The 912,773-nt window shown below is 60.3% G+C and carries 820 protein-coding genes, 8 tRNA genes, 1 other RNA gene, 8 pseudogenes, 3 riboswitches and 1 other annotated feature (2 of these 841 running past the window's edge); of the genes and pseudogenes, 376 read left to right on the top strand and 461 right to left on the bottom strand.

Annotation, left to right across the window (positions count from 1 at the left end):
* From prfB to ACHZCU_RS16030, 3 genes are all read right to left on the bottom strand, one after another.
* A protein-coding gene (prfB, locus tag ACHZCU_RS16040; protein WP_181190632.1) for a peptide chain release factor 2 occupies window positions 1-698 on the bottom strand; the annotation gives its coding sequence in 2 pieces (ribosomal slippage) (window positions 1-628 and window positions 630-698; 1,131 coding nt in all) (it extends 434 nt beyond the left edge of the window).
* Between the two features lie 99 nt (window positions 699-797).
* Window positions 798-3,248: a penicillin-binding protein 1A gene (locus ACHZCU_RS16035; protein WP_106301433.1), complete on the bottom strand. Its 2,451-nt coding sequence runs from the start codon at window positions 3,246-3,248 to the stop codon at window positions 798-800.
* A gap of 230 nt (window positions 3,249-3,478) precedes the next feature.
* Window positions 3,479-4,738: an N-acetylmuramoyl-L-alanine amidase gene (locus ACHZCU_RS16030; RefSeq protein WP_319519546.1), complete on the bottom strand. Its 1,260-nt coding sequence runs from the start codon at window positions 4,736-4,738 to the stop codon at window positions 3,479-3,481.
* 734 nt (window positions 4,739-5,472) lie between these two features.
* On the opposite strand from ACHZCU_RS16030, the gene ACHZCU_RS16025 reads away from it, so the two are divergent.
* Entirely contained in the window at window positions 5,473-8,547 is a 3,075-nt protein-coding gene (locus tag ACHZCU_RS16025) for an Rne/Rng family ribonuclease (protein ID WP_319519545.1), read from the top strand.
* 339 nt (window positions 8,548-8,886) lie between these two features.
* Here the strand turns inward: ACHZCU_RS16025 and ACHZCU_RS16020 are convergent, their stop codons facing one another.
* A complete protein-coding gene (locus tag ACHZCU_RS16020) occupies window positions 8,887-10,047 on the bottom strand; it encodes an aminotransferase class I/II-fold pyridoxal phosphate-dependent enzyme (RefSeq protein WP_319519544.1) in 1,161 nt (386 codons plus the stop codon).
* Between the two features lie 208 nt (window positions 10,048-10,255).
* Here ACHZCU_RS16020 and ACHZCU_RS16015 point away from each other — a divergent pair, with 208 nt between their 5' ends.
* From ACHZCU_RS16015 to aat, 5 genes are all read left to right on the top strand, one after another.
* Window positions 10,256-11,059, top strand: a complete 804-nt coding sequence (locus ACHZCU_RS16015; protein ID WP_319519543.1) for a DsbA family protein — start codon at window positions 10,256-10,258, stop codon at window positions 11,057-11,059.
* Window positions 11,060-11,166: 107 nt separating this feature from the next.
* The gene (gene aroQ, locus ACHZCU_RS16010; RefSeq protein ID WP_319519542.1) at window positions 11,167-11,604 is read left to right on the top strand and encodes a type II 3-dehydroquinate dehydratase; all 438 of its coding nucleotides are present in this window, start codon (window positions 11,167-11,169) and stop codon (window positions 11,602-11,604) included.
* A 22-nt stretch (window positions 11,605-11,626) separates the two neighbouring features.
* Window positions 11,627-12,100, top strand: coding sequence for an acetyl-CoA carboxylase biotin carboxyl carrier protein (gene accB, locus ACHZCU_RS16005; protein ID WP_106301448.1), 474 nt, complete (start codon window positions 11,627-11,629; stop codon window positions 12,098-12,100).
* 14 nt (window positions 12,101-12,114) lie between these two features.
* Window positions 12,115-13,461 carry an acetyl-CoA carboxylase biotin carboxylase subunit gene (gene accC, locus ACHZCU_RS16000; protein WP_319519541.1) on the top strand — a complete coding sequence of 449 codons (1,347 nt, stop codon included), beginning with the start codon at window positions 12,115-12,117 and terminating at the stop codon, window positions 13,459-13,461.
* A gap of 10 nt (window positions 13,462-13,471) precedes the next feature.
* Window positions 13,472-14,089, top strand: a complete 618-nt coding sequence (aat, locus tag ACHZCU_RS15995) for a leucyl/phenylalanyl-tRNA--protein transferase (protein ID WP_106301453.1) — start codon at window positions 13,472-13,474, stop codon at window positions 14,087-14,089.
* Between the two features lie 7 nt (window positions 14,090-14,096).
* Here the strand turns inward: aat and ACHZCU_RS15990 are convergent, their stop codons facing one another.
* The 6 genes from ACHZCU_RS15990 to gatB all read right to left on the bottom strand — a co-directional run bounded on the left by ACHZCU_RS15990 (window position 14,097) and on the right by gatB (window position 19,023).
* Window positions 14,097-15,512, bottom strand: coding sequence for a pectinesterase family protein (locus ACHZCU_RS15990; RefSeq protein ID WP_319519540.1), 1,416 nt, complete (start codon window positions 15,510-15,512; stop codon window positions 14,097-14,099).
* Between the two features lie 26 nt (window positions 15,513-15,538).
* The gene (locus ACHZCU_RS15985; RefSeq protein ID WP_106301459.1) at window positions 15,539-15,949 is read right to left on the bottom strand and encodes a DUF2155 domain-containing protein; all 411 of its coding nucleotides are present in this window, start codon (window positions 15,947-15,949) and stop codon (window positions 15,539-15,541) included.
* A 94-nt stretch (window positions 15,950-16,043) separates the two neighbouring features.
* The gene (locus tag ACHZCU_RS15980; RefSeq protein WP_106301462.1) at window positions 16,044-16,442 is read right to left on the bottom strand and encodes an NADH:ubiquinone oxidoreductase subunit NDUFA12; all 399 of its coding nucleotides are present in this window, start codon (window positions 16,440-16,442) and stop codon (window positions 16,044-16,046) included.
* 101 nt (window positions 16,443-16,543) lie between these two features.
* Window positions 16,544-17,020: a GNAT family N-acetyltransferase gene (locus tag ACHZCU_RS15975; protein WP_319519539.1), complete on the bottom strand. Its 477-nt coding sequence runs from the start codon at window positions 17,018-17,020 to the stop codon at window positions 16,544-16,546.
* The gene (locus ACHZCU_RS15970; RefSeq protein WP_319519538.1) at window positions 17,013-17,516 is read right to left on the bottom strand and encodes a GNAT family N-acetyltransferase; all 504 of its coding nucleotides are present in this window, start codon (window positions 17,514-17,516) and stop codon (window positions 17,013-17,015) included. The genes ACHZCU_RS15975 and ACHZCU_RS15970 overlap by 8 nt, the downstream gene beginning before the upstream one ends.
* A 4-nt stretch (window positions 17,517-17,520) precedes the next feature.
* Window positions 17,521-19,023: an Asp-tRNA(Asn)/Glu-tRNA(Gln) amidotransferase subunit GatB gene (gatB, locus tag ACHZCU_RS15965; protein ID WP_319519810.1), complete on the bottom strand. Its 1,503-nt coding sequence runs from the start codon at window positions 19,021-19,023 to the stop codon at window positions 17,521-17,523.
* Between the two features lie 310 nt (window positions 19,024-19,333).
* On the opposite strand from gatB, the gene ACHZCU_RS15960 reads away from it, so the two are divergent.
* Together ACHZCU_RS15960 and ACHZCU_RS15955 are read left to right on the top strand one after the other, a co-directional pair.
* A complete protein-coding gene (locus ACHZCU_RS15960; protein WP_106302159.1) occupies window positions 19,334-19,591 on the top strand; it encodes a YjhX family toxin in 258 nt (85 codons plus the stop codon).
* A gap of 115 nt (window positions 19,592-19,706) precedes the next feature.
* Window positions 19,707-21,140 carry a DUF1254 domain-containing protein gene (locus tag ACHZCU_RS15955; protein ID WP_319519537.1) on the top strand — a complete coding sequence of 478 codons (1,434 nt, stop codon included), beginning with the start codon at window positions 19,707-19,709 and terminating at the stop codon, window positions 21,138-21,140.
* Window positions 21,141-21,232: 92 nt separating this feature from the next.
* Here the strand turns inward: ACHZCU_RS15955 and ACHZCU_RS15950 are convergent, their stop codons facing one another.
* From ACHZCU_RS15950 to ACHZCU_RS15935, 4 genes are all read right to left on the bottom strand, one after another.
* Entirely contained in the window at window positions 21,233-21,505 is a 273-nt protein-coding gene (locus ACHZCU_RS15950; protein ID WP_319519536.1) for a hypothetical protein, read from the bottom strand.
* Window positions 21,506-21,700: 195 nt separating this feature from the next.
* The gene (gene serA / locus ACHZCU_RS15945) at window positions 21,701-23,296 is read right to left on the bottom strand and encodes a phosphoglycerate dehydrogenase (RefSeq protein WP_319519535.1); all 1,596 of its coding nucleotides are present in this window, start codon (window positions 23,294-23,296) and stop codon (window positions 21,701-21,703) included.
* Between the two features lie 91 nt (window positions 23,297-23,387).
* On the bottom strand, window positions 23,388-24,557 hold the full coding sequence (locus ACHZCU_RS15940; protein ID WP_319519534.1) for a phosphoserine transaminase: 1,170 nt from the start codon (window positions 24,555-24,557) through the stop codon (window positions 23,388-23,390).
* Window positions 24,558-24,750: 193 nt separating this feature from the next.
* Window positions 24,751-25,701: a glycosyltransferase family 2 protein gene (locus ACHZCU_RS15935; protein ID WP_319519533.1), complete on the bottom strand. Its 951-nt coding sequence runs from the start codon at window positions 25,699-25,701 to the stop codon at window positions 24,751-24,753.
* A gap of 374 nt (window positions 25,702-26,075) precedes the next feature.
* On the opposite strand from ACHZCU_RS15935, the gene ACHZCU_RS15930 reads away from it, so the two are divergent.
* A complete protein-coding gene (locus ACHZCU_RS15930) occupies window positions 26,076-26,876 on the top strand; it encodes a polysaccharide pyruvyl transferase family protein (RefSeq protein ID WP_319519532.1) in 801 nt (266 codons plus the stop codon).
* 15 nt (window positions 26,877-26,891) lie between these two features.
* On the opposite strand, the gene ACHZCU_RS15925 is transcribed toward ACHZCU_RS15930, so the two are convergent.
* The 11 genes from ACHZCU_RS15925 to ybgC form a co-directional block, all read right to left on the bottom strand.
* Window positions 26,892-27,944 (bottom strand): glycosyltransferase, encoded by a 1,053-nt coding sequence (locus tag ACHZCU_RS15925; protein ID WP_319519531.1) that lies wholly within the window; start codon window positions 27,942-27,944, stop codon window positions 26,892-26,894.
* Window positions 27,945-28,042: 98 nt separating this feature from the next.
* Complete coding sequence (glmM, locus tag ACHZCU_RS15920) at window positions 28,043-29,401, bottom strand: phosphoglucosamine mutase (protein ID WP_106301489.1); 1,359 nt, start codon at window positions 29,399-29,401, stop codon at window positions 28,043-28,045.
* 236 nt (window positions 29,402-29,637) lie between these two features.
* The gene (ftsH, locus tag ACHZCU_RS15915) at window positions 29,638-31,587 is read right to left on the bottom strand and encodes an ATP-dependent zinc metalloprotease FtsH (protein WP_106301492.1); all 1,950 of its coding nucleotides are present in this window, start codon (window positions 31,585-31,587) and stop codon (window positions 29,638-29,640) included.
* A 110-nt stretch (window positions 31,588-31,697) separates the two neighbouring features.
* A complete protein-coding gene (gene tilS / locus ACHZCU_RS15910) occupies window positions 31,698-33,032 on the bottom strand; it encodes a tRNA lysidine(34) synthetase TilS (protein ID WP_319519530.1) in 1,335 nt (444 codons plus the stop codon).
* Window positions 33,032-33,871 (bottom strand): tol-pal system protein YbgF, encoded by an 840-nt coding sequence (gene ybgF / locus ACHZCU_RS15905; protein ID WP_319519529.1) that lies wholly within the window; start codon window positions 33,869-33,871, stop codon window positions 33,032-33,034. Before ybgF ends, tilS begins: the two co-directional genes overlap by 1 nt.
* Before the next feature lie 146 nt (window positions 33,872-34,017).
* A complete protein-coding gene (gene pal, locus ACHZCU_RS15900) occupies window positions 34,018-34,563 on the bottom strand; it encodes a peptidoglycan-associated lipoprotein Pal (protein WP_106301501.1) in 546 nt (181 codons plus the stop codon).
* Window positions 34,564-34,773: 210 nt separating this feature from the next.
* Window positions 34,774-36,081, bottom strand: a complete 1,308-nt coding sequence (gene tolB / locus ACHZCU_RS15895; protein WP_106301504.1) for a Tol-Pal system beta propeller repeat protein TolB — start codon at window positions 36,079-36,081, stop codon at window positions 34,774-34,776.
* Between the two features lie 79 nt (window positions 36,082-36,160).
* Window positions 36,161-37,321 carry a hypothetical protein gene (locus ACHZCU_RS15890; protein ID WP_319519528.1) on the bottom strand — a complete coding sequence of 387 codons (1,161 nt, stop codon included), beginning with the start codon at window positions 37,319-37,321 and terminating at the stop codon, window positions 36,161-36,163.
* A 9-nt stretch (window positions 37,322-37,330) separates the two neighbouring features.
* Window positions 37,331-37,783, bottom strand: a complete 453-nt coding sequence (gene tolR / locus ACHZCU_RS15885; RefSeq protein WP_106301510.1) for a protein TolR — start codon at window positions 37,781-37,783, stop codon at window positions 37,331-37,333.
* 21 nt (window positions 37,784-37,804) lie between these two features.
* Window positions 37,805-38,524, bottom strand: a complete 720-nt coding sequence (gene tolQ / locus ACHZCU_RS15880) for a protein TolQ (protein ID WP_106301512.1) — start codon at window positions 38,522-38,524, stop codon at window positions 37,805-37,807.
* Between the two features lie 328 nt (window positions 38,525-38,852).
* Window positions 38,853-39,317 (bottom strand): tol-pal system-associated acyl-CoA thioesterase, encoded by a 465-nt coding sequence (gene ybgC / locus ACHZCU_RS15875; protein ID WP_106302162.1) that lies wholly within the window; start codon window positions 39,315-39,317, stop codon window positions 38,853-38,855.
* Window positions 39,318-39,513: 196 nt separating this feature from the next.
* Between ybgC and ACHZCU_RS15870 the strand changes: the two genes are divergently transcribed.
* The 4 genes from ACHZCU_RS15870 (at window position 39,514) to ACHZCU_RS15855 (ending at window position 43,287) form a co-directional block, all read left to right on the top strand.
* Window positions 39,514-40,734, top strand: coding sequence for an NAD-dependent epimerase/dehydratase family protein (locus tag ACHZCU_RS15870; RefSeq protein WP_106301514.1), 1,221 nt, complete (start codon window positions 39,514-39,516; stop codon window positions 40,732-40,734).
* A 4-nt stretch (window positions 40,735-40,738) separates the two neighbouring features.
* Window positions 40,739-41,599, top strand: coding sequence for a glycosyltransferase (locus tag ACHZCU_RS15865; RefSeq protein ID WP_319519527.1), 861 nt, complete (start codon window positions 40,739-40,741; stop codon window positions 41,597-41,599).
* Entirely contained in the window at window positions 41,596-42,513 is a 918-nt protein-coding gene (locus ACHZCU_RS15860; protein ID WP_319519526.1) for an NAD(P)-dependent oxidoreductase, read from the top strand. Before ACHZCU_RS15865 ends, ACHZCU_RS15860 begins: the two co-directional genes overlap by 4 nt.
* A gap of 84 nt (window positions 42,514-42,597) precedes the next feature.
* Window positions 42,598-43,287 (top strand): HAD family phosphatase, encoded by a 690-nt coding sequence (locus ACHZCU_RS15855; RefSeq protein ID WP_319519525.1) that lies wholly within the window; start codon window positions 42,598-42,600, stop codon window positions 43,285-43,287.
* A gap of 249 nt (window positions 43,288-43,536) precedes the next feature.
* On the opposite strand, the gene ACHZCU_RS15850 is transcribed toward ACHZCU_RS15855, so the two are convergent.
* Window positions 43,537-44,070 carry a hypothetical protein gene (locus ACHZCU_RS15850; RefSeq protein ID WP_106301526.1) on the bottom strand — a complete coding sequence of 178 codons (534 nt, stop codon included), beginning with the start codon at window positions 44,068-44,070 and terminating at the stop codon, window positions 43,537-43,539.
* 201 nt (window positions 44,071-44,271) lie between these two features.
* On the opposite strand from ACHZCU_RS15850, the gene thrC reads away from it, so the two are divergent.
* The 4 genes from thrC to ACHZCU_RS15830 all read left to right on the top strand — a co-directional run bounded on the left by thrC (window position 44,272) and on the right by ACHZCU_RS15830 (window position 50,571).
* Window positions 44,272-45,669: a threonine synthase gene (thrC, locus tag ACHZCU_RS15845; RefSeq protein WP_319519524.1), complete on the top strand. Its 1,398-nt coding sequence runs from the start codon at window positions 44,272-44,274 to the stop codon at window positions 45,667-45,669.
* Between the two features lie 16 nt (window positions 45,670-45,685).
* Window positions 45,686-46,984: a pitrilysin family protein gene (locus tag ACHZCU_RS15840; RefSeq protein WP_319519523.1), complete on the top strand. Its 1,299-nt coding sequence runs from the start codon at window positions 45,686-45,688 to the stop codon at window positions 46,982-46,984.
* A gap of 77 nt (window positions 46,985-47,061) precedes the next feature.
* Window positions 47,062-47,664, top strand: coding sequence for a GNAT family protein (locus tag ACHZCU_RS15835; RefSeq protein WP_319519522.1), 603 nt, complete (start codon window positions 47,062-47,064; stop codon window positions 47,662-47,664).
* Between the two features lie 9 nt (window positions 47,665-47,673).
* Window positions 47,674-50,571 (top strand): EAL domain-containing protein, encoded by a 2,898-nt coding sequence (locus tag ACHZCU_RS15830; RefSeq protein ID WP_106301538.1) that lies wholly within the window; start codon window positions 47,674-47,676, stop codon window positions 50,569-50,571.
* A 36-nt stretch (window positions 50,572-50,607) separates the two neighbouring features.
* Here ACHZCU_RS15830 and ACHZCU_RS15825 read toward each other — a convergent pair whose 3' ends face one another.
* Together ACHZCU_RS15825 and ACHZCU_RS15820 are read right to left on the bottom strand one after the other, a co-directional pair.
* On the bottom strand, window positions 50,608-51,669 hold the full coding sequence (locus ACHZCU_RS15825; RefSeq protein WP_319519521.1) for a putative zinc-binding peptidase: 1,062 nt from the start codon (window positions 51,667-51,669) through the stop codon (window positions 50,608-50,610).
* A 76-nt stretch (window positions 51,670-51,745) separates the two neighbouring features.
* Complete coding sequence (locus tag ACHZCU_RS15820; RefSeq protein WP_319519520.1) at window positions 51,746-52,333, bottom strand: YqgE/AlgH family protein; 588 nt, start codon at window positions 52,331-52,333, stop codon at window positions 51,746-51,748.
* A 168-nt stretch (window positions 52,334-52,501) separates the two neighbouring features.
* Here ACHZCU_RS15820 and ACHZCU_RS15815 point away from each other — a divergent pair, with 168 nt between their 5' ends.
* The 3 genes from ACHZCU_RS15815 (at window position 52,502) to ACHZCU_RS15805 (ending at window position 55,099) form a co-directional block, all read left to right on the top strand.
* Entirely contained in the window at window positions 52,502-53,326 is an 825-nt protein-coding gene (locus tag ACHZCU_RS15815; RefSeq protein WP_319519519.1) for a protein-disulfide reductase DsbD domain-containing protein, read from the top strand.
* Between the two features lie 51 nt (window positions 53,327-53,377).
* Window positions 53,378-53,863, top strand: coding sequence for a peroxiredoxin (locus tag ACHZCU_RS15810; RefSeq protein ID WP_106301550.1), 486 nt, complete (start codon window positions 53,378-53,380; stop codon window positions 53,861-53,863).
* A gap of 126 nt (window positions 53,864-53,989) precedes the next feature.
* A complete protein-coding gene (locus ACHZCU_RS15805) occupies window positions 53,990-55,099 on the top strand; it encodes a hypothetical protein (RefSeq protein WP_319519518.1) in 1,110 nt (369 codons plus the stop codon).
* 4 nt (window positions 55,100-55,103) lie between these two features.
* On the opposite strand, the gene ACHZCU_RS15800 is transcribed toward ACHZCU_RS15805, so the two are convergent.
* The 14 genes from ACHZCU_RS15800 to coxB form a co-directional block, all read right to left on the bottom strand.
* Window positions 55,104-55,412, bottom strand: coding sequence for a Dabb family protein (locus tag ACHZCU_RS15800; RefSeq protein ID WP_106301556.1), 309 nt, complete (start codon window positions 55,410-55,412; stop codon window positions 55,104-55,106).
* Between the two features lie 35 nt (window positions 55,413-55,447).
* Entirely contained in the window at window positions 55,448-55,891 is a 444-nt protein-coding gene (gene rnhA, locus ACHZCU_RS15795; RefSeq protein WP_319519517.1) for a ribonuclease HI, read from the bottom strand.
* A 2-nt stretch (window positions 55,892-55,893) separates the two neighbouring features.
* Window positions 55,894-56,856: a homoserine kinase gene (locus tag ACHZCU_RS15790; RefSeq protein ID WP_319519516.1), complete on the bottom strand. Its 963-nt coding sequence runs from the start codon at window positions 56,854-56,856 to the stop codon at window positions 55,894-55,896.
* 164 nt (window positions 56,857-57,020) lie between these two features.
* A complete protein-coding gene (gene ispH / locus ACHZCU_RS15785) occupies window positions 57,021-58,016 on the bottom strand; it encodes a 4-hydroxy-3-methylbut-2-enyl diphosphate reductase (protein ID WP_319519515.1) in 996 nt (331 codons plus the stop codon).
* Window positions 58,017-58,086: 70 nt separating this feature from the next.
* Window positions 58,087-58,566, bottom strand: a complete 480-nt coding sequence (locus ACHZCU_RS15780; protein WP_319519514.1) for a mismatch-specific DNA-glycosylase — start codon at window positions 58,564-58,566, stop codon at window positions 58,087-58,089.
* The gene (locus ACHZCU_RS15775; protein ID WP_319519513.1) at window positions 58,559-59,293 is read right to left on the bottom strand and encodes an SURF1 family protein; all 735 of its coding nucleotides are present in this window, start codon (window positions 59,291-59,293) and stop codon (window positions 58,559-58,561) included. Before ACHZCU_RS15775 ends, ACHZCU_RS15780 begins: the two co-directional genes overlap by 8 nt.
* On the bottom strand, window positions 59,286-59,678 hold the full coding sequence (locus ACHZCU_RS15770; RefSeq protein ID WP_319519512.1) for a DUF983 domain-containing protein: 393 nt from the start codon (window positions 59,676-59,678) through the stop codon (window positions 59,286-59,288). Before ACHZCU_RS15770 ends, ACHZCU_RS15775 begins: the two co-directional genes overlap by 8 nt.
* A 39-nt stretch (window positions 59,679-59,717) precedes the next feature.
* On the bottom strand, window positions 59,718-59,996 hold the full coding sequence (locus ACHZCU_RS15765) for a GNAT family N-acetyltransferase (RefSeq protein WP_106301575.1): 279 nt from the start codon (window positions 59,994-59,996) through the stop codon (window positions 59,718-59,720).
* Window positions 59,997-60,054: 58 nt separating this feature from the next.
* Complete coding sequence (locus tag ACHZCU_RS15760; RefSeq protein WP_319519511.1) at window positions 60,055-60,939, bottom strand: cytochrome c oxidase subunit 3; 885 nt, start codon at window positions 60,937-60,939, stop codon at window positions 60,055-60,057.
* 118 nt (window positions 60,940-61,057) lie between these two features.
* Window positions 61,058-61,657, bottom strand: a complete 600-nt coding sequence (locus ACHZCU_RS15755; RefSeq protein ID WP_319519510.1) for a cytochrome c oxidase assembly protein — start codon at window positions 61,655-61,657, stop codon at window positions 61,058-61,060.
* Window positions 61,658-61,670: 13 nt separating this feature from the next.
* Window positions 61,671-61,805, bottom strand: coding sequence for a hypothetical protein (locus ACHZCU_RS15750; protein WP_319519509.1), 135 nt, complete (start codon window positions 61,803-61,805; stop codon window positions 61,671-61,673).
* Window positions 61,806-61,812: 7 nt separating this feature from the next.
* A complete protein-coding gene (locus tag ACHZCU_RS15745) occupies window positions 61,813-62,748 on the bottom strand; it encodes a heme o synthase (protein ID WP_319519508.1) in 936 nt (311 codons plus the stop codon).
* A 93-nt stretch (window positions 62,749-62,841) separates the two neighbouring features.
* Window positions 62,842-64,497, bottom strand: coding sequence for a cytochrome c oxidase subunit I (ctaD, locus tag ACHZCU_RS15740; protein WP_106301587.1), 1,656 nt, complete (start codon window positions 64,495-64,497; stop codon window positions 62,842-62,844).
* Window positions 64,498-64,516: 19 nt separating this feature from the next.
* Window positions 64,517-65,407, bottom strand: coding sequence for a cytochrome c oxidase subunit II (coxB, locus tag ACHZCU_RS15735; protein ID WP_319519507.1), 891 nt, complete (start codon window positions 65,405-65,407; stop codon window positions 64,517-64,519).
* A gap of 351 nt (window positions 65,408-65,758) precedes the next feature.
* Here coxB and ACHZCU_RS15730 point away from each other — a divergent pair, with 351 nt between their 5' ends.
* The 3 genes from ACHZCU_RS15730 (at window position 65,759) to ACHZCU_RS15720 (ending at window position 68,384) form a co-directional block, all read left to right on the top strand.
* Window positions 65,759-66,352, top strand: coding sequence for an invasion associated locus B family protein (locus tag ACHZCU_RS15730; RefSeq protein WP_319519506.1), 594 nt, complete (start codon window positions 65,759-65,761; stop codon window positions 66,350-66,352).
* A gap of 58 nt (window positions 66,353-66,410) precedes the next feature.
* The gene (tldD, locus tag ACHZCU_RS15725; protein WP_319519505.1) at window positions 66,411-67,829 is read left to right on the top strand and encodes a metalloprotease TldD; all 1,419 of its coding nucleotides are present in this window, start codon (window positions 66,411-66,413) and stop codon (window positions 67,827-67,829) included.
* Window positions 67,830-67,895: 66 nt separating this feature from the next.
* Window positions 67,896-68,384, top strand: coding sequence for a GNAT family N-acetyltransferase (locus ACHZCU_RS15720; RefSeq protein WP_319519504.1), 489 nt, complete (start codon window positions 67,896-67,898; stop codon window positions 68,382-68,384).
* A gap of 9 nt (window positions 68,385-68,393) precedes the next feature.
* Here the strand turns inward: ACHZCU_RS15720 and ACHZCU_RS15715 are convergent, their stop codons facing one another.
* Both ACHZCU_RS15715 and parC read right to left on the bottom strand, forming a co-directional pair.
* The gene (locus ACHZCU_RS15715) at window positions 68,394-68,864 is read right to left on the bottom strand and encodes a heme-degrading domain-containing protein (RefSeq protein ID WP_319519503.1); all 471 of its coding nucleotides are present in this window, start codon (window positions 68,862-68,864) and stop codon (window positions 68,394-68,396) included.
* Window positions 68,865-69,040: 176 nt separating this feature from the next.
* Window positions 69,041-71,320, bottom strand: coding sequence for a DNA topoisomerase IV subunit A (gene parC, locus ACHZCU_RS15710; RefSeq protein ID WP_319519502.1), 2,280 nt, complete (start codon window positions 71,318-71,320; stop codon window positions 69,041-69,043).
* 206 nt (window positions 71,321-71,526) lie between these two features.
* On the opposite strand from parC, the gene ACHZCU_RS15705 reads away from it, so the two are divergent.
* On the top strand, window positions 71,527-72,768 hold the full coding sequence (locus tag ACHZCU_RS15705) for a hypothetical protein (RefSeq protein WP_319519501.1): 1,242 nt from the start codon (window positions 71,527-71,529) through the stop codon (window positions 72,766-72,768).
* A gap of 97 nt (window positions 72,769-72,865) precedes the next feature.
* Here ACHZCU_RS15705 and aspS read toward each other — a convergent pair whose 3' ends face one another.
* Window positions 72,866-74,665, bottom strand: coding sequence for an aspartate--tRNA ligase (gene aspS / locus ACHZCU_RS15700; protein WP_106302168.1), 1,800 nt, complete (start codon window positions 74,663-74,665; stop codon window positions 72,866-72,868).
* Window positions 74,666-74,940: 275 nt separating this feature from the next.
* Here aspS and rnd point away from each other — a divergent pair, with 275 nt between their 5' ends.
* Window positions 74,941-76,086 (top strand): ribonuclease D, encoded by a 1,146-nt coding sequence (gene rnd, locus ACHZCU_RS15695; protein WP_106301608.1) that lies wholly within the window; start codon window positions 74,941-74,943, stop codon window positions 76,084-76,086.
* Between the two features lie 5 nt (window positions 76,087-76,091).
* Here the strand turns inward: rnd and ACHZCU_RS15690 are convergent, their stop codons facing one another.
* Window positions 76,092-76,499 carry a DUF2000 family protein gene (locus ACHZCU_RS15690; protein ID WP_319519500.1) on the bottom strand — a complete coding sequence of 136 codons (408 nt, stop codon included), beginning with the start codon at window positions 76,497-76,499 and terminating at the stop codon, window positions 76,092-76,094.
* On the opposite strand from ACHZCU_RS15690, the gene ACHZCU_RS15685 reads away from it, so the two are divergent.
* Window positions 76,498-77,400, top strand: coding sequence for an AraC family transcriptional regulator (locus ACHZCU_RS15685; RefSeq protein ID WP_319519499.1), 903 nt, complete (start codon window positions 76,498-76,500; stop codon window positions 77,398-77,400). The genes ACHZCU_RS15690 and ACHZCU_RS15685 overlap by 2 nt on opposite strands.
* Window positions 77,401-77,434: 34 nt before the next feature.
* On the opposite strand, the gene ruvB is transcribed toward ACHZCU_RS15685, so the two are convergent.
* The 5 genes from ruvB to ruvC are packed head-to-tail and all read right to left on the bottom strand — an operon-like array spanning window position 77,435 to window position 80,318.
* Window positions 77,435-78,469 carry a Holliday junction branch migration DNA helicase RuvB gene (gene ruvB / locus ACHZCU_RS15680; protein ID WP_319519498.1) on the bottom strand — a complete coding sequence of 345 codons (1,035 nt, stop codon included), beginning with the start codon at window positions 78,467-78,469 and terminating at the stop codon, window positions 77,435-77,437.
* Window positions 78,466-78,864 (bottom strand): PIN domain-containing protein, encoded by a 399-nt coding sequence (locus ACHZCU_RS15675; protein WP_106301620.1) that lies wholly within the window; start codon window positions 78,862-78,864, stop codon window positions 78,466-78,468. Before ACHZCU_RS15675 ends, ruvB begins: the two co-directional genes overlap by 4 nt.
* Window positions 78,861-79,121, bottom strand: a complete 261-nt coding sequence (locus ACHZCU_RS15670; RefSeq protein ID WP_319519497.1) for a type II toxin-antitoxin system PrlF family antitoxin — start codon at window positions 79,119-79,121, stop codon at window positions 78,861-78,863. Before ACHZCU_RS15670 ends, ACHZCU_RS15675 begins: the two co-directional genes overlap by 4 nt.
* A gap of 53 nt (window positions 79,122-79,174) precedes the next feature.
* Window positions 79,175-79,795, bottom strand: coding sequence for a Holliday junction branch migration protein RuvA (gene ruvA, locus ACHZCU_RS15665; protein WP_319519496.1), 621 nt, complete (start codon window positions 79,793-79,795; stop codon window positions 79,175-79,177).
* Between the two features lie 10 nt (window positions 79,796-79,805).
* On the bottom strand, window positions 79,806-80,318 hold the full coding sequence (ruvC, locus tag ACHZCU_RS15660) for a crossover junction endodeoxyribonuclease RuvC (protein WP_319519495.1): 513 nt from the start codon (window positions 80,316-80,318) through the stop codon (window positions 79,806-79,808).
* Window positions 80,319-80,531: 213 nt separating this feature from the next.
* Between ruvC and ACHZCU_RS15655 the strand changes: the two genes are divergently transcribed.
* Together ACHZCU_RS15655 and ACHZCU_RS15650 are read left to right on the top strand one after the other, a co-directional pair.
* Window positions 80,532-82,322 (top strand): potassium/proton antiporter, encoded by a 1,791-nt coding sequence (locus ACHZCU_RS15655; protein WP_319519494.1) that lies wholly within the window; start codon window positions 80,532-80,534, stop codon window positions 82,320-82,322.
* A 228-nt stretch (window positions 82,323-82,550) separates the two neighbouring features.
* Window positions 82,551-83,747, top strand: coding sequence for a phosphoglycerate kinase (locus ACHZCU_RS15650; protein WP_319519493.1), 1,197 nt, complete (start codon window positions 82,551-82,553; stop codon window positions 83,745-83,747).
* A 278-nt stretch (window positions 83,748-84,025) separates the two neighbouring features.
* Here ACHZCU_RS15650 and ACHZCU_RS15645 read toward each other — a convergent pair whose 3' ends face one another.
* Window positions 84,026-84,184, bottom strand: coding sequence for a hypothetical protein (locus ACHZCU_RS15645; protein ID WP_319519492.1), 159 nt, complete (start codon window positions 84,182-84,184; stop codon window positions 84,026-84,028).
* A gap of 202 nt (window positions 84,185-84,386) precedes the next feature.
* On the opposite strand from ACHZCU_RS15645, the gene ACHZCU_RS15640 reads away from it, so the two are divergent.
* The 3 genes from ACHZCU_RS15640 to ACHZCU_RS15630 all read left to right on the top strand — a co-directional run bounded on the left by ACHZCU_RS15640 (window position 84,387) and on the right by ACHZCU_RS15630 (window position 86,660).
* Entirely contained in the window at window positions 84,387-85,670 is a 1,284-nt protein-coding gene (locus tag ACHZCU_RS15640) for an MFS transporter (RefSeq protein WP_319519491.1), read from the top strand.
* Entirely contained in the window at window positions 85,660-85,860 is a 201-nt protein-coding gene (locus tag ACHZCU_RS15635; RefSeq protein WP_106301638.1) for a DUF1192 domain-containing protein, read from the top strand. The genes ACHZCU_RS15640 and ACHZCU_RS15635 overlap by 11 nt, the downstream gene beginning before the upstream one ends.
* Window positions 85,861-86,150: 290 nt before the next feature.
* Window positions 86,151-86,660, top strand: a complete 510-nt coding sequence (locus ACHZCU_RS15630) for a DUF1465 family protein (RefSeq protein ID WP_319519490.1) — start codon at window positions 86,151-86,153, stop codon at window positions 86,658-86,660.
* Window positions 86,661-86,930: 270 nt separating this feature from the next.
* Here ACHZCU_RS15630 and rpmE read toward each other — a convergent pair whose 3' ends face one another.
* Window positions 86,931-87,152: a 50S ribosomal protein L31 gene (gene rpmE, locus ACHZCU_RS15625; RefSeq protein WP_106301644.1), complete on the bottom strand. Its 222-nt coding sequence runs from the start codon at window positions 87,150-87,152 to the stop codon at window positions 86,931-86,933.
* A 157-nt stretch (window positions 87,153-87,309) separates the two neighbouring features.
* On the opposite strand from rpmE, the gene ACHZCU_RS15620 reads away from it, so the two are divergent.
* Window positions 87,310-89,133: an ABC transporter transmembrane domain-containing protein gene (locus ACHZCU_RS15620; protein ID WP_394706077.1), complete on the top strand. Its 1,824-nt coding sequence runs from the start codon at window positions 87,310-87,312 to the stop codon at window positions 89,131-89,133.
* A 3-nt stretch (window positions 89,134-89,136) separates the two neighbouring features.
* Here ACHZCU_RS15620 and ACHZCU_RS15615 read toward each other — a convergent pair whose 3' ends face one another.
* From ACHZCU_RS15615 to ACHZCU_RS15585, 7 genes are all read right to left on the bottom strand, one after another.
* A complete protein-coding gene (locus ACHZCU_RS15615; RefSeq protein ID WP_319519488.1) occupies window positions 89,137-90,027 on the bottom strand; it encodes a DMT family transporter in 891 nt (296 codons plus the stop codon).
* Window positions 90,028-90,253: 226 nt separating this feature from the next.
* On the bottom strand, window positions 90,254-91,285 hold the full coding sequence (locus tag ACHZCU_RS15610; protein WP_106301650.1) for a peptidoglycan -binding protein: 1,032 nt from the start codon (window positions 91,283-91,285) through the stop codon (window positions 90,254-90,256).
* Window positions 91,286-91,287: 2 nt separating this feature from the next.
* Complete coding sequence (locus ACHZCU_RS15605) at window positions 91,288-92,316, bottom strand: flagellar motor protein MotA (RefSeq protein WP_106301653.1); 1,029 nt, start codon at window positions 92,314-92,316, stop codon at window positions 91,288-91,290.
* A 165-nt stretch (window positions 92,317-92,481) separates the two neighbouring features.
* A complete protein-coding gene (locus ACHZCU_RS15600) occupies window positions 92,482-93,279 on the bottom strand; it encodes an inositol monophosphatase family protein (protein ID WP_106301656.1) in 798 nt (265 codons plus the stop codon).
* A 104-nt stretch (window positions 93,280-93,383) separates the two neighbouring features.
* Window positions 93,384-94,505, bottom strand: a complete 1,122-nt coding sequence (locus ACHZCU_RS15595; RefSeq protein WP_319519487.1) for a diguanylate cyclase — start codon at window positions 94,503-94,505, stop codon at window positions 93,384-93,386.
* Between the two features lie 116 nt (window positions 94,506-94,621).
* Window positions 94,622-95,749 (bottom strand): tetratricopeptide repeat protein, encoded by a 1,128-nt coding sequence (locus tag ACHZCU_RS15590; RefSeq protein ID WP_319519486.1) that lies wholly within the window; start codon window positions 95,747-95,749, stop codon window positions 94,622-94,624.
* Between the two features lie 7 nt (window positions 95,750-95,756).
* Window positions 95,757-96,410: a thiamine phosphate synthase gene (locus tag ACHZCU_RS15585; protein ID WP_319519485.1), complete on the bottom strand. Its 654-nt coding sequence runs from the start codon at window positions 96,408-96,410 to the stop codon at window positions 95,757-95,759.
* 99 nt (window positions 96,411-96,509) lie between these two features.
* Here ACHZCU_RS15585 and ACHZCU_RS15580 point away from each other — a divergent pair, with 99 nt between their 5' ends.
* Window positions 96,510-97,268: a sulfite exporter TauE/SafE family protein gene (locus ACHZCU_RS15580; RefSeq protein WP_106301668.1), complete on the top strand. Its 759-nt coding sequence runs from the start codon at window positions 96,510-96,512 to the stop codon at window positions 97,266-97,268.
* Between the two features lie 55 nt (window positions 97,269-97,323).
* On the opposite strand, the gene ACHZCU_RS15575 is transcribed toward ACHZCU_RS15580, so the two are convergent.
* The 3 genes from ACHZCU_RS15575 to ACHZCU_RS15565 all read right to left on the bottom strand — a co-directional run bounded on the left by ACHZCU_RS15575 (window position 97,324) and on the right by ACHZCU_RS15565 (window position 98,786).
* Window positions 97,324-97,590 (bottom strand): DUF2312 domain-containing protein, encoded by a 267-nt coding sequence (locus ACHZCU_RS15575; RefSeq protein WP_106301671.1) that lies wholly within the window; start codon window positions 97,588-97,590, stop codon window positions 97,324-97,326.
* 89 nt (window positions 97,591-97,679) lie between these two features.
* Complete coding sequence (locus ACHZCU_RS15570; protein ID WP_319519484.1) at window positions 97,680-97,985, bottom strand: DUF1244 domain-containing protein; 306 nt, start codon at window positions 97,983-97,985, stop codon at window positions 97,680-97,682.
* 18 nt (window positions 97,986-98,003) lie between these two features.
* Window positions 98,004-98,786: an N-formylglutamate amidohydrolase gene (locus ACHZCU_RS15565; protein WP_319519483.1), complete on the bottom strand. Its 783-nt coding sequence runs from the start codon at window positions 98,784-98,786 to the stop codon at window positions 98,004-98,006.
* A 167-nt stretch (window positions 98,787-98,953) separates the two neighbouring features.
* On the opposite strand from ACHZCU_RS15565, the gene ACHZCU_RS15560 reads away from it, so the two are divergent.
* Entirely contained in the window at window positions 98,954-99,457 is a 504-nt protein-coding gene (locus ACHZCU_RS15560; RefSeq protein ID WP_319519482.1) for a DUF1036 domain-containing protein, read from the top strand.
* On the top strand, window positions 99,457-100,896 hold the full coding sequence (gene pyk / locus ACHZCU_RS15555; protein WP_106301680.1) for a pyruvate kinase: 1,440 nt from the start codon (window positions 99,457-99,459) through the stop codon (window positions 100,894-100,896). Before ACHZCU_RS15560 ends, pyk begins: the two co-directional genes overlap by 1 nt.
* 179 nt (window positions 100,897-101,075) lie before the next feature.
* On the opposite strand, the gene ACHZCU_RS15550 is transcribed toward pyk, so the two are convergent.
* Window positions 101,076-103,310: a TonB-dependent hemoglobin/transferrin/lactoferrin family receptor gene (locus ACHZCU_RS15550; RefSeq protein WP_319519481.1), complete on the bottom strand. Its 2,235-nt coding sequence runs from the start codon at window positions 103,308-103,310 to the stop codon at window positions 101,076-101,078.
* 331 nt (window positions 103,311-103,641) lie between these two features.
* On the opposite strand from ACHZCU_RS15550, the gene ACHZCU_RS15545 reads away from it, so the two are divergent.
* Window positions 103,642-104,169, top strand: coding sequence for a dual specificity protein phosphatase family protein (locus tag ACHZCU_RS15545; protein ID WP_319519809.1), 528 nt, complete (start codon window positions 103,642-103,644; stop codon window positions 104,167-104,169).
* A gap of 6 nt (window positions 104,170-104,175) precedes the next feature.
* Here the strand turns inward: ACHZCU_RS15545 and ACHZCU_RS15540 are convergent, their stop codons facing one another.
* A complete protein-coding gene (locus ACHZCU_RS15540) occupies window positions 104,176-104,349 on the bottom strand; it encodes a hypothetical protein (protein ID WP_319519480.1) in 174 nt (57 codons plus the stop codon).
* 166 nt (window positions 104,350-104,515) lie between these two features.
* Between ACHZCU_RS15540 and ACHZCU_RS15535 the strand changes: the two genes are divergently transcribed.
* Window positions 104,516-104,875: a hypothetical protein gene (locus ACHZCU_RS15535; protein WP_106301690.1), complete on the top strand. Its 360-nt coding sequence runs from the start codon at window positions 104,516-104,518 to the stop codon at window positions 104,873-104,875.
* 203 nt (window positions 104,876-105,078) lie between these two features.
* Here ACHZCU_RS15535 and ACHZCU_RS15530 read toward each other — a convergent pair whose 3' ends face one another.
* Window positions 105,079-105,966 (bottom strand): LysR family transcriptional regulator, encoded by an 888-nt coding sequence (locus tag ACHZCU_RS15530; RefSeq protein ID WP_319519479.1) that lies wholly within the window; start codon window positions 105,964-105,966, stop codon window positions 105,079-105,081.
* Window positions 105,967-106,222: 256 nt separating this feature from the next.
* On the opposite strand from ACHZCU_RS15530, the gene ACHZCU_RS15525 reads away from it, so the two are divergent.
* The 7 genes from ACHZCU_RS15525 (at window position 106,223) to ACHZCU_RS15495 (ending at window position 112,724) form a co-directional block, all read left to right on the top strand.
* Window positions 106,223-107,719: a CoA-acylating methylmalonate-semialdehyde dehydrogenase gene (locus tag ACHZCU_RS15525; protein WP_319519478.1), complete on the top strand. Its 1,497-nt coding sequence runs from the start codon at window positions 106,223-106,225 to the stop codon at window positions 107,717-107,719.
* Window positions 107,720-107,901: 182 nt separating this feature from the next.
* Window positions 107,902-108,714 carry an enoyl-CoA hydratase-related protein gene (locus ACHZCU_RS15520; RefSeq protein WP_319519477.1) on the top strand — a complete coding sequence of 271 codons (813 nt, stop codon included), beginning with the start codon at window positions 107,902-107,904 and terminating at the stop codon, window positions 108,712-108,714.
* A 105-nt stretch (window positions 108,715-108,819) separates the two neighbouring features.
* Window positions 108,820-108,914: riboswitch (TPP riboswitch) on the top strand.
* A 49-nt stretch (window positions 108,915-108,963) separates the two neighbouring features.
* Window positions 108,964-109,758 (top strand): hydroxyethylthiazole kinase, encoded by a 795-nt coding sequence (thiM, locus tag ACHZCU_RS15515; RefSeq protein ID WP_319519476.1) that lies wholly within the window; start codon window positions 108,964-108,966, stop codon window positions 109,756-109,758.
* Window positions 109,755-110,393 carry a thiamine phosphate synthase gene (thiE, locus tag ACHZCU_RS15510; protein ID WP_319519475.1) on the top strand — a complete coding sequence of 213 codons (639 nt, stop codon included), beginning with the start codon at window positions 109,755-109,757 and terminating at the stop codon, window positions 110,391-110,393. Before thiM ends, thiE begins: the two co-directional genes overlap by 4 nt.
* Complete coding sequence (gene thiD / locus ACHZCU_RS15505; protein WP_319519474.1) at window positions 110,390-111,190, top strand: bifunctional hydroxymethylpyrimidine kinase/phosphomethylpyrimidine kinase; 801 nt, start codon at window positions 110,390-110,392, stop codon at window positions 111,188-111,190. Before thiE ends, thiD begins: the two co-directional genes overlap by 4 nt.
* Before the next feature lie 123 nt (window positions 111,191-111,313).
* Complete coding sequence (locus ACHZCU_RS15500; protein ID WP_319519473.1) at window positions 111,314-111,757, top strand: cytochrome c; 444 nt, start codon at window positions 111,314-111,316, stop codon at window positions 111,755-111,757.
* 103 nt (window positions 111,758-111,860) lie between these two features.
* Window positions 111,861-112,724, top strand: a complete 864-nt coding sequence (locus ACHZCU_RS15495) for a c-type cytochrome (protein WP_394706123.1) — start codon at window positions 111,861-111,863, stop codon at window positions 112,722-112,724.
* Between the two features lie 13 nt (window positions 112,725-112,737).
* Here the strand turns inward: ACHZCU_RS15495 and ACHZCU_RS15490 are convergent, their stop codons facing one another.
* Window positions 112,738-113,229, bottom strand: a complete 492-nt coding sequence (locus tag ACHZCU_RS15490; protein WP_319519471.1) for a GNAT family N-acetyltransferase — start codon at window positions 113,227-113,229, stop codon at window positions 112,738-112,740.
* Window positions 113,230-113,427: 198 nt separating this feature from the next.
* Window positions 113,428-113,844, bottom strand: coding sequence for a helix-turn-helix domain-containing protein (locus ACHZCU_RS15485; protein WP_319519470.1), 417 nt, complete (start codon window positions 113,842-113,844; stop codon window positions 113,428-113,430).
* 81 nt (window positions 113,845-113,925) lie between these two features.
* Between ACHZCU_RS15485 and ACHZCU_RS15480 the strand changes: the two genes are divergently transcribed.
* The gene (locus ACHZCU_RS15480; RefSeq protein ID WP_319519469.1) at window positions 113,926-114,624 is read left to right on the top strand and encodes a cation transporter; all 699 of its coding nucleotides are present in this window, start codon (window positions 113,926-113,928) and stop codon (window positions 114,622-114,624) included.
* Between the two features lie 60 nt (window positions 114,625-114,684).
* Here the strand turns inward: ACHZCU_RS15480 and ACHZCU_RS15475 are convergent, their stop codons facing one another.
* A complete protein-coding gene (locus ACHZCU_RS15475; RefSeq protein WP_106301722.1) occupies window positions 114,685-115,560 on the bottom strand; it encodes a branched-chain amino acid aminotransferase in 876 nt (291 codons plus the stop codon).
* A 432-nt stretch (window positions 115,561-115,992) separates the two neighbouring features.
* Window positions 115,993-116,418, bottom strand: a complete 426-nt coding sequence (locus tag ACHZCU_RS15470; protein WP_319519808.1) for an organic hydroperoxide resistance protein — start codon at window positions 116,416-116,418, stop codon at window positions 115,993-115,995.
* A 177-nt stretch (window positions 116,419-116,595) separates the two neighbouring features.
* Between ACHZCU_RS15470 and ACHZCU_RS15465 the strand changes: the two genes are divergently transcribed.
* Complete coding sequence (locus tag ACHZCU_RS15465) at window positions 116,596-117,063, top strand: MarR family winged helix-turn-helix transcriptional regulator (protein ID WP_106301728.1); 468 nt, start codon at window positions 116,596-116,598, stop codon at window positions 117,061-117,063.
* Here ACHZCU_RS15465 and ACHZCU_RS15460 read toward each other — a convergent pair.
* From ACHZCU_RS15460 to focA, 4 genes are all read right to left on the bottom strand, one after another.
* Window positions 117,055-118,053, bottom strand: a complete 999-nt coding sequence (locus tag ACHZCU_RS15460) for an asparaginase (protein ID WP_319519468.1) — start codon at window positions 118,051-118,053, stop codon at window positions 117,055-117,057. The genes ACHZCU_RS15465 and ACHZCU_RS15460 overlap by 9 nt on opposite strands.
* Before the next feature lie 27 nt (window positions 118,054-118,080).
* A complete protein-coding gene (locus ACHZCU_RS15455) occupies window positions 118,081-119,082 on the bottom strand; it encodes an NAD(P)H-quinone oxidoreductase (RefSeq protein WP_319519467.1) in 1,002 nt (333 codons plus the stop codon).
* A gap of 105 nt (window positions 119,083-119,187) precedes the next feature.
* The gene (locus tag ACHZCU_RS15450) at window positions 119,188-119,751 is read right to left on the bottom strand and encodes an HdeD family acid-resistance protein (protein WP_106301734.1); all 564 of its coding nucleotides are present in this window, start codon (window positions 119,749-119,751) and stop codon (window positions 119,188-119,190) included.
* Window positions 119,752-119,857: 106 nt separating this feature from the next.
* Entirely contained in the window at window positions 119,858-120,721 is an 864-nt protein-coding gene (gene focA, locus ACHZCU_RS15445; RefSeq protein WP_106301737.1) for a formate transporter FocA, read from the bottom strand.
* Window positions 120,722-120,896: 175 nt separating this feature from the next.
* On the opposite strand from focA, the gene ACHZCU_RS15440 reads away from it, so the two are divergent.
* The 4 genes from ACHZCU_RS15440 to ACHZCU_RS15425 all read left to right on the top strand — a co-directional run bounded on the left by ACHZCU_RS15440 (window position 120,897) and on the right by ACHZCU_RS15425 (window position 124,863).
* The gene (locus ACHZCU_RS15440; RefSeq protein WP_319519466.1) at window positions 120,897-121,538 is read left to right on the top strand and encodes a glutathione S-transferase family protein; all 642 of its coding nucleotides are present in this window, start codon (window positions 120,897-120,899) and stop codon (window positions 121,536-121,538) included.
* The gene (locus tag ACHZCU_RS15435) at window positions 121,538-122,449 is read left to right on the top strand and encodes an SDR family oxidoreductase (RefSeq protein ID WP_319519465.1); all 912 of its coding nucleotides are present in this window, start codon (window positions 121,538-121,540) and stop codon (window positions 122,447-122,449) included. The genes ACHZCU_RS15440 and ACHZCU_RS15435 overlap by 1 nt, the downstream gene beginning before the upstream one ends.
* Before the next feature lie 142 nt (window positions 122,450-122,591).
* The gene (locus ACHZCU_RS15430; protein ID WP_106301746.1) at window positions 122,592-124,004 is read left to right on the top strand and encodes a chloride channel protein; all 1,413 of its coding nucleotides are present in this window, start codon (window positions 122,592-122,594) and stop codon (window positions 124,002-124,004) included.
* Between the two features lie 145 nt (window positions 124,005-124,149).
* On the top strand, window positions 124,150-124,863 hold the full coding sequence (locus tag ACHZCU_RS15425) for a phosphoadenylyl-sulfate reductase (RefSeq protein ID WP_319519807.1): 714 nt from the start codon (window positions 124,150-124,152) through the stop codon (window positions 124,861-124,863).
* A 23-nt stretch (window positions 124,864-124,886) separates the two neighbouring features.
* On the opposite strand, the gene ACHZCU_RS15420 is transcribed toward ACHZCU_RS15425, so the two are convergent.
* The 3 genes from ACHZCU_RS15420 to ACHZCU_RS15410 form a co-directional block, all read right to left on the bottom strand.
* A complete protein-coding gene (locus ACHZCU_RS15420; RefSeq protein ID WP_181190643.1) occupies window positions 124,887-125,876 on the bottom strand; it encodes a LacI family DNA-binding transcriptional regulator in 990 nt (329 codons plus the stop codon).
* Between the two features lie 168 nt (window positions 125,877-126,044).
* The gene (locus ACHZCU_RS15415; protein ID WP_319519464.1) at window positions 126,045-127,265 is read right to left on the bottom strand and encodes an FAD-dependent oxidoreductase; all 1,221 of its coding nucleotides are present in this window, start codon (window positions 127,263-127,265) and stop codon (window positions 126,045-126,047) included.
* A 166-nt stretch (window positions 127,266-127,431) separates the two neighbouring features.
* Complete coding sequence (locus ACHZCU_RS15410; protein ID WP_106301755.1) at window positions 127,432-128,538, bottom strand: TRAP transporter substrate-binding protein; 1,107 nt, start codon at window positions 128,536-128,538, stop codon at window positions 127,432-127,434.
* Window positions 128,539-128,993: 455 nt separating this feature from the next.
* Between ACHZCU_RS15410 and ACHZCU_RS15405 the strand changes: the two genes are divergently transcribed.
* Genes ACHZCU_RS15405 through ACHZCU_RS15390 form a run of 4 tightly spaced genes read left to right on the top strand, consistent with a single transcriptional unit; the run spans window position 128,994 to window position 132,655 of the window.
* Window positions 128,994-129,626 carry a TetR/AcrR family transcriptional regulator gene (locus tag ACHZCU_RS15405; protein WP_319519463.1) on the top strand — a complete coding sequence of 211 codons (633 nt, stop codon included), beginning with the start codon at window positions 128,994-128,996 and terminating at the stop codon, window positions 129,624-129,626.
* The gene (locus ACHZCU_RS15400) at window positions 129,623-130,585 is read left to right on the top strand and encodes an HlyD family efflux transporter periplasmic adaptor subunit (RefSeq protein ID WP_319519462.1); all 963 of its coding nucleotides are present in this window, start codon (window positions 129,623-129,625) and stop codon (window positions 130,583-130,585) included. Before ACHZCU_RS15405 ends, ACHZCU_RS15400 begins: the two co-directional genes overlap by 4 nt.
* Window positions 130,585-131,520, top strand: a complete 936-nt coding sequence (locus ACHZCU_RS15395) for an ABC transporter ATP-binding protein (protein ID WP_319519461.1) — start codon at window positions 130,585-130,587, stop codon at window positions 131,518-131,520. Before ACHZCU_RS15400 ends, ACHZCU_RS15395 begins: the two co-directional genes overlap by 1 nt.
* On the top strand, window positions 131,510-132,655 hold the full coding sequence (locus tag ACHZCU_RS15390; RefSeq protein ID WP_319519460.1) for an ABC transporter permease: 1,146 nt from the start codon (window positions 131,510-131,512) through the stop codon (window positions 132,653-132,655). Before ACHZCU_RS15395 ends, ACHZCU_RS15390 begins: the two co-directional genes overlap by 11 nt.
* Before the next feature lie 480 nt (window positions 132,656-133,135).
* Here ACHZCU_RS15390 and ACHZCU_RS15385 read toward each other — a convergent pair whose 3' ends face one another.
* The 15 genes from ACHZCU_RS15385 to ACHZCU_RS15315 all read right to left on the bottom strand — a co-directional run bounded on the left by ACHZCU_RS15385 (window position 133,136) and on the right by ACHZCU_RS15315 (window position 155,798).
* Window positions 133,136-134,293: a hypothetical protein gene (locus tag ACHZCU_RS15385; protein ID WP_319519459.1), complete on the bottom strand. Its 1,158-nt coding sequence runs from the start codon at window positions 134,291-134,293 to the stop codon at window positions 133,136-133,138.
* Between the two features lie 297 nt (window positions 134,294-134,590).
* Window positions 134,591-135,025, bottom strand: a complete 435-nt coding sequence (gene tnpA / locus ACHZCU_RS15380) for an IS200/IS605 family transposase (protein ID WP_319519458.1) — start codon at window positions 135,023-135,025, stop codon at window positions 134,591-134,593.
* Window positions 135,026-135,291: 266 nt separating this feature from the next.
* Window positions 135,292-136,341, bottom strand: coding sequence for a linear amide C-N hydrolase (locus ACHZCU_RS15375; protein WP_394706076.1), 1,050 nt, complete (start codon window positions 136,339-136,341; stop codon window positions 135,292-135,294).
* An 891-nt stretch (window positions 136,342-137,232) separates the two neighbouring features.
* The gene (rpoC, locus tag ACHZCU_RS15370) at window positions 137,233-141,447 is read right to left on the bottom strand and encodes a DNA-directed RNA polymerase subunit beta' (protein WP_319519456.1); all 4,215 of its coding nucleotides are present in this window, start codon (window positions 141,445-141,447) and stop codon (window positions 137,233-137,235) included.
* A 193-nt stretch (window positions 141,448-141,640) separates the two neighbouring features.
* Window positions 141,641-145,786, bottom strand: a complete 4,146-nt coding sequence (gene rpoB, locus ACHZCU_RS15365; protein ID WP_106301781.1) for a DNA-directed RNA polymerase subunit beta — start codon at window positions 145,784-145,786, stop codon at window positions 141,641-141,643.
* A 291-nt stretch (window positions 145,787-146,077) separates the two neighbouring features.
* A complete protein-coding gene (gene rplL, locus ACHZCU_RS15360; RefSeq protein WP_106301784.1) occupies window positions 146,078-146,455 on the bottom strand; it encodes a 50S ribosomal protein L7/L12 in 378 nt (125 codons plus the stop codon).
* A 64-nt stretch (window positions 146,456-146,519) separates the two neighbouring features.
* Complete coding sequence (rplJ, locus tag ACHZCU_RS15355; protein ID WP_106301787.1) at window positions 146,520-147,038, bottom strand: 50S ribosomal protein L10; 519 nt, start codon at window positions 147,036-147,038, stop codon at window positions 146,520-146,522.
* Window positions 147,039-147,378: 340 nt separating this feature from the next.
* Window positions 147,379-148,074 carry a 50S ribosomal protein L1 gene (rplA, locus tag ACHZCU_RS15350; protein ID WP_106302192.1) on the bottom strand — a complete coding sequence of 232 codons (696 nt, stop codon included), beginning with the start codon at window positions 148,072-148,074 and terminating at the stop codon, window positions 147,379-147,381.
* Window positions 148,075-148,079: 5 nt separating this feature from the next.
* On the bottom strand, window positions 148,080-148,508 hold the full coding sequence (rplK, locus tag ACHZCU_RS15345; protein WP_106301790.1) for a 50S ribosomal protein L11: 429 nt from the start codon (window positions 148,506-148,508) through the stop codon (window positions 148,080-148,082).
* Between the two features lie 149 nt (window positions 148,509-148,657).
* Window positions 148,658-149,188, bottom strand: a complete 531-nt coding sequence (nusG, locus tag ACHZCU_RS15340; RefSeq protein WP_106301792.1) for a transcription termination/antitermination protein NusG — start codon at window positions 149,186-149,188, stop codon at window positions 148,658-148,660.
* A 26-nt stretch (window positions 149,189-149,214) separates the two neighbouring features.
* Entirely contained in the window at window positions 149,215-149,415 is a 201-nt protein-coding gene (gene secE / locus ACHZCU_RS15335; RefSeq protein ID WP_106301795.1) for a preprotein translocase subunit SecE, read from the bottom strand.
* Between the two features lie 167 nt (window positions 149,416-149,582).
* Window positions 149,583-149,658 (bottom strand) — tRNA-Trp (locus ACHZCU_RS15330).
* A gap of 239 nt (window positions 149,659-149,897) precedes the next feature.
* Window positions 149,898-152,411, bottom strand: coding sequence for an FAD-dependent oxidoreductase (locus ACHZCU_RS15325; protein WP_319519455.1), 2,514 nt, complete (start codon window positions 152,409-152,411; stop codon window positions 149,898-149,900).
* Window positions 152,412-152,548: 137 nt separating this feature from the next.
* A complete protein-coding gene (locus ACHZCU_RS15320; protein WP_319519454.1) occupies window positions 152,549-155,134 on the bottom strand; it encodes a mechanosensitive ion channel domain-containing protein in 2,586 nt (861 codons plus the stop codon).
* 82 nt (window positions 155,135-155,216) lie between these two features.
* Window positions 155,217-155,798, bottom strand: coding sequence for a DUF924 family protein (locus ACHZCU_RS15315; protein ID WP_319519453.1), 582 nt, complete (start codon window positions 155,796-155,798; stop codon window positions 155,217-155,219).
* Window positions 155,799-155,914: 116 nt separating this feature from the next.
* Between ACHZCU_RS15315 and ACHZCU_RS15310 the strand changes: the two genes are divergently transcribed.
* Window positions 155,915-157,000 carry an AI-2E family transporter gene (locus ACHZCU_RS15310; RefSeq protein WP_319519452.1) on the top strand — a complete coding sequence of 362 codons (1,086 nt, stop codon included), beginning with the start codon at window positions 155,915-155,917 and terminating at the stop codon, window positions 156,998-157,000.
* Between the two features lie 2 nt (window positions 157,001-157,002).
* Here the strand turns inward: ACHZCU_RS15310 and ACHZCU_RS15305 are convergent, their stop codons facing one another.
* Both ACHZCU_RS15305 and ACHZCU_RS15300 read right to left on the bottom strand, forming a co-directional pair.
* Window positions 157,003-157,614, bottom strand: coding sequence for a pyridoxamine 5'-phosphate oxidase family protein (locus tag ACHZCU_RS15305; protein ID WP_319519451.1), 612 nt, complete (start codon window positions 157,612-157,614; stop codon window positions 157,003-157,005).
* A gap of 10 nt (window positions 157,615-157,624) precedes the next feature.
* Entirely contained in the window at window positions 157,625-157,996 is a 372-nt protein-coding gene (locus ACHZCU_RS15300) for a gamma-butyrobetaine hydroxylase-like domain-containing protein (RefSeq protein WP_106302195.1), read from the bottom strand.
* Between the two features lie 171 nt (window positions 157,997-158,167).
* Between ACHZCU_RS15300 and moaA the strand changes: the two genes are divergently transcribed.
* From moaA to ACHZCU_RS15280, 4 genes are all read left to right on the top strand, one after another.
* The gene (moaA, locus tag ACHZCU_RS15295) at window positions 158,168-159,160 is read left to right on the top strand and encodes a GTP 3',8-cyclase MoaA (RefSeq protein WP_319519806.1); all 993 of its coding nucleotides are present in this window, start codon (window positions 158,168-158,170) and stop codon (window positions 159,158-159,160) included.
* A gap of 82 nt (window positions 159,161-159,242) precedes the next feature.
* On the top strand, window positions 159,243-160,202 hold the full coding sequence (locus ACHZCU_RS15290; protein ID WP_319519450.1) for a DMT family transporter: 960 nt from the start codon (window positions 159,243-159,245) through the stop codon (window positions 160,200-160,202).
* A complete protein-coding gene (mobA, locus tag ACHZCU_RS15285; RefSeq protein WP_319519449.1) occupies window positions 160,202-160,822 on the top strand; it encodes a molybdenum cofactor guanylyltransferase MobA in 621 nt (206 codons plus the stop codon). The genes ACHZCU_RS15290 and mobA overlap by 1 nt, the downstream gene beginning before the upstream one ends.
* Window positions 160,823-160,885: 63 nt before the next feature.
* On the top strand, window positions 160,886-161,707 hold the full coding sequence (locus ACHZCU_RS15280; protein ID WP_319519448.1) for a methyltransferase: 822 nt from the start codon (window positions 160,886-160,888) through the stop codon (window positions 161,705-161,707).
* Here the strand turns inward: ACHZCU_RS15280 and yidD are convergent.
* Both yidD and ACHZCU_RS15270 read right to left on the bottom strand, forming a co-directional pair.
* Entirely contained in the window at window positions 161,692-162,048 is a 357-nt protein-coding gene (gene yidD / locus ACHZCU_RS15275; RefSeq protein ID WP_319519447.1) for a membrane protein insertion efficiency factor YidD, read from the bottom strand. The two genes, ACHZCU_RS15280 and yidD, sit on opposite strands and share 16 nt — an antisense overlap.
* Window positions 162,041-162,502 (bottom strand): iron-sulfur cluster assembly scaffold protein, encoded by a 462-nt coding sequence (locus ACHZCU_RS15270; protein ID WP_319519446.1) that lies wholly within the window; start codon window positions 162,500-162,502, stop codon window positions 162,041-162,043. Before ACHZCU_RS15270 ends, yidD begins: the two co-directional genes overlap by 8 nt.
* Window positions 162,503-162,663: 161 nt before the next feature.
* Here ACHZCU_RS15270 and hisI point away from each other — a divergent pair, with 161 nt between their 5' ends.
* The gene (gene hisI / locus ACHZCU_RS15265; protein ID WP_319519445.1) at window positions 162,664-163,110 is read left to right on the top strand and encodes a phosphoribosyl-AMP cyclohydrolase; all 447 of its coding nucleotides are present in this window, start codon (window positions 162,664-162,666) and stop codon (window positions 163,108-163,110) included.
* 26 nt (window positions 163,111-163,136) lie between these two features.
* Here the strand turns inward: hisI and ACHZCU_RS15260 are convergent, their stop codons facing one another.
* Window positions 163,137-163,571 (bottom strand): CBS domain-containing protein, encoded by a 435-nt coding sequence (locus ACHZCU_RS15260; RefSeq protein ID WP_106302201.1) that lies wholly within the window; start codon window positions 163,569-163,571, stop codon window positions 163,137-163,139.
* Between the two features lie 123 nt (window positions 163,572-163,694).
* Entirely contained in the window at window positions 163,695-164,423 is a 729-nt protein-coding gene (locus ACHZCU_RS15255; protein ID WP_319519444.1) for a rhomboid family intramembrane serine protease, read from the bottom strand.
* 274 nt (window positions 164,424-164,697) lie between these two features.
* Between ACHZCU_RS15255 and ACHZCU_RS15250 the strand changes: the two genes are divergently transcribed.
* Together ACHZCU_RS15250 and ACHZCU_RS15245 are read left to right on the top strand one after the other, a co-directional pair.
* Window positions 164,698-166,149: a D-alanyl-D-alanine carboxypeptidase gene (locus ACHZCU_RS15250; protein WP_319519443.1), complete on the top strand. Its 1,452-nt coding sequence runs from the start codon at window positions 164,698-164,700 to the stop codon at window positions 166,147-166,149.
* A gap of 208 nt (window positions 166,150-166,357) precedes the next feature.
* Complete coding sequence (locus ACHZCU_RS15245) at window positions 166,358-166,627, top strand: hypothetical protein (RefSeq protein WP_227023528.1); 270 nt, start codon at window positions 166,358-166,360, stop codon at window positions 166,625-166,627.
* A gap of 231 nt (window positions 166,628-166,858) precedes the next feature.
* Here ACHZCU_RS15245 and ACHZCU_RS15240 read toward each other — a convergent pair whose 3' ends face one another.
* From ACHZCU_RS15240 to ACHZCU_RS15225, 4 genes are all read right to left on the bottom strand, one after another.
* Window positions 166,859-167,509, bottom strand: coding sequence for an OmpA family protein (locus ACHZCU_RS15240; protein WP_319519442.1), 651 nt, complete (start codon window positions 167,507-167,509; stop codon window positions 166,859-166,861).
* Between the two features lie 139 nt (window positions 167,510-167,648).
* Window positions 167,649-168,248, bottom strand: a complete 600-nt coding sequence (locus tag ACHZCU_RS15235) for an OmpA family protein (protein ID WP_319519441.1) — start codon at window positions 168,246-168,248, stop codon at window positions 167,649-167,651.
* A gap of 224 nt (window positions 168,249-168,472) precedes the next feature.
* Window positions 168,473-171,670 (bottom strand): efflux RND transporter permease subunit, encoded by a 3,198-nt coding sequence (locus tag ACHZCU_RS15230; RefSeq protein WP_319519440.1) that lies wholly within the window; start codon window positions 171,668-171,670, stop codon window positions 168,473-168,475.
* Complete coding sequence (locus tag ACHZCU_RS15225) at window positions 171,667-172,803, bottom strand: efflux RND transporter periplasmic adaptor subunit (RefSeq protein ID WP_319519439.1); 1,137 nt, start codon at window positions 172,801-172,803, stop codon at window positions 171,667-171,669. Before ACHZCU_RS15225 ends, ACHZCU_RS15230 begins: the two co-directional genes overlap by 4 nt.
* 243 nt (window positions 172,804-173,046) lie before the next feature.
* Here ACHZCU_RS15225 and ACHZCU_RS15220 point away from each other — a divergent pair, with 243 nt between their 5' ends.
* From ACHZCU_RS15220 to pncA, 3 genes are all read left to right on the top strand, one after another.
* Window positions 173,047-175,497: a UvrD-helicase domain-containing protein gene (locus ACHZCU_RS15220; protein WP_319519438.1), complete on the top strand. Its 2,451-nt coding sequence runs from the start codon at window positions 173,047-173,049 to the stop codon at window positions 175,495-175,497.
* A 216-nt stretch (window positions 175,498-175,713) separates the two neighbouring features.
* Window positions 175,714-177,996 carry an EAL domain-containing protein gene (locus tag ACHZCU_RS15215; RefSeq protein WP_319519437.1) on the top strand — a complete coding sequence of 761 codons (2,283 nt, stop codon included), beginning with the start codon at window positions 175,714-175,716 and terminating at the stop codon, window positions 177,994-177,996.
* A gap of 65 nt (window positions 177,997-178,061) precedes the next feature.
* Window positions 178,062-178,688 (top strand): bifunctional nicotinamidase/pyrazinamidase, encoded by a 627-nt coding sequence (pncA, locus tag ACHZCU_RS15210; RefSeq protein WP_319519436.1) that lies wholly within the window; start codon window positions 178,062-178,064, stop codon window positions 178,686-178,688.
* Here the strand turns inward: pncA and ACHZCU_RS15205 are convergent.
* Complete coding sequence (locus ACHZCU_RS15205; protein WP_319519435.1) at window positions 178,685-178,921, bottom strand: DUF2164 domain-containing protein; 237 nt, start codon at window positions 178,919-178,921, stop codon at window positions 178,685-178,687. The genes pncA and ACHZCU_RS15205 overlap by 4 nt on opposite strands.
* Window positions 178,922-179,079: 158 nt before the next feature.
* Here ACHZCU_RS15205 and ACHZCU_RS15200 point away from each other — a divergent pair, with 158 nt between their 5' ends.
* On the top strand, window positions 179,080-179,781 hold the full coding sequence (locus ACHZCU_RS15200) for an AzlC family ABC transporter permease (RefSeq protein ID WP_319519434.1): 702 nt from the start codon (window positions 179,080-179,082) through the stop codon (window positions 179,779-179,781).
* Entirely contained in the window at window positions 179,778-180,095 is a 318-nt protein-coding gene (locus tag ACHZCU_RS15195) for an AzlD family protein (protein WP_106301865.1), read from the top strand. The genes ACHZCU_RS15200 and ACHZCU_RS15195 overlap by 4 nt, the downstream gene beginning before the upstream one ends.
* Here the strand turns inward: ACHZCU_RS15195 and ACHZCU_RS15190 are convergent.
* Entirely contained in the window at window positions 180,085-181,920 is a 1,836-nt protein-coding gene (locus ACHZCU_RS15190) for an aminopeptidase P family protein (protein WP_319519433.1), read from the bottom strand. The two genes, ACHZCU_RS15195 and ACHZCU_RS15190, sit on opposite strands and share 11 nt — an antisense overlap.
* Between ACHZCU_RS15190 and ACHZCU_RS15185 the strand changes: the two genes are divergently transcribed.
* The gene (locus ACHZCU_RS15185) at window positions 181,919-182,056 is read left to right on the top strand and encodes a hypothetical protein (protein WP_319519432.1); all 138 of its coding nucleotides are present in this window, start codon (window positions 181,919-181,921) and stop codon (window positions 182,054-182,056) included. The genes ACHZCU_RS15190 and ACHZCU_RS15185 overlap by 2 nt on opposite strands.
* Before the next feature lie 226 nt (window positions 182,057-182,282).
* The gene (locus tag ACHZCU_RS15180) at window positions 182,283-182,450 is read left to right on the top strand and encodes a hypothetical protein (RefSeq protein ID WP_181190649.1); all 168 of its coding nucleotides are present in this window, start codon (window positions 182,283-182,285) and stop codon (window positions 182,448-182,450) included.
* A 175-nt stretch (window positions 182,451-182,625) separates the two neighbouring features.
* Here the strand turns inward: ACHZCU_RS15180 and ACHZCU_RS15175 are convergent, their stop codons facing one another.
* The gene (locus ACHZCU_RS15175) at window positions 182,626-184,272 is read right to left on the bottom strand and encodes an acyl-CoA dehydrogenase family protein (RefSeq protein WP_319519431.1); all 1,647 of its coding nucleotides are present in this window, start codon (window positions 184,270-184,272) and stop codon (window positions 182,626-182,628) included.
* Window positions 184,273-184,422: 150 nt separating this feature from the next.
* Here ACHZCU_RS15175 and ACHZCU_RS15170 point away from each other — a divergent pair, with 150 nt between their 5' ends.
* The 4 genes from ACHZCU_RS15170 (at window position 184,423) to dprA (ending at window position 188,578) form a co-directional block, all read left to right on the top strand.
* Window positions 184,423-185,364, top strand: a complete 942-nt coding sequence (locus ACHZCU_RS15170) for an aspartate carbamoyltransferase catalytic subunit (protein ID WP_106301871.1) — start codon at window positions 184,423-184,425, stop codon at window positions 185,362-185,364.
* Window positions 185,361-186,650, top strand: a complete 1,290-nt coding sequence (locus ACHZCU_RS15165) for a dihydroorotase (RefSeq protein ID WP_319519430.1) — start codon at window positions 185,361-185,363, stop codon at window positions 186,648-186,650. Before ACHZCU_RS15170 ends, ACHZCU_RS15165 begins: the two co-directional genes overlap by 4 nt.
* Window positions 186,651-186,768: 118 nt before the next feature.
* A complete protein-coding gene (gene plsY, locus ACHZCU_RS15160; RefSeq protein ID WP_319519429.1) occupies window positions 186,769-187,386 on the top strand; it encodes a glycerol-3-phosphate 1-O-acyltransferase PlsY in 618 nt (205 codons plus the stop codon).
* A gap of 67 nt (window positions 187,387-187,453) precedes the next feature.
* Window positions 187,454-188,578, top strand: coding sequence for a DNA-processing protein DprA (gene dprA, locus ACHZCU_RS15155; RefSeq protein ID WP_319519428.1), 1,125 nt, complete (start codon window positions 187,454-187,456; stop codon window positions 188,576-188,578).
* A gap of 68 nt (window positions 188,579-188,646) precedes the next feature.
* Here dprA and ACHZCU_RS15150 read toward each other — a convergent pair whose 3' ends face one another.
* Window positions 188,647-188,847, bottom strand: coding sequence for a hypothetical protein (locus tag ACHZCU_RS15150; protein ID WP_106301883.1), 201 nt, complete (start codon window positions 188,845-188,847; stop codon window positions 188,647-188,649).
* Between the two features lie 498 nt (window positions 188,848-189,345).
* Here ACHZCU_RS15150 and topA point away from each other — a divergent pair, with 498 nt between their 5' ends.
* Genes topA through ACHZCU_RS15130 form a run of 4 tightly spaced genes read left to right on the top strand, consistent with a single transcriptional unit; the run spans window position 189,346 to window position 195,434 of the window.
* Complete coding sequence (gene topA / locus ACHZCU_RS15145; RefSeq protein WP_319519427.1) at window positions 189,346-192,012, top strand: type I DNA topoisomerase; 2,667 nt, start codon at window positions 189,346-189,348, stop codon at window positions 192,010-192,012.
* 32 nt (window positions 192,013-192,044) lie between these two features.
* Window positions 192,045-194,330, top strand: coding sequence for a ribonuclease R (gene rnr / locus ACHZCU_RS15140; RefSeq protein ID WP_319519805.1), 2,286 nt, complete (start codon window positions 192,045-192,047; stop codon window positions 194,328-194,330).
* Between the two features lie 46 nt (window positions 194,331-194,376).
* Window positions 194,377-194,826, top strand: coding sequence for a DUF983 domain-containing protein (locus ACHZCU_RS15135; RefSeq protein ID WP_319519426.1), 450 nt, complete (start codon window positions 194,377-194,379; stop codon window positions 194,824-194,826).
* Window positions 194,827-194,837: 11 nt separating this feature from the next.
* On the top strand, window positions 194,838-195,434 hold the full coding sequence (locus ACHZCU_RS15130) for an alpha-ketoglutarate-dependent dioxygenase AlkB (RefSeq protein ID WP_319519425.1): 597 nt from the start codon (window positions 194,838-194,840) through the stop codon (window positions 195,432-195,434).
* A gap of 203 nt (window positions 195,435-195,637) precedes the next feature.
* Here ACHZCU_RS15130 and ACHZCU_RS15125 read toward each other — a convergent pair whose 3' ends face one another.
* The 3 genes from ACHZCU_RS15125 to ACHZCU_RS15115 all read right to left on the bottom strand — a co-directional run bounded on the left by ACHZCU_RS15125 (window position 195,638) and on the right by ACHZCU_RS15115 (window position 197,867).
* Entirely contained in the window at window positions 195,638-195,955 is a 318-nt protein-coding gene (locus tag ACHZCU_RS15125; RefSeq protein ID WP_319519424.1) for a multidrug efflux SMR transporter, read from the bottom strand.
* 136 nt (window positions 195,956-196,091) lie between these two features.
* Complete coding sequence (locus tag ACHZCU_RS15120) at window positions 196,092-197,000, bottom strand: GGDEF domain-containing protein (protein ID WP_319519423.1); 909 nt, start codon at window positions 196,998-197,000, stop codon at window positions 196,092-196,094.
* A gap of 195 nt (window positions 197,001-197,195) precedes the next feature.
* Window positions 197,196-197,867 carry a hypothetical protein gene (locus tag ACHZCU_RS15115; RefSeq protein WP_319519422.1) on the bottom strand — a complete coding sequence of 224 codons (672 nt, stop codon included), beginning with the start codon at window positions 197,865-197,867 and terminating at the stop codon, window positions 197,196-197,198.
* Window positions 197,868-198,261: 394 nt separating this feature from the next.
* On the opposite strand from ACHZCU_RS15115, the gene rpmG reads away from it, so the two are divergent.
* Complete coding sequence (gene rpmG / locus ACHZCU_RS15110; RefSeq protein ID WP_018066542.1) at window positions 198,262-198,429, top strand: 50S ribosomal protein L33; 168 nt, start codon at window positions 198,262-198,264, stop codon at window positions 198,427-198,429.
* A 60-nt stretch (window positions 198,430-198,489) separates the two neighbouring features.
* On the opposite strand, the gene ACHZCU_RS15105 is transcribed toward rpmG, so the two are convergent.
* Both ACHZCU_RS15105 and ACHZCU_RS15100 read right to left on the bottom strand, forming a co-directional pair.
* Window positions 198,490-199,707, bottom strand: a complete 1,218-nt coding sequence (locus ACHZCU_RS15105) for an MFS transporter (RefSeq protein ID WP_319519421.1) — start codon at window positions 199,705-199,707, stop codon at window positions 198,490-198,492.
* A gap of 143 nt (window positions 199,708-199,850) precedes the next feature.
* Window positions 199,851-201,308: a cation:proton antiporter gene (locus ACHZCU_RS15100; RefSeq protein WP_319519420.1), complete on the bottom strand. Its 1,458-nt coding sequence runs from the start codon at window positions 201,306-201,308 to the stop codon at window positions 199,851-199,853.
* Window positions 201,309-201,895: 587 nt separating this feature from the next.
* On the opposite strand from ACHZCU_RS15100, the gene ACHZCU_RS15095 reads away from it, so the two are divergent.
* Entirely contained in the window at window positions 201,896-202,213 is a 318-nt protein-coding gene (locus ACHZCU_RS15095) for a hypothetical protein (RefSeq protein WP_319519419.1), read from the top strand.
* 91 nt (window positions 202,214-202,304) lie between these two features.
* On the opposite strand, the gene ACHZCU_RS15090 is transcribed toward ACHZCU_RS15095, so the two are convergent.
* Complete coding sequence (locus tag ACHZCU_RS15090) at window positions 202,305-203,036, bottom strand: hypothetical protein (protein ID WP_319519418.1); 732 nt, start codon at window positions 203,034-203,036, stop codon at window positions 202,305-202,307.
* A 399-nt stretch (window positions 203,037-203,435) separates the two neighbouring features.
* On the opposite strand from ACHZCU_RS15090, the gene ACHZCU_RS15085 reads away from it, so the two are divergent.
* On the top strand, window positions 203,436-204,578 hold the full coding sequence (locus ACHZCU_RS15085; protein ID WP_319519417.1) for a glycosyltransferase family 4 protein: 1,143 nt from the start codon (window positions 203,436-203,438) through the stop codon (window positions 204,576-204,578).
* Between the two features lie 6 nt (window positions 204,579-204,584).
* On the opposite strand, the gene ACHZCU_RS15080 is transcribed toward ACHZCU_RS15085, so the two are convergent.
* On the bottom strand, window positions 204,585-205,049 hold the full coding sequence (locus tag ACHZCU_RS15080; RefSeq protein ID WP_106301919.1) for an Lrp/AsnC family transcriptional regulator: 465 nt from the start codon (window positions 205,047-205,049) through the stop codon (window positions 204,585-204,587).
* A 220-nt stretch (window positions 205,050-205,269) separates the two neighbouring features.
* On the opposite strand from ACHZCU_RS15080, the gene trxB reads away from it, so the two are divergent.
* The 4 genes from trxB to ACHZCU_RS15060 all read left to right on the top strand — a co-directional run bounded on the left by trxB (window position 205,270) and on the right by ACHZCU_RS15060 (window position 210,209).
* Window positions 205,270-206,247 carry a thioredoxin-disulfide reductase gene (trxB, locus tag ACHZCU_RS15075; protein ID WP_319519416.1) on the top strand — a complete coding sequence of 326 codons (978 nt, stop codon included), beginning with the start codon at window positions 205,270-205,272 and terminating at the stop codon, window positions 206,245-206,247.
* Window positions 206,248-206,267: 20 nt separating this feature from the next.
* Entirely contained in the window at window positions 206,268-207,164 is an 897-nt protein-coding gene (locus ACHZCU_RS15070; RefSeq protein ID WP_106301925.1) for a LysR family transcriptional regulator VtlR, read from the top strand.
* An 803-nt stretch (window positions 207,165-207,967) separates the two neighbouring features.
* Entirely contained in the window at window positions 207,968-209,083 is a 1,116-nt protein-coding gene (locus tag ACHZCU_RS15065) for an alkene reductase (protein ID WP_106301931.1), read from the top strand.
* A gap of 34 nt (window positions 209,084-209,117) precedes the next feature.
* Window positions 209,118-210,209 (top strand): calcium:proton antiporter, encoded by a 1,092-nt coding sequence (locus tag ACHZCU_RS15060; RefSeq protein ID WP_319519415.1) that lies wholly within the window; start codon window positions 209,118-209,120, stop codon window positions 210,207-210,209.
* A gap of 5 nt (window positions 210,210-210,214) precedes the next feature.
* On the opposite strand, the gene ACHZCU_RS15055 is transcribed toward ACHZCU_RS15060, so the two are convergent.
* The gene (locus ACHZCU_RS15055) at window positions 210,215-211,237 is read right to left on the bottom strand and encodes an NAD(P)H-binding protein (RefSeq protein ID WP_319519414.1); all 1,023 of its coding nucleotides are present in this window, start codon (window positions 211,235-211,237) and stop codon (window positions 210,215-210,217) included.
* 95 nt (window positions 211,238-211,332) lie between these two features.
* Here ACHZCU_RS15055 and ACHZCU_RS15050 point away from each other — a divergent pair, with 95 nt between their 5' ends.
* Complete coding sequence (locus ACHZCU_RS15050) at window positions 211,333-212,223, top strand: LysR family transcriptional regulator (protein WP_319519413.1); 891 nt, start codon at window positions 211,333-211,335, stop codon at window positions 212,221-212,223.
* A gap of 21 nt (window positions 212,224-212,244) precedes the next feature.
* On the opposite strand, the gene ACHZCU_RS15045 is transcribed toward ACHZCU_RS15050, so the two are convergent.
* From ACHZCU_RS15045 to ACHZCU_RS15035, 3 genes are all read right to left on the bottom strand, one after another.
* The gene (locus tag ACHZCU_RS15045) at window positions 212,245-213,387 is read right to left on the bottom strand and encodes a transporter substrate-binding domain-containing protein (protein ID WP_319519412.1); all 1,143 of its coding nucleotides are present in this window, start codon (window positions 213,385-213,387) and stop codon (window positions 212,245-212,247) included.
* Window positions 213,388-213,474: 87 nt separating this feature from the next.
* Window positions 213,475-214,623 (bottom strand): MFS transporter, encoded by a 1,149-nt coding sequence (locus tag ACHZCU_RS15040; RefSeq protein ID WP_319519411.1) that lies wholly within the window; start codon window positions 214,621-214,623, stop codon window positions 213,475-213,477.
* Between the two features lie 213 nt (window positions 214,624-214,836).
* A complete protein-coding gene (locus ACHZCU_RS15035) occupies window positions 214,837-216,039 on the bottom strand; it encodes a pyridoxal phosphate-dependent aminotransferase (RefSeq protein ID WP_319519410.1) in 1,203 nt (400 codons plus the stop codon).
* Window positions 216,040-216,364: 325 nt separating this feature from the next.
* On the opposite strand from ACHZCU_RS15035, the gene ACHZCU_RS15030 reads away from it, so the two are divergent.
* The 4 genes from ACHZCU_RS15030 to ACHZCU_RS15015 all read left to right on the top strand — a co-directional run bounded on the left by ACHZCU_RS15030 (window position 216,365) and on the right by ACHZCU_RS15015 (window position 222,796).
* Window positions 216,365-216,757, top strand: coding sequence for a hypothetical protein (locus ACHZCU_RS15030; RefSeq protein ID WP_106301948.1), 393 nt, complete (start codon window positions 216,365-216,367; stop codon window positions 216,755-216,757).
* A gap of 294 nt (window positions 216,758-217,051) precedes the next feature.
* Window positions 217,052-218,413 carry an NAD(P)-dependent oxidoreductase gene (locus ACHZCU_RS15025; RefSeq protein WP_319519409.1) on the top strand — a complete coding sequence of 454 codons (1,362 nt, stop codon included), beginning with the start codon at window positions 217,052-217,054 and terminating at the stop codon, window positions 218,411-218,413.
* An 11-nt stretch (window positions 218,414-218,424) separates the two neighbouring features.
* Window positions 218,425-219,738 (top strand): NAD-dependent dihydropyrimidine dehydrogenase subunit PreA, encoded by a 1,314-nt coding sequence (preA, locus tag ACHZCU_RS15020; protein ID WP_319519408.1) that lies wholly within the window; start codon window positions 218,425-218,427, stop codon window positions 219,736-219,738.
* 376 nt (window positions 219,739-220,114) lie between these two features.
* Window positions 220,115-222,796, top strand: a complete 2,682-nt coding sequence (locus ACHZCU_RS15015) for an EAL domain-containing protein (RefSeq protein ID WP_319519407.1) — start codon at window positions 220,115-220,117, stop codon at window positions 222,794-222,796.
* Here ACHZCU_RS15015 and ACHZCU_RS15010 read toward each other — a convergent pair.
* Window positions 222,774-223,421, bottom strand: coding sequence for a TetR family transcriptional regulator C-terminal domain-containing protein (locus tag ACHZCU_RS15010; protein WP_319519804.1), 648 nt, complete (start codon window positions 223,419-223,421; stop codon window positions 222,774-222,776). The genes ACHZCU_RS15015 and ACHZCU_RS15010 overlap by 23 nt on opposite strands.
* A 259-nt stretch (window positions 223,422-223,680) precedes the next feature.
* On the opposite strand from ACHZCU_RS15010, the gene ACHZCU_RS15005 reads away from it, so the two are divergent.
* From ACHZCU_RS15005 to ACHZCU_RS14945, 13 genes are all read left to right on the top strand, one after another.
* On the top strand, window positions 223,681-224,934 hold the full coding sequence (locus ACHZCU_RS15005; RefSeq protein ID WP_319519406.1) for a Zn-dependent hydrolase: 1,254 nt from the start codon (window positions 223,681-223,683) through the stop codon (window positions 224,932-224,934).
* 170 nt (window positions 224,935-225,104) lie between these two features.
* On the top strand, window positions 225,105-225,497 hold the full coding sequence (locus ACHZCU_RS15000; RefSeq protein ID WP_319519405.1) for an endonuclease domain-containing protein: 393 nt from the start codon (window positions 225,105-225,107) through the stop codon (window positions 225,495-225,497).
* A 257-nt stretch (window positions 225,498-225,754) separates the two neighbouring features.
* Window positions 225,755-227,209 carry a dihydropyrimidinase gene (hydA, locus tag ACHZCU_RS14995; RefSeq protein ID WP_319519404.1) on the top strand — a complete coding sequence of 485 codons (1,455 nt, stop codon included), beginning with the start codon at window positions 225,755-225,757 and terminating at the stop codon, window positions 227,207-227,209.
* A 3-nt stretch (window positions 227,210-227,212) separates the two neighbouring features.
* Window positions 227,213-227,866, top strand: a complete 654-nt coding sequence (locus ACHZCU_RS14990) for a LysE family translocator (RefSeq protein WP_319519403.1) — start codon at window positions 227,213-227,215, stop codon at window positions 227,864-227,866.
* Window positions 227,867-227,870: 4 nt separating this feature from the next.
* Entirely contained in the window at window positions 227,871-228,302 is a 432-nt protein-coding gene (locus ACHZCU_RS14985) for an NUDIX domain-containing protein (protein WP_319519402.1), read from the top strand.
* Complete coding sequence (locus ACHZCU_RS14980) at window positions 228,299-229,207, top strand: dihydrodipicolinate synthase family protein (protein WP_319519401.1); 909 nt, start codon at window positions 228,299-228,301, stop codon at window positions 229,205-229,207. The genes ACHZCU_RS14985 and ACHZCU_RS14980 overlap by 4 nt, the downstream gene beginning before the upstream one ends.
* Window positions 229,204-229,989, top strand: coding sequence for an ABC transporter ATP-binding protein (locus ACHZCU_RS14975; RefSeq protein WP_319519400.1), 786 nt, complete (start codon window positions 229,204-229,206; stop codon window positions 229,987-229,989). Before ACHZCU_RS14980 ends, ACHZCU_RS14975 begins: the two co-directional genes overlap by 4 nt.
* A gap of 179 nt (window positions 229,990-230,168) precedes the next feature.
* Window positions 230,169-231,383 carry an ABC transporter permease gene (locus tag ACHZCU_RS14970; protein ID WP_394706073.1) on the top strand — a complete coding sequence of 405 codons (1,215 nt, stop codon included), beginning with the start codon at window positions 230,169-230,171 and terminating at the stop codon, window positions 231,381-231,383.
* A complete protein-coding gene (locus tag ACHZCU_RS14965) occupies window positions 231,380-232,249 on the top strand; it encodes an ABC transporter permease (RefSeq protein WP_319519398.1) in 870 nt (289 codons plus the stop codon). Before ACHZCU_RS14970 ends, ACHZCU_RS14965 begins: the two co-directional genes overlap by 4 nt.
* A 31-nt stretch (window positions 232,250-232,280) precedes the next feature.
* Window positions 232,281-233,276 (top strand): ABC transporter substrate-binding protein, encoded by a 996-nt coding sequence (locus ACHZCU_RS14960; RefSeq protein ID WP_319519397.1) that lies wholly within the window; start codon window positions 232,281-232,283, stop codon window positions 233,274-233,276.
* A 306-nt stretch (window positions 233,277-233,582) separates the two neighbouring features.
* On the top strand, window positions 233,583-234,770 hold the full coding sequence (locus tag ACHZCU_RS14955; protein ID WP_319519396.1) for an efflux RND transporter periplasmic adaptor subunit: 1,188 nt from the start codon (window positions 233,583-233,585) through the stop codon (window positions 234,768-234,770).
* A gap of 10 nt (window positions 234,771-234,780) precedes the next feature.
* A complete protein-coding gene (locus ACHZCU_RS14950; protein ID WP_319519395.1) occupies window positions 234,781-238,065 on the top strand; it encodes an efflux RND transporter permease subunit in 3,285 nt (1,094 codons plus the stop codon).
* Window positions 238,066-238,511: 446 nt separating this feature from the next.
* The gene (locus ACHZCU_RS14945; protein ID WP_227023531.1) at window positions 238,512-239,198 is read left to right on the top strand and encodes a Crp/Fnr family transcriptional regulator; all 687 of its coding nucleotides are present in this window, start codon (window positions 238,512-238,514) and stop codon (window positions 239,196-239,198) included.
* Window positions 239,199-239,276: 78 nt separating this feature from the next.
* On the opposite strand, the gene ureG is transcribed toward ACHZCU_RS14945, so the two are convergent.
* The 6 genes from ureG to ACHZCU_RS14915 all read right to left on the bottom strand — a co-directional run bounded on the left by ureG (window position 239,277) and on the right by ACHZCU_RS14915 (window position 246,009).
* The gene (gene ureG, locus ACHZCU_RS14940) at window positions 239,277-239,888 is read right to left on the bottom strand and encodes an urease accessory protein UreG (RefSeq protein ID WP_319519394.1); all 612 of its coding nucleotides are present in this window, start codon (window positions 239,886-239,888) and stop codon (window positions 239,277-239,279) included.
* Between the two features lie 24 nt (window positions 239,889-239,912).
* Window positions 239,913-240,677: an urease accessory protein UreF gene (locus ACHZCU_RS14935; protein ID WP_319519393.1), complete on the bottom strand. Its 765-nt coding sequence runs from the start codon at window positions 240,675-240,677 to the stop codon at window positions 239,913-239,915.
* Window positions 240,583-241,107, bottom strand: coding sequence for an urease accessory protein UreE (gene ureE, locus ACHZCU_RS14930; RefSeq protein ID WP_319519392.1), 525 nt, complete (start codon window positions 241,105-241,107; stop codon window positions 240,583-240,585). The genes ACHZCU_RS14935 and ureE overlap by 95 nt, the downstream gene beginning before the upstream one ends.
* 95 nt (window positions 241,108-241,202) lie before the next feature.
* Window positions 241,203-242,396, bottom strand: coding sequence for an osmoprotectant NAGGN system M42 family peptidase (locus ACHZCU_RS14925; protein WP_319519391.1), 1,194 nt, complete (start codon window positions 242,394-242,396; stop codon window positions 241,203-241,205).
* Window positions 242,397-242,399: 3 nt separating this feature from the next.
* The gene (gene ngg, locus ACHZCU_RS14920) at window positions 242,400-244,223 is read right to left on the bottom strand and encodes an N-acetylglutaminylglutamine synthetase (RefSeq protein WP_319519390.1); all 1,824 of its coding nucleotides are present in this window, start codon (window positions 244,221-244,223) and stop codon (window positions 242,400-242,402) included.
* 10 nt (window positions 244,224-244,233) lie between these two features.
* On the bottom strand, window positions 244,234-246,009 hold the full coding sequence (locus tag ACHZCU_RS14915; protein WP_319519389.1) for an N-acetylglutaminylglutamine amidotransferase: 1,776 nt from the start codon (window positions 246,007-246,009) through the stop codon (window positions 244,234-244,236).
* Window positions 246,010-246,224: 215 nt separating this feature from the next.
* On the opposite strand from ACHZCU_RS14915, the gene ACHZCU_RS14910 reads away from it, so the two are divergent.
* Window positions 246,225-246,713 carry a MarR family transcriptional regulator gene (locus ACHZCU_RS14910; protein WP_319519388.1) on the top strand — a complete coding sequence of 163 codons (489 nt, stop codon included), beginning with the start codon at window positions 246,225-246,227 and terminating at the stop codon, window positions 246,711-246,713.
* An 11-nt stretch (window positions 246,714-246,724) separates the two neighbouring features.
* Here the strand turns inward: ACHZCU_RS14910 and ACHZCU_RS14905 are convergent, their stop codons facing one another.
* Together ACHZCU_RS14905 and ACHZCU_RS14900 are read right to left on the bottom strand one after the other, a co-directional pair.
* A complete protein-coding gene (locus tag ACHZCU_RS14905) occupies window positions 246,725-246,997 on the bottom strand; it encodes a Rho termination factor N-terminal domain-containing protein (protein ID WP_319519387.1) in 273 nt (90 codons plus the stop codon).
* An 89-nt stretch (window positions 246,998-247,086) separates the two neighbouring features.
* On the bottom strand, window positions 247,087-247,341 hold the full coding sequence (locus tag ACHZCU_RS14900; RefSeq protein WP_106302021.1) for a hypothetical protein: 255 nt from the start codon (window positions 247,339-247,341) through the stop codon (window positions 247,087-247,089).
* Window positions 247,342-247,490: 149 nt separating this feature from the next.
* On the opposite strand from ACHZCU_RS14900, the gene ACHZCU_RS14895 reads away from it, so the two are divergent.
* Window positions 247,491-248,096 (top strand): exopolysaccharide biosynthesis protein, encoded by a 606-nt coding sequence (locus ACHZCU_RS14895; protein ID WP_106302024.1) that lies wholly within the window; start codon window positions 247,491-247,493, stop codon window positions 248,094-248,096.
* A 15-nt stretch (window positions 248,097-248,111) separates the two neighbouring features.
* Here the strand turns inward: ACHZCU_RS14895 and ACHZCU_RS14890 are convergent, their stop codons facing one another.
* The gene (locus tag ACHZCU_RS14890; protein ID WP_106302027.1) at window positions 248,112-248,570 is read right to left on the bottom strand and encodes an Lrp/AsnC family transcriptional regulator; all 459 of its coding nucleotides are present in this window, start codon (window positions 248,568-248,570) and stop codon (window positions 248,112-248,114) included.
* 114 nt (window positions 248,571-248,684) lie between these two features.
* Here ACHZCU_RS14890 and putA point away from each other — a divergent pair, with 114 nt between their 5' ends.
* The gene (putA, locus tag ACHZCU_RS14885) at window positions 248,685-252,095 is read left to right on the top strand and encodes a bifunctional proline dehydrogenase/L-glutamate gamma-semialdehyde dehydrogenase PutA (RefSeq protein ID WP_319519386.1); all 3,411 of its coding nucleotides are present in this window, start codon (window positions 248,685-248,687) and stop codon (window positions 252,093-252,095) included.
* A 113-nt stretch (window positions 252,096-252,208) separates the two neighbouring features.
* Here the strand turns inward: putA and ACHZCU_RS14880 are convergent, their stop codons facing one another.
* Window positions 252,209-253,795: a gamma-glutamyltransferase family protein gene (locus ACHZCU_RS14880; protein WP_319519385.1), complete on the bottom strand. Its 1,587-nt coding sequence runs from the start codon at window positions 253,793-253,795 to the stop codon at window positions 252,209-252,211.
* A 7-nt stretch (window positions 253,796-253,802) separates the two neighbouring features.
* A complete protein-coding gene (locus tag ACHZCU_RS14875; RefSeq protein ID WP_319519384.1) occupies window positions 253,803-254,960 on the bottom strand; it encodes an amidase in 1,158 nt (385 codons plus the stop codon).
* A gap of 243 nt (window positions 254,961-255,203) precedes the next feature.
* Here ACHZCU_RS14875 and ACHZCU_RS14870 point away from each other — a divergent pair, with 243 nt between their 5' ends.
* The 5 genes from ACHZCU_RS14870 (at window position 255,204) to ACHZCU_RS14850 (ending at window position 262,066) form a co-directional block, all read left to right on the top strand.
* Window positions 255,204-256,934, top strand: a complete 1,731-nt coding sequence (locus ACHZCU_RS14870; RefSeq protein ID WP_319519383.1) for an ATP-binding protein — start codon at window positions 255,204-255,206, stop codon at window positions 256,932-256,934.
* A gap of 23 nt (window positions 256,935-256,957) precedes the next feature.
* Window positions 256,958-258,325 (top strand): sigma-54 dependent transcriptional regulator, encoded by a 1,368-nt coding sequence (locus ACHZCU_RS14865; RefSeq protein WP_319519382.1) that lies wholly within the window; start codon window positions 256,958-256,960, stop codon window positions 258,323-258,325.
* Between the two features lie 346 nt (window positions 258,326-258,671).
* Complete coding sequence (locus ACHZCU_RS14860; protein ID WP_319519381.1) at window positions 258,672-259,679, top strand: DctP family TRAP transporter solute-binding subunit; 1,008 nt, start codon at window positions 258,672-258,674, stop codon at window positions 259,677-259,679.
* A gap of 76 nt (window positions 259,680-259,755) precedes the next feature.
* Window positions 259,756-260,436, top strand: coding sequence for a TRAP transporter small permease (locus ACHZCU_RS14855; protein ID WP_181190652.1), 681 nt, complete (start codon window positions 259,756-259,758; stop codon window positions 260,434-260,436).
* Between the two features lie 4 nt (window positions 260,437-260,440).
* Window positions 260,441-262,066, top strand: coding sequence for a TRAP transporter large permease (locus tag ACHZCU_RS14850; RefSeq protein ID WP_319519380.1), 1,626 nt, complete (start codon window positions 260,441-260,443; stop codon window positions 262,064-262,066).
* Window positions 262,067-262,129: 63 nt separating this feature from the next.
* Here ACHZCU_RS14850 and ACHZCU_RS14845 read toward each other — a convergent pair whose 3' ends face one another.
* The 3 genes from ACHZCU_RS14845 to ACHZCU_RS14835 form a co-directional block, all read right to left on the bottom strand.
* A complete protein-coding gene (locus ACHZCU_RS14845; RefSeq protein WP_319519379.1) occupies window positions 262,130-262,546 on the bottom strand; it encodes a DUF779 domain-containing protein in 417 nt (138 codons plus the stop codon).
* A 112-nt stretch (window positions 262,547-262,658) separates the two neighbouring features.
* Window positions 262,659-264,179: an aldehyde dehydrogenase gene (adh, locus tag ACHZCU_RS14840; protein WP_394706071.1), complete on the bottom strand. Its 1,521-nt coding sequence runs from the start codon at window positions 264,177-264,179 to the stop codon at window positions 262,659-262,661.
* A gap of 207 nt (window positions 264,180-264,386) precedes the next feature.
* Window positions 264,387-265,406: a GAF domain-containing protein gene (locus ACHZCU_RS14835; protein ID WP_319519378.1), complete on the bottom strand. Its 1,020-nt coding sequence runs from the start codon at window positions 265,404-265,406 to the stop codon at window positions 264,387-264,389.
* Between the two features lie 109 nt (window positions 265,407-265,515).
* Between ACHZCU_RS14835 and ACHZCU_RS14830 the strand changes: the two genes are divergently transcribed.
* From ACHZCU_RS14830 to ACHZCU_RS14815, 4 genes are all read left to right on the top strand, one after another.
* Window positions 265,516-265,656 carry a hypothetical protein gene (locus tag ACHZCU_RS14830; protein ID WP_319519377.1) on the top strand — a complete coding sequence of 47 codons (141 nt, stop codon included), beginning with the start codon at window positions 265,516-265,518 and terminating at the stop codon, window positions 265,654-265,656.
* A 12-nt stretch (window positions 265,657-265,668) separates the two neighbouring features.
* The gene (locus tag ACHZCU_RS14825) at window positions 265,669-266,580 is read left to right on the top strand and encodes an HNH endonuclease (RefSeq protein ID WP_319519376.1); all 912 of its coding nucleotides are present in this window, start codon (window positions 265,669-265,671) and stop codon (window positions 266,578-266,580) included.
* A 558-nt stretch (window positions 266,581-267,138) separates the two neighbouring features.
* The gene (locus ACHZCU_RS14820) at window positions 267,139-267,414 is read left to right on the top strand and encodes an AraC family ligand binding domain-containing protein (protein ID WP_319519375.1); all 276 of its coding nucleotides are present in this window, start codon (window positions 267,139-267,141) and stop codon (window positions 267,412-267,414) included.
* 93 nt (window positions 267,415-267,507) lie between these two features.
* Window positions 267,508-267,888, top strand: a complete 381-nt coding sequence (locus tag ACHZCU_RS14815) for an AraC family transcriptional regulator (protein ID WP_319519374.1) — start codon at window positions 267,508-267,510, stop codon at window positions 267,886-267,888.
* Window positions 267,889-267,980: 92 nt separating this feature from the next.
* Here ACHZCU_RS14815 and ACHZCU_RS14810 read toward each other — a convergent pair.
* Window positions 267,981-268,394, bottom strand: a pseudogene (locus tag ACHZCU_RS14810) (IS5 family transposase); the annotation flags it as partial.
* Between the two features lie 266 nt (window positions 268,395-268,660).
* Here ACHZCU_RS14810 and ACHZCU_RS14805 point away from each other — a divergent pair.
* The 10 genes from ACHZCU_RS14805 to ACHZCU_RS14760 all read left to right on the top strand — a co-directional run bounded on the left by ACHZCU_RS14805 (window position 268,661) and on the right by ACHZCU_RS14760 (window position 278,361).
* On the top strand, window positions 268,661-269,584 hold the full coding sequence (locus tag ACHZCU_RS14805) for a dihydrodipicolinate synthase family protein (RefSeq protein ID WP_319519373.1): 924 nt from the start codon (window positions 268,661-268,663) through the stop codon (window positions 269,582-269,584).
* Window positions 269,585-269,598: 14 nt separating this feature from the next.
* Complete coding sequence (locus tag ACHZCU_RS14800) at window positions 269,599-270,378, top strand: IclR family transcriptional regulator (RefSeq protein ID WP_319519372.1); 780 nt, start codon at window positions 269,599-269,601, stop codon at window positions 270,376-270,378.
* Window positions 270,379-270,684: 306 nt separating this feature from the next.
* Window positions 270,685-271,695 (top strand): L-rhamnose/proton symporter RhaT, encoded by a 1,011-nt coding sequence (locus ACHZCU_RS14795; RefSeq protein ID WP_319519371.1) that lies wholly within the window; start codon window positions 270,685-270,687, stop codon window positions 271,693-271,695.
* 21 nt (window positions 271,696-271,716) lie between these two features.
* On the top strand, window positions 271,717-272,814 hold the full coding sequence (locus ACHZCU_RS14790) for a Gfo/Idh/MocA family oxidoreductase (RefSeq protein ID WP_319519370.1): 1,098 nt from the start codon (window positions 271,717-271,719) through the stop codon (window positions 272,812-272,814).
* A 118-nt stretch (window positions 272,815-272,932) separates the two neighbouring features.
* A complete protein-coding gene (locus tag ACHZCU_RS14785; RefSeq protein ID WP_319519369.1) occupies window positions 272,933-273,823 on the top strand; it encodes an amidohydrolase family protein in 891 nt (296 codons plus the stop codon).
* 43 nt (window positions 273,824-273,866) lie between these two features.
* On the top strand, window positions 273,867-274,199 hold the full coding sequence (locus tag ACHZCU_RS14780; protein WP_319519368.1) for an L-rhamnose mutarotase: 333 nt from the start codon (window positions 273,867-273,869) through the stop codon (window positions 274,197-274,199).
* A gap of 70 nt (window positions 274,200-274,269) precedes the next feature.
* Window positions 274,270-275,427: a CaiB/BaiF CoA-transferase family protein gene (locus tag ACHZCU_RS14775; protein WP_319519367.1), complete on the top strand. Its 1,158-nt coding sequence runs from the start codon at window positions 274,270-274,272 to the stop codon at window positions 275,425-275,427.
* A gap of 26 nt (window positions 275,428-275,453) precedes the next feature.
* Window positions 275,454-275,909, top strand: coding sequence for a MaoC/PaaZ C-terminal domain-containing protein (locus tag ACHZCU_RS14770; protein WP_319519366.1), 456 nt, complete (start codon window positions 275,454-275,456; stop codon window positions 275,907-275,909).
* A 12-nt stretch (window positions 275,910-275,921) separates the two neighbouring features.
* Entirely contained in the window at window positions 275,922-277,073 is a 1,152-nt protein-coding gene (locus ACHZCU_RS14765) for an ABC transporter substrate-binding protein (protein ID WP_319519365.1), read from the top strand.
* A 139-nt stretch (window positions 277,074-277,212) separates the two neighbouring features.
* Entirely contained in the window at window positions 277,213-278,361 is a 1,149-nt protein-coding gene (locus ACHZCU_RS14760; protein ID WP_319519364.1) for an iron-containing alcohol dehydrogenase, read from the top strand.
* A gap of 821 nt (window positions 278,362-279,182) precedes the next feature.
* On the opposite strand, the gene ACHZCU_RS14755 is transcribed toward ACHZCU_RS14760, so the two are convergent.
* Entirely contained in the window at window positions 279,183-279,977 is a 795-nt protein-coding gene (locus ACHZCU_RS14755; protein ID WP_319519363.1) for a metallophosphoesterase, read from the bottom strand.
* A 573-nt stretch (window positions 279,978-280,550) separates the two neighbouring features.
* Between ACHZCU_RS14755 and ACHZCU_RS14750 the strand changes: the two genes are divergently transcribed.
* Window positions 280,551-281,624 (top strand): AAA family ATPase, encoded by a 1,074-nt coding sequence (locus ACHZCU_RS14750; protein ID WP_319519362.1) that lies wholly within the window; start codon window positions 280,551-280,553, stop codon window positions 281,622-281,624.
* A 320-nt stretch (window positions 281,625-281,944) separates the two neighbouring features.
* Here ACHZCU_RS14750 and ACHZCU_RS14745 read toward each other — a convergent pair whose 3' ends face one another.
* Window positions 281,945-282,439 (bottom strand): DUF892 family protein, encoded by a 495-nt coding sequence (locus ACHZCU_RS14745; RefSeq protein WP_319519361.1) that lies wholly within the window; start codon window positions 282,437-282,439, stop codon window positions 281,945-281,947.
* Window positions 282,440-282,641: 202 nt separating this feature from the next.
* Entirely contained in the window at window positions 282,642-283,586 is a 945-nt protein-coding gene (locus ACHZCU_RS14740; protein ID WP_319519360.1) for a LysR substrate-binding domain-containing protein, read from the bottom strand.
* 67 nt (window positions 283,587-283,653) lie between these two features.
* Here ACHZCU_RS14740 and ACHZCU_RS14735 point away from each other — a divergent pair, with 67 nt between their 5' ends.
* Window positions 283,654-284,577 carry an SDR family NAD(P)-dependent oxidoreductase gene (locus tag ACHZCU_RS14735; RefSeq protein ID WP_319519359.1) on the top strand — a complete coding sequence of 308 codons (924 nt, stop codon included), beginning with the start codon at window positions 283,654-283,656 and terminating at the stop codon, window positions 284,575-284,577.
* A gap of 42 nt (window positions 284,578-284,619) precedes the next feature.
* Here ACHZCU_RS14735 and ACHZCU_RS14730 read toward each other — a convergent pair whose 3' ends face one another.
* Window positions 284,620-285,606: a GlxA family transcriptional regulator gene (locus tag ACHZCU_RS14730; RefSeq protein WP_319519358.1), complete on the bottom strand. Its 987-nt coding sequence runs from the start codon at window positions 285,604-285,606 to the stop codon at window positions 284,620-284,622.
* A gap of 201 nt (window positions 285,607-285,807) precedes the next feature.
* Between ACHZCU_RS14730 and ACHZCU_RS14725 the strand changes: the two genes are divergently transcribed.
* Window positions 285,808-286,638, top strand: coding sequence for an alpha/beta hydrolase (locus ACHZCU_RS14725; RefSeq protein ID WP_319519357.1), 831 nt, complete (start codon window positions 285,808-285,810; stop codon window positions 286,636-286,638).
* A gap of 28 nt (window positions 286,639-286,666) precedes the next feature.
* On the opposite strand, the gene ACHZCU_RS14720 is transcribed toward ACHZCU_RS14725, so the two are convergent.
* Window positions 286,667-287,602 carry an SDR family NAD(P)-dependent oxidoreductase gene (locus ACHZCU_RS14720; protein ID WP_319519356.1) on the bottom strand — a complete coding sequence of 312 codons (936 nt, stop codon included), beginning with the start codon at window positions 287,600-287,602 and terminating at the stop codon, window positions 286,667-286,669.
* A gap of 85 nt (window positions 287,603-287,687) precedes the next feature.
* Here ACHZCU_RS14720 and ACHZCU_RS14715 point away from each other — a divergent pair, with 85 nt between their 5' ends.
* The gene (locus tag ACHZCU_RS14715) at window positions 287,688-288,626 is read left to right on the top strand and encodes an AraC family transcriptional regulator (protein WP_319519355.1); all 939 of its coding nucleotides are present in this window, start codon (window positions 287,688-287,690) and stop codon (window positions 288,624-288,626) included.
* Here the strand turns inward: ACHZCU_RS14715 and ACHZCU_RS14710 are convergent.
* The 6 genes from ACHZCU_RS14710 to ACHZCU_RS14685 all read right to left on the bottom strand — a co-directional run bounded on the left by ACHZCU_RS14710 (window position 288,600) and on the right by ACHZCU_RS14685 (window position 292,417).
* Window positions 288,600-289,229 (bottom strand): NAD(P)H-dependent oxidoreductase, encoded by a 630-nt coding sequence (locus tag ACHZCU_RS14710; RefSeq protein WP_319519354.1) that lies wholly within the window; start codon window positions 289,227-289,229, stop codon window positions 288,600-288,602. The two genes, ACHZCU_RS14715 and ACHZCU_RS14710, sit on opposite strands and share 27 nt — an antisense overlap.
* A gap of 71 nt (window positions 289,230-289,300) precedes the next feature.
* Entirely contained in the window at window positions 289,301-290,152 is an 852-nt protein-coding gene (locus tag ACHZCU_RS14705) for a sigma-70 family RNA polymerase sigma factor (RefSeq protein WP_319519353.1), read from the bottom strand.
* Window positions 290,142-290,615, bottom strand: a complete 474-nt coding sequence (locus ACHZCU_RS14700) for a carboxymuconolactone decarboxylase family protein (protein WP_319519352.1) — start codon at window positions 290,613-290,615, stop codon at window positions 290,142-290,144. Before ACHZCU_RS14700 ends, ACHZCU_RS14705 begins: the two co-directional genes overlap by 11 nt.
* A gap of 135 nt (window positions 290,616-290,750) precedes the next feature.
* A complete protein-coding gene (locus tag ACHZCU_RS14695) occupies window positions 290,751-291,020 on the bottom strand; it encodes an SDR family NAD(P)-dependent oxidoreductase (RefSeq protein WP_319519351.1) in 270 nt (89 codons plus the stop codon).
* A 60-nt stretch (window positions 291,021-291,080) separates the two neighbouring features.
* Window positions 291,081-291,389: a putative quinol monooxygenase gene (locus ACHZCU_RS14690; protein WP_319519350.1), complete on the bottom strand. Its 309-nt coding sequence runs from the start codon at window positions 291,387-291,389 to the stop codon at window positions 291,081-291,083.
* 14 nt (window positions 291,390-291,403) lie between these two features.
* Complete coding sequence (locus tag ACHZCU_RS14685) at window positions 291,404-292,417, bottom strand: zinc-binding alcohol dehydrogenase family protein (RefSeq protein ID WP_045680785.1); 1,014 nt, start codon at window positions 292,415-292,417, stop codon at window positions 291,404-291,406.
* Window positions 292,418-292,639: 222 nt separating this feature from the next.
* On the opposite strand from ACHZCU_RS14685, the gene istA (ACHZCU_RS14680) reads away from it, so the two are divergent.
* Together istA (ACHZCU_RS14680) and istB (ACHZCU_RS14675) are read left to right on the top strand one after the other, a co-directional pair.
* Window positions 292,640-294,148, top strand: a complete 1,509-nt coding sequence (istA, locus tag ACHZCU_RS14680) for an IS21 family transposase (protein WP_319517803.1) — start codon at window positions 292,640-292,642, stop codon at window positions 294,146-294,148.
* Window positions 294,145-294,903: an IS21-like element helper ATPase IstB gene (gene istB / locus ACHZCU_RS14675; RefSeq protein WP_319517804.1), complete on the top strand. Its 759-nt coding sequence runs from the start codon at window positions 294,145-294,147 to the stop codon at window positions 294,901-294,903. The genes istA (ACHZCU_RS14680) and istB (ACHZCU_RS14675) overlap by 4 nt, the downstream gene beginning before the upstream one ends.
* Window positions 294,904-295,018: 115 nt before the next feature.
* Here the strand turns inward: istB (ACHZCU_RS14675) and ACHZCU_RS14670 are convergent, their stop codons facing one another.
* Complete coding sequence (locus ACHZCU_RS14670) at window positions 295,019-296,197, bottom strand: hypothetical protein (RefSeq protein WP_319519349.1); 1,179 nt, start codon at window positions 296,195-296,197, stop codon at window positions 295,019-295,021.
* Entirely contained in the window at window positions 296,194-297,723 is a 1,530-nt protein-coding gene (locus ACHZCU_RS14665; protein ID WP_106308849.1) for a VPA1262 family N-terminal domain-containing protein, read from the bottom strand. The genes ACHZCU_RS14670 and ACHZCU_RS14665 overlap by 4 nt, the downstream gene beginning before the upstream one ends.
* Window positions 297,724-298,101: 378 nt before the next feature.
* Here ACHZCU_RS14665 and ACHZCU_RS14660 point away from each other — a divergent pair.
* Window positions 298,102-298,458, top strand: a pseudogene (locus ACHZCU_RS14660) (transposase); the annotation flags it as partial.
* Window positions 298,459-298,557: 99 nt separating this feature from the next.
* Here the strand turns inward: ACHZCU_RS14660 and ACHZCU_RS14655 are convergent.
* From ACHZCU_RS14655 to ACHZCU_RS14645, 3 genes are read right to left on the bottom strand one after another with little or no spacing between them, the layout of a single operon-like run.
* Window positions 298,558-299,886: a cytochrome c gene (locus ACHZCU_RS14655; protein ID WP_319519348.1), complete on the bottom strand. Its 1,329-nt coding sequence runs from the start codon at window positions 299,884-299,886 to the stop codon at window positions 298,558-298,560.
* A 10-nt stretch (window positions 299,887-299,896) separates the two neighbouring features.
* Window positions 299,897-301,669: a GMC family oxidoreductase gene (locus ACHZCU_RS14650; RefSeq protein ID WP_319519347.1), complete on the bottom strand. Its 1,773-nt coding sequence runs from the start codon at window positions 301,667-301,669 to the stop codon at window positions 299,897-299,899.
* A 3-nt stretch (window positions 301,670-301,672) separates the two neighbouring features.
* Window positions 301,673-302,380, bottom strand: coding sequence for a gluconate 2-dehydrogenase subunit 3 family protein (locus ACHZCU_RS14645; RefSeq protein WP_319519346.1), 708 nt, complete (start codon window positions 302,378-302,380; stop codon window positions 301,673-301,675).
* Between the two features lie 714 nt (window positions 302,381-303,094).
* Between ACHZCU_RS14645 and ACHZCU_RS14640 the strand changes: the two genes are divergently transcribed.
* From ACHZCU_RS14640 to ACHZCU_RS14630, 3 genes and pseudogenes are all read left to right on the top strand, one after another.
* Window positions 303,095-303,595, top strand: a complete 501-nt coding sequence (locus ACHZCU_RS14640) for a DUF892 family protein (protein WP_394706069.1) — start codon at window positions 303,095-303,097, stop codon at window positions 303,593-303,595.
* A gap of 925 nt (window positions 303,596-304,520) precedes the next feature.
* Window positions 304,521-305,266: pseudogene (locus tag ACHZCU_RS14635) on the top strand (IS5 family transposase); the annotation flags it as partial.
* Between the two features lie 98 nt (window positions 305,267-305,364).
* Window positions 305,365-306,372: an IS110 family transposase gene (locus ACHZCU_RS14630; RefSeq protein WP_319519344.1), complete on the top strand. Its 1,008-nt coding sequence runs from the start codon at window positions 305,365-305,367 to the stop codon at window positions 306,370-306,372.
* A gap of 300 nt (window positions 306,373-306,672) precedes the next feature.
* Here ACHZCU_RS14630 and ACHZCU_RS14625 read toward each other — a convergent pair whose 3' ends face one another.
* Together ACHZCU_RS14625 and ACHZCU_RS14620 are read right to left on the bottom strand one after the other, a co-directional pair.
* The gene (locus ACHZCU_RS14625; protein ID WP_319519803.1) at window positions 306,673-307,353 is read right to left on the bottom strand and encodes an AAA family ATPase; all 681 of its coding nucleotides are present in this window, start codon (window positions 307,351-307,353) and stop codon (window positions 306,673-306,675) included.
* Between the two features lie 380 nt (window positions 307,354-307,733).
* Window positions 307,734-308,198: pseudogene (locus ACHZCU_RS14620) on the bottom strand (tyrosine-type recombinase/integrase); the annotation flags it as partial.
* A 237-nt stretch (window positions 308,199-308,435) separates the two neighbouring features.
* Here ACHZCU_RS14620 and ACHZCU_RS14615 point away from each other — a divergent pair.
* Window positions 308,436-310,856, top strand: coding sequence for a DUF3772 domain-containing protein (locus tag ACHZCU_RS14615; protein ID WP_319519343.1), 2,421 nt, complete (start codon window positions 308,436-308,438; stop codon window positions 310,854-310,856).
* A 1-nt stretch (window position 310,857) separates the two neighbouring features.
* Here the strand turns inward: ACHZCU_RS14615 and ACHZCU_RS14610 are convergent, their stop codons facing one another.
* Both ACHZCU_RS14610 and ACHZCU_RS14605 read right to left on the bottom strand, forming a co-directional pair.
* Entirely contained in the window at window positions 310,858-313,248 is a 2,391-nt protein-coding gene (locus ACHZCU_RS14610; protein WP_319519342.1) for an alpha/beta fold hydrolase, read from the bottom strand.
* 138 nt (window positions 313,249-313,386) lie between these two features.
* Window positions 313,387-313,722, bottom strand: a complete 336-nt coding sequence (locus ACHZCU_RS14605) for a hypothetical protein (protein ID WP_319519341.1) — start codon at window positions 313,720-313,722, stop codon at window positions 313,387-313,389.
* 656 nt (window positions 313,723-314,378) lie between these two features.
* Here ACHZCU_RS14605 and ACHZCU_RS14600 point away from each other — a divergent pair.
* Window positions 314,379-315,749: a hypothetical protein gene (locus tag ACHZCU_RS14600; protein ID WP_319519340.1), complete on the top strand. Its 1,371-nt coding sequence runs from the start codon at window positions 314,379-314,381 to the stop codon at window positions 315,747-315,749.
* A gap of 338 nt (window positions 315,750-316,087) precedes the next feature.
* On the opposite strand, the gene ACHZCU_RS14595 is transcribed toward ACHZCU_RS14600, so the two are convergent.
* Window positions 316,088-316,255 carry a DUF2834 domain-containing protein gene (locus tag ACHZCU_RS14595; protein WP_106300966.1) on the bottom strand — a complete coding sequence of 56 codons (168 nt, stop codon included), beginning with the start codon at window positions 316,253-316,255 and terminating at the stop codon, window positions 316,088-316,090.
* Between the two features lie 191 nt (window positions 316,256-316,446).
* Window positions 316,447-317,595, bottom strand: coding sequence for an ROK family protein (locus ACHZCU_RS14590; RefSeq protein WP_181190623.1), 1,149 nt, complete (start codon window positions 317,593-317,595; stop codon window positions 316,447-316,449).
* A 125-nt stretch (window positions 317,596-317,720) separates the two neighbouring features.
* Here ACHZCU_RS14590 and ACHZCU_RS14585 point away from each other — a divergent pair, with 125 nt between their 5' ends.
* The 6 genes from ACHZCU_RS14585 to ACHZCU_RS14560 all read left to right on the top strand — a co-directional run bounded on the left by ACHZCU_RS14585 (window position 317,721) and on the right by ACHZCU_RS14560 (window position 322,679).
* Window positions 317,721-318,761: an ABC transporter ATP-binding protein gene (locus tag ACHZCU_RS14585; RefSeq protein WP_319519339.1), complete on the top strand. Its 1,041-nt coding sequence runs from the start codon at window positions 317,721-317,723 to the stop codon at window positions 318,759-318,761.
* Window positions 318,758-319,612: an ABC transporter permease gene (locus tag ACHZCU_RS14580; protein WP_106300975.1), complete on the top strand. Its 855-nt coding sequence runs from the start codon at window positions 318,758-318,760 to the stop codon at window positions 319,610-319,612. Before ACHZCU_RS14585 ends, ACHZCU_RS14580 begins: the two co-directional genes overlap by 4 nt.
* The gene (locus ACHZCU_RS14575; RefSeq protein WP_106300978.1) at window positions 319,609-320,436 is read left to right on the top strand and encodes an ABC transporter permease; all 828 of its coding nucleotides are present in this window, start codon (window positions 319,609-319,611) and stop codon (window positions 320,434-320,436) included. Before ACHZCU_RS14580 ends, ACHZCU_RS14575 begins: the two co-directional genes overlap by 4 nt.
* A gap of 41 nt (window positions 320,437-320,477) precedes the next feature.
* On the top strand, window positions 320,478-321,584 hold the full coding sequence (locus ACHZCU_RS14570; RefSeq protein ID WP_319519338.1) for an extracellular solute-binding protein: 1,107 nt from the start codon (window positions 320,478-320,480) through the stop codon (window positions 321,582-321,584).
* A 77-nt stretch (window positions 321,585-321,661) separates the two neighbouring features.
* Window positions 321,662-322,444, top strand: coding sequence for a DUF1868 domain-containing protein (locus ACHZCU_RS14565; RefSeq protein WP_106300984.1), 783 nt, complete (start codon window positions 321,662-321,664; stop codon window positions 322,442-322,444).
* A gap of 106 nt (window positions 322,445-322,550) precedes the next feature.
* Window positions 322,551-322,679, top strand: a complete 129-nt coding sequence (locus ACHZCU_RS14560) for a hypothetical protein (protein WP_319519337.1) — start codon at window positions 322,551-322,553, stop codon at window positions 322,677-322,679.
* 418 nt (window positions 322,680-323,097) lie between these two features.
* Here the strand turns inward: ACHZCU_RS14560 and ACHZCU_RS14555 are convergent.
* Window positions 323,098-324,161, bottom strand: a protein-coding gene (locus tag ACHZCU_RS14555) for an IS630 family transposase (RefSeq protein WP_319519802.1) whose coding sequence is annotated in 2 segments (ribosomal slippage) — window positions 323,098-323,678 and window positions 323,678-324,161 — 1,065 coding nt in all. Because the reading frame shifts where the segments join, the coding sequence is not laid out codon by codon here.
* A 240-nt stretch (window positions 324,162-324,401) separates the two neighbouring features.
* Here ACHZCU_RS14555 and ACHZCU_RS14550 point away from each other — a divergent pair.
* Window positions 324,402-325,376: an NACHT domain-containing protein gene (locus ACHZCU_RS14550; RefSeq protein WP_319519336.1), complete on the top strand. Its 975-nt coding sequence runs from the start codon at window positions 324,402-324,404 to the stop codon at window positions 325,374-325,376.
* Here the strand turns inward: ACHZCU_RS14550 and ACHZCU_RS14545 are convergent.
* Complete coding sequence (locus ACHZCU_RS14545; protein ID WP_319519719.1) at window positions 325,319-326,137, bottom strand: IS5 family transposase; 819 nt, start codon at window positions 326,135-326,137, stop codon at window positions 325,319-325,321. The two genes, ACHZCU_RS14550 and ACHZCU_RS14545, sit on opposite strands and share 58 nt — an antisense overlap.
* Window positions 326,138-326,272: 135 nt before the next feature.
* On the opposite strand from ACHZCU_RS14545, the gene ACHZCU_RS14540 reads away from it, so the two are divergent.
* Window positions 326,273-327,133 (top strand): hypothetical protein, encoded by an 861-nt coding sequence (locus ACHZCU_RS14540; RefSeq protein WP_319519335.1) that lies wholly within the window; start codon window positions 326,273-326,275, stop codon window positions 327,131-327,133.
* Window positions 327,134-327,607: 474 nt separating this feature from the next.
* Entirely contained in the window at window positions 327,608-332,476 is a 4,869-nt protein-coding gene (locus ACHZCU_RS14535) for a hypothetical protein (RefSeq protein WP_319519334.1), read from the top strand.
* A gap of 212 nt (window positions 332,477-332,688) precedes the next feature.
* Here the strand turns inward: ACHZCU_RS14535 and ACHZCU_RS14530 are convergent, their stop codons facing one another.
* Together ACHZCU_RS14530 and ACHZCU_RS14525 are read right to left on the bottom strand one after the other, a co-directional pair.
* The gene (locus ACHZCU_RS14530; protein WP_319519333.1) at window positions 332,689-332,979 is read right to left on the bottom strand and encodes a hypothetical protein; all 291 of its coding nucleotides are present in this window, start codon (window positions 332,977-332,979) and stop codon (window positions 332,689-332,691) included.
* Window positions 332,980-333,008: 29 nt separating this feature from the next.
* Window positions 333,009-333,083 (bottom strand) — tRNA-Gln (locus ACHZCU_RS14525).
* Between the two features lie 202 nt (window positions 333,084-333,285).
* Between ACHZCU_RS14525 and ACHZCU_RS14520 the strand changes: the two genes are divergently transcribed.
* A complete protein-coding gene (locus ACHZCU_RS14520) occupies window positions 333,286-334,197 on the top strand; it encodes an MBL fold metallo-hydrolase (RefSeq protein WP_319519332.1) in 912 nt (303 codons plus the stop codon).
* Here ACHZCU_RS14520 and ppdK read toward each other — a convergent pair.
* The 4 genes from ppdK to ACHZCU_RS14500 form a co-directional block, all read right to left on the bottom strand.
* Complete coding sequence (ppdK, locus tag ACHZCU_RS14515; protein ID WP_319519331.1) at window positions 334,179-336,878, bottom strand: pyruvate, phosphate dikinase; 2,700 nt, start codon at window positions 336,876-336,878, stop codon at window positions 334,179-334,181. The two genes, ACHZCU_RS14520 and ppdK, sit on opposite strands and share 19 nt — an antisense overlap.
* Window positions 336,879-337,015: 137 nt before the next feature.
* Entirely contained in the window at window positions 337,016-340,477 is a 3,462-nt protein-coding gene (locus ACHZCU_RS14510; RefSeq protein WP_319519330.1) for a chromosome segregation SMC family protein, read from the bottom strand.
* Window positions 340,478-340,561: 84 nt separating this feature from the next.
* Window positions 340,562-341,233: a DsbA family protein gene (locus ACHZCU_RS14505; protein ID WP_106312654.1), complete on the bottom strand. Its 672-nt coding sequence runs from the start codon at window positions 341,231-341,233 to the stop codon at window positions 340,562-340,564.
* A 123-nt stretch (window positions 341,234-341,356) separates the two neighbouring features.
* Complete coding sequence (locus ACHZCU_RS14500) at window positions 341,357-341,878, bottom strand: DciA family protein (protein ID WP_319519329.1); 522 nt, start codon at window positions 341,876-341,878, stop codon at window positions 341,357-341,359.
* A gap of 205 nt (window positions 341,879-342,083) precedes the next feature.
* Here ACHZCU_RS14500 and mutY point away from each other — a divergent pair, with 205 nt between their 5' ends.
* Both mutY and ACHZCU_RS14490 read left to right on the top strand, forming a co-directional pair.
* Window positions 342,084-343,160, top strand: a complete 1,077-nt coding sequence (mutY, locus tag ACHZCU_RS14495; RefSeq protein WP_319519328.1) for an A/G-specific adenine glycosylase — start codon at window positions 342,084-342,086, stop codon at window positions 343,158-343,160.
* Complete coding sequence (locus ACHZCU_RS14490; RefSeq protein ID WP_319519327.1) at window positions 343,157-343,771, top strand: HAD family phosphatase; 615 nt, start codon at window positions 343,157-343,159, stop codon at window positions 343,769-343,771. Before mutY ends, ACHZCU_RS14490 begins: the two co-directional genes overlap by 4 nt.
* 171 nt (window positions 343,772-343,942) lie before the next feature.
* On the opposite strand, the gene ACHZCU_RS14485 is transcribed toward ACHZCU_RS14490, so the two are convergent.
* Window positions 343,943-345,070, bottom strand: a complete 1,128-nt coding sequence (locus ACHZCU_RS14485; protein ID WP_319519326.1) for a site-specific DNA-methyltransferase — start codon at window positions 345,068-345,070, stop codon at window positions 343,943-343,945.
* 331 nt (window positions 345,071-345,401) lie between these two features.
* Here ACHZCU_RS14485 and ACHZCU_RS14480 point away from each other — a divergent pair, with 331 nt between their 5' ends.
* Window positions 345,402-346,130 (top strand): L,D-transpeptidase, encoded by a 729-nt coding sequence (locus ACHZCU_RS14480; RefSeq protein WP_319519325.1) that lies wholly within the window; start codon window positions 345,402-345,404, stop codon window positions 346,128-346,130.
* Window positions 346,131-346,158: 28 nt separating this feature from the next.
* Here the strand turns inward: ACHZCU_RS14480 and ACHZCU_RS14475 are convergent, their stop codons facing one another.
* The 3 genes and pseudogenes from ACHZCU_RS14475 to ACHZCU_RS14465 form a co-directional block, all read right to left on the bottom strand.
* Window positions 346,159-347,136 carry a LysR family transcriptional regulator gene (locus tag ACHZCU_RS14475; protein WP_319519324.1) on the bottom strand — a complete coding sequence of 326 codons (978 nt, stop codon included), beginning with the start codon at window positions 347,134-347,136 and terminating at the stop codon, window positions 346,159-346,161.
* Window positions 347,137-347,336: 200 nt separating this feature from the next.
* Window positions 347,337-347,453: pseudogene (locus ACHZCU_RS14470) on the bottom strand (metallophosphoesterase); the annotation flags it as partial.
* 103 nt (window positions 347,454-347,556) lie between these two features.
* Window positions 347,557-348,300: an SDR family oxidoreductase gene (locus tag ACHZCU_RS14465; RefSeq protein ID WP_319519323.1), complete on the bottom strand. Its 744-nt coding sequence runs from the start codon at window positions 348,298-348,300 to the stop codon at window positions 347,557-347,559.
* Window positions 348,301-348,398: 98 nt separating this feature from the next.
* Between ACHZCU_RS14465 and ACHZCU_RS14460 the strand changes: the two genes are divergently transcribed.
* On the top strand, window positions 348,399-349,319 hold the full coding sequence (locus tag ACHZCU_RS14460; RefSeq protein WP_319519322.1) for an AraC family transcriptional regulator: 921 nt from the start codon (window positions 348,399-348,401) through the stop codon (window positions 349,317-349,319).
* A gap of 13 nt (window positions 349,320-349,332) precedes the next feature.
* On the opposite strand, the gene ACHZCU_RS14455 is transcribed toward ACHZCU_RS14460, so the two are convergent.
* The 5 genes from ACHZCU_RS14455 to ACHZCU_RS14435 form a co-directional block, all read right to left on the bottom strand.
* Window positions 349,333-350,157: a TIGR00282 family metallophosphoesterase gene (locus ACHZCU_RS14455; protein WP_106311453.1), complete on the bottom strand. Its 825-nt coding sequence runs from the start codon at window positions 350,155-350,157 to the stop codon at window positions 349,333-349,335.
* A gap of 489 nt (window positions 350,158-350,646) precedes the next feature.
* Window positions 350,647-351,330, bottom strand: a complete 684-nt coding sequence (locus ACHZCU_RS14450) for a 5-formyltetrahydrofolate cyclo-ligase (protein ID WP_319519321.1) — start codon at window positions 351,328-351,330, stop codon at window positions 350,647-350,649.
* A 19-nt stretch (window positions 351,331-351,349) separates the two neighbouring features.
* A non-coding RNA gene (ssrS, locus tag ACHZCU_RS14445) (6S RNA) lies at window positions 351,350-351,511 on the bottom strand.
* Window positions 351,512-351,618: 107 nt separating this feature from the next.
* Window positions 351,619-351,984 (bottom strand): cell division protein ZapA, encoded by a 366-nt coding sequence (locus ACHZCU_RS14440; protein WP_319519320.1) that lies wholly within the window; start codon window positions 351,982-351,984, stop codon window positions 351,619-351,621.
* A gap of 19 nt (window positions 351,985-352,003) precedes the next feature.
* Window positions 352,004-352,282: a DUF4164 domain-containing protein gene (locus ACHZCU_RS14435; RefSeq protein ID WP_106311417.1), complete on the bottom strand. Its 279-nt coding sequence runs from the start codon at window positions 352,280-352,282 to the stop codon at window positions 352,004-352,006.
* A gap of 565 nt (window positions 352,283-352,847) precedes the next feature.
* Between ACHZCU_RS14435 and tkt the strand changes: the two genes are divergently transcribed.
* Genes tkt through gap form a run of 3 tightly spaced genes read left to right on the top strand, consistent with a single transcriptional unit; the run spans window position 352,848 to window position 356,078 of the window.
* On the top strand, window positions 352,848-354,830 hold the full coding sequence (tkt, locus tag ACHZCU_RS14430) for a transketolase (protein ID WP_319519319.1): 1,983 nt from the start codon (window positions 352,848-352,850) through the stop codon (window positions 354,828-354,830).
* 10 nt (window positions 354,831-354,840) lie between these two features.
* A complete protein-coding gene (locus ACHZCU_RS14425; protein WP_146132366.1) occupies window positions 354,841-355,047 on the top strand; it encodes a hypothetical protein in 207 nt (68 codons plus the stop codon).
* Between the two features lie 29 nt (window positions 355,048-355,076).
* On the top strand, window positions 355,077-356,078 hold the full coding sequence (gap, locus tag ACHZCU_RS14420) for a type I glyceraldehyde-3-phosphate dehydrogenase (protein ID WP_106311411.1): 1,002 nt from the start codon (window positions 355,077-355,079) through the stop codon (window positions 356,076-356,078).
* A gap of 113 nt (window positions 356,079-356,191) precedes the next feature.
* Here gap and ACHZCU_RS14415 read toward each other — a convergent pair whose 3' ends face one another.
* The gene (locus ACHZCU_RS14415) at window positions 356,192-357,073 is read right to left on the bottom strand and encodes an oxidoreductase (RefSeq protein WP_319519318.1); all 882 of its coding nucleotides are present in this window, start codon (window positions 357,071-357,073) and stop codon (window positions 356,192-356,194) included.
* Window positions 357,074-357,160: 87 nt separating this feature from the next.
* Here ACHZCU_RS14415 and ACHZCU_RS14410 point away from each other — a divergent pair, with 87 nt between their 5' ends.
* Both ACHZCU_RS14410 and ACHZCU_RS14405 read left to right on the top strand, forming a co-directional pair.
* Window positions 357,161-358,105, top strand: a complete 945-nt coding sequence (locus ACHZCU_RS14410) for a LysR family transcriptional regulator (protein ID WP_319519317.1) — start codon at window positions 357,161-357,163, stop codon at window positions 358,103-358,105.
* A 72-nt stretch (window positions 358,106-358,177) separates the two neighbouring features.
* Window positions 358,178-359,179, top strand: coding sequence for an LLM class flavin-dependent oxidoreductase (locus tag ACHZCU_RS14405; protein WP_319519316.1), 1,002 nt, complete (start codon window positions 358,178-358,180; stop codon window positions 359,177-359,179).
* Window positions 359,180-359,186: 7 nt separating this feature from the next.
* Here ACHZCU_RS14405 and ACHZCU_RS14400 read toward each other — a convergent pair whose 3' ends face one another.
* The 4 genes from ACHZCU_RS14400 to ACHZCU_RS14385 all read right to left on the bottom strand — a co-directional run bounded on the left by ACHZCU_RS14400 (window position 359,187) and on the right by ACHZCU_RS14385 (window position 362,963).
* Complete coding sequence (locus ACHZCU_RS14400) at window positions 359,187-359,933, bottom strand: transporter (protein WP_319519315.1); 747 nt, start codon at window positions 359,931-359,933, stop codon at window positions 359,187-359,189.
* 199 nt (window positions 359,934-360,132) lie between these two features.
* Window positions 360,133-361,254, bottom strand: a complete 1,122-nt coding sequence (locus tag ACHZCU_RS14395; protein WP_319519314.1) for a DUF1963 domain-containing protein — start codon at window positions 361,252-361,254, stop codon at window positions 360,133-360,135.
* 26 nt (window positions 361,255-361,280) lie between these two features.
* Entirely contained in the window at window positions 361,281-362,030 is a 750-nt protein-coding gene (locus ACHZCU_RS14390; protein ID WP_319519313.1) for a YebC/PmpR family DNA-binding transcriptional regulator, read from the bottom strand.
* 123 nt (window positions 362,031-362,153) lie between these two features.
* A complete protein-coding gene (locus ACHZCU_RS14385) occupies window positions 362,154-362,963 on the bottom strand; it encodes an MBL fold metallo-hydrolase (RefSeq protein ID WP_319519312.1) in 810 nt (269 codons plus the stop codon).
* Between the two features lie 204 nt (window positions 362,964-363,167).
* On the opposite strand from ACHZCU_RS14385, the gene ACHZCU_RS14380 reads away from it, so the two are divergent.
* The gene (locus ACHZCU_RS14380; protein ID WP_319519311.1) at window positions 363,168-363,992 is read left to right on the top strand and encodes an ion transporter; all 825 of its coding nucleotides are present in this window, start codon (window positions 363,168-363,170) and stop codon (window positions 363,990-363,992) included.
* A gap of 21 nt (window positions 363,993-364,013) precedes the next feature.
* Here ACHZCU_RS14380 and ppx read toward each other — a convergent pair whose 3' ends face one another.
* The 4 genes from ppx to ACHZCU_RS14360 all read right to left on the bottom strand — a co-directional run bounded on the left by ppx (window position 364,014) and on the right by ACHZCU_RS14360 (window position 369,762).
* Window positions 364,014-365,534 (bottom strand): exopolyphosphatase, encoded by a 1,521-nt coding sequence (gene ppx, locus ACHZCU_RS14375; RefSeq protein ID WP_319519310.1) that lies wholly within the window; start codon window positions 365,532-365,534, stop codon window positions 364,014-364,016.
* Between the two features lie 11 nt (window positions 365,535-365,545).
* Window positions 365,546-367,732, bottom strand: coding sequence for an RNA degradosome polyphosphate kinase (locus ACHZCU_RS14370; protein ID WP_106311387.1), 2,187 nt, complete (start codon window positions 367,730-367,732; stop codon window positions 365,546-365,548).
* Window positions 367,733-367,939: 207 nt separating this feature from the next.
* Window positions 367,940-368,623: a DnaA regulatory inactivator HdaA gene (gene hdaA, locus ACHZCU_RS14365; protein WP_319519309.1), complete on the bottom strand. Its 684-nt coding sequence runs from the start codon at window positions 368,621-368,623 to the stop codon at window positions 367,940-367,942.
* Between the two features lie 11 nt (window positions 368,624-368,634).
* Window positions 368,635-369,762 (bottom strand): AI-2E family transporter, encoded by a 1,128-nt coding sequence (locus tag ACHZCU_RS14360; protein ID WP_319519308.1) that lies wholly within the window; start codon window positions 369,760-369,762, stop codon window positions 368,635-368,637.
* Window positions 369,763-370,073: 311 nt separating this feature from the next.
* Here ACHZCU_RS14360 and purM point away from each other — a divergent pair, with 311 nt between their 5' ends.
* Together purM and purN are read left to right on the top strand one after the other, a co-directional pair.
* Window positions 370,074-371,147 carry a phosphoribosylformylglycinamidine cyclo-ligase gene (purM, locus tag ACHZCU_RS14355; protein WP_319519307.1) on the top strand — a complete coding sequence of 358 codons (1,074 nt, stop codon included), beginning with the start codon at window positions 370,074-370,076 and terminating at the stop codon, window positions 371,145-371,147.
* Window positions 371,144-371,794, top strand: a complete 651-nt coding sequence (gene purN / locus ACHZCU_RS14350) for a phosphoribosylglycinamide formyltransferase (protein WP_319519306.1) — start codon at window positions 371,144-371,146, stop codon at window positions 371,792-371,794. The genes purM and purN overlap by 4 nt, the downstream gene beginning before the upstream one ends.
* Before the next feature lie 8 nt (window positions 371,795-371,802).
* Here purN and ACHZCU_RS14345 read toward each other — a convergent pair whose 3' ends face one another.
* Complete coding sequence (locus ACHZCU_RS14345) at window positions 371,803-372,450, bottom strand: MBL fold metallo-hydrolase (protein WP_106311373.1); 648 nt, start codon at window positions 372,448-372,450, stop codon at window positions 371,803-371,805.
* A gap of 171 nt (window positions 372,451-372,621) precedes the next feature.
* Here ACHZCU_RS14345 and ACHZCU_RS14340 point away from each other — a divergent pair, with 171 nt between their 5' ends.
* The 3 genes from ACHZCU_RS14340 (at window position 372,622) to ACHZCU_RS14330 (ending at window position 375,263) form a co-directional block, all read left to right on the top strand.
* Window positions 372,622-373,122 (top strand): MarR family winged helix-turn-helix transcriptional regulator, encoded by a 501-nt coding sequence (locus ACHZCU_RS14340; RefSeq protein ID WP_227023791.1) that lies wholly within the window; start codon window positions 372,622-372,624, stop codon window positions 373,120-373,122.
* A complete protein-coding gene (locus tag ACHZCU_RS14335) occupies window positions 373,119-373,814 on the top strand; it encodes a response regulator (RefSeq protein ID WP_106311367.1) in 696 nt (231 codons plus the stop codon). Before ACHZCU_RS14340 ends, ACHZCU_RS14335 begins: the two co-directional genes overlap by 4 nt.
* 72 nt (window positions 373,815-373,886) lie before the next feature.
* The gene (locus tag ACHZCU_RS14330; protein WP_394706121.1) at window positions 373,887-375,263 is read left to right on the top strand and encodes an ATP-binding protein; all 1,377 of its coding nucleotides are present in this window, start codon (window positions 373,887-373,889) and stop codon (window positions 375,261-375,263) included.
* Window positions 375,264-375,286: 23 nt separating this feature from the next.
* Here ACHZCU_RS14330 and ACHZCU_RS14325 read toward each other — a convergent pair whose 3' ends face one another.
* The 4 genes from ACHZCU_RS14325 to ACHZCU_RS14310 all read right to left on the bottom strand — a co-directional run bounded on the left by ACHZCU_RS14325 (window position 375,287) and on the right by ACHZCU_RS14310 (window position 377,623).
* Window positions 375,287-375,628, bottom strand: coding sequence for a tRNA-binding protein (locus ACHZCU_RS14325; RefSeq protein ID WP_319519305.1), 342 nt, complete (start codon window positions 375,626-375,628; stop codon window positions 375,287-375,289).
* A gap of 5 nt (window positions 375,629-375,633) precedes the next feature.
* Complete coding sequence (gene proC / locus ACHZCU_RS14320) at window positions 375,634-376,455, bottom strand: pyrroline-5-carboxylate reductase (RefSeq protein WP_319519304.1); 822 nt, start codon at window positions 376,453-376,455, stop codon at window positions 375,634-375,636.
* A 1-nt stretch (window position 376,456) separates the two neighbouring features.
* A complete protein-coding gene (locus tag ACHZCU_RS14315) occupies window positions 376,457-376,957 on the bottom strand; it encodes a YbjN domain-containing protein (RefSeq protein ID WP_106311358.1) in 501 nt (166 codons plus the stop codon).
* A 402-nt stretch (window positions 376,958-377,359) separates the two neighbouring features.
* Entirely contained in the window at window positions 377,360-377,623 is a 264-nt protein-coding gene (locus tag ACHZCU_RS14310; RefSeq protein WP_106311356.1) for an accessory factor UbiK family protein, read from the bottom strand.
* Window positions 377,624-377,821: 198 nt separating this feature from the next.
* Between ACHZCU_RS14310 and lgt the strand changes: the two genes are divergently transcribed.
* The 9 genes from lgt (at window position 377,822) to pth (ending at window position 388,095) form a co-directional block, all read left to right on the top strand.
* Window positions 377,822-378,664 (top strand): prolipoprotein diacylglyceryl transferase, encoded by an 843-nt coding sequence (gene lgt, locus ACHZCU_RS14305; RefSeq protein WP_319519801.1) that lies wholly within the window; start codon window positions 377,822-377,824, stop codon window positions 378,662-378,664.
* Entirely contained in the window at window positions 378,661-379,761 is a 1,101-nt protein-coding gene (locus ACHZCU_RS14300; RefSeq protein WP_319519303.1) for a class I SAM-dependent methyltransferase, read from the top strand. The genes lgt and ACHZCU_RS14300 overlap by 4 nt, the downstream gene beginning before the upstream one ends.
* Window positions 379,762-379,815: 54 nt before the next feature.
* On the top strand, window positions 379,816-380,634 hold the full coding sequence (gene pgeF, locus ACHZCU_RS14295) for a peptidoglycan editing factor PgeF (protein ID WP_319519302.1): 819 nt from the start codon (window positions 379,816-379,818) through the stop codon (window positions 380,632-380,634).
* A gap of 45 nt (window positions 380,635-380,679) precedes the next feature.
* Window positions 380,680-381,831, top strand: coding sequence for a Xaa-Pro peptidase family protein (locus tag ACHZCU_RS14290; protein ID WP_106311350.1), 1,152 nt, complete (start codon window positions 380,680-380,682; stop codon window positions 381,829-381,831).
* An 81-nt stretch (window positions 381,832-381,912) separates the two neighbouring features.
* Window positions 381,913-382,821 (top strand): hypothetical protein, encoded by a 909-nt coding sequence (locus ACHZCU_RS14285; RefSeq protein WP_319519301.1) that lies wholly within the window; start codon window positions 381,913-381,915, stop codon window positions 382,819-382,821.
* Between the two features lie 137 nt (window positions 382,822-382,958).
* A complete protein-coding gene (locus ACHZCU_RS14280; protein WP_106311344.1) occupies window positions 382,959-383,891 on the top strand; it encodes a ribose-phosphate pyrophosphokinase in 933 nt (310 codons plus the stop codon).
* A gap of 214 nt (window positions 383,892-384,105) precedes the next feature.
* Window positions 384,106-384,747 carry a 50S ribosomal protein L25/general stress protein Ctc gene (locus tag ACHZCU_RS14275; RefSeq protein WP_106311341.1) on the top strand — a complete coding sequence of 214 codons (642 nt, stop codon included), beginning with the start codon at window positions 384,106-384,108 and terminating at the stop codon, window positions 384,745-384,747.
* A 332-nt stretch (window positions 384,748-385,079) separates the two neighbouring features.
* Window positions 385,080-387,299, top strand: a complete 2,220-nt coding sequence (locus ACHZCU_RS14270; protein ID WP_319519300.1) for a bifunctional diguanylate cyclase/phosphodiesterase — start codon at window positions 385,080-385,082, stop codon at window positions 387,297-387,299.
* Between the two features lie 76 nt (window positions 387,300-387,375).
* Entirely contained in the window at window positions 387,376-388,095 is a 720-nt protein-coding gene (pth, locus tag ACHZCU_RS14265) for an aminoacyl-tRNA hydrolase (RefSeq protein WP_319519299.1), read from the top strand.
* Window positions 388,096-388,125: 30 nt separating this feature from the next.
* On the opposite strand, the gene clpS is transcribed toward pth, so the two are convergent.
* A complete protein-coding gene (clpS, locus tag ACHZCU_RS14260; protein ID WP_106311332.1) occupies window positions 388,126-388,437 on the bottom strand; it encodes an ATP-dependent Clp protease adapter ClpS in 312 nt (103 codons plus the stop codon).
* A 236-nt stretch (window positions 388,438-388,673) separates the two neighbouring features.
* Between clpS and ychF the strand changes: the two genes are divergently transcribed.
* Complete coding sequence (gene ychF, locus ACHZCU_RS14255; protein ID WP_106311329.1) at window positions 388,674-389,777, top strand: redox-regulated ATPase YchF; 1,104 nt, start codon at window positions 388,674-388,676, stop codon at window positions 389,775-389,777.
* Between the two features lie 367 nt (window positions 389,778-390,144).
* Window positions 390,145-390,636: a glutathione peroxidase gene (locus ACHZCU_RS14250; protein WP_319519298.1), complete on the top strand. Its 492-nt coding sequence runs from the start codon at window positions 390,145-390,147 to the stop codon at window positions 390,634-390,636.
* Between the two features lie 18 nt (window positions 390,637-390,654).
* Here ACHZCU_RS14250 and ACHZCU_RS14245 read toward each other — a convergent pair whose 3' ends face one another.
* The 4 genes from ACHZCU_RS14245 to petA form a co-directional block, all read right to left on the bottom strand.
* Window positions 390,655-391,194 carry an adenine phosphoribosyltransferase gene (locus tag ACHZCU_RS14245; protein WP_319519297.1) on the bottom strand — a complete coding sequence of 180 codons (540 nt, stop codon included), beginning with the start codon at window positions 391,192-391,194 and terminating at the stop codon, window positions 390,655-390,657.
* A 107-nt stretch (window positions 391,195-391,301) separates the two neighbouring features.
* Window positions 391,302-392,159, bottom strand: a complete 858-nt coding sequence (locus ACHZCU_RS14240) for a cytochrome c1 (protein WP_106311320.1) — start codon at window positions 392,157-392,159, stop codon at window positions 391,302-391,304.
* A gap of 23 nt (window positions 392,160-392,182) precedes the next feature.
* Entirely contained in the window at window positions 392,183-393,460 is a 1,278-nt protein-coding gene (locus ACHZCU_RS14235; RefSeq protein ID WP_106311317.1) for a cytochrome bc complex cytochrome b subunit, read from the bottom strand.
* A 17-nt stretch (window positions 393,461-393,477) separates the two neighbouring features.
* Window positions 393,478-394,056, bottom strand: a complete 579-nt coding sequence (gene petA / locus ACHZCU_RS14230; RefSeq protein ID WP_106311314.1) for a ubiquinol-cytochrome c reductase iron-sulfur subunit — start codon at window positions 394,054-394,056, stop codon at window positions 393,478-393,480.
* Window positions 394,057-394,321: 265 nt separating this feature from the next.
* Between petA and ACHZCU_RS14225 the strand changes: the two genes are divergently transcribed.
* Complete coding sequence (locus ACHZCU_RS14225) at window positions 394,322-395,257, top strand: endonuclease/exonuclease/phosphatase family protein (protein ID WP_319519296.1); 936 nt, start codon at window positions 394,322-394,324, stop codon at window positions 395,255-395,257.
* 10 nt (window positions 395,258-395,267) lie between these two features.
* Here the strand turns inward: ACHZCU_RS14225 and ACHZCU_RS14220 are convergent, their stop codons facing one another.
* Together ACHZCU_RS14220 and ACHZCU_RS14215 are read right to left on the bottom strand one after the other, a co-directional pair.
* Entirely contained in the window at window positions 395,268-397,136 is a 1,869-nt protein-coding gene (locus ACHZCU_RS14220) for an ABC transporter ATP-binding protein (RefSeq protein ID WP_394706068.1), read from the bottom strand.
* A 185-nt stretch (window positions 397,137-397,321) separates the two neighbouring features.
* Window positions 397,322-399,178 carry an ABC transporter ATP-binding protein gene (locus tag ACHZCU_RS14215; RefSeq protein WP_106311305.1) on the bottom strand — a complete coding sequence of 619 codons (1,857 nt, stop codon included), beginning with the start codon at window positions 399,176-399,178 and terminating at the stop codon, window positions 397,322-397,324.
* Window positions 399,179-399,597: 419 nt separating this feature from the next.
* Between ACHZCU_RS14215 and ACHZCU_RS14210 the strand changes: the two genes are divergently transcribed.
* Window positions 399,598-401,595, top strand: coding sequence for an FUSC family protein (locus ACHZCU_RS14210; RefSeq protein WP_319519294.1), 1,998 nt, complete (start codon window positions 399,598-399,600; stop codon window positions 401,593-401,595).
* On the opposite strand, the gene ACHZCU_RS14205 is transcribed toward ACHZCU_RS14210, so the two are convergent.
* Window positions 401,562-402,389: a helix-turn-helix transcriptional regulator gene (locus ACHZCU_RS14205; protein WP_319519293.1), complete on the bottom strand. Its 828-nt coding sequence runs from the start codon at window positions 402,387-402,389 to the stop codon at window positions 401,562-401,564. The genes ACHZCU_RS14210 and ACHZCU_RS14205 overlap by 34 nt on opposite strands.
* Window positions 402,390-402,462: 73 nt before the next feature.
* On the opposite strand from ACHZCU_RS14205, the gene ACHZCU_RS14200 reads away from it, so the two are divergent.
* Both ACHZCU_RS14200 and ACHZCU_RS14195 read left to right on the top strand, forming a co-directional pair.
* Window positions 402,463-403,845, top strand: coding sequence for an SLC13 family permease (locus ACHZCU_RS14200; protein ID WP_319519292.1), 1,383 nt, complete (start codon window positions 402,463-402,465; stop codon window positions 403,843-403,845).
* A gap of 45 nt (window positions 403,846-403,890) precedes the next feature.
* Complete coding sequence (locus ACHZCU_RS14195) at window positions 403,891-404,361, top strand: tRNA (cytidine(34)-2'-O)-methyltransferase (RefSeq protein ID WP_319519291.1); 471 nt, start codon at window positions 403,891-403,893, stop codon at window positions 404,359-404,361.
* Window positions 404,362-404,367: 6 nt separating this feature from the next.
* Here the strand turns inward: ACHZCU_RS14195 and ACHZCU_RS14190 are convergent, their stop codons facing one another.
* Window positions 404,368-404,619, bottom strand: coding sequence for a hypothetical protein (locus ACHZCU_RS14190; RefSeq protein WP_106311292.1), 252 nt, complete (start codon window positions 404,617-404,619; stop codon window positions 404,368-404,370).
* A gap of 108 nt (window positions 404,620-404,727) precedes the next feature.
* Between ACHZCU_RS14190 and hemF the strand changes: the two genes are divergently transcribed.
* The 3 genes from hemF (at window position 404,728) to ACHZCU_RS14175 (ending at window position 406,301) form a co-directional block, all read left to right on the top strand.
* Complete coding sequence (gene hemF, locus ACHZCU_RS14185) at window positions 404,728-405,639, top strand: oxygen-dependent coproporphyrinogen oxidase (RefSeq protein WP_319519290.1); 912 nt, start codon at window positions 404,728-404,730, stop codon at window positions 405,637-405,639.
* Window positions 405,640-405,760: 121 nt separating this feature from the next.
* Window positions 405,761-405,931: a hypothetical protein gene (locus tag ACHZCU_RS14180; RefSeq protein ID WP_181190857.1), complete on the top strand. Its 171-nt coding sequence runs from the start codon at window positions 405,761-405,763 to the stop codon at window positions 405,929-405,931.
* A gap of 187 nt (window positions 405,932-406,118) precedes the next feature.
* Window positions 406,119-406,301 carry a DUF1059 domain-containing protein gene (locus ACHZCU_RS14175; protein ID WP_106311429.1) on the top strand — a complete coding sequence of 61 codons (183 nt, stop codon included), beginning with the start codon at window positions 406,119-406,121 and terminating at the stop codon, window positions 406,299-406,301.
* A gap of 206 nt (window positions 406,302-406,507) precedes the next feature.
* On the opposite strand, the gene ACHZCU_RS14170 is transcribed toward ACHZCU_RS14175, so the two are convergent.
* The 3 genes from ACHZCU_RS14170 to ACHZCU_RS14160 are packed head-to-tail and all read right to left on the bottom strand — an operon-like array spanning window position 406,508 to window position 409,019.
* Window positions 406,508-407,773, bottom strand: coding sequence for a CCA tRNA nucleotidyltransferase (locus tag ACHZCU_RS14170; RefSeq protein ID WP_319519289.1), 1,266 nt, complete (start codon window positions 407,771-407,773; stop codon window positions 406,508-406,510).
* Window positions 407,770-408,408, bottom strand: coding sequence for a CoA pyrophosphatase (locus ACHZCU_RS14165; protein ID WP_319519288.1), 639 nt, complete (start codon window positions 408,406-408,408; stop codon window positions 407,770-407,772). The genes ACHZCU_RS14170 and ACHZCU_RS14165 overlap by 4 nt, the downstream gene beginning before the upstream one ends.
* Entirely contained in the window at window positions 408,405-409,019 is a 615-nt protein-coding gene (locus tag ACHZCU_RS14160; RefSeq protein WP_319519287.1) for a DUF1285 domain-containing protein, read from the bottom strand. Before ACHZCU_RS14160 ends, ACHZCU_RS14165 begins: the two co-directional genes overlap by 4 nt.
* Before the next feature lie 157 nt (window positions 409,020-409,176).
* On the opposite strand from ACHZCU_RS14160, the gene ACHZCU_RS14155 reads away from it, so the two are divergent.
* Genes ACHZCU_RS14155 through ACHZCU_RS14140 form a run of 4 tightly spaced genes read left to right on the top strand, consistent with a single transcriptional unit; the run spans window position 409,177 to window position 415,979 of the window.
* Entirely contained in the window at window positions 409,177-410,178 is a 1,002-nt protein-coding gene (locus tag ACHZCU_RS14155) for a MoxR family ATPase (protein WP_106311277.1), read from the top strand.
* Window positions 410,179-410,191: 13 nt separating this feature from the next.
* Window positions 410,192-411,100 (top strand): DUF58 domain-containing protein, encoded by a 909-nt coding sequence (locus ACHZCU_RS14150; RefSeq protein ID WP_319519286.1) that lies wholly within the window; start codon window positions 410,192-410,194, stop codon window positions 411,098-411,100.
* Window positions 411,100-413,895, top strand: a complete 2,796-nt coding sequence (locus ACHZCU_RS14145; protein WP_319519285.1) for a DUF4159 domain-containing protein — start codon at window positions 411,100-411,102, stop codon at window positions 413,893-413,895. The genes ACHZCU_RS14150 and ACHZCU_RS14145 overlap by 1 nt, the downstream gene beginning before the upstream one ends.
* Complete coding sequence (locus tag ACHZCU_RS14140; RefSeq protein ID WP_319519284.1) at window positions 413,895-415,979, top strand: hypothetical protein; 2,085 nt, start codon at window positions 413,895-413,897, stop codon at window positions 415,977-415,979. The genes ACHZCU_RS14145 and ACHZCU_RS14140 overlap by 1 nt, the downstream gene beginning before the upstream one ends.
* A gap of 52 nt (window positions 415,980-416,031) precedes the next feature.
* Here the strand turns inward: ACHZCU_RS14140 and ACHZCU_RS14135 are convergent, their stop codons facing one another.
* Window positions 416,032-416,529 (bottom strand): N-acetyltransferase, encoded by a 498-nt coding sequence (locus ACHZCU_RS14135; protein ID WP_319519283.1) that lies wholly within the window; start codon window positions 416,527-416,529, stop codon window positions 416,032-416,034.
* 271 nt (window positions 416,530-416,800) lie between these two features.
* Between ACHZCU_RS14135 and ACHZCU_RS14130 the strand changes: the two genes are divergently transcribed.
* Window positions 416,801-417,778, top strand: a complete 978-nt coding sequence (locus tag ACHZCU_RS14130; RefSeq protein ID WP_319519282.1) for a glutathione S-transferase family protein — start codon at window positions 416,801-416,803, stop codon at window positions 417,776-417,778.
* Window positions 417,779-417,831: 53 nt separating this feature from the next.
* Window positions 417,832-418,752, top strand: coding sequence for a metallophosphoesterase (locus ACHZCU_RS14125; RefSeq protein ID WP_106311426.1), 921 nt, complete (start codon window positions 417,832-417,834; stop codon window positions 418,750-418,752).
* Here ACHZCU_RS14125 and ACHZCU_RS14120 read toward each other — a convergent pair.
* On the bottom strand, window positions 418,737-419,399 hold the full coding sequence (locus tag ACHZCU_RS14120; protein WP_106311259.1) for a CerR family C-terminal domain-containing protein: 663 nt from the start codon (window positions 419,397-419,399) through the stop codon (window positions 418,737-418,739). The two genes, ACHZCU_RS14125 and ACHZCU_RS14120, sit on opposite strands and share 16 nt — an antisense overlap.
* Before the next feature lie 396 nt (window positions 419,400-419,795).
* Here ACHZCU_RS14120 and ACHZCU_RS14115 point away from each other — a divergent pair, with 396 nt between their 5' ends.
* Complete coding sequence (locus ACHZCU_RS14115) at window positions 419,796-420,338, top strand: hypothetical protein (RefSeq protein WP_319519281.1); 543 nt, start codon at window positions 419,796-419,798, stop codon at window positions 420,336-420,338.
* A 60-nt stretch (window positions 420,339-420,398) separates the two neighbouring features.
* Here the strand turns inward: ACHZCU_RS14115 and leuA are convergent, their stop codons facing one another.
* The 3 genes from leuA to ACHZCU_RS14100 form a co-directional block, all read right to left on the bottom strand.
* Window positions 420,399-422,105: a 2-isopropylmalate synthase gene (gene leuA, locus ACHZCU_RS14110; protein ID WP_319519280.1), complete on the bottom strand. Its 1,707-nt coding sequence runs from the start codon at window positions 422,103-422,105 to the stop codon at window positions 420,399-420,401.
* Between the two features lie 135 nt (window positions 422,106-422,240).
* Complete coding sequence (locus ACHZCU_RS14105; RefSeq protein ID WP_146132362.1) at window positions 422,241-422,423, bottom strand: hypothetical protein; 183 nt, start codon at window positions 422,421-422,423, stop codon at window positions 422,241-422,243.
* A 278-nt stretch (window positions 422,424-422,701) separates the two neighbouring features.
* Window positions 422,702-423,283, bottom strand: coding sequence for an ATP-dependent Clp protease proteolytic subunit (locus tag ACHZCU_RS14100; protein ID WP_106311249.1), 582 nt, complete (start codon window positions 423,281-423,283; stop codon window positions 422,702-422,704).
* Window positions 423,284-423,542: 259 nt separating this feature from the next.
* On the opposite strand from ACHZCU_RS14100, the gene ACHZCU_RS14095 reads away from it, so the two are divergent.
* Window positions 423,543-424,583, top strand: coding sequence for an aldo/keto reductase (locus ACHZCU_RS14095; protein WP_319519279.1), 1,041 nt, complete (start codon window positions 423,543-423,545; stop codon window positions 424,581-424,583).
* A gap of 178 nt (window positions 424,584-424,761) precedes the next feature.
* The gene (locus tag ACHZCU_RS14090; protein ID WP_394706119.1) at window positions 424,762-425,337 is read left to right on the top strand and encodes a HupE/UreJ family protein; all 576 of its coding nucleotides are present in this window, start codon (window positions 424,762-424,764) and stop codon (window positions 425,335-425,337) included.
* Window positions 425,338-425,394: 57 nt separating this feature from the next.
* Here the strand turns inward: ACHZCU_RS14090 and queF are convergent, their stop codons facing one another.
* The 3 genes from queF to ACHZCU_RS14075 form a co-directional block, all read right to left on the bottom strand.
* Window positions 425,395-425,859, bottom strand: coding sequence for a preQ(1) synthase (gene queF / locus ACHZCU_RS14085; protein WP_106311241.1), 465 nt, complete (start codon window positions 425,857-425,859; stop codon window positions 425,395-425,397).
* Between the two features lie 11 nt (window positions 425,860-425,870).
* Window positions 425,871-426,791 (bottom strand): cation diffusion facilitator family transporter, encoded by a 921-nt coding sequence (locus tag ACHZCU_RS14080; protein WP_319519277.1) that lies wholly within the window; start codon window positions 426,789-426,791, stop codon window positions 425,871-425,873.
* Window positions 426,792-426,894: 103 nt separating this feature from the next.
* Window positions 426,895-429,102, bottom strand: a complete 2,208-nt coding sequence (locus ACHZCU_RS14075; RefSeq protein WP_319519276.1) for an anthranilate synthase — start codon at window positions 429,100-429,102, stop codon at window positions 426,895-426,897.
* 408 nt (window positions 429,103-429,510) lie between these two features.
* On the opposite strand from ACHZCU_RS14075, the gene ACHZCU_RS14070 reads away from it, so the two are divergent.
* Window positions 429,511-431,190, top strand: a complete 1,680-nt coding sequence (locus tag ACHZCU_RS14070) for an alpha-glucosidase (protein WP_319519275.1) — start codon at window positions 429,511-429,513, stop codon at window positions 431,188-431,190.
* Between the two features lie 66 nt (window positions 431,191-431,256).
* On the opposite strand, the gene secA is transcribed toward ACHZCU_RS14070, so the two are convergent.
* Window positions 431,257-434,028, bottom strand: a complete 2,772-nt coding sequence (secA, locus tag ACHZCU_RS14065) for a preprotein translocase subunit SecA (RefSeq protein ID WP_319519274.1) — start codon at window positions 434,026-434,028, stop codon at window positions 431,257-431,259.
* 351 nt (window positions 434,029-434,379) lie between these two features.
* Here secA and ACHZCU_RS14060 point away from each other — a divergent pair, with 351 nt between their 5' ends.
* The 4 genes from ACHZCU_RS14060 to mutT all read left to right on the top strand — a co-directional run bounded on the left by ACHZCU_RS14060 (window position 434,380) and on the right by mutT (window position 437,835).
* The gene (locus ACHZCU_RS14060) at window positions 434,380-435,243 is read left to right on the top strand and encodes a peptidylprolyl isomerase (protein ID WP_106303342.1); all 864 of its coding nucleotides are present in this window, start codon (window positions 434,380-434,382) and stop codon (window positions 435,241-435,243) included.
* Between the two features lie 54 nt (window positions 435,244-435,297).
* Window positions 435,298-436,533: a bifunctional glutamate N-acetyltransferase/amino-acid acetyltransferase ArgJ gene (argJ, locus tag ACHZCU_RS14055; RefSeq protein WP_319519273.1), complete on the top strand. Its 1,236-nt coding sequence runs from the start codon at window positions 435,298-435,300 to the stop codon at window positions 436,531-436,533.
* A gap of 133 nt (window positions 436,534-436,666) precedes the next feature.
* Window positions 436,667-437,431 carry a GNAT family N-acetyltransferase gene (locus tag ACHZCU_RS14050; protein WP_394706066.1) on the top strand — a complete coding sequence of 255 codons (765 nt, stop codon included), beginning with the start codon at window positions 436,667-436,669 and terminating at the stop codon, window positions 437,429-437,431.
* Window positions 437,428-437,835, top strand: a complete 408-nt coding sequence (gene mutT, locus ACHZCU_RS14045; protein ID WP_319519271.1) for an 8-oxo-dGTP diphosphatase MutT — start codon at window positions 437,428-437,430, stop codon at window positions 437,833-437,835. Before ACHZCU_RS14050 ends, mutT begins: the two co-directional genes overlap by 4 nt.
* Here mutT and ACHZCU_RS14040 read toward each other — a convergent pair.
* Window positions 437,832-438,701: a LysR family transcriptional regulator gene (locus tag ACHZCU_RS14040; protein ID WP_106303354.1), complete on the bottom strand. Its 870-nt coding sequence runs from the start codon at window positions 438,699-438,701 to the stop codon at window positions 437,832-437,834. The two genes, mutT and ACHZCU_RS14040, sit on opposite strands and share 4 nt — an antisense overlap.
* Before the next feature lie 100 nt (window positions 438,702-438,801).
* Between ACHZCU_RS14040 and ACHZCU_RS14035 the strand changes: the two genes are divergently transcribed.
* Entirely contained in the window at window positions 438,802-439,743 is a 942-nt protein-coding gene (locus tag ACHZCU_RS14035) for a DMT family transporter (protein WP_319519270.1), read from the top strand.
* Here the strand turns inward: ACHZCU_RS14035 and ACHZCU_RS14030 are convergent.
* On the bottom strand, window positions 439,727-440,611 hold the full coding sequence (locus ACHZCU_RS14030) for a methyltransferase domain-containing protein (protein ID WP_319519269.1): 885 nt from the start codon (window positions 440,609-440,611) through the stop codon (window positions 439,727-439,729). The genes ACHZCU_RS14035 and ACHZCU_RS14030 overlap by 17 nt on opposite strands.
* Window positions 440,612-440,689: 78 nt before the next feature.
* Here ACHZCU_RS14030 and ACHZCU_RS14025 point away from each other — a divergent pair, with 78 nt between their 5' ends.
* The 4 genes from ACHZCU_RS14025 to ACHZCU_RS14010 are packed head-to-tail and all read left to right on the top strand — an operon-like array spanning window position 440,690 to window position 443,092.
* Window positions 440,690-441,475: a ComF family protein gene (locus tag ACHZCU_RS14025; RefSeq protein ID WP_106303363.1), complete on the top strand. Its 786-nt coding sequence runs from the start codon at window positions 440,690-440,692 to the stop codon at window positions 441,473-441,475.
* Window positions 441,476-441,519: 44 nt separating this feature from the next.
* On the top strand, window positions 441,520-441,786 hold the full coding sequence (gene grxC / locus ACHZCU_RS14020) for a glutaredoxin 3 (protein ID WP_106303366.1): 267 nt from the start codon (window positions 441,520-441,522) through the stop codon (window positions 441,784-441,786).
* A complete protein-coding gene (locus tag ACHZCU_RS14015) occupies window positions 441,787-442,659 on the top strand; it encodes a carbon-nitrogen hydrolase family protein (RefSeq protein ID WP_319519268.1) in 873 nt (290 codons plus the stop codon). It begins immediately after the preceding gene.
* A gap of 4 nt (window positions 442,660-442,663) precedes the next feature.
* Window positions 442,664-443,092, top strand: coding sequence for a DUF1178 family protein (locus ACHZCU_RS14010; protein WP_106303372.1), 429 nt, complete (start codon window positions 442,664-442,666; stop codon window positions 443,090-443,092).
* Between the two features lie 40 nt (window positions 443,093-443,132).
* Here ACHZCU_RS14010 and ACHZCU_RS14005 read toward each other — a convergent pair.
* A tRNA-Ala gene (locus tag ACHZCU_RS14005) sits at window positions 443,133-443,208 on the bottom strand.
* 577 nt (window positions 443,209-443,785) lie between these two features.
* Between ACHZCU_RS14005 and ACHZCU_RS14000 the strand changes: the two genes are divergently transcribed.
* The gene (locus ACHZCU_RS14000; RefSeq protein ID WP_106303375.1) at window positions 443,786-444,844 is read left to right on the top strand and encodes a porin; all 1,059 of its coding nucleotides are present in this window, start codon (window positions 443,786-443,788) and stop codon (window positions 444,842-444,844) included.
* A gap of 152 nt (window positions 444,845-444,996) precedes the next feature.
* Here the strand turns inward: ACHZCU_RS14000 and ACHZCU_RS13995 are convergent, their stop codons facing one another.
* From ACHZCU_RS13995 to ACHZCU_RS13960, 8 genes are all read right to left on the bottom strand, one after another.
* Window positions 444,997-445,809 carry a fumarylacetoacetate hydrolase family protein gene (locus tag ACHZCU_RS13995; protein WP_319519267.1) on the bottom strand — a complete coding sequence of 271 codons (813 nt, stop codon included), beginning with the start codon at window positions 445,807-445,809 and terminating at the stop codon, window positions 444,997-444,999.
* Between the two features lie 224 nt (window positions 445,810-446,033).
* Window positions 446,034-446,885: a fumarylacetoacetate hydrolase family protein gene (locus ACHZCU_RS13990; protein ID WP_319519266.1), complete on the bottom strand. Its 852-nt coding sequence runs from the start codon at window positions 446,883-446,885 to the stop codon at window positions 446,034-446,036.
* A gap of 334 nt (window positions 446,886-447,219) precedes the next feature.
* Window positions 447,220-448,500, bottom strand: a complete 1,281-nt coding sequence (locus ACHZCU_RS13985; RefSeq protein WP_319519265.1) for an L-fuconate dehydratase — start codon at window positions 448,498-448,500, stop codon at window positions 447,220-447,222.
* Between the two features lie 32 nt (window positions 448,501-448,532).
* Window positions 448,533-449,264, bottom strand: a complete 732-nt coding sequence (locus ACHZCU_RS13980) for an SDR family oxidoreductase (protein WP_106303388.1) — start codon at window positions 449,262-449,264, stop codon at window positions 448,533-448,535.
* A gap of 17 nt (window positions 449,265-449,281) precedes the next feature.
* Window positions 449,282-450,373, bottom strand: coding sequence for a sn-glycerol-3-phosphate ABC transporter ATP-binding protein UgpC (locus ACHZCU_RS13975; RefSeq protein WP_319519264.1), 1,092 nt, complete (start codon window positions 450,371-450,373; stop codon window positions 449,282-449,284).
* Window positions 450,374-450,377: 4 nt separating this feature from the next.
* Window positions 450,378-451,244, bottom strand: a complete 867-nt coding sequence (locus tag ACHZCU_RS13970) for a carbohydrate ABC transporter permease (RefSeq protein ID WP_227023569.1) — start codon at window positions 451,242-451,244, stop codon at window positions 450,378-450,380.
* On the bottom strand, window positions 451,241-452,143 hold the full coding sequence (locus tag ACHZCU_RS13965; RefSeq protein WP_319519263.1) for a sugar ABC transporter permease: 903 nt from the start codon (window positions 452,141-452,143) through the stop codon (window positions 451,241-451,243). Before ACHZCU_RS13965 ends, ACHZCU_RS13970 begins: the two co-directional genes overlap by 4 nt.
* A 100-nt stretch (window positions 452,144-452,243) precedes the next feature.
* Window positions 452,244-453,566 carry a sugar ABC transporter substrate-binding protein gene (locus ACHZCU_RS13960; RefSeq protein ID WP_319519262.1) on the bottom strand — a complete coding sequence of 441 codons (1,323 nt, stop codon included), beginning with the start codon at window positions 453,564-453,566 and terminating at the stop codon, window positions 452,244-452,246.
* Window positions 453,567-453,754: 188 nt separating this feature from the next.
* On the opposite strand from ACHZCU_RS13960, the gene ACHZCU_RS13955 reads away from it, so the two are divergent.
* The 3 genes from ACHZCU_RS13955 to ACHZCU_RS13945 all read left to right on the top strand — a co-directional run bounded on the left by ACHZCU_RS13955 (window position 453,755) and on the right by ACHZCU_RS13945 (window position 455,826).
* Complete coding sequence (locus tag ACHZCU_RS13955) at window positions 453,755-454,510, top strand: IclR family transcriptional regulator (RefSeq protein ID WP_106303404.1); 756 nt, start codon at window positions 453,755-453,757, stop codon at window positions 454,508-454,510.
* Window positions 454,511-454,589: 79 nt separating this feature from the next.
* Window positions 454,590-455,414: an amidohydrolase gene (locus ACHZCU_RS13950; RefSeq protein ID WP_319519261.1), complete on the top strand. Its 825-nt coding sequence runs from the start codon at window positions 454,590-454,592 to the stop codon at window positions 455,412-455,414.
* 82 nt (window positions 455,415-455,496) lie between these two features.
* Window positions 455,497-455,826 (top strand): L-rhamnose mutarotase, encoded by a 330-nt coding sequence (locus ACHZCU_RS13945; protein ID WP_106304226.1) that lies wholly within the window; start codon window positions 455,497-455,499, stop codon window positions 455,824-455,826.
* 85 nt (window positions 455,827-455,911) lie between these two features.
* Here the strand turns inward: ACHZCU_RS13945 and ACHZCU_RS13940 are convergent, their stop codons facing one another.
* The gene (locus ACHZCU_RS13940) at window positions 455,912-456,244 is read right to left on the bottom strand and encodes a zinc ribbon domain-containing protein YjdM (protein WP_319519260.1); all 333 of its coding nucleotides are present in this window, start codon (window positions 456,242-456,244) and stop codon (window positions 455,912-455,914) included.
* 256 nt (window positions 456,245-456,500) lie between these two features.
* On the opposite strand from ACHZCU_RS13940, the gene ACHZCU_RS13935 reads away from it, so the two are divergent.
* Genes ACHZCU_RS13935 through ACHZCU_RS13920 form a run of 4 tightly spaced genes read left to right on the top strand, consistent with a single transcriptional unit; the run spans window position 456,501 to window position 460,289 of the window.
* Complete coding sequence (locus tag ACHZCU_RS13935; protein ID WP_319519800.1) at window positions 456,501-457,556, top strand: Gfo/Idh/MocA family oxidoreductase; 1,056 nt, start codon at window positions 456,501-456,503, stop codon at window positions 457,554-457,556.
* A complete protein-coding gene (locus ACHZCU_RS13930) occupies window positions 457,553-458,716 on the top strand; it encodes a CaiB/BaiF CoA-transferase family protein (protein WP_319519259.1) in 1,164 nt (387 codons plus the stop codon). Before ACHZCU_RS13935 ends, ACHZCU_RS13930 begins: the two co-directional genes overlap by 4 nt.
* Window positions 458,717-458,733: 17 nt before the next feature.
* Complete coding sequence (locus tag ACHZCU_RS13925) at window positions 458,734-459,843, top strand: ABC transporter substrate-binding protein (RefSeq protein ID WP_319519799.1); 1,110 nt, start codon at window positions 458,734-458,736, stop codon at window positions 459,841-459,843.
* Window positions 459,843-460,289, top strand: coding sequence for a MaoC/PaaZ C-terminal domain-containing protein (locus ACHZCU_RS13920; protein WP_319519258.1), 447 nt, complete (start codon window positions 459,843-459,845; stop codon window positions 460,287-460,289). The genes ACHZCU_RS13925 and ACHZCU_RS13920 overlap by 1 nt, the downstream gene beginning before the upstream one ends.
* Before the next feature lie 27 nt (window positions 460,290-460,316).
* Here ACHZCU_RS13920 and ACHZCU_RS13915 read toward each other — a convergent pair whose 3' ends face one another.
* From ACHZCU_RS13915 to ACHZCU_RS13865, 11 genes are all read right to left on the bottom strand, one after another.
* On the bottom strand, window positions 460,317-461,408 hold the full coding sequence (locus tag ACHZCU_RS13915; protein WP_394706063.1) for a glycoside hydrolase family 105 protein: 1,092 nt from the start codon (window positions 461,406-461,408) through the stop codon (window positions 460,317-460,319).
* A 6-nt stretch (window positions 461,409-461,414) separates the two neighbouring features.
* Complete coding sequence (locus tag ACHZCU_RS13910) at window positions 461,415-463,910, bottom strand: hypothetical protein (protein WP_319519256.1); 2,496 nt, start codon at window positions 463,908-463,910, stop codon at window positions 461,415-461,417.
* Window positions 463,903-465,162 carry an HAD family hydrolase gene (locus ACHZCU_RS13905; protein ID WP_319519255.1) on the bottom strand — a complete coding sequence of 420 codons (1,260 nt, stop codon included), beginning with the start codon at window positions 465,160-465,162 and terminating at the stop codon, window positions 463,903-463,905. The genes ACHZCU_RS13910 and ACHZCU_RS13905 overlap by 8 nt, the downstream gene beginning before the upstream one ends.
* Entirely contained in the window at window positions 465,159-466,220 is a 1,062-nt protein-coding gene (locus tag ACHZCU_RS13900; protein WP_319519254.1) for an oligopeptide/dipeptide ABC transporter ATP-binding protein, read from the bottom strand. The genes ACHZCU_RS13905 and ACHZCU_RS13900 overlap by 4 nt, the downstream gene beginning before the upstream one ends.
* Entirely contained in the window at window positions 466,217-467,257 is a 1,041-nt protein-coding gene (locus ACHZCU_RS13895) for an ABC transporter ATP-binding protein (RefSeq protein WP_319519253.1), read from the bottom strand. Before ACHZCU_RS13895 ends, ACHZCU_RS13900 begins: the two co-directional genes overlap by 4 nt.
* Window positions 467,258-467,266: 9 nt before the next feature.
* Complete coding sequence (locus ACHZCU_RS13890) at window positions 467,267-468,403, bottom strand: ABC transporter permease (protein WP_106303435.1); 1,137 nt, start codon at window positions 468,401-468,403, stop codon at window positions 467,267-467,269.
* 7 nt (window positions 468,404-468,410) lie between these two features.
* Window positions 468,411-469,397: an ABC transporter permease gene (locus ACHZCU_RS13885; protein ID WP_106303438.1), complete on the bottom strand. Its 987-nt coding sequence runs from the start codon at window positions 469,395-469,397 to the stop codon at window positions 468,411-468,413.
* Window positions 469,398-469,505: 108 nt separating this feature from the next.
* The gene (locus ACHZCU_RS13880) at window positions 469,506-471,419 is read right to left on the bottom strand and encodes an ABC transporter substrate-binding protein (protein ID WP_319519252.1); all 1,914 of its coding nucleotides are present in this window, start codon (window positions 471,417-471,419) and stop codon (window positions 469,506-469,508) included.
* A gap of 166 nt (window positions 471,420-471,585) precedes the next feature.
* Window positions 471,586-472,641, bottom strand: a complete 1,056-nt coding sequence (locus tag ACHZCU_RS13875) for a LacI family DNA-binding transcriptional regulator (RefSeq protein ID WP_319519251.1) — start codon at window positions 472,639-472,641, stop codon at window positions 471,586-471,588.
* A gap of 5 nt (window positions 472,642-472,646) precedes the next feature.
* The gene (locus ACHZCU_RS13870; protein ID WP_319519250.1) at window positions 472,647-473,867 is read right to left on the bottom strand and encodes a CehA/McbA family metallohydrolase; all 1,221 of its coding nucleotides are present in this window, start codon (window positions 473,865-473,867) and stop codon (window positions 472,647-472,649) included.
* 2 nt (window positions 473,868-473,869) lie between these two features.
* Window positions 473,870-476,938, bottom strand: coding sequence for a glycoside hydrolase family 38 C-terminal domain-containing protein (locus ACHZCU_RS13865; RefSeq protein ID WP_319519249.1), 3,069 nt, complete (start codon window positions 476,936-476,938; stop codon window positions 473,870-473,872).
* Between the two features lie 221 nt (window positions 476,939-477,159).
* On the opposite strand from ACHZCU_RS13865, the gene ACHZCU_RS13860 reads away from it, so the two are divergent.
* From ACHZCU_RS13860 to ACHZCU_RS13825, 8 genes are all read left to right on the top strand, one after another.
* A complete protein-coding gene (locus tag ACHZCU_RS13860; protein ID WP_319519248.1) occupies window positions 477,160-478,497 on the top strand; it encodes a glycosyl hydrolase family 28 protein in 1,338 nt (445 codons plus the stop codon).
* A gap of 162 nt (window positions 478,498-478,659) precedes the next feature.
* A complete protein-coding gene (locus ACHZCU_RS13855; RefSeq protein WP_319519247.1) occupies window positions 478,660-479,712 on the top strand; it encodes a LacI family DNA-binding transcriptional regulator in 1,053 nt (350 codons plus the stop codon).
* The gene (locus ACHZCU_RS13850; RefSeq protein WP_106303455.1) at window positions 479,709-480,734 is read left to right on the top strand and encodes a PotD/PotF family extracellular solute-binding protein; all 1,026 of its coding nucleotides are present in this window, start codon (window positions 479,709-479,711) and stop codon (window positions 480,732-480,734) included. The genes ACHZCU_RS13855 and ACHZCU_RS13850 overlap by 4 nt, the downstream gene beginning before the upstream one ends.
* Window positions 480,735-480,983: 249 nt before the next feature.
* A complete protein-coding gene (locus tag ACHZCU_RS13845) occupies window positions 480,984-481,811 on the top strand; it encodes an ABC transporter permease (RefSeq protein ID WP_319519246.1) in 828 nt (275 codons plus the stop codon).
* Window positions 481,808-482,587: an ABC transporter permease gene (locus tag ACHZCU_RS13840; protein ID WP_106303464.1), complete on the top strand. Its 780-nt coding sequence runs from the start codon at window positions 481,808-481,810 to the stop codon at window positions 482,585-482,587. Before ACHZCU_RS13845 ends, ACHZCU_RS13840 begins: the two co-directional genes overlap by 4 nt.
* On the top strand, window positions 482,580-483,602 hold the full coding sequence (locus ACHZCU_RS13835) for an ABC transporter ATP-binding protein (protein WP_319519245.1): 1,023 nt from the start codon (window positions 482,580-482,582) through the stop codon (window positions 483,600-483,602). The genes ACHZCU_RS13840 and ACHZCU_RS13835 overlap by 8 nt, the downstream gene beginning before the upstream one ends.
* 9 nt (window positions 483,603-483,611) lie before the next feature.
* On the top strand, window positions 483,612-484,535 hold the full coding sequence (locus tag ACHZCU_RS13830) for a nucleoside hydrolase (RefSeq protein ID WP_319519244.1): 924 nt from the start codon (window positions 483,612-483,614) through the stop codon (window positions 484,533-484,535).
* Complete coding sequence (locus tag ACHZCU_RS13825; protein WP_319519243.1) at window positions 484,532-486,277, top strand: adenine deaminase C-terminal domain-containing protein; 1,746 nt, start codon at window positions 484,532-484,534, stop codon at window positions 486,275-486,277. The genes ACHZCU_RS13830 and ACHZCU_RS13825 overlap by 4 nt, the downstream gene beginning before the upstream one ends.
* A 31-nt stretch (window positions 486,278-486,308) precedes the next feature.
* Here ACHZCU_RS13825 and ACHZCU_RS13820 read toward each other — a convergent pair whose 3' ends face one another.
* Window positions 486,309-487,511, bottom strand: coding sequence for a M20 aminoacylase family protein (locus ACHZCU_RS13820; protein WP_319519242.1), 1,203 nt, complete (start codon window positions 487,509-487,511; stop codon window positions 486,309-486,311).
* Window positions 487,512-488,501: 990 nt separating this feature from the next.
* Between ACHZCU_RS13820 and ACHZCU_RS13815 the strand changes: the two genes are divergently transcribed.
* The gene (locus tag ACHZCU_RS13815; protein ID WP_319519241.1) at window positions 488,502-489,404 is read left to right on the top strand and encodes a GNAT family N-acetyltransferase; all 903 of its coding nucleotides are present in this window, start codon (window positions 488,502-488,504) and stop codon (window positions 489,402-489,404) included.
* An 18-nt stretch (window positions 489,405-489,422) separates the two neighbouring features.
* Here the strand turns inward: ACHZCU_RS13815 and ACHZCU_RS13810 are convergent, their stop codons facing one another.
* The 4 genes from ACHZCU_RS13810 to ACHZCU_RS13795 all read right to left on the bottom strand — a co-directional run bounded on the left by ACHZCU_RS13810 (window position 489,423) and on the right by ACHZCU_RS13795 (window position 493,955).
* Window positions 489,423-490,112 (bottom strand): phosphatase PAP2 family protein, encoded by a 690-nt coding sequence (locus ACHZCU_RS13810; RefSeq protein ID WP_319519240.1) that lies wholly within the window; start codon window positions 490,110-490,112, stop codon window positions 489,423-489,425.
* Between the two features lie 125 nt (window positions 490,113-490,237).
* Complete coding sequence (gene leuB / locus ACHZCU_RS13805; RefSeq protein WP_319519239.1) at window positions 490,238-491,353, bottom strand: 3-isopropylmalate dehydrogenase; 1,116 nt, start codon at window positions 491,351-491,353, stop codon at window positions 490,238-490,240.
* A gap of 177 nt (window positions 491,354-491,530) precedes the next feature.
* Window positions 491,531-492,520, bottom strand: a complete 990-nt coding sequence (locus ACHZCU_RS13800; RefSeq protein ID WP_319519238.1) for a polysaccharide deacetylase family protein — start codon at window positions 492,518-492,520, stop codon at window positions 491,531-491,533.
* Between the two features lie 166 nt (window positions 492,521-492,686).
* Window positions 492,687-493,955: a glycerate kinase gene (locus tag ACHZCU_RS13795; protein WP_319519237.1), complete on the bottom strand. Its 1,269-nt coding sequence runs from the start codon at window positions 493,953-493,955 to the stop codon at window positions 492,687-492,689.
* A 226-nt stretch (window positions 493,956-494,181) separates the two neighbouring features.
* Between ACHZCU_RS13795 and ACHZCU_RS13790 the strand changes: the two genes are divergently transcribed.
* Together ACHZCU_RS13790 and ACHZCU_RS13785 are read left to right on the top strand one after the other, a co-directional pair.
* Entirely contained in the window at window positions 494,182-495,519 is a 1,338-nt protein-coding gene (locus tag ACHZCU_RS13790) for a glycosyltransferase (protein ID WP_106303494.1), read from the top strand.
* A 2-nt stretch (window positions 495,520-495,521) separates the two neighbouring features.
* Window positions 495,522-496,262: an HAD-IIB family hydrolase gene (locus ACHZCU_RS13785; protein ID WP_319519236.1), complete on the top strand. Its 741-nt coding sequence runs from the start codon at window positions 495,522-495,524 to the stop codon at window positions 496,260-496,262.
* A gap of 65 nt (window positions 496,263-496,327) precedes the next feature.
* Here the strand turns inward: ACHZCU_RS13785 and ACHZCU_RS13780 are convergent, their stop codons facing one another.
* From ACHZCU_RS13780 to ACHZCU_RS13770, 3 genes are all read right to left on the bottom strand, one after another.
* Window positions 496,328-496,582: a hypothetical protein gene (locus ACHZCU_RS13780; RefSeq protein ID WP_319519235.1), complete on the bottom strand. Its 255-nt coding sequence runs from the start codon at window positions 496,580-496,582 to the stop codon at window positions 496,328-496,330.
* Between the two features lie 396 nt (window positions 496,583-496,978).
* Window positions 496,979-497,584, bottom strand: coding sequence for a 3-isopropylmalate dehydratase small subunit (gene leuD, locus ACHZCU_RS13775; protein WP_319519234.1), 606 nt, complete (start codon window positions 497,582-497,584; stop codon window positions 496,979-496,981).
* A 151-nt stretch (window positions 497,585-497,735) separates the two neighbouring features.
* A complete protein-coding gene (locus ACHZCU_RS13770; RefSeq protein ID WP_106303505.1) occupies window positions 497,736-497,978 on the bottom strand; it encodes a hypothetical protein in 243 nt (80 codons plus the stop codon).
* A gap of 155 nt (window positions 497,979-498,133) precedes the next feature.
* On the opposite strand from ACHZCU_RS13770, the gene ACHZCU_RS13765 reads away from it, so the two are divergent.
* Window positions 498,134-499,027, top strand: a complete 894-nt coding sequence (locus tag ACHZCU_RS13765; RefSeq protein WP_319519233.1) for a CoA ester lyase — start codon at window positions 498,134-498,136, stop codon at window positions 499,025-499,027.
* Window positions 499,027-499,233, top strand: a complete 207-nt coding sequence (locus ACHZCU_RS13760) for a DUF1737 domain-containing protein (RefSeq protein WP_106303511.1) — start codon at window positions 499,027-499,029, stop codon at window positions 499,231-499,233. Before ACHZCU_RS13765 ends, ACHZCU_RS13760 begins: the two co-directional genes overlap by 1 nt.
* Window positions 499,234-499,246: 13 nt before the next feature.
* Here the strand turns inward: ACHZCU_RS13760 and ACHZCU_RS13755 are convergent, their stop codons facing one another.
* From ACHZCU_RS13755 to rpsO, 4 genes are all read right to left on the bottom strand, one after another.
* Window positions 499,247-499,654, bottom strand: coding sequence for a VOC family protein (locus tag ACHZCU_RS13755; RefSeq protein ID WP_106303514.1), 408 nt, complete (start codon window positions 499,652-499,654; stop codon window positions 499,247-499,249).
* Window positions 499,651-500,655, bottom strand: coding sequence for a class I SAM-dependent methyltransferase (locus ACHZCU_RS13750; protein WP_319519232.1), 1,005 nt, complete (start codon window positions 500,653-500,655; stop codon window positions 499,651-499,653). Before ACHZCU_RS13750 ends, ACHZCU_RS13755 begins: the two co-directional genes overlap by 4 nt.
* Window positions 500,656-500,808: 153 nt before the next feature.
* The gene (gene pnp, locus ACHZCU_RS13745; protein ID WP_106304244.1) at window positions 500,809-502,920 is read right to left on the bottom strand and encodes a polyribonucleotide nucleotidyltransferase; all 2,112 of its coding nucleotides are present in this window, start codon (window positions 502,918-502,920) and stop codon (window positions 500,809-500,811) included.
* A 287-nt stretch (window positions 502,921-503,207) separates the two neighbouring features.
* Window positions 503,208-503,477 carry a 30S ribosomal protein S15 gene (gene rpsO, locus ACHZCU_RS13740; RefSeq protein ID WP_106303520.1) on the bottom strand — a complete coding sequence of 90 codons (270 nt, stop codon included), beginning with the start codon at window positions 503,475-503,477 and terminating at the stop codon, window positions 503,208-503,210.
* Window positions 503,478-503,745: 268 nt separating this feature from the next.
* On the opposite strand from rpsO, the gene ACHZCU_RS13735 reads away from it, so the two are divergent.
* From ACHZCU_RS13735 to ACHZCU_RS13725, 3 genes are all read left to right on the top strand, one after another.
* On the top strand, window positions 503,746-504,909 hold the full coding sequence (locus ACHZCU_RS13735) for an ATP-binding protein (RefSeq protein ID WP_319519231.1): 1,164 nt from the start codon (window positions 503,746-503,748) through the stop codon (window positions 504,907-504,909).
* Window positions 504,910-505,004: 95 nt separating this feature from the next.
* Window positions 505,005-505,985 carry a zinc-binding dehydrogenase gene (locus tag ACHZCU_RS13730; protein WP_319519230.1) on the top strand — a complete coding sequence of 327 codons (981 nt, stop codon included), beginning with the start codon at window positions 505,005-505,007 and terminating at the stop codon, window positions 505,983-505,985.
* Between the two features lie 92 nt (window positions 505,986-506,077).
* On the top strand, window positions 506,078-507,256 hold the full coding sequence (locus ACHZCU_RS13725) for a serine hydrolase (protein ID WP_319519229.1): 1,179 nt from the start codon (window positions 506,078-506,080) through the stop codon (window positions 507,254-507,256).
* Here ACHZCU_RS13725 and truB read toward each other — a convergent pair whose 3' ends face one another.
* The 7 genes from truB to ACHZCU_RS13690 all read right to left on the bottom strand — a co-directional run bounded on the left by truB (window position 507,257) and on the right by ACHZCU_RS13690 (window position 515,709).
* The gene (truB, locus tag ACHZCU_RS13720) at window positions 507,257-508,189 is read right to left on the bottom strand and encodes a tRNA pseudouridine(55) synthase TruB (protein WP_319519228.1); all 933 of its coding nucleotides are present in this window, start codon (window positions 508,187-508,189) and stop codon (window positions 507,257-507,259) included.
* 9 nt (window positions 508,190-508,198) lie between these two features.
* The gene (rbfA, locus tag ACHZCU_RS13715; RefSeq protein WP_319519227.1) at window positions 508,199-508,612 is read right to left on the bottom strand and encodes a 30S ribosome-binding factor RbfA; all 414 of its coding nucleotides are present in this window, start codon (window positions 508,610-508,612) and stop codon (window positions 508,199-508,201) included.
* 818 nt (window positions 508,613-509,430) lie between these two features.
* A complete protein-coding gene (gene infB, locus ACHZCU_RS13710) occupies window positions 509,431-512,196 on the bottom strand; it encodes a translation initiation factor IF-2 (RefSeq protein WP_319519226.1) in 2,766 nt (921 codons plus the stop codon).
* Between the two features lie 101 nt (window positions 512,197-512,297).
* Window positions 512,298-512,960, bottom strand: a complete 663-nt coding sequence (locus ACHZCU_RS13705; protein ID WP_319519225.1) for an RNA-binding protein — start codon at window positions 512,958-512,960, stop codon at window positions 512,298-512,300.
* Window positions 512,961-512,966: 6 nt separating this feature from the next.
* Window positions 512,967-514,622 carry a transcription termination factor NusA gene (gene nusA / locus ACHZCU_RS13700; RefSeq protein ID WP_319519224.1) on the bottom strand — a complete coding sequence of 552 codons (1,656 nt, stop codon included), beginning with the start codon at window positions 514,620-514,622 and terminating at the stop codon, window positions 512,967-512,969.
* Between the two features lie 91 nt (window positions 514,623-514,713).
* Entirely contained in the window at window positions 514,714-515,322 is a 609-nt protein-coding gene (gene rimP / locus ACHZCU_RS13695) for a ribosome maturation factor RimP (protein ID WP_394706062.1), read from the bottom strand.
* Between the two features lie 135 nt (window positions 515,323-515,457).
* Window positions 515,458-515,709, bottom strand: a complete 252-nt coding sequence (locus ACHZCU_RS13690) for a hypothetical protein (RefSeq protein WP_319519223.1) — start codon at window positions 515,707-515,709, stop codon at window positions 515,458-515,460.
* On the opposite strand from ACHZCU_RS13690, the gene ACHZCU_RS13685 reads away from it, so the two are divergent.
* Window positions 515,662-517,308 carry an MFS transporter gene (locus ACHZCU_RS13685; RefSeq protein ID WP_319519222.1) on the top strand — a complete coding sequence of 549 codons (1,647 nt, stop codon included), beginning with the start codon at window positions 515,662-515,664 and terminating at the stop codon, window positions 517,306-517,308. The two genes, ACHZCU_RS13690 and ACHZCU_RS13685, sit on opposite strands and share 48 nt — an antisense overlap.
* 336 nt (window positions 517,309-517,644) lie before the next feature.
* On the opposite strand, the gene ACHZCU_RS13680 is transcribed toward ACHZCU_RS13685, so the two are convergent.
* On the bottom strand, window positions 517,645-518,931 hold the full coding sequence (locus tag ACHZCU_RS13680; protein ID WP_319519221.1) for a lytic murein transglycosylase: 1,287 nt from the start codon (window positions 518,929-518,931) through the stop codon (window positions 517,645-517,647).
* Between the two features lie 281 nt (window positions 518,932-519,212).
* Between ACHZCU_RS13680 and ACHZCU_RS13675 the strand changes: the two genes are divergently transcribed.
* From ACHZCU_RS13675 to ACHZCU_RS13655, 5 genes are all read left to right on the top strand, one after another.
* Entirely contained in the window at window positions 519,213-520,070 is an 858-nt protein-coding gene (locus ACHZCU_RS13675) for an undecaprenyl-diphosphate phosphatase (RefSeq protein ID WP_319519220.1), read from the top strand.
* A 142-nt stretch (window positions 520,071-520,212) separates the two neighbouring features.
* Window positions 520,213-520,905, top strand: a complete 693-nt coding sequence (locus tag ACHZCU_RS13670) for a glutathione S-transferase family protein (protein WP_106303553.1) — start codon at window positions 520,213-520,215, stop codon at window positions 520,903-520,905.
* Between the two features lie 50 nt (window positions 520,906-520,955).
* On the top strand, window positions 520,956-522,095 hold the full coding sequence (gene queG, locus ACHZCU_RS13665) for a tRNA epoxyqueuosine(34) reductase QueG (RefSeq protein ID WP_319519219.1): 1,140 nt from the start codon (window positions 520,956-520,958) through the stop codon (window positions 522,093-522,095).
* Window positions 522,086-522,952 (top strand): SDR family oxidoreductase, encoded by an 867-nt coding sequence (locus ACHZCU_RS13660; RefSeq protein ID WP_319519218.1) that lies wholly within the window; start codon window positions 522,086-522,088, stop codon window positions 522,950-522,952. Before queG ends, ACHZCU_RS13660 begins: the two co-directional genes overlap by 10 nt.
* Window positions 522,953-522,955: 3 nt before the next feature.
* Window positions 522,956-523,642 (top strand): ceramidase domain-containing protein, encoded by a 687-nt coding sequence (locus tag ACHZCU_RS13655; protein WP_319519217.1) that lies wholly within the window; start codon window positions 522,956-522,958, stop codon window positions 523,640-523,642.
* Here ACHZCU_RS13655 and xth read toward each other — a convergent pair.
* From xth to tesB, 6 genes are all read right to left on the bottom strand, one after another.
* The gene (gene xth, locus ACHZCU_RS13650; protein WP_319519216.1) at window positions 523,627-524,430 is read right to left on the bottom strand and encodes an exodeoxyribonuclease III; all 804 of its coding nucleotides are present in this window, start codon (window positions 524,428-524,430) and stop codon (window positions 523,627-523,629) included. The genes ACHZCU_RS13655 and xth overlap by 16 nt on opposite strands.
* A gap of 70 nt (window positions 524,431-524,500) precedes the next feature.
* Window positions 524,501-525,235: an outer-membrane lipoprotein carrier protein LolA gene (locus ACHZCU_RS13645; protein ID WP_319519215.1), complete on the bottom strand. Its 735-nt coding sequence runs from the start codon at window positions 525,233-525,235 to the stop codon at window positions 524,501-524,503.
* A 100-nt stretch (window positions 525,236-525,335) separates the two neighbouring features.
* A complete protein-coding gene (locus ACHZCU_RS13640; protein WP_319519214.1) occupies window positions 525,336-528,071 on the bottom strand; it encodes a DNA translocase FtsK in 2,736 nt (911 codons plus the stop codon).
* A gap of 217 nt (window positions 528,072-528,288) precedes the next feature.
* The gene (locus ACHZCU_RS13635) at window positions 528,289-529,623 is read right to left on the bottom strand and encodes an ammonium transporter (RefSeq protein WP_319519213.1); all 1,335 of its coding nucleotides are present in this window, start codon (window positions 529,621-529,623) and stop codon (window positions 528,289-528,291) included.
* A 22-nt stretch (window positions 529,624-529,645) separates the two neighbouring features.
* A complete protein-coding gene (locus tag ACHZCU_RS13630) occupies window positions 529,646-529,996 on the bottom strand; it encodes a P-II family nitrogen regulator (RefSeq protein WP_018064835.1) in 351 nt (116 codons plus the stop codon).
* Between the two features lie 356 nt (window positions 529,997-530,352).
* Window positions 530,353-531,243: an acyl-CoA thioesterase II gene (gene tesB / locus ACHZCU_RS13625; RefSeq protein ID WP_106303571.1), complete on the bottom strand. Its 891-nt coding sequence runs from the start codon at window positions 531,241-531,243 to the stop codon at window positions 530,353-530,355.
* A gap of 123 nt (window positions 531,244-531,366) precedes the next feature.
* Here tesB and ACHZCU_RS13620 point away from each other — a divergent pair, with 123 nt between their 5' ends.
* The gene (locus ACHZCU_RS13620) at window positions 531,367-532,581 is read left to right on the top strand and encodes a ubiquinone biosynthesis hydroxylase (protein WP_394706061.1); all 1,215 of its coding nucleotides are present in this window, start codon (window positions 531,367-531,369) and stop codon (window positions 532,579-532,581) included.
* Window positions 532,582-532,644: 63 nt separating this feature from the next.
* Here the strand turns inward: ACHZCU_RS13620 and ACHZCU_RS13615 are convergent, their stop codons facing one another.
* The 7 genes from ACHZCU_RS13615 to ACHZCU_RS13585 all read right to left on the bottom strand — a co-directional run bounded on the left by ACHZCU_RS13615 (window position 532,645) and on the right by ACHZCU_RS13585 (window position 541,257).
* A complete protein-coding gene (locus ACHZCU_RS13615) occupies window positions 532,645-533,703 on the bottom strand; it encodes an aldo/keto reductase (RefSeq protein WP_319519211.1) in 1,059 nt (352 codons plus the stop codon).
* A 104-nt stretch (window positions 533,704-533,807) separates the two neighbouring features.
* Window positions 533,808-535,106: an amidohydrolase family protein gene (locus ACHZCU_RS13610; RefSeq protein ID WP_319519210.1), complete on the bottom strand. Its 1,299-nt coding sequence runs from the start codon at window positions 535,104-535,106 to the stop codon at window positions 533,808-533,810.
* A 257-nt stretch (window positions 535,107-535,363) separates the two neighbouring features.
* Window positions 535,364-536,308 carry an ABC transporter permease gene (locus ACHZCU_RS13605; RefSeq protein ID WP_319519209.1) on the bottom strand — a complete coding sequence of 315 codons (945 nt, stop codon included), beginning with the start codon at window positions 536,306-536,308 and terminating at the stop codon, window positions 535,364-535,366.
* Window positions 536,305-537,354 (bottom strand): ABC transporter permease, encoded by a 1,050-nt coding sequence (locus tag ACHZCU_RS13600; protein WP_319519208.1) that lies wholly within the window; start codon window positions 537,352-537,354, stop codon window positions 536,305-536,307. The genes ACHZCU_RS13605 and ACHZCU_RS13600 overlap by 4 nt, the downstream gene beginning before the upstream one ends.
* On the bottom strand, window positions 537,344-538,861 hold the full coding sequence (locus ACHZCU_RS13595; RefSeq protein WP_319519207.1) for an ABC transporter ATP-binding protein: 1,518 nt from the start codon (window positions 538,859-538,861) through the stop codon (window positions 537,344-537,346). Before ACHZCU_RS13595 ends, ACHZCU_RS13600 begins: the two co-directional genes overlap by 11 nt.
* On the bottom strand, window positions 538,858-540,261 hold the full coding sequence (locus ACHZCU_RS13590; RefSeq protein ID WP_319519206.1) for an amidase: 1,404 nt from the start codon (window positions 540,259-540,261) through the stop codon (window positions 538,858-538,860). The genes ACHZCU_RS13595 and ACHZCU_RS13590 overlap by 4 nt, the downstream gene beginning before the upstream one ends.
* Before the next feature lie 9 nt (window positions 540,262-540,270).
* Window positions 540,271-541,257, bottom strand: a complete 987-nt coding sequence (locus ACHZCU_RS13585) for a BMP family protein (RefSeq protein ID WP_319519205.1) — start codon at window positions 541,255-541,257, stop codon at window positions 540,271-540,273.
* 358 nt (window positions 541,258-541,615) lie between these two features.
* On the opposite strand from ACHZCU_RS13585, the gene ACHZCU_RS13580 reads away from it, so the two are divergent.
* From ACHZCU_RS13580 to ACHZCU_RS13555, 6 genes are all read left to right on the top strand, one after another.
* Window positions 541,616-542,545, top strand: a complete 930-nt coding sequence (locus ACHZCU_RS13580) for a helix-turn-helix domain-containing protein (protein ID WP_319519204.1) — start codon at window positions 541,616-541,618, stop codon at window positions 542,543-542,545.
* 123 nt (window positions 542,546-542,668) lie between these two features.
* Window positions 542,669-544,183: an alpha-N-arabinofuranosidase gene (locus tag ACHZCU_RS13575; RefSeq protein WP_319519203.1), complete on the top strand. Its 1,515-nt coding sequence runs from the start codon at window positions 542,669-542,671 to the stop codon at window positions 544,181-544,183.
* Between the two features lie 230 nt (window positions 544,184-544,413).
* A complete protein-coding gene (locus tag ACHZCU_RS13570; RefSeq protein WP_319519202.1) occupies window positions 544,414-545,535 on the top strand; it encodes a sn-glycerol-3-phosphate ABC transporter ATP-binding protein UgpC in 1,122 nt (373 codons plus the stop codon).
* A gap of 115 nt (window positions 545,536-545,650) precedes the next feature.
* Window positions 545,651-546,472: a carbohydrate ABC transporter permease gene (locus ACHZCU_RS13565; protein ID WP_394706117.1), complete on the top strand. Its 822-nt coding sequence runs from the start codon at window positions 545,651-545,653 to the stop codon at window positions 546,470-546,472.
* On the top strand, window positions 546,469-547,314 hold the full coding sequence (locus tag ACHZCU_RS13560; RefSeq protein ID WP_319519200.1) for a carbohydrate ABC transporter permease: 846 nt from the start codon (window positions 546,469-546,471) through the stop codon (window positions 547,312-547,314). Before ACHZCU_RS13565 ends, ACHZCU_RS13560 begins: the two co-directional genes overlap by 4 nt.
* 162 nt (window positions 547,315-547,476) lie before the next feature.
* Window positions 547,477-548,802 carry an extracellular solute-binding protein gene (locus tag ACHZCU_RS13555; RefSeq protein WP_319519199.1) on the top strand — a complete coding sequence of 442 codons (1,326 nt, stop codon included), beginning with the start codon at window positions 547,477-547,479 and terminating at the stop codon, window positions 548,800-548,802.
* Window positions 548,803-548,891: 89 nt separating this feature from the next.
* Here the strand turns inward: ACHZCU_RS13555 and ACHZCU_RS13550 are convergent, their stop codons facing one another.
* The 5 genes from ACHZCU_RS13550 to ACHZCU_RS13530 all read right to left on the bottom strand — a co-directional run bounded on the left by ACHZCU_RS13550 (window position 548,892) and on the right by ACHZCU_RS13530 (window position 555,338).
* On the bottom strand, window positions 548,892-549,881 hold the full coding sequence (locus tag ACHZCU_RS13550; protein ID WP_106303613.1) for an ABC transporter ATP-binding protein: 990 nt from the start codon (window positions 549,879-549,881) through the stop codon (window positions 548,892-548,894).
* Between the two features lie 3 nt (window positions 549,882-549,884).
* Complete coding sequence (locus ACHZCU_RS13545) at window positions 549,885-550,691, bottom strand: carbohydrate ABC transporter permease (RefSeq protein WP_394706115.1); 807 nt, start codon at window positions 550,689-550,691, stop codon at window positions 549,885-549,887.
* 29 nt (window positions 550,692-550,720) lie between these two features.
* The gene (locus ACHZCU_RS13540; RefSeq protein WP_319519197.1) at window positions 550,721-551,581 is read right to left on the bottom strand and encodes a sugar ABC transporter permease; all 861 of its coding nucleotides are present in this window, start codon (window positions 551,579-551,581) and stop codon (window positions 550,721-550,723) included.
* Between the two features lie 115 nt (window positions 551,582-551,696).
* Complete coding sequence (locus tag ACHZCU_RS13535) at window positions 551,697-552,977, bottom strand: extracellular solute-binding protein (protein WP_319519196.1); 1,281 nt, start codon at window positions 552,975-552,977, stop codon at window positions 551,697-551,699.
* A 27-nt stretch (window positions 552,978-553,004) separates the two neighbouring features.
* A complete protein-coding gene (locus tag ACHZCU_RS13530; protein WP_319519195.1) occupies window positions 553,005-555,338 on the bottom strand; it encodes a family 78 glycoside hydrolase catalytic domain in 2,334 nt (777 codons plus the stop codon).
* Window positions 555,339-555,471: 133 nt separating this feature from the next.
* On the opposite strand from ACHZCU_RS13530, the gene ACHZCU_RS13525 reads away from it, so the two are divergent.
* The 4 genes from ACHZCU_RS13525 (at window position 555,472) to ACHZCU_RS13510 (ending at window position 558,127) form a co-directional block, all read left to right on the top strand.
* Window positions 555,472-556,479, top strand: a complete 1,008-nt coding sequence (locus ACHZCU_RS13525) for a LacI family DNA-binding transcriptional regulator (RefSeq protein ID WP_319519194.1) — start codon at window positions 555,472-555,474, stop codon at window positions 556,477-556,479.
* A gap of 220 nt (window positions 556,480-556,699) precedes the next feature.
* Window positions 556,700-556,960, top strand: coding sequence for a PepSY domain-containing protein (locus ACHZCU_RS13520; RefSeq protein ID WP_319519193.1), 261 nt, complete (start codon window positions 556,700-556,702; stop codon window positions 556,958-556,960).
* A gap of 1 nt (window position 556,961) precedes the next feature.
* Entirely contained in the window at window positions 556,962-557,606 is a 645-nt protein-coding gene (locus tag ACHZCU_RS13515) for a cytochrome b/b6 domain-containing protein (RefSeq protein ID WP_319519192.1), read from the top strand.
* Between the two features lie 59 nt (window positions 557,607-557,665).
* Window positions 557,666-558,127 carry a helix-turn-helix transcriptional regulator gene (locus ACHZCU_RS13510; RefSeq protein WP_319519191.1) on the top strand — a complete coding sequence of 154 codons (462 nt, stop codon included), beginning with the start codon at window positions 557,666-557,668 and terminating at the stop codon, window positions 558,125-558,127.
* A gap of 6 nt (window positions 558,128-558,133) precedes the next feature.
* On the opposite strand, the gene ACHZCU_RS13505 is transcribed toward ACHZCU_RS13510, so the two are convergent.
* The 6 genes from ACHZCU_RS13505 to ACHZCU_RS13480 form a co-directional block, all read right to left on the bottom strand.
* The gene (locus ACHZCU_RS13505) at window positions 558,134-559,513 is read right to left on the bottom strand and encodes an FGGY-family carbohydrate kinase (protein WP_319519190.1); all 1,380 of its coding nucleotides are present in this window, start codon (window positions 559,511-559,513) and stop codon (window positions 558,134-558,136) included.
* Entirely contained in the window at window positions 559,510-560,520 is a 1,011-nt protein-coding gene (locus ACHZCU_RS13500) for an ABC transporter permease (protein ID WP_106303633.1), read from the bottom strand. Before ACHZCU_RS13500 ends, ACHZCU_RS13505 begins: the two co-directional genes overlap by 4 nt.
* Window positions 560,517-561,500 carry an ABC transporter permease gene (locus tag ACHZCU_RS13495; protein WP_106303636.1) on the bottom strand — a complete coding sequence of 328 codons (984 nt, stop codon included), beginning with the start codon at window positions 561,498-561,500 and terminating at the stop codon, window positions 560,517-560,519. Before ACHZCU_RS13495 ends, ACHZCU_RS13500 begins: the two co-directional genes overlap by 4 nt.
* Complete coding sequence (locus ACHZCU_RS13490) at window positions 561,497-563,008, bottom strand: sugar ABC transporter ATP-binding protein (protein WP_319519189.1); 1,512 nt, start codon at window positions 563,006-563,008, stop codon at window positions 561,497-561,499. Before ACHZCU_RS13490 ends, ACHZCU_RS13495 begins: the two co-directional genes overlap by 4 nt.
* A gap of 255 nt (window positions 563,009-563,263) precedes the next feature.
* The gene (rhaS, locus tag ACHZCU_RS13485) at window positions 563,264-564,253 is read right to left on the bottom strand and encodes a rhamnose ABC transporter substrate-binding protein (RefSeq protein WP_319519188.1); all 990 of its coding nucleotides are present in this window, start codon (window positions 564,251-564,253) and stop codon (window positions 563,264-563,266) included.
* Between the two features lie 49 nt (window positions 564,254-564,302).
* Window positions 564,303-565,103: a DeoR/GlpR family DNA-binding transcription regulator gene (locus ACHZCU_RS13480; protein ID WP_319519187.1), complete on the bottom strand. Its 801-nt coding sequence runs from the start codon at window positions 565,101-565,103 to the stop codon at window positions 564,303-564,305.
* A gap of 178 nt (window positions 565,104-565,281) precedes the next feature.
* On the opposite strand from ACHZCU_RS13480, the gene ACHZCU_RS13475 reads away from it, so the two are divergent.
* The 5 genes from ACHZCU_RS13475 to ACHZCU_RS13455 all read left to right on the top strand — a co-directional run bounded on the left by ACHZCU_RS13475 (window position 565,282) and on the right by ACHZCU_RS13455 (window position 571,590).
* Window positions 565,282-567,381 (top strand): bifunctional rhamnulose-1-phosphate aldolase/short-chain dehydrogenase, encoded by a 2,100-nt coding sequence (locus ACHZCU_RS13475; RefSeq protein WP_319519186.1) that lies wholly within the window; start codon window positions 565,282-565,284, stop codon window positions 567,379-567,381.
* A gap of 346 nt (window positions 567,382-567,727) precedes the next feature.
* Window positions 567,728-569,014, top strand: a complete 1,287-nt coding sequence (rhaI, locus tag ACHZCU_RS13470) for an L-rhamnose catabolism isomerase (RefSeq protein ID WP_319519185.1) — start codon at window positions 567,728-567,730, stop codon at window positions 569,012-569,014.
* A 23-nt stretch (window positions 569,015-569,037) separates the two neighbouring features.
* Complete coding sequence (rhaM, locus tag ACHZCU_RS13465) at window positions 569,038-569,352, top strand: L-rhamnose mutarotase (RefSeq protein ID WP_319519184.1); 315 nt, start codon at window positions 569,038-569,040, stop codon at window positions 569,350-569,352.
* 189 nt (window positions 569,353-569,541) lie between these two features.
* Window positions 569,542-570,426, top strand: a complete 885-nt coding sequence (locus ACHZCU_RS13460) for an aldo/keto reductase (RefSeq protein WP_319519183.1) — start codon at window positions 569,542-569,544, stop codon at window positions 570,424-570,426.
* A 183-nt stretch (window positions 570,427-570,609) separates the two neighbouring features.
* Window positions 570,610-571,590 carry an aldo/keto reductase gene (locus tag ACHZCU_RS13455; protein WP_319519182.1) on the top strand — a complete coding sequence of 327 codons (981 nt, stop codon included), beginning with the start codon at window positions 570,610-570,612 and terminating at the stop codon, window positions 571,588-571,590.
* Between the two features lie 52 nt (window positions 571,591-571,642).
* Here ACHZCU_RS13455 and ACHZCU_RS13450 read toward each other — a convergent pair whose 3' ends face one another.
* Window positions 571,643-572,449 (bottom strand): hypothetical protein, encoded by an 807-nt coding sequence (locus tag ACHZCU_RS13450; protein WP_319519181.1) that lies wholly within the window; start codon window positions 572,447-572,449, stop codon window positions 571,643-571,645.
* Between the two features lie 478 nt (window positions 572,450-572,927).
* On the opposite strand from ACHZCU_RS13450, the gene ACHZCU_RS13445 reads away from it, so the two are divergent.
* The 4 genes from ACHZCU_RS13445 (at window position 572,928) to ACHZCU_RS13430 (ending at window position 577,424) form a co-directional block, all read left to right on the top strand.
* Window positions 572,928-574,190: an extracellular solute-binding protein gene (locus tag ACHZCU_RS13445; RefSeq protein ID WP_319519180.1), complete on the top strand. Its 1,263-nt coding sequence runs from the start codon at window positions 572,928-572,930 to the stop codon at window positions 574,188-574,190.
* A 193-nt stretch (window positions 574,191-574,383) separates the two neighbouring features.
* Complete coding sequence (locus ACHZCU_RS13440) at window positions 574,384-575,454, top strand: sugar ABC transporter permease (RefSeq protein WP_319519179.1); 1,071 nt, start codon at window positions 574,384-574,386, stop codon at window positions 575,452-575,454.
* A gap of 3 nt (window positions 575,455-575,457) precedes the next feature.
* A complete protein-coding gene (locus ACHZCU_RS13435) occupies window positions 575,458-576,339 on the top strand; it encodes a carbohydrate ABC transporter permease (RefSeq protein ID WP_319519178.1) in 882 nt (293 codons plus the stop codon).
* A gap of 11 nt (window positions 576,340-576,350) precedes the next feature.
* On the top strand, window positions 576,351-577,424 hold the full coding sequence (locus tag ACHZCU_RS13430; RefSeq protein WP_319519177.1) for a sn-glycerol-3-phosphate ABC transporter ATP-binding protein UgpC: 1,074 nt from the start codon (window positions 576,351-576,353) through the stop codon (window positions 577,422-577,424).
* A gap of 312 nt (window positions 577,425-577,736) precedes the next feature.
* Here the strand turns inward: ACHZCU_RS13430 and dctP (ACHZCU_RS13425) are convergent, their stop codons facing one another.
* From dctP (ACHZCU_RS13425) to ACHZCU_RS13415, 3 genes are read right to left on the bottom strand one after another with little or no spacing between them, the layout of a single operon-like run.
* Window positions 577,737-578,801 carry a TRAP transporter substrate-binding protein DctP gene (gene dctP / locus ACHZCU_RS13425; protein ID WP_319519176.1) on the bottom strand — a complete coding sequence of 355 codons (1,065 nt, stop codon included), beginning with the start codon at window positions 578,799-578,801 and terminating at the stop codon, window positions 577,737-577,739.
* A gap of 35 nt (window positions 578,802-578,836) precedes the next feature.
* Window positions 578,837-580,126 carry a TRAP transporter large permease gene (locus ACHZCU_RS13420; RefSeq protein ID WP_319519175.1) on the bottom strand — a complete coding sequence of 430 codons (1,290 nt, stop codon included), beginning with the start codon at window positions 580,124-580,126 and terminating at the stop codon, window positions 578,837-578,839.
* The gene (locus tag ACHZCU_RS13415) at window positions 580,126-580,716 is read right to left on the bottom strand and encodes a TRAP transporter small permease subunit (protein WP_319519174.1); all 591 of its coding nucleotides are present in this window, start codon (window positions 580,714-580,716) and stop codon (window positions 580,126-580,128) included. Before ACHZCU_RS13415 ends, ACHZCU_RS13420 begins: the two co-directional genes overlap by 1 nt.
* 374 nt (window positions 580,717-581,090) lie before the next feature.
* On the opposite strand from ACHZCU_RS13415, the gene ACHZCU_RS13410 reads away from it, so the two are divergent.
* Window positions 581,091-582,320: an EAL domain-containing protein gene (locus ACHZCU_RS13410; RefSeq protein WP_319519173.1), complete on the top strand. Its 1,230-nt coding sequence runs from the start codon at window positions 581,091-581,093 to the stop codon at window positions 582,318-582,320.
* 110 nt (window positions 582,321-582,430) lie between these two features.
* On the opposite strand, the gene ACHZCU_RS13405 is transcribed toward ACHZCU_RS13410, so the two are convergent.
* Window positions 582,431-583,192 (bottom strand): helix-turn-helix transcriptional regulator, encoded by a 762-nt coding sequence (locus ACHZCU_RS13405; protein WP_319519172.1) that lies wholly within the window; start codon window positions 583,190-583,192, stop codon window positions 582,431-582,433.
* 157 nt (window positions 583,193-583,349) lie between these two features.
* Between ACHZCU_RS13405 and ACHZCU_RS13400 the strand changes: the two genes are divergently transcribed.
* Window positions 583,350-584,237 carry an aldo/keto reductase gene (locus tag ACHZCU_RS13400; protein WP_319519171.1) on the top strand — a complete coding sequence of 296 codons (888 nt, stop codon included), beginning with the start codon at window positions 583,350-583,352 and terminating at the stop codon, window positions 584,235-584,237.
* A gap of 182 nt (window positions 584,238-584,419) precedes the next feature.
* Here ACHZCU_RS13400 and ACHZCU_RS13395 read toward each other — a convergent pair whose 3' ends face one another.
* The 3 genes from ACHZCU_RS13395 to ACHZCU_RS13385 all read right to left on the bottom strand — a co-directional run bounded on the left by ACHZCU_RS13395 (window position 584,420) and on the right by ACHZCU_RS13385 (window position 586,219).
* Window positions 584,420-584,839, bottom strand: coding sequence for a DUF1284 domain-containing protein (locus tag ACHZCU_RS13395; RefSeq protein WP_319519170.1), 420 nt, complete (start codon window positions 584,837-584,839; stop codon window positions 584,420-584,422).
* Window positions 584,836-585,426, bottom strand: coding sequence for a biotin transporter BioY (locus ACHZCU_RS13390; protein ID WP_319519169.1), 591 nt, complete (start codon window positions 585,424-585,426; stop codon window positions 584,836-584,838). Before ACHZCU_RS13390 ends, ACHZCU_RS13395 begins: the two co-directional genes overlap by 4 nt.
* Window positions 585,427-585,595: 169 nt before the next feature.
* Window positions 585,596-586,219: a GntR family transcriptional regulator gene (locus ACHZCU_RS13385; RefSeq protein ID WP_319519168.1), complete on the bottom strand. Its 624-nt coding sequence runs from the start codon at window positions 586,217-586,219 to the stop codon at window positions 585,596-585,598.
* A 132-nt stretch (window positions 586,220-586,351) separates the two neighbouring features.
* Here ACHZCU_RS13385 and ACHZCU_RS13380 point away from each other — a divergent pair, with 132 nt between their 5' ends.
* Window positions 586,352-587,254, top strand: coding sequence for a LysR substrate-binding domain-containing protein (locus ACHZCU_RS13380; protein WP_319519167.1), 903 nt, complete (start codon window positions 586,352-586,354; stop codon window positions 587,252-587,254).
* Between the two features lie 30 nt (window positions 587,255-587,284).
* On the opposite strand, the gene thiC is transcribed toward ACHZCU_RS13380, so the two are convergent.
* Window positions 587,285-589,093 (bottom strand): phosphomethylpyrimidine synthase ThiC, encoded by a 1,809-nt coding sequence (gene thiC / locus ACHZCU_RS13375; RefSeq protein ID WP_319519166.1) that lies wholly within the window; start codon window positions 589,091-589,093, stop codon window positions 587,285-587,287.
* A 100-nt stretch (window positions 589,094-589,193) separates the two neighbouring features.
* Window positions 589,194-589,310: riboswitch (TPP riboswitch) on the bottom strand.
* Between the two features lie 129 nt (window positions 589,311-589,439).
* Here thiC and ACHZCU_RS13370 point away from each other — a divergent pair.
* Both ACHZCU_RS13370 and ACHZCU_RS13365 read left to right on the top strand, forming a co-directional pair.
* A complete protein-coding gene (locus ACHZCU_RS13370) occupies window positions 589,440-590,354 on the top strand; it encodes an NAD(P)-dependent oxidoreductase (RefSeq protein ID WP_319519165.1) in 915 nt (304 codons plus the stop codon).
* A gap of 71 nt (window positions 590,355-590,425) precedes the next feature.
* Window positions 590,426-591,223 (top strand): phosphodiesterase, encoded by a 798-nt coding sequence (locus ACHZCU_RS13365; protein ID WP_319519164.1) that lies wholly within the window; start codon window positions 590,426-590,428, stop codon window positions 591,221-591,223.
* Between the two features lie 15 nt (window positions 591,224-591,238).
* On the opposite strand, the gene ACHZCU_RS13360 is transcribed toward ACHZCU_RS13365, so the two are convergent.
* The 7 genes from ACHZCU_RS13360 to ACHZCU_RS13330 form a co-directional block, all read right to left on the bottom strand.
* Window positions 591,239-591,865 (bottom strand): LysE family translocator, encoded by a 627-nt coding sequence (locus tag ACHZCU_RS13360; RefSeq protein WP_319519163.1) that lies wholly within the window; start codon window positions 591,863-591,865, stop codon window positions 591,239-591,241.
* A gap of 1 nt (window position 591,866) precedes the next feature.
* Window positions 591,867-592,796, bottom strand: a complete 930-nt coding sequence (locus tag ACHZCU_RS13355) for a DMT family transporter (RefSeq protein ID WP_319519162.1) — start codon at window positions 592,794-592,796, stop codon at window positions 591,867-591,869.
* Window positions 592,797-593,000: 204 nt separating this feature from the next.
* A complete protein-coding gene (locus ACHZCU_RS13350; protein WP_319519161.1) occupies window positions 593,001-595,391 on the bottom strand; it encodes a glycoside hydrolase family 3 N-terminal domain-containing protein in 2,391 nt (796 codons plus the stop codon).
* A 23-nt stretch (window positions 595,392-595,414) separates the two neighbouring features.
* Entirely contained in the window at window positions 595,415-596,578 is a 1,164-nt protein-coding gene (locus ACHZCU_RS13345) for a sn-glycerol-3-phosphate ABC transporter ATP-binding protein UgpC (RefSeq protein WP_319519160.1), read from the bottom strand.
* A gap of 19 nt (window positions 596,579-596,597) precedes the next feature.
* Entirely contained in the window at window positions 596,598-597,434 is an 837-nt protein-coding gene (locus ACHZCU_RS13340) for a carbohydrate ABC transporter permease (protein ID WP_106303707.1), read from the bottom strand.
* A gap of 4 nt (window positions 597,435-597,438) precedes the next feature.
* Complete coding sequence (locus ACHZCU_RS13335; protein ID WP_319519159.1) at window positions 597,439-598,371, bottom strand: sugar ABC transporter permease; 933 nt, start codon at window positions 598,369-598,371, stop codon at window positions 597,439-597,441.
* 148 nt (window positions 598,372-598,519) lie between these two features.
* Window positions 598,520-599,812 (bottom strand): extracellular solute-binding protein, encoded by a 1,293-nt coding sequence (locus tag ACHZCU_RS13330; protein ID WP_319519158.1) that lies wholly within the window; start codon window positions 599,810-599,812, stop codon window positions 598,520-598,522.
* Between the two features lie 316 nt (window positions 599,813-600,128).
* On the opposite strand from ACHZCU_RS13330, the gene ACHZCU_RS13325 reads away from it, so the two are divergent.
* Window positions 600,129-601,151: a LacI family DNA-binding transcriptional regulator gene (locus ACHZCU_RS13325; protein WP_319519157.1), complete on the top strand. Its 1,023-nt coding sequence runs from the start codon at window positions 600,129-600,131 to the stop codon at window positions 601,149-601,151.
* A 93-nt stretch (window positions 601,152-601,244) separates the two neighbouring features.
* On the opposite strand, the gene ACHZCU_RS13320 is transcribed toward ACHZCU_RS13325, so the two are convergent.
* The 6 genes from ACHZCU_RS13320 to ACHZCU_RS13295 all read right to left on the bottom strand — a co-directional run bounded on the left by ACHZCU_RS13320 (window position 601,245) and on the right by ACHZCU_RS13295 (window position 607,804).
* Window positions 601,245-601,736 (bottom strand): hypothetical protein, encoded by a 492-nt coding sequence (locus ACHZCU_RS13320; RefSeq protein WP_319519156.1) that lies wholly within the window; start codon window positions 601,734-601,736, stop codon window positions 601,245-601,247.
* A 39-nt stretch (window positions 601,737-601,775) separates the two neighbouring features.
* Window positions 601,776-602,636 (bottom strand): ABC transporter permease, encoded by an 861-nt coding sequence (locus ACHZCU_RS13315; protein ID WP_319519155.1) that lies wholly within the window; start codon window positions 602,634-602,636, stop codon window positions 601,776-601,778.
* Complete coding sequence (locus tag ACHZCU_RS13310) at window positions 602,633-603,565, bottom strand: ABC transporter permease (RefSeq protein WP_319519154.1); 933 nt, start codon at window positions 603,563-603,565, stop codon at window positions 602,633-602,635. The genes ACHZCU_RS13315 and ACHZCU_RS13310 overlap by 4 nt, the downstream gene beginning before the upstream one ends.
* Entirely contained in the window at window positions 603,562-605,226 is a 1,665-nt protein-coding gene (locus ACHZCU_RS13305) for an ABC transporter ATP-binding protein (protein WP_319519153.1), read from the bottom strand. The genes ACHZCU_RS13310 and ACHZCU_RS13305 overlap by 4 nt, the downstream gene beginning before the upstream one ends.
* Before the next feature lie 9 nt (window positions 605,227-605,235).
* On the bottom strand, window positions 605,236-606,828 hold the full coding sequence (locus tag ACHZCU_RS13300; protein ID WP_319519152.1) for an ABC transporter substrate-binding protein: 1,593 nt from the start codon (window positions 606,826-606,828) through the stop codon (window positions 605,236-605,238).
* A gap of 82 nt (window positions 606,829-606,910) precedes the next feature.
* Window positions 606,911-607,804 (bottom strand): carbon-nitrogen hydrolase family protein, encoded by an 894-nt coding sequence (locus tag ACHZCU_RS13295; protein WP_319519151.1) that lies wholly within the window; start codon window positions 607,802-607,804, stop codon window positions 606,911-606,913.
* A 159-nt stretch (window positions 607,805-607,963) separates the two neighbouring features.
* Here ACHZCU_RS13295 and ACHZCU_RS13290 point away from each other — a divergent pair, with 159 nt between their 5' ends.
* Window positions 607,964-608,875, top strand: coding sequence for a LysR family transcriptional regulator (locus ACHZCU_RS13290; protein ID WP_106303734.1), 912 nt, complete (start codon window positions 607,964-607,966; stop codon window positions 608,873-608,875).
* 148 nt (window positions 608,876-609,023) lie between these two features.
* Here ACHZCU_RS13290 and ACHZCU_RS13285 read toward each other — a convergent pair whose 3' ends face one another.
* The 4 genes from ACHZCU_RS13285 to ACHZCU_RS13270 form a co-directional block, all read right to left on the bottom strand.
* Window positions 609,024-610,307, bottom strand: coding sequence for a TRAP transporter large permease (locus tag ACHZCU_RS13285; protein WP_319519150.1), 1,284 nt, complete (start codon window positions 610,305-610,307; stop codon window positions 609,024-609,026).
* Window positions 610,308-610,311: 4 nt separating this feature from the next.
* The gene (locus ACHZCU_RS13280; protein ID WP_319519149.1) at window positions 610,312-610,923 is read right to left on the bottom strand and encodes a TRAP transporter small permease subunit; all 612 of its coding nucleotides are present in this window, start codon (window positions 610,921-610,923) and stop codon (window positions 610,312-610,314) included.
* Window positions 610,924-610,951: 28 nt separating this feature from the next.
* Window positions 610,952-612,010 (bottom strand): TRAP transporter substrate-binding protein DctP, encoded by a 1,059-nt coding sequence (gene dctP, locus ACHZCU_RS13275; RefSeq protein ID WP_319519148.1) that lies wholly within the window; start codon window positions 612,008-612,010, stop codon window positions 610,952-610,954.
* A 636-nt stretch (window positions 612,011-612,646) separates the two neighbouring features.
* Window positions 612,647-613,858 carry an acyl-CoA dehydrogenase family protein gene (locus tag ACHZCU_RS13270; protein ID WP_319519147.1) on the bottom strand — a complete coding sequence of 404 codons (1,212 nt, stop codon included), beginning with the start codon at window positions 613,856-613,858 and terminating at the stop codon, window positions 612,647-612,649.
* A 308-nt stretch (window positions 613,859-614,166) separates the two neighbouring features.
* Between ACHZCU_RS13270 and ACHZCU_RS13265 the strand changes: the two genes are divergently transcribed.
* The 4 genes from ACHZCU_RS13265 to ACHZCU_RS13250 are packed head-to-tail and all read left to right on the top strand — an operon-like array spanning window position 614,167 to window position 618,527.
* On the top strand, window positions 614,167-614,916 hold the full coding sequence (locus ACHZCU_RS13265; RefSeq protein WP_319519146.1) for an electron transfer flavoprotein subunit beta/FixA family protein: 750 nt from the start codon (window positions 614,167-614,169) through the stop codon (window positions 614,914-614,916).
* Between the two features lie 18 nt (window positions 614,917-614,934).
* Entirely contained in the window at window positions 614,935-615,864 is a 930-nt protein-coding gene (locus ACHZCU_RS13260; RefSeq protein ID WP_319519145.1) for an electron transfer flavoprotein subunit alpha/FixB family protein, read from the top strand.
* 1 nt (window position 615,865) lies between these two features.
* Window positions 615,866-617,071 (top strand): 3-oxoadipyl-CoA thiolase, encoded by a 1,206-nt coding sequence (pcaF, locus tag ACHZCU_RS13255; protein ID WP_319519144.1) that lies wholly within the window; start codon window positions 615,866-615,868, stop codon window positions 617,069-617,071.
* 37 nt (window positions 617,072-617,108) lie between these two features.
* Entirely contained in the window at window positions 617,109-618,527 is a 1,419-nt protein-coding gene (locus tag ACHZCU_RS13250; RefSeq protein WP_319519143.1) for an aldehyde dehydrogenase family protein, read from the top strand.
* A gap of 357 nt (window positions 618,528-618,884) precedes the next feature.
* Here ACHZCU_RS13250 and guaB read toward each other — a convergent pair whose 3' ends face one another.
* A complete protein-coding gene (gene guaB / locus ACHZCU_RS13245; RefSeq protein WP_319519142.1) occupies window positions 618,885-620,387 on the bottom strand; it encodes an IMP dehydrogenase in 1,503 nt (500 codons plus the stop codon).
* Between the two features lie 184 nt (window positions 620,388-620,571).
* Window positions 620,572-621,567, bottom strand: coding sequence for an MBL fold metallo-hydrolase (locus ACHZCU_RS13240; protein WP_319519141.1), 996 nt, complete (start codon window positions 621,565-621,567; stop codon window positions 620,572-620,574).
* 195 nt (window positions 621,568-621,762) lie between these two features.
* Between ACHZCU_RS13240 and ACHZCU_RS13235 the strand changes: the two are divergent.
* The 3 genes and pseudogenes from ACHZCU_RS13235 (at window position 621,763) to glpK (ending at window position 626,320) form a co-directional block, all read left to right on the top strand.
* A pseudogene (locus tag ACHZCU_RS13235) lies at window positions 621,763-623,153 on the top strand (MFS transporter).
* A gap of 124 nt (window positions 623,154-623,277) precedes the next feature.
* Window positions 623,278-624,807, top strand: a complete 1,530-nt coding sequence (glpD, locus tag ACHZCU_RS13230; protein WP_319519140.1) for a glycerol-3-phosphate dehydrogenase — start codon at window positions 623,278-623,280, stop codon at window positions 624,805-624,807.
* A gap of 22 nt (window positions 624,808-624,829) precedes the next feature.
* On the top strand, window positions 624,830-626,320 hold the full coding sequence (gene glpK, locus ACHZCU_RS13225) for a glycerol kinase GlpK (RefSeq protein WP_319519139.1): 1,491 nt from the start codon (window positions 624,830-624,832) through the stop codon (window positions 626,318-626,320).
* On the opposite strand, the gene ACHZCU_RS13220 is transcribed toward glpK, so the two are convergent.
* The 5 genes from ACHZCU_RS13220 to ACHZCU_RS13200 all read right to left on the bottom strand — a co-directional run bounded on the left by ACHZCU_RS13220 (window position 626,321) and on the right by ACHZCU_RS13200 (window position 629,087).
* Window positions 626,321-626,815 carry a GNAT family N-acetyltransferase gene (locus tag ACHZCU_RS13220; protein ID WP_319519138.1) on the bottom strand — a complete coding sequence of 165 codons (495 nt, stop codon included), beginning with the start codon at window positions 626,813-626,815 and terminating at the stop codon, window positions 626,321-626,323.
* A gap of 81 nt (window positions 626,816-626,896) precedes the next feature.
* Window positions 626,897-627,406 carry a lysozyme inhibitor LprI family protein gene (locus ACHZCU_RS13215; protein WP_319519137.1) on the bottom strand — a complete coding sequence of 170 codons (510 nt, stop codon included), beginning with the start codon at window positions 627,404-627,406 and terminating at the stop codon, window positions 626,897-626,899.
* Window positions 627,407-627,481: 75 nt separating this feature from the next.
* Complete coding sequence (locus tag ACHZCU_RS13210; RefSeq protein WP_319519136.1) at window positions 627,482-628,147, bottom strand: hemolysin III family protein; 666 nt, start codon at window positions 628,145-628,147, stop codon at window positions 627,482-627,484.
* Between the two features lie 160 nt (window positions 628,148-628,307).
* The gene (locus ACHZCU_RS13205) at window positions 628,308-628,631 is read right to left on the bottom strand and encodes a TraR/DksA C4-type zinc finger protein (protein ID WP_319519135.1); all 324 of its coding nucleotides are present in this window, start codon (window positions 628,629-628,631) and stop codon (window positions 628,308-628,310) included.
* A 45-nt stretch (window positions 628,632-628,676) separates the two neighbouring features.
* The gene (locus tag ACHZCU_RS13200; RefSeq protein WP_106302349.1) at window positions 628,677-629,087 is read right to left on the bottom strand and encodes a universal stress protein; all 411 of its coding nucleotides are present in this window, start codon (window positions 629,085-629,087) and stop codon (window positions 628,677-628,679) included.
* A 341-nt stretch (window positions 629,088-629,428) separates the two neighbouring features.
* Here ACHZCU_RS13200 and ACHZCU_RS13195 point away from each other — a divergent pair, with 341 nt between their 5' ends.
* On the top strand, window positions 629,429-630,715 hold the full coding sequence (locus ACHZCU_RS13195; protein WP_319519134.1) for an FAD-dependent oxidoreductase: 1,287 nt from the start codon (window positions 629,429-629,431) through the stop codon (window positions 630,713-630,715).
* Between the two features lie 313 nt (window positions 630,716-631,028).
* On the opposite strand, the gene ACHZCU_RS13190 is transcribed toward ACHZCU_RS13195, so the two are convergent.
* The gene (locus ACHZCU_RS13190) at window positions 631,029-631,385 is read right to left on the bottom strand and encodes a DUF930 domain-containing protein (protein ID WP_106303200.1); all 357 of its coding nucleotides are present in this window, start codon (window positions 631,383-631,385) and stop codon (window positions 631,029-631,031) included.
* Window positions 631,386-631,560: 175 nt separating this feature from the next.
* Here ACHZCU_RS13190 and ACHZCU_RS13185 point away from each other — a divergent pair, with 175 nt between their 5' ends.
* The 3 genes from ACHZCU_RS13185 to ACHZCU_RS13175 all read left to right on the top strand — a co-directional run bounded on the left by ACHZCU_RS13185 (window position 631,561) and on the right by ACHZCU_RS13175 (window position 635,248).
* Entirely contained in the window at window positions 631,561-633,675 is a 2,115-nt protein-coding gene (locus ACHZCU_RS13185; protein WP_319519133.1) for a S9 family peptidase, read from the top strand.
* Window positions 633,676-633,692: 17 nt separating this feature from the next.
* Window positions 633,693-633,833, top strand: a complete 141-nt coding sequence (locus ACHZCU_RS13180; protein WP_319519132.1) for a hypothetical protein — start codon at window positions 633,693-633,695, stop codon at window positions 633,831-633,833.
* A gap of 107 nt (window positions 633,834-633,940) precedes the next feature.
* On the top strand, window positions 633,941-635,248 hold the full coding sequence (locus ACHZCU_RS13175) for a DUF2254 domain-containing protein (protein ID WP_319519131.1): 1,308 nt from the start codon (window positions 633,941-633,943) through the stop codon (window positions 635,246-635,248).
* 144 nt (window positions 635,249-635,392) lie between these two features.
* Here ACHZCU_RS13175 and ACHZCU_RS13170 read toward each other — a convergent pair.
* Window positions 635,393-635,469: transfer RNA gene (locus tag ACHZCU_RS13170), tRNA-His, on the bottom strand.
* Between the two features lie 281 nt (window positions 635,470-635,750).
* On the opposite strand from ACHZCU_RS13170, the gene ACHZCU_RS13165 reads away from it, so the two are divergent.
* A complete protein-coding gene (locus ACHZCU_RS13165; protein ID WP_319519130.1) occupies window positions 635,751-638,717 on the top strand; it encodes a PAS domain S-box protein in 2,967 nt (988 codons plus the stop codon).
* 297 nt (window positions 638,718-639,014) lie between these two features.
* Window positions 639,015-640,589: an iron ABC transporter permease gene (locus ACHZCU_RS13160; RefSeq protein ID WP_319519798.1), complete on the top strand. Its 1,575-nt coding sequence runs from the start codon at window positions 639,015-639,017 to the stop codon at window positions 640,587-640,589.
* Window positions 640,590-640,878: 289 nt separating this feature from the next.
* On the opposite strand, the gene fba is transcribed toward ACHZCU_RS13160, so the two are convergent.
* Entirely contained in the window at window positions 640,879-641,943 is a 1,065-nt protein-coding gene (fba, locus tag ACHZCU_RS13155; RefSeq protein ID WP_319519129.1) for a class II fructose-bisphosphate aldolase, read from the bottom strand.
* 247 nt (window positions 641,944-642,190) lie between these two features.
* Between fba and ACHZCU_RS13150 the strand changes: the two genes are divergently transcribed.
* Genes ACHZCU_RS13150 through ACHZCU_RS13140 form a run of 3 tightly spaced genes read left to right on the top strand, consistent with a single transcriptional unit; the run spans window position 642,191 to window position 643,763 of the window.
* Window positions 642,191-642,955, top strand: coding sequence for a DeoR/GlpR family DNA-binding transcription regulator (locus ACHZCU_RS13150; protein WP_319519128.1), 765 nt, complete (start codon window positions 642,191-642,193; stop codon window positions 642,953-642,955).
* A gap of 44 nt (window positions 642,956-642,999) precedes the next feature.
* A complete protein-coding gene (locus ACHZCU_RS13145) occupies window positions 643,000-643,392 on the top strand; it encodes a group II truncated hemoglobin (RefSeq protein ID WP_106302371.1) in 393 nt (130 codons plus the stop codon).
* A 2-nt stretch (window positions 643,393-643,394) separates the two neighbouring features.
* Window positions 643,395-643,763: a DUF423 domain-containing protein gene (locus ACHZCU_RS13140; RefSeq protein ID WP_394706057.1), complete on the top strand. Its 369-nt coding sequence runs from the start codon at window positions 643,395-643,397 to the stop codon at window positions 643,761-643,763.
* 34 nt (window positions 643,764-643,797) lie between these two features.
* On the opposite strand, the gene ACHZCU_RS13135 is transcribed toward ACHZCU_RS13140, so the two are convergent.
* From ACHZCU_RS13135 to ACHZCU_RS13125, 3 genes are all read right to left on the bottom strand, one after another.
* Window positions 643,798-644,154 (bottom strand): VOC family protein, encoded by a 357-nt coding sequence (locus ACHZCU_RS13135; protein WP_319519127.1) that lies wholly within the window; start codon window positions 644,152-644,154, stop codon window positions 643,798-643,800.
* Window positions 644,155-644,469 carry an antibiotic biosynthesis monooxygenase gene (locus ACHZCU_RS13130; RefSeq protein ID WP_106302377.1) on the bottom strand — a complete coding sequence of 105 codons (315 nt, stop codon included), beginning with the start codon at window positions 644,467-644,469 and terminating at the stop codon, window positions 644,155-644,157.
* Between the two features lie 248 nt (window positions 644,470-644,717).
* Window positions 644,718-645,119: a DUF2325 domain-containing protein gene (locus ACHZCU_RS13125; protein ID WP_319519126.1), complete on the bottom strand. Its 402-nt coding sequence runs from the start codon at window positions 645,117-645,119 to the stop codon at window positions 644,718-644,720.
* A gap of 219 nt (window positions 645,120-645,338) precedes the next feature.
* On the opposite strand from ACHZCU_RS13125, the gene ACHZCU_RS13120 reads away from it, so the two are divergent.
* Entirely contained in the window at window positions 645,339-645,701 is a 363-nt protein-coding gene (locus ACHZCU_RS13120) for an STAS/SEC14 domain-containing protein (protein ID WP_319519125.1), read from the top strand.
* A gap of 3 nt (window positions 645,702-645,704) precedes the next feature.
* On the opposite strand, the gene ACHZCU_RS13115 is transcribed toward ACHZCU_RS13120, so the two are convergent.
* The 5 genes from ACHZCU_RS13115 to ACHZCU_RS13095 all read right to left on the bottom strand — a co-directional run bounded on the left by ACHZCU_RS13115 (window position 645,705) and on the right by ACHZCU_RS13095 (window position 649,888).
* On the bottom strand, window positions 645,705-646,454 hold the full coding sequence (locus ACHZCU_RS13115; protein WP_319519124.1) for an extensin family protein: 750 nt from the start codon (window positions 646,452-646,454) through the stop codon (window positions 645,705-645,707).
* A 136-nt stretch (window positions 646,455-646,590) separates the two neighbouring features.
* A complete protein-coding gene (locus tag ACHZCU_RS13110) occupies window positions 646,591-647,988 on the bottom strand; it encodes an NAD(P)(+) transhydrogenase (Re/Si-specific) subunit beta (protein ID WP_319519123.1) in 1,398 nt (465 codons plus the stop codon).
* Window positions 647,989-648,000: 12 nt separating this feature from the next.
* Window positions 648,001-648,414 (bottom strand): proton-translocating transhydrogenase family protein, encoded by a 414-nt coding sequence (locus tag ACHZCU_RS13105; RefSeq protein ID WP_106302392.1) that lies wholly within the window; start codon window positions 648,412-648,414, stop codon window positions 648,001-648,003.
* Window positions 648,414-649,565, bottom strand: coding sequence for a Re/Si-specific NAD(P)(+) transhydrogenase subunit alpha (locus tag ACHZCU_RS13100; protein ID WP_319519122.1), 1,152 nt, complete (start codon window positions 649,563-649,565; stop codon window positions 648,414-648,416). The genes ACHZCU_RS13105 and ACHZCU_RS13100 overlap by 1 nt, the downstream gene beginning before the upstream one ends.
* A 98-nt stretch (window positions 649,566-649,663) precedes the next feature.
* Window positions 649,664-649,888 carry an aa3-type cytochrome c oxidase subunit IV gene (locus ACHZCU_RS13095; protein ID WP_106302398.1) on the bottom strand — a complete coding sequence of 75 codons (225 nt, stop codon included), beginning with the start codon at window positions 649,886-649,888 and terminating at the stop codon, window positions 649,664-649,666.
* 291 nt (window positions 649,889-650,179) lie between these two features.
* Here ACHZCU_RS13095 and ACHZCU_RS13090 point away from each other — a divergent pair, with 291 nt between their 5' ends.
* Both ACHZCU_RS13090 and ACHZCU_RS13085 read left to right on the top strand, forming a co-directional pair.
* Complete coding sequence (locus tag ACHZCU_RS13090; protein ID WP_319519121.1) at window positions 650,180-650,758, top strand: TRAP transporter small permease subunit; 579 nt, start codon at window positions 650,180-650,182, stop codon at window positions 650,756-650,758.
* Entirely contained in the window at window positions 650,751-652,538 is a 1,788-nt protein-coding gene (locus tag ACHZCU_RS13085; RefSeq protein WP_319519120.1) for a TRAP transporter large permease subunit, read from the top strand. Before ACHZCU_RS13090 ends, ACHZCU_RS13085 begins: the two co-directional genes overlap by 8 nt.
* Window positions 652,539-652,843: 305 nt before the next feature.
* Here the strand turns inward: ACHZCU_RS13085 and ACHZCU_RS13080 are convergent, their stop codons facing one another.
* Window positions 652,844-653,962 (bottom strand): TRAP transporter substrate-binding protein, encoded by a 1,119-nt coding sequence (locus tag ACHZCU_RS13080; RefSeq protein ID WP_319519119.1) that lies wholly within the window; start codon window positions 653,960-653,962, stop codon window positions 652,844-652,846.
* Between the two features lie 273 nt (window positions 653,963-654,235).
* Between ACHZCU_RS13080 and ACHZCU_RS13075 the strand changes: the two genes are divergently transcribed.
* Window positions 654,236-654,994 (top strand): gamma-glutamyl-gamma-aminobutyrate hydrolase family protein, encoded by a 759-nt coding sequence (locus ACHZCU_RS13075; RefSeq protein ID WP_319519118.1) that lies wholly within the window; start codon window positions 654,236-654,238, stop codon window positions 654,992-654,994.
* A gap of 9 nt (window positions 654,995-655,003) precedes the next feature.
* Here the strand turns inward: ACHZCU_RS13075 and ACHZCU_RS13070 are convergent, their stop codons facing one another.
* Window positions 655,004-655,963 (bottom strand): 2-hydroxyacid dehydrogenase, encoded by a 960-nt coding sequence (locus ACHZCU_RS13070; protein WP_319519117.1) that lies wholly within the window; start codon window positions 655,961-655,963, stop codon window positions 655,004-655,006.
* Between the two features lie 59 nt (window positions 655,964-656,022).
* Window positions 656,023-657,063 (bottom strand): LacI family DNA-binding transcriptional regulator, encoded by a 1,041-nt coding sequence (locus ACHZCU_RS13065; protein WP_106302413.1) that lies wholly within the window; start codon window positions 657,061-657,063, stop codon window positions 656,023-656,025.
* 232 nt (window positions 657,064-657,295) lie between these two features.
* Between ACHZCU_RS13065 and ACHZCU_RS13060 the strand changes: the two genes are divergently transcribed.
* Both ACHZCU_RS13060 and ACHZCU_RS13055 read left to right on the top strand, forming a co-directional pair.
* Window positions 657,296-658,366, top strand: a complete 1,071-nt coding sequence (locus tag ACHZCU_RS13060; protein ID WP_319519116.1) for a GTP-binding protein — start codon at window positions 657,296-657,298, stop codon at window positions 658,364-658,366.
* Window positions 658,366-659,352 (top strand): WD40 repeat domain-containing protein, encoded by a 987-nt coding sequence (locus ACHZCU_RS13055; RefSeq protein ID WP_319519115.1) that lies wholly within the window; start codon window positions 658,366-658,368, stop codon window positions 659,350-659,352. The genes ACHZCU_RS13060 and ACHZCU_RS13055 overlap by 1 nt, the downstream gene beginning before the upstream one ends.
* On the opposite strand, the gene ACHZCU_RS13050 is transcribed toward ACHZCU_RS13055, so the two are convergent.
* The 10 genes from ACHZCU_RS13050 to ACHZCU_RS13005 form a co-directional block, all read right to left on the bottom strand.
* Window positions 659,349-660,875, bottom strand: a complete 1,527-nt coding sequence (locus ACHZCU_RS13050; RefSeq protein WP_319519114.1) for an EAL domain-containing protein — start codon at window positions 660,873-660,875, stop codon at window positions 659,349-659,351. The two genes, ACHZCU_RS13055 and ACHZCU_RS13050, sit on opposite strands and share 4 nt — an antisense overlap.
* Window positions 660,876-661,101: 226 nt before the next feature.
* Window positions 661,102-661,506 (bottom strand): F0F1 ATP synthase subunit epsilon, encoded by a 405-nt coding sequence (locus ACHZCU_RS13045; protein WP_106302425.1) that lies wholly within the window; start codon window positions 661,504-661,506, stop codon window positions 661,102-661,104.
* Window positions 661,507-661,579: 73 nt separating this feature from the next.
* A complete protein-coding gene (atpD, locus tag ACHZCU_RS13040; protein ID WP_106302428.1) occupies window positions 661,580-663,016 on the bottom strand; it encodes a F0F1 ATP synthase subunit beta in 1,437 nt (478 codons plus the stop codon).
* 23 nt (window positions 663,017-663,039) lie between these two features.
* The gene (locus ACHZCU_RS13035) at window positions 663,040-663,918 is read right to left on the bottom strand and encodes a F0F1 ATP synthase subunit gamma (protein WP_319519113.1); all 879 of its coding nucleotides are present in this window, start codon (window positions 663,916-663,918) and stop codon (window positions 663,040-663,042) included.
* A gap of 30 nt (window positions 663,919-663,948) precedes the next feature.
* A complete protein-coding gene (gene atpA / locus ACHZCU_RS13030; protein WP_106302434.1) occupies window positions 663,949-665,481 on the bottom strand; it encodes a F0F1 ATP synthase subunit alpha in 1,533 nt (510 codons plus the stop codon).
* Window positions 665,481-666,047: a F0F1 ATP synthase subunit delta gene (locus ACHZCU_RS13025; RefSeq protein ID WP_319519112.1), complete on the bottom strand. Its 567-nt coding sequence runs from the start codon at window positions 666,045-666,047 to the stop codon at window positions 665,481-665,483. Before ACHZCU_RS13025 ends, atpA begins: the two co-directional genes overlap by 1 nt.
* 243 nt (window positions 666,048-666,290) lie before the next feature.
* A complete protein-coding gene (locus ACHZCU_RS13020) occupies window positions 666,291-666,485 on the bottom strand; it encodes a hypothetical protein (protein WP_319519111.1) in 195 nt (64 codons plus the stop codon).
* A complete protein-coding gene (locus ACHZCU_RS13015; RefSeq protein ID WP_319519110.1) occupies window positions 666,476-666,676 on the bottom strand; it encodes a hypothetical protein in 201 nt (66 codons plus the stop codon). Before ACHZCU_RS13015 ends, ACHZCU_RS13020 begins: the two co-directional genes overlap by 10 nt.
* Before the next feature lie 53 nt (window positions 666,677-666,729).
* Window positions 666,730-668,946: a primosomal protein N' gene (locus ACHZCU_RS13010; protein ID WP_319519109.1), complete on the bottom strand. Its 2,217-nt coding sequence runs from the start codon at window positions 668,944-668,946 to the stop codon at window positions 666,730-666,732.
* 46 nt (window positions 668,947-668,992) lie between these two features.
* Window positions 668,993-669,931 carry a GNAT family N-acetyltransferase gene (locus ACHZCU_RS13005; protein ID WP_106302446.1) on the bottom strand — a complete coding sequence of 313 codons (939 nt, stop codon included), beginning with the start codon at window positions 669,929-669,931 and terminating at the stop codon, window positions 668,993-668,995.
* Between the two features lie 142 nt (window positions 669,932-670,073).
* Between ACHZCU_RS13005 and ACHZCU_RS13000 the strand changes: the two genes are divergently transcribed.
* A complete protein-coding gene (locus ACHZCU_RS13000; RefSeq protein ID WP_319519108.1) occupies window positions 670,074-671,009 on the top strand; it encodes a tyrosine recombinase XerC in 936 nt (311 codons plus the stop codon).
* A gap of 59 nt (window positions 671,010-671,068) precedes the next feature.
* Here the strand turns inward: ACHZCU_RS13000 and ACHZCU_RS12995 are convergent, their stop codons facing one another.
* The 20 genes from ACHZCU_RS12995 to tsaD form a co-directional block, all read right to left on the bottom strand.
* Window positions 671,069-671,329, bottom strand: coding sequence for a hypothetical protein (locus tag ACHZCU_RS12995; RefSeq protein WP_319519107.1), 261 nt, complete (start codon window positions 671,327-671,329; stop codon window positions 671,069-671,071).
* Between the two features lie 350 nt (window positions 671,330-671,679).
* Window positions 671,680-673,086, bottom strand: coding sequence for a dihydrolipoyl dehydrogenase (gene lpdA, locus ACHZCU_RS12990; protein WP_319519106.1), 1,407 nt, complete (start codon window positions 673,084-673,086; stop codon window positions 671,680-671,682).
* 103 nt (window positions 673,087-673,189) lie between these two features.
* The gene (locus ACHZCU_RS12985; RefSeq protein WP_319519797.1) at window positions 673,190-673,792 is read right to left on the bottom strand and encodes a LysE family transporter; all 603 of its coding nucleotides are present in this window, start codon (window positions 673,790-673,792) and stop codon (window positions 673,190-673,192) included.
* A gap of 62 nt (window positions 673,793-673,854) precedes the next feature.
* Window positions 673,855-674,469 carry a LysE family translocator gene (locus ACHZCU_RS12980; protein WP_319519105.1) on the bottom strand — a complete coding sequence of 205 codons (615 nt, stop codon included), beginning with the start codon at window positions 674,467-674,469 and terminating at the stop codon, window positions 673,855-673,857.
* Window positions 674,470-674,493: 24 nt separating this feature from the next.
* The gene (gene odhB / locus ACHZCU_RS12975) at window positions 674,494-675,726 is read right to left on the bottom strand and encodes a 2-oxoglutarate dehydrogenase complex dihydrolipoyllysine-residue succinyltransferase (RefSeq protein WP_319519104.1); all 1,233 of its coding nucleotides are present in this window, start codon (window positions 675,724-675,726) and stop codon (window positions 674,494-674,496) included.
* Window positions 675,727-675,822: 96 nt separating this feature from the next.
* Entirely contained in the window at window positions 675,823-678,807 is a 2,985-nt protein-coding gene (locus tag ACHZCU_RS12970; protein WP_319519103.1) for a 2-oxoglutarate dehydrogenase E1 component, read from the bottom strand.
* A 168-nt stretch (window positions 678,808-678,975) separates the two neighbouring features.
* Window positions 678,976-679,881, bottom strand: coding sequence for a succinate--CoA ligase subunit alpha (sucD, locus tag ACHZCU_RS12965; protein ID WP_106302464.1), 906 nt, complete (start codon window positions 679,879-679,881; stop codon window positions 678,976-678,978).
* A gap of 6 nt (window positions 679,882-679,887) precedes the next feature.
* On the bottom strand, window positions 679,888-681,084 hold the full coding sequence (gene sucC, locus ACHZCU_RS12960; RefSeq protein ID WP_106302467.1) for an ADP-forming succinate--CoA ligase subunit beta: 1,197 nt from the start codon (window positions 681,082-681,084) through the stop codon (window positions 679,888-679,890).
* Window positions 681,085-681,115: 31 nt separating this feature from the next.
* Window positions 681,116-682,078, bottom strand: a complete 963-nt coding sequence (gene mdh, locus ACHZCU_RS12955; protein WP_319519102.1) for a malate dehydrogenase — start codon at window positions 682,076-682,078, stop codon at window positions 681,116-681,118.
* A gap of 173 nt (window positions 682,079-682,251) precedes the next feature.
* A complete protein-coding gene (zapE, locus tag ACHZCU_RS12950; RefSeq protein WP_319519101.1) occupies window positions 682,252-683,403 on the bottom strand; it encodes a cell division protein ZapE in 1,152 nt (383 codons plus the stop codon).
* 127 nt (window positions 683,404-683,530) lie between these two features.
* Complete coding sequence (locus tag ACHZCU_RS12945; protein ID WP_319519100.1) at window positions 683,531-684,127, bottom strand: protease inhibitor Inh/omp19 family protein; 597 nt, start codon at window positions 684,125-684,127, stop codon at window positions 683,531-683,533.
* A 403-nt stretch (window positions 684,128-684,530) separates the two neighbouring features.
* Window positions 684,531-685,310 (bottom strand): succinate dehydrogenase iron-sulfur subunit, encoded by a 780-nt coding sequence (locus tag ACHZCU_RS12940; RefSeq protein WP_106302479.1) that lies wholly within the window; start codon window positions 685,308-685,310, stop codon window positions 684,531-684,533.
* A gap of 16 nt (window positions 685,311-685,326) precedes the next feature.
* Window positions 685,327-687,171, bottom strand: a complete 1,845-nt coding sequence (sdhA, locus tag ACHZCU_RS12935) for a succinate dehydrogenase flavoprotein subunit (RefSeq protein WP_319519099.1) — start codon at window positions 687,169-687,171, stop codon at window positions 685,327-685,329.
* Window positions 687,172-687,177: 6 nt separating this feature from the next.
* Entirely contained in the window at window positions 687,178-687,558 is a 381-nt protein-coding gene (sdhD, locus tag ACHZCU_RS12930; RefSeq protein ID WP_106302482.1) for a succinate dehydrogenase, hydrophobic membrane anchor protein, read from the bottom strand.
* Between the two features lie 16 nt (window positions 687,559-687,574).
* Window positions 687,575-687,964, bottom strand: a complete 390-nt coding sequence (gene sdhC / locus ACHZCU_RS12925) for a succinate dehydrogenase, cytochrome b556 subunit (RefSeq protein WP_319519098.1) — start codon at window positions 687,962-687,964, stop codon at window positions 687,575-687,577.
* Window positions 687,965-688,253: 289 nt separating this feature from the next.
* Window positions 688,254-688,925, bottom strand: coding sequence for a methyltransferase (locus tag ACHZCU_RS12920; protein WP_319519097.1), 672 nt, complete (start codon window positions 688,923-688,925; stop codon window positions 688,254-688,256).
* Between the two features lie 242 nt (window positions 688,926-689,167).
* Window positions 689,168-689,596 (bottom strand): EVE domain-containing protein, encoded by a 429-nt coding sequence (locus tag ACHZCU_RS12915; protein WP_319519096.1) that lies wholly within the window; start codon window positions 689,594-689,596, stop codon window positions 689,168-689,170.
* Window positions 689,597-689,601: 5 nt separating this feature from the next.
* Window positions 689,602-689,895 carry a YciI family protein gene (locus tag ACHZCU_RS12910; RefSeq protein ID WP_319519095.1) on the bottom strand — a complete coding sequence of 98 codons (294 nt, stop codon included), beginning with the start codon at window positions 689,893-689,895 and terminating at the stop codon, window positions 689,602-689,604.
* 23 nt (window positions 689,896-689,918) lie between these two features.
* Window positions 689,919-690,905, bottom strand: coding sequence for an NAD(P)H-dependent glycerol-3-phosphate dehydrogenase (locus tag ACHZCU_RS12905; protein WP_319519094.1), 987 nt, complete (start codon window positions 690,903-690,905; stop codon window positions 689,919-689,921).
* Window positions 690,902-691,999: a tRNA (adenosine(37)-N6)-threonylcarbamoyltransferase complex transferase subunit TsaD gene (gene tsaD / locus ACHZCU_RS12900; protein ID WP_319519093.1), complete on the bottom strand. Its 1,098-nt coding sequence runs from the start codon at window positions 691,997-691,999 to the stop codon at window positions 690,902-690,904. The genes ACHZCU_RS12905 and tsaD overlap by 4 nt, the downstream gene beginning before the upstream one ends.
* Before the next feature lie 71 nt (window positions 692,000-692,070).
* Between tsaD and hemC the strand changes: the two genes are divergently transcribed.
* The 6 genes from hemC (at window position 692,071) to ACHZCU_RS12870 (ending at window position 698,350) form a co-directional block, all read left to right on the top strand.
* Window positions 692,071-693,000 (top strand): hydroxymethylbilane synthase, encoded by a 930-nt coding sequence (hemC, locus tag ACHZCU_RS12895; protein ID WP_319519092.1) that lies wholly within the window; start codon window positions 692,071-692,073, stop codon window positions 692,998-693,000.
* A 4-nt stretch (window positions 693,001-693,004) separates the two neighbouring features.
* Complete coding sequence (locus tag ACHZCU_RS12890) at window positions 693,005-693,724, top strand: uroporphyrinogen-III synthase (protein WP_319519091.1); 720 nt, start codon at window positions 693,005-693,007, stop codon at window positions 693,722-693,724.
* Window positions 693,725-693,833: 109 nt separating this feature from the next.
* Complete coding sequence (locus ACHZCU_RS12885; protein WP_319519090.1) at window positions 693,834-695,156, top strand: mitofilin family membrane protein; 1,323 nt, start codon at window positions 693,834-693,836, stop codon at window positions 695,154-695,156.
* Window positions 695,157-695,177: 21 nt separating this feature from the next.
* Complete coding sequence (locus ACHZCU_RS12880) at window positions 695,178-697,043, top strand: heme biosynthesis protein HemY (RefSeq protein WP_319519796.1); 1,866 nt, start codon at window positions 695,178-695,180, stop codon at window positions 697,041-697,043.
* A 120-nt stretch (window positions 697,044-697,163) separates the two neighbouring features.
* Window positions 697,164-697,649 carry a TerB family tellurite resistance protein gene (locus ACHZCU_RS12875; protein WP_106302511.1) on the top strand — a complete coding sequence of 162 codons (486 nt, stop codon included), beginning with the start codon at window positions 697,164-697,166 and terminating at the stop codon, window positions 697,647-697,649.
* Entirely contained in the window at window positions 697,646-698,350 is a 705-nt protein-coding gene (locus ACHZCU_RS12870) for a glutamine amidotransferase (RefSeq protein WP_106302514.1), read from the top strand. Before ACHZCU_RS12875 ends, ACHZCU_RS12870 begins: the two co-directional genes overlap by 4 nt.
* Window positions 698,351-698,364: 14 nt before the next feature.
* Here the strand turns inward: ACHZCU_RS12870 and ACHZCU_RS12865 are convergent, their stop codons facing one another.
* The gene (locus ACHZCU_RS12865; RefSeq protein ID WP_319519089.1) at window positions 698,365-699,612 is read right to left on the bottom strand and encodes an MFS transporter; all 1,248 of its coding nucleotides are present in this window, start codon (window positions 699,610-699,612) and stop codon (window positions 698,365-698,367) included.
* Between the two features lie 141 nt (window positions 699,613-699,753).
* Here ACHZCU_RS12865 and ACHZCU_RS12860 point away from each other — a divergent pair, with 141 nt between their 5' ends.
* A complete protein-coding gene (locus tag ACHZCU_RS12860) occupies window positions 699,754-700,044 on the top strand; it encodes a YggT family protein (RefSeq protein WP_181190667.1) in 291 nt (96 codons plus the stop codon).
* A 115-nt stretch (window positions 700,045-700,159) separates the two neighbouring features.
* Here ACHZCU_RS12860 and ppa read toward each other — a convergent pair whose 3' ends face one another.
* The 7 genes from ppa to ACHZCU_RS12825 form a co-directional block, all read right to left on the bottom strand.
* Window positions 700,160-700,693: an inorganic diphosphatase gene (gene ppa, locus ACHZCU_RS12855; RefSeq protein ID WP_106302523.1), complete on the bottom strand. Its 534-nt coding sequence runs from the start codon at window positions 700,691-700,693 to the stop codon at window positions 700,160-700,162.
* A 133-nt stretch (window positions 700,694-700,826) separates the two neighbouring features.
* Complete coding sequence (locus tag ACHZCU_RS12850; protein ID WP_319519088.1) at window positions 700,827-701,333, bottom strand: GNAT family N-acetyltransferase; 507 nt, start codon at window positions 701,331-701,333, stop codon at window positions 700,827-700,829.
* A 111-nt stretch (window positions 701,334-701,444) separates the two neighbouring features.
* A complete protein-coding gene (gene lpxK, locus ACHZCU_RS12845) occupies window positions 701,445-702,479 on the bottom strand; it encodes a tetraacyldisaccharide 4'-kinase (RefSeq protein ID WP_319519087.1) in 1,035 nt (344 codons plus the stop codon).
* A gap of 48 nt (window positions 702,480-702,527) precedes the next feature.
* Complete coding sequence (gene waaA, locus ACHZCU_RS12840; protein ID WP_319519086.1) at window positions 702,528-703,919, bottom strand: lipid IV(A) 3-deoxy-D-manno-octulosonic acid transferase; 1,392 nt, start codon at window positions 703,917-703,919, stop codon at window positions 702,528-702,530.
* A gap of 259 nt (window positions 703,920-704,178) precedes the next feature.
* A complete protein-coding gene (locus tag ACHZCU_RS12835) occupies window positions 704,179-704,412 on the bottom strand; it encodes a DUF4170 domain-containing protein (protein WP_319519085.1) in 234 nt (77 codons plus the stop codon).
* Between the two features lie 65 nt (window positions 704,413-704,477).
* A complete protein-coding gene (locus ACHZCU_RS12830; protein WP_319519084.1) occupies window positions 704,478-705,302 on the bottom strand; it encodes a 3'(2'),5'-bisphosphate nucleotidase CysQ in 825 nt (274 codons plus the stop codon).
* Window positions 705,303-705,399: 97 nt separating this feature from the next.
* The gene (locus ACHZCU_RS12825) at window positions 705,400-706,746 is read right to left on the bottom strand and encodes a metallopeptidase TldD-related protein (protein ID WP_319519083.1); all 1,347 of its coding nucleotides are present in this window, start codon (window positions 706,744-706,746) and stop codon (window positions 705,400-705,402) included.
* 102 nt (window positions 706,747-706,848) lie between these two features.
* Here ACHZCU_RS12825 and ACHZCU_RS12820 point away from each other — a divergent pair, with 102 nt between their 5' ends.
* Window positions 706,849-708,657 (top strand): monovalent cation:proton antiporter-2 (CPA2) family protein, encoded by a 1,809-nt coding sequence (locus ACHZCU_RS12820; protein WP_319519082.1) that lies wholly within the window; start codon window positions 706,849-706,851, stop codon window positions 708,655-708,657.
* 25 nt (window positions 708,658-708,682) lie between these two features.
* Here the strand turns inward: ACHZCU_RS12820 and ACHZCU_RS12815 are convergent, their stop codons facing one another.
* The 8 genes from ACHZCU_RS12815 to ACHZCU_RS12780 form a co-directional block, all read right to left on the bottom strand.
* The gene (locus tag ACHZCU_RS12815) at window positions 708,683-710,578 is read right to left on the bottom strand and encodes an ABC transporter ATP-binding protein (RefSeq protein ID WP_319519081.1); all 1,896 of its coding nucleotides are present in this window, start codon (window positions 710,576-710,578) and stop codon (window positions 708,683-708,685) included.
* Window positions 710,562-712,445: an ABC transporter ATP-binding protein gene (locus tag ACHZCU_RS12810; RefSeq protein ID WP_319519080.1), complete on the bottom strand. Its 1,884-nt coding sequence runs from the start codon at window positions 712,443-712,445 to the stop codon at window positions 710,562-710,564. Before ACHZCU_RS12810 ends, ACHZCU_RS12815 begins: the two co-directional genes overlap by 17 nt.
* Before the next feature lie 290 nt (window positions 712,446-712,735).
* Window positions 712,736-713,374, bottom strand: coding sequence for a glutaredoxin 2 (grxB, locus tag ACHZCU_RS12805; RefSeq protein ID WP_319519079.1), 639 nt, complete (start codon window positions 713,372-713,374; stop codon window positions 712,736-712,738).
* A 287-nt stretch (window positions 713,375-713,661) separates the two neighbouring features.
* Window positions 713,662-715,026, bottom strand: coding sequence for an MFS transporter (locus tag ACHZCU_RS12800; RefSeq protein WP_319519078.1), 1,365 nt, complete (start codon window positions 715,024-715,026; stop codon window positions 713,662-713,664).
* Window positions 715,027-715,183: 157 nt separating this feature from the next.
* Window positions 715,184-715,579, bottom strand: coding sequence for a cupin domain-containing protein (locus tag ACHZCU_RS12795; RefSeq protein ID WP_106302553.1), 396 nt, complete (start codon window positions 715,577-715,579; stop codon window positions 715,184-715,186).
* A gap of 22 nt (window positions 715,580-715,601) precedes the next feature.
* Entirely contained in the window at window positions 715,602-716,240 is a 639-nt protein-coding gene (locus ACHZCU_RS12790) for an NAD(P)-binding domain-containing protein (protein ID WP_319519077.1), read from the bottom strand.
* A 132-nt stretch (window positions 716,241-716,372) separates the two neighbouring features.
* Entirely contained in the window at window positions 716,373-717,134 is a 762-nt protein-coding gene (locus ACHZCU_RS12785) for a carboxymuconolactone decarboxylase family protein (RefSeq protein ID WP_319519076.1), read from the bottom strand.
* Window positions 717,135-717,261: 127 nt separating this feature from the next.
* Entirely contained in the window at window positions 717,262-718,158 is an 897-nt protein-coding gene (locus ACHZCU_RS12780; protein WP_319519075.1) for a LysR family transcriptional regulator, read from the bottom strand.
* 272 nt (window positions 718,159-718,430) lie between these two features.
* Here ACHZCU_RS12780 and ACHZCU_RS12775 point away from each other — a divergent pair, with 272 nt between their 5' ends.
* Complete coding sequence (locus ACHZCU_RS12775; protein ID WP_319519074.1) at window positions 718,431-719,414, top strand: aldo/keto reductase; 984 nt, start codon at window positions 718,431-718,433, stop codon at window positions 719,412-719,414.
* 54 nt (window positions 719,415-719,468) lie between these two features.
* Here ACHZCU_RS12775 and ACHZCU_RS12770 read toward each other — a convergent pair whose 3' ends face one another.
* From ACHZCU_RS12770 to ACHZCU_RS12755, 4 genes are all read right to left on the bottom strand, one after another.
* Complete coding sequence (locus tag ACHZCU_RS12770) at window positions 719,469-720,557, bottom strand: Gfo/Idh/MocA family oxidoreductase (RefSeq protein WP_319519073.1); 1,089 nt, start codon at window positions 720,555-720,557, stop codon at window positions 719,469-719,471.
* Between the two features lie 201 nt (window positions 720,558-720,758).
* Window positions 720,759-721,112 carry a cyclophilin-like fold protein gene (locus ACHZCU_RS12765; protein WP_319519072.1) on the bottom strand — a complete coding sequence of 118 codons (354 nt, stop codon included), beginning with the start codon at window positions 721,110-721,112 and terminating at the stop codon, window positions 720,759-720,761.
* A gap of 585 nt (window positions 721,113-721,697) precedes the next feature.
* Window positions 721,698-722,189, bottom strand: a complete 492-nt coding sequence (locus ACHZCU_RS12760) for a bacterioferritin (protein ID WP_319519071.1) — start codon at window positions 722,187-722,189, stop codon at window positions 721,698-721,700.
* A 317-nt stretch (window positions 722,190-722,506) separates the two neighbouring features.
* Window positions 722,507-723,637 (bottom strand): FAD/NAD(P)-binding oxidoreductase, encoded by a 1,131-nt coding sequence (locus ACHZCU_RS12755; RefSeq protein WP_319519070.1) that lies wholly within the window; start codon window positions 723,635-723,637, stop codon window positions 722,507-722,509.
* Window positions 723,638-723,932: 295 nt separating this feature from the next.
* Here ACHZCU_RS12755 and ACHZCU_RS12750 point away from each other — a divergent pair, with 295 nt between their 5' ends.
* The 13 genes from ACHZCU_RS12750 (at window position 723,933) to ACHZCU_RS12690 (ending at window position 738,257) form a co-directional block, all read left to right on the top strand.
* Window positions 723,933-724,394 carry a MarR family winged helix-turn-helix transcriptional regulator gene (locus ACHZCU_RS12750; protein WP_106302577.1) on the top strand — a complete coding sequence of 154 codons (462 nt, stop codon included), beginning with the start codon at window positions 723,933-723,935 and terminating at the stop codon, window positions 724,392-724,394.
* A complete protein-coding gene (locus ACHZCU_RS12745) occupies window positions 724,387-726,045 on the top strand; it encodes an MFS transporter (RefSeq protein WP_319519069.1) in 1,659 nt (552 codons plus the stop codon). The genes ACHZCU_RS12750 and ACHZCU_RS12745 overlap by 8 nt, the downstream gene beginning before the upstream one ends.
* Window positions 726,046-726,063: 18 nt before the next feature.
* A complete protein-coding gene (locus tag ACHZCU_RS12740; RefSeq protein ID WP_319519068.1) occupies window positions 726,064-727,104 on the top strand; it encodes an HlyD family secretion protein in 1,041 nt (346 codons plus the stop codon).
* 193 nt (window positions 727,105-727,297) lie between these two features.
* Window positions 727,298-728,131, top strand: coding sequence for a GntR family transcriptional regulator (locus ACHZCU_RS12735; RefSeq protein WP_319519067.1), 834 nt, complete (start codon window positions 727,298-727,300; stop codon window positions 728,129-728,131).
* Entirely contained in the window at window positions 728,128-729,642 is a 1,515-nt protein-coding gene (locus ACHZCU_RS12730; protein ID WP_319519066.1) for an ABC transporter substrate-binding protein, read from the top strand. The genes ACHZCU_RS12735 and ACHZCU_RS12730 overlap by 4 nt, the downstream gene beginning before the upstream one ends.
* 110 nt (window positions 729,643-729,752) lie before the next feature.
* Window positions 729,753-731,249 (top strand): ABC transporter substrate-binding protein, encoded by a 1,497-nt coding sequence (locus ACHZCU_RS12725; RefSeq protein ID WP_319519065.1) that lies wholly within the window; start codon window positions 729,753-729,755, stop codon window positions 731,247-731,249.
* 9 nt (window positions 731,250-731,258) lie between these two features.
* Entirely contained in the window at window positions 731,259-732,188 is a 930-nt protein-coding gene (locus ACHZCU_RS12720) for an ABC transporter permease (RefSeq protein ID WP_319519064.1), read from the top strand.
* Window positions 732,185-733,051 carry an ABC transporter permease gene (locus tag ACHZCU_RS12715; RefSeq protein ID WP_319519063.1) on the top strand — a complete coding sequence of 289 codons (867 nt, stop codon included), beginning with the start codon at window positions 732,185-732,187 and terminating at the stop codon, window positions 733,049-733,051. Before ACHZCU_RS12720 ends, ACHZCU_RS12715 begins: the two co-directional genes overlap by 4 nt.
* 6 nt (window positions 733,052-733,057) lie before the next feature.
* The gene (locus ACHZCU_RS12710) at window positions 733,058-733,846 is read left to right on the top strand and encodes a glucose 1-dehydrogenase (RefSeq protein ID WP_319519062.1); all 789 of its coding nucleotides are present in this window, start codon (window positions 733,058-733,060) and stop codon (window positions 733,844-733,846) included.
* A complete protein-coding gene (locus tag ACHZCU_RS12705; RefSeq protein WP_319519061.1) occupies window positions 733,843-734,730 on the top strand; it encodes a polysaccharide deacetylase in 888 nt (295 codons plus the stop codon). Before ACHZCU_RS12710 ends, ACHZCU_RS12705 begins: the two co-directional genes overlap by 4 nt.
* On the top strand, window positions 734,730-736,280 hold the full coding sequence (locus ACHZCU_RS12700) for a gamma-glutamyltransferase (RefSeq protein ID WP_319519060.1): 1,551 nt from the start codon (window positions 734,730-734,732) through the stop codon (window positions 736,278-736,280). The genes ACHZCU_RS12705 and ACHZCU_RS12700 overlap by 1 nt, the downstream gene beginning before the upstream one ends.
* Window positions 736,273-737,265, top strand: a complete 993-nt coding sequence (locus ACHZCU_RS12695) for an ABC transporter ATP-binding protein (RefSeq protein WP_319519059.1) — start codon at window positions 736,273-736,275, stop codon at window positions 737,263-737,265. The genes ACHZCU_RS12700 and ACHZCU_RS12695 overlap by 8 nt, the downstream gene beginning before the upstream one ends.
* Window positions 737,262-738,257, top strand: coding sequence for an oligopeptide/dipeptide ABC transporter ATP-binding protein (locus tag ACHZCU_RS12690; RefSeq protein WP_319519058.1), 996 nt, complete (start codon window positions 737,262-737,264; stop codon window positions 738,255-738,257). The genes ACHZCU_RS12695 and ACHZCU_RS12690 overlap by 4 nt, the downstream gene beginning before the upstream one ends.
* A 104-nt stretch (window positions 738,258-738,361) precedes the next feature.
* Here ACHZCU_RS12690 and ACHZCU_RS12685 read toward each other — a convergent pair whose 3' ends face one another.
* On the bottom strand, window positions 738,362-739,294 hold the full coding sequence (locus ACHZCU_RS12685) for a dihydrodipicolinate synthase family protein (RefSeq protein ID WP_319519057.1): 933 nt from the start codon (window positions 739,292-739,294) through the stop codon (window positions 738,362-738,364).
* 186 nt (window positions 739,295-739,480) lie between these two features.
* A complete protein-coding gene (locus ACHZCU_RS12680; protein WP_319519056.1) occupies window positions 739,481-740,203 on the bottom strand; it encodes a GntR family transcriptional regulator in 723 nt (240 codons plus the stop codon).
* Window positions 740,204-740,581: 378 nt separating this feature from the next.
* On the opposite strand from ACHZCU_RS12680, the gene ACHZCU_RS12675 reads away from it, so the two are divergent.
* Window positions 740,582-740,770, top strand: coding sequence for a hypothetical protein (locus ACHZCU_RS12675; protein WP_319519055.1), 189 nt, complete (start codon window positions 740,582-740,584; stop codon window positions 740,768-740,770).
* 253 nt (window positions 740,771-741,023) lie between these two features.
* Here the strand turns inward: ACHZCU_RS12675 and ACHZCU_RS12670 are convergent, their stop codons facing one another.
* The 4 genes from ACHZCU_RS12670 to ACHZCU_RS12655 all read right to left on the bottom strand — a co-directional run bounded on the left by ACHZCU_RS12670 (window position 741,024) and on the right by ACHZCU_RS12655 (window position 745,205).
* Window positions 741,024-742,103 (bottom strand): ABC transporter ATP-binding protein, encoded by a 1,080-nt coding sequence (locus ACHZCU_RS12670; protein WP_319519054.1) that lies wholly within the window; start codon window positions 742,101-742,103, stop codon window positions 741,024-741,026.
* Between the two features lie 4 nt (window positions 742,104-742,107).
* Entirely contained in the window at window positions 742,108-742,995 is an 888-nt protein-coding gene (locus ACHZCU_RS12665) for a carbohydrate ABC transporter permease (protein WP_227023556.1), read from the bottom strand.
* Entirely contained in the window at window positions 742,992-743,825 is an 834-nt protein-coding gene (locus tag ACHZCU_RS12660; protein ID WP_106303251.1) for a carbohydrate ABC transporter permease, read from the bottom strand. The genes ACHZCU_RS12665 and ACHZCU_RS12660 overlap by 4 nt, the downstream gene beginning before the upstream one ends.
* 135 nt (window positions 743,826-743,960) lie before the next feature.
* Window positions 743,961-745,205, bottom strand: coding sequence for an ABC transporter substrate-binding protein (locus ACHZCU_RS12655; protein WP_319519052.1), 1,245 nt, complete (start codon window positions 745,203-745,205; stop codon window positions 743,961-743,963).
* A 230-nt stretch (window positions 745,206-745,435) separates the two neighbouring features.
* On the opposite strand from ACHZCU_RS12655, the gene ACHZCU_RS12650 reads away from it, so the two are divergent.
* Window positions 745,436-746,440, top strand: a complete 1,005-nt coding sequence (locus tag ACHZCU_RS12650; protein ID WP_319519051.1) for a LacI family DNA-binding transcriptional regulator — start codon at window positions 745,436-745,438, stop codon at window positions 746,438-746,440.
* 35 nt (window positions 746,441-746,475) lie between these two features.
* Window positions 746,476-748,836 (top strand): GH36-type glycosyl hydrolase domain-containing protein, encoded by a 2,361-nt coding sequence (locus tag ACHZCU_RS12645; protein ID WP_319519050.1) that lies wholly within the window; start codon window positions 746,476-746,478, stop codon window positions 748,834-748,836.
* A gap of 150 nt (window positions 748,837-748,986) precedes the next feature.
* Here ACHZCU_RS12645 and ACHZCU_RS12640 read toward each other — a convergent pair whose 3' ends face one another.
* The 3 genes from ACHZCU_RS12640 to ACHZCU_RS12630 are packed head-to-tail and all read right to left on the bottom strand — an operon-like array spanning window position 748,987 to window position 752,613.
* Complete coding sequence (locus ACHZCU_RS12640) at window positions 748,987-750,699, bottom strand: EAL domain-containing protein (RefSeq protein WP_319519049.1); 1,713 nt, start codon at window positions 750,697-750,699, stop codon at window positions 748,987-748,989.
* A complete protein-coding gene (locus tag ACHZCU_RS12635; RefSeq protein ID WP_106302640.1) occupies window positions 750,696-751,169 on the bottom strand; it encodes a response regulator in 474 nt (157 codons plus the stop codon). The genes ACHZCU_RS12640 and ACHZCU_RS12635 overlap by 4 nt, the downstream gene beginning before the upstream one ends.
* Window positions 751,159-752,613 carry a PAS domain S-box protein gene (locus ACHZCU_RS12630; protein ID WP_319519048.1) on the bottom strand — a complete coding sequence of 485 codons (1,455 nt, stop codon included), beginning with the start codon at window positions 752,611-752,613 and terminating at the stop codon, window positions 751,159-751,161. Before ACHZCU_RS12630 ends, ACHZCU_RS12635 begins: the two co-directional genes overlap by 11 nt.
* 352 nt (window positions 752,614-752,965) lie before the next feature.
* Between ACHZCU_RS12630 and ACHZCU_RS12625 the strand changes: the two genes are divergently transcribed.
* The 4 genes from ACHZCU_RS12625 (at window position 752,966) to ACHZCU_RS12610 (ending at window position 756,222) form a co-directional block, all read left to right on the top strand.
* Window positions 752,966-753,880, top strand: a complete 915-nt coding sequence (locus ACHZCU_RS12625; protein ID WP_319519047.1) for a sulfurtransferase — start codon at window positions 752,966-752,968, stop codon at window positions 753,878-753,880.
* A gap of 97 nt (window positions 753,881-753,977) precedes the next feature.
* On the top strand, window positions 753,978-755,189 hold the full coding sequence (locus ACHZCU_RS12620) for a YeeE/YedE family protein (RefSeq protein WP_319519046.1): 1,212 nt from the start codon (window positions 753,978-753,980) through the stop codon (window positions 755,187-755,189).
* Complete coding sequence (locus ACHZCU_RS12615) at window positions 755,186-755,593, top strand: hypothetical protein (protein WP_319519045.1); 408 nt, start codon at window positions 755,186-755,188, stop codon at window positions 755,591-755,593. The genes ACHZCU_RS12620 and ACHZCU_RS12615 overlap by 4 nt, the downstream gene beginning before the upstream one ends.
* 11 nt (window positions 755,594-755,604) lie before the next feature.
* Entirely contained in the window at window positions 755,605-756,222 is a 618-nt protein-coding gene (locus tag ACHZCU_RS12610; protein WP_319519044.1) for a DUF6969 family protein, read from the top strand.
* Window positions 756,223-756,230: 8 nt separating this feature from the next.
* Here ACHZCU_RS12610 and ACHZCU_RS12605 read toward each other — a convergent pair whose 3' ends face one another.
* Window positions 756,231-757,526, bottom strand: coding sequence for an alpha/beta fold hydrolase (locus tag ACHZCU_RS12605; protein ID WP_319519795.1), 1,296 nt, complete (start codon window positions 757,524-757,526; stop codon window positions 756,231-756,233).
* 165 nt (window positions 757,527-757,691) lie between these two features.
* The gene (locus ACHZCU_RS12600; RefSeq protein WP_106302656.1) at window positions 757,692-758,078 is read right to left on the bottom strand and encodes a DoxX family protein; all 387 of its coding nucleotides are present in this window, start codon (window positions 758,076-758,078) and stop codon (window positions 757,692-757,694) included.
* A 270-nt stretch (window positions 758,079-758,348) separates the two neighbouring features.
* Between ACHZCU_RS12600 and ACHZCU_RS12595 the strand changes: the two genes are divergently transcribed.
* Together ACHZCU_RS12595 and ACHZCU_RS12590 are read left to right on the top strand one after the other, a co-directional pair.
* Window positions 758,349-760,667, top strand: a complete 2,319-nt coding sequence (locus ACHZCU_RS12595) for an NADP-dependent malic enzyme (RefSeq protein ID WP_319519043.1) — start codon at window positions 758,349-758,351, stop codon at window positions 760,665-760,667.
* Window positions 760,668-761,052: 385 nt separating this feature from the next.
* Window positions 761,053-761,778, top strand: a complete 726-nt coding sequence (locus ACHZCU_RS12590) for a LuxR C-terminal-related transcriptional regulator (RefSeq protein WP_319519042.1) — start codon at window positions 761,053-761,055, stop codon at window positions 761,776-761,778.
* Between the two features lie 178 nt (window positions 761,779-761,956).
* Here ACHZCU_RS12590 and ACHZCU_RS12585 read toward each other — a convergent pair.
* Window positions 761,957-762,031 (bottom strand) — tRNA-Thr (locus ACHZCU_RS12585).
* A 152-nt stretch (window positions 762,032-762,183) separates the two neighbouring features.
* On the opposite strand from ACHZCU_RS12585, the gene ACHZCU_RS12580 reads away from it, so the two are divergent.
* From ACHZCU_RS12580 to ACHZCU_RS12540, 9 genes are all read left to right on the top strand, one after another.
* The gene (locus tag ACHZCU_RS12580; RefSeq protein ID WP_319519041.1) at window positions 762,184-762,363 is read left to right on the top strand and encodes a hypothetical protein; all 180 of its coding nucleotides are present in this window, start codon (window positions 762,184-762,186) and stop codon (window positions 762,361-762,363) included.
* Between the two features lie 215 nt (window positions 762,364-762,578).
* The gene (gene murA / locus ACHZCU_RS12575) at window positions 762,579-763,871 is read left to right on the top strand and encodes a UDP-N-acetylglucosamine 1-carboxyvinyltransferase (protein WP_319519040.1); all 1,293 of its coding nucleotides are present in this window, start codon (window positions 762,579-762,581) and stop codon (window positions 763,869-763,871) included.
* A gap of 118 nt (window positions 763,872-763,989) precedes the next feature.
* Window positions 763,990-764,430, top strand: coding sequence for a DUF2948 family protein (locus tag ACHZCU_RS12570; protein ID WP_106302737.1), 441 nt, complete (start codon window positions 763,990-763,992; stop codon window positions 764,428-764,430).
* A 53-nt stretch (window positions 764,431-764,483) separates the two neighbouring features.
* On the top strand, window positions 764,484-765,788 hold the full coding sequence (gene hisD, locus ACHZCU_RS12565; RefSeq protein WP_319519039.1) for a histidinol dehydrogenase: 1,305 nt from the start codon (window positions 764,484-764,486) through the stop codon (window positions 765,786-765,788).
* Window positions 765,789-765,790: 2 nt separating this feature from the next.
* Window positions 765,791-766,264, top strand: coding sequence for a UPF0262 family protein (locus ACHZCU_RS12560; protein ID WP_319519038.1), 474 nt, complete (start codon window positions 765,791-765,793; stop codon window positions 766,262-766,264).
* A gap of 263 nt (window positions 766,265-766,527) precedes the next feature.
* Entirely contained in the window at window positions 766,528-766,746 is a 219-nt protein-coding gene (gene infA, locus ACHZCU_RS12555; RefSeq protein ID WP_024708546.1) for a translation initiation factor IF-1, read from the top strand.
* 42 nt (window positions 766,747-766,788) lie between these two features.
* Entirely contained in the window at window positions 766,789-767,415 is a 627-nt protein-coding gene (locus ACHZCU_RS12550; RefSeq protein ID WP_394706055.1) for a Maf family nucleotide pyrophosphatase, read from the top strand.
* Window positions 767,405-767,605, top strand: a complete 201-nt coding sequence (yacG, locus tag ACHZCU_RS12545; RefSeq protein WP_106302749.1) for a DNA gyrase inhibitor YacG — start codon at window positions 767,405-767,407, stop codon at window positions 767,603-767,605. Before ACHZCU_RS12550 ends, yacG begins: the two co-directional genes overlap by 11 nt.
* A gap of 206 nt (window positions 767,606-767,811) precedes the next feature.
* On the top strand, window positions 767,812-768,081 hold the full coding sequence (locus ACHZCU_RS12540; protein ID WP_319519036.1) for a hypothetical protein: 270 nt from the start codon (window positions 767,812-767,814) through the stop codon (window positions 768,079-768,081).
* 36 nt (window positions 768,082-768,117) lie between these two features.
* Here the strand turns inward: ACHZCU_RS12540 and ACHZCU_RS12535 are convergent, their stop codons facing one another.
* A complete protein-coding gene (locus ACHZCU_RS12535; RefSeq protein ID WP_319519035.1) occupies window positions 768,118-768,915 on the bottom strand; it encodes a tetratricopeptide repeat protein in 798 nt (265 codons plus the stop codon).
* A 128-nt stretch (window positions 768,916-769,043) separates the two neighbouring features.
* Here ACHZCU_RS12535 and ACHZCU_RS12530 point away from each other — a divergent pair, with 128 nt between their 5' ends.
* Together ACHZCU_RS12530 and ACHZCU_RS12525 are read left to right on the top strand one after the other, a co-directional pair.
* Window positions 769,044-770,432, top strand: coding sequence for a leucyl aminopeptidase family protein (locus ACHZCU_RS12530; protein ID WP_319519034.1), 1,389 nt, complete (start codon window positions 769,044-769,046; stop codon window positions 770,430-770,432).
* A 5-nt stretch (window positions 770,433-770,437) separates the two neighbouring features.
* Complete coding sequence (locus ACHZCU_RS12525) at window positions 770,438-771,295, top strand: NlpC/P60 family protein (RefSeq protein ID WP_394706113.1); 858 nt, start codon at window positions 770,438-770,440, stop codon at window positions 771,293-771,295.
* A gap of 81 nt (window positions 771,296-771,376) precedes the next feature.
* Here the strand turns inward: ACHZCU_RS12525 and adhE are convergent, their stop codons facing one another.
* Window positions 771,377-774,043, bottom strand: a complete 2,667-nt coding sequence (gene adhE, locus ACHZCU_RS12520) for a bifunctional acetaldehyde-CoA/alcohol dehydrogenase (RefSeq protein WP_319519032.1) — start codon at window positions 774,041-774,043, stop codon at window positions 771,377-771,379.
* Between the two features lie 33 nt (window positions 774,044-774,076).
* On the opposite strand from adhE, the gene ACHZCU_RS12515 reads away from it, so the two are divergent.
* Window positions 774,077-774,385 carry a hypothetical protein gene (locus ACHZCU_RS12515; RefSeq protein WP_319519031.1) on the top strand — a complete coding sequence of 103 codons (309 nt, stop codon included), beginning with the start codon at window positions 774,077-774,079 and terminating at the stop codon, window positions 774,383-774,385.
* A 73-nt stretch (window positions 774,386-774,458) separates the two neighbouring features.
* Here ACHZCU_RS12515 and ACHZCU_RS12510 read toward each other — a convergent pair whose 3' ends face one another.
* On the bottom strand, window positions 774,459-776,948 hold the full coding sequence (locus tag ACHZCU_RS12510; protein ID WP_319519030.1) for a heavy metal translocating P-type ATPase: 2,490 nt from the start codon (window positions 776,946-776,948) through the stop codon (window positions 774,459-774,461).
* A 352-nt stretch (window positions 776,949-777,300) separates the two neighbouring features.
* Window positions 777,301-777,513, bottom strand: coding sequence for a copper ion binding protein (locus ACHZCU_RS12505; RefSeq protein ID WP_319519029.1), 213 nt, complete (start codon window positions 777,511-777,513; stop codon window positions 777,301-777,303).
* A 153-nt stretch (window positions 777,514-777,666) separates the two neighbouring features.
* Here ACHZCU_RS12505 and ACHZCU_RS12500 point away from each other — a divergent pair, with 153 nt between their 5' ends.
* The 5 genes from ACHZCU_RS12500 (at window position 777,667) to ACHZCU_RS12480 (ending at window position 781,839) form a co-directional block, all read left to right on the top strand.
* Window positions 777,667-778,299 carry a LysE family translocator gene (locus ACHZCU_RS12500; RefSeq protein ID WP_319519028.1) on the top strand — a complete coding sequence of 211 codons (633 nt, stop codon included), beginning with the start codon at window positions 777,667-777,669 and terminating at the stop codon, window positions 778,297-778,299.
* Window positions 778,300-778,314: 15 nt separating this feature from the next.
* Window positions 778,315-778,761 (top strand): NUDIX domain-containing protein, encoded by a 447-nt coding sequence (locus tag ACHZCU_RS12495; RefSeq protein WP_319519027.1) that lies wholly within the window; start codon window positions 778,315-778,317, stop codon window positions 778,759-778,761.
* A gap of 67 nt (window positions 778,762-778,828) precedes the next feature.
* Window positions 778,829-778,906, top strand: a riboswitch (SAM riboswitch).
* A gap of 67 nt (window positions 778,907-778,973) precedes the next feature.
* Window positions 778,974-779,906 carry a homoserine O-succinyltransferase gene (gene metA, locus ACHZCU_RS12490; RefSeq protein ID WP_319519026.1) on the top strand — a complete coding sequence of 311 codons (933 nt, stop codon included), beginning with the start codon at window positions 778,974-778,976 and terminating at the stop codon, window positions 779,904-779,906.
* 67 nt (window positions 779,907-779,973) lie between these two features.
* The gene (locus tag ACHZCU_RS12485) at window positions 779,974-780,996 is read left to right on the top strand and encodes an aldose epimerase family protein (protein ID WP_319519025.1); all 1,023 of its coding nucleotides are present in this window, start codon (window positions 779,974-779,976) and stop codon (window positions 780,994-780,996) included.
* A gap of 45 nt (window positions 780,997-781,041) precedes the next feature.
* The gene (locus ACHZCU_RS12480) at window positions 781,042-781,839 is read left to right on the top strand and encodes a YdcF family protein (protein ID WP_319519024.1); all 798 of its coding nucleotides are present in this window, start codon (window positions 781,042-781,044) and stop codon (window positions 781,837-781,839) included.
* 31 nt (window positions 781,840-781,870) lie between these two features.
* Here ACHZCU_RS12480 and irrA read toward each other — a convergent pair whose 3' ends face one another.
* Complete coding sequence (gene irrA / locus ACHZCU_RS12475) at window positions 781,871-782,287, bottom strand: iron response transcriptional regulator IrrA (protein ID WP_319519023.1); 417 nt, start codon at window positions 782,285-782,287, stop codon at window positions 781,871-781,873.
* A 302-nt stretch (window positions 782,288-782,589) separates the two neighbouring features.
* Between irrA and fabA the strand changes: the two genes are divergently transcribed.
* The 4 genes from fabA (at window position 782,590) to ACHZCU_RS12455 (ending at window position 786,773) form a co-directional block, all read left to right on the top strand.
* The gene (fabA, locus tag ACHZCU_RS12470; RefSeq protein ID WP_106302784.1) at window positions 782,590-783,099 is read left to right on the top strand and encodes a 3-hydroxyacyl-[acyl-carrier-protein] dehydratase FabA; all 510 of its coding nucleotides are present in this window, start codon (window positions 782,590-782,592) and stop codon (window positions 783,097-783,099) included.
* 62 nt (window positions 783,100-783,161) lie between these two features.
* Complete coding sequence (fabB, locus tag ACHZCU_RS12465; protein WP_319519022.1) at window positions 783,162-784,385, top strand: beta-ketoacyl-ACP synthase I; 1,224 nt, start codon at window positions 783,162-783,164, stop codon at window positions 784,383-784,385.
* A 7-nt stretch (window positions 784,386-784,392) separates the two neighbouring features.
* Window positions 784,393-785,202 (top strand): enoyl-ACP reductase FabI, encoded by an 810-nt coding sequence (fabI, locus tag ACHZCU_RS12460; protein WP_106302790.1) that lies wholly within the window; start codon window positions 784,393-784,395, stop codon window positions 785,200-785,202.
* Between the two features lie 479 nt (window positions 785,203-785,681).
* On the top strand, window positions 785,682-786,773 hold the full coding sequence (locus tag ACHZCU_RS12455; protein WP_319519021.1) for a porin: 1,092 nt from the start codon (window positions 785,682-785,684) through the stop codon (window positions 786,771-786,773).
* Between the two features lie 102 nt (window positions 786,774-786,875).
* Here the strand turns inward: ACHZCU_RS12455 and ACHZCU_RS12450 are convergent, their stop codons facing one another.
* The 4 genes from ACHZCU_RS12450 to ACHZCU_RS12435 are packed head-to-tail and all read right to left on the bottom strand — an operon-like array spanning window position 786,876 to window position 791,147.
* Window positions 786,876-788,462 (bottom strand): 5-guanidino-2-oxopentanoate decarboxylase, encoded by a 1,587-nt coding sequence (locus ACHZCU_RS12450; RefSeq protein ID WP_319519020.1) that lies wholly within the window; start codon window positions 788,460-788,462, stop codon window positions 786,876-786,878.
* Window positions 788,459-789,655, bottom strand: coding sequence for a pyridoxal phosphate-dependent aminotransferase (locus tag ACHZCU_RS12445; protein ID WP_319519019.1), 1,197 nt, complete (start codon window positions 789,653-789,655; stop codon window positions 788,459-788,461). The genes ACHZCU_RS12450 and ACHZCU_RS12445 overlap by 4 nt, the downstream gene beginning before the upstream one ends.
* 6 nt (window positions 789,656-789,661) lie before the next feature.
* Window positions 789,662-790,297, bottom strand: coding sequence for a TetR family transcriptional regulator C-terminal domain-containing protein (locus ACHZCU_RS12440; protein WP_319519018.1), 636 nt, complete (start codon window positions 790,295-790,297; stop codon window positions 789,662-789,664).
* Window position 790,298: 1 nt separating this feature from the next.
* Window positions 790,299-791,147 (bottom strand): arginine deiminase family protein, encoded by an 849-nt coding sequence (locus ACHZCU_RS12435; RefSeq protein WP_319519017.1) that lies wholly within the window; start codon window positions 791,145-791,147, stop codon window positions 790,299-790,301.
* Between the two features lie 182 nt (window positions 791,148-791,329).
* Here ACHZCU_RS12435 and ACHZCU_RS12430 point away from each other — a divergent pair, with 182 nt between their 5' ends.
* From ACHZCU_RS12430 to ACHZCU_RS12415, 4 genes are all read left to right on the top strand, one after another.
* Window positions 791,330-792,127, top strand: a complete 798-nt coding sequence (locus ACHZCU_RS12430; protein ID WP_319519016.1) for an ATP-binding cassette domain-containing protein — start codon at window positions 791,330-791,332, stop codon at window positions 792,125-792,127.
* 65 nt (window positions 792,128-792,192) lie between these two features.
* Window positions 792,193-792,969 (top strand): transporter substrate-binding domain-containing protein, encoded by a 777-nt coding sequence (locus ACHZCU_RS12425; RefSeq protein ID WP_106302808.1) that lies wholly within the window; start codon window positions 792,193-792,195, stop codon window positions 792,967-792,969.
* A 245-nt stretch (window positions 792,970-793,214) separates the two neighbouring features.
* A complete protein-coding gene (locus tag ACHZCU_RS12420; protein ID WP_319519015.1) occupies window positions 793,215-793,937 on the top strand; it encodes an ABC transporter permease in 723 nt (240 codons plus the stop codon).
* A gap of 89 nt (window positions 793,938-794,026) precedes the next feature.
* Entirely contained in the window at window positions 794,027-794,761 is a 735-nt protein-coding gene (locus ACHZCU_RS12415) for an ABC transporter permease (protein ID WP_319519794.1), read from the top strand.
* 167 nt (window positions 794,762-794,928) lie between these two features.
* Here the strand turns inward: ACHZCU_RS12415 and ACHZCU_RS12410 are convergent, their stop codons facing one another.
* From ACHZCU_RS12410 to ACHZCU_RS12400, 3 genes are all read right to left on the bottom strand, one after another.
* Window positions 794,929-795,354 (bottom strand): transposase, encoded by a 426-nt coding sequence (locus ACHZCU_RS12410; protein ID WP_319517594.1) that lies wholly within the window; start codon window positions 795,352-795,354, stop codon window positions 794,929-794,931.
* A gap of 174 nt (window positions 795,355-795,528) precedes the next feature.
* Entirely contained in the window at window positions 795,529-795,858 is a 330-nt protein-coding gene (locus ACHZCU_RS12405; protein WP_319517593.1) for a transposase, read from the bottom strand.
* 270 nt (window positions 795,859-796,128) lie between these two features.
* Window positions 796,129-797,160, bottom strand: a complete 1,032-nt coding sequence (locus ACHZCU_RS12400; protein ID WP_319519014.1) for an alpha/beta fold hydrolase — start codon at window positions 797,158-797,160, stop codon at window positions 796,129-796,131.
* A 132-nt stretch (window positions 797,161-797,292) separates the two neighbouring features.
* Here ACHZCU_RS12400 and ACHZCU_RS12395 point away from each other — a divergent pair, with 132 nt between their 5' ends.
* Entirely contained in the window at window positions 797,293-798,294 is a 1,002-nt protein-coding gene (locus ACHZCU_RS12395) for a helix-turn-helix domain-containing protein (RefSeq protein WP_319519013.1), read from the top strand.
* 30 nt (window positions 798,295-798,324) lie between these two features.
* Here the strand turns inward: ACHZCU_RS12395 and modC are convergent, their stop codons facing one another.
* Genes modC through ACHZCU_RS12375 form a run of 4 tightly spaced genes read right to left on the bottom strand, consistent with a single transcriptional unit; the run spans window position 798,325 to window position 801,715 of the window.
* Window positions 798,325-799,419, bottom strand: a complete 1,095-nt coding sequence (modC, locus tag ACHZCU_RS12390; protein ID WP_319519012.1) for a molybdenum ABC transporter ATP-binding protein — start codon at window positions 799,417-799,419, stop codon at window positions 798,325-798,327.
* Window positions 799,416-800,081, bottom strand: coding sequence for a molybdate ABC transporter permease subunit (modB, locus tag ACHZCU_RS12385; protein WP_106302820.1), 666 nt, complete (start codon window positions 800,079-800,081; stop codon window positions 799,416-799,418). The genes modC and modB overlap by 4 nt, the downstream gene beginning before the upstream one ends.
* Window positions 800,082-800,125: 44 nt before the next feature.
* Entirely contained in the window at window positions 800,126-800,875 is a 750-nt protein-coding gene (gene modA / locus ACHZCU_RS12380) for a molybdate ABC transporter substrate-binding protein (protein WP_319519011.1), read from the bottom strand.
* A 36-nt stretch (window positions 800,876-800,911) separates the two neighbouring features.
* Entirely contained in the window at window positions 800,912-801,715 is an 804-nt protein-coding gene (locus tag ACHZCU_RS12375) for a TOBE domain-containing protein (RefSeq protein WP_319519010.1), read from the bottom strand.
* Between the two features lie 283 nt (window positions 801,716-801,998).
* Here ACHZCU_RS12375 and ACHZCU_RS12370 point away from each other — a divergent pair, with 283 nt between their 5' ends.
* Window positions 801,999-803,423: a DUF1254 domain-containing protein gene (locus ACHZCU_RS12370; RefSeq protein ID WP_319519009.1), complete on the top strand. Its 1,425-nt coding sequence runs from the start codon at window positions 801,999-802,001 to the stop codon at window positions 803,421-803,423.
* Between the two features lie 140 nt (window positions 803,424-803,563).
* On the opposite strand, the gene ACHZCU_RS12365 is transcribed toward ACHZCU_RS12370, so the two are convergent.
* The 4 genes from ACHZCU_RS12365 to rplU all read right to left on the bottom strand — a co-directional run bounded on the left by ACHZCU_RS12365 (window position 803,564) and on the right by rplU (window position 805,541).
* Window positions 803,564-804,127, bottom strand: a complete 564-nt coding sequence (locus ACHZCU_RS12365; RefSeq protein WP_106302833.1) for a GNAT family N-acetyltransferase — start codon at window positions 804,125-804,127, stop codon at window positions 803,564-803,566.
* Window positions 804,124-804,765, bottom strand: a complete 642-nt coding sequence (locus ACHZCU_RS12360) for a GNAT family N-acetyltransferase (protein ID WP_106302836.1) — start codon at window positions 804,763-804,765, stop codon at window positions 804,124-804,126. Before ACHZCU_RS12360 ends, ACHZCU_RS12365 begins: the two co-directional genes overlap by 4 nt.
* A 145-nt stretch (window positions 804,766-804,910) precedes the next feature.
* The gene (rpmA, locus tag ACHZCU_RS12355) at window positions 804,911-805,183 is read right to left on the bottom strand and encodes a 50S ribosomal protein L27 (protein ID WP_106302839.1); all 273 of its coding nucleotides are present in this window, start codon (window positions 805,181-805,183) and stop codon (window positions 804,911-804,913) included.
* Between the two features lie 43 nt (window positions 805,184-805,226).
* Window positions 805,227-805,541 (bottom strand): 50S ribosomal protein L21, encoded by a 315-nt coding sequence (gene rplU, locus ACHZCU_RS12350; RefSeq protein WP_106302842.1) that lies wholly within the window; start codon window positions 805,539-805,541, stop codon window positions 805,227-805,229.
* Between the two features lie 306 nt (window positions 805,542-805,847).
* Here rplU and ACHZCU_RS12345 point away from each other — a divergent pair.
* Window positions 805,848-805,937: transfer RNA gene (locus ACHZCU_RS12345), tRNA-Ser, on the top strand.
* Window positions 805,938-806,049: 112 nt separating this feature from the next.
* On the opposite strand, the gene ACHZCU_RS12340 is transcribed toward ACHZCU_RS12345, so the two are convergent.
* Both ACHZCU_RS12340 and ACHZCU_RS12335 read right to left on the bottom strand, forming a co-directional pair.
* Window positions 806,050-806,643 carry a PIN domain-containing protein gene (locus ACHZCU_RS12340; RefSeq protein WP_319519008.1) on the bottom strand — a complete coding sequence of 198 codons (594 nt, stop codon included), beginning with the start codon at window positions 806,641-806,643 and terminating at the stop codon, window positions 806,050-806,052.
* Entirely contained in the window at window positions 806,640-807,104 is a 465-nt protein-coding gene (locus ACHZCU_RS12335; protein WP_319519007.1) for an excisionase family DNA-binding protein, read from the bottom strand. The genes ACHZCU_RS12340 and ACHZCU_RS12335 overlap by 4 nt, the downstream gene beginning before the upstream one ends.
* A 177-nt stretch (window positions 807,105-807,281) precedes the next feature.
* Between ACHZCU_RS12335 and ACHZCU_RS12330 the strand changes: the two genes are divergently transcribed.
* Entirely contained in the window at window positions 807,282-808,274 is a 993-nt protein-coding gene (locus ACHZCU_RS12330; protein WP_319519006.1) for a site-specific integrase, read from the top strand.
* 702 nt (window positions 808,275-808,976) lie between these two features.
* Here the strand turns inward: ACHZCU_RS12330 and ACHZCU_RS12325 are convergent.
* Window positions 808,977-809,858: a helix-turn-helix transcriptional regulator gene (locus ACHZCU_RS12325; protein WP_319519005.1), complete on the bottom strand. Its 882-nt coding sequence runs from the start codon at window positions 809,856-809,858 to the stop codon at window positions 808,977-808,979.
* A gap of 74 nt (window positions 809,859-809,932) precedes the next feature.
* On the opposite strand from ACHZCU_RS12325, the gene ACHZCU_RS12320 reads away from it, so the two are divergent.
* Window positions 809,933-811,399 carry an MFS transporter gene (locus ACHZCU_RS12320; RefSeq protein WP_319519004.1) on the top strand — a complete coding sequence of 489 codons (1,467 nt, stop codon included), beginning with the start codon at window positions 809,933-809,935 and terminating at the stop codon, window positions 811,397-811,399.
* A 986-nt stretch (window positions 811,400-812,385) separates the two neighbouring features.
* Here ACHZCU_RS12320 and ACHZCU_RS12315 read toward each other — a convergent pair.
* Window positions 812,386-812,976 (bottom strand): recombinase family protein, encoded by a 591-nt coding sequence (locus ACHZCU_RS12315; protein ID WP_319519003.1) that lies wholly within the window; start codon window positions 812,974-812,976, stop codon window positions 812,386-812,388.
* Between the two features lie 220 nt (window positions 812,977-813,196).
* Between ACHZCU_RS12315 and ACHZCU_RS12310 the strand changes: the two genes are divergently transcribed.
* Both ACHZCU_RS12310 and ACHZCU_RS12305 read left to right on the top strand, forming a co-directional pair.
* Window positions 813,197-813,565, top strand: coding sequence for a hypothetical protein (locus tag ACHZCU_RS12310; protein ID WP_319519002.1), 369 nt, complete (start codon window positions 813,197-813,199; stop codon window positions 813,563-813,565).
* A 192-nt stretch (window positions 813,566-813,757) separates the two neighbouring features.
* Complete coding sequence (locus ACHZCU_RS12305; protein ID WP_319519001.1) at window positions 813,758-814,267, top strand: hypothetical protein; 510 nt, start codon at window positions 813,758-813,760, stop codon at window positions 814,265-814,267.
* Between the two features lie 362 nt (window positions 814,268-814,629).
* On the opposite strand, the gene ACHZCU_RS12300 is transcribed toward ACHZCU_RS12305, so the two are convergent.
* Genes ACHZCU_RS12300 through ACHZCU_RS12285 form a run of 4 tightly spaced genes read right to left on the bottom strand, consistent with a single transcriptional unit; the run spans window position 814,630 to window position 821,112 of the window.
* A complete protein-coding gene (locus tag ACHZCU_RS12300) occupies window positions 814,630-815,379 on the bottom strand; it encodes a SprT family zinc-dependent metalloprotease (protein WP_319519000.1) in 750 nt (249 codons plus the stop codon).
* Between the two features lies 1 nt (window position 815,380).
* A complete protein-coding gene (locus ACHZCU_RS12295) occupies window positions 815,381-818,395 on the bottom strand; it encodes an HsdR family type I site-specific deoxyribonuclease (protein WP_319518999.1) in 3,015 nt (1,004 codons plus the stop codon).
* Between the two features lie 7 nt (window positions 818,396-818,402).
* Window positions 818,403-819,632, bottom strand: coding sequence for a restriction endonuclease subunit S (locus ACHZCU_RS12290; protein WP_319518998.1), 1,230 nt, complete (start codon window positions 819,630-819,632; stop codon window positions 818,403-818,405).
* Window positions 819,622-821,112, bottom strand: a complete 1,491-nt coding sequence (locus tag ACHZCU_RS12285) for a class I SAM-dependent DNA methyltransferase (RefSeq protein WP_319518997.1) — start codon at window positions 821,110-821,112, stop codon at window positions 819,622-819,624. Before ACHZCU_RS12285 ends, ACHZCU_RS12290 begins: the two co-directional genes overlap by 11 nt.
* Window positions 821,113-821,245: 133 nt before the next feature.
* On the opposite strand from ACHZCU_RS12285, the gene ACHZCU_RS12280 reads away from it, so the two are divergent.
* On the top strand, window positions 821,246-822,229 hold the full coding sequence (locus ACHZCU_RS12280) for a DUF5655 domain-containing protein (protein ID WP_319519793.1): 984 nt from the start codon (window positions 821,246-821,248) through the stop codon (window positions 822,227-822,229).
* Window positions 822,219-823,052, top strand: coding sequence for a DUF429 domain-containing protein (locus tag ACHZCU_RS12275; protein ID WP_319518996.1), 834 nt, complete (start codon window positions 822,219-822,221; stop codon window positions 823,050-823,052). The genes ACHZCU_RS12280 and ACHZCU_RS12275 overlap by 11 nt, the downstream gene beginning before the upstream one ends.
* Here the strand turns inward: ACHZCU_RS12275 and ACHZCU_RS12270 are convergent.
* Window positions 822,986-823,807, bottom strand: a complete 822-nt coding sequence (locus tag ACHZCU_RS12270) for a hypothetical protein (RefSeq protein WP_319518995.1) — start codon at window positions 823,805-823,807, stop codon at window positions 822,986-822,988. The genes ACHZCU_RS12275 and ACHZCU_RS12270 overlap by 67 nt on opposite strands.
* A gap of 209 nt (window positions 823,808-824,016) precedes the next feature.
* Between ACHZCU_RS12270 and ACHZCU_RS12265 the strand changes: the two genes are divergently transcribed.
* Window positions 824,017-824,106, top strand: a tRNA-Ser gene (locus ACHZCU_RS12265).
* 159 nt (window positions 824,107-824,265) lie between these two features.
* Here the strand turns inward: ACHZCU_RS12265 and ACHZCU_RS12260 are convergent.
* Complete coding sequence (locus ACHZCU_RS12260; RefSeq protein ID WP_319518994.1) at window positions 824,266-825,714, bottom strand: DUF6880 family protein; 1,449 nt, start codon at window positions 825,712-825,714, stop codon at window positions 824,266-824,268.
* Window positions 825,715-825,859: 145 nt separating this feature from the next.
* Between ACHZCU_RS12260 and ACHZCU_RS12255 the strand changes: the two genes are divergently transcribed.
* Complete coding sequence (locus tag ACHZCU_RS12255; protein ID WP_319518993.1) at window positions 825,860-826,090, top strand: hypothetical protein; 231 nt, start codon at window positions 825,860-825,862, stop codon at window positions 826,088-826,090.
* Between the two features lies 1 nt (window position 826,091).
* Here ACHZCU_RS12255 and ACHZCU_RS12250 read toward each other — a convergent pair whose 3' ends face one another.
* The gene (locus tag ACHZCU_RS12250; RefSeq protein ID WP_319518992.1) at window positions 826,092-826,757 is read right to left on the bottom strand and encodes an outer membrane protein; all 666 of its coding nucleotides are present in this window, start codon (window positions 826,755-826,757) and stop codon (window positions 826,092-826,094) included.
* A gap of 226 nt (window positions 826,758-826,983) precedes the next feature.
* Here ACHZCU_RS12250 and istA (ACHZCU_RS12245) point away from each other — a divergent pair, with 226 nt between their 5' ends.
* From istA (ACHZCU_RS12245) to ACHZCU_RS12225, 5 genes are all read left to right on the top strand, one after another.
* On the top strand, window positions 826,984-828,492 hold the full coding sequence (gene istA / locus ACHZCU_RS12245) for an IS21 family transposase (protein ID WP_319517803.1): 1,509 nt from the start codon (window positions 826,984-826,986) through the stop codon (window positions 828,490-828,492).
* Window positions 828,489-829,247 carry an IS21-like element helper ATPase IstB gene (istB, locus tag ACHZCU_RS12240; RefSeq protein ID WP_319517804.1) on the top strand — a complete coding sequence of 253 codons (759 nt, stop codon included), beginning with the start codon at window positions 828,489-828,491 and terminating at the stop codon, window positions 829,245-829,247. The genes istA (ACHZCU_RS12245) and istB (ACHZCU_RS12240) overlap by 4 nt, the downstream gene beginning before the upstream one ends.
* Window positions 829,248-829,882: 635 nt before the next feature.
* Window positions 829,883-830,659: a hypothetical protein gene (locus ACHZCU_RS12235; protein WP_319518991.1), complete on the top strand. Its 777-nt coding sequence runs from the start codon at window positions 829,883-829,885 to the stop codon at window positions 830,657-830,659.
* Window positions 830,656-832,923: a hypothetical protein gene (locus tag ACHZCU_RS12230; RefSeq protein ID WP_319518990.1), complete on the top strand. Its 2,268-nt coding sequence runs from the start codon at window positions 830,656-830,658 to the stop codon at window positions 832,921-832,923. Before ACHZCU_RS12235 ends, ACHZCU_RS12230 begins: the two co-directional genes overlap by 4 nt.
* Window positions 832,920-833,933 carry a TniB family NTP-binding protein gene (locus tag ACHZCU_RS12225; protein WP_319518989.1) on the top strand — a complete coding sequence of 338 codons (1,014 nt, stop codon included), beginning with the start codon at window positions 832,920-832,922 and terminating at the stop codon, window positions 833,931-833,933. The genes ACHZCU_RS12230 and ACHZCU_RS12225 overlap by 4 nt, the downstream gene beginning before the upstream one ends.
* 250 nt (window positions 833,934-834,183) lie before the next feature.
* On the opposite strand, the gene ACHZCU_RS12220 is transcribed toward ACHZCU_RS12225, so the two are convergent.
* Window positions 834,184-834,259, bottom strand: a tRNA-Ile gene (locus ACHZCU_RS12220).
* A 158-nt stretch (window positions 834,260-834,417) separates the two neighbouring features.
* On the opposite strand from ACHZCU_RS12220, the gene ACHZCU_RS12215 reads away from it, so the two are divergent.
* Window positions 834,418-835,152 (top strand): SIMPL domain-containing protein, encoded by a 735-nt coding sequence (locus ACHZCU_RS12215; RefSeq protein WP_319518988.1) that lies wholly within the window; start codon window positions 834,418-834,420, stop codon window positions 835,150-835,152.
* A gap of 192 nt (window positions 835,153-835,344) precedes the next feature.
* Here ACHZCU_RS12215 and ACHZCU_RS12210 read toward each other — a convergent pair whose 3' ends face one another.
* The 7 genes from ACHZCU_RS12210 to ACHZCU_RS12180 all read right to left on the bottom strand — a co-directional run bounded on the left by ACHZCU_RS12210 (window position 835,345) and on the right by ACHZCU_RS12180 (window position 839,944).
* Window positions 835,345-835,767, bottom strand: coding sequence for a secondary thiamine-phosphate synthase enzyme YjbQ (locus tag ACHZCU_RS12210; RefSeq protein WP_319518987.1), 423 nt, complete (start codon window positions 835,765-835,767; stop codon window positions 835,345-835,347).
* 57 nt (window positions 835,768-835,824) lie between these two features.
* Window positions 835,825-836,754 carry an electron transfer flavoprotein subunit alpha/FixB family protein gene (locus ACHZCU_RS12205; RefSeq protein ID WP_319518986.1) on the bottom strand — a complete coding sequence of 310 codons (930 nt, stop codon included), beginning with the start codon at window positions 836,752-836,754 and terminating at the stop codon, window positions 835,825-835,827.
* A 15-nt stretch (window positions 836,755-836,769) separates the two neighbouring features.
* Window positions 836,770-837,519 (bottom strand): electron transfer flavoprotein subunit beta/FixA family protein, encoded by a 750-nt coding sequence (locus ACHZCU_RS12200; protein WP_106306651.1) that lies wholly within the window; start codon window positions 837,517-837,519, stop codon window positions 836,770-836,772.
* 183 nt (window positions 837,520-837,702) lie between these two features.
* Entirely contained in the window at window positions 837,703-838,275 is a 573-nt protein-coding gene (locus tag ACHZCU_RS12195) for a cob(I)yrinic acid a,c-diamide adenosyltransferase (protein WP_319518985.1), read from the bottom strand.
* Between the two features lie 9 nt (window positions 838,276-838,284).
* Window positions 838,285-838,482 (bottom strand): twin transmembrane helix small protein, encoded by a 198-nt coding sequence (locus ACHZCU_RS12190; RefSeq protein ID WP_106306645.1) that lies wholly within the window; start codon window positions 838,480-838,482, stop codon window positions 838,285-838,287.
* Window positions 838,483-838,572: 90 nt separating this feature from the next.
* Window positions 838,573-839,091 carry an O-acetyl-ADP-ribose deacetylase gene (locus ACHZCU_RS12185; RefSeq protein ID WP_319518984.1) on the bottom strand — a complete coding sequence of 173 codons (519 nt, stop codon included), beginning with the start codon at window positions 839,089-839,091 and terminating at the stop codon, window positions 838,573-838,575.
* A 19-nt stretch (window positions 839,092-839,110) separates the two neighbouring features.
* Window positions 839,111-839,944 carry an SDR family oxidoreductase gene (locus ACHZCU_RS12180; protein ID WP_319518983.1) on the bottom strand — a complete coding sequence of 278 codons (834 nt, stop codon included), beginning with the start codon at window positions 839,942-839,944 and terminating at the stop codon, window positions 839,111-839,113.
* Window positions 839,945-840,042: 98 nt separating this feature from the next.
* On the opposite strand from ACHZCU_RS12180, the gene ACHZCU_RS12175 reads away from it, so the two are divergent.
* Complete coding sequence (locus ACHZCU_RS12175) at window positions 840,043-840,957, top strand: YihY/virulence factor BrkB family protein (protein WP_106306636.1); 915 nt, start codon at window positions 840,043-840,045, stop codon at window positions 840,955-840,957.
* On the opposite strand, the gene gluQRS is transcribed toward ACHZCU_RS12175, so the two are convergent.
* On the bottom strand, window positions 840,922-841,800 hold the full coding sequence (gene gluQRS / locus ACHZCU_RS12170; RefSeq protein WP_319518982.1) for a tRNA glutamyl-Q(34) synthetase GluQRS: 879 nt from the start codon (window positions 841,798-841,800) through the stop codon (window positions 840,922-840,924). The two genes, ACHZCU_RS12175 and gluQRS, sit on opposite strands and share 36 nt — an antisense overlap.
* Before the next feature lie 45 nt (window positions 841,801-841,845).
* Between gluQRS and ACHZCU_RS12165 the strand changes: the two genes are divergently transcribed.
* Together ACHZCU_RS12165 and ACHZCU_RS12160 are read left to right on the top strand one after the other, a co-directional pair.
* The gene (locus ACHZCU_RS12165) at window positions 841,846-842,490 is read left to right on the top strand and encodes a DNA-3-methyladenine glycosylase 2 family protein (protein ID WP_319518981.1); all 645 of its coding nucleotides are present in this window, start codon (window positions 841,846-841,848) and stop codon (window positions 842,488-842,490) included.
* Between the two features lie 116 nt (window positions 842,491-842,606).
* Window positions 842,607-843,164, top strand: a complete 558-nt coding sequence (locus ACHZCU_RS12160; RefSeq protein ID WP_106306627.1) for an HNH endonuclease — start codon at window positions 842,607-842,609, stop codon at window positions 843,162-843,164.
* Window positions 843,165-843,496: 332 nt separating this feature from the next.
* Here the strand turns inward: ACHZCU_RS12160 and ACHZCU_RS12155 are convergent, their stop codons facing one another.
* From ACHZCU_RS12155 to ACHZCU_RS12120, 8 genes are all read right to left on the bottom strand, one after another.
* A complete protein-coding gene (locus ACHZCU_RS12155) occupies window positions 843,497-846,490 on the bottom strand; it encodes a hypothetical protein (RefSeq protein ID WP_319518980.1) in 2,994 nt (997 codons plus the stop codon).
* 711 nt (window positions 846,491-847,201) lie between these two features.
* Window positions 847,202-848,233: an aspartate-semialdehyde dehydrogenase gene (locus ACHZCU_RS12150; protein ID WP_319518979.1), complete on the bottom strand. Its 1,032-nt coding sequence runs from the start codon at window positions 848,231-848,233 to the stop codon at window positions 847,202-847,204.
* Between the two features lie 114 nt (window positions 848,234-848,347).
* Window positions 848,348-848,470 carry a hypothetical protein gene (locus ACHZCU_RS12145; RefSeq protein ID WP_319518978.1) on the bottom strand — a complete coding sequence of 41 codons (123 nt, stop codon included), beginning with the start codon at window positions 848,468-848,470 and terminating at the stop codon, window positions 848,348-848,350.
* Window positions 848,471-848,496: 26 nt separating this feature from the next.
* A complete protein-coding gene (locus ACHZCU_RS12140) occupies window positions 848,497-849,318 on the bottom strand; it encodes a phosphatase PAP2 family protein (RefSeq protein ID WP_319518977.1) in 822 nt (273 codons plus the stop codon).
* 194 nt (window positions 849,319-849,512) lie between these two features.
* A complete protein-coding gene (locus ACHZCU_RS12135) occupies window positions 849,513-850,991 on the bottom strand; it encodes an inorganic phosphate transporter (protein ID WP_319518976.1) in 1,479 nt (492 codons plus the stop codon).
* Between the two features lie 50 nt (window positions 850,992-851,041).
* The gene (locus ACHZCU_RS12130; protein WP_106306612.1) at window positions 851,042-851,521 is read right to left on the bottom strand and encodes an NUDIX hydrolase; all 480 of its coding nucleotides are present in this window, start codon (window positions 851,519-851,521) and stop codon (window positions 851,042-851,044) included.
* Window positions 851,522-851,648: 127 nt separating this feature from the next.
* Entirely contained in the window at window positions 851,649-852,581 is a 933-nt protein-coding gene (ligD, locus tag ACHZCU_RS12125) for a non-homologous end-joining DNA ligase (RefSeq protein ID WP_319518975.1), read from the bottom strand.
* A 65-nt stretch (window positions 852,582-852,646) separates the two neighbouring features.
* Window positions 852,647-853,366 (bottom strand): SDR family oxidoreductase, encoded by a 720-nt coding sequence (locus tag ACHZCU_RS12120; protein WP_319518974.1) that lies wholly within the window; start codon window positions 853,364-853,366, stop codon window positions 852,647-852,649.
* Between the two features lie 141 nt (window positions 853,367-853,507).
* Here ACHZCU_RS12120 and ACHZCU_RS12115 point away from each other — a divergent pair, with 141 nt between their 5' ends.
* From ACHZCU_RS12115 to ACHZCU_RS12105, 3 genes are all read left to right on the top strand, one after another.
* Window positions 853,508-854,107 (top strand): TetR/AcrR family transcriptional regulator, encoded by a 600-nt coding sequence (locus ACHZCU_RS12115; RefSeq protein WP_319518973.1) that lies wholly within the window; start codon window positions 853,508-853,510, stop codon window positions 854,105-854,107.
* A gap of 120 nt (window positions 854,108-854,227) precedes the next feature.
* Window positions 854,228-854,283, top strand: a sequence feature (sul1 is cis-regulatory element that is thought to sense ions involved in sulfur or methionine metabolism; They are found in Alphaproteobacteria).
* Window positions 854,284-854,356: 73 nt separating this feature from the next.
* Window positions 854,357-855,859, top strand: a complete 1,503-nt coding sequence (locus ACHZCU_RS12110; protein ID WP_319518972.1) for a SulP family inorganic anion transporter — start codon at window positions 854,357-854,359, stop codon at window positions 855,857-855,859.
* Between the two features lie 11 nt (window positions 855,860-855,870).
* On the top strand, window positions 855,871-856,725 hold the full coding sequence (locus ACHZCU_RS12105) for a universal stress protein (RefSeq protein WP_319518971.1): 855 nt from the start codon (window positions 855,871-855,873) through the stop codon (window positions 856,723-856,725).
* Window positions 856,726-856,835: 110 nt separating this feature from the next.
* On the opposite strand, the gene ACHZCU_RS12100 is transcribed toward ACHZCU_RS12105, so the two are convergent.
* From ACHZCU_RS12100 to ACHZCU_RS12090, 3 genes are all read right to left on the bottom strand, one after another.
* On the bottom strand, window positions 856,836-857,045 hold the full coding sequence (locus tag ACHZCU_RS12100; protein ID WP_106306600.1) for a cold-shock protein: 210 nt from the start codon (window positions 857,043-857,045) through the stop codon (window positions 856,836-856,838).
* Window positions 857,046-857,432: 387 nt separating this feature from the next.
* Entirely contained in the window at window positions 857,433-857,576 is a 144-nt protein-coding gene (locus tag ACHZCU_RS12095) for a DUF1127 domain-containing protein (protein WP_319518970.1), read from the bottom strand.
* A 381-nt stretch (window positions 857,577-857,957) separates the two neighbouring features.
* Window positions 857,958-858,101, bottom strand: coding sequence for a DUF1127 domain-containing protein (locus ACHZCU_RS12090; RefSeq protein WP_106306594.1), 144 nt, complete (start codon window positions 858,099-858,101; stop codon window positions 857,958-857,960).
* Between the two features lie 637 nt (window positions 858,102-858,738).
* Between ACHZCU_RS12090 and ACHZCU_RS12085 the strand changes: the two genes are divergently transcribed.
* Window positions 858,739-860,046 carry a diguanylate cyclase gene (locus ACHZCU_RS12085; RefSeq protein WP_319518969.1) on the top strand — a complete coding sequence of 436 codons (1,308 nt, stop codon included), beginning with the start codon at window positions 858,739-858,741 and terminating at the stop codon, window positions 860,044-860,046.
* Between the two features lie 23 nt (window positions 860,047-860,069).
* The gene (locus ACHZCU_RS12080) at window positions 860,070-860,993 is read left to right on the top strand and encodes an ROK family protein (protein WP_319518968.1); all 924 of its coding nucleotides are present in this window, start codon (window positions 860,070-860,072) and stop codon (window positions 860,991-860,993) included.
* 235 nt (window positions 860,994-861,228) lie between these two features.
* On the opposite strand, the gene ACHZCU_RS12075 is transcribed toward ACHZCU_RS12080, so the two are convergent.
* The 3 genes from ACHZCU_RS12075 to bcsN all read right to left on the bottom strand — a co-directional run bounded on the left by ACHZCU_RS12075 (window position 861,229) and on the right by bcsN (window position 867,178).
* Window positions 861,229-863,565, bottom strand: coding sequence for a cellulose biosynthesis cyclic di-GMP-binding regulatory protein BcsB (locus ACHZCU_RS12075; RefSeq protein WP_319518967.1), 2,337 nt, complete (start codon window positions 863,563-863,565; stop codon window positions 861,229-861,231).
* On the bottom strand, window positions 863,565-865,754 hold the full coding sequence (gene bcsA, locus ACHZCU_RS12070) for a UDP-forming cellulose synthase catalytic subunit (protein WP_319518966.1): 2,190 nt from the start codon (window positions 865,752-865,754) through the stop codon (window positions 863,565-863,567). Before bcsA ends, ACHZCU_RS12075 begins: the two co-directional genes overlap by 1 nt.
* A gap of 338 nt (window positions 865,755-866,092) precedes the next feature.
* Window positions 866,093-867,178, bottom strand: coding sequence for a cellulose biosynthesis protein BcsN (bcsN, locus tag ACHZCU_RS12065; RefSeq protein WP_319518965.1), 1,086 nt, complete (start codon window positions 867,176-867,178; stop codon window positions 866,093-866,095).
* Between the two features lie 489 nt (window positions 867,179-867,667).
* On the opposite strand from bcsN, the gene ACHZCU_RS12060 reads away from it, so the two are divergent.
* Window positions 867,668-870,544 (top strand): hypothetical protein, encoded by a 2,877-nt coding sequence (locus tag ACHZCU_RS12060; RefSeq protein ID WP_319518964.1) that lies wholly within the window; start codon window positions 867,668-867,670, stop codon window positions 870,542-870,544.
* A 6-nt stretch (window positions 870,545-870,550) separates the two neighbouring features.
* Here the strand turns inward: ACHZCU_RS12060 and ACHZCU_RS12055 are convergent, their stop codons facing one another.
* Genes ACHZCU_RS12055 through mutL form a run of 3 tightly spaced genes read right to left on the bottom strand, consistent with a single transcriptional unit; the run spans window position 870,551 to window position 873,209 of the window.
* On the bottom strand, window positions 870,551-871,057 hold the full coding sequence (locus ACHZCU_RS12055; RefSeq protein WP_319518963.1) for an AAA family ATPase: 507 nt from the start codon (window positions 871,055-871,057) through the stop codon (window positions 870,551-870,553).
* Between the two features lies 1 nt (window position 871,058).
* Window positions 871,059-871,289, bottom strand: a complete 231-nt coding sequence (locus tag ACHZCU_RS12050) for a DUF2093 domain-containing protein (protein WP_319518962.1) — start codon at window positions 871,287-871,289, stop codon at window positions 871,059-871,061.
* Window positions 871,290-871,328: 39 nt separating this feature from the next.
* A complete protein-coding gene (gene mutL / locus ACHZCU_RS12045; protein WP_319518961.1) occupies window positions 871,329-873,209 on the bottom strand; it encodes a DNA mismatch repair endonuclease MutL in 1,881 nt (626 codons plus the stop codon).
* 228 nt (window positions 873,210-873,437) lie between these two features.
* Here mutL and ACHZCU_RS12040 point away from each other — a divergent pair.
* Window positions 873,438-875,479, top strand: a pseudogene (locus ACHZCU_RS12040) (FAD-dependent oxidoreductase).
* Window positions 875,480-875,483: 4 nt separating this feature from the next.
* On the opposite strand, the gene ACHZCU_RS12035 reads toward ACHZCU_RS12040, so the two are convergent.
* Entirely contained in the window at window positions 875,484-876,365 is an 882-nt protein-coding gene (locus ACHZCU_RS12035) for an SMP-30/gluconolactonase/LRE family protein (protein ID WP_319518960.1), read from the bottom strand.
* A gap of 167 nt (window positions 876,366-876,532) precedes the next feature.
* The gene (locus ACHZCU_RS12030) at window positions 876,533-876,739 is read right to left on the bottom strand and encodes a hypothetical protein (protein WP_319518959.1); all 207 of its coding nucleotides are present in this window, start codon (window positions 876,737-876,739) and stop codon (window positions 876,533-876,535) included.
* Between the two features lie 268 nt (window positions 876,740-877,007).
* On the opposite strand from ACHZCU_RS12030, the gene ACHZCU_RS12025 reads away from it, so the two are divergent.
* On the top strand, window positions 877,008-878,156 hold the full coding sequence (locus ACHZCU_RS12025; protein ID WP_319518958.1) for an Mrp/NBP35 family ATP-binding protein: 1,149 nt from the start codon (window positions 877,008-877,010) through the stop codon (window positions 878,154-878,156).
* Here the strand turns inward: ACHZCU_RS12025 and nagA are convergent.
* Genes nagA through ACHZCU_RS12010 form a run of 3 tightly spaced genes read right to left on the bottom strand, consistent with a single transcriptional unit; the run spans window position 878,139 to window position 881,137 of the window.
* Window positions 878,139-879,317: an N-acetylglucosamine-6-phosphate deacetylase gene (nagA, locus tag ACHZCU_RS12020; RefSeq protein ID WP_319518957.1), complete on the bottom strand. Its 1,179-nt coding sequence runs from the start codon at window positions 879,315-879,317 to the stop codon at window positions 878,139-878,141. The genes ACHZCU_RS12025 and nagA overlap by 18 nt on opposite strands.
* Before the next feature lies 1 nt (window position 879,318).
* A complete protein-coding gene (locus tag ACHZCU_RS12015; RefSeq protein ID WP_319518956.1) occupies window positions 879,319-880,347 on the bottom strand; it encodes an SIS domain-containing protein in 1,029 nt (342 codons plus the stop codon).
* A 34-nt stretch (window positions 880,348-880,381) separates the two neighbouring features.
* Window positions 880,382-881,137 carry a GntR family transcriptional regulator gene (locus ACHZCU_RS12010; protein WP_319518955.1) on the bottom strand — a complete coding sequence of 252 codons (756 nt, stop codon included), beginning with the start codon at window positions 881,135-881,137 and terminating at the stop codon, window positions 880,382-880,384.
* A 183-nt stretch (window positions 881,138-881,320) separates the two neighbouring features.
* Between ACHZCU_RS12010 and ACHZCU_RS12005 the strand changes: the two genes are divergently transcribed.
* The 6 genes from ACHZCU_RS12005 to ACHZCU_RS11980 all read left to right on the top strand — a co-directional run bounded on the left by ACHZCU_RS12005 (window position 881,321) and on the right by ACHZCU_RS11980 (window position 887,260).
* The gene (locus ACHZCU_RS12005; protein ID WP_106306546.1) at window positions 881,321-882,229 is read left to right on the top strand and encodes a LysR family transcriptional regulator; all 909 of its coding nucleotides are present in this window, start codon (window positions 881,321-881,323) and stop codon (window positions 882,227-882,229) included.
* A gap of 124 nt (window positions 882,230-882,353) precedes the next feature.
* On the top strand, window positions 882,354-883,859 hold the full coding sequence (locus tag ACHZCU_RS12000; RefSeq protein WP_319518954.1) for an ABC transporter substrate-binding protein: 1,506 nt from the start codon (window positions 882,354-882,356) through the stop codon (window positions 883,857-883,859).
* 2 nt (window positions 883,860-883,861) lie between these two features.
* Complete coding sequence (locus ACHZCU_RS11995; protein ID WP_394706054.1) at window positions 883,862-884,842, top strand: ABC transporter permease; 981 nt, start codon at window positions 883,862-883,864, stop codon at window positions 884,840-884,842.
* Window positions 884,839-885,657 (top strand): ABC transporter permease, encoded by an 819-nt coding sequence (locus ACHZCU_RS11990; protein ID WP_319518953.1) that lies wholly within the window; start codon window positions 884,839-884,841, stop codon window positions 885,655-885,657. Before ACHZCU_RS11995 ends, ACHZCU_RS11990 begins: the two co-directional genes overlap by 4 nt.
* On the top strand, window positions 885,654-886,457 hold the full coding sequence (locus tag ACHZCU_RS11985) for an ABC transporter ATP-binding protein (RefSeq protein WP_319518952.1): 804 nt from the start codon (window positions 885,654-885,656) through the stop codon (window positions 886,455-886,457). Before ACHZCU_RS11990 ends, ACHZCU_RS11985 begins: the two co-directional genes overlap by 4 nt.
* Window positions 886,454-887,260, top strand: coding sequence for an ABC transporter ATP-binding protein (locus ACHZCU_RS11980; protein WP_319518951.1), 807 nt, complete (start codon window positions 886,454-886,456; stop codon window positions 887,258-887,260). Before ACHZCU_RS11985 ends, ACHZCU_RS11980 begins: the two co-directional genes overlap by 4 nt.
* Window positions 887,261-887,434: 174 nt before the next feature.
* Here the strand turns inward: ACHZCU_RS11980 and ACHZCU_RS11975 are convergent.
* A pseudogene (locus ACHZCU_RS11975) lies at window positions 887,435-888,327 on the bottom strand (LysR family transcriptional regulator).
* Window positions 888,328-888,432: 105 nt separating this feature from the next.
* On the opposite strand from ACHZCU_RS11975, the gene ACHZCU_RS11970 reads away from it, so the two are divergent.
* On the top strand, window positions 888,433-889,167 hold the full coding sequence (locus tag ACHZCU_RS11970) for an SDR family oxidoreductase (RefSeq protein ID WP_319518950.1): 735 nt from the start codon (window positions 888,433-888,435) through the stop codon (window positions 889,165-889,167).
* A 63-nt stretch (window positions 889,168-889,230) separates the two neighbouring features.
* On the opposite strand, the gene ACHZCU_RS11965 is transcribed toward ACHZCU_RS11970, so the two are convergent.
* From ACHZCU_RS11965 to ACHZCU_RS11950, 4 genes are all read right to left on the bottom strand, one after another.
* Window positions 889,231-889,992: an SDR family NAD(P)-dependent oxidoreductase gene (locus tag ACHZCU_RS11965; protein ID WP_319518949.1), complete on the bottom strand. Its 762-nt coding sequence runs from the start codon at window positions 889,990-889,992 to the stop codon at window positions 889,231-889,233.
* A 183-nt stretch (window positions 889,993-890,175) separates the two neighbouring features.
* The gene (lysS, locus tag ACHZCU_RS11960) at window positions 890,176-891,669 is read right to left on the bottom strand and encodes a lysine--tRNA ligase (RefSeq protein WP_319518948.1); all 1,494 of its coding nucleotides are present in this window, start codon (window positions 891,667-891,669) and stop codon (window positions 890,176-890,178) included.
* 1 nt (window position 891,670) lies between these two features.
* Complete coding sequence (gene gltX, locus ACHZCU_RS11955) at window positions 891,671-893,137, bottom strand: glutamate--tRNA ligase (protein ID WP_106306518.1); 1,467 nt, start codon at window positions 893,135-893,137, stop codon at window positions 891,671-891,673.
* A 179-nt stretch (window positions 893,138-893,316) separates the two neighbouring features.
* Window positions 893,317-894,102 carry a TerC family protein gene (locus tag ACHZCU_RS11950; RefSeq protein WP_319518947.1) on the bottom strand — a complete coding sequence of 262 codons (786 nt, stop codon included), beginning with the start codon at window positions 894,100-894,102 and terminating at the stop codon, window positions 893,317-893,319.
* Window positions 894,103-894,370: 268 nt separating this feature from the next.
* On the opposite strand from ACHZCU_RS11950, the gene ACHZCU_RS11945 reads away from it, so the two are divergent.
* Together ACHZCU_RS11945 and ACHZCU_RS11940 are read left to right on the top strand one after the other, a co-directional pair.
* Window positions 894,371-895,501 (top strand): HlyD family secretion protein, encoded by a 1,131-nt coding sequence (locus ACHZCU_RS11945; RefSeq protein ID WP_319518946.1) that lies wholly within the window; start codon window positions 894,371-894,373, stop codon window positions 895,499-895,501.
* Between the two features lie 71 nt (window positions 895,502-895,572).
* The gene (locus ACHZCU_RS11940) at window positions 895,573-897,174 is read left to right on the top strand and encodes a DHA2 family efflux MFS transporter permease subunit (RefSeq protein WP_394706053.1); all 1,602 of its coding nucleotides are present in this window, start codon (window positions 895,573-895,575) and stop codon (window positions 897,172-897,174) included.
* Window positions 897,175-897,190: 16 nt separating this feature from the next.
* On the opposite strand, the gene ACHZCU_RS11935 is transcribed toward ACHZCU_RS11940, so the two are convergent.
* The 4 genes from ACHZCU_RS11935 to ACHZCU_RS11920 all read right to left on the bottom strand — a co-directional run bounded on the left by ACHZCU_RS11935 (window position 897,191) and on the right by ACHZCU_RS11920 (window position 901,174).
* Window positions 897,191-897,883 (bottom strand): TetR/AcrR family transcriptional regulator, encoded by a 693-nt coding sequence (locus ACHZCU_RS11935; protein ID WP_106306506.1) that lies wholly within the window; start codon window positions 897,881-897,883, stop codon window positions 897,191-897,193.
* Window positions 897,884-898,004: 121 nt separating this feature from the next.
* A complete protein-coding gene (locus tag ACHZCU_RS11930; RefSeq protein ID WP_319518945.1) occupies window positions 898,005-898,994 on the bottom strand; it encodes an Hsp33 family molecular chaperone in 990 nt (329 codons plus the stop codon).
* Window positions 898,995-899,035: 41 nt separating this feature from the next.
* Window positions 899,036-899,956, bottom strand: coding sequence for an ornithine carbamoyltransferase (gene argF / locus ACHZCU_RS11925; protein WP_319518944.1), 921 nt, complete (start codon window positions 899,954-899,956; stop codon window positions 899,036-899,038).
* 21 nt (window positions 899,957-899,977) lie between these two features.
* On the bottom strand, window positions 899,978-901,174 hold the full coding sequence (locus tag ACHZCU_RS11920) for an aspartate aminotransferase family protein (RefSeq protein WP_106306497.1): 1,197 nt from the start codon (window positions 901,172-901,174) through the stop codon (window positions 899,978-899,980).
* A gap of 378 nt (window positions 901,175-901,552) precedes the next feature.
* On the opposite strand from ACHZCU_RS11920, the gene ACHZCU_RS11915 reads away from it, so the two are divergent.
* On the top strand, window positions 901,553-902,119 hold the full coding sequence (locus ACHZCU_RS11915; RefSeq protein ID WP_106306494.1) for a GcrA family cell cycle regulator: 567 nt from the start codon (window positions 901,553-901,555) through the stop codon (window positions 902,117-902,119).
* 332 nt (window positions 902,120-902,451) lie between these two features.
* Here the strand turns inward: ACHZCU_RS11915 and ACHZCU_RS11910 are convergent, their stop codons facing one another.
* A complete protein-coding gene (locus tag ACHZCU_RS11910) occupies window positions 902,452-903,051 on the bottom strand; it encodes an N-acetyltransferase (protein ID WP_319518943.1) in 600 nt (199 codons plus the stop codon).
* A 122-nt stretch (window positions 903,052-903,173) separates the two neighbouring features.
* The gene (gene odc2 / locus ACHZCU_RS11905) at window positions 903,174-904,307 is read right to left on the bottom strand and encodes an ornithine/lysine decarboxylase (protein WP_319518942.1); all 1,134 of its coding nucleotides are present in this window, start codon (window positions 904,305-904,307) and stop codon (window positions 903,174-903,176) included.
* A 531-nt stretch (window positions 904,308-904,838) separates the two neighbouring features.
* On the opposite strand from odc2, the gene ACHZCU_RS11900 reads away from it, so the two are divergent.
* From ACHZCU_RS11900 to ACHZCU_RS11890, 3 genes are all read left to right on the top strand, one after another.
* Complete coding sequence (locus ACHZCU_RS11900) at window positions 904,839-905,753, top strand: LysR family transcriptional regulator (RefSeq protein ID WP_106306485.1); 915 nt, start codon at window positions 904,839-904,841, stop codon at window positions 905,751-905,753.
* A 66-nt stretch (window positions 905,754-905,819) separates the two neighbouring features.
* Window positions 905,820-906,461 carry a DUF1007 family protein gene (locus tag ACHZCU_RS11895; protein WP_394706052.1) on the top strand — a complete coding sequence of 214 codons (642 nt, stop codon included), beginning with the start codon at window positions 905,820-905,822 and terminating at the stop codon, window positions 906,459-906,461.
* Window positions 906,452-907,513, top strand: coding sequence for a nickel/cobalt transporter (locus ACHZCU_RS11890; protein ID WP_394706051.1), 1,062 nt, complete (start codon window positions 906,452-906,454; stop codon window positions 907,511-907,513). Before ACHZCU_RS11895 ends, ACHZCU_RS11890 begins: the two co-directional genes overlap by 10 nt.
* Window positions 907,514-907,518: 5 nt before the next feature.
* On the opposite strand, the gene ACHZCU_RS11885 is transcribed toward ACHZCU_RS11890, so the two are convergent.
* From ACHZCU_RS11885 to ACHZCU_RS11875, 3 genes are read right to left on the bottom strand one after another with little or no spacing between them, the layout of a single operon-like run.
* Entirely contained in the window at window positions 907,519-908,430 is a 912-nt protein-coding gene (locus ACHZCU_RS11885; protein ID WP_106306475.1) for a U32 family peptidase, read from the bottom strand.
* A gap of 11 nt (window positions 908,431-908,441) precedes the next feature.
* Window positions 908,442-909,419 (bottom strand): peptidase U32 family protein, encoded by a 978-nt coding sequence (locus ACHZCU_RS11880; RefSeq protein ID WP_319518941.1) that lies wholly within the window; start codon window positions 909,417-909,419, stop codon window positions 908,442-908,444.
* Complete coding sequence (locus ACHZCU_RS11875; protein ID WP_394706112.1) at window positions 909,410-909,919, bottom strand: SCP2 domain-containing protein; 510 nt, start codon at window positions 909,917-909,919, stop codon at window positions 909,410-909,412. The genes ACHZCU_RS11880 and ACHZCU_RS11875 overlap by 10 nt, the downstream gene beginning before the upstream one ends.
* Before the next feature lie 106 nt (window positions 909,920-910,025).
* Between ACHZCU_RS11875 and ACHZCU_RS11870 the strand changes: the two genes are divergently transcribed.
* Window positions 910,026-911,519, top strand: a complete 1,494-nt coding sequence (locus ACHZCU_RS11870; RefSeq protein WP_319518940.1) for a UbiD family decarboxylase — start codon at window positions 910,026-910,028, stop codon at window positions 911,517-911,519.
* Between the two features lie 18 nt (window positions 911,520-911,537).
* Here ACHZCU_RS11870 and ACHZCU_RS11865 read toward each other — a convergent pair whose 3' ends face one another.
* Together ACHZCU_RS11865 and cysW are read right to left on the bottom strand one after the other, a co-directional pair.
* Window positions 911,538-912,290: an ABC transporter ATP-binding protein gene (locus ACHZCU_RS11865; protein ID WP_106306463.1), complete on the bottom strand. Its 753-nt coding sequence runs from the start codon at window positions 912,288-912,290 to the stop codon at window positions 911,538-911,540.
* 20 nt (window positions 912,291-912,310) lie between these two features.
* Window positions 912,311-912,773: the 3' portion of a sulfate ABC transporter permease subunit CysW gene (cysW, locus tag ACHZCU_RS11860; protein ID WP_319519788.1), read on the bottom strand. Its footprint extends 371 nt past the window's final position; the window shows 463 of its 834 coding nt (coding positions 372-834); its start codon lies beyond the right edge, outside the window; its stop codon occupies window positions 912,311-912,313.

Raw genomic sequence — 912,773 nt, 5'->3', positions numbered from 1 at the left:
TCACTTCGATATCGATGGAATCATCGATCACCGGATAAACCCAGACCGAGGAGAACGATGTGTGGCGACGCGCATTGCTGTCATAGGGCGAGATGCGGACCAGACGATGAACGCCCGATTCGGTCTTCAGCCAGCCATAGGCATTGTGCCCCTTGACGTGGATGGTCGCCGACTTGATGCCGGCTTCTTCCCCGTCATGAACTTCCATCACCTCGACCTTGAAGCCCTGGCGCTCGGCCCAGCGGATATACATGCGCAACAGCATGTTGGCCCAGTCCTGGCTTTCCGTGCCGCCGGCGCCGGAATGGACTTCGAGATAGGTGTCGTTGGAATCCGCTTCGCCCGAAAGCATGGCCTCGACCTGCTGGCGCTCGGCCTCGGCAAGGAGCTTCTTCAGACTTTCCTCGGCGTCCTTCACCACCTCGTCGTCGCCTTCCTCCTCACCAAGCTCGATCAGCTCGATATTGTCGGAAAGCTCGGTTTCGATGCGGCGCACCGATGAGATACCGTCATCCAGAAGCTGGCGCTCGCGCATCAGCTTCTGCGCCTCGGTGGCATCGTTCCAGATATTCGGGTCTTCAGCCCTGTTGTTCAGCCAGTCCAGCCGTTTGATTGCCTGATCCCAGTCAAAGATGCCTCCTCAGCAGGGTTACGGCCTGCTTGGTTTCGTCGACGATGGATTCGATTTCCGCGCGCATGGTTCTTTCTGCTTCTTGAAAAATCGGTTCTGTGATGAAGCCGGTGAATAAGCGGGCAAGGCGCGGATGTAAACCCCGCCCTGCCGTTCAAGCCTATACTCAGTAGAGGCCGCTCGAACCGGTCGAGATTGCCTTGTTGGCCTGAGAGGAATCCCTGAGGATCTGCGCCGGCGGCACATAGCCGTCCATATCGATGATATCGAGCGCCTCGGCCGGACCGGTTCCGGGCTTGAAGGCCTCGACGATCACGCCCGCGCCGGAACCGCTGGCCCGCATGCCGGTCGAGCGATTGACCAGAACATTGGTCATGCCTTCCGGCTCGATGAAGTTTTCCTTCGGCAACTGCTTCAGCGCATCGGTCATGAATTCGTTGAAGATCGGTGCGGCAAGGCCGCCGCCGGTCCCGTGATGGCCAAGGGTCGCCGGCTGGTCGAAGCCGACATAAAGCCCGGCAACGAGGTTCGGCGTAAAGCCGACGAACCAGGCGTCCTTTTCGTCATTGGTGGTGCCGGTCTTGCCGGCAACGGGACGATCCAGGTTCACGGCGCTTGCCGCCGTACCGCGCTGGACGACACCTTCCATCATCGAGGTGATCTGATAGGCCGTCATCGGATCGAGCACCTGCTGACGATCATCGATCAGGATCGGTTCGGCCTGACCGGTCCATTCCGGCGCGTTGCAGTTCTCGCAGATGCGTTCTTCATGCTTGAAGATCGTTTCGCCGTAGCGATCCTGAATACGGTCGATCAGCGTCGGATTGACCTGCTTGCCGCCATTGGCGATCACCGCATAGGCAGACACCATACGCATCACCGAGGTCTCGCCGGAGCCAAGGGCCATGGCCAGCACCGGGTCCATATGATCGTAGATGCCGAAACGGTCGGCATAATCGGCGACGACATCCATGCCGAGGTCGTTGGCCAGACGCACGGTCATCAGGTTCTTGGACTTTTCGATACCGGTTCTGAGCGTCTGCGGACCGGAAAATCCGCCGGCGTAGTTCTGTGGCTTCCAAAGCTCACCGCCGGACTGGATCTCGATCGGGGCATCCATGACCACCGACGCCGGGGTGTAGCCATTATCCAGCGCCGCGGCATAGACGAACGGCTTGAACGAGGAGCCGGGCTGGCGATAGGCCTGTGTCGCCCGGTTGAACTGGCTCTGGGAGAAGGCGAAGCCCCCGACCATCGCCAGCACGCGGCCGGTCTGCGGGTCCATGGCAACGAGGCCGCCCTGCACTTTCGGCACCTGGCGCAAGCGATAGGTATCGCCCTCATCCGTTTCTTCCACATAGACGACGTCGCCGGGCTTCAGAACGCCTTCCGGGCTTTTTGCGTTGGGCTTGCCCTTTTCAAGAAAGCGATAGGCCCATTTCATGTTGTCGGCCGGGATGAAGCCGGTATTGCGCGCACTGTCGACATTGCCGCCGGCATCGATCTGCGGACGGATACCGATCTCGGCGCCATCGGCGCTGACGCCCAGCACGACCGCGACCTTCCAGTTCTGCACATCCCAGAGCGGTTGTATCTTGGAGAGCGCCGGGCCCCAGTCTCCGGACATCGAAATCTCGTCGATGGGTCCACGGAAACCGGCAGCCTCGTCATACTTGATCAGGCCGTCGCGCAGCGCCTTTTGTGCGTAAAGCTGCATCTTCGGGTCCAGCGAAGTGCGGACCGAAAGCCCGCCTTCATACAGCATTTCCTCGCCGTAATCGTCCTTCAGCTCACGACGAACCGCTTCGGCAAAATATTCGTCACCGGCAATCGGCCGGCTGCGATGGGTGGAAACCACGCCAAGCGGTTCGGCGCGCGCCACCTCGGCCTCTTCGGCGGTGATATAGCCGTTTTCGGCCATCCGGCTGATGACCCAGTTGCGGCGTTCGGTGGCCGCTTCGGGGTGACGATACGGATCATAATTGGCCGGCCCCTTGAGCACGGCCGCCAGATAGGCGCTTTCGGAAATCGTCAGATCGGAAACCGGCTTGTCGAAATAGGTGAGCGCCGCATCGGCGATGCCATAGGCATTCAGGCCGAAATAGACCTCGTTGAGATAGAGTTCGAGGATGGTATCCTTCGAATAAGCCCGCTCAATGCGGAAAGACAGGATGGCTTCCTTGACCTTGCGCTCGATGGTCTGGTCGGAACTCAGGAGGAAGTTCTTGGCAACCTGCTGTGTGATCGTCGAGGCTCCGACGGGACGGCGGCCGGTGCCCATGTTGCGGACATTGGTGATGATCGCGCGGCCAAGGCCGACAACATCAACGCCGGGATGAGAATAGAAATTCTTGTCTTCCGCCGACAGGAACGCGCCGCGCACCCGCATCGGCACCGCATCGATGGGCAGGAACAGGCGGCGTTCATGGGCGTATTCGGCCATCAGCTCGCCATTACCGGCATAGATGCGTGTGGTGACGGGCGGGGTGTACTGGGCCAGCACCTCGTAATCCGGCAGGTCCTTGGCGACATTGTTCAGATAAATTCCGACACCGATCGCCACCACGACGAAAAGGGCGCAGGCGAGACCGAAAAGATATCCGATGAGCTTGATCAAATTCACGTTTATTGAACCCTGTCTCTGGCGAGGCTGGCAGTCTGCACGTTATGCGCACGGTTCTGCTTCGGCCTTCGTGGCGCCTGCGGCCAAATCTTCAGTTGACCGCAGATACCGCTCAAAGGCCGGAATGGAAACACCCAGGTCACCTTTTTACAATGAATGTGCGCTTTTTGCGACGCCCCTTGAATATCCTTCCGCCCTTCGGCCCATTCCGGCAGTAACGTTGCTCATTTGCCACCCGAGACGAGCGGACTGCGATAACGGCGCACCGCCTCCACCAGCCTGTCGACCAGACGGTCGCGCCATTCAGGATCGAGCATGCGCTTTTCGTCCTCGGGATTGGAGAGAAAACCGATCTCCAGCAGGATCGACGGAATATCGGGCGCCCGCAGCACCATGAAGCCGGCAAACCGGTGGGGATTGTTGATCAGCCCGATCTGCCCCTCGAAGGAGGACACCACCGTATCGGCGAGAGAAATCGAAAAACTCTGGGTTTCGCGGCGCGTCAGATCGAGGAGAATGTCGGTCACCTCCTCCGGCTCGTCATCGGCCTTGATTCCCATGATCTCGTTCGACAGGTTTTCGCGCCGGGCAAGGGCTGCGGCCAGCCGGTCGGACGCCCGGTCGGAAAGCGTATAGACGGTGGCGCCGGAAATGTTGGACTGGTTGAGCGAATCCGCGTGAAACGAGATAAACAGGTCGGCGCCATGCTGGCGGGCAAGCTCCACCCGCTTCGAAAGCGAAAGATAGACATCGGAATCCCGCGTCAGGAACGGTTCGAAGCCCGGCTCCTCCGCCAGCCGCTTTGCAAAGGCGCGGGCAAAATCAAGCGTAATCGTCTTTTCGAGCGTCTTGGTATCCTCGCCGATCGCCCCGGTATCGACGCCGCCATGGCCGGCATCGACGGCCACAACATAGGTGCCGTCGCTATCAGGCATTGAAAGCCTGTCGGTGAAACTGTTGTCCGGTTCCGGGGCCTGGCTTGCCAGCAGCGCTTCGAAGCGGTCATTGTCGGCAATTGCCAGATCGATCACCAGCCGCGCACCGGAACTTTCCTCCTGGCGGACCTCGCCGAGCGTCATCTGGATCGGCTCGCGCGCCGACAGCACGATGCGCGACTGGCCGGGACCGGTCGCGCCATAACGCACATTGCTGACGATGCCGCGCGGCTCGAGCGCATCGGCGGAAAAACCGAAGGCCGTGCTGGGCAGCGTGATCACCAGACGGGCCGGATCCTTGAGATAGTGATAGCTGAATTCGGGCTCGCGGTCGAAATCGACGATAAGACGCGCACGCGCATCATCGCCCACCAGCAGCGCATTATAGGCGATCAGCGGCGCAGCGCTGTCTTCGTCTTCGGCACTGGCAAACGCAGGCGAAGCCGCAATCAGCGCCGCGAAAAACAGGAACGAACCGATCGCTGCAACAAGAACGGCATATGCGTGATCGCGCAGATTTACGATGCCGGTTCCATCCCTTTCCGTCATGCCACCTCTCAATTGAATGCAGGAAACCCGCGCGAATTACAATTAATTCGTGTACCGATGCAAGTGCAAGCCACCCGGCCAGGCCCGATGCTTGGTATAACGCCACAGGCATGGCGAAAACGTGGCCCGGGCCGGCCCGTATGACGGCTTCTGCGTGGCGCCACAGCCCATCCCTTTAGCCGTTGTCTTCATTGAAGCTTAATTCGGCCTTATTTTGGAACCGGCTCAAATATAACAGGTGATTGGTTTTTTCTTGCTATTGCAGCATGGAATACATACTAATGTGATTTAGGTGGAGATTTATGACGGGGCGAATGCGCGCAAGGGCAGCCGGTCTCAATTGATTGGCGCCAAAAAAGAGCGATGGATCGTCCGCCGCCCTTTCCACCACTGAACAGAATATCTTCGCCGGTATACGTGTTTCACAAAAATCGTTGCGGCGTAAGGGTCAATGCTCTTCGGGCAATCCCCGCTGAGCATATTCATCGCCTCTCAGGAGAGAGGCTCGTTAATGTTGGTTTCGACTGGTTTAATATGAGAACGAAGCGTCCATTTCTTCCCTCGGCCTGTACGCCCCAAGACGGCGACAGACTGATTCGAGAAGCAGCCGCCCGCGTTTCGTTGCAACGGTCGAACGCAAATTCATCCGGCGCACCCGCAGATAACCGTTTCCGCAGCAGGGCACATGCCCGTGCGGGAACCGGCGAGCGGCTGGGCCGAGGAGCTCATCATAAATGGCAGACAAAATGCTCATCGACGCCTCTCATGAAGAAGAGACGCGCGTCGTCGTTGTTCGTGGAAATCGTATAGAGGAGTTCGATTTCGAATCGCAGCACAAGAAACAGCTGCGCGGCAACATCTATCTTGCAAAGGTCACGCGGGTCGAGCCGTCTCTTCAGGCCGCGTTTGTGGATTATGGCGGCAACCGTCACGGTTTTCTCGCCTTTTCGGAAATCCATCCCGACTATTACCAGATCCCGCTTGCCGACCGCGAAGCGCTTCTGAAGGAAACCAGCGAGGACGAGGACGGCGACGACAGCGAAGCCGCCGTCAGCGAACCTGCGGAAGCCTCGGAAAAGGCTGCAGAGGCCGAGGGCAAGCCGAAGCCCCGTACCCGCCGCGGCCGCGCCAAGTCGCGCTCGAAGAAGGCCGACGAAACCAAGGAAACGACCGACAACGCGCAAACCGCCGAAGCCAAGACAGGTGACGACAGCGCGACGGCCGAGACCGATGAAAACGCCGTGACGGAAGCCCCTGCCGAAGCGGCAGCCGCTGAAGATGCGCCCGAGGAAACCAAGAAAGCCAAGCCCCGCAGGCGCCGCAAGCCGGCTGCCAAGAAAGAGGCGAAGGCCGAAGACGAGAACACCGCGGACGCGGCTTCCGACGCCGCACAGAGCGACAACAGCGGCGACGGCGAAGGTTCCGACAACAAGGATAACGGCGGCCCGACGCATATGGCGGCCGAAGTCGATGCCGACACGGTTTCCGAAGATGTCGACGACGACAGCGACGATGATGTCGAATCCGTCGGCGCCGAAGACGCCATGGAAGAGGTGCCCGACAACGGCCACCGCCGGATGCGCAAGCAGTACCGCATTCAGGAAGTCATCAAGCGCCGTCAGATCCTGCTGGTGCAGGTTGCCAAGGAAGAGCGCGGCAACAAGGGCGCAGCACTGACCACCTATCTCTCGCTTGCCGGCCGCTATTCGGTTCTGATGCCGAACACGGCGCGCGGCGGCGGCATTTCCCGCAAGATCACCAACCCGGCAGACCGCAAGCGGCTGAAGGAAGTGGCCAAGGGCCTCGAAGTGCCGCAGGGCATGGGCGTGATCCTGCGCACCGCCGGTGCCAACCGCACCAAGGCCGAGGTCAAGCGCGACTTCGAATACCTGATGCGGCTTTGGGAAAATGTCCGCTCCAAGACGCTGACATCGACGGCACCCTGCCTCGTTTACGAGGAAGGCAGCCTGATCAAGCGCTCCATCCGCGACCTTTACAACAAGGACATCAACGAGGTCATCGTTTCCGGCGACGAGGGTTACCGCGAAGCCAAGGACTTCATGAAGATGCTGATGCCGAGCCACGCCAAGGTGGTTCAGCGTTATCGCGACATTCATCCGATCTATTCGCGTTCCGGCATCGAGGCGCAACTCGACCGCATGCTGCAGCCACAGGTCACGCTGAAATCGGGCGGATACCTGATCATCAACCAGACCGAGGCGCTGGTCGCCATCGACGTCAACTCCGGGCGTTCGACCCGCGAGCATTCGATCGAAGACACGGCGCTTCAGACCAATCTGGAAGCGGCGGAAGAAGTGGCGCGCCAGTTGAGGCTGCGCGACCTTGCCGGTCTTGTGGTCGTCGACTTCATCGACATGGAGGAAAAGCGCAACAACCGCGCCGTTGAAAAGAAGCTCAAGGAGTGTCTGAAAAACGACCGCGCCCGCATTCAGGTCGGCCGGATTTCACATTTCGGTCTTCTGGAAATGTCGCGTCAGCGCATTCGTGCATCCGTACTGGAATCGACCACCCAGGTCTGCAGCCATTGCGGCGGCACCGGTCATGTTCTGTCTCAGTCCTCCGTCGCACTGCATGTGTTGCGCGGCGTCGAGGAATACCTGCTGAAGAACACCACGCATAACATTACCGTGCGCACGACGCCGGAGATCGCGCCCTATCTGCTGAACCAGAAGCGCAACACCATTGTCGATTACGAAAACCGGTTTGGCGTCGAGATCATCGTCGAGGCCGATGCCGACCTCGAAAACACCCATTTCGAGATCGACCGCCGCGATCCGGTTGAAAATCCGGTGAAGATTGAAGCACTGTTCAATCTGATCGAAGAGCCGGAAGAAGATATCGCAACGGCAGCGGATGTCGAAGCGGCTGACGTTTCCGACAATGCGCCTTCGACTGATGACGGCGACAGCAATAACGGTGACAGCAACGCCGACGAAGACGGCGGCCGTTCGCGCCGCAAGAGGCGTCGCCGGCGCGGCCGCAACGGCCAGCAGAACAACGGCAATAACGCGCAGGATGATGACAGCAGTTCGGAGGACAACACTCAGGACGCCGCGTCGAATGCCGATGATGACGACAGCGACAAACCGCGTCGCAAGCGTCGCCGTGGCAAGCGTGGCGGACGCCGCAACCGCAGCGACGACAACGCACAGCAGACCGAATCGGACAACGAAGCCGAATCCCAAAAAGAGGAAGCGCCTGCTGCAGCTGCCGTCGAGGGCACTGAAAACGATACTGCGGTTTCTCAGACACCTGAAAAACAGGTAGCCGAAGATGAGGCGCCGTCCGACGCAACCGAGACGGAAGCCGGCAAGACATCGGGCTTTTCCGAGGAAGCAGCTGAAGTGAACCTGCAGCCGGACGAGGAAACGGCCGAAGCCAGTGTCAGCCAACCGGTTGTCGCGGCGGAAGACGAGGCCATGGCCGAAATCGAAGGCCGCAAGCCGCGCCGTCGCCGCAAGCCGAAGGCCGAGAAGGCAGAGGTCGTGACGCAGGAGGCCGAGAAGTCCGAAGCAACGGCAGACGCCAAGCCGGAGGCCGCAGAAGAGACCGCGCCGAAGACCGAGGCTCCTGCCATCGAGGAGACGGCCGTGGCCAGCACGGAAGCCGAACCGGAGCCTGTGGAAGCGTCGGGCGAGGCTGAAGCGGAAGACGATGGCACAAAACGCGCCAACCGAGGCGCGGACGTCGCCTCGTCGGAACCGGTGGTTACATCCAACGGCAGCGAAAACGACGACGAGCCGTCCAAGCCGAAACGCGGCTGGTGGCAGCGCCGCGGCTTCTTCTGAGCCGAGGGAAATGTCTGAAACAAAAACGCCGCCGTTTCGATAACGGCGGCGTTTTTGTTTGTTGCCCCCCTCAAGCAATCACGGCTTTACCTCGTTCCCCACCGTCATACCGGCCTTGAGCCGGTATCCAGTAAGCGCAAGTCCTTGCGCGCAAAGACTCTTTCTTCAAAAGCCTTACAAGCGGCCCTGGACCCCGGATCAAGTCCGGGGTGACGGTCACAGCGTAGGCTGGCTCCGCGTGTCTGCAACAAGAGTTTGTCAGCAGTCTGAAGCCGCGGTTTCGATAATGGCGGCTTTTTTTTCGACAGAAACGGTTTCGAAAACAAAACCGTTTCTGCCTCACCCTTTTTTCGGCAGCCAGTTGCCGATGCGCTCCACCGCCTGGCGGATTTCGGCCTCGGTGCCCGCATAGGAAAGTCTCAGATAGCGCCCGCCGGTCAGCGGGTCGAAATCGGCGCCAGGTGTGGCCGCAACATCGATCTCGGCGAGCATCCTGCGCGAAAACTCCACGCTGTCATTGGAATGGCCGCTGACATCCACATAGGCATAGAAGGCGCCGTCCATCGGCGAGACAACCGGCAGGCCGATTTCCGGCAGTGCGTTGATCAGAAACGCGCGGTTGGCACGATAGATTTCACGGTAGCCATCAAGCTGCGGGCGCGCATCGAGTGCGGCTTCGGCGGCGATCTGCGACAGTTCGGGCGCGCTGATATAGATGTTCTGCGCCAGCTGTTCGAACACGCGCACCAGCTTTTCCGGCAGCACCATCCAGCCGACGCGCCAACCGGTCATGCAGTAATATTTCGAGAATGAATTGATGACCACTGCTTCGTCGGTAAAAGCGAGCGCTGTCGTCTCTTCGCCCGAGAAAACCAGACCGTGATAGATCTCGTCCGAGATAAACGCGGTTTTACGCGCCGCGCACCAGTCGGCCAGTCGCTTGAGCGCGGCACGTCCCGTCACCGTCCCCGTCGGGTTTGCGGGACTTGCCAGCAGCACGCCCCTGATCGTCACGCCCTGCTCCCGTTCCGCCTCTTCCAGCGCCTCCGGCGTCAGCGTGAAGTCGTGAGCAGCACTGGCCTCGACCTCGACCACATTGAGGTCGAGCGCCCGCAGGATATTGCGGTAGGCCGGATAGCCCGGCCGCGCGATCGCCACGCTGTCGCCGGCATCGAACAGCGCCAGAAAGGCCAGGTTGAAACCGGCCGATGAGCCGGTCGTCACGGCAATGCGCGCCGGATCGATCTCGACGCCCATGCGGACGCGATAGTCATCCGAAATGGCCTCGCGCAGACTGGAAAGGCCGAAAGCATCGGTATAGCCGAGATGGCCATGCTCAAGCGCGGCGCGGGCCGCCGCAAGCGCCTTGTCGGGTGCTGGATGGGATGGCTGGCCGACGGCCAGCGACAGCACGGGATGGCCGGCCGTCTTCCGGCGATTGGCCTCCGCCAGAACATCCATGGCCAGAAACGAGTCAATTTCGCTGCGCTTTGACGGCATTGTTTTTCTTCCTTGTCACGAGACCCGGAATATACGGGCGTTTCTTCGGGCTTGGACCATTCGCCTTCCGGCTGCAATGCTTGAGGCCCAAAAAACGGAATTTTGATCACAACCGGTGACAATTGCGACCCGGGCTATGGACAATGCCGCCTTTTACGCACAATTGGTTTCTAGCTACATTGATCTTGTCGTGCCGGAAGGGGAAAACATGTCTTCAAAGGGAATGACGCTTGCGGTTGCCGCAATCTTCGCGACGGCGATTGCGTCCGCTGCCGCAACCACAGCCGCCATTTACGGGTTCGCCCAGCCTGAGAGCCAGGAACAAGTTGCCGCCCCGGCCGATGACGATTTCGGCACGAAGGTCCATGATTATCTGGTGGAAAATCCGGAAGTGCTGCTCGATGTGCAGGTGGCGCTGCAGAGAAAACAGGCTGAAGAACAGCAAAAGGCAGCATCCGCGGCCCTTGCCGAAAACCAGGACAAGATCTACCAGCCGGCCTATGACGCCGAACTCGGCAATCCCGATGGCGCGATCACCGTGGTCGAGTTCTTCGACTATAATTGCGGCTATTGCCGTCGCGCACTGTCCGACATGGACGAGATCATTGCCGACAACAACGATGTCCGCTTCATTCTCAAGGAAATTCCCGTTCTGGGACCGGAATCGGAAGCCGCGCAGCGCGTTTCCTATGCCTTCTTCAAAGTCGCACCGGAAAAATACGCAGATTTCCACCGCGCGCTGATGGGCTCGGGCAACCGCGCCACGGACCAGACCGCGCGCGCCGTAGCCGCCGCGTTCGGCGTCGACAATGCCGCAATCGACCAGGCCATGGAAGAGTATCCGGCCGAAGAAGCCCTTGCCGAGCACTTCGCTCTGGCACAGGCGGTCGGCGTGACCGGGACGCCGGCCTATATCGTTGGCGACACCATGCTTCACGGCGCGGTCGGCGTCGACCGCATACAGCAGGTTATCGACAACGTCCGTGATTGCGGATCGGGCACCTGCACTTGAAACCTCTGCCTCGACGAAGCTTAACCAAGCTGTTTCATGCACAGGTCTTTGGGCTTTTCCTCAAAGACCTGAACGTCTATAGGTGAGGGCGAAACTGGAATTGACGGATGACACGCACAATCTTTGTTCTCAACGGACCGAACCTCAATCTGCTGGGAAAGCGCGAGCCGGGCATCTACGGCGCACTGACCCTTGAAACCATTGAGGCGGCCTGTCGCACGGAAGCGGAAACGCTCGGTTTCAGTGCCGACTGCCGTCAGAGCAATCATGAAGGCGTCCTTGTCGACTGGCTCCAAGAGGCCAATGACAAGGCGGCCGGTGTCGCCATCAATCCAGGTGCCTACGGGCACACATCCGTTGCGCTTCACGATGCGATACGCGCCATCAGCGTGCCTGTCGTGGAGCTTCACATTTCCAACATTCATACCCGTGAGCCCTTCCGCCACAAGACCTTCACCTCTGCGGCGGTCAAGGGTGTCATCTGTGGCTTCGGACAAGACAGCTATCTTCTGGCACTTCGTGCGCTCAAGACACTCACGGAATAAAAAGAACAAAGGAACACCACCCATGGCAGACCAAAAGAAGGCAGTCGACGCAAAGCTGGTGCGCGATCTCGCCGTTATCCTCAACGAGACCGACCTGACGGAAATCGAAGTGGAGCAGGACGGCCTCCATATCCGGGTCGCGCGCGAAGTAACGGTTACCGCCGCGCCGCAGCAGGCCATGACCTACGCCGCCCCGGCTGCAGCGCCGGCCGCAGCAGCGCCTGCCGCCGAAGCACCGGCAGCGCCTGCCGCAAACAATCTCGACCAGGCCGTCAAGGCGCCCATGGTCGGCACGGTCTATCTGGCCCCTGCCCCCGGCGCGCGTCCGTTCATCGAGGTCGGCGCCAATGTCAAGGAAGGCCAGACCCTGCTGATCATCGAAGCCATGAAGACCATGAACCAGATTCCGGCACCGAAGAGCGGCAAGGTCACCCAAATCCTCGTCGACGATGCCCAGCCGGTTGAATTCGACGAGCCGCTTGTCGTGATCGAATAACGGGTCAAAAGCAGATGTTTTCCAAAATCCTGATCGCCAATCGCGGCGAAATTGCGCTTCGCGTGCAGCGCGCCTGCAAGGAACTGGGCATCGCCACGGTCGCTGTACATTCGACCGCTGATGCCGATGCGATGCATGTGCGCCTTGCCGACGAGAGCGTGTGCATCGGCCCGCCGTCTTCGCGCGAGAGCTACCTCAACATTCACCAGATCGTTGCCGCATGCGAGATCACCGGCGCAGATGCGGTGCATCCCGGCTACGGCTTTCTGTCGGAAAACGCCAAGTTTGCCGAAATCCTCGAAGCCCACGGCATCACCTTCATCGGCCCGACCAGCGAACATATCCGCATGATGGGCGACAAGATCACCGCCAAGACCACGGCCGAAAACCTCGGTATTCCGGTCGTTCCGGGTTCCGGCGGCTCTGTCGATACCGAAGAAGACGCCATCAGGACGGCCGACGAGATCGGCTTTCCGGTGCTGATCAAGGCAACCGCCGGCGGCGGTGGCCGCGGCATGAAGCTTGCCCGGACCAAGGACGACCTGCTCGAAGCCTGGAGCACGGCCCGCGGAGAAGCGGCGGCCGCCTTCGGCAATGATTCGGTTTATATGGAGAAATATCTCGACAAGCCGCGTCATATCGAGGTTCAGGTCTTCGGCGACGGTGAAGGCGATGCCATTCATCTGGGCGAACGCGACTGCTCGCTGCAGCGCCGCCACCAGAAGGTCTGGGAAGAAGCCAATTCCCCTGCCCTCAACGTCGAGCAGCGGATGGAGATCGGCGAAATCTGCGCCGACGCCATGCGCAAGATGAAATATCGCGGCGCCGGCACGGTCGAATTCCTGTACGAAAACGGCGAATTCTACTTCATCGAGATGAATACCCGTCTGCAGGTGGAACATCCGATCACCGAAGCCATTACCGGCATCGATCTGGTCCACGAGCAGATCCGGGTTGCCGCAGGCGCCGGCCTTTCGGTCAGCCAGAAGGATATCTTCTTCTCCGGCCATGCCATCGAGTGCCGTATCAATGCCGAAAATGCCGAGACCTTCCGTCCGTCGCCGGGCACGATCACCCATTTTCATGCACCGGGTGGCCTTGGCGTGCGCATCGATTCAGGCGTTTATCAGGGCTATAAAATTCCGCCCTATTATGACAGTCTGATCGGCAAGCTCATCGTTCACGGGCGCACCCGCGTGGAATGCATGATGCGGCTGAAACGCGCGCTCGACGAGTTCGTCGTCGACGGTATTGACACGACCCTGCCGCTTTTTCAGGATCTGGTCACCAATCAGGATATTGCCAATGGCGACTACGATATCCATTGGCTGGAACACTATCTGGAAGACAAGGCAAAGTAGCTGAAAGGCCATGGAAAAGAACGCCGGAAAAAGCAGCGGAATAACGCCGGAACTGCTTTTGAATGCCTACAGCATCGGCCTCTTTCCCATGTCCGAATCAGCCGAGGACACGGAGCTTTTCTGGGTTGAACCGGAAATCCGCGGCATCATTCCGCTGGACGGCCTCCACGTCTCTCACAGCCTGCGCAAATTGATGCGCAGGTCTCCCTATGAAATCCGTTTCAACCACGATTTCGAAGGCGTGATAGCAGGGTGCGCAGCACCCGCTGCCGACAGGCCGCAGACCTGGATCAACGACGAGATCCGCACCCTCTACAAATCGCTGCACGCCATGGGGCATGCCCATTCGGTGGAAGCCTGGCAGGATGGCGAGCTTGTCGGCGGGCTTTACGGCGTGTCGCTGAGAGCGGCATTCTTCGGCGAGAGCATGTTCTCGCGCCGTCCAAGCGCCTCCAAGATCTGCCTTGTGCATCTGGTCGAACGGCTGCGCGCCAACAACTTCCTGCTGCTCGACACCCAGTTCACCACAGAACACCTGAAGACCATGGGTGCGATCGACATTCCCAAGGAAGAATACATGACGCTGCTGAATGCAGCGCTGACCTGGCCCGACCAGCCATTTCCGTGAAGCGCTTCTATGCCTGGCGGTTGTTGAACTCGGCAAGCCAGGGTTCTGCCGGATCGGGCTTTTGAAGGGCAAGCCCCTCGCCTTTCAGCCAGTCCCCCAGATAACGGAAGAAGTCGTCGGATCTGTACTGTACGGGGCGATAGCGCGTATTCCATTCGCCGGGCACGAATTCACCATCCGCATTGCGCCTGCCGCCGCTCCAGTCGTCCCAGGGCGCGCTCGCATTGATATGCGCGCCGATGCGGGAATTGAGGATCACGCATTTGCCGACGGCTTCCAGAACATCGAGCGAGATCGTCCCCTCGGGCGGGTTGTCGAATTCCGAGGTTTCGGCAAGCCGCGTGCGATAGCCTTCGATGTTGGCAATGCCGTAGGGCGATGCCCGCACCGTCTGGAACCATTGCCGTCCGAGCGAGAAGGTGCCGGCAAGCGCCGCTTCGCTGCCGTCATGGGTAAAGTCACAATCATTGAAGACGATGCCATAGGGCGTGTGCATGTTGGTCGAAGGCGCCACCACATAGGTGTGGTTGACGCGCGACCCCAGCGAACGGATTTCACAGCTTTCGAAAAAGGCGGTCGAACGCCCGAAAATGAAGTCGATATCACCCTCGACATGGCAGTTCGAATAATAGGAGCGCACCGTCATACCGGGCACGCAGCCCTTGAAATAAAGCGTGTCCTGAAAGCTTGAAAACCGCACATGGTCGAAATGAACCCGGTCGGCATTGTGCACCAGCGTTGCCACGGCCTGATGCCAGCCTCTGGCGAACTGACCGGCCGCATTCTTCGGCCCGCCCTTGCCGTCCTCGCATTTCGAGTTCCGGTCTTCCCTGTCGCAGTTATAGGCGTTGTGAACCGTCAGGTTCTTTGCCTGAAAGCCGTCATTTTCGACCCGCAACACGCAGGCATTTTCCGTGGACAGGCGATCCAGCGCGGCATTGGCACGGTAGATTTCGGCAACCTCCGGCGCATAGCGGTCAACGGCGGCGCCAAAGGCGGTCAGGAAATCGGCCCCGCTCATACCCTGATCGATATTGGCGCGGATCACGGTTTCCTGCGGCGCGCTGCCCGTGCCGAAAAGCGTGATCGAAACCGTCCGCCCGCCGACAATCAGCCGCGGGACAATCACGGTCTCTTCATAGACGCCGGGCCGGATCGCGATATAGATGCGGTCGTCCGTTCCGACGGTCGCGGCATCAGCCACCGCCTGGCTGACGGCCATCTGGATCGAATTGAAATCACTGCCGGTCCGGCCAACCGTATAATCGGCGCGCACCTTTGCATTGCCGCACATGAAGGTATCGGCTTTCGGGTCCCACGGATCGATGGTCTCGGCGCCGGCGCGGCCGGTATATTTCAACACCTCGGCATAGTGAAACTTCGCGGCTTCGGCGGCCGAAAGTTGAGGGCGCGCATCGGACATGACAGACCTTCGAAAAAATCGGAAATTCAGGGAGCGGGAACGTCGGCCTCTTCAACGCAGTCGGTCAGCCAGACATCGTAGATCGGGTCCTGCACGGCATTGAGCGCCGGCGAATCGGCAAACATCCATCCCGAAAAAATCCGGTTCATCTCGTTTTGCAGCGAGACCTTGTCCACCTGCACGAATGCATCGACCTGCTGCTCCTCCGTATCGTCGCGCGAATAGCACACCCGCGGCGTGACCTGCAGGCGGCCGAACTGGACCGTCTCGCCGACATAGGCATCGAAGGTGTAGGTGCGGCCGGTGATCTTGTCGATACCGCCGAAAACGGCAACCGGGTTTTCAACCCGCGCGGCAAAGACCGGGCTGGCGGACATGCCCGCCACCGCCACGCCAAGTGAAACGGTAAGAAGACGGCTCAATGCACGGAAATCCATGGAACATCCCTTGATAACAAAAAGCGCGACCGATGCCGCGCTTCATTTCAGACTGACATTGACGCCAGCCTACCGTCCGATTGCGGCAAAAACCTTACGCACCCGGCGTCCAGGCATCGTAATCGCCGGTGACCTCGTTGCGCTCGCCCTGAACGACAAGCGAGCCCTTCGGCCGGTAGGCCAATACGGTACCCGTCTGGTTCGGATTATGCGGCTTTTCCCACTCACGCGCCTTGTAGGCAGCCTCGGTCGGCGGCGTATCGGTGCGATGGTGCATCCAGCCGTGCCAGCCGGGCGGAATGGAAGATGCATCCGCATAGCCCTTGTAGACCACCCAGCGGCGCTTCAGGCCATAGGTGGACATACCGCCTTCGTAATAAATGTTTCCGAACTGGTCCTCGCCAACCTTCTTGCCGAAGCGGCGGGTAAACACATCCGTGCCAATGGTCGAGCCATTCCACCAGGTAAACATCTTTGTCAGAAAGCCAGCCATTCTCTTTCCTTCGTCAGGGACCGCAAGGCGCGGCCTGTCTCCGATTTCTCAACACTGTGTATGGCGCGTCATGCCGCACTTGTCCAGAGCGGCAAACGGCCTCACCGACCTTTCAGCTTCATTTTGAAGCCGAGATGTGACGGCGTGAAACCGAGCCGCTCATAAAACCGGTGGGCATCGACGCGGTTGCTGTTCGACATCAACTGCACCAGCCGGCAGTCTTCCACCCGGGCTTCGGCAATGGCCGCCTCGATCATTTTCCCACCGATACCGCGACCGCGCCAGTCGGCATGGGTCTGCACGGAGCCGATCGTCAGCACCGCGCTGCCCCGGCCGGTCAGCGTGCGGGTATAGGTGGTCTGAAACGTGCCGACGACGACGCCATCGAGCTCCGCGACATAAAGCGTATCATTGGCCGATGCGGCTATCGCCTCAAAAGCCTCGCGATAGTCGTCACGGGCGTCAGGATCGGTGGTGTCGCCGTGACCGCCGAGCGCATCGCCCGCGAACATCGCAATCAACGCCTCGAGGTCGCCCGGCCGGGCCTCACGAATGACCAGCGCTTCGAGATCAGACACCGGGAAGGTCCTTTTCCATGACGATTGCCGGAATGCCGGAGCCACAGGTGCCGCAGTTTTCGGTCCGCGAGACCTCGCTCAGGCCATGCGCCTGATAAAACGCCAGTGCCGCGTCATTGCCGATCACCACTTCCAGCGCGAGCTTTTTCGCATGCGGAAAACAGGTCTCGATTTCGGCAAACAGATCGCGGCCGATCCCCTGCCGCAAAAAATCCGGATGGATATAGAGCTGGTGCAGGTTGATCACATCTGCCTTGGTCTTCGACGGCGCGGCGTAGGCCATGCCACCGAGCCGGCGGCCATCATCGGCCACCAGAAACTCACCGCCCTTGCGCTCGAGGCGCGCCTTGACCGCCTGCGCAGAATGCCAGCTTGCAACAAGCTGGCTGACCTTTTCCGCGCCCAGGATCGGATCATAGGTGGCATGCCAGGTGATATCCAGCAGGCTGCATACCGCCGGAATGTCCGCCTCCATCGCGGTTCGGACGAAAAACAAGGGCTTACTCCGCAACCCCGAGTTTTTCCTTCACCAGCGCCTGCACGGCCTGCGGATTGGCCTTGCCCTTGGATGCCTTCATCACCTGACCGACGAACCAGCCGGCAAGCGAGGGCTTGTCCTTGACCTTTTCGGCCTGTTCGGGATTGGCAGCGATGATTTCGTCGACGATCTTCTCGATTGCGCCGGTATCCGTCACCTGCTTCATGCCGCGATCTTCGACGATCTGCTTCGGATCACCGCCCTCGTTCCAGACGATCTCGAACAGATCCTTGGCGATCTTGCCGGAAATCACACCGTCCTTGATCAACGACAGGATCGCGCCGAGCTGCTCGGGAGAAACCGGGGTTTCGTCAATGCCCTTGCCCGCCTTGTTGAGCGCGCCGAGCAGATCATTGATGACCCAGTTGGCGGCGGCCTTGGCTTCGCTCAGCTCCACCAGCTTTTCATAATAGTCGGAAACCGCCTTGTCGGAGACCAGCACCGAGGCGTCATAGACAGAAAGGCCGAGATCGTTGATGAAACGGGCCTTCTTGTCGTCGGGCAGTTCCGGCAGGTCCTTGGCCAGTTCCTCGATGAAGGCGTCATCGAATTCCAGCGGCAGCAGGTCGGGGTCGGGGAAATAACGATAGTCGTGCGCATCTTCCTTGGAGCGCATTGACCGCGTTTCGCCCTTGACCGGATCGAACAGCCGGGTTTCCTGATCGATTTCGCCGCCGTCTTCCAGAATATCGATCTGGCGGCGGGCCTCGCTTTCGATCGCCATGCCGACAAAGCGGATCGAGTTGACGTTCTTGATCTCGCAGCGCGTGCCGAATTCACCGCCCGGCTTGCGCACGGAGACGTTGACGTCGGCGCGCATCGAGCCTTCGTCCATATTGCCGTCGCAGGTGCCGAGATAGCGCACGATGGTTCTGAGCTTGGTCAGATAGGCCTTGGCTTCGTCGGCAGAGCGCAGATCCGGCTTGGAAACGATTTCCATCAGCGCCACGCCGGAGCGGTTCAGATCGACAAACGACATGGTGGGATGCTGGTCATGCATCGACTTGCCGGCATCCTGTTCCAGATGCAGGCGCTCGATGCCGATTTCGATATCCTCGAAATTACCCTTCTTGTCCGGGCCCAGCGAAATCGTGATGGTCCCCTCGCCGACGATCGGGTCCTTGTACTGCGAGATCTGGTAGCCCTGCGGCAGGTCGGGATAGAAATAGTTCTTGCGGTCGAAGATCGAGCGCTTGTTGATCTGCGCCTTCAGGCCGAGGCCGGTGCGCACCGCCTGCTTGACGCATTCCTCGTTGATGACGGGCAGCATGCCGGGCATGGCCGCATCCACCAGCGAGACATTGGCATTCGGTGCCTTGCCGAACGCTGTCGATGAGCCGGAGAAGAGCTTCGAATTGCTCGTAACCTGCGCATGCACCTCCAGGCCGACAATGATTTCCCAATCACCGGTGACACCGGGCAACATGCGTTTCGGGTCAGGCGTACGGGTATCGACAATGGTCATGATCAGCTCATCGTTCATTCACGGAAATATCGTTTGTGAGGTAGAGCAAATGGGGCAAAGACGCAAGCGCGATGGCAGCCTGAAACCAAGGCAATTCCTTGACCGGAACCGCTTTCGGGCGTATGACGTCCACGTCAAATGGAGACTTGATGTCTAACCGACTGGAATCCCGGTAAGGGCCCTGCCCGCAATATCTCAGCAGCGATGCGATGCGCGCAGCGGCCGAAAACGATGAGCCCCGCGGCAATCCCTGCCGACGGGAACCGTTTTCATGCGCCCTCAGACAGGCGCAAATCCGGAATTCATGACCATGGACATTTCGCGCAGTGAACAGCGCATTCTGCACCTGCTCGCACAGGGCGGCAGGATAGAACTCATCCGCGACGACAATCGCAAGATCGCACGGCTCGACTGCTATACCCGAGAGGGATGGCGGTTTCCCGAACTCGATCTCACACTGTTTCGCAAGCTGAAGGCAAAACGCGCCATCCGCTCGAAAGGCGGTAAACCGTACCAGATCACCGGCCGCGGGCTGGAACTGGTCCGCAGCCAAGCTGACAACAGGTAACAACCGGCACGGCAATTTCACCTGAAATTTGCCGTGCCACTATGGGTTTACATGCCACAAAAACACCTTCAATCTATGGTTTTGCCCGGTTGAATAAATCTTCCGAGGACGTCACATGAAGCTGAAACCTTTCGCTGTCGCCGCACTCAGCCTCGCAACGGCATTTTCACCGGTCATGGGCAGCAGTCCGGTCTTCGCCCAGACCCAAATTCTTTCAAGTGATGCACTGACCGACGAACAGGCCAGCGCCATCGTCGATTCGGTCTATGTCATGGCATATCCGATGGTGCTGATGGACATCGGCGCCGGCATCTCGACCAATGTCGCGAAGCCCGGCGGCGTGAGCGCACCCTATAATCAGTTCGCCAATCTGGCGGCCTTTCCGGATGCCTCCTTCGACACCGTCGTCCGTCCCAATGCCGACACGCTGTACTCGTCCCTCATCTATGATGTCTCGAAGGAACCGCTGATCATCTCGGTCCCTGATATCGGCGAGCGCTACTATCTTTTTGAGCTGATGGACGAGTGGACCGAGGTCTATGCCTCGCCGGGAACGCGCACCATCGGCGATGAAGCCTACAGCTTCGCGATCGTCGCGCCCGATTGGCAGGGGCAACTGCCCGACGGCGTGCGGGCCTACAGGAGCCCGACCGACCAGGGCTGGATGATCGGCCGTGTCGAAACCAATGGCCCGGTCGATTATGATGCCGTCCACGCCTTTCAGTCCAAGCTGAAGGCCGTGCCTTTGAGCGCCTGGGGCAAGGATTATGTTGCGCCGGCGGGCAGTGTCGACAAGACGCGCGACATGAGTTCGCCGGTCAGCCAGGTCGAAAAGCTCGACGGCGCGGCATTCTTCAAGCGCTTCGCCGAACTGATGAAGAAAAACCCGCCCCATGCCATGGACGATTCGGCCGTTGACCTGATGGCCCGGATCGGCCTCGTGCCCGGAAAAAGCTATGATCCTTCCGCCCAGCCGAAAGCCGTTCAGGACGCAATCGCCGCCGCGCCCTCGAAGGTCCTGCCGTTTATCGAAAAGACCTGGGAAAATTCCGGAACACTGGTCAATGGCTGGAGGATCAATCTCACCGGGATTGGCACCTACGGTTCAGATTACATGCATCGCGCCGGCGTCGCTTTTGGCGGAATGGGCGCCAACAAGCCGGTCGACGCCGTCTATCCGAGCGCGTTCGTCGATGCCAAGGGAGACCCGCTCGACAGTTCCAAGGACTATGTCCTGCATTTCGACAAGGGCCAACTCCCGCCCGCCCGGGCCTTCTGGTCGGTGACGCTCTATAATCAGAAACAGTATTTCGCCAAAAACGCGATAGACCGCCATTCGCTCGGCAGCCACAGTCCGCTGAAGAAAAACGCAGATGGCTCCGTCGACATCTACATCCAGCGAAGCTCACCCGGCAAGGACAAGGAGGCGAACTGGCTGCCGACACCCGAAAGCGGCCCCTTCAGCCTGACGATGCGTATCTACTGGCCGGAACTTTCCGTTCTTGACGGAGCCTGGAGCCCGCCCGCCATAGAGCCCGTCAACGGCTGACATAAATCGAAGCAGGGCCCGTGCACATACACAGCAGTGCACGGGCTCTTTCTGTTCAGTCCCCCGTTTCCGCTGCGGCCAGAGGCGGCGATTTACGAACCGTTGAGCTTCGCCCTCAACGCCGCACACTCCTCGGCAAATGAGCCCGTGGCGGCAGGCTCGCCGGCCCGCCGGTACCAATAACCGGCATTCCAGGTATCGCCCTCAATGCGATGGCAGAGCGCATGGGCTGCATCGAAGGGTTTCTCGCCCTCATGGGCCTGACAGATTTCGTGAACCGCTTCCCATTCCGGCCCCATGACAAAATCGGCTTCGGAAAGCCGCGACAGCGCGTCGTCCAGCGCCTGCAATCGGGTCTCGCTCATGTTTGTCTTCTCCCTTGTCATCGTCCGGCCACGCACGCTACGCCAACGAAGCCGCGCAACGCAAATCCTTTGCTGTTCAACCCGGCAAACAGGCTATCGGAGATAACGAACCGCGCTTCGGCGTGCCGGATAAAACAAAAAAGACCCGGCTCTGCGAACAGAAACCGGGCCAGTGCACCCAAGAGGGAACCGTCTTTATTCGACGGAGAATTCGAGCGGCTTGGCCTGCTTGATGGCCTCATTCGCCAGCAGCTTGTCGAGAACCGCGTCAGAAGGCTGCTCATCGACGTAGAGAAGCGCGATCGCATCGCCGCCTTCATTGTCGCGACCAAGCTGGAAGTTGGCGATGTTGACGCCGGCCTGACCAAGGGTCGTTCCCATGAAGCCGATCATGCCGGGCACGTCGGTGTTGGAGATGTAGACCATGTGACGGCCGACATCGGCGTCCATGTTGATGCCCTTGATCTGGATGAAGCGCGGCTTGCCATCCGAGAACACCGTGCCGGCAACCGAACGGGTCTGCTTTTCGGTGGTGATCGTCAGCTTGATGTAACCGTCATAAACACCCGATTTGTCGCGCTTGGTTTCCTGCAGGATAATGCCCTTGTCCTTCAGCATGATCGGTGCGGACACCATGTTGACGTCGGCGACCAGCGGGCGCAACAGGCCGGCCAGAAGCGCGCTCGTCAGCGCCGTGGTGTTCATCTGGGCAAAGTTGCCGTCGTAGAGAACCTCGACTTCCTTGATCGCGTTTTCCGTCACCTGACCGGCGAATTCGCCGAGCACTTCCGCCAACTTGATCACCGGCTTCAGGCGCGGCGCTTCATCGGCCGAAATCGACGGCATGTTGATGGCGTTGGTGACGGCGCCCTTCAGCAGGTAATCCGACATCTGGTCGGCGACCTGAAGTGCGACGTTTTCCTGTGCTTCCGTGGTCGACGCGCCGAGATGCGGCGTGCAGACGACATTCGGCAGGCCGAAAAGCGGGCTTTCGGTGGCGGGTTCGGTTTCGAACACGTCGAAGCCTGCACCGGCAACCTGACCGGACTTGATGGCTTCCGCCAGAGCCGCTTCGTCAACAAGACCGCCGCGGGCGCAGTTGATGATGCGAACGCCCTTCTTGGTCTTGGCAAGCGCCTCGGCATTCAAAATGCCGCGGGTCTTGTCGGTCATCGGCACGTGAAGGGTGATGAAATCGGCCTTGGCCAGCAGTTCATCGAGCTCGACCTTGGTCACGCCGATCTTTTCAGCGCGTTCCTGCGACAGGAAGGGGTCGTAGGCGATCACGTTCATCTTCAGGCCGATGGCGCGGTCGCAGACGATGGAGCCGATATTGCCGGCGCCGATAACACCGAGCGTCTTGCCGGTGATCTCGACACCCATGAATTTCGACTTTTCCCATTTGCCGGCCTGGGTGGAGGTATCGGCGGCGGGGATCTGACGGGCAACGGCCAGCATCAGCGAGACCGCATGTTCGGCCGTCGTGATCGAGTTGCCGAACGGCGTGTTCATGACGATGATGCCGCGGCGCGAGGCGGCCGGAATATCGACATTGTCGACGCCGATACCGGCGCGGCCGATGACCTTGAGATTGGTGGCGGCTTCGATCAGCTTTTCGGTGGCCTTGGTGGCCGAACGGATCGCCAGACCATCATACTGGCCGATGATCTCGAGCAGCTTTTCCTTGTCCTTGCCGAGCTTCGGCTGGAAGTCGACATCAATGCCGCGATCCTTGAAAATCTGAACAGCAGCTTCCGACAGGGCGTCGGATACGAGTACGCGAGGTGCCATGATAGGCCTCCATCAAAAAGAATAATTGTCGGGAATGATGAGCCCGCGCCTTTCCATTCAAGGCGGCGCGAGCCTTGTCAATTCGCCTCGCTTAAGCCGCGAGCTTGGCTTTTTCGGTCTTGAAGGCCCAGTCGAGCCAGCCCATCAGGGCTTCCATATCGGCGGTTTCCACCGTGGAACCGGCCCAGATGCGAAGACCGGACGGTGCATCGCGATAGGCGCCGATGTCATAGGCCACGCCTTCCTTGTCGAGCGTGGAGACGATCGCCTTGGCAAAGGCTGCCTGGGCTGCATCGTCAAGCTTGACGACGTCCGGATCGACGATCTTCAGGCAGACGGACGTATTGGAACGGGTGTCGGCCACTTCGGCCAGGTTTTCGATCCAGTCGTTGGCTTCAACGAAATCGAAGATCACCTTGGCATTGGCATCGGCCCGGGCAACCAGCCCGTCAAGTCCGCCAACGGTCTTCGCCCATTTCAGCGCATCGAGATAGTCTTCGACGCACAGCATGGACGGCGTGTTGATGGTGGCGCCTTCGAAGATGCCTTCGATCAGCTTGCCGCCCTTGGTCATGCGGAAGATCTTCGGCAGCGGCCATTCCGGCGTGTAGGTCTCAAGCCGTTTTACAGCCCGCGGCGACAGGATGAGGATGCCGTGACCGCCCTCGCCGCCGAGAACCTTCTGCCAGGAGAAGGTGACGACGTCGAGCTTGTTGAAATCGACCTTCTGCGCGAACACGGCAGAGGTGGCATCGCAGATCGTCAGCCCCTTGCGGTCGGCAGGAATGAAATCGGCATTGGGAACGCGCACACCGGAGGTGGTGCCGTTCCAGGTGAAAACCACGTCGTTGTCGAAATTGACAGCGGAAAGGTCGGGCAGCTGGCCATAGGGCGCTTCAAGCTTGCGCGCATCCTTAAGCTTCAGCTGCTTGATCACATCGGTGACCCAGCCGGCGCCGAAGCTTTCCCAGGCGAGCATGTCGACAGCACGTTCGCCAAGCAGCGACCAAAGCGCCATTTCGACAGCGCCGGTATCGGAAGCCGGCACAATGCCGATGCGATAATCGCCCGGAACATCCAGGACTTCGCGGGTCAGGTCGATAGCTTCTTTCAGCTTCGCCTTGCCGATTTTTGCGCGGTGGGAGCGGCCAAGCGGAGCGTCATTCAACGCTTCAGGCGTCCAACCGGGACGCTTCGCACAGGGGCCAGAAGAAAAGCGGGGATTGACCGGACGCACGTCCGGCTTGGTCATATCTGTCATATCTCTACCCTTTCAGATAGTAGCCTCTCGTTGGGGAGAGGTGTCCCGCCGCCGGATATACGGGAGGCGTTGAGAATACGCAAGGGAAAAGATGACTTGATGATGACTACGAAGTGGAAAAGACGCAGCACCACTTACGTTCGTTTTGGACGCGGACTTGGCACCCAAAATTCTATTCGTACGACCACGAGAGCTATGATCCGTCTACATTTTTATATGGCTGGGGCAACAGGTAGAAAAAACCTCGAATAAGCCCCACAAACGAACTGAGTTTTTTCAGACCACTCATAATTCGAGCTGCACCCTGATCGCGGGAAAACGCCATTTCAACACCACCGTATACGATCAACAGCGTCCCCAATGCGCACCATTCGACCATTCTGGGAAATACCCCCCAAAAGGCCTTCCACCGACCGTTTTGTCGAATACGAAGGTACGCCATCACCGCAGCGACGCGCTGCCAGCGCCGCATATTATAGGATAGGGAAATCCTGCCGTCGGGCACCTCCTCCTCGACGAAAGCATCATCAACCCAAACAATCCGGCCTCCGAGGCTTGTTAAGCGTGAAAAGAATTCGATATCACTCCCCCCGAGAAAGCGAAAAGCCGAATCAAACAGGAACTCCTCTTCCTGTTCTGTAAGCCATGATTTCCGCAAAAATGTATTATTCGTAGCCGCTGCATTCAGTAATGTGCCACGTTTTTGGGATATCTCCGATGGACGGCGGTAAAACAGCGGAAGAGTAGCAGGTGTGATATAACGAACACCGCTAGTCAGTACATCTGCTTTGAACTCTACCATCGCGCGCCGCATGGCCGGCAGCCAGCCTTCGGTGACAACCTCATCATCATCGAGAAAACCGAGCCATTCCGGATGCATGTTTTTCGCTATCGCAAGCCCGCGGTTACGCGCTGGACTTATACCCAACTCTGGCTCAAGAGCATACACTATATTCAGATCAGGAAATAATGCCTTGAATCGATCAACCACATCCCGTGAGCGCGGATGATCGTCATTCTCGATAACAACGACGCAATCTCCACCCTCCCCTCCGTTCAGCTGCGGCAGAACGGATTTCAAACATTCGCCAAGCATCCGCGGACGGCGACGCGTACAAATCATAATACAGACGAACGAATTCATAATATTCCAGTCAAATTCAATTCATTTCGACGCTCGGATCAGTTAAGCCCGAACGCAGACATACCTCATCAGTTTCCCCTCGTTAAACCTAGCAAGCGACGCAGGAGGTGAGTTTACATGCCGCAAGGAAAACTGACTCCAACCATTTTGGAATTAATCTTAGAACGTCGCTCTCGCAAGTGCCATTCTTAAACTTCGTGCATTAGAAAATGATACATTTGCGAAACGGCAACCACATGAATATTGCCGTCATTCACATGGCGGGTTAGCGTACAGCTTGTACGTCAACTGGCAGGGCTAGCCGCGTACCCTTGAGTTGAGCCGTGCAGATCGTATTTTAAACACACACGCCTGATGAAAAGTATGAACGCCCAATGAAGTTCTTTAAAAAGAAGAAAAAACAAGCAATCTTGCGGGAACCTCGCCTGGACGGATCGAGCGTTGAGCTTTTCTATTGGACGCCCCCCAGCGGAATTCATAATTTTGGCGACCATCTATCAAAAATAATAGTGACAAAACTGCTTGCCGATCAGGGCCTGTTTCTTGAACAGGAAACTTCAAAAAAAGCGAGAATGCTGGCGATCGGGTCGATCCTTCACTTTGCCAATGACCAAAATACAATTTGGGGTACTGGAATCAACGGGAAAACCAATACGAACTCCTATAATTTCAACGAGCTTGATGTGCGCGCGGTCCGCGGCCCCAAAACCCGGGAATTCCTGATGGAAAAGGGGATCACGGTTCCCGAGATTTATGGTGATCCCGCATTGCTCTGTAAAGCCCTGCTACCTAATACTCAGGCTACCGACAAGAAAAGAAAGCTTCTTTTTGTCCCCAACCTCAACGATGATACATATCCGAAAGGCGTAGAAGTTCTTTCGCCTTTGCTGCCATGGAATCGCTGTATCAAGGAAATCACGAGCAGCGAGTTTGTGTTGGCTAGCTCGCTTCACGCCATTGTCATTGCAGAAGCGTATGGTATTCCAGCGCGATATTTGCGTATATCGGAAGTCGAGAGCTTATTCAAATATGAGGACTACGTCCTGGGTACAGGTAGAAAGAGCCTGGAGTTTGCCACGTCAGTTGAGGAAGCGAAGGAGATGGGCGGCATGCCGAAAATCAGCTTTTCGTCGGAAAAACTGATTGGCGCATTTCCATACGACCTTTGGTCGTAATTGTAAATATAACAATCAAAGATTATTGCCTTTGCTTTCGAAAAGCGACTTGAAAAACTGGTCGCAATCGGACCCGATACGATCCCAGCCATATCGACTTAAATCTGGGCCTGCCGCACTATATTCTCGCGCATTCAAGTTGGAAATGAAATCGGTCAATATACCGGACGAAAGCTCTCCTTCGTAGAGATACAGCCATTCTTTTCCAACATCATTTTGCAATTCAGGCAAACTGCCCAGCTTGGGCGCAAGCACTGGCCGATTTCGCGAAAGTGCATGAAGGACAGCGCCGCTATTGGTGATATTTCGGTATGGCAAGGCAACCGCATCGCAAGAATCTATAAAATTTTCCAGCTCGGTGTTATCAAGGTATGTCTCACGTGACGCAAAAGTAACATTGGACGTCCTAGAGACAGCATACTCAAGCTCTTCGGCCAGCATCGAATCTATCGTTTTCCCAACTATCTCCAAATCAGCAATATCGGGAATTTCCGAGGCACACTCAACGAGAGCAAGAAGGTTTTTGTAGCGGCGTATCTGGCCGAAACAGCCGAGTCGGAGGCGACCTTTTTGCCATCTGGAAATTTTGGCGGGCGCAAGCTGAATATCGCGATAGTGCCCGTGGACAGTTACCAATATTGGCGTATTCCGGCATAACGGATAGCTCGCGAGCAACTGGTTTCTCGACGCATTTGAAAGGCAGACAATTCCGTCCAGGGTACCGAAAAAGAAAGAAAGCAACCGGCGATCTACTTCGGTTGCGTCATGAGGAAATATGTTATGAGATATCCAAATAACCTTCAGGTTATTGAATCTCCGAAAATACCTCATAAAAAGAATTCGTTTGTAACTCTTCAATAGTCTTGAAACACTATTTTTTTTCAAAAAGAACTCATTCGGCCAGTGAAAAACAACCACATTCGCTGCTCCAAGCGACTTGGTAGCGTACGGCCTCACACGATACCCCCTATCTGCAAGCGTGTTCGAAAACGAGTCGATAAAGTGATTAAAATCGCTCTTCATCGGCGACAACAATATCGTCGGCTTGAAGGAAGTCGTCGGCGTCATTCTCGCACCATTTCACAATTCGGTTCATACCGATAGCATACATGAATCCAGTCACGGAGCTTACTTGCTATTGGCCCGCGCATTCTTGAAACAAGTTCTCAGGCGGCGTCACGCACGCTGGATATCACGTCGATGAGACCCGAGACAACGCGTTCCACCTGGGCCGGGTCATCGCCTTCGGCCATCACGCGAATCAGCGGTTCCGTGCCGGACGGACGGATGACCAGGCGCCCCCTGCCCTTCAGTTCGGCTTCGGCGTCGGCAATCGCCTTTTTGACATTGCCATTCTCCAGCGGCGCCGCGCCCGCCTGAATGCGGACATTGCGCAGCAGCTGGGGAACCGGTTCGAACTTGCGGCAGACTTCGCTCACCGGCTTGCCGGCACGCTTGACCGCAGCAAGGATCTGCAGGGCCGCCACCAGTCCGTCGCCGGTCGTGCCGAAGTCGGAAAGCACGATGTGACCCGACTGCTCGCCGCCGACATTGTGGCCGTGCTGGCGCATGTGCTCGACGACATAACGGTCGCCAACCTTGGTGCGCGCCAGTTCCAGCCCCTTGCTGTTGAGATGACGCTCAAGCCCGAGATTGGACATCACGGTGGCCACAAGACCATTGCCCTTCAACGCACCGTCATCGGCCATATTGCCGACAATCACCGCCATCAGCTGGTCGCCGTCGATGATGTTGCCTTTCTCGTCGACGATGATCACCCGGTCGGCGTCGCCGTCGAGCGCGATGCCGATATCGGCGCGCACCTCATGCACCTTCGCCTGCAAGGTCTTCGGATAGGTCGAGCCGCATTCCTTGTTGATGTTGAGGCCGTTCGGCTCCGCGCCGATCGTCACCACATCGGCCCCCAGTTCCCAAAGCGCGGTCGGAGCCGCCTTGTAGGCCGCGCCATTGGCGCAGTCGACGACAACGCGCAGGCCGTGCAGGGTCACATCCCGGGGAAGTGTGCGTTTGACGAACTCGATATAACGGTAAATGTCGCCCTCGACGCGGCTGGCGCGGCCGATTTCGTTGGCACGGGCAAGCTGGGGATAAAAATCCTGACGGTCCACCAGCGCCTCGATCCGGGCCTCGATCTCGTCCGACATCTTGTAGCCGTCGGGCCCGAAAAGCTTGATGCCGTTATCGGCATAGGGATTGTGGGACGCCGAAATCATCACGCCGACATCGGCTCTGAGCGAGCGCGTCAGCATGGCGACGGCCGGCGTCGGGATCGGCCCGAGCAGATAAACATTGAGGCCGGCCGCCGTAAAACCCGCAACCAGCGCATTTTCGAGCATATAGCCGGAAAGCCTCGTATCCTTGCCGATCACCACCCGGCGGGCGTGGTCATTGCGACGGAAGATCGTCCCCACAGCGATGCCGACGCGCATGGCCAGATCGGGCGTCATCGGAAAAGTGTTGGACTGTCCGCGAATACCGTCGGTTCCGAAATACTTGCGTGCCATGTCGTTCCTCATCTCAGCCGCCCGCGGGCGACGGTCGTGTCTCTGCCGGGCCATCAATGCGCTCTCATGGCAGAAAATCGGCTTCAGGGCACCTAAAATAACGTCAACAACGCTAACACGACGTTACCGGAAAGCGCGCTTCAGTGCCGCCGACGGCCGAGAGCAAGAGCCCCCGTCTTGGCGACTGCCCGCATGCAGACAGAAAAAAACCGCCGGGGAAACCGGCGGTCCTTGTCTCAGTTGGGCTGCGGCTCGAAACCGTCGCCTTCCGTTCCGTCGGAAGGCTTGCCCGATGGCGTATCCTTCTTCGGACCCATGGAGGGCACCGCAGACCCGCGCGAAGGCGGTGTGTCGTCACCCAGATCACGCGAGGGCTTTTCACCCTGAAGGATCGACTTGATTTCGTCACCGGACAGCGTCTCGTATTCGAGCAACCCTTCGGCCAGCGCAACGAAGCCGTCATTGTTGTCCCTGATAATCCGGGTGGCCTCGACATAGGCCTCATCGATCAGGCGGCGAACCTCCGAATCGATCTTCTGCGCCGTGGATTCAGAGACATTCTTGCTCTGCGAAACCGAATGGCCAAGGAAGACCTCCTGCTGGTTTTCGCCATAGGACACCTGACCGAGTTCATCGGAAAAGCCCCATTGCGTCACCATTGCCCGGGCAAGCTTTGTGGCCTGCTCGATATCGGAGGACGCGCCGGAGGTGATGTTGTCCTTGCCGAAGGTCAGTTCCTCGGCAACACGGCCGCCCATCATGATCGCCAGCCGCGAGATCATCCACTTGTAGCTCATCGAATAGCGGTCGCCCTCGGGCAACTGCATCACCATGCCCAGCGCACGGCCGCGCGGAATGATGGTCGCCTTGTGGACGGGATCGGCCACCGGAACCTTCAGTGCCACAATCGCATGACCGGCCTCGTGATAGGCCGTCAGCTTCTTTTCCGCCTCGGTCATCGCGGAGGAACGCCGCTCGGCGCCCATCATGATCTTGTCCTTGGCGTCCTCGAATTCGGCCATGGTGACCAGACGCTTGTTGCGCCTTGCTGCCATCAGGGCGGCTTCGTTGACGAGGTTCATCAGATCCGCACCGGAAAAGCCGGGAGTGCCGCGGGCCACAACCTTGAGGTCGACATTCGGCGCCAGCGGCGTGTTGCGGGCGTGAACCTTCAAAATGCGCTCGCGGCCGACAATATCCGGGTTCGGCACCACGACCTGACGGTCGAAACGGCCGGGACGCAGCAATGCCGGGTCGAGAACGTCGGGACGGTTGGTTGCGGCAATCAGGATCACGCCCTCATTGGCCTCGAAACCGTCCATCTCGACCAGAAGCTGGTTCAGCGTCTGTTCGCGTTCGTCATTGCCGCCGCCGAGACCGGCGCCGCGATGACGGCCAACCGCATCGATTTCGTCGATGAAGATGATGCAGGGCGCATTCTTCTTGGCCTGTTCGAACATATCGCGCACACGGGATGCACCAACACCGACGAACATTTCCACGAAGTCGGAACCCGAAATCGTGAAGAACGGCACATTGGCCTCACCGGCAACGGAGCGCGCCAGAAGCGTCTTACCGGTACCGGGCGGGCCGACCAGCAGCACGCCGCGCGGAATGCGGCCGCCAAGGCGCTGGAACTTCTGCGGATCACGCAGGAATTCGACGATCTCTTCGAGATCCTGCTTGGCCTCGTCGACACCGGCAACATCGTCAAACGTCACCCGGCCATGGGCTTCCGTCAGAAGCTTGGCCTTGGACTTGCCGAAGCCCATGGCGCCGCGCGAACCGCCCTGCATCTGACGCATGAAGAACAGCCAGACACCGAGGATCAGCAGCATGGGCAGAAGCGTGCCGACATAGCTCAGAATACCGCCGGAACCATCATTGACGGGCTTGGCGGTGACGTCGACATTGTTGGCCTCAAGCTTGTTGAGCAAGGAGTCGTCGATCACCGGCGCATAGGTGTGGAAAGTCGTGCCGGCGCCATCGGAATAGGTGCCGGTGATGTTGTTTCCGGTAATGGTCACATCCTTGACCCTTCCGGAATCGACATTATTCACGAACTGCGAGTAGGCCACCGCGTTGCCCGCATTGTGCGACGGCGTTGACTGGAACATGCTGAACAGCGCGACCAGCAACAACGCGATTATCGCCCACAGCGCAATATTGCGTAGGTTTGGGTTCATTAAACTCCCCGAAATCATATTACCGGCACGTCAGAATGCCGCTGAATTACGCCTAACATAGGGTCCGCACCCTGTCTTGCCAAGACAAGCCGGTTCCAAGATTCATTTTCTCAACGTAAATAGGTTGCGGCCGGTTCACGATAGGCCGTATGCGCGAAAGCCGCAGCCATCATATTTGCCAGCGTCAGGTCGAATCCCGGCAAAAACCGGTCGAACGGCGCGAGATAGACACCCGTCGGAAATACCCGCTTCCCCGCAGTGTCCATGGCCACGGGGCGCACGGCAGCGGCAAGACGCGCAAGTCGCGGCGGCAGCCCTGCAAAAGCATCTGTATCACCCGCACCGCCCGGTCCAGCAGGCCGGATGCGCAGTGTCGCCTGCGACCGGTTTTCAAAACAAAAGCGACCATCCCAAACGGCTTTTTCGCCCGGCGCAATTTCCGTTTCCGGCAGGCCGCGGCGTTCACGCAGAATGAACAGATGCCCGCGATGCCTCTCGAAAAGGCAGCGTCCGGCCGTCATGCGGGCGCCGTGCGGCGCGGTGCAGAGCGCGGTCACGCGATCCAGCACATCGCCACCGGGGCCATAGGAAAGGCCGCCAAGCGCGGGAACAAGAATGTTGAGCAGATAGCGAGCCGCCTCCCCGGCGCCGAGAAGACCGTCAATATCGAGATGCGCCACGGTGGCGCCATGGATTGTGGCGATACCGGCAAAAAGGTCTGCTGCATCGCGCGACAATCTGTCCCGCGCGCGCGCTGCCGTTTCCGCATCTTCTGCCAGTGTTTCGACGGTTTCCCGAATACTCCGGCGCGTCCGCACCCGTTCATAATGCGCGTCGTCATTGCTCGGATCATCGATCCAGGAAAGACCGCTCAGTGTAAGAAAATCGCGGATGGCGCTGCGCCCGATCTTCAAAAACGGTCGCGCGACCCAGTGCTTTCCCTTAATCAGGGTCTTGTCCGCCATGCCGGTCAAGACTGTCGAAGCGCCGCGACTGGCGCGCATGGCGAAGGTTTCGGCCTGGTCGTCCATCGTGTGCGCAACGGCGATGACATCGGCGCCGCAGCGGCCGGCCAGAGCGGAAAGCAGGCGATAGCGCGCATGGCGGGCCGCAACCATCAGCCCGGACTGTGGCTTGTCATCCGCCCAGACAAGGGTGTGATGGGCAATCCCGCGTTCGGCACAAAAAGCGCCGACCCAGAGCGCCTCGCCAGCCGCTTCGGGGCGCAGACCGTGATCGACGGTTGCGGCCGTGAACCTGATATCGGTCCTGCCGGATATCGTTTTTGCCGCCAAAAGTGCTGAGAGCAGCCCGATCGAATCGCCGCCGCCGGAAACGGCAACAAGAACATGGCACTGCGGTTTCAGCTGTAAAACAAAGTCCTGTGCAGCGCGCAGCGGTGCGCTGCGGGCCGGCGTATCGGCAGCCGGGACCGACGCTGCCATCAGCATCCGTTGGCCGACTGCTCCGAGCGGGCCTTGTCCAGAACGGCCTGTGCCGCATCGGGGTAACGCACCGGCACCTCGGCAAAGGTCGCGCAGGCGGCGTCCTTGTTATCCATACCGGCAAGCGACTGGCCGAGCTTCAGCAGCATTTCCGGGGCCTTGTCGGAATTGCCATAGGCCTTGTAGGCGTTGAGGAAGGTCTTGGCGGCCTCGTTGTATTTCTGCTGGGCCAGCATCGATTCGCCAAGCCAGAAGCTCGCATCGGGAATGAGCGGGCTGTCGGGATAGCTCAGCACAAATTCGCCAAAGGCATTTTCGGCCTGCGGATAATCGCCGGACAGGACGAGATTGTAGGCCGTGTTGTAGAAGGCGGCATCGTCACCGCCCCCTTCCGCTCCCTCGGGCAGATCCGGCGAAACATCGCCGGGAATGCTCGCGTCATTCATCGCGCTGTCGGGCATGGGCGGCGGATTGTCGATCGAAGCCGCCTCATTGTCAGTCCCGTTGTCCGGCGATGGTTCGGACGATGAAGGCGCGGACGGCGTTGCCATGCCGCTTTCCAGATCCTGCAGGCGGAATTCCATATCCTCCTGCAATTTGCGGATCCGTTCCTCCATCTGCAGCATCTGGAAGCTCAAATCCTCGACCTGGCCGTTGAGGTTCCTGACCTGCTCTTCAAGCTGCATGATCCGCATGGCAGGATCGGTCGCCTGGACCTGAACGGTCTGGGGCTGCGTGTTGCCTGTTGCCGGAAACACCGAAAAGCCGGCAGCCCCAGCACTTGCCTGCATCCCCAGAAAGGCGCTCCCCGCCAACAGACATAAAAATGCTTTTCTCATGATCCCTTCCTAAAGCCGGTAAAATGGACTTGCGTGTCGTCGGACACGATATTTCCGGCCATATTTAGATCAAAAAGCACTTTCTTGCACTGCAGACACAAAAAAACCGGCCAAAAGCCGGTTTTTCTTCATATCCGTTGGCCGGATCAGCTTCCGGCGCCACCCAGCACGGTGACCGTACGACGGTTCTGCGACCAGCAGGAAATGTTGTCGCAGACGGCGACAGGCCGTTCCTTGCCGTAGGAGATCGTCGAAATCCGGTTGGCGGGAATACCGCGCGAAACCAGGTAGTTCTTCGTGGCCGTGGCGCGCCGTGCGCCAAGCGCAAGGTTATATTCGCGTGTGCCGCGCTCGTCGGCATGACCGGCAATGCGGATCGAATAACTGGTATAACGCTGCAGCCACTGGGCCTGTTTGTCGAGCGTCTGGGCGGCAATCGGAGTGATCGCGGCCGAATCGGTCTCGAAATAGACCGTATCGCCGACATTGAGGTCAAAATCCTGCGTGGTGCCGGGAGAGGCAACACCGGCATTGGCGCCCGCCACACCCTGACCGCCGCTACCCGGCAGGTTTTCCTGTTTGGATGCGCAGCCGGCAAGGCCGAGCGCCATCACCGCACAGAGCGCAACAACGGCAGGTCTCATCGCTTTCTTCCTCGAAAGGCCTTCAAATCCAAGCATAGCTCGGCTCATTACCGCTCTCCTTCAAGCGTTCCAATTTCGTGTCCGACACCGGAAAATCGGTTCAGGTACGCCATGATAACCGATGGTCTGCCGATCGGTTGCGCAACGTCTGCGACAGACCGGTCAATGTCGACATATGCCTAGCAAATCGCCGTTAACCACCCCTCAACGAAGATCGTTAACAAACAGTAAATGTGCAGCCGAAAACCGCCTTCGCCGCTACTCCAGAAGCGGCGACCAGGCCGGGTCCGAAGCATAGTCGGGCGTTGAAATCCGCTGTTCATTGTAGCCCGTCAGGTCGATGGAATAAAGGTGTGGACCGCCCTCGCCGGCATTCTGACGGAAGAACATCAGGACGCGGCCATTCGGCGCCCATGTCGGACCTTCATTGTGGAAGCCGGTGGTCAGAATGCGTTCACCGCTGCCGTCCGGCTTCATCACGCCAATGGAAAACTTGCCCCCGGACTGCTTGGTGAACGCGATCAGGTCGCCGCGCGGCGACCATACCGGCGTCGAATAGCTGCCGTCGCCAAACGAGATACGGTGCTGGTTCGAGCCATCTGCGTTCATGACGTAAAGCTGCTGGCGGCCGCCGCGGTCGCTTTCGAACACAATCTGGTTGCCGTCGGGCGCATAGGACGGCGAAGTGTCGATGGCGGATGTGCTGGTCAGCCGCGTCGTGGCGCGGGTCCTGAGGTCCATGGTGTAGATATTGGCATTGCCGTCCTGCTGCAGGCTCATGATGATGCGCTGGCCGTTCGGCGAAAACCGTGGTGCAAAGGTCATGCCCGGGAAATTGCCGACGACCTCGCGCTGTCCCGTCTCCAGCTGCAACAGGTAGACGCGCGGCTGGTCGTTTTCATAGGACATGTAGGTGACTTCCTGCCGGTTCGGCGAGAACCGCGGCGTGAGCACCATATACTGACCATCCGTCAGCATGCGGACATTGTGGCCGTCCTGATCCATGATCGCCAGCTGGCGCTTGCGGTCGGTCTTCGGGCCGCTTTCGGAAACATAGACGATGCGGCTGTCGAAATAGCCCTGCTCACCCGTCAGCGCCTGATAGATGGAATCGGCGATGATGTGGGCAACGCGACGCCAGTTGTCGGGCTGGGTGAAAAACTGCTGGCCGATGATCTGCTGGCCGGCATAGGTATCCCAAAGCCTGAACTCGGACCGCAGACGGCCGTCCGGCTCACGGGTAACCCGGCCGACGACAAGGGCTTCGGCATTGATCAGCCGCCAATCCTCGAAACGCGGTGTCTGATCCGGATCGTTGATCTGCTGGATGAAGGCCGAGCGGTCAACCGCCTTGAACAGACCCGAGCGCTCGAGATCGTCGGCGATCACGCCGGAAATATCCGTTCCCAGCCCGTCATCCGATATGAAATCGGTAATCGCTATCGGCAGCGGCTGGACATTGCCGCGCGAAATGTCGATTTCGACCAGCGCATTGGCCGGTGCGACGAACAGAAGGCCGAAACCGGCCCAGGCGACGGAAAGAAATACGAGACAGCGTTTAAGCATGGCAGGACAGGCCTTTCAGCGTTGATTGCGTCGGTCTGATGCGGATGGCGATACCGGTCCGCAGTCCTCCGGTTAAAAGTTAAAGCATCTGGCTTGGATCAAAGTTCACGATAACTTCGCTCCAGGCGTCATATTTTTCTGGCGGAAGTTGGACGAAGGGCGAGGATTTCAGCACCGCACGGCGGGCGCCGCCGGCGAGAATCCGCCGTGCGCTTTCGCTGCCGCCCGTTGCCGTCACCTCGGGCGCTCCGACAATCGCACCGGACGGATCGAGCCTCATGTGTATGCGTATGCGCACCCCTTCCGCACCGTCAAGACCGGCCAGGATCGACCAGTTGCGCTGGATCTGACCGCGCAGCGCATCCAGCTCGCTCTGGGAAAGCTGGGCATTGCTGGTGTTGCGTTCCGTCCCCAGCGCCGCCGGTGTTTCGCTGCGCTGTGCGCCGCCGCCGGTTGCCTCGGTCCGGTTCAGGAGCGCGGCAATGTCATCGACATTGAAGTCATCTTCTTCCGTCGTGGTCGAGGCCGTGGTCTGGCTGTCGGTGCGCTGTGCCTGCGCCGTGCGGGTTTGCTGTGCCGGTTCGGGCGGACGTCGCGTCGGCAGCGGCGCCTGGTCCGGGAAGGCCAGTTCCGGCTCTTCGGGCTCGGCAGGCGCTTCAGGTTCCGGCTCGGGCTCGGGCGCAGCGGTCTCGGTGGGTTCCGGTGTCGGCGCCGGGGCCGGTTCGGGAACCTCTGCGGCCTCGGGCTGAGGCGCCGGTGCGGGTTCAGGTGCAGGCGCCGGTTCGGGCGCAGGCGTCGGTTCCGGCGCCGGTGCTGGCTCCGGCGCGGGTGCGGGTTCCGGGCGCTCGGCGGGCGTGGGCGGCGGCGTTTCGGCCACATCCTCCTGCGGCGCCGGCTCCGGTGTTTCAGCAGCCGACGGCGTCGGAAGTGCGGCCTGGTCCTGCTCGACATCGGCAGGCGCCGCCTCCGGCGCGCTATTCAGGTCGATATCGTTTTCACCGACATTCTGCGCATCGGCCACCTGATCCTGCCGCCGCGTCGGGATCGGCGCGGCAATGTCGGCAAGGTCGGCATTTTCATCGCCTTGCTGCACCTGCGTGACATCCTCCACCGGGATCAGCGTCACCGGCAATGCATCGACATCCGCCACTTCCATCGATGGCGGCGTGCCGAGCAGAAACACTGCCCAGCCAATGACCAGACAGTGGAGAACAAAAGAGATGGCAAGGCTGCGCGTCATGGCGAAAGATCAGCTATCCTGTTCCTGCAGGGTCACCAGTCCGATATTCTTGAAACCGGCCGCGGAAATCCGCGCCATGACCTGCATCACCGTGCCGTAACCGGCACTGGCATCGCCGCGCACATAGATACGCTCGCTGTAGCCGGTGGTGGCAATCGCCTCGAGCTTCGGCACGACTTCATCGATCCCGATCTCGGTCTCCTGCAGGAAGATCTGGCCTTCCGGATTGACTGAAATCGTGATCGGCTGGGTATCGGAGTTGAGCGCTTGCGCCTGCGTCTCCGGCAGATCGATCGGCACGCCGACGGTCATCATCGGTGCGGCAACCATGAAGATGATCAAAAGCACCAGCATGACGTCGACGAGCGGCGTCACGTTGATTTCGCTGACAGGACCGCGGCGGCCGCGCCTGCGTCCGCGGCGGCTTCCGCCTGTCGCACTTGTTCCTGCGGTCATTCCCATATCGCTATCCCCTTCCAGGCTTTATTCCGCAGCCGGGCGCGACTGGAGTTTTTCATCGATCTGGCGCGACAGGATCGCGGCAAATTCGTCGGCAAAGCCTTCCATGCGGCCAATCAGCTTGCCGGAATCGGCAGAGAGCTTGTTATAGGCGATAACGGCGGGAATAGCCGCGACCAGACCGATGGCAGTGGCCAGCAGCGCTTCGGCAATACCGGGAGCGACGACGGCAAGATTGGTCGATTTCGAACCGGCAATTGCCTGGAACGAGGTCATGATACCGACCACCGTACCGAACAGGCCGACAAAGGGGGCGGCAGAACCGGTACTGGCCAGAAAGCCGAGACGGGCCTCGAGTTTGTCCGATTCGCGCTGGATGGCCACATCCATCGCCTTTTCAACGCGCATCTGCAGGCCGACCGGCGCGCGGGCGCCGCGTTCGAAGGATTTTTTCCACTCGCGCATGGCGGCCACGAAAACCGCGGACATGCCGGAGGTCTTGCGCTCGGAAAGATTCGAATAGAGTTTTTCCAGCGACGTGCCCGACCAGAAGGCATCTTCGAACTGGTTATAGGCGCGGCGTTCCTTGTTGTAGGCAATGATCTTCTCGATCACGATCGCCCACGTCCAGACCGAAGCGGCAATCAGGCCGATCATCACCAGTTTGACGATCAATCCGGCCTGCATGAAGAGCGCCAGCAAGCCGACATCGGCGTGTGCTGCTTCCAACCCAAGCTGTTCCATGTGACGTAAGTCCTTGAATATAGGGGCCCGGCTTACCGGGCGGGTACAGTTAGAGCCGCCTGCGAGTCAGTTTCGGTTTACGATGGGATTTGCAGAAGTGCACATATCAGCTCCATCTCGTACAAAAACGTGGTGAAAGCTGGGCAAACCGGCCCGAAATCCCGCTTCTCGCATGAAACATGATCATGGTTAACACCCGGTTACCGGCGGTCCCGGAGACCCTGAAACCTATGGCAGCTAGTCAAAATCACGACCCCGCAAAGCGGCGGCGAAATTCCTTCACATAATACTCATGTTTTAGCAAGCCCGCGATTGTCAAGCTTTTGGCTTATTCGCCCTGCCCGCCAAGCAATGTCCGGGCAAGTTCATCCGGCATCCGCCGCGCGCGTCCGTGCTTGTTGATCACCACCACCGTGACGGTCGCCGTCGTCAACAGCACGCCGTTGGCCGAGATCGACTGCTCCAGCACCATGCGCGCACCGGTCACCCTCGCCGTCGTCGTGGTGATCTCCAGAATATCATCCATGCGGGCCGGACGGATGAATTTGAGGTCCATGTGGTGGACCGCAAATGCCAGCCCTTCCTCATCGATCGTGTAAAGCGTGCGCTGCTCGACACCAAGGCAGCGCAGGTAATCGGTGCGGCCGCGTTCGAAAAAATGAAGATAGCGGGCGTGATAGACGACACCTGAAAAATCGGTGTCCTCATAATAGACCCGCTGGCGCAGATGATGTTTTCCGGGTTCGAGCCAGCCGCTCAGATCCGATGTATTTTCACCGCTTTTTTCCGTCATTCCGGACCTCGTTGAAGCGTTTTCGGCTCTCTCCTAATCCAGAGCGGAGCGGCTTCGCAACCGTAAAACCGGCAACGGAAAGGGTCCGGCCTGCGGCATCAGTATCGATTGCGTAAAAAAAACATTGCATTTATGTCATACTGGAGTCGGTTAACATCGAAATTCACTGCATGAGAAAACAGATCGGAGTGGCTCCATGAAAATTGCGGTTATGGGCGGAGACGGGTTCATCGGATGGCCTACGTCGCTGCATCTGTCTGATGCCGGACACGAAATCCATATCATCGACAATCTGTCGCGGCGCTGGATAGACACCGAACTCGGCGTTCAGTCGCTCACCCCGATGGACTCCATTCAGGAGCGCACCCGTATCTGGCACGCCGAAACCGGCCGCCGGATTCATTTTCATCTCATCGACCTCGCCAAGGATTATGAAATCCTGAAGAAGTGGCTGGAGGATGAGAAGCCGGATGCCATCATCCATTTCGCCGAGCAGCGCGCAGCCCCCTACTCGATGAAGTCCGACCGCCACAAGAACTATACGGTCGACAACAATGTGAATGCGACGCACAACCTGTTGAACGCGCTCGTCGAGATCGATCTCGATGCCCATGTCATCCATCTCGGCACCATGGGCGTTTACGGCTATTCGACCGTCGGCGCGGCCATCCCGGAAGGTTATCTGCCGGTCGATATCGAGGCCACGACGGGCGAAAAGGTTTCCCAGGAAATCCTCTACCCTGCCAATCCGGGCTCGATCTACCACATGACCAAGTGCCTGGATCAGCTGCTGTTCGCCTTCTATGCCAAGAATGACGGGCTTCGGATCACCGACCTGCATCAGGGCATCGTCTGGGGCACCCACACCGAACAGACCAAGCGCCACGAACAGCTGATCAACCGCTTCGACTATGACGGTGATTACGGCACGGTGCTGAACCGCTTCCTGATTCAGGCGGCAATCGGCTATCCGCTGACCGTCCACGGCGTCGGCGGCCAGACCCGCGCCTTCATCCATATTCAGGATTCGGTGCGCTGTATCGAACTGGCGCTCAACAATCCGCCGGAGCGCAACAGCCGCGTTGAAATCTTCAACCAGATGACCGAGACCCACCGGGTGCGCGACCTGGCCAAGATGATCTCCGAAATGAGCGGCACCGAAATCGCCTGGCTGCCCAACCCGCGCAAGGAAGCGCCGGAGAACGAACTGATCGTCAAGAACGACAAGTTCCTCTCGCTCGGCCTCAACCCGACGACGCTGAAGGAAGGTCTTCTGGAAGAGATCGTCGACATCGCCAAGAAATATGCCTACCGCGTCGACCGCAAGCGCGTTCCGGCCGTTTCCGCATGGACCAAGGATATTGCCACGACGATCAATCGCGATCCGGAAGGCAAGTCGCTGAAATCGGTTTCGTGATCTGATGACTGATCCTGCAAACGAAGGCGTCCGCCGCAGCGCGGACGCCAAGGCCCCCTTTGCCTTCGTCACACTGGTGACCAACGCCGATTACGCCATGGGCGCGCTGGCGCTGGCGCGGTCGATCTTTCTGACCGGCACGCCTGCCGATGTTGTCGTGCTGCATACCGGCGGCACGCCCGAGGAAAGCCTGAAACAGCTCGAGGATATCGGCTGCCGGCTGATCGGCGTCGACCATCTGCCGTTATCGGAAGCCTTCAATGCCCGCCATGCGCGCCGCGAAGTTCACGACAATGCCCCCTTCACCAAGGGCCGCAAGCCGGACTTCCACACGCCGCTCGACAATTTCTGCAAGATCAGGCTCTGGCAGCTGATCGAATACCACGCCACCGTGTTCATCGATGCCGATGCGATCGTGCTGAAGAATATCGACAAGCTGTTCTTCTACCCGGAATTTTCCGCGGCACCCAATGTCTATGAAAGCGTTGCGGATTTTCACCGGCTGAATTCCGGTGTGTTCGTCGCCCGACCGGACATGGCGACCTATGAGGCCATGCTGGAAGCTCTCGATGCGCCGGAGGCCTTCTGGCGCCGCACCGACCAGACCTTCCTTCAGGAATTCTTTCCTGACTGGCATGGCCTGCCGGTATTCATGAACATGCTGCAATATGTCTGGTTCAACCTGCCGGACCTCTGGAACTGGTCCGATATCGGCGTGCTGCACTACCAGTATGAAAAGCCGTGGGAGGACGACCACCCCCGCGCCGAGACATTGAAACCGCTGATCGATCTCTGGTGGGCCTATTTCGACGGCGACAAGATTCCGGATATCGCAACGCTCGAAAACCCGAAAAAACCGGCATGAAGCACATTCTCGTCAGTGGCGGCACCGGGCTGGCCGGTCGCTATATCGTGGAAGGTTGTCTCGCGGCAGGCCATCAGGTCTCCGTCGCCGGCCGTTCCGCGCCGCCAGACGGGCTGTTTTCGCCTGCCGTTGGCTACAGGCCGCTCGACCTTTCGGCCGAGCGCGTTTCCGACGAACTGTTTGAAGGTATCGACGCATTCGTCCACGCTGCTTTCTCCCATGTGCCGGGTCGCTATCGCGGCGGCGAGGGAGACGATCCGGCCGGTTTTGTGAAGCTGAATGTCAATGGCAGCATTGCCCTGTTCGAGGCTGCCCGGGCGGCCGGGGTGCGGCATTGCGTTTTTCTGTCGAGCCGTGCCGTGTTTGACGGCTACCCTGATGCAACGCCGTTGCCGGAGACCCTTGTGCCCAATCCGGCAAGCCTTTACGGCACCATCAAGTTCGAAACCGAAAAGGCGCTTGCAGCCCTTGCCAGACCCGGCTTCGTGCCGGTGAGCCTGCGCGCCACCGGCATTTACGGCGACCTGTTTCCCAACAAGTGGGAAGCACTTTTCGAAAACTATCTCGCGGGCCGGACGATCGAACCAAGAGCAGGCAGCGAATTGCACGGACGCGATCTTGCGGACGCGGTTCTGGCCGTTCTCGGCGCGCCGATCCCCAAGGTTTCGGGAAAAGCGCTCCACGTCTCCGATATCGTGGTCGACAACCACACGATCCTTGCGCCGCTGAAGGCGGCGCTTGCCTCGCCTCACCCGCTCCCCGCACGCGCCGATCATGACCGCATCAATGTGATGGCGACCAGCCGGCTCAATGCACTTGGCTGGCGCACGGGCGGCATTCCGCTTTTCAGCGCCACGCTGCAAACGCTGGTCGAGGGTTTTCTGGCCCGGCAGGACGGCCGCGAACATTCATGAAATTGATCTGACCGCCGATCAATACTATGTGCGACGTGCTATCGTCCCACACCCCGGGACATCAATGACCAACAGGATTTATCAATGAGCCGCTTTGACCTCATCATATTCGACTGCGACGGCGTTTTGGTCGATTCGGAAATTCTCGCCGCGCAGGTGGAATCGAAACTCCTGACCGGGGCCGGCTATCCGATCACCGCCGGTGAAATCGGCGAACGGTTTGCCGGCATGACTTGGCGCGACATCCTGCTGGCGGTCGAAAAGGAAGCGGCAATTCCGCTTCAGGCAACACTGATCGACGAATCCAAAACGATTCTCGATGAACGTCTGAAACGCGAGCTGCAACCGATCCCCGGCGTAAGAGAGGCCGTGGCCCAGCTTTCCGAACCGCGCTGCATATGCTCCAATTCGAGCGAGGAGCGGATCAGGATGATGCTGACCAAGGTCGGCCTGCGCGACATTTTCGAGCCCAATATCTTTTCCGCAGAAAGCCTTGGCCCCGACCGGGTCAAGCCGAAGCCGGACATCTTCCTGCACGGCGCTGAAAAAATGGGAGCGAAACCGGAAAACACGCTCGTGATCGAGGATTCCGTTCACGGCGTCACCGGCGCAACGGCAGCCGGCATGCGTGTTGTCGGCTTTACCGGCGCATCGCACACCACGCCGAGCCATGCCGACCAGCTGACCGAGGCCGGCGCGGAAACCGTGATCCACCGGATGGAAGACCTGCCGGCGGTGGCAACCGCGCTTCTGGAATGGTCGGACGCCGTTTAACGGCGTCCCAGACTGCTGACAAACCCAAGGACGTGCACGTTGTTACCTCCGTCAGCCGTCCCCACAGGCGTCATGCTCGGACGTGATCCGAGCATCCATTCCACTCAGCCCTTTGACAAGAAAGGGGTTCAAGAAAGCGTACATCGTGTGGCCCTGGATCCTCGGGTCAAGCCCGAGGAAGACCCGGAGTGAGGGGCAGGTTTATCAACAAACCGGGACGCCGTTTAACGGCGCCCGCATCCTCCAGGCTCAGTTAACGCCGACCCTCACGCGGGTATTCTCGCCTGCGGTCGGGGGCACCGGAATATTGTCGGCCTTGAACAGGAACTGCGTCGAAAGCCCCTCGGCGGGCAGCTCGACTTCCTGCGTGATGACCTGATCGTAAAGCGCGACGGAACCGTCAACCAGTTCGACATGTACGGGCACCTTGTAGGTGCCGGGGCTTGCCTTCGGCCCGCCGATCAGGCGGCCGGCAACGGCGACCTGCAGCAACAGCTGATCACCGCTCGGCGCCACAGAGCAGGTGCGTGTATATTCCGACAGGGAAACCTGATAGGCCAGATCGTCGGCATCATCGGAACTCGAAGGCGAATAGATACGCTTGAAGGTCTGATCGTCATCCAGCATGGCCTTCGGGCAGATACGCGAAAGCGCGGTCAGATTGATGCCCGGCGTGATCGGCTGGGCCGGCGCGGGTTCCGGCTCAGGTTCGGTTGTTGAACAGGCCGCGAGCCCGACAAGGGCCAAAGCAGCAGCCAGACGGCGGGTTGTGCGAAATGACACGGCGAGTATTCCTTTCCTCTCTCAAGGGCTTTTCAAGCCCTCCGGCTTTGTTCTATATCAGCGCAAACGCAAGAATTCGATTGTCTGGCATGACCCGCAGCCACGCGCCACGCTTAAAGCCTTCCCGAGACAACCGGTAAGGCCTGAGCGTGCCACAAGCTAGACATTTTACGACACCTGGCAAGCATAAAGGGGCTTTGCGTGGACTATATTTCGACGCGGGGCGATGCTCCGACCCTCGGTTTTTCCGACGCGCTTCTCGCCGGACTGGCATCTGACGGCGGTCTTTACCTGCCGCGCGAATGGCCGCAGATGTCCACAGAAGATATTCGCGCGCTGCGCGGCAAGTCCTATCAGGAAATCGCCTTTATCATCCTCAAGCCGTTTGTCGGCGGCGAAATCCCCGATGACCGCCTGCGCTCGATGATCGACGATGCCTATGCCACCTTCCGGCACGAGGCGGTGACGCCGATTGTCCAGAGCGGGGCAAACCGCTTCACGCTCGAACTGTTCCATGGCTCGACGCTGGCATTCAAGGATGTAGCCATGCAGCTTCTGGCGCGGCTGATGGATTATGCGCTGGAAGCCCGCGGCACACGCGCGACCATCGTCGGCGCAACATCGGGCGATACCGGCGGGGCAGCAATCGATGCCTTTTCGGCAAGCACGCGCACCGACATCTTCATCCTGTTCCCGCACGGCAAGGTCTCGCCGGTCCAGCAGCGGCAGATGACCACGCTTGGCGCGCCGAATGTCCACGCGATTGCCGTCGAAGGGCATTTCGACGACTGCCAGAACCTCGTCAAGGCGATGTTCGCGGACGGCGGCTTTCGCGACGAGGTGAAGCTTTCCGGCGTCAACTCGATCAACTGGGCGCGCATCATGGCGCAGGTGGTCTATTATTTCACCGCCGCCGTCTCGCTCGGAGCGCCCGACCGCGCGGTCGATTTCACCGTCCCGACCGGCAATTTCGGCGATATCTTTGCCGGCTATGTCGCGCGAAAGATCGGGCTGCCCATCGGCCGGCTGGTGATTGCCACCAACGAAAACGACATTCTGGCGCGTGCGCTTGAAAGCGGCCGCTATGAAATGCGCGGCGTCGAGGCAACCACCTCGCCGTCGATGGACATCCAGATCTCGTCCAACTTCGAACGCCTGCTGTTTGAGGCAAGCGCACGCGACGCCGGTTATATCCGCCGGGCCATGGCCGGGCTGAAACAGTCCGGCGCCTTCGACATCGAAGAAGAAACGCTTCAGCATATTCGCGCCGTATTTTCCGCCGGACGCACTAATCAGCAGGATGCCGCAGCCGAGATCGCCCGTACGCTCAAAGAAACCGGCGTCGTGATTGATCCGCACACGGCTGTCGCGATGTCGGTTGCGCGGGCGCATCAGTCTGAAAACCCGATGGTGGTGCTCGCAACAGCGCACCCCGCCAAGTTCCCCGCCGCCGTAAAATCGGCTTGTGGTATTGACCCGGCGCTCCCGGCATGGCTTGCTGGCCTGATGGACAAGGAGGAGCATTTCAGTGTCCTTCCCCCCGAACTCGACGCGGTGGAAGCATTCGTTCGCAACGGATTGAGCACTGGACGCCAATGATAGGAAACAGGATCGCATGACAGTAGAGTACACCCGGCTTCCCTCCGGGCTGACCGTCGTCACCCAGAACATGCCTCATATCCAGAGCGTGGCGATCGGAACCTGGATCAAGTCGGGATCCCGCAACGAACTCCAGAACGAGCACGGCATCGCCCATCTTCTGGAACACATGGCCTTCAAGGGCACCAAGCGCCGGACTGCGCGTCAGATCGCCGAGGAAATCGAGAATGTCGGCGGCGAGGTCAACGCCGCGACCTCGACGGAGACGACCTCCTATTATGCGCGGGTTCTGAAGGACCACTTGCCGCTTGCCGTGGATATCCTCGCCGACATTCTGACCAGTTCGGCCTTTGACGAGGAAGAACTGGCGCGCGAGAAAAACGTCATTCTGCAGGAAATCGGCGCAGCCAACGATATCCCCGACGACGTTGTGTTCGACAATTTTGCCGGTGCAGCCTATCGCGACCAGATGATCGGCCGGCCGATCCTGGGCACGGCGGAAACGGTGATGGCCTTCACGCCGGACGATATTCGCCGCTATCTTGCCCGCAATTATACGACCGACCGAATCTATATCGTGGCAACCGGCGCTGTCGACCATGACGCCTTCGCCCGCCTTGTGGAAGACCGGTTCGCGGCCCTGCCGCAAAAGCCCGCAACACCGCCGCTGGTGGAAGCGGCAAACTATACCGGCGGCGAGGCCCGCGAAACGCGCAGCCTTTCCGACGCGCAGGTGATTCTCGGCTTCGAGGGACCGGCCTATCACGCTCAGGATTTCTACTGCTCGCAGATCCTGGCCAATGTGCTCGGCGGCGGCATGTCATCCAGGCTGTTTCAGGAAGTCCGGGAAATCCGCGGCCTCTGCTATTCGGTCTACGCCTTCCATTGGGGCTTTTCCGATTCGGGCGTTTTCGCCGTGCATGCGGCAACCGGTGGCGACCAGCTGCCTGAACTGGTTCCGGTGATCATCAACGAGTTGCGCGAAGCGGCCGAAAAGGTCGATCCGACGGAAATCGAGCGCGCGCGCGCCCAGATCCGCGCGCAGCTGCTGATGGGACAGGAAAGTGCGGCCGCCCGCGCCGGACAGATCGCCCGCCAGGTGATGCTCTGGGGACGTCCAATCCCCAACGAGGAAATGATGATGCGGATCGAGAACATCACGCCCAGAAGACTGACGGATCTTGCCGGACGCGCGTTCTACGATGCCACGCCGACGCTGTCGGCCGTCGGCCCCATCGAGCAGCTCGCGCCGCTTGACGAGATCGTCGAAAGCCTCGCCTTTCAGGAGAAGGAAACCGCCCCGGCGGGCCTTTGACAGTGTGATGGCGAACGAACGACGCCAATTCGCCCTTATGCCCGGCAACGGCGGTCCTGATGAGTGGAGACAGTCGGTTGTTCGCCTTTCTTGCTGCGCCTAAGGCGCTCAGACGACGCGGTTTCGCCATTCAGTCCGAAACACACCTGCTGCGCCTGCCGCGCGCCTCTGACTTTCAGGCATGGCGGCAATTGCGCATACAAAGCCGCGCCTTCCTGCAGCCATGGGAGCCGCTGTGGAATGTCGACGACATGAGCGCGCGCGCCTTTCGCCGGCGCATCGATCGCCTGAACCGGGATTTCGACGAGGGCACCAGCATTCAGCTGTTCATCTTCCTGAAGGAAACCGACACGCTTGTCGGCGGCATAACCATCGGGCTGATCCGTCGGGGCGTCGCACAAATGTGCACGCTGGGCTACTGGATGGGCGAGCCCTATGCCGGCAAGGGCCACATGTTTGCAGCGCTTCAAATCGTAATTCCATATATCTTTCAGGAGTTGAGCTTGCACCGCATCGAGGCCGCCTGTATCCCCTCAAACAGGCGCAGTGCTTCGCTGCTGCAAAAAGCAGGCTTCACCAAGGAGGGGCATTTGCAAAAATACCTTCGCATCAACGGCCAATGGCAGGATCACCATCTTTATGCCCTGCTCAAAGATGACCATCGCGCCAAACGGAATTGAAGAGCTGAGATGCGAGTGCCCCAGAACCTTTCCCGGTTTTACCGATACGTCCTTGCCACCCTCGCGCTGATACTGGTGTTTCTGTCTGCGCCAGCACAGACATTCGCGGTTGAGCCGGTGGAGGTTTCACGCGGCGATATCGCCATCGACCTGACCAATCAGATCGATCTCTATCCCAACGCAGGCAATGTCCTTCAGATTTCCACGGTTCCCGATGCCAACGGCATCAGACGCCGGATCGAGGTGCGCTCGAGCGATGCGGAGCACCCCGGCGACTGGGCGGTGTTTTCGCTGGCCAATATTTCCGACGAGCAGCTCGAACGCCTGATCGTTGCACCGCATTTCCGCCTGCCCGCCTCCGGGCTGTTCTGGCCCGATCTTGGGTCTTCGCGGATTGCGGCAATCACGCCCTCGGAAGGCTTTGCGCTCAACCGAGTCGCAAGCGACGATGCCGATGTGTTTTCAATCACGCTCAATCCCGGCGCGGTCATCACCTTCGTGGCGGAGCTGAACACGGCGGAACTGCCGCAGCTCTATCTCTGGCAGCCGGACGCCTATAAGGACACGGAAAACGCCTTCACGCTGTATCACGGCGTGGTGCTCGGCATTGCCGGGCTTCTGGCGGTTTTTCTGAGCATCCTGTTTGTGGTGAAGGGAACGACGGTGTTGCCGGCAACGGCAATGCTGGCATGGTCGGTTCTTCTGTTTGTCGCGATCGATTTCAATTTCCTCAACCAGTTGATCCCGCTGTCGCCCGGCGACCTGCGGATATGGCGGGCGAGCGCCGATGTCGCCGTCGCCTTCAGCCTTGTGGTGTTCCTGTTCACCTATCTCAATCTGGCGCGCTGGCATGCCCAGCTTGGCTATGCGGCAGCCGCCTGGGGTGTGCTGCTGATGGCGCTGTTTGCCCTGGCGCTGTTTGATCCGCCGGCAGCGGCCGGCATTGCCCGGATCTCGTTTGCGGCAACCGTGGTCGCCGGCATCGTCCTGATGATCTATCTGAGCCTGCGCCGCTATGACCGGGCCATCCTGCTGATGCCGGCCTGGGCGCTGATTGTCGCCTGGCTGTTTGCTGCCTGGATGACCGTCACCGGCCGCATCGACAACGACATTGTCGAGCCCGCGCTTGCCGGCGGTCTCGTCCTGATCGTGCTGCTGCTCGGCTTTACCGTCATCCAGCATTCCTTCGCCGGCGGGGCCTATCAGCCGGGCCTGTTTTCCGATCTGGAGCGTCAGGCGCTGGCTTTGCTGGGAACGGAGGCGACGGTCTGGGACTGGGATGTGGGGCGTGACCGGATTGTCACCGAACCGGACTTCGCACCGAAACTGGGTCTTTCCCCCGGCGCGCTCAACGGCCCGGCCCGCACCTGGCTGCAATATCTGCATCCCGGTGACCGCGATCGGTTTCGATCGACGCTCGACCTGTTTCTGGAATGGCGACGCGGCCGGCTGAAGCTCGAATTTCGCATTCGCGCCAATGATGGTCATTACCACTGGATGCTGATCCGCGCCCGCCCCGTGCTCAGCACCGATGGCGAAGTGATCCGCTGCGTCGGCACGCTGACGGACCAGACCGACCACAAGGTCAGCACCCAGCGCCTGCTGCAGGATGCCGTTGTCGACAACCTGACAGGGCTTCCCAACCACACCATTCTCATCGACCGGCTGCAATGCCTGGTGACGATGTCGGCAACCGTGCCGGCGATGCAGCCCACCCTGATCGTCGCCGATATCGACCGGTTCCACGATATCAACGAAACGCTCGGTTTTGCCGCCGGTGACAATATCCTGATCGCATTGACACGTCGCATACAGCGCCTGTTGAAGCCGCAGGACACGCTGACACGGCTTTCCGGCAACAGCTTTGCCATCATCCTGCAGTCTCAGACCAATCCCGATGCCGTTGCCGAATTCGCCGATGAACTGGTTGCCGCCATCGATGTGCCGATCACATTCGAAAACCGGGAGATTGCACTGACGGCATCGATCGGCATTGCGTCGTGGCACGACGGCCAGGAATCGGCGGAGACGTTCCTGGAGGATGCACGGCTGGCCATGCAGCGTGCCAAGCGCATGGGCGGCAACACCGTCGAAACCTACCGTCCGGCGCTGCGCATGCTCGATGATGAGCGCAAACGCATGGAAGCCGATCTCGCAAGAGCCATAGACCGCAAGGAAATGTCGGTGTTCTACCGGCCGGTGATGCGCGCCGACAGTCACAAGGTGGCCGGATTCAAGTGCGTGCTCAACTGGAGACACCCCCAGCGCGGCGAAATCTCAACCGGCGAAATCTTCGAGATCAGCCGCGAGGCAGAACGTTCGTCGGAACTGGTGCTCTACACCGTCTGGCAGGCGCTGGAAGACCTTGCCGCATGGCAGCAGGCCCTGCCGAAGGCCCGTCCCTTCGTTTCGATCGAGCTCAATTGTACGGAAATGCTCAGGACCAGTACGCTGATCGAGCTGGAAAGCCTCGTGCGCCAGTCCGAAAACGCGCCGCGACAGGTCGTGTTCTCGATCCCCGAAGAGGTGATCCAGAAGGCTCCGGAACAGGCCAAGCTCGCGCTTCAGTATCTGCGCACCATCGGAACCGGCGTGACGCTGTCGGATTTCGGCAACGGTCAGGGGTCGCTGACGCTACTCAAGGGTTTCCGTTTCGATGCAGCCTACATCGACAATGCGGTCTTCAAACAGAACCAGGAGACCCAGACCGACCTGATCGAGGCTTTCACCAACCTGGCTTCGCGGCTGGGCACGGCTGTGGGCGTTACAGATGTCGGCAGCGAGGTCGACGCGAAGGCCATTGCCGATGCCGGCTGCACCTATGCCAGCGGGCCGCTTTACGGCACGTCCGTGGCAGCGCCCGTCGCACTGCGCCTGCTGAAGGAAGTCGCGGCTGCAGAGGCCTGATAGGCGGGCTGATCGCGCTTTGTGCGCGATAGGCCGTCAGGCGTGCCCGTCGTCCTGCTGCACGATCAACAGGGTGAAAACGAAATCGAGCTTGCGGATGATTTCCGGCGTGAGCACGAAGGGGTAGAAATCCTGCTGCCCCATCGACTTGTGAATGGCATTCATCGCGATGGTCAGCGGAACCCACGAATCCGCCAGCCGCTTGCCGCTTGCACATTTATAGGGATCACCGAGTGGCGCGAGATTGGCATCGTCCACCATCAGCCCGAAAGCCCGTGCCGTTTCCAGCGTATCGACGATATGAAGCGCATGCGCAAAGCTTTCGGCGAAGTCCTCCCAGGGGTGGGTTGAGGCATAGGCGCTGACGAAATTGTCCTGCCAGCCCTGTGGCGGTCCGTTGTCGTAATGGCGCTGCAGCGCGGCCTGATAATCCTCCCGTTCATCGCCGAAAATTTCCCGGTATTCCGAAAGTCGGTCACCGCGGGAAACCAGCCGATCCCAGATATAATGGCCGACCTCATGGCGGAAATGACCGAGCAGCGTGCGATAGGGCTCGTTCATCTGTTTGCGGGCAATTTCGCGGGTGACATCGTCGGCCTCGGCGACACGCAGCGAGATCACGCCGTTGTCGTGGCCGGTCATGGCAGGCTGGAGATTACCGTTCTGGTCGATGGTGTCTTCCAGAAAGTCGAAGACCAGACCATTTTCAGGGTCTTCGGCGCGCGTTGGCGTATCAACGCCCCAGCGCAGCAGGGAGTAGAACAGGTGACGTTCCGCCGCGACAATCCGGCTGAACCGGTTGCGGCCAATCTCGGATGCGGTGTCGGGTATCAGATTGTTGTGCCGGCAGGACGGGCAGAACGCCTCATCGCTGCCTTCCGGTAGAAGCCAGTTGCAGACATTGAATTGGGCATTGGTGCAAAAGCGAAACCGGACCGCCGGATCGTCCGCCTTGTGCCATGTCTGCGCATTCTCCGTCTTCAGCGCATACATAGCGACCGTGGCGGGGTCGAAACCCAGACGATGGCCACAGGCGACACAGACCTCATTGTCAAAATAGACTGCCTGTCCGCAGTGGTCGCACTCGAATAATTTCATCTAAGCCTCACACCTGCAGCCGCCCCCACCGGGCGGCCATCAGCTTCCGGTTAACGGATAGGCCCAGGAAATTGTTTCAGGCATGCCCGACATTGGTCGACAGCGACGACGGGCGCACGCCCATGGAGAAGAGCGCGCGCTCATACTTGCTGTCGAGGTCACGGTCGAACAGCAGGTCTTCGATTGCGGGGCAGGTCAGCCAGTCATTGTTGGCGATCTCGCTTTCCAGCTGCCCGGGCGCCCAGCCGGCATAGCCAAGCACGAGCATGGCCTTGCCCGGCCCTTTGCCGGCGGCCACCGAACGCAGCACGTCAAGCGTGCCGGTCATGAACAGATCGTCGGTAATGGGAATGCTGCCGTCACCGGAATAGTCATCGGAATGCAGAACGAAACCACGGCCGGGTTCCACCGGCCCGCCGCACAGAACCGGAAAATCACCGATCCCCGGCGCATTGAGTTCCGAATGCTCCTCGCCGACAAGATCAAGCTGTTCCAGCACCTCGGGAAAGGTGACCGACTGGGCACGGTTGATGACAAAACCCATCGCGCCCTCTTCGGACTGGGCGCAGATGTAGATCACGCTGCGTTCGAAATCGCTCTCCGCCAGTTGCGGCATGGCGATCAGGAACTGGCCGTCAAACGGGCCGCGCTCACGTTCTGTCATCAGGTTTTCAAACAAGTCGGCCTCCAGCAAGGTGTTTTCGCCGCTTTCAAAATTTATCCTAGGCATGTTCTGAACATGGGGCAAGGTCACGCAATGTTCAAATGAAATTGTCCGAAAAGCGCGCGCCACGCATGGCGGCGGGCGCAAGCCTGCGCTAGATAACGCGCCATGAAACGCTTGTTGCATCATTTTACCATCGCCGCCCTTCTGGCTGCCGCCGCCGTCGCCACGGCCGGACAGGCCTATGCCGCTGCCACGCCATGGGCGGAAGACGCCGGCGGGCGCATGCGCCTTATCGTCAGCCCGCCCGCCGACGATGGCACGATCCAGGCCGCCCTTCAGGTGGAGCCAGAAGACGGGTTCATCACCTATTGGCGCGAGCCGGGCGAAAGCGGGATTCCGCCGCAGATCACCGTTTCGGGCACCGGAAACGCGCATCTTGAAACCATCGAATATCCCGTGCCGAAACGGCTCAGCGTCGCCGGCATGACCGATATGGGCTATGATGCGCCGGTGACCTTCCCGCTGATCCTCAAGACTGATCCCGGCGCGCTCCCGTCATTGAGCGTCAACGCCTTCATCGGTCTTTGCAAGGATATCTGCATCCCCTTCCAGACGACCTTCGACATACCGGCAGACGCCGATGCCTTTGCCGAAACCCCGGTCGACAAGGCCATTCTGGCCGTTGCCCGCACGCGACTTCCCGAACAGCCCTCGGAAGGCTTTCATGCCGATGATGCCATGCTGACCGACAGCGGCATGCGGATTTTGCTCACGCTTCCCAACGGGTCGAGCGAAAGCGAAATCACCCTTGCCAACAGCAACGGCTTCATTGTCGAAGCTGAGGCGCGTCCTTTTGAAGACGGCGGTTTTGTCGTCGACATCCCGCTTTCGGCCTTGCCCGAGGATGCCGATCCGATGGACGGCGACTGGTTGCTTCTGGTCAAATCCGATGGCCGCGCCATGGAAACACCGCTTGTCATCACGCCCTAGCGTCCCTAAGTCGTCATGAGGTCTTTTCAACAAAAGGAAGAGGATTTCAAAATGCCGATTGCCAAGGGAGATGCCCTGCCGTCCGCCACCTTCATGGAACTGACGGAAAACGGGCCGGAGAAAGTCGCAAGCGATGAATTCTTCAAATCGAAGCGGGTCGTGCTGTTTGCCGTTCCGGGCGCTTTCACGCCCACCTGCTCGATCAACCACCTGCCGACCTATCTGGAAAACCGCGATGCCATCCTTTCGCGCGGCGTCGACGAAATCGCTGTGATTGCCGTCAACGATCCTTTCGTGATGGGCGGCTGGGCGAAGGCAACGGGCGGCGAAGGCAAGATCCGTTTCCTTTCGGACCCGGACGGCGCCTTTGCAAAGGCGCTCGGCATGGAACTCGACCTTTCGGGTGGCGGACTGGGCACCCGGTCCAAGCGCTACTCCATGCTGGTCAAGGACGGCGTGGTGGAAGAACTCAATGTCGAGGATAATTCCGGCGAGGCCACCGTCTCCGCAGCGGCCACCATTCTCGGCCAGCTTTGATCCTCTCAGCGCGCCGGATGATATTGCCGCCGGCGCCGGCATCACAATAACGCATGCCCTCTGGCCGGCAGTTTCTGCCGGCCAGTTCATTTCCGGCGTGAACTGATTTAAAGTGCAGCAAACGGTATGGCTGCAATGACGCTGGTATTCTGGAAATCGGTGCGCACCATCAGCACGGCAATCCTTGTCGCGGCACTGGTTGTGACAGCGCCTTTTATCGTGCCGAACGGCTTCGGCGCAGCAAGGCTGCTTGCCGCGTACAACGATCCGGTCACGATCACGGACTATCGGCTCGACCGCCTTTCGCCGGAAACATATGAGGCGGCGATCAGACAGGCCCTGACGGCTGACGATCCCGAGCTTGCCGAAAGCATCATGATCCTTGCCGACAGCCGGGATGTGCGCATTGACGGCGTGTTGCGCGAGCGGACCGAAATCGCGGTTTCGACCGAAAACAGCCTCGGCAACCAGGTATCGGAACTGTTTGAAGGGGCGCTGACGGGTCGTCCCGACAGCACCGCCGGTCTTGTCGGCACGATCGCCACCGATCTGACCACCATTGGCGATGTTCGAGATATCATTGTCGAGGGCGGCGCGTATCTTTCAGGCGAAGACTACGACGCCTTCATCCTCGGCCTGTCGGTGGCGGGCCTTGCCATAACCGGCACTGTGGTTCTGACGGCAGGCTCGACAACACCGGCGAAAGTCGGCGCAAGCGCGCTGAAGGTTGCGGGCAAGACCGGTGCGCTGACACGGCCGCTCAGGCGCGCATTCACCCGCCTTTCACGCCAGGCCGTCAACGCGCCGGCGCTGCGAACGGCCCTGCCACTGCTCAAGCGCGGCAACGTGCCGGCAGCCAGCCGGGCACTGGCCGCCTCGCTCAATACCAAGCCGCTGATGCACATGCAGGATGCCGCCACCGGTGTCGGCAAGGTGATGACCAGACAGGGCCTGCGCGCAGGCACCGACATGCTGAAAATCGCCGATACACCCGCCGACCTCACCAAACTCGGCAAGCTGTCGGCGCGTATCGGAAAACGCTTCCGTGCGGTGCTCTATCTTCTGGGAACCGGCGCCGTGACACTCACCGGCCTTTTTCTGTCTGCGGCAAGCTGGACCGTGTCATTGGCCCTCTGGCTTGCAGGGGCAGCCTATTTCGGCTTCCGCCTGCTGCGGCTTGGATGGCGGATCGCGCTGCTGCCGTTCGGCCGGCTGCTTGTCCGCCTGATTGCGTAAATCTTCAGATCTTCATATCGAAGACGAAAATACCCGACATGCCGCCGGCTGCGGCAGCCACGATCTTTTCCGACACGGCCTTGTGGTCGGGATGGTCGAGATAGGCGTCACGCGCTGCGGCATTCTCGAAGGTCACGGTGAAGCCGTCGACATAGCCGCTGTCCAGCCCTTCCGGCGAAACATTCGGCCCCGCTTTCACATCAACGATCCCGTCCACAACACCCTTCAACGCGGCGATATCGGTGTAGATGGCCTGTTTTTCAGCGACCGTAACTTCCTGTTGAAAACGTATGAAAACACAATGCAAAATCATCACAATCCTCCGGGAAAACGGTCGGGCATCATCCCTCACCGCTGTTTTTTATACGGTTCCATCCCCTGACGCGCCAGTTCGTCGGCGCGTTCGTTCTCTTCATGGCCGGCATGGCCCTTGACCCAGTAGAGCGTGACATCATGACGATTCCGCTCGGCTTCAAGCGCCTGCCAGAGCTCGGCATTCTTGACCGGTTTCTTGGCGGCCGTCTTCCAGCCGTTCTTCTTCCAGCCATGGATCCATTTGCCGATGCCGTCCTTCAGATAGACGCTATCGGTATAAAGCGACACCGCGCAAGGCTGTTTCAGCGCCTTCAACGCTTCAATCGCCGCCATCAGCTCCATACGGTTGTTCGTGGTCTGCGCCTCGCCGCCGCAAAGATCGCGCTCCTTGTCGCCATAGCGCAGCACCGCGCCCCAGCCCCCCGGGCCGGGATTGCCCGAACAGGCCCCGTCGGTAAAGATCTCAACCTTCTTCATGCTCACGACAGCCCGTATTCGCCGGCGCTTTTGACCGAGCGGTGGAAACGGAGATAGCGCAGATATTCAAGCGGATCCTTCTTGACCACCAGCGCGCCTTCCGGCGTCGTCAGCCAGTCATAAAGCCGGGTCAGGAAGAACCGCAGCGCCGAACCGCGCGCCAGAAGCGGCAATGCCTCGATTTCGGCCGCGCTCAGCGGGCGCACGCTCTGATAGCCCTCGATCAACGCTTTCGCCTTTGTGACGTTGAACGAACGGTCCTTTTCGAAACACCAGGCATTCAGGCAGACCGCCAGATCATAGGCGAGGAAATCATTGCAGGCGAAGTAAAAGTCGATCACGCCGGAAAGCGTGTCGCCGATGAAAAACACATTGTCCGGAAACAGATCGGCATGGATAACGCCTTCCGGCAGGTCCACCGGCCAGCGGTCTTCCAGCAGCGCCAGTTCCTCGGAAATTTCGCTCTCGAGCCCCGACTGGACCTCATCGGCGCGGGCCGCCGATTTGTCCCAGAGATCGACCCAGCCTTTCAGCGACAGCGCATTTTCGCGGCGAAGCGGAAAATCCTGCCCGGCGATGTGCATGCGGGCGAGCGCCACGCCAAGTTCGCGGCAGTGGCGTGCTTCCGATTTTCTCAGCCACATGCCCTCGAGAAACGAAATCAGCGCCGCAGGCCGGCCGCAAAGCTGGCCGTAAAGCGCACCATCGGAACGCGGCAACGGCAGCGGGCAGGAAATGCCACGCTCGGCCAGATGCTGCATCAAACCGAGGTAAAACGGCAGATCGTTCTCATCGACGCGCTTTTCATAAAGCGTGAGGATCAGCGGAAACCGGTCCGTGTGCAGGAGAAAATTCGAGTTCTCGACACCTTCGGCGATGCCCTTGAAGGACAGTAGCTCGCCGGTGTCGTAGGCCTGAAGAAAGTCCTTCAGGTCAACCTCGTTGATATCGGTATAGACGGCCAATGCAATTCCTCGATGGAAAATCTGCTGCTGGTTTTCACGATGCCCGCGCCGCTGTCAAGCAAACGCGTGCCGATGAAGAACCGCGAGCCCCAATATTCTTTCCGGCACGCGTCGGCATTGATCGCTCTGGCGACAGGCTACCCCGACAACGGCAAACCGAAAGTCTACCGCCCGTTCACAAAGGCCATGTCCTCGACCGTCAGTTCCATATCGCGCAGTTCGCGATTGACGAGGAAATGCTCGTTTTCGATGGCGGTTTCGGCCAGTTCCAGCCGTGCGTCAAAGCGTGCGCGGAAGGCTTCGATGATCTCGTTGACCACCACTTCCGGGGCCGACGCACCGGCCGAAATGCCAAGCGTGCCGATATTGCCGATGGCTTCGAAATCAAGCTCGGTGGCGCGCTGCACCAGAATGGCATGGCTGGCCCCGGCGCGGCGTGCAACCTCGACCAGACGCCGTGAATTCGATGAATTGGGCGCGCCGACGATGATGAACAGATCGCAGCCGGGGGCTGCGGCAGACACCGCCTCCTGCCGGTTGGTGGTGGCATAGCAGATCGAATCGGCCGCCGGCGCCATCAGCTTGGGAAAACGTTCCTGTAGCTTGGCGATCACCGCCGCCGTGTCCTCGACCGAAAGCGTGGTCTGGGTGACGTAGCCGAGATTGTCCGGATCGGCGGGGGCGTAGTTTTCGGCCTCCTCCACCGTCTCGATCAGCGAGACCGCGCCCTCCGGCAATTGCCCCATCGTGCCGATCACTTCCGGATGGCCGGCATGGCCGATCAGCACCACATGGCGGCCGAGCCGCTGATGGCGCATGGCCTGCTTGTGCACCTTGGAAACCAGCGGACATGTGGCATCGAGATAGAAGAGATTGCGCTTTTCGGCATCGGCAGGCACCGATTTCGGCACGCCGTGGGCCGAAAACACCACCGGCTGTTCGCGGTGTTCGGCCGGGATCTCGTCAAGCTCCTCGACAAAGACCGCGCCCAGAGCCTCCAGCCCCTCGACCACATAGCGATTGTGAACGATCTCGTGGCGCACATAAACGGGCGCGCCATAGCGTTTCAGCGCCAGCACCACGATCTGAATGGCCCGGTCGACGCCCGCGCAAAAGCCGCGCGGCCCGCACAGGCGAATGGTGAGTGGCCCTTTGGTCATGTCCGGCTCTTTCGTATGTTCGTCATTGCGTCGCCTTGCGGCGTTTGTCCCCAAATGGGGCTTCGGCGCGTCAAATCAATCCGGGCAACTGATACCAATGATGACAGTCCTTTGTCCAATGTCCGTTTGCGCCGGATGTGGATGGCAGCACCACAACGGGAATATCGCCGATGCCGACCGGCTGCAGGCCACAGACAATCTTTTTGTCGGCAAAGAAAATCCGCCCCGCATTCACGCTGGTGAACGCCACGAGTTTCGGGCGGCAAGACAACATCTTTTCGCGAAAACCGGACAGGTCGAAATGCTTAGCTGTCAGCGCGCGGTCCATACCGCTTTCGCTCTGGTTCAGGTCGGTCAGCCCGATGCCGTAATCGGCAAGTCGGCGAAAATCAGCGGGCGCGATCTGCTCCGGCGTCAACCCGATCTCGTGCAGAATGCGATAGAAACGATTCGAGGGATTGGCATAGAAAGACCCCGTACGGGCGGAAATCGTGCCCTTGGCGGTTCCGCAGAAAACGATATCGAGACCGGGCGAAAGAAGATCAATCATCACGCCTGCGCCCTTTGAAAACGAGAACCGCAACACCGATGGCAAGCACCGCGGCCAGCCCGTACCAGGTGATGGCGTATTGCAGATGATTGTTCGGAAACGAAATGCGGGTGACGCCCCCGGCCGGCAGGCCGCCGGGATTGGGCGCATCATCGGCATCGATGAAAAAGGGCAGCACCTTCTGCGCATCGAGCCCGGCGGAGGCCGTCATGCTGTCGAGGTCCTTCCAGTAGAAGATATTTTGCGGCACATCGTTTTCAGGCACCAGAAAGGACGGCTTTTCAGAAAGGCGCGCCCGGGCAAGCCCGGTGATCGTCACCGTGCCTTCGACCTGGCCTTGGCCCCGCGTTTCCACCGCCTTCATGTCGAAGGGCACGAAGCCGCGATTGACGAATACGGCGCGTCCGTCTGCAAGCCTCAGCGGCGTATAGACGTAATAGCCGGACTGGCCTTCGAAGGTCGCAAAGAAATGGCGCTCGCCGTCATGCTCGAACCGGCCGCTTACGGTTACCGGGCGGTACTCGATATTGCCGCCTTCGGCCGCAAGCGCCTCGATTTCGGCAAGCGGGACCGGCGGCGCCTGAAGACGGGCTGAAACGGTGGCCAGAAGGTCCTGTTTCCAGTGCAGGCGGCGAACCTGCCAGTTGCCGAGCAGGATCAGGCAGACGAAGGCTGCCAGCGCCAACACCAGACCAATGGCGCGAAGTGGCGACAGTCGCTCAGGCATCGTCGGAGCGGTCGATCACGCCTTCGGCGGCGCTGTGACGATATTGCAGGCCGATCAGAACACCCTTGAAGGCCCGAAGCGCCCCGAGCGACAGGGCACTGGCAACCGGCACCCAGATGAGAGCATGCACCCAGAGCGGCGGCGCATAGGAAATCTCGGTCCACAGCACCAGCGCGATCAACACAAAACCGACGGCCATCATCACGAACACGGCGGGACCATCGCCGGAATCGGCAAAGGCATAGCTGAGACCGCAGTTTTCACACGCGGGCTTCAGCGTCAGAAAACCATCGAACAGTTTTCCCTTGCCGCAATGCGGGCAACGCCCGGCAAGGCCGGAGAGGATCAGATTCACAGGTTCGTGATTGTGTTCGTCTTCAGACATGGCATTGCTCGCCGCCGCCGCAAACCGGCGCGGCGCCTCTTACTGGATGACATCCTGCCATTCTTCATGACGGATGCTGAGCGCCTTGAAGAACGGGCACAAGGGCACGATCTTCCAGCCGCCCGCGCGGGCGGCAGCCACCGCATGTTCGCCAAGAACCTTGCCGTAACCCTGGCCGCGCAGTGCATCCGGCACGCCTGTGTGGTCGATAATCACCAGCTTTTCGGATGCCCGCGAATAGGTCATCTCGGCCTCATGGCCATCCACAACCACGAAATAGCGACCACCCGAAGCGGTCTTTTCTTCCTGAACAGTGATAGCGGCACCTCATGAAAAACGGCCGCCGCTTTTCAGACGGCGGCCGGGTTTGAAAAAATCAGTGACCTGTTTCGGCAAGCGGCGCGCCCCAGCCGCCCCAGATGTAAATCGTGAAGAACAGGAACAGCCAGACGACATCGACGAAATGCCAGTACCAGGCCGCCGCCTCGAGACCGAAATGCTGCTCCGGCGTGAACGCACCGCGCGCCGCACGCACAAGGCAGACGATCAGGAAAATCGTGCCGACGACCACGTGGAAACCGTGAAAGCCGGTCGCCATGAAGAAGGTTGCGCCATAGATCGAGTTCTTGAAGGCGAACGGCGCCTCGTAATATTCGTAGGCCTGAACGCCGGTGAACAGCAGCCCCAGAACGACCGTCAGCGTCAGCCCCTGGATCAGCCCCTTGCGGTCGCCATGCAGCAGCGCATGGTGAGCCCAGGTCAGCGTGGTGCCGGAAAGCAACAGGATCACAGTGTTGTAAAGCGGGAAATGCCAGGGATCGACGACCGCGATCCCCTCCGGCGGCCATGTCCCCCCCGTGGCTTCGACACGGGCCGCCTGGATCGCCTCTCCGGTGAACAGGCTGGCATCGAAGAACGCCCAGAACCATGCCACGAAGAACATCACCTCCGAGGCGATGAACATGATCATGCCGTAGCGCAGATGCAGCGAGACCACCGGCGTGTGATGGCCCTCCTGCCCCTCCTTGATCGTATCCGACCACCAGCCGTGAAGCACGTAGACAACGACGACCAGACCGATGAGCAACAGCCAGGGCTGGGCCAGTTCCAGACCCAGGATCTTGAACGAGCCGCCGCTGAGATAGCGCATATAGCCGACACCGCCGAAAGCCATCAGGAACACGCCGATGGAGGCGACCAGCGGCCACGGGCTCGGGTCGATGATATGGTAGTCGTGATTTTTGTGTTGCGTCTCCGCCATGGATGGTCCCCGTTTCCTCTCCCTTTGCAGCATAAGGGCCGAATTTGCTGCCTGAATCAATCCCTGCGGATGACAATCCGCAAATCGGCCGCAAACCGACCGCAAACCGGACAGCGGCTCAGCTCTTTCTGCCGGCCGTATCGGTTTTCAGCGCCGCCGCTTGGTCGGAAGCGGGCTTTTCATGCTCGAAAAATGTATAGGACAGGGTCAACACCCTGATATCCTTGGTCTCCTCCGCCTCCACGATTGCCGGATCGACGAAAAAAACGACCGGCATTTCCAGCGTTTCACCCGGCTGCAACGTGGTTTCTGTGAAGCAGAAACATTCAACCTTGTTGAAATAGGCGCCGGCCTGCAGAGGCGTCACATTGAAGATCGCCTGACCGTTGACCGGCTCGCGCGAACTGTTGTGCGCCTTGAACATGACCTGCACGGTTTCACCGATCTTCGGCGACACGGAAGGCTGAACCGGCTTGAACTCCCAGTCGAGCCCCGGCGCGACATTGGCATCGAAGGTGACCTTGATGCGTTTGTCGAGAACGACGCTGGAATATTGGTCGACCTGTTGCGCGGTCCCGTTATAGCCGGTCACCTGACAGAAGATGCGGTAGAGCGGCACGGCGGCAAAGCTCATGCCGGTCATGCCGACCACGAAAACAAGGCACATCAACACGATGGCGCCGTTATTGCGTGGTCGCTGTTTCCCCTCCCCTGTCATCGTGCACGCCTCCTCAGACCGCTGCGAACTTGACCATGGTAATGATATAGAACAGCGCGACAAGACCGAACAGCAGCACGCCGAGCGCGATATTGCGGCCGCGCCGGGCTTTTCTCTGCTTGTCGGTCAGCTTGACTGTCTCGATCATGAACACCTCAACCGAAAATCATGAAAACGGCGCGATCGGCAATCAGCGCCGCGAAGATCGCAAACAGATAGATGATCGAGAACCCGAACATCTTTCTCGCCGGCAGCATCCGTTCGTCACCTTCCGGCATCGCCCGCACCTTCAGCGAGGCGAACACGAAATAGGTGCCCATCGCCCCAGCGAACACCGCATAGAAGGGGCTGGCAAGGCCGGTCAGCGCGGGCGCAACGCCGGCAAATGCCGTCAGCGCCGCATAGACCACCATCTGGTTCTTGGTCGATTTTTCGCCGGCAACATTCGGCATCATCGGGATGCCGACATCGTCATAATCGCCCATCTTGTAGAGCGCCAGCGCCCAGAAATGCGCCGGGGTCCACAGAAAGGTGATCGAAAACAGAATGATGCTGTCGAGCGAAATGCTCCCGGTCATCGCCGCCCAGCCGATCATCGGCGGAAACGCGCCGGCGGCCCCGCCGATCACGATATTCTGCGGCGTCGAACGCTTCAGCCACATCGTGTAGAACACGGCATAGTACAGGATCGTGAACGCCAGCAGGCCGGCGGCAAACCAGTTAATCGCAAGACCAAGCGTCGCAACAGAAAAGCAGGAAAGCGTAATGCCGAAGGCAAGCGCTTCCTGACGGGTCACCCGTCCGCTCGGGATCGGCCGTTTCACGGTGCGCGACATCACAGCATCAATATCGGAATCATACCACATGTTGAGCGCACCGGACGCACCCGCGCCTGTGGCGATGCACAGGATGGCGATGGCACCCATGACCGGATTGATCGAACCGGGGGCCAGGAAAAGCCCGGCAAAGGCGGTAAACACCACCAGCGACATCACACGCGGTTTCAGCAGTGCGAAATAATCGCGCGCCGTCGCCTCCGAAAGTCCGATATCGGTATGCGCCAGACCGGTCTCGCTGTCCAATACTGTCATGATCTGCTCTGTCTCACTTATTTCCAAAAAGCCCGCGCGCCCCTCGCTCATGCGTCGGGCGCGCGATCTCATGTTTTTGTCCAGTTGTCCAGATCAGCGCACACGCGGCAGTTCCGACCACTGGTGATAGGGCGGCGGCGAGGAAAGCTGCCATTCGAGCGTGGTCGCGCCCGGGCCCCAGGGGTTATCGCCGGCAATCCGCTTCTTCGCAAACGCCTCATACACGCCGTAGAGGAAGATCAGAACCCCGATGGCGGAAATATAGGAGCCATATGACGAAACCGCGTTCCAGCCGGCAAAGGCATCCGGATAATCGATGTAACGGCGCGGCATGCCCGAAAGACCGAGAAAATGCTGCGGAAAGAACACCAGGTTCACACCGACGAACATGACCCAGAAATGGATGACTGCGACGCGTTCGTTATACATGTAGCCGGTGATCTTCGGGAACCAGTAATACCAGCCGGCGAAAATCGCGAAGACAGCACCGAGCGACAGCACATAATGGAAGTGCGCCACCACGTAATAGGTGTCGTGCAATGACCGGTCGAGGCCGGCATTGGCAAGCTGCACCCCGGTCACGCCGCCGACGGTGAACAGGAAGATGAAGCCAATGGCCCAGACCATCGGCGCCTTGAAGGTGATCGACCCGCCCCACATGGTGGCAATCCACGAGAAGATCTTCACGCCGGTCGGCACCGCAATCACCATGGTGGCGAACACGAAATAGCGCTGGGTGTCGAGCGACAGGCCGACCGTATACATATGATGCGCCCAGACGATGAAGCCGACGGCGCCGATCGCGACCATGGCATAGGCCATGCCGAGATAGCCGAAGACCGGCTTTTTCGAGAAGGTCGAGATGATGTGGCTGATGATGCCGAAGGCCGGCAGGATCAGGATGTAGACTTCCGGGTGGCCGAAGAACCAGAACAGATGCTGGTAGAGGATCGGGTCGCCGCCGCCATCGGGCGCAAAGAAGGTGGTGCCGAAATTACGGTCCGTCAGCAGCATGGTAATGCCGCCCGCCAGAACCGGCAGCGACAACAGCAGCAGGAAGGCGGTGACCAGCACCGACCAAGCAAACAGCGGCATCTTGTGCAGCGTCATGCCCGGCGCGCGCATGTTCAGAATGGTAGTGATGAAGTTGATCGCACCCAGAATGGAGGAAATGCCCGCCACATGCAGCGCAAAGATCGCCAGATCCACCGCAGGCCCCGGCATCCCCGATGTTGAAAACGGCGGATACATGGTCCAGCCGCCGCCAACACCGTTGGAACCGGCCGGCCCTTCCACGAACATGGACAACAGCAGCAGCAGGAAGGCCGGAACGATCAGCCAGAAGGAAATATTGTTGAGACGCGGAAACGCCATGTCCGGCGCGCCGATCATGATCGGGATCATCCAGTTGGCAAAACCGCCGATCAGCGCCGGCATCACCATGAAGAAGATCATGATCAGCCCGTGCGCCGTGGTGAAGACGTTATAGAGGTGCTTGCCCTGGTCAACGGCTGCCGCCCCCGCGTCGCCATAGACCATGGAGGCCAGTCCGTTGAAGATCTGGATACCGGGCTCCTGCAGCTCCATGCGCATGGCAACGGAGAGCGCGCCACCGATGATGCCCGCACAGATGGCGAAGATCAGGTAGAGCGTGCCGATATCCTTGTGATTGGTCGACAGAAACCAGCGGGCGAAAAAGCCGGGCTTATGGTCGTCGTCGTGAGCGGTGTGAATGCCTGCTTCGGCCATGATCGTCTCCCTCCCCCTTTTAGTCTTTGTCTGCCAGCAGAACGGCGTCCTGCTTCGCATTGTCGATGCTGGCCATCAGCGCCTGATTGGCGGCTTCCACATCACTTGCAGCCGATGCTTGCCAGGTGGCGAACTGTTCGGCCGAAACGGCGCGGATCGCAATCGGCATGAAGGCATGATCCTTGCCGCAGAGTTCGGAACACTGGCCGTAATAGATGCCTTCCGCATCAGCCTTGAACCAGGTCTCGTTCAGGCGTCCGGGAACGGCATCAACCTTGATGCCGAAAGACGGCATGGCGAAGGAATGGATCACGTCCGTGGGCGCGGCGGTCACGAGCAGGCGCACCGTTTCCCCCACCGGCACCACCATTTCGTTGTCGACGGCCAGAAGGCGCGGATAGACGGCCTTGTCTTCCTTGCCGTATTCGGCGCGCTGATCGTCGGTCAGCATGTAGGAGGAATAGGAAATCGCGCCATCCTCGATTTCCGGGTAATCATAGGTCCACAGCCATTGCGTCGCCGTTGCCTTGACCGTCAGCTTCGGGTCTTCCGGCATGGTCAGCTGGGCCGTCAGCAGATTGAACGACGGCACTGCCAGGAAAAGCAGGATCAGCACCGGCGCAACGGTCCACACCACTTCGATGACGGTGTTGTGGCTGGTGCGCGAGGCCTCGGGATTTTTCGACGCCCGGAAGCGCACCATCACGGTGATCAGCAGCGCCAGGACGAGAAGCACGATCGGCACGATAAACCAGAGCGTATACTGCTCGAACCAGCGTATCTGATGCATGATCGGCGAGGCCGCCGGCTGCATGCCCGTTTCCCATGGCTGAGGCTGCGCGGCAAAGGCGCTGCCAAAGCCCGCAAGACAGAGAAAAGCTGTCAGGCATGCTCTGGTCTTGTTCATCACGTTGAATTCTCCCTCCATCGTTTGACCGTGGTCAAACCGGACCTTTTTCAACTGCGCTATATGCCCATAAGACCTGAAGCGCACTGTGGTCATGATAACACCTGTTCACGTCGACGCACTCCCTGTTTGCGCCGCGCTTTACAGTTGGTGTGCCTGTTTTCTCCCTCAGTCACAATTATGCCATAGCATTTGGCGATTTGAAGCGTCAAATTGTCTCATGCAAACCTAATATATTCCGCTGTTTCCCACCGGGTTTTGCCGACAGCGCCTGTCGGGCGTTGAAAATTGCTTTTGAAACCTGCACAACCACTTCGGAAAATTCACGTTTCAGTTCATGCAGGATTCCCGCCCATGCCCTCTTTTCCTCTAAACATGCTGTCGAGCGCAAAGCCCGCTGCGGCAAGACTGGTGCTTGCAGCCGCGTTGACAGCGCTTGCCGTCATCCCGGCCAATGCCCAGGAGAACACCGCGCCGCAGGCCGGTGACGGTCCGCAGATGGGCAGCGAGCAGGACCCGACGATGGTGCGCGAAAACCACGGCGCATGGTCGATGATCTGCGACCAGCCGCCTGGCGCCACGCTGGAACAATGCGCCCTGATGCAAAACGTGATCGCCGACGACCGCCCGGAAATCGGCCTTTCGATCGCGGTGCTGAAGACGGCTGACCGGCAGGCGACGCTGCTGCGCATCCTGTCCCCTCTCGGCGTGTTCCTGCCCGAAGGCATGGGGCTTTTTGTTGATGGCGTGAATATCGGAAAAGCCTCGTTTTCACGCTGCTATCTCGATGGCTGCTATGTCGAGGTCGATATCGACGACGACCTTATGAATATCCTGCGCGCCGGCAAAGAGGCCGTATTCACGCTGAATTTTTCCATCGATCAGGACACGATCGGCATTCCGGTGGACCTCTCCGGCTTTGGCGAAGGCTTCGACGCCCTGCCCTGATATTGCCCCTGACACTTCCTATATAGGCCTCAGGACAAGAAAAAGGACGACAGCCAGAATGACGGACCGCGACCTGATCAGCCATTTCGACGCAGACGAAACCACGATCCGCGACATCGTTTCCGATACGCTCCACGACGCCGATGACGGCGAGCTTTATGTCGAATACAGCCAGAGCGAATCGCTGAGCTTCGATGACGGCAGGCTGAAGAGCGGCGCGTTCAACACCGGCCACGGCTTCGGCCTGCGCGCGGTGGCGGGCGAAGCCAGCGGCTTTGCCCATGCCGGGGAGCTGTCGCTTGCCGCGCTCAAGCGCGCCGCTTCCACGACCAAGGCCGTGACCCACGGGCACACCGGCGTCCATGCCGAGCCGCCCCGCGGCACCAATACAAGGCTCTATTCCGACGAAAACCCCATCGGGGCGCCGAGTTTCGAGGAAAAGGTCAAGCTTCTCGGCGAAATCGACGCCTATCTGCGGGCGCGCGATCCGCGTGTGCGTCAGGTTTCCGCCTCGCTTGCCGCCAGCCATCAGGTGGTGGATATCCTGCGGGGCGACGGCTACCGGGTCGGCGATGTGCGCCCGATGACGCGGCTGAACATCTCGGTCGTCGTCGGCGATGGAGACCGGCTGGAAACCGGCTCCTTCGGCATTGGCGGACGGCAGAGTTTCAGCGATCTTTTCGCGCGGCAGGACTGGCAGACAGGCGCCGATGAAGCCTTGCGCAAGGCCTTCGTCAATCTGGAAGCCATCGAAGCGCCGGCCGGCACCATGGATGTGGTGCTCGGCAATGGCTGGCCGGGCGTGATGATCCACGAAGCCGTCGGCCACGGACTGGAAGGCGATTTCAACCGCAAGGGGCTTTCGGCCTTTTCCGGCCTGGTCGGCGAGATGGTTGCCGCCCCCGGCGTCACCATTGTCGACGACGGCACGATTGAAAACCGGCGCGGTTCGATCTCCATCGATGACGAGGGCACGCCGTCGAACTATAATGTCCTGATCGAGAACGGAAGGCTGACCGGTTATATGCAGGACCGCCTCAACGCCCGGCTGATGGGCGTTGCGCCCACCGGCAACGGGCGGCGTCAGTCCTATTCGGACCTGCCGATGCCGCGCATGACCAACACCTATATGCTCAACGGCGACAAGACCAAGGAAGAGATCATCGGCTCGGTCAAGAAGGGCATCTACGCCGTCACCTTCGGTGGTGGTCAGGTGGATATCACCTCCGGCCAGTTCGTGTTCTCCTGCACCGAAGCCTACATGATCGAAAACGGAAAGATCGGTGCGCCGATCAAGGGTGCAACGCTGATCGGCAACGGCCCGGATGCCATGAAGCGGGTTTCGATGGTCGGCAATGATCTTGCGCTCGACAACGGCATTGGCAATTGCGGCAAGGCCGGCCAATGGGTGCCGGTCGGCGTCGGCCAGCCGCATCTCAGGCTGGATCAGGTCACCGTCGGCGGCACGCAGGCTTAGCGGTTTCTTTACCGCTGTCTGTTTTTCATGGGTGCCATGTATTGCGTACCCGGAATGTCGAGCACCGTGAAAAACGAGCATCACATTGTCATCCGTCCCTTCGAGGCGGATGACAACCGGCGGCTGACCGAAATCTGGTATGCCGCCTCGCGCCTTTCCCATCCCTTTTTGCCGGAGGACCTGCTTGTCCGGCAACGCCAGGAAATTGCCGAAAAATATCTGCCGCAGACAGAAACCTGGGTGGCGGCTGACGACAACGGCCCCATCGGCTTCATCGGGCTGATGGATCAGTTCATCGGCGGCCTGTTCGTGGCGCCTGAAAGCCAGGGCGCGGGTATTGGCAGCATGCTGCTCGATCACGCTTTCGCCCTGAAGGGGAAACTCGCGCTCGAAGTCTATGCCGCCAATCATCGCGCCGTCGCGTTTTACCGCCGCCACGGCTTTTGCGGGGTCCGCCGCCGGGAAACCGATGACAATGGCCTGCCGCATCCGCTGATCCTGATGCAAAAGCCCTGCCCAGTCCCTAACCGGCCGACGACACCGACCGGAGCCTAGAACAAGAGGTCAGGCGGTCAGCATCTCGTCCAGAACCGCCACGATCAGGCCGTGATCATCCGCGCTCGCAAGGCCGGAAACGGTGATGGCGGCAAACACGCCGGTATCCTTGATACGGACGGGAAAACTGCCGCCATGATCTGCGAAATCCTTGATATCGAGGCCGATTTCGGGACCGATCGTGCGGCCCTTGCGCTTGTGCGCAAGCTCGATTGCATAAGATGCGTGATGAAAATGAAAGACGACGTTGGATTTGCGCCGCGCCCACATGTCGTTATCCGGCGCAGAGCCCGGCAGGGCGGCATGAAACAGCGTGCGGTTCGGCGTGCGGATATTGATGACGACCGGCGCTTCATGCGCCAGCGCCCGACCGACCAGCCGCTGGCCGAGATCCCAGGCGTCACTCTCGCTGAAGGTCTTGAACACCAGCCGCTCTTCCTGGGCCGCCACTTCCTTTTCGCTGTCGCTGATATCACTCATTCCTGCCTCCGCTGGCGTCCGATTAAAATGTCATTGAGTGAAATCAGAAAGCTATGGTCGAACCGCCCGCCCGAATGCGGCGAGCGCACCTGTCTTGAACTGTAACACCCGCCCGCAACATAGCCATGACCGGCCTTGCGGTTCAATGGATGGCCGGCCGAAATGCAAGCTTTCCCCTACCCCCGGAACGTGCCGTTCCTAGGGAACCCCTTGGGCGCGATCCTGCCGGCCATGGCGCGGTCGCCGCGCCATTCCATCAGTTCATCGACGTTACGGGTATGGGTACGGCCGGCGCTGTCGGTCCAGGTGAGGCCGTCTTCCAGCGCAAAGCACTTGGCATCCGAAAGACCACCATCCTTGTAGCGCTGCAGGCGCACGCCCTTGCCGCGCGTCATCTCGGCGACCTGCGACAGCGGGAAGACCAGAAGCTTGCGGTTTTCACCGATGGCGGCGACATGATCGCCGGCAGCGGGCGTCAACAGTTTCACCTCCACCGGCATCGACACGTTCATCACCTGCTTGCCCTTGCGGGTGTTGGCGACCATCGCGTCCTCATCCACGACAAAGCCATTGCCGGCGGTCGATGCGATCAGGAGCTTGCGGCCCGGCTCATGTACAAACGCGGTGACGACATCCTGTTCGGCCTCGATATCCACCATGATGCGCAAGGGCTCGCCATGGCCGCGTCCGCCCGGCAGCTTGTCCGCACCAAGCGTATAGGCCTTGCCGCCTGTGGTAACGATCAACAGCTTGTCGGTGGTTTGCGCCGGGAATGAAAGCTTCAGGCTGTCGCCGTCCTTGAACGACAGGCCGGAGGTTTCGACATGGCCCTTCAGCGCCCGCACCCAGCCTTTTTCCGAGATCACGATCGTGACCGGTTCCTTCTCGATCATCGCCTGCTGGATGGCTTCGATATCGGTATCGGGCGCATGATCGAAAGTGGAGCGGCGGCGGCCGAGTTCGGTCGCCTTGGCGAAGGTCTTCTTGACCTCGCCGATTTCCCAACCGACCGTCTGCCACTGCTTGTCTTCGGAAGCGAGCAGCGCTTCGATACCGGCCTTTTCCGCCGTCAGCGCGTCGAACTCCTTGCGGATCTCGATTTCCTCGAGCTTGCGCAAGGCGCGCAGCCGCATGTTGAGGATGGCTTCCGCCTGCACATCGGTGATCTCGAAACGCGCGATCATCACCTGTTTGGGCTCGTCTTCCTCGCGGATGATCCTGATCACCTCGTCGAGGTTGAGATAGGCGACCAGAAGGCCGCCGAGGATTTCCAGCCGCCGGTCGATCGCCGCCAGACGATGGCGCGAGCGGCGCTGCAGCACCTCACGACGATGGCCGAGCCATTCGGTGAGAACATCGACAAGGCCCATCACCTTCGGCACCTTGCCTTGGGAGAGCACGTTCATGTTCATCGAAAAACGGCTCTCAAGATCGGTGAGCTTGAACAGCGATTCCATCAGCAGCGCCGGGTCGACGGCGCGCGATTTCGGCACCAGCACAACGCGGATATCTTCGGCCGATTCATCCTGGATATCTTCCAGAAGCGGCAGACGGCGGGCGATCAGCAGCTCGGCGATCTTCTCGATCAGCCGCGATTTCTGCACGCCATAGGGAATTTCGGTGACGACGATCTGGTAATTGCCGCGCCCGAGGTCTTCCTTTTCCCAGCGCGCGCGCACCCGAAAGCCGCCGCGCCCGGTCCTGTAGGTTTCGACCATGGAGTCGAAATCCTCGACGATGATGCCGCCGGTGGGAAAATCCGGCCCCTGGATCATGTTCGCCTTCGGCCCGTCGGCGCCGGGCAGCGTCAACAGGTCCTCGACGGTGGCGTCGGGATGCTTGATCAGATGGATCGCAGCCTCGCACAACTCGTGGGCATTGTGCGGAGGAATGGCAGTCGCCATGCCGACGGCGATGCCGGTCGAACCGTTTGCGAGCAGGTTGGGAAATGCGCCGGGCATGACCACCGGCTCTTCGTCCTCCTCGTTATAGGTCGGACGAAAGTCGACGGCGTCCTCGCCGATGCCTTCCAGCATCAGCGCCGCCACATCGGTCATGCGCGCCTCGGTGTAGCGCATGGCCGCAGCGCTATCACCGTCGATATTGCCGAAATTGCCCTGGCCGTCGACCATGGGATAGCGCTGGGCAAAGCTCTGCGACAGGCGCACCAGCGCGTCATAGATCGAGGCGTCGCCATGGGGGTGGAACTTACCCATGACATCGCCGACGATACGGGCGCATTTCTTGTAAGCGGACCCCGGGCGCACGCCGATCTCGCTCATGCCGTGAATGATACGGCGATGAACGGGTTTCAGCCCGTCGCGCACATCCGGCAACGCGCGGTGCATGATCGTCGACAACGCATAGGCGAGGTAGCGTTCTTCCAGCGCCTTGCGCAGGTCCACGGCATCGATGTGGTTGTCGCCGTCATCCGGCGGAATGATTTCGTTTCCCATGGCGCTTTGTTAGAGGATGCAACCTTCTCCCGCAAGCCGCATGGGCGGCCAATCCCCTGAAAACACGGGGGTCTCGTGCTCAAAATGGCGCGAGTGACGCGCATCGGACACAAGGTTGACACCAACGTCATGGTGGCAAGATTGCAATTCTGTCTTATATGCCGAATAACTTGAACCAGAATCGGAACAGATACCGGGAGCCCCTTATGCGCAAAGCGCCTTTCCGCCACCTCCTTCTCGCCGGCAGCTTTCTGGCAGCAACGTCCGCGCCCGCCTTCGCCCTCGATGCGCAGGATATGCTTGCAAAGCTCAACGCCGCGTCAAAGGCGCAGGGAGACGTCACCTTCACCTATGACGATGTCGAGGAGGGCGACAACGGCGACCTCACGGTCACCGGCGTGGTCTACAGCATCGCGCCCGAAGCCGATGAAACACTCGGCGGACTGAAGCAGGCCGAACCGATGACGCTCGACTTCGAAGGCGTGACGGAGAACGAGGACGGCAGCTATTCGATCGATCGGGTTTCCGCCGCAGACATGGTCTTTACCGGTGAGGATCTGGAAATCAATGTCGGCTCGCTGGTCCAGAGCGACATCGCAGTGCCGGCGACGCCGGATGCGAGCGCCTTTGCCGGCTGGAGCTATGCCGGCAACACCGAGGTCGGCGACATCACGGTGACGACCGAGGGCCACCGGGTACTGGCCATCGACAATGCAACCGGCACGCAGCGCTTCGACGAAGAGAACGGCACGGCAAGCTTCCGTGGCGATGTCTCCGGCGTCACGCTCGACCTTTCGAACATCGACGACATGGAAGACGATGTGCGCGATGCCCTGACAGCGCTTGATCTGATGGAAACGCATTCCAGCGCAACCTTCAGCGGCGTATGGGATTCCCAGTCCGGCGATCTGGATATTCTGACCTATGATATTGCAGTCGAGGACGTCGGCACGCTGGCGATCAATTTCACCATGACCGGCCTGACGCTCGATACCGTCGAGACCCTGCGGCAGCTTTCCGCCGAAATGCCCGATGCGGATGCGATGGAAGCAAGCGAAGGTGACGAAGAAGCCGTAAATCCCTATCAGGCGCAGCTTCTCGAGATTGGCCAGAAGATAGGCATCTCCGAATTCGCGATCAGCTTTGCAGACGATTCCATCACCACGCGGGTGCTGCAATATGCGGCCGAACAGGAAGGCATGATCGCCGAAGAGATGGCCGACAAGATCGAAGTCGATCTCGGCACAAGCCTGAATGCGATGAACGTTCCGGGCCTTGCAGACATGGTGACAACGGCCGTCGGCACCTATTTCGCCGACCCGCAGACCTTCAAGATCAGCATCAAACCGCAAATGCAGATGCCAGTTCTCGCCGTCATCATGGCCGGTGCGGCTGCCCCGCAGTCGATCCCGCAGCTTTTGAACCTGCAGGTCACGGCGAACGAATAAGCGCCCTTACCGGCGCGGTTCGCCCCTCCACTTTCATTGACAAAAAAGCCCCGGCGATCCTGATCGCCGGGGCTTTTCAATGAACGGGATGAATGCCTCAGTCTTTCTTCTGCGGCAGGATGCGCAGGCCAAGCTCGCGCAGCTGCGCCGCGCCGGCTTCGGCAGGCGCCGACATCAGCAGGTCCTGGGCCTGCTGGTTCATCGGGAACAGCGTGACCTCGCGCAGGTTCTTCGCACCGACGAGCAGCATCACGATACGGTCGATACCGGCCGCCATGCCGCCATGGGGCGGAACGCCGTACTGGAAGGCGCGGTAAAGGCCGCCGAAGCGCTCCTCGACCACTTCCGCGCCAAGGCCGACATGACCGAAGGCTTCGACCATGGTTTCCGGGATATGGTTACGGATACCGCCGGAGGCGATTTCAAAGCCGTTGCAGACCATGTCGTACTGATAGGCTTTCAGCGCCAGCAGGCCTTCGTCGCCATCGGCCGCCTTCAGCGCGTCCATACCGCCCTGCGGCATGGAGAAGGGGTTATGGGCAAAGTCGATCTTCTTTTCATCCTCGTTCCATTCGTAGAACGGGAAATCGACAATCCAGCACAGCGCGTAACGGTCCTTGTCAGTCAGGCCGAGTTCATCGCCCACACGGGTGCGGGCTTCGCCGGCAAAGCGGGCGAACTGGTCCGGACGGCCGGCAACGAAGAAGCAGGCGTCGCCCTCGTCAAGCCCAAGCTGCTGACGGATCGCGTCGGTACGCTCGGGGCCGATATTCTTGGCCAGCGGACCGGCGCCGGTGAGGTCCTCGCCTTCCTTGCGCCAGAAGATATATCCGAGACCCGGCTGCCCCTGACCCTGCGCCCAGGAGTTCATCCGGTCGCAGAAGGCGCGCGAACCGCCGGTCTTGGCCGGAATGGCCCAGACTTCGACCTTGGGGTCCTTGGCGATCATGCCGGCAAACACCTTGAAGCCCGAGCCGTCGAAATGCTCGGTCACGGCTTCCATCTCGATCGGGTTTCTCAGATCCGGCTTGTCGGAGCCATATTTGCGCATCGCCACATCGTAGGGAATGCGCGGGAATTCCTCGGTCACCGGCTTGCCGTCTGCAAACGCCTTGAAGACGTCGCGCAGCACCGGCTCCATGGTCGACAGAATGTCGTTCTGTTCGACAAAGCTCATTTCCAGGTCGAGCTGGTAGAATTCGCCCGGCAGGCGGTCGGCGCGCGGGTCCTCGTCGCGGAAGCAGGGGGCGATCTGGAAATAGCGGTCGAAACCGGAGGCCATCAGCAACTGCTTGTACTGCTGCGGCGCCTGCGGCAGGGCGTAGAACTTGCCCTGATGGATGCGGCTCGGGACCAGAAAGTCGCGCGCGCCTTCCGGCGAGGAGGCCGTCAGGATCGGCGTCGAATATTCGGTAAAGCCAGCATCCGCCATCTGCTTGCGCATTTCGGCAATGATCTGCGTGCGCTTGACGATATTGGCGTGCAGCGTTTCGCGGCGCAGATCGAGGAAGCGGTATTTCAGACGCAGGTCTTCGGGATATTCCGGCTCGCCGAACACCGGCAGCGGCAGTTCCTTGGCTGCAGACAGAACCTCGATTTCCTCGGCGTAAAGTTCGATCTCGCCGGTTGCCATGTTCGGGTTCACCGTCTCGTCGGTGCGCGCGCGCACCTTGCCGTCGACGCGAATCACCCATTCGCCGCGAACCTTTTCCGCAGTGGAAAAGGCATTGGAGTCCGGGTCGGCAACAACCTGGGTCATGCCGTAGTGGTCGCGCAGGTCGATGAAGAGCAGGCCGCCGTGGTCGCGCACGCGGTGGACCCAGCCGGAAAGGCGGACAGTCTGGCCAACGTCGGACTTGTTGAGGGCGGCACAGGAATGGCTGCGGTAGCGATGCATATTCTTATCCGTAAAAGGGTTTGGAAGGCAGGCAGGCGGATATCCGCGCCGGACTTCGCGGTGAATTCCGGCGGAAAAGCGCATGGCAGGCCCTCTTTGTCAAGGCAAAGCCCGTTTGCAGGCTGCTAAACCACATCAGGCGGTCAACAGCAAGCTTTACCGCCATTGCGATCCCTCCGAACAGGCTTTTCCCTGCCGGTTTTTCTTCCGCGCCTTGACATCACCGCCCCAAAGGCCAAGGAAAGATGTCGAAACCAAACGACCGATATGACCTTATGATCGAAACCACTTCCGCTCTTGAAGAGGCCTGCGCCAAGCTCGCCAAATCCGAATTTGTCACCGTCGATACGGAATTCATTCGCGAAAGCACGTTCTGGCCGGAACTCTGCCTGATCCAGATGGCAAGTCCCGATGTTGAAGTGCTCGTGGATCCGCTGGCGAAAGGCATCGACCTGAAGCCGTTTTTCGACCTGATGGCCGACCCGTCCGTGGTCAAGGTGTTTCACGCCGCCCGCCAGGATCTGGAAATCGTCTACCACATGGGCGGGCTTTTGCCCGCGCCGCTGTTCGACACGCAGGTGGCCGCGATGGTCTGCGGCTTCGGCGATTCGATTTCCTATGACCAACTGGTCTCGCGGCTGACCGGCGCCCATATCGACAAGTCCTCGCGCTTTACCGACTGGCGCGCGCGCCCGCTCAACGACAAGCAGCTTTCCTACGCGCTGGCCGACGTGACCCATCTCCGCGACGTCTATCTGAAGCTGAGAGACGAACTTTCGCGCGAGGGCCGCACCGACTGGGTTGACGAGGAAATGGCGATCCTGGAGACGCCGGCCACCTATGACCTGCCGCCCGAACAGGCCTGGACGCGGCTGAAGCTGAGGGTCAAGAAACCGCTCGATTTCGCGGTGATGCAGGCGGTTGCCACCTGGCGCGAACACACCGCCCGGGAACGCAACGTGCCCCGCCGCCGCGTGCTGAAGGACGACGCTGTTTACGAAATTGCCCAGCAGCACCCGACCGAACCGGAAGCGCTTGCAAAACTGCGGATGATCCCGAAGGGGTGGGAACGCTCGCATGCTGCCGCCGGCCTGCTGGAGGCCGTTGAGACGGCGCTGCAGATTCCGAAAGCCGATCTTCCGCGTATTCCCCGCCAGCCGCAATTGCCCGACGGCGCAGCCGCTGCCGCCGAGCTGTTGAAGGTCCTGCTCAAGATCGTCGCCGAGCAGAACCAGGTCGCCGCCCGGGTGATCGCCTCATCCGACGATCTCGACCGGATCGCCGCCGAAGGCGAAGACGCCGATGTGGAAGCGATGAAGGGCTGGCGCCGCAAGCTTTACGGCGAACCGGCGCTGCAATTGCTGAAAGGCGAGGTCGCGCTGCGCTTTGTCGACAAGAAGGTGGAAATGATCGACGTCTGAGAACATCAGGGGTGCATTTTCGCACCCTTGGAAATCTTGTCGGCGATCTTCTTGTCCGCGCGAAAGGCAATGCCGACAACCTTGGCATCGTCGGGCGCGAATTTGGCGAAAACAGCACGGTTTTCGGCATCATGGCCGGTTGCGAACATCTCTTCCAGGTAAAGTGCGGCCGGCACTTCCCGTTCGAGCGAACGCTTCAGCGCCTTCGAAAGCGTCGCCTGATCGCCGCCAAGCACGATGATCGGCTGCACACAGAGGGGAAAATAGACATTGCCGTCGCGATCCCTGTAATCTTCGCCCATCAGTCCCTCCTGAGACGCGGCAATGCCGGAAGACAGGAAGGCGGTGACGTTGAGCTTTTGCCAGACGGCAAGATCGTCGCGCACGATGATGACGAATTTGGTGTCGAACATGAATGCAAACTCCGGAATGGGATTTGATGGATCGGCCGCCACCCTAGCGCGGCAGACGGAGGACGATCTTGAACGTTCGTGCAGACGCGACGCGATTGTCACCGCACCGGCCGAAGACGGGATCGAGCGGATCGAAGCCCGGTTTTCCGGCAATGTTTTCTCACCACACCGCCACGACACCTATGCGCTCGGACTGACGATCGCCGGGGTCCAGACATTTTCGTATCGCGGCGCGGCGCGTTTTTCGACGCCCGGTCGGTTGATCATCCTGTCGCCGGACGAATTGCATGACGGCGGCGCCGGCGGAGAGGACGGGCTCATCTATCGGATGCTCTATATCAGCCCGGACAGGATCAGCGCCGCACTTGAAAACATGTCGCGGTTTCGCAGCCTGCCTTTCGTGCAGGCGCCTGTGGTGGATGATCCCGGCCTACGTTCAAGCCTGACGGAAGCGCTTGGCGAACTCGATAGCGAAATGGGCGAATTGAAGCGTGACGACCTGACGGCGGAAATCGCCGGCCACCTGCTGCGCCTTGGCGATGCCGGCGCGCAAGGCACACGCGGACCGCTTGCGCGAAAGGCGCTTCTGCGCTGCCGGGACTATCTTGCCGAAAGTGTTGAGACCAATATCGGCTCGGAAACGCTTGAAGCCCTTAGCGGCCTCGACCGGTTTTCGCTTTCGCGGCAGTTCCGCGCGGCTTTCGGCACCAGTCCGCACCGCTTTCTGGTGCAGCGGCGGCTGCAACGGACAAAGGCACTGATTGCCAGCGGCGAGACGCTGGCGGCGGCCGCGCTTTCCGCCGGCTTTGCGGACCAGAGCCACATGACCCGGCATTTCAGAAAGACCTACGGCATGACGCCCGGACGGTTTCAGGCGCTGACGACCGCACACCCGCGTTAAAGCTTCACAACGCCGCAGTGCCGGGATGAAAGGCTCACTCGCCCTCGTCAAACAGCCGGAACTGGTCGATTTCCTTCGGCGGGTTGAGGCCGAGATGTTTCCAGGCGGTCGCCGTCATCACCCGGCCGCGCGGGGTGCGCTGAATGAAACCCTGCTGGATCATATAGGGTTCGATAATATCCTCGATCGCGTCGCGCGGCTCCGAAAGCCCCGCCGCGATGGTTTCGATGCCGACCGGGCCGCCGCCGAAATGCTGGCAGATCATGGTCAGATAGCGCCGGTCGAGCTGGTCGAAACCCATATGGTCGACCTCAAGCCGTGTCAGCGCTTCATCGGCGATGGCCCGAGACACCTCGTTTGCATCCGCGACCTCGGCGAAATCGCGCACACGGCGCAGCAGCCTGCCGGCGATCCGCGGCGTGCCGCGGGCGCGCCGGGCAATCTCGCGCGCACCGTCATCGCTCATGCCAAGGCCCATGAGCCGCGCACCGCGGCGAATGATCGATTCCAGTTCCTCGACCGTGTAGAAATTCAGCCGCACAGGAATGCCGAACCGGTCCCTCAGCGGGGTCGTCAGCAGGCCGAGCCGGGTGGTGGCGGCCACAAGCGTGAACTTCGACAGGTCGATCTTGACCGAGCGCGCAGCCGGCCCCTCGCCGATGATCAGGTCGAGCTGAAAATCCTCCATCGCCGGATAGAGGATTTCCTCCACAGCCGGGTTCAGCCGGTGAATTTCGTCGATAAACAGAACGTCGCGCTCTTCCAGATTGGTCAAGAGTGCGGCCAGATCCCCGGCCTTGGCAATCACCGGGCCGGATGTGGCGCGGAAATTGACGCCGAGCTCCTTGGCCATGATCTGCGCTAGCGTGGTCTTGCCCAGCCCTGGCGGGCCGACGAACAGAACATGGTCGAGCGCCTCGCCGCGCCGTTTGGCTGCCTCGATGAAGATTTTCAGATTGGCCCGCGCCTCCGCCTGGCCGGTAAAATCATCCAGCGTCTGCGGCCGCATGGCAGCATCGATGTCCTCGGCACGGGACTCGGGCGATATCAGGCGTTCAGCTTCGCTCATTTCAAGATTTCCATTCCCGGAATTACAGCCGCAGCGGCCCTGTCCAGTGTCATCGTGACACGGCATCCCGCCTGTTCGTTTCTGAGCGCGATAAGAATGTCGGCGAATTCCGCATTGGTGCGTCGCATCAGATCGAGGGCGGTTTCAACCAAGCGCTCATCCTCCAGTTCAATATCGCCTGCTTCGAGAAGATCACCAATGGCAGAGGCCACCTCCGGGCGCGAAACAGCCAGCCGTTTGCGCAGAAACCAGGCAAATTCCATCAGCGTGATGCAGTTGATAAACCCGGGACCCTTTTGCGGCAACGCACGGAAAAGTTCGTTCACCGCAGCCGACTGCTTCTCGTCATCCTGCAACACCAACCGCAACAGGACATTTGTATCAAGCCCGATCATGAACGCTCGGCCACGTGATCGGCAATGGCTTTCCCGATGATATCCTTCATGTCTTCGGACGTGATTGTCTCCCGGTCAGGATCATGAAACCGACCTTTCAGATCAATGGCCTTTTTGTTTTTGGCCTTCATGATGATCTCTCCATCACGCACCACATAACGGATCCGGTCGCCCGGGCTGAGATTGAGCATTACCCTTATTTCGGCGGGAACCGTTGTCTGCCCCTTAGAGGTCATTGTTCCGTAAAAGACACTCACGGCCTGATCTCCTTACAAGACTAAAAAAGTAAGGGAACTATACCACGAAAGGATCAACTCGCCAATTCTTTCAGGCCCAGACGGATAAGGACGGCGCTGTCGGCGCCCTCGCCTGCATTTTTCAGCGCGGCGGAGACCGCGCCGGCGGCTTGATCGCGTGAATAGCCGAGATTGGACAATGCCGAAATCGCATCGGAAACGGCAGCGGGCGCCGCCCCCTCGCCGACCTCCTGACGGAAGGCGACGCCTTCGCTGTCGCCCATCGAAAGCCCGGCAGGAACCTTGTTCTTCAGCTCCGTGACGATCCGGGTGGCGACCTTCGGCCCGACGCCCGGCGCGCGCGAAACCGCCGTCTTGTCGCCAAGCGCCACCGCGTTGGCAATCTCGCCTGCCGACAGCGTTGACAGGATGGCAAGCGCCACACGGGCCCCGACCCCCTGCACGCTTTGCAGCAGGTTGAACCAGCCGCGCTCTTCCGCACTGATGAAACCGTAAAGCTTCAGCTGGTCCTCGCGCACGAAGGTTTCGATCACCAGTGTCACCGCCTCGCCGGGCGTGCCGATGCGCGAAAGCGTGCGCGCCGAACAGAACGCCACATAACAGACGCCATGGACATCGACGAGCACATGGTCGTCGCCGATCTCGTCAATCACGCCCTTCAACTTGCCGATCATGCAGTGTTCCTTATCCGGCCAGAGCCGCCTTCATCATCCGGTTTGCACCACGATTATGCGCATGACAGATGGCGATCGCCAGCGCATCGGCCGCATCGCTGCCCTTGAACTGAACCTTCGGCATCAGCACCTTCAGCATCATGTGGATCTGTTCCTTGTCGCCGTGGCCGACGCCGATGACCGCCTTTTTCACCGCATTCGGTGCGTATTCGGAAACATGAAGACCGGCAAGCGAGGGCACAAGAAGCGCAATGCCGCGCGCCTGGCCAAGCTTCAGCGTGGCCACCGCATCCTTGTTCACGAAGGTCTGCTCGACGGCCGATTCATCCGGTGTGTAGCCATGCACGACCTCCGTAAGCCCGTCATGCAGCTGCCTGAGACGCGAGGCAAGATCCATCTGGCCATCCGTGGTAACCGTGCCTGAGGCGATGAACTTCAGAGAATTGCCGAGCGTCTCGATCACGCCCCAGCCGGTGCGCCTGAGGCCCGGATCAATACCGAGAATACGAATCGTCTTTTCCATGCAATTACCCTATCCGCCTTGTTGCCAGCCTTCCAGAGAAAAGTGAACAAAACAAAAACATTCTCATGCAGCCATGCGTGTACGGACACACAGCCTTCCAATAGTGGAGACTTTAAATGGCTGTGCCCACGCACTACCTAGCCCAGAAAATCAAAGAATTAGAACGGGTGCGGGGCCGGTGGGACCAATACCGCCGGATGGAAGGGAAGACGATTGACGACTTTTTACCTCGCGGTGATGATCTTCTCCGCACTCGTCCTGCTCGCCGCGCTTTCGAGCGCTCTGGCGTTTCGTTTCGGGGCACCTTTGCTGTTGCTGTTTCTGGGCGTCGGCCTGCTGGCCGGCACCGATGGCTTCGGCATCGAATTCAGCAATGACGCACTGACCTTCTATGTCGGCTCCCTGGCGCTTGCGGTCATCCTGTTCGACAGCGGTTTCGGCACCGCGTTCAAGACATTCAGACGTATCGCGGCGCCGGCTGTGCTTCTTGCCACAGCGGGTGTTCTCATCACGGCAGCGCTTGTGGCCGTGGCGGCGGCGGTCATTCTCGACTTCTCCCTGCTTGAAGGTTTTCTGCTCGGCGCAATCGTCGCCTCCACGGATGCGGCCGCCGTGTTCTTCCTGATGCGGATCGGCGGCATTCACGTCGTCGACAAGGTCAGTTCGACGCTTGAAGTCGAATCCGGCATCAATGATCCGATGGCGATCTTCCTCACCATGACGCTGGTCTCCATGCTCTCCGTTCAGGGGTCGGGGGCGGAGGAAACGCTGGACATGGTGCTCCATTTCCTGCGCGAAATCGGGTTCGGTCTGCTGTTCGGCCTGGGAGGCGGCATGTTGACGATCCTGATCGCAAACTCCTTCGGGCTGAACCGGGGGCTTGCGCCGATCCTCGTGCTCACGGTTGCCCTTCTGGTGTTTTCGGCGACGGGGGCTGCGGGCGGAAGCGGGTTCATGGCCGTCTACATTGCCGGCCTAATCGCGGGCAACAGGCGGGTACGTTTTTCAGGGGCCATCAGGCGGTTCCAGGAAGGTATGACCTGGCTTGCCCAGATCATCATGTTCCTGCTGCTCGGCCTTCTGGCCACCCCGCACAGATTCCCCGAAATCTTTCTGCCGGCACTGGCGCTGGCGCTGTTTCTGGTATTCGTCGCCCGGCCTGTCGCCGTCTGGCTTTGTCTGTTCCTTTTCGATTACCGCCCGCGCGAAACGAATTTCATCGCCTGGATCGGCCTGCGCGGTGCCGCCTCGATCCTGCTGGCCATTCTGCCGGCAATCTACGGGCTGGAGAATGCCGGACTGTTCTTCAACATCGTCTTCGTCATGGTGCTGGTCTCGCTTATCCTGCAGGGCTGGATGCTGGCGCCGGTCGCCCGGTTTCTGGATCTGGTGCGGCCCAGGGCAAGCGGCGCGCTGGAAACGGTGGAGGTCGACCTGCCCGGCAACGCCAAGCACGAGCTTCTGGTTTACCGTCTGGCCGAAGGTGCTCCGGTCCTCGAAGGCGCGCTCATTCCGCGCTGGGCCATCCCCTCGCTCGTGGTTCGCGACGGATTGTCGATGCGCTATTTCTATGCCGGCGATCTGAAGGCGGGAGACTATCTCTACCTCTTCGTGGTGCCGGGCATGTCCTATCTGCTGGACCGGCTTTTCGCAGATCCCGATACGATCGACGGCAGCAGCGAGGAATCGCTGCTGGGCACGGAAGTGCTGATGCCGGACCGGCCGCTTGGCGAATTGCGCGCCATCGAACCGACCGTTGCCATTCCTGCGGGATCAGAGGAAACGCGGATTGCCGATTTTATCAAGGAACGTCTGGGCGGCAAGCCACATATCGCCGACAGGCTGCATCTGGGGCCGCTCTCGCTGATCGTGCGCGAGGCCGACGAGGCGCATAATGTCATGTCCATCGGCGTCTGGCGCGAACCGGAAGACGACAATACACCGCTTGTTTTCCGCGCAATCCGGGCACGCATTGCCCGGCTTTTTCTCAAGTTCAGGCGCTAGAGCGGCAATCCTCGTAAAGACCATTCACGCCGACGTGCTTTTCTGACCTCTGTCATTGCCGCTTGCCCTGTTTTTGAATAGAAATCATTGCGCCCAAGATGTTTTTGGCGGTGCGCTCCGCACCCGATAACAAGACCGGCACGCCGGGGCCTCGAAAAGCCCGCTGCCGGCAAGCCAATCCAGAAGCGCCGGCCTCCCGGCACTTCCAACCGAAAGAGGAAGACATCCATGCCTGCCTTCAAAACACTCGACGACCTTTCCGACCTGACCGGCAAGCGCGTTCTGGTCCGTGTCGACCTGAACGTGCCTGTCAGCGAAGGCAAGGTCACCGACACGACCCGCATCGAACGGGTTGCCCCGACCATCCTCGAACTTTCGAACAAGGGCGCGAAGGTCATCCTGATGGCCCATTTCGGCCGTCCGAAGGGCCAGGTCGTTGCCGACATGTCGCTGAAGCTGATCGTTCCGGCTGTCGAAAGCGTGCTGGATCACGCTATAAAATTCGCAGACGATTGCGTCGGCCCGGACGCGGAAGCCGCCATCGCCGCCATGCAGGACGGCGATATCCTGCTGCTGGAAAACACCCGGTTCCACAAGGGCGAGGAGAAGAACGATCCCGATTTCGTGGCTGAACTGGCCAAGAACGGCGACATCTACGTCAATGACGCATTTTCTGCCGCTCACCGCGCCCATGCCTCGACCGAGGGCCTCGGCCACCACATGCCCGCCTATGCCGGCCGCACCATGCAGGCCGAACTTGAAGCTCTGGAGAAGGGCCTCGGCGATCCCAAGCGCCCGGTTGTCGCCATCGTCGGCGGGGCCAAGGTCTCGACCAAGATCGACCTGCTGGAAAACCTGATCGACAAGGTCGATGCGCTGGTGATCGGCGGCGGCATGGCCAACACCTTCGTTGCCGCCAAGGGCATCGATGTCGGCAAGTCGCTCTGCGAGCATGATCTGGCCGATACGGCGCGCACCATCATGGCAAAGGCCGAAAAGACCGGTTGCGCCATTGTTCTGCCGGTCGACGGCGTTGTTGCCCGTGAATTCAAGGCCAATGCTGCAAACGAGACGGTCGCGATTGACGCCATTCCGGCCGATGCGATGATGCTCGATGTCGGACCGGAATCGGTCAAGGCCGTCAATGAATGGATCGGCAAGGCCGAAACGCTGGTCTGGAACGGCCCGCTCGGCGCGTTCGAGATCGAGCCTTTCGACGCCGCCACGGTCTCGGCCGCAAAATTTGCCGCCGAACAGACCAGGGCCGGCAAGCTCACCTCGGTCGCCGGCGGCGGCGATACGGTCTCGGCACTCAACCATGCCGGCGTGAAGGACAAATTCAGCTATGTCTCCACCGCCGGTGGCGCATTCCTGGAATGGATGGAAGGCAAGGTCCTTCCGGGCGTCGATATTCTGAAGAAGTAACGGCTTTACAGAGACGATGCATCAACGAGGCGGCCTTCGGGCCGCCTCAGTTTGTTGACAACCCCTGTAAGCAGTCGCGGCTTTGCCTATCCCCCCGCCGTCATTCCGGCCTTGAGCCGGAATCTAGTAAGCGCAAGTCCTTGCGCGCAAAGACTCTTTCTGAAAGCGCATAACAATCGGCCCTGGATACCGGCTCAAGGCCGGTATGACGAAAGAAACTGGGACGAGCTTTGTCAGCAGTCTGAGGCGGCCCGCGTGGCCGCCTTTTTCTTTCAATCTCAGGACGGGCGGATCATCAGCACGAGCACCATCATCGCAAGCGCAAAGGGCGCGATCTTCCAGAAGTCCATCCGCTTCTTCAGCCCCGGAAGCCCCAGCGGTTTGATGATCTGAACCGCCATGGCGGCGATGAGAAGAAACGATATCAGCTTGGCCATGGATGTCCCTGCCCGCCCGACCTTGGGCGGCTTGTTGTCAATCGCCCCTTGTCATAGCGTGCGAAAACCAGTGCGTCACCCGCATCGGATCGAATTCCTCAGTGCATTCCGGATCGGTGGTGGTAATATCCGGGAACAAGTGCAGACGTAGCCGCGTTGAACCTTCACCTTTTTTATGTCTTTCATTTATCCGGGCGACTTGATGAAACGTAATCTTTTCCCTGTTTTTGCGCTGCTTCTCGGCACACTTTTTCTTTTTTTCGGTAACGGTCTCCACAGTCTTCTCCTGCCATTGCGCGGTACGGCGGAAGGTTACAGCGATACAGCGCTCGGCTTTATCGGCACGTCATGGGCATCGGGCTTCGTGCTTGGCTGTCTGCTGGCGCCGAAGCTGATCATGCGGATCGGGCATGTGCGCGCCTTTTCCGGCTTTATCGCCCTCATCTGCATGGTGGCACTGATCACCGGTGTATTCGTCAACCAGTTCGGCTGGATCGCGCTGCGTGCGGCAACCGGCTTTGCGATGGCGGGCACCCAGATGATCATCGAGAGCTGGCTCAATGAGCGCGTCGACAATTCAAGCCGCGGCACGGTCTTCACCTTCTACACCGGCATCACGCTTTTCGGCGTCGTCGGCGGACAGCTGGCCGTCGGCTTCGGCAATCCCAATACGCCGATCCTGTTCATGGTTGCCGGCATCGTCTACTGCATCGCCATGCTGCCGACGACGGTGTCGAATGCGGCCTCCCCGCGCCCGCTCCAGGCCGTCCGGATCGACCTCAAACTGCTTTACCGCAACTCGCCTGTTGCCTTTTTCGGAGTGCTGCTGACCGGCATTGCCAATGGTGCCTTCGGCACGCTGGTGGCCGTCTTTGCCGCCCGCGCCGGGCTTCCCGACAATCAGGTCGCCTTTCTGGTAACCGGCGCCATTCTGGCCGGCGCGCTTGCCCAGGTGCCCGTCGGCCGGCTTTCCGACCGGATGGACCGGCGCTATGTGATCGCGGGCCTTGCGGCAATCGCGGCAGCGGCGGCGATCACCGTCGTCATCTTCAAGCCCGGCAGCACCACACTGATCGTCCTGATCGCCACCTACGGCGCCACGGCCAACGTGCTTTACCCGATCACCGCCTCGCATGCGAACGACTTCGCCCGGCCGGAAGATTACGTCAAGATTGCAAGCGGCCTTCTGTTCCTGTTCGGCATCGGCACCATCATCGGCCCGACCGTCGGCGGCCCAGTGATGTCGAACTTCGGCCCCTATGCGCTGTTCATCGTTACCGCCACAGCGCATGTCCTGATCCTTGCCTATGCCATCGTCCGCTCCCGCATTCGCGCTGCCGTCCCCGTCACCGACCGTGAGGCCTTCACGGCCATGCCGGATGCGGCAACGCCGGTTTCCACCACCGAGGGGGTTGCGCTGAAGAACCCGAACCGCGAAACGCCTGTTTACGACGAAGAAGAAAGGAGCGAAGATCATGCCGCTTGATGACGACAGCGACGACAAGAAACCGGCAAGGAACCAGTACATCATTGGCGCCGATCTGGAAGAGCATTCGGTCGAGGCGCTGAACGGTTTCGTCGAGGAGCTGCGTCGCGAGATCGAACGCCTCGAGGCTGCCATCGGCAGGAAGGGCAGCGAGCGCGAAAAGGCCGAAAGTTTCTTCAAGAAGAAATAGTCTGCCCCGCTGCAGCCGGCCTTTAACGCGATATTAACCTTTCCAAGTTGTTATAGGTTATCCGCTTGGCGGAGTCGGGATCTCTGTCTTTATTCCGATCATCACCCTTTGACTTATGGGCCGCTCTTTGCGGCTCTTTTTTTTGCACAACCCGGCATTCGGCAGTGGGTATTAACCCTTCGTTAAGAAACGGGTTGCGGAAATGCGTTACAGGTATATTTGTTGTCAACGTTGTTGAAGACTTGCCGCACCAAGCGTATCGCGGCAATCGGCGTAGCAAGAGTATGCAAATGACCAGTACCGGGGCACATCCGATCAGTTTTGCGGGACGGGCCGCCAACTCACCGCAGTTCGATGCCCTTTATGCCGAAGGCATGACGCTTGTCGAGGAGACAGCCGCCTATCTGGACGGCCCCGGCCGGGCTGCCTCGAAACTGCTCAGCGCCAGAGCGGCCGCGCTTTACTCGGCGGAGTCGATCCGGCTCACCACCCGCCTGATGCAACTGGCATCGTGGCTGCTGCTGCAGCGATCGCTGAATTCCGGCGAAATGAGCCGCGAACAGGTGATCCAGGAGCGCAACAAGCTGCGTCTGGGCGGCGGCGGAGATGAAGAGGGCCTTTCGGCCTGGCGGGAACTGCCGCCGGGTTTCCGCGATCTGGCAGACCATGCCACACGGCTTGAAACCCGCATTCGCAAACTCGATGAAAGCCTGATGCGCGGCCACGTTCAGCCGGAACCGGCCAACAACCAGGTCATCGCCCAGATCGATCTGCTGCAGACCGCCTTCGCAAGACGCTAATTCCGAAAAAACTGCAAGAAAAACCTGGCGCCAAGGCCCGGTTCAGGCTGCCAATAAAGCCCGTCCCGCGTTCTGTCGTCATACCGGCCTTGAGCCGGTATCCAGGGCCGCTTGTTGTGCGCTTCCAGAACGGGTCTTTGCGCGCAAGGACCTGGCCCTTGCTGGTTTCCGGCTCAAGCCCGAGGATGCCCCGGAGGGAGGGGCAGCTTTATCAACAAAAAACCCGGCACAATGGCCGGGTTTTTCGTATTCTGTCGTCTGATCTGAAAATCAGATGCCAAGACCGCCGAAGCGCTTGTTGAACTTGGAAACGCGGCCGCCGCGGTCAAGCAGCTGCTGCGAGCCGCCGGTCCATGCCGGGTGCGACGTCGGATCGATATCGAGGGTCAGGACATCGCCTTCATTACCCCAGGTCGAACGCGTTTCGTATTCCGTGCCGTCCGTCATGACGACCTTGATCATGTGATAGTCGGGATGAATATCAGCCTTCATAACTCTCGTTCCTGCAAGCTTGTTTAAACCCTGGCCGCCATTGCGCCCACCGGGGCTATTGAATAAACAAAGCCGTGAGACCCCAAAAAAAGCCACGGCTGTCGATTAGGTTGCGGTCGCTATACAGGAACGTGAGCCGAATAACAAGAGCCGCCGGATGCAATATCCGGCCCCGGCGAAAGTGAAGGAAATACCCGTGAGCAGAAATGCTGAAACACGTGGTGGCAGAGCGAAAGAGCTTCGGCCGCTGACTGCGATCTTACCCTATATCACCGCCTATCGCGGCCTTGTGGCCGGCGCCCTCACCTTCCTCCTGATTGCCGCTTTCGTAACGCTCACCCTGCCCGTTGCCGTGCGCCGGGTGATTGACCACGGCTTTTCGACCGACGATGCCGAACTGATCAACAACTATTTTCTTGTGCTTGGGCTGATGGCGCTGGCGCTCGGCATGGCCAGCGCGCTGCGTTATTTCTTCGTGATGATTCTCGGTGAACGGGTTGTCGCCGACCTGCGGCGTGATGTTTTTGCCCATGTCGTGCAACTGTCGCCCGCCTTCTTCGATGTCAATCAGTCAGGCGAAATCGTCTCACGGCTGACGGCCGACACGGTGCAGATCAAGTCGGCCTTCGGTGCCAGCGCCTCGGTTGCGCTGCGCAATCTGATCATGGGCATCGGCGCGCTGATCATGATGATCTACACATCACCGCGCCTTTCCGTGCTGGTGATTGCCGCAATCCCGCTGGTGGTGCTGCCGCTGATTGCCGCCGGTCGTCAGGTGCGCTCGCGCTCACGCGCCGCACAGGATCAACTGGCCGATGCGACCGCCTTTGCCGGTGAAGCCATCGGCGCAACCCGCACCCTGCAGGCCTTTACCGCCGAGGGCATGGCCTCAAACCGCTATGCACGCGGCGTGGAAAACGCCTTCGCCGCCGCCCGTTCGGCACTGAAGGCGCGCGCGGCGCTGACGGCCGTGGCAATCTCCACGGTGTTCTGTTCGATCACCGCAATCCTGTGGTTCGGCGCCCAATCCGTGCTGTCCGACACGATGACCGGCGGCACGCTCGGCCAGTTCCTGATCTATTCGGTTCTGGCAGCCGGCGCCCTTGGCCAGCTCTCGGAAGTCTGGGGCGAACTCTCGCTTGCCGCCGGAGCCGCCGAACGGCTGAGCGAACTGCTGCTGGAGCCGTCCTCGATCACGGCGCCTGCAAACCCGGTGGCCCTGCCCGCGCCGCGCGGCGCGCTTGAGGCCGATCATGTCTGTTTCCGCTATCCCACAGGCGGCGCCAAAGCCGGCGCCCTGAACGGGCTGTCATTATCCGTTTCGGCCGGAGAGACGGTTGCCGTCGTCGGCCCGTCGGGGGCGGGAAAGAGCACGCTGTTTTCGCTTCTGCTGCGGTTTTACGACCCCGATGAAGGGGCGATCCGGCTTGATGGCGTCGACCTGCGCGAAGCCGACCCTGCGGCAGTCCGGGCCCGGTTTGCGCTGGTGCCGCAGGATGTCGCGATCTTTGCCGCCAGCATTCACGACAATATCGCGCTCGGCCAACCCGATGCATCGCGCGAAGATGTGCGCGCCGCCGCCATTGCAGCCCAGGCCGACGGGTTCATCGAAAAGCTCGAAAACGGCTATGACACGATGGCGGGCGAACGCGGCATCACCCTTTCCGGCGGTCAGCGCCAGCGCATCGCCATCGCCCGGGCTGTGCTGCGCGATGCGCCCGTCCTGTTGCTCGACGAGGCGACATCGGCGCTCGATGCCGAAAGCGAAACGCTGGTGCAGGCCGCGCTGGGCGGGCTGATGAAGGGCCGCACAACGCTGGTGATCGCCCACAGGCTGGCCACCGTGCTGTCGGCCGACCGCATTCTGGTGATGGACGAGGGCCACATCGTCGAAGAAGGCACGCATGAAACACTGGTGGCCCGCAACGGACTTTATGCCCGGCTTGCGCGCCTGCAGTTCAACACCGAGGAAACCGCCTGAGGATCAGCCCTCAGGCTTGCGGCCCGTGGGCATGAAGGTTGCCGCAAAGATCAATGCGATGCCGGCCCACACGATCGGCTGCGGCCATTCGTCGAAAACCACCAGCCCCATCATCACGGCCAGCGGCAGAGCCATGTGCAGGGCGGGCGTGAGCACCATCGCATCGGCCATCGAAAACGCCTTCAGCATGCAGAAATTGCTGGTATTGACCAGCAGCGCTGACACGCACAAAAGGCCCAGATCAGCCAACCCGATCGGCGACCGGAAGAACAACAGCGCCGGAGCGGCAGTCATGCTCGCCATCAGCACATACATCCAGAACAATGCCGGCACGAAAGCCTCGTTCATCGCCAGCATCTTCAAAACGATGTTCTTGGTGGCAAGCGCCAGCGCCGCTGCGACCGCCACAAGCCCCGCCACCTGAAACGCCTCGCTGCCCGGCCTGAGGATCAGGAGAGCACCGAACAGCCCAAGGGCAACCGCAAGCCAGCGATGCCAGCTCGCCTTTTCCTTCAGCAACAGGATCGCCAGCGGGATGACAAAAAATGTCTCGAGCTGAAACAGCGAGACGGCAATCGCGAACGGCAGCAGCGACAGCGAGGTGAAGATCAGAAAACTGACAATCACGCCCACCCCCGCGCGGATTGCCAGAAGACGCGGCGAACGCAGCCGGAAACCGGCAGAACCCTTCATGGCGGCAACCGGCAGCACCATCATCGCGGCCAGGCTGTTCTGCACGAAAATCAGCATGACCGGCGCATGGCGTGCCGTCAGCACCTTGGTCAGCGTATCGATACAGCTGAAGGCGGCAACGCCGGCAATCATCAGAAAAATCGCAGCAAGTCGGCGACCGGGCCGCCAACGCACGACCCGCATAGGCAGGACGAAGGTCATCATCTACTCCTGAACAAGCATCTGTTCGTGTCGGGATGCTTCCTGGAGGGGCCCTCGTCCGCTTGTCAGGAAGAACAGCGCTTTAGATAAAGCGCGGCGGTTGGGCAGGCATGCCGTACCACCCTTGCGGAGACCGCAAGATAGAAAAGAGCGCAGCCAAAGGCAAGTCCGGGCGGACATATCCGGTCAATGCCGCAGGCAAACACGGTTTCGGTTTTTCGAAACCTCAGCGCTCGGTCAGCTTGAACTCGATACGGCGGTTCTGTGCACGCGCTTCGGGCGAATTGCCGGGTGCAATCGGCTGATATTCGGCAAACCCGGCAGCCACCAGCCGCGCGGCGGGCACGCCTTGCGAAATCAGATAGCGCACGACGGAATTCGCACGCGCCGACGACAGCTCCCAGTTATCGGCAAACTGACCGCCGGCCCGGATCGGAACATCGTCGGTATGGCCGTCAACCCGCAGCACCCAGTTGATATCCTCCGGTATTTCCGGCGCAATTTCGAGAAGCGCGGTGGCAAGCTTTGCAAGCTCGGCGCGGCCGTCATCGTTCAGTTCATCCGAGCCGGAGGGAAACAGAACCTCGGACTGGAACACGAAGCGGTCGCCGACAATCCGGATATTCTCGCGGTCGGACAGGATCTGCCTCAGCCGCCCGAAGAAGTCGGAGCGGTAACGGTTCAGCTCCTGCACCTTCTGCGCCAGAGCGACATTGAGGCGCCGGCCAAGATCGGCGATACGGGCCTGCGAGGCCTCGTCCTTGGCTTCGGACACTTCCAGCGCCTCCTCGACGGCGGCCAGTTGCGCGCGAAGGGCGGAAATCTGCTGGTTGAGCAGCGCCAGCTGGCTCTGCGCCCGCGCCGTCAGCTGTCGTTCGGCCTCAAGGTCTTCCGAAAGCGCGCCGATACGGGCCTGAGCGGCATCGCTGGCGCCCGCGCCTTCATCGAGCAGTGCCTGCAGGCGCGAACGGGCGGCCTGCGCCGTGGCCAGCGAGGCCTGCAGCGAGGCAATCGTATCATTGGCATCCTGCGTGTTGCTCTTTTCCAGCGCCAGAAGCTGTGTCAGTTCGGCAATCTGGCTGTTCAGCCGGTTCAGCACCTCGTCCTTGCCGGAAATTTCACGCGTCAGGATGAACTGGCCGATCACGAACACGGTCAGCAGGAACATGATCGCCAGAAGCAAGGTCGACAGCGCGTCGACGAAACCGGGCCAGTAGTCGACACTGCGGTTGGATCGACGATTGCGGGCCAGCGCCATGATTACCGGTCCTCAAGCTTGTCGGTGAGGCGCTGGAGGGTGCGTCGCATTTCCTGCGATTCCTCGTGCTGCGCCTCGATCCAGTCGCGCAGCATCTGCTGTTCGTTGCGCATATTCTTGACCACGCCCTGAATGCCCTCGGCAAGCTGCGCCATGGCGGGCACGGAAGCCGCACCTGCGCCATTGGCCTCGGCGATCCGCCGCAGTTCTTCCGCCAGCACCTCGAACTGTTCGGAAGAACCGCTGGCAACGCCTTCAAGCGCCGGTGCGAGATCCGAGGTCACATCGGTCATCGTCGAAAGCCAGTTTTCCAGCTCCATGTAGAAGCGGTTCTGGGCCCGCCCCGCCTGCAGGTCGAGGAAGCCGAGCACCAGCGAACCGGAAAGACCGAGCAGTGAGGAGGAAAATGCCGTTCCCATGCCGGAAAGCGGGCCGGCCAGTCCTTCCTTCAGCGCATCGAGAACGTCGGCGCTGTCACCGGAATTCGGATCGAGGTTCTGAATGATATCGCCAATCGACCCGATGGTGCCGAGCAGGCCCCAAAACGTGCCGAGCAGGCCGAGAAAGACCAGAAGGCCGACGAGATAACGCGATGTGTCGCGCTGTTCGTCAAGCCGGGTGGCAATGGAATCGAGAATGGAACGCAGCGACGAGGTCGACAGCGCCATGGTCTGGCGGCTGCCGATCAGCGCGCGCATCGGCGCAAGCAGCTTCGGGTCGCGGCCGACTCGGTCGGCACTTCCCGCAGCGCGGAAGGAATTGAGCCAGGTGACCTCGCGCCTTAGCGCCAGGACCTGCGAGAACACCATCAGGATACCGATCAGCAAAACCCCGAGGATCAGGCCGTTCAGCCCCGGATTGGTCATGAAGGCCGAATGGGCCTGCCGATAGAGGATGGCGACACAAAAGCCGATCAGGATCAGGAAGATGACCATGGTCCAGACGAAGGTCATCGGGCTCGACATTTTCTGGGCATAGCCGCGTGGCTGAGGCTGGCGCCGATCGTCCTGTTCGAGTTCGAAATCCGACATTTCGCCCTACCCTCCGGTCATCGATGGCTGCGCCGGTACATTGCTGCACGGCCGAACGGACCCGAAGCATTCCTCCGGGCCGGTTAAAAGCTCTATTCGAAAATGGCGGCGATTTGAAGAGCGATGCACGCAAAACCGGTTTCAGTCCACCGGAAGCGGCAGGCTCTATTTTTCCAGACGACGCTGAAGCTGGTCGAACAGTGCAATCCGCATCAGTTCGTTACCGGCGACGACACTGCCGGTTTCAAGGCATTGCTGGCCGCCCTTGGTATCGGATACGAAACCGCCTGCTTCGCGCACCAGGATCAGGCCCGCGGCCATATCCCAGGCCGAAAGCGCCTCTTCCCAGTAACCGTCAAGCCGGCCGGCAGCGACATAGGCCAGATCGAGCGAGGCGGCGCCCAGACGACGGATGCCGGCAACCTCGCCCATGACATGGCGCAGCTCCACAAGGAACTTGCCGTGCTGGCCGCGGCCGAGATGGGGAACGCCGCAGCCGATAACCGCATCGGCAAGATTGCGCCGTGCCGATACCCGGATGCGCCGGTCGTTGCAAAACGCGCCGCCGCCCTTTTCGGCAACGTAGAGTTCGTCGAGGATCGGATTATAAATCACGCCGGCGACCACTTCGCCGGAGCGCTCCAGCGCAATCGAAACGGCGAACTGGGGAATACCGTGGAGGAAATTGGTGGTGCCGTCGAGCGGATCGACAATCCAGCGATGCTGGCCGTCGGATCCGGTTTCCTCTCCGCCTTCCTCACCCAGAAAACCATAGGTCGGGCGGGCGCGCATCAGTTCGGTGCGGACGATCTTTTCCGCCTTGATATCCGCCTGGGACACAAAATCGGCGGGTCCCTTGACGGAAACCTGCAGGTTCTGCACTTCGCCGAAATCGCGGGTCAGCGACCGACCCGCTTTCAGGGCGGCCTGAACCATCACATTGAGAAGGGCTGAACGGGCCATGACCAGAATTCCTTGATTATTGCACCGGCGCGGAACCACCCGCGACCGGCAAACAGGCTGTTGGCGGGTTCATGACCACAGAACGGACCGGAATTCAAGGCCTGTCAGGCATTTGCACGCACAGGCGTCTCGTGAAGAAGAGGCAGGCTGAGGATTTCCGTACGGTTTCTGCCGGCGTTTTTGGCCTGGTAAAGCGCTCGGTCGGCATGATCAAAAGCGGTTTCAAGCGGAATGTCGCCGACGGTAAAACCGGCAATCCCGGCACTGAGCGTGACGGAAAATGTCTCACGGTCATGCGTGAAGACCAGTTTTTCAACGCGCGAGCGGATATGTTCGGCAATCCGCCAGGCATCATCAAGCGAGGTGGAAAGCAGCACGACGGCGATTTCTTCTCCGCCATAGCGCACAACCAGATCGGAGCGGCGCATCCGGCTGGAAACTGTTGCGGCAACGCGCTGAAGGACGTCGTCCCCGCGCGGATGACCATAGCGGTCATTGACCAGTTTGAAACGGTCGATATCGAACAGCACGACGCAACCGGAGCGCCTGCCGGGTGCAAGCATCTGCCCGATGCGCCCTTCAAACTGCTTCAGCGCGCGCCGGTTGAACAGGCCGGTCAGCGGATCGCGCTCGGCATTGAATTCAACATCGCGCAGATATTCGGCGCTGCGCCTCGTCCTTTCCAGTGCCAAGCCGAGCAAGACAACGCCGAGGATATTGACGATCGTGAGCGGAACGCTGACGCCGGCGATCAACAGCATTGCAGTGCCAAAATCGATCAGAAACACCGAAAACGCCATCAGCGCGGCAAGACACCCCAGCACAAGAAAGCCGCCGGCAGTCCGCTTCTGCGGCATAAACCGGATGAACACGATCCCGGCAAGAGCGGCAATGACGATGCCGACGACACCGGCCAGCATTCCATCTCCGCCGACCAGTATCCGAAACGCCGCCGCGCAGGCCGCAGTAAGGACCGCGCCGCCGATCCCGGCAAATGGCCCGGCAAGCGCAATGAACACGGCTCTGGCATCAAAAACATAGCCGGCAGGCACAACGATAGGGGTCGTCATCGAAGCCAGGGCGCCACATGCCAGCACCGCCGCGCTGGCATAACCTTCAAACCATTTCCCCCGAAAATGGCGCAGAATCAGGCCATATGCCATCACGACAAGCGCACCCAGCCCGAGGCTGGCAATCATTTGTCCGACGAAGTCAAACTGCAGCACAAGGCCATTCCCCCACGAACCCCACCACCTATACGCGATAATTAGTGTTTTATGTCATAAAACGTGCGTAACGTACACGTCAAAAAATGGAAACGACACAAAAAATGCAAGTATTACTAGTAACGTCGCACGATCGCTCGAGATCGCAATGTAACTTTGGCACGATTTTCTGGAGAAAGCGACGAGAGAAGTTGCTCCATTTCCTCGTTTTTTAGTCCAACATTACGCGCCGTCAGATAAAACATTGCCGCCGCCTCCCGGTCGACGGGCGTTCCGATACCGTTCAGATAGAGATAGGCCAGCCGGCTGGCGGCCGCAGCATTGCCGTTGAGTGCGGCGCGATGCATCCAGTCAAACCCTTCCGGCAGGTTGCGCGGCATATCCGTCCCGTTGATCAATGCCAGCGCCAGGTCGAGCTGGGCGGTATCGTGATCGGCATTGGCCGCGCGGCGCAGCCAGTAGCGCCAGAGCTCCCGCTTTTCCTCCGGTATCCCCTCAAGCGCGCGATAGATCTGGGAGAGCGCATACTGGGCATCGGCAATATCGGCCTGAGCCGCCATTTCATACCACGGCAAAGCGCTCCGAAGTCCTTCCGGACCGGGGTCTTCCTCAACCAGGATCGTCGCATGGTTGAAGGCCGCAAGCGGATCGTCCGCTTCTGCCGCCTGCCGCACCAGATCCCGCCCGGTCTGCTGCTCGTCCTCGTCATCGGAGCCGAGCAGGAACATCCCGTAGCGATTGACGGCGAAGGGCGCGCCGCTGTCGGCGGCCATCCGGTACCAGGCTTCCGGCGGCCCTGCCCGGTTTTCGGCAATCAGCTTGCGTTCGACCAGTTCGGCAATCAGGGTTTCCGCACGGGGATCGCCGCGGCCGGCGCGTTGCATCGCGGCCTCATAGGCGGCATCGAACAATCCGCGCTGATAAGCGCCGTAAGCCTCGTCCACCGGCCCGTCATAGGGTGTTTCAGGCTCATCGGCCTCGGTATTCTCTGTGTCGTCCGGCGGCTTGCCGTCGTCCATCGTCGCAGCCGTCACCTGGGCAAATTCGAACGCATAGGCCTTGTCCGGGTCGCCCGTCTCCATGCCCGGTGGCAAAAGCGCGCCCCCGAGGCGGGAATTGCCAGGCGCGCCGGCAACCAGCCCGGTATCCGTTGCAAACTCCCGCGCCGTCAGCGCAAACGAGCGGCCCGGAAGCACCAGAGCAAAAACAGCGGCAACAACAACAATGCGGGTGCGGACGGTCATAACCTCTTTAATAATCAAAACGCGGCGCTTTTTCGTCGAGCACGGCATTGATCTGGGCGACCATGCCGGCCGCTCCGCCGGGCGCAGAGAACACCGCCTTGCCGACAGCAACGAACTCCGCCCATGTCAACGCGGCCTCGATCACGCTTGCCGGTTCACTTCCCGCCATCACGATGCAGGGGATTTCGACCATCGAGGCCCACCATTCGCCAAGTTCCAGGTTCTTGGGATGGGTCTTGGGGCGCGTATCGCCGTCCAGCATGCCGAAAAACACGTAGTCGGGGTTCAGTTCCCCCAATTCCAGCGCCTGATGGCGATCCTTGGGTGCACTGGCGCCGACAATCATGCGCGGCGAAAACCGGTCCATCGCATCGGCAAGAACGCCCGGCCCTCCCTCGATATGAATACCATCGGCCTTGGCGCGCCCGGCCACACGGGTATCGCCGGCAATGATGGCGGCGGTATCGTAATTCTGAATCACCGGAACGATCCGTTCGGCGCGCTTTTGAAAAGCCTCGACGGGTTCGCCGTATTGCGGAAGGATAACCGATGCCACGTCGCCGCCGCGCAACGCGTCGGCAATCGCTTTTTCCTGCGCTTCCATATCCGCGATTTCCGGCGCGACAAGCACCAACCGGCAACGTTCCTGTTCCGTATCCATGTCTCTCATCCCCTTGCAGGCGCGCCGAAGGCGGGTTCGCCCTCTCGCCATTTCGGGATAAATCCGTTAGAGCGGAGTTTCAACAGGTGCTTTGATTTCATGCTTCCCGATCCAATCTTTTATGCGGCGGCGATCCCCGCCGTTCTTCTTGTCGGCCTGACGAAAGGCGGCATGGGCGGCGCGCTTGCGCTGCTCGGCGTTCCCATTCTGACATTCGTCGTCGAGCCGGCAACGGCAGCGGCCATCATGCTTCCAATCCTGATTGTCATGGATGGGGTCGCGCTCTGGTCCTGGCGCCAGTACGGACACTGGCCGACATTGCGCATCCTGCTGCCGGGCGCTGTGATCGGCACCGTTTTGGGATGGTACACGTTTTCCGTGGTGCCTTTCGAGCTGACGCGCATGCTCGTCGGTCTCGCCACCGTCATCTTTGCCGGAAAATATTTCTATGATCGCTGGAAGCCCGGCGAAAAAATCGAAAAGCCGCCGGCCGGTCAGCGCCCCGTCGCCGCCACGATCTGGGGCGGCATCGCCGGTTATACCAGCTTCATCTCCCATTCCGGCGGACCGCCCTATCAGATCTACACGCTGCCGCTGAAGCTTGACCCGCGCTCCTATACCGGCGCCAGCGTCCGCTTTTTCGCCATCGTCAATGTGATGAAGCTTTTGCCTTATTATGCGCTCGGCGAACTCGGCGCGCCGAATCTGGCCGCATCGGCCACCCTGTTGCCCTTCGCCGTGGTCGCCACCGTTGCCGGTGCCACGATCGTCAAGCGCATGCGCATGGAAGTGTTCTACCCGTTCATGTATGCCATGGCGTTTCTTGCCGGCATGAAACTCGTTCTCGACGGTTTTTGAGGAGGAATGCCGCGGCCACCATATCAGTTGGCCGCGTTTTCTTTCCCGGTCGGGCCTACTCGTCCGACGGCGCGCGAATCATGCCGAGCGCGATCATATAGGTGTCGAGCACGGCTTCTTCTTCCATGCGCTCCTGCTCGTCCTTCTTGCGCAGCGAGATGATCTTGCGCAGCGCCTTGGTATCAAAACCGGTGCCCTTGGCTTCGGCATAGACATCCTTGATGTCGTCGGCGATGGTCTTCTTTTCTTCTTCGAGACGTTCAATGCGTTCGATGATCGAGCGCAGTTGATCGCGCGCAATGCCGTGGGCGTCGTCGGCCATGGTCAACTCCTTATGTCGCTGAAAAATGCGTGGGCTCCTGCCTGCCGAAAACAGCGCGACAGGTCAAGTTCCTTCTTCGCTTGTCCCGTTCATTCACGCGGTTTGTTATTTTCAAAACCGGCTTTCTGTTCGGCACTCGCCTCGCGCTGATAACGCGCCTTCCATTCATCATAGGGCATGCCGTAGACAATTTCGCGCGCCTCCTCGCGGGTGAGCGCGATGTCTTCCGCCTCGGCTGCATCCCGGTACCAGTTGGACAGGCAATTGCGGCAAAAACCGGCAAGATTCATCAAATCGATATTCTGTACGTCGCTGCGCTCGCGCAAATGCGCAACCAGCCGTCGGAAGGCCGCGGCCTCGAGATCACGTTTCTGCTCTTCGCTCAGTCCGGTCATGTCAGCCTCCGGGTATCGTTATCTTACGCGTGAAGGATAATGGCGGCGCTCGTGCAGCGCCGCGTCCGCATTCAGCGCCGCGATGACAGGCTCGAGCCGGTCTGCCCACAGGGCAATCCCCGCATCATCGGCGATCAGGTCCTGCCGCACTTCAAGCAATGCGTGGGCGATGCCCTTTGTCATGCAGTGCCGGTTCATCGTATCGCCCTTCAACGCTCCGTCATAGGGCTCGTTGTCACCCACGACCACGCCATCGATGGCTGCCAGCATATCGATCAGCGGTCGCACGGCCCGCGGGTCGCCGTCCCACAACACGCCCGCATGCCATGGCCGGGCAATATCCTTCCAGAACGGTGTGAACGAATGAACCGAAATCACCAGCGGCGGCCTGCCGGCAGCCGCCTCTGCCTGCGCGATCGTCTCGTCGACGGCATCATGATAGGGCCGGTGAAAGGCGTCGAGCCGCCGTTCCCGCTCTTCGGCCGACAGCGGATGATTGGCCGGGATAATGGCGCCGTCGGAAATCTTCATGATCAGTGTCGGATCGTCCTCGCCGCGGTTGGGATCGATCAGCAGACGGGAAAATGTGGACAGTACGGCCGGACAGGCCAGCCGCCGGGCCAGCGTGCGGGTCAAAGCCTCCACGCCGATATCATAAGCCACATGGCGCCGGAAAACGCTGCGATCGAGACCGAGATCGCCATACTCCCCAGGCACGGTCGCCATGGCATGATCCGCCAACAGGACTAAACCCGTGTCATATTTTCCCTTTATTCTCTCATAAGCGTTGATGTTCGGCATGGATATCCGCCGCAGAATTAACAATAATGCGGGTGATGGCATAGAGTCGGCACATTCGGCAAGCTGCAACCGCGCCATTTGCCTCGCTTGCAGCGGGGCTTTATGATAGAGGCTGCAAATCGATTGAATGCGCCTCCCGCACGGTGACGCAAAACGAGATCTGGTACATGCGACTGAAACCGAATCACCCACGAACCGGCCCAGCAAACCACGCACCCAAGAGCGTGGCGCGGGCACTGTCCTGCTCCGGCCTTTTCCTTGGCGGGCTTTTCATGGCAGCGCTCTGGCCGACCGATCAGGCACATGCCGAATTCCGGGTCTGCAACGATACGGCCAACCTCGTAGGCGTTGCAGTCGGCTATCGCGGTGAAGACGGATGGATTTCGGAGGGCTGGTGGCAATTGCCGGCCACCACCTGCGCAACCGTCGTGCCCGGCCCCTTGCAATCGCGCTACTACTATCTGTACGCCGAAGATGCTTCCGGAAGCGGACGCTGGACAGGCTATACCAACATGTGTGTTGCCGAAGAGGAATTCGAGATCACCGGAGTCCAGGACTGCTTCACGCGTGGCTATCAGCAGATGGGATTCAGCGAATACGACACAGGGCGGGAGGAGAGCTGGACCGTTCAGCTTTCCGAAAAGCCCAGCACCCAAGAAAGTCAGAACTGATGAGACGTAACAGAAAAGTCAAAATCCTCGCCACACTCGGCCCCGCCTCGTCTGAAGAAGAGCAGATCCAGAAGCTCCACGAAGCCGGAGCAGACCTCTTCCGCATCAATATGAGCCATGCCAGCCATGACCTGATGCGCACGCTGATCAAGCGCATCCGCAATGTCGAAGCCCGTCTCGGTCGTCCGATCGGCATTCTCTGCGACCTGCAGGGCCCGAAACTGCGCGTCGGAAAATTCCTCGACGGCAAGGTCGAGCTGGAAATCGGCCAGACCTTCACCCTCGACGACAAGGATGAGCCCGGCAATGAAAAGCGCGTTTTCCTGCCGCATCCGGAAATCCTGCAATCGGTCCAGCCCGGTCACCGTCTGCTGATCGATGACGGCAAGCTGCAGCTGCGCGCCGAAAAGTGCGACGGCAAGAGCATTGAGTGCACCGTTGTCGCCGGCACCACGATTTCCGACCGCAAGGGCGTGTCGCTTCCCGATACCCTGCTCGGTGTCGGCGCGCTGACCGACAAGGACCGTGCCGACCTCGATGCCGTTCTGGAAACCGGCGATGCCGACTGGGTTGCGCTTTCCTTCGTCCAGCGCCCCGACGACCTTGCCGAAGTGCGCAAGATTGCCCGTGGCCAGGTCGGCCTGATGTCGAAGATCGAAAAGCCGCAGGCTATCGAGCGCATCGAGGAAATCATCGAAATGAGCGATGCGCTGATGGTGGCGCGTGGTGACCTCGGCGTCGAAATGCCGCTGGAAACCGTGCCCGGCCTTCAGAAAAAGCTCATCCGCCTGTGCCGCTCCGCCGGCAAGCCGGTTGTCGTCGCCACCCAGATGCTGGAATCGATGATCGAATCGCCGGTCCCGACCCGCGCCGAGGTTTCCGACGTCGCAACCGCCGTTTTCGAAGGCGCCGACGCTGTCATGCTGTCGGCTGAATCGGCTGCCGGCAAGTATCCCGCAGAAGCCGTTGCCACCATGGCGTCGGTCGCCCGCACCATCGAGCGCGAACAGCTTTATCCGCAGATTCTCTACGCACAGCGCCCGCAGCCGGAAGCCACCGGCGCCGACGCGATCTCGCTGGCCTCGCGTGAAATTGCCGAAACGCTGAAACTGACGGCTCTGGTCTGTTACACGGCATCGGGCACAACCGGCCTGCGCGCCGCCCGCGAGCGGCCGAACGTTCCGATCATCGCGCTGTCGCCGGTGGTCAAGACCGCCCGCCGCCTCTCCGTGGTCTGGGGCCTGCACTGCGTGGTTGCCGACGAGCCGACGGATCTCGACACCATGGTGGACGGTGCCTGCCAGATCGTTGTTGACGAAGGCATCGGCAAGCCCGGTGACCGGATCATCATTTCCGCCGGCGTGCCGCTCGGCACCCCCGGCGCCACCAACATGCTGCGCATCGCCTATATCGGCATGGACGGCCGCTCCGGCGTCTGATCCGGACAGCCGAACAGCTACCAAACGGAAAGGCCGGGCGAGAAAACGCCCGGCCTTTTTTGTCTCTTAAAACAACAAAGGCGACACGAAAACACGCTGCTGCGGTCGTGCCCTGACAAACATAAAGAGGCCGGACGCTGTTGCGCCCGGCCTCGTGATTTTCAGTTTCGGCCCTGAGCCTAGAAAGTCTGCGTGAACGAGATCTTGAAGGTCCGGCCGGGCTCCGAATAAAAGGCCTGCGGCTGTTCAATCGTCGTGTCCTGCAGATCGAGCGCGTCGTAATAGGTCTGGTCGAACAGGTTATAGACGCCGGCCTGAAGGGTCATGCCCTCGAAGCGCTCGGGCGCCCACCATGCGGTGACGTCGACGATGCCGTAACCCGGCGCCTTGAAGGTCGCCGTCGAACCGTCCGGCACCTTGGCCGACAGGATCCAGTTGGAGTTCACACCCCAGGTCTCGTCATTGTAGCCGCCGCCGATGACCGCCTTGAGCGGCGCCACGGATGCCAGCATCTTGTTGGTATCCATGTCGAAGCCGCGGGCGAATGCCAGCGAGGCATGGATGTCCCAGTTGTTGACGAAGGTTTTCTGGACGCTTGCTTCAACGCCGGCGATCTCGACATTGTCGAGATTGACGGTCTGGGTGATCCCGAAGGGATAGACGCCGGGCCCGACACCGACATCAGCCGGATCCACTGCCTGCGTGGTGATGAAATCCTTGTAGCGGCTGTAGAACGCGGAAATCCGGCCGCCTTCCATTTCATCACCGAAATTGGCGCCCAGTTCAAAGCCCCAGCTGGTTTCCGGATCGAGATCGGGATTACCGATCCTCAGATAGGTGCCCGGCGCGCCGTAATCGACATAAAGCTCACCCGGTGTGGGCGCACGGAACGCGGTCGAGAACTGGCCGTAAAGCTGGGTAAAGTCGTTCAGCTCGTAGGTCGCGAGGATTTTCGGCGAAATCTGCCAATCGCTCTGGCCGTCCGGCAAGCCGTTATAGTTCGGGTTGCGGGTATAGGCCGCGGTTTCCTTCGGATCGTACTGGTACCAGTCGAAGCGAATGCCGGGGGTCAGCGCGAAACCGCTGTCGCCGAAGGTGATTTCGTCGTGAGCGTAAAGACCGAGGACATAACCGTCGACATCGGGCGAATCCGCCTGATTGGTGTGCAGGAAGCCACATGTGCTCATCGGCGGGAACGGGCCCGGTCCGCAATTGTCCTGACCGCTGGAATACTGGCTGGTCTGCGAATAGTAGAAATCACCGCCAATGGTGATGTCGTGCGCAAACGAACCGGTGTCGAGACCCTTCTGCGCCCAGCCGGACCAGCCATAGCGTTCATCATTCGTTTTTGAACTGCGCGAATAGGGGCCGAATGGCGGTGTTGTCGGACTGCTGGAGCTAGGCAATCTCGTGCCGCTGCGTCCGCTTACACGCTCGCTCTTCAGCCAGTAGACCGTGCCAAAGGCGCTGTCGAACAACCCGTCATTGGCAATCGCTTCATAATTATAGTCGATCGAAACGCGGTCGCGGTGCTTGGTCTCGTGGCCGTCATAATCGTCAGGCGCATAGGTCGAACCCTGTTCGGTCAGCAGTTCGATATCCTTGTCCTTGTCGTAACGCTCCACCGTGAGGCCGAGCGTGTGTGCGCCCAGGAACTGCTGACGCAGTTTGAACAGCAGGTTGTTCTCGTCGAAGCTTGCGGGGTTGGGTTCGCTGCGGGTTGCCCCGTAGCCGCCGACAGTGCCCTGGTTTTCCGTTTCGCTGCCAGAGCCGATATCCCCCTGGAACAGCACCGAGGTATTGCCCGAACGCACGGCAAAAGCGCCCTGGGCATTGATGCCTTCGTCAGCGCTGTCATACATGATGCCGGTGCGACCGCCCCATCCCTTTTCAGGGTCGATCAGATCTTCCGGCTCCAGCGTGCTCAGCACAACCGTGCCACCGAGCGAACCGCTGCCCGAACGCGAGGAATCCGAACCGCGCACGATATCGATGGTCGCAATCGAATCGAAACTGAAGCTGTCCATGCCGCCATTGGCGTCACGCGCACCATCATCCAGATAGGGAATCTGGATGCCGTCAATGACGGTGGAAACGCGTGGCCCCTGCATGCCGCGAATGTTCACCGATCCGGCATCGTCACCGACGAAGGTGACGCCGGGTTCGAGAATGCGGCTAAAATCATCGAAATCGGTGACGATGTTGGCGTCCAGATCGTCCCGCGTCGTTTCGGTGGCAAGCGGTGTGTCCGCGATCCCTTCCTTGCCCTTGGTCGTCGTTACGTCGACCGGCGCCAGAACCGTGGTTGCATCATTCGTTGTGGCATCCTGCGCAAAGGCAGACTGTGTCAAAACCGCCGACGCGAGTGCAGTGCACGACGCCAGCAATACCGTGCGGGAAATCCCCATACGCATCACCCAATCCTTTTGTTCTCTTGAGAACCTGGCTGGCTGACGCCGGGAAAACCCCGAAACGGACTGGCTGGCTGGGCATTCGGATCCGGCAAACCACCGGATATCTGCGACTACCCGCTATTAAACATGACTTTTATTGTCAACATAAAATGCCTGATTTTCGTCATATTCCTTCATATCAGACCTTAGTGCGACATTATGGGAAACAAAAGCGCTGTCGCATCGGTCGTGGTTCGGCTATAAATCCAAAGTTGAAAGATGTTCGAGCGAAACGCATTCGGGGCAGGAATATATGGGTGTAAAAATCGCGATCAGACGCTGTGCATGGACAGTGGGCGCATTGCTGCTTGGCAGCGGCGTGTATCTCGGCGGGCTTCAGCTCACCGGCAATTTCCACGAAGTCCACGCCGGTACGCTCTATCGCTCGGCGCAACCGAGTGCCGATGCTCTGGCCGACTATGTGAAACTTCATGGCATTAAAACGGTGATCAATCTGCGCGGCGCGCATCCGGGCCGCAACTGGTATGATTCCGAGATCGCCGCCAGTGAATCGCTCGGAATCACCCATGTCGATTTTGCCATGTCGGACAGGGTGGAGCTGTCATTCGACCGCAGCATGGAATTGCTGGCCCTGATGCGCGATGCCGAAAAGCCGCTTCTGATCCACTGCAAAGCCGGCGCCGACCGCACGGGCCTGGCCTCTGTCCTCTACCTTCAGCAGGTAGCAGGCGTGGACGAGGAACGCGCGGAATGGCAGCTTTCGCCAATCTACGGCCATCTCAACATCCCCTTGACCGGCCCCTACGCCATGGATGAGACATGGGAAAGCCTGGAAAAGGACTTCGGCCTTCCAAGCTGATCGGCTCTAACCTGCATCAATGACAAACCGGCTGCGCTCTTCCCGAAAACGACGGGTCAGGAAGGTGCGCACCAGTGCAATGCGCGCCAGATTGCCGGTGTCGGGATGCGACAGCAGATAATAGGACCGCCTGAACCGGACTGCCGGCAGGATGCTGACAAGGCCGGAGCTGTCGCGCACCACAAAATCATGCAGGATGCTTAGGCTTGTTCAGACATTTGGAGCCGAGTTGCGCTGAAGAGCCGTTTTACCGAGGTGGAAATTACTCAGGTGATCAATTGCCGTGCTGGCACATCTATGGTCTATGCCGCCCATAACTTTTTGATTCAGAAAGGATGATTGCGCGATGAAAACCTCCGATTTCAAGGCGCTGGCGATTGGTTTGGCTGTTTCGGGAATGATGGCTTCCTCTGTTTTTGCATGGGACCTTGGCGATTTGAGAGGCGTCTACACCAATGCGGATGCGGAACTTGTTTCCAGCTTCGGCTTTTGCGGCAATGGACAGGGTGCAGCCGGAAGCGACGGCTTCATGGTCAACAGGACCTATACCGTAGAAGGCGATCTGGTGAAAATGAATGCTAATGGTCAGTTTGTGTTCACGCTGAGCGCGGATAAAAAAGAGCTTATCCCAGCCGATGACTTCACCAGAGAGTGGGGCGCCGCGGAACCTTATGTCCTTGATACTGAAGCGAAGATCGACTGCTGACTTTTTGAACGAACCACGAATGCGAATTTGTGGAGGTCCGCTTCGGCTGGCCTGTTTTTTTGATTTCGCGGTTCAACATGAGTGACAAAAAGATCAGAGTCGACGAAGCTCCATTTCTCCACAATGGTCATTTCGATATGTCAGGAGTTGCCCAAATCGAGTGTCTCTTGACACCACGCACAAATGCTCGTCTTTGAGCGGCATCATTCGACCATGAAGCGGCGGCGTTCTTCGCGAAACCGCCGTGTCAAAAAGGCGCGCACCAGTGCGATGCGCGCCAGATTGCCGGTATCTGGATGCGACAGCAGATAGTAGGAGCGCCGGAAACGGATTTCGGGCAGGATGCTGACGAGCCCCGGACTGTCACGCACGACGAAATCATGCAGGATGCCGATGCCGATGCCGGCGCGCACGGCCTCGATCTGCCCGGCCACACCGGCGCAGCGGAACAACCGGCCCGCCGACCGGCCGAGATGATTGGCATAGTTCAGCGACGAGGCATAGGCGTAGTCCTCCACCCCCGTCACCGCGACGTGACCGGCAAGCGCGTGCTCGTCTTCCGGTGTGTCGAAACGGTCGAGATAGGACCGCGCGGCATAAACACCGAGCGTGTAGTCCGTCAGTTTCGACACGACCAGCCGCCCCTCCTCCGGCGGATCGAGCGTGATGGCCAGATCCGCCTCCCGTTTCGACAGCGAGAATGTGCGCGGCAGCGGCACGAGCTCGATGATCAGTCCGGGGTGTTCTTCCTGCAAACGACCGAGTTCACCGGCGAGGAAATAGGTGCCCAGCCCATCCGGCGCGCCGACCCTGACAGTTCCGGCAAGGCTTGCGCCGCGCGCCCGCGTATCCTCCGCAACCCCTAGGATTTCCGTTTCCACCCGCTCGGCAACCGACAGCAGACGCTCGCCGGCCTCCGTCAGCGTCGAGCCTGCCGGCGTGCGTTCGAACAGCGGTTCGCCGAGCGTGTTTTCAAGTGCGTTGAGACGGCGCGACACCGTGGCGTGGTTGAGCCCGAGCGCCTGGGCGGCAGCCAGGATCTGCCCGCGCCTTGCCACGGCGAGAAAAATGCGCAGGTGATCCCAGTCCATGGCTGTCCTTTAATTTTTGCACAACGGATTTGTAAACTATCCTGTTTCTTTGCAAAAATTAATAGGCGAGAGTGTGCAAATCATTTGAACGCGAGAGCGACCCATGGTCACCAACTGCTCTTCCTTGCGTCACCCTCGGGCTTGACCCGAGGGTCCATGCGGCTTCGTTCCGTGCTATCGGATCCTCGGGTCAAGCCCGAGGATGACGCAGAAGAGAGCGGTTGGGCCTGTCGCCCGGAACACCGGAGGAAACACGATGAAATCCATCCAGCACTTTATCGGCGGCAAGGTGGTGGCCGGGTCCGGCACCCGCACCGTACCGACCTACAATCCGGCAACGGGCGAACAAAGCGGCCAACTGTCACTGGCAAGCCCGGCCGATGTCCGTACCGCCGTCGAAACGGCAAAAGCGGCCTTTCCCGGCTGGGCTGAGACCACGCCGCTGCGCCGCGCACGCATCCTCAACAGGTTCCTCGGCATTCTCGAGGACCGCACCGCCGAGCTTGCAGCCTTGATCACCGCCGAGCACGGCAAGGTGATTTCCGATGCCATGGGCGAAATCCAGCGCGGCATGGAAGTGGTGGAATTCGCCACCGCCGCGCCGCAGCTTCTGAAGGGCGAATATACCGAAAATGTCGGTACAGCCGTCGACAGCTGGTCTGTGCGCCAGCCGCTCGGCGTTGTTGCCGGTATTACCCCGTTTAACTTTCCGGCCATGGTGCCGATGTGGATGTTCCCGGTGGCGCTCGCCTGCGGCAATTGCTTCATTCTGAAGCCGTCCGAGCGTGACCCGTCCGCAGCACTGCTGATTGCCGAATGGCTGAAGGAAGCAGGCCTGCCCGACGGCGTCTTCAACGTCGTCCAGGGCGACAAGGAAGCCGTCGACGCCATCCTGACTGACCCCGATATCGAAGCCGTCAGCTTCGTCGGCTCGACCCCGATCGCGCGCTATATCTACACCACGGCAACGGCGGCCGGCAAACGCTGCCAGGCGCTGGGTGGGGCCAAGAACCACATGATCGTGATGCCCGATGCCGACATGGATCAGGCTGCCGACGCGCTGATGGGCGCAGCCTACGGCTCTGCCGGCGAGCGCTGCATGGCAATCTCCGTTGCCGTTCCGGTGGGTGACGAGACCGCCGAACGGCTGATCGAAAAGCTCAAACCCCGCATTTCGGCCCTCAAGGTCGGCCCCGGCACCGATTCGGAGGCCGATATGGGGCCAGTGGTCACCGCAGCGGCCCGCGACAAGGTTCTCGGCTATATCGATTCGGGCGTCGAAGAAGGTGCCGATCTTGTTGTCGATGGCCGCAGCCTGAAACTGCAGGGCTATGAAAACGGCTATTTCGTCGGCGCGACACTGTTCGACCGGGTCACCACCGATATGAAAATCTACAAGGAAGAGATTTTCGGTCCGGTTCTCTCCGTTGCCCGTGCTTCAAGCTATGACGAAGCGGCGCAGTGGATCAACGACCACGAATTCGGCAATGGCACGGCAATCTTCACCCGCGATGGCGATGCCGCGCGCGAATTCGCCCACAAGATCAGGGTCGGCATGGTCGGCATCAATGTGCCGATCCCGGTCCCGATGGCATTTCATTCCTTCGGCGGCTGGAAGGCGTCGCTGTTCGGCGATCACCACATGCACGGGCCGGAAGGCGTGCGCTTCTACACCCGGATGAAGACCATCACCAGCCGCTGGCCCAAGGGCATCCGCTCGGGCGCGGAATTCTCCATGCCGACGATGAAATAAGCCTCGACGCAGGACCGTCATGATGTCCCCCACCCCGGCAGGGCGACCTGCCGGGGTTTTTCGTTGCGGCGGTCTGGTTGTCTTCGACGTCCGCAAACAGGCGTCATCCAAACGCGTAATTTCGACAAAATCATCCTTTAGTTGCATTTACCCCCTTTCGTCACGACTAAGGAGAACGACGGATGGACAAGATCGATTTTCGCTTCGAAGACAAGGTTGCCACGATTACAATCGATAACCCGTGTACCCGCAACGCCTTCGATGCGGAGATGTCGAAGGCCGTGATCTCCTGCCTCGAACAGGCCGAGAAACTGGGCGTGCGGGTCGTGGTGATCAAGGCTCAGACCTCGCACGGCATCTTCTCCGCAGGCCATGACCTGAATGAATACAGACCTGACGATGACCTTGCGGATGATCCGATATTTGCCATGTTCGAGGCGATTTACGCCTCCCCGCTTCCGGTGATCGCCCAGGTCGAAGGCACGGTCTATGCCGGTGCGCTCTGGCTGCTGCTGGCCGCCGATCTTGTCTATGCGCTCAAGACCGCAAGTGTCGTCATGACCGCAAACAGGCTGGGCATCCCCTTCAATCCGAAAGATTACAGCCGGTTTCTGTCGGTTGCCGGCCTTCATTCCATCAAGGAACTGTTTCTGACGGCCGCTCCGATGAATGCAGAGGATGCTCGCTGTGCCGGTATCTTCAACGATATTTTCGAAACACCGGTGGCCCTCGACCGGCGTATCGGCGCGGTGGCGAACCGCATTGCCCGCTGCACCCCCCAAGGCATTGCCAACACCAAGCTGCAACTCAACCAGCTGGCCAGCGCCGTACCGCTGAGCGATGAACAGACAGCCGGCATCGCCTGCAAGCGCGCGGAACTGCTGAAAGATCCCGCACTTCTCATCCGCACGCAAACACTGATGACCCATCTTCACGGGGCTTCGGGCAAAAAACGCGGCCCACTCCCCCATCCCACACAGATACGCGACAGATGACTGTATCCGCAGGGATTTTGCGGTGAACCAAAGGCGACAATAAAAATTCCCCTCGACCTGCAACGCCCCTTATCGGGGCGCTTTTTTCTGATATAACAACGCCATCAAGAGCGACGGGGGCGTCCGCTGCAGCGGGCTGAGAAGCACCCTTGGAACCTGATCCGGATCATACCGGCGGAGGGAGTCACTCGGGCCTTCCGTTGTTCTGGTCCGTCCGGCTTTTCCGCCACAACTGAAAGGGAAACCGGAATGACAGACACCGCGACCATTCTCACCGAAATGCGCGAAAAGGCGCCGTTGGTGCAGTGCATCACCAATTACGTGGCGATGAATGTCGCCGCCAATGTGCTGCTTTCGGCCGGCGCCTCCCCGGCCATGGTGCATTGCGAGGAAGAAGCCGGCGAATTCGCCGGACTGGCCTCCGCTCTCACCGTCAATATCGGCACCCTGTCACCGCTGTGGATCGGCGGCATGAAGGCCGCTATCGACGGCGCTACGGCCAAGGGCACACCCTGGGTTTTTGATCCTGTTGCCCATTTTGCAACGGATTTTCGCAGAAAGGCCGCCCGCGAACTGCTTGAGCGCGGACCGACGATCCTGCGCGGCAACGCGTCTGAAATCCTCGCCTTTTCCGGCGCGACAGGCGGCGGCAAGGGCGTGGATGCCGGTGACAGCGTGGAAGCGGCCGAGGAAACCGCCCGCCGGCTGGCGTCCGAGCGCACCATGGTGGTGGCCGTCACTGGTGAAAACGACTTTGTCACCGATGGCACCCGCAGCGCACGCATTCACGGCGGCTCCCCGATCATGCCGAAGGTGACGGCGCTCGGCTGCGCGCTGACCTGCCTTGTCGGCGCCTTTGCAGGCGCCCGGCCGGACGATCCGTTTTCTGCAACCGTGGCCGCCCTTTCCTTCTATGCCGTCGCCGGCAGCCATGCGCATGACATCGCTGAGGGCCCCGGCACATTCGCTGTCCATTTTCTCGATCAGCTCGCATCGCTGACGCCGGCGGAACTTGAAGCCGAGGCAAGGATTACACTTTCATGAGACCGGTTTTCGACCTTTCGCTTTATCTCGTGCTTGATCCCGTGCTTTGCAGCACCCTCGGCATGACAGAAACGACCCGGCAGGCCGTGCGCGGAGGCGCCACCATGGTCCAGCTTCGGATGAAGGACGCCACCACATCCGAACGGATTGCAGCCGGACGCAAGCTGCAGCAGGTTCTGGCCGGCACGGATGCCCGCCTGATCGTCAATGACGATGTCGAAGCAGCAATCGCGCTTGGCGCAGACGGTGTCCATGTCGGCCAGTCGGACGACGACCCGGTGGCCGTGCGCGCGAAAATCGGGCCCGACATGCTGCTCGGTCTTTCGATCGACAGCCTTGAGGCCGCACGGTGTTTCAACCCGGCCCCGCTGGATTATATCGGCGCAGGCCCGGTTTTCGCGACCGGTACAAAACCCGGCCATGCCGCTCCGCTCGGATTTGACGGGCTTGCCGAAGTGGCAGGGCGGTCCGGCCTGCCGGTCGTGGCCATCGGCGGGTTGAAAGCCGAGCACATACCGGCCACATTTCAGGCCGGTGCAGATGGCATCGCCGTCGTCTCGGCGATCTGCGGACAACCCGATCCCCATCACGCAGCGGTGGCCCTTTCAGCGGCCATCGGGAAGGCAAAGACATGATTGCGAATATACTTTCAATCGCCGGTTCCGACCCGTCAGGCGGCGCCGGCATTCAGGCCGACCTCAAGACCTTTTCCGCACGCGGCACCTATGGCATGGCGGCCATGACGGCGCTGACGGCGCAAAACACCAGGGGCGTCACCGGCGTGCACGAGGTGCCCTCAGCCTTCGTCTCCGAACAGATCACCGCAATCTTCGACGATGTTTCCGTCAGCGCGATCAAGATCGGCATGATCGCCAATGCCAATATCGCAGTCACCATTGCCGACTGCCTGCGCCACCATGTCGAAGTTCCGGTGGTGCTCGATCCCGTGATGGTGGCCAAGGGCGGCCACCGGCTCCTGCCGGAAGATGCGGTCGAGGCATTGAAGGAGCATCTGCTGCCGCTCGCCGCGCTCCTGACGCCGAACCTGCCGGAAGCGGCAGCCCTGCTGGACGAAGACGTCGCCACCGATCGCGACACGATGATCGCCCAGGCCCAGGCGCTGCGCGGTCTCGGGCCGCAGGCCGTGCTACTGAAAGGCGGGCATCTGGACGGTGAAGACTGCCCCGATCTTCTGGTGACCGCAGAGGGCCATCAATGGCTTGAAGGCAAGCGCATCGAAACGGAAAACACCCATGGCACGGGCTGCACGCTCTCAAGTGCGATTGCCGCCGAGATCGGCAAGGGGCTTCCACTTAGTGATGCGGCCACAGAGGCCAAAACCTATGTCGCCGACGCCATCGCCGCATCAGACGCGCTTGCCGTCGGCTCCGGTCACGGCCCGACCCACCATTTCCACGCCTTCTGGCCGTGATTTCAACACAGAGTGGTGATTAACACTCAGACACACCCATTTGAACGCCAACAATATCCTCTTCCCATTGGTTTCCTGCCGGCAGCACAGTATAGTGCCGGCAGGAAGAGAAGGAGGAACCGAATGAAGAAGCAGTTTTTGATTGCAGGCGCATTGTCGCTCTGTCTGAGCGCGGGCACCGTGATTGCACAGGATGCTCCGCAAATGCTTCGCCAGGACGACATGAAAGCCATCGGACAGGCCATGGGCCAGCTGGGCGCCATCGCCAAGGGCCAGAAGGCTTATGACCCGGTCGTCGTCGAGGGCGCGCTTTCATCGATTGCAACGCATGCGACCGACTTCCCGACGCATTTTCCCGAGGATTCGAAAACCGGAAACGACAGCGAGGCAAGTCCGGCGATTTGGGAAAACATGGACGACTTCACCGCCCGCTCTGAAAAACTTGCAAGCGATGCAAACGCACTGCTGGCCGATCTGCCGGCCGATCAGGCCGCCGTCGGCCAGGCGATGCGGACGCTTGGCGCAAACTGCGGCGCCTGTCACGAGATCTATCGCGTCAAGAACTGACGAATGCAGCCTTCTGGCCGGTTTTCCGGCAAAGGGCGGTTTGTGAAGGAGCCAGAGCGTGAAGCGCATTACCATCGGGGTTCTGATCGTTGCCGCCCTGTTCATGGGGGCAGCGTTTGTCGTTGCGTTGACGCCGCCGAAGCTTGATCCGGACGACCTTCGCAACATTGCCGGCGCCAATGTGCAGAACGGCGAGAAGGTGTTCTGGGCAAGCGGATGTGCCGGCTGCCATGCCGCACCGGGCGCCACGGGTGACGACAGGCTGGTTCTGGCCGGCGGTCTGGGGCTCGACAGCCATTACGGCACGTTCCACGCCCCCAACATCTCCCCCGACAAGGAACACGGGATTGGCGACTGGAGCTTCTACGAATTCGCCAACGCGATGAAGAAAGGCATTGGCCGGCACGGTGAAAACCTCTATCCGTCCCTGCCCTACACCTCCTATGTCCGCATGAACAATCAGGACATCAGGGACCTTCACGCTTTTCTCATGACGCTACCCGAAAGCAGTGCGCCGAGCAAACCGCACGACATCACCTTCCCCTTCAATATCCGGCTGTCGGTCTCCTTCTGGAAGCTGCTCTATTTTGACAGTGAATCACCGGCACAGCTGGAGAACGCCGCACCGGATGTGCTGCGCGGGCAGTATCTTGTCGAAGGCCCGGCCCATTGCGGGGAGTGCCACACACCGCGCAACCTGTTCGGCGGGCTGAAATATGACCACTGGCTGGAAGGCGGGCCCAATCCGGAAGGCGGCGACGGCATTGTGCCCGATATCACACCAGGCTCCGCCGATATCGGCGACTGGACGGCAAGCGAAATCGCCGACTATCTCGAAACCGGGTTTACGCCCGATTACGACACGGTCGGCGGCTCGATGGTGGAGGTGCAGAAGAATATTTCGCATCTGTCACGCGCCGATCTGGAGGCGATCGGCGCGTATCTGAAAGCCATTCCGGCAAACTGAAGAACCGGCCCGCTCAGGCCAACGTCTGCAGATAGCGCATGCCCGTCACCGGTCGGGCAACAAACTCCATCTGCTGATAAAACTGGTGCGCCCTGGTGTTGCCCGTGGCGGCGCTGACGGACATGTAGGCGCAGCCGGCCGCCTTGGCAAAATCACGCGCGCGGGCAATCAGGTGCTGACCGACGCCATGATTGCGATGACCGTCGCGCACGAACAGGTGATGCAGGTCCATGCCGCGCTTGCCCTGCTGGGCCCTGTAGAGCGGGGTCATGAGCGCATAGCCCAGAAGCGTGGAGCCGCTGTCGGCCACAAGCGCGGTTACCCACGGCGCGGGGCCGAAAAGGTCGCGCTTCAGGCTCTCGGCGCTCGTTTCCAGCACATCGTCGTGAAACGCCGCCAGAAGGCCGATCATTTCGAGAATTTGGGGAATATCGGCCTCGACCGCTTTTCTGATGGTCATCAGAGCGGGTCGTTCCAGCGAAATTTCGTCTTGATCTTCAGTCATTGTCGTCCCTTGGCTTTCCTTGCAGTGCCGTCCGGGACGTTATGTTTTCAACACCTTGCCGCCCCAGGCGGCCGGTGATGAACATGATCAATCGCGGCCGCTCCTATTGGAACAGCCAAAAATACGCGCGAGAATGGGTCACGATCTTGATCATGAATTTCAGATGCGCCGAAACGCCGGATTTGTCAATTGAAAAAGTCACACATGCTCGCGGCTGCAAAGACCATGATCGGCAAGGGAGCGGATCACATAGCATTCGCCGACCGCGTGGCCCTCGCAATGGCTGGTGATGCGTGCAAGCTCGGCCTCCAGCCGCTTCAGCTGTGCGATCTTCCCGCGCACCTGGGCCAGATGGTCACGGGCAATGGCATCTGCGCGGTCACAGGGCTTTTCGGGGTGGGACGATAATTCCAGCAGTTCGCGAATGGCATCGACCCTGATGCCGAGATCGCGGGCATGGCGGATGAAGGTCAGTCGGCTTTCATCGTCGGAGCCGTAGCGGCGTTGATTGCCCTCTGATCGCTCGGCTGGCGCAATCAGCCCGTTCTGCTCGTAATAACGGATCGTCGGCACCTTGACGCCGGTGCGCCGGGAAAGTTCGCCAATGGAAAACATCGCCTCAAAAAACCTCTTGAACCTATAGTCGCTTGAGGAATTATGGTGCCGTCCGTGAGCAAAAACAACAGGTAACGGATCATGAGTGCGTGCTGCGGACAAGACCACGGCCCCTTTGACGGCATGTCGAACGCCTACAAGAAGCGATTATGGATCGTCATCACCCTGAATGCGGCAATGTTCGTCGTGGAGATGGCGGCCGGGCACGCTGCGCGGTCACAGGCGCTGCAGGCGGACGCACTGGATTTCTTCGCCGATGCGCTGACCTATGGCATCTCCATGGCGGTGATCGGCACATCATTGCGGACCCGCTCCATGGCCGCCGCGGCCAAGGGCACAAGCCTGTTTCTCATGGGGCTTTGGGTCTTCGGCTCAACTATATGGCGTGTTTTCGGTACCGGCGTTCCCGAGGCCCCGGTCATGGGCATCATCGGACTGCTGGCGCTTGCCGCCAATCTTGCGACGGTGCTGCTGCTCGTCAGCTACAAGGACGGCGACGCCAATGTTCGCTCGGTCTGGCTTTGCTCACGCAATGACGCGATCGGCAATGTCGTCGTCATGATCGCCGCACTTGGCGTCTGGGGGGCGCATTCGGCATGGCCGGATCTTGCCGTCGCCTTCGTCATGGCGGGCCTGTTCCTGACCTCCGCCCTTCAGATCCTCACACAGTCCTGGCGAGAATACCGGGCGGGCGGCGAGATGCCCGGCGAGCAGAATGCCGCCGATGCGCACTGCGGTGACGGCTGCTGCGACCACGCGGCAAGCGAGCGCCAATCCTGATGAAAAGAAGCCCGGAACAGCGTGTCCGGGCCTCCTCATTCACGACCTGATTGGCCGGTCCTATTTGCAGGTGGCCCGGGCCCAGTCCATGTAAAGCGACATCGCCTTTTTCGCCATCGGGCCAAGCGCGTAATCGCGCTCATCGAGCTTGGTGACCGGCACGACCTTGTTGTAGTTGCCGGTCAGGAACAGTTCGTCGGCCTCCATGAATTCCTTGACCGTCAGCGTTCGCTCTTCGGCGGGAATGCCGTTTTCGCGGAACAGTTTGAGGATGCGGCGGCGGGTGATCCCGGCCAGGAAGCAACCATTGTCGGCCGGCGTCATCGGAATTCCGTCCTTGACCAGAAAGATATTGGCCGAAGCGGTTTCGGCGACATTGCCGTTGATGTCGCAGGCAAGGGCATTGTCAAACCCGCGGCTGCGCGCCTCCAGCATCATCCGTCCGGAATTCGGATAAAGGCTGCCGGCCTTGGCGTGGGTCATCGCGACCTCCGGCGAGGGACGGCGGAAGGGCGACAGCGTCAGCGTGACCGGCTGGGTCGAACGCATCGGCGTTTCGAACAGGCAAAGCGCGAACCGCGTCGATGCAGGGTCGGCCGGCACGAGACCGGCAAGCCCGTGTTCGGCCCAGTACATCGGCTTGATATAGACGGCTTCCGCCCCCTTGAAGCGCTTCAGCCCTTCCCAGACCAGCGCCTCGATTTCCTCTGATGTATGTGTCGGTTCAAGGCCGAGCGCGCGCGCCGAACGGTTGATGCGCTTGCAGTGCTCGTCGAGATCCGGCGCCATGCCTTCAAAAAAGCGCGCGCCGTCGAACACGGTCGAGGCAAGCCACATCGCGTGCGAGGTCGGGCCGATCAGCGGCGGATTGCCGGGAAGCCACTCACCATCGACATGGGTCCAGGTTTCCGAAGACGGGGAAGTATCGACTGCCATTTCATTCTCCTTGCAACGCCGCATGCTCTTCGAAAAGCGCCTGCACGATCGGTCACTGGGAAAACGGGCCGGAATGTCAGCGTGCGCGGGAAGAAGGCGGCGGGAATTCAATGCCGACAATCAAGACGTCGCGTGCACCAAGGTCAAGCAGAAAGTTTGCGCATGGCATTTTCAACGGCGGCATTGCCGCAGAACAAAAAAGCCGGCGGAATGCCCGCCGGCTCAGACTGCTGACAAACCCGAAGACGTGCGGGTTGCTGCCTCCGTTAGCCCTCCCCACAGGTGTCATGCTCGGACGCGATCCGAGCATCCATTCCGCTCAGCCCTTGATAAGAAAAGGTTTAAGCAAGAATACAGCGTGTAGCCCTGGATCCCCGGGTCAAGCCCGAGGATGACTCAGAGGGAGGAGGAGCTTTGTCAGAAAAACCATCCTCAATCGGCAAGCGATACCGGGACTTCATAGTTCACGCGCAGGGCATGGCTGTAGGGGCAGACGATGTGGGCCTGCTTGACCAGGCTTTCGGCCGTATCGTGGTCGAGACCGGGCAGTGAAACGGTCAGTTCAGCTTCGATCCCGAAACCCTCGCCATCGTCACGCGGACCGACGCCGACGGTTGCCGTTACCGTGGTGTTTTCCGGCAGTTCGACCTTCTTCTTGCCCGCGACATTGTGGAGCGCGGAGTTGAAGCAGGCGGCGTAACCGGCCGCAAACAGCTGTTCCGGATTGGCGCCTTCGCCGCCGGCGCCACCCATTTCCTTCGGCAGGGCCAGGTTGACTTCGAATGCGCCGTCTTCGGTGCGGGCGCTGCCTTCGCGGCCGCCGGTGGATGTGGCTTTGGTGGTGTAAAGCGTCTTGATCATGGCATTACTCCTTTGCGGCGACAGATCGCCTTTTCGAGAAAATTCCCGTTTCCTTAACGACGCAGCAGAACCGCTTTGCGTTCCATTCAGCGTCGGGTATATTTTACATAGTGCACAATTTAATTGCTTACAATATTATTTTGCAAATTTTATTATCGGCATTACATTTCGAGCATGACCGATGATGACGACCTGACATTCCTGCCTCGCATCGACAACCAGCTCTGCTTTGCCGTCTATGCAACCGAGCATGCCTTTGCGCGCGCCTACAAGCCGCTGCTGTCGCAGCTGGGGCTGACCTATCCGCAATATCTGGTGATGATGGCTCTGTGGGAACACCGCACGCTTTCGGTAAACGCGATCGGCGCGCGGCTTGGTCTGGATTCCGGCACGCTGTCTCCCCTTCTCAAGCGGCTGGAAACAACAGGCTACATCGCCCGACGGCGGGCGCAGGACGACGAGCGGCGCGTCGAAATCACACTGACGCCAAGAGGCCGGGAGATCAAAAGCGACGCCGAAACGATCGCCCGCTCGATTGCCGCAAAGACCGGCTGCACGGCCGAAGAGGCCCGCGACCTGCACGCACGGCTGAACACGCTGCGCCAGAACCTGCTGGCGGCCGAAGGCGAACAGTCAGGGTAAAACGGCGCGCACACGGCCGACTTCCGTGCCGTTCCAGTTCCTGAGCCTGACATCGGCCCTTTCCGAAAGGCGGTCGGCCAGTTCGGCATCATCGGAGAGAAGCCTGGCGAGAACAGCGGCCACCATGGCCTCGGCAGCGCGCGTGGTGCCGTCTTCGCATTTCAGCGCAATGCCGAGCCCCTGCTCCGGCAGTGCGGCACAAAACACGCCCTCGGCGCCGGTCTTGGCATAAATCCGTCCGGGGGCGAGTGACATCAGCGCGGTGCAGGCCCGCCCCGTACCGGCCACATACCAAGGCTCGGCCATGGCGGCATCAAGGATGCGCCGGGCCGCCCGCGCACGCTCAGGCGAAAGCCCGTCTCCGGTTGCCATGCGGGCGAAGCCTTGGGCCAGCGCCTTCAGCGGCACCGCATAGGTCGGAATATTGCAGCCGTCTGTGCCGCAGACATCGGTTCCGACAATAGCACCGGTCACATCTTCCATCGCCTCGCGTATCTGCGCCTGCAGCGGATGGTCGTAGCCGGTATATCCCTTCGGATCGATTCCCTGATGACAGCAGGCGCAGATGAAGCCCGCATGCTTTCCCGAACAATTGTTGCACAGCGCATCGGGCATCTGGCGCGTCCGGGCCTGATGAATGAGCACCGGCTGCTGAGACGACCAGTGCGCACCGCATTCCAGATCGGCAACGCCGCGCCCTGCCCGCTCAAGCATTTCGGCAGCAAGGGCGATATGGGCGTCCTCGCCGGAATGCGACGAGGCGGCCAGCGCGATCTCGCGTTGCCCGAAACCGTAGGTGTCCGCCGCACCGCTTTCGACAAGCGGAAGCGCCTGAATTGCCTTGCAGGCCGAGCGGGGAAAAACCGCCGCGTCGATATCGCCTGCAGCATAAACCACGCCGCCGGCGGCATCGGTGACCGCGATCATGCCGCGATGGCGGCTTTCGGTGAGCGCTCCGCGGGTTACATCCACCAGAACAGGGTTTACCATGAACCGAAGTCTCCCGGCGTTGTCATGTCAGTCATATGCCAGAACGATCTTGCCGATATGATCACCCGCTTCCATGTGCCGGTGCGCATCGGCAGCATCCTCGAATGCAAAGACGCGATCGATCAGCGGCTTGACGCGTCCTTCTGCGATCAGCGGCCAGACCTTGTCCAGAAGGTCGTCGCGAATGGCGCGTTTTTCATCTTCGGTGCGTGGCCGCATGGTCGATCCGGTCACCGTCAGACGCTTGACCATGATCGGCGTCAGATTGACGGCCTCGGCCTTGGACCCGCTCAAAAACGCGATGATCGACAGGCAGCCGTCACGGGCCAACGCTGAAAGATTGCGCTGAAAATAGGCCGCCCCCACCATATCGAGGATAATGTCGACGCCCCGGCCATCGGTCGCCGTTTTGACCGCTTCGACGAAATCCTGCTGGTGGTAATTGATGGCAACCGCTGCGCCGAGTTTCAGGCAGGCATCGCATTTTGCATCGGTGCCGGCGGTTGTGAAAACCCGGGCGCCGAAGGCATTGGCAAGCTGTATCGCCGTGGTGCCGATCCCGCTTGACCCGCCATGCACGAGAACATCCTGTCCTTCGTGAAGACCGGCCATCTGGAAAAGATTGGCCCATACCGTAAACAAGGTTTCGGGGATCGCGGCAGCGGCAACATCGTCCAGACCGTCAGGAACGGGCAGCACCTGCCCCGCCGGCACCGTGCAATATTCCGCATAGCCACCGCCATTGACCAGCGCGCAGACCCGCGCGCCGATTTCAAAGCCGCTGACCTGATCGCCCATAGCGGCGATTGTCCCGGCCACTTCCAGCCCCAGCACCGCGCTGGCGCCGGGCGGCGGCGGATAGGTGCCCTGCCGCTGGGCCACGTCCGGCCGGTTCACACCGGCCGCTGAAACGCGGATCAGCACTTCGTTCGGCCCCGGCGTCGGACGCGGTCCCGTGGCGACCGACATGACCTCCGGTCCACCGAAACCGCTGATCGTGATGTACCGCATCGAACCGTCTGAAGACATGAACCTCTTCCTTCGGTGTCCATGACACCTGCATGGGCAGATCGCAAGGCCCCGGCGCCGGCGATATCAAAAGACGTCAGCCGGTCCCGGGCCGTTCTTGTATATTTAGCCGTTGCTGCGCGGCTTCAGCGCCAGCGCAAAGATCACCAGAGAAACGCCGTAAACCAGGAAGTCGGCGGCGACGAACAGGCCCAGCAGCCAGAGGCTGTTCTGCGGAAAGTTCGAGGCGATCAGCACGGCGGCCAGAATGAGCACCAGGCCGGAGAAAATCATGAATCCCCAGCCCTTGACCGGACGCATGGTCATGCCGAGGTAAAGACGGAAGCCACCGGCAACGGCCAGCGAAACACCGACAATGATGGTAAACAGGCTGGAAGCCAGCACGGGATTGCGCATCAGCATGATGCCGGCAAGGACATAGAGCAGCCCGGAAATCACCCAGAAGGCCACATGCCCCTTGCCGTGATTGTAGAAAAGCTGCGACAGGTGAATGACACCGGCAACAATCAGCATTGCGCCGAAGAACACCACCGAAGCCACGGTTGCCACCACAAGATTACCAAGCAGAATCAGGCTGAACAGGACAAGCAGCAGACCAAAGGCCATGACCCAGCCCCAGTTCCCCCTGACCTTGTCAATATTCGGATTCGGCTCTCCTATAGTCGTCATGGTGGAATATCCCCTTCATCACCTTGAAAAATCGTCCAGACGATAGTGACGAAGGGCGATATAAGCAACTGTTCATCGCATCAGCCCGCATTTTCTGCTTCTGATTTCAATGCGCCTGATTGCGCACCGCGGGCCTGAGATAGATGACCCAGTAAGCGATCCCGACGAACAATCCGCCGCCGATGATATTGCCGATGGTCACGGGGATCAGGTTGGCGACAATGAAATTGCGCCAGGTGAGATCGGCGAAATCGGCAATATTCGCGCCCGAGGCTTCCCAGAATTCCGGCCCGGCAAGCGTCCTGGTCAGGATCGCCATCGGAATCTGGAACATGTTGGCGACCACGTGTTCGAAGCCGGAGGCCACGAACATGGCAACCGGCAGGGTGATCGCCAGGATCTTGTCGGCCGCCGAACGACCGGCATAGGTCATCCATACGCCAAGGCAGACCAGCACATTGCACATGATGCCAAGTGCAACGGCCTGCAGGAAGGTGTGGTGCAGCTTGTGCTGGGCGATATGCATGTAATTGATGCCCAGAAGGCCGCTGTCGCCCTCATAATGACGTGCGGCCTGCATGATCATCACAAGCGTCATCGCACCGATGAAATTGCCGATAAAGACCGTTGCCCAGTTGCGCGCGAGCGCGCCCCAGGTGATCTGGCCCGTCGCCTTGCCGACAATGGTCAAAACGGTGCTGGTGAAAAGATCGGCCCCGGTGAGCACGACCAGGATCAGGCCGAGGCTGAAGGCCAGCCCGCCGATGAACTTGTTCGCCCCCCAGCCGACATCGCCATTGCCCGTTGTCACGACGGTGTAGAATATGAACGCTATGCCGATGAAGGCGCCGGCCATCATCGCCGAGACGAGAAGCGAGACGGGATCCTTGTTGACCTTTGCAATACCTGCGGTTTCGGCCTTTTCGGCCATGACATGGGGCGGGAATGCATCGAAATTGAAATGCTGCATGCTCAGAAATCTCCGTCGGTAGACGCTTGGGAGGCGTGTGGCCGATACCTAGCAGCCCCCGCCGCCCGCGCGTTGATCTTGATCAGTTCGGCGCGTGCATCACAGCCAGCTACCCGGACGCATGCAAAGCTGCATAATGCGGGTTACTGGCGAATCATACGGGAAGGATCGTAAAATGCTGAAAATCTGGGGCCGCGCGACGTCATCCAATGTTCAGGCCGTCATGTGGACCGTTGGCGAACTGGGCCTCGAATTCGAGCGTTACGATATCGGTCACAAATTCGGTGGCACGGACACGCCCGAATTCCTGGCCATGAATCCGAACGGCCTGATCCCCGTGCTGAAGGATGGCGAGGACGGCGAAGCGCTGTTTGAATCGGCTGCCATCTGCCGCTATCTTGCCGCCCGCTATGGCAGCGACGCCTTCTGGCCGGCCGATCCCGCGGCCCGCGCCCATATCGACAAATGGGCGGAATGGGCCAAGTCCACCGCCGCGACCGCCTTCACCACGCCGATTTTCTGGCAGCTGGTGCGCACGCCCGAAAAGGATCGTGATCCGGCGGCCATCGATCGCGCGGTTGTCGCTTTCGACCGGCTTTTGGGAATGGCCGAAGCCGAGCTTGAAAAACATGCCTTCCTCGCAGGCAATGATTTCACGCTGGCCGATATCATGTTCGCCCACGTGCTCTACCGCTATTATACGGTGGATACCGCTCGCCCGTCCCGACCGGCCGTCGAGGCCTATTATGCGGCAATGACCGAGCGGGACGCCTACCGCACCCATGTCATGGTATCCTATGCGGAGTTGCGTGCCTGATGGCGGACACTTTCGAAAACGCTGCTGCCGGCAAAGCTGGCCAAACCGTCCTCGTTGCCGGCGCGACGGGGTATCTCGGGCGACATCTGGTCACGGCCTTCCATAAGTCAGGCTACAAGGTGGTTGCCCTGGTGCGCGACCGTGCACGCGCAAGGGATATGCTGCCGGAAGCAGACGACCTGATCGAGGCGGAAGCGACAGCGCCTGCAAGCCTCTCGGGCATCATGAACGACGTCGATATCGTGATATCGGCCCTCGGCATCACCCGGCAAAAGGACGGCCTCACCTACCGCGACGTCGATTACGGCGCCAATTGCAACCTGCTCGAAGAGGCGGAGCGGGCGGGCGTTTCGCGCTTTGCCTATGTGCATGTCTTCAACGGCGCCCAGATGGCCCCCAAAAGCGCGCTGGCCCGCGCCAAGCAGGATTTTGTCATACGGCTTGAACAAAGCCCCCTGCCCTCGACCGTCATCGCCCCGACCGGCTATTTCTCGGATATGGGCGATATCTTCGCTATGGCCGCGCGCGGACGCGTCTACCTGTTCGGCAATGGCCGCCAGCGCGTCAACCCGATCGATGGCACCGATCTGGCTGCCGTTTCGGTCGATGCGGTGGAAAAGGGAACGGCCTTCGTCGATGTCGGCGGCCCGGACATCCTCAGCTTCAACGACATCGGCACATTGGCATTTACGGCCCTTGGAAGAAAGCCGCGGTTTCTGCACCTTCCCTTTTTTATTGCCGATGCCGCGCTGTTTATTCTGAAAAAATTTGCCGGTCCCGGCACCTGGGGACCTTTCGAATTTTTTCTGGCCGCCGCGCGCGAAGACATGATCGCCCCCTGTTTCGGCACAGCCCGGCTTGAGAGCCATTTTGGCACGCTTGCATCACAGCAGACGAAAGCGGAGCGATAAACGGAATTTGCGTCAATCGGCCTTGAAATCGGTGAAAGGCAAGAGGATAAGGAGGCAACCGCCCCGCTTCCTGTAATTTGATGCCGGACCCCGGACCGGGATATTTTTTAAACACCAAAGAGTTTGCCGCGAAAGCCGAGCTATGCGCCCCTACTACAAGAACGTCAAAATGGTCCGCCGCACACGGGTGATGTGGGGATCATGGCGAATATGGCAGCCAAGGCTGGTGTTCTGGGTCGGCGCTCTCATGATCGGGGTGATCAGTGTGTTTTTCGCACGTGCCGCCGATTATGCCTACGAACTGTTCGAGGGCTTGCGGCACACGACCGCCTATTCTCCCTATCTGCCGCTTGTGCTGACACCGCTGGGTTTCATGCTGTGCTCCTATATGAGCACACGGCTGTTTCCCAACTCGCAAGGTTCCGGCATTCCGCAGGCCATCGCCGCCCGGCATCTGCACAATACCGAAAGCCAGCATCGCCTGCTCAATCTGAAAGTGGCCGCCGGCAAAATTCTGATGACCATCATCGGGCTGTTCTGCGGCGCCTCGATCGGCCGTGAGGGCCCGACCGTGCAGGTTGGCGCCTCGATCATGATCCAGACCGCGCGCTGGGGAAAGATGATCCAGACCAAGGGGCTGATCGTTGCAGGCTCCGCTGCCGGCATCTCCGCCGCCTTCAACACGCCGCTTGCCGGCATCGTGTTCGCCATCGAGGAAATGAGCCGCGCCTATGAGTCGCGCGCCAACGGGCTGGTCGTATCCGCCATCATCCTCTCCGGCCTTGCAGCCATCGGTCTTGCGGGCAACTACACCTATTTCGGTCAGGCTTCGGCCATTGCCGTGCGCCCCGAAGAATGGGTGGCCGTGTTCGTCTGCGGCATTGGCGGCGGCCTTCTGGGGGCCCTGTTCTCGCTCTATTCGCTGAAAGCCGCCCGCCGTATCAAGCGCTGGGCGCAGCCTGCCCCGATCAAGCGGATGGCGATTGTCGCCGGCGGCTGCGGCCTTGCCGTTGCGCTCATCGGCCTGGTCTTCGGCGGCGCCACCTTCGGCACCGGTTACGAACAGGCCAGAACCGTCATCGAGGGCGGATCGATCAATCCCTTCTTCTTTCTCGGCAAGCTGTTAGCCACCTTCCTGTCGATGGCTTCGGGTATTCCCGGCGGTATTTTTGCGCCGTCGCTTTCCGTTGGCGCCACACTCGGCTCCACAGTTGCCCACGTGCTCGGCATCAGTATCGGGCTTGGCGCGATCCTCGGCATGGCCGGTTATTTTGCCGGCGTCGTGCAGTCGCCGATGACGGCTTTCGTGATCATTCTGGAAATGACGGATAATCACGACGGCATCATCACCCTGATGGCGACCTCCATGCTCGGCTATATCGCCTCGCGAATGATTTCGCGTGAGCCGCTCTATCACGGCCTGTCGCGCGCCTTCATCGCCGACAGCATCAAGTTCCAGCGCGCCCGCAACCGCGAGACAGCGGCCGGCGAGCGCAGTTCCGCCGAGGAAATGCGTGAAGAAACCCGTCGCTACAACGAGAAGGGTGCGATCTAGAGCCCTTCGGGGCAGCGCGTTCTAGCAATCAGGAGTTTTGCGCCAAGCTTTTGCAGGCCCTGTCGATAAATCAGCAAGCCGGTTCCTCGCGGCGTATCGCCCGTGCTGTGATACTGCACCAAACGGACATGAAGCGAGTTTGATGATGACGCTTTCCACGACGATAGACCTTGAGAAGACACTTGCCGGGCTGGATCTTGAAAACCGGCTCCGATTGATTGCCGAAACCGGCAGGCCCGCCGTGCTCACAACCAGCCTCGGTATCGAGGATCAGGTGCTGACCGCGGCGATTGCCATGGCCAGACTGCCGATCAGGATCGTCACACTCGACACGGGACGGCTGTTCGACGAAACCAGCCAGCTCATCGACGATACCGAGCAGCGTTTCAACATCACGATCGAGCGTTATACGCCGGACGAGCAGGCCGTTGCCGGCTACATTGCAGAATATGGCAAAAACGGTTTTTACGAGAGTGTCGAAGCCCGCCACGCCTGCTGTCATGTGCGCAAGCTGGAGCCGCTGGCACGCGCGCTTGACGGCATGTCCTACTGGGTGACCGGCCTGAGGCGCGGTCAATCCGGCAATCGTGCTTCAACGCCGTTTGCCGAAGACGATCCCGCGCGCCATCTCACCAAGATCAATCCGCTGGCCGACTGGAGTATCGAAGACGTTCGCGCCTTCGCCGAAGAGCATGATGTGCCCCTCAACCCGCTCCATGCCCGCGGTTATCCCTCCATCGGCTGTGAACCCTGCACCCGCGCCATCAAGCCCGGAGAACCGGAACGCGCTGGCCGTTGGTGGTGGGAAAACGATGCAAAGCGCGAATGCGGCCTGCATGTCGCAGGCGCTGCCCGCTGAACGTATCACCGGAAAGAATTGTCTCAGAAGCGGCGGGTTGAATTGCCCTCGATAATATCGAAGGGCAGTTCAACGGCCGCATCCGGCCGCTCGCCCGCCACCAGATGGCGCATGATCAGATCGGCGGCCTTGAAGCCGATATCATAGAGCGGCACATATACCGACGTCAGCGGCGGCGCTTCCATTTCGGCCAGATCGACACCGTTATAACCGCAGATGCCAAATTCCTCGGGAATGCGGATACCCAGTTGCTGGGCACCGAAATAAACCCCCATGGCCAGACTGTCATTGTGGCAGAAAACAGCATCCACCTCAGGCATCCGCCTGCGCAAATTCTGGATCAGTTTGCTGCCCTGTTCCATCGGATTGCCGTTTTCCGCCTCGAACACATAAGCCGGATCATAGCGGCCAACCTTCAACAGCGCATCGCGATAGCCCTCGAAGCGGCGGCGTGAGCGGATATCCTTGCCGCCGCCGAAAAGCGCAATCCGTTCATAGCCCTTTGCCAGAAGATGTTCGACGGCCGCCGTGGCAGCAGCCCGGTTTCTGATGCCCACACCCATATCCAGCGGCTCGATACTGGTATCCATCATCTGGACGACGGGGAAACCGAGCTCGGCAATCAGCGGCTTGTTGACAGGGAATTCGGCAACGCTTTCAAGAATGATGCCGGCCGGGTTCTGGGCCACGAAAAGCCGCAGCAGCTTGGCTTCCTCTGCCGCATCCAGACCGATATTGGCAAACTGGGTGCTGACATCGCTGGTCAGAAAGCGGTCCTCGATGCCGCGTGCAGCGTGAAAGAAGCCATTCATGTCCATGATCGGCGCCAGTACGGCGACGATGCCGCTGTGACGGCTGGCCAGCGCACGCGCTGCGAAGTTCGGCACATAGCCGATCTCTTCCACCACTTCCAGGATCGTCTCGCGCAGCTTGTCAGAAACCTTGTGCGGCTCGCGCAGGGCACGCGAAACCGTAATCGGGCTGACACCCGCCAGCCGTGCAACATCGCTCAACGTCGTCCGTGTTCTGGAACCGCCCCTCAGCCGAAAAGACAATTATTCAATCCCCTACTTCGCCTTCCGGCGTCTCTTGTGCCACACAGATTTCAGTTTAGCCACAATGCCCGACTTTCCAGATCAAGGCAAAATGCCATTTGTCAATTCTTCGCAAGCGCATCCCGTTTACGAGGTGGTCAACGCCTTCAGATCCGTCTGCGGGTCCGCAATCACGGCCGGTTTCGGATGAATGCCCGCGCCCAGCATTTTCTTGGCGCAGACATAAGCCCGCGCATCGTTGACGGCGTCGACGGCAAGCATCTCGTCGCCCCGGAAATACCAGACTGACTTGCTGCCCTCCCGGGCGCCATCGCGCGTCACGACCCGGTCATAACCGCCATTATATCCGGCAATCTGCAGCTTGACGTCATACTGATCCGACCAGAACCACGGTTGTGCGACATATGGTTTATCCGAACCTGCCAGTATGGCTGCAATGGCCTCGCCCTGATCCACGGCATTGGAGACCGATTCAAAACGGATGCGCTCGCCCCGGTAGGGCTGCTCGACACAATCGCCGACAGCAAAGATATCCGGATCGGAGGTGCGCCCGTAGGCATCGACGACAATCCCGTTGGCAACGGCAAGGCCGGCATCCTTGGCCAATTGGTCGTTCGGCGTTACGCCGATCCCGACCACCACCATATCGACGTCGATAATATCGCCATCCGACAGGACGGCGCGACGCACATGGCCGTCCTCGCCCTCGAAATGGATCAGCCCGGTATTTTCGCGAATATCGACACCGTGGGACAGGTGGATGTCACGCATGATTTCGGCCGTTTCAGCAGCCGCAACACGCTTCAGGATACGATCGGCCATTTCGATGACCGTCACATCGACATCGAATTTCCGGGCCACGGATGCCGCTTCCAGACCGATATAACCGCCGCCGACCACCAGCAGCCTGCTGCCGGGCTTCATCGCACCGGCAAGCCGGTCGGCATCCTGCTTGTCACGCATGACGAAAATGCCGTCCAGATCGCCGCCGATGTGGCCGGGCAGGCGTCGCGGCGTTGCCCCGGTCGCCAGCACAAGCGCGCCATAGGACACCGTCTGGCCGTCCTGCATCAAGACATCTTTCGTCTCGCGATTGATCCGCTCGACATAGCGCTCCATCCTCAGATCGACGTCATTGTCGGCATACCAGCTTTCGGAACGAAACAGCAGACGATCAAATGCCATTTCGCCGAGCAGGTATTTTTTCGAAAGCGGCGGACGCTGATAGGGCGGAACCGTTTCCGCGCCGATCAGGGTGACCGGTCGTTCAACCTTGAGTGCCCTCAGTTTGGCAGCGACAGCAAAGCCGCCCTGCCCGCCTCCGACAATGACAATCCGGTCCGACACGGAACGTCCTCTTTTGGTTTTCTTTTTCGATACAGGTCAATGGCTTACGTCGCCAATGCCCATCCGTCAATCACGCCGGACCATTGCGGCGGCGAAGATCACAGCAAAACGGCCCGGAGCAGTACGCTCCGGGCCGCAAGCATTTCACATCAAACCGTCAGGCGTCTTAGAGATTACCCTTGCGCTGCTGGACCATCATGAACTTGTCGAACGAGAATTCTGCAAGCTGCATCCACAGATAGGCGTCCTTCTTGAACTCCTGCTGGCTGTCATAGATGCGCTTGAACCAGGCATTCTCGGCCGAGATTTCGGCGAAGGTCTCCTGCGACACCTTGTAGCAGGCGTCGAGGATTTCCTGGTTGAACGGCTTCAGTTCAGCCCCGTCGGCCACCAGCTGACGCAGCGCCTTCGGGTTGCCGGCGTCATAACGGGCCAGTATGTCGAGGTTTACGGCATCACAGGCATCCGTCAGAATCTGCTGGTAGCCGGCCGGGAGTTCGTTGAACTTGTCGAGATTGGAGAAGGCATGGATGGTCGGGCCGCCTTCCCACCAGGCCGGGTAGTAATAATATTTGGCGACCTTGACGAGGCCGAGGCTCAAATCGTCATAGGGACCGACAAACTCCGTGGCATCGATCGTGCCGCGTTCCAGGGCGGAATAAACATCACCGGCAGCGATCTGCTGCGGGGTCACGCCAAGCTTGGCCATGACCTGCCCGGCAAGGCCGGCAATGCGCATCTTCAGGCCCTTGAGGTCCTCAAGCGAGTTGATTTCCTTGGCAAACCAGCCGCCCATCTGCGCACCGGTATTGCCGGCCGGACGGCCCCAGACGCCCTTTTCGGCGAAGAATTCGTCAAACAAATCATTGCCGCCGCCCTGATAGAGCCACGCATTCTTCAGACGCGCATTCATGCCGAACGGCACGGCCGTTCCCAGACCATAGGTCATGTCCTGGCCGATATAATAGTAGGACGGCGTGTGGCACATTTCGATCGTACCGTCGCGCACGGCATCCAGCACCTGCAGCGGCGGAACCAGTTCGCCACCGGCATAGACCTGGATGTCGAAATTGCCGTCGGTCGCCTCGCGTACGCGGTCAGCGATGCCGGTCGAGGCGGAATAGAGAATATCGAGAGACTGCGGAAAGGCGGACGAAAGGCGCCAGGTGAGCTTGGGGGTTTCCTGCGCGATGGCGGGCGCGGCGAGTGCGGCCGGAGCAAGGGCGCCGGCCGAAGCAACGCCTGCCTTTTTGAAGAATGTGCGGCGATCCATGGGTGTTTCCTGCTTCTTTGATATAGAACCGGCCCGGAACGGGCAAACGGGGTGTATTTCCGGAGGTCCGGGCGAGCCGTACCGATGGGTACTATACGTTTTCACAATGGCTTGCAAGCCTGAAAGCCTGCCCCGCCGCTGCATTGCAGCAGCTGGTATTTCATACCCGGAAAGACGGGCGGGCGCGTGTGCAAAGGCACACACCGCGGAAACAATATGACGGACAGACCGGACGGTGTTTCACCGTTGCATATCCCGCGTCCGATCAGCGAAAAAGCCGCATTTTCTTACCCGACGGCTTATCCCATCTCAATCCGGCGGCAACCGGTTGGGCGCGTTTCCCGCCGGCGGTGACAGTCCCGCCAACCCCCACCTCTCAACATCAAAGACAATTTGCCCATCGGCACGTCATCTGTTATGACTGACCGGTCAGTCATAATTTGAGAGGCTCATACGTGCCCGCCCAACCGCCGTCAAAGCGCAGATCCATTGCCCCCGAAGCCCGCCGAATTGCCATTCTGGAGGCCGCGCTGGCCACGTTTTCCGACAAGGGCTTCGCCAATGCCCGGATCGAGGACATTGCCCGGCGCGCGGGGATCGGCAAGGGCACGGTCTATCTTTACTTTCCCGACAAGGAGAGCCTGTTCAAATCCCTGATCAGCGATGCGCTGCGCCCGCTTCTGATGGCCGCCCATTCCGCGCTTGAGGAAAGCGATATGCCCCCGCGCGAAACGCTGGCGGTCTTCTTTCATCTTCTGAAAACGGAAATCCTGGCCACCGAAAAGCGCAACCTGGTGCAACTGATGGTGATGGAAATGCGGAATTTCCCCGACATCGCCGAATTCTACCACGAAAATATCATAACGCCCGGACTGGCGCTGATCACCCGGGTTCTGGAAAAGGCCGAAAGACAGGGCGAACTGCGCTCTGCGCACGTGCTGAAAGCGCCGCAGGTGATCTTCGCGCCGGCACTGCTGTCGGTGATCTGGGAGGCGAATTTCACCCGGTATGGCGATCTCGATATCGATGCCGCATTCGATTTCTACCTGGACACCCTGTTCAAACCTGCCGATGGAGACATCCGATGAAGCGCATTCTCCTCGCTGTCGTTATCCTCGCTGCTGCCGCGGCGGTCGGCTATTCCCTCTTTCGCCCGTCCGAGGATCACGGCTGGCTTGGCTGGGTCGAAGCGGACACGCTTTATATCGGCGCCGCCAATACCGCACGGCTGACGACGCTGACGGTGGCCGAGGGCGACACTGCCACGCAGGGCCAGGTGCTGTTTTCGCTGGAAGCCGATGCCGAAAAGGCGGCCGTGGAGACAGCGAAGGCCAACCTGCAAAAGGCAAGAGCCGCACTCGCCCTTGCGAAAGCACCGCAGGACCGGCGCGAACAGCTGGAAGCGTTGCAGGCCTCACGCGAGGAAGCCAAGGCCGCGCTCGAATATGCCGACAAGTCACTGACACGCGCGCGCTCGCTGTTTCAGCAGCAAAGCGGCACAAAGGCCAATCTGGACAATGCCGTCAGCACCTATGAACAGGCAAAGGCCGCCCTCGACAAGATCGACGCGCAGATCGCCCTTGGCAAGCTGCCGCAGCGCGACCAGCAGATCGAACAGGCCGAACAGGGCGTCGCGGCAGCGCAATCCGACCTTGCGGCGGCCGAGGCCACGCTGGCGCTCAAGACTGTTTCGGCCCCTGAAGCCGGCAGCGTGGAAGACATCTATTACCGCACCGGCGAGGTGGTGCCTGCCGGTCGCCCGGTTCTCGCACTCCTGCCGCCGGGAAACATCAAGATCGACTTCTTCGTGCCCGAGCGTGAACGCGCTTCACTGAAAATTGGCGACCGTATCGGTTTCACCTGCGATGGCTGCGGCCGTCAGGAAGCCACCGTCTTCTTCATCGCAAAGGATGCCGAATACACCCCGCCGGAAATCTTCTCGCGCGAGGAGCGCGCCAAGATGGTCTACCGCGCCGAGGCCCGGCCGACAGACCCCGCCGCCCTACCCGTCGGCCTTCCCGTCAATGTTGAGAGCGAGCCGCGCTGATGGATACGCCGGAAAATGTCATATCGGTCGAGGGACTGACCAAAAGCTTCGGCGGGCGCACCGTGGTCGATCACCTGACCATGAATGTCCGCAAGGGCACGATCCACGGCTTTCTCGGGCCGAACGGTTCGGGCAAGACCACAACCATCCGCATGCTGTGCGGCCTGCTGACGCCCGACAGCGGGTCCGGCACCTGCCTTGGCTACGACATCACCCGCGACGGCGAACTGTTGCGACGCCATGTCGGCTACATGACCCAGCGTTTCTCGCTCTATCAGGACCTTACCATCCGCGAAAACCTCGATTTTGTGGCGCGTATCCACGGCCTGCAAAACCCGCGCAAGAAAGTCTCCGACGCCATTGAACGACTCGGGCTCGGCGGGCGGGAAAAACAGCTTGCCGGCAATCTCTCCGGCGGCTGGAAACAGCGGCTCGCGCTTGGCGCCTGCACACTGCCCGATCCCGACCTGCTGTTGCTCGACGAGCCGACGGCCGGCGTCGACCCCAAGGCGCGACGCGAATTCTGGGCCGAAATCCATGCGCTGGCCGCCGACGGGCTCTCCGTTCTGGTCTCCACCCACTACATGGACGAAGCCGAGCGCTGCCACGAGATCGCCTACATGGCCTATGGCAAGCTGATGGTGACCGGCACGGTCAAGGACGTGGTCGCCGCCTCGGGCCTTGAAAGCTACCTGATCACCGGCGCCCATGTTCACGATCTTCAGACCGAACTCGAACAGGCCGACGGCGTCGATCTGGTGGCCCCCTTCGGCTCCTCGCTCCATGTCTGCGGCCATGACAGGGCGGCGCTGGAGCGTGCGGTTCAGCCCTATCGCGACCGGCCGGATACCCAGTGCCGGCCGACGGAGGCGACGCTGGAGGATGCCTTTATCTACATGATGAATTCATCGAAGGACAATTTCGATGACGGCTGAAAGAACAAGCCGCTTTGCCGCGCTCAGGCGTTTCTGGGCGATGACGGTCAAGGAATTCATCCAGATGACCCGTGACCGGCTGACCATGGGCATGATGATCATGCTGCCGATCATGCAATTGCTGCTGTTCGGCTTTGCCATCAACACCACGCCGCATCATCTGCCGACCGCCGTCATGCTGTCGGAAAGCACCGATGCCTCGCGGGCCATTCTGGCATCGCTCGAAAACACCGACTTTTTCGATATCACCGGGATCGTCACCAGCGACGCGGAAATGGACCGGGCGCTGGAATCAGGCGACGTGCTGTTCGTGGTGGAAATCCCGCCCGATTTCGAACGCGACCTCAGACGCGGCCTCTCCCCGTCCCTTCTGGTCGCAGCCGATGCCACCGACCCGGTCGCCTCGTCATCTGCACTCGGCGCGCTTTCGGGCGTTGTCTCCTCCGCGCTTTCCGGCCTGCACGGCATCAATATTGCAGCCCCCCAGGAGCCGGCCTTCAACATCATCCAGCATCGCCGCTACAACCCCGCGGGCAAATCCACGCTCAACATCGTGCCCGGCCTTCTCGGCACGATCCTGACGATGACGCTGCTGATCTTCACGGCGCTTGCGGTGACCCGCGAAATCGAGCGCGGCACCATGGAAAACCTGCTAGCGATGCCGATCCGCCCGATCGAGATCATGATGGGCAAGATCATGCCCTATGTTTTCGTCGGCGCGTTTCAGGCCGCCCTGATCATCACGTCGGGCCTGTTCATCTTCGACGTGCCGATCCTCGGCGATCCCTGGTCGTTGGCGCTTTTGACCCTGCTCTTCGTCGTCACCAACCTGTCGATCGGCTATACTTTCTCGACGGTGGCGAAGAACCAGCTTCAGGCCGTGCAGATGTCTATGATGTTCTTTCTGCCGAGCATTCTGCTTTCCGGTTTCATGTTCCCCTTCGACGGCATGCCGCGATGGGCGCAGTATATCGGCGAAATCCTGCCGCTGACCCACTACCTCAGAATCGTACGCGCCATCATGCTGAAAGGTGCCGATATCACCGCCCTCGGCTTCGACAGCGCCATGCTGGCAGCCATCGCCCTCGTCGCCATCGCCATCGCCGTCTCCCGCTTCAACAAGACACTGGATTGATCCGCCTTGGCCCATAGAAAGAGCCGTCATCCGGATCAAAACAGCTTTCGGGCTCGAGAGGTTTACGCCTCCGGCGAAGTCAGCGACCGCCCACGGCTATCCCCGGCTGCATGGTGACGATGGCAACGACAATATTGGCCGAAACCGACTAGACCGTGATAACAAGAACTGCCAAAGCGATGGAGAGAATGTCAGATAGATCGGCCATGTGGGTAATTGTCCGCCGTGTTCAAAAGAAACACCATGTACATTCGTAACCCGCCACACACTCTCCCCAAGCGGGCGACCGCAGAAATCGTGAACGCCCAATAGAGATAAAGTTTTGAAATGTTGTGCGCGAAACAACAAAAGGAGCTTTGTTGCGACAAGATTGTGCTCTTCAACAGGTTAGCATGGCCTGCCCGTCAACCCGCATCCCCTCATTGCAAACCTGACGGCTTGCCACCGCAACCTGCCGTCAGGTCTGCAATATCTCCCTCCCTAGGGTCCAAGATAACCTTCAGGTTTAATGTTGTAGGGTGACATGTTTACAGGATTTGGAGAAGTCGACACAAGATACAGCAGGTCCCCTTTACTCAAGGTCTGGCCGTCCTGATAGTAGGCGAGAAAGTGATCCTGCCTAGGGGAAAGCGGATAATCGACAATCTTTTTTCCGTCGCTCAATCTCCAGCCCAGAATCTTCTGCCCATCAACAGAGCCCCTTCCCGAAACTGAATTCGTGCCGACGGCTTCAACCCACACCGGCGGCGAAGACCTCGCACCCACCTGCACTATATATGGATCTGAGGGGGCTCCCGACGAGTAACTGGCGGTCGCCGAAATCGTCGTACCGAGCGGCAATTGAGCGCCTATATCGACCGACCATTTTCTATCCGACACCGCAATCGGGGGGGAAGTCCGCGTCCATCCGTTAGGTTCCTGAACTGTCATCGTGACAGACGTCTTGGGTAGCGAAGTTCCGAATATAGTAGAAGTCCGGGAGCTCTGAATTGTTGGAGGAACCGGCACCGCAGGATCAGTAACCGTGTAAGATTGCGATTTACTCGTAGTCCCGCCATAGCTGTCTGGTCCTGCAAGTTGGGTTGCGACAGCGTAGATTTCATCACCAACCGCGGCCGGAGTATCCGCATATAGTTGCCAAATTCCGTTTGAAACGTCCACCGAGTCTTTTGCCACCGGCGCATCATCCTTACTGGCATTCTTCACCACGATGGACGTATCAGGCGTCCCTTCGTTACCACTAAAGTATGCCGTCGAATAGAGTGTGATATTCGGCATGACCGGCGTTGGCAGAAACGGCGAATTCCCGACTGTGTACTTCGGCGAAGAAGCCGACCAAGGACCAGGCTCACCATCCACGACCGCACGCGCTTCGGCGTATACATGATCACCATCCGTCGGCGGATAATCCACGACGACGCTCCATCGACCATTTTCGACAAGCCCTGGCGTCTTCGATATCGGCGCTCCCTGCCAGTCGGCGTTGAAGACACTAACATAAGTACCGTCCACGGCCTCCTTGCCTGCGAACACACTGCCGGAATAGATCTCCATGGTGGGGGCCGGCGGCTTAGAGGCATATGAATTTGATGACATCATCTCTCTCCAGGAAATTGTTTTACCAAAAAATTTCGACAAAAGCAGAAGTCCATCTGCGTTCTCTAATTTACCGCAATCAACTCATAGTTGCAATTAATTTAAATTAACTCCTATAGAGAGAACCACACACAAAAAAGACGATGATCGATCTGCGTCGGCACACCAAACGCAGTAGTGCATTGCAGATTAAGGAATCCCAGACAGAAGCGAACGGGCAACGCATTTTGAGCGCTTCGTCGAAGTTGTACCGCGTGTCGGCAACAAATCACATACTTCCGCCAGAGGCGGTGGTTTGGAACGCTGCGCTTGAACCACTAGAAGTGATTTTGTTACTGATCAAAAACTGCCTTTGAACAGGTCGGCATAGTCCGAAGCCTTGTCGGCCTTCTCCTGATTGCGGATATAACGTCTGACGACCTGCTCATTGTAGCCCGTCGTCGAAACGAAGCACCCCCGCGACCAAAAGTGATACCCCTTGTATTTGCACTTGCGGGCGTACTTGTTGCCCACATAGATCGACGTCTTGCCTTTCAAAAACCCGACAACATGCGCCACCGAATATTTCGGCGGGATCGATATCAGCATGTGTACGTGATCAGGCATCAGGTGCCCCTCTTCTATGTGGCAACCCTTTTGCAAGGCCAGTTTCACAAACAAATCCCGCAACTCCATACGAAGCTCACCATAGAGCCGCTTCGTCCGGTACTTACTGGAAAACACAACGTGGTATTTGCAGTCCCAGGTGCTGTGTGATAGGTGATTTTCATCCATAAAAACCTCCATGCTTACGCATCTTGACCACGCCAATGGTTCAAGCATGGAGGTCTCTCGTCCTTAATGTAGAACGCGTCCAGTCCTCCACCGTAGGTGGAGGTTTATTTCGGATATAGAAAAGGCCGCCGGAAAAACCGGCAGCCCCAGTTTGTTGAAAGGCACTCTCCCCGTCCTCGGCCTCGCAGTCCAGCACGCCGCAAGAAGAGACATCCTCAGCAGTCTTTGCTGGCCCCGCGCGGCCGGCGCCCCCCCTTGAACGCACCTCACTCCGGTGCGTCGAGCTCAAAGAACTGCTGCTTGCTGTCCAGTTTCCACGTCTTGATTTCTTTCGCGTCGAGATCCTGACCTTCGAGCGACACCTTGCGAATGGCGGAATCGTCGTAGGTGCGGATATAGAAGGTCTTGCTCTCGGTGTCGTTGCCGCTGGTCCACTGGGTATAGTCCGCCTTGACATTGCCGTGCTCGTCCTTTTCCTCGCTGCTTCTCACGACGCCACGCGGAATGTCGAAATTATTGAGGATATGGAAAAGCTCGACCATGGCGTCCTCGCCATCGGCGCTGTCGAACACGCCATTGGCGAAAATGGCGGCGCGCACGAAGCGTGACGGCGGCGTGAAATCGCCCGGCAGGCCGAGCAGACCCGTGCTCTGGCCAAGCCCCGGCACGGTAAGGTCGCCGATCTTCTTTGGCTCGGAATTCCAGAGGCCAAGATTGAGGTAATTGTTGAGGTTGACCAGATGCCAGTCGAATGTCGGCTGGTTGGTAATGACGCCAACCGGATTGTCGTAAAGCTGGAGCTTGCCGCCGGTATATTCGATGACCAGCGTGGCGCCGGAAGGGTCGGTAACCACGTAATGGACCGGCACCACCATGTTCCATTGCTCGAACATAACCGCTGGCACGACCACGTCCTGAATACCGGCGCGCGCTTCCTCGACCGTGGCGAAATTATCCAGGATGTAGGAGACGACCTCCCAGGGCGCGATGGTCTTCGAAGCGTCATCCGCAGTGTAGGGCTGGTACTCGGCATAATCCATGAAATAGAAGATACCGGCAGAAAGCCCTTTTTCATTCAGCCCCTCAAGGAGGATCGGCAGGCCGAGCCCATTGGCGCCGACGCTCGCATATCTGGTCGTCCAGCTCTTGCCCTGCTTGCCATCCGGCGTGGTGCCGACCTTTTCGAAATTGCGCGGCACGAGCATGACGTTCGATTTGATATCGACCCCGAATTCCATGGTCCGACCGCGCACGACCGCGCCGTCCTTGGCGGTCAATGTGATGCCCGTGCATGCCTCGGCCACAGGACTCAGCATAAGCGACGCGGCGACCGCCCATGTCATAATCCTGGCGCTCCGTCCCAGCTTTTTTTTGTCAAAATGCATAATACTCTCCATTCCTCCATGCGAAGCGAAGGAGAAAAAATGATTGGCCAACGCCCCGCGACAAACCAGTCTGCGCGCCCGTCCTTGATTTTGACAACTTTTTTTCCGCGACCCCAAAAAAGGTCCAGGCACCTGACCGTGTAACAGCGACGAGCGGTTCTGTTCGAAAGCAGAAAGGCCGCGGCTCTCACACCGGGCCTCCCTTTTTGTCAACTCCGCGCGTGCCTACTCATCCAGCTTCGGCGAGGCGGACGCAATCAACCGCCAATTACGATTCGACCACGTAAGGTTGTGAGGGTTTAGATGTCGGGCTTAGCGGGCCACCCGTTAACATGGTAGCAATCGCGTAGCACTTGCTTCCAACTACGAGCGGAAAATCGGCAGTCAGGCTCCATTGTCCATCAACAACAATGGCCTCCTTTTGCGACACCCCCTGCCCCGTGCTTGTAGCGTAGACCATGACAACGGTATCGGCCGTAGCCTCGGTCCCTGAGAAGACACCATCCGAATAGCCGGTTATAACAGGAGGTGCCACGTAAGCAGTCTTTGACGACATTGGATCTCTCCATGGGCGTGTTTTCCACGTAATTTCACAGACAGAGAACGCCCTTTCTTGCCTAATAAAACACTACATAATGCAACCTACAATTGCAACATTCTTCTTATGGTAGTTGTTCAACATTGGTGAACGGCTGCCGAAACAATCGCTCGGAAATGGAGGGTACGTTGACGGGAACCCGACTGACGCGGCAAACCTTTCGAAAACAGAAAGGCCGCCGGCATTACTGCCGGCGGCCACATATTTACAGAGCTAAAGTAGGCTTATTCGCCCGGCTGCGGCTCGTTTTCTTCGGTCATGGAAGACAGCATCGGCGTTGCCTCGTCGGCGCCGGAAGCCTTGCGGCGGGCGTCGATGATGAGGTCGTCGCGGGTTGTGGCGATGCGGCGAACCTGGCCCATCGCGCGTCCCGTACCGGCCGGGATTAGACGGCCGACGATGATGTTTTCCTTCAGGCCCTGCAGCGTGTCGACCTTGCCGGCAATCGCAGCTTCCGTGAGAACCTTGGTGGTTTCCTGGAAGGATGCAGCCGAGAAGAAGGACGGCGTCTGCAGCGAGGCCTTGGTGATGCCGAGCAGAACGGGCTCACCTTCGGCAGGCCGCTTGCCCTGGGCAACAAGGTCTTCGTTCATATTGTCGAAGGCAATCGCTTCGACGATATCGCCGGTGATGTAGCCACTGTCGCCGGAGGCCGTGATCTCGATCTTCTGCAGCATCTGGCGAACGATCACCTCGATGTGCTTGTCGTTGATGACAACGCCCTGCAGACGATAGACTTCCTGGATCTCGTTGACGAGGTAGGAAGCCAGCGCCTCGACGCCCTTGATCGCAAGGATATCGTGCGGAGCCGGGTTACCGTCGAGAATGTAGTCGCCCTTCTCGATGTAGTCGCCATCCTGCAGATGGAACGGCTTGGCCTTGGGAATGAGGTATTCCACCGGCTCGACACCATCCTCGGCAGGTTCGATCTGGATGCGGCGCTTGTTCTTGTAGTCGCGGCCGAAGCGGATCGTACCGTCGATCTCTGCGATCACGGCATGGTCCTTCGGACGGCGGGCTTCGAACAGTTCGGCCACGCGCGGCAGACCACCGGTAATGTCCTTGGTCTTGGCGCTTTCCAGCGGCGAACGGGCCAGCACGTCACCCTGGCTGACCTTCTGGCCGGGCTCAACCGACAGAATGGCGTCAACCGAAAGCGGCAGGCGTGCGTCACCGCCACGCGGCAGCTTCATCACTTCACCGTTCTCGTCCTTGATGACGATGGACGGCTTCAGATCGGAACCACGCGGCGTCGAGCGCCAGTCGATGACCGAACGCTTGGTGAAACCGGTGGCTTCATCCGTCGTTTCGGTAACCGAGAGACCTTCGACCAGATCCTCGAAGTCGACCGTACCGGCAACTTCCGTCATCATCGGGCGGGTATAGGGATCCCACTCGGCGAGACGCTGGCCGCGCTTGACGGCATCGCCATCATCGACGAACAGCTTCGAACCATAGGCGACCTTCTGCGACGACCGTTCCTGGCCGCGCTGGTCAAGGATCTGCACCGCCATGTTGCGGCCCATTGCCACCAGAACGCCATCGGAGTTCCTGAGAACGTTGCGGTTCTTGATGCGAACCGTACCGTCATAGGAGGATTCCAGGAACGACTGGTCAACCACGTTTGCCGTACCGCCAAGGTGGAAGGTACGCATGGTCAGCTGGGTGCCGGGCTCACCGATCGACTGGGCGGCGATAACGCCGACAGCTTCACCGATGTTGACCGGAGTACCGCGTGCAAGGTCACGGCCGTAGCAGACCTGGCAGACGCCCGTCTGGACTTCGCAGGTCAGCGCCGAACGGATCTGAACCGACTGGATACCCGATGCCTCGATCTTGGCGACGTCGGCCTCGTTGATCTGACGGCCGGCCTCGACGATGAGTTCGCCGGTTGACGGATCCTCGATATCGACAAGTGCCGCACGGCCCAGAACACGCTGACCGATGGAGGCAACCACCTGACCGGCATCGACGATCGCCGTCATGGTCAGGCCCTTGTCCGTGCCGCAATCTGCGGTGTTGACGATGCAGTCCTGTGCGACGTCGACGAGACGACGGGTCAGGTAACCCGAGTTCGCCGTCTTCAGCGCGGTATCGGCAAGACCCTTACGGGCACCATGCGACGAGTTGAAGTACTCGTTCACGGTCAGGCCTTCCTTGAAGTTCGAAACGATCGGCGTTTCGATGATTTCGCCGGAAGGCTTGGCCATCAGGCCACGCATGCCGCCAAGCTGACGCATCTGGTTCACCGAACCACGCGCACCGGAATGGCTCATCATGTAGATCGAGTTCATCTGCTTCTGACGACCGGTCTCCGGATCGAATTCGACAGCCTTAATGCGGGCCATCATCTCTTCGGTGACCTTTTCCGTCGCCTTGCCCCAGGCGTCGACAACCTTGTTGTACTTCTCGCCCTGGGTGATGAGACCGTCATTATACTGCTGCTCGTATTCCTTCACCAGCGCTTCCGTCTCGGCGACGATCGTGTGCTTGGCATCCGGAATGACCATATCGTCCTTGCCGAAGGAAATACCCGCGCGGCAGGCATGGCCGAAGCCAAGGCTCATGATCCGGTCGCAGAAAATGACCGTGTCCTTCTGGCCGCAATGACGGTAGACCGTGTCGATCATCTTGGAGATGTTCTTCTTGGTCATTTCCTGGTTGCAGGTCTCGAACGGCACATTCGAGTTCTTGGGCAGAAGCTCGCCGATGATCATGCGGCCGGGCGTGGTTTCGTAGATCTTCGAAACCTCGTTGCCATCCTCGTCAACGGTCTTGAAGCGACCCTTGATCTTGGAGTGCAGCGTGACGACCTTGTTTTCGAGCGCATGGTGCAGTTCGCCCATATCGGCAAAGGCCATGCCTTCGCCCGGCTCGTTCTGGTTCATGATCGAGAGGTAATAGAGACCGAGAACCATGTCCTGCGACGGCACGATGATCGGCAGACCATTGGCCGGATGCAGAATATTGTTGGTCGACATCATCAGCACGCGGGCTTCCAGCTGCGCTTCCAGCGACAGCGGAATATGAACGGCCATCTGGTCACCGTCGAAGTCGGCGTTAAACGCCGTGCAGACGAGCGGATGCAGCTGGATCGCCTTGCCTTCAACCAGCGTCGGCTCAAACGCCTGGATACCCAGACGGTGCAGCGTCGGCGCGCGGTTCAAGAGCACCGGATGCTCGCGGATCACCTCGTCGAGGATATCCCAGACTTCCGGACGTTCCTTTTCAACCAGCTTCTTGGCCTGCTTGACGGTCGAGGAATAACCCTTGGCGTCAAGACGGGCGTAGATGAACGGCTTGAACAGTTCGAGCGCCATCTTCTTCGGCAGGCCGCACTGGTGCAGCTTCAGCTCCGGACCGGTCACGATGACCGAACGGCCGGAATAGTCGACGCGCTTGCCGAGCAGGTTCTGACGGAACCGGCCCTGCTTGCCCTTCAGCATATCCGAAATCGACTTCAGCGGACGCTTGTTGGCGCCGGTGATGACGCGACCGCGACGACCGTTGTCGAACAGCGCATCAACCGATTCCTGAAGCATGCGCTTCTCGTTACGGATGATGATGCCCGGCGCGCGCAGCTCGATAAGCCGCTTCAGACGGTTGTTACGGTTGATCACGCGACGATAGAGATCGTTGAGGTCGGAGGTCGCGAAACGGCCGCCATCGAGCGGCACCAGCGGACGCAGATCCGGCGGGATCACCGGAACGACCTTCATGATCATCCACTCGGGCCGATTGCCCGACTCAAGAAAGTTCTCGACGATCTTGAGGCGCTTCATCAGCTTCTTCTGCTTCAGTTCCGACGTGGTGTCGGCAAGCTCTGCGCGCAGATCGCCCGCGATCTTTTCCAGATCCATGCCGGCGAGCATTTCATAGATCGCTTCAGCACCGATATTTGCCGAGAACTGGTCTTCGCCGAACTCGTCGACGGCCAGCATGTATTCCTCTTCCGAAAGGAGCTGATTCTCCTTCAGATCGGTCAGGCCGGGCTCGGTGACGATATAGTTCTCGAAATAGAGAACGCGCTCGACATCCTTCAGCGTCATGTCGAGCAATGTCGAAATGCGGCTCGGCAGCGATTTCAAAAACCAGATATGGGCAACGGGCGCAGCCAGTTCGATATGGCCCATGCGCTCGCGGCGAACCCGCGACAGCGTCACTTCAACGCCGCACTTTTCGCAAATAATGCCCTTGTATTTCATGCGCTTGTACTTGCCGCACAGGCACTCATAGTCCTTCATCGGACCGAAAATACGCGAGCAGAACAGACCGTCACGTTCGGGCTTGAACGTACGGTAGTTGATGGTTTCCGGCTTCTTGATTTCGCCATAAGACCAGGAAAGGATCTTTTCCGGGCTGGCGATCGAGATCCGGATCGAATCGAAGACCTGCGCCGGCGCCTGCGGATTGAAAAGATTCATGACCTCTTGGTTCATGCCTGTCTCCTTGACTGGGCGGCATCGCCCTTGCTGACAGATAAATCCGGCCAAACCCCGATGCCGGTTCTCTGTCTTTTAAAACGGTTCTAGCCGCGAAATGCGGCAAAAATGACACTACATGCTTACCAACCGGCATGCCGTGCCGATGGTGCGCCCGGCATATTCAATGCGGGCGCACCGTCTTTTGCTGTTATTCCGCAGCGTCCGGCAGTTCATCGGCCTCTTCGTCACCGGGCTCATCGGCACGGTTTTCGAGTTCGACGGAAAGCCCCAGCGAGCGCATTTCCTTGACGAGAACGTTGAATGATTCCGGAATACCGGCCTCGAACGTATCATCACCGCGAACAATGGCTTCATAGACCTTGGTACGACCGGCAACGTCATCCGACTTCACGGTCAGCATTTCCTGCAGCGTGTAGGCGGCGCCGTAAGCTTCCAGAGCCCAGACCTCCATTTCGCCGAAGCGCTGGCCACCGAACTGCGCCTTACCACCGAGCGGCTGCTGGGTGACGAGCGAGTACGGACCGATCGAACGGGCATGGATCTTGTCGTCAACCAGATGGTTGAGCTTGATCATGTACATGTAGCCCACGGTGACCTGGCGGTCGAAGGGCTCGCCCGTACGGCCGTCGTAAAGCGTCGACTGACCCGACGGATTGTAACCCGCCCAGGACAGCATCTCGGAGACGTCGCCCTCATGCGCACCGTCGAAGACCGGCGTGGCGATCGAAACGCCGCGCTTGGCTTCATCGGCAAGACGCACCAGGCTTTCGTCATCGAAATTCGAGACTTCGTCCCGCGCTTCCGATGCATAGACCTTGGTCAGCGTTTCCTTCAGCGGCGCGATGTCGTTGGTCTCCTGGTACTCCTCGAGCATCTGGCCGATCCGCTTGCCCATGCCGGCACAACCCCACGCAAGATGCGTTTCCAGGATCTGACCGACATTCATGCGGCTCGGCACGCCAAGCGGGTTCAGCACGACATCGACATGGGTTCCGTCTTCCAGGAACGGCATGTCTTCGGCAGGCAGAATGCGGGAAACCACACCCTTGTTGCCGTGACGGCCGGCCATCTTGTCGCCGGGCTGGATCTTGCGCTTAACAGCCACGAAGACCTTGACCATCTTCATCACGCCCGGAGGCATTTCATCGCCGCGCTGGACCTTTTCGACCTTGTCCATGAAACGCTGTTCAAGGCGGTTCTTGGATTCGTCATACTGGCCGCGAAGCGCTTCGAGTTCGGCCTGGGCTTCCTCATCCTCAACGGCAAACATCCACCACTGCGAACGCGGATAAGCCTCGATCACATCGTCGGAGAGCTTGACACCCTTCTTGAAGCCCTTGGGGCCGGCAATCGAGGTGTGGTCGCGCAGCATGTCTGCAAGACGGGCGTAGACGTTGCGGTCCAGAATGGCCTGCTCGTCATCACGGTCCTTGGCGAGACGTTCGATTTCCTCGCGCTCGATCGCCATGGCACGTTCGTCCTTTTCGACGCCGTGGCGGTTGAACACGCGGACTTCGACGATCGTGCCGAAAGTGCCGGGCGGCATGCGCATCGAGGTGTCGCGAACGTCGGAGGCCTTTTCACCGAAGATGGCGCGCAGAAGCTTTTCTTCCGGCGTCATCGGGCTTTCGCCCTTCGGCGTGATCTTGCCGACGAGGATATCACCCGGATGCACTTCCGCACCGATGTAGACGATACCGGCTTCATCGAGGTTCTTCAGCGCTTCCTCCGAAACGTTCGGAATGTCGCGGGTGATTTCTTCCGGACCGAGCTTGGTGTCACGGGCCATGACCTCGAATTCTTCCAGATGGATCGAGGTGAAGACGTCATCCGAAACGATCCGCTCAGACAGCAGGATCGAGTCCTCGTAGTTGTAGCCGTTCCAGGGCATGAACGCGACGAGCGCGTTGCGGCCGAGTGCCAGATCGCCAAGGTCGGTCGACGGACCGTCGGCAATGATGTCGCCCTTGTTCAAAACGTCACCGACGCGGACCAGCGGACGCTGGTTGACGCAGGTGTTCTGGTTCGAACGCTGGAACTTCATCAGCCGGTAGATATCGACGCCGGACTTGGAGGCATCGAGGTCTTCCGTGGCGCGGATAACGATACGGGTCGCATCCACCTGGTCAACGACACCGCCACGCTTTGCAGCAATCGCAGCACCGGAGTCACGGGCAACGACCGGCTCCATACCGGTTCCCACGAACGGCGCTTCGGCACGCAGCAGCGGCACGGCCTGACGCTGCATGTTCGAGCCCATCAGAGCGCGGTTGGCGTCATCGTTTTCCAGGAACGGAATGAGAGCCGCTGCAACCGAAACCAGCTGCTTCGGCGACACGTCCATCAGGTTGATGTTTTCCCGCGGGGCCAGCATAACCTCACCGGCATGACGGCAAACGACGAATTCTTCCGAGAAGGAACCGTCATCATTCATCACCGAGTTGGCCTGGGCGATGTAATACTTCGCCTCTTCCATGGCCGACAGATAGATGACCTCGTCGGTCAGCTTGCCGTCCTCGGAAATCTTGCGATACGGGCTTTCGATGAAGCCGTACTTGTTGACGCGCGCAAAGGTCGCCAGCGAGTTGATCAGACCGATGTTCGGGCCTTCCGGCGTCTCGATCGGGCAGATACGGCCGTAATGGGTCGGATGCACGTCGCGGACTTCGAAGCCGGCGCGTTCGCGCGTCAGGCCACCCGGGCCAAGTGCCGAAAGACGACGCTTGTGGGTGATTTCCGAAAGCGGGTTGATCTGGTCCATGAACTGCGACAGCTGCGAGGAACCGAAGAACTCGCGCACGGCGGCAGCCGCCGGCTTGGCGTTGATCAGGTCCTGCGGCATCACGGTGTCGATCTCGATCGAGGACATGCGTTCCTTGATCGCGCGTTCCATGCGCAGAAGGCCCAGACGATACTGGTTCTCCATCAGCTCACCGACCGAGCGAACACGGCGGTTGCCAAGGTTGTCGATATCGTCGATTTCGCCCTTGCCATCGCGCAGATCCACGAGCTGCTTGACCACGGCAAGGATGTCTTCCTTGCGCAGCACGCGCATCGTGTCCGGCGCATCGAGATCAAGACGCATGTTCATCTTGACGCGACCGACGGCCGACAGGTCGTAACGTTCGGCATCGAAGAACAGCGAATTGAACATCGCCTCGGCCGATTCCATGGTCGGCGGCTCACCCGGACGCATCACGCGATAGATATCGAACAGCGCGTCCTGACGGTTCTCGTTCTTGTCGGCCACAAGCGTGTTACGGATATAGGCGCCGACATTGACGTGGTCGATGTTGAGGATCCCCAGTTCATCGATGCCCTGCTCGATGATGCCTGCAAGGTTCTTCTCGTCAAGCTCTTCACCGGCTTCGAGATAGATCTCGCCGGTTTCCATGTTGACGATGTCTTCGGCGAGGAAGGTGCCGTAAAGCTCTTCATCGGTGACCTTGAGCGCCTTCAGACCGCCTTCGGCAAGCTTCTTGAGCATGCGCGGCGTCAGCTTCTTGCCGGCCTGGACAACAACTTCGCCACTTTCTGCGTCGATCAGATCGCTCACGACCTTCTGGCCGCGCAGACGCTCCGGCGAGAACGGCACTTTCCAGCCGTCGCCGTCACGCTCGTAAAGCGCCTTTTCGTAGAAGGTTTCGAGGATTTCCTCGGTATCCATGCCAAGCGCCATCAGAAGCGACGTCGCCGGGATCTTGCGGCGGCGGTCGATACGGGCGTGGACGATGTCCTTGGCGTCGAATTCGATGTCGAGCCAGGAACCGCGATAGGGGATCACACGGGCGGCAAACAGCAGCTTGCCGGAGGAGTGGCTCTTGCCCTTGTCGTGGTCGAAGAACACGCCCGGCGAACGGTGCATCTGCGAAACGATGACGCGCTCCGTGCCGTTGACGATGAAGGTGGCGTTGTTGGTCATCAGCGGCATATCGCCCATGTAGACCGACTGCTCCTTGATGTCCTTGATCGACTTCGCGCCGGTATCCTCGTCGATATCGAACACGATCAGGCGCAGCTTCACCTTCAGCGGCGCGGCGTAGGTCAGGTCGCGCTGCCGGCATTCCTCGACGTCGAACTTCGGCTGTTCGAATTCATAGGATACGAACTCGAGCATCGAAGCGCCCGAGAAATCAGTCATGGGAAAGACGGACTTGAAGACCGCCTGAAGCCCCTCATCCGGGCGACCGCCCTCGGGCTCTTCCACCATCAGGAACTGGTCGTATGATGCTTTCTGAACCTCGATCAGGTTCGGCATCTCCGCCACTTCCGGAATTTTTCCGAAAAACTTGCGTACGCGCCTGCGACCATTAAAGGAAAGGGTCTGAGCCATCGTCGCTCCTTGTCAATCTGCATCCGGGCCTGCAACAGACGGTTACCGATGGCCAGTCGGCTCCGTCATCATCGAGAGCCATTTCCAATACCGCCGGAAAGGCTCGATCTCCTGAATTTATCGACTATCCGAGCGCGGGACCGGTTAAGGCGGCGCTGCCCGTCGAAAGGGTCTTATTGAGAACCCATTACCCAAAGGCCCGAAAAGGGACTTTGGGTAATGGTTTCAGGTCAGTTTTTAAGCCCTGCGGGCAGGCGCTTGCCCGCCCACAGAACCTTGAACAAGAAAAGCTTACTTGAGCTCAACCTTGGCGCCAGCTGCTTCCAGCTTGCCCTTGAGTTCTTCAGCTTCGTCCTTGGAAACGGCTTCCTTGATCGGCTTCGGAGCGCTTTCAACGAGCTCCTTGGCTTCCTTGAGGCCGAGACCGGTGATGCCGCGGACTTCCTTGATGACGCCGATCTTGTTGGAGCCGGCTTCAGCCAGAACAACGTCGAATTCGGTCTTTTCTTCAGCAGCGGCAGCAGCTTCACCGGCACCACCGGCAGCAGCAACAGCAACCGGAGCAGCGGCGGAAACGCCCCACTTCTCTTCGAGCATCTTGGACAGTTCAGCGGCTTCGAGAACCGTCAGTTCAGAGAGTTCGTCTACGATTTTGGCGAGATCAGCCATGTCAGTCTTCCTTAAGTGTTTGGTTCGAACTGGGTCGAAATTTCATAAACAGCGAAAAACCGCCTCAAGCGGCTTCGTCCTTCGTGGCATAGGCGTTGAGCACGCGCGCAAGCTGGCTTGCGGGTGCCGAAGCAATCGTTGCGATACGCGTTGCCGGGGTCTGGATCATACCAACCAGCTTCGCACGCAGCTCGTCCAGCGAAGGCATCGTCGCAAGCGACTTGACACCATCAGCATCGAGCACGGTTGCCCCCATGGCGCCACCCAGAACAACGAGCTTGTCGTTGGTCTTGGCGAAATCCATGCAGACCTTCGGAGCCGTCACCGGGTCATCGCAAAAAGCGATGAGCGTCTGACCTGTGAACAGATCAGCCATTCCCTCGGACTCCGTACCCTGAAGGGCAATCCTGGCCAGGCGGTTCTTCGCGACTTTGACAGTGCCGCCCGCTTCACGCATCTTCGAACGAAAATCGTTCATCTGCGCAACGGTGACACCGGCATAGTGGGCCACGACAACCGAACCGGAAGCCTTGAAGACTTCGTTCAGTTCCGTGACGAATTCGCGTTTTTCCGCTCTTTCCACTGCCTATCTCCAGTTGACAGGACCATTTACGGACCTGCCGGTTTGCCTTTGCCGCAGGGGCTCTTGTTTTATCCAAGATCCCAAGCGACGCTCGAGGATCCTGCCCCCTTCAGCGCGCGATTTCTCAAGCGCCAAGGCACAACCAGGTTCGAACCAAATTGACCGCCGGGGGTTCATCACCGTCCATCGCGGAAAATAGGGTCTCACCCGTCTCATGCAGGCAAATGATTAAGGTTGCCCACCTGCAATCTCGGACAGGAAACCGGGTTTTATCCCGGTCTTTTTCCGGGCCCTGGAGCCCGGAAACTTTACATCGGAAGCTTTCGCTTTCCGAAAAACTTTAAGCGTTGACCGACGAGAAGTCGATCTTGACGCCGGGGCCCATGGTCGACGACAGGGCGACGCGCTTGACGTAGTTGCCCTTGGCGCCGGCCGGCTTGGCCTTGACCACGGCATCGGCGAATGCGCGGATGTTTTCTTCCAGCGCGCTCGCATCGAACGATGCCTTGCCAACACCGGCGTGTACGATACCGGCCTTTTCGACGCGGAACTCGACAGCGCCGCCCTTGGAGGCTTCAATCGCCGCCTTGACGTCCATCGTGACGGTACCAACCTTCGGGTTCGGCATCATGCCGCGGGGGCCGAGCACCTTGCCGAGACGACCGACGAGCGGCATCATGTCCGGCGTGGCGATGCAACGATCGAAATCGATGTTGCCGCCCTGAACGGCTTCAACCAGGTCTTCGGCGCCGACAACATCCGCACCGGCTTCCTTGGCTTCATCAGCCTTGGCGCCACGGGCGAACACGGCAACGCGAACGCTCTTGCCCGTGCCGTTCGGCAGGTTGACGACACCACGGACCATCTGGTCGGCGTGACGCGGATCAACGCCCAGGTTCATGGCGACTTCGATGGTTTCGTCGAACTTGGCAACCGCGCGTTCCTTGACCATCTGAACGGCCTCGGTAAGCGGGTAAAGCTTGTTGACGTCAACACCCTCACGGGTCTTCTGAATACGCTTTGCAATCTTGGTCATGGCAATCAACCCGTCACTTCCAGGCCCATGGCGCGGGCAGAGCCCTCGACCATCTTGATGGCACCTTCGACATCGGCGGCATTGAGATCGCTCATCTTGGCTTCAGCAATCTTGCGCACCTGATCGGCAGAGATCGAACCGGCCTTGGCCTTGCCCGGCGTCTGCGAACCCTTCTTGATCTTCGCTTCCTGCTTCAGGAAGTAGGAGACCGGAGGCTGCTTCATCACGAAGGTGAAGGACTTGTCCTGGAAATAGGTAATGATGACCGGGATCGGCATACCCTTTTCCATTTCCTGCGAGGCGGCGTTGAACGCCTTGCAGAATTCCATGATATTGATGCCACGCTGACCAAGCGCGGGACCGATCGGCGGGGACGGATTTGCCGAACCTGCCGGGACCTGCAACTTGAGCTGGCCTGCAACTTTCTTAGCCATTACTCTGCCTTTCATCTAACGGACCGTTTCCGGCCCACTCTGCCGACTGATAGCCGGCGGCTGCGGTTGCGTGGTTCGGATTAACGGAGTGCCGGCTAAAGCACCCCTCCTCCCACGCGCAATGCCCCTTGATCAAAAGGGGCAAAACTTCAAACTTTTTCGACCTGTCCGTATTCAAGCTCGACCGGTGTGGCGCGACCGAAGATCGAAACCTCGACCTTCAGGCGGGCGCGCTCTTCGTCGACATCCTGAACGACGCCGTTGAACGAGGCGAACGGACCGTCGGACACGCGGACGTTTTCGCCGATTTCGAAAGATACGGTCGCCTTCGGGCGCTCGACACCTTCCTGCACCTGACCGAGGATGTGCTCAGCTTCGGAATCGGGAATCGGAACAGGCTTCTGATCACTGCCGAGAAAGCCGGTCACGCGCGGCGTATTCTTGATCAGATGAAACACTTCATCATTCAGATCGGCACGAACGAGAACATAACCCGGAAAAAACTTCCGCTCCGAATCAACCTTGCGCCCGCGGCGCACCTCAACGACCTTTTCGGTCGGAACGAGAATGCGATCAAAGAAGTGGTCAAGCCCCTTCTGCTTCGCCTTCTCCTCGATTGCCTCGGCCACCTTCTTCTCGAAGTTGGAATAGGCATGAACAATATACCAGCGCATCGCCATTATTTCTCTTCCCTGTCCTTACCCGGTCACGCGCCGAGATTGAGGATGAAATTCATCGCCAAGCTCATCAGCTGATCGGCGGCGAAAAAGAAAAATGCCGCAACCACCACCATCACCATAACCATCAGGGTCGAAATGACAGTTTCGCGCCGCGAAGGCCATACTACTTTGGCCGTCTCGGAGCGCACCTGCTGCAGAAACGTAAATGGATTGGTTTTCGATGCCATAAACTGCCCACGCCTTTACGGCGCGTAAAGCGGAATATCCCAACTCCACGCACCGCGAGTCTGTCTTGCATTACATATCATTGTTTTCCAGTTTCTCAAGAGGAAAACAACATTTTCTTTATACGCATCCGCCAGCCTTCCGCCGGAAAAACCGCAGAAGCCTTGAATGGCAGGGGCAGAGGGGCTCGAACCCCCGACCTGCGGTTTTGGAGACCGCCGCTCTACCAACTGAGCTATACCCCTTCACCGAACCCGGCTGCATGCGTTACCGCGCCACCCGATCCGATCTGGCGCCCCATTTACGGGGATGACGCCGTCTTGGCAAGAGTGTTTTTCATGAAAACCGGAAGAACCCCATGCAAACTAAGCCGAATACCCTTTCAGGCCGGTCATCGACCAACCTGATCGCACAAGCCCCATCATCCCGACAGGCCAGTGCACGGTCGGGATGATGGAAAAAGCGCGGCAGGTTGCCGAGCGTATCAGCTTCTCAGCGCCTCGTTCTCAGGATCGAACGGGCTTTCCTCGACAACCGTTGCATCAAAGAGCTCACCGAGAATGCGGATCTTCAGCTTCGTACCCGGCATTGCATAATCCGGCTTCAGCATGGCAAGGGCGATCGACTTGCCGATGCGCCAGCCGAAACCGCCCTGGGTGGCGCGGCCCGCCAGATTGCCGTCAGCATCGTAAATCGCCTCCGACCCGCGCGCATCGCAATCGGTGACGCCATCGACAATGAGGGTCGCAAACACTGAGCCAAGCCCGTTTTCCTTATGCGCCAGCAGCGCTTCCTTGCCGATGAAATCCTTCTTCGGGCGGATGAAGCGGTCGAGACCTGATTCGTAGGCCGTATATTCGATCGACATTTCCCGCTGCATGGCGCGGTAGGATTTTTCCAGTGCCATGGCCCCCATGGCGCGAATGCCGAAGGGCTTGATATCGAATTCGGCGCCGGCTTCCATCAGCTTGTCGAAGATATAGGTCTGCATGGCGATCGGGTGATGCAGCTCCCAGCCAAGCTCACCGACAAAGTTCACACGCAAGGCATGGGCCGTGGCCGCGCCGATGGCAATCGGCTGCCCCGTCAGCCAGCCGAAATCGGCGCTTTCCAGCGAGGAACGCGTGAGCTTCTTCAGGACATCGCGCGATTTCGGGCCGGCGACCACGAGAACGCCCATTTCCAGCGTCAGCGGGCGCAGTGTGACCGAACCGTCATCCGGCGCAAGCTTTGCCAGAAGATCATGATCGTGGCTTTCCAGCCCTGCACCGGAGACCAGATAGAAGCGATCCGGCGCCCATTCATAAAGGGTGAATTCGGCCCTCACCCCGCCCTTGGTTCCCAGCAGATGGCAAAGCGCGATACGGCCGCGTTTCTTCGGCACGGCATTGGCGAAGATGCTGTCAAGGAAGGCGCGCGCGCCGGGCCCGGACACTTCCATCTTGGCAAACGGCGTCATGTCCAGCACGCCGACCTTTTCGTGGACGTGCTTCACCTCATTGCCGACATGCTCGAAATAGTTCGAGCGGCGGAACGACCATTTTTCCACGATCCGGCCGTCATCGAGCGGCGGCGCATGATTGTGGCTGGTGATCACATCGGCGCCGACGCCAAGTTCGCTCTCATCCAGCGCGTAGCCCTCCGGCGCATACCAGTTGGCCCGCTCCCAGCCGTAGATGGAGCCGAATACGCCGCCAAGCGCCTTCAGCCGCGAATAGACCGGCGATGTCTTCAGCGGACGCGCGGCTGAACGCTCTTCATCGGGATAATGCGTGGTGAAGACATTGGCATAGGCTTCCTCGTTCTTGGCAATCAGATAGCCCTCGGTCGCGTAGGGTCCAAACCGGCGCGGATCGACGCCGGCAAGATCGACGGTCGGCTCGCCGTCGACGATCCATTCGGCAAGCTGCCAGCCGGCCCCGCCGGCCGCGGTAATGCCGAAGGAATGACCTTCATTGAGCCAGAAATTCTTCAGCCCCGGCGCAGGCCCGACAATCGGGTTACCGTCCGGCGTATAGGCGATCGCGCCGTTATAGACCTTCTTGATGCCGACCTCGGCAAAGGCGGGCACACGGGCAAACGCCGTCTCGATATGCGGCATCAACCGGTCAAGGTCTTCCTGGAACAGCTCGTATTCGCTGTCATCGGACGGCCCGTCGACATAACAGACCGGCGCGCCGACTTCATACGGCCCGAGGATCAGGCCACCCGCCTCCTCGCGCATATACCAGGCGCTGTCGGATTCGCGCAAAACGCCCATTTCCGGCAGGCCCTGCTTCTTGCGTTCCAGAATGGCCGGATGCGGCTCGGTCACGATATACTGATGCTCGACCGGAATGACGGGAATGTTGAGGCCGACCATTTCGCCGGTGCGGCGCGCAAAATTGCCGGTGCAGGATATGACGTGATCGGCGGTAAAGGCTTCCTTGTCGGTCTCCACATGCCATGTGCCGTCGGCGTTCTGGCGAATTTCGGTGACAGTGGTGTTGCGCAGGATGCGGCCGCCATTGTCGCGCGCGCCCTTTGCAAAGGCCTGGGTCAGATCGGCGGGCTGGATATAGCCGTCGTCGGGATGCTGGATCGCGCCGAGAATGCCGTCGGTCTCGCACAGCGGCCAGACTTCCTTGACCTCTTCCGGCGTCAGGAACTTGAAATCGACGCCGATGGTTTCGGCGATCCCGGAATAATAGAGATATTCGTCCATCCGGTCCTTCGTCATCGCCAGACGAATGTTAGACACTTTCGAAAACCCGACATTCAGCCCGGTTTCTTCTTCAAGAGCGGTATAGAGATCAACCGAATACTTGTGCAGCTGGCCGACCGAATAGCTCATGTTGAACAGCGGCAACAGACCGGCGGCGTGCCATGTCGAACCGGAGGTCAGTTCCTTGCGTTCGATCAGGACGGCATCGTCCCAGCCCTTCTTTGCCAGATGATAAAGCGTCGATACGCCGACGACACCGCCGCCGATCACCAGAGCCCTTGTCTTCGTTGTCATCCGTTCCGCCTCTTGAAACCTTGATTGACCACCCGCGCGCCGGGCATTGCCTTATGAGACTATGCAACGGGCGGAAGACCGGAAACAGCCCGTTTGCGACATGCAGTCTTGCGGGCGCGACGCGGCCGATTTTGGGCTCAGCGCTCGCCGCCGTCATCATTGCCGGCGTCGGGATGATCGAACATCGGTTTTGAGACCGCCTGCGGCTCCGACGTGCCGGCGTTTTCATCCCTTTTCCTGTGCTTGCGGATGGAATCCGCCAGTTCGTCGCGGCGCTCCTTTTGCGGAATGATATGCAGGTCGCGCTGCGGATAGGGAATGGTGATGCCCTCGTCCCTGAAGCGCTCGAAGATCGCCACACGGATATCATTGCGCACGGCAATGCCGTTGAACACGTCCGCCAGATAAACGCGCACCTCGAAATCAAGCGTCGATTCGCCGAACCCCATGAAGATCACCATCGGCTCCGGGTTCTGCAGCACCAGCGGATGCGAGGTGCCGATTTCCATCAGGATATCCATCACCTTGCGCGGATCGCTGTCATAGGAGACCCCGACGGCGACTTCCGAGCGGCCCATCTGGTTATGGTGCATCCAGTTGCCGACGGAGGCGTTGATCAGCTCGGAATTCGGCACGATGATCGACTGCCGCTGAAAGGTCTCGATTTCCGTCGCCCGCACGGAAATGCGCTTGACGAACCCTTCCGCAGATCCGGAAACGATCCAGTCTCCCACCTTGAACGGCCGTTCGACCAGCAGGATCAGGCCGGAGACGAAATTCGAAACGATGGTCTGCAGGCCAAAACCGATACCGATGGACAGCGCCGAAGCCACCAGCGCCAGACTGGAGAGATTGACCCCGGCGGCCGAAATTGCCAGCAGACCTGCCAGCGCGACGCCCAGATAGCTGATCCCGGTCTTGACCGAATTGCGCACACCTGAATCGGCACGCGAACGCAAAAGCACATTATTGTCGAACCAGCCCTGGAACCAGCGCGTCAGGAGAAAGCCGCCAACGAAAAGCAGAACCCCGATCAGGATGCCGCCGAGTGAAATCGTGATCGAACCGACGGTGACGGAGGTGAGATTGTCGGCAGCCCAAAGCCGCATTTCCTCGTAGCGCACGCCCCAGGACAGAAAGATCAGCGGAATGCCGATAACAAAGGTCAGCGCGTAAATCAGAAGACCGCCCAGAAGCGAAAGCTGATCGGCCCGGACCGCGGACAGCTGAAAGCGCTCGACGAAGCGCTTGCCAAAACTGGTGCGGGCGATGCTGCCCGCCTGCGAGACCGCCTGCCCCACCAGAATACCGATATACATGGTGATCAGCACGGCACCGGTCAGCACCACCTGTTTTGCGGCAAAACGCGCGAGCGCGACATAGCCGATCAGGGCGCACAACACCACCAGAAGCCCGACGATCCGGGACAGAAAGGCAATTGCGGAAGGAAACAGAAGGGCAAGCGTACGGGTGCGTTTTGTCTCTTCTCCCGCCGGCGTTCGCACACGGATGAACGACATCGCCACCAGAATGCAGCCGATCAGCACGGAAGAGACCAGACTGCGCAGAACATCGACCTGAACGCCCACATCCAGCGTGTCGTTCAGCACGCCGATCAGGATATCGATCCAGTTGATGAAGGCCATCGCGGTAAAGGCCAGCACCAGATTGCGCGCGGCGGCATTGCCGATCGGCATCAGCCGCCATTGCGGCCGGCCGGGCGTCAGCACGTTGCGCGACAGCAGGAACACGAAAAAGATGATCGCCCCGGAAATATAGGCCTGAAGCACAAAGCGCTGCACATCTGGCAGAAATATCCCCATGCCGGCAAACAACACATAGGAGACCGTCAGGAACGCCAGCATGGCGAGACAGGGAACAACCGTCGTTCCGAACGCGGCCAGCAGCCGGATCACATAATCCGGCTCCTCCATCTGCAGGTCCAGCCGGGTGCGCTCCACAAGGTTGGAGGAAACCCGATAGGCGAAAAATGCAGCCAGGATCGAAAGCAGGTTGGCGAGGATGAACGGAACGCGTTTGGACTGCCAGATATAGCGCAGCCAACCGGCATAGGCGTCCTGGAAGGTTGCAAACTGCTGCTGCCAGAGGACATTGAAATCGGTGGCAAACAGGCTCGACAGTTCGGTATGCTTGAACAGCGCGCGGGCAAACTGCTCACGCCGCGTCTGGGAAATCGCGTCGGAGGTTTCTTCGGCCGAATCCGCCAGCTTTCTCACCCGGTCGGCAAGCGCGTTGATCTCGGAGCGTTTGGCCAGAAGCTGATTGCGTTCGCGCGTCGTCACCTCCGGCTCGGGGCTTTCGCCCGGCCCCGGTGCGTTGCCGAGTTCGCTCAGTTGCGAACGGACCTCGTCGAGCCGCGACTGGATCGTGCCTTCCGCCTTCGACAGATCGCTCTGGAGCTGATCGGCTTGCACCTGAAGCTTGGAAAGTTCATCATCGCTGTTGTCGCCCTGAACCTTGTCGGAAACGCCGGAAAGCGTGCTGGCATAATCATCCAGCGTCGTCCCCATTTCAGTGACAAAAGGATCGCTCGGCTGGTCGACCGCGTCATTCGGCTTTTGTCCGGACCCTTCTGCCTGCGCAGAAGCAGCCGGCGCCTCTGCCGCCTGCTGGGCAAGAACAGGCGAGCCGGCCAACAGACAGAACAGCGCCGCCATCACCATGGCAAGCCTGAAAACACCCCTCCCCTGCGTAAGCTGCATCAAATGATCTAGTCCCTCGTTTGAAAATGTCGAAAACGCGCCTTTGAATTCCAAAGCGCGTCAATTTCATGACAAAGCAGCTCTACTTCTGTCCCCATCCGGTATTCTCGTCGGCCGCAAGATAGGCAAGCTCGGCCCGGGTCGAACGCCGTTTCAGGATCGGATTGCGGTGCGGAAAGCGGCCAAAGCGGGCAATCACATCCCGGTGGCTTTCGGCATAGGAGGAGAAGTTATCATCGCCAAGCGTCGCAAACAGCGCCACCGAACGGTCCTGGTCGGCAAGATTTTCGGAATGTTCGAACGGCATGAAAAAGAACGCACGGCGGTCGGCGTCAACCTTTTCATGCGCGCCGGAGGCCACCGCAAGCTTGGCCTCCCTCAGTGCCAGCATATCGGTGGCAAAGGCCATCGGCGTTGCCCGGTAGATATTGCGGGGAAACTGGTCGAGCACGATCACGGCGGCCAGATGGGCCTGCGGGCTTGCCCGCCAGACGGCACCGACATCGCGCGCCAGCGCCCGGTGCGTCGAAAAGAAGCGGCAGAGGATGGTATGGTCGAGCGCCGCCACATCATCCGGCTGAAACCAGTCCTCCTGCGTCAGTTCCCCAAACCAGAAGGAAAGCACCTGTTCGGGGCTTGAAACGGTTTCGACAAATTCATTCATTGGTTTCCTACCCCGACACAATCGCATGTTGGCGCGCATACGGTGCTTGCGCATGACTGGCGGGAACGATACATTTTCAGTCACATCCGCTCAAGCAAGACATTTAAGAGACATGAATGCCTGAAACTGGGCCAACGGGCTCTCGGCGCGGCGTCACCGTCGTCACATCCCTGATTTTTGTCATTCTGCTGCTCATCGGCGTCCGTTGGGCGGGCGGTTTCCTGAAACCTGTTGCCCTGGCGCTGTTCATCATCGCCGTGACATGGCCGATCAAGAACGCGCTTCAGAAAGTGGTGCCACAGCTTCTGGCGCTGGCGATCACGGTTGTCAGCACCATCGTGGTGTTCGTCATCTTCGCGACCTTGGTGATCTGGGGTTTCAGCCGCATGGCCACCTCTTTCATCGATGCCGCCTGGCAGCTTCAGGCTGCCTATCAGGATGCCGTGGCCTGGCTCGGCGGAAAGGGCTTTTCCGTCGCAAGCTCGCTCAACGATATCTTCAATGTCGGACTGATCGCCCGCACCGTCCGTCAGGTCACCGGACAGGCGAGCACAACACTCAGTTTCTGGCTCGTGGTTCTCGCCTATGTGGTTCTGGGGCTGACCGAGGTGGACAAGCTGCGCGACAAGCTGGGGACATTACGCAAGCCCGAAGTCGCCTCGGCGGCCATCCGGATTGCCGACGCCACGGCAAAGAAATTCGGCCGCTACATGCTGGTCAGAACCGAAATGAGCGCCATTACCGGCGTTCTGTTCTGGGGAGCGGCAACCCTGACCGGGCTCGACTTTCCGGTGGAATGGGGCGTCATCGCCTTCGCGCTCAATTATATTCCGTTCATCGGTTCCGTCGTCGCCACCGTGTTCCCCTCGCTTTACGGCATCATCCAGTTTGAAAACTGGGAAACGGCGCTCGCGCTCTTCGTCTGCCTCAACCTCGTGCAGTTCACCATCGGCAATTACGTCGAACCAATGGTTTCCGGGTCGGCGCTTTCGATATCGCCGTTCGTCGTGGTCTTCTCGATCTTCTTCTGGACGTTCATGTGGGGGCTTTTCGGCACGTTTCTCGGCGTCCCGATCACCATTGCCCTGCTGACCGTGTGCGAGCATGTGCCGTCACTTCGCTGGGTCGCGGAAATCCTCGGCGGCAAGCGACATCCAAAAGAGCTTGCCACCGAGACAAACGCGACCGGCAACGAAGCCTGATCTCACCACATCGTCTTGGCGGCGCGGCCTGGCCATTCACGGTCATAGGTTTCGGCATCGAAAGGCTCGGCACTGGCCTGCCGCGTCATCTCGCCTGCGCTTGGCAGCGACGCCGCATCAATAAAGCGGCTGGCATCCCACAGGCGCGAACGCACCAGCGCCCGCGCGCACTGAAAATAAACCTCGTTGATCGTCACCACGATCACCGAGCGGGGATGGCGCCCGCCCATCTCGAAACTCTCGACGACGGCCGGCTCGTCGGTCACGATCGCCTGACCATTGATGCGCAGCGCATTGTTGGATCCGGGAATGAGAAACATCAGCGCCACACGCGGGTCGCGGACGATATTGACAAGTGAGTCGATACGGTTGTTGCCCCGCCAGTCGGGCAGCATCACCGTCTTGTCGTCAGTGATCCGCACCACGGCGCCGTCATCGCCGCGCGGCGAGCAGTCAAGCCCTTCCGGCCCCACCGTCGACAGCGCCAGAAACGGAGAGGCCTCGATCACCTGCCGGTAAGCTGCCGTAAGCTTCGCCGTCACCTTTGCCAGCGATGTCTGCCCGGGTTCGCCGTATATTTCACGAAGCGCTTCAACTGTCTCGATTTTCTTCATCTTGCCTTACTCAACGTGGCCGCTCCGCCCTGTCGCGGGTCATGCCCTTTTCATCCAGTTCGCGCTCATAGTCGGCGAACAGCCTGTCACCATCCTCGCCAAGCTCGCGAAGATAGGACCATGTGTAGATACCACTGTCATGCATGTCATCAAAGCCAATGCGCACGGCATAATTGCCTGCCGCCTCGACCGTCATGATTTCGACATTGCGCTTGCCCGGCACGGTGACGGCCTGCCCGGGACCATGCCCTTTCACCTCGGCCGAGGGCGAAAGCACACGCAACATTTCAGACGGAAGCGCATATCGCGCACCATCGTCAAAGGTTATGGTCAGAACGCGCCTGTCTTTGGAAACGCGCAGTTCGGTTGGTGTCATTGTCATTTTGAAATCCGATGGCATCGAGGGAAGTTTTTCACGCCGAAGTGTTTTGACCCTGTCTTGACGCTTGCCAGGTCACATTCCATTTATTGTGACGAGGAGAACGCAAAATTGACTATTTTGACCGCTGAAAGCAAGGGCGATACCGGCCGCTTCCATCAAAAGCCCGCACCGATGGTCGACCCGTTCGGTCGGGCGATTACCTATCTGCGTGTTTCGGTGACGGACCGCTGCGATTTCCGCTGCACCTATTGCATGGCGGAACACATGACCTTTCTGCCAAAACGCGACCTCCTCACACTGGAAGAACTCGAACGTCTGTGCAACGCCTTCATCGACAAGGGCGTGCGCAAACTGCGGCTGACCGGCGGCGAACCGCTGATGCGCAAGAACGTGATGCAGCTGATCGAAAATCTCGGACAGCGTATTCCCGAAGGCGCACTCGACGAACTGACGCTGACGACCAATGGTTCGCAGCTTTCCCGTTTTGCAGACGGGCTTTATGCCGCCGGTGTGCGGCGGATCAATGTCTCGCTGGATACGCTCGATGCGCAGAAATTCCACGATATCACCCGCTGGGGCGATTTCAACAAGGTCATGGCCGGGCTCGAAGCGGCCCGCAAGGCCGGCCTCAAGGTCAAGCTCAATGCCGTGGCGCTTGCCGGGTTCAACGAGCATGAAATTCCGGAACTCATGCGTTTCGCCCATGGCGAGGGCATGGATCTGACGCTGATCGAGGCGATGCCGCTTGGCGAGGTCGATACCGACCGCTCCGCCCAGTATCTGCCGCTTTCAAAGGTGCGCCGCGACCTCGAACAGCAGTTTACCTTAAGCGATATCCCGATGACCACCGGCGGCCCCGCCCGGTTCGTCAATGTGGCGGAAACCGGCGGCAAGCTCGGCTTCATCACCCCGCTGTCGCATAATTTCTGCGCGTCCTGCAATCGCGTGCGGCTGACCTGCACCGGCATGCTCTACCTCTGTCTCGGGCATGACGACAATGCCGATTTCCGCAAGGTGCTGCGCGACAATCCCGATGATGATGCGGTGCTCTACCGCGCGATCGACCGGGCGATTGCCCGTAAGCCGGAGGAGCATAAATTCGAGCTGGACAGCACCAAATCCCGCGTTGCAGTGGCCCGCCACATGAGCATGACCGGCGGCTGAACAGTCAATCACGACTGACACAGATCACTTCCCCGACCCGTTATTCATCTATAAGAACGAGAACAGTATAACGGGATGAATGATGCGCACCTCCTCCAATATCACCGGCGCCGTCTGCATGATCGCGGCGATGGCGGGCTTTGCCCTCAACGACGCCACAGCCAAACTGCTGACCGAAGAAATCGGCGTCGGCCAGATCATGTTCTTCAGAGGCCTCATCATCACGGCCTTTGCCATGCTGATTGCCTGGCGCAGCCGGGTGCTGAAGAACATCGGCGCGGTGTTCGATTTTCGGGTGCTCGTGCGCAGCGTCTGCGAACTCGTGGCCGCCCTTTCCTTTCTGCAGGCGTTGAAGGCGATGCCGCTTGCCAATGCCGCCGCCATCCTCCAGTGCCTGCCGCTCGCCGTCACGCTCGGCGCGGCCCTGTTCATGTCGGAACCGGTCGGCTGGCGTCGCTGGAGCGCGATCGCCGTCGGCTTCATCGGCGTGCTGATCATCATCAGACCCGGCCCCGGCGGTTTTGAAGAGGGCGCCGTTTTTGCCATCATCGCCATGCTTGCCGCATCCGCCCGCGACCTTTTGACCAAGACCATCCGCTCGGACATACCGGCGATCGTCATCACCCTGGCAACGGCCATTTTCCTGACGCTCGGCGGCGCCGTTCTCGGCACGGTCGAACAGGACTGGAGCATGATGAGCTGGCCGATCCTGTTCAAGCTGATGCTGGCCGCCGCCTTCCTGCTGTCCGGCTATCAGTTCGTGGTGTTTGCCGTGCGCCTTGCCGATATCTCCTATATCGCGCCGTTCCGCTATGCCGGCCTGTTGTGGGCAACGCTGCTCGGCATGATCATCTTCAGCACCTACCCGGACATCAACGTCCTCGGCGGCGGCCTGATCATCGTGGCCGCCGGCCTCTATTCCTTCTACCGCGAGCGCAAGAAAGGGCTGGAACCACTGGCTGCGACCGACCAGCCGGTCGCCTCCGAAGGCGGCGGCCCGATCGTCAAGGCGGAAGCGGATATGCTGAAGGATAAGTCGTGATGCCCCCTGCCGTCATTCTCGCCGGTGGCGCATCGCAGCGCATGGGCACCGACAAGGCAATGCTGGAGCTTGACGGCGAAACCCTTCTGGCCCGGGCGCATCGGCAGATTGCGCTCCAGGCCTCGCCCGTACTGATCAGCCGTCACGACGCGGATATGCCGGCTCCGCCCGACACCATCGCTATCCACGACATCGGAACAGACCACGAGGGACCGCTTGCCGGTATTCTCGCCGCGCTCGACCACCTGACAAGGAACGACAGCCCGGCAACGCACATGGTTTCGGTCGCTGTCGACACGCCGTTTTTCCCTGCAGATCTCGTTGCGCGGCTCACTGAAGCGCACCCTGCCGAAAACGAGATCGTGCTGGCACAGTCGGAGGGCCGGGTTCACCCGGTCTTCGCGCTGTGGCCCCTTGCCCTCCATAACGATCTGACACGCTGGTTTGCCACCGGCAGCAACCGGCGCCTGATGGATTTTGTCAAAGCCCATCCGCACCGGACTGTCGAATTTTCAACGGTTGCCACGCCGGAAGGCGATTTCGATCCGTTTTTCAACATCAACACGCCGCAGGATCTCGACACCGCCCGGCAGATCGCAAAACTGACCGGAAACGCCTGATCACGGTTGCGCCGCCCCCGATCCCGGCATAGAGCATCAGCGATATTCAACGGGGCAACCGCAATGGCACGCAAGATCGACGAGGAGAAACTGGCCAAGGCCTATAACCGGGCGCTTTCGCTCGAAAAGGCGGGCAAACTGGCCGAAGCGGCGGACGCTTACCGCGAGGTCCTGAAGATCGACCCCGAGGATCACGGCGGCGCTGCGGTGCGGCTTGCCGCCATCGGCTTCGGCGAAGCGCCGAAAAAGGCGCCCGACGCCTATGTCGAAACGCTGTTCGACCAGCATGCCGAGGATTTCGAGGATATTCTGGTTGACCAGCTCGGCTATTGCGTGCCGATGATCATCCGCCAGCGGTTCCAGGCGCTTGGCCTCGGCCCGTTCGAACGGATGCTCGATCTGGGCTGCGGCACGGGGCTCGGCGCCAGCGCGCTGCGCGATATGGCCGGCGAGATCACCGGGCTCGACATTTCCGAAAACATGGTGGAAATCGCCTATGAGAAGGAGCTTTACGACACGCTCTTCGTCGCCGAGGTCGAAGCGTTTCTCCATGACGACGGCGAGGAGGAATTCGACCTGATCACCGCCGCCGACGTGCTGCCCTATCTCGGCACGCTGGATGCCTTCTTCTCCGGGGCGGCCAAAAGCATGGCCGGCGGCGGCATTCTGGCGTTTTCCGCCGAAACCCTGCCCGACGAGACCCTGAAAGGCCGTGATTATATGGTCGGCCCGCATCACCGGTTCGGCCATAGTCTGGCCTATCTGACCGCAGGGCTGGAAAAGGCGGGCTTCAGAATGGTCGATACCACCGATATCAATGTCCGCTTTGAAAACGGCCAGCCGACACCGGGTTATCTGATTATCGCGCGCTATCTCGACGCGTGAGAACGCCGCCCGGCCTGAAAGTATCGCCACGGCGTATACCAGTGCCAGTCGGCATCCAGTCTTTCGGGGACGGGATCAAACCCGTCCGTGCCGCCCGGCCCGCAGCGTCCGACCCGAAAGAGCGTCAGGAAACCGCCCGCCCAGAGCCCGTGCCGCGCGACCGCCTCGTAGCCATATTCCGAGCAGGTCGGCAAATGGCGGCAGGACTGGCCGATCAGGCTTGAAAATGTCAGTTGATAGAAGCGGATGAGGCCGAGACCCAGCAGGCGGCCGGGCGTCTTGCGAAACGGCCCCTGCCAGTTGCGCGACGCCGTCTTCGCGCCGCCAGGGGTTTCACACATCGTGCCCGGCGTCCTCTTTTTCGTCGTGTGAAAGACCGTCCAGCGTATCAAGCGCCGTCACCAGCGCATCAAAGGTCAGCATCACCGATGCGTGGCGGGCCGGATAGTCCTTCACCGGCAGGAGACTGCGCATTTCCGCAAATCGTCCGTCGGGGCCGTCCCCGCCCTCTTTCAGCATTGCGCGCATCTGGGTGCGGGCCTGCCGGATTTCATCCGGCGTCGCCCCGATCACGGTTCCGGCCATGATCGCGGAGGATGCCTGCCCCAGAGCGCAGGCCTTTACCTCATGGGAAAAATCGCTGACCTTGCCGCCGGACATCCGCACATAGACCGTCAGCCGCGATCCGCACAGCCTGGAATGGGCAGATGCGCTGGCATCGGCATTTTCCAGCACGCCCAGCCGGGTCACATTGCCGGCGTGGCTCAAGATGCGCGCGGAATAGATATCGTCCATTTTCTGCTTTCCGTGATGCCTGACCTTCAAACCGGCCGGAACTGAATGATTACAGGAGAACATGGGATTTCGGCAAGGCCGGGGCAAGCCCCGGCAATGGTGAGGCGATTGCCAACGGTCCCCGACCGGGCTATCAACACCCGGCAACGACAGGAAAGAGCATGCTGAATTTCGCAAAGCCGCCGCAGGACAAGGCCCTGCTTGACGAGGCCACCGATTTCACCCCCCGTTTCGACGACAAGGGGCTGGTCACGGCCGTGGTCACCGATGCCCGCGACAATACGGTGCTGATGCTTGCCCATATGAACGCCGAAGCGCTGTCGCTGACGATCGAGACCGGTTTCGCGCATTATTACAGCCGCTCACGCAACGCGATCTGGAAGAAGGGCGAAACCTCCGGCAACCTGCAGAAGGTGGAACAGGTGCTGACCGACTGCGATCAGGATGCCGTCCTGCTCAAGGTTTCCATGTCCGGCCATGACGCGGCCTGCCACACCGGCCGCCGCTCCTGCTTTTATCGCGCGGTGAGCGCCAGCGACGGCACGGCCGTGCTTGAGATGATCGACGACCACAAGGCCTTCGACCCGAAGACGGTTTACGGCAAATAGGCCTGCCGCATCGGCGTCGCTCCGGCTCAGCCGGCGATATAGGACTTGATGTGCTCGGCTTCCTGCTCGACCTCGCGGATGCGTGACTTGACCACGTCACCGATCGAGATGATACCGGCAAGACGTCCGTCGACTTCCACCGGCACGTGACGGAAATGCCGTTTGGTCATCACTTCCATCAACTCGTTGACGCTGGTGCCCTCGTCGCAGCGATGGACATTATCGGTCATTTCCTGGGAGACCGGCGCGGCCAGCGCACGTGCGCCGTGCTTGCCGACGCAAGCGGCCAGATCGCGCTCGGTAAAGATGCCGGCGATCCTGTTGTCCTCGTCCACAATCACCACCGCACCGATACGGTTTTGATGGAGAATGACCGCCATTTCCGAAATCGGGGTTTTGGCCGGCGCGGTCACGACCGCCCTGCCTTTTTCATCCAGTATCATTCTGACAGTGATCGCCATAAAAACCTCCTCGTTTCCGGCCCGCAGGCACGCGTCCGCCTCCACACGAACCATGCATTTGAGCATGGTGCATGAGGTTTTGGGCGATTGCAAGAAAACCGTGTCTGGAGGATCTATACGGCGCTAGAAAACAAGCGTGCGCGGGGTCTTCACGTCAAACAGGGGAAAGGCCAGAAACCCGAACAGGAAACCGCCGACATGGGCCTGCCAGGCGATGCTGGCCGCACTGATGCCCACAAAGCTGACGCCGACGGCAACCAGCAGGTTGCCCACAAGCCAGACCAGCACGAAGGCCCGCGCCGTCGGATCGGCAAAGACCTCGCCGATCGAGAGTCTCCGGCCAAGATGGGCCTGCGGCAGAAAACGACCACCGGCAAAAACGAAGCGACAGGCAGCCCCCATATAGGCGGAAACCACACCGGAGGCACCGATCAGCACCGAAACGGCGCCCCAGTCGGTGGCGGCGAAGAAAAACGCCGAGGCCACAGCGCTCGTCAGCCACAGGATCAGGAAACGCACGGCGCCGATCCTGCGGGCAACCGGCGCGCCGAAAATCGCCAGCCAGATCGCATTGAAGATGATGTGACTCCAGCCGCCATGCAGCAGCGAATAGGTCAGCGGCGACCACAGCCAGGAAAGCCCCTGCTCGCCAAGCGGATGCACGTAACGGGCGGGCAGGAACCCGAATTCCTGCCAGATCATCAGGTTGGTCGCGTAGCCGAGAGCAAATTCCTGGATCAGAAAGATCGCAAACAGCACGCCAAGCGCTGCCAGAACGACCGGCGGGAGGTTGATCGGCGGCTCGCGCCTCTGGGGCCTGAAGGGGGCGCCGCCGGTCTGCGGTGTGCGCATGGGTCGTACTCCTGTTCGGGTTCTGATTATCCGATCGAAAGATGTTTGAAAAGCGCCGACGAAACTGGCAGAAGGATCACCGAGCGCCATCCGCCACGCGGTTTGAGGCATCGGCATTGGAAAAGCCGCCGGGGCCTAAGGAAACTTAAACGAATATTAACCGCAATTTGATCAGTATCCGGTTCAGCCTAGCAAAGGATGAATGCGGCAGTTATCATGCCGCCACGGCTTCGCCAGGAACCAACAACCGCCAGATTTCGCAAGAGTTTTTCGAATGCAGAGACAGGCAACACGCCGCTTCCGTTCAAGCCGGTTATCCCGGGCAGCGATGATCTTCGCAGCCTTCATGGCCATCATGACCGGTGTTCCCGTAAACGACGCCCGCGCGGATTCGAACGACGCGGCCATCGTGATCGATGCACATACCGGAAAAGTGCTCTACAGCGAGGCCCCGGATGCGCCGCGCTATCCGGCATCGCTGACCAAGATGATGACGCTCTACATGCTGTTCGAAGCCATGGATGAAGGCCGCGTCACGCTGAATACCGAAATTCCGTTTTCGAAAAACGCCGCTGCCGAGCCGCCGACGAAACTCGGCATCCCCGCCGGCCGCAGCGTCACGGTCAAAACCGCGATCTATGCGCTGATTACCCGTTCGGCCAATGATGTCGCCACCGCTGTCGGTGAATATCTCGGCGGATCGGAGACCAACTTCGCGAAGATGATGACCAACAAGGCGCATGCTCTGGGCATGACGCGCACCACCTATCGCAATGCTCACGGCCTGCCGAACAGCGCGCAGAAGACCACGGCCCGCGATCAGGCCCGCCTCGGCATCGCCCTGCGTCAGCATTTTCCGCAGTATTACCACTATTTCAGCACCCGCAGCTTCAAATACGGCAAGAGCACGATCGGCAACCACAACCACCTGCTCGGCAAGATCAAGGGCCTTGATGGCATCAAGACCGGCTATACCAATGCATCCGGCTTCAACATCGCCACGTCCGTGATTTCCGGCAACCGATCGATTGCAGCCGTTGTCATGGGTGGCGCGACGGCGGCAAGCCGTGACCAATGGGCGACCCGCCTGATCAATACCTACCTGCCGAAAGCCTCCAATGGCCGCGGCGGCAATTTCGTGATTGCCCGGTCCGGCAGCATGGTGTTCCCGAAAACCGGCCCCATCCCCTATCCGCGCCCGGCAGCCGAAGGCGGTGTGGCACTGGCTTATGCGGCCAATGACAATGCCAACCCGGCAGCTGCAGCCGGCCTGACCGGCGTCCAGGCCGAACTGGTCTCCAACGTACCGGTTCCCAGCGCACGCCGCCCGGCCGACAATGATGAGGGACTGAGCGTCGAAGACGTGCTGCAGACCGCCGACGATATGGCCGATGCCGTTGGCGACGCGATCATTCCCGCAGCTCAGGCCTCCGAAAGCGCGCCTGACACTTCGATCAAGACGAGCTCGATCCAGAAGCCGCGCGGCTGGGTGGTTCAGGTCGGCACGGCGGCAACGGCCGAAGGCGCCCGCGATCTGCTTACCCGCACGAAGGGCAAGGCCGACGGCGCGCTCGACAGGTCCGATCCTTTCGCGCTTGCCTATAACAATGGCGGCCAGGAAATTTACCGCGCCCGCTTCGGTGGCTTCCCCGATCAGGAAGAAGCAGTGAAGGCCTGCCGCGCATTGAAGCGCAACGGCGTGAGCTGCTGGGCAAGCCTGCAGTAGTCTTCAGCCTGAGACAGGCGCGTTTCGGCGCGCAACCGAGATGAACAACAAAACGCCGGTCCGCATTGCGGGCCGGCGTTTTCCGTAAAGGGTTTCGAAAGATTTAGCCGCTAGTTTTCTCGGTAAGGTTTCGGAAAGCAAGAATGACGATCGCCTCCGATGCCACACAAAAACCCTCTGTCTGTTCTGCGTAGCTAAGGGGATTGAAGTGAACAGGAAACAGCGTTCCGGCATGATGTCAGGCAATATCGAACTCTCAACCGCGCGCCGCAGCGGCTTCAACCCGCTTCACGAGGCCGCTCAGAAACTTGCCGAATATGCCCGTTTTCAGGGCCGCTACAAAGCCAAGGAACTCGTCGGCCTGCTGACCAGCCAGGGTGACCGCGCGGCCCGTGCCATGCAGCCCGAGGCCCGGATCCACCTCTATATACAGAGCCGGCAGCAAGGCCACGCTCCGATCAGCCTCAGACTGCGCTGACCGTACCGAATAATTCCCGAGCATCAAAAAAGGCGCCCCATGGCGCCTTTAGTCTATCTACAAACAAGCCCATCCCCTCCTCTGCGTCATCCTCCGGCTCGACCGGAGTATCCAGGGCGATACGACGTGCGATTGAGTGTATCTGCGCTCAGGCACCTGACGCTCTTGGGCCTTGTCAGCATCAAAAAAAGGCGCCCCGCGGCGCCTTTTTCATTTCCTGAACCGAAGACCTTACATCTTGACGGCGGAGATCTGCACCTCGACGCGGCGGTTCTGGGCACGGCCCTGCGGCGTCGAATTGGAGGCGATCGGGTTGGATTCGCCGAACCCGACGGCAGAGATGCGATTGCCGCCGACACCGGACTGGATCAGATAATTGCCGACACTGTTGGCACGCTCCTGCGAGAGCCTCTGGTTATATTCGGCCGAACCGGTCGAATCCGTATAACCGTTAATGTTGATCGCGGTGCGGTCATACTTGCGCAGCACGGTCGAAACGGCATTCAGCGTGCTGTAGAAATTCGGCGCGATATCATACTGGTCCGTCTGGAAGGTGACGTTCGACGGCATGATCAGCGTCAGGCGGTCGCCATTGCGCACGACGGAAACGCCGGTGCCGGCAAGAGCGCGGCGGAACTCGGCTTCCTGATTGTCCATGTAGGCGCCGATGCCGCCGCCGGCAATCGCGCCGATGGCGCCGCCGATTGCAGCACCCTTGGCATCACCGCCGACAGCAAGGCCTGCTAGCGCACCAAGAGCGCCGCCTGCAAGCGCACCGGTACCGGTGTTGTTGTTGACGGTCTGACCCGAATACGGGTCTGTGGTGGTGCAGCCGGCCAGAAACGCAACGCTCACGGCAGCGATGGTCAGTTTTTTCAGCATGATGTCCCTCAATATGAAGCTTCAAACACTTTCAAGCCGTCTCATTACGGCAATGATATGGCGCAACCGCCATTTGGATAGAACAATGGTCCGTCGTCAGGCGCCGGACCATCCTGTCTATAGGCTTTGCCCGTAGCTGTCAGTTGGTTGCCACAGCCGTGGCACCGGTGGCACCGGCCGCCGGTGGCGGCGCAATCCTGATCTCGACACGGCGGTTCTGGGCGCGCCCGTCGGCGGTATCGTTGGTGGCAACGGGATCAGCCTTGCCATATCCCACCGGCATGATGCGCTGCGGGCTGACGCCGCGCTGGATCAGAGCACCGGCAACGGCATTGGCGCGCTGCTGCGAAAGCTTGAGATTGTAGGCGTCCGACCCCGTTGAATCGGTATAGCCGTTCACGTCGATATCGGTGGCATTATACTTCTGCAGCAGGCCCGCGATCACGGCGAGCGACGGCGCGAATTCCGGCACGACTTCGGCACTGTCGGTGGCGAAAGTGATGCTCGACTGGAACACCAGGGCAATATATTTGGGCGTGCGGACGATGGTGACGCCGGTGCCTTCAAGCTTCTGGCGCATTTCCGCTTCCTGGCGGTCCATGTAGTCGCCGGGATCGCTTACGGAAATATTGGTGACCGACACTTCGTCGGCGCCCGGGTTCACGCTGTTCTGCGTATTGGCCGCGCAACTTGCGAGCAATGCTGTTGCGATAACGGCGGTGATTGCCTTGGCTGACATGTTTCCCCCTTCGAGACGATAGGAATCGTCGTTGCAGATCATTGCGATAAGCGCCATAAAAACAGTATCGGGCCTGACTTAGCAAGTTTTTCCGTTCAACGACAGGTCGAATACACTGGCTCCTCTCCGGCATCTTTTACGGTTGCATGGCATCATCCGCACTTCACATTGGCGGCGCGGGCGCGAAAACCACGAAAGCGACGGTTTCACCCAAGCGCCTGCCGCTAATGGCTGATCGACGCGGCGTCATGCATCTCCGCATTGAGGCGCCGTTCCTCGTCGGCCTTCGGTTTGGAGAACCGCGCAAGCAGGAAATAGGCCACCGGCGTGACGTAAAGCGTGACGATGGTGGCAAGGCCGAGCCCGCCGACAATCACCCAGCCAAGCGCGATACGCGCTTCCGCACCCGCACCGGATGCCAGCACCAGTGGAATGCCGCCGAGCACGGTGGAGATCATCGTCATCATCACCGGCCGCAGGCGCAGCATGGTGGCATGCTCGATGGCATCGCGCACGCTCTCGCCACGGTCGCGCAGCTGATTGGCGAATTCGACGATCAGGATGCCGTTCTTCGCCATCACCCCGATCAACAGCACCAGACCGATCTGCGAATAGATGTTGAGGCTGGTATCGGTCAGCAGCATGGCGATGAAGGCGCAGCCGATGCCGAAAGGCACGGTCGCCAGAATGATCAGCGCGCTCCACACGCTCTCGAACTGGGCGGCCAGAACCAGAAAGACGATGATGAGCGCAAAGCCGAACACCATTTCCATGCCCGATGCGTTTTCATCGAGCGCTGCGGCCTCCGCCTGCGCCTCGACATGGGCGCCCGGCGGCAACAGCGGTTCGGCCAGTTCCAGCAGCCGCTGATAGGCATCGCCCAGCGCCACGCCGGGTGCGAGGCTCGACGACAGCGAGACGGCGGCCTGCTGCTGCTCGCGTTCCAGCGTCGGAGCGATGGATTTTTCTTCCAGCGTGGCGATGGTCGACAGCGGCACGATGCGGCCGTCACCGGTGCGCAGGAAAATATTCCTCAAATCGCCGGGATCGTCGACCTTCCTGGTATCGGCACGAAGCTGGACATCATAGGATTCCCCGTCGATGAACACCTCCCCGACGGACCGGCCGTCGAGCATCGCCATCAGCGCCTGCGAAAGACCGCCGATATCAATGCCGAGATCGGCCGCGCGCCGCCGGTCGAGGGTGAGCGACAGCTGCGCCTGGGTCGCATCTTCGGAAAGCCGCGGCGCGTCGAACATCGGATCGGTTTCCATGGCCTCAACCAGCGCGGTCGCCGCCTCGCTCAACCGCGCGTGGCTGGAGCCGACAAGGGCCACGGAAAGCCCGTTGCCGGCACCGCGGATATTCAGTGAATTCGGCTGGAAGGCAAAGGCCTGCACGGCCGGAATGCTGCCCGCCGCCGCATTCACATCCCGGGCAATCTGATCCTGCGTGCGGTCTCGATCGGCCCAGGGCGCCAGCGACATCACCACGAAGCCGCTGTTTGTATTGTTGCCGAACCCCGAAATCGAGAAGATACTTTCAATCTCGCCGCTCTCAATCAGCGGCTGAAGCTTCTCCTCCACCTGCTGGATGCGGTCTCGCGTATAATCAAGACTAACGCCCTGCGAGGCGGAAACCCGCATCATCAGCATCGACCGGTCTTCGCGCGGCAACAGTTCCGTGGTCAGATTGGCATAGGCAAGATAGGCCCCGAAGATCAAAAGCGCTGCAAGCGACAGCAGCACCAGCGGCGCGGCCAGCACCCAGCGCAGCGTGACGGCATAGACATGGGCAAACAGCATGCCCAGCCGCGCGATCGGCCCCGGGTTCGTGTCCTTGTGCTGCACCAGAATGCGCGAAGCCAGCATCGGGCAGAGCGTCAGCGCCACGAAGGAGGAGAGCATTACTGCGAAGGCGAGCACGAATCCGAACTCGCGAAACAGACCGCCCGCCTGCCCCGGCAGAAACGAAAGCGGCACGAAAACGGCGGCCAGCGTTGCCGTGGTGGTGATGACGGCGAAGAACACCTGCCGGGTGCCGAGAACCGCTGCCGCGCGCGGGCCCATGCCGCCGGCGCGCAGGCGCACGATGTTTTCCAGCACCACGATGGCATCGTCGACCACCATGCCGGTCGCCAGCACGATGGCCAGCAGGGTGAGAATATTGACGGAAAAGCCGGCGACATAAATGGCGGCCAGCGTGCCCACCAGCGCCACCGGGAGGGTGATGGCCGGAATGATGGTCGCGCGCCAGTCGCGCAGGAAAACATAGATGATGGCAACCACGATCAAGGCCGCAAGCAGCAGCGAACGAACGACCTCCTCGATCGAGCCGGAAATGAACACCGCATCGTCGCTCGAAACCCGGATGGTGGTGCCTTCGGGCAGATTGGGCGCGATCTCGGCAACGACCCGGTGCACGCCTTCGGAAATTTCCAGCGTGTTCGACTTGGCCTGCCGGATGATGCCGAGACCGATGCCCGGCTGCCCGTTGTAGCGCAGCGCCGTTGCGGCGGTGTCAGGGCCGAAGACGACGGTGGCGACATCGCCGAGATGAACATTTTCGGCCACCCGGATATCGGCAAATTCCTGCGGCGTGGTGACATCCGCGGTGGCGCGCACGCCAAGCGCCTGGGTGGTGCTGGTCAGCGACCCGGCCGGCACATCCCAGGAAATATCGGACAGCGCCGCCGTCAGGTCCGTCACAGAAAGACCGCGGCTTGCAAGCGCTGCCTGATTGATATCGATACGGAAGATCTTTTCCCGTTCGCCATAGACGGCGACATCGGCCACGCCGGGGACTGCGGCAAAACGGTCCTCGATCTCGTCTTCGACCAGCACCGTCAGGTCGTCAATATCGAGCGTGGACGACGTGATTGCCAGACGCACCACCGGCTGGGAGTCTGAATCCGCCTTGACGATGCGCGGCTCGTCGGCATCGTCCGGCAATTGCCCCTCGACCCGGCCAACGGCATCGCGCACATCCATCGACGCGACATTGATATCGGTGTCCTTGCTGAATTCCAGCGTCACCCGGCTCGAACCGGTGTTGGAGCGCGACGACATCGACTGCAGACCGGGCACACGCGCAACCGCGCCTTCGATGACATTGGTAACCTCGCGGTCGACCGTTTCGGGTGCCGCGCCTGAAAAATTGGTGCGCACGGTAATCACGGGCTGGTCGACATCGGGCAGCTCGCGCACCTCGACGCCGAAAAAGGCAGCAAGACCGGCCACCAGGATCAGCGCGTTGAACACCGCTGCAAGAATCGGACGGCGCACGAAAAGCGCGGTAAAGCCGTGCTCGCTCTCATGCTCGGCAATCGCCTTTGCCGCCTCGCTGCGCGCATCGTCCGCCTCGGGCACGTCCGGTTTTTCATCGGAGGAGAGATTGTCGTTTTCGCGGTCGTCGTCGCTCATGACGCCCTCTCCGCCACGCTGCCGGCACCGGCACCATTGGCAATATCGCTCACGGAAGCGCCTTCCCGCAGGCGCTGGATGCCCTCGATGATCACCAGATCGTTTTCGTCGAGCCCGGCATCGACCAGCACCACATCGGGATCGCGCTGGATGATGCGCACGCGGGTCTTGGTCGATTGCCCGTCGACAAGCTGCCAGACATAGGCGCCGTTGGAATCCCACTGGATCGCCAGCGGATCGACGGCCGGATAGACATCGCCGGGAAACCGCATCGACACATCGAAGGACATGCCGGCGCGCAGGGCGTCATCGTCATTGTCGAGCCGCGCGCGCACCATGAAGGTCCGGCTTGCCGCATCGATACGGTTGTCGACGGCCTGCACCTCGCCCTCGAATACCTGCTGCGGCGCCGAGACCAGACTGGCCTCGACCGGCGCGCCGGACCGGACGGCAGTGGCAAATCGCTCCGGCACCGGGAAATCGACCAGTATCGAGGAGCGATCGTCGATGGTGACGATTTCCGATGAGGTGGTGACATAATCGCCGACATTCACCCCGACAATGCCGGCAACGCCATCGATGGGCGCGACGATACGGCGGCGTGACAGCGCCAGTTCGGCCGATTTGAGGTCGAGTTCGGCCGACCGCTGATCGATCTCGGCATTATAGACTTCCAGATCGGAAATCGCCGACTTGATACGGCGGTTGACCTCGGCCTGACGGGTTGCGCTTTCAAGCGCCACCTGCGCCAGATCGCGGGCCAGCACCTGTTCGCGATCATCGAGAACAGCAATGGTATCGCCCTGCTCGACCGTATCGCCGGAGGTGATCAGCAGTTCGGTAATGGTGCCGGATTCCTCGGGCAGCACGGTCACCGAACGGATCGCCTCGCCGCTGCCGATGGCCGTCAGTTCATCGTTGACGGTGCCCGTTGTCACCGGGGCGGACACCACCTGTATGCCACGGCCCGAAAACCCGCCGGCCGGGCGACCGCCGCCACCGCCGGCTGCCGGCGCATCCAGAATGCCGTAGGACACCAGCACGGCCCGCCCGCCGGGCGCCAGAAAAAGCCAGGCTGCAGACCCGATTGCCAGAACACACACACTGACAGCAACCTGTTTGTAGAAACGCATCAATGTCCCCGGTTTGAAAAAGCCGTCGAAAACGCCGCGGCGGAAAATATGGATGGAAGTATCCAGATCGCCCGACGCACTGCAAGCTGTGGAATGAAACCTCACAGAATTGTAATGTTCAGCGGTGTGATTTGTCTGATTTTACACGTTTTTGGACGTGGAAATGCGGTCGAGCTGTGCATATTTTGTTCTCAGTTCAGCGTGCACCTTCACCTTTGCGTTTCAACTCACTAGATTGACGCCATGATTCAGGGCCACGACGACATACCGTTTTTCGATGATGACGATGAACCGCGCAAACCGGAGGGCAACGCCGCGCCGGCGCAACAGGGCGGGCTTGCCGCCCGCGCCATGGCGGCACGACGCGCACCGGCGCCACCGGACTATCTCAACGGCCTGAACCCCGAGCAGCGCGACGCTGTCGAGACCATTGACGGCCCGCTTCTGGTGCTGGCCGGTGCGGGAACCGGAAAGACCCGGGTGCTGACCACGCGGATTGCGCATATCCTCGCGTCCGGACGGGCCTATCCCAGCCAGATTCTGGCCGTGACCTTCACCAACAAGGCCGCGCGCGAGATGAAGGAGCGCATCGGCATTCTCGTCGGCGGCGCGGTTGAAGGCATGCCCTGGCTCGGCACGTTCCACTCCATCGGCGTCAAGCTCTTGCGCCGCCATGCCGAACTCGTCGGGCTGAGGTCCGATTTCACCATTCTCGACACCGACGACGTCATCCGCCTGATCAAGCAGCTTATCCAGGCCGAGGGGCTCGATGACAAGCGCTGGCCGGCACGACAGTTCTCCGCGATGATCGATGGCTGGAAGAACAAGGGGCTGACGCCGGAACTGATCCCGGAAGGTGACGCCCGCGCCTTTGCCAATGGCCGCGGCCGCCAGCTCTATCAGGCCTATCAGGACCGGTTGAAGACGCTGAATGCCTGCGATTTCGGCGATCTTCTGCTGCATCCGATCCGGCTTTTCCGCGAGAACCCGGATATCCTGAAGGAATACCACCGCCGCTTCCGCTACATTCTGGTGGACGAATATCAGGACACCAATACCGCGCAGTATATGTGGCTCAGGCTTCTGGCCCAACGCCCCGGCGATGATGACGGTCCGGTCAACATCTGCTGTGTCGGCGACGACGACCAGTCGATTTATGGCTGGCGCGGCGCCGAAGTCGACAATATCCTGCGTTTCGAGAAGGATTTTCGCGGCGCCAAGGTCGTGCGACTGGAGCGCAATTATCGCTCCACAGCTCATATTCTGGGAGCTGCCGGCAAGCTGATCGCGCATAATGACGGGCGGCTCGGCAAGACGCTTTTCACCGAACGCTCCGAGCCGGATGATGACAAGGTTCAGGTCCATGCCGCCTGGGATTCCGAAGAGGAAGCCCGCGCCATCGGCGAAGAAATCGAGCAGTTGCAGCGCAATGGCGAACTCTTGAACGACATGGCCATTCTGGTGCGCGCCTCCTTCCAGATGCGCGAATTCGAGGATCGGTTCGTCACGCTTGGCCTCAATTACCGGGTCATCGGCGGCCCGCGCTTTTACGAACGGCTTGAAATCCGCGACGCGATGGCGTTTTTCCGCCTCACCTGCCAGCCGGCCGACGATCTGGCGCTGGAGCGGATCATCAACACGCCGAAGCGCGGCCTGGGCGACGCCAGCGTGCGCAAGATCCACGACTACGCCCGCGCCCGCAATATCCCCATGCTGGCCGCCGCCCGCGAGATGATCGATACCGACGAACTGAAACCGAAGCCGCGCAAGGCGCTCTACGATGTGGTCACCCAGTTCACCCGCTGGCAGGAGCTTCTCGAGACCACGCCGCATACCGAGCTTGCAGAAATCATTCTGGAGGAGAGCGGCTATACCGAGATGTGGCAGAACGACCGTTCGGCGGAAGCCCCCGGCAGGCTTGAAAACCTGAAGGAGCTGATCCGCTCCATGGACGGGTTTGAAAGCATGCGCGGTTTTCTCGAACATGTCTCGCTGGTGATGGATGCCGACCAGAACGAGGACATGGACGCGGTCTCGATCATGACGCTGCATTCGGCCAAGGGGCTGGAATTCAAGACCGTGTTCCTGCCCGGCTGGGAGGAAGGCCTGTTTCCCCACCAGCGCGCGCTGGATGAAAGCGGCCGCGCCGGCCTCGAAGAGGAACGCCGCCTCGCCTATGTCGGGCTGACGCGGGCGAAACGCAATTGCCACATCTGGTTCGTCTCGAACCGGCGCATCCACGGGCTGTGGCAATCAACCATGCCATCACGTTTTCTTGATGAACTGCCGGAAGACCACGTCGAAGTCGGCGAAACGGAAGTCTCCTACGGCGGCTACGGCCAGTCGCGCTTCGACCGGGCCCAGCCGTTTTCCAACACCTATGCCACCCCCGGCTGGAAACGCGCGCAGGAACACCGCACCGATGCCACCCGGGACAACTGGGGCACGCGCTCTGGTCATGCCGTCGAGCGCATCGGATATGGCGAAAGCGGGCCGCGCGGGCGCACGATCGAAGGCGAGCTCGTTGCCCGCAGCAGCGAAGAAACGCCGTCGCGTTTTTCGGTCGGCGACCGCGTTTTCCATATGAAGTTCGGCAATGGAAACATCGCGGCGATCGAAGGCAACAAGCTGACCATCGACTTCGACAAGGCCGGTCAGAAACGGGTTCTCGACGGCTTCGTCAAACCGGCCTGAGCACGCCCTCAAAAAGGCCGGGAGGGACACCGCATCTCCCTCCCCCTTGCATTTTGCCCGGCATAAATGCAATTTCTCTAATGTAATGTTTACCTGTTATTATGTCGTGTAAGCTTACACATGGATTACTTTTGGTTGTTCGCCCACTGATTTATTACGCACCGCCACATCCGACCGCAAAAGGCCACCGATAATATGAAGATGGCAACACGAAAGGTGCGAAGATTCGACAAACGTGTTGCCGGTATCGCGTTGGCCGCTTTCGTGTTCGCTTCATCTACTGCCACGCAGTTATACGCGCAGACATCCCTTCCGCCCTTCGCCGATATCTTCAGCAACAGCCCGGTTGCGATGTTGCTGATCGACCCGATCAGCGGGGATATCCTGGCTGCAAACGATGCCGCACAGTCGCTCTATGGCTGGACATCAAAGGAATTCCGCAACCTTTCCATCTCCGAACTGAACCAGTTGCCCAGAGAAAAGATCATGGCGCTGATGGAAGAGGTAAGTCTGGACGAGCAGCATTATTTTCTGTTCCCCCATCGCTTTCAGGATGGTTCCGTCCATACGATGCGCATCTTCTCCTGGCCGATCACGGTTCAGGATCGGACAGCGCTTTTATCGATTGTCTCCGAGGCCAGGGATGTGCGTGCGGGCAGTGAACCGCTGGCAGCCTATTCCTCGAGCCTGGTGGAAGCCGTTCGCCGGAAATCCACGGAACTGCAACACACATCCGGCCTGCTGAACCTGACCCTGATTGCCGCAATTGCGGTGCTTTCCGGCATTATCGTCATTCTGGCCCTCGTCCTCGTGCGCGGTCGTCGGCTCGTCAACGCCCTCAGCCGTCAGCACCTTCTGCTGCGCGTGGTCATCGACGCGATACCGGACCAGATCTATTTCAAACGGCCGAACGGCACGCTGGAAGCTTGCAATCAGGCGGCAGCCGCATTCATCGGCATGCCGGCGGAAACGATCGTCGGCAAGACCGACAGGGAGATTTTCGGCCAGACCAACGACGCGCTGTTGATGCAGCAGGTCTTCAGCGACGTCAACGATGAGGGCAAGCTGATCAATCAGGGCGAGGTCACCAATCCGGCAGGCCGCAAATATACGCTTGAGATGATCAAGGCGCCCGTGATCGATGCCCGTGGCGAACGGCTCGGATCGGTCAGCGTCTGGCGGGATGTCACCGAACGCCGGCGGACGGAAGCCCGGATCGAAATGCTCGCCTATTACGATCCGCTGACAAAACTTGCCAACCGCACAAAGGCGCAGGAGGTTCTTGTCGGGCTGCTGGCAACCCACAGGGTCAGTCATCAGTATATGGCGATTGCCATCTTCGACCTCGACAATTTCGCGGCCATCAACTCGATTTTCGGTCACGCGATCGGTGATGCGCTGTTGAGAACCACAGGACGACGACTGTGTGACAATATCGATCCCGGCTGCTTTACGGCGCGGCTTTCCAGCGACGAGTTCGTCGTGTTTCTGACCACGCTTGGCAGCAGCGAAGAGACAGCGCGGACAGCCGCCCACAAGAAGATCGAACGGCTGCACAGCCTTCTGTCGCGCCAGACCTTCATCAACGGCAACCAGATCACTCCGAGCACCAGTGCAGGCGCGGTTCTGGTCATGCCGAATTCGAAAGGGGCATCTGAACATTTGCGGCATGCCGATCTGGCCATGCACAACGCAAAATCGCACGGGCGCGGCAGCATCACATGGTTTCATGACGGCATGGTCCAGGACCTTGTCGCCCGGTTCGATGTTGAAACCGCGCTGGAACAGGCGCTGCAGCATGGCGGCCTCAGGCTCTTTCTCCAGCCCAAGGTGATCGACGGCGCACCCGGACGGCATTTCGAGGTCCTGCTGAGGCTTGATCACCCGGAGCGTGGCATTATCGAGCCGGGACGCTTTATCGATATTGCCGAGGCGACCGGACTGATTGTTCCCATCGGCGCCTGGGTTCTGGAAGAATCCTGCAAATTGCTGGCCGCACATGACGACCTGCATCTCGCCGTCAACGTTTCGGTACGCCAGTTTCTCAGGGAAAGCTTCATCGACGATGTTGCAGCGCTGCTCGAGACCTATCAGTTCGATCCGGAACGGCTGACGCTGGAGATGACGGAAAGCCTGATGATCGCCAATTTTGACCTGGCCCTTTCGCAGCTCAGGAAAATCCGGGATATGAAAATCAGGCTGTCGATCGACGACTTCGGGACAGGGTATTCCGCGCTTGTCTATCTGAAACAGTTTCCACTGAACGAACTCAAGATCGACAAGACCTTCATCGCCGGCGTTCCGCATGACAGCAACGACACCTCGCTGGTTGAACTGATCATCACCATGGCGCATCATCTGGGTATTTCGATCGTGGCCGAAGGGGTGGAAACCGTTGAACAGGCAGCATGGTTGCGCGCACATGGCTGCGAGGGCCTTCAAGGGTTCCTGTTCAGCCGGCCCCAACCGGCCGACCATTATCTGACGCCGCCGCAATAAAACCGGCGCCGGGCCGCGCCGCGCCGCGCGTCGGCAATATGCATTCCGTTTGTGGGAGAAAACACATGAAAGCGCTTCTGCTCGTCGATATCCAGAACGGCTTCTGCCCCGGCGGCAACCTCGCCGTTGCCGATGGCGATGCCGTGGTGCCGGTTGCCAACGCACTGATTGAGAAGGGCGGATATGGCGTTGTTGCCGCCTCTCAGGACTGGCACCCCGAAGGACATGGTTCCTTTGCCTCCGCGCATCCGGGAAAGGAGCCCTTCACGATGGGCGAACTATCGGGAAAGCCGCAGATGATGTGGCCGGATCACTGCGTGCAGGATACCGCAGATGCCGCGTTTCACCCGGACCTCAACCTCGCCGCCATCGATTTCGTGCAGCGCAAGGGCGAAAACCCGAAGATCGATTCCTATTCGGCATTTCGCGATAATGATCACGACGCCGTCACCGGCCTCGACGCCTATCTGAAGCAGCAGGGCGTCACCACGCTCGATATCGTCGGTCTGGCGCTTGATTTCTGCGTCAAGTTTACCGCCCTCGACGCGCGCGAGATGCTGCCCGGCGTGACGGTGCGGCTGATCCTCGACGGCTGCCGCGGCATCAGCGAGGAGGGCGTCGAGCAGGCGCTGGCCGAAATGCGTGAAGCGGGCGTTGCGATCATCGACCTCAAGACCGCAATCGGCAGTTAGGCCGGCATTTCCAGAGCGGCAATTTCATCGCCGAAACTTTCCATGCGCTTCATCAGCAGCGCTTCTGCATCGCGCAGCCCGCTGTTGTAGAAGACCGGCGCGAATTCGCGCGCTATGACGTCCGCGAACAGTTCAGCCTGCAGATTGCCGATCTCGCAGTCGAATTCCGCCATGCAATATTCCCGCAACCGCTCCGCCAAGGCGGCTTTTTCGCGTGCACTGAGCCTGATCATCGGGGTGTTTCCTCACGTTTGATCCCATTATCAATTCTTCTCATTTGTGCCGGCAATGCAAAGACGGTAAACGGACATAAGTCTCGTTTCCCCTCCTGCAGTTCTTCTGCCGCTCCTTTCGGGGATCAAACCCGCCATCATCAGGAGATTTTGTCCACGTGTCAGAGAAGACGGAGTTTTCAAGCGGCCTGAAATCCGGCCTCATCCCTGCCCTTTCGGCAGCGCCTTTCGGCATGCTGTTCGGCGCAGTCGCCGTTGCGCAGGGCCAAAGCGTGTTTGAAACCGCGCTGATGAGCATAACGATCTTTGCGGGCGCCAGCCAGCTTGTCGGCGTGGAGCTTTTCGGACAGCGGGTTGCGCCGTGGCTGATCATCGCCTCGATCGTCGCCGTCAATTTCCGCCATGTGCTTTATTCCGCCGCACTGACACCGGTAATCGCGCATTTTTCGCTGCCGAAAAAACTGACCGCCTTCTTCCTGATGACCGATCCGCAATTTGCCGAAGCGCTGAAACGGCACGAACGGGAAGAACGCGTCACCTTCTCCTGGTATCTCGGCGCCGGACTTGTGCTCTATGTCCTCTGGAACATCATGACGCTGATTGGCGCGACGCTTGGCGGGCTGATCAGCGATCCCGACGCGCTTGGCCTCGACGTTCTTCTGCCGATCTATTTCCTGAGCCTCGTCATCGGCTTCAGAAAGCGGCCGAACTTTCTGCCTGTGGTCGCCATCAGCGCGCTGGGCTCTATCCTGGCCTATGCCACCATCGGCTCGCCCTGGCATGTCAGCATCGGTGCTGTTGCCGGTATTCTGCTTGCCGCAATCCTGCCGCCCGGAACCAAAAAGGAGGCGGCACAATGAGCGACTTCACCAACGACCACATGATCCTCGTCATTCTGGGTGCCGCGGTCGCGACCTACATGACGCGGATTGCCGGCTATCTCCTGCTTTCGGTGGTCTCCGACATTCCGCCGCGCGCCGAAGCCGCGCTCAACGCCATTCCGGCCGCCGTGCTGACGACGCTGGTGGCGCCCGCCTTTTATGCCGGCGGCTGGGAAAGCAAGCTTGCGATTGCCGCAGCCCTTGTCACAGGGCTGCGTTATGAATCACCTCTGCCGATGATCGCGGTCGGCTGGTCAATCGTGATGGTCTGCCGCTATTTCATTATCGGCTAAGGGGCTTCGTCGCCTGTTCAAGCCAGGTGCGTTCGCCCTCATCCGAGACAAGCGGCATCAGCTTTTCGCGGGTTTGCGCGTGATAGCCATCCAGCCAGTCGCGCTCCTCCTCCGTCAGCAATTCCGGCATGACGAGGCGACGATCGATCGGGCACCAGGTCAGCGTTTCAAAGGAAAGCATCGGGATCTCGCCGCCTTCGACCTGTTCCGCCGCCTTCACCAGAAGCAGGTTCTCGATACGGATGCCGAAGGCGCCGGGCCGGTAATAGCCGGGCTCGTTCGACAGGATCATGCCGGGTTTGAGCTCCGGCGTGCCCAGCCGTGACAGACGCTGCGGTCCTTCGTGAACGGAGAGATAAGAGCCGACGCCATGTCCCGTGCCGTGGGCATAGTCGACACCGGCCTTCCACAGCGCAATGCGGGCCAGCGGGTCGAGATCCATGCCGCGCGTGCCGGCGGGAAAGCGGGCCGTGGAAAGCGCGATCATGCCCTTCAGCACCAGTGTGAAGAAACGCCGCTTTTCGTCATCCACGACGCCGACCGGAAGCGTACGGGTGATATCCGTGGTCCCGTTTTGATACTGCGCGCCCGAATCGACGAGATAAAGCTCGCCCGCCCCAAGCCGGCGGTCGGTATCGGTGGTTACCCGATAATGGATGATCGCCGCATTGGGTCCCGCACCGGAAATCGTGTCGAAGGAAATGTCGCGCAGCGGGTTCTGCATACGCTCTCCGACGGAAGACCGCGCGGCCTCGAGCGCCTTTGCCGCTTCGATCTCGCTGACGGTTCCGGCCGGCTGAGCGTCAAGCCAACTGAGGAACGTCACCATGGCCGCGCCGTCCTGCAGATGGGCCTGACGTGTTCCCGCCTGCTCCCCGTCATTCTTGACGGCGCGGGCGGCGACAACCGGATCGGCGGCGTCGATAATGCGGCCGCCTGCATCCTCGATGATCTGCAGCGCGGCATAGGGCACGCCCGAACGATCGAGCATGATGGAAAACCCTTCGCGCGCAAGCCCCTCAAGATGGGCCGAAATGGCTGTCGGGGCCGCAAGCGTGGCAAGCCCGCGAATATGCGCCTCGGCTTCCCCCGAGACTTTTTCTACCGCCAGAAACAGCGTGGCGCTGCCATCCGCCCTTACGATTGCGCGCGACAGCGGCGCCGGGGTGTGGGCGACATCATTGCCGCGAATATTGAAAAGCCAGGCAACGGAGGTCGAATCGGCGATCAGCACCGCATCTGCCCGGTTCTTGCGGGCGGTGTCGGCAACGGCGGCAAGCTTTTCTTTCGCCGGTTTTCCGGCAAATTGCTGCGGCTGAACAGAAACCGGCGCAGAAGGCAGCGCAGGCTGGTCATCCCAGATGCGGTCGACCGGGTTTTCGGAAAGCAGAACGAGTTCGCCGCCGATGTCCCCGAGCGCCGCTTTCAGGCGCTCGACCTCGCTTGGCGTATGCAGCCAGGGGTCGATGCCGAGACGCATACCCTCCGGCCTGTTTTCGGTGAGCCATGCAGTGGGCGGGCAGCCCACCAGATCGCCGCCGGAAATCAGCGCCGGATCTGTCTGCATTTTCAGCTGGGAGGTATAACGACCGTCGACAAACACGATCGCGGCTTGAGCCATCACCAGCGCCATGCCGGCAGAACCGGTAAAACCGGTGAGCCAGGCAAGCCTTTCGGCTGAAGGCGGCACATACTCGCCCTGATATTCGTCGGTGCGCGGCACCAGCACTGCATTGATTCCCAAGGACGGGAAAAGCGCGCGCAAGGCCTTGATGCGCGGGGCGGCCTGCTCCGGGCGGGCGGAAACGTCGTAGGACTGAAACATGAAAATCACCAATCAATTCGATCGGCGCGACGATAGAGCGTTTCATCCGCCATCACAACAATTGGCGTTGGCGCTTCACACATGGCGCGCCCTGCCCCGGGAACAGGCATCGATGCACATTATTCGTGCAGCATGACAGGCGTTTTGCCAGTTCCACAAAAGAGCATGCATTTTCTGCATGGCTCCCATTCGACTACCCACCTGCCTGAAGCGAAAGGCACGGCCTATATTCCAGACAGTTGATTGATGAAGGCTTCGCGCCGGTGATGATCAAGGGGATCAGGACTGATAGCCGCGAAGCACAATGGATCGAAGGACGGAATGGCCGTCCGGCACGATCCGCCAGAAAAGGAGAATTTAAAATGGGTTTCTTCCGTACCGCTTACAAGAACATCGCCAGCGCCCGTCAGAGCCAGGCCAACCGTTTCGTCAATGCCGAACTTCTGAAGCTCGACGACGAATCCCTGAAGAAGATGGGCAAGTCGCGCGCTGAACTGCGTCGCAACGCCAACAGCTCGATGTTGTTCTAATCGAGACGATTTCCGGCGCTTTAAAAGCGTCGTGCAGACCCCGCAATCTGCTTGAGCGTCCTCCCCGCTCGCGGAACGCCGCAGGTCAGCAAAACAAGGGCCGTGCCGCAAGGCATGGCCCTTTCTCTTTGTCGCGTAGCGTTTCAGTCTGAAACGCTCCGAGGCCCCGAAGGCCTCAATCCATTTCCGGAAACAGCAGCTCGACGATATAGCTCGCGTCAAAACGGGTATCGAGCATGCCGTAGGTCGAACGCCAGCCGGCAGCCAGCCGGGTTTCGAGGAACGCATCGGCAATGCGGCCCGCCCCCAGCCGGTAGAGTTCGGCGGCGCCGGCAGCCAGCGCAAGCTGCTCGATGAAAATCCGCGCGGCACTCTCATGGCTCTTGCACAGCGCCATGGCGGCCCGCAGAAGTTCGACAATCTTGGGCCCGGACGCGCCGAGATCGCGCGCAATCACCTGAAACACGGCCTCGAACAGGTCGCTGCCATGTTCGACAACGCGCCTGAGATCGAGTGCCATCATGTTGCCCGCGCCGTCATGCATGGCTAGGCCCGGCGCATCGCGATAATGGCGCGCAATCGGGCGGTCTTCGACAAAACCGTTGCCGCCCATGGCCTCCATCGCTTCGGCCACCACGGCAGGGGCGATCTTGGTGGTCCAGTATTTGGCAACCGGGGTCATCACCCTCGCATAGGCCGCCTCCTCGGCACTGTCGCGTGCCCGGTCGAAGCTTTCGGCAAGCCGGAAGCAGAGCGCGCCCGCCGCCGCCACATCCAGCGCCAGATCGGCCAGCACACGCATCATCAGCGGCTGGCTGGCCAGCGCACGACCGCCGACATTGCGGCCGCGTGTGGCATGGGCGGCTTCGGCCAAAGCAGCGCGCATCAGCCCCGAGGCCATCACCGCACTGTCGAGCCGCATCAGGGTCAGCATGTCGAGAACGGTTCTGAGGCCTGCATCCGGCGCGCCGAGCAGAAAACCGAAAGCATCGGAAAATTCGACCTCGGCCGCCGCATTCGAACGCAGCCCGAGCTTGTCCTTCAGCCGCTGATAGCGCAGCGCATTGGTCCGCCCCTCATCCAGAAGCCGCGGCACCAGAAAACAGCCCGGCTTGCCGTCGACATCGGCGAGCATGATGAAGGCATCGCTCATCGGCGCGGAGACGAACCATTTGTGACCAGACAGGCGATAAACGCCCTCGCTGACGCGCACCGCCTTTGTGGCAAGCCCGCGCATATCGCTGCCGGCCTGTTTTTCGGTGATGGCCAGCCCGATGGTCGCGGCGGTCTTCTGCGCCTGCGGCCGGTTGGTCGAATCATATTTGCGCGACAGGATTTTCGGCGCCCATTCCGAACGCAATTGCGGCGTGGCGGCCAGCACGGCCAGGGATGCGGATGTGGATGAAAGCGGCTCAAGATGGCCGCATTCGAGCTGGGCGGTCAGGAACAGACGCACGGCTCTCAGCTTATGCGCCTTCGATTTCGAATCGGCATCGCGCGGCGGCTCCCACAGCGAAGAATGCAGCCCCGAGGCCATCGACCGGCGCAGCAGCGCGTGCCAGGCCGGATGGAAGGAAACCGTGTCCAGACGCTCTCCGGCAGGCCCGTGGGTTTTCAGCTGCGGCGCGCTGGCATTGGCCATCTGCGCCAGTTCCTGCGCTTCCGGCGAGGTCACGTAACGTCCGATCGTGTCGAACTCCTCACGCAGCGGTCGCGCCAGATTGCGTGTCAGATCGCCCAAAAGCGGATCGGAATGAAAGGCGTTGTACCCGCTCCACGGCTTCGGCTGGTTCAACGTCCTGAAAACATCATTATCGGTCATCGCCGTTTACGCACTTCTCTTTGAAGACAGATCACCGAGTTGGCACGCTTCGATATGATCTGTCAAAGCTTGCAGCCAGGCCGGTGAGCCATTATAGACGCCAAGACTTCAAGCGATAGACCGCACGGCCTCATACGGAGGAAAGCTTCAATGGTCTTCTTTCCCCACCGCCACCTGATCGGCATCAAGGGCCTTTCGCCCGTCGATATAGGAACACTGCTCGACAAGGCCGAAGAGGCCATAGCATTCAATCGTTCCCGCGAAAAGAAAAACAGCGTTTTGCGCGGGCTGACCCAGATCAACCTGTTCTTCGAGGCCTCGACCCGCACACAGGCATCGTTCGAACTGGCCGGCAAGCGGCTGGGCGCCGATGTGATGAACATGTCGGTCGGCAATTCATCAGTGAAAAAAGGCGAAACCCTGATCGACACGGCGATGACGCTGAACGCCATGCACCCGGATGTGCTGGTGATCCGCCATGTCTCCGCCGGCGCGGCGGCCCTTCTGTCGCAAAAGGTGGCCTGCTCGGTCATCAATGCCGGCGACGGCGCGCATGAGCACCCGACCCAGGCGCTGCTCGACGCGCTCACCATCCGGCAGGCGAAGGGCAGGCTCGACAATATCGTGGTCGCGATCTGCGGCGATATCCTGCATTCGCGCGTCGCCCGCTCCAACATCATTCTGCTCAACACCATGGGCGCGCGCGTGCGGGTGGTCGGCCCGGCAACGCTTCTGCCGGCCGGTATTCGCGACATGAGCGTCGAAGTCTTCGACAATATGGAAGACGGGCTGAAGGACGCCGATGTGGTGATGATGCTGCGGTTGCAGCGCGAGCGCATGTCCGGCGCCTTCGTGCCCTCGATCCGGGAGTATTTCCGCTTCTGGGGGCTTGATCATGAAAAGCTCAAGGCCGCCAAGGAAGACGCGCTGGTGATGCATCCCGGCCCGATGAACCGGGGCGTGGAAATTGCCACCGATGTCGCCGATGGCCCGCAAAGCGTGATCGAGCAACAGGTGGAAATGGGGGTTGCCGTGCGCATGGCCGTCATGGAGACGCTGATGCTTTCGGACAATGGAGGAGCACGCGTATGAAACCGCTCGTTCTGAATAACGCCCGCATCATCGACCCTTCCCGCGACCTCGATGAAACCGGCACGATCATCATCGAAGACGGCCGCATTGTTGCCGCCGGACACGATGCTGCCAATCAGGGAACGCCGGAGGGCGCCGAGATTGTCGATTGCCGCGGACTGGTGGCAGCGCCCGGTCTTGTCGATGCCCATGTCTTCGTCGGCGAGCCCGGCGCCGAACACACCGAAACCATCCATTCGGCAAGCCTTGCGGCTGCTGCCGGCGGCATCACCTCGTTTGTGATGATGCCCGACACCAACCCGCCGATTGACGATGTCGCGCTGCTGGAATTCGTGCTGAAAACCGCCCGCGACAATGCCGTGGTCAATATCTTCCCCGCTGCGGCGCTGACCAAGGGGCTTGCCGGCCTTGAAATGACCGAGATCGGCCTGTTGAAGGGTGAAGGCGCGGTGGCCTTTGCCAATGGCCGCTATTCGCTTTCCGACAACCGGGTTCTGCGCCGGGCGATGACCTATGCCCGCGCCTTTGATGCCGTTGTCTCGCTGGAGCCGCGCGACCGCTATCTGAGCGAAACCGGCGTGATGAACGAGGGGCTTTTTGCAAGCTGGCTCGGCCTTTCCGGCATTCCGCGCGAGGCCGAGATCATTCCGCTGGAACGCGATCTGAGGCTCGCGGCACTCACCGGCGCGCGCTACCACGCCGCCCTGATCTCGGTGCCCGAATCGGTCGAGGCGATCCGGGTTGCCCGCGAACGCGGAGCATTGGTTTCCAGCGGCATCTCGATCAACAATCTGACGCTCAACGAAAACGACATCGGCGAATACCGCACGTTCTTCAAGCTGACGCCGCCGCTGCGCCACGAGGAAGACCGGCTGCAGATGGTCGAGGCGCTGAAGAACGGGCTGATCGATATCATCGTCTCATCGCATGACCCGCAGGATGTCGACACCAAGCGCCTGCCGTTCTCCGATGCCGAAGACGGTGCGATCGGCCTTGAAACCATGCTGTCGGCCGCGCTTCGCCTTCATCACTCCGGCGAAGTGCCGCTGATGCGGCTGATCGATGCGATGTCGACCCGCCCGGCGCGCGTGTTCGGGCTCGATGCCGGCACGCTGCAACCCGGCGCACGCGCGGATATCACGCTGATCGACCCGGAAGAACCGTGGATCGTCACACCGGATCGGCTGGTTTCGCTTTCGAAGAACACCACGTTTGAAAACGCCCGCTTCTCCGGTCGCGCCGTGCGCACCTATGTCGGCGGAAACTGCGTCTATCAGGCGAACTAGAGCACTTCCGGTGAGAACCGGATCACCGGAAATGCTCGATCCATTTATTTTTACGCGCGTCCGGACGGAAAACCGGTATCCACTTTTGCCGGACGCGCTGTAGGAGAGGAAACGCGTCGTGGGGGAATTGTTCGCTTTCGCTCTGACACCTGTTCAGGCGCTGATCGTTCTGGTGATCGGTTATTTTCTGGGCTCCCTGCCCTTCGGTTATCTGATCACCCGGTTTTCGGGGCTTGGCGATATCCGCAAGATGGGGTCCGGCAATATCGGCGCGACCAATGTGCTGCGCACCGGCAAGCGCCATCTGGCCGCCCTCACCCTGCTGCTGGATGCGCTGAAGGCGACATTTGCCGTGATCATCTGTGCCAGGCTTTATGGCACGGATGCGGGCCTGCTGGCCGGCGCTGCCGCCTTCATCGGCCATCTGTTTCCCGTCTGGCTCGGCTTCAAGGGCGGCAAGGGCGTTGCCACCTATATCGGCGTGCTGCTCGGCGTCGCCCCTGCCGCCGTGCTGATCTTCGCCTTCGTCTGGCTGCTGATTGCCCGGCTTTCGCGCTATTCGTCTTTGTCGGCGCTGGTGGCCACGCTTGTCATTCCGGTTGCCCTGTGGATAATGGATCAACCACAGGCTTCACTGGTCATGGCCGTTCTGACGATCATTTCATGGTGGCGGCACAAGACCAATATCGAACGCCTGATTGCGGGCACGGAAAGCAGGATCGGAGACAAGGGGTGAAAAACAACGGGCTTCCCGGCAGTCATGAAAGCGCTTCGGCGCAGCGCCGAGACATGGAAGCCATCCGTTGAGCCCCGCCGGCATATCGCTTTCTGAAAGCCAGCGCATCGCCTGGCTCAGACTGATCAGAAGCGACAATGTCGGCCCCGCAACCTTCCGCGAACTCATCAATCACTGCGGCAGCGCAGAAAACGCGCTCGACATGTTGCCCGAACTGGCAAAGCGCGGCGGCGCAATGAAGCGCATCCGGGTGGCAAGCCTTGCCGAGGCCGAGGCCGAGATGCAGACGGCTGAACGGTATGGCGGGCGCTTTGTCGCCATTGGCGAGGCGGATTATCCGCCGGCTCTGCGCGCCGTTGACGGCGCGCCGCCGCTTCTGGCGATGTGCGGCAGCGGCGAAACCGCGACCCGGCCGACGTTGGGCATTGTCGGCGCCCGCAACGCTTCCGTCGCAGGTGCCAAGTTCGCGGCGATGATTGCCACGGCGGCAGCCGGTGCGGGCTATACCGTCGCTTCGGGCCTTGCCCGCGGCATCGACGCGGCCGCCCATCATGCAAGCCTGAAGCATGGCACGCTTGCCGCCCTTGCCGGTGGCCTTGATCACATCTACCCGAGCGAGAATACCGAACTCTACCGCCGGATCTGCGCCGAAGGCGGTGTTGCCATCAGCGAGATGCCCTATGGCTGGGAACCGCGCGCGCGTGATTTTCCCCGGCGCAACAGGTTGATTGCGGGCTGCGCACTTGCCGTCGTCGTGGTCGAGGCGGCGATGCGGTCAGGTTCGCTGATCACCGCGCGGCTTGCCAATGAAAGCGGCCGGCTGGTGCTCGCCGTCCCGGGGTCTCCGCTCGATCCCCGCGCCCAGGGCTGCAACGGCCTGATCAAGCAGGGGGCGATGATCATCTGTTCACCCGATGATGTTCTGGAGGCGCTTGCGCCTCTGGCAAACATGGAACTGCCGTTTTCCGGCAATGCCGACGAGGAAAACGAACCGGAGAGCGGGCCGCCTGCCGAGCCCGGCGAAGACGACCGCCTGCGCGTTGCCGAGGCGCTTGGCCCCAGCCCCTGCGAAATCGATGATCTTATCCGGTTCACCGGCGTGGAAGCGGCAACCGTTCAGCTTATCCTGCTCGAACTGGACCTTGCCGGACGCCTTGTGCGCCACCCGGGCGGGCGGATTTCATTGAGTTAAGCGACTGCAAATCAGACCGGCCCGGTACGGCGAGGGCGAAAAATAGTTGAAACCATAAAACGCAGCGCTCATTCGGACCGGGGGTCCGATATCAGTAGAGACTGAAGTTCACCCGCTTCGAGATACGCCATATCGATCAGATAGCAAAGCATTTCAGCGCCCTCCTTGTCCGAAAGGCGTCGAAGCTGACCAAGGATCTGTTTTATATAGATAACCCCTTCTTCAGTCAGCGTTTCAGAATTGTCATTTTCCGGCATTTTTACTGTCATGCATTCACCTGTTTACTGGCGCTGCTGCGGCAGAACATGTACTCCCCTGCTTACCTGACAATACCGCCAAAGAGCAAAATTGCAATTATCAAAGGTATTCTCTTTTGGTTGCATTTGATTGTATTCGGCGAAAAATCCGCGCCGGGACTTGACCGGGCGGCAAACCCTGTCCATTTCGGAAACCTTGGGAACCGGAGAAATGTCGGGTTTGCACTGCCCCCCTCTTTCAGGGTAAAGGCTGTGTTGATCGAGCCAGCGAAAACGCGAATGGCGGTTGGGCTGTGAATATCAACATACCTCTTCGCATCAGCGCCTTCCCGGCACAGACGGTGCGGCACAATGCCGACCGCACTTCCGGGCCGACCGCACTTCCGGTTCCGGCCTTCATATGCGGTGAACGGTCCGGCTGGTGCCGGAACCAACATCACCAGAACCGAATGCGCCGACATGATAGCCGGCAGCGCCTGACACGGCACAACGAGAATTGAGACGGAACACATGGACGTAGTCGTCGTAGAGTCCCCTGCAAAGGCAAAGACAATCAACAAATACCTCGGCAAGGACTACAAGGTTCTGGCATCCTTCGGCCATGTGCGCGACCTGCCGCCGAAGGATGGCTCGGTGCTGCCCGACGACGATTTCGCCATGTCCTGGAAGGTCGACACGGCATCGGCCAAGCGGGTGAAGGATATTGCCGACGCGGTGAAGAGTGCCGACGGCCTCATTCTCGCAACCGACCCGGACAGGGAAGGTGAAGCGATCTCGTGGCATGTCCTCGATCTTCTGCAAAAGAAGAAGGTGCTGAAGGACAAGCCGGTCAAGCGCGTGGTCTTCAACGCCATCACCAAGAAGGCCGTGCTCGACGCCATGGCCCATCCGCGCGATATCGATGAAGCGCTGGTGAATGCTTATCTCGCCCGCCGCGCGCTCGACTATCTCGTCGGCTTCAACTTGTCGCCGGTTCTGTGGCGCAAGCTTCCCGGCGCCCGGTCCGCCGGCCGGGTTCAGTCGGTGGCGCTGCGCATCGTCTGCGATCGAGAAACCGAGATCGAACGCTTCATCCCGGAAGAATACTGGAACATCGTCGCCGACCTGAAGACCGAGCGCGGCGATGCCTTCGAGGCCCGCCTCGTCAAGGCCGATGGCAAGCGCGTCCAGAAGAACTCCATAAAGGACGGCGACCATGCCGGCCGCATCAAGGAACTGCTCGAAGGCGCGACCTATTCGGTGGCCAGCGTCGAGGCCAAGCCGGTGCGCCGCAATCCCGGCCCGCCCTTCACCACCTCGACCCTGCAGCAGGCCGCCTCGTCCCGCCTCGGCTTTTCCGCATCGCGCACCATGCAGGTGGCACAGCGGCTTTATGAAGGCGTCGACATCGGCGGTGAAACCGCTGGTCTCATCACCTATATGCGTACTGACGGCGTCTCCATGGCGCCGGAAGCCGTCACCGCCGCACGTGACGCGATCGGTGACCAGTTCGGCCAGCGCTACCTGCCGGAAAGCGCCCGGCATTATTCGGTGAAGGCCAAGAACGCGCAGGAAGCGCATGAGGCCATCCGCCCGACCGACTTCACCCGCACGCCGCAATCGGTGAAGAAATATCTCGATAGCGACCAGTTCCGGCTTTACGACCTTGTCTGGAAGCGCGGCATTGCCAGCCAGATGGCATCAGCCGAAATGGAACGGACAACCGCCGAAATCACCGCTGCGAAAGGCGGCGACAGTGCGGGCCTGCGCGCCGTTGGCACGGTCGTCAAGTTCGACGGTTTTCTGAAAGCCTATGCCGACAACCGCGAGGAAAAGCAGCCCTCCGACGAGGATGACGACGATGGTCGTCTGCCCGAAATCAACCAGGGCGAAAGCGCCGCCAAGGAAAAGATCCGCGCCACCCAGCATTTCACCGAGCCGCCGCCGCGCTATTCGGAAGCCTCGTTGATCAAGAAGCTTGAAGAACTGGGCATCGGCCGCCCGTCGACCTATGCCTCGACGCTGGCAACGCTGCGCGACCGCGAATACATCACCATCGAAAACCGCAAGCTGACGCCCGAGGCCAAGGGTCGGCTGGTGACGGCCTTCCTCGAAAACTTCTTCAACCGCTATGTGGAATATGATTTCACGGCCGACCTTGAGGAAAAGCTCGACAAGATTTCCGACGGTTCTCTGGAGTGGAAACAGGTCCTGCGCGATTTCTGGAAGGACTTTTTCGCGCAAGTCGAAGACACCAAGGAACTGCGCGTCACCAATGTGCTTGATGCGCTGAACGAGGCGCTGGCGCCGCTGGTGTTCCCCAAGCGCGAAGACGGCTCCGACCCGCGCACCTGCCAGGTCTGCGGCACCGGCAAGCTGTCGCTGAAGCTCGGCAAATACGGCGCCTTCGTCGGCTGTTCCAACTACCCGGAATGCAACTACACCCGCCAGCTGGGCGCCGATGCGGAGGCCGAAAACGGCATCAACCCGAACGAGCCGAACCAGCTTGGCGAAGACCCGGAAACCGGCGAACCGATCACGCTGCGCACTGGCCGTTTCGGACCTTATGTCCAGCGTGGCGACGGCAAAGAAGCAAAGCGCTGCTCGCTGCCGAAGGGCTGGAAGCCGGAGGATATCGACCTTGAAAAAGCGTTGCAGCTTCTCTCGCTGCCGCGCGAGGTCGGCCCGCATCCGGAAGACGGCAAGATGATCACCGCGGGCCTCGGGCGCTACGGCCCGTTCGTGCTGCATGACGGCACCTATGCCAATGTCGAAAGCATCGACGATGTGTTCTCCGTCGGCGTTAACCGCGCGGTCTCGATCATCGCCGACAAGCGCGCCAATGGCGGCCGCCGCCGTTCCGCGCCCGCCGCGCTGAAATCGCTGGGCGATCACCCGGATGGCGGCGAAGTCACCGTCAATGACGGCCGTTACGGGCCTTATGTGAAGTGGGGCAAGATCAACGCCACCATTCCGAAGGGCAAGGACCCGCAATCGGTGACCATGGAAGAGGCCATTCCGCTTCTGACCGCCCGCATGGAAAAAACCGGCGCGAAAAAGCCAGCCAAGAAAAAGGCCCCGGCCAAGAAACCGGCTGCCAAGAAGACAACGACCAAGACCGCGGCAGCAAAGAAGACCACCACGAAGAAAACAGCCTCTGCAAAGAAAAAGGCTGAGGCTGAAAGCGACAACAGTTGAGCCAGAAACCGCGTCCCCGCACGAAGGACACCATCGCGCCGAAATCCGATGCACCGATCATCCAGGGCGCAGTGCCGCCGCGCGATGTGCTGTTGAAGTTCATCGCCGACAATCCCGAGCGCGCATCGAAACGCGAGGTTGCCAAGGCCTTCGGCATCAAGGGTGCGGCGCGCGTCGAGCTGAAGGACCTCTTGCGCGACCTTGAGGACGAAGGCCTGCTGCAGAAAAAGCGCAAGAGCCTTGTGCGGCCGGGCGCGCTGCCGCCGGTCACCGTGCTCGACATCACCACCCGCGACAAGGACGGCGAACTGATCGGCCGCCCTGCCGAATGGCCGGAGATGGAAGGGGCGGCACCTGCCGTGCTGATCCGCCAGTCCGGCGGCGGCAAGAACAACAAGCGCAAGGTCGCCACTGCCGGTCTCGGCGACCGTATCGTCGCCAAGATATTCCCGTCGAAATCGGATACCGGCCCGGCCTATACCGCCCGCATCATCAAGGTGATCGACAAGCGCAAGCAGGCCGCGCTGGGCGTGGTGAAGATGCTGGATGACGGCACGGCGCGGCTGATGCCGATCGAGCGCCGCGACAATGAAATGATTCTCGATGAGCTTGCCGGCGCGAAAGACGGCGATCTGGTCGAAGTCGACGTCAAACGGTCGGGCCGCCATGGCCTGCCGCGCGGCGAAGTGCTGTCCGTCGTCGGTTCCCTGACCTCGGAAAAGGCCGTGTCGATGATCGCCATCCACGCCCACGGCATTCCGCACATCTTTCCGAAAGAGGCGCTCGATGCGGCGGACGCGGCCAGGCCCGCCACCATGTCGCACCGCGAAGACTGGCGCGACCTGCCGCTGGTGACCATCGACCCGGCAGACGCCAAGGACCATGACGACGCCGTTTTCGCCGAACTCGACACACGGCCGGAAAACGAGGGTGGCATGATCGTCACCGTCGCCATTGCCGACGTCTCTTATTATGTCCGCACCAAATCGGCGCTCGACCGCGAAGCGATGAAGCGCGGCAATTCGGTCTATTTCCCGGACCGCGTGGTGCCAATGCTGCCCGAACGGATTTCCAACGATCTCTGCTCGCTGCGCGAGGGCGAGGATCGCCCCGCCCTTGCCGTGCGCATGGTGTTCTCGAAGGAAGGCCGCAAGGCATCCCACACCTTCCACCGCATCATGATGAAGAGCGCGGCCAAGCTCTCCTACCAACAGGCACAGGCCGCCATCGAAGGCAAGACAGACGACAAGACCGGCCCGCTGCTGGAACCCGTCTTGAAGCCGCTGTGGGCCGCTTACGAGACCATGAAGCGCGGACGCGACCGTCGCCAGCCGCTGGAACTCGACATGCCCGAGCGCCGCATCCTGCTGAAGGAAGACGGCACGGTCGACAAGGTGGTAGTGCCGCCGCGTCTCGATGCGCACAAGCTCATCGAGGAGATGATGATCCAGGCCAATGTCGCCGCCGCCGAAACGCTGGAGACCAAACGCCAGAAGCTGATCTACCGCACCCATGACGCCCCCTCGCTTGCCAAGCAGGAGAGCCTGCGCGAGTTCCTCGCCACGCTGTCCATCCCTCTGGCCAAGGGCGGCAACCTGCGCGCCAATTCCTTCAACGGCATCCTCTCCAAAGCGGATAATTCGCCGCACAAGGATCTGGTCAACCAGATGGTGCTGCGCGCCCAGAGCCAGGCGGTCTATTCGCCGGAAAATATCGGCCATTTCGGCCTCAACCTGATGAAATACGCGCATTTCACCTCGCCGATCCGCCGCTATGCCGACCTGATCGTCCACCGCGCTCTGGTGGCCTCGCTCAATCTGGGCGAAGGCGGGCTGACGGCGGAGGAAGAAGCCCAGCTTGACGATATCGCCGCCGAAATCTCCACCTTCGAGCGCCGCGCCATGGCCGCCGAACGCGAAACCGTCGACCGGCTGATTGCCCATCATCTGGCCGGTCGCATCGGCGAAAGCTTCGATGGCCGCGTGGCGGGCGTCACCCGCTCCGGGCTGTTCATCGCGCTGCCGGAATACGGCGCTGACGGCTTCATCCCCGCCTCCACGCTCGGCGCGGACTATTATGTCCACGATGAAGTGCGTCAGTCGCTGGTCGGAGAGCGCACCGGGCTTGGCTATCAGCTTGGCGATGATGTCGAGGTGCAGCTTGTCGAGGCGATCCCGCTGGCCGGCGCGATCCGCTTTGAAATGCTGAGCGCCCCGCGCAAGATGCCGGCAGCCACCCGCTCCTATCACAAGTCGAAAACCGGCCGCCCGATGCGCGGCGGCGGCGCCGGACGGCGCTCTGCACGCGGCAGGCGGTGATTGCATTCAAACCGAATGTCTGACTAAATCGCCTCCGGGAGGCCACATGTCCGAGCAGGCGAAAGACAATCACCAGATTTACGGCGAGACCCCGCAAGGCGAACGCCGGTTGATGCCGGCCATCGTCAACGGCCTCAAATGCCGCTGCCCGTCCTGTGGCGAAGGCAAGCTGTTTTACAAATACCTGAAAAGCGTGGAGGTCTGCGACCGCTGCGGCACCGAAATCCACCACCACCGCGCCGACGACCTGCCCGCCTATCTGGTGATCCTCGTCCTCGGACATTTCATGGTCGGCGGTTATATGACGGGTGCGGAACTCTTCGACCTGCCCGACTGGGTCCATCTCGCCATCTGGGTACCGCTCACAGCCCTCACCGCCTTCCTGATCATCCAGCCCATGAAAGGCGCCGTCATCGGCCTGCAATGGGCACTGAAAATGCACGGGTTTGATGGCAAGGGGAAAGAAGAAGCCGTGGATTATTCGGAAGGGGGCTGATTCCTGAGACGATGAAAGACCTGACGGGAATTGCATCAGAAAATTTGCCTTCGGAAGCCGTTTTCCTGCCGGCATTCGTCCGGCCTGACGAGGAAACGGCTTTGGTTCATGCGCTTGATGCGCTGAACTGGAGTGTCGAACTCAAACGCCGCGTACAGCATTTTGGCTATCGTTATGATTATCGTGCGCGCACGGTCACATACGATGCCTATATCGGGCCCCTGCCTCCATGGCTGGAAAGGCTCGGGAACCGACTGCACGCCGCCGGTTTCTTTCAAACGCCGCCCGATCAGGTCATTGCAAACGAATATCTGCCGGGTCAGGGAATCAGCGCGCATGTCGACTGCCCGCCTTGTTTCGGCGACACAATCGTTTCCGTCAGCCTGCTTTCACAATGCGAGATGATCTTCCGTCAACAGCATGGAAATGACCGGTGCTCGCTCATTCTTGAGCCCCGCTCCGCTCTGGTTCTCCGCGGTCCGGCCCGCTACGACTGGTCGCATGAGATTCCCGCACGCAAGAGCGATCTCATTGACGGCGCTAGAATCGCCAGAGCGCGCAGGATTTCGCTCACCTTTCGTAAGGTTATCCATACAGGGTCAGCTTGAAAGCATAATCCTCGGCCTGACCGGCTGGGTCTATCTCACCGCCTTCCTGATCATCCAGCCCATGAAAGGCGCCGTCATCGGCCTGCAATGGGCGCTGAAAATGCACGGGTTTGATGGCAAGGGAAGCGATGAGGCGGTAGATTATTCCGAGCGGTGAACGCTCTTCCTTGCGAAAAGGTAGATCACCTGCACACGACCGCGCCTTATCCCTCCGACATCTTCATCACCACGACCCCCGAGATGATCAGCACCGCTGCGATCAGCCTTCCGGGCGTTACCGCCTCGCCAAGAACAGCCACGCCGACGGCAAAGGCGCCGATGGCACCGATGCCGGTCCAGATCGTGTAGGCCGTGCCGAGCGGAAGCGTGCGCATGGAAATCGACAGCAGGATGAAGCTGGCCGCGGCGGCGAGGAAGGTGACGAGCGTGGGGATGAGAAGGGTAAAGCCCGCCGACTTTTTCATGGAAAAAGCCCAGACGACTTCGAGAACACCGGCGATTGCGAGAATGAACCAGGCCATGACGCGGTCCACCTTCTTTGATCAAGAGTGGCCGGGCCGTCCCGGATGGATATCGAAAGGCACGGGTCGTCCCGCGCCGGCGATGATCTAGAGCATTTCAGCCTGAAAGGAAAGCGTTCGGCGGAAAGATCGGGCTTCAGTCGACGAGACAGACCTTGTTCTTGCCGGTGCGTTTGGCCGTGTAGAGGGCGGCATCGGCGCGGGCGTAAAGCACGGACTGGTCTTCGTCGCAGCGCGCAGGCGCAATACCGGCGGAGAAGGAATAGCGAAATTCCGGATGCATCGGCAAGGGCCTGTGCGTGCTCACCTCCCGCAGCATGGCCTCGACCACGGCCATCGCCGCCAGTGGCGTCATGCGCGGCAGAACAAGACCGAATTCCTCACCGCCGAGCCGGCCGAAGCAATCGGTGCGGCGAACACCCGCCGAAATCTTCTGGGCGAAGTCGATCAGAAGCTGATCGCCGACGGAATGGCCAAAGCGATCATTGATCTGCTTGAAATTATCGACATCGAGAATGGCAAAACATCCGATCGGAATTTCAGGCGATCCGCCCGCGCGCGTCATCATCTCCGAAAGACGCTCCATCACAAAGCGGCGATTGGCGATGCCGGTCAGGTCATCAGTCAGCGAGGTCCTGAGCGCGAGGTCGCGCTCCTGGCGCAGGCTCCGCCCCTGTGTGCGCAGTTCGGTGATATCGTTGGCAAGACACATCATCCAGCCATCCTCGTCCACCGTTTCGGTCATCCACAGCCAGCGACCGTCATGGACATCGGTCTCGAAGGCCCGAAACGGCACCTTGCCGCGCCGCGACAGCGTACCCTTGAGCCATAATTCGAAATCGGGACTGGAGATCACCGTGCCGCGCCGGGCATGAAAATTGCGGCGCATCAATGTCGGCCAGTCCGGATATTCATCAGGCCCGACGAAGAACACCTCTCGGTAGTGCCGGTTTGCCAGGACCAGCCGGTCGTGCTCGTCAAAGACGGCGAAAAACGCGTCAGCAATCTCCATCAGGCGGAGAAACTTTTTCAGCTTGCCGTCCATGTCTGTAATGCACACCCTGTTCGAGATAGCCTTACCGGTGTGGAACCGGCCACAGATCTATACCTAGCCTCTCGGGGGTTGGCGCGCCACCGCCGGAAACGTGTATTGGCAGGCCGCGCAAGACTTGCTTCGTGAACGCGGCAAAAACAAGTCAACCATGATTGCCAACACGGTTTGCGCCAGTCTCTGTTCAGCTCAATTCATTCCAAGCCAAACGACATGACGCGCGCCGCGCTTCTTCGCGTTGGCGCGCACCGAAACCGCTTCGGTGGCAAAGCCGCTCTTCTTCATCCGCGCCGTAAACTTGTCGTCAGGGTGCGCTGACCAGACGGCGAGCACGCCCGCCTTCTTCAACGCTGCTTTCGCGGCGGCAAGACCGGAGAGGCTGTAGAGCCTGTCGTTGGATGAGCGGGTCAGGCCATCGGGGCCATTGTCGACGTCGAGCAGAATGGCGTCGAACGCGCCCTTGGAACGGGCGATCAGTGCGGTGACATCACCGGTGACAACCTCCACGCGCGGATCGTCGAGCGCACCCTTGAAGACATCGGCCATCGGCCCCCTCGCCCAGGTCACGACGGCGGGCACCAGCTCGGCCACAACGATGCGCGCATCCGCCGGCAACACCGCAAGGGCGGCGCGCAGGGTGAACCCCATGCCAAGCCCGCCGATGAGCACGGCCGGGGCCTTGCGGCCGGCAATTCGTTCGGCCGCCAGTTCGGCCAGTGCCTCTTCCGAGCCGTAAAGACGGCTGTTCATCAGTTCGTTGGAACCGAGCATGATGGAAAATTCGGTTCCGCGCTGTTTCAGCCGCAATGTCGCCGCCTCGCCCGGTATTGCGGCGCTGTCGAGTTCGATCCATGGAATCATCGGCGTTTTCCGTCCGTTCGTCTTCACCCGCTTCATAACGCATTCAGCCATTTCGCCAAGCCGTCGGCGTAAAAGAGACCTGAAACAGGTGCCAAACGCAGCCCAGGAATGCGGCCCGGCGGCCGTTTTCGCGGCAACAGAAAACCGTCCATGCGCCCAAAATGCCACCCGGCAGGCCGGCAACAGCCAAAGACGCGCATTTCCGGCACGCTTCTCCTTGACTTTTGCTTCCAGATTCGTAGTGTCCGGCCAGATTTTGCTGCGGACGGTTAACCGGCCCGGCGGGAATGTGAGGCGTCCTGAGCGGGCGCTTCCTGATTTTTAGGAAAATTCCGGGCGTACCGGTTCCGCTTTTCCCTTGTCGGAGGCGGATTGCTCTTGAAGGCGGAATAAAATGGCAAAGGCAACAACGATCAAGATCAAGCTTCTGTCGACGGCAGACACCGGCTTTTTCTACGTTACCAAGAAGAACAGCCGCACGATGACGGAAAAGATGGTCAAGACCAAATATGATCCGATCGCGCGCAAGCACGTCGAATTCAAGGAAGCCAAGATCAAGTAAGATCAGGCACATCCTGTTTATGTGAAAAGGCCCGGCTCTTTGGAACCGGGCTTTTTTTTGTTATGCGCCGGCGCGTTTGAGCAGACGGCGGCGCAGGCTGACCATCAGCAAGGCCAGCGCAAGGCTCAAAATGCCCATAGCCGCAATCTGCGCAGGATAGTAGACCCCGGCATCGATAAGATATCCCGTGCACCCCGGACCGACGGCGGTGGAAAACACCACTGCGGCAATCACCACCGCGCGAATGCTGCCGAGGTGCCGGGCGCCGTAAAGCTCCGGCCAAAGCGCGCCGTTCAGCGTGCCGGATGCGCCCATGGAGCAGCCGATCAGCGACATGAAGACATAAGGCGTCCATGTCGCGCCGGAAAACCCCATGATCAGGCAGGCAAGCGCGATCGGCAACAGCATGAAGGGCATGACGGCAACGGAGGAAAACCGGTCGACCAGCACACCGGTGACCAGCATCGCCGCAAGGCTTGCCATCGACATCAGGAAGAACGAACCGGCAAACAGTTCCAGCGTCCAGCCGCGTAACTCCACCATATAGACCTGATGGAAGAAGATCGTGGTGGCAATGAAGGGCGGCGCCAGAAAGACCGCGAGGATCGCCCAGAACAGCGGATCGCGCAGCACCTCGCTGCGCGTCCAGTCGCGCGGCGCCGTCTGTATCTTTTGCCCGGTAGCGGCAGACTGTGGCTCTCGCTCCACCCGCATCAGCGCGACAATCACAGGCAGACCGACGGCAAGTGTCAGAACCGCAGCCGCAATCCAGCTGCCGCGCCAGCCGACAAGGCCACTCACCAGCACAAAGATCAGCGGAAAGCTGGCCTCCGCGGTCTGCAGGCCGAGCGAGGAAAACGAAACAGCCCGACCGCGCATGGCATTGAACCAGCGCCCCATGGCCGTCACGGCGATATGGCTCATCATCCCCTGCCCGAACAGGCGCAGCATGTAGAGTGAAATGAACAGCACAAAGATCCAGTGCGAAAGCGCCATGAGAACTGCGGCCAGCGCCAGCAGTGGCATAACCAGCAGCACCACCTGCACCACACTGCGGTAATCCACAATCCGGCCGAGGCGGGTCAGGGTTGCCGCGCTCAAAAGCGTCGCCCCCATATAGACAAGGCCGAAATCACCATGGCTCAGGCCATATTCGGCACGGATATCGCCGGCTGACAGCGATATGAAATAGGTTTGCCCGAAAGCGGTGAAATAATTCATCACGAATGCGCCGCCCACCCAGCGGGCGTTTTCGCGCAGGAATGCAAAGACGTTCATCAACAAAGTCCTGATATGGCAAGGTCGGGCCGAACCGGAGGCGGCACCTCCCTCCCGGCCTGGCATACCGGGGCCCGCCGCCAAAACGCGGTAAGCTGAACGTCTCTCACGTTAGCGAGCCGGGCTGCCGAGGTAAAGCGACCTCAGGCCTGTTTGTCGCTTTCGGTGTTCCCTGCCGCACTGCTTTCCTCGGCCTTTTTCTGTGCCGCCGCCTGTTGTTTTCCGGCCTTTTCCGCCTTGCGCTCTGCCTTTTTACGGCGGCGTTCGCGCCGAGCATGGCTGAGCGCGATGAGGCGGGCGCGCAGGCCGGCGACGCCGCGGCCGATGAATGCACGTCCACGATCGACCTCGCGCAGCTCCTGGGCATAAGCGACCGCAAGTGCATTGCGATAGCTTTCGAGCCCTTCGCTGTAGGTGGCCTCGAGACGTCGCATGACCGAGACCCAGACGGGCGAAACCAGCAGCGAAATCGCCGTCATCGCAATCACGAGGCGATAGAGGTCTTCGCCAAGCGCACCGGCGGCAAGGCCGGCTGCGGCCAGCACAAAGGAAAATTCGCCAACCTGCGCCATCGACAGCCCGGCAATCAGCGCGGTCTGCGCCGAAGAGCCGGTCCAGCGCAAAAACATCACGTTGAGCACCGATTTGGCGGCAACGACACCGATGGCCGCCAGCAGAACGGTCAAAAGATTGTCCCAGATAAAGCCGAGATCGATCAGAAGGCCGATGGACAGGAAGAAGATTACCAGCAGCACGCTCTGGATCGGCTCGACGACCGGAATGACGCGGCTTCGAAGAGTGGAATTGCCCACGCAGATGCCGGCAATAAAGGCGCCGTAGGCCGGCGAAAGACCGGCCACGCCCGATATGGCGGCCGCCGAAAAGCAAAGCGCCAGCGCGCCGAGCGCCAGCAGTTCGACCTTGTCTTCCACCTTTTCCGCATAGGGAATCCTGAGCTTTCCGAACCGTCCGAAATACCACAGAAACCCCGCCATGATGCCGACGGCAACCACGACGCGGACCGTGGTCGACACCACGTCGAACCCCTGGCCGCCAAAGCTCGACGCAAAAATCAGCATCGGCACCACCGCAATATCCTGGGCGATCAGAACACCAACGGCGATGCGCCCGGCATCGCCCCTGAGCGCGCCCATTTCATCCAGCATCTTCATCGCCACCACGGTCGAGGACATTGCAATGACGAAGCTGAGAATCACGATTTCGCGGGTGGTGGCATCAAGCAGGGCACCGATCACCACAGCCAGAAGCGCCGCACTTGCCAATTGCCCGACGACAACGAGCAATGCCTGCCTGAGCGAAACAACGAAGGCCTTGATCGACAATTCCATGCCGATGAAGAACAGCAGCACGACAACGCCCATTTCACCGAGAAAGGCGACGCTATCATTATTGGCGATCAGCCCCATGCCGGTGGGGCCGAGCAGAATGCCGGCGAGAATGAAACCGACGAGCGGCGGCTGCCGCAGCCACAGGAAACCAAGGCCGGCCAACGCCGCAACCGCGATAACCAGCGCAACGGCGGCGAAATCACCGCCATGCGAGCTTCCCTGCGCAACCGCCTCATGAACAATCTGTTCCATCTGCGCCCTTTCCTTCCAGTCGCCGCAAAGACCGTTTCAACTCAGTCCCTTGTCCACAGAATAAGGATCATCGCATCAAAAGCTCAACCAAACCCTTCCAAAACGGCCGCCCTGTGCGGGATGTATCGATTCCCAATAAAATTCAGAGACTTGACGGATAGCATTTCAACATCCCGCAGCCGCTGGCACAGTTGCGGCAAGGAAGGCCGCCCGGCCTTGAGGGATGGAGGTATTGCGCAGCGCAGCAACGATTTCTCTTTGCCAGCCGTGAAATTCGTCATATATTGTTAACGATAAATGGAGGAGACGACATGAGTTTATCACGTTCCCTGCATACCCTTCTGATCGGAGCAGCATTCGTTTTCGTAACGGTTATGCTCTTCGTCTAAACCAGACAGAGGCGCCCGGACGCTATCTTTGCCAAGGCATTGCCGGAGGGAACCGGCTGCCATAGTTTTGCGTTGTTATGGTCCTATATGCGGTTTGCGCGTGACAGGGGCATCATGATGGTGCGGTCATCGCAAAACGGCTTGTTTCCGTTTCCTGTTGTGGAGACGGATGTGAGACCAATTGGCACGGAGAACACCATGTTTGAACACAAGACTTCCCCGGGCGACCTGCTCGACCGCCTGCGTTTTTCTCAGCAGACACCTGTGGAACGCGCAGGATCAGTGGTGCGCGGTGAGGTCAATGCCCTGAGCAAAACCGCCCGGCAACATCCCGCGGCAAGCGGATCGGCCCTTGCGCTGGTCGGGCTTGTGGCCTTCGGTCTCGGCTTTCTGGCCGGCAATGCCAGCAGTAGTGAAGCACCGGCCCCGCGCAAGCGGATTTTCCGCAGCAGACGCAGATCCGGCAAGCCCTTCTCCAGCAAGCGCAGTTCGTTCTTTTTCGATCGCAAACGCTGAAACCGCGCTGGCGCGAATGAGCGGGCGATGTGAAAACCTCGCGTCACCGCTCAGGCGCAATGCGGGCGGCGGAACCATTCCGAATTCCGCGTTACTGCCAGTGTTCGTCGATCCAGGGGGTCGAACGGACATGTTTGTAAATCCGTTTCCACGGCGCGTTCACCGGCCATTTGCCGATGGCTGCCTCGTCGGGATCCGGCTTTCCGGTGAAGGCGACGATCCTGGTATTATCCGGCAGCGGCGGCGTTCGGAAGAAATTCAGCGGCCAGGCGGGAAGCAGCGTGTGTTTGAAACTGACACACCACTCGCGCGGCCAGAACGCCATTTCATCGACAACATCGGAAATATAGACCTGTTCGATCCCGTATTTTTTCCGGATTGCGATGCCGTTCTTTTCGAAGTCATCGAAAATATGGGTATTTTTTCCCACATGCCAGCGGAAGACAGAGGTATTGCCGATCCCCTGCCCCAGCTGCGTCCAGTTTTCGCAGACGCAAAACGTACCGGGACGGAAATCGAATATCGCATCGAGATCGCCGGTGATCACGATATCAAGATCGAGAAACAGGACGTCGCCGGCGAGATCGGCAAGCGGGGCCTGCCAGAGCGAAAGCTTGCGCCAAGGCGTGAAGGCAATGTCATCTTCAATCCGGATCGAGGGCAGCGGGAACGTGTCCACCTCCTCGTCAACCTCCGTCGCGTCGTCAGTAAAGCAGACCAGACGGGTCGGTCGTTTCGTATGGCGCTTTATCATCGACCAGAGCCGGTTCACATAAAGTGCGGGATAGCGCGATCCCCATTTCATACATACGATGGTCTGCAACAGGCTTGATCCTATCAAATTCTGCTGAACATCGATTGCCCGGTTGAGGGTGGCCACGGCCGGACACTCGAATGCCAACGTTTTCCTACGGCGATTATCCGTCTCTTTGTCTATGAATTAAGCTGCGGCAAGCGCAACTCCATCGGAGGGCGATAATATGAAAAACTGAACACAGGCGTCCATTACATCAATTCGTAAATTCTGAAAAAGAACTTTTTAATTAAAAGCACGTAATGGTGGAAAAAACGGCTCACCGCCTTATCCACCACGCCCCACACGGCGAAAAGATACCCTGATGCCGTTTTCCGGTCTATACCGAAACCCTGTAAAAGGCATGACAGGCCGGGGCTTTATCACATCATCGCATCGCCTGCCTGCACAATCTCCGGGGAAATATCCATGACAGACCGATCACCGCGCATTCTGCAGCTTCTTCCCGCACTCGGCGATGGCGGGGTTGAACGCGGAACGCTGGAGATGGCGGCTTATCTTTCCCGCAAGGGCATAAATCATTATGTGGCAAGCGCGGGCGGGCCTTTGCTGGCGCCGCTGACGGAAACCGGCGCCCATCACTTTGACCTCGCGGTCGGGCGGAAATCGCCGTTTGCCATCAATGCCAATGCCAGCCGGCTGGCGCGGCTGATCGACGAACACGAAATCGACATCGTGCATGCCCGCAGCCGTGCGCCGGCCTGGGTTGGCTGGCTTGCCGCGGCACGGGCCAAGCGAAAGCCACACTTCCTGACGACGTTTCACGGCGTCTACAGCCACGGCAACCGTTTCAAGCGCGCCTATGCCGGCGTGATGCTGAAGGGGCCACTGGTGGTGGCCAATTCGGCCTTTATCCGCGATCACATCATCGCGGTCTACGGTTTCCCGGCAGACAGGATCATCGTGGCGCCGCGCGGCGTGGACACCGCCGTTTTTGATCCCGACGCAATCACGGCCGATGAAATCGCCCAGGTACGGTCAGAGCTTGGCGCGCATACCGACGAACCGTTGATCGCAATCGTCGGGCGCATCACCGACTGGAAGGGGCACCGCTATCTTGTCGAAGCCCTCGCCCTTGCCAGGAACAAAGATTTCCATCTGGCGGTCATCGGCTCGGGAAGCGCAAGCGTGATTGCGGAACTGGAGGCGCAGATTGCCGAACAGGGTCTTGCCGACCGGGTGACGATCACCGGCAGCCGGCGCGACATTCCCGCCGTGATGGCCGCAGCCGATATCGCCGTTTCAGCCTCCACACGACCGGAGGCTTTCGGCAGGGTCGCGATCGAGGCGCAGGTGATGGCGACACCGGTGATTGCCACCAGCCATGGCGGCAGCCTTGAAACGGTGATTGACGGCAAGACCGGCTATCTCGTTCCGCCGGCAAGCGCAAAGGGCTTTGCCGATGCGATCGACATCGCCCTTTCAGACCGTGAGGCGCTGGCGGCGATGGGCCGCACCGCGCGCGCCCATGTGCTTGCCAATTTCACGGTTGAAACCATGCTCGAGAAGGAATTTTCCGCCTATGAAAGGCTGCTTACGGAAGACAGATAGCCGCCGTCAGATGGCGACCAGCCCTTCCTTTTTCACCTGCCGGATGGTCAGCATGGTGCGGACCGTGTCGACATGCATGTTGGTGGTCAGCACCTCGATCACGAAATCCTGAAACTGCATCAGGTTTTCCGAAACGCAATGCAGCAGGAAATCTGTTTCCCCGGAGGTCATCCATGCCTGGCGCACAATCGGCCAGTCTTCGGTCGCCGTGGAAAACGCCTTCAGTTCGGCCTCGGACTGGTGCTTCAGCCCGACCATGCAAAAGGCAACGAGATCATAGCCCAGCCGCGGCGCGTTCAGCATGGCGTTATAGCCTTCGATAATGCCGGCTTCCTCAAGCCGGCGCACCCGCCGAAGGCAGGGCGGCGCGGAAATGCCGACCCGTTCGGCCAGTTCGACATTGGTCATCCGGCCGTCGCGCTGCAGCTCGCGCAGGATCTTGAGATCGACGGAATCGAGGTCGGCGCGCATAGATTTCTCCTGAAGCGGATTCGGGACGCGTTTGGGGCTCAGAGCGAGCAATATTATTACAACACTCCGCAGGAATCTTTCAACAGACGGAAATGGTCTGTTGGTAGCTATCCCATGGCCTTGAAACTGACGCCCGTCCAGCCATAAATGAGCCAGAACACTGAATTGCGCCGGCGCGCCATCATTTCCCGCTTGCCGGGATGCGCTGAAAGGATTTGATATGCCAGACCATCACACACAGGTTCTGATCATCGGTTCCGGCCCGGCCGGCTATACCGCCGCGATCTATGCCGCACGCGCGATGATGAAGCCGGTGCTGATTGCCGGCCTTGAACAGGGCGGCCAGCTGACGATCACAACCGATGTCGAAAATTATCCCGGTTTTGCCGATCCGATCCAGGGTCCCTGGCTGATGGAACAGATGCTGGCCCAGGCGGAAAATGTCGGCACGGAAATCGTCAACGATCTGGTATCCAGCCTCGACCTGAGCAAGCGCCCGTTCACGGCGACCACCGATTCGGGCGAGGTCTGGACCGCAGACACGGTGATTCTCGCCACCGGCGCACAGGCCAAGTGGCTCGGCCTTGAAAGCGAACAGACCTTCAACGGCGGCGGCGTTTCCGCCTGCGCCACCTGCGACGGCTTCTTCTACCGGGGCAAGGATGTGATCGTGGTCGGCGGTGGCAATTCCGCTGTCGAAGAGGCGCTTTACCTGGCCAATATCGCCAAGACCGTGACGCTGGTGCACCGGCGTGACGAGTTCCGCGCGGAAAAGATCCTGCAGCAGCGGCTGTTCGCGCTGGATAACGTCAAGGTCATCTGGAACCACGCTGTCGAGGAAATTGTCGGCACCAGCGCCGTGCCGCCGCTGCCGCCGTCCGTCACCGGCGTGCGACTGAAAGACGTCAGGTCCGGCGAAAAGACCACGGTTGATGCCGATGGCGTCTTCATCGCCATCGGGCACGCGCCGCAGGTCGATCTGATCCGCGATCAGCTCAGGCTGAAACCGAACGGTTATCTTTGGACCGAGCCGGGCACGACGAAAACCAGCATCGAGGGCGTTTACGGCGCAGGCGATGTGACGGATGACAATTACCGGCAGGCCGTGACAGCGGCGGGCATGGGATGTATGGCCGCACTTGAAGCGGAACGCTTCCTGACCGAGCAGAAAACCGGTACACTGGCTGCCGCGGAGTAAAGTTTATGAAAAGCACGAGCATGCCTCTGGATTGGGACAAGCTGCGCATCTTCCATGCGGCAGCAGAGGCGGGCTCGTTCACCCATGCGGCAGACAAGCTCCATCTGTCCCAGTCGGCCATCAGCCGTCAGGTCAGCGCCCTTGAACAGGATGTCGGCGTGAAGCTGTTTCATCGTCACGCCCGCGGCCTGATTTTGACCGAGCAGGGCGAACTGCTTTACCGCACGGCCCATGACGTGCTGCTGAAGCTCGAGGGCGTGCGCTCGCGGCTGACGGAAACCAAGGAAAAGCCGTCCGGCAAGCTCAGGGTGACGACCACCGTCGGCCTTGGCCAGGGCTGGCTGACCGACAAGGTCCAGGAATTCCTGCAGCTTTATCCCGACATGCAGATCCAGCTTATCCTCGACAATGAGGAGCTGGACGTGAACATGCGACACGCCGATTGCGCGATCCGCCTGCGCCAGCCGCAACAGCCGGACCTGATCCAGCGCAAGCTGTTTACGGTGCACATGCATGTCTACGCCTCGCCGTCCTACATCAACCGCCATGGCGAGCCGCAATCGATCGAGGATCTCGACAATCACCGAATCATAACCTTCGGTGAACCGGCGCCAGCCTATCTTCTCGATGTGAACTGGCTGGAAATCGCCGGGCGTTCGTCGGATAATCCGCGTCCGGCGCATCTGCAGATCAACTCGCTGACTTCGATCAAGCGGGCCGCCCTGCTGGGGATCGGCATTGTCATGCTGCCGGACTATATCGTCGGGCGCGATCCCGGCCTGCTGCAGCTCGTCACCCACGCAGACGTTCCCAGCTTCGACACCTATTTCTGCTATCCGGACGAGCTGAAGAATTCGGCCAAGCTGAAAGTGTTCCGTGACTTCATCGTCACCAAGTCGCGCAACTGGAGCTTCTAGAGCCCTGCTCCGGGACCAAGGCGATTCGTCTCCGACAGCCGAAACATTTTTTCCGCTTCCGATCAGCCATCGCTGTGTCGGTCGGCGGCGACGGATGCGTCCTTGGCGTGCACAAGCTTCAGGCACCGCGTGGAAATAGCCAAAACAAGCCTATTTTTTATGCTGTTTTTGGAATTGCTTTGTATTAGTCAATTTTGGCTGCAAATTTCACTTCCTGCATGGCAGCCATGCAGAAAATCGCCTTGTGAAATGCCTAATTCAGGGGCATATCGCACACAGCTGATGCAGTTGGTGCCCAATTTCTCCCTGGTGCACCGCAACAGCTGTTCCCCTCTGGAGGTTTTGAGAGACCTTCTAACTCAAAGGGCCCCGTTTTTCGGTGGCCCTCTTTTTTTGCCTGCAGATCTTTGATCTTTTTTTTCGCATTCGGCGATGAAAACTATTGCAACGCGCACAAAAAAGAACCATATCCAGAATTAGCTGATGCGTACGGCGTGACTGTTGAGTCTCGCTGCAGCAGCTGTTCCCCTCTGGAGGTTTTACCTTCACACCTAACAGGGCCCCGTTTTGGAGGCCCTTTTTTTTGCCTTGCATCAGGCCGGGAACCGGCAGCATGCGACAGGCATTGCTCTTCGTATACGTTTTCTTGTCGTTTTGTACTTTAGAACTCAGAGACCTTCCGGCGAGGACTGCGGAGGGTTTGGCGGGCCGTTCCGGCGCAATTGCGAAATTGCGTAAATATCCGGCGCAGGTTACACACAGACAGGTTCGAGGTTTCGTGGCCCAAGACGGAGAGGAATTGCATGGCCAATCTTTTTGACCCCATCACGATCGGCGACGTCACACTCGAAAACCGGATCATCATGGCGCCCCTGATGCGCAACCGGTCCCCGGAAGCCGTTCCCAACGAACTGAATGTCGAATATTACCGGCAGCGCGCCACGGCAGGCCTGATCATTTCCGAGGCCACGGCGGTTACCGAACAGGGTCAGGGCTACTCAAACGCGCCGGGCATCTACAGCGATGCCGCCATCGAAGGCTGGCGCCATGTGACAACGGCGGTCCACGAAACCGGCGGCAAGATCTTCTGTCAGCTCGTGCATGTCGGCCGGGTCTCCCACAAATCCTTGCAGCCGTTCGGTGATCCGCCCGTCGCGCCGTCGGCGATTCAGGCCCGGGCAAAATCCTTCGTCGTCTATTCCGACGGCACCACCGATTTCATCGAAACCTCCATGCCGCGCCAGCTCAAGCCCTATGAGATCTCCGGCATCATCGAGGACTATCGAAGAGCCGCCGCCCGCGCCATGGAAGCCGGCTTTGACGGTGTCGAAATCCACGGCGCCAACGGCTATCTGGTCGACCAGTTTCTGCGCTCAAGCAGCAATCAGCGCACCGATCTTTACGGCGGGCCGCTGGAAAACCGCGCCCGCTTCATGTTCGATATCGTCGGCTGTATCTCGCGCGAGATCGGGCCCGGACGCACGGCCATCCGGTTGTCGCCGGTCGCGCCGTCCAACGACATGCATGATGACCGGCCGCAGGCGCTGTTCAATTATATCGCAAGCCAGCTGAGCGCCTATGATCTCGCCTATGTCCACATCGTCGAGGGGGCGACAGGCGGGGACCGCAATTACCAGCAGGGCCCGGAGCCATTCAATTACGAGGAAATGCGCGAGACCTATTACCGGACCGACGGCTCCGGCGCATGGATGGTCAATAACGGTTACGACCGGCAACTGGCCATCGACGCACTGGAAAAGGAGCGCGCCGACCTGATCTGTTTCGGCCGCCCCTTTGTCGCCAATCCCGATCTTGTGCGCCGCCTGCGGATCAATGCGCAGCTTAATGCGTTGGATCAAAGGACACTGTTCGGCGGCGATGCGAAAGGGTACACCGATTACCCCGCGCTCGGCAGCTGACGCCTCGACGCTGTAAAACGGGATCGCTTTGACAATGCTGAAATTTCTGCGCGGTGAAACCCTGCTTCTGCAGGCTGTCCCGGTTGCCCTGCTTGCCTATCTGTTCGAACACGCGATCATGGAAGCCGGGCAGGCGTTCGCGCTGATGGCCGCTGCCGCGCTGATCGTCTCGATTGCCTGCGCCTCGATGCGGGTTGCCCATCATGCGGAAATCCTCGCCGCCAAGGCGGGCGAACCCTATGGCACGATGATCCTGACGCTCTCGGCTGTGGTGGTCGAGGTCCTGATTCTGGTGGTCATGATGCAGCAGAGCCAGCAGCCGACGCTGGTGCGCGATACGATCTATTCCGCCGTGATGCTCGATATCAACGGCATTCTCGGCCTGGCAGCGCTGCTGGGCGGGCTGAAGCATGGCGAGCAGCCCTATAATGACGATTCAGGCCGCACCTATGCGGTGATGATCCTGACGGCCATGGGCATATCGATGATCGTGCCCGATTTCGTGCCGCAGGAAAGCTGGCACTATTATTCCGCCTTCACCATCATCGCCATGCTGGCACTCTACGCGGTGTTTTTGAAGATGCAGGTCGGTCAGCACAGCTATTTCTTCTCCTACCGCTACCCGAAGATGCGGGCGGGCGCCGAAAAGAGCGCGGAAGAAGAAGAACACGGGCCGACGGCACTTTCGGTCGGCGTGATCCTTGCCGGCGTGGCGCTGATCGGCCTTCTGGCGGAATTCATGTCCGCATTTCTGTCCGACGGGCTTGAGGGCACCGGCGCGCCGCTGGCGCTGACGGCCATTCTGGTCGCCAGCATCGCCGCCGGTCCGGAAATCCTGACGGCGCTCAGGGCCGCACTGAAGAACCGGATGCAGGCCGTGGTCAACATCGCGCTCGGCGCCTCGCTGTCGACCGTGATCCTGACCGTGCCGGTGGTCGAGGCGATTGCGCTTTTCACCGGCCAGCCCTTCACCATGGCCATGACCCCGGTTCAGATCACCATGGTCGCCATTACGCTGGTCGCCGCCGCCATCAATGTCAGTGACGGCGAGACCAACGCAATCGAGGGCATGACCCATTTCGTGCTGTTTGCAACCTTCATCATGCTCTCCTTTCTCGGGCTTTGACCGGTTCAGGCGGCCTTCGGCTCTCTCTCGGATTGCCCGGCAGGCGCGCGAACACCCAGATCATCGAGCGCTGCGGCAACAGCTTCGTCGATCGGCGTGCGCGGTTCATGCCCCAGAACAGCAACCAGCCTGTCGTTCTTCATGTGCAGCGGTGTCCGCCACAGATAGCGCACTTCGGCGACCTCCCGCATCAGCGGCATGAAGGGCGCAAGCAGCGGCACCATGAACCAGGGAAACGGCCGCACGGGCAGTTTCGGGTTGCCGGATACCTTGCGAATGGCGTCAATCATGCCTGATCCGTCCGCATCCCAATAACCTTCGAACTGAAAGCTTGCAAAAGCCGGCAGCGTGCCGGCGCGCGCATCAAGCGCGGCGAAGGTTTCGCCAAGATCCGGCAGATAGGCCCATTGATGGCCGACGCCGGGCGTGCCCAGCCGCGTCACCGATTTGAGCGGCTTGCCCGGTTTCACCATCTGCCCGAACCAGCTGTTGGCGACATTGGCCCCGCCGAAAAAGTCCCCTGCCCTGACGAGAATGACCTGCGTGCCGTTCCAGGCCGTCTCGCGCAGCCGCTCTTCCACCGCAACACGGATCTGCCCCTTGCGGGTGGTCGGGTTCTGCGGGCTGTCCTCGACCGGTTCCGGCAGCACATCGGGGCCGAAATTGTAAACGGTGCCCGGAAACAGGATGCGCGCATGGTTGGCGCTTGCCGCGATGATGGTATTGTCGAGCATGGGCAAGACCAGCTTTTGCCAGTTCTGATAGCCCGGCGGATTGACGCCATGAAAGATCAGGGTCGCGCCTTCTGCGGCCGCCATCACATCCTTCAGCGACATGGCGTCGCCGCTGACCCACTCATAGGCCGGATACTTTTCGCGCTGCTTTTCCGGGCTCCGGTTCATGGCGCGGATGCGATAGCCGCGCGCATGAAGCGATCGGGCGACAGCGCCGCCAACGCCGCCGCTGACCCCCAGAATGAGAGCGAGCGGGCGTATTGTCAGCGCATTTCCTGTGTTTGTCCGGGTCATCATCTTTGTCCTTTGCCTGAAACCTGCCGGCAGTATCGGAAAAGAGTGACCCAAACGGAATTGTATAAATATGTATCATTGATATACATTTATTTATGGAAAGAACGAATTGGGACTATTACCGCACCCTGCTGGCCGTGCTCGATACCGGGTCGCTTTCGGCTGCAGCACGGCATCTCGGCCTGACCCAGCCGACCGTTGGCCGGCATATCGAAGCGCTTGAGGCGGAGGCCGGCCAGCAATTGTTCACCCGCTCGCAGCGCGGGCTGGAGCCGACCGACACGGCGCTTTCGATGCGGCATCTGGCCGAAGCCATGGCCGCTGCGGCCGATGCCATCCGGCGCACCGCATCGGAAAGCCGGACGGCCGTTGCCGGCAGTGTGCGGATCAGCGCCAGCGATGTCATCGCCGTTGAGGTTCTGCCGGAAATTCTCGCTCCGGTGATGGCCGGACACGCCGCCCTCGATATCGAGGTTTCCGTTTCCGATGCCGTGGAAGACCTCCTGAACCGGCAGGCCGATATCGCACTTCGCATGGTCAAGCCGACGCAGGATGCGCTTCTGGTGCGCCATATCGGCGAGATCCCGATCGGCTGTTTTGCCCGTGATGATGTGATCGCCCGCCACGGCACCCCGCAAAAACCGGAGGACATCACAAACCTGCCCACCATCGGCTACGACCGCGAACTGGTCTATATCCGCGAAGCGATGAAAGCCCTCGGCGACATCCCCCTGCCGGCATTCGATTTCCGCTCCGACAGCAATCTTGCCCAATTGTCCGCGATCCGCGCCGGCTGCGGCTTCGGCTTCTGCCAGGTGCCGCTCGGCCGCCGCGATCCGCGTCTTGTCGAGGTGGTCAGGGGGCAGATCCCGCTCAGCCTGCCGCTATGGGTCGTCATGCACGAGGACCTGCGCCACTCGCCGCGCTGCCGGGTGGTTTTCGATGCACTGGTAACGGGCCTGAAAGCCTATATCGCTTCGGCCTAGAGCGTTTCAGTCTGAAACGCTCTAACGCCCGTCGGACGGCAGGTAACGCTCCACCAGAAGGTGCCATTGTTCGCTGGAAAGCGTCGACAGGATCGCGATATTGAGCGCCTCGCGCTCCGGATCGTTTTCCGGCATGATCAGACCGTAATTCTGCTGCGAAAACGAAAGCGCAGTCAGATACAGTCCCGAATAATTGCGCAAGCCCCATTGCAGCGCGGCGCGGTCGTAGACGAACGCGTCGATTTCGCCCTTTTCGAGCGCATCCAGACCGGCGGCTATATCGGTATAATCGCTTGCCGAAACCTGCAGGACGTCAAGCTCATAGGCAGCGGCCGAGTTGCCGACCGTGCCGACCTTAAGACCGGCGAGATCGCCGACGCCCTCGATGGCGCTGGTGCTGATGGAGGATGTCAGCCCGGCGGCAAGCTGGGCGGTGGTGATCGCCGTCAGGATCAGGGCCGCAAACATCCAGAACATCGCCAGAAGCCGGCCAAGAAAGGTCATCGGCGCCTTGTCACCATACCCGACCGTGGTCATGGTCACCGTCGCCCACCAGAAGCCGGAGAAAACCCCGCGCGCCGGGCGTGGCTCGAACTGTTCCGGATTGGCGCGCCGCTCCAGAAGCCAGATCAGTGCGCCGATGACGAACACCGGGCCGGTCAGCAGGCCAAGCATGTAGAGAAAGGCCCGGGACGTCAGCAATTCCAGCATGAAACGCGGGCCCAGGCGGTCGACGATCCGCAGCGCCACGCCGACACTGCTGCTGTAATAGGGCTGGGAAAAATCGATCACCGCCTCGTCGGCGGCATTGACCGGCACGGCGCCGATCGCAATATCCAGCGTCCCGTCCGCAACCTTGGAAACCATGTCGCCGGGCGCGGTTTCAACAAAACGATAGTCCCGATGCAGCGCACGGCCGAGCATGGTCATCATGTCGACCCCGAGCCCGTACCAAGAACCGTCCCGATCCTTCATCACGAAGGGCGGCACGCTGTGAATACCGACCGTCATTGCGGTCTTCTCGGATACCGGAGCGGCGGCGGTATCACCTGCATCCTGGGCCCGCGTCTGGACGGCAAACAGCGCAAACAGAAAAAGGGCAACGAACCAAAAGACACGCCCGTTGCCGGACATGCCGGTCGAATGGAAAAAACTGCGTCGCATGATACCCCGGCTCAAGCTTGAACAACCAAGGCTATAACCGCATTGACGCCGCATGTTAAGCGCGTATCGCGCTCGAAAGAGAGCACGCTATTGTCGCTTTCCCGTTACGGGAAGCAGCAAGAGGGCAAGAAGCGACAGCAGGGCAAAGGCGGCAAATGTAATGCGCAGCCCCACGGCTTCGCTGAGAAAGCCGACCGCTGCCGGGCTCGCCATCAAAGTCACAAAGCAGATAAACGACATGGTTGCGACATCCCGTTCGGGCGCATCGAAGCGGCGCGCGGCAATCGACAGCGCCACCGGATACACCACCGCGACGCCGACGCCCGTGACGGCGGCTCCGGCGAGTGCCGCGATCATTGATGGCGCCACGGCAATAGCAAGAAGCCCCGCGCTGGCGCAGAGGATCGATCCCGCCACGACCAAACGCTCTCCCAGCCGCTCGAGAAGAGAATCGCCCGACAGGCGAACCACCGCCATGGAGGTCGAGAGAACCACCAGCAGAAGCGTTGATGAAAACGGAGCTGCGCCGAGATCGCTGCGCATGAAGATTGCACCCCAGTCACGCACGATACCCTCCAGCGCAAGCGTGCCAAGCGGGAGAATGCAAAGCAACAGCAGCGCAGGCTTTGGTATGCGTTCCTTAATCGGAATCCGCGCGTTTCCGGCAACAGCGGCACGACGGGGCACATGTGGCAGGCTCCGAGCCAGAACGGCTGCCGCCGCGACACCGGCCACCGCCGCGACACCGCCCTGTACAGAAACGGGAATGGACATTTGTGAAAATGCACCGCCCGCCAGAAGTCCGGCGATCGAACCGATGCTCCATCCGCCGTGGCAACGCGACATGACCCGCCTGCCCGTGGTCCGTTCAATGTGCCCGGCCATCGCGTTCTGCGTAACCTCGGTATGCGACAGGCAGAGCCCCAGAAGGGCAAATACGACAATCAAGGTGAAGCGCGTTTCGGCAAATCCGACACCGAGCGACAGAGCACCGAGAACGGCGACTGAAAGCCAGCTTGCCTTTGTCAGCCCCACGCGGCCGACCATATACGGCGCCAGCATGAAACCGAAAATATTGCCGATCGGCATGCCGATCAGCACAAGGCCCAAGGCGGCATCGGACAAACCGTTACCGGCCTTGATATCGGGAATACGGGCATAAATCAGACCGGTGATGACCGCCTCGGCCGCAAACAGCATCAAGACGGCCCACAAGGTGGAACGGCGCTTTGTCATCGGACAGCTCTATCGCGGTTGCGAACAACAAAAGTCAGCCCATCCGACTCTTTAATTGCTGCTTTAGCCGAGCATTTATCACAAATGCTACATTAAGTGGTGGCTGTTTGCGAAAAACCGGCAACACGCTCGCCCGAGGGGATGGCAAGAGCTGCCCATAAAAAAGGCGCGCCCGAAGCGCGCCTTTCAAACTTGTCTGCTTCAAACGGGCCCTTAGCGGCAGGCCGCGCAGAAACGCTGGATGCGCTTGCAGGATTCCTCAAGAGCCTCTTCCGATGTGGCATAGGAGATGCGGAAGTTGGGGCCAAGTCCGAAGGCCGAACCGTGCACCACGGCGACCCCTTCGGATTCCAGAAGCTCGGTGACGAAATCCTCGTCATTGTTCATGACCTTGCCCGTCGGTGCGGTCTTGCCCATCAGCCCTGCGCAGGAGGGATAGACATAAAACGCGCCTTCGGGAACCGGGCACTCGAGACCGGTTGCCTGATTGAGCATCGAAACCACCAGGTCACGGCGCTTTTCAAAGGCGGCCTTGCGCTCGGGAATGAAGTCCTGGGTGCCGTTCAGCGCCTCGACCGAAGCCCATTGCGCAATCGAGCAGGCGCCGGAGGTCTGCTGGCTCTGGATCGTCGTCATCGCCTTGATCAGTTCTTCCGGACCCGCAGCATAGCCGATGCGCCAGCCGGTCATGGCATAGGCTTTCGAAACGCCGTTCATGGTCAGCGTGCGGTCATAGAGGCCAGGCTCGACTTCGGCCGGTGTCGCGAATTTGAAATCGCCATAGGTCAAGTGCTCGTACATGTCGTCGGTCAGCACCCAGACGTTTTCATGCTTCATCAGCACATCGGTCAGGGCCTTCAGTTCATCATGCGAATAGGCAGCGCCGGAAGGGTTGGACGGCGAGTTGAAGATGAACCATTTGGTCTTCGGCGTGATCGCCTTTTCCAGATCTTCGGCCTGCAGCTTGTAATTGTTTTCCTTGGTGGCGGAAACGAACACCGGGGTGCCGCCGCAAAGCGCCACCATTTCCGGATAGGAAACCCAGTAAGGTGCCGGGATGATGACTTCGTCGCCCGGGTTCAGCGTCGCCATGAAGGCGTTGAACAGGATCTGCTTGCCGCCCGTGCCGACAATCGTCTGCGAAGGCTTGTAGTCGAGATTGTTCTCGCGCTTGAACTTGGCGACAATTGCATCGCGCAGCGGCGGAATGCCGGGCACCGGCGTATACTTTGTCTCGCCGCGGTTGATCGCCTCGATGGCGGCCTGCTTGATGTTGTCCGGTGTATCGAAGTCGGGCTCGCCGGCGCCGAGACTGATGACATCGCGCCCTTTCGCTTTGAGGTCGCGTGCTTTCTGAGCCACGGCGATGGTGGCGGAGGGCTTCACACGAGAAAGAGCGTCAGCAAGAAGGGCCATTTTCAATGTCCTGATGTCTAGATTGAACCTTGGAAAGCCGCCGGATCGCGGCACGTTTTCCAAGTGTTTGGTCTAAGCCGAATTTGCCCGCCGTTTCAAGCGCAATCCTCGCTCAATCGTCAATTGAGGGCGCCCTGTGCCCTTCGGGAAACGCCGCACGGGTCGCCTTTGTGGATATTCGCGCCGGCAACCCGACGACCGGCGGCGGTAACCATGCCTTGAATCGGCCCCAAAATGGGTCCCGTTAAACCACCTTTGGTCCAGAAGCCGTCGCATTCAGGTGGCCTTTTAGGCAGCGCAGAACGACCGCAGAAGGAGTAGGTCAATGTTGACGACCAAGAGAGTGCTGAAAGCGATCTCGGCACGATCACAATCGTGGAAACGCGGGCTTTATGCCATCGCAGCGCTCGGCATGCCGGCACTGATGGCAATGGCGCCCACGCAGGCGGCTGCACAGAATTCGCTCGACACCGCGCCCCTGGTGGCCGTTGATCCGGCGTCCGATTTCTTTGCCGAATACTTGCCGTTTTCGGGGTCCGGCACCAACAGCTTTCAGGACATTTTCAACCATGTGGTCGCCCGCGACCTCATGATCGGGCTGATGCTGGCCATCGCTGTCGCAATGGTGGTGGGCGCGTCCTATCTGTGGCGTGAAAACGTCAATCATCTGCGGGCCGACGCCGACAGCAAGAAACGCAAGGCGCTTGATATCTTCTGATCGCGCATGCGGTAAACAGCCCCCCCTTCGGCCGGTCGCGTAACAAAGGGAGCGATCACCCGATCCTCCCCACGGACCATGGCCGGTACCGGTCTCCATCCCGATACCGGCCATGGTCCGTGTCACCAGCCCCACGGGCCTGTTCCAAAGCCTCGATTTTCAAAACTCCTCCCTCTTCCAGACCCTTTCCCGCATGGCCTTGCGGTCTGAATCGATAAAAAATTTTACCGTTTGATAAATTTTTTATTTCGCGGTAGCATTCCCCCAATAACCTTAAAAACGGGGAACATTGCGATGCGAAATCTGGAACCTGCCCTCAAGGGCGGGCGCCTGGCGCCCGACGACTATCACAAAAACTTCTCGGACCTGCACCCGCCCATGGACCGGCACGAGGCCGCCGTGGAAGCAGACCGTTGCTACTTCTGCTATGACGCGCCCTGCATGACGGCCTGTCCGACCGAAATCGATATTCCGCTGTTCATCCGGCAGATATCGACCGACAACCCGCTGGGTGCAGCCAAGACCATCTTCGACCAGAACATTTTCGGCGGCATGTGCGCCCGCGTCTGTCCCACCGAAACGCTGTGCGAAGAAGCCTGCGTGCGCAACACGGCGGAGGAAAAGCCGGTCGAGATCGGCCTCCTCCAGCGCTACGCCACCGACAAGGCGATGGCCGAGAACAAGCAGTTTTATACCCGCGCCGCAGAGACCGGAAAGCGCGTCGCCGTGGTCGGCGCCGGCCCTGCCGGCCTTGCCTGCGCGCATCGTCTGGCCATGACCGGTCACGATGTCATCGTTCTGGAAGCCAAGGAAAAGCCCGGCGGCCTCAACGAATACGGCCTTGCCGCCTACAAGACGGTTGATGATTTCGCCCAGAAGGAAATCGCCTACCTGCTGGAAATCGGCGGTATCGAAATCCGGGGCGGGCAGATGCTTGGCCGCGATTTCACGCTCGATGAGCTGCGCCGCGATTATGATGCGGTGTTTCTCGGCCTCGGTCTTGGCGGCGTCAACGAGCTCGGCGTTGCCGGCGAAGACCTCGCAGGATGCGAGGACGCCGTCGATTTCATCGAAAACCTGCGCCAGGCGGACGATCTCTCCACCGTTTCCGTCGGCTCTCACGTCGTGGTCCTCGGCGGCGGCATGACCGCCATCGATGCAGCCGTCCAGTCGAAGCTGCTCGGCGCCGACGAAGTGACATTGTGCTATCGCCGCGGACCTCTCGCCATGGGCGCCTCCAAATTCGAGCAGGAGCTTGCGGCCTCGCGCGGCGTCTTCATCCGCCATCATCTCGCACCGAAGGAAATCATCGGCGAGGACGGTCGCGTCTCCGGCGTGTTGTTTGAACACACCGAAATCCGTGACGGAAAGCTTGTCGGCACCGGCGAAACCGGCGTGATTGCCGCCGACCATGTGCTGAAGGCGATCGGCCAGACCTTCATCACCGACCATCTGGACGGGCTGAAGCTGGTCAACGGCCGCATTGCCGTCGACGCGGAGGGCCACACCTCGCTTCCCGATGTCTGGGCGGGCGGCGACTGCATCAAGCGCGGCGAGGACCTGACCGTTACATCGGTCCAGCAGGGGCGCGATGCCGCCATTGCCATAAACCATGTTCTGGCGGGCGAAGCGCCGCTTGCAAGCGCTGTAGCCTGAGGAGAAACAAGATGGCTGATCTTTCCAATAATTTCGTCGGTATCAAATCGCCCAATCCGTTCTGGCTCGCCTCCGCGCCGCCGACGGACAAGGCTTATAATGTCGAGCGCGCCTTTCGCGATGGCTGGGGCGGCGTCGTGTGGAAGACGCTCGGCGAGGAAGGCCCGCCGGTCGTCAATGTCAACGGCCCGCGCTATGGCGCAATCTGGGGCGCCGACCGCCGGCTGCTCGGCCTCAACAATATCGAGCTGATTACCGACCGCGACCTCTATCTCAACCTGCGTGAGATCAAGGAGGTCAAGAGCCGCTGGCCGGACCGCGCCATCGTGGTTTCGATCATGGTGCCGTGCGACGAGGAGAGCTGGAAGGCAATCCTGCCGCTGGTGGAGGAAACCGGCGCGGACGGGATCGAACTGAATTTCGGCTGTCCTCACGGCATGTCGGAGCGCGGCATGGGATCCGCCGTCGGCCAGGTGCCGGAATATGTCGAGATGGTGGTGCGCTGGTGCAAGCAGTATACCCGCATGCCGGTGATCACCAAGCTGACGCCCAACATCACCGACATCCGCCATTCCGCCCGCGCCGCACATCGCGGCGGCACCGATGCCGTCTCGCTGATCAACACCATCAACTCCATCGTTTCGGTCGATCTCGACACCTTCGCGCCCAATCCGACGGTCGGCGGCAAGGGCACGCATGGCGGCTATTGCGGGCCGGCGGTCAAGCCGATCGCGCTCAACATGGTGGCCGAGATTGCCCGTGATCCGGAAACCGCCGGCATGCCGATTTCCGGTATCGGCGGCGTGACCACATGGCGCGATGCCGCCGAATTTCTGGTGCTGGGTGCGGGAAATGTACAGGTCTGCACCGCGGCGATGACCTATGGCTTCAAGATCGTGCAGGAAATGATTTCGGGGCTTTCGGCCTGGATGGACAGCAAGGGGTTCAGCACGCTCGATGAAATCTCCGGTCGCGCCGTGCCCAACGTCACCGACTGGCAGTATCTGAACCTCAACCACATCACCAAGGCCCGCATCGATCAGGACGCCTGCATCAAGTGCGGCCGCTGTCACATCGCCTGCGAGGACACCTCGCATCAGGCGATCACCGCCATGGTCGATGGCGAGCGACATTTCATGGTCAAGGAGGAGGACTGCGTCGGCTGCAATCTCTGCGTCAATGTCTGTCCCGTGGAAAACTGCATCGACATGGTCGCGCTTGCCCCGGGCGAAAAGGACCAGCGCACCGGCAAGACGGTCTCTTCCGACTACGCCAACTGGACATCGCATCCCAACAACCCGATGGCGGCCAAGGCTGCCGAATAGCAGGCCAGCGTGTTCAACGCGGATACAAAGCCACGGCCCGGCTTCGGGGCCGTGGCTCAGATTATTGACAACCCCAGCAAGCAATCACGGTTTTGCCTCCTTCCCCGCCGTCATACCGGCCTTGAGCCGGTATGACGAAAAAACTTGGGAACAGCTTTGTCAGCAGTCTGAGCCACGGACTAGTTTCGGGACCGTGACTTTTTCATTTCAGCCATTCATATCCAAAAATATAATTAAACAGAAAAATATAATATAAATATTAAAATCCAGTTTTTATGTATAATTCAATATAATATCATTTTTAAATTGCTTTTTATATTGAACATCCCGCAGCATAACTCCCGGTACGCGAAATTATGCGGAGGTGGATGGAGGTATGCTGAAGCCGGCAGCCTGGATAAGGAAAAAGCGTTTCGGGTTCATCCCGAGCGATTTTCTCGCTCTGGCCGTGATTGTGCTGGTGCTGGGGTCTGTCTATGTCGCCAACCGGCAGGCTTCGGAAAACTACACACAGAACCTTCGCCTGAAGACGTCGGAGCGCATGGCGGTCTCCACCTCACGGCTTGAGGCCGACCTTGAGGAAAACCTCAAACTTGTGGAGGGGCTGGGCTTTGCCCTCTCGCTTGAACCCGAAATCGAAGCCGACCGTTTCCAGCGGCTGGCACGAAGGCTGCTGAGCAGCCAGGATTCGATCGTCAGCATGGCACTGGCGCGCGACCTGATCATCACCATGGTCTTTCCTCCGGAGGAAAACCGCGAGGCGCTTGGCCTCAACTACCGCGACCATCCCGAACAGATGGCCGCCATCCGTCAGGCACTGCTCAAACGTGGTCCGGTCGTCGACGGCCCGGTTTCTCTGGTTCAAGGAGGCTCTGCGCTGCTGGCCTATTACCCCCTTTATGACAGCGAAGGACGTGATGCATGGGGCATATTGTCGGCTGTCATCAACCTCAAGCGCCTGCTTTCCGACCGCGCGATCACCGAAACGCATCCCGACCTCATCATGGCGGTCGGCAAGAATACCGCCGGGGGCACGATCGGCGAGACACTGTTCGGCCCGCCCGGCATTTTCGACGATAACCCGGTCACACAGACCATCGATCTGGCAAATACACAGTGGACGATTGCCGCTATGCCGAAAGTCGGCTGGCAAGAGCCCTTCATTGACTCGATGCCACGACAGGTCATGATCGGGACCATAGGCCTGATCATCATTGCCGCCGTTACCGGCATCGCACACCTCATGCGCGTGCGCCACCGCAACCTCATGACCGTGCGCCGCCTTTCGCAGCGCATGGACCTTGCTCTCGACGCCTCGAAAATCGGCGTATGGGAGATGGATGTGGAAACCGGCGAAGCGATCTGGGACGAGCGGATGTTTGCGCTTTACGGCAAATCTCCCGATTGCGGGCTAAGCCCCATGCAAATCTGGTTTGAACGGCTTCACCCGGATGACGTTCAGAGGGAAAAAGCCAGGCTTGAGGTTACGACAGCGGAGGAAAAGAACTTTCAAAGCCGTTTCAGGATCGTGCTGGACGATGGTTCGATCCGCCACCTCCAGGTCTTCGGTGACATCCACACCAACCCAGACGGCCATACCTATCTGGTTGGCGTCAACCGGGACATCACCGAAGACGTGGAGCTTCACGAAAACCTTAAACAGGCCAGCGCCGAAATGCGACGGAAGAATGCCGCGCTGGAAGAGGCGCAGAAAGTGCTGCGCCACAATGCGCTTCACGACGCGCTGACCGGCCTTGCAAACCGCCGACAACTGGGCGAGGCCTTTGTCGACAGTCCATACGGTAACCGGAAGACGCCGACCGCCCCGCCCCATGCGGTGCTGCATATCGACCTCGACCGCTTCAAGGAAATCAACGACACGCTTGGCCATGCCGCCGGTGACGCAATGCTTCGCCACTGTTCGAACATGCTGAAAAGCATCGCCGGTACGAATGATTTCCTGGCCCGGGTCGGCGGAGACGAATTCACGCTGGTCACCCATTGGGACGGCGATATCGAGCGGCTGACCCGCATGGCACAGGAGATCATCCGCGCGCTTGGGAAACCGCTTCAATACGGCGAACATCAGGTGCGCATCAGCGCCAGTGTCGGCATCGCCTGGATCGATGAAGACACCACCACCATGCGCGACCTTCTCGTCAATGCCGGCATCGCGCTCTATGAAGCAAAGCGCATGGGCCGCAACCAGTTCGTGATTTTCGATGCCACACTGCGCAACATCGCGGTCACCAACAAGAAGGTGGCCGATGAATTGCTGGCGGCCATTGAAGATGACCAGTTCGAGGTGTTCTACCAGCCGCAGATTTCCGCGCACACGATGGAACTCGACGGTGTGGAGGCGCTGGTGCGCTGGCACCACCCCACGCGCGGACAGCTGGCGCCGAGCCATTTCATCGGAACGGCGGAGACCACCGGCTCGATTGCCCGGATCGATGCACTGGTTCTCAGCAAGGCCAGCGCGCAGTTCAAAGCCTGGCAGCAAAGCGGGCTCCATGTCCCCCACATCTCGGTCAACGTCTCAGCGCAGCGGCTGATCGACCCGGCCCTCATCCAGGGGATTGCCGAAAGCCGGCTGGAACCGGGGCAACTTTGCCTGGAATTGCTGGAATCCATCTCGTTCGATGATCAGGACACCAGCCTGGAGACAAGCGTTGCGGCCATCAAGGCCCACGGCGTGGATGTCGAGATCGATGACTTCGGCACCGGCTATGCCTCGATCCTCAGCCTGCTTGCCCTTTCGCCGAAAAGGCTCAAGATCGACCGGCAGCTCGTATTCCCCATCACCACCGGCCAGAGCCAGAGGCGGCTTGTCGCCTCGATCGTGGAAATCGGCAGGGCTCTGGGTATCAAGGTCATCGCCGAGGGCGTCGAAACGGCCGAACATGTGCGCATATTGCGCGATCTCGGCGTCGACACGTTTCAAGGCTATTTCTTTGCGCCGCCGCTTTCAGCAGACGCGCTTTCGCGTTTTGCCCGAAAGAAGGCGTGGCTTGCGCATGAAAACAGCGCCGGGCTCAAGGCTGATCCCGGTCGATAATCAGCCCTTTCACGAACAATGTCTCGAGATAGCGGGCCGCATCCTCGAACCGCCCTTCGCCGGAAAGCCCGTCGCCCAGCACGGCACGGACCTGCACATCGAAATCCGCATAATGCTGCGTCGTCGCCCAGATCGAAAAGAACAGGTGATAGGGATCGACCTGGCGCAGCTTTCCGGCACGCTGCCAGGCGCGAATGACCTTTGCCTTTTCATCGACTAGATCCTTCAGCTCCCCTTGCAGGAAAACCCCGGTATTGGGCGCTCCCTGGATCACCTCATTGGCAAAAAGCCGGCTTTCACGCGGAAAATCACGCGCCATTTCAAGCTTGCGGCGAATATATGAGCGGATCTCGCTTTCGGGATCCTTATCAGCATCGAAAAGGCGCAGCGGATCGAGCCAGACCTCCATCACGCGCGCAATCAATGCTGTGAACACCGCCTCTTTCGAACGGAAATAGTAAAGCACGTTCGGCTTTGACATGCCGGCGGTCTCTGCAATCTGATCAACCGTCGCCCCCCTGAACCCGTTTGCGGAAAACACATCAAGCGCGGCCTCGAGAATCACCTCCTCCTTGACTTCCTGTATGCGTGTCCGTCTTTGTGTTCTGCCCGCCCGTGGTGTCATTTCCACTTCTACCGCCCTTCGTTCCGCACCGCTCCCCGCGGCCATTTTTGCACAAATTCGAATCTCGCCTAAACTTTAGGCTATTTTTTCATCAAATGATGAGCGAATTTGATTTTGATCACTTGAGCCTTGGCGCGGAAGTTGTAAAGTTTACCAACCGGTCAAAAACGTGACCGATCCAGACAGGAAAGGCAATGCCCTTTTGCAGCATGCAATATCGGCTGTCGGGCAAGGCCTCAGATAAAAACGAGGAACAGTGATGGCAGCCTTTGCCGGCGAAAACATGCGGATCAACGGTGACCGCCTTTGGGACACACTCATGGAAATGGCCAAGGTCGGCCCCGGCATTGCAGGCGGCAATAACCGCCAGACCCTGACCGACGCGGACGCGGAAGGCCGCGCACTGTTTCAGAAATGGTGCGAGGACGCGGGCCTGACCATGGGCGTCGACAAGATGGGCACGATGTTCATGACCCGGCCGGGCACCGACCCGGATGCGCTGCCCGTTTACGTCGGCAGCCATCTCGACACCCAGCCGACCGGCGGCAAATATGACGGTGTGCTCGGCGTGCTTTCGGCGCTGGAACTGGCGCGCACGCTCAACGACCTCAATATCAAGACCAGACATCCGATCGTGGTCACCAACTGGGCCAATGAGGAAGGCGCGCGGTTTGCGCCCGCCATGCTGGCCTCCGGTGTCTTCGCCGGTGTCCACACGCTTGAATATGCCTATGGCCGCAAGGATCCCGAGGGCCTTTCCTATGGCGACGAGCTGAAGCGCATCGGCTGGGTCGGCGAGGAAGAAGTCGGCGCGCGCAAGATGCACGCCTATTACGAATACCACATCGAACAGGGGCCGATACTCGAAGCCGAAAACAAGGAAATCGGCGTCGTCACCCATTGTCAGGGCCTGTGGTGGCTGGAATTCACGCTGACCGGCAAGGAAGCCCATACCGGCTCGACCCCGATGGCGATGCGCGTCAATGCCGGCCTCGCCATGGCCCGCATTCTGGAAATGGTTCAGACGGTGGCGATGGACGCCCAGCCGAATGCCGTCGGCGGCGTCGGCCAGATGTTCTTTTCCCCCAATTCCCGCAATGTGCTGCCGGGCAAGGTGACGTTCTCCGTCGACATCCGCACGGCTGACCAGGACAAGCTCGACAGCATGCGCGCGAAGATCGAAACGCAGGCTGCGGAAATCTGTGCTGAACTCGGCGTCGGCTGTTCGGTGGAAGCCGTCGGTCATTTCGATCCGGTCACCTTCGCGCCGGAACTTGTGGCCAATGTCCGCGATGCCGCCGAAGAACTCGGCTACAGCCACATGGATATCGTCTCCGGCGCCGGCCACGATGCCTGCTGGGCGGCGAAAATGGCGCCGGCAACCATGGTCATGTGCCCCTGCGTCGATGGCCTGTCGCACAACGAGGCCGAAGACATCTCCAAGGAGTGGGCAACCGCCGGCGCGGACGTGCTGCTGCGCGCGGTGTTGAAGACGGCGGAGATTGTGGAATGACGGCAGGCGCTGCGCCCTCACCCGGCGCATGCGCGCCACCCTCTCCCCACGGGGAGAGGGGGAGCCTGCGGCATGCCCTGAATTTTCGACAAGCACCATCGTCAAACGCGAAGCGCCCTCCCTTCTCCCATGAGGGGAGAAGGTGGCCGAAGGCCGGATGAGGGGAGCTCATGCCAAGCACACGTACCCAGTTCGCTCGCTCCCTGCGCCGCAACGAAACGGATGCGGAAAAGGTGCTTTGGCGCGAGATCAGGAACCGCAATCTCAACGGCTTCAAATTCACCCACCAATATCCGGTCGGACCCTATTTCGCCGATTTCGCTTGCCGCGAAAAAACGCTTGTTGTCGAACTGGATGGCGCACAACATGCTGAAAACATGAAAGACGCAGACAGAACACGTTATATCAACAATGCAGGCTTTTCCGTCATCCGCTTCTGGAATGATGAAGTCCTCAAGGAACGGCAGGACGTGCTTGAAACCATCGTCGCCATTCTCGAAAATCGCCTGACCGAAGCCTGCAACACCACGCGCTTTTCGCCCGCCACGGAGCAAGTCCAATGAAGTCAAAGCAAAAGCCCATGCTTCGCTCACGCGGCTTTATCGGCGCGAAACCGGCCTCGACCGTCAGCGGCGGGGCGGCGGTTGCGCCGCAGGCAGGCGGAGCGGCCAGGAGCCGGGGCAGCATCAGTCCCGACACGGGGGCTGCGCCTTCGGACATGAATATGAACACCTATCCGCGGGGAAAATATCGGCTGAAATAGACAACACCAGAACGAGAAGCGGAAAACCGCCCGTTTGAAACGCAAGGGAACAGCATCATGAGCAAAGTTATCAAGGGCGGCACCATTGTGACCGCCGACCTGACCTACAAATCCGACGTCAAGATCGAAGACGGCAAGATCATCGAGATCGGCCCCGATCTTTCCGGCGACGAGACGCTGGACGCGACCGGCTGTTTCGTCATGCCCGGCGGCATTGACCCGCATGTCCACCTTGAAATGCCTTTCATGGGCACCTATTCCACCGATGACTTTGCCAGCGGCACGCGTGCGGCCGTTGCCGGCGGCACCACCATGGTCGTCGATTTCTGCCTGCCCGATCCCGGCCAGTCGCTGCTCGACGCCATCAAGCGCTGGGACAACAAGTCGACCAGTGCGGCCTGCGACTATTCCTTCCACATGGCGATCACCTGGTGGGACAAGCAGGTGTTCGAGGAGATGGAAACCGTCGTCAAGGAAAAGGGCATCAACACCTTCAAGCATTTCATGGCCTACAAGGGCGCGCTGATGGTGAATGACGACGAGATGTTCGCCTCCTTCCAGCGCTGCGCGGAACTTGGTGCCATGCCGCTGGTTCATGCCGAAAACGGCGATGTCGTTGCCAGCATGCAGGCAAAACTGATGGCAGAAGGCAATAACGGGCCGGAAGGCCATGCCTATTCGCGCCCGCCGGAAGTCGAAGGCGAGGCCACCAACCGCGCCATCATGATCGCCGACATGGCCGGCGTGCCGCTTTATGTGGTTCACACATCCTGCGAGCAGAGCCATGAGGCCATCCGCCGCGCCAAGCAGAAGGGCATGCGGGTTTATGGCGAGCCGCTGGTTCAACATCTCCTGCTCGATGAAAGCGAATATTTCGACAAGGACTGGGACCATTCCGCCCGCCGGGTGATGTCGCCGCCGTTCCGCAACAAGCAGCATCAGGATTCGCTGTGGGCCGGCCTGCAGGCGGGCACGCTGTCATGCGTGGCCACCGACCACTGCGCCTTCACAACCGAGCAGAAGCGCTACGGCGTCAATGACTTCACCAAGATCCCCAACGGCACCGGCGGCCTTGAAGACCGGCTGCCGCTTCTGTGGACCTATGGCGTTTCCACCGGCCGGCTGACAATGAACGAATTCGTCGCCGTCACCTCCACCAACATTGCCAAGATCCTCAATCTGTATCCGAAAAAGGGCGCTGTTCTGGTGGGCGCCGATGCCGATCTCATCGTCTGGGATCCGACCCTGGAAAAGACGATTGCCGCCGACACACAGGTTTCGGCCATCGATTACAACGTCTTCGAGGGCAAGCATGTGAAGGGCCTGCCGCGCTTCACCCTGTCACGCGGCAAGGTCGTGCTGGAAGAATCCACCTTGAAGACCGAGGAAGGACACGGCAAATTCGTCAAGCGCGCGCCCTATCCGGCCGTCAACAAGGCGCTTTCCACCTGGAAGGACCTCGTCGCCCCGCGCAGAATAGAACGCGCCGGCATTCCGCCTTCGGGAGTATAATATATGGACTGGTCAAGTGTGGCGGCCTTTGCCGCGACCGAATTTCTGCTGTGCCTTTCGCCCGGCCCCGCCGTGCTTCTGGTGGTCGGGCTTTCCATGCGGCAGGGCTTCTGGCGCTCGCAGGCGGCGGCTGCCGGTATTCTGGCGACCAACGCGCTTTATTTCGCGCTGTCGGCGGCCGGCGTGGCCTCGCTGATCCTGATGAGCGCCACGCTGTTCAATGTGGTGAAGATCGTCGGCGCGGCCTATCTTGCCTGGCTCGGCATCAAGATGATCGCGCCGCTGTTCTCGCGGCGCAAAGGCGAAAGCGATGCCGTGCTGGCCAGCGCCGCCGATATGCGGCGCGCGCGTCCCGAAGCACCGTTCCGGCTGTTCTTCCGCGGCTTCAGCGTGCAGGCGGCGAACCCGAAGAACCTCGCCTTCTTCGTTGCCATCCTGCCGCAATTCGTCAATCCGACCGGTGATGTGGCCATGCAGATGATGGTGTTCGGCGGCATTTCGGTGCTGCTCGAACTGCCGATCCTGATCATCTATGCACTCGCCTTCTCCGCCCTTGCACGCGTGGTGACGGAGCGCCTGGTTGCCTGGCTCGAAGCCTCTGCCGGCGGCATTCTGATCATGCTGGGTGCCGCCCTTGCCCTGCAGAAAAGGATCTGAGCCGATGAAGAGCGAAAACATCATCCGCATCGCCGTCGCGCTGATCATCAATGAAAAGGGCGAGATGCTGACCGTGCGCAAGCGCGGCACGGAGGCCTTCATGCAGCCCGGCGGCAAGATCGATGCCGAGGAAACGCCGCGTGAAGCGTTGATCCGCGAGCTGAATGAGGAACTGGCCCTGATATTTTCGGCCGATGACTTTCATTATCAAGGCAGGTTCAGCGAGCTGGCGGCCAACGAACCCGGCATGATTGTCGAGGCCGAGGCGTTTTCCTGCTTCGCGGCCCCCGAGGTCACGCCGCAGGCCGAAATCGAGGAACTGAAATGGCTGCCGGTCGAAGGCGACGTCGGCGTCAAGCGCGCGGCGCTGACCGAAAAACATCTGTTCCCGATTGCGGCACGGTTGAGCGCTGAAAGAAACAGGGTGTCGTCATGAGTTCCGCCAAAACGCTTTTTTCCGGCCTCTCCGCCTTTCCCGTCACGCCCGTCGACGAAAATGGCCATGTCGCCGCCGACCGCTTCGGAAGGCTCGTCGCATATCTGGCAAAGGCTGGCGTCCATTCCATCGGCGCGCTGGGTTCAACCGGCAGCTATGCCTATCTTTCCGGCGCGGAGCGTGCCCGGGCGCTGGAAGCAGCCGTTGAGGCGGCTGGCGACACCCCGGTCATCGCAGGCGTCGGCGCGCTGACAACGGCCGATGCCGTCTCGAACGCGAAGGCGGCGAAAACGGCGGGCGCGTCCGGACTTCTGCTGGCGCCGATGTCCTATCTTCCGCTGAACGATGCCGAGGTGGAGGGACTGGTGAAGACGGTCGCAGCCGCAACGGACCTGCCGATATGTCTTTACAACAACCCGACGACGACGAAATTCACCTTTTCCGAAGACCTCATCATCCGCCTTTCCGCCATCCCGACCATTGCCGCCGTCAAAAACCCGGCGCCGCAAGACGGCGACTTCGCCGCTCAGCTGGCGCGGCTGCGCAACACCATGCCGGAGGGTTTTTCAATCGGCTATTCCGGCGACTGGACCGTTTCCGGCGCGCTTTCTGCCGGTGCGGATGCCTGGTATTCCGTGTTGGGCGGCATCTTCCCCGCCATCTGTCTCGATATGTGGCGCGCTGCCGGCGACCCGGCACGGCTTGCGGCTGTCAATGAGCAGCTTGCGCCGGTCTGGCAGGTTTTTGCCCGGCATTCCAGCTTCCGCGTCGTCCACGCTGCTGCCGAAATGCTGGGTTTCGGCCCGGCAACGCCGGTCCCTCCCCTTTTGCCGCTTTCCCCCGAAGCGCGAAACGAGGCCGAAAAGGCATTCATCGCCGCCGGCCTTCTGGAGACAGTTTCATGACCACGCCCCTTTCCGTCGTCTCCGCCAGGGAACTCTGTCTCACCTTTACGACCAATGATGGTCCGGTGCACGCCCTGAAGGATGTCAATCTGGAGGTGAAGAAGGGCGATTTCGTTTCCTTCATCGGCCCGTCCGGCTGCGGCAAGACCACCTTTCTGCGGGTGATTGCCGACCTTGAGAAAAAGACCGCCGGCGAAATCACCGTCAACGGTACCACGCCGGAAAATGCCCGGCTCGACCGCGCCTATGGCTATGTGTTTCAGGCGGCCGCCCTTTATCCGTGGCGCACGATTGAAAAGAACATCGCCCTGCCGCTGGAAATCATGGGCTATACCAGAGCCGATCAGAACCGGCGCATCGAACGGGTGCTGGAACTGGTCGAGCTTTCCGGATTTGAGAAAAAATTCCCATGGCAGCTTTCCGGCGGGATGCAGCAGCGCGCCTCGATTGCCCGTGCGCTCTCCTTCGATGCCGATCTTCTTTTGATGGACGAACCCTTCGGCGCGCTGGACGAGATCGTCCGCGATCATCTGAACGAGCAATTGCTGAAGCTGTGGGCCGCGACCAACAAGACCATCTGTTTCGTCACCCACTCGATCCCCGAAGCGGTCTACCTTTCCACAAAGATCGTGGTGATGAGCCCGCGCCCCGGCCGGGTGACCGACGTGATAGAAAGCCCGCTGCCGAAGGAGCGCCCGCTCGACATTCGTGAAAGCCCGGAATTTCTGAAGATCGCCCATCGCGTGCGCGAGGGATTGAGGGCGGGGCATAGTTATGAGTGACAGAAGGTTTCCAAGCGCCCTCTATGCCGTCATCCCGGCCTTGAGCTGGGATCCAGGGCCATCCGACGGATGGCTGCGATTGGGCATCGAGAGCATGTCGAAATCGACAGGGCAGAACATGTTGCCCTGGACCCCGGATCAAGTCCGGGGTGACGGGAGAGGACAGCATAAGGGAGAGAATGCCGGCGATCTCCCCTCAACTTTCCCCATCGAGGCAAGACAGTCGCATCTACCCTTGCGGCTTGCTCCCAATACTCTCTCCCGCTTGCGGGAAAGATGCCCCGAAAGGGGCAGTGAGGGTGAAGCAGCGTTTCGAAATCGTGACGGCATCCGTGTGGATAGGCTCCCCCCTCACTGTCGCTTTCGCGACATCTCTCCCCTTCGGGGCGAGAAGACTTGGGGGCTTTGCGGCGAGGCCATATGCGGTCGCCTTGCCTTCAAGGGTGAAGATTGGCGGGTGGGCTTGGCCGCTGCACCAGATCGAACCGCGCACGCGCGATTCGACCAACGGGAAGGACACCGCCATGCTGCGTGAGCGCGTCCTTCCCGTTGCCACCGTCGTCTTTGCCATCCTTGCCATCTGGTGCGTGTTCGTGGTGGTGATGAACCGGCAGTTTGTCGAGGATCAGGCGCGGCGGGCGGGGCAGGAGATCAGCTTCACCGAGATCGTCGCGCAGTCCTATACGCTGGATCGGCCGGTGCTGCCCTCGCCGCATCAGGTGGCGGTGGAGCTTTGGAACACCACCGTCGACAAGAAAATCACGTCGAAACGCAGCCTTGTCTATCACGCGTGGATCACGCTGTCCTCCACGCTGCTTGGCTTTGCCATCGGCTCGGGCTTCGGCATCATTCTGGCGATCGCCATCGTTCACAACCGCACGATGGAACGCTCGATGATGCCGTGGATCATTGCCAGCCAGACCATCCCCATCATCGCGATTGCGCCGATGCTGATCGTGGTGCTGAACGCCATCGGCATTACCGGGCTTCTGCCCAAGGCGCTGATCTCGACATATCTGTCGTTCTTCCCCGTCGCCGTCGGCATGGTGTCCGGGCTGCGCTCGCCCGATGCGCTGCAGCTTGACCTGATGCGCACCTATAATGCCAATGACCGGCAGATCCTGTGGAAGCTGCGCCTGCCATCGGCCATGCCCTATCTGTTCACCTCGCTGAAGATCGCGATTGCGATCTCGCTGGTCGGCGCGATCATTGCCGAACTGCCGACGGGGGCCGTGGCCGGCCTTGGCGCGCGGCTTCTCTCCGGCTCCTATTACGGGCAGACGGTGCAGATCTGGTCGGCGCTGTTCATGGCCGCGATCCTGGCCTCCATTCTGGTCGCCCTTGTCGGCGTGGCCCAGGCCGCGGTCCTCAAACGCATGGGGGTCAGGCCATGAGCAACGGTTTCGTCTGGTTCGCATTCGCCTTCTGGATCGGTGGCTGGGCCTTCAATGAATGGCTGGTGCGGCAGAAGTTCTCCAACCCGGTTGTCAATCGGCTCGCATGGTTTGCCGTGCCGGTGATCTTCGGTGTCTCGCTGATCATCATCTGGGAAGGCGTTGTCGTCGCCTTCGATATTCCGCCGATCCTGCTGCCCGCACCCAGCGATGTCTGGGTGCGGCTAACGCATTCGCTGCCGATCCTGTGGGCCGATTTCCGCCAGACCTTCCTGAAGGCGGTGCTGATCGGCTATGCCATCGGCTGCGGTTCGGGCTTCATCGTCGCCATCCTGATCGACCGCTCGCCTTTCCTGAAGAACGGGCTCCTGCCCTTCGGCAATTTCGTCTCCGCGCTGCCGATTGTCGGCATCGCGCCGATCATGGTGATGTGGTTCGGCTTCGACTGGCCGTCAAAGGCTGCCGTGGTGGTGGTCTCGACCTTCTTTCCGATGCTGGTCAACACCATTCAGGGGCTTTCGGCATCCTCCAGCATGGAGCGCGACCTGATGCGCACCTATGCGGCAAGCTGGGGCCAGACCATGGTCAAGCTTCGCCTTCCGGCGGCCTGGCCGTTCATTTTCAATGCGTTGAAGATCAATTCCACGCTGGCGCTGATCGGCGCCATTGTGGCAGAATTTTTCGGCACACCCACCGTCGGCATGGGTTTCCGGATCTCCACGGAAGTGGGCCGGGCCAATATCGACATGGTCTGGGCTGAAATTGCGGTGGCGGCGGTTGCCGGCTCCGCCTTTTATGGCGTGGTGGCGCTCATTCAGCGCGTCGTCACGTTCTGGCATCCTTCCGTCCGGTCCGGGCGGTCGTGATGAACCAATCGAAACAAAGGGGAACGAAAACATGAAATCGACATTTCTTGCGGCATTGACCGCCGGCGGTCTGGCGCTTGGCACGGGCCAGGCCTTTTCGGCAGACGAAATCACGCTGCAGCTCAAATGGGTCACGCAGGCCCAGTTCGCGGGCTACTATGTCGCGCTGGAAAAAGGCTTCTACGAGGAAGAAGGCCTCGACGTCACCATCAAGCCCGGCGGCCCGGATATCGCGCCGGCACAGGTTCTGGCCGGCGGCGGCGCCGATGTGATCGTCGACTGGATGCCGTCGGCGCTGGCAACGCGCGAAAAGGGCGTCCCGCTCGTCAACATCGCCCAGCCGTTCAAATCCTCCGGCATGATGCTGACCTGCCTGAAGGAAAACAACGTCATGAGCCCGGAGGATTTCCCCGGCAAGACGCTTGGCGTCTGGTTCTACGGCAATGAATATCCGTTCCTGTCGTGGATGGCGCATCTCGGCATCCCGACCGATGGCGGCGAGGACGGCGTCACCGTGCTGAAACAGGGCTTCAACGTCGATCCGCTGCTGCAGAAACAGGCAGCCTGTATCTCGACGATGACCTATAACGAATACTGGCAGGTGATCGATGCCGGCATTCCCGAAGACGCGCTCAACACCTTCAAGTATGAAGACGAAGGCGTGGCCACGCTGGAAGACGGCCTCTACGTGCTCGAGGATGACCTTGCCGATCCGGCCTTCAAGGAAGACATGGTCAAATTCGTCCGCGCCTCAATGAAGGGCTGGAAATGGGCCGAGGAAAACCCGGACGAAGCCGCCGAGATCGTGCTCGAATATGACGACACCGGCGCCCAGACCGAAAAGCACCAGAAGCGGATGATGAGTGAAGTGGCCAAGCTGACGGCCGGCTCCAACGGCGCGCTTGATCCGGCCGACTATCAGCGCACGGTCGACGTTCTGCTCGGCGGCGGGTCGGATCCGGTCATCACCAAGCAACCGGAAGGCGCCTATACGCTGGAAATCACCGACGCGGCGCTTTCCAATTAAATTTCAATCACTTGATTAAATTCTGCTGCGCGCGGCCTCACCTCGAGGCTGCGCGTATTGCATTTTTGCACCAGTAAACACTATAATCGAACCGATTGGTTCAATTTTGGCGTATTTTACCGAAATGCGACTTGAAATAGAGCCCAGTTGTGACGAACTGCCTCACGACCTCAACCGGCGCCCGCCTGACAACGTAGAAAGGCTGAAGGCGACCGGCAAGAGACCTGCCGATCACCGCGCTCGGCAAGCGCAAGACGATCTGCAATCACATTGTGGCCTCCTCCCGGCCGATAGAGGAAAACCGTCATGCTCAGAAAAGCCCGTGTCGCTGCATTGTCTTCGATGCTTCTTGCAATGGCATTTTCGCCCACACTCGGCGCGGAAGCGAGCGCCCCGGCGACAAACGGCACAACCCCGCCCTCCATCATTGTCACCGATGTGAAAGTGATGCCGCTGACCGAAATCGTGCGCGCCACCGGCACGATCAAACCGGTCGAGGAGGTTTACGTGCAGCCGCTGGTCGAGGGCCTGTCGGTCGAAACCATCAATGCGGAAATCGGCGACCGGGTCGATGAAGGCGACGTGCTGGCAACATTGCGGACCGATTCTCTTCTTCTGCAAAAAAGCAGCCTGCAGGCGAGCAAGGCCAAGGCCGAGGCCAGCCTGGCCCAGCTCAACGCGCAGCTGACCGCAAACGAGGCCGCCCAGACCAATGCCCGCCGCCAGTTCGAGCGCACCAGACGGCTAGCCGACAGTGGATCGGTCTCCACCTCGGCGCTGGAACAGGCCGAAACGGCGGCACTGAGGGCGGATGCCTCGACAGCCGCCGCGCGCGAGGCCGTCAGCGTGGCCGAGGCCGATATCAACGTCCAGCAGGCGCAGATTGACGATATCGACCTTCGGCTGGAACGCACCAAGATCAAGGCCCCGGTCTCCGGCATCATCTCCGGCAGGAACGCGCGTATCGGCGCCATCGCCACCGGCGCCTCCACGCCGATGTTCACCATGATCCGGGACGGCGCGATCGAGCTGGTCGCCGAAGTGCCGGAGGATAACATGATGAAGGTGGAAGAGGGCCAGACAGCGATGATTTCGCTCGTCGGCGATGCCCCTGCGCTTAGCGGCACCGTGCGGCTGGTTTCGCCCGTGGTCGACAATGTCACCCGGCTCGGCGATGTGTTCATCTCCATCGATGAACCCGGCCGTGCGCGTCCCGGCATGTATGCCAGCGCCGAGATCATCGTCGAGGAAGCCGAAAACCTTGCCCTGCCGATGACCGCCGTCAACATTGGCCGCCAGGGCGCCACCGTGCGCCGGGTCAAGGACGACACGGTCGAGATCGTCACCGTCAAAACCGGCATTCAGGACGGCGACACCATCGAAATTGTCGAAGGGCTTGCCGAGGGCGATCAGGTGGTGGCCAAGGCCGGCGCCTATGTGCGCGCCGGCGACCGGATCACCCCCGTACCGGCAACCGAAGCGCCGCTCAACTGAGGTCTGAACAATGAATTTCTCAGCCTGGGCCATCCGCAATCCAGTCGCACCGCTTCTGCTTTTGGGTCTGCTCCTGTTCATGGGCCTGCAGGCGTTCCGCGACCTGCCGATCACCCGCTTTCCCAATATCGACGTGCCCGTCGTCGCCGTTACCGTCACCCAGAGCGGCGCGGCGCCGGCGGAACTGGAAATGCAGGTGACCAAGAAGATCGAGGACGCGATTGCCAGCGTCTCCGGCGTCGATGAGCTGAATTCCACGGTCACGGACGGCGTTTCCACCACCTCGGTGCTGTTCCGCATGGAGGTCAAGCCCGACGAGGCGCTGCGCGACGTCAAGGACGCGATCGACAATATCCGCTCCGACCTGCCGGCCAATGCCGATGAACCGGTGGTGCGCAAGATCGATGTCGAGGGTCAGGCGATCCAGACCTTTGCCGTCTCCTCGCCCAACATGTCGCTGGAAGAACTGTCGTGGTTTGTCGATGACACCATCGAACGGGCGCTGCAGGGCATCCGCGGAGTCGGTCGCGTCGACCGCTATGGCGGCGCGGATCGCGAAATTCAGGTCTCGCTCGATGAAAACAAGCTGGCGAGCTACGGCATCACGGCGTCCGATGTCAACGCGCAGCTGCGCCAGACCAATGCCGACACCGGCTCCGGTCGCGGACAGGTGGCGGGCGCCGAACAGGCGATCCGCACGCTGGGTGACGCCCGTAGTGTATCCGATCTCGCCGATACCATGATCGCGCTCGGCAATGGCCGGTTTGCCCGGCTCTCGGACCTCGGCACGGTGACCGACACCTATGAGGAGCCGCGCACCTTCGCCCGCCATGACGGCAATCCGGTGGTCTCCTTCGGCGTATTCCGCTCCAAGGGCGCCAGCGAAGTCACGGTCGCCGATGCGGTTGCCGAAGCGCTCGACACGGTCCGCGCCGAACACCCGGATGTTTCCATCAGCCTGATCGACGACGCGGTTTATTTCACCAAGGGCAATTACACCGCTGCCCTCGACACGCTTTACGAAGGCGCGATCCTTGCCATCATCGTGGTATTCCTGTTCCTGCACAATTGGCGCGCGACGCTGATTGCCGCCGTGGCGCTGCCCTTCTCGGTGATCCCGACCTTCTGGGTCATGGACCTGCTCGGTTTCTCGCTCAATCTCGTGAGCCTGATCTCGCTGACACTGGCGACAGGCATTCTGGTCGATGATGCGATTGTGGAAGTGGAGAATATCGAGCGGCATATCGGCATGGGCAAGACGCCCTATCGCGCGGCACTCGATGCCGCCGACGAGATCGGCCTTGCCGTGATTGCCACGAGCTTCACCATCATCGCCGTGTTCGCGCCGGTTTCCTTCATGCCGGGCATCCCGGGCCAGTATTTCATCCAGTTCGGCCTGACGGTGGCGTTTGCCGTGTTCTTCTCGCTGGTGGTTGCCCGCCTGATCACGCCGGTGATGGCCGCCTATATCCTGAAGCCGGCAAAGCACAAGGCGAAGGAAGACAGCGAGACCAATGACGGAAGGGCGATGCGGGGCTACACGGCCGCCGTGCGCTGGACCACGCGATGGCGCTATCCGACGCTCGGCCTTGCGATTGTGGTCCTGATCGTCTCCGGCTATTTCATGTCGCGCATTCCCGGCAGTTTCATGCCGCCGGAAGATGCGTCCCGCATCGTGCTTTCCGTCGAGCTGCCGCCCAATGCCCAGCTTTCCGATACGGAAGCGATGACACGGATTGTCACCGAGCGGATCGAGGGCTTTGAGGGCGTGGAGAGCGTCACCGTCCTCGGCGGTTCGTCGCCGCTCGGCGACCTCGAATATCGGCGCGCCACCGTCACGGTGACGCTTGAGAACCTCGCGCATTCCCTGCCCGAGGCCATCGTCAATGACATCATCGGCGGGCTTCCGCTGATCGGCAAATACCTGCCCAAGCTCGAACCGCAAGGCCGCGAAATTCCGCAATGGCAGATCGAACAGGAGGTGCTGGCCGCCCTTTCCGACATCCCGGACCTGCGCGTGACCAAGCTGAACGACCGCGGCCAGCGCGACATTCAGTTCAATTTCCTCTCCGACAATGAGGAAGACCTGCAACAGGCCGTCGCCATTCTGGAATCGAAGCTGCGCGCCGACCCGATGCTGGACAAGGTGTCCTCGGAAGGCGCGCTCCCCCGGCCCGAATTGCAGATCCATCCGAAGAAGGAGATTGCGGCCCGTCTCGGCGTGACGCCGGCTCAGATCGCCAATACCGTTCGTGTCGCGACCGTCGGCGATATCGACGCCAACCTGCCGAAAATCTCGCTCGACAACCGGCTGATCCCGATCCGGGTGCGCACCGATCTGGAACTGCGCCGCGACCTTTCGGCGATCCGCAACCTGAAGGTCCAGACGGCAAGCGGCGAGATGGTGCCGCTGTCCGTGGTCGCCGACGTCAATTACACCGAAGGTGTCGCCACGGTCGACCGTTACGACCGCCACCGCGTGGTCACCATCGGCGCCAACCTGCCGCCGGGCGTGGCGCTCGATCCGGCGACCGCGCGCTTCCGAGAGATCGTCGACAACACCGAAATCCCGGAGACAGTGACGCTTGTCGAAAGCGGCGATGCCAAGATCCTCGCCGAAATGCAGCAAAGCTTCGTCAATGCCATGCTGCTGGGCCTGTTTCTGGTGCTGGCGGTGCTGATCCTGCTGTTCAAGGACGTGATCCAGCCCTTTACCATCCTGTTCTCGCTGCCGCTGGCGCTGGGCGGGGTCGCGATCGCGCTGATCCTGACGGATGAGCCGGTGTCGATGCCAGTGATGATCGGATTGCTGATGCTGATGGGTATCGTCACCAAGAACGCGATCCTGCTGGTGGATTTTGCCAAGGAGGCGATCTGGCACGGTCTGGAACGGCGCGCAGCACTGGTCGAGGCCGGGCGCAAGCGCGCGCGACCGATCATCATGACCTCGATTGCCATGTCGGCGGGCATGCTGCCGGCCGCCCTTGGCGTGGGTGAAGGGGCCTCCTTCCGCGCGCCGATGGCAACAGCGGTGATCGGCGGCATCATCGTCTCCACCGTTTTGAGCCTGCTGGTGGTACCTGCCTTCTTCATGATCATGGATGATATTGCCGGGCTGCTGCGATTGGTGTTCGGCCGTTTCATCGGCCGGCGCGACCCCGACGATCATGTCTATACGACCGAGGAAACCGGCATGCTCGGCGAGGCCAATCGTGCCAAAATTGCCAAACTCGAAGAACGACTCGACACTATCGAGAACAAGCGCGACGAATATGGCAGGCACGGCATGGCCTGATGGCGTCGGATTGGTAAGCGGAAACATTCCGCTAGCCGAAAACGCGATTTTGTTTAAATCGTTTCGCTCAGGGGCCGGTGCAAAGCCGGCCTTTTTGCCATTTGCAACACTGTTTGCAGCCCCGTACCGCAAACGTCAAAAAATCCGCCTCCCGGTTGATTGAAATCAATACCCCGGCCGCCCTCTGCTTCTAGGTTTCAGACAGGCGAAAGACCGGCCTCTTCCCTCCCAACCTTGGAAAGCCGGCTTTTGCCACAGACGGACAATACCGGCGGATTGCCGGATTGTCTGGGAAATGTCGATTTTGAAGCGTCAGGCCCATGCATCCCGAAACGGGGAACAGGCCGGATGCCAGCAACCGGCGACATTGCGGCGTGCACCGGTCGAGTTGCAGATTTGGATAGGCAAAAGCCCGGTCGCCGCGGGACCGGGACGGGAGACGGACAGTGAACAGGACCCTCTTGCTGAACGAGCGCAAAAAAACGCTTTTTGTCGAAACCAAGCTGACGGCTAACATGGACATGGCGACCATGAACAAATTGATGGAATGTGCAACCTTCGCCAATTGCTATCCCCGAGACGTGGTATTCCGCGAAGGTGATCCGGCGACCCATTTTTACAGCGTGCTTTCCGGCTATGTGCGCCTCTACCGGCAAAACAGCGAAGGCCGTGAAGCCGATATCCGCGTATGCGGCCCTGGCGACAGCTTTGCCGATGACCTGATCTTCGGCGGCGATACCTATGAATATCACGCCCAGGCCGCCGACAAGGCGATGCTGGCGCGCTACGATATCAACCGGGTGCGCAATGCGGCCCAAGCCGATGACGGCATGCTGGCGCGCGCCATTGCCGGCTCCCTTGCCGACCAGCTTCAGGAAACCATGGACTGCATCGCCAATGACCGGCTCAACACAGCCGTTCAGCGGGTCGCGCTCTATCTTCTGGAACAGGCCGATGGCCAGGAATCCCCGGCATCCTTCCGCCTTTCCTTCCAGAAGAGCCTTCTTGCCGGAAAGCTGGGGCTTGCCCCTGAAGCGCTTTCCCGCGCCTTCGCAACGCTGAAAGGTCTCGGCGTTCACGTACACGGTCGCATCATCGAAATTGAGGATATGGACGCGCTGCGGGCTCTCTGATCTGCGCACCGATCATGCGACCGACCTGAAAACCGGCAGGGGTTCCCTGCCGGTTTTTCCGTTTATGGGAAGTGCCTCTCAAAGACCACCGTTTTCCTTCAGGAAAGACACGATCGCCTCCACACCGTCACCGCGCTTCAGGTCGGTGAACACCGTCGGCGCGCCCGAACGCATGCGCTCCGCATCGGCAGCCATGACGTCGAGATTGACCTCGACATAGGGAGCGAGGTCCTTCTTGTTGATGATCAGCAGGTCGGAGCGGGTGATGCCGGGCCCGCCCTTGCGCGGGATTTCCTCGCCCTGGGCCACCGAGATCACGTAAATGGTGATGTCGGCAAGATCCGGCGAGAAGGTTGCCGCCAGATTGTCGCCGCCCGATTCGATGAAGATGATGTCGAGATCGGGGATCCGGCTGTTGATTTCGGCAATCGCCTGAAGGTTGATTGTCGCATCCTCGCGGATGGCGGTGTGCGGGCAGCCGCCCGTTTCCACGCCGACGATCCGGTCGGAGGTGAGCGCCTGCATGCGCACCAGCGCCTCGGCATCCTCACGCGTATAGATGTCGTTGGTGACGACGGCGACGGAATACTCCCGGCCCATCGCCTTGCACAGCTTTTCCGTCAGCGCCGTCTTGCCGGAGCCCACCGGGCCGCCGATGCCGACGCGCAAAGGACCGTTTTCAGACTTCATGTCGAACCTCGTCAGTTACAGAATTCAGCTACGAAACAGGCGCGAATGCTGGGTTTCGTGCCGAAGTGTGGAAATATCGGCCCGGAACGTACAGCCGCCAAGATCATCGAGACCTGACTGCGCAGCGCGCGACGCCGTTTCCAGAATGGTCTTTTCCAGCCCGGACAACACTTCAAGGCCCGCCACCTGACCGCACAGCGAAAGCCGTATGGCGGCCGAAACCGATTGTGCGATCTGGGCATGGAGATAGCCCTGGCAGGCGGCCGTCAGGCCGATACCGTGGGCGGAGGCGACCGCGCCGAAGGCAACCGGCAAGGCAATCGTCTCGGGCAATTCGTCAAGCACCGGCGCCGGCCATGCGCGCGCCGCCGTCACAAAGGCAGCCCCAAGCGCCAGCGTTTCGGCATGGCGCTCGCGCGCGCCGGCAAGGGCTGTCGCAAGGGCAGCCGTTTCGCCAATGCGCGCAACATCGCCGCCCGCCCTGTGGCTCTCGCACAAAAGCAGCGCATCGTTCCACAGGAAGCCCTGCGCAAGCCCCGATGAAAGCCAGGCTTTCAGCCCTTCGGCATCTTCCAGCAGCCGGTCATGGACGGCCCGCTCCAAACCGCCGGAATAGGCAAAGCCGCCGAGCGGAAAGGCGGGAGAAAGCCAGGACAGCAGCCGAAGCAGCGATGTCCCCGAAACGGCGGTCTCGTCAATCGTGGTGGTGGTGATGGCCGTGATGGTCGTGATCTCCGTGATCATGATCGTGGTGGTGATGATCACCGTGATGATGATCGTGGCCGCCATGGCTGTGATAGGCGCCGCGCACCGGCTGGAACGGTTCGACAATTTCGCTGACTGTCGCGCCGAGACCGATGAGCATCTGCCGGATGACATGGTCGCGCAGGATCAGGATACGGTCGGTCTCGATCTGCGCCGGCAGGTGCCGGTTGCCGAGATGCCAGGCAAGTTCGATGATGTGAAGGCCATCGCGCGGGCGGATTTCGTAGAGTTCTTCGGGTGCCGCGACGATCTCGATCTTCGATCCGTCTTCCAGCACCAGCCGGTCGCCGCTTGCAAAAAGCACGGCATCTTTCAAGTCGAGCATGACCGAGCCGCCATCGGCAAGCTTCAGCGCCTTGCGCCGCAAATGTCGCCCGTCATGTGTCAACTCGACACGTCCGGCAAGCGGGCCATTGTCCTCCCCTGCCGGAATGTAAGTGGTAACGCGTTGCATTGTTTCCCCTTCGCTCACGCCTGAAACAATCCAGGGTGATCCGTATTCATAGCAAGATTGTCTCGCTTGGCAAGCGCGTGCACTGCAGCAAGGTTTCACGCATGACCGGCATGATGGGGATGGCCGGGATCGTCGATCTTCTCGGTCTCGACATCGGCGGAAAGCTCCTGCCGGGCCTTGCCGGTCGGCTGGCGGGTAAAGCCGGTCATCGGGCCGGACTGCTGGAAGTCGCGCTTGATCTCGACATCGGAGGTCAGATAGGCGGTGACCAGTTCGGCAATCGAGCGCAGCGCATGCATATGGATACGCTCATAACCGTGCGAGGCATCGACACCGAAGGCAACCAGCGCGGTGCGCACATCAGCACCCGCCTCCACCGCGCTTGCCGAATCCGAGCGGTAATAGCGGAAGACATCCTTCTGGTAGCGGATATCGTTGAACTTGCAGACATCGACCAGTTTTTTCGTCAGGTGCCAGTCGAAGGGGCCGGTCTGGTCGGCCATGGCAATGGTGACGCCGAATTCGGAGGAATTCTGGCCGGGCGCGGACGTGCCGTTGTCGATGGAGACCAGCGAAGCGACCTCCGGCGAAACGATTGACGAAGCGCCGACACCGACCTCCTCGGCGATGGTGAAAAGCCAGTGGCTGGCCACCGGCGTTTCGATATTGGCGTCCTGCATGGCCTTCAGCGCGGCCAGCATCAGCGCCACGCCGGCCTTGTTGTCGAGGTGACGGGAGACGATGAAGCCGTTGTCGAGGAATTCCGGCTGCGGGTCGATGGCGACGATATCGCCGATCTCGATGCCCAGCCGGTCGAGGTCTTCCTCGTCGCGGGTCAGCGCATCGACGCGCAGTTCGACATAATCCCAGCCGACCGGCATTTCGTCGATTTCATTGTTATAGGTGTGGCCGGAGGCCTTCAGCGGCAGGATGGTGCCGCGGTAAGCGCCCTTTTCGGTGAAAACCGTTGCCCGCGCCCCTTCGGCAAAACGCGCCGACCATGTGCCGATCGGCACAAGCTTGAGACGGCCATTGTCCTTCAGGAATTTCACCTGGGCGCCGAGTGTGTCGACATGGGAGACGACGGCGCGCGCACCGCGACTGTCAACACCCCTGCGTACGGCCCTGATCGCGCCGCGCCGGGTCAGTTCGACGGAAAGGCCAAGTTTTTCCAGCTCTCCCGTCACGAACCGGACGATCGGATCGGTGTAACCTGTCGGCGAAGGAATCGCGAGCAGCGATTTCAGCATGTCGGACAGGTACTCGGAATCAATCGTCAGTCGTTGCATCACTCACTCATTTTTCTGCGTCTCGCGGGCTGAAGCCCTCGCCCCTGCCGGCATGGACAGCGGGAACAGCAGATCGACGAACCGTTCGGCCGTCGGCTGCGGCTCGTGGTTGGCAAGCCCCGGACGCTCGTTGGCCTCAATAAAAGCGTAATCCGGGTTTTGGGGTGACTTGATCATCAAATCAATCCCCACGACCGGAATATTGATCGAACGGGCAGCGGAAATCGCGGCATCCACAAGCTTTGGATGGACGATATCGGTGACATCATGGATGGTGCCGCCGGTATGCAGATTGGCCGTGCGCCGGACACGGATTTCCTCACCGTCCTGCGGCACATCGGCAAAGGTGTAGCCGGCGCTGCGCACCGTCCGCTCGGTTTCGGCATCAAGCGGAATGGAGGATTCGCCGCCGGTGGCCGCACTTCTGCGCTCGCTCTGGGTGGAAATCAGCTGTTCGATAGTGGAGCGTCCGTCACCGATCACATGCGCCGGACGGCGCACGGCGGCCGCGACCAGACGGTAGTTGATGACGATCAGCCGCAGGTCTTCGCCTTCGACCATTTCCTCGATCAGCACCGTATCGCAATAGGCCTTGGCTGCGTCCACGGCTTCGCGCACTTCCTCAAGCGTCGTGACCCCGACGGAAATCCCCCGCCCCTGCTCGCCACGCGCCGGTTTGACGACAAGCTTGCCGGCATCTTCCAGAAAACCGGCGATCGCATCATCCCCGGCATCCGAAGTCATCTGCCGCGGCACCCTGACGCCCGCCTCCTCGACGAAGCGGCGGGTCACCGACTTGTCATCGCAGATCGACATCGCGACCGATGTCGTCAGTTCAGAAAGGCTTTCGCGACAGTGGATCGAGCGGCCACCATAGGACAGCCGGAAGAAACCGCCCTTGGCGTCGGTCACTTCCGCCGAAATGCCGCGCCGGCGCGCCTCCCCGACGATCAGTCGCGCATAGGGGTTCAGCGCCTCGTAATCCTCCTGCTCGGGGCCGGTGAAAAGCTTCTCGTTGATCTGGTTCTTGCGTTTGACGGTAAAATACGGAACCCGTTTGAAACCGAGCTTTTCATAAAGCTTGATCGCCGGCACATTGTCGTGCAGCACCGAGAGATCGAGATGCGAGGCGCCGCGGGCAAGAAAATGCTCGGCCAGCCGGCGCACCAGAGCCTCGCCGATACCGCGCTGGCGGGCCTGCGGATCGCTGGCCAGACACCAAAGCGATGCCCCCTTTTCCGGATCGTTGAACACACGGCCATGGTCGATGCCGGTCACGGTGCCCAGGATCTTGCCGGTATGCTCGTCTTCGGCGACGAAATAGACGATCGAGCGGGCATCGCGCTGACGCCAGAAGAAATCCGGACGCACCACCACCATGCCACGGGCGGCATAGATGCGGTTGATGGCCTGGGCATCGATTTCCGACGTCAACCGGCGGATGAAAAAGCCCTGCGGCGGCTTCGACGCCGCCGTATGATAGGTCGAAAGATCGAGCCGGTAGGTGTGCGAGGGATCGAGGAACACTTCCTGCGGCGCATTGGCGAGCACCACATGCGGATCGCGCACATAGATCGCGATGTCGCGGTGGTCCGGCACCTCGGCCCGCAATGTCTCGATCAGCAGCTTGGTATCGGAAAAGGTCTGGCCGAACACGATACGGCCCCAGCCGCAATCGATCGAAACATCCGCTTTCATGGCGCCGCTGTCGTCACCATTGTTGATCGGCGGCTTCATGCCCTGGGTCCGCATCTTCTTCAAGCGATGGGAATAGGCATCGCGGCCGCGGTGCTCCGGTTGATCCTTCGGACCCTTTTCCGCGTTCATCGGCTTTTCCTCAAATCTCGTGAGACTGCAACCACATTTCCAGAAGCGCAACCTGCCAGAGTTCCGATCCGCGCAACGGCGTGATGTGGCCGATCGGATCGATGAACAGGTCATCGAGATAGGATTTGTTGAACAGCCCACGCTCGCTGGAGACCTGGCTTGTCAGTGTATCACGAACCATGTCGAGATATTCGCCGGAGATGTATTTCAGCTGCGGAACCGGGAAATAGCCCTTCTTGCGGTCGATCACCTCATGCGGCACCACAAGCCGTGCGGCGTCCTTCAGCACGCCCTTGCCGCCGTCATTGAGCTTGAACTCCGGCGGGATGGTGGCTGCAAGCTCGGCCAGTTCGTGGTCGAGGAAGGGCACACGGGCCTCAAGCCCCCAGGCCATGGTCATGTTGTCCACCCGCTTGACCGGATCGTCGACCAGCATGACCTGGCTGTCGAGCCGGAGCGCCCGGTCCACAGGCCCTTCGGCGCCCGGCGCCATCAGGTGGCTTTCAACGAAGGCGCGGCTGACATCCTCCTCCGCCAGCCATTCCGGCGAGAGATGACGCGACAGCTTGGCGTGGTCGCGGTCGAAGAAGCCCTTGGCATAATCGCCGACGACATCGTTGGAGTTTTCAAGCGGCGGATACCAGTGGTAGCCGGCAAAGATCTCGTCTGCCCCTTGCCCCGACTGCACCACCTTGATGTGCTTGGACACCTCGCGCGACAGCAGGAAGAAGCCGATATTGTCGTAGGACACCATCGGCTCCGACATGGCGTTGATGGTGTCGGGCAAGGCGCTCATCAGATCAGAGGATGGCACGAAGATCTTGTGATGATCCGTGCCGAACCGTTCGGCGATCAGGTCGGAATAGCTGAATTCGTCGCCCTTTTCACCGTTGGCCTCCTCGAAACCGATGGAAAAGGTCATCAGGTCCTTCTGGCCTTCTTCGGCCAGAAGCCCGGTAATGATCGAGGAATCGACGCCGCCCGACAGCAGCACGCCGACGGGAACGTCGGCCACCATGCGGCGGCGGACAGCCGTGCGCAGCGCATCCAGCACCCGGTCGCGCCATTCCTCGCGCGACAGCCCCGCCGTTGCCGGATCGCGCTGATGCGGCGGCGCCCAGTAGCGGATATCCTCGAAAGAGCCATCCGGCTCATAGCAGCGGGTGGTCGCCGGCGGCAGCTTGCGCACGCCCTTGAGGATCGTATAGGGCGGCGGCACCACCGCATGAAACGACATGTAGTGGTGCAGCGCCACCGGATCGACCGTCTTGTCGATACCGCCGCCGCGCAGCAGCGCAGGCAACGTGGAAGCAAAGCGGATATTCTTGCCGCTGGTCGCATAATAAAGCGGTTTGATGCCGAAACGGTCGCGCGCCAGCATCGCCTTGCCGCTGTCACGCTCGATGATGGCGAAGGCGAACATGCCGTGGAAGTGCTGCACACAGTCCCGTCCCCAGGCGTGATAGGCCTTGAGGATCACTTCGGTATCGCCGGTGGAGAAGAACCGGTAGCCCTTTTCCTCCAGCTTCTTGCGCAGTTCCGGGTAGTTGTAGATGCAGCCGTTGAACACGATCGTCAGACCGAGTTCGGGATCGGTCATCGGCTGTGCGGCTTTCTCGGAGAGGTCGATGATCTTCAGGCGGCGATGGCCGAAGGCATAATTGCCCCGACCGAGAATGCCGCTGCCATCCGGCCCGCGCGGAGCCAGCGCCTCGGTGATGCGGGCAACGGCTTCGGCGTCCGCAAGGGTTCCGTCAAATCTGATTTCTCCGGCAATACCACACATGTTCTGGACGATCGCTCCTGTCTTTGGCGCCCGGACGACAGGAAAGGGAGGTCTCCCGACAAGCAAGGCGCATATTCAAATGTCACTGTGCCGCTTGCGATAAAACCGCGCGGCGTGATTGCGTTGCGGGCCGTCGCCCGCGCTTATGGGTTGCTTTTTGGTTACAACAGAAATCGTTTGAGTTCAAATCATTTCTACTGTAATTGACTCGACTCATGAAGAACGCCGATGAAGACCTGACATCGAAAAATGCCGAAGCCGTGATGAAGGCGATCCGGCGTATCGCGCATGCCATCGACATTCGCTCGAAACGCATCGGCCGCGAGACCGGGCTGACCATTCCGCAGATTGTCGTATTGCAGGCTGTGAGCGACCAGGGCGCGCTGACCACGGCGGCGATCTCGAAACAGGCCGACCTCAGCCCGGCTACCACGGTGACCATTCTCGACAAGCTGGAAGCCAAGGGGCTGATTGAACGCAAGCGGTCGGTTTCCGACAGGCGCAAGGTGCAGGCCGTTCTGACACGGGCGGGATCGCAAACCCTTGCCGGCGCGCCATCGCTTTTCGCCGACGGGTTTGCCGCGGAATTTTCCGCCTTCACCGGGCCCGAGCAGTTTTCCATCGTCACCTCTTTCAGGCGGGTTGCCGATCTCCTTGATCCGGAAGAAACGGCAAAGCCGGAGAATGGCTTCCTCAAACGCTGAAACGTTGCGCCCTAGTGATTGCGCAAGGCGTCGATCAATTCGCCCTTGTCCATCTTCGAGCGGCCCTCGATGCCGACCTCCTGCGCCTTGCGGTAAAGGTCCTCGCGCGTCCACGCCACGTAAGAGGCGGATTTTCCGCCCTTTCTCGAGGGGTTCATGCGGTCATTGGCCTGCGCGTTGGCAATGCGCGCGGCCTTCTCCTTCGAGGCGCCGTCGGCGCGCAAAGCCTCGTAGGTCTCCTCATCCTTGATGGATGAACGATTGTTTTCTGTCGTCGTGGCCATAACCCTGCCCTTCCATTCGAAGTTTTTTTGAAAACGTCGAAAATGACCGGAAAGTTCCGTAAGGCAGAGCTTTGGCTCAGGCGGCGAGCCTATTTTTTCGCGCGGGCTTCGGCGCCGTCGACGATGGCGCGGATGGTATCGGCAACCCGGTACTGGAAGGCGAAGGACGCATCGGGATCCAGGCCAGGGTCCTCCTCCTGCCCCTTGACGGTCAGCAGACCGTCGAGTGCGGCGCGGAACACCGTCTGGCTTTCCCCCTCCCCGAGCGCCGCCGCCAGCGCAATCAACACTTCCTGATGCGCCGCCATCTGCGCTTCAAGCCTCTCGAGACGTTCTTCCGACATGCGTTCCTCACAATTTTGGTTTTCATAAACAGGACACAGGCGGCATGATAAATCAATGGCAGCATCAATGATCGGGTGGCGATCCGGAACCGGACGGCGGTTCAAGGCGTTTGCAACAGAATATCCAACAATGACGGCAGGAGCCCTTCTTGGACCAGACCAACACGGCCGAACAGGAATTCAGTTCGCTGACTGCAATCGTCGAGCGCACGATTGCGGAAACCGGAAACGGCGAGGCTTCCGTCGAACATCTGATGCGCTCCTTCGGCCATGCCTCCTTCATTCCGCTGCTGATCCTGCCCGCACTGATCCTGATCACGCCGCTGAGCGGCGTGCCAGGCCTTTCGACCGTCTGCGGCCTGATCATCATGCTGATCGCCGCCCAGAGGCTCGTTGGCCACAAGCAGATATGGCTGCCCGGCTGGATCCGCCACCGCACGATCAAGACCCCGAAACTGCATGCGGGGCTGGAAAAGATCCTGCCCTTTACCCGCCTTGTCGACCGTGTCAGCCGCAAGCGGATGACCTTCCTGTTCCGCCCACCTCTGGTGCTGCTGCTGCCGCTTGCCTGCACGATCTTCGGCGCAGTGATGCCGCTGATGGAGATCGTTCCGTTCTCGTCGTCGCTGATCGGCGTGGCGGTGACACTGATCGCCTTTTCGATGCTGACCCGTGACGGCCTGTTCGCGCTTTTAGCACTTGTTCCCCTCGGCGTGGTCGTCTGGGCCGTTTCCAGCGTTTTGACGACAATCTAGCGGCCAAACGGGAGGCTACAGCGCCACCCAGCTTTGATCGATGACCGCTTCCATCGCCACATAGCTTGTCGTCCAGCTGACATAGGGCAGTTCGGAAATCTTCTCCGCCATGATCCGGCGGAAATGCTCCATGTCGCGCGTGCGCACCTTGATCTGATAGTCGAACCCGCCGGCGATCAGATAGCATTCCTCCACTTCCGGGATCTGCCGCACGGCGTCGTTGAATTGCTGCAACGCTTTCTGCCGGGTGTCGCTCACCTTCACCGTGACATAGGTGACATGGGTCAGCCCGAGCTTGATCGGAGACAGCATCGCGCGGTACCCTTTGATCAGCCCCATTTCCTCCAGCTGACGGACTCTCAGCGTAACCGGCGTCTTGGAGAGACCGACCTTGCGCGCCAGTTCGGTCATGGAAATGCGTGCATCGACGACCAGTTCTTCAAGAATTTTGCGATTGATGGCATCGATTTCCATTGCAACATCCGTTTTTTGGGTCCTTCTTTGTTACTTATGACCAAATAAACGAACAAAGCTAGTCGCATCGCCTACGCAATTGACGTTAGTCTGACAAAAAATGAGGAGCAGACTTTGGCCGACATCCCCTTCCCAGCGCTCGGTTTCGAGCAGAAATTCGCCCCTGACGCACCGCTTCTGGCAGCACTTGCCGAAAACGCGGCCATCGCGCCGGATGAACGCGCGGCAATCAGCAAGCGCGCGGCCGATCTCGTCCGCCGCATCCGTTCCGAAAGCAAGCCGACGCTGATGGAGCATTTTCTGGCCGAATACGGGCTTTCCACGCGCGAGGGCGTGGCGCTGATGTGTCTGGCGGAAGCCATGCTGCGGGTGCCGGACCGGTTCACCATCGACGCGCTGATCGAAGACAAGATCGCGCCATCGGAATGGAACAGCCATCTCGGCACGGCCGCCTCCTCGCTGGTCAATGCCTCCACCTGGGCGCTGATGCTGACCGGCAAGGTGCTGGATGAACGCTCCGACCCCGGCATCGCCAACACGCTCCACGGTCTGGTCAAGCGCATGGGCGAACCGGTGATCCGCACCGCCGTGACCCGCGCCATGAAGGAGATGGGCCGCCAGTTCGTGCTGGGTGAAACCATCGAGGATGCGCTGAGGCGCGGCGACGGCCGGATGAAGCAGGGCTTCACCTATTCCTTCGACATGCTCGGCGAAGCGGCGATGACGGCGGATGACGCCGCGCGTTATGATCGCCATTATGAAAACGCGATCAAGGCCATCGGCAAGGCCGCCGTTCACGAGAATATCGTCGACAATCCCGGTATATCCATCAAGCTCTCCGCCCTTCACCCGCGCTATGAGGTGGCCAAGGAAGAACGCGTGATGGAAGAGCTGGTGCCGATCGTCAAGCGCCTTTCCGCGCAGGCAAGGGAAGCCGGGATCGCGCTGCATATCGATGCGGAGGAACAGGCCCGTCTGGCGCTGTCCTTCAAGGTGATCGACGCGGTGATGGCCGATCCCGCGCTGGACGGCTGGGATGGGTTCGGCGTTGTCGTGCAGGCCTATGGCAAGCGCGCCGATGCGGCCATCGATGCGCTTTACGAGATGGCGACGCGCTATGACCGCAAGATCAATGTCCGCCTCGTCAAGGGTGCCTACTGGGACACGGAGATGAAGCTTGCCCAGGTCAACGGCATGCCGGACTTTCCGCTTTTTTCCACCAAGGCGGCGACCGATGTCGCCTATCTCTGCCTGGCGCGGAAGCTGTTTACCATGGGCGACCGCATTTTCCCGCAGTTCGCCTCGCACAACGCCCACACGATTGCCGCCGTTCTGGAACTGGCCGACGGCCGTCCCTACGAGTTGCAGCGCCTCCACGGCATGGGCGAGCGCCTGCATGACATTGTGAAGAAGGAAACAGGCGGCCATTGCCGGATTTACGCACCGGTCGGCGCCCACCGCGATCTTCTGGCCTATCTGGTGCGCCGCCTGCTGGAAAACGGCGCCAACTCCTCCTTCGTCCACCAGATCGTCGATAATAATATTGCACCGGAAACCGTTGCCAGCGACCCCTTCGAGGCCGTGAAAACCGCAAAGCCACCGGCCGCCTTGAAGCGTCCCGCCGATATCTTCGACGAGGGCCGCGTTGCCGCGCGCGGATGGGACACGACCGCCGATGACGTGCTGGCGGCGATCGAGGACGCGCGCAACACGCCGCTTCCCGACGGCAAACCGCTGACGGTTTCCGAGCCGACGGGCACATCCGTCACCGTTAAAAACCCCGCGACGGGCGAGACTGTCGGCACTGTGCTGGAGGCCGACGAGGCAACCGTCGCCCGCGCCTTTGACGATGCCGCAATCTGGGATGCCCCGCCGAGCGAACGCGCCGCCGTGCTGCGTAAGGCCGCCGATCTTTACGAAGAAAATTACGGCGTGCTGTTCGCGCTTCTGGCGAAGGAAGCGGGCAAGACCATTGCCGACGCCATCGGCGAGGTGCGCGAGGCGGTCGACTTCCTGCGCTACTATGCCCGCGAGGGCGAAAACACGGTGCGGGGGCCGCGCGGCATCATCGCCGCCATCAGCCCGTGGAATTTTCCGCTGGCGATCTTCACCGGCCAGATTTCCGCAGCCCTCATGGCCGGCAATGCGGTGCTGTGCAAACCCGCCGAACAGACGCAGATGATTGCCCACAAGGCCGTTGAACTTCTGCATCAGGCTGGCGTGCCGCGTTCAGCGCTTCAACTGCTGACCGGCGACGGCCCCACTGTCGGCGCAGCGCTGACAGCCGACAAACGCGTTTCCGGCGCCGTCTTCACCGGCTCGATCGACACGGCCAAGCTGATCGAAAAATCGATTGCCGAAAACCTTGCGCCCGGCACGCCGCTGATCGCCGAAACCGGCGGCCTCAACGCCATGATCGTCGACAGTACCGCGCTTCCCGAACAGGCTGTGCGCGACATCGTCGCCTCCGCCTTCCAGTCGGCCGGCCAGCGCTGCTCGGCCCTGCGCTGCCTTTATATTCAGGAGGAAACCGCCGACCATCTGATCGAGATGATCAAGGGCGCGATGGACGAGCTTGCCGTGGGCGATCCCTGGCTGTTTTCCACCGATGTCGGCCCGGTGATCGATGCCGGGGCCCGCGATGGCATCGCCGCCTATCTGAAGGAGAAATCCGGCAGCATCCTGCATCAGTTGAAGACACCGGAAACCGGCACCTTCATTGCGCCGACCATGCTCAAGGTGAACGGCATCGATGATCTGGAGCGCGAAATCTTCGGCCCGGTTCTCCACGTGGCCACCTACAAGGCCCGCGATCTGGAAAAGGTCGTCGACACGGTCAACGCCCGCGGCTACGGCCTGACCTTCGGTCTCCACACCCGCATCGACGACCGGGTGCAGGCGGTGTCGGAAAGCATCCATGTCGGCAATATCTATGTGAACCGCAACCAGATCGGTGCGGTCGTCGGCTCCCAGCCCTTCGGCGGCGAGGGCCTTTCCGGCACGGGACCGAAGGCCGGTGGCCCGCATTATCTGCCGCGTTTCCTCACCCCCGCCTCCGGACAGGAAGGCGGCGAGGACTGGAGCAGCAATGCCGATATCAAGCCGGTCGAGGCCATGCTGTCGGCGCTGGCGGAGATCAAACGCGATGAGGAACTGATGCCGGGGGTCACCGGCGAGCTGAACCGGCTTGCCTTCTACACCCGTCCGCCGCTTCTCTGCCTCGGCCCCGGCAAGGAAATCGCCGCCGCCCAGAAGGCGGCCGTCGAAGCCCTTGGCGGACGCGCGATTGAAGTTGACGGCCATGTCGAACCGGAGACCCTGACGAAACTCGAGGGCTTTTCCGGCGCCTTGTGGTGGGGGGATGAGACGATCGCACGGGCTTTTGCCGGCGCGCTTGCCCGACGGTCCGGCCCCGTCCTGCCGCTGATCACCGCCATGCCGGACAAGGCCCATGTTCTGCATGAACGCCACCTCTGCGTCGACACAACGGCCTCTGGCGGCAATGCCAGCCTGCTGGCCGGATAGGCAACAGACCTGTCGTTGTGGCGAGCTTCAGAAAGGCACCCGCCACAACGACGTCAGGATAAAGGTCGATTTGTCAGCCGTTTTCCCGCAACCCGCTTTCCGGCCTCAACCTTTCAGTCTGCCAGCGCAAAGCCGTCGGCGCGCGGGTCGGATGCCGCTTCCATCAACCCGCTCTCATGCAGCACGACGGCGCCGGCATGGCCCGCCGCGTCGGAGAATGCAGGCAGCATTTCGACGTCGTGCCCGGCCGCCTTCAACGCTGAGACCAGTGCCGGATCGAACCGGTCTTCAAGCTTCAGCGTCGTGGTTTCCTCTCCCCACGTGCGTCCAAGCAGCCAGCGCGGTGCGGTCACTGCGGCCTGAAGCTCCTGGCCGAACTGCACATAGCGCGAGAACACCGCGGCCTGCGTCTGCGGCTGCCCCTCGCCGCCCATCGTGCCATAGGCCATCACCCGGCCATCCTTCAGATGTGCCAGAGCGGGGTTCAGCGTGTGGAACGGGCGCTTGCCGGGCGCAAGCTGGTTGGGACCCGGCAAAAGCGAAAACCCGGCACCGCGATTTTGAAAGAAGACACCGGTCTCGGGACAGGTCAGCCCCGAGCCGAACTCCCAGTAAACGCTCTGGATGAAAGACACGACATTGCCGTAGCGATCCGCCGCGCCCATCCAGATCGTATCGCCTTCTGCCGGCTCATGAGGCCACGGCAGAGCGGTCTTTCCGTCGATCCTCGCGGCAAGCGCATCGAGACGATCTGCGGAAAGCCAGTTCTGCGCCGGTTCGGCCATGAAATCGGGATCGCCAAGCCCGGCATTACGCAGGATGAAGGCCTGTTTCGTGGCTTCGATCAGTCCGTGGAGGTGCGCAAATCCCTCGCTCTCCCTGACCCCGAGCCGGTCGAACAGCGCCAGGATCATCAGCGATGCCACGCCCTGCGTCGGCGCGGTCATGTTCATCAGCCTGCCATGCGATGTATCGACCTCAAGCGGGTCGACGATGCGCGCCTCGTAGGCTGCAAAGTCATCAAGGCGCAGCGGCGAGCCGTTTTCTTCCAGAAAGGCGGCATGGATGCGCGCCAGCGCGCCCGAATAACAGGACGATAATCCTTCGGCCGCGAGCTGCCGCAACGTCGATGCCAGCGGTTTCTGGCAAAGCCGCGCGCCGGCTTCGGGCGCCTTGCCATCGATCAGAAACGTTCCGGCAAAACCGGGGACATCGCAGAGCCCGTCGAACTTGTCCGCCGTGCACTGCGCCTGGTTTCCGGTGACAGCGATCCCGTTTTCGGCATAGTTGATCGCTGCGGCAAGCAGCGTTTCAAGCGGCAGGCGCTTTTCGGCGGGCACCAGCGACAGCGCCTTTTCCCAGCCGCCAATCGTGCCCGGCACGGTAAGCGCGGCAGGGCCTCCGCGCGTCGGCATGGTCGTGGAAAACCCGCGCGCCGCATACCATTCGGGCGTTGCCAGACGCGCGGCCTGCCCGCAGGCGGAAATCCCGGCCGCTTTTTCGCCGGGGCGGTGGATCAGCCAGAAGCCGTCGCCACCGATCCCGTTCATATGCGGATAGGTGACCGCAATCGTCGCAGCGGCGGCAACCATGGCCTCGATGGCCGTGCCGCCGGCCTGCAGAATGTCCCGCCCCGTCAGCGCGGCGGCACGATGCGGAGCGGAAAATGCTCCGTCAAAACCTGTCGCGGAATGCAGCATGATGCCCTCAGATGAAACGTTTCGCCACCTCGATCAGCAGCCGGTCGCTGCCGGGCGCGCCGACAAGCGAAAGCCCGAGCGGCGATCCCTGGCTTGCCACCAGTGGCACGGACAATTGCGGCAACCCGCCGTGACCGGCAATGGCAAGCATGGTCAGGGCATGGCTGCGGAACGTCTCGAAAATATCGTCACCGGCCGTCAACAGCGGCGCAGGACCCGGAGAGGTCGGGTAGACCATGACGGTTCCGGGGACCAGCACCCGTTTCAGATGCGTGCGGAAGGCCTCGCGCCTGGCCTGGGCCTCCTCGAATTCGGCCGGCGTGATCTTCGCGGCGATGGAAAACCGTTGACCGACGTCGGAACCGAATTCGGGCGCGCGCTTTTCGATCCAGCCGCCGAAATGCTGCCAGGCCTCATAGCCCTGATGGTTGCGAAATACCGGCAGCAGCGCCTTCAGGTCGCCGCCCGGCAGAAGCGGACTGTCATTGCGGTCGCCCTTCGGCAGGGCCGATTTCAAAGCCGCCGCCGCCTCATCCTCGCACAGCCGCCAGACATCGGAAGGATAGACCAGCCGGACGTCGCCCTCTGCGGTCTGCTCTTCCGCAAAGATTTCACCGAGCAGCGAGAGCGTTTCCAGATCGCGGGTCAAGAACCCCGGCACGTCATAGCTTTCGGCAAGCGGCAACAGCCCCTCGCCCGACACCAGACCATGGGTCGGCCGCCAGCCGAAAAGCCCGCAGAACGAAGCCGGCAGACGCACCGAACCGCCGGTATCCGAACCGAGGCCGATGTCGGCAAGCCCCGATGCAACGGCAGAGGCCGAGCCCGAAGACGATCCACCGGGCACGCGCGAGGGCGCCGCCGGATTTTCCGGCGTGCCAAAACGGGCATTCATCCCCATCAGACTATAGGCCAGCTCATCCATATGGACCTTGCCGACAAGGGCCGCACCATTGTCGAGAAGGGTCTGGACGGCGGCTGCATTGTGATCGGCCGGCGACTGGTCTTCGGCCCATTCGGGATTGCCGCCGCCGGTGACGGTGCCCTTGATGTCGAAATTGTCTTTGACGGCAACGGTCAACCCTGCCAGACGGTCGGAAACTGGCGCTGCGAGCGTGATGGGAGGTTCGAAACGTTCAACAAAGGGTCCGATGGATTGCGTCATGAGGCATGCCCGCTACTGGAGGAATGATCACCGGAGCATGCACGCAGCCCGTTGAAAACGCAACGCGAAGCTTGAAGCAGAAACGGCTGCCCTCATCGAGAGGAGCACATTGGCAAGACAGCTTTCCCGCCGGTGCGTTTCAGCCGAATGAGCGTTTCCGTGCCTGTTTGTTTGCTTTCTCGCGGCTCTGGCTGTTTAACAGAATCAGGGATTATCGGCAGAACGTTTCTCTCGGGGGAGGAGATGGATAGCTGGCTTAGCGGAAGGAGCGTCAGGCGGCGCTTCGTCAGATTGCGCGCAGGCGCAGCGCTGGTTCTGCTCGTGCTGGCATCTGCCGGCACTTATGCGGCGTGGTCGCTGACAACCAGCCGCACCCGCGAATATGTGCAGGATCAGGCCGCTGAAACGCTTGCCGTTCAGGCCGAGGTTCTAAACGGGGTGCTGGAGAAATACCGGCTAATTCCGCCCCTTCTCGCCCGGCAGGATGAAATCGCGCTGCTGTTCGCAAGCCTTGCATCCGACGCCTACATAGAAAACAGGGCGCGCACGCTGGCAGAAGAGATTACCGGTCTTTCCGGTGCCCGCGACGTGGCCTTCTTTGCGGCCGACGGGAAACTGCTTTCCGCCGCACGCGATATTTTCGGTGACGAACCTGCAGGCCGTGCAGAGCTGCTCAAGGCAGCGAAAGAAAACCGGCTGGGCCGGACGGTCGCCCTGCTGAAGGGTGAAAACCGCGTTTATGCCTTCGGCGCCGGCGTGCGCCGCAATGGCCGGCTGATGGGCGTTGTTGCCGTTTATGTCGGCTTCGATGCAATCGAGCGCGCCTGGGCGCTTTCGGCCGATCCCATTTTCGTAACCGACAATGACGGCATTATCTTCCTCTCCAACCGCGAAGACTGGCTTTTGAAGCCGGTTTCCGAAATCGACGCCAAATTCAATCCCGAAACAGCCGATGCGCTGACACATATCGACGTGATGCGTGACCTGCCGCTGATGGGCTGGCAGCTTCACGTTCTGGGCGACCGCAGCCGCGTCGTTTCCGCGCAATCGGCGGCGATCGGGTTTTCGCTGCTGATCTTCCTGCTCGTCGCCGTGATCGTGTTTTTCCAGATCGGGCGCATCGAGGGCCGTGTCATGCTCAGGCGGCGGGACCGGGCGCTGGCGCTGCGCCTGGAGCGCGCCGTGCGCGACCGGACGAAAGAACTGAGCCTTGCAAACCAAAGCCTGTCGCACGAAATCGACGAGCGGATCGAGGCGGAGCGCGAACTGAAGCGCGTTCAGCGCGAACTGATCCAGACGGCAAAGCTGGCCGGCGTCGGCCAGATGGCGGCAACGCTCAGCCATGAGATCAACCAGCCGCTAGCCGCCATCGAGACCTATGCCGCCAACACCAAACGGGCGCTGGCGCTCAAAAAGAACGAGATTGCCGACGATAACCTGAACCGCATCACGGCCATGGTCGCCCGGATATCCGAACTTTCGGGAACCCTGCTGGCGTTCTCGCGCAGGCCGGAAACGAAGACGGAGCCCGTGCCGGTGAAGGTGGCTCTGCACGAGGCGCTGATCCTGATCCGGCCGAAGGCCGACCGGGCCGGCGTGGCCATCGATGTCGATCCGGCCCTTGAGGGCGTGGTGGTCGATGCCGGCCGCATCCGTCTTTCGCAGGTGTTCGTCAATCTCTTCAGCAATGCCATCGATGCGCTTTCAGGAAGGCCGGACGGGCGCATAGCGGTGGACCTGAAAAGTGCCGGCGAAACCGTCTGCCTTCATGTTTCCGACAACGGGCCGGGAATTGCGCCGGAGCTTGCAAATGAGGTGTTCGAACCGTTTTTCACGACGCGCACCGGACAGGGCAACGGCATCGGACTATCTATCGTCTACAACATCATGCAGGATTTCGGCGGCAGCGTTACGCTTCTGCCGGGTGACGGCGGCGCGGTCTTCGAACTGCGGCTGAAATCCGCGCTGCCATAACAGCGGAGGAATAGGGGCACATCATGGAAATGCAGACGGCAACGCCTCTCGTTCATCTTGTCGATGACGACGACGACCTGCGCCACGCACTGGCGCAGGGGCTTGAGCTCGAAGGCGTCAATGTCGCCGTGCATGACAATGCCGCAAGCGCTGTGGAGCGGATCACGCATGAGGCCTATGCCGTTCTTGTCTCCGATATCCGCATGCCCGGAATGGATGGCATGGCGCTGCTGAAGGCCGCACTGGCGATAGACCCGACCTTTCCGGTGATCCTGATTACCGGGCACGGCGATGTGCAGATGGCGGTCGATGCCATGCGGGCCGGTGCCTATGATTTCATCGAAAAGCCGTTTCAGGCCTCCCGCCTCTACACCGTGATCGACAGGGCGCTGGAAAAGCGGCGGCTCGTTCTGGAAAACCGGACGTTGAGGTCGGAACTTGACGGCCACGACGCCCTGTCTCTGCGGCTGGTCGGCCGCACGAAGGGGATTGTCCGGCTGCGCGAACAGATTGCCATGCTGGCCGATACCGATGTCGATGTTCTGGTGCGCGGTGAAACCGGCACGGGTAAGGAGGTAGTCGCCCGCGCGCTGCATGACACCGGCAACCGGGCGACCGGCAATTTCGTGGCGATCAACTGCGCGGCACTGCCTGCAGACATGATGGAGGCGGAACTGTTCGGCCATGAAGCCGGCGCGTTCACCGGCGCCCAGAAACAGCGCATCGGCAAGCTGGAGCATGCCGATGGCGGCACAGTGTTTCTCGACGAGATCGAATCCATGCCGCTCGATCTTCAGGCCAAGATCCTGCGCGCCATTGAAACCCGCACGGTCGAGCGGCTCGGCTCGAACAAACAGATTGCACTGAACATTCGCATCGTCGCGGCATCCAAATCCGACCTCAAGGTCGAAAGCGATGCCGGGCGGTTCAGGGCCGACCTTTATTACCGGCTGAATGTCGTAACCCTCGACATTCCGTCGCTGCGTGAGCGCCGGGACGATATCCCGCTTCTGTTCTTCTTTCTGGCCCGTGATGCGCGCGCGCGATTTCGCCGGGAGATACCGGAAATTTCGCCGATGCTGCAGGCCGATCTGATGGCGCATGACTGGCCCGGCAATGTGCGGGAGTTGAGAAATTATGCCGACCGTTTCGTGCTCGGTCTCTGGCGTGGGTTTGAAGACAACGGGCAAGGTGGAGCGGCCATGGCACCGTCCGCCGGCCTGCCGCTTGCAGACCAGATGCAGGCTTTCGAGCGGCAAGTGATCGCCAGCGAGCTTGCCCGCAATGACGGAGCGCTGAAGCCCACCTATGAAGCCTTGCAGATTTCGCGGAAAGGGCTCTACGACAAGATGAAACGGCTCAGGATCGACTATGTCGACGATGCCGAGTGATCATCGCAATGTGTCATTTCCTACCCATTGCGGCGCAAGACGACGTGTCACCGCTGACACATTGATGCCACAAAGCTTTTCCGGCCAAAATTTGAAAATTGATAAGTCTTTGTTTTGACGTCTTTATTGATGTTTCTCAAAAACTGGCACGCGGCTTGCAGATAAAATATCAGGCAGCGGCGGAGAGGTGACGTCGCGGGAGGGCTTCAGATGAACATATCCCGACATTTGCAGATGTCGCTGCCTTGATGACGAGGGTGGCGCCGCGGTTCGCGCAATCGACAGCGGCCTGCCGGGGCCAGACCCCAGTTCAACACGACCTGGTTTTAACGGGAGGACGTAAACCATGAAGACATTTCTGACTGCAGCCGTTTCCGCCGCTGCGCTTTTCGCCGCGGCTTCCGCCGTTTCCGCTGCCGATGATGCCTGCAGCGATGACGAGATGGTCATCAAGTTCAGCCATGTGGTCGCCGATCAGGGCCACCCCAAGGGGGATGCCGCGCGCATGCTGGCCGACCGCGTCAACGAGGAGCTCGATGGCGAAGCCTGCATGGAGGTTTTCCCGAACTCGACACTGTTTGACGACGACAAGGTGCTCGAGGCGCTGCTGCTCGGCGATGTTCAGCTGGCAGCCCCCTCGCTGGCCAAGTTCGAGGCCTATACGCTGAAATACCGGCTTTATGACCTGCCGTTCCTGTTCTCAAGTCTCGATGCGGTGGAGCGCTTCACCACCAGCGATGCCGGCAAGGGCATGCTGACGGCGATGGAAGACAAGGGCTATATGGGCCTTGGCTACTGGTCTTCGGGCCTGAAACAGTTTTCCGCCAACAAGCCGCTGATCCTGCCAACGGACGCGGCCGGGCTGAAATTCCGGGTGCAGACCTCGGATGTGGCGGTCGCCATGATCAACGCGCTTGATGCCTCCGCCCAGAAGCTTGCCTTCAAGGAAGTCTATGGCGCGCTGCAGACCGGCGTTGTCGACGGGCAGGAAAACACCTGGTCGAATATCTATACCCAGAAGTTTTTCGAGGTTCAGGACGGCATTACCGAGACCAACCATCAGCTCCTTGCCTACCTTCTGGTGACCTCGACCGACTGGCTCGATGGCCTCGACCCGGATTTCCGGGACCGTTTCCTCACGATTGTCGAGGAGGTGACGGCCGAGGCCAATGCTTCGGTGGCCGCCAAGGAACAGGCCAATCGCGCCAACATCATCGAGGCCGGCAGCGAAGTGCGGGAACTCTCTCCCGAAGAACGTCAGGCCTGGGTGGATGTGATGAAGCCGGTCTGGGCCGAGTTCGAAGATGACATCGGCGCCGACCTCATTCAGGCGGCTGTTGAATCCAACAACTAAGCGGCGGACCGGGGCGGCGCGGTATCGACCGTGCCGCCCATGACTGCCTGATGGATGTATTGGGAGGGGACCCGCCATGGCCGCCTACTGGCCCTATTTTGCCCTGATCGCGATTCTTGTTCTGCTTTACCTGGTCGAACGTCGCCACCGCGCCTTTGTGACCCGGCTGGAAGAAAACGTGCTGGCGATACTGCTTGCCGCCATCACCGTGATCTCGTTTGCGCAGGTCGTCATGCGCTACGGGTTCAACAGCGGCTGGGGCGGCGCGCTGGAGCTGACGCGCATTCTGTTTGCATGGATGATCCTGTTCGGCATGAGCTATGGCCTGAAGACCGGCCTGCACCTGGGTGTCGATGCCCTGATCCGCACCCTGCCCCACCGCGCTTTCCGCATCGTTGCCCTGTTCGGCGCGCTGACCGGCCTGCTTTACGCCGTTATCCTGCTGTCGTCCGACTGGCTGCAGATTTTCGGCGCCAACGCCAAGGGCGGCGCGGTCTTCTACTGGCATCGCTTCTTCAGGGCCGGGATCGGCCTCGATGATCTGCGCTATCCGCTTTTCATGCAGGACTGGTTCGGGCTTCAGGAGCGTGTTCAGCGCTGGGTCGCCTACATCATTCTGCCCGTCGGTCTGGCGCTCCTCGCCTATCGCTCGCTTGAGGCATTCATCCAGATCTGGACCGGCAAGCGTGAACTCGTCATCGCCAGCCACGAAGCGGAAGAGCTGGTGGCTGAAAACAAAGATGTGCTGAAGGACTAGGCCCATGGAAATCGCCATTCTGTTTCTGCTGGTCTTCGGCCTTCTGTTTGCCGGCGCGCCGGTTGCCATTTCGCTCGGCCTGTCATCGGTGCTGTTCATCGCATTTTTCTCGCGCGATTCCATGTCGTCGGTGGCGCTGCAGCTGTTCACCGCCTCGCAGAATTACACGCTGCTTGCCATTCCCTTCTTCGTGCTGGCATCCGCCTTCATGTCGACGGGCGGTGTGGCGCACCGGCTGGTGCGCTTTGCCATTGCCTCCGTCGGGCATTTTCGCGGCGGTCTGGCCATGGCGTCGGTCATGTCGTGCATGCTGTTTGCAGCCCTTTCCGGCTCGTCACCGGCAACCGTTGTCGCCATCGGCACGATTGCCATCGCCGGCATGCGTCAGGTCGGCTACACCAAGGAATTCGCCGCCGGTATCATCGCCAATGCGGGCACGCTCGGCATTCTCATCCCGCCATCCATCGTCATGGTGGTTTATGCGGCGGCGACCGATGTGTCGGTCGGGCGCATGTTCCTCGCCGGTATCATTCCCGGCACGATTGCCGGTTTCATGCTGATGGCCGCCATTTATGTGATGGCGCGGATCAAGCAATTGCCCGCCGAACCGTGGAAAGGGTTTCTCGAAATCGTCGAGGCGGGCAAGGATGCCGGCTGGGGCCTGTTTCTCATCGTCATCATTCTGGGCGGCATCTATGGCGGCGTCTTCACCCCCACGGAAGCCGCGGCCGTGGCGGCCGTCTATGCCTTTCTGGTGTCGATCTATATCTACCGCGACATGGGGCCGCTCAAGGGCATGCGCTGGATTGAGGAAAGCGACGGAAGACGTTCGAAAACCGGGTTTCTGGCATCGGTCTACGGCATTTCCTTCCTGTTCGTGTTCCTGATCCTCGCCTTCTTCGCCACGGACGGCGTCGATGCGGCCTGGGCCAGCCCGACGGCGCGGCTGATTACCGGCATTGTCTTGTCCGTCGCCGTTGTTATTGCCTACACGCTCTGGCGCGGCGAGAATGCGCGGGTAAGCCAGGTTCCGGCCTATCTCATCTCCGGCGTGCCGATATGGTACCGTAACCTGAAGGCCAATATTCTCAGGACGCCGTTCTGCCTGTCGCATGAGGATACCCGTCGGACGACCGTGGGAGCTGCCAAGACGACCGTGATGCTGATGTTCATCATCGTCAACGCACTGCTTTTTGCCCATGTGCTGACGGCGGAGCGCATTCCGCAGGCGATCACCTCGGTCATGGTCGATGCCGGGTTCAACTGGTTCACCTTCCTGATTGCGGTCAACATCCTGCTTCTGATCGGCGGCCAGTTCATGGAGCCGTCCGGCCTTTTGCTGATCGTTGCCCCGGTGGTGTTTCCGATTGCGATGGAACTCGGTGTCGATCCGATCCATCTCGGCATCATCATGGTGGTCAACATGGAAATCGGGATGATCACGCCACCGATCGGGCTCAATTTGTTCGTGACCTCGGGGATAACGGGCATGAGCCTGGTCAAGGTCGTCAGGGCCGCCGCACCCTTCGTGATGGTGCTGTTCCTGTTCCTTATTCTGGTAACCTATGTCCCGTTCATTTCCACGGCCTTGCCTTACTGGCTGATGGGTCCGGAAATCGTCACACGCTGACGTTCAAAGCAATGCCCGGGCACATCCGTCGTGCCCGGGCAACTGGAATGCCAAGGGGTTTCCTCAAGGCATCGCAAGCGCTTCCTGTTCCTCATTTGTCAGAACCCGTGAACGGGTGAGAAAGCGCTTTTCCCGGCCGTTGTCGAGGCTGAACATGCCGCCGCGACCGGGCACGACATCGAGAATGAGCTGGGTGTGTTTCCAGGCCTGAAACTGCGGGCCGGAAATCCAGACCTCGGCGCCCTCGACGCTTCCAAGCCTGACATCGCTGCTGCCGAGATGAAATTCCGCCTTCGGATAGCACATCGGCGAAGAGCCATCACAGCAGCCACCGGACTGATGAAACATGATCTCGCCGTGATCGGCCTGAATTTCGTGAATGAGGGCGCGGGCCGCCGTGGTGGCCGTCACCCGGCATCCCTTTTCCGCTCCCTCGGGCAGAGTGTCATCCGTTGCGCAGGCAATATCGTGTTCACGCATGTTTGCCTCCTTTCAGACAATTTGGCGGCAGGCAGGTCCCTGCCCGCCTGCCGCCCGCGCCGGCACCGTGCGGCGCCGGGTCCTGGGGGATATGATCCCGACGCGTCGCGCCTCAGAAGAAGCCAACCTTGTCGGTGCTGTAGCTGACCAGCAGGTTCTTGGTCTGCTGATAGTGGTCGAGCATCATCTTGTGGGTTTCGCGGCCGATACCGGACTGCTTGTAGCCTCCAAAGGCGGCATGCGCCGGATAGGCATGGTAGTTGTTCACCCACACGCGGCCTGCCTGAATATGCCGTCCGAAGCGGTAGCAGGTATTGGCATCGCGCGACCACACACCGGCGCCAAGCCCGTAGAGCGTGTCATTGGCGATCTCGAGCGCTTCGGCCTCGTCCTTGAATGTGGTGACGGATACCACGGGGCCGAAAATTTCCTCCTGGAAGACCCGCATCTTGTTGTGGCCTTTCAGAATGGTCGGCTTGATGTAATAGCCGCTCGAAAGCTCACCGCCGAGATCGGCCTTTTCGCCGCCGAGAAGCACTTCCGCACCTTCCTGCCGGCCGATATCGAAGTAGCTCAGGATTTTCTCCTGCTGTTCGCTGGATGCCTGGGCGCCGATCATCGTGTCGGCCGCGCGGGGATCGCCCTGAATGATGGCCTTGGTGCGGGCAATCGCCCGTTCCATGAATTCATCATAGATGTCTTCATGGATCAGCGCACGGCTCGGGCAGGTGCAGACCTCGCCCTGATTGAGCGCGAAGAACACGAAGCCTTCGATCGCCTTGTCGAGGAAATTGTCGTCCTCGCGCATCACATCCTTGAAGAAGATGTTGGGCGATTTTCCGCCAAGTTCCAGCGTCACGGGAATAAGGTTTTCCGTGGCGTATTGCATGATCAGGCGGCCGGTCGTGGTCTCCCCGGTAAAGGCGATCTTGGCAATGCGCGGGCTCTGCGCCAGCGGCTTGCCGGCTTCCAGACCGAAGCCGTTGACGATGTTGAGCACGCCGGCCGGCAGGACATCGGCAATCAGCTCGGCCAGAACCATGATCGAGGCCGGCGTCTGTTCGGCCGGTTTGAGCACCACGCAATTGCCGGCGGCAAGGGCCGGCGCAAGCTTCCACGATGCCATCAGGATCGGGAAGTTCCACGGAATGATCTGGCCGACGACGCCGAGCGGCTCATGGAAGTGATAGGCGATGGTGTCGTCATCGATTTCGCTCATCGAGCCTTCCTGCGCACGCAGAACGGAAGCGAAATAACGATAATGGTCGGCTGCCAGCGGAATGTCGGCCGCTCTGGTCTCGCGGATGGGCTTGCCGTTGTCCCAGGTCTCCGCCGTTGCCAGCAGTTCGAGATTTTCCTCGATGATATCGGCAATCTTCAACAGCAGGTTGGCGCGTTCGGTCGGCGGGGTACTGCCCCATTTTGCCTTGGCCGCGTGCGCCGCATCCAGCGCCAGATTGACGTCGTCGGCGTCCGAACGTGCGATTTCATTGATCGCAGCCCCCGTGATCGGCGTGGTATTGGTGAAATAGCGCCCGTTTTTCGGGGGCACGAATTTGCCGCCGATGAAGTTGTCATAGCGGTCCTTGAAAGGCGATTTCAAAAGCCCTTCGGTTTTCGGCATCTCGTTCATGATACTCCTCCCAGAAATTATCTGAACTCTATTGAGGCCCTGAATTTGCGCGCGCAGACAGGCCTTGTCACCGGCACGAAACCGGCAGAGGAGCGATACTGTCTCGGGATTGAGACAGTTTGCGGGCTGAAAGGTGTTTTGAAGACGGATGCAATGAACGGCATCAAGGCGGGCAGCCGGCACCCAAGCCGCCCGCAGGATGTCGCATCAGCTCTCTATGCTATGCTGGGCAAGGCCAAGCCGTTTCATGCGGCGGTAAAGCGTTGCCCTGCCGATGCCCAGATCTCTGGCGGCACGGCTGACATTGCCGTTCTGCCGGGCAAGCGCCCTGACCACGGCGGAGCGTTCCGCCGGAACGAAACCGGAATTCGGCGCACCGCCGGTCAGAAGATCATCGGTGGGAACGGGGGCAAATGCGCCTGTCGGTGTCAGGCCAAGCGCCTGCCGCGCCGCCCGTGTGGCACCGACGACCAGATCGTCTGCGTTGACGGCGACAAGGGCGGTTTGCGTATCTGCCGGCTCGCTGTCATCGTCCCCTTTGCTGCCATCGATCAGCACAATCCGATGGCCGGAATGGCTGTGGCGAAAACAATCCGCCTCGATCTGCCGGGCGGCCTGACGCACAAGCGCGGCGATCATCTGGTTGGCGGGCGCGGTCTGGTCGCTGCGGGCTGATGAAACATCCAGCGCGCCGATCAGCCGGCCGTCGGGGCCATGGATCGGTGCATCCATGCAGCTCATGGCAATGTTGCTTTCAAGAAAGTGTTCGCTCTGGTGGATGATGAGCGGACGCTCCTCGGCAAGGCAGGTGCCGATGCCATTCGTGCCGACGGCCGCTTCCGACCAGTTGCGTCCGGGTCTCAAGCCCCAGCTCTCGAAACTGGACTGATCGCCGCTGCGCCAGCGCCCGTCCAGAACATATCCGTCCGCGTCACTGAGAAACACGCCGCAGGCTGACTGCGAAACACAGCGAAACAGCCGGTCGAGCCGGGACCCGGCGACATGAAGCAGCAGATCGAACCTTTGCCGCCGTTCCGACAATTCGCGGGCTGTGATGGTTTCGGCGCGGCGGGGGGCCGCGTTTGCGGGGTCGAGCCCGTGCTGAACATGCGAGCGCCACCATGAAGCGGCAACGGGCGAGCACGCCGGGCCGTCTGCCGACAGCGCCGTTGAAAGCACGACATCGGCATGCCTGCGGGTTCCCCCCGGCCTTGATAAAGACGCCATGGGTACCTCCTCCCAAACAAGCGTATCCCGCAACCGGATGCGCACATCTTCGGTGCTTTTTCCGGCCTCCTCTGCGGATCGCTGACCGCATTGTGATGGAAAACGCCGCATGAGGGAAGATATTTTGCCTGCCGCCGGATCAGACTTTGGTGAAACGGACGGCCACAGCCAAGAACGGAACGCAACAGGCGGGCATGCGTCAAAAAGTCAAATGCCTGATATTTTCGATGTCCTTCCCGCCCATTCCTGATATCCGTAATTCATGACCTACGGCGTGTTCATTCATCGTTCGGATTCGATCTATGACGACAGTCCGGCCGAGCGCTATCAGTTTCCTGCGCAATATCGCAGGCGCGTGGAAGCCTGTGTCGGCGACTGGATCGTGTATTATGAACCGAGCAAGGTGCGCGAAACCCGCGGCTATTTCGCCGTCGCCAAGGTGCAGGCGGTCATTCAGGACCCATCTGCCGCGAACATGTTCATCGCTCTGATCGAGCCCGGAACCTATCTCGATTTTGTCAATCCGGTGCCCTTCAATCACGACGGCACGCTGATCGAGCGCGGATTGCTGAATGAGGCCGGCCGGATTTCCGGTCGCGCGCAATCGGCCGTCCGACCTCTCTCTGCTCAAGACTTCAATCGCATCCTGTCACTTGGACTTGACGAAACGGTGCAGGAACTCCCGCGTATCGATACGGAATTTGAGGCGCCGGTTCATGACGGTTTCCATGAACAGGGACAGCAACCATTCGTCTTCGAAGAGCAACGCATCCGCATTCCACAACTTAACTCGCGGGTGGTGCGTGACCGGCTTTTCCGGCGGCTGGTGATCACCGCCTATGACAAGCGCTGTGCGATTACCGGCCTGAAGCTGATCAATGGCGGCGGCCGCGCCGAGGTCGACGCCGCCCATATCCGTCCGGTCGAACATAGCGGACCGGATATCCTCACCAACGGCATCGCCCTTTCCGGAACGGCCCACTGGATGTTCGACCGCGGCCTGATCGCGCTTTCCGACGACCTCGATATCCTCGTATCACGGCAAGCGAACGACCCGGACAGCATCCATTCCCTGATCAACAGCACAGGAAAGGCCATCGCCCCCACCCGCGCCACCCAGCGCCCTCACCCGCGGTTTCTCCAATGGCACCGGGAAAACTGCTTCAAGCACTGACGTTTGCCGATAAGGCACAAGTGTGCACACCGAAACATCCTGGACACCAATAAACGAAAATTAATATTTATTTTCAATTACTTAATTGGTATCCTCTAGGGTCTCAGCCTATCGGTGCACATAGGAAGTATAAGCGTGCACACCTTCGAAAACATGGTCATCGCACGACATGAAAAAAAAGGCCCGCTCGGAGCGGACCTTTTGTCATTCGACGTAGAAAATTATGGATCAGCTATCCTCGTTGAGAAGTTCCAGCAATTTGTCTGGGTCGAACTGCTCCCGATAGTCCGACACAGTAAACGGCGAAAACTCGCGCGACATGCCGTGCGTTTCGGCATATGCATCAACGAAATGGTCCAGTGAAATATACTTTCGCCGGCCGTTTTACATAGGATCAAGGCCTCGATGATCAATTCGATAACGAGCCTCTGTCATACTCCCGCACCGAAACCTTGGTTTGGCTGGACATTGGAAACTCCCGATGGTTCCCAGTGTTCTTGCCCGTGCGCGTTCAGCAATGATATTCTATGGTGAGCCAAAAAACATCGCGAGTGAGCCATGACCGAAGAGATTACCGGACCAGAGGACATTATTGCCCTCGGACGGCGATATGCCGATGGCAGCCATCTGGAAGAGCATCGTCATGAGCGCTCGCAACTCCTCTATGGACTGACCGGAACTGCGATCGTGACCACACGGTCTGGCCTGTGGATGATGCCGCCCGATGCAGCACTCTGGATCCCGGCTGAGACACCGCACGAAATCACGATGGTTGGCGAGGTGAACATGCGCAGTCTTTACCTCAAGCCGGCGCTATTGCCTCAGATGCCATGACACTGCGTTGTTCTTGAAGTGGGGACGATTCTCAGGGCTCTGCTTGATGCGCTTGCGGAGACGAATGGGACTGGGGACAACAGGCGCAGGCTTATGTCTGAACTGGTATTACTGGAAATTGCCGGGCAACCGATCGTTCCGCTGACCCTTCCATTGCCGCCGGTCGGCCCGTTGAGGAACCACTGCCTGGCTTTCAGCGCCGCGCCGAATGTCCACGCAAAACTAGACGACTGGTGCGCAGAACTGAATATGAGCAGGCGCAATTTCACCCGGGTATTTCGTGCAGGCACCGGCCTGAGCTTAGTGGAATGGCGTAGCAGGGCTTGTGTACTGGCAGCCATTTCCCGGCTGTCCGCGGGCGATCAGGTGACCCGCATTGCATTCGATCTCGGCTATGACAGTTCCGCCTCATTCGCTGCAATGTTTCGCCGTGCAACAGGTAGTGTCCCATCCCGCTTCAGGCAAAAGCAATAAGGAGCCGAATCTGAGTGGGCAAGTCCAATCATATCAGCTGATCAGGATAGCGAAAGCCGAGGAACCAACCTAGGCTCCAGACTCAGTGATTTTCAAAGCCAGAAGATGACAGTTGCGGCGAGTGCGACGGCCGAGAGGAAGACCTCCGGGCATCTGTCGTAGCGCGTCGCGACCCGGCGCCAGTCCATCAACCTGCCGAACATGATCTCGATCCGGTTGCGCCGCTTGTAGCGGCGCTTGTCGTATTTGACCGGCTTGCCGAGCGATTTCCGGCCCGGAATGCAGGGTCGGATCCCCTTGTCTTTCAGGGCCTCGCGGAACCAGTCCGCGTCATATCCGCGATCTCCCAGAAGCCACTCGGCTCTCGGCAGTCCGTCCAGCAGCGCTGCCACGCCTGTGTAGTCGGTGTCCTTGCCAGCGCTCATGAAGAACCGCAATGGGCGGCCGTTGGTGCCGGTAACGGCATGCTGTTTCGTGTTCATGCCGTCCTTGGTTCGCCCGATCAAGCATGAGTCTGATCCTCAGCAGCACGGCCTTCGCAATACGCATAACCGCTTTCGGCAACGCGGAAGGGCTGTTGCGAAATCGAGGTAACACCGTCCCTCCAAATAAAAGCACTTTTTCTTGATGATCCGCAACGTTGGTGCGTATGTCGAATTTTATCGTTTAAAATCAATGTGTTCAATATAATGAACTATTGATTATTATATTGACTCGCGCAAAATTAGGCGTATCGTCGTGACCATAGAAGCAATCGAGAAGGTAATAGATCATGTATCGGCCAAAGGGTGTCATTTCTGCGTTGTTAACACCGTTCGGTGCTGATCACCGTCTGAATGAAGGGGAGCTACGCCGGCTAGTGGAGTTCGATCTTCAGGGGGGCGTTGACGGGATTTTTCCGGAAAGCTCGGTGGGCGAAGCCGTTCACATGGACTTTGCTGAAAAGTGCCGCTGCATGGAGATCGTGGTGGATCAGGTCGCTGGCCGCGCTACGGTCCTGCCTGGCATTGCAGCTTCCAGTCCCTATGAAGCCGCAAGGCTGGCAATCCATGCAGCCCAGCTTGGCTGTCCGGCTGTCGTTGCCTCGGCACCCTATTATTTTAAACCCGATCAGGAAATGCTCGTCCGCTTTTTTGAAGTCATCATCGAAGAATGCGATGTACCGATTATTCTCTACAACATTCCGCTCTTTGCCGAACCGCTAAGCTACGGCCTGGTGGAAAAACTCAGCGCAAACGACAAGGTTGTCGGGATCAAGGATTCCAGCGGCAGCATGGTCGACTTCCAGCACTTCCTCGACATTATCAGTAGAGCCGAAAGTCAGATGACTCTGCTTACAGGTCGAGAGGAGACGCTGGTTCCATCGTTGCAGGTGGGCGGCACGGGGTGTGTGACTGCCTCGGCCTGCATCTTCCCGGAGATCATGAGCGGCATCTACAAGGCCTATCATTCCGGAGATCTCGCCGCCGCCCTTGAAATGCAGCGCTCAATTCTTCCGCTTGTCAGGGCCATGTTTCAGGTTCCCTTTCCCGCTGCCTTCAAGGCTGCTTTGGAATTGAGAGGGTTTGACATGGGTGCTCCGATGTTGCCTTTATCCCGTTCTGGAGAGACGGCATTGACGAACCTCAAGCAGAAGCTTCGCCCAATGATGGATGCCGCTCTTAGACCTTGGGGAGGGCTGGCCTCCGCCGCGTGATTGGGATGAGTGAAATGGCGACGAAATACCAGGTGCCGGCTCTGATCAGGGCGAAGCAGATACTCGATCTTCTAGGAGAAGACGATGCGGACCTGCAGACCATCGTGTCAAAGACCGGCCTGGCCAAAAGTTCGGTCTACACCTTGCTGCAAACGCTGGAGGAGATTGGTTTCGTTCGACGTCTGCAGGGCGGTTCACGCTTCGCACTGGGGTTCGGCCTTTTCGAAATGGGCACGCTCGCCGTTTCCAAGGTTTCGATCAGGGACCACGCCATCGCTCACCTTCGCGAACTTTCCTTCAAGGAGCGAGTGACTTGCCATCTCGGCGCGCTTGACGGAAACGAAGCCGTTTATCTTCTCAAGGTCGACCCACAGGACAGTATCCTGATCAACTCATGGGAAGGAAAACGGTTGTCGCTGCATCGCTCGGCGATGGGCAAGATTCTGTTGGCCTGGCTGGCAGATGCGCGGCGCAACGAATTGCTGGCCACCATGGACTTCAGCTCGGCAACGACGCACACAATCATCGATCGCATAGTGTTTGAAAAGCATCTCAAGGTTGTCAAAGCCCGAAAATGGGCCATGGACGACGAAGAGGATATCGCCGGTATCCGTTGCCTCGCGGTTCCGATCTTTTCATCGGACCGCAGTGTTCACTACTCGCTCAGCCTCTCATCCATGGCGAGCCGGATACCGGATGAACGGATAGATGAATTATGTGCCGGGCTACTGACAACGGCGCAACGTATTTCGCAAGAACTTGGCGCACCGAACGACGTTTGGACGCCGAACTAAGGAGCTTCATCATGCCCAACAGACCATATGGCTGATGCAAGGACGCAAATGTCGCGATCTTTATGGTCATCATTTGCGCCAGACCAAAGTGCACGGCCGGCTGCTTGCTCCGATGAGCGTTGACGAACCAGCCAGCACTTCTTCCAGAAGCTAAAGCAGATATTCGCGGGACCGACGCATCGTGTCGCTCATCCGGGCTTTGCGCCTGGACGATCCCGCATTGTTTCAACCCGCAAGTGAAGACGCATGTGGGAACGAGAGTTCGTGCGCCTTCAAAACCCAGAATTTTTATTCGGGAGGATAAAAATGACCGCAGGCTTTCTTGTTCTCATCATCGCGACTTTGTTCCAGGGCAGCTTCGGCCTTGGCATGAAGAACTACAAACCTTTTTCCTGGGAGGCTTTCTGGGTCGTATTCTCGATCGTCGGAATTCTCTGCTTCCCAATCCTCTGGACATCAATCGAGGTGCCCGGCTTTTCCAAATACATCTGGCAGACGCCTGTCAGCATTCTGCTGCTGGCCAGCGGTTGCGGCTTTCTCTGGGGCGTTAGCGCCATCTGGTACGGCAAGGCGATCGACAATATCGGGCTTTCGCTGACAGTCGGCATCAATACCGGCGTAGGCACTTCGCTCGGTTCTCTTATCCCGTTGTTCATTCTTGGGAACATCCCCGCGGCACAGGCATTCACGGTTCTTCTGGCAGGCATGGCAGTCATGCTTGTCGGCGTCGGCGTCATCACCAAGGCCGGCCTGATGAAGGACGCACAGTCGAAAACGGACGAAACCGTCGTGCGCAACGACAAGTTCATGGTCGGCATGATTATGGCGCTTGCCTCTGGCTTCGGCACAGCTGCGATGAATATCGGCTATACCTTCGCCCACACGGCCAGCGCCATCGCCGTCGCCGATGGCGTGGCGCCGGTCAAGGCAAGCCTCATCGCCTATGTGATCGTTTTTGCCGGCGGCGCTTTTATCGCCAATCTCGGCTACGCCCTGTGGGTCATGAGCAAGACCAAAACCTGGGGCGATTTCGTCAAGCCCGGCGCGCCCTATGCCTATTTCAAGGCTGTTCTGACAGGTGCAATCTGGTTCGGCGCCCTGGGCCTTTATGCAAAGTCGACCGCTCTGCTCGGGGATCTCGGCCCGGTCATCGGCTGGATCGGCTTCATGTCGCTGGCCCTCATCGTCAGCAATTTCTGGGGCATCAAAACAGGCGAGTGGAAGGGTTTCAGGCGCCCGCTGGGTGTCATGAACCTCGGCAATGCCGTTCTCATCATCTCAGTTATCATCGTCGGCTATGCCAATAGCCTTGCTTAATCCGAAAGGGAGGAAATGACCATGGAACAGATCAACACCACCACCGTCGACAAGGTCGTCGATACATCGCCGGAAAAGCCGAAGACCATGCGACCGATCGTCAGCATCGGCACAGGCGGGATCGTTACGGATGCGCATCTTCCGGCTTATAAAATGGCGGGCTACTCGGTCATCGGCGCCTATGACCTCAATCCGGAAAAGGCAAGCGAGGTTGCGGCCAACTGGAACATTCCGACAGCCTACGCCAAGCTTGATGACCTGATCACGCTCGGCACGGCCGAAGGCGCCGTCTTCGATATCGCCGTTCCGGCGTCGGAGATCGCCAATATCCTGCCCAAACTGCCCGATGGCGCTGGCGTGCTGATCCAGAAGCCGATGGGCGAATCCATCGAACAGGCTGCTGCCATTCTCAAGCTTTGCCGCGAGAAGAAGCTGACGGCCGGCATCAATTTCCAGCTGCGCCGCGCCCCCTTCATGGTTGCCGCCAAGCAGATGCTCGATGCCGGTCTCATCGGTGAGGTTCATGACGTCGAAATGCGCGTCGTATGCCAGACGCCATGGAACCTGTGGAGCTTCCTGTTCGAGAAAGAGCGGATGGAGGTGAATTACCACAGCATCCACTACATCGACGCTGTTCGTTACTTCCTCGGCGATCCGAAGGCAACCTATGCCAAGACGATGAAGCACCCGAAGATGATGGAACTGGCGCAGACCCGTTCGTCCATCATCCTCGACTACGGGGACGTCATCCGCGCCAATGTCTCGACCAATCACGGTCACGACTATGCCCCGGACGAACAGGAATGCTTCTTCAAGATCGAGGGCACGAAGGGCGCCATCAAGATCCAGATCGGGGTGATCCTCAATTACCCGAAGGGGTCGGTCGACAAGTTCCGCTACGTGCTCGACGACGGCAAGGGCTGGCGCGAACTGGCCATCGAGGGAAGCTGGTTCCCGGAAGCCTTCATGGGACCGATGGGCGGATTGCAGAAGAAACTCGAAGACCCGTCCTACAATTACGTCAACAGCGTTGAGGATGCCTACAGGACAATGTGCGTCGTCGAGGCCTGCTACGTCTCGTCCGCGTCCGGAGCAACGCCGGTCAATTACGACCTTTAGGGCCGTTCGCTGCACGGCGGCCCTGCTGACCGGAGCCGCCGTGCGGAAAGCTGAAAATTCCAATGAAGCGAATACCGGGCCCGACACTGGGCGGCATCGGTATTCCAGGGAGCGAAACATGCAAACCATCGTCGATGCCCATCTGCATATCTGGGATCTGGAGGCGTTTTCCCTGCCATGGCTCGATGACGTTCCGGCGGCGCGACACACGGTGTCGGAGGACGATTACAGAACGGATTGCGTGACCGGCCCGGACTGGCAGATCCGCAAGTCCGTCTACATCGAAGTCGACGTCGCGACAGACCAGAAACAACAGGAAATCGATCATATCACGGCGATATGCGCCGATCCGGGCTCGATGATTGCCGCAGCCGTCGTCTCGGCGGATCTGTCGCGCCGGGATGGCGACGCGTGGCTGGAGCAGCTCACCCGAAATCCCGCCATTCGCGGTATCCGGCATGTCCTGCATGTGCCTGCCAGTCCGCGCGGCGCCTGTCTCGAACCGGCCTTTGTCCAGAATGTCCGCAAACTCGGAGCATCCGGCCTCCATTTCGAAGCCTGCCTCAGATGTGAGGAACTGTCCGATCTGGTGCGGCTGGCGGAATTGTGCCCGCAGACGCCGATCATGCTCAACCATATGGGCATCGTCGATGCGGCCCGGATTGCCGGCGCTGCAGCCGGTTCGGACGAGGACAGGCGTTATCGCGACCTGTGGCTGGAAAACATCGCGCGGCTTGGACAATTGTCCAATGTGAGTTGCAAGATTTCCGGTCTTGCCGCCGGCGCGGATGAGGTCGAGGCGGTTATCGCGCCGGTGCTTGACCATTGTTTCGGCAGTTTTGGCGACAAGCGCATCGTATTCGCAACCAATTACCCCGTGTCGGAAACCATGATTCCTGCGCGCCGGTGGATCGAAAGCGTTCTGAAACACACGGCCGCACAGTCCGAGACTTTTCGCGACCGGCTGTTTTTCGAGAACGCCTGCCGCTTCTACCGGATCTCACTTTAGTTTCACCAGTCAATCGCAACCGTAACCACGAAAGGAGACCGTTATGGGAGAAGTGATGCGGATCGGAGGAATGATCAGAACCAAGCCGGACAAGGCGGCCTATTACAAGGAACTGCATGCCAATGCCTGGCCGGAAATCAACGCCATGATCAAGAAGTGCAACATCCGCAACTACTCGATCTACTTCAAGGATGACGTGCTGTTTTCCTATTTTGAATATGTCGGCGACGACTACGACAAAGACATGGCGATGATGGCAGCCGACCCGAAAACGCAGGAATGGTGGGGCGAATGCGTGCCCTGCCTGGAACCGCTCGAGACCCGCAAGGAAGGCGAATTGTGGGCTTCGATGGAAGAGGTCTACCACCTCGATTGATGAAATGCGGCAGGCCGGTCCCCCGGTTCGGACCGGCCTGCCGTCCGCCGCGCCAATTCAGGAGAAAAACATGTCCACGCTACCGCTCGAAGGCCTGACCGTCCTCGATTTCAGCCAATTTCTGGCGGGACCATCCGCAGCGCTGAGGCTTGCCGACCTTGGAGCCAGGGTTATCAAGATCGAACGACCCGGCAAGGGCGACCTCAGCCGTCAGCTCTATCTGGCTGCCGATATGAAGGTCGGCACGGACAGCCTGTTGTTTCACACGATCAACCGCCACAAACTCGGCTTTGCCGCCAACCTGAAGGACCCGGCCGATCTCGAACGGGTCAAGACCCTTATCGGCACGGCCGACGTCATGATCGAGAATTTCCGACCGGGCGTGATGGCGCGGATCGGCCTTGATTACGAAACCGTCCGCAAGATCAATCCCAAAATCATCTACGGCACCGTCACCGGCTATGGCGCCGATGGCCCGTGGAGCAAGTTGCCCGGACAGGACCTGCTGGCACAAAGCCGCACCGGGCTGGCATGGTTGTCTGGCGACGAACCGCAGGGCCCGGTCCCGATCGGCCTTTCCATCGCGGATCTGATCACCGGCGCGCACCTCGTTCAGGGCATTCTCGCCTGTCTTGTACGTCGCGGCATTTCCGGCAAGGGCGGCCTGGTTGAGGTGAGCCTGATGGAATCGGCAATGGACCTGCAATTCGAGTTTTTCACCAATTTCCTCAATGACGGCCACAAGCTGCCGAAGCGCGCCAATGTCCGCAGCGCCAGCGCCTATATCGGCGCGCCCTACGGCATTTATGCGACCGCCGACGGTTATCTGGCATTGGCCATGGGCGACATTCCCGCGCTTGGAGAGGTGCTTGGATGCGCCGCGCTGGCAGCCTACGCCGATCCCGATTGCTGGTTTGAAAAACGCGACGAGATCAAGTCGATCCTTGTCGATCATCTGGTCGGCGAGACAACGCGACACTGGCTCGACCGGCTTCAACCCGCCGACTTCTGGTGCGCTCCGGTCCTCACCTGGTCGGACCTGATCGAAGAGGACGGTTTCAAGGCGCTCGACTTCATTCAGCAGGTCGGACGCGATGGCGAACAGGGCTTTTTCACGACGCGGTGCCCGATCCGCGTGGATGGCGAGACATTCCGCTCCACACAGCCCGCCCCCCATGTCGGCGAACACGCGGCCGAGATCGACGCCATGATTGACGGCGCCAGCTGATCATTTGTTTCAGAAAGGTTGCAACAATGTTTATCGACAGATTTTTCGAGGATATCGAGATCGGTGAAAGCCGGACGAGTTTCGGCCGGACAATCACCGAGACCGATATCGTCATCCACGCCGGACAGACCGGCGATTTCTATCCCCACCACATGGACGCCGAGTGGTGCAGGACTCAGCCGCAGGGACAGCGCATTGCCCATGGAACGCTGTCCTTTGCAATTGCCGCAGGCCTTGGCGCCGGCGATATCAACAACCGGGCCATGACCTATGGCTATGAGCGCCTGCGCTTTCCAAAACCGCTCTTCATCGGCGACACGGTTCACGCCGTTTTCACAATCACCGAGAAGAAGCCGCACCCCCGCAGATCCGGCTACGGGCTCATTACCGAACACACGGAACTGAAGAACCAGCGTGACGAAACGGTGCTGTCTTGCGACCACATCCATTTCGTCGAGCGCCGCGAACCGCTCGAACAATAAAGGTTACGACAGATGATCCATCTGAAAGGCATGACGTGGGACCATCCACGCGGCTACCAGCCGCTGGAAGCGGCGGCACGTCTTTACCATGACAAACATCCCGATGTGGAAATCACCTGGGATCGCCGCTCGCTGCAGGCGTTCGCCGACCGGCCGCTGGCGATGATGGCGAGAGAATACGACTTCATCATCATCGACCATCCGCATGTCGGCGAGGCCGAGCGCGATCATTCGCTGCTACCGCTGAACGAGGTTGGATACGACACGGCGTTAAAGGCGTTCGCCCATCGCAGCGTCGGCCCGTCTTATGAAAGCTACCTGTATCACGGTAAGCTGTGGGCCCTGCCGGTCGATGCCGCGGCACAGGTCGCCTGCTTCCGCCCGGACCTCATCGACCGCCCCCCGGCCACATGGGCGGAGGTGATTGCACTGGCCGAGACCGGCAAGGTCACCATGCCGCTGAAACCGATCGATGCCTTCGCCAGTTTCGCCACCCTTTCCGCCAATGTCGGTGCGCCGCTGGCCAAGGCGCGAGAGGCTCTCTTTGACAGAAACGTCGCGAAAGAGGTTCTGGAAGCACTGCTGGCGGTTGCCAGACGCCTCGATCCCGTCTGTTTCGCCAACAATCCGATCGAAGTGCTGGAACGGATGGCCCATTGTGACGACTATGTCTACTGCCCGCTGCTCTACGGCTACAATTCCTACAGCCGTGCGGGCGCTGCCGGCAAACCCATTGCCTTTTACGACATTGCCCCGCTCGGCGACAACGGCCCGCGCGGCTCGATGATCGGCGGTGCGGGGTTGGCCGTTTCCAGCGCCTGCCGGCATCGCGATATCGCGCTCGACTTTGCCTTCTGGGTGATGAGCGGAGACAGCCAGAAAGGTTTTTATTTCGACGAAATGGGCCAGCCGGGGCATCTGGATGCCTGGGAAGACCCGCGAACCAATGCCGAAAGCCTCGACTTCTTCAAGAACACGCTGGCAACGCTTCAGACCAGTTGGCTGAGACCGCGCTATGACGGCTTTCTCGGTTTTGTCGACAGGGCCGGCAGGCTCGTCAATCAGTGCCTGCGCGGAGACATTACGATCAACGCGGCGCTTTCGGGCATGGAGCAGGCCTATGCCGCAAGCTTCGACGAGCGCCTTGAGCGCAGTTTCGAATGACAAGGATCATGGACCGCCGCGGCGATGCGCGACGGTCCGCGTTGACGAATTCACCAACCCGTCTGTCCCGGATGTGGACAGCAAAGCCCGGCCGGACACGGGCGATACCATCCCGGCCATAAAAAAAGAGGAAATAACGATGACCTTTTTCCTGTGCTTTCCGAAAATCAACATGAGCGGTTCGGGATGCCTGGCGGATGTTCCCGAACAGATCGCCGCGCATGGCTTCAAGAAACCGCTGATTGTCACCGACAAGGTTCTGGTCGACATCGGTCTGGTCGCCCCCCTGCTGGAGGGCCTGTCAAAGCTTGGCCTTGAGCCGGTGCTGTTTGACGGGGTGGTGCCCAATCCGCCCTCACCCGTGGTCGATGCAGCCTACGCGCTGTTCACCCAGTCCGGCTGTGACTGCATCGTCGGTGTCGGCGGCGGAAGCCCGGTCGACACGGCGAAGGCGGTGCGCATTTTGACCGCCAATCCCGGCCCGATCAGCCTCTACGAAGGCGTCGGCAAGGTGGCAAAGGAAGGCGCGTTCCTTGTCGCCGTCAACACCACGGCTGGAACCGCGGCCGAAGTGACCTCGAATGCCGTAATCACCGATCCCGAACGGCAGGTCAAGATGGTCATCATCGATCCGAAAATCATCCCGGATATTTCGGTCAACGATCCGGAGATGATGAAGGGCGTGCCAAAAGCGACGACGGCCGCGACCGGCATGGATGCGCTGACGCACGCCATCGAAGCCTATGTCGCCCAGGGCGCGCATGTGCTCACGGACTATTCCGCCCTGGAAGCAATCCGCCTGATCTCGTCCTTCCTGCCGCGCGCCGTCGATGACGGCAATGATCTCGAGGCCCGCGAAATGATGGCTTATGGCCAGTTCATCGCCGGACTTGCCTTCAACAGCGCCGGCCTCGGTCTGGTTCACGCAATGGCGCATCAGCCCGGCGCCGTCAAGGACCTGCCCCACGGCGTCTGCAACGCCATCCTGATGCCGGTCGTGGAGGACTTCAATCGCCCCTACGCCGTCGCGCGCTTTGCGAAGATCGCCACGGCCATGGGTGTCGATACCGCCAACATGAACGAGGAACATGCTTCAAAGGCTGCCATTCAGGCTATTCGCGATCTGGCGGTACGCGTCGGAATTTCCGATGGATTTGCTGCGCTTGGGGTTACGGAGGAAGATCTCGAGGTGTTCGTCGACAAAGCGCTGCAAGATCCTTGCGCTCCGGGCAATCCAGTCGCAGCGAATGCTGATCAAGTGCTCGAACTTTACAAGATGGCGATGTAATCGCACAACCATCTATTTCTGTGTTACAGATCAATCACACGGCGACGCTCCTGTGTCTAAAGCTCAAAGCGCGAGCGCCGCCGATTTTCTTCTATCGATAAAATTGGGTTTCTACTTTCAATAGTGCGCTGCTACGTGATGGCCAACTTAAGATTTACGTACTTGGAAGCTGCCAGTCCGTTTCAGGCCCCTTTGATGCCTATCGACAATCTGCCAGAGGTTATTTCGATCCTGTCTACATACAGTGTGGAGGTGCTGTTCTGCAAACGTCTGGGTTACAGCAAACTCATCTGAGGCTCTCGTATGCCTTCAAAGCTTCCCCCAATGAGGATAGGGTAATCCCGAGCAGGCGGTTCCCCTTCTGAACTGGAAACAACTCAGTCAGCAACACGCTGGCAATCTCGCTTGCACTTCGCATATTGTGGCGAGCGGTACGGTAAATTTATCGTATCAGACGCTTAGCTCCGCTGCACTATATTGTGCTAAACGCATTCTCAGCTGCAGCAGTTCATTGGACACGGCTTGCCAGACCCGCGTCGAAAAGCCAGTTTTGAAGCTTCTGCACCGACAAACTCCCTTATTGAAGGTCCGCTTCATACCACAGCGCTTCCAAAACCCGCCAGTCTCCTGACGGCCCCCTTTCAGCCGTTGATAAACAACATGCCCGATGGTCCGTCGTGAAAGTACGATTGCGTTATAAGTTTTACGCAAAAGGCTTATAACGCCGCTGACAAAGGCTGCGTCAGGATGGAAGAAGATATCTCACACAAGGACAGACCTGGGCTTTCGCTGAGACTGCAAGAACCAGTCCGCCGGTATGTTCAGGCTTCAATCATGCCCCGCATCAAGAGTTCAGCTTCCTGCCCGGCCTCCACCTCCGACGGATAACCAAGCGAAACATTGCGGACGATCGTGTCGCCTTCAACGGTTTCACGCTGCCGATGCGTATGCCCGAATAACCAGGCGTCAGGATTGTTCTTCGTGATCAGTGCTCGAAGATCCGAGCCGTAGATCGGATCAAATTCGCTTGGCGTATCTGACAGCAGCTCCGGGTGCGGACAGTGATGCGTGACCACCACCGTCTTGCCGGCTACCGGCGTCGCCAGTTGGTCTTCTAGCCAGCGTCGATGATCTCCGTGAACAAGCACCGTGTCTGATGGCTGGATCTTGCCGTACCGAGGTGTTTTACGGATATACCGATAATCATTCATCCGTGTTCTGGCGAACGTCATGGCCGCAGCAGGCGCGCCATGAAGCGCGAAGTCGGTCCAGAGCGTGCAGCACAGAAACCTTGTATTGCCGAGCGCAATTGCTGCCTTCTGCACAAAATTGGCTCCCGCCTGTGCTGTCAATTCGGCAAGACGGTCATCGCCATCAATGACGTGATGGTAGTAGTCGTGGTTTCCAGGGAAAACGTAGATGCGTGCCGGGTCGATGTGACGCCCGAGATGCCGGAGCGTTCTTGGCCATCGCACCTTTGGTTTGTCCGCCAGATCTCCTGCGATGATCAGCGCATCCAATGAGCCGAGGATTTCAGGGGGCAGTGCGGCGAAGGGATCGCGTCCTTCTCCAAGCCATTGGTCGAGATGCAGGTCGGCGGTGATCAGAACGGGCATGATGTTCACATTTGCAAAGCGAGACATGAGATCGAGTGGATAGGCAGGCAGATCATTTCAACTGCATGTCACATCGAAACCAATGGCGGTCAACGTCCCGTTAACCACGGTTCACGGAACCTGGTTTGAGCGGCTTCCGCCGTGGGACCCGAACGGCCCCTGACGATGCGAATGACATTCTGATTTTCGCATTGCTTCTCAGGATGGCGGCAACGGTATCATCCGATCAGTCGACCAATCAGACAAAATGCGAAAACCTCAGATGGCCGCTCTTTCAGGGTATGCATCTGACCATGCGATGAGAAATTTCGAACCCGTTTCGGATATTCGCAGGGCTGTTTCACATGCACACCGCCCGGGTCTTTGGTTGTCACCAAAACGAAGTTTCATTTTTCGCATTAATTCAACGTATTCAATTATTTATGTGGACAAATCGGGGCTTTCAAAGCGGTCGACATTGGTGCTATCTCCGCCCCCTGTTTGAAGGCGGCCACACCCTGGCCCCGAATATCCGCCCTCCACATCACTGCTCCGCAAGATTCGTCCCGCTTAGCACCGTCAGTTTGAGTACCCATGACCCGCATACCCTTTGTCGAAGCCCGGTTCTTCGAGCCCCTCAATCCCATCGAGGTCACACGCCGTTTCGAAGAGCACCTTCGAAAGCTGCGGGAGGCAAAGCTCTCGCCGGAAGAGCGGGAAAAGGAGGACTGGCAGAGAGCCGCTGATACAGTCACCCGTGAGGATCACGCGCGCATCAGGCGCCGGGTCAACAGAATTGAACAGAACCGCCACAGAGCTTCCGGAATTTCGCATCTCAATACCGACGGCCGACAGCAGATCGAGATGCTTTCGGGCGGTGTTGAATTGCGCCGCATCGAAACCGAAACACAGGCCGACGAGATAGCATCCGCACTGCATACGGAAATGCCTTGGATGGCCCCTGCTACAGAGCACGTCTGGCACGCAATGCGAACGCAAGTCCGCCGGGGTGATCCTGGTTTCCGGCTTCCCCCGATGTTGCTGGTCGGTCCACCTGGGATCGGCAAAAGTACCTGGGCGCGCCGGACCAGTGCCGCTCTCGATGTGCCGCTGCGCACGATCGATGCCACCGTGGAACAGTCCTCGTTTTCCGTTGGCGGCGTGCAGCGTGGTTGGAGTTCCGCTCATGCCGGCAAGCCGGTTGCGACAATCATAAGGCACCTGGTCGCCAACCCAATCGTTGTGCTCGATGAGATTGAGAAAGCAACTGCGGCCGTATCCACCCGGGGAGAGCGGCACAGCCTTGCTGACAGTCTGCTGCCCTTGTTGGAGCCGGAGACATCGCGACGATGGGAGTGCCCCTTCTATCAACTCCGCTTCAACATGCGCTGGGTTGGCTGGATCCTGACGGCCAACAGCCTCGACGGAGTGTCGGAACCGCTGTTAAGCCGGCTCGTCACCATCAATCTGACTGAGCTCAGCACACCGGCTCTCACAGCCTTCGCCAGACAGGAAGGACGACGGCGTGGACTGTCGGAGAATTCGATCGAGATCATCACCGAAGTCATCGAGAAGTTTGCCGGCAGAAAACCGGCGCTGAGCCTCAGATCAGTCATCCGCATGCTTGAACGAGCGGATAGGCTAGAAAACCGACCGATGCTGCATTGATAGCGTGCGACGGCAAAGGGGCCGTAACCTGACAGGCAGGTTTCCAAATCGCCGGTCGAGAAAGCGGACATTAACCTACATAGCATGCAGTGGCACTCTCGGCTCTTTGGAGTTCCGAGGACGAAACATCCTGCGGCGGAGCTTCAAACAAGCCCTCGTGGAGAACCAATGCTGGCATCCGCCAAGAGAGACTCCGACCTGCACATGCCCCCGAACCAGACGTCAATGCCATCGTACGGTAGCCGACCTTACCAATGTCCACACAATGAAAGGGGCCGCACGATCTTTCGTACGGCCCACTTTCAAGTTGCGAACACAAATCAGGACGCGGCTTCCTTGTTGACCCCGCCCTTCGTGGCGATCTCTGTCATGCGGCGGTCGCCATCATATGTCTGATCGAGACAATTCTTCAAAATCGCCGCGTCACCGACCAGACCGAGGCGGTTGGCGAAGGCGGCCAGCGTGCCGTAGCCCGCAAGTGCGTAATGTACCATACGCTGGTATTGCGGGATGATGGCGGCGTCGCGCACGTCAGCGTCCGTGAACTCATCGGACAGGCCATGCTTGCGCGCTTCGTTCACGAGGCCTTCCATACCCTTGCAATGCTCCGCGTTTGGCTTGATGCCGTGATCATTGCACAGCTTTTCTATGTGCGCGATACCGTCGGCAATGCCGTTGCCGCCATCGATAAGCGCCTCGGACAAATCCTCGTCCTGGGCGGCGCAGCCGAGTTCGGTCACGACGGGCAGGCACTGCGTGTTCGCGCTCCAGATGTCCTGCAGTTGGTCGAGGTAGATGTCTTTGAGCGAGTTCATGGCTATGTCGTGTTCCTCTGTTCTGGTTAGTCCTCCAACGGGTAGCACCATGGAAAGTTCCTCCGATCGATATGGCCTTACGTCTTTTCAGAAGGCGCTTGAGGCCGGCGAGCGGGTCGACAGCACCGTCGCATCTGAGAAAGCCGCAAAGACTGCGTTGCCTTCTGAGCACCGCGAAACGCTCTGACAGACATTTTCGGGCTTAGTGTCCGAGCCCACCATCCCGCCTGTTCAATTCCCGAACGAATGCGATCAAGGCACGCATTCCGGCGCTCATGTGCCGGTTTTTCGGGTAGTAGAGAGCCAGGCCCGGATAGGGCGGCGTCCATTCGTGGAGTAGTTGGACCAGCGTTCCATCCGCGAGATCCTCCGCGATCGCCGCTTTGGCGACATAGCCGATACCCCCGCCGGCTCGGGCCGCAATTGCAATCAGCCGGGCATCGTCCAGAATGAGTCGCCCTTGCGTTTCGATGGTGAGCCGCTCGCCATGGCGTTCGAACTCCCAGCGATAACGCGCCGCTCCCGCCAACCGCCACTGGATGCAGTCATGCGCCTTCAGGTCAGCCGGCGTCGAGGGTGCGGAGACATCGTGCAGATAGGAGGGTGCTGCGACGACGACGTGTTGTTGTTCGCCGCCGACCGGAATTGCCACCATATCCTCCGGCACCATCTCGATCAGCCTTAGTCCGCAATCAAAGGCGCCGCTGCCAAGATCCAGCAAATTGTCGTCCGAGCGGACGTCGACCGTCATGTCGGGGTAGCGCCGCAGGAACTCCAGGATGAGCGGCTCCAGCACGAGCTCCGCCGCCCGCGCAGAAGCATTGATGCGGATCGTGCCGCGCGGCTGATCGCTCAAGCCATCCAGAGCCTCAACCGCCCGGCTCAACTGCCTGAGCGCGGGACGCAGCGCTTCGGCGAAGCGTTCGCCTGCCTCCGTTAACGCGACGCGCCGCGTAGTGCGAATGAACAGCTGTGCCTTGAGACGCGCCTCGAGCCCGGCGACGGCGTGGCTCAGCGCCGATGCGCTGGCGCCGCTGGCGCGCGCGGCCGAACGAAAACCGCCATGTTCCGCCACAGCCATGAATGCGGCCAGTTCCGATGGAGGCAGATTGGCGACTGTCCGAAATAGCTCATCATTGCGTTCCATGTTCACCTACTAAATCAAACAGCGAAGGCTTGCTACCTCCTGTACGCAAACAGGAAAGGAAAATCTCATGAACAGGCTTAAGACGGGTTTCGATTTTTCCACCACGGCTGCGGACGTCCTTCAGGGCATCAATCTTGAAGGCAAGACGATGATCGTCACCGGCGGCGCAAGCGGCATCGGCATCGAGACGGTGCGCGCCCTGGCGGCAGCCGGCGCAGCCGTGACCATCGCCGCGCGCCGGCCGGATGCGGCCGAAGCTGTTGCTGCAGATTTGCGAAAGGCGACCGGTAACGCGGCCATCACGGTCGAGCCTCTCGACGTGGCCGATCTGTCCTCCGTCCGTCGTTTCGTGACGGCATGGAACAGTCCGGTCGATGCGTTGATCAACAATGCAGGGATCATGGCGCTTCCCGCGCTTCAGCGCACCGGCGAAGGTCGCGAGATGCAGTTTGCGACCAACTACCTTGGCCATTTCGCGCTGACGCTCGGCCTGTACCCATGGCTGAAGGCGGCGGGCAAGGCCCGTGTCGTGTCTGTCGCCTCAAGCGGCGCTCTTTGGAGCCCCGTGCTGTGGGACGATATGGACTTCCGCTTTACGCCCTATCATCCGATCGTCGCCTATGGTCAGTCCAAGACGGCCTGCATCCTGCTTTCGGTTGGAATCGCGCGGAAGTGGGCGGAAGACGGGATCACGTCGAATGCCCTGAACCCCGGCGCGATCGCCACCAATCTGCAGCGCCACACCGGCGGGCTCAAGACCCCCGAACCTTTCCGCAAGACACCGGAACAAGGTGCAGCGAACTCGGTTCTTCTGGCCGCCTCGCCACTTCTTGACGGCATCTCGGGCCGGTACTTCGACAATTGCAACGAAGCCGAAATCGTCGCTGAGCGAAGCGAGCAGACAGCAGGCGCCGTTGCCCCTTATGCAGTCGATCCTCAGAATGCCGACCGGCTCTGGGCCATGGCCGAAGCCACGCTCGCGGAAGGATGATAGGCAAGGAATCGGGCGGCGGCATGCCGCCCGCAAACGTCGTCAACCTGCCTCAACGTGCGGAACCGAGGCCGTTCCGAAGCGCGCGCGATACTCCGCCGGGCGGATGCCGACCAGTTTCTGGAACGTTTTCCTGAACGCCGCCGGGTCGGAATAGCCGACATCCCAGGCAATCCGGTCGACGGGCAGCAGCGTGCGCTCCAGCAGTTCGCGCGCCTTGGCGATGCGGACCAGCTGCAGATATTCGTTCGGGCGGTGATGGGTCGCGGCCCTGAACCGGCGCAGCAGTGTGCGCTCGGTCATGCCGGCAACCTCGTGCAGATCAGCCATGCTGACCGGCTCATGCGCATGGGCATGGATGAAATGCTGCGCCTTGCGGATGGCGTCATCGCCATGATCGAAGCGGGGAATGAACTGGGCGAAGGGGCGCTGGCTGCTGCGCGGCGGATCAATGAGCAGGAAACGGGCCGTCGAGAGCATCGTCGCCGGGCCGAGCAGCCGCTCCACAAGCGTCAGCCCCAGATCGGCCCAGGCGAGGATGCCGCCCGCCGTGACGATATCGCCTTCGTCCAGCACCATATGTTCCTCGGCCAGCCGCACGGAGGGGAAGCGCTTCGCAAGCTGCTCGGCAAAGGTCCAGTGCGTCGTCGCGCGCCGCCCGTCCATCAGCCCGGTTTCGGCCAGCACGAAGGCGCCGGCGCAGACGGAGCAGAGCACTGTGCCTTGATCGTGCTGGTTTCTGAGCCATACGGCAGCCGCCGGCGCTGGCGCCATGCGCTCCGGCATGATGATGCTCGGCGGCGCGATCGCGTGGCTCAGGCGATGCGGCGATCCGGGATGGCTGTCCCATATGCAAATGACGTCATCTGCCGTCGCCTCCCAGTGCGACACGCGAATATAGCGCGCGTTTTCGCCGGTCCATTCGGCCGCCACACGGAAGAGATCGGTCAGGCCATAGATCGCCGCGAGCTGGCAGCCGGGATAGATCAGCAGCCCGATTTCAGCAACCTGTTCCGCTTTCTGCGCCATTGTCCGTTTTGCCTCGACAAGTGTCCGTTTCGCCACGTCCGCTTATGCGCCCGTCGACCTATCTTGTCCATGTCGAAATCAAGAGGACACGAAATGCACACCGAAATGACCCGGCGCGCGATGCTGAAGACGGCGGCAACTGTCGCCGCCCTTTCGGCTCTGCCCCGCCTCACCTTTGCACAAACACAAGGAGAATTTACCATGGCTACGATTACCACCAGAGACGGCACCAACATCTTCTACAAGGACTGGGGTCCGAAGGACGCCCAGCCGATTGTCTTCCACCACGGCTGGCCGCTCTCGGGCGACGATTGGGACAACCAGATGCTGTTCTTCCTCGCCAATGGCTACCGCGTCATTGCCCATGACCGGCGCGGCCACGGCCGTTCGGACCAGACGGACACCGGCAACAACATGGACACCTATGCCGCCGATGTCGCCGAACTTGCGAGCGCGCTCGACCTGAAGAACGCCATCCATATCGGCCACTCGACCGGTGGCGGCGAAGTGGCCCGCTATGTTGCCCGCGCCGAGAAGGGCCGGGTCGCCAAGGCCGTGCTGATCGCAGCCGTTCCCCCGGTCATGGTGCGCTCTGAAAAGAACCCCGAAGGTCTTCCGATCGAGGTGTTCGACGGCTTCCGCGCAGCACTTGCCGCAAACCGCGCCCAGTTCTACATCGACATCCCGACCGGCCCGTTCTATGGCTTCAACCGCGAGGGTGCCGAAATCAGCCAGGGGCTGATCGACAACTGGTGGCGGCAGGGCATGGCCGGTGGCGCCAAAGCCCAGTATGATTGCATCGCCGCCTTCTCGGAGACCGATTTCACCGAGGACCTGAAGGCGATCACCGTTCCGGTTCTGGTGCTGCATGGCGAAGACGACCAAGTCGTTCCGATTGCCGACTCGGCACTGAAGTCCATTGACCTGCTGCAGAACGGCACGCTGAAGACCTATCCGGGCCTGCCGCACGGCCTGTTCGCGACCAACCCGGACATCATCAACCCCGAGCTCCTCGCCTTCGCAAAGGCCTGAGCGAGCCAAGAATAAACGGCGGGTTGCGTCAGATGTCGCAGCCTGTCCTTTCTACGCTCGCCTTCCAGAGCGCCTCGGCCGTTTCGGGATCGATCGCAAACGGGCGTACCCCGGCTCTGCGCTCGGTTTCGACCGACGCGATATCGCAATCCTCGCAATAAACGCCGCCAATGCCCGCAAGCTCGGGCGCGGTGGCACACCATACCGTCGTCGCGGCACCCTGCTGCGGCGACTTCATGTCGCGCGCGGGATCGATGCGCGGGCTGCCATCGGGGTTCACCGCGTCAAACGGCGCCAGTTCTTCCTCGCTCAGATGCCGCGCCAGCGGCCCCAGAACCGATCCGGGATGAACGGCATAGGCCCGCACATCCGGCGCACCGCGACGATCAAGTGCCACTGCAAACAGCGCATTGGCGGTTTTCGCCTGTCCATAGGCGAGCCACTTGTCATAGGGCCGCCGCGTGAAGTCGAGGTCGGTCAGGTCAAACCCAGGTATCTGGTGACCGCGCGACGAGAGGATCACGACGCGGGCACCGGGGTTGATGACCGGCCACAGGGCTGATGTCAGTCGGAAGTGCCCGAGATGATTGGTGGCAAGCTGTCCCTCATGGCCATCGGCATCGCGAAACAGCGGCGTGGCCATGACGCCGGCGCTGAGGATCAAGAGATCGAGACGGATGCCCTCGGCCCGCAACTGATCCGCAAAGGCGCGGATCGATGGCGGGTCCATGAGGTCCATGGCCCGAACATCAGCCAGATCGCCAAGGGCCTCACGTGCGGCGACCACATCGCGGGCCGGCACGATGACGCGGGCACCACGCGCGGCAAGAACCCGCACGGTTTCCAGCCCGAGCCCGGAGGCACCTCCGGTGATGATGGCGGTCTTGCCGGTGAGATCGATCGTGCCGGCGACATCGTCCGCCGTTGTCGCGGGGCCCCAGGGCGTGTTGAGCGGTGTTTGCATGTAACGTCTCCTTTTGAGACGTCACTAGCGTGCGTCAACAAGACAATCTATATTCAATTTGCCTGAATAATGTCGAGATCATCCGATGGACCCGCTTTCCCAGATTCTCCGCCTTGCCGGAGCCGAGGCGACGCTGTCGACCGGGCTTGTGGCCAGCGGCCGCTGGTCGGTCGCGCTTCCGGCGACGCAGGCGCTGAAATGCAATGTGATCCGCGAAGGCGAATGCGTGCTGGCGGTCGGGAGCGAGCGCCGGCAATTGTCCGTGGGCGATTGCTTTCTGGTGGCGCCGGATCGGCCGTTTCTGATCGGCACGGACCTTGCCGATCCGCGCCCTGCCGCCGAGGTCTTTGCCGGAACGGGCGGCCGTCTCCATGCCAGCATTGACGGGGGAGAAGGTCCCCGGTTCCGGGCAATCGGCGGGCGGATGGAACTCGGGCCGGTGACGGGCCTGATCGCGGATGCGCTGCCGCCGCTGGTGATCCTGACTGCCGAGAAAGCCGCCAGCAAGCGCATCGGCTGGCTGATGGACAGGCTGGAGGAAGAGCAGAATTTTGCGCGCGCGGGCGCTTCGGCGATCGCCGGCGCGGCAATGCAGATGATCTTCGTCGAACTGATCCGGGCGCTTCCGGAAGAAAGACCGCGCGGCTGGCTTGCGGCCCTCGACGATCCCCGCATCGGCCCGGCGCTCCATGCGATCCATGCCGATCCGGCTCATCCCTGGCGGATCGAAACGCTTGCAGGCCTTGCGCACCTGTCGCGGTCGCAGTTTTCGGCGCGGTTCCGAACGGCGGTCGGGCAGGCGCCGATGGATTACGTCCTGCACTGGCGCATGACGCTGGCGCGCCAGGCGCTCACGCGGCCCGGCATGACGGTGGCAAGGGTCGCCGAGGAACTGGGCTATTCCTCGGAGAGCGCATTCGGCGCGGCCTTCCGGCGCGTCATGGGCACAAGCCCGCGCCGCGCCGCCCGTCCGCCGGCGTCGGTAACACAGGAGAGATCAGCCGACGCTGACATCGGCATGTAGCCCCCGGCCGAAACGCGGATCGGCATCGAGCGCGCGCTGGCCTTGCGACAGGGAAAGCGCGGCATTGCTGTCCTCGGCGAGGCCCTGGACATGGATGAAGCGCAGATTTGTGATGCCGATCGTCGCCAGCACATCGGTGAGATAGCCGGTCAGATGATCCGGTTGGGTCGCCTTGCCCGTGACCGTTCCGCCCGACGCGACAATCACCACCGTCGGGCGATCGTCCAGCAGCCCGACCTTGCGGCCGTCGCGAAAGCCGAAGCTCCGCCCCGCCCGCAGCACAAGGTCGATCCACAGTTTGAGCACGGCCGGAACCGTATAGTTGTGCATCGGCGTCGAGATGATCAGTGCATCGGTCTCTTCAAGCTCACGGATCAACCGTTCGGACTGGAAAAATGCCGGACTGTCATGCGTGACCCGGCTGATGATCGCCCGGGCGTACTCCGGTGTGACACGGCCGAAGTCTGCGGGCGCAAGATCCCGCTCGATGACATCGATGCCGGGATGGGCCGCCTGCAGGTTTGAAATCGCCTGCAGGGCGAGCTGATAGCCGCGGGCATTTTCGCCGAAGGGGCTGGCATTCAGAAGAAGGACGGATTTCATGAGGATATCTCCAGACATGCGGGATCGTTCGCCCGAAAGAGCGCCCGGTCCCGCGCTTCGCATTGGTTTTGCTAGTGCGTCACAACCCTCGACAGCTTGTCGGGATTGCGGGTGACGTAGAGCGCGGTGATGCGCCCGTCGGTGATCTCGATCGCCGTCGTCTGCAGGTTGCCGTCAAGGCGGCTGACGAAACCCGGCAGGCCGTCGATCATGGTCGCCTCCAGAAACCTCATCTGGTCGCCGAACTTGCGCTGCAGGCCGAGTAGCAGCCGGATGAGATTGTCGGCGCCCCTGATGATATTGGGATAGGCGTGAACCTTGCCGCCGCCATCGGAATGCAGCGTCGCGCCCTCGGCCAGCATCGCTCCAAGCGCGGAGGCGTCGCCCGACTTGCAGGCTTCGAAGAAGGCGCGCGCCAGCTCGGCGCCGGCATCGCGCGGGATCTCGTAGCGCGGCCGGTCGACCTGCACATGGGCGCGCGCCCGGCTTGCAAGCTGGCGGGTCGCGGCCGGAGAGCGATCGATGGTCGCCGCCACCTCGTCCAGCGGCTGACCGAAGACATCGTGCAGCAGGAAGGCCGCCCGCTCCAGGGGTGACAGCCGTTCCAGCGCCATCATCAGCGAGAGCGTGAGATTGTCGGGACGAAGCGCATCGTCTTCAGCCTCGATCAGCGGTTCCGGCAACCATGTGCCGGGATAGGTCTCGCGCCGGGAACGGGCCGATTTCATCTGGTCCAGGCAAAGCCGCGACACCGTGCGGGTGAGCCAGGCGGCGGGATTGTCGATGCCTTCCGCCCTGTGCCAGCGCAGGAAGGCTTCCTGCACCATGTCCTCGGCCTCGGCATTGCTGCCGAGCATGCGGTAGGCGAGGCGCAGCAGCCGGGGCCGCTGCGCTTCAAAGATTTCGGCGGCCTCAGGCTGCATTGGCCTGCGCCTCTGGAAGCCTGGTGCCATGCGGCACCCTCAGCCCGGCCTGAACCCGGTTCCACAGGTTGATGGCGCCGATCGACAGCGTCAGCCAGGCTCGCTCGTCAACATCAAAGGCCGCCTCGACCTTCGCCCAGTCCGCATCCGGCGCACCGGTTTCGGGAAGCTTCGTCAGCGCTTCGGTCCAGGCAAGCGCCGCACGCTCGCGTTCGGAATAAAGCGGGCTTTCGCGCCAGGCCGGCAGCATGTGCAGGCGAAGCGGCGTCTCGCCGTCCGTCAGGGCCTCGGCCACATGCATCTGAATGCAGAAGGCGCAGCCATTGATCTGGCTTGCCCGCAACTTGACGAGGTGGATGAGAAGCGGCTCCAGCGTGCTGCCCTTGATAGCGGCTTCGGCTGCAAACAGCGGCTCGAAGCCGCCCTTGGCGCGTTTCATATGGTCGGTCATACGGGATGTCATGGCAAACTCCATTGTTATCTGACACCGCGTTGACGAGCTGGTCCAGCAGGATGTGACATCCGTTACGGAATTAATCCGGAAATTTCTGCGAAAGCTGCGGCTCGGCGCGCGGCCCCGCCCCAGATTATCGGGCTTCTAATCCGCGTCGCCCGATAATCTGGATTCCTCATGGTCGAACGAGGCGGCGGCGCCGAACCAGGCTTCAAGCGCCTCGGCATCGGTGATGTCGAGCACGGCTGTCGTAACATTGACGCCCATATCCTGTTTTGCGGCTTCGAGCTTTTTCGCCGAGCGCGAGGCGATGACGACTTCGGCGCCGGCAGCAGCCGCAGCACGGGCCGTGGCAAGACCGATGCCGGAACTGCCACCGATGACGAGTACGCGGGCATTTTCAAGAGATGTCATGATCTGTCCTTTCGGGTGTGGACGACCGGCCATGCCCTGTCAGACATGGCCGGTACCGTTTCACATGCGGTGCTGAAGTTTCAGCAGGGCGACCGGCTCTGCCAGCAGTTCATCGAAGCAGGCGGCGAGCGAGACAAACGGGGCGGCGGTCTCATGCCGGCCGAGCGCGGCTTCATCGCGCCAGACTTCCAGCATGACGGCGCGATCCGCATCTGCGCGGTCAACGGTCAGCTCATAGCGGATGCAGCCATCTTCCCTGCGGACCGCCGGAATGATCGCCTCAAGCGCCTCCAGCAGTGCCGCGCCCTTGCCCGGCCTGGCCTTCAGCACTACCACGACATGCACTTCGGCCTTTGAACCTGTGGTCATCATTGTGCTCCCGCTCAAAAGTCCTGCAGCACGATCTTGCCGCGTGCCTTGCCGCTTTCGATGATCGCATGGGCCTTCTTCAGATTGGCGGCGCTGATCGGCGACAGGATGTCGGTGACCGTGGTGCGGATCCGGCCGCTGTCGATCAGTTCGGCAACATGATCGAGCAGCTTCTGCTGGGCGTCCATATCGGCGGTCTCGAACATCGAGCGGGTAAACATGAATTCCCAGTGCGTGGAAACGGCCTTGCGCTTGAACGCCATGACATCGAGCCCATCGGGATCGTCGATCAGACCGAAACGGCCCTGCGGCGCGATCGCCTCGACGATCTCCTTCAAGTGACGGTGGGTTTCCGTGGTCGAAAAGACAAAGGCGGGCCCGCCGATGCCCAGTGCTGCGACCTGTTCGGCGATCGGCTTTGAGTGATCGACGACATGGTGGGCGCCGAGTTCCTTGACCCAGGATACGGTTTCCGGCCGCGATGCGGTGGCAATGACCGTCAGGTCGGTCAGCGCCCTGGCAAGCTGAATGGCAATCGAGCCAACGCCGCCGGCGCCACCGACAATCAGGATCGCATTGGCCGCGCCGGGAACCGGGCGGGCGATGTCGAGCCGGTCGAACAGCATTTCATATGCGGTGATCGCCGTCAGCGGCAGGGCCGCGGCCTCGGCATTGGTCAGGCTTGTCGGCTTGTGTCCGACAATGCGCTCGTCAACCAGATGGAACTGACTGTTGGCGCCGGGACGGATCAGCGAACCGGCATAATAGACAGCGTCACCGACCTTGAAACTCTTCACATCTGGACCGGTTTCGACCACACGGCCGACGGCATCCCAGCCGAGCACCTTGTATTCGCCTTCCGGCGGCGTGGCGCCAGCGCGGATCTTGGTATCGACCGGGTTCACCGAAATGGCCGCAACCTCGACCAGAAGATCGCGCCCGGTCGCTTTCGGGCGGGGCAGTTCAATGTCAATGAGTGCATCGTCACGATCGATCGCACCGGGCTTTTTGTATCCAATGGCTTTCATGGCCTGTCTCCTTGCTGTTGACGAAAAACTTGCGGTGCTTCCAAGATGCTACTAACTTCTTATCGAGCCAATACGCACAACGAACGCATATAGTATCGTTTGAGAACGGCGGTGCAAAAGTCGGCCACGGAAGCGGCGGAATAGACCGTCCGCGGGCGGAGTAAAATCCGTCCACCTATCTTCCTTCTGCAATGAGCGCAGGAGGGACAGAGGATTTATACCGTGGATCTTTATCTGAAGGTTCGTCTGGCCGTCTCGGAAGGGATGAGCCGACGTGAGGCAGCCAAACACTTCAACATCTCGCGCGACAGCGTAGCGAAGATGCTGTCGTATTCGACACCTCCTGGCTATCGGCGACAATCACCAGTCCGGCGGCCGAAGCTGGACGCGTTTGTTTCGACGATCGACCACTGGTTGGATGAAGACGCGAAGGTACCGCGCAAACAGCGCCATACGGCCAGGCGTGTGTTTGACCGGCTTCGTGATGAGTGCGGGTTCACTGGCGGCTATACGATTATCAAGGACTATATCCGGGAGCGGGAACAACGCCGTCAGGAAGTGTTCGTGCCGCTTTCTCATCCGCCCGGCCATGCGCAGGCCGATTTCGGCGAGGCGACGGTGGTGATCGGGGGTGTCGAGCAGAAAGCCCGTTTCTTCGTGCTCGATCTTCCGCATAGTGACAGCTGCTACGTGCGGGCTTATCCGGCGGCGGTAGCCGAGGCCTGGGTCGATGGCCACGTCCATGCGTTTGCGTTTTTCGGGGCCGTGCCGCAATCGATCGTCTATGACAATGACCGCTGCCTTGTGGCGAGGATCCTGCCTGATGGCACGCGCAAGCGGGCGACGCTGTTCAGCGGGTTCCTGTCCCACTACCTGATCCGGGATCGCTATGGCCGCCCCGGTAAGGGCAATGACAAGGGCAATGTCGAGGGCCTCGTGGGCTATGCCCGGCGTAACTTCATGGTCCCCATCCCGCAGTTTGCGACCTGGGATACGTTCAATGCCTTTCTGGAAGAACAGTGCCGCAAGCGCCAGCGCGACAGGTTGCGCGGTGAGAGCGAGACGATCGGTGAACGGCTGCAGCGCGATCTGGCTGCCATGCAGTCCTTGCCGGTGTCGCCCTTTGACGCCTGCGATCAGGCCAGCGCCAGGGTCACGGCACAGTCTCTCGTTCGCTACAAGACGAACGATTATTCCGTACCCGTCGCCTATGGCCATCAGGACGTTTGGGTCCGAGGCTATGTCGACAAGGTGGTGATCGGTTGCCGCGGCGAGGTCATCGCTCGCCATCCCAGGAGCTTTGATCGGGAAGATGTCATCTTCGACCCGGTGCATTACCTGCCGCTGATCGAGCGGAAGATCAATGCGCTGGATCAGGCAGCCCCTTTGCAGGGCTGGGATCTGCCGGAGGAGTTCGCCACACTGTGCCGCCTGATGGAAGGCCGCCAAATTGACAAGATGGCAAAACATGGCAGGCGGGAATACGTGCAGGTTCTTCGTCTGCTGGAAAGCTTCGATATGGCCGACCTGCATGCGGCGGTGAAGCAGGCCATTCATCTCGGCGCGATCGGCTTCGATGCCATCAAACATCTGATTCTTTGCCAGGTGGAGCGCCGGCCGCCTCGACTGGATCTGTCGATCTATCCCTACCTGCCGAGAGCAACCGTCGAGACGACATCGGCGAAGGCGTATATGGGCCTCCTGTCATCGGGGAAGGGAGAAGCGGCATGAGCGCCGAAGCACCCGAGATCCTGCTTGCCCATTACCTCAAGAGCCTGAAGCTGCCGACCTTCCAGCGGGAGTATCAGAAACTGGCCCGGCTTTGCGCCACCGAAGGCGTCGATCATATCGGGTACCTCACCCGGCTTGCCGAGCGGGAGATGATCGAACGGGATCGTCGCAAGGTCGAGCGTCGTATCAAGGCAGCCAGATTCCCGGTCGTCAAAAGCCTCGACAGTTTCGATTTTGCCGCCATCCCGAAGCTCAACAAGATGCAGGTCTTGGAGCTGGCCCGCTGCGAATGGATCGAGCGTCGCGAGAACGTCATCGCTCTCGGCCCCAGCGGAACCGGCAAGACCCACATAGCGCTCGCCCTTGGCCTTTCCGCCTGCCAGAAGGGCCTGTCCGTTGGTTTCACCACAGCAGCTGCCATGGTCAGTGAGATGATGGAGGCCCGTGACGAGCGGCGTCTCTTGCGTTTCCAGAAGCAGATGGCAGCCTACAAACTGCTGATCATTGACGAACTCGGCTTCGTGCCGCTCTCCAGGACCGGCGCGGAACTGCTGTTCGAGTTGATCTCGCAACGCTATGAGCGGGGTGCCACCCTGATCACCAGTAATCTGCCCTTTGACGAATGGACCGAAATTCTGGGATCCGAGCGTCTGACCGGCGCTCTGCTCGATCGCGTCACGCACCATGTCAACATTCTCGAAATGAACGGCGACAGTTACCGTCTCGCCCAAAGCCGCGCCCGAAAGGCCGGCTGAAACCCTTCAGAAAATCGCAACGCAGGCATGAGACCCCCGCTCGGGCTACGCCCTCCCGCGGCCCTCATGCCTGCGTCCAAAGTGGCCGACTTTTGCTCCGCCCCGTGGCCGGTTTTTACACCGCCGTTGACACCTCTTCCAAAGCGGCTTGCCGCAAAGGTCCTTCGGTATGTGCCATCGCGAAACGATGCCTTATCTCCGGCGCATCTACCAGTGATGGCTCGAAAACTGTCCAGAGCCTCTTCGGGTCAATGTCCAGCCGCGCGGCCGTTCGCAGGGCGTCATCGAGCGCGAGTATGACTGCCGCCCGCCAACGCTCTAGCTCGGGCGCGTCCTCCAGAAGGCGCGCGATCTGATGAACGGCATTGTGTTCGCCGCCTATCGCTTGATGAGGGTCTATCTTGAGGATTGCACGCCTACGCCGGTTCTCGGCAGGACGATCTTTTTGACGATGCCAGGCATGAACGGTTTTCTTCAGCATAAACGCGCTGAGGTGAATGCGCCCCTCGATCGGCGTCCCGCTCGCAACCAACGCGGTGTCTATGTCAGAAGTCTTCCAGCCTTTGCCATCCTCTCCGCCGTCTCGAAGCTTGGCCACCCCGAAACCAGCGAAAAGCGGTACGCCGCTTCGCAACACCCTCTGTGCTGCGCTCTCACTCCAAAAACAAGCTTCCCCGATGCTTCCGACAATCGCAGGCAGAATGCGCCGCTTGTCTGCTTCCTTCGCAAGCCATCGCAATCGCGCTGGGTCGTTAAGCAGCAAGACGCGAGCGACAAATCCTATGCCATAACCATACGATGCTCCGAGTGGCTCCGGATGCCGAATCCATTGGTCCGCAAAGGTGATTTGCTTCCAATCCATAATTGACAGAATTTCTGTCTCGTAGATGGATGAAAGTGATCGTGAAGCAGTCTTCTTGGGTCGTGCCAGATCGAGCGCCTGACGAAGGATACGGAGCCGGACCGTTTCCGGATACGTGTGCCGAAACAGCCTGCCCAGGATGCTCTCGATCGCATCTTCTGGTGCACGGGCACGTGCAATCATCTCGCCTATGCCGACAAGAACGGCGCCATCCTTCGGCAACCTACCCGATCGTGCCCGCTGCCTGAGCAGGTGCGCTAGAAGCGGTCCGTCGCACTTCCACGGCCCGCCAGATCGGCCTTTTCGAAGCAGCCCTATGAAATGCGCGCGCTGCAGCAGGGTGACGTCGCACTCGTTCTCTCGTCCCATCAGCCAAGCAGCAGCGGCGAGCACACCGGGCGCGAGCTTCGGGTCGACTCTATCAACCGTCATAGGGAAGGCCATTGGAAGGTCGTTGTAGGCTGGGCCGAGCCGGAAATGTCCTGCCCATTGGCCAGCGCGTCGACGTAGCGTGCGGCCTCTCGCGCCGCGGCCCCCACCAGCCGCGACATGCAGAACGGCCAACTGCCCGCCATGCGGTTCAGGCTGTTGGAAAGGAGATAGACCTCGCGCTCCCCCTCGTGTGGGGTGAGCAGAAGATAGCGATCATGGAATGCCTGTCGCGGCCCATCGACGAGATTGAGGACCCTCAGCCGACGGGCGACATTTGGGATGCCATCGCTTCGGAGATCACGCAGCACCGTTTCCAGTTCATCGAGTAGGTCAAGCTTCTGGTCGTTCGTTTCGGGATCGGTCTCTCTCAGGCTCGTGACTACGGTCAGATCGACGTCGAGACTCTCGAGCCGCGAGATGACGCGCTTTAGGGTGTCGATCCCAAAGTAAGGATCAACGATTGTGCCGGCGCTGACGCGCGCCCCATCTAGTAAGCTGTTGAAGTGGGCGATGACGCCGACTTCGTCCGCGATGCCTCGCTGAAACCAGCGGTCGCTGCCTGACGGGGGCACTAGCCGATGCATGAGCGCCCGCATGGTGGTTCTGTGGATCTCGAAGGCCGCATCCTCTTGTACGCCGATCAGCGACCGGCTTGTGGATCGCGTCCGAACTTTCGATGCGCGATCTTGCAGTTCCGTCCCTAGCCCTTGCGCCGAGCGAGCCAACGGATCGTTGATGGTCAGGGTTGGGCCCATCGCGGACATGTTGAGACCGACGCGGAGGAGGAGCGAATGTTCCTCGAACTGGATCAGAAGGCCTGACGGATCAAAAACGGACATCCTGTAATGGTCGAACGGGACAGCGGTCACAGTCCTCGATGCTGCAGGCCGCAAGGCGATCAGCCTTGAGAAGACTGGTTCTCCGCCAAGCTGCAGCTCGACATGGACTGAGCAGGCGTCTGCGATCGTCCCATTCGCAGACAGGGTGAACTCCTCCGGGCAGGAGAGCTTCTGCATTGGGTCGGCCCGTTCCACGCCGAACTCGACCGCCGGGTCACCATCATCGGCGTCCGGCGCGTCATAAATATCAAACGCGCCGAGACGATCGGAGGCGACGCGGAAATCGACGCCGATCGAATCTTTCAGGAATTTCAGAACTTGATGCCATCCGTTGTCTGAGAGCGTGGCCTGCTCTGCGCTCACATATGTTCCCGTCGGCCGGGCGCGGCGTCCGAAGCCGTCGATGAGCCGATGACGGGAACCGCTCAGCGCGATGCTCGGGCCTCCATGCCGGGTAAGGTCCAAAATCGACTGCGCACGAACCGCCTCTGCGATCAGCTTGGCCTCGTCATCGTCGAGGAGAGCCTGCAGTATTTCGGCTTCGGTCCCATTGAAGCTCGCAAGCTTGCGCTGCTCGCTTTCCGGGATGGAGGCTTCAGGTCCGGCGCCGTGAACGAGACATCCGTAGAGCAGCTTTTCGTTACAAAATGCCAACCAAAGCCAATGCCGTCTGCCAATTTCTTGCATTCCGCACCCGAAGCAATCTGCAATCTAAGAACGTAATGATCGTACCACACATCTTATTATGTATGAAGCTGAGGCTAGTGAACTCCAAGCGGTGGAAGTCAGCTTCAGGGGCATCTTATATTAGGGTCACAAGGACTGGAGGGGAGTTGCAGGCCGGAGGGCAGCTATCCTCCAATCCAGCCCGAAAGCGGCCGGTCTGCAATCGGCCCCGTTTCTGCCGGTCTGGAAGCGCGGCCACTTTCCGAAATCTTGACGCTTTCGCTGTCGATCACACTCGGCGATGGTGAGCAGACAGACCGGTAATAATCCCAGAGCAGCCTTGGACAGGCACTTGTTACGATGAGCCGTTTTCAGCCTTTAGCGCGCCGAATCCAGCATCTGCGCCTGTCGGAAGGACAGCATGCTGAATGTCACTACGCCGAAGATCTGCTCACCAGACTTCATGCCGGAACGACGCTTTTGGCCGATCGTGGCTATGACACCGACGCCATCCGCGCCACGGCAAAACAGGCGAAGGCATTGGCCAACATCCCGGCGAAACGAAACCGGAAGAAGACATTCGCCTTCAGCTCGTTCCTCTATCGCTATCGAAATCTCGTCGAGCGGTTCTTCAACCGCATCAAAGAAGCGCGGGGAATTGCAACGCGTTACGACAAACGAGCCGACAATTATCTTGCAGCAATCAAGCTATTCTCAGTGCGACTATGGCTTAGTCGTAACGAATCTACGGCCTAGGCCTCGTTCGTGATGCCGCGCCGCTTTTGCGGAAGCGCAATTCCGCTGCAGCGGATGTTGCCGGGCCTGCCATCTCACTGTGTTGGCAGGCCCCTGGTCTTACTGGCGCACGGCCTCGACATCCTCCGCGCTCACGGCCGGCGCGGAATTACCCCAAGCGCTGCGCAGGAAGGTCGCGAGCGTGGCGATATCGGCATCCGACAGCCGGTTGCCGAAGGCCGGCATGGCCAGCCGTTCCGGACGCTCGGCCGTCGAAGGCATCGCGGCGCCGTGGAGAATGACCTCAGTCAGGCCCTTCGTCGTCGGTGCCGTGACCAGCGAGTTTCCTTTCATCGCCGGGAACACGCCGGGCGCGCCGCGGCCATCCGGCATGTGACAGGCATTGCAGTTGTTGAGATAGAGAATTTCTCCATCCGTGAGGTCTGCCGCTGCCTTGAGCTTGGCCGTCGTCGGATCGTCGGCGGCATCGAGCCGGTCCGCCGTCCGCTCGTCGGGGACGGGCTGCGGATCGGGGTTGGCGTCCGAGATCGCCCGGAGATAGCCGACCATCGCATCGGCATCCTCGTCCTTCATGTATTGAAGGGATTCGCCGACCACGAGCTGCATCTCGCCGACAACTGCGGAATGGGCGTTGCGGCCGGTGGTGAGATAGTCCTTGATGTCCGCGTCGGTCCAGGTCTGCAGGGCGGATGCCGCCGTGCGCAGGTCGGGTGCCGTCCAGCCGCCGATCTCGCCGCCGGTCAGGAAGGCCGGATTGTCGGCATTGATGCCGTCCTGCGCCATGATCATGTTGCGCGGGCTGTGGCAGGCCGCGCAATGGCCGAGCGCCTGAACCAGATAGGCACCGCGATCAAGCTGGTCGCTTTCGCTCGCCGCCGCATCCGGCCGGAAGCCGGGCTTGCCGAGCGCGGTCCAGTTCCACAGACGAATGCCCCAGCGCTGGTTGAACGGGAAATCGAGCTCGGTTTCCTTGACCGGATTGTCGACCGCCGCGACGTCGTTGTGGACATAGTCCCAGATCGCCCGAATATCCTCCTCCTTCATATGCCGGTAGTTCTCGTAGGGCATGGCCGGATAGAGGTGCACGCCGCCGGGCGCGATGCCATCGATGAGGGCGGCGTGAAACTGATCATAGGTCCAGCCGCCGATGCCGGTTTCCGCGTCGGGGGTAATGTTGCTCGACCAGATCGTGCCCATCGGGCTTTCGATCGGTCGGCCTCCGGCAAAGGGCTCGCCACCCTCGGCGGTGTGACAGGCCTGACAGTCGGCCATCTGGGTGACGTACTGGCCCTCGCCGGGCGCCGGCTTCCAGTCGGCCGCCAGCTTCTCATCGGGCTTGGTGAGGGACGGCGGTACGAAAATGATCGCCGCGAGCGTCACGACGCCGATGACGATGAGCGCGAGGATGATGCGAAGAAAGGTTTTCATGATCCGCTCCTCACATCAATGGCCGGGGGGTGGGCAGGTAATCCTTGCGCAACGCCTCCAGCGCCCAGTAGGCAAGGCCACCGACCGCGCCCGTCGGGTTATACTGGATGTTCTGCGGGAAGGCGGAAGCGCCCATGACCCAGACGTTGTGACAGTCCCAGCTCTGGAGATAGCGGTTGATCGCCGAGGTCTTCGGGTCCGTGCCCATGATCGCGCCGCCGACATTGTGGGTCGACTGGTAGGGGCGCACATCATACTGCGCGCCATCGCCTTTGTAGCCCGAGGCCATGGCATCCGGGTTCATGCTTTCGGCAATTTCCTCGATCCTGGCCTTCATGAACTGGGTCATCTTGATGTCGTTGTCCTTCCAGTTGAAGGTCATGCGCATCAGCGGACGGCCGTGGCGATCCGTGTAGGTCGGATCGAGATCGAGGCAGGTGTCGCGATAGGCCATGTTTGAGCCATGAGAGCCGATTGAAAGACTGTGACCGTACCATGCGCCGACGGCGTCCTTCCAGCCCGCGCCCCAGGCCGGCGTGCCAGGCGGCAGCGCCATCTGCTGGATCGGACGGCCGCCTGAGTGGCCGCAGGTGATATAGCTGCCGCCAATGAAGCCTTCCTTGCCGAAATCGATCTGCGACATCGAGAAATCGTCGATCGACATGCCGCCCGCGCCGGTGCCCACGAACGGGTTGAACACCTTGTCCCTGAACCAGAGGCTTGTGCCGCCGGTCATCTGGTAGGAATAGTTGCGCCCGACCACGCCTTCGCCCGTATCCGGATTGTAGGGTTCGCCAATCTCGGAGAGCAGCAGAAGATGGACATTGTGCAGCGAATAGGCGCAGACCAGCACGAGATCGGCCGGCTGGAACACTTCCTCGCCGGTCTTCTCGTCGAAATAGGTGACGCCCGTGGCGGTCTTGCCGTCTGCGGCCTTTTCGATCTTCAGCACCTCCGAGCGGGTCCTGTAGCTGAAATTCGGCTTGCGTTTCAGCGCGTCGAGAATGCAGACCTGCGGCGATGACTTGGAATAATTGTTGCAGCCGAAACGCTCGCAGTAGCCGCAGTAATTGCACGGCCCAAGCTGCATGCCGTAGTCATTGGTATACTGGATCGAGGCATTGGCCGCGGGACGCGGGAACGGATGGTAGCCCATATTGCGGGCGGCCTCGGCGAACAGCTCCGAATCCCAGGTGTTCTTCAAGGGCGGCATCGGATATTCGGCCGAGCGCGGCGCTTCAAACGGGTTGCCGCCCTCCTGGATCTCGCCATTGATATTGCCCGCCTTGCCGGCAATGCCGGCGACGCTTTCGAACTTGGTCATGTGCGGCTCCAGCTCCTCCGCCGTCACACCCCAGTCCTGAAGCTGCATGTCTTCCGGAATGATATCGGCGCCGAAGGTCTCCTCGACATAGGAGCGCAGGCGATACTCGACTTCCTGCGGACGCCAGTTCTGGCCGTTCCAGTGAACGCCCGCGCCGCCGACGCCATCGCCCGGCAGGAACGAGCCGAGATGACGGTAGGGAAGCGCGGTCTCTTCCGTGTTGTGGCGCACGGTCAGCGTGGAGTTGACCGGCTTCTGCATCAGGTCGTAGCGGACGGCGTATTTCAACTCGTCGAAAATGTTGGGATACTGGAAATCGGGCACCGTGCTGCGGTCGTCGCCGCGTTCGAGCGCCAGGATTTCGAGCCCCTCATTGGCCAGCTCCATGCCCATGATCGCCCCGGTCCAACCGAGGCCGATGATGACGACGTCTTTTTTGGGATCTGTTCTCGTTGCCATGATCTACGCCCTCTCCCCACTGATCGACACGGGGCCGAGCGGATATTGCGCGTTCTCGCGGCCCGGCCAGGAGGTGAAGGCGCCGCGCGCGCCGGGAAAGCCGATATAGACCCAGGCCTGCATGTCGTGATTGCCGCCATAACCGGGATCGGCGAAATAGCCCTCCTTGGTGTTGGCGAGAAGGAACTGGAAGAAATCGCGCAGTTCCGGCGAAAGCGGCACTTCGCCCTTTTGCAGCGATGTCAGCGCTGCATCCTGTGTTGCCGCTTCGAGATTTTCGAAACTGCCGCCATGGGTCTGATTGCACCAATTCTGGAAGACCGGAATTGCCTGGCGATATATCTCCGCCGGCGTCAGCGGGCTCTGGAAACCGAGCGTGGGTTTGGCGGCGGGATCGAACGGTCCCTGCATGTACCATGTCGCCGCCTTACCGAAATCGCCTGCGAGCTGCCGGTCGATGAAGACCGGCACCCGACAGTCGATCGCGCCGGGCCCGTTGCCAGCGGAAGGAATGAGGCGGTCGCAGGCCGCCATGACGAAGGCCCACTCCGCCTCATTGAAATAGACCCGCTCATACTGGTCCAGCGGCGGCGGCGCTTCCTTTTCCGGCGCCTGAGCGTTTGCCGTACCGGCAAGCGAAGCAATTGCCACCCCGGCGGCCGTTCCCTTGAGGAACCCGCGCCGAGACGGACGTCCTGGCATGTCACGCATGATTATTCCTTTCGCCGGCGAAGGCCGGTCTTCTCTCCCCGCCTGCGAATGGTTCGGATTTCTTCCGGAACGGAGGCGGCTCCGCAGCTTCCGGAGCGTTTCCGGAAGACTATCGACCAGTCGCGCACGACAGGCCGATACCCTCGATGGCGAGCATTGTGACTCATGTCATTCCGCGAGAAAAGGCGATTATTTTCGGCAACCCAGGGAACAAAAGGAACAGAAGCATACTGGGTCGATAAAGTGGGTTTCCCGATATGTGTAGGGTATGGTTCACGGTCATCATGTAGCGGGGACAATTCTGACACGAGGCGAGCAGTCAGAAACGGAGTGCCCGCGCCCCGCATGTTGGCTGCCTCTGGCGCGACATGCTTGAGCAATACGGCAAATGGAAATCGGTTGTGCCCATTTCAGCAAGTTGCTACACTTCAGAAATGCCCGCTGAGGCCTCGCTATCACTTAAACCGGACATACCGCTTACGGCCCCGTTTCTGCCGGTCAGGAAGGCGCCTCCATGTCTGTCTTTCGGCCGCTCCGGATCAACGCCGCAGAACTGCCGTTGGTTACCGGGCCTGTGAACGCAATCTAGCTCACTAATCTGACGGTCGATGCTGTGTCTTTGGCGAGCAGCAGGATACAGGCAAGCCGTATCAGTCAGAGGAACTTTCCAATGCACTACTCGTTGAGCGACTGACCAACCCAAAGGAGATCAAAATGGCCATGAGCTCACTCAAAGACATTTATCTTGACCAACTGCAGGACATCTGGAGCGCAAACACCCAGTGCCTGCCCGTCGTGACCGAGCTAGGCCGCGCCGCCCAGGACGAAATTTTGTCGGAAGCTTTGATAGCCGGCGCCAACGGTATTGCCGACGGGATCGCTCAGATTGAAAAGCTGTGCAGCGATCACGGCATTAAGCCGAACGCGGAGCATTGCAAGGGTATGGCAGGCCTTGTGAAAGAAGCGCGCGCCCATGGCTTGTCCGATGAGATCACAGATGCTGACGTGCGCGACGCCGCGATTATCCCGCAATACCAGCGTATGGTACATTACGCGCTTGCGGGCTACGGAACGCTGACCGCCTTCGCAAATCGGCTCGGTTTGGACGGTGACGCAGCGATTTTGGAGAAATGTCTCGATCAGACTTACGACGGCGACCGCCGCATGACGGAGATCGCCACGAAGGGCGGAGTCAACAGCGACGCCGCTTCCTGAATTTTATCGGCAATCGGAAAATGGGGCGTACGAGAGATCGCGCGCCTCATCATAGTTTCGTCGTGTGGGCTTCCGTGAGACTGCAATTGGCTGTGGCAGCGCTGCGCAACGCAGGTGCTCCTCGTTATATGGATGAGGTTTCATATGTAACTGTAGTTATTACATATTTAATAATAAAGAACTAATTACAGAATTTTATTTATAAATTTATACTTTATAAGTCAGACCACATTAAGGGGGAGATGGATGCCGTACTTTCATGTCAACCGAAATGCACAGGCTAACGGGGACCACGAAGTCCATGAGAATGGATGCGCCCATCAGCCGAATTTCGACAATAGATTGAGCTTAGGTTCGCACGCCACGTGCAAAGGTGCAGTGCAGCAAGCCAAACGGACATATCCTCAGTCAAATGGTTGTTATTACTGCTGTAACGATTGTCACACCGGATAAGTAAAACGCTCGATCCACAAGATGGAGCGATGACGGTCAGTCTACAGTCGACCCACAGTCCAAGTTATTCTGCTTTTCGTGAAAAATTCAGAAGGACGCTCGTGTATAAGGGGCAGGCAATGAGACCGCCAAAGAAAATCAGACCTCCTCGTCCCCCGCCCCCCCGGATCGGCTGCAAAACCTTAAGACCCTAAGGCCGCTTGGGAAGAGCAAATGGGTTCGTGCACATTGGCGGTGGGATTATGATCGCCATGCTTGGGAATGGGTTTTAGGACACTGGTCCAAATAGAACCGTTTCGCTCGACGAGTCGATCTGTCGCCCCCATTACGCTGGCCTGTTCAACTAAACTGTTTGGATCACGGCCGTATGGAATGACAGTTTTCCGTCCACGTGTCCTAGGCCGTAAACCCATAAACGGGTTCACTTCGCCGGAGTGATTTGATTCAATGGTCTCTGGAAAGGAGACCATTAATGCGCCGACGTTTTGACCTGACGGATTTCGAGTGGGCGGTGATCGAGCCGCTTCTGCCCAACAACAGCCGCGGCGTGCCGCGGGTTGATGATCGCCGTGTGATCAACGGCATACTCTGGCGCTTTCGCACCGGCAGTCCATGGGCCGATGTTCCGGAACGCTATGGTCCTCACACCACCTGTTATAATCGCTTTGTCCGCTGGCGGCGGGCTGGTGTCTGGGATCGCCTTCTCAAGGCGATTTCTTCCGCCTTCGACGGCGATATTCAGATGATCGACTCGTCGTGTGTTCGCGTACATCAGCATGGCGCCACAGGTAAAAAGGGGGCGCCAATCGAAGCATGGGACGTTCCAGAGGCGGCCTGACAACGAAGATCCACGCTCTCGTTGATGCCGACGGGCTGCCGATTGATCTTCGCCTCTCGGAAGGTCAGCATGCTGATTGTCGCTACGCCGAAGATCTGCTCTCCAGACTTCATGCCGGAACGACGCTTTTGGCCGATCGCGGCTATGACACCGACGCCATCCGCGCCACGGCAATTCAGGCGAAGGCATTTGCCAACATCCCGGCGAAACGAAACCGGAGAAAGACCTTCGCCTTCAGCTCGTTCCTCTATCGCTATCGAAATCTCGTCGAGCGGTTCTTCAATCGCATCAAGGAAGCGCGTGGAATTGCAACGCGTTACGATAAACGCGCCGACAACTATCTCGCGGCAATCAAGCTCTTCTCAGTGCGATTATGGCTAAAGCGTTACGAGTCATCGGGTAATTTGTGGCTGCCTCCCTCGGACCTGAAAGATGGGTCACTCTTCTGGCTATCGAAAGCTGAAGGAAGGACGCAGCCATGACGTATTATGCCGGACTGGACCTGTCGATGGAAACCACGCAGGTCTGCATTGTGGACGAAACTGGTAAGAAGGTCGCCTCGATGAAGGTCGAGAGCAGTCCCGATATGATCGCAAATGCATTACGCGGCGTCGGCGGCGTCGAACGAGCTGTCATAGAAACCGGACGGATGTCGCCGGCGATATGCCATGGTTTGCGTGCTCTGGATATTCCGATTGTCTGCATCGATGCCCGGCAGGCACATCAAAGCCTAAAAGTATTGAAGGCCAACAAAACCGATCCGCATGACGCAGCCGGCCTGGCCCAACTGGCCAGAACCGGGTTCTATAAGGAGGTGCACGTCAAATCTCCCGCGGCGCACGGCGTGCGAAGCATCATTACGACACGCAGCCACCTGGTCGAATCTCGAGTTCGCCTCGACAACATGATCCGTGGTCTGTGCGCGACCTTCGGCTTCAAGCCTGGGCCTGGCCAAGGCAAGGCGTTTATCGACCGGGTGATGGAGGCAGCTAAAACACCCGGTTTGGCTCAGAGCATCACCGCACTACTCGCAGTGAGAACAGGCCTGACGGCGCAGATTAAGGAGATGGACCGTGTTTTACGTGAGCTCGCGCATCGATCCCAATCCTGCCGGCAACTCATGACCATCCCCGGTGTTGGTGTGCAAACGTCTGCCGCTTTTGTCGCTGCCGTTGATGAAGTCGGCCGCTTCCGACAATCACGCACCGCCGGTGCCTACTTCGGCCTCGTCCCAAGACGCCATCAATCTGGAGAAATTGATTGGACGGGGCGGATCACCAAACAAGGGGACAGCATGGTTCGAAAACTTCTCTACGAAGCGGCCAACTCGATCCTCACACGCAGTCGCGGGAGCTTTGCGCTCAAGGGTTGGGCAATGAAGATCGCCAAGAGGCGTGGACTGCGGAAGGCACGAGTAGCGCTGGCGCGTCGTCTTGCCGTCATCATGCATGCCATGCTGCGCGATGGCACTTTGTTCGAAACATAAGATGAGGTAAAATCTGTTTGCCAGCGGTGAAGCCGGATAGCTGATCCGAGGGCGGTGTCCCGAGAGGGAACGCAGGGACGAACGATCTGCGAAGGTTACCGGATGAGCCAAAGAGCCCGCTTCGAGTCAATGCAACGTTCAACCTTGTGAAACCCGATACAGCACGATCGCTGCTTGCAGCTATCAGTGCGGACAGATCCTTGAAACCCTCAAGGGACAACACCGCCAAGCTCTGCAAATTACAGATCTACGGCCTAGAAGCCGTCAGACCGCTTACGGCCCCTTTGCCGTCGTACGCCATCAATGCAGCATCGGTCGGTTTTCCAGCCTATCCGCTCGCTCAAGCATTCGGATGACTGACCTGAGGCTCTGCGCCGGTTTTCTGCCGGCAAACCTCTCGATGACTTCGGTGATGATCTCGATCGAATTCTCCGACAGTCCACGACGCTGCCCTTCCTGTCTGGCGAAGGCGATGAGAGCCGGCGTGCTGAGCTCAGTCAGGTTGATGGTGACAAGCCGGCTTAACAGCGGTTCCGACACCCCGTTGAGGCTGTTAGCCGTCAGGATCCAGCCAACCCAGCGCATGTCGAAGCGGAGTTGATAGTGGGGACACTCCCATCGTCGCGATGTTTCTGGTTCCAGCAAGGGCAGCAGACTGTCAGCAAGGCTGTGCCGCTCTCCTCTGCTGGAAATCACCGAGGTTGCCTTCTCAATCTCATCAAGGACCACGATTGGGTTGGCGACCAAGTGCGTTATTATTGTCGCAACCGGTTTGCCGGCATGAGCGGAACTCCATCCACGTTGCACGCCGCCGACTGAAAACGAGGACTGCTCCACGGTGGCATCGATCGTGCGCAGCGGCACATCGAGCGCGGCACTGGTCCGGCGCGCCCAGGTGCTCTTGCCGATCCCAGGTGGACCGACCAGCAACAGCGGGGGAAGCAGGAAACCAGGATCACCCCGGCGGACCTGAGTTCGCATTGCGTGCCAGACGTGCTCTGTAGCAGGGGCCATCCACGGCATTTCCGTATGAAGTGCGGATGCTATCTCGTCGGCCTGTGTTTCGGTTTCGATGCGGCGCAACTCAACACCGCCCGCAAGCATCTCGATCTGGCGACGGTCATCGGCTTTGAGATGTGAAAATCCGGAAGCGCGGTGGCGGTTCTGTTCAAGTCGGTTGACCCGGCGCCTGATGCGCGCGTGATCCTCACGGGTGACTGTATCAGCGGCTCTCTGCCAGTCCTCCTTTTCCCGCTCTTCCGGCGAGAGCTTTGCCTCCCGCAGCTTTCGAAGGTGCTCTTCGAAACGGCGCGTGACCTCGATGGTATTGAGGGGCTCGAAGAACCGGGCTTCGACAAAGGGTAGTCTTCCCGCCTTAAGCCGATTGCTGTCACCCATTCATCGACCAACCGTGCATATTGCCGGGTGCTCAAGTGACCGGCAGGATCGACCCGACTGGGGAAAGCGTAGTCGTCAACAGTTCCACCTCTTCGCTCCAACCAGGCGAGCAAGCTCGCTCTCACGTCCGCTGTGATCTCAAACTGAACCGGTCGGCCGGTTTTCTGCTGAACCACCATGGAGCGGGTCCGGATCGACGGCCCCGAAACCAGCGTACCGATCTTGATCTTGACGAGATCACAGCCCCGAAGCTTGCTGTCTATGGCGAGATCAAACAGGGCGCGATCACGCATTCGCCCTTCGCGATCGAGAAAGAAGCGGATCGCCCAGATCTGGCGCTGCTTCAGGGGTTTCTTAACACCGACCATTCGTCCGGCGTTCCATGCAGGCCTGCCGCAAGCGGCAGGATCGTAGTTTGCGATACCCATGTCGATACTCCTTCGACCACCATTGGCCGTCAGGAGGATAGGCGAACATGGCAAAGCCAACGGCCCCGAATGCGGAATGGCCGCTTATGATCGCCTTTTTTGAAAGGCGATCTCTGGGGGCTTGCTCAGCGCCACCCTGTTTCCGCCCGCAAAGGCTAAGGTGGGCCTGCCCTGCGATGCCATTGTGAAGTAGACTGGCCATATGGTTTGCGTGCTTGGAGTGGGAGTGAGGTGAATATGGTATTTCGGATAAAGCGGATTGAGTGCTCAGCACTGCTGGCGAGCATGATTGCCGTCCTGCTTTATGCTGGCGTGACGCTCGCACAGACGCCTGGCGACGGGCTCGTTGAACATGACACTCCTGCCGTTACTGCGGATGCCTTACCGTCCGTAGGAGAAGAGGAGGCTGAAACGGAGGAGGCGAAAGAGGCGCGGCCGCTCAGTCTTCTTGATCGGACAGAGCAGCAGATTGTCGGCGGTGTCCTGCCGGAAAGTACACTGAAAACGCTACGTGCCTCTCTGGCGCGCCAGCGTGCCGCAGCCTTTGAGGTGATCGAGAGCGGCAGCGTGATTGTCCGTTCACTTGAGGCGGAGCTTTCAGCCCTGGGGCCTGTCCCAGATGATGGCTCGGCCGAACCTGCCGCTATCGCGGAAGAGCGGGCACAATTGCGCGAAGCGCTGGCCGTTGCCAGAACGCCGATCATCGACGCGCGACAGAACTTCGAGCGTAGCGAGGTGCTGATCCATGAGGTCGACCGGATATTGCGGGAACGGGGTTTCAACTCGCTGCTCCAGCGCCTGCCAACACCGCTCAACCCCTTGAACTGGAACACGAGCGTCAACGAATTGACGACGTTGGTTATCGCGCAGTCGACGGCACTCAGCGAAGCCCTTGGCGACCGCGAGGAGCGGGTCCCCTTGCCGATTTTGATCGGATTGTTCCTGCTCGGACTGGTCGTCACCTATCTCGTTCACCCCTATGCGGTGAGAAAGGCAACGCAGTTTCTGGAACGTGGTCACACGGGCGTGCTGAAAGCCGGCACGTTGACGACAATTCATATTATCCGGTTCGTTCTACCAGTTGTTGGCGGGCTCATCATTGCAAGCCCATTTGCCATTATCGGGGTGGAAATTTCGTCACCGACCACAACCCAGATCGCCGTGGCGGTTCCTGTTGCCATCGCCTTTTCCTTCTGGATCGGTCATGTCGCCTTTTCGCCGAACTATCCGCAGGCCGCGATTGTCAGGCGACGCGATGAACTTGCGCGCCGAGGCCTCTGGGTGACGCATTCGCTTGGCTGGGCAATCGCTCTGGTCAGCACCATCAACCTGCTGCAACTCACCGGCATATTATCGCCCACACTGGAGAGCATTCTTCTGTCGCTTGCCGTTGTCTGGGCGGCAGCCTGCTTTTTCGGTCTTGCTCAGATCATCGGCACCACCAACGCCGAAGAGGCGACCACGGCAGAGATGCCGACCTATCAGCGGGCTGCACAGGCCGGCGCCTTTGCTATCCGTCTCATTGCCGTCATCGCCGCAATTTCGGTCGCCATCGGCTATGCCGGCATTGCCAAACATGCGGTCTCATCCCTGGCACTGACACTGGCTTTGCTGGTGGTCCTGGTTGCAATTCACCGGTTGGGTATGGGTATTCCAGCCCGCGTGCTGAAGCGCGATCTTTCAGCTTCGGAAAAAGGAATGACCGCCCTCATTCCTGTTGTGCTTGCCTGTATCCTCGGAGTTATCGCGATACCGCTTCTGGCGATGACCTGGGGCGTGCGCCAGACTGATATCGGTGAGTTCTGGATGCTTGTCCTGACCGGGTTCGACGTCGGCGGCATCAGGCTTTCGCTGATGTCGCTCATCATGCTGATCGGCGTTTTCGCCATCGGTGTCTTTGTCACGCACTGGGTGCAGATTGCGGTGCAGACAAGCGTGATGCCGCGCACGAATGCAGATGCCGGTGTGCGGGCGGCGGTTGTTACATTCGTCGGATATCTGGGTGTCTTTCTCTCGGCGCTGTTTGCCGCGGGCGCTGCCGGCTTCAACCTTTCCAATCTCGCCATTGTCGCCGGTGCGCTATCGGTCGGCATCGGCTTCGGTCTGCAGGCGATTGTCGCCAATTTCCTGTCGGGAATCATCCTTCTGATCGAAAGGCCGATCAAGGAGGGCGATTGGGTGGAAGTCAGCGGCTATTCGGGGCTGGTCCAGAAGATTTCCGTTCGTTCGACCCGCCTGCAGACCTTTGACCGCCATGACGTCATCATTCCCAATTCCGACCTTATCGCCGGAACGGTGAAGAACATGACGCTCGGCACCAGGCTCGGCCGGGTCATCGTCCCGGTCTCGGTGGCATACGGAACGGATACGCAGAAGGTCAAGGCGCTGCTTCTGGAGATGGCGGCGGACCATCCGCTTGTGCTGAGTTATCCCGAGCCGGTGGTTCTGTTCCGCTCCCTTGGCGAGAGCAGCCTCGATTTCGACATGCGCTTCTTCATCAATGATGTCTTTGACACGCTTGGCGTTCAGTCAGACATGCTTTTCACCATCACCGAGCGTTTCACGCAGGAAGGCATCAGCATTCCGTTCCCGCAGCGTGATGTCCACATCACAATGGATGAGGCGCTGCGCGATCAGCTACGCGGAGACAAGGAATAGATCAATCCGCCCCGCGCTTGATCGTCAGCTGAAAGTCGGCTGAGCCCGTCTCCTTGGCCTGACCCAGCAGGAATACACGGATTTCATAGCGACCGTCCTGATCGAGCGTCCCTTTGTAGCCCTCCTCGCCGCCCCAGGTGCTGAAGATCGCCTCGGGGTTGCCATAGTGGAGCAGGTTGAAGTTGGCAGAAGGTGTCGAAGCCTCGAAGGCGATGTCGATCGTATCACCGTCAGCCGCGTCGAAGACATAGGATAGCACCTGGCTTTTGACGACGCGGTCCTCGATCACCGCCGTTCCATCGGCGCTGAAGGCGACAGGCTGAGGATCAAGGCCCAGTTGCTCGGGCGTCACAATACTGGCCTGGTCGTCCATCCCGTCACCGCCATCTTCCTGCTCGGTGTCAGTGTTCGCACCGACCCAGCTGGCAATGTGATAGTTTTTCACCTTTGTTGCTTCGCCGCAGCTATTGTCGAAGCGGCGCGTCGGATCGTTGAAGAAGGCAACGGCCATGTCGCCAACGCATTTCTGGAAGATGAGCGCGCCGTGGCCCGCTTCGTGAATCAGGAATGACTGGGCATTCGCCAGCGGTTCCACCGCATCCGCGGCCCAGCTTTGCGCCGTCTGCACATCCCAGGTGCTGCCGAAGGAAAGCGTGGGCACCTCGCTTGTGACCGGCTGGTGAAATCCGCTCTCCGGCAGTTGCTCGAAGAGATCGCAATTAGCATAGAGGCCGGCAGCAGTCGAAACGGCAAGCCAGGTCAGTTCGGGATAGGCAAGATTGTCGATGACCTCCTGATAGCCGGCCGGGGAGTTATAGGGCATATCCTCCTGACAGGCGTAAATCAGAAGGTCGACACCGGTGATGAACTCGCCGGTATATTTGAAACTATCGTTGGAGATTGCAGCAAAGGTTGCCTCGACTTCGCTCTCAGACATGGCGGAAATCAATGCCTCCAGCCGTTCCAGTGTAGCGCCCTCGAAATAGCTTTCCACGAACGCACGCAGCAATTGCTTGTCTGGCGCCTCGGTTTGCAGGTTTACATAATCCGTCACCATGGCGGAGATCAGCGCTCTGTCGCCCTTCACCATCGGGATTGTAGCCTTGGTCAACTCCTCATCGAAAAGGGCGGCCAACGGACCGTTTATGGTTTCATCATGCACGGAGTCCTTCAGGTCGTGAATGATGTCGCGGAGCGAGCGGAGCGCGCGTTGCTGGATCACAATGTCCGAAACCGCGCTTTCGGCAAGTGCCTGCTGGCTGTCCGACAGCTTTTCGGCAGTTGCGGAGACATGGGCCTCACCTGGAACCGGCAGGACAAAGCCGCTCTTGAACAGAAACTCGACGGTTGGCGTCGGGCCACCGGTATTCAGTTCATAAAAGTAGGCCGGAAGATAGGGCGTGATGCTGGGCGTGCGATATGACTGGTTTCGGGTGACGAGAGGCATCATGATCTGGTCGACGTCGAGCCTGGTGTCATCGATGATGAGCTCGCCCGCCGCTGCCTTTCCAAGAACCTCGCCGATAACGCGATCAAGTTCAGGATAAGCCGCGTTGCAGTCCTCGTTCTCCGCACAGTCATTCGCCAGGCTGACCAGAGCCTCGTCGATTGGCGTCGCGATTGTATCGTAAAGCTTGACGACCGGTGACGCGACACCATCGATGACGGCGGCACGCAGGCCTTCCGGTGCGGACCGCATCACTTCAAGCGTCAGCTTGGTGCCATAGGAGATGCCGTAAAGATTATAGCTGTCATAGCCCAGCGTGTTCAAGATGGCCGGGACATCCCGGGCATTCTGAACCGTATTGTATTTTGCAATATCGACCTCGGCCGCTTCCAGCTCGGAAAGACAGGCGGCCAATTGTTCATCCACTTCGCCGTCGGCAGCAGACATGATGTCCGGATCCTCTTCAGCATCCGGAGCAAGGGCAATATCGAGGAAGTTCTCGTTGATGGCATTGAAGCAGGTGACCGACTGGCTCGACAGGCCTGCCGCCCGCTGGTCCCACATGATGACGTCGCGGGTCTGGCGGAAGGGGTCGAACACCTGCGCCACGCCCTCGAGCGATTGCAGAGTGCCGGCTCCCGGTCCGCCATGAAGATAGACGACCGGATCGGGTTCGGGAACGCTGGAATGCGATTTCAGGACCGTAAAGAACAGATCGATGTGCTTGCCGTCTGGCGCATCATGATCTTCCGGAACGGAAACCAGCCCACAAACAATTGTTTTTCCCTCTATTTCCTCCATACCAATCGGGCGAGGGCAAGCCTTGATCTGCACCGGAACCAGAGGATCGACACCGCCGCTCGCGACTGCGGGAAAAGCATCATCTATCGCGCTCGGCGCAGAAAGAGCCGCGAGCAAAGCCGCCATTTGTGTGAAATCCAGCATTGACCCCTCCAGGCTGCAGTAAGTAGCTTTTATTCTTGGTCAATCGGCAAATCTGCAGCTTGCCTGATTGAGGCTTTTGTAAACTTATCATCGGTTCGGTGTTTTCCTCTCAAGCTGAGAGTTTCACCTGATCTTGCCTCAGAATCGCACCGTTCCGCTGCCGATTTCCAAGCCGCCATAGGTGGCGCTTTTCGGTGCGCCGTCACCATCGTAAAGCAAGGTCGCATTGCCGCCCTGACCGCCTGTGCAGGACAGAGCACGAAGCTCGCTGCCGTTTGATTCTGCATCGGTGTAGATGGCAGAGCAGAATGCGCCGTCCGCGGTTATGGCAAGGGTGTAGCTTCCATCCGCACGTTCCCTGATGAACCCGCTGGCCGTGCCGCCACTACTGTTGGGGCCAACCCCGCTTGAACTATGCTCCGAGCAGGCGGTCGCGAACAGAAATAGCGGTATCGTAAGTGCAGATCTTTTCACAACGACACACCCCATCGGACTAGCTTTGATTTTCGGACCTGAAAAATAAGCGCTGTCAGATCAGAAAGAGAAGTAAGTTTCGCATGATATCCCGGTTCCACCAAACAAAACATTGGTGAATTCATACTGGTCGATATGCCAGAAATGCTTCTCCCGATGCATATGTCGTATTCCAAGGCCCCGGGCACCACCTCTTTCGGCCGAACTATTGGATCCTCTTTCTGTAGGTGGTGAGCGTAACACTCGCGGATCGACGGAAGGCTAGAAGCGACCGACACTTTTGGAGAACTGCGAATAAACGCCGACGGTGGCTTGCGACCAGAAGCTCTGAGACAGGAGCCGTTGCTTAGGTGGTAGAGGCTAAAATATACATCCTGGCGCATGCTGATGCCTACCGGAAGCATTGAAGCTTGCTCAGCCAATGACAGCTTTCAGGAGCCGGTGAGGTCGCGCACTACGGCCGACTTGGGGGCGCTTTGCTGACCGGCGGCAAAGGGGCCGGTTGCCGACAGGCAGCTTTCAAGGGTGGAGATTGATCAGACCTAACCAGCGGGTATTATGAACGGCAGCGGTCCACCACGAACGAAATCGCGATGGCCAGCGATTTTTTCTCAGCGAGGTAGCGAAAGAAGCGCCTATGATCTCGGTGTAATAGTATGGCTAGTAAAAATTCAATTATCTCCGAGATTTTGATGGAGCTGCGAAAAGCGCAGGCCGCAACTTGGAAGCGGCCCTCAGCCGGTCGGGTCAAGAGGATCAGCTTTCCGCCCACCTTGTGGCTGGGCGATGGTCGCTCCATTCGGGTAACCGAAGCGCTGTTGGATGCGGTCTACGCCTACACAAGAATATGTTGGAACAACTCGCCCGTCTTGAAACCGCGATTCAAGATCAATGAATTGAACAAGCTTACAGCACAGTCCTTCGGCCTAGCGCTAGCCGAGGTCGATCTCGATATCAGCGATGCGCAATTGCACTCCGTCGTCAGCGAACGTGTCGAAGAACTACTTGCCGAACGGATCGCCGGCCATAACCGCCCTATCGATTTGACGTTGGGATGCTACCTCATCGAAGGCGATGAGCCTTATCCACTCCAAGTTGGACCAGTGATATTTGAAACCCGCGAAGCATGGCGGCAACGGATGTTCGCGGCAGGCAAGCTATCGCCAACGACGTCGCGCCGCCTTTATGCGCGTTGGAACGGCAAGCGACTACGGAAGCGCAAGCGTTCGTTCGATTCCGCTGCAGAAGATGACATTGTTGAGGCGGTCGGTAACTGTCCGGTGGTTTGCAGCGTCGCTACGGACGGACTCTCCGGCAAATACATCCAAGAGAAAGGTCTCCTGGCAGCACGTCTCGCCATGGCCGCCATCTCACTCATTTGGCATCGACCCTCGGAAGGCTTGGGGTGGATGAACCTGCTTTATGACCGGCGACGTAGCCATCGTCATACGGTGTTATTTGGCAGCGGTACGAATGTTGGCTCGAGTTCCGAAAGCACGGAACTGCCCTCAGGTCGCTATTCGGAACCCGAACTACTCGACAATTTGCATTCATATCGATGGCTGTTCGAGCAGATCGGGGAAGCGCTTTATGGCTACGTGCAGCCCAATCGGTCGGCAAAGCGCCCCAAGGTTATGAACGCGTTGTTCCTAAGCTTATGTTGGTATCACGAGGCCTGCCGTGAACCGCTGGATCAAATTGCTACCACGAAGTTCGCTGCCAGCATGGATGCGTTGACAGGCGGAAAGGAGCTGCCTGGTATACTTTCACTTGTTAGCGCGCGCCTTGGCCCCAAGCCAGACGACCCCTTGACGAAAGATGGCCGCAAAACGAAGAAGGTGATTGCCGAAATTTATAACGACGGGCGTAGCAAGCTTATTCACGGCGCAAGTGCTGACTTCGCTCACGACTGGACGAAAGTCCGAGCAAATGCAGAGGTGATCGGTCGATGGCTACTTACTTCGTCGTGTGATTGGCTGTCCAAAAACTCCACCGTCGATGATTTGAATCTACTCCGTGAAAAGTAGTCACTGCCGCAGATGCCCGCTGAAATCGCAGTCGCCATGTAGTCGACATTGGCTTCGACGGAACGGCGGCTTTCGGGTGTGCTGTGGCTTCAATGGAATGACTGACTTGAGGGCGCTTTGCTGACCGGCAGAGACGGGGCCGTGAGGAGAATGGCGGCTTTCGCACGCGACGTCATTGAAGCGGACGCTCTCAAAAAACAGGCACTCATTGACTTCGGGTCCAGAGCGGCCCACCATCCAAGGTCTGAATTGCTGCGGTGCAGCTCGCGATTACCGACATTGGCTTCATTTGCGGACTTGGAGTCATGCGAACCTAGTTGTGCGGACTGTTCTGCCCTTCAGTCCTGATAGAGGTCTTGCCGGAAATAGAGGTAAAGTGGCAGCGCGAGTGACAGACCAACAAGAACTCCTGCCTGAACGGCGAGCCACCAGTTGCGTGTTGATTGCCACTGATAGCTGACCCGGTGTGGCCTGATATTTCCATTGAGAATTGACCCATGTTCCAACCTTCCCTCGCGTGTTTTGAGCGGGGGCTATGGAGTGATTGACATGGCGTTATTGAGCGTGATCCGCGCTGGCATCTTAGAGAGCATCTATCGATCCGGGAGATTTGCCGCAGGACCGGCCTGGATGAGATCAGCAAGCGGTAAGATTAACACCACCTTGCCGCTCGAAGTGCAAAGCGACAGCATGACTTTCAGCAAAACAGGCGGCTGCGGATCGGCAGCAACGCGGCACCGAGCACGTTCGGGTCGGTCTCGATCTCGCTGATCAGAAGCTCCGGGCCGGGGAAGGGCAGGCCGAGATCGTCGACCGTGCGCGGGTTTGCGGCCTGGGCGAGGCGGCGGCGCAGGTCATGCGGCGCCTCGCCGCCGAAGACGATCGCCGCCGGGTCGAGAATGCCGGTGATCGCCCGCAGCATCTGGTCGAGCGCCGGTGTTACCCGTTCGATCCAGCGGTCGATGGTCGGCCAGGAAGGATCGTAACGCGTCTTCAACGCGCTGACGGAGCCAATTTCATGGCCGGCCTCGCGCAGCATCGCGATCAGGATGCGCAGCGCAGGGCGGCGTTCGGACTCCTCCTCCGTATAGATCGATGAAATCTCCGCGGCATTCATGTGGTAGCCGCCATAAGGCGCGCCGTTGACGACGATGCCGCCGCCAAAGCCCTGGTTGATCGACAGATAGGCGAAATTGTCGAACCGCCGTCCTGCGCCGACCCAGTTTTCGGCCTCCGCTCCAAGCGTCGCATTGTTTTCCGCCATGACGGGGAAGGCGAAGGCATTCTCGAAGATCGAGGCGACATCGCGGTCGCGCCAGGCGGCGATCTTGGGCGGCGGTACGAAGGCCGTGCCCGGTTTGCGCCGATAGCCCTGCATCGAGATGCCGACGCCCGCAATCCGTTCCGCCGGCAGCCCCAGCTGCGCGACGATGGCGGCCACTTCTGCCTCGGCGCCGAAGCGGACTCCCTCGGGGTCGTTCGGGTCGGCTTCCAGCGTCGTCAGGTGCATGAGATCGCCGACGAGGTTGGTAACCGCGAGGCGCACATCGTCGGTATCGATGGCAAGCCCGATGCCATAGGCACCATCCGGGGCAAGGGCGAGTTGCGGGCTCGGCTTGCCGCGGCCGGCGATCTTCGGCGCTTCGAGCCGCAGCAGGCCGCGCTCCAGCAGGTCTTCGGCAAGCCGGTGGACGCTCTGCTGCGACAGCGGCGTCGCCTCGGTCAGTTCGGAGCGGGCGACCGAACCCTTGCGGCGGATGGCGTCGAGCACCAGAGCGCCGCTGCGTCCGATCTGGAACAGCGCTTCGGCATCCTGCTGCCATCTGTTGTGCACGCTTGCCGTCATTCTCGCGTCCGTCTCCCGTGTCATTCCGAACCCTGTTTTTGATCACGAACGGAAAACAAAATCCATTGTCACATTAATTTTACTTAAGATGAGTAATAAAGCCTCACGTCAACAGAGGCAAGCTAATGACAGGCATTTCCGCCGACAGAGTCGTCATGCATTTCGACCAGTTCACAGCTGTCAACGACGTCAGTTTCGCGGTCGAACAGGGCGAATTCGTCACGCTTCTCGGTCCCTCCGGCTGTGGCAAGACCACGCTCTTGAAGATGATTTCCGGGTTCCTGACGCCGTCAGCGGGGCGGATCATCCTCGGTGGCAGGGATGTCACCCGGGTGCCGCCGGAAGCCCGCGACACCGCCCTCTGCTTCCAGTCCTACGCTCTGTTTCCGCATTTGAGCGTGCGCGAAAATCTCGAATTCGGTCTGAAGCAGAAGAAGGTGCCGCGCGCCGAACGGCTGGCCCGGCTCGGCGAGGTCGCCGAAAAGCTCGGGCTCGAACCGCAGCTCGACAAGCTGCCGAACCAGCTTTCGGGCGGCCAGCAGCAGCGCGTCTCGCTCGGCCGTGCGCTGGTGATGCGGCCGGGCGTGATCCTGTTCGACGAACCGCTTTCCAATCTCGACGCCAAGCTGCGCGATCAGGTCCGCGTCGAAATCCGCCGCATCCAGCAGGAATTCGGACTGACGGCGATCTATGTCACCCATGACCAGGCCGAGGCGCTGGCGCTCTCCGACCGGATTTTCGTGATGAATGCCGGACGGGTGGAGCAGGCCGATACGCCGGAAGTGCTGTACCGCCGGCCGAAAACCCGTTTCGTGGCCGACTTCATCGGCGGCGCCAACGTGCTCGAGGGCAAGGCGGATGGCGCCCGCCAGGTTCGCACCGCCATCGGCCCGCTACCCCTTCCAGAACATGCCGATGTCGGCAACGGTCCCGTCGATATAGCCTTCCGGCCGGAAGCCGTGAAGCTGCTTTCAGCGAGCGAGGAGGGCGCGCTCTCGGCACGGGTCGTCAACCGCGCCTTCCAGGGTCATTTCACCGATCTGATGGTCGAGACCGGCGGCGTCACCTATCGCATCCAGGCGCGCGAGACGACGCTGAAGGAAGGCGATACCGCCCATTTCCGCGTCGCGGCCGAGGATGTCGTGGTGCTGGGTGACGGCCGATGACCGCGCGGCGCTGGCTCACCGTCATCCTGCTTTTAACGCCGGGACTCGGGCTGATCCTCGCCCTGATCGGCACGGTGGTCTATATCGCCGTCGCCCAGTCGTTCGGCTATTTCAGTTTCGGCGCGGAAAGCCAGTTCTCGTTCGAATACTGGGGCGCGGTGTTCGGGCGGAAGCTCTTTGCCCGCTCGGTTCACTACTCCCTCTATATCGGCATTGTAAGCGCGGTGCTGTCCGTCGCGCTCGCCTATCCGCTGGCGATCTGGCTCAGAAAGCCCTTTCCCGGCTCGATGACGATCGGCGCGATGCTGAAGGCGCCGCTTCTAGTGCACGGGCTGGTGGCCGCCTTCCTCTTCCTGAACATCATCGCCTATCAGGGCCTGCTCAATCAGTTCATGCAATGGATCGGCATCTGGGAGGCGCCGCGCCGGCTGCAGAACGACCGCAACGGCATTTCCGTGCTGATCCTGCAGGTCTGGAAGAACATGCCATTCGCGCTCCTGCTTCTGACCGGTGCGGTGCAGGGCATCTCCGACGACGTGCTCGATGCCGCCCGCGATCTCGGCGCCGGCGCCTGGTCGCGCTTCCGCAAGGTCATCGCGCCGCTTTCGGTCTCAGCCATGCAAGCCGCGCTGGTGATCATCTTCATCGGCGCGCTCGCCGACTTCAGCTTCCAGACCACCGTCGGGCCGACCAATGTCCAGTCTCTGGCGCAGTTGATGGTGTTCTTCAAGGGCCGGGGCGACTGGCATTCCGCCGCCGTCGTCGGCGTGTCGCTGATGGCGCTGGCGCTGATCGGCTCCACCGTGCTGGCCGTTGCCGCGCGGTTCATCATGCGGGGGCGGGTGAAATGAGCAGCAAGCCGCTGAACACGGTGCTGATCACGCTCCTGTCGATCGGCTTTGCGATCTGGCTGGTGATACCCTTCGCCATGGCGGTTCTGTGGTCGCTGGTCGATCCGTCCGCGCCGTGGACGGCCGATCAACTGCTGCCGCCCGCCATGTCGTTCTTCCGCTGGCGCGACATGTGGGCGCATTCGGGGCTGAAGCAGGCGCTTCTGACCTCCTATTCGCTGGCACCGCTTGCAGCGATCCTGTGCATCGCGCTGGCGTTGCCGACATCGCTGGCGCTCGGGCGCATCCGCTTTCCCGGCCGCGAGGTGGCCAAGATGCTGTGCCTCCTGCCGCTGGTCGTGCCGGGCTTCGTCACCTCGATCTTCTTCTCGGCGCTGCTGTTCGCGCTCGGGCTTCAGAATTTCCGCTTCGGCGCGATCGTCTTCGCCCATGCGGTGCTGTTTCTGCCCTATGCGATCCGGATCATGACGGTGAGCTTCGAGCAGGTCCGCCAGGACCACATCGACGCCGCCCGCGATCTCGGCGCCAGCCCCTGGGCGCGGTTCACCGCCGCCTATCTGCCGGCATTGCGTCCCGGCATCTTCGCCACGCTCCTGATCGTCTTCATCCAGTCGATCGAGGAATTCGCCATCGCCTATATCGTCGGATCGCCGGAAATCGTGACGATCCCGACGCTTCTTTACGCAGCGCTCGGCCAGGACTTCGTCCGACCCAATGCCGCCGTGCTGTCCCTCATCCTCGTCGTTCCCAATGTCCTGTTGATGCTGATCCTCGAGAAGCTTCTGAAGTCGGCCAATCCGACGCTTTCATCGGGCAAGGGATGACGTGGCCAACGCCGATGCCAAACCCAACGGAGACATCCGATATGTTCAAGACACTGATGCTTACGACCGCCGCGCTCGCCCTTGGCGCCAGCGCAGCCCTCGCCCAGGACCTTTCCTCGATGAGCTGGGACGACGTCGTCGCCCAGGCCAAAAAAGAGGGCGAGCTTAACTGGTATGTCTGGTACTTCCAGGACGATTTCCGCCGTGTCGTCGAGGTTTTCGAGGATGAATACGGCATCAAGGTCAATATCCCGGCCGGCGGCACAGCCCCGGGCAATGCCGACAAGCTGCTCGCCGCTTCGGGCAGCGAGACCGGCGATATCGACGCCTTTTCCTGGGGCTATGGCGACATGGCGACGCTCGATCTCGCCAGGATGTTCCAGCCGCTGACCATGCTTCCGGAAGACGAGGGCCGCATCAACACCGTCAACAATATCGACGGCGGCGACTATGTGCTCGCCTATTGGGGCAACCAGACTGGCATCGCCTACGATCCGGCCAAGGTCGATGAAAACGCCCTGCCCCAGACGCCGGACGATTTCGCCGCCTTCTGGCAGGCCCATCCGGGTGAGTTCGGCTTCAACTATGAAAATGGCGGTTCCGGCCCGTCCTATTATTCCAACATGCTGCGCGTTCTCACCGATGCCGATTTCGACGATGGCGAAGTGACCGATGCACGGATCGCGGCGCTGCAGCCGGGCTTCGATTTCTTCAACGAATATGCCGATGACTATGTCATCACCACCTCGAACGCCGACAGCATCATCCGCATTTCCGACGGCGAACTCGCCATGGCGCCGGCCTGGGAAGACCATCTTTCGAGCCTGCAGAACAGCGGCGAAGTGCGTAAGGACATCAAGCTCTACATCCCGGAAATGGGCATGAACGGCGGCGGCAACGGCGTTGCCATTCCGGCCAATGCGCCGCATCCGGCGGCCGCGGCCGTGTTCATCGACTGGCTGACCTCGCCCGAAACCCAGACGATGTTCAACGTGACCTTCGGCACGGCGCCGATGAACACCAATGCCGATGACAGCCACGCCCTGGTGCCGAACAGCCAGCGCCAGTATTCGGTGTCCGCCGCCGCCCAGCCCTATCGTGGCGCCCTCGAGGAAGCCTTCGTCGACAACGTCATCCTTGAGCGCTGATTGCCTCTCCTTAAAATGGTTTCGCCCGGCCTCACCCGCCGGGCGGCCGCAACAAAAACAACAAAAGGCTCGCCACAATGGCTTCCAGACAGTTTGATCCCGACCGCACCAAACCGCCCGCCGATTTCTGGCTGTCACGCCTGATAGCCGACGGACAGAAAAAACCGTTGCCGCCCAGCATTAAACCGAAGGGCGAAGGCGGCAAGTTCACCACCGAAGGCGCGGTCGAGCCCTATCCGGGCAATACCTTCATCTGCCATATCGACAAGGCATCGCCGGAATTCGCCGTGCTCTGCGATCTTCAGGACCGTCTGAAGGCGCTGCCGGCCGCCGGCTATTTCACCTTCCTGCCGCAGTCGAGCCTGCATATGACCGTGTTCTGCGGCGTTTCCGGTGTACCGCTTTTCACCGACGGCTGGCCGCAGGGACTGCCCCGCGACCTGCCGCTTGCCACCGTCAATACCCGCTTTGCAGAGGCGATCGCACCAATCCGCGGCTTTGACGGCGTCACCGTGCGTGCCGATCATCTGAAGGCCGGCTATTCGATCCATGCCGAACCGGCCGACAGCGAAAGCTTCGACGCGCTCTGGCGCATGCGCGATCTCTTGCGCGATGCGACCGGGCTGGTGCGCGACGACCACGACAGCTATCAGTTCCACATCTCCTTTGCCTATCGCATCAGGCGCATGCCGCGAGAAATGGCCGACGATCATATCCGGCGTGTCGCGTCACTATTCGACGATGTGCGCGGCAAACTTCAGGCCATCCGTCTCGGCCCGGTCGAATTCTGCACGTTTGAAACCATGCATCACTTCGAACTGTCTGCATTTCTCCACCCCGAAGGGCTCATGCAGGCTTGAAAGGCGGGTGTGAAAGGGAGAGAGGCAATTGGTCCGACTACCCACCATGCGCCGTGCCTAACGGGCCTTGCGCGGGAATAACCTTGCGGAACTCGACGGAAAGATCATGAAAAATCATCCCGCGACGCGGATCAGCTTCGCCAGTTCGGTGGTACCAGTGACGACCAGCGAGAATTCCAGCCCCAACACCGCCGCCAATGGTGACGAACAACATCAAGGTCTTGAAGGTATATGAACCATCGACCCCGTTGTTTAGAAGCTGTAGCGGCATTGGTTTTCTAGTTTGGGCAACAAGTTGCACTCCGGAATGCCCGGTATGGGGCCGACTGCTGACTGGCAGGTTTGGATTCACCAATTAGCGAAGCGGACGTTCGGGCTTGAGAGGAACATAGTCGCTTTCGGCCCATAGAGGACGGTCAAGATCGTCTAAGTTGCTGCAATCGCATAGCACATTCCGGACATCTGCTTCACGCCCCAAACAACACATGAAACCGGCCGCAGACAAGATTTGGCGTCTCTGTTGATCGTCAATAATTAGTCACGCATACCCCTCGTCTGCAAGAACTTGTTGCTTGCTCACGGATGACGCATGATCGAAGTTGCGACCGCCCAATGGCGTCCCTCGATGGAAAGCTATTATACCAACGGCCCTATCAACTGACCGTTCTTGCGTATTGGCGGTCTGCGATTGATCGGATTCGTTCGGGGTCGTTTGCGAAGAAGTTCCAGGCTTCGCAGCAACGTGTGACGATGTCACGGTAGCTCTGGAAGACGCTTATAGCGAGGCAGTTGGAGCGCAGATAAGCCCAGATATTCTCGACCGGGTTCAGTTCGGGAGCGTAGGGCGGCAGGATTACGATTGTGATGTTTTCGGGCACGCATAGTGCTGCGGAACTGTGCCAGCCGGCGCCGTCCATGACGATGACGGCATGCGCGTCCTGTGCGACGACCTTCGAGATCTCGGCAAGGTGTGCGTTCATCGCATCGGTATTGGCGTAGGGCATGACCAGCGCCGCAGACTTGGCGCGGCTCGGGCAAACGGCTCCGAAGATGTAAGCCCATTTATAGCGTGTATCGCGCGGTGCACCGGGGCGGGTTCCGCGTTCGGCCCAGATGCGGGTCAGCGTTGCCTGCTGACCGATCCGGGCTTCGTCCTGGAACCAGACTTCCAGAGTTTTGCCGCGTGCGGCATCGGGCAGAGCGGCGGCTACCGTGGCGGAAAAGTTTTTTTGAACGTCTCCTGCGCCGCAGGGTCGGATTTCGGATGGCGCGGTCGGACCGAGAGCCGCCGGAAGCCGCGTGAAGCCAGTTGCTTGCCGACCGTCCGCTCATGCATGACGACGCCGAAGCAGTCCTCGATCTTGCGCTGCAGGTCGATACGCCGCCAGCGCACGACGCCATCCACTTCAGGATCAGGCCCCTCGCGGACCATTCTCGCCAGTTCGGCTTTCTGCTCGGCTCCCAGCCGTGACCTCCGGCCGGTCGAGCGCCGGTTTGACAGGCCGTCCAATCCTTCTTCGTTGTAACGATGAATCCAGTCGCGAAGGGTCTGGCGATCCATATCGCAGATCTCCGCCGCCGACCGGCGGTCCACGCCTTCCATGACCAGTGCGATCGCAAGCATGCGCCGCGACGCCTTCGCATCGCAACGCCTCGCCGCTGCCGCGCGAAGCGACGCTGGCGAATGCTCCACCCGGGTAATCTCCACTGCCATCAAAACCTCCATGTTTCGACGCCAGTGAATCAGGTCCTCAGCCTGAAGGAAACCCACACGGAGTCAGAATTTAAGGCCGTTAGTATTAGAATTCCGAAAGGGCTCTTCGGTGTAACTTGGCCTTGCAAAGCCAACAGCTCACGATGATACTACGAAAGCTGCACGATTAGAGTATTTAGTAGATGCAAAAGGACGAACAGAACTTTGCACCGACGGTCGAACCCCAATCCGCGAGCTGGCGATGTGCTGAGAGATCACGCAGCCGATCTTCTGGCTACGAAATATGGCGAAGCCAAGAGGGAATTCCGATCGGATGGGAAAAAGGTAGATGTTTATTTTGAATACAAGGACCTTGGCAGGACTCATAGAATTTTCCTTGAAGCGAAAGATTACGACGAGCCACTGGGCAGAAGCGAGGTCGTCCACATTAAGACAGACTATGATGACCTACTAAGACGAAATGCTCCCTCGATACTTCTTATCGTAACTCGCGCAGGGTTAACCTCCGATGCCCAGGCATTTATTGAGGTTGAGAGCGATAATACACGTCATCAAACAATATGGGATATAGAAACCGGCCTCATTGAGCTGGAGACCTATCTTCGCCACTTAATCGACACGTATCAAACATCGGGCCTCTCCAATTACTATGTAGAGAATGGATTTTCAGTCCGAGCCCCCTTGGCCAAAGAGCATGAGGCTCATGTTCTCGAAACGAAGAAAATGTTTGCTCAGGGTCAAAGTTGCTTCTCGGCCCTTAACAATTGGATTGCAGTTGATAATGAAAATGCTCCTGTTGCTGTATTGGGAGGATATGGCACGGGAAAGACGAGTTTGGCGACAAAGTTGGCAGCACATCTGGCGGAAGGTTCATTATCGAACCCACATGCACGTCAGCCAATCGTCCTAAAACTTGGGCAGATATCCCAGTATGCGAATATCGAAGGTTTAATCGCTAGCCATTTTACCAAGACCTTTCCAATTAGAAATTTCAACTTTCATAACTTTATCTCCCTGAATGCAAAGGGGAGGTTCGTCGTTATTCTCGACGGATTCGACGAGATGAAGCATTCAATGACCTGGGCTGACTTCAAATCGCAGGTCAAAAGCCTTTTGTTGCTTCAAGGGGAGAAGTCCAAAGTCGTCCTCTTAGAGTCTGTTCAAGAAAGCGGATATCGAGCGAGCCGCCTTGTCATGAGCTTGATCATAGCGGTCTGAATGAAGGCGAGGCTTGTTGCTGAGAACCGCTCGAAATCCTTTGCCAAACGGCGGTTTATCCCGAGCCACGCCAATGTTCGTTCGACAATCCAGCGCTTCGGCAGAACCTGAAAACCTGCTTGACTGCGCTTGACGATCTCCATCGGTCTCGGGCTTGCCTCTTCGACCCTTTGGCCTTGATAGCCGCCATCACCGCAGATTTTTTCGATGAAGGGAAAACGATTGGCGATTTTGTTGAACACGAACGCTGCTCCGTCACGATCCTGAATGTCTGCCGAGTGAACCTCGGCCTTTAGAAGCATACCGAGCGTGTCGACCAGGATGTGCCGTTTGCGGCCCTTGACCTTTTTGCCGGCATCATAGCCGACATCACGGCGGGCATCCGGGCCAGTCTTCACCGACTGGCTGTCAATGATGGCAAACGACGGCTGTTCCTCACGCCCCTCCAATCGCCGGGTCCGGCAATAGAGCGCGTCATGAATACGTCGCCATGTCCCGTCCCGGCAGAACCGTTTGAAATAGTGATGGACTGTGCTCTTCGGCGGAAAGTCGTGAGGCAGCAAAGCCCATTGGCAACCCGATTGCAGCAGGTAGAAAATGGCGTTTATCACGGCGCGAAGCGAAGTCCTGCGCCTGCGGCCGCGCGACGGCTGAGATGGCATAAAAGGCGCGATCATGCTCCATTCCCGATCCGTCAGGTCACTTGCGTAGCGCAGGCGGCTTCTGTCATGGTGACGCCGGGTGAAGGGTGTCCAGGCCATTCGATATCTCCGTATTTGTCGCAAAATACAAAGAATCTGATTGCCGCCCTTCACTCAACCCCGCGACGTCATCGCCATTCTTGGACAGACACTTACAGTGATCGGAATAAACGATTTGCGCTTATAGCGCTTGGGATGGCGCTATTCGCGATTGTTTTTTCATCTTGGTTTAGCCAGCCAGCGATCGATGAAGAACGCCGCGAGTCACACTCCACCAAAAAGACCAACCAAGATCGGTATGTAAATAAACCTGTATCCAGCGAAGGTCAATTTGATCCTTGGAGAGACAGTTACGCCCAGTGGGCAATGGCGATTGTTTCTGTAGCTGCCACAGGATTTAGTATATGGGCTGTCTTTCTTGTAAAAGACACTCTTGTCGAGACTAGAAAATCGGTTAGAGCGGCTAATGATGCAGTTGCCGAAACCCGTCGATTTGGAGAAGTCCAAGAACGTCCGTGGCTCACCCTTCAATTTAAGATTGATGGTGATATCGCACGAAACGAACGTGAGTGGTCGACGAGCATCATTACTACAGTGAAAAACATAGGAAAGACTACGGCGCTTGACGTGACTGTTGATGCGAAGCTCGTTTTCTGGCCTATTTTTCCTGACATCCAAAATATATCCATTCAAACGTTCGGATATGAGTACCAAAAAGATAAGGATTTTCCAATTCCGGGGCCGATGCACATTTTCCCCAATGAAACTGAATCTATTCAGAGAGGGGTTCGCATCCAGATAGATGAAGTTGAAAACAAGAAATGGCCTAGACCCATACCCCTCAATCATTTTGCGATCTTTGTATGTGTGAGCTATCGCACCGTACTTGACCAGGAAGACACGCCCAAAAAACTCACGGTTATTGGAAGGGACATTTACAAATTCCGCGACGGTAGCGATCTTTTTATCGATCTCTTCCGAGGCGAACAGGACACTGTTGCCATGGAGAGACTCATTCTCAGGCCTCCGATTGGCAAAAGCGCTATCATCACCTGAGTAGAACGACATGATTGCTGCCGCGAACCGCTGTTTGCTGTCTTTCATCATTCCTATCCGCTTGGTGCGCTTGCTACATAAGGTCGCGAATCCACCATCTGCAGTCCCGCGGCAATGTGTTCAGACCGCCACCACATCACGTGCATTCAGGGTGCATGGGCAGCCGGCAGCTATTGGGAGTTTCGCAAAGCGGCTTGAATGGCCGAAATGGGGCCGCGTGCCGGTAAGAGACTGGCGGGTATTGGCCACAGCAATTAGCGAAGCAGACATTCGCATTTAATAGGCGCAAAGTCGCTTTAGGCCCATACCCGACGGTCAGCCATCATGAGACAAATGTCGGCCCCGCGTCCGTTTTGCTTGTTCAAACTGACCAAGCAAGCTACCAATTTCTAAGCCACGCAATTTCGCCGTGGGCGAGTAATCCAACGGAACAAGTCAAAGGCTAGAATTAGGGAATTGCATAGAAAGTAATTGATGGCAAAGAAACCAGTGGCCCAAAAGAAAAAGAAAAAAGAACTGCTTGCGACAGGAGGTGGAAATGCCACCGCGTCAGGAGTAAGCTTTCAGGCATCGGTTGCGGCTTACTTCGCCTCGCACGGTCTGGCAGAAGTTCCAATGGACGCTCGCCTCGGTTTGGGAGCCGCAAAACCGATTGGGTTTCGTTTTGAAACCGAGGCGCCAGTTGATGACATCCTGATCTCTTTGGATACGGGCGGCTGGGCGTTTGTCCAGGCAAAGAATAGCCTGACAAATTCGAAAGCTCTGACCAGCGAACTCGGAAAAACTTGTGACGAATTCGTGCGCCTCTTGGAGGCAACCTTGACGAAATCAGGCTCACATGGTTGGGACCGCCCGCTTGACGTCGGTATCGACGCTATGGTGATCGCGGTTGGGCCCACCACCTCAGGAACAATAAAAAATCACTTGGCTCGGGCCCTCGATAACCTGAGGGACGGATCGACCGCGACGCTCTCTAGAAGTCAAGAAAACGCACTCAACAGCTTCCGTGACCGAGTGGGCAAGGCGCTCGCCGCGCGCGGCGGCGCAGTAGCGGGCGCCGATCCCAATGCGATCCTGAAGTTTGTCCACATACTGGATTTCGACTTCGGTGGGCCGCATCGCACGACCGCCGAGACAGTCCTCGCCAATGCGTTGACCAATCGTTTATCGGCGCCCGCCAGCCTCGCCGTTCTTGAAAGGGAATGCGGGCGGCGGATGGCCGCGCGCAACGGTATCAGCCTTGCGGGATTGCGCTCCGAACTAGCCAGAGACGGCGTTCCGATAAGCGCCCCTCCCAACTATCTATCGGACATCGCTGCGCTCATGGATCGAACGTCTCGAGTTGCAGACGTGCTACGGGACTTCGAACGCACGCAGGTGTCCGGCACAGACGTCACGATTTCGCGTGCATGCACGGCTGCCTGTGTCACTGCAGCAAAGGAAGGATCGCTTGTTGTGGCTGGCGATCCAGGAGCGGGTAAAAGCGCCGTCGTCAATGAGACCGCGCGGCAGCTTGGTGCCGAAGGAAGCGATGTGTTGCTACTCGCCGTGGACCGGTTGCAAGTAGAGTCGGTCGAGGGATTGTCGGCTGCGCTGGGTATTTCCCATCCATTCGCCGACGTACTCGCAAACTGGCCCGGCTCGGGGCCCGCTTATCTGATCTTGGACGCTTTGGACGCCTGCCGGTTCGGCAGAAGCGAAGCGCTCTTTCGGAACGTGATGCAGGAGGTGCTTGAGCTCGACGAAGGGCGATGGCGCATCGTCGCATCGATCAGGACGTTCGATCTCATGGTGGGGCAGGAGTTCGGGCGACTATTCCGAGGAGTGCCTCCCAGCCCTGAATTTACGGACCTGCGGTTCCAGGCCACGCGGCACATCAGAGTGCCTGAATGGTCCAACACGGAATTTGAGGAACTCCTGACGAAAATACCGCCTCTGCGTGTTGCCATCGACAATGGCGGACCGAAGCTCGCGGAGCTTGCCCGAGTGCCATTCAACACGCGTCTCCTCGCCGACCTACTGGCGGCGGGCGTCGCGCCGGAGCAACTGCGAAACCTCGGATCGCAGGTCCAGCTGCTCGAGATGTACTGGAACGAGCGTGTGAGACCACTCGGCATCCCGGCGGAGCAGTGTCTAGCCAATACCGTTAAGGCCATGATCGATCGAGGCCGAATGGAGGCGACAAGGATCGCGGCCGGCGCGGGCACCGGAAACGCTCTTGATCAGTTGCTGCAGCGAGGCGTGCTCATTTCGGTGAATGGAGACCGCGAAGTGGCGTTTCGCCATCACATTCTATTCGACTATGTCGCAAGCCGGACGGTTGTCGATCTCGAAGCCGCCGCGAAGACCGACGAGCTGCTGAAACGAAGCGGCGCGAGCTTGCTTCTCGCTCCGGCCCTATCCTTCGCACTCCAAAATCTGTGGGAGACCTCAGGACCGGGACGCGATCGTTTCTGGCGGGCGGTTGTCGACCTTGCGAGTGATGCCACAGCCGATCCGATCGCCCGAAGTGTTGCTGCCCGCGTCGGTTGCGATCTGCCCTTGGACGCTGATGATACCGCAGGCTTCGTCAGGATGATGGCGCTACCAACCAAGAGCGAAACGGCGCTCTGCGCCTTCCGGCATATTGTCGGTGCGCTGTCCGTTCGATTGGAAGACGAAGTGGGTGTGCCTCCAGCGCCATGGTGCTCGATTGCCGAGTCCGCAGTGCCGTTTGTCGCCGAGATCGCGTGGCCGTTGCGGACATTGATCCACAACCTGATCGACCGTGTCACCGATCCCGATCTGCGCCGACAGGTAGGCGTCGCGGCAAGGGCGGTCATGGACTACGCCTTTGAGGCTCGCGGCGGCGAGATGTTAATGCCGCTGGCCATCGGGTTTGTCGCAAAGACGTTTGGTACCGACCCGGCTGCGTCGCGGCAGTTGGTCGAGCGGCTTCTTGAGCCCGGTCGCATGAAAGAGCATGCGGCGAACGACATGCATTGGCTGGCGAACGATGTGGGCAACATTGCGGCCCACGATACCGATCTTGTTGTTCAGATTTACGATCGTGTCTTTGCGCACACGATCGAGGAAGATGCTCCCACCAATCTCGGCAACAGCAAGATTTTGGCTCTCACGAGCAACCGCCGTCAGGACTTCGAGATGTCGCAATGGGCGCTGAAGGAAGCGTTGCCTGCCTTTGCAGAAAAGCATCCTTTGGCAGCCGCCGAAGTGGCTATTAAAGTATCCCGAAGCCACATCCGAAATGAACATGAATTGAGCGAGCCCGTCGAAACGCTGACGATGACAATCGGCAATCAGGTCGGACGCATCATCCAAGACTATAGTTATATCTGGGCGGCCAAGCATCAAGCCGAGTACTCCGACGATGCGGTGCAGGTCATCGACGGCTTCGTCGAGATGCTGAAGAGTGCTTCTGACACCTATTCCACCGCAGTTGCGGATCGGCTGATCGCCGAGAACGAACATGGCTGGCTTTGGAATAGACTGTTGATGGTTGCGAATGCGCGCGGAGGCGCGATGGCCGCAAAGCTCTGGCCTTGGGCCGCTCAGATCGAGCTGCTCCGCTCGGTCGATACGATGAAACCGGCCATCGACCTCTTGGCCTCCCAATATAGCCAGCGCTCATCGGCCGAGAGGCAGGAGGTCGAAGAGAAGGTAAGTGCCGCAACGTTCCCAGCGTCAAGTAAGCCCACGGATGCCGCATTGTTTTTCAGACGGAAGGTCTTCGGCGCCATCGGTAGGGACGCACTCAAAACACAAGCCGCGAAGGACGTCATCGACGAAGCCATTGCGACCGGCAAGGTCGTCACCAATGACGAGGGGCAAGGCTCCTATGATCCCGGGCTAATCGAGCGAGAGGAATACGGCTGGTTGAGCGACAAGGGGGTCGATGTCGCGGTGGAGCCCAACGCATCAATCCTCGCTGCCGTCACTGTATGCGAAGACACCGTCTCGAAGGAGGCTCCCGATACGGAAGTGAGATTGACCACCGTCCGGACGTTGCGCGACCTGCTGATCAGCGGGGGCACCGCAGCGCATTCGTTGGTTGCCGCCTACGGCTGGGAGAATGTTGCTTGGACGATCGAGCGGATGACTGTGGACTGGGCAGTGGTTAGCGGGCTGACGGTCTCCCAGCGGGCCGAGATAGAAGATTTGCTCAAGTCCATGAATCCGGCTCTGGCTAGCCTCTCGACGCAATATGAAGACATGATGAAACGAGCGCGGGAAAACACCGCCGGAGCGATAATGAATATCGTTCGGAGCGCACCGGAAGCTGTGAAACGCTTCGCCGACGAAATTCGTGCGTTCTCCGCTGATAAATCAACAGACGTTCGCAATGAGATCTCTGGGCGGATCGGCCATCTCTGGAACGCCGACAGAACGCTCCTTTGGGACTTGGCGGATGGTTTCACTGAAAGAGAGACAAACCCGCGCGTTCTGGTCCAATTCGTGAACTTTCTCATACGCGCATCCAACGTCGAACCCGAGCGTATCGGCGCGCTTACACAAAAGGTTATGCAGAGGGACAATGTCGAGAAGAGCGAGGGGCGAGACGTTCTTCATGAAGGCATCGGAACTTTGGTCTTTCACCTTTGGACGCGTCACGCTCAAACCGCGGCCCGCGAGACCATTGATCGCTGGCTGGCGGATCGCTTCACGTTCAAAGCTGAACTGCAACATGGCGCCTTTTCGATAAGGGAAGGTTTGGTCGTCGGTTACGACAACGACGACACGTTGGATCAGGAAACGCGTACCCGGTGCCAAGAGCTAGCTTTTGAGATTATCGACCAATCAGCCCGAGGCCTTGAAAAATTCATCGTCCTCGATGATGCTGACCGATCAGACGCCCGCAGTGCCGAAGCTACCGGAGACGCAGCACTACTGGAGAAGATGTCCGATCAATTCTTCTTTGCAGTCGGCGCTCCTGAGATCCGAAAGGGCAAGGAGCCTCGCGCGTTGGGAGAGTTCAACTACCGGAAGCGCTACCTTGCAGACAACGAAAGGACCTTTCGGCGGGTCGGCGATGCCGGAACACCTAAGACCATCCATTACATGCTTCAGCTTCTGGATTTCCTTGCGCCCGGAGATCCGGCTATGGTCTTCGACCTGACGTCCCACGCGCTGCTGCAGGCGGGCAAATTGCACGGCTATCAATTTGAATCGTTAGGCGCTGATCAGTTCGTGAAAATGATCGGACGGACGATCGCTGACCATCGCGAAATCTTCGACGATCCGCCCCGTCGACTCGCCTTGGTTGAGGTCTTGGAAGCCTTTGTCAATGCCGGATGGCCAGCCGCCCGACGCTTGCTCTACCGTCTTCCAGAAGCGCTTCGTTAGAGACTGCCCACCGGGGCGCGACTCTGTTTGAGCGCCCGCTGTTCGGTTTCAAGCGTCAGGTACAGCCAGGGTGGTTCAGTCCCTAAACCAGCCATTCGGCCACGCTGCGGCGAATGGCCACTCTCCGCCCTATATAAACCTTCGCACGTTATGAAACGAACGGCAGCTTTAGCGATAGGGCCGAGACCCCCTGAACGACCGAAATGGCGGCGCTAAGCTGCCGTTCCAAGCTGCCGCACATAGAGAATTCCGGGCGCATAGACGCGGTTGGTCGTGTTTTCAGGATGCTTTGCCCGGATGTTTTTGGCTTCCGCGTCTTCACGAGAATAGGGCCAGGAGCCAAGCTTTGATTTAAGTCTCCATATGTCAGAATCCCAATATTCGTTGAAGCCTGGACCAGTCCATCTGCAAGTATCTGATTTTAATGGATTTTCGAAGACATTCTGAAGCTTCCGAGAAACCGCTTGACTCGGGGGTGCACGAGAAATGGCGATTTCGTGCATTCTTATGCTTCATTGGCAGGAAGTTTAAATGGCTGGGGTGGCTGGATTCGAACCAGCGCATGCCGATACCAAAAACCGGTGCCTTACCGCTTGGCTACACCCCAGCATGTTCGCCCGGTCGTGCGACCGGTGGAACGACTTGCCTCATAGCAAAGCTCTCCGCGGGTCACAACGTCTAAATCAGACCGGTGATTGAGTTTTTTGTGCGTCTGCCGAGTGAAGACGCATTGCACGCACCTTGCTATTTACCCGCTCGATATCAGATAGGTGTTGGCCACGGTGCGTGGTTGCGGCAAGGAGACGATGATGACAGATACCGATATCGAGCGTGACTTCGACCCGGCCTATGGCCGCGCCGTCAACATTGCCGACGGTGTCGCGCGGCTGACCGCGCAAAACCCCTCCCCCTTCACCGCGCATGGCACAAACGGCTATCTCATCGGCAACAAGACATTGACCATCATCGACCCGGGCCCCGATGTCGAAGGCCATCTCGACATCTGGTTGAAGGCGATTGCCGGGCGGCGTGTGGATCACATCGTGCTGACCCACACCCATCTCGACCATACGCCGATGGCCCATCGTCTGCGGACGGAAACCGGCGCTCCCGTTGTTGCCTTCGGCCCGCATCGCGCGGCCCGACCGCTTCACGACGGCGAAACCAACTCCTTTGCCGAGAGTTCTGACACCGACCTGGTGCCGGACCGGAAGATCGGCGACGGCGAACGGCTTGCGTGCGACGGCTTTGTGCTTCAGGCGGTTCACACACCCGGTCACACGGCCAATCACCTCGCCTTTGCGCTGGAGGGCACGCCCTTTCTGTTTTCCGGCGATCACGTCATGGGCTGGTCGACCACCATCGTCGCGCCACCGGACGGTTCGATGGGTGACTACATGGCCTCGCTTGAGAAACTGCTCGCCCGGCCGGAGACCATCTATCTGCCTGGCCATGGCGCCCCGGTGAAGTCGGCCCATGGTTTTGTGCGCGGCATCCGCTCACACCGGCGGATGCGCGAACGCGCCATTGTCGAGCGGCTGAATGCCGGCGACGAAACGATTGCCGAGATGGTGAAGGTAATCTACCGCACCACCAACCCGAATCTTCACGGGGCGGCGGCACTTTCCATACTCGCCCATCTGGAAGCACTCGTGGAACGCGGCGCTGTCGAAACCGACGGCCCGCCGCTTGCCGGCGGCCGTTACCGGCTTGCGGGCTGACCGGTGTGCTGCTCTTCGGCCTTGCGGATGGTCGCCTGTGCTGCGGCAAGCCGGGCGGTCGGCACCCTGAACGGCGAGCAGGAAACATAATCGAGCGACAATCCCTCGCAGAAACGGATTGAAACCGGATCGCCACCATGCTCGCCGCAAATGCCGACCTGCAGATCCGGCCGGGTCTGCCGTCCGCGCTCGCTTGCAAGCTGCATCAGTTCGCCAACGCCATCGAAATCGAGTGACACAAACGGGTCCCGCTCGATGATGCCCTTCTTCTGATAGGTTCCGAGAAAACCCGGCGCGTCATCGCGCGAAAGCCCGAAGGTCGTTTGCGTCAGATCGTTGGTGCCAAGCGAAAAGAAGGCTGCCGTTTCCGCAATCTCGTGGGCGCGCAACGCCGCGCGCGGCAGCTCGACCATGGTGCCGACGAGATAGGAAATCTCCATGCCGCTTTCGGCCATCACCGCATGGGCAACCTCATCGATCCGGGCCTTCACATAGTCAAGCTCGGCCCGCAGGCTGACCAGCGGAACCATGATTTCCGGCACCACCGGCTCGCCGGTTTCCCGCGCGGCGGCAATGGCCGCCTCGAAGATCGCACGTGCCTGCATTTCGGCAATTTCGGGATAGGAAATCGCCAGCCGGCAACCGCGATGACCAAGCATGGGGTTGAATTCGTGCAGCGCATCAAGCCGGTGACGCAGCGCGTCCGTTTCCATGCCCAGCGCTTCGGCGATATCCTCGACCTCGCCAGCCGTTTTCGGCAGAAACTCATGAAGCGGCGGGTCCAACAGGCGGATCGTCACCGGCAGGCCATGCATGATCGCAAACAGCGCCTCGAAATCGGCACGCTGCATCGGCAAGAGCTGATCCAGCGCCTGCCGGCGGCCGTCTTCCGTTTCCGCCAGGATCATCCGGCGCATCATGTGAATACGCTCGCCATCGAAGAACATGTGCTCGGTGCGGCAAAGCCCGATACCCTCCGCGCCGAAATCGCGTGCGGCATGGGCATCCGCCGGCGTGTCGGCATTGGTCCTGACCTTCATGCGCCGAACATCATCGGCCCATCCCATCAGCCGCTGAAAATCACCGGAAAGCGCCGGCTTCTGCGTCGGTGCGGCACCTTTCATCACCCGGCCCGTGGCACCGTCAATGGTTACCGTATCGCCCGGGTGCAACATGGCCCCGCCAAGTCCGTGGAGGATGTTGGCAAACCGGTCGACCCGCATGTTCCCGGCGCCGGTGACGCAGGGCACCCCCATGCCGCGCGCCACCACGGCAGCGTGGCTGGTCATGCCGCCGCGTGTGGTCAAGACGCCGACGGCCGCCGTCATGCCGTGAATATCTTCCGGGCTGGTCTCGGTGCGCACAAGAATGACCTTGCGGCCTTCTGCATGGGCGGAGATTGCCTCCTCGGCCGTAAACACGATCTCGCCGGTAACAGCACCGGGCGAAGCGGGAAGGCCGGAGCCGATCTGCGTGCCCTTGTAGCCCGGCTTGATCGTCGGATGCAGCATCTGGTCGAGCGTTGCCGGATCGACGCGGACAATCGCTTCCTCACGCGTGATCAGCCCTTCATCGGCCATATCCATGGCGATTTTCATTGCCGCACCGGCGGCGCGCTTGCCGGAGCGCGTCTGCAGCATGAACAGCTTGCCGCGCTCGATGGTGAATTCCATGTCCTGCATGTCGCCGTAGCGGCGCTCAAGCCGGGCCGAAACGGTTTCAAGCTCCTGAAACGCCTCCGGCATCAGCTTTTCCAGCGACGGTTTTTCACCACCTGCGGCAATGCGGCCCGGTTCCGTCACGCTTTGCGGCGTGCGGATGCCGGCCACCACATCCTCGCCCTGGGCATTGACCAGAAACTCGCCGTAAAGCGCCTTTTCGCCGGTCGAAGGGTTGCGGGTGAAGGCAACGCCGGTGGCCGAATCATTGCCGAGATTGCCGAACACCATGGCCTGAATATTGACCGCCGTGCCCCATTCGAAAGGGATGTTGTGCAAAGCGCGATAGGTCGTGGCCCGTGCGCTGGTCCAGCTTGAGAAAACCGCCGAAATCGCCCCCCAGAGCTGTTCGTATGGGTCCTGCGGAAACGCCTCGCCCAGTTCGTCTTCAAGCAGTTCCTTGTAGCTTGCAACAATGTCTTCCAGCTGACCGGCCGTCAGCTGGGTTTCATAGGCGTGGCCGAGTTCGGAAAGCCTTTCCTCCAGAACTTCCTCGAAAAACTCCTGGTCGAGCCCCAGCGCCACATCGGAATACATCTGGATAAAGCGCCGGTAACTGTCCCAGGCAAAGCGCGGATCGCCGGTGTCTTCCGCCAGAAGCTCAACCGTTTCATCATTGAGGCCGAGATTGAGGATCGTGTCCATCATCCCCGGCATCGAAACGCGCGCGCCCGAGCGCACCGACAAAAGCAGCGGATGGTCACCCCGGCCAAACAGCTTGCCGGTCGCCTGCTCGACCTGTTTCAACCCTTCGGCGACCGCGTCCTTCAGTCCTTCGGGAAATGATTTGCCGTGTTCATAAAAATACAGACAGACATCGGAAACCACCGTCAGCCCGGGTGGCACGGGAAGTCCCATGCGCGACATTTCGGCAAGGCTGGCGCCTTTGCCGCCCAGCCGATCCCGGTCAATCTCGTGTTCGTCCGCCTCACTGAAACCGAAACCGTAAACCCAGTTCGCCATTCATCTGCCCGGTTGCCGGACGGGCCAAAGCGCCGCCCGCTTTCACTGTTGTTTTCCGGGACGTTAGAGCATCGGAGCCGAAATGAGAATTGGACAAAAGAGAAAAATCCCGATGGACGCTGCCAAACCGGCTGCCATCAGGCTTCTTCCACCAGTTTTTCCGCCGTTCTCAGGTCGACCGACACGAGCTGCGACACCCCCTGCTCCGCCATGGTCACGCCGAACAGCCGATCCATGCGCGCCATGGTGATCGGGTTATGGGTAATCACGATAAAACGAGTATCGGTCGTGGTCGCCATCTCTTCCAGCAGATTGCAATAGCGTTCGACATTGTGGTCGTCGAGCGGAGCGTCGACCTCGTCGAGCACGCAGATCGGCGCCGGATTGGTGAGGAATACGGCAAAGATCAGCGCCATTGCCGTCAACGCCTGCTCGCCGCCGGACAACAGCGTCATCGTCTGCGGCTTCTTGCCGGGCGGGCGAGCGAGGATTTCGAGACCGGCCTCCAAAGGGTCGTCCGATTCGATCAGCTGGAGCTCGGCCATGCCGCCGCCGAAAAGATGGACAAACAGGCGCTGGAACTGATCGTTGACCTCGTCGAAGGCGGCCAGCAGACGCTCGCGGCCCTCGCGGTTGAGATTTTGAATGGCGCCGCGCAGCTTGCGGATGGCGTCGAGGATATCGTCGCGCTCGCGCACCAGTTCCTCGAGCTTTGCGGACAATTCGGCCTGTTCTTCCTCAGCGCGCAGGTTGACCGCGCCGAGACGCTCGCGCTCGACCTTCAGCCTTTCCAGCGCGCGTTCCACCGTCAGCGGGTCCGGCAGGTCTTCGTCGGGTGCAAGACCGGTCAGGCGGAAGGCCTCATGCGGGGCAACGTCCAACACCTCGCCGATACGCGTTTCGGCCGCCTCGCGCCGTTCCCGCGCCGAGACCAGACGTTCTTCCGCCCGGCCCCGCTTTTCGCGCGCTTCGGCCAGATCGGAAAGCGCCTTGGCGGCATGGCGATCGGCCTCGCGCTGGGCTTCTTCCGCTTCGACCAGCCGGTCGGCGGCGGCCTTGCGCGTGTTTTCGGCAGCCTCGAGCTCACGGGTTAGCTGACGGCGCTTGTCTTCCAGTTCCTCAGGCGCTTCCTCAAGGCCTTCCAGTTCATCGCGCGCATCTTCATCGCGGCCTTTCAGAGTCGCAATCTGCGCCTGCGCACCCTTTTCACGGTTCTGCCAGCTTGTCCGTTCCTGTCCGATCGCCACAATCCGGCGCTTGCGGGCATCGTTTTCACGCATCAGCCCGTCATGGCGCGCGCGCGCTTCCGCCAGTTCACCGCGTAGCCGGGCAACCTCGGCGCCCTGCGTGGCAAGGCGTTGCTCCAGCACGGAAAAATCCGGCGCTTCGGCAAGCTGCGCCGCGGTTTCCTCGCTGCGCAGGGCAATATCCTCAAGCTGGGCGGCAAGCTGGCTGCGGGTTTCGGTTACAACATCGCGGCGGCGCACCAGTTCGCCCGAGGCACGCTCGGCTTCGGCAAGGGCGGAACGCGCGTCAGCCACCACCCGACCGGCCATGCGGACGGCCTCTCTGGACGACGACAGCGCGGCTTCGGCGGTTCGCACCTGGTCTGCGGCCTGCTGCTGGCGCTGCTGCGCGTCTTCCAGCATCACCTCCGCCTCGCGCCGTTCATCCTCAAGTGCGGTCAGCCGGTTTTTCTGGGAAAGCCTGAGCGCGGCCGCACTTGGCGCATCCGCTCCCTTCACATAACCGTCCCAGCGGAAAACCGCCCCCTCCTTGGTCACCAGTTCCTGCCCCGGCAACAGGGCATGCATCAATGTTTCGCCCGCGTCTTTCTCGACCAGGCCGATCTGTTTCAGCCGCCGCATCACCTCTTGCGGGGCGTCGACCAGTTCGCTCATCGCACGACAGCCATCGGGCAGCGCCGGGTCGCCGAGGCCTGCGCCATTGCCGCGCCAGTGCGCCGCCGCTTCGGCCTGCAGCGGTGCTTCCAGATCATCGCCCAGCACGGCACCGAGCGCCGTCTCGAAACCCTGCTCGATGCTCAGTAAATCGGCCAACGGGGTAAAGTCGCCTGCAGCCGCACTGGCCGAAAGCATATTGGCAATGGTCCGCGCCTCGGTCTCGATTTCCGACAGCCTGGCCTTGGCCGTTTCCACCGGCTGACGGGTCAGCACCTCATTGCGACGCGCTTCGGCAAGGTTCTCCTCGACTGTTTCCTGCGCGCCGTAGGCATCTTCCTCGGCGATCTGGGCAGCTTCCAGCGCCTCACGTTTTTCCGCCGGGTCCGGCACGGCGCCCATGCGGGCGGAAATCGCCTCAAGCTCGCTGTCAGCATCGTGGATCTGCTTTTCCAGCCGCGCCCGCCGGTCGGCAAGATCGGCGATCGCGCGCTCAAGCTGGGCGCGATTGGCGGCAGCTTCGGCGCGCTCGGCCGTCAGCGCATTCAGGGTGTTTTCGCTTTCGGAAAGCCGGGCTGCCGCCTCATCCATGGTTTCGCGGGCCGCTGCAATGTCCTCGCCGGAAAACTCCAGCAGTTCGGAAAGCTCAGCCTCTTCGGCAGCAAGACGCTCGAGAATGGCGCTGTTGTCGGCAATCATTGCCTCTTCGCGGCGGATATCCTCGCCAAGCTGCAACAGCCGGCGCGACAGCTCGTCGCGACGCTGCATCATGCGCGCGGCATCGTCCTCAAGCTGGCGGCGGGCAATCTGCAGACGCTGGAGAAGTGCGGCCGCCTTGACCTCTTCATCGCGCAGTTCCGGCATTTTGAGACCGGCAACGGCTTGGGTCTTGGCCGCTTCCATCTGCTGGTTGGCGCGCTCGGCCACGACAGCGGTCAACTGGTTGAGCGCACTCGTCGCCTCGGCTTCGGCGTTTTTGGCATCCACCCAGCGCAGATGCAGAAGAATGGCATCATGCGCGCGGATATCGGCTGACAGCGCCTTGAAGCGGGTTGCCTGCCGGGTCTGGCGCTTCAGGCTTTCGATCTGGCTTGTAAGCTGTGCGGTGACATCCTCCAGCCGTTCCAGATTGGTCTCGGCGCCGCGCAGCCTGAGTTCTGCCTCATGGCGACGGGAATGAAGCCCAGAAATACCGGCCGCCTCTTCCAGCAGCTGACGACGAGCCTGCGGCTTGGCCTGGATCAGTTCGCCGATCCGCCCCTGCCCGACCATGGACGGCGAGCGCGCGCCGGTCGAGGCATCGGCAAACAGAAGCTGCACATCCTTGGCACGGGCCTCCTTGCCGTTGATGCGGTAGAGCGAGCCCTGCTCACGGGTGATCCGGCGCGAGACCTGGATTTCATCGCTGTCATTGAAGGCCGCCGGCGCGGTGCGGTCGGAATTGTCGATATGAAGGCCGACTTCGGCAGAATTGCGTGCGGGACGGCTGCCGGATCCTGAAAAGATCACGTCGTCCATGCCCGAGGCGCGCATGTTCTTGTAGGAATTTTCTCCCATCACCCAGCGCAGGGCCTCGACCAGATTGGACTTGCCGCAGCCATTGGGACCGACCACCCCTGTCAGCCCCGGGGCGATGATAAAGTCACCGACCTCGACGAAGGATTTGAAACCGACAAGCCGCAGGCGATCGAATTTCATCGCGCATCACCCCGCAAGGGGTATGCAGACGCAAAAAAGCGCGCGCCTTTCCCGGCGCGCGCCCAAAATCGTGCGAACGTAAAATCAAAGCATGCTGTCGATAAGGGCCGACATAGTGTCAACCGACATGTCCCCCGAATACTTCTTGCCATTGATCAGGAAGGTCGGCGTCGCGCTGACCCCGAATTCTTCCGCCCCGCGCTCTCTTACCGTATTTATCTCATCGAGCAGAGTCTGGTCCGTCAAGCAAGCCTGGAAGCTTTCCTGTGTAAAACCGGCCAGTTTCGCCATTTGCAGCATTGCAGCGCTGCCGTCTTCTGCCGTGGCCCAGGTTCTCAGCTGCGAAAACATCATGTCCATGAACGGTACGAACTTGTCGTTCGGGGCGCAGCGGGCCAGCATGAAGGCGGCCATGGCGCGCGGATCGAAGGGAAATTCGCGGAAGATGTAATAGACCTTGCCGGTGTCGATGTAGTTTTCCTTGATCGCCGGAAAGGTTTTTTCCTGGTAGTTGGCGCAGTGCGGGCAGGTCATCGACAGGTATTCGATGATCTTGACCGGCGCATCTTCCTCACCCATCGCGATTTCCGGAAGCGGTCCGGGCTCCAGCGCCTTTTCCATGTCGACATTGCCCTGGGATTCGGGCAATTCGCCACTCTGCGCGAAAGCGGAAGGGGCGAAGGAAAGGCCTGCCACCGCGCTGCCGGCAGCAACGCCCCGCAACAGGGTCCGCTTTGTGATCTCGAATTCAGCCATTTTAGTTACTCTCGTCTGGTTTCCCGTTTCAACTTCACTAGCGATTGGGCGAAAATTGCACAAGCCGGCAAGCCGGCCCACGCTTCAAACATATGTGACTGCCATTCCGGGGTTTACCCCGCATCATATGCCCTTTCTGCCCTTCTTTTGCCGCTTTTCACTCATGACGCCCGCGCCAAGCCGCATGATCGCGGCGCGCAGTTTTTCAGATTCGATGCCCGCAAGCCGGGCCTCAAGGTCGAGCGCTTCGGCAGGCGACAGTTCGGGTGGCTTCTTGCGGTGTCCGCCGGGCGGCTGCACCGGCTTTTGAACCACCTTGATGCGATCGATCGCCGAAAAGCCGAAAAAGCCGTTGACCCGGTGAATGAGTTCGCCCTGCGCATGGGTCAGAAACAGCACCCGCGCGCCTTCGCAGGCAATCGTCAGGCAGCCGGGCCGGAAACCGCCGTCCTCGCTTTCCGAGGGACGTTTCGGCCAGGTGATTTTTTCAGGCCGCGAAAAATCGGCATAGGCTTCGCCGGCAATCTCGTCCCAGGCGCCCAGAAGCGCCGTGGATATGCCCGAGCGGCGCGCAAGGATCGGGTCGATGAGGCTGTTGGCCACATCGGCAATCTGGCTGGCATTTCTCGGACGGGACGGGCGCATTTTCTTTCCAAACCTTTACAAGGCCGGCAACGATATACGGCAGAAGATGTGCAAACCATAGAGATTTTGTCAGGTCATGAACAGGGATTGATGAAAAAGCGCGCGGGTAATTTTCGCATGCCATGTTGCCCGGCGCCGGGCTTCCGCGATAAGCGATGAAGACCCGGCGAAAAATCGCCCGAACACAATTGAATTTCAGGACATCATGGATCACTTCGCCCGAAAGCTTCTCGCCTGGTACGACCGCCACCACCGGGAGCTGCCGTGGCGCGTCGGCCCTTCCGACAAGGCTCAGGGCGTCGTGCCCGATCCCTATCATGTCTGGCTTTCGGAAATCATGTTGCAGCAGACCACCGTGCAGGCGGTCAAACCCTATTTCGACAAGTTCCTCACGCGCTGGCCGCGCGTCGCCGATCTCGCCGCCGCCGATACGGATGAGGTGATGGCGGCCTGGGCGGGCCTTGGCTATTATGCGCGCGCGCGCAACCTGAAGAAATGCGCCGAAGTGCTGGCGCGCGACCATGACGGACGTTTTCCTGATACGTTTGAAGGGCTGAAGGCCCTGCCCGGCATCGGCGATTATACCGCTGCGGCGATTGCGGCCATCGCATTCGACCGGCCGGAAGCTGTTGTCGACGGCAATGTCGAGCGCGTGGTGACACGGCTTTTTGCCATCGAAACGCCGCTGCCGACCGCCAAACCGGAAATCAAAACCCGAACGAAGGCGATGACGCCGGCCGAGCGTCCGGGGGATTACGCGCAGGCGATGATGGACCTCGGCGCCACGATCTGCACACCGAAACGGCCGGCCTGTGTGCTCTGTCCGTTGCGCGATGACTGCATCGCGCTTTCAAAAGACGACCCGCAGCGTTTTCCGCTGAAGATGCCGAAAGCGGCCCGGCCCGTGCGCTATGGCGCGGCCTTCATCGCGGAAACGCCGGACCAGCGGATCCTGCTGAAGACCCGCGAAAACAAGGGGCTTCTGGGCGGCATGGCCGAGGTGCCGACAACCGGCTGGACGGCCAGGAGCGACGGCGAAACCGGGAAGGACGCCGCCCCGTTTTCGGCGGCATGGACGCCGAAGGGCGAAGTGACGCACGTCTTTACCCACTTCGAACTGAGACTTGCCATCTGGCATGCGGCCTTAGACGAGCGCCCGGTTACCGGCGGGCGCTGGACGCAAATCACGGCACTTGGTGAGGAAGCACTTCCCAGTGTAATGAAAAAGGCAATCACGCAGGCTATACCCGATGCATTCAAGGCCCGCAGGGAGACATCATGACCACTGAAATCCGCCACATTGTCTACGACATCGGCCATGTGCTGGTGCATTACGATCCGCACGTCCCGTTTTCGCGCATCATTCCGGATCCGGAAAAGCGTGCCCGCTTCTTTGCCGAGGTCTGCACCAATGCCTGGAACCACGAGCAGGACCGCGGCCGCCCATGGCCGGAAGCAGAAGCCGAGGCCATCGCCCGCCATCCGGAAGAGGCCGACAATATCCGCGCCTTCCGCGCCCACTGGGAAGAGATGATCCCCTATTCCTACGAGGATTCGGTCGCGCTCTACCAGTCGCTGATCGCGTCGGGACGGGATGTGACGCTGCTGACCAATTTCGCGGCCGATACATTCCGGGTCTGCCGCACCCGCTATCCGTTTCTTGACGAGGGACGCGGCATCACCGTTTCCGGCGAGATCGGCATGGTCAAACCCGACCGCGAGATTTTCGACCGGCACGCCGAGACCTTCGGCCTGACACCAGAAGCAACGCTGTTCATCGATGACAAGGCGGTCAATGTCGAGGGGGCAAAGGCCGCCGGCTGGAACGCGGTCCGGTTCACCGATGCCGCGAGGCTGAAAGCCGATTTTGCCTCTTTCGGCATCACCGTCTGAACCGTGCAAAACACAACCGGGCCCGGTTTGTGCCGGGCCCGGAAATTGCCGCGTCATGTTCGGAGGTCAAAAACCGAAACGCCGCTACAGGGAACAGATCAACCTCTAAACGAAATTCGTGAACAATTTCTATATATGGTTGATAAAGTCCTAATATGAACGCTGGCGCGATCAGGCGCCGGCCATCGCCGCGCGGATACGCCCGCGAAGACGGTCGATCGGATAGCGTTCGCCGCCTTCCTCATAATGCCAGAATGTCCAGCCATTGCAGGCTTCCGCGCCCTGAAGGCGAGCACCGAGGCGATGGATCGAACCGCTGTCTGCGCCGCTTGCCAGCGTGCCGTCTGCCCGGACATAGGCCGTCAGATCTCCCCTGGGCGAGGTCAACCGGTCGCCGGCAGCCAGCAATCCGCTTTCGATCAGCGACAGGAAGGCCACGCGCGGCAGCGATTTCTTGCTCGGCGTCGGCGCCAGCATCTCGTCGGCCAGCGGCTCGACAGCTTCAATGCGCGCGGTCGCGGCATCGATATAATCCTGTTCGCGCTCGACACCGACGAAATGGCGACCGAGGCGTTTGGCCACAGCGCCGGTGGTGCCGGAGCCGAAGAACGGGTCAAGCACGACATCGCCGGGCTTGGTCGAAGACAGGATGATGCGCGACAACAATGCTTCGGGCTTTTGCGTCGGATGCACCTTCTTGCCGTCCTCGCCCTTCAGACGCTCGCCGCCCGAGCAGATCGGAAACAGCCAGTCCGAGCGCATCTGCACATCGTCATTGGCCGCCTTCATGGCGTCATAGTTGAAGGTATAACCTTTGGTTTCGGCGTCGGGGCTGGCCCAGATCATCGTCTCATGGGCGTTCTGGAAACGGCGGCCCTTGAAATTCGGCATCGGGTTGGTCTTGCGCCAGACGATATCGTTGAGGATCCAGAAGCCAAGGTCCTGCATCTTGGCGCCGACGCGGAAGATATTGTGATAGGAGCCGATCACCCAGATCGTGCCGTTCGGCTTCAGCACCCTGCGGCAGGCCAGCAACCATGCGCGGGTAAAGGCATCATAGGCCTCGAACGAGGCGAACCGATCCCACTCGTCATCGACGGCATCGACCTTCGACTGGTCAGGGCGGTGCAGCACGCCGCCAAGCTGGAGATTATAGGGCGGGTCGGCGAAAATTGCGTCGACCGAATGATCCGGAAGCGCTTCGAGTGCGGCAACGCAATCGCCCTTGAGGATGGTGTCAATCCATTCGGCGCGCTCAGGCGACGCCGCCTTCGTCTTCAGGGCAGTGACCGGGACCATGTGTTACTCGCTTGTACAGGTACTCAACAACTGGTGATTGGCCCGATTCTCGCCTGTTTTGGTTACCAAAGCGTTGAGACTGGCTGACAAAACGAAAACCTCCGGTCGACTTCAGCCGCCCCTGAGATGTCCCGCGGTCGCAGACCATGCTTGCCGGGGCGGCGAAACGCGGTTCAGTCGACCGGATGCCGGAGGGTACAAGGCATAAGGCAGATCAAACCATAACCATTGGTTATGGATCTGATCACCACCCAACCACTGGACATGGCTGACTACTTGGTTTTCTCTGGCCGGCGACACCAAGCCGACCAGAAAAAGACTGACCGCCTCCATGCAAGAATCAGACACTCAAGCCCCCCTCACCCGCAGGACATTTGTTCTGGGCGCCCTTCCTCTGGCCATGTCCGTTTCGGCATGCGTCTCGACACAGCCCGCCGTGAAGACGCAGCCCGTCGAGGAAACGCCGGAAGCCCGGATCTCCACCCCACGCAGCCCCGAACGCGATCTGCAATATGCGGCAGTGACGGACGACGGTCACGAAATCCCCGCAGTGCCCTATTGGCAGATGAACCCGCAAATGCTGCGCCAGCGCGTCGAAAACCCAACCGGGGAGCCGCCCGGCACGGTGGTCGTCGATACGCCCTCCCGCTTTCTCTATCTCGTCGAGGACGATGGCAGCGCCATGCGCTATGGCGTCGGCATCGGGCGAACCGGCTTTTCCTGGGAAGGCGAAGGCGTCATCCACTGGCGGCAACACTGGCCGCGATGGAAGCCGCCGCGTGACATGATCGCGCGCGACCCGGCGCTTGAAATCTATTCGGTCGCCAATGGCGGCATGGCGCCGGGGATCATGAACCCGCTCGGCGCACGCGCGCTTTACATCTTTCAAAATGGCAAAGATACGCTTTACCGCCTGCACGGATCGCCGGAATGGTCTTCGATCGGCAATGCGGTGTCGTCCGGCTGTGTCCGGCTTTTGAATCAGGACGTCATCGACCTTTACGACCGCGTGCCCTACCACGCCCGGATCGTTGTCCGCCAACAGCCGGTCGGCGTTTAGGACCCTCGAAACGATACCGTCGATCCCATCAGGACGACATGACAGTCTCGGCTTCGGGTTTCCCCGGCGCATGGGGCACATCAAATCCGCAATTCGGCTCAGCGCTGATGCCGGTGATGCCGCGCAGTCTTGTGATGGCGAAATCGGTGAAGGCCCGCACGACGGGGCGCATGAATTTCGTGGAGGGATAGGTCAATGACGCCGCGATCGGCTTTATCGTGTAATGCGGCAATACCCGCACAAGACGCCCGTCGCGAAGCTCGTCGATGACCTGATTGGTCTGGATTGTGCCGACCCCACGGCCTGAAAGCAGGCTCTTCAGGAGAACCTGAGCGCTGTTGGTCGTCAGCACCGGCGAAACAGTGACAGTCATCGCCTCGCTTGCGTCGCTGACAAGCTGAAGTTCGTTGCGTTTTTCAAGCACGTTCCTGGTGGCGACCAAGGCGACCTCGCCAAGCTGTTCCGGCGCATCGATGCGCGGAGTGATATCCAGGAATTCCGGCGCCGCGACGAGGATGCGCTGAATCCAGCCAATGCGCCGCGCGATGACATCCTGCCCTTCGATCCTGCCGAAGCGAATGGCGATGTCGAAATTCTCGTGAATGAGATCGACCTGCCTGTTTTCCAGCACCAGTTCGATATTCGTTTGCGGATGCGCATCCAGAAATTCCATCACGATGGCATGAACATGCTTTTCGCCGATGCAGACCGGTGCATGAACCCGCAAGGGGCCCTCCACCTCGCCATCGTTCAGCCGGACGCCTTCGAGCGCCGCGTCGATCGAGGCCAGGGCATGCCGGCAGGATTCATAGAGTTCGGCCCCCTGGGCCGTCACCCGGACATTCTTGGGCGATCGCTCCAGAAGGCGCGCGTTCAGGCGGGCTTCAAGGTTTCGGATATGTTTCGTCACCGCCGGCTGGGAAATGCCCAGATCGCGGGCGGCGGCGGTGATCGATTCGCGCTCGACGGTGCGAACGAACGCCTTGAGGGCTGCATTGATGTCCATCGATAACGCTCTGTTATGATCCTTGCGGAACCATAACGGATCGGACATTTATAAACAAACACATTGACCTGGTTTTCCAGCAAGCGGCTCTTTCGGAAACCTGCATTCTGACAGTTCAGGCTGGCACTCATGCCTTGATGCATCCGGATGACGGGGTCACTGCAAACGCCCTCGCTGAGCGTGCATTTCTATCGAAGAGCCTATCCCCAGAATACAGGCGCAGTCTCTTCCAGACGCGGTCCGAGACGCAAAGGCGCAATCTTTTCGGCAAACCCCGTCGTGTCGGAGATCTCGACGTCAACGCCGCAGATAAAGCCGACAAACGGACTGGGCGCACTGTCGAGGCGCAGCGCATATTCGCTTCTCAACATGACGCCGGCATTACCGTTTCCGACGTTCCCCGACATGATCGCGAGAGCTTCAAGCGGCCCCGGCAAGCGCCAGCGCATCCGCACCCGCGGCATACCGCAATCGATCCGTCATATCGTTCACGGCCTGCCAAACGCTTTCCGCCACATCGCTCTCCTTCGTCGTCAGCGTCTGCCGGCCATAGGCTTCGAAGACTTTTTGGGCGAAACCGGCATAGGCCTCCGGGATCAGGTCCATGACCGAGATATCGGAATTGGCGGCAAAGCGCGTTGTCGGCCCAAGGCCGGGCTCGACCAGTTTGACGCGAAGACCAACAGCGGCAAGCTCGTGGGCAAGCGCGCCCGAAAAACCCTCGATCGCCTGCTTGCTGGCCGTATAGGCCGCCACCAGCGGCATCGGCGCGAGCGTGGCCGAAGACGTGACATTGACAATCACCCCCTGCCCGCGTTCGCGCATTTGCGGAATGACGGCCTGTGTCATGGCCATGACGCCGAATGTATTGGTCTCGAACACCTTGCGGATATGCGCCATCGGCGTCACCTCGAAGGCACCGGCCGAACCGATGCCCGCATTGTTGACCAGCGCGTCCAGCGGCCCGGCGGCCTCAAGCGCTGCCGCGATGCTTGCCGGATCGGTGACGTCGAGCGGCAAGACACGCAAACGATCCGAACGGGGAAAGAGGTCCCTATCGGGCTTGCGCATGGTGGCAACGACATTCCAGCCCTTGTCGTGGAAGTGGCGAGCGGTCTCGAGGCCGTAGCCCGACGAAGTGCCGGTGATGAGAACGGTTTTCATAAGGGTCTCCTGTGTTCTGTGTTGACAGGAGCGTTTTACCGGGCAAAATCAGGACTATCATCAACCTTAAGTCCGATTTTCGTTTGCGTTAGTCCGAAATGGCAGATCCGCTTGTTCAAATTATCGAACTTCTGCGCCCGCGCGCCGTGTTTTCCAAAGGCATCAGCGCGGCCGGTGCCTGGGCTGTGCGCTATTCGGATTTCGGACAGCCGGGCTTTTGCGCGGTGACAGAGGGGCGTTGCCGGCTTGCCGTCGAGGGTGAGGCGCCGGTCATCCTTGAAGAAGGCGATTTCGTCCTGCTGCCGGCAACACCATCCTTCACCATGTCGGGTTTCGAACCGGCGGCGCCAATGCGGATCGACCCGAAGAAAGCGCCGATTCCCGACCGTGAGGTTCGCTTCGGCCGCCAGGACGGACCGGCAGATGTGCGGCAGTTCGGCGGCTGGTTCACCTTCGGCTCTCCCGATGCCGGCCTTCTGGTTTCGCTTCTGCCCGGCATGATCCACATAAAAGGTGCTGACCGGCTAAGCCAGATCGTGCGGCTTTTGGGCGATGAAGCAGCGCAGGACGATATCGGCCGTGATCTCATTCTTGAGCGATACGTCGAAATTCTTCTGATCGAAGCGCTGCGGGCAGCGCCGGCGACGCAGGACCGGCCGGGCCTGTTGCGGGGGCTGCACGCCCCGAAAATTGCTGCAGCGCTTCGCGCCATGCACGGCGAACTTCAGCGCAGCTGGACAGTTCCCGATCTCGCCCGCGCAGCGGGCCTGTCGCGTTCGGCCTTTTTCGACCGCTTCACCACAACGGTCGGCATGCGACCGATGGAATATCTTCTGTCCTGGCGCATGGCCGTGGCAAAGGATTTGTTACGCGGCGAAGACATCTCGCTCGACGAGGTCGCAAGCCGGATCGGCTATGGCTCGGCCAGCACATTCAGCACGGCCTTCAGCCGCCATGTCGGCCTGCCGCCCGGACGCTACATGCGCGAAGGATTGGGATCAGCGGCCGACGGACATTAATCGTTGCCCAATCCTAGTTCCAGAAATCCGGAATGGTTTCCGAAAGCCTCGGACCGAGACGCAAAGGTGCAATTTTTTCAGCCAACCCCGTGGTATCGGAGATTTCGACGCCGACGCCGCAGATGGTCGCCGGGCCGGAGGCAGCCTCGAAGCGAGATTTGTTCATCTTGGAGACGAAACGGGAGAGCGGCTCTTCCTTGTCCATGCCGAGCGAGGAATCGTAATCGCCGCACATGCCGGCATCCGACATATAGGCCGTGCCGCCATTCAGGATCTGGCAATCGGCGGTCGGCACATGGGTGTGGGTACCGACGACGAGGCTGGCGCGGCCGTCAACGAAATGGCCGAAGGCCTGTTTCTCGCTGGTGGCTTCCGCATGAAAATCGAAGATGATGGCGTCGACCTGATCCTTGAGCTGGCAGGCCCCCAGAATATCCTCACCCGCCTTGAAGGGATCGTCGAGCTCGGGATGCATGAACACACGACCCATGATGTTGGCCACCAGCACGCGCGCGCCGTTTCTGGCATAATGGATGCTCGATCCCCGGCCCGGCGTGCCGGCCGGGTAGTTCGCAGGGCGCAGGAACTGCTCATGCCGGTCGGCGAAGATCACCGCATCCTTCTGGTCCCAGACATGATTGCCGGTGGTCACCACATCGGCGCCGGCATTGATGGTTTCCTGAAAGATGGTTTCGGTGATGCCGAAGCCGCCGGCGGCATTCTCGCCGTTGACGATGACGAAATCGAGCTTCAGATCGCTGATCAGGCCCGGCAGGCGATCCCAGACCGCCCTGCGCCCCGTCTTGCCGACCATATCCCCGAGAAAAAGCAAACGCATTGAAAATTCCGTTTCCAGCCGCATCGTCGCAGTCAAGAGCGACAGAGGGTTGCGGCAAAGTGGTGATGGTGTTGCTGCCCCCTTTAGAGCGTTTCAGACTGAAATGGAAACAGTTCTGTTTGCCCAAACCGGTCATTCCACGCGAAGAAGCCCGCACGGTATAGCCATAGCTATATCGAAGGGTTTCGACAAAGTGGAGGGCCGGTTTGGGCAAACCCGCAAGGGCGGCATTCCATGATCTCCAGATCATGGAATGAACACGCCCGCGATTTGGTCGGTTCAGCGCGTCAAGCGCGCTGAACTGGGCGGCATGAATTTGCGCCATTACCGGCGGTCTTCGGCTTGGACATAGCTTCGGCTATGCCCTGCGCCAAAGCCCTTGGTTCTGGCGCAAATTCCTTGCCGCAGAACGATTCCATTTCAGTCTGAAACGCTCTAGCGCGGCACGGCGGCTATGGAAATAAATTAATCCGGTTTCGCACCATCGCCTCAGGTCGTCGGCGGCTCCAGATGTATTTCCCCGTCTTCCACCACTTCCATGATCGTCCGTGTTCCACCGTCGGTCACGATGCCGAACAGCCGCTGGTCATGCGGCTCGGATGGAATTCTGCGGGCTTCCTGGACGGCGTAGGCCGGCGCGATCAGACGCGGACGCTTCCCCCTGGCCGCAAGATCGGCAACGGCGCGGTCATAATGGCCGGCGCCATAGCCGAGACGATTTCCGGTGCCATCGAAACCGACAAGGGGAATCAGAATGATTTCGGGATCGACCGCCTCGGCCGTCTCCGGCGGCGCAAGCGTACCGAAACCGGACTTCACCAGATCGTCACCGGTTTTATAAGCCCGAAAAACAATGGTCTCACGGTCAATGACGGCAGGAAGGCAGAGCTTGCCGCCCGCCTTTTCGATTTCACGCATCGCCGGGCGCGGATCGAATTCGCTCTTGATCGGCCAGTATCCGGCGACCGTCATGCCTTCGAACGCTGTAAACAGTTCTTCGAGTTCGTGCATGATGCGCTTGTCGCGCTTCCTGCGTTCCTTTTCGCTCAAGCTGTCCCGCCGGGACAGAAGAACCTTGCGAAGATCGGATTTGGTTTCATCAGGACGGGAAAAATAGGCTTCCAGAAACTCGCCGGAGCCCCCCGTCAACCGCAAAAAGAAACGTCTCAGCATAAAGAAACCTGAATTATAAAGCCGGTCCACGGCGACCGATGGAATCGGTTGGATCCTGGGCGCCTACAGAAGTAGGTGGGCGCCATATAACCAAGCCCACGGGCGAGGTCAGGGACAGCTCCCTTAGGATCGAGTAAGGCCCCGGGGATTCGAAGATTCCTGTCGTGAAGCGCAGACCGTAGCTCCTATATAGCGTTCCACCCTTCCACCTGCCAGAGGGAAAAAGGGGACAGCGAAACGATTTTCTTCAATCTTCCGGAGAGTTTGCCCGAAAGCCCGAAAAACCGGTCACTTGTCAACGCCGGACACTTTTGCCGAAAGGCTCGACAGCCGCCCGGCAAGATTTTCCAGAACCGCCGCCATTTCGTCGTCATGGGCGGCGCGGGCACTGTCGGCGGAGCCGGCCTTGGCGCGCAGGTCCTCCAGTTCGGCGGCATTGGCATCGACCAGTGTCTGCAGGTCATGAAGCTCATCCATGATCATGATCCCGGCCATCACCGTCAGCCTGAGATCGCCGATCTCGCCAAACTGCCCGCGCAGATTGCTGATATAGGAATCGAACCGGGCTGCAAGATCGACCAGATGGTCCTCCTGCCCCTCTTCGCAGGCCATCCGGTAGGCCTTGCCATCGATGTTGACGGTGACTTGCGCCATCTGCCCTGTTCCTTCCGGCCTATTTCTCGTGATCGAGAACCGAGCGAATTGTCTCCATGGCCGTTACCAGCCTGCGGGAGACCTCACGGTTCACCTCTTCCAGCCGGTTGGCCCGAAACTGCGCCTGGTCGAGTTCGCGCGCAAGGCCTGCGCGGTCCTCGTGGACAATCCGCACCTCGTTTTCGAGGTCCTCGCGGTTCTGAAGCTTTTCCGCACGGGCATCGACGGCATTTTCGAGGCCCGAAAGAGCGTTTTCAAGCGCCTGAAGCGCGTTTTCAAGCCGTCCCGTTTCTGCCACTACTGCCTTCCTCCCGAAATAGAGAGACGCGCACTGCTTGAGCCACCGACACGCCCACCACCATATGGTGCAAAATGCGCTTTTCGAATCGTCAAGATGCCCGAAAATTCATTATGATCTTAGGGAGAGTTAACAGCCGAGGTCAACTGAGACCGGTGGTTGTCAAGTGGAAATTCGAGGACTGTTCCCCGACCGGCCCAAACGCCGCCGGTTCTGTCAAAAAGCGCTTCATTGCGGCCGCCGGACTGACCGTCGATTTGTCATAAAACAATGTAACCCGATGAAAATTCCTCTATCAATCGATTTAGCGAACGGATAAACGCAGAAATGAGACATGATATACACCATATTGCCTCATGGCGGGTTAAGCTGTGGCAGGCCCATTTGAAATGGTGTAGTGTCCACGCGTTTTCGGGCTCGAGGCCCATCGAGGCGCTTTCAAATTTGCCGCCTTGATTGGTTCGGGTAACACTGTAATTTAACCGGCAGCACTGCCGACTGGCCTGACGGCCGGTACTTCCAACGACCAACGTAATCCCTCAGAATCAAGAAAAGCGAAGAACACATGACTTCTCTTGAAAAACACAACCGGATGGCCAACGCGATCCGTTTCCTCTCCATGGACGCCGTACAGAAAGCCAATTCGGGACATCCCGGACTGCCGATGGGCGCGGCCGATGTCGCAACGGTGCTGTTCACGCGGTTCATGCGTTTCGATCCCAAGAACCCGAACTGGCCCAACCGCGACCGCTTCGTGCTTTCGGCCGGCCACGGCTCCATGCTGCTTTATTCGCTGCTCTACCTCCTCGGCTACGAGGACATGACGCTCGAAGACCTGAAGAATTTCCGCCAGCTCGGCTCCAAGACCGCCGGTCACCCGGAATACGGCCACGCCTCCGGCATCGAGACCACCACCGGTCCGCTCGGCCAGGGCATTGCCAATGCCGTCGGCATGGCGATCGCCGAGCGCAAGCTTGCCGACGAGTTCGGCGGCGAGCTGATGGATCACTACACCTATGCGCTTTGCGGCGACGGGTGCCTGATGGAAGGTATCAGCCAGGAAGCGATCACGCTTGCCGGCCACCTGAAGCTTTCCAAGCTGATCCTGTTCTGGGACAACAACTCGATCACCATCGACGGTGCTGTTTCGCTTGCCGATTCGACCGACCAGCACGCCCGCTTCCGCGCGGCCAACTGGCACACGATCGACATTGACGGCCACAATCCGGATGAAGTCGCCGCGGCAATCGAGGAAGCGCAGAAATCCGACAAGCCCACGATGATCGCCTGCAAGACGACCATTGGTTACGGCGCGCCGAAAAAGGCCGGCACCAACAAGGCCCATGGTTCGCCGCTCGGTGATGAGGAAATCGCCGAAACGCGCAAGGCGCTTGGCTGGGAATACGCACCCTTCGAACTGCCGGAAGACATTCTGGACGCATGGCGCGTTGCCGGACTGCGTTCCACCAAGGCACGTGTCGAGTGGGAAGAGCGCCTGAAAGGCACCAAGACCGAAATCAAGGCCGAGTTCAACCGCCGCTTTGCCGGCGAACTGCCCGGCTCCTTCGACCGCACGGTTCAAAAGTACAAGCAGCAGCTTGCCGATGAGAAGCCGACGCTGGCCTCGCGCAAGTCCTCGCAGAACGCGCTCGAAGTCATCAATGGTGCGATTCCGGAAACCATCGGCGGCTCTGCCGACCTGACCGGATCGAACAACACCAATACCAGCCAGACGGCATCGATCACGCCTGATGATTTCTCCGGCCGTTTCATCCACTGGGGCATTCGCGAGCATGCCATGGCAGCCGCCATGAACGGCATCGCGCTTCACGGCGGGCTGATCCCCTATTCCGGCGGCTTCCTGATCTTCTCGGATTATTGCCGTACCTCGGTGCGCCTTGCCGCGCTGATGGGCATCCGGGTCATCCATGTGTGGACGCATGATTCGATCGGCGTCGGCGAAGACGGCCCGACCCATGAACCGGTCGAGCAGATGGCATCGCTGCGGGCGATCCCGGGCCTCCAGATGTTCCGTCCGGCAGACGCCATGGAAACGGCGGAATGCTGGCAGCTTGCGCTGGAAAGCGCTCACGCCCCTTCGGGCATTGCGCTCACCCGCCAGAACCTGCCGGCCGTTCGTCTCGATTATAACGAGAAGAACCTTTGCGCCACCGGTGCTTACGATCTGATCCCGGCCAACGAAGCCGAAGTCACGATCTTTGCCTCCGGCTCGGAAGTTGGTCTGGCTGTCGAAGCGCAGAAGACGCTTGACGGCAAGGGTATTTCCACCCGCGTGGTTTCCGTGCCCTGCATGGAACTGTTCTTCGAGCAGCCGGAAGACTACCAGAAGGCCATCATCGGCAATTCGCCGATCAAGGTCGGTGTCGAAGCCGCGATCCGCATGGGCTGGGATTCCTTCATCGGTACAGACGGTATCTTCATCGGCATGGACGGTTACGGCGCATCCGGCAAGGGCGCCGACCTGTTCAAGCATTTCGGCATCACCGCCGAAGCGATTGTCGAAGCGGTCGAAAAGAAGCGCGCATAAGCGGCTGACCATGAATGAATTGAGCGGCCCGGTTTTAAAGCCGGGCCGTCTCGTGCCGAAAATGACTGCATTTCGCCAGACGAATGCTGAATTTCCGGCAAAAAAGGCTTATATCAGGGCTGCCAGCTTACCGGTGCGCAATGGCCGATGCGCTCGCAGTCCAAAAGAGGTTGCCCTGCCGCAATTGAATGTCATCCGGCGGCTTTGGGTTTTGTAAGAATCTACTCGCGAATAGGGAGTCCTACCATGACAGTTAAAGTTGCCATCAACGGCTTTGGCCGCATCGGCCGCAACGTTCTGCGCGCAATCGTCGAATCGGGCCGCAAGGACATCGAGGTCGTTGCCATCAACGATCTCGGTCCGGTCGAAACCAACGCCCATCTTCTGAAATACGATTCCGTTCACGGCCGTTTCCCGCATGAGGTCACCGTCAAGGGCGACACCATCGACGCCGGTCTCGGCCCGATGCGCGTCACCGCGATCCGCGACCCCAAGGAACTGCCCTGGAGCGACGTCGACATCGCGCTGGAATGCACCGGCATTTTCACGGCCAAGGAAAAGGCCGAGATGCTGCTGGAATCCGGCGCCAAGCGCGTTCTGGTTTCCGCCCCCTCCAAGGGCGCCGACAAGACCATCGTTTACGGTGTGAACCACGACACGCTGACCAAGGACGACCTGATCGTCTCCAACGGCTCCTGCACCACCAACTGCCTTGCGCCGATTACTTACGTTCTGCATGAAAAGTTCGGCATCGAGCGTGGCTACATGACCACGATCCACTCCTACACGGGTGACCAGCCGACCCTTGATACCATGCACAAGGACCTTTACCGCGCCCGTGCCGCTGCACTTTCGATCATCCCGACGTCCACCGGCGCGGCGAAAGCAATCGGCCTTGTCATTCCGGAACTGAACGGCAAGCTCGACGGATCGTCCATCCGTGTCCCGACGCCGAATGTCTCCGTGGTCGATTTCAAGTTCGTTCCGCGCGGCGATGTCACGGCGGAAGAAGTCAATGCAGCGGTCAAGGAAATGGCCGAAGGCAAGCTGAAGGGCGTTCTCGAATACAACGACGAGCCGCTCGTTTCGCGTGACTTCAACCACGATCCGGCTTCCTCGATCTTCGCCGCCCAGCAGACCAAGGTTCTCGAAGGCAAGCTCGTACGCGTCCTGTCCTGGTACGATAACGAGTGGGGCTTCTCCAACCGCATGGCCGACGTCGCCGTCGCCATGGGCAAGCTGCTCTAAGCAACCAAGGCTTTGTGCAGCCTGTTGCAGCATTGCAGCGGGCATAGAGCCGAAATCGAAAAGGCCCGCCGATCCGTTCGGCGGGCCTTTCATGTTTCAGCGAGGAAGGGCACTCAGCTGATCGATGCAATCCCGTTGAGGCGACGCAGATGGTCCGCATCAAGCTTCAGGCTGGCGGCAGCGATGTTTTCCCGCAGATGGGTGCGTGACGCGGTTCCCGGAATGACAAGAATGTTGGGACTGCGGGCGAGCAACCAGGCAAGCGCCACGCTTTGCGGCGATGTGCCGAGTTCGTTTGCAACATTCGCCAGCTCATCCGATTGAAGCGGCGAAAAGCCGCCGAGCGGGAAATACGGCACGTAGGCAATCCCCTGCTCGGCAAGACTGTCGATCATTGCATCGTCATCGCGGTGAACGAGGTTGTAAAGGTTCTGCACGCAGACGACCGGCGCGATATCCCGGGCAATCCTGATCTGCGATTCCGTCACGGTCGAAAGACCAATATGAGCGATCAGCCCTTCTTCCTGCATCCTGCGCATCTCGCGCATCGGTTCGGCAAGGGCACTGTCCTCACTAAAGCCGGTAGCACTACCCATGCGCAGATTGACGATTGCGATCTGATCGAGCTTCAGGCGCTCCAGGTTGTCTTCGACGGATTTGCGGAGGAATGCCGGACTGTGATCCATGTTCCAGCCTCCCTGATCATCCCGCCAGCCGCCAACCTTGGTGACGAGCGTGAGGTTTTCCGGATAGGGATGAAGCGTTTCGGCAATCAGCCTGTTGGTGACATAGGGACCATAGAAATCGCTGGTATCGATATGGTCGATCCCGAGATCAAGTGCTTCACGCAGCACGGCCCGGGCTTCATTCGGATCCTTCGGCTCGCCGAAGACATGCGGGCCTGCAAGCTGCATGGCGCCGTAGCCCATGCGATTGACGGAGATTTCCGTGCCGGGAAAGGTAAAACGGCCGGCGGCGCTTGCTGGTAAGGTCATAATGGTTTCCTTTCGTTGTTTTCCCGACCGATTTAGGACGTCCATTTTGATTTGATAATCCGGACAATTCCGAATAGGTTGATCGCCATGTCGAACAATCCTCATTTGCCTGCTCTCGACGGCCTTTCGGTCTTTCTGGCGGTCAGCCGCGGCGGCGGCTTCCGCACGGCCGCGCGCTGGCTGGGGGTCGCGCCCTCCACCGTCAGCGAAACGATCTCGCGGCTTGAGGCCAGCCTCGGCGTCCCGCTTCTGATCCGTACCACCCGAAATGTGGCCCTCACGGAAGCCGGACGCGCGCTTGCCGAGCGATTAGAACCGGTCATGAGCGAAGCACGCTCGGCGCTGGCCGATGCGGCGAGTTCGTCCGGCTCCGTTCGCGGCGCGCTCAAGCTGAATGTTCCGGGCGCGGTGATGAGCGATATCCTGCCGCCGCTGATCGATCGTTTTCTGAAACGCCACCCGGATGTCCGTCTTGAAATTATCGTCGATGACCGGCTGACGGACACACTCGCCGCCGGTTTCGACGCCGGCATCCGTTATGGCGAGCATCTGGCACAGGACATGATTGCCGTGCCGATCGGGCCACGTCGACAATGGGCCGCGCTTGCCGCTTCTCCCGACTATCTGAAAATGCACCCCGCCCCCGAGCATCCCCGCGACGTGCTTGACCACGCCTGCATCCGCACTCGCTTTGCCAGCGGCGCGCTGGCCGAATGGGAATTCGAAAGAGGAGAAGAGGTCGTCAGGGTCGATCCGGCAGCCAGCATTGCCATCGGCACCTCGGCCTGGCAGGCCGCCATCGATCTCGCGATTGCCGGACATGGACTTGTCTTTGCATTCGGCAACTGGCTTGAGCCCCATTTTGCAAGCGGCGCGTTGGTTCCGCTTCTTTCCGACTGGTGGCCGGTATTCGACGGCCCCTTTCTCTACTATTCGAGCCGGCTGACGCCGCGCCCGCTGCGCGCATTTATCGATCTCGTTGCCGAAGACCGCCGCGCACGCGGGACTGACGAAAAGCCGAATCCGGCGTGACACCACTTTGCAAATCAGGTGATTAATTCCTAAGTGTGGTTCAAACCTCACTTTCCGGATCAGGATTTTCCGATGACTGCATTTTCCATTCTCGACCTTTGCCCCGTCGTCGAAGGCGGCACAGTTTCAGAAGCGCTCGACGCCACACGGCAGATGGCGAAACAGGCGGAGGCTTCAGGCTTCACCCGTTTCTGGCTGGCCGAACATCATGGCATGACCGGCATCGCCAGTGCCGCGACATCTCTGGTGATCTCGGAAGCGGCGCGGGCAACGGAAACGCTTCGCGTCGGCTCCGGCGGCATCATGCTGCCCAATCATTCGCCGCTGGTGATCGCTGAACAGTTCGGCACGCTGGAAGCGCTCTATCCCGGCCGTATCGACCTTGGCCTTGGCCGCGCGCCCGGCACCGACATGAACACCGCCCGGGCGCTGCGCCGCAATCTGGAGGCCGGCGCACAGACCTTCCCCAATGATATCGTCGAACTGCAGAAGCTGATGGACGACCCGGAAGAGGGCCAACGGCTGATCGCCAATCCCGGCGCGGGCGCAAAGGTGCCGCTCTATATTCTCGGCTCGTCCACCTACAGCGCGCATCTGGCCGCCGCCCTTGGCCTGCCTTATGCCTTCGCCTCGCATTTTGCCCCCGACATGCTGTTCGAGGCGCTTCACATCTACCGCAGCAATTTCAAACCCTCCGCCCAGCTCGAAAAACCCTATGTGATCGTCGGCGTGATGGGCGCGATGGCTGACACGGATGACGAGGCGGACTACCACTTCACCTCAGCTCTTCAAAGCTTCGTGGCACTGCGCCGCAATGCCCGCGGCAAGACCCCGCGTCCGGTCGAGAGCATGGATGGCCACTGGACCGAAATGGAAAAGATGTCGATCGAGCACACGTTCCAGTTCGCCGTCGTCGGCGGACCGGAAAAGGCAAGGGCCAAGATGGAAGGTTTCATCGCCGACACCAAGGCCGACGAAGTGATCATCTCCGTTCCCGTGCATTCGGTCGAGGCGCGGCTGAAATCGGTCGAAATGTTCGGCGCGTTGCGCAATGAACTGAAAGAAGCGGCCTAGTCACGCGCTATTTCGGGAACACGAAGCTCACCACGGCCCGCAGCCCCCAGCCTTCCGGGCCGTTGGCGGGCGCGGTTGCCAAGTAGCGCGCGCCAAGCGTCAGGCTGATCGGTTGTCTGCCCGCCATCACCAGCTTGCCGACCGTAAAGTCGAGCGGCACGATCCAGTCTTCTTCCACCCAGTCATATTCCGCCTCGCTGGTGAGCGAGAAGGTCCATGCCGATCTGGTGTTGTAGGAGATGAAGGGCTGGGTCATCGTCGTCGAGATGCGGCTTCTGTCATCCGCGCCGGCATAGGACCAGACGTGGTTGGCGAGAAGGCCGGTGGTCCATGGCCCGTGCTCGAAGGCGATGACGCCGGTTGGCCCCGCGCCCCATTTTTCGGTTCCGAGCAGATCATCGGTTGCCGTGGGAAACAGAAAAACGGGCCCCGCGCCCCAGATCAGCCCGTCCACGCCGCTATCGACCGGCGAGAAAAACAGCGACAGCAGCGTATCGCCGAGGCCGAACTGGTCGCCGGAGGGACCGGCAATGTCGCTCTGCTGCTCGATTGGAACGATGGTGCGGCTGATCAGATTCCAGTCCGCATTCAGGTTGAAGGGGATGATCGGCTGAATATTGAGCTGCAACTGGTCGCCCTTTTCGGGGCCATAGCCGCGGTCATAGTTGAACTGGAACGGCAGCACGGCCAGCGGCGCCACCGGATTTGAAAGCTGCTTGGCCAGCTTCGCCTGGCTGTCGGCATCATCGGCCATGGCCGTGGCTGCGGACAGAACAACGAAGAGGACGCAGCCATATCTTTTGACAAAAGAAGGCATTTCCCCGCACCATAACAACCAGTAATGGGCGTCACACAATCAGAAGATGTCAATTGTTGCAATACGCACAATCATCGACTTGTAAACATGGTGCGGTCCAGTTCCGCTTCCCGGCACAAACGGTCCGGCCAGGGCACTAATCGGTCTGGTAGACAATCACGGCTTTGGAGAAGTCGCGCCGGCGCAAATCGGTGCGGCGGATCATCACGTAGTAACCGCCGTTGAAATCGATAAAGTCGCTGTCATAACCGAGGACGGACACCAGCGGTATCCAGTTCGTGATCGGACCCGGCATTGCGCGGATCGTCGGGATGAACAGGCTATTGTGCGGCAGGTTCACATGGGTGTCGTCCGCCCCGAGGTCGATGCCGGGATCGGACTGGACGTATTCGGGCCAACCAAAAAGCTGGCTCCCGGCCTCCGCCAACGCGGTCTGGGCATCAAGCCAGGCCTGATGCGGGGCGACATCTGGCCACGGCCAGCGCGTCATCATCGGATAGGTGCCGCCACCGGGAAGCGTATAGGAAAAAACGGATGTCAGGCGGGCTGGCGGGAGTTGCTGGGCCTGAAGCCGTTCCGCATCGGTTTGCGGCGCATCCCCGGTCAGCATCTCGCCCCAGAGCGACAGACCAAGGTCCGGCGTCGGCTGGCGTTGAAGCGGGCCAGCATCGTCTTCGAGATAGATGAGGCGGAAGGATTTTTCGTCCTGCTGTTCGCCGAACCAGGGCCGGAACACGAAATCGAAAAAGAGGAGAAGCCGGCCGTTTTGGGGAATATCCGGGTCCATCGGCCCCGCTTTTGCCGCCTCGGCCAGATCGATCTGCATCAGGAAAGCAAGCGGCGCGGGCCGGCTTGCCAGCGCCTGTTTTCGGGCAATCTCGTCATCAAGACGATATTCCGGATGCTCCTGCGCCAGTTGCCTGAGGATTTTCACCTCGCCCAGTCCAGCCGAGGATACGCCGCGCATCGGCCAGTCGAACTGCGGCGGCACATCGGGCGCGCCGCCGATCTTGGTTTTCCCGATGGCAATGGCGCTGTCGGGCATCCCCTTGGACGTAAACATCGTCGTCGGGCGCGCCAGCTTGGCCAGCGCGCGACGGTCGAACCAGCCAACGCCGTAATCGGCAAGCGAATCCTTGAGAGCGGCAAGCGTGGGATAATATGGCCCCGGCGGACCCGGCACGTCAGCCCGAACAGACGCGGCGGCCATAGCCGAAAAGCCGGCCGCCAGAAACGATCTGCGCGTCAGCCCGGCCATTGCCCCTCACACCTGCGTGACGGAACTCAGGCCGAGAGCTTGGCCATGACCTCGTCATCGACTTCGAAGTTCGAGTAGACGTTCTGCACGTCGTCATCGTCTTCGAGGTTTTCGATGAGGCGCATCAGTGATGTTGCGCGGTCTTCGTCGACGGGGATGGTGTTCTGCGGCTTCCAGATGGCCTTGACGCTGTCGGCTTCGCCGAGCGCCTTTTCCAGAGCGGAGGAAACCTCGTTGATGTCCTCGAAGGCGCAGTAGATCGTGTGGCCGTCCTCGTCGTCGGAAACGACGTCATCGGCGCCGGCTTCGATCGCAGCTTCCATGATGGTGTCCGCATCACCGGCTTCCGGCGTGTAGACGATTTCGCCGACGTGATCGAAGGAGAAGGCGACCGATCCGGTTTCGCCAAGCGCGCCACCGGCCTTGGTAAAGATCGAGCGGACGTTGGAGGCTGTGCGATTGCGGTTATCCGAAAGCGCCTCGACAATAACGGCAACGCCGCCGGGGCCGTAACCTTCGTAGCGAACTTCATCATAGTTCTCGGCATCGCCGCCGGCTGCCTTCTTGACCGCACGCTCGATATTGTCCTTCGGCATCGACTGCGCCTTGGCGTTCTGGATCGCCAGCCTGAGACGCGGGTTCATGTCGGGATCGGGCGTGCCCATCTTGGCAGCGACAGTGATTTCGCGCGCCAGCTTGGAGAACATTTTCGAACGCACCGCATCCTGCCGGCCCTTGCGATGCATGATGTTTTTGAACTGTGAATGGCCCGCCATGAGCTCCGCCCTGTCTCTTTATCGTTCAAAGGATAGAATGGGCGCCTTATAAGGGCGTGAGGCTTTCTGTTCAAGCCCAAGAGCGTGAGCGATCGGCAGACCGCGAAGAGAGCCGGACAAATCCTACCAGACGCCTTCCAGCAGAATGATCTTCGGCGGGCTCGACAAGGTCCGGAGAGACACCGTCAGCGAGCGACTGTCGGAATAGACCACCTCGAATCCCTCGCCCATCATATCCGCGAAGCTTCTCACACGCGGACCGGTGCGGTGCATGGGCAGCACGATCGAGGAATAAAGCCGCTCGATCACGTTGCCCATGCTTTCGGCCCCCAGCGTCAGCCCGCCATCCACGGGCACCATGACCACATCAAGCCTGCCGATCTCCATGATGTGAGTATCGGTCAGTTCGTGATGCAAATGGCCAAGGTGCCCGATGCACAGGCCCGCCACTTCGAAGATGAAAATCGAATTGCCGTCTTCCTCGAAACTGCCCCAGGCCCGAATATCGGTGGTGACGTTTCGGATGTAGGTATCGCCGACAATCACGTCGTGGTCTGCCGCCTCGCCCGGCACGTCACCCCAGCCATGCAGAACCATGCCGATGTTCGGATCCGGCGTCAGCGTGAAATGGCTTTGGTGGGCCTTGTTCATGGTGGCGACATCCGGCGGGCCGCCGGGCAGCAGAAAACCGGAATAGTCGGTCGCAATCCGGACCCCGGCAGGCGTTTCGATCAGATAGGTGGAATGGCCGATGAAGGTGATCGTTACCTCCGGCGCCTCATAGGCAACGGGCACGAAGCTTGCGAATTTCACATCCGGCAGGCGCTGCGCAATCGCCTGGCACTGGCTGACCGGCGGGCGCGTTTGCGCAGCCGCGCCCGCGCCCACGAGCATCAGAATTGCAGGAACGAGCATCGCGAATTGACGAAGCATTGCCATTCCCCCGGGTTTTGAGGATGGCACCAGTGTGCGGGAGAACCGCCGAAAGGTCCATGAAAGCACCCGCCAAAGACATTCACAGATTCGTGAAGACGGCCGCAACGCGGCTTTGATGTTGCCATGCCGGCAACTCTTGCTTTCTCGCGAACCATCCCCATTTCGTTTGCCGAAGGTGACCCAAGCGGAGATTGAGACGAGATGCGTGACAAGGTACTGGCTTTGACGGCTTCCCGGAACTGGGAGGCCTTTATCCTGACGGTCATCATCATCAACGCGATCACGCTGGGGTTTGAAACATCCGAAACCGTGATGCAGAGCTTCGCAGGGCCGGTACTGCGTTTCTTCGACCGGATCGTGCTCGCCATCTTTGTCGTCGAAATTGCGCTGCGCCTTTATGCCCACAGGCTGCGTTTCTTCCGCGATCCCTGGAGCCTGTTCGATTTTTCAATCGTGGCGATCAGCCTTCTGCCGGCCAGCGGTCCGCTTCAGGTGTTGCGCGCGCTGCGCATTCTGCGTGCGCTGAGACTGTTGTCGATGATCCCCTCGCTCAGGCGCGTGATCGGCGGCCTTGTGGCCGCACTGCCCGGCATGGGCTCGATCATCGTGCTGATGGCGCTGGTGTTCTACATCTTCGCCGTGATCGCCACCCGGCTCTACGGCGAGGCCTTTCCCGAATGGTTCGGCTCGCTGGGGGCGACAATCTATTCGCTGTTCCAGATCATGACGCTGGAAAGCTGGTCGATGGGCATCGTCCGCCCGGTCATGGATGTCTATCCCAATGCCTGGCTGTTCTTCGTGCCGTTCATCCTCTCCACGGCCTTTACCGTGCTCAACCTCTTCATCGGTATCATCGTCTCGGCCATGCAGAAGGAGCACGAGCAGGAACTGCTGGAGGAAAACCGCCAGGCAAGGCAACCGGAAATGCAGCTGATCCTTTCAGAGCTGAAGGCGCTGCGGCAGGAGGTGGCTTCGCTGAAACAGGATCAGCAGCCAGAAGACGGCTACAGCGCCCACCGATCCTGACAATGGGAGCGCCGCTTATCTCTAGACCGTGGCAATCGCCAGATTCTTGCCGGTTAGTTTGGAAAGCTGCTGCAGGCGGCCCTCGACGCGTTCGCCGATGAAATCGGCATATTGCGCCGGCACCACCAGTTCGAGATCGACATCGTCGTTCTTGCCGGGCAGGAAGTCCAGCGCGCCGACAATGCCGGGCATTGAGGCCGAAAACAGATAGGCAACGCGGAGCAGGCCGCCGAGCAATTTTGCCCTGTCGAGCAGTTCCGGCGTGGCAATGGTGCCGAGACCATTGGTATGGTCGTCGTCGCGCAGGCCCTCGAAGCGATAATAGTTTGCAAGCGCGATAAAGGCGCGGCCGGGATGGGTAATGCCGGTGACCGACGAGTGGGCGATCACGTTCAGCGACTGGGGACCACGAAAATCCGGATGCGCACGCCAGCTGATATCAGCCAGAAGACAGGCCGCCTGACGGTAGCGCGCTTCTTCCGGGGTTTCCTCGACACCGAAACGGCGCAGCATCAGACCGGTCCAGGCGGCAATCTCGGTGGCGTGTTTGGGCGAGCGCGCCCGCAGCAGCGCAAGCTGCCTTGAGGCAACCAGAAGCGGGTCCTGCTGCTGGTCATCGGCGCTCAGCAGTGAATAAAGCAGCCCCTCGCGCACCCCTTGCGCGGAAAAGCAGATCGACTTCGGCTGCATGATGCTCAGCACCTCGCGCATGGCGATGGCGCCGAAAGGCAGCAGCATGCGGCGGTTCTTGGAGACCGCCTGCCACGCGTCGTCTTTCTGGTCCTCGTCCTCGCCAATCCGGTCGAGGAAACTCATCATCTCGTCGAAGCTCAGCTCATAGCCCTGCATCATGGTCAGCGGATAACCGGTCATTTCCATGTGCAGGCGGGCGATATTACGCCAGGTGCCGCCGACCGCATAAAAGGTCCGGCCGCGGCCCTTTTCGAGAAAGCTGACCTTCTTGACCTGCTTCTTGGCAAAATTGCGGGCCTTGCTCAGCGACCCCTCGGACAGTTCGGAAAGCCGGATACCGCCGAGCGGCAGGGTGATGCCGTCGCCATAGGTCTTGTCCTTGATGTCGATGAGTTCCAGCGAACCGCCGCCAAGGTCGCCGGCGATACCATCGGGCTGGTAAAAGCCGCTGATGATGCCGTAGGCGGAATAAAGCGCTTCTTCGCGGCCAGTCAGCACGCGGATTTCCATGCCGAGAATGTCTTCCGCCGCTTCGATAAATGCCGGGCCGTTCTCGGCCTCGCGGGCGGCTGCCGTCGCCAGCACATGCATGGTGACCGAACGCGCCTGTTCGGCAAGCGCCTTGAAACGTTTGAGCGCGCGCAAGGCGCGCTCGACGCCCTCGTCACTCATCCTGCCGGTTGCGGCAATACCACGCCCGAGGCCACAGAGGACCTTTTCGTTGAAGAGTACTGTCGGCGCACGCGACAGGCCCTCGTAAATAACGATACGAACCGAGTTTGACCCGATATCGACCACGGAGACAGGGTTTATGCCCGGAAGGCGCCCCTGTGCTTCTGATTCGACCATAAAATACCGGCTTAGTTATTGTGGCCGGACAAAAGCCCGGCGATGAGCTTTGGCGCACTTGATTTCAAAGCTTCACCGCGGCCCGAAAGGCTCGGATTGGTCATGAAATACTCCTGCGCGTTGAACGGTTCCTCGCCCTCGCGCGGCTCCACCCGTCGTGAGGTTCCGTCGGGCAGTATCTCGTAGCTCTGCTGGTTGTCAATGATATTGCCAAGCATGATCTGTGAAAGCACCTGCTCATGCACGGTCGGGTTGGTCAGCGGCACGATGGTTTCCACCCGCCGGTCGAGATTGCGCGGCATCAGATCGGCCGAGCCGACATAGACATGGGCATTCTCCGACGGCAGACCGTGGCCATTGCCGAAACAGTAGATGCGGGAGTGTTCCAGGAAACGGCCGACGATCGACTTGACCCGGATATTCTCCGAAAGGCCCGGCACCTGGGGGCGCAGGCAGCAGATGCCACGGACCACGAGATCGACCTGCACGCCCTCGCCGCTTGCCCGGTAGAGCGCATCGATGATCTTGGGATCGACAAGCGAATTCATCTTCATCCAGATCGCGCCCGGCAGACCGTTCTTCACATGCTCGATCTCATCCTCGATATGCTGAAGGATGCGCGAACGCATGGTGCGCGGCGAAACGGCAAGCTTCATGTTCTGCTCAAGCTCGCCGTAACCGGTGATGAAATTGAACACTTCCGCCACATCGTGGGCGATCTGCGGATCGCAGGTGAAGTAGGACAGATCGGTGTAAATCTTGGCGGTGATCGGATGATAATTGCCGGTTCCCATGTGGCAATAGGTCCTGAGATTGCCGTCTTCACGACGCACCACCATGGAAAGCTTCGCATGAGTCTTCAGTTCGATGAAACCGAAGACCACCTGCACGCCGGCGCGTTCGAGATCGCGCGCCCAGCGAATATTGGCTTCCTCGTCAAACCGCGCCTTCAGTTCCACAAGCGCGGTCACCGATTTGCCGGCCTCCGCCGCGTCGATCAAAGCGCGCACGATCGGGCTGTCGTTCGAGGTGCGGTAAAGCGTCTGCTTGATGGCGAGCACATTCGGATCGCGGGCGGCCTGGATCAGGAACTGGACCACGACATCGAAGGATTCGTAGGGATGATGGACGACGAAATCCTTCTCGCGGATCGCTGCGAAACTGTCGCCGACATGCTCGCGCACGCGCTCGGGAAAGCGCGGATTGAAGGATTTGAACAACAGGTCGGGACGCGGCGCCTTGGTGATTTCCGAAAGCGTGTTGAGCGCCAGAAGCCCCGGCAGCACGGCCACGCGGTCTTCGGGAACGCCAAGTTCGTGGATCACGAAATGGCGCAGCGACGCCGGCATTTCCGAGTCGGTCTCGATCCGGATGACAGAGCCGCGCCGGCGCTGTTTCAGCGCCGTTTCGAAGTAGCGCACCAGATCCTCGGCTTCTTCCTCAAGCTCGATATCACTGTCGCGGATGACGCGGAACGTGCCGTGGCCCTGCACCTCATAACCCGGATAAAGCCGGTGGATGAACAGGCCGATCACATCTTCCATGGTGATATAACGGATCATCCCGTCGAGATCGGGCATGCGTACAAAACGGTTCATCGACGGCGGCAGGCGCAAAAGCGCATTCATCGGTTCACGGCCGTGACGGCTGACGAGCTGAAGCCCCATGGAAAACCCAAGATTGGGAATGAACGGGAACGGATGCGCCGGATCGATGGAAAGCGGGGTGAGAACCGGGAAAATGCCACGTTCGAATTCGTTGGTCAGCCATGCGCGGTCTTCTTCCGTCAGTACCGACGGACGCACGATCGCAATGCCCTCATTGGTCATATATTGCTGGAGCACGGCAAGGGCGGCCTGCTGCTCCATCTGCAGATTGTCGATCTCGCGCAGAATGTCGGAAAGCTGCTCGGCCGGCGTCTTGCCATCGGCGGAAAGCATGGTCACGCCCTGGCGCACCTGCCCTTCCAGACCGGCAACGCGCACCATGAAGAATTCGTCCAGATTGGCCGCCGAAATCGACAGGAAGCGTACGCGTTCCAGAAGCGGATGCGCCGGGTTCAGCGTTTCCTCGAGCACGCGGCGATTGAACTGCAGCCAGGAAAACTCACGGTTGATGAAGCGCGCCGGGCTGTTTGCCAGATCTTCGGCGCCCTCGAGTTCGGTCATATCATCCACACGTGAAGACAGGTTTTCCATGGTTTCCGTTTTTCCCTCTCATTGGCCACAACACGGCAGCGCATCACACCGGCAACAACGCCCCGGTTGCCGAACTATCTGAATTTGGCAACGAAACTGTGACACGACGTCAGACTTGCGCAGATTATTGGTGCTTGCAAGCAGGCGATGAGAATTCGATACACAAACCGGTGAACCGCTCACTAGAGCGTTTCAGACTGAAATGCTCTAAACGGCATTTTCACGCGCGGTGAGAACTTCGGCGGCCAGCGCCCGCGTGATCCGGCGTCCCCGCGCCAGCGCCAGCCTGTCGATCTGATCGACAATCCGGCAGGCGGCATCGAGCGACCGCTCCATGCGCGAGACGAGATAGGTAACGACCCGCTGATCGACCTCCAGCTGCCGGTCCGAAAACAGTTTGACGATGACCTGCTGGAGCAAGGCGTCATCCGGCGCGCCGATTTCGACGAGCGTAGCCGCCTGAAGCCGGGAGCGAAGGTCGGCCAGTGTGACATCCCACAGGCCGGGCGCCGAGCGCGCGGTAATCAGAAGGCTTCCGCTGTTCTGGCGCACCGTATTGATGAGGTGAAAAAGTGCGGTCTGGTCGAATTCGGCGCGATCGGCGTCTTCAAAAAGAAAAGCGCCCTGACGATAGGGAATGGGCCGACCGGCGCGCAGATTGTCGGTAACGTCATGCGCCTCGCTCATCCCCTTCCAGATTGCCGAAAGATGGCTCTTGCCGGAGCCTGCCGGTCCGCTCAGCACGGTGACCGGCGCACGCCATTCGGGCCAGCGGTCGACCAGATCGACGGCAGGCGCGATCGATGCGGAAACCAGCAGGTGTTCCCGGTCGGCAGCGGGATCATGGCCGAGTGCGAGCGGCAATTGCAGGGTGTCGGTCTCTTTCGTCACGGCGTGTGTGCTCAGCTTTCTTCTTCCTGAACCGGCGCGGGCTTTTCCGTATCGTGCTCAACACCGTCCCAATAAAGATCGCTGGTGAGATAACGGTCGATGGCAAAGCGCACGAGAACACCGACGGCAGCGGCCACCGGCACGGCCACAAGCAGGCCGACAAAGCCGAACAGCACGCTGAAGGCAAACAGGGCGAACATCAGCCAGACGGGATGAAGCCGGACGCTGCCGCCGACAAGTTTCGGCTGCAGGATATTGCCTTCGAGAAACTGGCCGAACAGGTAAATGCCGAACACCAGCGCGATCATCCAGAAATCCGGCCAGAACTGGAAGATCGCAACGCCCATCGACAACACCAGCCCCGATGTCGAACCGAGATAGGGAATAAAGCTGACAAAGCCGGCGAAAAGCCCGATCAGGGCACCGAAATTGAGACCCGCCAGGCTGAGTGCGACGGCATAATAGATACCGAGGATCAGGCAGAGCGACCCCTGCCCGCGCACGAAGCCGGAAATCACGCCGTTGATCTCGCGCGCAAGGTAGCGCACGTCATCGACCTGGGCACGCGGGATCCACTGGTCGACCTTGGCAATCATCCGGTCCCAGTCCAGCAGCAGGTAGAAAGCGATCACCGGCGCCAGCACCACGAAGGAGACGACGTTGACCACGGCCATCGACGAGTTCCACAGGCTGCCGAAAAGCGAACCGGCAATCGAGGCGCCGCTTGAAAGCATCTTGCCGACATTCTCGCTGAGGTCGGTCAGCTGACCGTTCGCCCAGTCGACCAGCTTGCTGAGCTGCGTCGTCTGCACATAATGTTCCAGCGCCGCGATATATTTCGGAAACTGCTGGACGACATCGGAAGCCTGCGAGACGAGCAGCGGAATGAACAGCAGCAAGACCGCAATCACCACGATGAGGAAGGTCAGCATGATCGCCGTCGTCGCCCACAGCCGGTTCAAACCGAACTTTTCCAGACGGTCGGCAATCGGGTCCAGGAAATAGGCCAGCGCCATGCCCGCCACGAACGGCAGGAGAATGCTGCGGAACACATAAAGGAAGAGCGCCACGAAGGCGGCGAACAGGAGCCAGAAGATCACCTGTCTGCGAAGGCCTGCCCCGCTGATGCGTCCTGTCATTCACCACACTCCCGTCGCAGGCACGCTTCCGGTTTTAGAAACGATTGCCGGTTCTGTTGAAAGGCTTGGGCCCGGAAAATCCGTCGGCACGCCTTGTTTGTTGGCTATTGCGTGTTCACCGTCAAGTCTCAAGAATGCCGGTTCAAGCGGCACTCCCCGATATCCACCGTCCGCAAACAGGCTTTCAAACCCACTGTGGAAGGCGCCGGCGGGCTTTATTGTCGACATCAACAGGGGCTTTCGGCCTTCGCGCTTGCATCGGATCACAACCCGTGCAATGCCCACATCTGAATTTTGCACGAGGATTTCCCATGAGCGAGACCCGCAGAAACGGACTGACCTATTCCGATGCCGGCGTTGATATCGATGCCGGCAACCTTCTGGTCGAAAAGATCAAACCGGCCGTCAAATCGACACGGCGTTCCGGCGCCGACAGCGAGATCGGCGGTTTCGGCGGCCTTTTCGATCTGAAGGCAGCGGGCTTTTCCGATCCGGTTCTGGTTGCCGCCAATGACGGCGTGGGCACCAAGCTGAAGATCGCGATTGAAGCGGGCAAGCATGACACCGTCGGCATCGACCTTGTGGCCATGTGCGTCAACGATCTCGTCGTGCAGGGCGCCGAGCCTCTGTTCTTCCTCGATTATTTTGCCACCGGCGCGCTCGACCCGGACGAAGGCGCAACGATTGTAGAAGGGATCGCCGAGGGCTGCCGCCAGGCGGGCTGCGCGCTGATCGGCGGCGAGACGGCGGAAATGCCGGGCATGTATTCCAAGGGCGACTACGATCTCGCCGGTTTCGCTGTCGGCGCGGCCGAGCGCGGCACGCTTCTGCCGGCGGCAAACCTCGAGCAAGGCGATGTGATTTTCGGCCTTGCCTCTTCCGGCGTTCATTCCAACGGCTTTTCGCTGGTGCGCCGCGTTGCCGAGATGAACAGTCTCGGCTGGCAGGCCGCCGCCCCCTTTGCCCCCGGCAAGACGCTGGGCGAGGCATTGCTGGAGCCGACCCGCATCTATGTGAAGCCGCTGCTGGCCGCCATCCGCGAAACCGGTGCGGTCAAGGCGCTGGCCCACATCACCGGCGGCGGCTTTCCGGAAAACATTCCGCGCGTCCTGCCGAAAACGCTGTCGGCAGAAATCGATCTCGCGGCGATATCCGTGCCGCCGGTGTTTTCCTGGCTGGCGCGTGCAGGCGGCGTGGCGCCGGCAGAAATGATGCGCACCTTCAACTGCGGCGTCGGCATGATCGGCGTGTGCAAGGCGGACGATCTTGAGGCCGTTCTCGAGGTTCTGACGCGCGAAGGCGAAACCGCCTTTGCACTCGGCCGCATTGTCACGCGCGAAGACGGCATGGACGGCACGGTCTACAAGGGCATGATCAACCTATGACGAAGAAACGTGTCGCCGTTTTCATCTCGGGAAGCGGCTCGAACATGGTCAGGCTCGCCGAGGCCGCACAGGCGGATGACTTCCCGGCAAAAATCGTTGCCGTGATCGCCGACAAGCCGGATGCGAAGGGGCTGGACAAGGCCCGCGCGCTTGGCATTCCGGCCTATGCGCTTGCCCGCAAGGATCATGACAGCAAGAGCGCCCATGAACAGGCGATGCTGGATGTCCTTGCCGATGTGCGCCCCGATTTCATCTGTCTTGCCGGTTTCATGCGGCTGCTCTCGGCAGATTTCATCCGCGCCTATGAAGGGCGCATCATCAATATCCATCCTTCGCTGCTGCCGCTGTTTCCCGGGCTGAATACCCACCAGCGCGCCATCGACGCCGGCATGCGGATCGCAGGATGCACCGTGCATTTTGTGACCGAAGGCATGGATGAAGGCCCGATTATCGGCCAGGCGGCCGTGCCGGTTCAGCCCGGTGACGATGCCGCAGCGCTTGCCGCACGGATACTGACCGTCGAGCACCGGCTTTACCCCGCAGCCCTGCGCCGCCTCGCCGCCGGCGATGTGCGTATGGAAAACGGTCAGGCCGTGTTTGCCGAAAATGCCGGCTCCGCCCCCGAACAGACGATCGTTGTCAGCTAAAACGCGTCCTACAGCCCCTGAATGAAGGGGTTGGTGCGCCGTTCCTCACCGATACGGCCGCCGGGGCCATGACCGCAGATGAAGCCGACATCATCGCCGAGCGGCAGGACCTTGGTGCGGATCGAGTTCAAAAGCGTCTGATGATCGCCACCGGGCAGGTCGGTGCGGCCGATCGAGCCGTGGAACAGAACATCGCCGACATGCGCGAATTTCTGGCGCCGGTTGAAGAAGATCACATGCCCCGGCGCGTGGCCGGGCGTGTGGAACACCTCGAATTCATGCTCGCCGAATGTCAGTGTTTCGCCTTCCGTCAGAAACCGGTCCGGATAGGCATTGCGCACCATTCCGGTCATTCCGAATTTTTCCGCGCTTTCCTCGATGGATTCCAGAATCGGCCGATCATCCTCGTGCGGACCGATGATTTCGAGGCCGAGCTGCTCCTTCATGTCCATCGCGCCGCCGGCGTGATCGAGATGACCATGGGTCAGCCAGATCGCCGACAGCTTGATGCCGTTTTCCTCGATTGTCTGGATGATCACTTCGGCATCGCCGCCGGGATCGACCAGAACGCCCTCGCGGCTTTCCAGATCGAACAGCACCGTGCAGTTCTGCTGAAGCGGGGTGACGGGGATGATTCCGGCCTGAAGCTGTGCCATGCTATTATCTTCGCTCCCGTTTTCGATCCGCCGGTGCGGCTTCCATTTCACAAGGAACCGCTCTAAATCTATTGCAACACCTATGTCAGACTTGTTTTGATTGCAAACCCCCGCCCCCGGGAAATGCAAAACGGCGAAAGGATGTAAGCCTCAGTGCCGAAGAGTGAAGCGATAACAGCGGACGTGTTTTCCAACCCGACCCGAAACAGCGAGGAGGAGTTCGAAATCGTCGAGCTTCTGTTCTTTGCCTATCGCGATTTCACTTCGGATCCCGACGCGATCCTGGATGAGATCGGCTTTGGCCGTGCCCATCACCGGGTGGTGCACTTCGTCGGCAGCCGTCCGGGCATGAGTGTTGCCGACCTGCTCGACACGCTGGGTATTACCAAGCAAAGCCTCGCCCGCGTTCTCAAACAGCTGATCGACGGCGGCTATGTGCGCCAGACCACCGGCCCGGAGGATCGCCGCCAGCGCCGCCTGTCCCTGAGCCCAAAGGGGGAAAGCCTGCGTCAGGAACTGCTGTCACCGCAGCTCGAACGCATTGCCGAAGCCCTGAAAGACCTTCCGGAGAACGAGCGCAGCGCCGTAAAGCACTTTCTGGCGCGCATGTGCAACAGCGATCCCACCGATCTGTGCGGCGCGCTGTCCTCCGGCAACGGAGCCAATTCATGACCCCAAAAGTTGCAGACGACGCCCCTCACCTGCTGATCGTCGATGACGACACCCGCATCCGCACGCTTTTGAAGCGCTATCTCGGCGAACAGGGCTACCGCGTTTCAACCGCCGGCGATGCGGCCGAGGCGCGGCGCAAACTCGAGGGGCTGGATTTCGACCTGCTCGTGCTCGATGTGATGATGCCCGGCGAAGACGGCGTGTCACTGACCCGGGACCTGAGCAAGATCCGCCCGGTTCCGGTGCTGCTGCTGACCGCGAAAGCGGAAGCCGACGCCCGGATTGAAGGGCTCGAAGCCGGCGCGGACGACTATCTCGCCAAGCCGTTCGAACCACGCGAACTGCTCCTGAGAATCAGCAATATCCTGCGCCGTTCCCAGACGCCCAAGACACCGGCGATCGAACAGATCATGTTTGGCCCCTACACCTTCTCGCTGTCCCGCCGCGAACTGAAAAAGGGCGCCACGCCGATCCGCCTGACCGAACGCGAACAGGACATCATGACCATGCTGACGGAAAAGGCCGGCGAAACCGTTGCCCGCTATGACCTTGTCAGTTCCGACGCGGAGATCAACGAACGCACGATCGATGTGCAGATCAACAGGCTCAGACGCAAGATCGAGAGCGATCCGGCAAATCCGCGCTATCTGCAGACCGTGCGCGGCATCGGCTACCGGCTGAACCGGGATTAGGGTGTGTCGTTGAGACAATTGCGCCAAAGCCTGACGAATGCCTGCAACCAAGCCGCCGGAGGGGTGCGCAAGGTGTTTCGCGCCATTGCAGGACTGCCCGGCCTGCGGCAGCTGTGCGGGGCCTACAACACCGTTGCCCGCTGGACCCATCACCGCCTGCCGCGCGGCTTTTTCGCGCGTTCCCTGCTGATCAGCATCATCCCGATGCTGCTGCTTCAGGCCGTCGTCGCCGCGGTATTCATGGAGCGCCACTGGCAGATGGTGACGGAGCGGCTCTCCGACGCCGTGACCGGTGACATTGCGGCCATCATCGACCTCATCGACACAACAGACCCCGATTACGAGGACGAGATCATATCGATTGCGGCGCGCGACATGGGACTTCGCGTCGCCCTGGAGCCCGACGGCAAACTGCCGCCGCCGCTGCCGAAACCGTTTTTCGGCCTTCTGGACCAGGTGCTGGCCGAGCTCATTTCAGACAAGATCGGCCGCCCCTTCTGGATCGATACGCTGGGCAATTCGCGTTTCGTGGAAATCCGCATCAAGCTGGATGAAGGCATTCTCAGGATTTTTGCTCGGCGTTCCATGACCTATGCGTCGAATACCCACATCTTCATCCTGTGGATGGTCGGCACCTCGCTGGTGCTGATCGGCATCGCCACGCTGTTCCTGCGGGGACAGACCCGCCCGATCCTGAGCCTGGCACAGGCGGCTGAGGATTTCGGCAAGGGACATCGCTCATCCATGCCGTTCAAGCCGCGCGGCGCCATCGAAATCCGGCGGGCCGGTCTTGCCTTTATCCTGATGCGCGAGCGCATTGAGCGGCAGATCGAACAGCGCACCACCATGCTCAACGGCGTCAGCCACGATCTGCGCACCATCCTGACACGCTTCAAGCTGCAGCTCGCCCTGATCGGCGACAGTGCGGAGGTTGACGCGCTCAATCAGGATATCGAGGAAATGCAGAAAATGCTGGAGGGCTACATCGACTTTGCCCGCGGCGACGCGGAGGAGACGACCGGCACGGCAAGCCTTTCCGCCCTGTTCAAACGCCAGCAGGAGGATTTCGAGCTGTCCGGCAAGACGCTGCACTACACGATTATCGGCGAGGATGCGGTCACGGTGCGCCCCAATGCCTTTGCCCGGCTGGTGGCCAATCTGGCATCAAACGCCAAACGTCATGCCAATCGCCTGGAAATCACCGCCGAACACGGCGAGAAATGGCTGTCAGTCTCCTTTGACGATGACGGGCCGGGCATTGCCGAGGACATGCGCGAAGACGTGTTCAAGCCGTTCCTCAGGCTCGACAACGCGCGCAATCTCGATTCGTCTGGAACCGGCCTCGGGCTGGCGATTGCACGCGACATCGCCCGTTCCCATGGCGGCAATGTGGTGCTGTCGGATAGCCCGCTTGGCGGATTGCGGGCAACCATTCACATTCCGTGCTGATAGATGTCAGTGCTGATCAGGCGTCAGTGCAGCCTTGCGCCGTTTTCGACCGGTTTGCCGATTGCGGCCAGAACGACGTCGCCATTTTCATCGGCCATGCCGAGGGTCAGCACTTCCGAGCGGAACGGGCCGATCTGGCGCGGCGGAAAATTGACAACCGCCATCACCTGCCTGCCGACCAGTGTTTCCGGCGTATAGTGCACCGTGATCTGGGCGGACGACTTTTTGAGGCCGATGTCCGGCCCGAAATCGATCTTCAGCTTGTAGGCGGGTTTGCGCGCCTCGGGAAAGGTCTCCGCCTCGACGATCGTGCCCGCGCGGATATCCACCTTCAGGAAATCATCGAATGCAATCTCGTCCGTCATTGTCTTCAGCCTGCCAGTTCGCGGGAGCGTTTGCAGGCGGCCTCCAGCGCTTGATCGAAGACCGGCTGCAGGCCGTCTTCGGCCATCAAATGCTCAAGGGCCGCCGCAGTGGTTCCGCCGGGAGACGTCACGTTCTTGCGCAGCGTTCCGGCCTCATCCTCAGATCCGTCCATCAGCGCGCCTGCGCCGATCACCGTACCGCGCGCAAGCCGCATGGCGAGATCTTCATCAAGCCCGAGCTTGCGCCCGGCCTCTGCCATGCACTCAACCAGATAGAAGACATAGGCAGGCCCGCTGCCCGAAACCGCCGTCACGGCGTCGATATCGGCTTCCTTTTCAACCCACTCGACCTGACCGACAGCGGAAAGCAGCATATCCGCCTTTTCCCGCGCAGATGCTGTGACAAGGCTGTTGGCAAAGGCGCCGATGACGCCGCGTCCGACCATGGACGGCGTATTCGGGATCGTGCGGATCATGGCGTGCTGACCGAGACGTTCCTCGAAATAGGCGAGCGTCTTGCCGGCGGCAACGGAGATCACCAGCGTATCGTCATCGATTATCGGGATAATCGTGTCGAGCACCGCATACATGACCTGCGGCTTGACCGCGAGAATGAGGATCTTCGCCTTGATATTGTCCGGCGGCGCGACCGCATGGCGGATGCCGCTGCGGTCCAGAAGGCTCTTGATATTGTTGGAGGGGTTCGGGTCGATCACCGTGATCGCCTCACGCGGCACCCCGCCGGCAACCCAGCCGGACAGCATTGCGCCGCCCATATTGCCGGCGCCGACCAGAACCAGTCCTTCGATTTCGCCGAGATCCGCCATATCAGGCCTCTCCAACCGTTTCGAACAACACTGCCTTCATGGCGTCTTCGGCCGACATGCCGGACCAGACGACGAACTGGAAGGCCTGAAAATAATTCTCGCACACATCAAGCCCGTTCGACAGCGTGCCCTCGACCTGCTGGTTGGTGGGCTCGGCGCCGCCTGCCAGAAGCAGCGAATGACGGAAGACGACGACATTTTCATGCGGCCAGAAATCGAAATGGCCCATCAGCACCTGGGAATTGACGCGCGACAGCAGGCGCACAAGTTCGGTCACCCTGTGGTCGGGCACGCGCAGGTCGAAGGCGCAGGCAAGATGCAGCGCCTCATGCTGGCTCATCCATGAAAACGAGACGTGATAGTCGGCCCAACGGCCACCGACCGTCATCGCGATCTCGTCCTCGCCGGAACGCTCGAAACTCCAGTCATTCGTGGATGCCACGAACTCGATCATGTCGACCGGATTGTTCAAACGTTCAATTTCCAAAAGACCAAGACCCATAAACCACCTTTTCCGAGTACCGCCCACCGGCTTCGGCCAGTTGCGATACCGGCCTCCCCGCGTTGCACGCACCGGGCTCTATTTCGAATCATCTATTAAAATCAGTGTATAATGCGTATTCGCCAACACCAGCCCCCCGCATGCCGCTTTCCCGTGATCTGTCATTTTCGCGTTACGAAAATGATTCAGAGCCATGACCTAAATGATTCTGCGAATTGCCTTTTTTAACCATGTCCACAGGCGGGATTTTTTTTGGTGAAAGTCTTGCCGAAAAGCTTCAAGCGGCCTTCGGGAACCTTACCGGACCGGTTTCGGGCAACAACGTGCTTCCCGCAAACGAAAAAAGCAGGCCTCGCGGAGACCTGCCTTACATATTTGTATTCCGATTTTTCGAGGCGGCGGTTATTCGCCGGCCTTTTCTTTCAGCTGTGCCTCGAGCGCATCGATGCGCGCGCGCAGCTCGTCGTTTTCGTCGCGCGCCTTGATCGCCATCTCACGCACGGCGTTGAATTCTTCGCGCTGGACCACGTCCATGCTGTTTAGCCAGCGCTCCACCTGCGCCTTGACTGCGGTTTCAAGGTCCTTGCTCGCGCTTTGAACCGAGCCTGCGGCATCGGTCATCAGTTTCGCCAGATCGTCGAGGATGCGCGTGGTGCCGGATGTCATGTCGGTTTCTCCTGTCGCAATGCGGGGCGCACCGTGCCGGTGCCTGCCCATGAGTTAGTGAAGCCGTCGCAAAGGCGCAAGCCCGGCTGCAAACAATGTACATGAAGCGGCACCGCGGACGAACTTGACCGGGCCGCATTATGTCGCCATCTTCCCGCCGACCATAGAGGAATTCAGACCTTGCTGCCAGACCATATCATGCTTGCCTCCATGCCTTATCCGGCTATAGATCCGGTGGCGCTTCGTCTCGGACCGTTGCAGGTTCACTGGTACGGGCTTGCCTATGTCGCGGGCATTCTGCTCGGCTGGCTTTATGCACGCTGGCTGCTGAAAAAAGAACGGCTCTGGCCCGCCGGCAAGCAGCCGATGACGCTGGCGCGGCTTGACGATTTCATCACCTGGTCCGTTCTGGGCATCGTCGTTGGCGGACGGCTCGGCTACATGCTGTTCTACGTCCCCGACGCTTTTCTTTCCAATCCGCTGATGGTCTTCAAGGTCTGGGATGGCGGCATGTCGTTCCACGGCGGGCTGATCGGCATGATCACGGTCATGATCGTCTTCTCGCGCAAACACGCCATCAACACCTGGTCGCTGCTCGACCTGATGGCGACCGTGACCCCGATCGGCCTGTTTTTCGGCCGCATCGCCAATTTCATCAATGGCGAGCTTTGGGGCCGGGTGAGCGATGTGCCATGGGCCATGGTGTTTCCCGGCGCCGGGGCGCTGCCGCGTCACCCGAGCCAGCTTTACGAGGCGGGCCTTGAGGGTCTTGTCACGCTCATCATCCTGTTCATCGCCACGCAGTTTTTCCACACGCTGAAGCGCCCGGGGCTGACGGGCAGTATCTTCATCTGCCTCTATGCCCTGTCGCGCATCTTCGTGGAATTCTTCCGCGAACCCGACCCGCAGCTTGGCTATCTCTTCGGCGGTTGGCTGACCATGGGCATGGTGCTGTCGCTTCCGATGCTGCTCGCCGGGCTGTGGGGCATCTGGTATTCCGGCCGCATGGCAAGGCGCGCAGACACGGACAGACCATCGTGACCACGCCGCTTGGCAAAAAGATCAAAACAATGATCGAGACCGGCGGGCCGATGCCGGTCAGCACCTATTTCACCCTCTGCCTGGCCGATCCGGAATACGGCTATTATCTCAACCGTGATCCGCTGGGCCGTAGCGGCGATTTCACCACGGCGCCGGAAGTCTCGCAGCTTTTCGGCGAACTCGTCGGCATCTTCCTGATTCAGGCCTGGCAAAGCCACGGCCGCCCCGAGGAAACCGTGCTGATCGAGGGCGGGCCGGGACGCGGCACGATGATGGCGGATATTCTGAACGTCATCGCCCAATTGGCGCCCGGCCTCTATGACGGGCTTTCGGTAGCCCTGATGGAAACCAGCCCGGCGCTGCGCGCGCGCCAGGCCGACACTCTTACGCGCCACACCAACCGGATCGTCTGGATCGATGATATTGGCGAGGTGCCCGACGGCTTCACCCTGTTTGTCGCCAATGAACTATTCGACGCCATCGCCACGCGCCAGTTCGTCAAGGCGGGAACCGGTTTCTTCGAACGCATGGTGACGCTTGACGACAAAGGCGCGCTCACCTTCGGCGTCTCCCCTGCCCGGCTTGATCCTGACGCCCTTCCCGCCAACTGGAAAGCACAGGCCGACGGCACGATCTTCGAGCCGGCCCCGGCGCGTGAAGCACTGATGGCCCGCATTGCCGAAAGGCTGAAAACCGGCGGCGGCAGCGCGCTGATCATCGATTACGGCCACCTGAAAAGCGGTTTCGGCGACACCCTGCAGGCCGTGCGCAAGCATGTTTTCGATCCGCCGCTTGCCTATCCGGGCGAGGCAGACCTCACCAGCCATGTTGATTTTGCAGCCCTTGCCGCTGCCGCGCAGCACGAGGGCGCCCATGTCCATCCGATGATGATGCAGGGCGCTTTTCTCGCCGGTCTCGGCCTAGGTCCCCGTGCTTCGCAGCTCGGCCGGGGAAAGAGTGTCGAAACCCAGCAGCAGATCGTCGCGGCCGCCCGCCGGCTTGCAGGCGAAGGCGCTGACGAAATGGGTAACCTTTTCAAGGTATTGTGCGTTTCTCACCCGTCATTGGCGCTCATTCCGTTTGACGCCGAGGATTGACAACCACACCTGCCCCACACCAACATCCGCCAAAACACGATCCAGGAAATTGCAATGCGCCAGTCCGACCGGACAGCTGAAACCCATGCTGAACCTGTCCCGGTTCAAAGCCCGCTTTTGAGCGCGCGGCTTGCCGGAACCGGTTTCCGTCACGGCTTTTTCACGCGCCGGGGCGGTGTCTCGACCGGCATCTACGACAGCCTCAACTGTGGCGCGGGGTCGGATGACGGGACTGAAAATGTCGCAGCGAATCGCGCCGCGGTGGCCGGATGGTTTGGCGAGAACGCCGACAACCTCATCAACCTCCATCAGTGCCATTCGGCCGATGTGGTCGCCGTGGACCGGCCCCTGACCGGCGACCGGCCGCGCGCTGATGGTCTGGTGACCAGCACGCCGGGGCTTGTGCTCGGTGTCCTGACGGCCGATTGCGGGCCGGTATTGCTGGCCGATACCGATAACGGCGTCATCGGTGCGGCCCATGCCGGCTGGCGCGGCGCTTTCACCGGCATACTGGAGGCAACCGCAGACGCGATGATTGCGCTCGGCGCACGACGTGAGGCGATTGTTGCAAGCCTGGGTCCGGCAATCGGCAGCAAGGCTTATGAAGTCGGCCCGGAATTCATCGAACGCTTTACACAAGCCGACAGCGCATTTGCACAGTTCTTCGCACCATCGGAAACGGCGGGTCACGCGCTCTTCGACCTTGCTGGCTTCATCGGCCTGAAACTGGACCGTGCCGGCATTGTCCATGACATCGTCGGACAGTGTACATATGAAAACGAGCAGGATTTCTTTTCCTATCGCCGCGCCACCCATCGTGGCGAACCGGACTACGGCCGGCAGATTTCGGCGATTTCGATTGGGGCTCGGTGAGCTTCACACGTCAACAGCGTGCCACACACGCCCGGGGAGACAGATATGGCGCTTATCTTTGAAAGCGAAGAATATGCCGAGAGGCTGACGCGGCTGAAAAGCGCAATGGCGGCCAAGAAGCTCGATGCCGTGCTGCTGTTTGCGCAGGAAAGCATGTACTGGCTGACGGGATATGACACCTTCGGCTTCGTGTTTTTCCAGTGCCTTGCCGTGACCGCTGACGGCAAGATGACGCTTCTGACCCGTTCGGCCGATGTTCGCCAGGCGCGCCAGACATCGAATATCAGCGATATCCGCATCTGGGTCGATCGCGGCCAGACCGATCCGAGCCGGGACCTGAAGGAAATGCTCGCCGATCTCGACCTGCTCGGCTGCCGGATCGGCGTCGAATACGATACCCACGGCATGACCGGACGGTCCGCCCACCTGCTCGACGAGCAGCTTTCCAGCTTCTGCCAGATTGAGGACTCTTCCTATCTGGTCAGCAATCTGCGCCTGATCAAAAGCCCGGCCGAGATCACCTGTATCGAAAAGGCTGCGACACTGTGCGACGACGCCTTCGATGCAGCGCTGCCGCTGATCAGGCCGGGCGCCGATGAAGGCGAAATCCTGTCTGCCATGCAGGGCGCGGTGCTTTCGGGAGGCGGTGATTATCCGGCCAACAATTTCATCATCGGTTCCGGCGAAAGCGCACTTCTGTGCCGCGCGAAATCGGGACGCCAGACGCTTTTGGAAAACGATCAGCTCACACTCGAATGGGCCGGCGTCTGGGCTCATTATCATGTGGCGGCGATGCGCACGGTCGTCGTTGGGGAGCCAAGCGACCGGCACCACGCGCTCTACGGCGCCGGACGGGCTGCGCTGGAGGCGATTGAAGAACTGCTGCGGCCCGGACACAGTTTCGGCGACGTTTTCGACAAGCACGCCGAAATCATGGATGACCGTGGCCTTTCCCGCCATCGGCTAAATGCGTGCGGCTATTCACTGGGCGCGCGGTTCGCGCCGTCATGGATGGAACACCAGATGTTTCACGCCGGAAATCCGAACCCGATCCTGCCCTCGATGTCGCTGTTCGTGCACATTATCCTCATGGATTCCGACAGCGGTACGGCAATGACGCTCGGTCGCACCTACCTGACCGGCGAGGATGATCCCAGGCCGCTTTCGCGGCTCAGCCTCGACCTTTACACAAAATAAAGCATGATCACGCCCACCGTTTGACAACGCAGCGCTCACTCCTGAAAATCGCGAACGATTTCAAAGGAAGGGCGTGATCAAATGTTCCGGATGGCAAGCATTTTCGTTGCTGCGGGCCTGCTTGCCGCCTGCTCCACCAGTGATGTGCTGACATTGACGTCCACACCGCCGGCGCCGGTCGGTTCGGCCTCGCCGCAGGTCGCCCAGAACCCGCCGCCTGTCGCAGCCGCCCCGCAGACCAACGTCGCCCGCCAGAACCTTGCTCCGCCGACAACGACATATTCCGGCAGTCCGGCCGGCGGCGGAACATATCAGCAGCAAGCCGCAACGACTTACGATGCCACGCCCGCAAGGGGCCGGCCGCCCAGCACATTCGGTCAGCAGGCCGAACAGCTCGGTCAGCCGCAGCAGGCGGCCGTTGCCGCAACGGCCGCGCCGGCCGCAGCGCAAACCGCGCCACAGCAGCTTGCCCCTGCTGCACAGTCGGCCACGGCAGTACAACAGCAGGCCATCGCCGCCCAACCGGCCGCCACTCAACCGGCCGCGGCGCAGCCTGCCGCCGCGCAGCCTGCTACGACGCAACCAAGTTCTGCCCCGCCGGCCTCCGCTGTTGCCGCAGCCCAGACAATCCGCTTCCTGCCGATCATCGGCGCGCCGTCGGACAAGCTCGCGCCCCTTTCCGCCCGGCTTGGCGACAGCGTGCGCGCGGCCGGGCTGACCATTGTGCCGATGGATCAGACCACCGCCGACATCAGTCTCAAGGGCTATTTCTCCGTCGTTGATCAGGATGGCCGGGTCTCCGTGGTTTATGTCTGGGATGTCATCGGCCCTGATGGCCTGCGTCTCCATCGCATCCAGGGCAGCACGCCCTCCCCGGATGCCGGTTTTTCCGGCAGCGACCCGTGGGACGGGGTAACGCCGGCGATGATGGCGGATATCGGTCAGGAATCTGTCGGTTCCCTGCTTGCCTGGCTCGACAGCCAGGGCTGAAACGGTCCGGATCGGACTTTCGGCATAGGAGAATCCGGGAAAGTCGGTTGAAACCGTCACAAGACAGTAACAACCGCCTTGCATTCACAGGCAAGCCGGTTAAAAAGCGGGCAGACAGACGCAACGGGCGATATGACATGAAAGTTTTCGCAGGCAATTCCAACCGACAGCTTGCCGAAGCGATTTGCAACTATCTCAATGTCCCGATGGGCAAGGCGAGCGTCAGGCGGTTCGCCGATCAGGAAATTTTCGTTGAAATTCAGGAAAATGTGCGCGGCGAGGATGTTTTTGTCGTCCAGTCGACCTCTTTCCCGACCAACGACCACCTGATGGAATTGCTGATCATGATCGACGCATTCCGACGTTCGTCGGCGCGGCGCATCACGGCGGTTCTCCCCTATTTCGGCTATGCCAGGCAGGACCGCAAACCCGGACCGCGCACGCCGATCTCGGCCAAGCTCGTTGCCAACCTGATCACCCAGGCCGGCGCCAACCGTGTGATGACGCTTGACCTGCACGCCGGTCAGATCCAGGGCTTCTTCGATATTCCGACCGACAACCTTTATGCACTGCCGATTCTTGCGCGCGATATCAAGGCGCGGCGCAATCTCGACAATGTCATGGTGGTTTCGCCCGACGTCGGCGGCGTGGTGCGCGCCCGTGCGCTGGCCAAGCGGCTGGACTGTCTGCTGGCCATCGTCGACAAGCGGCGCGAACGCCCCGGCGAATCCGAGGTCATGAACATCATCGGTGAAGTCGAGGGCAAGGAGTGCATCCTGATCGACGATATCATCGATTCCGGCGGCACGCTGTGCAACGCGGCCGAGGCGCTTTTGAACAACGGCGCGCTTTCGGTCACCGCCTACATCACCCATGGCGTTCTCTCCGGCGCGGCCGTCCAGCGGATCGGCTCGTCCAAGCTGGAGGAACTGGTGATCACCGACTCGATCCAGCCGCGCGGCGAGATGGTCGCTTCGGGCAATATCCGCGTCATCTCCACAGCCGCCCTTATCGGCGAGGCGATCAACCGGACCAGCCACGAATCGTCGGTCTCAAGCCTCTTCGACTAGGCCAGATCGACACATCGAGGGCGACCGTTACCGTTGATCAGTGCGGTTGCCTTGATCGCGCAGGCTCCGGCCTTGCCTTTTGCCCGTCCGTCCTATATAGGCACCACGTTCGCGCAGACACCCTTGGAGGCAGCGCGAATGAGGGCTTGCCCCTCCCGTTTCAAAGGCGAAAACATGCCGGCGAAACGCTCCACATAACCTGAAAGGAAATGCCATGAGCGACAATAGCTCTCTGCTCACGGCCGAAGCGCGCGAACGGGTCGGTAAGGGGTCCTCCCGCGAACTGCGCCGCAACGGCCTGGTGCCCGCCGTCATTTACGGCGACAAGAAAGCCCCGGTTTCGATCGCGGTCTCTCGCAAGGAAGTGACCAAGCGCATCTTCGATGGTGGCTTCATGACCACGACCTTCACGATCGAGGTCGGCAAGGACAAGTACATGGTCCTGCCGAAGGACTACCAGCTCGACCCCGTCCGCGACTTCGTCATGCATGTCGACTTCCTGCGGATCTCGGCCAAGAGCACCGTTACGGTTGCCGTTCCGGTTCACTTCATCAACGATGAAATCTGCCCCGGCATCAAGCAGGGCGGTGTCCTGAACATCGTGCGCCATGAAGTTGAATTCAACTGCCCGGCAAACGCCATTCCCGACAGCATCACGGTTGATCTTGCAAACGTCGAAGTTGGCGAGTCGATCCACATCTCCGCTGTCGACGTGCCCGCGAAGGTTACGCCGGTCATCTCCGACCGTGACTTCACCATCGCCACGATCGCAGCGCCGGCCGGCATGAAGTCCGAACAGGACGAAGCCGAAGACGCCGCCGAAACGACCGAAGAAGAAGGCGGCGCAGAAGAATAAGCTGCTGCCGTTCTCTGACAGAAACTGAAAAGCCGCGGGGAAACCCGTGGCTTTTCATTTTTGGGCTGGTCGCACTGCCTGTCTTCCGATACAGGCGGAATCGGACGTAAAGATCCTTCTGCACAACCAGAAGAATTAGGCGTTTGTTATTGCAGGTCAGCTAAAAAACATGCATGTTATTCGGAAGTCATAGCTTACATTCATCCGGCATTCGCCGGATCATCCGCAAAATCGGGATACAGCGTGGAGAAGGGGCCAAGTACGGTCACATGATCAGGCTTCGATCCGGCAGAGACATCATGATCGCCCTGGCAAGCTCCTGCGCGGTGAGCATGGCTCTGTTAGTCCTTTCGCTGTTTTCGCTTCACATGATCGAAGCAACCGACGCCAGTTTCTCGAAACATATCGCACAGCTTGCCGATATCAGCGCGCCGGCGCTCGCCGTTTCCATGGCGACGGCCGATTATGACACGATGGCAATGATCGCGACCGCCATTCAGAAGACGCCCGAGGTCGACAAGGTCGAGATCGTCGATCGGTCGGGAATGGTCGATCTTCTGATGCAGGACACGAGCCTGCCGATCGGCACGCCAAATGCCATGGCTTCCCTGTCTCGTCCCATTTATGACGGGATCGGCAATGGCGTACAGGAAGTCGGCAAGCTCAATCTCTATTTCTCAAGACCCGCCTCGATCAGTACAGCGATGTGGCTGATCATAGTGACAGGCGTTGTCGCATCGTTTTTTCTTGGCTGGGCATCATGGCGCTTCATCGGCACACTCAAGGCCCGTGCCGGTTCTTCCGGAGATACTGGCGGCGAAGACGGCGCATCGCAATCCGATCCGGAGGAAATACGGGAGGCTGACGCCCGCCCGCCGTCGGACGGTGACGACCATCGTCTCTTCGGTCATCTGTTCGAAAGTGAAACCGAAATGGCCTGTCTGATTTCGGCGGCAGGCAAATTCGTCGATGTCAGCAAGGGCTGGCTGCGCAAGAGCGGTTACGGTCGCGAGGATGTGACAGGCGCCGACATCGGCACATTCCTCGCCGCCCCCGACCGGGATGTGATCGGCAAACGCCTTTCCGACCTTCATGAGCAAGGCCAGCCCCAGAAGGGCATGCTGCGCTTTCGCCACGCCGACGGCAGCACTTCCGACACATGGTTTGCCGCAACGGCGGTATCCGCGCCGGATGGCAAGGCCTTCGCGCTTGCGGTGATCCAGGACATTTCCGATCTGACCGTCGAGGCAGCGGATACCGACACGGCGGAATTTGCTGATCACCTCACCGGCCTTGTCAATCGGATCGGCTTCGAGAAACGGCTTGCCGACCTGATTGCAGATGCCAAACCGGGCTGCCAGCTGGCCTGTCTGCTTGTCGATATCGACCGGTTCAAGTCGATCAACGATCATCATGGTCACAGGGCGAGCGAGGAGCTGCTGCGCGCACTCGTCAAGCGGTGGCGCCCGTCACTGCAGAAGGCGCTGCTGTCGGCCCGCCTCGGCAGCGATGAATTTGCGCTTGTGCTCTCCGGCACAGATGCCCGGAAGAATGCCGAAACCATCGCCGAAGCACTCTGCGAAGCTGCGCGCACGCCCTTCGTGATCGGCTCTGCAACGATGTCGATCACCGTGAGCATCGGTATTGCCCACTTCCCCGAAAATGCCGCCGACAGCCAGGAATTCATTCATTTCGCCACGATTGCCAGCTCATCGTGCAAGAGCGAAGGCGGCAACGGTATCCGGAGATTCGAGCCCGAAATGTTGGCAAGCCGAAAGAAGCGGACGGAGTCGGAAGACGACATCCGGCGCGGGATCGAGGAAAGCCTGTTCGAACCTCATTTTCAGTCCGTCACGCATCTTGCAAGCGGCAAGATCGTCGGCTTTGAGGCCCTGATGCGCCTCAACCACCCCGAAAAAGGCTTGATCCCGCCCGGTGAATTCATCGCCATTGCCGAGGAATCGGACCGGATCGATCTTGCCGGACGGCAACTGTTTTCAAAAGCGCTTTCCGGCCTGCGCGCCCTTGGCCAGCGCCACGGTGATGAACACCTGCACATCGCCATCAATCTTTCGCCGGTGGAGCTGACGCCCGAAAAGATCGCATTCATAGCCAGCGAGCTTGAGGTTTACGGCGTCGATCCGGCACAGTTGACCGTCGAGATCACCGAAGCCGTTTTCCTGGAAGACAGCGACCGGATCACCGAATGTCTTCAACAGCTGCGTCGCATCGGTTGCCGGATCGCGCTTGATGATTTCGGAACCGGCTATTCGTCCCTTGCCTATCTGACGCGCTTTCAGGTCGATATCATCAAGATCGACCAGTCCTTCATCAAGGGGCTGACGCATCCCGACCCGGCGATCGCCACACGCAGCCGCCGGCTGATCGAGGGCATCGCGGCGATTGCGACGAACATGGACTGCCTGATGATTGCCGAGGGTGTGGAAGAAGAAGAGCAGGCACGACACCTGCGCACAATCGGCGTTCAGTACGCCCAGGGCTTTTTGTTTTCGACGCCGCTGCCGCTTTCCGAGGCGATGGCGCTCGTTTGAGGCCCGGCCGACGCATATTGACATGCGACGTGAAACAGGTTGGAAAAGGGCCGATCTTCCTGAAGGACAGCAGCTTATGTTCATTATCGCGGGTCTCGGTAATCCGGGCGGCCAGTATGCCGGCAACCGACACAATATCGGCTTCATGGCCGTTGACGCCATCGCCGACAGCAACGGGTTTTCGCCATGGTCATCCAAGTTCAAGGGGCTTATTTCAGAAGGCAGCCTTGCCGGCGAGAAAGTGCTGCTGATCAAGCCCCAGACCTTCATGAACCTGTCCGGCGAGGCGGTCGGCGAGGTGCTGCGCTTCTACAAGCTTTCCGTCGCAGACCTGCTGGTGATCTACGACGAACTGGATCTGATCCCCGGAAAGGCCCGGATCAAGACCGGCGGCGGCTCGGGCGGGCATAACGGCATCAAGTCGATCGACGCCCATTGCGGCAAGGATTATCGCCGCCTGCGCCTCGGCATTGGTCATCCCGGCGACAAGGCGCGCGTCCACGGCCATGTGCTCGGCAATTTCGCCAAGGTCGACAGCGAATGGCTGGAGCCATTGCTGGCAGGGATTGCGTCGAACGCAGACCTTCTGGTGCGCGGCGAGGATTCGCAGTTCATGAACAAGCTTGCGCTGGCGACAGGCGGCAGCGGCGCGCAGCCGCAACCGGCCGCTGCGAAACCGGTGCGGAAGGCAAAATCCCATATCCACAACGCCCGCCAGCACGGACAACAGAAAATGCCCGAAAGCGGCCCCATGGCCGATATGCTGAAAAAGATGTTCGGCCAGAAAAAAGACTGACCGGCGACAGCCCAACAGTACCCGACCGGCCTATTCTTCCGGTTCGGTGACGAACATCAGAGGAAAGCCGGCCTGTTTGGCAAGATCGACGCCTTCCTTGGCCTTGGTCTCGGCAATGTCGCGGCTATAGACGGCGACCACGCACCGTCCCTTCTGGTGGGCGGTCATCATGACATTATAGCCCTGCTCCTCGCTCATCCGGAAAACCGCCTTGAGGATGACCAGAACGAATTCGCGCGGCGTGAAATCGTCGTTGACGAGGATCACCTTGTAAAGTCGCGGTCGGGCGACCTTCGGTTTGGTCTTCGTCTTGCGTTTTGTATCGGAGCCCGTGTCGCTCATGGCCGACCCGTCCCTTCTTTTCAAAATCAAAAAATGAAGAATACGCGGCCGGCGCAAGCGCACTGACGACATCAGAAACTGACGAACCGCAATATCGCTATTTTGCGCCCTCGGCCCCGATTTCGCAAGTGCGGCCGTGAGAAAAGCCGCTGTTGCGTGATGAGGCCTTGACCTTTGCCGCCTTCATCGCCCATAGCCTCGGGCCAGAGAAACGAATTTAAAAGCAGGATATCCCCATGGGCTTCAAATGCGGAATTGTCGGCCTGCCCAATGTCGGCAAGTCGACCCTCTTCAACGCGCTGACCAAGACCGCCGCAGCTCAGGCCGCCAACTATCCCTTCTGCACGATCGAGCCCAATACCGGCGAGGTTGCCGTGCCCGACGACCGCATGGTCGCGCTGGCAAAGGTGGCTGGTTCGAAGGAAATCATTCCGACCCGCATTTCCTTCGTGGACATTGCAGGTCTCGTGCGCGGCGCTTCCAAGGGTGAAGGCCTCGGCAACCAGTTCCTCGCCAATATCCGCGAGGTCGATGCCGTCGTCCATGTTCTGCGCTGTTTCGAGGATGACGACATCACCCATGTCGAAGGCCGTATCGACCCCGTTGCCGATGCCGACACCATCGAGACCGAGTTGATGCTCGCCGATCTGGAAAGCCTGGAACGCCGCGTCGACCAGACCCGCAAGCGCGCCACCGGCAAGGACAAGGAAGCACTTGCCGTTCTGCCCGTGATGGACGCCTCGCTGAAGCTGCTTCAGGACGGCAAACCGGTGCGCTCGCTTCTGAACGAGCTGGATGCCGAAGACATCAAAATCCTCAAGGGCCTGAACCTTCTGACCTCCAAGCCGGTGCTTTACGTCTGCAATGTCGCCGAAGGTGATGCAGCCAAGGGCAATGCCCAGACCGAAAGGGTCGCGGCCATGGCCGCAGAGCAATCGGCAGGAACCGTTATCATCTCGGCGGCCATCGAGGCGGAAGTCGCCCAGCTCGATGCCGAGGAAGCGGAAATGTTCCTCTCCGAAATGGGGCTGGAAGAAGCGGGCCTCGACCGGTTGATCCGCGCCGGCTACGAACTTCTGGACCTGATCACCTATTTCACCGTCGGCCCGAAGGAGACCCGCGCATGGACCGTGCGCCGGGGCACCAAGGCGCCGGCCGCTGCCGGCGTGATCCACACCGATTTCGAACGCGGCTTCATCCGCGCCTTCACCATCGCCTATGACGATTTCATCGCCTTCAACGGCGAGACCGGCGCCAAGGAAGCCGGCAAGGCTCGCGACGAAGGCAAGGAATATGTCGTCCACGACGGCGACGTGATCCATTTCCGCTTCAATACGTAAGTCAGAGCGACACTCGATTCATGCAGAAGGCCGGTCCGTACAAGGCCGGTCCGTACAAGGCCGGCCCCAGACTGCTGACAAAGTTTGCCCCACGTTCTTTCGTCATACCGGCCTTGAGCCGGTATCCAGGGCCGCTTGCTGTGCGCTTCCAGAAAGAGTCTTTGCGTGCAAGGACTTGCGCTTACTAGATTCCGGCTCAAGGCCGGAATGACGGTGGGGCAAAGCTGTGATTGCTTACAGGGTTTATCAACAAACTGAGGCCGGTCCGCAAAAGACCGGCCTTTCTTTTTGCCTTGAAGGTGGCTGTCCCCGGCCCCACCTTCTCTACAGTCGATTTCCTCACTTATAACAACAGCCGGGCGAACAGATGACCATCTACGACTTTTCAGCCAAGAGCATTGACGGATCCACCGTCGATCTTTCCGACTACAAGGGCCATGTGCTCCTGATCGTCAACACGGCGAGTGAATGCGGCTTCACCCCGCAATATGAAGGCCTTGAGGAACTCTACCGGAAATACCGTGAGCAGGCGTTTTCCGTGCTTGGCTTTCCCTGCAACCAGTTCGGCGGCCAGGAGCCAGGCGACGAAGCCGAGATCGCGACATTCTGCAAGACGCAATTCAGCGTCGATTTCCCGATGTTCGCCAAGGTCGATGTCAATGGCGACGATGCTCATCCGCTTTTCAAATTTCTGAAAAAGGAGCGTCCGGGCTTTCTCGGCTCCGGCATCATCAAGTGGAATTTCACGAAATTCCTGATCGGTCGCGATGGCGAGCCGATCAAGCGCTACGCGCCGACGGTCAAACCCGAAGAGATACAGGACGACATCAACGACACGCTGGCTGCCGCGAGGGCTTGAGCCTTCGCGACGCAGGCGTTAATGGCCTTCGTATTGCACCAGCGAGCGAACCTCGACGCCCATGGCTTCGAGCTTCTTGCGGCCGGGCAAGTCCTTCAGATCAATGACGAAACAGGCTGAGACGATGTCCGCCCCCATCTGCCTCAGCAGCTTGACGGCGCCTTCCGCCGTGCCGCCGGTGGCAATCAGGTCGTCGACCAGAATGACCTTCTCGCCCGGCTTGACGGCGTCGACATGCATTTCCATCTCGTCTTCGCCATATTCCAGCGAATAGGTCATCGACACGGTCTTGTCGGGCAATTTTCCCTTTTTGCGGATCGGCACGAAACCGGCCGACAGCTGATGCGCCAGTGCGCCGCCGAGAATGAAACCGCGCGCCTCGATACCCGCGATCTTGTCGATCTTCATGCCGACATAGGGCTGCACCAGTTCGTCGACGGCGCGGCGAAAGGCGCGCGCATCGCCGAGCAGCGTGGTGATGTCACGAAAGATGATACCGGGCTTCGGATAATCCGGAATCGAGCGAATGGCATTGAGCAATTCAGGATTGGCATTCATCTTCCGATGTCCTTTTATTCGGCTTCAGTCCAGATAAGCGTGCTCGGGCCATTCATCAAAAAGGCGGCCCGCGCCGCCTTTCCTTGTTCACGTCCGCACGCGAAAAATCAATCGTGCTTGCGTGAATAGACCGATTTTTTCGTGAGATAAACCAGAACCGTCATGATCACGAGAAAGACCATGACCACCAGACCGGTCTGTTTGCGGTCCTCAAGCTTGGGCTCCGCCGTCCACATCAGGAAGGCGGCAACATCGCGCGCATACTGGTCCGTCGTTTCCGGTGTGCCATCGTCATAGGCGACGATCCCGTCCGAAAGCGGCGGCGCCATGGCCAGCGACGCAGCATTGGCGAAATAGGGATTGTAATAGGTGCCGGTTGGAATTTCCGTGCCCTCGGGCGCATCCTCATAACCCGTCAGCAGCGCATGGATATAATCCGGCCCGCCCTCCTGATACTGGGTGAAGATATCGAAGATGAACGTCGGGAAGCCCCGCTTGATGCCGCGGGCCTTGGCCATCAGCGACAGATCGGGCGGTGCGGCGCCATTGTTGGAGGCTGCCGCCTGCTCGGCGTTTTCGAAGGGCGCCGGGAAATAATCCGACGGAATGCCGGGCCGCATGTACATGTTGCCGTCATTATCGGGACCGGCCTCGATTTCATACTCTGCGGCAAAGGCTTTTACCTGCGCCTCGGAATAGCCGAGATCCGAAAGCGTGCGGAACGCCACCAGATCGAGCGAATGACAGGCCGAACAGACATCCCTGTAAACCTTCAGACCGCGCTGAAGCTGACCGCGGTCATAGGTGCCGAGCGGGCCAGCAAAGCTCCAGTCCATCTGATGCGGATGCTCGATCGGATAATGCGGCGTACCGCCCTCCTCGCCTTCCTCGGCTGCATTGGCGACCGAAAGACACAGCGGCGTCAAAAATGCGGTGAACAGGACACCGGCGATAAGCTTTTTCATGGTTTTTCCCCTCTCGCCACGCATCAGACGTCGCCCTTGGCCGGCTTTTTGCGCGCGGCCTGCTTTTCGAGCACGGCTTCGGTGATTGAATTCGGCACCCGGGCCGGTTTTTCAAACAACCCCAGAACCGGCATGATCACGAGGAAAAATCCGAAATAATAAAGCGTTCCAAGCTGCGACATGATCACGAATATGCCTTCGGCAGACTGCGAACCGAGCCAGCCAAGCATGAACGCATTGGCGACAAACAGCCAGAAGAACAGCTTGAACCACGGACGATAGGCGGCCGAGCGCACCTTGGAAGTGTCAAGCCAGGGCAGGAAGAACAGGATCAGGATCGAGCCGAACATCACCAGAACGCCGCCAAGCTTGGAATCGATCGGGCCGATGTCGAAGGTGATCGCCCGCAACATCGCGTAAAACGGCAGATAATACCATTCGGGAACGATATGCGGCGGCGTCTTCATTGAATCGGCCGGGATGTAGTTGTCCGGATGGCCGAGATAATTCGGCATGTAGAAGATGAACCAGACATAGGCGATCAGGAAGATCGTGACCCCAAGCGCGTCCTTCAGCGTCGCATAGGGCGTAAACGCCACGGTATCGCTCTTCTGCTTGACCTCGACACCGGTGGGATTGGTTTGTCCGGTGACATGCAGCGCCCAGATGTGCAGCACCACGACGCCGGCGATCATGAACGGCAACAGGTAGTGCAGCGCGAAGAAACGCTGCAGGGTCGGCTCGCCAACGGCGAAACCGCCGAGCAGAAGCTGCTGAACCCAGTCGCCGATCAGCGGAAAGGCGGTGAAGAAACCGGTGATCACCGTCGCCCCCCAGAAGGACATCTGCCCCCAGGGCAGCACATAGCCCATGAAGCCGGTCGCCATCATCAGCAGATAAATAACCACGCCGAGCATCCAGAGAATTTCACGCGGCGCCTTGTAGGAGCCGTAATAAAGCCCGCGGGCGATATGCAGATAGACGGCGATGAAGAAGAACGAGGCACCGTTTGCATGCATGTAGCGCAGCATCCAGCCATAATTCACGTCCCGCATGATCTTCTCGACCGACAGGAAGGCGGCGGATGTCGAGGACGTGTAGTGCATGGCCAGCACAATGCCGGTGACGATCTGCACCACCAGCATGACCGAAAGCATGGCGCCGAAGGTATAGGCGTAATTCAGATTGCGCGGAACCGGATAGGAAATGAAGCTGTCATATAACAGGCGGGGCAGCGGCAGACGCGCATCCATCCATTTCGACACACCGTTCTTCGGCACATAACTCGAGTGTCCACTCATGGCCCAGTCTCTCCCCCTCAACCGATCCTGATTACAGTGTCGGACGTAAATTCGTATAGCGGTATCGCAAGGTTTTGCGGCGCAGGGCCTTTGCGGATACGGCCCGCCGTATCGTAGTGCGAGCCATGACAGGGACAGAACCACCCGCCGAAATCACCGGCCTGACCGAGCGGAATGCAGCCGAGATGGGTGCACGAGCCGATCATGACAATCCAGTTTTCCTTGGCCTCACCGGCGGAACGGTCAACATCGGTTGCCGGAGAACCCGACGGCAGGTTTTCATTGCGCGCCTCGGGGTCCTTGAGATCGGAAAGCGGCACCTCCCTTGCCTCCTCGATCTCGCGCTCGGTGCGATTGCGGACGAAGACCGGCTTGCCGCGCCATTTCACCGTCAGCGACATGCCGGGTTCGAGACTGGAGACATCCACTTCGACAGTCGAAAGCGCCAGTGTCGACGCATCCGGCCGCATCTGGTCGATGAATGGCCAGGCGACGCCGGCCACCCCCACAGCCCCGGCAACCCCGGTTGTCAAATACAGAAAATCGCGCCGGGTCGGTTCGCCGGAATGATCCGTCGAAACAGTCTCGTCTTGCACCGCTATCCCTCCATCAGCTGATGCCACCGTCGGAAACGCCTTGTTCTCCCTCGCAGTTTCCCGCGACAAGGCGCCATGGTGACGTTCATTTAGCCTAAGTTTTATGCGCGATCCCTTATGATGTCCAGTGTCCGGCATCTGTGGCCACAAGCTATCCGATGTGGCAGCGCAGCATTTGTACGACACCGTTGCGGCCGGTACTGACGAATGGTATGTTCAGCCGCTGATATTTTCTTTTGTCATTTTTCTTTTTCAGGATTTAAGCTTGAGTTCCCTGAAGACTCTGGCCGTCACCTTTGCAAGTCTGGCCTTGCTGCTTGGCGTTTTGCCTTCCCTTTCACAATTCTGGCTGTTCTCGTTCGTCGGTGGCATGCGAGTGCATATTGCCGTGGCCGCAGTATGCCTTTCGCTCATCGTTCTGGGGCTCGACAGAACATTATGGTCGGCCATACCGCTGGTGGCGTCTGCGCTGCTGTGCCTGTGGGTCTGGCACCTGCATCAAAGCACCGTTCAGCCCGACGCCCGGCCCGACAGCAATATCCGCGCCCTGAAACTGATCGAGTTCAACATCCTTGGCTATAATCAGGACGGTGCGGAAATTGCCGACTGGCTGACGGATCAGAATGCCGATGTGGTCTATACGCTCGAATCCGGCCCCTTGCGACCTCATCTCGACGCACTTGCGAAAACCTATCCCTACCGGGTGGGCTGTGGCGAACTGGTCAAAAACTGCGACCTGATGATGATGTCAAAATATCCGCTTGAAAATCCGCAGGTTCGAAACCTCGGCCCGCTCGGCGCGCATCGTTTCATCCGCGCCGGCATCAACATCAACGGCGCCCGGGCAACCTTCGTCGCCATGCACCTGACCAAACCGTATTATGAAACCATGCAGCTGGAACAGCTGAACAGCGTGAAGCGCTATCTGAGGGATGTGGACGGACCGCTGATTCTGGCAGGCGATTTCAACTCTTCGCTGCTGTCACCGTATATCCTGAATTTCCTGCAAACCACGGGTCTCAGAGCCTTCGCCCATGAACCGCGGACATGGCCGGTCGAAATGCCGTCGATCGGGCTGCCCATCGATCATATTCTTGTACGCCAACCTGCCTACATCGCCTCGGTGAAGCGTGTCAGACACAATATGGGGTCAAATCATTTCGGGCTTGAGGCCCTCATTTCCCTTCCGGTAACGCCCTGAACCGATCCGATCAGCCTTCGTCGTCGAGTTCGGGCAGGAAGCCACCCGACTGGCGGGCCCAAAGTGCTGCATAGAGCCCGTCCTTTTCAAGAAGCTGCCGGTGCGTCCCCGCCTCGACAATACGCCCCTTGTCCATGACGATCAGGCGATCGAGCGCTGCAATGGTCGACAGGCGATGCGCGATTGCAAGCACGGTCTTGCCCTCCATCAGCTTCATCAAATTGGCCTGGATCGCCGCCTCGACTTCGGAATCGAGCGCCGACGTCGCCTCGTCCAGCACCAGGATCGGCGCGTCCTTCAGCATTACCCGCGAAATCGCAATGCGCTGGCGCTGACCGCCGGAAAGCTTCACCCCGCGTTCGCCGACATAAGCATCGAGCCCCTTGCGGCCGCGCATATCGGCAAGATCGGCGATGAAACTGTCGGCCTCGGCCCGTTCAACAGCCTCCCACAGCATGTCGTCATCGGCATCTTCATTGCCGAAACGGATATTGTCACGGATCGGGCGATGCAGCAGACCGGTATCCTGGGTCACCATGCCGATCTGGGCGCGCAGGCTTTCCTGGGTGACGTCGGCAATATTCTGACCATCGATCGATATCCGGCCGCTGCCGACATCATAAAAGCGCAGCAGCAGATTGACGAGCGTGGACTTGCCCGCCCCCGAACGACCGACGATACCGACCTTTTCGCCGGCGCCGATTGCAAGGGAAAAGTCGTTGATCACGCTCTGGCCGCCGTCATAGCCGAAGCTGACATTGTCGAAACGGATTTCCGGATTGCGCAGAACCAGCGGGACGGCATCCGGCCGGTCGAGCAGGCCGATAGGCTGCGAAATCAGCTCGGCCGAATTCTGGATGGTGCCGATCGCACGCATGATGCCGTTCAACTGCATCATCAGCCGACCGAGCAGCATGGAAAGCCGCAGCGAAAGACCGAGCGTGAAGGCAACGGCACCCGACGAAATATTGCTCGAAAACCACAGATGGACGGAAAGCGCGGCGATTGCCGTGATCATCACGCCGGACAGCAGGCTGAGCGAGGCCCTGACGCCGGTGATCAGCCGCGTAAAACTGCGAACCTGGACAATCAGCCGTTCGAAGCCCGTGCGCATATAGCCGTCATTGCCCTCGTCGCTGCCGAACAGCTTGAGCGTCATGATATTGGAAAACGAATCCACCATCCGTCCCGACATCACCGAATTGGCCTCGGCCAGTTCACGGGCGTTTTCCCGAATGCGCGGCACGAAGAACCGAGCCAGAACGGCAAAGATCGCGATCCACAGCAAAATCAGTGCCGCCAGCCGCCAGTCAAGCGCAGCGACCAGCGCCATGGTCGAGATTGCATAGATCGCCATGAACCAGACGACCTGCAGCAGCGACGACATCAGATCGCCGATCGACTGGCCCGCCGCCGCCACCTTGGCAACGATCCGACCGGCGAAATCGCTCTGGAAGAAATCGAGCGATTGGCGCGCGACATAACGGTAGGACTGCCAGCGCACCAGATTGTTGAAGCCGGGAACGATGGTCTGTTCCTCGATCAGCATCTGCAGCGTGGTAAAGCCGACCCTGACGACGACCATGGCAACGGCCATGCCGATCAGCACCCAGCCGTGTTCGGCCATCAGCCCCGACCAGCCGGCCTCGCGCGGTGTTCCATCGAGAATATCGATCAGCACGCCCATGAACCAGAAGGCGGCCGATTCCATGATCGCGACACCGCCGCCGACGACCAGCATGGCGAAAAACGGCCATTTCGCCTGGCGCAGAAAATACCAGAGAAACGGCAGAAGCTTCTCCGGCGGCCGTTCCGCCGCACGGTCGGCCAACGGATCGATCCACCGCTCGAACAGTTCTGCAATGCGCTGAAATATCATGAGGGAAATGGATACAGGGATTCGCATGCCGGGCAAATGCGTAAATGCCGTTCGGGCGCAACAGACCGACTTTCCAGACTGAAGGCTACGGGCCTAATAAAAACGTCATCCCAATAAAACAGTGGGCGAAGGCCCACTGCCCCTTCAACCGAAACGGGCCCGCCATCCGGCGGGCCCGCTCAATTTCACTCTGCAGCCGCTCCGGTGGCGGTTTCGTCTTCGGCGAGGAAACCGCCGGACTGGCGCTTCCACAGATCGGCATAGATGCCGCCGGCTTCGACGAGCTGTTGATGCGTGCCCGTCTCGATGATCACACCCTTGTCGAGAACGATCAGACGGTCCATCTCGGTCAGCGTCGACAGCCGGTGGGCAATCGCGATCACGGTCTTGCCTTCCATCAGCCCGAACAGGCTTTCCTGAATGGCCGCCTCGACCTCGGAATCAAGCGCCGAAGTCGCCTCGTCCAGCACCAGGATCGGCGCATCCTTGAGGAACACGCGGGCAATCGCGATCCGCTGACGCTGACCGCCGGAAAGCTTCACGCCGCGCTCGCCGACATGGGCATCAAGGCCGACACGGCCCTGAAGGTCGGAAAGCCCCTTGATGAAGTCCCAGGCATTGGCGCGTTTGGCCGCGGCAATCACCTCGTCATCGCTGGCGCCGGGACGGCTGTAGGCGATGTTGTCGCGGATCGAACGGTGCAGCAGGGATGTGTCCTGCGTCACCACGCCGATCATCGAGCGCAGGCTGTCCTGCGACACTTTCGAAACATCCTGACCGTCGATGGTGATCCGTCCGCCCTCCAGATCGAAGAAGCGCAGCAGCAGGTTCATCATCGTGGTCTTGCCGGCGCCGGAACGCCCGACCAGCCCGACCTTCTCGCCCGGCTTGATGACGAGCGAAAGATCCGAGATGACGCCACCTTCCTTGCCGTAATGGAAGGAGATATCGTCATAGACGATTTCGCCTTTTTCAACGACAAGCGGGCGCGCGTCTTCGACATCGACCAGTTCGTGCCGCTTCGCCATCATCGACATGCCGTCATAGACGGTACCGATGTTTTCAAACAGCGCGGTCACTTCCCACATGATCCACTGCGACATGCCGCCGATGCGCATGACAAGCCCCAGCGTCAGCGCAATTGCGCCAACGGTGATGCTGTTTTCGAGCCAGAAGCGGATCGCCAGCGCGCTCACCGCAAACAGGGCAACCGCGTTGTTGATGTAGACCAGCGTCTGGAACTGGGTCACGCGCCGCATCTGGCGGTAGACCGTCTCCAGAAAGCCATCCATGCCTTCGCGTGCAAACAGCTCCTCACGACCGGCATGCGAGAACAGCTTGACGGTAGCGATATTGGTGTAGCTGTCGACCACGCGGCCCGTCATCAGCGACCGGGCATCGGCCTGATCGGCCGAAATCTTCCTCAGACGCGGAATGAAGTACCACAGCATCGCGGCGTAAACCACGATCCACACCAGCAGCGGAATGACGAGACGCCCGTCGGCCGCCGCGACGATGAAGATCATCGAAACGAAATAGGTGACGACGTAGACGAACATGTCGAGCGCCTTCATCACCGTTTCGCGGATGGCAAGCGAAGTCTGCATCACCTTTTGCGAAACGCGGCCCGCGAACTCGTTGGCGAAGAAGTTCATCGAATGGCGCAGGACATAGCGATGCATCTGCCAGCGGCTGATCATCGGCAGGTTGCCGAGCAGCACCTGATGGATCAGCAGCGAGGAGAAGATCGTCAGCCCCGGCAGCAGCACCAGAACCAGCGCGCCCATGAAGGCGAGACGCCAGCCCTCATCTTCCAGGAATGTCTCCCGGTTTGCCGTCGACAGCCAGTCGACGATATCGCCCAGAAAACGGAACAGGTAGACTTCCCCGAAAGCGACCAGCGCGGCAATGACGGCCATCAGCGCCAGATAGGGCGCGGCAGGCTTCGAATAATGCCACAGAAACGGGATCAGACCCGTGGGGGGTGCCGTGGGCTCTGCCTCGGGATAGGGATTGAGACGGTTTTCAAACCAGCGAAACATGATCGGACTCCAATGCCTCCCGGTTACTCTTCATGAAAAGAGCACAATTTTGCCCGCAACAGCGAACCCGGGACGGAAACAACGGCCGGTCAGGCGGCCGTATGAATGCGAATGACTAAATGGGAAACAAGAACGTCGTGTGAAAGATCACGCGAGACGGCGCGGTGGAACGCGGAGCAATTCAAAGCCAGTGATGTTCATCTGCCATGCTCCTTTCGCCGGTTTGAGAAAATCGGAGGCCCTTATAGCCCCTTACATGCGCAAAGGCCAGAGCCGGTGCGTGAAAAGCAGCGATTGCCCCAATGTGTTGCATCCCGGCAACGCATGCTGTAACCGCGCCGGGACCGGCCTTGTATGGCCGGGCCCGCCATGCTTTGGATGAATTCGGGCGACGTTGCTGAAGAGGATGATTGCTGTCCATGCTCCGGACCAGCCAGTGGATTCACAATCTTGCACTGCTCAAACCGACGCCCTATCGGCCGTGGCGCCATTCGATTCGCCTGTCGCTCGGCACCGGTGTGCCGCTGCTGATCGGACAGTTGAGCGGCCATACCGGGCCGATGCTCTATGTTGCGCTTGGCGGCTTTCTGGCCGCGGTCACGGTCCGGCTCGATCCCTATCGCGAGCGGTTCCGGCAATTGGGCATTTCCGCGCTGATCGGCGCCACAGGCTGCCTCATTGGCCCGGAAGTCGGCGGCCACGGGCTTGCGACCATTGCCCTGTTGATGACTGTCGGCCTGTTGTCCGGGCTGGTCAGTGGGTATGGCGCGGCCTTTTCCACGGGCGCGCTCAACATGCTGGTGCTGGCCGTCGTCAATGCACACGCGCCAGCCGTTCTGCCGGCCTGGATGGTGTTCGTGAACTATCTCGCCGGCGCCGCCTTTGTGGCGGCAATGCTCGGCATCGGCGCTCTGTTAGAGCGCGACCGGCCCGAACGGCGCATGCTGGCCGATATCATCACCATGCTCGCACGCCTTGCCCGCGCCTCGGAGGCGGTCGGAAAGGTGCCGACGCCGGACAATCGCAGGCGCATGATCGATGCGCGCCGCGCCCTGAGCGATGCCACCAAAACCGCCTATGCAACACTGATCGAAAAACGAAGCCACGGCCGCGCCCGCACCCGCGACACCCTGAAAACCGCCGCGGTCCTTTCGCTCGTCAACCAGCTTTCAATGGCAATTATCGCTGCCCGCGGGCAGGAACTGGCGGCAACAGCAAACAAGCTCGATGCCATGGCAAAGGCCTATATGTCGCGTGCCGGCCGTCCTTCAGGTGCGGGTACCGATACGCCGCAGCCGGATCAGACGATACAGCTTGCAGACCGTCTGGCCGCCACAATGTGGCCCTCGCCCGCTGCCCGGGACCAGATGCCGGCCGACCAGCAAGAATCAGAGCGGGATGCGGTGTTTTCCGCAAGCCTTGCCACCCGTGTCGCGCGCCGCCTCGTTCTTGGCCGCGAGGTGGTGATTTCGGCTCTCCGGCTGTCGCTTTGCATGGGGCTGGCGGTTGCGCTCAGCCATGTTCTGCCCGGCGATCATTCCTACTGGCTGCCGATGACGGTCGCGATTGTGCTGAAGCCCGATTTCGGTTCGGTCTTCCTGCGGGCCATTCACCGCAGTCTCGGCACACTCGCCGGTGTCGCCATCGCGCTTGCAATTGCCGCGCTGGTGCCGAAGGGCATCGCCTTCGTCCCCGTGATCATGCTGCTTTGTGCTGTCATTCCTTTTGCCGGCCTGCGCAGCTATGCGGTGATGGTGACATTTCTGACGCCGGTCATCCTGCTGATGATCGATCTGGTTTCTTCAGGGCCGGTGGCCAGCTACGATATTCAGCGGCTTGCCGATACGCTTGCCGGCTCGGCGATTGCACTGGTTTTCGGTTATCTCATCTGGCCGCGATCGCAGGAACGGCAGCTCGGCAGGGCCTTTTCGGACGCCATGGAAAAGATCGGCGCCTATCTCGCTGCGGCCACGGTGCGGCAGACGGAAGACGAGGCCGAACTGGCGCAGCTGCGCCAGAGCCTTCTGGCCCGTGAATTTGCCGCATCCCGAACACTGTCCGACCTGCGCACCGTGCTGGGCCGCCTGGTTGCCGAGCCGCCCCCGGCCGGCCGCGAGGCGGCGGCATGGTTTCCCGCCATTGCCGGCGCCGAGCGGCTTTCCGATGCAATCACGGTCTACGCGGAAGGCCGCCGCATGGGCGACCCGCCACCGGACGCGGACCGCGCGCTGCGGGCCGAAAAGGCACTGGCCGCAATCGCCGGTGACCGTCCGGGCGAAACAAGACCCGGCGGCCGCGAGAAGGATGACCGTTTCGGCGATGTCGAGGCGGAAATTGCCTGGATATGGGCCTATCTCCGGCGGCGTCCGGGTCCGAAACCGGCTCAGTCGTCATCAGCCGAACCGGCCTTAAGATAGGATTGCGGCGGCACGCCGAAGTGACGCCGGAATGCGGCCACGAACGCGCTTGCGCTGCGATAGCCGAGCAGGCCGGCAATCTCGACACTGCTGCGGCCATGGCTGAGATGGTTGATGGCTTCCATCAGCCTCAGCCGGCTGCGCCATTCGGAAAAGCGCAGGCCCGTCTCCCTTTGAAACAACCGCTCGAGCGTGCGGGTGCCGGCACCTGCGAACCGCGCCAGTTCCCCCAGGTTGGCGTTGTCGTCGGGGCGCTCCAGCAACCGGCCGGTTACCCGTTTAAGACGCGGATCGATGCCGGCGGGAAGGCTGAGCGGCGCGTTCGGCAATGTCGCCAACTCATCGATGATCACGGCGCAAAGGCGTGAAAGCCGCCCCTGTCGCCCGTCCGTTTCCGGCCCCGGATTGCGAAACCGCAGCAAAAGCTGGCGCATCAGCGGCGTCATGTGCAAGACTTCACAGCGCTTTTCGCGCACACCGCTCACCGACGGATCGATGTAGATGAAACACGCCGAAACATCGGTCTCCATCATCACATCATGGACAGTACCGCCGGGAATCCAGATTGCATGGCTGGTGGGCGCCAGCCAGCGGGTTCCGCAGGCGCGCACCGTGAGGATGCCCTCTTCCGCCCACAGCAGCTGTCCGCGCGGATGCGCATGCGGCGCACGGCCGATCTCACCCGCCTGCCAGCGCTGCACGCGTGCCGTCACCGGCCGGGAGGCATCGATGATCCAGCCCGGCCCCTGCTCGGGCATGATCGATGACGTAACTTCGATATGGTTTGGCATCATGTAGCTGTACCGTAATTCGCCTCGCACGCATAGTATGACTTTGCCCATATTCCAAGAATGTTGAACGGTTCTTATGCAGACCTACAAGAAGATCATCGTTGCCGGCCTTGTTGCTGTTGCCATTGCACTGGCCTTTTACCCCCAGTCCCTGATGACAACGGAGCAGGCCCGGACGCTCGGGCTGGTTCTGGTCACGCTCAGCCTGTGGGCGACGGCACTTGTGCCCGCCTATCTTGCCAGTCTGATCTTCTTTGCCGTAGCGCTTCTGTTCAAACTGGCGCCGCCGGAGGTCGTTTTTTCGGGTTTTCACTCCTCGGCGATGTGGCTGATTTTCTCCGGGTTTCTGATCGCAGCCGGGGTCCGCACGGCAGGCCTCAGCGAAAGGATCGGCGAGAGCCTTCAGGCGCGGCTGTCGCACAGTTTCGCGCTGCTGATCTTCGGCATTTTCGGCATTGCCATTGCGCTGACCTTCGTCATGCCGTCCTCGCTCGGGCGTTTTTTCCTGCTGTCACCGATCGCGCTGGCGCTGGCAGACAAGCTCGGTTTCACCCAGGATACAAAGGGGCGGACAGCAGTGGCGCTGGCCACCACCTTTGCCTGCCATATTCCCGGTTTTGCGCTGTTGCCTTCAAACGTGCCGAACCTGGTGCTGGCGGGTGCAGCGCAGACGATCTACGGGCTGGATCTCACCTATGCCCAGTATATGGCCCTGCATTTTCCCATTCTGGGGATCGTGAAAAGCCTGATCACCATCGCGCTGATCCTGTATTTCTTCCGCGACACACCGCGCCCGGTGGAATCGGCGGAAAAAGACAAGCCCGCAAGGACATCGCTTGGCTGGCGGCAACGCTATGTGATTGCGGTGCTGGCACTGACACTCGCCTTCTGGATGACGGATACGTTTCACGGCATCAACCCGGCCTGGATCGGCCTTTGCGCCTCGATCGCGCTGCTGATGCCGGGTCTGGGGACCATCGGACCGGCCGAGTTCGACAAGAGCGTCAATTTCGGCGTTTTCCTGTTCATGGCCGGGTTCCTCGCCGTCGGCGCGGTCGTCAATGCCACCGGGCTTGGCATCGTGATCGCCCATGGCATGGAACATGTCCTGCCACTTGCGCCCGGTCAGGATTTCATCAACTTCCTGTCGCTGTCGCTGATGGCCTTCGTGGTCGGCATCATCTCCATTCTGCCGGGCGTGCCTGCCGTGTTGACGCCGATGGCCTCGGAGCTTTCGACGCTGACCGGGCTTTCGGTCATGACTGTGCTGATGACCCAGGTGATCGGGTTTTCAACGATCCTCTTCCCCTATCAGTCGGCGCCGCTGATGGTCGGCATGCAGGTGACGGAACAGCCGGTCAGGAACATGATGAAGATCCTGTTTCCGCTGACACTGATCACCGCCTTCATTCTGGTGCCGCTTGATTTCTTCTGGTGGAAACTGCTCAGTTTCATGTAATCAGTCCCGATCGAAAACCGAATGAAGGCTGCACGGACTGCCGCAATGACCCTGCGTATCGCACTTTATCAGCCGGATATTGCCGGCAATACCGGCACGATCCTGAGACTTGCGGCCTGCCTCGGGCTGGCCGTCGACATCATCGAACCGGCTGGCTTTGCTCTGTCCGACAAGAACCTCAAGCGCGCCGGCATGGATTATATCGCCAAGGCGGTGATGACCCGGCATGTCGACTGGGCCGCATTCGAGGCGTGGCGACGGGAGAGCGGCAAGCGCATCGTGCTCGCCTCCACAAAGGCCAGCCACCCCTATACCGAATTTGCCTTCGAAGGCGACGATATCCTGCTGTTCGGTCGCGAAAGCGCGGGTGTGCCGGACAGCGTTCATGACAGCGTCGACCACCGCGTGCGCATTCCCATGGTCGCGGACCAGCGCTCGATCAATCTCGCCGTTTCCGTTGGCATGATGGCGGGGGAAGCATTGCGGCAAACCGGCGGTTTTGACGGGCTGGCCTGAACAAACTCAGTCTGCCGAAGACAGTCTGCGCATGGTGAACTCGATCCGATCGCCGCTGAGCACCCGCCAGCTCTCGACCTCGGTCCAGTAGGCGGCCTTGGGATAACTCTCGAACCACTCCCGCGCCTTGGCACGGGCCTCCTCGCGCGTGAGACAATAGTGCTCACGCACGAAACCGCCATCGCTTTGCTGCTGACGGTGTTGCCTGATTCGCTTCTTCAGGCCGTCCATGGACGGCGGCTTTGGAAGGTTGGTCATCCCGCTATCCTTAACCTCATAAAGAAGATAAGGTTTTCGCATCATATTTGCGAGTCAAATCAAAAGCCCGGCCAAACGGGCACATGCATTTCAAGCGGAGCGCATTACATGGAACGGCCGAATCTACCTGTTGGTCTGCCGGATGATATCGAGACCAGAAAGAGCACGGCCCGTGCCTGGTTCGAAAGCCTGCGCGACACGATCTGCTCTGGTTTCGAAACCCTGGAAAAGGAACTGACCGGCCCCTTGAGCGATCTTGAGCCGGGCCGTTTCGAGCCGAAGGACTGGACCCGGGAGAACGGCGAAGGCGGCGGCCGGATGTCGGTGATGCACGGCCGCGTCTTCGAAAAGGTCGGCGTCCATACCTCCACCGTCGAGGGTGAATTCAGCGAGGACATGGCGAAAAACATGCCGGGCGCGGAAGAAAACGGACGCTACTGGGCAAGCGGCATCTCGCTGATTGCCCACCCCGTCAATCCGAACGTGCCGGCCGTGCACATGAACACGCGGATGATCGTGACCGGCAGCTGGTGGTTCGGCGGCGGCGCCGACCTCACCCCCGTGCTTGGCCGCCGTCGGCGGCAGGAAGACCCGGACACCATCCTGTTTCACCGCGCCATGGAGATTGCCTGCAACCGGCACCAGAATGTGGTCGACTACCAGAAAATGAAGAAATGGTGCGACGACTATTTCTATCTGCCGCACCGCAAGGAACCGCGCGGCGTTGGCGGCATTTTCTTCGACTGGCAGCATTCGCCGGAGGAAAAGGGCGGTATCGACGCCGATTTTGCGTTTGTGCAGGATGTCGGCCGCGCTTTCAATCTCATCTACCCGCGGCTGGTGCGCTCCAACTTCAATCATGAATGGTCATCGGCCGATCGCGACGAGCAGCTGATCCGCCGCGGACGTTATGTCGAGTTCAATCTTCTCTATGACCGCGGCACCATTTTCGGGCTGAAAACCGGCGGCAATATCGAGGCGATCCTGTCCTCGCTGCCGCCTGTCACAAGATGGCCTTAATCTAAATCGTTATAGTTAATTTTTCATCCCGGAATCGCCTTGTTCACCTTGCAAGTAGGGTGTTTAATATCCAAGTCACTTAGGAGGCCTGGTGTGCAACTTGTCCGAGAGGAGCAGGACAATGGCAGATGAAGTCAGAAATAAAGAACGCAAGGCATCACCGGAAAATTACAAGCCCAGACCCGAAAAGGTAGCGGGCACCGATGACAGCAAATACGCCGCCGAAATGGCATACCGGCATGGCCGGCCGTGCGAATCGTCTGCGGTGTTCGAGACCTGGGCCCAACACTGAGGCCCGATGCCGCGAACGGATCAGCGCTCTGATCCATTGAAAGGGCGCTGATCGCAGCTTTGTGGCACGCACTTGCCGCCGCAGGAACGACGGCAACCACGGAAAAATGTCTCCCGACGCCGGTTTCTGGCGAACAATTGATCTCCACCGGCGTTTCATCCGAAGACGGAAAACAAAGGAGGAAACCATGAAACGTTTTGATTGCGGAACGCTTGTGCCCGGTTGCACCTGGCACACAAGCGCAGAAGACGAAGCTGAAGTTATCCGCCGCTCCGTTGAGCATCTGCGCACCAGCCATGGCGAAGGTATTATTCGCGAAAACATGGTCGAAAACATCAAGGAACGGATCAAGGACGAAGAAAAGGCCTGAGGCCTCACGGCTACTGAAAGGCTCGTCCCGCATTCTTTCGTCATACCGGCCTTGAGCCGGTATCCAGGGCCGTTTGCTGTGCGCTTCCAGAAAGAGTCTTTGCGCGCAAGAACTTGGTCCTTGCTGCATTCCGGCTCAAGGCCGGAATGACGGTGGGCGACGCTGTGATCGCTTGCAGGGTTTGCCAACAAACTCGGCCTGAGGCCTTATGTCCTGTCCGATTTCAGCGTATCCAGCCGGGCGGCCAGTGCTGCCCGGTCAAGCTTGAAATCGCTTTCCATCCACTGCCTTTCCAGGCTCGCCAGGATTTTTCCGACTTCCGGGCCTGCCGGCACACCGGCCTTGACGATATCCCCGCCCGAAATCGGCAATTGCGGCTTTTCCCAATGCGCGGCTTCTTCTGCGAGACGGGATAGCCCCGCAGCTTTTGCCATCGCATCGTGATCGCCGTCTGCGGCCTTTGCCCGTGCCGAGGCAAGCGCCAGCCTAAGCTGTATCAGCATCCCCGGTTGCCCGTGATCATAGAGCAGTTTCCGCAAGCGTGCGCTGGACGTTTCGGGTTCCACGGAAGGCGCAGAAGCAAAGGCCAGCATCCGGTCGCGTTCGGCATTCGAAAACTTCAGCCGTTCCGCCATGTCCTTCAGCCGCACATCATAGGGCGGCACCATGGCGGCAAGCCGCAGCAGCGGATCGGGCGCCCAGCCGAAATGGCGTTCGGCATCGATCAGCCCCGGAACCGCATCGATCCCCCATTTTTCCGTTTCCGGCAGAACCACGGTCAAAACACCGGTCTGGCGCATCCACAGCAGCGCGCGCGATGGATCGGTCGCGGCAAGCAGCTTCTTCATTTCCGCCCAGACCCGTTCGGCTGACAGCGTCTTCAGGCCGTCGCGCTGGCGCACGCTCGCCCTCAGCCCCTCCGCATCGGGCCTGCCGCCGCCATACCAGGCAAAGAACCGGAAGAACCGCAATATCCGAAGGAAGTCCTCGGCGATCCGGGTTTCCGCCTCGCCGATGAAACGCACCGTGCCGGTTTCGATATCGGCAAGACCACCGACCAGATCGATCACCGTGCCGTCACGGTCTGCGTAAAGCGCGTTGATCGTCAGGTCGCGCCGCTCGGCATCCTCGGCCCAGTCCGTGCCGAACCGCACCGTCGCATGACGACCGAAGGTTTCAACATCGGCGCGCAGCGTGGTGACCTCGAAAGACTTGCCCTCGCACACCACCGTTACCGTGCCGTGTTCGATCCCGGTCGGCACCGGCTTCATCCCGGCGTCTTTCGCCCGCGCGATGACCTCATCCGGCACGAGCGTGGTCGCCACATCGATATCGCCGACCGGCATACCCATCAGCGCATTGCGCACGGCCCCGCCGACGACGCGGGTTTCACCGCCATCGCCGTTCAGCACGTCGAGAAGTTTCTGCAGCCGGCTTTCCCTGAACCATGGAGCGTCACTGACCGTTTTCACGCATAAAGCCTTTCATATATTGTTCTGACGATGCTGGCGGTGATGCCCCAGATCCGGTATTCGCCGTAATTGATTTCGTAATAATGCCGGGTCTGGCCACCAAGAACACCGCTTCCGTGCCCGTGGTTGGCCGGGTTCATGATGAAGCCCAGCGGCACCTCGAAAATACGGTCCACCTCGTCGGGGTTCGCCTTCAGCGAAAATCCCGGCCGCACGACAGAAAGAACCGGCGTGATCCTGAAACCGGTGCCCGCAAGATAGACCGGCAGCCGAGCGACAGGCTGCACGAAGCGGCGGTCGAGACCGATCTCTTCCTCGCATTCACGCAGGGCCGCATCTTCCGGCGACCGGTCCCCCGGGTCAATCGAACCACCGGGAAAGGCAATCTGGCCGGAATGCTTGCGAAGCTTGGTCGTGCGCTGGGTGAAGATCACCCGCGCCTCGTCCCCATAATCGACCACCGGGATCAAGACCGCGGCTGCGCGCATATCGAGGTCCTCGATATAGGCAAACAAGTCCGGATTGAGCTTGTGATCGCCATGATCCCGCCAGGCCTGTTCCACCGGCCGCCCGCGCTGACTGAGCGCACGCTGCCGAAAGCTCGCGGCGGCATAGGGCGTGCGGGCAGCGTTCACAGGTTCTTCTCCAGCATCGCCATCTCCATGACCGGAAACAGCAATCCGCCGGAGCGTATCGCAAACATTGCCGTGCCGTCGATTTCGGCTTCCTCGCCGAGCGCGACCAGATCATAGGTCAGCGCCCGCGAAAACAGCGCTTCAAGGCGTCCCCGGATCAGCACATAGGGTTTGAGTTCGGCGTTTTCCCCTGAAATTTCAAACCGTAACGGGTGGTTCTCGCCGATTTCCACCACATCGCCCAGATTGGTGCGCACCGAAAGAACCTGCTGCGCGCCCTTTCCCGCAGCCTCCATGGCCACGGCGACAAAGGGGGCATCCTCGACACGGATACGGATTTTTTCGACAGGGGTTACCAGATAGGTCTCGCCGTCTTCATCTTTGCGCAGCACCGTTGAAAACAGATGCACAAGAGCAGCGCGGCCGATCGGCGTGCCGTTATAGAACCAGGTGCCGTCGCGGCGGATCTCCATATCGAGTTCGCCGCAGAAGGCCGGGTTCCATTTTTCAACGGGTGCGGGCGCGCGCTTGCCCCCGTCCTCAAGCTGGCGCGCAATCGCCGACGCCAGCCCCTGAGCGTCATTTATCAGTGATGTCGTCCGGTCCGTCATCTTTCCGTCCCAGTTTCGGGTGGAATATTGTCTGCTCTCGAAATAGTCATTCCAAACCGGCTTGTCAGCCGCCGACAGGTGATTATCCTTTTTGAAAGACAAAACCAGCGATATGCTGGCAAAACCCGAACAGGCTCAAGGCCGTGGAGACGTGTGTATGGATGCGACTGACACGAATGCTGCTCAGGAGATCGTGGCAGAGGCAGAAAAGGCGCTTGAAGACATTCAGAAAGTGAAGGAAGAGGTCTCCAAGGTCATCTACGGACAGGAAAATGTTGTGGAAAGCGTGCTGCTGGCGGTTCTCTCCGGCGGCCACGCATTGCTGGTCGGCGTGCCGGGTCTTGCCAAGACCAAGCTGGTCACCACGCTCGGCACGGTGCTCGGCCTTGCCGGCAACCGCATCCAGTTTACTCCTGACCTGATGCCGTCGGACATTCTGGGTTCCGAAGTGCTTGAGGAAAGCGAGACCGGACGCCGGTCCTTCCGCTTCATCAAGGGACCGGTCTTCGCGCAATTGCTGATGGCCGACGAGATCAACCGCGCATCGCCGCGAACGCAGTCGGCGCTGCTGCAGTCGATGCAGGAATATTCGGTCACCATCGCCGGTGAGCATTACGACCTGCCGCGGCCGTTTCACGTGCTCGCCACGCAGAACCCGCTGGAGCAGGAAGGCACCTATCCTCTGCCCGAAGCCCAGCTCGACCGTTTTCTGCTGCAGGTCAATGTCGGTTATCCCGACGCCGCATCCGAACGCCGTATCCTGCTGGAAACCACCGGCGCTGCCGAAGAAACGGCAAGCCCGGTGGTCACGTCGGAACGGTTGATGGAGATACAATCGCTGATCCGCAAGATGCCGGTGAGCGAGAGCGTGCTGGAGGCAATCCTGGCGCTTGTGCGCGCGGCGCGCCCGGGCGAAGGCTTCGAGGAGACCGACCGCAATGTTGCCTGGGGCCCCGGCCCGCGCGCCGGACAGGCGCTGATGCTGACGGCGCGCGCCCGTGCGCTTTATCAGGGCCGGCTGGCGCCTTCCGTCGACGATGTGCGCGCCCTTGCCGCACCGGTTCTCCAGCATCGCATGGCGCTGACATTCGCCGCCCGCGCCGAAGGCATTACCGTCACCGACGTCATCGCCACCATCGCTGCGCGCGACCTCAACTGACAGGCAGCCGCCATTGGCTTCGATTGGACAAACGACACCGCCAACCGCCCGCAATTCGGCCCTCATCGAAGGCAAGAGACGTGCGGCCCTGCTGCCGGACTGCCTGATCGAGGCGCGCCGCATTGCCAATACGGTGATTGCCGGCTGGCATGGCCGCCGCCGCCGGGGACCGGGCGAAAATTTCTGGCAGTTCCGCCCCTACGCCGCCGGGGAATCCCTGATGAAGGTCGACTGGCGGCGCTCGGCGCGCGACGACCACGCCTATGTGCGCGACATGGAGTGGGAGGCAGCCCACACCGTCTGGCTTTTTGCCGACCTGACGCCGTCGATGAATTTCCGCTCGGAACTCGCCCCGGTCTCCAAGGAGCACCGCGCGCTGGTTTTGCTGCTTGCCATTGCCGAAACGCTGCTGCGCTCGGGCGAACGCGTCGGCTATCCGGGCCTGATGGAGCCGGTGGCAAACCGCAACGGCGCGGAAAAGCTTGCCCATCTGCTGGCCGCCGCCCCCGACATACCTTCGGTTCTGCCGGACACGCAGATGGTGCGCGGCCCGTCGGAAATGATCATCATCGGCGATTTTCTCGACACCCCGGACGCCCTGTTTTCCCGGATTGCACCGCTTTCCGAGCGCGGGCTGAAAGCCCATCTGGCGGAGATCGCCGACCCGGCGGAAGAAAGCTTCCCCTATAGCGGCCGCACCGCCTTTGCCGATCCGGAAACGGGACAGGAACTGACGCTTGGCCGTGCCGAAAGCCTGAAAAACGCTTATCTGGAGCAATATCTGGCCCGGCGCGACATGATTGCCGACACCGCCAGACGTTCCGGCTGGACCTTCTTCACCCACCATACCGACCGGCCCGCATCGGAAGCGCTGACGGCGATGCATATGCGGCTTTCCGGCATCAGTGGAGGGCCGCGCTGATGGGTGGTTTCGAATTCCTGAGCCCGTTCGTGCTGGCCGCCCTCGTGGTTCTGCCGGCGATCTGGTGGCTGCTGAAACTGACGCCGCCGCGCCCGCGCCGGGAGGTGTTCCCGCCGCTTGCCATCCTGCTGCGGCTGGCAAAGCGCGACGAAACGCCGGCCAGAAGCCCCTGGTGGCTGACATTGCTGCGCATGGCGCTTGCCACGCTCGTCATCCTCGCCATCGCCAATCCGGTGATCAATCCGGACCGGACGGAGATTGCCTCGGGCGGTCCGCTGGCCCTCTTGGTCGACAATGGCTGGGCGAGCGCGGAAGACTGGGCAGCCATCACCGATGCCGCCGATGCGCTGATCGAGGCGGCGGGCCGCGCCGATCAACCCGTGGTTCTGGCGTTTACGGCGGAAACGGCCGGCGATCCGCGCCCGGTTTCGGCAACCGAGGCCCGGCAGAGGCTCGCGGCAGCCGGACCACAGCCCGCCCGCCCTAACCGCCTGCCGGCTGCAACCGCACTTGTCGACGCGCTCGACGGCACCGCCCCCGGCACCATCGCCTTTCTGGCAGACGGGCTTGGCGAACCGGACGATACCGCCGCCCTTGAAATGCTGAACGGCGCGGGTGCCGGTGATGTGCTGGTGATGACCGCCGATCACACGGCCCCCGCCGCCATCACCGCGGTGGACAACGGCGCAACCGCAAGCCGGATTACGGCCGTGCGCGCAGAAGCGGGACCGGCAGAACAACTGACGATCAATGCCTATGACCTTCAGGGCCGCGTGATTGCGGCAAGTCCGCTTGTTTTCGAAACCGGCGCGACAACGGCCACCACGGAAATCCGTGCCCCCTTCGAAGTTCGCAACGACTTTGCCCGCGTCGCCATTGACGGCGCGGCCAATGCCGGCGCGGTGCACCTGCTTGACGACGGCTTCCAGCGCCGCCGCGTGGCGCTTGTTTCGGGAAGCCCGGCAAATGAAGCCCAGCCGCTCCTGTCGGCTGCCTATTATCTACGCCAGGCGCTGGCGCCCTATGCCGACCTGATTTCAAGCGACGCAGCCACACTGCCCGAACAGCTCGATGCATTGGTCGAACAGAAACCGTCAGTCATTATCCTGAGCGATGTCGGAACGCTGAGCGAGGAAACCCACGCCCTGCTCGAACAATGGGTGGGGGGCGGCGGCACGCTGATCCGTTTTGCCGGGCCGCGCCTGGCATCCTCGGAAGGCGACGATACGCTTCTGCCGGTGCGCCTGCGCTCCGGCGCGCGCGCCTTTGGCGGAGCCATGAGCTGGAACGAGCCGCAAAACCTCGCGCCCTTCCCGGCCGAAAGCCCGTTCTACGGCCTGCCCGTGCCGGACGACATCACCGTGTCGCGGCAGGTGCTGGCCGAGCCCGCGCCGACTTTGGCGGACCACACATGGGCAAGCCTTGCCGACGGCACGCCGCTGGTGACCGAAAACACACTTGGCGACGGGCGGCTGGTGCTGTTCCATACCTCTGCCGATCCCAACTGGTCGAACCTGCCGATCTCCGGCTATTTCGTGGAAATGCTGCGCCGGATCGTCAATCTTTCACAGGCTAGTGTGGCCGCCGATGGCAATGGCGGCTCCGCGCAACTGCTGCCCCCCTATCGCCTTCTGGTCGCCAACGGAACGCTTTCGGCCAATGTCAGCGGCGCCAATCCGCTTGCCGGTGACGGTGGTCCGCAAATCGCGACAGCGGAAAACCCGCCCGGGCTTTACGGTTCGTCCGACGGCTTTACCGCCGTCAACCTCTTCGGCCCGCAGGATACGCTATCGCCTCTGAATACCGCCGCGCTTGGCGAAGGCAGCCGTTTCCAGCCTATCGGCGATGCCCACGCTTTCAGCCTCAAACCCTGGCTGCTGGCGGCGGCCATGATCCTGCTGATCGCCGACGGCGTGATCATGCTGGCAATGAACGGCGCATTCTCCAGCCTGAAGACGCGCCGTGCTGCCCTGCCGCTGATCCTCGCAGCAAGTCTTGCCGCGGCCCTGCCCTTCGCACCCGGTCTTGCCGGCAAGGCCCATGCGCAGATGAGCGACACGGAAATCGCCGACCTGCTTTATGAGACCCATCTTGCCTATGTCGTCACCGGCGAGGAAGAGGTCGACCGCATCTCGGAACGCGGGTTGAAGGGCCTGTCCGACTACATTTCCTACCGCACGGCACTGGAGCCGGGCGATCCCGTCGGCATCGATCCCGCAGACGATGAGTTGGCGTTCTTCCCGCTGATCTACTGGCCGATCTCGGCCTCCGCGCCCATGCCCTCGCAGGAGGCGATTGCCGGGATCGAGGCCTATATGCGCAATGGCGGCACGGTGTTGTTCGATACCCGTGACCAGTATTCGCCGCTTGGCCAGAGTGCCGTTAGCGCCAATACGGCACGGCTGAGGGCGATCCTCGACAATATCGACGTGCCGCCGCTTGAGCCGGTGCCCGAAGGCCATGTGCTGACGCGGGCCTTTTACCTGCTCTCCGATTTTCCCGGCCGCTATGACGGTTCGCCTCTGTGGGTCGAGGCGCGTTCCGGCGCCACATCCGATATGGTGACCAGCGGCGGCGACGGCGTTTCGCCGATCATCATCACCGGCAATGATTTCGCCGGCGCTTGGGCCACCAATCCCGACATGACGCCGATGTTGCCGACCGTGCCGGAAAACCCGCGCCAGCGCCAGTTCGCCTACCGCAGCGGCGTCAATATCGTGATGTATATGCTGACCGGCAACTACAAGGCCGATCAGGTGCATGTTCCCGCTCTCCTGGAAAGGCTGGGACAATAATGAACCTGACCTTCGCCCCCCTTCTGCCGCTGACTGCGATCTATGCCGCCCTTGCCGCCGTCATCGCCTTGATGGTGCTTGGCTACCTCACCCGCATGCGCGCCACGACGCTACGCGCGGCCGCCGGCTTTCTGCTGGTCGCGGCGATTGCCAACCCGACGATCAGTCGCGAGGAACGCTCGCCGCTGACGACCATCGTGCCGATCGTGGTTGACCGCAGCCAGAGCCAGTTGACGCAGGACCGCACCGGCCAGACCGAAGCGGCGCTCGAAACACTTGAGGCCCGGCTTGCCGAAGACCCGATGCTGGAGCCGCGTATCGTCGATGTCACAACTGCAGACGAGAACGGCCGGGCCGAAACGCTGGCCTTTCGTGCCCTTGCAGATGCCGTGCGCGACGTGCCGCCAAGCCGGATGGGTGCTGCCTTCTTCATCACCGATGGCCAGATCCATGACATTCCCGACAATGCAGCCGCGTTGCCGGCCGATATTCCGGTCAATGCCCTGGTGACAGGCACCGCGCAGGAATATGACCGGCGTATCGAAATCAACGAAGCGCCGCGCTTCGGCCTTGTCGGCGAAAGCCTGCCGGTGGAATTCACCGTGGTCGATGACGGCCCGGTCGATGAGGCGGAAGGCGGCGCTGGTCCGGCCATGGTCACCGCGCGCCTGAATGGCGCCGTGGTGGCCGAAATGCAGGTCACGCCGAATGTTTCAACGCGCTATGTCTTCGATATCGAAAACGGCGGCGAGAACATTCTGGAGCTTTCCGTCGATCCCGTTGCCGGCGAACTGACGGGGGTCAACAACCGCGCGGTGCAGATCGTCGAGGGTATTCGCGAGAACCTGCGCGTGCTGTTGGTTTCCGGCTCGCCCCATTCAGGTGAGCGGACATGGCGCAACCTGCTGAAATCCGATCCGTCCGTCGATCTTGTGCATTTCACGATCCTGCGCCCGCCGGAAAAGCAGGACGGCACGCCGATCAACGAATTGTCGCTGATCGCCTTTCCGACACGCGAGCTGTTCATCGACAAGATCGATGATTTCGACCTGATCATCTTCGACCGCTACCAGAATCGCGGTGTTCTGCCGCTGCTCTATTACGATAACATCGCCCAGTATGTGCTGAATGGCGGCGCCCTGCTGGTGGCAGCCGGGCCGGAAATCGCAGGCCCGGAATCAATCGCCACAACACCGCTGTCCGCCGTATTGCCGGCCATTCCGACGGGCGATCTTTCCGAGGGCGGGTTTTATCCCGAAATCTCCTCCACCGGTGAAATGCATCCCGTTACCCGTGACCTGCCGGGCGGAGCCGAAGACCCGCCGGCCTGGGGCCGCTGGTTCCGCTCCATTCCCGTCGGCAATGCGCGCGGTGAAACGGTATTGACGGCAGACGGCGCGCCGCTTCTGGTGCTTTCGCGCGAGGGACAGGGCCGGATTGCCGAATTCCTCTCCGATCAGGGCTGGCTGTGGGCGCGCGGTTTTGAGGGCGGCGGCCCCTATGTGCCGCTTTACCGGCGGATTGCCCACTGGCTGATGCAGGAGCCGGCGCTGGAGGAAGAGGCGCTGACGGCGACGAGCGATGGCGAGACGCTGGAGATCACCCGCCAGACCATGGGCGATGCCCCGCGCGAAGCCACCGTCAGCACGCCGTCCGGTCAGGCGCTGACCGTAACGCTTGAAGAACAGGAACCGGGGCTTTTCCGGGGCACGGCGCCGGTCAGTGAAATGGGGCTGTTTTCCATCCAGAACGGCGATCTGCAGCGTCTGATCAATATCGGCGATCCCGATGCGCCGGAATTCAAGGCAATGATCTCGACCACCGAAAGCCTGGCGCCGCTTGCCGGTGAAAGTTTCGGTCTGGTGCAGCGGATTGCCGACGGCATGCCGCCTGTCCGGGTGACATCCGGCCCGCTCAGGCCCGGCAATGACAGCTTCATGCCGATTGTCGCCACCTCGGATACGAGGCTTGAAAGCATTCGCTCGCTGCCGCTGTTCAACGGCCTTCTGGGGCTGGCAGCCCTTCTGGCGCTGATCTCTGCGACATGGTGGCGTGAAGGGAAAAGCGGGGCCTCGGGGGATTAACCCTGTGTGCTCCGGTGTTGGAAAAACCGGCTTCCAATGGTTCGCCGGCGCTCTATGCCCTGAAGCGCATCATCCCGACGAGCTTTGCCTCCACGCCGTCGACCAGCGGATCGGCGAGGATGCGCCGCGGGTCGACCGGTCCCGGCAGAAGCAGGGTCGGCGGTACGATGGGCTTGAAGCCGAGCGGCCCGTAATAGGGCGCATCGCCGATCAGGATCACCACTTCGGAACCGGCCCTTGCAGCCGCTTCAACGGAAATGCGCACCAGTTTACGCCCGATCCCCCGGTTCTTGTGCGAGGGACGGACGGCAAGCGGACCCAGCATGTGGCCTGCGGCCTCTCCCGCCCAGACCGGTGTCAGCCGCACCGAGGCGATCACCACACCATCGTCCAGACAGACAAAGGACAGGGCCGGGTCATGAGGCCCCTGCTCGCGGATACGGCTTGCCGTGCGTGCGAAACGTCCGGGCCCGAAAGCCTCGGCATTGATCTCTTCAATGATTTCGTCTTGGGAGACCTCTTCGGGGAGGTAGCACAGTTCACTTGTCATGATTTTGGAACCTGTCTGGAATACGCAAATGGAAGCCGCCGGAAAAAATCTCCGGTTTCAAATCTTCAATCAGCGTCGTCGCAGGTTCAGCATGACAGGTTCCAGTTTTCGAGCAGATCGCCACTAGCAGGAAAACTGCGCCTCGTCCACCCAAACGGGCAGAAAAGCGCAATTTCCGATGACCCGCAACAGACTGTCAAACGTTTCGACACTGGCAAAGCCGGCGCTGAACCGTATGTATGGGTGAAGAGAGGAACGAAAGGAGCATCCAATGGGTATGCTGGTTGACGGCGTCTGGAAAGACGTCTGGTACGACACCGATAAATCCAAGGGCCATTTCAAGCGCGAAAGCTCGCAGTTCAGAAACTGGATCACTGCCGATGGCAGCGCCGGCCCACAGGGCGACGGCGGTTTCGAGGCCGAAAAGGGTCGCTATCACCTCTATGTCGCGCTCGCCTGCCCCTGGGCGCACCGCACCCTGATCTTCCGCAAGCTGAAGGGTCTGGAGGACTTCATCGACGTTTCGATCGTCGATCCGCTGATGCTGGAAAACGGCTGGGAATTCAAGAACCGCGACGGCGGCACCGACGACCCGATAAATGGCGCCGACTATCTCTGGCAGGTCTATACCAAGGCCGATCCGAACTATACCGGCCGCGTCACCGTTCCGGTCGTCTGGGACAAGAAGCGCGAGACGATCGTTTCAAACGAATCGGCCGAAATCATCCGGATGTTCAACAGTGCGTTCGACCACCTGACCGGCAACAGCCTCGATTTCTACCCCGAAAACCTGCGCAACGAAATCGATGAGATCAACGCCATTGTTTACGATACGGTCAATAACGGCGTCTACAAATCCGGCTTTGCCACCACGCAGGAGGCGTATTCGGAGCATGTTGAGAAACTGTTCGAAACGCTCGACATGCTGGAAAAACGCCTTGGCGAAAACCGCTACCTTGTCGGCGATACGCTGACGGAAGCCGACTGGCGGCTGTTTACCACGCTGGTGCGCTTCGATCCGGTCTATGTCGGCCACTTCAAGTGCAATCTGAAGCGGATTGCCGACTATCCTAATCTTTACGGCTATCTGCGCGAGCTCTACCAGATGCCGGGGATCGCCGGGACGGTCAATTTCGACCACATCAAGCGCCATTATTACAGCTCCCACACGATGATCAATCCAACGGGTATCGTCCCCAAGGGGCCGATCATGGACCTTGATGCCCCGCACGGGCGCGACAAGCGTTAAGCATGGCCAGGGCCCCGCTTGCGGCGCGGGCCCCGGCCGTCTATGAGTTTTTCATGTTCACACTTGCTCATATTTCAGACATTCATCTCGGACCGCTACCGCAGCTGTCGCCGCGCGAGCTGGTCTCCAAGCGGATTACCGGCTTCCTGAACTGGCACCGCAATCGCCGCAAGCATCTGGGCAAGAATACGCTGGAAAACCTGCTTCTGGCGATTGCCGACGAGGCGCCGGATCATCTGGCGATCACCGGAGATCTGGTCAACCTTGCGACAACCAAGGAAATCGACAACGCGGCCGAATGGCTGAAGAGCGTCGGCCCGGCAAAAGACGTATCGCTGGTGCCCGGCAACCATGATGCCTATGTCGGCGGCGCCTATGCAAAAGTTTCAAAGGCCTGGCACGACTACATGCAGGGCGATGACGCCCGCCCCTTGAGCGAGACGTCCGATTCGCTCACCTTCCCCTATATGCGCAAACGCGGACCTGTGGCGCTGATTGGCTGCTCATCCGCAATTGCATCACCGCCCTTCATGGCGATCGGCACATTCGGCAAGAAGCAGGCACGGGCCACGGCCGAGCTGTTGCGACAGGCCGGCGAGGACGGACTGTTCCGGATCGTGATGATCCACCATCCGCCGGTGCGCGACGCAGCCGCCCGTCACAAGCGGCTGCTCGGCATAAGACGGTTCCGCGGCGCCATATCGACGGGTGGATGCGAGCTGGTGCTGCACGGCCACACCCATCTCAACACCGTGGATTTCATCGAAACGCCGCATGGCAAGACGCCGGTTATCGGCATCGCCGCAGCGGGTCAGGGAACAGGCGGCAAGAAACCGCCGTCGGCCTTCAATCTGATCTCGGTCGAAGGCAAGCCGGGCAAGTGGGAAATGCACTGCCAGCGCCACGCGCTCAATGTCGACACTGGCATGATCGAGCCGGAAAGCGAGTTCCGCTATTCCTATGCCGGAACGTGATCGGCATAGGCGTCTATCAGCCCGTTAATGCTGAGCGATAGCGCTGTCCCGATCTTCATACATTCACCGCCCTGGAAGCCGTCCCACCCCAGACCGTTCTTCACGGCCTCGGGACAGATGCGGAAATACATCGACTGGCCCATGATACTGAAAGTCAGGATTTTGGTCTGTTCGGCATCCGGATCGCGCCCCGAGGCCCGTGCCAGCAATTGCCGCATATGACGATGAAGCGGGCCGGTGATCTGCGAATAGAGCAGATCGAAAGCCTCGCTGCGCTGCGTGATATAGCGCATCAGAAATGCGGAAATATCCTCAGCCTCGCTTCTGTTTGTAATCGGCATCACGAGAAGGCGCGCAATCCCCACCAATTCCATGCGCGCGGCCTCCGGTGTTACATCATCGTCCATCGGCTGAAGAACGTCGGCTCCAAGTGTCTCCTCGATTGCCTGTACGGCATGATGCGCACAGGCGATAAGCAATCCCGGCTTACCACCAAAGTGATAAGCGATACTGCCAATATTGGCGTTGGAATAATCAGCAATCTTGCGTGTCGAAACAGCGTTGTAGCCGTATTCGGCAAAAAGCCGCAAGGCAGCCGTTATGATAGCATGGCGTGTAGCTGCCGCTCCCTGCAGGTTCTCGGTCATGACTTCTGGTTTTGCTCTCGGTTGAGCGATGTTACGCCCGGGTTTTCGTTGTTGTCGTTATCCTCTTTAATGTCATTGTTCACTCGATTGATCCATATCGCAAGTAAAGATACCATAACAGCCACATTTTTGCCGTATTTTTTCCACAGCACCCCTTGATTAAGAGCAGTTAAGTCTGGCCTTGATTAGATCGCGCTTACGTTGGTTCGACAAAATGAACGCAACCCCTTGTTTCCGGTATCGACAAGGGGCAATATTTCGGTCGAAATTTTACGTGCTCACCTCCCAATGCTGCGCCCGGCCGACGCATTCTCTACCTTTAAGGAAACGATGGACATCGCCGTCAGAACGAACAAATCCGGCAATATGCGCGACCAAAAGGGCAGACGGCGCTTAATGCCGGTACTGGTGTGCGGGGCACTGCTTGGCATCGGTGTGGCCGTGGGCGTGGTTTTGTCGCGTGGCTCGTCCGATGTGCCGCAAACCGTCGATCTGTCTCTGGAACAGTCGACCGACTGGATCGATGATGTCTGTGCCAGCTTCCGCATTTTCGGCAGGAAATATCAGCCGATCACCGATATCGGACCGGACGACACGGCCGCCGTTGCCGATCTCGTGCAAAGAACGACCGGCCTCGATATCGAGGTTCCGACCTTCGACGAAGGCGCACGCATATTCGAAGGCGCCCGCATCGTCGCCATCGAACGCACGCCGGGCGTCGAGCTTTTCTACCGCAACAGCGCCGGAGACCTGCTTTCGGTGTTCATCCTTGCGCGCGCGGCCTCGCTCGACAATCAGATCACGGACGTTCAGGAAACCATCCGCGATAATCTCACCGTTGCCTGGTGGCAGGATGAGAACGCGCTGATCGCCGTCATCGGCCCCTCCTCCGACACGGACATGCCGGCGCTGGCCCGATCGGCCTATCTCAAGCTTTGAAAGTCAAAGAGCAAATAAAAAGGCGGCGCCGAAACTGTCCGACGCCGCCATATCGCGAACTCAGGCCTGCTTGGCGACAATCTGGTTGACCGCCGACACGATGGCCTCCAGCGAAGCCGCCACGATGTTGGTGTTGACGCCGGCGCCGAACATCCGGCCACCGTCATACTTCACCTCGACATAGGCAATCGCCTTTGCATCCGAACCGTGATTGAGCGAATGCTCGGAATAATCTTCTACCGAGAGATTGATCCCGAGATAGGCTGACAGGGCATTGATGAAACCGTCGACGGGGCCGTTGCCCTCCGCATCGATCCGCTTCTTTTCACCGCCATCGGTAATTTCGGCCGTCACGACGCGCACGCCTTTGGCCGCGCCCTGCGGATAGGTGTGGTGATCGACGAACTTGATCCGGCCTTCGGGCTGATCGACATAATGCTCCATGAACACATCATAGATGCGCTTGGAGGGCAGTTCGCGCCCTTCCTCGTCGGTGATCTTCTGGATCAGCTCGCGGAAGGCCACCTGCAGACCGCGCGGCATGTTGATGCCGTAGTCGCTCTGCATGATATAGGCGATGCCGCCCTTGCCCGACTGGGAATTGATGCGGATGATCGCCTCGTAATTGCGGCCCACATCCTGCGGGTCGATCGGCAGGTACGGCACTTCCCACACCGGTTTGTTGGCGACCCGGATCGCTTTCATGCCCTTGTTGATCGCGTCCTGATGCGAGCCGGAAAAGGCCGTATAGACCAGTTCGCCGACATAAGGGTGACGCTCCGGGATCGTCATCTGGTTGGAATATTCGTAGACTTCCTTGATCTGTTCGATCTCGGAGCAGTCCAGCTCTGGATCGACGCCTTGCGTGAACATGTTGAGCGCCAGGGTGACGATATCGACATTGCCGGTGCGCTCGCCATTGCCGAACAGCGTTCCCTCGACGCGGTCGGCGCCGGCGAGCAGCCCCATTTCGGCCGATGCGATGCCCGTGCCCCGGTCATTGTGCGGATGGACCGAGATGATCAGGTTTTCGCGATTGTCGAGATTGCGGCACATCCACTCGATCTGGTCGGCATAGATGTTCGGCGTCGACATTTCGACGGTCGATGGCAGGTTGATGATCAGCTTGTTGTCAGGCGTCGGCTTGACCTCGGCGATCACCGCATTGCAGACATCCAGCGCCACATCCAGCTCCGTGCCGGTGAAGCTTTCCGGCGAATATTCGAAGCGATAGCCGCCGCCGGCCTTTGCCGCCATGTCGGTAATCATCTTCGCCGCATCGACGGCGATTTGGCGAATGCCGTCCACGTCCTTGGCAAAGACGACGCGACGCTGCAATTCACTGGTGGAATTGTAGAAATGCACGATCGGCCGGTGAGCGCCTTCCAGCGCCTCGAAAGTGCGGGTAATCAGTTCGGGACGGCACTGCACCAGAACCTGCAACGAAACGTCATCGCCAACCTGATCGTTTTCGACACACCAGCGGGCAAAGTCGAAATCGGTCTGCGAGGCAGACGGGAAACCGATTTCGATTTCCTTGAAGCCCATTTCGAGCAGCAGCTGGAACATCCGCGCCTTGCGGTCGTGCCCCATCGGATCGACCAGCGCCTGATTGCCGTCGCGCAGGTCGACAGAACACCAGATCGGCGCTTTCTCGATACGGCGCGAGGGCCAGGTGCGATCGCTCAGATCAATCTGCGGGTAAGGCTGGTATTTGCTGACAGCCGACGGCATGCCCTTGGCTTTGGTGGAATGACTCGCGTCCATTTTGTCCTCATATCCGGCCCGCCATCTGCCGCCTCACGGGGCGCATTTCGGCTGGGGCCATTCTCGTTAACATCATAATCAGGGGGGATGAAGGAGCGTTTGGTGCCAAGCGGCTTTCCGGCCGCCGGGCGCTCCTCAAAGGACCCGGCAACCGCTGTTAAGGCCGAGAAGAAGGAGCGAGTTTGGTGCGCGCATGACAGCAGGAGCGGCACGCATGCCACCCGAAATATTGCCTTGTCGATATGCAACCAAAGTAATCATGCCAAATTCCATAACCGCAACGCAGATCGATTGCAACGCAAAATCGCGTTCGGTCATCAGCCGATTTTTCGAGAGATATGCTTGATACCGATGAAGGCAAGGCTGCAGGCGCATTCTGGAATGCCACACGAACGGCACCGGCAATGCTGTAGAAGAGCTTACGCCGCAGCTTCGGCCCATGCCTTGGAGGAACAGGACATGTGCCTGCGAAAGCGTCATTGCGCTCAAGAGCTTGAGCGGGATGGATGCCCGGATCAAATCCGGGCATGACACCTGAGGAAAGGCCGCAGTGACATGAACCTCTACGGCTCAGCACTTGCGGCCGGCAGACAGGATCAGATTTCGTCCTGGCTGGTGATAATGCGCGATACGAGGCCGTATTCGATCGCCTCGTCGGCGGAGAGCCAGTAGTCGCGGTCGATATCCTTGGCGATCTTCTCTGCCGGCTGACCGGTGGCGTCGGAGAAAATCTTGATCAGGCGCTCGTTCATCTTGATGATTTCACGGGCCTGAATTTCGATATCGGATGCCGGACCACGGGTGCCGCCGGAGGGCTGGTGCAGCAGGAAGCGGGTATTGGGCAGGCAGATGCGCTGCTCCTTGGGCGAGGCTGCATAGATCAGCGCGCCGGCGGATGCGACCCAGCCCGAACCGATCATGATGACCTTCGGCTTGATGAACTTGATCATGTCGTGGATCGAGTCACCCGATTCCACATGGCCACCCGGCGAATTCACGAATACGCGGATATCCTCATCGGATACGGCAGCCATCGCCACCAGCTGCGAGCAGACGCGCTGGGCGAGTTCCTGCGTGATCGGGCCGTAGATGAAGATCGACCGCGACTTGAACAAATTGGCTTCGGCTTCCTTGCCCAGGGGCAGTTCGGTCTTCTTGTCGTCTTCTTCGTCGCTCATTCGGCATCTCCAGGAATCAGGTTTCAGTTACCCGACTTAATGCGAATATCCGGTCAATACAATGTCTCCGGCCATTCCGAATGCCGACACGCAGCAAATCGCCGTATGCGCCTTGAAACAGCGACGCACGGGCCCCACGTCCTGACAGTCAATCCTTACCGGACCCCGGCCCGGCACATCCGATCCGTTTTGCCCGAAATCGCTGAACAGCCATCTGCGGCAAAACCGGCCATTCATAAAAATCTGAAAGGACAGGACCGTGCGTTACAACCGACTTGGAAAATCCGGCCTGAAAGTTTCCGAACTCTGCCTCGGCACCATGACCTTCGGCGGCAGGGGCATGTGGACAGCCATCGGCGAACTCGACCAGAGCGCCTCTGAAGAACTGGTCAAGATGGCAATCGATTCAGGCATCAACTTCATCGATACGGCGAATGTCTATTCCGAGGGCCTGTCGGAAAAGATCACCGGCCAGGCTATCAAAAATCTCGGCATCCCGCGCGACGAAGTGGTGATCGCCACCAAGGTGTTCGGCGGCATGGGTGAAGGGCCGAACAGCCGCGGCTCGTCGCGCTATCACATCATGGAGCAGGTCAAGAACAGCCTGTCGCGGCTGCAGACCGACCATATCGACCTCTACCAGCTTCACGGTTTCGACAACACCACACCGATCGAGGAGACGCTCGAGGCGCTGGACACGCTCGTCCGCCACGGTCATGTGCGCTATGTCGGCGTTTCCAATTGGGCGGCATGGCAGATCGCCAAGGCGCTCGGCATTTCGGAACGGAAGGGGCTTGCCTCCTTCCAGTCGCTGCAGGCCTATTACACCATTGCCGGCCGCGACCTCGAACGCGAGATCGTGCCGATGCTGAAATCCGAGGGCGTCGGGCTGATGGTCTGGTCGCCGCTTGCCGGCGGTTTCCTCTCCGGCAAATACGACCGCAACAACCAGACCGACGGCGAAGGCCGGCGTGTCGAATTCGACTTCCCGCCCGTCGACAAGGAACGCGGCTTTGCAACCATCGACGTGATGCGCGAGATCGCGGACGCCAAGGGCGTTTCGGTGGCGCAGATCGCGCTTGCCTGGCTGCTCTACCAGCCTGCGGTCACCAGCGTCATCGTCGGCGCCAAACGGCCGGATCAGCTGAAAGACAATATCAGCTCAACCGATGTCGAACTGACGGCGGCGGAGATGGAACGGCTCGACGCTGTTTCCGCACTGCCGCGAGAATATCCCGGCTGGATGCTCGAGCGGCAATCCGGCGGCGAAACCGCGTCACCGCCGCGCGTTCCGAAATAAACGAAGCAACACCTTTGCCTTCTCTCAGGCTGTCCGGAAAACCGGGCAGCCTTTTTCGTCGGTCCATACGTCATTTTCCGTGTAGACAAAAACGGACCGGCGGCGATAGCATTGCTGTTGCTGATTTTCATGCGCGCTATCCGCGCATCCACCAAAAGAGGGAACAATGTTCAAGCGCATCGCCAAACGCGCCGGCCTTTCCGCCGGCCTTCTTCTCGCAGCCGCAGCACCGGCCTTTGCCCACCTGAACCCGGCCGAGCACGGCTCGTTCATGGCCGGTTTCTCGCACCCGCTCTTCGGCGCCGACCATATTCTGGCGATGGTTGCCGTCGGCATCTGGGCGGCGATGATCGGCGGACGGGCGATGCTGATCGTACCGGCCACCTTTGTCATCACCATGGGCATCGGCTTCGCGCTGGCGCTTGGCGGCGCATCCCTGCCCTTCGTCGAACCCGCCATTCTGGCGTCCGTCGTCGGCCTCGGCCTGCTGGTGGCGCTTGCCGTCAAGGTGCCGACCCCGGTTTCCGCCGCCGTCGTTGCCGTTTTCGCGCTGTTCCACGGTTTTGCCCATGGCACGGAACTCGGCGGCGCAGGGGCTGTCACCTTCGGTCTCGGTTTCATGGCCGGTACGGCGCTTCTGCATGCCGCCGGTGTTGGCCTCGGCGTCGGCCTCAACCGCTTCGGCGGCATGACTCTATCGCGCATTCTGGGTGCAGCCACCGCGCTTGCCGGTGTCGCAATGATGGCCGGCTGAAACATTCACATCCATATATGCGAAAGGCGGCACCGTGTGGAGCCGCCTTTTTTGTGTTCACCCGCGCCCGCGATAGGGTGCTACACCCTGATCGGGCAGCCAGACGCCTTCGGGCGGTGCGCCGGTCTGCCAGAAAACGTCGATGGGAATGCCGCCGCGCGGATACCAGTAGGCGCCGATACGCAGCCATTTCGGCTCCAGCAGTGCGACGATGCGTTTGGCAATATAGATCGAGCAGTCCTCGTGAAAGGCGCCGTGATTGCGGAAGGAATGCAGAAACAGCTTCAGCGACTTCGATTCGACCAGCCATTCACCCGGAATATAATCGATGACGATATGGGCGAAATCGGGCTGGCCGGTCATCGGGCAGAGCGAGGTGAATTCGGGTGCGGTGAAACGCACCACGAAATCCGTTCCGGCTTCGCTGAACGGCACTTTTTCAAGCTTTGCCTCTTCCGGTGAGGACGGTGCATCGACAGCTTGGCCGAGTTGAGACAGGCCGGAAACATCTGTTTTGACCATCGGTCTTCCTTTCAGTTGATCCTGACCCGCACGCCGTGCGGTTTTTCGCCTTCCGGCTCGACATGGATGGCCAGGGAAGCACCCGGGATCGCCTTCTTGATGGCGGCCTCGAGACGGTCGCAGATATCGTGTGCATCGCCGACCGGCATGGTTTCGTGCACCACCAGATGAAAATCGATGAAGGCCGCGGAACCGGCGCGGCGCGTCTTCAGATCATGCACGCCAAGCGACCCCTCGGCGTTTTCGCGGATTGCCTGACGGATCGCGTCTTCCTCATCATTGGTCAGCGCCACATCCATCAGCCCGCCGACGGATTCGGCAATCAACCGCCAGCCGGTATAGAGAATGTGGGCCGCGACCAGCAGCGCGATCAGCGGATCGAAGATCGCATAGCCCGTGGCAAGAGCAACGCCCAGCCCGAGGACAACGCCGACGGAGGTCACGACATCGGTGCGGATATGCTTGCCGTCTGCCACCATTGCCGGAGAGCGCAGGCTCTGCCCTGCCCTGATCAGCACATAGGCCCAGACGCCGTTGATCAGGCTCGCCACGATATTGACGGCAAGGCCGAGGCCGACATCGGTCGGCATGACTGGATGGAAAACTTCGCCGAAGGCCTCGCGAAAAATCAGCAAGGCCGCAACGACGATGGCCACACCCTCGACAACGGCAGAGATATACTCGGCCTTGTGATGGCCGAACTGATGGTCATGGTCGGCGGGCTTCGATGCGTAGACGATCGCAACGAAGGTTGCGATCGAAGCCACCACGTTGACGATGGATTCCAGCCCGTCGGAAAGCAATGCCACCGAGCCGGTGACGTACCAGGCCAGAAGCTTGATCGACAGAACCAGGAGCGAGAGCGGTATCGTCCAGAATGCCAGTGTTCGCGTACGGCTCGCGCCGTCGCCTTGTGCATCACCACCAGTCATTGGATTGTCCCGTTTCGCTTGAATGACAAGGCCGGCCGGCGCATCCGCCGAACCGGCCTCATCGGTTTGCTAACGCCTTGTCACGACAAAGGCAAGACAGTCCTCAGCCGGCAGCCCTTCGCCCGGAAAGCGCCTCGCCGGACCGACCGGTCAGCCGGCCCACGACATTTTCGATGATCCGCATGCCGGCATCGCCGCCAAGCGTCATGATCGATTCGGGGTGGAACTGCACAGCCGCCACCGGCTCGCTGACATGTTCGATCCCCATGACGATGCCATCATCGGTTTCCGCCGAGATCGTGAAATCGGTCGGAAGCTCGACGGCATCGGCAAAGATCGAGTGATAGCGGCCGACGGTGATTTCACCCGGCAGGCCGTCGAAAATCCGTCCATGCTCGAGAATGCGGATACGCGACGGTTTGCCGTGCATGGGCACGGCAAGCTGGCGCAGAGATCCGCCATAGGCTTCCGCCAGCGCCTGAAGGCCAAGGCAGACACCGAAGATCGGCAGATCACGGCTGCGCGCCTTCTTGATGGTGGCCTTGGTGTCGAAATCCTTCGGGCTGCCCGGCCCCGGCGACAACACGACAAGATCGGGATTGACCCGGTCGAAGGTCTCGTCTGCCACCGGCGAGCGCACGGTGGAAACCTCAGCCCCCGTCTGGCGGAAGTAATTGGCCAGCGTGTGGACGAAACTGTCCTCGTGATCGACGAGCAGGATCTTGAGCCCTGCCCCTGCCCTGGAGACCGAGCGTGCAGCCGGTTCCAGTTTTCCGGTTTCCGCCTCGCGAATGGCGGCAAGCATGGCTGAAGCCTTCAATTCGGTCTCCGCCTCTTCTTCCTGCGGGTTGGAATCATAAAGCAGCGTGGCCCCGGCGCGCACTTCCGCAACGCCCTGCTTGACGCGGATGGTCCTCAGCGTCAGGCCGGTATTCATGTCGCCGTTGAAGCCAACCATGCCGATGGCCCCGCCATACCAGGCGCGCGGGCTTTTCTCGTGGTTTTCGATGAACCGCATGGCCCAGAGCTTCGGCGCGCCGGTGACCGTCACCGCCCAGGCGTGGCTGAGGAAAGCGTCGAAGGCATCCATGCCCGCGCGCAACCGGCCCTCGATATGATCGACGGTGTGGATGAGGCGCGAATACATCTCGATCTGGCGACGGCCGATGACCTTGACCGAACCCGGCTCGCAGACCCGGCTCTTGTCGTTGCGGTCGACATCGGAACACATGGTCAGTTCCGATTCGTCCTTCTGCGAGTTCAGCAGTTTCAGGATCTGCTGGCTGTCGGCAATCGGGTCCTCGCCGCGCTTGATCGTGCCGGAAATCGGGCAGGTCTCGACCCGCCTGCCGGTGACGCGCACGAACATTTCCGGCGATGCGCCGATCAGATATTCCTGATTGCCGAGATTGATGAAGAAGGAATAGGGCGACGGATTGGTGGCCTTCAACCGCTTGGAGATCGCCGATGGCTTGGTGGCGCAGCGTTCCATGAACTTCTGGCCCGGGACCGCCTCGAACAGGTCGCCGCGCACGAAGCTTTCCTTCGCCTTGACCACCAGTTCGGCATATTCGCCCGGCTTGTGATCGCTTTTCGGCGGCAGGCTGTTGGACGGTGTGAACGGTTCCGGCGCAATGTCGCCGGGCCGGCCTTCCGTCGTCAGCCCGTCCTTTTCGAATTCATAATGGTCGATCCAGGCCTTGGCGGCGTGGTTATCGACCATCAGCACTTCGTCGGGCAGAAACAGCACCATATCGCGCTGGTCGTCGGGGCGTTCCAGCTTCAGATTGATAGCGTCGAACTGGAAGGCGAGGTCGTAACCAAACGCGCCGTAAAGGCCGAGACTGGCGTCTTCCTCGGAATAGAACAGATCGACAATCGCCCGCAGCACGGTAAACACCGTCGGCGCCTTGGAGCGTTCTTCCTCGGTGAACTGGCGGTCGGGTTCGGCAACCTTGAGGTCGATGCGCCGGTCGTCTCGCGAAACGATCGAGACTTCATCAAGACCGTCGAGAACCGGGAAAATCAGCGCCAGCAGGGCCTCGCCGCGGCCGTTGAAGGCTTCGAGCCACATCGTCCGGCCATGACAGGAGATCGCGACCGGCGGATCGATGACCGCGGTATCCCAGCGGGTATAACGGCCCGGATATTCGTAATTGGAGGACAGCACCGCGCCACGGCGCTCATCCAGCCGTTCGATATAGCTTGAAACGGAATCGCCATAGGGCACGAACCGTCGCGTCCGGGTGATCTTCACCCCGCCTTTGGTCAGATAGCTCTCCCCGCCATCGGGCCGTTCATGAAGGCTCATTGTCGTTTGCTCCACCTTGTTTTTCGCGGAAGGCCGGGGCTTGTCCCCTTCCTCGCGACATCAATCGTTAGACCCCGGAAGGAGGCGGCCCGACATAGCAAAAAAGCCGCCTCGGTCTGAGGGCGGCTTTGTCTGATCAGATAGACATGCGTGATCGCGGCCGCCTTTAGCGAGCCCACCACCAGTTAGCAATGTTCATCTCAATCGTGATCATGGCAACTTTCTAGCGCAAGCGGACAGAGCTGGCAAGCGGCAAGAAAACAGCCGCCTCACCTCAGCCTTTTGGCGCGTCCATACGTACATGGATGAAAAACACATTTCACCGGGCAACGCTTGCCCTCACGCGCGCGCAAGAATAATCCGGACCTTAAAAGACACTGAAAACCAAGCATGAAAAGGGAGGCAGGCATGCCGCAACCCGCTGAAAGCAGGCACTGGTGGAAAGAGGCTGTCGCCTACCAGATCTACCCACGTTCATTTGCCGATTCCAATGGCGACGGCATCGGCGACATTCCCGGCATTATCGAAAAGCTGGATCATGTCGCCGGGCTCGGCATCGATGTCATCTGGCTGTCGCCGCATTTCGATTCGCCGAACGCAGATAACGGCTACGATATCCGCGACTACCGCAAGGTGATGGCCGAATTCGGCACCATGGCCGATTTCGACCGGTTGCTGGCGGAGATCAAAAAGCGCGGCATGCGGCTGATCATCGACCTTGTGGTCAACCACACCAGCGACGAACATGAATGGTTCGTGGAAAGCCGATCCGCGCGCGACAGCGACAAGCGCGACTATTACATCTGGCGCGACGGTGCCAAGGGGGTTCCCAACAATTTCGTTTCCTATTTCGGCGGCTCCGCCTGGGAAAAGGACGCGGCGACCGGCGACTACTACCTGCATTATTTCGCAAAGAAACAGCCCGACCTCAACTGGGACAATGAGAAGGTCCGCACGCAAGTCTACGACCTGATGCGCTTCTGGCTCGACAAGGGCGTCTCCGGCTTCCGCATGGATGTCATCCCCTTCATCTCCAAGAATTTCGATTTTCCGGACCTGACGGAAGAGGAAATGAAGGACCCCGGCCGGGTCTATGCTTCCGGCCCGCGCCTGCATGAATATCTGCAGGAGATGAACCGCGAAGTGCTCTCGCATTACGACTGCATGACCGTGGGCGAGGCTGCCGGCGTTTCCGACGCGCAAACGCCGCTCTTCGTCGACGAGGCCCGCAACGAACTCAACATGATCTTCAACTTCGCCGTGGTCATGCTCGACCGCGACGGCTGGCGCCACAAGGAGCGCAAGCTGACAGACCTGAAGGCGACCTTCGACCGGCTCGACAAGGCCGTCGGCATGACCGGGTGGAACACCGTCTTCCTCGGCAATCACGACCAGCCGCGCACGGTCAGCCATTTCGGCGATCCGGCCCCGGAATTCCGCGCGCTATCGGCCAAGGCGCTGGCGACCATGATGCTGACCATGCGCGGCACCCCGTTCATCTATCAGGGCGAGGAAATCGGCATGGTCAATTACCCGTTCACCGATCTCGACCAGTTCGACGATATCGAGGTGCGCGGGCTCCGGCAGGATTACGTCGACACCGGCAAGGCGAGCGCGGAAGAACTGCTTGAAAACCTCAACAAGGTCAGCCGCGACCACGCCCGCACGCCAATGCAATGGGACGCATCGAAAAACGCCGGCTTCACCACAGCTGAAAAGCCATGGCTCGCCGTCAATCCGAACTATCACGAGATCAATGCCGAAGCCGCGCGGGCCGATGAAAACTCGATCTATCATCACTACCGCAGACTGATCGCCCTGCGCCACGAAACCCCTGCCCTCACCTACGGCACCTATGAGGACCTGGCACCCGATCATGACGCGGTATTCGCCTTCGAGCGCAGACTTGATGACGCACGACTGATCACCGCGATCAATTTTTCCCGCGTTCCGGTTATGTGGAAACATGACGGGCTTAAAGGCGCGAACGTGCTGATCTGCAATGATGACCGGCGCGAAGAAACACTGCCAAGCGAAGAAGCAACGCTTCTTCCATGGGAGGCACTGGTTCTCAAAGCGTCGGTATAAGGGACTGCGGATCAAAGCAAAAACGGCGCCCGCGAGGCGCCGTTTGCTTGAAGTCTGAACCGTCGATCAGGCCAGCCGGCCATGGCAGTGCTTGAATTTCCGGCCGGAACCGCAGGGACACGGGTCATTGCGGCCGGTGTTTCTCCACTCGTCGGGCAGTGAAGCCGTCTCAGAAGCACCGGCAGCGGGTGCCACCTCGTTTTCGCCCGTATCCGGGTCGACATGGCTTGCCTGCAACTGGGCCGGATCGACAGCCGGTTCCGGCTGCGGCGGGTTCTCGCGCACGAGCTGGACACGCGAAAGCTGCGAGACGGCAACCTCACGCATATTGCCGAGCAGCGCCTGAAACAGTTCGAAAGCCTCGGCCTTGTATTCCTGCAGCGGATCGCGCTGGGCGTAACCACGAAAGCCGATGACCGAACGCAAATGGTCGAGATTGACGATGTGCTCGCGCCAGAGATGATCGAGCGCCTGCATGGTGACCTGACGCTGAACATATTTCATCACGTCGGGGCCGAACTGTTCGGCCTGCTTGGCGCGAACCGCCTCGGCCTCTTCGGCTGCGGCGTTGATCCGCTCGAGGATTTCGGGCTCTGCGATACCGTCTTCGGCGGCCCATTCCTCAATCGGCAGGTCAAGGTTGAGGATATGGAGGCAATCTTCCTTCAGGCCCGCCACGTCCCACTGTTCCGCATAAGCCCGTTCGGGAATGCGGCGGCTCACGGCGTTTTCGATGACTTCGTGGCGCATATCCTCGACGATGTCCGAGATATCGTCGGAATCCATCAGTTCCTTGCGCTGGTCGAAGACCACCTTGCGCTGGTCGTTGAGCACGTCGTCATATTTCAGAAGGTTCTTACGAATGTCGAAGTTGCGGGCCTCGACCTTCTTCTGTGCGCGCTCCAGCGCCTTGTTGATCCACGGATGAACAATCGCCTCGCCTTCCTTCAGGCCAAGCTTCTGCAGCATGCTTTCCATCCGGTCGGAACCGAAGATGCGCATCAGGTCATCCTGCAGCGACAGGTAGAATTTCGAACGGCCGGGGTCGCCCTGACGGCCGGAACGACCGCGCAGCTGATTGTCGATACGGCGGCTTTCGTGGCGTTCGGTGGCGATCACATAGAGGCCGCCGGCGGCCAGCGCCTGTTCCTTCAGCCGGGCGGCATCCTCGCGGATTGCCTGTTCCTTGGCCTCACGTTCCGGACCGGGCGGCGTGAACTTGCGTTCCACCTCGACGCGTTCGCCCTGGTCATTGACGACGATATCGGTGCCCGGTTCGAGATAGCCGAGTTCTTCCTGGATCCGCATTTCCAGATTGCCGCCGAGCTGAATGTCGGTACCGCGACCGGCCATGTTGGTGGCGATGGTCAAGGCGCCGGGAACACCGGCCTGGGCAACGATGAAGGCCTCGTTTTCATGATAACGGGCGTTCAGGATCTTGAAATCGTCGATGCCGTCACGTTTCAGCGCGGCGGCCAGAAGCTCGGACTTTTCAATCGAGGTGGTGCCGACCAGAACCGGCTGGCCCTTTTCCTTGGCCGCCTTGATCTCCTCAACAATCGCCAGATATTTCTCGTGAACGGTCAGATAGACCTCATCATCCTCGTCAAGACGGATGATCGGCAGGTTGGTCGGCACTTCAACGACATCAAGGCCGTAGATATTGCCGAATTCTTCCGCTTCCGTTGCCGCCGTACCGGTCATGCCGGCCAGCTTGTCATACATGCGGAAATAGTTCTGGAAGGTGATCGAGGCGAGCGTCTGGTTTTCCGGCTGGATCTTGACGCCTTCCTTGGCTTCCAGCGCCTGATGCTGCCCTTCGGAATAACGCCGGCCCGGCATCATGCGGCCGGTGAATTCGTCGATGATCACCACTTCGCCGTCGCGCACGATGTAATCCTTGTCACGGGAGAACATCTTGTGCGCTTTCAGCGCATTGTTGAGGTGGTGCACGATGGCGACGTTTTCGACATCATAGAGCGAAGCGCCCTTCATCTGCCCAGACTCGGTCAGAAGCTGTTCAAGCCGCTCCATCCCCTTTTCGGAAAAGTTGGCGGAGCGCTGCTTCTCGTCGATTTCGTAGTCATCCTCATCCAGCGTCGGGATAACCTTGTCCATGGCGACGTAAAGATCGGAGCGGTCATCCAGCGGACCGGAAATGATCAGCGGCGTACGCGCTTCATCGACGAGGATGGAGTCAACTTCGTCGACGATGGCATAGTTGTGGCCGCGCTGAACCATTTCGGAGCGCTGCATCTTCATGTTGTCGCGCAGATAATCGAAGCCGAGCTCGTTATTGGTGGCGTAGGTGATATCGCATTCATAGGCCGCCCGGCGCTGCTGGTCGTCGAGACCATGATGGATCACGCCCGTCGTCAGGCCGAGGAAGCCGTAAAGCCTGCCCATGTTCTCGCTGTCACGCCGTGCCAGATAATCATTGACCGTGACGACGTGGACGCCCTTGCCCGAAAGCGCGTTCAGATAGACGGGAAGGGTAGCAACCAGCGTCTTACCTTCACCGGTCTTCATTTCGGCAATGGCGTTTTCATGCAGGATCATGCCGCCGATCAGCTGCACATCGAACGGCCTCAGGCCGAGAACGCGGCGGGACGCCTCCCGCGCAACGGCAAATGCTTCAACAAGAAGGTCGTCCAGGCTCTTGCCTTCGGCGATCTGCTTTTTGAATTCTTCGGTTTTCGCCTTGAGCTCATCGTCCGAAAGCGCCGCGATCTGTTCTTCAAGCGCATTGATTGCAGCCACGCGGGGTTTGTAGGATCGAATACGGCGTTCATTGGCCGAACCGAACAATTTGCGGGCTACGCCACCGAGTGAGACCATTTCAATAGCTCTTTCCGAACGTTGTCATATCTATCCTGTACGTGGCGCCGTACAGACGCACTTCTGACAAGCAGGGTCCAGCTTGCTTTCCGGTGCTTTACTGGACGCGGGCTTGGCAGACAGATAAGAGGGGGGTTGGGGGATGTCAACGTCAAACGCCGCACCACAATGGCCACATTTGTATGTTGCCGCTCTTCCAGCGCGCCGTTTCACATTAAAAGGCTGTAAGGATGCAACACATTTCGGTCTGGCACGTTGACGGCTGACAGCGCTTTTACCACATGCGCCTGATCGACCAGCGCACACGGCGGAACAGCTGGTTTCGCCAAACAACACAACAAAGGTGATTTCATGCAGAAAAGACATTTGGCAGCCGCGGCACTTCTGGCGACGACCGTCAGCTTCGCAGTTCCCTCCTTCGCCCAGGACAGCAGTTCGGCGTCGGACGAGACAGTCGTTGCAACCGTTGCCGGCGAACCGATCACCCAGTCGGAACTGCAGAGCACGGTGGAAAAATTCCAGGGCCAGTTCGGCCAGATGCCTGAAGAACAGGTCCGTGCTATCGCGCTTTCAAGCCTGATCGACATGAAGGTGATTGCCGAAGCCGCAGAAAAGGACGGCATCGACGAGACCGAGGCGTTCAAGACGCGAATGGAAGAGCTGCGCCAGGAAGAGCTTTACAACGCGTTTTTCGACCAGAAGATCAATTCTGAAATCACACCGGAAATGCTGAAGGAACGTTACGACGAGGAAATCGCCAACGCTCCGAAACAGGAAGAAGTCCACGCCCGCCACATTCTGGTCGACAGTGAAGAAGAGGCCCAGGACATCATCAAGCAGCTCGACGACGGCGCAGATTTCGCCGAACTCGCCGAACAGCACTCGACCGGCCCGTCCGCCTCCAATGGCGGCGATCTCGGCTACTTCTCCAAGGGCCAGATGGTTCCCGAATTCGAGGAAGCCGCATTCGCACTCGAGCCCGGCGCCTACACCGAAACCCCGGTCAAGACCCAGTTCGGCTATCACGTGATCGAGGTCGAGGACATGCGCGAAAAGGCGCCGGTTCCGTTCGAGCAGATCGAGCCGCAGCTCAGGCAGCTCATTGCCAGCGAGAAATATAACGAGGTCGTCAGCAAGCTGAAAACCGACGACAAGATCGTGATCGAAGATAAGGACTTGCAAGAGGCCTACGACAACGTCAATAAAATGCAGTAATCAAAACCACCCGGCCCGCGCATTGTTCGCGGGCCGGATTTTTCGAGGCCTGCCATGACGACCGCTGTATCCCCGCTTGCCCCCAAATCGTTTCCGCCGATGCCGCCGATTGACGGTGTGCAGATTGCGACCGCCGCCGCCGGTATCAAATACAAGGGGCGGACGGATGTCATGATGATGCGCTTCGATGAGACCGCCGCCGTTGCCGGTCTCTTTACCCGTTCCAGATGCCCTTCCGCACCTGTTGACCTTTGCCGCGCCAATCTTCCCGGCGGGGCGGCCCGCGTTCTGGTGGTCAATTCCGGCAATGCCAATGCCTTCACCGGCAAGAAGGGAGCAGAGGCAACCGCGCTGACCGCAAAGACCGCGGCCGAAGCCGTCAATTGCGCCGAAAGCGATGTGTTCCTCGCCTCCACCGGCGTCATCGGCGAACCGCTCGACGCCTCGAAATTCACTGACGTTCTTTCAGACATGGCGGCGGACGCCCGGCCCGACATGTGGCTTGAGGCGGCCAGGGCGATCATGACCACGGATACCTATCCGAAGGTCGCGACACGCGGCGCCACGATCGACGGTGTTTCGGTAACCCTCAACGGCATTGCCAAGGGCGCCGGCATGATCGCGCCCGACATGGCCACGATGCTTTCCTTCATCGCGACCGATGCAGCGGTTTCGGCGGGCGCCCTTCAGCAGCTTCTGGCCGAAGGCGTGGGCGCAAGCTTCAATGCTGTGACGATTGACAGCGACACCTCCACCTCGGACACCGTTCTGGCCTTTGCCACCGGCAAGGCTCCCGGACAGGACCTGGTCAGCGACGCATCCGATCCGCGCCTTGACGATTTCCGCGCAGCACTTCATGCGCTGATGCAAGACCTCGCGCTTCAGGTCGTGCGCGACGGCGAAGGCGCGCGCAAGATGGTGACCGTCCGCGTGACGGGCGCCGAAGACGACCGCGCCGCCGGCGTGATTGCGCGTTCGATTGCCAATTCGCCGCTGGTCAAGACCGCCGTTGCCGGCGAAGATGCCAATTGGGGCCGCGTCGTCATGGCCGTCGGCAAGGCCGGGGAAAAGGCCGACCGCGACCGCCTCGCCATCTGGTTCGGCGATATCCGCGTGGCTTTCAACGGCGAACGCGATCCCGACTACACGGAAGAATTCGCCGCTGCGGTGATGCGCGAAGACGAAATCACCATCCGCGCCGATATCGGCATCGGCAGCGGTCAGGCCACCATCTACACCTGCGACCTGACCAAGGATTATGTCGCCATCAACGGCGATTATCGCAGCTGATTATCGCCGGGCGGCCGCGTTGCCTTCGGGCAACACCGGCCGCCTCAAGCGAAAGCCTTGTATTTACACACCTGCCCGATCCCGACTAGATGAACAAAAACAACGATAACGTCGCGACAGGATCGGAATGCAGGTGAGTGCGGATCTTCCACTTGTGCGTCGCCTTGAAGCCATGGGGTTGCGCGCATGGCCGGCAAAAAACGTACTTTATGACGGGGCATGGCAGCTTCGGCTGACAGCGGGTCACCCGTCCAAACGACTAAACAGCCTGTCTGTTCTCGATCAGTCGGATATTTCCGATATCGAGATCAGGTTCGAGAAGGCACGCCGTCATTACGCTGCCTTCGGACGCCCGCTTCTGGTGCGCGAAACACCGCTGACGCCGACGGCCCTTGTCGAATATCTCACCGCCGAAGCAGCCGAACCCTTCGACACGACCGTCGTCATGACCCTTGAACTCGACACGTTTCAACCCGACGAAGGGGTTGAATTGCTGCCGAGCCAGGATGTCGGCCGTTTCGTCGGAGCCGCATTGAAGGTCAATCCCGTGGCGGAGCTGACGCGCGCCGGCCTTGCCGAAGTGATCACGGCGATCAAGCCGGCCCACGGCTTTTTCATTCGCGAGCAGGATGACGGCGAACCGGTTGCAGCCGGGCTGTGTGTGCATGATTTCGACATGGCCGGCATCGAGGCCCTGGCCGTTTCCCCGCAAATGCGGCGCACGGGACACGGGCGCAAGCTGACGACCGGCATGCTGCGCTGGCTGAAAAGCCGCGGCGCGCGCACCGTCTGGCTGCAGGTTACCGAAAGCAATGCCGCAGCACTTTCCCTTTATCGCTCCTTCGGCTTCACGGAAGCCTACAGATACCGCTACTGGCGGGAAAAGGCCGACACATGACGGACAGGAAACTGCTGCTGGTCACAGCCTGCGCCCTGATCGATACGGACGGACGCATCCTGCTGGCACAGCGCCCCGAAGGCAAAAACCTGGCAGGTCTGTGGGAATTTCCCGGTGGCAAGGTGGAAAACGGCGAAACGCCGGAGGCCAGCCTGATCCGCGAAATGGAAGAGGAGCTGGGCATTACCACAAAGCCCGATTGCCTCGCGCCGCTGACCTTCGCAAGCCACACCTATGAGACATTTCACCTTCTTATGCCGCTGTTCGTCTGCCGCCGCTATCAGGGCATTCCCTCCGGCAGGGAAGGTCAGGCCATCAAATGGGTACGGGCGAAGGACCTGCGCGACTACCCCATGCCGCCGGCCGATGAGCCGCTGATCCCCATCCTGCAGGATCTTCTCTAACGCTCGCTGCCGGAAAGAAAGCGTCTCCGGCGTATGATTTCCGACGCGATGGCATCCGCCACGCTTGCAACCCTTTGCGAACCGATAAGATCGCCATGGGTGACGAGCAGGATCGGACGCTCCATCACGCCCCCGCCCGGCAACCGGTCTTCAAGAAGCCGAAGCCCCTCGCCTGCGAGAAAATGCGGCAATACCGCCTTGCCGACACCACGCCGCACGGCCTCAAGCTGGCCGACGAAGGTGTTAACGGTAAAGCGTCCGCTGTTTGCCGAGGTAAAGGCATCCAGCCAGCCAAGCGGCACTGCAAGGCTTTCCGAATAGGGCCAGGTCACGACCCGTGCGGGCACCTCGCCGTCTGACGGGCCGTAAAGTCCGAACCCCATGGTCGCAAGCTGACGAACCTTGAGATTGCCGCGCTCCGGCCGCACCATCCTCAAGGCAAGGTCTGCATCATGTCTTTGCATGTTGACGGCAGTTGTCGAAAACGTGATCTCGACGTCGAGCCCGGGGTTTTCGGCAAGCAGCGGCGCAAGTGCGGGAACCACGAAACCGCCGACAAGGCTTTCGACGCTTGCCACGCGAACCTGCCCGCGAATGCCGACATCGTCATGCGCCTGTAACTGCATGTTGCGGACGGCAAGCTCCACCGCCTCCGCGCGGGCAAGCAGGGCCTCGCCCTGATCGGTCAGCGTGTAGCCGCTTTGATGCCTCAGGAAAAGCGGCACGCCAAGCGCCTGCTCCATACGCTCGATGCGCCTGGCGACGGTGGCCACACCGCTTTTGAGTTGCGCAGCGGCGGCAGAGAGCGTGCCCTCGCGCGCAAGGGCGAGGAAAACACGATTATCGTCCCAGTTGAATTGTCCCACTGATCTTCCATTTTCGGAAAACAATATACCGACATTCGATATATCATACTCTTTTTCGGAAAGGCACTCTCCCGGCACATCTGAAACAGACGAGGTTGCCATGTCCGCAACGAATGACATTTTGCCCAATCACGCCAATGCTCCCATCACCGACACATCGGCGCTGGGACTGAGCGCACTTTCCGCCATTTTCTGGGGAACGAATTTCGAGGCAACGCGCATTGCGCTGTCCGGCCTTCCACCATGGACGGCCGCGGCCCTGCGATTTGCGATCGCCGCCATCGCCATTCTGTTCTGGCTTCGCCTCAGCGGCGGTCTGGATTTCAGGGTGCTGCGGCGCAACCTGTTCGCCTATCTGGCGCTTGGTTGCGTCGGTGTGGCGGGGTTCAATGCCGCGCTGTTTCTGGGCATGCAGACCTCAAGTCCCGTTACCGCGGCGCTGATCATGGGCACGACCCCGCTGACCACGAACCTGATCGATGCCGTCCTGCAACGCCGCCTGCCGGCCGCCGGCGCCGTTTTGGGCATGGCGATCAGCCTGTTCGGGGTTTCGCTGACCGTCGGGGCCTTTTCCGGAACCCGCTTCACATCCGGCGATCTCCTGATCCTGGCCGGAAGCCTCGCCTGGGCGCTTTACACCATCGGCTGCAGGCGGGCCGTGACCGATGCCACGCCAATGCAGACCACCGCCTGGACGATGACCGCCGGCGCACTTGTCCTGCTGTTTGCCGCCTTCTTCTTCGAAACGCCGTTTACAGCACTCACGGTGTCAACTGCACCGGCACTCGGCGCGGTGTTGTGGATGGCGGTTGTCGGCTCCGTTCTTGCCTACATCTTCTGGCAGATCGGCATTGCCAAGCGGGGACCCGGCGCAACATCGGTGGTCTTCAACCTCGTACCGGTCTCCGCCCTCGTGATTGCGGCCGTGTTCGGCAGGATGCCCGACCTCTATCAGGTCGCAGGCGTCGCCATAGCAATCTTCGGCATTCTGCTGGCAAGCGGCAGGTTGCCGCGGCTGAAGGCCTCTAGCGCTTCAGCTTGATCTCCTCGGTGTTGAGCGCGTCGGCGAGGCGCGCCTTCGCCGAGCCGGGCTTCAGCGGCTTCTGCTGGCTTTCATGCGGCGCCCAGCCGGAAACATAGATGATCGAGAAGGTGGCGCGGATCCGGCCGTCGGGGTCGCTGTGCCGTTCGGCGTAGAGTTCGGCGGCGCGCAGGAAGAAGGCCCGGCTGACGGGCCGCGTCGAGCGGTCTGCCAGCGGGTTGGTCATGCCCATGGCCCGCAGATCCGCCATCAGGTCGAACAGCGTGTCGTAGCGGACGGTGTAATTCTCCTGATCGACCACCGGCAGCGCAAAGCCGGCGCGCTGCAGCAAACCGCCGATATCGCGCACATCGGCAAAGGGAATGACACGCGGACTGACCCCGCCATAAATCTCCGTTTCGGCCGTAATCAGACAGTCGCGCAGCTCGGCAAGCGTGCCGGAACCGGGGATTGCAGCCAGAAACAGCCCGTCCGGTTTCAAGGCACGGCGGGCCTGGATGAAATAGCCGGGCGTGTCATTGGTGAGATGCGCGACAAGCGGCGACAGCACAAGGTTGAGCGACTGATCCTCCAGTCCCGGCAGTTCCAGCGGGGCCACCGTGACCGCGGTGTCGGCGCCTGCAAAGGCCGCATCGCTTTCCACCCTTTGCATCCGGTCGATTTTGCCGGTGGCAAGCGCTGCCCTGGCAACCGTGCCGGTGACCCCGTGCAATTCAACGGCCTGCTCGAACTGCCGCTCGACGACGGCCAGCCGGTCGGCGATTTCTCCGGCAACGAGATCGAGCAGAAAATCGGCGCCGGGCTTTGCCGCACGCCAGGCTTTCAGCCGGTTCGCCTCCACGCGTCGTGCATCGAAAACCTGTTCCATCAATAGCGGCCTTTCCAGTTCACTCATCCTGCCAATTAGGGAGTCGTAAAGCATCCGTCAACGCGCTACGCTGAAGACATGGATGAGATCACACCACGGAAAGTTCAGACGATACGCGCCCGTTCCGCCGCTCTGGCACGCGATGCGCTGGCCTCGCTCGGCAATGTCGTCTTTCCGCCCGTGTGTGCGGCCTGCGGGAGAACCACCGGCACGCATCGCGCACTCTGCGTTGCCTGCTGGAGCGATATCCGCTTCATCGAACGGCCCTATTGTGCGGTGCTTGGAACACCGTTTTCACATGATCTCGGGCCGGATATCATCAGCGCGGAAGCCATTGCCAACCCGCCGGATTTCGACCGGCTGCGCTCGGCCGCCTTTTATTCCGGAACGGTACGCAATCTGGTTCACGCCCTCAAATATCGCGACAATACCCATCTTGCGGTCATGATGGCAGAATGGATGCGTCGCGCCGATGACGGGATGATCGCGCGTTGCGACGGCATTGCCGCCGTGCCCCTGCATCCCACGCGGATGATGTCCCGCCGCTTCAACCAATCGGCCGAGCTGGCACGCAATCTGGCAAAACTGACCGGCAAGCCCTTTCTGCCGGGGCTGCTCAGGCGCAAACGGCGCACCAGCCAACAGGTCGGCCTGTCGCGCACGGCCCGCGAGGACAATGTGCGCGGGGCCTTCGCGCTTTCCCCCGACCGCGAGGATGCGGTATTCGGCCGCTCCATTCTGCTGATCGATGATGTCTACACCACCGGCGCCACGGTTTCCGCCGCAGCGCGGGCCCTGAGGCGCAAGGGGGCAGCCGAGATCAGCGTTTTGACCTTTGCACGCGTTCTCGATGAAACTATATGAGGGGTGAACGTCGAGGCTTTCAACGAAAGGATACCGGAAACACCATGGCGAATGTCGAGATATACACGCGCGAATTTTGCGGTTTCTGCACCCGTGCGAAAAAGCTGCTGTCCGACAAGGGCGTCGATTTTACCGAGTACAACGCCACCGAAACCCCGGACGTCCGCGCAACGATGATCCAACGCGCCAACGGAAGCTCAACCTTTCCGCAGGTTTTCATCGACGATCGCCACATTGGCGGTTGCGACGATCTTTTCGCCCTCGAGCATGCCGGCAAGCTCGACCCGCTTCTTTCCGCACAGGACGACTGAATGACCCGTTTCACCGCCGCCGCCCTGCAGATGCGCTCCGGCACCGAGCCGGAGAAAAACGCCGCAACACTGTCCGACCTGGTGCATGAGGCCGCCGCGAAAGGCGCGCAATATATCCAGACGCCGGAAATGACCGGCGCTGTGCAGAAGGACCGCAAGGCGCTGATGGCCGTGCTGAAAGGCGAGGACGAGGATATCATCGTCCGCACGGCCTCCGGCCTTGCCCGCGAATGCGGCGTTTACCTGCATATCGGCTCGACCGCGATCGCCGTGGGCAACGGCATGGTTGCCAACCGCGCTTTGCTGTTTGCGCCTGATGGCACGGTTACCGCACGCTACGACAAGATCCACATGTTCGATGTCGATCTCGACAATGGCGAAAGCTGGCGTGAAAGCGCGGTCTATCGCCCCGGCGAGAATGCAAATCTGGCCGGGCTGCCGTTTGCAAAGATCGGCATGGGCATCTGTTATGACGTGCGCTTTCCCGATCTTTTCCGGGCCTATGCCCTGGCCGGCGCGGATGTGCTGACGGCCCCCGCCGCCTTTACCAGACAGACCGGTGAAGCCCACTGGCATGTGCTGCAGCGCGCACGCGCCATCGAAAACGGCGCGTTCATGATTTCGGCAGCGCAGGCAGGCCAGCATGATGACGGCCGCGAGACCTTCGGCCATTCGATCATCATCGACCCGTGGGGCCGCATTCTGGCCGAAGCCGGCGATGCGGGCGAAGCCGTGATCACCGCCGAAATCGATACCGATGACGTAGCGCAGGCGCGCGGCAAGGTGCCCAATCTGAACAACATCCGTGCTTTCACGCTTCTTGAAAGCGGCAACAGCCAAGGGGCCGCCGAAAAGGCCACAGCGAAAGACTGACCCCGTGATCCACTATTCTCTCTCCTGTGACAACGGCCATGCCTTTGACGGCTGGTTTTCCGGCAGCGACGATTTCGACCGGCAGGTCGAAAGCGGCCTTCTCACCTGTCCGGTCTGCAATTCCGCATCGATCACAAAGGGATTGATGGCGCCACAGGTCTCGACCGCGCGCAAGCAGGAGCAACGCAAGACGGCGCTGGTCGACAAGGCCCAGCGGGAAGCGCTTGAGAAGCTGAAACAGGCCGTTACGGAAATCCGCGCCAATTCCGAGGATGTCGGCGCGCGCTTTCCCGAAGAAGCGCGCAAGATCCACTACGGCGAGGCTGAAAAACGCGGCATTATCGGCGAGGCAAAATCGGAAGAGGTCCGTGATCTGCTTGAAGAAGGCATCGAGATCATGCCGCTACCGACCCTGCCCGAAGACAAGAACTGAGTTTACGCGACGATCCGGCGAAAGCGGCCATGTATGGAAATGGTGGAGCCGAGCGGGATCGAACCGCCGACCTCTGCAGTGCGATTGCAGCGCTCTCCCAGCTGAGCTACGGCCCCATATTGGCGACCACGCTGATACTCCAAACGCCTTTGTCAGGCAAGCATCAAGACGCGCAAACGAGGCCGAAATCGAGCGTGAACCCGATGGCAGATTGCCGCAGCCCCGCCCCGGTAGCCACCGATCCGGCATGCTCCGTGGTTGCAACTGCAGGGCCTGTTATCGGGTTGCGGCGAAAGCCCCGTCTGCCGCTGCAACAATGCTCTCCCCCTCTGTGGCAAGGGCCATCGGCAGCTTTGTCCATGGCGACGTCATTTGCATTTCCGCTTATATGAACACAGCATTAATAAGTTGTTTTTATTATATTTTTTATACATATGAGACATTCGACAGAAGCCGTATAAATACGCCATTCGACACGGAAAAAGTTGCCGATTGACAACACACCGGCCTCAAACCGAGTGAAAATTCCACGACCAATGCAAGAATCCGCCATCGGCAGTTGTGCTTGAAACAAGTAAACGTATAGTCGGTGCTGCAATCGTCGGGAATTGATAGATCATAAAAATAACCGAGTGCGTCACGGCATTCCTGCGTTCAAGTGATGATTTCCAAGGGCTCTGGAGAGTACTGACCATGAAGACCAAATTATTGCTCATCGGCTCCGCTTCGATGCTCGCGACCGCCACTGGCGCCAATGCGGCAGACCCGGTTGTGGTGATCGAACCCGTGACGGCCAATTACGTCGAAGTCTGCGACGCTTTCGGCAGTGGTTATTTCTATGTTCCGGGCACGGAGACCTGCCTCAGCGTTGGCGGTTATGTCCGTTTTGAGACCAAGTTCGGCGGCATCCAGACCGGGTCCAGCGCCGACGGCGACTGGTATCCCTATGTGAAGGCCAATCTCGCGATCACCGCGAAGACGGACACCGAACTCGGCACGTTGACATCGAGAATGGTCCCGGAATTCTATTTTTATTCCAACGGGACCGGAGACGAGGTCAAATTTGACGAGGCCTATATCGAGATCGGCAACGCGGTTGCGCTGCGCGCCGGTTACATCAAGGGCTACTGGAACCAGGACCTCTGGGGCGAACTCGACAATATCGACAATGTGAGCCGCTATAACTCCATCCGTCTCGGCTATTATGGTGCTGATCATTTTCAGGCGGCGCTGTCTGTCGACGCGATGACGCCGGATGATGTCGGCACGGATGACCTCGCCAAGCTGGGTCTTTCCGCCCGCCTCGGCTATGTTGTCTCCGACAGCAATTACCTGAAACTCGATGCCGCCTATGACACCCACAACGAGACCTATGCGATCCGCCCCTGGGCCGGTTTCGGCATCGGTCCCGGCACGCTGGAAATCGCCGGTCTCTACGAAAGCGGCTTTATCGCCTACGGTCCGGATTTCACTGCGGCGAACTGGGACGATTCACCGATCGCGGACACCTATCTGAAATACGCGGTCGCCGCCAACTACTACTTCAATGTCACCGAGGACCTGATACTGGCGCCACAGGCGCAGTATAATGTGGCCAGCAATGACAAGGTCTTCTGGGAAGCCGGCGCCACGGCCGACTGGGAGATCGTGGATGATTTCCACCTCAGAACCAACGTCAACTATGCTTTTCTTGACGATGACTGGAACCAGCAGAACTGGTTCGGCTGGGTTCGCCTGGAACGCGATTTCTAGACGCTTCCAGCACCTGTAACGCATTTTTCCTGCAATGTTTCCGACACTCCCGGCCTTGCGCCGGGAGTGTTTTTTCGCCGTCACGGAGCAGGACCGGCCGCGTTTGACAGGTCCTGCCGTGATGAGGATATCGCGCGAAACCCTACTGGCAATTATGCGCCGCGATTGTTGCTAGCTGCAGTGACGTCGATATCGAACGGCGCCGCGCCTGAGAATTCGGCACGCGCATGAGCGCCGGGCGTGACTTCGTGAATGCCGGTGGTCATGCCGGTCAGCACGATATCGCCCTTCTTCAGCATGCGACCGCGCGCCTTGAGGTTCTCAGCCAGCTGGCGGATCGATTCCAGCGGCCCACCGCTTGGCTTGGCTGCCGAACCTTCCCCGGCAAGCGTGCCATTGACCAGCATGCGCGATGTCATGGTCTCAAGCTCAAGCCTGTCCCAGCCCTCGATCACAGGGCCGACAATGGCACCGGCATTGTTTCCGTGATCGCTGACGACCGCGAGGGGACCGATGGCATTGAGGCTCGGCAGCGGAGAGGACGCGATCTCCGAACCGGCATGAATACCTTCAAGCGCGGCCATGATGACCTCATCGGTAAAGCCTTCCGCCGACGGCTCCAGATCACGGGCAAGCACGGCCGTAAATTCCGCCTCCAGAGCCGCAAAGCCACCATCAAAAACCGTCACCGCGGCAACGCCGCCTGCGGGAAGATGATGGACATTTTCGGCAAAGATCGGTCCGACGATCCGCGTCGCCCCCAGCTTTTGCTGAAGGTCGGGATGCACACCGGCAACCTTCCACCCGGCAACCGGCCGGCCGTCGAGTTCGAGGGCCTTGTCCTGAACCTGGTAGGCTTCGGCAAGCGTTTCCGGCAGCGGACCGGGGAACGCATCAAGGATTTTCGCCGCACGCCGCGCCTCGACGAAAGCGCTTGCCACGTCTTGGATGTCTTCTTCAGTCATGATCTCTTCCAGTATCCGGGAATTTCGTAACGGGCATTGCACCCACATGGTGCTTTACACCCGATTGCCGCCACAGGCGAGTGGACAGCCGGCAACATGACATAGGCGATTACACGCTCAACCCCGGATGGTTTGGCCATTGCATTGCCCGGCGATACTCCGATCGGGCTCGCTTCTGCTCCAGCGGCGCGGGCGCAATGCCGCCCGCGCCACCGGGATAAAGATCAGGCGTTCCAGGCAATCGTCTTCTGCGACTGCTCGCCAAGGCCCTCGATGCCGAGCTTCATGGTCTGGCCTTCCTTCAGGTAGACCGGCTCCGGCTTTTGCCCCATGCCGACACCGGGCGGGGTGCCGGTGGTGATGATATCGCCCGGCTGCAGGCTCATGAACTGCGACAGATAGCTGACCAGATGCTGCACGCCGAAGATCATCGTTTTCGTCGAACCGTCCTGATAGCGGTGGCCGTCGACTTCCAGCCACATGGGAAGGTTCTGCGGGTCTTCCACCTCGTCACGCGTCACGAGATAAGGGCCGATCGGGCCGAACGTATCGGCGCTCTTGCCCTTGACCCACTGGCCGGAACGTTCGGCCTGGAATTCACGCTCGGACAGGTCGTTGACGACGCAATAGCCGGCAACGTAGTCCATCGCATCGGCTTCATCGACGTAAGAGGCTTCCTTGCCGATGACCACGCCGAGTTCGACCTCCCAGTCGGTCTTTTTCGAATTCCGCGGAATACGGACATCATCATTGGGGCCGATAATGGCGCTGGTCGCCTTCATGAAGATGATCGGCTCCTTGGGCAGGTCCGCGCCGGTTTCAGCCGCATGGTCGGCATAGTTGAGACCGATGCAGATGAATTTGCCGACCTTGCCGACGCAGGCGCCGATGCGGCTTGTCTGCGGCAGAACCGGCAGGCTGGCGATATCGGCGGCGGCAATACGCGCCAGTCCCGCAGCGCCCAGTGCGTCGCCGGCAATATCGACGACCACGGAGGAAATGTCGCGGTAGGTTCCGTCCGAATGCAGGATGGCCGGACGTTCAGCGCCCTTGGCACCAAGACGAAGCAATTTCATGATAATTCTCCTGTGTCATGACGCGCGGGGCGCCTTTCATCTGCCTTTGCGGCAGCAAGCTCGTTTCATGTTGGAGAGGCCGAGACAGCGTAGCAGCCGCCCATCCCTCTCGAAATTCCCCTGTGCCTCCACTTGCGTCATTCTCGGGCTTGACCCGAGAATCCAGGCTTTTATACCGGCGACAGGCGTATCGGAAAGCCGTCTTGAAAATCGCCGACGCCGATTCTGCGGCAAGGTGACCAGATCCTCGGGTCAAGCCCGAGGATGACGCCGTAGAGGGCGGAAAGGGCGTCGAACCACACCGCATGAACTGCGGGAATGCGAACCTCTTTCCTCAATCCTTCCCCGAATACGCGTAGTTATGAAGCGTTTCCGGCTTCATCTCAACGGAAAAGCCGGGCATTTCCGGCGGCATGTAGGCAGCCTTTTCAATGCGGCAGGGCTCGACGAAATGTTCGTGCAGATGGTCGACATATTCGATGACACGGCCCTCTTTGGTGCCGGAGACGACCAGATAGTCGATCATCGAAAGATGCTGGACATATTCGCAAAGGCCGACGCCGCCGGCATGCGGCCAGACCGGCAGGCCGAATTTCGCCGCCATCAGCAGCACCGAAAGCACCTCGTTCAGCCCGCCGATGCGGCAGGCATCGATCTGGACGATATCGATGGAGCCGCCGGCGATGAACTGCTTGAACATGATGCGGTTCTGGCACATCTCGCCGGTGGCGACTCTGATCGGCGCCACGGCCTCACGGATTTTGCGATGACCGGCAACATCGTCGGGGCTGGTCGGCTCCTCGATGAAATAGGGGCGGAAGGGGGCCAGCGCATTGACCCAGTCAATGGCCTCGTCCACTTCCCAGACCTGATTGGCGTCGATCATCAGCGTGCGGTCATCGCCAATGACCTCGCGCACAATCTTCAGCCGCGCAACATCCTCGTCGCGATCCTGCCCGACCTTCATCTTGATGTGGGTGAAGCCGGAATCGACCGCTTCCTGCGCAAGCCGGCGCAGCTTGTCGTGGCTGTAGCCGAGCCAGCCGGCCGAGGTCGTATAGCAGGGATAGCCGTTTAGCTTCAGCTCGGCCATGCGTTCGGCCTTGCCGTCTTCGGCCTTGCGGAAGATTTCAAGCGCCTCCTCCGGGGTGATGGCGTCGGTCAGGTAGCGGAAATCGACAATCGAAACCAGTTGTTCGGGCGTCATTTCGCCGACAAGCTGCCAGACCGGCTTTTTCGCGGCCTTGCCCTGCAGATCCCAGACGGCATTGACCACTGCGCCCGTTGCCAGATGCATCGCGCCCTTGTCCGGGCCGATCCAGCGCAACTGGCTGTCGCCGGTGATGTGCCGCCAGAAGCGGCCAGGGTTTTCAAGGATCCAGTCGAGATAAAGACCTGCCACCCGCCCTTCAAGGGCGGCAATCGCGGCGCAGACGACTTCATTGCCGCGGCCGATGGTGAATGTCAGCCCGTGACCTTCAAGGTCGCGGTCGGTTTTCAGGATCACATAGGCAGCGGAATAATCCGGGTCCGGGTTCATCGCATCCGACCCGTCAAGCTTTTCGGAGGTCGGAAAACGCAGATCATGGACCGAAAGGCCCGTTATCGTGGTCATGTCGGTAAGCCTTTAAAAATGCGTTCGATATCTCAGCAGGTCCAGCCGCCATCGACGACATGCGCCTGACCGGTCGTGTAGGTCGCGCCGGCAAGATAGACTGCGAGATCGGCGATTTCCTCCGGCGCGCCGATGCGGCCGATGGGCTGGCGGGCGATAAAGTCAGCCCGCGCCTTTTCATAATCGCCGGTTGCCTTCAGCCGTTCCTGCAGCGAGGGGCTGTCGACCGTGCCGGGGCATATGGCATTGCAGCGAATGCCGCGCGTCACATAGTCGGCGGCAATTGCCTTGGTCATGCCGAGAACGGCGGCCTTGGTGGTGGAATAGGCAAAACGGTTCGGGACGCCCTTCAGCGAGGATGCAACGGACGACATGTTGATGATGGCGCCATCGCCGCGCTCCAGCATGCCGGGCAGGAAAGCGCGGATGGTCCGCACCATCGCTCTCACATTGAGGTCGAAGGCAAAATCGAGGTCGCCTTCGGGCATATCCAGAACCGAGCCGTTATGAACCACGCCGGCGCAGTTGAAGAGGATGTCGACACCGCCTGTTTCTGCAGCCGCCGCCGTCACTTCCTCATCGGAAAGCACATTCAGGACGCGGGTGGTCACCCCTTCCACGTTTTCCAGTTCGGCCAGTTTTTCGGCGTTGATATCGGTGGCAATGACCTTCGCGCCGGCCTTTACAAAGGCCATGACGGAGGCCGCGCCAATGCCCTGCGCGGCTGCGGTGATAAAGCAGGTTTTTCCGGAAAGGTCGGTCATGTGATTTTCCTTTTTAGTCAGGCGCGCAGGCTTCGGCCGGTTTCGCCGTCGAAAACATGCAGGCGTTCGAGGTCGAGAGTGAATGTCAGCGTCTCGCCATCTTCCAGCGGGTGCGGGTCGAGCATCTTGGCCTGAACTTCCTTGCCGCCAAGCCGGGTGTAGATGATGGTCTCCGTGCCAAGCGGTTCTGAAATCATCACCGGAAGGCTGATTTCCGTGGAGCGGTCTTCAGGATGCAGGGAATGGCCCTTTGGCGCAAATGCGTCCGGACGGAAACCGACCACGACCTTCTGCCCTTCGGAAACCTTCGGCGCGATATCGGCAGGCAGAGGCACAAGCGTGCGGTCTTCCAGCCGGGCGCCATCAGCTTCGACCACGCCGTCAAGCTGGTTCATCGGCGGGGAGCCGATGAAACCGGCCACGAATGTGTTGACCGGGTTTTCGAACACCTCGGTCGGGGTGCCGACCTGCTCGACATAACCATCGCGCATGATCACGATCCGGTCTGCCAGCGTCATCGCCTCCACCTGGTCGTGGGTGACATAAATGACCGTTGTCTTGACCCGCTGATGCAGTTTCTTGATCTCGACGCGCATCTGGCCTCTGAGCTTGGCATCGAGGTTGGACAGCGGTTCGTCGAACAGGAAGACATCCGGATGGCGGACGATGGCGCGGCCCATGGCCACGCGCTGGCGCTGGCCGCCGGACAGGTTGGCGGGCAGACGGTCCATGAAGCTGTCCAGCCCCAGAATGCCCGCGGCCTCATCGACGCGCGGCTTGATGTCCTCCGGCGTCATGCCGGCGATCTTGAGCCCGAAACCGAGATTTTCGCGCACGGTCATATGCGGATAAAGCGCATAGGACTGGAACACCATGGAGATGTTGCGCGAGCGCGGCGGCAGGGAATTGACGACACGATCGCCGATCTTCAGTTCGCCGCCGGAGATTTCCTCCAGACCGGCGATCATGCGCAGCGTTGTCGACTTGCCGCAGCCCGACGGGCCGACGAGAACGACGAACTCGTTATGCGCGACCTCAAGGTCGATGCCGTGAACGACTTCCAGCGAACCATAACGCTTGACGATTTTGGAAAGGTGCACTTCGGCCACGGGATTATCCTTTCACACCACCGAACGTCAGTCCGGCAATCAGATGCTTTTGTACGATGAAGGTGAGAATGAGGGCGGGGATGATAATCAGCACCGCCATGGCGCTCATCCCGGTCCAGTCGACGGTGAACTGGGCGGTAAAATCCATCAGCCCGACCGGCATGGTCTTCGATGCGGTGGTGCGGGTCAGCTGGCTTGCCAGCGCGAACTCGTTCCATGCCGTCAGGAAGGCGAAGATACCGGCCGATGCCAGCCCCGAACGGGCCAGCGGAAACTCCACCTTCCAGAACGCCTGCCAGCGGGTGCAGCCGTCAATCTGGGCGGCTTCGGAAAGGTCAGCCGGGATCTGCCGGAAGAAGCCGTCCGTCAGCCAGATGGTGAAGGGGATGTTGATCGCCATATAGACGAGGATCAGCCCGAATTTGGTATCGATCAGCCCGATCTTGCTCCAGAGGATAAAGAGCGGCAGCGACAGCGCCACGCCCGGCACCGTGCGCGACAGCATGAAGGATAAAAACAGCGCGCCCTTGCCCTTGAACCGGTAGCGGGCAAAGGCATAGCCGCCCATCATGCCGACAAGAATGGCGACAAGGGTCGAGGTCAGCGAGATCACCATCGAATTGATGAAATAATTGGTGACCGGCAAGCCCTGCTGGCGCTCGGGCAGAAGCCCGAAAATGCCGAGAAAATTATTGAGCGTCCATTGCTGCGGGATCCAGATCGGCGGGCGCGCCATGACCTCGACATTGGGGCGGAAGGCCGTCAGCACCACCCAGGCGCCGGGCACGACAAGGATCATCATCGCGCAGAACAGCGTCAGTCTCAGCAGCCAGCGCTGCCAGGGCTTTTCAATCGTCATTGCGCTGCTCATTGGGCCCCTCCCATGAAGACACGCGCCTTCGAAAGATTGCGGTAGAACATGATGGTAAAGGCGATGGACAGCAGGATGGAGATGTAGCCCATGGCGTTCGCCATGCCCATCTGCGAGTTCTGGTAGCCGGTGCGCGTCATCAACGTCCAGATCAGTTCCGTGCGCCCGGCAGGCCCGCCATTGGTCATGATTTTCACCATGTCATAGGCCCGCGCAACATCGAGCGAACGGATGGTCATGGCAATCCAGATGAACGGCATCAGGAATGGCAGGGTGATGTGGCGGAACACCTGAAGGGCATTGCAGCCATCGACCTTGGCCGCCTCGATCGGATCCTTCGGCATTGCCAGAAGACCGGCCATCAGCAGAATGGCGAAGATCGATGTCGACATCCACATTTCCGCGACGATGATGGAGAAATTGGCAAGCCAGCCATTGACCAGCCACGGAATGGGCCTGGAGATGAGGCCGAGCGAGAACAGCGCATTGTTCACCAGCCCGACGGAATCGTTGAAGATGTATTTGAACTGAAAGCCGACGAGAATGGGCGAAAACATCATCGGAAACATCATGATGGTGCGAAGCGTGCGCTGGCCCCAGGTGATGCGGTTGACCAGAAGCGCAAGGCCGAGCCCCATGACCATTTCGAGATTGAGGGCAATGGTGATGAACACCACGGTGCGCCCGAATGCCCACCAGAAATCGTCATTGCCCCAGAGCCGCTTGTAGTTTCGAAGGCCGACGAAATTATAAAGCGAATCCGGCCGCACGAGGTTGTAGCTGGTAAAGCTCGTCCAGAAGGACACAAGCAACGGTACCAGCACCACCGCCAGAATGACGACGATGGCAGGCAGAAGAAGAAGATACGGCGTCGCCGCCGGCGACCTGAGAAATTTCATGTCACGCCCATAAAAAGTCACTTGAAAACGGATAGGAATGTCCGGTCATCGCCGGAAGCGCCGCCGGCCAAAGCCGGCGACGAATGCTCACGTCCGGCAATCAGTAATAGCCGGCGTCTTCCATAATATAGGTCGCTTCCTCGGCGGCATCGTCGAGGGCTTCCTGCGGCGTCTTTTCGCCGACGATGGCCGCCTGCAGTTCCGGCCACAGCACGTTGGACACCTGAATCCATTCAGGGATCAGCGGCGGCGTGCGGGCATCGGCAAGCGATTCCTTCCACACGGTGAACATCTCGGCGAGGTTTTCCTTGCCGTTGGCGTTGAACCACGCCACCACTTCGTCATAGGTCGCCGTGCGGGTCGGCAGGTTGCCGGCCTTGGCTTCCATCAGCTCGCTTTCATCATTGGTCATGAATACGGCGAAGGAGACGGCGGCATCCTTGTTGTCGCAATCTTCGGTGACGGAGAAGGAATGCGAACCGGACCAGCCGCCGCGCTTGCCTGATGTTCCGACGGGCGAAACTGCATAGCCGAGATCATCGGAAATCTTGGAGGCTTCGGGATCGGCAAAGAAAGCCGCAAAACCCGGCCAGTCCAGATCGATGGCAAGCTGACCGGCGGCCATGGCCTGGCCGATATCGTCCCAGGTGTAGTTGACCGTACCGGCCGGAACCGCGCCAGCATCATAAATGTCGATGAACCACTGGAGCGCTTCCACGCCGGCTTCGGAATTGAAGACGGGCTTCATGTCCTCATCGAAAATGTCGCCGCCATTGGCGCGCAGGATTTCCATGAACCGGCCCGACATGCCTTCGTCCTTGCCGGCAAAGGCTGTGCCGTAAAGGTTCGGCGGATCGGCGAAGAAGATCACCTGATCGCGGAACTCGTCAAAGGTCTTCGGCGGTGCCAGGTCTGTGCCGTACTGTTCCTTCCAGGCCTCCTGGTTTGCCGGGTCGGCATAAAGGCTCTTGCGGTAATAAAGGTTGGAAACGTCGGTCACGCGCGGCAGCTGCACCAGACGGCCATCCACCGTGGAAGCCTGCAGCGTGCCCTGAACATATTTATCGAGTTCGGACTGCGGAATGTGGTCCTTCAGGTCGATGTAGAGATTGCCGTATTGCGGAGCGAAGCTGGTGTGATTGGAGCCCACGCACCAGGAAATGTCGCCGGCGGCAATGTCCTGCTTGATCTCACGGTCAAGGTCGAAGTGATTCTTCGACGAAACGATCTCGACCTTGGCGCCGGTCATTTCTTCCCATTCGGGAATGCGAGTGTAGAGCTTCTCGTATTGCGTGCCGCCGATCAGCTTAACCTGCAGCGTATAATCGGGAAAACTCCCGTAATCGAAATCCTCCGCATGCGCGGCAGCGGTCAGGCCGCCCAAAGCGCAGCAGGCAACAAGGCTTGCCTTCAGATATTTCATTCGCATGTTTCTCCTCCTCAATAACTCAAGCCAGAAAAGACTTGATCCTCCATATTTGAAAAGTCTATTTGTATATAAGCACCATTTAGGCGAAGCCGTCAACGGCGCTCTTGATATTGGACAGGAAGGGCGGCAGTTTCGCAGAAATTTCAGGGTGAAGACCATCGCCCGCCGCTTGAGGACCGACCATGACCACAGATGAATCCGACCGTTACCGTGCCCCTGCCCTCGACAAGGGACTCGATATTTTCGAGTTGCTCGCGGAAACGGACGGCTCGCTGAGCCAGGCGGAAATTGCCAAGTCGCTCGGCCGCACCCCGAATGAAATCTACCGCATGCTCGACCGGCTGGTGCGGCGCGAATATATCCGCCGCACACCGGAGGATCGCTACGAGATTACGTTGAAGATGTTCGAGCTGGTGCATGCCCGCCCGCCGCTGAGACGCCTCGTCAACCAGGCGATGCCGCTCCTGCAGCAGGTCGCACAGGAAGCCGGGCAGTCGTGCCACATGGTGGTCTTCGAGCGGAACGCGGCCATCGTCGTCGCACAGGTGGATGCCCCAAGCTACTGGACGCTCGCGGTGCGGGTCGGCACCCGACTCAAGCTGACCTCGACCGGTTCCGGCCTTGTCTTTCTGGCCTTTTCCTCTCCCGAAAACCGGGCCCTGATGCTGAAAGGGGCCGGCGAGGCGTTGACGCCGGAGATCGAGGCCCGGCTGCCGACCATTCGCAAGGACGGTTACACACTGATGGTGTCCGAACAGATCGCAGGTGTTACCAATGTCTCGGCCCCCGTCATCGGCCCACTCGGAACGGTGATGGCCGTCATCACCTCGCCCTATACCGAGCGGCGCGACCGCAACAGCAGCGAGGACCAGGCCCACACGTTGAAGCTGGTGCGGGCGGCAGCAGCCAGCCTGTCAAAGGGCCGCACGGAGGAATAAGCCATTTCAACGCCTTCGCGTGAGGGCGGAAACGGCATTGAAATCAAGCCCGGAGAGGACGGGCAACAGGGAGGATACCATGCGCATCATCGATACCCATCTCCACCTCGTCTACAAGGACCGGTTTTCCTATCCCTGGCTGAAGGACGCCCCTGCCCTCGACCGCCAACTGACGGCGGAAGACTATTTCGCCCGTGCCGAAAAGCTCGGCATCGAGAAGGCGGTGCATATGGAGGTCGACGTTGCCGACAGCGACATGGAGGCGGAGACCGCCTTCATCACCGGCGCCCATGAAAGGATCGCCGGCGCGATTGCCGCCGGACGGCCGGAAAGCCCGGACTTTCCCGCCTATCTGGAACGCATCGCCGCAATCGACGGGGTCAAGGGGCTGCGCCGCGTTCTGCACATCATGCCGGACGAACTCTCGCAGTCGGATTTGTTCGTCGAAAACATCCGCAGGCTTGCAGCCTACGACCTGTCCTTCGATCTTTGCGTGCAGGCCCGCCAGCTTCCGCTGGCCATCGACCTTGCCCGCAAATGCCCCGAGGTGCAGTTCGTGCTCGACCATTGCGGCGTGCCGGATATCGAGAATAACGGGCTGGATCCCTGGCGCGAACAGATCGGCGACATTGCCAGACTGGCCAATGTGACGGCCAAGATTTCCGGCGTGATTGCCTATGGCGGCGCGGACTGGAGCGTCGAGGGGCTGCGCCCCTATGTCAGCCATGTCATCGACACCTTCACCTTCGACCGCGTGGTCTGGGGTTCGGATTTTCCGGTCTGCACGCTTCATGCCAGCCTCGAGGACTGGGTCGCCGCATCGAAGGAAATCGTCGCGGATGCCAGCGTGCATGAACAGGAGAAGCTGTTCAGCGGCAATGCGGAGAAGGTCTACCGCCTCTAGGACGTTTCAGATTGAAATGCTCTAGAACGCGAAAAAATCGCGATCGCCAAGTTCAAAAGACATGCTGAAAAGGGAGGAACCCATGCAGCGTATCGGAATGGTTCTGACGCTCAATGCCGACAAGATTGCCGAATACAAGCGGCTGCACGCCAATGCCTGGCCGGAAATTCTGGACATGATCAAGGCGTGCAATATCCGCAATTACACGATTTTCCTGCGCGAGCCGGAAAACCTGCTGTTTTCCTACTACGAATATACCGGCACGGATTACGAAGCCGACATGGCGAAAATGGCCGCCGATCCGAAAACGCAGGAGTGGTGGTCGGTCTGCATGCCCTGCCAGAAACCGCTGGATACGGCCAGGGAGGGCGAATGGTGGATCGAGATGGAAGACGTGTTCCATCTCGATTGAGGGCTTTCAGGCTTGCATCTGACGAAAGCCACGCACGAGGAGGCTTGGGCGCCAACCCCATGCTGCACGATTTCGGCAGCGAACTTCAGATTTTCTTCACGAATTCCGATTTCAGCTTCATGGCGCCGAAGCCGTCGATCTTGCAGTCAATGTCGTGATCGCCGTCGACGAGACGGATATTCTTCACCTTGGTGCCGACCTTGAGAACCTGGCTGGAGCCCTTGAGCTTCAGGTCCTTGATGACGGTGACCGTATCGCCGTCGGTCAGGATATTGCCATTGGCGTCACGGAATTCCGGTTCGCTGCTCTCAGCCGCTCCGGGCGACCATTCGTTCCCGCATTCGGGGCAGATCAGCAGCGCACCGTCTTCATAGGTGTAAACGGACTGGCATTTGGGACAGGGAGGCAATTCGCTCATGGTCATCCTCTTCATTGTTGGCGCTGCGACAAGCAGATCAGCGCCACGAAGACTGCACGGCGCATTTTGCGGTGGTTGAGAAACCGGAGCTTCGTAGTGCGAAACGGAAAGCTTGTCGAGTGCGGCCGGATGAAACACAGCGAGCGGAAGGAAAACACGCGCTCCCCCATACGGCCTCTTGCAATCAATCCAAATTTGAATAATCTATTTACATAAGAATGACACTCTCGCCTGAAGGAGGAGCAGGTTGTCAGAAATGTCTCGCAACCCGGCACAAAGCTGGGCGGCGGCCGGTTCGCCGCGCCCAATTGTCATCATCGGTGGCGGCTCGATCGTCACCGATGCCCATTTACCCGCCTATCGCATGGCCGGCCTGCCGGTCGCTGGTATGTTCGATCTCGATGCGGAACGCACCCGCACGGTTGCCGCCGAATGGGACATCACGCCATTCGCAAGTCTTGAAGAAGCGACCGCAACGGAAAATGCCGTCTTCGATCTGGCGTTGCCGCCCGCCGCCCACCAGGGCGTGATCGAGCAACTGCCCGAAGGCGCGCCGGCGCTTCTGCAAAAGCCGATGGGACGCAACCTTGCCGAGGCGACCGCGATCCTTCAGGCCTGCCGGTCGAAAAAGCTGACGGCTGCCGTCAATTTCCAGCTTCGTTTCTCGCCGATGATGCTCGCCATCCACGACCTTTACAAAAGCGGCGCGCTCGGCCAACTGGTCGATGTCGAACTGCACGCCAACACCATGACGCCATGGCATCTCTGGGCATTTCTGAAAGGCATGGAGCGGGTCGAAATTCTTCTGCATTCGATCCATTATCTCGACCTGATGCGCCACTTTCTGGGAGATCCCGCCGGCATCCACGCGAAAACGCTCGGCCACCCCGATACGACGGTTTCGCAATCGCGCACGGCCGCAATCCTCGACTACCCCGCCCCCGTACGCGCTGTCCTGTCGGTCAATCACAATCATGATTTCGGCCCGAAATTTCAGGATTGCTATTTCCGTTTCGAAGGCACCGAGGGCGTGGCCATCACCACGCTGGGCGTCAATCTCGACTACCCCAAGGGTGTTCCGGATGAACTCTGGTTCTGCGCCAAGGGCGGTCAGTGGCAACAGATACCGCTTTCCGGCACCTGGTTCCCGCATGCCTTCATCGGCGTGATGAACAATCTCCAGCGTTTCGTGGCCGGCGAAGACGAGACTCTGGTGACAAACGTGGAAGACGCCTGGAAGACCATGGCGCTGGTCGAGGCGGCTTACGAAAGCAGCGCCCGCCCCGCGACCCCGATCAAGGAAAAACCATGACCGCAGATAATACCGACCTGCCGCTTGCCGGCGTGCTGGTGCTCGACATGTGCCAGTTTCTCTCCGGCCCCTATTGTTCGCTGCGCCTGCAGGACCTCGGCGCGCGGGTGATCAAGATCGAGCGGCCGGGTCTCGGCGACCTGTCGCGCAGGCTTTACCTGTCCGATACCGAGATCGGCGGCGATTCGACGATTTTCCATGCGATCAACCGATCGAAGGAAAGCCTCGCCATCGATATGAAGAACCCGGATGATCTCGCCGCGCTGAAGACGCTGATCGGCAAGGCCGATATCGTGCTGCAGAACTTCCGCCCCGGCGTGATAGAGCGGCTCGGCCTCGATTACGAAACGCTGAAGGCCGATCATCCCGGCCTCGTCTACGGCTCGATCACCGGCTATGGCGATGAAGGCCCGTGGGTCGACCGGCCGGGCCAGGACCTGCTGGCGCAGGCACGCTCCGGGGTGATGTGGCTGAACGGCGATGATGGCCAGGGGCCTGTTCCCTTCGGCCTTGCCATCGCCGATATGCTGGCAGGTGCAGCACTGGCGCAGGGCTTGCTCGCCGCGCTGGTCCGCCAGGGCCGCACCGGCAAGGGTGCGCATGTGGAAACAAGCCTGCTGGAAGCGATGATCGATTTCCAGTTCGAGGTTCTGACCACGCACCTCAACGACGGAGAACGGCCGCCGAAGCGTTCCGCCTACCGCTCCGCCCATGCCTATCTTTCCGCGCCTTACGGCGTCTACCCGACGGCCGACGGTTATCTGGCGCTTGCCATGATGCCGATCGATCAACTCGCCGATGTGCTCAAGCTGGATGCGCTTGCCCCCTATCGCGGCAAACCCGACCTCTGGTTTACAAGCCGCGACGACATCAAGCGGATCATTGCCAAACACCTTAAGACGGAAACAACCGATCACTGGCTCTCCATTCTGGAGCCGGCCGATGTCTGGTGCAGCCGGGTTCTTAACTGGCCGGAACTGATGAACCATGCCGGTTTCAAGGTGCTCGACATGCTGCAGACCGTGACGCGCGAGGATGGCGTCTCGATCCGCACGACGCGTTCGCCGCTCAGGGTCGACGGCCAGCGCATGCAAACCGGCCGCGCGGCACCGCAGATCGGTGAGCAGAGCGCGGCAATCCGAGCGGAGTTCGGCCTGTGACGACAAAACTGAAAGGCATGACCTGGAACCATCCACGGGGCTTTGATCCGATGGTGGAAAGCGCCCGGACGTGGCTGACGAAAACCGGCGTTTCGATTGAATGGGACAAGCGCAGCCTGCAGGATTTCGAGAGCTTTCCCGTCGAGGAACTGGCACGCCAATATGACCTGATCGTCATCGATCATCCGCATGTCGGCCAGATTACCGCGGAAGACTGCCTTACGCCGCTTGATGTGGCCGGACGCGAGCAGGAACGGGCAGCGCTGGAAAACGGCTCGGTCGGGGCCTCCTATCCGAGCTACCGCTATAATGGCCATCAATGGGCCTTCCCGATCGATGCGGCGGCACAGGTCATGGCTTTTCGCGCCGATCTGATTTCCGCGCCCCCGAATGACTGGGAGAGCCTGTTGGCACTGGCATCAGAAGGCCGGATACTGCTGCCGCTGCGCCCGCCGCACAATCTGATGACCTTCTTCACGCTGGCCGCAAACGCCGGCACGCCCTGCCGCAATGACGGTCCCGGCCCGCTGATTGCACTCGACGATGGCATTGCCGTTTATGAGCGGCTTGCCGCACTTGCAGGCATGGTGCCGGCGGAAAACTTCGCCATGGATCCGATTGCCGTGCTCGAGGCGCTGACCGCGCCGCAACCCGCTGCCGCCCTCTCGCCCTATATCTACGGCTATGTGAACTACGCCATGGACGGCTTCCGCCCGCATCGGCTGACCTTCACCGACATCCCGGCCCTTGGCGAAAACGGACCATGCGGCTCCGCACTCGGCGGCACCGGCATCGCCGTATCGGCGTTTTCGGCACACCGCGACGCTGCCATCGACTACGCCTACTGGGTCGCAGGCGGGAACGTCCAGTCCGGGCTTTATCCGCAGGCCGGCGGCCAGCCCGGCCACGATGCCGGCTGGAAAGATGACGCGGTCAACGCAAAGACCCACGACTTCTACCGCAATACCCGCGCAACACTGGAGACCTCATTCCTGCGGCCGCGTCACAACGGTTACATGCGGTTTCAGCAGCAGGCGGCAGAGGCGCTCAACGATTTTCTGCGCGATGGCGCAACCGCCCATGCAGCCATTACCCGGATCAACAGCCTGTTTGAGGAGAGTTTCTGATGGAGCGTCCACGCCATTTCGAGGATATTGCCGTCGGCGAGGAACGCCGCACCAATGGACGAACGATCACCGAGACGGACTTCGTCGTCCATGCCGGCCATACGGGCGATTTCTTCCCCCATCATATGGATGCCGAGTTCATGAAGGACAGTCCCTTCGGCCAGCGCATCGCCCACGGGACCATGACCTTTGCCATCGGCATCGGCCTGTCGGCTTCAGAGATCAATCCGCTCTCGTTTACCTATGGCTATGAACGCCTGCGTTTTCCCAAACCCGTCTTCATCGGCGACACGATCCACACAGTTCTGACCATTGCACGATGCGAGGACGATCCCAAGCGAAAGGGCTACGGCCGCGTGACAGAGGAAGTCCGGGTCAAGAACCAGCGCGACGAGGTCGTGATGGCGTGCGACCATATCTACCTCACCGAGCGCCGGAACACATAGAGCGCGCCACGAAAGCTTCGCTTTGCTTCAGGTTTTGGCGGTGCGCGCAATGGCGTCGACCAGCATCAGCATTGTCAGCGCCTGCCCGTAGGGCGCGGGAATATCGGGGATCTGCCTGTAGAAGTCGAGCGTATGGCCCATCGGCGTTCCATCCGAAACATGGGCGACAATGCCGTCATCGCCGATGCAGGTGAGAACGGCGGCATAGGCCCGTTCGGCAACGGCGCGCATATCCTCGGGCAGAATACCGAGCGAAATCCCCCGGGAAATACCATAGGCAATCCCGGCCGTTGCCGAAGCCTCGATCGGCGATCCCGGATCATCCAGCAGGGTATGGAAGAAACCGTCATCATTCTGCAGCTTGGCGAATGCGTTGACCTGTGCGGCAAGCACGTTGGAGAGATAAAGCCGGGTGGCGCGCGGCAGATCGCCGACGATGGAAAACAGTTCGGGGATCGCGATGGTGATCCAGGAATTGCCGCGCGCCCATAAGGCACCGGCAAAATTGTGGCGCCCGTTGAAGGTCCAGCCGTGATACCACAGCCCGGTCTTCGCATCGCCGAGATAGCGGGCGTGGATCAGAAACTGGTAGACCGCCTCCTCCACCCAGTCGGGTCGGTCGAAGCGTTTTCCGGCGCGCGCCAGAAACAGGCAGGTCATGAACAGCGTATCGTCCCACAATTCGCCGTCGTTCATCCGCTCCTTGACCACATGCTGGAAGCCATTGTCCTCGGTGCGGGCAAGGCGCGTCATCAGCCATTCGGCCCAGTCCTTGACCAGCGCCTCCCATTCAGGCCGTTCAACATCGTCGATCAGGAAGGAAAGCGCCAGCATCGGCGCTGTCGAATTCACCTGACGCGGCGGCAGACCCCGCGAAATCTGCCAGTCATACCAGTCAGCCAGCGCATTGATCAGGTCCAGGTCACCGGTCTGGCAGGCATGGCGATAAAGCCCGTAAACGCCGACACCGATCTCCCAGTCCCATTCATCGAACTGGATCGAGAACGTGCCTTCGGCAATCGGCGCGGTTTCGTTGATGCCGCGGATCCGCGATAGGCCGGTGGCGACATTTGCAAGGTGGCCGAGAAGTTCCTGTCTGTCATGATACATGGTGTTCAAGTCTTTTCAGTTCGATGCCGGTACGGCAGCCGCCGCAAGCCAGCCAATATCGGGCGTTTGTGAAGTTGTCGGAAAGGGTCTGTGGCGACCTTCGACGAACAGACCGTCGCGATAATCAAGCCGCAGCGCCGGCGCGAACGGGCCTTCGCATAAAAGGCCGAGCGGGCTGTCATCGAGGCTGAGCCTTGTATTGTCGGCAAGCGCTGCGACACCGGAGAGGTTCGCACCGGCCAGTTCCCCGACTGTGATTGCCCATCCGGTCTGCTTTCCGTGGACGCGATGTTCAATCCCCGCGCCCGGTCCCTGCAAAACCGGTTCGATCGGCCCCGTCGCCTTCAAGACGATGAAACTGCCGCCCGAACGCAGCGCCAGCCAGTCCGGCCCGGCAATATGTTCGTCGAACACGGCAAGCGGCGCATAGGCATGGGTGAAGGCAAGACGCGGGGCCTCGCCAAGGTCGCTCAGCAGCAGGCAGCAGTTTCGATACTGCCCGACACGCGGCATGGCGCCGTTCCCCGCCCAGTAGGAAGGCCGGTCGGAACCCCAGGGATCATCGGCGCCTGGATGGTTGACCCACACGCGCGCCATCGGGTGACCTGCCGCCTGCACATCAGCAAGATGCTGCTGATGCCCTTTGGCGCCGGGAGCGGCATCAATGCTTGCTGAAAGCTGGATGCCCGCCGTCTTGTAGAGCGCAAGCTGTGCCGCGCGTCCATAACCCTGCACATAGTGTGCGCAAACGGCCTTGCCCGAAGGCGGTGCGACATAATCGCCAAGCCCGTCCGGCGGGCGATAATCACCGGTGCAGAACATCGGCAGCGCGGCCACGCCGCGATTGAACCAGCCCGTTCCAAAAGCGATGGTGGCGAAGGGCGCAAGCTCGCTGAGCGGCCCGGCGCGCAACTCCTTGTCATAGGCCCGGCCCATCGTGCCAGCGGCAACGCCGTTGATCGCATGAAGCGCGATCATCGTGAACAGCCGGTCGAGAACCGTTTCGGCCCGCCGTTTCAAACCATCCCCGGCAAAGTGCTGAAGCGCCAGAAGGCCGATAAAATCGATCGGGTAATAGGCCGCCGAATTCCATTCTGCGAGACCATGCGCCTCAATGGCATCGAACCAGCGTTCCAGCCGCGTTTCGGCAAGAACCGCGTGTTCCGCGCCGGTGAGCCCCGAATTGGCGAACGCGGAACCGGCGAAGAACCGCCCCGCGATCAGTTCTGCAACGTGGAAACACAGAACGTGGTTTTCGCTCCAGAACCACATGGCATCATTGCCGGGTTCATCCATCCAGTAGCGATATCCGAGGAAAGCCGCTTCGATCCGTGTCCGCAGTGCCTCGGGAAGGGCTTCGCGATATTCGCCGTAAATCCATAACAGCGGCACGATCACGAAATCGGAGCAGTCCCGTCGCGTATCGATGGCGTCGAGCGTATCGTCGAGTGCGGCATGATCGCCGTCGTCGAAATCAAGACCGAGCGCGAGGCGCGCCAGCACCCGCCCGACCCTGAGCTCCCCCTTGTCTGCCAGATAGGAAAGACCCGCCTTCTTGCGCGCGGCAAGATCACCGGCAAGCTGATGCGGCGTCTCATCGCGCAGAAGTGCAAAGGCGATATGACGGCTGATGTGGCTTTCGCCGAGCGAAAACGCGATATCGAGTTCGTGGTAGCCGTCGGGAAGGTCACGCGGCAATTCGAAATCCACTTGCGTGCCGCCATTCTCAAGTGTCGAAACGGCCTCGAACAGCGGCGGCAAATGGCGCATGTGCACGCTCTGGCGCACCTTTGCCTGAACCGTGACAGCGGCTTCCGCCGGCCGGTCGACGACAAGCCGCAGGTTCTCGCCTTCGCCGCAGACGATCCCGGCAGGGCGAATGGCGCGCGCAAGATCCATCAGCATTTCAAGCGACTGCCCGTCGGCATTGCCGGGCACTTCGGCAAAAAGCGTCCCCGCGCCAAGCCATGTCAGTTCGGCGAAATAATTGGTATCGCGCTCGGCCATCTCCTCGACCAGCATCACCAGATCGGAGCCGCCTTCGGCAAGCGGCAGGACCAGTTCCGTCTCCTGCGCCTCGTTGCGGGTATAGGGCTCGAAAGCGGTTATCCGCACGCCATCGACAAAAACATGCACGCCACCGCAGGTCGCCAGACGAAACGGATAGCGCCCGGCTTCAGGCGCAACCAGCCGGGTGCGCACCCAGCGGGAAAGCCGTGTCGGGCGATGCCAGAAACCGGAAAATTCGAGCCGCCGGTTAAAGCCCGGCAGGTTGGTCGAAACGATCTCGAAATCGTCCTCCAACGCAACCGTGCGGGTGGCGATTTCCTGACGCAGCGCCGTCCGGCAGGGCAGTTCGCCGACATCGACAAAACCGTTGATGAATTTGTAGTCGACATTGTCCGTCCCGCGCGTCACCGCGCCGGGATAGTAACGGGCCTCAAGCGGCCCCAGCGCAAAGGCGGTTACCGTCTCGCCGGTGCGGCTGGCAAAACGCGCAGCATCACTCATGGGCTGTTTCCCTTTCTGGCAAGGCAAGTTCGATGGCTTCGATCATCGCCACCAGTTGCTCGAGACGGTCGATCCGGAAATCCGGCACTTCCTGCGGCGTGGCGGGCTGGTGCGACCGCCGCTTCGACCATGCGACGAACAGGCTGATCAGGCCGAATTCATTGGCGCCGCAGATATCACGCGAAAGATTGTTGCCGACCATGACGATATGCGGTTTCGCAGCCTCTCCCAGATCAAGCCCGGCAAGCGCTGCTGCAAACATTTTCCGCGACGGCTTGTGCGCACCGACATCGCCGGAGATCACATGGGTTTCCATCAACTCCCAGATGCCGCGCGGCTTCAACATGTTCTCGAAGGTTTCGCGCGGGCCGTCGGCCACCAGCGCCAGCCTGTAGCCACACTCATGAAGCGCGCGAACGGCATCCATGGCGAAGGGGATTTCCTCTGCCGTGATGACCACCTCACTGCCGGGGCGCTTGACCTCCGTAGCCTCGTCAATCAGCGTATCGCCACAATCGAGAAGGATGGCTTCAAGATGCGGCACCCTATCCAAAAGCGCTGAAATCAACGCCTGCATCCGCTTCGGGATCCACTGTTCCAGCGCCGTCCATGGAACAAGGGCCGGCTCGGCAGCCGGAGCGGGAAAATCGAAACGCGGCACGAAGGCCGCCCGTTTCATGGCAAGCCGCGCCAGACGGTGCTGCTCCGCGGTTGCCGACCATGCACCGTTTTCAGCAAAGGTATTGCCCAGGTGAATACCGCCTGCACCTGCATCGGCACCGCACATTTCGGCAATCCTGGCACCCGCGATAGCGCGCATGATGCGTGAAACACCCCAGATCGCATGTTTGCCCGGCTCCACATAAAGCACCGGGCGCGTGCCCCGCATTTCCGGCAATCCACGGCCGTCGTCGATGGCGACCCGCATGCCATGCATCGACCCTTCCACGCGGGCAACCGCGCCTCCAGCATCGACATGCACCCAGACATGTTCAAGGTCGTAGAGATGCTGGATATCCCAGTCATGCCAAACCGCATATTCGATCACCATGCCGCCCGGCAGCGGAGCGATATGGAATTTCGAGGAGGGAGACTTTCCGGCCGTGCGGATCACGCTGTAGCCGAGCGCCAGCGGTGGTGCCGGTTCCGCGCTGTCCAGCATCAGCACCGGCTTCAGCCGTTCCGCCAGATCGTAATCATCATCACGCACGCCTTCAGGCGGCGCGGGCTCGGCCGGAGAAAACAAGATCATGCGTCCGCCCCCTGATCCTCGCCCACGCCCTGCAGGGTCAGCGCTTCAGCGTGGTGACAGCGCACGTCACGGCCATCGACGCTGCGCAGTTCAGGCTTTTCGCGGCTGCATCGTTCGGTGGCATAGGCGCAGCGGGGATGAAAGGCACAGCCGGATGGCGGGTCGGAGGCATCCGGCACCTCGCCCTTCAGAACACCGCGTTTTTCAGCAGAGCGTTTGCGCGGATCGGGCTGCGGCACCGCACCCAGCAGCGCCTCGGTATAGGGATGGCGCGGGCGGGAAAACAACCGCTCGGTCTCGCCCAGTTCCACGATCTGGCCGAGATACATCACCGCAATCCGGTCGGAGATATGCTCGACCATGCCGAGGTCGTGGGTGATGAACAGATAGGTCAGGTGAAACTGTTCCTGCAGGTCCTGCAGAAGATTGATGTTCTGGGCCGCCACCGAAACGTCGAGCGCGGACACCGCCTCGTCTGCCGCGATGAAGGCAGGCGACAGCGCCAGTGCGCGGGCAATGCCGATCCTCTGGCGCTGGCCTCCGGAAAAGGCATGCGGATAGCGCGAGGCATATTCGGGCCTGAGCCCGACAAATGACAGCAGTTCGCCGACCCGCTTGGCGATCTCGTCCTTCGAATAGCCATGCACCACCATCGGCTCTCCGATCAGGTCGAGCAGTGTCATGCGCGGATTGAGCGATGAATAGGGGTCCTGAAAGATCATCTGCATTTCGCGGCGGACGGGACGCAATTCCTTGTCGCCCATCGCCGAGATATCGACGACCCGGCCGTCATTTTCGCGAAACAGGATCTGGCCGTCGGTCAGCGTATAGGCGCGCAGGATCAGCCGGGCGACGGTCGATTTTCCCGATCCGCTTTCGCCGACAAGGCCAAAGGTCTCGCCCTTGCGGATATCGAAACTGACATCGTCAACGGCGCGCAGAACCTTCAGTTCGCGCCCCTTGTGCCCGCTCTTCACGGTAAAATGCTTCTTCAGACCGCGAACGGAAATCAGCACGTCATCCGGCATGGTCGCTGTCATGATCTTCGCCTCGCTCATGTTCCGGCCTCCGGCAGTTTTCCGGCGAAATGACAGAGCGCCTCCTGGCCCCGGTCGAAAGGCACGCGCGGCGGCGTTCTGGCTGCACAGACCGATGGATCGGCATAATCGCAACGCGTGTGGAACACACAGCCGGAGGGGATGTTGTAGGGGTCTGGCACCGAACCCTTGATGACACTCAGCCGGCGCTGTTTCTTCTGGCCGAGGCGTGGAATGGAACCGAGAAGCGCCCGCGTATAGGGGTGCTGGGGGCGATAGAAGATGTCATCGACCAGCCCCGTTTCCACGACCCGGCCGAGATACATCACCGCCACCCGGTCGGCGATATCGGCAACGACGCCGAAATTATGGGTGATGAACACGATCGCCATGCCGAGTTCCTGCTGCAGCGATTTCAGCAGTTCGAGGATCTGCGCCTCGGTGGTCACATCGAGCGCCGTCGTCGGCTCGTCGGCAATCAGAAGCGCGGGATCGCAGGCAAGCGCGAGCGCGATCATCGCACGCTGGCGCATGCCGCCGGAAAGCTGATGCGGGTAGCTGTCGAGCAGGCGCTCGGGCTGCGGCAGCTGAACGCGAGCCAGAAGATCACGGGCGCGCGCACGCGCCTCCTCCTTGCTGACGCGGCGATGCAGCATGACGGTGCGCATGATCTGGGTGCCGATCGAATGCACCGGCGAAAGCGCGGTCATCGGCTCCTGAAACACCATGCCGATGCGCCCGCCCCTGAGCCTGCGCATCAGCCGGCTGTCGCGCGAAAGCCCGTCCAGCCGGTATTCGGTATCGCCGTCCGGGTTGAAGCGGATTTCGCCGCTGCCCTCCTCGGCATTTCGGGCCAGCAACCGCATGATCGCCCGGACCGTCACCGATTTGCCGGAGCCGCTCTCGCCGACAATGCCCAGAACCTCGCCGCGATTGACGTGGTAGTTGACGCCGTCGACGGCCTTCACCAGCCCGTCGCGGGTCTTGAAGGCCACTTCGACATCGTCGAGCTGCAGCAGACGTTCCGGCGGCATTGTATTCTTCGTCTTGTCCAGCATGGCAGTCACCTATTGTCCATAAGGATCGGCCGCATCGCGCAGACCGTCACCGAGGAAATTGAAGGCCAGCACGACCGCGACCACGGCAAGACCGGGTGCAAGCAGCCAGGGGGCGAGCGAAATGGAGCGGAGGTTCTGCGCATCCTGCAGCAGAACGCCCCACGAGACGACCGGCGGGCGCAGACCCAACCCAAGGAAGGACAGCGCCGTCTCGCCGAGGATCATCTCCGGCACGGCCAGCGTCATCGCCGCAATGATGTAGGAGGTCATCGCCGGCAGCATGTGCTTGGTGATCACGCGATATTCGGAAGCCCCGGCAAGGCGCGCGGCCATCACATAATCTTCCGATTTCAGCGACAGGAAACGGCCGCGCACGACACGCGCCAGATGCGTCCAGCCAATCAGTGCCAGGATGAGGGTGATCAGCACATAGACGAACAGCGGATCCCAGGCGATCGGCAAGGCGGCGGCAAGCCCCATCCACAACGGGATCGTCGGCACCGAGCGGATGAACTCCATCATGCGCTGGATCGCCGTATCGACAAAGCCGCCGTAATAACCCGAGATCGAGCCGAAGAAGAGGCCGAGCACAAAAGCAAAGAACACGCCGATCAGCCCCGCCGAAAGCGTGACGCGGGCGCCATAGACCAGACGCGAAAACAGGTCGCGCCCCAGCGCATCCGTGCCCAGAAGATTGACCTTCTGACGACGCGCATCGATGCCGAAGAGATGAAGGTCGGCCTTCCAGATGCCCCAGAACCTGTATTTCTCGCCCTCCACGAAAAACCGGATCGGCAGCGGTTTGGACTTGTCGACCACATAGGTGACACGGGCCGTTTCGGGATCACGTGTGCGTTTCAATTCATAGACAAAGGGCCGCGTCAGCGAACCGTCGTGAACAAAGCGGACCATCTGCGGCGGTACGAAGGTTTCCAGCCTTTCGATGGAATCGGGCGCGTAGGGCGCGACAATTTCGGCAAAGATCGCCGTGATATAGGCAAGCACCAGGAAGATCAGCGAAATCAGGGCAAGCCGGTGCTGACGGAAGCGCCACCACATCAGCTTCCACGAATTGGCGGTGTAGATACTCTGCTCGGCAGCCGCCAGTTCGTTTTCTTCTGCGTAAACTGAGGTTTCGTAGGTCATGACGGCCTCACGCGTATCGGATGCGCGGGTCGGACCACGCGAGAAGAATGTCGGACAACAGCGTGCCGATGACGGTGAAGATGCTGAGGATCAGGATGAAGGCGCCGGCGAGATACATGTCCTGCATCTTCAGTGCCTGCAGCATCAGCGGCCCCGTGGTCGGCAGATTGAGCACGACGGCGGTGATCACGTCTCCGGAAAACAGCGCGGGCAAGGCCCATCCCACTGTCGAGATGAAGGGGTTGAGGGCAACGCGAACGGGATAGCCCCAGACCACCTGCCGCTCGGAAAGACCCTGCGCATAGGCCGTCTCGACATAGGGTTTGCCCAGTTCATCCAGCATATTGGCGCGCATCACCCTGATGAGGCCGGCCGCGCCGCCGGTTGCCAGAACCACAATCGGGATCCAGACATGCTCCAGAACATTGCCGATCTTTGCCAGACTGAGCGGCGCGCCCTCAAAACGCGGCGAGATCAGGCCGCCGACATCGATGTTGAGCCAGGCAAAGCCGATCCACATCAGGATCAGCGCCAGCAGGAAATCGGGGATACCCTTGCCGAGAAAGCCAAAGACGGTGAACACGTAATCCAGAAGCGAATATTGCCGCTGGGCCGAATAGACGCCAATCGGGATGGCGATGATCCAGGTAAAGACCAGCGACAGCGAGGACAGAAGCAGCGTCAGCGCCAACCGCCCCCAGATCAGATCGGAAACCGGCGCATTCCAGTGGAAGGACTGCCCGAAATCGCCATGCAGCACGATATTGCCGATCCAGCGCACATACTGAACAAGGATCGGATCATTCAGCCCGAGCCGGGTGCGGATCGCTTCTTCCTGGGCGGCGGTGATGTACTCACCGCTGTTGCGCAGTTCGGCGGCATAGGCGGTGACATAGTCTCCCGGCGGAAGCTGAATGATAATGAAGGATATGAAGGAAACGACGATCAGGGTGGGAATTGCCCACAAAAGCCGTCTCCAGAGGAAGTTTGCCATCGTCTGCTCTCCGCACTGCCACCCACCGGCCGCCCGTGACCAAACGGGCGGCCGGCCGGCTCCGCATGATCGCGGAACCCTTGCTCGGGAGGGAGCTTCGTCTTTCGGTTACTGCTGGTTCTGGTCGATCCAGAACTGCTGGGTCTGACCAAAACCAATGCCACGCGTGACATCGTCCTGAATGAGACCGTCTCGAACGTTCATGAAGTCGTTCTTCACGATCATCGGAGCCTTCTCCTCGCCGACCAGGCCGATGACATAGCCCTCCTCGACGAATGTACCGATCAGGTCATTGAGGGCGGCATCCGCTTCCTCGACGGAGCTGGCAACCGACGCCTTTTCCCAGTCGGCCCAGATCGAGCGGATCGGGTCGTCGGCCGGCGGCTCAATGCCGCTTTCCCCGCCGGTTTCGTACCAGGCGTAATATTGCTGTGCGTAGCCGTCATTGCCCATCATGTTGCGGGGATCGGCGGAAACCACCGAAAGGCGGTCGACCGGCGTGTACTGAAGCTGGAAATTGTTGTTGTCGCGATTGTCGTCCCACTGGGTGCGGTCGATGATGCGCGGCAGCAGTTCGATGCCGATATCGCTGTAGTAATCGGCCGCAACTTCAAGAATCGGCGCGGCATAATCCTGATAGGCTTCCACCACGATCTGCAGGCGCTGACCGTTGGGCAAAAGGCGAAAATCGCTGTCATCACGCTCGGTCAGGCCGAGCCCGTCCAGAAGCTCATCAGCAAGGTCCGGATCATACTCCGCCCAATGCGCTTCCCAGTCGGCATTGAAATACGGTGATCCCGAGACCGGCGAAACGGAACGCGCCTCGCCAAGGCCTGCAAAGCCGAGTTCATTGATCGTTTCCCGGTCAATGCCGACCGACAGCGCATGACGGAAATCCCTGTTGTTGAAAAGCGTGTTCAGCTGTTCATCCGTCGTATTCAGGTTCGGAACGAAGGACCAGACATTGGCCGATTTTCCGGTGGCAACATGATAGCCGCCCTTGTCCTCGTTCTCCTTGAAGAAAGTGAAGTCACTCGAATTGACGTAGCGCATCTGCATGTCGATCTGCCCCTGAACGATCATCAGATTGAACGCGTCCGCGGCCTCAAACAGGCGGTGCTCGATCCGGTCGATATAGGGCAGTTGATTGCCATCCTGATCGACGGCCCAGTAATAGGGATTGCGCACCATGGTAACGACATTGCCGGGGGCCGGCGTTTCGATCTTCCAGGCGGTGATGACCGGCAGGTCCGGGTTCTGCCACCACGAGGTGACCGGCCCCTTGGAGCCCCACAGATCGCTCCAGCGCTGAACGCCGAATTCCTTTGCCGCCCCGGCAAGGTCGTCTTCGTTCGCATAGTGATCGTTGTACTGGCTCAGATAATGCTTCGGAAACAGGAAGGACGGGCGGTCGAGGCTGGGCTCGCCGGTCGAATCCTTCGCCAGAATGTTCAGGAAATAGACATAGGGCTGGGCAAAGCTGACGGTGAAGGTGCGATCATCCTCGACCTCGAGCTTCATCGGCTCGCCGCCCGGCGCGAAGGTCGGATCGATCGTCGGCGTCAGCGCCTTGTTCAGAAAAACGTCCTTGTACCAGAATTCGACATCTTCGGTCGTGACCGGCTCGCCGTCGGACCATTTCAGCCCGTCAAGCAGCGTGAAGGTGAATTCGGTGGAATCCTCATTGACCGAATAGCTTTCGATATAGGCAGGAACCAGCGAGATATTGCCCTCGGCATCGGGCACATATTTCAGCACGCGCTCCTCAAGCAGCTTGGTCGGCCCCCAGCGGTCGCCCGGGCCGCGATAGGCGCGGTGCCATACGCCGCCATACTGGCCGACTTCAACGGCATCGACCACGGACGGCTCGACAGGAAGACGCTCGTCGACAGGCGGCAGCTCGCCGGCATCCACCTGGGCCTTCAGCATTGGCGCTTCCTGAAAGGCAAAGGCTGCCTGCGGCAGAGCCGTTCCCGCAAGAAGGGTCAGCATCAGCGGACCCGATAATAAAAAATTTTTCATAAATTCCCTCCCATCAAAAGATCGAACAGTACGGAGAACTCCCAATCACCGAACTTTACATCAATTCCAGTCTCTTTTTAGCAGGCGTATCCCGGCCTTAGCAATAAAAAAATTCCAGAAACGTGGAACACGTTCCATTTCAAATCATGAAAAATTTTTTATCTATTTATTTGAACACCTTCGGATCGACTGCAGCAACACTGTCCCGCAGAACGATATCGCACCCAAGCTCAAGACGCTGGGCGGCACGCGGCACCGCGCCGCTGTTGGCGCGCGCCTCCAGAAGATCAAGCGCAGACCGGCCGAACTGTTCGAGTGGAACGGAAACGGTGGTCAGCGGCGGACTGTGCAGCTCCCCGAGCGCCACGCCGTCGAACCCCATGACCGAAATATCCTCCGGCACGCGGTATCCCGCACGTTTGAGCGCGCGCATGGCCCCGAAGGCAAGATTGTCGGCGGCACAGAAAAGCGCGGTTGCCCCGTCAAGATCAGGATGCGCCGCCAGCCATGTCGCCAGTGCTTCGTCCCCGTGCTGCGGCTCGAAACCTGCCGCCGGGACGATAATGGCATCCTCCAGCGGCAGGCCACGTTCGCGAAAAGCATCGAGAAATCCGTCGAGGCGACGCTCCACGGTCTTGCGGCCGGTCCATGTCAGGTGAATGATCCGCAAATGCCCCTTGTCCATCATCAGCTTGGCGGCCTTCAGCGCGGCAAACCGGTTCCCCGGCGTCACGCTGTCGATGTGCATGTTCGGGTCCTCGCCATTGATCAGCACGGCCGGCATGCCGGAACGGCCAATCGTGTCGAGAAGCGCACTGCGGTCGTCATTGATGACGATGATGCCATCCACTTTCGCCGCCCGCGCGGCCGCATCCACGGCACCGACCGGATCATCCCGGCCGAGCGTATGCGGCACGAGGCGCACGCCGCGCGCCTCGCAGTCGCGGGTCAGCGCATTGAGGATTGTCCAGGAAACCAGATTGACGTCGCTGTCGGGCAGCGCATCTTCGGGCACGGCAAGCAGGACCTTGTTGACGGCATTGACCGAAGCCCGCGCCGAACGCCGCGCCAGATAGCCGAGCTCGCGGGCGGCATCGAGCACGCGCGCGCGCACTTCCTCCGAAATCGGCGCCGTGCCGTTCAGCACATGCGACACCGTTGAAATCGCCACACCTGCGCGTTCGGAAACCTCGCGCATGCCAACCTTTTCGCCCTTGGCCATCGTCGTCAGTCCACATAGATCGGATTGCTGAAAAGGCACGGGGCATCCCCGCGCCAGACTTCCGTGCGCAGGAAGCCGCCATCAAGAGGTGCCTCGACAAGCTGTATCTCGCTTTCCGCCTCAATTGTCCGGATCACGCCTGCCCGGGAAATCAACCGGATTTCATCGCCTCTGGCAAGGCCTTCGAAACCAAGCCCGACGGCCTGCCCGCTCCGGCCGGAAGCGCCGAACATCGGAGTATCGTCAAGCGGGAACACCATGGTTTCATCCGGCGCAGATGTGACGACATTGGCGCCCGCACGCACTGCTTCCAGAATGCCGGCGACAGAGTGCGTTGCGACATGAAGCCGGTTGGCCGGGCGGCCGTGGCGGCGTCGGTTTTTGAGGTGAAAATCGCTGCCGCCGGTACAGGCAAGCCGTTTTCCGGCAACAAGCTGCTCCTGCCAGAAGGCCACCGCCTCGACATTGTGTTGCGCCCAGTTCCCATTCCAGATTTCCAGCGCATGAAGCGGCACATCGATCCCGCACTGCCAGCGCCCGCCGGCAGAGGCCTGGAACGGATGATTGACGACAATCGTCGCCCCGTTCTCACACGCCTCGGCCATCTTCATCGGCACATCTTCCGGCGCGTAACACCGCCAGTCATCCACCGGATCGGCAAGCCCGAGAAAATTCGTATGCCCCCAATAGCTTGTCAGCTCCATGGCATCGATCACCAGAATGCCGGGACTATCCGGCTTCACCCGGTTCTGCGCGGTGGTGTTATGGTCGGTCAGTGCCACGAAATCGCAGCCGGACATGCGTGCGCGATGAATCGCCTCACCAACCAGAACACCGCCGTCGGAATGTTCGGTATGACTGTGCAACTCGCCGGCAAGCCAGCGGGCACGGCGCGGCACAAGCCGGATCGACAGGTCGACCCAGCATTGCGGCCCAACCCGGACAACGCCAAGCACGACATGCCAGCGACCGTTAAGCGGACCGGCCTTGTAACCGGGCGCGGCATGGTCTTCAGCCACAAAGATGTGCCCGTATTCGGCACCGGTCCAGCCACGGATCCGCCCTTCATGGGCAAGGCCAATATCGATGACGCTACCCTCTGCGCCGGTCGGAAACACATAGGAAACCTCGATACGCTCAATGTCTGCTCCGACATTGAAGGGAACTTCGATAAAGGATTTATCGCCACCGGGAAAATCGGTGATCCTGTACGTGAAAACGTCCAAGGTCAGTGCCTCCCTCTCAGTCTCAGCGTCTTGATTTCAAACGGCGCGAGGTTGAGGGTGACAGCCTGCCCCTCCAGAACAAGCGCCTCTCCTGCCTCTTCCAGCAGATCAGTCTCCGCCACCGCAACGATATCGTCGGCAAATTCGAGCCTGACCGCCTGCCGGGCACCGTGACGCTCCCAGAGCCGCAGCACCAGACCGTCGCCATCTTCGGCACGTTTGACAGCCTCGATCGCAATTGCGGCATTATCGACAGTCACGGGCGCAACCGGATCGGAAGAACCGGTATGCCCCTCGCCTTCGATCAGGTTGAATGGATGATTGAAGACTTCCGCCGCCATCGAGACTGCCGACCCGTCGATGCCGTGATGGGGCATCATGCCATAGCGGAAGCGGTGCTCTCCCTGATCGGCCTCAGGCCACGGATAGGTCGGGGAGCGCAGCAGCGTCAGCCGCAGCGTCGTGTCGCGGGCGTCATAGCCATATTTGCAATCATTGAGAAAGGCGACGCCGAAGCCGCGCTCCGACAGCGAAACCCAGCGATGCATCGGACTTTCAAACCGCGCCTGATCCCAACTGGTATTGGCGTGGGTCGGCCGGGCGACATGGCCGAACTGGATCTCGGCCTCGACCTCGGCCGTGCGCACGGCAAGGGGAAAGGCCGCTTTCAACAGCGTATTATGTTCATGCCAGTCGATGAACGTATCGAATGTCAGGACTGCGCTTTCGGCCTCAAGCGAGACAATCTGGACGATACGGGAGCTTTCATAGGCCCACTCCAGGCGCAGTGCCGCACGGTAAGGCCCGGTCTCCACCACCGCGGCACTGACGAGGTCATCGATTTCAAACACCTGATCTTCGAAATTGCTGTCTATATCCCAGGCATCATACTGCGCGGGAAGATCACGAAACGCCTGAAGCCGGTTTCCGCAACCGGTTTTCAGGCATTCGCGGGCTGTTGTCTTTTCGACAAAGGATGAAAGCCGCCCGTTTGCATCGAATTCGGCACGGACACGATCGTTTTCCAGAAGCCCCGGCGAGACATGAAGCGGCGTCGCACCGGAGGCCGCAGCCTCGGCAGAGCGCAATGCAAGCCGGCATGCGCCAAGCCCCGGAACGGGATCAACCGGCACCGCCTGCCGGCGCGCACCATTGGCAGAGACCACCGTCTGCGATGCGCGGCCGGCAAGTTCGACCGGCCCATCGGCATCGAGAACAGCAAGCCCGCCGCGCGGCCGGGCAAACGGGTTGACGGCGAGCATCTCGCCTTTTCCGGCAAGCGTGCCGGCAAGCCTTTTGCGCAGCAGTTCCGCACGCGCAAAGAAGGTCGCGTAATCCTCGGCGCTGTCGTCATAAACGAGCCCTATCGACGAGCCCGGCAGGATATCGTGAAACTGGTTCAACAACGCAATATCCCAGAGGACCGCAAGCTCATCGGACGGATAATCCGCGCTGCCGGAGCGCCAGCACAGCGCGGCCAGCGTCTCAAGCTCGCGCAGCATGGCTTCGGCCCGCCGGTTATCGCGCTTCACCTTGGCAACGGAGGTAAAGGTGCCGCGGTGAAACTCGAGATAAAGCTCTCCCACCCAGACGGGGTAATCGGATGGCGTTGCGTGCATGCGCGTGACGATACGCTCAAGCACGGGGGCCATGAAACCCTGCGACACTCTCGGGCAGCCGGGAATACCGCGCTCCATGCGGCGGATATGCTCCAGCATCTCCCGCGTCGGCCCGCCACCGCCATCCCCGAAACCATAGACCAGAAACAATTCGTCATTAGTCTGTTTCTGCGCATAGCGCCGCCAGGCGCCCATCACATGGCTCGCCTTCAGGTCCGGGCAATAGGTGGTGTTGATCGAGGCGCTGTCGGCAGACTGCGTGGTCAGGAAATAGGTCGGGGCCTGCGTGCCGTCGATGCCCTGCCAGAAGAAGGTTTCATTCGGCATCCGGTTGGTGTCATTCCACGACATCTTGTGGGTTACGAACACCGAAAGCCCGGCAAGTTTCATGATCTGTGGAATGGCCGCGCTGTAACCGAACGTATCCGGCAGCCAGAGAATGCGCGGGCGCACCCCGAATTTCTGCTCATGGTAGCGAACGCCGCGCAGCACGTGGCGCACCAGCGCCTCCCCACCCGTGATATTGGCATCCGGCTCCAGCCAGAGCGCGCCCTCGATCTCGAACCGGCCGGCCTTGTGCTGCGCGCGAATGCCGGCAAACAGCGCCGGATAATCCTGCTCCAGATAGTCGAGCAACAGGCCCTGATTATACATGAAGCGGTATTCGGGATATTCACGCATCAAATGCAGCGCGGTGGCCATCGAGCGCGCCATTTTCTGCCGCGTCTCGCGGATGCGCCAGAGCCAGGCGACATCGATATGGGTATGGCCCGTGACCGTGACATGCGGGGCGATTTCGGTATCCGCAGCGGCGTAGATCCGGTCTGCGATGTCACGCGCCCCGTCGAGACTGGCGGAAAAGCGCTCCCGGTTTCCCGGCCGGAAATCGACCGCGTTCACCGCGTCATGAACCGTCTTGAGAATGAAATCACGGCGGTGATCGTTGACACCGAGATGTTCGGCCACATCAAGCGGCGCGCGCAGGTCGTAGTAAAGCGCCTCCACCGCGAGATCGTGCACGAGAAGACGCCCGCCAAAACCGAGCTGCCGGCGATCCTCGATCGTGCCGGCCTCGATCATGATATCGAAAACCGTGCCCGCACGCGCGGCCGACGTCAGCAGGATTTCGCGATGGTTATAATCGGCCGCCTGAACGATTTCGCCATTGACCCTGACCAGACATTGCGGGTCCGAACGCCCCATGACCCGGCCGAACATCGCCTCGATACCGAGGCATATCCGCCTGCCCTCAAGCTCTTCCGGCACGGTGACACGGCCTGCAAACCAGAAATAGCTTTGCGGCGCGCCCCAGACCGTATCGGGGGTGACGTCCGTCCAGTCAGGCCATGGCCCGGCAAGCATATGGTCGCGCTTTTCCGGCGGACCCTCGCTGAACCGAAAATCGACGGTTGTCCGGGTGGCCGTGAATATGCGCTCCCCCAGCAACGCCACGAGATGCGCGATCTTCGAAAACTCTGCCAGTATCCCCTCCCGAACGGCCGATTTATATAATCATGAAATTTTTTCTATTCCACCTTAAAGAAAACCGAATATTTCTCAATCGGCGCAATTGGACAAATTGCAATTTTTTCAGGCTAGATTTAGAGATCGATACGGAGATCGGAATAACTGCCGCAAAGGCATTATAAAAATATTTTTATTGGAGGAACACGATGCCGACACTGCGCGAAATACGGATTCCCGCGGAAGCGACACCGGCAACAGCCCGCATCCAGCAGGCAATCGACACCGCTGCCACCGGGCCGGTCCGTGTCATTCTGGAGGCCGGCCAGCATAAAAGCGCGGGCTTTGTGCTGCGTTCCGATGTTGAACTGCGGCTCGAAAAGGACGCCGAACTTTGCTTCGACGCCGATTACGACAGCTATGGCCGCGTTTTTGTGATCGCCGAAGAAAGCGACCGGGCGATGATCTCGGCGGCCGGCGCAAGCCGGATCGCGCTGACCGGACAAGGCCGCATCATTGCCGACAGCGCAGCATTCGTCACCGGCGACGATGCCGAAATGGGCACACGCATTCCGGCGCGGTTCAGACCCCGCCTGCTGGTCCTCGACGGCTGCAGCGATGTCAGCCTCTCCGGTATCACGGTCACAAACTCTCCGATGTGGACGCTGCATTTCGTCAACTGCACGCATGTCTCGGTCCACGCCCTGCGCGTGGACAATGACCGGCAAATGCCCAATACCGACGGCATCGTCATCGACGCATGCCGCGATGTGCGCATTGCCGACTGTGATATCTCCACCGCCGATGACGGCATCGTGCTCAAGACCTCGCTCCGCGATGACGGCCGCATTGCGGGAACCTGCGAACGGGTGACGGTAACCGCATGCAGGGTCCTGTCGCGCTCCTGCGCACTGAAAGTCGGCACGGAGAGTTTCGGCGCCTTCCGCGAACTGGCGTTCGAAGACTGCGACATCATCGATTCCAATCGCGGGCTGGGCATATTTTCGCGCGACGGCGGAACGGTTGAAAATGTCCGCTTTTCCAATATCCGGCTGGAATGCCGCGAAACGCCTGCCGGATTCTGGGGCTCGGGCGAAGCATTGACGATCAACAGTATCGACCGACGCCCCGGGACCCGTCCGGCCGGAAAAATCAGCGATATCGTCGTGGAGAACATCTCCGGCACGATGGAAGGGGCAATCAACCTCTATGCGGAACGCGAAGGCGGCATCGAAAATGTAACCATCAGAAATGTCTCCCTGCGCCAGACGCCGGGAGCTTTCGCGACAGCACAGGCCTACGACCTCAGGCCGACACCCGCCGATCTCGAAACCGCGCCGGATGAAGCCGGGCGCGCCAATGCGTGGCGCAAGGGCCCCGATGGCCGCGTTATCGGCCTTGTCGACTATCCCGGCGGCATGCCGGGCCTTTTTGCCCGCAACATCGCCGGCCTGACCTGCGACAATGTCATCATTGAACGCCCCGATCCCCTGCCACCCGGCTTTAATGACAGGTCCGTGCTCATCATCGACAATCCGGAGCAGTGAGGCCGCCCTTCATCCGGTCCCCTGATCATTCGGCTCAAGGGCGTCCATATTCCGCCTGACGGCCGCCCTTTCAGTTTTCCCGCCAAAAAATCGGGTGCGAGACTCGACACGCGGCCTTTTTTTCGTCATGTTTGCTTAATCGTTTAATCATCCATCGTACGTATGAAGCAGCGCCCGCCGAAACTGACCGAGATCGCTGACCGCCTGGATATTTCCACGGCCACCGTGTCCAATGCGCTCTCGGGCAAGGGGCGGGTGTCGGTCGAACTGGCGAAGCGCATCAAGCAGACCGCCGAGGAGCTTGGCTATGTTCCAAGCGTTTCGGCACGGGCGCTGCGCACCGGCATGACCGGCGTTATCGGGCTTGTCCTGCCCGATATCGGCAATCCGCTGTTCCCGCAGATCGCGCAGGCCATCGAAAATGCGGCGACCGATGCCGGTTTTGGTGTGTTGATTGCGGATTCGCGCGGCAGCATCAAGGCGCAGACTGAGGCCATCCGGCATCTCAGAGACCGGGGCGTTGACGGCATGATCGTCGTTCCCCGCCGCGGCACGCGCGTTGCCAATATCGGCTGCCCCGTGGCCATGATCGATTCGCCCTCCACGCCGGGCAATACCGTTTCGGCCGATCACTGGGGCGGCGGCTGGCTGATCGGAGAGCATCTTCAAGAACTTGGCCACCGCAAGGTTCTGCTGATCGGCAACAACCGCGATTCCATCGTGCAGAATGACCGTCTCGGCGGTGCGCGCGCTGCCCTTGCCGATGTCACGACGGAGCAGGTGTGGCTGGACAGCCTGCCGTTACCGTCCGCATCGGCGTTCGATCCGCTCTCCTGGTACAGGGCCGGCTTCACGGCTTTCGTCACCGTCTCCGATTTGCAGGCACTCAGGGTTTTGACCCACCTGCAGAATGCCGGCATCACCGTGCCCGCCATGGCCTCGGTTTCCGGCTTCGATGACCTGATGTTCGCAAGCGCCGTCATTCCCGCTCTGACAACAGTGCGCATGGATATGCCGGCCGTCGCCGGCATCGCCATCAACGCGCTGAAACAGGCCATTGAAGCCGGCTCCGCCTCTCCCGACCAGACGGTGCGCGCCAGTCCTGACCGCGTCCCCATGACCCTCGCTGCCCGCCGGTCCACCGGACCGGCACCTCAAGAAGAAGGGGAAAATCCCCTCTTTCAAATACCTTCAGAAGGAGAACTGAAATCATGAAGAAACTGTTCTTTTCGACAGCTCTTGCCGCTGTCGCACTGTCCACCGGCACCGCTTCGGCGGCAGACAAGACACTGACGATCTCCGTCTATGCCTTCGCGCAGGACGAATTCAAGGAAATCGTCTACGATCCCTTCGAGGAAATCTGTGATTGCAACATCGTTGTCGAAACCGGCAACAGTGTCGAGCGGCTGGCCAAGATGGAGGCCAACAAGGAAAGCCCCGTCGTCGATATGGCCGTCATGTCGATGGCCGATGCGCTTTCGGCATCGCGCGCCGGCCTGATCGCCGATATCGATTATTCCAAGCTCTCCAACTACGACAAGCTCTATGACATCGCCAAGGACCCGAACGGCGACAGCAAGAGCGTCGGCTACACATTCTACGCCACCTCGATTGCCTACCGTTCAGACAAGGTGTCGATCGACAGCTGGGAAGACCTACTGAGCCCGGAACTTTCCGGTCGCGTCGCATTCCCGAACGTGACCACCAACCAGGGCCCGCCCTCGCTCTACATGCTCGGAAAGGCCATCGGCAATGACGCCCCCGATCTGACGGCGCCGATCGATGCGGTCGCCGAACATCGCGATGATTTCGTCACCTTCTATGTCCGCTCCTCCCAGCTCGCGCAGCTGATGCAGCAGGAGGAAATCTGGGCAGCGCCCATCGGTCGTTTTGCCTGGGGCCGCTTCACCGACATGGGCTTCCCGATTGAATGGGCCATGCCGAAGGAAGGCCAGACCGGCGGTCTCAATGTCATGGTCATGACCAAGGACAGTGGCAATGAAGACCTTGCCATGCAGTTCATGGACTTCTGGCTGTCGACCGATGTCCAGACGAAGCTTGCCGAAAAGCTGGTGGACAGCCCCGCCAACAAGGAGGTCGTGGTGTCCGACGAGGTCGCCAACAACATCACCTATGGTGCTGAAACCGCCGACAACCTCCACCTTCTGTCATCCGAAACCCTGCTCGACAACCGCGACATGTGGCTGGAACAGTGGAACGAGAAGGTCGGCCAGTAAGATTGGCGGAAGCCGGCAGACCCGTTTCATCCGGGTCTGCCACAGCTATGGCGGCAGAAGCGCCGTCGGGTTGTTGATACTGCCCCCTCCTCCTGCGTCACCCTCGGGCTTGACCCGAGGGTCCATAAAACGGTGTCCATGGATGCTCGGGTCAAGCCCGAGCATGACACAAGAAGGAACGGACGTTTTTTCAGCAACCTGACTGCACCCGGTCTGCCCCGTACCGTCTGATAGAGAGAAAGCAACCTTATGTTTCAAAGCCGCGTTGAGGCCATGGCGCTGGTTCTGCCGGCCGCGCTGTTTGCCGGAGTGGTGTTTCTGGTGCCGGTGATCGTTCTGCTGACGCAGGGCATTCACATCGACGGTCAGTGGACGCTGTCGGCCTATGCCGACTTCTTTTCCAAATCGCTGAACCGGACGGTGTTTTTCAGAACGCTAAGGCTCGGGGCGCTGGTAACCGTGATCGCCGCCGTCATCGGCTATGCCACGGCCTATGCGGTCGTCAGCCTGCCGGAAAAAAGCAAGGGCCGGATGATCGGCCTCATCGTCCTGCCGCTGATGATTTCGCCGGTCGCGCGCACCTATGCCTGGATCGTACTGCTCGGCCGCACCGGCATCATCAACAAGGCCCTCGTCGGAATGGGACTTTCCGACGAGCCGATCCGCTTTCTCTTCACCGAAACGGCGGTGACCATCGGCCTTCTGCAACTGTTCCTGCCGCTGATGATCATCGCGCTGATATCGGCGCTTGAAAACATGCCGCGCGATGCCGTTCCCGCCGCCCGGGTTCTCGGCGCCAACTGGTTTCAGGTGTTCTGGAAGGTCATCCTGCCGCTCACCCGCGAGGGGCTGATCATCGGCGGCACGCTGGTTTTCACCGGTTCGATGACCGCCTATATCACGCCCGCCATTCTCGGCGGCTCCAAGGTGCTGATGCTGGAAACGCTGCTTTATCAGCGTGTCACCGTTGCCAATGATCTGGTTTCAGCCAGCGTCATCGCCTTCATCCTGATGGCCATGGCCTTCTCGGCCAATTTCCTGCTCAAGAAAATCGCTTCGGCACGAGGTGGCAAATGAGATCGCGTTTTTTCACCTTCCTGCCGCTGGCACTGACGCTGGTGTTCCTGATCGGCCCCTTCATCGTCATCGTCATGGCGGGGCTTTCCTCCGGCAATAACCTGGCGTTCCCGCCGCCCGGCCTGTCGCTGAAATGGGTCTTCAAGGTCTTCTCCGTCGAAAGTTTCCGCGACAGTTTCGCCATGTCGATGTTTCTGGCGATTTTCGGCACGCTGGCGGCGCTCCTTCTCGGCATTCCGGCATCCTACGCCATGTCGCGCTACAAGGTTCCGGGTGCGGAAACCGTGCGGCTGATCGTCTCCTCGCCGATCATCGTGCCGGGCATCATCGTCGGTCTTGCCCTGCTGCGCTATTTCGTCGTGCCGCTGTCGCTGTCGATCACGCTGGCGCTGTTCGTGGCGCATACCGCGCTGATCCTGCCCTATGCGGTGCGGGTCGTGTCCGCCAGCCTCAACAATCTGCGCTCCGACATCGAAGAAGCTGCAATCCTGCTGGGCGCCAGCCGTGCCGGCGCATTTTTCCGTGTTGTCTTGCCCAATATCCGCGGTGGCGTGCTGTCGGCCTTCATCCTCGGCTTCGTCACCAGTTTCAATCAGGTTCCGGTTTCGCTGTTCCTGTCCGGTCCGGGCGTGCGCACGCTCCCGATCGACATGATCGGCTATATGGAAACCACCTACGACCCCTCCGTCGCAGCACTTGCCGCACTTCTCGCTTTCCTCTCGATCGGCATCGTGTTTGTCGCCGAGCGTTTTCTGGGCTTTACCCGCTATGTCTGAACACTCCCTCCTCTCGTTGAAAAACCTGTCGCTTGCCTACGGCAAGAACACCGTCGTCGACCGGCTGAACCTTGAAATCGCAAAGGGCGAACTGATTGCGCTTCTGGGGCCTTCGGGCTGCGGCAAGACCACCACCATGCGTGCCATTGCCGGGCTGATGACGCCGTCGGGCGGCGAGATCGTTCTCGATGGCCGCGATGTCACCCATGTGCCGCCGAACAGGCGCGAAGTCGGTCTGATGTTCCAGTCCTACGCGCTGTTTCCGCATCTTTCGGTCTTCGAGAATGTCGCATTCGGGCTGAAGCTGAAGGGCATGCGCGGCAATGCGCTGGCCGAGCGCGTCAACGGAGGTCTTTCGGCTGTCGGCCTTGGCGATTACGCCGACCGCCGGCCCGCCGATCTCTCCGGCGGCCAGCAGCAGCGCGTGGCGCTCGCCCGCTCGCTGGTGATGGACCCGAAAGTGCTGCTTCTCGACGAACCGCTTTCCAACCTCGATGCCCGCCTGCGCCTTGAAATGCGGACCGAGTTGCAAAGGGTCCAGAAGGAAAACAATCTGACCATGGTGTTCGTCACCCACGATCAGGCCGAAGCGCTGTCGCTGGCCGACCGCATCGTTGTCATGCAGGATGGCGCCATCGAACAGCTTGGCACGCCGGAGGACATCTATAACCGGCCGGAATCCGCCTTCGTGGCGGACTTCGTCGGCTTTGAAAACATCTTCTCGGTCAAGAACGGCAAGCTGCACGGCAAGGGCGAGGCCTTCAGTCTCGACGCGCCCATTCCCGAAGGCGCAAACGGGCTCGCCTGGCGCCCGCAGCTGGTGCGTCTTGGGAAAGGTCCGTTCACCGGCACGGTTATCGGCGCGGCCTTTGTCGGGCAGATGCGCGAATATGTGCTGGCGACGCCTTTCGGCCAGATCAAGGCCGATGTCGATGCCGCCCTGCCCGCCCATCCGCTCGATACCGAACTGGCCTTCGATCTGAAGATCGAAGATGCCGTTGTGCTGAAACGCTAGGCCAGAACCATGGGTATCTGGATCGACACCGATATGGGGTTTGACGATATCGCGGCAATCCTCACCGTTGCAGCAAGCGGGCAAGCGATTGACGGCGTGTCGCTGACCTTCGGCAATGCGCCGCTGGGACAGGTCGAGCGCAATGCCGCCGGGGCTGTCAGCGCTTTCGGGTGGACGTTTCCGGTCCATTCCGGCGCCGACCGGGCGGTGATGGGAACGGCGGAAACGGCAACCGCCATCCTCAGCGAGGCCGGCATGCCGACGGCCGGCATGCGCCTGCCGGAGGCGACGCTCCCGTCCGACCTTCCGGCATTTGAGGCCCTTTGCCGCTGGTTCGAACGCGATGACGGGGAAAAGCGCATTCTGGCGCTTGGTCCGCTCACCAATATCGCTGCGCTTTGCCTCGCGCGGCCGGACCTTGCCGCAAGGATCACCGAAATCGTGTGGATGGGCGGCGGCGTGACGCTGGGCAACCATACGGCATCTGCGGAATTCAATGCGCTGGCCGACCCGGAAGCCGCAGCCATCGTGCTTTCGCGCGGTGTACCCTTCGTCATGGCGGATCTCGATTTCTGCCGGAAGATCACCATAAACATGGACGATGTGGCCGCCTTGCGCGACAAGACCGGCCGCAACGCCACATTGCTTGCCGACCTGACCGAGGGCTTTGTCGATATCGCCCGCAAGCGTGGACGAACGGAAATGGCGTTTTTCGATCCGGCGGCAGCGGTCGCCTTCTGCTATCCAGAATGGGTCACCCGGCAAGAGGTGCACCTTGCTTTCGAAACCGCAGGACAACTGACGCGCGGGCGCAGCGTGGTTGAAACCCGCGCCCACAAGGCGGAGTTCAACGCCGCGATCCTGACTGATGTCGATGTGAAGGCGGCGCATGACGCCATCCAGTCGGCCCTTCTGGCGGAGGCAGGCCGATGAGCCGTGAAAAAGCAGTAGCCGCCGCGCGCGGCGATCGCCCGTTCGACCTGCTGATTTCGGGCGGTACGCTGGCCGATGTTGCAACCGGCGAACTGAGAAAGGCCGATATCGGCATCTCCGGTTGTCTCATTGCAGCCGTGTTGCCCCCCGGCAGCCGCACCGATGCCAAGCAGCACCTCAACGCAACGGGGGCGTTCGTTTCTCCGGGGCTCATCGACATGCACATGCATATCGAAAGCTCGATGGTGACACCGGTAACCTATGCCCGGGCCATGCTTGCACGCGGTGTGACGGCCATCGTCTGGGACCCTCACGAACTGGCCAATGTTGCCGGCCTCGATGCCGTCGACTGGGCAATCGCGGCAAGCCGCGACATGCCGCTGGAAGCCATCGTGCTGGCCCCGTCCTGCGTGCCCTCTGCGCCCGGTCTGGAACGCGCCGGCGCCGATTTCGGCCCAGATATCATGACCGAACTGCTCGCCAGACCGGAAATCGGCGGCATCGCCGAGGTCATGAATATGGAGGGTGTCATTTCCGGCGATCCGCGCATGAGCGGTATTGTCAGCGCCGGGCTTGCTGCGCAAAAGCCGGTCTTCGGCCATGCGCGCGGGCTTTCCGGCGACAGGCTCGCAGCCTTCATGACGGCGGGCGTTTCCTCCGACCATGAGTTGACCTCCGGCGATGACCTGCTGGAAAAGCTGCGTGCAGGACTGACCGTCGAGTTGCGGGGTTCGCATCCCTATCTTCTGCCCGGCTTTGTCGAGACACTGAAATCGCTCGCCATCTGGCCGCAGACACTGACACTGTGCACCGATGACGTATTCCCCGACGACCTGCTTGAAAAAGGCGGTCTGGATGCCCTGATCCGCACGCTTGTCGAACTCGGCCTGCCGCCGGTACAGGCATTGCAGGCGGCAACGCTGAATGCGGCACAGCGGCTCAGGCGCGACGATCTCGGCCTTGTCGCCGCCGGTCGCCGGGCCAATATCGCCGTATTCGAGGATATGGAGCGCTTTTCCGCACGTCATGTTGTCGCAGATGGCAGGCTCGTTGCCTCATCCGGCAGGATGCTGGCAGAGATCGCCGACTATCCGGCAGGCGCGCTGCGAAAATCGATGAAGGCCGAAACGCTGTCGCCGGATGATTTTCGCGTGAAATCCAACGGCAACCGCGTGGAAATTGCCACGATCGATCAGCCGCGTTTCACGCGTTGGGGCAAGGCCGAAGCCTTTGTCCGCGACGGCACCGTCGTCCCGCCGGATGATGTGACCCTGATCAGCGTTATCCACCGCCACGGCAAGGCCCCGGCTATTCCCAAAACCGGCTTCCTGCGCGGCTGGGGACAATGGCGCGGCGCCTTTGCCACCACCGTCTCCCATGACAGTCACAATCTGACGGTTTTCGGGCAGGACCCGCACGACATGGCCATCGCAGCCAATGCACTGATTGAAAGCGGTGGCGGCATGGCCGTTGTGGCCGATGGCGAACTGAAAGCGCTTCTGGCGCTTCCGCTTCTCGGCCTGATTTCGGATGCACCGCTGGAAACCGTCGCCCGCGACTTTGAAGCGGTGCGCGCTGCTGCCGGAACGATTGCCGACTGGGAACCGCCCTACCTGACCTTCAAGGCGCTGGTCGGCGCAACGCTCGCCTGCAATTCCGGTCCGCACCAGACCGATATGGGCATTGCCGATGTGGAAGCCGGAACCGTGCTGGAAAGCCCGGTGCTCAGGATTATCGACTAGAGTGTCGGGCGATCAATCGCTCGGCATTCCATCACGCCGCATTGGCCGGCAATTCCGTTTCGGCAAGGCGCACCCAGTAGGCGGCGCCATAGGCGATGGCATCGTCGTTGAAGTCGTAGGCGGTGTTGTGGTGGAGCGCGCCATCGATGGCCGGTCCATTGCCGAGCCAGACATAGCATCCCGGCACTTCATTGCCGAAAAAGGCGAAGTCGTCGCCTGCCGTCGAAGGCGGAAAGGCAGTGCGCAGTTTTTCTCCGAACACGTTTCCGGCTGCCTTCAGGGCGGTCTGCGTCGGTTCCGCCGCATTGATCACCGGCGGTATGCGGCGGATGAACCGGTAGTCGGCTTCAATGCCGAATGATGTGGCCATGCCCTGCGCCAGCCGGCCGATTTCGGTCTCGAGTTGGTCACGGGTTTCGGCGGAATAGGCCCGCGCCGTTCCGCCGATTTCAACGATATCCGGAATCACATTGAGTGCCTTCGGATCGCCGGCCTGAAGCGAACAGGCAGAGACAACGGCAGGCTGAAGCGGATCGACCACCCGCCCGACGATGGTCTGCAGCGACGCGATGAAATGACCGGCAGCCGTGACCGGATCACGCCCGAGATGCGGCTTGGCACCATGCGTGCCTGTGCCCCTGAAGGTTACGAGCCAGCTGTCGGACGAGGCAAGTTGAGGCCCCTCGACCACCGCCATCTCGTCAACGCCAAGACCCGGCATATTGTGCAGCCCGTAGACCGCATCACAGGGAAATTGCTCGAAGAGCCCGTCTTCGACCATTTTTTTCGCGCCGCCCCGCCCTTCTTCGGCAGGCTGGAAAATGAAATGCACCGTTCCGGAAAAACGCTTCGAGCGCGCCAGACAGCGCGCGGCCGCCAGCAGCATGACCGTATGTCCGTCATGCCCGCAGGCATGCATTTTTCCCGGCGTCTTGCTCTTATAGGGGCGATCCGCCGTTTCCGGCATGGCGAGCGCATCCATATCCGCGCGCAGGCCGATGGCGCGATTGCCGTCCCCTGCCCTCAGCGTACCGACAACACCGGTTCCGCCAAGCCCGCGATGGACAGCGATCCCGTCTTCGGCCAGCAATTTCGCAACAATATCGCTGGTGCGTTCCTCTTCGAAGCCAAGTTCGGGATGGGCATGCAGGTCGCGGCGAAGCTCTGTCCAGAATGCAAGATCCGCACCGATCGCGGTCATCACGGCTTCGACAGAATTACGGTGCGCATTCATGAAATTCGGGCCTTTCAGTCGCAAGATGTGGCGACCGGACTAGAGTGTCCGGTTTGATCCGGCACCTTATTATCACCGATTTTCCAAGAGCACACGGCCAGGCGCAATCAGAACCACAAGGTTCATCACAATCGCCGGATTGTCAGGACTTATTGCGGGCCATTTCCAGGCTCGATTGTCGACAGCAGAGCCTGATCGTAATCGACCCCCACCAGCTTGAGCACGACAAGAATAACAATCAGAACAACGACAATCCAGAAAGGCTTCCGGTTATACAAAGGAGTCGGACGGAAGCAGTAAGAACAGGCCTTCGTTCCAAAACGCAGTTGATGATGACATGAACATTTGAACAATCTGAGATTTTTCAACTTCGACCCGAATCCTTTTTTTCGAAGCCGTTGTCCGGTAACTGCTTCTTCTGTTTTTTAGTCATCCGCCGCGGCGTTATCTCTGCTCTCTGCCGGAAGCCTCATCACGCGCCTCCAATCAAGACAGCAGCTACGCCTTTATTAAACGCGCGATTAACACGATTGGTTCCCTGAAAAAAAGAAAAATCGCCGGTCAAAGTTAGTAAATCCGCCTGATAACGCTATCTAGCAGACCTTGCATAACGCAAAGATATAAAACCATAAGTATTATACTTGTTGAGACACACAACCCTTACATGAAACTTTAAAATATGAATTACATTGTATTCAATCACACCTGCTTCTAACGTCATTCAATATCTATTTTTATTTATTTTATCATTTCATGACGATATCGATCAGTAACTACAAGAGACCAAATATACTCATTTTCCATTCCCTCATCGGGAAATACCTAATGCCATGAATCCGGTTGGCGGATTGCGCAGGCGCGCGCTATCCGGATAGGGCATCGCGGCGGCGTCCGGTGTTTGTATGAGCACGACCAGAAGCAAACGCGAAGCAGGTCCATCAACATGCTTCTGCATACGGATCAGGCTTTTCTTGGCGGGCTGCGCGACGTATGCTCATTTTCAAAGACAATCACGCGCTGACGCGCCGTCAGCCGGAACAGGACAGAACCATCATGCAGCCCAAAATCCGTGTTCTGGACCTTTCCGAAATCGAAATCCTTCTCGACTGGGCAGTGGACGAAGGCTGGAACCCCGGGATTTCCGACGCCGCCCCCTTCCAGGTAGCTGATCGCGAAGGCTTTTTCGGCTGTTTTGTTGACGGCGTCATGGTTTCCGGCATTTCCGCGGTGGCCTATAGCGCCGGCTTTGGTTTCATCGGGCTTTACATCACCCGGCCCGACATGCGCGGCAAAGGCTACGGCCGTCTGGTCTGGGACAAGGCGATGACCTATCTCGGCAAGCGCACGATCGGTCTCGACGGCGTCCCGGAACAGCAACAAAATTATGCCCGGATGGGTTTTGCCACCGATTACGGCACGGCCCGCTGGAGCGGTGTGATCGATGCTGCGCTCTGTGCCGGCCATGCCGACAGCCGGAGCATTGAGGAAGCGGACCTGGACCACCTGTCGGCATTCGATAACGCCTTCTTCCCCGCCCCTCGAAAGGCGTTCCTCAAGGCCTGGATCGAAGCTGCCGAAAGCGCCCGACTGATCGAGCGGGACGGCGATATTTTCGGCTATGGCGCCGCCAGAAAATGCCGTGACGGTTACAAGATCGGGCCGTTGTTTGCCAAGACACCGCAGGCCGCAAAGGCGCTTCTGGCAGGACTGGTTACCGACATCAAAGACCAGCGGATCGATATCGACGTTCCGGTGATGCAACTCGGCTTCATCACATGGCTGGAAGCTGCGGGCCTGACCAGAGGGTTCGAAACCGCCCGGATGTATCGCGGGACAAAACCGGACCTGCACATGGCCGGTGTTTTTGCCGTCACCAGCCTCGAGCTGGGATAGAGGACAACCGGCACTCTGTCATCGCCGCTGCGGCAGCCCCTTGTGCGGAATGGCGAACAGCAGGCGGTAGCGGGCAAAGATCACAGCCACCAGCACCGCGATCCAGGCGCCGTAAAAAATGCCTGCGGAAATATCGCTCGGATAATGCGCGCCAACAGCAACGCGGGCAAAGGCGAAAAAGATGGCAAGACTTGCGAAAACCGGACCAAGCCGGGGAAAGAGCAGCGCCAAAGCGGCAAACACCGCGCCCGAGGTGGTGGCATGGCCGGAGGGAAAGCTTGCATAATCATAGGCCCAGCCGCCGACCTTGAAATGCAGGTCGCCGACACTGTCGAAAAGCGTCGGTCGCGCCCGGCCGATCAACCGTTTCACCACATTGACCGTCGCACTCGCCAGCGCAACCGTGGCAAATATATAGCAGGCCTGATGGAAAACGCGCACGCCGCGATACCAGGCAGCAATTGTCGGCGCCCGCGCGACAAAACCCAGCGCAGCAAGGGCTACAATGCCGCTTGCAGTCAAAATCCAGGGTGCGGTTGTCAGGTCCGTCAGACCCGTTGCGGTCTTCTGGAAAGTGGCCGACATGGCGTCTCTGGCAACAGCGACCGGACCGTCCAGCGCCAGAACGGACAAGAGCACCATGGTGACCGCCGGTAAAAGAAACCAGGGCCAGCGGGTCGAGCTCAGGGAAAACGGCGTTGCCGCCATTGTCCGCTTCCGGAAAAGACGGGGCATGGACCGGCCGGGGACAGGGAGAGATCGGTGCGTTTTCTTCATCCGCACCAATTTAGAGGATCGGCGCCGGTTTGGAAGGACCGGCGCCAAAGGATTGTTCAGGCAGCCAGCTTGCTGGCAAAGGCATCAACCACGGCATCGCCCATGGCCGCGGTTCCGACCTTGCGGCAACCTTCGGCCATGATGTCTCCGGTGCGAAGCCCGTCTTCCAGCACCTGTGCGATCGCGGCATCCAGCGCTTCAGCTTCCTTGATCATGTTGAAGGAGTAGCGCAGGCACATGGCAAACGAGGCGATCATTGCCAGCGGATTGGCAATCCCCTGGCCGGCGATATCCGGTGCGGAGCCGTGTACGGGTTCATACATCGCCTTGCGCTTGCCGGTCGCCGGATCTTCCGCGCCGAGCGAGGCCGACGGCAGCATGCCGAGCGAGCCTGTCAGCATGGCGGCAACGTCGGAGAGGAGATCGCCGAAGAGATTGTCGGTGACGATCACGTCAAACTGCTTGGGCGCGCGCACCAGCTGCATGCCACCGGCGTCAGCCAGCATGTGCGAGAGCGTGACATCCTTGTATTTTTCATCGTGAACGCGATTGACGACCTGGTTCCAGAACAGGCCCGACTTCATCACATTGCGCTTGTCCATCGAGCAGACGCGATTATCGCGGGTGCGTGCCAGTTCGAAGGCGACGGCTGCGATACGCTCGATTTCGTAGGTATCGTAGACCTGCGTATCGATGGCGCGCTGCTGGCCGTTTTCCAGATCGATGACTTCCTTCGGCTCGCCGAAATAGACGCCGCCGGTCAACTCACGCACGATCAGGATATCAAGGCCTTCAACCAGTTCCGGCTTCAGCGACGAAGAGGCCGCCAGCGCCGAATAGCAGATTGCCGGGCGCAGATTGGCGAAAAGCTGCATATCCTTGCGCAGGCGCAGCAGGCCGGCTTCCGGGCGCACATCGTAGGCAACGCTGTCCCATTTCGGACCGCCGACAGCGGCAAGGATAACGGCATCGGCAGCCATGGCGCGGGCCATATCGTCATCGGAAATCGCGACGCCATGGGCATCATAGGCAGAACCGCCGACAAGGCCCTTTTCGATCTCGAAACCGGCATCGGCCTTCGTGTTCATGAAGGCGATGACCTTTTCAAGTTCCGCGGTGATTTCCGGACCGATACCGTCGCCGGGCAGAAGAAAGAGTTTACGATGGCTCAAGGAAGCCTCCCATTTTGCTGAAACCCGCACGCTGCCCGCATGGGAGCGAAGCCCCCGGTCAGCGCATCAGTGGCGGGCCGATCATAATCGCATCCGCCGGATCGTCGCGGTTCTAGCCCCCTGGAAGCCCCTTTTCAAGCCGGATAACCGGGTTGCGGTACACCGCGGGACGCACTGTCAGCGCACAGACCGGGCATTGCGCGCAAGACGCGCCATCAGCGTCTCGGGTTTCGGCTCCGGCGGAACACCGTATTTCAGCTGAACAGCCTTGTAGCCTTCGGCTTCGAGCCGGTCGAGAAGCGGGCCGATTGCACGCGCCGTACGGCCCTGCAGATCATGCATCAGGACGATGCCGCCGCCGCGCTTGTCGAGCCCTGCCATGATCCGGTCTACCAGTTCCTGGGTTGTGGCCTTCTCGTAATCACGGGAATCGACATCGATCCCCACCGGGATCATGCCGCGCTCCTGCAGCGCTTCGTCGAGACTTTTGTTTTCGGCCAGATAGGGAAAACGGAAGAAGTGCGGCAAAATTCCCGTTGCCGTTTCGACCGCATCCCGCCCGCGGTCGATATTGGAAACCGCATTGGCGAATGACAGTGCCGGCAGATGGGGGTGCGAATAGGTGTGAGTGCCGATCGTCTGGCCTGAAAGAACGACCTGCTGCGCGATTTCGGGATGGTAATGCGCCATCTCCCCGACCATGAAGAACAGGCCCTTGACGCCATGCGCCTCCAGCGCCTGCAGAACCGCCGGCGTCTTGGCGGGTACGGGACCGTCATCGAAGGTCAGCACGACCTCCTTCGGCGCCAGCGTGATGTCGCGTGTCTCATCCAGATAGATGGTGCGGCCAGCCAGCGGATAGTAAGGCGACGCAGCATCAGCAACGAAATGAACCGGCTGCTGCGCGACCTCCGCATCCGCCCCCGGCACAATGCGCGAGTGGATCGACGCGATCTGCAGCGGCACCGGCAATGGCGCCGCATCGTTCTCGATGGAACCGGTCACAATGGCCTCGATCGCCTCCGGGGTGCCGCTGTCGGTTTCACCCGGTTTTTCAGTTTTCACAAGCGCCGTCTGCAGTGCGGTTGTATCACGATGTCCGGTGGATGCGCATGAGGCAAGCGCGAGAACGCCCAGGCCGAAAAGGCCGCTCAGCAAACGGTGCATTGGTAATCCAGTTCAGCCAAAGACTTATGAAGCAGGGCCGGCGGAAATCGCCGGCGCGTGTTTCATAAAAAAATGTGGCAATATGGTTACCAAAGAGTAAATCTGCACGTACATTTGAGCCTCAAAGTTGCAGTTTATATACCTGCAAGCGGCTCTTCAGTATGCCTCAAAGCACAAGGATCGCTCTGAAATCATTGACATTGGTCAGCGTCGGGCCGGTCACCACCCGGTCATCCAGCGCCTCGAAAAAACTGTGGCCGTCATTGTTTTCCAGCGAAGCCCGTGCGTCGATGCCAGCTTCCCTTGCCCGCGCAAGCGTGTCGGGGTCGATAACGGCGCCGGCAACCTCCTCGCGTCCATCGACGCCATCGGTATCGCCGGCCAGCGCATAGACATCGTCCAGACCATTCAGTTGCACGGCGAGAGACAACAGGAACTCGACATTGCGCCCGCCGCGTCCGTCGCCCTTAACGGTCACGCTGGTTTCGCCGCCCGAAAGCACCAGGGCCGGACGGACAACGGGAACATCATGATGGTGGATGGCCTCGGCAATCCCCGCATGCACAATGCCGACCTCGCTTGCCTCTCCTTCGATGGTATCGCCAAGCACCAGCACGTTCAGCCCGGCAGACCCGGCCTTTTCCGCTGCCGCCTGAAGCGACATCATCGGCGTTGCGATAATGTGGTTTTCGGCCCGCGCAAGACGCGGATCATCCGGCGCGACACAGGCGGCAAGCGGCGAATCGAGATGCTGGGCCACGTGATCCGGCAGCGCGATGCGATAACGCCTGATAATCGCTTTGGCATCTTCCGCCGTCGTCGTCTCGCCGACCGTCGGGCCCGAGGCGATGATTGCCGGGTCATCACCCGGAACATCGGAAATCAGCAGCGTGTGGCAGCGCGCCGGATGGATCGCAGCGGCCAGCCGCCCGCCCTTGACCGCGGAAAGATGTTTGCGCACGCAGTTGACCTCGTCGATCGAGGCGCCCGATTTGAGCAGCGCCTTGTTGATCGATATCTTGTCGTCAAGCGTCAGCCCCTCCGCCGGCAGCGACAGAAGCGCCGAACCACCACCGGAAATCAGCACGATCACGAGATCGTCTTCCGTCAGGTCGGACACGGTCTCGAGGATACATTTGGCGGCCCGTTCACCGGCTTCATCCGGCACAGGATGCGATGCGGAGAGAATTTCGATCTTGCTGCACGGCGCCTCATGGCCGTAACGGGTCACGACCACGCCTTCCAGCGGGCCGTCCCAACAGGCTTCCAGCGCCTCGGCCATGCGGGCAGATCCCTTGCCGGCGCCGACAACGACGGTGCGGCCTTTCGGCGGCTCGGGAAGATATGCTGAAACCTGCTCCATCGGATCGGCGGCCGCCACCGCGACATCGAACAGTGAGCGCAGAAAACCGGTCGGATCGTCATTATATTGCATGGTTTTTCCTGTAGGGCATAAGCTATGACTGGATCAAATCTTCCACATAAAACCATGCTTCTCAAGTTTCTTCGGAACCTTTACCCCGGTGATGCGTTGCAAAAAAGCGGGACGTGCGCCCGGCTGTTTCCGTTGCCTTGGATTTCACACCAGGCGGCTCTCATGCTAGCTATTGAAACCGACCGTTGCGCAATGTCACCCGACGTATTGCAAGGAAGGACCCATTATGGCTCACATGAACGAGTCCGATAAATTTCCCAGTATCGCTCTTGTTTCCACCCACGGTTATGTCGCCGCGGACCCGCCGCTTGGCGCAGCCGACACCGGTGGACAGGTTGTTTATATTCTAGAACTTTCAAAAAAACTCGCCCAGCTCGGCTTTTCCGTCGACATCTATACACGCCGTTTCGAGGACCAGCCGGAGATCGATGAGGTTGACGAACGCGTGCGCGTCGTGCGCATTCCCTGTGGCGGCAAGGAATTCATTCCCAAGGAATATCTGTACAAGCACCTTCTGGAATGGAGCGAAAACGCGCTGCGTTACATGCGCGAGCATGATCTGAGCTATAATTTCATCAATTCGCATTATTGGGATGCCGGCTATGCCGGTCTCAGGCTCGCCGAAGCGCTGTCCATTCCTCACCTCCACACCCCGCATTCGCTGGGCCTGTGGAAGAAGCGGACGATGGAAACGGACTATCCGGACAAGAAGGAGCAGTTCGAGAAGGACTTCAACTTCACCGAACGGATCAAGCACGAAAACAAGATCTACCGCGCCTGCGACAGTGTGATCGCGACAACGCCGATCCAGGTCGACATGCTTGTCGAAGACTACGGCATCCGCGAAGACCGTGTTTACATGATCCCGCCGGGCTATGACGACAACCGGTTCTACCCGATCTCGGCCGCCTCGCGAAACATGCTGCGCGAACAGTTCGGCTTCAAGGGCAAGACGGTTCTCGCACTTGGCAGGCTGGCCACCAACAAGGGATACGACCTTCTGATCGACGCCTTTTCGGTCATGGTCGAACGGGTGCCGGATGCCGAGCTTCATCTTGCCGTTGGCGGCGAGGATATGGACGAGCTGGAAACCCGGATCCTCAACGAGCTGAAGGACCAGGTCAAAACGCTGGAGCTGGAAGACAAGGTCCACTTCTCCGGCTATGTCTCCGACGAAGACCTGCCGGACATGTATCGCGCCGCCGACATGTTCGTGCTGTCGAGCCGCTACGAGCCATTCGGCATGACGGCAATCGAGGCGATGGCCTCCGGCACGCCGACGGTGGTGACGACCAATGGCGGTCTTTATCGCGCCATCAGCTTCGGCCGCCACGCCCTGTTTGCCGATTCGTTCGACAAATATGACCTCGGCATCATCATGATGAAACCGTTCAAGCACCAGCGGCTCTATAACCGTCTGGCCCGCATGGGCGCGCACAAGGCACGCAGTCTGTTCACCTGGACCGGTATTGCCCAGCAACTGATCTCGCTGGTCGAGGGCCGGCCCATGCGCCAGTCGCTTCAGGACAGTGACTGGGCAGAGCCCTGGAATGACGGCGACTGAGCATGACCATCAGGCTTTTTTCTTCCGATCTCGACGGCACGCTTGTCGGCGATAACGGTTCGACGGCCCGCTTCCGGCAGGCCTTCGAGGCCATGCCTAAGGGCGACCGTCCGATCCTGGTTTACAACAGCGGGCGGCTTGTCGATGATATCCGCACGCTGATCGGCAAGGTGGGCCTGCCGGAGCCCGATTTCCTGATCGGCGGCGTCGGCACCATGGTGCACGACCACAAGGCCGACAGGCCGGTGGACGGATTTCATGACTATCTGGGCGCCGATTTCGACACAGCAAAGGTGGGGCGGATCCTCGGCGAAATCCCGGATGTCAGCTATCAGCCCACTCGCTACCAGCACGATTTCAAATCAAGCTGGTACCTGCACAATGCGAAAGCCAGCAGACTTTCAGCGATAGAAGAAGCGCTTGTCGCCGACGGCCTTGCGGTGAAACTCGTCTATTCATCGGACCGTGACCTCGACATCCTGCCGCAGGCGGCAGACAAGGGCGCCTGCCTGTCCTGGCTTTGCGATAAGCTCGGCATTGCCCATGACGACGTTGTTGTGGCCGGCGATACCGGCAATGACGCCGCCATGTTCGAGGTTCCGGGCGTGCGCGGCATTATCCCGGCCAATGGCTTCGAGGAGCTCAGAAAGCTGGCTGATGGCAATGACCGGATTTACCAGGCCAGCGGCGAAATCGCCGACGGCGTGATCGAGGGACTGCGCCATTTCGGCGTGCCGATCTGAAAGACCGTGCCGGGCAATGGTTTCACTGCCCGGCATGATCGGCCCGTATCGTCTCATACCGAGAGTCAATCCCTGATGGACGAAGGGCAGTCGTCGAAACTGTCGACCTTGATCTCCTTGCGCGAACCGAAGCAGTCGTAGACGCAGATCTTGTCGAAACCGTCATCGTCTTCATCCTCGAATTCACAGGTCCAGGCCAGCCTGTCGCGCCCCCACTCGTCGATCGACGGTTGCGAAACCTGCGGCTCCGTCGGCCCGACGGGCGCAAACGACATGAGCGCGACAAGGACAACCGGAAATGCGAGTAAACGGTACTTCATCTTCCCCTCCATAAGCACATCATCACATGCAAACCTATTATGGATTGCATGATAATAAAATACTTATTTTAGGTTGCGGTTGATTTTTGTAGCAGCAGGAGAAGCGACCGGCGTGTAACCAAAAGACCGGTCACAGAGACCGGCAAGACTGCTGACAAAGCTCGCCCCGCTCTCTTCCGTCATACCGGCCTTAAGCCGGTATCCAGGGCCGCTTGCTGCGCGCTTTCAGAAAGAGTCTTTGCGCGCAAGAACTTGGCCCTTACTGGCTTCCGGCTCAAGGCCGGAATGACGGCGGGAAAGGAGGCAAAATCGTGACTGCTTGCGGGGGCATAACAAAAAAAGACCGGTCGCAGGGACCGGCCTTTTTTCGAAGTAAAACGCAATGTCTCTAATGGGTCAGGCCCAGGGACGCTCGGCGGCAAGCCGGGATTCATAGCTTGCGATGCTGTCACCCTTTTCCAGAGTCAGCGAAATATCATCAAGTCCGTTCAGCAGGCAGTGACGCCTGAAAGCGTCGATCGTGAACTTGACCGAACCGCCATCGGGACCTGAAATTTCCTGGTTTTCCAGATCGACGGTGACCACCGCATTGGATCCGCGCTCGGCATCATCCATCAATGCATCGAGTTCCGCCTGCGACACGGTGATCGGCAGAATGCCGTTCTTGAAGCAGTTGTTGTAGAAGATATCGGCAAAGCTTGTGGAGATAACGCAGCGGATACCGAAATCCGCCAGCGCCCACGGCGCATGCTCACGCGAGGAGCCGCAGCCGAAATTGTCGCCCGCAACGAGGATCTTGGCATTGCGGTAAGCCGGCTTGTTCAAGACAAAATCCGGGTTCTCCGTGCCATCCTGATTGTAACGCGCCTCGGCGAAAAGGCCTTTACCAAGCCCGGTGCGCTTGATGGTCTTGAGGTAATCCTTCGGAATGATCATGTCGGTATCGACATTGACCACCGGCAGCGGCGCGGCAACGCCCGTCAGCTTGACGAATTTTTCCATGCTTGATCCCTCAGCGCTGTTGAAGCTTAGAACAGGGCTTCGATCTAAAGCGCTTTCCCGACAATTTCAACGAAAAACTGTACTTTGGAGTACGCAGCCGCAACGGGCGGCCGGAAAGCCGGCAACCCGGATCAGAAGCGGTTTCACCCTTTTACAGGTCGATGATCTTGCCGCGGCCGTCATCCCAGACACGCATATCATCACCGCGTCTGCGACGCTCGCGGGTGCGCACCGGAACGGCAGCATGGCTCATCTTGAAGGCGATCATTCGCGCCACCGTGAGGACGGCAAGCACGGCGATCAGAGCAAGGCCAATGGAAGCAGCAAAGACAGTCACGAACGCCACAGCGGCCAAACCGACAATTGCCATGAGAACGGTGCGGATATTTTCCATCGTCAAATTCCTTTCACATTCGATAATCTGGCGTGTCGATCAGGCTTTCGCAAGAGGGCCAAAGCCATTTTGTCTCATTGATTGCCGCCACTTTTTTTGAAAAGCTTCAATTCGATGTGACTAAAAGGACGATGAGTCCGAATATTGTTAGGATTATGGCCGTGAAAGAGATCAAACTTTGGCGCTCCGCGCTGTCTGTGCCCGCCGTCAACCGCCGCGCACTCGAAAAATCGAAAACACTGGCCGCCGATGCCGTCATTTACGATCTCGAGGATTCCGTTGCGGAAGGTCGCAAGGCCGAGGCGCGCGAAAATCTGGAACAGCTTTTCACCCATAGCCGCCCCACCGGCATGACCACAGCCATCCGCATCAACCCGCTCGATACCGAGGCCGGCCAGGAAGACATGAAGACGGCGCTGGCCTGCCAGCCGGATGCAATCCTGCTGCCCAAGGTGGAAACACTTGCCAATGTGGCGGCCGCCAGCGCGATGCTGAACCGCAACGGCGCACCGTTGCGCGTTCGCCTCTGGGTCATGCTCGAAACGCCGGCGGGCATCGTCAATGCCGCCGCCATTGCCGGCGCCTATTCGCACGAAACCGCCGGCGGCAGGCTGGAAGCGCTGATCGTCGGCGTCAACGATTTGCGCTCGGCAACCGGTGTTGCACCCGCCTCCGGCCGCTCCTATCTGGTGCCCTGGCTGATGCAGGTGGTGCTTGCCGCCCGCGCCTATGACATTGCCGTGATCGACGGTGTCTATAATGATTTTGCCGACACCGCAGGGTTTGAGGCAGAGTGCACGGAAGCGCGCGCCATGGGCTTTGACGGCAAGATGCTGATCCACCCAGGCCAGATCGATCCGGCAAACGCGCTTTTCAGCCCGTCGGAAGCAGCCCTGGCGGAAGCCCGCGCCATTGTCGCGGCATTTGCGAAACCGGAGGCGGAAGGGCATAACGTTATTGACCTTGACGGCCGCATGGTGGAACGCCTGCATCTTGAACAGGCCGAAGCGCTCATCGCCAAGGCAAACCACGCGAATGAGGAACGCTGATGAAACTCTATCGTTTTCTGACCGGCCCGGACGATTCCAGCTTCTGCCATCGGGTGACCGATGCACTGAACAAGGGCTGGGAGCTGCACGGCTCGCCCCAGCTCACCTACGACCCGCTCCTCGGCAAGACCTATTGCGGCCAGGCCGTGATCAAGGAGGTCGAAGGCAAGGAATATGATCCGTCGATCAAGCTCGGCGAGCAGTAAAACTGAAACGGCTTCAATCCGCTTGTCCGAGCGGGCTGAACGGCCTCAACAGATAGCCGTCCGGGTCGCGCACCCATAGCTGGCGCTGCCCCTTTTCGCCCTCGAGCGTGCGGTACCAGCGCTCTTCCGGCGCTTTCAGGAGAGGCCATCCGGCGGCGGTCAAACGCGCGACAATGCCGTCGAAATCGTCGACCTCGAGCTGAAAGTTGATACCGCCGCCGCGCACCGGCGCTTCGTCGCCAATGGTGCGCCCCATGCCGACCGTGTCCAGCATCAGTTGTGCATCACCGAGTCGAAGGAAGGCAAATCCTTCTTCCGGCCGGTCATAGACCACCGAAAAACCGATGATGCCGACATAAAAATCAAGGCTTGCCGCAAGGCTCGTGATGCCGAGTTCCGGTATCAGAGCATTGAATTTCACTTCACGCCCCACAACAGCTTGAAGCGGGCGTTGCGATATTCCTCGCCGCTTTTCTTGCAGTTTTCGGCCAGCACATCCTCGTAAGGAAGGCCCCGGTTGGCAACCAGCAGCAACCTGCCGCCGGGCTTCAGGGCACCGGCCGCAGCCTTGACCAGCGTCTTGCCGAGCGACGGCTCAGCGGCCTTTCCGGTGTGGAAAGGCGGGTTCATGATAATCAGGTCATAGCGGTCCTTGACCGGCTCAAGGGCAAGGTCCTGCCAGAAAAACCGCATCTGGGGCGCGGCAGAGCGAAGATTGACCTTTGCCCGTTCAAGCGCCCGCCAGTCCGCCTCGTAGAGGTCGATGCCGACAGTTGACGGCGCGGTTTCCGCCAGCATGGCCGAAAGATAGCCCCAGCCTGCGCCGAAATCGGCCGCAAGTCCGGAAAAATCGGTCGGCAGCCGCTCGGCCAGGATACGCGACCCCTCATCCACCCGGTCATGCGAGAACAGCCCGGGCACCGTGGTAAAGCGGCCATCGATTTCGACGGTTGGATGGGTCATGGCCTCAACCGCGGCCTTCACGTCATCAGGCCGGGTAAACCACAGCGCAACGCCGTGATATTTCGGCATGGCTTCCAGATCGGCAAAAAGCTTGCCGAGACGCTTGCGCATCGACTGAACGCCGTCCTCCTTCGAGCCGGCAATCACGATGAAGCCGCCGGGCACGGTCTTTTGCAGGGCCTCGGCCACGCGGTTCTCGTTTTCGCCGCGATGCTTGGTCAGCAGGATCAGCGTCAGATCATAAGGCCCCTCGCCCGCTTCCGGCTCGACAGCAATGCCGGCCTTTTCGAGCGCGTTATAAAACGAGCGGAATGGCTGCGCAGCGGCAATGTCATCGGAAAAGCCATCCGGCAGTCTATACCCCGCTTCAGCACCGAGAAACAGAACACGGCCGGTCACGGGTTCTAACGTGCCGCTTTCAAAGGGGTGGAACAGCGTTTTCAGTGTTTCGCGGGACATGGAATTGCACCTGTTAAAAAGGCGCGAGCTTTATGCTCACGCCTGATAGTCTTGTTTCAAAAGCAATGCCTGAACGGTGGCTGCAAGCGGCAACACCGAAGCATGGCCCGGCGACGCCTGTTCGGCGGCGCCGGTCTTCGAAGTTCAGCCGGATCAGGCCAGTTCCTTGCCGGTTTCCTGATCGACAACCTTCATCGACAGCTTGACCTTGCCGCGCTCATCGAAGCCGATGAGCTTGACCCAGACCTTGTCGCCTTCCTTGACGACATCGGTGGTCTTGCCGACGCGCTCCTGCGCAAGCTGCGAGATGTGCACCAGACCGTCGCGGGGGCCGAAGAAGTTGACGAAGGCGCCGAAGTCGGCGGTCTTGACGACCGTGCCTTCGTAGATCGCGTTCAGTTCCGGCTCGTCGACGATGGAGTGGATCCACTTCTTGGCGGCCTCGATCTCCTTGCCCGAGGAAGACGCGATCTTGATCGTGCCGTCATCGTCAATGTTGATCTTGGCGCCGGTCTTTTCGACGATTTCGCGAATGATCTTGCCACCCGCACCGATAACGTCGCGGATCTTGTCGACGGCAATCGACATCATCTCGATGCGCGGTGCGTATTCGCCGAGCTGCTCGCGGCTTTCGGCAAGGGCCTTGGACATTTCACCCAGGATGTGAAGACGGCCGCCCTTGGCCTGGTTCAGCGCGATGTTCATGATCTCTTCGGTGATACCGGCGATCTTGATGTCCATCTGCAGCGAGGTCACGCCGGCTTCCGTGCCGGCAACCTTGAAGTCCATGTCGCCGAGGTGGTCTTCGTCACCGAGAATGTCGGAGAGAACGGCGAAGCGCTCGTCTTCCTTGATCAGGCCCATGGCGATACCGGCAACCGGCTTTGCCAGCGGAACACCGGCATCCATCAGCGCCAGCGAGGTGCCGCAGACGGTCGCCATCGAGGACGAACCGTTGGATTCGGTGATCTCGGAAACGACGCGCAGCGTGTAGGGGAACTGCTCGACTTCCGGCAGCATCGGGCGGATCGCGCGCCATGCAAGCTTGCCGTGGCCGATTTCGCGGCGGCCCGGGGAGCCCATGCGACCCGTTTCACCGACCGAATAGGGCGGGAAGTTGTAGTGCAGCAGGAAGCGTTCCTTGTACATGCCGGTCAGGGCGTCAACGAACTGCTCGTCTTCGCCGGTGCCAAGCGTGGCAACAACCATGGCCTGGGTTTCACCGCGGGTGAACAGCGCCGAACCATGGGTGCGCGGCAGAAGGCCGACTTCCGAAACGATCGGACGGACGGTCTCGAGATCACGGCCATCGATACGGCTCTTGGTGTCGAGAATGTTCCAGCGGACGATCTTGGCCTGCAGGTGCTTGAAGACAGCGCCGATTTCCTCGGCCGTGTACTTCGCTTCCTCGCCTTCGGCCGGTGCGTAACGCTCCTTGACCTTGGCCTTGGCAGCATCGACAGCGGCGTAACGGGCAGCCTTGTCGGTGATCTTGTAGGCGTCGCGCAGTTCGCCTTCGATGAAGGAGAGCATGTCGGCTTCGAGTTCGGACTGATCTTCCGGCTCGAATTCACGCGGTTCCTTGGCGGCGACTTCGGCGAGCTTGATGATCGCATCGATGACCGGCTGGAAACCCTTGTGGCCGAACATGACGGCGCCGAGCATGACGTCCTCGGGAAGTTCCTTGGCTTCCGATTCCACCATCAGCACGGCATCGCCGGTACCGGCGACAACGAGGTCGAGCGCGGTTTCGGGCATTTCGTCGATATGCGGGTTCAGCACATATTCGCCGTTGATGTAACCAACGCGCGCGCCGCCGATCGGGCCCATGAAGGGAACGCCGGAAAGCGTCAGCGCGGCAGACGTTGCGACCATGGCCAGAACGTCCGGGTTGTTTTCAAGGTCGTGCTGGAGAACGGTGATCACGACCTGCGTGTCGTTCTTGTAGCCTTCCGGGAACAGCGGGCGGATCGGACGGTCGATCAGGCGGGAAACCAGCGTTTCGTTTTCGCTCGGACGGCCTTCGCGCTTGAAATAGCCACCGGGGATCTTGCCGGCAGCATAGGTCTTTTCCTGATAGTTGACGGTCAGCGGGAAGAAGTCCTGACCGGGCTTCGGCTCCTTGGCGGAGACGACGGTGGCGAGAACCGCGGTTTCGCCATAGGTTGCGAGAACGGCGCCGTCAGCCTGACGGGCAATCTTGCCGGTCTCAAGCTTGAGCGTGCGTCCCGCCCACTCGATTTCCACTGTGTGGGTGTTGAACATGTCTTGTCCTTCAATCAATGCGCGCACGCCTTTCCTGATTGAAAGGTGCGCAACGCGATCCAACGTTTCGTTCGACACGTCACGGGCAAGACAGCGCGCCGCTTCCGGTATCGAAGCGGCCAGCAATCCTGCCCCATGACAGGTCCGTTAAGGCCAGGCGTAACCGGAATGCCATCATCCCGGCCTCGCGTTTCAGATTCCTTCGCCCGCCACGGCTTGGAACCGGCGCATCATCATGCGCGAAAACAAAAGCGGCGGACGCAAAACACGCCCGCCGGTCATGAGGCTTAGCGGCGAATGCCCAGACGACCGATAAGGGTCGTGTAACGGCTTTCGTCGATGCGCTTCAGGTAGTCGAGCAGCGAACGGCGGGTCGAAACCAGCGTCAGCAGACCACGGCGGGAATGGTTATCCTTCTTGTGGTCCTTGAAGTGCTCGGTCAGGTTGGTGATCCGTTCGGTGAGGATAGCAACCTGAACTTCCGGAGAACCGGTGTCGCCTTCCTTCGTTGCGAATTCCTTGATCAGTTCTGCCTTGCGTTCAGCAGTAATCGACATCGGGTCATCCTTTCGAAATGAGGGTGTTTTGGGTCGCCCGGGCCGGGATGTCGTCCAGCAAGGGCCGTTTAAGCGCATTTGTTCCAATGCTGGCCGCCATATAGGGCAAAAGCGCATGATTGTCGAGTGTCATGGCAAAGGCATCACGACCATGGCCATCACGTGAGAAGAAGTGAACCTGAATATGGTCTCTAGCAAAAACTAGCGAAATCTACCGTTTTTTGCTAGTTTTTGCTAGACATCAGTAGACAGTAACAGGTCAGAAGTCATGGACCCCTATAGAAATCCATTCGCACCGGGAGCGGGAAGCCGCCCTCCTGAACTTGCTGGACGGGACGACATTCTGTCGGAAGCGCGAATTGCATGCGGCCGCGCCGTAAGGAGCAGAAATGCACGTTCAATGATGCTCCTTGGGTTGAGGGGCACGGGCAAAACCGTCTTGCTGAGCGAGATAGCCAAGATTGCAGACAGCGAAGGTCTGATTGTGTCGAAAATCGAGGCTCCCGAAGGGGAAAACCTGCCTCGCTTGATCTATCCGGAGATGAAAAAAGTCCTGCGGTCGCTATCGGGAACAGAGGCCGCAAAACATATCGCCAACCGCGGTCTTCGGGGATTGCGCAATTTCGCCGCGATCTTCAAGATCGAAATAGCCGGTATCGAAGTCGGCGTCGAGCCAGAGCCAGGCCTTGCTGACAGCGGAGACCTGCAACACGACATACCGGCACTTTTCGAGATGATTGGCAAAGCTGCGCAAGCGGCGGGGCGCGGTTGGATACTGCTGATCGACGAAGTTCAGTATCTTTCTGAAAAGGACCTTTCTGCCCTCATCGTCGCAATTCACCGAATGTCACAGGATGGCCTGCCAGTCGTTATGATCGGCGCCGGCCTGCCGCAAGTCGCCCGCCTCGCCGGCGAGGCAAAATCATATGCGGAAAGGCTGTTTCAATACCCTGAAGTCGATGCACTTGATCCCGCGGCCGCAGCAATTGCCATTGAAAACCCGATCAAGGAAGAAGGCGCAAAGATTGCGCCGGGTGCCTTGGATACGATCGTGGCAAAAACACAAGGCTATCCTTTCTTCATTCAGGAATGGGCATCGGCCGCCTGGAACACCGCCGAAGGCCCTGAAATTTCAGTTGCAGATGTAGATATTTCATACGCAGCAACCATATCATCTCTCGACCAGGGCTTCTTCCGGGTGCGAATTGACAGGTTGACCAAGGCAGAGGTCCAGTTTGTGAAGGCCATGTCAGATCTGGGCGATGGCCCTTACGCTATGGCCGATATCGCAACCTCGATGGATCGGACACAGAAGTCTCTCGGTCCGACGCGGGCCAAGGTGATATCCAAGGGAATGATCTATAGCACAGATCACGGCTATCTTGACTTTACGGTCCCCCTGTTCGCCGATTTCATGCGTCGGCAAAGATAGGCGGAAACAGGTCGGTAAGGTGATGCCGGTTCGGCAAACCGGCACCAATCGTCCACTTTGAACGAAAATCAACGAAAAACACGGAGCGCCTTTAATTGCTTGCAGCCATTCACGACACATTCGGCGAACCCGCCGACGTTCTTGTTGCGAGAGACACCGCCAAGCCGGAGCCCGGCCCGGGCCAGGTGCGCGTGCGCATGACGCTCAGCCCCATTCACAATCACGACCTCTGGACCATTCGCGGCAGCTATGGCTACAAGCCGGATCTGCCGGGGGCCATCGGCGGCAGTGAGGCACTTGGCGAGATCGAGACGGTCGGCGACAGCGTCGATCCTGCCATGATCGGCAAGCGCATTGCCGTGGCAGGCGTTCATGGCAGCTGGGCCGAGTTTTTCATCGCGCCGGCGGCGAGCGTGCTGCCGATGCCCGATGAAATCTCGGACACGGATGGCGCGCAGCTGATCGCCATGCCCTTCAGCGCCATTTCGCTTCTTGAAACGCTGCGCGCGAAAAAGGGCGACTGGATCATTCAGACGGCTGCCAACGGCGCGGTCGGAAAACTGATGACCACGCTGGCGAAAAACCGTGGTATCAACCTCGTCAGTCTCGTGCGCAGGAAAGAAGCAGTCACCGAGCTTCACGACCTCGGCATCGACAATGTGTTCTCCACAGCCGATGAAAACTGGAAGGACGATGTGCGCGCCCTGATCGGACAGGATGGCGCGGCATCCGCAATCGATTCCGTCGGCGGCAGCATTGCTGCCGATCTCGTCGATCTTCTGGGCGTGAACGGCGAGCTTGTGGTTTTCGGAACGGCCACCGGTGCACCGATGCCGCTTTCCTCCGGCGCGCTTATCATGAAGCACATCACCGTTCGCGGCTTCTGGGGTGCGCGCGTCGGCAAGGAGATGGATGACGACAAACGCAAGGCGCTGATCGGCGAACTGGTCGCGCTTGCCGCAAAGGGCGAACTGCAGCTCGATACCGGCGAAATCTTTCCGCTGGAACATGTGGTTGATGCCGTCAACGCGGCATTGAAACCGGGACGGAAGGGCAAGGTCATGCTACGCCCCTGAAAATGCGCCGCGCCGGGCAGCCCGACACCCGGCGCATTGCCGCCGGCGTGCCGCCATGCGACAGTCTGGACCACCTGCAAGGAACCTCGGACATGACCTATCGTAACACCATTGCCGCAGGCGCCATGACCGTGCTTGCGGCAGCCCCGCAGGCGTTTGCGAACCCGGCAGAGATCAAGGCCATCGAAACCCTCTGGCAAAACCCGCAGGATGCCGGCGCCCTCACCGCCGAAAGCTTTGCGCGGGCGGTTCCCGACGACGAGCTCACGGCCATCATCAATCGCCTGCGCGATGAGACCGGCGCGGCACTTTCCGTGACAGGCGACCAGGGCGTCTACACGATACACACCGAAACCCATGAAATTCCCGTCCAGATCGCGCTTGACGAAAACGGCAGGATAACGGGTCTGTTTTTCAGCCCGCCCGAGGCCCTGACCGAGGGTCCGGCGGCAACGCTTAACGCCTTCGAAGCGATGCCCGGAAAAATTTCCTATCTGGTGCTATCGGAAGACGAAACACTGTTTGCGAAAGAGGCCGACAGCGCGCTTGCCGTCGCCTCGGCGTTCAAGCTCGGCGTCCTCAAGGTGCTGCTCGATGATATCGCGTCGGGCACGAGGGACTGGCAGGATATCGCCATCCTCCAACCGGAAGACAAATCCCTGCCGACCGGTCGCCTGCAGGATTTTCCGGATGGATCGCCGCTGACGCTTCACACGCTCGCGACCTTGATGATTGCCGAAAGCGACAATACCGCAACCGATATGCTGATGCGCATTCTCGGGCCCGGTCGGGTTGCAGACGCTCTTGGCCTTGAAAGCGTGCTGACCACCCGCGCCATGTTTGCGCTGAAGGCCGACCCCGCTCTGGCCGCGCAATACGCCGCCGCCGCATCGCCCCGGGACAAGGCAGCGATCGCCGATCGGGCCACTTCACGCCCGTTGCCGGCCATCGCGGCCGTCACCGGACCGGCGACCGACGGCGTCGAATGGCATCTCTCCAACGCGAAACTGTGCGCCCTGATGCGCGCGGTGGCCGACGCGGATGTCTTTTCCGTCAATCCCGGCCCGGTGCGGACAAGAGCCTGGCAGTCGGTCGCCTACAAGGGCGGCAGCGAAACCGGCGTGCTGAACCTGACGGCAGCGCTGACCGGCAAAGATGGCCGCAAAGTCTGCGTTTCCCTCACCATCAACGACAAGACCGCCATCGATGAAACGACGGCGGTCGGTCTGTTCACGCGGCTGGCGCATCAGTTGGCCGAAAGCGGCAAATAGCTAGCCGAACACCCGGCGCGGCTTGAACTGGCCTTCGGCAATCTCGCCGATGGCAATGAGACGCCCGCCGATGGAGGCATAGGCTTCCGGTTCTTCGACCGGGGCGTGGGCGCCACGCAGAATGATCGGGTTGCCGAGCTTGAGACGGCGCGCCTGCTCGTCGGTGACAGGCACATGCGGCAGGTTGGCAAGCGCTTCGGATGTATCGACAAGAAACGCCTCAAGGGCTGCGAAGCGTTCGGCATCGTCCTCGATCTCTTCCAGCGCCGTCAGCTCAGAAAGCGGCACCAGCATGTCCTCCGAAAACGGCGCGACGAAAGGCCGGCGCAGCGCCGAGATATGGCCGTAGCAGCCGAGATCGCGCCCCATGTCGCGGGCCAGCGCACGCACATAGGTGCCCTTGCCGCATTCGACCTCGAAATCGGCGGCGTTTTCATCCGGGCAGCCGATCAGCGTCAGCCGGTGGATTTCAACCTCGCGGGTCGGGATATCGACCGTTTCGCCCTCGCGTGCCAGATCATAGGCGCGGTTACCGTCGATCTTGATGGCGGAGAACTGCGGCGGCACCTGTTCGATCACGCCGGTATATTTCTCTAAGAGCGCCTCGATGTCGGCCCGCGCCGGACGCTTGTCCGATGACTGCGTCACATCGCCCTCAAGATCGTCGGTCGCCCGTTCCTCGCCCCAGGTGACGGTGAATTCGTAGATCTTGCGGCCGTCCATCACATAAGGCACGGTCTTGGTGGCATCACCGAGCGCAATCGGCAGCATGCCGGAGGCAAGCGGATCGAGCGTGCCGGCGTGGCCAGCCTTCTGGGCCTTGAACAGCCACTTCACCTTGGAAACGGCTTCGGTCGAACCGAAATCGATCGGCTTGTCGAGGATCAGCCAGCCTGAAACGGGGCGGCCCTTGGGTTTTCTCTGTCGTGCCATATGCTGAAATTATTCTTTGTCTTCGTTGTCGTCGTCGTGGTCCAGATCGCGCGCCACTTCCGGCGAGTGCAGCAGCTCATCGATCTTGCGGAAATTCTCAAAGCTCGTGTCGTCGCGGAAACGCAGTTCCGGCATGTATTTCATCTGCCGGATCTCGCGACTGATGCGGCCGCGGATGAACTTCGCATGATGGTTCAGCGCGCGCACGGTCGCGTCATGGTCCCTGTCGCCCAGCGGGGTGACATAGGCAGTCGCGATCTTCAGGTCCGGCGACATCCGCACCTCGGAAATCGAGACGACGGTGTTTTCCAGCAGCGGATCGAGAACATCGCCGCGCTGGAGAACCTTGGTAATGGCGGCGCGAACCTGTTCACCAACGCGAAGCATGCGCTGGGAGGGCGCCGAGGAGGTAGCTCTCGTCATATCAACCTTGGTCTTTAAATCGTTCGTGTTTGTCTGGTGCCCGCCATTTGACGGGGTTCGAACCCGCGCGGACATGCTCCGATGACTGGCGGGTCGTGTAACCCTTCGGCGGCAGAAGGTCAATCGCAGAACCGCCGCCTGCCCGGAAACCGGGAAGCCCATCGACGGCGGCCATCAAAAAAAACGACGTTTCAGCGCAGAAGCGCGATCATTTGATTCAGCGCAAATCGTCCGGGCCGATTCGGCGCTAGAACTGACTTCAGACAGATGAGGCACGTACCCGCCTCAAATAGCAAAAGGAATTCAAAGCTCAGGGCGTTTCACGATCTCCTCCTCCTTCAATAGCTGAAACGCTTTGTAAGGCCGTCCCGCAGGCCAATCTCCCTCCTCTCAATTGCGGGGAATAAACGGATCGCCTCAAACGATCCGTTTCAGTTCCGGTCCAACCGGAAAAGCCCGGCGCGCTGCTCCTCAAGAGTTGTTCGCCGGGCTTTCTGTTTTTAGGCGTCTGCGGTCGCCGCCGCGCACGAAAAAACCGGCCGAAACCGGTTCAGACTGCCGCCAGACCTATCCACTCTACGGACGTCATCCTCGGTCTTGTACCGAGGATCTAACCCCGTTGCCGCATGTGCGGAGCTTCTGTTTTACACCGGATTGAACGTTTCCGTTTTTCCATCCGAAACGTCTGTCGCGGGGAGACGTGCTTAGATGCTCGGGACAGGCCCGAGCATGACGAATGAGGGTTTAGCACCCCTTGTCCACGCACGAAAAAACCGGCCGAAGCCGGTTTCCTCAATTCTGTCCTCACTGCTCCGAAATCAGAGCGAGCGGGTGATGTGCTCGACGCGGAAGGCCTCAATGATATCGCCTGCGCGAATATCTTCGTAGTTCTCGAAGGCCATGCCGCATTCCTGGCCGCCCGGCACTTCGGAAACTTCATCCTTGAAGCGCTTCAGCGTCTTCAGCTTGCCTTCGTGGATAACCACGTTGTCGCGGATGAGGCGAACACCGGCGCCACGTTCCATCTTGCCTTCGGTAACCCGGCAACCTGCAACCTTGCCGACCTTGGTAATGTTGAAGACCTCGAGGATCTCGGCATTGCCAAGGAAGGTCTCGCGCCGTTCCGGCGACAGAAGACCCGACATCGCGGCTTTCACATCGTCCACCAGATCGTAGATGATGTTGTAGTAGCGGATTTCGATACCGGCCTGTTCGGCGGCCCGGCGGGCCTGTGCATTGGCACGGACGTTGAAGCCGATGATTGCCGCATCGGAGGCTTCCGCCAGCGAGATATCCGATTCGGTGATACCGCCGGCTGCCGCATGAACGACACGGGCGCGCACTTCGTCGGTTCCCAGTTTCTCAAGCGCGGCATTGATGGCTTCAACCGAGCCCTGCACGTCGCCCTTGATCAAAAGCGGGAATTCCTTGAGGCCGGTATCCTGCAGCTGGCTCATCATCTGTTCGAGCGAACCGCGCGAACCGGACTGGCGAGCCGCCGCCTTGTCGCGGGCAAGCCGCTGGCGATACTCGGAAACCTCACGGGCCTTCGCCTCGTTTTCAACGACGGCAAAGCGATCGCCGGCTGACGGCGTGCCGCCGAGGCCGAGGATTTCGACCGGCATGGACGGCCCGGCTTCCTTCACATGTTCGCCGTGATCGTCGATCAGCGCGCGTACACGGCCCCACTGGTCACCGGCGACAAGAACCTGCCCCGGCTTCAGCGTGCCCTTCTGCACCAGAACGGTCGCGACCGAACCACGGCCACGGTCGAGCTGAGCTTCGATGACAACCCCTTCGGCCGTACGGTCGGGGTTGGCCTTGAGGTCAAGGATTTCCGACTGCAGCAGGATCGCTTCCAGAAGCTTGTCGAGATTCTGACCGGTCTTGGCCGAAACTTCGACTTCCAGCACCTCGCCGCCCATGGTTTCGACGAACACTTCATGCTGAAGCAGTTCGGTACGCACCTTCTGGGCATCCGCCGCCGGCTTGTCGATCTTGTTGATGGCAACGATGATCGGAACACCGGCCGCCTTGGCGTGATTGATGGATTCAATCGTCTGCGGCATGACGCTGTCGTCAGCAGCAACCACCAGAATGGCGATATCCGTCACTTCGGCACCACGGGCACGCATCGCGGTAAAGGCGGCGTGACCGGGAGTATCGATGAAGGTGATCTTCTGACCGTCCTGCTCGACCTGATAGGCACCGATATGCTGGGTAATGCCGCCGGCTTCACCGGAAACGACATTGGCATGACGGATAGCATCGAGCAGCGAAGTCTTGCCGTGGTCGACGTGGCCCATAATGGTCACGACCGGCGCACGCGGCTCCAGATCGGCCTCGTCATCGGAAACGTCGAAAATGCCTTCCTCGACATCCGATTCGGCAACGCGCTTGACGGTATGGCCGAATTCCGTGGCGATCAGCTCGGCGAGATCGGCATCGATCACGTCGCCGGGCTTCATCATCTGCCCTTCCTTCATCAGGTACTTGATGACGTCAACGGCCCGTTCGGACATGCGCTGCGACAGTTCCTGAATGGTGATGGTTTCCGGCAGAACGACCTCGCGCAGAACCTTTTCACGCGGCTCCTGCGTCTGGGCGCGGCGCATCTTTTCCTGACGGCGGCGCATGGCCGAAAGCGAACGACCGCGCTGGTTGCCACCATCATCGTCACCGGTGACGGCGGTGACCGTCAGCTTGCCACGGCGACGCTCGCCCGTGCCCTTGGGACGGGATGCAGGCTTGTTGGCCGGCGTTTCTGGGCGAAGCGTCTTGCCGCGTGCGGGTGCACCGGCTTCTTCCGTTTCGCGGCGCGGTTTGCGTCCACGACCGGCATCGCCCTCGTCGTCGGATTCGGTGCGCGCCTGCGGGCGGTGGCGCGGTGCGGCACGGCTCGGCTTGGCGTCTTCGCCGGGCGGCAGGTCGGCTGCGGCAGGCGCTTCTGCGGCTGCCGGCGTTTCCGCCGCTTCTTCCTTTTCCTTGGCTGCGTCCAGGGCTGCCTGTTTCTTGGCTTCCTCGGCGTCGCGCTTTGCCTGTTCCTCGGCTTCGCGCTTGGCGGCCTCTTCGGCCTGGCGGCGTTCTTCCTCTTCGCGCTTGCGGCGTTCGGCCTCTTCGACCTCGCGCTGCTGTGCCATCACCAGTGCACGGCGACGGGCATCCATTTCGCCCTGGGAAAGATCGTGCAGAACATTGCCGCGCTGGCGCCCCTGGCCGCCATTGCCGCGGTCGGGCTGCTGCCCGCCGCGCTGGCGATTCTGGCCGCCGGGACGCGAAGGCTGTCCCTTGGGCTGGCGTTGCTGCCGGCTGGCATCGTCGGCGCGGCGCGTCTGGCTTTCGGCTGCCTGCGGCTTGGCCGGCGCCGGATTGCGCGGTGCTGCTGCGGGGGCCGGCTTGGCTGCCGAGTTGGTTTCCTCGCTCGGCTTGTGCAGCCGGCGCTTGCGTGTTTCCACCACGACCGCCTTAGTGCGACCGCGGCCCATATCCTGGCGCACGGTACCCTGGCTGACACCCGACGGCTTGAGCTTCAGTGTCTTCTTGCCGGTATCGTTGGATGTCTTGTCGTCTTTACTGTCCGTCATTCGGTTCCCGTTCCTTGGCGCGGGAACCGCCGTCATCTAGACAGACGCAATTCCCGCCTTGAAATTCATGCTCTGGCGCACGGCCAAATTCCGTGACGTCGTCATTTGTTCGTCATCGCGGCTTTTCCTTCAGTTCCGGGAGCGGCCCGGTACCTTTGAAGCATCATCGCGCGCTTCACTACACCCTCTCCGGCCTTTCCCGCAAGCGCCGCGGCATGTTTAAACGCATTCTCATGCAAAAGAGTGTCGATTTCCGCAGCCCCGAAAGGGACAAGTGCCGGAATCGGCCCGTCGGTCTCCATCTGCAGACAGAAGGCCTTGCGGGCCTGGTCAAGCTTGCGCCTGCCATCGGGCGCAGCATCGGCGGCATGGAATACGGCAAGCGCCGCACCACTTCTCACCGCAAGATCGACCTTGGCCGAACCGGTGACGAATTCACCCGCCTTGCGGGCCATGTTGATCATACCCGCAAGATTACGCGCCAGCAACACATCAACCATGTCGCCGAGATCTGCCGGGGCTTCCACCTTCTGTTTCAGCGCCCGGGAAAACAGATTTTTCGACACCGCCTTGTCGACAGCCCAGCGTTCCGCCGTCACCCAGCAGCCCCGGCCCGGCAGTTCCCGTTTGAGATCGGGAACGACCTTGCCGTCAGGGCCGGCGACGAAGCGGATCAGATCGTCCGGCCCGCCGGCATTGCGGGTCACGATGCAGGTGCGCGCGTTCATCGCCGCCTCTTCAGCCACTTTGCGGGGTGTGCTCACAGGGCCTTACGCGCTCGTATTGCCTTCATCATCGGAAGACACGGCCTCTTCACCGGCGTCCTCTTCGGCAACACCCTCCTCATCTTCACTTACCTCTTCGGCAACCACGAGGTCTTCCTCGGTGATCCAGCCGACGGCAAGACGGGCCTGAACGACCATGTTTTCAGCCTCGACCCGCGACAGGTCGAAACCGGAAAGCGTGCCTTCGAAACGCTTGGTCTGTCCGTTCTGACGCTCGGTCCAGCCGACGAGGTCGTCGGCAGCGCAACCGGCGAAGTCTTCCATGGTCTTGATGTCGTCCTCGCCAAGGGCCACCATCATTGCAAGGGTCATGCCGTCGATCTGGCGCAGGTCGTCGGAAACGCCAAGTGCGCGGCGCTTCTCGTCAAGCTCGGCTTCCTGGCGTTCCAGGAATTCCTTGGCGCGCATCTGGATTTCTTCGGCCGTCTCTTCATCGAAGCCCTCGATGGCGGCGATTTCCTCAAGCTCGACATAAGCCAGTTCCTCGATGGCCGCAAAGCCCTCGGAAGCCAGAACCTGACCGACCATTTCGTCAACGTCGAGCGCATCCATGAACAGCTGCGACCGTTCGTTGAATTCCTTCTGACGGCGTTCCGATTCCTCGTTTTCCGTCATGATGTCGATGTCCCAGCCGGTGAGCTGCGAGGCGAGACGGACATTCTGGCCGCGACGGCCGATCGCCAGCGACAGCTGGTCGTCCGGCACCACGACGTCGATACGCTCGGCGTCCTCGTCCAGCACCACCTTGGCGACTTCAGCCGGCTGCAGCGCGTTGACGATGAACGACGCCGGGTCTTCCGACCACGGAATGATGTCGATCTTCTCGCCCTGAAGCTCGCCGACAACGGCCTGAACACGGGAGCCGCGCATACCGACACAGGCGCCGACCGGATCGATCGACGAATCGGACGAGATCACCGCGATCTTGGCGCGCGAGCCCGGATCACGGGCAACCGACTTGATGGTGATGATGCCGTCGTAGATTTCCGGCACTTCCATGGTGAACAGCTTGACCATGAACTGCGGATGGGTGCGCGACAGGAAAATCTGCGGCCCGCGCTGTTCGCGGCGGACATCGTAGACATAGGCGCGGATGCGGTCGCCGTAACGCGGCACTTCGCGCGGGATCATCTCGTCGCGACGGATGATCGCCTCGCCACGGCCGAGATCGACGATGACATTGCCGTATTCGACGCGCTTGACCGTGCCGTTGACGATCTCGCCGATGCGGTCTTTGTATTCGTCGAACTGACGGTCGCGCTCGGCTTCACGCACCTTCTGCACGATCACCTGCTTGGCGGACTGGGCGGCAATACGGCCGAAATCCATCGGCGGCAGCGGGTCGGCAATGAAGTCACCGAGCTTGGCTTCCGGGTTGCGGTCGAGCGCCAGGGTCAGCGGGATCTGGGTGCTGTAATCCTCGGCTTCCTCGACCACTTCCAGCAGACGCTGCAGGTGGATTTCGCCGGTCTTCGGGTTGATGTCAGCGCGGATATTGGTTTCCGATCCGTAACGCGACTTGGCCGCCTTCTGAATGGCGTCGGCCATGGCGGTGAGAACGATCTCGCGATCGATGGATTTTTCACGCGCCACCGCATCGGCAATCTGCAACAGTTCAAGCCGGTTCGCACTTACTGCCATTTTCCTGGTCTCCGTCCTTGCCACCGGAACCGCACCGGTTCCGTGAATATCCTAAAATCGAATGCCGCCCGTCAGCCGGGTCCGGCGCTCATCAGTTGTCTTCGCTGTCGGCGACGTCTTCGTCGTCGTCATTTTCATTGGCCGCCTTCTGCTTGGCCAGCTTGTCGGCCCTCAGCGCCTCGCGAATGAGTTCGTCCGTCAGAATCAGCTTTGCGTCCGAAAGCGCCGAAAACGGAATGGTCACTTCGGACGGTTCGCCATAGGCAACGCCGTCGCGCAAAAGCGTGAAGCCATCGACATCGGCCTCGATGATCCGCCCGCGGAAGCGCTTGCGCTCGTTGACGAGCACCGAAGTCTCGCACTTCAGGAGATGGCCCTTCCAGCGATAGAAATCGGACTTGCGCACCATCGGCCGGTCGATCCCCGGCGAGGAAACCTCCAGGTGGTAGGCCCGGTCGATCGGGTCTTCGACATCCAGCACCGGCGAGATGGCCTGCGAGACCTCCTCGCAATCCTCCACCGTCATGGTGCCGTCGAAACGCTCGGCCATGATCTGCAGCGTCAGCCCGTTCTGGCCCGAAAGCCTGACACGCACCAGCTTGAAGCCGATATCTTCCAGAACAGGCTCGATCATGTCGGCAATCCGCTTGTCGACGCCCGTTTCCACAATCAGCCGTTCTTCTCTTTCTTTGTCCGCCATCTGTTTCAAATCTGCCAAAAGGTTGCTCCAGGCGGTCACGACCGCCTCCCGCGCCAAATAAAAAAGAGCGGGTCCGCGAGGTCCCACTCTTCATCTGACGATCAAGAATTTGAGCTTTAAATACGCCCTCGTCATTCAAATTGCAAGTTTTATCGCCAGCGACAGCGACAGCGACAGCGACAGCGACAGCGACAGCGACAGCGACAGCGACAGCGACAGCGACAGCGACCACGCACGGTGCAGTGCGTATAGGCAAGAGGCTAAACAACGCCCTATAATGTAATGTGCTGCCGGATTCGCACCGGCATAAACCCGGCAGATCAGGACAGAGAACAGTTCATGCAGCCCGCGCCCGATCCGAAATCGCTTTTCACCCCTTTCGCGCATCCGACATTCCGCAATATCTGGCTGGCCTCCGTCGCGTCCAATCTCGGCAGCATGATCCAGAATGTCGGCGCGGCATGGATGATGACCTCGATCTCGGGCTCGGAAAGCATGGTGGCGCTGGTCCAGTCCTCGACCACACTGCCGGTGATGCTGTTTGCTCTGGTCGCCGGCGCCATTGCCGATGGTTTCGACCGCAGGCGGGTGATTCTTTCCGCACAGCTTTTCATGTTCACGGTCTCCGTGCTTCTGGCTGTCGCCACCTTTACCGGCCTGATCACGCCGTGGCTGCTTCTGGCCTTCACCTTTCTCATCGGCTGCGGCAATGCGATGAACAACCCGTCCTGGCAGGCTTCCGTCGGCGATATGGTTCCGCGTTCCGATCTTCCCGGCGCCGTCACGCTCAATTCCGTCGGTTTCAACATCACCCGCAGTCTCGGCCCGGCGGTCGGCGGCACCATCGTTGCCGTCGGCGGCGGGGCGGCAGCCTTCACGGTCAACGCCTTCAGCTATCTCGGTCTTCTGACGGTGATCTACCGCTGGAAATTCCGCCGGCCGGAAAGCCCGCTGCCGCGCGAGAAGATGACCACCGCAATCGGCGCGGGCCTGCGCTATGTCGCGATGTCGCCGAACATCCTGAAGGTCATTCTGCGCGCGTTCGTCTTCGGCCTCGCATCGGTTTCGGTGCTGGCCCTGCTGCCGATCGTGGCGCGCGACGTGATCGTCGGCGGCCCGCAGACTTTCGGCATCATGCTCGGGGCTTTCGGCATCGGCGCCATCGGCGGCGCCTTTGCCAATTCGCATGCGCGCGCCCGGCTTTCCAACGAAACGATCGTCAGGCTCTCCTTCCTCCTGTTTGCGGCAAGCGCGGTGGTGATCGGCGTTTCGACGTCATTGATAATCGATTGTCTCGCGCTGCTGTTTGCCGGCGCCTGCTGGGTGCTGGCGCTGTCGCTGTTCAACACCGTCGTGCAGTTGACGACGCCGCGCTGGGTTGTCGGCCGCGCGCTGTCGCTTTACCAGACCGCCTCCTTCGGCGGCATGGCGCTCGGTAGCTGGATATGGGGACAGGTTGCGGAAAACCAGTCGATCACGGCAGCATTTCTGGCCGCTGCCGCCGTCATGGCGATCGGTGCATCGATCGGTCTTGTTCTCAAGATGCCGGCGCTCGAAAGCCTCAATCTCGACCCGCTGAACCGGTTCCAGATGCCCGAGCCGAGGCTCGACCTTCTGGCGCGCAGCGGTCCCGTCGTCGTTGAAACCCGCTTCATCATCAGCCCGGACGATACGCAGGAATTCCTCCGGCTGATGGTCGAACGGCGGCGCATCCGCAAACGCGACGGTGCGCGCAAATGGGCGCTGATGCGCGATATCGCCGACCCTGAAGTGTGGATCGAGACCTATCATGCGCCGACATGGGTGGATTATGTCCGCCACAACCAGCGCCGCACCGTGGCCGATGCCGAAAACCTCGACCGCATCCGCGCCCTGCACCGCGGGGATGGACGCCCGGAAGTCCGGCGCATGATCGAACGGCAGGCCATCCCGCCGCGCGACGAGGTCTTCAACCGCCCCTACCACATGCACCATCAGCATCACTGATGGTGTGGCGTGGCGGCGCGTATGAACGAGCCCATGAGCGACAGTCCGTTTCTGCGAAATTGTTATCCGGGCATGCTTGCAGCCATCATTCTCCCCTCAGAGAGCAGAGCTATCGCAGATGGCCTTGGATCTCGCTCCATATACTCTCTCCCGCTTGCGGGAGAGATGCCCCGACAGGGGCAGTGAGGGTGAAGCAGCATTTCAATTCGCGAGGGCGTCCGAGGGGAAAGCTCCCCCCTCACTGTCGCTTTCGCGACATCTCTCCCCTCCGGGGCGAGAAGACGTGGGGGCTATGCGGCTACTCAAGCGACCTTTGCTTCAGCACGAACCCCACGACTACCGCAGCAATTCGTTCTTGAGCGTCGGCGTTGGCCAGCAGGTCTGCTGGACGCGGTTGCGCATCTGCCAGTCGCCGATGGAGCGGCGGGTCTTGTAGCCGACGAGGCCATCCGCGCCGCCGGTGTCGTAGCCCATGCCCATCAGCTTGCGCTGCATGGCGGCGACATCGGAACGCAACAGCGTGCCGGTCCTCTGCCATGGCTGGACGAACGGCCCCATGCCATACTGGATACGGTCGGCAAGATTGCCGACAAACAGCGCGTAGAGGTCGGAATTGTTGTATTTCTTCAGCACATAGAAATTCGGCGTGACGATGAATTCCGGCCCGTAGCGCCCCTGCGGCACCAGCATCATGCCGGGCTTGCGCAATTCGTCTGCCGGAAAGCTCTTGCCCTGAACGCGGGCAATGCCCTGTTTCACCCAGGCCGAAATGGCGCGCGCATTGTCCGGCCCTTCCTGGGCGCAGGATACGTTGTCGGGAATCACGGCTTCATAGCCCCAGTCGCGGCCGCGCTCCCAGCCGTCGCTTGCCAGATGCTTGGCAATCGTCGCCAGCGAATCCGGCACCGAATCCCAGACGTCGATAACGCCGTCACCGTCAAAATCGACGGCATAGTTCAGGAAATTCGTCGGCATCAGCTGCGGCTGGCCGAAGGCACCGGCCCATGACGCCTTGCGCTTGTCGAGGGGGGCTGCCCCGCTCTGGATGATCTGCAGCGCGGCGATGAATTCGCGCTGGAACATCTCCTGACGCGAACCGGTCATGAATGCCTTGGTGCCGAGCACCTGCAGAATGTCGTATTTTTCTTCCGCCGCGCCATAGCCCATTTCGCGGCCCCAGATCGCCAGCACGATGCGCCCCGGCACGCCGTAGCGCGCCTCGATCTGGTCCAGAACCGGCTTGTACTGGTTGTAGAGCTTGCGGCCCCTGACGGCGAGATAGTTCAGATTGTTCTCGGAAAAATAAGGTCCGGGTTCGGAAAATTCCGGCTGGGTCTGTCTGCGTTTCTGCGGCGGCTTGGTCCCCGGCGGCACCAGATCGGGCAGCGACCAGTTGATGGTGAGCCCCTGCGTTACGCGATCATAGACGTTTGCCGAAACGCCCGACCGCAATGCAGCGCTGCGCATATCGGAACCGAGCCAGTTCTGGAACTGGCGGTCGACCTGGCCGCGGTCATAGGCATTGGCGACACCGGAAAGGCCGGCGCCTGCCGCAAAAGCGAGCACGAAGGCGACAAGCGCAAAGACAACACGGGCGGCATGCAGCGGGCGGAACCTGAACATCGGCAATTCTCCTTCGCGCGCGATCTTCAAAGAACATGGTTACCGAAAGATGAACACGGAAGGCCTCGAAACAGAAAAAGGCAATATCGCCAATCACGCTGAGGTGAGGGCAAGGCTGCCGGCGCCCCTGCCCGTGCCGCACTTCCAAATCTCTCCATGTTCCTCTACTAAGAAAAGGCGGTCGCGTGGTCATATAGGGTGATTGCGCCAACGCCGGACTTTTGTTTTTTTTCAGATCATATTTCACGTTTCGTTTTGAAAGATCAGGGATATTTGAGCGCATGGATATCGGTTGGATCGAAGCCGCCTTTCTCGGCCTGTTGCAGGGGCTGACAGAATTCCTGCCGATTTCCTCGAGTGCGCATCTGCGCATTGCGGGTGAGTTTCTGCCGTCCGGCGCCGATCCGGGCGCAGCCTTCACCGCGATCACCCAGATCGGCACGGAAACCGCCGTTCTCGTCTATTTCTGGTCCGATATCATGCGCATCGCCAGCGCCTGGCTCGCGAAGAACCTGAAGTTCGGCGACTATCCGGGCCGGCACGCGGAAGCGGATGTGCGCATGGGCTGGCTGATCATCGTCGGTTCGGTTCCGATCGTGGTTCTCGGCCTGCTCTTCAAGGACCAGATCGAGCATTCGCTGCGCAATCTCTATATCACCGCGACCATGCTGATCGTCTTCGGCCTGATCATGGGCTATGCCGACAAGGTCGGCGCCAAGAAGGTCACGCTCGACAAGCTCGGCTGGCGCGACGGCATTCTTTACGGGTTTGCCCAGGCGATGGCGCTGATTCCCGGCGTTTCGCGCTCGGGCGGCACCATCAGCGCCGGTTTGCTGCTCGGCTACACCCGCGAGGCGGCGGCGCGCTATTCGTTTCTGCTGGCCGTGCCGGCGGTCTTCGGGTCGGGCTTCTACCAGCTGTTCAAGAGCATCGGCGAAGACAATCCGGTCGGCTGGGGCGCAACCGCACTGGCAACCCTGATCGCCTTTGTCGTCGGTTACGCGGTGATCATTTTCTTCCTTCGGCTGGTTTCCACCCGCAACTACATGCCCTTCGTCTATTACCGTCTGCTTCTGGGCGGCGCGCTGCTGGTGCTTCTGGCTCTTGGCGTGATCAGCCCCGGTGGCGGAACCGTCTAGCCGGTCACCCATCGTTAATCCTTCGGCGATAGAATGAAGACGTTGAACCCGAACGACTTGACCGGCCATTCACAGCCCCTGCTCCGCATTTGAAACGGGAACGGGCCGTGACTGTGCTCATGCTCCAAGCGACGAAAGCCAGATGTCTACGCTCTACCATCATCCCATGTCCGCCGCTTCGCGGTTCATTCGTCTCGTCATCGGCGAATATGCCTTCGAGATCGACCTGATCGAGGAACGTCCCTGGGAAAAGCGCAAGGCCTTTCTGACTGCAAACCCGGCGGGCACGCTGCCGGTTTATGTCGATGACAACATGCGCGCGCTTTGTGGCCCGTTTGTGATCGCCGAGTTCATGGACGAGACCCACGGGGTTTTGCAGCGCGAACGCCGGCTTCTGGCCGAAGAACCGTTCCAGCGCGCCGAAATCCGCCGGCTGACCGAATGGTTCCTGCTCAAGCTTGAGCAGGATGTCACCTATCCGCTTTGCCGCGAACGCGTCTACAAACTGCAGATGAGCAGCGAACGCGGCGGCGGCGCGCCGGATTCGCGGGTTTTGCGTGCGGCCCGCGCCAATATCCGCCAGCACATGAAATATCTGGCCTGGCTTGCCGGAAACCGGGGCTGGCTTGCGGGCAAACGCATGAGCTATGCCGACCTTTCCGCCGGCGGCGCGATTTCCGTGCTCGATTATCTGGGCGAAATCAACTGGGACGAGGTTCCCGCCGCCAAGGAATGGTACCAGCGGCTGAAGTCGCGCCCGGCCTTCCGCACGCTTCTGGCCGACCGCGTGCGCGGCGTTGTGCCGGTTTCCCACTACGCTGATCTGGATTTTTGAGCCGCAAGACGCCACCTTCAGGAGAAGCGGCGCAACCGAGCGGTGGATCAATGGCTGAACGCCGGGAAAAACTGAAACGCTTTGTGCAGGAGGAGGCGAAGGCAATCGGCTTCGACGACTGCAGGATTGCGCGCGCCGAAGACATGCCGGAAGCCGCCGCAGCGCTCGGTGAATTCGTCGCCAAGGGCTATTACGGCCAGATGAAATGGATGGCCGAAACGCTGGAACGGCGTTCCTCGCCGCTCAAACTCTGGCCCGAAGCACGCTCCGTCGTCATGCTGGCAATGAATTACGGGCCGGACGAAGACCCGCGCCCGCTTCTCAAACAGCCCGACCGCGCCAATATTTCCGTTTATGCCCGCAACCGCGACTATCACGATGTCATCAAGGGCAAGCTGAAGCAGATGGCCGGCCGGTTCGCCGCCCGCTCCGGCGCGGATGTGAAAGTGTTTGTCGACACCGCCCCGGTGATGGAAAAGCCGATTGCCGCCAAGGCCGGCATTGGCTGGCAGGGCAAGCACACCAATCTGGTCAGCCGGGAATTCGGCTCTTGGCTGTTCCTCGGCTCGATCTTCACCACCGAGGAACTGGAACCAGACCGGACGGAAAAGGACTTTTGCGGCTCCTGCCGGGCCTGTCTCGACGCCTGCCCGACCGCGGCCTTTCCCGCGCCCTACAAGCTCGATGCCCGGCGCTGCATTTCCTATCTCACCATCGAGCATCACGGTGTCATCCCCGAAGAATTTCGCGAAGCGATGGGCAACCGCATCTATGGCTGCGATGATTGTCTTGCGGCCTGCCCCTGGAACAAGTTCGCCCAAAGCGCATCGGAGATGAAGCTTGCCGCCCGCGACGACCTGAAGGCGCCGGAACTCTCCATGTTTCTAGGATTTGACGACGCCGCATTCCGGAAATTCTTCACCGGCTCGCCGATCAAGCGTATCGGGCGCAACCGGTTTGTCCGCAACTGTCTGATCGCCGCCGGCAACAGCGGGCACGGTTTTCTGGCTGGCCAGTGTCGCGTGCTCGCCGATGACGAAAGCCCCGAGGTTCGCGCCATGGCGGTCTGGGCGCTGGCGCGGCTGCTGCCACAGGCGGAATTTGCGGCATTGGCAAGAGCGCGTCCCCGTGACACAGATGAAGATGTTCGCCGTGAATGGCAACGCGAGGAGGAAATGTTATGCATCTGATTGTTTTCGGCGCGGGATATTCCGGGCGGACGATCGGTTCGGCGCTGGCGCCGGACTGCGGACATGTCGCCGGCACCACGCGTTCGGCAGAAAATGCCGCAGCCCTTGGCGCATGCGGTATCGAGACCTTCATCTTCGATGGCCAGACCATCGACCGTTCGCTTGCCCACAAGCTGCGCTCGGCGACCCATATCGTGCAGTCGATTCCGCCGGGCGAGGATGGCGATCCGCTTCTCCGGATCGCGCGCAAAGCGGTGCATTACGAACTGCCATCGCTGCAATGGGTCTGCTACCTCTCCACCGTTGGCGTCTATGGCGATCATGACGGTGCCTGGGTGGATGAAACGTCGGAATGCCGGCCGACATCCGAACGTTCCAAACGCCGTCTCGAGGCCGAGCAGCAATGGCTGGAAACCGGCGAAAAGCATGGCATTCCCGTAGCGATCCTGCGCCTTTCGGGCATTTACGGCCCCGGCCGCAATGCTTTCCGCAAACTGATGGACGGCACCCAGAAACGCGTGATCAAGGAAAACCAGGTCTTCAACCGCATCCGGGTCGAGGATATCGGTTATGCCACGGCCTTTCTTGCCGAGCACGGTTTCGGCGGCATTTTCAACGTGACCGACAACGAGCCCTCGCCGCCGCAGGATGTGATCGAGGAAGCCGCCCGACTGATGGGTATCGAACCGCCGCCGGCCGTCGCATTCGAGGATGCCGACCTCTCGCCGATGGCGCGCTCGTTCTGGGGCGAAAACAAGCGGGTCAGCAATGCCAAGCTGAAAAAGCTCGGCTATGAATTCGAATTCCCGAATTACCGGCAGTCGCTCAAACAGATGTGGGACATGAAGGCCTACTGAGAGATGGACAGTTTCGTAGACCTCTATTGCGAACGCACTGCCGCCGGTTTCTGGAACGAGCCGGTCAATGCGCTCACCAATCTTGCTTTCATCATCGCCGCCCTGGTTGCCTGGCCGGCGGCATGGCGCAGGCCGGAACGTTCCGCAATCGAGCTGACCGTGATTGCACTGGTCGCCGCCATCGGCGTCGGTTCCTTTCTATTCCACACGCTGGCAACGCCCCTTTCCGGCGCGGCGGATGTCATTCCGATCTGGCTGTTCTTCTTTGCCTATATCCTGCTGATCTTCATCCGCGTGACAGGCGGCAAGATCTTCGACATCATCGGCTACATGGTCGCCACGCTGTTCGGCTTTGTCGCCGTGGTCTATCTCGTCGGTCTGACGAGCCGCGACGGCGCACCGCTCAACGGGTCCCTGCAATATGCTCCCGCGCTGATCGCCATGGCGCTGGCCGCGGCAATCGCCGCTTTTCGCGGCCATCCGGTGTGGCGCTATTTCGCCGGTGCGACGGCCATCTTCATCATGTCGCTGACATTTCGAAGCCTCGATCAGGCCTCATGCGTGATGACCGGCGGGCTCGGCACGCATTTCCTGTGGCACATCCTGAATGCCACGGTGCTTGGCATTCTGCTGCTGGGTGCGGTCAGGGCGATGCCGCCCGGCGCAGAAAATGGTCAGAGCGCGAAATAGCCGGTTACCGGCACATGATCAGACGGCTTTTCCCAGCCGCGCGCATCGGTGAGGATTTCGAAACGCTTGAACGCCGGAACAAGATCGGCCGAAGACCAGATGTGGTCGAGCCTGCGCCCGCGATTGGCCGCCTTCCAGTCCTTGGCGCGGTAGCTCCACCAAGTATAGAGCTTTTCGTCTGCCGGCGTGACATGGCGCATCAGGTCGGTCCAGCCGCCCGCGGCAATCAGGTCCTTCATGCCTTCGGTTTCCACCGGCGTGTGGCTGACCACCTTCAGCAGTTGCTTGTGCGACCAGACGTCATGTTCCATCGGCGCGATGTTGAGATCGCCCACCAGAATTGAACTGACGCCATCGCCGGCATCCGCCTTCAAGGCCTTCATCTCTTCCATGAAATCAAGCTTGTGGCGGAACTTCGGGTTAACATCGGGATTCGGTTCGTCACCCCCGGCCGGCACATAGAAATTATGCAGACGGATCTTGCGGCCGCCGACATCGATCACGGCGGCAATATGGCGGGTATCGCCCATGGCGCAGTAATCGGTCGAAAACCCCTCACCCAACGGCAGGCGCGAAACGATCGCCACGCCGTGATAGCCCTTCTGTCCATGGACCGCGATGTGCTCGTAGCCAAGCGCGCGCAGCGGCTTGTAGGGGAACTGGTCGTTCAGGCACTTGATTTCCTGAAGACACAGAACGTCCGGCGCATGCTCCTCAAGAAACTGCGAGACGATCGGCAGGCGCAGGCGCACCGAATTGATATTCCAGGTGGTAAGCTTCAGTTCCAAATCCACGCCTTTCCTGCCTTTGCTCAAGCGGCATCAGCAATAGGCGATTCTCAAGCTGACCGGAAGGCCGTCAGTCGCTGCTGCCGGGGCTGGCCATGATCTGGTCGTAGGGAATGCGGAAAACGGAACGGCCGAATTTCACGCCGGTGCGGACATTGGACAGGATCACGGTGGTATCCTTGCCCTGGGCATCTGTAATCGTCCACTGGCGCAGCTCGAACGTGTTGGAATCGAACATCAGCGTGATCACCTGATCGCCGAACACCGACTTGTCGCCAAGCACGATGACGGTCAGTCCGCTCTGCTGGCGCACATCGCGCACCATGCGGTTTTGCAGATCGATCCGGTCCGCCAGCAGCAGGCTGAGCGGCGTGCGCGACAGCGGATAGAAATTCCAGGTATCGAGGTCGCCATTGCCGACGGCGACATTGCGGCTATCCGCGATCACCTTCAGCGTCGATGGCGCGTCGTAATCGAAGCGCAGCTTGCCTGGCCGTTCGAGGTAGAATTTACCCCCGGTCTGATCGCCGCGCGGGCCGAACTGCATGAACTCGCCGGTCATCGATTTTACCGAGGAAAAATGATTGGCGATCTTCTGGGCAACGTCGGACGGGGCCGCGGCAACCTGCGCCACCTGCTGCGCACCATCCCTTTTGGTCGGCAGCGGCACATCGCCGGATGACGGCGCGGTCTGCGCCAGCGCGGCCCCTGTCATCAACAGCGCCGTCCCTGCGGCAATCCCGCCCAGAAAAAGCCGGCGCGACCGGTTGGTGCGAAGGGTCGTGGTCACGTTGCGGTCATTCATGTGTCAACATCCTGAAACTCTGATAGAGGCTCCCTGCCCGGCCAAGACGGCTTTTTCTGGGCAGGTCCGCCGGAATGTGCGTGCAGACAAAGATGGGGCGTCAATTGCTCCCTTCAATGATATCGCGCTCCGTGGGCACCAGAATTTCGCGTTTTCCTGCATGGTTCGCCGGACCGATAACGCCTTCGTCCTCCATCCGCTCGATCAGGCTGGCCGCGCGGTTATAGCCGATGCCGAGCCGGCGCTGGACGTATGACGTCGAGGCCTTGCCGTCGCGCAGCACAATCGCCACGGCCTGATCATAAGGGTCATCCGACTTGGACAGATTGGAGGTGCTGCCGCCGTCGGAATCGACCATATCCTCATCATCATCCGCCGTGATCGCGTCGAGATAATCGGGCGTGCCCTGGGTCTTCAGATAGGCGACGATTTCCTCGACTTCCGGGTCGGAAACGAATGGTCCGTGAACGCGCTGAATACGTCCGCCGCCGGCCATATGCAGCATGTCGCCCTGACCGAGAAGCTGTTCCGCACCCTGCTCGCCCAGAATGGTGCGGCTGTCGATCTTGGACGTCACCTGGAAGGAAATGCGGGTCGGGAAGTTCGCCTTGATCGTGCCGGTGATAACGTCGACCGAAGGACGCTGGGTCGCCATGATCACATGAATGCCGGCAGCACGCGCCATCTGCGCCAGACGCTGGACGGCGCCTTCGATATCCTTGCCGGCCACCATCATCAGGTCGGCCATCTCGTCGATGATCACAACGATATAGGGCATCGGCTCCAGATTGAATTCTTCCGTCTCGTAGATCGCCTCGCCGGTTTCGCGGTCAAAGCCGGTCTGCACGGTGCGCGACAGGGTCTCGCCCTTTTCCGCCGCCTGACGCACGCGGCTGTTGAAGCCGTCAATATTGCGCACGCCGAGCTTGGCCATGTTCTTGTAGCGCTCTTCCATCTCGCGCACGGTCCATTTCAGCGCGACGACCGCCTTTTTCGGGTCGGTCACCACCGGCGACAGGAGATGCGGGATACCGTCATAAACGGAAAGTTCGAGCATTTTCGGGTCGATCATGATCAGCCGGCACTGTTCCGGCGAAAGCCTGTAAAGCAGCGACAGGATCATGGTGTTGACGGCAACCGACTTACCGGAGCCGGTGGTGCCAGCAATCAGCAGATGCGGCATCTTGGCAAGATCGACGGTCACGCTTTCGCCGCCGATGGTCTTGCCGAGCGCCATGGCAAGCTTGGCCTTGGAGTTCTGGAAATCCTGGCTGGCGACGATCTCGCGCAGGAACACGGTTTCGCGGTGCGGGTTCGGCAGTTCGATGCCGATGGCATTGCGGCCGGGAATGACGGCGACACGCGCCGAGATCGCGGCCATGGACCGGGCGATATCGTCGGCAAGGCCGATGACGCGCGAAGATTTGATGCCGGGGGCCGGCTCCAGCTCGTAAAGCGTGACCACAGGGCCGGGCCGGACATGGATGATCTCGCCCTTGACGCCGAAATCCGCGAGCACCTTTTCCAGCGTGCGGGCATTGTCTTCCAGCACGTCCTTGGACAGCGCCTTGTCGCGCGAAAGCCCCTTGGGTTCGGCCAGAAGCGCATGCGAGGGAAGCTCGAAATGACCGGAATGCGGCTGTGCGTCGCGCATGGGGCGGCGCACCGTCTCGACACTGGCCGGGCGCGGCGGCGGCGCGGGCGCGGCCACAACGGGCGCGCGCGGCTGTTCGCGCGACATCGTGGTGCGATTGGCCGCGGGGCTGTCCACCGCCCCGGCGCCGTTCTGCCGGCCTGCGGGCATATCGAAGTCGGCGCTCAGGACACCGTCCGGCAGATCGTCATAGTCGTCGTCTTCATCGTATCCCGGATCGAAGCCGCTATTGCGGTCGTCATAATCGAAAGGCGGCGGATCGACGGGGGCATAACCTTCTTCACGCCAGGTTTCCGGGTCGACAAGGCTCGGTTCACCGCGCCGCAGATAGGCCGGACCGGTTTGAGCACCATCGTCATCGAGCCGCTCGAAATTGTCCTCGTTGAAATCATAAGGCTCATCGAACATGTCGTCGTCTTCCTTGTCCTTTCGGGCAAACAGACGATTCAGACGGGCGCGGGTGATGTACCAGGAATGGGCCAGATGGCCGAGCAGCGGCGCAAATGAAAAGAAGCCGTCGCGCTCTTCGGAAAGATCGGCGACCGACGGAGCGCCGGGGTCATGATCGAACTCGCGGGCAGCGGGCTTTTCCACAATCACCGGCGGCTGGCGAACGATCAGGCCGGCGGCATAAAGCTGCAGGAACAAGGCAGGCACCACGAAGATGGCGCCGACGATCAGCGCGGACATGCCGGAGGGATAATGGCCGATGAAAAGTGCGGGAAACCGCAAGATCAGATCGCCGGAAACACCGCCGAGGCCATTCGGCAACGGCCAGGTCGGCGGCGCGGGAAAGCAGCCGAGCACGGCCGCGGTCACAAGAGCGGCGCCGACCCAGGCAAAGAAGCGCGACGGCTTGCGATAGATCCGGCGGCCCGCCATCAGCGCCAGCGACCACGACAGCACCGGCAGCAGCGCGAACACGCTTGCCAGCCCGAAGGACTGCATCGTGATATCGGCAAAATTGGCGCCGGCATATCCGAGAATATTGGTGGGCAGCCGACCGGTTGCATGCGAGCCGCTCGGGTCGTCGACATTCCACGTCGCCATTGCAGCGATTGCCAGGCACAGGGCAACGAACAGCGCAAAGCCGAAAAGGGCTGCAACATAGCGCCGCACAAATCCGGTAAAGGAAAATTCTCCGCTGCTCTTTTCCCCGTATCGCTCTGCTCGTGCCGCCATGTCCATCCGTTCCTGAAACTGAGTTCTGATTCGGTTCTGCCCTTGTCCCGGCGCAACAGGCACCGGGACAAGGGGCATCGCCGGCAAGGCTAGCAGCCATGGGTTAAAGCCTCTTTAACCATCGAAAACAGCACCGCTTCGGCGCAATAAAAAACCCGGGCCACAAGGCCCGGGTTCGTGCGGTCCGCATGACGCGGACCGTATGGGATCAGCGGAACTACATGAATTCCGGATAGGCTTCGACGCCCACTTCCGACTTGTCGAGACCGTCGGCTTCCTCTTCCGGCGAAACCCGGATGCCCATGATGGCCTTGAGAATGAACCAGACGATCAGCGATGCGATGAAGGTGAAGGCACCGATCGCGACGATACCGACGATCTGCGTACCAAAGCTCGTACCGTCATTGGTAAGCGGAACGATAAAGGTACCCCAGATACCGGCCAGCAGGTGAACCGGGATCGCACCGACAACGTCGTCGATCTTCAGCTTGTCAAGCAGCGGGACGAAGACGACGACGATGACGCCACCGATACCGCCGATGAACAGCGCAGCAGGAACGGACGGCGTCAGCGGCTCGGCCGTGATCGAGACCAGACCGGCCAGAGCACCGTTGAGGACCATGGTGACGTCGACCTTCTTGTAGACGATCTGCAGCAGGATCATCGCAACAACGGCACCGGCGGCAGCGGCCAGGTTGGTGTTGACGAAGATCTTGGAAACATCACCGGCATCCGCAATCGTACCAAGTGCGAGCTGCGAACCGCCGTTGAAGCCGAACCAGCCGAGCCACAGGATGAAGGTACCCAGAACAGCCAACGGGATGTTGGAACCCGGCATCGGGTTAACCGTGCCATCCGGCGAATACTTGCCCGAACGCGCACCCAGAACCAGGGCGCCGGCAAGAGCGGCCCAGCCGCCGACCGAGTGAACCAGCGTCGAACCGGCGAAGTCGGAGAAGCCCATTTCCGCGAGCCAGCCGCCGCCCCACTGCCAGGAACCCGTGATCGGATAGAGAATACCCGTCAGGATGACAGTGAAGATGATGAACGGCCAGAACTTGATGCGCTCGGCAACCGTACCCGAAACGATCGAGGCGGTGGTGGCGCAGAATACCATCTGGAAGAACCAGTCGGAGGCGACCGAATAGCCGGCAGCGCCGTCATCCATGCCGGGGCCCGGGAAGACGTAGGGGCCGAAGGAGCCCATGAAACCGCCGTCAACGCCGGTATACATCAGGTTGTAGCCGGTGAACCAGAACATGATACCGCCGACCGAATAAAGGGCGATATTCTTGAGGCCCTGCATGGAGGCGTTCTTCTTGCGCACCAGGCCCATTTCGAGCATGGCGAAGCCTGCCGCCATCCACATGACCAGGAAGCCGCCGATGAGGAACAGCAGCGTGTTGAAGATCACGGCCGTATCAGCGGCGGGGCCGGTAGAAGCCACTTCAACCACGGCTTCTGCTGCCTCTTCCTGTGCCAACGCAGGAAAGGCGACGCTCGCTGCAGCAAGGGCAGCAAAACCCGCAATATATTTGAGTTTGGAAGACATAGACTGATTACCCCCTGCTGACTTACAGCGCTTCGGAATCTGTTTCGCCGGTGCGGATGCGCACGGCCTGTTCGATGGAATAGACAAAGATCTTGCCGTCACCGATCTGGCCGGTCTTCGCGGAGGAGGCGATTGCCTCGACAGCCTTCTCAACCACATCGGCGGCGACCGCGACTTCGATCTTCAGCTTGGGAAGAAAGCTGACGGCATATTCCGTGCCGCGATAAATCTCGGTGTGCCCCTTCTGCCGACCGTAACCCTTCACTTCGGTGACGGTCAGGCCCTGAATGCCGACAGCGGTGAGGGCTTCGCGCACCTCATCCAGCTTGAACGGCTTTATGATGGCCATCACAATTTTCATCTGGTTTCCCATCCTTTGTTTACCCTCGGCTTCCTGAGAACCCGAATCTCCTTACCGCCTGGACAGGCGAATCCGTCAGCGGCCTATCCTACACATACAAAGTCCGTGCCAGATTCGAAGTTTCCGTATAAATCATTGATTTTTATGATATTTTTATAGCGGCACTGTCATCATGACAAAACAGCGGCAAAGTTGGGGCGCGCCGATGCGCAAATTGCAGCAAATGCCTAAATTTTACGCACATGCCACAATGCGTCGCCAAGGTTCATGATAATCGTCATTTCAAAGCGTCTTCTGACAACCGTCAAAACCGGCCTGCCCAGACCCCTCAGGCCCGCGGCTCATACAGACAGACGTCGACCACCGCATTACTCGTAAAACGGGCGGACATTCTCGTTGATCCGGATCAGGCCTTCCTGCGCCACCGAGGCGACCAACGTGCCGTCACGGGTGAAGATCTTGCCATAGGCAAGCCCCCGCGCACTGCCCGCAGAAGGGCTCTCATGCACGTAGAGAAGCCAGTCGGCGATATCGAAGGGCCGGTGAAACCAGACGGCATGGTCAAGGCTTGCTGCCTGAATACCGTCGGAAAACACCGAGCGTTCATGCGGATAGAGGGTCGTGTCCAGAAGCGTCATATCGGACATGTAGGACAGAAATGCCGTCTGGTAGTCCCTGCCCTTCGGCGGCACGCCATTGCCCCTGATCCAGATGCACTGGCGTGTGGATTTCTTGTTGCGCCACAGGAACTCGTCCAGATCGACGGGCCTGAGTTCGATCGGGCGCTCCCGCTTCCAGTAATTGCGGATCGGCGCCGGAGCGTTCTCCCTGTCATTCATGATGTCGCTTGCAACCAGCGCTTCCGGCGGCGGCACATCCGGCATTGCCTGCTGGTGGTCAAATCCGTCCTCTTCGATCTGGAAGGACGCCGTCATGATGAAGATCGGCTCGCCGTGCTGGATCGCCCGCACACTGCGGGTGGAAAAGCTGCCGCCGTCGCGCAACCGTTCCACCTGAAAAATGATCGGCACCTGTGTGTCGCCCGGCCGCATGAAATAGCCATGGAGCGAATGCACGAACCGGCCTTCCGATACCGTGCGCTGGGCAGCGACCAGCGACTGCGCCACCACCTGCCCGCCGAAAACGCGCTGCCATGTCGTGACCGGGCTTTGCCCCCGGTAAAGATTTTCTTCCAGCCGCTCGAGATCGAGCAGTTCGGCAAGCACGCTGTCGCTTTGGGCGTTATTGGCCTGTGACATCAAAAACAGTTCCCTATATATCGCTTTAAGTATTTGAATGCCGTATAGCAGCTTCGCAGGAGCTGATCGATAGATCAGCGAATGCAAACGGTGAATGCCGGCAAAACCCGAAGGGAGCGCGAAATGAAAGACATCATCATCGTCGGCGGTGGCTATGTCGGTCTCTCCGTTGCCGTTGCCACCAAGATGGCAGCGCCGCATCTCGATATCGAGTTGATGGAAGCCGCCCCCGAGCATGTGTGGCAGAAGGACGAGCGGGCCTCGGCCATCATCTCCGCTGCCATCAACATGCTGAAGACGCTGGAACTGTGGGACGACATCAAGGACGACGCCCAGCCGATCAACGACATGATCGTCACCGATTCGAAAACGGGCGAGCCGGTGAAGCCGGTGTTCCTGACCTTTGCCGACCGCGCCTCGGCGGACGAGCCCTTCGCCTACATGATCCCGAATGTTTCCATGGTGCGGGCGCTTCGCGAAAAGGCCGGCGAACTCGGCATCACCATCCGCCACGGCGCTGCCGTGACCGCTTTTGAAAACACCGGCGGCCATGCAAAAATCACGCTTGCCGGCGGTGAGGAAATCCCCACGCGGCTGGTGGTTGCCTGCGACGGCGTGCGCTCGCGCCTGCGCGACATGGCCGGCATCAAGACGGTGAAATTCGATTACGGCCAGTCCGGCATCGTCACGACCGTTGCCCATGAGCGCCCGCATAATGGTCGCGCGGAAGAGCATTTCCTGCCCGCCGGCCCCTTCGCAATCCTGCCGTTGACGGGCAACCGCTCGTCGCTGGTTTGGACCGAGCGCACCGACGATGCGAAACGCCTTGTCGAAAGCGACGACATGGTGTTCGAAGTCGAACTGGAGCGCCGGTTTGGTCATCATCTCGGCAAGCTCAGCCTTGCCGGCAGCAGGCGGGCCTTTCCGCTCGGGCTTACGCTGTCACGGTCTTTCATCGCGCCGCGTCTGGCGCTGGCCGGTGATGCCGCCCACGGCATCCACCCGATTTCCGGCCAGGGCCTCAATCTCGGCTTCAAGGACGTCGCAGCCCTTGCACAGACCATCGTCGAGGCCGACCGCATGGGCCTCGATATCGGCGCGGTCGACACGCTGGAGCGCTACCAGAGCTGGCGCCGCTTCGACACCGTGCGCATGGGCATGACGACGGACATCCTCAACCGGATGTTTTCCAACGATATCGGCCCCTTGCGCATGGCCCGCGATTTCGGCCTCGGTGTTGTCGACCGCATGCCCGGCCTGAAACGCTTCTTCATCGAAGAGGCGGCCGGCCGCACCATGCACGACAAGCCGAAACTTCTTGCCGGCGAACAGCTCTGACGGCATTCGGACGCTCCCGAAGCATTGTTGCCGCGGGAGCGTTCACCAACGGTTTTCGGCCGTTCAGTCCTCCAGAAAAGGTGCGATCAGTGCCAGATCGGCCTTCGACAGGCGGTCCGAGGCGGTCCAGGCCTGATGCCAATAGGGATAGATGAGCGGCGGCCGGCTGACGGCTTCAAGCCGGGCAAACTCTTCCTCAGTCAACGTCAGTTCGGCAGCACCGAGATTATCGGCAAGCTGCGTATCGGTGCGCGCACCGATGACCAGTGAGGCAATGCCCGGACGCGCCAGAAGCCAGGCTAGCGCCACCTGCGCCGGTGTCGCGTCTTTGGCCGAGGCGATATCGACCAGCACGTCGACAATGTCATAAAGCGCCTCGATATCGCTGACCGGCGGTTCCTTCCATTCGGCCGCGCGGCGCGTGCCTTCGGGTTCCGGCTGGTCGCGCCGGTATTTGCCCGACAGCAGCCCGCCGGCAAGCGGCGACCACACGACAACGCCGACCTCCTGATCAAGCGCGATCGGCAGAAGCTCGTATTCGGCTTCACGCGCCTGAAGCGTATAGTGAATCTGCTGCGCCACGGGGCGCACCAGCCCTTCCCGTTCGGCAATACCCAGCGTTTTCATCAGGTGCCAGCCGGAGAAATTGGAAACCCCGACATACCGGACCTTGCCGGCGCGCACGAGATCGTCCACCGCCGCAAGCGTTTCTTCCAGCGGTGTCTGGCCATCCCATTCATGCAGCCAGTACATGTCGAGATAATCGGTCTTCAGCCGCTTGAGGCTGGCCTCGCAGGCACGGATGAGATGATGCCGCGACAGACCCCGATCGTTCGGCCCCTGTTCAAACGCGGGGAACCGCGCCTTGGTGGCCAGCAGCAGCCGGTCGCGCTTGTCGGCAATCGCCTCGCCGACGATTTCTTCCGACACACCGGCGGAATAGACATCGGCGGTGTCGATCATGTTGACCCCGGCATCGATGCACATATCAATCTGGCGTCTTGCGCCTTGCAGATCGGTACTGCCGGTCTTGGAGAAGCCATCCTTGCCGCCAAACGTCATGGTGCCAAGCGTGAGTGCCGAAACTTTCAGGCCCGAACGGCCGAGTGAACGATACTGCATGTGCTTATCCTTTCCGGTTATGTGAATTGCCTGTTCTTACCTGACATAGGTAAGGGATGCGGAACATCGATGACAGAACGTTCCGGGACAAAATTTTGTTCACATTATCCCAAAGCCGGACGACCTGTCGGGTTGATACCGTAATCGAGCGTTTCCACGCGGCCCGGCAGCGAGAGCGCGGCGATCTTCGGCGCCGTCTTCGCGATGACCTTGCCCGCGCGCAGCACCGCAAGCCGGGTCGGCTTCAGCCGCAGGGCCTCCACCACATCCTCGGCCTGCAAGATAACGAGATTGGCCGGGTTGCCGGCCTCAAGGCCATAGCCTTCCAGACCGAGCGCCTTTGCCGAATTCACGGTGATGCAGTCATAGAGCGCCTTCTTGTCCTCCACGCCGGACATCTGCGCCACGTGAACGGCCATATGGGCGACTTCCAGCATGTCGCCGGAGCCCATGGAATACCACGGGTCCATCACGCAGTCGTGGCCGAAGGCAACGTTGATGCCGGCGGCCAGCAGTTCGCGCACCCGCGTCAGGCCGCGCCGTTTCGGGAAGGTGTCGTGGCGACCCTGCAGCATGATGTTGATCAGCGGATTGGGAATGGCATTGATCTCGGCCTCCGCCATCAGCGGGATCAGCTTGGAGACATAGTAATTGTCCATCGAATGCATCGAGGTCAGGTGTGAGCCGGCAACCCGCCCCTGAAGGCCGAAGCGCACGGTCTCGGCGGCCAGCGTCTCGATATGACGCGACATCGGGTCGTCGGTCTCGTCGCAATGCATGTCGACCGGCAGGCCGCGTTCGGCGGCGATGCGGCAAAGCGCCTCCACCGACTTCGTGCCATCGGCCATGGTTCGTTCGAAATGCGGAATGCCGCCAACGACATCGACGCCCATATCCAGCGCCCGTTCCAGCGATTTGACGCCGTCTTCAGCGCGATAATAACCATCCTGCGGGAAGGCGACGAGCTGCAGGTCGATATAAGGCGCAACGCGCTCCTTCACCTCCAGCATCGCCTCGACGGTGACAAGCTTCGGGTCGGAAGTATCGACATGGGAACGGATGTGCAGCAGGCCCTGGCTGACGGCAAGGTCGCAATAGGCAAGGGCGCGCTCGACCAGCGCGTCCTTCGTCAGCGTCGGCCGCAACTCACCCCAAAGCGCAATGCCTTCCAGCAGCGTGCCGGAGGTATTCATGCGCGGCAGACCGAGCGAAAGCGTCGCATCCATGTGGAAATGCGGATCAACAAAGGGCGGCGACACCAGCCGGTTGGTCGCATCGATGACCTCGCCGGCCTCTGCCGCGAGGGTCTTCTCGATCGCCGTGATCCTGCCGCCAGCGATACCGATATCGATGCCCCTGCGGCCGTCGGGAAGGTTGGCGTTTTTGATGATGAGGTCGAACATGGTCTTGGCCTTTGAGTATTGCGGACGACGACGCTTTCACGGCCTCGCCATTTTTTCTTCCGTCATCCTCGGGCTTGACCCGAGGATCTAAGCACATATCAACACGACTGGCGTTTCGGATGGCAGGGAAACCGCCCCGTAACCACAGCCCTCGCTCGCGCATCAGCGTGATTGGATCCTCGGGTCAAGCCCGAGGATGACGCCGGTGGGGCTGCAAGGCTCCTGTCAAACTGCGTCCTCCTCGGACAATCGCCCTCTCACCTCTCGCCCCTTCGATACGGCTGCATCAGCGCCTGCGGCACCCGTGCCCGCCGCGCCATCACCGCCAGTGCGGCAATCGACAGAATATACGGGATCATCAGGAAAATCTGATAGGGCACGGCGCCATCAAGCGCGGTTTGCAGGCGCAGCTGAAAACCGTCGAAAAAGGCAAACAGCAGTGCCCCGAACAGCGCCCGCTCCGGCCGCCACGAAGCAAACACCACAAGCGCGATGCAGATCCAGCCGCGCCCCTGCACCATGGTCGGGAAGAAGGAGTTGAAGGCCGAAAGCGTGAGAAACGCGCCGCCGACGCCCATCAGGGCGCTTCCGGCGATCACGGCACCATAGCGCATCACCATCGGGTTGACGCCCTGCGCTTCGGCCGCATGCGGGTTTTCACCGGCCATGCGGATGGCAAGGCCGAGCGGCGTTTTCGCCAGCACATAGGCCAGCACCAGCGCCAGAACGATGGCGAGATAGGTCGGCGCGGTCTGGGTGAAAAAGGCGGGGCCGATGAAGGGCAGATCGGAAAGACCCGGAATATTGATCGGCTGGAACGGCTCGACCGTGGGCGGGCTACCTGAAACCGGCACCATCAGCCGGAACACATAATAGGCAAAGCTTGAGGCAAACAGGGTGACACCGAGGCCCGAGACGTGCTGAGACAGGCCAAGCGTGACGGTGAGCAGCGCATGCAGCGCGCCGAACACCGCGCCACCGAGGGCGGCGACCAGCAATCCGGTCCACAGGTCCGCACCGTTGAAGACGGCCAGCCAGCCGACCATCGCACCGAAAGTCATGATGCCCTCGATGCCGAGGTTCAAAACGCCGGAACGCTCCGACAACAGCGCGCCGAGCGTGCCGAGGATCAACGGCGTGGCGATGCGCAGAACCGCGGCCCAGAGACCGGCAGAGGCCAGAATATCGACAATCGTGTTCATCGGCGTATCCTGTACTGCGTGAAGAAGACGGCGACCAGCATGGAGATCAGCGACAGCGCCACGGTGACGTCGGCGATATAGGTCGGGATGCCGAGCGATCGGCTCATGCCATCCGCACCGACGAACATGACGGCGGTGAAGAGCGCCGCCAGCACCACCCCGATGGGATGAAGATTGGCGAGCATGGCCACCACGATGCCGGAATAGCCATAGCCGGGCGAAAGGTCGGTGGTGACATAGCCCTTCACGCCCAGCACCTCGATACTGCCGGCAAGGCCCGCAAGCCCGCCCGACAGCATGGCGACCAGAACCAGCGTGCGCCCGAGCGGCACGCCGGCAAAGACCGCGCCCTTGGGGTTCAATCCGGCCGCGCGCGAGCGCATGCCGAATGTGGTGCGCGACTGAATGAAATGGACAATGAAGGCGAAGGACACGGCAATCAGAAGGCCGATATGCAGCCGCGAGCGATCGATGAGCTTCGGCAGGCGCGCGGCGCGTTCCACCGCTTCCGACTGCGGCCAGCCGAAGGCCAGCGGGTCTTTCAGCACCGTATCGATCAGCATCGAAACGAACAGGATGGCGATGAAGTTCAACAACAGCGTGGTCACCACTTCATCGACGGAAAACTTCAGCCGAAGCCAGAGCGGCAGAAGCAGCAGGATCATCCCCGCCACCGCACCGGCCGCCAGCAAGATCGGGATCTGGATCACCGGCGCCATGCCCTCGGTGATGCGGGCGCCGACGGCGGCGGTGGCAATCGCGCCCAGATAAAACTGGCCCTCCGCACCGATATTCCAGAGCCGTGCGCGAAAGGCGACGGCTGCGGCCAGACCGGTGAGGATCAGCGGTGTTGCCCGCGTCAGCGTTTCGGTGATGGAAAGCTTCGAGCCGAACGCGCCGACCAGGATTTTCCAGTAGGCTTCCAGAACCGGGGCACCTGCCAGCGCAATCAATATGCCGGCAATACCGAGAGCGGCAGCAACCGCTATCAGCGGCGTGGCAATGACAAGGGCCGTGGGCCGGTGTTCGCGCCGTTCAAACCGCATCGGCATTCTCCGTCCATTCACCGGCCATCATCAGGCCGAGCTTTTGTGCATTGGCGTCTTCCGCAGCCACCGGCGGGGAAAGCCTGCCGCCGACAATCGCCTGTATCCGGTCGGCCAGCGCCATCACCTCGTCGAGGTCTTCCGAAATCAGCAGCACCGCCGTTCCTGCCCGTCTTGCCGCCAGAATGCGCTCATGCACAGCGGCAACGGCCCCTTCATCCAGCCCGCGCGCAGGCTGGGCGGCGAGCAGGATTTTCGGGTTTTCAATCAGGTTTCGGCCGAGAATGAGCTTTTGCATATTGCCGCCGGACAACAGCCGGGTGCGGCTTGCCGGTGTGCCGCCGCGCACATCAAAACTCTCGATAATGTCGCCCGCGAAGGCGATAGCGCCCTTTCGGTCGACAAAGCCATTCCTGGAAAAATCACCGATGCGTTCCAGAACCGCATTTTCCCAGATGGCCATTTCGCCGATGGCGCCTTCGCCGTTGCGGTCTTCGGGAACGCGGCCAATGCCAAGCGCGATGGCCTCAGTCACCGAAAGATCGCCGACACCCTTGCCGAAGAGAACGAGATCGCCGGCAGAGCGCTTCGCCGTGCCGCTCAAAAGCCCGGCCAGAACCGACTGGCCATTACCGGACACGCCGATAATACCGAGCACCTCGCCCGCATGAAGGGAGAAATCCACCTGTTTCAGCCGGTCGACACCATCGATGCGCACAGTCACGCCGACGGCTTCCAGCACCACCGGACCGGGCGTTGCCGCCTCGCGCACGGGGCGTTCCACCTTGCGGCCAACCATGAGTTCGGCCAGTTCCGCCTTGCTGGTGTCCGCCGCCCTGCGTTCGGCCACCTGCCGCCCGCCGCGCAGAACCACAACCCGGTCGGCGGTCGCCATCACCTCATCCAGCTTGTGGGAAATGAAGATCAGCGACAGGCCCTGCGCTGCCATTTCCTTCAGCGTCGAAAACAGTTTTTCGGCTTCCGGCCCGGTCAGCACCGCCGTCGGCTCGTCGAGCACCAGAATGCGGGCGTCATTATAAAGGGCTTTCAGAATTTCGACGCGCTGCTGCTCGCCGACGGACAGGTCGCCGACGCGCGCTTCCGGGTCGACAGCAAGGCCGAAGCGTTCGGAAATATCCGCAAGCTTCTGCCGTCCGGTCTTTCGGTCGGAGCCGAGTTTCCAAAGACTTTCCGTGCCGGTCATGACGTTTTCAAGCACGGTGAGATTGGGGGCCAGCGAGAAATGCTGGTGCACCATGCCGACACCGGCGCGAATGGCCGCACGCGGCTTTCCCGGCGGCAGCGGCGCGCCCATGACCGAGACGGACCCCGTATCCGGCACATAATGACCGAAGAGAATGCTCATCAGCGTCGTCTTGCCGGCGCCGTTTTCCCCCAGCAGCGCAACGATTTCGCCCTTGTCGAGGGTCAGCGAGATATCGTCATTGGCAAGCGTGTCGCCGAAGCGTTTGCTGACACCGGCAATTTCCAGCACTCTCTCACTCATGCGCCTAATCCTGCGATTTCAAAGGGATGCGACCAGCGTTCTTCCCGTTCGAGTGTGTCGGCAAGCGCCAGAAGCGTTGCTTCCGCCCCCATCGGCGCAAAAATCTGCACCGGCAGCGGAAGCCTGCGCGAATCCGCACCAAACGGCAGTGTTATTGCCGGAAAGCCGGAGAGGTTGGCAAGGGCTGCAAGCGGGGCAAAGGCGCGCATCCGCTCAAAATGCGCATCGATATCGCTGTGATCTGTCAAAAACGCGCCAAGCGGCTTTGGCGCAGTGGTCAACATCGGCGCAACCAGGGCATCGACACGGTCAAACACCTGCCGGAAATCGCGGGCGATGAAGGCGATATCGTTGACAAGCGACCAGACGTCCGCGCCGCTCATCTTGCGCCCGCGCGCGATAACGGCCTGCGTCATTTTTTCGGTTTTCGTTGTGTCGAGTGCAAACCGGTCGGCGGTTTCAGCCAGGTTGATCGCGGCAATTCCGGCAAAAGCATCAGCCGCTGCGCGCGCCGGTTTTTCGATATCGCGCCAGCGCAACGGACAGATCGTGTGTCCGCGCGTTTCCAGCGCCTTCGCCGCTTCTTCCAGTGCAACAAGCCGTTGCGGATCGGCTGGCGCATCATCGCCGGCCTCAGCGAGAAGGCCAATTCTCAGCCCTGCCGTTTCCGGCGCGGCAAAGGCCGGCGACGGAAACGGGCCGCGCGCATTGCCGGAAACCGCGGTGAAAATCGCAGAAGCATCCCGCACGGAGCGGCAGACAGCCAGTTCCGTGGCGATACCGCCGAGATAATTGCCATAGCCCGGACCTGCGGCCATTGCCCCGCGCGATGGCTTCAGCCCGACAAGGCCGCAGCAGGCTGCAGGAACGCGAATGGAACCGCCCGCATCCGTGGCATGCGCGATGGCGACAATGCCTGCAGCAACGGCAGCAGCCGCGCCGCCGGAAGAACCGCCGGGCGAAAGCGATGGTTCGAGCGGATTGCGGCAGATTGGGCCTTTTTCGGGTTCGCAGCCGAGCGACAGGCCGAATTCGGGACTGGTCGTTAGCCCGAAAAGGCAAAAACCGGCATCGCGAAACCGCGCCGCAAGGTCGCTGTCGGCCTCGCCGTCCGCCCCCTCCAGCGCGTTAGAGCCCGCATGAACGGGAAAGCCCGCAAACGGCCCGCCAAGATCCTTGGCCAGCGTGGGAACCCCACCGAAAGGCATTTCCGCCTTTTCAGCGGCAGAACACGCATCGAACCGGTCGGCGGCAGCACGCCCCTTTTCGGCATCAACGCGGATAACCGCCCCCAACTCTGCCCATGATGCAGAAGCGGCAAGCGATGTCTCCATCGCCTGCCGCGCCGTCATCTCACCTTTGCCGAGTGCAACGGCAAGCGTTGTCGCATCGGCCTGCATGGCGATGTCCTATTTCGGTTCGTCCATGTTGCGCGGAACCTCGAACGTGCCGTCAATGATGTCCTGACGGGTCTTCAGCATGGCCTCGACAGCTTCCGGCGAGGCAACGCCTTCGACATAGGCGATATCGCTGCCGCCTTCCTTCAGCATGCCATAGGCCGTGTAGTTCTTGCCGACCGGGTTACCGGCCTCGGCATCGGCGACAGCTGCGTCGAGGATCGGACGGAAGCCCCAGAGCGCATTGGCAAAGACGGTATCGGGGTAGCGCGGCGTGTAGTCGATCAGCGAGCCGACGGCGAGAATGCCGCGTTCCTTGGCAGCATCTGCCGTGCCGATCCGTTCACCGAAGAGAATGTCGGCGCCCTGGTCGATCTGGGCGAGACCGGCTTCGCGCGCCTTGGGCGGGTCGAAGAAGGTGCCGATGAAGGTCACCGAATGTTCGGCGTCCGGGTTCGTCGCCTTCACGCCTTCGGCAAAGGCGTTGATCAGCATGTTGACTTCCGGGATCGGCATGGCGCCGACGGAGCCGACCTTGTTGGTTTCCGTCAGCGTGCCGGCCAACATGCCGGCGAGATAGGCGCCGTCCTGGTTCCAGGTGCCGAAGACACCGAAATTGTCGCCGGACGGACCGCCGGACGAGCCCATGACGAAGGGCGTATCGGGATAGTCAGCCGCCACTTCGCGGGCTTCGGATTCAACCGCGTAGGATTCGCCGATGATCAGGTCGACGCCCTGCTCGGCATATTCGCGCATGGCGCGCGGGTAGTCCGTGCCGGAAACGCTTTCGGAAAACACATATTCGATCTTGCCTTCTTCGGCAGCTTCCAGAAGCGCCTGGTGCATGACCGAGTTCCACGCATTTTCGACAGGCGAAGCATGGATGGCGGCAACCTTGAACGGCTCGGCGGCACTGATGGCGGGCGCAAGCGTGAAAGCGCCAAGAACCAGCGTGGACGCCAGCAGACAACGGCGGCTCAGCGAAAAATCAAACGTCATATGTAAACAGACCCCTCTTTGACCATTTGGTTCAAAATCCTAGAAGGCGCTTAAACTTTTGTCAACATTGCGCATTGCTCACAAAATACGCAATTCTGCGATTTCCTTGTGTTTTTTCAAAAGGATGCAGACAATGACCGAATCACGCGCCGGGCGCGCTCAATAAGCCGGGAAACCACACCGGCGGCAATCCCCGGCAAAAAGTTTGCACCAATTTTGCATTTTCCTGTTCAAACAGGCCTCACACGGGCCGAGATTGCCCGGTTCGGACGGGCTGCGGCCCCGCTCCGGTTTGACCGCGCCAAAAATCCTGATATGAAAGTTTCCTGACACCGACCGCCAGCAGCGAAGTCCACCCATGCCGCGCAATTTCCTCGTCGTTGATCCTGAAAAGGACATGAATGTCATCAAGGGACTGGCCGCGCCGGCGCGCATCGCCGTGCTCAAGCTTCTGCGCCGTAAGGGACCGCTTAACGTCAAGGAAATCGGGCAGATACTGGAGCTTCCGCAGTCCACGGTATCGCTCAGCGTGCAGCTTCTGGAAGAGGCCGGCCTGATCCGCACGGAAAGCCAGCGGGCGCGCAAGGGCAATCAGAAAGTCTGCACCAGCATTTATGATGAAGTTGTCGTGGTCTTTGGCGACGCTTCCGAGGAGCGGCGCAATGACGGCATTGAAGTGGCGATGCCGGTCGGGCTTTATACCGCCTTCGATGTCAGCGCCCCCTGCGGCCTGTGCACCAATGAAGGCATTATCGGGCTTCTGGATGTGCCCGATTCCTTCCTCGACCCGTCGCGCATGAAGGCGGGGCTGATCTGGTTTACCCGCGGTTCCGTGGAATACCAGTTTCCCAACAATGCCCGGCTCGACAACCGGGCGATCGACGAAATCGAATTTTCGATGGAGCTGTCTTCCGAGGTGCCCGGCACCAATCCGGACTGGCCGTCGGACATCACCATCGGCATCAATGGCGTCGATATCGGCGAATGGACATCCCCCGGCGATTTCGGCGACCGGCGCGGCGTTTTCACCCCCGGCTGGTGGAAACTCAAGGGCTCGCAATACGGCATGCTGAAGCGTTTCCGGGTTACCGCGACCGGCGCCTATGTCGACGGTGTCAGAATTTCGGATATCTGTCTCGCCGATCTTCAGCTCGACCGCCACCACTCCATCCGCCTGTCGATCAGCGTGCGCGAAGATGCCCGACACCCCGGCGGTGTCAATATTTTCGGCCGGGGTTTCGGCAATTACGACCAGGACATCATCCTCAGGATTACCACCGCGTCATAAGCGCGGGCGGTAACAAAAAACTTCCCCGCCACCGGCAAAGACGCTTGACGGGAAGCATAATCGGGTTTCTATTAATCACGAAAATTGGTTTAAACCAAAATTCTGGAATTTGGAGGAGACAAGATGCGCGCCGGGATTACCGTCCATAAAGACTACACGATTTCCGAAATCGATCCGAGGCTCTACGGTTCGTTCGTCGAACATATGGGCCGCGCCGTCTATAGCGGCATCTATGAGCCTGACCATCCGACCGCCGACGAAAACGGCATGCGCAAGGATGTGATCGAGCTGGTGCGCGAACTCGACGTGCCGGTGGTGCGCTATCCCGGCGGCAATTTCGTGTCCGCCTATAACTGGGAAGACGGCATCGGCCCGAAGGAAGACCGCCCGGTCCGTCTCGATCTCGCCTGGCATACATCGGAAAGCAACCAGGTCGGCATTCACGAATTCTCCGAATGGTGCGATGCCGTCGGCACGGAGATGATGCTGGCCATCAATCTCGGCACGCGCGGCATCAACGAGGCCCGCAACTTCCTCGAATATGTCAATCATCCCGGCGGCAGCGAATGGTCGGACCTGCGCCGCAAGAACGGTCGCGAGGAGCCCTGGAACGTCAAGCTCTGGTGCCTCGGCAACGAGATGGACGGCCCCTGGCAGACCGGCCACAAGACGGCGGATGAATACGGCCGTCTCGCCTATGAAACCGCCAAGGCCATGCGCCAGTTCGACAGCAGCCTGGAACTGGTGGTCTGCGGCTCGTCATCGGCCAATATGGTGACCTATCCGGAATGGGAAGCCACGGTTCTCGACCACACCTATGATGCCGTCGACTATATCTCGCTGCATATGTATTTCGAGAATTACGAGAAGGACACCGCCCGCTTCCTCGCCAAGTCCAAGGTGCTCGCCGACTATATCGACACGGTTGCCGGCGTGATTGCCTATGTGAAGTCCAAGAAACGCTCGAACAAGGACGTCTACATCTCGTTTGACGAGTGGAATGTCTGGTACCATTCCAAGAAACGCGATGAGGCCACGCTTGCCGGTGAAGCGGGCTGGCCGTTTGCCCCGCCGCTTCTGGAAGACGACTATAATTTCGAGGATGTGCTGCAGGTCGGCTGCATTCTCAATACCTTCATCAACCGCGCCGATGTGGTGAAGATCGGCTGCCTGGCGCAGCTGGTCAACGTCATCGCGCCGATCATGACCGAACCCGGCGGCGCGGCCTGGCGGCAGACGATCTTCTATCCGTTCTATTTCGCCTCGCGCTTCGGCCGCGGCACGGCGCTGAAGCTTGCCGTGGATTGCCCGGCCTACGCTTCCGAGGGCATTGGCGAAGTCCCCTATGTGGATGTTTCGGCAACCCATGACGCGGATGAAAAAACACTGTCCTTCTTCATCGTCAACCGGAGTGAAAGCGAAGCGGCCGACCTCGATATCGCACTTGAAGGTTTCGATCCGCAAACCGTGCTCGATGACAAGGTGATCGCCCATACCGACATCAATGTCACCAACACGGCAGCGGCGCCCGATACGGTCAAACCTGCGGATGCGAGTGATGCGGCCATCGGCGGCAAGGGCATGACGGCCTCGGTCGCGCCACTCAGCTATCGTTTCATTCGACTGCAACTTAACTAAACCATGATATTTGGTTTGAACCTGAAATCATGTTGACAAATGGACGATTTGTCTTAGGCTTCCTTGCAAGCGTCGGATGTGCATCGGGAGGAAACGATGGGAACTGAAGTTTCCGTCTCGCACAATCTTCGACGGCGCGCTTTCAGACAGGCCGAATGGCCCGTCTTTAAGCGCGGAGCTTGGGAAAAGTCGTCGGATGGGCCGGTTTTCCGGCCGGGGAGCACGGCAGAATGACTGCTCAGATCGAAATCAAGAATGTTACCAAGCGCTATGGGAGCCTGACCGTTCTCGACAATATTTCGCTGTCGATTGCGGGCAATGAGTTCATGGTGTTCCTCGGCCCCTCGGGCTGCGGCAAGTCCACGCTGCTCAGGATGATCGCGGGTCTTGAAGCTGTCGATGAAGGCGAGATCGCCATCAATGGCAAGCGGATCGACAATCTGCCGCCTGGCAAGCGCGGGCTGGCGATGGTGTTCCAGAACTACGCCATCTATCCGCATATGAGCGTTTCGGAAAACATGGCCTTCGGGCTGAAGAACATCGCGGTCGAGCAGTCGATCATCGATGCGCGGATCAAGGAAGCCGCGCGGATGCTGGAAATCAGCCACCTGCTTGACAGAAAGCCCAACCAGCTTTCCGGCGGCCAGCGCCAGCGCGTCGCCATCGGCCGCGCCATCGTCAAGGAACCGGAAGCCTTTCTTTTCGACGAACCGTTGTCGAACCTCGACGCCGCGCTCAGGGTCAGAACCCGCGTGGAGCTGGCGCAGCTCAGAAACCGTGTCGCCTCCACCATGATCTTCGTCACCCATGATCAGATCGAGGCGATGACCCTTGCCGACCGGATCGTGGTGCTCAACAACCGAAAGATCGAGCAGATCGGCGAACCGATGGAGATCTACAGCCGTCCGGTCAGCGAATTCGTCGCCCGTTTTGTCGGTTCGCCGACGATGAATTTCCTCGATGTCGAGATCACCGACGAAAACGGCTTCGCCCGGGCGAAATTCCCCGATGGCGCTTCATTGCAGACCGATATCCCCACGGCAGACCTGCCGGAAAAGCAGATGAAGCTCGGCATTCGCGCTGAAGCCGTCAAATGCGTTTCGGATGCGGCGCAGGCAACCACCGAGGGCAAGGTCGACGTGCTGGAGCGGCTTGGCGACCGCACGTTGCTCTACACCCGGCTTTCCGATGACAGCATCATCGTCGCCGAGGATATCGGGCTCAGCCGGGCACGGATCGGCGATACGGTGCATCTTGCCTTCGACGGTTCGGCCTGCCACCTCTTCGATGCGGGCGGCAAGGCCTATCACCCGGCAGAAAATGCCGCCGGGCGGGAGGCCGATCATGTCTGACGCCCAGTCCACCCGCGCGGCCCTTGCCCGCAACGAGCGGAAGAAGGGGCTGAAGACGGGAACCGCCAACATCAACGCGCCGCGCTGGGCCAATGCGCTGTTCATCGCGCCCTATATGGTGTTCTTCGTCGCCCTGCTTGTGTTTCCGATGGTGTGGAACATCTGGCTCAGCCTGCACCGGGCCGATGCCTTTTCCATGGGGCGTTTCATCGGCATCGGCAATTATGTCCGCCTGCTGCATGACGGCGTCTTTCTGAAAGCCGTCTGGAACACCTTCTATTTCGTCTTTCTGACCGTCCCGCCGCTGGCGTTGATCGGCCTGTTTCTGGCGCTGGCACTGAACCGGCAGACGAAGACCGCCGCCGCCTTGAGGACCCTCTATTTCTCCTCGTCGGTTCTTTCGGTCACCATCGTCACGCTGATCTGGCGCATCGTCTTCATCGGCCAGTTCGGCCTGCTCGCCACGATCTACGCCTGGTTCGACGCAACGCCGCCGGCCTTTCTGTCCGATCCCGATCTGGTGATGATCGGCATTGCCATTGCCACCGTCTGGTGGTGCATCGGCCTGCCGATGATGCTCTATCTCTCGGCGCTGCAGCAGATCCCGAAAGAGATCTACGAGGCAGCGGCCCTCGACAATGCCGGGCGATGGCGAACGTTGCGCTACATCACCCTGCCCTCGATCAAGCGCACCATCATTCTGGTGGTCATCATCCAGATCGTGATGCAGTTCCAGCTCTTCGGTCAGGCCCGGCTGATGACACAGGGCGGCCCGAACAACGAATCCCTGCCGCTGGTGCTCTACATCTACCAGATGGCCTTTACCCGCTGGGATATCGGCCTGGGTGCGGCGGCTTCCGAAGTCCTGTTCGTGTTGATCCTGATCGCCGCCATGGCCCAGTTCATGGTCTCGCGCAAGAAGGGAGACGGCCAATGAGTTCCTTCGGCCTTTCCAAGAAAAACACGCTCGGCGACCGCCTCGTTCTCGGTTCCGTCATCGTGCTGGCGCTGATCATGGTGGCGCCGGTGGTCTGGGTGATCGCGCTTTCGCTGAAAGACAATGGCGAGCTGATGGCCAACATGAATTCCGTGTTCCACGGGCCCTACACGCTGGCGAACTATCTCAATATCTTCGGCAATTCATCGGTGTTCCGCTGGGTGCTGAACTCGATCATCGTTTCCGGCTCGATCACGATCGGCATTCTGGTGCTGACTTCGCTTGCCGGTTACGGTTTTGCGCGGCTCAACTTCCCGTTCCGCAACACCATCTTCATCATCGTGCTTCTGGGTCTTGCCATTCCCGAACAGGCGGTGCTGATCGCCCGCCACCAGATCTTCGCCAAGATCGGCCTGCACAACACCTATTACGCGCTGATCCTGCCCGGATTGTCCGCGCCCTTCGGCGTCTTCCTGATGACCCAGTTCTTCCGGGCGATCCCCAAGGATTATGACGAGGCCGCGCTTTTGGACAATGCCAGCCGGTTCAAGATTTTCTGGAAGGTGCTGCTGCCGCTGACCCTGCCCGCGCAGGCAACGCTTGGCATCTTCACCTTCCTGATTGCCTGGAACGACTATTTCTGGCCGTTGATTACGGCGACCCGCAAGGAGATGTACACGCTGACCGTGGGGATTGCCTCCTCGCAGATGAATTTTGCGCAGACGGAGGGGCTCGGTTTCCTGATGGCGCAGGCGGTCTTCGCCAGCGCGCCGATCCTGATCGTCTATCTGTTTTTCCAGAAATACATCGTCACCGCCGTTTCCGGCTCGGCGGAGAAGTGATGTCGCGCGAACGGCAGAGCGTTTGCGCGCGCCAATAAACCGGAGGAGAAGACGCCCGCGCCCCGGCAAAGGGGCAGGCGGGAGACACGACCGATCCAGCTACCGCCCTTCGGGGCGAACACCAAGGGCCGATCATGGCCCGCTTCGTGGAGGAGTAGAGACATGAAATACCGCATGAAAACAGCGCTGCTTGGCGCGCTTTCCGTTGCCGCACTGACGGCGGCAAGCCCGGCACTTGCCGACACCACCATCGATTTCCAGCGCTTCTTCGGCGCCTGCGATGCCGAATGGGGCGACAATACCGATGTTTCCGCATCCGTCGGCGAATGCGGCATCATCACCTCGCTGGTCAACAAGTTCGAGGCCGAAAATCCGGATATCACGGTCAATGTCACCACCGTCGAATGGCCCGGCTACGACCAGCTGACCGCCCAGTTCGCCGCCGGCGATCCGCCGGATGTGGTGACCATCCACCAGTCGGTTCTGGGCGATTATGTTTCGAAAAACCTGCTCGAACCGCTCAATGACCTGTTGTCCGAAGAAGGCATTTCGCCCGACAGCTTCACCAAGGCGAGCCTGACCGGCGTGACCCGCGACGGCGAGATCTACGGCCTGCCGATCGATAACTGGAGCCAGCTCTGGCACATCAACCTGGCGCTGTTCGACGAGGCCGGCCTTGTAAACGACGACGGCACGCCGATCCTGCCGACCTCGGTCGACGAACTGCTGGCACAGGCAGAACAGTTCAAGGAAGCGACCGGCAAACCGTATTTTACCATGCCGTTTGCCAATGAAACCGCGCTCTATACCCGCGATTTCTACACCTATCTGCAGCAGCAGGATTCCGACTTCTTCGCTGATCCGATGGAAATCAACGTCGAGACGCCGGAAGCCAAGGCCGTTCTGGAACTCTACAAGACGCTCTATGAAGAAGGCTATGTCACCAAGGACCTCGACTACGGCGCATCGCTGAATGCGTTTCTGGCGGGTGATGCCGGCGTGCATGAGGGCGGCACATGGGTGATCGGCGACTACAATGCCGAATCCGAAAAGGACGGCACGGCGCTGAACGCCGGAGGCTATACCGTCGTTCCCTATCCGCAGATCTTCTCCGGCACCCGCAGTCAGTATGCCGATGGCCACAGCCTTGCCGTTTCGCGCATGGACCGTTCGGATGAGGAGCAGGCCGCGATCGGCAAGTTCCTGAAGTTCATGTATGACAACGACTATGACTGGGCCCGCACCGGCCACCTGCCATCGGTCCAGGCGGTTCTGGATTCGTCCGAATTCCAGGCGCTGCCGCACCGCGAAACGGTTCTGGAAGTCGCCGAGATCGGCACACCGCTGCCCGGCGAAGTCCAGCGTCAGTTCGCCATCCAGGACATTATCGGCCAGGAAATGAACGCCGCCATGACCGGCCAGAAAAGCATCGACGATGCGCTCGCCGACATGCAGAACCGCGTCAACGACCTGCTGAAATATCTCTGAGGCAAAACCTCCAGACAATGACGGCGCGGACCGAAAGGCCCGCGCCGTATTTTTTTTCCGTGCCTCCTTGCGGCGGAGGTCAGGACACGTCAGGCCGTTTCACTGTAGCAGAACGCCTTGCCGTCCATCGGGCTGGCGAAAACGTTCTGGCCGCTGGAAAAGCTGCGTTCGCCGGAGGTGCGGGCCACGAGCATGCCGAGTTCGGGCGTCTCGATGTGCACGATGGTATCCGCGCCGAGCCGTTCGACATGGCGCACTGTGCCCTTCCACTCGCCTTCCGTGTCATCCACCAGCACATGTTCGGGACGGATGCCGTAGGTGGCGCACCCCTTCCTTTTTGCGATCTCGCCCTCATAAAGGTTCATCTTGGGCGAGCCGATGAAGCCGGCGACGAAGGGCGTTGCCGGATTGTCGTAGAGGTCCATCGGCGTGCCGACCTGTTCGATGCGGCCGCCGTTCAGCACCACGATCCTGTCAGCCATGGTCATCGCCTCGACCTGGTCATGCGTCACATAGATCATGGTATTGCCGAGCTTTGCATGCAGATCGGTCAGTTCGATGCGCATCTGCGCCCGCAACGCCGCATCGAGATTGGAGAGCGGCTCGTCGAACAGGAACACGTGCGGATCGCGAATGATGGCGCGGCCGATGGCGACGCGCTGACGCTGTCCGCCCGAAAGCGCCTTCGGCTTGCGGTCGAGAAGCGCTTCGAGCTGCAGCACTTTCGCAACTGCCTCGACCCTCGACCTGATCTCCGCCTTCGGCGTGCGCGCCAGCGACAGGCCAAAACCGATATTTTCGCCAACCGTCAGGTGCGGATAGAGCGCATAGGACTGGAACACCATGGCGATGCCGCGCTTTGACGGTTCCTCATAGGTGACATCCTTGCCGGCGATTTCGATTGCGCCGGCGGTCACTTCCTCAAGCCCGGCGATCATCCTCAGCAGCGTGGACTTGCCGCAACCGGAAGGCCCGACGAAAACACAGAACTCCCCGGCCTCGACCGCAAGGTCGATCCCCTGGATGACCTCGAGCGCACCGAATGATTTGCGAACCTCTTTGAGAAGAACATCGGCCATGATCTATCCTTTCACAGCGCCCGACGTCATGCCGGCAACGATCTGTCGGTTGAAGAAGATGAAGACGAGAAGCGGCGGGATCGTCACCAGAAGAATGTTCATGAACAACAGGTTCATCTGGCTGACGAACTGGCTCTGGAAATTGTAGAGCGTGATCTGCACCGTCACATTCTCGCTGCCCGGCAGGTAATAGAGCGGATGGGTGAAGTCGTTGAAGATGGTGATCGATTGAACGACGATGATCGTCACCGTCACCGGTTTCAACAGCGGCAGCACCACCCGGAAGAAGATCTGCCACGGTTTCGCGCCGTCGATCAGCGCCGCCTCGTCCAGATCGCGCGGAATGGTGGCGATGAAGGCGCGGTAAAGCAGCACGGTGAATGACAGACCATAGGCGAACTGGATCAGGATCATGCCGTGCAGCGTCTTGAACAGGCCAAGGCCCTGCAGCACCCAGATCGTCGGCACCACGGCAGGCGGGATCATCAGGCCGGCCAGAACGAAACCATAGATCACACGGTTGAATTTCGACGGCCGCCGCTGCAGCACATAGCCGACCATGGCGCCGAAAATCACCAGCAGCACAATGGCGCCAACGGTAATCACGATCGAGTTGAAATAGGCAAGCAGCAGCATGTAGTCGCGCGCCTCGACCACGGCGACGAGGTTTTGCCAGAGATGCCATTCGATCGGCAGTGTGAAACTCGGGCTTGCCGATTCCGCCGATGTCTTCGCCGCGTTGATCAGCACGAAGATGAACGGGATGACAAAGATCACGAAGGCAATCGCCAGCGCGATAACACCATGGATGAACTTGCGTTGACGTCTTGTTTTGAGGCTCACAGGTCCAGCTCCTTGCGGTTGAACCACCAGGCAAGCGGCGCGATGATGCAGGCAATCAGCAGGAACAGGATGACATTGCCCGCCGTCGAAAGGCCGTAGAAGCCGGCCTGATATTGCTTGTAGATGACCGATGCCAGCACATCGGAGGAAAAGCCCGGTCCGCCACGGGTCATCGCCCAGATCAGGTCGAACAGACGCAAGCCCCCGATCAGCGACAGGATCACCACCGTCGTCGTTGCCGGGCGCACCAGCGGCACGGTCACCCGCCAGAAAAGCTGAAACCGCGTCGCGCCATCGATGCGCGCGGCCTCGTAATATTCCTGGCCGATGGCGGCAAGGCCGGCGATATAGATCAGCGTTGCCAGCCCCACACCGCGCCAGATATCGACGAGTGCGACCGAATAGAGCGCCAGTTTCGGATTGGTGAGCCAGCCCGGCCCGTCAATGCCGAAGAAGGCGAGCGCAACATTGATGGCGCCGTCGGTAGGATGCATCATCTCGGTGAAGAGTATGCCGACGCCGATCGTGGAAACCAGAACCGGGAAAAACACGATCGAGCGCAACAGGCCCTGCCCGAAGAGGCCAGACGTCAGCAACACGGCGAGCAGCAATCCCAGAACGGTCTTGGCCGCAGATGTCAGGACGGCGAAAATGATCGTGTTCGTCGTACCCTTGATCAGGAAGGGTTCGCGAAAGAAGTCGACGAAATTCTCAAACCCGATGAACTGGAAGCCGAACAGGTCCCAATTGGTCAGGCTGAACCAGAACGAGGCGGCCGTCGGCACCAGAAACAGCGCCGTGAAGACGACGGCTGCCGGTGCGATGAACCAGTAGGGATATGGTGATTTCATCTGCATTTTAGTTGGGCTCCGATGCAGGAAATAAGGGTCGGCGGACCGGGCAGCGCTTCAAGGCGCGCCCCGGTCTCAACCATCATGCGTCAGAGAAAACCGGATGTCTCCGGTCGTCTTCCTACCAGTTCGGCAAACGAAGCTGCTTGGCCTGCTTTTCGACATCGCGGTCGTAAAGTTCGGCGCCACTTTGCGCATCGCGGATGCCTGAACCAACCTCGACCGTGATCTGCTCAAGACCGGGCCCCTTGACCGGGGACAGGAATTCGAGCGCGGGCGCGGTCCTGCCATCCTCCTCGAAATAGGGCAGCATTTCGGCAACGCCAGGCATCACGTCGTCAGGCAGTTTGCAGCCTTTGACGACGAAGGGACCATTGGCGCCGACCGTGTTGACAATCACGTCGCAGGCTTCCGGCGAGGCGACGAAGTTAAGGAATTCCTTTGCAAGCTCCTGCTTGTCGCTGCTTTGCGGAATGTAATAGGAATCCGGGATCCAGACGGTCAGGCCGTTCTTGTCCGGGTCATCGCCCGGCTGCGCGAAGATGCCGATATCGTTGAGCAGTTCGGGATGATTCTGCTTGATCGCACCATAGCCAACGGTCAGCATCGGGTAGTGAACGCCCTCGCCGGTTGCCAGCATTTCCAGCCCGTCATTATAGCTCGCCGCACCGAAATCCTCATTGTAATAGCCGGATTCATAGCCCTGCTGCAGCCGGAGGAAGCTCTTGGTTGCAGCTTCTGTGGTCGCGAATTTCGCTTCGTTATTGGTGAACTTCTCGGCAAAATCCGGATTTTCCGCCTGGACATTGTAATAGTCCGCCAAAACCGGGATCTGAGACGTCCAGGTGTCGCGATAGGTCTGGATGATCGGCGTCTTGTCCGTCTCCTCGGCAATACGCGCATTATTGGCCATGTATTCATCCCAGGTTTTCGGGATTTCGAGGCCAAGCGCTTCATAAGTCGGGCGGTGGTAGAGAATGCCGCCGCCGACCGCCATATTCCACGGCACGCCGTAGATATTGCCGTCGCTGTCGCTGACGGTTGCCGTGTAGCTTTCGAGCAGGTTCTCCATATTCGGCAGGTCATTGAGCGGCACCATGGTGCGGCTCGGCCTCAGCGCCTGCATCAGCGAGCCGGAATTGTGCTCGAAAATGTCGGCCATCTCGCCGGTGGCAAGCCGGGTCTTGACGATATTGTCGCCCTCGCTGCCGCCCGGACGCGTTTCGATTTCGAAGGTCACGTCGGGGTTCTTTTCCGTATAGGCCGCCGTCAACGCTTCGGCGATCGCCACCGTATCCGGATTACTGCCGACCAGAACGGAAAGTTCCTCGGCCGACACCTGAGCCGCTGCTGCCGTTGCAAGAACAGCAAGCGCGGTTGTTCTGAGCATGTGAAGTTTCATTCTCTCCTCCCTGGAATGAATTTCCGTTTACCCGAGATCGAACTCGAGTTCATGCGTGCCGGAGCCGAGCATAAGCCCGTTCTCCGCCATTTCGGCAGGCTTTCCGTCCACTTTGAGCGAAGCGTAAAGCCCTGCCGGAATTCGTCCCTCGCAGCCTTCCGGCAATGTTACCCGGTAGGACACGCGGTCATTGTTGATCTGCCAGCCGGCCTCGATCCTGCCATGGCGGCAGTCATGCCACATTTCGGCATGGCCAAGCGCCGGCAACACTTTCGGCGCGATCTCGACCAGATCGAAGCCCGGCTTTTCCGCCGTCGGCGAAATGCCGCCGACTGCCTCGAAAAGCCATTGGCAGACGGCGCCATAGGCGTAGTGGTTATAGCTGTTCATCGACGGCTCGTAGATGACGCCGTCCTCGCCGATCGCATCCCAGCGCTCCCAGATCGTGGTCGCGCCGCGTTCCACCTGGTAGAGCCAGCCCGGCACCTTGCGGTTGAGAAACATCTTCTCGGCAAGATCGCTCATGCCGATCTTGGAGAGCGCCGGCAGCAGCGCCGGCGTTCCGATGAAACCGGTTCCGATCAGATAGTTGTCGCTTTCGATCACCCGGCGGAAATAGGTCTTCGCCGCCTCATAGTGTTCTTCCGGCACGAGGTCATAGAGGAAAGCGAGTGCGTAGGATGTCTGGTCGTTATGCGCCAGACGTCCGGAGGCGCTGAAATATTCGCGCACGAAGGCTTCGCGGATTTCCTCCGCGCGCGCCGCAAGACGTTTCTGCTCCGCCTCCTCGCCAACGAGACCGGCAATGCGCGCGGTCAACTCTGTGGAGATGAAGTGATAGATCGTCGCCGCGCAATCCTCGCCGATCGTCGGCCGAGGCTTGCGGTTGTCGCCGACAGGCTGCAGCCAGTCGCCAAAGGTGAACCCGTTCTCCGGCCAGACCGGATTGGGGTGAACGATCGGCCCGTTGGAAATACCCCAGAGATAATCGACCCATTTGACCATGGCCGGGAAGCTTTCGGTCAACACATCCCGGTCGCCATAATGGAGATAGAGGCACCAGGGGATGATGACGACGACATCGCCCCAGCCGGTGGAACCGGCCCATTCGCCATCGCCCGGTCGCGCCGTCAGCCGTGTCGGATCGGGTGAGAAATGCGAAACCGCGCCATCCCCACGCTGGTCGTGAATGACATCGCGCAGATATTTGCGCAGGAACAGATCGACATCGCCCATCCAGCAGGCCGTGCCGGCAAAGACCTGGGCATCACCTGTCCAGCCCATACGCTCGTCGCGCTGCGGGCAATCGGTCGGCACCTCGATGAAGTTTGCGCGCAGCGACCAGAGTGTATTTTGAACCAGCCGATCGACCGCCTGAACGCCCGAGGTAAAGCCGCCGGCAACTTCGGTGATCGAGGAGATCGGCACAGCTTCGACCGAAACAACCTCCGCCTCGCCGGAAATAGCCAGACGCGCATAACGGAAGCCCATGAAGGTGAAGAGCGGCGCATAGATTTCCTCGCCGTCACCCTTAAGGGTGTAGCTGAGAGCACCGCGAGCACTGCGATAATTGCGGTTGTCGAATTCGCAGTCGGGGCCAAGCACTTCCGAATGCTCGACAAGCACGGAGGCGCCAGCCGCGCCGCGCACCGTCAGGCGGACGAAACCGCCGATATTCTGGCCAAAGTCATAGACGGCGCGCCCCTCTTCATCCTGCCAGGTTTCGACCGGCTTGATATGCTCGAATTCCCTTACAGGCTCGGCCTCATGCGCCACCAGTTTGCCAGTGTCGAAATCAAGCGCCTCGACGCCACCGGTTTCTTCAGGCATCTCGAGCCGGGCGTCATAGTCCTCGCCATAATAGATGCCGGAGCGGGTCACCGCCGAAAGACCGCTCTTCCATGACCTGTCCGTCGCCGCGATCACCTTGTCGCCATCGACGATCTCGGCGATCGCCGCCACGCGAGTGCCCCAAATGTTCGGCGTCGACTTGTCCCGCGACATCATCGGCGAACGATACCAGCCATCCCCCAGCCAGATCTCGATCCGGTTTTCGCCCTCATGAACGAGGCCGGAGAGATCGTAGCACTGATAGGCAACACGGTCGTCGTAGCAGGTCCAGCCGGGGGTCAGAAGATCATCTCCAACCCTCTGGCCGTTGACGAAGGCACGATAGAGTCCGAGTGCGGAAATGAAGAGTTTCGGCGCGGCGTCGGCTTCAACAACAAATGAAGACGCCACAAAACTGGCGCGCTTGCCTTCGCCTTCATCGACGCTCGGGGCAATCATCTCAGCCTGCCAGGAGCGGTGCAATAGCCCTCTTCTGCTCTCGGCCTTAGGGGACCGGGATGCGATATTCATAGTACTCCTCCCTCAAAACGGATTTTGTGTACCGTTCTACGTATACTGTTCTACAAAATTTTCTGCTATGCAAGTCCCAAGGAATCATTTTTCGGTTATCCTTGCTTCCGGAAGGGCATTTATGGACAAGCCAGTGCGTACAACCCGCGTGACAATTCGAACTGTGGCAGCCGATGCAGGCGTATCGGTGGCCGCTGTCTCGAAGGTGTTGCGCAATGCCTATGGCGTCAGCGATGCCCTGCGCGAAAACGTGATGGCCTCGATCGAGCGTCTCGGCTATCGACCGAGCACGGCCGCGCGCGGCATGCGGGGGCGAACCTTCACCATCGGCGTTCTGCTGATCAACATGGAAAACCCTTTCCTGCCCTCGCTGGTCGGCGGCTTCAAGCGGGTCATGGGCAAAGCCGGATACAACACGCTGGTCGGTGTCGGAGAGGCACGCACCCATGTTGAGTCCGCGCTGATCGAATCGATGATCGACATGCGTATCGACGGACTGCTGATGATCGCGCCAAGAATCAGCCATGATGTGCTCGAAACCGTTGCGCGCCAGGTGCCTGTGACGGTGATCGGCCACCACGAAAGCGTCGAGACGGCCTTCGATACAGTCAATTCCGATGATTCAGCCGGAGGTCGGAAGGCCACGGAGGCACTGCTTGCCAGAGGCTACCGCGATATCGCCATGCTCTGTCCTTCCGCACGGACTGAAAAGGAAGGTCAGGTCTGGTACGAACGCGAAAAGGGGTATCGCAGTGCCATGGCGGATGCCGGGCTGTCAGACAGGGCGCAGGTCATTCGCGTCTCGGAACAGCCGGACAACATTTATCCTGACCTGACGAAAATGCTCGGACGGACACAGGACATGCCGGATGCCTTCTTCTGCTGGAGTGACATTCACGGCGTGCCGCTGATCAACCTTGCCCGCAAGAACGGCCTCAAGGTTCCCGGCGATCTCGGCCTTGTCAGCTACGACAACACGGCATCATCGGCCCTGCCGCTTGTCGAGCTTTCGAGTATGGATCAGAAACCGCAGGAGCTCGGCAGGATCGCGGCGGACCAGCTTCTCACCCGCATCAAGGGCCGTACAGGCACGCGGCATGATCTCGTGATGCCGGAGCTTATCATCAGGTCCAGTTTCTAGAGCATTTCGCAGTCAGATGAAAACATCTGATGTCCTCGAAAATGGCATCAAAAAGAGAAAGAACGGGGCAGCCTTTCCGTAAAAAGCGGTCCCCTTCCAGGCCATAAGCAACCGCTTATGCGCCTGCGTTTCAGCACTTGCGCCATGGACGATGCCGGGCTCCGGCGCTCAGGTCGGGCGTGCCGCTCATCAAGGCGGCTTCCCCCGAAAAGGAGCAGACATGAAACGCATTGCCATCCTCACCACCCTCGTGCTTGTCGCACCGCTTTCCGCTCTTGCCATGACGGCTGTCGGCGACGTCGTCGGCACCAATCCGCAGGACGCCACGGCCGCCCTTGAAAAGGCGGGTTGTTCCGTCAGGGATTTCGAGGCCGAAGGCGGCATGATCGAGGCCAAGTGCACCGATGAGGCCAACAGGCTGTGGGAAGTCTATATCGATCCGGCCTCCGGCGCGGTGAAGAAAATCTCCGGGAAGGACTGAGATGTCCCGACATTTCCGACGTGAACGAGGGGCGGATACCGCCCCTCCCGACCCCTGGGACCCGCTGGTCCGGATCACCCACTGGACAATCGCCGCCGCCATCATCATCAACGGGCTGCTGTCCAAGCCCGGCGGCACCATCCATGTCTGGGTCGGCTGGATCACCATGTCGGTTCTGGTGATCCGGCTGGGCTGGGGGCTGCTTGGCCCCCGCGAGGCGCGTTTTTCCGCCTTTCCGCCGGATCCAAGGGCGGCCATCGCGCATCTGATATCCGTCATCCGGGGCAAGCCGCGCGAATATTCCTCGCATAATCCTGCCGGCGCGATGATGGTCTATGCGCTTTGGGCCATGCTCGCCATCGTGATTGCCACAGGTCTGATCATGACCGACGCCAAAAGCCCGATCACGATCGCCGAGGAACGCGCAGCCGTGGCGCAAGGCGATTGGTCGGCCCTTGTGAACACCGCCTCCGAAGGCGATAGTGGCAACAGTCTCAGCCAGAGCGACATCGTCAAGGACGTGCATGAAGCCGCCGCCAACCTGATGCTCATTCTGGCGCTGATACATGTGGCGGGCGTCGTAGTCGAAAGCCGTGCGCTGCGCCGCAATCTCGTCCGTCCGATGATCAAGGGGCCGCCGAAGTGAAGAACAGGACTGAAACACGGAGAACAGGGCGATCCCGGACGGTCGCCCTTGCGGCGTTCATGCTACTGCAGAGCGTCGCCGCCGTGTTTTTCGTTGCTGACGCGACCCGTGACCTGTTTGAACAACCACCCGGCGCGCATTCGATCATCGAGGCGCTGATCGCCGGCACGCTGGTGGCCGGCATTTTTCTCGCCGGCTGGCAGCTTCGCCTCACGCTTGAGCGCATGCGTATCCAGGAACGGGCACTCGACACGGCGCGCGGCGACTTCGTCCGCATCATCGAGACGCAGTTTGATGCCTGGGCGCTGACGCCTGCGGAGCGCGAGGTCGGGCTTCTGGCGCTCAAGGGGCTGGACATCGCCGAAATCGCCCGGCTGCGCGGCGCAGCCCAGGGCACCGTCCGCGCACAGATGGCGCGGATATACGCCAAGGCAGGCGTCTCGGGCCGCGCCCAGTTTGCCGCCTGGTTTGTCGAGGAATTGCTGGGAGACGGGATCGGCAGACCTGACGATCCCGACTGAGATTTCTCACGCGGGTTCCGGCAGCCGTTCACGCCAGATCTCCGCATAGGCGTTGAGTTCGGCGAGGCCGGAAAGCGTTTCGGGGTGCGGCGTGAAGGCGGAAAGCTTGACGCCGCCGACGGCAAGGCCCGCCGCACCCGTGCTGGTGCCGCTGCCCGGGCTCTTTTCCACCGGTCTGCCGGTAGTGGCCGACAGCATGGAGAGGTAATCGTGGTTTTCGGCAAACGGCCCCTCGACGATCACCGGACCTGACGCGCCGGTCAGATCAAGGCAGATCGCCGTCATCAGCGCCAGATACCAGGACACGCCGACAAGCCGCATGCCGGGTGTCAGGTGATGTTCATCCACCGTCCAGCCGCCGATAATGCCCTGAAACGGCCCGGTATCGCCGAGCACCGAAGGCATCATCATGATCCGGTTCTTCAGCATGGCCCTGCGGTCGTCCTCGGTGACGGCGACATTGCCGCCGGGCGCGGCCACCTCGAAGACGCGCCCGCCCATGAACCGGGCGGACGGCACCGGATCGCCATAGGCGTTGACGTTGATCAGCGTGTCCCGGCTTTCATCAAGCGCCGGCGGACGGCCGCCAACGGCCATGGCAATCACCCAGGTGCCGGTTGAAATCACCGAAAATGGCTGGGCGCGCGACCACAGATGCGGCAGCAGCGAGGCGTTGGAATCATGGATGCCGGCAAACACCGGACAATCCGGTGACAGGCCGGTTTTTTCGGCGATCTCCGGCAGTACTTCGCCCAGCCGGTCATCAGCCCGCACAGTCTCGCCCATCTTGCCGAAAAGCCCGAGTTCTCTCACCAGCGAGGAGAAGGTCTTCGAGCGCGGCGACCACAAATCGGTGTGGCAGCCCCAGCTCGTTGCCTCGCCGGCGCGCCGTCCGGTCAGCCGGAAACCCCAGTATTGCGGATAGGGCAGGACGCAGTCGATCTGCGCGAATTCGTCGGGAAACCGGGTCTTCTGCCAGAAAAGCTGGGCGCCGATATTGAGCCCCATGGAAAGGCGCGGCGAGCCGGTTTCGGCAAAGGGCGGACGGATCTTTTCATACTCCGCGCGGGTCTCCTCCGGCCCGGTGTGCTCATAATCGAGCACCGGCAGGGCCAGCGAGCCGTCACGCTTCAAAAGGGCGGCCGTCGCACCGTGGGTGGTCACCGAAATCGCGTCGACGCCGTGCGCCTTCTGAAACGCGCCAAAGGCGTCCAGAATGAAATCAAAGAGGTCGTCCACCTCGAAATGCGGATAGGGCGAATGTCCGGTCACCGCGTTGCGTTTCGAGCGTGTATCGACCTCCCGGCCCTCCTCCAGATCGTAGAGAATGACCTTGGCATTGGTCTTGCCGATATCGATGACCGCGACCTTGCGGATAGCACTCATTGCACCTGTTCCCGTCTGAACCGCCGGATAATCCTGGTATAAAGCACCGGCAGGGCGATCACGCCGATCAGCAGCAGGCCGATGAAGATCGACATCACGATCCCCGGCACATTCATCAGCCCGAAGCCGAACGTGACCAGCCCCATGATCAGCGCCGCCAGCACCACGCCGACGATCGTGCCCGCGCCACCCAGAATATTGATACCGCCAAGCACGACCATGGTGACGATCTCAAGCTCCCATCCGAACGCAATCGACGGCCGCGTCGAACCAAGCCGGGAGGTCAGGCAGATCGCCGCCATGCCCGACATCACCCCCGTCATCAAAAACAGCAGGAACTTAACCCGCCCGACCCTGATGCCGGAAAAGCGCGCGGCAGTGGCATTGTTGCCAACAGCATAGACCATCCGGCCGAAACTGGTCAGATGCAGCAGGATACCGAAAACCACCGCCATCACGGCAAACAGCACCAGTTCGAAGGAGATCATCGAAAACACATAGCCCTGGCCGAAATAGGCAAAACCGGGCGGGTAATTCGTAAATGCCTTGTCGCCGAGCACCACATAGGACAGCCCGCGAAACAGGCTCATCGTACCGATGGTGACGACAATCGACGGCAGGCCCAGCCCGGTAATCAAAAACCCGTTGAAAGCCCCGCACAACAGCCCGACGCCAAGACCGATGGCCACCAGTTCCGGCGTTCCCGCACCGAACTGGGCGGCATAGCCCATGGCCGTCGAGGCCAGCGCGATGATGGCGGCAACCGAAAGATCGATCTCGCCCGATATGATCACCAGCGCCATGGCAAAGGCGATCAGCGCCTTTTCGGTGAAGTTGAAGGTCGCGTCCGACAGGTTCCAGGCATCGAGAAAATAGGGCGAGGCAAAGCTGTTGATGATGAAGATCGCAATCACCACCACAATCAGCAGGCTCTCCCAGCTTCTCGTCATCCGGTAGGCGCGGCCGTGCAGACGGTCCGGCACATGGCGCGTCTCGCTGACACTCATAGCGCATGCTCCGCTTTCTTGAGGATGACCCGACCCTTCACGCGTGCCGAACGGGCATTGACGGCAACGGCGATGATGATGACCGCGCCCGAAATCGCCATCTGCCAGAACGGCGAAATGTCGATGACCGGTAGCGCATTCTTGATGATGCCGAGAAACAGCGCACCGAGCACCGCGCCGATGGCCGTGCCCGCGCCGCCGGCAATCGAGATGCCGCCGATGACGCAAGCCGCGACCACGTCGAGTTCGAAACCGTTGGCGATATCGACATAGGCAACGGCGTAACGCGCGGTCCACAGATAACCGGCGAGGCCAGCCAGCGCACCGGCAATCAAATAGGCGAAGAAATGCGTGCGGCCGACCGAAATGCCGGTATAAACGGCTGCATGCGGATTGCCGCCGACGGCATAAAAGGCGCGGCCGAGCCGGGTCTTGATGAACAGCACCAGCATCAGCGCGATGACGGCGAGCGAGAACCAGGCAAGCACCGGTATTCCAAGGAAGACGGCGCGCGGCACCGCCTTGAAGGCATCAGTCATCTCATGGGCATTGACCCAGGCCCCGCCGGTCAAAAGGAAGATGATGCCGCGATAGATCGTCATCGTGCCGAGTGTGACCACGATTGGCGGGATCGACAGACGCCAGACCAGAAGCCCGTTGATGGCCCCGAGGACCGTGCCGCTGAAGGTGGCTGCCAACAGCAGGAAAATCACCGGCAGATCGGGAAAGGCAACATTCAACAGGGCGGCAATCGTGCCGGACAGCGCCAGGTTGGCGGCAATCGAAAGGTCGATGCCGCGCGAGAGAATAACGGCCGCCTGCCCGAGCGCCAGGATGATCAGGATCGCCGTGTCATTGTAGATCGAGACGAGATTGCGCGGGGCGACGAAGCCCGGAAAGCGCAGCTCGATGGCGCCGACAAGCAGCAGGATTGCGACAAGCAGCAGCATTTCGCGATGTTTGAAGATGCGCGCCATCATGCCGCCGCCCCGATGCCGGCGGCGGCGCGCACCAGCTTTTCAGCCGACATTTCGGCGCGTGAAAATTCGGCGGCGATCCGCCCTTCGCGCATGACGATGACCCGGTCGGACATGCCGAGAATTTCCGGAATTTCAGATGATACCATGATGATGGAAAGCCCCCTGCCCGCAAGCTCGCCCATGAAGGCATGAACGGCGGATTTCGAACCGATGTCGATGCCCTTGGTCGGCTCGTCGAGAATGATCACCTTCGGCTCGGTCGCCAGCCATTTGGCGATCACCACCTTCTGCTGATTGCCGCCCGACAGATTGCCGACCGGCTGGTCGAGTGCGGCAGCGCGCAGGTCCAGCCGCTCGGTATATTCCCGCGCCAGCGCGAATTCCTCGGCCATGCGCACAAATCCCCTGTGCGAGACCTTGGCAAGCGACGGCAGCGTCACATTTTCGAAGATCGGCATGGCGGTGATCGCCCCTTGCGTGCCGCGCTCCTCCGGCACATAGACAATGCCCTGTTTCACCGCCTCGGAGGGGGAACGGATAACGGCGATCTCGTCATCGATGCGCACCGCCCCGGCCGAAGGCTTGGTAATGCCGAAAAGCGCCTGCATGAACTCCGATCGCCCGGCGCCGACAAGGCCGTAAAAGCCCAGGATTTCACCACGGCGCAGCGTGAAGCCGATATCCTCGAATTCGGTCGGATGGCGATAGCCGGAGACCGTCAGCACGGGATCGCCGATTTCGACATCCTGTTTGGGAAACACCTGATCGACCGGACGGCCGACCATCAGCTCCACCAGCGCATTCTCGTCGGTATCGGTGATTGTCCCCTCGCCGACCATCTCGCCGTCACGAAACACGGTATAGCGATCGGCAATGCGGAAGATCTCGTCGAATTTGTGGGAGATGAACAGGATCGCCTTGCCATCGGCTTTCAGCGCCTCGACCAGTTCGTAGAGTTCCTCGATTTCCTTTTGCGAGAGTGCCGCCGTCGGCTCGTCCATGATGACGACCTTCGCATCGACGGACAGCGCGCGGGCAACGGCCACCATATGCCTGTTGGCAATGCCAAGCTCGGAGAGGCGATGGCGCGGATCGATGCGTGCGTCGATACTGTCGAGAATATCGCGGGCGCGGGCGTAGATCCGTTTCCAGTCGATCATCCCGAACCGGTTTGTCGGCGCATGACCGATGAAGATGTTTTCGGCGACCGTCAGCGCATCGAACAGCACGGTTTCCTGATGAATGGCGGTGACACCATGCTCGCTGGCAGCTTCGGCCGTGGGAAAGGCGACCTTTTCGCCGTCCATGGTGATTTCGCCGCCGTCGGGCTGGTAGATCCCCGTCAGGATTTTCACGAGCGTCGATTTGCCCGCGCCGTTTTCGCCGACAAGCGCGGTCACCTCGCCCGGATAAAGCGTGAGCGAGACTTCCGAGAGGGCGCGGACGCCGGGAAATGTCTTGGTAATGCCGTCAAGGACGATGGCGGCTTTCTTGTGTGCATCTGGCATCGGCGGCCTGCGGTTCTTCTGCCTTGGTTATGGTTGCGAACCGCCCCTTTTTTGGGGGGCGATCCGGCCGGCTTCGGCGGCGGGCTGCCGCATTGGCGTCCCCTTCTCCCTCCTTTCTGCGTCATGCTCGGGCTTGCCCCGAGCATCCATCCACGCCCGTCGCGGAGAAAGGTGCATGGATCCTCGGGTCAAGCCCGAGGATGACGCCGGTGGAAGTGGGGTCAGGCCAATGCGGCAGCCCCGTCCCGGGAGTTATCAGAAAATGTCCTTGAACTGATCGATGTTCGACTTGTCGTAGACAAAGGGATCGGCCATGGCGCCGGCATTGTCGTCGTCAAGCGTCAGCATGCCGAGACGTCCCATGGAAAGCTCCGCGCTCGGTTCGGCTTCGGCGCCCTCGATCAGGTCGTTCGACAGCATCACCGCCGCATAGCCGAGATCGATCGGGTTCCAGATGGCGAAGGATTTCGACGCGCCGTTTTCGACATAGGCCGCCATTTCGGACGGCAGGCCGAGGCCGGTGACGTTGATCTCGCCGATCTTGCCCTCGTCGGTGACAGCCTGAGCCGCGGCCACGACGCCGACCGAGGTCGGCGCGATGATCGCCTTCAAGTCAGGATAGGACTGGATCAGCCCCTGGGTCTCGCGATAGGACTTGTCGAACAGATCATCGCCATAGACCGTGGCCACGACTTCGACGCCCGGATAATCGCCCTTCACCTTGTTCATTTCCTCGATCCAGATGTTCTGGTTCGTGGCCGTGGCCGATGCCGAGAGCACGGCAACATCGCCGCCATCCGGCAGATTGTCGGCGGCAAGCTTGATGATCATGTTGCCGATCAGCGGATTGGACGACGGGTTGAGGTGGACCATGCGGCCCTCCGGCGCGACACCGGAATCCCACGAAACCACCTTGATGCCGCGCTGCATGGCGCGCTTGAGGGCGGGCACCAGCGCATCCGGATCATTGGCCGAAATCGCGATGGCATCGACCTTCTGCGCGATCAGCGAATTGATCACGTCGATCTGGCCTTCGGCGGTGGTGTCGGTCGGGCCGGTATAGATCAGCTCGACATCGCCGATTTCCTTGGCGGCTTCCTCGGCGCCGTCGGCGGCAGCCTCGAAAAAGCCGATGCCGAGCGCCTTGACCACCAGCGCGATCTTCTTGTCGGCGGCCTGAGCCCCCTGCGCCAAAAGCGCGGTCGAGATCAGCGCGCCTACGATAGCTTTCTTCAAAATGCTCATCTTGCTCCTCCAGTTGATGAACGGGGTTTCGTCTGGCTTTCCTCAAAGCTCAGCCGGAACCGGTTTCCTCCATTGCCTGCGTATCGGCGATGATCACCGAAACGCCGGCCTCCTCCAGCATGCGGGCATCGGATGCCTGCAGCCCGGAATCGGTAATCACGGTCGAAATCCGTTTCAGATCGCAAAGGATCAGGCTCGACCGTTGTTTGAATTTCGATGAATCGACCAGAACCACCAGTTCCTCGGCCTGATCGATCAGCTTCTGCTCGGCCTGGATCAGCAGCGGATCGGCCTCCATCAGCCCGAGCGGGCCAATGCCCTGCGCGCCCATGAACATCCGTTTTGCCCAGAAATTGCGGGTCACATCGTTTTCGAACGGGCTGAGGATCACATTCTGCTCGCGATAGATCACGCCGCCGGACAGCATCACCGTATTCTTGGAATGTTTCAGCAGATGCTCGGCGATGGGAAAGGAATTGGTGAAGATCTGCAGCCGGCGATTGGCGAGATGATGGACCATCTGAAACGTGGTAGTGCCGCCGTTGACGATGATGGAATCGCCATCTTCGCACAGCGCTACCGCCGCTTTCGAGATCGCCTGTTTCTGCCGGGCATTCATCATCTCGTTGACGCTGAACGGCCGCCCCGCAAGGCCCACGAATTGCGGCGGGCTCAGCGCTTCCGCACCGCCGCGCACGCGCCGCAGGCGCTTTTGCACATGAAGTGCCGCGATATCGCGCCGGATCGTCGCCTCGGAACTTTCCGTCAGATCGACAAGCTCCGCCACGGTCGCAACCGGTTTTTCCTGTACCGCCGACAGGATGATGCGATGTCGCTCTTTTTCGTGCATGGGGCCTCCTTTTTGACAGATTTCAGCTAAACGCCATCACTGTCAATCAAAAATAGTCATGCTGCACTGCAAAAATGCAAAATATGATTGAACTTGATTGTTTGTGATTGACAATCCCGACTTTCGGATAGATTTTGCCCGGGAAGAACCCGGCCGCAAGGCCCCGAAGGAGGAAACAATGGCGAATGAAACCCGGGCCGCCCGGCTCGAGAACCTGTGGGATGACGGCAAGACTGCCGGGATGAGCGAATCCGAGCTTCTGCTCTACCGTTCGAACCTTCTGGGCTCCGACAAGCGTATCACCAATTACGGCGGCGGCAACACCTCGGCCAAGGTGATGGAGAAGGACCCGTTGACCGGCCAGCAGGTCGAGGTGCTGTGGGTCAAGGGCTCCGGCGGCGATGTCGGCACCATCAAGATGGACGGTTTCGCGACCCTCTACATGGAAAAGCTCAACGCGCTGAAGGGGCTTTATCGCGGCATCGAGCATGAGGACGAGATGGTGGGCTACCTCCCCCACTGCACCTTCAATCTGAACAGCCGCGCGGCCTCGATCGACACGCCGCTGCATGCCTATGTGCCGAAGAAACATGTCGACCACATGCACCCCGACGCGATCATCGCCATTGCCGCTTCGAGCGATTCCAAGGCGCTGACGCAGGAGATTTTCGGCGGCGAAATCGGCTGGCTGCCCTGGAAGCGGCCCGGTTATGAACTGGGCCTGTGGCTCGGCAAATTCTGCGAAGAAAACCCGGATGCGCGCGGCGTGATCCTGGAAAGCCACGGCCTGTTTACATGGGGCGACACGGCGAAGGAAAGCTACGAGACGACGCTGGAAATCATCAACAAGGCGATGGCCTGGCTCGATGCCAAGATTGATGGCGATGTCTTCGGTGGCGTGAAGGTGAAAACCTTGCCGGCCGAAGAGCGCCGCGCCGTTGCCGAAAAGCTGATGCCGAAGATCCGCGGCATGATTTCGGAAACCGAAGGCAAGCTCGGCCATTTCGACGATCAGCCTGCGGTTCTCGAATTCGTCGGCTCCAACCGGCTTGAGGAACTGGCGGCGCTGGGCACCTCCTGCCCCGACCATTTTCTCCGCACCAAGATCCGCCCGCTGGTGATCGATTTCGACCCGGAAAACCCGGATATCGACAAGACGGTCGCCGGGCTTGAAGATGCCATCGCCGCCTATCGCGATGATTACGCCGCCTATTACGAGCGCTGCAAGCGTGACAACTCGCCGGGCATGCGCGACCCGAACGCCGTCATCTATCTGGTGCCCGGCGTCGGCATGATTTCCTTTGCCAAGGACAAGGCAACGGCGCGCATTTCGGCTGAATTCTATGTCAACGCCATCAATGTGATGCGCGGCGCATCCTCGGTCTCCACCTATCAGGGCCTTTCCGAGCAGGAAGCCTTCGATATCGAATACTGGCTTCTGGAAGAGGCCAAGCTGCAGCGCATGCCGAAACCGAAACCGCTTGCCGGCAAGATTGCACTGGTCACCGGCGGCGCCGGCGGCATCGGCAAGGCAACCGCCTTCCGGCTGGCGGGCGAAGGCGCCTGCGTGGTGCTGGCCGATATCGATGACGCCGCACTTGAAACGGCGAAGGCGGAACTGTCATCCGTCTTCAGCAAGGACATTGTGCGCGGCGTGCATCTGAACGTCACCAGCGAGGCGGAAGTCGCCAAGGGCTTTTCCGACGCGGTGGTCGAATTCGGCGGGCTCGACATTCTCGTCTCCAATGCCGGCCTTGCCTCCTCCGCCCCGATCGAGGAGACAACGCTCGATCTCTGGGACAAGAACATCGCCATTCTGGCAACCGGTTATTTCCTGGTGTCGCGCGAGGCCTTCCGCCTGTTCCGCTACCAGAATGCCGGCGGCAATGTGGTCTTCGTCTCGTCGAAAAACGGTCTTGCGGCATCGCCCGGCGCATCTGCCTACTGCACCGCCAAGGCCGCCGAAATCCACCTCGCCCGCTGCCTGGCGCTCGAAGGCGCGAGCGCCCAGATCCGCGTCAACACCGTCAATCCGGATGCCGTGCTGCGCGGTTCGAAAATCTGGACCGGAGAGTGGAAGGAACAACGCGCCGCCGCCTACAAGATGTCGACCGACGAGCTGGAAGCCCATTACCGCGACCGTTCGATGCTGAAGCGCTCGGTATTCCCGGAAGATATTGCCGAGGCGATCTACTTCCTCGCCTCCGACATGTCGGCGAAGTCGACCGGCAACATCATCAACGTGGATGCGGGCAACGCCCAGTCGTTCACGCGGTAGCGGCAAGGGGCACGACTGGATAAAATGCGGGAGGTGCCGCCGCCCGTCGAGCACGACAGCGCCCTCCCCTTACTCGACGTCATCCTCGGGCTTGTCCCGAGGATCTAAGCCCCTTTCCCCACGAAAGGAGGACGCGAGTTCCGGAGGCGTAAGACGCGGACTCCGCTCGCGGCATATGTGGTTAGATGCTCGGGACAAGCCCGAGCATGACGGAAGAGAGGGGCGGACGCGGTGCGTACCCTGCCTCGCCGCCAGACCAATGCCCCCCTTGAGGGTGCGATTGGTGGCTGCAGGCTCTTCCAGCTTTTACAAATTCAGCAGGCATGGCCTGCAACGGGAGGAAACGATGGAACAGATGATCGACAGCGGCGTGCTTTCCGCCGAAAACGACAAGCGCGCCAAGGACCTTGAGGCCGACTATGCGGCGCTTGGCGAAAAGCTTGCCCGCAACGGCGTCAATATTGACGACATCACGGCCAAGGTTGCGGCCTATGGCGTGGCGGTCCCCTCCTGGGGCGTGGGCACCGGCGGCACGCGGTTTGCCCGCTTTCCCGGCTCCGGCGAGCCGCGCCATATCTTCGACAAGCTGGAAGACTGCGCCGTCATCCAGCAGCTGACCCGCGCCACACCGACGGTTTCGCTCCATATCCCGTGGGACAAGGTGGACGACCTGACGGAACTGAAGCAGCGCGGCACAGCGCTCGGCCTCGGCTTCGACGCCATGAACTCGAACACGTTCCAGGATCAGGACGGTCAGGACCATTCCTACAAATATGGCTCGCTCTCGCACACCAACGCGGCAACGCGCCAGCAGGCGATCGACCACAACATCGAGTGCATCGAGATCGGCAAGGCCCTCGGATCAAAGGCGCTGACGGTCTGGATCGGCGATGGTTCGAACTTTCCCGGCCAGAGCCATTTCACAAAACAGTTCGAGCGCTATCTCGATGCGATGAAGAGCATCTACACCGCCCTTCCCGACGACTGGCGCATATTCTCGGAACACAAGATTTTCGAACCGGCCTTTTACTCCACCGTGGTGCAGGACTGGGGCACGAACTATCTGATCGCCAAGGAACTCGGCCCCAAGGCCTTCTGCCTTGTCGACCTCGGCCACCATGCGCCCAACGTCAATATCGAGATGATCGTCGCCCGCCTGATCCAGTTCGGAAAGCTCGGCGGCTTCCATTTCAACGACAGCAAATATGGCGATGACGATCTGGACACCGGCTCCATCGATCCGTTCCGCCTGTTTCTGGTCTTCAACGAACTGGTGGATGCGGAAGGCGCGGAGAATTTCAACCCGGCTCATATGCTCGACCAGTCGCACAATGTCACCGACCCGATCGAAAGCCTGATGCGCTCGGCGGTGGAAGTCACGCGCGCCTATGCCCAGGCCCTTCTGGTCGACCGTGCGGCATTGTCCGCCTACCAGCAGGAAAACGATCCGATGATGGCCTCGGAAACGCTGAAGGACGCCTTCCGCACCGATGTCGGCCCGATCCTCGCCATGGCGCGCAAAAACGCCGGCGGCGCGGTCGATCCAATCGCGGCGTACCGGGCAGCCGGCTACCGCCAAAAAGTTTCCGGCGAACGACCGGCCGTCAGTGGTGCCGGCGGCGGTATCGTCTGACGGTCGGGACAGGGAGGAGACCGATGGAAACCGTTGCTTTCCGCATGAACCTCAACCGTGGGGCGGCTGAGGAATACAAACGCAGGCACGACGAAATCTGGCCGGAACTGGCAACGGTTCTCAAACAGGCCGGCGTTTCGGACTATTCGATCTGGCTGGACGAGGAAACGCACCATCTGTTTGCAGTGCTCAAGCGCAGTGACGACCACACGATGGATCGCATCCCGGATAACGAGATCGTCCGCCGCTGGTGGGATTTCATGGCCGATATCATGGAGACGAAGCCGGACAATGCGCCGGTGGAGGTCCAGCTTAAGAAGATGTTCCATCTTCCCTGACAGTCTGCAGATGGCGGATCGCGGGTGTTTTCCGCGACCCGCCGAATTTTTCTCCCGCGCATTGAAACCGGCGGGAAAGCAGCCCATGTCAGATGGGACACCAATAAGGGCCATTCAGGCGCAGCCCGTTTCCGAAGGGCGGCGTCCATATTTTTCCATCATTTTGATCACCAAACATGGGAGGTTACCATGGCTCATACACTTGCTGATAAGGCGGGCACCTTTGCGATTGGCGGCGACCTTGAGGTCACGCGTCTCGGCTTCGGGGCAATGCGGGTCACCGGGAAAGGCATCTGGGGCGAACCGGCGGACCGGGCCGGCGCTCTTGAAACGCTTGCCGCGCTGCCGGAACTCGGGATCGATTTCATCGATACCGCCGACAGCTATGGTCCGGATGTTTCAGAGTGGCTGATCAAGGAAGCGCTTCATCCCTATGGCAATGTGAAGATTGCCACCAAGGGCGGACTGGCGCGCACCGGCCCGGAAATCTGGCTGCCGGTCGGCCGGCCGGAATATCTGCGCCAGCAGGTGCACAAGAGCCTGCGCAATCTCGGCGTCGAGCAGATCGACCTGTGGCAGCTTCATCGCATCGATACCAAGGTTCCCGCCGACGAGCAGTTCGGCGCGATCAAGGAATTCCTCGATGAGGGGCTGATCGCCCATGCGGGGCTTTCGGAGGTTTCCGTTTCCGATATCGAGGCGGCCCGCAAGGTGTTCCCCGTCGCGACGGTGCAGAACCGCTACAATCTCGTCGACCGCACCAGCGAAGACGTTCTGGATTACTGCACGGCAAACGGCATCGGCTTCATTCCGTGGTTCCCGCTGGCCGCCGGCGATCTGGCAAGGCCCGGCTCGCTTCTGGACGAAATCGCAAAGAAACACGATGCCGCCCCGAGCCAGATTGCACTTGCCTGGGTGCTGAAGAAAAGCCCTGTCGTGCTGCCGATCCCCGGCACATCGAAAGTGGCGCATCTGAAGGAAAATGTCGCCGCGGCCGATATCACGCTTTCCGATGCGGATTTCGCCGCACTCGATGAAGAAGGCAAAAAGGCCTTTGCCGCAAAGGCTGCGTGATAAATCTTTCCTTTTTACGGACGTCATCCTCGGGCTTGACCCGAGGATCTAATCACGCAGCCATGCGAGCGGGGTGGGCTTGTCACAAGTCCGCCCCCGCCGCACTTCCGGCAGCATTTTCCTTTGACAGGATGCCGCGGTGGCGTCACCTTCGGGGTCTGCCCGCAAACTGAGGATCCGAAAATGGAATATGTAAAACTCGGCCGCACCGGCCTTGATGTTTCGCGGCTTTGCCTTGGCTGCATGACCTATGGCCAGCCGGAACGCGGCACCCATCCCTGGTCGCTCACCGAAGAACAGAGCCGGCCATTCATCCGCAAGGCTGTCGAGGACGGCATCAATTTCTTCGACACAGCCAATGTCTATTCCGCCGGCTCCTCGGAGGAGATCGTCGGCAGGGCGCTGAAGGAATTTACCCGCCGCGACGAAATCGTGCTGGCCACCAAGGTGATGAACCGCATGCATGAAGGCCCGAACGGCGCCGGGCTTTCGCGCAAGGCGATCATGCAGGAAATCGACAATTCGCTGAAACGGCTCGGCACGGATTATGTCGATCTCTACCAGATCCACCGTTTCGATTATAATACGCCGATCGAGGAAACGCTGGAAGCGCTGCATGATGTGGTGAAAGCCGGCAAGGCGCGTTATATTGGCGCGTCCTCCATGTATGCTTGGCAGTTCGCCCAGATGCTTGCCACCCAGAAGGCCAATGGCTGGGCGAAATTCGTGACCATGCAGAACTATGTCAACCTGCTCTACCGCGAGGAAGAACGCGAGATGCTGCCGCTTTGCGCGGCTGAAGGCATTGGCGTCATTCCGTGGAGCCCGATGGCGCGCGGCCGGCTGACACGGCCGTGGGATACAACGACGGAGCGCTCCGAAACCGACGAATTCGGCAAGACGCTTTACGCCGAAACGGCCGCCTCGGACCGCAAGGTGGTCGATGCAGTGGCCGAAATCGCCAATGAGCGCGGCGTGCCGATGGCCCGTGTGGCGCTCGCATGGGTGCTGTCGAAACCGGTGGTCTCGGCCCCGATCATCGGCGCTTCCAAGCCGCATCACCTCGATGATGCCCAGGCCGCGCTGGCGCTGGAACTGACGGACGCCGAAATCGAAAAACTCGAAGCCCCCTATATTCCGCACCGGGTCGTCGGTTTCAGCTGACACCTTTCCCGCCGCGCTATCAACGGCGCGGCGGCCTCTGCTCCCGATCGCATCAGGCCGGATCGTAAGGCCGTTCGATCTGAAGCCGGTCGTGGAGATGTTTCCACGTCACGGCCTCGAACCGTTCCGGCCATTCCACACCCCGGCGCGCTGCCAATCTGCGCGCCCGCGGCAGATAGGCCCTGGCATAGGCCAGATGCACATCGATCATCGCTTCGCGCGAGGGTGCCGGCAACGGAAGTGACCTCAAAAGCGCCTTCTGCTCTTCCGTGATCAGCCGGTTGAGGTGTAGCGCCCCGCCGCGATGGGGTGCGGCGGTTTCCTGTATCAGCAGATCGACGAGAAGATTGCGCAGATGGAAAATGCCGGTCACGCCGTTGATATATTCCCCGCGCCCTGCCGCAACATCGAGAAGCCCGAGAATGCGGATAAACTCCTCGAACTGATATTTCAGGCGTTTCGGGTCCGGCTGAGGCTGTTCCGGGCGGTCTGCCAGCGTGTCCCGGTGCCCTGCCCTGTCGAACAATACGCGAAGCTCGTTCCTGTAGCGGGTCGTCAGCTGTTCGGGTTTGAGAATGATGACGTCGATGCGCAGCCAGTCTTCGGTCACGGCATTGATGAGTGAGGGAAACGTCACTCTGTCCCGCCACAGCACAGGCTCTCCCACCGCTTCTACGGCACGGCGCCAGAGTGCGGCCACCGCGTCGCTCGCGCCTTCCCCGGCAACGAGAACAAAGTCGATGTCGCTGTAATCGTCTTCGAGGCCGACCGCAAAACTGCCGCTCAGATAAAGCGCATCGATTTCCGGCGAACGCTCAATCGTCCCGGCTATGATCCGGATCGCATCTTCGCTTCCCATATCGTCCTCCGTCTGCCCGCTGGCATGCTATGCGCTCTGTCACCCGCTGTCAGTAAGAACGCAGGCACGCAGCCGCCAATTTCATGCCGCCTGTTGAGCAGAACGGAACTTATGTGTTAACACCACGTTAATCTAGAGTTGTGTCCCATCTATGAGGGACACGGCGGGGAGGCCATTTTTGTCCTGTACGGGGAGGGTATAGCGGCAATTCCGGTTTGCGCGGACGTTATAGTCCTGCGCGGCGGATGGCCCCCGCCAGTTTAATGCGGGCCGTTTTTTCCCGTTCTACAGGACCGGTTTCATCCCGTCCGGCATTTTGCCCCTTCCGGTCCGGCAGGCTTTCCGGTTCACGCCGTTTATCGGCCTGTTATCAGTTCAAATCCCTCCCCACACGCATTTTTTGCGGGCGGCGGTGCTGCTCGCGCTTCAGGCACCGGCTCTGGAGCGAAAGCCATGTGTTCAAAGCGGAGGACTGAGAATGAACAAGATGACCCTTGCAATCGCGACGCTGATGGCGACGACCGCGCTGCCGGCCGGCGCTTTTGCCGCGACGGAACTCACCATGTGGTATCACGGCGCGGGCAACCCGACGGAATCGGGCATCCTTGAAGGGATCGTTTCCGATTTCAACGACAGCCAGGACGACTGGGAGGTCGTGCTCGAAAGCTTCCCGGAAGACAGCTACAATGATTCCGTAACGGCGGCGGCTCTTGCGGGCAACCTGCCGGATATTATCGATGTCGACGGGCCGATCATGCCGAACTGGGCGTGGGCCGGTTACATGCAGCCGCTGCCGATTGACGAAAGCGCGCTTGAAGGCTTCCTGCCCGGCGCCATCGGCCGATGGGACGACCAGATCTATTCCGTCGGCCTGTGGGATGCGGCGCTGGCGATGATGACGCGCCAGTCCACTCTCGACAAATATGATATCCGCAAGCCAACGCTGGAAGAGCCATGGACGGCCGAGGAGTTTGACGAAATCCTTGTCAAACTGAAGGACAGCGGCGACTTCGACTATCCGCTCAACCTCGGTATGGCCGATCAGGGCGAATGGTACACCTATGCCTTCCTGCCCTTCCTGCAGTCTTTCGGCGGCGATCTGGTCGACCGTTCGGACTACCAGACGGCCGAAGGCGTTCTGAACGGCGATGATGCGATTGCATTCGGCGAATGGTGGCAGTCGCTGTTCGACCGTGATCTGGTGCCCGGCACCAGCCAGGACCCCGCCGACCACGAGAACGGCTTTATCGCCGGTGACTATGCCATCGACTGGAACGGCAACTGGACGGCGCGTGCCAAGCTCGATGCCTATGACGATGTCGTCTTCCTGCCCGCACCCGATCTCGGCAATGGCCCGAAAATCGGCGCGGCAAGCTGGCAGCTCGGCGTTTCGGCGGCGTCCGAACATCCCGAAGGGGCGGCAGCCTTCATCGAATACGCGATTCAGGACAAATATCTGGCCGAATTCTCCAACGCCATCGGCCTGGTTCCGGCAACGCAGGGCGCTGCCGACATGTCGGAATACTACAAGGAAGGCGCACCACTGGCCGTGTTCTACGGCCTTTCCGATGCGCAAGGCACGCTGAGGCCCGTCACGCCGGGCTATGTGGTTGAAACCAGCGTGTTCCAGAAGGCGCTTTCCGACATGGCCAACGGCGCAGATGTCGCCGACACGCTCGACGGCGCGGTCGACGAGATCGACACCGATATCGAGCGCAATCAGGGCTATGGCCACAACTGATCAGGCGGGGGCCTGGGGGCCGGCTTCGGCCGGTCCCCTCTCTTCGAGCATACTCGCTTTTGCTCTGCGTCACCCTCGGGCATGACCCGAGGGGCCACATACGGGTGCTGATGGATGCTCGGGTCAAGCCCGAGCATGACGCGGAAAGAGAGGTGTTGCAGCTTGCGGGAACCGACAACAAGGAAACACGCATATGAGCCGGAAACTGACGGAGAATAACGGGGCGGGCTGGGCCTTTGCCGCGCCGTCCGTTCTGCTCATCGGCCTGTTCATCATCCTGCCCTTCTTTCTGGCGATTGCCTTTTCACTCACCGATCAGCGGCTGATCTCGCCGAACCCGACGCGCTATGTCGGCACGGAAAATTACCGTGACCTGCTCGGCCTCAACGTCATTGCGATAGAACCCGAACGCGATGACAGCGGCGCGTTGGTGCGCGATGACAACGGCGCGCTGGAATATCCGCGCGTCCGCTCCTTCACCCGCTCCGACGACTATCCGCAATATCGCGGCATGCGCGAATGGTTCCGCATTCATGCCGGCAATACCGCCTATGTGGTGGTGGCGCGCGATGTCGTGTTCATGAAGGCGCTGACCAATACGCTCGTGTTTGTCGCGGTCACGGCGCCGGTGCAGGCGGGGCTGGCGCTCTGTCTGGCCTTGCTGATCAATCAGCGGCTTCGCGGGGTGAATGTCTTTCGCGCCGTATTCTTCATGCCGGTCGTGGTCTCCATCGTCGTCGTGTCGCTGCTCTGGCGGTTCATCTATGACGGCAATGACGGGCTTTTGAATGCGCTTCTTTCCGGGATGACCTTCGGCCTGTTCCAGCCGGTCGACTGGCTTGGCAATACCCATACCGCACTCGGCTCGATCATCGCCATGTCGATCTGGCAGGCGGTCGGTTTTCACATGGTCATCTGGCTTTCTGGCCTTCAGACAATATCGCCGACGCTTTATGAGGCCGCCGCCATCGAAGGCTCCTCGAAATGGCAAACCTTTCGCTATGTCACATGGCCGGGGCTTCGCAATACGGCGGTCCTCGTGCTGGTGGTCATCACCATGCAGTGTTTTGCCGTCTTCGCCCAGATCGACGTGATGACCAAGGGCGGGCCGCTCGATTCCACGCAAACCCTTGTCTATCAGGCGGTCGAACGCGGTTACGGGCGGCAGGATATCTCCGGCGGCTCGACGATTTCGGTCGTGCTGTTCGTGCTGGTGCTCGCGATCTCGCTGGCGCAACGCTACTTCACCCGGGAAAGGAACTGAGCCATGGCGGTCATTTCCGGCGATAATCACGGCCTCAGGCTGTTCACGCGCTACCTTGTTCTGGTGCTGGTGGCGCTGGTCTTTCTGCTGCCGCTTCTGTTCATGGTGATGTCCTCGCTCAAGCCCAATGCCCAGCTCCTGAGCGATACATCGTCCTTGCGCGCCTTCCTGCCGGTTGGCGATATCAGCCTTGAAAATTATGCCGGCGCCTTTGCGCGCGCGCCGATCGGGCTGTTCGTGTTCAACTCGGTGATGGTGACGACGTTGACCGTGCTGGCATCGCTGTTCCTGTGCTCGCTCGGCGCGTTTTCCTTCACCTTCGTGCGCTGGCGCGGCAATGCGGTGGTGCTTTCCATCGTGCTCGCCACCCTCATCATTCCCTTCGAGACCATTGCCATTCCGCTGCTGCTGTTCGTCTCGCGCCTGCCATGGCTTGGCCTCGACGGGCTCACATGGGGCTGGCTCAACACCTACCGGGTGCAGATCATCCCGTGGATTGCCGACGCGCTGACCGTCTTTCTGTTCGTGCAGTATTTCAAGGACCTGCCGCGCGAACTGATCGAGGCGGCGCGGGCCGAAGGGGCAAGCTGGTGGCAGATCTATCGCCGTGTGGTGATGCCGCTTTCAGGCCCGGTGATCGCAACGGCGGCCATTCTGAAAGCGTTGAAAATGTACAATGAACAATATCTGTGGCCGCTGATCGTGGTGCAGGACGAGGCGCACCGGCCGATCATGGTCGGGCTTGGCTATTTCTTCCAGCTCAACGTGCCGTGGGGTGAGGTGATGGCCTATCTTTCGATGATCACCGTGCCGGTTCTGGTGTTCTATCTGGTGCTGCAGCGCGCCTTCATCGCATCCATCGCCTCGACGGGCGTGAAGGGCTGAGGAGAGGAAACATGGCAGAACTGGCACTCAGGGATATCCGCAAATCCTTCGGCAAGATCGAGGTCATCAAGGGCGTGAACCTCGATATCAGGGACGGCGAGTTCGTGGTTTTCGTCGGCCCGTCCGGCTGCGGAAAATCGACGCTGCTGCGCATGATTGCCGGGCTGGAAGACATCACCGACGGCACGCTTGAAATCGGCGGCGAGCGGGTCAACGATCTGCAGCCGAAGGAACGCGGCATCGCCATGGTGTTCCAGACCTATGCCATCTTTCCGCATATGTCGGTGCGTGAAAACGTCGCCTTCGGGCTGACGATTGCCGGCGTGGGGAAAAAGGAAAAGGAAGAGGCGGTCAATCGCGCCGCGCGCATCTTGCAGATGGAGCATCTGCTCGACCGCCGTCCCTCGCAGCTTTCCGGCGGCCAGCGCCAGCGGGTGGCCATCGGTCGGGCGATTGTCCGCAATCCGAGCGTCTTTCTGTTCGACGAACCGCTCTCCAACCTCGATGCCGCGCTCCGCATGGATATGCGCATGGAAATCGGCAAACTGCACAATCAGCTTGGCGCGACGATGATTTATGTGACCCATGACCAGGTCGAGGCGATGACGCTTGCCGACCGGATCGTGGTGCTGAAGGACGGCGCGGTGCAGCAGGTGGGAAGCCCGATGGAACTCTATCACGAACCGGCCAACCTCTTCGTTGCCGGTTTCATCGGCTCACCGTCGATGAATTTCATGGATGTCGATATCGTCGAAAGGGCGAGCGACACGATCACGGTCAAATCGGACGCGCTCGATCCGGTTGCCATTCCCAGGACACGGTTTGATTTTTCCACGACGTCAAAGGCCCGGCTCGGCCTGCGCCCGCAATATCTCGACGTCGTCGAGGACGGCACGGCGGGCGGTTTGCACGGCACCGTGTCTCTGGTCGAACGCCTCGGCACGGAAACCGTCATCAATGTCGAACTCACCCGGGGCGGGCGCATCGTCGCAGCCCTTGCCGAGGACCGGCCGCTTGAAACCGGCAGCGAAATCACCCTCGTCTTTGCGCCCGAAAAGGCACATCTGTTTCCACTGGATGAGTAATACCAAGAGTCAATGATTAGGACCCATATGACCGGAGCGATTTTGAAAGCCGGCTAGGCGAAAACCGCAGTCGTAGCCATCGCTACGGCGAGGATTTTCAACGACGCGGGCTTTCAAAAGCGCCCGGCCCTGAAAGGGTGCGGCTGGAATGGCCACCGAGGGCGTCAAAATCCTCGCGCGATGCTCCGGCATCGCTCTCACGGTATTTTCCTACTCGGACGACCATTCCAGCGCGCATCATATGAGTCCTAATCATTGACTCTTGGTATAAACGCCCCGACCGACAGGCCGGAGCGTCATCTTCAGCAAAAATCAGTTCGCGACTTCCACGGCACGCTGTTCGTTCACCGTCGCTTCCGCCTCTTCCACAGCGGCGGTGAAGCTTGCGAAAATGTCCTCGCCGCCCGGTACGGACGATTTGAACCATTCGAAGGCCGGCTCGACAGCGGCCTTGAACTCGGCCTTTTCGGCGTCGGTCGGCACATAGATTTCACCGCCGGCCTCTACGAAATCCTGATAGGCGGCGATCTCCTTGCGCTTGGGGCTGGCAAAGGTCGCCTGCTGCAGCGCGTAGAAGGCATCGACGACGATCTTCTTCTGGTCTTCCGAAAGGCCACTGAACCGCTCATTCGACATCCACCAGAAGGCGGCCATGTAGGAATGACGGTCGAGCGTGATGAATTTCAGCCCGGCATCGGTGAACTTCATGTTCATGATGTCGGTGATGCCGTTGGCCGTGCCCTGCACCACGCCGGTCTGCAGCGAGGTGAACAGTTCCGGCCAGGCGATCGGCGTCGGGGACGCGCCGAGCGAGCGCACCAGTTCCTGCGGCAGTTCCGCCGGCACGGTGCGCAGCTTCATGCCGTCCATATCGGCCGGCGTCTTGATGGTATGCTCGGTATTGGCGAAGTTGCGCCAGCCACCGGTATTGCCGATGGTCATCAGGCGGATGGTGTCGCCGCTGTCGGCAAGCGCCAGGTCGCGCAGTTCGGCCGTGAACGGTCCGGAGAGCACTGCCTCGGCCACACGGTCATCATTCATCAGATAGGGCAAATCGAGGATCTGCAGATAGGGAAACAGCCCCGCCGCGCCGCCGGAGGTCGACATGTAGATATCGATCGTGCCGTCAGCGATGCCCTGCAGGCATTCCTCACCGGTGGCGCAGATCTGGGTTCCCATGAAGATATCGACCGCCATCGTGCCGTTGGAGGCGTTTTCGATATAGTTCTTGAAGACGACAAGACCGTCATAGTCCTCGTCATTCTCGTTGGAATTGGCCGTGGCACGCAGCGTGATATCGGCAGCCGCCGCCAGCTGGCCCGCCGAAACGGCAAGCACACCGGCGACCAGCGCCGTTTTCATCATGGTCTTGAGCATGTCAGTCCTCCCTTTGCTCTTGTTATATTGCATGTTTACTCCAGAAATCCGAACAGCCGCGGCAAGGTGAGGCTGATCGCGGGAACATAGGTGATCAGGAAAATAATCGCCGCCTCGACGGCGAGAAACGGCAATACCGCCCGCGCCACGGTTTCGACGCTGAGGCGCGAGACCGAGGAGGTGACAAACAGCACCAGTCCCATGGGCGGCGTCAACAGGCCGACCGTGAGATTGACCGCCATGATGATGGCGAAATGCACCGGGTCGACGCCCATCTTGAGAAAGATCGGTCCCAGGATCGGGCCCAGAATGATGATCGCCGGCCCCGCATCGAGAAACATGCCGACGACAAACAGCAGGATGTTGATCAGAAACAGCAGGATCAGCGGATTTTCCGTCAGTCCCAGCATGAAGGAAGCCAGAAGCTCCGGCGTGTGCGAGAGCGAGGCCACCGTCTTGAAGGCCATGGCCGCGCCCACCAGAAGCAGTACGACCGAGGATGTCAGCCCGGCGCGCATCAAAATTCCCGGCACGTCGCGCGCATGAAGCGTGCGCAGAACGAAGAAGCCGATGAAGAAGGCATAGGCAACGGCAATCGCCGAAGCCTCTGTCGGCGTGAACACGCCGCCGAGAATACCGCCCATGATGATGATCGGGGTGAGCAGCGGCCAGAAGGCTTTCAGGCTGGCATTGCCGCGCGTCTTCCAGCCTGCCTTTTCGGTGGCCGCCGGAAGCCCCTCGCGGTCCGCCATCACGCGCACCAGCACCATCAGCGAAACGCCGATCAGAACACCCGGCACAATGCCCGCCAGAAACAGCGCGGCAACGCTTTCCCCCATCACATAGGCATAGATGATCATGATGCCCGATGGCGGGATGATCGGTCCGATGATCGACGACGCGGCGGTGATGGCGGCGGCGAATTTGCGGGAATATCCCTGTTTTTCCATGGCCGGGATCATCATCGCCCCGAGTGCGGAGACATCGGCCACGGCAGAACCGGAAAGCCCGGCAAACAGCATGGAGGACAGAATATTCACATGGGCAAGCCCGGCGCGGAAATGGCCGATGACGGCTTGCGAGAACTCCACCAGCCGCTCTGTAATGCCGGCCCGGTTCATCAACTCGCCGGCCAGCAGGAAGAACGGCACCGCCATCAGCGGAAACGAGTCCATGCCGTTATAGACATTGCGGTAAAGCAGGACGATGTCGCGCTCCTGCCCGTTGAACCACAAGAGCAGCGCCGGAGACGCGATCAGTGCAAACAGGATCGGCAGGCCGCAAAACAGGAAGACCAGAAACAGAGGCAGGAACAGGCTCAGCATCACTCCCTCTCCAGCCCGGAGACCACCGGCAGCGGCTTCAACCGGTCCCCGGCGCCCAGAAGCTCGGCCACAAGCCGCAGCAGCAGCTCGATATTGACAGAAAGCATCATGGTGGCGCCGGTTGCCAGCGAGGCCATCATCCAGGCACGCGGAACCTTCATCCATGATGAGAAATCAAATGCCGTCGGGATCATCAGCGACGGCATGGTGAACCGCCCGCCGATACCGGTCACCTCGCTCCAACCGATATTGACCGCCCACCACAACACCACGCAGGAGATAACAAGCAGTGCCAGATTGAGCATGGCGGCCGGCTTTTTCGGGAGAAAACGCTTGATCGTGTCGATGCTGACGAAGCCGCCATGCCGGAAGGCTGTCGGCGCCATAAGGCTGACCATCCACAACATCAGGAAGCGCGCCAGTTCTTCCGTCCAGGCCAGCGCATCATTGAGCACATAACGGAAAAACACCTGAATCAGGATGACAACAACCATCAGCCCCATCAGCACGGCGCCCGTCCACCGGCCGATCGCCAGCACCGGGCCGTTGCCCCGCGCAAGAACAGAAGCTGCAGCCAGCAAGATCGTCATCAGTTCATCCGTCATACGCCGTCATCACGCACAGAGCATTGCCGCAATTCCGGCTTTTGCGCGAAACTGTCTGCTACCCTGTCGTCCGAGCCCTTCTAGAGCGTTTCAGACTGAAATGGAAACAGTTCTGTTTATCCGATTGCGGCTTTCTGCCGCCGATAGTGGATCGACGCTATCCGTGCGGTCACCGTTTTACCAGGAATGGTGCTGGACGCCCGCTTCCGGTCCCCTATAATCAATCCGTAACAGAACCGGAACACATTCACCGCCCGGCAAAAGCGGTGCTTGTCCAGACGGTTCATCAAGGAGGAGGGCCGGACATGCTGCTTTCCATCAAGCAGTAACCGCCGGCACATGTACGAAGGTCAGCCAGGATGAGCCGCCTGCCCCTGAAGCGCGACATTGATGACCCGAGTGAGCACTGGGATATGCTCGACCTCATCCTCGAGACCGTGCGCACGCATTTCGATATGCAGGTCGCCTATCTGTCGGAAATCGTCAACGGCAATTCCGTGTTCCTCGCCGTCAGTGCGCCGGGGTTCGAAGCAATCGCCTTTCCCGGCGCCGTTCTCAGCCTGCAGGAGGTCTACTGCCAGCATATTCTGGATGGCAGACTGCCGCGCGTGATGGCAGACACAAGCGCGCATCCTCTGGCCGTCTCCATGCCGATTACAACAAACATACCAATCGGCAGCCATCTGAGCGTTCCCGTCTACAGGGATGACGGAACGGTCTTCGGCATGTTCTGCTGCCTGCGCACAACGCCCAATCCCGCGCTTGGCGAATGCGACGTCAAGGTCATGGAAACCTTCGCCGGTCTTGCCAAAAAGCAGATCACTGCCGGCTTGCGGCAACGCAGCGAGGCGGCTGCCGCCGCGGCCCGCATTGACAGCGCGATCACCGGCGACAGTCTGCACATGGTGCTCCAGCCGATCGTTTCGCTACAGAACGGGGAGCCGATCAAGTTCGAGGCGCTGTCGCGCTTTTCCGGAGAGCCATATCGGCCGCCAAACCTGTGGTATGAGGAGGCCCGCGCCATCGGACGTCAGGTGGATCTGGAATCGCTGTCGATCTCAAAGGCCCTGGCGCTTCTCGATCAGCTCCCGCCCGACATGACGGTTGGCGTCAACGCCGCGCCGGAGACGATTGCAACCGGCATTCTGGCCGATATCATCCAGACATCCGATCCCGCACGGGTCGTTGTCGAAGTTACCGAACATGATGTGGTCGAGGATCATGACCGGCTGAGCCTTGAGCTTGACCGGCTGAAGGCGCTTGGCGTGAGAACCGCCGTGGACGATGTCGGGGCCGGCTTTTCGGGCCTTGTCGCGCTTTTGCGGATGAAACCGCACATTCTGAAACTCGACATCGAGCTGATCCGCGATATCGACACCAATCCGGCCAAACAGGCACTGGTGCTCGGCATGGTCCATTTTGCCAACCAGACCGGCGCCACCACGATTGCCGAAGGCGTGGAAACGACAGCCGAGTGCGAAACGCTCCGCCAGCTCGGGGTCCAGCTTGGCCAGGGTTATCTGTTCGGCAAGCCCATGGAAATCGAAGACGCCAATGCCTGGCTTGCGGCACGACGCAGCACACGCTGATTTTCACGGCAAAGGCTGCACGCCGTCGAATAGTTCTGAACAACATTCACTTTGGATACCCCTTCCATATCTGTGAAGAACAAACGCCGGGTTTGCATTACTGCAAAGACCTACCGGGAAATTTGCGTCGGAGTGGTGCCGGTCATCCGCCTGAACATCGAGATGAATGCGGAAGGCGTGCTGTAGCCCAACCGGGAGGCAATCAGGTGCACCGGCTCGTCATCGTCAAGCAGGGTCAGGGCGGCAATCAATCTGGCGCGCTGGCGCCATTCATGAAAGGAAATTCCGAGTTCGCTCTGGCAGCGCCTGGAAAGGGTCCGCTCCGTCGTGCCGCAGCGGCGCGCCCATTCCGCCAGCGACAACGGGTTTCCCGGATCGGTCTGCAACGCCCTCAGGATTGGGCCGAGCAGCGCGTCATCGGTAAAAGGCAGGTAGCTGTCGAACCGGCGCGCCAGCCTGATCTGATCCACCAGCACTGACGCAAGGCGCATATCCTCTGCGGTTTTCGGTGCGGTGACACCGCGCGCGGCGAAATCGGCGAGGATCGCCTTGAGGAGCGGACTGAGGTCGAGGGTGCCCGGCTTCTCCGGCAAGTCCCGGCAGAGATCGGAAGCGACATAGACCGAGACATAATGCATGGCCTGGCTATTGCGGGCTTCGTGCGCGGCGCCCGGCGGTATCCAAATCCCGTATTGCGGCGGAGACAGGTATCGCGTCCCGTCAATCGTGTACTCACAAACGCCCGACAGCGCGTAATTCAGCTTGCCCCAGCGGCGTATTCTTGGCGGAAAAACAGTCCCTGCCGGAAAGAACACCGTTCGAAACGAGACTGGAGCCGGCGGTTCGCCTTCTGTGGGCGGCCTGTCTGTCATGCGTCGTCAATCCGATACCATCTGTCTGAAAGTCACTATATACGTACAATCCGACAAGACCTAGAACCAACATGAAAAACGCTTCGATTATGTCGGTTACGGGTCCCGTGCAGGCGTTTACGGAAATTGACGCCGCGACCGGGAAAGTAGACGACGAATGAACAGGATTTCCAACCTCACCCTGAACAACGGCATCACCATGCCATGTCTCGGCCTCGGCGTGCTCGACCGCGCCAACCGCGCGTCGACGGCGGCAGCGGTCGAAGCGGCGATTGCCGATGGCTACCGCCTGATCGACACGGCAGCTTCCTACCTCAATGAACGCGAGGTCGGTGAAGGATTGGCCCGGAGTGGTGTTGCGCGCGCCGACCTTTTCGTCACCACCAAGGTCTGGATGAGCGATTACGGAGAAGAAAAGACCCTGCACGCTTACGAAGCCAGTCTGGGCAGGCTCGGGCTCGATTACATCGATCTTTACCTGCTGCACTGGCCTGTACCGTTGGACTTCGAAGCAACGATCGCCGCCTACAAGGTTCTGGAAAAGCTCCTTGCCGAAGGCAGGGTTCGGGCGATCGGGGTATCGAATTTCAGCGCGGCACATCTGGAAAACCTGATGGCGCAGACCGAGATCGTTCCGGCAGTCAATCAGGTCGAACTCAATCCAAGCTTCCAGCAGAAGGATTTGCGGGCGGCGCACCGGAAGTTGGGCATCGTCACCCAGGCATGGTCGCCGATCGGCGGCGGTTTTCGCCGGTCCGCCGATCAGGGCAGCGACCCGATAGCGGATCCGGTCATAGCCGGACTGGCACAAAAGCACGGCCGGACGGCGGCCCAGATCATCCTGCGCTGGCATATCCAGAACGGCGTTTCGGTCGTTCCGAAGTCCTTCAATCCGAAGCGCATCGTCGAAAACCGAAATGTCTTCGATTTTGAGCTCCCAGCCGATGACATGGCCGCGATCAATGCGCTCGACAAGGGCTTGCGTACCGGACCCGACCCCGAAACGACGACAGCGGCCGCCTTCGACATCGCCATTGAAGATTGACAGCCGCCCGTGGCGCGCGCGCAATTTCGCAATTGGACGCATGGCAATGTCTTGCCTCACAAGGTGAAGTCACAACAGGGAGGCAAGACACCTGATTTCCACCTGCTGCGCCAGACCCGTTCGGCAGGGACTGCCCCAGGTGGTCGCAACCTGACAAAGCCGGTGCGGTGCAGGCCGGTGGCTCAGGAAAAGGCTGAGCCGGCATATCCCGATGCAGCCACCGCGCCGCACAGTTCACGCCAGTCGCATCCGGCACAGGCCGACCGTGTGTCTCCCTTGGCAAAGGCGTGACGGAGCCGGCGAATGCGCGCTTCATCCAGCACGAACCGTGTTCCGGGCTTGATGGTCAACGCCAGCAGACCACCGACATCCGCCGCCGCGGCAAGGTCGCGCTCAACGACACTTTCGCGATGGCAGTGGGGTGCCGGCTCACCGAGAAGCGGCGCGCAGATCGCATCCGGCCCCTCGATGATCTCGATTTCCTCGCCTTCGGCAAGACGCCCCACGATCACCGCCATATTGGCCGTGAACGCGGGCGTGTAGCCCTTGCCGACAAAGGTGAGGATACACAACAGATGATGCGGACGCAGCCTTACCGTCATTCGGGAAGGCGCGCCGTCCGGCCCGAAACCAGTTTCAAAACAGCAGCCCCGAGTGCGGATTTCAGGACAGCACCGAGAAGAAACGGAACCACGCCCAGCACGATCGCCTGTTCGGCGCCGACAAGCGCGGCCAGCCATGCGGCCCCGAGCACCAGGCACAGGATATTGCTGGCAAGCATGCCCGCAAAGGCGAGCACCACCCGCTGCCCGTTCCATCCGCGCTCGGCCAGAAAGCCCATGACCATGCCCGCAATCGGGAAGGCAAACAGATATCCGCCCGTCGGGCCGAGGAAGTGATGGATGCCGGCAGCCCCGCCGGCCAGAACCGGCAGCCCCAAGGCCCCTTCAACAAGCCACGCAGTGATCGTGACGCCACCGAGCCGCCAGCCGTAAAGCGCACCGACGAGGGCAACCGCGAAGGTCTGCAATGTCACCGGAACGGGCACCATCGGAACCTCGATATAGGAGGACAGCGCGAGAAACAGCGTACCGACAAACACAGCCCCGATTTTCCAGGCAAGCGGACGGTTCTGCAGGTCGATCATGACGGATTGTTTTCCGGTGGCACCGGCGGTCGACATGGGCATGAAAGTCTCCTTCAACAAATTATAGATAATTTCGACTCATTATCTCTAATATTGTTTCTGACTTTCGTCATCATTGCAAGAACGCCGCGCAGAAAGGGTCTGCGCGATGCGGATGCAATCGCGAATCTGTCTTGACTGGGATTGATGATGCGGTCTGGACCGCAGCGCTTCAGATCGGGTTTTGCCCAATCCAGGTCACGTGCCGTGCAAGCAGAGCCGCGGCCGTGTCGATATGGCCCGCACGCAGCGCCGAGAGGATCGCGCGATGGTCGCGATCGGTCGGCGTCTCCCATTCCGCACGCCAGCCGGAGAACAGGAAGCGTGCGCTGGCCGCATGAAGATCGTCGATCGTTCGCAGCAGACGCGGCATGCTGCATGGCGTCAGGATCAATCTGTGAAACCGGCGGTTCGCCTCTTCCCACACCTGAACATCGCGTGCGTGATCCCCTGCCCGGGTCGCCTCTTCGGCCTCATCCAGAATGGAGGTGGTCAGATGCGGCGCGGCATTGCGCAAAGCCAGCACCTCGAGCACGGAACGCATTTGCGCCACTTCGCGCAGATCATCGAGGCTGAAAGCGGCAACACGCACCCCACGGCGCGGCTCGCTTTCGACCAGCCCCTGTGCTTCCAGCCGACGGAAGGCCTCGCGCACCGGAACATGGCTGGCCTTGAAGGTTTCGGCAATCTGGTCCTGGCGCAAACGGGTCCCCGCCGCAATCTCGCCGGAGATAATGCGACCGGCCAGTTCGCGACTGATCCGTGTGGCGACAGGTTCTGATTTGGTGTTCGGCATGGATCATAGATAATCGCGGCCGCACGAAAGGTCCATAGACGCCCGGCAAAGCACCGTCTTGATCCCGAGGCATTTCCTGCATAAACTTTTCAATATCGAATAGATCACATAACTCGATTGCGAAATTCGGAAATGTTGACGACTTTTGATATGGACGCGCTCAGAACCATCGTGGTGGGAACCGACCTTGGCAGTTTTGCGCGTGCGGCGGTGCAGCTTGGCCGCTCCCAGTCGGCTGTCAGCATGCATCTGAAGAAGCTGGAGCAGCAGACAGGGACCGTGCTTTTCAGGCGCAACGGCCGCGGTCTTGTGCCGACCGAGGCGGGTGAGGCCTTTATCGCCTATGCCCGCCGGATCATCGCGCTGAACGACGAAGCGGCGTTATCGGTCGGCGCTGCCGCCACGACGGCCTCTGTCCGGCTGGGCCTGCCGCAGGATTTCTTCGACGATTTGATGCCCGCAACGCTCCGGACCTTCAGGCAGAATTGCGACAATGTGCATGTCGATATCCGGGCGGGCGAAAACCACAGCCTGGCCGAGGAAGTGCGCGCGGGCCGTCTGGATGCCGCCATCGCCTTCTTCCGCGCCGGCAGCCCGGCCGAGGGCGAAACGCTGTGCCGGCTGCCGATGCGCTGGCTGGCAACGGAGGATGTGATGGCGACGCTGCCGCGCGATCCTGTTCCGCTCGTGCTGTTCAACCATCCCTGCCTGTTCCGGCAGGCAGCTCTCGCGGCTCTGGATGACAGCCGGACGCGCTGGCGCGCCGCACTGACGACGCCAAGCCTCCCGGCCGTCTGGTCGGCGCTGCGGTCGGGTCTGGGCATCGCGGTGCGCACGGATCACGGCAGGCCCGCGGATATCATCAGCGTGGGGCACGATTTTGGCCTGCCGCAGCTGCCATCAATCGAACTGCGCCTCCTGCGTGCGCCGAACATTTCAGGCATTGCCGACCGGCTGGCCGAGGTGCTGCGCCGGGAAACGCTGAGCAAGGTGACGCCAACGGCTGAGACCGAACCGCACACCGAACCTGCATAAGTCATTCCCCGGCAACTGCTTCGAGATGGCTCAAGCCTCCTCTTCGCTTTCCAGCGGAAGGTAAAGCGCCCCGCCCTCGCGGAATTTTTCCGCCATCTTCGCCATGCCCTCTTTCTGGGCTTCGGCGCGAATATCGTGCGAAATACGCATCGAGCAGAATTTCGGCCCGCACATTGAACAGAAATGCGCAACCTTGTGCGCCTCCTTCGGCAGGGTCTCGTCGTGCATCGAGCGTGCGGTTTCAGGATCGAGCGACAGGTTGAACTGGTCCTCCCAGCGGAACTCGAAGCGCGCGCGCGACAGTGCATCGTCACGGATGCGCGCGGCCGGATGCCCCTTGGCAAGATCGGCGGCATGGGCGGCAATCTTGTAGGTGATCACCCCGGTCTTGACGTCATCGCGGTCGGGCAGGCCGAGATGTTCCTTCGGCGTCACATAGCAGAGCATCGCCGTGCCGAACCAGCCGATCATCGCCGCGCCGATGCCGGAGGTGATGTGGTCGTAACCCGGCGCGATATCCGTGGTCAGCGGCCCGAGCGTATAAAATGGCGCCTCGCCGCAGGCCGCAAGCTGCTTGTCCATGTTCGCCTTGATCTTGTGCATCGGCACGTGGCCGGGGCCCTCGATCATCACCTGGCAGTCTTTCGCCCAGGCGATCTGCGTCAGTTCGCCCAGCGTTTCCAGTTCGGCGAATTGCGCCTCGTCATTGGCATCGGCAATCGAGCCGGGGCGCAGGCCATCGCCGAGCGAGAACGACACGTCATAGGCGCGGGCGATATCGCAGATCTCGTCGAAATGCTCGTAGAGGAAGCTCTCGCGATGATGATGAAGGCACCATTTGGCCATGATCGAGCCGCCGCGCGAGACGATGCCGGTCACCCGGCCCACCGTCATCGGGATCATATGCAGCCGTACGCCTGCATGGATGGTGAAATAGTCCACGCCCTGCTCGGCCTGCTCGATCAACGTGTCGCGAAACACCTCCCAGCTTAACTCTTCGGCAATGCCGCCAACCTTTTCCAGCGCCTGATAGAGCGGCACCGTGCCGATCGGAACCGGCGCATTGCGGATGATCCAGTCGCGGATATTGTGGATATTGCGGCCGGTGGACAGGTCCATCACCGTATCGGCGCCCCAGCGCGTGGCCCAGACCATCTTTTCCACTTCCTCGGCCATGGATGAAGTCACGGCGGAATTACCGATATTGGCGTTGATCTTCACCAGAAAATTCCGGCCGATCGCCATCGGCTCGGCCTCGGGGTGGTTGATATTGGCCGGGATGATCGCCCTGCCCTTCGCCACCTCGTCGCGGACGAATTCGGGCGTGATGAAATCGGGGATTTCCGCGCCAAAACTCTCGCCATCGCGCATCAAGGCCTGTTTCGCCGCCTTTCGCCCGAGATTTTCGCGGATGGCCACAAACTCCATTTCAGGCGTGACGATGCCGGCGCGGGCATAGGCCATCTGGGTCACCGCCTTGCCATCCCTGGCCCGGCGCGGCTGATGGCGCACGGGAAATTCCGGCACCAGCCGCTTGCCTTCGGCAAAGCCATTATCCTCCGGCTTCACATGGCGTCCGTCATAGGCGTGCGTGTCGCCGCGCGCGGCAACCCAGCCCTCGCGCAGGCGCGGCAGGCCGCTTTCGATGGCGATATCGGCCTGCGGATCGGTATAGGGGCCGGAGCTGTCATAGACCGTGACGGGCGGCTCGCCGGCGCTTGGGTGCACGTCGATCTCGCGCATCGGGATGCGGATATCGGGATGCAGCATGCCCTTGTGCCAGACGCGGCGGGATGCCGGCAGCGGGCCTGTGGTGACGGTCGGAGAAATATCTTTCATCGGTCGGAGCCTCCATAGCTCTTGGCGTTGGAGACCCAGTTCGACGTTGAATGGAGGAGGCCGCGCATATTGCGCCTGAAAGGAACAGCGGGCCTTATCCCGCGCAGCCGATGCACCATCCCTACGCCAGTGTGAACTGGATCAGGTTCATCGGGTCACTGCGCCGCATAAGCCAGCAGTATCTCAGCCCCTTGTCGGGACCCCCCGGGTGAGCGCGCCAAAATTGCGCCGGATGCGCGAGCTTGTCAACGCCTGCTGCGAAAAACGGTATATACCTGATTTTCGAATTTATGACTTTTATAAATTTCGTTTTTCGGAATGGATAATCGGCCTTAGGCTTGCGCGCATGCCCGATCAGAACGCGCCCGCACCGCAAAGCAGACCGACAGGTTTCATCGGCCTCGGCACGATGGGAACGCCCATGGCACTGAACCTCGTTCAGGCCGGTATGCCGGTTATCGTGTGGAACCGGACGCCGGAACGCTGCATGCCTCTGGAAAAGGCCGGCGCCGCCGTTGCGCCAACGGCAGGCGACCTGTTTTCCCGGTGCGAAACCGTGCTTCTGATGCTCGAAAACGAACGCGCCACAGATGCCGTCCTCGGGCGTGGAACGGACCGCTTCGCCGAACGGGTCGGCGGTCATTGCATCGTTTCGATGGGCACCGTCTCGGCGGCGTATTCCCGAACACTCTCTGATGAAATCACAGCCGCCGGCGGCCATTATGTGGAAGCGCCGGTCTCCGGTTCGCGCAAACCGGCCGAAGCCGGACAGCTTGTCGGCATGCTCGCGGGCGCGCCGGAGGATATGAAACGTCTGCACAGCCTTCTCGCGCCGGTCTGCAAGCAGGTTTTCGAGTGCGGCGCGGTCCCTGCGGCGCTGCAGATGAAGCTCGCGGTCAACGCCTTCCTGATCACCATGGTCACGGGGCTTGCGGAATCCGGGCACTTCGCGGCGCGGCACGGGCTCGACATGGACAAGTTTGCCGAAATCCTGAATGCCGGACCGATGGCGAGCGACGTCTCGAAGGTCAAGATCGACAAGCTCCGCCACCGCAATTTCACTCGTCAGGCCGGAATTTCCGATGTGCTGAAAAACAGCCGGCTGGTGGCTGACGCGGCGCGTTCGGCAGGCACCGCCTTTCCGCTGATGGAGGCGTGTGTGGCGCTCTACGCGGAAACGGAAGCCTTGGGGAACCCGGAGGACGACATGATCGCCGTTATCCGGGCATTCGAGGCGCGCGCCGACCACTCCGGCTCTTGATCTGCCTGTCGCCGCGCGCCACTCTGCGACTGCCCGTACGGCGCCCGCCGGAAAACCTTGAGGATAAAACCATGCTGATCGCCCACCTCTCCGATCCCCACCTTCGCGCCAAAGGCGCGCTTTATCAGGGACTGGTCGATTCGAACGCCATGTTCGATCTCGCGCTCGATACACTTCTGGCGCTGCGCCCGACGCCCGATCTGGTGGTCATCGGTGGCGATCTTGTCGATGGCGGCACGGAAGCCGAATACGAGACGGTGCGAACCGCCCTGCAACGCCTTGACCAGCCTGTCTTCGTGATCCCCGGAAACCATGACGATCGCGAAACCTTCCGCCGTTGTCTTCGTGACCTTGTTCGGCTTCCCGATGAAGGACCGCTGCATTTCGACACGCACGCGCAATGGCCCGTCAGGGTGATCGGCTTCGATGTGACGGTCCCCGGGCAACACTATGGCGAGATCACCGAGGCGTCACTCGCATGGCTGGAGCAGAGACTGACCGAACGCCCGGATCAGCCGACAATGCTCTTGATGCACCAGCCGCCCGTCGACAGCGGCATCGGCTTCATCGATACCTACAAATGTTTCGGCGGCGACCGACTGGCGGCACTGGTCGGCCGGCATGACAATGTGGAGCGCGTGTTGTGCGGTCACATTCACCGCTTCATGCAGATCGGGTTCGGCGGCCGCCAGCTGATGACGGCGCCGAGCACCACGACAGCCATCGCACTCAAGCTGGAGGAGGATGCATCGCCGGCCTCCTTCGTCGAGCCGCCGGCCTTTCTTTTGCACCACTGGCGCAAAGGCGGCGGTCTTGCAACGCACTGGGTGCCGGTTGGCCGTTTTCCCGGACCACTGCCCTTCTTCTGATTGCGCGTTTGCCGCCTATCGCGTTACCGCCATGAAGGCACTGCCGCCGATCATGAAACCGCCACCGGCATAGCCTGCCCGCCTCCGCGCAGCGCGGCTGCCAAGAAGCGTGCGCATCCGGGCCGCGACAAGCGCGTAACACCCCAGGACCACCACCACGACAAGGCTAGAGGTCAGGGTCAACAAGGCAAGCTGAAGCGCAAGGTTGCCGTCCGGCGCGATGAACTGCGCGAGAAACGCCATGTAGAAGACAATGGATTTGGGGTTCAAAACGGCGGTGAGCGCGCCCGCGCGAAAACAGCTCCAGACGGCTGCGGTGTCCTGCTCCGGGACCAGATCGACAGCCGCTTCCTCGCCGCGCGCCGCCCTGATCTGCTCAATGCCCAGCCATGCCAGATAGAAGACACCGGCCCATTTGACGAGTTGAAACAGCAGGGCCGACGCCGCAAGAACGGCACCGACACCGGCAAATGACAGGCCGAGAAGCGCAATGGAGCCGACGACAGTGCCGAGGACGCCCATCATGGCGGCCGCCCTGCCCCTTGTCAGCGATTGCCCGATCACGAGCATGACGCTCGGGCCGGGAATGACAGTCAGCACCACGCAGGCGATCAGATAGGCAACCCAGCTTTCCACCGACATTCTAGCTCCTCTCCGTCCTTGTTTCCGTCTCTACCGGGGTGAGCGACGCCAGAAACGCTCCGCCGCCGATCAGCGCGATACCGCTCAGGTCGACAAAACCCGGCCGGTCGCCAAAGAGCAGAATGCTCCACACCAGCGCAAACACAAGATATCCGTTATCGAACAGACCAATGACCGGCGCCGGCGCCAGTTGATAGGCCAGTGCGACTGCCGCGGTGATAACGGCAAGAAGAACACCGAGCCCCATCAGTATCTGCCATCCCGATGCCCCAAGCCTTGGCCAGGCGGAAAGCAGAAAGCCTGCATCGCTGCCTGCGCCGAAAAACAGCAGAACCATCACATAGGCCGCACCGGCCGCCGCAAGGACAAGGTTGAGATTCAACGCCATAGACAATGGCGGGACATCACGGCAGCGGCCATAGGTGATGACGGCGGCCAGCGCGTAAAAAAACGCTGCCAGCAGCGGCAGGACCATGACCGGTGACACTTCCGACGGGCCCGGTCTGAGGATCACCAGAACGCCGGCAAGCCCCAAAGCAATCGCCACAACCCCGCGCTTTCCAATGTGCGTCCTGAGCAGGATGGCCGACAGAACCGCCATCCACATCGGCGATGTGTAATAGCAGGCCGCCGCCAGCGAAAAGGATATAAACGGCAGGGCTGCATAGTAGCTCGCCCACATCAGCGCCAGGCTGAGGCTGCGCGCCCAGACCCACGGATTTGCCGTCAGAAGCGCGCGCCCGTTCCTTGCGGTCAGCCGGAAGATTATCGCAAGAAGAATGGCCGCAACGGCCGAACGCAGGACAAGAACCTGCCCCAGCGAGACATCGTCACTGAAAAGCTTGACCAGCGCATCGGAAAGCGAAAGCAGAAGCACGGCGCCGGTGATGGCGCCGATACCGGTAAGACGCGCCTGCCGCGTATTCGTCATTATGGATACCATGAGCGCAGCCAAACATGCATGATGCCCGATGAAAAATGATATTTTTCTTAGAATACATGATCAGAACGCATGCAAACGATGCGCTTCAGCTGGCGCGACGTGATGCCGGAGGCGATCTGAAAGCCTGCTCTCCCTGCTTTCAGGCATGAAGAGCCAGGCTGACAGATCGCCATCAAGGGCATCGATGGCCGGTTAAGCCTTTTCGGCAGAAAAGCCGCTCAGCATCCGCCAGTCGGCCGGAAGTTTCCGGCGTTCACCGGTAACTTCGACCCGCGTTTTCAGCCTGATATCCCCGCTCGATGCGCCGACCATCAGCGTGAAGAAGCCGGGCTCAACGATGCGGCGGCCCTCATAGCCGGTGAAGTTCAGCATGTCGGTGGGCACCTCGAAGGTCACGCGGGTGCTTTCGCCGGGCTTCAGCGCTATCTTGCCGAAGGCTTTCAGCTCCTTGACCGGGCGCACCAGTGTGGCGATCTCGTCACGGACGTAAAGCTGCGGCACGGCGATGCCGTCGCGGTTACCGGTGTTTTTCACCGTGAACGACAGCTTGACGGTGCCCGCCGCTATATCGACAGCGTCTTCTTCCAGTGCAACGTCTGCATAGTCGAACGTGGTATAGGAAAGGCCGTGGCCGAAGGGGTAGCGGCTGCCGAAATGGCGGGCAATCGGCGTGCCGGAACTCTTGAAGCTGTGGTTATAGAAATAAGGTGCGGCGCCGACATTGTGCGGGATTGAAAGCGTCAGGCGGCCGGACGGTTCGACTGTGCCGGTCAGCACGTCGGCCAGCGCCGTTCCGCCTTCCTGACCGGAGAAGAAGGTCATCACCTGGGCGGCAATCCTGTCTTCCGCACCGCCGAGATTATAGGGTCGGCCGGAGGAGATGACGACGATGACCGGTTTGCCGGTTTCGATCACGGCATCCAGAAGCTTCTGCTGCACGCCGGGGAGTTCCAGCGTGTCGGCGTCCGAACCTTCGCCGACCGTGCCGGTCTGAAAGATGCCGGAAAGATCACCGACGCAGACGATGGCGACATCGGCATTCTTTGCCGCCTCCACAGCTTCCGGGATCATGTCGAGACGGGATGAAAGCGAGGAAGCCTGTTCCAGCGACGTGCTGTCATCGACATCGCCGGGAAACACCGGCGCGCCGGCCTTGCGTTCGTCGAGGATGTTGCAGCCGCGGGCGTAGACGACGTTATCCGCGCCAAGCTTCGCCTTCAGTCCGGCAAGCGGGGTGATGACGCTTTCGACCTCTTCCTGCGCCTCGTTGTGGATCAGGTGGACCGGGAAAGCGTAGTCACCGAGAAGGGCCAGCGGGTCATCGGCGGTCGGGCCAATGACGGCGACTTTCTTGCCCGATGCGAGCGGCAGAATGCCGTTATTGTCGAGGATGGTGATGGATTCTTCTGCCGTCTGCCGGGCGATGTCGGCAAATTCCTGACGCTGGAGCACGATGCCGCCATCATCCGCATAGGGCTTTTCGAACAGGCCGAGGCGGAATTTTTCCTTCAGCACACGACCGACGATCTCGTCGATCTTCGCTTCCGTGATCAGCCCGCGGTCGAGCGCTTCCTTCATATCCTTGGCGCAGTCATCGCCGGGAAGCTCGATGTCGAGACCAGCATTGAAGGAAAGCGCTGCGGCTTCCGCCCGTGTTTCGGCAATGCCATGGTGCTGGTAAAGCAGGCTGACGCCGACATAGTCGGCGACGATCAGGCCATCGAAACCCCAGTCATCGCGCAGTACCCGGGTCATCAGGTTGTGCGAGGCGTGAACCGGCTCACCGTCAATATCGTGATAGGCGGGCATGACCGAGCCGGCATTGGCAAGCTTCACCGCCATTTCAAACGGCAGCATGAAGGTGTCGTTCAATTCGCGCCAGCCCATATGGACGGGGGCATGGTTGCGGCCGCCTTCGCTGGCGGAATGGCCGGCATAATGCTTCAGCGTGGCCAGCACGCCGCGATCTTCGCCCTGCAGGCCTTTGACATAGGCCGAAGCGATCACCCCGGCAAGATAGGGGTCCTCGCCGATGCTTTCTTCCGTCCGGCCCCAGCGGGCGTCCCGCGCCACGTCGAGCACCGGCGCAAGCCCTTGATGGCAACCGATGGCGCGCGCTTCCTGGCCAATCGCCGCGCCGACCTTTTCGATCAGCGCCGGGTTGAAAGTCGCGCCGAAGGAGAGCGAGGACGGAAACAGGGTGGCGCCCTTGATCATCAGCCCGGACAGGCACTCCTCATGCGACATGACGGGAATGCCGAGCCGGGTTTCTTCGACCATGAATTTCTGCAGCGCGTTCAGCGCGCGCACGCCTTCGGCCGGGTCGATACTGCGGGTGCCGAGCGGCCGGGTGACCTGGCCGAGACCGGAGGACAACATGGCCTTCAACGTCTCCGGGTTGGTCTCGCCGGTGAACTGGTCGGAGCGCGTCTGGTGATTGCCATCCTCAGCCAGAAACAGCCAGACGGCATGCAGCTGGCCGATCTTTTCCTCGATGGTCATACGGCCGAGAAGGTCTGAAACACGGGCTTCGATCGGCTGTGATGCGTCCTTGTAGACGGGATTTTTCTGTTCGTTGGTCATTTTGTTATTTCCGTATTTCGTGTTCAAACCGCGTCGGATTCGGAGAGCTCGTGCGGGCCGGGCACGCTTGGCAGATAGTCCAGCGCCTCGCCTTCGGCATCAAACAGATGGCAGGCCGCAGGCTTGACGAAGAAGGCCATCGGCTTTTCCGGCACCTTCAGCACATCCTCAGCGACCTTGGCGATCATCGGCTTTTCCGTGCTTTCGTTGAGATAGAGGTGGCTGTATTCGCCGAAATTTTCCACAGCGCGCACCTTTCGGCGGATCACCTGCTCGGTCGTATCGTCTTCAACCGGATGCATGTGTTCAGGGCGCACGCCGAGCGTCAGTTCGGCGCCGTTCGAAAGGCCCTCGGTCGACACCGGCACCTGCAATGTCTCACCGGTTTCGAGTTTCACCGTGGCGCCGTCGGCATCGCCACTCTCAAGCGTCACCTTGAGAAAGTTCATTGACGGCGAGCCGAGGAAGCCTGCGGCAAAAAGGTTCGCCGGGCGGTGATAAAGCTCCAGCGGCGCGCCGACCTGGGCGATACTGCCCTTCTTCGTCACATCCGGCCCGGCACGCAGCAGCACGATCTTGTCGGCCAGCGCCATGGCTTCCGTCTGGTCGTGGGTCACATAGATCATGCTGGCTTCGGGATAATCGCGGTGCAGATTGGCGATTTCGGAACGCATGTGAACACGCAGCGCCGCATCGAGGTTCGACAACGGCTCGTCGAACAGGAAGACGGCGGGCTGGCGGACGATGGCGCGGCCGATCGCGACACGCTGGCGCTGACCGCCGGAAAGCTGCTTTGGCCGGCGGTCGAGCAAAGGCTCTATCTGCAGCATGCGCGCGGCCTCGTTGACGCGGCGTTCGATGTCCGCTTTCGGGGTCTTGGCCTGTTTCAGGCCGAAGGCCATGTTTTCATAAACGCTCATATGCGGATAGAGCGCGTAGTTCTGAAACACCATGGCCACGCGGCGCTCGGCCGGCGGCACATCGTTCATGACCTCGCCGCCAATCCTGATGTCGCCTTCGGTGATTTCCTCGATGCCGGCGATCATGCGCAGAAGCGTGGACTTGCCGCAGCCCGAAGGCCCGAGGAAAACGCAGAATTTGCCGTTTTCGATGTCCAGATTGATGTCATGCAGGACGGTGAGCTTGCCGAAGCGCTTTTCGACGTTTTCGAGAAGGATCTGTGTCATTGTTGTTACTCCGGTTCCGTCAGCCCTTGAGAGAGCCGGCCATCATGCCGTTGACGATCTTTTCCTGACCGATGGCGTAGACGATGATCAAAGGCAGGGCAGAAAGCGTGACGACGGCCATGATGGCGGGGACATTCGATGCGTACTGGCCCTGGAAATCCCAGACTGCCAGCGGCAGCGTGCGCCTGTCGGCAGAAGACGTCAGCACATAGGCGAACACGAATTCGTTCCACAGCATGATGCCGTTATAGATGGCGACCGTGGAAATGCCGGGGCCGGCAAGCGGCAGGAAAATCTTCCAGTAGATCTTGAACGGGCCGCAGCCATCGAGCATGGCGGCTTCCTCCAGTTCCTTCGGCACCTGCCGCATGAATTCCGTCAGGATGAACACCGAGATCGGCAGGCTGATCGCTACATAAGGCCCGATCAGGCCGGCCGGCGTATCGTAAAGCCCCATCGAGCGGGTCATCAGATAGACCGGTACGAGGGTGACATGCAGCGGCACGATCATGCCGGCGACAATCAGCGCGAACAGGCTGTCGGAGAACCTGAATTTCAGCCGCGCCAGCGCATAGGCCGCCATCGATGAAAACAGCACGATGATGATCACCGAGGTCGAGATCACGAACAGGCTGTTCCTGAGATAGATCAGGAAGGAGCCCTCAAGCACCTCGATATAATTGGAAAGGTTGAAGCTTTCCGGCAGCGCCCAGACCGGGTTGACGAAGGTTTCCTGCTGGGTCTTCAGGCTCATGAACGCCACGAAGATGAAGGGCAGCGTGGTGACCGCCAGCCAGAACGTGCCGAGCACCGGAATGGCAACGCGCGAGACCTTGAAGCCTTGTTTCTTTTTCATCGGATCAGACCTCCGTCTCGAACCGCTTGGACAGGCGGAAGGCAACTGCCGCAATCACGGTGATGATGATGAACATGGCGGCGGCGACCGTGGTGCCGTAACCGAGTTCGAAGGAGGCGAAGACCTGCTTGTACATGTAGCTTGCCATCACCTGCGAGGCATTTTCCGGCCCGCCTTCGGTCATGACGTAGATCAGGTCGAAATAGCGCATCGAACCGATGGTCGCGAGCAGCACGGCGGTGCGGAACGTGCCCTGCAGATGCGGCAGTTTCAGCCGCCAGAAAATGGTCGTCTGGGTGGCGCCGTCGAGCCTTGCGGCCTCGGTGATCTCGCGCGGGAATGAGGCGAGACCGGCAAGGAACAGCACCATGTAGAAAGGAATGTTCTGCCACAGCACGACCGCGATGACCGAGCCCAGCGCATAGCGCGGATCGCCGAGCCAGTCATGCGCCCAGCCGTAAAGCCCCATGGCATCGAGAATGGAATTGATCGGGCCGAAATTCGGGTCGTAGATGTTCTTGAACAGCACGCCCAGCGCCACCGAGGACATCAAAAGCGGGATGAAATAGAGGATCTTGAGGATCCGCGAACCCTTGCTTGCCTCATCGAGAACGACGGCGAGAACCAGCGCGATCGGCAGCTGGATGATGATCGAGAACAGCGCCAGAAGGATGTTGTTCAAGGCGGAATGCCAGAACACGCTGTCATGCATCAGCCGGACCCAGTTATCCAGGCCCACGAATTCGGCGGTATCGCCGAGACCGTTCCAGTTTACAAAGGAAAGCCGGAAGCTGGAGATCAGGGGATAGAGCAGATAGACGGCCAGAAAGATGACCGCCGGCGCCATGAAGACGAAGGGCGCCGCCTTCTGGGCCATGACCCATTTCTTGCGCTGCCTTTGCCGGTCGGCAGCCGTCCGCGTTATCGCCGTGGACATGGTGTTTCCTTTCTCTCGCGCGTTTTCCGGAAGTCCGGGAAAAACGGCACACGCAGCATTTCGGCCGCCGCCGGGAGGGACGGCGGCCGATGCGGGGCGCGTGTTACACAAACGCCTCGGAGGTTTGGGCTAAGGAAAGGCGCAGGCCTTATTGCCGGGCCTCGGCCTGGGCAGCCTGTTCCATTTCGGCGGCGGCTTCTTCCGGCGTGATCGACATGCCGAAGAGCTGCTGGACCGTGTCCTTGTGGACTTCACCGAGGGCCGGCGGCAGTTCCTGATCGTACCAGAGCTGAACGCTGCCCGCATCGCCGACAACACCGAGAACCTTGTTCAGGAAAGGATCGTCCGTGGTGATGTCCTTGAGCGGCATGACCCGCTGGTCGGCAAGACGGGCGGCAGCGGCATCGTCATTGGTGAGGTAGGTCAGAAGCTCGAAGGCCTTGTCCTTTTCAGGGCAGGCGGCAGAGACGCTGACATAGTTGTCGCCGAGCGTGCCGATAACGTTGGACGGATCGCCCTTGCCATTGGGAACCGACGGGAAGGTGAAGAAATCGACCTTTTCGGCAAAGGCCGGGTTTTCATTGCGGATCGAAGCCATTTCCCAGCTGCCCATCAGCTCCATGGCGGCACGGTCGGCATAAAGCAGGCGGCGGGAACCGCCGACATCGTAGTCGAGACCGTTATAGCCGCGGGCAAAGGCGTCGGCTTCAACGAGTTCCTGAAGGCGTTCACCGGCTTCGATGAAGACCGGATCCTCGAACGAGCCGCCTTCTTCGCGGGCAGCGGCCTTGCGGAAGACCTCCGGCCCGCCGATGCGGTCTGCCAGCAGGACGAAATACATCGAGCCCGGCCACTTGTTCTTGTTGGCCAGCGCAAACGGGGCGATGTTGTTTTCATTGAGCACATTGATGACGTTCATCAGCTCGTCCCAGGTTTCGGGCGGCGTCAGGTCGAGCTCGTCAAAGATTTCGGTATTGTAGAAGACCACGGCAACGGCGGTGTTTTCCGCCGGCAAGCCGTAGATCTTGCCATCGAAGGTGACCGGGCCGAAGCTGGCCGGCACGAAGCGATCCTTGAACTCCGGATTGGCATCGAGATAGGGCGTCAGATCGGCGACCTGCCCGGAATCGACATATTCCTTCAGCGGACCGCCGCCCCAGGAGGCGAACACGCAAGGCGGCTCATTGGCGCCGAAAGCGATCTTCAGCTTGGTCTTGTAGGCGTCATTGGCAAAGTGCGAATCCTCGACCACATAGCCGGGATTGGCTTCCTCGAAACGATCCATCGCATCACGAACAATGCCGGCTGTCGCCGTGTCCGAGCGCAAATCCCATGATGTGATCGTTGTTGTATCCTGCGCCTGCGCGGCAAGCGGAACGAGCGCCGCAACGGCTGCGGACCCTAAAAGGCGTGCAAAAACGCCGGACGATTTGAATTGCATTGTATCCTCCCAAGCAAAACAGTGACAAATCCGTTGATACGAGTTACGTTACCGGTAACGATACATTGTGTCAATCGCCTTTCCCTTTGGAAAAAACGAGGACAATTCGAGCCAACAGAGAGCCAGCCGGACAATCGCAAACAGCAACGGAACAAGCGCCTTTGTCGCTATTGTGACAAATTTGTGCTAGCCAGAGCTTCGCTTTGCGACTTATGGCGCATGGACCTTTAAAGAACGAATTTAATGTTGGCCGGTTGATGTCTTTGCCGAAGGGCCGAGGTGCGATGCCGATGAGAATGCGCCGGGGAGAAACGCTGTGGCGGTGAAGAAACGGGCGGCCACACTGGCCGAAATTGCGAAAGTTGCCGGCGTCTCCCGGATGACGGCGTCACGCGCGCTGAACAACCAGCCCGGCGTGTCGGCGGAAACGCGAGAGGATATCCTGCGCATTGCCGATGAGATGGGCTACTCCGTCAATCCGTTCGCCCAGAAACTGGCCAATGGCCGTTCGCGCATCATCGGCGTCATGGCCGAGCTGCATGCCCCCTTTACCAGCGATATCGTGCTGGGCATCAGTGGTGCGGCCAAAAGCGCCGGCTACGAGGCGCTGGTCTATTCGCTGCCCGACCGCGACAGCACGGCACCGAGCAGCGTTGCCAGCCTGCTTCAACAGATCGCCGGCGGCATTGTTGCGATCCTGCCTTACGAGGCGAGCTATCTGGAGCAGATTGCCAGCGAAACCCTGCCGGTGGTGACGATCGACACGCTGTATGATGATCCGCCGTTTCCGGCGGTGGATGGCGACAGCTATCAGGGGGCTAGGCTGGCCGTTCGCCATCTGGCCGATCTCGGACATCGGCGTATCGGTTTTATCACCGGCGACAACCGGCTGCGTTCAGCGCGTGAGCGGCTGGCGGGATACAGGGATTCCGTTGCCCAGTTCGGTCTGGACAGGGATCCCGAACTGATTGTCACCGGTGATTTCCTGCAGAAAAGCGGATTTGACGCCGCCAAACAGCTTTTGGCCCTCAAGGATCGCCCGACCGCGATTTTTGCCGCCAACGACATCAGTGCGCTTGGCGCCAGCCAGGCCTTGCGCGAAAAGGGTCTTAGAATCCCGGAGGACATGTCACTGGTCGGTTTTGATGACATCGCCATCTGTCAGCAGATGCATCCGCCGCTGACCACGATCCGTCAGCCGCTGCGCCAGATCGGTCGCTCGGCCACGAACACCCTGCTGGCCCGCATCGGTGGCCTGGATGCCCCGAGCAACCGGATCACCCTGCCGACAGAACTGGTCGTCAGACAGTCGACGGCGGCCCCGCCAAAAGCTCTTTAGCGCTCGACTTCGACGTCCATGCCGGCCACGGCCTCCCCCGGCAGGAGAAGCTGAACTGGTGCGGCCGGAGCGCATCGTCACGAGGCTGCAAGGTTATTCTTCTACGCGGCCGAATGTCTCGAAGAACGCCTTCGATGTGCCATCGGGAGCCTTGCCGACACCCCAGCGCATCAGGGTCGAGGCGTCCTCGGAGAAGCACCAGTACTGGCCGATGATCACATCGCCGTCGAGTTGCTCCAGCACCTGGAATTCGCGGGCACTCAACTGGCGGATACGCACCTCGTTGTAGCGGGCGTTGCCTGCAATCGGTGCGGGTTTGTCATCCAGCGTCGCATCGAATTTGTTGATATAGAGCTTTTCGGGATTGGTGTCGTTCAGACCTTCATAGGCCAGAAAATTCTCATCAAACCGCATGGTCAGCGTCAGGCGGAAACCGGCCGGGAACATGCCGTTGCTCCAGTAGCTCTGCGGATGCTGCGAACGATAGACACCGCTCAGGCGTGTATTGTCCCACAATTGCGGTTCGATGGCGGGCAGGCCCCGGCCCGAGGCAAGAGCTTCAATCAGCATGGTTTGGTCTTTCATACGGTCTATCTTGTTGTTGAAGAGGGAAAGAGCGACAGGTCAGGTTCCCTGCCGGCCCGCATTGCGAAGCGTCGGATCAAGCTGGTCGCGCAGCCAGTCGCCGACGATGGACACCGACAGGGCGAGGAAAAAGATGATGGCGCCGGGGAACATGGTGAGCCACCACGAGGTCATCAGCCGGTCGCGCCCGTCGCTCATGATCTGGCCGAGGCTCGTCATCGGCGGCTGCACGCCAAGACCAAGAAAGCTCAGCGCGGTTTCAAGAAGAACCGTCAGCGGCAGGTTGATGGTGAACTGCACCAGGATGACGTTGAAGATATTGGGCAGGATATAGCGCAGGTAAATCCGGGCAGCCGATGCGCCGAGAACCCGCTCGGCCGTGACATAGCCGCGTTCGCGCACCGAAAGCGTGGAGGCGCGCACCAGACGGGCATAGTTTTCCCAGCCGCTGAAGCCGACCATGATCACGATCAGCAGCAGGCTGCTCTTGAACAGCGCCAGCACGAACAGCGCAACAATGATGATCGGCACCGAGGCCTGCACATCGACGGCCATCATGATCAGCGTATCGGTCTTGCCGCGCCTGCCGCCGGCAATCAGCCCGAGCAGCGAGCCGAACACGGCGCCGATCAGCGTACCGAAGACCGCGACCAGCAGCGTGACCTTCGCGCCCATGGCAAGGCGGGTCAGAAGATCACGGCCGCGCCCGTCCGTGCCCAGCACATGATCCCACGATCCGCCGAGAAAGACGGGAGGTTCGTACCGGTCAAGCAGCGACGTCTGACGGAAATCATAGGGCGTCAGAAAGCCGCCAAACAGGGCGAACAGCACGAACAGGATGACGAAGCCGATGGAGATGCGCACGGCGAGCGGCATGTCGCGGAAAAACGAGAACCTCATGACGCGGCCCTCCGGATGCGCGGGTCGAGAAACGCGTAGAGAATATCGACCGCAAGGTTGGCAAAGGTCATCGAGAAGGTAACGGCCAGCACCAGAAACTGCACCACGGCAATATCGCGGGTGGCGACCGAGCGCACCAGCAACTGCCCGACGCCCGGCCACGCGAAGACCTGTTCCGTCACCACCGCGCCGGCCACGAGACTGCCGAGACTGAGGCCCAGCATGGTGACGATCGGGATGGCCGCATTGGGCGCCGCATGTCGCCACAGACGCCGCGCCACCGGCACGCCGCGCGCCTCAAGCGCCATCATGAAGGGCTGGTTGATCGTTTCCAGCAGCGATGACCGCGTGAAGCGCGCGAAGGCACCCATCGAGGCCAGCCCCAGCGTTGCCGCCGGCGGCAGCAGCAGAAAGAGCGAAATCTGGCCGTTTGCCGCCGCGCCGAAGAAGACGCCGAAGACCAGCGCGCCCGTCAGGATGACGACAAGACCGAAGAAAAAGTTCGGCATGGCGAAGGCAAAGACGGAAAAGCCCATCACCAGCCGGTCGATAAAGCTGTTGCGGTTAAGCGCCGCGACAGCGCCGATCAGGATGCCGAAAACGACCGCGATTGCCAGTGCCGTTCCGCCAAGCATCAGTGTCGCCGGGAGCCGTTCGAGAAACAGCGTCAGCGATGATTTGCCGGTGTGGATCGAATAGCCGAAATCGCCCTGAAACAGGCCGAGAACGTAGTTGACGTATTGAACCGGCAGCGGCTTGTCGAGCCCCAGCTTGACACGGTAGGCCTCCACCACCTCGGGCGGCGCGTCCGGTGGCGCCAGCGCCTGGGCCGGGTCGCCCGAAAGGCGAATGAAGAAGAACACGATGGTCACCGCGATCAGCAATGTGGCCAGCGAGCGGAGAATGCGAAACAGGATGATCCGGCTCATATGCTGTCGCCTCCCGTGGCTGCGATCCCGCCGGCCCGCGAAAGCGACGAGGTCGCCCGCCCTGCCCTGTCGGGAACCGCATTGAGCAGCGTTCGGGTATAATCATGGGCCGGCGTGACCAGCACTTTTGAAGCCGGCCCCTGCTCGACCGCCTCGCCGCGATACATCACCGTCACCTCGTCGCAGATCGAAGCGGCGACGCGCAGGTCGTGGGTCACGAACAGCATGGCGAAGCCGAGCTTTTCCTGAAGCGTGGCGAACAGCGCTAGGATCTGGGCCTGGATCGAAACATCGAGCGCCGAGATCGCTTCGTCGGCAACCAGAATTTCCGGCTCGACCACCAACGCGCGGGCAATGCAGAGCCGCTGTCGCTGGCCGCCGGAAAATTCATGCGGGAAGCGATCGAAGGCCTGTTCCGGCAGTCCGACGAGCGAGAGCATCTGACGTGCGCGATCTGCGGCCTGCCGCCGTGTTGCACCGTGGATGAGGGCGCCTTCGGCAACGCTCCACCCGGCCTTCTGACGCGGGTTGAGGGCGCTGAACGGGTCCTGCTGCACAAGCTGGATGCGCTTGCGCATGGCGCGCGGCATGCCGGTCACGAACTGGCCTATATCCGTGCCGTCGAGGATCACGGTTCCGCCGGTCAGCGGCTCGAGCTGCAGAATACCGCGCACCAGCGACGATTTGCCCGATCCGCTCTGGCCGACCAGCCCATGGGTCTCACCGCGCTTCAGAGAAAGCGAAACACCACGCACCGCCTCGATGGCGCGGTCTGCGAAAAGACCGTCACGCTGATGATAGGTGATGGCGATATCGCGCGCTTCCAGCACCACCGACGTCTCATGTTCCGCGCCGGTTTGGGCGCCCGGCTTCGGCAGGCTTTCGAGCAGGCGGATGGTATAGGGATGGCGCGGCGCCTCGAAAATCGCGTCGCGGCTGCCGGTTTCGACGATCTCGCCCTCACGCATGACCATCACGCGGTCGGCGATATCGGCCACGACCGAAAGATCGTGGGTAATGAACAGCAGTCCGGCCTGGAATTCTTCCTGCAGGTCGCGAATAAGGCCCAGGATTTCAGCCTGTGTGGTGACGTCGAGTGCGGTCGTCGGCTCGTCTGCAATCAGCAGTGCCGGCTTGAGCGCCAGCGCCATGGCAATCGCGATCCGCTGGGCCTGACCGCCGGAAAGCTGATGCGGGTAGGATTTGTGGATCCGTTCGGGATCGGCCAGCCTGACGGCCGTGATCATGTCGAGAGCGCGGGCCCGGCGCGCACGCGCCGAACGCATGCCGTGAACCAGAAGCATCTCCTCGATCTGCCTTCCGACCGTCATCACCGGGTCGAGCGTGGCCGCCGGTTCCTGAAAGATCAGGCCGATCCGGTCTCCCCTCAGCCTGCGCATGGCTGCGGGGTCTCCGGCCGGCAGCGGCGCGCCCTCGAAGATGATCTCGCCGGCGGCCTTTTTGAGGCCGCGCGGCAACATGTCCAGCAAGGCCTGTGCGGTGATCGACTTGCCCGAGCCGCTTTCGCCGACGAGACACACGCATTCGCCCGGCCGGATCGAAAGGTCGAGGCTGCAGACAGCATGGTCGCGGTCCGCCCCCTCCGGCAGGGTGATCGTCAGGCCCCGGATGTCGAGCAGTTCCGACGGATTGTCAGACACCGGCTTTTCCTAGGGCTCGATCGTCAGGAAATCGTTGTTGAAGATGGTCAGCTGCGAACTCCCCGGATCCCATTCATATTTGTCGCTCATGGCGAATGTCTGAACGTTTCTCCAGAGATACATGCCGGGCGTGACATCCTCCCAGTCCTTCACCAGATCGAGATAAGCGGTATTCTTGTCCTCGAAGGTCTGCGCCCGCTCGAAGCGTTCGCCATCGGCGAGGAAGGCCTCGCTCGGCGTCCATGTGCGGTGGGCGGCGGTGACGCGGCTCGACGACGGGCCCCAGTCCAGCCACAGCGGGCGGTAGGGGTCGCCCGTGAACTCCGACGACATCGACATGTTGAGCATGTGGAACGGGCGCTGATAGGCGAGCGAGAAGTTGTCGACGATATTGAGCTCGACATTGATCCCCATGTCGCGCCACATCTCGACCATATATTCGGCTGCCACCTCGTAATTCGGATAGAACCCGCGCACGATGTTCCAGGTCAGCGGCTGGCCGTCATAATCGCTTTTGGCGAGAAACTCGGCCGCCCGTTCCGGGTCGTAACCATAGGTCGCCTTACGGTCGGGATCGAAATAGGGGCCGTATTCCGGGAAATTGAATGGCGTCGGCGTGAACGTCATGCCGTCCCAGAGCGCCTCGGTAATGGCATCGCGGTCGATCGCCATCACCATCGCCTTGCGCAGATTGGCGTCGACCAGCGGATTGTCGTCCATACCTTCAATGGTGAGCGTATTGAACGCAAACATCGGATAATTGCCGATCTGATCGGTGATCAGATGGATCCCGTCAGTGGCTTCGACGGATTCCAGCTGATCCACGGGAACGCTCATGATCAGGTCGTAATCGCCCGATACCAGACCGGCATAGCGCGTCGAAAATTCGGGAACGATCTTCCAGATGACGCTTTTCAGCGGCGGCGTGCCGCCCCAGTAGTCGTCATAGGCTTCGGCAATGGCATGGTCGGACGGATCGAAATCCGTGATCTTGTAAGGTCCGGTTCCGATCGGCATCTGACCGAAAGCCTCGGTGCCGACGCTTTCGTAATAGTCCTTCGGAAGCACGTAACCAATGGGCGTGGTCAGGCGGTTGACGAAGGTCGCGTCGGGATAGGCGGTTTCCAGGTCGACGGTATAGTCATCAACGACAGTGACGCCGACAAGCCCGCGCGCATAATTCTTGCCGCGCGGCGCCAGCGGCTCGTCGCCCCACAGACGCTCCTCTGAGAGCGAGAAGGCGACGTCTTCGGCGGTCATCGGATCGCCGTTCTGGAACGTCACCCCTTCGCGCAGATGCAGCCGCCAGGTTGTCGGGGTCACCTGTTCCCAGCTGGTTGCAAGCCCGGGGATGATGGTGTTGCCTTCCGGGTCCTCGAAATAGTTCCTCTTCACCAGCGTATCGAAGACATTGCCGTAAACCCGGCCGCCGGTCGTCGAAAGGCCGATCACGGGATCGAGCGTCGACCAGAGATTGTCGACGGCAAAGGCAAAGTCCGGTCTTGTGTCTTCCTGCGCAAAAGCCGGCGCCGTGGCCAGAGGCGATACCCCTGCCCCCAGGAAAAGCATGGCGGACGTCAGAAGCGTTCTTCGTTTCAACATGGTATGCGATCCCTCTGAAAGTCGTTTCTTGCGACGGGCGGCAGGCCCGCCGGTTTTGGCATGACGATGTTGTTGCAACGCTTCAGGCGGTTTGCCGCCTCCGGTGCGTTGCACCCGGTTCAAAGCTGTAATCACGCTCGTTGAGGAGCGAGGGAATGGAGCGGCGCGTGTTTTCGACGCGCGCAAGATCGAGATCGGCGACGGCAAGCCCGATGCGCTTGCCCATGTCCTCAACCACCGTGCCCCACGGGTCGACAATCATCGATTGCCCCCAGGTGTCCCGCCCGTCATCGTGATGGCCGCATTGGGCTGCCGCCACGACATAGCAACCGTTTTCGATGGCGCGCGCACGCAGAAGCGTCGGCCAGTGCGCCTCTCCGGTCGACATGGCGAAAGCCGACGGGATGAACAGGATCTTCGCGCCTGCATGGGCATAGTCGCGGTAAAGATGGGGGAAACGCACATCGTAACAGACCGACATACCGAACGGGCCCCAGGGCGTTTCGGCCAGCACGGCCTCGCCGCCCGGCGCGTAACGATCGGACTCGCGCCGCGAAATCTCGCCCGGCAGATCGACATCGAACAGATGGATCTTGTCATAGCGCGCGACGAATGCGCCGCTGGCGTCGATCAGGTGGCTGGTGTTGGAGAAGCGGGCACCGTCCGCGCCGGCAAGCGGTGTCGAACCGGTATGGATCCAGAGCCCGTATTTTGCCGCAAGCTCCCGGCAGGCGGCAAGAAACGGATCCCGCGCCTCGTCGGTGACGGAGAGACGTGCGGAGGCAACATCCTTGTTGACCATTCCGGACGCCTCCGGAAGGGCCAGAAGGTCGGCGCCGGCCGCATGAGCCTCGACGGCAAGGCCCGTAACGATCTCGATATTGCGCGCATGCGTGTTCGAGGAGCACATCTGCGCCATCGCAAGCCGGATGACCGCCCGTCCATCATCATCAGTCGCAACTGTCGTTGATGTCATCTTCAATCCCTCCGGCCAGTCGGCGCTGCCTGAGAAACAGGCAAAGCTTAAATTTCGATCAACCACAGGCTAGAATGAGAAACTCGACAAAAAAAGTACAAAATTTCCCCTTCTCGTCTATAAAAGTAACATATTTTATCTCGGCAGGAACGGACCGATATGGCACAGGATCGCTTGCCCCCGTTGAGGGCGTTGAAGACTCTGGAGGCTTTTCATCAAAGTGGATCGGTGACGGCAACGGCACGACTGCTGAGCGTCTCCCATTCCGCCGTCAGCCATCAGCTGAAGCAGATCGAGGACTGGGCAGGCATCCGCCTGATGCGGCGCGAAGGCCGCCAGACGGCGCTGACAGAAGCCGGAGAAAGCCTGGCACTGGTGATCAACGAGAGTTTCGGCGCAATCCGCCACGAGATCGACCGGCTGACCATGCGCGAGAGATTGCCGGTCTCGATCGCCTCGCTTCGGTTTGTGATACCGAACTGGCTGCTGCCCGAGATCGAAACCTTCATGGCGGAAAATCCGGCGGTATCCGTCTATGTTCAGGAACATATTTCCGACCAGCCGGTGAGCCCGGAGCCTGATATTCTGATAGGCTTTTCGCTCGATGGCCATATTCCCGAGGGAGCCGACCCGATCATTCCCGGCGCGGCGGTTCCGGTCTGCGCGCCAAGCTATCAGGCCCGTCATACGATCGGGAGCTCGGCCGATATCGCGCGTGCCACGCTGCTGCACGATGAAGACATGCGCATGTGGAAAACATGGCTTTCGGCCGCCGGCATTGCAGCGCCAGACGAGCGAAACGAAAGACGGCTTTTCTTCTCGGGTTCGGCGCTGATCTGCGATGCGGCCCTGCGCGGGCTCGGTGTCGCGCTGTGCCGAGAGGCGCTGATTGAACCCTATCTCGAACGCGGCGAGTTGATCCGTCTGTCCGATATCCGGATTGACAGAACCGCCGTCTATTACCTGCAGATTTCGCAACACGGCATGAACCGCCACGCCGCAATCGCGATCACCGACTGGTTAATCAAGCGCAGCCGAGGACGGTGGCAAGACATGCTGCACCGGCAATAAGACCCGACAACAAATCAAGGAAACCCTGTCGAGATCGAATCTCCTTCCGTCTGTGCTGACTGGATATGTCTCCCCCAAAGTTCAAGCAGCAAACGCCCGTGCAAGCCGATCTGCGCGATCCATCGCGGCTCGACATTGCCTGAAACCGTCAATTCATCGTCGACGGCAGCCAGAGGACGAGAGCGGGAAAGGCGACGAGGACCGCCACCAGGATCAAGTGCGCCAGCACATGCGGATAAGAGCCGCGAAACACGACGTTCACCGGCATTTTCGTGTATTTCGAAATCACGAACACATTGATGCCGAGCGGCGGCGTGAGGACGCCGATCTCCCCCATGACGATCGTGATCACGGCAAACCAGACCGGATCATATCCCAGCTGGGTCACAAGCGGCGAGACGATCGGCACGGTCAGGATCAGCATCGCGATCAGGTCCATGAAGCATCCCAGCACCAGGTAGATCAGCAATATTGCTATCAGAATGACAATGTTGGGAATTTCCGAGGCGATCAGCCACGAGACCAGCGACTGAGTAACCTGCGTCATGGTCAGGAAGTAGACGAAGACCTGCGCGCCAAGAAAGATCATGGCAATCATGCAGCTGGCTTCAAGCGTTGAAAGGCCGGCTCTGACAAAGGATCGAAGCGGCGTGCGGCGCGACAGGGCCAGCAGAAAGGCGATGAGGGCGCCAATGGCCGAGGCCTCCGTGGGCGTGCCGATCCCGGTATAGATCACGACGGTGACAGCGGCAAACAGCAGCAGGAAAGACCATGCGCCACCGAGAGAACGGATCTTCTCCGACCAGGAATAGCTCTGCGCAACCGGGGCGTCACCGGGGCGCAGATAGACCCAGGCGAAGATCGTCAGCATGATTGTAACGGTGACCAGCAATCCCGGCACAACGCCCGCAATCAACAGGTGCGCCACGCTCATATCGGCCAGGAGCGCATAGATGATCATCGCCCCGCTCGGCGGAATCAACATGGCAAGCGTGCCCGAAATGGCAACGACGCCGGAGGCGAAGCCGGGATTATAGCCTTGCTTGATCATGCCGGGGATCGTCGTCGACGCAAGCGTTGCCGCAGACGCCGTGCTCGAGCCGGAAATCGCGCCGAAGGCTGCTCCTGTCAGCGCAGTCGCATGTGCCAGCCCGCCGGGTGTCCGCCCTGTCCATTTGCGGGCGATCTGGAACATGTCCTCGCTGACGCCGCTGACGACAATGAAATTCGCCATCAGAATGAACATCGGGATCATGACGAATTCATAGCTGTTGACGGCGCTGAGCGGCGTTGTCGTCAGAATGCCGGTGAAAAGCTGCGGGCCGCCGAGCATGTAAAGCCCGACCCCGCCGGCAATCGCCAGCGCGATTGCGACCGGCAGACCGATGACAAGCAGAACGCCCAGAAGCGCAAACCCAATCGTGACTTCCATTCGATCAAACCGCCTCTTCGGTAATTTCACGCTCGTCGTCATCGGGCAGAATGCTGATGGCCGCTTTCTCATTGCCCGTGACAAGTGCAATGAGCTGACTGAGTGCAATATGCAGAGCGCGCAGGGTAAAAAGGCCCATGGCCAGCGCAACGATGGCCTGTTCGGACCATATCGGCCAAGGGACGAGACCGGTGGCGACGAGATTCTGCGACCAGCTGTCACGCGCCAGTTTCGTGATACTGGTCGTCATGGTCCAGAAAACGGGAACGGCCGCCAGCATGCCCAGGCAGACCAGCAGGCTGTAAAGCCGGCGCGGCATCATCATGGCAAACAGATCGACGCCGATCTGCCCGCCATGTCGCAGCACCATTCCCGCCGGCAACAGCATGGTTGCCGGCAGAAGATAAAGCGTGACGAGATCGACCGTGAAAACGAACGGCCGGTTCATCGAGTAGCGGGCGATTGCATCCCCCGAGATCAGAACCATCATGAAGAACAGGACGCCGCAGAGGACCCACAGCATGCCGCGTTCCACCACCGATATCAGCCTGTCAACCGGCCCGTCCGGCCCCAGCATTTCGGAGCCCGGCCGCCGTTTTTCTGTTGTCGTATTCATCTGCCTGCCTCTTTAGCCGCGACACCGGTTATTGCTGGGGATCAGCAGTGTCGGCGGGTGCCTCAAGGGCCTGCTTGAACATGTTCAGCGTTTCCGTGGCCGGTTTTCCGCGCGCATCGAGCTGCGCTGTCCAGTCTTCGGAGATGCTGGCGAGGGTCGTATCGAGCCTGGCGACATCTTCATCGCTCCAGGTGTAGATCTCCATCCGCCCGGAAGACTGAAGGTCCTTGATGGCCCGCGCCTCGTCCTTTTCGGAAAATGCGCAGAAATTTTCCTCCGCCCGCTTGCCCGCCTCATCCAGTGCGGCCCTGACGTCTTCGGGCAGCGATTGATAGCGGGATTCCGACATCATCGCGAAGACCCCGGGTGTTCCCATACTGTAGCCGGTGGCACCGTAATGAGCGTATTCGTCATAACCGTAGCTTTCGACGGCAGCGAACGACATCATCACGGCGTCAAGCGTGCCGCGCTGCAGCGACTGGGTGACTTCGGGCGATGTCAGTTTCATCGGCACGCCGCCCACCTTGCCAACGGTCAGCTCCATCAGGCCACCGGCATTGCGCATCTTGAGCCCCTGCAGGTCATCGACACTTTCGATTTTCCGGCGCGATGCCGCCGGTCCGTAGGGAGAATAGACGTAATAGCTGATCACGCGCAGGCCTGCCGGTTTGAGATCGTTTTCGTAAAGCGGACCGCCGGGATCGCCGATGGCACGGCTGGCGCGCGTCCCCGCGCAAACACTGTCGACAAGGCCCGGCACTTCCAGAACGCCGAGAAGAGGCAGTTCCCCGCTGCTGACATAGCCCGTGCCGATTTCGGCGATATCGACGGCGCCAAATTTGACCAGTTCGATCAACTGACGCGCCTTTCCCGCCTGTTCGGCCGGATAGAACTCGATATCGACGGCGCCATCCGTCAGTTCCTCGACGTCCTTGATGAAGACATCACTGCCTTCCGTCACGCCGTAATGGGTGGGGGGCAGAAAAGTCGCCAGTTTCAGGGTGATCTTGTCCTGGGCCATAAGCGGCCCGGCGGTTGCCCCCAGGCAAAGAGCCAGCAACAGCGGGCGGCAGCAGCGTTTCAACATAGTCTCCTCCTCACGGACTTTTGTGAACCGAATGGAAATGTTGCCCGCAAACGTGATGCCAACGGACGCGCATTCGCCGGACGTCCTGTCATACAGGCGCCCGCGCTTTTCTTTGAAACGGGAAACAGGGTATCGGCAGGAAAGGCCAGCACGGAAATGTCGCAGCCGGCAACACGCTGTCGGCTACAAGCACATGGATCGGCAGCAACGTCATGTGATCTGCCGCGGGCAGCAGCCCCGCAATGATGCCCGGTTTAGCGAAACGGCCGTCATTCCGGCCTTTCTGTCGTTCAAAACCCCGCCCACTTGCGTCATCCTCGTGCTTGACACGAGGCCAGTCACGGTTGCGGCGAGAGAAACAATTGAGCTTATGGCTCGGGATTTAAAACCGGCGCTTGTCACCACGTGTGGACAGGTTCGTGGTTCCTCGTGTCAAGCACGAGGATGACACCTAAGAGAGTGGCGAATGCCGTACCCAAGCCACGCAGTTCAGGAATGACAATGATGACCAGTGACGTCATTTCCTGGAAAGCCTGTTTTAACGCAATATTTTGATTCCTATAAACAAGGCTAAACTGGCATCAGTGAACTGCATGCGAAGGCACGGACAACAGTCCGGGGTTGCGTTTTTTTCCGCTATTCCGCGGCTGCCGAACGTCCGAGTTCGCGTAGCCCCGTCTTGCCGTGATGGCGGTCGGCGAGCTTGTAGCCAAGCGCATCTTCGGCGATCAGCACTTTCTGGACATTGGCCGAACCTTCGCCGGTGAACATCAGGTCGGCGTAGTTCTTGTAGCGCGAAACGCGATATTCGGTCGAAATGCCGTAGCCGCCGAATATCTGCTGGGCCGTGTCGGTACAGAACTTGGCCGTCTGCGAGGCGTGCAGCTTGGCGATGGAGGCAATGCGGTTGGTCGGGAGACCGGCATCCATATATTGCGCCGTCTTGTAGACCAGCGCCCGGCTTGCCTCGATGGCAACAGCCATGTCGGCGATCTGGCCCTGAATGAGCTGGAATTTGCCGATCGGATTGCCGCGCACGATGCGCTCATTGGCATAGCGCACCGCGTCCTCATAAGCGCCGATGGCAATGCCGAGCGCCTTTGCGCCGATGACAGCCCGCCCGCCCTGCAGCGCCCGCATGATGATCTTGAACCCCTCGCCTTCCTGGCCAAGCCGGTTTTCGACCGGGACGACGAAATCATCGAGATAAAGCGCGGAAGACCGGAACGCCTTGGAAAGCTGGGTCGGGATCGGCTGGGCGACGAAGCCCGGATATTTCTTCGGCTCCACGATGAAGGCGGTCACGCCTCTGGCGCCGGCCTCCGGATCGGTTTTGGCAAGCAGGATGCCGACATCGCATTCGTCGCCAAGCGTTGCCCACATCTTCGAACCGCTGATGCGGTAGACATCGCCATCGCGCTTTGCCACCGTCTTCATCGCGCCCGCCGCATCGGAGCCGGAGCCCGCTTCCGTCAGCGCCATCATGCCGATCGACTTTCCGGCGATGATGTCGGGGACGTATTTTTCGATCTGCTCCTCGGTTCCGCCAAGATAGATACAGGCCGGGCAATTGCCGCCCTGCTGGTTTGAACACCCGGCAAAGCGGATATCGAGCCGCGATATCTCCTCCAGAATAACGACGGCCGCCATGTAACCAAGCCCCGTTCCGCCGACGGTTTCGGGAAAGGTCGAGCCGTAAAACCCGGCAGCGCCCGCCTTCATGATCAGGTCGCGCGGCAGCTCGCGCCGTTCCTCATAACCATCGAGTGCCGGAATGACTTCGGTTTCCATGAAGCGGCGCACACTGTCGCGGATAGCCGGAATTTCCTCAGGTAGCAGTTCGTCCATAAATAGATGTCCTCACGAAAATCGCGTCTTGTCCTCAGCACGGACAGCCGCGCAAATATCATCCACGGCGCGGACAGGTTTTCATACCCCGCCCGTGGACGCCTCCATTCATTGCCCTCCACTCCGCCCGGCGGGCAAACCCGCCACCGACGCGAAGCACGGTAGACGCGCATCATCGTCGCAATTCCCATGCCAGCAACAGCCCTCTTTCATGGCACGCAGCTTGCGAAACGGTAAACGCGGAAGATGTCATGCCGCAATGCGCGGGCATGTCCTCTCAAGAACATGAAAGAACGGGAAATACGTCAATGAAAATCCTGGTCCCTGTTAAGCGCGTCGTCGATTATAATGTGAAAATCCGTGTGAAACCGGACGGCACCGGCGTCGAGCTCGCCAATGTGAAGATGTCGATGAACCCTTTCGACGAAATTTCCGTCGAGGAAGCCCTGCGCCTGAAGGAAGCGGGCAAGGCAGACGAAGTCGTCGTCGTCTCCATCGGCCCGGCAAAATCGGAAGAAACGCTGCGAACGGCTCTTGCCATGGGCGCAGACCGCGCAATCCTCATCCAGACCGATGAAACAGTCGAGCCGCTGGCCGTCGCCAAGCTTCTGAAAGGCGTCGTTGAAAGCGAAAGCCCGCAGCTTGTCATTCTCGGCAAGCAGGCGATTGACGATGACAGCAACCAGACCGGCCAGATGCTGGCGGCGCTGCTTGGCTGGGGACAGGGCACATTCGCGTCGAAAGTCGAGCCCGGCGACGGCAAGGTCAGCGTCACCCGCGAGATCGACGGCGGCCTTCAGACCGTCGAACTCACGCTGCCGGCCATCATCACCACCGATCTGCGCCTCAACGAGCCGCGCTATGCCTCCCTGCCCAACATCATGAAGGCGAAGAAAAAGCCGCTGGAGAAGAAGACGCCCGCCGATTTCGGCGTCGATATCGCACCGCGCCTGAAGGTGCTGAAAACCGAGGAGCCAGAAGGCCGCAAGGCGGGCATCCGGGTCGCGTCCGTGGCCGAACTTGTCGAAAAACTGAAGTCCGAAGCCGGTGTGCTTTAAACAGGCGGAGAACCGACCATGACCATTCTTCTTCTCGGCGAATACGAAAACGGCGCCCTTTCCGACCAGACCGGCAAGGCCGTTTCCGCCGCCCGCCAGATCGGCGGCGATATCCATCTCCTGCTTGCCGGTTCAAACCTTTCGGACGCGGCGACAGAAGCCTCAAAGCTCGACGGCGTTGCAAAGGTTCTGACGGCAGAGGCCGCCGATTATGACAATGCGCTGGCCGAACCGCTGGCGGCGCTGATCGTGTCGCTGGCCGGTGGCTATGACGTTTTCATGGCCGCGGCCACGACAACCGGCAAGAATGTGATGCCGCGCGTTGCCGCCTTGATCGACGTGATGCAGATTTCGGAAATCATCGACGTGGTGTCCGCCGATACGTTCAAACGGCCGATCTATGCCGGAAACGCCATCGAAACCGTCCAGTCCGGCGATTCCAGAAAGGTCATCACCGTGCGCGGCTCGGCCTTTGCGGCACCCGGCACATCCGGCTCCGCAACAATCGAACCGGTGGCGGCGGCTGAAAATCCCGGCGTATCGGCCTTTGTCTCCGAAGCACTCTCCAGCTCCGACCGCCCGGAGCTCACATCGGCGAAAATCATCGTTTCCGGCGGTCGCGGCGTGGGGTCATCGGAAAAATTCGAGGAGGTCATTCTGCCGCTGGCCGACAGGCTCGGTGCGGCCGTCGGCGCCTCGCGCGCGGCCGTCGATTCCGGCTACGCGCCGAATGACTGGCAGGTGGGACAGACCGGCAAGGTGGTGGCCCCCGATCTTTACATCGCCTGCGGCATTTCCGGCGCCATTCAGCATCTGGCAGGCATGAAGGACTCGAAAGTGATCGTCGCCATCAACAAGGATGAGGAAGCGCCGATCTTCCAGATCGCCGATTACGGCCTGGTCGGCGACCTGTTCGACATTCTGCCCGAACTCGAAAAGGCGCTCTAGCATGACCGAAGCTTTGATCTGCGACGCCGTTCGCACACCTATCGGCCGTTATGGCGGCGCATTGTCATCGGTGAGACCCGACGATCTGGCGGCCCATGTGATCACGTCCCTGATGGAACGCCACCCGGACCTTGACTGGTCGCGCGTGGACGAAGTTGTCTTCGGCTCGGCCAATCAGGCGGGTGAGGACAACCGCAATGTCGCGCGGATGGCAGCGCTTCTTTCCGGACTTCCCGTCAATGTGCCGGGAACGACGGTCAACCGGCTTTGCGCATCCGGCATGGATGCGGTGGGTGCGGCAGCGCGTGGCATCAAGGCGGGCGACTACGACCTTGTCATTGCCGGTGGCGTGGAAAGCATGAGCCGTGCGCCCTTCGTCATGCCCAAGGCGGCAAGCGCCTTCAGCCGCGCCAATGCGGTTTACGACACCACCATCGGCTGGCGCTTCGTCAATCCGAAGATGAAAAAACGCTACGGCGTCGATTCCATGCCCGAAACGGCGGACAATGTCGCCGCCGACTACAACATTGCCCGTGCCGATCAGGATGCGTTCGCGGCCCGGTCACAGGCGCGTTGGCAGGCGGCGCATGAAGGCGGGATATTTGCCGATGAAATCATTCCCGTCACCGTTCCGCAGCGCAAGGGCGATCCGGTTACCGTCTCGACCGACGAGCATCCCCGCCCCGGCACAACGGTCGAGAAACTTGCCGGGCTCAAAGGCGTCAACGGTCCCGACCTGACGGTGACGGCGGGCAATGCTTCCGGCGTCAACGACGGCGCGGCAAGTCTGCTGATCGCCAGCGCCGAAGCGGCTGCCGAACACGGGTTGAAGCCGATGGCGCGGATCATCTCCATGGCGGCGGCGGGCGTCGAACCCCGCGTCATGGGCGTCGGGCCGATTGCAGCCACCGAAAAGGTTCTGGCGCGCACCAGCCTCACCATCGCCGACATGGATGTGATCGAGCTGAACGAGGCCTTTGCCGCGCAGGCGCTCGCCACCACCCGGGCGCTCGGCCTTGCAGATGATGCCCCGCATGTCAACGCCAATGGCGGCGCCATCGCCATGGGCCATCCGCTCGGCATGTCGGGCGCGCGCCTCGTGCTCACGGCCGCCTACCAGCTGCGCCGCACCGGCGGCCGCTATGCGCTTTGCACCATGTGCATCGGCGTCGGTCAGGGCACGGCCCTTGTGCTTGAAGCGGTGTGATCCAATCTTAAAAGACAGACAGAAACAGGCAGGAACGATGAAACATTACGGCAAGTTCTTTATCGATGGCGAATGGGTTGAGCCGATCAGCGCCCGCCCCTTCGAGCTGATCAATCCGGCAACCGAGGAAGCCTTCGCAACGGTTGCTCTTGGCAGCCCGGAAGATGTCGACCGGGCGGTCGCCGCGGCAAAACAGGCGCTGCCGGTCCTGGCGCAAAGCTCCAAGGAAGGCCGGATCGAAATGCTCGAACGGCTGATCGAGGCCTTTACCGCCCGCGAAGGCGAGGTAATGGCGGCGTTGACGCAGGAGATGGGCGCGCCTGTCAGCCTCAAGGGTCAGACCGGCTCGGCGCTCAATGCCTTGCGGCAGGGCATCGCCACGATGAAGGAATACGAGTTTGAAACCCGGCTCGGCGTCAATATCCTGCGGCGCGAGCCCATCGGCGTTGCCGGTATCATCACGCCCTGGAACTGGCCGATCCAGCTTTTGTGCAACAAACTGGCCTCCGCCCTTGCCGCCGGCTGTTCCGTGGTCGCCAAACCCAGCGAATACACGCCGGTCAGCGCCATCGCGTTTGCCGAAATCGTTCAGGATGCCGGATTGCCGAAAGGCGTGTTCAATCTCGTCAATGGCGACGGACCGGGCGTCGGCAATGCCATCAGCGCGCACAACGATATTGGCGTCGTTTCCTTCACCGGGTCCACGCGCGCGGGCATCATGGTGGCTGAGGCCGCCGCGCCCTCGGTCAAACGCGTCACCCAGGAACTCGGCGGCAAATCCGCCAACCTGATCATGCCGGATGCCGATCTGGCGGCGGCCGCGCATTACAATGTCACGCGCGGTTATTCCAATACCGGTCAGTCCTGCCATTCGCCGACCCGCATCCTCGTTCACGAAAGCCAGCTGGACGAACTGACCGGGCATCTGCAGGAAGCCGCCACGAAGATCAAGGTGGGCGATCCAAACGACCCGGAAACCACACTCGGCCCGGTCGTCAACCGGACGCAATTCGAGCGCATCCAGCACTATATCGAAACCGGCATCAAGGAAGGCGGTCGGCTGATCTGCGGCGGTCCGGGCCGCCCCGAAGGGCTGGAGCGCGGCTACTACATCCGCCCGACGATCTTTGCCGACATCACCCCGGATATGACAATTGCACGGGAAGAGATTTTCGGCCCGGTCACCTCCGTCATCACCTATAACGACCTCGAACAGGCAATCGCCATCGCCAATGATACCGAATACGGCCTTGGTGCTTACGTCTTCGGTGCGGACAAGGAAAAGGTGCTTGATGTCGGCCGCAGGCTGAATGCCGGTCGCGTATTCCTCAACGGCGCACCGCCCAACACCGTGGCCCCGATGGGCGGCTACGGAAAATCCGGCAATGGCCGCGAGATGGGAACCTTCGGCATGGAGGAATATCTCGAGACCAAGGCGATTATCGGCTATTACTGACGACAGCAGATGCGGGCAAGCCAAAGGCCCGCACCTGCATCACAATAATAACCCAGATCCGACAAACAATGCTCGGGCTTGACCCGAGCATCCAATCCCGTCTGTCGCGAAAGACATTGGCGACATCTGGAAAGACATTGCGAGGGACTTCACAACGACCGCAAACGCCTGTCGTGGGGCACGGTGCGCAGATTCTCGGGTCAAGCCCGAGAATGACGCCGAATAGGAGGAGAGGCAGAAGGAGGCGGAGAGGCCGAGAGGCCGGAGCGAGCGGTGCAGAAATGCCCGGAAAGGCCTGCCGGAAAAACCGGGCGGCTTGCGCGGTGCCGCCCGGTGTATGACTGCTGACGTTGCCGCTTACACGCTGCCCGGATAGTTCGGGCTTTCGCGGGTAATCGTTACGTCGTGGGCATGGCTTTCGCGCAGGCCCGCATTGGAAATCTGCACGAAGGTCGCCTTTTCCTGATAGTCGACGATGTTCTTGCCGCCGACATAACCCATGGCGGCACGCAGGCCGCCTTGAAGCTGATGCAGAACGCCGCCGGTCGGGCCCTTGTAAGGCACCTGGCCTTCGATGCCCTCGGGCACGAGCTTCAGCGTGTCGCGCACTTCCGCCTGGAAATAGCGGTCCGCCGAGCCGCGCGCCATGGCGCCGACCGAGCCCATGCCGCGATAGGCCTTGAACGAGCGGCCCTGATAGAGGAAAACCTCGCCCGGGCTTTCATCGGTACCGGCCAGCAGCGAGCCGATCATGACGGCGGAAGCGCCAGCGGCAATCGCCTTGGCCACGTCACCGGAAAACTTGATACCGCCATCGGCGATCACCGGAATACCGGCATCGCGGGCGGCCTCGGCAGCGGCCATGACGGCGGCAAGCTGCGGCACGCCGACGCCGGCGACAATGCGCGTGGTGCAGATCGAGCCCGGGCCGATACCGACCTTGACCGCATCCGCACCGGCATCGATCAGCGCTTTCGTGCCATCGGTGGTGGCGACATTGCCGGCCATGATCCGCACCGAATTCGACAGGGTCTTGACCCGGCCGACGGCATCCAGAACCTTCTGCGAATGGCCGTGAGCGGTATCGATGACGATCATGTCGACGTCGGCATCGACCAGCATTTCGGCGCGCTGGAAACCGTCATCGCCGACCGAGATGGCGGCGGCGGCGCGAAGGCGGCCCTGCGCATCCTTCGCGGCGTTCGGATTGAGCTGCGATTTCTCGATGTCCTTGACGGTGATGAGGCCGACGCAATGGCCGCGATTATCCACGACCAGAAGCTTTTCGATCCGGTGGTGATGCAGAAGCCGCTTGGCTTCCTGCTGATCGACCGTTTCACGCACGGTGATCAAATTTTCCCGGGTCATCAGTTCGTAGATGCGCTGTTCGGGATTGGAGGCGAAGCGAACGTCGCGGTTGGTCAGGATACCGACGAGGCGACCCGATGTATTGTCGTCGCTGGTGCCCTGCTCGACCACCGGAATGCCGGAAATATGATGCGCCTTCATCAGCGCCAGCGCTTCGGCCAGCGTGGCATCGGGGCCGATGGTGACCGGATTGACCACCATGCCGCTTTCGAACTTCTTGACCTGGCGAACCTGTTCGGCCTGCTCATGCGGGGTCAGATTGCGGTGGATAACGCCGATACCGCCGGCCTGCGCCATGGCAATTGCAAGCCGGGCTTCGGTCACCGTATCCATTGCGGAAGACAGGATGGGCAGGTTGAGATCGATATCGCGGGCAATCGTGGTCGAGACGTCGACCTGCCCCGGCATCACCTCTGAATGTCCCGGCTGCAGCAGCACATCATCGAAGGTGAGTGCCTGCATTCCGGTAGCGGCCTGAATAATCTGAGCCATGGCCAATTTCCTTTTTCAAATACGAAATGGCCGGGCGGTTTGTTCCGTCCGGTCCCTTGCAGATAAGTCTGGAAGTTGGCGAGTGCTCGTAACACGAAGATGACGTGTTGAAAATACCCAATCCGAAATGTTGTTTCCGGATCGGGCAGGATTGTGAAGGCGACGCGTGGGCGCCGCCGGTTTGCTATAGTTTGAACTGGTAGGTCTTCGGCATGAATCTGTAGCCGTCACCGGTCTTTTCGACGTAGCCGACAGCGGGAAACGGCATGTGATAGCCAAGGAAGGGGATGCGTTCGGCGGCCACCATGTCGAACACCTTCTTTCGGGTTTCGGCAGCCATCTCCTTGTCCATGTCGAAACGCACATGCCAGTCGGGGCGCTGCAGCGACAGTACGTACTGATTCGCCGTATCGGCAGTCAGCAGTAATCTGCGATCGCCCGATTCGAGCATGAAGATCAGATGGCCGGGCGTATGGCCGAATGCTTCCATCGCGGTAATGCCGGGCACGATTTCGTCGCCGCCGCCAATGAAGGTTGCCTGATCGGCAAGCGGCACGACCACCTTCTTCACCGTTTCGTGGCCGCCTTCGGCCGGCGTGCCCATACGCGCATCATCGCTCCAGAAGGCATATTCCTTCTCGCCGAAGACATAGCGGGCATTGGGAAACGCCGGGCCGTCCTCTTCCATCAGCCCCAGAATGTGGTCGCCATGCATGTGGGTGATGACGACGATATCGATATCCTCCGGCTGGTAGCCGTTGGCAATCAATCCGTCGCGCAGCCGGCCCGCGCCCCAGGAACGGCCTGCCGGGCCCATGCCGGTGTCAAACAGCACGGTTTCGCTGCCGGTGTCGACGAGAACGGGGGCAAAACCGTTGACCATCTGGTCCGGCGGCAGGAAGTTTTCCTCCAGCAGCGCGGCAACGGTTTCCGGATCCTGCCCGGTTCCGAAAGTATCGCCCGGATTGTCCATCACCCGGCTGCCGTCTTCGACGACGAGAAGCTTGAAGTCGCCAAGGTTGAAACTGTCGCTTGCGGGCGGATCGGCCACCTGCATGCTGTCGCTTTCCATGTCCTGCGCATGCGCGCGCGTCGCGCCGGTCACGAAAGGCGTGGCAATGGCGGCCAGGCCCGCGCCGGCCATCAGGCTGCGACGGTGAATGCCTTTATCGGTGGTCATCGGTCGTCCTCCTTGAAATCAAACATACACCGAAAATCTTGGGACCAATGAACAGGTTTCAAGCCGGCCGGCCGTATTTGGTCCGTGCAAGACGTCACATTTGCGTGAGCCAAAGATCGGTTTTGGCCATTGGCATTTCCGTCCCTGGAGGCTAAGACATTTGCTCTTGTCACATTATTTTGCAGTCGCCACCCGATGAATCCTGTCGTTCCGCTGATCATGGCCGTCGCGCTCTTCATGGAGCAGATGGATTCCACCGTCATCTCGACCGCCCTTCCCGCGATCGCCGCCGATCTCGGCGTCGGGCCGATCACGCTGAAACTGGCGCTGACGACCTACATGGTGGCGCTGGCGATCTTCATTCCGGTTTCCGGCTGGATGGCCGATCGCTTCGGCGCCAAACGGGTATTCAGGCTCGCAATCATCGTGTTTTTGCTGGGATCGGTCTGCTGCGCGTTTTCCGGCAACCTTCTCGAATTCGTGCTCTCGCGCTTCCTGCAGGGCATGGGCGGGGCGATGATGACGCCGGTCGGGCGGCTCGTCATCCTGCGCACAACGGATCGTTCGGAACTGGTGCGTGCCATGGCGCTGCTCACCATTCCGGCACTGGTGGGGCCGATGGCGGGGCCGCCGCTGGGCGGTTTCATCACCACCTATTTCTCGTGGCACTGGATTTTTCTGATCAATGTGCCCATCGGCATTGTCGGCCTCATCATGACGGGCATCTTCCTGCCGCTGATCGAGGACGAACCGCCGTCGGACCTTGACTGGAAGGGCTTTTTCCTGGTGGCGGTCGCTGCCTCGGGCATCGTCTTCGGCCTGTCCGTCATCAGCCTGCCGGCCCTGCCGCCGGCAACCGGCTTTGTCACCACGGCAATCGGCATCCTGTCGGGCCTGTGGTATATCCGCCATGCCCGGCGGGTCGAACGGCCGCTGCTCAATCTGTCGCTGTTTTCCAGACCAAGTTTTGCCATTGCGACGACCGCAGCCACCTTCTTCCGCATGGCCACCGGCGCCTTTCCGTTCCTGATGCCGCTGATGCTGCAACTCGGTTTCGGCCTCAATCCGTTCGAATCCGGCATGATCACGTTCGTCGGCGCGGCCGGTGCACTGATGACCAAATTCGTTGCGCCAAAAATATTTTCCGCCTTCGGCTTCCGTACCGTGCTGATCACGGCGTCCCTTGGTGCAGCGGTTCTGACTGCCACCTTCGCCTTTTTCGAGGCAACGACGCCGCATATCATCATTCTTGCGATCCTGTTTACCTCCGGCCTGTTCCGCTCGTTCTTCTTCACCGGCGTCAACGCGCTTGCCTATGCCGATATCGAAAACCGGCAGGCCAGCCAGGCAACGGCGATGAGCTCGATGTTCCAGCAGGAAGCTTCGCGCTGGGCGTCGCCTTCGCCGCGGTTATCCTGGAGCTTGCGGGACACTTCACCGGCGGAGAACTGACGGTCGCCCATTTCCACATTGCCTTTTCCATCGTCGCTCTCGTTTCACTGGTATCCGTGATCCCGCTGATCAGGTTGAAACGCGATGCAGGCGCTGCGGTCTCCGGCCACAAGGGCGCACAGGCCGCTGAATAGGCGCTTTGTGGAAATTGCAGCCGGCACCCCGAAACGAACATTTACGATCATATAATTTGACATTTCGAATATTTACGCGCATTTTCAGCTTGCTATTCGTCAAGATCACACGGGAGTAAACGCGATGGCGCGTGCCGCAGAACCAACCGATCCGGTCGACATTTTCGTCATCGGTGGCGGCGTCAATGGTGTCGGTATCGCCCGGGATGCCGCCGGTCGCGGCCTTTCCGTCGCGCTTGCCGAGATGAACGACCTGGCCTCGGCAACCTCATCCGCCTCGACAAAGCTGTTCCACGGCGGGTTGCGCTATCTCGAATATTACGAGTTCCGGCTGGTACGCGAGGCGCTGATCGAGCGCGAAGTGCTGCTGAAGGCCATGCCGCATATCTCCTGGCCGATGCGCTTTGTGCTGCCGCACCACAAGGGCCTGCGCCCGTGGTGGCTGCTGCGGCTCGGGCTGTTTCTCTACGACCATCTCGGCGGGCGAAAAATCCTGCCGGCAACCCGCAGCGTCGATCTGGCGAAGGATTCCGCCGGAAAACCGCTCAAAAGCGAATATCGGCGCGCATTCGAATATTCGGATTGCTGGGTGCAGGACGCCCGTCTCGTCAGCCTGATGGCGCGTGATGCGAGCGAACGCGGCGCCAAGGTGATGGTGCGCACGAAAGTCGTCCATGCCGCGCAGATCGAGGAATCCGGCACGACGCTGTGGAAAATCGATCTCGAAGATGAAAACGGTCCGCTGCCGCCGGTTTATGCCCGCGCGCTCGTCAATGCCGGCGGCCCCTGGGTTGCCGATATCATTTCCGGCGCGCTTGGCATCAACACCGCCGAAAAGGTCCGGCTGGTGCGCGGCAGCCATATCGTCACGAAAAAACTCTACGATCATGATCGCTGCTATTTCTTTCAGGGCAGCGACGGACGGATCATCTTTTCCATCCCCTATGAGCAGGATTTCACCCTGATCGGCACCACCGACAAGGACCACGAAGGGCCCGCATCCGCAGCGCAATGCACCGATGAAGAAGCGGATTACCTCTGCCGTTTCGCCTCGGAATATTTCGAAAAACCGGTCACGCGCGCGGACATCGTCTGGACCTATTCCGGCGTCCGTCCGCTTTACGATGACGGCGCCTCCTCGGCGACGGCGGCGACCCGCGATTATGTGCTTTCGCTGCGTGAGGACGGCGCGCCGCTGCTCAGCGTTTTCGGCGGCAAGATCACCACCCACCGCAAGCTTGCCGAAGCGGCTATCCACAAGTTGTCCCCTCATTTTCCACAGGCCGGCGGCGACTGGACGGCAGACTCCACGCTGCCGGGCGGCGATTTTGCGGTGAGCGAGACGACAAAACTGCCGGCGCGGCTTCAAACCGACTATCCCTTTCTGGAAAAAGCGCAAACATTGCGCATGATCCGCACCTATGGCACCGATTGCTGGACGATTCTCGGCGACGCCGCCTCACCGGAAGATCTCGGCCGGCACTTCGGCGCCGGGCTTTACGAGGCCGAGGTGCGCTGGCTTGTGGACAGGGAATTTGCCCGCCGGGCCGACGATATCGTGTTCCGGCGCACCAAGTTCGGTCTGCGCATGAGCGGTGAAGAGATTGCGGCGCTGGATGTGTGGCTTGCGGATCACCTGACGGTCGCGCCATAGAAATGATCGGGGAGGAAACGGCATGAAGCATATTCTGGCCATCGACCAGGGCACCACATCGAGCCGCGCAATCGTGTTTGACGCGAACATGCGGCTGGTCGCCTCTGCGCAGGAGGAATTCCGGCAGCACTATCCGGCCTCCGGCCTTGTCGAACACGCGCCCGCCGACATCTGGTCGACGGTTGCCGCCACCTGCCGCGAGGCAATCGAGCGCGCCGACATCCATGCCGCCGATGTCGCCGCAATCGGCATTGCCAACCAGCGCGAAACCGCGCTGATCTGGGACCGGGCGACCGGCCGGCCGATCCACCGCGCAATCGTCTGGCAGGACCGCCGCACCGCCGACACCTGCGCCAGATTGCGCGCGGAAGGACACGAGGCCTTCATCACTTCCGCAACAGGTCTCATTCTCGATCCCTATTTCTCGGCCACCAAGATCGCCTGGATGCTCGACAATGTGGAGGGGGCGCGGGCACTGGCCGAAAAGGGGCGGCTCGCCTTCGGCACGGTCGACACCTATCTCATCTGGCGGCTGACCGATGGCAAATCCCATGTCACCGACGCCACCAATGCCGCGCGCACCATGCTCTACAACATCCGCGAAGGAAAATGGGACGAGGATATCTGCGCGCTCCTGAATATCCCGATGTCGCTGCTGCCGGAGGTGAAGGACTGCGCCGCTGATTTCGGCATGACCCGCCATGACCTTTTCGGCCGCGAAATCCCGATCTTCGGCGTTGCCGGCGACCAGCAGGCGGCCACCGTCGGCCAGGCCTGTTTCGAGCCTGGCATGATCAAGTCGACCTATGGGACGGGGTGCTTTGCGCTTTTGAACACCGGCGACAAGTTTGTGAAAAGCGAAAGCCGGATGCTGTCAACCATCGCCTACCAGCTCGATGGCAAGCCGACCTATGCGCTGGAAGGGTCGATCTTCATCGCCGGCGCCGTGGTGCAATGGCTGCGCGACGGGCTGAAGGTGATCCGCCACGCCCGCGAAACCGATGCGCTGGCGAACGCCGCCGACCGGGAACAGACGCTTTACATGGTGCCCGCCTTCACCGGCCTCGGCGCGCCCTATTGGGATGCCGAATGCCGCGGCGCGGTCTATGGCCTCACCCGCAATTCGGGCCCGGCGGAATTTGCCCGGGCCGCGCTTCAGAGCGTCGGCTACCAGACCCGCGACCTGCTGGAAGCGATGCACGACGACTGGGGCAGTCACGATTCGGCAAATATCTTGCGGGTCGACGGCGGCATGAGCGCCAATGACTGGACCATGCAGTTTCTCGCCGACATTCTCGGCGTACCCGTCGACCGTCCGCAGGTTGTCGAAACGACGGCGCTGGGCGCGGCCTGGCTTGCCGGCAGCCGCGCCGGGCTTTACCCCGACCTCACCGAATTCGCAGCCTCATGGGCCGTCGACCGACAGTTCAAGCCGGCCATGGAAGAAGCAACCCGCGAAAAGCTCTACAAGGGCTGGAAGAACGCGGTGCAGCGAACGCTGGGGCCGATCTGATCAATCGGCGAAGCGATACTGCATCGTCACCAGATCGAGCCAGCGGCCGAATTTGGTGCCGACTTCCGGGTAACGGCCAACGTGGAAAAAGCCGAGGCGTTCATGCAGCGCAATCGAGGCCGTATTGTCGCCCTCGATGGCCGCGATCATGGCATGCATGCCGGCCTGACGCGCGTGGGCAAGCAGCGCTTCCATCAGCGCGCGGCCTGCACCGCCGCCACGGCGATCCTTGTGCACATAGACCGAATGCTCGACGGTATGGCGGTAACCGTCAAACGGGCGCCAGTCGCCATAGCTGGCATAGCCGATAACCGCCCCCTCACGTTCCGCCACCAGAACCGGAAAGCCGCGCGCATTGCGGGCTGCAAGCCAGGCCTTGCGGTTTTCAAGATCGACGAGGATCTCGTTCCAGATCGCCGTGGAGTGCAGAACGGCATCATTGTAAATTTCGAGGACGACCGGAAGGTCGGCCTCTTTCGCATCGCGTATCAACATGGTGTTCCCGTCCATTCCGGAGCATCTGTGTCCTCCCTTTAGAACGACACCCAGGGCGCGTCCATGATGAAACGACGTGCTTCAATAGGTCGGCCAGGAATTTTCCAGATAGATCGCCTGATCGGCCGTCATCCGCATCAGGCAGCCGGCATAGACCGGTCCGGCAATGGTGCCGCCCTGATACTGGTTGGCCTCGTATTCGCAGGTTGCGTCCCGGAAGGTGATCCAGATCCGCTGCATGTCACGCAGACTTTCGGCAGCCTCGCCATTGGCACGCGGATCGTCGGCGGCTTCGGCATCGGCCGCCTTGGCGCGCGCCAGAAGCTTGCGATAGGTCCGGTTCAGCCAGCTATCCCAGAATTTCGTCTCAAGCGCCGAGCATTCCTGCAGCCCGATCGTGGTGGAACCGTAATCCGAGGCGTTCTGGCAAGCTTGAGCAGAGACACCGGCACAGGCTCTCATGTCGGCCTCGGTTTCGGCAAGGTCGACGCATTTGGCCACCAGATCGTCCGAATAGACCACCTCATCTTCAGCCAGTGCAGGGGAAGCCGCCAGCACCGCCGCCACCGTCAAAGCCTTTGCAATCCGCATATTCCTCTCCCAGATGTTCTTGTTTGCCTTTTTGAAAACCTTAGGGGCCGCCCAGGTTCCGCGACCGTGCCAGCCTCAGCCCGTCAGGCTGAAACAGGTCAGCACCGCGGCATAATGCACGGCGGCGGCCGTCACGACAAATCCGTGCCAGATGGCATTCTGGAAACGCAGTTTTTCCCAGACATGAAACAGCACGCCGGCGGAATAGATCACACCGCCGATGACGATGAGAATGCTGGTGGCAAGCGGCAGCAGCGGAAACAGCGGCCAGGCGACGACAATGCCGCTCCAGCCCATGGCAAGATAAAGCAGGATGGCAAGCCGGTCATAGCGGCCGGGCCACAACACCTTGAGCGCAATACCAAACGCGGCGATCAGCCACACGCCGATGAGCAGCCCAAAAATCATCGGCTCGTCAATGCCGCGCTGAAGAAACGGCGTATAGGTCGCGGCAATGAGAATGAAGATCGAACTGTGGTCGAGCCGCTTCCAGATCGCCTTGCTGCGTCCGGCTTTCGGCGGCCAGAGATTGTAGGAAAACGAAATCGAAAGCGTCAGCACCAGCCCGGCCGAATAGATGACGGCAGCGGCAACCTGCGCCGCGCTGGTCCAGACGGCGGCATAAAAGATCAGCACCGTCGCGCCAATCAGCGCGAAGACGACGCCAACACCGTGGACAATGCCATCGGCGACGAGTTCATAAAGATCATACGGGCTGCCGCGGCGTGCGAATTGCTTCATAAGGGACCTGGCTCAGACGTGCTGGCATGAACATGACGGACGAATGTGACGGGGCCCGGGCGGGCCCGACGCTTTCCGATTCTAGCGCCAAAACACGTCCGGCGAAAGGGTGCAGTGCAATGCACCTTTTCGCCGGCAATCAAAGCAGGCAGGACCTGCCCTACCCCAGACTGGCCGCACAACCCTTGCAGAAAGGCGTATAGGGCACAGCCTCAAGCCTTTCGGCGGCGATCTCGCCGCCGCATTTCACGCAGATGCCGAAGGTGCCGTCGGTGATGCGCTGCAACGCAGCATCAATCGCCTTGAGTTCATCCGAGCCGACATGGCCGAATTCCTCCAGAACCTCGTCATTTTCGGCTTCGGCAGCCTGCTCCTGGCTGTCGGGATTGCGTGTCCGGCCAAGATCGGTATCGATCTTCTGCAGCCGCGTCAGTATCTCGGTCTTGCGGGCTTCGAGCAGAGCCTTGTAATGCATCGCGTCCATGACTTCCTCCCTTGATACTGTTCCCGCAACCGGCGTTCGACGCCTTCAGCGGCGGACGAGAACGGAGCAGGCCGCATGTCGAACCACGCGGTCGGCTGTGGACCCGATCAGATAGTTCGAAAGATCGGGGCGGTGCGAGGCCACCAGAATGAGATCGGCCTGATGCGCCTTTGCGCTGGCCAGGATTTCGCGGGCCGGCGGGCCGGTGCGCAATTCGATCTCGGCATCCACCTTGGCCCGGGACCTGAGTTCCTGCAGCTTGTCGCGCGCATCGTTGACGGCATTGTCCATCAGATCCACCGGCACATCAATTGCCAGATAGGAGGGGATTTCCTCGACCACATGCAGCAGCACGATGCTGCCTTCCGGATCAACCAACTCGCTGGCCTTGGTGAGAATATCGAGCCCCTTGTCGAGCACCGAAATGTCAACCGGAACGATAATTTTCTTGAACATTGCTTTCTCCTTTCCCGAACCGTGTCCCTCCCGACAAGGACATTTTGCTTCTCGGCACATCTGTGACGGCCCGGGGCCTACTGGCCTGTTGACCCGACATTCGCGCCACAGGTCGCCCTGCGCATTGATCAAGGTCAATTTTGAAATTGACCTTTGTTAAGCGCAAGACCCGAAATCACCCTTTCAGCCGCCTTTATGGCAGATAAAATATACGCTATTGCGTATCTTCAAAATAATACATATTTATAGTGCATCGTACACTGCCTGGGAGCGGCAGTGCCGACAGGACCGGAGGCGGTCATCGATGTGACTGCCCGGCCCTGTCTAGAAGGGAGGAAGACATGGCACATATCGTGATACTGGGCGCAGGCCTCGGCGGCACCATCGCCGCTTATGAACTGCGCGAAAAACTCGGCCGGGAACACACGGTCACCGTGGTCAACAAAGGGTCCGTCTATTCATTTGTCCCCTCGAACCCGTGGGTGGCGGTGGGCTGGCGCACGCAGGAAGAGGTTCAGGTCGACCTGGAGCCGGTGTTCGCCAAGCGCAACATCGCGCTTCGGCCCGAAGGCGCTGAAAAGCTGCACCCGGCGGAAAACCGGATTGAACTGACCGACGGCAGTTCGGTCGATTATGATTATCTGGTGATCGCCACCGGGCCGGAACTGGCCTTTGACGAGATAGAAGGCTTCGGGCCGGAGACGGGGTTTTCGCAATCGATCTGCGAAACCGGGCATGCGGCAGAGGCGAAATCCGCGTTCGATGCCCTGATTGAAAATCCCGGCCCGGTAGTCGTCGGCGCTGTTCAGGGGGCTTCATGTTTCGGCCCGGCCTATGAATTCGCCTTCATTCTCGACAAGGCCCTGCGCGATGCAAAGGTGCGCGACCGGGTGCCGATGACCTTTGTCACGCCCGAACCCTATATCGGCCATCTCGGTCTCGATGGCGTCGGCGACACCAAGGGGCTGATGGAAAGCGAGCTGCGCGAACGCCATATCAAATGGATCACCAATGCCCGCGTCGATCACATGACCGCGGAAAGCGTGGTTGCAGAAGAGATTGGTGCAGACGGCGCAGTGAAGGAACGCCACGAACTGCCGGCAAAATTCAGGATGATGCTGCCGGCCTTCCGCGGCGTCTCGGCCATTCGCGGCATTGAAGGGCTCACCAATCCGCGCGGCTTCGTCATCATTGACGAGCACCAGCAGAACCCGGCCTTTGAAAACATCTTCGCCATCGGCGTCTGCGTCGCGATTGCCCCGACGGGCAAGACGGCGGTGCCCGTCGGCGTGCCGAAAACCGGCTTCATGATCGAATCCATGGCCACGGCGACGGTCGGCAATATCGCGCGGCTCATCGCCGGCGAACAGCCCAATGTTCAGGCCACATGGAACGCCGTCTGCCTGGCCGATTTCGGCGATGGCGGGGTTGCCTTCGTGGCGCAGCCGCAAATTCCGCCGCGCAACGTCAACTGGGCCTCGGAAGGGCGCTGGGTGCACGCCGCCAAGGTGGGCTTTGAAAAATATTTCCTGCGCAAGGTGAAGACCGGCGTCAGCGAACCCTTCTACGAGAAACTCGCATTGCAGGCGCTGAAGATCGACAAGCTGAAGGCCGTGACCTTCGACTGATACCAAGAGTCAATGATTAGGACCCATATGACCGGAGCGATTTTGAAAGCCGGCTAGGCGAAAACCGCAGTCGTAGCCATCGCTACGGCGAGGATTTTCAACGACGCGGGCTTTCAAAAGCGCCCGGCCCTTTAAGGGTGCGGCTGGAATGGCCGCCGAGGGCGTCAAAATCCTCGCGCGATGCTACGGCATCGCTCTGCGGTGTTTTCCTACTCGGACAGCCATTCCAGCGCGCATCATATGAGTCCTAATCATTGACTCTTGGTATGAGACGTGGAAGCGGCCGGAGGGGAAGCCCCGCCGGCCGCTATTTTTAGGGATAGAGATAGTATTTATCCCACTGGGACCGCGGAATTTCGGCGCCGATCTTGAAGCTGAAATCCTTGATTTTCAGCTCGCTCCGGTCGGTCGTGCAATGATAGCTGAGGTGGTACCAGTGCTGGTGCGTGCGAAACACGGCGCCGTTTGCATCGATCGTATCGCCCTTCACCACCGGCGGTTCGAACGTATAGGCGATTACCTTGTCGGGGTTCATGTCCTTGCGGGCGGCATCGATTCGCGAAAGCGCCTCGACATCACAGCGCTGTTCCAGTTCCTCTTCCGGATCAAGACGCTGAAGCTCGGCGGCAACGCGCTTGTTGAGCGCAAAGGCCGGCAGGCCGGTCGTCATCACAAGGGCAGCCACCAGAACAGTTCTGAACACGCATATTCTCCCGATTGGACGTAACACTATTACTCTCATATGCACAATGATGCGGGCTGAGGCAAGTCTTCGTCCGGCTGCTTGATGTGACGGGTCAGCCGCCTTATCTTCCGGCAACCTGAAAACAACAAGGCCCGCCACCGTGACTGAATTCAAGAACCTTCCCGCCCCGCCGAAAGCCGCAGCAAGGCCCGTGACCGATACCCGCCACGGCAAGACCCGCACGGATGAATATGCGTGGCTGCGCGCGGAAAACTGGCAGGCGATGTTCAAGGATCCGTCCATCCTCGAAAGCGACATCCGAAACCATCTGGAAGCCGAAAACGCCTATATGAAGGCGGCCATGGTCGATACCGAAGCGTTTCAGAAAAAGCTGTTTGCCGAAATGCGCGGCCGGATCAAGGAAGACGACAGCTCCGTGCCGATGAAGGACGGCGCCTATGCCTATGGCACAGCCTATCGCACCGGCGGCGAGCAGCCCTATTTCTTCCGCATCCCGCGCGATGGCGACCTGCATGACCCGGACCTGCGTTCGGTTCTGCTGGACGGCGACAAGGAGAGCGACGGCAAGGCCTATTTCGACCTCGGCGGTTTCTTCCACACCACCGACCATGCCCGCGCGCTGTGGAGTTACGACGACAAGGGCTCGGAATTCTACACCATCAAGGTGCGCGACCTTGCCGGCGGCCATGACCTTGACGACGTGATTGAAAACACCGGCGGCGGCGGGGTCTGGGCGCCGGACGGCAACAGCTTCTTCTATACCGAGGTCGATGAAAACCATCGCCCCTCCAAGGTCTACCACCATATTCTCGGCACCGCGCAGAGTGAGGACCGGCTGGTCTATGAGGAAAAAGACCCCGGCTTCTTCGTCGGTATCGGCGGTTCGCTGCTCGATGATTTCATCTTCATCGATGTCCATGATCACCAGACCTCGGAAGTGCACATCATTCCGACGGCCGATCTCAAGACCGCGCCGCAGGTCATCGCCCAGCGCGAAACCATGGTCGAATATGACGTCACCGAAGGCGGCGACGTCTTCTTCATCCTTACCAATGACGGCGACGCCAAGGATTTCAAGATCATGGAAGCGCCGGTCTCGGCCCCCGGCAAGGAGAACTGGAAAGAGGTCGTGCCCCATCAGGAAGGCCGGCTGATCCTCTCCCATATGGCTTTTGCCGGTCACCTCATCTGGCTGGAACGGTTCGGCGGCCTGCCGCGCATCGTCATCCGCGACCGCAAGACCGGCGAGGAACATGCAATCGCCTTTGACGAGGAGGCCTATGCGCTGGGCCTTCAGGGCGCACAGGAATATGAGACGGACACGATCCGGTTTTCCTATTCCTCGATGACAACCCCGAGCCAGCTTTACGACTACAACATGGTGACGCGCGAACGCACACTGCTGAAAACGCAGGAGGTGCCTTCCGGCCACAATCCGGGCGACTATGTGACCCGGCGCATTCAGGCGAAGGCGGAAGACGGCGAACTGGTGCCCGTCAGCCTCGTCTACCGCAAGGATACGCCGCTTGATGGCTCCGCCCCCTGCCTGCTTTACGGCTACGGCGCCTATGGCATTTCCATTCCGGCATCGTTTTCCACCAATTGCCTGTCGCTGGTGGACCGCGGATTTATCTACGCCATCGCCCATATTCGCGGCGGCAAGGACAAGGGCTTTGCCTGGTATGAAAACGGCAAGATGTTCTCCAAGAAGAACACCTTCTCCGATTTCGTCGCGGCTGCCGATGCGCTGGTGGCCGATGGCTTTACCTCCTACGGCAATATCGTTGCCGAAGGCGGTTCGGCCGGCGGCATGCTGATGGGCGCCGTCGCCAATATGGCGCCGGAGAAATTCTCCGGCATCATCGCCGCCGTTCCGTTTGTCGATGTGCTCACCACCATGCTGGATGACACACTGCCGCTCACGCCGCCCGAGTGGCCGGAATGGGGCAACCCCATCGCCTCGGAAGAGTCTTACGACTACATCGCAAGCTACAGCCCATACGACAACGTGGCCGAAAAGCCCTATCCCGCCATTCTCGCACTTGCGGGCCTCACCGACCCACGGGTGACCTACTGGGAGCCGGCAAAATGGGTCGCCCGGTTGCGCGACAAGACCACCGGCACCGCCCCCATCCTGCTCAGAACCAATATGGATGCCGGCCATGGCGGCGCGTCCGGACGCTTCCAGCGGCTGGAGGAGATCGCGCTTGAATATGCCTTCGCACTGAAGGTTTCGGGCAAGGCGGAGAGCTGAACCGGGAGGATTTGCCGATGACCGTCTTCATCGGAGTGTTGAGGGCGGTCAATGTCGGCGGCAGCGGGAAGCTTGCCGGGCTTTCTGCGGGAACCGCGCGCAACCTCAACACGTTGCGCAAGCTGGAGGCTATGGCAAAGGCTGTGGTTGCCGGTTGACCGGCATTGCTCTAGTCATAGAAAGCGACACCGGCGGGAAACGTGACACGCGATCCTGCCGACGATCCTGATCAGTCCGGGACATCCGCCCTGACAGAAAGAGTGCCATGAAACTTCAGCTGTCCCGGCGGTTATGGGTCCTGTCCCAGGTGATGCGGCAATTGTGGTTCGTTGCCGCAATCTACTGTATCGCCGGCATCGCAACGGCGCTTCTCGGCATCCTCCTCAACCCCTATATTCCCGAAGGTGTCGGCGAGGCGATCGGCGTCGATTCCGTCGGTTCACTGTTGTCTATCATCGCCAGCAGCATGCTGACGGTGCTGATCTTCTCGCTCAACACCGTGGTGCAGGCCTCGTCTGCGGCCGCCAGCAGCGCCACCCCGCGCGCCGTCGGCACGCTTCTGGAGGATCGCACGGCGCAGGCGGCGCTTTCGACCTTCCTCGGTTCCTTCATCTTCAGCCTGGTCGGGCTGATCGCACTCAATACCAATCTCTATGGCACCGGCGGACGGCTGGTGCTGTTTGTCGCGACCATTGCCGTCATCGTGCTGATCATCGGCATATTGCTGCGCTGGATCAACTATCTCGGACGTCTCGGCAAGGTCAGCCGCACCATCGAGCAGGTCGAAGATCAGGCGATAACGTCGATGCGCAATTACCGGGCCGAACCGTTTCTGGGCGGGACAGAGTTTGATGGACATATGCCTGGCGGGCTTCAGCTGATCGATCCGCCGGAAACGGGTTATCTGCGCTTCGTCGACATGGCGGCGCTGGATGCCGTTTCCCGCAGGCTCGACGCCGATATCTACGTTCTGGAACGTCCCGGCGCATTCATGGCGGCCGGACGGCATATTGCCGGCATCGAACTTCCGCTGGACAGCAAGGTCGCCGGCGAGGATATCATCGCCGAAATCGCCGGGGCATTTACCATCGGCCACGAACGCAGCTATACGCAGGATCCGCTCTACGGCCTGACGGTGATGTCGCAGATCGCCCTTCGCGCGCTGTCGCCCGCCGTCAACGACCCCGGCACCGCCATCGACGTCACCACCCATCTGGTGCGTATCATGGAGGCAGGCGAGCGACCGGATGCCGATAGCGAGCCGCGCTATTCCCGCATTCATATGCCGGCGATCAGGGCAGAAGAATTCTTCGACGCCGCCTTCACCGCCATGTCGCGTGACGGCGCGAACATGGCCGAGGTGGTCATCCACCTTCTGCATGCCTGTCGCGCGCTCGGCCGGACGGAAATCCCGGAATTTTCGGAAATGTCACGCAAGTTTTCCACGCTGACTGTGGCGCGGGCGCGCGAAACCCTGCGCTTTCAATCGGATATCGAACGGATCGAGCGGGCAGCCGATCGCAACAACGCCAGCTCGCCGGTCACCTTGCGGAAAAAATCGCCGGAGCAATAGCGCTTCAAAGAAAATGGCAGCCACACGGCGGTGCCGGCAGAACCTGCATGCAGGAATGATTCGGCGGCGCGAAAGCCTCGACATCGAACGCGCGCGAGCGCGTCCATCTTGTCATTTCAACACAACGACCGAAGAAAAAGAGAATGGTACGGTTGGGTGGGGTCGAACCACCGACCTCAGGTGCCACAAACCTGCGCTCTAACCAACTGAGCTACAACCGCACAAGGACGATGCGCCTTGGCATCGCGGCTCACATAAAAGGCCTGACAGGATTTTGCAAGCCCCTTGGTGCGCGTTCTGCAAAAATCGTATCCTTGCCCACACCCGGGAAGACATCGGCGGCACGCAAAATCCGCGTATTAACTGTGCGAAACGAAAAGGCCGCACCCGATCTGGACCACAATCGCCATAATTATTATTAAGAAAGCGTAAAGGGAAGATGCGTCAAAAGCCGCAGGAAAACGCGTCGACCAGCCCCGAACCCGCAACGGACCGAAATGCCATGAGCACGGCAATTCCCCACTACCTCGCCTTTGCCACCCACCCCGCGCTGCGCGGGCGTTCTCTGGCCGGCAAGGCCATGCTGGCCGTCGATGCCGAGGAAAGGCATGTGGTTTTTGCCAATGCGGCCGGAGCGCGGCTCCTTGGACAAAGCCTGATTTCGGCTGCAATCGGAACCGATGCAGTTGAAAGCATACTTCTGCGCCAGTTCATGGCGGTGGCAGGGCGGCTGGCGGAACCGGGCGACACCCGCAATTTCACCGTCAATATTCCTCAACGTTTTCGACGGGTTGCCCGGCAGGCAGTTGCAAGCCTTCTCGTTCTCGGCGGACGGCGCTACCTGATTCTGGAATGCGAAAACGATATTGCCGACGATGTCATGCAGGATCTTGTCAGCGGTTTCGGCGAGGATGAAGCGCAGCTGGCGCTGGTTGACGGCAATGGCACGATCACGCATCGGACCGCCGGTTTTGACCGCACGGGCCTCGACAGCACTGAGATCGGTCCGGTCATCGAGGGCCTTGCAGCGGGTCCCGAATATTATACCGAGCGGCTTGCGACGACCCCGACCGGCATATGGCCGCTGGCGCTTGGGCGGTTGTCGCGCGCGCCGGGGCTGTTCCTGCTGTTTGTATCCGAAGATCTGGCCGCAGACCGGAACCCGGTTGACGAAACCACCGGGGAAGATGCTGCCCCGGATACCAACATCCGTTCTGCACGCGATGTCATCGCAACAATCGATGAAAGCCTCGGCGCCCTGCTTGGACAGGAAGACACGGCTGCGCAGCCCGCTGAGACGCAAAGCCCTGTCGTGCGCCGGCAACCGGCTGCCGCCGCCGAAAAGGAGGCGTTGCAACAGGCTGCGGAAACCCGGCACGCCGAAGCAGACACCCGCCGTCCCGCGCGCTTCGTCTGGCATACGGATGCCGCAGGACGGCTCATCGATGTTTCCGATGAACTGGCCGGCGCCGTCGGGCCCGATATGGCCGCGGTTACCGGCCTTGATTTTGCCGAGATCGAAACCCGGTTCAAGGTCGCAGGCGGCAGCGCGATTGCGCGTCTTCTGCAAAGCGTCGACACCTGGTCGGGCCATACGGTTCACTGGCCCATCTCGGGCACGAGCGTGGCCGTCCCCGTCGATCTTGCCGCTCTTCCCACCTATACCCGCGAGCGCCATTTCGACGGTTTTCGCGGTTACGGGCTGATCAGGCTCGGCGAGGAAACCCAGGTGCCCGACGCAGCGCCGGCCGCCGCCAATACGGCTGAGCGCACGAAGCAGGCACAGCAACTGACGGAAGCAGAACGTCACGCGCTTGACGAAATTGCCAGCCAGCTTCGCTCGGCAGATACGCAGCCCGTCCCGGCGCCCAGCGAAACCGTAGACGTCGAAGAAGCCGCTGCCCCGGCACGGGCTCCGGTTATCCTGCGCCGAACAGCCGAACATTCTCCGCAGAACGCAAGCGGAGCGGAAGATCATGCCTCGGCAATAGACGACAGAAAGGATGCGATTCTCATCCAATCAGGCGAGCGCATTCTGCACACCAATTCCGCATTCCTGTCGCTTGCGGGCTATGGGTCGCTGGATGCGGTCATCGCTGCCGGCGGCACCGATGCCCTTATCGAACGCGGGACGGACGACCGGCTGTTCCTGCATACCGCCGATGGCGGGCGGCTGCCGGTATCCCTGCACCTGCAAGCCATTGTCTGGCATGGCGGACGCGCACTGGCGCTGACCTTGCGGCCGGAACATGAAACAGTCGGCAGGACCGACTTGCCGGTCTTCAAACAAGACACGGACAAGGCCGGAGATGACCCAAAAATGCTTCAGGACGGCGATGTCGCCGAGCTGCATGCCATTCTGGACACCTCCACCGACGGCATTCTGATCCTCGATGAAAAGCGGCATATCCGTTCGCTTTCGTCCTCGGCTTCGGCTCTTTTCGGCGTCGAAAGCCAGGATGTGATCGGCGAGGATGCCGGCCTGCTGTTTGCCGAAGAAAGCCACAATGATCTCGAATCCCATCTGGAACGGCTGATCGACGGGCATGGCGGCGATGTCATGCATGAAGGGCTGGAAGTCATTGGCCGGGAAGCGGGCGGCGGGCTTATCCCGCTGTTCATCACACTTGGCCGTCTGCCCCGGTCGGGCGGCATCTGTGCCATTTTGCGCGATGTCACAGCCCTGAAGCGCCGGGAAGAGGATTTGCGTTCGGCCAAGCGGGCAGCGCGTGAGGCCGAGGACGAGCGCGACAGCCTCCGTTCGGCCCTGCGCTATGAGCTGAGCCAGCCGCTCGATGCCATCATCTCGCTGTCCGAGACCATGGATCACCAGCCTTTCGGCGCGCTCGGCGATAGTCGTTATCACGGGCTTGCCCGCGAGATTGCAAGCAAGAGCCGCCATGCACGCGGCGTCATCGGCAGGCTGCTCGGGGAGCCGGCGCCAACCGAACCCTCCGAAGCTGCTCCCGACCCCGTAGTTCTGCCCGAAGAACAGGTCGCGCCCGCAGCGCACGAAACGGCACAGATCAACGATGCCGTCGCCGAAGCCGTGAGCCTTGTTCAGCCGCGCGCCAATGCCCGGCGGATCATCATTCGCGCGGCCTTGTCTCCGGCTCTTGCCAGAACGCCGAGTGACGCGGAAACGCTGAAGGAAATCGCCTTGCAGCTTTTGCAGGGCGCCGTGCAGTTTACCCCTGCCGGTGGTCAGGTCGTGGTTTCAACGGCGGTCGCGGCAAGCGGAGAAACCGTGCTGCGCTTCCGCGACAACGGCATTGCGCCCGCCAGACGGCGCGCCACCGGTCAGCATGCGGGAGACACCACCCCCCAGGAGGAGAACCCGCACCTGCAAAAGGCCCGCAAACTGGCCGAAAGGCTTGGCGCGCGCTTTCTCGTGCATGCCGTTCCAAGCGAGGGCATGCTGGTGGAAGTGTTCCTGCCGATCAGGGAAACACGACCGCTTCACTACTAGACCGGCTTCGCTCCGGTCGGTCCGATGTGTCGGTTTCAACATTTCCTTTTCCGCTGACACACCGGGCGCGCCGCAGACAGGCGGCGTGCGGCCATATTGCGCAATGCGGCAACAGGCAATAAAACCGGTCGGAACCTGTCCACTTTGGCATTTCGGGCTGATGGCGGGGCTGAGATCAGACACGACCGGAGTAGCATGGCCACCGACCACGCCGCTGAAAGCGCGCCCCTTCCCCGCCCGGCACGGCGTCGTGTGCCGCATCCCCTGCCGCTGGCAGCGGGTATCATCTGTGCCTTGATGCTGCTGCCGCTGGCGGCCATCTGCTGGCTGGCCTTTTCTTCGGATTTCTCCGCCATATCCCACCTTGTCGAAACCGTTCTGCCGCGCGTGGCGGGGCGAACCCTGCTGCTTCTCGTCTTCAATGCCCTCGTCACCGGCACGGTCGGCGTCATCACCGCATGGCTGGTGGTGTCCTTTGATTTCCCGTTCAGGCGGCTGTTTTCGGTTGCGCTGGTGCTGCCGCTTGCCATGCCGATCTATCTGGCGGCCTATGCCTTCGGCGAATTCTTCGATTTCACCGGCCCCGTCCAGACGCTCTACCGCTCCGTCTTCGGCTATCAGTCCGCAAGGGACTATTATTTCCCGGATATCCGCTCGCTTGGTGGCGCGGTTCTGGTGATGTCGGCGGTGCTCTATCCTTATGTCTATCTCACCGCCCGTTCGGTGTTTTCCATGCAGGGACGCAACGCGGCGGAAGTGGCGCGCACACTTGGCGCCGGACGTTTGCGGGTTCTCCGGGCCGTGCAGCTGCCGATGGCGCGCCCGGCCATCGTCGTCGGTCTGACACTGGTGATGATGGAAAGCCTCAACGACATCGGCGCGGTCAAATATCTCGGCGTCAATACGCTGACATTTTCGATCTACGAGACCTGGCTCAATCGCGGCAACCTGGCGGGCGCTGCCCAGCTTTCAGCGATCATGCTTATCTTTGTGCTGGCGCTGATCCTGCTTGAGCGGGTCGCCCGGCGCAACCAGCGCTACAGCGCCGGACGGTCGGTGGCCGGACAGCCCGAACGGCAGCGCCTTTCGGGCGCCAGAGCCCTTGCCGCGAGCCTTGCCTGCTTGTTGCCCGTGCTCATCGGCTTTGCAATCCCCGCGCTGGTTCTCGCCGGTTTTGCACTCAGACGGCTCGATGAATTCCTCTCCGAACGCCTTCTCGACGCGCTGATGACCAGCATCGCCGTCTCGGGTCTTGCCGCGGCTTTCGCCGTCTTGTTCGGGCTGACTCTTTCCTATGCAGTCAGAACCCATCCGGGCCGGAAAATCCGCTCGGTGACCCGTCTGGCATCGCTTGGATACGGCATTCCGGGCACGGTGCTGGCCATCGGCGTGCTGATCCCGCTGGCAGGCCTCGACAACGCTCTCGACGGGGCGCTCAGGGCGAATTTCGGCATTTCCAGCGGCCTGCTGCTCTCCGGCAGCGGTTTTGCCATCGTCTATGCCTGCACGGTGCGGTTTCTCGCCATGGCCGAAGGAAGCGTCGATGCCGGTTTTCACAAGCTCTCGCCCAGCCTCGACATGGCCGCGCGCACGCTTGGCCGCTCACCGGCAAAGGCGCTCGTCTCCGTGCTTTTGCCGAACATGCGCCCCGCATTGTGGACGGCAGCCCTTCTGGTGTTCATCGAAACCCTGAAGGAACTCTCGGCAACCATTCTGCTGCGCCCCTTCAACTTCAACACGCTCGCCACCCTCGTCTACGAGGATGCCTCCCGCGCGCTGGTCGAAAGCGCCTCGGTGCCTGCCATGATCATCATTCTCGCAGGCCTCGTGCCGGTGCTGCTGGTCTCGCGCTCGATGGATCGCCGGGCGTAAAAAAGCCGCCGCAGGGTGCGACGGCTCAGTTTGTAGACAAACTCTTGGAAACACAGGTTGACGCCTCCACTTACCTTTCCACAGGTGTCATGCTCGGACTTGATCCGAGCATCCAGGCGACTCAAGCGATTGAATCGACTAAGGTTTATTGTCACCCCTTGCCGCGCTGCCTGGATCCTCGTGTCAAGCACGAGGATGACACCGTGTTAAAGGATAGGTTGGTTGGTCAACAAACCAAGCCGCCGCACAAAGCGACGGCCTTCAACTTCAAACATGCTCCGCGCAGCGTTCAACCGATCTTCGGGGCCAGCGAGCCGTCAGCGTAGCGCTTTGCCATATCCGACAGCGGGATCGGTTTGATCTTTTCGGCGTGGCCTGCCGTGCCGAAGGCCTCGAAGCGCTCGATGCACAGCTTGGTCATCGCCTCCATGGCGGGTTTGAGATATTTGCGCGGGTCGAATTCCGAGGGGTTTTCGGCAAACACCTTGCGGATCGCGCCGGTCATGGCCATGCGGTTGTCGGTGTCGATATTGACCTTGCGCACGCCGTGCTTGATGCCGCGCTGAATTTCCTCCACCGGAACACCCCAGGTCGGCTTCATCTCGCCGCCATATTTGTTGATGATCTCCTGCAGTTCCTCCGGCACGGAGGAAGAGCCATGCATGACAAGATGGGTATCCGGCAGGCGGCGGTGAATTTCCTCGATCACGTTCATCGCCAGCACTTCGCCATCGGGCTTGCGGGTGAACTTGTAGGCGCCGTGGCTGGTGCCCATGGCAACGGCCAGCGCATCCACCTGTGTATCCCTGGCGAACTGGACGGCCTGATCGGGGTCGGTCAGAAGCTGGTCATGATCGAGCTTGCCCTCGAAGCCGTGACCGTCCTCCTTCTCGCCCTCGCCGGTTTCCAGCGAGCCCAGCACGCCGATTTCACCTTCCACCGACACGCCGGCCCAGTGTGAGAAATCGCAGACGCGTTTCGTCACGCCAGCATTGTATTCATAGTCAGCCGGCGTCTTGCCGTCGGCTTTCAGCGAACCGTCCATCATCACCGATGTGAACCCGTACTGGATCGCCGTCATGCAGGTCGGCTCGGAATTGCCGTGGTCGAGATGCATGACCAGCGGAATATCGGGGTAGAGCTCGGCCAGACCGTCGATCAGCTTTGCCAGGATCAGGTCGTTGGCATAGGCGCGCGCGCCGCGGCTTGCCTGGATGATCACCGGCGACGACGTCTTCGCCGCGGCTTCCATGATCGCCAGCCCCTGTTCCATATCGTTGATGTTGAAGGCCGGCACGCCATAGCCGTATTCGGCGGCGTGATCGAGCAATTGTCTCAAGGTAACCCGTGCCATCGCAAATTCTCCTGTTGCCTGACCAACGCCATAGCGGACGCCGGTCTGAAAGTGATTGCCAAGCGTCAAGCCGGCGCCGGCGCCCATGGCTTTATTCTGCAATGATGATAATGCGGGAATGCGAAATCACAAGATTATTTTACAAATATCATATTAATTGTTATTTTAATCGTTTCTATATGTGATATATACCATAATTCATGCTGTTATATCAAAATTGCGGAAACATCGGACTGAGGAGAGGGCTTTGAGGGCGGACGAAAGACGGGCAGCGATGATGGCGTTGCTGATGGAGCGCGGCCAGGCAGGCGTGGAAGAACTCAGCCAGCGTTTTCACGTGTCGAAGATGACGGTTCACCGCGATCTCGACGAGCTGGAAGCCTCCGGCCAGCTGCGCAAGGTGCGCGGTGGCGCGTCCGTACAGTCTTCCGCCATGTTCCAGGCCGACTTCCGCTATCGCCAGAAGATCGCGGCGAGCGAAAAGGCGCGAATCGCTGCCGCGGCCGCCGCGTTCATCGAACCCGGCATGACCATGATGATCGACGACTCCTCCACCGCCGCCAACCTTGCCGGACACCTGCCCCAGCGCCTGCCATTGACTGTGATATCTAACAATCTGAGTGTTATTTCAGAACTGGCCGGCATTGCCGGCATCGAACTGATGGCGCTTGGCGGCCAGTACAGCCGCAAGTTCAACGGCTTTTTCGGGCTGCTGACCGAGGATGCCCTGCGCGGGCTCAGGGCCGATATCAGCTTCATCTCCGCCTCCGCGATCTATCAGGGCGAAGCTTTCCATCAGGACCCCGAAGTGGTGCAGACCAAGCGGTTGATCGTGAAGGGTGCCGAGCGCCGCGTGCTTCTGGCCGACCACACCAAATTCGGCCGCCCGGGCCTGCACTTCCTCACGGGGCTCGAGACCTTCAGCGCGGTCTTCACCGGCGACGAACTGGACCCGGCGCAAAGGACCGTGCTGACCGAAAAAGGCGTATCGCTCCATTGCATCCCCGCCTGAAATGTTTACATCGGGAATAATGTCAACGATCCGGGCAAACGCTTATGAACGCGAGGGAAACGATCAGCCTTTACGAGGCCATCGGTGGCGCCGAGGCGGTCAGGCGTCTTGCCCATCGTTTCTACGAACTGATGGACAGCCTGCCGGAGGCCGCGCATTGCCGGGCCATCCACCCGGCGGACCTTTCAGGCTCTGAAGAAAAATTCCGCGACTATCTGACAGGCTATCTCGGCGGGCCGCCGGTCTATGTCGAAAAGCACGGGCATCCACGGCTCAGAATGCGCCACATGCCCGCCCCCATCGGACCGGACGAACGCGACGAGTGGCTGCTGTGTTTCCGCCGTGCGCTGGAAGAAACAGTGCCCGACATCAAGCTGCGCGCACTCATCCTGCCGCCGGTCGAAAAGCTCGCCTACCACATGCAGAACAAGGCCTGACCATGAACGCCCTGACAATTTCCGCACGCATCCTGCTGTTTTTCGCGGGCCTGACGGGGGCAGCGGGCATCATGCTTGCAGCAGCGTCCTATCATGGTGACAGCGCGGTGCTGCTGTCGGCCGCACTCGTATGCCTCGCAAACGGCCCTGCGCTGATCGCGCTGGCGCTGCTTTCCATGCGCACCGCCACGGGCCTTGCCGCCGGCATTCTGATGATTTTCGGAACGGTGCTGTTTGCCGGCGATCTCGTGGCCAGGAATTATGCCGGTTTCGGCTTCTTTCCCATGGCGGCCCCGGTCGGCGGCACATCGGTGATTGCAAGCTGGCTGCTCGTCGCCCTTGCCGCCATCATGCCGGTGCGCAAAGGCTGACCGGCAGCCGTTTGCGACCAACTTAGGTCCGCCCTCAGGGAATACGCCCGAACCGCAGCAGATTGCCATGCGGGTCGTAGACGTAAAATTCCTTCATGCCCCAGTCGCGCTCTTCAAAACCGCGTTCATGGACGATGCCGCGCATCGAAAACTCCGAATAGAGCGCGTCAACGCCGCCGCCACGGATATAGACCGAACTGTTTTCACAAAACGACCGGTCGTCCGTCAGCCAGAAGTGCAGTTCGATCCCCGGACGTCTGAGGATCAGATAGTTTTCGGCTGAATGCACGACTTCGGACAGGCCGAGTTTTTCTGAATAAAACGCCTTGGTCTCATCGAGATCAAGCGACGGCAGAACCGGCAATACGGCAATGTCGGCAGGGTCAGCCATTCAGGCACCTTCGACGCTGCTGAACCCTTCGAAGGCGGGATGGCCGAGATAGCTCACATTGCTCTGACCCGCATTCTTGTGGGCGTCCCGGAACTGCTCGGATTTGGTCCAGGCGGTAAAGGCGTCCTCGTTTTCCCAGACCGTATGCGAGGCATAGAGCGTATAGCCCTCATCCTCGAACGTCTTGCCCTTCAGCAGGTGAAAGGACACGAAGCCGGAAAGCTCGGAAAGCCGCGAATCGCGCCCCTTCCACACATCTTCGAATTCCTGCTCGGATCCGGTGGCAACTTTGAAACGGTTCATCGCGACATACATCTGGGCACCTCAGGCAGTTTCTTTATCGGGAACAATGTGGTTGCGCCAGCGGGCAAGGTCAATCACCGCACCGCAGCGTTTGCCGCCGTATGGCGGTCTTCTGGATCTGGAAACGGGAAATTCGAGAATGGCGGCACTCTGCCCGCTCGTGGCAGACAGGCCATCGCCTGGAAGCGTCAGCCCCGCACATCCGCCCGGCCGGTGCAGCCCGATCAGCCCCACCGCGACACCTTGATAAACGCCACTGATCAATTGTTGCGCTCACTCATCGTCTGCAGTGCACGCTCGAGCGAGGATTTCGAGCCGTTGCGCAACGGAATGAAAGCCTTCTTGAACTTCTTGCAGCCACTTTTCACCCGCACACAGGCATCATGGCTGATACAGTCGATCGGACAGAACACACAGTCGACCGAGGGCAGAACCCTGTCGATGCGCGAAACAGCCTCGCGCAGGCCGCCGTCGTGGTGGACAAGCTCGGCGCCGTAATCGTCGGCCACCGCCCGCAGATGCGCGACCTGGCAGTCACGCCCGCCGACATAAAGAAAACTGCGGCCATTCAGCCCCACAGGCGCTTCGGCGACGCGTGTGACATCGTCCTGCCGTTGGTTCGACCGGTTCTTGGTCGATTTGCGCTTGTTTTTCTTCGCCATTTTCACCCTCCCGGTCCAGGCCGATTTGTTGATGACAAAAGGACCCTATAAAACATGAGAAAAAAGGTAAAGTATAAATATGACTTTTTTTCTCATGTTTTAATCGGTGCACAGAGGGGCATAAACGGACAAACAGTGAAAGCCGTATCCCCGATCAGGCGTGTTTCGCTGGTATTCACGCCCGGCCCGCGCTAAAAGAACGCAAAATGGAGGCCTTATATGCTCGAAAAGATCGAAGACCTGCCGGATAACATCATCGGTTTCACAATTCACAAGGCGCTGAGCGCGAGCGATTATCAGAACGTGCTGCTGCCGGCACTGGAGGAGCACAGCACCCGCGACGACGGATTGCGGCTGCTGCTGGTCACCGCGACGGATTTCGCCGGTTCGGATATCGGCACGGCCATGGGTGGCCAGCCGTTTCGGCGCTCGGAGCCGCTCAACTTCAAGAACATTGCGATCGTCAGCGACAATCGCGGTTTTGCCCAGGCCGTTCAGATGTTCGGCATGCTGTTCCACGCCGAGGTGAAGGTCTTCGAAGCCGAACAGGAAGAGGCTGCCGTCACCTGGCTCGAAACGTAAGGTTCAGCGGCAGTAGCGATAGCCGCGGCTGCGCTCGATGACATCGAGATGCATGTGATCCTGATGGGTCGCATCGCTGCCGGGGGAAAGAACGGTCGAGAAGAACAGGCAGGCAGATGCACTTGCCGTGCGCTGAAACGCGCCGGTAAAGGTACCGTCCTTGGTGCGCGGCACCATGTCGACCGTCTTGCCGTTCGAAAAGCTCAGCGAGCGGATATCAACGGCATTGCCCTTGGCGTGTTCTGAAATCTTGCCGTCCGCGCGGCTGTTGCGATTGCGGCAGACATAGGTCGAGGCCTGGCGCACCTCGGTCAGTTTCGTGTCCGCGCCAAAGGCCAGTGCAGCTGTCGGCTCGACATAGCCGGAAAGCCAGCTGGCGAGCGCAAGCGCAGTCTTGCAGCGCATCGTTCCCGCCGGCTTCAGCGGAACCCCTTCAAGCACCTCGGTAACCTCAAGCGGGCGGCCGATCCCGCACTGCCCCGGATCGTCGATCGGGTCCAGCACCGCGTATTGCGCACCAAGCGCCGTCAACGCCGCCGTGCAGCGGGCAAAATCGCCGGTCCCTTCCTTCGACGGCGCCGGATCTGCCGGGGCCTGTTCTGCGGTCTTTTCCGGCTGCGCCTCGGCCGCGGGGGCTTCCCCCTCGGGTCGCGGTTCGGGAACCGGCGGATTTTCAGGCATATCGAAGCTCATGGTCACAAGACTTGCGGCAACGAGGATCGGGAGCACGGATAGCGGGCGGACAAGCTTCACGGCAATTTCCTCATGATCAATCGTGTTGGTTGAACGCGGAGGCCCGGCGGAGGTTCCCGTTCGCCGACATTGCAGACAGAAAAACGCCCCGGTCCTATCACAGACCGGGGCGTTGATCACGCATATGCGAAAACGGTCACTCTATCGACTTGACGATGTCTTCCGTCATCTTCTTCGCATCGCCGAGCAGCATCATCGTGCTGTCCTTGTAAAACAGCTCGTTGTCGATGCCGGCATAGCCGGAGCCGAGCGAGCGCTTGACGAACAGGCAGGTCTTGGCCTTGTCGACATCGAGGATCGGCATGCCGTAGATCGGCGAGGTCTTGTCGTCGCGGGCGGCCGGGTTGGTGACATCATTGGCGCCGATCACATAGGCAACATCGGCCTGCGCGAATTCGGAGTTGATGTCTTCCAGTTCGAACACCTCGTCATAAGGCACGTTTGCTTCCGCCAGCAGCACATTCATATGCCCCGGCATGCGGCCGGCAACCGGATGAATGGCATAGCTCACTTCCACGCCCTTTGCCTTCAGCACGTCGGCCAGTTCACGCAGCGCGTGCTGGGCCTGGGCAACCGCCATGCCGTATCCCGGCACGATGATCACCTTGGAGGCGTTCTCCATCAGGAAGGCGGCATCATCGGCCGAACCGGTCTTGACGTTTCGCTCGACATGTTCGCCGCCGCCGGCTGCCGCGGTCTCACCGCCGAAGCCGCCGAGAATGACCGAGATAAACGACCGGTTCATGCCCTTGCACATGATGTAGGACAGGATCGCGCCGGATGAACCAACCAGAGCGCCGGTCACGATCAGCGCCATATTGCCAAGCGTGAAGCCGATGCCGGCGGCCGCCCAGCCCGAATAGGAGTTCAGCATCGACACCACGACCGGCATGTCGGCGCCGCCGATGGGCACGATGATCAAAACGCCGAGCACCAGGGCGACGATGACAATGAGCCAGAAATGCACCGGGTTTGCCGTGGCCGAAAGCGACACCACAAAGACGATCAACGCCGCCAAAAGCGCGATATTGATCACATGGCGGGCCGGCAGCAGGATCGGCTTGCCGGACATGCGGCCATCGAGCTTCAAGAAGGCGATGATCGACCCGGTAAAGGTGATCGCGCCGATCGCCGCACCGATGGAAAGCTCGATCAGTGCGCGCAGGTGAATGTCATCCGGCACGCCGATATTGAAGCTTTCCGGCGAATAGAGCGCGGCAGCAGCCACCAGCACGGCGGCAAGGCCGACGAGCGAATGGAAGCCCGCCACAAGCTGTGGCATCGCCGTCATCGGAATGGTGCGGGCGATATAGGCACCGATACCGCCGCCGATCGCCAGCGCCAGAACGATGAAGATCAGCGCCGAAAAGCCGGGCTTTGCCAGCAGCAGCGTGGTGCCGATGGCAATCGCCATACCGACCATGCCGTAGATATTGCCCTTGCGGCTGGTCGAGGGATGCGACAGACCACGCAATGCGAGAATGAAGAGAACCGCTGATACGAGGAACAGCAAGGCTGCGAAATTGACTGACATGTTCTGACCGCCTTACTTTTCCTTTTTCTTGTACATCGCCAGCATGCGCTGGGTGACAAGAAATCCGCCGAAAATATTGATGGCGACGAGAATCAGCGCCACAAAACCGAAACCGGTCGCAAGGCCGCTCGCCGAAAGGCCGACGGCCAGAAGCGCGCCGACGACGATGACCGAGGAAATGGCGTTGGTGACGGCCATCAGCGGCGTGTGCAGCGCGGGCGTGACCGACCAGACCACGTAATAGCCGACAAACACGGCCAGCACGAAAATCGCCAGCTGGAACACGAATGGATCGATCACCCCGCCCGTGGCGCCATGGGCAAGTGATGCCAGAGAACCGTCCTCGAAATTGCCGAGCGCGGTCTTGGCCTGTTCCAGCGAGATGATTGCATCATTGATGGAGGTGGTGACATCTTCAAAAGCCATCAGGCCTCTCCCCCGGCGGCAGCACCGCCGAATTTCGGATGAACGACCGCGCCCTCATGCGTCAGAAGCGTGGCGGCGATGAGCTCGTCCTCCCGGTTGATATTGATTGCTCCGCTTTCCTTGTCGACCAGCGTCTGGAAGAAGGTGAGCAGGTTCTTGGCGTAAAGCAGCGATGCGGATGCGGCGATCCGGCCGGGCAGGTTGAGATAGCCGACAACCGAAACGCCATCGACCTCGACAATCCTGTCCGCTTCGACGCCCTCGATATTGCCGCCGCGTTCCACGGCCAGATCGACGGCGACGGAGCCGAGCTTCATCGACGACAGCATCTCGCGTGTGACCAGCCGCGGCGCCGGACGCCCCGGAATGAGCGCGGTGGTGATGACCACATCCTGCTTGGCGATATGATCGGCGACCAGTTCGGCCTGTTTGGCCTTGTATTCGTCCGACATCTCCTTGGCGTAGCCGCCAGCGGTTTCGGCCGCCTTGAACTCGTCGTCCTCGACAGCGATGAACTTCGCGCCGAGCGAGGCGACCTGTTCCTTGGCTGCGGGGCGCACATCGGTTGCAGACACCACGGCGCCAAGCCGGCGGGCTGTGGCAATTGCCTGAAGGCCTGCAACACCGGCGCCCATGACGAACACGCGGGCAGCCGGCACCGTGCCTGCCGCCGTCATCATCATCGGCATGGCGCGGTCGAACACGGAGGCAGCCTCGATCACGGCCTGATAGCCGGCAAGGTTTGCCTGAGAGGAAAGAACGTCCATCGACTGCGCGCGCGTGATGCGCGGCATCAGCTCCATCGCAATCGTCGAAAGTCCCTTTTCGGCCATCGCCGCAAGCGCGTCTTCATGGCCATAGGGGTCCATCATCGCCACAATGATGGCGCCGCTTTTATAGGCGGAAAATTCCTGCTCTTCCGGCCGGCGCACCTTGAAGATCACATCGGCTGTCGATGCCGCGTCCGGCCCGGCAATTTCGGCGCCGGCATTGCGGAACGCATCGTCATCAATCCCCGAGGCAAGGCCCGCGCCGCTTTCGATGACGATATCGAGGCCGAGCGCTTTCAGTTTTTTCACTGTGTCGGGTGAGGCCGCCACCCGCGTTTCCGCGGCGGCCGTCTCTTTCGGCACAAATAATATCTTGCTCAAGCTTGTCTCCCAAAGACAGATCGAAACGCGCAACAAAGCTCAGCAGCAATGCGTCTGTCTTGCCGCGTTTCAAAGAAAAGATACGTCCGAACGGACGCTCAACGAAGAATATAGATGCCGATGGCACTGATGAGAATGAAAATGATCAAGCTGCTGACAAAACCGAACGGCCCCACAAGCCCGGCCGCCATGGCCACCAGCAGCGCGGCCACCAGAACCGTCCCGTATTTGGCACCGCTCAAAAACAGCTTGTAGGTGTTTGCGTGTTCCGCATAATCGACCTCGTCGGCCGGTTGCGTGGCGTTGGTTTCGGCATTGCGCATGAATTCCCTCCTGTTCGGTTCGGTGACGCGCCCCTCCATGGTCAGCGCATCACACGGACAAACGTCCCGATCCCTTCTCCGATTACCACACAGGGCGCGCGTGCGGCAACATTGCACTCAGACGGGTCACGTCGCAAAAACAGTGCCAGAAGGAATTTAATGTCGGCGCGCCGGTGCAAAACAGATGTAAAAATACAATCCGGTAGCCATTTTCATCCCATATTGTACCAAAGGCAGGTTGCGTGGCCTTGACAACTTCCATTAAGGAAGTCGGACGGTATGGAGGCCCCAATGAAACCACTGATAACAATAAGCCGTACCATCGACAGGCTGAATGAATTCATCGGACATTCCGTGTCCTGGCTGCTTCTGGTGGCCGTCCTCGTCAGCGCCGGCAATGCGGTGAGCCGAAAGCTGTTTTCGCTTTCGTCAAACGCCATGCTGGAACTGCAATGGTACCTTTACGGCGCCGTTTTCATGCTGGCTGCCGCCTATGCGCTTTTGAAAAACGAGCATATCAGGATCGACATCCTGTCGTCTTCGTGGAGCAAGCGCACGCGCGACTGGATCGATCTGGTGCTGCACATCATTTTCCTCGTGCCCTTCGCCGGGATGATGGTCTATCTCGCCTGGCCCTGGTTCTGGCGCTCGTTCGAGAGCGGCGAACATTCGACCAATGCGGGCGGGCTGATCCTGTGGCCGGCGAAATCCTTCATCCTGATCGGTTTCATCCTGCTTCTGCTCCAGGCCTTTTCCGAAATCATCAAACGCATCGCCGTTCTTTCCGGATATCTCAAGGAAGATGAGGAACTTTATTCCGAAGCCGGCAATGCCGCGCACATGATGGCAGAGGATATGCCGAATGACTGATCTCATCGCGCACAACCTCGCGCCCATCATGTTCGTCACCGTGATGGCCTTGCTGCTTTTAGGCTATCCCGTTGCCTTCACGCTCGCCGCCGGCGGTCTTGCCTTCTTCGTCCTCGGCGTTGAATTTTCGTCGATCTCGCCCGAAATCCATCTGTTCTGGCCGCTTCTGCAATCCCATCCCGACCGCTTCTTCGGCGGTATCATGTCGAACGAGACGCTGCTGGCGGTGCCCTTCTTCACCTTCATGGGCATCATTCTGGAACGCTCGCGCATGGCCGAGGACCTGCTGGACACGATTGGCCAGCTTTTCGGCCCGGTGCGCGGCGGCGTGGCCTATGCCGTGGTCCTCGTCGGCGCGCTGCTTGGCGCGACCACCGGCGTTGTTGCCGCTTCGGTGATGGCCATGGGGCTGATCTCGCTGCCGGTCATGCTGCGCTACAGCTATGACCGCTCGTTTGCCACCGGCACGATCGCGGCCTCCGGCACGCTGGCGCAGATCGTTCCGCCATCGCTGGTTCTGATCGTCATGGCCGACCAGCTCGGCCGTTCGGTGGGCGATATGTATATCGGCGCGCTCTACCCGTCACTGCTGGTGATTGCCGCCTACTGCCTCTATGTCTTCGTGATGACACTGATCCGCCCCAAGGCGGCGCCGGCCATGCCGGCGGAAGCGCGCACGCTCGGCAACGGCGTCATCTCGCTGTTCGTGATGGTTGCCGTTGCCGTCGCGCTCTATTTCATCGGCTACCATTTCCTGTTCACCACGCTTGGCGATGCCTGGCGGCTGGTGGCGGCCATGGTTTTCGGCGTTCTCGTCGTCTATCTGGTGGCGATTGCCAATGACCGGATGAAGCTCAACCTGCTGTCGCGACTCAGCCAGCAGGTGATCATCGTTCTGGTGCCGCCGCTGGCGCTGATCTTTCTGGTGCTCGGCACGATCTTTCTCGGGATTGCAACCCCGACGGAAGGCGGCGCCATGGGCGCGACCGGGGCGCTTATCCTGGCACTTGCCAAGGGCCGTCTTGACCTGAGATCGCTCAAGAACGCCCTCGACAGCACCACCAAGCTGTCTGCTTTCGTGATGATGATCCTGATGGGGGCGCGCGTCTTCAGCCTCACTTTCTACGGGATCAACGGCAATGTCTGGATCGAGGACCTGCTCACCGGCCTTCCTGGCGGCGAATACGGCTTCCTGATCGTCGTCACCATCATCGTCTTCATTCTCGGCTGCTTCCTCGATTTCTTCGAGATCGCCTTCATCATGGTGCCGCTTCTGGTGGCACCGGCACAGGCGCTGGGGATCGACCTGATCTGGTTCGGCATCATTCTCGGTCTCAACCTGCAGACCTCGTTCCTGACGCCGCCATTCGGCTTCTCGCTGTTTTACCTGCGCTCGGTCACACCGGCCGGTGAATGGACCGACAAGGGAACGGGACGGATCATGCAGGGTGTGCGCACGCTGCAGATCTACAAGGGCATCATTCCCTATATCGCGATCCAGTTCCTGGTCATCCTGGCCGTGATCTTCTTCCCGCAGCTCGTGACCCACTACAAGGATGATGTGGTGACCGTCGATCCCGATTCCGTCACCATCGAGATGCCTTCGTTCGGCGGCAATGTCGATGACCCGTTCAGCCTCGATTTCGGCGATAGCTCCGAAGGTAGTGGCGGCGACGATCCGTTCGCACTGCCGGACCTCGGCGACAGCCCGTCCGACAGCGGTGCGAGCGGCAATGACGGTCTCAATCTCGATGACCCGCCGAGCCTCAACTTCAACTGAGGACTTCAGATAAGCAAAACGACCAAAACCCCGGAAGCAGCCGCTCCCGGGGTTTTCGTTTGCCTACGGACTTAACGCCAATGTTTCCGTCACCCCGGATTTAATCCGGGGGCCAGGGCGATATGGTGAGAACGCGCCATGCTCGAAATGCCCTCTCCCTCAACGGACAGCTTGCCATACTGCCCTGGATTCCGGCGCAAGGCCGGAATGACGAATATCGGAAAGGCGTTGCCAAGCATTCGATCAGCAAAAAACCCGGAAGCAGCCGCTTCCGGGTTTTGTCTTAATCGCAAGTCCCTCCGGGATCAGCTCAGCGGCTTGATCTGGCCGGCATTCTGCAGCGCCATCATGAACTGGTCATAACGGAATTCGCAGGTCTTCAGCCAGCCATAGGCGGCGTTCTTGTATTCGGTTTGATCGTTGTAGATCTTCTTGAATGTTGGGTTTTCGGCGCCGAGTTCGGCATAGACTTCCATGGCCGCATTGTAGCAGGCCTGCATGATCTCGGTGCTGTAGCCCTTCATGACCGCGCCGTCGCCGATCAGTTCGCGGATCGCAACCGGGTTCTTGACGTCGTATTTCGCCATCATGTTGGTATTGGCGAAGGCACAGGCATCGTCGAGCGCGGCCTGATAATGTTTCGGCAGTTCCTGATACTTCTGCTTGTTGAAGAAGGCGTGGATCGCCGGGCCGCCTTCCCACCAGCCGGGGTAGTAATAGTATTTGGCGACCTTGTAGAAGCCGAGCTTCTGGTCGTCATAGGGGCCGACGAATTCGGCCGCATCAATCGTGCCCTTTTCAAGTGCGGGATAGATATCGCCGCCGGCAATCTGCTGGGGAACAACGCCGACCTTTTCCATGACCCGGCCGGCGATACCGGCAATGCGCATCTTCAGGCCTTTCAGGTCTTCCACGGTGTTCACTTCCTTGCGGAACCAGCCACCCATCTGTGCGCCGGTGTTGCCGGCCGGCAGGCCGTAAACGCCGTAACCGTCATAGAACTCGTTCATCAGCGTGTTGCCGTTGCCCTGATAGAACCAGGCATTGGTCAGACGCGCATTGAGGCCGAAGGGAATGGCCGTGCCAATGGCGAAAACCGGGTCCTTGCCCCAGAAATAGTATGAGCAGGTGTGCGCGGCTTCCACCGTGCCGCTCTGGACGGCGTCGAGTGCCTGCAGGCCACCGACGATCTCGCCGGCGGCATAGCACTGGATTTCGAAATTGCCGCCCGTGGCAGCCGAAACGTTATTGGCGATGTCTTCCGCACCGCCATAGATCGTGTCGAGTGATTTCGGAAAAGACGACGTCAGACGCCATGTCACTTTCGGGTTTTCCTGCGCAATCGCAGGCGCGGCAAGCGCACTGGCCGCAGCAGCGCCGACGCCACCGGCGCCGACCTTCTTGATGAATGAACGACGGTCCATAGATACCTCCCATATATGGTGCGTCCGCGCAACTTCTCCTCCGGCGGACATCCCGGCGAGCAAAGCACTTTGGTTGATCCGTTTCAACTCCCGCCTGCAAGGGACCGGCGCTTTTGTGACTCCAAACAGGCTCCACTACGACCAATGTCTAATGCCCCATGATCGCTGCTTGCGGCCGACCGGCGAAAAACGGTCGCCGGCAATATCGCGGTTTCGTTTGACAGAACCCCGGCAAGGCGACATCACTTCGGAAAAACGTTTGCCGGAGTCCCCATGTCAAAGCCGATCATCGCCGTTCCCGCCGATACCCGTTTTTTCCAGGACACCACCTGGCATGCCGCCCAGCAGCAATATATCGGCGCGGCACTCGACGTTGCCGGCGCGATGAGCTTCATCATTCCCGCTCTTGGCGACGCTCAGGACATCGACGCCATGCTTGACCGGGTTGACGGGGTGATGATTACCGGCTCGCGTTCCAATGTGTCGCCGGCGCTTTATGGCAAGACACCGGAGGAACGGGACGGCCCGTTCGACCCCGGCCGCGACGCCACCACCCTGCCGATGATCCGCCGCGCGATCGAACGCGGCCTGCCGCTATTGTGCATCTGCCGCGGCATTCAGGAGCTCAATGTCGCGCTTGGCGGCACGCTGGTCAGCGAGGTGCAGGAACTTGACGGGCGGATCGACCATCGCCAGCCGCCGGAGGGGGACCGCGATGCGCTGTTCGTCATTCGACAGCCGGTTCACATCGGCGAAGGCTCCTGTCTTGCCGGCATTCTGGGCGCCGGAGAGGTGCAGGTGAATTCACTGCACCGGCAAGCGATCAGCGATGTCGCGCCCGGCCTTGCCGTCGAAGCCGTCGCCCCGGACGGCACGGTCGAGGCTGTCTCGGTCATCGACGCCAAAAACTTTGCCGTCGGCGTCCAGTGGCATCCGGAATACTGGGCCAGAACCGACGACACCTCACGCAAGCTGTTTGAGGCCTTCGGCGAGGCGGTGCGGGCCAGTCAGGCGGCCCGCTCCGTGCCCTGATGTTGTGTCTTATCCCTTGAGCGGAACCGGCGTCTCCGGCACAGGCGTTACCGGGCGCTTTTCGGCAAACCAGCCTTTCAGATTGTCCGCGACCAGTTGCGCCATGCCCTGCCGTGTCGGGATCGAGGCGGAAGCCACATGCGGCAGCAGGCTGACATTGTCGAAGGTCAGAAGCTTTTCGGGGACGTGGGGCTCGTCGTAAAACACGTCGAGACCTGCCCCGCCGATCGTACCGGCCTCAAGGGCTGCGATCAGGGCATCTTCGTCAACGCTCCAGCCACGCCCGACATTGATGAGAATGCCTTTCGGCCCCAGCGCCGAAAGGATTTCGGCATTGACCACCTTGTGAGTCTCGGGCGTTTTCGGAACGATGCAGATCAGCGTGTCGACGGCTTCGGCAAGCGATGCCAGTGTCGGATGATAGGCATAGTCGACGCCCTTTTTCGGGCTGCGCGTGTGATAGGCAATCTCGACCTTGAACGGCTCCAGGCGGCTTGCAATCTCGAGACCGATCCGGCCCAGCCCGTAAAGGCCGACCTTGCGGCCTTTCACGGAAAAGGGTGAAAGCGGGAAGCCGCCTTCGTTTTCCCAACGCCCCTGACGCAGCCAGGTTTCGGCTGCATAAAAGCGGCGGACCGTGTTCAACATCAGCGCCACGGCGGTATCGGCCACCTCGTCGTTCAGCACATTCGGCGTATGGGTGACGACAATGCCGCGTTCGGCAGCATGCGCGGTGTCGATGCCGTCATAGCCGACGCCCGGGCAGGTGACGATTTCCAGATTGGGCAGTTCATCCATCTGAGCGGCGGAAAAGCCCCCGAAAGCCACAACGGCCTTGATGTCGGCCGCCTTGTCGCCGAGTGCTGCGGGGCCGCCCTGCGGCATGGTGACCAGATCGTAGTCGTCCTTCAGCAGGCTCTGAACATAGGGGTTCAGGTTTTGCGAAAGCATGACCGTTTCTTTGGACATGGTGTGTCTCCCAAAATATCTCTGGTGATAGGAAAGAGGATGATGAATAAAACTGCGGCTTACAGTGTGAGATAGCTCTCGGCGGTCTCGCGATACGGCCCGGTCGACTGGCGAATGCGCATTTCCGGCTTGATGAGATGCATGCCGTTTGGCGCGCTGGAGCCGGCCAGCCTGTCGAGCAGCGCGCGCGCTGCCAGCCTGCCGACCTCGGCCTGACCGTTCCAGACGGTGGTCAGCGAGGGCGTGGAAATCGAGGCTTCCTCCAGATCGTCATAGCCGGTCACGGAAATATCCGCCCCCGGCGTCAGCCCGGCGCGCGAAATCCCGTTCATCAGGCCAATGGCGACCAGATCGTTCCAGCACACGGCCGCCGTCGGCTTTTGCGGAAGCGACAGGAAATGCACCGCCGCCTCAAAGCCCCCCTGCTTGGTGCGCGGGCCCGGAATGCGCAATCCCGGGTCAACAGCGATCCCGGCCTTTTTCAGGGCGTTGACATAACCGGCATAACGATCCCGCCCGGTCGACGTCTGATCCGTGCCGCCAATCATCGCGATGCAGCGATGCCCGAGGCCGATCAGATGGTTGGTCGCAAGCGCGATGCCATAGCTGTCATCCCCGCGATAGGTCGGCAGGTCCAGCTCCTCCATCGAGCGGGCCACGAAAATGGCCGGCATGCCATTGTCTTCCGCCAACTGGACATCGGCCGGCGGCGTGCCGATCGCGGGAGACATGATGACGCCATCGCCACCGAGCTGCAGCAGCGTTTCGATGAAATTGCGCTGCTTTTCGACCGAGTCGTAATGATTGGACAGGATGAAGGTGTGCTGGTTGCGGTCCAGCTCGCTTTCGATCGCCTTGAGGATTTCGCCGTAAAACGGGTTCATGATGTCGTGAACGACAACGCCGATAATGCCCGACCGCGAAGTTCTCAGACTGGCCGCACGGCGATTGTAGATATAGCCGAGTGCACGGGCCTGCTCCTTGATGCGTTCGCGTGTCGCGCTCGCCACCAGCGGGCTGTCCCGCAGCGCCAGTGAGACAGTCGCGGTCGAAATCCCGAGGGATTCGGCGATTGTGGAGAGTTTGACTTTCTGGGCCACGGCATGCCTCCCGATGAATGAACGCCTGGCGCATCGCGCTTCGGTTTCTGATTTAAAAATTTAATTCAAAAACCGTCAGGATTTCAACATAAAAGGCACAATCGGTTTAAATTCGTCGAAAAATGACAGCGGAAAAGCCCATACATGTCATAACGCAAGCCAGCATTCCGCCCGCCTTGCTGCCCGCCGCCATCATCCTTATATAGGCGGAAAATCCTTTAAAGGAACGATCATGACTGATACGCAAGCAGCTTCGCCCATCCCCGTTACTGTGCTTACAGGTTATCTGGGATCGGGAAAAACCACCCTGCTCAACCGGATCCTCTCCGAAAATCACGGCAAGCAATATGCGGTCATCGTCAACGAGTTCGGCGAGATCGGCATCGACAATGACCTGATCGTGGAATCCGACGAGGAAATCTACGAAATGAACAATGGCTGCGTGTGCTGCACGGTGCGCGGCGACCTGATCCGGGTTGTCGAAGGGCTGATGCGACGCCCGCGCTTTGACGGCATCATCGTGGAAACCACCGGCCTTGCCGATCCGGTTCCCGTCGCCCAGACCTTCTTCATGGATGATGACGTCCGGGCAAAAACCGCACTTGATGCGGTCATTGCGCTGGTCGACGCCAAGCATCTGCCGCTGCGCCTGAAGGACAGCCGCGAGGCTGAAGACCAGATCGCATTTGCCGATATCGTGCTGCTCAACAAGACCGATCTCGTCAGCGCCGAGGAACTGGCCGAAGTCGAGAGCCTGGTCCGCGCCATCAATCCGGCCGCCCGGATCTTTCGCACGGAACGCTCCGGTATCGAGCTGGAACGGATCCTGAACCAGAATGCCTTCGACCTGAAGCATGTTCTGGAAGACGACCCGCACTTCCTCGATCACGACCATGATGACCATGTCTGCGGTCCCGATTGCGACCACGACCATCATCACCATGATCATGACCACCACGACCATGATCACCATCATCATCATGGCCTCTCCGACCATCACGATGTCACGGTGCAGTCGGTCTCGCTGCGCGGCGGCCAGCTGGACCCGAACCGGTTCTTCCCGTGGATCCAGTCGGTCACCCAGAACCAGGGGCCGAATATCCTGCGCCTGAAAGGCATTCTGGCCTTCAAGGGGGATACCGACCGCTATGTGGTCCAGGGCGTCCACATGATCATCGAGGGCGACCATCAGCGCCCCTGGAAGGAAGGCGAGAACCGGGAAAGCCGGCTGGTGTTCATCGGCCGCGATCTTGACCGTGAAAAGCTCGAGAAAAGCTTCCGCGCCTGCGAGGTTCAAAACTGATGCCGAGCGTTGCGCCCGTCGATATTGATGATCACGTCATCGCCGCCGCCTTTCTGGGCGGCGTCCCGTTTTTCGCCACGGCAGCGGGAAACATTCACCGGTTCGATGAGGGTGAAAAGGTCACCGAGGCCCATGACGGCCTGCTGACCTGCATTCGCGATCCCTTCAGTCAGTCGCTGCTGACCGGCGGCGAAGATGGCCGGGTGCTGCGCATTTCAAAGGACGGTTCGACGGAAGAACTGGCAAGCGTGCCGCGCAAGTGGATATCGGTGGTCGCAGGCGGACCGCATGGCGCGGTTGCCTATGCCGTCGGCAAGGAAACCCGTGTCATCGCCAGCGGGGCGACGCACCTCTTCGCAGAGGAACGCAGCGTCGAGGCGGTGACCTTCGCGCCCAAGGGCCTCAGAATTGCCGCCGCACGCTATAATGGCGCCTCGCTGCACTGGGTCGCAGGTTCGGCGCCACCGGTCGATCTGGAGTGGAAAGGCGCCCATATCGGCATCACCTTTTCGCCGGACGGACGCTTTCTCGTTACCTCGATGCAGGAAAACGCCCTGCATGGCTGGAAGCTCGACAGCAAGCTTTCGGCCGAAGCGCGCCACATGCGCATGAGCGGCTATCCCGCCAAGGTCAAATCCTGGTCGTGGTCGCCGAAGGGCAAGTGGCTTGCCACCTCCGGCGCGCCGGCGGCCATTGTCTGGCCGTTTTCCGGCAAGGACGGGCCAATGGGCAAGGCACCGCTTGAGCTTGGCACCCGCGCCAATATCATGGTCACCCAGGTTGCCTTTCACCCGTCGGAAGAAATGCTCGCCATCGGCTTTATCGATGGCATGGTGCTGGCCGTGCGCATCTCCGACAGCAAGGAGGCGCTGCTGCGCCGCCAAGGCAAGGGCGCAATCACCGCGCTTTCCTGGGACGAATCCGGCCAGCGTCTGGCCTTTGCCTCGGAAGCGGGCGACTGCGGCATCGTCACGATCGCCGGCTAACGAGCATCAGGCCTTGCGCCGGAAGACCGCGGCAATGCCGCGGTTATATCTTCCGCCGGCGCCGGTTTTCCGTTAAAATAACCCTGCACGGCATCGGCTCCGTGGGCACAGACCCAGTCGAACTGCTGCTTGTCCTCGATCCCCTCGGCAACTGTTTTCATACCCAGCACCCGACAGAGTTTCAGGGTCGAGGCAACGATCTCCTCGCTTTGCGGATCGGTTCCCAGACCCGAAATAAACCCTCGGTCTATCTTGACCCTGTCAAACGGCAGCTCCCTGAGTTGTCGCAGACTGGAATAGCCCGTACCGAAATCATCAAGCGCAATGCGAATGCCGGCGGCCTTCAGCTTGCTGATGTTCTTTCGCGTCATGTCCAGTTCCACAACAAGCGCATCTTCCGTGACCTCGATCTCGAACCGCTGCGGCGAAAGCCCATTCTCGCGCAGAATTTTGAGGACACCGGCGGCGAAATTGCGATCGCTCAGTTGATACGGCGTGACATTGACGGCAATGGATGTGGTGGCCGGCCAGGCGCGCGCATCCCTGCAGGCCTGTGTCAGGATCACGGTGAAGAGTTCCGGTATCAATCCGGCCGCTTCAGCATGCGGGATAAAGTCGCTCGCACTCAATACGCCAAGTTCGGGATGTTTCCAGCGCGCCAGCACCTCGAGCATCACGATCTCGCCCGAACTGCAACTGCGGATCGGCTGATAATAGGGGATGATCTGACCGGATGACAAAGCCGCCGGCAGATCAAGCTCCAGAGCCTGTGCGGTCCTGGAACCGCTGTCCACTTCGGGATCGAAGGAAATAATGCGGCGACGCCCCTCTTCCTTGGCCCTATACATGGCCGAATCGGCCTTTTTCAAAAGAGTCTCACGGTTTTTCCCATCTTCCGGATACCGCGCTATGCCGATGCTGGCCGAAGGAAAAATCTCGCGGCCAAGAAGCACCGCCGGTTTCGAAATTTCCGTCAACAGTCTGGAGGCAATCTGCTCGAACGACGGCCCGCCGGCAGCGTCCTGCACGATAATGGCGAATTCATCGCCGCCGAGACGGCCCAGAAAATCGTCCGAACGAACGCTTTTTTTCAGCCGTTCCGAAATGATCTGTAAGAGCCTGTCTCCAGTCTCATGCCCCAGTTTGTCATTGATCTGCTTGAAACGGTCGAAGTCGATGAACATCAGCGCAAAGCGGTCGGACTGCCGCCGTGCACGCGCCAGCCGCCGCTCGCATTCCTCTTCGAAAGAGCGCCGGTTGGCAACACCGGTCAGCGAGTCCTGCCGTGCCAGCGCAAGCGCCAGCCGTTCGGCCTCGCGACGGCGGGTAATTTCCTCACGCAGCGCCCGAGACCTGCGGAACAGGAGAACGGACAACCCCAAACTTGCGACCATGAAGGCAGTGAAGAACTCGTCGATCTCCCAGTTTTCATGAGCGCGTGAAAACTCGTAGAGATGTTCAAAAGACTCGACCGAAATCAGGACCACCAGAGCGAAAACGCCAATGATGATCGCGACCGTCATATCGCTGAGGTTCCTAAGCTTCAGCAACCAGTTCTTCAATACCGCACCTTTTCACCGGTTTTACCAATATTACCGACATCAACTGAATCGCGCCCGGCAGGTTCCACTATTCTTCGCGTATACGGCCGGCAAAAGCTGCCAGATGACAAGATTATGTCAAAAAACGAAAAAAAGCCGCAGCAAAATCGCTGCGGCTTCAATCAAAATACTATTTGTCGTTAACAGGTCAGCCCGGCAAGACTGTCTGGTTGAGATGCGTCAACTCGTTCATCATCTGCTCAATGGCGCTCTTGTGATCGCTATGGCTCGCATCATCCAGTTCCTTGCGCAGCGTCTTGATGCGATGCTCGATCGCATCGGCGGCTTCGCCGATCGGAACTGCGGTTTCAGCCAGAAGCGTGCAGGCATTGCCCTGAACATCTGCAAAGCCGTGAAATACCAGAAACTGGAATTCCTTGCCTTCGCGGTTCTTGAACTTCACCACACCGGGACGGATCGTTGTCATGGTCGGCGCGTGATCCGGCATGACCGTCATCTCGCCTTCCGTTGCCGGAATGACAATCCCATCCGTTTCAGCAGAGGCCAGAAGCTTTTCGGGGGTCACCAGCTCGAAAATCATCGTATCAGCCATGACATTCCAATCTCTTGTCTTTCAAAACGCACCGGTCGCGAAGGGCGGCGCTCAGGCCGCCCGCCGCAAGTAATCAGGCAGCTTCGGCGAGCTTCTTGGCCTTTTCGACGGCGTCGTCGATCGTGCCGACCATGTAGAAGGCCGCTTCCGGAAGGTGGTCGTATTCACCTTCGACCAGACCCTTGAACGAGCGGATCGTGTCTTCCAGCGAAACCAGAATGCCCGGCGAACCGGTAAAGACTTCAGCAACATGGAAGGGCTGCGACAGGAAGCGCTCGATCTTGCGGGCGCGGGCAACCGTCAGCTTGTCCTCTTCGGAAAGCTCGTCCATGCCGAGGATGGCGATGATGTCCTGAAGCGACTTGTAGCGCTGCAGCGTCGACTGAACCGCACGGGCAACTTCGTAATGCTCTTCACCGACGATCATCGGGTCGAGCATGCGCGAGGTCGAATCGAGCGGGTCAACAGCCGGGTAGATACCCTTTTCAGCAATCGAGCGCGACAGCGTCGTGGTTGCATCCAGGTGAGCAAACGAGGTGGCCGGCGCCGGGTCGGTCAGGTCGTCGGCGGGCACGTAAATGGCCTGAACCGAGGTAATCGAACCCTTGGTCGTCGTGGTAATGCGCTCCTGCAGGGCGCCCATGTCAGTGGCCAGCGTCGGCTGATAGCCCACAGCGGACGGAATACGGCCCAGCAGAGCCGAAATTTCGGAACCGGCCTGGGTGAAGCGGAAGATGTTGTCCACGAAGAACAGCACGTCCTGGCCCTCGTCACGGAAGTTTTCCGCAATCGTCAGACCGGAGAGCGCCACGCGAGCACGTGCGCCGGGCGGCTCGTTCATCTGGCCGTAGACCAGCGCGCATTTCGAGCCTTCGGCCGAACCGTTGTTTTCGGCGGGATCGACGTTCACGTTGGATTCGATCATTTCGTGATAAAGGTCGTTGCCTTCACGCGTACGCTCGCCAACGCCGGCGAACACGGAATAACCGCCGTGCGCCTTGGCGATGTTGTTGATCAGTTCCTGAATCAGAACCGTCTTGCCCACGCCGGCGCCGCCGAACAGGCCGATCTTGCCGCCCTTGGCGTAAGGCGCCAGCAGGTCGACGACCTTGATGCCGGTGACCAGAATTTCGGCTTCCGTCGACTGATCGACATAGGGCGGAGCGTCCTGGTGGATACCGCGCTTTTCCTTGGTCTTGATCGGGCCGACTTCATCCACCGGCTCACCGATGACATTCATGATGCGGCCGAGTGTCTCGACACCAACCGGAACCTGGATCGACGATCCGGTATTCTTGACTTCCTGGCCACGAACCAGACCTTCGGTCGCGTCCATGGCAATGGTGCGGACTTCGTTCTCGCCGAGGTGCTGTGCGACCTCGAGAACCAGCCGGTTGCCGTTGTTTTCGGTTTCAAGCGCATTCATGATGGGCGGCAGTTCGCCGTCAAAGGCAACGTCCACAACGGCGCCAATAATCTGCGTCACTTTACCGATAGAGGCCTCAGCCATGATAAAACCCTCTTTTCAAGCTCTTACAGCGCTTCCGCGCCGGAAATAATTTCAATCAGTTCCGTGGTGATCTTTTCCTGGCGCTGACGGTTGTAGGAAAGCGTCAGCTTGTCGATCATCTCGCCGGCGTTGCGCGTCGCATTGTCCATTGCGGTCATCTTCGCACCCATCTCACCTGCGGAATTTTCCAGCAGAGCGTGGAAAATCTGCACGCGGATATTCAGCGGCACGATTTCGGAAAGAATGGTTTCCGCATTCGGCTCATAGTCGTAAAGCGCCGTTTCCGAACGCTCTTCCTGACCTTCGGGAGGCGCAGCCGGAATCAGCTGAATGTCGGTCGGAACCTGCGAAATCACCGACTTGAACTCGGAATAGAACAGGGTGCAGACGTCAAATTCGCCTGCGTCGAACATTTCCGTCACGCGATTGCCGATATCCTCGGCATTCTCGAAGCCGATCTTGCGGACATCACGCAGTTCAACGCGTTCGACGATCAGATCGGCGAATTCGCGGCGCAGTGCGTCGTAACCCTTGCGGCCGACGCAGAACAGCTTGACGGTCTTGCCTTCCGAAATCAGCTTGCGCGTATGCAGCCGGGCGTGACGCGCGATCTGCGCGTTGAAGCCGCCGCAAAGGCCGCGCTCGGCCGTGCAGACCACCAGAAGATGAACGTCATCCTTGCCGGTTCCGCTCATCAGCTTCGGCACTTCCTCGCCCTCGCCGACAGCAGCCGCCAGGTCAGCCATGACGGTGGCCATACGTTCGGAGTAAGGCCGGGCGTGTTCCGCGGCCTCCTGCGCGCGACGCAGCTTCGCCGCGGCGACCATCTGCATCGCCTTGGTGATCTTCTGCGTCGCCTTCACCGAGGCAATGCGAAGCTTCAGATCCTTCAATGAAGCCATGGGTATAAAATCCCCGCTAAGATTACCTGGTTACTTGGAGAAGTTTTTCGCAAAAGCGTCGATTGCCGCTTTCAGCTTGCCCTTCAGATCGTCGCTCAGCGCCTTTTCGGTGCGAATACCGTCCAGCACGTCGCTGGCTTCGCCACGCACATAAGACAACAGGCCCTGTTCGAACTTGCTGACATCGCCAACCGGCAGCTTGTCGAGATAGCCGTTCACACCGGCGAAGATCACGACAACCTGTTCTTCCGTCTTCAGCGGCGAGAACTGCTGCTGCTTCAGAAGTTCGGTCAGACGCGCACCACGGTTCAGCAGGCGCTGGGTCGCGGCATCAAGGTCGGAACCGAACTGCGCGAAGGCGGCCATTTCACGATACTGGGCAAGCTCGCCCTTGATCGAACCGGCAACCTGTTTCATCGCCTTGATCTGGGCCGACGAACCAACGCGCGACACCGACAGGCCGACGTTAACAGCCGGACGGACGCCCTGGTAGAACAGGTCGGTTTCCAGGAAGATCTGACCGTCGGTGATCGAGATCACATTGGTCGGGATAAAGGCCGAAACGTCGTTACCCTGGGTTTCGATCACCGGCAGAGCCGTCAGCGAACCTCCGCCGCGCTCGTCGGAGAGCTTGGCAGCGCGTTCCAGAAGACGCGAATGCAGGTAGAAAACGTCACCCGGATAGGCTTCACGGCCCGGCGGGCGGCGCAGCAGCAGCGACATCTGACGATAGGCAACGGCCTGCTTGGAAAGGTCGTCGTAAGCAATCAGCGCATGCATGCTGTTGTCGCGGAAATATTCACCGATGGCGCAGCCGGCAAACGGCGCGATGTACTGCATCGGCGCCGGATCGGAAGCGGTCGCGGCGATCACGACGGAATATTCAAGCGCGCCGCGCTCTTCCAGGGTCTTCACGAACTGGGCAACGGTCGAACGCTTCTGACCGACGGCGACATAGACGCAGTAAAGCTTGTCATTGTCCGGGCCGTTGTCGTGGATCGGTTTCTGGTTCAGGAAGGTATCGAGAATGATCGCGGTCTTGCCGGTCTGACGGTCGCCGATGACCAGCTCGCGCTGGCCGCGGCCGATCGGGATCAGCGCATCGATAGCCTTGAGGCCGGTAGACATCGGCTCATGAACCGACTTGCGCGGAATGATGCCGGGCGCCTTGACGTCGACAGTGGCGCGCGTATCCGAAGCAATCGGGCCCTTGCCGTCAATCGGATTACCGAGCGCGTCGACAACGCGGCCGAGCAGGCCGGGACCAACCGGAACGTCCACGATGGCGCCGGTGCGCTTGACCACATCGCCTTCACCGATCTCACGGTCGGAACCGAAGATAACGACACCGACATTGTCGCTTTCGAGGTTCAGCGCCATGCCGCGCACACCGCCTTCGAATTCGACCATTTCGCCGGCCTGGACATTATCGAGACCATAGACGCGGGCAATGCCGTCGCCGACCGAAAGCACCTGACCGACTTCCGAGACCTCAGCCTCGTCGCCGAAATTTTTGATCTGCTCTTTCAGAATTGCGGAAATTTCCGCGGCCCGGATATCCATCAGCCAACCTCTTTCAGTGAAAGCTTAAGTTTGGAGAGTTTCGTGCGCAGCGACGTGTCGATCTGACGCGAACCGACCTTGACGATCATTCCGCCGAGAAGCGACGCATCTTCGGTAATATGAAGGGCCACATCCTTGCCCGTCACATCCTTCAGCGCAGTCTTCAATTCCTGTTGTTGTTCGTCAGACAGGGCATGCGCCACTGCCACTTCGGCCGTCATCTGTCCGCGATGGGCAGCAACCTCGCCGCGATAGGCCAGGATCATGCCAGGCAGGACAAACAGACGGCGGTTTTTCGCAACCAGCTTGACGAAATTGGCGACATAGCCGCCGATCTTCGCCTTGGCGAGAATGGCGGTCACAGCCTTCAGCTGCTCGTCCGCGCTGAACACGGGACTCACCACCAGACGCCTGAAATCGTCGCTTTCGTTCAACAGCGTCTCGACTCGGTCGATATCGGCACCCACGGCGTCGATGCTGTCTTCATCCTTGGCAAGTTCGAACAGGGAGACAGCATAACGCTGCGCAACGTTCGAAACAGATTGGGATAGGTCTGCCACAGGCACAAATTCCCCTTAAAAATCGGCTCGGGCGGTATCCATGACAGGCACTGCCCGAAGCCCTCAAAACTTCACGATATCCCCGGGAAACAGCATAAAAACATGCTGGCCCTCCCAATAGTTGGGGTTCGTCTAGCACAGGTAAAAGCTCTCCGCAACACGCTCAAAGCCCGTTTGGAGCATTGGCCTGCGTTTCTTGTCACAAAGTCTGAAATCCCTGAAACGCAGTACTTTTGAAAGCCTTGCCGTTCACGCCCAGCCAAGACCGTAGAGCAGCATGAACACACCCGCTACCGCCTGGCAGACGAGGAATATGCCGCCCTTGATCGACCGGCTTCCCGTCGTGGCCATCCACAACAGCCTTGTCAGGAATCCGAAGATCAGCGCCAGTCCGAATGTGCGGTAGATCATCGGCTGATCAAACAGCAGCGCCATCAGCGACATGCCGCATAGGTTCCGCCGATCATCGAGCGGATATGAATGCTGGCGCCGCTTTCTTCCTTCAGTCCTGAAAAACCGGCCAGTCCCATCAGCTTCAACGGCGCAAGCGCCACCACCAGCCCCCAGATCAGGATGACGACCGCCATGAACAGGGCAACCTGCCCGACAAAACTCTCCGGCCAGTAAAAACTCATCTGAAAGCTCCTTCCCATCGTCGGCACGCGATACCGCACGCCTTTCAGCTTATCTAGAGAAAGCTCTGCGGGTCAATGTCAAGCTGCACACGGACCGTGCCACGTTGTCGCGGCCCGTTTTCGAGCATTTCCCTCAAAAAAGTCTGGATATCATCCGCGCGGCTGCCGTGAACAAGCAGGCGGAAACGGTAGCGCCCGCGCACCAGCGCAAGCGGCGCCTCGGCAGGTCCCAGCACCGAAATCGAGCGACCGGCGGGCGCTGCCGCCCTCAGCCCCCGCGCATGCGCCTCGGCATCGCCGCGGTTGTCGGCGGAAATGATGACGGCGGCGAGCCTGCCGAAGGGCGGCAATCCACTCTTTTCCCGCTCGGTGATTTCGCGTTCGTAAAACGCATCGGCCTCACCGGAAACAATTGCCTGCATCACCGGATGGGCCGGCTGGTAGGTCTGGATCAGCCCCTTGCTGGCAAGCCCGGTGCGCCCGGCCCGCCCGGTCACCTGTGCCAGCAGTTGGAACGTGCGTTCGGCCGCGCGCGGATCGCCGTTTGCAAGGCCGATATCGGCATCGACCACGCCGACAAGCGTCATCAGCGGAAAATTATGCCCCTTGGCCACCAGTTGCGTGCCGATGATGATGTCTGCCTCGCCATTGGCAACCGCCTCCAGTTCGAGCCGCAACCGCTTGACGCCGCCAGCCATATCCGATGACAGGATGATCGTGCGCTTTTCCGGGAAATGCTGCTCGACCTCCTCGGCGATCCGCTCCACCCCCGGCCCGCAGGCCACGAGATGATCGAGCGTTCCGCATTCGGGGCAGGCCTCCGGCACCGGCTCGGCATGGCCGCAGTGATGGCACATCAGCCGCCCGCGAAACCGGTGTTCGACCAGCCAGCTTGAGCAATTGGGGCACTGGAAGCGGTGACCGCACACCCGGCAGAGCGTCAACGGCGCATAGCCGCGCCGGTTCAGGAACAACAGCGCCTGTTCTCCGCGCCCGACAGTCTTGTCGATCTCCGACAGCAACATCGGTGACAGAAACCCGCCACGCTTCGGCGGATCGCGCCTGAGGTCGACCGTCTTCAGGCTTGGCAACGCCGCTTCGGCGAACCGGCCCGGCAGGTGAATACGCTGATACCGCCCGGCCAGCGCATTGACCTGGCTTTCCACCGAGGGCGTGGCCGAAGCGAGAACGGCCGGAAATCCGCCGATGCGGGCGCGCACCACGGCCATATCACGGGCATTGTAAAACACCCGGTCTTCCTGCTTGTAGGCGGTATCGTGTTCCTCATCGACCACGATCAGGCCGAGGTCCTCGAAGGGCAGGAACAGCGACGAACGGGCACCGGCGACGACGCGGACCGCCCCTTCGGCCGTCTGCCGCCAGACCTTTTCGCGCATGCGCGGGGCGAGATCGGAATGCCACTCGCCCGGACGTGCGCCGAAACGCGCTTCGAACCGGTCGAGAAAGCTGGCGGTGAGCGCGATTTCCGGCAGAAGGATCAGCACCTGCTTTCCCTTGGCAAGGGTTTCGGCCACGGCCTCGAAATAGACTTCGGTCTTGCCGGAGCCTGTGACGCCGTCAATCAGCGTCACATGGAAACGATCGGCCGCAACGGCTGCACGCAGCTCGTCGGCCGCTGCCGCCTGGTCGGGCGACAGGTCGGGCGGCGCATAGTCGGGATCAGGCGTGCCGAACGCCGGTGGCGGCGGCATGAAAACGGTGTCGAACACGCCCTGCTTCATCATGGTTTCGACCACGCTGGAGCTGACACCGGCCGCGCGCGCCAGACCGAGCCGCGTCCACCCCGCACCGTCTTCGGCCAGTTCCAGCACCCGTTTTCTGGCAGGCGTCATCCGCTCCGGCACGGTGCCCGTCAGCGTCAGCCCCTCGATCATCGGTTCCGGCTCAAGCGCTGCCGGCGCGCGCACGGCCATGCGCGCGACAAGCCCCGGCGGCGACAGCGTGTATGCCGACATCCAGGCGATGAACCGGCGCATGTCATCGGCAACCGGCGGGCAGTCGAACACGTGCTCGATCGGCCGCAGCTTCTTCGGATCGACCGCGTCGCCTGACGCATCATCCCAGACAATGCCGATCACCTTGCGGGGGCCGACGGGCACCTGCACCACGGAGCCGGGCATCACCGCCATGCCTTCGGGAACAGCATAGGAATATGGTCCTGCCACGGGCAGCGGCACCATTACGGGCACGCTGCGTATCACGGCAGGATCAATCGGTTTTCCGAAAAGGTCGAGCGAATCTCGGGTCATGGCTGGCAAGATTGCCTGCCGCATCCTCTAAAGTGAAGCACAGAATTCAAGAGGCGTCCGACACTGCCGCAGCCGACTTGCCGTTTTCCAGAACAAAGGCGGCATCGGGATCGTCGGCCAGTGCATGCACGGTATGGTGCTCAAGGGCAGCGGTCACATCCGCCGGCGCGCCCTGCAACTGATCGGGCATGATCATGTTACCGATAGTAAAATCGAATCGATCACCCTGCTTGTTCAGAAGTTCGTGGAAGACCGTCATGTCGCGCAGTTCGGTCGACCACTTGGCGAACCAGTAGAACAGGCCGGAATTGCGCGCCTTCAGGTGCACCGGCAGGATCGGCAGATCGTATTTGCGGGCAAAGCCGATGGCCGAGGTCTTCCATGGGCGTTCATTCAGCTTGCCGTCGGCCCAATAGGCGATGCGCCCCGAGGGAAACAGCACCATCGCCTTTTCTTCCCTGATGGCATTGTTGGTGACCTGCAGGGTTTCGCGCGCCTTGAGCTTGCTCTTGAACTCTTCGCGCCATTCAACCGGAATGATCATCTCGACCAGACGCGGATTGACGCGCACTGCATCCCGGTTGGCGAAGAACATCATGTCGGGGCGGCGTTCCTTCAGAAGGTCGAACACGGCGACACCGTCGGCAATGCCGGTCGGATGATTCGAAACCATGACGAAGCCGCCCTTTTCAGGGATGCGCTCACCGCGAATGCAGTTGATATCGAGCGTCAGCCGCTCGGAGATGTACTGGAAAACCTGGTAGCCATCCATGGACTGGATGTCATTGGCGAAATCGATCGCTTTCCCGTATCCGAGAAGCAGATGCAGGAACGGCCGCATGACCGGCCAGAACGGATTGTGGACAATCTTCTGGCCGCGCTCGGCGATCAGCGTATCGACGATATGCCCCGGCTGCCCTTGCGATACAAGCGCCACAGCCTCAGCAAACTGCGCCAGAGCGGATGATGAATCACGACGCGCCATATAAATTCCTGCTTTTGCCGAGCGGCCTATATCGCAATTCCGTATGAAAAGACAATGACACCTCCCGGAACCCTTAGCGTTTTTGTAACCCAATTTACTGTAAAATCGCGTCGCGGCAAGAAGTTCCTTGGACGGTGACCCCATGAGCGAAATACTGGTGCCTGCTGATGATACATTGCTTGCATTGCGTCAAGAGTGGCTGCAGGCGCTGGCCGGCGAACGCCGGCTTTCAGCCAAGACGGCGGAGGCATACGAGCGCGATACGCGGCAGTTCCTTGCCTTTCTGTGCGGCCATATCGCACGGCCGGTCCGGCTTGACGACATTGATTCGCTGCGTCCTGCCGATGTGCGTGCCTATCTCGCCTTCCGCCGTCGCGAGGGTGCCGGCGCGCGCACGCTCGGCCGCGATCTGGCCGGCATTCGCTCGTTTCTGCGCTGGCTGGAAAAACGCGGTCTGGCCAATGCCGCCGGCGTGCGGGCCATGCGGGCGCCGAAGCAGCCGAAATCCCTGCCCAAACCGCTGAGCGCCGAGGAAGCGCTTGCCGTCTCTGGCAGTGATGCTCAATTGGCGGAAGAACCATGGATCGCCGCGCGCAATGCGGCCGTCTTCTGTCTGCTTTACGGCTGCGGATTGCGCATTTCAGAGGCGATCGGGCTGACACCGGGCGATTTTGCCGGTGAGCCGACAAGCCTCAGGATTATCGGCAAGGGCAACAAGACCCGTATCGTGCCGCTGCTGCCGGCAGCTCTTGCGGCGGTGCGGCACTATATCGCGCTCTGCCCCCACCATCTGGACACGGACAAGCCGCTTTTCCGGGGCCTGCGCGGCAAGACGCTGCAGCCGGCGATCATACAGCGGGAGATGCAGGCCATGCGCGGCGCGCTCGGCCTGTCGGACAAGGCCACGCCCCATGCGCTGCGCCATTCCTTCGCAACGCATCTGCTGGCTGCCGGCGGCGACCTCAGAACCATTCAGGAATTGCTGGGCCATGCCAGCCTGTCGACCACACAGGTCTATACCGGCGTCGATACCGGGCGGCTTCTGGAGATCTACGACAAGGCGCATCCGCGCGCCTGATCGGTCCAGCAGGCAAGACAGGCCCCGCCGACAAAGCGGGACCTGCGGGAGAAACGCGATCAGGCGTTATTGTCGTAGCTGAAGCTGATCAGTTCGGGCGAACCGTCGGGACGGACCTTGAAGGTCTTGACCGCATGCCAGTTGGAACCGTTGTGGACACTGGTGGAGAAGATATCGCCGGGCTGGGCAAGCTGGGCAATATCCCTGTCGGCAGCGGTGATCTTCGGGCCGTACATCGCCGGATTGAGCGGCTCGCCGGCAAAGGCGGCGCCTGCACCCACCATCAGGGTCGCAAGCGAAAGCGCGATTAGTTTTTTCATCGGATTGGTCCTTGGGATGTTTTCAGTGTTCTTTTGAAACCGGAAAGGATCATCCCTTTCCATTCCCATTTTACGCCCAGCGATGGCGGAAACGATACTCAATTCTTGGTAATGAATCCATTAAATTACTGTAAATATTATATTTTTCTGAATTCAAATTTACGGGAAACGCAATTGGCATCGTTGTGACAGCGACCACGACCCACGGCGCATTACCGCCCTTCGACAGCCTATCCCAAGGGATCATGTTCGGGGACTGAGACAGGGCCTGTATTGTTACCGACAAAAAATGCGGCCCCCGCGAGGAGGCCGCATCCAATTTTCCGGAATGACTCGAAGAGCAACCGACCTTACATGTGGATCGGCTTGAAGAATGCCGCCATGGCCGCTTCCTTCACCGCTTCCGACATGGTCGGGTGGGCGTGGCAGGTGCGGCCGAGGTCTTCCGACGAGCCGCCGAATTCCATCAGCACCGAGGCTTCCTGGATCATTTCGCCGGCGCCGAAGCCGACGATGTGAACGCCGAGCACGCGGTCGGTCTCCTTGTCGGCCAGCACCTTGACGAAACCGTCGGTGGTTTCCATGGCGCGGGCCCGGCCATTGGCCATGAACGGGAACTTGCCGACATTATAGGCGACGCCGTCCTTCTTCAGCTCTTCCTCGGTCTTGCCGACGGAAGCGACTTCCGGCTGGGTGTAGACGACGCTCGGGATCACGTCGTAATTCACATGCCCGGCCTGACCGGCGAGGATTTCGGCCAGCGCCACGCCTTCATCTTCGGCCTTGTGCGCCAGCATCGGGCCCTTGACCACATCGCCGATGGCATAAATGCCCTCGACATTGGTCTTGAAATGTCCATCGATCTCGACCCGGCCGCGCTCGTCGAGCTTGACGCCGGCATCTTCGAGGCCAAGACCTTCGGTATAGGGTTTGCGGCCCGTCGAAATCAGCACGATATCGGCATCCAGCGTTTCCGCATCGCCGCCCTTGACCGGTTCGAAGGTCACCTTGGCGCCCTTCTTGCCCTTTTCAACGGCCGTGACCTTGGCCGACAGCTTGAAATCGAGGCCCTGCTTGGCGAGCAGCTTCTGGGTCTGTTTGGAAACCTCGCCATCCATGGTGCCGAGGATCTTGTCGAGGAATTCCACAACCGTGACCTTGGCGCCCAGCCGCGACCAGACCGAACCGAGTTCCAGCCCGATAACGCCGCCGCCAACAACGATCATCTTTTCCGGCACTTTCTTCAGCGCAATGGCGCCGGTGGAGGAGACAATGGTTTCCTCGTCAATGGCAACATCGACGCCGGGAATGCCGGCAACATCCGAGCCGGTGGCGATCACGATGTTCTTGGCTTCCAGATCCTCGGTGGAACCGTCTTCCTTCGTCACCTGCACCTTGCCGGCGGAAACGACCTTGCCGGTGCCCTGAAAACCGTCGATCTTGTTCTTCTTGAACAGGAAGGCAACGCCCTCGACATTCGACTTCACCACCGAATCCTTGTGGGCCAGCAGCTTGTCGTGATCGAGTTCGACGCCGGAAAGCTTCACGCCGAGGCTTTCCATGCCATGGGCGGCGTGGGCATACTGCTCGGAAGCATGCAGCAGCGCCTTGGACGGAATACAGCCGACATTGAGGCAGGTGCCGCCATAGGTCGCACGCTTTTCAACGACAGCGACCTTCATGCCAAGCTGCGAGGCCTTGACCGCGCAGACATAGCCGCCGGGGCCGGAACCGATAACGATAAGATCATAGGACATCAGATTTCCTTCTCTTTTGTGCGGTCATGGCCGGTGCGAAGGATGGGCGCATATGACCGTGATGGGTATGGCCGAGGGGCCGGTTTGTTTCTTCAGGGGCCGCTCAGCCCGCCTTTTCGGTTGCCAGTTTCAGGCCGAAAGCGATGAACACCGCGCCGCTGGCGCGGTTGATCCACACACTCGCCTTTTCAAACGCAACGCGCATGGTGGGCATGGTCAGAAACAACGACACGCCGACGAACCAGGCAATCAGGCAGGTGGCCATGACGAGGCCGTAGCCGAACTTGACGCCCGCCGGGGTTTCGTGGCTGACCACGGTTGAGAATATCGACAGGAAGAACAACACCGGTTTCGGGTTCAGCGCATTGGCGAGAAAGCCGAGCGAAAAGGCCTTCGCCGCGCCCTGCCTTGCCGTGACCGAGGTTTCCGCAACGGGCGAGACATTGGCCTTGCCGGAGCGAAACGACTGGATGCCGAGATAGATCAGATAGGCAGCGCCCATCCACTTGATGACGTTGAACAGCATGATCGACTGGGAGATGATGAGACCAAGCCCGAGGATCGTGTAGCTGACATGGAACATCAGCGAGGTGCCGATGCCGAAACTGCTCAGTATCGCCGAGCGCCGCCCATGCACCAGCGCCTGCCGGATAACCATGGCGGTGTCAGCCCCGGGGGCAACGATGGCGAAGGAAAAAATCGCCATGAGGGATGCCAGTTCGACCAGATATTGATGATTCACGATATGCTGCTCCGCCTGTCCACGTTTTATTGTCTGCTGAGCGCCAGCTTCAGGCCGAAGCCGGCAAAGGCCATGGCGACCGAGCGGCGCATCCAGGCCATTGCCCGTTCACTGGAAAACACACGGTCGCGCATCAGCGCCGCAAACTGGCCGTAGACGATGAACACCACCAGCGTCATCAGCATGAAGATCCCCGACAGCATCAGCATCTGGAAAACGGCGTGGCTGGCGCCGGGATCGACGAATTGCGGCAGGAAGGCCAGGAAGAACACGGACAGTTTGGGATTGAGGATGTTCAGCAGAAAGCCGTCACGCACGATCGCGAGCGTCGAGCGTTTCGCGCGCGGCTCGGCGGAAATCGACAGCGTGCCGTGTTCCTTCAGCGCCTGCCAGGCGAGATAAAGCAGATAGGCAACACCGGCGAACTTGACCGTCTGAAACAGGACCGCACTGGTATGAAACAACGCCGCCAGCCCGAACACCGAAGCCAGAATGGCCGGGACAATGCCGAATGTGCAGCCGATGGCCGCTGCAACGGATGCGCGCCGGCCTGAAGACAGGCCGGTCGCCAGCGTATAGACAACGCCGGTACCGGGAACGAGGACCACAATCAATGCGGTTATGAAAAACGCGATGCTCATGGTCCTGCCCCCTTTAGCGGATGATCAGAGATCGAGAACCAGACGTTCCGGATCCTCGAGCGTTTCCTTGACGCGGACCAGGAAGGTCACGGCCTCCTGACCGTCGACCATACGATGGTCGTAGGAAAGCGCAAGATACATCATCGGGCGAATGACCACCTGACCGCCGATCGCCATCGGGCGCTCCTGGATCTTGTGCATGCCGAGAATGCCGGACTGCGGCGCATTCAGGATCGGCGAGGACATCAGCGAGCCGTAGACACCGCCATTGGTGATGGTGAAGGTGCCGCCCTGCATGTCGGCCATGGAAAGCTGACCGCCGCGCGCCGCCTTGGCAAGACGGGCGATCTCGGTTTCGATCTCGGCAATCGACATCTGGTCGGCATCGCGCACGACCGGAACGACGAGGCCCTTGTCGGTGCCAACGGCCATGCCGATGTGGCAGAACTTCTTGTAGATGATGTCCGTGCCGTCGATTTCGGCGTTGACCGCCGGAATTTCCTTCAGGGCATGACAGACAGCCTTGGTGAAGAAGCCCATGAAGCCCAGCTTGACGTCGTGCTTCTTCAGGAACAGGTCCTTGTATTTCGACCGCAGTTCCATTACGGCCGTCATGTCCACCTCGTTATAGGTGGTCAGCATGGCTGCCGTGTTCTGCGCATCCTTCAGCCGCTTGGCGATGGTCTGGCGCAGGCGGGTCATCTTGACGCGCTCTTCGCGGTCGGCATCCTCAACCTTGGACGGCGCGCGCTGCGGGGCCTTGGCCGGTTCGGCGGCGGGAGCGGACGTGCCCTTGGCGGCAGCGGCGATGACATCGCCCTTCAGCACCTGGCCGCGCTTGCCCGAACCTTCCACCTGATCGGCGGAGATGTTCTTTTCTTCCATCATCTTGGCAGCAGACGGCGCTGCCGGCATGTCGGAGCCGGACTTTGCAGCAGGTTCTTCGGCTTTCGGCGCTTCTTCCTTCGGCGCTTCGGCCTTGGGTTCTTCCTTTTCGCCGCCGCCAGCAGCCGGGGCATCGCCCTCGGCGATCTGACCGAGCAGCGCGTCGAGTTCGACGGTCTCGCCTTCGCCGGCGACGATTTCGGAAAGCGTGCCGGCAGCCGGGGCCGGGACCTCGATGGTCACCTTGTCGGTTTCCAGTTCGACAATCGGCTCATCGGCGGCGATAGCGTCGCCGACCTTCTTGTACCAGGTGCCGACCGTTGCCTCGGTAACGGATTCACCCAAAGTGGGAACGCGGATTTCAGTGGCCATGTCAAAAGTCCCGATATTGATAAACTTTGTGTCCGGATCGCCTTTTAAGCGGTCGTTGCGCGCCGGGCGTCAAGGTCCGGCGCGCTTGTGTTGGTTTTATTCGCCGAGCGCATCGTCGAGGAAGGCGGCAAGCTGCGCCTGGTGGCGCGACATCAGCCCCGTCGCCGTCGAAGCGGCTGCGGCACGTCCGGCATAGCGAACCCGCGAATGCTTGGCATCGATATGCGTCAGCACCCACTCCAGATAGGGCTCGATGAACGACCATGCACCCATATTCTTCGGTTCTTCCTGGCACCAGACCATTTCCGCGTTCTTGAAGCGCGAAAGCATGTTGATCAGCGCCTTGGCCGGGAACGGATAGAGCTGTTCGACGCGCAGCAGGTAGATGTCGTTGATCCCGCGCTTTTCGCGTTCCTCGAACAGGTCGTAATAGACCTTGCCCGAGCACAGGACGACACGGCGGATCTTGGAATCCCTGACCAGCTTGATCGGCGTATCCTGCTCGACGGCATCATCCCAGAGCAGACGGTGGAAGGCGGTCTCGCCGGCCATTTCCGAAAGCGTGGACTGGGCGCGCTTGTGGCGCAGCAGCGATTTCGGCGTCATCAGGATCAGCGGCTTGCGGAAGTCGCGCTTCAGCTGACGGCGCAGAATGTGGAAATAGTTCGCCGGCGTGGTGCAGTTTGCGACCTGCATGTTGTCTTCCGCGCACATCTGCAGCCAGCGCTCCAGACGGGCCGAAGAATGCTCCGGTCCCTGCCCTTCATAACCATGCGGCAGCAGGCAGACGAGACCGGACATGCGCAACCATTTGCGTTCGCCGGAGGAGATGAACTGGTCGAACACCACCTGGGCACCGTTGGCGAAATCGCCAAACTGCGCTTCCCAGAGCGTCAGCGCATTGGGCCGGGCCAGCGAATAGCCGTATTCGAAACCGAGCACGGCTTCTTCCGACAACATCGAGTTGATGACCTCGTAGCGACCCTGGCCGGAGCGGATGTTCTGCAGCGGCAGGTAGCGTTCCTCGGTCTCCTGATCGTAGAGCACCGAATGGCGCTGCGAGAAGGTGCCACGCTCGACATCCTGGCCGGACAGGCGAACCTTGAACCCTTCATAGGCGAGCGACCCGAAGGCCAGCGCCTCGGCCATGGCCCAGTCGATGCCCTCGCCGGTCTCCATCATCTTGGCGCGGTTGTCGAGGAAACGCTTGACCGTGCGGTGAACGTTGAAGCCTTCCGGCACTTCCGTCAGCTTCTTGCCGACTTCCTTCAGCGTCTTCATCGGCACCGAGGTCTTGCCGCGGCGCAGTTCATCGGCGTTGTCGGCAGCCCGCAGCCCTGACCATTCGCCATCCAGCCAGTCGGCCTTGTTGGGCTTGTAGGAGGAACCGGCCTCGAATTCCTGCTCGAGGAAGCTCTTCCAGTCGGCCAGCATGCCGTCGAACTCTTCCTTGGTGATCAGGCCTTCCTTGATCAGCCGGTCGGCATAGAGCTTGGTGACAGTCTCGTGGCCGCGGATGACCTTGTACATCTTCGGCTGGGTGAACGCCGGTTCGTCGCCTTCGTTATGGCCGAAGCGACGGTAGCAGAACATGTCGATGACGACCGGCTTGTGGAACTTCATCCTAAACTCGGTCGCGATCTTGGCCGCATAGACCACGGCTTCCGGATCGTCGCCATTGACGTGGAAGATCGGCGCTTCGATCATCTTGGCCACATCCGACGGATAGGGCGAGGAGCGCGAGAACGCCGGATTGGTGGTGAAGCCGATCTGGTTGTTGACGATGAAATGCACCGTGCCGGCAACGCGGTGACCGCGCAGGCCGGACAGGCCGAGAATTTCGGCAACCACGCCCTGGCCGGCAAAGGCGGCATCGCCATGCAGCAGCAGCGGCATGACCTTGGAGCGTTCGTCGAGCGGCACGATCTCGCCTTCGCGACGGGTCGCAATGATATCCTGCTTGGCGCGGGCCTTGCCCATGACCACCGGATCGACGATTTCCAGATGCGAGGGGTTTGCCGTCAGCGACAGGTGGACATTGTTGCCGTCGAACTCGCGGTCGGAGGAGGCGCCGAGGTGATACTTCACATCGCCCGAACCTTCGACATCGTCAGGCTTGAACGAACCGCCCTTGAACTCGTGGAAGATGGCGCGGTGGGTCTTGGCCATCACCTGGGACAGAACATTGAGGCGGCCGCGATGCGGCATGCCGAGCACGATTTCCTTCAGGCCCAGCGATCCGCCGCGCTTGATGATCTGCTCCATTGCCGGGATCAGCGATTCCGCACCGTCGAGGCCGAAACGCTTGGTGCCCTTGTATTTGGTGTCCAGAAACTTCTCGAAGCCCTCGGCCTCGACCAGCTTCTGCAGGATCGCCTTCTTGCCGTTCTCGGTGAAGGTGATGCTCTTTTCCGGTCCCTCGATCCGTTCCTGAATCCAGGACTTTTCTTCCGGGTTGGAAATATGCATGAACTCGACGCCGAGCGTGGTGCAATAGGTGCGCGTCAGAATGTCGAGCATTTCCGGGATGGTGGCGTATTCCAGCCCCAGAACATTGTCGAGGAAGATGCGGCGGTCGTAATCGGCCTCGGTAAAGCCATAGGCCTTGGGCGACAGCTCGTTGTAATCGTCATCGGCCATGCCGGCGAGGCCGAGCGGGTCGAGATGGGCATGCAGATGGCCGCGCATGCGGAAGGCGCGGATCATCATCAGCGCGCGGACGGAATCGCGGGTCGAGCGCAGCACATCCTCATTGGAAACCGCAGCGCCTTCGGCAGCCGCCTTGCCGCGCAGCTTCTTCTCGACCACCTGTTCAACATCGGCCCAGTTGCCATCAAGGGCGGCCGTCAGGTCGTCATTGGGCTTTTGCGGCCAGTCCGGCTTTTTCCAGGACGCGCCTTCGGCGGCCTTGCGCACGGCATCCGGATCGTCGCCAAGCGCCTTGAAGAAATCGCGCCACTCTTCAGAGACGGCATTGGGGTTTTCTTCATAGGCCGCGTACAGATGCTCGATATAGGTCGCATTGGCGCCATCGAGAAACGAGGTCAGAAGAAATTGTTCGTTGGCTTCTTGCCTGGACATATGCACCGCGCGGACCGAAGCCCGCCTCCCGCTTGAAACGACGAAACCGGCTTTTTCAGCCGGACCATCCGATGAAACACCATTCTCGTCACGGTGAAACCGCCACAAAAACGGTAAATTCGTGACGGCCGTTCAAGAAAGGCCGTCACGCATAGTTTATTAAGTGGCTCAGCCCTTCAGGACGTCAACCAGCGTCTTGCCGAGACGCGCCGGGGACGGCGACACCTTGATGCCGGCCGATTCCATTGCCTCGATCTTGTCTTCAGCACCGCCCTTGCCGCCGGAAATCACGGCGCCGGCGTGGCCCATGGTGCGTCCGGGAGGCGCCGTACGACCCGCGATGAAGCCAACCATCGGCTTCTTGCGGCCCTTTTTGGCCTCGTCCTTGAGGAACTGGGCGGCTTCTTCTTCAGCCGAACCGCCGATTTCACCGATCATGATGATGGATTCGGTGGCATCGTCCGCCAGGAACATTTCCAGCATGTCGATGAACTCGGTGCCCTTGACCGGGTCGCCGCCAATGCCGACAGCCGTGGTCTGGCCGAGGCCCTCATTGGTGGTCTGGAACACGGCTTCATAGGTGAGCGTGCCCGAGCGCGACAGAACGCCGACGGAGCCCTTCTTGAAGATCGAACCCGGCATGATGCCGATCTTGCATTCTTCAGGGGTCAGAACGCCGGGGCAGTTCGGGCCGATCAGCCGCGACTTCGACTTGTCGAGCTTCGCCTTGACCTTGACCATATCGGCCACCGGAATGCCTTCGGTGATGCACACGATCAACGGAATTTCGGCATCAATGGCTTCCAGGATCGCAGCGCCCGCGCCTGCCGGCGGAACGTAGATCACGGATGCATCGGCGCCGGTCTTTTCCCTACCTTCGGCAACGGAAGCGAAGATCGGCAGATTGGTGCCGTCAACGCCGGAGGACCACTCGGTTCCACCCTTCTTCGGGTGAATACCGCCGACCATCTTGGTGCCGTAATAGGCCAGCGCCTGCTCGGTGTGGAAGGTGCCGGTCTTGCCGGTGAGGCCCTGAACCAGAACCTTGGTGTCTTTATTGACCAGAATGGACATGGGTACTCAGGCCTCCTTCACGGCCGCAACGATTTTCTGCGCCGCGTCGTCGAGATCGTCGGCGGAGATGACATTCAGACCGGATTCGTCGATGATCTTCTTGCCGAGGTCGACATTGGTGCCTTCCAGGCGAACAACCAACGGCACCTTGAGGCCGACTTCCTTGACGGCCGCGATCACGCCTTCCGCGATCACGTCGCAACGCATGATGCCGCCGAAGATGTTGACCAGAATACCCTTCACAGCCGGATCGGCAGTGATGATCTTGAAGGCCGCCGTGACCTTTTCCTTCGAAGCGCCGCCGCCGACGTCGAGGAAGTTGGCCGGTTCCGCGCCGTAAAGCTTGATGATGTCCATCGTCGCCATGGCAAGACCGGCACCATTGACCATGCAGCCGATATTGCCGTCCAGCGCCACATAGGCGAGGTCATATTTCGACGCTTCGATTTCCTTGGCGTCTTCTTCCGTCGTGTCGCGCAGTTCGCGGACATCGTCGTGGCGGAACAGCGCATTGCCGTCGAACGACACCTTGGCGTCGAGCACGCGCAGATGGCCGTTTTCCATGACGATCAGCGGGTTGATCTCGAGAAGGCTCATGTCCTTTTCAACAAAGGCCTTGTAGAGGATCGGGAACAGACGCTCGGCATCGGCAACCGCATCGCCCTCAAGCTTCAGCGCTTCGCACAGCGTCCGGACATTCGAAGCAGTGACGCCGGTTTCCGGATCAATCGCCACGGTAACGATCTTGTCCGGGGTTTCTTCCGCCACCGTTTCGATGTCCATGCCGCCTTCGGTGGAAACCACGAAAGCGACCTGACCGACCGCACGATCGACCAGCAGCGAGCAGTAGAGTTCGCGGTCGATATCGGCGCCGTCTTCGATGTAGAGGCGGTTGACCTGCTTGCCGGCCGGGCCGGTCTGCTTGGTCACCAGCGTGTTGCCGAGCATCTCGTTGACGAAAGCCTTGACCTCGTCGGCCGACTTGGCCAGGCGCACGCCGCCCTTGGCGTCTGCCGGCAGTTCCTTGAACTTGCCCTTGCCGCGCCCGCCGGCGTGGATCTGGCTCTTGACCACGTAAAGCGGACCGGGAAGCTTGCCGACCGCGGCCTCGACCTCATCGGCGCTCAGGATGGCAACGCCATCGGCAACCGGCGCGCCATAGCTCTTGAGAAGAGCCTTGGCCTGGTATTCATGAATATTCATGCGGATATCCGTCCTTTTTAAAGAAAGCGGCTTATTTCAGAGCGGGGGCGATGTCCTTGCAGGCGTCGCAAAGACCCTTGACGGCGTCCACCGACTTTTCGAAGCCGGCCTTGTCTTCGCCCTGAAGGTCAATCTCGACAACGCGCTCAACGCCGCCTTCACCGATGACGATCGGCACGCCGACATACATGCCGTCAACGCCATACTGACCGGTCAGCAGTGCAGCAGCCGGCAGAACGCGCTTCTTGTCCTTCAGGTAGCTTTCGGCCATGGCAATGGCGGAGGCTGCCGGTGCATAATAAGCCGAGCCGTTCTTCAGAAGCGCAACGATCTCGCCGCCGCCCTTGCGGGTGCGATCGATGATGGCGTCGAGCTTTTCCTGGGTGGTCCAGCCCATCTTGACCAGATCGGGCAGCGGAATACCGGCAACGGTCGAATACTGCGCGACCGGCACCATGGTGTCGCCGTGGCCGCCAAGAACGAAGGCGGTGACATCTTCGACGGAAACGTTGAATTCCTCGGCGAGGAAGTAGCGGAAACGGGCCGAGTCGAGCACGCCGGCCATGCCGACAACCTTTTCAGCGGGCAGGCCGGAGAACTTCTGCAGCGCCCAGACCATGGCGTCGAGCGGGTTGGTGATGCAGATCACGAAGGCGTTCGGGGCATATTTCTTGATGCCCTCGCCGACAGCTTCCATGACCTTGAGATTGATGCCGAGAAGATCATCACGGCTCATGCCCGGCTTGCGCGGGACACCGGCGGTGACGATGCAGACATCCGCACCTTCGATAGCCGAATAGTCGGAAGCGCCCGAAAGCTTTGCATCAAAACCATCGACCGGCGACGATTCCGCGATATCCAGCGCCTTGCCCTGCGGCAGACCGTCCGCGATATCGAACAGAACGACATCGCCCAGCTCCTTCAAACCCGCCAGATGCGCGAGCGTCCCCCCGATCATGCCTGAACCGATCAATGCGATTTTATTGCGCGCCATGAATGTATCCTCTGAAAACTCATTTCTGGACGATGGTCAAAACCGTGCCCATGACGATGTTGGGATATCGGCAAACGCGCCAATTTTCAACCGGTTTTTCCACCCTCAATATTTTCAATCGGTTAGATACGAATTACTTTACGTATACGTCAAACAATACCGAAAGCCTGCCCTTATTTCGCCCATTTCTCCCTGTGGGCGGCCAGGTAATCGGTACTGCGCATTTCAAAAAGTCGTGAAGCCGTGCGCTCGAATTCAAAACCCTCTCGCCCGTGCCGCTCAACCAGAAGTTCCTCCGGCAGGGTTTCTGCGGAAATCACCGTGCGGACCGTCCGATCGTAGAGCGTATCGACGAGAATGATAAAGCGTTTGATTTCATTGCGTTGCCCCGCCGCTAGCACCGGCACGTCATCAATGAACACGGTGTTGAACCGATCCGTGATGGCCATGTAGTCGGCAGCGCCCAGCGGCTTCTTGCACAGGTCGTCAAAGGTAAACCGCGCAAAGCTGCCGCTTGCCTGCGGCACATGCAGCTTGCGTCCGCGCAACTCGATTTCTTCCGGTTTGCTTGCAGCACCGCCCGTCGCCACCTTCCAGGTCTCATCCATTTTCTGCCGCGTTTCCGCGTTGAGCGGCGTGAGGTAGACCGGCCGCCCCTCGAACTTCTCCATGCGATAATCGGTATCGGAATCGAGTGTCGTTACCGTGACATTTTCCTTCAGCGTCTTGATAAACGGCAGGAACAGGCCACGATTGAGCCCATCCTTGTAAAGGTCGTCCGGCGCCACATTCGAGGTCGCCACCAAGACGCAGCCGCGTTCGAACAGAGCGGAAAACAGGCGCGACAGGATCATCGCATCGGCGATGTCCGTGACCGTGAACTCATCGAAGCACAGCAGCCGGTTTTCGCCGATGATCTGCTCGGCAACCGGCCCGATCGGGTCGGCCTCCTTCACCTCACCGGCCTTCAGCCTGCGCCGATGCTGGCTTATCCGTTCCTGAACATCGGCCATGAAGGCATGGAAATGGGCGCGGCGCTTGTCGGCAATCGGCGCAGCCTCGAAGAACATATCCATCAGCATGGTCTTGCCGCGCCCGACACTGCCGTAGATATAAAGCCCCTCCGCCAGCGGCCCGTCGGAACGGCGCGAACGACCGAACAGCCGTGAGAGCTTGCCGCCGCCCTTTCCGGCCGGTTTCACATCGGCCAGCGCCTCCAGAACACGGTCAAGCGCACCTGCGACGGCAAATTGCGCGGGGTCAGCCTTGAGGGTGCCTTCATCGGTCATCGTCTCAAGACGTTGGGTAACGGACGTCGCAGCCATGAAATATTTCCGGATAAAATAGGGATATGCCGCGGAAAAACGCGGCTGAAAGCCTGACACGGCTTTATCCGAGGAATCAGAAACGGGAAAGGGCCCGCCTTAGACGAGCCCTTGAAGATTTTCGGATTTAGCGGCTGAGGACGACCTGCTGGCCGGCACTGCCCTGGCCTTCAATGCGATTGTCGGCTGTCTTGTAAAGCCGGGCAATCGCGTAGCCATTGGCATCGTTCAGCACGACCTGATCGCCGTTGATGCCCCAGGACTTCATCTGGGAAAGACCGCCGGTGCAGCCGCGGGTGCCGCCGCGAAGACCGTCACCGAGATTGGTGAGCGTCAGGAACATGTCGCACTGGACACCGCCTTCATTGACCTTCCAGCTGCCCACCAGCGCGGAATTGGACAGCGGCATCGCGCCGGCCGGCGCGGCGACATTGCCCATGCCGCCACCGCCTGTCGGTGCGCCGGGCGCTGCCGGGAACTGGCCGGTATTGCCGGCATTCGCGGTATTGGCCGGCGCCTGTCCGGGCTGATAGGTGCCGGAATTATAGGTGCCCTGCTGGCCGCCCGGCGGCGGCAGATTGCCACTTTGCACCTGCCCGGCGGGCGCCGGCGTCAAGGGCTGCGGCTGCGGTGCGGGCTGGTTTTGATAATAACTCGTCCGCTGGCAGGCGCTGAGCGCCAGAACCGAGGCAACCGCTGTTGCGATCAGAACCTTTTGAACCATCTATTCGAAACTCCCGTTCGTCCTCGGCCATTTATACCAAGAGTCAATGATTAGAAGCCATATGACCGGAGCGATTTTGAAAGCCAGCCAGGCGAAAACCGCAGTCGTAGCCATAGCTACGGCGAGGATTTTCAACGACGCGGGCTTTCAAAAGCGCCCGGCCCTTGAAGGGTGCGGCTGGAATGGCCACCGAGGGCGTCAAAATCCTCGCGCGATGCTTGAGCATCGCTCTGCGGTATTTTCCTACTCGGATGACCATTCCAGCGCGCATCATATGGGTTCTAATCATTGACTCTTGGTATTACGATTGACAGCGATCATATCGTGCGTTTTCGCAAGGCCGCAAGAGGCCGGGACGAAAAGACCCATTTCGGTGGCTGTTTCCCGTAACCCAAAACGGCTATCAGACCGCGCGTTCGACCATCATCTTCTTAATGCCGGCGATTGCCTTGGCCGGGTTCAGCCCCTTCGGACAGGCCTGGGTGCAGTTCATGATCGTGTGGCAGCGATAAAGCCGGAAGGGGTCTTCCAGATTGTCGAGCCGCTCGCCGGTGGCTTCGTCGCGGCTGTCCATCAGCCAGCGATAGGCCTGCAGCAGCACAGCCGGGCCGAGATAGCGCTCGCCGTTCCACCAATAGGAGGGACAGGAGGTCGAGCAGCAGGCGCACAGGATGCACTCGTAAAGCCCGTCCAGCTTGGTCCGGTCCTCATGGCTCTGCTTCCATTCCTTGGCTGGCGGCGGCGAAACCGTCTTCAGCCAGGGCTCGATGGAGCGGTGCTGCGCGTAGAAGATGTTGAGATCCGGCACCAGATCCTTGACCACCGGCATGTGCGGCAGCGGATAGATCTTCACCGCACCCTTGATCTCGTCCATGCCCTTGGTGCAGGCGAGCGTATTGGTGCCGTCGATATTCATCGCGCAGGAACCGCAGATGCCCTCGCGACAGGAGCGGCGCAGCGTCAGCGTCGGGTCGATATTGTTCTTGATGTACAGCAGCGCATCGAGAACCATCGGCCCGCAATCGTCGAGATCGATATAATAGGTATCGATGCTCGGATTTTCGCCGTCGTCCGGGTTCCAGCGATAAATCTTGAACTCGCGCAGATTGGATGCCCCGTCCGGTTTCGGCCAGGTCTTGCCCTTCTTGATCCTCGAGTTCTTTGGAAGAACTAAATCAGCCATTTCCTTTTCCTCTCGATCAGTACACGCGGGCTTTCGGCGCGATCTTCTTGATGTCGATGCCCTCGGCAATCAGGTCCTGATGAACCGGGCGGTAATCGAGTTTTACCTCGCCGGCCTCACTGACCCAGGAGAGCGTGTGCTTGCGCCAGTTCTCGTCGTCGCGACCGGAAAGCGGACCCTCGGCATAGTCCTCACGCGCATGGGCGCCACGGCTTTCCTTGCGCGCTTCCGCGCCGTAGACCGTGGTGATTGCGCAGGCCATCAGGTTGTAAAGCTCCAGCGTTTCGACGAGATCGGAGTTCCAGATCATCGACCGGTCGGTGACCTTGACGTCCGGAAGCTCTCCCCAGATTGCGCTGATGCGCTCGCAACCCTGTTCGAGCGATTCCTGCGTGCGGAACACGGCCGCATCTTCCTGCATGGCGCGCTGCATCTTGTCGCGCAGCACAGCCGTCGGCTGCGAGCCGCTGGCGTGGCGGATGGTGTCGAAACGCTCCATGATCCTGTCGCAGGCCGCCGTGTTCAGCGCCGGAATGGGCGCTTCGCGGTCGATGACCTGTGCTGCACGGATGGCGGCGGCACGGCCGAAGACCACAAGGTCGATCAGCGAGTTGGAGCCGAGACGGTTGGCACCGTGAACCGAGGCGCAACCCGCCTCGCCCACAGCCATCAGGCCGGGCGCGACGCGTTCGGGGTTTTCGGCATCGGCGTTCAGCACTTCACCCCAGTAATTGGTCGGAATACCGCCCATATTGTAGTGAACCGTCGGCAGAACCGGAATCGGCTCGCGGGTGACGTCGACGCCGGAGAAGATGCGCGCGCTTTCCGAAATGCCCGGAAGGCGCTCGGCAAGAATGGCCGGGTCGAGATGGTCAAGATGCAGGAAGATATGATCCTTGTTCTTGCCGACGCCGCGGCCTTCGCGGATTTCCAGCGTCATGCAGCGCGACACCACATCGCGCGAGGCCAGATCCTTGGCCGACGGCGCATAACGTTCCATGAAGCGTTCGCCCTCGGAGTTGGTGAGATACCCGCCCTCGCCGCGTGCGCCTTCAGTAATCAGGCAGCCCGCGCCGTAAATGCCGGTCGGGTGGAACTGCACGAATTCCATATCCTGCAGCGGCAGGCCGGCACGCGCGATCATGCCCGCGCCGTCGCCGGTGCAGGTATGCGCGGAGGTGGCGGAGAAGAAGGCGCGGCCGTAACCGCCGGTGGCCAGCACCACCATTTTGGCGGAGAAGCGATGGATCGTGCCGTCATCGAGGTTCCAGGCAACAACACCGGTGCAAACGCCGTCATCGTTCATGATCAGGTCGAGCGCGAAATACTCGATGAAGAACTCGGCATTGTGGCGCAGCGACTGGCCGTAAAGCGTGTGCAGGATGGCGTGGCCGGTACGGTCGGCGGCAGCGCAGGTGCGCTGAACCGGCGGGCCGTCGCCGTAATTCTGCATATGGCCGCCGAACGGGCGCTGATAGATCTTGCCCTCTTCGTTTCGCGAGAACGGAACGCCGTAATGTTCCAGCTCGTAAACCGCCTTCGGCGCTTCCATCACCATATACTGCATGGCGTCGACATCGCCGAGCCAGTCGGAGCCCTTGACGGTGTCATAGAGATGCCACTGCCAGCTGTCGGGCGTCATGTTCTGCAGCGAAGCGGCGATGCCGCCCTGGGCTGCGACCGTGTGCGAACGCGTCGGGAAGACCTTGGTAATGCAGGCCGTCTTGAAGCCCTGTTCGGCCATGCCGAGGGTCGCGCGCAGGCCCGAGCCGCCCGCGCCGACGACAATCACGTCATAGGCATGGTCGACATATTTGTAGGCCTTGCCGCCATTGGCGGCGTTATTTGTTTCCGTTGCCATCTGCAATCACCCCATAAATGCCAGCTTCACGATGGCAAGCAGACAGATCGCGCCGATCAGAACCATGAAGCATGTATTGGCCATCAAGGTCAGGAACTTGATGAGATCATTTTGAATGTAGTCGAAGATAATTTCCTGCATCCCGATATGGACATGGACCAGCCCTGCAAGAACCATCAGGCCGATCAGAACCGCCACGAACGGATTGGAAAGCGCGCCGGCCACTTCGGCATAGGGCGCTCCGGCATAACGGATCAGGAAAATAATGAAGAAGATAACCAGCGGCACGAGCGCAAGCGCCGTCAGGCGCTGCATCCAGAAATGCTCGGTCCCCTTGCGGGAGGCTCCAAGGCCGCGGACGGTTTTCAGCGGTGTACGCATATTCATCGAAAGTCTCCCTGCCTCAGACCGCCAGCCCGACAATCCAGATCAGCACGGTCAGACAGACCGATACGAACGGAAGCGCTGTGGCAACTTTGATGGCGAAGTGTTTTTCAAGCCCGTAGCCCATGTCCCAGCCGAAATGACGCAGACCGCCGAGCATGTGGTGCACCAGAGACCACGTGTATCCGAACAGGACGAAAAGCCCCAGCCAGGACCCGAAGAACCAGTTCACACAGTCAAAGGCGCCCTCGCCCATGGCGGTGGCAATCAGCCAGGCTGCAAGAAGGACCGTGCCGAAATACATCACGGCGCCGGTAATGCGGTGCACACCGGACATGACGTAATTCGGGATAAATTTGTAGACCTGAAGGTGCGGCGACATGGGCCGGTTGCTTGTCGGGTTGGCCATCAAAACCTCGCGGGTGTTTCAAAAGGCGCATTCTGTGTGCGTCCCACCCCTTGCTAGTCTTACCGACAACGCTGGGCGGCGCCGATGCTCTCCTGTGGTTTAATCGCCACAAACGCCCGCGACAAGCCCATTCGCGGGCGCAAAATAATTTAATCGGTTTGACAAAAACCAGTTTATGACAAAATCGCGGCCTGAACCGCTGAAATTCATGGATATTCGGGCGCCCCGCCGGACCCGGCTTTGAGATTCGTTAAATTTCAACGACTTAATATGAGTACAATTGTCATATTTATAATTCGGGAGCGTTATTCGTTAACGGCGCGAATCGCCAAACGGTTGTTTTCTTCACATCCGAATCTTCCAGAACGCGTGTGACCGGCACCTGATAGTCGCAGAGCCTCACCAGCCGCTCTTTCGGACAATAGGCCCGCCCCGGATCGCCGACCAGAACCGTGACCCCGGCTTTCGCCAGCGTCTCGAACCACGGTATCAGCCGCGCCGCCCAATCGGCGTCATAGAACACATCGCCCGCCAGCAAGACGTCACAGGAAGGCATCGTGCCTATCAGATCGTCGCCGGTATATGTGATGGAAACATCGTTGAGCGCGGCATTGAGTCTGACGGCTTCGCCGGACCAGTGGTCGATATCGGCAGCCAGCACGGAAGCAGCGCCAGCCTTCGCCGCCGCGATGGCAACGAGGCCGGAGCCGGTGGCAAAATCGACGACACGTTTCCCGTTCACGCATTCGGGGTGATCGAGCACATAACGCGCCAACCCCTGCCCGCCGGCCCAGGCGAAAGCCCAGAACGGCGGCGGCAGCCCGATTGCCTCAAGCTCCTCCTCCGTCTTCAACCAGAGATCATGCACCTCGCTTGCCAGCCGGAGACGAATTTCCGGCACATGCGGCGGGACAAGGATATCGGTGTTTTCGACGATGAAATGCTGTTTCGGCGTGGTCATGGGTCTGATTGTACGCTTGGAGGGGGCCTTTGGTGTCCGGATTAACAGAACAGCCGGCAACCCGCCCTCGTGGAAGCACGCCCCCTCCAACTTATGTCATGCTCGGGCGTGACCCGCGCATCCAATCAGGAGCAATTTGCCTGGATCCTCGGGTCAAGCCCGAGGATGACGCAGATAGATGAAGGGTGATGCAGGTGGAGAGAATGAAAAGGCCGCATCCCCAAATCCCCGCATGGAACCACTCACATCGGCGGGTTGTTGAGCCCGCCCATACGGCAGACTTCAAACCATTCGTCTTCCTTTACCGGCTGCACGGAAAGCCGCATCGAGGTGACGAGCGACATGTCGGCGAGCTTTGGGTTGGCTTTCACATCCTTCAGCGTCACCGGTTTGGGCATGTCGGCGACCGCGCGAATATCGACGCATTCCCAGCGCGGGTCGTCGGTGGTGCTGTCGTGATGGGCGAGTGCGCAAACTTCGCAGATGCCGACGACTTCCAGCCCCTCATTGGAGTGGTAGAAGAAGCCCCTGTCGCCGATCTCCATGGCCCGCATATTGTTGCGGGCCTGATAATTGCGCACGCCGTCCCATTCCTCGCCGGCTTCGCCTTTCGCCTTCAGCATCTCCCAGGAGAATTTGAACGGCTCGGATTTGAAAAGCCAGTAGGCCATCGGCATCAGACTCCCGGATTGTTGTAGAGCCACTTGAACGGCTTGACCTCGACCTTTTCGAAGAGACCGGCCTTGCCATAGGGATCCTGCGCGGCAATCGCTTCCGCCGAGGCCTGGTCCTGCGCCTCGATCAGCAGCATGGAACCACAGGGCTTTTCCTGCGCATCGAGAAACGGACCGGCAATCTTCAGCGTGCCGTTCTCGTTCAACCCGTCGACCCATTCGAGATGCAGCGGGCGGTTTTCCATGCGCACATGAAGATGGTCGGGCTTATCCTTGCACAAAACAGCGAAAATCATCTGGTTCTCCTCTTTCCTGGTTCTCACTCGGTCGTGATCGGCCGGGTCATCAGTTCGTCAAGCGCCTGAGCGATATCGAGCTTGCCGTCAAGCACGCGGGCGACGGCACTCGAGATCGGCATCTGCACGCCATGGTCGGATGCAAGTTCGCTGGCCACGGAAGCACTGTAGACGCCCTCGACAAGCGCTGCATTGACGCTGTCGAAATTACCCTCCGCCAGCGCCACGCCATAGCGGAAATTGCGCGACTGACGCGACGAGCCGGTCAGGACGAGATCGCCGAGCCCGGAAAGGCCGCGGACCGTCTCCGCCTCGCCGCCCATGGCAACGGCGAGCCGCGACATTTCGGCAAGCCCGCGCGAAATCAGCGCTGCCCGTGCCGATTCACCATAATCCGCACCTTCGACAATACCGCAGGCAATCGCCAGCACATTCTTGAGCGCGCCGCCGATCTGCACCCCGACCGGATCGCCGGAGGCATAGATGCGGAAGGTGCGGCCCGAGAGAATTTCGGCGGTTTCGCGGGCGATTTCACGGCTGCGGAAGGCCAGCGCCATGGCAATCGGCTTGCCGCGGGCAAGGTCGATGGCGAAACCGGGGCCGGAAAGCGCGCCAGCATGATGATGCGGCAGCGTTTCGTTCAAAACATCGGTGATCAGCCGGCCGCTCGCGCGCTCAATCCCCTTGGCGGCGGAAACGATAACAGCCTCGCGGTTCAGATAAGGCGCGTAGTAAAGTGCGGCAGCGCGCTGTGCCTGAGCGGGAACAGCAAGCACAACGGTATCGGCCTGACCGAGAATATCGGGATCAATGGTGAAATCCAGCGCCGCCGGCAGCTCGACACCCGGCAGCACCGCCTCATGCCGGCGGGTTTCGCGCATCGTTTCGATCAGCCCGGCATTGCGGCCAAGCAGTGTCACGGCATCCTCGCCTTCATGGGCAAAAACGGCAGCAAGCGCAGTCCCGAAGGCACCCGAGCCGATCACGACGGTCTTTTTCTGTTCACTCATGCTTTCGCACCTTTCTTTCCGCTGCCGATCAGCGCGCTCGCCTTGGCATCAAGCGGCCAGCGCGAACGCACGGCGGCATCAAGCCCGTCGGCGGGAAAGCCGGCAGCCTCACGTTCGAGCCCGCCCCAGGCGATCATCACCGCATTGTCCGTGCATAATCTGAAAGGCGGCGCCACGAAGGCAAAACCCTGCCTGTCACATAAGGATGTCAGCATGGCCCGGATCGCGCTGTTGGCGGCAACACCGCCGGCAACGACCAGCGCGGGGCGCTGATCTGCGGCAAGCCCTTCGGCCTTGAAACGGGCAAGCGAGCGGCCGACGCGATCGCGCAGGGTCTCGGCAACGGCGAATTGAAAGGCCGCACACAGGTCGGCAACATCCTGATCCTCCAGCGGCGCCATCCCCTGCGCGGCCTGCCGGACGGCCGTCTTGAGGCCGGAGAAGGAAAAATCAAGCCGCGTCTCGCCCTTCATCGGGCGTGGCAACGGAATGCGCTTCGCGTCACCGGTCTTTGCCGCCTCTTCCACCTGCGGACCGCCGGGATATCCCAGTCCGAGCAGCTTTGCAGTCTTGTCGAAAGCCTCGCCCAGCGCATCGTCGATGGTCGTGCCCCAGCGCTCATATTGCCCGACACCGCGCACCAGCACGATCTGGGTGTGCCCGCCGGAGACCAGCAGCATCAGAAAGGGAAAGGAAACGCCATCCGTCAGCCGCGCCGTCAGCGCATGGCCTTCCAGATGATTGACGCCGTAAAACGGCTTTCCGCTTGCATAGGCAATCGCCTTGCCGCTCATCGCGCCGACGATCAGCCCGCCGATAAGGCCGGGGCCGACGGTTGCGGCAATGCCGTCAAGGTCTTCCAGCGCAACACCGGAGCGCGCAAGCGCCTCGGCAATCAGCCGGTCCATCGCCTCCACATGGGCGCGCGCGGCAATTTCCGGCACCACGCCGCCGAAGGCTGCATGTTCTTCCAGCTGGCTCAACACCACATCGGCCAGGATTTCACCGCGGCCATCGGCGTCGCGCGCAACAATGGCGGCGGCGGTTTCATCACAGCTCGATTCAATACCGAGAAAGACAGTCTTCTTGTTCATGGGCCCAGGCGACATTTGCGGCGGCGCGCAATCCGGTTTACGACACCTCCGGTAACAACGGTGGACGCAGGATGCAAACGAAACCTTACAGGATCGGCACGCGCGGCAGCCCGCTGGCGCTGGCTCAGGCCCATGAAGCACGCGACCGGCTGATGGCCGCGCATGATCTTTCGCAAGACATGTTCGAGATCGTGGTGCTTTCCACCAAGGGCGACCGGATCACCGACAGGGCGCTGTCGGCTATTGGCGGCAAGGGACTTTTCACCGAAGAGCTGGAAGAACAGCTCACCTCCGGTGAACTCGATTTCGCCGTGCATTCGTCAAAGGACATGCCGACGGCCCTGCCGGACGGGCTCGAACTCTCCACCTTCCTGCCGCGCGCCGACCCGCGCGATGCCTTTATCGGCCGGGACGTCAAAAAACTCGCTGATCTGCCCCAGGGCGCCGTCGTCGGCTCTTCATCGTTGAGGCGACAGGCGCTGATTCGCCGGTTGCGGCCGGATATCGAAGTGGTGATTTTCCGCGGTTCGGTGCAGACCCGATTGCAGAAACTTGCAGACGGCGCAGTCGATGGCACGTTTCTCGCCAATGCCGGGCTTCAGCGCCTCGGCATGGAGGACGTGGCAACCGAGGTTTTAAGCGTGCGTGACTTTCTGCCCGCCCCCGCCCAGGGCGCCATCTGCATCGAGCAACGCAGCGGCGACGCCCGCATCGACGCATTGCTGGCGCCGGTCAATGACGAGGATACGGCCATTGCGGTTTCCTGCGAACGCGCGTTTCTGGCCGCGCTCGATGGCTCCTGCCGCACGCCGATTGCCGCTTACGCCCGCTGCTTCAACGAGCGTATTTCCTTCTCCGGGATGATCCTGACGCCGGACGGCAAAACCGCGCACGACATCGTCACTGACGGCATGCAGACCGAGGCCGAAAAGCTCGGTCGCTGGGCCGGAGAAACGCTGAAGAAACGCGCGGGTCCCGGCTTTTTCGAAGACTGGACATGACACGATGCGTGTTCTGGTGACCCGTCCCGAGGCAAAGGCAGCGCGCACCTGCGCGCGTCTTGAGGCCATGGGGCACCAGGCCTTTCAGCTTCCGCTGTTCCGGCCGGTCCATGCCGAGGGCGCGGCGCGCAGAAGCATCGGGCCGGGTTACTGGTCTGCACTGGCGGTCACCAGCACCGAAGCCCTTCATGATGTCGTTGCCGACCGCGACGCAACGTCGATGAAGGACCGGCCGGTGTTCGCCGTCGGCAAGAAGACGGCAGAGGCCGCAAGGAAGGCGGGCTTTACCCGTGTTATAGAAGGCAGTGGCAACGGAGAACGTCTTGCCGAAACCATCGCCGCCTCCGATTTCGATCGGGCCGCGCCGCTTCTCTATCTTGCCGGCTGTCCGCGAGCGCCGTTTTTCGAGCAGGCGCTTGAGAGGCTCAAGGTCGACTTCGAGACGGTGACAGTCTATGTCATGCAACCGGCCATCAATGTCCCGGCACAGGCCGAAACACTGCTGAAAAAGGCTAAGCCGGATGCGGTTCTGTTTTACTCGACGGCAGGGGCATCCCGCTTTTTCGATCTTGTCCGCTGCGAATTGATGGCGGAATTCGGCCTTCATCCGCAATTTCTGTGCCTGAGCGCAGCGGTTGCCGCAGCCATTCCGGAGGCAATGTCATCGGCCGTGCGGATTGCCGAAACGCCGGATGAAACCAGCCTGCTTGCCCTTTTGAACTGACGGTTTTGTCCCCGCTTTTGCATAGGCAGGGAACAACAACGCCACAAATATCTTTTCTAAACAGCGCGCGCCCTCTAACCTAGCGGCAGCAAGCGCAAAAGAGGTACCCATGGTTTCGGACACGCCGTCACAGCCCCCGAAGAACGAAAAACACGACGAAAACGCCGTGACGCCAGCAGATGAGGCCGGCCGCGAAGCCGGCACGCCGCCTGTTGCACCGGAGGAGAATGACGCCGCCGTCAAGACGGCGATGGCCGATGTCGCAGCCGCAATCAAGCGTCATGAAGAACATGGTGCGGAAGAAACGCCCGCCGGAACGGACAGCGAAACAGACGAAACCGCAGCGGGTGATGACAAGCCCGAGACGGCATCCGGCGACGGCAATGCCGCCCCGCCGCCGCCGCCGCCGGCAGACGAAACGCCGCAGGGCAAACGCGGCCCGGGCATTGGCGCTTTTCTGGCCGCAGGCGTTGCCGGCGGCATCATTGCGCTTGCCGGCGCCGCAGCGCTTTCCTACGCCGGCCTGCTGGGCCCGCTTTCCTCATCCTCCGACGGGCTTGAGGACGAGCTTGCGTCCCTGCGCCAGGAGATCACGGCGCTGAAATCCGGCGATCAGTCGAACGCCGTCAGCAGTCTTCAGTCCGACCTTTCGGCGCTCAAGAGCCAGGTTGAAAACCTGTCTTCCGGCAGCGACAGCAGTGACAGCGTTGCCGCCCTTCAGCAGCAGGTCGCAAAACTGCAGTCTACCGTGCAGTCCGATGCAAGCCGCCTGCAATCGCTTGCCCAGGAAAACGAGACCCTGAAAAGCGATATCGGTTCCGCCCAACAGACCATGCAGCAAAAACTCACAGCGCTCGAGCAGAAGGTGAACACGCCCGGCAAGGATCTCGCCGTGGCGCGTGCCATTGCGGCCGCCGGTCTGAAATCGGCCATCGACCGGGGGCAGAATTTCGAAACGGCGCTTTCCACCTATGCGCAGGTGGCGCCGCAGGGCACCGACCTTTCCGCCCTCAAATCGCTTGCGGCAAGCGGCGTGCCGACGCGCGAGGCGCTCACCGAGCAGTTTTCGTCAATTGCCAACAGCATCATCGCAGCCGCCGACCAGCCGCCGCCCGATACCGGCATCTTCGACCGTCTGGTCGACAGCGCCAAGGGCCTCGTCAATGTCCGCCCCGTCGGCGATGTCGAGGGCGACAGCACGCCGGCGATTGTCGCGCGCATCGAAAACAACCTGAAACTGGGCAATCTCGAGCAGGCCGAGCAGGAGTGGCAAACCCTGCCGGAGGACGCCAAAACGGTTTCGGCGGATTTCGAAAACGCATTGTCTGCCCGCATCAAGGCCGATGCACTGGTGTCGGAAACGCTTTCGAGCGCGCTCGGCAGCACCGCCGGCGCACCGGCTGCCGCCCCCCAGTCCACGCCGGCCAATTAAGGAGGGTACGATATGATCAGACTGCTCATCGGACTGCTGTTTTTCCTGATCGCCGTTCTCGCCTTCGCACTCGGGTTCGCATGGCTTGCCGACCGCCCCGGGGAACTGACGCTGACATGGCAGGGCCAATTGTTCCAGACCCCGCTGACCACAGCCCTTGCACTGCTGATCGCGCTGATTTTCGTGGTCATGGTGGTATGGTGGCTGATCAGTGCGCTGTGGACCTCGCCCAACAGCGTGCGCCGCTATTTCCGTGCCCGCAAACGCGATCGCGGCTATCAGGCGATTTCCACCGGACTGATCGCGGCCGGTTCCGGCAATCTGGTGATGGCGCGCAAGATGAGCACCCGCGCGCATGCCCTGCTCAGTGTCGATCAGGAACCGCTGATCCACGTGCTGGACGCGCAAGTGGCTCTGATCGAGGGCAACCACGACAAGGCCCGGCAACTGTTTGAAACCATGGCCGACGACCCGGAGACGCAGGAACTCGGCCTGCGCGGCCTTTATCTCGAAGCCAAACGGGTTGGCGCCGATGAAGCGGCACAGCAATATGCCGAACGCGCGGCCGACAAGGCGCCCTATCTCGCATGGGCGGCGAAGGCCACGCTTGAAAGCCGCACCCGACAGGGCCGCTGGGACGATGCCATTCGCCTGCTCGACCAGCAGCGCTCCGCCAAGGTGACCGACAAACAGGAATCCGCCCGCCTCAAGGCCGTGCTGCTGACGGCTCGCGCCGAAAGCAAGCTCGATACCGACCAGAAGGGCGCGGCCGCCGATGCGCTTCAGGCGCTGAAGCTGCGCGACGACTTCCACCCCGCCGCGATCATCGCCGCCAAGGCCTATCTTGCGCAGGGCAATCTCAGGAAATCGGCCGGTGTTCTGGAGATGGTGTGGAAGAAGGAACCGCATCCGCAGACCGGCGCGCTTTACGTGCGGGCACGCGGCGGCGACACCGCCGTCGACCGTCTGAAGCGGGCCGAAAAGCTTGAAGGGATGAAGCCCAACAACCCGATCTCTTTGATGGTGGTTGCCCGCGCGGCGCTGGACGCCCGCGAATTCGAAAAAGCGCGAACCAAGGCGGAAGCCGCAGCCCGCATGCAATCGCGCGAAAGCGCCTTCCTGCTGCTGGCCGATGTCGAGGAAGCCGAAACCGGCGATCAGGGACGCATACGCCACTGGATGGCTCAGGCGCTGCGCGCCGAACGCGAGCCGACCTGGGTCGCCGACGGTCTCGTTTCGGAATACTGGCGCCCCTATTCGCCGGCAACCGGCAAGCTCGATGCCTTCGAATGGAAGGTGCCTTACGGCGCCATCGAAGGCCCGGTCGAGGAAGGATCGGCATCGCGTCTGGATGAAGCGCTGAAAAGCCTGCCGCCCGTCGGCGGCGTCAAGCCGGATGAGGAAAAGCCCGCCGACGACACCGCGCCGATCTTCGATGACGCCGCGGAGACCAAAGCAGAGGCCAGCGCAAGCGATGAACCGCAAGCGCCGACCGGTGACAGGCCGGCCGGGCCGACGGTGATCGACGCCGCAGCCGCAGCCCCTGCAGCCGTTGCCGAAGCTGCGCATATCACTGATACGGAAGAAACGGACCGCGACGCAAAAGCCGTTGAGGATGACGAAGAAAAGCCGCAACCGGCAAAACCGCAAGAGGCCGAGACCTCTGCAGCTGCTTCCGGAACGGAAGACGCATCCGATACCGCGCAGACGGCGGAAGACGACATTGCCCCGCCGCGCCCGGCCGAAAGCGGAGCCGATGAAACGGATGATGACACCGATGAAAAGTCCGGCCTTTCGCCTTTCGGAGGCCGAACACCCGATGATCCCGGCATTTCCGACAGTGACGACGACGATGCACCGCCACCGAAAAAACGCAGGTTTTTCTGAAGACCTGCCATAACAATTATCATAACTGTAATTTGACCGTGCGGGTGCAATTCGCCTATTGGCGAATGACCGGCCGCGCGCCATGATGTTTTCCGATCCAAGAGCAAGGCATTTTCCCGTATGTTCGAAAAAATCAGCAGGTTCCTGCAGGACATCACCACTGACGCCGAGGACGGCAATGACCGGCCGAATGATGCCCGCGTTGCCGTGGTCGCGCTCTGCTATCAGGTGATGGAAGCCGATGGCGTGATCAGCGAAAGCGAACAGAAGCGCCTCAGGGAGCTGATGGAAAACCAGTACGGGCTGCGTGGTTCCGGTCTGGACGATCTGATTGCAGCCGGTGAGGAAGCCGGCAGCGAGGCTGTCGATTTCTACCGCTTTACCTCCGATGTGAAACGGCATCTCGATGAAGACCAGCGCATCAAGTTGATCGGCCTGCTCTGGGACATCGCCTATGCCGATGGCAGCCGCAGCGAGATGGAAGACAATGTCGTGTGGCGCATTGCCGAGCTGATCGGCGTTTCGGGCCGTGACCGCGTGCTGGAACGGCAGGATGCCTTGAAGCGTGCATCGATTTCGGACGAGAAAGACATCAACACCCAATGACCGACAGAAGAAAACCTGTTCTGATCATTCTCCATCAGGAGCGCTCGACGCCCGGCCGGGTCGGCCAGCTCCTGATGCAGAAGCATTTTGCCCTCGACATCCGCCGCCCTGCCCTCGGCGATCCACTGCCGGAAACACTGGCGGACCATTCCGGCGCCGTGGTTTTCGGCGGTCCGATGAGCGCCAATGACAATGAGGACTATGTCCGGCGCGAAATCGACTGGCTCGATATTCCGCTGAAGGAAAACCGCCCGTTTCTCGGCATCTGTCTCGGTGCGCAGATGCTGGCGCGTCACCTCGGCGCCAAGGTCTATGCCAATCATGACGAGTCGGTGGAAATCGGCTGGTACCCGATCGAGGCCACCAATAATGGCCGCCTGCTGATGAAACAGTGGCCGTCCATGGTCTACCAGTTCCACCGCGAAGGCTTCGAACTGCCGCACGGGGCCGAACTGCTGGCGCGCGGCGATCTCTACCCCAACCAGGCCTATCGCTACGGCAACAAGGCTTACGGCGTACAGTTTCACGCCGAACTGACCCGGATGATGATGCAGCGCTGGGTGGTGCATGGCGCAAGCCGTTTCACGCTGCCCAAGGCCCAGCCCGGCAATCAGCATCTGGAAGGCCGCATGCTGCATGATCGCGCGCTGAAAGCCTGGCTCGACGGTTTCCTCGATATCGTCTTCGAGGAAGCCGGCTGAACCTGACGGCAGCCCTACCGACCGACAAGATGATCGGGCGTTTCCAGACTGTCGATTTTCCTGAGCTTGGTGAACTTCATCGCCCAGATGCCGGCAACGGCCAGCGAACCGACGCCGCCGAAGAGCACGGCAGGCACCGCACCGATGACATGGGCCATGGAACCGGCACGGAATTCGCCGAGTTCGTTGGAGGCGCCGACAAACACCATGTTGACGGCATTGACGCGGCCGCGCAGCTCATCCGGGGTCCACAGCGCGATCAGGGTTTCGCGCACATAAACTGAAATCATGTCCGCCCCGCCCATGACCGCAAGGGCTGCAATCGAGATCCACGGACTTGCCGAAAGACCGAAGACAATGGTCGACAGGCCGAACACGGCAACGCCGGCAAACATGTAATAACCGGCATGGTGGCGGATCGGTACGCTGGCAAGCACAAGCGCGACGAGCACCCCGCCGACACCCGGTGCGGCACGCAACAGGCCAAGCCCCCAGGGGCCGAGTTCCAGGATGTCGCGCGCAAAAACCGGCATCAGGGCCACCGCACCGCCAAGCAGGACCACGAAGAGATCGAGCGAAATGGCCCCGAGCACGACCTTTTCCGAGGTGATGAAACGGAACCCGGCGAGGATGCTCTCCACAGATACGGCGGTATGCGGCCTGCGGCTTTCAGGCTTCGGCACCATGACCATCAGCACCGTGCCACCTGCGAAAAACACAAGGGCGGTCGAATAGGCAAGGGCTGCGCCGCCGCCATAGAGCAAACCGCCGGCCACCGGCCCGACAATCGAGGCGATCTGCCATGACGACGAATTCCAGGCGATCGCATTTGCCAGGTCCTTTTCCGGCACAAGATTCGGCGCAAGTGACTGCAGCGCAGGGCCGGAAAAGGCGCGTTCGGTTCCAAAGACCACCAGCAATGCAAAGACCGGCCAGGGAGAAAAGAGGCCAAGGACCGTGATCGTCAGCAGTGTCGCGGCGCAGGCCGTCGCCACGCCGAAGCAGACCGCAGCAATCATGCGGCGGTTGTAGCGGTCGGCAACCGTGCCGGTCACCAGTGTGAGAAACAGCGACGGCAGGAACTGAAACAGCCCGATCAGGCCAAGATAGAAGGCGTTTCCGGTCTCGTCATACATCTGCCATCCGACAGCGACCGAAACGATCTGGACGGCAAATGTGCCGAGGAAACGCGAAAAGAAATAGAGAGCATAGGCTCGGTGGCGAAAGGCATCGAAACGCGCGCCGGTCTCTGAGTTGAGCATCTGTATTCAGGCTTTCCGGAAAAGACGAGAAACAGGGCCGTCACCGGTCTTCGATCGATCAAAACCAATGAAAACCGTCCCCCCCTTGCCCGTTTAGATTTGAATGTCTAAATAATTGCAAGGAAAAAACAGGAGTTATTCATGATCGCGCTATTCGAGACGATTTTCTACGCACTTGAGATATATAAGTGGGTAATCATCGCCAGCGCCATATTCTCCTGGCTCTATGCGTTCAACATCATCAACGCCCACAGCGAGTTCATCAATTCGATCGGCCGTGCGCTCTACGCCGTCACCGAGCCGGTCTATCGCCCGATCCGCAACTTCCTGCCGAACCTCGGCGGTATCGACATTTCGCCGGTGATCGTGCTGCTGATCGTGTTCTTCCTGCAGCGCCTGATCCTGACGGGCGTGATCCCGCGTCTTTACTGAGGCCCCGACACAGAAATGTCCGGGAGATCGATCCCGGACATGACGGTGCGGCAGGCGAACCGCGAGCCAATAACGGCCGAAAGACGGTCAATCGGCCGTTATGATATCAAAGGGCTCAGCCCTTTTGTTTGGCGCGTTCGATGGCTTCGACGATCAGCTTCTTGGATTCGTTGACATCGTGCCAGCCGAAGATCTTGACCCACTTGCCGGGCTCCAGATCCTTGTAGTGTTCGAAGAAGTGCTCGACCTGCTTCAGCTGAATTTCCGGAATGTCGGTGAAATTTTCCACCTTGTCGAAGCGGGCGCTGACTTCCTGGGAGGGAACGGCAATGATCTTTTCGTCCTTGCCGGAATTGTCTTCCATCATCATCACGCCGATCGGGCGGACATTGATCACGCAGCCGGGCATCAGCGGACGGAAGTTGCAGATCAGGACGTCGATCGGATCGCCGTCGTCGGACAGCGTGTGCGGCACAAAGCCGTAATTGCCGGGATACATCATCGGCGTATAGAGAAAACGGTCAACGACCAGAACGCCTGCGTCCTTGTCCATTTCGTACTTGATGGGCTGGCCGCCCATCGGCACTTCAACAATAACGTTGATATCGTCCGGCGGGTTGTTGCCGATGGAAATCGCTTCAATACGCATTCGTGCCTCCAAACAGGGAAAATATCGCGCCTTGGATAATCAACTTGGCCCGACAAAGCAATAACGCGAAATGACTTCTGCCAATTTCGCGGCGCGAAGGTCTGTGCGGTGCACAAAAGCAGGTAATCTGCCGTCAATCCCAGACGTAGGCAATCTTGCCGATCTGACGGTCGCCATAACGTGTCTCGGCGAAGGCCAGCGGCGTGCCGCCAAGACCGGAAAAGAACAGGGCCGCCTGATCGAGCGTATCGATGCTCCAGCAGATCGTGCCCTTGCAGCCCAGTGACTGCAACAGCCCGCGCGCCTCGGCAAACAGTTCCCGGCCGAAGCCCAGCCCCTGATATTCGGGCAGAAGATAGATTTCGTAAATTTCGCCTTCCTGGGGCAGCGTCTTCACTCGGTTGAGCCCGACGCTGGCATAGCCGACCGGCTCTCCCTGAACCGCGAGCACCAGAAGCGTCTCCTCACTCGCGATGGCGTTGCGCCACCATGCCATGTTGCGTTCCGAGATCATCTCCTGCAACGCGCGGTGCGGAATGACGCCGGCATAGGTATGTTGCCATGCGCGCCAGTGAACAGTCGCAATCTTTTCCGCATCGTCCGCTTCCGCGGGGCGCACATCGCCAGACAGTATTCTCATCGCAGCCTACCGATAATATTCTGGTTTCGGCACATGGCGAGAATACGACAAACAAAGCCGAATGCCCACACAAAATCGAGCGGGCCCGGCTTACGTCACCCAAGCAAGGCGTTACGGCGTGGCGTCAAATCGTTTCGCAAAGGCATCGATAGTGGCCCGGACCAGCCGCTCGGGCGCTGCATCGTCCCTGAAAACGGCAGTGATTTCCAGGACGGCGCTGATGTCCCGCAGCGCTGCGATTTCGGTTTCCTGCACACCGGAAAGCCGTGCCATATCCTTTGCCGTGGTGACGGGCAGAAGGTCATCGCGCCCGCTGCGGTCAAGCAGTTTTCGCGCCAGCGCGGTCGTCATCGGGGCATGATCGGCAAGCGGAACGCCTTCCACGACGTCGGCGCCGAGCGCTTCCAGCGTGTCGAAAAACTTCTGCGGATCGCCGATCCCGGCATAGGCCAGCACTTTGCGGCCTGAAAGCCGTGTTGCTTCGCCCACGGGTTGCTGGCGCACATGCTCGACCGGCACGCCCGCTGCACCGGCAAGGTCGATGACCACGCCGGCCTTGTCCCCCTCTCCATTCAGCAGAATGGTATCGGCTTTCGGAAACTGCGCTGAAAGCGGCGCTCTGAGCGGTCCGGCAGGCAGGCAATAACCATTGCCGAAGCCGCGCTTTACATCCACGACCACCACCGAGAGATCAGGCCGGAGCTTTCCGCTCTGCAGACCGTCATCCATGATGATGAAATCAACGCCCTCGTTTTCGAGAAGCCGCGCGGCATCGACCCTGGCCGGCGACACCGCCACGGGCGCGGTGCGTGCCAGCATTAGCGCCTCGTCGCCGACATTGGCATGGGTGTGGCGCGCTGGGTCCACCAGAAGCGCTTCGGTGATCCTGGCGCCGTAGCCACGCAGCACGAAACCGGGCTTTCGGCCTTGCGACGCCGCCGCTGTGGCAAGCCTCTCCGCAATCGGCGTCTTGCCGGTCCCGCCAACGGTAAAATTGCCCACACACAGCACCGGAACCGAAACGACCGTGCCTTGCGCCTGCGCCATCCGCCGCCCCGCAATAGCACCGTAAACGCAGGAAAACGGCCATAAAAGTCGGCTCAGGACATGTCCGTCCCGCCACCAGAATGACCCCGCTTTCAGCATGGATATGACCGTCTCCGTTTCGGCGACGCGACAGACGGGCAAGAGCCTTTAGCGAAGAGCCTTGCGCAGATCCCCGTTCGCGATCTTTTCCTGGATGTTGATGGCGTGTTTTTTCTCCGGAACCGGTCTCGGCCGCGCAAAGAAACGGGCCTCCAGCCTGAGCGGCGCCAGAAAACGTTCCAGCCCCTTCATGGTCCGGACCAGAGCCCCGCGCATGTCCCGCACACCCGCATAGCCGGCGGAAATCATGTGATTGCGCGCCTCTTCGTCACGCAGAAGAAGATCGACAGACTGCGTCAGCGCCTCCGCGCCGTCAACGGTGCGCACCGCGCCGTGCTGGCGAAGCTGCTTGTAGGTATCGCGGAAGTTTTCGATATAGGGCCCGGTGAGCACAGCCGTGCCCAGCATGGCCGGCTCAAGCGGATTTTGCCCGCCCCTGGCGGTCATCGAGCGGCCAACAAAGGCGATTTCGCTCAGACGCAGGTAGAGGCCCATGTCCCCCATCGTATCGCCGAGGAGCACATCGACATCATCCGTCGGCACTTCGCCGAGAGAGCGGCGGCAGACCTTCAGGCCCTTGCCGGCGAGCTGGGCCGCCACGGCGTCGCCGCGATCGGGATGGCGCGGAACGATGACCGACAACAGTCCCTGATGCTGCTTTGCCAAGGCAACATGCACGTTGCCGGCAATATCTTCCTCACCATCAAATGTCGAAATCGCCGCCCATACCGGCCGGTTGCCGATGGCCTGCCGGAGCAGCTGAACAACCTGATCATCGGCCGGCGGCGCGCTGCGGTCGACCTTGAGATTGCCCGTCACCTGAACATGCAGTGCGCCGAGATCGGCAAACCGTTCGGCATCGAGGTCGGTCTGGGCCATCACCAGCGAAAAACGCGAAAACAAGGTTCGGGCAAGCTCGCGCCGCTGCATCCAGCGCTCGAAGGAACGGTCGGAAATCCGGCCGTTGACGATAATCTGCGCGATCTTGCGGCGGGCAAGTTCGGAAATGGTGGTCGGCCAGACCTCCGTTTCCACGTTGATCGCCAGATCCGGACGCCAATGGTCGAGAAACCGTGAAACGGCCGGGACCACATCGAGCGGCACATATTGATGGATGACGTTGTCGCCGAAACGTTCAACCGCAAGCCGTGCGGATGTGACCGTGCCTGTCGTCAGCACGATGGAAATGCCGTAATCCCGTATGCTTTCGATCACTTGAGAAACCGCCAGTGTCTCACCGACACTGGCAGCATGAATCCAGACCAGCGGGCCATCCGGCCGCGCAACCGCTGTCCGTCCGAAGCGCTCACCGATACGGGCGCGCTCTTCCTTGCCTTTTCTGACGCGATAATAAAGTACAGGCTTCAGCAGCGGATAGCCGAGAATTCCTCCCAGCCAATACCCGTTTTGGGCGAACCAAACTGATATGCCAGTTTTCATATCTTATTCCGCATCCCCGTTCAAAACCTAAGGACAGGCAGCCGCACCGCTACCACTACGCGAATCATATATACACACAAGTATCATCAAGCGGGAATATGTGGCATGCATACAATTTCAAAAAAATCGTCCAGCCATACAATTTCCACGAGAAATGTGAAGTAATTTAGTATTATTCTAAAATAATACAGCTGAATTGCGCGTATACCAGCAAAACCACAGCCATGCGGCAAAAAGATGGAGAACCGGCAGCCGGCGGTCAGTCTTCGGGATCGAGCAGACGATGAAGGTGGACAATGAAGTAACGCATATGGGCGTTATCGACGGTCTGCTGGGCCTTGGATTTCCAGGCGACATGGGCGCTGGCGTAGTTGGGATAGATGCCCACGATATCGAGCGCGTCGAGGTCAGAGAACTTGACGCCCTTCAGGCTTTCCAGTTCTCCGCCGAAGACGAGATGCAGGAGCTGTTTGTTTTCGACTGTATCAGCCATTTTGAGCCTCACTTTTTGTTGCCCAGATTTGAGCGATCATGGTGTCTCGGGTTTGCATGTTATTGTCAAGATTGCCGGGACGGGCCGAATTGACGCAACAGCGTCCCGACAAGTTGCCGGTTGCCGGCAAACAGCGTGCCGTGCTGCACCGAGGGTCGGTTATAGCAAAGCGCCTTGCCGTCATCATCCAGAAGCGCGGCACCGGCGCGCGCCAGAATGATATCGGCAGCGGCGAGATCCCAGTCATGCGAATTCGGCCTCACCAGCGTGCCATCGAGCCGGCCTTCGGCCACCAGTGCAAGCCGGTAGGCCAGCGACGGAATATAGGCAGAGCGCCTCAACCGGGCGCTGAACGCCGCGTCGAACCGGCCGGCAAGGCTGGCCGGAAGACAGAGCTCCAGCGGGTCGCTGCCGGTCTCGCCATCGGCAAGCGAGGTCGTGATCGGTTTTCCGTTGCAAAGCGCCGGACCGCCTTCCATCGCGGTATAGACATCGCCAAGCGCCGGCGCCACCAGAACCCCTGCAACCGGGCGGTTGCCGCTGACAACGGCGACGCTGACCACCCAGTTTGTCTTGCCGCCGAGAAAGCCGCGCGTTCCGTCGATCGGGTCGACGACGAATGTGCACTCCGCTTCAAGGCGGCTCAGATCGTCGCGGCTTTCCTCCGAAAGCCAGCCGTAGCCGGGACGCGCCTTCCTCAGAAGGGCTTCAAGACATTCATTGGCGGCATAGTCCGCAGCACTCACCGGCGACTGACCGCCATTCTTCCACCAGACTTGCGGGTCCTGCCCGAAATGGGAAAGCGCAAGCGCACCCGCCTCCCCCGCTGCCGCCTCGATGAGCGCCAGATCGGCAGACCAGTCCCTGCTGGCGGTTTCATCCTCGGTCAATCGTATCTGCCTTTCCGGGTGGTTTCGTGATCCGGCCTGCCTGACCGGACGTGCAAAGAAGAGATGGTATCGTCTTGAAATTCAGCGTGGCGGACGACTAGCGCCCGGCAAGTGTCAGCCCTTCGACCAGAATGCTGGGCGCGGCAATCGAGTAAAGCCGGTCGATATCGCTGGCCGGCGTCATTGCCATGAACATGTCCTTCAGGTTTCCGGCAATCGTCACCTGCGCCACCGGATAGGCGATTTCACCGTTTTCGATCCAGAAACCGCTGGCCCCGCGGGAATATTCTCCCGTGACCATGTTGACGCCCTGACCGATCAGTTCGGTGACGTAAAGACCGCTGCCGATTTCCTTCATCAGTTCTTCCGGCGTCCTGTCACCCGGCTCGAGGCTGAGATTGGTCGGCGAGGCCGAGAGCGAATTGCCCGAACGCGTGCCGCGTCCGTTGGTCTCGAAGCCCAGTTCGCGCCCGAGCGCCGTCGACAGGAACCATTGCTGCAGAATGCCGTCTTCGACCATCGCCAGCCGGTGGCTTTCGACACCTTCGCCATCGAAGGGCTGGGAGCCTGCGCCGCGCGCAATCGCCGGATCATCGATCAGGTCGATCCCTGATCTGAGCACCTGTTTGCCAAGGCTGTCACGCAGAAAGCTGGTCTTGCGGGCAACGGCCGAGCCGGAAATCGCACCGGCCAGATGACCAACGAGGCTTCGCGCCTGTCTTGCCTCAAACAGCACCGAAGCGCCACGGCGGGTTTCCATCTGGCGCGGAGAAAGCCGCGCAACCGCGCGTTCGCCGGCCTGCCGGCCGATCTCCTCCGGCAGACGCAAATCGCTGTTATGTGCGCGCGCATCATAATCATGGTCGCGCTGCATGCTGCTGCCTTCACCGGCAACGACGGAAACCGAAGTCGAGAAATAGGAACGGCGATAGCCACCGGTAAACCCGTCCGACGTCACCAGCGCGAAACCAATCTCGCCATGCCCGGCGCCGGCGCCGGAACTCTTGGTCACGCCGTCAACCGCCAGCGCAGCCTCTTCGGCTGCCAGCGCACGCTCCGCAAGAGCTTCGGTGGAAACCGCAGTCGAATCATAAAGTTCGAGATCGGCCGCGTCTCGGGCGAGCCGGTCCTTGTCGGCAAGGCTGGCATAGGGATCTTCCGGCGATACCCGCGCCATGGCCAGCGCGCGGTCGACCAGACCTTCGACATCGTCATCGGTATTGGTCGAGACACTTGCCACTCTGGCGCCGGAAAACACGCGCAGCGAAAAGCCGCGGTTTTCGGATGCCTGGGCGTTTTCGCGCGCACCGTCGCGCACCGAAACACTGTTCGATACGCCTTCGGAGACAACCACATCGGCTGCATCCGCACCTTTCCGCTTCGCGACCTCGACGATCCGCGCCGCACTTTCGATCAATTGACCGGAATGTTTATTCGATGACATGGCATTGGCCTTTCCTTGCGCTTCCATTTATTGTTCACTTTCCATCGCATCAAGTACCGTTCACCCGGGCCATCCTTTTTCTTATCACGCTGGGACCATCATATGGCGACTTCGCAGAGCCTGTTTACCGAAACCGTGTGGATGCTGGGTGCAGCCACCATAGCCGCGCCGATCTTCAAGCGGCTCGGGCTCGGAACAGTGCTCGGCTATCTGGCCGGCGGCGTCATCATCGGCCCGGTCCTGCAGCGCATCACCAATGGCGAAGAGGTCCTCCACGTCGCCGAACTCGGCATCGTCTTTCTGCTGTTCATCATCGGGCTGGAACTCAAGCCTGCGCGGCTGTGGACCATGCGCAAGGATATTTTCGGCCTCGGTCTCGCCCAGGTGGTCGTCACCGGCGCCATACTGGTGCCGCTCGCCTTTTTCGGCGGTGTCGGCAACTGGAGCGCGGCAGTGATCGCCGGGTTCGGCCTTGCGCTGTCCTCCACGGCTTTTGCCATGCAGATCCTTGATGACAGCGGCGACGTCAACACCCGCTACGGCCAGCGATCCTTTTCGATGCTGCTGTTTCAGGACATTGCCATCGTCCCGCTTCTCGCCCTTGCCAGCATTCTGGGCGGCGGCGTTGAAGAGGCGAGCACGGCCGACATGCTGACCAGCGCCGCACTGGCGCTTCTGGTCATCGCGCTGATGATCGCCGCCGGTCGCTACATCTTGACGCCGGTTTTCCAGATCATCGCCGCCACCGGCGCGCGCGAGGTCATGATCGTGGCCGCACTGTTTCTTGTCATCGGCTCGGCCATGGCCATGCAGATGGTTGGCCTGTCGATGGCAATGGGCGCATTTCTGGCCGGCGTCATGCTTGCCGAATCCTCCTACCGGCACGAGCTGGAAGCCGACATCGAACCGTTCAGAGGCGTGTTCCTCTCGATCTTCTTCATCGCCGTGGGCCTTTCTCTCGAACTTGACGTCGTTTACGAAAACCTTGTTCTGATCATCATTGCCGTGCCGGTGCTGATCGCCGTCAAGGCGGCCGTCATCTACGGGCTTTGTCGGATTGCCGGATCGGCTCATGATGATGCCGTTCGCATTGCCGCCCTTCTGCCGCAGGGTGGCGAATTCGGTTTCGTGATGTTCTCGACGGCAGCAGCCGCCGGTATCCTCTCCAATGCAACCGCCTCGGTGCTGATCGCGGTGGTCACGCTTTCGATGGTCGCGACCCCGCTATGCGTGCGCATGGCCGAGCGGCTCACCACCCGTTATGAGGGCCACGAGGAGATGGAGGAGGATTTCGACGGCGCCGATGCCGATGTGCTGATGGTCGGTTTCTCGCGCTTCGGCCAGATTGCCGCGCAGATCCTGCTCGCCAGCGGTCGTGATGTCACCATCATCGACTATTCGGCCGAGCGCATCCGTCAGGCGTCCGCCTTCGGCTTCCATATCTATTTCGGCGACGGCACCCGCAAGGAGGTGCTGGTTGCAGCCGGCATCGAAAAGGCCAAGATCGTGGCCGTGTGCACCCAGAAGCGTGAAATCACCGATCGTGTCATCGACGTGGTGCAGGAGAATTTCCCGCGCGCACATATCTATGCCCGCTCCTATGACCGGGGCCACACGCTGGCGCTGCGCCAGCGCGGCGTGGAATTCGAAATGCGCGAGACGCTGGAATCCGGCCTTGTCTTCGGCAAGGAGACCCTGATCGCGCTCGGCACCAGCGAGGACGAAGCAACGGCGATTACCGACGATATTCGCAAGCGCGACGCCAAGCGGCTGGAAATTCAGGCGGTCGAGGGCATCATGGCCGGTTCCGACATGCTGCACACCCATCCCGTCAGCCCGGAACCGCTGATGCGCCCGAAGCGCAACCGCCTCGACCCGACGGTGAAGGTGACCGGCAAGGACATGGCCTGAGTGAGGAGCGAGGAGCGCGCCGGGATCATGTCGTGGAAGCCGGCCCCTCCTCCTTGTCGGCATCGGCCAGATCGTCGAAGGACGAATAGTTCAGGTTATAAAGCCGGGAATACAGCCCGCCCTGCTCCATCAGTGCATCGTGATTGCCGGTCTCGGCGATCCGGCCATCCTGCAGCACCACAATCCTGTCGGCGCCGCGAATGGTGGCGAGGCGATGGGCAATCACCAGACCCGTGCGCCCTTCCAGCAGCTTGACCAGCGCCTTCTGGATCAGCATTTCCGTATAGGAATCGATATTGGCGGTCGCCTCGTCGAGCACCAGTATCTTCGCATCGGCAATCAGCGCGCGGGCGAAACTCAGGAGCTGGCGCTGACCGAGCGAGAGGTTTTCGCCACGCTGGCCAAGTTCGGTGTCATAGCCATGTTCAAGCCGCATGACGAAATCATGCGCGCCGACGGTCTTGCAGGCCGCGATCACATCCTCACGGGTCGCCTCGCTCTTGTTGTAGCGCACGTTTTCCAGAACCGAGCCGGTAAACAGGAACGGCTCCTGCAGCACCATGGCAATGTTGCGGCCAAGCGATTCCTGCGTGACGTCACGCACATCCCGGCCGCCAACGGTCACCGAACCCCGCTGAACATCGTAGAAACGATGGACCAGAGCCATGGCGCTCGATTTGCCGGAGCCGGTTGGCCCGACAAGGGCGACCGTTTCACCCGGTTTGACTTCGAAGCTGACGTTTTTGAGCACCGGATGGCGGGGGGCGTAACCGAAGACGACATCGTCGAAGACCACCGATCCGTCATTGTCGCGCGGCAGCGGTTCGGCACCGGCCTTGTCCCGGACGGCAACCTCGACATCGAGCACCTCGATAATGCGCTGGCCCGATGCCATGGCCCGTTGCATCACGGAATACTGCATGGTCAGCGAGCGGATCGGGTCGAAGAAACGCTGGATGTAGAACAGGAAGGCAACCATGATGCCGACATCGAGGCTGCCGTTGAGCACCAGCGAGCCACCGCCGACGATGACGACGGCCATGGCGAAACCGGTCAGCGAATCGACGATCGGCACCATGATCTGGGCAAAGCGCGCCGCCCTGAGATGGGTCTGAAGATTGGCATGGGCCTTGTCGTCGAACAGGGTGAAATTGACCTTCTGGCGCGCCATGCTCTGAATGGCGCGAACGCCGTTGATGGCCTCGGCCAGCGCGCCATTGGTGATCGAATTGGTTTCATGCGCATCCATGAACGCCCGGCGGGCCCGCGGCAGCCAGAATATCCGCACGATAAACAGGATCGGGATCACGGCAAGCGTCAGAAGCCCGAGACGCGGATCGAGGTAGAGCATCACGAAGATGATGCCGATCAGAAGCGCCAGATCACCGACGGCCAGTACCGAGGTTTCCAGAAACTCCTGCATCGAGTTGACGTCGCCCTGCAGGCGCGACATCAGGCGGCCGACCTCGGTCTTGTCCATGAAGGACAGCGATACATGCTGCAGATGGGCAAACATCGCCCGGCGCAGATCGAACAGCACATTCTCCGCCGTCTTGCCGACCGTGCTCTCCTGCACATAGGACGCCACATAATTGATCAGGATGACGGCGACAAAGGCAATTCCGGCCAGAACCAGCGGTCGCCCCCCTTCCGCCTGCGGCGCCATGCCGTGGTCGATGGCATAACGGATGACCAGCGGCAGGATCAGCTGGGTGGCGGTGAACACCAGTACAGCGATCACGGACAAAATGATCTGACGGCGATAGGGGCTGACAAAAGCCCATATCCGTCCGACGACCTTGCCGTCGAACACCTTGCCGAACATGATTTCCTCGCTGTCGAGATGCGACCCGACAACAGCGCGCGGCGGCCGTATATCAGGGCCGCCGGCGGCTCCATCAGCTTCACGAAGCGTTGCCATCTCTGCCCTCCTCGATCTCGTTCAGCATTTCGTCACCGGGGCGAACCTGCAATTCGTAAAGCGCGTGATAGCGGCCGCCCTTTGCCAGAAGCGCCTCATGGGTGCCGCGTTCAACGATCTCTCCATCTTCCAGAAACAGTATTTCGTCCGCATGCATCAGCGACGACAGGCGGTGGGCAATGACGATCATGATGCTGTCACCCGCCATCCGGTGCATGGCCGAGCGGATGCGCTGTTCGGTGCCCGCGTCGATGGCTGCCGTCGAATCGTCGAAAACCAGGATCGGCGGCCTGAGCATCAGCACGCGGGCAATCGAAAGCCGCTGGCGCTGACCGCCGGAAAGCGACACGCCGCGCTCGCCGACAACCGTGTTGTAGTCCTGCGGCAGGCCAAGCACATAATTGTGGAGCTGGGCCGATTCCGCCGCCCGTTCGATGCGCTGATCGGAAGCCCACGGATCGCCATAGGCGATGTTGTTTTCGATCGTGGTGGTAAACAGGAAGGAATCCTGCTGCACCACGCCGACCGCGCTTCTGAGCGATTCCAGCGTCACATGGCGCACATCCTGGCCATCGATGGTGATTGCACCACCTGTGACGTCGTAAAAGCGCGGCAGAAGGCTTGCTATCGTCGACTTTCCGCTGCCCGGCGGGCCGACAATGCCGATCGTCTGGCCCCTGCGGGCGGTAAAGCTGACCTTCTTCAAAACCGGCCGGTCGGGTGCATTCGGATAGGCAAAATCGACATTGTCGAAGCGCAGCACGCCCTCTTTGACATCCAGAGACTTCGCATCGTCGGCATCGCGAATATCCGGTTCGATATCGAGAAGCTGGAACAGGCGATAACCGCAGGTGGAGGCGCGGGCAAACGAGTTCACCATCATGCCGATCTGGCGCACGGGCATCTGCAATATGGTCATGAAGGTGAGAAAGGATGTGAGCGTGCCGACACTCGTCTGTCCCGTCTTCACCTGATAGCCGCCAACGACCAGCACCAGCCCCATGGCAATGAAAAAGGAAAACGTCATGACACTGGTATTGCGCACGCGGATATCGACGCGCTCGTGCTGCAGGCCGAGCGTCACCTTCGAGGCGCGGTCAAACTTCGCCAGTTCGAAAGCCTGTGCGGCAAAGGCCCGGACCACGCGGATACCGCTCAGGTTTTCGTCCATCACCTGGGTCAGCACCGCAAGCCATTCCTGCAGCCGCAACCATGCGGCCCGCAACTGAAGCCGCGAGACCGCCGAGCGCCAGCCTACAAACGGCACAAAGCTCAGCGCCAGCAATCCAAGCACAAGATCGGTCGACAGCAGCATGAAGGCGCCGATGCCGATCAGCAGCGTGAGGAGGACAACGCGTATGAGCCCGGTGGAAAAGAACATCCGCACACCCTCGACATCCAGAAGGCCGACAGTGATCAGATCCCCGGAATGAACCCGGCCGTGAAAGCTGAAACTCAGATGCTGGATCTTTTCATAACACATCAGCCTGATCTTGTAGGCGACATGGTGGCCGACCGACTCGGCATAATAGTTCTGCACCATGGTGAAGATGCCGCGCGCAACGCTGACGAAAAGCAGCATCCCGGCTGTTGCCCACAGCGCCTGTTCGGCCGCCTGCCCCTGGGTCCCGCCGGTAATCACCTGCTGGGCCTGATCGACGGCGCGGCCAAGCAGCAGGGGGATCGACAGCTGCATCAAGACGGCAGCGACAGTTCCCGCAACGGCAAGCCCGACCTGCCAGGGATAGGCCAGGGTCATCCTGGTGATGCGGGTGAGCACGCCAAGCCCTTCGGAGACGTCCGACGGTTTGGATGAAAAGCTGGAGGCACGGGGTTTCAATGAGGCAGTTGCGGCTTCGCTCGACACGGCAGTTGCGTCCAATGGCTTGGTTCAAAAATGCGGAGAATGGTAATCGGGGGAGAAACGCAAAACTGAACGGAAAACGCGGATACGCGAAAACTGTTCTCCTGCAAGACCTTCGGGAACGCGTGGTCTCCTCTCCCGCACGTCCGATGTCTCGATGTGAGTCCTTGCGAACCTATCATAAATCGCAGGCGTCGTCGCCCGGGCGCAGCGCATTTTTTGCGTAGTGCTGCTTTCACAGGGCCACCGCCCGCATTGGAGACCGCGCCTGCTGGCGCGGCCTTCCCGCCATCTCAGGCCGCCTTGCGAAGTGCGCCAACAAGCGGCACGCCAGAGCGTTCGGCCATGCGCGTGCGGTAGGCCTCGACCGGCTCCGGTACGGCAAAGTCCGGGACGGTCGAAAGCGCGCGCAGAACCGGAAACAGCATGATATCGTCGATCAACGCGCCCTCGGGATCGGGCAGGAACCCGGCCAGCGCCGCAAGTCCCTTCAGCATCTCGGCCTTGTGCGTCTCCGTTTCGGCCAGCAGCGCATCGAAGGAGCCGAAATTCGCTTCCTTTTTCGCGGTAAAATAGGCACGGGCGGATTCGGTTCTGAATTCGGGAAATACCGGATCCGGCGTGCGCGGGATCACAAGCGCATCGATGGTGCTGCCCCAGGCACTGAGCCAGTCGGTAATTTCCTTGCGTGGCGTGCCGTCAAACAGGCGTTCGCCGGAAACGCCATCAACCCTGGCAACGATATCGAGGCTTTCGGCCATGTAGCCGTTTTCGTCCTCGAGGATCGGCGCCATTTTCTTGCCGATCATCCGGATCGGCGTTTCCTCATCGTCATTGAGCAGAAAGGCGAGTTCAAAAGGGATGTTCTTGAGGCCGAAGGGCATCCGGGCGCGGACGCAAAACGGGCAATGATCATAAACATAAAGCTTCATTGGTATTTCCTTACCGCTTGACGGTGACCGGAACGCCTTGCGGCGAACCACCGTCGCATTTCAGGTCAGTCACGTGCGAGCCGGCTTCGGGAGGAAAGCGCCGACCGACAGCAACGCCTGCCAGCGTAAGCATGTCTGCACCTTCGCACCAGCCCCCTGCCTGCCTTGCTCAAACGGCCAGCGCCGTTGCGCATATCATAGCGCGCGGGCCGGCCCGGAGCAGGCCACGGGTTAATATGGCGCGCACTTCGGAAATGTCGAGTTCGTCAGCGGTATGGCCGGCCGGATTATCCGCCCGCCGCGGCACGGTGGCCGAACCGGAACATCAGGACCATGCCGGCAAGTGTGAAAAGCGATGTGGCCAGGATGGCGGCATACCAGCCGAAAAACAGGCCTTCACTGCCGGCTGCGGAAATCAGCACGGAGCTGATGGCAATGCCGATGGACGAACCGAGATAGCGGGCGGTGTTGTTGGCCGCCGAGCCCATTGCCGCGCGTTCGGGCGGGACACTTTCGACGGCGGCCTGACCCAGCGCGCCATTGAGAATGCCGTTGGCAATGCCTGCAACAACAAGGCCGGGAAAAACCAGCCACCAGACGGCGCCATCTGTCAGCAGAAGCAGCAGGAGCTGCCCGGCGAGGCACCCGGCCATCGACAGAAGAACCCGGTTGCGGGAGGAAAGCGAAGCCGGCAGGAAACGGGCGGTGAAAGGCGAAATCGCCGTGATCCCCGACCAGCCCAGCAGAACGACCGCAGCCACGATCGGGCTCATGCCATAGGCGCGCTCCAGCACCGTCGGCACCATGGTCATCAGCGCCAGCACACCCGCGCCCGAGGCAAAGGCGGCAACCGTTGCACCGACAAAATCGGGACGGCGGAACAGCGCAAGCTGGATGATCGGATTTTCGACCCGTTTCTCAAGCCGCACGAACACGTAAAGCAAGACGACGCTTGCAACGAGAAGCGCCACCACAGAAAGCGTCAGGCCCAGCCGGATCTCGGTCAGCGCCGACAGCAATGCCCCCAGCCCGGCCATCAGCAGGATTGAGCCCATAATATCGATCCGGGCCCGATCGCCGAAGCTTTTGGGCAAAGGTTTCATCGCAGCGATCCCGAGTGCTGCGGACACAAGCGCGATCAACCAGTGGTCGGCGCGCCAGCCGCCGATGACCAACGTCAGCGAGGCAATGATGGGGCCGACGGCAACCCCGGCGCCGAGAGCCGCAGCCCAGACAGCGGCAGCGGATTTCAGACGCGAGCCGGTAAAAACCTGCCCGATCAGCCCGAGACCACAAGCCATGATGCCGGCGCTGCCGAGCCCCTGCAGGACACGGCCGATAATGAGAACAGTGGCATTCGGGGCCAGAGCGGATACGAGGGACGATGCCGCCGTCAGCCACAGACCGGCCAGAAACGTTTGCCGCCGTCCGCGGCTGTCGCCAAGCGCACCGGCCGTCAACAGCCCGACGGCCGCGCCCAGCGGCATGCCGCTCATCACCCAGGCCTGCGCACCGGCCGAAAGGCTTAAGCCCTGCGTCATCGCGTTCAGTGTCGTCAGCGGCGCGGTGAAAACCACCAGCGCCAGACAGGTCGCAAGCGCGACAATGATCAGCGTTGCACCGGCGCTGTCCCTTGCAGTCGTATTTTCCAAGTCAGTATCCGATTTTCCGGGAGGTCATCACGCACAGACAAACCGGTGATCGCCAGATTATTGGCCGCGACCACCGGTTTGGTTGTTGTCTCGCAGTGCGCACATGCTGCCTCAAGACAGCAGAGCCCGGGCGAGGTCCTCGCCCGGACGGGTTCCGTCAGCCGTTATAGTCGGCGTCGGAAACCTTCTCCATCCAGGTCACGGGCGAACCGTCAATGCTTTCCTGAATGGCAATATGGCTCATGGCCGTTTCGGGGGCTGCGCCATGCCAGTGCTTTTCTTCAGCGGGGAACCAGACGACATCGCCCTGCGAAATTTCCTCGATCGGTCCGCCCTCGCGCTGAACGCGGCCCTTGCCGAAGGTGACGATCAGTGTCTGGCCTGCGGGGTGGGTATGCCAGGCTGTGCGCGCACCGGGTTCGAAGGTGACATGCGCACCGCCGGTGCGGCCGGGTTCTTCGGCGGCAAACAGCGGATCAACACGCACCGTGCCGGTAAACCAGTCTTCCGGGCCTTTCATGGAAGGGGCGGATCCTGAACGAATAATTTTCATGATAAGTCTCCTTTAAACACGTTCAATCTTTCAGTTTTTCAAATCGATAGACCAATGCGGCACCGCCGGGCTGCCCATAGGCGAGTTCGGCGGTGACCATGGCGAAGGGTTCAACAAACCGGCCGGTCCTGAGCCCGCCGGCTTCCAGCGGTTCAAAACCGATGTCACGGATCAAACCGCCGGCCAGTTCCTTTGCGCCGCTGTCGTCACCATAAACCAGAAGGTTCGGACGCGGGGTCTGGGTGCGGCGGGCAAAAACCTTCGCAAAACTCTCCGACGGCACGGTATTGAAGCACGACACCAAGCGCGCCTTCGGGCGTTTTCGGGCCAGTTCTTCCGCACCGGAGGTGGTCATGCCGACCACAAGTTCGCTGTCGCTGTCGTTGAGCGGCACGCAGCAGTTCAGGACAACGGTTCCGGCCAGATCACCCGCCTGGCCCAGCACATCGTCGACGCGCGACCAGTGGACGGCGAGAAGAACGGCATCCGCACCCCTGACGGCGTCTGCGACCGTTGCCGTCGCCGCATTCGCCTGTTCTGCCAGTCGTTCCAGCTTTTGCGGACTTCTGGAATAGGCGAACGTGACCGAATGACCGCACTGCGCCCAAAGCGAACCGAGCTTTGCCCCGATCAGGCCGGATCCGAGAATCGCGATGTTCATGTCGATCTCCTTGCGCCCCGATATAAACCCCGACCCACTATGGAAAAAGGTCCGCTCATTCCTTGCAGCCATGAAAATCATTCATGGCTGCAAAAGGCAATGCGCACCTTTCCATCTGACTTTCAATGGCGATCAGCCTTCGCGCGATTCAAACACGTCCTTGGCCACCGGCATTGCGGAAAACACCTTCGGCCAGCCGGTATAGAATGCAAGGTGGGCCAGAACGGCGCCGGCTTCTTCCTGTGTCAGACCATTGTCCATGGCCTTGTTGAGGTGGAAGCTCATCTGATCGGGCTGACCGGATGCGATCAACGCGGCAACGGTCACAAGGCTGCGGTCGCGCGGCTCAAGGTCCGGGCGCAGCCACAGATCGAGAAACAGAAGCTGCTGGGTGTTGTCGACAACGCCCTGGCTGACATTGCCGTAATTGGTCGACACAAGTTCCTGGCGCGCCGCCTCGGCTTCCTCGTCCAGCGGCAGCAATTCCGGGTCCGGCGATGGCAGGTTTTCCGCAGTGACGCCGCGTTCGGCAAAAACAGGCTCCATGGCAGTCGCCGCAGCAGTGGCGTTGCCCCAGCCGGTGTAAAACGCCAGATGGGTGATGGTTTCAGCCAGTTCGGCCGGTTCGACGCCGGCATCAAGCGCAACGGCAGTAAACGCCGCCAGCTCTTCGGTCTGGTGCATGGTCATCATGGCGGCGAAGGTGACGAGTGCGCGATCGCGGGTGGAAAGCTCTTCACCTTTCCAGACCGTGCCGATCAGGTCCTTGCTCGAATAGTCCTGCAATGCCGGAGCGACCTTGCCGACAGCATCGGGAATCGTGGTCGAGACATCCTGTGCAGCGGCGCCGGTTGTCATGAAGGCAAGGGCGGAGGCTGTGATATATTTCTTCATTTCAGGTTTCCTCAAGATCCAGTGTCGGTCGCTATAATGGTTGTGACACTCATGATCTGGGGCGGGAACGGCCGCAGATAATACCCGGCTGCGCGAATACACTCATGCCTGAGGTTCATGAATGAGCTCAGGCCCGCTCGCGCAAGGCATCCAGCACGACCTGGAAGGCCGAAGACGGCCGTTCGCGGCTGGGATAATAAAAGTGGAAGCCCGGAAAATAGGGGCAATACGGCTCAAGGCAAAGCTCCAACTGGCCGGATGCGATCTCGGCATCGACAAGCCCTTCGGGCACAAGCGCAAGGCCATAACCGTCGCACGCGGCCCGCGCGACCGGGTTGATCGTGTTGAAACATATCTGCCCGTCAACCTTGACCCGGATATCCTTGCCGTCCTCATCCTCGAATTCCCAGGCATAAAGCGCACCATGGGTGGACAGGCGCAGATTGATGCAGCGATGTTCGCTGAGCTGTTGCGGTGTTTCAGGCCTGCCGCGCGCGGCGAAATACGCAGGCGAACCGACACAAACCATGCGTTCGTCGGGGCCGATACGAATGGCAATCATCCCCTCGCTCACCTGCTCGCCATAGCGCACGCCGGCATCGCACTGGGCAGAGGCCAGATCGGTAAAGCCATAATCCACCACGAATTCGACATTGACCCTGGGATGGTTTTCGAGCACCGGCGCAAGCTTCGGCCACATCAGCTTGTCGATGGCATAATCCGTCGACACGATCCGCACCGTGCCCGAGGGTTCGCCCCGGCTGTCGGTCAGCGCCTGCAAACGCGCTTCGATGGTCTCGAAACACGGGCCCAGCGTCAAAAGCAGATCTTCGCCCGCGATGGTCGGCGCCACGGAGCGCGTCGTTCGGGTCAGAAGCCGCAGGCCCAGCCGGGTTTCGAGCGCCTTGATGGTGTGGCTGAGCGCCGACTGGGAGACATTGAGCCGGGCCGCCGCACGGGTGAAACTGCGTTCCTCTGCGACAACCGACAATGCAATCAGATCATTGATATTCTCACGCAGCATGACTGTCTCCGAACGTTAAGGCGGGATGGCCGGATCGTATATATGTGCTCCGTTCATGAAAACCCACATTCATGTACAAGACAACACAGTGCCCCGCTCTGTTTGCGGTGTTTCTACACGGCCGACGATCGGAACATGAACCGGCTTCATTGTTGTCATGAATGTCATCCGCTGGTTTCAGCAGCGCACCGCCCCCAAATTCAAACAGAGGCGTCGGCATGCCTGAGCAGCATCGACCGGTTTTGACGCCAGAACAACGGGAAGGAGCAATCATGCAGAAGCGAAAGCTTGGAAGCGGACTGGAAGTGTCTGCGCTGGCACTGGGTGCCATGGGATACGGCAAGGGCCGTGAAATCGACGACAGACCGCAGATGATTGCGCTGCTGCGCGCAGCCGTCGACCATGGCATGGACTTTTTCGATACAGCCGAAGTCTACGGCCCCTGGAGCAACGAGGAGATGGTCGGCGAAGCCTTTTCCGACATGCGCGACAAGGTGAAGATTGCGACCAAATTCGGCTGGGATATCGACCAGGAAACAGGCGAGCACCGCGGTGGCGTCAACAGTCGTCCCGAACAGATCCGCTCGGTGGCCGAAAAAAGCCTGAAACGGCTCAGGACCGATTATATCGACCTGTTCTATCAGCACCGCGTCGACCCCGATGTGCCGATGGAAGATGTCGCCGGAACGGTCAAAGACCTGATCGCGGAGGGCAAGGTTCGCTGGTTTGGCCTTTCGGAAGCCGGCGCCGGTTCCATCCGCCGCGCCCATGCGGTGCAGCCGGTCGCCGCACTTCAGAGCGAATATTCGCTGTGGACCCGGGAGCCGGAGGACGAGATCATCCCGACGCTTGAGGAACTGGGTATCGGGCTGGTGCCGTTTTCGCCGCTCGGCAAGGGTTTCCTCACCGGCAGGATCGACACCAGCACGCAATTTGCGGACAACGACCTCCGCGCCCAGATACCCCGCTTTCAGGGGGATGCCCGAACGGCCAATCTGGAAATCGTCGATCTGCTGAAGCGGATGGCAGCGAGGCATGGCGCGACACCCGCCCAGGTCGCGCTGGCGTGGCTGTTGGAGCAAAAGCGATGGATCGTGCCGCTTTTCGGCACCCGGCGGATAGAGCGGTTCGAGGAAAATATCGGCGCGCTCCACATACGCCTGTCTGCCGCCGATCTGGCCGAAATCGATGCCGCCGGTTTCCGCACGACAGGGGAACGCTACCCCGAGGCAATCCTGAAACGCTCAGGGCTATAGATGTAGGCGCTCAGCACGGCCAGCCGCCCGAAAGGACGGCTGGCGTGTGTTGTTTCAGCCCTTGGCTGCGGCCGACTTTTCAATCGCGTCCAGCACTTCGTGCAGGGCCACGCCATCTGCAAATGTCGGCGCGGTGCGGGTGCCGTTTTGAATGTCGTCGGCAAGACGGGCATAGATACCGGCGACATTGCGGGCGCCGGGAAATTCGGGCTTGCCTTCATAAACGGACGGGTCGGGCATCTGATCGCTCAGCACCTTCTCCTCGCCATGCGCGCCCTTGATGGTGAGCTGCACCATCTGGGCATGGCCAAGACCGGCCGTCACCTGGATATCACCCTCGGTTCCGTTGATTTCCCAGAGGAAATTGGTGCCGCGATTGACGCCGCCCTTGTAGTGCAGCGAGAAAGCGGCACCGCTTTCCATCCTGCCCTGCACCATCACCTGGTCGGCCGCCGTCTTCGGCTTGTCCTCATGCGTATCGGTGACGGTGACCGTCTTGAAATTGAAGCCGAGTGTAGCATCCAGCGGACCGAATTCGCCCAGAACATCCTTCACGGCCGCCAGCGTATGGGCCATCGGGATATCTTCCATCCTGGCGCCGTTTGCGGCGTCGAAGAGGTAGTAGAGCGCCGAGCTTGTCTCATTTGCCCAGTTGCCGCCGGTTCCGATCAGCGAGGTGGACAGCACCCTGCCGACATAACCATCGGCAACCAGTTTTTTCAGATGCAGGATTTCAGGCGCGGCGCGGGCCTGAGTGCCGACAACCGCAACAACACCTTTTTCGTCTGCCAACGCGGCAAGCGCCTTCGCCTCTTCCAGCCCGTTGCCGAGCGGCCATTCGCAATAGACGTGTTTTCCCGCATTCAGCGCCAGCGAAACCAGTTCGAAATGATAGGGCACCTTGACCGTGACCACGACCAGATCGATTTCAGGCGAGGCGGCAAGATCGGCCGGGGTGTCGAAAGCATGCTTCAGGCCCAGCGCTTCAGCGGTGCGTCGGCCACTTTCCGGCGATGAATTGGCAACACCGACGACTTCGAAACGATCGCCGAGCGATTTCAGCGCGGGAATATGCGCCGTCGATGCCCAGTTGCTGTCGGGATTGAGGCCGATAAAGCCGACGCGAATTGGAGTATTGGCCATGATTTTCCTCTTTGGTTGCCTGGAAGGTCAGTGCCTGCGGGGCGGCGGCCGCAATGACCGCCTCCGTTCTGATCGGGAAACGGAGCGCGGAACAGAATTGCGCTCACACACAGGCGCTTTGCTCCGCTGCACGAAGCCATGCGCAACCGGCGCCAAAACCGGTCATCAACACGCCCGCCCCGCGTGGTTTCGATCGTTAGTTCAGTCCGCCAGCCTTATCTGCACGGTGACCTCGCCGGCCTGCGTCAGGGCATTGATCGGGCCGTCGAATTCGCCGAGGCGAAGCAGGCCGCGTGAATCGGAAAACGGCTTGGTGAAGATCGCGATATTGCTCCACGGCACATATTGCGTGATATCGCCCTTTTTCGGCTTGTAGCTGGCCGGCGCATCGGTCGTATCGAGCTTGCGCGGCAGATCGGCGGTCTTTTCCACGCCGTTATAGTCGCTCAGTTTCAATTCGAGCGGCAGTAGCGAGGCGAAATCCCGGCCCGCTGGCGTATCATCAAGCGTTGCGGTCAACACCTGGTCGCCGGCGATAACTTCTATTCTGATCATTTCGGCTCCTTTTGTGGTCCTGATCCCGGCATTCGGAAAACCGGCAGCAAGGAAGACGAATGCCAGCATGGCAACGGTTGCGTACACACGATATCGAATCATCATCTCTCCCTTTGCCTCTTTGAGGGTTAGATGGAGCATTTGAGCCCCGGGATAATACCCCGCATGGCACAACCACTCATGAACCAGTCTCATCAATTATACAGACGTCGCTGCAGGATGCGCTAGCCGGTGCGTCCTTTATTGTCGTCGCCCCCTCAAGGGCAGGGTTATCGCAGATGGCCTTGGACCTCGCTCCATATACTCTCTCCCGCTTGCGGGAGAGATGCCCCCGAAAGGGGTAGTGAGGGTGAAGCAGCGTGTCAATTTCGTGAGGGCGTCCGCGTGGATAGGCTCCCCCTCACTGTCGCTTTCGCGACATCTCTCCCCTCCGGGGCGAGAAGACTTGGGGCTGTGCGGCAAAGCCATATGCGATAGCCCTCCCCTTGCCGCTGCAGCCGCATGCCATGGCCAAGGAGGGGAATTCCGCTCCCGGCCAATGTCTGCCGGGAGGGAGGTTGCGCGTTTCGCAAGTTCAGAGGGTTTTCAGCCCTCTGCGTCGTCATCATCGCCGAAGGCGACGAGTTTGGAACTGTAGGTCTTTTCGCCCAGACGCTCGATCAGGTCGAGTTGAAGTTCGAGCCAGGCCTTGTGGCCTTCCTCGTCCAGCACGATCTTTTCAAACAGGGTGCGCGTGCCGATATCGCCAAGGTCTGCGGCAAGCCGGGCGCCCTCCGTATAGACCTTGATCGCCTCTTCTTCGTCGGCCATATCCGATTTGAACATCTCCGGCAGGGAATTGGCCTTCTTCGGCGCCTTGTCAAAGCCGAGTTCCGGCGCTTCCTTGAGGAAAAACAGTCTTTCCATGAACAGATCGGAGTGGCCGAGTTCCTCGGTCATTTCCTCGCGCATCTGTGCAGCAAGCTTTGTCAGCCCCCAGTCGTCAAGCGTATGCGCGTGCAGCTGATACTGATGTGCAGCAGTCATCTCCATGTTGACGGCCCGCTGCAGATATTCAATCAACTTGTTGTTCGTCATCGCTTTACTCCTTTTGGTTCAGATATTCGGGCCAACCCGTTTGCGCCGCTGCATCTCAGACAGCACCGCATGCCCCATCCCGCGAACATGAATGCCGCACCGAACGCACTGGCGCTCGTCACAGCAAACGCTTCGTCACGTCAGGCTTCGGGCCGGCGGCAGGCTATCACCACGGACGTGGCGCCGAAATGATCGCGGACAAGCAGCCGAAAATTCTTCGGTTCCTGCATCCCGGCACGGACACTTGCATCGGCCGTGTTCAGTTCGTCAAACGCATACTTCCTTGTATTTGTTGCACAGTTTCTCAGCTATTTCGCCTAGCCGCGAAACGCCCTGAGATAGTGTTTTTCAAAATACCGTTTCAGCCAGTGGAAGATCCTGCTTCTCGGCAGAAGGATGTTGCGCCTGAGGTTGCGGAAAACAAGAACGCCGGTGTCCAGCATATCGACGATGCAGATCAGTTCAGGCTTGAAGGCGCGGCGCGGTTGCTTGCCTTCAAGGGCAAGAGCGATATTTTCCGCCGCCGCAATCCCCTGCAAATCTGCCTGATGGGCCTGTTTCGGCATCCAGTCAGGCCCTGGATAGGACCCGGCGTCGCCAACCACCCACAGACCGGGCCGGTCCCTGACGCGGCATTTTTCATCCGCCGCAACCATGCCGCCGGGCGATAGCGGCAAATCTGCGTTCTCCAGCCAGGACGGCCCCGTAAGCCCCGGCATGAACAGGATCAGATCCGCGTCAAACGCGCCGCCTTCGGTGATGACCTTGTGTTCTTCGAAACCGACCATCTTGTGTCCAAGGCGGGTTTCGATATCGCGCCGTTCCATTTCCTTCAGCAGGGCATCGACAGCCTTGTCGCCGAGGCGCTGACCGGGCCGGTTGGATGGGTTGAAGAACACCAGCCGAAATTTTTCGCGCCGCTTCTGCTTTCGCAACATCGTGTCGATGATGAACAGAAATTCAAACATCGGCCCGCCGCGCACAGCCCCCTGCTCCTTTGGATTGGAGGCAAAGCCGATGGCAATGGTGCCGCCGTCCATATCGGCAAGGCGGCGGGCGATCTCTTCACCGACCGCGATCCCTTCACACGGCACCAGAGCATGCTCGATGCCGGGCAGTTTCCGGATGAACCGGCCACCGGAGGCAATCACCACCTGATCGGCCTGATACGTGCCGTTATCGGTCAGCACCGTGCGGCCATCCCCTTCAAGGCCCGTGACGCGTGCCCGAACATAATCGAGGCGATGTCTGGCGAAAAAGCCCGCCAATGGCACTTTCAGCTCATCTCCGCGGCGCAGTTCTGCCGGCAGCCAGATCGCGCTTGGAAGATAGTGAAGCGTATCGCGCGGCGAGATCATCGTGATTGTCACCGCACTGTCCCGCTTGCGCAATTCACGCGCTGTGGTGAGCGCCGCAAACCCTGTTCCGATAATGATTACACTGGCCATCGCGTCGATCTTCCATAAATATACGATTATTCATACATACGTATTAATATCGTAAAAGACAAGAAAAGAGTGACCTTTGCGGGGTCGCAGCAAACTGCTGACAAAGCGCATCCCGCGCTCTTTCGTCATACCGGCCTTGAGCCGGTATCCAGGGCTGCTTGTTGTGCGCTTCCAGCTCAAGGCCGGAATGACGGCGGGGCATAGCTGTAATTGCTTACAGGGCTTGCCAAGGGCGTTTCGCACTATTATGTAGCAGGCTATCTAATAGCCCAACATATAATAGGCAGCTATAATTATGTCCGCACAGATCGACAACCGGCACGTGGCCTTCATGGAAAACCTGACGGTGGCGAGCCGGAAAATGCGGACCTATTACAATGCCCGGGTTGCCCGCTATGGCCTGACCTTTGCCAGGGCGCGGGTCATTCTTCTGCTTTCGAAAAATGAAACCATGAACCAGAGCGAGCTTGCATGCGAACTCGAACTGGAAAAGCCGACCGTGGTGCGGCTGCTGGACCGCATGGAGGCACATGGCCTCATCGAGCGCCGGGCCGACCCGAACGACCGGCGCGCCAAGCTCATCGGGCTTTCGGCACACGGCACCGACATGGCGCGGGAGCTCGATATCATGCGCGCCGAATTCTACGAGGCGGTGCTGGGGCCTGTCGGGCCGGATGAGCTTTTGACCGCGACCACCGTTTTCGAAACGATCATCGCCAAGGTCGACCAGATTATTCAGGACCGCCCCGATGACTGATCAAACCAGCGAAACCGCACCACAGGCCGCACCGCCGCCGGGGCCGCTTTATCCCGGCGCGCCGCCGCCCCAGCCACCCAAGCCGTTGCCGCAGCTTCTGGCCTATATGTTCGCCGCAACCGTGGTCGGACTGACGCAGGGGCTGGGTATGTCGTTCATCACGGTCACGATCCAGCAAATCGCGGGACCATTGAAGGCGACGACAGCGGAGGCAAGCTGGCTGATGGCCGCTTACCTGGCGCCCAATGCCTGCCTGACGCTGCTGTTGTTCAAGGTGCGCCAGCAGTTCGGCATCAGGCATTTTGCGGAAGTGTCGATCATTGTCTACGTGCTGATCAATCTCGGGCATTTGTGGGTCGACAGCTTTCAGACGGCACTGATCGTGCGCTTTTTCGCGGGCATTGCGGCAGCGCCGATGACATCGATTTCGATCCTGTACATGCTCGAGGGCCTGCCGCGCGAAAAGAAGATGAGCATCGGCCTTTCCGGCGGCATGACCGTGATGCTGGCGTCGACCCCGCTTGCCGGCGTCATCGCCCCCTATCTTTTCGATCACGGCGGTTTCCGGTCGCTCTATATCTGCGAAATCGGGATGGCGCTGCTGTCGCTGGCCCTGATCTTCCGACTGCCTCTGGTGTCGGGCGAACGCGTCAAGGTGATCAGCCGGGCCGACCTCATTTCGTTTTCCTTTCTCGCGCTCGGCATGGGGGCGATCACCGTTGCCCTGTCACTAGGGCGTATCTACTGGTGGACGGAGGTGCGCTGGACGGGAGCACTGCTGATCCTGGGCGTCGTCGCGCTGATGATCATGGCCATCATCGAGCTCAACCGCGAAGAACCGCTGCTTGATATCCGCTGGCTGACGTCTGCGGAGATTATCCATTTCACCGGCGCACTGATGGTTTTCCGGCTCATCCTGTCGGAGCAGTCGACCGGGGTGCGCTCCTTCTTCATCATGCTCGGCCTTTCCAACGAGCAGTTTGTCGGTCTTTACACGGTCATTCTCGTGGCCACCGTGGCAGCCGGCGTTACCTGTGCGGTCATACTGAAACCGGGCCGTGTTGCGCTGATGCATGGCATAGCGCTGGTGCTTCTCATCATCGGGAGCTGGCTCGACAGCCATGCCACCAGCATGTCACGCCCGCAGGACATGTTTCTCAGCCAGATCCTGATCGCCTTTGCCTCGGGACTGTTCATGCCGGCAGCCATGATGGTCGGTTTTATCGCTGCGCTGAAACGCGGACCGAATTACATCCTCAGCTTCATCATCGTGTTCGTGACCACCCAGCGGCTGGGCGCGATTATCGGTTCGGCCCTTTTCGGAAGTTTCGTCACCTGGCGTGAACAGGTGCACTCGGCAGCCCTCGTGCAATCGCTGACACCGGATAATCCGCTGGTCGCAGAACGCATGCGGCAGCTTTCGGGCGCCTATGCCTCGACCATTTCCGATGGCGTCGTTCGCACGGCAGAAGGCGCTGCCGCGCTGGCCAGACAGACCACCCAGCAAGCCTATGTGCTGGCCTATAACGATGCTTTCCGTTTCACCACTCTGCTGGCCCTTCTGGCGCTGGTCGTTCTCATTCTCGACGTTGCCTTCGAGAAATGGGAAAGCGCGCGCATGCGCGCCCAGGCCGAAGGTCTTCCAGCCTGATTTTCAGGGATAACAAAAATGACACGAGCCCTACGTTCACTTGCGACCTATGCCGTTTTCGGCATTGGACTTCTCGGCATTCTGGCGCTGCTGTTCGCCTGGCGGTTCCCGCCCTTTAACTTTGCCGATCCGCGAACCGATGATGCCTATGTGCAGGGACAGGTGACGCTGCTTTCCCCGCAGCTTTCCGGTGTCGTGGCCGACGTTCCGGTGCACGATTTCCAGCACGTCAGCAAGGGCGATCTGCTGGTACGTATCGACGACAACATCTTTGCCCAGCAACTGGCCGAGACCGAGGCCGCGCTCGACGCCGCCCGCACCGCGCTTCGCGGCAATGCCCAGGCGCAGGAAACCGCCCGGGCACAGATCACGTCATCGCAGGCCGGCGTGGCGAGCGCCGAAGCCGCACTCGACAACGCCACCTCCCAGTGGCAGCGCAAGCAAAGGCTGAGCAAGCAGCAGGTCGTCTCCGAAAGCAGTCTCGAAACGGCGCGCGCAACGCTCGACCAGGCAAAGGCGGCCCTTGATCGGGCCAAGGCCGAACTCGACGTCGCCAGACAGTCACTCAAATCGGCCGTCATCGACAGGGACACGCTGAAATCGAAGGTCAGTTCGGCAGAAGCCGCCCGCGCACTTGCGCAGATTAACCTTGAAAACACGCAGATCACGGCACCGCGGGACGGGACGCTCGGTCAGGTGAAGGTTCATGTCGGGCAATATGTTTCGGCCGGTTCCCAGCTCGTCGCGCTCGTTCCCGAGGATGTATGGGTGATTGCCAACTACAAGGAAACACAGCTTTCCGGCATGGAAATCGGACAAAAAGTCACCTTCAGCGTCGATGCACTCGACGGCGAACGGTTCACCGGCCGGGTGGAACGGTTTTCGCCTGCCGCAGGCTCCGAGTTCGCCGTCATCAAGCCGGACAACGCCACCGGCAATTTCACCAAGGTGGCCCAGCGGGTGCCCGTTCGCATTGCCATCGATCCCGGTCAGAAAGATGCCGACAAGCTGGTCCCCGGCCTTTCGGTCATCACCACGGTCGACGTGGGAAAGGGATGAAAACAGGCGGCAGAAAAGCGCCCTGAAACCATTGCAGAAAACAGATCGGTCCGCGGCTGAATGCCGTGGACAGTGCCCGCTTGCGCGATGCAACGCGATAGAAACATCAACAACGCGATATAAAGATTTTAAGACATAGCATTTGACATTTTCATACATCCGTTAAAACATGTTCAAAAAAGGGAACAGATGGATGTATGACGACAATTCGCCGTTTTCGCCGAAGGACCGCCAGAAGACGCCGGAGCCGCTGAAGCCGGTTCAGAAGGCGGCGTTTGCGGAGGAACGGCTGACGCAGGCGATATTGTGGTGCGAACTGGAGCCGGGGCTGACGATTACCGAGGCCGCGCTTGCGACACGGTTCGGCCTTGGCCGGGCGGCAACGCGGGTGGCGCTGGCAAGGCTTTCGACGCTGGGTTTCATGCTGTCGATCCCGCGCGAGGGCTGGCGGGTTCTGCCGATGAGCGGCGCCCTTGTCGGCCAGGTCGTCGATGCACGCCGAATGGCCGAACCGGCGCTTGCCTCACTCACCATCGACGCGCAGAAGAGCGCGCGGCTTTTTGAACTGGCCGACATGATCGAAGCCGTCGGCAGCGCCAGCGAAGAGGCCGCCCGCACGACCCGCACCGGCTATGAGCGGACATTCCGGGCCGAACTTTCATCCGAACTCAATCCGTTTGTCGCGACATTCGTGGAGCGGCTCTGGGACCATTCTGACCGGATCGTCCATTTCTTCGAAAAACAGGGCGCGGCACCGATGCCTGCGCTCAAGGCATCGGCCATTGCCGCCGCCCTTCGTGACGGCCGCGCGGATGAAGCGCGTGCTTTTCTTGACGAGGCCATCGAACAGTTCAGAAGCTTTGCCAGCGACGCTCTCCTGAACAATCAAAGCGAGCTGGCACTGACCGGAGGCACAAAACCTCAGGAGAAAGCGCCGACACAAAAACAATACGGCGTATCTCCTCAAACAGGTCCTGACCGTGCGGCCTCCCGCGGCTGGACCTCCAGCAAGGGGAATAGTTCATGACATACGTATTCGGCGTCGGGCGGCGCATTGCGCCCGTCCTTTTATCGCTCGCTGTCGCGCTGACGGGCGCAATTGCAGCGCAGGCGAAAGACACCCTCACCATCGATCTGGTCAACGAGCCGGCCACACTCGACCCGCAGAAACAGTGGAACCCGGACAGCTACTACGTCTACCGCAACATCTTCGACAACATGCTGACCCGCGACAATGACGGCGAAATCGTGCCGCAGGTCGCGACCGAATGGGAACAGGTCAGCGATACCGAAGTGGTATTTACACTGCGCGACGACATCGTCTTTCACGATGGCGAGAAGTTGACCGCAGACGATGTGGTCTACACGATCGAACGCATCACCGATCCGGATTTTGCCAGCCCCCAACTCAGCCAGTTCAACAAGATCATCAGGGCCGAGGCGATCGACGACCACACGGTCAAGCTGACGACCGATGGACCCTATCCGGCCCTTCTGGCGCAACTGGTCAAGCTTTCCGTCATTCCCGAACATGTCGCCTCCGCCATGACGCCGGAAGAGTTCAACGCCCATCCGGTCGGCAGCGGCCCTTATGCGCTTGAAGACTGGAACCGCGGCGTCGATGTCGTGCTGAAACGCAATGACGATTACTGGGGCGACAAGGGCCCGTTTGCAACCGTGATCTTCAAGGGCGTTCCGGAAGCGGCCACCCGGCTTGCCAATCTTCAGGCCGGTGCGGCCGATCTGGTGGTGACGCTTGATTCCGATCTTGCCGCCCAGCTTGAAGCCAGCGGCAAGGGCAAGCCGCTCGCCGTCAACACCGAACGCGTTGCCTATTTCGCGCTCAACAGCCAGCAGGCCCCGCTCGACAATCCCGAGCTGCGCAAGGCCATCGGCTATGCCATCGACCGGGAAGGCATCGTCGAGGGCGTGCTTGCCGGTTATCCGAAGGTGGTCGACGAAATGCTGTCACCGGCCCATTTCGGCTACAGCGGCGAGATTGACGGCTATGCCTATGATCCCGACAAGGCTGCGGAGATGATTGCCGCAATCGGGCCGGATGCGGAGGTCGAGATGCAGCTTGCAACGGCGCCCGTCTATGATCAGCGCGTGGTGCAGGCCGTCCAGCAGATGCTCAACGATGCGGGCATGAATGTTTCGCTGAAGATGACCGACATGGCCACATGGCTGAAGGACCAGCAGTCCTCCAACGATGTCGCGCCGATGCTGACATTCTCGCGCTGGTCGTGTGCGTGCCAGGATCCGGACGGCATCATGTATCCGCTGCTGCATTCCTCTTCCAACTGGTCGCGCGTTTCCGATCCCGAGATCGACGCATTGCTGGATGAGGCCCGCAGCGAGCTGGACGAGGAAAAGCGTGCCGATCTTTACAGACAGGTGAACGAAATCGCCGTCGGCAACGCCTATATCCTGCCGCTCTATCAGGCCGCCATCATCTATGGCGCGGCCGATGCGCTCGAATGGCAGCCGACCTCGAACGAGAGCATGTTCCTCAACCGGATGAGCTGGACGGAATAGTTTTTCCCGCACCCGCTCTTTCGCTCATGTTGATGGCTGGCGTTCGCCGCCGGCCATCGCCATCCTCCATCCCGAACCATAAGACCCCTTTCAGAACACGGAGTCAGATCTTGTCTATCAGAACGACTGTTGCCATCGCCGCCATTGCTGCCGCGCTGAGTGCCGGTGTCGCGCAGGCGAAAGACCAGCTCGTGGTCGATCTCGTCAACGAGCCGTCGACGCTCGATCCGCACATGCAGTGGAACCCGGACAGCTACTACGTCTACCGCAATATCTTCGACAACATCGTCACCCGCGACAATGACGGCGAGATCGTTCCGCAAGTGGCCACCGCCTGGGAATGGCTGTCGGACACAGAGCTGGAACTGACGATCCGCGACGACATCACCTTCCACGACGGCGAGAAGCTGACGGCCGACGACGTGGTCTATTCGGTCAAGCGCATCACCGATCCGGACCTCGCCAGCCCACAGCTCGGCCAGTTCGCCGCCATCATCGATGCGGAAAAGACGGCCGACAACAAGGTCGTGCTGACAACCGACGGCCCCTATCCGGTTCTTCTGGCGCAGCTCGTCAAGCTTTCCGTCGTGCCGGAACATGTCGTTGCCAATGAGAGCGAGCAGGACTTCAATGCCAACCCGATCGGTTCCGGCCCCTACACGTTCGAGACATGGGATCGCGGTGTTTCCGTCACGCTCGACAAGAATGACGATTACTGGGGCGATCAGGGCGCATTCGAAACCGTCAACTTCAAGGCCGTTCCGGATGCCTCCACCCGTGTTGCCAATCTGCGCGCCGGCACCGCCGACCTGATCGTTTCCATCGACAGCGACCAGGCGATGCAGCTTGAAACCGCAGGCAATGTGAAAGTGCTGACGGCGCCGACCGAGCGCGTCGCCTTCATGGGCATGAACACGCTGGTGCCGCCGCTCGACGATCCGGAACTGCGCCGTGCGGCTGCCATGGCAATTGACCGCGAAGGCATTGCGCTTGGTCTTCTCGGCGGCGGCGAGCAGGTCGTCGGCCAGATGGCAACGTCTGCGCATTTCGGCTATGTCGACGGCATTGACCCGATCCCCTACGACCCGGAACAGGCAGCTGAAATCATCGCGTCCAAGGGCGATGCCGCCAAGGTGCCGATGACATTCGCCACCTCGCCGGTCTTCGACCAGCGCATTGTCCAGGCGATCCAGCAGATGCTGAACGAGGCCGGCTTCAACGTCGAGATCGGGCTTACCGACATGGCGACCTATCTGAAGAAGGCACAGAACGCCGATCCCGAGCAGCGTCCGCAGCTCAATTTCGGCCGCTGGTCCTGCGCCTGCCAGGATGTCGACGGTGTTGAATTCCCGCTGCTGCATTCGTCGTCCAACTGGTCGCGCGTCAACGATCCCGAACTCGATGCGCTTCTGGAAGACGCCCGCACCACGGTCGACAGCGACCAGCGGCTGGGAGACTATGCCAAGGTCGCAGAGATCGTGAAGGACAACACCTATATCCTGCCGCTCTATCAGGCGACCGCCCTTTATGGCGCGGCCGGTGCGCTGGAATGGCAGCCGACGGCCAATGAAAGCATGTTCATCAATCGCATGAGCTGGTCCGAATAGGCTTTATCCATGGGCTATTTCCTCCTGCGTCGCCTCTGGCAATCTCTCATCACGCTGTTCGGCGTGATGACGCTGATCTTCTTCATTCAGCGGCTGACGGGCGACCCGACCTATCTTCTGGTCCCGGAAACGGCGACGCAGCAGGATATCGAGGCGCTTCGCCATGCGCTGGGCCTCGACCGCCCGCTTGTCGTGCAATATCTCGACTTTCTCTGGCAGATGGCCCGTTTCGATCTCGGCACCTCCTATGTCCAGAACGTGCCGGTCTCGACCATCATTTTATCGCGCCTGCCCTATACGCTTCAGCTTGCCGGCGGTGCGCTGCTGGTCGCCGTTGCCATCGGCCTGCCGCTGGGTCTGATCCTGGCCATCGGCAGCAAATCGCGGCTGACCAGCCCGCTGATGGGCATGGTTCTGGCCGCGCAAAGCCTGCCGACCTTCTGGAGCGGCATTCTGATGATCATGTTTTTCGGCGTGTTTCTCGGCTGGCTGCCGCCATCGGGCACCGGCTCGTGGCTCAACCTGATCATGCCGTCAATTGCGCTCGGGCTGTTGTCGATGGCGACCTTTGCGCGGATCATGCGCAGTGCGGTCATCGATGAAATGTCCAAGGACTATATCCGTTCGGCCCGCGCGCGCGGCGTTGGCACGCGGCGGCTGGTGATCCGCCATCTTCTCAGGAATTCCGCCATTCCGGTGATTTCGATTACCGCGATTGAAATCTCGCAACTGCTGGCCGGCGCGGTGATTGTCGAAACAGTGTTCGCATGGCCGGGCCTCGGCCTTCTGACCGTGCAATCGGTCGTCGCCCGCGACTTCGTCATCGTTCAGGGCGTCGTCATGCTCGGCGCGGTGGTGACGATTGCCATGAACTTCCTCGCCGACCTGCTCTACAGCCTCGTCGACCCCAGAATCCGGCTTAATGGAGCGACCCGTTGAAATCCTCTGCCCGTTTCATCAAGACCCTTTTCATTCCCGCCTCCGGCCGGTCGATCCCGGTCGGCGTCTTCGTCATCATCGTGCTCTGTCTGGTGGCCATGGCCGCCTTTGCGCCGTGGCTCGCCCCGGTCGATCCCAACAAGCAGAACCTGCTCGGGCGGCTGAAGCCGCCGGGCACGGAAATCCGCGGCACATATTTCCTGCTCGGCTCCGACGAGCTTGGCCGCGACCTGTTGAGCCGGGTCATCTACGGCGCGCGGATTTCGCTGTCCGTCGCCGTGCTCTCGGTGCTGCTTTCCGGCATCACAGGCACGCTTCTCGGCATGGCCGCGGGCTATATGCGCGGCACGGTCGAAACCGTCATCATGCGCCTTGTCGACATCTTCCTGTCGATCCCGGCCATTCTTCTGGCGATCATCACCGTTGCCGTTCTCGGCCCCGGCTTCATCAATGTGGTTCTGGTTCTGGGGCTGACCCGCTGGCCGCGTTATGCCCGCGTGGCCTATGGCCAGACGCTGTCGGTCGCCAACATGCCCTATGTGCGGCTTTCGCGCGCCATGGGGGCAAGCTGGATACGGGTGCTCGGCCTGCATGTCCTGCCCAATATCGTGGCCGCCCTTTCCGTTGTCGCCACGCTGGAATTCGGCCTGATGGTGCTGTTCGAGGCCGGGCTTTCCTTCCTCGGTCTCGGCGTGCAGCCGCCCACGGCAAGCTGGGGTGCGATGCTCTCGGTCGGGCGCAACTATGTCTCCAATGCCTGGTGGATCGCCACCTTCCCCGGCATCTGTCTCTTTCTTCTGGTGCTGTCGATCAACCTGATCGGCGATGCGCTGAGCGATTATCTCAATCCAAAATCACGGTAGAAAATCATGGAAACAGCAAAACAGTTTGATGGAAAAGGCGTGGTCGTCACCGGCGCGCTCGGCGTTTTCGGCCGCGGCATCGCCAAGGCCTTTGCCGAGGCCGGCGCAAAGGTCTGCGTCACCGACCGCGACCAGTCCGCACTCGATGCGCTGGCGGGAGAACTCGGCACGCAAGGCTCGTTCGGCTACGCCGCCGAACTGACCTCGAAAGAAGAACTGGAGGCCCTGATCGCCGCCGTCGGTGAAAAATGGGGCCATGCCGATGTGCTGGTCAACAATGCCGGCGTCTATCCGAGCGGCTTTCTGCTGGATATCGACGCCGATGAATGGGACCGCATCTTCGACGTCAACCTGCGCGCGCCCTTCATCCTCACACGCGGTTTCGCCCTGCAGATGATCGACAAGGGCGCGAAAGGCTCGATCATCAACATCTCCTCGGGGGCTGCCCGCAAGATGCGCCGCACGGTCGTGCCTTATTGCACCTCCAAGACCGCGCTCGACCGGATGACCAAGGGGTTTTCGCTGGAACTTGCCGAATTCGGCATCCGCGTCAACGCGCTGGAGCCCGGCTTTGCCGCAGGCAGCACCGCAAGCCCGCTTACCGACGCGCATGTTCAAAACACCGTCTCCAACATTCCGCTGGGCCGCGCCAGCACCATCGAGGACATCGCGCCGGGCCTGTTCTATCTGGCCTCCGACGCCTCGTCCTATGTCACCGGATCGACGCTGACGATTGACGGCGGCAATTCCGCCGGCACCATGACTGTCACCCAGGACAAGAAGACACCGCTATGAGCATGCTTGACCTTCCCGCTCCCTATCCGTGGCCGGACGGAAAAAAATCGGCCTTCTGCTTTTCCATCGATGTCGATGCCCATTCGCCGTGGATGTGGAACAACCGTAATGATGTGCCGCAACTGCTCTCGCACCTCGAACAGCGCCGCTACGGCCCGCGCATCGGCATCAAACGGATCACCGATCTGCTGGCCCGCCATGATATCAAGGCGAGCTTCTTCGTGCCCGCCGCCGTGGCGGAAGAAAACCCGTGGATGCTGCCCGCTTTGGTAGACGCTGGTCACGAAGTCGGCCTGCACGGCTATTTCCACGAACTGGTGAGCCAGACGCGCGATGACGAATTCACTCGCGTTCTCGAGGCGTCAATTGCGCTTTTCGAACGCCAGACCGGGCAAAAACCGGCAGGTTTCCGCTCGCCCGCATGGGAAATGACACCGCATATGCTGGCCGAGGTCAAACGGCACGGCTTTTACGACAGCTCGCTGATGGGCTCCGACACGCCTTATGCGGTGCATGACGTCACCGAAGTTCCGGTCAACTGGGCGACCGATGACGCGATCTTCTTCAAGTTCCTCGATGGCAGCGACACCCGCGCGCCGCTCGGCACCAACCAGATGCTCGATGCGTGGAAAGAAGAACTTGCCGCCAGCCGCCGGTTTTCCACGCTGTTCATGCTGACCGTGCATGACTGGATCTCCGGGCGTGGTTCGCGCATCGCCATGCTCGACCGGCTTGTCGAAGACGTACTTTCCGATGACAGCATCTGGGTTGCCACGGCGGGCGAAATTGCCGCCCATTACCGCGACCATGCCGCCGGCCGCGATGCCGTTTCGCCGGAAATCCCGGCCTCGCTTTATGACCACCCGGCCTGGAAAGGCGAATAATGCAAACCTGGAATATCAAGAAACCCGCCGTGACGACCGACAAGGGCATTGTCGCCGCCCAGCATTTCGATGCGGCCGAAGCCGGGGCAAAGGTGCTCGCCGCTGGCGGCAACGCCATGGATGCCGCGATCACCGCAGCCTTCGTGCTTTCGGTGGTCGAGCCGTGGCTGAGCGGTGTCGGCGGCGGCGGATTTCTGCTGTGGAGCGATGCCGATGGCAGCCCGGTCGAGGCGCTCGATTTCAACGTGCGCTCCAGCCGCAACATGGCCGCCGAGCAATATCCGCTGATCGGCGGCAATGACGGCGACTGGTTCGACTGGCCGGCCGTCGAGGACGACCGCAACATTACCGGCTATTCCTCGATCTGCGTGCCGGGTTCGGTCGCAGGCCTTGCCGAGGCGCTTGAAAAACACGGCACGCTTTCCCTTGCGGACGCGCTGCAGCCGGCCATCGAGATTGCCGAACGCGGCATGCTGGTCGACTGGTTCACTTCGCTCTGCCTTGCCATCGACCAGCGCGGGCTTTCGATGTTTCCCGAGACCGCGCGGCTGTTCCTCGACGAAGATGGCCATGCGCTGAAGGCGAAGAACGGCGAGGAAACCTACCGCCCCATGCCCGCCAAGGCGAAGCTTCTGAGAAGGCTGGCCGAAGCGGGCGGACGCGATTTCTACGAGGGCGAAATCGCCGCCGGCCTGGTGCGTGATCTCAATGAGGGCGGCTCGGTCATCGACGCTGCCGATCTCGCCAACTACCGGCCCGAATGGATTGCCGCCGCGGCGCAGGACTACCGGGGCCACGAAATCAACGTCGCCTCCGGCCTTGGCGGCGGCCCGAGCCTGCTCGCCACGCTGGAAAAGCTTGAGACCACGCTGCCGGTTGCCGCCATTCCGGGGGCCGCAGCAGCGAAAGCCTATGCCCGCGCCATCCGCGCCACCTATGCCGACCGGCTGACGCATATGGGCCATGCCGGGCAGGGACAGGACTGCACCAGCCACCTTTCCGTGGTCGATGCGGCAGGCAACATGGTCTCGCTCACCAACACGCTGCTGTCGCGCTTCGGCTCCAAGGTCGTTCTGCCGCAAAGCGGTATTCTGATGAACAACGGCATGATGTGGTTCGACCCGCGCCCCGGCGTTCCCAACCGCATCGCGCCGGATGTGAAGCCGCTTGCCAATATGGCGCCGGTGATCATCCGCAAGGCCGGGCGTCCGTGGATGGCAATCGGGGCCGCCGGCGGGCGGCAGATCTTCCCGGCGCTGACGCAGATCATCTCCTATGTCATTGATGGCGGCATGGCCCTGTCGGACGCCTTCCATACGCCGCGCATTGATGCCAGCGCGCCGACCATTGCCGTCGACCGCGCGGCCGATGCCGATGTCGCAGCGGCCATTGCCGAGGATTTCTCGGTGAAACTGGTGACCAATACGCTGCATCCGGTCAATTTCTCCATCCCGTCTGCGGTGATGGCCGAAAGCGACCGACATATCGGCATGGTCCATCCGGTCAATCCCTGGGCAAAGGCGGTCGCGGAGGATGGTTGCGATGGCTGAAACGGAAGCAGCCCCGACCCTTGCGGTCTCCGATCTGGAAATCTCCGTCGGCCCCTACAGGGTGGTCGACGGCGTCGATCTCGATATCGGGCGCGGCGAGATTGTCGCGCTGGTCGGCGAATCCGGTTCCGGCAAGAGCCTGACGGCGCTGGCGCTGATGGGGCTGCTTGGCGGGCGCGTGAACCAGACGGGCGGTGACGTCCGCCTCAACGGCTCCGCCCTCGACACCACCGACGACAGGGCGATGCGCAAACTGCGCGGCACGGCGATGTCGATGATCTTTCAGGAGCCGGTCGCCTCCCTTAACCCGCTGATGAGCGTCGGTTCTCAGGTGGCCGAAAGCCTGATCGTTCACGGCCGGGCCAGCGAGCGCGACGCCTATGACAAGGCCGTTGCCATGCTCGCCGATGTCGGCATTCCCGAGCCGGCCAAACGCGCGAAACAGTTCGCCTCCTCGCTTTCGGGCGGCATGTGCCAGCGGGTGATGATCGCCTCAGCGCTGATTGCCCGCCCGGATCTGCTGATTGCCGACGAGCCGACAACCGCGCTCGACGTCACGGTACAGGCGCAGATCCTGCAACTGATGCGCCGGCTGCGCGATGAAACCGGCACCTCGATCCTGATCATCACCCACGATATGGGCGTTGTCGCCTCGGTCGCCGACCGCGTCTGCGTCATGTATGGCGGCCGCATCGTCGAGCAGGCCGATGTCGAGACGCTTTTTGCTGCACCGCGCCACCCCTATACAAAGCTGCTTCTGACAACGATCCCGAAGATCACCGACGAACCGAAACACGAGCTTTATTCCATCAGCGGCACCGTGCCCGATATCAGCGCCTTCCCGGAAGGCTGTCGCTTCCGCACCCGCTGTCCGCTGGCAGATGACCAATGCGCGGAAACGCCGCCGCTTGTTCCGCCATCGGCAACGGAAACCGGCCGCAAGGTCGCCTGCTGGCACCATGACAAAACCGAGGCCCTGCAATGAGCGCGACACGGAACGGCAATGGCCCGCTGCTGCGGGTCGAGGAACTGAAGGTTCATTTTCCGGCCGGCCAGAAGAGGCTTTTCGCGCGCGAGCCGCAGCAGGTGGTGAAGGCCGTCGACGGCGTGTCGTTTCACGTCCACGAAGGCGAGACGCTGGCCATCGTCGGGGAATCGGGTTGCGGCAAGTCGACCACCGGCAACGCCATTCTGGGTCTGGAACCGGCAACCGAGGGACGGATTTTCTTTCGCGGCCGTGATCTCACCGAGATGAGTGCGAAGGAACGCGCGGCGATGTGGCGCAATCTTCAGGTCGTGTTTCAGGACCCGGTTTCCGCCCTCGACCCGAAGCGCACCATTGCCCAGTCGATCGCCGAACCGCTCGCCATTCACAATGTCCCCGCCCGCGAACGCAAGGCCCGCGTTGATGAGCTTCTGGAACAGGTCGGCCTCAACCCCGGCCAGCGCGACCGCTACCCGAACGAGCTCTCCGGCGGCCAGCGCCAACGCGTGGTCATTGCCCGGGCGCTGGCGCTGAAACCCGACGTGATCATCTGCGACGAGGCGGTTTCCGCGCTGGACGTTTCCATCCAGTCGCAGATCCTCAACCTGCTGATGCGGTTGCAGCGCGAACTCGGCCTTGCCTATATCTTCATCTCCCACGACCTCTCCGTCGTCCGCCACATCGCCGACCGGGTGGTGGTGATGTATCTGGGAACGGTCGTCGAGGAAGGCCCGGCAACAACGCTTTTCGCCGATCCGCGCCACCCCTATACCGAAGCGCTTCTCGCCGCCATTCCGCTGGCCGACCCGGTGGCCGAGCGCGCCAAGACCGTGCAGCTTCTGGAAGGCGACCTGCCAAGCCCGCTCACCCCCCCCAAGGGCTGTCCCTTCGTCACCCGCTGCCCGATTGCCGAAAGCCGCTGCGCCGAGGAACGACCGCTCGCCCGGCGCACGGACAACGGCACCCGCCGACTGGCCTGTTTTTTGAGGTAACGGAAGAACCAACGAGAGGGGCTGAACGCCCCTCCCCGCCTGGCTGCTTTTTCAAACCGTCCGGCTCCTCGGCACGCCGCTTTGCGCCGGGCGGCCGGGCATCATCACGCGGTCCAGTTGGCGTACCAGGTCTTGAACTGGCTATACTGCGCTTCGACAAAAGCTTTCTGCGGGGCTGAAAGAGCGTCGGTTTCGTTGAAGTGCAGCGTATATTCGGCGTCGCCGTTCAGAACCATCAGGTATTTGTAGAACAGCACAAGATCGACGCCCTCATCGAATTTCGACAGCACCATCAGCGCTTCTTCCAGTTCACGCGCCTTGACCCGCGCCTCACTGTCGCCTTCGGCAGCCGCCTTGCAGAGTGCGACCAGATGCAGGACTTCCTTCGGGAGCGCGTTGCCGATACCGGTGATCGCGCCGGTGGCGCCGCATTTCACGAAACCGTGGAAGACCTGCGTGTCGACGCCGACCATGAGCGTCAGATCGTCATCGCCGGACGTGATGTTCTCGGCCGCATAGGACAGGTCGGCAGCGCCGCCAAATTCCTTGAAACCGATCAGGTTGGGATAGTCGGCGCGCAGGCTGAAGAACAGATCCGCGCGCGTGGCAAAGCCATAATAGGGGCTGTTGTAGATCACCGCCGGCAAGCCGTTTGCAGCCTCAAGAATGGCGGAAAAATGTGCCCTTTGCGCCGAAACCGACGTGCCGCGTGACAGAACCCGCGGAATGACCATCAGACCCGCCGCGCCGACACGGGCGGCATGCGCGGTAATCGCCACTGCGGATTTCGTGTTGATGGCGCCGGTTCCGACAATCACCGGAACGCCCGCCTCGACCAGCGCTTCAACACCCTGCATGCGCTGCTCGTCGGTCAGAAGCGGCCAGTCGCCCATCGAACCGCAATAAACGACAGCCGACATACCGGCATCGACAAGCGCGCGGCCCTTGCGCGCAAGGGCTGCAAAATCCGGCGTACGATCCGCCTTGCACGGTGTCATCAAAGCCGGAATACAGCCGGTGAAAATCGTATCGCTCATCTTTGGGGCCTTTCAAATTCTGAAGCAAACCGGGTCGGCAGGCCGCGGGAGAACACCCGATCGCGGGCATATTCCGAAGGTCAGCCATTATTCAAGAATTTCACTAGCACCAACAGTGATCATTGTCGACAAAGAAAATACAAAACAACGGAGAGGCTTCGTCTGGCAACCGCACCGCCAGCCAGCCTATAGCGAAATCGAGGAAACGCTGCGCGAATCCGCCGAGATATAGGAGCGGATCTGGCGCACGATCTGATCGGCATGGGCCGTTGCCAGCCGGTCGGATTCCGCCTCGTCGCGCGCAATCATCGCGCTGACAATATGCTCATGCTCGGCCACATACTGGCGCGGCAGATCGTCGTCATAGGAACGGTAGTAGAGGCGCAGGATCCGGCGTCCGTCATCCAGCAGGCGCCGGAACAGATCGGTGTAGTACTTGTTTCGTCCGGCCTCGGCGATGGCGATGTGAAAATCGCGATTGGTCGCGATCATGCCCAGCACATCCCGGGTTTCCACGGCCCGCGCAAAATCGTCCTGATGACGGCGGATACCGGCGAGGTCGGCCTCTGTATAATGGATCGCCGCCAGCCTTGCGGTCACGCGGTACATCAATGTCAGGGCATCGAAGAACGATCCCAGCTGCACGAAATCGATGTTGGACACGATCGTCGTGCGGTTGGTCAGCGCCGTGATCAGCCCTTCGGCGGACAGCCGCACGAGCGCTTCCCGGATCGGCGTACGCGACATCGAAAACCGCTCCGACAATTCCGTCTCGTCGACGGGGCTGCCCGGTTCAAGCTTGAGTTCGATGATCTCGTTGCGGAGGGTTTCATAGACATATGCAACGCCGCCGCCACGCCTGACATGCAGGTTCTGCAGCGCGCCGTGCTCTGAAGAGGTCTTGACCATTGTGTCCTGTTTTTCCCGACTTTTGATCACTATGCCCGACTCTGTGCGTACAATCCATGACGGGATTCAAATTTTTATTGTCGACAAAACTGTCCCCTGCTTGATCCCGACGCTCCCGCGAACGTTACCGTTGGGAACGCAGACGCGCAGAAAACACCGCGAGGGCACGATTGGCAGGGAATTTCGAGCGCATGGATTTGCCTCCACGGAATAATACCAGTAATAAACTGGTTGCATTCTGGTCTCTTTTAAGCCGCTATACTTCAAAAAACACTGAGACCCGGTGCAACAAGAAATTCTGAAAAACAGCCTGATTGTATTCTGCCAGCCGGCTCCCGACGGGCCGATGGACGCGCCGGTTTTGTGGCGGGGTTTGCCATGGCGGCCGTAGCCGCCGGCGCCACGGCTCTCAGGATTGAATCCACCGGCTATGTGCGCGCGGTCCGCCCGAAGGTCTCCGTGCCGGTCATTGGCATCGTCAATCGCGATGATGTCGGCGGACCGGAGCCCGAAGCCCCGGATATCGGGCTGATCACCGCGATGACCGCCGTCACCCTGTCTGATTGAGATGTGGCACTGTGTTGTTGCGGAGGGGAGCCCGCCCCCGGGCTCGACCCGAGGATCTAACCACCGCTCAGCACGAGCGACGTTGGCGGTCCGTAATAGATTGTTTTAAATTTATTTTTGGCCCGATACGCTTGTCGCGTTCATGCGTGCTTGGACCCTCGGGACAAGCCCGAGGGTGACGAACGAGGACGGGGCGCGCTTTGTCCGCAGTCTGAGGCGGATGATCACATCCGCCTGATGCTTTACGCCACGCTTAAAGCCGTACGCCCGTTTTCTCTTCAAAGAAGGATGCCTTGGTGACATCGACGGTGACCGAGACGGGCTGACCGGTTTCACAATGCTGCTCCTGATGCAGCCGATGAGAAATATTGATTCCGTCGAAATCCGACCACGCCAGAATGTCGCTTCCCATGGGTTCCACAAGCGAGATCGTGCCGTTCCACGCAGCCTTGTCCTGTTCGGCAAGATGAATGTGCTCCGGGCGCAGGCCAAGCGTCGCCTTCTGGCCGTCAACGACCTTGCCGGCAAAGGGATAGGCGCTGACATCGAGGCTGAAAGAGCCGGATTTGAACACCAGCCCGTCATTTTCCGTGGCAAAAGCTCCGGCAATCTTGTTCATCGCCGGCGAGCCGAGGAAGGTGCCGACAAATTCATTGGCCGGTTTGTTGTAGACATTCAGCGGCGTGTCGAGCTGCTGGATGATGCCGTCCTTCATCACCGCGATCCGGTCGGCAAGCGTCAGCGCCTCGATCTGGTCATGGGTCACATAGATCATGGTCGAGCCGAGCGCCTTGTGCAGCTTCTTGATTTCAAGCCGCAGTTCGGCGCGCAGCTTGGCATCGAGGTTGGAAAGCGGTTCGTCGAACAGGAAGATGTCGGCATCACGCACCAGTGCGCGGCCAATGGCGACGCGCTGACGCTGGCCGCCGGACAGCGCAGACGGCTTGCGGTCGAGCAGCTGCGTGATCTGCAGAAGCTCGGCTGCCCATTTCACCTTCTTGTCGATTTCCGCACGGGGAACACCGGCAATCTTCAGCCCGAACGACATGTTCCGCTCGACGCTCATGGTCGGATACAGCGCATAGGACTGGAACACCATGCCGATGCCGCGGTCCTTCGGATCGATCCAGGTCACATCCTTGTCGTTGAAATGGATCGACCCGCCGCTGACATCTGTCAGCCCGCCGATTGCGTTCAGCAGGGTCGACTTGCCGCAGCCGGACGGGCCGAGCAGGACCAGAAATTCGCCGTCCCTGATCTGAAGGTCGAGGCTTTTGACGACATGCACATTCCCGTAGCGAATGTCGAGATTTTCAATGGCTACAGAACTCATGATGTTATCCTTTCACGGCGCCGGAAGCGATGCCGCGCACGAACCAGCGGCCGGAAACCAGATAGACGACAAGCGGGACCAGTGAGGTCAGAATGGTTGCCGCCATATTGACGTTGTAGGCGCGCTCGCCCGTGGTCGTGTTGACGATATTGTTGAGCTGGACGGTCATCGGCAGGTTGTCGCGTCCGGCAAAAACCAGACCGAGCAGGAAGTCGTTCCAGATCGCGGTGACCTGCATGATCACGGCAACGATGGTGATCGGAACCGACATCGGCAGGATGATCGAGAAGAAGATCTTCCAGAAACCGGCGCCATCGATGCGGGCGGCTTTGAACAGCTCCACCGGCAGGCCCATGTAGTAATTGCGAAACAGCAGCGTCATCACCGGCATGCCGAAGATGATGTGGGTCAGCACGATGCCGGGCAGCGAGCCGTAGATGCCGGCCTGCGCATAAAAACGCACCAGCGGATAGATGAACACCTGATAGGGAATGAACGAGCCCATCAGCAGGCAGGCAAACAGCACATTCGCCCCCTTCACCCGCCAGAACGACAGGGCATAGCCGTTGACCGCGCCAAACAGGATCGACAGCACCACGCTCGGGATCAAAATCTTGACCGAGTTGAAAAAGCCGACCTGAAGACCGGTGCAATCGAGACCGGTACAGGCGCTGGTCCATGCCTTGATCCAGGCATCGAGCGAAAAGTTCTGCGGCAGTGCGAAGATCAGGCCGAGGCGGATTTCGTCCATGCTTTTGAACGAGGTGACCAGCATCACGTAAAGCGGCAGGAGAAAGAACAGCGCCACGAAAAACAGGAAGCCGTAGACGCCGAAACGGCCCCAGACGTCCTGCCAGCTGCGCGGACGCTTGACAGCGGATGACTGCGTCATGACGCCCTCCCGTTCTTGCGGAAATACTGGGAATATAAAACCGGCACCATGATCAAGAGAACGGTGATCAGCAGCACGGTCGAGGCGGCGGTGGCAAGGCCGATATTGGCGCGCTCGAACAGGTTATCCATGATGAACTTGGCCGGCACTTCACTCGCCGTTCCGGGCCCGCCATTGGTCATCGCCACGACCACGTCGTACATCTTGACGATCGAGATCGACAGCAGCACCAGCGAGGTGATGATCATCGGACGCAGCATCGGCAGAATGATCGAAAGATACACGCGCCACGGCGGAATGCCGTCAATGCGGGTCGCCGACCAGATCTGGGTATCGATACCGCGCAGCCCCGCCAGGATGAGCGCCATGACCAGACCGGAGCCGTGCCAGACGGTTGCCAGAATGATGGCATAGAGCACCGTATCCGGATTGACCGTCCAGTCGAGCACGAAATTCGGGAAACCGAGATCGCGCATGGTCGCCTGAATGCCGAGATCGGGATTGAGGATCCACTGCCAGATCAGGCCCGCTACCACGAAGGACATGGCATAGGGATAGAGAAAAACCGTTCTGAACAGGCTTTCGGCGCGCACATTCTGGTCGATGAAGATCGCCAGCAGCGTGCCGAGCACGAAACAGATCAGCAGGAAGAAAAAAGCGATGATCGCCAGATTTTCCAGCGACGTGATCCAGCGCGAGGTTTCGAAAAGCCTCGTATATTGGGCAAAGCCGACAAAGTCGTCTTTCGGCAGAAGCCTCGAGCTGGAAAACGACAGCCGGACGGACCAGAGCATCGTACCCAGATAGGCAAAGATGACCACGATGGCCATCGGCAGCAAGGCGATATAGGCAAGCAGATTTCGCCTGATGTGCCGGGTGAAGGCGGCGGCGTGCAACGGGACCTCCCTTGAAACGGGAAGGGAACACAACGCCCCCTTCCCGCCTTCTTGTTTTTGATCGGTGAATTAGCCGTTGAGAGCCTGGTCGAAACGATCGACCGCTTCATCGACCGACATGTCGGTGTTCCACAGTTCGGTCACGACATCCTGGACGGAGCCATAGATGTATTCGGCCATCATCTGCGAAGCATCGGGCGCCTGGCGGCCCGGGTCCGACATGATCTCGAGACCGAGCTGTGCGCAGGCATCGAGCTTGGTTTCATCAACGTCCGAACGGATCGGGATCGAGCCCTTGAGGTTGTTGAACGCGACCTGGGTTTCCGGATCGGTCATGACCTCGACCAGCTTATGCTGGGCTTCGACCTGTTCGGCATCATCGGTTTTCGGGAAGACGAAGACGTCGCCGCCGAGAACATAGGGGCTGTCGGGACGAAGACCCGGCAGGCAACCGTAATCGGTTCCGATTTCCTTGCCGGCCTGCTTGAACTCGCCCTTGGCCCAGTCGCCCATGACCTGGAAGCCGGCCTCGTCATTGATCAGCATGGCGGTGGTGTCGTTCCAGTTACGGCCCGGAGAGGCAGCATCGACATAGGGTTTCAGCGCGATGAAGGTTTCGATGACTTCGCGGAATTCCGGCGAATGGATCGCGTCTTCATCCTTGTCGGCATAAACCGCTTCCCAGAGTTCGCCGCCGCCGACATTGGTCAGCACGGCCGAGAACAGCGAGTTTTCCTGCCAGCGCTGACCGCCGAGCGCCAGCGGCGTGATGCCGGCTTCCTGCAGCTTGTCGAGGTCGGCGAAGAATTCGTCGACGCTTTCCGGCGGGTTTTCAATACCGGCCTGTTCCAACGCGTCGATCGAATACCAGAACCACAGCGGCATATGGATATTGACCGGAGCGGCATAGTATTTGCCATCGATCTTGACGGCGTTGATGATCGGCTCGGGCAGGATTTCATCCCAGTTGTGTTCCTGCGCCACGGCATCGATATCGTTCAGCAGGCCTTCTTCAACGATCTCGTGATACTGCTGCGAGGTATTGAACAGCGCGGCCGTCGACGGATCGCCGCCGATGATACGGTTGATCGCGGCACTGCGTGCGGCCGAACCGCCGGCCACGGCGCTGTCCTGCCAGTTGCCGCCCTGAGCGTTATAGGCATCGGCAAAAACGCCGATAGCGGCCGATTCGCCGCCGGATGTCCACCAATGAATAACCTCGGCGTCAAGCGGCTCCTGCGCGCTGGCAGCGCCAGCCATTGCCACGGTCAGCGCGAGGGCTGATGCGGTCACCGCATTCTTCAGAATAAACATGTGTCCTCCCCGAAAGGGTCGTCTGAGGGACCGAACGGTCCGGTCAAAAGTGATATGGACCCCAAAAGTGGGATCGGTTCCAATTACAACGACAGGGACTTGATTTTGTCAATGGCAACTGCAAAAAAATATCAAACCAATCGCAAGTGACGTTGCTTTTGCGTGAAAGCCGTTGAATAATAATGCGATATGGCGTTCATGCCGAAAACAACATGGCGGGGAGTTGAAACATGGCTACGGTAAAGGACGTCGCAAAACTGGCGGGAGTCGGGTCCGGGACTGTGTCCCGGTATATTTCTGGAAACGGTTCCGTTTCCGCGAAGGCCGCCGAAAAGATCGAACGCGCCATCCAGCAGCTCAACTACCGGCCCAACAGCATGGCGCGGTCTCTGTCCTCGCGGCGCTCGGACCTGATCGGCGTATGGGTGCCCTCGCTCGAAGGGCCGTATTATCACATGATCATCCGCGCCGTTGAGCAGGAGCTGCGCCTCTATAACAAGCACATGATCCTCGCCAATGCCGAGGACGCCCAGTCGGACGCCGATCGCCGTGCCCATTTCGACTATCTGGTCAACCGCGATTGCGACGGCATCCTGATGTCCTGTTCGCTGCAGGGCACGTTCGAACTGGCGCGCACGTCCGAACATTTTGCAAACCTCGTTCTGCTCAATCACCAGGCCGACGCGCTGGCCGGCCGGTGCTTCTTCATCGATCACGAACTGGGCGGGCGGCTTGCCGCGCGCCATCTTGCCGAACTCGGCCACGAGAAGATTGCGGTGATCACCGGACGCCTTTCCGCGCAGGACGCCCGCCAACGCCATGGCGGTTTTCTGGACGAAATGGGCAAGCTCGGACATTCCATTCCCGAAAACTATGTTGTCGAGGGCGCTTTCAGCTATGCCGCCGCCGAACGGCTGGTCAGCGCGTTCCTCGACATGAAACTCGATTGTTCGGCCGTGTTCTGCGGAAACGACAAGGTGGCCATGCTGCTGCTGTCGGAGCTTTACAATCGCGGCATTTCGGTTCCGCGCGACGTCTCGGTTCTCGGCTATGACGATGTCGATTTCGCCGCCTATACGGCCCCGCCGCTCAGCACCATTCACGCCCCGATCGAGGAGATGGCCCGCTCTGCCTGCCGGCAGCTTCTCAACCTCACCTATGACATGGACCTTCCGTTCCAGGAGCGGTTCGAACCGTCGCTTTGTGTGCGACGTTCGACCGCCGCGCTGGGCTGAAGGCCAAACGCAAACACCAACGCAATGAGAGCAGGATGACTTCCTTCATCGACAGCGGACAGCGCTTCCGCCTGACCGACCCGACACTGGCGCCCAATGCGGCAAGCTATCTCTGGAACCGCAAGATGATGATCCAGATGAGCGCCCGCGGCTATGCGGTCAGCCAGTATATGGATCCCGAACCGCGCAAATATGCCCATGTTCCGACCATTGCCGCGCAGACCTTCATGCAGCCGGAACAGGATTATTTTCCGCATCATCCCGGCCGCTTCTTCTATATCCGCGACAATGAGACCGGCGACCTGTTTTCCGCGCCCTACGAGCCGGTGCGCGCGAAGCTCGACCGCTTCAGCTTCGAGCCCGGCGTTTCCGATATTCGCTGGGTGATCGAAAAGGACGGCGTGCGCGTCGAACTGCGCCTCGATCTGCCGGTCGAGGATGTCGCCGAGATCTGGTCGGTGCGGATCACCAATCTGACGGACACGAAAAAGTCGCTCTCCTTCGTTCCGTTCTTCCCGGTCGGCTATTCCTCATGGATGAACCGCGGCGGCCATTTCGATGCGGCGCTGAACACCATCGTCTGCACCAGCGTGACGCCCTATCAGAAGGTCGAGCAGTATTTCAAAAACAAGGACCTGAAGGATATCACCTTCTTCGCCGCCGACCGCACACCCGATTATTTCGAGGTCGCGCAGGTGGCCTTCGAGGGGGAAGGCGGACTGCACAACCCGTCCGCCCTGCAGGATGGCGGACACCTTGGCGGCGGCGACGCCAGCTATGAAAACCCGGCCGGCATCATGCAGTGGGACCTTTCTCTGGGCGCCGGCGCATCGGAGGATTTCCGCTTCCTGTTCGGCCCGGCCTTCGACAAGGCAGAGATCGCGGCTCTGACGGAGAAATACATCAAGGGCGCCCTCGAGCCGGTGCGGCAGGATTACGACAACTATATCCGCTCCGGTCTCGGCAGCCTGGAACTGCATTCGCCTGACGAAGACCTCGATCATTTCGTCAATTACTGGCTGCCCCGTCAGGTGTTTTATCACGGCGACACCCATCGGCTGACCACCGACCCGCAGACGCGCAACTATCTGCAGGACGGGCTTGGCATGATCTTCATCGCGCCGGAGAAGACGCGCACCGCGATCCTGAAGACCGCCAGCCAGCAATTCTTCTCCGGCAAGGTGCCGGACGGCATTCTGCTGCGGCCGGACACCGAGCTGAAATACATCAACCAGATCCCGCATACCGACCATGCCGTCTGGCTGGTGATCGCCACCAAGGCCTATATCGACGAGACCGGCGACCGCGCGATCCTCGAGGAAAAGATCGCCTGGACCGACAGCGACGAAGAGGCCACGCTTTACGAGCATGTGACGCGGGCGCTGCGGTTTCTCGCCGGTGAAGTCGACGACCGCAACCTACCCTATATCGCCCAGGGCGACTGGTGCGATCCGATGAACATGGTCGGCTACAAGGGCAAGGGCGTTTCCGGCTGGCTGGCCGAAGCCTCAAGCTATGCAATGACGACCTGGGCGGAGATCTGCCGCACCGAAAACGACAGCGAAACCGCCGACTGGCTGGCGCAACAGGCCGGCAAGCTCAATGACAGCATCAATCGCTATCTCTGGGACGGTGCATGGTATGCCCGCGGCATTACCGATGACGGCGTCGCCTTCGGCGTTCAGGCCGACAAGGAAGGCCGGATTTACCTGAACACCCAGAGTTGGGCATTTCTCGCCGGCGCTGCCGATGATGCCCAGAAGGCCAGCATGCTGCGAGCCATCGACGACCAGCTCGACACGCCCTATGGCGCGACCATGTTTGCGCCGGCCTATACGGCAATGCGCGACGATGTCGGTCGGGTCACGCAGAAATGGCCCGGCAATGGCGAAAACGGCGCAGTCTACAACCACGCCGCCGCTTTTTATGCGGCATCGCTCTACCATATCGGCGAAAAGGAACGCGGCTTCGCCGTTCTCTCCAAGATGCTGACGCGGCCGGACGAACAGGACATCAAGACCCGTGGGCAACTGCCGCTTTACGTCCCGAATTATTATCGCGGCGCCTATTACCAGTATCCGCGCACGGCCGGCCGTTCCAGCAACCTGTTCAACACCGGAACCGCCTCCTGGTACTACCGGCTGGTGATCGAACAGCTTTGCGGCCTGCGCGGCGATGGCGAGGGCGTGATCATCGCGCCGCAACCGCCGGCAGACTGGGAGACCTTCCGCTTCACCCGCATTTTCCGGGGCGCGACGTTCGAGGTCCGCGTCGACAGGGACGCAGAAGCCAAAACCCCGACTGTGACGGTCGATGGCCGGCAGTTGGAGAGCAACAGGCTCGATCGGATCGAAACCGGCAAGCGCTACGACGTTCTGGTCCGTCTGCCGAAATAGGAAGATAATCCTTGCGGTCGGTCATACGCCGGCCGCAAGTTCCGTCTTGCGCATGTCTGTCACGCGCAACACGCTCTATGGCAGAAGGACGGCGGATGTTTTTTTTGCCGAACCGGGGCCGCTGGCGGACAGTCATTTTCCGTCAGTGCGTCACGCCCCGACAGGCAGGAAACCATCGGCGAACGCCGGGGCGGGTCTCGGGCGTCCAAAGAAATATCCCTGCAATGTATCGGCATTGTAGGATTGGCAGAGCGTGCCTTGTTCCTCGGTTTCTATGCCTTCGGCCGTGACATTGAGGTCGAGGCTGTGAGCCAGCATGATCAGCGTTCTCAAAAGCCGGCAGTCATCTTCGTTTCCCGGCGTGTTCGCGATAAAGGTCCGGTCGAGCTTGACCGTATCCGCCGGCAGCTGCCGGAGGTAGGAGAGCGATGAATATCCGGTTCCGAAATCGTCGATGGCGATGCCGACACCGTGATTGCGCAGCTCCAGCAGCTGGCGTGCGGCATGATCGAAATCGGCAATGAGGTCGCTCTCGGTAACCTCGAGCTCCATCGATGTCGGCGGCACCCCGGTTTCGGCGATATCCTTGAGAAGGTGAGCGGCAAAGTCCTTCTGCCGGAGGGTGGCCGCGCAGATGTTGAACGACATCCGGAACTTTGCCCCCACGCGCCCGTCCCTGAACCATGCGGCCGTCTGCAGGCACGCGGCCCGGCGCCCCCAGAGATCGATTGTCGTCATCATGCCGGTCTCCCGCGCAACCGGCAGAAATGCCCCCGGCTCCAGAAGACCGTGGTCGGGATGGTGCCAGCGCACCAGCGCCTCGGCGCCCTGAAGTGTCAGCAGGGCGGCACTCACCAGCGGCTGGAAAAACAGTTCAAGCTGTTCGAGAAAACCGGGGCTTTGCATGTCGCGCGCCAGTTCCGCGCGCAGTTGCGCCTGTTTCTGCATATCGGCAGAAAAGCACCGGAAGGTGTTCTTGCCGCTCTTCTTGGCAATCTCCAGAGCCACACCTGCGGCCTTCAGCAGGTCTTCGGCAGAGGAGTCGACCGTCGACAGCAGCGCTATGCCGCTTGAGATGTTGACCATGATGGAGTTGGGGCCAAGCGTGAGCGGCACACTGAAAGCCTGCCGGAGCTTTCCCGTGAAATCCGTCAGCCTATCGGACGACCAGTTGCCGGGCGCGATGATGGCGAATTCATCGCCGCCGAGACGGCAAAGAACATGCGAAGGCGCGATCTGGTTCGAAAGCCGCGCCGCCGTCTGCACCAGCAGTTCATCACCCGCGTGGTGGCCCATGCTGTCATTGACGAGTTTGAAATTGTCGATATCGATCAGCAACAGCACGATATCATCCGCACCGCCCTTCCGGCACCGTTCCGTCTCACTGGCCAGAACCTGTTCAAAACGATACCGGTTGCTGATGCCGGTCAGCGCGTCTGTTTCTGCCATGCGCTGCAGCCGGGCGCGGCTTTCCCGCAGGTTTTCCTCCAGCGTGTGGCGAACGCGGCTGTGCATCAGCGCCCGGCGCAGGCGCCTGTCGCTGATGTCGCTTTTGAGGACGAAATCCTGTGCGCCGGCCTCAATGCAACGGCGTTCCTCTTCCTCGCTGGCCATTCCCGTCAATATGATAACGGCAACGCTTTGTTCCGGATCGGCGTTGATTGTCTTTAAAACATCGATGCCATCCATGTCGGGAAGGCGATAGTCGAGCAGAACCACATCGAAACTGTCCTGCCGGAGGCATTCAAACGCCTCTGCCGCGGTCGTCGCAGCAGAAATTTCAAGGTCCTGCGGGCCTGCGGCCAACAGGCGCGTCACCGTCATCCGGTCAACTTCGTCGTCATCGACAAGCAGAAGTTTCATGACGTACTGTCCCTCGGCGAGGGTAATTCCACCAGCCGCCAATAATGCTCGATAAGCCCGATGAGGTTCAGAAAATCATCGCCGACACGCTGTTTCAGCATATAGCCCGCAACATGGTCGCGGTATGCCGCGGTAATGTCCTCATCCGCCTGCGACGTCGTCAGTACGAAAACGATCGCGTTTGTCAGCACCGGGTCATCGCGCAGGATGCGCAGGAATTCCAGCCCGCCAAGCCGCGGCATATTGAGATCGAGCAGAATGATATAAGGGGCCGGCACCTGGCCGCCGCGCAGCATATCAAGCGCTTCCTGCCCGTCGCGCGCCCTGACAACCGGGTTGAGCAGGCGCAGTTTCTTCAGATTGCGCTGGATTGAAATCACATCGACATCGTCATCATCCACGACGAATATTGTTGCCTGGCGGAGAAGTGATGGATCAGCCGACTGGTTCACATTCCGATTATTGCTCATTGATGTCCTCGCTTTCTATGACCCGTGGCCATGTGAAATGAATTGCACAGCCCCGGCCCTCTCCTGAGCCGATCCATATTCTCCCCCCGAAAGTCGTGACGATCTTGCGTACCAGCGCGAGCCCGATACCGCTGCCTTCGACCTCGTCGCGCGGACGCAAGGTCTGAAACATGCCGAAAACCCGGTCGTGATATTGTGGTGCGATCCCCGGTCCGTCATCGATAACGGTGAATTCGAAAAAAAACGGAGACACGTGCCGACAGCTAAGCGTGATCGTGCCTTCGGCCGGCCTGTCGTGATGCTTGATCGCGTTGGAAAAAAGATTGTGCAGGATCTGTTCAAGCGGCGTTCGCAGCGTCTCGAAGGTGGGCATCTCTCCTTCAAGCTGCAGCGTCATGCCGGCGGGCGGCGCAAGCAGTTCGAAGATATCGCGCGCCATGGTCTCGACGTCCACCCGGCCGCGCCCACCGGCGCCGCGGCCGGCGCGGGAATAGGCCAGCAGATCATTGAGCAGCCGTTCCATCCGCCCGATGCGATTGCGCAACAGGTTCAGGTGGCCGGTGACGGTTTCCCGATCGGCAATATCCTCCTCGATCCACTGCGCAATCTGGATAACGCCGCGCAACGGCGATTTCAGATCATGCGAGGCGACATAGGCGAAGGTGGACAGTTCCTCGACGGAGCGCTCGAGTTCGGCCTGCTGCCGGCTCATCCGGCGCTCGGTTTCCACCCGTTGTGAAATATCGGTGACAAGGGCGAGTACCTGTTTGCCGGATGGCACCGAGAGTGCGCTAAGACCGATCTCGACAGGAATTTCAGTGCCGTCGGCGCGGCGCAGCCTCAGATCCCGGCCATTACCCATCAGCCGCGGAACGGGATTTTCGTTATATCCTGTTCTGTATCCGGCATGGGCCGCGCGGTGACTGTCGGGCACCAGCCGCTCGACCTTCATTCCCTTCAATTCATCACGGGGGTAACCGGAAAGATACTCGAAATGGCGGTTGACCAGATCGACGCTCCCCGTTTCATCCACGACAAGCACACCTGTGGGCATTGCCTCGATGATGGCGACAAGCCTGTCCGCATATCCGCTGCGTATCGCGGTGTCTTCGACCATCATGGTGAAGCCGTCGACCGTGCCGCCCGCACCGACGATTGGCGCAATAACGGCAGAAACGTCAATCAGCCGGTTGTCACGATGCATGCAGGAAAAGCCGCCGCTGACAGCGTCCATCCCGGGCGCGGCCCCTTCAACATGCTTGCGAAGTGCGGAAGCGTGTTCCGGCGCGACAAGCCGGTCGAACAATGAACAATCGACGATTTCGGCTGCCGTGTAACCGAACAGCCGCTGCGCGCCGTCGCTCCAGTATGAAATGCGACCATCCGGCAGGATGTTGAGAGCAGCTTCGCCGAAAGAACCGGTTTCGGCCGTCCTGGATTTCATCATGCTTCCCGTTCATCCCAAAAATGTGCTTATGGACTTATATACGAAAATACTTAAGTTACCCGATGGGCGTCATTCAAGCAATTTTTCGCGTAAAAATTGCTTACACATAGAATAGCCTGCTTTGCACATCATTACCCCGGCTCCAAGCACTGCCGGCGATTGTGACGGAACGGGATAAAGAAAACCTTCCGAAAAGGCTTTTTCCGCTGCAAATGCAGTTTCGTTCCATCAGGCAAACTCTGCAAAGAACCGATTTTCTTCATGAGGCTCTAATTTAAAACGCCCGGGCACGCACTTGGCGCGAATATGTCGCATAACACCGCGAGTTTACAACAAAGCGGAGCCTCCCATGCGCCTCTCCATCATTTCCGCGGCGTTCGCGATTGTCGCCGCATTCGCCGTCCCGGCATCGGCCGAACGGCTGACCGATGCCCCTCTCGTCGACGCAACATGGCTTCAGGACCACCTCGGCAGCGACGGGCTGATCGTCCTTGACACCCGCGCCCCGACGGATGACGCCAACCCCTATACCGCAGGCCACATTCCCGGCGCGATCTGGGCGCCCTATGGCAAGTTCGGCTGGCGGGCGACCGTAGACGGTGTCCCCGGCCAGCTTCCGGCAATCCCGGAAATCGAAGGCCGGATCAAGAGCCTCGGCATCAATGACGACACGCAGGTCGTCGTCGTGCCGGCAGGCGCATCGTCTTCCGAGTTCGGTGCTGCAACCCGCGTTTACTGGACCTTCAAGGTGCTGGGTCATGACAATGTCACCATCCTGGACGGCGGCATGCGCGACTGGCAGGCTGCCGACGGCGAACTTGAAACCGAAATGGTCATTCCCCAGCAGGCCGGCAATTTCACTGCTGATTTCCGTCCGCAATACTACGCCTCGACGGAAGAGGTCGCCGCGGCTGAAGACAACGGTGTCCGGTTGGTCGATGGCCGTCCCGTCGATCAGTTCGAAGGCAAGGCGAAAAGCCCCGTAGTCCGCGCCCCCGGCACGATCCCCGGTGCGATCAACCTGCCGCAGAGCCGGTTCTACAATGCCGAGACCGCCAGCTTCGTAAACCAGAGCGAAGCACAGTCGCTTGCCTCCGATGCCGGCCTTTCCGAGGGTGACGAAACAATCGCATTCTGCAATACCGGTCACTGGGCCTCGATTGCCTGGTTCGGTCTTTCCGAAGTTGACGGCAAGAAAAACGTCAAGATGTATGACGGTTCGCTGGCCGAATGGGCTTCCGACGAAAGCCGCCCTCTGCAATAAGCGGCAACGCCCGCGCGGCGCACCGGATGATCCTTTAAGCAACAGGCCTCCCGCTTTTTTGGCGAGAGGCCGCCGGTATTTTTCAGGACCTGATTTCATGGCTATTGCCCAACCGACCGCTTCCGACACACTGAAAAGCCCGGTGCCCGACCGGGGGACGGCGCTGGTTCTCGTTCTCATCTTCGTTCTCGGCGAGGTTCTGATTGCCGCCGCCGCAGGCGCGCGTCAGTCGGCGCTGTTCCTGATCGGCGGGGTTATGGGCGTGACGCTTTTTCATGCCGCCTTCGGATTTACCGGCGGCTGGCGGCGGTTTTCGGTGCAGCGTCGCGGCCGCGCCATTCGTGCGCAAATGCTGATGATCGCGGTTGCGGCCCTGTTTTTCATTCCGCTACTGAAGCTGGGCACATTCGCAGGTCATCCGCTTGCGGGGGCGTTTGCGCCGGTCGGCGTTTCCGTTCTGGTGGGCGCGGCCATGTTCGGCTTTGGCATGCAGCTCGGCGGCGGCTGCGGCTCGGGCACGCTGTTTACCGTTGGCGGTGGTTCGGCGCGCATGCTGGTCACGCTTGCGGGCTTCGTTGCCGGTGCGCTGATCGGCACCGCGCACCTGCCGTGGTGGCTCTCGCTGCCATCCCTGCCGCCGGTCAATCTCGGCGCTTCACTGGGCGCGGCCGGCGGACTAGCGGTGACGCTTGCCGGCCTCGGGCTCGTCGCCCTGCTGACCGTCCTGATCGAACGGCGCGCGCATGGCAATCTCGAACAGGCCCCGCGTCCGGATACCGCCGGCATTGCGCGGCTGCTTCATGGTCCGTGGCCGCTGATCGGCGCCGGGATCGTGCTGGCGCTTGCCAATGTCGCAACCCTGCTGGTTGCCGGGCATACATGGTCGATCACCTTCGGTTTCGGCCTTTGGGGTGCGAAGATCGCCGAGGCCGTCGGCGTGCCGGTCTCCGACTGGGCCTTCTGGCAATGGCCCGGCCCGGCAAAGGCGCTGTCGGCGAGCGTTCTCGATGATACGGTTTCGGTGATGAATTTCGGCATTCTGGTCGGATCGGCGGTCGCAGCCAGCCTTGCGGGCAAGTTCGCGCCCAAGGCGGGCCTGCCGCTGCTATCCCTGACGGCCGCCATTCTCGGCGGCCTGCTGATGGGCTATGGCGCGCGGCTTTCATTCGGCTGCAATATCGGGGCCCTGTTTTCCGGCATCGCCTCGGGCAGCCTGCATGGTTGGCTCTGGTTTGCGACAGCCTTTGGCGGCTCGCTGGCCGGTATCGCGATCAGACCCCTTTTCGGCCTGGATGGCTTCAGGAAATGAGCGACCGCAACACCTTTCTTTTCGGCACGGCGCTGACCGTCGCCGTCGTCGGCATCACGGCGGATTATGTCACCCATCGCACGGCGCCTGCAGCCGCGCCGCAGGCGGGATACAGCGCCGCCTCGCCCTGCGCTGCGGGTAGCCCGTGCGCGGCAGGCGCGCCGGTTGCGGCAAGCCCCTGCGCTGCGGCGCCGGCACCTTCCGCCAGCCCCTGCGCAGCAGCCCCCGCCCCTTCGGCCAGCGGCTACTCGCCGTTTGCAGGGCAGCAGAGCAAACCCGCCATGCCGGCCAAACCATCAGCATCCGGCTATGCACCGTTTGCCGAAGACCAGAAAGCATCGGACGCAACCGCGACGACAGGCTATGCTCCCTTCGCGGAAGATCAGGAGCCTTCGGACAGGTGAGGGAGCGTTTCATGACTGAAGACCATCAGCGGGCGGCAGCCGAAGCCCTGTTTTGCGAGCGGGTCCTTGCAAAAACCGGAGACAGCGTGCTTCTCGAAACGCTTGCCGGCGTCGATACCCCGACAAGCTGGGAACACTACCCGAAGGGCGAAGTCTACGACCCGGAGACCGGCGCTCAATGGTATTATCACTGCCACGAGCCGGCGCATGAAAGCGGCGAGCACGGTCATTTCCATTGCTTCCTGCGCCCCCTCGGGCCCGACGGCCCCATCCACCACCTCATTGCGGTCGGCGTCGATGCACATGGCAGGCTGAAGCGGCTTTTTACCGTCAACCAATGGGTTGTTGGTGATGACTGGCTCAATGCCGCGGACACGATCGCGCTTCTACCGCGTTTCGATGTCCACCTCGGCCGCCCGTCCTACCTCGTCAATCGCTGGCTGACGGCCGTCATCCGTCTGTATGACGACGAAATCGCCAGCCTTATCCGCACCCGGGACGATGTTATCGCCCACCATCAGCCGACCGATCCGTCTGTTTCAACACATGAAGACCGGACACTGGAGCTGACATCCGAGTTCTATGCAAACCTTCAGGACAAGGCCGAAAACCTGGATGTTTCGGCCTGACGCCGTGGCTACAGCAGCGGCCCGCCCTGCTCCTCGATCAATCCACGCAGGCGGCGGAAGACGTTGACATCCTGGCGCAGCCCGTCATGCTCGTATTCATTGGTGACCCATGTCTGGCAATTGCCAAGCCGCGCCGCCGTCTCCAGTGACAGTCCGGCATCGACATACATGTCATCGTGATAAACGGCCGCGGCAACGGGGATGTCATTGGCAAAGAGCCGGGTCGCGTCATAAAGCGGCGGATAAGCCTCCCGCGCAGCCAGCGCCTCGACGGCGGCGCGGAACGGCCGCAGCGAGCGAATTTCCTCGAACATCCATGGATAAATCATTTCCCCGGTCAGCATCAGCGGCCGTTCGCCGGGATCGAACTTCGAAAACTCGGCGCGCACCCGCTCGGCGGCCCAGTTCGTCGGCGCGCTGCCCTGCCCGTATATGCTTTCATGCAGAACGGCAAAAAGCGGGTTGGTATCAAAACCGGTCTCGGCCATGACCGAAAACAGAAAACTGTCGGAAAGCCGCGTCTCGTCGGGATCGGCGAAAGCCTCGTCCATCAGCCAGTGCACGTTCTCGAAACCCGGCGCCATGCCGAAGGCAAGACCCAGTGTCTGCAACCGGCGCACACTCAGCCGGTCGCCATCGGGAAGGCGAACGTCATTAGCGGCGATATGATCGGCGATCCGCGAGACGAGCGCCGCGTCATGGGGATAACGCCGGTGATATTTTCGGTTTTTGGCCAGAACACGCGGATAGGTGCGCCGGTAGACATCTTCTGCCGATGCGGAAAGGCCGGACAATCCACCCGTCACATAGCAGGCCGAAAGCCCTTCCGGCGCCATCGAAAGATAGGTCAATGTTATGAACCCGCCAAAACTCTGGCCGAGCGTCTCCCACTTGCCGTCGCCCAGCAGGTTTTTGCGCACATGCTCACAATCGGCAACGATGCTGTCGGCACGGAAATGCATCAGATAGTCCGCCGCCGCCTCGCCGGTATCGAAGCGGGACATGGTTCCGGCCTCGATCCGGTGGCTGCGCCCCGTGCCGCGCTGGTCAATCAGGATCACGCGATGGGTCTTCAGCGCCTCGGTGAGCCAGGCCGGTCCGCCGCCGGCAGGCCGTGGCGACTTGCCGCCGGGCCCGCCCTGCAGGAAGGCCAGTGTCGGCAGGTCGTCCCGCCGGCGTGCCGGGTCCACGATTTCGCGCACGAAGATCTGGATGATCGCACCGTCCGGATTTGACCAGTCAAGCGGCACCGGCACCAGCATGTCCCGGATCATCATGCCGGGAATGATATATTGCTTTGGCATCATCGCGCTTCATCCTGGTTCGTTCACATGGCCTGCCGGCCCGTCTTCGCAGGACTATCCGCTTTTGCGGCTTGCGGAAAGGGCAGTCGGGTGAAACGCACCAAAAGAAAAAGACGGGCCCCGAAGCGCCCGCCTTTGCGATCATCTGCAGCTTGAGAGCCGTGTTTAGCGCTTGATCTTGCCGTCGAGGCTGAAAGCGCCGGGGCCGGCAAAGACAAGATACAGGAAGACGAAGCAGAACAGGATTGCAGCATCACCGCCGTTGAGCACCGGGAAAAAGCTCTGGGGCGCGTGCACCATGAAATAGGCAACCGCCATTGCGCCCGAAAGCACAAAGGCCGAAATGCGGGTGTAAAGGCCGACGATGATCAGCACGCCGCCGACAAGTTCCAGAATACCGGCGACCCAGAATATCGAGAACATCGGCGGATGCATTTCGGAAATCGGAAAGTGGAGGATTTTCTGGGTGCCGTGCTCCAGATAGAGAAGGCCCGTGACCACCCGAAGCAGGGCCAGGAAATAAGGCGCCAGCGGCTGCAGCATTTTATTCATCGTCTTTGACTCCATACGGTCTTTGTAAGCAATCGGCGTCTGCAAGAGACCGCCCGGTGTGATCGGCACAATACCCAAAAACGCGCCAAGTGAAATATACACCTTTGTGAACAGACCGTCGACGGAACGTTGCCCACATCACCCGCAATACTGGTGCGAGACAAACACGGCCCTGCATGACAGCGGCGGATTGCAGTTCCCGGATTCCGACCATATAGTCGCCGGCACTGGGGAGACCGGATAGCCGGCGCCGGACAAGGAGACGAAACAATGAGCGAACCCAACGAAACCAAGGGCGCCGGAGAAGACCTGCAGCAGCAGGCTCTGTTCTATCACCGCTATCCGCGGGCCGGAAAACTGGAAATTCAGGCGATAAAACCGCTGGGCAACCAGCGCGACCTGGCATTGGCCTATTCGCCCGGTGTCGGCGCCCCCTGTCTCGCCATCCACGACAACCCTTCCGATGCAGCGAAATATACATCGCGCAGCAACCTTGTTGCCGTCGTTTCAAACGGCACGGCCGTGCTCGGCCTCGGCAATATCGGGCCGCTCGCGTCCAAGCCGGTCATGGAAGGCAAGGCCGTCCTGTTCAAGAAATTTGCCGGCGTCGACGTCTTTGATATCGAAATCGATGCGCCGACCATCGACGAAATGGTATCCACGGTCTCCGCCCTCGAGCCGACATTCGGCGGCGTCAATCTGGAAGACATCAAGGCCCCGGAATGTTTCGAGGTCGAGCGTATCCTGCGCGAGAAGATGCAGATCCCGGTGTTCCACGATGACCAGCACGGCACCGCCATCATCGTCGCCGCGGCAATCCTCAACGGCCTGGAACTGGCCGGGAAATCGATCGAAAACGTCAAGATCGTCGCCTCCGGCGCCGGTGCTGCCGCACTTGCCTGCCTCAATCTTCTGGTCTCTCTGGGTGCGCAGCGTGAGAACATCTGGGTGTTCGATATCGATGGCCTGGTTCATCCCGATCGCACCACGAATATGGACCGGTGGAAGGCAGTCTACGCCCAGAAAAGCGACGCGCATGCGCTCGCCGACCATATCGAGGGCGCGGATGTGTTCCTCGGCCTGTCCGTTGCCGGTGCGCTGAAGCCGTCCCTGCTGGAAAAGATGGCCGACAAGCCGATGATCATGGCGCTCGCCAATCCCGTGCCGGAGATCATGCCGGACCTGGCCCGCGCCGAACGCGCGGATGCGATGATCTGTACCGGCCGGTCGGACTTCCCGAACCAGGTCAACAATGTCCTGTGTTTCCCGTATATTTTCCGCGGCGCACTCGATTGCGGCGCCCGCACCATCAATGAAGAAATGAAGATGGCCGCCGTCAGGGCGATTGCCGGGCTTGCCAGAGAGGAAGTCTGGGAAGTGCCGCATTCGTCCTCGGGCGAGCCGCTGATCTTCGGGCCGGACTATCTGATCCCCTCCCCCTTCGATCCGCGCCTGATCCTGCGCATTGCCCCGGCCGTGGCGAAGGCTGCCGCCGACAGCGGCGTCGCCGAGCGCCCGATCGAGGATTACGAAGCCTATTTCGACCAGTTGAACCGCTTCGCCTTCCGCTCCGGCCTTGTCATGAAGCCGGTATTCGCCGCAGCCAAGGCCGCCGAGCCGAAACGGGTGATCTTCTCCGACGGCGAGGACGAACGCGTGATGCGCGCCGCCCAGGTGCTGATCGAGGAGGGTATTTCCCGGCCGATCCTGATCGGCCGTCCGAATGTGCTCGAAACCCGCCGCAAGCGCTATGGCCTGCGCATGCGCCCGCAGGAGGATTTCGAGATCATCAACCCCGAAAGCGATTCGCGTTTCAGGGAATATGTCGACGAATATCTCGCCTTTGTCGCCCGCAAGGGCGTCACGCCGGATCGCGCGCGCACCATCGTGCGCACCAACACCACTGTGATCGGGGCGCTGGCTGTCAAGCGCGGCGATGCCGATGCCCTGCTGTGCGGCGTGGAAGGCCGTTTCGAACGGCATCTGCGCGACATCGGCAACATTATCGGCAAGCATGAAAACGTGCGGGACTTTTCAAGCCTCGGACTGCTGATTTCCAACCGTGGTGCAACATTCTTTGCCGATACCCACGTCACCTACTGCCCGTCAGCCGAGGAAATCGCGGAAACGACGATCCAGTCCGCCCGCGCGGTTTCGCGTTTCGGCATGACGGCCAAGGCCGCACTGGTCTCGCATTCGAATTTCGGTTCGCGCGATTCCGAAACGGCCGCGCGCATGCGTGCCGCACTGGCCATTATCCGCGAGCGCATGCCGGATCTGGAAGTCGACGGCGAAATGCACGGCGACACCGCGATTTCCGAAACGCTTAGAAACCGGGTCATGCCCAACAGCACGCTGTCCGGCGAGGCCAACCTGCTGGTTTTCCCCTCGCTCGATTCCGCCCATATCACCATGACCGTGGTGCAGGGCATGCTCGATGCGCTTCATGTCGGGCCGATCCTGCTCGGCAGCGCGCTGCCCGCCCACATCCTCTCGCCTTCCGTCACCTCGCGCGGCATCGTCAACATGGCAACGCTGGCCGTGGTCGAGGCCAACCTGGCGCAAAAAGAGCCGCGCGGCACGGAGTAACAGCATTCAGGGCATAAGCCCGCAACACCATCGACACCCGAAAGCAGCCCCGCTTGCAGCAGATGCAGGCGGGGCTGCGGCGTTTTGCCCGGTGGCAAGCCCCAATCCCGGCCGATTGCCGATGTAAACGCCAACCCCAGCGTCAGCCGCTGCGGTCATTTCAGTTTCAGGTTTTCGCCAGCACACATGGCTGCGGCCAATGCTCGCATTGAGGGATACTTACTCAACATACAACTCGACTTTACCTAGGGTTTATGTATATTACAGGTTGAAATCATGAATTGACTGGCTGGCTCTTAGCCACTTCACCCTCCTCTCCGGTCGCTGAAACAGTCGGATGATTTATATGAGATATCAATAAAATACGGCTTGGTGGGAAGAGCTTATGAATTTATCTGACGAAGACAGATTGCTTCAGTTTTCGCGCGATATAGACCGAGCAGCACAACCTGAAATGTTTGCAAAAATACTCGCATCGATTGCATCACATTTCGGACTGGTCCATTTCACCCTCATGGATATTCCCGGGTCAAAAGAGGCGACGATTTCCTCATTGATTCACTTCACGACCCTGCCGCGACCATTCGTCGAATCCCGTGACCTGACCGGCCTGTTTCATATCGCGCCCTGTCGGGACAGGCACCGGCCGGCAGGCGCACCGTTGCAGTGGGCGCTGGAAGACATCGAAGCCCGCGATGACCGCAGCCGCACCGACTTTGCCCAGCGCATGCGCGCACTCAGGATCAGCATGGGCATCGTGTTCACCTGCACCACCAGCAGCCAGCAACAGATGGGCCTGCTGTTTTTCGGAGATCGGGAGCCACTCGGCAGCAAGGAAGAGGCAGCGCTCAACAACCTCGCACGGCGCGCATTGCGGCGCTATGCTGAACTGAAAGACCATCCGGGCACGCAGCTCGGAAGCCTCTCGGCACGCGAGATGGAGGTCATCCGCTGGACGGCCGAGGGCAAGACATCACATGAAATCGGCGGGATTCTCGGTCTTTCGGACCACACGGTAAACGCCTACCTCGCAAACGCGATCCGCAAGATGGATTGCGTCAACAGAACGCAGCTCGTGGCGAAAGCCATCCGACTCAGCATTATCGATTAGGACAAGCCGTTACGGCTATGCACAGCATTGCCATACCCGCACATCGATCCTTCACGCGTTCTGCGGCAGGTTGGGTAGCGGCGATGATGGCCGACTCGGAGATATCAACTTCACGACGACAAACGATCTTCAATCGCGCGGTGCAGAATAGAAGCATTTTGGAAAACAATGACATAACTGGTGCTGCCGGAGAGATTTGAACTCTCGGCCTCTCCCTTACCAAGGGAGTGCTCTACCCCTGAGCTACGGCAGCCCGTTTCCGTTTGACGGAAATCACCCGGCACCGTTCGGTGCAGGCAAGCGGCCTATTGCCATAGCTCCGCTTCGAGTGCAAGACGGTAAAAACAATTCTTTTCCGATATCCGCCGTTTCGGCGACAAGAATGCTTCAGGAGGGTATGGCAGCATGGACGACGCCAAACCGAAAAACAGACAACCCGACGCAGCGGAACTGCGCAGGGAACGTGCGGCACAGAAGCTGCGCGAAAACCTGGCACGCCGCAAACAGCAGTCCCGCGCGCGCCGCAAGGGCGCGGAAGACGAGACAGACGGCCTTCCCGCCGCGAAAGGCAACGGCGAACACTGAAAACGCCCAGACGCTCCTGCCCGGCCTTAGCGGATTATCTACGGACAAAGCGCCATCTTTTGCCGGCGCCGAACACGCCCCTGCCATTTTTCGCTGGTTTGTGCGGACCCGTTCAACAACTTGTCAACCATTGCAATTGATCATGGCGGGCGTTTCGTTTAATGCGACGCGCCTAAGCTTCAAGGAGAGGCCGGGTTTTGCCCGGAAAATGTGGAATGGATCAAATCAGAGTCGTCGGCGGCAACCCTTTGAAGGGTGTCATTCCCATTTCCGGCGCGAAAAATGCAGCACTGCCGCTGATCATTTCCTCGCTTCTGACCAGCGACACGCTGACGCTGGAAAACGTGCCGCATCTGGCCGATGTCGAGCTCTTGATGCGCATCCTCGGCAATCACGGCGTCGACATCTCCGTCAACGGCCGGCGCGAACGCCAACAGGACGGCTATGCGCGCACCATCCATTTCAATTGCCCGACGATTACCGACACCACCGCTTCCTATGAGCTTGTGCGCAAGATGCGCGCCTCGTTCTGGGTCATCGGCCCGCTTCTGGCGCGCGAGGGCATTGCCCGGGTTTCGCTGCCGGGCGGTTGCGCCATCGGTACGCGTCCGGTCGATCTGTTCATCGACGGGCTGAAGGCGCTGGGCGCGGAAATCGAGATCGAACAGGGCTATGTCGAGGCGAAGGCGCCGAAGGGCGGGCTTGTCGGCCGTCACTACGTGTTCCCCAAGGTTTCCGTCGGCGCGACCCATACGCTGATGATGGCGGCAACGCTTGCCAACGGCACGACGGTGCTTGAAAACGCCGCGCGCGAGCCGGAAGTGGTCGACCTTGCCAATTGCCTGAAGGCCATGGGCGCGAAGATCGAGGGTGCCGGCTCACCGACGATCACGATTGACGGCGTCACCTCGCTTTCCGGCGCGCGCCACACCGTTCTGCCGGACCGGATCGAAACCGGCACCTATGCTATGGCCGTTGCCATGGCCGGCGGCGAGGTTACGCTGGAAAACACCGATGCCGCCCTCCTGAGTTCCGCAATCGAGGCGATCCGCGCGGCAGGCGCCGAAATCACCCCGACGGAAACCGGCATCCACATCATCGGCCACGGCGACGATATTCGTCCGGTCGATGTCACCACAGAACCCTATCCGGGTTTTCCTACAGACCTGCAGGCGCAGTTCATGGCTTTGATGACCCGCGCCAAGGGCACCGCACGCATTGTCGAGACGATTTTCGAAAACCGGTTCATGCATGTGCAGGAACTGGCCCGCCTCGGCGCCGACATTTCGCTTTCCGGCCAGACGGCAACGATCAAGGGCGTTCCCGAACTCCATGGCGCTCCGGTCATGGCGACGGATCTGCGCGCCTCGGTCTCGCTCGTCATCGCAGGCCTTGCCGCCAAGGGCGAAACCACCGTGTCGCGGGTCTACCACCTCGATCGCGGTTTCGAGCGGCTGGAAGAAAAGCTCACCCGCTGCGGCGCGGTTGTCGAGCGGATCGGCAGCTGACGCGGTCCCGGACATCATTTTCCTGTCGACCCCAGGCATTCCCGGCACAACAATGGTTGCGAAACGGCCACGACCGCCTTATTTCGGTTAAAACCACAAACCCGCCGGGAATTTTGTCATGTCCACCGATCAACTGAAGCTTATGGCGCTGGATGAAGAAGACCTCGCCATCATCTCGGCGCATGTGCAGGATGCCGTGTTTCTGTCGCGGGATGTCACCTTTTCCAGGGTTGCGGGTCAGTTTCAGCTTCTGTGCAACCGCTTTGTCTGGGAAAAGAAACGCGGCTTCTTCAAGAAACCGGAGCGCCGCCGCGCAGCTCTCGTGTTCAAGCGCGTGAATGCGGTGCGCAGCATCGGTCTTGACCGCAAGGCCGATGACGAGGTTTCCAACCTGCTTTCGGTACAGTTCGAAAAAAGCGGCGATGGTCCGGAAGGCTCTGTGATCATCACGCTTTCGGGCGGTGGCGAGATCGTTGCGGATGTGGAGTGTATCGAGGTGCTTCTGACCGATCTTTCGGAAAGCTGGGAAGCACGCGGCAAGCCGCACCATCCACGGTGAGACGATCCGCAGACGAGGACAGAGTTTTCCCGAATCATTTGAGTGAGGCAAATATGGCCATCTGGCTTGACGCAGCCGACGATCGCTTCGAAAGCGCTTTCAGATCACTGCTTTCGATGAAGCGCGAAGTCTCCAAGGACGTTGGCGACACGGTTGATGAAATTCTTGCCGATGTCCGTGCAAACGGCGATGCGGCCCTTGCCGCCTATTCCGCCCGCTTCGACGGCGTCGATTTTTCCGATCCGGCAACTCCGATGAAGGTCGACGCGCAGGCGATTGACGAAGCCATGGTTGCTGTCGATCCGAAGGTTGTCGACGCCCTCAGGCTGGCAGAGGAGCGGATCCGCAAACACCATGCGCGCCAATTGCCGCCGGACGATTTCTACAAGGACGAAATCGGTGTCGGCCTTGGCCATCGCTGGACGGCGGTGGAAGCTGTCGGGCTTTACGTGCCGGGCGGCACGGCGAGCTATCCCAGTTCCGTTCTGATGAACGCCGTTCCGGCAAAAGTCGCGGGCGTCGAGCGCATCGTCATGGTGGTGCCGACGATGAAAGGCCAGATCAATCCGGCCGTGCTGGCGGCGGCCAAGATTGCCGGCGTTACGGAAATCTACCGGATCGGCGGCGCACAGGCCGTGGCCGCCCTTGCCTATGGCACCGAGACGATTGCGCCCGTTTCCAAGATCGTCGGCCCCGGCAATGCCTATGTGGCGGCTGCCAAGCGCGCCGTGTTCGGCACAGTCGGCATCGACATGATCGCCGGCCCTTCGGAAGTTCTGGTGATCGCCGACGGTGAAAACAACCCGGACTGGATCGCAGCCGACCTTCTTGCCCAGGCCGAGCACGATACGGCGGCGCAGTCGATCCTGATCACCACCGACCGCGCCCTTGGCGAGGCGGTTGAACAGGCCGTGGAACGGCAGCTGAAGACCTTGCCGCGCGGTGAAATTGCCGGCGCAAGCTGGCGCGACTATGGCGCAATTATCACCGTTTCCGACCTCGACACGGCGCTGGCACTTGCCAACCGCCTCGCCCCGGAACATCTGGAACTGGCCGTTGACGATCCCGACGCCCTGATCCCGAAAGTGCGCAATGCCGGTGCGATCTTCGCCGGGCATTATACGCCGGAAGCGATCGGCGATTATGTCGGCGGTTCGAATCACGTTTTGCCGACCGCGCGTTCGGCGCGTTTTTCCTCGGGCCTGGGTGTTTTGGACTTCATGAAGCGCACATCCATCCTAAGTCTGGGTCTGGAGCAGCTGAATACACTTGCACAGCCGGCCATTGACCTTGCAGAATGCGAAGGGCTGGGCGCGCATGCGCGCTCGGTTGCCATCCGCCTTAACCGCAAGGAATAGACATGAGCACGGGCGAATACAGGCTGATCGATGTTGTTCTCGACGAGAGCATCGGCCGCGCCTCGCCCGATGTCGAGCACGAGCGCGCCGTCGCCATATTCGATCTTCTCGAGGAGAATTTTTTCAAGCCGGTCGGTCATGAGGGCGGGCCCTACAAGCTGACGCTTTCGATCCTGGAAAAGCGCCTGATCTTCGACATCACGCTGGAAAACGGCGACAAGGTCGCGACCCACATCCTGTCGCTGACACCGTTCAGGCGGATCGTGAAGGACTATTTCATGATCTGCGAGAGCTATTACGAGGCGATCAAGACGGCGACGCCAAACAGGATCGAGGCGATCGACATGGGCCGGCGCGGCGTCCACAACGAAGGGTCGCAAACCCTGCAGGACCGGCTAAAGGGCAAGATCGAGGTGGATTTCGATACCGCGCGGCGCCTTTTCACGCTGTTCTGCGTCCTCTACTGGCGCGGTTGAGGGCGGCCACCGCCGCCGTTTCGAACGTCACGTGAACAAAAAACGGCGACGGGAGCAAACATGGTTCACAAACGTTGAACTATTGTGTAGGTTCCGCCGCAATTGGGCAGCGCCGCGCGTTTTCAACGCAGCCGCTACGCTGCCGACAAGTGAAGCAACTGCATCCCCGTCTGTCTTGCCGGCAACGGCCTGACGGGGAGAGCGGCGTTTGGGCAGTTCCAGGATATGGGCCCTGAACGCATGGAAGAAAAGAAACGACATAGATGGCTAAAGAAGAAGTACTGGAATTTCCGGGCGTCGTCGTCGAGCTTCTGCCGAACGCGACATTCCGGGTGAAACTTGAAAACGACCACGAGATCATCGCCCACACGGCAGGCCGCATGCGCAAGAACCGTATTCGCGTTCTGGCCGGCGACAAGGTGCTTGTGGAAATGACCCCTTACGACCTGACCAAGGGCCGGATTACATATCGCTTCAAGTAGAAGCGCACGATCCCTTATGATCGATCGGGAACGGGCTTGACCGTGGCAAAGACAAAACTTGTCCTGGCGTCGGCATCGCCGCGGCGTGTGGACCTTCTGGCCCAGATAGGCGTGACGCCCGACCGGATACTCCCGGCTGACATCGACGAGACCCCGGCGGCAAGGGAAACGCCAAGGCTTCTGGCCGGACGCCTGGCCCGCGGCAAGGCCGGCGCGGTTGCCGAAACGCTTGATGCGGACGATGCCTGGCGCGGCTCTCTTATCCTTGCAGCCGACACCGTGGTTGCCGTCGGACGGCGCATCCTGCCCAAGGCCGAGACCGAAAACGAGGCGATCGAATGCCTCTCACTGCTTTCGGGACGCAACCACCGGGTCTTCACCGGTCTTTGTGTCAGAACCGCCGGCGAGAGCACGGACAGCCTCCGTGTGGTTGAAACCCGCGTAACCTTCAAGCATCTTTCAAAAACAGATATCGAAGCCTATCTCGCAGCAGGCGAATGGCACGGCAAGGCCGGCGCCTACGCCATCCAGGGGCGTGCAGCAGCGTTTATCGAGCGGCTTGTCGGGTCCTATTCCGCCGTCGTCGGTCTGCCGCTCTATGAAACGCAGTCCCTGCTGTCGGGCCGCGGCTACGATATAGCAGCACAATGGAGCGAACATGGGCAATGAAAGCAAACCCCGCGTCGAGCCTTTGAGAAAACCGCGCGAATGCCCGGAATGCGGCCGGCCCTCGACACGGGAGAACTACCCGTTCTGCAGCGACCGTTGTCGTCAGCTCGACCTTTCCCGATGGCTGACGGGGTCTTACGCCATTCCCGTGGCCGAAGACGAATCGAAGCCCGATGGCGAAGAATATTGACGCTTGGTGCGGCTTGGTACGGCTTCGCCAACCTACTCAAATGATTAAATAAATCGAAATCCATGTCCCTTTTCCAGCGGATTTCGGTTGCGTTTACCCGCCACTGTTGCATTTAACGCTGGTTTTGTGAAATAATCGCCTTATACTTGTATTGGAAAGCGTGCGCTGCCACTCGGCAGAAACGAGAGATCCAGAGGAACGAGGCGGTGAGAAGCAAGACCTTACACCACCGGCCTTCAACAACGGCCGGTGTTGATGCCACCGATCCGCAGGAAAATGTTAGCGCTACCGCGAAACAGGCAGAAGCCGATCGCGGGGCCGATGCCGCGCGAAAAATTTACCTGTCCAGACATGGCTACAAAAAGGGCGTGAACTGGGCGTTCTGGCTCACACTTGCCGGAAGCCTGGTGTTTTTCGTTGTCTGTTTCACAGGCCTGTTCGCGCTCGTACGCGTTCTGATGCCCGCGCTGGTCTGATCCGCGGGACAAAACCTGCGTGCGTGTTGCCGGCGATTACCCGCCAGCGCCAACGGCAAACTGCTCCCAGGCGCCACCCGGCGCAGTCGCAGCCTGAAGGGCCGCCAGATTGATCTGCGCCTGTTCGGCGGAAACGCCCGCTGTGGCCACCCGTTGTGCTTCCTGCTGCTTGCCCTGAAGCGCCAGCACCAGCGCGAGGTTGATCTGCACTTCGGAGCTTGCGCCACGCCTGTCGTTGGCTTCACGCAGGTAATTTTCCGCCGTCGCCAGATCGTGGGTCAAGACGTAGGAAACCGCCATGTTCGACAGAACCTCCGGGTTCTTCGGCGACAGCGACAGAGCCTGCCGGTATCGCATGCGCGCTTCCATCGGTTGGCCCATCTGATCAAGGATCAGACCTTCCTGGGAAAAGGTCCGCCAGTCGCGTGGCGCAACGCGTTCGGCATCGCGGATCGTGCGCAGCGCGTCGGGATAATGGCCGAGTGCCGCCTGCGTTTCGGCATAATGCAGCAGCGCATCGCCGGAATCGGGATTGCGCGCGGCAACCTCACGCATCACCTGATTCGCTTCGGAATAACGCCCTTCCGCTTTCAGATATTCCGACCACGCGACGCCCGATTTGACATTTCCGGGCCGCGACAGAAATGCCGTTTCGAGCCGGTAATTCATCATCTGCCGTTGGGACGGCGAAAGGGTCGCGATTTCTTCGGCCGACATATACTGATACTGGCCAGCGGTCATCGGCTTGCGCACGCTGGCGCATCCGGAAAGCGCAACTGCTGCAAGCACGACGGCCAGCGCCGTTTTTCCCGAAAGTCCGCTGCGATCGATCATTTCCGGCAATCTCCGTCTGTTCTCAATGCCTCGATCGGCGTATGGAATCATTTTCGAGGCTTTCCGACACTTTACAGAAAGTTTTTTACCGCGAAAGTAGGCGGACACACAGTTACGAGTGACCTTTCATGCCCAGTTTCCAATTCATCGAACACCCCTTCCCTTTCTGCGAACCCGGCGAGGCTTCAAATCCGCTTTATGCGGTAGCGCCGTCCGACCTCGAAAACCCGGACATTCTTCCCGAAAATGTTGGTAATTTTGTCCGTTCGGCGAAATTTTCCGCGCGCGAGGGCGAGCTCCTGCTTCTTCCCGGTGCGGACGGTGCGCTTGCAGGCGCCCTGCTTGGCCTCGGCTCACGGGCAGAAAACCCCTTCGTTACCGGCAGGCTTTCAAAGCTTCTGCCGGCCGGTGACTGGCACCTTGCCCGCTATCCCGGTGACAGGACGCAGGCTCTGATCGGTTTTGCGGCCGGCAGCTACCGCTTCGAGCGCTATCTCAAACCGTCGGCAGCCGCGCCGGTCCGCCTTGCCATCCCCGAAGATTGCGATGCTGATGCGATCAAACGCAATGTCGCCGCAATCCGGCTTGCCCGCGATCTGATCAATACGCCGGCAAACGACATGCAGCCCGATCATCTGGAACAGGCTTTCGGCGCCCTCGCCTGCCACTATGGCGCCGATTTCAGCGCTGTTCGCGGCGGCGACCTGCTGACGAGCGGCTTTCCGCTGATCCATGCGGTTGGCCGCGCCGGGGAAAAGGCGCCGCGACTGATGGAGATGCGCTGGGGCCGCAAGGGTGCAAAGAGCATCACGCTCGTCGGCAAGGGCGTATGCTTCGACACCGGCGGCCTCGACATCAAGTCGGCGGCCGGCATGGGGCTGATGAAGAAGGATATGGGCGGGGCCGCCAATGTCATGGCGCTGGCGCTGATGATCATGGATGCGGGCCTCGATGTTGACCTGCGCGTAATCGTGCCAAGCGTCGAAAACGCCATCGCCGGCAATGCCTTCCGGCCGGGCGACATCTATCACTCCCGCAAGGGGCTGACGGTGCAGATCGACAATACCGACGCCGAGGGACGGCTCATCCTCGCCGATGCGCTGGCCTATGCCGACGAGGAACAGCCAGACCTGCTGATCGACATGGCAACGCTGACGGGTGCTGCCCGCGTGGCGCTCGGCCCTGAGGTGATGCCGTTCTACACCGACAGCGACGCATTGTCCGATGCGCTTCATCAGGCAGGCGAACGGCTCTCCGACCCGGTCTGGCGCATGCCGCTTTATCCCGGCTATGACGCAAAGCTGAAGACCGGTCTGGCCGATCTCACCAATGCGCCGGCCGGCGGCATGGCAGGATCGATCACGGCTGCGCTTTTCCTGAAGCGCTTCGTCGACCGCGCCGGAACATGGGCGCATTTCGATATTTACGGCCACGCCCCGGCCGATCGCGATTTCGGCCCGGCCGGCGGCGAGGCCCAGGCAATCCGGGCGATCTTCGAAACGATCAGGACTGTCTGATGGTTATGGAACTCGACAGAAGGCTTCATGCCTTTCGACCGGATCTGGCCGATGCAAGACTTTCCGGCATGGTGCATGCAGATCATTTCGCCGTGCCGGAACCCGCGCAGATCATCGTTCCCGTCGCCCCGCTCCGTCCGCAACCGTCTGAGGCTGCGGTGATCGACAGCCAGCTGCTCTTCGGAGAAGGCGTCGATATTTTCGAGCGCAAGTCCGGCTGGGCCTGGGTCCAGTCGCATTTCGACGGTTATGTCGGCTACATGCCGGAGGCAATGCTGGCGGAAGGCGAGCGCCAGGCCTCGCATTTCATCGCGGTTCCACGAACCTTTCTCTACCCGGAACCCGACGTCAGGGCGGGACCGGTCTGCGCCCTTTCCATGGGCTGCCGACTGACCTTTGTCGATGAGGTGGAGATGCGCGGCAGCCGGTTCTATCTCTGCTCGGATGGCACGGCCGTGTTTGCCGATCATTGCTTTCCGCTTGACCGGCCATTTGAACGCGACCCGGTCAAGACGGCGCTGCGGTTTCTGGAAACGCCCTATCTGTGGGGCGGACGTTCGGGCTTCGGCCTTGACTGCTCGGCTCTGGTGCAGATTGCAATGATGATGGCCGGGCGGGCGGTACCGCGCGATTCCGACATGCAGGAACTGATGGATGGAGAGCCGGTATCACGCCGCGCCCTGAAACGCGGTGATCTGGTCTTCTGGAAAGGCCATGTCGGCATGATGGAAGACGGCAAGACGCTGGTGCACGCCAATGGCGCGGCCATGCGGGTGACCCGCGAAAGCCTTGACCATGCCATCACCCGCATTGCTCCGGTCTATGGCAACCCGACATCTTATCTGCGGCCCGAGAAGGGCTAAACGCTCTCTCGCAATATACTGAACGTAAAAACGCCGCCCCGATGAGGCGGCGTTTTCACTCATGCCTTGCAGTGCACGCAATTACTTGCGGGCGCTGAGCGGCACGACCGAACCTTTTTCGTCGGTGGCTTCCGGCTCGTTGACCACGCCTTCTTCGTAGGCGCGGCCATAGAAGGTGTCGAGCAGGACCTGACGGATTTCCGAGATCAGCGGGTAGCGCGGGTTGGCGCCGGTGCACTGGTCGTCGAAGGCCTTTTCGGCAACTTCATCGAGATGATCGAGGAAGTCGGCTTCGCCGACGCCGGCCGCCTGGATCGATTCGGGGATATCGCAGGCCTTGTTGAGGCTTTCGATCCACTTGACCAGGTTTTCAACCGACTGTTCGTCGCTCTTGCCGCCAAGGTCGAGATGGCGGGCAATCTCGGCGTAGCGGCACAGCGCCTTCGGCCGGTCATACTGGCTGAAGGTTGCCTGCTTGGTCGGATTGTCGACCGCGTTGTAGCGGACCACATTGGCCAGAAGCAGGGCATTCGACAGGCCGTGCGGCAGATGGAACTGCGCGCCGATCTTGTGCGCCATCGAGTGGCAGACACCGAGGAAGGCGTTGGCAAAGGCCATGCCGGCAATCGTTGCCGCATTGTGAACCTGCTCGCGGGCCTTCGGATCGGCAGCACCGTTCTTGTAGGCCGAAGGCAGATATTCCTTCAGCAGCTTCAGGGCCTGCAGCGCCTGACCGTCCGAATACTCGTTCGCCATGATCGAGACGTAGGCCTCGAGTGCGTGGGTCACGGCATCGATACCGCCATGGGCCGTCAGCGACTTCGGCATGTTCATGACCAGATCGGCATCGACGATGGCCATGGTCGGCGTCAGTTCGTAGTCGGCGATCGGATACTTCACGCCGGTCTTCTCGTCGGTGACGACGGCAAACGGGGTGACTTCCGAACCGGTGCCCGAAGTGGTGGGCACGGCCACGAACTTGGCCTTCACGCCGAGTTTCGGGAAGTGATAGATGCGCTTGCGGATATCCATGAAGCGCAGCGCCAGATCGGCAAACTCGACTTCCGGATGCTCATACATCACCCACATGATCTTGGCTGCGTCCATCGGCGAACCGCCACCCTGGGCCAGGATGATGTCCGGTTCGAACGAACGGGCCAGTTCCCAGCCCTTGCGGACAACGGCCAGCGTCGGGTCGGCCTGAACGTCAAAGAAGGTCTCGACCTCCATGCCGAGGTTCTTCAGCACCCGGACCGTATCGTTGACATAGCCGTTTTCGAACAGGAAGCGGTCGGTGACGATCAGGCAACGCTTGTGGCCCTTCAGTTCTTCAAGCGCGAAGGGAAGCGAACCGCGACGGAAATAGATCGACGGGGGAAGCTTGTGCCACAGCATGTTTTCTGCCCTCTTGGCGACCGTTTTCTTGTTGATGAGGTGCTGCGGACCGACATTTTCCGAGATCGAGTTACCGCCCCACGAACCGCAGCCAAGCGTCAGCGACGGCGCCAGGCGGAAGTTGTAGAGGTCGCCGATACCGCCCTGCGAGGCGGGCGTATTGACGAGAACGCGGGCCGTCTTCATCCGTTCGCCGAAGGTGGTGACGCGTTCGGGCTGCAGGTCCTGATCGGTGTAGAGAACCGAGGTGTGACCGATACCGCCGAGCGCCACCAGTTCCGATGCGATGCGGCTGGCGTGATCGAAGTTCTTCGCCTTGTACATGGCCAGCGTCGGCGACAGCTTTTCATGGGCGAAGATTTCTTCCTCGCCGGTGCTTTCGACTTCGGCAATCAGCACCTTGGTGCGCGGCGGCACCTCGATGCCGGCCATGGCGGCGATCTTTTCAGCCGACTGACCGACGATGCTTGCATTCAGTCCGCCGTTTTCCTTCATGATGACGCTGCGGACAGCACCGGCCTCATTGCCCGACAGCACATAACCGCCATGACTAATGAAGCGTTCGCGCACGGCATTATAGACCTTGTCGACGGCAATCACCGACTGTTCCGATGCGCAGATGACGCCGTTGTCGAAAGTCTTCGACATCAGGATCGAGGCAACGGCACGCTTGATATCGGCATATTCGTCGATCACGGCCGGCGTGTTGCCGGCGCCGACGCCGATGGCGGGCTTGCCCGACGAATAGGCCGCCTTGACCATGCCGGGGCCGCCGGTGGCGAGGATCAGGTTGATGTCCGGGTGGTGCATCAGCGCGTTCGAAAGCTCGACCGAGGGTTCATCGATCCAGCTGACGATGTCCTTCGGCGCGCCGGCCTTGACGGCGGCTTCCAGCACAACGCGGGCAGCCTCGCAGGTCGAACGCTTGGCGCGTGGATGCGGCGAGAAGATCACCCCGTTGCGGGTCTTCAGGCTGATCAGCGCCTTGAAGATGGCCGTCGAGGTCGGGTTGGTGGTGGGGACGATGGCGCAAATCAGACCGACAGGCTCGGCAACGGTGAAGATGCCGTATTCCGGCTCCTCCGAGAGGATGCCGCAGGTCTTGTCGTCCTTGTATTTGTTGTAGATGTATTCCGAGGCGAAGTGGTTTTTGACAACCTTGTCTTCCATGACGCCCATTCCGGTTTCCTCATGCGCCATACGGGCAAGGGGAATACGGGCGTCGGCCGCGGCAAGTGCGGCGGAACGGAAAATGAAGTCGACCTGTTCCTGAGTATAGGTCGCAAACTTCTGCTGCGCTGCCTTCGTCCGGGCAACAAGCTGGTCAAGTTCGGTCGTGCTGATGGCCGGCATGGGACTACTCCTGCGCTTTAGCCGAACCGGAAAATGGCCCGGCAATTGCTTAAAAACTGGCGAATATTGGCGGCCGATCTTGGGCTCGGCCTGCCGGCGCGCCTTATCCTTGAAATGCTTCTTTTGTTTTTACCGGCCACTGGCCACAAGAAGCTTGGGAAATCTGTCCGGATAAGGGCCGTCCGTTCTCGCCACGATGTGTGTTTAGGTCGGTTTAAATCGTTTTGTATTGATCGTGATCAAAGAAGCGAAGCTTTTGCGGAAGCGCATGGCCGGATGTGCAAAAGCGCCACAACACCGCCTTCTTCGGGGCGGCTTTCCGGCACCGGCGAAGGGGCATGACAAAGGATACGATGACGGCCGCAATATTGAAACCGCCTTCGGCAGATTCTTGCCGGAGACGGTCTCAAAGGCGTCAATGCGCGGGGTTGAAGCGTTTCAGGCGCAGCGCGTTGGACAGCACGAAGACACTGGAAAGCCCCATGGCGCCCGCCGCCAGCATCGGCGACAGCAGCGTGCCGTTGACGGGAAAGAGAATACCCGCCGCCACCGGAATGAGCACGGCATTATAGGCAAAGGCCCAGAACAGGTTCTGCGCGATATTGCGCATCACCGCACGCGACAGCGAAATCGCGCTGACAACGCCGGACAGTTCGCCCGACATCAACACGACATCGGCGGTTTCAATCGCAATATCGGTGCCCGTACCGATGGCAATGCCGGTATCGGCAGCGGCCAGTGCCGGGGCATCATTGATGCCGTCGCCGGCAAAGGCGATGGCGCCGTGCCCGGCCTTCAGCTTTTCAAGCGCTTCGACCTTTCCATCCGGCAGCACATCGGCAACCACGGTATCGATACCCACCTCACGGGCAATGCTTTCTGCGGTCTTCCGGTTGTCGCCGGAGATCATCGCCGTTTTCAGCCCGGCGGCATGAAGCGCTGCGATCGCGGCCTTCGCCGAGGGTTTGACCGGATCGGCGACGCCGATGACACCGGCAGCCTTGCCATCGACCGCGACGAAAAGCAGGGACCGGGCATTTTCGGCAAGCCTCTCGGCATCGCCGTCCAGCGCCTGCGTGTCGACGCCTTCCCGCTCCATGAAACGGCGTGCGCCAACGTTCACCTTGCTGCCATTGACCGTTGCCGATACGCCAAAACCGGGCACGGCGGAAAAGTCAGCCGTTTTTGCAATGTCCAGCCCCTCGTCCTTCACCGTTGTCAGAACGGCTTCGGCAAGCGGATGTTCGGAGCCCTGCTCGACGGCGGCGGCAAGGCCAAGGACCGTGTTTCTCTCAAAGCCATCGGCGGTGACAACATCGGTGACGACGGGGCGTCCTTCCGTCAGCGTGCCGGTCTTGTCGAAGGCGACGATCTTCGTGTCCTTCAGCGTCTGCAGCGCCTCGCCGTTTCTGAACAGCACCCCGATTTCGGCCGCCCTGCCGGTTCCGACCATGATCGAGGTCGGCGTGGCGAGCCCCATGGCGCAGGGGCAGGCGATGATCATCACCGCAACCGCATTGACCAGCGCGAAGGAGAGCGCCGGCGACGGACCGAACACCATCCAGATGACAAAGGTGATGGCAGCGGCCAGCAGAACCGCAGGCACGAACCACGCCGTGACCTTGTCCACCAGCGCCTGCACCGGCAGTTTCGCCCCTTGCGCGTTCTCGACCATCTTGACGATGCGCGCCAGAACCGTATCGGCGCCGATGGCGCTGGCCTTGAACGTGAATGTGCCGGTCTTGTTGATCGTGCCGCCGGTCACCGCATCATCGGTAGACTTGGCGACGGGAACCGGCTCGCCGGAGATCATCGATTCGTCGACATAGGATGTGCCGGAAACAACAACACCATCGACGGCGACTTTTTCGCCCGGACGGACGACGACGACATCGCCGAGCTTCAGCTCTTCAATCGGCACATCGACCTGTTCGCCGTCACGTTCGACACGAGCGGTTTTCGGCTGCAGGCCGAGAAGATGGGTGATGGCAGCCGATGTGCGCCCCTTGGCCTTGGCTTCCAGAAACCGGCCCAGCAGAATGAGGGTGATGATAACGGCGGAGCTTTCGAAATAGACCTGTGCGGCCCCTTCCGGGAAAATCTGCGGCAGGAAGGTCGCGAAGGTCGAATAGCCCCATGCCGCCGTTGAGCCCAGCATCACCAGCGCATTCATATCCGGCGACAACCGGCGGAAGGACGCTATGCCGTGCCGGTAGAACCGCCGGCCGGGGCCGAACTGAACGATCGTTGCCAGCACGAAGTAAAACACATGCAGGGGATAGACGCCGACAGCCGAGGTGAGTGCAGACCCGAAGGCCGGAATAAAGTGCGACCCCATTTCCAGAATGAAAAGCGGCAGGGTGAAGACGAAAGCCGTCAGCAGGTCGCGCTTCAGCGCCGCCCGCTCCTTCTCGCGCGCGTCTTCCTGCGTGGACACCGCACCGGTTTCCGCGCCCAGACGGCGCGGCTCATAGCCGGCCTTTTCAATCGCCGCTTCCACCGTCGAAAGCGTCGTTGCCTTGTCCACCGCGACGGTCGCCTGCTCGGTGGCCAGGTTGACCTTTGCCTCCAGAACGCCCGGCACGCGTGAAAGCGCCCGCTCGACACTGGCAACGCAGGAGGCACAGGTCATGCCGCCAACGCCGATCTTGATGGTTTCAAGCGGAACGCCGTAGCCCGCCTTTTCAATCGCGGCGACGACATTGGCTTTCGCCTTGCGATCGGCCAGCGCCACATCGGCGGTTTCCGTCGCCAGATTGACGGAGACGGTGTCGACACCGTCAAGCTTGCGGACAACCCGCTCGACGCTTGAAACGCAGGAAGCGCAGGTCATGCCGGAAACCGGCAGCACAAGATGCTGCGCCTTCCCTGCCGTTGCGGGCTTTTTTGTAACCGTCTGTTCCATTGCGCATTCCTTTTTCTTCAACCCGCCGGGTTCCATTCAGCCGGCGCCGGCGCGCTTCCCGCCTGCATCTACCCGAGCTTGTTTGGATGACGCATGAGGAAAGAGGGTACCGCTCCGATTGCCCTGCGACATCGTAACCGACACCTCAGACTGCTGACGCACGTGCCCATCCTACGGACGTCATCCTCGGCCTCGTGCCGAGGATCTAACCACGTTTGCGCATACGCGGAGCTTCCGCTTTGCACCGGACTTGCATTATTTCGCTGTTCCAACCGAAACGCCTGTCGTGGCGAGAGGTGCTTGGATGCCCGGGACAGGCCCGAGTTGACGAATGAGAGTGAAGCAACCTTCGTCAGCGAGCTGCGACATCGTAACCGACATCTTCAATCGCCTCGACGGCGCTTTCGCGGGTCGCGGGCGCAGCAAGGGCGAACGAGGCGGCATTGTTGTCGAGGCTCACTTCGATTTCGGAAATACCGTCGATATCACCCAGCGCCTTTTCAACCTTGTCGACGCATTTGCTGCAGCCCATGCCCTCGATTTTCAGCGTGATTTTCTCAGCCATCATCTTGCTCCTTGCTGTTGATGACGCGAAAATGGGGCTTCCAGTGGCTGGAAGGTCAAGACCTTTGTTTATTTTCCAGGACTGTGCCGCTTGTCAGAGGCGCAAGGACCTGTCTTTGCTGAGCGCATTCAACGGATTTCAAAGGAGAAGAACATGGACTTTCATCTCTGGCTCGCCTTCGTGACGGCATCGACAGCGCTCCTTCTCATTCCCGGCCCCACTGTTCTTTTGGTGCTGAGTTATGCGCTCAGTCAGGGGCGGCGGGTCGCACTTGCCACCGTTGCCGGCGTCGCGCTCGGCGATTTCATTGCCATGACGGCTTCGCTTGCCGGCCTCGGCGCGCTGGTTCTGACGTCGGCAAAACTGTTTATCGTGCTGAAATGGATCGGCGCGGCCTATCTCGTCTATCTCGGCATCAGGCTTTTCAAAAGCGCCGGGTCCAGCGAAAACATCGCATCCACCACGCCGGCCCCGCTTGTCGCGCGCAAGATTTTCTTTCATTCCATGACCGTGACGGCGCTGAATCCGAAATCGATTGCCTTCTTCATCGCTTTCGTACCGCAGTTCATTGTGCCGCAAGCGCCGCTTGTCCCTCAGTTTTCAACGCTTGTTGTCACATTTGTCGGGCTGGCCGCCGTCAATGCACTGGCCTATGCCCTGATGGCAGACCGGTTGCGGACAAAGCTAAGTTCGTCCACGGTCACCGCGTTCCTGCCCCGGCTGGGCGGCAGTGCGCTGATTGCGATGGGGCTTGCAACGGCCACGCTGAAACGGACAACGTCCTGAAAACTGGGAAGCCTGATGATACCGGATGCAGAAAAAGTGCTCATCTACGCACGACGGGGCAGCAGGGTGCTCGTCTTCGATGAGCCGGACTTTCCGGAGGCTCCGCTTCAGGTTCCCGGCGGGACGCTGGAGCATGCAGAAATCCCGATCGAGGCGGCAAAACGGGAATTTCACGAGGAGACCGGACTACATCTGAATGAAGGCTGGTCGGCGCTTGGCAACATTGACTACAGCTTCAGAAAAAACGGCGCGCTGCTGTGCCACCGGCGCCATATATTCACTGTTCCCATGCCGGAGGATGCGCCTGAGAACTGGTTTCACACAGAGGAACACGCCTCTGACGGCGGCGGGCCTATCCGCTTCCGGCTGTTTTTCCTTGATTGGAAAGACGCGGCCGGAAACATTGGACTTGGCATGGAAATGCCGCTTTCGTGGCCCGCCTTGACAGCATTTTTCACCTGAAGCGACAGCCCGGCAACAGATTGTCTTTCGCGCCAAGATTGACGTCCGGCAAATGCGGCGTTATCTAGCTTTTCCCTGTGGTGATTTGGCCGGCCGGCTTGCAGCCACGTAAAACAACTCGCTAAAGGGCCGATGCGAGCGGAAAATTCCTGCCCCATCCGGACCGGTAGCGTGTTGAAGGCGGCCGGTTTTTGTTCGGGATTGGAATGAACATGCCTATCAAGATTCCAGATACGCTGCCTGCCTTCGAGACGCTGATTTCCGAAGGCGTGCGGGTCAAGACGGAAACGGTTGCGGAACGGCAGGATATCCGCCCGCTGCATTTCGGGCTGCTCAACCTCATGCCGAACAAGATCAAGACCGAGCTGCAATTCGCGCGGCTTCTGGGCGCCTCCCCGCTGCAAATCGAGCTTTCGCTGGTGCGCGTCGGCGGCCACAAGGCCAAGAACACGCCGATCGAGCATCTCCTGTCCTTTTACAAGACCTGGGACGAGGTGGCAGAACGCAAGTTCGACGGTTTCATCATCACCGGCGCGCCGGTTGAGACGTTGCCCTTCGAGGACGTCACCTATTGGGACGAAATGAAGGAAATTCTCGACTGGACCACCACCAATTGCCACTCGACGATGAATATCTGCTGGGGCGCGATGGCCGCTGCATGGCATTTTCACGGCGTACCGAAGCGGCTTCTCGACAAGAAGGCCTTCGGCATATTCCGCCATCGCAATCTGAAGCCCGCGTCGATCTATCTCAACGGTTTTTCCGATGATTTCCAGCTTCCTGTTTCACGCTGGACGGAGGTGCGCCGCGCCGATCTGGAAAACGTGCCGGGCATCGAAATCCTGATGCATTCCGATGAAGTCGGGCCGTGTCTGGCTTATGAGAGCTTTGCCAACCGGCTCTACATGTTCAATCACATCGAATATGATTCCGGTTCGCTCGGTGACGAATACAGGCGCGATGTCGACACCAATGTGCCGATCGAGCTGCCGTTCAACTATTTCCCGGCAGACGATCCGAACCGGGCGCCGCTCAATCGCTGGCGCTCGCATGCCCATCTCCTGTTCGGCAACTGGATCAACGAGGTTTACCAGACCACGCCCTACTCTCTGGAAGAAATCGGCAAAGAGCGCGCGGGCGCTTGAAGGTCCGGACATTCCGGCGCAATATCCGCGCTGCAATGCAACATTTTAAATGTGGAGGATAAAAACAATGAGCGCGCCACAACCGGAAACCTTCGGCCAGACCAGCGACGGCAAGACTGTCAGCCGTGTCACGATTTCAGGTGGCGGGCTGACCGCGAAGATCATCAACTGGGGCGCGGTGGTTCAGGACCTGCGTCTTGAAGGCCATGACCATTCCCTGGTTCTGGGGTTTGAGAATTTCGATCACTACCCGGCCTTCTCTCCCTATTTCGGGGCTACGCCGGGGCGCTCCTCCAACCGCATCGCAAACGGCCGCTTTACCATCGACGGGACGGAATATCAGGTCGACTGCAACGAAAACGGCATCACCAACCTGCATGGCGGCAGAGACGGCATCGGCGTCAGCATGTGGGAATTCGAAGAGATTGCCGAAAACCGGGTGACGCTGAAGATCGTCGATCCGGACGGTCGCGGCGGCTTTCCGGGAAACACCACCATCCGCGCCCATTTTCATCTCAAGCCACGCGGCGTTTTCTCGATCGTCTACGAAACCACGACCGACAAGCCGACGGTCGCCAATATCTGCAATCACACCTATTTCAACCTCGGCAACGGCACGGATACGCTCGAACACACGATGATGATCATGGCTGATCATTATCTGCCGACGGACGAACGGCAGATCCCGACCGGCGAGATCAGGTCCGTTGCCAGCACACCCTTCGACTTCCGCAAGCCACACCCGCTCAAGCGCGAGGACGAAAATGGCCGGCAGGTTCTGTTCGATCACAATTTCTGTCTGTCGCCCGAGCGCACGGAAAAACGTCCCGTCATCAGCGCCTATGCCCCCTCCTCGCATGTCACCATGGATGTGTTGACCACGGAGCCGGGGGTTCAGCTTTACACCGCCTCGAAACTCGACGAAACGCCGGAAGGGCTGAACGGCTTTCCCTATGGTCCGTTCGCCGGCTTCTGCCTGGAAACACAGGTCTGGCCGGATGCGGTCAATCAGCAGGGCTTTCCCAATGCGATCCTGCGGCCCGGCAAGACCTTGCGCCAGGAAACGGATTACGTTTTCCACAAGGGCTGAAGACGCGACGGCCCGGCCTTTTGGCTGGCGGCGGGAGGCAGCATAGTGTTCGTTCTGTCAAAGCTGTTCTGGCTGGTGTTCCAGCCGCTGGCCTTTGCCTTCCTGTCGGTCGTGGCGGCGCTTTTCTGCCTGCTCATTGCACAAAGCGGCGCGGCGGCGGTGTTTTCCGGCCTCGCCGCGCTGACGCTTGGCATAACCTGTTTCACCAATCTCGGCATGGTTTTGCTGGCCGATCTTGAAACCCGTTTCGCCCGGCCGGATCTTTCCGAACCGCCCGCCTGCGCCATCGTGCTCGGCGGCGGCATCAATACCGGGGCCTCGGCCCGCCGCAGCACGTATGTATTCACCCGCGCGGCCGATCGGTACATCGAAGCACTCCGCCTTGCCCGACTTTATCCGGATATGAAAATTCTGGTCACCGGCGGCGATAACGCGCTGACCGGCGCCAGATATGGTGAAGCAGAACCGGCCGCCCGGCTGTTTGCCGATCACGGCATCGCCTCAGCCCGCCTGCTCTATGAGCCGGATGCCCGCAACACCGCGGAAAATGCCGCCAATACGGCAGCCCTGATGGCAAGACAGGCAATGGAAGGGCCGTGCCTGCTGGTGACATCGGCCTACCACATGCCGCGTTCCGTTGCGCTGTTTGAGAAAACGGGCATGCGCGTCACGCCCTGGCCTGCCGACTACCGGACGGATGGAAAGCTCCGCTTTTCCGCAAGTTTCGACCGGCCGATGACCAATGCCGCCATGCTTTCCACGGCGCTGCGCGAATGGGCCGGCCTCGTCACGGCGCGACTGCGCGGCCACACGGCACAGCTTTCGCCCCGCCAGAACGGATAGCTCAGGCAAATTGCCTGACGGTCCTCAAATTTCAGGATTTCTTCGGGCGCAGCCGGACAACCACATCGATATGGGCGACTTCCATCCCCTCCGGCGGCGTTGGCAGACCATTCAGGGAAATACCGTCCGCCGGCATGTCGACGACATGGTTTTCACCCTCGATAAAGAAATGGTGATGATCGGAGGTGTTGGTGTCGAAATAGGTCTTTGCGCCCTCGACGGCCAGAACCCGGATCATGCCGGCATGGGTGAACTGATGCAGCGTATTGTAGACAGTGGCAAGGGAAACCGGCACGCCGGCTTCCTGGGCCTCGCCATGCAGTTCCTCGACGGTCACATGACGATCACCCTTGGCGAAAAGCAGATCGGCCAAAGCCACGCGCTGACGCGTCGGCCGAAGACCGCTTGCACGAAGCTTTTCTTCTGATACACGATTTCTCGGTGTCATATCCACTTTCAGGGCTTCATCTAACAAAATGCAAATATAGCTCCGTATAACGGTATTGAGAATCGCTTTCAATAGGGCAAGGGCTTGCAGCGTTTGAAATTAAACTGCAAATACCCGGCTAAAACACGTTTCACTCTGGTCGCGGAAGTCAGCTTCCTGTATGGCCACGGTGAAGAGAATAACAATTGAGTTGCGGGATTTCCGGCCAACGACATATCGGCGCATTGCTGCAACAGGGATACGCCCCTATCTTGAGCCCGGTACCGAAAACCCCTCGAGGAACGAAGGGAAGCAGAGTTTTAATGAGCACAAGACAATCGCATTTCGATTACGAGGATATCATCAAGTGCGCCGAAGGTGAACTTTTCGGCCCCGGCAATGCGCAGCTTCCGATGCCGCCAATGCTGATGTTCAACCGCATCACCGAAATTTCGGAGGACGGCGGCGCCAACGGCAAGGGCCATGCCCGTGCCGAGTTTGACATCACACCCGACCTCTGGTTTTTCGATTGCCACTTCAAGGGCGATCCCGTGATGCCGGGATGCCTGGGTCTTGATGCGCTGTGGCAGCTCACCGGATTTTATCTCGGCTGGCTTGGCGAGCCCGGCAAGGGCCGCGCGATTTCCACCGGCGAGGTGAAGTTTTCAGGCATGGTCACGCCGAAAAACAAGCTTGTCGAATATGGCGTCGACTTCAAGCGCGTCATGCGCGGCCGTCTGGTCCTCGGCATTGCCGATGGCTGGGTGAAGGCCGATGGCGAAGTAATCTACAAGGCCTCCGATCTCAGGGTCGGCCTGTTCCAGGAACAGTAAGCCGCAATGCGCGGTTACGCCGGTCGCCCGGTGAATGCGGAGGAGAAAGAGAAGGATCGAATATGAGACGTGTTGTCGTTACGGGATTGGGAATCGTTTCCTCGATCGGAAACGATGCCGCCGAAGTCACCGCTTCGCTGCGCGAGGCAAAATCAGGTATCTCTTTCTCGCCGGATTTCGCCGAGCACGGCTTCAAGTGCCAGGTCTGGGGACGGCCGACGCTCGACCCCACCGATCAGGTTGATCGTCGCGCCATGCGTTTTCTGTCGCAGGGCGGAGCATGGAACCACGTCGCCATGAAACAGGCGATTGCTGATTCCGGCCTCGAAGACGGCGATATAACCAATGAGCGCACCGGTATCATCATGGGCTCCGGCGGTCCGTCGACACGTACGATCGTCGAGGCGGCGCTGACCACGGAAAAGAACGGTTCGCCCAAGCGTATCGGCCCGTTTGCCGTGCCGAAGGCAATGTCTTCGACGGCGTCGGCCACACTTGCCACATGGTTCAAGATCCACGGCGTCAACTATTCGATATCCTCCGCCTGCTCGACATCCGCACACTGCATCGGCAACGCTGCCGAAATGATCCAGTGGGGCAAGCAGGACGTGATGTTTGCCGGCGGCCATGAAGATCTCGACTGGACCATGTCCAACCTGTTTGACGCCATGGGCGCCATGACCAGCGACTTCAACGAGGACGCCGCGCACGCCTCGCGCGCTTATGACGCCGCCCGCGACGGCTTCGTCATTGCTGGCGGCGCCGGCGTGGTCATTCTGGAGGAACTGGAACACGCGAAAGCCCGCGGCGCCAAGATCTATGGCGAAATCATCGGCTATGGCGCAACATCGGACGGTTACGACATGGTCGCGCCTTCCGGCGAAGGCGCGGTGCGTTGCATGCGCCAGGCGCTTGCGGATATCGGCGGCGGAGAGATCGACTATATCAATACGCATGGCACCTCGACACAGGTCGGCGACAGCCGGGAAATCGGTGCGATCCGGGAGGTCTTCGGCGACAAGATCCCACATATCCAGTCAACCAAGTCGCTCACCGGGCACTCTCTGGGGGCTGCCGGCGCACAGGAATCGATCTACTCCCTGCTGATGATGCAGGAAGGGTTTATTGGCGAAAGCGCCCATATCGAAGAGCTGGACCCCGAATTCGAAGGTGTCCCGATCGTGCGTCAGCGCATCGACGATGCCAAAATCGACACCGTTCTTTCAAACTCGTTCGGCTTCGGCGGCACGAACGCCACGCTGGTTTTCCGGCGTTACAATGGATAATGCGTATATGACCGGACTTATGCAGGGCAAACGCGGCCTCATCATGGGTGTTGCCAACAACCACTCCATTGCCTGGGGCATTGCCAAGGCCGTCCGTGCCGAAGGCGCGGAACTTGCCTTCACCTATCAGGGCGAAGCACTCGGCCGGCGGGTTCATCCGCTTGCTGCCGAACTCGGCTCGGATTTCGTCGTGCCCTGCGATGTGGAAAATATCGAGAGCGTTGATGCGGTCTTCGATGCCATCAAGGAGCGCTGGGGCAAGCTCGATTTCGTGGTTCATGCCGTTGGCTTTTCCGACAAGAGCGAACTCAAGGGGCTCTATGCCGACACCACGCGGGAAAACTTCGTCCGCACCATGGTGATTTCCTGCTTCTCCTTTACCGAGATCGCCAAGCGCGCGGCAGACCTCATGACCGACGGCGGATCGATGCTGACGCTGACCTATGGCGGGTCGACGGCGGTGGTGCCGAACTACAATGTCATGGGTGTGGCAAAGGCAGGCCTAGAGGCGTCCATGCGCTATCTTGCCGGCGACTATGGTCCGCGCGGCATTCGCGTCAACGCCATTTCGGCGGGCCCCGTACGCACGCTGGCCGGTTCGGGCGTCGGCGATGCGCGCCTCGTCTATGCCTGGCAGCAACGCAACGCACCGCTGAGACGCTCGACCACGATCGAGGATGTCGGCGGCTCCGCACTCTACCTGCTCTCAGACCTCGCTTCAGGCGTCACCGGAGAGATTCATTTCGTCGATAACGGCTACAATATTCTCTCCATGCCGATCCCTGAAATGATGCGCAGAGGCGATCCCGAGACCTGAGCGTCTGCATCGCCTCCAGAAAAATACAACTAAAAATAGAAAAGGCGCGACCGAATTGACGGTCGCGCCTTTTTCTTGATTCGGCTCAACTCTCATTTCCGTGATCAGCAAACCAAAACCCCGGAAAACTTCCATCTGGATTTTTCGATCGTGTTTTTTTGCACCCGCATCGATTTTAGTCACTTAATCAAACGATTGATTTTATTGATTTTTCGACTCCTGAATCAGTCAAATCAGAGGCCCATTCTGTCATTGAATGAAGCATAAACCTCCGAAAATACCCTGTCTTCTCAAGGCATTATCGTTGCAGAACCGCAACACCAGGGTGTTAATCATTCGATTGATCCAGAATTCCATCAAAGGTTTATTGCTCTGAACGGCCTATGCGGGTTTGATGCGGATGGATGCAACGCAACGAACTGCTTCCAGCCCAGGGCAAGATTAAATGCCCCGTTTACATTCAACGAGGAGTTAACTTCATGAACCTCAAAAGCCTCTTTCTTGGCTCTGCTGCTGCGCTTGCAGCCACAACCGGCGCGCAAGCTGCCGACCCGGTCGTCGTCATCGAACCGGTTCAGAACAATTATGTCGAAGTTTGTGACGCTTTCGGGGCCGGCTACTTCTACATCCCCGGCACCGAAACCTGCCTTGATATCGGCGGTTACATCCGTTTCGAAGTTCAGGGTTCCAACGGCGGTAATTCTTACGACACCTGGAACGCCTTCACGCGTGCACAGCTTGACATCTCGTCCAAGACCGATTCCGAACTGGGCACGGTCACGGGCCTGATCTCGCTGCGTAGCGAAGCCAATTCCAACGGCAGCGGCAACAAGACCTACATCAACGAAGCCTATGTCGGCCTCGGCGGCTTCCAGGCTGGTCGTTTCTTCAGCTACTGGGATGAAGGTCTCATCGGCGAAATCGACGATCTTGCCGGCAATACCCGCTTTAACTCAATGCGTTATGTCTTCGCCGGCGACGGTTTCGTGGCAGGCCTCTCGCTCGACGCTCTTGAGCCTGAACAGGTTGAACTTGGTAGAGACAGCGAAGGTGATTACAAGCAGATTGCGAAGCTCGGCATTTCCGGTCGCGTTGGCTTCCAGGCTGGCGGCGTTGGCGCCAAGTTGGACGCTGCTTACGACACCTACAACGAAGAAGCTTCGTTCCGCCTGATGACTTCGCTGGCGCTTGGCCCGGGCCAGTTGGACCTTGGTGCAAACTACTCCACCGGTTGGAACGCATACGCCAACACCTTTGAAGACAACGAGTTCTACGACTACACGGGGCCGACTGCTGTTAGTCTGCCGGGCGTTTACGCCGAGTGGGCACTGGCTGCCGGTTACCAGCTCGATGTCACCGAAAAGTTCTCGATCACCCCGGCTTACCAGTGGACCTCTGCCAATGTCCCCGGCCAGGACAACGAAGACTTCTGGTCCGCAGGCGTCCTGTTCGACTACACCATCGTTGACGGTCTGAGCGCCAAGCTGAACGTCGGTTACACCGATCTGCCTGACGCCTATTCGGACGACGACCTCTGGGCTGGCTGGTTCCGCCTGCAGCGCGACTTTTAATCCAGGTTGCTCTCGGAGAGGCTCTGCAAGGAGCCTCTTCATTTATTCCCGGATTGCGCCAGCCAGCGCACTCCGGGATTTTTTTATCTGAATTTCGCTGATTTATCCGGCCCGGAATTCGACCAGATGCACGCCGCCACGCTCAACAGCGGCTGCGACGGCAGCAACAAGCGCTTCCGCGCTTGCCACACTTGAAAAGCCCGTCCCGAAAGCACTGGCAATCTTTTCCATGTCGGGCGGTGTCGGCGTTACCCCCTCGGGCACAATACCGGCTTCTTCCATATAGATCTCGATTTCGCGGTAGCCGCGATTGTTCCAGACCAGGAAGACAATATCGGCATCTTCATCCACCGCCGTTCCAAGCTCTGCCAGAGAAAACTGAAGACCGCCATCGCCGACAATGGCGATAACGGAGCAATCCGGCGCGCCGATCGCTGCGCCAATGGCACCCGGCGGCACATAGCCGAGAGCGCCATAGCCGGTGGCGGAATTAAACCACTGCCCGGGTGCGCCGACTTCAAGATAAAGATTTGCGGCATAAACCAGCTGCGTGGAATCGCCGATAAACCGCGCGTCGGGAACCGCGTCGCGCAGGCGATGCAGCAATGTGACTTCGTCCTTGATCTTGATGGAAAGCGCGTCCCAGGCCGCCGCCCTCGTCTGCCCGGCCCGTCGGACACCGTCGCATTTGTGCTCGCCGCACAGCGCCGTCAATCGAGAAAGCGCCGATGCACTATCTTCCACAATGAAGACGTCGGCGGCTGGACCGGTTACCTTCTGCCCACCGTCCACATCAATGCGGACAAGTTTTTGAAGCGCCGGAAAGCCGCCATCGACATAGACGTCATAATCGGTCTGACCGAATTCGGTTCCAACTGCAATAACCAGATCGCTGGCGGCAATCAATGCCCGCACAGGGGCCAGACTTGCGCTCGCCGGCACCTGTAACGGATGATCCGCCATCAGGCCGCGGGCATTTGCCGTTAAAATGACAGGTGCATCGCAGCGCTCGGCGAAAGCCCGAAGCGCCGCATCGGCACCGGCCGCGCCTCCGCCCGCCAGCACCACAGGTGCCCGCGCCGCACCGATCAACTCTGCCGCAGCCTTCAGCACATTTTCTTCCGCAAATGGCCGTGCAGCAGGCAAGGCCGCGGCTGCGGGCGGTGCAATCTTTTCGACCATCACATCGGTCGGGATTTCCAGATGCACCGGCCCCGGACGCCCGGAAACGGCAAGTGCCAGACAATGCGCCAGCGCCCCGGCAAGATCGCCGCCGTCGGTTAGCGTTACGGAATCCTTGGCAAAACTCTTCATCAGCGCCTGCTGATCCGGCAGTTCATGCAGACATCCCTGCCCCCTGCCCAGTGTCGGGCGGGCATTGACACCGGAGATCACCAGCATCGGCACACTATCGCCGCGCGCCTGCGCCATGGCCGTAATCGTATTGGTCAACCCCGGCCCGGTGATGACAAATGCCACGCCCGGTTTGCCGGTGACACGGGCATAGCCATCGGCCATGAAGCCGGCGCCTTGTTCGTGGCGCGGCGTGACATGGCGGATCGTCGAAGCTGCAAGCCCGCGATAAAGTTCGGCCGTGTGCACGCCGGGAATGCCGAAGACGACCTCGACACCATGCGCTTCGAGGAGACGGACCAGGGCCTCGCCAACGGTCATGGTTTCGCTGCTCATGCTCCGGCCACCGTTTTCCGGCAGGTCAACGATGCCGCAAAATGGCCGATGCGTCGTGCGGCCTCGACGATGTCGGCGTCCGGCACAGTCAGACTGATGCGGATGAAACTATCGGCTTCGGCGCCGAAGGACGACCCCGGCATCACGGCCAGATGCTCGGCCTCCAGCAACCCGAGCGCAAAGGCCTCACCGGACAGCCCGCTCGCCGAGACATCGGCAAAGGCAAACATTCCGGCCTCGGGTATGGCGCAGGCAACACCGGGGACCGATGACAGGCCATCGACCAGCAGTGCAGCCCGACGCTTCAATGAGGCCCGCAAGGCGGTGGAAACGCCACTTGGCCGCTCGATTGCCGCCGCTGTCGCATCGGCGATGAAGGGTTGGTTGCCGAAAAGCATGGTTTCAGCCACCGGCAAAAGTCGCGCGCAAAATTCGGCGGGACCGACCGCCCAGCCGCTGCGAAACCCGGGCGCTGCATGGGATTTGGAAATAGAGGACACCGAAATCGTTCGCGCGGCCAGCACTTCATTATCAAGGGGTGAAGCAAAGTCGCCGCCGAAAATCAGTTCCTCATAGACCTCGTCAGCAATGATCCAGAGATCATGCCTGCGGCAAACCGCACCGATTGCCGCAAGCTCTTCAGCCGTCAGCACAGCGCCGGTCGGATTATGCGGCGTATTGAGCAGAAGCACGCGGGCATTGGGCGTGATCGCCTGTTCCAGAATGTCGGCGCGCATGTGAAATCCGTCTTCCGGCTTCAGCGGCACCGGTACCATCTCTGCGCCCGTGGAGCGGATCACGCCTTCATAGGTGGCATAAAGCGGATCGCCGACAAGCACGGCGTCACCGGCCTCCACCAGCGTCAGCATCACCGCAAAAAGCGCAGTCTGGGTGCCCGGAAAACAGACGATATTTTCAGGCCCGACCGGCCGCCCGGTCCGCGCCGTGTACCGTTTCGAAAGCGCATCGAGAAGCGACGGTTCACCGCGCCCGTTGGAATAGCCGATCCGACCTTCAGCAAGGGCGCTTGCCACAACTTCGGCAAGGACCGGGTCCGGATCGACATCCGGTTCGCCGATCGTCAGCTCCAGGATCGGCGTTCCGGCTTCCTTCATCGCGCGCGCCTTCAGATGGACGGCCCATTTGTCGGAGCCGAGCCCACCGAGACGATCCGAAATCCTCGCATAGTGCATCTCAGTTCACCCTTCAATTTCATCGAGCGAAAGGCCGGTAATCGCCCCCACCGAATGAAGCCCCGCCTTCAGGAGTTCCCGGTCTTCGAAGATATCGCCGGCCAGCGACCCCTCGAGCCAGAGCCCATCCAGCACGGCGTTGATTTCAATCGCCAGCCGCCGGATTTCGGCAGGATCGACCACCCGTCCGGCTCCCCGCCAGGCATCGGCAAGCAGGCGTTCGATCAACGCCCGGTATTCAAGATAGTTTTCCCGGTGGATCGCCCCCATTGCCGGATCGATCCGCGCCATGGCGATAAACGCCGCCCAGAGCGAAAGCCGGCGCGCGTCGATCATCGGCGGCGTCAGGCAGGCGGCAACGAAGTTTTTCAGCTTTTCCCGCCCGCTCTTGCCGTCTGCTATTCCGGCCGTGGCCGAAATCTCCGTCATCGCCGCCATGGTCTGCCGATATGCGGCATGAAGAAGCTGTTCCTTGGTCGCAAAATAGTGGCGGATCAATCCGCCGGAAACGCCGGCGCGCTCCGCCACTTCCCTCACCGTCGCGTTCTGGATGCCCCCCTCGGCGATGCAATCCAGCATCGCCTCGATCAGGGCTGCACGGCGTTCGGCATCGCCGGCGCGGCGGAAGGGTTTGCGGCTCATCTCAGTCTCGCAGGATCGGCCTCGTGAGGCAGGTCGGGCCGCCTTCACACGCAATGCAGAGCGCATCGGCTTCGAACGTGCTGACGGTGCAGCCGGCGGCTTCCATCGCTGCTTTGGTCTTGTCGAAACCGGCAACTGCAATTACATCGAACGGCTTTGTCGGCAGCACATTGAGATTGAGGCCGTTCGACGCCCTGAATTCATCTTCCGGCGCTTCGACGAGCGTATAGCCCTTCTGCTTCAACAGCTGATAAAAGGGTGCTGGCAGAAGCGGTGCGAACACCAACGCAAGCTTGTCTGCCAGCGGCGAAATCACGCTCATCAGATGCAGACAGGCTTCTTCCCCCTGCCAGAGCGGCAGATCGAAGCTCAACACGGAAATGCCATGCGGCGCCAGCAGCCTGCGCACCTGGTCGATCCCCTCGGCATTGGACCGCACACCGCGGCCGATGCAAAGCGTCCGCTCATCGAGCCAGACGCAGTCGCCGCCTTCGACGGTCCCCGAACCGGAAAGACGCCCGAGCACGGGAATGCCGGCATCCCGGTAGATCGCCTCGTGACCATCCACTTCGCCCTTGCGCTGCCGCTTGCCCATATTGAGCAGGATCGCGCCGCTGTCGGCAACCAGCGACGGATCATGGGTAAACATCGCATCGGCCAATCCGTCGCCATTGTCCTCGTACCAGAGGATTTCCGCGCCCGAGGCAGCGACCAGATCGGCGAAATCGGCATATTGGCGGATTGCGCGTTCTGCATCGAATGTCTCGCCGTAGTGCCAGGCGGCCGGATCGGCCATTCTGAGGCTTTCTCCCGGCTTGCGCATAATCAGCCGCCGAATGGGCCGCGCCATGGTTTGGGCTCCGAAACTCATTCCATTCATCTCCAGTTCTGCGAATTCTTCCCTAGTTATACACTTGCATAATAAGCTCGCAAGTGTAGTAATAATGCGAAACAACGATTTTTGAATGCCGGGTCGAGCGCACCGCAAGAAGTGCCCGGACCGCCGGCGCACCGGGAACGGCAAAACGTTTTATGAAGGCTGAAGACAATCCGAGGGATGGTGACCTCGCAGAAGCAGTCACCGTCGATGATCTCCATAAATCCTTTGGAGATTTGGAAGTGCTGAAAGGCGTATCGCTCAAGGCCCGACAGGGCGAGGTTATCGCCATTATCGGTGGCTCTGGCTCGGGAAAATCCACGCTCTTGCGTTGTATCAATATGCTGGAATGGCCGACACGCGGCCGTATCCGCGTGCATGGCGAGGAAATCGCCATGAAGCCCGACGGAAACAGCGGGCTGATGCCGGCTAACCGAAAACAGATACAGCGCATCCGCACCCGGCTTGCCATGGTGTTTCAGAATTTCAACCTCTGGCAACACATGACCTTGATGCAGAATGTGATCGAAGTGCCGGTGCATGTCCTGGGCCGCAAGCGCGACGAAGTCATCGCCGAAGCCGAAACCATACTGCGCCGCGTCGGCCTTTACGAAAAACGCGACGCCTATCCCGCCTTCCTGTCGGGCGGCCAGCAGCAACGCGCGGCGATTGCGCGGGCGCTTGCCATTCAGCCCGAGGCGATGTTGTTCGACGAGCCGACTTCCGCGCTCGATCCCGAGCTTGTCGGCGAGGTGCTGACGGTGATCCGCGATCTTGCCGAGGAAGGCCGCACCATGCTGCTCGTCACCCACGAGATGGGCTTTGCCCGCGAGGTCGCCAGCGAAATCGTCTTCCTGCATGACGGCCGCGTGGAAGAACAGGGCGCGCCGCAGGCCGTCTTCGACAATCCAGAATCCGAACGGCTGAGAAAGTTCATCAGCTCCGTGCAATAGCCGGAACGGGTCGCATTCAGCGCACCCCGGACCGGGCGAAACTCACAACAGAGGGAACCGAAAACATGAAGAAATTCACATCCGCACTGATCGGCGCTTTGGCCTGCACCACACTCCTGGCCGGCGCGGCATCCGCCGAAACCGTCAAGGTCGGCGTTGCCGCCGAGCCCTACCCGCCCTTTACCGTGCCCGATGCCTCCGGCAACTGGACCGGATGGGAAGTCGACCTGATGGACGCCCTTTGCGATGAGGCCGCTCTTGATTGCGTAATCACCCCGATCGCCTGGGATGGCCTTATTCCCGCACTGACGTCGGGCAAGATCGACGCCATCCTGGCGTCGATGTCGATCACGCCCGAGCGCGAGGAGCAGATCGCCTTTTCCGACAAGTATTACAGCACCCCTGGCGCCATCGTCGCAGAGAGCGGTTCCGGCATTGAACCGACCGCGGAAAGCCTTGCAGGCAAGGTGCTCGGCGTTCAGGTCTCGACCACCAATCAGGCCTATGCCGAAAAGCATTTCCCCGATGCCGAGATCAAGACCTACCAGACCCAGGACGAGGTGAACCAGGACCTTTATGCCGGCCGCATCGACGCGGAAATCGCCGACCTCGTGACCCTGCAGCCCTTCCTAACAAGCGATAATGGGCAGATGTGCTGCGAAATGATGGGCACCGTCGAGCAGGATGTCGAGATCTACGGCCCCGGCATCGGCCTTGGTCTGCGCAAGGGCGACACGGCCCTGAAGGAAAAGTTCGACGACGCGATCGCCGCCGTGCGCGAAGACGGCACCTACGAGGAAATCACCAAGAGCTATTTCGACTTCGACATTTACGGTGACTGATCAAGAGGCCGGGCGGCTGCGCATGGCACCGCCCGTTACCTCGCGGATGCGCCTCTCCTTCCATTCGGCATCCCCCCGGGCCCGGCCAGAGGGGCCACAAGGCAGCGGCTCATGGATATGCGGGCCACACCCGGACATGGCTTTGAGGGGATTTCGCGCTTTCCAGCCGCTGACGGATCATACAGAGCGGCATCCGCCTTTCGGATCACCGATCCTGCTACCTGCACGACAGACCGGACAGAAATTTGGAACAACTGACAGGATTTCAGCTTCTTGCCTTGTCGCCGCCCGGATGGGGCGGCGCACTTCTGCGAGGGCTCGTCACCTCGCTTGAGGTTGCAGCCGGTGGCTTCGCGCTCGGTCAGGTGATCGGCATTCTCGGTTCGGCCGGCAAGCTTTACGGCGGGCCGGTCATCAGGGACCTTATGGAAATCTACACCACGGTGGTGCGCGCCATTCCCGAACTGGTGCTGATCGTTCTGCTCTATTATGCGGGCACCGCCGCGCTCAACAATCTGATGACGGCGCTTGGCTTCTCCTCTGTCGATATCTCCGGAATGCTGGCCGGCATTCTCGTTATCGGGCTCGTTCAGGGCGCTTATTCCACCGAGGTTCTGCGCGGCGCCATCCTTGCCATTCCACCGGGGCAGATCGAGGCGGCCCGGGCCTATGGCATGCCGCCGGCCATGATCATGCGGCGGATCACGCTGCCGGCCATGCTGCCGCACGCTATTCCGGGCCTTGCCAATCTCTGGCTGGTGACCACCAAGGATACCGCGCTGCTGGCCGTTGTCGGCTTTACCGAACTGACGCTGGCCACGCGGCAGGCGGCCGGTGTGACCCACGAATATTTCCTGTTCTTCTCCGCCGCCGGCGTGCTTTATCTCGCCGTCACGCTGATTTCCAATGTCCTGCTCCAGCTCCTTGAACGCCGCGCCAGCCGTGGCATGAAGAGGAGGCAGACGTGAGCGAACAGCCCGACGACCTCGCCGGCATCGAAACGCCGCCGCCGCTGCCGAAGTTCTCGGCCCTGCTGCGCCCCCACAGGATCGCGATCATGGCCGTGGCGCTGGCTCTGCTTGCGCTGATGGCCATAAAGATGCGCTGGGACTGGCTGCCGCAATATGCAGACATACTGCTTGCCGGGCTCTGGGTGACGATCCTGCTGCTGGTTTCCTCCACCGTGCTCGGCTTTCTGATGGCCGTGCCGCTCGGCCTGGTACAGGTCACCGGGCCGCGCATTCTGTCCTGGCCGGCGCGGATTTTCTGCACGGTCATCCGCGGAACGCCGCTGCTGTTGCAGCTCTGGCTGCTGTATTACGGGCTTGGCTCGCTGTTTCCCGGCATTCCGGAGATCCGCCACTCCTTCCTGTGGCCTTATTTGCGGGAGGCATGGCCATACGGACTTCTGGCGCTGACGCTTTCCTATGCCGGCTATGAAGGCGAGGTGATGCGCGGCGCCTTTGCCGGGGTGCCCCATGGCGAGCTTGAGGCCGCCCGCGCCTATGGCATGGGACGCTGGAAGGTGCTGACCCGGATATGGCTGCCGCGCGCGCTGCACCGGGCCCTGCCCACTCTTGCGGGTGAAACCGTGGTCCAGCTCAAATCCACACCGCTGGTCGCCACCATCACCGTCATCGATCTTTATGCCGTTGTCGGCGATATCCGCCAGTCGACCTATCTCACCTATGAGCCGCTGCTGTTCCTCGCCTTCCTCTACCTCTGCCTGACCGGCATTCTGGTGACGGTCTTCCGTCATTTCGAAAAGAAGATACCGACACGCGGTATGTGAAATGGGCCGCACGTAGTGACCCGCCAGGCTGCTGACAAAACTTGTCCCTCGTTCTTTCGTCATTCCGGCCTTGAGCCGGAATCCAGTGAGCGCAAGTCCTTGCGCGCAAGGACCTTTCCGAAAGGGCATAACAAGCAGCCCTGGCAACTGTATTGTTTCCCGCATGTTCAGGCTGTTTTGTACATGGTTTGATCTCTTAGTATTGCGTTTGCAAGGGTTAGGATTTTCCGTGCGATGGCGATAATCATGACCTTGAACGGTTTGCCTTTTGCAGACATGGCTTGTGCTGTTTGGGCAAAAGGCTTCTTGAGCCGATAGGCGACAAGAGCGGCCATATAGAGTGCATCGCGCACACGCTTTCGACCGCCGCGGATATGCCTTTGGCCTCTTTGATGTCCGCTGTCGACATTGAAGGGAGCAAGGCCGGCCAGAGCCGCCATAGCCCTGGATGGGGCTTCGCCCAGTTCGGGCATCAAGGCTATGAGCGTGAATGCGGTAACAGGGCCGACACCGGGGATGGAGCGCAGCCGAACCGTCTTCTGTTTCAGGGTTCTGTCTGACCGTACCAGCTCAAGGCAGGCTTTCTCGGTCATGGCGATCTCCGTGTCCAGCCAGGCGATGTGACGTTCGATACCTTCTCTTTCCTGCGGTTCGGCACCATGAAGTCGGTTTCGTTCCTGCTGACGCATGGCGACGAGCTGGTCTCTGCGAGCATGCAGCTGGCACAGCCTGTGACGCACGGGATCCGGTGGTTTGCTTGTCGGCGGTCACAGGGTCTCCCCCATGCGCGCCAACATGCGCGCATCGATCGCGTCGGTCTTGGCAAGCAGGCCACAGGCCCTTGCAAAGTCTCGTGCCCTGGCAGGATTGACGCGGCAGTAGGCGCACCCGCGGCGCGCCAGGGCTAAACACAAGCGCCGGTCATAGGGACTGGTCGCTTCGAATATGACCGTGACATTGCGCTCATCCAGGCTATCGAGCCAGGTCTCGATGCATGAGGCAAGGTTGTCGATGCGCAGATAGGTGCAGGTCCGGGGATCAAAAATATCGAGATGTGCTTTGGAGACATCGCATCCGATGAAGACAGGGTGTATCATGACAAGCCTCATCCTGTGCTGCGAGGTCCGCTGAAACGGCCTCTATCAACTGTTCAGGTTGGGATATTCAAAGCGGGCGGAGGATCAGGTGCCAGGGAACGGTCTCTAACGACCAGGATGCCGGACGACCTTCCGCCCGCGCCCATCATATCATAAACCGCTATACACAGGATACCGGCTCAAGGCCGGTATGACGGCGGGGCAAAGCTGTGATTGCTTACAGGGATTATCAACAAACTGGCGGGCCGCACATGGCGGCCCGCTTCATTGTCACAATCCGGCAAATTCCGTTATGGCATCGATAATCTGCGCATGAACGTCGGCGCGATCAGCGCCCTTAGGGTCGTCACAGACCGGATCGTCCTGTTCCTCCGCCAAAAGGGCCGCACCCGCGGGCTTGCATTCGGCCAGAAAGGTGAAGTGATGCGCGGGCGCGATTACGACACGCGCGGCATCCGGCAGGCGCGGAACAAGATTGCTCCCCTTTGCGGAAACATCCGCCGCCTTCATCAGGTTCTTCTCTCCGAGATTGATCACCAGAACCGGAAGTTTCATAGCCGCAATGCTGTCTGCCGTCGCCGCATAGGTGAAGCCGGGATCGATGGCGATGACGTTGTCCACCCGTTCATCGCGGCCGTCGGCCGAAAACCCTTGTGGCAGACGGTCAAGTTCGAGATTGCCCTTGCCCATGAAAACGCAGTCCAGTTGAGCCGGGCTTGCGCGGCAATAATCGGCAAACGCCGAGCCATCGAACCGCAGACCGCCGAGATTGAGCGCCGTACCGCCGCCCAGCGAAAACCCGATGGCCGTGATCGCGGAACGGTCGACATGCGGGCCCAGAACCGGATCGGCCAGAAGGTTATCGAGTGCGGCCGAAAGATCGCCGGCGCGCCGGTCCAGAACGGCAGAGGCGCGCGGCGAGGAATCGCCCGTCGTGCTGCCCGGATGATTGACCGCAAGCACCATGGCGCCCTTTTCCGCCAGAGCCGCCATCAGCCAGGCGCTGTTGTCCATATTGCCGCCGGAGCCATGGGAGAAGAGAAACAGCGGAAATTTGCCATCGGCAATCCGCGCGCCCATCAGGCCGGACGTGCCTTCAAAGACAGCATTGCCGCCGACAATGCCGCGATAGCTCCTGATCTTTGCCGGATACCAGAGCGTGGCTGCAAGCGGCGCCGGGCGCTTAGCACTGGCAACGATCATGCGTTCATAGCCCGGCAGCAGATTTTCGGAGGCAAGAGCGGGCATGGCGAGCGCAACAATGCCGACAAGACCGACAAGGGAAAGAATAAGCCGTTTCATCAATGATACCTTTTGGTTGGTTCGAGACGGCCTTTGGTGATGTTTTTCAGCGCGGACGGCGTCCTGTTTCCGGTTTCAGGTCGCCCGGAACCGTTTTTTGGACTATCGGAGGGCATATCGAGAGGTGAAGATATGCTGGTCCTTCCGGTTCCACTGGTCACTGCGCTGGTGCTGGGTTTCATGGTGTTGCGTATGCTTGCGGGCGAACGGCGGCCGCTGGCAATTGCCGTTCTGCTTTCCGCCTGCGCGCTTCAGGGGCTGATCGTCGCACTGGTGCAGTACTACAATGTTGCGTTTCTGCGCCCGGTACAGCCGGTGACGGCAAGCTTCGTGCCGGTGCTGGCCTGGCTTGCCTTCCGCTCGTCTTTCATCGAGCCGCTGCGCCCGCGGCGGGACTTTATCCATCTGGCCGCACCTGCCTTCACCCTGTTTTGCGTGGTGTTCGCCGCCGCGACGGTCGACGCGATCATTCCGCTGATATTCCTGTCCTACGGTCTGCGCATATTGCTGGCGCTGAAGTCCGGCGGCGATGCCCTGCCGCTTGCCCGGCTGGAAGCAGGCCGCCAACCGCAATGGCTATGGGCCGGCATTGCCGTAAGTCTGATCATCTCCGCTGTCAGCGACACCCTGATTGCCTATGTCATTTTTGCAGGCGCGCCCTCGCTCAAACCGTTGATCGTCAGCGTTTTCACCTCAGCCGGGCTTCTGGCGGCAGGACTTTTAAGCCTTTCACCGAATGCCTTCGGCGAAGGCGAGCCGAAAGACCCCATCCGTCCCGCGCCGGTAGAAGCTACGGAGGATGATGCCGCGATCATGGCCCGGCTTGATACGCTGCTGTCAGGCGAGATGCTTTATCTCGATCCATCGCTGACACTGGCCCGCCTTTCCCGCAGGCTTTCGATACCGGCCAAAACACTATCGGCCGCCGTCAACCGCGTCACCGGCGATAACGTCTCGCGCCACATCAACCGCTTTCGCATTGACCACGCCTGCGAGCGTCTGAAGACCGGCGACAACGTCACCGCCGCCATGCTTGCAAGCGGCTTCAACACCAAGTCGAACTTCAATCGCGAATTTACCCGCGTAGCCGGAAAAAGCCCGACGGCATGGCTGAAGGCAAGACAGACGGATTGAAATACGGCTGCCTGATGCGTGGTCTGAGCTTTAGTCCACGATCGCAACGGATTTGATCTGAGCGGAAACCGGCTTTCCCGGTTCCAGCGCGAGCGCTGCGGCAGAACGGGCCGTCAGCCTCGCAATCAGCGGCGTGCCGCCGACATCGACCTTGACCGCGACAACGGCGGGGTGATCGCCATCGGCGATCTCCAGCACTTTTGCCGGCAGATGATTGACGATGGAAACATTGCGCGACGGTGCAAGCGCCAGCGAAACGTCGCGCGCCAGCACCATGACCCTGACCATTTCACCGACAGGCTTTTGCGGGTCCCGCACCCAGAGCGAACCACCGGAAAAGGCGACGCGCGCAAGATGCCATTTGCTGTCGATCTCGATAATCCGTGCATCGATTGCCACGCCGGCCCCCTCCTCCCGGCGGATCGGCAGGTCAAGGCGGGCCAGTGTTTCGGTCAGCGGGCCGGAGGCAAGGATGCGGCCGTTTTCCAGCACCGCGATATGATCGGCCAGCCGGGCAACTTCGTTCGGCGCATGGGTCACATAAAGAACAGGAATGGAAAGCGTTTTTCTCAGACCGTCCAGATAGGGCAGGATCTCGCGTTTGGCTTCGAAGTCGAGCGCAGACAGCGGCTCATCCATCAACAGCAGTTTGGGCGCGGTCAGAAGCGCGCGGCCAATAGCCACCCGCTGCCGTTCACCGCCGGAAAGCTTCCGCGGCGCGCGTTCAAGAAGATGATCGATGCCGAGCAGCGAAACCAGTTGATCGAAACGGCCCTTCGCAACATTTCGCTCGGTCCGGCCAAGCCGTTTCAGGCCGAAAACCAGATTGTCGTGAACGGACAGATGCGGAAACAGATTGGCCTGCTGGAAGACGTAACCGACCGCGCGGCGGTGCGGCGGCAGAAAGGTCGTCCCGTCCTGCCAGATTTCGCCATCAATGGCAAAATGGCCGGCCTGAAGACGGTTCAGCCCTGCAAAGCAGCGCAAAAGCGAGGTCTTGCCACAACCGGACGCCCCGAACAGCGCGGTTATGCCATTGACCGGAAAATTGAGGTCGACATCAAGCTTGAAGGCGCCGAGATGTCCTTCGAAGCGGGCGGCAAGACCGGTTTCGCGCGCACTCATGTCAGCCGGCTCCGCATGCGCCGCTCTATCAGCATCATCGACAGGATGACGATAAAGGAAAACACCACCATGCCGCCGGCCAGCACATGCGCCTTGCCCCATTGCAGGGTCTCGACATAATCGTAGATCGCCACTGACAGAACCTTGGTTTCGCCCGGAATATTGCCGCCAATCATCAGAACGACCCCGAACTCGCCAACTGTATGGGCAAAGCCGAGAATGGCGCCGGTGAGGATGCCCGGCCGCGCCAGTGGCAGCGCGACGGTGAAGAACCGGTCAAGCGGGGAAGACCGCAAGGTTGCCGCCGCTTCCAGCGGCTCCTCGCCAAAGGCCTCAAACGCATTGCGGATCGGCTGAACGGCAAAGGGCAGCGAATAGATCACCGAACCGACCACAAGACCGGTGAAGGTGAACGGCAGCGTGAAGCCGACAACCGACTTGATCGCCTGGCCAAGCGGGCTTTGCGGGCCAAGCGACAACAGCAGATAAAAACCCAGAACCGTCGGCGGCAGCACCAGCGGCAGGGAAACGATGGCCCCGACCGCTTCCTTCCACCAGGCTTTCGAACGGGCCAGCCACCAGGCAATCGGGATCCCGACCACCATCAGCAAAATGGTGGTCAGGATTGCAAGTTTCAGGGTGAGAAAGACAGCTTCAGCCATCAGATTCCGGATTTTCCTGTCTGCATCATGTGCCGGTTGAGGCCCTATTCAACCGCGTAGCCATAACCTTCGATGATTGCGGTGGCCTTGTCACCCTTCAGAAAATCGAGAAAGGCCTTTGCGACATCATCATCGGCACCGGCGTTGGTCAGAACACCGTCCTGACGGATCGGCTCATAAAGCTCCGCCGGCACCACCCATTGTGAACCGCTGTCATTACCGATTACCTGCGACAGGGCAACAAAGCCCAGTTCTGCATTGCCGGTGGCGACGAACTGGAAGGTCTGCGAAATGCTGTCGCCCTGCACCAGCTTCGGCTGAAGCGCATCATAAACATTAAGTGACGTCATGGTTTCGACGGCCGCAGCCCCGTAAGGCGCGGCAGCGGGATTGGCGATGGCAAGCTTGCTGAAACTGTCGGGCGCGTTCAACACCGCGCCGTTATCGTCCACGAGGTCCGCATCTTCGCTGAACAGGACCAGCTTGCCGATGGCATAGGTGAATTCACTGCCCTCGACGGCAAAGCCTTCATCGACTGCCTTTTTCGCGCGCGCCTGATCGGCGGCCAGAAAAACGCTGAACGGTGCGCCATTGGCAATCTGGGCATAGAGCTTGCCGGTAGAGCCGAAAGACAACAGCACCGTATCGCCGGTTTCCTCCGTGAAGGCGGCTGCGATATCCTTGGCCGCATTGGTAAAGTTGGCGGCAACGGCCACATTGGTTTCGGCTGCACCGGCAAAGCCTGCAGGAAGAACAGCGAATGCGGCGGCCAACAATGCGTATACGGGTTTCATGGGGTCCTCACCTTGTTGCAATTTACGTTTTATTCCTCAGCCCAGCGCCAGAATGATCTGGGAGGCCTTGATCAGAGCCGTCATCCGTTTGCCGGGGGCAATATCCATCGCTTCCGCGCTCTTGCCGGTGATGATGGCGCACAGCGTCTTGCCGCCGCCAATATCAAGAACGACCTCGGCGTTGACGGCGCCGGGTTCCACCGACACCACCGTGCCGGAGATCCGGTTGCGGGCCGATGACACGACATTGTCGCCGCCCTCCAGCAGAATGGGTGTCGATGCCTTGATCAAGGCATAGGCTTCGACCCCGGGCTCAAGAGCGAGATTGGCAACACTTGCCTCCGTGACGATTACGGCCAGGGTGACATCGGGAGCGATTTTCAGCAGGATTTCGGCATTGACGGCGCCGTGGGACACGGCCTCGACAACGCCATGATAGCAATTGCGTGCGCTGGTTCGCATGAACGGGCTCCCAAACATGTTGTCGACGGAAAAGGCTAGGCCGGGATTGGCGGATATGACGGTTTCCAGCCGCGCCGTCACCTCACCGAGTGCTGCCGTCAGCTGCCGGTGAACGGCAAGCGCACGCCTGCCCTCCTCCGTTACTTCGGTTCCGCCGCCGCTGGCACCGCCCGCCCGTTTGACGATCAACGGCCGCGGAAACAGGTTGTTCATGGCATTCACCGCATCCCACGCGCCCTTGTAGGAAAAGCCCGTGGCCTTTGCGGCAGCCGAAATCGAACCGAGACGATCGATCTCCGCAAGAAGCCGGAAACGCGCTTCGCCCGCACGGTCGCCAGCGCTCGTTTCAAATGTCAGTGCCGGAACAAGCCTGCTCATCATCCGGTTCCTCGAACACGTTATGTAGTTAAACTGCATAACGCATCAAACGGAAAAATCAACCGTTATCGGGAAACAGTCCCTCTCAAGCAGGTGCAAAGGTATCGTGCTCAATTTACATGCAATAGTGGTTCACGACATATTTAAAACATATTTCAGGTTGCATAGAGCATCGCGATAGTGCCGCATCAGTCATAACGATACGACTTTTCCGTGAGTGAAATCGCAGTGGCCGCCGCGCAATGGAAGCGCAGCCCTGGCCCTGAGCGCGAGAGGAAAACCGATGTTCAAGCCCTTCGTCACAGGCATTGCGGTTGCAAGCCTTCTTCTCGTCCCGGTCAGCGGCTTTGCCGCCGACAACCCCACCGACACCGCCGCCATCGCCGAACAGGCGACCGTCTACGGCCTGCCGATGGTGGACCTCTACAAGCTGATGTATGATCAGGCGATCGACACGGGCAATTCGCAGTTCAAGGCGCCGTTCAACACGCTGCATAATGAATCCAACGTGTTCACACCGGCCGACACCTCCATCGTCACGCCCAACAGCGACACCCCCTACTCCGAACTGTGGATGGATCTGCGCGCCGAACCGATGGTGCTGTGCGTGCCGGAAGTTGACACGGATCGCTATTATTCGGTGATGCTGACCTCGCTCTACACCTTCAATTTCGGCTATATCGGCTCGCGCGCCACCGGCAATGACGCCGCCTGCTACGCCGTCGCCGGCCCCGACTGGAAGGGCGACACGCCGAAGGGCATCGCCAAGGTGTTCCAGTCCGAAACGGAGTTCGCGACCGCGCTTTACCGCACGCAGCTTTTCAACCCCGCCGATATCGACAACGTCCGAAAAATCCAGGCCGGCTACACGGCAGAACCGCTGTCGGCCTTTCTCGGCGCGCCCGCGCCTGCGGCCCCGCCCGCAATCGACTGGCCGAAAATCGACGATACGTCGGCGAAGGAAAATCCCCTCGGCTATCTCGCCTTCCTGCTCCAGTTCGCGCCAGCAACCGGCCCGGCCGCCGTCGAACAGCCGCTGCGGGAAAAATTCGCCAGCATTGGCCTTGAAGCCGGAAAGCCGTTCCCGCCGGCAAACACGAGCGATACCGAACGGACGGCAATCGATCAGGGCGTCAAGGCAGCCCGCGCCGACATCGCCAAGGCGATCAAGACCATGGGCAAGATTGAGAACGGCTGGAGCGTGACCACGGACGTTCAGGGCAACCGCGAAGGCTATAACGGCGACTGGGGCCTGCGCGCGGCCGTCGCCGTCACCGGCCTTCTCGCCAATGATACCGCCGAGGCGGTCTATCCGATCACCAATGTCGATATCGACCACAATAAGCTCGACGGTGCGAAATCGGCTTACACCATCACCTTCAAACCCGGCGAACTGCCGCCCGCCCACGCCTTCTGGTCCGTCACCATGTATGACGGCAAGACCCAGCACCTGGTGGCAAACCCGATCGACCGCTATCTGATCAATTCACCGATGCTGCCCGAACTGACGAAGAACGCCGACGGCTCGCTGACCCTCTACATCCAGAAGGATGCGCCGACCGACCCGGCGAAAAAGGCCAACTGGCTGCCCGCGCCTGACGGACCGTTCTACCTCGCGATGCGGATCTACTGGCCGAAACAGGCGGTTCTCGACGGCGACTGGCAACCGCCCGGCATCATCCCCCATGCCATCACCCAGAAGAGCTGACCGTACTGGCGGCCGCCACATCAAGGCGCTGTAAGATGAAAACGCCGGGCAAGCCCCGTTATGCAGGGGATGAAAAGGGGACGCGAGGACGACAAGCAAGCGAAAGGCCGGGCCGCTATTGCGTACCCGGCCTTTCCCGCTCAATCAAAGTGATAGGGTCGGAAATAATCCGATCGCAGCGCCGTCGTCACTTCCTGAACCATCGCGCCGCGGCTTTCCGCGTAGGTATCCCTGAGACCGGTCACCTGGAAGCCCAGACGCTGCTGCACCTTCAGCGAACCCGCATTTTCGGCAAACGCGCCGGAATGCAATGTGATATCGCCCTTTTCAGCGAAGAACCGCCCGACAATGGCGGATGCGGCCTCGCTCATGAAACCGCGCCCCCAGTAATATCGTCGCAGCCAGTAGCCGAGATGATAGCCGCCCTGCCGGAGCTCGATGGTGATGATGCCGATCAACACCTGATCCGCCGGCTGGGTGATGGCGAAGGCCCATTCGCGAGCGTCTCCGTTCATCGTTCCCTCAAGCCATTCAGCGGCATCTTCGAACGTGAACGGATAAGGCGGGCGCGACAACATGCGGGTCACCGAAAAATCGGAAAGCGCAGTGGCGATGACGTCCGCATCTTCCCGGCGCAACGGGCGCAGGCAAAGCCGTTCGGTGTTGATGGTCTCGGCCTGCCACTCCTGAAGATCAAGGCTCATTTCTGGCCTCCCCAGCTCTTCAGCGACATCCAGTTGCGCCGCTCCAGCCGGTACCACTCAACGGCAACCGACCCGCCGATGGCCAGCGACTGGACCATACCGGGGCCCTGAAACTGGAACCCGCACTTGTGCAGAACCCGCCGCGAACGCTCGTTGACGACCCGGCAACGCGCATCGATGTGATCGACCTCGTTACGCGTGCGGAAGACCATGTCGATCAGGACCTGGGCCGCTTCGGTGGTATAGCCCTTGCCCCAATAGGGTTCACCCAGCCAATAGCCGATTTCGACGACACTTTCGTCATCGGGGATGTTCTCTATGCCGCAGCAGCCGATGAACTCGCCGTTTTCCGCTTTCGTGATGGCATAGACGCAATTGCCAATCGCGCCCTCTTTGGTTCGCTCCACAAAAGCGGCAGCATCGTCTGTGGTGTAGGGATGCGGCATGCGCGACACCATGGTCGCGATTGCTTCGTTGTTGGCGAGATGGGCAATGGCGTCAATGTCATCTTCGTGCGGTGCTCTCAAGACGAGCCTTTGCGACAGAAGAACGGGGCAATCCCGCCTTTGCAAATCGGGCCGTAGCCGCTCCCGGTCGAGCCGGGACTGGCTCTCCCTTTGTAGTAGATCCCTTTGCATATCTCAGGTCCTTTCCTGGTTTGAAACGAAAGAAGGGAAGATGGTGGCGTCCCATCTTCCCTTCTCTTTTCAAAATCCAGGTCCGGTAACCTGAAAATCTAAGCCGGGTCGATGTGACGCCGGCTGATTTTTAAGCGGTTCCGGCTTATTCCGCTGCTTCTGCGTGTTTCGGTGCCACGGACACATACATGCGGCCATTCGCACGCGCACGGAATGTCACATTGCCTTCAATCTTGGCAAAAATGGTGTGGTCCTTGCCCATGCCGACATTGTCGCCGGGGTGCCACTTGGTGCCGCGCTGACGCACGATAATGTTGCCCGGAATGACGTTTTCGCCACCGAACTTCTTCACGCCAAGGCGCTTGGATTCTGAGTCGCGACCGTTACGCGACGAACCGCCAGCTTTTTTATGTGCCATTGGAGTTCTCCTTTAAACCTTCGAAACTTCTGCTTTTAAACAATCAACCGGCGACGATGTCGGTGATCTTGACGACCGTGACGTGCTGACGATGACCGCGCGAACGCTTGGAATTCTGACGGCGACGCTTCTTGAAGGCGATAACCTTGCGGTTACGGGCCTGCTCGACAACTTCCGCCTTGACGACAGCGCCCTTGACGAAGGGAGCGCCGATCTTGGCGTCAGCGCCTTCGCCGACAACGAGAACGTCGGAGAATTCAACCGTGGAACCTGCCTCTGCATCGAGCTTTTCGATACGAAGCGTATCCTCGGCGTTTACGCGGTACTGCTTACCGCCGGTCTTGATGACTGCGAACATATTTTTACCTTTCATGTTCTAAGTCCGGCTCTGCCCTTTTGGCGGGGCGGCCGTCTTTTTATCAGCCTGGTTAAAGCAGGGAGTTCAAAGAAAAATCTTATCAACCCGGTCTGCCGGTGAAGCTTTCCCCTGAAGGGAAAGACATTGCCCATGTCGCAAGACATACGCATCCGGCAGGGTGCATACGATGAAGCGGCGGGTAAGTCAATAAAACACATGAAAAAAGCTTGGCTTTCGCTCTTGCAAGCGCGCGCTTTGCCCGCTATGAGACACCCCGCGTCCAACGGCGCTGACCGCATGGTTCCTGGAGAGGTGGCAGAGTGGTCGAATGCACCGCACTCGAAATGCGGCATACGGGCAACCGTATCGGGGGTTCGAATCCCCCCCTCTCCGCCAGGTTTTCCTTTCAAAGCAGAAACTTAAGTGAGCTTCACCGCTCAAGTCACGCGGTTGAATTTTGCGCTGCTCGTCGGGCTTCGATCAGGGCCACACTTACGGCACGTTCATCTCACGGATCACCGCTTTCGGACGGCATCAGGATTTTAAATGGCTTGAGCAGATTCGCGGTTTTGGGAATTCCCGCCCTCGCCAGGCTGGCGAGATAATCCTCGTAGACAAGTGGCGGCTTGCCGTAGTGCTGAAAGTCCCGGTGCACCGCTTCCACGAATTCTTCCGGCGCAAGTTCGAAGAGGTCCACGAGAAAGTCGTCGGGATGTTTCGTGTGCAGTCGGTAGGCGGCGATTGCGTCTTCCGGAAAGTCCTTTTCATTGAAGGTGACGATGACATTGGCGCGGGTGACAATGGCCGCAGCCAGAACGTGCCGGTCATTCTCATCCGGGAGCGCGAGGGCCGGAATCAGCCCCTCATATCCTTCGACGAGGCAATCGGGCACGGCTGCGTTCATGAGCGCGCGTGTCCGATCGAGATCCTCCGGCTTCAGATCGTTGCGATTCTTGAGCAGATTTCCGATCCATTCGTCATGGATGTCGTCTGACCAGCGCGCGCGGAAGACTTTCGTTTGGGCGATATAGAGCACGAGGCTGCGAAGCCGCGCGCCGTAAAAGACATTCGCGTCGATAAAGGCCGTGAATGTCGAAATCATTCCAAGCCCAGCCGTTGGGCGTCCGCATTCAGCTCGTCGAGCGCCTTCAACTGGTCAGACTTGCAGACTTGCTCATAAGCAACGAGGTCGCCGAAACGTATCCGCCGATGGCTTCCAACCTTGCGGAAGGCGAGTTTGCCGCCTTCAAGTTGGCGCACGAGATAAGGTCGCGACACATTAAGAAAGTCAGCGGCCTGCTGCGTGGTCAGTTCCGCCTCATGCGGAATGAGCGATACCGGCGTTCTGTTCGCCATGGCCTCGAGAATCTCGTAGATCATTGCGACGGCACGCGCGGGAAGCGGAACGATGATTTTTGTATCATCGGCCCCGTCTACCGTGATCTTGATATCTTCTTCTGCCTTGGCGACAGCCTTCATCCTATCGGCCGCACTGCGTGCGATGACGGCCTCCGCTTCGTCAGCGACGAATGGCTCACGGGTCTGGTCAATAAGAGCAAGCATTTGAGCCTCCTTGATGAGGTAGGGTGCGTTCCTGGCTTTATAGCAGAAGGCTGCCAAGCCGTCACCATTATTCGAAATAAACGAAATAAGAAAAATAAACGAAAAGGCAAGGGCGTCCTTGGCTCCCCGTCACCGGCATCCTACGCGTGATCTCAGATAGATAACCCGGAGATCACGATGGCGACAATACGCAAGCTCAGAGGGCGCTGGCAGGCACAGGTGCGCCGTCGCGGGCTGAAGCCGCGCTGCAAATCCTTTGACAGCAAGGCGGACGCGGAGAAGTGGGCGCGTGATCTCGAAGCCCAGGTCGACAGGTTCGGTGCCGCGCCAGATACACAGCTGCTTGAGGTAACCACGCTCGGCAATCTGCTCGAACGCTATCAGCGCGAAGTGTCGCCGACCAAGCGCGGTGCCGTGCAAGAGGTCCAGCGCATTGATGTCCTGCGCCGCCATGACCTTGCCTACCGGACACTCATTGGACTGTCGCAGCAGGATATTGCGTCCTTTCGCGATGAGCGGCTTGCGAGCGTCGCACCATCCACTGTCGTGCGGGAGCTGGCGATCCTCAGCCACGTCATTGAGGTCGCTATCCGCGATTGGGGCTATCCGCTGAGCCGCAACGTGGTGAAGTTGGTGCGTCGTCCGGTGATCCGCAACGAACGCAGCCGTCGCCTGAAACGCGATGAAGAACAGCGGCTGCTCGCTGGCTGTGACGCCGGACAGATCCCGTTCTTCAAGACGCTGATCATTGTCGCCATCGAGACCGGGATGCGCCGTGGCGAACTGCTCGGGCTTCAGTGGGACGACATCTCTCACAATCGCCGGGTGATCACGCTGCACATAACCAAGAACGGCTCGGGCCGCGAGGTGCCGCTATCGCAGCGCGCTTTTGACGCGCTGATGGCTTGGAAGGCAGAGTGCGACGCCGATCAGTCTGCCGTGTTTCCCACGACGCCCGGCGCACTGGAACAAGCATGGCGCCGGCTTCTGAAGCGCACAGGTATCGACGGGCTGCGATTCCACGATCTCCGCCACGAGGGCGTCAGCCGGTTGTTCGAGCGCGGTTTGAACATGATCGAGGTATCGAGCATCTCCGGACACAAGGAGCTGCGCATGTTGAAGCGCTATACCCATCTGAGTGCCGACGATCTGGTCAGTCGTCTCGGGTGACGGCGAAGCGAGAGCAAGCTTTACATGCGCGGCCGAATAAGCGCTCCTGTGTCAAGGTTCGGCCAGAAACAGCGCCCAATAGTTGTGTTCGGACGGGCAAGTGTAAACGTGTGTATCACCAGATATGCTACCTAAAGTGGAATACCCTAACCCAAGCTTTCCATTACCTTTACATATTCAGCCGAAAACGCGTTTTTTGCTCTCGATGTAAAGCTTCGCCTGCATTGTAGAGTTGTGTTGACCTGGGTGCGCCGCGAACTTCCCGGACGATGAGCCTCATATTGGTGGAGTTTCGTCTCCATTACGTAGATTGATCTATGTCGGCGCAGAAGATGACGCCTGAAGCCCTTTTATGCCAAAGACGAAAGTGTTTCCGCGTCGAGCTGGGGGAAGGCACCGCTGTGGTCAATCGGCAAGCCATCACCCTTGTATTTTGCAAGCCCGGAGGCTGCTGCAGAGCTTCGTAAGCGGTGCGTTGCCAATAGCTCCAGACATCGTCGGCGCTTGAATTCTGACGCGCCGACCTTCCGTTGTCTCCAGCTCGGTGCCGAGACCCCTCCTCCATGGAGTAGATTGATCTATCATCGACGACGTTCCGGCGAAGATCGAAGTCCTAGAAATGTTCAAGTGCGCTGATGGGGATGGCTCCAGTCCCGGCGATGGTCTCACTATCAATCCTCCCATGTCGGAAAGACCCAAGCTTTATTCGCCGGTCGTCTCTGTCATCTCCGTGCTCATGCCGACATCCTCGTTTTCTCCAAAAGCGGGGTGTGACTGCTGCGTTCCGACCGCCGCATAGAACACAAGACGCAGATGCTTTTCCTCGTCCACAACGAAAGATGAATGATCGAAAGCGACCGGACCCTGATCTTCGATCATAAAAGTCCTGCGCCCCTCGCAGCGTCCATGCACGTCATGCCGGTTCCAAAGGGATTTGAACAAGGGAGAAATCCGCTCCAACCCATCGACCAGCTCGACCATGCTCTCATCCTCTGGCGCCTGGGCAAAATCCCGGCGAAAGCTTGCCAACACCTGCGAAGCCTGAACAGACCATTCCACGATCCGGCTGTTGAGCCGATCATCGGCAAACAGCATCCAGAGCATGTTCCGTTCAGCAGGATCGCGCTGCTCGAACCCGAAAAGCCGTGCGGCCGCGTCGTTCCACCCGATGACATCCCACCGCAGGTTCAGCACATAGGATGGGCGCAAGGTGAGGTCATCGAGCAATCGTCGCACCAGTGGCGGCAATTCGCACCATGCCTGTCCGGCCATGGCGGGCGGGCGTTGATGCGCGAGCAGAAACAGGTGCCGCCGCTCGATTTCATCCAGCTTCAGAACGCGGGACACATTGTCGAGGAAGGTCGAGGACACCTTGATGGCGCGGCCCTGTTCCAACCAGGTATACCAGGTGATGCCGACACCCGCGAGCGCGGCGACTTCCTCGCGGCGAAGCCCCGGCGTTCGCCGTCGTTTTCCGACCGGCAGACCGACATCGAGTGGTGAAAGGCTCTCCCGTCGCCGCCGTAAAAAGTCCGCCAGTTCGGAACGGGTGCGATCCAGTCGGTTGTCCAGCGTATCGCTCATAGTAACACCATAATTTGTTCTATAGTAACAGGCTAAGTCATGTGCAAAGCAACTTCAAGAAAATTGGAGTTGCCATGACCGTCGATCATTCGCCTACCGTGTCCCATCCCTCTCAGACCGCCCCGAAATCACAACCCTCGGCGCTTGCGCTGACCATTCTGCTGCTTGGCGGGTTCATCACCGTTTTTGACCTGTTCGTGGTCAATGTCGCCATACCCTCGATCCAGGCCGATCTCGGCGCGAGCTTCGCCGAAATTGGCTTTGTCATTGCCGGATATGAATTGGCCTTCGGCGTTCTGCTGATCGCGGGCGGGCGGCTTGGCGATCGACATGGACGCTGCCGCCTGTTCGCGCTCGGCATGGCCGGCTTTGCCGTCACATCGCTACTTTGCGGCCTCGCACCCGACGCCACGAGCCTGATCGTCGCCCGCCTTCTGCAGGGGGCGACCGGCGCTATCCTGTTTCCGCAGGTCTACGCGCTGCTGCGTGTCATGTATGACGATGCGGGCCGTCGCCGGGCCTTTGGTCTTCTCGGTATGACGTTGGGACTAGCGGCCATTGCCGGTCAGGTCTTTGGCGGACTTATCGTTGAAAGCGATCTGTTCGGCCTCGGCTGGCGGATTATCTTCCTGATCAATCTGCCAATAGGCATCATCGCGCTGCTGTCGGCGCGGATCATCCCGGAATCGCGGTCTTCCGAAGCCATGGGCGTCGATTGGCCGGGGATCGGACTGGCGACAGCCGGCCTGTTGCTCCTGCTTCTGCCGCTGCTCGAAGGCCCGAATACCGGCTGGCCGCTCTGGACATGGGCCAGTATGACAGGCTCACTCGTGGTGCTGGCGGCATTCCTCATTTGGGAGCATCTGGTTGCAAGCGGCGGCGGCGATCCCGCCATTGATCTGACCTTGTTCCGCAACATCGGATTCTCTGCCGGGTCTCTTGTGGTGCTGCTGATCTATTCGACATCGACATCCCTGTTCCTGTGCTTCGCCTTGCTGGTGCAATCCGGCATCGGCCTGACGCCGTTTGCAGCCGGCACGCTGTTTGCCCCGGCAAGCGTCGGCTTTGTGGTTGCCTCGCTGGTCGCCCCGAAGCTGGTGGCGCGTTTCGGAAACATGGCCATCGCCGGCGGTGCGCTGATCTATGCTGCCGGAATCGGCTGGTTGATCGTGACTGCCGCCGGCCTCGGTGAGGAAGCCAAAACCTCCGCGCTTCTGCCGCCGCTGATATTGTTCGGTTTCGGTCAGGGCCTTTCGATGACGCCGCTGCTCAATCTCGTTATCGGCTACGTCGAGGAAAACCATGCCGGAATGGCAGCGGGCTTCATCTCCACCATGCAACAGGTGGGCGGTGCCTTTGGCGTTTCCGTTGTCGGCATATTCTTCGTTGGAATTCTCGCCAGCGATGCCAGCGAGGGCATAAGCCGAGCGACCCGCTACGCAGACGCCTTCTCCGGCGCAATGATCTACAATCTTGCCGCAGTCCTCCTTGCCGCCGCGCTCATCACCTTAATCGTGCGCATGAGACGCACTGGTCAGTAGCGTCACGACGGAAATCCGCGCAACAGAAGCCGACGGCAAACAAGGCGAATGGAGATATCCGCCGTGTCACACGCAAACAGCTAGAGGCTTGCACTGGCTGGCTCCCTCATCGCCGCAGTTCCGCTTAGCAGGACCTAAAGCCGCGCACACCGACACGCAACCTTGAGCGATCACCGGACATGTATCTGGAATTCCGCGGCGGTTATGGGAGCACTAACCGCGGTCGATAGCCTTATCAATCTCGTTCAAATACAGATGCAGACGCACTCGCCTTCGGCTCCCTGCGCGGCCCTTCGGGCCTTGCCGTCTCGCTCCGCGAGCCGTCCGTGTTCTATCTGTATCGAGTGAACGCAAACCATAACCCATAGAAAGCAAAATCAAACTGTGGAAATAGGACTTATCCCCCACCACGACAACAGCATATAAGAACCAACCAGATAAAGGTTGGTAGCTGCGTTCGCGGCGGGGATTTCTGCGTATAACAGGTGGTGAAGAGTTCCGGCTAGTTAGGCCCGCTAGGCGGCTTCCATTTACCTAGCAGCACTCCGATATCCTGCCCTTGCGGGCAAAGCGGTTATGATCCGAAGATCATGCGCCACGTTCGACTTTCCTCCAATCGACATGTGGCCGGACGTTGTGGCTGACACATTGCGTCCGTCTTTTACGGCATCCATTTTCACGGTGGCCCGTGCGGCGATAACCTGATCAGAGCGTCCAGCGCTTAGCTGGGGAGCTGTTGACCCGATCTTCCGATCGTCTCTGGCTGACTGATGGTGCCGGTCTAGGTCCCGGTGTCACCCTTTCGCTTATTGCCAGTATGCTGCTCTTGGAGCTAACAACGATCCAAGATGAGCCGCGAAAAGATTGACAAAATAGGAAAATAAACCTACAAGTAATACATCGTCTTCCCACGGCGATTTTGCATTCCCCGGCGTCAAAAAAGCGCCGGGGAATGCATATCTGTTATAGCAGAAAAATCGAGTAAGTTAAAACTTACTTTTTGGATGGGGCGAAAATTCTGACCGGTGTTGTTTTAATAATCGAGAGAGCGTCCGGGGATGGATGCCATAGCTCGCTGCCACTTCGGTGATAGGCTTCTTTGCTGCGATAGTGGCGCGTGCCTCTTTCAGCTGTTCAGCACTCAATGCAGGTCTTCTCCCGATACGGCTTCCTCTGGCGCGCGCTGCAGCCATTCCGGCACGGGTGCGTTCGCTCACCAATGAACGTTCGAATTCGGCCATCGAGGCAAGCAGGTGAAAAAGCAATCGTCCGCCGGATGTGCTGGTGTCGATGCTTTCGCTGAGAGAGCGAAATTCGACGTCGCGCTCATCCAGCTCTTGCACAAGCCGGATCAGTTCGAACAGCGAGCGCCCGAGACGATCCAGCCGCCACACGGTGAGACGGTCGCCGGGTTGTAGCTTCTTCAGCAGTTTGGTCAGTCCCGGTCGTGCGAAATCAGCGCCAGAAACGCCTTGGTCGGTGAATACTCTCCGACACCCGGCTGCGGTCAGCGCTGCCTGTTGCAGGTCAAGGTTCTGCTCCGTCGTGCTCACCCGTGCATATCCGAAATCGCTCATCGTCGCCCTTAGAGCCTCCTGCGAAAAACTGTTCGTGCCTTCCCGATTTTATCCGGTAAGGGATTGATTTAAAGGAACCTTTTTGTGCTTTCGTGGATTATCTGTGAGCCGTGCATGCCGAGTGAAGGATATCAGCAGGTTAGCGCGGCAACGATTTAGGCATGGCCTTGATCGCAAAACGGTTCCCTTTTGTGCGCTCTTACGCAACGGAACTCACCGCATGAAATCGCTATATTCGATCGTCTTCAGCCTTTGCCTTGCAACGCCTGCCATCGCCAATGATCAACTCAATAGTGACGTGAAGAGGATGGCTGGTTTTGCCGGCGATCTCAGGGTGCTCTCAGAAAATTGCGAGGTCTTCGTCGACCCGCTGAACGGTGTGCACATTGCCGAAGCGCTTATCTCCGTGCCCAACATCGACATGGAAGCGGTCCTGGCATTGATTGACGACGAATATGAGAAGTCAGCCCACTACACCGGTTCCGTCTGCTACCCTGAAGATGGCGAGCGGATCGAGCGGTTGAAACGTCTCTACATCTCTGAACTTAACTCTCTGAAGCAATCGGTCGCCAGAGGCGATTATGAGTGAGGCGCGTCTTTCATGGCGATAGCCGCAACTGATTCGGGGACGACGATCATATTTCCCTTCGATACACCGTGAAAGAATAGAAAAAATATTGATTAAAAATCAACTGGATAGCTTGATCTCAAAATAATCCTTTTGAAAAGTAACAGAAATTGCGACTTATGGGACGTCCCACTAACAAAAAGGGACGTCCCCATGACCGTTTTCACCGTATCCTGCGAATCGTTCACTGAGCGTGCATTTCGTCGCCATATAACGGAGCTGTTTGATCGCCCTCGCGTGCGCGGTCTTGTCTTGCAGGCACCCTTTCATGTGGTTGAATACTTGAATTCGCCTGCTGGTTTGATCGTGCTTGCCCACCATAACACCGTCGATGGTCAGATTGATGGGATTCATCCTGCAACGTTGAGTGATAGTATTGATCGGCCGGTAAATATTATCGAGCCTCTCAAAGATACGGGCAAAAAGTATAACGTTCACTACATGACTCGTAGATCTCAGGGGCCGCTTATGCTTCGCGCCTTTGGACGGATGATTGATCAGGGCGCTCCCGAGGCCCCTCGTGTTAAGACCGATACCAACTTCACCTTGGAAATATTCTCTCTTGCAGGTAACCCCATTGTGGCGGCCTTCGAAGAAGGGATCGATAGGGTGCATGTTATTCAGCTCATCGAAAGTGGCGAACTGGAAATCGCGGAAGCATAACGGTCACACTGCGCGCTGCCGGCCTCGCCGAACTTGTTCGGCGAGGCCTGGTTAGCTACGTTCTATTGTTTGGCGATGGGGAATTGAAAAGAATCCACTTTTCAAGCTGCCCGATTGTATGTGGCTGAAGCCGGGTGCCACGCAAAAGAGCTATTCCCAGAGATGTGTCGAGCCAAGAGAAGCCCATTTCGAACATCACCTCGCCAACAATGAGGCGCCGGTCAAGCCAAATCGCTCAGGTGAGTCACAGGCGCGTTTGGCATGGTGACTGCTGTATTGCAACGCTCAGCGCTGCCGCGCCAGCTGGTGAGCTTCTGTGAGTCAATGGTGACGCTTTGGGGGCACAGCGCGAGCACCGTTCCTCAGTCCGTCTTATCGGGGACGATCTTTTCCCAGCCCAGCATGTGCTCGTTCGTATCGAGCCATGCCTTGCGTTCTTTCCAGTCGGGCAGGATGCTGCCGACGAGGTCCCAGAATTCCGGTTCGTGGTTACGGTGCTTTAGGTGGCACATTTCGTGGACGACGGCGTATTCGAGAACCGGTTTTGGCGCGAAGATGAGGTGCCAGTTGAGATTGATCTGCCTGTCTTGTCCGCAGCTGCCCCACATGTGTTTCTGGTCTTTGATGACGATGCCGCGCGGCTTCAGGCCATGTCGATCGCCGTGACGACGCGCGAACTCATGGGCATCATCACGGATGCGCCGTCTCAGCCACAGCCTCAAGGCGCTTTCGATAAGACTGTCGGCTGACGCTGGAGCAAGATCGCGCGGTGTCAGGATGCGGAAGCCGTTGCGGAAGCTGATTTCGACGAGTGCGCCATCGAACGGCTCGACGTGAAGTTTTGTCATGCGTCCGCGATAGGGCACCTTGGCTCCGGTGACGAACTGATAGACACGAGGTTGCGCTCTGGCGCGCACCTCCATGTGCTGCAAGGTTTCGATAATCCAGCCACGGCGGCGCTCCAGCACCGCGTTGATTTGCGCATCGGTAGCACTCTCGGGAACGAGCAATTCGAATGCCTGCAGCGTGACGCTCAGGTTTGCCTTGCTCGCTCGGGCAGAGCGCCGCACCGTATACTCTATTTCGCGCTCGCCAATACGAAAAACGGGCATCTCAGCGTCCCGCGAAATGCTTGAGCGCGTAGGTCTCGACCTCCTCAGGGACCTCGCGGAATCTCGAAAGGCCGGCCTCATGGGCCATGAGGCGCACTTGCTGGCGGAGGTTCTTGCGCAGACCATCTTTCTCCCACCAGCCAGCGGGAGCGAATGCGGGATCGGTATAGAGTTCCTCAAGGCTGACGGCGAGTTCCTCGCCCTTCGGGCCTACTTCGAAGCCATTGAGGATATGCAAAATGCCGTAGGCATCGGCGGATAGGCCTGTGTCCACATGCGCCTCGTCCTCGTCGGCAATCTCCTTTGCCAGTTCTTCAGCCGCCTTCAGCTTGTCAGCCCAGCTCAACTGCGCACTGTCCAGCTTCTGCAGCAGCTGACGAAGGCGCTCGGAGAACTTGCCGTATTGATGCGGGCTGTCGTCGATCCGCTCGGTCACGGTCTTGCGCAGCTCCGTGGTCTTGCGGATGGCCGCCGTCATCAGGTCGTCTTCCGTCTTTTCAGCCGGATCGAATTCTTCCCAGAAGTCCGGATCAGTGATGTGGCGCAGCTTGACGGTGACGCTGAGACCTGTCGCCTCCAGATGCTGCTCCAGCATCTCGCGGATTTTCTCGCTGTAGTTCAGTTGGTCGAAGGCCTGGCGCTTTTCGAAGTGCTGGGTGCCATAGCGCAGGAAGTTGGCAATCCACTTTAGGTCGGCGGTGAATTCCAGAACGCTCGGGTCCGGGCTCAGCGTCTCATAAAGCGCGATGAAGCTGCGCGCCTTGGCCTTGAAGTCGAACCACTTGTCCTCACTGCCGAGTAGTTTCACGAAGGCATCATATTCCGCCTTCAATCCGTCCTGATCGTTGGCCTTGCGCTTCAGCGGCCTCATCAGCGCAACGACTGCAGCATGCGCGGCGCGCAACTGATTGCGCAGATCGTCCAGATCGCGCATGGCGTTCTTCACGTCATCGGCGCGGTAGGAGGACAGAGCGGCCTCCAAATGACCGGAAACGCCTATATAGTCGACAATCAGCCCGTTACGCTTCCTCGCATCAGAGACGCGGTTGGTGCGGGCGATAGCCTGCAGCAGGCCGTGCTCCTTCAGCGGCTTGTCGAGATACATCACACTTTCAATCGGGCAATCGAAGCCCGTCAGAAGCTTGTCGCAGACGATCAGAAACTGCGGGTCCTCGCCCTTGCGACCAAAAGCCTTCTTCGTCAGCTTCTCAGCCTCGGCATCCAGATAATGCACCTTCAGCGCGGTGCGGATCGCCTGCTTATGGGCATCCTCACTCGGCTTGCCGTCTTCCTGATTGATGGAATAGACGCAGGCCGACATGGCATCGGCGCGGGCCAGCGCTTCGGCGGGCTCCACGCCTTCGGCCTGAAGATCCTCAGCAATCACTTTGGTCAGCGCCTGCTGGTAGAGGATCACGGCCTCGCGATCGATGGCGACGATCTGCGCCTTGAAGCCGTCCGGCTGGGCATATTGCTTAAAATGCGTCCAGATATCATAGGCGATCAGCTCGATCCGGCGCGGGTGCTTGACCAGATCCTCAATCTGAACGCCGCGTTTCTTGATCTCGTTCAGCTTGTCGTCGTCCAGTTCGGCAAACCAGGTGTCGAACAGGATATCGATCTTCGCCTCGTCGATATGCCAGTCGGTCTTGCGGCCGGTGTAATAGATCGGCACGGTCGCGCCATCGGCCACGGCGTCGTCGATGCCGTATTTGTCGAGATAGCCTTCGCCCGGCACGCCGAAATTCTCGTAGGTGTTCTTGTCGTCCTTCTTCACTGGCGTGCCGGTGAAGCCGAAGAAGCGGGCGTTTGGCAACGTCGCGCGCAGATAGGCGCCGAGGTCCTTTTCCTGGGTGCGGTGGGCCTCGTCCACCATCACGATCCAGTTTTCCGAATTGGCGATCGCCTGTTTCGAGCCCTGGAACTTGAAGATGGTGGAAAGCGCGGTGTGCCCGTCCTTGCCGCTGCGGATCAGCGCGAGCAAATCCTTGATGCTCTCGATCGCCGTCGGGTTCGGCAGGCCGCAGGCAACAAAGGTGCCGCTGATCTGGCTGTGCAGGTCGATGCGGTCAGTCAGCACCAGAATGTTCGGATTGGTCAGCGCCTCAGATTGGATCGTCCGGTGCGTCTTCAGCTTCAGCGCGGCAAACACCATGGTCAGCGATTTGCCGCTGCCCTGAGTGTGCCAGATCAGCCCCTGCCGGTGCTTGCCCTCAATCACGCGGTCAACGATGCGGTTGACGGCGCGGAACTGCTGATATCGGCAGATTTTCTTGATCGTGCCGGTCTCGGTCTTTTCGAACACCACATAATGGGCAATCAGATCCAACAGGCGGCGCGGCTCCAGCAGGCACCAGAGACCCTTGGCAAGAGGGTCGGGAAAATCAGCATCCGTCTTTGGCCACGGATCGCGCCATGCGCCGAAATATTTCGAGCCGGAGCCGGTCGCGCCGTAGAGCACCAGCGCACCGTCGGTGACGATGTTGAAGACATTGGAGAAGAACAGGCGCGGAATGTCGCGCTCATATTGCCTGATCTGCTCGAAGGCCTCGCCGGTCTTGTCCTTCACGTTCAGCGGGCTTTTCGCCTCGATCACGACCAGCGGAATGCCGTTCACATAAACCACGACATCGGGCTTGCGCGTGTTTTCCGCCTTCACCCTGAGCTGATGCGTCACGGAAAACCGGTTGTTGCCGGGGTCGAGAAAATCGATCACCCGCAGCGTCTGCCGCGTCTCCTGGCCAATCACCTTACGGGCATAATCGCCGCGCAGCACCTTCAGCCAGGCCTCGTTGTCGCTGATCGCCGCCAGTTCCCCATAGGCGGCCTCAGCAGATACCCGGTCGATCCCGTTGATACGCATCAGCCCGTCGATGAAGTGCGGGCGAAACAGAACCTGATTGTCACCATCGCGCAAAGAGGAATGTTCCGCCGGGGCAACAAAGCCATAGCCCATGGCCTGCAGATGCTCAATGGTGGGGCGTTCGGCAAAATGCCATTCGGGACCGTGGCTCATGGGGCGCTTACTCCGCAGCCATGGGCAGCGCGTCGGTGACGCGTTTCCGGCCAGTGAGGAGGTCGGACATCAGGGCGGATTTTGTGACCTCAAGTTCGTTCAGGCTCTTTAAGCTCGCATTTTCAGCAGCCATCAGAGCATCCATGCTCTTCGTAATTTCTCTTTGCTCTTCGACTGGCGGAACCGGAAGAACAATATTCCCGAGCTTTGTAGCGTTTATGTTCGCTTGGCTGGCTCCGGGAGTAGCAATCGAGCGAAGCAACCTTTGATAGCGTAGGGATGACAGGACGCAGTGAATGAAAAATGGGTCGTTGAAACAATTGGCCCGTAATCGGATGAGGTAGCTGGCGAATGACGCATTGAGGTCTTCTCTGACAATCGCGATCTTGCCGACGAGTTCGCGACTATTCGTTCGATTGAACAGTAGATCGCCACGTAAGATGCTATATTTTTCCTTGGTCACTTCATCGAGCACAGCATACTTCAGCCCGGCCAGTGAAACTTCACTGTCTTGGATATTTCCCATTCTCAAAATGGGAGTTCCAACGGGCGTAGATTCCATCGATGTATTGAGTCCGTAGGTGCAGCTCTCGAGCAATGTGGAAAGCTCCGCAACCCGCCACCCCTCCGGGATATCGCCGATTTCCGTTTGCTTGGAGCGCGTGTGGCCGATGCCTTTGGTGAGAAGGCGTTCCAGCACGCCCTGCTTGACCTTTCTGGTCTGCTTGATCACCGCCCGCGTTGCCGCAATGGCCTCATCGACGCTGGACAGGATTTCGGCGATGCGGCGCTGTTCGTGCAGTGGGGGGACGCCGACGTGGTGTGTTTTGAGCACTCCCTTTTTGATGTGCTTCATGGTGCTGCCATGCGACTGGTCGGCAAGGCGTTCAACTTCATTCTGGAGGACGTAAAGTAGCCAATCTGGCTGAACAGCCCCTGTGGGGACTACCTTAAAGATGTGCTGATTCAAGACACCAGCCCCCCTTGTCCATTTCTGAATTGAGAGGGTCGCAGACCATGAGAAAAGAATATCCCCGTCTTGAATCATGTGACCATCGTCGATGTCCTTACCCTCATAAAAGTTGAACGCAGCATCTAAGTTGGTCATATTCGCGATACGAATGATGGGTAGACCGCTGCTGACCCAATCCTCCGGCTTGAACGCGCGACCGTTGATGTAATTAGCCAAATCCGTCAGCGGGAGCAGATTCCACCCCTCCGGCACCTCACGCGACATAGCCAAGCTCCCGTAGAAAGCCCATCATCCGCCCTTCGGCCGTATCGCGCTCGGCCTGAAGCGCGACCAGCTTTTCCACTTCCGCCGCGACGTCGACCGCCTCGGCCTCTTCGCCCAAATGCACATAGAGGCTGATGTTAAGGTTGAAGTCGTTTGCTTCGATCTCATCTGCTTGCACCACCCGCGCCAGCCGCTCGGCATCCGCAAAATCGCCATAGGCTTTTGCCAGCGCGGCGACATTTTCCTCCGACAGATGGTTCTGCGCCTTGCCTTCGACATAGTGCTCTGCACCGTTGACGATCAGGATCTTGCCCTTGCGCCCGGCCGGTTTGGTCTTCCGCAGGATCAGGATGCAGGCCGGAATGCCAGCGCCGTAAAACAAGTGGGGCGCGAGGCCGATCACCGCTTCGATCAGATCATCTCGGATCAGCCCCTCGCGGATCCTGCCCTCGGCCCCGCCGCGAAACAGCACGCCATGCGGCAGCACCACGCCGCAGACGCCGTCCTCCTTCAGGCTCGCTACCATATGCTGCACGAAGGCGAGGTCACCATAGGACTTCGGCGGGCAGCCATGGCGATCACGGCCATAGGCATCGCCCTTCGACCAGACGTCGTGTCCCCAGTTCTTCAGTGAGAAGGGCGGGTTTGCCAGCACCCGGTCAAAGGTGCGGATGGCCTTCACGCTGTCGCCCGTCAGGTGCTTTGGCTCTCTCAGCGTATCGCCACGCGCCACCTGGGCGTCGTCGATATCATGAAGGAACAGGTTCATCTGGCAGATGGCCCAGGTGTTGAGGTTCTTCTCCTGGCCGAACAGCGACAGGCTTTTCGGGTTTTTGCCTTGGTGCTCCAGATGGTGCACCGCTTCCAGCAGCATACCACCCGAGCCGCAGGTGGGGTCATAGATCGACATGCCTTCTTCCGGCTCAAGGCATTCGACAATCAGGCGCACAACCATCTTCGGCGTGTAGAACTCTCCACCCTTCTTGCCGGCATCATCAGCGAACTGCGCGATCAGATATTCATAGGCCTGGCCCAGCACATCCGCTTCTACATCGCCATTGCGCAGCCGATAAGTCTCGAAATGCTGCAGCAGCTTTTCCAGCATGGCATCCGGAAAGCGCTCCTTGTTGTTGAAATCGACATCCTGAAAAACGCCCCGCAACTTCATGTTCGCGTCTTCAATGGCGCGGAACGCGGCGTTAAGATGGGTGCCGATATCGGTCGTGTGCTTGCGCACATCCTTCCAGAAATGGCCTTTCGGAATATCGAAGCGGTGCTCATCGGGATCAGCCGCAATCTCAGCGTCACCATAGCGCGCAAGCCGCTCCTCATACTCCTCCTGCCAGACATCCGACAGGCGCTTGAAGAACAGAAGCCCGAAAATGTAGTGCTTGTAATCGCCCGAATCGATCGATCCGCGAAGGATATCTGCAGCGCGCCAGAGATGGCTCTCCAGCTGCGCAAGGGTCAATGTCGTCACAATATGCGTCCCTCACCAATGCTTTGCCCCTCACAATATCAAAATGAAGCGCCGGGGCAATTTTTCTGGACATGAATATTGAGGTGTCTAAGAAATGGGAACAATCAGTGGTGATATGGCATGGGGTGCGGTTGTGAGCGATATCAAACTCTTTCAGTTCGGCGGGCATGATGGGGTGGCCGAGTTGCCCGGAACGGCTCTTCAGATCGAAAAGTCGCTTCAGGTGCTGTTCGAGGCCAATCTCGAAATCCTGCTCGGCGTGCGCTTCCTCGCAAGTGAACATTCTACCGGTCCTGTCCACGGTGGCAGGATCGACACGCTTGGGCTGGACGAGGACAACTCGCCCGTGATCATCGAATACAAACGTTCCATCAATGAAAACGTCATCAATCAAGGGCTTTTCTATCTCGATTGGCTGATGGACCACCGCAAAGAGTTCCAGTGGTTGGTGATGGAGCAGTTGGGAACCGAAGCCAGCAAGGCTGTCGACTGGTCTGCTCCGAGGCTTCTCTGCATCGCGGGCGATTTCACGCGCTATGACGAGCATGCGGTGAAGCAGATTCCCCGCAACATCGAACTGATCCGATATCGCAGCTTCGGACCAGAGCTCCTCATGCTAGAACTGGTGCATGTTCCCAAGACCAACCGCTCCGCGATGACAAAGTCAGCGCCTGTCGAAAAGGATATTGACGAGGGCGACCAGGCGAACCTTGGCGGAGCCGAATATGTCCAGAACGGCGGCGACAAAGGAAAATACATCAGCCAGCGGATGTCTTATCGGCTGTCTCAGTCGCCGGAGGGATTGCGTGCCATCCATGATGCGGCTTATGAGTTTCTCCAATCGCTCGGGGATGACGTTCAGGTGAAGGAGCTGCTCTATTATACTGCGTTCAAGCGCCTCAAGAATTTCGTCTGCATGGAAATCTATCCGACCACCCGCAACGTGCACCTGTTCTTGAAGTTGAATCCGGACGATGTCGAACTAGTGCCGGGCTTTGTTGAGGACTTCCGCAACACCGGTCATTTCGGCACCGGAGATGTTCGTGTGACGCTGAAATCAATGGCCGACTTTGAAAGGGCGCAACCGCTCCTGCAACGAGCTTACGATGCCGGATGATCCAAGCCGCATTGTCTCGGTTGTCGGCTTTGATTCCGCATGGACGGACAATCCGAAAAAGCCAGGGGCGGTTTGCGTCATTCGAATTGAGAATGACGGCTGCCGACTCGTGCATGAGCCGGAGCTAAGCTCCTTTGCGCAGGCCGAAGCGATCATTCGGAATGAACAGAAGGCGTCGTCCAAGTGTGTCGTCGCGCTGGACCAGCCGACGATCGTGCCAAACCTCACCGGCTCCCGGCCAGTGGACAAAGTTGCCGGCTCGCTGATCTCTTGGGCTGGCGGCGGTGTCCAGCCTGCCAGTCGCGCCAAGAAGGGCATGTTCAATGATGCCGCGCCGATCTGGCGCTTCAAGTCAGTGCTCGGTGCCTCGGATGAGCCCGAGGAAGCGCGTGTCGCCGAAGGCGGGCTGTTCCTTGTTGAGGTGTTTCCGGCCCTGGCGCTCGTGCTGCTCGAACCGAGCTTTCACCAGCGGCTGGCAGCACCGAAATATAACCCGACTTCTCGGAAGAAATTCCGACCGGCAGACTGGCGGAAGGTGGCTCACTGTGCTGAAGTCATGGCTGAGCAATATGGTCTAACGGAAGCGGCCGAATGGTGCCTTCGGTCTGCGGCAATGGCGTCGCCGCGCAAGGCCGATCAGGATCGGCTGGACGCCATGCTCTGTGCCTTGATTGGCCTGCACTGGCTGCTGGAACCGCGAGAGCGCTCCTTGATGATCGGCGATCTTGAGACGGGTTACATGATCGCTCCGGCCCCTTATGGCGTTTCCGAACGGCTTGTTTCTGCCGCGCTTGCTCGTGATGTTTCTATCAGAAGCTCCTGAACGGCGTCGATGCTCCGGACAGTTCTGCATACTTCAACTGCTTGATCAGTGGTCTCTGCATATGTGTTGGCGTGGGCCAACGCGTTCCGCAGTTTCTCGATACGTTTGACATCAGAGATAAAGTTTTCACGCTTTGAATGTTGCTGCAGAAGCGACTGCTGAATAATTTCGCGTTTATCGCAGAACTGCGTGAAGAGAAGTTCGTCCACAATTCCCTCCGCCGATTGAGCCAAGTCGATAGTCGCTTTGATTTTATTGCGTCGGTTTCGGGTTATCAGCGCCTGCCAGTCTTTAGTATTTGGCAAGCGTTTTCTGATCGCTTCCTGCATTCTAATTTCTAAAGCTGTTACCAAGCTAAAAAGCGTAGCGCGAACAGGAAGCTTTTGCAGATCGGACAAGCTCACAATGCCGTTGACCCCGCTCTGCGAGACTACAAACCTGAAACGACGTTCATCCGCATCTCTGATGAAGTCAAGAATGCTCGAGTCGGCACCAATGAGGTGCTCTTCACCTAAGGCTATAGTGGACTGGCGAACAGGTTGTTCCGGCGCAGCTGTATCGAAGTAAGGCGCTAGCTCCACTACGCCGAGTATTCTTTCGTCGTCGCCTATGACAGGTGCGAAGTCGAACTTCTCCGTATTTCGTTCTGCCACATCACGCAGATTTTCATTTTGCGAACATGCCCAGAAGGCCGTCTTAGGTGTAGCAATTAGCGCAACGCGCAGCCCGTCATGAAGAGTTTCATATTTGTCCAATCCGACCACTCCCGATATTTCGACCTTTCCACCTTGGTTCTTGGCCAGTCAGTTTTAGGCCTGACATGAGTGTTGCGCAAACGCCGAGATGTTTGGTGGCGGCACAAATCGGCCACACTGAAACCATTGCCGCTGCCTCAAATCTGCAAGCGCGCGTTTTGCCCGCTATGAGACACCCCGCGTCCAACGACGCTGACCGCATGGTTCCTGGAGAGGTGGCAGAGTGGTCGAATGCACCGCACTCGAAATGCGGCATACGGGCAACCGTATCGTGGGTTCGAATCCCTCCCTCTCCGCCAGGTTTTCATCATAAAAACAATAATGTGTGTTGTGGATTTTTGAGCCGTTTGATGTGCGCAAAACGTCTGGATCGAGCCAGGCACAAGCGAGGGCCACTTCCGAGGCGCTTTCTTGCGGTTGATGAGATGCCTGCGGTGCACTTTTCTAAAAAGACAGAATCAATAAAGCCGCTCCATCGCCGTCCAAAAACCTGACTTCCTGCCGTGGTCGCGTTGCAGTTTATCCAGGTAGGCATGATGCGGCTCGTATGGGCCGAAATCATCGATCTGCATTGCAAGGGTCTCACACGCGATCAGGTGCCTGGCTGCGTGCTTGTAGCGGCTGGACCGGGCGTTCTGCAGGCTGAAGTCGATCATTGCTCTGAGCAGCAGTATCGCCGCAAGCGGGTAGCGTTCCTTCAGGGTCTCGCTGGCCGGTGTCAGAATTTCATAATAATTGCCGTCGATCTCGGTATGCCGATCCAGAATGAGCGCATTGGCTTCGCGAAGCGCAGGCCATTCCATGAAGAACAGAAGAGCTTGATTGGCATTTGGATGGGCCGCGACCCAGGACATCGCTCTTTCCTCGGCCTCGATGTCATCGAAATCCGGCAGGCGCTTCAGATAGTCGCGAAGATGCTGTTGTTCGAGCGAGGTTTCGAAGCACTTCCATCTGAACCGCTGCGCTTCCTCGAGCCTGCCCAGCGCCTCAAGCGCTTCCGCCCGTGACTGCTCCCATTCCAGAACCGGGAAGGGCCGGTCTTTCTCCGGGGCTGCCTGATCGAGCCGCGTCAGAGCCTCTCCCGCTCGGTTGGCCTTCAGCAGCCGCTCTGCCATCCTTGCGGCGATCATCGGTGACGTTCTGGCCTGCTCGGTTTGCAGCGCGATATAGGCATCGACGTCGCCCTCAGCATCGGCAATGGTTTCAAGCGCGATGCGGGCGGACAGATCATTGTGACGGCTATAGACATCGTGCTCGTAAATCGGTCCGTTCTGTCCGATGCCGATGATCCTGCCCTCACGCCGGGGTTTTTCCTTTCCGGCCTCGTCGAGCCATCGTGTCGACAGGTCTTTCAGGCGCGCAAGTCCGTCAGCGCCGAGAGCGGGTATTATTGATTCGATCAGCGGATCATATTGACCGTAGCCATTGTCCTGCAGCGCCTGAAAGACTTTTTCGGCCAATGCTTCCGGGGACGTCCTTGATGCCTTTGCGATGCGTCCGGCATCGACACAGGCGGCATGAAAACTCTCAATCAGCGAACCGCTGCCGTCATCGGAACGGGCAAAAACGGACTCGGACAGGTGCAGAAATCGCCAGATCAGCTCCAGCGCTTCATCGGCGTTTTGAGGCTCAAGTTTCTCAATGATGGCCGAACGCTGGGTTTCAAGGTCCGCTTTCAGCTTCCTAACCTTTCGCCAGTCGATGAAGCTTTGGGCGCGCTGTATGCGGGTGAGGTGCTTGCGGATTTCCCGGGCCATCTCGCCACTGCTTTGTTCGCCAGCCAGTTCCAGGCGCAGCCTCCGTTTGTGAGAAGCACTTCCAGTCGAGATTTCGATCAGAAGCTCCGCCAGTCGCTTTGCGCCCAGCGCTTCCAGGTTCTTCGCGTTGAGCGTTGTCTTCTTGGCCATGCTCAAGCCTCCTTCATTTCCGCGCGAACGCTATACCGCAGGCGGCATCAGGCCAAGACCGACGCCGCATTGTGCCGGGATAATCCTTGGCTCCCCGTCACCGGCATCCTACGCGTGATCTCAGGTAGACAACGCGGAGATCGCGATGGCAACCATACGCAAGCTCAGAGGGCGTTGGCAGGCACAGGTCGAACGGGTCAGTGCCGCTGTGTCTCTTCCGGTGTTCATCGAACCGCATGTGGCTGGAAGTTCGAATAACGGAGGGAGCAACCTGCAGGAGTGGTTGTTACTGATGTTGCTTGAGGTTTGTATTCAGGCAGAAATGAATAAAGGCCCAGATGTCCGGGCCTTTGCGTTTTGTTCAAATAATAATTAGATCAGAACTTCAGACCGAGACCGACAGTAACGCGGTTCTGAGTGGCCTTGGCTTCTGCACCGGACGTAATGTCGGACAGAATGTCGCTTTTACCGAAATCGGTGTAGCTATACTCAACACGTCCAAAAAGCTTGTCGGTGAAAGCGTAGTCGAGACCAGCGCCGATAGTCCAGCCGTTAAGGGTTTCTTCGGTTTTGATATCGGAAATTTCACCGTAAACGGTCGTCGCGGACCAGCCAGCCTTACCGTAAACAAGAGCCTTGTCCCATGCGTAACCTGCGCGGGCAGCAATACCGCCCTGCCAGTTCGTTCCGATTTTCAAATCGGAACCGGGAACGCCGACGTTGTATGAATTGTCGTTCCAGTTGTAGTTGATCTCGCCTTCGACGCCGAGCACAAGGTTATTATCGAACTGATAGTTATAACCGGCAAAGCCACCGAACATTCCGCCGGTAAAGTCGTCAGACTCACTGGCACCGGGCACGGAAAGCTTGCCCTCAGTCCAACCCATACCGCCAGCGGCACCAAGGTAAACACCTTCCCAAGTGAAGGCCTTGGCCGGTGCGGGTGTGTAGGTCGGCTGAGCTGTCGGAGCAACAATGTCAGCAGCTTGTGCGGTAGTGGCAAGGGCTGCAACGGCTGCGAGTGCCAATACAGAGCGTTTCATGAGTCTCTCCAGAATGATTATGGTTCGAATTTGTTAAAGCCCAGATACTATCCATTGATTGAAATGGCTGTAGCAAACTGGCAACAGTATAGATTTATCGAAACTGAGAACGGCGGTGCAAAAGTCGGCCACGGAAGCGGCGGAATAGACCGTCCGCGGGCGGAGTAAAATCCGTCCACCTATCTTCCTTCTGCAATGAGCGCAGGAGGGACAGAGGATTTATACCGTGGATCTTTATCTGAAGGTTCGTCTGGCCGTCTCGGAAGGGATGAGCCGACGTGAGGCAGCCAAACACTTCAACATCTCGCGCGACAGCGTAGCGAAGATGCTGTCGTATTCGACACCTCCTGGCTATCGGCGACAATCACCAGTCCGGCGGCCGAAGCTGGACGCGTTTGTTTCGACGATCGACCACTGGTTGGATGAAGACGCGAAGGTACCGCGCAAACAGCGCCATACGGCCAGGCGTGTGTTTGACCGGCTTCGTGATGAGTGCGGGTTCACTGGCGGCTATACGATTATCAAGGACTATATCCGGGAGCGGGAACAACGCCGTCAGGAAGTGTTCGTGCCGCTTTCTCATCCGCCCGGCCATGCGCAGGCCGATTTCGGCGAGGCGACGGTGGTGATCGGGGGTGTCGAGCAGAAAGCCCGTTTCTTCGTGCTCGATCTTCCGCATAGTGACAGCTGCTACGTGCGGGCTTATCCGGCGGCGGTAGCCGAGGCCTGGGTCGATGGCCACGTCCATGCGTTTGCGTTTTTCGGGGCCGTGCCGCAATCGATCGTCTATGACAATGACCGCTGCCTTGTGGCGAGGATCCTGCCTGATGGCACGCGCAAGCGGGCGACGCTGTTCAGCGGGTTCCTGTCCCACTACCTGATCCGGGATCGCTATGGCCGCCCCGGTAAGGGCAATGACAAGGGCAATGTCGAGGGCCTCGTGGGCTATGCCCGGCGTAACTTCATGGTCCCCATCCCGCAGTTTGCGACCTGGGATACGTTCAATGCCTTTCTGGAAGAACAGTGCCGCAAGCGCCAGCGCGACAGGTTGCGCGGTGAGAGCGAGACGATCGGTGAACGGCTGCAGCGCGATCTGGCTGCCATGCAGTCCTTGCCGGTGTCGCCCTTTGACGCCTGCGATCAGGCCAGCGCCAGGGTCACGGCACAGTCTCTCGTTCGCTACAAGACGAACGATTATTCCGTACCCGTCGCCTATGGCCATCAGGACGTTTGGGTCCGAGGCTATGTCGACAAGGTGGTGATCGGTTGCCGCGGCGAGGTCATCGCTCGCCATCCCAGGAGCTTTGATCGGGAAGATGTCATCTTCGACCCGGTGCATTACCTGCCGCTGATCGAGCGGAAGATCAATGCGCTGGATCAGGCAGCCCCTTTGCAGGGCTGGGATCTGCCGGAGGAGTTCGCCACACTGTGCCGCCTGATGGAAGGCCGCCAAATTGACAAGATGGCAAAACATGGCAGGCGGGAATACGTGCAGGTTCTTCGTCTGCTGGAAAGCTTCGATATGGCCGACCTGCATGCGGCGGTGAAGCAGGCCATTCATCTCGGCGCGATCGGCTTCGATGCCATCAAACATCTGATTCTTTGCCAGGTGGAGCGCCGGCCGCCTCGACTGGATCTGTCGATCTATCCCTACCTGCCGAGAGCAACCGTCGAGACGACATCGGCGAAGGCGTATATGGGCCTCCTGTCATCGGGGAAGGGAGAAGCGGCATGAGCGCCGAAGCACCCGAGATCCTGCTTGCCCATTACCTCAAGAGCCTGAAGCTGCCGACCTTCCAGCGGGAGTATCAGAAACTGGCCCGGCTTTGCGCCACCGAAGGCGTCGATCATATCGGGTACCTCACCCGGCTTGCCGAGCGGGAGATGATCGAACGGGATCGTCGCAAGGTCGAGCGTCGTATCAAGGCAGCCAGATTCCCGGTCGTCAAAAGCCTCGACAGTTTCGATTTTGCCGCCATCCCGAAGCTCAACAAGATGCAGGTCTTGGAGCTGGCCCGCTGCGAATGGATCGAGCGTCGCGAGAACGTCATCGCTCTCGGCCCCAGCGGAACCGGCAAGACCCACATAGCGCTCGCCCTTGGCCTTTCCGCCTGCCAGAAGGGCCTGTCCGTTGGTTTCACCACAGCAGCTGCCATGGTCAGTGAGATGATGGAGGCCCGTGACGAGCGGCGTCTCTTGCGTTTCCAGAAGCAGATGGCAGCCTACAAACTGCTGATCATTGACGAACTCGGCTTCGTGCCGCTCTCCAGGACCGGCGCGGAACTGCTGTTCGAGTTGATCTCGCAACGCTATGAGCGGGGTGCCACCCTGATCACCAGTAATCTGCCCTTTGACGAATGGACCGAAATTCTGGGATCCGAGCGTCTGACCGGCGCTCTGCTCGATCGCGTCACGCACCATGTCAACATTCTCGAAATGAACGGCGACAGTTACCGTCTCGCCCAAAGCCGCGCCCGAAAGGCCGGCTGAAACCCTTCAGAAAATCGCAACGCAGGCATGAGACCCCCGCTCGGGCTACGCCCTCCCGCGGCCCTCATGCCTGCGTCCAAAGTGGCCGACTTTTGCTCCGCCCCGTGGCCGGTTTTTACACCGCCGTTGACATCTATCCGGAAAAATCAGATGCGATACCATCGCGAGAGTGAGTGATAGCCTGCTGGATAAGCAGGTTTCACTTGGCACTTTCGACGCTAATAACGAGTCACTTTCTGAAATTCGCATTTCTCAAGAAATGCGAACAAGAGAAGCTATGCCGAAAGCCAAAGAAATAGTATTCGCGCTATATAAGCGCATCACCTTTTGGAGGCGAGCGTTCGCGGATTCACGCTGAACCCCCGCTTCTGAGCAGAAACCAAATTCGGGCGGCCTGCCGCTCGCAAATGCTGGACAGGAAAGGAAACGAACACAAGCAAAACATATATGGCCAAGGCCAAAACAGAAAAGGCGTGATTGCGTCAACAATCACGCCCTTCCGAAAAGAAGCAGACGCCTCTTCACTGAGACCACCTCATTAGCACGCTCGTGCCGTGGTGGGAAGGGTGTCGCTTCTCCTCAAAATCTGAATTCAACAGACCCGAGAAGCCAGGCTTCTCGGGCAAGGAGAACCTATGCCTATTCAACGGCACGTAAACTTCGAAATCCCGTCCGAACACCCTTACGCCAGCCACCCTGAGCTCTGGGATTGCACCATCCAACCGCCGCCGCTCGCCGATCCCGACGATCCGCATCGGCTATCGCGCTCGCACCTGCAGAAGATCGAGCTTGGGAAATCCAGTGGCTCCTGCAAGGTTGCCTTTGTCACGCGGCTGCACCGGTCGACCGTCTTGCAGGAATTCTGGTGCGCTTCATATGAGGAGGCACAGGTTTATCTGAACCTTGCCGCCCATCCCGATACCGTCAACTTCAAGGAACAGTTGACCCGCATCGATTATGTCGATGATACCGGCAAGGACAGGCATACAATCATGGATGCGCATCTGCTTCTTCGAAACTGCGAGGAAGTGCTTGTCTCCGTCAAATATGACGAAAAAGCCAGGCGTCCTTCGTATCTGGAGGAAATCCGGCAAATCGCAGAGCAGTGCTCGACTGAAATCGCCGATCGTATCGTGGTGGCGTCCCGCTATCATTTCCATCCCGTCTATCGAGAATGCGCCCGGCTCATTCACCTGGCCCGACGAGGTTGGGACCCCGAAGCGGACCGTATCGTCCAGGAGGTAGCAGATGATCTGGGGGATCGGTTTCTGCTTCAGGACCTTGTGGACAGGTCCGGGCTTGGGAACCGCGGCCGGCGCGCTGCGATCCGGTTGATCGGCGATGGTGATCTCAAGAAGCGCCTGCTTGACCCCATCGCGCCGCAGTCCATCATCTGGAGGGCCGCGGCATGAACTTCTCCAGCGACGTCTTTGGCAAACTAACCGGCCTGGATCGCGTTACCCTTGAGGGAAACGAGGTCGTGGAGAGGCACCTCATTAAGGGCAAAGCATCTCCCGCCCAGAACGCAAATCAAGACAGCCTGGGGGAGATCAATCTATACCGCTTGAGCGTCAAAAGGCCGGATGGCGGCGTCGATCTTCGGGACCTCCGCATCAACGAGATATCTCACCTCATTGAGACCGAACATCTGGTAATAGATCGGGGATTTTATAGTCCATCTCGCCAGCAGGACCGAGAGATTTATGGCGGTCATGATCTATACGGCGCGACCAAGGCACAGCGCGATACCGCTGACCGCAAGTGGTTTTGCGCCAAGATGATACATCGATTTTGGGAAAAAGGCATGAAGCTGACCCGCGCAGCTGTGGACGCACTTCGGCCCCAGATGCTCGACGAATTCGAACGTTACCAGGCTCTCCAGCACTATGGCACGGATCGCGCAAACTCCACTCAGAAGTTTCACAAGCTACCTAGCGCTGACTCTCTCTTGAAATATTACAGGAAGATCAAGAAATTTGGCTCCAAACCAAATGTCTTCCTCCGAGCAAAATCATTTGCGGAGCATGAAGAATCCGAAATTCAGAGGCTCGAAAATTTTGCCCTCGTGATGGCACAACTGGGAAAGTATGCTTCATCGACGTGTCCGAGCAAGAAAAAAGTCATTGGCCACCTCTTCGACGTTTTGAAGGCAGAGAACAAGGCGCGAAAATCACAGGGCCGCAAGGACAAGATTAGAATCCTATCTCAGCGGACTTATGAGCGCTGGATCGACCGATATCTGGATCCATTCGAGGTTTGCATCCAGCGGAATGGGCTGGCGGCAGCCCAAAAGAAGTTTGGCAGCGTCGAGTCGGGCCTGACAGCACGCTTCCCCGGTGAAATGGTTCAGATCGATGCATGGATGTTCCATTTGGTCACTCTCGATATCACCCGCGAACAATGGAACAGGATGACGCCTAAGCAGCGCAGCAAGGTCAAGAAAGTTCGCCGCTGGATCACGGTCATGATCGATGTTGCGACGCGGTGCATCCTGGGCTTTTCCATCAGCAAACATCCAACCGTAGACGCTTCCCTGGAAGCCTTGAGAATGTCCGCTTCCGATAAGACCTATCTGCTCAGAGATATTGGCATCAAAGAAGGCCACTACAACTATTGCTGCCCGATACAACAGGTCGCCAATGACAATGGCTCCGAGTTCGGTAAATTACCTTTTGGCGGAGCAATGTTTGCCCAGGGTGTGCGCACTCTCGGAGCATCCCTGATGAACACGGCAGCAGGCGTTTCCTGGCTGCGTGGACATATCGAGCGCTTCTTTCGGACGTGTGACCTGCAATTTGCACGTTATCTGCCGGGCTACACCAGCAACAACCCCCAAACGCGTAACGACAGGAAACCTGGCGAGGAAGCCTGCATCACTGACGACGAGCTCCATAAGCTTTTCACCGCATTTATTGCCCGCTACCATAATTCGCCCCATCGCGGTCTGAACGGTAGGACTCCGGCGGCGGTATGGGATGAGCTCATCCAACACGAAGATTACGATCCCTTGATGATGCCACGACCCGGTCAACTGCGCGAAGCATGCGGCTTTGAGGCTGAAGCGAACATCACCGAAAATGGCATCAGCTATGCGGGCTTGACCTATGCAAACGCGTTCACCCGCGATCAACGCTTAGCCCGACTGGACGATCGCGTTGCCAAGCCCGGTGAAAAGGTCAGGATCAAGGTCGACCCCTTCGACCTCGGTGGTATCTCCGTCGTTGCCAATGAAGAACTGATTGCTGTCCCGTGCCTTAATCCGGATATGCGCGGAAAAACGCTAAGGCAATGGCAGGAGGCAAAAGCGGCGGCACGGCAACGCATCAAAGCGGAAAATCTCTCCCGCGAAGGGGCGCAGACTGAAGCCATCGAAAATGCTGAAAAGCTTGTCAATGACATTCTCAGAACATCAGACATCGGCATCATGGGCTATACCAGCGATGAAATCGACCGTGCCAAACGGGAACTGAGCTTTGGCAAGGGCCAGCACGAAAGACCATTCATCGGTCAGGATGAGTACGTGGATCCGCCGTATGCGGGCACTGAAATCCAGGACAATGAGTTCACTGATGAACATCACGATCAGGAAGAATATCGCGAAGATATACCAACGCCGATGGACCGGTTTCGTTCGGACGCGATCAGACGCAGAAGACACACGGGTGGCGCCCGATGACCGGCACGAATTCTATTGCTGATCAGTTCGACGCCTACGGCAAAATTGCTGCACGCCTGGTCGGGCTGGAGGACTACTTTGTCAAGACTCAAACCTACTGGGACTTCAGGGACCGTATTTTCTCTGTCCTTGAAGCGCGCGAGCAGCGTCTAAAACACGGCAAGACCGAGCTCAAAGGGGCTGCACTTATCGGCGATGCGGGAGCCGGAAAATCGCGGATCGCTCAGGAAATCATCGCGGAGTACCACGCGGTCATATCCACAGGAGCAAAACGACAGTTTGGCTCGAGAATTGTCAGCATCGTGGTGCCAGGTCGCGCCACGGTCAAGGACACGCTGAAGGAGATCCTTCGTATTCTCGGATACCCGATAACAGCCAATCGCGATGAAGATTATCTGACGCAGCACGTCGTCCATCATATGAAGCACAACGGCGTTGTCGCCCTGCACCTCGATGAGGTTCAGGATAGCGGACGCTACAAGACCAGTGACAGCATTGGCGTATTTATCAAGCGCTTTCGAAACCTGATGCAAAATCAGGAATGGCCGGTTTGCCTGATCCTGACTGCTACACCCGAAGGGAGGGCGCTTGTCACCCAAGACCCCACCCTGGCGCGAAGACTTCGCCCCATCGAGATGCGACCACTCGAGTTCCGGACTGATGGCAAGGATTTCCGGCATGCTATCAGAACATTGCTCGAACGAGCAGATTTAGCCCCGGCAGACGAGTTGTTGGCCCAGGATGAATTCATCAAGATCTTGTTTCATGCGGCCAACTATCGCTTCGGCGTCGCGATGGAAATCACAATCGAAGCGATCGGAGAATGCCTCGGCGAGAAGCGGCGCGAGATCGACATCGGTGATTTTGCCGAGGCCTATGCTGTTCGCATGGATTGCGATGACGAGCTGAATCCGTTCTGGGCGGAGAATTGGAGCGTCATCGATACCAATCTGGCACTACAGCGGCATGAAGTCGATCACACGAGGAAGCGACGGCGGCCGAAAAAATAGAAGTCCCAAAAATCGGGTGTTTATTCAGGGCTGCTCCTTCGGGAGTGGCCCTTTTTTAGTGCGTATTTTCGGGCCGGAGGAATAGCCGTTCAATCCAGGACGGATTTCAGATGTCGGAATTCGGAATTCGGGTGTCGGATTCAAAAAACCGACTTGTCGCAAGGTGATGTAAGTAATTGATTTTATTGATCCTGAAAATCGGATAGAACGGCGTTTCCGTGTCGCACGTCAACAACGAAATCAGAGTTTTTGGTGGGCCTGGAGGGACTCGAACCCCCAACCAAGCGGTTATGAGCCGCCGGCTCTAACCATTGAGCTACAGGCCCATCCGGCGTCAGGCAGCTTTCAGCCGGCGCCGCGCTGGCAATGGCTCCTTGCGCGGTCACTCCGACTACCCCAAAATCAAAAGCACGGCAAGCCTTGCCGCATTGGCTTCACAATTGGCCGTCAAGACAATGTGAAACATTTTCAAGGAGGGACTTTCATGACCAACCTACCGGTTCGCATCGCAGCCGCCGGGCTTCTGTTTGCCGCGCCGTTTGCGGGCCAGACAGCATTTGCCCAGTCTGCGGACACCCCGGCGACCATTTCCATTTCCGCCGAAGGCGATGCAACGCTGGTGCCGGATATGGCGACCGTTTCGCTTGCCGTCGTATCCCAGGCCGACGATACCGCCACCGCCATGGCCGAAAACTCCGCCGCCATGCAGAAGGTGATGGCCGCGCTGATGGAAGACGGCATTGCCGAAAAGGATATCCAGACCGCCAATTTCTCCGTCAATCCGCGCTATCGGCAGGTCAAGGCATCTGATGGTTCCACCGGGAGCGAGATCGCCGGTTACGAGGTGCGCAACGCCCTCAATGTGAAAGTCCGCGACCTTACAAAGCTCGGCGCCGTGCTGGACCGCGCGGTCGCGCTCGGGGTCAATTCCGGTGGCGGCATCGCGCTTTCAAACAGCGATCCGCATGCCGCCGAAAACGAAGCGCGCCGCGAGGCCGTCGCCAACGCGCTCGCCAAGGCCGAAACCCTTGCAGAAGCAGCTGGCGTTTCTCTCGGCGATGTGCTGTCCATCTCCGAACAGAGTTCGATGCCGGGGCCTGTGATGTTCGCCCGGTCCGACATGATGATGGCAAAGGCATCGGGCGCACCGCCGATTGCCGCCGGTGAAAACACCTATACCATCACCGTCAACATGACGCTGGCAATCGAGCAGGACTAAGACGGATAGACCTGAAGAATCTTGCCGGCTTCCGGGGCGACACTGTTCATACGGGCAGTTCGCCCCGCTTCTTTTTATGTATTCAAACAGTCCTGAACCGTTCCAGTCGCGAAAACAGCGAAAGCGCGCAGCAGATCACCCGGTTGTCGGGGGCGCACCGTGGTGCAGTCTTGGCCCTGCCCGTTTTTACCGTTACGGGGAAAGATGCAGCACGATTTCGCGGCGGTGCGGGCGGTCGCGGTGCTCGAAGAGATAAAGCCCCTGCCAGGTGCCGAGCAGCGGTCTGCCGTCTGCCACCGGCACCGAAAGCGAAACCTGGGTCAGCGCCGTCTTGATGTGGGCGGGCATATCGTCCGGGCCTTCCAGCCGGTGAACCAGATAGTTCATCGCAGGGTCGTCGGCGCGCGGCACAAGTCTGGAGAAATAGGCTGACAGGTCCCGCTTCACATCGGGATCGGCATTTTCCTGGATCAACAGCGAGCAGGACGTGTGCCGCACGAACACGGTCAGAAGCCCCTCCCCGTCCGTATTGCCGCGCACGAAACGGCACGCCTCATCAGTGAATTCATAAAGCCCCTGTCCACGGGTCTGAATGGTCAGACGGGTCTGCGGCATGGTGTCCTTTCCTTGCCGCACCGGCCTCTTTTTTAAAAGAGGCCGGTGCGAAACGCATCATAGCGCCTTTTCAAGCTCCGGCAGGATTTCGAACAGGTCGCCGACAAGGCCGTAATCGGCCACCTGGAAGATCGGCGCCTCCTCGTCCTTGTTGATGGCGACGATCACCTTCGAATCCTTCATGCCCGCCAGATGCTGGATAGCGCCGGAAATGCCGCAGGCAATGTAGAGTTCGGGCGCCACCACCTTGCCGGTCTGGCCCACCTGCCAGTCGTTCGGCGCGTAGCCGGCATCGACGGCCGCGCGCGAAGCGCCGACAGCAGCTCCAAGCCTGTCGGCCACCGGCAGGATGACCTCCTGGAATTTTTCCGAGGACCCCAGCGCACGGCCGCCGGAAATGATGATCTTCGCCGAGGTCAGTTCCGGGCGTTCCGATTTGGCGATCTCGTTCTTCACGAAGGTCGAGAGGCCGGGATCGTCTGCGGCACCCACCGTCTCGACTGCGGCCGAACCGCTCATGCCGGCGGCGGCAAAACCGGCGGTGCGCACGGAAATCACCTTTCTGGCGTCGTGGGATTTGACGGTCTCGATCGCGTTTCCGGCATAGGTCGGGCGCTTGAAGGTGTCGGGCGCAACGACTTCGGTAATCTCGGAAATCTGCATCACGTCCAGAAGCGCGGCCACGCGCGGCAGCACATTCTTGCCGGTGGAGGTGGCCGCCGCCATGATCACGTCATAGGCGTCGGCAAGGCCGAGAATGGTGGCGGAAAGCGGTTCGGCCAGGCTTTCGGCAAGGGCGTCGCTTTCAGCCAGCAGCACCTTGGAAACACCGTCGATCTTTGCCGCGTCGTCGGCTGCAGCCGCGCAGGCCTTTCCGGCGACCAGCACATGGATATCGCCGCCGATGGCGGCAGCCGCGGTTGCGGCCTTGGCGGTCTGTTCGGAAACGGTCGCGCCGTTGTGTTCTGCAACGAGAAGAATGGTCATGGTCTCGATATCTCCCTACAGCACGCCGGCTTCGTTCTTCAGCTTGTCGACCAGTTCGGCGGCATTGGCCACCTTGATACCGGCCTTGCGGGCTTCCGGCTCCTCGGTCTTCAGCACTTCCAGGCGGCGGGCGATGTCAACGCCGAAATCAGCCGGCGTCTTCTTGTCGACCGGCTTTTTCTTCGCCTTCATGATGTTCGGCAGCGAAGCGTAACGCGGCTCGTTGAGGCGCAGGTCCGTGGTGATGATGGCCGGCAGCTTGACGGTGATGGTCTGCAGCCCGCCATCGATCTCGCGGATCACGGTCGCTTCGCTCTCGCCGACTTCAAGCTTGGAGGCATAGGTCGCCTGGCTCCAGCCGAGAAGGGCCGACAGCATCTGGCCCGTCTGGTTGCTGTCGTCATCAATCGCCTGCTTGCCGAGAATGACGAGGCCGGGCTCTTCCGCCGCGGCAACTTCCTTGAGAAGCTTGGCAACGGCAAGCGGCTCGACGGTTTCGTCGGTGGTAATCAGGATGCCGCGGTCAGCACCCATGGCAAGGGCGGTACGGATGGTTTCTTCCGCCTTGGCCGGGCCGATGGAAACCGCAATCACTTCGGTGGCAATGCCGGCTTCCTTCAGCCTGAGGGCTTCTTCCACCGCGATCTCGTCGAACGGGTTCATCGACATTTTCACATTGGCGAGTTCAACGCCGGTGCCATCCGGTTTCACACGAATCTTGACGTTGTAATCGACAACCCGCTTTACCGGGACCAGAACCTTCATCTTCTACCTCCTGGATCAGGGCCTCACGGCCTCAATCGAGACATTTGGGCCGGAACGGACATTCCGGCGTGGGTGAGATTGCGGCCTTTCGACCGCGCTCGCTTGCCAATGGGCGACATGAATAATTTCATTTGCCTGCTTTGACAAAGAATCATTGCCTCAAAACAGGCATTTTTCGATAAATCATCGGTTTTTCCCCGGCACCCACAAAATGTCGGCGCGGCCATCGTCATTGGCATGGCGGGCGGCCACGAACAGGTAGTCGGAAAGCCGGTTGATATAGGAAAGCGCAGGTTTGCCGACCGCCTCTGCCGCCTCAAGCGCCACCATGGCCCGTTCCGCCCGGCGGCAGATTGTGCGCGCCATATGCAGTCCGCTGGCCAGCCGGCTACCGCCGGGCAGGATGAAGGAGGTGAGCGGTGAAAGCGCCGCATTCAACCGGTCGATCTCGCCTTCGAGCCATTCGACCTGCGTGGTGACGATCCGCAGCGGCTCATAGGAAAGTGCATCACCGGTTTCCGGCGTTGCCAGATCGGCACCGAGATCAAAAAGATCGTTCTGAATGCGTTTCACCCCGCCGGCAAGCGCGCCTTCGCCATCGATTTCAAGCCGCACCAGACCGAGCGCGGCATTGGTTTCATCCACATCGCCGATGGCGTGGAGCCTGAGATCGGATTTCTTGCGGCGCGGGCCTGTGGCAAGCCCGGTCGTGCCGCCATCGCCGGTGCGCGTATAGATCTTGTTGAGTTTGACCATGCCTGAAAATCAGTGTCCGGACTGGATGAGCCAGAGTGTGAACATGATGAGGACGATTGCGATTGCCTGAAAGGCAATGCGGCCCTGCATCATCTTGTTGGAAAATTGAGGGCTTCCGCCCTTCATCATGTTTATGAGGCCGCGCACCAGAAAGAACACGACCAGCATCATCGCAATGATTGTCACGAATATGAAAAAGCTGGACATGGGGCGGTACCGTCTCCTCCGTTGTTCCCACCTGCGCAGGAAAGCTGCATCAGACGATAAATTGCACAAGCATGCAAGGGCAGCGGATATTCAAGCTGCAAACGCTGCGGCAACGGCCGCCTCCAGAAGGGCCTCCATGCCGCCGTCAAATGCCACCAGATAGACAGCGGTGATGACAGGCAGGGCCAAGGCCATATCCATGATCGTCGTGGCCGCAATTGTTGCCGCCCGGTCCGCGGGAAAACCGTAAACACCGGTCGAAATGGCCGGAAAGGCGATCGTGCGGCAATCGTTTTCCGCCGCCAGCTTCAGGGAATTGCGATAGCAGCTTTCAAGACGTTCAGCCTCGTTGTGCGATCCTCCCTTCCAGACGGGGCCGACCGTGTGAATCACATGACGCGCCGGCAGATCGTATCCGGCGGTGATCCGCGCCTCGCCGGTGGGGCAGCCGCCAAGTGTGCGGCATTCGGCAAGAAGGCCGGGCCCGGCAGCCCTGTGAATGGCGCCGTCGACCCCTCCCCCGCCCAGAAGCGAGGTATTGGCGGCATTGACGACAGCATCAACGTCAAGTCTGGTGATGTCGGCCCTGATGACGGAAATTTCGGTCACTGTCTTCTCCTCGGCCACCTCAACTCATCCGGCCCATCAGGCGGTAGAACCAGTCAGCCGGCATCGCCCGTTTCAGGATGGCGCCCTGTTTGGCCGGCGTTGTCACGAGATAATGCGGCTTCGGCCGTTTCGCCGTCAACGCCTTCAGCAAGACAGCATGGACGGCGTCGGGGGCGAGCTTGTGACGGTTGGCCGGCCCCGAACCATCGAGACGGGCCAGCTGCCGGCGGTAGTCCTCGGCATGCACCGAGCCTTCGAGGTCGATATTGGCCCTGATATGCTTCAGCGCATTGGCGGTGAATTTCGAGGCAATCGGCCCCGGTTCGACCAGGCTGACGAAAATGCCGGTTCCCTCAAGCTCCATGCGCAATGTCAGCGACAGGGCTTCGAGCGCATATTTCGATGCCGAATACGGCCCGCGATAACGATAGGGCAAGAGACCCAGGATCGAGGAGCACTGCACGATGCGGCCGTGCCCCTGAGCGCGCATGACCGGCACGATCTGCCGCGTCAGCTCATGCCAGCCGAAGACATTGGCCTCGAACTGGGCGCGCAGAACATCGGTTGCGACGTCCTCCACCGCGCCGGTCTGGCCATAGGCGCCATTGTTGAACAGCGCATCAAGCCTGCCGCCGGTGCGCTGCAGAACGGTTTCGACCAGCGCGGAAATCGAGGCATTGTCCGTATAATCCAGATAGAGCGCCTCAAGCCCGTCTGCGGCCAGCGCTGCAAGATCGTCTTCACGGCGCGCAGTGGCGAACACCCGCCATCCATCGGCATGCAGCGCGCGGGCACAGAAAGCACCGATGCCGCTTGAACAGCCGGTGACGATAATCGTGGATTTTTCAGTCAATTGTCTCTCTCCGGTACATCAAACCGATCACTATCCTATATAAGGTTACAGATACGCCACAAACGGTTCCCCCGCTGCAACCGCCATTGGGAGAGAGTATGAAGACGCCGGTCCGGATGACGTTGAAGGTCGCCTATGACGCGCTCTATCATTTCAGTGAGGATGACGGCTGGGCCATGGCAAGCCATGTGGCACTCTCGACATTGCTGGCGCTGTTTCCGTTTCTGATCTTCGGCACAACGCTTGCCGGTTTTCTCGGCGCCGATGAATTTGCCAATGTCGCCATCAATTTCATCGTCGGCGCCTGGCCGGAGGCCATTGCCGAACCCGTTTCCAACCAGATCCGCGAAGTTCTGACGGTTCCCCGTGGCGGATTGCTGACCGTATCGGTTCTGGCGGCCGCCTATTTTGCCTCCAACGGCGTGGAGGCCGTCCGCCTTTCGCTCAACCGCGCCTACAGGGTGGAAGAAACGCGTACCTGGTGGTGGCTGAGGATCCGCAGCCTGGGCTTCGTGCTGCTGGCGGCGATCATCTTCGCCTTTCTCAGCATCATGTTCGTGGTGGTGCCGCTGGCGCTGCATTTCGCCGAACGCTGGTTTCCCTGGCTGGAAGACGCGCTCAACCTGCTTTCCAATGCCCGCCTGCTCGGCACGTTTCTGCTGTTGCTGTTCGGGCTGGTGATCGCCCATCTGTTTCTGGCCTCCGGACGCCGCCGGCTGGTCGATGTGCTGCCGGGGATCATTCTGACGCTTGTCGTCTGGTCGCTGTTCGCGTCGGGCTTTGCCTATTATCTCGGCACGTTCGCGCAATACAGCGCCACCTATGCCGGCCTTGCAACCCCGATGATCCTGCTGGTGTTTCTCTATTCAATCGGCGTGATCCTGCTTCTGGGGGCCGAGGTCAACGCCGCTCTCCTGAAATACAAGGTCATCAAGCACGCCCCATGGAGCCGTCACCGCGCCCGCAAGGCAAAGCATTCAGAACCCGCACATGACCCGAATATCGGCGGGTGACACACCTTTGGCCCGCAATTCTTCCAGTGCCGTATCCTGGTTGGATTTGGAAAGCTTGCGCCCGTCCGCCCCAAGGATCAGCCGGTGGTGATGATAGACCGGCGCAGGCAGAACCAGCAGCTCCTGCAACAGCCTGTGAACGGACGTCGCATGGTAAAGGTCCATGCCGCGCACGACATGGGTCACGCCCTGCGCCGCATCATCGGTGACGACCGAGAGATGATAGCTCGATGGTGCGTCCGAGCGCGACAGCACGATATCGCCCCATGCCCCGGGATCGGCCGGGGTCTCGACGATGCCGTCATCGGTATCTTCCAGCCAGAAAAGCGGCCTGCCAACGGCCTTTATCGCCGCCGCCATATCGAGCCGCCAGGCATGCCGCCCGCCGCTCTCCAGCCGCTCCCGGCGCTCTTCAAGAGACAGGCTGCGATCACCGCCGGGATAGTGCGGCGCGCCGTCGGGATCGCGTGGCCACGTCATTCCATGCCCTTCGTGCTCGCCAACATGTCTTTTCACCGCGCCGCGGGTCATGAAGGCCGGATAGGCAAGGCCGCGATCGATCAGGCTTTGCAGCATGGCCTGATAGTCCGCAAAATGCGCCGACTGGCGGAAGACCGGCCCATCGAAGTCGATACCGAGCCAGGCCAGGTCGTCGATGATCTGCGCTTCCAGTTCGGGCGTACAACGGGCGCGGTCGATATCCTCGATCCGCAGCAACAGCCGTCCGTCGGCGGCATGTGCCCTCCGCTGATTTTCAAGCGTCGACAGCGCATGGCCCAGATGAAGCCGGCCGTTCGGGCTCGGCGCGAAGCGGAAAACGGGTCGAGCGGTGTTCAAATTCATGCGATGACAGTCCGCGTTCAAAATTCATGGAAAGGGGTAAGGCCGATGCAGCGTCTGCGCAATGCCGCCGATCTCGACACGGCGGTGCACAACTTATGCAAAACCGCACCCGCTATGGCAAGAATTGCGGCTGTCAGCGGCGAAATCCCGCTCAGGCTGCGGCCGGGCGGGTTTGAGGGCCTTGCCGAGGTCGTGGTCGGGCAGCTGATCTCCAAACAAGCCGCCGCCGCAATCTTCGCGCGGCTGAAAGCCGCCTGCCCGCTGTTGACGGCGGAAACCTTTCTTGCGCTCTCGCCGCAAACACGCGCCGGTCTCGGGCTCACGCGCGCCAAACAGGCAAGCCTTGAAGCGGTCGCACAGGCCGTCATGCACGGCAGTCTCGATCTCGACCGCCTTGCCGATCAGCCAAGCGAGACCGCAATTGCCGAACTGACCGCCCATCGCGGCATCGGACCGTGGACGGCCGAGGTCTATCTGATGTTTTCGGCCGGACATATCGACATTTTCCCGGCAGGCGATCTGGCACTCAGGGCAGCGGCTGCACACGCATTCGGCCTTGCGACGCGGCCGGAACAAAAGGTGCTGCGCGCGCAGGCTGAAGACTGGCGCCCGTATCGCGCAGTCGCGGCGCGCATTCTCTGGGCCTATTATGCCACCGTGATGAAAAAAGAAGTTCTTCCGGTCGGCTGAAGAATTGCAGCGACTTTATCCCCCTTATTCATGCACTCGATTTATCAGGCTTCACAATGCTGTAACAACAAGCCTAATATACAGAGAAAGGATGCCGAATCGATCAGGAGAGCAACTTGACGATTGCAGTCTCGCCTCAGGCCTTGCCGGCGCTTGTGCTGAATGCCGACTACAGGCCCCTGAGTTATTACCCCTTGTCGCTATGGTCCTGGCAAGACGCGATCAAGGCCGTCTTTCTCGACCGTGTGAACATCATCGCCGAGTATGATCAGGCCGTGTCTTCGCCCAGCTTTTCCATGCGGCTGCCGAGTGTCGTCTGTCTCAAGACCTACATCAAACCCTCGCGCAACCCGGCCTTTACCCGCTTCAATGTTTTCCTTCGCGACCGTTTCCAGTGCCAGTATTGCGGCAGCCATGACGAACTGACCTTCGATCATGTCATCCCGCGCTGCAAGGGTGGCGAGACAACGTGGGAAAATGTGGTAGCGGCCTGTTCGCCGTGCAATCTGAAAAAGGGATCCAGACTGCCGAAACAGGCCGGCATGATCCCCTGGCAGAAGCCTTACCGCCCGACGGTGCAGGACCTGCACAACAACGGCCGCCGCTTCCCGCCAAACTATCTCCACGAAAGCTGGCTCGACTACCTCTACTGGGACAGCGAACTGGAGCCGTGACGGCCATTACGCCCGGCATGAAGTGCTGCATCTGGATGATACCTGTGCCAGCAGACGGACGTTGCCGGGCCTGTGACAGCTGAAGATCACATTGCCGGGCTCCGTCTGCCAACGCTGATATAGTAATCGACACCCGAATTCATGCTTGACCGAAGAGCGTCTGATCAGGCTCAGGTCAGCCTTTCGGCCGAAATGCAGACAATGCCGCACGCATGCGGCCGTCGCCATCTGAGAACAAACACCGCGCGTTCAAAAAACGGGCTACGGCCCGCCCTGTTTTCCGTATCGGTGGTTCGGGCGGTCAAAGACCGCCCGAACTTCGAAATGCCACCTTAGAACTGCACACGCAGCGAAAGCGAGACTTGGGCGCCGGAGACATCGTCACCGACCGGGAAATCCGCTCTCAGCTGGCTGCTGAGCTGGCGCATGTTTCCTGTCACGGCAGGTGCGAGGTAGTTGAACCCGACGCTGACTTCTCCGTAGCTATCGACCGTCGATGTTGTGATCGGCGTGCGGATACCGGCCGACGACACATATTCGGCTGTCGGGTCATCGGAGAAGTTGTTGTAGTAGGTCCCCGACAGGAACGGCAGGATCGTTCCCTTGTTCTCCTCGAGAACAAAGGCCGTCGATGCCGCCAGCCCGATCGATCCGACAAAGGTGTCCATATCGTCGAACGCGATCTTTGCCGGGGAACCGCTGGCCACACGAAGATCGTCAAAGGAGCTGTTCGAATAGGACAGTCCGACCGAAGGCGTCAGGGCAAGGCGGTCCAGATCGAAGTTGTAGCCCACATAGCCCGATGCGGTGTACTGATCAGCGTCGAAGTCATTCTGGTCGAAGACCGTCGTCGAAAAACCTGAGGCCATACGCATCTGGTTGATGTCATAGGACGTCTGACCATAGGTCGTCCGCAGTTCGGCAAAGAACGGTCCGGCGAAATAGGACGCATAAGCACCGAAATACTTCTGCTCGAACTCGTTCAACCCGTTGTAGCGGATACCGGCGACCGTATCATTTTCACTGATCTTACCGGAATTGATGCCGCCAAGGATACCGAAATTGACCTGGCCGCCATTTTCTCCGAGATCGAAGCAACCGTAATCGATGCCAAGTTCGACACCGCCATACGTCATGTCAGAATTCGTGGTCGCGGAACCCGAACCGTTCGAAGACGCCGTTGACGTGGTTTCAAAAGTACCGCCGTTCATCCGAGTGTAGCTACCCGGCGAGCAGCCTTTCTGCGCGCCGTCGACTTCGGTAACATAGCTGCCGTCAAACCGGTTCGTGGTAATGCCGGTGAAAGCCTGCGCGGCATAAATACCACCGAGCGTGCCACTGATCGGCGCCATGTCGAGCGCAGTTGCCAGGATGACCGAATTGCCGGTTTCCCGGACGCTGTTGACGATCAGCGGATTGGCGGTATTGCCAAGTCCATAGACATCTCCGATCGCCGCCGAGAAGTCTCCGTCGACCGTAATCAACGTACGCTCGTCCGGCGTATCGAGATAATTCAGCCCATAGAGCCCCAGATCATAATCAGCCCCGGAAAAATCACCCGTCACATGGATCTGATCAGTCGTCGTGTCGGCGTAAGTACCGAGCACAATTCCACCGCCCTGCGTGATGTTGCCATCTATGTTTAGGGTGGTTGCAGACGATCCCGCAGCCTTCAGGGCATTCGTATTCGTACTGTAGTTCGAGGCGTTGAGTATACCGTTATTCTCGATATCGATACCCGAAATCGTATGACCGCCCCAGGCCGTAAATGTACCCTGGTTGTCAAGTGTACCGTTACCGGAAAGGTCTCCCATGAGCACGAATGTATCGTCATACATATTACTGTTGACGATCATGCCGTTAATCGTGCCCTCAATACCGGCCAGGCCCGTGTTGGTCAGCCCGCCATTCAGCGTTCCGCTGGTCAGCAGCAGACCGCCATTCGTCGTCGCTCCCTGAATCACGCCGGCATTGAACAGCGCACTGCCGCTTGCGATGTCAGCCGTCCCGCCAATGAGGCCGATATTGCCGACCAAGCCGCCATCAAGATCGAGGGCACCGTCGACAGTACCTTCATTGACGACCAAGCCACCATTGACATCGAGAGCACCGTTGACAGTACCGGTATTACTGACAAAGCCACCGTTGGCGATAATAGCGCCGCTGACAGTACCCTCATTGGCGAAGAAGCCACCGGCCTCATTTTGTGCGGAAGCAAGCGTGCCACCTGCTTGGTTGATTGCGTTGCCGCTGTTGATCAGTCCGCCTGCGGAACCACCGTTCTCATTGATGAAGCCATAACCGTTGCCGCCGGCAGAAGAGCTGTTGTTGACAGCGCCTAAAGCACCGCTGTTGGTCACAACGCCATCATTGGTAATCGTCGTGAGCCCGCCGACCGTACCGTTGTTCAACAAACCGGTACCGTTGTTGTTAACGGTACCGCCGTTCACAACCAGCGCGCCAACGATGCTGCCGCTGTTGGTGAAGGTTCCGGCCTCATTGGTCGCCGTCGTGATTGAACCGCCAATCCGGTTTACAGCCGAACCGTAGTTCACGAGTTTCTGGGTGCGACCGAAGCTACCATTGGTAAAGCCGTTGGAATTGACCACACCGGTCGAATAATTGACCACCGTGCCGAAATCCGCGCCGGAAACAATTCCGTTGGTGACATCACCGTCATAGATCGTCGTGACACCGGCGACATTGCCGCCTGCTTCGTTGATAACGACGCCGCCGTCCACATCCAATGCGCCCTGCAATGCTCCGTTATTGGACAGCAGACCGCCGGTGACAGAAGTTGCTCCCGTGACTGTGCCGTTATTGGTGAACACACCGCCGGAAACAGACGCCGTTCCAAAGACTGTGCCCCCGTTGGTGACAAAACCACCTGTGTTGCCGATATGACCACTGAACGTGCCGCCATTGTCTATGGTGACGCGCCCCAAGCTCCTGACCGATATGCTGTCGGCTGTCAGGGCACCACCATTGCGAATGGTAAAGCCGCCGCCATCTTCAACTGTGAGGGACTGCACGGTATGGCTTTGATCGAGATAGGCTGGCGTAACAACACCAAGCAAGCCGATGGTTGCGGTATCACCAGCGCCGGGCGCATTTCCAAAGCCAAACACGCCCCAGTTCGCCCCCTCTACAAAATCACCGCTATCCCAACCAGTCCAGTTACGATCAGCTGATAAAGCTGGCGTAGCGGCCATCAGCGCGATACCGACTGTCAATACTCCAGAGAGGGCGGTTTGATTTGCCAGAAGTCTTTTCCGAAAGGACGAACGGCCATTTACGCGCCGCCTCACACGCTGCAACTTATTCAACTTCACCCTCCTTGAGTATCAACTTATGTGCGCATTACCTTAATTTATGACGTGTGTATATATCTTTGCGTTAAAATTCGATCGATACAATCAATACGTGGCACCTCTGCAACACACGGCTTTCTATAAAATCCCGTAAAAGTGGATTTTAATGACTACCCTCTACTTATAAAAATGAAATTTTTATAATTTATTATTATATTTCAATTGGTTACATGACGGCGCAAAACTTACTCTCACTAACGATGAAAATAGCCAATCACAATCATTTTGAGCAACCAGTAAACAATACACGCAACGAGAAGACGCGCTTCAACCCATTAGAAGATAAGCACAATTGACAATTCAGAGCTTGATTACCGCTCGTTTGTAAGTTCCGGCAAAAGCGACACCGCTTTCTCGATTTTCAGTCGAGCAAGTGCAAAAAGCGCAATTTTCTGGTAGCGATTTGTTGGTCAGCTTTTCCACAGATTGTATCTGTGTCCGGTTCAATGACGGCGATCCTGCCGGTCAGTCATCGGCGCGCGCCACGGTCAGTCGCAGGCCCGCCCGCGCAATGCCAGCGGGAAAAGGGCGTTGTCCCTGTTTGATTCTCAAGTGTCGCGGAACATGAGCACAAGATGGCGCGGATATTCCCAGCAAGACGGCAGCAACGAAAAACGGCGCCGGTTTCCCGACGCCGTTCAGTCATTTCACGATAGAATGTCTTGATCAGGCCGTAGCGTGCGACTTGATCAGATTGCGCTCGACCAGCAATTCGGCGATCTGGACGGCATTGAGGGCCGCTCCCTTGCGCAGATTGTCGGAAACCACCCACAGGGCCAAGCCGTTTTCGACCGTCGCGTCCTCGCGGATACGCGAAATATAGGTGACGTCCTCACCAGCGCATTCGACCGGGGTCACGTAACCGCCGTCCTCATGCTTGTCGACAACCAGGCAACCCGGCGCCTCGCGCAGGATATCGCGCGCTTCATCGGCCGTGATTTCCTTTTCGAATTCGAGGTTCACGGCTTCACCATGGCCGATGAACACTGGCACGCGCACGGCGGTGCAGGTGACCTTGATCTTCGGATCCAGCATCTTCTTGGTCTCGGCCAGAACCTTCCATTCCTCCTTGGTGTATCCGTCTTCCATGAAGACATCGATATGGGGAATGACGTTGAAGGCGATGCGCTTGGTGAACTTCTTGTTTTCGATCGGATCGGCAACAAACACCGCGCGGGTCTGGTTGAACAGCTCGTCCATGCCATCCTTGCCGGCGCCGGAAACGGACTGATAGGTGGAGACCACGACGCGCTTGATGGTCGCGGCATCATGCAGCGGCTTCAGCGCGACAACCAGCTGGGCCGTCGAGCAATTCGGATTGGCAATGATATTGCGCTTGGTAAAGCCCTCGACAGCATCCGGGTTGACTTCCGGCACAATCAGCGGAACCTCGGAATCATAACGCCAGGCCGACGAATTATCGATCACCACGCAGCCCTGCGCTCCGATCTTCGGCGACCACTTCTGCGAAATCGAACCGCCTGCCGACATCAGGCAGATATCGGTATCGGAGAAATCGTAGTTCTCCAGGTTCTTGACTTTCAGGGTCTTGTCGCCGAAGGAAACTTCCTTGCCGACGGACCGGCTGGAAGCGAGCGCCACGACCTCATCGGCCGGGAAACCGCGCTCTGCGAGGATGGAAAGCATTTCGCGCCCGACATTGCCGGTAGCGCCAGCGACTGCAATCTTGAAACCCATGATGATATTGCTCTCTTTCGTTTCTCTCCTCATGTGGTCGGGAGCGGAAGAGCGGCCGTCAGGCCCCTTCCAGTCCCCGGCCAGACCGGGGAGAGAGCGGCGGGGCCAGAGACGTCAGACGATTTTTGTCGTCGTTTTCTTGGCCGTTTTGATGAGAATTCCGGATGCACAAACCCTGCTGCCGGCGCGGGGCGCCAGGCTAACATCGCCAGATACGGGACGCAGAAGCTTCAGCATGAATTTGTGTCCTTTAACCGCGAAGGCTAATGGCCTTTTTGAGCCCGCAAGTCAAGGTCTGTTTCCCCGGAAGCCTGAGCATGGTGGCTACGCATGAAGGCCGGTTTGAGTGCCTTGATACTGTTGCGCGGCACCGGCTTGCCGGTTTCGTCGATCCTGAAAACCATGCGGTAACGTGAAAAGAAGATCGCCACGAAATAGGTGCACCAGGTTCCGAAGGCGAGCCCGACGATAACGTCACTTGGATAATGAGCGCTGACAATCGTGCGACACATGGCAATCACCACCGCAAGACTGAAGAACAGCACGCGATGACGCGGCATGAAAAACGCAGCACAGGTAAATATCGCCGCGATCGTCGTCGAATGTCCCGATGGAAAGCTCGCAAAGTCGGAGTCGAAATGCATCGGACTGAATGAAAACGGGCCGATATCCTGATGTAAAAGCAAATGAGGGCGCGGCCGGCCAATCAAATTCTTGATGATCGCAACGGCGATTCCTGAAAAGGCCACGGAAGCAAAGACAAAGCTGGACGCCTGGGCGAGAAAGACCCCTTTGGCCCGGGTGCGCCGGTCCCCCGTGCCCGCTGCCCCCAGTCCGACAATGATCGCGAGAAAGCTGGCGAACAAAATCCAGTCGGATTTACCGAAATGGGTCAGAAGCTTACCATAGTGGACCACTGTCGGATTGAAGTCCTGGCTCATTAAGCCGACCGGATAATCCAGAACCGCAAACGAAACCAGAACCAGACCAAGGGTTCCGACCAAAAAGCCCCGCCAATGGTTACATGGCCATTTACAAGACTGCATCTTCCGCCGCTGGCTGAACCAGCGATAAGGCACCGTCATCATACCCCCGCACAACCCCTAACCCGGACGTCTTGTCCGGATGCACGATGACGGGAGCCTAAACGAAAACTGCCCTGACCTCAACGTAAAGTACTTCCTAAACCAGGAATACTTGAAATTGTGCAACCATAATTCCGCAATTTTCGGTATAGGCAGCAGAAATCGTATACCGCCAACCGGGCGGAGCACGCCGCCTAAAAACCGATAGCCTGCAACAGCAGAAAGCATCCGGCAGACAGGAAGGCTGCGGCCGGCACGGTGATGACCCAGGCTGCGATGATGGTCATGAAATGCGAGCGACGCACCAGCTTGCGGCGGGCGCGCTCCTGCCCCGGAATGCGGCGGGCAACCGGCCGTTCCATCTCGATACGGCGGGCACGCCGTTCCATGTACCATTCACGGAAGAAGCCGACGCCGAACACGCCGCCGACCGCAATATGGGTAGAGCTGACCGGCAGGCCGAGCCAGGAGGCGGCAATCACCGTCACGGCGGCCGAAAGCGCCACACAATAGGCCCGCATCGGGTTGAGCTTGGTGATCTGGCTGCCGACCATGCCGATCAGCTTCGGCCCGAACAGCACGAGGCCGAACGAGATGCCAAGCGCCCCAATCAGCATCACCCACAGCGGAATGGCCACCTCTCCGGCAACCGCTGCGGATTTCTGCACATAGGCAATGGCCGCCAGCGGCCCCACCGCATTGGCCACATCATTGGCGCCGTGGGCAAAGGAAAGCAGTGCCGCAGAGACCACGAGCGGCAGGCGAAACAATGTCTTCAGCGAGCGGTTGCGGTTTTCCAGCCCCTCCGACTGGCGCCGGATAAAGGGCACCGAAACAAAGCCGAGGATAACGCCGGCCACCGCGCCGATGATCAGGGCCGTGCCGAAATCGATGGCGACGATTTTCTTCAGCCCCTTCAGCGCAAGATAGGCCGCAAAGGCGGCGCTCATCACCCCGATCAGCACCGGCACCCAGGTGCGCGCAGCGGCAATCTTGTCCTCGACATAGATGACCCGCCATTTGATGAAGGCAAGCATGGCCGCCGCGATGACGCCGCCCAGCAGCGGCGAAATCACCCAGCTTGCCGCAATCGCCCCCATGGTCGACCAGTGCACGGAGGCAAAGCCCGCCGCCAGAATGCCGGCGCCCATGACACCACCGACCATGGCATGCGTGGTGGAGACGGGCGCGCCGATCCAGGTGGCGACATTGACCCAGACCGAGGCTGCCAGCAGTGCCGCCATCATTGCGCGCACGAAAACCGCCGTGCTGGAAAGCGCCGAGGGGTCGATGATGCCCTTCGAAATCGTCGAGACCACGTCACCGCCGGCCAGCAGCGCACCGGCACTTTCGCACACGGCGGCAATGGCGATGGCGCCGAGAAGCGACAATGCCTTGGCCCCCACGGCCGGTCCCATATTATTGGCAACGTCATTGGCGCCGATATTGAGCGCCATATAGGCCCCGAAGGCGGCCGCCACGATGACCGCAAGGCTTTGCGGCTCGCCGCCGGTAAAAATCGCGGCCGCAACCACGGTCAGGGTCACAAACACGAGACTGACGCCGACGCCCACCAGAGGGCGGGCGGCATACATGGTCGCCTCTTCCAGACGCGTCAGACGGTTCAGGTCCTTGTCGAGCGTCTTCCACTGCGGCGTGGCATCTTCTGTCACTTTGAATGTCCTTGAAAATCCGGAAGCCGGTCAGCCATGCCAAACGGCACTCAGCGGCGACGCGCGTCTTCGATGCGTTTGGGGAAATCCTTCAGGATTGCCTTGAGTTCAGGCTCATCAACAGCACGCGCCGCATCCTCCGGGCTCATCCATGCCCGCTCGCGCTCGGCCATTTCCGGAAAACTGTCCAGCAGCGCCTCGACCTTGACCGCATACACATAGACATCGGTCGGCACCGGCAGTCCGCCATTGACGATCTTGTTGTAGCGATAGCGTCCGATCCGGATACGGTCGGTGTCGGCGGGTTTGACACCGGCTTCCTCCCAGGCTTCCTGCAGCGCCGTGCCGGCACCGTCGGTCCCGGCCACCGGCCATCCCTTGGGAATGATCCAGCGCCTCGTGGTTCGCGAGGTGATCAGCAGGACTTCGGGACCGTCGGCTCCGTCGCGGTGGCAAAGGGCGGCGAGCTGCACACGCGCAGGCCGGCCAAGCAGCGGAGCGAGGTAGTTATTCCAGATCCGGGAAAACATTCATAAAACCGTCATAAAGCGGACAAGTGGGTGTTTGTTTAGTGAAAAACGGTTCGTTTCTCAAGTCACAATGGCAACACGGCCACGCATGGCTGCATCACGCGGCACCCGTAACCAGGGCGGAAACTCAACGGATGCGCTTTTCAAGCCTGCCGAACGCCGTCTTGCCAAGCGTCTGCGGCTTGACCGCAAGCGCCGGGTCGTCCCGTTTCAAACGCTCTGCGATATTTTCCAGCCCGAAGGCGGCGGCCGATTTCAGGTCCTTCAGCTCGTCCCAGGTGACGGGGGTGGCGACCGGGGCGCCGGGGCGAGCGCGCGCCGAATAGGGCAGGATTGCAGTCGCGCCGCGTTCATTGCGCAGCCAGTCGATGAAGATGCGCCCCTTGCGCTTTTCCTTCGACATGGCGGCGGTGAAACGGTCGGGCTGTTCATCGGCCATCAGATGGGCAAGCGTTCTGGCAAAGGTTGTGAACGTTTCCCAGCCGACCGAGCGCCTGATCGGCACGACAACGTGAATCCCCTTGCCGCCGGTCACCATCGCATAGGCTTCAAGCCCGATATCCGAAAGCAGGGCTTTCAGGTCAAAGGCCGCCCTCTTCGTTTCGGCAAAGCCGAGGCCTTCATCGGGATCGAGATCGAACACCATCCGGTCCGGCCGTTCCAGCCGGTCGGCACGCGCTGCCCAGCCATGAAACTCGATCGTGCCCATCTGGGCCGCGGCGACGTAGCCTTCAGGGCCAGTGACATAGAGATATTCCGCGATCTCACCGTCCTTTTCCGCAATGTCGATCCGGGTGAGCGCTTCCGGAAACCCCTTGCCCGCATGTTTCTGGAAAAAACATTCGCCATCAATGCCGGCGGGACAGCGCAGAAGCGAGACGGGCCGCGCTCCCGAGACAGCGCTCATGCGCGCGCCGACACGGCCGTAATAACGGGCAATATCGATCTTCCGCACCCCGGCCTTCGGAAAAAGTTCGCGGTCCGGGTGGGTAATGACAATGCCTTCGACCGCATCGTCATCACCGGCTCGTTCTTCGGGGCTCCTCCCTTTCTTTGACATCACGTCCTCTGCCTTCCCTCTCCTTGTGCAGATCAAGACAGGTGCGTTGCGCACATGCCCTCACCTCACCACGGCGTCTTGCCGTCCGGTTCGAAGAAGCCGCCGGACTCCGCCCCCTCAAGCGCAAAGCGGGCGGGAAGCCGTGCGCCTTCTTCCGGGGTCATCGCGCCAAAACCGGTCAGATCCGTCTTCACAAAACCCGGGCTCACCGAATTGACGACAATTCTGCTGCCGCGCAACGCCTCATGCAGCTGCACCGTCAACATGTTCAACGCCGCCTTGGAGGCATTATATCCGATGAACTGCGATGCGTAATAGGGCGACGTCGGATCGCCGTTGAGCGTCAGGGAACCGAGTGAGCTCGAGATATTGATGATCCGTCCGTTCTCCGCCTTGCGCAAGAGCGGGAGCATGGCCTGCGTGACGGCAAGCGTTCCGATGAAATTCGTCTCCATAACCCGGCGGACGGCGCTGATTGCGGCCGTATCGGGCGGACCATCGGAAAAATCGAAAATGCCGGCATTGTTGACGAGCACATCCAGCCTGCCGTGTTTTTCCTCGATCCATGCTGCCGCTGCGGCAATCGTTTCACTGTCATCGATATCGATGTGAACCGGCCGGACGACAAGTCCCTCGGCGCCAAGGTCGTCCACTGCCTTTTGAGCGCGGCCGTCATCCCGCGCGCCGATGATCACCTGCATACCCGCGGCGGCAAGCTTGCGGGCGATCTCCAGCCCGATCCCCTTGTTGGCGCCGGTGACGAGGACCGTTTTCTGTTCAGACATTCATCAAATCCTTTCCAAACATTGCATTCCGCGCCTAATATATGAAGCATTATTCATTTTTTGGATTCGCTTTTGCCCAGCCCCGCCCGCCCTTCTCTGACACCCCGGAAACAGCCGCGTCAGGCGCGTGCCGAGGCCACCGTGGACGCCATTTTCGAGGCGACCATTCAGCTTTTGACCCGACCGGGCGCGGAAAACCTGACGACCACACGCGTGGCCGAACGCGCCGGCGTTTCCGTCGGCACGCTCTATCAATATTTTCCGAACAAGCAGGCGCTGATCTACGCCCTGAACGAGCGCTATCTCGTAGCACTTACGGAAAAGATCGAAGCGACCTGTCGGGCACAGGAGGGCGAAAGCGCAAAGAACATGCTCAAGGCCCTGATCGACACCTACTGGCAGGCCAAGACCGAAAGACCGGAGGTCACGCGGGCGCTCTATCGCTCTGTCGCCGATCTCGATAACACCGCGCTCATCGAAACATTCGCACAACGGGTCGACGCAGCAACCACCGCCATGTTTTCGAGCGCCAGCGATGTGGATTTCGCCAACCTTGCAGAAGTGAACCTGACGCTTGTGACCGTTATTTTCGGCACGGTGCGCAACGCCTTCGAACGCGGCCTGGACACTGACGAGGCCGACAGGCTGCATGGTCAGTTGCTGCTGATGTGCGAGGCCTATCTTGTCTGCATTGGGGAACGCATAAATCACGCGGGCGGGCAATCTGGAGGCCAGGATTGATCGCACGAGCGCATCAGGGTTCGCACGCCGGTATGAACAATCGCCCCCAATTTCGCCATATTTTGCGCTGCAAACCTTGCCCCGTCGCGCTCAAGTCCGTATTGACTGTCGTCAATGAACCCCGGACCCGGTGAAAACCCGGGTGGCTCTTCCGGCCGCCGATCCGCCGGACAACCATTGAAACTGTTTTCATGACGTTCCGGCCCGCATTCCGCCTGCCGGCCGCAAACAGACTTTCAGGGACCATTGATGAACACCAGACATTTCTCACTCGCCCAATACCGGCAGGAGTGGTTCGGCAATGTGCGCGCCGACACGCTTTCCGGCCTTGTGGTTGCCATGGCGCTCATTCCCGAAGCCATCGCCTTTTCGATCATCGCCGGCGTCGACCCCAAGGTCGGCCTGTTCGCCTCCTTCTCGATTGCCGTGATCATTTCCTTTGTCGGCGGCCGTCCCGGCATGATTTCCGCTGCAACGGCGGCAACCGCCGTGCTGATGACCCCGCTGGTCGCCGGCCACGGGCTGGAATACCTGCTGGCCGCCACCGTGCTTGCCGGCATCATTCAGGTGATCTTCGGGCTTTTGAAACTCGGCGCGCTGATGCGTTTCGTTTCGCGTTCGGTGATGACCGGCTTTGTCAATGCGCTGGCGATCCTGATCTTCATGGCGCAATTGCCGGAGCTGACGGATGTAACCTGGATGACCTATGTGCTGGTCGCAGGCGCGCTGGCGATCATCTATCTGCTGCCGCGCGTCACCAGTGTGGTCCCCTCCCCGCTGGTCGCCATCATCGTCATCACCGCTTTGACGATGATCTTCCATTTCGACGTCCGCAATGTCGGCGACATGGGCGAACTGCCGGACGCCTTCCCGGTGTTCCACCTGCCGATGGTGCCGCTGACGCTTGAGACGCTCGTGATCATCCTGCCCTATTCGCTGGCCGTCGCCGTCGTCGGCCTGCTGGAAAGCCTGATGACTGCCCAGTTGATCGACGACCTCACCGACACCCGCTCCAACCGCAACCAGGAATGCGCCGGACAGGGCATCGCCAACTTCTTCACCGGCTTTATCGGCGGCATGGCCGGCTGCGCCATGATCGGCCAGTCGATGATCAACGTGAAATCGGGCGGCCGCGGCAGGCTTTCGACCTTTATTGCCGGCTTCGTCCTGCTCATTCTTGTGGTCGTGCTCGACCGCTGGGTTCGCCAGATCCCGATGCCCGCGCTTGTTGCGGTGATGATCATGGTCTCGATCGGGACATTCTCATGGTCTTCGATCAAGAATCTGAAGGATCATCCGCGTTCCTCTTCCGCGGTCATGCTGTCGGTGGTCGCCGTCGTGGTCGCCACCCACAATCTGGCGATCGGCGTTCTCGTCGGCGTGCTGCTGTCGGGCATCTTCTTCGCCTGGAAAATCGCCCAGCTCTTCGGCGTACGCTCGGAACTTTCCAAAGACGGCACCGCGCGGACCTATTATGTCGAAGGCCAGCTATTCTTTGCCTCGGTGGAGGATTTCAACGCCGCCTTCGATTTCCGTGAAGCGCTTGAAAAGGTCGTTATCGACGTCTCCCATGCCCACATTTGGGATATATCAAGTGTCGGAGCGCTGGATATGGTAGTCATGAAGTTCAGACGCGAGGGCGCCGACGTCGATATCGTCGGCCTCAATGAGGCAAGCGCGACCATCGTCGACCGGCTTGCCGTCCACGACAAGCCCGACGCGCTCGAAGAATTCATGAAAGAGGGGCACTAGGGAGAGAGATCATGGATAAACTGACTGCCTTTATCGACAGCTCGAACTACGCCGAAAGCGTGTGCGACCATGCCGCCTGGATTGCCGGGCAGCTTGGCCTCTCCGTCGAACTGGTTCATGTGCTGGAGCGCAAGCAGGGCCATCACGCGCCGACCGATCTTTCCGGATCCATCGGCCTTGGCGCCCGCACCGCGCTTCTGGAGGAATTGGCCGAGCTTGACGCACAGAACGCCAAACTGGCGCAAAAGCGCGGCCGGCTCCTGCTCGAAGGCGCGCTGGAGCGGCTTGCCGCCGAAGGTGTGACCGACGTCAATATCCGGTTGCGCAATGGCGATTTCGTCGAAGCGATCGAAGATGTTGGCGCGGATTCCCGCGTGATCGTCATCGGCAAGCGCGGCGAAGGAGCCGATATCGCCACCGGCCATCTCGGTTCCAACCTGGAACGCGCCGTGCGCTCGGCCAAACAGCCGGTCTTCGTGGCCGCCCGCGCATTCAAGCCGATCCACAAGGTGCTGATCGCCTATGACGGCGGTCCGAGCGCCGAAAAGGCCGTGGAGCGCGTTGCGACAAGCAGCATTCTGCAGGAGACGGAGGCAACGCTTCTGACTGTCTGCAAGGATGGCGATCCTCTCGCCGGAAAGGCGGAAGCGGCATTGAAGCGCCTGCAGGATGCCGGCGTAACGGCAAAGCTTCTGACCCGTCAGGGCCATGCCGAAAAGGTCATCGAGGATACGGCAGTCGAAACCGGCGCCGACCTTCTGGTGATGGGCGCCTACGGCCATTCGCGCATCCGCACCCTCGTTATCGGTTCGACGACAACGGCTGTGTTGCGCGCCTGCAAAATTCCGGTCTTTCTGGTGCGTTGAAAACGACTGCAGCCGAAACCGGCATATCAGGCATAAAAAACCCTCCGGAACAGGCGTTCCGGAGGGTCTTGTTTTTCACCCGGCCGTGATGGCCGGTCCGCGCCCGGAAATCAGGCGGCGCTGAGGTTTTCAGCGGCGCTCTTGCCCGTGCGGCGATCGGCGACAACTTCGAAGTTGACCTTCTGGCCTTCGGCCAGCGTGGTCATGCCGGAGCGCTCAACAGCGGAGATATGGACGAAAACGTCCTTGCTGCCGTCTTCCGGTTCGATGAAGCCATAGCCCTTGGTGGTGTTGAAAAATTTAACGGTACCGACGCTCATAACGATTTCCTTTCAAATCGTGCGTTCCAAATTCACATGATATACACCATGCAGTGTCGTTCGATTTTGATAGGAAGACCGTTTCCAGCGCTTTCACGCAGACGTAACTTAGCAAACAAATTCGATAGTGCATTTGTTACGCGACAATCATGACCGGAGCAAGACGCTAATTTTTTATTTTTCGGTACGGTTATACATGGCGCAAACGCCGGGCAACGTCGGTTTTCAGGCAAAAAAACACCCTCTGCCCGGGAGGATGGACAGAGGGCGATGGGGATTTTCTGTCACCGGAGCGCGGCGTTTTTCGCCAGTCCGCCCCGGACTTTCCGTCGGTATCATCAACGCGGCATCATGAACGGAAGCCGCGGCCCCGAACGGAACCGGGTCTTACTTTACAGCCTTGCGGGCAACCCGGCGGATGTCTTCGCGATTGATGCCGAGGTCGGCCAGTTCGCGGTTGTTCATGCGGTTCAGTTCGTTGACCGTCTGACGGTACTTCATCCAGTTGTTGAAGCTATGTGTCATGCTCATATCGTTTCTCCCTTCACCTGAAGGTCTCGGCGTCGCATCCGTGCGACGCATCCTTGCTTCTGACAATGAGGAATATAGATCCTGTCCCGGGCGTGAGGCAGAGGGTTTGCGTCAACAGTCCTATGCATTTTCTGCAATGCTCGGCGTTGTCGCGCGCCCAAACTGATCAGAAAACGTGCAATTCGGCATTCCGAGCGGTTCTGCTCCGCCTCGTCTGCAAAAACACAAAAAAATAGCGCTCACCGGGGGAGGAGGAATCCGGTGAGCGCCATTTGATGTGGTCAGTGACTGGGAGGAGGAGGAGTATCACCGACCTATCGAAGGGTATTTGGGAGGAGGAGGAGAATACCCTTCGAATTCTGTAAATTCGTTATGCGTCGCTTAGAACGAAGCCCGGCGTGCGATCCGGCGAATGTCTTCGCGGTTGATGCCGAGGTCGGACAGTTCGCGGCTGGACATACGATCCAGCTCGCTGACGGTGCGGCGGTATTTCATCCAGTTGCTGAGGCTGCGTGTGACGTTCATCTTCTTGTCTCTTCAATCAGGCGTCTCGCTTGAGGGACGCTCATCAATTGCTGTTGAACCCGATATAATCGTTTTGATTTGGATGAGACAGACCCTTTTCAGCAAGGCCCCTATGCAAAAAACGCAGACCTCCCCAAACCGCCGCTGAAGGATACGGATCAGACCGCCCTCACCCCCGAACGCAAGCGATCGCTATGCGCGCGCCAACGGCCAGCGGGTCGCTGTTTTCGGCCGCCTGATCTGCCGGGGCAGTATTTCCGTTATAGGCTGAAAGAGTGGGTGGCACCGGATATCGGGGCGGATATTGCAGGTTGATGTACTTGCGGCGATACAACATCTCGTTCGAGAGCCGAAAACAACTTACGGATAGTTGAACCTTTCCGTGCATAAGGGTTTTAGTGCATTCGAACCGTTCACCCCGATCCTGGTTCAATTGGCAGATTTCATTGCTTTCCGGCACAGCCTCTCGCCCGCGGAATTCATGGCTTTGGCGGGCCACCGGCATAAGACCCGGCAGGAAAGGAATGAAAGGCTGACGCGGTCTGACGACCTTAACACATGAGCAGCATGCACATCCTGTTCATCCCCGGGCAGCAGTCCCGGCACCGATAATATCTATGGACTGGAGACGACCCGAATGGATGACGACATCAAGGCCGGTAACATCAGGCGATGGCTGCAAAGCCTTTCCTTGCGGGCCTGGCTTGTGTTCGGTTTTGCTCTTGCGCTGCTACCCGTCGTCCTGCTGTCGACCGTCTGGTACACCCAGTACCGCCAGCAGGTTGCCGAGCCGTTCCGCAATGTCCTACACACCCAGCACCGCGTGCTGGTTTCGCTGGAGCGGATCCAGAGCAATCTCTGGGATATCGCCGCCTCGGTGAATGACTACGCCAACAGTGGCGAAGAACACTATCGCAGCACATTCGAGGCTGCCGAGCGAGAAGTCGCCACCCACCTGCGCGATCTGGAACAGATCACTGGCGAACATCCCGCCTTCATCCCGATCCTTGAAGGCGTGGAGCAGCAATGGTCCGCGCTTCTCCGTGCTGCCTCTGCCGTCGAGCCTCAGGAGGGAACGGTCGATCCGACCCTGATCCGTTTTGAAAGCGCTATCGCGGAAACCGGCAAACGCATCGAGGATATTGCCGAGACGATGCGTATCCTCAACGAGCAGAGCCATGCCCGCGCGCTTGAAGTCATGAAAAGTCTCGAGCTCTTTGCCGGACTGGCCGGATTGTTCGCCTTCCTGTTTGCCGCAGCCGGCATCTACATCATCGATCAGGCCCTGATCCGCAGCACGGACAAGCTTGTCGAAGGCGCCATGCGGGTTGCCAACGGGGAACGCGACCGGGAGATCGATGTGCGGGTCCCGCCGGAACTGGCCTCCGTCGCCCAGGCCTTCAACGCGATGATGAAGCAGATCATCGAGCAGGAAGACAAGCTTTCCGCAGCCGCCCGCGCCGACGGGCTGACCGGCCTCGACAATCGCCGCGAATTCGACCGGGTCCTCGACACAAGAATACAAACCGCGCGCGAGACAAACCAGCCCTTTGCCCTGCTGATCATCGATGTCGATCACTTCAAGGTCTTCAACGACACCTATGGCCACCTTGCCGGTGACGACGTTTTGCGCCAGGTAGCCCAGGTCATTTCGGAAAACGCCCGCGACGGAGATCGTGCCTACCGCTATGGCGGTGAGGAATTCGTGATGATCATGCCGGGACTGAGAGCCTATGAGGCGGCGGCAATCGCCGAGCGGGTCCGCAAGGCGATATCCGAACACACCATGGTCCTGCCGGATGGCAGCGAAAGCCAGTTGACCGTCAGCATCGGTGTATCGGTGTTCAACCCGCAGGCCAGCCAGCCCGACATCGTTGATCTGGCCGACAAGGCGCTCTACACAGCAAAGACGGAAGGGCGCAATCGGGTAAAAATCACCGCGTGAGGCCTTTTTCAAGGGAGCATGCGATGACGCGTTCAATCCTGTGTTTCGATATCGGCGGCACATCGATCCGTGCGGCTCTGGCCGCCGACGGACAGATGCCGGGCGCTGCGACCCGCTTCGACACGCCGGCACGGGACCACGCCGCGTTTCTGGACCGGCTTGCGAGCCTTGCAGCGGCCCTGCCGCAACGGCCGGATGCCATCGCCATCTCGCTTGCCGGGGTTGTCGACCCAAAAACCGGAAAACTGATCGTGGCCAATATACCGGCAATCCACGGCACCGACCTGAAAACCGATCTGCACCGTCAAACCGGCATTCCCGTTCACATTGCCAATGATGCCGACTGTTTCGCCCTTGCCGAAGCCGTGTTCGGCGCCGGCAAGGGACATGATATCGTTTTCGGCGTCATTTTCGGAACCGGTGTCGGCGGAGGCCTCGTTTCCGGCAGGCGGTTGATCAACACCGCTGGCGGCTTTGCGGGCGAATGGGGCCATGGCCCGGTCGTCCCGCTCATGGCCGGTGATACGCCGATACCGCATTTTGCCTGCGGATGCGGCCTTTCGGGTTGCCTCGATACCGTCGCCGGAGCGCCGGGCCTTGAGCGCCTCCACACCCATCTTCATGGAAAGAACGATACGGCAAGAGCCATATTGTCCGGCTGGCAGGCGGGCGAAACCGGACCGGCGCGCACGGTGGAGGTGTTTCTGCAGCTCGTCGCCGGACCTTTGGCCATGGCGGTCAACCTCACCGGCGCGACCATCGTTCCCGCCGGCGGCGGACTTGCCCGCAACCACGCGCTCGTGGCGGCAATCGACGAGGCGGTGCGCCCGCTGACCCTGTCGAAACCCGCCCATCCGCTGATCGTGCCCGCGGCCAGCGGCGAAGAGCCCGGCCTTGCCGGCGCGGCAGTGATCGGGTTTCAGGCGTTTTTACCCAAGGACCGGTGAAACCGATCCCTAGACTGCTGAGAAACCCTGTAAGTAATCACAGCTTCGCCTACACCCCCGCCGTCATTCCGGCCTTGAGCCGGAATCTAGTAAGGGCCAAGTCCTTGCGCGCAAAGACTCTTTCTGGAAGCGCACAACAAGCGGCCCTGGATACCGGCTCAAGGCCGGTATGACGAAAGAACGCGGGACGAGCTTTGTCAGCAGTCTGGGGGACCGGTGAAACCGATCCCTGATATTACTCGTCGTAACGGCCGAAACGGGTCAGCATCTGCTTGGTGGCAATCCCGAGCAGGACGGTTCCGATCACCAGTGCCAGCGAAAACGACATGGTGTTGGTCGAGAACCAGTTGGTCAGCACCAGCCGGATATTGCTGATCGAAAACGGCGTATCGAAGATGAACACGGTCGATCCGATGCCGACATTGTCGATCACGCCGGTATTGCGGTTATAGGTGGTGATCCGGCCCTGCACGGCGTCCCAGTGCTGGCGTTTGGTCAGCGCCATCATGCCATTGGAGAGATTTTCGTGGGTCGGGGCGGAGATCACGGTCCAGGCGCCGTCATCGTCCGGGCTCGGCTCCTGGGCGATGATCATTGAGATCGAGTTCGGCGGCAGATAATCGTCATCCGGTCGCGGCAGGAAGCGCAGCGTCTCGAAGGAGAGATCGTAATTGCGCTTCAGGTATTTTTCGACCTCGAAGATCCAGTTGTACCACCCCGCGGTGACCGCCTCGTCCCACTCCTCGATCGTGGTTTCCGGCCCCTCCGAATAATTGGCCTCGCCGCCGACCTGCTGGGTCCACACGCTGCGGCTGGTCTGGGAAATCTTGGCTTCCCGCAATGCCTGGGCGGGCACCGTGCCGATACTGCCGAGGAAAATCGCATCGCCGTCACCGACATCCTCGACCGCGTGCACCACGTCGATGGGAATCTGGCGGCGTGCGGCATTGGCCAGTTTCGCCACGAAATCCGAAGCCGCGCTCATCGTGTCGCCGTTGAGGCTGTCCATGTAGAGGGGAATACGCTCCTCATGGCGCGAATAGGGAAACGCCGTGCCGCTGGTTGCCCACAGATTGGGAACCTGCGCCACCCGCCCGAAATTGGGCATTTCGAATTCACTCGTATCAAACACGGCAAAGCGCGGGGTGTCGTCGGCTGTCGCTCCCGGCAGACAGGCAGCATCTTCCTTGGTCAAAAGTGCCGCTTCGAGAACGATCTTGTTCACGCCCGGCTTCAGGTGGCGCATGGTAAAGCGCACCGGCGTGCGCCGAAGCACGGCGCCATTGACGGTGCTGATCGGCCATGTTGCCGCCAGTTGATCGTTGACGAAGACATGTAGCCGGCTGCCGGGCAGCACGATCGGCCCATAGGCGGCATCGAGCAAAAGCCGGGCTTCGCCATAGGCATCGGCATAAAAGTCGGCCGGCAGGCCGATGGCAAATTCTGCACGGAAGACGCGGCCGGAAAACTCCTGCGAGGGAATACCGAGCTGTTCGAAGGTCAGCGTGCGATGGCCGGTCAGAAGCTGCGTATCCTGCTTGCGCCAGGAATGGGTCGAATAGGCTTCCTCTTTCTGGGCGGCACTGCGGGCGGCCGGCGTGGTGATGCCGTCGATCAGCGGACCGATCCGCTGCCAGGACGGGGCCATCAGAACGAGCACGCTCTGGCCAAGCGCGTTGGTGGAGACGAAACGGGCCGACTGGGTGGTGCCGATATCAGGCAGCGCGTCGCCCAGAAGCGGCTGCAGCTCCGCAGGCGTGCCGACATAGACCGGCAGAACGCCCGAGGCGAACCGCGCCGGTTCGGATTTCGAATAGGTAAAGAAGGTGTTCGGCATGTCCGCCAGAAGCGCAAGCCCCTGTGCCAGTTCCAGCATCGGATCGGCGGCAATCGTGTCGCTGAGGCCCGGCGCCACGATATGAAACTGGGTGCGGCCGATGGAATCGACCCCGATGGCGCGAATATCATCCGTTGTCGACATCATCCCGGCGTCGGGGTTGTCGAACAGCAGGAATGTCCGCTCCGGATCGATATCCGTCCACAGGTCATAGGTCGAATCGAGATCGCAGTCGGTTCTGTGGCGCTGCTTGATGTTGAAGGAAACGAGATTGTAGCCGGGTTTCAACACGCCATCGGGCACATCGAAACGCATGTCGGACTGTCGCTCCGAGGATGTCAGCGGCGGACGGGCGACCTCGACATTGTTGAAGGAAACCGTCAGCCGCGAAAATTCCGGCGCGACGAAAATCGAATTCTGATAACCGATGTTGAACTTTACGGACGAGCGCGCCTGTTCTTCGGTCAGGTACACCGACCAGGAACGTTCGACGTTTTCGCCTTCGATCCGCATCTGGTCGGCGGGAATGACATAGCGGAAAAACGGAACGCCCTCACCGGTGGCCGAAGCCGCCTGGGAGGCCGGCGATGCCGACGGCTGAGGCTGTGCCGGATCAACCGCCTGCGGCGGCGGACCGGACCCATCGGAGCCCATATCAAACGGCGCCGCCGTCTGTGCGGCTGCCAGCTGCGGGCCTGCAATGAAGACAACAAGAAAAAGCAGGATCCGTTTCATCAGCTCTTGCCCCTCGCCTTGACCGGTGCGCCGCCGGTATTCGGCTGATATTTCCCGATGAAATAGCTCATGCCGCGCCCCATCTGCCGCAGCGACATCTTGATGAACCAGAAGGTGCCGCCGAGCGTTCCGGGATCGTTCTTGCGTGACTGCAAGAGCTGCTGCCAGCGGTCCGAATTGGCGAACATGAGATCGGACACCACGGAATAATGCAGGCTGCTGACCGGCGCATAACGACAGCCGACCATCGCCAGTTCGCCCAGTGAACGCGCATGACGGATCATCACCGGCACTTCGCCGGGATCACCGCCTCTGTGCGGTTCGACACGCAGCAACGCATGGGTGCCGGGGCGCAGCCTGTCGAGATCGCGCACCTGCACCTGAAGCCCTGCACCATCGGTCGAGACATCCTCGATGGTTCCGCGATAGACACTGTCGCCGATCACCAATTCGCAGCGCCGGGACATTTTCACCCGCCGCGCTTTCTGCCGTTCGCCGACCTCCGACACCACGCCGAGCGCGGCCGCCGTCAGGAACAGGTTGAGGAAGTTCCAGCCGCCCACGACCCAGGTCACCCCTGCCAGATAAGGTTCGGCATAAAGCCTGTAGACCATCATCACCATGGCGGCGACGAAGATGAAGAAGATGATGAAGAACGGTCGGCTGATTTCCGAAAGACGGCTGTGCTCGATCGATTCATCCTTCGCCGTCACCTTGAAGGACGGTTTCTTGGGATTGATGATCGCGGAAACGACGGCGGGCATCAGATGCACCGTCTGGATATATTCATAGAGTTCGGATATCCACGGCCACCGGAACTGACCGAAAAGATAGTTCTGAATCAGCATGTTCACGATCAGATAGGACAGCGTATAGGCCAGAAACTCGCCGCCGGACGCATCGAAGATCTGCAGGCCGAAAAACAGATAGCACAGCGGCGCGATCAGGAAGGATGCGCGCGCAAACGGAAACAGCCAGAACAGGTTGGACGACATGTAGCACAGGCGCTGCGGTATGGTCAGGCCGCGCAGCAGGATCGGAAACTTGAAGCGCAGGATCTGCATCATCCCCTGGGCCCAGCGGCTGCGCTGGCCGATGAAACTCGAGAAGGTCGCAGGCTGCAAACCGGCAATCAGCGGCCGGTCGATATAAACGCTGTTCCAGCCGTTGGAATGCAGCTCCACGGCCGTTTCGCAGTCTTCCGTGATCGACACGCCGGAAAAGCCGTTCACGGAGGCAAGCGCCTCGCGCCGCAACACCGCGGCCGATCCGCAGAAGAAGGATGCGTTCCACTTGTCGAGGCCGCGCTGGATAATGCCGTAGAACATTTCGTTCTCGCTCGGCATCAGTTCATAAGTCCGCAGATTGCGTTCGAGCGGGTCCGGATTGATGAAAAAGTGCGGCGTCTGGGCAAGGAAGAGCTTGGGGTCCTCCTGAAAATATCCAACGGTTTCCTGGAGAAAGTCGTTGGTCGGCGCATGGTCGGCATCGAACACGGCGATCAGGTCGCCCGTGGTATATTGCAGCGCATGGTTCATGTTGCCGGCCTTGGCATGCTCGTTGCGCGGCCGGGTCAGGTAGCCGACGCCGAGTTCGGCACAGAGCTGCCTCAGCTCACGATGGCGCGTCTGGGCAAGGCTGGCTTCCACAAGGTTCTTGGAATTGCGCTTCTGTTCCGATCCCCCGTCATCCAGCAGGTAGACTTTCAGCTTTTCGGGCGGGTAATCCATTGCCTTGGCAGCGGCCAAGGTATTGGACAACAGCGTGGCGTCCTCGTTGTAGGACGGGACATAGACGTCCACATAGGGAAGATCGCCTTCAAGCTTGCCCCAGCGCGGACGCACGGGAAGCGGAAAGGAGACCACGAACAGGCTGAGCGCCAGCATGCCGACCGAAAACATCTCCGCACAATAAAGCATAAGGCCGGGAATGAAGTTCTGAAGCTCGGTGATCGGCGGAAGCGTGCTCGTGGTGCGCCAGAAGACATAGCGCAGCACAATGGACGTGCCGAAAGCAAGCGCAATCAAACGCCAGTTTCCCTCAGCATGCATCTGCTTGAGCACCATCATCACCGCAACGGCAACCGCACTCACAACAATCTGCGTGCGCAGGTCGATCGGCAAGGTGACCAGACCCAGCACAAAAATCGACGTAATGATCCAGGCAATGACGATTGCGGCCCTACGCATCAGGTGAAACCCTTTCTGAAGGCTGGCATGATAGTTTTTCTAACCTATACGGAAGAAAACTAAGAATTGTTTTCCGCCAAGTCATTTTTCCGAAAAAAGTCCGGGCATGGCCAAACCTGCCGGGACACATGGCCATGCGCTTGCCGTTCCAGGCGCCGGCTCTGCTACTGAGAGAATGCTGTCCGCTCAAGCTTCGCATTCCACCTTCAGTCTGACCGCCGCCGTTTTATTCTCGTCCGCTAATATGCACGGAAGCGTAGCGTGCTCCAACCCGCAAATGATGGCAAACGCCATGGCGGACGGGCGGCCGGATATCGCCGCCGGCAGCGTGAGCAAAACTATTCGCAGGTGACGGTGGTCGACCCGGGCAACAGGCGGCAGGGCGGTGCGGGGATAGAGCGCGCAGCCGGCGCGGGCGCCGTTGCCGAAGAGACGGAAGACGATGCGCTGCCGGTTCTGGCCGGTACGGGTATGCTGGTGCCCGACGGCGCTGCTGGCGATGACGGGCTGGCGGCCGGTCGTGCGGCCGGTGCCTGCTGACGCCCCGGCGTCGGGATCGATGATGCCCCACCGGCCGTCGCGGCACCGGCAGGTGTCATGGCGCCGGGAGCCGGCGGAATATTGGTATAGCCGCCGGATGGCAGGCTGCCGGCCGGAAGACGCACGACATCGACGCTGATCTCATCGGCACCGGCAGTCGACGTGCTGGTGCGGGTCGTTCTGGTGCGTGTTGCCGGCGCCGGGCGGGCCGTTGAACCCGACAGGACCTTTTCGGTATTGCTGACACGTTCCGGCCGGTCGTCATGGGCGCTGCGCGGATGAAGCGGCGCGCCGGACTGGCCAAGCAGCGGCGGCGGCGATGGCTGCTCGCCGTAGGGGTTCCAGCCATAAGCCTCGACAGCTGCATTGATGGTATAGCCGTACATGATGCCGAGCAGATCGTCTTCGCTGGCCCCGCTTTCGCAGAAACGGACCCGGATCTGGATCGTGCCGGCCTGGCCAAAGGCCGCGCGGCTGTCCCGGCCCGGCCTGATCTGCTGCCAGCCATAAAGGCAAAGATCGTCGCCGCGCCCGTTACCGAAGGCATAGCCAAACGGTCCGTAATTGTTCTGCACATAATAGGGCGACTGAACCATCCTGACGCCGGGCAGTTCCTCGCGCATCTCCTCTTCGACCCGCAGATCGGTAACCGAATGATAGCTGAGCGACTGTCCGTTCATCGGAGAATAGTTGCGCGTGCCGAAGAAGATCGCGTTGATATAGTTCTGCCCCGGCGTGCGGGCATCGGTGCGCAGCAGGATCCGCTGGTCGATGGCGTTGGAATACTGTGTTTCCAGCACGGAGATCATCGCAGGTCCGCCCGGCGGCGGCATCACCACGGCCTCTTCCGGCATGAGATTGCGCACATTCGATGTATAGGGCATGAGATTGCCGGCACAGCCCGCAAGCAAGCCTACCCCAACAAGGGCCAGAGCCTTACGGCTCCCGGTCCTGATCTGATAGGCAATTGCGTTCAACATGATTGCGGCACACCTCGGCTTGGCTGCGACTGGCACTTCCGGCCATGGTCAGCCAGGATTAGTCTCCATATTTTTCAGATTTTGGTAAACAAACAATAAACAGTCCGGCCGGGTTGCGATGACCGCCGGCCCAGCGAAACCGCGATTTTTCGCCGGAAAGGGCTGTACTGCATGGATTTTTAACATTTCTTAACGACAATATGGGTTTGTAGTGCCCAAAGCGGTGCTCTGCGGAGGGAGGATCATATCGTATACGTTCCGACCAAAAGACGTCTCCGGGACGCCACATGCGGTCCTGGCAGGACGCACGGGGCGGGGTCGTGAGAAGGTGAATTCGCGGGATTGCGTGGTTTTGGAATTGGCGGCTGTGCGCCTGGCCGGAGTAAGGATGTTATGAAGCTGACTTATATTGCACTGACCGCCGGCGCGATCGCCATGATCGGTGCAATCGGCATGAGTCAATCCGGCCGGAAACTCCCTGTCTCCACGGCATCGGCGCAGCCTTCGGATGAGTTCCAGAGGGCTTACGAACAGATCGTTGACAATGACACACCGGCCACGCCCGCAGTCGAACAGCCGCGCTTTTCCACCATCAGCGAGGCCCGGGCACAGGAACCGAGCGAAAACCTGAGAAACCTGCCGGAAAACGCAACCGCACCGCAGCAGCCTGTCACGCAGATCACCCGCGGTCAGTCGGAAACCGCCCCTTCCCAACAGCCCGCCACGCCGACGGTCGACGAAAGCGCCCTGCGCTATTTTGCCCAGCAGGGCGATCTGCAGCGCCTCCAGGCGGAAATCTCGCGGCTGCGGTCGCTTTATCCCAACTGGACACCGCCGGCCAATCCGCTTGCTGTCGAGGATGGTGAAGACGAACAGCTCAACGCCATGTGGGCGGCCTATGCCAAAGGCGACTATGCAACCGTTCACCAGTTGATCGAGGACCGCCGGGTGGAAGAACCCGACTGGACGCCGCCGGCCGACCTCGTCAACCGCCTTCACATCGCCCAGACCCGCGCCAGATTGCTGAAGGCTTCGGAAGACGGCGATTATGAGGACGTTATCGACTATGCCTCCCAGGCGCCGAGCCTTCTGACCTGTGCGGAAATCAACGTCCTGTGGCAGGTCGGCGAAGCCTTTGCCAAAACCGACCGGCTTTCGCGCGCCATGGATGCCTATACCTACATCCTGAAAAACTGCGACGCCCCGCAGGAACGGCTGGCCACGATGCAGAAGGCCATGGCGTTCATGCCCTATGACGACATGAAAACGCTTCTGAGCTATGAGCGCCAGAACGATGACGGCACGGCGGAGTTTCAGGAAATCCGCGATGCGCTGCTGCGCAACCGGTTTGCCGAGGCCGGTGAAGACGAGACGATCGTCATTTCGCCGGACGATCTGGCGCATATGGAAAGCCTTGCCACTGACGGCGGCGACCCCAAGGATGCGGAGCTTCTGGCGTGGTACTTCCTGGTGCGCAACAGCGATGCAGCCGCCGAAAAATGGTTCCGCGAAGCCCGCAAGGAAGGAGATTCCGCCGAAATTTCGCAGGGGCTCGCCCTGATCCTGATCGAGCAGGACAACGCGGAAGAGGCCGAGGCGGTGATGTACCCCTGGCGCAACAGTTCATCCGAAGCGATGGACACCTATCTCAACGCCGTGGTCAACATGCTCGGCCGTATCCCGCGCAAGGACTACGGACAGGACATTCTCGCACGCATGGCCGATGTCGTGACCGAGGCCCAGAGCATGACCGCCGCGCAACAGTTCGGCTGGTATTCGAACGACTACGGCCAGCCGCTGGCTGCGCTGCAATGGTTCGAGGCCGCGCTTTCGTGGGAACCTTATTACGAGCCGGCGGCCTATGGCGTGACACTGATGCTCAACGACCTGAATTACAGGCCCGGCGTCTACCTGATGCAGAAAGTCTGGGCCCCCTATTCGGAGCGCATCGCCTGGCTCAACGATCCGAATGCGCCGGTTACCACGATCGAAAACGTGATGGCCACGGTGTTCGAGCTGACAAGCCTGAAGCAAACCGGCGGCACCACCCGCACAGTTGCCGTGCCGATTGCCGAAATCGACCTTTCCACCGGCCAGCAGACCCCGCTTGGCGCGGCTGCCGCACCGTCCTCCGGCGCGCCCGGTCAGACCGGAACGGGCGTTGCGCTGACCGCACCGCTTCACGCCCCCGGCACACCGCAGCTTGAAGGCGAACAAGCCGAAAACGCTCCGGCCAATTATGTGCCGGAATATTACCAGTACTACTATGGCAACAGCGCCACCGGTACGCCGCCGGCTGCCGGCGACAGCGAAGTAGCCTCACGCATGCGCGCGCTCGAGCGCCTGACCATTCCGCGCGACATGATCCAGACCGATCCGGTGACCGGCGTGCAGACCGTGACCGTGCTCAATACCGCACTGGAAGCAAACCGGAACCGCTACAATGTTTCGGCGGCACAGGTGCAGGCCGCCTTCTACACGACCGGCCAGCCTTCCGAGCAGACCGAAATCTACCGGTTCGACGAGCAGGCCTATATCAACCGCGACTATCTGCGGCAGTTCGAGATCGCCTATTTCCTGAACCAGGAAAATGCCACCGGCAACAGTGTCACCATTTCGACGCTGCCGGCCGGCACGCCGGTGCCCGCAGGCACACCGGTTTCCACCACCCCGGCGGCCACATCATCCTCTTCGACGACGACGGCAACGCGGCAGCGCAGAACTTCAACGTCCTCTTCATCATCGGGGGGGAGCTGCTGGAACGGACGTTCTTCGGACAACCTGTCGCCAAACGCAGCGCTCCGGCAGGGATGGTGCCTGATGGACCTCGAGCGGCCGATGGAAGCCGCCCGCGCATTCGAGACCGCACTTGGCTCAAGCTCGGCGAAGAACCGCGAAGAAGCCGCCTACGGCCAGAGCCTTGCCTATATGCGCATGGGGCTGACGAGCAAGGCAGCGGTTGCCGCGGCCGAAGAGCCGCTCAGTCAAGAACGCCAGCTCGACATCCAGGTTCAGATCCTGACCAGCCGCGCCATCGCCGCCTATCAGGGCGGCCACTATCAAGACACCCTGCTGCTGCTAAACCAGCGCAGCCAGCTTGCACCCGACGAAACCGGCCTGATGGTCATCCGCGGTTATGCCTATTACAATCTCGGTCGCTATTTCGATGCCCAGAAGGTGTTCGAAGCGCTGGCGGAAATGGGCAACCGCGATGGCATGGAAGGCCTTGCACTCGTCCGCGGCCAGCTCGGCCTGCCGGGCGGAAACTAGGAAACGTCAGGCGCGCAGTGCAGACAGGATGCGCTTGGCCGCCGCCTCGGGAGAGAGCTTCGCCGTATCGACGCGCACATCGGCGTCCCGCCAGGGCATGTAATCGCGATCGATGACGGCCTGCCAGTCCGGCGCTGCATGCCCTTTGCCGATATCACTCACCCGGTTTTCGATCCGGTCGCGGTGCAGGTCGGTATTTGAACAGACGATCTCGACACCCAGAAAGGCGGCTGAAGCGTGCGTTGCCGCATCCGCAAACATGGCGCGCGTCAGCGGCCACGGATTGACGCAGTCGACAATGACATCCTGCCCGGTTTTCAGATTGGAAACGGCAAGGGCGGCGGCGATCTGATAGCCCAGCGGACCGATATCGCGACGTTCGTCCTCGACGCGCAGAACAGCCTCGATCTCATCGATACGCAGAAAAACCGCCGGCTGGCCTTGGGCAACAAGCCGTGCGACCGTGGTTTTTCCGGTGCCCGGAAGTCCGGCGAGAGCGATCAGCGTGGCCAATTCAGACCTTGCCGGTCGGCAGCGCTCCAGCCTTTTTCTCGGCTTCGAAGGCGGCCGGCGCATCGACATAGGCTTCCTGCCGGGCCACGCTCCAGTAGCGCAGTTCGTCGAGCGGAATCCGCTTTCCGGTGATCGCGCAGATCACATGCGTGCCCGGTACGATCACATCGAAATCAGCATCCAGATACCGGATCTTCGCCTCGCCCCTGCCATTGCCTTCCAGGATATTCACCGCACATTCTCCAAATTCAGGATGTTCTGCTTGCCGTTCTCAGCGTCCGAACAGGCGCTCGATGTCGGAAAGCTTCAATTCAATATAGGTCGGACGGCCGTGATTGCACTGTCCGGAGCCCGGTGTTTCTTCCATCTGCCTCAAGAGAGCATTCATTTCCTCAACGCGCAAGCGCCGGCCGGACCGCACGGAACCATGGCAGGCCATGGTCGCCGCCACGCTTTCCAGTTTTGCGCGCAGGCCGTCGGCCGTTTCCCATTCGCCCGCCTCATCGGCAAGCTGGCGGATCAGCGCCGGCGCATCGACCTCGCCCAGCATGGCCGGCGTTTCGCGCACCGCAATTGCCCCGGGTCCGAAACGCTCATAGACGAGACCGAGGCGGTTCATTTCTTCGGAAAATGGCATCAGCCGGTCGCAGTCCTCCTCCGGCATGTCGACGATCTCGGGGATCAGCAGCACCTGCGAGGGCAGCCTGCGCTCGGCAAGCGCCTTGCGCAGCGCCTCGTAGACCAGACGCTCATGCGCGGCATGCTGATCGACGATCACAAGACCGGTCTGTGACTGGGCAACGATATAGTTTTCATGCACCTGTGCGCGGGCGGCGCCCAGCGGATGCCCGCTCGCAACATCATCCGTGCGCGGCTCGAAGGTTTCGGATCGGGCCGACGGTGCCTCGAAACCGGCGAACACATCGCCGCCCTGCCCTACCCTTTCGGCAACCGCCGCATCGGCGGAAAAGCCAGGGGCCGGTGTCTCGCCAAACCCTTGAGGTCGGAAGGGCGAACGCTCCGCCGACCAGTCGACATTCGACCGCCGCAGGTCGCGATCGCCAAAACCGCCGCCGAAACGCCCCGGCGATGCGCCGCCGTCCTGCGGCGCCGTGCCCGGACGAAAAGCCCGCAGCATCGCATCCGCCCCGGTGGATGAAGCCCGGTCGCCGCTCTTCGTTAGCGCCTCGCGGATCGCCCCGACAATCAGCCCGCGCACAAGCCCCGGATCGCGAAAGCGGACATCGGCCTTGGCCGGATGGACATTGACATCGACCAGCGCCGGATCGAGCGAAAACCACAGGACCGCCATCGGATACCGCCCCTTCGGCACGGTCTCGGCATAGGCCGCGCGGATTGCGCCCATCAACAGCTTGTCCTGCACCGGACGGCCGTTGACGAAGGCATAAAGATGCCCCGAATTGCCGCGGTTGAAGGTCGGCACGCCGACATAGCCGGTAAGCCCGACATCTTCGCGCAGCGCGTCGATCTCGATTGCGTTCGGCCGGAAATCCTTGCCCAGAACCTGCGCGATGCGGGCAAGGCGATCATCACCGGTGGCCGGCAGTTCGAGCGTCGAACGATCGGAGCCGGACAACACGAAGCGGACAGCCGGGAAGGCAAGCGCCATGCGTTTGACGACCTCGGTAATCGCGCCCGATTCCGCCCGCTCGCTTTTCAGGAATTTCAACCGGGCCGGCGTTGCGAAGAACAGGTCACGCACTTCGACAATGGTGCCCGGATTGACCGGCGCGGGCTGCGGTTCCGTCAACCTGCCGCCATGCAGCTCGATGCGATAGCCTTCGCCCGCGCCCTTTGTGCGGCTCGAAACGGCAAGCTTCGCCACCGAGCCGATCGACGGCAGCGCCTCGCCGCGAAAACCGAGCGTGCGGATATCCGTGAGATCGGCGGAAATCTTCGAGGTGCAGTGCCGCCTGACGGCCAGCGACAGATCGTCCGGCGTCATGCCGGAACCATTGTCGGTGACCCGCAAAAGCGCCTTGCCGCCGCCGGCCGTCGCGATCTCGATGCGCGTTGCCCCGGCATCGAGCGCGTTTTCCACCAGTTCCTTGGCAGCGCTCGCCGGCCGTTCGATGACCTCGCCGGCGGCAATCTGATTGATGACGGTTTCCGAAAGCTGTCTGATGCTCATGCGACATATCTAAAGGGATTCGCGCGATATGGAAACGCTGCGTGTCACCCGACATTGAAATGCTGTGTTTGTGCCGGAAATCGGGCTCGATCGGCTTTGACGCTGGACCGGCGCCCTTCGCCCCCCTCGGGTTTTGACGCAGGCTGAACAGCACCCGGCGGGATCGACCGAACCGGACATCGATTTTCGGTGTAACATGGCACCATCAAACGCCGCCGGAGCGCTGCCATGGAACATGATCCCCTGTTGCAACCCTTTCAGTTGAAGCATCTGCGCCTCAAGAACCGCCTGATGTCGACCGCGCACGAGCCGGCCTATGGCGAAGGCGGGCTGCCGACCGAGCGCTACCGGCGCTACCATGCGGAAAAGGCCAGGGGCGGAATTGCGCTGACGATGACGGCCGGTTCGGCGGTGGTGGCGCCGGATTCCCCGGCGGCCTTCGGCAACCTCCACGCCTGGCGCGACGAGATCGTTCCGCTGATGGCCCGCCTTGCCGAAGACTGTCATGAACATGGCTGCGCGGTGATGATCCAGCTCACCCATCTCGGCCGGCGCACCAGCGGCTGGAACATGGGCGACTGGCTTCCGGTGCTGTCCGCCTCGCCGACGCGGGAACCAGCCCACCGCACCATCCCGAAGGCGATGGAGGATTTCGACTTTGCCCGGATTGCGGAGGATTACGCCACCGCGGCCGAACGGATGATGGCGGCCGGTCTCGACGGGATCGAGATCGAGGCCTATGGCCACCTGCTCGACAGTTTCTGGTCGCCGCTGACCAACCGGCGCGACGACGAGCATAATGGCGCACTGGAAAACCGGTTGCGTTTCACCTTCCTCGTGCTGGATGCAATCCGCAAGCGCTGCGGGCCGGATTTCATCGTCGGCATGCGGCTCGTCGCCGACGAGAACCGGGCGGGCGGCCTTTCCCGCGCGCAGGGGCTTTCGATCTGTCAGGCCCTTGTCGACAGCGGCACGGTCGACTTTCTCAACGTCATTCGCGGCCATATCGACCACGATGCGCCGCTGACCGAGGTGATCCCGATCCAGGGCATGGCCTCTGCGCCACATCTCGATTTCGCGGGCGATGTGCGCCAGCAAACCCGTTTCCCGGTGTTCCATGCCGCCCGCATTGCCGATGTCGCCACCGCCCGCCACGCGGTTGCCGAGGGCCGGCTCGACATGGTCGGGATGACCCGCGCGCACATCGCCGATCCGCATATCGTGCGCAAGATCATGGCCGGGGTCGAAGACCGTATTCGCCCCTGCGTCGGCGCCACCTACTGTCTCGACAGGATTTACGAGGGCGGCGAGGCGCTGTGTATCCACAACGCCGCAACCGGCCGCGAGGAAACGATCCCGCATGATATTCCAAAGGCCACCCACCCCCGCAAGGCCGTCGTCGTCGGCGCGGGACCGGCCGGGCTGGAGGCCGCCCGGGTGCTGGGCGAACGCGGACACGCGGTCACCGTGTTCGAGGCTACCGGTGAAGCCGGCGGGCAGATCAACCTTCTGACCCGCAATCCGCGCCGGCGCGAACTGATCGGCATTGTCGACTGGCGGCTTGCCGAGCTGGAACGCCTGAACGTTCCGATCCGCTACAATGTCTTCGCCGAGGAAGCAGAGGTTCTGGCCGAAAAACCGGATCTGGTGGTCATCGCCACCGGTGGCATTGCGCAATCGCCGCCGCTCGAGGAAGGCGAAGCGTTGGCCGTTTCAAGCTGGGATATCCTCGCCGGCACCGTCAAACCGGCAGACAAGGTGCTGCTTTACGACAATCACGGCGGCCACCCGGGCCTGACGGCAGCGGAAGTGATCGCCGACAGCGGTGCTGCGCTTGAAATCGTCACCCGGAACGTTTCTTCGCCCCCGATGTCGGCGGCATGAATCACGTGCCCTATGCCCGGCGTTTTGCTGAAAAGGGCGTCCGGATCACCATCAGCAAGCGGCTTCATGCCATAAAGCGCGACGGCAACGGGCTGAAGGCGCAGTTGATCTCCGATTATGCACCGGGGATCATCGAGGAAATCGAGACCGGACAGGTCGTTGTCGAAGACGGGACGATGCCGATGGACGATCTTTATTTTGCCCTCAAACCGCTTTCCCGCAACGGCGGAGCCGTCGACTACACAGCGCTGATTGCCCGCAAGCCGCCCTTGCCCCGGACAAACGGAGAAGGCGGTTTCGACCTGTTGCGCATCGGCGATGCGATCCATGCCCGCAACATCCATGCCGCCATCTATGACGCGCTGCGCTATTGTTCGCTGATGTGAACGCTCAAAACGCCTTGTAGGCCGGGTCGAAACGCGGTTTGGCGCCGGTGACCAGCGCGAAGGTGAAGCCGGCATTGGGCTCCTGATCGAGCTTCGCATCGCGCGCGGCGGTCGTCACCATCATCCAGCCGCCGTCACGGCCGATAAAGGCCGGGCAGGTCGGCTGCCGGGCGGGCAGCTGAAAGCGGGCAACCAGCCTGCCGGCGGGGTCATACTGGTCGAGAACACCGGCCCCGAACCGGGCATTCCAGATATGGCCGTCACCGTCGCAGATCGCCCCGTCCATGCCGCCGGGCTTTTGCGAGGTGTCGATAAACACTTCCTCCGGCCCGTCCGGCAGCCCGGTTTCGGGATCGACGGGAACCCGCATCAGCGTGTTGAGGTCGGTATCGACATAATAGCCGATATCCCCTTCGGGCGAAAAGCAGATGGCATTGGGAATGGTCACCTTGTCGAAGATCTTCGTGACCGTGCCGCCGAGCACATGATAGATCGCGCCCGCTTCCTTTTCGGCATTCTTGCCCATTGTGCCAACCCAGAATGCCCCGGACTGATGAACGCGGGCATCATTGGAACGGGTAACGGCGTTATCCGGTTCGATGGCCGCATGCAGCGACAGCGCTCCGGTGGAGACATCGTGAAAATAAAGGCCGGTCTCCATGGCGATGATCTGGCGGTGTTCGTCAACGACAGCCATCGCACTGGCCATTTCGGGAAGCGAGACAATGCGGCGATCCCGTGTCGAGGCGTTGAGCAGATGGAGCTGGCAATTGAGGATATCGAACCACCAGATCTGGTCGCTGGTCGGATCATAGCCCGGCCCCTCGCCCAGCTCCATCCGTTGGTTCACCAGAATCCTGCCCTCGAATACGGTCTCTGCGGTCATTGTTGTTACCGGCGCTCCTCTTGTCCTGTTGTCACGGTTCTCGCGTTTCCGAGAGCTCCCCGCTCAGAATCGCAGACTTTCCCGACGCTGAAAATGAGGAAAGACAACGCCGCCTGATAAATCAAGGTCTGTCTTTGCGTTCTCACTGCCAAACCGCGCAAACTGCGTCAAAAAGGCCTTTCTCCGCCGCTTTCGAAAAAAAATTCCGGCATCAGCGGACGATCAGCGCACAACGCCTCCGGGCCCAAAAAATAAGCGGAGTCAATAATTTGTGCATCGCAACACGGCGCATGATTCTTTCCTTGATGGTAACTCAAGTCTAAATCACTGTTCTTCCCGCAAAAAAAGCCGCTTGCAATGACTAATATAATCATTCATCTTCTCCGCAGTTCCAGAGGGGATGAAAACAAGCACGCGCCCAAGAGCGCGAGTTGAAAACAACAGAAACGCCGGCGCGACGGACTTTCAAAGTCTTGGTTCTTGCGCTGGCGTTTCTGTTTTCTGCTTGTCTGCAACACCTGCACAGCCCCCGTTTCTTGCACGCGCCATCACGCATATGACACGGTTGCATGATCGCTTTGCCATTGGCGCGGCGGACAATTTTCACTATCTAGACACGAGTGTCAGAACAGGAAGGGCGCCATGACCGATATCAGCAAGGAACAGGTTCTCAAAAGCCTCGAACCCGTGACACTGCCGGACGGCAAACCGCTGGCCTCCAGCGGACTGGTCTCCGATATCTTCATTGCCGAGGGAAAGGTCTATTTTTCGCTCAGCGTGCCGGCCGAAAACGTCGAGGCTTTCGAGCCGATCCGACTTGCCGCGCAAAAGGCCGTCGAGGCCCTGCCCGGCGCACGCCAGGCGCTGGTGACGCTGACAGCCGACAAACCCGCCGACCAGGCAGGCGGCAGGCCAGATAAACGCGCTGCCGCAGCCCCCAAAGGCGAGCCGCCGAAGGGGCCGTCCGGCGGCAGCCGTACCGCAGCAAAGCCGGAAATCCCCGGCATTGGCTCCATCATTGCCGTTGCCTCGGGCAAGGGCGGCGTCGGCAAGTCGACCACATCGGTCAACCTGGCACTGGGCCTTGCGGCCGAAGGGCTGAGGGTCGGCCTGCTTGATGCCGATATTTACGGCCCGTCGATCCCCAGGCTGATGGGCCTTTCCGGCCGGCCGATGCAGGGGCCCGGCCGCACAATCATGCCGATGGAAAAATATGGCCTCAAGGTCATGTCGATCGGCTTTCTGGTCGATGAGGGCACGGCCGTCATCTGGCGCGGACCGATGGTGCAGTCCGCGCTGATGCAGATGCTGCGCGAGGTTTCCTGGGGGAAGCTCGATGTTCTGGTGGTCGACATGCCGCCGGGCACGGGTGATGCGCAGCTGACCATGGCCCAGCAGGTGCCGCTGGCCGGAAGCGTTGTGGTCTCCACCCCGCAGGACCTGGCGCTGATCGATGCGCGCAAGGCAATCGCGATGTTCAACAAGGTGTCCGTGCCGGTTCTCGGCATTGTCGAAAACATGAGCGCCTTCATCTGCCCGAGCTGTGGCGAGACCCATCACATCTTCGGCCATGGCGGCGCAAAAGCGGAAGCGGAGAAGATCGGCGTGCCGTTTCTGGGCGAAGTGCCGCTGGCCATGGATATCCGCACCACATCGGATGCCGGAACGCCGGTGGTCGCCGGCGAACCGGATGGCCCGCATGCGGCTGCCTACCGCGCGATTGCCAAGGCTACCCGGGCAGGCATTGAGGCCGGCACCGGCAAGAGCGGCCCGTCAATCGTGTTCGACTGAAGCGCTGTCGCCTGCCGAAAACACACAGGCGCCGCCGATATAGGTTGCGGCCAGCGACAGGTCTTCGCCCAGCAGCACGAAATCGGCGTCGGCCCCTTCCTGAAGCCGTCCCTTGTTCTTGGCGTTGACGGCATCCGCCGGATAGAGCGAGGCCATGCGCAGGGCCTCCTCGAGCGGCACACCGAGGTCGCGGTGACAGTTCATCACACAGGTCAGCATGTCGGTATCGGCACCGGCAAGCGTGCCGTCGGCGAGCGTCAGACGGCCTTCGCTGCGATAGATCGTCCGGCCATTGAGGGTAAAGCACTCCATATCCGTTCCCGTCACCGACATCGCATCGGTCACCAGAAATATCCGTCCGGGGCCTTTCTTGGCTCTGAGCGCAATCCCCATGGCCACAGGGTCGACGTGATACCCGTCGGCAATCAGGCCGCAGGAAAACCCGCCATCGGAAAGGGCGGCACCGACCAGACCGGGCTCACGATGGTTGAGCGGGCTCATCGCATTGAAAAGATGGGTGGCCATGGTGGCGCCGGCCATCCGGTATTCGCCGGCCGTGGCGCAGTCCGTCCCGGTATGCCCGAGACTGACCGTATATCCTGCCGCGGCCAGCCGCGCGACCTGCTGGCGTTTGACGCTTTCCGGCGCCACCGTGATCAGCGCGACGCCGAAAACGCCGGCATTTTCAACGAGAAAATCGCAATCGGCCGTTTCCATCGGACGGATCAGCGCCGGGTCATGCGTGCCTTTTTTCGCAAGCGCCAGATGCGGGCCTTCCAGATGCAGGCCGAGAAAGCCGGGAATTCCTTCTGCCTGCGCCGCGCGTCCGGCGGCAACCGCCTGATGCACGACCTCGGGCGTATCGGTGATCAGCGTCGGCAACAGCGAGGTCGTGCCGAACTGCGCATGGGCACGGCAGATCGTCTTCAGCCCCTCAAGGCTCGGATCGTTGTTGAACAGCACTCCACCGCCTCCATTGACCTGAAGGTCTACAAAGCCCGGCGCCAGAATATGCCCGTCGGCGCGGATGATCTCGGCACCGGCAGGCACGCGGCGCTCGGCCACCAGCGCCTCGATGCCGGTTTCGGAAAAAACAAGCGCCAGACCGTCCTGAAAACTCTCACCGTCAAACAGCCTAGCGCCGCAGATTGCCTTTTTCATCTTACTCGGTCTCCGTCACCTTGTTGAGCGCCACCGGCTGATCGGGGTTGAGGCCGCGGGCCCGCGACAGCGTCTCGACGAAGCTGTAATAGGGCACGATCAGCGCCAGCGCATCGGTCAGCGGATGACCGGTGGCCACGAAGGGAAGGCACGTGGTGTTTTCGCCCCTGTCGGACGACAGGAACACGTCAGCCCCCTTGGCCGCCATCCCGGAGGCGGTTTTGGCAATCGCGGCTTCCGCCTTGTCGCGCGCGGCAAAGGCGATCACCGGAAAGCATGCCTCGACCAGCGAGACCGGCCCGTGCAGGACTTCCGCAGACGAATAGGCCTCGGCATGCAGCTCGGAGGTTTCCTTGCATTTCAGCGCCGCCTCGCTGGCAATCGCAAAACTTGGTCCGCGGCCCAGCACATAAAGCGACTGCGTATCCTTCAGCGAAGCCATCAGCGGCGACCAGTCACAGGCAAGCGCCTTGTCGAGGTCGTCGGGCAGTCTGGCGAGCGCCTTTTTCAGCGCGGCATCGCCAGCCCATTCGGCAAGCACGGCAAGACCGGCGATGATGGAATTGACGTAGGACTTGGTCGCCGCCACCGCCTTTTCCGGCCCGGCGGCAATATCAATCGGCTGGTCGGTGACATCTGCCAGCGGAGAAGCAATGGTGTTGACGAGCGAAAGCGTCAGCGCCCCACCGGCGCGGGCCGATTTGCCGAGCGCGACGATATCCGGGCTCTTGCCGGACTGGGAAATACAGATTGCCGCCGCCGATCCCATCTTCAGCTTTGCATCATAGATCGAGGCCAGCGAAGGGCCGAGCGAGGCCACGGGAACGCCGGTCGTCAGCTCGATCGCGTATTTGAGAAACAGCGCCGCATGATCGGAGGAACCGCGCGCGACGGTGACAATGACGCCCGGGTCCTTTTCGGCAAGCGCCCTGCCGGCACCGGCAAAGGCCTTGCCGCTGCCCTCAAGCAGCCGTGCGGCAGCAGCAGGAATCTCATCGATTTCACGGCGCATATGGGTCGGATCAGTCATTGCAGGGTCTTTCGGTCATGTTGCATCGCCGCGCCTATTCGTCATTGGAAAACGTCAGTTCGGCGACAAGGTCGTAAATATCGCTTCGATAATAGGATCTGGTCATTTCAATCACGCGACCGGCGGCATCGAACCCGATACGCAGAATGGTCAGCGCCGGGGAGCCGGACGGCACCCCCAGAAGGTCCGCCTGCTCATCGTTCAGGACACAGGCCGTGATGCGTTCGTTCGCCCGTTCGGGCCGGATACCGCGTTCGGCAAGGGCTGCATAAAGCGAAGGCCCGACGGCCTCCGGCGCATCCATGATATCACCGGGAAGGGCTGTGTGCTCCAGCGCCATCGGCCGGTTGCTGCCGAAACGGATGCGGCTGAGGCGGGCGATTTCTGTGCCCGGGGCAATGCCGAACGTGTCCGCTTCCTCAGGCGAAGCGGGAAACAGCCCCCGCTCCAGCCAGCGCGAACGCGGCTTGAGGCCGCGCGCCATCATGTCTTCGGTAAAGGATGTCAAACGTTTGAGCGGTTGCTCGATACGATCGGTCGGCAAGGCCACAAAGGTTCCCGCCCCATGACGGCGGGTCAGCACGCCCTCGCTTGTCAGTTCGGCAATCGCACGGCGGACCGTCACCCGGCTGACGCCGAGCAGTTCGGCCAGATCACGCTCCGGCGGCAGCGCCGCGCCGCTTTCCAGATCGCCACGCGCGATCACCGCAGCAATGGCTGCCTTCAGGCGTCTGTAGAGTGGGCCATCGCCAGCAAGGTCGATATCCTTGAACGGTTCCTGCATATTCATGCCATGTCCTGTCCGGCATTGCCCTCCACAATAAAAGATACCAATCAAATACCAAATTACAAGACCTTTACGACAGGGCAAACGCGCGACAATCGGAAAATCAAAGCGCCTGCAACCTTGCACAGGGCTTGCCCCGAGGCCCGATTACGGCTCAAATACAGCGACAGAAACTGGTAAAAATACATGCAGCTTCAGGCGATTATCTATTTCAACGAACTGGTGCGCTCGCGCTCGATCCGGCAGGCGGCCGAAGCGCTCGGGGTCTCACCCATGGCCGTCAGCCGCCAGCTTGAAAATCTCGAGGCCTATTTCGATGCCCCGCTGGTGGAGCGCGGCGCGCGCGGGATCGTCCTGACAGCGGCAGGCACCCTGCTGGCGGAACGGACGCTTGCCGTGATCCGCGATCTCGAAAGCGCCCGGCAGGTGATCGACGACCTGCGCGGCCTGAAGGCCGGTCACGTTTCGCTGCATGTCAATGGTGCTGTGATCAGCGCGATCCTGGCGCCGGCCCTTGCCGAATTCTATGCGCTCTATCCCGCAATCTCGATTGCCGTGACCGTCTGTTCGGCAGAGGCCGCAATCCGCGCCGTTGCCGCAGGCGAGACCGATCTGGCGGTCACGATGTTCTCCCCGCCGGATATACAGACCGAAACGCTGTTCGAACTGCCGGTTCTGCACGAGCCCGTCATGGCCCCGGACCACCCGCTGGCGGCCAACGACACGATCACGCCCGAAGCGATCCGCGAACATGCGGTCGCCATGCCCGACCGGGCCTTCAGCATTCGCCGCGATTTCGACGCCCGCCAGCGGGTGGCCGGTTTCGAGCCGATGGCGGCGGCCTTCGAGACCTCGTCGCTGGAGCTGCAGAAGGAACTGGCGCGCAGCGGGGCGGCGGTGCTGATCCTGCCGGCCATGACCGTTGCCCGCGAGATCCGCGAAAAGGCCCTGACCGTCCGGCCATTCGAGAAAGAAAGCGAGATCGCCACCGATATCCGCCTGATCAGGACGGCAGGCCCGACCCCGACCTTTGCCGCCAGCCAGCTTGCGGAATTTCTAAAAACCTTCCTGTCCAGATCCTGCCCAACCGGGTGACTGCAATATTCAGTGAAACGATTATCGTTACACTTAATTCTTTTTATTTATTAACAGTTTACACTCAAGTATCTGTCGCGGTATAGACCGCCCGGTTCTCTTCATTGGAAAGGTCTTCTCCGTCATGACCAGATATCCCGGCAAAGCCGCCCGCACCATTATTGCAGCCGCCGCCCTGACCGGCCTCGTTACCGTTTCACCGGCTGCCGCCGAGGCGCGCAACGATCTGGTGATCGGCATGGGCATCGAGCCCACCGGCCTCGATCCGACGGCCGCCGCGCCGGTGGCCATCGGCCAGGTGGTCTGGCAAAACCTGTTTGAAGGCCTTGTCGCCATTACCGAGGCAGGCGAAATCGTCCCCCAGCTGGCCACCGGCTGGACCATTTCCGATGACGGACTGACCTACACTTTCGATCTGCGCGACGGCGTCACGTTCCAGAATGGCGCGGCCTTCAACGCCGAAACCGCCAAGTTTTCGATCGACCGGATCATCGCCGATGATTCCGTCAATCCGCAAAAGGCGCTTTACAGCGCCATTAAGAGCGTGGACGCACCGGATGACGGCACGCTGGTGCTGCACCTGTCGCAGCCCGCCTATGACCTGCTCTACTGGCTCGGCTTTCCCGCCGCCGTGATGGTGGAGCCGAAAAGCGAACCGACAAACGCCACCGACCCGGTCGGCACCGGTCCGTTCGCCTTTTCCGAATGGCGCAAGGGCAATCAGGTCACGCTCGCCGCCTATCCGGACTACTGGGGCGACAAGCCGGCGCTTGAAAACATCACCTTCCGCTTCATCGCCGATCCGCAGGCACAGGCCGCAGCACTCAATGCCGGCGGTGTCGACGCCATTCCCGAATTCGGTGCGCCCGAACTGGTCAGCCAGTTCGAGACCAAGAAAGACTTCGCCGTCGTTCCCGGCACCACCGGCATGGAAGTGGTTGCCGGCATGAACAATGCCAAGCCGCCCTTTGACGATCGCCGCGTGCGCCGGGCCCTGATGATGATGATCGACCGGCAGGCGATCGTGGATGCCGCCAATTCAGGTTTCGGCACGCCGATCGGCAGCCATTTCTCGCCATCGGATGCCGGATATGAGGACCTGACCGGCGTTCTGCCCTACGACCCGGAAGCCGCAAAAGCGCTTCTTGCCGAAGCGGGTTATCCGGACGGATTTTCCTTCACCATGAAGGTGCCGAACCGGGCCTATGCCGAGCGCGCGGCGGAAATCATGCAGGCCTATTTCGCACAGGGCGGCGTGACGGCAATGATCGAGACCTCGGAGTTTCCCGCAACCTGGATCCAGGACGTGTTCAAGGACACCAATTACGACATGACCATTATCGGCCATGCCGAACCGCTCGATATCGGCATCTATGCCCGCCACCCCTATTACTTCAACTATGACAATGCCGATTTTGACGCCACCATGGCTGCAATCGCCAGGGCAACGAGTGAAGACGAACGGCTTAACGGCTACATGCAGGCGCAGGACATTCTGGCCGAAGACGTGCCGGCGCTGTTTCTCTATGCCTGGCCGAAGATCGGCATCTGGAAGGCCGGTCTTGAGGGTATGTGGACCAATGAACCGGTGCCCTCCAATGATGTCACCGAAGCCCGCTGGAGCGACTAGACTTGGCGCAAGCCGTATATCACAAGGCACACAAGAGCGGGGCGCCGGCGCGGCTGGCGCGCCGTTTCGCGTTTCTGGTCGCAAGCCTGCTGGCCGTTTCCTTCGTCATCTTTTCGGTGATGGCGGCTGTGCCGGGCGATCCGGCGGAGATCATGCTGGGCACATCGGCCGCTCCCGATACACTGGCCGCACTGCGCCATCAGCTTGGCCTCGATCAACCCTTTCTCCTGCGCTATGTCGGCTGGCTTGGCGGGGTTCTGAAAGGGGATTTCGGCACCTCCTACACCTATTCCACCCCGGTCGGCACGCTGATTGCCGAACGTCTGGCCGTCACCCTGCCGCTTGCAGGGCTTGCCATTTTCCTTTCGGTGGTAATCGCGCTGCCGCTCGGCGTTCTGGCGGCGGCCCGGCCCAACGGTCCCGTTGACCTCTTTGCTTCGCTGTTTGCCCAGATCGGCATTGCGGTGCCCAATTTCTGGATCGGCCTTCTGCTCATCCTCGCCGTGGCGCTCACCTTCGGCTGGTTTCCCGCCGGCGGGTTTCCGGGCTGGGAAAGCGGTTTTCTGACAGCCCTCAATGCGCTTGCGCTTCCCGCCATTGCCCTTGCCATTCCGCAGGCCGCGGTGCTGACCCGCGTGACCCGCACCGCCGTCATCGAAATCGCAAACGAGGATTTCGTGCGCACGGCCCGCGCCAAGGGGGCAACGCCCGCCTATGCGCTCTGGCGCCATGTGGTGCCGAATGCGCTGATCCCGGTTGTGACCATGCTGGGCATGCAGATCTCCGTGCTGGTTGCCGGCACGGTGCTGGTCGAAAACGTGTTCACCCTGCCGGGCATGGGCACGCTTGCCTATCAGGCGCTTGCCCAGCGGGACCTGATCGTGGTGCAGAATGTCGCTCTGCTGTTCGCCATCATCGTCATGGGCCTGAACTTCATTGTCGATGCGCTCTATGCCGTCATCGATCCGAGGTTGAGACGATGAAGCGTCTGCCCCTTTCCCTTCTGATCGGCGGCGCGATCACGGCCCTGTTTGTTATCGCCGCGGTCGTCAGCCGGTTCTGGACGCCGGCAGACCCGACCATGCTCAACATTCCGGCCCGGTTGAAGCCGCCGGGACCGGGCGGCCTTCTGGGGGCCGACCAGTTTGGCCGCGACGAAGCCTCGATGATCATGGCCGGCGCCTGGACTTCGCTCGGCATTGCCTTTTCCGGTGTTCTTGCCGGCGGCGCGCTCGGCACGGTTCTCGGCACGGCGGCAGCGGCCTCGCGCGGGCGCTTCGAGGCGGTGACGATGCGGATCAACGACGTGATCTTTGCATTTCCACCGGTGCTGTCGGCCCTTCTGCTGGCCGCCGTTCTCGGCGGCGGTCCGGTCACCACAATCACCGCGATCGCGCTGTTCATGGTGCCGGTGTTTGCCCGGGTGACACGGGGGGCGGCGCTGCAGATCGGCGCGCGCGATTACATCCTCGCTGCCCGCATGGCCGGAAAATCCGGCCCCCGGATCACGCTCGAACATGTGCTGCCCAACATCGCAGCGCAGATCATCGTGCAGTTTGCGATCCAGACCGGGCTTGCGATCCTGACGGAGGCGGGACTTTCCTTTCTCGGTCTGGGCGTTTCTCCGCCCACGCCCTCCTGGGGCCGGATGCTGGCCGAGGCCCAGACCTATCTTTCCGCCGCCCCGCATCTCGTGTTTGCGCCGGGCCTTGCAATCTGCCTTGCCGTGCTCGGACTGAACCTCTTGGGTGACGGGCTGCGCGACCTCACCGATCCGCGCCGGAGGCAGCGCCGATGATGCTCGAAATCGACAATCTCAGGATCAGCTTCAAGGGTGAAAACGCCGGAAAAACCGTGCTGCACGGCATCAGCCTTTCGCTGGCGCGCGGCGAAACGCTGGGCATTGTCGGCGAAAGCGGCTCCGGCAAGTCAATGCTGGCGCTGGCCACAATCGGGTTGCTGCCCGGCGATGCGACGGCCACCGGCATAATCCGCCTTGACGGCGAAAACCTGATCGGGCTTTGCGAACGTGAAATGAGTGCAATCCGGGGCGCACGGATCGGCATGATCTTTCAGGAACCGATGACCGCGCTCAACCCGGCGATGACCGTTGGAAAACAGATCGCAGAGGCGCTGCGGCTTCACCGCGCGATTTCGCGCGCAGAGGCAAGGCGTGAAGCATTGCGGCTGATGGCGATGGTCAGGATCGCACGGGCGGAAGACAGAATAAATTCCTATCCGCATGAGCTTTCCGGTGGCGAACGCCAGCGGATCGGCATCGCCATCGCACTTGCCCTGAAGCCGGACCTACTGATTGCCGATGAGCCGACAACCGCGCTCGACGTCACCGTTCAGGCAGAGATCCTTGACATCCTCGACACGCTGGTGCGCGAACTCGATATCGGCCTGATGCTGATTTCGCACGACATCGGCGTGATTGCGCAGATGGCCGACCGGGTGCTGGTGATGCATGACGGTCTTGCGATGGAAACCGGCGCGACGGAAGATGTGATCCGCCGCCCGGCCCATGCCTATACCAAACGGCTGCTTTCATCGCTGCCCCGACGGGCGCGCGCCGGGCTGGAGGGCATGTCATGACCCCGCTGCTGACCATCGAAAACCTTTCCCGCCATTACCGCGCCGACGGCCCGGCCGCCCTCGACGGGGTTTCGCTCAGCCTTCAGGCCGGCGAAATTCTCGGCATCGTCGGTGAGAGCGGATCGGGAAAATCCACCCTCGCCCGGCTGATCATGGCGCTCGACCGGCCGACATCGGGGACCGTGCTCTTCGAAGGCCAAAGCCTCACCGCGCTTTCCGAACGGCGTTTGCGCCGCCTGCGCCGTCATTTCCAGATGGTGTTTCAGGACCCATACGGCTCGCTCGATCCGCGCCACACGGTCGGGCGGATCATCGGCGAACCGCTTCATCTGGAAGAAAACCCGCCGCGCGGCGCACAACGGCGAGCGCGGATCGCAGCGCTTCTGGAAGAAGTCGGCCTCGACCCCGCCGATATCGACCGCTACCCGCATCAGTTTTCCGGCGGCCAGCGCCAGCGCATCGCCATCGCCCGCGCGCTGATTACGCGTCCAAAGCTGCTGGTGGCCGATGAGCCGACCTCCGCGCTCGACGTCACGGTTCAGGCCCAGATCCTGAAACTTCTTCTTTCGATGCGCGCGGTCCACGGCGTCTCGATCGTGCTGATTACCCACAACATTGCCGTCGTCGATGAAATTTGCGACCGGGTGGCGGTGATGCAGGCCGGCAACATTGTCGAGGAAGGCCCGGTCCACACGGTCCTCAATGCACCGCGTGAAGCCTATACCAGGCGTCTTTTGGCTGCCGAGCCAACCCTTTCGGGCGGCCTCCGGCGTCGACGCCAAAAGCACGAGCCGAACGGATAAGGGCCCGGTCCGGTTTCCCGGCCGGGCCCTCATATCACGGTTTTACGAAAACCGCGGGAGAGACAGTCTTCCGCAAGGCCGCATCATGCAACCTTGCGTCATTTTTCAGTATGTGGGACGCCTCCGCACCGGAGACAAGAAGAATGAAGAATTTGTCATTTTCGGCATATGATTTCAGACCATGCCGCCTGAAAAAATGCCGCTGACCCAATCGAGAAAGACCCGAAGCCGCGGCGCTGTCTGCCGGTTTTGCGGATAAAGGGCTGTAAGCGGTGTCGGCGGCGGCGGAAAATCCGCGAGAATTTCCACCATCCGGCCGCCTTGAGATCTTCGGCAAAGTGATAGCGCGGCACCTGCACCAGCCCGAAGCCAAGACGCGCAAGCGCGATGGCGGTTCCGGAATCATTTGCCGTGACCCGGCATGGCAGGCTGATGAAACGGGTCTTGCCGCCTTCAATCAGTTCCAGCGGCATGACATCGCCGGTGCGCGAAGAAATGAACCCGACGGCAATGTGACCGTCAAGATCGTCAGGCGTTTCGGGCCGTCCGTATTGTTCAACATAGTCCGGGCTCGCACAGGTCACCTCATCGAGATGTCCGAGACGGCGGGCAATCAGGGTGCTGTCGTCCAGCTCGCCGGCGCGAATGGCGCAGTCGATCCCTTCGCGCACCAGATCGGCATAGCGATCGCCCTGACCGAACTGTATCCGCAGTTCCGGATAGCGCTTCAGAAAATCCGGCAGGGCGGGCAGCAGAAATGTCCGCGTCAGATGGGGATGCGCCTCGATACGCAGCAGGCCTTCGGGGTTTCCGGCCCGGAAGGCGCTTTCGGCTTCCTCGACCTCGGCGAGGATAGCAATGCAGCGCCGGTAAAACGCAGCACCATCCGGTGTTGTGCGCACATGCCGCGTGGTGCGCTCCAGAAGCCGAACGCCAAGATCGGCTTCAAGCGCCTTGATCGCCTCCGTCGCGGTGGAGCGCCCGAGAGCGAGGTCGTTCGCCGCAGCCGAAAAACTACCGCGTTCCACGACGCGGGTGAAAAGCTGCATACGGTCCAGTCGATCCATCGCCAATTGTTCCCGATTTCCGAATTATCATGTCATTTATCAGGCGATTGTTTCTTATGGAAGGCAGCTTATCTTGCCATCATCGCAGACTGAAAGGAAACAGCCATGACCGACAGCAAGACAGCAATCATCACAGGCGCATCGCGCGGTATCGGCGCGGAAATCGCCAAAAGGCTGGCCAAAGACGGTATCGACGTGATCGTCAACTATGCAAGCAACGCCGCCGCTGCTGAAGAGGTGGTCGCCGCCATTACCGGCGAAGGCGGAAAGGCGGTCGCGGTTCAGGCCGATATCAGCACGACAGCCGGTGTAAAGGCGCTTTTCGATGCGGCGGAAGCGACCTATGGCAAAGCCGATATTCTCATCAACAATGGCGGCGTTCTGCTGCTTTCACCGCTCAAGGATTTCGACGACGAAACCTTCGAACGCGAGGTCGCCGTCAATTTCGGCGGCGTCTTCAAGGGCATGCGCGAGGCGGCCAACCGGCTTGCAGACGGCGGCAGCATCGTCAATTTCTCAACCAGCGTCGTTGGCACCAAACTGCCATCCTACGGCGTCTATGCCGCAACCAAGGCCGCCGTAGAAACCATGACCCATATCGCCGCAAAGGAACTGGCGTCACGCAATATCACCGTCAACGCCGTTGCCCCCGGCCCGGTCGCAACGGAACTGTTTCTCAACGGCAAGAGCGAGGAACTGATTGCGCGGCTCACCGGCATGATCCCGGCAGGCCGCCTTGGCGAACCGGACGATATCGCCGACGTCGTCGCCTTTCTGGTGAGCGATGCCGCGCGCTACGTCACCGGCCAGGTGCTGCGCGTCAATGGCGGCATGGTCTGATGGAAAGGGCCCGAAACAGCGCAGTGTTTCGGGCCCTTGCATGCCCTGACAGGCATGTACCAATCAATTGCTGGCGAGATAGCCGCCATCGACCGGCAGGCTGACGCCGGTGATGAAGGATGCCTTGTCGGAAAGCAGGAAAGCGGCAGCGGCGCCGACTTCCTCGGGTTCGCCGAGGCGCTGGATCGCCTGCGGCTCCGTAATCAGCTTCAGGAATTCCTCCGACGATCCTTCAAGCAGTTTGGACTTGATGGCGTTGGGCAGGATCGCGTTGACCCGAATTCCATCTGCGCCGCCTTCAACGGCGCCGGTCTTGGTAAACCCGATAATGCCGTGCTTGGAGGCGGAATAGATGCCTGCCGTTGCAAGCCCGGTCATGCCGGCGACCGAGGATATATTCAGGATCGCGCCGCCCTTGCCCTGTTCACGAAACACCTTCATGGCCTCGCGCATGACCCGGAACACGCTTTTCAGGTTGATATCCATGGCAAGATCATAGGTCTTGTCGTCGCTTTCCGCGATTTCGCCCTTCGGGCCGATGCCGGCATTGTTGACCACAAAATCGAGATGACCATCCAGTGCGCGGGTCTTTTCAAACAGGGCGTCGATATCGGCGGACGATGTGACGTCAGCGGCCACGAAAACCGCCTTGCCGCCGGCTTTTGTGATTTCCTCGACAACCGCCTCGCCTTCCTTTTCGGAAGCGGCCAGATCGCTGACGACCACATGCGCCCCCTCGGCCGCCAGTTCAAGCGCGATCCCGCGCCCGATGCCGTTTGCAGCCCCGGTTACAAACCCGGTTTTCCCGTCCATGATGCCAGACATGACATGACTCCCTGTTTCATTTGTTTCTGTTTCCTAATCTAATGATTAGGCAAATGAAAACAATGGGAAAGCGCAATTCTGGGAACCGACAGGAGCGCCTTGCAGCAAGAGGCAAAGGGCGCTGAAACAGAAAGGCCCCGACGGTTTCCCGTCAGGGCCTGATTGCGTTTATGAGCGGCTGCCTCAGTCCCGCTGGCGGCGGGCCGGGAACAGGATGACGTCGCGGATCGACGGGCCGTCGGTCAGCAGCATGATGAGGCGGTCGATGCCGATGCCCAGACCGCCCGCCGGCGGCATGCCGTGATCCATGGCATTGAGGAAGTCGTCGTCGAGCTGCTTTTCCAGTTCGCCGCGGGCGTGGGCCTGTTCCAGCTGCTCGACCATGCGGCGGCGCTGCTCGACCGGGTCGTTCAGCTCGGAGAACGCATTGCCGAGTTCCCAGCCGTTGACATAGGTCTCGAAACGCTCGACCAGACGCGGCTCGCCGGGCACTTCCTTGGCAAAGGGTGAAATATCCTTCGGGAAATGGGTGACATGCGAAGGCTGGATCAGGCTTGCCTCGACCTTTTCCTCGAAAATGAAGGCCAGGCACTCGCCCCAGGTCCAGTCATCCTCGATTTCGAAGCCGGCCGCCTTGGTTGCCGCACGCGCTTCTTCGTCCGTCTTGATCGACAGGAAATCGATTCCGGTTGCTTCCTTCACCGCATCGGGCATCGGCACGCGCTTGAACGGGCCCTTGAAGTCCAGTTCCTTGTCGCCGAATTTCACCGTGGTGGCATCGTGAAGTGTCATGGCGAGCGTTTCGAACATGCGTTCGACAATGCCCATCATGTCCTCGTAATCGGCATAGGCCCAGTAACACTCCATCATGGTGAATTCGGGATTATGCCGGGTCGAAACACCTTCGTTGCGGAAGTTGCGGTTGACTTCGAACACCTTGTCGGTGAGGCCGGACACCAGAATGCGCTTCAGGTAAAGCTCCGGCGCGATCCTGAGATACATGTCGATGTCGAGCGCATTGTGATGCGTCTTGAACGGATCGGCCGATGCACCGCCATAAATGGCCTGCAGCATCGGCGTCTCGACTTCCATGAAGCCTTCGCCTTCCAGAAAACGGCGAATGCCGGAAAGGATCTTCGAGCGCTGCATGAAGCGCAGCTTCGAGTCTTCATTGCTCATGATGTCGAGGTAGCGCTGGCGGTAGCGCGTCTCGATATCGGCCAGCCCGTGATATTTTTCGGGCATCGGCTTCAGCGCCTTGGTGAGCATGGTGATCTCATGCGCATTGATCGTCAGCTCGCCGCGCTTGGTGCGGCGAACGACACCAGTCACACCGACGATGTCGGCGAGATCGACCAGCGACCAGAGTTCACGCACTTCTTCCGGCGTGGTGTCCTTGTGCGAGAAGATCTGGATCTTGCCGGACGCATCGCGCAGGTCCACGAACATGCCGGAATTACGCATCGAATAGACGCGGCCGGCAACCGTGACGACATCTTCGGTCACGGTATCATCCGGCAGGTCGGCATATTTTTCCGCCAGTTCGGCATTGGTGATCGTGCGGTGGAAATGGGCGGGGTAAACATCGCCGATCTTCTCGCGCAGGATTTCAAGCTTCTGGGCGCGCACTTCCGTGGCGTCGGAGGAAAGGGCCTGTTCTTCGGTCTTCTTGTTCATCTTACTTACCTGCTTCCTCTGCAACCATGCCCGCAACCACACCTTCGGCGACCTTCAGCCGCTGGCGTACCACGGCACGGCCAAGAACGGCCATGGAATCAAACAGCGGCAGCGAGCGCGACGAGCCGGACATGGCGACAAACAGCGGCGCGACGACGATGCGCAGCTTCTTGTCCATGTCCTCGGAAAGCTGGCGCAGCGCGCCCTCGACGGTTTCGGCATTCCACTCGACCAGCTTTTCCAGCACCGGCTGGACGGCCTTGAGAATTTCGAGGATTTCCGCCGGATTGGTCTTCTTGATCTTCGCAAAGGCCTGCGGCTCCGGCACCATGTCGGAGGCCAGCAGGAAACCCATCAGACCGGGCAGTTCGCCAAGCTTGCCGATGCGGCTCTGCGAAAGCTTCAGGCCGTCCTTCAGCCGGGCGTTTTCCGATGCCCAGGCGGCGACGCGAAGAATAAAGTCCTCTTCGGACAGTTTTTCGCGGATGAAACGGCCGTTCAGCCATTCAAGCTTCTGCGTGTCGAAAACGGCGCCGGCCTTGTTGAGATTATCGGCATCGAACTGTTCGATCAGTTCGGCCATATCCATCAGTTCCTCGCCCTCGGCGATCTGGATGAAGAACAGGCCGAGGAAGTTCATCAGCGCTTCCGGCAGGAAACCGAGCGCCGAATAATAGGAGATCGAGGTCGGGTTTTTCCGCTTCGACAGTTTCGACTTGTCGGGGTTCTTCATCAAGGGCAGATGGAAGAACTGCGGCGGCTCCAGCCCGAGATAGCGATAAAGCAGGATGTGCTTGGGCACCGAGGCCAGCCATTCCTCGCCGCGCGCCACATGGGTGATCTTCATCAGGTGGTCGTCGACGACATTGGCCATGTGGTAGGTCGGCATGCCGTCGCCCTTGAGGATGACCTGCATGTCGACAGCATCCCACGGGATTTCGACATCGCCGTAAACGCCATCGGTGAACTTGCAGGCGCCCTCTTCCGGGATTTTCATGCGGATCACATGCGGCTCGCCGGCGTCGATGCGGCTCTTCACCTCTTCCGCCTTCAGATGCATGCACAGCCCGTCATATTTCGGCGCACGGCCTTCGGCGCGCTGACCGGCGCGCATCAGCTCCAGCCGCTCCGGCGTGCAGAAGCACGGGAAGGCATGGCCGTCTTCAACCAGTTTGTCGACGAAGGGACGGTAGATGTCCTTGCGGTCGGACTGGCGGTAAGGCCCGTAAGGCCCGCCGACATCCGGGCCTTCCGCCCATTCAAGCCCACACCATTTGAGCGCGTCGAGAACGTTTTTCTCGAACTCGGGCGTCGAGCGGGTGGCATCCGTATCCTCGATACGCAGGATAAAGGTGCCGCCCATCTTCTTGGCGTAGAGATAGTTGAACAGTGCCGTATAGGCTGTGCCGACATGCGGTTCGCCGGTAGGCGAAGGCGCAATGCGCAGGCGGGGGCCGGTTGTCGTCATTATCATCGTCCATGCTGCCGGCCGGATCGCGTTTATCGTGAAGCAATGCACCCGGCCGAAAGAGTTTTTCGAATGCTGAATTTCATTGTCGGCCGCCGGGCATAATTCACCCGTGATCGAGGGCGGCTCTTCTGGCCTGCCTTAGGCCATATTCAACCCGTGGCGTCAAGCGCCAAGCCTTAATGGCTCGACCCGGAGGCTTCCGCAGCCGGATTTTCGCCCGCCATGGCCCGATCCAGCCGTCTTTTGCGGCGCGCCAGCATGTTGAGCAGTTCGACAAGGCCGGAAAAGGTCATTGCCGCATAGACATAGCCCTTGGGCACATGAAAACCGAGCCCGTCGGCAATCAGCGTGGTGCCGATCATCAGCAGGAAGGCAAGCGCCAGCATCACGATCGTCGGGTTTGCCTCGATGAAACGGGCAAGCGGGCCCGAGGCCACCAGCATCAGCGTCACCGCCACGATAACGGCGATCACCATGATCGGCAGATGGTCGGTCATGCCGACGGCGGTGATGATGCTGTCGATCGAAAACACCAGATCAAGCAGCAGGATCTGGAAGATGGCAGCAGTAAAGCCGGTCTTGACGGCACCGCCCACCAGCTCGCCGGGCTGCTCCTCGGGATCGACATTATGGTGAATTTCCTTGGTCGCCTTCCACACCAGAAACAGGCCGCCGGCAATCAGGATGATATCCTTCCATGAAAACCCATGGCCGAAAGCCTCAAACAGCGGCGTCGTCAGCTGCACGATCCAAGCGACAGTGCCCAGAAGCAAAAGCCTGAGCACCAGCGCCAGCCCAAGGCCGATACGCCGGGCATTGCGGCGCTGGCTTTCCGGCAGCTTGTTGGTGAGGATCGAGATGAAGACCAGATTGTCGATGCCGAGCACGACCTCCATGATGATCAGGGTGACAAGTGCCGCCCAGGCTTCGGGCAGGGTTGCCAGAGCAATCAGATCGGTCAATGCGGTCTCCTCTTATGCCCGGCAGGGGCGTTGTCTCGGGTTCGGCGCGGTTCATCGCCTGGCGCTGCATTCAAAACCTATAGCCACAAATCGTTGCCTGCACCATCAACGCCATTGCGCGATCCCGGTTCCACCCGCACGCGGGTTGACAGGGCGGCATACGAGGCGCATTAGCAAGCCTGCAAATCGAACTCTTCAGTTCGAAATAAGATCAGTCCGTTCATTCGCCGAACATCCTCCCCTGTTCAGCACAGAAAGGCCTTTCAGTATGAGCACCGAAAACGAGGGCAATCACGCTGGCCCCGCAGGCGAACCGGCGCAGAAGTCTGGTGGCGCGCGCAGGATCGTCTTTGCCGTCATCGGCCTTGCCATCATCGCCGGCGCCGGCTGGTTCGGCTATCAATGGTGGACCGAGGGTCGCTTCATCGTTTCTACCGACGATGCCTATATCGAAGGCGATATCGCGACGATTTCGCCGAAGGTTTCCGGTTATGTGGAAAGCGTCGAAGTGGCGAACAACCAGCGCGTCAAAAAGGGCGACCTTCTGGTCAAGATCGACGATGGCGACTACCAGAATGCGCTGTCACAGGCCGAAGCCCAGCTCAACGCCCAGAATGTCGCGCTGAAAGCAACGGAAGCGCAGATTGCCGGCGCCAAGGCGTCGCTTTCCCAGGCCAAGGCCAACCGCGCCGCGCTCGATCCGCAGATCGAAAATGCCAAAAGCGCCTTTCAGCGCGCCACGACGCTGAAGGACAAGGGCGCGGCCACGGTCGCGGCTTTCGATGATGCCAAGGCTCAGGTGGACCAACTCAAGGCACAGGTCGAAGCCGCCAATGCCGCAATCGAGGTCGCCCGGTCGAATATCACCACCGCCCAGGCACAGCTTGCACAGCAGCAGGCAGCCCTGAAGGAACGTCAGCTTGCCATTGATCTCGCCAAGCGCAATCTCTCCTTCACCGAGATCAAGGCGCCGTTCGATGGCGTCTTCGGCAACAGGAATGTTCAGGTCGGCGATCTGGTTTCCTCCGGCACCCGCCTCGGTGCGCTGGTGCCAACGGCAGACCTTTATGTCGTGGCCAATTTCAAGGAGACAGACCTTGACCGTCTGGGCATCGGTGAAAGCGTGCATGTCAGCGTCGATGCCTTCGAGGATGATGATTTCACCGGCAAGGTCGTGTCGTTCTCGCCAGCCTCGGGCGCGGTGTTCGCGCTGCTGCCGCCGCAAAATGCGACCGGCAATTTCACCAAGGTGGTCCAGCGCATTCCGGTACATATCTCGATTCCGCAGGACATGCTCGACAAGGGCTATCTGAAGGCCGGGCTTTCGGTGACCGCAAGAGCCGACAGCCGCACAGCGCCGGACGGCACGCTCGGCAAGGTCGTCACCGACAATCACTGACCGGCGGAACGGCGGCGGGCCTGTGCCGCAGCACCCCCGCCATTCGTCCATTGCGAGCGGACATCTGAACCATGATAGAGACTGCCGAAAGCAAAGAGCATAGCGGGGAAGCACCTGCCGGAGCCCCGGCAGTGCCCTCCGATCATGTCAGCGGTCGCACCTGGGCGGCCTTCATCGTCATGGCCTTCGGCATGTTCATGGCCATCCTCGACATCCAGATCGTCGCTTCCGCCCTGACAGACATTCAGGCCGGCATCTCGGCCAGCGCCGACGAAATCGCCTGGGTCCAGACATCCTACCTGATTGCCGAAGTGATCATGATCCCGCTGTCGGGCATTCTGGCGCGGATCTTTTCCACGCGCGTGGTGTTCTCGGTCTCCGCCGCAGCATTCACGGCCTGCAGCGCGTTGTGCGCGACAGCCACCTCGATCGACCAGATGATCATCTACCGGGCGCTGCAGGGCTTCATGTCGGGCGGCATGGTGCCGGCGGTCTTTGCCGTGGCGTTTACCGCCTTTCCGCCGTCCAAACGCTCAACCGTGATCCCGGTTGTCGGCCTCGTGGCAACCATGGCACCGACCATCGGTCCGACCGTCGGCGGTTATCTCGTCGATGCCTTCTCCTGGCACTGGCTGTTTCTCGTCAATGTCGTGCCCGGCATTCTGGTCGCGATCGGCGCCTGGCTGCTGATCGACTTCGACCGACCCGACTATTCGATCATGAAGCATTTCGACTGGATCGGCCTCATCGCCATGGCGCTGTTTCTGGGCTCGCTCGAATATTTCCTCGAAGAGGGCAATATCGAGGGCTGGTTCCAGGCCGATGTCATCCGCTACGCCTTCGTGGTGATGGTGATCGCCGGCGTCGCGTTCTTCTACCGCTCCTTTACCAGCCGCTATCCGGTGGTCGAACTCAGGGCCTTCGGCAATTTCAACTTCGCCGTCGGCTCGATCTTCTCGTTTTCGCTCGGCATCGGGCTTTACGGCCTCGTCTATCTGTTCCCGCTCTATATGGCCCGTATCCGCGGTTATGACGCGCTGATGATCGGCGAGACGATGTTCGTGACCGGCGCTTTCATGATGGCGACAGCGCCCTTTGCCGGCATGCTGCAGAACAAGCTCGATCCGCGCGTGATGATGGGCATCGGTCTCGGCCTGTTCGCACTGTGCACCTGGCAGATGACCCACATCACCGCCGAATGGGACTACTGGGAACTGTTCTGGCCGCAGGCCGGGCGCGGCGTGGCGCTGATGATCTCGATGATCCCGGTTTCCAACATCGCGCTCGGAACGCTGCCGCAGGAAGACGTCAAGAATGCCTCCGGCCTGTTCAACCTGACCCGCAATCTCGGCGGCGCGGTCGGTCTTGCAATCATCAACACGCTTTTGAGCCGCCGCGACGATTTCCACTATGATCGTCTCGCCGAAACCGTGGATGCGGCAAGCCGCACGACACAGGAATGGGTCGGAACACTCAGCGGGCTTTATTCCAGCCACGGTCTCGACGGTGAAAAGGCGGCCCTGCTGCAACTGGGCCAGATGGTCTCTCAACAGGCCTGGCTGCTGGCCTTCATCGATGTCTTCGTGCTGCTGACAGTGCTGTTTTCCTTCCTGACCGTGTGCAGCTTTCTGGTGCGCAAGCCACAGGAGGGCGCCGGCGGCGGCGGCCACTGAGGTTTCGAAAAAAAGATCAGGCGCGGGCGGCGTATCCGCTCAAAAACAGCGCAACGGCGTTATCCGCCATTTCAACAAGTTCCGCTTCGCTCGGCGGGGCTTCCATCAGACCGAACAGACGGCGCTTCCACAAATGCCCGGTGGAAAGCTCGAGAAGCTGGATGGCGGCAAGGCGCGGATCTTCGGCCCGAAGCTCGCCGAGCCGGGTCCGTTCGGCAACGAAATCGCTTACCGTATCCACCAGATTGTCGGGATGATCACCGAAAAACGAACGCACGAGTTCAGGAAAACGCTCGGCAACCCCGATGGCAATCCGCATCGCCTTGACCGTCTCCTCGCAGGTCATGCCGGAGGCAAGGCGTATCGAAAAGCGCTTCAGGATGTCCTCGATGGGGCCTTCGGCATTCAGCGTGGCGCGCAGATCCTCGAAAATCACCTGCTTGGCTTCGAGGATGATGGTCTGGAACAGTTCGCCCTTGTTTTCAAAATAGACGTAGATCGTGCCTTTTGAAACGCCTGCCGCGCGGGTGATATCGTTCATGCTGGCAGCATCGAAGCCGACATTCATGAACACCTGCCGGGCGCCCTCCAGTATCTGCTGCCGCTTGGCCGGGTCCTCGCCGGCCGCATGCCGCCCCATGCGCCGCAACGCATGCCGTTTCGGCTCATCGCGCCGACAGAACCTGCTTTTCGAAGTTGCAAAACCCATTTCAACCCACTCGCCGGCGCACCGAAAGAAATGCGCCGTCAGCCTTTCACGTTTCCCCTAGGGATACGCTGAGGCCCGGCGCATTTCAATCAATTAGTGAACTGTCCGGTTCGATTGAATCTCAATCGTCGCGGACATCCTGCGGTGTGTAGACATAGGGTGTCGAGCAGAATTCGCAGGTCACCGTAATCTTGCCGTCTTCGGTGCTGTCGTCGATTTCCTCGGCGGTGAAGCCCTTGAGCACGCCCAGAATACGCTCCCGCGAGCAGCTGCAGCGGTCATAGACCTGCTGCGCCGGATAAACCGTCACACCGCGTTCGTGGAACAGGCGGTAGAGCAGGCGTTCGGCGCCCACTTCCGGATCGGTCATCTCATCGAGGTCGATGGTCTCGACAAGGGCCTGCGCCTCCGTCCACGCGTCGTCGGGCGCATGGGAAAGCTGGCCATCATCGCCATCGCCGCCGTGAAGATCGGGCTGGCGCATGCGGTCGGGCTCTTCAGGCAGAAACTGGGCGACCAGACCGCCGGCCCGCCAGCGTTCGCGCGGCTGCCCGTCTTCGTCACGATCCAGCAGTTTGGCGACACCAAGCCGGACGGCCGTCGGGATCTGCTCCGACTGCCGGAAATAACCCATGGCGATATCTTCAAGCGAGCTGCCGTCGAGCTGCACGATGCCCTGATAGGGCTGCATATAACTGCCCTGATCGATGGTGAAGGCAAGAACGCCGCTGCCGAGCAATTGCTCGGGCGCGGCCATGCCGGCCGTCACGGCAGCTCGCAATGCCTCGTCATTGAAACGGGCATAGCCCCTGAGCGCATCCGGCGTCGAAAAATCGGCAACCAGAAGGTCGACAGGTCCGTCGCTCTTGGTCTGAACCGTGAACTTGCCTTCAAACTTCAGCGATGTCCCGATCAGCGCCGTCAGCACCACCACTTCGGCAAGTAGCCGGGCAACGGGCTCGGGATATTCATGGCGCGTCAGGATGGCGTCAAGCAGCGGCCCGAGCTGGACCGTGCGGCCGCGCACATCGAGCGCATCCACCTGGAAGGGCACAACCATGTCATCTCCGGCGAAACCGAGTTCGCCGAGTTGCTTTTCCAAATCCTGCATAATCTGTCTCCTTCGCCCCGTTTCAGGGGGCGGCCGGTGGCTCAGTCGATTGCGCCGAGGCACCAGGCCAGTACGGATTTCTGGGCATGAAGCCGGTTTTCGGCCTCATCGAACACGACCGATTGCGGCCCGTCCATCACCTCGTCAGTCACTTCCTCGCCGCGATGCGCCGGCAGGCAGTGCATGAAGATCGCATCATCATTGGCACGCGCCATCAGCTCGGCGTTGACCTGGAACGGCTGGAACACATTATGTCCGCGCGCCTTGTGTTCCTGGTTCATCGAGACCCAGGTATCGGTCACCACGCAATCGACACCCGCAACCGCGTCCGCGGCACTTTCGAAAAAGGTCACTTCAGCACCTTCCTTGCGCGCCCAGTCGACAAAGCGGCTTTCCGGTTCCGAACCCGGCGGAACGGCAATGTTCATGCGGTATTTGAACCGCGCCGCCCCTTCGAGGAAGGAATGCAGCACATTGTTGCCGTCGCCGGTCCAGGCAATGGTCTTGCCGGCCACCGGCCCCAGATGCTCCTCGAAGGTCTGCAGATCGGCCATGATCTGGCAGGGATGAGTGGCATCGGTCAGCCCGTTGATCACCGGCACGCTCGCATATTCGGCCAGTTCCAGAAGCCGCGAGTGGTCGGTGGTGCGGATCATGATTGCATCGACATAACGCGACAGCACCCGGGCGGTATCGCCGATGGTTTCGGCGCGGCCAAGCTGCATGTCCTTGCCGGACAGCACCAGCGTATCGCCGCCAAGCTGACGCATGCCGATATCGAACGACACGCGGGTGCGCGTCGACGGTTTTTCGAAGATCATCGCCAGCACCTTGCCGGCAAGCGGCTTGTCGGCGGTGCCCGCCTTCTGCGCGGTCTTGCGCGTGGCCGCGTGATCAAGGATATCCCGCAGCGCGGTTGCCGAAACGGCGGAGAGATCGAGAAAATGTCTCGGAGAGGACATGGAACTACTCTTTCTAATGCTTTAGGCAGACCGGGCGGGCGAAACGGACAGTTTCGCTGCAGCGCGCGAAAGCCGCGCAAGGCCTTCCCGGACTTCTTCGTCACTGACGGTGAGCGGCGGCAGCATGCGCACGACATTGTCGCCGGCGGGAACCGAGAGCAGTTTCTCGTCACGCATCGCCTCGGCCAGCGCGCCGGCCGGCACCTTGGCCTTGACGCCGACCATCAGGCCCTCGCCGCGGATCTCCTCGATCACATCGGGATAGCTGTCTTTCAGTTCGGCAAGGCCCTGGCGGAATAAAAGTCCCATCTGCCGAACATGCTCGAGAAACCCGTCTTCCAGAACCACATCGAGAACCGCGTTGCCGACGGCCATGGCCAGCGGATTGCCGCCGAATGTCGTACCATGCACGCCGGGCACCATGCCGGATGCGGCTTCGTCGGTGGCAAGGCATGCGCCGACGGGAAAGCCGCCGCCGATCCCCTTGGCAATCGCCATGATATCCGGGGCAACGCCGGTCTGCTCATAGGCAAACAGGGTTCCCGTCCGTCCGACGCCGGTCTGCACCTCGTCGAAAATCAGCAGCAGCCCCTGTTCATCGCAAAGGGTGCGCAGAGCCTGAAGGAAGGCCTTGTCGACCGGGCGAACACCGCCCTCACCCTGGATCGGCTCGATCAGGAGTGCGGCCGTGGTTTCGCTGACCGTTTCTTTCAGAAGATCGATATCGCCGGGCGGGATCTGGACGAACCCCGGCGCCTTCGGGCCGAAACCTTCCATGTATTTCGCCTGCCCGCCGGCAGCAATCGTTGCCAGCGTACGGCCGTGGAACGCGCCCTCGAAAGAGATGATGTCGATCCTTTCGGGGTTTCCCTTGGCAAAATGATAACGCCGCGCGGTCTTGATCGCGGTTTCAAGCGCTTCCGCACCCGAATTGTTGAAGAACACCTTGTCGGCGAAAGTGGCCTCGGTCAGCCGTTCGGCAAGCCTTTCCTGACCCGAGACCTGATAGAGGTTCGAGACATGCCAGAGCTTTTCGGCCTGATCCTTCAGTGCGTCCACCAGATGCGGATGGGCGTGACCAAGCGAATTTACGGCAACGCCGGCGGCAAAATCGAGATATCGCTCGCCCCTGTCCGTGACAAGCCAGACGCCTTCGCCGCGCTCGAACCGGAGCGGTATTCTGGCGAAGGTGTTGAACAGCGGCGATGTTCCGGACATGATGATTAAACTCCCGGCAAGGAAAGATGCCAGCCTTTTGGGTCTGTGGCGGTTGTTAAAATTAAAAATGCCGCCTCGAGCGGCGGCTGGCCGTATATTGTCATCTCCAACCTCAATGTCAACAAATGCAGTGCAGCGCAGCACATTGCTGCGAGCGGCATATGACAAATGCGAAAAACACCAAGTTGGGGAAAACCCCGAAAAAGGATTCCGGCGATTCGCTGTCGCCTTGCCACGATAGTGCCATCGGCCTAACTTACGTCCAACAGAATACTGCAGGCGGCGGATCTGATTACCCGGATTGGCGACACTTTCCTGTTTCGGAGACATTCCGGAGCATGGTGGTTGATTCCGCCCGCAAACAGCCGGAGACAAGGCATGAGCTGGACAGACGAGCGTGTTGAAAAACTCAAACAACTCTGGTCCGAAGGGCTGAGCGCGAGCCAGATCGCCAATCAGCTCGGCGGCGTGAGCCGAAACGCGGTCATCGGCAAGGTGCACCGTCTGGCCCTGCCCGGACGCGCCAAGAGCGGCGGAAGCGCACCTTCTGCGGCAACCCGTGCAACGGCCCGCAACACGACACCGCCGCGTGCACCGAATTTTGCGTCCCGCGCCGGCGGCCGCAAGCCGTCGGACACACCCGTATCCACATCGACCGGCAGCGCGCCGCGCACCGCAGGCGCGACCGCGCTGAAACAGGAAGTCGTTGCCGAAGCGGAAGCCGCCCCGGAACAGAAGACCGCGCCCGACAACAATGTCGTGCCGATCATGCGCAAGATCGCGCTGACCGACCTCACCGAGCAGACCTGCAAATGGCCGGTCGGCGACCCGACCCAGGAAGACTTCTATTTCTGCGGCTGCGAGTCCCCGGAAAACAGCCCCTACTGCAAATACCACGCAAAGCTTGCCTATCAGCCGGTCAGCGAACGGCGCCGGGCCAGCTGATCAGCGCTCGCTGAAAAGGCAATACGAAAAGACCCTCATGGCAACGCCCTGAGGGTCTTTTTTAGTTGAAAACAAGCTGCTCCATCCTCTTTCGTCACCCTCGGGCTTGACCCGAGGGTCTAAGCACGCATGAACGCGACAAGCGTATCGGGAAAGTCAATTTAAAACAATCTATTACGGACCACTAACGCCGCTCGTGCTGAGCGGTGGTTAGATCCTTGGGACAAGCCCAAGGATGACGTCCGTAAAAAGGATAGGCTTGTCAGCAAACTCACCCTGGCGGCAATACCGTGAGGGTCTTTTGTTTTGTCCGATATGCGGTTGCCCGGCACTCAGGCCGCACGGCGCAGCGGCTTGGCCCGGGCCGACGGCGCGCGAGCACCGCTGGCGACGAGAACGCCGGCAGCACCGGCAAGCCATCCCTGTTCAAGCTCAAGGCCGAGAAAACGCCGGCGCTCGAACGGGCCGGGCATGACGAGTTGCTCCGCCTTGTCGGCAGAAAAGCCGAAGCGCTGGTAGTATTCCGGATCGCCGACCAGCAGGATTGCGCCATGGCCACGGGCTTCAGCGGCTGCAATCGCCGCCCGCATCAAAGCCGAGCCGACGCCCATGCCGCCTGCGGCAGGGTCAACAGCGAGCGGGCCAAGCAGAAGCGCCGAAACCGCACGGCCGGATGCATCGACACCGGCATCAACATGCCAGAGCCGGACCGTGCCGATCAGCGCGTCGTTCCGATCACGCGCGACAAGCGCGAGACCTTCGGCCGGCAACCGGTTGCGGCGCAGCTTTTCCGACGATTTTTTCCGGCGCATCGGCCCCATGGCGCGATCGAGCAGGTTTTCACGCGAAACGACATCGAAAGCGGCCTCTTCACAGATCGTGAAAGCCGGCGCATCAGCGAAAACGACATTGTCCTGAAAGAAAGGGGCCATCAGCCAAATCCCCCAAAAAATCAGCCTCAAGGACCGGCAGCGGCAGCCGCGCCGGCGTGATACCGGGACTGCGGCCGCAGGGAGGGCCGCAGTCCCACTTCACACCCGTCATCTGAAGGTCTTCAGATCACGTAAGACTTGAGTGGTTCGAAGCCGTTGAAGGCGACGGAAGCATAGGTCGTGGTATAGGCACCCGTCCCCTCGATCAGAACCTCGTCACCGATCGTCAGCGTGATCGGCAGCGGATACATGTTCTTCTCGTACATCACGTCGGCACTGTCGCAGGTCGGACCGGCCAGAACGCAGGGCTCCATCTCGTCGCCGTCACGCTCGGTGCGGATCGGGTAGCGGATCGCCTCGTCCATGGTTTCGGCGAGACCGCCGAACTTGCCGATATCGAGGAACACCCAGCGATGCGCGTCCTCGTCCGACTTCTTGGAAACCAGAACGACTTCCGACTTGATGACGCCGGCATTGCCGACCATGCCGCGACCGGGCTCGATGATCGTCTTCGGCAACTGGTTACCGAAATGGCGCGACAGCGCTGCGAAGATCGCCTGGCCGTAGGCTTCAGCCGTCGGCACATCACGCAGATACTTGGTCGGGAAACCGCCGCCCATATTGACCATCTGCAGGTAGATGCCCTGCTTGGCCAGCTGTGCGAAAACCCGCTTTGCGTCCGCAAGCGCTGCATCCCAGGCTTCGAGCTTGGTCATCTGCGAGCCGACATGGAAGGAAACGCCGTAGCTTTCCAGACCCAACTGATGGGCATAGACCAGCACATCGACAGCCATCGGCGGAACGCAGCCAAACTTGCGCGACAGCGGCCACTCGGCACCTTCGCCATCAGTCAGAACGCGGCAGAACACCTTGGCGCCGGGGGCGGCGCGGGCGATCTTTTCGACTTCCTCATGGCAATCGACAGCAAAAAGGTTGACGCCGAGCGCATGAGCGCGGGCAATATCGCGCTCCTTTTTGATGGTGTTTCCATAGGAAATACGCTCGGCGCCAGCGCCGGCCTCCAGGACCATTTCGATTTCGGCCACGGAGGCGCAATCGAAGTTGGATCCGAGACTGGCGAGAAGCTCAAGGATCTGCGGCGCGGGGTTGGCCTTGACCGCATAGTAGATGGCGCTGTCGGGCAGCGCGCGGCGGAATGCGGTGTAGTTGTCGCGCACGACTTCGCGATCGACAACCAGGCAAGGGCCTTCGGGACGGCGGGTCTTGAAGAATTCCGCGATACGTTCGGTGGTCATGGTAACCCCCTTCTTTCGAAGCAATGACCCTGACGCTAGGGTCGACAAAGGGCGCATCGACCCGCGCACGAACCCGGCCGGTGGAGACCCCGGGGACCGTTTGCGGCGACCGCTCAAGTTTGAACAAGCCCGTTCAGGGACTCGTCCGGCTTTGTCTGCCTTGGATTGGAGGGATATCCCAACCGCACTTCCGGCAATGATGGTATGTGCCTCTTTAGTACCCCGGCTGTTGGAGAGCCGGGAGACACCAGAAAGGCCCGCACCGTCGTTGCTTCAAGATGTCCTCGCTTGACCGGTTGGCCGGGGAAGCGACTGGAGGGGTTAATTCCAGGTACCTTACCGAGTTCCTCACCATTCGAGGGTTCGGCGGACACCCACAGGCACGCGCGACTTTGGGCAAGCGGACAGATATGCAAAACCCACTTGAAAATCAAGTGGGCGGACCCCAAAATCCTCCTGCAATCGATCGCATTCGTGCTATCTGTTTGACAAAACTCAAACAAAATTTTCCGCCAGCCAACAGGAGCGGTTATGGACACCTTGACGCGAATGCGCGCCTTTATCGATGTGGTCGAAGCCGAGGGGTTTTCGGCCGCCGCCCGCAAGACCGGGCGTTCGAAGGCGCTGTTATCAAAATATGTACGCGAACTCGAAGACGATCTCGGCGTCCTGCTGCTGAACCGCACCACACGGCAGTTTTCCCTGACGGAGGCCGGCCACATCTATTTCCGCCGCGCAGCCGATATCGTTCAGGAGGTCGATAACCTCTCCGACGCCGTGCGCGCCAACAATACCGACCTGCGCGGCAGGCTTCGCGTTTCCGTGCCCCGCACCTTTGTCGATGCCCCGGCCGGCCAGTCGCTGATCGATTTTGCCACAGCCCACAGCGACCTGACACTGGAGATCGTTGCCGAGGACCGTTTCGTCGATCTGGTCGAGGAGGGCTATGATGTCGCAGTGCGCATCACCACGCTCGAGGACTCGACCATGATCGCGCGCAAGCTTGCCGACTCGATCAACCGGGTCTGCGCCTCGCCTGCGTTCATCGCCAGTCTGGACAAGCCGCTCGAAAAGCCGGCGGATATTGCCCACCTTCCGGTGATCATCGACACCAACCCGAAAGCCTTCAACACCATGCGGTTCAGGAACCCGGAAGACGGCACCGCCTTCAGCGTGCCGATCCAGGGACCGATCGAGGTCAATTCGCCGATGGTCACCATGCGTGCGGCCGTCTCCGGCCTCGGTATCGCCCTGCTGCCGGATTTCGTTGCCCGCCGGGCGATCGACAGCGGCGAACTGGTGCCGCTTTTCGATGAATACCGCCCGCAACATTCCGGCATTTATGCGGTTTTTCCCCACAGACGCTATCTTCCGGTGAAGGTCCGCTCCTTCGTCGATTTTCTGTCGCAATGGTTCAGGCAAAACGACTATCAAAAAAATCAGTAAGCACGTTTCTGACTCAATCATCATTTATGGACATAACGGTCAACACCGCGGACCGGGGGAAGCGAATTGAAATTGAAAGCCGCGTTTTACGGCCTCTTGCTTGCCGCAGGGACTGCTGCCCCTGCGCTCGCGCATCCGCATGTCTTCGTCGATGCCCGGCTTGAGGTGGTCGCCGATGACGACGGCAATGTCACGGCGCTGCAGAATGTCTGGCGTTTCGACGAATTCTTCTCCTCCTCCGTCATTCTCGATTACGACGCCAATCTCGACAATCAGCTGACCGGCGACGAGCTGACCGATATCGGCGAAACCGTGCGCCAGTCGCTTGCCGAATACAATTACTACACGCAGATCACCGCCGATGGCGAGGACGTGAAGCTTGCCAAGCCCGATGTCATTCATGCCGACATGGTCGACGGGCAATTGCTGCTGTTTTTTGCCGCAAAGCCGGAAAATCCACTGCCGCTGTCGGGCCATCTGACCTTCGGCGTCTATGATCCGACGATGTACACCGCAATCGATTTCCGCAACGATAGCGACCTGGTGACCCAGGGCGATGCCTTCGACAAATGCACGAAAACCGTGCTGCGGCCGGATGCGGACGAAATCCTTTCGGAAAACGCCAACAGTCTGACCGACGCGTTCTTCAACGACCCGACCGACATGAGCAAGCTGTTCGCCACCAAGCTGGATATAACATGCGACTAGCCCGTCCCCTCCTCGCCACGCTTTTTATGGTCCTCGCCTTTGTCGCCGGCGCCAAATTTGCTGCCGCCCAGTCCCCGCTCGGCATCGGCGCGTCGGAACCATCCTTCTCCTCCTCCATCGGCCCGCTGCAAAGCGTGCTGATCACCGTAAACCACTACCAGCAGCAGTTTTACCGGGCGCTGACTGCAGCATTGAAGGCGATGCAGGATGATCCTTTCAAGATGCTGGGGCTGGTGGGGCTTTCCTTTGCCTATGGCGTGTTTCACGCCGCCGGACCCGGCCATGGCAAGGCGGTGATTTCGTCCTACATGATCGCCAACGAGACAGAGTTGAAGCGCGGAATCCTGATCTCGCTGCTGTCGTCATTGGCACAGGGGATCATGGCCATACTTCTGGTGGGAACGGCCTATCTTTTACTGCGCGGCACCGCCGTTTCCATGGGCGACGCCACGCTGTTCATGGAACGGGCAAGCTTCCTGCTGATCGCGGGCTTCGGCGCCTGGCTGGTTTTCACCAAGTCACGCCCGCTGTTTTCAGGCGGGCATGCCCATGCAGCCGTTGCCGCAGGACCGGCCGGCGAACACCATCATGCCCATGATCATGCGGCAGATGCCCATCATCATCATGCCCATGCTGAACACGACCACAGCCACCATGACCATGTTCACGGGCCCGATTGCGGCTGTGGCCACGCACACATGCCCGAACCTTCAACGCTCGGCGGCAGGCGTTTCGACTGGAGAAGCGCCGGCGCGGCGATCCTCGCCATCGGCATGCGTCCCTGCTCCGGCGCGCTGATCGTGCTGACCTTCGCGCTGTTGAACGGCCTGATCCTCGGCGGCATCACCTCGGTCTTCGCCATGGCGATCGGCACGGCGATCACCGTATCGGCACTCGCCATCATTGCCGTTTCCGCCAAGGGTCTTGCCGTCCGGCTCGCCGGCCCCGGCTCCGGTCGCGCAATGGCCATCGGCCGCACCATCGAGATCGGCGGTGCGGTTCTGGTCATGCTGATGGGGCTGACGCTGTTTGCCGCCTCGATGGCCGGCTAACGGCTTCAGTCTCCGGCTCCAGCCGCCACGAAGGCCGCCCCTTCCTTGCCATAGAGAAACCCGTTGGACAGCGGGGCCTGGGGATAGATCGCGTTCAGCCGCGCCTTGCCGGCTTGCACGTCGAGCTGGCCGTCAAGCACATCGCGATAGACCCTTGCCACGGCCACCATGTCGCAATCCTGCGGCGACAGGCGGAAGCGGTTGATGCCGGCGCGCCTCAACTCGTCCAGTTCGCCAAGCAGGGCCTGACAGGTGTGCGACATGGTCTGAACGCCGTTGAGGCTGAGGAAGGGCTGGCGATCAAGCGTGCGGACATCGAGACCGTCAGGCTCTTCCGCGCAGACAAACATGCAATTATCCTTGATCTTGCCCTTGGAGCGCGCATGGGCGCATCGCGCCGAAATCGCAAGCGGCACCCGGCCGAAGGCGAAGACCTCCAGTTCAACGCCGGGATCGCCGGCGGCGATCGCCGCAATCGAGTTCATCGGCAGTTCGGGCGGCAGGCAGAGCGCGGTCGCACCCCGCGTCTTCAGCAATCTGGCCGTGGCGGCGTTATAGACACTGACCAGCGGTCCCACCGTATGGGGACGGCTGTCGAGATACATGAAGGCGGAAAGGTCATTCACCTCGATCAGCCGCTCGCTCTCGGCGGCAACGGCGCGCAGCTTCTTGGTCTCGCGCATCAGCGTCACCAGCGCATAGGTGGAGATGACGACTTCCTTGCCGGCCGCCTCCAGCCGCTCGGCCACTTCGTCCATATAGGGGTCGATGAAATGCTGACGCTTGGAGCAGACCGTCTCGCCGATAATGACGCGGGAGACCGGCGCCTCATCGGCGATGCGGAAATAGAAGTCGCGCCATTTCGGGCCGTCCCAGAGATAGTAGACCGGGCCGAGCGTGAGTTGCGTGCTGATCATCCTATTCTCCCTTATCGCCATTTCTTTTCATAAGCGCCCGACGTCGTCTTCTGCCCTTCCGACAGGCCACGAAGCCCGGCCAGCAATACCGCCCGGCGCTCCGGATCGGCATCAAGCGCGGCCTTGAGCGTCGAAACGACTTCGGCGACATAGGCCTTGCCGCGCTGGCGCCCTTCGATTTTCAGCGCCGACACCCCGGCTTCGCGCAGTGCATCGATTTCGCTCATCACATCGAGCGAAACCGGGTCCTCGAAGGCATAGCCACAGGCCTCGCCGATATCGAACCGGCCCTTGCAGAGCGTCGGGTAACCGGCAGGCTCTCCCTGACCGAAGCGGTTGATCGTATAACCGCCGAGTTCGGAGACCATCTCATTGCCTTCGCGGCGGTAGCGCACATGGCTTGCCGGCGAGCAGACGCCGTTCATGTTGGGCGACTTGCCGGTGGCATAGGAAGACAGCGCGCAGCGCCCTTCCGCCATCACGCAAAGCCCGCCAAAGACGAAAACCTCGATCTCGCATTTCACGGCCTTGGAAATCTTGGCAATATCGGCAATCGTCAACGTGCGCGGCAGAACCACGCGCTTGGCGCCGAAAGCCTCGACCAGAAAGCTGATCGCATCCGCATTGGACGCCGACGCCTGAACTGAAACATGCAGGCGCTGTTCGGGCAGGTTTTCCGCGACATAGGCCATCAGCCCCATATCCGCCAGGATCAGGGCATCGGCGCCGAGCCGCGAGGCATCCCGCGCGCCCTGATACCAGACCTCTTCGGCGCCTGCGCGCATGAAGGTATTGAGCGCGACAAGCACTTTCGCGCCATGCCCGTGGGCATAGGCAATCGCCTCGCCCAGCTCCTCCCGGGAAAAATTCAGGCCCGGGAAATTGCGGGCATTGGTTTCATCACGAAAGCCGCAATAGACGGCGTCCGCGCCAGCATCGACGGCAGCGCGAAAGGCGGACGGTGTTCCCGCCGGGCAGATCAACTCCATGAATGCGGCTCCTCGAACAGGACCTTGCCGCGAATGCGCGCGGCCGTGCGGGCAACAACCGGAGCGAACGGGCCCGCAAGCGTGGAAAGGTCGCTCGGCAGGTCGATCTCGCAATCATCAAGCGCGTTTCTCAGCGCCAGCATGGCCTCCATGTCGCCCGAGATAGCCAGATCGCGCGAAAAGAACAGCGCATCGCCGTCCAGTCGCCCTTCCATCAGCGCCAGAAGCATGAAGAAAGGACCTTCGACGGAAGCATCGGCGCCATCTTCCGCATCGCCGCGCAATACGGTGACTTCTTCCTCTGCCGGCGCGACGACAAAGACGAAGGGAAGATCGATCGGCCGGAACGCATAGCGTTTGGCCTTGTGTTCGCCCAGACGTTCGAAAAGGCCGGGATGGCGGCGCATCAGCCGTTGCAGCAGCATGTTGGCGGTGCGCTCGGCAATCGGGACCGGCACAAGATCGAACGGGATGGCGAGTGCTGGCGGAAGTCTCATCAGTTCTGCCTTTTGTTAAGCCTTGATGGCTGCAAACTATCGGCAGAGGCGGCACTGCGATTTGAGCTAGCGCAAAGACCACCGCTTTTGCGAACGTCAATGAAAGCACATGAAAAAAGAAACCCCGCCGCACCGCTATGACGGACTTCAGGACTTCCTCGACACGCTTGAACGCCGTGGCCGGCTGAAGCGGATCGCGCGGCCTGTCGCGCTGAAACACGAGATCACCGAAATCCACAGACGCGTGCTGGCCAAGGGCGGACCGGCGCTGCTGTTCGAAAAACCGGTCAACGAAGCCGGGCGAATCAGTGAAATTCCGCTGGTCGCCAACCTGTTCGGCACGCGCGAACGCGTCGAATGGGGTTTCGGTCTGGCAGAAGGCGGGATCGGTGAGCTGGCAACGCTGCTGAGCGAACTGAAATCCCCTCACCCGCCGGCAAGCCTGAAGGACGCGATGGGCAGTCTTCCATTGCTGCGTTCCGCGCTTTCCCTCGGCGTGAAGGATGAAAGCCGTCCGCCCTGCCAGGAGACCGTCTGGCGCGGCGATGCCGTCGATCTTGGCCGCCTGCCGATCCAGTGGTGCTGGCCGGGCGAACCGGCGCCGCTGGTGACATGGCCGCTGGTGATCACCCGCGATTACGGCCCCGCCGGTCCGGCCAATGTCGGCATCTACCGCATGCAGGTGCTGGGAAAGAACCGGCTGATCATGCGTTGGCTCGAACAGCGCGGCGGAGCAAAGCACTTCCGCTCATGGCAGAAGGCGGGCAAGGACATGCCCGTGGCGATTGCCATCGGCGCAGACCCGGCGACGATCCTGTCGGCCGTGATGCCGCTGCCGGAAGACATGAGCGAACTCGATTTCGCCGGCGTCCTGCGGGGCCGCAAGACCCGCGTCGCCCCTGCCCTCACCCAGCCGCTTTCCGTGCCCGCCAATGCGGAAATCGTGCTGGAAGGCACGGTTTCGGTGAGCGAGGAAGCGGATGAAGGGCCATACGGCGACCATACCGGCTATTTCAACGCAGTCGAGCGCTTCCCGGTCGTCACGCTTTCAGCCATCACCATGCGCAAGAAGCCGGTCTATCTTTCGACCTATACCGGGCGGCCGCCAGATGAGCCATCGATCATGGGCGAAGCGATGACGGAACTGTTCATTCCGCTGGTCAAGCAGCAGTTCCCCGAAATCACCGACATCTACCTGCCGCCGGAGGCGTGTTCCTACCGCGCCATTGTCGCCTCGATCGACAAGCGCTATCCCGGCCAGGCGCGCCGGGTGATGGTGGGGCTGTGGTCGATGCTGTCGCAATTCAACATGACCAAGCTGATCATCATCGTCGATCCCGACGTCAATGTCAGAAGCTGGGATGATGTGATGTGGGCGCTTTCCACCCGCTTCGACGCCTCGCGCGACACCCTGCTTCTGGAAGGAACACCGGTCGACTATCTCGATTTCGCCTCGCCGAAACCGGGGCTTGGCGGCAAGCTGGGCCTCGATGCGACCAACAAGATCGGCCCGGAAACCGAGCGCGAATGGGGCAAGGTGCTGACGATGTCGGACACGGTCCAGGAAAGCGTCGACCGGATGTGGCACGAACTGGGGCTCTGAGCCCTGCCCGCAGCCCGGTCAGATACCGGCGCCCTGGTTTTCGTAGTTCGCCATGCCTTCCAGAAACTCCGCAACGAAGGGGCTTGCCGGCGAGCGCACCAGTTCTTCCGCCGTGCCAAACTGCTCGATCCGGCCTTCAGACATCACAGCGATACGGTCGGCGATCTCGAAGGCCTCTTCCTGATCATGCGTTACCAGAATGGCGGAAATGCCGACCTTGCGCTGCAGATCGCGCAGCGCGGTGCGAAGACCCTTGCGGATCTTGGTGTCGAGCGCGGAAAACGGCTCGTCCAGCAACAGCAGGCGCGGCTCGATGGCCAGCGCACGCGCCAGTGCCACACGCTGACGCTGGCCCCCGGAAAGCTGCGAGGGGTAGCGGTCGGCAAGGTGGCCGATCTCGGACATATCAAGCAGCGCCTTCACCCGCTCGCCGATCTCGCCGCGCGATGGCCGAAGCCCGCGCGGACGCATTTTCAGCCCGAAGGCGGTATTGTCAGCGACGCTCATATGCTCGAACAGCGCATAGCTCTGGAACACCATGCCGAAACGGCGCAGCCGCGCCTCAAGCCCGGTAATGTCCTCGCCTTCCATCAAGAGCCGGCCGCTTTCGGCAAACTGCAATCCGGCAATGATGCGCAGCAGCGTGGTCTTGCCGGAGCCGGACGGGCCCAAAAGCGCTACGAATTCGCCGGGCGCCACGTTGAGATTGACGGCGTCCAGCACAAGATTGCTGCCGTAGGATTTCGAAACATTCTCGATCTCAAGAGCCATGATCGGCCTCCCGGTTGATCTCAGTGCACATTCGGATGCCGCATTTCAATCACTGCCCGCAGGATCAGCGTGATGACGGCGATCACGGCAAGGATGGTGGCTGCCGCAAAGGCGCCGGCGACATTGTAATCATCATAAAGAAGCTGGACCTGCAGCGGCAGCGTCATCGTCTCCCCGCGAATATTGCCGGAGACGACGCTGACGGCGCCGAATTCGCCGATGACGCGGGCGTTTGCCAGAACCGCGCCATAAAGCAGTGCCCAGCGGATATTCGGCAACGTGACGTAGAAGAACGTCTGCCAGCCATTGGCGCCGAGCGTGAGTGCCGCTTCTTCCTGATCCCGGCCGGAAATCTCCATCAGCGGGATCAGTTCGCGGGCGACAAAGGGGCAGGTCACGAACAGCGAGACCAGCACGATCCCCGTCAGATTGAACATCAGCTGGATGTTCCACTGGTCGAGGAAGCCGCCGACAAGGCCGGTC

Source organism: uncultured Martelella sp. (genome assembly GCF_963677965.2).
Classification (GTDB): domain Bacteria; phylum Pseudomonadota; class Alphaproteobacteria; order Rhizobiales; family Rhizobiaceae; genus Martelella; species Martelella mangrovi.
Note: the sequence above shows the minus strand (reverse complement) of the source record. Positions and strands in the feature narration are given on the sequence as shown.

Bases quoted from the DNA above. Each gene is read 5' to 3' on its own strand.
- ACHZCU_RS16030 (WP_319519546.1), bottom strand. From the start codon at position 4,738: ATGACGGAAAGGGATGGAACCGGCATCGTAAATCTGCGCGATCACGCA.
- ACHZCU_RS16025 (WP_319519545.1), top strand. From the start codon at position 5,473: ATGGCAGACAAAATGCTCATCGACGCCTCTCATGAAGAAGAGACGCGC.
- ACHZCU_RS16020 (WP_319519544.1), bottom strand. From the start codon at position 10,047: ATGCCGTCAAAGCGCAGCGAAATTGACTCGTTTCTGGCCATGGATGTT.
- ACHZCU_RS16015 (WP_319519543.1), top strand. From the start codon at position 10,256: ATGTCTTCAAAGGGAATGACGCTTGCGGTTGCCGCAATCTTCGCGACG.
- aroQ (WP_319519542.1), top strand. From the start codon at position 11,167: ATGACACGCACAATCTTTGTTCTCAACGGACCGAACCTCAATCTGCTG.
- accB (WP_106301448.1), top strand. From the start codon at position 11,627: ATGGCAGACCAAAAGAAGGCAGTCGACGCAAAGCTGGTGCGCGATCTC.
- accC (WP_319519541.1), top strand. From the start codon at position 12,115: ATGTTTTCCAAAATCCTGATCGCCAATCGCGGCGAAATTGCGCTTCGC.
- aat (WP_106301453.1), top strand. From the start codon at position 13,472: ATGGAAAAGAACGCCGGAAAAAGCAGCGGAATAACGCCGGAACTGCTT.
- ACHZCU_RS15990 (WP_319519540.1), bottom strand. From the start codon at position 15,512: ATGTCCGATGCGCGCCCTCAACTTTCGGCCGCCGAAGCCGCGAAGTTT.
- ACHZCU_RS15985 (WP_106301459.1), bottom strand. From the start codon at position 15,949: ATGGATTTCCGTGCATTGAGCCGTCTTCTTACCGTTTCACTTGGCGTG.
- ACHZCU_RS15980 (WP_106301462.1), bottom strand. From the start codon at position 16,442: ATGGCTGGCTTTCTGACAAAGATGTTTACCTGGTGGAATGGCTCGACC.
- gatB (WP_319519810.1), bottom strand. From the start codon at position 19,023: ATGACCATTGTCGATACCCGTACGCCTGACCCGAAACGCATGTTGCCC.
- ACHZCU_RS15960 (WP_106302159.1), top strand. From the start codon at position 19,334: ATGGACATTTCGCGCAGTGAACAGCGCATTCTGCACCTGCTCGCACAG.
- ACHZCU_RS15955 (WP_319519537.1), top strand. From the start codon at position 19,707: ATGAAGCTGAAACCTTTCGCTGTCGCCGCACTCAGCCTCGCAACGGCA.
- ACHZCU_RS15950 (WP_319519536.1), bottom strand. From the start codon at position 21,505: ATGAGCGAGACCCGATTGCAGGCGCTGGACGACGCGCTGTCGCGGCTT.
- serA (WP_319519535.1), bottom strand. From the start codon at position 23,296: ATGGCACCTCGCGTACTCGTATCCGACGCCCTGTCGGAAGCTGCTGTT.
- ACHZCU_RS15940 (WP_319519534.1), bottom strand. From the start codon at position 24,557: ATGACAGATATGACCAAGCCGGACGTGCGTCCGGTCAATCCCCGCTTT.
- ACHZCU_RS15935 (WP_319519533.1), bottom strand. From the start codon at position 25,701: ATGAATTCGTTCGTCTGTATTATGATTTGTACGCGTCGCCGTCCGCGG.
- ACHZCU_RS15930 (WP_319519532.1), top strand. From the start codon at position 26,076: ATGAAGTTCTTTAAAAAGAAGAAAAAACAAGCAATCTTGCGGGAACCT.
- ACHZCU_RS15925 (WP_319519531.1), bottom strand. From the start codon at position 27,944: ATGACGCCGACGACTTCCTTCAAGCCGACGATATTGTTGTCGCCGATG.
- glmM (WP_106301489.1), bottom strand. From the start codon at position 29,401: ATGGCACGCAAGTATTTCGGAACCGACGGTATTCGCGGACAGTCCAAC.
- ftsH (WP_106301492.1), bottom strand. From the start codon at position 31,587: ATGAACCCAAACCTACGCAATATTGCGCTGTGGGCGATAATCGCGTTG.
- tilS (WP_319519530.1), bottom strand. From the start codon at position 33,032: ATGGCAGCGTCGGTCCCGGCTGCCGATACGCCGGCCCGCAGCGCACCG.
- ybgF (WP_319519529.1), bottom strand. From the start codon at position 33,871: ATGAGAAAAGCATTTTTATGTCTGTTGGCGGGGAGCGCCTTTCTGGGG.
- pal (WP_106301501.1), bottom strand. From the start codon at position 34,563: ATGAGCCGAGCTATGCTTGGATTTGAAGGCCTTTCGAGGAAGAAAGCG.
- tolB (WP_106301504.1), bottom strand. From the start codon at position 36,081: ATGCTTAAACGCTGTCTCGTATTTCTTTCCGTCGCCTGGGCCGGTTTC.
- ACHZCU_RS15890 (WP_319519528.1), bottom strand. From the start codon at position 37,321: ATGACGCGCAGCCTTGCCATCTCTTTTGTTCTCCACTGTCTGGTCATT.
- tolR (WP_106301510.1), bottom strand. From the start codon at position 37,783: ATGGGAATGACCGCAGGAACAAGTGCGACAGGCGGAAGCCGCCGCGGA.
- tolQ (WP_106301512.1), bottom strand. From the start codon at position 38,524: ATGGAACAGCTTGGGTTGGAAGCAGCACACGCCGATGTCGGCTTGCTG.
- ybgC (WP_106302162.1), bottom strand. From the start codon at position 39,317: ATGACGGAAAAAAGCGGTGAAAATACATCGGATCTGAGCGGCTGGCTC.
- ACHZCU_RS15870 (WP_106301514.1), top strand. From the start codon at position 39,514: ATGAAAATTGCGGTTATGGGCGGAGACGGGTTCATCGGATGGCCTACG.
- ACHZCU_RS15865 (WP_319519527.1), top strand. From the start codon at position 40,739: ATGACTGATCCTGCAAACGAAGGCGTCCGCCGCAGCGCGGACGCCAAG.
- ACHZCU_RS15860 (WP_319519526.1), top strand. From the start codon at position 41,596: ATGAAGCACATTCTCGTCAGTGGCGGCACCGGGCTGGCCGGTCGCTAT.
- ACHZCU_RS15855 (WP_319519525.1), top strand. From the start codon at position 42,598: ATGAGCCGCTTTGACCTCATCATATTCGACTGCGACGGCGTTTTGGTC.
- ACHZCU_RS15840 (WP_319519523.1), top strand. From the start codon at position 45,686: ATGACAGTAGAGTACACCCGGCTTCCCTCCGGGCTGACCGTCGTCACC.
- ACHZCU_RS15830 (WP_106301538.1), top strand. From the start codon at position 47,674: ATGCGAGTGCCCCAGAACCTTTCCCGGTTTTACCGATACGTCCTTGCC.
- ACHZCU_RS15825 (WP_319519521.1), bottom strand. From the start codon at position 51,669: ATGAAATTATTCGAGTGCGACCACTGCGGACAGGCAGTCTATTTTGAC.
- ACHZCU_RS15820 (WP_319519520.1), bottom strand. From the start codon at position 52,333: ATGACAGAACGTGAGCGCGGCCCGTTTGACGGCCAGTTCCTGATCGCC.
- ACHZCU_RS15815 (WP_319519519.1), top strand. From the start codon at position 52,502: ATGAAACGCTTGTTGCATCATTTTACCATCGCCGCCCTTCTGGCTGCC.
- ACHZCU_RS15810 (WP_106301550.1), top strand. From the start codon at position 53,378: ATGCCGATTGCCAAGGGAGATGCCCTGCCGTCCGCCACCTTCATGGAA.
- ACHZCU_RS15805 (WP_319519518.1), top strand. From the start codon at position 53,990: ATGGCTGCAATGACGCTGGTATTCTGGAAATCGGTGCGCACCATCAGC.
- ACHZCU_RS15800 (WP_106301556.1), bottom strand. From the start codon at position 55,412: ATGATTTTGCATTGTGTTTTCATACGTTTTCAACAGGAAGTTACGGTC.
- rnhA (WP_319519517.1), bottom strand. From the start codon at position 55,891: ATGAAGAAGGTTGAGATCTTTACCGACGGGGCCTGTTCGGGCAATCCC.
- ispH (WP_319519515.1), bottom strand. From the start codon at position 58,016: ATGACCAAAGGGCCACTCACCATTCGCCTGTGCGGGCCGCGCGGCTTT.
- ACHZCU_RS15780 (WP_319519514.1), bottom strand. From the start codon at position 58,566: ATGATTGATCTTCTTTCGCCCGGTCTCGATATCGTTTTCTGCGGAACC.
- ACHZCU_RS15775 (WP_319519513.1), bottom strand. From the start codon at position 59,293: ATGCCTGAGCGACTGTCGCCACTTCGCGCCATTGGTCTGGTGTTGGCG.
- ACHZCU_RS15770 (WP_319519512.1), bottom strand. From the start codon at position 59,678: ATGTCTGAAGACGAACACAATCACGAACCTGTGAATCTGATCCTCTCC.
- ACHZCU_RS15760 (WP_319519511.1), bottom strand. From the start codon at position 60,939: ATGGCGGAGACGCAACACAAAAATCACGACTACCATATCATCGACCCG.
- ACHZCU_RS15755 (WP_319519510.1), bottom strand. From the start codon at position 61,657: ATGACAGGGGAGGGGAAACAGCGACCACGCAATAACGGCGCCATCGTG.
- ACHZCU_RS15750 (WP_319519509.1), bottom strand. From the start codon at position 61,805: ATGATCGAGACAGTCAAGCTGACCGACAAGCAGAGAAAAGCCCGGCGC.
- ACHZCU_RS15745 (WP_319519508.1), bottom strand. From the start codon at position 62,748: ATGACAGTATTGGACAGCGAGACCGGTCTGGCGCATACCGATATCGGA.
- ctaD (WP_106301587.1), bottom strand. From the start codon at position 64,497: ATGGCCGAAGCAGGCATTCACACCGCTCACGACGACGACCATAAGCCC.
- ACHZCU_RS15730 (WP_319519506.1), top strand. From the start codon at position 65,759: ATGCCCTCTTTTCCTCTAAACATGCTGTCGAGCGCAAAGCCCGCTGCG.
- tldD (WP_319519505.1), top strand. From the start codon at position 66,411: ATGACGGACCGCGACCTGATCAGCCATTTCGACGCAGACGAAACCACG.
- ACHZCU_RS15715 (WP_319519503.1), bottom strand. From the start codon at position 68,864: ATGAGTGATATCAGCGACAGCGAAAAGGAAGTGGCGGCCCAGGAAGAG.
- parC (WP_319519502.1), bottom strand. From the start codon at position 71,320: ATGGGAAACGAAATCATTCCGCCGGATGACGGCGACAACCACATCGAT.
- ACHZCU_RS15705 (WP_319519501.1), top strand. From the start codon at position 71,527: ATGCGCAAAGCGCCTTTCCGCCACCTCCTTCTCGCCGGCAGCTTTCTG.
- aspS (WP_106302168.1), bottom strand. From the start codon at position 74,665: ATGCATCGCTACCGCAGCCATTCCTGTGCCGCCCTCAACAAGTCCGAC.
- rnd (WP_106301608.1), top strand. From the start codon at position 74,941: ATGATCGAAACCACTTCCGCTCTTGAAGAGGCCTGCGCCAAGCTCGCC.
- ACHZCU_RS15685 (WP_319519499.1), top strand. From the start codon at position 76,498: ATGAATGCAAACTCCGGAATGGGATTTGATGGATCGGCCGCCACCCTA.
- ACHZCU_RS15690 (WP_319519500.1), bottom strand. From the start codon at position 76,499: ATGTTCGACACCAAATTCGTCATCATCGTGCGCGACGATCTTGCCGTC.
- ruvB (WP_319519498.1), bottom strand. From the start codon at position 78,469: ATGAGCGAAGCTGAACGCCTGATATCGCCCGAGTCCCGTGCCGAGGAC.
- ACHZCU_RS15675 (WP_106301620.1), bottom strand. From the start codon at position 78,864: ATGATCGGGCTTGATACAAATGTCCTGTTGCGGTTGGTGTTGCAGGAT.
- ruvA (WP_319519496.1), bottom strand. From the start codon at position 79,795: ATGATCGGCAAGTTGAAGGGCGTGATTGACGAGATCGGCGACGACCAT.
- ruvC (WP_319519495.1), bottom strand. From the start codon at position 80,318: ATGGAAAAGACGATTCGTATTCTCGGTATTGATCCGGGCCTCAGGCGC.
- ACHZCU_RS15650 (WP_319519493.1), top strand. From the start codon at position 82,551: ATGCCTGCCTTCAAAACACTCGACGACCTTTCCGACCTGACCGGCAAG.
- ACHZCU_RS15645 (WP_319519492.1), bottom strand. From the start codon at position 84,184: ATGGCCAAGCTGATATCGTTTCTTCTCATCGCCGCCATGGCGGTTCAG.
- ACHZCU_RS15640 (WP_319519491.1), top strand. From the start codon at position 84,387: ATGAAACGTAATCTTTTCCCTGTTTTTGCGCTGCTTCTCGGCACACTT.
- ACHZCU_RS15635 (WP_106301638.1), top strand. From the start codon at position 85,660: ATGCCGCTTGATGACGACAGCGACGACAAGAAACCGGCAAGGAACCAG.
- ACHZCU_RS15630 (WP_319519490.1), top strand. From the start codon at position 86,151: ATGACCAGTACCGGGGCACATCCGATCAGTTTTGCGGGACGGGCCGCC.
- rpmE (WP_106301644.1), bottom strand. From the start codon at position 87,152: ATGAAGGCTGATATTCATCCCGACTATCACATGATCAAGGTCGTCATG.
- ACHZCU_RS15620 (WP_394706077.1), top strand. From the start codon at position 87,310: ATGCAATATCCGGCCCCGGCGAAAGTGAAGGAAATACCCGTGAGCAGA.
- ACHZCU_RS15615 (WP_319519488.1), bottom strand. From the start codon at position 90,027: ATGACCTTCGTCCTGCCTATGCGGGTCGTGCGTTGGCGGCCCGGTCGC.
- ACHZCU_RS15610 (WP_106301650.1), bottom strand. From the start codon at position 91,285: ATGGCGCTGGCCCGCAATCGTCGATCCAACCGCAGTGTCGACTACTGG.
- ACHZCU_RS15605 (WP_106301653.1), bottom strand. From the start codon at position 92,316: ATGTCGGATTTCGAACTCGAACAGGACGATCGGCGCCAGCCTCAGCCA.
- ACHZCU_RS15600 (WP_106301656.1), bottom strand. From the start codon at position 93,279: ATGGCCCGTTCAGCCCTTCTCAATGTGATGGTTCAGGCCGCCCTGAAA.
- ACHZCU_RS15590 (WP_319519486.1), bottom strand. From the start codon at position 95,749: ATGACCGTCCGCACCCGCATTGTTGTTGTTGCCGCTGTTTTTGCTCTG.
- ACHZCU_RS15585 (WP_319519485.1), bottom strand. From the start codon at position 96,410: ATGGATACGGAACAGGAACGTTGCCGGTTGGTGCTTGTCGCGCCGGAA.
- ACHZCU_RS15580 (WP_106301668.1), top strand. From the start codon at position 96,510: ATGCTTCCCGATCCAATCTTTTATGCGGCGGCGATCCCCGCCGTTCTT.
- ACHZCU_RS15575 (WP_106301671.1), bottom strand. From the start codon at position 97,590: ATGGCCGACGACGCCCACGGCATTGCGCGCGATCAACTGCGCTCGATC.
- ACHZCU_RS15570 (WP_319519484.1), bottom strand. From the start codon at position 97,985: ATGACCGGACTGAGCGAAGAGCAGAAACGTGATCTCGAGGCCGCGGCC.
- ACHZCU_RS15565 (WP_319519483.1), bottom strand. From the start codon at position 98,786: ATGCCGAACATCAACGCTTATGAGAGAATAAAGGGAAAATATGACACG.
- ACHZCU_RS15560 (WP_319519482.1), top strand. From the start codon at position 98,954: ATGCGACTGAAACCGAATCACCCACGAACCGGCCCAGCAAACCACGCA.
- pyk (WP_106301680.1), top strand. From the start codon at position 99,457: ATGAGACGTAACAGAAAAGTCAAAATCCTCGCCACACTCGGCCCCGCC.
- ACHZCU_RS15550 (WP_319519481.1), bottom strand. From the start codon at position 103,310: ATGCGTATGGGGATTTCCCGCACGGTATTGCTGGCGTCGTGCACTGCA.
- ACHZCU_RS15535 (WP_106301690.1), top strand. From the start codon at position 104,516: ATGAAAACCTCCGATTTCAAGGCGCTGGCGATTGGTTTGGCTGTTTCG.
- ACHZCU_RS15530 (WP_319519479.1), bottom strand. From the start codon at position 105,966: ATGGACTGGGATCACCTGCGCATTTTTCTCGCCGTGGCAAGGCGCGGG.
- ACHZCU_RS15525 (WP_319519478.1), top strand. From the start codon at position 106,223: ATGAAATCCATCCAGCACTTTATCGGCGGCAAGGTGGTGGCCGGGTCC.
- ACHZCU_RS15520 (WP_319519477.1), top strand. From the start codon at position 107,902: ATGGACAAGATCGATTTTCGCTTCGAAGACAAGGTTGCCACGATTACA.
- thiM (WP_319519476.1), top strand. From the start codon at position 108,964: ATGACAGACACCGCGACCATTCTCACCGAAATGCGCGAAAAGGCGCCG.
- thiE (WP_319519475.1), top strand. From the start codon at position 109,755: ATGAGACCGGTTTTCGACCTTTCGCTTTATCTCGTGCTTGATCCCGTG.
- thiD (WP_319519474.1), top strand. From the start codon at position 110,390: ATGATTGCGAATATACTTTCAATCGCCGGTTCCGACCCGTCAGGCGGC.
- ACHZCU_RS15500 (WP_319519473.1), top strand. From the start codon at position 111,314: ATGAAGAAGCAGTTTTTGATTGCAGGCGCATTGTCGCTCTGTCTGAGC.
- ACHZCU_RS15495 (WP_394706123.1), top strand. From the start codon at position 111,861: ATGGGGGCAGCGTTTGTCGTTGCGTTGACGCCGCCGAAGCTTGATCCG.
- ACHZCU_RS15490 (WP_319519471.1), bottom strand. From the start codon at position 113,229: ATGACTGAAGATCAAGACGAAATTTCGCTGGAACGACCCGCTCTGATG.
- ACHZCU_RS15485 (WP_319519470.1), bottom strand. From the start codon at position 113,844: ATGTTTTCCATTGGCGAACTTTCCCGGCGCACCGGCGTCAAGGTGCCG.
- ACHZCU_RS15480 (WP_319519469.1), top strand. From the start codon at position 113,926: ATGAGTGCGTGCTGCGGACAAGACCACGGCCCCTTTGACGGCATGTCG.
- ACHZCU_RS15475 (WP_106301722.1), bottom strand. From the start codon at position 115,560: ATGGCAGTCGATACTTCCCCGTCTTCGGAAACCTGGACCCATGTCGAT.
- ACHZCU_RS15465 (WP_106301728.1), top strand. From the start codon at position 116,596: ATGACCGATGATGACGACCTGACATTCCTGCCTCGCATCGACAACCAG.
- ACHZCU_RS15460 (WP_319519468.1), bottom strand. From the start codon at position 118,053: ATGGTAAACCCTGTTCTGGTGGATGTAACCCGCGGAGCGCTCACCGAA.
- ACHZCU_RS15455 (WP_319519467.1), bottom strand. From the start codon at position 119,082: ATGTCTTCAGACGGTTCGATGCGGTACATCACGATCAGCGGTTTCGGT.
- ACHZCU_RS15450 (WP_106301734.1), bottom strand. From the start codon at position 119,751: ATGACGACTATAGGAGAGCCGAATCCGAATATTGACAAGGTCAGGGGG.
- focA (WP_106301737.1), bottom strand. From the start codon at position 120,721: ATGCAGCATTTCAATTTCGATGCATTCCCGCCCCATGTCATGGCCGAA.
- ACHZCU_RS15440 (WP_319519466.1), top strand. From the start codon at position 120,897: ATGCTGAAAATCTGGGGCCGCGCGACGTCATCCAATGTTCAGGCCGTC.
- ACHZCU_RS15435 (WP_319519465.1), top strand. From the start codon at position 121,538: ATGGCGGACACTTTCGAAAACGCTGCTGCCGGCAAAGCTGGCCAAACC.
- ACHZCU_RS15430 (WP_106301746.1), top strand. From the start codon at position 122,592: ATGCGCCCCTACTACAAGAACGTCAAAATGGTCCGCCGCACACGGGTG.
- ACHZCU_RS15425 (WP_319519807.1), top strand. From the start codon at position 124,150: ATGACGCTTTCCACGACGATAGACCTTGAGAAGACACTTGCCGGGCTG.
- ACHZCU_RS15410 (WP_106301755.1), bottom strand. From the start codon at position 128,538: ATGGATCGCCGCACATTCTTCAAAAAGGCAGGCGTTGCTTCGGCCGGC.
- ACHZCU_RS15400 (WP_319519462.1), top strand. From the start codon at position 129,623: ATGAAGCGCATTCTCCTCGCTGTCGTTATCCTCGCTGCTGCCGCGGCG.
- ACHZCU_RS15395 (WP_319519461.1), top strand. From the start codon at position 130,585: ATGGATACGCCGGAAAATGTCATATCGGTCGAGGGACTGACCAAAAGC.
- ACHZCU_RS15390 (WP_319519460.1), top strand. From the start codon at position 131,510: ATGACGGCTGAAAGAACAAGCCGCTTTGCCGCGCTCAGGCGTTTCTGG.
- tnpA (WP_319519458.1), bottom strand. From the start codon at position 135,025: ATGGATGAAAATCACCTATCACACAGCACCTGGGACTGCAAATACCAC.
- ACHZCU_RS15375 (WP_394706076.1), bottom strand. From the start codon at position 136,341: ATGCTGAGTCCTGTGGCCGAGGCATGCACGGGCATCACATTGACCGCC.
- rpoC (WP_319519456.1), bottom strand. From the start codon at position 141,447: ATGAACCAAGAGGTCATGAATCTTTTCAATCCGCAGGCGCCGGCGCAG.
- rpoB (WP_106301781.1), bottom strand. From the start codon at position 145,786: ATGGCTCAGACCCTTTCCTTTAATGGTCGCAGGCGCGTACGCAAGTTT.
- rplL (WP_106301784.1), bottom strand. From the start codon at position 146,455: ATGGCTGATCTCGCCAAAATCGTAGACGAACTCTCTGAACTGACGGTT.
- rplA (WP_106302192.1), bottom strand. From the start codon at position 148,074: ATGACCAAGATTGCAAAGCGTATTCAGAAGACCCGTGAGGGTGTTGAC.
- rplK (WP_106301790.1), bottom strand. From the start codon at position 148,508: ATGGCTAAGAAAGTTGCAGGCCAGCTCAAGTTGCAGGTCCCGGCAGGT.
- nusG (WP_106301792.1), bottom strand. From the start codon at position 149,188: ATGGCGATGCGCTGGTATATTGTTCATGCCTATTCCAACTTCGAGAAG.
- secE (WP_106301795.1), bottom strand. From the start codon at position 149,415: ATGGCATCGAAAACCAATCCATTTACGTTTCTGCAGCAGGTGCGCTCC.
- ACHZCU_RS15325 (WP_319519455.1), bottom strand. From the start codon at position 152,411: ATGACAACGAAGACAAGGGCTCTGGTGATCGGCGGCGGTGTCGTCGGC.
- ACHZCU_RS15320 (WP_319519454.1), bottom strand. From the start codon at position 155,134: ATGCAGCTTACGCAGGGGAGGGGTGTTTTCAGGCTTGCCATGGTGATG.
- ACHZCU_RS15315 (WP_319519453.1), bottom strand. From the start codon at position 155,798: ATGAATGAATTTGTCGAAACCGTTTCAAGCCCCGAACAGGTGCTTTCC.
- ACHZCU_RS15310 (WP_319519452.1), top strand. From the start codon at position 155,915: ATGCCTGAAACTGGGCCAACGGGCTCTCGGCGCGGCGTCACCGTCGTC.
- ACHZCU_RS15305 (WP_319519451.1), bottom strand. From the start codon at position 157,614: ATGAAGAAAATCGAGACAGTTGAAGCGCTTCGTGAAATATACGGCGAA.
- ACHZCU_RS15300 (WP_106302195.1), bottom strand. From the start codon at position 157,996: ATGACAATGACACCAACCGAACTGCGCGTTTCCAAAGACAGGCGCGTT.
- moaA (WP_319519806.1), top strand. From the start codon at position 158,168: ATGGTCGACCCGTTCGGTCGGGCGATTACCTATCTGCGTGTTTCGGTG.
- ACHZCU_RS15290 (WP_319519450.1), top strand. From the start codon at position 159,243: ATGCGCACCTCCTCCAATATCACCGGCGCCGTCTGCATGATCGCGGCG.
- mobA (WP_319519449.1), top strand. From the start codon at position 160,202: ATGCCCCCTGCCGTCATTCTCGCCGGTGGCGCATCGCAGCGCATGGGC.
- ACHZCU_RS15280 (WP_319519448.1), top strand. From the start codon at position 160,886: ATGGCACGCAAGATCGACGAGGAGAAACTGGCCAAGGCCTATAACCGG.
- yidD (WP_319519447.1), bottom strand. From the start codon at position 162,048: ATGTGTGAAACCCCTGGCGGCGCGAAGACGGCGTCGCGCAACTGGCAG.
- ACHZCU_RS15270 (WP_319519446.1), bottom strand. From the start codon at position 162,502: ATGGACGATATCTATTCCGCGCGCATCTTGAGCCACGCCGGCAATGTG.
- hisI (WP_319519445.1), top strand. From the start codon at position 162,664: ATGCTGAATTTCGCAAAGCCGCCGCAGGACAAGGCCCTGCTTGACGAG.
- ACHZCU_RS15260 (WP_106302201.1), bottom strand. From the start codon at position 163,571: ATGGCGATCACTGTCAGAATGATACTGGATGAAAAAGGCAGGGCGGTC.
- ACHZCU_RS15255 (WP_319519444.1), bottom strand. From the start codon at position 164,423: ATGCGCACACCGCAGACCGGCGGCGCCCCCTTCAGGCCCCAGAGGCGC.
- ACHZCU_RS15250 (WP_319519443.1), top strand. From the start codon at position 164,698: ATGCAGAGACAGGCAACACGCCGCTTCCGTTCAAGCCGGTTATCCCGG.
- ACHZCU_RS15240 (WP_319519442.1), bottom strand. From the start codon at position 167,509: ATGCTGAAAAAACTGACCATCGCTGCCGTGAGCGTTGCGTTTCTGGCC.
- ACHZCU_RS15235 (WP_319519441.1), bottom strand. From the start codon at position 168,248: ATGTCAGCCAAGGCAATCACCGCCGTTATCGCAACAGCATTGCTCGCA.
- ACHZCU_RS15230 (WP_319519440.1), bottom strand. From the start codon at position 171,670: ATGAGCGACGACGACCGCGAAAACGACAATCTCTCCTCCGATGAAAAA.
- ACHZCU_RS15225 (WP_319519439.1), bottom strand. From the start codon at position 172,803: ATGCGTTTCTACAAACAGGTTGCTGTCAGTGTGTGTGTTCTGGCAATC.
- ACHZCU_RS15220 (WP_319519438.1), top strand. From the start codon at position 173,047: ATGATTCAGGGCCACGACGACATACCGTTTTTCGATGATGACGATGAA.
- pncA (WP_319519436.1), top strand. From the start codon at position 178,062: ATGAAAGCGCTTCTGCTCGTCGATATCCAGAACGGCTTCTGCCCCGGC.
- ACHZCU_RS15205 (WP_319519435.1), bottom strand. From the start codon at position 178,921: ATGATCAGGCTCAGTGCACGCGAAAAAGCCGCCTTGGCGGAGCGGTTG.
- ACHZCU_RS15195 (WP_106301865.1), top strand. From the start codon at position 179,778: ATGAGCGACTTCACCAACGACCACATGATCCTCGTCATTCTGGGTGCC.
- ACHZCU_RS15185 (WP_319519432.1), top strand. From the start codon at position 181,919: ATGAAAATCACCAATCAATTCGATCGGCGCGACGATAGAGCGTTTCAT.
- ACHZCU_RS15190 (WP_319519433.1), bottom strand. From the start codon at position 181,920: ATGTTTCAGTCCTACGACGTTTCCGCCCGCCCGGAGCAGGCCGCCCCG.
- ACHZCU_RS15180 (WP_181190649.1), top strand. From the start codon at position 182,283: ATGGGTTTCTTCCGTACCGCTTACAAGAACATCGCCAGCGCCCGTCAG.
- ACHZCU_RS15175 (WP_319519431.1), bottom strand. From the start codon at position 184,272: ATGACCGATAATGATGTTTTCAGGACGTTGAACCAGCCGAAGCCGTGG.
- ACHZCU_RS15170 (WP_106301871.1), top strand. From the start codon at position 184,423: ATGGTCTTCTTTCCCCACCGCCACCTGATCGGCATCAAGGGCCTTTCG.
- ACHZCU_RS15165 (WP_319519430.1), top strand. From the start codon at position 185,361: ATGAAACCGCTCGTTCTGAATAACGCCCGCATCATCGACCCTTCCCGC.
- ACHZCU_RS15150 (WP_106301883.1), bottom strand. From the start codon at position 188,847: ATGACAGTAAAAATGCCGGAAAATGACAATTCTGAAACGCTGACTGAA.
- topA (WP_319519427.1), top strand. From the start codon at position 189,346: ATGGACGTAGTCGTCGTAGAGTCCCCTGCAAAGGCAAAGACAATCAAC.
- ACHZCU_RS15135 (WP_319519426.1), top strand. From the start codon at position 194,377: ATGTCCGAGCAGGCGAAAGACAATCACCAGATTTACGGCGAGACCCCG.
- ACHZCU_RS15130 (WP_319519425.1), top strand. From the start codon at position 194,838: ATGAAAGACCTGACGGGAATTGCATCAGAAAATTTGCCTTCGGAAGCC.
- ACHZCU_RS15125 (WP_319519424.1), bottom strand. From the start codon at position 195,955: ATGGCCTGGTTCATTCTCGCAATCGCCGGTGTTCTCGAAGTCGTCTGG.
- ACHZCU_RS15120 (WP_319519423.1), bottom strand. From the start codon at position 197,000: ATGGACGGCAAGCTGAAAAAGTTTCTCCGCCTGATGGAGATTGCTGAC.
- ACHZCU_RS15115 (WP_319519422.1), bottom strand. From the start codon at position 197,867: ATGATTCCATGGATCGAACTCGACAGCGCCGCAATACCGGGCGAGGCG.
- rpmG (WP_018066542.1), top strand. From the start codon at position 198,262: ATGGCAAAGGCAACAACGATCAAGATCAAGCTTCTGTCGACGGCAGAC.
- ACHZCU_RS15105 (WP_319519421.1), bottom strand. From the start codon at position 199,707: ATGAACGTCTTTGCATTCCTGCGCGAAAACGCCCGCTGGGTGGGCGGC.
- ACHZCU_RS15100 (WP_319519420.1), bottom strand. From the start codon at position 201,308: ATGGAACAGATTGTTCATGAGGCGGTTGCGCAGGGAAGCTCGCATGGC.
- ACHZCU_RS15095 (WP_319519419.1), top strand. From the start codon at position 201,896: ATGTTTGAACACAAGACTTCCCCGGGCGACCTGCTCGACCGCCTGCGT.
- ACHZCU_RS15085 (WP_319519417.1), top strand. From the start codon at position 203,436: ATGACAGACCGATCACCGCGCATTCTGCAGCTTCTTCCCGCACTCGGC.
- ACHZCU_RS15080 (WP_106301919.1), bottom strand. From the start codon at position 205,049: ATGCGCGCCGACCTCGATTCCGTCGATCTCAAGATCCTGCGCGAGCTG.
- trxB (WP_319519416.1), top strand. From the start codon at position 205,270: ATGCCAGACCATCACACACAGGTTCTGATCATCGGTTCCGGCCCGGCC.
- ACHZCU_RS15070 (WP_106301925.1), top strand. From the start codon at position 206,268: ATGCCTCTGGATTGGGACAAGCTGCGCATCTTCCATGCGGCAGCAGAG.
- ACHZCU_RS15065 (WP_106301931.1), top strand. From the start codon at position 207,968: ATGGCCAATCTTTTTGACCCCATCACGATCGGCGACGTCACACTCGAA.
- ACHZCU_RS15060 (WP_319519415.1), top strand. From the start codon at position 209,118: ATGCTGAAATTTCTGCGCGGTGAAACCCTGCTTCTGCAGGCTGTCCCG.
- ACHZCU_RS15055 (WP_319519414.1), bottom strand. From the start codon at position 211,237: ATGACCCGGACAAACACAGGAAATGCGCTGACAATACGCCCGCTCGCT.
- ACHZCU_RS15050 (WP_319519413.1), top strand. From the start codon at position 211,333: ATGGAAAGAACGAATTGGGACTATTACCGCACCCTGCTGGCCGTGCTC.
- ACHZCU_RS15045 (WP_319519412.1), bottom strand. From the start codon at position 213,387: ATGCGACGCAGTTTTTTCCATTCGACCGGCATGTCCGGCAACGGGCGT.
- ACHZCU_RS15040 (WP_319519411.1), bottom strand. From the start codon at position 214,623: ATGACAAAGCGCCGTTCCACCTTGTGGGCCGTCTTGATGCTGTTTGCG.
- ACHZCU_RS15035 (WP_319519410.1), bottom strand. From the start codon at position 216,039: ATGGCCCTTCTTGCTGACGCTCTTTCTCGTGTGAAGCCCTCCGCCACC.
- ACHZCU_RS15030 (WP_106301948.1), top strand. From the start codon at position 216,365: ATGTTGACGACCAAGAGAGTGCTGAAAGCGATCTCGGCACGATCACAA.
- ACHZCU_RS15025 (WP_319519409.1), top strand. From the start codon at position 217,052: ATGCGAAATCTGGAACCTGCCCTCAAGGGCGGGCGCCTGGCGCCCGAC.
- preA (WP_319519408.1), top strand. From the start codon at position 218,425: ATGGCTGATCTTTCCAATAATTTCGTCGGTATCAAATCGCCCAATCCG.
- ACHZCU_RS15015 (WP_319519407.1), top strand. From the start codon at position 220,115: ATGCTGAAGCCGGCAGCCTGGATAAGGAAAAAGCGTTTCGGGTTCATC.
- ACHZCU_RS15010 (WP_319519804.1), bottom strand. From the start codon at position 223,421: ATGACACCACGGGCGGGCAGAACACAAAGACGGACACGCATACAGGAA.
- ACHZCU_RS15005 (WP_319519406.1), top strand. From the start codon at position 223,681: ATGGCAGCCTTTGCCGGCGAAAACATGCGGATCAACGGTGACCGCCTT.
- ACHZCU_RS15000 (WP_319519405.1), top strand. From the start codon at position 225,105: ATGCCAAGCACACGTACCCAGTTCGCTCGCTCCCTGCGCCGCAACGAA.
- hydA (WP_319519404.1), top strand. From the start codon at position 225,755: ATGAGCAAAGTTATCAAGGGCGGCACCATTGTGACCGCCGACCTGACC.
- ACHZCU_RS14990 (WP_319519403.1), top strand. From the start codon at position 227,213: ATGGACTGGTCAAGTGTGGCGGCCTTTGCCGCGACCGAATTTCTGCTG.
- ACHZCU_RS14985 (WP_319519402.1), top strand. From the start codon at position 227,871: ATGAAGAGCGAAAACATCATCCGCATCGCCGTCGCGCTGATCATCAAT.
- ACHZCU_RS14980 (WP_319519401.1), top strand. From the start codon at position 228,299: ATGAGTTCCGCCAAAACGCTTTTTTCCGGCCTCTCCGCCTTTCCCGTC.
- ACHZCU_RS14975 (WP_319519400.1), top strand. From the start codon at position 229,204: ATGACCACGCCCCTTTCCGTCGTCTCCGCCAGGGAACTCTGTCTCACC.
- ACHZCU_RS14970 (WP_394706073.1), top strand. From the start codon at position 230,169: ATGCCGGCGATCTCCCCTCAACTTTCCCCATCGAGGCAAGACAGTCGC.
- ACHZCU_RS14965 (WP_319519398.1), top strand. From the start codon at position 231,380: ATGAGCAACGGTTTCGTCTGGTTCGCATTCGCCTTCTGGATCGGTGGC.
- ACHZCU_RS14960 (WP_319519397.1), top strand. From the start codon at position 232,281: ATGAAATCGACATTTCTTGCGGCATTGACCGCCGGCGGTCTGGCGCTT.
- ACHZCU_RS14955 (WP_319519396.1), top strand. From the start codon at position 233,583: ATGCTCAGAAAAGCCCGTGTCGCTGCATTGTCTTCGATGCTTCTTGCA.
- ACHZCU_RS14950 (WP_319519395.1), top strand. From the start codon at position 234,781: ATGAATTTCTCAGCCTGGGCCATCCGCAATCCAGTCGCACCGCTTCTG.
- ureG (WP_319519394.1), bottom strand. From the start codon at position 239,888: ATGAAGTCTGAAAACGGTCCTTTGCGCGTCGGCATCGGCGGCCCGGTG.
- ACHZCU_RS14935 (WP_319519393.1), bottom strand. From the start codon at position 240,677: ATGGCGGCCACGATCATCATCACGGTGATCATCACCACCACGATCATG.
- ureE (WP_319519392.1), bottom strand. From the start codon at position 241,107: ATGCAACGCGTTACCACTTACATTCCGGCAGGGGAGGACAATGGCCCG.
- ACHZCU_RS14925 (WP_319519391.1), bottom strand. From the start codon at position 242,396: ATGCAACGACTGACGATTGATTCCGAGTACCTGTCCGACATGCTGAAA.
- ngg (WP_319519390.1), bottom strand. From the start codon at position 244,223: ATGAACGCGGAAAAGGGTCCGAAGGATCAACCGGAGCACCGCGGCCGC.
- ACHZCU_RS14915 (WP_319519389.1), bottom strand. From the start codon at position 246,009: ATGTGTGGTATTGCCGGAGAAATCAGATTTGACGGAACCCTTGCGGAC.
- ACHZCU_RS14910 (WP_319519388.1), top strand. From the start codon at position 246,225: ATGAAGAACGCCGATGAAGACCTGACATCGAAAAATGCCGAAGCCGTG.
- ACHZCU_RS14905 (WP_319519387.1), bottom strand. From the start codon at position 246,997: ATGGCCACGACGACAGAAAACAATCGTTCATCCATCAAGGATGAGGAG.
- ACHZCU_RS14900 (WP_106302021.1), bottom strand. From the start codon at position 247,341: ATGTCGGAAGAACGTCTCGAGAGGCTTGAAGCGCAGATGGCGGCGCAT.
- ACHZCU_RS14890 (WP_106302027.1), bottom strand. From the start codon at position 248,570: ATGGAAATCGATGCCATCAATCGCAAAATTCTTGAAGAACTGGTCGTC.
- ACHZCU_RS14880 (WP_319519385.1), bottom strand. From the start codon at position 253,795: ATGCTGCATTCCGCGACAGGTTTTGACGGAGCATTTTCCGCTCCGCAT.
- ACHZCU_RS14875 (WP_319519384.1), bottom strand. From the start codon at position 254,960: ATGACGCAATCCATCGGACCCTTTGTTGAACGTTTCGAACCTCCCATC.
- ACHZCU_RS14870 (WP_319519383.1), top strand. From the start codon at position 255,204: ATGGATAGCTGGCTTAGCGGAAGGAGCGTCAGGCGGCGCTTCGTCAGA.
- ACHZCU_RS14865 (WP_319519382.1), top strand. From the start codon at position 256,958: ATGGAAATGCAGACGGCAACGCCTCTCGTTCATCTTGTCGATGACGAC.
- ACHZCU_RS14860 (WP_319519381.1), top strand. From the start codon at position 258,672: ATGAAGACATTTCTGACTGCAGCCGTTTCCGCCGCTGCGCTTTTCGCC.
- ACHZCU_RS14855 (WP_181190652.1), top strand. From the start codon at position 259,756: ATGGCCGCCTACTGGCCCTATTTTGCCCTGATCGCGATTCTTGTTCTG.
- ACHZCU_RS14850 (WP_319519380.1), top strand. From the start codon at position 260,441: ATGGAAATCGCCATTCTGTTTCTGCTGGTCTTCGGCCTTCTGTTTGCC.
- ACHZCU_RS14845 (WP_319519379.1), bottom strand. From the start codon at position 262,546: ATGCGTGAACACGATATTGCCTGCGCAACGGATGACACTCTGCCCGAG.
- adh (WP_394706071.1), bottom strand. From the start codon at position 264,179: ATGAACGAGATGCCGAAAACCGAAGGGCTTTTGAAATCGCCTTTCAAG.
- ACHZCU_RS14835 (WP_319519378.1), bottom strand. From the start codon at position 265,406: ATGGCGTCTTTATCAAGGCCGGGGGGAACCCGCAGGCATGCCGATGTC.
- ACHZCU_RS14830 (WP_319519377.1), top strand. From the start codon at position 265,516: ATGAGGGAAGATATTTTGCCTGCCGCCGGATCAGACTTTGGTGAAACG.
- ACHZCU_RS14825 (WP_319519376.1), top strand. From the start codon at position 265,669: ATGACCTACGGCGTGTTCATTCATCGTTCGGATTCGATCTATGACGAC.
- ACHZCU_RS14820 (WP_319519375.1), top strand. From the start codon at position 267,139: ATGACCGAAGAGATTACCGGACCAGAGGACATTATTGCCCTCGGACGG.
- ACHZCU_RS14815 (WP_319519374.1), top strand. From the start codon at position 267,508: ATGTCTGAACTGGTATTACTGGAAATTGCCGGGCAACCGATCGTTCCG.
- ACHZCU_RS14805 (WP_319519373.1), top strand. From the start codon at position 268,661: ATGTATCGGCCAAAGGGTGTCATTTCTGCGTTGTTAACACCGTTCGGT.
- ACHZCU_RS14800 (WP_319519372.1), top strand. From the start codon at position 269,599: ATGGCGACGAAATACCAGGTGCCGGCTCTGATCAGGGCGAAGCAGATA.
- ACHZCU_RS14795 (WP_319519371.1), top strand. From the start codon at position 270,685: ATGACCGCAGGCTTTCTTGTTCTCATCATCGCGACTTTGTTCCAGGGC.
- ACHZCU_RS14790 (WP_319519370.1), top strand. From the start codon at position 271,717: ATGGAACAGATCAACACCACCACCGTCGACAAGGTCGTCGATACATCG.
- ACHZCU_RS14785 (WP_319519369.1), top strand. From the start codon at position 272,933: ATGCAAACCATCGTCGATGCCCATCTGCATATCTGGGATCTGGAGGCG.
- ACHZCU_RS14780 (WP_319519368.1), top strand. From the start codon at position 273,867: ATGGGAGAAGTGATGCGGATCGGAGGAATGATCAGAACCAAGCCGGAC.
- ACHZCU_RS14775 (WP_319519367.1), top strand. From the start codon at position 274,270: ATGTCCACGCTACCGCTCGAAGGCCTGACCGTCCTCGATTTCAGCCAA.
- ACHZCU_RS14770 (WP_319519366.1), top strand. From the start codon at position 275,454: ATGTTTATCGACAGATTTTTCGAGGATATCGAGATCGGTGAAAGCCGG.
- ACHZCU_RS14765 (WP_319519365.1), top strand. From the start codon at position 275,922: ATGATCCATCTGAAAGGCATGACGTGGGACCATCCACGCGGCTACCAG.
- ACHZCU_RS14760 (WP_319519364.1), top strand. From the start codon at position 277,213: ATGACCTTTTTCCTGTGCTTTCCGAAAATCAACATGAGCGGTTCGGGA.
- ACHZCU_RS14755 (WP_319519363.1), bottom strand. From the start codon at position 279,977: ATGCCCGTTCTGATCACCGCCGACCTGCATCTCGACCAATGGCTTGGA.
- ACHZCU_RS14750 (WP_319519362.1), top strand. From the start codon at position 280,551: ATGACCCGCATACCCTTTGTCGAAGCCCGGTTCTTCGAGCCCCTCAAT.
- ACHZCU_RS14745 (WP_319519361.1), bottom strand. From the start codon at position 282,439: ATGAACTCGCTCAAAGACATCTACCTCGACCAACTGCAGGACATCTGG.
- ACHZCU_RS14740 (WP_319519360.1), bottom strand. From the start codon at position 283,586: ATGGAACGCAATGATGAGCTATTTCGGACAGTCGCCAATCTGCCTCCA.
- ACHZCU_RS14735 (WP_319519359.1), top strand. From the start codon at position 283,654: ATGAACAGGCTTAAGACGGGTTTCGATTTTTCCACCACGGCTGCGGAC.
- ACHZCU_RS14730 (WP_319519358.1), bottom strand. From the start codon at position 285,606: ATGGCGCAGAAAGCGGAACAGGTTGCTGAAATCGGGCTGCTGATCTAT.
- ACHZCU_RS14725 (WP_319519357.1), top strand. From the start codon at position 285,808: ATGGCTACGATTACCACCAGAGACGGCACCAACATCTTCTACAAGGAC.
- ACHZCU_RS14720 (WP_319519356.1), bottom strand. From the start codon at position 287,602: ATGCAAACACCGCTCAACACGCCCTGGGGCCCCGCGACAACGGCGGAC.
- ACHZCU_RS14715 (WP_319519355.1), top strand. From the start codon at position 287,688: ATGGACCCGCTTTCCCAGATTCTCCGCCTTGCCGGAGCCGAGGCGACG.
- ACHZCU_RS14710 (WP_319519354.1), bottom strand. From the start codon at position 289,229: ATGAAATCCGTCCTTCTTCTGAATGCCAGCCCCTTCGGCGAAAATGCC.
- ACHZCU_RS14705 (WP_319519353.1), bottom strand. From the start codon at position 290,152: ATGCAGCCTGAGGCCGCCGAAATCTTTGAAGCGCAGCGGCCCCGGCTG.
- ACHZCU_RS14700 (WP_319519352.1), bottom strand. From the start codon at position 290,615: ATGACATCCCGTATGACCGACCATATGAAACGCGCCAAGGGCGGCTTC.
- ACHZCU_RS14695 (WP_319519351.1), bottom strand. From the start codon at position 291,020: ATGACATCTCTTGAAAATGCCCGCGTACTCGTCATCGGTGGCAGTTCC.
- ACHZCU_RS14690 (WP_319519350.1), bottom strand. From the start codon at position 291,389: ATGACCACAGGTTCAAAGGCCGAAGTGCATGTCGTGGTAGTGCTGAAG.
- ACHZCU_RS14685 (WP_045680785.1), bottom strand. From the start codon at position 292,417: ATGAAAGCCATTGGATACAAAAAGCCCGGTGCGATCGATCGTGACGAT.
- istB (WP_319517804.1), top strand. From the start codon at position 294,145: ATGAGCGCCGAAGCACCCGAGATCCTGCTTGCCCATTACCTCAAGAGC.
- ACHZCU_RS14670 (WP_319519349.1), bottom strand. From the start codon at position 296,197: ATGACGGTTGATAGAGTCGACCCGAAGCTCGCGCCCGGTGTGCTCGCC.
- ACHZCU_RS14665 (WP_106308849.1), bottom strand. From the start codon at position 297,723: ATGCAAGAAATTGGCAGACGGCATTGGCTTTGGTTGGCATTTTGTAAC.
- ACHZCU_RS14655 (WP_319519348.1), bottom strand. From the start codon at position 299,886: ATGAAAACCTTTCTTCGCATCATCCTCGCGCTCATCGTCATCGGCGTC.
- ACHZCU_RS14650 (WP_319519347.1), bottom strand. From the start codon at position 301,669: ATGGCAACGAGAACAGATCCCAAAAAAGACGTCGTCATCATCGGCCTC.
- ACHZCU_RS14645 (WP_319519346.1), bottom strand. From the start codon at position 302,380: ATGCGTGACATGCCAGGACGTCCGTCTCGGCGCGGGTTCCTCAAGGGA.
- ACHZCU_RS14640 (WP_394706069.1), top strand. From the start codon at position 303,095: ATGGCCATGAGCTCACTCAAAGACATTTATCTTGACCAACTGCAGGAC.
- ACHZCU_RS14630 (WP_319519344.1), top strand. From the start codon at position 305,365: ATGACGTATTATGCCGGACTGGACCTGTCGATGGAAACCACGCAGGTC.
- ACHZCU_RS14625 (WP_319519803.1), bottom strand. From the start codon at position 307,353: ATGCGAACTCAGGTCCGCCGGGGTGATCCTGGTTTCCTGCTTCCCCCG.
- ACHZCU_RS14615 (WP_319519343.1), top strand. From the start codon at position 308,436: ATGGTATTTCGGATAAAGCGGATTGAGTGCTCAGCACTGCTGGCGAGC.
- ACHZCU_RS14610 (WP_319519342.1), bottom strand. From the start codon at position 313,248: ATGCTGGATTTCACACAAATGGCGGCTTTGCTCGCGGCTCTTTCTGCG.
- ACHZCU_RS14600 (WP_319519340.1), top strand. From the start codon at position 314,379: ATGGCTAGTAAAAATTCAATTATCTCCGAGATTTTGATGGAGCTGCGA.
- ACHZCU_RS14590 (WP_181190623.1), bottom strand. From the start codon at position 317,595: ATGACGGCAAGCGTGCACAACAGATGGCAGCAGGATGCCGAAGCGCTG.
- ACHZCU_RS14585 (WP_319519339.1), top strand. From the start codon at position 317,721: ATGACAGGCATTTCCGCCGACAGAGTCGTCATGCATTTCGACCAGTTC.
- ACHZCU_RS14580 (WP_106300975.1), top strand. From the start codon at position 318,758: ATGACCGCGCGGCGCTGGCTCACCGTCATCCTGCTTTTAACGCCGGGA.
- ACHZCU_RS14575 (WP_106300978.1), top strand. From the start codon at position 319,609: ATGAGCAGCAAGCCGCTGAACACGGTGCTGATCACGCTCCTGTCGATC.
- ACHZCU_RS14570 (WP_319519338.1), top strand. From the start codon at position 320,478: ATGTTCAAGACACTGATGCTTACGACCGCCGCGCTCGCCCTTGGCGCC.
- ACHZCU_RS14565 (WP_106300984.1), top strand. From the start codon at position 321,662: ATGGCTTCCAGACAGTTTGATCCCGACCGCACCAAACCGCCCGCCGAT.
- ACHZCU_RS14560 (WP_319519337.1), top strand. From the start codon at position 322,551: ATGAAAAATCATCCCGCGACGCGGATCAGCTTCGCCAGTTCGGTGGTA.
- ACHZCU_RS14545 (WP_319519719.1), bottom strand. From the start codon at position 326,137: ATGGCCTGGACACCCTTCACCCGGCGTCACCATGACAGAAGCCGCCTG.
- ACHZCU_RS14540 (WP_319519335.1), top strand. From the start codon at position 326,273: ATGGCGCTATTCGCGATTGTTTTTTCATCTTGGTTTAGCCAGCCAGCG.
- ACHZCU_RS14535 (WP_319519334.1), top strand. From the start codon at position 327,608: ATGGCAAAGAAACCAGTGGCCCAAAAGAAAAAGAAAAAAGAACTGCTT.
- ACHZCU_RS14530 (WP_319519333.1), bottom strand. From the start codon at position 332,979: ATGCACGAAATCGCCATTTCTCGTGCACCCCCGAGTCAAGCGGTTTCT.
- ACHZCU_RS14520 (WP_319519332.1), top strand. From the start codon at position 333,286: ATGACAGATACCGATATCGAGCGTGACTTCGACCCGGCCTATGGCCGC.
- ppdK (WP_319519331.1), bottom strand. From the start codon at position 336,878: ATGGCGAACTGGGTTTACGGTTTCGGTTTCAGTGAGGCGGACGAACAC.
- ACHZCU_RS14510 (WP_319519330.1), bottom strand. From the start codon at position 340,477: ATGAAATTCGATCGCCTGCGGCTTGTCGGTTTCAAATCCTTCGTCGAG.
- ACHZCU_RS14505 (WP_106312654.1), bottom strand. From the start codon at position 341,233: ATGGCTGAATTCGAGATCACAAAGCGGACCCTGTTGCGGGGCGTTGCT.
- ACHZCU_RS14500 (WP_319519329.1), bottom strand. From the start codon at position 341,878: ATGCGCCCGTCCCGTCCGAGAAATGCCAGCCAGATTGCCGATGTGGCC.
- mutY (WP_319519328.1), top strand. From the start codon at position 342,084: ATGGATCACTTCGCCCGAAAGCTTCTCGCCTGGTACGACCGCCACCAC.
- ACHZCU_RS14490 (WP_319519327.1), top strand. From the start codon at position 343,157: ATGACCACTGAAATCCGCCACATTGTCTACGACATCGGCCATGTGCTG.
- ACHZCU_RS14485 (WP_319519326.1), bottom strand. From the start codon at position 345,070: ATGGTCCCGGTCACTGCCCTGAAGACGAAGGCGGCGTCGCCTGAGCGC.
- ACHZCU_RS14480 (WP_319519325.1), top strand. From the start codon at position 345,402: ATGCAAGAATCAGACACTCAAGCCCCCCTCACCCGCAGGACATTTGTT.
- ACHZCU_RS14475 (WP_319519324.1), bottom strand. From the start codon at position 347,136: ATGGACATCAATGCAGCCCTCAAGGCGTTCGTTCGCACCGTCGAGCGC.
- ACHZCU_RS14465 (WP_319519323.1), bottom strand. From the start codon at position 348,300: ATGAAAACCGTTCTCATCACCGGCACTTCGTCGGGCTACGGCCTCGAG.
- ACHZCU_RS14460 (WP_319519322.1), top strand. From the start codon at position 348,399: ATGGCAGATCCGCTTGTTCAAATTATCGAACTTCTGCGCCCGCGCGCC.
- ACHZCU_RS14455 (WP_106311453.1), bottom strand. From the start codon at position 350,157: ATGCGTTTGCTTTTTCTCGGGGATATGGTCGGCAAGACGGGGCGCAGG.
- ACHZCU_RS14450 (WP_319519321.1), bottom strand. From the start codon at position 351,330: ATGCTGAGACGTTTCTTTTTGCGGTTGACGGGGGGCTCCGGCGAGTTT.
- ACHZCU_RS14440 (WP_319519320.1), bottom strand. From the start codon at position 351,984: ATGGCGCAAGTCACCGTCAACATCGATGGCAAGGCCTACCGGATGGCC.
- tkt (WP_319519319.1), top strand. From the start codon at position 352,848: ATGACTTCTCTTGAAAAACACAACCGGATGGCCAACGCGATCCGTTTC.
- ACHZCU_RS14425 (WP_146132366.1), top strand. From the start codon at position 354,841: ATGAATGAATTGAGCGGCCCGGTTTTAAAGCCGGGCCGTCTCGTGCCG.
- gap (WP_106311411.1), top strand. From the start codon at position 355,077: ATGACAGTTAAAGTTGCCATCAACGGCTTTGGCCGCATCGGCCGCAAC.
- ACHZCU_RS14415 (WP_319519318.1), bottom strand. From the start codon at position 357,073: ATGACCTTACCAGCAAGCGCCGCCGGCCGTTTTACCTTTCCCGGCACG.
- ACHZCU_RS14410 (WP_319519317.1), top strand. From the start codon at position 357,161: ATGTCGAACAATCCTCATTTGCCTGCTCTCGACGGCCTTTCGGTCTTT.
- ACHZCU_RS14405 (WP_319519316.1), top strand. From the start codon at position 358,178: ATGACTGCATTTTCCATTCTCGACCTTTGCCCCGTCGTCGAAGGCGGC.
- ACHZCU_RS14400 (WP_319519315.1), bottom strand. From the start codon at position 359,933: ATGGCCGATGATGCCGACAGCCAGGCGAAGCTGGCCAAGCAGCTTTCA.
- ACHZCU_RS14395 (WP_319519314.1), bottom strand. From the start codon at position 361,254: ATGGCCGGGCTGACGCGCAGATCGTTTCTGGCGGCCGGCTTTTCGGCT.
- ACHZCU_RS14390 (WP_319519313.1), bottom strand. From the start codon at position 362,030: ATGGCGGGCCATTCACAGTTCAAAAACATCATGCATCGCAAGGGCCGG.
- ACHZCU_RS14385 (WP_319519312.1), bottom strand. From the start codon at position 362,963: ATGCTTCGTCAATTCGCGATGCTCGTTCCTGCAATTCTGATGCTCGTG.
- ACHZCU_RS14380 (WP_319519311.1), top strand. From the start codon at position 363,168: ATGCGTGACAAGGTACTGGCTTTGACGGCTTCCCGGAACTGGGAGGCC.
- ppx (WP_319519310.1), bottom strand. From the start codon at position 365,534: ATGGTCGAATCAGAAGCACAGGGGCGCCTTCCGGGCATAAACCCTGTC.
- ACHZCU_RS14370 (WP_106311387.1), bottom strand. From the start codon at position 367,732: ATGGAAAACCTGTCTTCACGTGTGGATGATATGACCGAACTCGAGGGC.
- ACHZCU_RS14360 (WP_319519308.1), bottom strand. From the start codon at position 369,762: ATGACAGGACGCATCAGCGGGGCAGGCCTTCGCAGACAGGTGATCTTC.
- purM (WP_319519307.1), top strand. From the start codon at position 370,074: ATGAGCGAGACCCGCAGAAACGGACTGACCTATTCCGATGCCGGCGTT.
- purN (WP_319519306.1), top strand. From the start codon at position 371,144: ATGACGAAGAAACGTGTCGCCGTTTTCATCTCGGGAAGCGGCTCGAAC.
- ACHZCU_RS14345 (WP_106311373.1), bottom strand. From the start codon at position 372,450: ATGGCACAGCTTCAGGCCGGAATCATCCCCGTCACCCCGCTTCAGCAG.
- ACHZCU_RS14335 (WP_106311367.1), top strand. From the start codon at position 373,119: ATGACCCCAAAAGTTGCAGACGACGCCCCTCACCTGCTGATCGTCGAT.
- ACHZCU_RS14325 (WP_319519305.1), bottom strand. From the start codon at position 375,628: ATGACGGACGAGATTGCATTCGATGATTTCCTGAAGGTGGATATCCGC.
- proC (WP_319519304.1), bottom strand. From the start codon at position 376,455: ATGGCGGATCTCGGCGAAATCGAAGGACTGGTTCTGGTCGGCGCCGGC.
- ACHZCU_RS14315 (WP_106311358.1), bottom strand. From the start codon at position 376,957: ATGGGTCTTGGTCTTTTGGAAATTGAACGTTTGAACAATCCGGTCGAC.
- ACHZCU_RS14310 (WP_106311356.1), bottom strand. From the start codon at position 377,623: ATGACATCCGGCACCACGCGCATCCTCGACGATCTGGCGAAACTGATG.
- lgt (WP_319519801.1), top strand. From the start codon at position 377,822: ATGCTTGCCTCCATGCCTTATCCGGCTATAGATCCGGTGGCGCTTCGT.
- pgeF (WP_319519302.1), top strand. From the start codon at position 379,816: ATGCGCCAGTCCGACCGGACAGCTGAAACCCATGCTGAACCTGTCCCG.
- ACHZCU_RS14290 (WP_106311350.1), top strand. From the start codon at position 380,680: ATGGCGCTTATCTTTGAAAGCGAAGAATATGCCGAGAGGCTGACGCGG.
- ACHZCU_RS14285 (WP_319519301.1), top strand. From the start codon at position 381,913: ATGTTCCGGATGGCAAGCATTTTCGTTGCTGCGGGCCTGCTTGCCGCC.
- ACHZCU_RS14280 (WP_106311344.1), top strand. From the start codon at position 382,959: ATGAAAGTTTTCGCAGGCAATTCCAACCGACAGCTTGCCGAAGCGATT.
- ACHZCU_RS14275 (WP_106311341.1), top strand. From the start codon at position 384,106: ATGAGCGACAATAGCTCTCTGCTCACGGCCGAAGCGCGCGAACGGGTC.
- ACHZCU_RS14270 (WP_319519300.1), top strand. From the start codon at position 385,080: ATGGCTCTGTTAGTCCTTTCGCTGTTTTCGCTTCACATGATCGAAGCA.
- pth (WP_319519299.1), top strand. From the start codon at position 387,376: ATGTTCATTATCGCGGGTCTCGGTAATCCGGGCGGCCAGTATGCCGGC.
- clpS (WP_106311332.1), bottom strand. From the start codon at position 388,437: ATGAGCGACACGGGCTCCGATACAAAACGCAAGACGAAGACCAAACCG.
- ychF (WP_106311329.1), top strand. From the start codon at position 388,674: ATGGGCTTCAAATGCGGAATTGTCGGCCTGCCCAATGTCGGCAAGTCG.
- ACHZCU_RS14250 (WP_319519298.1), top strand. From the start codon at position 390,145: ATGACCATCTACGACTTTTCAGCCAAGAGCATTGACGGATCCACCGTC.
- ACHZCU_RS14245 (WP_319519297.1), bottom strand. From the start codon at position 391,194: ATGAATGCCAATCCTGAATTGCTCAATGCCATTCGCTCGATTCCGGAT.
- ACHZCU_RS14240 (WP_106311320.1), bottom strand. From the start codon at position 392,159: ATGAAAAAGCTTATCGCCGGTGTCCTGTTCACCGCATTTTTGACGCCG.
- ACHZCU_RS14235 (WP_106311317.1), bottom strand. From the start codon at position 393,460: ATGAGTGGACACTCGAGTTATGTGCCGAAGAACGGTGTGTCGAAATGG.
- ACHZCU_RS14220 (WP_394706068.1), bottom strand. From the start codon at position 397,136: ATGATATTTCAGCGCATTGCAGAACTGTTCGAGCGGTGGATCGATCCG.
- ACHZCU_RS14215 (WP_106311305.1), bottom strand. From the start codon at position 399,178: ATGTTTCGCTGGTTTGAAAACCGTCTCAATCCCTATCCCGAGGCAGAG.
- ACHZCU_RS14210 (WP_319519294.1), top strand. From the start codon at position 399,598: ATGCTCCGGACCAGCCAGTGGATTCACAATCTTGCACTGCTCAAACCG.
- ACHZCU_RS14205 (WP_319519293.1), bottom strand. From the start codon at position 402,389: ATGATGCCAAACCATATCGAAGTTACGTCATCGATCATGCCCGAGCAG.
- ACHZCU_RS14200 (WP_319519292.1), top strand. From the start codon at position 402,463: ATGCAGACCTACAAGAAGATCATCGTTGCCGGCCTTGTTGCTGTTGCC.
- ACHZCU_RS14195 (WP_319519291.1), top strand. From the start codon at position 403,891: ATGACCCTGCGTATCGCACTTTATCAGCCGGATATTGCCGGCAATACC.
- ACHZCU_RS14190 (WP_106311292.1), bottom strand. From the start codon at position 404,619: ATGACCAACCTTCCAAAGCCGCCGTCCATGGACGGCCTGAAGAAGCGA.
- hemF (WP_319519290.1), top strand. From the start codon at position 404,728: ATGGAACGGCCGAATCTACCTGTTGGTCTGCCGGATGATATCGAGACC.
- ACHZCU_RS14180 (WP_181190857.1), top strand. From the start codon at position 405,761: ATGGCAGATGAAGTCAGAAATAAAGAACGCAAGGCATCACCGGAAAAT.
- ACHZCU_RS14175 (WP_106311429.1), top strand. From the start codon at position 406,119: ATGAAACGTTTTGATTGCGGAACGCTTGTGCCCGGTTGCACCTGGCAC.
- ACHZCU_RS14160 (WP_319519287.1), bottom strand. From the start codon at position 409,019: ATGACGGACCGGACGACATCACTGATAAATGACGCTCAGGGGCTGGCG.
- ACHZCU_RS14155 (WP_106311277.1), top strand. From the start codon at position 409,177: ATGGATGCGACTGACACGAATGCTGCTCAGGAGATCGTGGCAGAGGCA.
- ACHZCU_RS14145 (WP_319519285.1), top strand. From the start codon at position 411,100: ATGGGTGGTTTCGAATTCCTGAGCCCGTTCGTGCTGGCCGCCCTCGTG.
- ACHZCU_RS14140 (WP_319519284.1), top strand. From the start codon at position 413,895: ATGAACCTGACCTTCGCCCCCCTTCTGCCGCTGACTGCGATCTATGCC.
- ACHZCU_RS14135 (WP_319519283.1), bottom strand. From the start codon at position 416,529: ATGACAAGTGAACTGTGCTACCTCCCCGAAGAGGTCTCCCAAGACGAA.
- ACHZCU_RS14130 (WP_319519282.1), top strand. From the start codon at position 416,801: ATGGGTATGCTGGTTGACGGCGTCTGGAAAGACGTCTGGTACGACACC.
- ACHZCU_RS14125 (WP_106311426.1), top strand. From the start codon at position 417,832: ATGTTCACACTTGCTCATATTTCAGACATTCATCTCGGACCGCTACCG.
- ACHZCU_RS14120 (WP_106311259.1), bottom strand. From the start codon at position 419,399: ATGACCGAGAACCTGCAGGGAGCGGCAGCTACACGCCATGCTATCATA.
- ACHZCU_RS14115 (WP_319519281.1), top strand. From the start codon at position 419,796: ATGCCGGTACTGGTGTGCGGGGCACTGCTTGGCATCGGTGTGGCCGTG.
- leuA (WP_319519280.1), bottom strand. From the start codon at position 422,105: ATGGACGCGAGTCATTCCACCAAAGCCAAGGGCATGCCGTCGGCTGTC.
- ACHZCU_RS14105 (WP_146132362.1), bottom strand. From the start codon at position 422,423: ATGACCGAACGCGATTTTGCGTTGCAATCGATCTGCGTTGCGGTTATG.
- ACHZCU_RS14100 (WP_106311249.1), bottom strand. From the start codon at position 423,283: ATGAGCGACGAAGAAGACGACAAGAAGACCGAACTGCCCCTGGGCAAG.
- queF (WP_106311241.1), bottom strand. From the start codon at position 425,859: ATGGTCAAAACAGATGTTTCCGGCCTGTCTCAACTCGGCCAAGCTGTC.
- ACHZCU_RS14080 (WP_319519277.1), bottom strand. From the start codon at position 426,791: ATGACTGGTGGTGATGCACAAGGCGACGGCGCGAGCCGTACGCGAACA.
- ACHZCU_RS14075 (WP_319519276.1), bottom strand. From the start codon at position 429,102: ATGAGCCTTCATGAACGGCCCGATGGCGGGGAGAGCTATCTGACCAAA.
- ACHZCU_RS14070 (WP_319519275.1), top strand. From the start codon at position 429,511: ATGCCGCAACCCGCTGAAAGCAGGCACTGGTGGAAAGAGGCTGTCGCC.
- secA (WP_319519274.1), bottom strand. From the start codon at position 434,028: ATGGTCTCACTCGGTGGCGTAGCCCGCAAATTGTTCGGTTCGGCCAAT.
- ACHZCU_RS14060 (WP_106303342.1), top strand. From the start codon at position 434,380: ATGCAGAAAAGACATTTGGCAGCCGCGGCACTTCTGGCGACGACCGTC.
- argJ (WP_319519273.1), top strand. From the start codon at position 435,298: ATGACGACCGCTGTATCCCCGCTTGCCCCCAAATCGTTTCCGCCGATG.
- mutT (WP_319519271.1), top strand. From the start codon at position 437,428: ATGACGGACAGGAAACTGCTGCTGGTCACAGCCTGCGCCCTGATCGAT.
- ACHZCU_RS14035 (WP_319519270.1), top strand. From the start codon at position 438,802: ATGTCCGCAACGAATGACATTTTGCCCAATCACGCCAATGCTCCCATC.
- ACHZCU_RS14030 (WP_319519269.1), bottom strand. From the start codon at position 440,611: ATGGAACAGGTTTTCGATGCACGACGCGTGGAGGCGAACCGGCTGAAA.
- ACHZCU_RS14025 (WP_106303363.1), top strand. From the start codon at position 440,690: ATGGATGAGATCACACCACGGAAAGTTCAGACGATACGCGCCCGTTCC.
- grxC (WP_106303366.1), top strand. From the start codon at position 441,520: ATGGCGAATGTCGAGATATACACGCGCGAATTTTGCGGTTTCTGCACC.
- ACHZCU_RS14015 (WP_319519268.1), top strand. From the start codon at position 441,787: ATGACCCGTTTCACCGCCGCCGCCCTGCAGATGCGCTCCGGCACCGAG.
- ACHZCU_RS14000 (WP_106303375.1), top strand. From the start codon at position 443,786: ATGAAGACCAAATTATTGCTCATCGGCTCCGCTTCGATGCTCGCGACC.
- ACHZCU_RS13995 (WP_319519267.1), bottom strand. From the start codon at position 445,809: ATGACTGAAGAAGACATCCAAGACGTGGCAAGCGCTTTCGTCGAGGCG.
- ACHZCU_RS13990 (WP_319519266.1), bottom strand. From the start codon at position 446,885: ATGAAATTGCTTCGTCTTGGTGCCAAGGGCGCTGAACGTCCGGCCATC.
- ACHZCU_RS13985 (WP_319519265.1), bottom strand. From the start codon at position 448,500: ATGACCACGATAACGGGCCTTTCGGTCCATGATCTGCGTTTTCCGACC.
- ACHZCU_RS13980 (WP_106303388.1), bottom strand. From the start codon at position 449,264: ATGACCGACCTTTCCGGAAAAACCTGCTTTATCACCGCAGCCGCGCAG.
- ACHZCU_RS13970 (WP_227023569.1), bottom strand. From the start codon at position 451,244: ATGAGCAGCGCAATGACGATTGAAAAGCCCTGGCAGCGCTGGCTGCTG.
- ACHZCU_RS13965 (WP_319519263.1), bottom strand. From the start codon at position 452,143: ATGAAATTTCTCAGGTCGCCGGCGGCGACGCCGTATCTTCTTCTTCTG.
- ACHZCU_RS13960 (WP_319519262.1), bottom strand. From the start codon at position 453,566: ATGAAATATCTGAAGGCAAGCCTTGTTGCCTGCTGCGCTTTGGGCGGC.
- ACHZCU_RS13955 (WP_106303404.1), top strand. From the start codon at position 453,755: ATGACCACAGATGAATCCGACCGTTACCGTGCCCCTGCCCTCGACAAG.
- ACHZCU_RS13950 (WP_319519261.1), top strand. From the start codon at position 454,590: ATGCGCATCATCGATACCCATCTCCACCTCGTCTACAAGGACCGGTTT.
- ACHZCU_RS13945 (WP_106304226.1), top strand. From the start codon at position 455,497: ATGCAGCGTATCGGAATGGTTCTGACGCTCAATGCCGACAAGATTGCC.
- ACHZCU_RS13940 (WP_319519260.1), bottom strand. From the start codon at position 456,244: ATGAGCGAATTGCCTCCCTGTCCCAAATGCCAGTCCGTTTACACCTAT.
- ACHZCU_RS13935 (WP_319519800.1), top strand. From the start codon at position 456,501: ATGTCTCGCAACCCGGCACAAAGCTGGGCGGCGGCCGGTTCGCCGCGC.
- ACHZCU_RS13930 (WP_319519259.1), top strand. From the start codon at position 457,553: ATGACCGCAGATAATACCGACCTGCCGCTTGCCGGCGTGCTGGTGCTC.
- ACHZCU_RS13925 (WP_319519799.1), top strand. From the start codon at position 458,734: ATGACCTGGAACCATCCACGGGGCTTTGATCCGATGGTGGAAAGCGCC.
- ACHZCU_RS13920 (WP_319519258.1), top strand. From the start codon at position 459,843: ATGGAGCGTCCACGCCATTTCGAGGATATTGCCGTCGGCGAGGAACGC.
- ACHZCU_RS13910 (WP_319519256.1), bottom strand. From the start codon at position 463,910: ATGAGTGATGCTGCGCGTTTTGCCAGCCGCACCGGCGAGACGGTAACC.
- ACHZCU_RS13905 (WP_319519255.1), bottom strand. From the start codon at position 465,162: ATGATCTTGTTTTCTCCGGCCGAGCCCGCGCCGCCTGAAGGCGTGCGT.
- ACHZCU_RS13900 (WP_319519254.1), bottom strand. From the start codon at position 466,220: ATGAGCGAGGCGAAGATCATGACAGCGACCATGCCGGATGACGTGCTG.
- ACHZCU_RS13895 (WP_319519253.1), bottom strand. From the start codon at position 467,257: ATGCTGGACAAGACGAAGAATACAATGCCGCCGGAACGTCTGCTGCAG.
- ACHZCU_RS13890 (WP_106303435.1), bottom strand. From the start codon at position 468,403: ATGACCTACGAAACCTCAGTTTACGCAGAAGAAAACGAACTGGCGGCT.
- ACHZCU_RS13885 (WP_106303438.1), bottom strand. From the start codon at position 469,397: ATGGCAAACTTCCTCTGGAGACGGCTTTTGTGGGCAATTCCCACCCTG.
- ACHZCU_RS13880 (WP_319519252.1), bottom strand. From the start codon at position 471,419: ATGAAAAATTTTTTATTATCGGGTCCGCTGATGCTGACCCTTCTTGCG.
- ACHZCU_RS13875 (WP_319519251.1), bottom strand. From the start codon at position 472,641: ATGGCCAAGGGCGAAAAGGTTGGCATGCGCGAGGTTTCCGAACGCGCA.
- ACHZCU_RS13860 (WP_319519248.1), top strand. From the start codon at position 477,160: ATGCCGACACTGCGCGAAATACGGATTCCCGCGGAAGCGACACCGGCA.
- ACHZCU_RS13855 (WP_319519247.1), top strand. From the start codon at position 478,660: ATGAAGCAGCGCCCGCCGAAACTGACCGAGATCGCTGACCGCCTGGAT.
- ACHZCU_RS13850 (WP_106303455.1), top strand. From the start codon at position 479,709: ATGAAGAAACTGTTCTTTTCGACAGCTCTTGCCGCTGTCGCACTGTCC.
- ACHZCU_RS13845 (WP_319519246.1), top strand. From the start codon at position 480,984: ATGTTTCAAAGCCGCGTTGAGGCCATGGCGCTGGTTCTGCCGGCCGCG.
- ACHZCU_RS13840 (WP_106303464.1), top strand. From the start codon at position 481,808: ATGAGATCGCGTTTTTTCACCTTCCTGCCGCTGGCACTGACGCTGGTG.
- ACHZCU_RS13835 (WP_319519245.1), top strand. From the start codon at position 482,580: ATGTCTGAACACTCCCTCCTCTCGTTGAAAAACCTGTCGCTTGCCTAC.
- ACHZCU_RS13830 (WP_319519244.1), top strand. From the start codon at position 483,612: ATGGGTATCTGGATCGACACCGATATGGGGTTTGACGATATCGCGGCA.
- ACHZCU_RS13825 (WP_319519243.1), top strand. From the start codon at position 484,532: ATGAGCCGTGAAAAAGCAGTAGCCGCCGCGCGCGGCGATCGCCCGTTC.
- ACHZCU_RS13820 (WP_319519242.1), bottom strand. From the start codon at position 487,511: ATGAATGCGCACCGTAATTCTGTCGAAGCCGTGATGACCGCGATCGGT.
- ACHZCU_RS13815 (WP_319519241.1), top strand. From the start codon at position 488,502: ATGCTCATTTTCAAAGACAATCACGCGCTGACGCGCCGTCAGCCGGAA.
- ACHZCU_RS13810 (WP_319519240.1), bottom strand. From the start codon at position 490,112: ATGGCGGCAACGCCGTTTTCCCTGAGCTCGACCCGCTGGCCCTGGTTT.
- ACHZCU_RS13800 (WP_319519238.1), bottom strand. From the start codon at position 492,520: ATGCACCGTTTGCTGAGCGGCCTTTTCGGCCTGGGCGTTCTCGCGCTT.
- ACHZCU_RS13795 (WP_319519237.1), bottom strand. From the start codon at position 493,955: ATGCAATATAATGACGATCCGACCGGTTTTCTGCGCTCACTGTTCGAT.
- ACHZCU_RS13790 (WP_106303494.1), top strand. From the start codon at position 494,182: ATGGCTCACATGAACGAGTCCGATAAATTTCCCAGTATCGCTCTTGTT.
- ACHZCU_RS13785 (WP_319519236.1), top strand. From the start codon at position 495,522: ATGACCATCAGGCTTTTTTCTTCCGATCTCGACGGCACGCTTGTCGGC.
- ACHZCU_RS13780 (WP_319519235.1), bottom strand. From the start codon at position 496,582: ATGAAGTACCGTTTACTCGCATTTCCGGTTGTCCTTGTCGCGCTCATG.
- leuD (WP_319519234.1), bottom strand. From the start codon at position 497,584: ATGGAAAAATTCGTCAAGCTGACGGGCGTTGCCGCGCCGCTGCCGGTG.
- ACHZCU_RS13770 (WP_106303505.1), bottom strand. From the start codon at position 497,978: ATGGAAAATATCCGCACCGTTCTCATGGCAATTGTCGGTTTGGCCGCT.
- ACHZCU_RS13765 (WP_319519233.1), top strand. From the start codon at position 498,134: ATGGCCGTGAAAGAGATCAAACTTTGGCGCTCCGCGCTGTCTGTGCCC.
- ACHZCU_RS13760 (WP_106303511.1), top strand. From the start codon at position 499,027: ATGAAACTCTATCGTTTTCTGACCGGCCCGGACGATTCCAGCTTCTGC.
- ACHZCU_RS13750 (WP_319519232.1), bottom strand. From the start codon at position 500,655: ATGTCCCGCGAAACACTGAAAACGCTGTTCCACCCCTTTGAAAGCGGC.
- pnp (WP_106304244.1), bottom strand. From the start codon at position 502,920: ATGTTCAACACCCACACAGTGGAAATCGAGTGGGCGGGACGCACGCTC.
- rpsO (WP_106303520.1), bottom strand. From the start codon at position 503,477: ATGTCGATTACTGCTGAACGCAAGGCAGAACTGATCAAGGAATTCGCA.
- ACHZCU_RS13735 (WP_319519231.1), top strand. From the start codon at position 503,746: ATGGACCCCTATAGAAATCCATTCGCACCGGGAGCGGGAAGCCGCCCT.
- ACHZCU_RS13725 (WP_319519229.1), top strand. From the start codon at position 506,078: ATGACCTATCGTAACACCATTGCCGCAGGCGCCATGACCGTGCTTGCG.
- truB (WP_319519228.1), bottom strand. From the start codon at position 508,189: ATGGCACGACAGAGAAAACCCAAGGGCCGCCCCGTTTCAGGCTGGCTG.
- rbfA (WP_319519227.1), bottom strand. From the start codon at position 508,612: ATGACGAGAGCTACCTCCTCGGCGCCCTCCCAGCGCATGCTTCGCGTT.
- infB (WP_319519226.1), bottom strand. From the start codon at position 512,196: ATGACGGACAGTAAAGACGACAAGACATCCAACGATACCGGCAAGAAG.
- nusA (WP_319519224.1), bottom strand. From the start codon at position 514,622: ATGGCAGTAAGTGCGAACCGGCTTGAACTGTTGCAGATTGCCGATGCG.
- rimP (WP_394706062.1), bottom strand. From the start codon at position 515,322: ATGGCGGACAAAGAAAGAGAAGAACGGCTGATTGTGGAAACGGGCGTC.
- ACHZCU_RS13685 (WP_319519222.1), top strand. From the start codon at position 515,662: ATGCAGCCCGCGCCCGATCCGAAATCGCTTTTCACCCCTTTCGCGCAT.
- ACHZCU_RS13690 (WP_319519223.1), bottom strand. From the start codon at position 515,709: ATGCGCGAAAGGGGTGAAAAGCGATTTCGGATCGGGCGCGGGCTGCAT.
- ACHZCU_RS13680 (WP_319519221.1), bottom strand. From the start codon at position 518,931: ATGTTCAGGTTCCGCCCGCTGCATGCCGCCCGTGTTGTCTTTGCGCTT.
- ACHZCU_RS13675 (WP_319519220.1), top strand. From the start codon at position 519,213: ATGGATATCGGTTGGATCGAAGCCGCCTTTCTCGGCCTGTTGCAGGGG.
- ACHZCU_RS13670 (WP_106303553.1), top strand. From the start codon at position 520,213: ATGTCTACGCTCTACCATCATCCCATGTCCGCCGCTTCGCGGTTCATT.
- queG (WP_319519219.1), top strand. From the start codon at position 520,956: ATGGCTGAACGCCGGGAAAAACTGAAACGCTTTGTGCAGGAGGAGGCG.
- ACHZCU_RS13660 (WP_319519218.1), top strand. From the start codon at position 522,086: ATGCATCTGATTGTTTTCGGCGCGGGATATTCCGGGCGGACGATCGGT.
- ACHZCU_RS13655 (WP_319519217.1), top strand. From the start codon at position 522,956: ATGGACAGTTTCGTAGACCTCTATTGCGAACGCACTGCCGCCGGTTTC.
- ACHZCU_RS13645 (WP_319519215.1), bottom strand. From the start codon at position 525,235: ATGAATGACCGCAACGTGACCACGACCCTTCGCACCAACCGGTCGCGC.
- ACHZCU_RS13640 (WP_319519214.1), bottom strand. From the start codon at position 528,071: ATGGCGGCACGAGCAGAGCGATACGGGGAAAAGAGCAGCGGAGAATTT.
- ACHZCU_RS13635 (WP_319519213.1), bottom strand. From the start codon at position 529,623: ATGTCTTCCAAACTCAAATATATTGCGGGTTTTGCTGCCCTTGCTGCA.
- ACHZCU_RS13630 (WP_018064835.1), bottom strand. From the start codon at position 529,996: ATGGGAAACCAGATGAAAATTGTGATGGCCATCATAAAGCCGTTCAAG.
- tesB (WP_106303571.1), bottom strand. From the start codon at position 531,243: ATGTCACAGGCCAATAACGCCCAAAGCGACAGCGTGCTTGCCGAACTG.
- ACHZCU_RS13620 (WP_394706061.1), top strand. From the start codon at position 531,367: ATGAAAGACATCATCATCGTCGGCGGTGGCTATGTCGGTCTCTCCGTT.
- ACHZCU_RS13615 (WP_319519211.1), bottom strand. From the start codon at position 533,703: ATGCAGTATCGTTCACTCGGCCGTTCGGGCCTGAAAGTTTCGGCACTC.
- ACHZCU_RS13610 (WP_319519210.1), bottom strand. From the start codon at position 535,106: ATGTTCGACCTCATCATCAAAAACGCCAACCTTCCCGACGGCCGCAGG.
- ACHZCU_RS13605 (WP_319519209.1), bottom strand. From the start codon at position 536,308: ATGAACACGATTGTCGATATTCTGGCCTCTGCCGGTCTCTGGGCCGCG.
- ACHZCU_RS13600 (WP_319519208.1), bottom strand. From the start codon at position 537,354: ATGCGGTTTGAACGGCGCGAACACCGGCCCACGGCCCTTGTCATTGCC.
- ACHZCU_RS13595 (WP_319519207.1), bottom strand. From the start codon at position 538,861: ATGAGTGAGAGAGTGCTGGAAATTGCCGGTGTCAGCAAACGCTTCGGC.
- ACHZCU_RS13590 (WP_319519206.1), bottom strand. From the start codon at position 540,261: ATGCAGGCCGATGCGACAACGCTTGCCGTTGCACTCGGCAAAGGTGAG.
- ACHZCU_RS13585 (WP_319519205.1), bottom strand. From the start codon at position 541,257: ATGACGTTTGATTTTTCGCTGAGCCGCCGTTGTCTGCTGGCGTCCACG.
- ACHZCU_RS13580 (WP_319519204.1), top strand. From the start codon at position 541,616: ATGCCGCGCAATTTCCTCGTCGTTGATCCTGAAAAGGACATGAATGTC.
- ACHZCU_RS13575 (WP_319519203.1), top strand. From the start codon at position 542,669: ATGCGCGCCGGGATTACCGTCCATAAAGACTACACGATTTCCGAAATC.
- ACHZCU_RS13570 (WP_319519202.1), top strand. From the start codon at position 544,414: ATGACTGCTCAGATCGAAATCAAGAATGTTACCAAGCGCTATGGGAGC.
- ACHZCU_RS13565 (WP_394706117.1), top strand. From the start codon at position 545,651: ATGGTGTTCTTCGTCGCCCTGCTTGTGTTTCCGATGGTGTGGAACATC.
- ACHZCU_RS13560 (WP_319519200.1), top strand. From the start codon at position 546,469: ATGAGTTCCTTCGGCCTTTCCAAGAAAAACACGCTCGGCGACCGCCTC.
- ACHZCU_RS13555 (WP_319519199.1), top strand. From the start codon at position 547,477: ATGAAATACCGCATGAAAACAGCGCTGCTTGGCGCGCTTTCCGTTGCC.
- ACHZCU_RS13550 (WP_106303613.1), bottom strand. From the start codon at position 549,881: ATGGCCGATGTTCTTCTCAAAGAGGTTCGCAAATCATTCGGTGCGCTC.
- ACHZCU_RS13540 (WP_319519197.1), bottom strand. From the start codon at position 551,581: ATGCAGATGAAATCACCATATCCCTACTGGTTCATCGCACCGGCAGCC.
- ACHZCU_RS13535 (WP_319519196.1), bottom strand. From the start codon at position 552,977: ATGAAACTTCACATGCTCAGAACAACCGCGCTTGCTGTTCTTGCAACG.
- ACHZCU_RS13530 (WP_319519195.1), bottom strand. From the start codon at position 555,338: ATGAATATCGCATCCCGGTCCCCTAAGGCCGAGAGCAGAAGAGGGCTA.
- ACHZCU_RS13520 (WP_319519193.1), top strand. From the start codon at position 556,700: ATGAAACGCATTGCCATCCTCACCACCCTCGTGCTTGTCGCACCGCTT.
- ACHZCU_RS13515 (WP_319519192.1), top strand. From the start codon at position 556,962: ATGTCCCGACATTTCCGACGTGAACGAGGGGCGGATACCGCCCCTCCC.
- ACHZCU_RS13510 (WP_319519191.1), top strand. From the start codon at position 557,666: ATGCTACTGCAGAGCGTCGCCGCCGTGTTTTTCGTTGCTGACGCGACC.
- ACHZCU_RS13505 (WP_319519190.1), bottom strand. From the start codon at position 559,513: ATGAGTGCTATCCGCAAGGTCGCGGTCATCGATATCGGCAAGACCAAT.
- ACHZCU_RS13500 (WP_106303633.1), bottom strand. From the start codon at position 560,520: ATGAGTGTCAGCGAGACGCGCCATGTGCCGGACCGTCTGCACGGCCGC.
- ACHZCU_RS13495 (WP_106303636.1), bottom strand. From the start codon at position 561,500: ATGATGGCGCGCATCTTCAAACATCGCGAAATGCTGCTGCTTGTCGCA.
- ACHZCU_RS13490 (WP_319519189.1), bottom strand. From the start codon at position 563,008: ATGCCAGATGCACACAAGAAAGCCGCCATCGTCCTTGACGGCATTACC.
- rhaS (WP_319519188.1), bottom strand. From the start codon at position 564,253: ATGAGCATTTTGAAGAAAGCTATCGTAGGCGCGCTGATCTCGACCGCG.
- ACHZCU_RS13480 (WP_319519187.1), bottom strand. From the start codon at position 565,103: ATGCACGAAAAAGAGCGACATCGCATCATCCTGTCGGCGGTACAGGAA.
- ACHZCU_RS13475 (WP_319519186.1), top strand. From the start codon at position 565,282: ATGGCGAATGAAACCCGGGCCGCCCGGCTCGAGAACCTGTGGGATGAC.
- rhaI (WP_319519185.1), top strand. From the start codon at position 567,728: ATGGAACAGATGATCGACAGCGGCGTGCTTTCCGCCGAAAACGACAAG.
- rhaM (WP_319519184.1), top strand. From the start codon at position 569,038: ATGGAAACCGTTGCTTTCCGCATGAACCTCAACCGTGGGGCGGCTGAG.
- ACHZCU_RS13460 (WP_319519183.1), top strand. From the start codon at position 569,542: ATGGCTCATACACTTGCTGATAAGGCGGGCACCTTTGCGATTGGCGGC.
- ACHZCU_RS13455 (WP_319519182.1), top strand. From the start codon at position 570,610: ATGGAATATGTAAAACTCGGCCGCACCGGCCTTGATGTTTCGCGGCTT.
- ACHZCU_RS13450 (WP_319519181.1), bottom strand. From the start codon at position 572,449: ATGGGAAGCGAAGATGCGATCCGGATCATAGCCGGGACGATTGAGCGT.
- ACHZCU_RS13445 (WP_319519180.1), top strand. From the start codon at position 572,928: ATGAACAAGATGACCCTTGCAATCGCGACGCTGATGGCGACGACCGCG.
- ACHZCU_RS13440 (WP_319519179.1), top strand. From the start codon at position 574,384: ATGAGCCGGAAACTGACGGAGAATAACGGGGCGGGCTGGGCCTTTGCC.
- ACHZCU_RS13435 (WP_319519178.1), top strand. From the start codon at position 575,458: ATGGCGGTCATTTCCGGCGATAATCACGGCCTCAGGCTGTTCACGCGC.
- ACHZCU_RS13430 (WP_319519177.1), top strand. From the start codon at position 576,351: ATGGCAGAACTGGCACTCAGGGATATCCGCAAATCCTTCGGCAAGATC.
- dctP (WP_319519176.1), bottom strand. From the start codon at position 578,801: ATGCTCAAGACCATGATGAAAACGGCGCTGGTCGCCGGTGTGCTTGCC.
- ACHZCU_RS13420 (WP_319519175.1), bottom strand. From the start codon at position 580,126: ATGCTGAGCCTGTTCCTGCCTCTGTTTCTGGTCTTCCTGTTTTGCGGC.
- ACHZCU_RS13415 (WP_319519174.1), bottom strand. From the start codon at position 580,716: ATGACGATCTTGCTGGCTGCAGCTTCTGTTCTTGCGCGGGGCAACGGC.
- ACHZCU_RS13410 (WP_319519173.1), top strand. From the start codon at position 581,091: ATGAGCCGCCTGCCCCTGAAGCGCGACATTGATGACCCGAGTGAGCAC.
- ACHZCU_RS13405 (WP_319519172.1), bottom strand. From the start codon at position 583,192: ATGACAGACAGGCCGCCCACAGAAGGCGAACCGCCGGCTCCAGTCTCG.
- ACHZCU_RS13400 (WP_319519171.1), top strand. From the start codon at position 583,350: ATGAACAGGATTTCCAACCTCACCCTGAACAACGGCATCACCATGCCA.
- ACHZCU_RS13395 (WP_319519170.1), bottom strand. From the start codon at position 584,839: ATGACGGTAAGGCTGCGTCCGCATCATCTGTTGTGTATCCTCACCTTT.
- ACHZCU_RS13390 (WP_319519169.1), bottom strand. From the start codon at position 585,426: ATGCCCATGTCGACCGCCGGTGCCACCGGAAAACAATCCGTCATGATC.
- ACHZCU_RS13385 (WP_319519168.1), bottom strand. From the start codon at position 586,219: ATGCCGAACACCAAATCAGAACCTGTCGCCACACGGATCAGTCGCGAA.
- ACHZCU_RS13380 (WP_319519167.1), top strand. From the start codon at position 586,352: ATGTTGACGACTTTTGATATGGACGCGCTCAGAACCATCGTGGTGGGA.
- thiC (WP_319519166.1), bottom strand. From the start codon at position 589,093: ATGAAAGATATTTCTCCGACCGTCACCACAGGCCCGCTGCCGGCATCC.
- ACHZCU_RS13370 (WP_319519165.1), top strand. From the start codon at position 589,440: ATGCCCGATCAGAACGCGCCCGCACCGCAAAGCAGACCGACAGGTTTC.
- ACHZCU_RS13365 (WP_319519164.1), top strand. From the start codon at position 590,426: ATGCTGATCGCCCACCTCTCCGATCCCCACCTTCGCGCCAAAGGCGCG.
- ACHZCU_RS13360 (WP_319519163.1), bottom strand. From the start codon at position 591,865: ATGTCGGTGGAAAGCTGGGTTGCCTATCTGATCGCCTGCGTGGTGCTG.
- ACHZCU_RS13355 (WP_319519162.1), bottom strand. From the start codon at position 592,796: ATGACGAATACGCGGCAGGCGCGTCTTACCGGTATCGGCGCCATCACC.
- ACHZCU_RS13350 (WP_319519161.1), bottom strand. From the start codon at position 595,391: ATGACCAACGAACAGAAAAATCCCGTCTACAAGGACGCATCACAGCCG.
- ACHZCU_RS13345 (WP_319519160.1), bottom strand. From the start codon at position 596,578: ATGACACAGATCCTTCTCGAAAACGTCGAAAAGCGCTTCGGCAAGCTC.
- ACHZCU_RS13340 (WP_106303707.1), bottom strand. From the start codon at position 597,434: ATGAAAAAGAAACAAGGCTTCAAGGTCTCGCGCGTTGCCATTCCGGTG.
- ACHZCU_RS13335 (WP_319519159.1), bottom strand. From the start codon at position 598,371: ATGTCCACGGCGATAACGCGGACGGCTGCCGACCGGCAAAGGCAGCGC.
- ACHZCU_RS13330 (WP_319519158.1), bottom strand. From the start codon at position 599,812: ATGCAATTCAAATCGTCCGGCGTTTTTGCACGCCTTTTAGGGTCCGCA.
- ACHZCU_RS13320 (WP_319519156.1), bottom strand. From the start codon at position 601,736: ATGAAAGACCAAACCATGCTGATTGAAGCTCTTGCCTCGGGCCGGGGC.
- ACHZCU_RS13315 (WP_319519155.1), bottom strand. From the start codon at position 602,636: ATGAGGTTCTCGTTTTTCCGCGACATGCCGCTCGCCGTGCGCATCTCC.
- ACHZCU_RS13310 (WP_319519154.1), bottom strand. From the start codon at position 603,565: ATGAGCCGGATCATCCTGTTTCGCATTCTCCGCTCGCTGGCCACATTG.
- ACHZCU_RS13300 (WP_319519152.1), bottom strand. From the start codon at position 606,828: ATGTTGAAACGAAGAACGCTTCTGACGTCCGCCATGCTTTTCCTGGGG.
- ACHZCU_RS13295 (WP_319519151.1), bottom strand. From the start codon at position 607,804: ATGACATCAACGACAGTTGCGACTGATGATGATGGACGGGCGGTCATC.
- ACHZCU_RS13290 (WP_106303734.1), top strand. From the start codon at position 607,964: ATGGCACAGGATCGCTTGCCCCCGTTGAGGGCGTTGAAGACTCTGGAG.
- ACHZCU_RS13285 (WP_319519150.1), bottom strand. From the start codon at position 610,307: ATGGAAGTCACGATTGGGTTTGCGCTTCTGGGCGTTCTGCTTGTCATC.
- ACHZCU_RS13280 (WP_319519149.1), bottom strand. From the start codon at position 610,923: ATGAATACGACAACAGAAAAACGGCGGCCGGGCTCCGAAATGCTGGGG.
- dctP (WP_319519148.1), bottom strand. From the start codon at position 612,010: ATGTTGAAACGCTGCTGCCGCCCGCTGTTGCTGGCTCTTTGCCTGGGG.
- ACHZCU_RS13270 (WP_319519147.1), bottom strand. From the start codon at position 613,858: ATGGACGAACTGCTACCTGAGGAAATTCCGGCTATCCGCGACAGTGTG.
- ACHZCU_RS13265 (WP_319519146.1), top strand. From the start codon at position 614,167: ATGAAAATCCTGGTCCCTGTTAAGCGCGTCGTCGATTATAATGTGAAA.
- ACHZCU_RS13260 (WP_319519145.1), top strand. From the start codon at position 614,935: ATGACCATTCTTCTTCTCGGCGAATACGAAAACGGCGCCCTTTCCGAC.
- pcaF (WP_319519144.1), top strand. From the start codon at position 615,866: ATGACCGAAGCTTTGATCTGCGACGCCGTTCGCACACCTATCGGCCGT.
- ACHZCU_RS13250 (WP_319519143.1), top strand. From the start codon at position 617,109: ATGAAACATTACGGCAAGTTCTTTATCGATGGCGAATGGGTTGAGCCG.
- guaB (WP_319519142.1), bottom strand. From the start codon at position 620,387: ATGGCTCAGATTATTCAGGCCGCTACCGGAATGCAGGCACTCACCTTC.
- ACHZCU_RS13240 (WP_319519141.1), bottom strand. From the start codon at position 621,567: ATGACCACCGATAAAGGCATTCACCGTCGCAGCCTGATGGCCGGCGCG.
- glpD (WP_319519140.1), top strand. From the start codon at position 623,278: ATGGCGCGTGCCGCAGAACCAACCGATCCGGTCGACATTTTCGTCATC.
- glpK (WP_319519139.1), top strand. From the start codon at position 624,830: ATGAAGCATATTCTGGCCATCGACCAGGGCACCACATCGAGCCGCGCA.
- ACHZCU_RS13220 (WP_319519138.1), bottom strand. From the start codon at position 626,815: ATGTTGATACGCGATGCGAAAGAGGCCGACCTTCCGGTCGTCCTCGAA.
- ACHZCU_RS13215 (WP_319519137.1), bottom strand. From the start codon at position 627,406: ATGCGGATTGCAAAGGCTTTGACGGTGGCGGCGGTGCTGGCGGCTTCC.
- ACHZCU_RS13210 (WP_319519136.1), bottom strand. From the start codon at position 628,147: ATGAAGCAATTCGCACGCCGCGGCAGCCCGTATGATCTTTATGAACTC.
- ACHZCU_RS13205 (WP_319519135.1), bottom strand. From the start codon at position 628,631: ATGGACGCGATGCATTACAAGGCTCTGCTCGAAGCCCGCAAGACCGAG.
- ACHZCU_RS13200 (WP_106302349.1), bottom strand. From the start codon at position 629,087: ATGTTCAAGAAAATTATCGTTCCGGTTGACATTTCGGTGCTCGACAAG.
- ACHZCU_RS13195 (WP_319519134.1), top strand. From the start codon at position 629,429: ATGGCACATATCGTGATACTGGGCGCAGGCCTCGGCGGCACCATCGCC.
- ACHZCU_RS13190 (WP_106303200.1), bottom strand. From the start codon at position 631,385: ATGACGACCGGCCTGCCGGCCTTTGCGCTCAACAAGCGCGTTGCCGCC.
- ACHZCU_RS13180 (WP_319519132.1), top strand. From the start codon at position 633,693: ATGACCGTCTTCATCGGAGTGTTGAGGGCGGTCAATGTCGGCGGCAGC.
- ACHZCU_RS13175 (WP_319519131.1), top strand. From the start codon at position 633,941: ATGAAACTTCAGCTGTCCCGGCGGTTATGGGTCCTGTCCCAGGTGATG.
- ACHZCU_RS13165 (WP_319519130.1), top strand. From the start codon at position 635,751: ATGAGCACGGCAATTCCCCACTACCTCGCCTTTGCCACCCACCCCGCG.
- ACHZCU_RS13160 (WP_319519798.1), top strand. From the start codon at position 639,015: ATGCTGCTGCCGCTGGCGGCCATCTGCTGGCTGGCCTTTTCTTCGGAT.
- fba (WP_319519129.1), bottom strand. From the start codon at position 641,943: ATGGCACGGGTTACCTTGAGACAATTGCTCGATCACGCCGCCGAATAC.
- ACHZCU_RS13145 (WP_106302371.1), top strand. From the start codon at position 643,000: ATGAACGCGAGGGAAACGATCAGCCTTTACGAGGCCATCGGTGGCGCC.
- ACHZCU_RS13140 (WP_394706057.1), top strand. From the start codon at position 643,395: ATGAACGCCCTGACAATTTCCGCACGCATCCTGCTGTTTTTCGCGGGC.
- ACHZCU_RS13135 (WP_319519127.1), bottom strand. From the start codon at position 644,154: ATGGCTGACCCTGCCGACATTGCCGTATTGCCGGTTCTGCCGTCGCTT.
- ACHZCU_RS13130 (WP_106302377.1), bottom strand. From the start codon at position 644,469: ATGTATGTCGCGATGAACCGTTTCAAAGTTGCCACCGGATCCGAGCAG.
- ACHZCU_RS13125 (WP_319519126.1), bottom strand. From the start codon at position 645,119: ATGGCGAAGAAAAACAAGCGCAAATCGACCAAGAACCGGTCGAACCAA.
- ACHZCU_RS13120 (WP_319519125.1), top strand. From the start codon at position 645,339: ATGCTCGAAAAGATCGAAGACCTGCCGGATAACATCATCGGTTTCACA.
- ACHZCU_RS13110 (WP_319519123.1), bottom strand. From the start codon at position 647,988: ATGTCAGTCAATTTCGCAGCCTTGCTGTTCCTCGTATCAGCGGTTCTC.
- ACHZCU_RS13105 (WP_106302392.1), bottom strand. From the start codon at position 648,414: ATGGCTTTTGAAGATGTCACCACCTCCATCAATGATGCAATCATCTCG.
- ACHZCU_RS13095 (WP_106302398.1), bottom strand. From the start codon at position 649,888: ATGCGCAATGCCGAAACCAACGCCACGCAACCGGCCGACGAGGTCGAT.
- ACHZCU_RS13090 (WP_319519121.1), top strand. From the start codon at position 650,180: ATGAAACCACTGATAACAATAAGCCGTACCATCGACAGGCTGAATGAA.
- ACHZCU_RS13085 (WP_319519120.1), top strand. From the start codon at position 650,751: ATGACTGATCTCATCGCGCACAACCTCGCGCCCATCATGTTCGTCACC.
- ACHZCU_RS13080 (WP_319519119.1), bottom strand. From the start codon at position 653,962: ATGGACCGTCGTTCATTCATCAAGAAGGTCGGCGCCGGTGGCGTCGGC.
- ACHZCU_RS13075 (WP_319519118.1), top strand. From the start codon at position 654,236: ATGTCAAAGCCGATCATCGCCGTTCCCGCCGATACCCGTTTTTTCCAG.
- ACHZCU_RS13070 (WP_319519117.1), bottom strand. From the start codon at position 655,963: ATGTCCAAAGAAACGGTCATGCTTTCGCAAAACCTGAACCCCTATGTT.
- ACHZCU_RS13060 (WP_319519116.1), top strand. From the start codon at position 657,296: ATGACTGATACGCAAGCAGCTTCGCCCATCCCCGTTACTGTGCTTACA.
- ACHZCU_RS13055 (WP_319519115.1), top strand. From the start codon at position 658,366: ATGCCGAGCGTTGCGCCCGTCGATATTGATGATCACGTCATCGCCGCC.
- ACHZCU_RS13050 (WP_319519114.1), bottom strand. From the start codon at position 660,875: ATGACGGTCGCGATCATCATTGGCGTTTTCGCTCTGGTGGTCCTGATT.
- ACHZCU_RS13045 (WP_106302425.1), bottom strand. From the start codon at position 661,506: ATGGCTGATACGATGATTTTCGAGCTGGTGACCCCCGAAAAGCTTCTG.
- atpD (WP_106302428.1), bottom strand. From the start codon at position 663,016: ATGGCTGAGGCCTCTATCGGTAAAGTGACGCAGATTATTGGCGCCGTT.
- ACHZCU_RS13035 (WP_319519113.1), bottom strand. From the start codon at position 663,918: ATGGCTTCATTGAAGGATCTGAAGCTTCGCATTGCCTCGGTGAAGGCG.
- atpA (WP_106302434.1), bottom strand. From the start codon at position 665,481: ATGGATATCCGGGCCGCGGAAATTTCCGCAATTCTGAAAGAGCAGATC.
- ACHZCU_RS13020 (WP_319519111.1), bottom strand. From the start codon at position 666,485: ATGTCGCTGATGGCGCTGCTGTTTGATCAGCCGATGATCTACCGCACA.
- ACHZCU_RS13015 (WP_319519110.1), bottom strand. From the start codon at position 666,676: ATGAGTTTTTACTGGCCGGAGAGTTTTGTCGGGCAGGTTGCCCTGTTC.
- ACHZCU_RS13010 (WP_319519109.1), bottom strand. From the start codon at position 668,946: ATGACCCGAGATTCGCTCGACCTTTTCGGAAAACCGATTGATCCTGCC.
- ACHZCU_RS13005 (WP_106302446.1), bottom strand. From the start codon at position 669,931: ATGGCGCGTCGTGATTCATCATCCGCTCTGGCGCAGTTTGCTGAGGCT.
- ACHZCU_RS13000 (WP_319519108.1), top strand. From the start codon at position 670,074: ATGAGCGAAATACTGGTGCCTGCTGATGATACATTGCTTGCATTGCGT.
- ACHZCU_RS12995 (WP_319519107.1), bottom strand. From the start codon at position 671,329: ATGAAAAAACTAATCGCGCTTTCGCTTGCGACCCTGATGGTGGGTGCA.
- lpdA (WP_319519106.1), bottom strand. From the start codon at position 673,086: ATGTCCTATGATCTTATCGTTATCGGTTCCGGCCCCGGCGGCTATGTC.
- ACHZCU_RS12985 (WP_319519797.1), bottom strand. From the start codon at position 673,792: ATGGCGATTTTTTCCTTCGCCATCGTTGCCCCCGGGGCTGACACCGCC.
- ACHZCU_RS12980 (WP_319519105.1), bottom strand. From the start codon at position 674,469: ATGAGCATCGCGTTTTTCATAACCGCATTGATTGTGGTCCTCGTTCCC.
- odhB (WP_319519104.1), bottom strand. From the start codon at position 675,726: ATGGCCACTGAAATCCGCGTTCCCACTTTGGGTGAATCCGTTACCGAG.
- ACHZCU_RS12970 (WP_319519103.1), bottom strand. From the start codon at position 678,807: ATGTCCAGGCAAGAAGCCAACGAACAATTTCTTCTGACCTCGTTTCTC.
- sucD (WP_106302464.1), bottom strand. From the start codon at position 679,881: ATGTCCATTCTGGTCAATAAAGACACCAAGGTTCTGGTTCAGGGCCTC.
- sucC (WP_106302467.1), bottom strand. From the start codon at position 681,084: ATGAATATTCATGAATACCAGGCCAAGGCTCTTCTCAAGAGCTATGGC.
- mdh (WP_319519102.1), bottom strand. From the start codon at position 682,078: ATGGCGCGCAATAAAATCGCATTGATCGGTTCAGGCATGATCGGGGGG.
- zapE (WP_319519101.1), bottom strand. From the start codon at position 683,403: ATGGCTGCGACGTCCGTTACCCAACGTCTTGAGACGATGACCGATGAA.
- ACHZCU_RS12945 (WP_319519100.1), bottom strand. From the start codon at position 684,127: ATGGTTCAAAAGGTTCTGATCGCAACAGCGGTTGCCTCGGTTCTGGCG.
- ACHZCU_RS12940 (WP_106302479.1), bottom strand. From the start codon at position 685,310: ATGGCTGATTTAGTTCTTCCAAAGAACTCGAGGATCAAGAAGGGCAAG.
- sdhA (WP_319519099.1), bottom strand. From the start codon at position 687,171: ATGGCAACGGAAACAAATAACGCCGCCAATGGCGGCAAGGCCTACAAA.
- sdhD (WP_106302482.1), bottom strand. From the start codon at position 687,558: ATGAATATGCGTACACCGCTGAAAACCGTCCGCGGCCTTGGAGCCTCC.
- sdhC (WP_319519098.1), bottom strand. From the start codon at position 687,964: ATGGCCAACCCGACAAGCAACCGGCCCATGTCGCCGCACCTTCAGGTC.
- ACHZCU_RS12920 (WP_319519097.1), bottom strand. From the start codon at position 688,925: ATGACCACGCCGAAACAGCATTTCATCGTCGAAAACACCGATATCCTT.
- ACHZCU_RS12915 (WP_319519096.1), bottom strand. From the start codon at position 689,596: ATGGCCTACTGGCTTTTCAAATCCGAGCCGTTCAAATTCTCCTGGGAG.
- ACHZCU_RS12910 (WP_319519095.1), bottom strand. From the start codon at position 689,895: ATGATTTTCGCTGTTTTGTGCAAGGATAAGCCCGACCATCTTCATGTG.
- ACHZCU_RS12905 (WP_319519094.1), bottom strand. From the start codon at position 690,905: ATGAGTGAACAGAAAAAGACCGTCGTGATCGGCTCGGGTGCCTTCGGG.
- tsaD (WP_319519093.1), bottom strand. From the start codon at position 691,999: ATGAACAAGAAGACTGTCTTTCTCGGTATTGAATCGAGCTGTGATGAA.
- hemC (WP_319519092.1), top strand. From the start codon at position 692,071: ATGCAAACGAAACCTTACAGGATCGGCACGCGCGGCAGCCCGCTGGCG.
- ACHZCU_RS12890 (WP_319519091.1), top strand. From the start codon at position 693,005: ATGCGTGTTCTGGTGACCCGTCCCGAGGCAAAGGCAGCGCGCACCTGC.
- ACHZCU_RS12885 (WP_319519090.1), top strand. From the start codon at position 693,834: ATGGTTTCGGACACGCCGTCACAGCCCCCGAAGAACGAAAAACACGAC.
- ACHZCU_RS12875 (WP_106302511.1), top strand. From the start codon at position 697,164: ATGTTCGAAAAAATCAGCAGGTTCCTGCAGGACATCACCACTGACGCC.
- ACHZCU_RS12870 (WP_106302514.1), top strand. From the start codon at position 697,646: ATGACCGACAGAAGAAAACCTGTTCTGATCATTCTCCATCAGGAGCGC.
- ACHZCU_RS12865 (WP_319519089.1), bottom strand. From the start codon at position 699,612: ATGCTCAACTCAGAGACCGGCGCGCGTTTCGATGCCTTTCGCCACCGA.
- ACHZCU_RS12860 (WP_181190667.1), top strand. From the start codon at position 699,754: ATGATCGCGCTATTCGAGACGATTTTCTACGCACTTGAGATATATAAG.
- ppa (WP_106302523.1), bottom strand. From the start codon at position 700,693: ATGCGTATTGAAGCGATTTCCATCGGCAACAACCCGCCGGACGATATC.
- ACHZCU_RS12850 (WP_319519088.1), bottom strand. From the start codon at position 701,333: ATGAGAATACTGTCTGGCGATGTGCGCCCCGCGGAAGCGGACGATGCG.
- lpxK (WP_319519087.1), bottom strand. From the start codon at position 702,479: ATGCTGAAAGCGGGGTCATTCTGGTGGCGGGACGGACATGTCCTGAGC.
- waaA (WP_319519086.1), bottom strand. From the start codon at position 703,919: ATGAAAACTGGCATATCAGTTTGGTTCGCCCAAAACGGGTATTGGCTG.
- ACHZCU_RS12835 (WP_319519085.1), bottom strand. From the start codon at position 704,412: ATGGCTGATACAGTCGAAAACAAACAGCTCCTGCATCTCGTCTTCGGC.
- ACHZCU_RS12825 (WP_319519083.1), bottom strand. From the start codon at position 706,746: ATGTCATCGAATAAACATTCCGGTCAATTGATCGAAAGTGCGGCGCGG.
- ACHZCU_RS12820 (WP_319519082.1), top strand. From the start codon at position 706,849: ATGGCGACTTCGCAGAGCCTGTTTACCGAAACCGTGTGGATGCTGGGT.
- ACHZCU_RS12815 (WP_319519081.1), bottom strand. From the start codon at position 710,578: ATGGCAACGCTTCGTGAAGCTGATGGAGCCGCCGGCGGCCCTGATATA.
- grxB (WP_319519079.1), bottom strand. From the start codon at position 713,374: ATGAAGCTTTATGTTTATGATCATTGCCCGTTTTGCGTCCGCGCCCGG.
- ACHZCU_RS12795 (WP_106302553.1), bottom strand. From the start codon at position 715,579: ATGAAAATTATTCGTTCAGGATCCGCCCCTTCCATGAAAGGCCCGGAA.
- ACHZCU_RS12790 (WP_319519077.1), bottom strand. From the start codon at position 716,240: ATGAACATCGCGATTCTCGGATCCGGCCTGATCGGGGCAAAGCTCGGT.
- ACHZCU_RS12785 (WP_319519076.1), bottom strand. From the start codon at position 717,134: ATGAAGAAATATATCACAGCCTCCGCCCTTGCCTTCATGACAACCGGC.
- ACHZCU_RS12780 (WP_319519075.1), bottom strand. From the start codon at position 718,158: ATGCTGCGTGAGAATATCAATGATCTGATTGCATTGTCGGTTGTCGCA.
- ACHZCU_RS12775 (WP_319519074.1), top strand. From the start codon at position 718,431: ATGCAGAAGCGAAAGCTTGGAAGCGGACTGGAAGTGTCTGCGCTGGCA.
- ACHZCU_RS12770 (WP_319519073.1), bottom strand. From the start codon at position 720,557: ATGGCCAATACTCCAATTCGCGTCGGCTTTATCGGCCTCAATCCCGAC.
- ACHZCU_RS12765 (WP_319519072.1), bottom strand. From the start codon at position 721,112: ATGATCAGAATAGAAGTTATCGCCGGCGACCAGGTGTTGACCGCAACG.
- ACHZCU_RS12760 (WP_319519071.1), bottom strand. From the start codon at position 722,189: ATGACGAACAACAAGTTGATTGAATATCTGCAGCGGGCCGTCAACATG.
- ACHZCU_RS12755 (WP_319519070.1), bottom strand. From the start codon at position 723,637: ATGGCCAGTGTAATCATTATCGGAACAGGGTTTGCGGCGCTCACCACA.
- ACHZCU_RS12750 (WP_106302577.1), top strand. From the start codon at position 723,933: ATGTCCGCACAGATCGACAACCGGCACGTGGCCTTCATGGAAAACCTG.
- ACHZCU_RS12745 (WP_319519069.1), top strand. From the start codon at position 724,387: ATGACTGATCAAACCAGCGAAACCGCACCACAGGCCGCACCGCCGCCG.
- ACHZCU_RS12740 (WP_319519068.1), top strand. From the start codon at position 726,064: ATGACACGAGCCCTACGTTCACTTGCGACCTATGCCGTTTTCGGCATT.
- ACHZCU_RS12735 (WP_319519067.1), top strand. From the start codon at position 727,298: ATGTATGACGACAATTCGCCGTTTTCGCCGAAGGACCGCCAGAAGACG.
- ACHZCU_RS12730 (WP_319519066.1), top strand. From the start codon at position 728,128: ATGACATACGTATTCGGCGTCGGGCGGCGCATTGCGCCCGTCCTTTTA.
- ACHZCU_RS12720 (WP_319519064.1), top strand. From the start codon at position 731,259: ATGGGCTATTTCCTCCTGCGTCGCCTCTGGCAATCTCTCATCACGCTG.
- ACHZCU_RS12710 (WP_319519062.1), top strand. From the start codon at position 733,058: ATGGAAACAGCAAAACAGTTTGATGGAAAAGGCGTGGTCGTCACCGGC.
- ACHZCU_RS12705 (WP_319519061.1), top strand. From the start codon at position 733,843: ATGAGCATGCTTGACCTTCCCGCTCCCTATCCGTGGCCGGACGGAAAA.
- ACHZCU_RS12700 (WP_319519060.1), top strand. From the start codon at position 734,730: ATGCAAACCTGGAATATCAAGAAACCCGCCGTGACGACCGACAAGGGC.
- ACHZCU_RS12695 (WP_319519059.1), top strand. From the start codon at position 736,273: ATGGCTGAAACGGAAGCAGCCCCGACCCTTGCGGTCTCCGATCTGGAA.
- ACHZCU_RS12690 (WP_319519058.1), top strand. From the start codon at position 737,262: ATGAGCGCGACACGGAACGGCAATGGCCCGCTGCTGCGGGTCGAGGAA.
- ACHZCU_RS12685 (WP_319519057.1), bottom strand. From the start codon at position 739,294: ATGAGCGATACGATTTTCACCGGCTGTATTCCGGCTTTGATGACACCG.
- ACHZCU_RS12680 (WP_319519056.1), bottom strand. From the start codon at position 740,203: ATGGTCAAGACCTCTTCAGAGCACGGCGCGCTGCAGAACCTGCATGTC.
- ACHZCU_RS12675 (WP_319519055.1), top strand. From the start codon at position 740,582: ATGGCGGCCGTAGCCGCCGGCGCCACGGCTCTCAGGATTGAATCCACC.
- ACHZCU_RS12670 (WP_319519054.1), bottom strand. From the start codon at position 742,103: ATGAGTTCTGTAGCCATTGAAAATCTCGACATTCGCTACGGGAATGTG.
- ACHZCU_RS12665 (WP_227023556.1), bottom strand. From the start codon at position 742,995: ATGACGCAGTCATCCGCTGTCAAGCGTCCGCGCAGCTGGCAGGACGTC.
- ACHZCU_RS12660 (WP_106303251.1), bottom strand. From the start codon at position 743,825: ATGGCCATCGTGGTCATCTTTGCCTATCTGGGTACGATGCTCTGGTCC.
- ACHZCU_RS12655 (WP_319519052.1), bottom strand. From the start codon at position 745,205: ATGTTTATTCTGAAGAATGCGGTGACCGCATCAGCCCTCGCGCTGACC.
- ACHZCU_RS12650 (WP_319519051.1), top strand. From the start codon at position 745,436: ATGGCTACGGTAAAGGACGTCGCAAAACTGGCGGGAGTCGGGTCCGGG.
- ACHZCU_RS12645 (WP_319519050.1), top strand. From the start codon at position 746,476: ATGACTTCCTTCATCGACAGCGGACAGCGCTTCCGCCTGACCGACCCG.
- ACHZCU_RS12640 (WP_319519049.1), bottom strand. From the start codon at position 750,699: ATGAAACTTCTGCTTGTCGATGACGACGAAGTTGACCGGATGACGGTG.
- ACHZCU_RS12635 (WP_106302640.1), bottom strand. From the start codon at position 751,169: ATGAGCAATAATCGGAATGTGAACCAGTCGGCTGATCCATCACTTCTC.
- ACHZCU_RS12630 (WP_319519048.1), bottom strand. From the start codon at position 752,613: ATGAAATCCAGGACGGCCGAAACCGGTTCTTTCGGCGAAGCTGCTCTC.
- ACHZCU_RS12625 (WP_319519047.1), top strand. From the start codon at position 752,966: ATGCGCCTCTCCATCATTTCCGCGGCGTTCGCGATTGTCGCCGCATTC.
- ACHZCU_RS12620 (WP_319519046.1), top strand. From the start codon at position 753,978: ATGGCTATTGCCCAACCGACCGCTTCCGACACACTGAAAAGCCCGGTG.
- ACHZCU_RS12615 (WP_319519045.1), top strand. From the start codon at position 755,186: ATGAGCGACCGCAACACCTTTCTTTTCGGCACGGCGCTGACCGTCGCC.
- ACHZCU_RS12610 (WP_319519044.1), top strand. From the start codon at position 755,605: ATGACTGAAGACCATCAGCGGGCGGCAGCCGAAGCCCTGTTTTGCGAG.
- ACHZCU_RS12605 (WP_319519795.1), bottom strand. From the start codon at position 757,526: ATGCCAAAGCAATATATCATTCCCGGCATGATGATCCGGGACATGCTG.
- ACHZCU_RS12600 (WP_106302656.1), bottom strand. From the start codon at position 758,078: ATGAATAAAATGCTGCAGCCGCTGGCGCCTTATTTCCTGGCCCTGCTT.
- ACHZCU_RS12595 (WP_319519043.1), top strand. From the start codon at position 758,349: ATGAGCGAACCCAACGAAACCAAGGGCGCCGGAGAAGACCTGCAGCAG.
- ACHZCU_RS12590 (WP_319519042.1), top strand. From the start codon at position 761,053: ATGAATTTATCTGACGAAGACAGATTGCTTCAGTTTTCGCGCGATATA.
- ACHZCU_RS12580 (WP_319519041.1), top strand. From the start codon at position 762,184: ATGGACGACGCCAAACCGAAAAACAGACAACCCGACGCAGCGGAACTG.
- murA (WP_319519040.1), top strand. From the start codon at position 762,579: ATGGATCAAATCAGAGTCGTCGGCGGCAACCCTTTGAAGGGTGTCATT.
- ACHZCU_RS12570 (WP_106302737.1), top strand. From the start codon at position 763,990: ATGTCCACCGATCAACTGAAGCTTATGGCGCTGGATGAAGAAGACCTC.
- hisD (WP_319519039.1), top strand. From the start codon at position 764,484: ATGGCCATCTGGCTTGACGCAGCCGACGATCGCTTCGAAAGCGCTTTC.
- ACHZCU_RS12560 (WP_319519038.1), top strand. From the start codon at position 765,791: ATGAGCACGGGCGAATACAGGCTGATCGATGTTGTTCTCGACGAGAGC.
- infA (WP_024708546.1), top strand. From the start codon at position 766,528: ATGGCTAAAGAAGAAGTACTGGAATTTCCGGGCGTCGTCGTCGAGCTT.
- yacG (WP_106302749.1), top strand. From the start codon at position 767,405: ATGGGCAATGAAAGCAAACCCCGCGTCGAGCCTTTGAGAAAACCGCGC.
- ACHZCU_RS12535 (WP_319519035.1), bottom strand. From the start codon at position 768,915: ATGATCGATCGCAGCGGACTTTCGGGAAAAACGGCGCTGGCCGTCGTG.
- ACHZCU_RS12530 (WP_319519034.1), top strand. From the start codon at position 769,044: ATGCCCAGTTTCCAATTCATCGAACACCCCTTCCCTTTCTGCGAACCC.
- ACHZCU_RS12525 (WP_394706113.1), top strand. From the start codon at position 770,438: ATGGAACTCGACAGAAGGCTTCATGCCTTTCGACCGGATCTGGCCGAT.
- adhE (WP_319519032.1), bottom strand. From the start codon at position 774,043: ATGCCGGCCATCAGCACGACCGAACTTGACCAGCTTGTTGCCCGGACG.
- ACHZCU_RS12515 (WP_319519031.1), top strand. From the start codon at position 774,077: ATGGCCCGGCAATTGCTTAAAAACTGGCGAATATTGGCGGCCGATCTT.
- ACHZCU_RS12510 (WP_319519030.1), bottom strand. From the start codon at position 776,948: ATGGAACAGACGGTTACAAAAAAGCCCGCAACGGCAGGGAAGGCGCAG.
- ACHZCU_RS12505 (WP_319519029.1), bottom strand. From the start codon at position 777,513: ATGGCTGAGAAAATCACGCTGAAAATCGAGGGCATGGGCTGCAGCAAA.
- ACHZCU_RS12500 (WP_319519028.1), top strand. From the start codon at position 777,667: ATGGACTTTCATCTCTGGCTCGCCTTCGTGACGGCATCGACAGCGCTC.
- ACHZCU_RS12495 (WP_319519027.1), top strand. From the start codon at position 778,315: ATGATACCGGATGCAGAAAAAGTGCTCATCTACGCACGACGGGGCAGC.
- metA (WP_319519026.1), top strand. From the start codon at position 778,974: ATGCCTATCAAGATTCCAGATACGCTGCCTGCCTTCGAGACGCTGATT.
- ACHZCU_RS12485 (WP_319519025.1), top strand. From the start codon at position 779,974: ATGAGCGCGCCACAACCGGAAACCTTCGGCCAGACCAGCGACGGCAAG.
- irrA (WP_319519023.1), bottom strand. From the start codon at position 782,287: ATGACACCGAGAAATCGTGTATCAGAAGAAAAGCTTCGTGCAAGCGGT.
- fabA (WP_106302784.1), top strand. From the start codon at position 782,590: ATGAGCACAAGACAATCGCATTTCGATTACGAGGATATCATCAAGTGC.
- fabB (WP_319519022.1), top strand. From the start codon at position 783,162: ATGAGACGTGTTGTCGTTACGGGATTGGGAATCGTTTCCTCGATCGGA.
- fabI (WP_106302790.1), top strand. From the start codon at position 784,393: ATGACCGGACTTATGCAGGGCAAACGCGGCCTCATCATGGGTGTTGCC.
- ACHZCU_RS12455 (WP_319519021.1), top strand. From the start codon at position 785,682: ATGAACCTCAAAAGCCTCTTTCTTGGCTCTGCTGCTGCGCTTGCAGCC.
- ACHZCU_RS12450 (WP_319519020.1), bottom strand. From the start codon at position 788,462: ATGAGCAGCGAAACCATGACCGTTGGCGAGGCCCTGGTCCGTCTCCTC.
- ACHZCU_RS12445 (WP_319519019.1), bottom strand. From the start codon at position 789,655: ATGCACTATGCGAGGATTTCGGATCGTCTCGGTGGGCTCGGCTCCGAC.
- ACHZCU_RS12440 (WP_319519018.1), bottom strand. From the start codon at position 790,297: ATGAGCCGCAAACCCTTCCGCCGCGCCGGCGATGCCGAACGCCGTGCA.
- ACHZCU_RS12435 (WP_319519017.1), bottom strand. From the start codon at position 791,147: ATGGCGCGGCCCATTCGGCGGCTGATTATGCGCAAGCCGGGAGAAAGC.
- ACHZCU_RS12430 (WP_319519016.1), top strand. From the start codon at position 791,330: ATGAAGGCTGAAGACAATCCGAGGGATGGTGACCTCGCAGAAGCAGTC.
- ACHZCU_RS12425 (WP_106302808.1), top strand. From the start codon at position 792,193: ATGAAGAAATTCACATCCGCACTGATCGGCGCTTTGGCCTGCACCACA.
- ACHZCU_RS12415 (WP_319519794.1), top strand. From the start codon at position 794,027: ATGGCCGTGGCGCTGGCTCTGCTTGCGCTGATGGCCATAAAGATGCGC.
- ACHZCU_RS12410 (WP_319517594.1), bottom strand. From the start codon at position 795,354: ATGACCGAGAAAGCCTGCCTTGAGCTGGTACGGTCAGACAGAACCCTG.
- ACHZCU_RS12405 (WP_319517593.1), bottom strand. From the start codon at position 795,858: ATGATACACCCTGTCTTCATCGGATGCGATGTCTCCAAAGCACATCTC.
- ACHZCU_RS12400 (WP_319519014.1), bottom strand. From the start codon at position 797,160: ATGAAACGGCTTATTCTTTCCCTTGTCGGTCTTGTCGGCATTGTTGCG.
- ACHZCU_RS12395 (WP_319519013.1), top strand. From the start codon at position 797,293: ATGCTGGTCCTTCCGGTTCCACTGGTCACTGCGCTGGTGCTGGGTTTC.
- modC (WP_319519012.1), bottom strand. From the start codon at position 799,419: ATGAGTGCGCGCGAAACCGGTCTTGCCGCCCGCTTCGAAGGACATCTC.
- modB (WP_106302820.1), bottom strand. From the start codon at position 800,081: ATGGCTGAAGCTGTCTTTCTCACCCTGAAACTTGCAATCCTGACCACC.
- modA (WP_319519011.1), bottom strand. From the start codon at position 800,875: ATGAAACCCGTATACGCATTGTTGGCCGCCGCATTCGCTGTTCTTCCT.
- ACHZCU_RS12375 (WP_319519010.1), bottom strand. From the start codon at position 801,715: ATGAGCAGGCTTGTTCCGGCACTGACATTTGAAACGAGCGCTGGCGAC.
- ACHZCU_RS12370 (WP_319519009.1), top strand. From the start codon at position 801,999: ATGTTCAAGCCCTTCGTCACAGGCATTGCGGTTGCAAGCCTTCTTCTC.
- ACHZCU_RS12365 (WP_106302833.1), bottom strand. From the start codon at position 804,127: ATGAGCCTTGATCTTCAGGAGTGGCAGGCCGAGACCATCAACACCGAA.
- ACHZCU_RS12360 (WP_106302836.1), bottom strand. From the start codon at position 804,765: ATGCAAAGGGATCTACTACAAAGGGAGAGCCAGTCCCGGCTCGACCGG.
- rpmA (WP_106302839.1), bottom strand. From the start codon at position 805,183: ATGGCACATAAAAAAGCTGGCGGTTCGTCGCGTAACGGTCGCGACTCA.
- rplU (WP_106302842.1), bottom strand. From the start codon at position 805,541: ATGTTCGCAGTCATCAAGACCGGCGGTAAGCAGTACCGCGTAAACGCC.
- ACHZCU_RS12340 (WP_319519008.1), bottom strand. From the start codon at position 806,643: ATGATTTCGACATTCACGGCCTTTATCGACGCGAATGTCTTTTACGGC.
- ACHZCU_RS12335 (WP_319519007.1), bottom strand. From the start codon at position 807,104: ATGCTTGCTCTTATTGACCAGACCCGTGAGCCATTCGTCGCTGACGAA.
- ACHZCU_RS12330 (WP_319519006.1), top strand. From the start codon at position 807,282: ATGGCGACAATACGCAAGCTCAGAGGGCGCTGGCAGGCACAGGTGCGC.
- ACHZCU_RS12325 (WP_319519005.1), bottom strand. From the start codon at position 809,858: ATGAGCGATACGCTGGACAACCGACTGGATCGCACCCGTTCCGAACTG.
- ACHZCU_RS12320 (WP_319519004.1), top strand. From the start codon at position 809,933: ATGACCGTCGATCATTCGCCTACCGTGTCCCATCCCTCTCAGACCGCC.
- ACHZCU_RS12315 (WP_319519003.1), bottom strand. From the start codon at position 812,976: ATGAGCGATTTCGGATATGCACGGGTGAGCACGACGGAGCAGAACCTT.
- ACHZCU_RS12310 (WP_319519002.1), top strand. From the start codon at position 813,197: ATGAAATCGCTATATTCGATCGTCTTCAGCCTTTGCCTTGCAACGCCT.
- ACHZCU_RS12305 (WP_319519001.1), top strand. From the start codon at position 813,758: ATGACCGTTTTCACCGTATCCTGCGAATCGTTCACTGAGCGTGCATTT.
- ACHZCU_RS12300 (WP_319519000.1), bottom strand. From the start codon at position 815,379: ATGCCCGTTTTTCGTATTGGCGAGCGCGAAATAGAGTATACGGTGCGG.
- ACHZCU_RS12295 (WP_319518999.1), bottom strand. From the start codon at position 818,395: ATGAGCCACGGTCCCGAATGGCATTTTGCCGAACGCCCCACCATTGAG.
- ACHZCU_RS12290 (WP_319518998.1), bottom strand. From the start codon at position 819,632: ATGTCGCGTGAGGTGCCGGAGGGGTGGAATCTGCTCCCGCTGACGGAT.
- ACHZCU_RS12275 (WP_319518996.1), top strand. From the start codon at position 822,219: ATGCCGGATGATCCAAGCCGCATTGTCTCGGTTGTCGGCTTTGATTCC.
- ACHZCU_RS12260 (WP_319518994.1), bottom strand. From the start codon at position 825,714: ATGGCCAAGAAGACAACGCTCAACGCGAAGAACCTGGAAGCGCTGGGC.
- ACHZCU_RS12255 (WP_319518993.1), top strand. From the start codon at position 825,860: ATGGCAACCATACGCAAGCTCAGAGGGCGTTGGCAGGCACAGGTCGAA.
- ACHZCU_RS12250 (WP_319518992.1), bottom strand. From the start codon at position 826,757: ATGAAACGCTCTGTATTGGCACTCGCAGCCGTTGCAGCCCTTGCCACT.
- istB (WP_319517804.1), top strand. From the start codon at position 828,489: ATGAGCGCCGAAGCACCCGAGATCCTGCTTGCCCATTACCTCAAGAGC.
- ACHZCU_RS12235 (WP_319518991.1), top strand. From the start codon at position 829,883: ATGCCTATTCAACGGCACGTAAACTTCGAAATCCCGTCCGAACACCCT.
- ACHZCU_RS12230 (WP_319518990.1), top strand. From the start codon at position 830,656: ATGAACTTCTCCAGCGACGTCTTTGGCAAACTAACCGGCCTGGATCGC.
- ACHZCU_RS12225 (WP_319518989.1), top strand. From the start codon at position 832,920: ATGACCGGCACGAATTCTATTGCTGATCAGTTCGACGCCTACGGCAAA.
- ACHZCU_RS12215 (WP_319518988.1), top strand. From the start codon at position 834,418: ATGACCAACCTACCGGTTCGCATCGCAGCCGCCGGGCTTCTGTTTGCC.
- ACHZCU_RS12210 (WP_319518987.1), bottom strand. From the start codon at position 835,767: ATGCCGCAGACCCGTCTGACCATTCAGACCCGTGGACAGGGGCTTTAT.
- ACHZCU_RS12205 (WP_319518986.1), bottom strand. From the start codon at position 836,754: ATGACCATTCTTCTCGTTGCAGAACACAACGGCGCGACCGTTTCCGAA.
- ACHZCU_RS12200 (WP_106306651.1), bottom strand. From the start codon at position 837,519: ATGAAGGTTCTGGTCCCGGTAAAGCGGGTTGTCGATTACAACGTCAAG.
- ACHZCU_RS12195 (WP_319518985.1), bottom strand. From the start codon at position 838,275: ATGGTCAAACTCAACAAGATCTATACGCGCACCGGCGATGGCGGCACG.
- ACHZCU_RS12190 (WP_106306645.1), bottom strand. From the start codon at position 838,482: ATGTCCAGCTTTTTCATATTCGTGACAATCATTGCGATGATGCTGGTC.
- ACHZCU_RS12175 (WP_106306636.1), top strand. From the start codon at position 840,043: ATGAAGACGCCGGTCCGGATGACGTTGAAGGTCGCCTATGACGCGCTC.
- gluQRS (WP_319518982.1), bottom strand. From the start codon at position 841,800: ATGAATTTGAACACCGCTCGACCCGTTTTCCGCTTCGCGCCGAGCCCG.
- ACHZCU_RS12165 (WP_319518981.1), top strand. From the start codon at position 841,846: ATGCAGCGTCTGCGCAATGCCGCCGATCTCGACACGGCGGTGCACAAC.
- ACHZCU_RS12150 (WP_319518979.1), bottom strand. From the start codon at position 848,233: ATGGGTTTCAAGATTGCAGTCGCTGGCGCTACCGGCAATGTCGGGCGC.
- ACHZCU_RS12145 (WP_319518978.1), bottom strand. From the start codon at position 848,470: ATGCTGAAGCTTCTGCGTCCCGTATCTGGCGATGTTAGCCTGGCGCCC.
- ACHZCU_RS12140 (WP_319518977.1), bottom strand. From the start codon at position 849,318: ATGACGGTGCCTTATCGCTGGTTCAGCCAGCGGCGGAAGATGCAGTCT.
- ACHZCU_RS12130 (WP_106306612.1), bottom strand. From the start codon at position 851,521: ATGTTTTCCCGGATCTGGAATAACTACCTCGCTCCGCTGCTTGGCCGG.
- ligD (WP_319518975.1), bottom strand. From the start codon at position 852,581: ATGTCAAAGAAAGGGAGGAGCCCCGAAGAACGAGCCGGTGATGACGAT.
- ACHZCU_RS12120 (WP_319518974.1), bottom strand. From the start codon at position 853,366: ATGTCTGAACAGAAAACGGTCCTCGTCACCGGCGCCAACAAGGGGATC.
- ACHZCU_RS12110 (WP_319518972.1), top strand. From the start codon at position 854,357: ATGAACACCAGACATTTCTCACTCGCCCAATACCGGCAGGAGTGGTTC.
- ACHZCU_RS12105 (WP_319518971.1), top strand. From the start codon at position 855,871: ATGGATAAACTGACTGCCTTTATCGACAGCTCGAACTACGCCGAAAGC.
- ACHZCU_RS12100 (WP_106306600.1), bottom strand. From the start codon at position 857,045: ATGAGCGTCGGTACCGTTAAATTTTTCAACACCACCAAGGGCTATGGC.
- ACHZCU_RS12095 (WP_319518970.1), bottom strand. From the start codon at position 857,576: ATGAGCATGACACATAGCTTCAACAACTGGATGAAGTACCGTCAGACG.
- ACHZCU_RS12090 (WP_106306594.1), bottom strand. From the start codon at position 858,101: ATGAACGTCACACGCAGCCTCAGCAACTGGATGAAATACCGCCGCACC.
- ACHZCU_RS12085 (WP_319518969.1), top strand. From the start codon at position 858,739: ATGGATGACGACATCAAGGCCGGTAACATCAGGCGATGGCTGCAAAGC.
- ACHZCU_RS12080 (WP_319518968.1), top strand. From the start codon at position 860,070: ATGACGCGTTCAATCCTGTGTTTCGATATCGGCGGCACATCGATCCGT.
- ACHZCU_RS12075 (WP_319518967.1), bottom strand. From the start codon at position 863,565: ATGAAACGGATCCTGCTTTTTCTTGTTGTCTTCATTGCAGGCCCGCAG.
- bcsA (WP_319518966.1), bottom strand. From the start codon at position 865,754: ATGCGTAGGGCCGCAATCGTCATTGCCTGGATCATTACGTCGATTTTT.
- bcsN (WP_319518965.1), bottom strand. From the start codon at position 867,178: ATGCCCTATACATCGAATGTGCGCAATCTCATGCCGGAAGAGGCCGTG.
- ACHZCU_RS12060 (WP_319518964.1), top strand. From the start codon at position 867,668: ATGAAGCTGACTTATATTGCACTGACCGCCGGCGCGATCGCCATGATC.
- mutL (WP_319518961.1), bottom strand. From the start codon at position 873,209: ATGAGCATCAGACAGCTTTCGGAAACCGTCATCAATCAGATTGCCGCC.
- ACHZCU_RS12035 (WP_319518960.1), bottom strand. From the start codon at position 876,365: ATGACCGCAGAGACCGTATTCGAGGGCAGGATTCTGGTGAACCAACGG.
- ACHZCU_RS12030 (WP_319518959.1), bottom strand. From the start codon at position 876,739: ATGATTATATTAGTCATTGCAAGCGGCTTTTTTTGCGGGAAGAACAGT.
- ACHZCU_RS12025 (WP_319518958.1), top strand. From the start codon at position 877,008: ATGACCGATATCAGCAAGGAACAGGTTCTCAAAAGCCTCGAACCCGTG.
- nagA (WP_319518957.1), bottom strand. From the start codon at position 879,317: ATGAAAAAGGCAATCTGCGGCGCTAGGCTGTTTGACGGTGAGAGTTTT.
- ACHZCU_RS12015 (WP_319518956.1), bottom strand. From the start codon at position 880,347: ATGACTGATCCGACCCATATGCGCCGTGAAATCGATGAGATTCCTGCT.
- ACHZCU_RS12010 (WP_319518955.1), bottom strand. From the start codon at position 881,137: ATGAATATGCAGGAACCGTTCAAGGATATCGACCTTGCTGGCGATGGC.
- ACHZCU_RS12005 (WP_106306546.1), top strand. From the start codon at position 881,321: ATGCAGCTTCAGGCGATTATCTATTTCAACGAACTGGTGCGCTCGCGC.
- ACHZCU_RS12000 (WP_319518954.1), top strand. From the start codon at position 882,354: ATGACCAGATATCCCGGCAAAGCCGCCCGCACCATTATTGCAGCCGCC.
- ACHZCU_RS11990 (WP_319518953.1), top strand. From the start codon at position 884,839: ATGAAGCGTCTGCCCCTTTCCCTTCTGATCGGCGGCGCGATCACGGCC.
- ACHZCU_RS11985 (WP_319518952.1), top strand. From the start codon at position 885,654: ATGATGCTCGAAATCGACAATCTCAGGATCAGCTTCAAGGGTGAAAAC.
- ACHZCU_RS11980 (WP_319518951.1), top strand. From the start codon at position 886,454: ATGACCCCGCTGCTGACCATCGAAAACCTTTCCCGCCATTACCGCGCC.
- ACHZCU_RS11970 (WP_319518950.1), top strand. From the start codon at position 888,433: ATGACCGACAGCAAGACAGCAATCATCACAGGCGCATCGCGCGGTATC.
- ACHZCU_RS11965 (WP_319518949.1), bottom strand. From the start codon at position 889,992: ATGTCTGGCATCATGGACGGGAAAACCGGGTTTGTAACCGGGGCTGCA.
- lysS (WP_319518948.1), bottom strand. From the start codon at position 891,669: ATGAACAAGAAGACCGAAGAACAGGCCCTTTCCTCCGACGCCACGGAA.
- gltX (WP_106306518.1), bottom strand. From the start codon at position 893,137: ATGACGACAACCGGCCCCCGCCTGCGCATTGCGCCTTCGCCTACCGGC.
- ACHZCU_RS11945 (WP_319518946.1), top strand. From the start codon at position 894,371: ATGAGCACCGAAAACGAGGGCAATCACGCTGGCCCCGCAGGCGAACCG.
- ACHZCU_RS11940 (WP_394706053.1), top strand. From the start codon at position 895,573: ATGATAGAGACTGCCGAAAGCAAAGAGCATAGCGGGGAAGCACCTGCC.
- ACHZCU_RS11935 (WP_106306506.1), bottom strand. From the start codon at position 897,883: ATGGGTTTTGCAACTTCGAAAAGCAGGTTCTGTCGGCGCGATGAGCCG.
- ACHZCU_RS11930 (WP_319518945.1), bottom strand. From the start codon at position 898,994: ATGCAGGATTTGGAAAAGCAACTCGGCGAACTCGGTTTCGCCGGAGAT.
- argF (WP_319518944.1), bottom strand. From the start codon at position 899,956: ATGTCCTCTCCGAGACATTTTCTCGATCTCTCCGCCGTTTCGGCAACC.
- ACHZCU_RS11920 (WP_106306497.1), bottom strand. From the start codon at position 901,174: ATGTCCGGAACATCGCCGCTGTTCAACACCTTCGCCAGAATACCGCTC.
- ACHZCU_RS11915 (WP_106306494.1), top strand. From the start codon at position 901,553: ATGAGCTGGACAGACGAGCGTGTTGAAAAACTCAAACAACTCTGGTCC.
- ACHZCU_RS11910 (WP_319518943.1), bottom strand. From the start codon at position 903,051: ATGGCCCCTTTCTTTCAGGACAATGTCGTTTTCGCTGATGCGCCGGCT.
- odc2 (WP_319518942.1), bottom strand. From the start codon at position 904,307: ATGACCACCGAACGTATCGCGGAATTCTTCAAGACCCGCCGTCCCGAA.
- ACHZCU_RS11900 (WP_106306485.1), top strand. From the start codon at position 904,839: ATGGACACCTTGACGCGAATGCGCGCCTTTATCGATGTGGTCGAAGCC.
- ACHZCU_RS11890 (WP_394706051.1), top strand. From the start codon at position 906,452: ATGCGACTAGCCCGTCCCCTCCTCGCCACGCTTTTTATGGTCCTCGCC.
- ACHZCU_RS11885 (WP_106306475.1), bottom strand. From the start codon at position 908,430: ATGATCAGCACGCAACTCACGCTCGGCCCGGTCTACTATCTCTGGGAC.
- ACHZCU_RS11880 (WP_319518941.1), bottom strand. From the start codon at position 909,419: ATGGAGTTGATCTGCCCGGCGGGAACACCGTCCGCCTTTCGCGCTGCC.
- ACHZCU_RS11870 (WP_319518940.1), top strand. From the start codon at position 910,026: ATGAAAAAAGAAACCCCGCCGCACCGCTATGACGGACTTCAGGACTTC.
- ACHZCU_RS11865 (WP_106306463.1), bottom strand. From the start codon at position 912,290: ATGGCTCTTGAGATCGAGAATGTTTCGAAATCCTACGGCAGCAATCTT.